Annotated in this window: 771 protein-coding genes, 13 tRNA genes, 3 rRNA genes, 1 other RNA gene and 6 pseudogenes (2 of these 794 only partly in view); 350 read left to right on the top strand and 444 right to left on the bottom strand. The window is 63.4% G+C overall.

Features of this window, described 5'->3' with window-relative positions; translation table 11 throughout:
- The 3 genes from HU760_RS09735 to HU760_RS09725 all read right to left on the bottom strand — a co-directional run.
- Positions 1-992, bottom strand: partial view of a replication-associated recombination protein A gene (locus tag HU760_RS09735; protein WP_186674647.1) — the 5' portion only. Its footprint begins 334 nt before the window's first position; the window shows 992 of its 1,326 coding nt (coding positions 1-992); its start codon is at positions 990-992; the stop codon falls past the left edge of the window.
- Between the two features lie 12 nt (positions 993-1,004).
- Complete coding sequence (gene lolA / locus HU760_RS09730) at positions 1,005-1,628, bottom strand: outer membrane lipoprotein periplasmic chaperone LolA (protein ID WP_186674648.1); 624 nt, start codon at positions 1,626-1,628, stop codon at positions 1,005-1,007.
- A gap of 63 nt (positions 1,629-1,691) precedes the next feature.
- Positions 1,692-4,262, bottom strand: a complete 2,571-nt coding sequence (locus HU760_RS09725; protein ID WP_437179785.1) for a DNA translocase FtsK — start codon at positions 4,260-4,262, stop codon at positions 1,692-1,694.
- Positions 4,263-4,586: 324 nt separating this feature from the next.
- On the opposite strand from HU760_RS09725, the gene aat reads away from it, so the two are divergent.
- From aat to infA, 3 genes are all read left to right on the top strand, one after another.
- Positions 4,587-5,267, top strand: a complete 681-nt coding sequence (gene aat / locus HU760_RS09720) for a leucyl/phenylalanyl-tRNA--protein transferase (protein WP_186674650.1) — start codon at positions 4,587-4,589, stop codon at positions 5,265-5,267.
- A gap of 57 nt (positions 5,268-5,324) precedes the next feature.
- Entirely contained in the window at positions 5,325-6,032 is a 708-nt protein-coding gene (locus tag HU760_RS09715) for an arginyltransferase (protein WP_170030562.1), read from the top strand.
- Positions 6,033-6,134: 102 nt separating this feature from the next.
- The gene (gene infA / locus HU760_RS09710; protein ID WP_002553999.1) at positions 6,135-6,353 is read left to right on the top strand and encodes a translation initiation factor IF-1; all 219 of its coding nucleotides are present in this window, start codon (positions 6,135-6,137) and stop codon (positions 6,351-6,353) included.
- Between the two features lie 151 nt (positions 6,354-6,504).
- On the opposite strand, the gene clpA is transcribed toward infA, so the two are convergent.
- Positions 6,505-8,775 (bottom strand): ATP-dependent Clp protease ATP-binding subunit ClpA, encoded by a 2,271-nt coding sequence (gene clpA / locus HU760_RS09705; RefSeq protein WP_170030564.1) that lies wholly within the window; start codon positions 8,773-8,775, stop codon positions 6,505-6,507.
- Between the two features lie 30 nt (positions 8,776-8,805).
- Positions 8,806-9,168: an ATP-dependent Clp protease adapter ClpS gene (gene clpS, locus HU760_RS09700; protein ID WP_013973290.1), complete on the bottom strand. Its 363-nt coding sequence runs from the start codon at positions 9,166-9,168 to the stop codon at positions 8,806-8,808.
- Positions 9,169-9,398: 230 nt separating this feature from the next.
- Here clpS and cspD point away from each other — a divergent pair, with 230 nt between their 5' ends.
- Positions 9,399-9,656 carry a cold shock domain-containing protein CspD gene (cspD, locus tag HU760_RS09695; protein WP_186674651.1) on the top strand — a complete coding sequence of 86 codons (258 nt, stop codon included), beginning with the start codon at positions 9,399-9,401 and terminating at the stop codon, positions 9,654-9,656.
- Between the two features lie 71 nt (positions 9,657-9,727).
- Here the strand turns inward: cspD and icd are convergent, their stop codons facing one another.
- Positions 9,728-10,984: an NADP-dependent isocitrate dehydrogenase gene (gene icd, locus HU760_RS09690; RefSeq protein WP_186674652.1), complete on the bottom strand. Its 1,257-nt coding sequence runs from the start codon at positions 10,982-10,984 to the stop codon at positions 9,728-9,730.
- Between the two features lie 417 nt (positions 10,985-11,401).
- Between icd and HU760_RS09685 the strand changes: the two genes are divergently transcribed.
- The 8 genes from HU760_RS09685 to HU760_RS09650 all read left to right on the top strand — a co-directional run bounded on the left by HU760_RS09685 (position 11,402) and on the right by HU760_RS09650 (position 21,462).
- Positions 11,402-13,627, top strand: a complete 2,226-nt coding sequence (locus tag HU760_RS09685; RefSeq protein WP_186674653.1) for an NADP-dependent isocitrate dehydrogenase — start codon at positions 11,402-11,404, stop codon at positions 13,625-13,627.
- Positions 13,628-13,818: 191 nt separating this feature from the next.
- Positions 13,819-14,259 carry an NUDIX hydrolase gene (locus tag HU760_RS09680; RefSeq protein ID WP_186674654.1) on the top strand — a complete coding sequence of 147 codons (441 nt, stop codon included), beginning with the start codon at positions 13,819-13,821 and terminating at the stop codon, positions 14,257-14,259.
- A 60-nt stretch (positions 14,260-14,319) separates the two neighbouring features.
- Entirely contained in the window at positions 14,320-15,444 is a 1,125-nt protein-coding gene (gene mnmA, locus HU760_RS09675) for a tRNA 2-thiouridine(34) synthase MnmA (RefSeq protein WP_186674655.1), read from the top strand.
- Entirely contained in the window at positions 15,441-16,067 is a 627-nt protein-coding gene (hflD, locus tag HU760_RS09670) for a high frequency lysogenization protein HflD (RefSeq protein ID WP_186674656.1), read from the top strand. Before mnmA ends, hflD begins: the two co-directional genes overlap by 4 nt.
- A 217-nt stretch (positions 16,068-16,284) precedes the next feature.
- Positions 16,285-17,655 (top strand): adenylosuccinate lyase, encoded by a 1,371-nt coding sequence (gene purB / locus HU760_RS09665; protein ID WP_186674657.1) that lies wholly within the window; start codon positions 16,285-16,287, stop codon positions 17,653-17,655.
- 81 nt (positions 17,656-17,736) lie between these two features.
- Entirely contained in the window at positions 17,737-18,903 is a 1,167-nt protein-coding gene (locus HU760_RS09660; protein ID WP_186674658.1) for a ribosomal protein uL16 3-hydroxylase, read from the top strand.
- A complete protein-coding gene (locus HU760_RS09655; RefSeq protein WP_186674659.1) occupies positions 18,896-19,324 on the top strand; it encodes a GNAT family N-acetyltransferase in 429 nt (142 codons plus the stop codon). Before HU760_RS09660 ends, HU760_RS09655 begins: the two co-directional genes overlap by 8 nt.
- Before the next feature lie 167 nt (positions 19,325-19,491).
- Complete coding sequence (locus tag HU760_RS09650; RefSeq protein WP_186674854.1) at positions 19,492-21,462, top strand: DNA topoisomerase III; 1,971 nt, start codon at positions 19,492-19,494, stop codon at positions 21,460-21,462.
- 34 nt (positions 21,463-21,496) lie between these two features.
- On the opposite strand, the gene HU760_RS09645 is transcribed toward HU760_RS09650, so the two are convergent.
- Complete coding sequence (locus HU760_RS09645) at positions 21,497-22,840, bottom strand: lytic polysaccharide monooxygenase (protein ID WP_186674660.1); 1,344 nt, start codon at positions 22,838-22,840, stop codon at positions 21,497-21,499.
- 169 nt (positions 22,841-23,009) lie between these two features.
- Here HU760_RS09645 and HU760_RS09640 point away from each other — a divergent pair, with 169 nt between their 5' ends.
- The 3 genes from HU760_RS09640 to HU760_RS09630 all read left to right on the top strand — a co-directional run bounded on the left by HU760_RS09640 (position 23,010) and on the right by HU760_RS09630 (position 26,279).
- Positions 23,010-24,299, top strand: a complete 1,290-nt coding sequence (locus HU760_RS09640) for an NAD(P)/FAD-dependent oxidoreductase (RefSeq protein ID WP_186674661.1) — start codon at positions 23,010-23,012, stop codon at positions 24,297-24,299.
- Positions 24,300-24,467: 168 nt separating this feature from the next.
- A complete protein-coding gene (locus tag HU760_RS09635; RefSeq protein WP_186674662.1) occupies positions 24,468-25,298 on the top strand; it encodes an alpha/beta fold hydrolase in 831 nt (276 codons plus the stop codon).
- Positions 25,299-25,499: 201 nt separating this feature from the next.
- Positions 25,500-26,279, top strand: a complete 780-nt coding sequence (locus tag HU760_RS09630) for a TSUP family transporter (RefSeq protein WP_186674663.1) — start codon at positions 25,500-25,502, stop codon at positions 26,277-26,279.
- Here HU760_RS09630 and nudC read toward each other — a convergent pair.
- Together nudC and HU760_RS09620 are read right to left on the bottom strand one after the other, a co-directional pair.
- Positions 26,247-27,077, bottom strand: coding sequence for an NAD(+) diphosphatase (nudC, locus tag HU760_RS09625; RefSeq protein ID WP_186674664.1), 831 nt, complete (start codon positions 27,075-27,077; stop codon positions 26,247-26,249). The two genes, HU760_RS09630 and nudC, sit on opposite strands and share 33 nt — an antisense overlap.
- A gap of 36 nt (positions 27,078-27,113) precedes the next feature.
- On the bottom strand, positions 27,114-27,926 hold the full coding sequence (locus HU760_RS09620) for a crotonase/enoyl-CoA hydratase family protein (RefSeq protein WP_186674665.1): 813 nt from the start codon (positions 27,924-27,926) through the stop codon (positions 27,114-27,116).
- Between the two features lie 150 nt (positions 27,927-28,076).
- Here HU760_RS09620 and nhaB point away from each other — a divergent pair, with 150 nt between their 5' ends.
- The 4 genes from nhaB (at position 28,077) to HU760_RS09600 (ending at position 32,032) form a co-directional block, all read left to right on the top strand.
- Positions 28,077-29,579 (top strand): sodium/proton antiporter NhaB, encoded by a 1,503-nt coding sequence (gene nhaB / locus HU760_RS09615; protein ID WP_186674666.1) that lies wholly within the window; start codon positions 28,077-28,079, stop codon positions 29,577-29,579.
- A 186-nt stretch (positions 29,580-29,765) separates the two neighbouring features.
- Positions 29,766-30,380, top strand: a complete 615-nt coding sequence (locus tag HU760_RS09610; protein WP_186674667.1) for a dihydrofolate reductase family protein — start codon at positions 29,766-29,768, stop codon at positions 30,378-30,380.
- Positions 30,381-30,460: 80 nt separating this feature from the next.
- Positions 30,461-31,021, top strand: a complete 561-nt coding sequence (locus tag HU760_RS09605) for a lipocalin family protein (RefSeq protein WP_186674668.1) — start codon at positions 30,461-30,463, stop codon at positions 31,019-31,021.
- Positions 31,022-31,072: 51 nt separating this feature from the next.
- Positions 31,073-32,032 carry a ribonuclease Z gene (locus tag HU760_RS09600; RefSeq protein ID WP_186674669.1) on the top strand — a complete coding sequence of 320 codons (960 nt, stop codon included), beginning with the start codon at positions 31,073-31,075 and terminating at the stop codon, positions 32,030-32,032.
- Positions 32,033-32,068: 36 nt separating this feature from the next.
- Here the strand turns inward: HU760_RS09600 and HU760_RS09595 are convergent, their stop codons facing one another.
- Complete coding sequence (locus HU760_RS09595) at positions 32,069-33,352, bottom strand: Zn-dependent hydrolase (RefSeq protein WP_186674670.1); 1,284 nt, start codon at positions 33,350-33,352, stop codon at positions 32,069-32,071.
- Between the two features lie 38 nt (positions 33,353-33,390).
- Entirely contained in the window at positions 33,391-34,881 is a 1,491-nt protein-coding gene (locus HU760_RS09590) for an NCS1 family nucleobase:cation symporter-1 (RefSeq protein ID WP_186674855.1), read from the bottom strand.
- Positions 34,882-35,219: 338 nt separating this feature from the next.
- On the opposite strand from HU760_RS09590, the gene hydA reads away from it, so the two are divergent.
- The 3 genes from hydA (at position 35,220) to preA (ending at position 39,401) form a co-directional block, all read left to right on the top strand.
- The gene (gene hydA / locus HU760_RS09585; protein ID WP_186674671.1) at positions 35,220-36,659 is read left to right on the top strand and encodes a dihydropyrimidinase; all 1,440 of its coding nucleotides are present in this window, start codon (positions 35,220-35,222) and stop codon (positions 36,657-36,659) included.
- A gap of 99 nt (positions 36,660-36,758) precedes the next feature.
- Positions 36,759-38,126: an NAD(P)-dependent oxidoreductase gene (locus HU760_RS09580; RefSeq protein WP_186674672.1), complete on the top strand. Its 1,368-nt coding sequence runs from the start codon at positions 36,759-36,761 to the stop codon at positions 38,124-38,126.
- Positions 38,127-39,401 (top strand): NAD-dependent dihydropyrimidine dehydrogenase subunit PreA, encoded by a 1,275-nt coding sequence (gene preA / locus HU760_RS09575; protein WP_186674673.1) that lies wholly within the window; start codon positions 38,127-38,129, stop codon positions 39,399-39,401. It abuts the gene before it with no gap.
- A 191-nt stretch (positions 39,402-39,592) separates the two neighbouring features.
- On the opposite strand, the gene HU760_RS09570 is transcribed toward preA, so the two are convergent.
- Both HU760_RS09570 and HU760_RS09565 read right to left on the bottom strand, forming a co-directional pair.
- Positions 39,593-40,213 (bottom strand): TetR/AcrR family transcriptional regulator, encoded by a 621-nt coding sequence (locus HU760_RS09570; RefSeq protein WP_186674674.1) that lies wholly within the window; start codon positions 40,211-40,213, stop codon positions 39,593-39,595.
- Complete coding sequence (locus HU760_RS09565) at positions 40,213-40,569, bottom strand: VOC family protein (RefSeq protein ID WP_186674675.1); 357 nt, start codon at positions 40,567-40,569, stop codon at positions 40,213-40,215. Before HU760_RS09565 ends, HU760_RS09570 begins: the two co-directional genes overlap by 1 nt.
- Before the next feature lie 203 nt (positions 40,570-40,772).
- Here HU760_RS09565 and HU760_RS09560 point away from each other — a divergent pair, with 203 nt between their 5' ends.
- Together HU760_RS09560 and HU760_RS09555 are read left to right on the top strand one after the other, a co-directional pair.
- Positions 40,773-42,101, top strand: a complete 1,329-nt coding sequence (locus tag HU760_RS09560) for an AAA family ATPase (protein WP_186674676.1) — start codon at positions 40,773-40,775, stop codon at positions 42,099-42,101.
- On the top strand, positions 42,098-42,940 hold the full coding sequence (locus HU760_RS09555) for an HNH endonuclease family protein (protein WP_186674677.1): 843 nt from the start codon (positions 42,098-42,100) through the stop codon (positions 42,938-42,940). Before HU760_RS09560 ends, HU760_RS09555 begins: the two co-directional genes overlap by 4 nt.
- Before the next feature lie 36 nt (positions 42,941-42,976).
- On the opposite strand, the gene HU760_RS09550 is transcribed toward HU760_RS09555, so the two are convergent.
- The 3 genes from HU760_RS09550 to gnd form a co-directional block, all read right to left on the bottom strand.
- Positions 42,977-44,773: a glycoside hydrolase family 15 protein gene (locus HU760_RS09550; protein WP_186674678.1), complete on the bottom strand. Its 1,797-nt coding sequence runs from the start codon at positions 44,771-44,773 to the stop codon at positions 42,977-42,979.
- Positions 44,774-44,855: 82 nt separating this feature from the next.
- Positions 44,856-46,361 (bottom strand): glucose-6-phosphate dehydrogenase, encoded by a 1,506-nt coding sequence (gene zwf / locus HU760_RS09545; RefSeq protein ID WP_186674679.1) that lies wholly within the window; start codon positions 46,359-46,361, stop codon positions 44,856-44,858.
- Positions 46,358-47,341 carry a phosphogluconate dehydrogenase (NAD(+)-dependent, decarboxylating) gene (gnd, locus tag HU760_RS09540; RefSeq protein ID WP_186674680.1) on the bottom strand — a complete coding sequence of 328 codons (984 nt, stop codon included), beginning with the start codon at positions 47,339-47,341 and terminating at the stop codon, positions 46,358-46,360. The genes zwf and gnd overlap by 4 nt, the downstream gene beginning before the upstream one ends.
- A gap of 203 nt (positions 47,342-47,544) precedes the next feature.
- Here gnd and HU760_RS09535 point away from each other — a divergent pair, with 203 nt between their 5' ends.
- Positions 47,545-47,712: a DUF6026 family protein gene (locus HU760_RS09535; RefSeq protein WP_186674681.1), complete on the top strand. Its 168-nt coding sequence runs from the start codon at positions 47,545-47,547 to the stop codon at positions 47,710-47,712.
- 42 nt (positions 47,713-47,754) lie between these two features.
- Here HU760_RS09535 and HU760_RS09530 read toward each other — a convergent pair whose 3' ends face one another.
- The 6 genes from HU760_RS09530 to HU760_RS09505 all read right to left on the bottom strand — a co-directional run bounded on the left by HU760_RS09530 (position 47,755) and on the right by HU760_RS09505 (position 54,568).
- Complete coding sequence (locus HU760_RS09530; RefSeq protein ID WP_186674682.1) at positions 47,755-48,012, bottom strand: PAAR domain-containing protein; 258 nt, start codon at positions 48,010-48,012, stop codon at positions 47,755-47,757.
- A gap of 54 nt (positions 48,013-48,066) precedes the next feature.
- Complete coding sequence (locus HU760_RS09525) at positions 48,067-49,029, bottom strand: PoNi-like cognate immunity protein (protein WP_186674683.1); 963 nt, start codon at positions 49,027-49,029, stop codon at positions 48,067-48,069.
- 15 nt (positions 49,030-49,044) lie between these two features.
- Positions 49,045-49,785, bottom strand: a complete 741-nt coding sequence (locus HU760_RS09520; RefSeq protein WP_186674684.1) for a PoNi-like cognate immunity protein — start codon at positions 49,783-49,785, stop codon at positions 49,045-49,047.
- Positions 49,786-49,887: 102 nt separating this feature from the next.
- Entirely contained in the window at positions 49,888-50,841 is a 954-nt protein-coding gene (locus HU760_RS09515; protein WP_186674685.1) for a PoNi-like cognate immunity protein, read from the bottom strand.
- 14 nt (positions 50,842-50,855) lie between these two features.
- On the bottom strand, positions 50,856-52,256 hold the full coding sequence (locus HU760_RS09510; protein ID WP_186674686.1) for a hypothetical protein: 1,401 nt from the start codon (positions 52,254-52,256) through the stop codon (positions 50,856-50,858).
- On the bottom strand, positions 52,253-54,568 hold the full coding sequence (locus HU760_RS09505) for a type VI secretion system Vgr family protein (protein WP_186674687.1): 2,316 nt from the start codon (positions 54,566-54,568) through the stop codon (positions 52,253-52,255). Before HU760_RS09505 ends, HU760_RS09510 begins: the two co-directional genes overlap by 4 nt.
- 871 nt (positions 54,569-55,439) lie before the next feature.
- On the opposite strand from HU760_RS09505, the gene glgA reads away from it, so the two are divergent.
- The 8 genes from glgA (at position 55,440) to HU760_RS09465 (ending at position 68,462) form a co-directional block, all read left to right on the top strand.
- Complete coding sequence (glgA, locus tag HU760_RS09500) at positions 55,440-57,002, top strand: glycogen synthase GlgA (RefSeq protein ID WP_186674688.1); 1,563 nt, start codon at positions 55,440-55,442, stop codon at positions 57,000-57,002.
- A gap of 14 nt (positions 57,003-57,016) precedes the next feature.
- Positions 57,017-58,759, top strand: coding sequence for a malto-oligosyltrehalose trehalohydrolase (gene treZ / locus HU760_RS09495; RefSeq protein WP_186674689.1), 1,743 nt, complete (start codon positions 57,017-57,019; stop codon positions 58,757-58,759).
- Positions 58,756-60,825 carry a 4-alpha-glucanotransferase gene (malQ, locus tag HU760_RS09490; protein ID WP_186674690.1) on the top strand — a complete coding sequence of 690 codons (2,070 nt, stop codon included), beginning with the start codon at positions 58,756-58,758 and terminating at the stop codon, positions 60,823-60,825. Before treZ ends, malQ begins: the two co-directional genes overlap by 4 nt.
- Entirely contained in the window at positions 60,822-63,596 is a 2,775-nt protein-coding gene (locus HU760_RS09485; RefSeq protein ID WP_186674691.1) for a malto-oligosyltrehalose synthase, read from the top strand. The genes malQ and HU760_RS09485 overlap by 4 nt, the downstream gene beginning before the upstream one ends.
- A gap of 14 nt (positions 63,597-63,610) precedes the next feature.
- Positions 63,611-63,907, top strand: coding sequence for a DUF2934 domain-containing protein (locus tag HU760_RS09480; protein WP_170030637.1), 297 nt, complete (start codon positions 63,611-63,613; stop codon positions 63,905-63,907).
- A gap of 151 nt (positions 63,908-64,058) precedes the next feature.
- Positions 64,059-66,212 carry a glycogen debranching protein GlgX gene (gene glgX / locus HU760_RS09475; RefSeq protein WP_186674692.1) on the top strand — a complete coding sequence of 718 codons (2,154 nt, stop codon included), beginning with the start codon at positions 64,059-64,061 and terminating at the stop codon, positions 66,210-66,212.
- A gap of 62 nt (positions 66,213-66,274) precedes the next feature.
- A complete protein-coding gene (locus HU760_RS09470) occupies positions 66,275-67,069 on the top strand; it encodes an endonuclease/exonuclease/phosphatase family protein (RefSeq protein WP_186674693.1) in 795 nt (264 codons plus the stop codon).
- 316 nt (positions 67,070-67,385) lie between these two features.
- Positions 67,386-68,462: an autotransporter domain-containing protein gene (locus HU760_RS09465; protein WP_186674694.1), complete on the top strand. Its 1,077-nt coding sequence runs from the start codon at positions 67,386-67,388 to the stop codon at positions 68,460-68,462.
- Between the two features lie 117 nt (positions 68,463-68,579).
- Here the strand turns inward: HU760_RS09465 and glgB are convergent, their stop codons facing one another.
- From glgB to HU760_RS09450, 3 genes are all read right to left on the bottom strand, one after another.
- Entirely contained in the window at positions 68,580-70,790 is a 2,211-nt protein-coding gene (gene glgB, locus HU760_RS09460; RefSeq protein ID WP_186674695.1) for a 1,4-alpha-glucan branching protein GlgB, read from the bottom strand.
- Positions 70,787-74,107, bottom strand: a complete 3,321-nt coding sequence (gene treS / locus HU760_RS09455; RefSeq protein ID WP_186674696.1) for a maltose alpha-D-glucosyltransferase — start codon at positions 74,105-74,107, stop codon at positions 70,787-70,789. Before treS ends, glgB begins: the two co-directional genes overlap by 4 nt.
- A gap of 174 nt (positions 74,108-74,281) precedes the next feature.
- Entirely contained in the window at positions 74,282-76,300 is a 2,019-nt protein-coding gene (locus HU760_RS09450) for an alpha-1,4-glucan--maltose-1-phosphate maltosyltransferase (protein ID WP_186674697.1), read from the bottom strand.
- A gap of 141 nt (positions 76,301-76,441) precedes the next feature.
- On the opposite strand from HU760_RS09450, the gene HU760_RS09445 reads away from it, so the two are divergent.
- Positions 76,442-76,603, top strand: a complete 162-nt coding sequence (locus HU760_RS09445; protein ID WP_003251307.1) for a hypothetical protein — start codon at positions 76,442-76,444, stop codon at positions 76,601-76,603.
- A 62-nt stretch (positions 76,604-76,665) separates the two neighbouring features.
- On the opposite strand, the gene HU760_RS09440 is transcribed toward HU760_RS09445, so the two are convergent.
- Entirely contained in the window at positions 76,666-78,348 is a 1,683-nt protein-coding gene (locus tag HU760_RS09440; protein ID WP_186674698.1) for an AMP-binding protein, read from the bottom strand.
- 211 nt (positions 78,349-78,559) lie between these two features.
- On the opposite strand from HU760_RS09440, the gene HU760_RS09435 reads away from it, so the two are divergent.
- The 4 genes from HU760_RS09435 to HU760_RS09420 are packed head-to-tail and all read left to right on the top strand — an operon-like array spanning position 78,560 to position 84,118.
- On the top strand, positions 78,560-79,723 hold the full coding sequence (locus tag HU760_RS09435) for an isovaleryl-CoA dehydrogenase (RefSeq protein WP_186674699.1): 1,164 nt from the start codon (positions 78,560-78,562) through the stop codon (positions 79,721-79,723).
- Positions 79,724-79,742: 19 nt separating this feature from the next.
- Positions 79,743-81,350 (top strand): carboxyl transferase domain-containing protein, encoded by a 1,608-nt coding sequence (locus tag HU760_RS09430; protein WP_186674700.1) that lies wholly within the window; start codon positions 79,743-79,745, stop codon positions 81,348-81,350.
- A 3-nt stretch (positions 81,351-81,353) separates the two neighbouring features.
- Positions 81,354-82,169, top strand: coding sequence for a gamma-carboxygeranoyl-CoA hydratase (locus HU760_RS09425; protein ID WP_186674701.1), 816 nt, complete (start codon positions 81,354-81,356; stop codon positions 82,167-82,169).
- Positions 82,166-84,118, top strand: coding sequence for an acetyl/propionyl/methylcrotonyl-CoA carboxylase subunit alpha (locus HU760_RS09420; RefSeq protein WP_186674702.1), 1,953 nt, complete (start codon positions 82,166-82,168; stop codon positions 84,116-84,118). The genes HU760_RS09425 and HU760_RS09420 overlap by 4 nt, the downstream gene beginning before the upstream one ends.
- Positions 84,119-84,367: 249 nt before the next feature.
- On the opposite strand, the gene HU760_RS09415 is transcribed toward HU760_RS09420, so the two are convergent.
- On the bottom strand, positions 84,368-85,021 hold the full coding sequence (locus HU760_RS09415; RefSeq protein ID WP_186674703.1) for a LexA family protein: 654 nt from the start codon (positions 85,019-85,021) through the stop codon (positions 84,368-84,370).
- A 130-nt stretch (positions 85,022-85,151) separates the two neighbouring features.
- Between HU760_RS09415 and HU760_RS09410 the strand changes: the two genes are divergently transcribed.
- Entirely contained in the window at positions 85,152-85,463 is a 312-nt protein-coding gene (locus HU760_RS09410; protein WP_186674704.1) for a DUF6124 family protein, read from the top strand.
- 431 nt (positions 85,464-85,894) lie between these two features.
- Positions 85,895-86,410: a DUF4880 domain-containing protein gene (locus tag HU760_RS09405; protein WP_186674705.1), complete on the top strand. Its 516-nt coding sequence runs from the start codon at positions 85,895-85,897 to the stop codon at positions 86,408-86,410.
- On the opposite strand, the gene HU760_RS09400 is transcribed toward HU760_RS09405, so the two are convergent.
- The 3 genes from HU760_RS09400 to HU760_RS09390 form a co-directional block, all read right to left on the bottom strand.
- The gene (locus HU760_RS09400; protein WP_186674856.1) at positions 86,411-87,556 is read right to left on the bottom strand and encodes a Bcr/CflA family efflux MFS transporter; all 1,146 of its coding nucleotides are present in this window, start codon (positions 87,554-87,556) and stop codon (positions 86,411-86,413) included.
- 217 nt (positions 87,557-87,773) lie between these two features.
- Complete coding sequence (locus HU760_RS09395; RefSeq protein WP_186674706.1) at positions 87,774-89,162, bottom strand: diaminobutyrate--2-oxoglutarate transaminase; 1,389 nt, start codon at positions 89,160-89,162, stop codon at positions 87,774-87,776.
- A 25-nt stretch (positions 89,163-89,187) separates the two neighbouring features.
- Complete coding sequence (locus HU760_RS09390) at positions 89,188-89,403, bottom strand: MbtH family protein (RefSeq protein ID WP_186674707.1); 216 nt, start codon at positions 89,401-89,403, stop codon at positions 89,188-89,190.
- A gap of 198 nt (positions 89,404-89,601) precedes the next feature.
- Between HU760_RS09390 and HU760_RS09385 the strand changes: the two genes are divergently transcribed.
- The 6 genes from HU760_RS09385 to HU760_RS09360 are packed head-to-tail and all read left to right on the top strand — an operon-like array spanning position 89,602 to position 113,123.
- A complete protein-coding gene (locus tag HU760_RS09385; RefSeq protein WP_186674708.1) occupies positions 89,602-90,588 on the top strand; it encodes a TauD/TfdA family dioxygenase in 987 nt (328 codons plus the stop codon).
- Positions 90,585-99,509: a non-ribosomal peptide synthetase gene (locus HU760_RS09380; protein ID WP_186674709.1), complete on the top strand. Its 8,925-nt coding sequence runs from the start codon at positions 90,585-90,587 to the stop codon at positions 99,507-99,509. The genes HU760_RS09385 and HU760_RS09380 overlap by 4 nt, the downstream gene beginning before the upstream one ends.
- 8 nt (positions 99,510-99,517) lie before the next feature.
- Positions 99,518-102,622 (top strand): non-ribosomal peptide synthetase, encoded by a 3,105-nt coding sequence (locus HU760_RS09375; RefSeq protein ID WP_186674710.1) that lies wholly within the window; start codon positions 99,518-99,520, stop codon positions 102,620-102,622.
- Positions 102,623-102,626: 4 nt separating this feature from the next.
- Positions 102,627-107,396 carry a non-ribosomal peptide synthetase gene (locus HU760_RS09370; protein WP_186674711.1) on the top strand — a complete coding sequence of 1,590 codons (4,770 nt, stop codon included), beginning with the start codon at positions 102,627-102,629 and terminating at the stop codon, positions 107,394-107,396.
- A gap of 3 nt (positions 107,397-107,399) precedes the next feature.
- A complete protein-coding gene (locus tag HU760_RS09365) occupies positions 107,400-108,452 on the top strand; it encodes a TauD/TfdA family dioxygenase (protein ID WP_186674712.1) in 1,053 nt (350 codons plus the stop codon).
- Between the two features lie 51 nt (positions 108,453-108,503).
- Complete coding sequence (locus HU760_RS09360) at positions 108,504-113,123, top strand: non-ribosomal peptide synthetase (RefSeq protein ID WP_186674713.1); 4,620 nt, start codon at positions 108,504-108,506, stop codon at positions 113,121-113,123.
- Between the two features lie 216 nt (positions 113,124-113,339).
- Here HU760_RS09360 and HU760_RS09355 read toward each other — a convergent pair whose 3' ends face one another.
- The 6 genes from HU760_RS09355 to HU760_RS09330 form a co-directional block, all read right to left on the bottom strand.
- Complete coding sequence (locus HU760_RS09355) at positions 113,340-113,618, bottom strand: DUF3325 family protein (RefSeq protein WP_186674714.1); 279 nt, start codon at positions 113,616-113,618, stop codon at positions 113,340-113,342.
- The gene (locus HU760_RS09350) at positions 113,611-115,158 is read right to left on the bottom strand and encodes a PepSY-associated TM helix domain-containing protein (RefSeq protein WP_186674715.1); all 1,548 of its coding nucleotides are present in this window, start codon (positions 115,156-115,158) and stop codon (positions 113,611-113,613) included. Before HU760_RS09350 ends, HU760_RS09355 begins: the two co-directional genes overlap by 8 nt.
- Positions 115,158-115,466 (bottom strand): hypothetical protein, encoded by a 309-nt coding sequence (locus HU760_RS09345; protein ID WP_225932804.1) that lies wholly within the window; start codon positions 115,464-115,466, stop codon positions 115,158-115,160. Before HU760_RS09345 ends, HU760_RS09350 begins: the two co-directional genes overlap by 1 nt.
- Positions 115,467-115,542: 76 nt before the next feature.
- The gene (locus HU760_RS09340) at positions 115,543-117,762 is read right to left on the bottom strand and encodes a TonB-dependent siderophore receptor (protein WP_186674717.1); all 2,220 of its coding nucleotides are present in this window, start codon (positions 117,760-117,762) and stop codon (positions 115,543-115,545) included.
- A 68-nt stretch (positions 117,763-117,830) separates the two neighbouring features.
- Positions 117,831-119,495, bottom strand: coding sequence for a cyclic peptide export ABC transporter (locus HU760_RS09335; RefSeq protein WP_186674718.1), 1,665 nt, complete (start codon positions 119,493-119,495; stop codon positions 117,831-117,833).
- A 40-nt stretch (positions 119,496-119,535) separates the two neighbouring features.
- Positions 119,536-122,820 (bottom strand): non-ribosomal peptide synthetase, encoded by a 3,285-nt coding sequence (locus HU760_RS09330; protein ID WP_225932803.1) that lies wholly within the window; start codon positions 122,818-122,820, stop codon positions 119,536-119,538.
- 293 nt (positions 122,821-123,113) lie between these two features.
- Here HU760_RS09330 and HU760_RS09325 point away from each other — a divergent pair.
- Positions 123,114-123,385, top strand: a pseudogene (locus tag HU760_RS09325) (transposase); the annotation flags it as partial.
- Between the two features lie 164 nt (positions 123,386-123,549).
- On the opposite strand, the gene HU760_RS09320 reads toward HU760_RS09325, so the two are convergent.
- Positions 123,550-126,240, bottom strand: a complete 2,691-nt coding sequence (locus HU760_RS09320) for a hypothetical protein (protein ID WP_186674719.1) — start codon at positions 126,238-126,240, stop codon at positions 123,550-123,552.
- Between the two features lie 343 nt (positions 126,241-126,583).
- Between HU760_RS09320 and HU760_RS09315 the strand changes: the two genes are divergently transcribed.
- The 3 genes from HU760_RS09315 to HU760_RS09305 all read left to right on the top strand — a co-directional run bounded on the left by HU760_RS09315 (position 126,584) and on the right by HU760_RS09305 (position 130,775).
- On the top strand, positions 126,584-129,961 hold the full coding sequence (locus HU760_RS09315; protein WP_186674720.1) for an RHS repeat-associated core domain-containing protein: 3,378 nt from the start codon (positions 126,584-126,586) through the stop codon (positions 129,959-129,961).
- A gap of 359 nt (positions 129,962-130,320) precedes the next feature.
- On the top strand, positions 130,321-130,509 hold the full coding sequence (locus HU760_RS09310) for a hypothetical protein (RefSeq protein WP_186674721.1): 189 nt from the start codon (positions 130,321-130,323) through the stop codon (positions 130,507-130,509).
- A 56-nt stretch (positions 130,510-130,565) separates the two neighbouring features.
- Entirely contained in the window at positions 130,566-130,775 is a 210-nt protein-coding gene (locus HU760_RS09305) for a hypothetical protein (protein ID WP_186674722.1), read from the top strand.
- Positions 130,776-130,845: 70 nt separating this feature from the next.
- Here HU760_RS09305 and HU760_RS09300 read toward each other — a convergent pair.
- From HU760_RS09300 to HU760_RS09265, 8 genes and pseudogenes are all read right to left on the bottom strand, one after another.
- Positions 130,846-132,189, bottom strand: a pseudogene (locus HU760_RS09300) (tyrosine-type recombinase/integrase); the annotation flags it as partial.
- A 228-nt stretch (positions 132,190-132,417) separates the two neighbouring features.
- A tRNA-Gly gene (locus tag HU760_RS09295) sits at positions 132,418-132,493 on the bottom strand.
- Between the two features lie 64 nt (positions 132,494-132,557).
- On the bottom strand, positions 132,558-133,118 hold the full coding sequence (gene pgsA / locus HU760_RS09290; RefSeq protein ID WP_186674723.1) for a CDP-diacylglycerol--glycerol-3-phosphate 3-phosphatidyltransferase: 561 nt from the start codon (positions 133,116-133,118) through the stop codon (positions 132,558-132,560).
- Positions 133,119-133,151: 33 nt separating this feature from the next.
- On the bottom strand, positions 133,152-134,975 hold the full coding sequence (uvrC, locus tag HU760_RS09285; RefSeq protein ID WP_186674724.1) for an excinuclease ABC subunit UvrC: 1,824 nt from the start codon (positions 134,973-134,975) through the stop codon (positions 133,152-133,154).
- A 6-nt stretch (positions 134,976-134,981) separates the two neighbouring features.
- The gene (gene gacA, locus HU760_RS09280; RefSeq protein ID WP_003251380.1) at positions 134,982-135,620 is read right to left on the bottom strand and encodes a response regulator transcription factor GacA; all 639 of its coding nucleotides are present in this window, start codon (positions 135,618-135,620) and stop codon (positions 134,982-134,984) included.
- Positions 135,621-135,683: 63 nt separating this feature from the next.
- Positions 135,684-136,073, bottom strand: coding sequence for a helix-turn-helix domain-containing protein (locus HU760_RS09275; RefSeq protein WP_186674725.1), 390 nt, complete (start codon positions 136,071-136,073; stop codon positions 135,684-135,686).
- A gap of 69 nt (positions 136,074-136,142) precedes the next feature.
- Complete coding sequence (locus HU760_RS09270) at positions 136,143-136,574, bottom strand: GNAT family N-acetyltransferase (protein ID WP_186674726.1); 432 nt, start codon at positions 136,572-136,574, stop codon at positions 136,143-136,145.
- A gap of 60 nt (positions 136,575-136,634) precedes the next feature.
- The gene (locus tag HU760_RS09265) at positions 136,635-137,021 is read right to left on the bottom strand and encodes a DUF488 domain-containing protein (protein WP_186674727.1); all 387 of its coding nucleotides are present in this window, start codon (positions 137,019-137,021) and stop codon (positions 136,635-136,637) included.
- Positions 137,022-137,149: 128 nt separating this feature from the next.
- On the opposite strand from HU760_RS09265, the gene HU760_RS09260 reads away from it, so the two are divergent.
- The gene (locus HU760_RS09260; RefSeq protein ID WP_186674728.1) at positions 137,150-138,766 is read left to right on the top strand and encodes an inorganic phosphate transporter; all 1,617 of its coding nucleotides are present in this window, start codon (positions 137,150-137,152) and stop codon (positions 138,764-138,766) included.
- A gap of 61 nt (positions 138,767-138,827) precedes the next feature.
- Here HU760_RS09260 and HU760_RS09255 read toward each other — a convergent pair whose 3' ends face one another.
- From HU760_RS09255 to HU760_RS09235, 5 genes are all read right to left on the bottom strand, one after another.
- Positions 138,828-139,523, bottom strand: coding sequence for a glutathione S-transferase N-terminal domain-containing protein (locus HU760_RS09255; RefSeq protein ID WP_186674729.1), 696 nt, complete (start codon positions 139,521-139,523; stop codon positions 138,828-138,830).
- A gap of 118 nt (positions 139,524-139,641) precedes the next feature.
- Positions 139,642-140,415 carry an OmpA family protein gene (locus tag HU760_RS09250; RefSeq protein WP_186674730.1) on the bottom strand — a complete coding sequence of 258 codons (774 nt, stop codon included), beginning with the start codon at positions 140,413-140,415 and terminating at the stop codon, positions 139,642-139,644.
- 11 nt (positions 140,416-140,426) lie between these two features.
- Positions 140,427-140,807: a DUF4398 domain-containing protein gene (locus HU760_RS09245; protein ID WP_186674731.1), complete on the bottom strand. Its 381-nt coding sequence runs from the start codon at positions 140,805-140,807 to the stop codon at positions 140,427-140,429.
- Between the two features lie 278 nt (positions 140,808-141,085).
- Positions 141,086-141,583: a PaaI family thioesterase gene (locus HU760_RS09240; RefSeq protein WP_186674732.1), complete on the bottom strand. Its 498-nt coding sequence runs from the start codon at positions 141,581-141,583 to the stop codon at positions 141,086-141,088.
- 56 nt (positions 141,584-141,639) lie between these two features.
- Positions 141,640-143,022 (bottom strand): amino acid permease, encoded by a 1,383-nt coding sequence (locus tag HU760_RS09235; RefSeq protein ID WP_186674733.1) that lies wholly within the window; start codon positions 143,020-143,022, stop codon positions 141,640-141,642.
- A 255-nt stretch (positions 143,023-143,277) separates the two neighbouring features.
- On the opposite strand from HU760_RS09235, the gene gcvA reads away from it, so the two are divergent.
- On the top strand, positions 143,278-144,228 hold the full coding sequence (gene gcvA, locus HU760_RS09230; protein WP_186674734.1) for a transcriptional regulator GcvA: 951 nt from the start codon (positions 143,278-143,280) through the stop codon (positions 144,226-144,228).
- A gap of 81 nt (positions 144,229-144,309) precedes the next feature.
- The gene (locus tag HU760_RS09225; RefSeq protein ID WP_186674735.1) at positions 144,310-145,560 is read left to right on the top strand and encodes a 2-aminoadipate transaminase; all 1,251 of its coding nucleotides are present in this window, start codon (positions 144,310-144,312) and stop codon (positions 145,558-145,560) included.
- A gap of 3 nt (positions 145,561-145,563) precedes the next feature.
- On the opposite strand, the gene HU760_RS09220 is transcribed toward HU760_RS09225, so the two are convergent.
- The gene (locus HU760_RS09220) at positions 145,564-145,866 is read right to left on the bottom strand and encodes a hypothetical protein (protein ID WP_186674736.1); all 303 of its coding nucleotides are present in this window, start codon (positions 145,864-145,866) and stop codon (positions 145,564-145,566) included.
- A gap of 246 nt (positions 145,867-146,112) precedes the next feature.
- Between HU760_RS09220 and HU760_RS09215 the strand changes: the two genes are divergently transcribed.
- Both HU760_RS09215 and fusA read left to right on the top strand, forming a co-directional pair.
- Entirely contained in the window at positions 146,113-146,538 is a 426-nt protein-coding gene (locus HU760_RS09215; RefSeq protein WP_186674737.1) for a hypothetical protein, read from the top strand.
- Between the two features lie 73 nt (positions 146,539-146,611).
- The gene (gene fusA, locus HU760_RS09210; RefSeq protein ID WP_186674738.1) at positions 146,612-148,723 is read left to right on the top strand and encodes an elongation factor G; all 2,112 of its coding nucleotides are present in this window, start codon (positions 146,612-146,614) and stop codon (positions 148,721-148,723) included.
- Positions 148,724-148,835: 112 nt separating this feature from the next.
- Here fusA and HU760_RS09205 read toward each other — a convergent pair whose 3' ends face one another.
- Both HU760_RS09205 and HU760_RS09200 read right to left on the bottom strand, forming a co-directional pair.
- Entirely contained in the window at positions 148,836-150,278 is a 1,443-nt protein-coding gene (locus tag HU760_RS09205) for a SulP family inorganic anion transporter (protein ID WP_186674739.1), read from the bottom strand.
- 81 nt (positions 150,279-150,359) lie between these two features.
- On the bottom strand, positions 150,360-152,069 hold the full coding sequence (locus HU760_RS09200) for a S8 family peptidase (protein ID WP_186674740.1): 1,710 nt from the start codon (positions 152,067-152,069) through the stop codon (positions 150,360-150,362).
- Positions 152,070-152,184: 115 nt separating this feature from the next.
- Between HU760_RS09200 and HU760_RS09195 the strand changes: the two genes are divergently transcribed.
- From HU760_RS09195 to nuoN, 16 genes are all read left to right on the top strand, one after another.
- Positions 152,185-152,949, top strand: a complete 765-nt coding sequence (locus tag HU760_RS09195) for a secretin N-terminal domain-containing protein (protein ID WP_186674741.1) — start codon at positions 152,185-152,187, stop codon at positions 152,947-152,949.
- Positions 152,950-153,440: 491 nt separating this feature from the next.
- Positions 153,441-154,766, top strand: a complete 1,326-nt coding sequence (gene aceA, locus HU760_RS09190; RefSeq protein WP_170030726.1) for an isocitrate lyase — start codon at positions 153,441-153,443, stop codon at positions 154,764-154,766.
- Positions 154,767-154,977: 211 nt separating this feature from the next.
- Positions 154,978-155,640 (top strand): lysoplasmalogenase, encoded by a 663-nt coding sequence (locus HU760_RS09185; RefSeq protein ID WP_186674742.1) that lies wholly within the window; start codon positions 154,978-154,980, stop codon positions 155,638-155,640.
- 383 nt (positions 155,641-156,023) lie between these two features.
- On the top strand, positions 156,024-156,437 hold the full coding sequence (locus tag HU760_RS09180) for an NADH-quinone oxidoreductase subunit A (protein ID WP_003251427.1): 414 nt from the start codon (positions 156,024-156,026) through the stop codon (positions 156,435-156,437).
- 9 nt (positions 156,438-156,446) lie between these two features.
- Positions 156,447-157,124 carry a NuoB/complex I 20 kDa subunit family protein gene (locus tag HU760_RS09175; RefSeq protein WP_003251429.1) on the top strand — a complete coding sequence of 226 codons (678 nt, stop codon included), beginning with the start codon at positions 156,447-156,449 and terminating at the stop codon, positions 157,122-157,124.
- 78 nt (positions 157,125-157,202) lie between these two features.
- Positions 157,203-158,984 (top strand): NADH-quinone oxidoreductase subunit C/D, encoded by a 1,782-nt coding sequence (nuoC, locus tag HU760_RS09170; protein ID WP_186674743.1) that lies wholly within the window; start codon positions 157,203-157,205, stop codon positions 158,982-158,984.
- Between the two features lie 2 nt (positions 158,985-158,986).
- Positions 158,987-159,484 (top strand): NADH-quinone oxidoreductase subunit NuoE, encoded by a 498-nt coding sequence (gene nuoE / locus HU760_RS09165; RefSeq protein WP_003251433.1) that lies wholly within the window; start codon positions 158,987-158,989, stop codon positions 159,482-159,484.
- Entirely contained in the window at positions 159,481-160,860 is a 1,380-nt protein-coding gene (nuoF, locus tag HU760_RS09160) for an NADH-quinone oxidoreductase subunit NuoF (protein WP_186674744.1), read from the top strand. Before nuoE ends, nuoF begins: the two co-directional genes overlap by 4 nt.
- A gap of 133 nt (positions 160,861-160,993) precedes the next feature.
- Positions 160,994-163,708: an NADH-quinone oxidoreductase subunit NuoG gene (gene nuoG / locus HU760_RS09155; protein WP_186674745.1), complete on the top strand. Its 2,715-nt coding sequence runs from the start codon at positions 160,994-160,996 to the stop codon at positions 163,706-163,708.
- Complete coding sequence (nuoH, locus tag HU760_RS09150; RefSeq protein WP_186674746.1) at positions 163,705-164,712, top strand: NADH-quinone oxidoreductase subunit NuoH; 1,008 nt, start codon at positions 163,705-163,707, stop codon at positions 164,710-164,712. The genes nuoG and nuoH overlap by 4 nt, the downstream gene beginning before the upstream one ends.
- Before the next feature lie 11 nt (positions 164,713-164,723).
- Positions 164,724-165,272, top strand: coding sequence for an NADH-quinone oxidoreductase subunit NuoI (gene nuoI, locus HU760_RS09145; RefSeq protein WP_016488223.1), 549 nt, complete (start codon positions 164,724-164,726; stop codon positions 165,270-165,272).
- Positions 165,273-165,282: 10 nt separating this feature from the next.
- Positions 165,283-165,783, top strand: a complete 501-nt coding sequence (nuoJ, locus tag HU760_RS09140) for an NADH-quinone oxidoreductase subunit J (protein ID WP_170030742.1) — start codon at positions 165,283-165,285, stop codon at positions 165,781-165,783.
- A gap of 3 nt (positions 165,784-165,786) precedes the next feature.
- On the top strand, positions 165,787-166,095 hold the full coding sequence (nuoK, locus tag HU760_RS09135) for an NADH-quinone oxidoreductase subunit NuoK (RefSeq protein ID WP_008096201.1): 309 nt from the start codon (positions 165,787-165,789) through the stop codon (positions 166,093-166,095).
- A complete protein-coding gene (nuoL, locus tag HU760_RS09130; protein WP_186674747.1) occupies positions 166,092-167,945 on the top strand; it encodes an NADH-quinone oxidoreductase subunit L in 1,854 nt (617 codons plus the stop codon). The genes nuoK and nuoL overlap by 4 nt, the downstream gene beginning before the upstream one ends.
- Positions 167,946-167,985: 40 nt before the next feature.
- Entirely contained in the window at positions 167,986-169,518 is a 1,533-nt protein-coding gene (gene nuoM, locus HU760_RS09125; protein WP_170030746.1) for an NADH-quinone oxidoreductase subunit M, read from the top strand.
- Between the two features lie 7 nt (positions 169,519-169,525).
- On the top strand, positions 169,526-170,995 hold the full coding sequence (gene nuoN / locus HU760_RS09120; protein ID WP_186674748.1) for an NADH-quinone oxidoreductase subunit NuoN: 1,470 nt from the start codon (positions 169,526-169,528) through the stop codon (positions 170,993-170,995).
- 93 nt (positions 170,996-171,088) lie between these two features.
- On the opposite strand, the gene HU760_RS09115 is transcribed toward nuoN, so the two are convergent.
- Positions 171,089-171,352 (bottom strand): Ogr/Delta-like zinc finger protein, encoded by a 264-nt coding sequence (locus tag HU760_RS09115; protein ID WP_186674749.1) that lies wholly within the window; start codon positions 171,350-171,352, stop codon positions 171,089-171,091.
- Between the two features lie 200 nt (positions 171,353-171,552).
- Here HU760_RS09115 and HU760_RS09110 point away from each other — a divergent pair, with 200 nt between their 5' ends.
- Positions 171,553-171,933, top strand: coding sequence for a helix-turn-helix domain-containing protein (locus tag HU760_RS09110; protein WP_186674750.1), 381 nt, complete (start codon positions 171,553-171,555; stop codon positions 171,931-171,933).
- On the opposite strand, the gene HU760_RS09105 is transcribed toward HU760_RS09110, so the two are convergent.
- Genes HU760_RS09105 through HU760_RS09095 form a run of 3 tightly spaced genes read right to left on the bottom strand, consistent with a single transcriptional unit; the run spans position 171,930 to position 172,890 of the window.
- The gene (locus HU760_RS09105) at positions 171,930-172,292 is read right to left on the bottom strand and encodes a hypothetical protein (RefSeq protein WP_186674751.1); all 363 of its coding nucleotides are present in this window, start codon (positions 172,290-172,292) and stop codon (positions 171,930-171,932) included. The two genes, HU760_RS09110 and HU760_RS09105, sit on opposite strands and share 4 nt — an antisense overlap.
- Positions 172,285-172,632, bottom strand: a complete 348-nt coding sequence (locus HU760_RS09100) for a head completion/stabilization protein (RefSeq protein WP_186674752.1) — start codon at positions 172,630-172,632, stop codon at positions 172,285-172,287. The genes HU760_RS09105 and HU760_RS09100 overlap by 8 nt, the downstream gene beginning before the upstream one ends.
- 9 nt (positions 172,633-172,641) lie before the next feature.
- Positions 172,642-172,890, bottom strand: coding sequence for a helix-turn-helix domain-containing protein (locus HU760_RS09095; RefSeq protein ID WP_186674753.1), 249 nt, complete (start codon positions 172,888-172,890; stop codon positions 172,642-172,644).
- 220 nt (positions 172,891-173,110) lie between these two features.
- Between HU760_RS09095 and HU760_RS09090 the strand changes: the two genes are divergently transcribed.
- Entirely contained in the window at positions 173,111-175,171 is a 2,061-nt protein-coding gene (locus HU760_RS09090) for a TonB-dependent receptor family protein (RefSeq protein ID WP_186674754.1), read from the top strand.
- 94 nt (positions 175,172-175,265) lie between these two features.
- On the opposite strand, the gene HU760_RS09085 is transcribed toward HU760_RS09090, so the two are convergent.
- Complete coding sequence (locus tag HU760_RS09085; RefSeq protein ID WP_186674755.1) at positions 175,266-175,826, bottom strand: NADPH-dependent FMN reductase; 561 nt, start codon at positions 175,824-175,826, stop codon at positions 175,266-175,268.
- A 156-nt stretch (positions 175,827-175,982) separates the two neighbouring features.
- Here HU760_RS09085 and HU760_RS09080 point away from each other — a divergent pair, with 156 nt between their 5' ends.
- Entirely contained in the window at positions 175,983-176,201 is a 219-nt protein-coding gene (locus HU760_RS09080; RefSeq protein ID WP_186674756.1) for a hypothetical protein, read from the top strand.
- Here HU760_RS09080 and HU760_RS09075 read toward each other — a convergent pair.
- The 4 genes from HU760_RS09075 to HU760_RS09060 form a co-directional block, all read right to left on the bottom strand.
- Positions 176,185-178,434, bottom strand: a complete 2,250-nt coding sequence (locus HU760_RS09075; RefSeq protein WP_186674858.1) for an Orn/Lys/Arg family decarboxylase — start codon at positions 178,432-178,434, stop codon at positions 176,185-176,187. The two genes, HU760_RS09080 and HU760_RS09075, sit on opposite strands and share 17 nt — an antisense overlap.
- A 113-nt stretch (positions 178,435-178,547) precedes the next feature.
- Complete coding sequence (gene dnaQ, locus HU760_RS09070; protein ID WP_186674757.1) at positions 178,548-179,306, bottom strand: DNA polymerase III subunit epsilon; 759 nt, start codon at positions 179,304-179,306, stop codon at positions 178,548-178,550.
- 51 nt (positions 179,307-179,357) lie between these two features.
- Positions 179,358-179,804, bottom strand: coding sequence for a ribonuclease HI (gene rnhA / locus HU760_RS09065; protein ID WP_186674758.1), 447 nt, complete (start codon positions 179,802-179,804; stop codon positions 179,358-179,360).
- Positions 179,805-179,817: 13 nt separating this feature from the next.
- Entirely contained in the window at positions 179,818-180,591 is a 774-nt protein-coding gene (locus HU760_RS09060; RefSeq protein WP_186674759.1) for a class I SAM-dependent methyltransferase, read from the bottom strand.
- A gap of 85 nt (positions 180,592-180,676) precedes the next feature.
- Here HU760_RS09060 and gloB point away from each other — a divergent pair, with 85 nt between their 5' ends.
- From gloB to HU760_RS09025, 7 genes are all read left to right on the top strand, one after another.
- Positions 180,677-181,456: a hydroxyacylglutathione hydrolase gene (gene gloB / locus HU760_RS09055; protein ID WP_186674760.1), complete on the top strand. Its 780-nt coding sequence runs from the start codon at positions 180,677-180,679 to the stop codon at positions 181,454-181,456.
- Positions 181,457-181,556: 100 nt separating this feature from the next.
- Positions 181,557-182,987: a lytic transglycosylase domain-containing protein gene (locus HU760_RS09050; RefSeq protein ID WP_186674761.1), complete on the top strand. Its 1,431-nt coding sequence runs from the start codon at positions 181,557-181,559 to the stop codon at positions 182,985-182,987.
- A 297-nt stretch (positions 182,988-183,284) separates the two neighbouring features.
- On the top strand, positions 183,285-185,114 hold the full coding sequence (locus tag HU760_RS09045) for an extracellular solute-binding protein (protein WP_202883409.1): 1,830 nt from the start codon (positions 183,285-183,287) through the stop codon (positions 185,112-185,114).
- Positions 185,111-186,946: an extracellular solute-binding protein gene (locus tag HU760_RS09040; RefSeq protein WP_186674762.1), complete on the top strand. Its 1,836-nt coding sequence runs from the start codon at positions 185,111-185,113 to the stop codon at positions 186,944-186,946. The genes HU760_RS09045 and HU760_RS09040 overlap by 4 nt, the downstream gene beginning before the upstream one ends.
- Before the next feature lies 1 nt (position 186,947).
- Positions 186,948-188,021: a microcin C ABC transporter permease YejB gene (locus HU760_RS09035; protein WP_186674763.1), complete on the top strand. Its 1,074-nt coding sequence runs from the start codon at positions 186,948-186,950 to the stop codon at positions 188,019-188,021.
- Between the two features lies 1 nt (position 188,022).
- Positions 188,023-189,042 carry an ABC transporter permease gene (locus tag HU760_RS09030; protein WP_186674764.1) on the top strand — a complete coding sequence of 340 codons (1,020 nt, stop codon included), beginning with the start codon at positions 188,023-188,025 and terminating at the stop codon, positions 189,040-189,042.
- A 1-nt stretch (position 189,043) separates the two neighbouring features.
- Complete coding sequence (locus HU760_RS09025; RefSeq protein ID WP_186674765.1) at positions 189,044-190,651, top strand: ABC transporter ATP-binding protein; 1,608 nt, start codon at positions 189,044-189,046, stop codon at positions 190,649-190,651.
- 121 nt (positions 190,652-190,772) lie between these two features.
- Here the strand turns inward: HU760_RS09025 and HU760_RS24685 are convergent.
- Together HU760_RS24685 and HU760_RS24680 are read right to left on the bottom strand one after the other, a co-directional pair.
- A pseudogene (locus HU760_RS24685) lies at positions 190,773-191,207 on the bottom strand (methyl-accepting chemotaxis protein); the annotation flags it as partial.
- A 102-nt stretch (positions 191,208-191,309) separates the two neighbouring features.
- Positions 191,310-191,789, bottom strand: a pseudogene (locus tag HU760_RS24680) (PAS domain-containing protein); the annotation flags it as partial.
- Between the two features lie 376 nt (positions 191,790-192,165).
- On the opposite strand from HU760_RS24680, the gene HU760_RS09015 reads away from it, so the two are divergent.
- Both HU760_RS09015 and HU760_RS09010 read left to right on the top strand, forming a co-directional pair.
- Complete coding sequence (locus HU760_RS09015; RefSeq protein WP_186674767.1) at positions 192,166-195,096, top strand: aminotransferase; 2,931 nt, start codon at positions 192,166-192,168, stop codon at positions 195,094-195,096.
- A gap of 62 nt (positions 195,097-195,158) precedes the next feature.
- Positions 195,159-196,064 carry a LysR family transcriptional regulator gene (locus HU760_RS09010; RefSeq protein ID WP_186674768.1) on the top strand — a complete coding sequence of 302 codons (906 nt, stop codon included), beginning with the start codon at positions 195,159-195,161 and terminating at the stop codon, positions 196,062-196,064.
- Between the two features lie 639 nt (positions 196,065-196,703).
- Here the strand turns inward: HU760_RS09010 and HU760_RS09005 are convergent.
- From HU760_RS09005 to HU760_RS08945, 13 genes are all read right to left on the bottom strand, one after another.
- On the bottom strand, positions 196,704-197,399 hold the full coding sequence (locus HU760_RS09005) for a response regulator (protein ID WP_186674769.1): 696 nt from the start codon (positions 197,397-197,399) through the stop codon (positions 196,704-196,706).
- Positions 197,396-200,050: a DUF4118 domain-containing protein gene (locus HU760_RS09000; RefSeq protein ID WP_186674770.1), complete on the bottom strand. Its 2,655-nt coding sequence runs from the start codon at positions 200,048-200,050 to the stop codon at positions 197,396-197,398. The genes HU760_RS09005 and HU760_RS09000 overlap by 4 nt, the downstream gene beginning before the upstream one ends.
- A 156-nt stretch (positions 200,051-200,206) precedes the next feature.
- A complete protein-coding gene (gene kdpC, locus HU760_RS08995; protein WP_186674771.1) occupies positions 200,207-200,758 on the bottom strand; it encodes a potassium-transporting ATPase subunit KdpC in 552 nt (183 codons plus the stop codon).
- A gap of 10 nt (positions 200,759-200,768) precedes the next feature.
- The gene (kdpB, locus tag HU760_RS08990) at positions 200,769-202,823 is read right to left on the bottom strand and encodes a potassium-transporting ATPase subunit KdpB (RefSeq protein WP_186674772.1); all 2,055 of its coding nucleotides are present in this window, start codon (positions 202,821-202,823) and stop codon (positions 200,769-200,771) included.
- Between the two features lie 9 nt (positions 202,824-202,832).
- Positions 202,833-204,527, bottom strand: a complete 1,695-nt coding sequence (gene kdpA, locus HU760_RS08985; RefSeq protein ID WP_186674773.1) for a potassium-transporting ATPase subunit KdpA — start codon at positions 204,525-204,527, stop codon at positions 202,833-202,835.
- Positions 204,528-204,536: 9 nt separating this feature from the next.
- Positions 204,537-204,626: a K(+)-transporting ATPase subunit F gene (kdpF, locus tag HU760_RS08980; protein WP_033696222.1), complete on the bottom strand. Its 90-nt coding sequence runs from the start codon at positions 204,624-204,626 to the stop codon at positions 204,537-204,539.
- A 213-nt stretch (positions 204,627-204,839) separates the two neighbouring features.
- A complete protein-coding gene (locus tag HU760_RS08975) occupies positions 204,840-205,886 on the bottom strand; it encodes an AI-2E family transporter (RefSeq protein WP_186674774.1) in 1,047 nt (348 codons plus the stop codon).
- 11 nt (positions 205,887-205,897) lie between these two features.
- Positions 205,898-206,692, bottom strand: coding sequence for a DUF4892 domain-containing protein (locus HU760_RS08970; protein WP_186674775.1), 795 nt, complete (start codon positions 206,690-206,692; stop codon positions 205,898-205,900).
- 109 nt (positions 206,693-206,801) lie between these two features.
- Positions 206,802-207,656 (bottom strand): alpha/beta hydrolase, encoded by an 855-nt coding sequence (locus tag HU760_RS08965; protein ID WP_186674776.1) that lies wholly within the window; start codon positions 207,654-207,656, stop codon positions 206,802-206,804.
- Complete coding sequence (locus HU760_RS08960; protein ID WP_186674777.1) at positions 207,653-208,441, bottom strand: alpha/beta fold hydrolase; 789 nt, start codon at positions 208,439-208,441, stop codon at positions 207,653-207,655. Before HU760_RS08960 ends, HU760_RS08965 begins: the two co-directional genes overlap by 4 nt.
- Before the next feature lie 211 nt (positions 208,442-208,652).
- The gene (gene sixA / locus HU760_RS08955; protein WP_186674778.1) at positions 208,653-209,111 is read right to left on the bottom strand and encodes a phosphohistidine phosphatase SixA; all 459 of its coding nucleotides are present in this window, start codon (positions 209,109-209,111) and stop codon (positions 208,653-208,655) included.
- Entirely contained in the window at positions 209,108-209,455 is a 348-nt protein-coding gene (locus HU760_RS08950; protein WP_186674779.1) for a DUF4389 domain-containing protein, read from the bottom strand. The genes sixA and HU760_RS08950 overlap by 4 nt, the downstream gene beginning before the upstream one ends.
- A 24-nt stretch (positions 209,456-209,479) precedes the next feature.
- Positions 209,480-210,505, bottom strand: coding sequence for an NAD(P)H-dependent glycerol-3-phosphate dehydrogenase (locus tag HU760_RS08945; protein ID WP_186674780.1), 1,026 nt, complete (start codon positions 210,503-210,505; stop codon positions 209,480-209,482).
- 175 nt (positions 210,506-210,680) lie between these two features.
- Here HU760_RS08945 and HU760_RS08940 point away from each other — a divergent pair, with 175 nt between their 5' ends.
- From HU760_RS08940 to fabB, 5 genes are all read left to right on the top strand, one after another.
- Positions 210,681-212,828, top strand: a complete 2,148-nt coding sequence (locus HU760_RS08940; protein ID WP_186674781.1) for a TonB-dependent receptor plug domain-containing protein — start codon at positions 210,681-210,683, stop codon at positions 212,826-212,828.
- Positions 212,828-213,718: an ABC transporter substrate-binding protein gene (locus HU760_RS08935; RefSeq protein ID WP_186674782.1), complete on the top strand. Its 891-nt coding sequence runs from the start codon at positions 212,828-212,830 to the stop codon at positions 213,716-213,718. Before HU760_RS08940 ends, HU760_RS08935 begins: the two co-directional genes overlap by 1 nt.
- Positions 213,715-215,646, top strand: coding sequence for an ATP-binding protein (locus HU760_RS08930; protein ID WP_186674783.1), 1,932 nt, complete (start codon positions 213,715-213,717; stop codon positions 215,644-215,646). The genes HU760_RS08935 and HU760_RS08930 overlap by 4 nt, the downstream gene beginning before the upstream one ends.
- A 208-nt stretch (positions 215,647-215,854) precedes the next feature.
- Complete coding sequence (gene fabA / locus HU760_RS08925) at positions 215,855-216,370, top strand: 3-hydroxyacyl-[acyl-carrier-protein] dehydratase FabA (RefSeq protein ID WP_170030830.1); 516 nt, start codon at positions 215,855-215,857, stop codon at positions 216,368-216,370.
- A gap of 11 nt (positions 216,371-216,381) precedes the next feature.
- Positions 216,382-217,602, top strand: a complete 1,221-nt coding sequence (fabB, locus tag HU760_RS08920; RefSeq protein ID WP_186674784.1) for a beta-ketoacyl-ACP synthase I — start codon at positions 216,382-216,384, stop codon at positions 217,600-217,602.
- A gap of 176 nt (positions 217,603-217,778) precedes the next feature.
- Here fabB and HU760_RS08915 read toward each other — a convergent pair whose 3' ends face one another.
- Complete coding sequence (locus HU760_RS08915; RefSeq protein WP_186674785.1) at positions 217,779-218,780, bottom strand: amidohydrolase family protein; 1,002 nt, start codon at positions 218,778-218,780, stop codon at positions 217,779-217,781.
- Between the two features lie 116 nt (positions 218,781-218,896).
- On the opposite strand from HU760_RS08915, the gene HU760_RS08910 reads away from it, so the two are divergent.
- Positions 218,897-219,760, top strand: coding sequence for a pirin family protein (locus HU760_RS08910; RefSeq protein WP_186674786.1), 864 nt, complete (start codon positions 218,897-218,899; stop codon positions 219,758-219,760).
- 29 nt (positions 219,761-219,789) lie between these two features.
- Here HU760_RS08910 and HU760_RS08905 read toward each other — a convergent pair whose 3' ends face one another.
- The 4 genes from HU760_RS08905 to HU760_RS08890 all read right to left on the bottom strand — a co-directional run bounded on the left by HU760_RS08905 (position 219,790) and on the right by HU760_RS08890 (position 223,523).
- A complete protein-coding gene (locus HU760_RS08905; RefSeq protein WP_186674787.1) occupies positions 219,790-220,515 on the bottom strand; it encodes a dienelactone hydrolase family protein in 726 nt (241 codons plus the stop codon).
- A 78-nt stretch (positions 220,516-220,593) separates the two neighbouring features.
- Positions 220,594-222,498 (bottom strand): molecular chaperone HtpG, encoded by a 1,905-nt coding sequence (gene htpG, locus HU760_RS08900; protein ID WP_186674788.1) that lies wholly within the window; start codon positions 222,496-222,498, stop codon positions 220,594-220,596.
- 69 nt (positions 222,499-222,567) lie between these two features.
- On the bottom strand, positions 222,568-223,050 hold the full coding sequence (locus tag HU760_RS08895; protein WP_186674789.1) for a PaaI family thioesterase: 483 nt from the start codon (positions 223,048-223,050) through the stop codon (positions 222,568-222,570).
- Positions 223,047-223,523, bottom strand: a complete 477-nt coding sequence (locus tag HU760_RS08890; RefSeq protein WP_186674790.1) for a PaaI family thioesterase — start codon at positions 223,521-223,523, stop codon at positions 223,047-223,049. Before HU760_RS08890 ends, HU760_RS08895 begins: the two co-directional genes overlap by 4 nt.
- Positions 223,524-223,677: 154 nt before the next feature.
- Between HU760_RS08890 and HU760_RS08885 the strand changes: the two genes are divergently transcribed.
- The gene (locus HU760_RS08885; protein WP_086978461.1) at positions 223,678-223,962 is read left to right on the top strand and encodes a hypothetical protein; all 285 of its coding nucleotides are present in this window, start codon (positions 223,678-223,680) and stop codon (positions 223,960-223,962) included.
- Positions 223,963-224,029: 67 nt separating this feature from the next.
- Here the strand turns inward: HU760_RS08885 and HU760_RS08880 are convergent, their stop codons facing one another.
- The 11 genes from HU760_RS08880 to sdhC all read right to left on the bottom strand — a co-directional run bounded on the left by HU760_RS08880 (position 224,030) and on the right by sdhC (position 238,053).
- The gene (locus tag HU760_RS08880) at positions 224,030-224,785 is read right to left on the bottom strand and encodes a DUF599 domain-containing protein (protein ID WP_186674791.1); all 756 of its coding nucleotides are present in this window, start codon (positions 224,783-224,785) and stop codon (positions 224,030-224,032) included.
- A 212-nt stretch (positions 224,786-224,997) separates the two neighbouring features.
- Complete coding sequence (brnQ, locus tag HU760_RS08875) at positions 224,998-226,311, bottom strand: branched-chain amino acid transport system II carrier protein (protein WP_186674792.1); 1,314 nt, start codon at positions 226,309-226,311, stop codon at positions 224,998-225,000.
- Between the two features lie 402 nt (positions 226,312-226,713).
- Positions 226,714-227,598: a succinate--CoA ligase subunit alpha gene (gene sucD, locus HU760_RS08870; RefSeq protein ID WP_004376004.1), complete on the bottom strand. Its 885-nt coding sequence runs from the start codon at positions 227,596-227,598 to the stop codon at positions 226,714-226,716.
- A complete protein-coding gene (gene sucC / locus HU760_RS08865; RefSeq protein ID WP_003254205.1) occupies positions 227,598-228,764 on the bottom strand; it encodes an ADP-forming succinate--CoA ligase subunit beta in 1,167 nt (388 codons plus the stop codon). Before sucC ends, sucD begins: the two co-directional genes overlap by 1 nt.
- Before the next feature lie 172 nt (positions 228,765-228,936).
- The gene (lpdA, locus tag HU760_RS08860) at positions 228,937-230,373 is read right to left on the bottom strand and encodes a dihydrolipoyl dehydrogenase (RefSeq protein ID WP_013973439.1); all 1,437 of its coding nucleotides are present in this window, start codon (positions 230,371-230,373) and stop codon (positions 228,937-228,939) included.
- Between the two features lie 98 nt (positions 230,374-230,471).
- On the bottom strand, positions 230,472-231,692 hold the full coding sequence (odhB, locus tag HU760_RS08855) for a 2-oxoglutarate dehydrogenase complex dihydrolipoyllysine-residue succinyltransferase (protein ID WP_186674793.1): 1,221 nt from the start codon (positions 231,690-231,692) through the stop codon (positions 230,472-230,474).
- 42 nt (positions 231,693-231,734) lie between these two features.
- Positions 231,735-234,566, bottom strand: a complete 2,832-nt coding sequence (locus HU760_RS08850; RefSeq protein ID WP_186674794.1) for a 2-oxoglutarate dehydrogenase E1 component — start codon at positions 234,564-234,566, stop codon at positions 231,735-231,737.
- Positions 234,567-234,812: 246 nt separating this feature from the next.
- Positions 234,813-235,517 carry a succinate dehydrogenase iron-sulfur subunit gene (locus tag HU760_RS08845; protein WP_011534752.1) on the bottom strand — a complete coding sequence of 235 codons (705 nt, stop codon included), beginning with the start codon at positions 235,515-235,517 and terminating at the stop codon, positions 234,813-234,815.
- A gap of 11 nt (positions 235,518-235,528) precedes the next feature.
- A complete protein-coding gene (sdhA, locus tag HU760_RS08840) occupies positions 235,529-237,301 on the bottom strand; it encodes a succinate dehydrogenase flavoprotein subunit (RefSeq protein WP_186674795.1) in 1,773 nt (590 codons plus the stop codon).
- A gap of 3 nt (positions 237,302-237,304) precedes the next feature.
- Entirely contained in the window at positions 237,305-237,673 is a 369-nt protein-coding gene (sdhD, locus tag HU760_RS08835) for a succinate dehydrogenase, hydrophobic membrane anchor protein (protein ID WP_003254214.1), read from the bottom strand.
- Positions 237,667-238,053 (bottom strand): succinate dehydrogenase, cytochrome b556 subunit, encoded by a 387-nt coding sequence (gene sdhC, locus HU760_RS08830; RefSeq protein ID WP_012315350.1) that lies wholly within the window; start codon positions 238,051-238,053, stop codon positions 237,667-237,669. Before sdhC ends, sdhD begins: the two co-directional genes overlap by 7 nt.
- Positions 238,054-238,405: 352 nt before the next feature.
- Here sdhC and gltA point away from each other — a divergent pair, with 352 nt between their 5' ends.
- Positions 238,406-239,695 (top strand): citrate synthase, encoded by a 1,290-nt coding sequence (gene gltA, locus HU760_RS08825; RefSeq protein ID WP_013973445.1) that lies wholly within the window; start codon positions 238,406-238,408, stop codon positions 239,693-239,695.
- A 174-nt stretch (positions 239,696-239,869) separates the two neighbouring features.
- On the opposite strand, the gene HU760_RS08820 is transcribed toward gltA, so the two are convergent.
- The 9 genes from HU760_RS08820 to HU760_RS08780 all read right to left on the bottom strand — a co-directional run bounded on the left by HU760_RS08820 (position 239,870) and on the right by HU760_RS08780 (position 246,919).
- Positions 239,870-240,475, bottom strand: a complete 606-nt coding sequence (locus HU760_RS08820) for an START domain-containing protein (protein WP_186674860.1) — start codon at positions 240,473-240,475, stop codon at positions 239,870-239,872.
- 32 nt (positions 240,476-240,507) lie between these two features.
- Positions 240,508-240,762: a YkgJ family cysteine cluster protein gene (locus HU760_RS08815; RefSeq protein ID WP_186674796.1), complete on the bottom strand. Its 255-nt coding sequence runs from the start codon at positions 240,760-240,762 to the stop codon at positions 240,508-240,510.
- A gap of 130 nt (positions 240,763-240,892) precedes the next feature.
- Complete coding sequence (locus tag HU760_RS08810; protein ID WP_186674797.1) at positions 240,893-241,369, bottom strand: hypothetical protein; 477 nt, start codon at positions 241,367-241,369, stop codon at positions 240,893-240,895.
- A 63-nt stretch (positions 241,370-241,432) separates the two neighbouring features.
- Positions 241,433-242,875 (bottom strand): aminotransferase-like domain-containing protein, encoded by a 1,443-nt coding sequence (locus tag HU760_RS08805; protein WP_186674798.1) that lies wholly within the window; start codon positions 242,873-242,875, stop codon positions 241,433-241,435.
- A gap of 295 nt (positions 242,876-243,170) precedes the next feature.
- Entirely contained in the window at positions 243,171-243,983 is an 813-nt protein-coding gene (locus HU760_RS08800) for an OmpA family protein (RefSeq protein ID WP_186674799.1), read from the bottom strand.
- Entirely contained in the window at positions 243,980-244,333 is a 354-nt protein-coding gene (locus HU760_RS08795) for a DUF4398 domain-containing protein (RefSeq protein WP_186674800.1), read from the bottom strand. The genes HU760_RS08800 and HU760_RS08795 overlap by 4 nt, the downstream gene beginning before the upstream one ends.
- A 9-nt stretch (positions 244,334-244,342) precedes the next feature.
- Entirely contained in the window at positions 244,343-245,164 is an 822-nt protein-coding gene (locus HU760_RS08790; RefSeq protein WP_186674801.1) for a substrate-binding periplasmic protein, read from the bottom strand.
- A 75-nt stretch (positions 245,165-245,239) separates the two neighbouring features.
- Complete coding sequence (locus HU760_RS08785) at positions 245,240-246,169, bottom strand: electron transfer flavoprotein subunit alpha/FixB family protein (protein ID WP_186674802.1); 930 nt, start codon at positions 246,167-246,169, stop codon at positions 245,240-245,242.
- Positions 246,170-246,919 (bottom strand): electron transfer flavoprotein subunit beta/FixA family protein, encoded by a 750-nt coding sequence (locus tag HU760_RS08780; RefSeq protein ID WP_015271101.1) that lies wholly within the window; start codon positions 246,917-246,919, stop codon positions 246,170-246,172.
- 539 nt (positions 246,920-247,458) lie between these two features.
- Here HU760_RS08780 and HU760_RS08775 point away from each other — a divergent pair.
- Entirely contained in the window at positions 247,459-249,141 is a 1,683-nt protein-coding gene (locus HU760_RS08775) for an electron transfer flavoprotein-ubiquinone oxidoreductase (RefSeq protein ID WP_186674803.1), read from the top strand.
- A gap of 105 nt (positions 249,142-249,246) precedes the next feature.
- Here HU760_RS08775 and HU760_RS08770 read toward each other — a convergent pair whose 3' ends face one another.
- The 3 genes from HU760_RS08770 to HU760_RS08760 form a co-directional block, all read right to left on the bottom strand.
- Positions 249,247-250,572 (bottom strand): MFS transporter, encoded by a 1,326-nt coding sequence (locus tag HU760_RS08770; protein WP_186674804.1) that lies wholly within the window; start codon positions 250,570-250,572, stop codon positions 249,247-249,249.
- A 74-nt stretch (positions 250,573-250,646) separates the two neighbouring features.
- Entirely contained in the window at positions 250,647-251,126 is a 480-nt protein-coding gene (locus tag HU760_RS08765) for a histidine kinase (RefSeq protein ID WP_186674805.1), read from the bottom strand.
- A 169-nt stretch (positions 251,127-251,295) separates the two neighbouring features.
- The gene (locus HU760_RS08760) at positions 251,296-251,772 is read right to left on the bottom strand and encodes a sigma-70 family RNA polymerase sigma factor (RefSeq protein ID WP_186674806.1); all 477 of its coding nucleotides are present in this window, start codon (positions 251,770-251,772) and stop codon (positions 251,296-251,298) included.
- Positions 251,773-251,989: 217 nt separating this feature from the next.
- Between HU760_RS08760 and HU760_RS08755 the strand changes: the two genes are divergently transcribed.
- Genes HU760_RS08755 through HU760_RS08745 form a run of 3 tightly spaced genes read left to right on the top strand, consistent with a single transcriptional unit; the run spans position 251,990 to position 256,549 of the window.
- Positions 251,990-253,162 (top strand): efflux RND transporter periplasmic adaptor subunit, encoded by a 1,173-nt coding sequence (locus HU760_RS08755; protein WP_186674807.1) that lies wholly within the window; start codon positions 251,990-251,992, stop codon positions 253,160-253,162.
- A complete protein-coding gene (locus HU760_RS08750; RefSeq protein WP_186674808.1) occupies positions 253,163-255,127 on the top strand; it encodes a MacB family efflux pump subunit in 1,965 nt (654 codons plus the stop codon).
- Between the two features lie 3 nt (positions 255,128-255,130).
- Positions 255,131-256,549, top strand: coding sequence for an efflux transporter outer membrane subunit (locus HU760_RS08745; protein ID WP_186674809.1), 1,419 nt, complete (start codon positions 255,131-255,133; stop codon positions 256,547-256,549).
- Between the two features lie 40 nt (positions 256,550-256,589).
- On the opposite strand, the gene pvdP is transcribed toward HU760_RS08745, so the two are convergent.
- A complete protein-coding gene (gene pvdP, locus HU760_RS08740; RefSeq protein ID WP_186674810.1) occupies positions 256,590-258,194 on the bottom strand; it encodes a pyoverdine maturation tyrosinase PvdP in 1,605 nt (534 codons plus the stop codon).
- A gap of 209 nt (positions 258,195-258,403) precedes the next feature.
- On the opposite strand from pvdP, the gene pvdM reads away from it, so the two are divergent.
- Entirely contained in the window at positions 258,404-259,750 is a 1,347-nt protein-coding gene (pvdM, locus tag HU760_RS08735) for a pyoverdine-tailoring dipeptidase-like protein PvdM (protein WP_186674811.1), read from the top strand.
- Between the two features lie 17 nt (positions 259,751-259,767).
- Complete coding sequence (gene pvdN, locus HU760_RS08730; protein WP_186674812.1) at positions 259,768-261,060, top strand: pyoverdine-tailoring periplasmic protein PvdN; 1,293 nt, start codon at positions 259,768-259,770, stop codon at positions 261,058-261,060.
- A gap of 47 nt (positions 261,061-261,107) precedes the next feature.
- Here the strand turns inward: pvdN and HU760_RS08725 are convergent, their stop codons facing one another.
- Positions 261,108-262,076, bottom strand: a complete 969-nt coding sequence (locus HU760_RS08725; RefSeq protein ID WP_186674813.1) for an alpha/beta hydrolase — start codon at positions 262,074-262,076, stop codon at positions 261,108-261,110.
- Between the two features lie 141 nt (positions 262,077-262,217).
- Between HU760_RS08725 and HU760_RS08720 the strand changes: the two genes are divergently transcribed.
- The gene (locus HU760_RS08720) at positions 262,218-263,339 is read left to right on the top strand and encodes a cupin-like domain-containing protein (protein ID WP_186674814.1); all 1,122 of its coding nucleotides are present in this window, start codon (positions 262,218-262,220) and stop codon (positions 263,337-263,339) included.
- A gap of 39 nt (positions 263,340-263,378) precedes the next feature.
- Here the strand turns inward: HU760_RS08720 and HU760_RS08715 are convergent, their stop codons facing one another.
- The 4 genes from HU760_RS08715 to HU760_RS08700 all read right to left on the bottom strand — a co-directional run bounded on the left by HU760_RS08715 (position 263,379) and on the right by HU760_RS08700 (position 267,582).
- Complete coding sequence (locus tag HU760_RS08715; protein WP_186674815.1) at positions 263,379-264,770, bottom strand: aspartate aminotransferase family protein; 1,392 nt, start codon at positions 264,768-264,770, stop codon at positions 263,379-263,381.
- 133 nt (positions 264,771-264,903) lie between these two features.
- Positions 264,904-266,223, bottom strand: a complete 1,320-nt coding sequence (locus HU760_RS08710) for an ATP-binding protein (protein ID WP_186674816.1) — start codon at positions 266,221-266,223, stop codon at positions 264,904-264,906.
- Positions 266,220-266,903 (bottom strand): response regulator, encoded by a 684-nt coding sequence (locus tag HU760_RS08705; protein WP_186674817.1) that lies wholly within the window; start codon positions 266,901-266,903, stop codon positions 266,220-266,222. The genes HU760_RS08710 and HU760_RS08705 overlap by 4 nt, the downstream gene beginning before the upstream one ends.
- A gap of 46 nt (positions 266,904-266,949) precedes the next feature.
- Entirely contained in the window at positions 266,950-267,582 is a 633-nt protein-coding gene (locus HU760_RS08700; RefSeq protein WP_186674818.1) for a nucleotidyltransferase family protein, read from the bottom strand.
- A gap of 261 nt (positions 267,583-267,843) precedes the next feature.
- On the opposite strand from HU760_RS08700, the gene dsbD reads away from it, so the two are divergent.
- From dsbD to dsbG, 3 genes are read left to right on the top strand one after another with little or no spacing between them, the layout of a single operon-like run.
- Positions 267,844-269,556: a protein-disulfide reductase DsbD gene (dsbD, locus tag HU760_RS08695; RefSeq protein ID WP_186674819.1), complete on the top strand. Its 1,713-nt coding sequence runs from the start codon at positions 267,844-267,846 to the stop codon at positions 269,554-269,556.
- The gene (locus tag HU760_RS08690; protein WP_186674820.1) at positions 269,556-270,392 is read left to right on the top strand and encodes a TlpA disulfide reductase family protein; all 837 of its coding nucleotides are present in this window, start codon (positions 269,556-269,558) and stop codon (positions 270,390-270,392) included. Before dsbD ends, HU760_RS08690 begins: the two co-directional genes overlap by 1 nt.
- Before the next feature lies 1 nt (position 270,393).
- On the top strand, positions 270,394-271,152 hold the full coding sequence (gene dsbG, locus HU760_RS08685) for a thiol:disulfide interchange protein DsbG (RefSeq protein ID WP_186674821.1): 759 nt from the start codon (positions 270,394-270,396) through the stop codon (positions 271,150-271,152).
- Between the two features lie 196 nt (positions 271,153-271,348).
- Here the strand turns inward: dsbG and HU760_RS08680 are convergent, their stop codons facing one another.
- Entirely contained in the window at positions 271,349-284,302 is a 12,954-nt protein-coding gene (locus HU760_RS08680) for a non-ribosomal peptide synthetase (protein ID WP_186674822.1), read from the bottom strand.
- A gap of 538 nt (positions 284,303-284,840) precedes the next feature.
- Here HU760_RS08680 and HU760_RS08675 point away from each other — a divergent pair.
- Positions 284,841-285,371 carry an RNA polymerase factor sigma-70 gene (locus HU760_RS08675; protein ID WP_186674823.1) on the top strand — a complete coding sequence of 177 codons (531 nt, stop codon included), beginning with the start codon at positions 284,841-284,843 and terminating at the stop codon, positions 285,369-285,371.
- A gap of 46 nt (positions 285,372-285,417) precedes the next feature.
- Here the strand turns inward: HU760_RS08675 and HU760_RS08670 are convergent, their stop codons facing one another.
- On the bottom strand, positions 285,418-286,431 hold the full coding sequence (locus HU760_RS08670; protein ID WP_186674824.1) for a GNAT family N-acetyltransferase: 1,014 nt from the start codon (positions 286,429-286,431) through the stop codon (positions 285,418-285,420).
- 64 nt (positions 286,432-286,495) lie between these two features.
- Positions 286,496-287,296, bottom strand: coding sequence for a substrate-binding periplasmic protein (locus HU760_RS08665; protein ID WP_186674861.1), 801 nt, complete (start codon positions 287,294-287,296; stop codon positions 286,496-286,498).
- Positions 287,297-287,467: 171 nt separating this feature from the next.
- Here HU760_RS08665 and HU760_RS08660 point away from each other — a divergent pair, with 171 nt between their 5' ends.
- Positions 287,468-288,019, top strand: a complete 552-nt coding sequence (locus tag HU760_RS08660) for a 3'-5' exonuclease (RefSeq protein WP_186674825.1) — start codon at positions 287,468-287,470, stop codon at positions 288,017-288,019.
- Positions 288,020-288,091: 72 nt separating this feature from the next.
- Positions 288,092-288,376: a pyrimidine/purine nucleoside phosphorylase gene (gene ppnP / locus HU760_RS08655; protein ID WP_054884096.1), complete on the top strand. Its 285-nt coding sequence runs from the start codon at positions 288,092-288,094 to the stop codon at positions 288,374-288,376.
- A 51-nt stretch (positions 288,377-288,427) separates the two neighbouring features.
- Here the strand turns inward: ppnP and HU760_RS08650 are convergent, their stop codons facing one another.
- The gene (locus tag HU760_RS08650; RefSeq protein WP_186674826.1) at positions 288,428-289,120 is read right to left on the bottom strand and encodes an alpha/beta family hydrolase; all 693 of its coding nucleotides are present in this window, start codon (positions 289,118-289,120) and stop codon (positions 288,428-288,430) included.
- Between the two features lie 50 nt (positions 289,121-289,170).
- Between HU760_RS08650 and ccoN (HU760_RS08645) the strand changes: the two genes are divergently transcribed.
- The 16 genes from ccoN (HU760_RS08645) to HU760_RS08570 all read left to right on the top strand — a co-directional run bounded on the left by ccoN (HU760_RS08645) (position 289,171) and on the right by HU760_RS08570 (position 304,815).
- Entirely contained in the window at positions 289,171-290,595 is a 1,425-nt protein-coding gene (gene ccoN / locus HU760_RS08645) for a cytochrome-c oxidase, cbb3-type subunit I (protein WP_186674827.1), read from the top strand.
- Between the two features lie 13 nt (positions 290,596-290,608).
- A complete protein-coding gene (gene ccoO, locus HU760_RS08640; RefSeq protein ID WP_186674828.1) occupies positions 290,609-291,217 on the top strand; it encodes a cytochrome-c oxidase, cbb3-type subunit II in 609 nt (202 codons plus the stop codon).
- Between the two features lie 5 nt (positions 291,218-291,222).
- Positions 291,223-291,414, top strand: coding sequence for a cbb3-type cytochrome oxidase subunit 3 (locus HU760_RS08635; protein WP_186674862.1), 192 nt, complete (start codon positions 291,223-291,225; stop codon positions 291,412-291,414).
- A complete protein-coding gene (gene ccoP / locus HU760_RS08630; RefSeq protein WP_186674829.1) occupies positions 291,411-292,352 on the top strand; it encodes a cytochrome-c oxidase, cbb3-type subunit III in 942 nt (313 codons plus the stop codon). Before HU760_RS08635 ends, ccoP (HU760_RS08630) begins: the two co-directional genes overlap by 4 nt.
- A 554-nt stretch (positions 292,353-292,906) precedes the next feature.
- Positions 292,907-294,349, top strand: a complete 1,443-nt coding sequence (gene ccoN, locus HU760_RS08625; protein ID WP_170030923.1) for a cytochrome-c oxidase, cbb3-type subunit I — start codon at positions 292,907-292,909, stop codon at positions 294,347-294,349.
- The gene (gene ccoO / locus HU760_RS08620) at positions 294,349-294,957 is read left to right on the top strand and encodes a cytochrome-c oxidase, cbb3-type subunit II (RefSeq protein ID WP_114170174.1); all 609 of its coding nucleotides are present in this window, start codon (positions 294,349-294,351) and stop codon (positions 294,955-294,957) included. Before ccoN (HU760_RS08625) ends, ccoO (HU760_RS08620) begins: the two co-directional genes overlap by 1 nt.
- Before the next feature lie 5 nt (positions 294,958-294,962).
- Entirely contained in the window at positions 294,963-295,160 is a 198-nt protein-coding gene (locus tag HU760_RS08615) for a cbb3-type cytochrome oxidase subunit 3 (RefSeq protein WP_186674830.1), read from the top strand.
- Complete coding sequence (gene ccoP, locus HU760_RS08610) at positions 295,157-296,137, top strand: cytochrome-c oxidase, cbb3-type subunit III (RefSeq protein WP_186674831.1); 981 nt, start codon at positions 295,157-295,159, stop codon at positions 296,135-296,137. Before HU760_RS08615 ends, ccoP (HU760_RS08610) begins: the two co-directional genes overlap by 4 nt.
- A gap of 289 nt (positions 296,138-296,426) precedes the next feature.
- Entirely contained in the window at positions 296,427-297,842 is a 1,416-nt protein-coding gene (gene ccoG / locus HU760_RS08605; protein WP_186674832.1) for a cytochrome c oxidase accessory protein CcoG, read from the top strand.
- 15 nt (positions 297,843-297,857) lie between these two features.
- Positions 297,858-298,382, top strand: coding sequence for a FixH family protein (locus HU760_RS08600; RefSeq protein WP_186674833.1), 525 nt, complete (start codon positions 297,858-297,860; stop codon positions 298,380-298,382).
- Between the two features lie 66 nt (positions 298,383-298,448).
- Positions 298,449-300,923, top strand: a complete 2,475-nt coding sequence (locus HU760_RS08595) for a heavy metal translocating P-type ATPase (RefSeq protein WP_186674834.1) — start codon at positions 298,449-298,451, stop codon at positions 300,921-300,923.
- Positions 300,902-301,117, top strand: a complete 216-nt coding sequence (gene ccoS, locus HU760_RS08590) for a cbb3-type cytochrome oxidase assembly protein CcoS (protein WP_186674835.1) — start codon at positions 300,902-300,904, stop codon at positions 301,115-301,117. Before HU760_RS08595 ends, ccoS begins: the two co-directional genes overlap by 22 nt.
- The gene (locus tag HU760_RS08585; RefSeq protein ID WP_186674836.1) at positions 301,110-301,793 is read left to right on the top strand and encodes a sulfite exporter TauE/SafE family protein; all 684 of its coding nucleotides are present in this window, start codon (positions 301,110-301,112) and stop codon (positions 301,791-301,793) included. The genes ccoS and HU760_RS08585 overlap by 8 nt, the downstream gene beginning before the upstream one ends.
- 119 nt (positions 301,794-301,912) lie before the next feature.
- Complete coding sequence (gene hemN, locus HU760_RS08580; protein ID WP_186674837.1) at positions 301,913-303,295, top strand: oxygen-independent coproporphyrinogen III oxidase; 1,383 nt, start codon at positions 301,913-301,915, stop codon at positions 303,293-303,295.
- 182 nt (positions 303,296-303,477) lie between these two features.
- Positions 303,478-304,212: a Crp/Fnr family transcriptional regulator FnrA gene (fnrA, locus tag HU760_RS08575; RefSeq protein WP_009683909.1), complete on the top strand. Its 735-nt coding sequence runs from the start codon at positions 303,478-303,480 to the stop codon at positions 304,210-304,212.
- Positions 304,213-304,266: 54 nt separating this feature from the next.
- Positions 304,267-304,815: an adenine phosphoribosyltransferase gene (locus HU760_RS08570; RefSeq protein WP_027921268.1), complete on the top strand. Its 549-nt coding sequence runs from the start codon at positions 304,267-304,269 to the stop codon at positions 304,813-304,815.
- A gap of 29 nt (positions 304,816-304,844) precedes the next feature.
- Here the strand turns inward: HU760_RS08570 and recR are convergent, their stop codons facing one another.
- The 9 genes from recR to HU760_RS08525 form a co-directional block, all read right to left on the bottom strand.
- Positions 304,845-305,447, bottom strand: a complete 603-nt coding sequence (gene recR / locus HU760_RS08565) for a recombination mediator RecR (RefSeq protein WP_186674838.1) — start codon at positions 305,445-305,447, stop codon at positions 304,845-304,847.
- 174 nt (positions 305,448-305,621) lie between these two features.
- Positions 305,622-305,957, bottom strand: a complete 336-nt coding sequence (locus HU760_RS08560; RefSeq protein ID WP_023381418.1) for a YbaB/EbfC family nucleoid-associated protein — start codon at positions 305,955-305,957, stop codon at positions 305,622-305,624.
- A 63-nt stretch (positions 305,958-306,020) separates the two neighbouring features.
- On the bottom strand, positions 306,021-308,087 hold the full coding sequence (dnaX, locus tag HU760_RS08555; RefSeq protein WP_186674839.1) for a DNA polymerase III subunit gamma/tau: 2,067 nt from the start codon (positions 308,085-308,087) through the stop codon (positions 306,021-306,023).
- Positions 308,088-308,202: 115 nt separating this feature from the next.
- The gene (locus HU760_RS08550; protein ID WP_186674840.1) at positions 308,203-309,102 is read right to left on the bottom strand and encodes an EamA family transporter; all 900 of its coding nucleotides are present in this window, start codon (positions 309,100-309,102) and stop codon (positions 308,203-308,205) included.
- 208 nt (positions 309,103-309,310) lie between these two features.
- Positions 309,311-309,407: signal recognition particle sRNA small type (gene ffs, locus HU760_RS08545), an RNA gene on the bottom strand.
- 220 nt (positions 309,408-309,627) lie between these two features.
- Positions 309,628-311,958, bottom strand: a complete 2,331-nt coding sequence (gene ligA / locus HU760_RS08540; protein ID WP_186674841.1) for an NAD-dependent DNA ligase LigA — start codon at positions 311,956-311,958, stop codon at positions 309,628-309,630.
- 235 nt (positions 311,959-312,193) lie between these two features.
- Positions 312,194-313,084 carry a cell division protein ZipA gene (gene zipA / locus HU760_RS08535; protein WP_186674842.1) on the bottom strand — a complete coding sequence of 297 codons (891 nt, stop codon included), beginning with the start codon at positions 313,082-313,084 and terminating at the stop codon, positions 312,194-312,196.
- A 205-nt stretch (positions 313,085-313,289) separates the two neighbouring features.
- Complete coding sequence (gene smc, locus HU760_RS08530) at positions 313,290-316,778, bottom strand: chromosome segregation protein SMC (RefSeq protein WP_186674843.1); 3,489 nt, start codon at positions 316,776-316,778, stop codon at positions 313,290-313,292.
- A gap of 3 nt (positions 316,779-316,781) precedes the next feature.
- A complete protein-coding gene (locus HU760_RS08525) occupies positions 316,782-317,441 on the bottom strand; it encodes a GntR family transcriptional regulator (RefSeq protein ID WP_186674844.1) in 660 nt (219 codons plus the stop codon).
- A 268-nt stretch (positions 317,442-317,709) separates the two neighbouring features.
- Here HU760_RS08525 and xdhA point away from each other — a divergent pair, with 268 nt between their 5' ends.
- From xdhA to guaD, 4 genes are all read left to right on the top strand, one after another.
- Entirely contained in the window at positions 317,710-319,164 is a 1,455-nt protein-coding gene (xdhA, locus tag HU760_RS08520; RefSeq protein ID WP_186674845.1) for a xanthine dehydrogenase small subunit, read from the top strand.
- Positions 319,157-321,556 carry a xanthine dehydrogenase molybdopterin binding subunit gene (gene xdhB / locus HU760_RS08515; RefSeq protein WP_186674846.1) on the top strand — a complete coding sequence of 800 codons (2,400 nt, stop codon included), beginning with the start codon at positions 319,157-319,159 and terminating at the stop codon, positions 321,554-321,556. Before xdhA ends, xdhB begins: the two co-directional genes overlap by 8 nt.
- A gap of 168 nt (positions 321,557-321,724) precedes the next feature.
- Positions 321,725-322,570: a xanthine dehydrogenase accessory protein XdhC gene (gene xdhC, locus HU760_RS08510; RefSeq protein ID WP_186674847.1), complete on the top strand. Its 846-nt coding sequence runs from the start codon at positions 321,725-321,727 to the stop codon at positions 322,568-322,570.
- Between the two features lie 10 nt (positions 322,571-322,580).
- Positions 322,581-323,885, top strand: a complete 1,305-nt coding sequence (gene guaD / locus HU760_RS08505) for a guanine deaminase (protein ID WP_186674848.1) — start codon at positions 322,581-322,583, stop codon at positions 323,883-323,885.
- Positions 323,886-323,933: 48 nt separating this feature from the next.
- On the opposite strand, the gene HU760_RS08500 is transcribed toward guaD, so the two are convergent.
- A complete protein-coding gene (locus HU760_RS08500) occupies positions 323,934-324,689 on the bottom strand; it encodes a GntR family transcriptional regulator (RefSeq protein ID WP_186674849.1) in 756 nt (251 codons plus the stop codon).
- A gap of 281 nt (positions 324,690-324,970) precedes the next feature.
- Between HU760_RS08500 and HU760_RS08495 the strand changes: the two genes are divergently transcribed.
- The gene (locus tag HU760_RS08495) at positions 324,971-326,320 is read left to right on the top strand and encodes an NCS2 family permease (RefSeq protein ID WP_186674850.1); all 1,350 of its coding nucleotides are present in this window, start codon (positions 324,971-324,973) and stop codon (positions 326,318-326,320) included.
- Between the two features lie 156 nt (positions 326,321-326,476).
- Here the strand turns inward: HU760_RS08495 and uraH are convergent, their stop codons facing one another.
- Entirely contained in the window at positions 326,477-326,830 is a 354-nt protein-coding gene (gene uraH, locus HU760_RS08490) for a hydroxyisourate hydrolase (protein WP_003259496.1), read from the bottom strand.
- Between the two features lie 408 nt (positions 326,831-327,238).
- Here uraH and puuE point away from each other — a divergent pair, with 408 nt between their 5' ends.
- The 7 genes from puuE (at position 327,239) to HU760_RS08455 (ending at position 334,261) form a co-directional block, all read left to right on the top strand.
- Entirely contained in the window at positions 327,239-328,165 is a 927-nt protein-coding gene (puuE, locus tag HU760_RS08485) for an allantoinase PuuE (protein WP_186680012.1), read from the top strand.
- Positions 328,165-328,680 (top strand): 2-oxo-4-hydroxy-4-carboxy-5-ureidoimidazoline decarboxylase, encoded by a 516-nt coding sequence (uraD, locus tag HU760_RS08480; protein WP_186680029.1) that lies wholly within the window; start codon positions 328,165-328,167, stop codon positions 328,678-328,680. Before puuE ends, uraD begins: the two co-directional genes overlap by 1 nt.
- A 57-nt stretch (positions 328,681-328,737) precedes the next feature.
- Positions 328,738-329,241 (top strand): ureidoglycolate lyase, encoded by a 504-nt coding sequence (locus HU760_RS08475; RefSeq protein WP_056801462.1) that lies wholly within the window; start codon positions 328,738-328,740, stop codon positions 329,239-329,241.
- Positions 329,242-329,300: 59 nt separating this feature from the next.
- Positions 329,301-330,629, top strand: coding sequence for a urate hydroxylase PuuD (locus tag HU760_RS08470; RefSeq protein WP_186680031.1), 1,329 nt, complete (start codon positions 329,301-329,303; stop codon positions 330,627-330,629).
- A 209-nt stretch (positions 330,630-330,838) separates the two neighbouring features.
- Positions 330,839-332,191: a nucleobase:cation symporter-2 family protein gene (locus HU760_RS08465; RefSeq protein WP_186680033.1), complete on the top strand. Its 1,353-nt coding sequence runs from the start codon at positions 330,839-330,841 to the stop codon at positions 332,189-332,191.
- Between the two features lie 153 nt (positions 332,192-332,344).
- Positions 332,345-333,130 (top strand): outer membrane protein OmpK, encoded by a 786-nt coding sequence (locus HU760_RS08460; RefSeq protein ID WP_186680035.1) that lies wholly within the window; start codon positions 332,345-332,347, stop codon positions 333,128-333,130.
- 348 nt (positions 333,131-333,478) lie between these two features.
- Positions 333,479-334,261: an outer membrane protein OmpK gene (locus HU760_RS08455; RefSeq protein WP_186680038.1), complete on the top strand. Its 783-nt coding sequence runs from the start codon at positions 333,479-333,481 to the stop codon at positions 334,259-334,261.
- Positions 334,262-334,378: 117 nt separating this feature from the next.
- Here the strand turns inward: HU760_RS08455 and HU760_RS08450 are convergent, their stop codons facing one another.
- On the bottom strand, positions 334,379-335,293 hold the full coding sequence (locus HU760_RS08450; RefSeq protein WP_186680040.1) for a DUF808 domain-containing protein: 915 nt from the start codon (positions 335,291-335,293) through the stop codon (positions 334,379-334,381).
- A gap of 132 nt (positions 335,294-335,425) precedes the next feature.
- On the opposite strand from HU760_RS08450, the gene HU760_RS08445 reads away from it, so the two are divergent.
- Positions 335,426-336,037 (top strand): TetR/AcrR family transcriptional regulator, encoded by a 612-nt coding sequence (locus HU760_RS08445; RefSeq protein ID WP_085593164.1) that lies wholly within the window; start codon positions 335,426-335,428, stop codon positions 336,035-336,037.
- 122 nt (positions 336,038-336,159) lie between these two features.
- Here HU760_RS08445 and HU760_RS08440 read toward each other — a convergent pair whose 3' ends face one another.
- Entirely contained in the window at positions 336,160-336,600 is a 441-nt protein-coding gene (locus tag HU760_RS08440) for a GlcG/HbpS family heme-binding protein (RefSeq protein ID WP_170031013.1), read from the bottom strand.
- A 256-nt stretch (positions 336,601-336,856) separates the two neighbouring features.
- On the opposite strand from HU760_RS08440, the gene gcl reads away from it, so the two are divergent.
- From gcl to HU760_RS08400, 8 genes are all read left to right on the top strand, one after another.
- Positions 336,857-338,632: a glyoxylate carboligase gene (gene gcl, locus HU760_RS08435; protein ID WP_186680042.1), complete on the top strand. Its 1,776-nt coding sequence runs from the start codon at positions 336,857-336,859 to the stop codon at positions 338,630-338,632.
- Positions 338,633-338,701: 69 nt separating this feature from the next.
- Positions 338,702-339,484: a hydroxypyruvate isomerase gene (gene hyi, locus HU760_RS08430; protein WP_186680048.1), complete on the top strand. Its 783-nt coding sequence runs from the start codon at positions 338,702-338,704 to the stop codon at positions 339,482-339,484.
- A 79-nt stretch (positions 339,485-339,563) separates the two neighbouring features.
- Complete coding sequence (locus tag HU760_RS08425) at positions 339,564-340,457, top strand: 2-hydroxy-3-oxopropionate reductase (RefSeq protein ID WP_186680054.1); 894 nt, start codon at positions 339,564-339,566, stop codon at positions 340,455-340,457.
- Positions 340,458-340,691: 234 nt separating this feature from the next.
- The gene (locus tag HU760_RS08420) at positions 340,692-341,966 is read left to right on the top strand and encodes a glycerate kinase type-2 family protein (protein ID WP_186680056.1); all 1,275 of its coding nucleotides are present in this window, start codon (positions 340,692-340,694) and stop codon (positions 341,964-341,966) included.
- Positions 341,963-343,378, top strand: coding sequence for a pyruvate kinase (gene pyk, locus HU760_RS08415; protein ID WP_186680058.1), 1,416 nt, complete (start codon positions 341,963-341,965; stop codon positions 343,376-343,378). The genes HU760_RS08420 and pyk overlap by 4 nt, the downstream gene beginning before the upstream one ends.
- A 189-nt stretch (positions 343,379-343,567) precedes the next feature.
- Positions 343,568-344,440, top strand: a complete 873-nt coding sequence (locus tag HU760_RS08410; protein ID WP_186680061.1) for an urea transporter — start codon at positions 343,568-343,570, stop codon at positions 344,438-344,440.
- Positions 344,441-344,485: 45 nt separating this feature from the next.
- Positions 344,486-345,307, top strand: a complete 822-nt coding sequence (locus HU760_RS08405) for an ion transporter (RefSeq protein ID WP_186680063.1) — start codon at positions 344,486-344,488, stop codon at positions 345,305-345,307.
- 104 nt (positions 345,308-345,411) lie between these two features.
- Entirely contained in the window at positions 345,412-346,410 is a 999-nt protein-coding gene (locus HU760_RS08400) for a sulfate ABC transporter substrate-binding protein (RefSeq protein WP_186680065.1), read from the top strand.
- A 46-nt stretch (positions 346,411-346,456) separates the two neighbouring features.
- Here the strand turns inward: HU760_RS08400 and HU760_RS08395 are convergent, their stop codons facing one another.
- Positions 346,457-347,383, bottom strand: coding sequence for a class I SAM-dependent methyltransferase (locus HU760_RS08395; RefSeq protein ID WP_186680067.1), 927 nt, complete (start codon positions 347,381-347,383; stop codon positions 346,457-346,459).
- 82 nt (positions 347,384-347,465) lie between these two features.
- On the bottom strand, positions 347,466-348,365 hold the full coding sequence (locus HU760_RS08390) for a DMT family transporter (RefSeq protein WP_186680069.1): 900 nt from the start codon (positions 348,363-348,365) through the stop codon (positions 347,466-347,468).
- A 133-nt stretch (positions 348,366-348,498) separates the two neighbouring features.
- Here HU760_RS08390 and HU760_RS08385 point away from each other — a divergent pair, with 133 nt between their 5' ends.
- The 3 genes from HU760_RS08385 (at position 348,499) to HU760_RS08375 (ending at position 351,685) form a co-directional block, all read left to right on the top strand.
- Complete coding sequence (locus tag HU760_RS08385; protein WP_186680071.1) at positions 348,499-348,936, top strand: Lrp/AsnC family transcriptional regulator; 438 nt, start codon at positions 348,499-348,501, stop codon at positions 348,934-348,936.
- Between the two features lie 471 nt (positions 348,937-349,407).
- Entirely contained in the window at positions 349,408-350,940 is a 1,533-nt protein-coding gene (locus tag HU760_RS08380; protein ID WP_186680074.1) for an NCS1 family nucleobase:cation symporter-1, read from the top strand.
- 16 nt (positions 350,941-350,956) lie between these two features.
- On the top strand, positions 350,957-351,685 hold the full coding sequence (locus tag HU760_RS08375; RefSeq protein ID WP_186680077.1) for an aspartate/glutamate racemase family protein: 729 nt from the start codon (positions 350,957-350,959) through the stop codon (positions 351,683-351,685).
- A 31-nt stretch (positions 351,686-351,716) separates the two neighbouring features.
- Here HU760_RS08375 and HU760_RS08370 read toward each other — a convergent pair whose 3' ends face one another.
- The 3 genes from HU760_RS08370 to HU760_RS08360 all read right to left on the bottom strand — a co-directional run bounded on the left by HU760_RS08370 (position 351,717) and on the right by HU760_RS08360 (position 353,565).
- On the bottom strand, positions 351,717-352,379 hold the full coding sequence (locus HU760_RS08370) for a histidine phosphatase family protein (RefSeq protein WP_186680080.1): 663 nt from the start codon (positions 352,377-352,379) through the stop codon (positions 351,717-351,719).
- Positions 352,380-352,689: 310 nt separating this feature from the next.
- Positions 352,690-353,097, bottom strand: coding sequence for a GFA family protein (locus HU760_RS08365; RefSeq protein WP_186680083.1), 408 nt, complete (start codon positions 353,095-353,097; stop codon positions 352,690-352,692).
- 129 nt (positions 353,098-353,226) lie between these two features.
- Positions 353,227-353,565 carry an FKBP-type peptidyl-prolyl cis-trans isomerase gene (locus HU760_RS08360; RefSeq protein ID WP_186680086.1) on the bottom strand — a complete coding sequence of 113 codons (339 nt, stop codon included), beginning with the start codon at positions 353,563-353,565 and terminating at the stop codon, positions 353,227-353,229.
- A 244-nt stretch (positions 353,566-353,809) separates the two neighbouring features.
- On the opposite strand from HU760_RS08360, the gene HU760_RS08355 reads away from it, so the two are divergent.
- The 6 genes from HU760_RS08355 to HU760_RS08330 all read left to right on the top strand — a co-directional run bounded on the left by HU760_RS08355 (position 353,810) and on the right by HU760_RS08330 (position 364,473).
- Entirely contained in the window at positions 353,810-354,496 is a 687-nt protein-coding gene (locus HU760_RS08355; protein ID WP_186680088.1) for a hypothetical protein, read from the top strand.
- 97 nt (positions 354,497-354,593) lie between these two features.
- Positions 354,594-356,051, top strand: a complete 1,458-nt coding sequence (locus tag HU760_RS08350) for an immunoglobulin-like domain-containing protein (RefSeq protein WP_186680091.1) — start codon at positions 354,594-354,596, stop codon at positions 356,049-356,051.
- A gap of 115 nt (positions 356,052-356,166) precedes the next feature.
- A complete protein-coding gene (locus HU760_RS08345) occupies positions 356,167-358,509 on the top strand; it encodes a hypothetical protein (protein ID WP_186680094.1) in 2,343 nt (780 codons plus the stop codon).
- A gap of 277 nt (positions 358,510-358,786) precedes the next feature.
- A complete protein-coding gene (locus HU760_RS08340) occupies positions 358,787-361,042 on the top strand; it encodes an autotransporter outer membrane beta-barrel domain-containing protein (protein ID WP_186680097.1) in 2,256 nt (751 codons plus the stop codon).
- Positions 361,043-361,314: 272 nt separating this feature from the next.
- Complete coding sequence (locus tag HU760_RS08335) at positions 361,315-363,372, top strand: hypothetical protein (RefSeq protein WP_186680099.1); 2,058 nt, start codon at positions 361,315-361,317, stop codon at positions 363,370-363,372.
- A gap of 111 nt (positions 363,373-363,483) precedes the next feature.
- Positions 363,484-364,473 (top strand): halovibrin HvnC, encoded by a 990-nt coding sequence (locus HU760_RS08330; RefSeq protein WP_186680102.1) that lies wholly within the window; start codon positions 363,484-363,486, stop codon positions 364,471-364,473.
- Between the two features lie 58 nt (positions 364,474-364,531).
- Here HU760_RS08330 and HU760_RS08325 read toward each other — a convergent pair whose 3' ends face one another.
- The 13 genes and pseudogenes from HU760_RS08325 to ccmA form a co-directional block, all read right to left on the bottom strand.
- Entirely contained in the window at positions 364,532-365,320 is a 789-nt protein-coding gene (locus HU760_RS08325) for a PhzF family phenazine biosynthesis protein (RefSeq protein WP_186680105.1), read from the bottom strand.
- Between the two features lie 128 nt (positions 365,321-365,448).
- A pseudogene (locus HU760_RS24440) lies at positions 365,449-365,654 on the bottom strand (hypothetical protein); the annotation flags it as partial.
- A gap of 62 nt (positions 365,655-365,716) precedes the next feature.
- A complete protein-coding gene (locus HU760_RS08320) occupies positions 365,717-365,944 on the bottom strand; it encodes a hypothetical protein (RefSeq protein ID WP_217858969.1) in 228 nt (75 codons plus the stop codon).
- A 665-nt stretch (positions 365,945-366,609) separates the two neighbouring features.
- Positions 366,610-367,023 carry a hypothetical protein gene (locus HU760_RS08315; protein WP_186679793.1) on the bottom strand — a complete coding sequence of 138 codons (414 nt, stop codon included), beginning with the start codon at positions 367,021-367,023 and terminating at the stop codon, positions 366,610-366,612.
- 12 nt (positions 367,024-367,035) lie between these two features.
- Complete coding sequence (gene ccmI, locus HU760_RS08310; RefSeq protein ID WP_186679790.1) at positions 367,036-368,232, bottom strand: c-type cytochrome biogenesis protein CcmI; 1,197 nt, start codon at positions 368,230-368,232, stop codon at positions 367,036-367,038.
- Positions 368,225-368,701 carry a cytochrome c-type biogenesis protein gene (locus HU760_RS08305; RefSeq protein WP_186679784.1) on the bottom strand — a complete coding sequence of 159 codons (477 nt, stop codon included), beginning with the start codon at positions 368,699-368,701 and terminating at the stop codon, positions 368,225-368,227. Before HU760_RS08305 ends, ccmI begins: the two co-directional genes overlap by 8 nt.
- Entirely contained in the window at positions 368,698-369,234 is a 537-nt protein-coding gene (locus HU760_RS08300; RefSeq protein ID WP_186679782.1) for a DsbE family thiol:disulfide interchange protein, read from the bottom strand. The genes HU760_RS08305 and HU760_RS08300 overlap by 4 nt, the downstream gene beginning before the upstream one ends.
- Entirely contained in the window at positions 369,231-371,204 is a 1,974-nt protein-coding gene (locus HU760_RS08295; RefSeq protein ID WP_186679799.1) for a heme lyase CcmF/NrfE family subunit, read from the bottom strand. Before HU760_RS08295 ends, HU760_RS08300 begins: the two co-directional genes overlap by 4 nt.
- Positions 371,205-371,215: 11 nt before the next feature.
- Positions 371,216-371,671 (bottom strand): cytochrome c maturation protein CcmE, encoded by a 456-nt coding sequence (gene ccmE, locus HU760_RS08290; RefSeq protein ID WP_186679780.1) that lies wholly within the window; start codon positions 371,669-371,671, stop codon positions 371,216-371,218.
- Complete coding sequence (ccmD, locus tag HU760_RS08285) at positions 371,668-371,844, bottom strand: heme exporter protein CcmD (RefSeq protein WP_013973562.1); 177 nt, start codon at positions 371,842-371,844, stop codon at positions 371,668-371,670. Before ccmD ends, ccmE begins: the two co-directional genes overlap by 4 nt.
- A complete protein-coding gene (locus HU760_RS08280; protein WP_186679778.1) occupies positions 371,841-372,608 on the bottom strand; it encodes a heme ABC transporter permease in 768 nt (255 codons plus the stop codon). Before HU760_RS08280 ends, ccmD begins: the two co-directional genes overlap by 4 nt.
- A 45-nt stretch (positions 372,609-372,653) precedes the next feature.
- Positions 372,654-373,322: a heme exporter protein CcmB gene (gene ccmB / locus HU760_RS08275; RefSeq protein ID WP_012273477.1), complete on the bottom strand. Its 669-nt coding sequence runs from the start codon at positions 373,320-373,322 to the stop codon at positions 372,654-372,656.
- Positions 373,319-373,951, bottom strand: coding sequence for a cytochrome c biogenesis heme-transporting ATPase CcmA (gene ccmA, locus HU760_RS08270; RefSeq protein WP_186679776.1), 633 nt, complete (start codon positions 373,949-373,951; stop codon positions 373,319-373,321). Before ccmA ends, ccmB begins: the two co-directional genes overlap by 4 nt.
- Before the next feature lie 169 nt (positions 373,952-374,120).
- Between ccmA and fliK the strand changes: the two genes are divergently transcribed.
- The 3 genes from fliK (at position 374,121) to HU760_RS08255 (ending at position 378,793) form a co-directional block, all read left to right on the top strand.
- The gene (gene fliK, locus HU760_RS08265) at positions 374,121-375,677 is read left to right on the top strand and encodes a flagellar hook-length control protein FliK (RefSeq protein WP_186679774.1); all 1,557 of its coding nucleotides are present in this window, start codon (positions 374,121-374,123) and stop codon (positions 375,675-375,677) included.
- Complete coding sequence (locus HU760_RS08260) at positions 375,674-376,015, top strand: EscU/YscU/HrcU family type III secretion system export apparatus switch protein (protein ID WP_186679771.1); 342 nt, start codon at positions 375,674-375,676, stop codon at positions 376,013-376,015. Before fliK ends, HU760_RS08260 begins: the two co-directional genes overlap by 4 nt.
- A gap of 69 nt (positions 376,016-376,084) precedes the next feature.
- Positions 376,085-378,793, top strand: a complete 2,709-nt coding sequence (locus tag HU760_RS08255; protein ID WP_186679768.1) for a dermonecrotic toxin domain-containing protein — start codon at positions 376,085-376,087, stop codon at positions 378,791-378,793.
- Between the two features lie 96 nt (positions 378,794-378,889).
- Here HU760_RS08255 and HU760_RS08250 read toward each other — a convergent pair whose 3' ends face one another.
- From HU760_RS08250 to HU760_RS07935, 64 genes are all read right to left on the bottom strand, one after another.
- Positions 378,890-379,285: a DUF2802 domain-containing protein gene (locus tag HU760_RS08250; protein ID WP_186679766.1), complete on the bottom strand. Its 396-nt coding sequence runs from the start codon at positions 379,283-379,285 to the stop codon at positions 378,890-378,892.
- 1 nt (position 379,286) lies between these two features.
- Positions 379,287-379,766, bottom strand: a complete 480-nt coding sequence (locus HU760_RS08245; RefSeq protein WP_003254393.1) for a chemotaxis protein CheW — start codon at positions 379,764-379,766, stop codon at positions 379,287-379,289.
- Positions 379,767-379,807: 41 nt separating this feature from the next.
- On the bottom strand, positions 379,808-380,698 hold the full coding sequence (locus HU760_RS08240; RefSeq protein ID WP_186679764.1) for a CheW domain-containing protein: 891 nt from the start codon (positions 380,696-380,698) through the stop codon (positions 379,808-379,810).
- Positions 380,698-381,486 carry a ParA family protein gene (locus HU760_RS08235; protein ID WP_186679761.1) on the bottom strand — a complete coding sequence of 263 codons (789 nt, stop codon included), beginning with the start codon at positions 381,484-381,486 and terminating at the stop codon, positions 380,698-380,700. The genes HU760_RS08240 and HU760_RS08235 overlap by 1 nt, the downstream gene beginning before the upstream one ends.
- A 211-nt stretch (positions 381,487-381,697) precedes the next feature.
- Positions 381,698-382,555: a flagellar motor protein MotD gene (motD, locus tag HU760_RS08230; protein ID WP_186679758.1), complete on the bottom strand. Its 858-nt coding sequence runs from the start codon at positions 382,553-382,555 to the stop codon at positions 381,698-381,700.
- 3 nt (positions 382,556-382,558) lie between these two features.
- Positions 382,559-383,299: a flagellar motor protein gene (locus tag HU760_RS08225; protein WP_186679796.1), complete on the bottom strand. Its 741-nt coding sequence runs from the start codon at positions 383,297-383,299 to the stop codon at positions 382,559-382,561.
- Positions 383,299-384,411: a protein-glutamate methylesterase/protein-glutamine glutaminase gene (locus tag HU760_RS08220; RefSeq protein WP_186679755.1), complete on the bottom strand. Its 1,113-nt coding sequence runs from the start codon at positions 384,409-384,411 to the stop codon at positions 383,299-383,301. The genes HU760_RS08225 and HU760_RS08220 overlap by 1 nt, the downstream gene beginning before the upstream one ends.
- A gap of 46 nt (positions 384,412-384,457) precedes the next feature.
- The gene (locus tag HU760_RS08215) at positions 384,458-386,686 is read right to left on the bottom strand and encodes a chemotaxis protein CheA (protein WP_186679752.1); all 2,229 of its coding nucleotides are present in this window, start codon (positions 386,684-386,686) and stop codon (positions 384,458-384,460) included.
- Positions 386,687-386,698: 12 nt separating this feature from the next.
- Entirely contained in the window at positions 386,699-387,487 is a 789-nt protein-coding gene (locus HU760_RS08210) for a protein phosphatase CheZ (protein ID WP_170031087.1), read from the bottom strand.
- A 19-nt stretch (positions 387,488-387,506) separates the two neighbouring features.
- Complete coding sequence (locus HU760_RS08205) at positions 387,507-387,881, bottom strand: chemotaxis response regulator CheY (protein ID WP_170031088.1); 375 nt, start codon at positions 387,879-387,881, stop codon at positions 387,507-387,509.
- 105 nt (positions 387,882-387,986) lie between these two features.
- Entirely contained in the window at positions 387,987-388,727 is a 741-nt protein-coding gene (fliA, locus tag HU760_RS08200; protein WP_046614576.1) for an RNA polymerase sigma factor FliA, read from the bottom strand.
- On the bottom strand, positions 388,724-389,566 hold the full coding sequence (gene fleN / locus HU760_RS08195; RefSeq protein WP_170034241.1) for a flagellar synthesis regulator FleN: 843 nt from the start codon (positions 389,564-389,566) through the stop codon (positions 388,724-388,726). The genes fliA and fleN overlap by 4 nt, the downstream gene beginning before the upstream one ends.
- Before the next feature lie 84 nt (positions 389,567-389,650).
- Positions 389,651-390,961, bottom strand: a complete 1,311-nt coding sequence (gene flhF / locus HU760_RS08190; protein ID WP_186679749.1) for a flagellar biosynthesis GTPase FlhF — start codon at positions 390,959-390,961, stop codon at positions 389,651-389,653.
- A gap of 11 nt (positions 390,962-390,972) precedes the next feature.
- Positions 390,973-393,102: a flagellar biosynthesis protein FlhA gene (gene flhA / locus HU760_RS08185; RefSeq protein WP_170031090.1), complete on the bottom strand. Its 2,130-nt coding sequence runs from the start codon at positions 393,100-393,102 to the stop codon at positions 390,973-390,975.
- A 352-nt stretch (positions 393,103-393,454) separates the two neighbouring features.
- Positions 393,455-394,597: a flagellar biosynthesis protein FlhB gene (flhB, locus tag HU760_RS08180; protein WP_186679746.1), complete on the bottom strand. Its 1,143-nt coding sequence runs from the start codon at positions 394,595-394,597 to the stop codon at positions 393,455-393,457.
- Between the two features lie 2 nt (positions 394,598-394,599).
- Complete coding sequence (fliR, locus tag HU760_RS08175) at positions 394,600-395,376, bottom strand: flagellar biosynthetic protein FliR (protein ID WP_186679738.1); 777 nt, start codon at positions 395,374-395,376, stop codon at positions 394,600-394,602.
- Between the two features lie 7 nt (positions 395,377-395,383).
- On the bottom strand, positions 395,384-395,653 hold the full coding sequence (gene fliQ / locus HU760_RS08170) for a flagellar biosynthesis protein FliQ (RefSeq protein ID WP_016488420.1): 270 nt from the start codon (positions 395,651-395,653) through the stop codon (positions 395,384-395,386).
- A 21-nt stretch (positions 395,654-395,674) separates the two neighbouring features.
- The gene (gene fliP, locus HU760_RS08165; protein WP_170031094.1) at positions 395,675-396,430 is read right to left on the bottom strand and encodes a flagellar type III secretion system pore protein FliP; all 756 of its coding nucleotides are present in this window, start codon (positions 396,428-396,430) and stop codon (positions 395,675-395,677) included.
- Positions 396,430-396,864 carry a flagellar biosynthetic protein FliO gene (gene fliO / locus HU760_RS08160; RefSeq protein WP_170034243.1) on the bottom strand — a complete coding sequence of 145 codons (435 nt, stop codon included), beginning with the start codon at positions 396,862-396,864 and terminating at the stop codon, positions 396,430-396,432. The genes fliP and fliO overlap by 1 nt, the downstream gene beginning before the upstream one ends.
- A 12-nt stretch (positions 396,865-396,876) precedes the next feature.
- The gene (gene fliN, locus HU760_RS08155; RefSeq protein ID WP_186679736.1) at positions 396,877-397,347 is read right to left on the bottom strand and encodes a flagellar motor switch protein FliN; all 471 of its coding nucleotides are present in this window, start codon (positions 397,345-397,347) and stop codon (positions 396,877-396,879) included.
- Positions 397,348-397,394: 47 nt separating this feature from the next.
- Positions 397,395-398,363 (bottom strand): flagellar motor switch protein FliM, encoded by a 969-nt coding sequence (gene fliM, locus HU760_RS08150; protein WP_186679733.1) that lies wholly within the window; start codon positions 398,361-398,363, stop codon positions 397,395-397,397.
- A 9-nt stretch (positions 398,364-398,372) separates the two neighbouring features.
- Entirely contained in the window at positions 398,373-398,870 is a 498-nt protein-coding gene (fliL, locus tag HU760_RS08145; RefSeq protein WP_186679730.1) for a flagellar basal body-associated protein FliL, read from the bottom strand.
- 346 nt (positions 398,871-399,216) lie between these two features.
- The gene (locus tag HU760_RS08140) at positions 399,217-400,506 is read right to left on the bottom strand and encodes a flagellar hook-length control protein FliK (protein WP_186679728.1); all 1,290 of its coding nucleotides are present in this window, start codon (positions 400,504-400,506) and stop codon (positions 399,217-399,219) included.
- Between the two features lie 72 nt (positions 400,507-400,578).
- Positions 400,579-400,926 (bottom strand): Hpt domain-containing protein, encoded by a 348-nt coding sequence (locus tag HU760_RS08135; protein ID WP_186679726.1) that lies wholly within the window; start codon positions 400,924-400,926, stop codon positions 400,579-400,581.
- 49 nt (positions 400,927-400,975) lie between these two features.
- Positions 400,976-402,667 carry a fused response regulator/phosphatase gene (locus HU760_RS08130; RefSeq protein WP_186679721.1) on the bottom strand — a complete coding sequence of 564 codons (1,692 nt, stop codon included), beginning with the start codon at positions 402,665-402,667 and terminating at the stop codon, positions 400,976-400,978.
- An 8-nt stretch (positions 402,668-402,675) separates the two neighbouring features.
- A complete protein-coding gene (locus HU760_RS08125; protein ID WP_186679720.1) occupies positions 402,676-402,981 on the bottom strand; it encodes an STAS domain-containing protein in 306 nt (101 codons plus the stop codon).
- 105 nt (positions 402,982-403,086) lie between these two features.
- Entirely contained in the window at positions 403,087-403,539 is a 453-nt protein-coding gene (fliJ, locus tag HU760_RS08120) for a flagellar export protein FliJ (RefSeq protein ID WP_186679719.1), read from the bottom strand.
- A 6-nt stretch (positions 403,540-403,545) separates the two neighbouring features.
- The gene (gene fliI, locus HU760_RS08115) at positions 403,546-404,901 is read right to left on the bottom strand and encodes a flagellar protein export ATPase FliI (RefSeq protein ID WP_170031107.1); all 1,356 of its coding nucleotides are present in this window, start codon (positions 404,899-404,901) and stop codon (positions 403,546-403,548) included.
- Positions 404,891-405,661: a flagellar assembly protein FliH gene (fliH, locus tag HU760_RS08110; protein ID WP_186679718.1), complete on the bottom strand. Its 771-nt coding sequence runs from the start codon at positions 405,659-405,661 to the stop codon at positions 404,891-404,893. Before fliH ends, fliI begins: the two co-directional genes overlap by 11 nt.
- A 160-nt stretch (positions 405,662-405,821) precedes the next feature.
- Positions 405,822-406,841 carry a flagellar motor switch protein FliG gene (gene fliG / locus HU760_RS08105; protein ID WP_013973604.1) on the bottom strand — a complete coding sequence of 340 codons (1,020 nt, stop codon included), beginning with the start codon at positions 406,839-406,841 and terminating at the stop codon, positions 405,822-405,824.
- Positions 406,834-408,612 carry a flagellar basal-body MS-ring/collar protein FliF gene (gene fliF / locus HU760_RS08100; RefSeq protein ID WP_186679716.1) on the bottom strand — a complete coding sequence of 593 codons (1,779 nt, stop codon included), beginning with the start codon at positions 408,610-408,612 and terminating at the stop codon, positions 406,834-406,836. Before fliF ends, fliG begins: the two co-directional genes overlap by 8 nt.
- A gap of 15 nt (positions 408,613-408,627) precedes the next feature.
- Positions 408,628-408,960: a flagellar hook-basal body complex protein FliE gene (gene fliE, locus HU760_RS08095; RefSeq protein WP_013973606.1), complete on the bottom strand. Its 333-nt coding sequence runs from the start codon at positions 408,958-408,960 to the stop codon at positions 408,628-408,630.
- A 163-nt stretch (positions 408,961-409,123) separates the two neighbouring features.
- Positions 409,124-410,485 carry a sigma-54-dependent transcriptional regulator gene (locus HU760_RS08090; protein WP_186679715.1) on the bottom strand — a complete coding sequence of 454 codons (1,362 nt, stop codon included), beginning with the start codon at positions 410,483-410,485 and terminating at the stop codon, positions 409,124-409,126.
- Entirely contained in the window at positions 410,485-411,702 is a 1,218-nt protein-coding gene (locus tag HU760_RS08085) for a sensor histidine kinase (RefSeq protein ID WP_186679713.1), read from the bottom strand. Before HU760_RS08085 ends, HU760_RS08090 begins: the two co-directional genes overlap by 1 nt.
- Before the next feature lie 188 nt (positions 411,703-411,890).
- On the bottom strand, positions 411,891-413,366 hold the full coding sequence (gene fleQ / locus HU760_RS08080; protein ID WP_186679710.1) for a transcriptional regulator FleQ: 1,476 nt from the start codon (positions 413,364-413,366) through the stop codon (positions 411,891-411,893).
- 168 nt (positions 413,367-413,534) lie between these two features.
- Positions 413,535-413,831 (bottom strand): flagellar protein FliT, encoded by a 297-nt coding sequence (fliT, locus tag HU760_RS08075; protein ID WP_170031119.1) that lies wholly within the window; start codon positions 413,829-413,831, stop codon positions 413,535-413,537.
- 12 nt (positions 413,832-413,843) lie between these two features.
- Entirely contained in the window at positions 413,844-414,239 is a 396-nt protein-coding gene (gene fliS, locus HU760_RS08070; RefSeq protein WP_170031121.1) for a flagellar export chaperone FliS, read from the bottom strand.
- 141 nt (positions 414,240-414,380) lie between these two features.
- On the bottom strand, positions 414,381-415,781 hold the full coding sequence (fliD, locus tag HU760_RS08065) for a flagellar filament capping protein FliD (RefSeq protein WP_186679707.1): 1,401 nt from the start codon (positions 415,779-415,781) through the stop codon (positions 414,381-414,383).
- 80 nt (positions 415,782-415,861) lie between these two features.
- Positions 415,862-416,239, bottom strand: coding sequence for a flagellar protein FlaG (locus HU760_RS08060; protein ID WP_186679697.1), 378 nt, complete (start codon positions 416,237-416,239; stop codon positions 415,862-415,864).
- 73 nt (positions 416,240-416,312) lie between these two features.
- Positions 416,313-417,164, bottom strand: a complete 852-nt coding sequence (locus HU760_RS08055) for a flagellin domain-containing protein (protein ID WP_170031127.1) — start codon at positions 417,162-417,164, stop codon at positions 416,313-416,315.
- Positions 417,165-417,415: 251 nt separating this feature from the next.
- The gene (locus HU760_RS08050; protein WP_186679695.1) at positions 417,416-418,351 is read right to left on the bottom strand and encodes a ketoacyl-ACP synthase III; all 936 of its coding nucleotides are present in this window, start codon (positions 418,349-418,351) and stop codon (positions 417,416-417,418) included.
- Between the two features lie 308 nt (positions 418,352-418,659).
- Positions 418,660-421,557 (bottom strand): TIGR00180 family glycosyltransferase, encoded by a 2,898-nt coding sequence (locus HU760_RS08045; RefSeq protein WP_186679693.1) that lies wholly within the window; start codon positions 421,555-421,557, stop codon positions 418,660-418,662.
- A gap of 33 nt (positions 421,558-421,590) precedes the next feature.
- Positions 421,591-422,331 carry a cephalosporin hydroxylase family protein gene (locus HU760_RS08040; RefSeq protein ID WP_186679691.1) on the bottom strand — a complete coding sequence of 247 codons (741 nt, stop codon included), beginning with the start codon at positions 422,329-422,331 and terminating at the stop codon, positions 421,591-421,593.
- A gap of 20 nt (positions 422,332-422,351) precedes the next feature.
- A complete protein-coding gene (locus HU760_RS08035; protein ID WP_186679687.1) occupies positions 422,352-423,419 on the bottom strand; it encodes a class I SAM-dependent methyltransferase in 1,068 nt (355 codons plus the stop codon).
- Positions 423,409-424,287 (bottom strand): NAD-dependent epimerase/dehydratase family protein, encoded by an 879-nt coding sequence (locus tag HU760_RS08030; protein WP_186679684.1) that lies wholly within the window; start codon positions 424,285-424,287, stop codon positions 423,409-423,411. Before HU760_RS08030 ends, HU760_RS08035 begins: the two co-directional genes overlap by 11 nt.
- Positions 424,284-425,510, bottom strand: a complete 1,227-nt coding sequence (locus tag HU760_RS08025) for a class I SAM-dependent methyltransferase (protein ID WP_186679681.1) — start codon at positions 425,508-425,510, stop codon at positions 424,284-424,286. Before HU760_RS08025 ends, HU760_RS08030 begins: the two co-directional genes overlap by 4 nt.
- The gene (locus HU760_RS08020) at positions 425,507-426,067 is read right to left on the bottom strand and encodes a dTDP-4-dehydrorhamnose 3,5-epimerase family protein (RefSeq protein WP_186679678.1); all 561 of its coding nucleotides are present in this window, start codon (positions 426,065-426,067) and stop codon (positions 425,507-425,509) included. Before HU760_RS08020 ends, HU760_RS08025 begins: the two co-directional genes overlap by 4 nt.
- The gene (gene rfbG / locus HU760_RS08015) at positions 426,064-427,146 is read right to left on the bottom strand and encodes a CDP-glucose 4,6-dehydratase (protein WP_186679676.1); all 1,083 of its coding nucleotides are present in this window, start codon (positions 427,144-427,146) and stop codon (positions 426,064-426,066) included. The genes HU760_RS08020 and rfbG overlap by 4 nt, the downstream gene beginning before the upstream one ends.
- A complete protein-coding gene (rfbF, locus tag HU760_RS08010; protein WP_186679666.1) occupies positions 427,128-427,901 on the bottom strand; it encodes a glucose-1-phosphate cytidylyltransferase in 774 nt (257 codons plus the stop codon). Before rfbF ends, rfbG begins: the two co-directional genes overlap by 19 nt.
- 176 nt (positions 427,902-428,077) lie before the next feature.
- Positions 428,078-431,650, bottom strand: a complete 3,573-nt coding sequence (locus HU760_RS08005; protein ID WP_186679665.1) for a glycosyltransferase — start codon at positions 431,648-431,650, stop codon at positions 428,078-428,080.
- Positions 431,651-431,724: 74 nt separating this feature from the next.
- Positions 431,725-433,296 (bottom strand): flagellar hook-associated protein 3, encoded by a 1,572-nt coding sequence (locus tag HU760_RS08000; RefSeq protein WP_186679663.1) that lies wholly within the window; start codon positions 433,294-433,296, stop codon positions 431,725-431,727.
- A gap of 13 nt (positions 433,297-433,309) precedes the next feature.
- The gene (flgK, locus tag HU760_RS07995; protein WP_186679661.1) at positions 433,310-435,340 is read right to left on the bottom strand and encodes a flagellar hook-associated protein FlgK; all 2,031 of its coding nucleotides are present in this window, start codon (positions 435,338-435,340) and stop codon (positions 433,310-433,312) included.
- Between the two features lie 12 nt (positions 435,341-435,352).
- Positions 435,353-436,507, bottom strand: coding sequence for a flagellar assembly peptidoglycan hydrolase FlgJ (flgJ, locus tag HU760_RS07990; protein ID WP_186679657.1), 1,155 nt, complete (start codon positions 436,505-436,507; stop codon positions 435,353-435,355).
- A gap of 11 nt (positions 436,508-436,518) precedes the next feature.
- Positions 436,519-437,628 carry a flagellar basal body P-ring protein FlgI gene (locus tag HU760_RS07985; RefSeq protein WP_186679656.1) on the bottom strand — a complete coding sequence of 370 codons (1,110 nt, stop codon included), beginning with the start codon at positions 437,626-437,628 and terminating at the stop codon, positions 436,519-436,521.
- Positions 437,629-437,640: 12 nt separating this feature from the next.
- Positions 437,641-438,336, bottom strand: a complete 696-nt coding sequence (gene flgH, locus HU760_RS07980) for a flagellar basal body L-ring protein FlgH (protein ID WP_170031157.1) — start codon at positions 438,334-438,336, stop codon at positions 437,641-437,643.
- Between the two features lie 45 nt (positions 438,337-438,381).
- The gene (gene flgG, locus HU760_RS07975) at positions 438,382-439,167 is read right to left on the bottom strand and encodes a flagellar basal-body rod protein FlgG (RefSeq protein ID WP_170031158.1); all 786 of its coding nucleotides are present in this window, start codon (positions 439,165-439,167) and stop codon (positions 438,382-438,384) included.
- A 47-nt stretch (positions 439,168-439,214) separates the two neighbouring features.
- On the bottom strand, positions 439,215-439,955 hold the full coding sequence (locus HU760_RS07970; protein ID WP_170031160.1) for a flagellar basal body rod protein FlgF: 741 nt from the start codon (positions 439,953-439,955) through the stop codon (positions 439,215-439,217).
- A 204-nt stretch (positions 439,956-440,159) separates the two neighbouring features.
- A complete protein-coding gene (locus HU760_RS07965) occupies positions 440,160-440,345 on the bottom strand; it encodes a hypothetical protein (protein WP_186679654.1) in 186 nt (61 codons plus the stop codon).
- Positions 440,346-440,417: 72 nt separating this feature from the next.
- Entirely contained in the window at positions 440,418-441,773 is a 1,356-nt protein-coding gene (flgE, locus tag HU760_RS07960) for a flagellar hook protein FlgE (RefSeq protein ID WP_186679652.1), read from the bottom strand.
- Between the two features lie 31 nt (positions 441,774-441,804).
- A complete protein-coding gene (flgD, locus tag HU760_RS07955; protein ID WP_186679649.1) occupies positions 441,805-442,509 on the bottom strand; it encodes a flagellar hook assembly protein FlgD in 705 nt (234 codons plus the stop codon).
- Between the two features lie 15 nt (positions 442,510-442,524).
- Positions 442,525-442,968: a flagellar basal body rod protein FlgC gene (flgC, locus tag HU760_RS07950; RefSeq protein ID WP_085623112.1), complete on the bottom strand. Its 444-nt coding sequence runs from the start codon at positions 442,966-442,968 to the stop codon at positions 442,525-442,527.
- A gap of 2 nt (positions 442,969-442,970) precedes the next feature.
- Entirely contained in the window at positions 442,971-443,378 is a 408-nt protein-coding gene (gene flgB / locus HU760_RS07945) for a flagellar basal body rod protein FlgB (RefSeq protein ID WP_186679645.1), read from the bottom strand.
- Positions 443,379-443,679: 301 nt separating this feature from the next.
- A complete protein-coding gene (gene cheR / locus HU760_RS07940; RefSeq protein WP_186679642.1) occupies positions 443,680-444,507 on the bottom strand; it encodes a protein-glutamate O-methyltransferase CheR in 828 nt (275 codons plus the stop codon).
- 51 nt (positions 444,508-444,558) lie between these two features.
- The gene (locus HU760_RS07935; protein WP_170031172.1) at positions 444,559-445,488 is read right to left on the bottom strand and encodes a chemotaxis protein CheV; all 930 of its coding nucleotides are present in this window, start codon (positions 445,486-445,488) and stop codon (positions 444,559-444,561) included.
- Positions 445,489-445,565: 77 nt separating this feature from the next.
- Between HU760_RS07935 and flgA the strand changes: the two genes are divergently transcribed.
- The 5 genes from flgA to HU760_RS07910 all read left to right on the top strand — a co-directional run bounded on the left by flgA (position 445,566) and on the right by HU760_RS07910 (position 448,832).
- A complete protein-coding gene (gene flgA, locus HU760_RS07930) occupies positions 445,566-446,318 on the top strand; it encodes a flagellar basal body P-ring formation chaperone FlgA (protein WP_186679640.1) in 753 nt (250 codons plus the stop codon).
- A gap of 161 nt (positions 446,319-446,479) precedes the next feature.
- Positions 446,480-446,788 (top strand): flagellar biosynthesis anti-sigma factor FlgM, encoded by a 309-nt coding sequence (flgM, locus tag HU760_RS07925; RefSeq protein WP_186679637.1) that lies wholly within the window; start codon positions 446,480-446,482, stop codon positions 446,786-446,788.
- Positions 446,789-446,837: 49 nt separating this feature from the next.
- Entirely contained in the window at positions 446,838-447,305 is a 468-nt protein-coding gene (locus HU760_RS07920; RefSeq protein WP_186679623.1) for a flagella synthesis protein FlgN, read from the top strand.
- An 80-nt stretch (positions 447,306-447,385) separates the two neighbouring features.
- On the top strand, positions 447,386-448,129 hold the full coding sequence (locus HU760_RS07915) for a flagellar brake protein (protein WP_186679621.1): 744 nt from the start codon (positions 447,386-447,388) through the stop codon (positions 448,127-448,129).
- A 124-nt stretch (positions 448,130-448,253) separates the two neighbouring features.
- Positions 448,254-448,832, top strand: coding sequence for a hypothetical protein (locus HU760_RS07910; protein WP_186679616.1), 579 nt, complete (start codon positions 448,254-448,256; stop codon positions 448,830-448,832).
- Between the two features lie 51 nt (positions 448,833-448,883).
- Here HU760_RS07910 and HU760_RS07905 read toward each other — a convergent pair whose 3' ends face one another.
- On the bottom strand, positions 448,884-450,224 hold the full coding sequence (locus tag HU760_RS07905; protein WP_186679614.1) for an MFS transporter: 1,341 nt from the start codon (positions 450,222-450,224) through the stop codon (positions 448,884-448,886).
- A 248-nt stretch (positions 450,225-450,472) separates the two neighbouring features.
- Here HU760_RS07905 and HU760_RS07900 point away from each other — a divergent pair, with 248 nt between their 5' ends.
- Complete coding sequence (locus HU760_RS07900; protein WP_186679612.1) at positions 450,473-451,054, top strand: hypothetical protein; 582 nt, start codon at positions 450,473-450,475, stop codon at positions 451,052-451,054.
- A gap of 96 nt (positions 451,055-451,150) precedes the next feature.
- Here the strand turns inward: HU760_RS07900 and bkdR are convergent, their stop codons facing one another.
- On the bottom strand, positions 451,151-451,636 hold the full coding sequence (bkdR, locus tag HU760_RS07895; protein WP_012273540.1) for a Bkd operon transcriptional regulator BkdR: 486 nt from the start codon (positions 451,634-451,636) through the stop codon (positions 451,151-451,153).
- Positions 451,637-451,834: 198 nt separating this feature from the next.
- Between bkdR and HU760_RS07890 the strand changes: the two genes are divergently transcribed.
- The 4 genes from HU760_RS07890 to lpdA (HU760_RS07875) are packed head-to-tail and all read left to right on the top strand — an operon-like array spanning position 451,835 to position 456,781.
- Positions 451,835-453,067 (top strand): 3-methyl-2-oxobutanoate dehydrogenase (2-methylpropanoyl-transferring) subunit alpha, encoded by a 1,233-nt coding sequence (locus tag HU760_RS07890; protein WP_186679609.1) that lies wholly within the window; start codon positions 451,835-451,837, stop codon positions 453,065-453,067.
- 1 nt (position 453,068) lies between these two features.
- Complete coding sequence (locus tag HU760_RS07885) at positions 453,069-454,127, top strand: alpha-ketoacid dehydrogenase subunit beta (protein ID WP_186679606.1); 1,059 nt, start codon at positions 453,069-453,071, stop codon at positions 454,125-454,127.
- Complete coding sequence (locus HU760_RS07880; protein ID WP_186679602.1) at positions 454,128-455,399, top strand: dihydrolipoamide acetyltransferase family protein; 1,272 nt, start codon at positions 454,128-454,130, stop codon at positions 455,397-455,399.
- Positions 455,400-455,401: 2 nt separating this feature from the next.
- Entirely contained in the window at positions 455,402-456,781 is a 1,380-nt protein-coding gene (lpdA, locus tag HU760_RS07875) for a dihydrolipoyl dehydrogenase (protein ID WP_186679600.1), read from the top strand.
- A gap of 121 nt (positions 456,782-456,902) precedes the next feature.
- Here lpdA (HU760_RS07875) and HU760_RS07870 read toward each other — a convergent pair whose 3' ends face one another.
- The 3 genes from HU760_RS07870 to phnN all read right to left on the bottom strand — a co-directional run bounded on the left by HU760_RS07870 (position 456,903) and on the right by phnN (position 458,912).
- Positions 456,903-457,901 (bottom strand): sensor domain-containing diguanylate cyclase, encoded by a 999-nt coding sequence (locus HU760_RS07870; RefSeq protein ID WP_186679598.1) that lies wholly within the window; start codon positions 457,899-457,901, stop codon positions 456,903-456,905.
- A gap of 229 nt (positions 457,902-458,130) precedes the next feature.
- Positions 458,131-458,207 (bottom strand) — tRNA-Arg (locus tag HU760_RS07865).
- 111 nt (positions 458,208-458,318) lie between these two features.
- Positions 458,319-458,912: a phosphonate metabolism protein/1,5-bisphosphokinase (PRPP-forming) PhnN gene (gene phnN / locus HU760_RS07860; RefSeq protein ID WP_186679590.1), complete on the bottom strand. Its 594-nt coding sequence runs from the start codon at positions 458,910-458,912 to the stop codon at positions 458,319-458,321.
- Positions 458,913-459,257: 345 nt separating this feature from the next.
- On the opposite strand from phnN, the gene HU760_RS07855 reads away from it, so the two are divergent.
- Positions 459,258-459,584: an Arc family DNA-binding protein gene (locus HU760_RS07855; protein ID WP_060480503.1), complete on the top strand. Its 327-nt coding sequence runs from the start codon at positions 459,258-459,260 to the stop codon at positions 459,582-459,584.
- Between the two features lie 119 nt (positions 459,585-459,703).
- Here HU760_RS07855 and mgtE read toward each other — a convergent pair whose 3' ends face one another.
- The 8 genes from mgtE to alaS form a co-directional block, all read right to left on the bottom strand.
- Entirely contained in the window at positions 459,704-461,146 is a 1,443-nt protein-coding gene (gene mgtE, locus HU760_RS07850) for a magnesium transporter (protein ID WP_186679579.1), read from the bottom strand.
- A 393-nt stretch (positions 461,147-461,539) separates the two neighbouring features.
- Positions 461,540-461,616: transfer RNA gene (locus HU760_RS07845), tRNA-Arg, on the bottom strand.
- Positions 461,617-461,686: 70 nt separating this feature from the next.
- Positions 461,687-461,763 (bottom strand) — tRNA-Arg (locus HU760_RS07840).
- 72 nt (positions 461,764-461,835) lie between these two features.
- Positions 461,836-461,912 (bottom strand) — tRNA-Arg (locus HU760_RS07835).
- A gap of 106 nt (positions 461,913-462,018) precedes the next feature.
- Positions 462,019-462,109 (bottom strand) — tRNA-Ser (locus tag HU760_RS07830).
- 72 nt (positions 462,110-462,181) lie between these two features.
- A complete protein-coding gene (gene csrA, locus HU760_RS07825) occupies positions 462,182-462,370 on the bottom strand; it encodes a carbon storage regulator CsrA (RefSeq protein ID WP_003254503.1) in 189 nt (62 codons plus the stop codon).
- A 167-nt stretch (positions 462,371-462,537) separates the two neighbouring features.
- Positions 462,538-463,773, bottom strand: a complete 1,236-nt coding sequence (locus tag HU760_RS07820) for an aspartate kinase (protein WP_170031209.1) — start codon at positions 463,771-463,773, stop codon at positions 462,538-462,540.
- A gap of 84 nt (positions 463,774-463,857) precedes the next feature.
- Positions 463,858-466,482 carry an alanine--tRNA ligase gene (gene alaS, locus HU760_RS07815; RefSeq protein WP_186676412.1) on the bottom strand — a complete coding sequence of 875 codons (2,625 nt, stop codon included), beginning with the start codon at positions 466,480-466,482 and terminating at the stop codon, positions 463,858-463,860.
- Between the two features lie 254 nt (positions 466,483-466,736).
- On the opposite strand from alaS, the gene HU760_RS07810 reads away from it, so the two are divergent.
- Positions 466,737-467,957, top strand: a complete 1,221-nt coding sequence (locus tag HU760_RS07810; protein WP_186676408.1) for a M91 family zinc metallopeptidase — start codon at positions 466,737-466,739, stop codon at positions 467,955-467,957.
- Positions 467,958-468,005: 48 nt separating this feature from the next.
- Here HU760_RS07810 and astE read toward each other — a convergent pair whose 3' ends face one another.
- From astE to acs, 13 genes are all read right to left on the bottom strand, one after another.
- Positions 468,006-469,013, bottom strand: a complete 1,008-nt coding sequence (gene astE / locus HU760_RS07805) for a succinylglutamate desuccinylase (RefSeq protein ID WP_186676405.1) — start codon at positions 469,011-469,013, stop codon at positions 468,006-468,008.
- Positions 469,014-469,023: 10 nt separating this feature from the next.
- The gene (locus HU760_RS07800; RefSeq protein ID WP_186676402.1) at positions 469,024-469,314 is read right to left on the bottom strand and encodes a topoisomerase II; all 291 of its coding nucleotides are present in this window, start codon (positions 469,312-469,314) and stop codon (positions 469,024-469,026) included.
- Positions 469,315-469,328: 14 nt separating this feature from the next.
- Positions 469,329-470,678: an N-succinylarginine dihydrolase gene (astB, locus tag HU760_RS07795; RefSeq protein WP_186676399.1), complete on the bottom strand. Its 1,350-nt coding sequence runs from the start codon at positions 470,676-470,678 to the stop codon at positions 469,329-469,331.
- A 23-nt stretch (positions 470,679-470,701) separates the two neighbouring features.
- Positions 470,702-472,165, bottom strand: coding sequence for a succinylglutamate-semialdehyde dehydrogenase (gene astD / locus HU760_RS07790; RefSeq protein ID WP_186676396.1), 1,464 nt, complete (start codon positions 472,163-472,165; stop codon positions 470,702-470,704).
- On the bottom strand, positions 472,166-473,194 hold the full coding sequence (gene astA, locus HU760_RS07785) for an arginine N-succinyltransferase (RefSeq protein WP_063912885.1): 1,029 nt from the start codon (positions 473,192-473,194) through the stop codon (positions 472,166-472,168).
- A gap of 78 nt (positions 473,195-473,272) precedes the next feature.
- Positions 473,273-474,292, bottom strand: a complete 1,020-nt coding sequence (gene aruF / locus HU760_RS07780; RefSeq protein WP_186676393.1) for an arginine/ornithine succinyltransferase subunit alpha — start codon at positions 474,290-474,292, stop codon at positions 473,273-473,275.
- A gap of 135 nt (positions 474,293-474,427) precedes the next feature.
- The gene (locus HU760_RS07775; RefSeq protein ID WP_186676391.1) at positions 474,428-475,648 is read right to left on the bottom strand and encodes an aspartate aminotransferase family protein; all 1,221 of its coding nucleotides are present in this window, start codon (positions 475,646-475,648) and stop codon (positions 474,428-474,430) included.
- Positions 475,649-476,165: 517 nt separating this feature from the next.
- Entirely contained in the window at positions 476,166-477,146 is a 981-nt protein-coding gene (gene argR, locus HU760_RS07770; protein WP_186676389.1) for a transcriptional regulator ArgR, read from the bottom strand.
- 98 nt (positions 477,147-477,244) lie between these two features.
- A complete protein-coding gene (locus HU760_RS07765) occupies positions 477,245-478,009 on the bottom strand; it encodes an ABC transporter ATP-binding protein (protein WP_170031224.1) in 765 nt (254 codons plus the stop codon).
- A gap of 22 nt (positions 478,010-478,031) precedes the next feature.
- Positions 478,032-478,730, bottom strand: a complete 699-nt coding sequence (locus HU760_RS07760; RefSeq protein ID WP_186676387.1) for an ABC transporter permease — start codon at positions 478,728-478,730, stop codon at positions 478,032-478,034.
- Positions 478,727-479,416 (bottom strand): ABC transporter permease, encoded by a 690-nt coding sequence (locus tag HU760_RS07755; RefSeq protein WP_012273568.1) that lies wholly within the window; start codon positions 479,414-479,416, stop codon positions 478,727-478,729. The genes HU760_RS07760 and HU760_RS07755 overlap by 4 nt, the downstream gene beginning before the upstream one ends.
- Positions 479,417-479,504: 88 nt before the next feature.
- The gene (locus tag HU760_RS07750) at positions 479,505-480,290 is read right to left on the bottom strand and encodes an ABC transporter substrate-binding protein (RefSeq protein ID WP_019099125.1); all 786 of its coding nucleotides are present in this window, start codon (positions 480,288-480,290) and stop codon (positions 479,505-479,507) included.
- A 614-nt stretch (positions 480,291-480,904) separates the two neighbouring features.
- Positions 480,905-482,866 (bottom strand): acetate--CoA ligase, encoded by a 1,962-nt coding sequence (gene acs / locus HU760_RS07745; RefSeq protein ID WP_186676385.1) that lies wholly within the window; start codon positions 482,864-482,866, stop codon positions 480,905-480,907.
- A gap of 397 nt (positions 482,867-483,263) precedes the next feature.
- Between acs and HU760_RS07740 the strand changes: the two genes are divergently transcribed.
- Complete coding sequence (locus HU760_RS07740; protein WP_186676382.1) at positions 483,264-483,518, top strand: DUF2790 domain-containing protein; 255 nt, start codon at positions 483,264-483,266, stop codon at positions 483,516-483,518.
- 92 nt (positions 483,519-483,610) lie between these two features.
- On the opposite strand, the gene HU760_RS07735 is transcribed toward HU760_RS07740, so the two are convergent.
- Positions 483,611-485,170, bottom strand: a complete 1,560-nt coding sequence (locus tag HU760_RS07735; RefSeq protein ID WP_186676381.1) for a sigma-54-dependent transcriptional regulator — start codon at positions 485,168-485,170, stop codon at positions 483,611-483,613.
- A 256-nt stretch (positions 485,171-485,426) separates the two neighbouring features.
- Here HU760_RS07735 and phhA point away from each other — a divergent pair, with 256 nt between their 5' ends.
- Complete coding sequence (phhA, locus tag HU760_RS07730; RefSeq protein ID WP_186676378.1) at positions 485,427-486,215, top strand: phenylalanine 4-monooxygenase; 789 nt, start codon at positions 485,427-485,429, stop codon at positions 486,213-486,215.
- Between the two features lie 39 nt (positions 486,216-486,254).
- Positions 486,255-486,611 (top strand): 4a-hydroxytetrahydrobiopterin dehydratase, encoded by a 357-nt coding sequence (locus HU760_RS07725; protein ID WP_114168360.1) that lies wholly within the window; start codon positions 486,255-486,257, stop codon positions 486,609-486,611.
- Between the two features lie 617 nt (positions 486,612-487,228).
- Here the strand turns inward: HU760_RS07725 and ydiJ are convergent.
- Positions 487,229-490,249 (bottom strand): D-2-hydroxyglutarate dehydrogenase YdiJ, encoded by a 3,021-nt coding sequence (gene ydiJ, locus HU760_RS07720; RefSeq protein WP_186676376.1) that lies wholly within the window; start codon positions 490,247-490,249, stop codon positions 487,229-487,231.
- Between the two features lie 152 nt (positions 490,250-490,401).
- On the opposite strand from ydiJ, the gene HU760_RS07715 reads away from it, so the two are divergent.
- Positions 490,402-491,286 (top strand): LysR substrate-binding domain-containing protein, encoded by an 885-nt coding sequence (locus tag HU760_RS07715; protein WP_186676374.1) that lies wholly within the window; start codon positions 490,402-490,404, stop codon positions 491,284-491,286.
- 88 nt (positions 491,287-491,374) lie between these two features.
- Here HU760_RS07715 and HU760_RS07710 read toward each other — a convergent pair whose 3' ends face one another.
- The 6 genes from HU760_RS07710 to HU760_RS07685 form a co-directional block, all read right to left on the bottom strand.
- Entirely contained in the window at positions 491,375-492,793 is a 1,419-nt protein-coding gene (locus HU760_RS07710) for an amino acid permease (RefSeq protein WP_186676372.1), read from the bottom strand.
- Between the two features lie 657 nt (positions 492,794-493,450).
- A complete protein-coding gene (gene rluB, locus HU760_RS07705; RefSeq protein WP_186676370.1) occupies positions 493,451-494,518 on the bottom strand; it encodes a 23S rRNA pseudouridine(2605) synthase RluB in 1,068 nt (355 codons plus the stop codon).
- A gap of 160 nt (positions 494,519-494,678) precedes the next feature.
- Positions 494,679-495,449, bottom strand: coding sequence for an SMC-Scp complex subunit ScpB (scpB, locus tag HU760_RS07700; protein WP_186676368.1), 771 nt, complete (start codon positions 495,447-495,449; stop codon positions 494,679-494,681).
- Positions 495,436-496,290, bottom strand: coding sequence for a segregation and condensation protein A (locus HU760_RS07695; protein WP_496197640.1), 855 nt, complete (start codon positions 496,288-496,290; stop codon positions 495,436-495,438). Before HU760_RS07695 ends, scpB begins: the two co-directional genes overlap by 14 nt.
- Entirely contained in the window at positions 496,287-496,916 is a 630-nt protein-coding gene (locus HU760_RS07690) for an L-threonylcarbamoyladenylate synthase (RefSeq protein WP_217858968.1), read from the bottom strand. The genes HU760_RS07695 and HU760_RS07690 overlap by 4 nt, the downstream gene beginning before the upstream one ends.
- A 13-nt stretch (positions 496,917-496,929) precedes the next feature.
- Entirely contained in the window at positions 496,930-497,790 is an 861-nt protein-coding gene (locus HU760_RS07685) for a PHP domain-containing protein (protein WP_186676339.1), read from the bottom strand.
- A 67-nt stretch (positions 497,791-497,857) separates the two neighbouring features.
- On the opposite strand from HU760_RS07685, the gene HU760_RS07680 reads away from it, so the two are divergent.
- From HU760_RS07680 to HU760_RS07660, 5 genes are all read left to right on the top strand, one after another.
- Positions 497,858-498,451 (top strand): septation protein A, encoded by a 594-nt coding sequence (locus HU760_RS07680; RefSeq protein WP_186676336.1) that lies wholly within the window; start codon positions 497,858-497,860, stop codon positions 498,449-498,451.
- Position 498,452: 1 nt separating this feature from the next.
- Positions 498,453-498,752, top strand: a complete 300-nt coding sequence (locus HU760_RS07675; protein WP_051099393.1) for a YciI family protein — start codon at positions 498,453-498,455, stop codon at positions 498,750-498,752.
- A gap of 142 nt (positions 498,753-498,894) precedes the next feature.
- Positions 498,895-499,572, top strand: coding sequence for a response regulator transcription factor (locus tag HU760_RS07670; protein WP_186676333.1), 678 nt, complete (start codon positions 498,895-498,897; stop codon positions 499,570-499,572).
- Positions 499,573-499,673: 101 nt separating this feature from the next.
- Positions 499,674-500,090, top strand: coding sequence for a Spy/CpxP family protein refolding chaperone (locus HU760_RS07665; protein WP_186676330.1), 417 nt, complete (start codon positions 499,674-499,676; stop codon positions 500,088-500,090).
- Positions 500,091-500,149: 59 nt separating this feature from the next.
- On the top strand, positions 500,150-501,487 hold the full coding sequence (locus HU760_RS07660) for an ATP-binding protein (RefSeq protein WP_186676327.1): 1,338 nt from the start codon (positions 500,150-500,152) through the stop codon (positions 501,485-501,487).
- A 39-nt stretch (positions 501,488-501,526) separates the two neighbouring features.
- Here the strand turns inward: HU760_RS07660 and HU760_RS07655 are convergent, their stop codons facing one another.
- On the bottom strand, positions 501,527-502,084 hold the full coding sequence (locus HU760_RS07655; protein WP_186676325.1) for a nitroreductase family protein: 558 nt from the start codon (positions 502,082-502,084) through the stop codon (positions 501,527-501,529).
- A 102-nt stretch (positions 502,085-502,186) separates the two neighbouring features.
- Here HU760_RS07655 and HU760_RS07650 point away from each other — a divergent pair, with 102 nt between their 5' ends.
- Entirely contained in the window at positions 502,187-503,641 is a 1,455-nt protein-coding gene (locus HU760_RS07650) for a TrkH family potassium uptake protein (protein WP_186676317.1), read from the top strand.
- Here the strand turns inward: HU760_RS07650 and HU760_RS07645 are convergent.
- Complete coding sequence (locus HU760_RS07645) at positions 503,598-504,659, bottom strand: AraC family transcriptional regulator (RefSeq protein ID WP_186676315.1); 1,062 nt, start codon at positions 504,657-504,659, stop codon at positions 503,598-503,600. The genes HU760_RS07650 and HU760_RS07645 overlap by 44 nt on opposite strands.
- Before the next feature lie 151 nt (positions 504,660-504,810).
- On the opposite strand from HU760_RS07645, the gene HU760_RS07640 reads away from it, so the two are divergent.
- Positions 504,811-505,122 carry an Mpo1-like protein gene (locus HU760_RS07640; protein WP_186676314.1) on the top strand — a complete coding sequence of 104 codons (312 nt, stop codon included), beginning with the start codon at positions 504,811-504,813 and terminating at the stop codon, positions 505,120-505,122.
- Positions 505,123-505,143: 21 nt separating this feature from the next.
- Here the strand turns inward: HU760_RS07640 and HU760_RS07635 are convergent, their stop codons facing one another.
- On the bottom strand, positions 505,144-505,956 hold the full coding sequence (locus tag HU760_RS07635; protein WP_186676311.1) for a UDP-2,3-diacylglucosamine diphosphatase: 813 nt from the start codon (positions 505,954-505,956) through the stop codon (positions 505,144-505,146).
- A 127-nt stretch (positions 505,957-506,083) separates the two neighbouring features.
- On the opposite strand from HU760_RS07635, the gene HU760_RS07630 reads away from it, so the two are divergent.
- Together HU760_RS07630 and HU760_RS07625 are read left to right on the top strand one after the other, a co-directional pair.
- Entirely contained in the window at positions 506,084-506,854 is a 771-nt protein-coding gene (locus HU760_RS07630) for a helix-turn-helix transcriptional regulator (RefSeq protein WP_186676309.1), read from the top strand.
- A gap of 178 nt (positions 506,855-507,032) precedes the next feature.
- Positions 507,033-507,923, top strand: a complete 891-nt coding sequence (locus HU760_RS07625) for a DMT family transporter (RefSeq protein WP_186676308.1) — start codon at positions 507,033-507,035, stop codon at positions 507,921-507,923.
- Here the strand turns inward: HU760_RS07625 and HU760_RS07620 are convergent, their stop codons facing one another.
- Entirely contained in the window at positions 507,924-508,205 is a 282-nt protein-coding gene (locus HU760_RS07620) for an Rdx family protein (protein ID WP_186676307.1), read from the bottom strand. It abuts the gene before it with no gap.
- Positions 508,206-508,272: 67 nt separating this feature from the next.
- Here HU760_RS07620 and HU760_RS07615 point away from each other — a divergent pair, with 67 nt between their 5' ends.
- Entirely contained in the window at positions 508,273-510,459 is a 2,187-nt protein-coding gene (locus HU760_RS07615; protein WP_186676306.1) for a patatin-like phospholipase family protein, read from the top strand.
- A gap of 32 nt (positions 510,460-510,491) precedes the next feature.
- Here the strand turns inward: HU760_RS07615 and HU760_RS07610 are convergent, their stop codons facing one another.
- Both HU760_RS07610 and recQ read right to left on the bottom strand, forming a co-directional pair.
- The gene (locus HU760_RS07610; protein ID WP_056804943.1) at positions 510,492-510,929 is read right to left on the bottom strand and encodes a MarR family transcriptional regulator; all 438 of its coding nucleotides are present in this window, start codon (positions 510,927-510,929) and stop codon (positions 510,492-510,494) included.
- A 147-nt stretch (positions 510,930-511,076) separates the two neighbouring features.
- Positions 511,077-513,224: a DNA helicase RecQ gene (recQ, locus tag HU760_RS07605; protein ID WP_186676297.1), complete on the bottom strand. Its 2,148-nt coding sequence runs from the start codon at positions 513,222-513,224 to the stop codon at positions 511,077-511,079.
- A 246-nt stretch (positions 513,225-513,470) separates the two neighbouring features.
- On the opposite strand from recQ, the gene HU760_RS07600 reads away from it, so the two are divergent.
- The 3 genes from HU760_RS07600 (at position 513,471) to HU760_RS07590 (ending at position 516,101) form a co-directional block, all read left to right on the top strand.
- Positions 513,471-514,058, top strand: coding sequence for a YecA/YgfB family protein (locus HU760_RS07600; RefSeq protein ID WP_186676293.1), 588 nt, complete (start codon positions 513,471-513,473; stop codon positions 514,056-514,058).
- Positions 514,059-514,065: 7 nt separating this feature from the next.
- A complete protein-coding gene (locus HU760_RS07595; protein WP_186676291.1) occupies positions 514,066-514,431 on the top strand; it encodes a YbaN family protein in 366 nt (121 codons plus the stop codon).
- Positions 514,432-514,742: 311 nt separating this feature from the next.
- On the top strand, positions 514,743-516,101 hold the full coding sequence (locus tag HU760_RS07590; protein WP_186676289.1) for a TolC family outer membrane protein: 1,359 nt from the start codon (positions 514,743-514,745) through the stop codon (positions 516,099-516,101).
- 42 nt (positions 516,102-516,143) lie between these two features.
- Here HU760_RS07590 and HU760_RS07585 read toward each other — a convergent pair whose 3' ends face one another.
- From HU760_RS07585 to HU760_RS07575, 3 genes are all read right to left on the bottom strand, one after another.
- Positions 516,144-516,743, bottom strand: coding sequence for a tRNA-uridine aminocarboxypropyltransferase (locus HU760_RS07585; RefSeq protein WP_186676287.1), 600 nt, complete (start codon positions 516,741-516,743; stop codon positions 516,144-516,146).
- 114 nt (positions 516,744-516,857) lie between these two features.
- A complete protein-coding gene (locus tag HU760_RS07580; RefSeq protein WP_186676285.1) occupies positions 516,858-518,423 on the bottom strand; it encodes a methyl-accepting chemotaxis protein in 1,566 nt (521 codons plus the stop codon).
- Between the two features lie 138 nt (positions 518,424-518,561).
- A complete protein-coding gene (locus HU760_RS07575; protein ID WP_186676283.1) occupies positions 518,562-519,455 on the bottom strand; it encodes a LysR family transcriptional regulator in 894 nt (297 codons plus the stop codon).
- Between the two features lie 217 nt (positions 519,456-519,672).
- Between HU760_RS07575 and speB the strand changes: the two genes are divergently transcribed.
- On the top strand, positions 519,673-520,623 hold the full coding sequence (gene speB, locus HU760_RS07570; protein ID WP_186676281.1) for an agmatinase: 951 nt from the start codon (positions 519,673-519,675) through the stop codon (positions 520,621-520,623).
- Positions 520,624-520,755: 132 nt separating this feature from the next.
- A complete protein-coding gene (locus tag HU760_RS07565) occupies positions 520,756-522,135 on the top strand; it encodes a sodium:solute symporter family protein (RefSeq protein WP_186676279.1) in 1,380 nt (459 codons plus the stop codon).
- Positions 522,136-522,324: 189 nt separating this feature from the next.
- Here HU760_RS07565 and HU760_RS24550 read toward each other — a convergent pair whose 3' ends face one another.
- Together HU760_RS24550 and ptrR are read right to left on the bottom strand one after the other, a co-directional pair.
- Entirely contained in the window at positions 522,325-522,453 is a 129-nt protein-coding gene (locus HU760_RS24550) for a PA1414 family protein (protein WP_009683677.1), read from the bottom strand.
- A gap of 124 nt (positions 522,454-522,577) precedes the next feature.
- On the bottom strand, positions 522,578-523,471 hold the full coding sequence (gene ptrR / locus HU760_RS07560) for a putrescine utilization regulator PtrR (RefSeq protein ID WP_186676266.1): 894 nt from the start codon (positions 523,469-523,471) through the stop codon (positions 522,578-522,580).
- A gap of 106 nt (positions 523,472-523,577) precedes the next feature.
- Here ptrR and HU760_RS07555 point away from each other — a divergent pair, with 106 nt between their 5' ends.
- Positions 523,578-524,747 (top strand): MFS transporter, encoded by a 1,170-nt coding sequence (locus HU760_RS07555; RefSeq protein WP_186676264.1) that lies wholly within the window; start codon positions 523,578-523,580, stop codon positions 524,745-524,747.
- Positions 524,748-524,812: 65 nt separating this feature from the next.
- Here the strand turns inward: HU760_RS07555 and HU760_RS07550 are convergent, their stop codons facing one another.
- From HU760_RS07550 to HU760_RS07540, 3 genes are all read right to left on the bottom strand, one after another.
- Positions 524,813-525,739 (bottom strand): DMT family transporter, encoded by a 927-nt coding sequence (locus HU760_RS07550; protein WP_186676262.1) that lies wholly within the window; start codon positions 525,737-525,739, stop codon positions 524,813-524,815.
- A gap of 106 nt (positions 525,740-525,845) precedes the next feature.
- Complete coding sequence (locus HU760_RS07545) at positions 525,846-526,241, bottom strand: transcriptional regulator (RefSeq protein ID WP_186676260.1); 396 nt, start codon at positions 526,239-526,241, stop codon at positions 525,846-525,848.
- 77 nt (positions 526,242-526,318) lie between these two features.
- Positions 526,319-526,573, bottom strand: a complete 255-nt coding sequence (locus HU760_RS07540) for a BrnA antitoxin family protein (RefSeq protein WP_186676258.1) — start codon at positions 526,571-526,573, stop codon at positions 526,319-526,321.
- Between the two features lie 234 nt (positions 526,574-526,807).
- Here HU760_RS07540 and HU760_RS07535 point away from each other — a divergent pair, with 234 nt between their 5' ends.
- The gene (locus HU760_RS07535) at positions 526,808-527,080 is read left to right on the top strand and encodes a hypothetical protein (RefSeq protein WP_186676256.1); all 273 of its coding nucleotides are present in this window, start codon (positions 526,808-526,810) and stop codon (positions 527,078-527,080) included.
- Between the two features lie 152 nt (positions 527,081-527,232).
- On the opposite strand, the gene HU760_RS07530 is transcribed toward HU760_RS07535, so the two are convergent.
- A complete protein-coding gene (locus HU760_RS07530; protein WP_186676254.1) occupies positions 527,233-528,555 on the bottom strand; it encodes a DEAD/DEAH box helicase in 1,323 nt (440 codons plus the stop codon).
- Between the two features lie 141 nt (positions 528,556-528,696).
- On the opposite strand from HU760_RS07530, the gene HU760_RS07525 reads away from it, so the two are divergent.
- The gene (locus HU760_RS07525; protein ID WP_186676245.1) at positions 528,697-529,998 is read left to right on the top strand and encodes a mechanosensitive ion channel family protein; all 1,302 of its coding nucleotides are present in this window, start codon (positions 528,697-528,699) and stop codon (positions 529,996-529,998) included.
- Positions 529,999-530,042: 44 nt separating this feature from the next.
- Here HU760_RS07525 and HU760_RS07520 read toward each other — a convergent pair whose 3' ends face one another.
- Positions 530,043-530,339, bottom strand: coding sequence for a DUF3077 domain-containing protein (locus HU760_RS07520; protein WP_186676242.1), 297 nt, complete (start codon positions 530,337-530,339; stop codon positions 530,043-530,045).
- Positions 530,340-530,436: 97 nt separating this feature from the next.
- Entirely contained in the window at positions 530,437-530,679 is a 243-nt protein-coding gene (locus tag HU760_RS07515; protein WP_186676240.1) for a hypothetical protein, read from the bottom strand.
- A gap of 680 nt (positions 530,680-531,359) precedes the next feature.
- Between HU760_RS07515 and HU760_RS07510 the strand changes: the two genes are divergently transcribed.
- On the top strand, positions 531,360-532,346 hold the full coding sequence (locus HU760_RS07510) for a HamA C-terminal domain-containing protein (protein WP_186676237.1): 987 nt from the start codon (positions 531,360-531,362) through the stop codon (positions 532,344-532,346).
- Positions 532,343-535,000 carry a DEAD/DEAH box helicase gene (locus HU760_RS07505; protein WP_186676235.1) on the top strand — a complete coding sequence of 886 codons (2,658 nt, stop codon included), beginning with the start codon at positions 532,343-532,345 and terminating at the stop codon, positions 534,998-535,000. Before HU760_RS07510 ends, HU760_RS07505 begins: the two co-directional genes overlap by 4 nt.
- Positions 535,001-535,053: 53 nt before the next feature.
- Here the strand turns inward: HU760_RS07505 and HU760_RS07500 are convergent, their stop codons facing one another.
- The gene (locus tag HU760_RS07500; protein ID WP_186676233.1) at positions 535,054-535,764 is read right to left on the bottom strand and encodes a DarT1-associated NADAR antitoxin family protein; all 711 of its coding nucleotides are present in this window, start codon (positions 535,762-535,764) and stop codon (positions 535,054-535,056) included.
- Between the two features lie 4 nt (positions 535,765-535,768).
- Positions 535,769-536,395, bottom strand: coding sequence for a DarT ssDNA thymidine ADP-ribosyltransferase family protein (locus HU760_RS07495; RefSeq protein ID WP_186676231.1), 627 nt, complete (start codon positions 536,393-536,395; stop codon positions 535,769-535,771).
- Between the two features lie 282 nt (positions 536,396-536,677).
- On the opposite strand from HU760_RS07495, the pseudogene HU760_RS24435 reads away from it, so the two are divergent.
- Positions 536,678-537,057: pseudogene (locus HU760_RS24435) on the top strand (mechanosensitive ion channel family protein); the annotation flags it as partial.
- A gap of 45 nt (positions 537,058-537,102) precedes the next feature.
- On the opposite strand, the gene HU760_RS07485 reads toward HU760_RS24435, so the two are convergent.
- The 4 genes from HU760_RS07485 to HU760_RS07470 all read right to left on the bottom strand — a co-directional run bounded on the left by HU760_RS07485 (position 537,103) and on the right by HU760_RS07470 (position 540,887).
- Positions 537,103-538,479, bottom strand: a complete 1,377-nt coding sequence (locus HU760_RS07485; protein WP_186676230.1) for a purine-cytosine permease family protein — start codon at positions 538,477-538,479, stop codon at positions 537,103-537,105.
- 78 nt (positions 538,480-538,557) lie between these two features.
- Complete coding sequence (locus tag HU760_RS07480; RefSeq protein WP_186676228.1) at positions 538,558-539,433, bottom strand: carboxylate/amino acid/amine transporter; 876 nt, start codon at positions 539,431-539,433, stop codon at positions 538,558-538,560.
- Positions 539,434-539,863: 430 nt separating this feature from the next.
- Complete coding sequence (locus tag HU760_RS07475) at positions 539,864-540,463, bottom strand: FMN-dependent NADH-azoreductase (RefSeq protein ID WP_186676226.1); 600 nt, start codon at positions 540,461-540,463, stop codon at positions 539,864-539,866.
- A gap of 109 nt (positions 540,464-540,572) precedes the next feature.
- Positions 540,573-540,887: a 3-phosphoglycerate kinase gene (locus HU760_RS07470; protein WP_186676224.1), complete on the bottom strand. Its 315-nt coding sequence runs from the start codon at positions 540,885-540,887 to the stop codon at positions 540,573-540,575.
- 48 nt (positions 540,888-540,935) lie between these two features.
- Between HU760_RS07470 and HU760_RS07465 the strand changes: the two genes are divergently transcribed.
- From HU760_RS07465 to HU760_RS07450, 4 genes are all read left to right on the top strand, one after another.
- On the top strand, positions 540,936-541,859 hold the full coding sequence (locus HU760_RS07465; RefSeq protein WP_170031319.1) for a LysR family transcriptional regulator: 924 nt from the start codon (positions 540,936-540,938) through the stop codon (positions 541,857-541,859).
- Positions 541,860-541,872: 13 nt separating this feature from the next.
- Entirely contained in the window at positions 541,873-542,685 is an 813-nt protein-coding gene (locus HU760_RS07460) for an alpha/beta fold hydrolase (RefSeq protein WP_186676222.1), read from the top strand.
- Positions 542,679-543,236 (top strand): peptidylprolyl isomerase, encoded by a 558-nt coding sequence (locus HU760_RS07455; protein WP_186676219.1) that lies wholly within the window; start codon positions 542,679-542,681, stop codon positions 543,234-543,236. Before HU760_RS07460 ends, HU760_RS07455 begins: the two co-directional genes overlap by 7 nt.
- A 62-nt stretch (positions 543,237-543,298) precedes the next feature.
- The gene (locus HU760_RS07450) at positions 543,299-545,131 is read left to right on the top strand and encodes an ABC transporter ATP-binding protein (protein ID WP_186676215.1); all 1,833 of its coding nucleotides are present in this window, start codon (positions 543,299-543,301) and stop codon (positions 545,129-545,131) included.
- A gap of 125 nt (positions 545,132-545,256) precedes the next feature.
- Here HU760_RS07450 and HU760_RS07445 read toward each other — a convergent pair whose 3' ends face one another.
- Positions 545,257-546,384, bottom strand: a complete 1,128-nt coding sequence (locus HU760_RS07445; RefSeq protein WP_186676429.1) for a GNAT family N-acetyltransferase — start codon at positions 546,382-546,384, stop codon at positions 545,257-545,259.
- A gap of 262 nt (positions 546,385-546,646) precedes the next feature.
- On the opposite strand from HU760_RS07445, the gene HU760_RS07440 reads away from it, so the two are divergent.
- Entirely contained in the window at positions 546,647-547,891 is a 1,245-nt protein-coding gene (locus HU760_RS07440; RefSeq protein ID WP_186676213.1) for a putative porin, read from the top strand.
- A 199-nt stretch (positions 547,892-548,090) separates the two neighbouring features.
- On the opposite strand, the gene HU760_RS07435 is transcribed toward HU760_RS07440, so the two are convergent.
- On the bottom strand, positions 548,091-549,212 hold the full coding sequence (locus HU760_RS07435; protein WP_186676212.1) for a beta-ketoacyl-ACP synthase III: 1,122 nt from the start codon (positions 549,210-549,212) through the stop codon (positions 548,091-548,093).
- 189 nt (positions 549,213-549,401) lie between these two features.
- On the bottom strand, positions 549,402-553,307 hold the full coding sequence (hrpA, locus tag HU760_RS07430) for an ATP-dependent RNA helicase HrpA (protein WP_186676210.1): 3,906 nt from the start codon (positions 553,305-553,307) through the stop codon (positions 549,402-549,404).
- A 459-nt stretch (positions 553,308-553,766) separates the two neighbouring features.
- On the opposite strand from hrpA, the gene HU760_RS07425 reads away from it, so the two are divergent.
- Positions 553,767-555,131, top strand: coding sequence for a glutamine synthetase family protein (locus tag HU760_RS07425; RefSeq protein WP_186676426.1), 1,365 nt, complete (start codon positions 553,767-553,769; stop codon positions 555,129-555,131).
- A gap of 23 nt (positions 555,132-555,154) precedes the next feature.
- Entirely contained in the window at positions 555,155-556,462 is a 1,308-nt protein-coding gene (locus tag HU760_RS07420) for an NAD(P)/FAD-dependent oxidoreductase (RefSeq protein WP_186676206.1), read from the top strand.
- A gap of 127 nt (positions 556,463-556,589) precedes the next feature.
- On the opposite strand, the gene fadD1 is transcribed toward HU760_RS07420, so the two are convergent.
- Both fadD1 and fadD2 read right to left on the bottom strand, forming a co-directional pair.
- Positions 556,590-558,287 carry a long-chain-fatty-acid--CoA ligase FadD1 gene (gene fadD1, locus HU760_RS07415; protein WP_186676204.1) on the bottom strand — a complete coding sequence of 566 codons (1,698 nt, stop codon included), beginning with the start codon at positions 558,285-558,287 and terminating at the stop codon, positions 556,590-556,592.
- A gap of 296 nt (positions 558,288-558,583) precedes the next feature.
- On the bottom strand, positions 558,584-560,272 hold the full coding sequence (gene fadD2, locus HU760_RS07410) for a long-chain-fatty-acid--CoA ligase FadD2 (protein ID WP_186676202.1): 1,689 nt from the start codon (positions 560,270-560,272) through the stop codon (positions 558,584-558,586).
- A gap of 219 nt (positions 560,273-560,491) precedes the next feature.
- Between fadD2 and HU760_RS07405 the strand changes: the two genes are divergently transcribed.
- Entirely contained in the window at positions 560,492-561,436 is a 945-nt protein-coding gene (locus tag HU760_RS07405; RefSeq protein WP_186676200.1) for an alpha/beta hydrolase, read from the top strand.
- Positions 561,437-561,470: 34 nt separating this feature from the next.
- Positions 561,471-561,941 (top strand): MaoC family dehydratase, encoded by a 471-nt coding sequence (locus tag HU760_RS07400; RefSeq protein ID WP_186676199.1) that lies wholly within the window; start codon positions 561,471-561,473, stop codon positions 561,939-561,941.
- Positions 561,942-562,000: 59 nt separating this feature from the next.
- On the opposite strand, the gene HU760_RS07395 is transcribed toward HU760_RS07400, so the two are convergent.
- The 6 genes from HU760_RS07395 to HU760_RS07370 all read right to left on the bottom strand — a co-directional run bounded on the left by HU760_RS07395 (position 562,001) and on the right by HU760_RS07370 (position 565,703).
- On the bottom strand, positions 562,001-563,239 hold the full coding sequence (locus HU760_RS07395) for an RNA polymerase sigma factor (protein WP_186676198.1): 1,239 nt from the start codon (positions 563,237-563,239) through the stop codon (positions 562,001-562,003).
- Complete coding sequence (locus tag HU760_RS07390) at positions 563,239-563,724, bottom strand: SRPBCC family protein (protein ID WP_186676197.1); 486 nt, start codon at positions 563,722-563,724, stop codon at positions 563,239-563,241. Before HU760_RS07390 ends, HU760_RS07395 begins: the two co-directional genes overlap by 1 nt.
- 20 nt (positions 563,725-563,744) lie before the next feature.
- Positions 563,745-564,089 carry a YciI family protein gene (locus HU760_RS07385; RefSeq protein ID WP_170031347.1) on the bottom strand — a complete coding sequence of 115 codons (345 nt, stop codon included), beginning with the start codon at positions 564,087-564,089 and terminating at the stop codon, positions 563,745-563,747.
- A gap of 43 nt (positions 564,090-564,132) precedes the next feature.
- Positions 564,133-564,558: a YybH family protein gene (locus HU760_RS07380; protein WP_186676196.1), complete on the bottom strand. Its 426-nt coding sequence runs from the start codon at positions 564,556-564,558 to the stop codon at positions 564,133-564,135.
- Between the two features lie 131 nt (positions 564,559-564,689).
- Entirely contained in the window at positions 564,690-565,316 is a 627-nt protein-coding gene (locus HU760_RS07375) for a LysE family translocator (protein WP_186676195.1), read from the bottom strand.
- A 129-nt stretch (positions 565,317-565,445) separates the two neighbouring features.
- A complete protein-coding gene (locus tag HU760_RS07370; protein WP_186676194.1) occupies positions 565,446-565,703 on the bottom strand; it encodes a DUF2790 domain-containing protein in 258 nt (85 codons plus the stop codon).
- Positions 565,704-566,056: 353 nt separating this feature from the next.
- Here HU760_RS07370 and HU760_RS07365 point away from each other — a divergent pair, with 353 nt between their 5' ends.
- Entirely contained in the window at positions 566,057-566,425 is a 369-nt protein-coding gene (locus tag HU760_RS07365) for a GNAT family N-acetyltransferase (RefSeq protein ID WP_186676192.1), read from the top strand.
- On the opposite strand, the gene def is transcribed toward HU760_RS07365, so the two are convergent.
- The 3 genes from def to HU760_RS07350 form a co-directional block, all read right to left on the bottom strand.
- Positions 566,380-566,916, bottom strand: a complete 537-nt coding sequence (gene def, locus HU760_RS07360; protein ID WP_186676190.1) for a peptide deformylase — start codon at positions 566,914-566,916, stop codon at positions 566,380-566,382. The two genes, HU760_RS07365 and def, sit on opposite strands and share 46 nt — an antisense overlap.
- Entirely contained in the window at positions 566,913-567,872 is a 960-nt protein-coding gene (locus tag HU760_RS07355) for a YihY/virulence factor BrkB family protein (protein WP_186676188.1), read from the bottom strand. The genes def and HU760_RS07355 overlap by 4 nt, the downstream gene beginning before the upstream one ends.
- Positions 567,873-568,024: 152 nt before the next feature.
- Positions 568,025-568,204: a CsbD family protein gene (locus HU760_RS07350; RefSeq protein ID WP_186676185.1), complete on the bottom strand. Its 180-nt coding sequence runs from the start codon at positions 568,202-568,204 to the stop codon at positions 568,025-568,027.
- A gap of 198 nt (positions 568,205-568,402) precedes the next feature.
- On the opposite strand from HU760_RS07350, the gene HU760_RS07345 reads away from it, so the two are divergent.
- The gene (locus HU760_RS07345) at positions 568,403-568,783 is read left to right on the top strand and encodes a hypothetical protein (protein WP_186676182.1); all 381 of its coding nucleotides are present in this window, start codon (positions 568,403-568,405) and stop codon (positions 568,781-568,783) included.
- On the opposite strand, the gene HU760_RS07340 is transcribed toward HU760_RS07345, so the two are convergent.
- The gene (locus HU760_RS07340) at positions 568,784-569,620 is read right to left on the bottom strand and encodes a CvfB family protein (RefSeq protein ID WP_186676179.1); all 837 of its coding nucleotides are present in this window, start codon (positions 569,618-569,620) and stop codon (positions 568,784-568,786) included. It abuts the gene before it with no gap.
- Between the two features lie 131 nt (positions 569,621-569,751).
- On the opposite strand from HU760_RS07340, the gene HU760_RS07335 reads away from it, so the two are divergent.
- Positions 569,752-570,618, top strand: coding sequence for a DUF6279 family lipoprotein (locus HU760_RS07335; RefSeq protein WP_186676175.1), 867 nt, complete (start codon positions 569,752-569,754; stop codon positions 570,616-570,618).
- Positions 570,619-570,741: 123 nt separating this feature from the next.
- On the opposite strand, the gene aceK is transcribed toward HU760_RS07335, so the two are convergent.
- Positions 570,742-572,457 carry a bifunctional isocitrate dehydrogenase kinase/phosphatase gene (gene aceK, locus HU760_RS07330; protein ID WP_186676172.1) on the bottom strand — a complete coding sequence of 572 codons (1,716 nt, stop codon included), beginning with the start codon at positions 572,455-572,457 and terminating at the stop codon, positions 570,742-570,744.
- Between the two features lie 156 nt (positions 572,458-572,613).
- Here aceK and HU760_RS07325 point away from each other — a divergent pair, with 156 nt between their 5' ends.
- Entirely contained in the window at positions 572,614-573,489 is an 876-nt protein-coding gene (locus HU760_RS07325) for a DMT family transporter (protein ID WP_186676170.1), read from the top strand.
- Between the two features lie 13 nt (positions 573,490-573,502).
- Entirely contained in the window at positions 573,503-573,961 is a 459-nt protein-coding gene (locus tag HU760_RS07320) for a DUF4265 domain-containing protein (RefSeq protein ID WP_186676168.1), read from the top strand.
- Between the two features lie 3 nt (positions 573,962-573,964).
- Here the strand turns inward: HU760_RS07320 and HU760_RS07315 are convergent, their stop codons facing one another.
- Positions 573,965-574,846, bottom strand: coding sequence for a DMT family transporter (locus HU760_RS07315; protein ID WP_186676166.1), 882 nt, complete (start codon positions 574,844-574,846; stop codon positions 573,965-573,967).
- A gap of 452 nt (positions 574,847-575,298) precedes the next feature.
- Here HU760_RS07315 and pvdO point away from each other — a divergent pair, with 452 nt between their 5' ends.
- Together pvdO and HU760_RS07305 are read left to right on the top strand one after the other, a co-directional pair.
- Entirely contained in the window at positions 575,299-576,159 is an 861-nt protein-coding gene (gene pvdO, locus HU760_RS07310; RefSeq protein WP_186676164.1) for a dihydropyoverdine dehydrogenase, read from the top strand.
- Positions 576,160-576,284: 125 nt separating this feature from the next.
- Positions 576,285-578,744 carry a TonB-dependent siderophore receptor gene (locus HU760_RS07305; protein ID WP_186676162.1) on the top strand — a complete coding sequence of 820 codons (2,460 nt, stop codon included), beginning with the start codon at positions 576,285-576,287 and terminating at the stop codon, positions 578,742-578,744.
- A gap of 219 nt (positions 578,745-578,963) precedes the next feature.
- On the opposite strand, the gene HU760_RS07300 is transcribed toward HU760_RS07305, so the two are convergent.
- The 4 genes from HU760_RS07300 to HU760_RS07285 all read right to left on the bottom strand — a co-directional run bounded on the left by HU760_RS07300 (position 578,964) and on the right by HU760_RS07285 (position 607,426).
- A complete protein-coding gene (locus tag HU760_RS07300) occupies positions 578,964-587,543 on the bottom strand; it encodes a non-ribosomal peptide synthetase (protein ID WP_186676160.1) in 8,580 nt (2,859 codons plus the stop codon).
- A gap of 1 nt (position 587,544) precedes the next feature.
- Positions 587,545-599,862 carry a non-ribosomal peptide synthetase gene (locus HU760_RS07295; protein WP_186676154.1) on the bottom strand — a complete coding sequence of 4,106 codons (12,318 nt, stop codon included), beginning with the start codon at positions 599,860-599,862 and terminating at the stop codon, positions 587,545-587,547.
- Position 599,863: 1 nt separating this feature from the next.
- Entirely contained in the window at positions 599,864-606,331 is a 6,468-nt protein-coding gene (locus tag HU760_RS07290) for a non-ribosomal peptide synthetase (protein WP_186676147.1), read from the bottom strand.
- 111 nt (positions 606,332-606,442) lie between these two features.
- A complete protein-coding gene (locus tag HU760_RS07285) occupies positions 606,443-607,426 on the bottom strand; it encodes a TauD/TfdA family dioxygenase (RefSeq protein ID WP_186676144.1) in 984 nt (327 codons plus the stop codon).
- Positions 607,427-607,607: 181 nt separating this feature from the next.
- Between HU760_RS07285 and azu the strand changes: the two genes are divergently transcribed.
- The 3 genes from azu to HU760_RS07270 all read left to right on the top strand — a co-directional run bounded on the left by azu (position 607,608) and on the right by HU760_RS07270 (position 611,046).
- Positions 607,608-608,057, top strand: coding sequence for an azurin (gene azu / locus HU760_RS07280; RefSeq protein WP_186676132.1), 450 nt, complete (start codon positions 607,608-607,610; stop codon positions 608,055-608,057).
- A 33-nt stretch (positions 608,058-608,090) separates the two neighbouring features.
- Complete coding sequence (locus HU760_RS07275) at positions 608,091-609,743, top strand: cyclic peptide export ABC transporter (protein ID WP_186676131.1); 1,653 nt, start codon at positions 608,091-608,093, stop codon at positions 609,741-609,743.
- Positions 609,744-609,888: 145 nt separating this feature from the next.
- A complete protein-coding gene (locus HU760_RS07270) occupies positions 609,889-611,046 on the top strand; it encodes an ATP-binding protein (RefSeq protein ID WP_186676130.1) in 1,158 nt (385 codons plus the stop codon).
- 48 nt (positions 611,047-611,094) lie between these two features.
- Here HU760_RS07270 and HU760_RS07265 read toward each other — a convergent pair whose 3' ends face one another.
- A complete protein-coding gene (locus HU760_RS07265; RefSeq protein ID WP_186676129.1) occupies positions 611,095-612,030 on the bottom strand; it encodes an aspartyl/asparaginyl beta-hydroxylase domain-containing protein in 936 nt (311 codons plus the stop codon).
- 172 nt (positions 612,031-612,202) lie between these two features.
- Positions 612,203-613,177, bottom strand: coding sequence for a cysteine synthase A (gene cysK, locus HU760_RS07260; RefSeq protein ID WP_186676128.1), 975 nt, complete (start codon positions 613,175-613,177; stop codon positions 612,203-612,205).
- A 134-nt stretch (positions 613,178-613,311) separates the two neighbouring features.
- On the opposite strand from cysK, the gene HU760_RS07255 reads away from it, so the two are divergent.
- The 3 genes from HU760_RS07255 (at position 613,312) to HU760_RS07245 (ending at position 616,569) form a co-directional block, all read left to right on the top strand.
- A complete protein-coding gene (locus tag HU760_RS07255) occupies positions 613,312-614,385 on the top strand; it encodes a DUF748 domain-containing protein (protein ID WP_186676127.1) in 1,074 nt (357 codons plus the stop codon).
- Between the two features lie 146 nt (positions 614,386-614,531).
- Positions 614,532-615,377 (top strand): AAA family ATPase, encoded by an 846-nt coding sequence (locus HU760_RS07250; protein ID WP_186676126.1) that lies wholly within the window; start codon positions 614,532-614,534, stop codon positions 615,375-615,377.
- 13 nt (positions 615,378-615,390) lie between these two features.
- Positions 615,391-616,569 carry a vWA domain-containing protein gene (locus HU760_RS07245; RefSeq protein ID WP_186676123.1) on the top strand — a complete coding sequence of 393 codons (1,179 nt, stop codon included), beginning with the start codon at positions 615,391-615,393 and terminating at the stop codon, positions 616,567-616,569.
- Positions 616,570-616,683: 114 nt separating this feature from the next.
- Here the strand turns inward: HU760_RS07245 and HU760_RS07240 are convergent, their stop codons facing one another.
- The 4 genes from HU760_RS07240 to HU760_RS07225 are packed head-to-tail and all read right to left on the bottom strand — an operon-like array spanning position 616,684 to position 620,356.
- Positions 616,684-617,601 (bottom strand): 5-oxoprolinase subunit C family protein, encoded by a 918-nt coding sequence (locus HU760_RS07240; RefSeq protein WP_186676120.1) that lies wholly within the window; start codon positions 617,599-617,601, stop codon positions 616,684-616,686.
- A complete protein-coding gene (gene pxpB / locus HU760_RS07235; protein ID WP_186676117.1) occupies positions 617,598-618,284 on the bottom strand; it encodes a 5-oxoprolinase subunit PxpB in 687 nt (228 codons plus the stop codon). The genes HU760_RS07240 and pxpB overlap by 4 nt, the downstream gene beginning before the upstream one ends.
- Positions 618,281-619,060 (bottom strand): 5-oxoprolinase subunit PxpA, encoded by a 780-nt coding sequence (locus tag HU760_RS07230; RefSeq protein WP_186676110.1) that lies wholly within the window; start codon positions 619,058-619,060, stop codon positions 618,281-618,283. The genes pxpB and HU760_RS07230 overlap by 4 nt, the downstream gene beginning before the upstream one ends.
- A 9-nt stretch (positions 619,061-619,069) precedes the next feature.
- Entirely contained in the window at positions 619,070-620,356 is a 1,287-nt protein-coding gene (locus HU760_RS07225; RefSeq protein ID WP_186676109.1) for an MFS transporter, read from the bottom strand.
- Positions 620,357-620,484: 128 nt separating this feature from the next.
- On the opposite strand from HU760_RS07225, the gene HU760_RS07220 reads away from it, so the two are divergent.
- Positions 620,485-621,396: a LysR family transcriptional regulator gene (locus HU760_RS07220; RefSeq protein ID WP_186676108.1), complete on the top strand. Its 912-nt coding sequence runs from the start codon at positions 620,485-620,487 to the stop codon at positions 621,394-621,396.
- 74 nt (positions 621,397-621,470) lie between these two features.
- Here the strand turns inward: HU760_RS07220 and HU760_RS07215 are convergent, their stop codons facing one another.
- The 3 genes from HU760_RS07215 to HU760_RS07205 are packed head-to-tail and all read right to left on the bottom strand — an operon-like array spanning position 621,471 to position 623,287.
- Positions 621,471-621,992 (bottom strand): DUF2937 family protein, encoded by a 522-nt coding sequence (locus tag HU760_RS07215; RefSeq protein ID WP_186676107.1) that lies wholly within the window; start codon positions 621,990-621,992, stop codon positions 621,471-621,473.
- Between the two features lie 9 nt (positions 621,993-622,001).
- Positions 622,002-622,775 (bottom strand): class II glutamine amidotransferase, encoded by a 774-nt coding sequence (locus HU760_RS07210; protein ID WP_186676104.1) that lies wholly within the window; start codon positions 622,773-622,775, stop codon positions 622,002-622,004.
- 14 nt (positions 622,776-622,789) lie between these two features.
- A complete protein-coding gene (locus HU760_RS07205; protein ID WP_186676103.1) occupies positions 622,790-623,287 on the bottom strand; it encodes an MFS transporter in 498 nt (165 codons plus the stop codon).
- A 119-nt stretch (positions 623,288-623,406) separates the two neighbouring features.
- Here HU760_RS07205 and HU760_RS07200 point away from each other — a divergent pair, with 119 nt between their 5' ends.
- Positions 623,407-625,449, top strand: a complete 2,043-nt coding sequence (locus HU760_RS07200) for a S9 family peptidase (protein ID WP_186676101.1) — start codon at positions 623,407-623,409, stop codon at positions 625,447-625,449.
- Between the two features lie 49 nt (positions 625,450-625,498).
- On the opposite strand, the gene HU760_RS07195 is transcribed toward HU760_RS07200, so the two are convergent.
- Positions 625,499-625,777, bottom strand: a complete 279-nt coding sequence (locus HU760_RS07195; protein WP_186676098.1) for a hypothetical protein — start codon at positions 625,775-625,777, stop codon at positions 625,499-625,501.
- A gap of 132 nt (positions 625,778-625,909) precedes the next feature.
- Between HU760_RS07195 and HU760_RS07190 the strand changes: the two genes are divergently transcribed.
- The 3 genes from HU760_RS07190 (at position 625,910) to HU760_RS07180 (ending at position 627,225) form a co-directional block, all read left to right on the top strand.
- On the top strand, positions 625,910-626,281 hold the full coding sequence (locus tag HU760_RS07190) for a YajD family HNH nuclease (protein WP_003259546.1): 372 nt from the start codon (positions 625,910-625,912) through the stop codon (positions 626,279-626,281).
- A 69-nt stretch (positions 626,282-626,350) separates the two neighbouring features.
- A complete protein-coding gene (locus HU760_RS07185; RefSeq protein WP_186676089.1) occupies positions 626,351-626,821 on the top strand; it encodes an RNA methyltransferase in 471 nt (156 codons plus the stop codon).
- A 62-nt stretch (positions 626,822-626,883) separates the two neighbouring features.
- Positions 626,884-627,225, top strand: a complete 342-nt coding sequence (locus HU760_RS07180; RefSeq protein ID WP_186676087.1) for a YgaP family membrane protein — start codon at positions 626,884-626,886, stop codon at positions 627,223-627,225.
- A gap of 131 nt (positions 627,226-627,356) precedes the next feature.
- On the opposite strand, the gene HU760_RS07175 is transcribed toward HU760_RS07180, so the two are convergent.
- Both HU760_RS07175 and HU760_RS07170 read right to left on the bottom strand, forming a co-directional pair.
- Positions 627,357-628,562, bottom strand: a complete 1,206-nt coding sequence (locus HU760_RS07175; RefSeq protein ID WP_186676084.1) for a hypothetical protein — start codon at positions 628,560-628,562, stop codon at positions 627,357-627,359.
- Between the two features lie 39 nt (positions 628,563-628,601).
- Positions 628,602-629,051, bottom strand: a complete 450-nt coding sequence (locus HU760_RS07170) for a YcgN family cysteine cluster protein (protein ID WP_186676082.1) — start codon at positions 629,049-629,051, stop codon at positions 628,602-628,604.
- A 144-nt stretch (positions 629,052-629,195) separates the two neighbouring features.
- On the opposite strand from HU760_RS07170, the gene HU760_RS07165 reads away from it, so the two are divergent.
- Positions 629,196-629,789, top strand: coding sequence for a nitroreductase family protein (locus HU760_RS07165; RefSeq protein ID WP_186676079.1), 594 nt, complete (start codon positions 629,196-629,198; stop codon positions 629,787-629,789).
- A gap of 70 nt (positions 629,790-629,859) precedes the next feature.
- Here the strand turns inward: HU760_RS07165 and HU760_RS07160 are convergent, their stop codons facing one another.
- The 5 genes from HU760_RS07160 to HU760_RS07140 form a co-directional block, all read right to left on the bottom strand.
- A complete protein-coding gene (locus tag HU760_RS07160; protein ID WP_186676076.1) occupies positions 629,860-630,792 on the bottom strand; it encodes a D-2-hydroxyacid dehydrogenase in 933 nt (310 codons plus the stop codon).
- A gap of 2 nt (positions 630,793-630,794) precedes the next feature.
- Positions 630,795-631,088, bottom strand: coding sequence for a YcgL domain-containing protein (locus HU760_RS07155; protein ID WP_170031445.1), 294 nt, complete (start codon positions 631,086-631,088; stop codon positions 630,795-630,797).
- Complete coding sequence (gene rnd / locus HU760_RS07150) at positions 631,085-632,218, bottom strand: ribonuclease D (RefSeq protein WP_186676073.1); 1,134 nt, start codon at positions 632,216-632,218, stop codon at positions 631,085-631,087. The genes HU760_RS07155 and rnd overlap by 4 nt, the downstream gene beginning before the upstream one ends.
- Positions 632,219-632,428: 210 nt before the next feature.
- Positions 632,429-634,066 (bottom strand): phosphoethanolamine transferase, encoded by a 1,638-nt coding sequence (locus tag HU760_RS07145; RefSeq protein WP_186676071.1) that lies wholly within the window; start codon positions 634,064-634,066, stop codon positions 632,429-632,431.
- Between the two features lie 163 nt (positions 634,067-634,229).
- Positions 634,230-634,595 carry a 5-carboxymethyl-2-hydroxymuconate Delta-isomerase gene (locus HU760_RS07140; RefSeq protein ID WP_186676068.1) on the bottom strand — a complete coding sequence of 122 codons (366 nt, stop codon included), beginning with the start codon at positions 634,593-634,595 and terminating at the stop codon, positions 634,230-634,232.
- A 114-nt stretch (positions 634,596-634,709) separates the two neighbouring features.
- On the opposite strand from HU760_RS07140, the gene HU760_RS07135 reads away from it, so the two are divergent.
- Positions 634,710-634,946, top strand: coding sequence for an HP1242/YdcH family protein (locus tag HU760_RS07135; protein WP_186676066.1), 237 nt, complete (start codon positions 634,710-634,712; stop codon positions 634,944-634,946).
- Positions 634,947-635,009: 63 nt separating this feature from the next.
- Here HU760_RS07135 and HU760_RS07130 read toward each other — a convergent pair whose 3' ends face one another.
- On the bottom strand, positions 635,010-636,191 hold the full coding sequence (locus HU760_RS07130; protein WP_186676424.1) for a trans-sulfuration enzyme family protein: 1,182 nt from the start codon (positions 636,189-636,191) through the stop codon (positions 635,010-635,012).
- 91 nt (positions 636,192-636,282) lie between these two features.
- On the opposite strand from HU760_RS07130, the gene HU760_RS07125 reads away from it, so the two are divergent.
- Positions 636,283-636,744: an Lrp/AsnC family transcriptional regulator gene (locus HU760_RS07125; protein WP_186676064.1), complete on the top strand. Its 462-nt coding sequence runs from the start codon at positions 636,283-636,285 to the stop codon at positions 636,742-636,744.
- Between the two features lie 35 nt (positions 636,745-636,779).
- On the opposite strand, the gene HU760_RS07120 is transcribed toward HU760_RS07125, so the two are convergent.
- Entirely contained in the window at positions 636,780-639,110 is a 2,331-nt protein-coding gene (locus HU760_RS07120; protein ID WP_186676062.1) for an FdhF/YdeP family oxidoreductase, read from the bottom strand.
- A gap of 214 nt (positions 639,111-639,324) precedes the next feature.
- Between HU760_RS07120 and moaA the strand changes: the two genes are divergently transcribed.
- Positions 639,325-640,329, top strand: coding sequence for a GTP 3',8-cyclase MoaA (gene moaA, locus HU760_RS07115; RefSeq protein WP_186676056.1), 1,005 nt, complete (start codon positions 639,325-639,327; stop codon positions 640,327-640,329).
- A gap of 20 nt (positions 640,330-640,349) precedes the next feature.
- A complete protein-coding gene (locus HU760_RS07110; RefSeq protein ID WP_186676055.1) occupies positions 640,350-641,249 on the top strand; it encodes a bestrophin family protein in 900 nt (299 codons plus the stop codon).
- Positions 641,250-641,304: 55 nt separating this feature from the next.
- On the opposite strand, the gene moaB is transcribed toward HU760_RS07110, so the two are convergent.
- Entirely contained in the window at positions 641,305-641,844 is a 540-nt protein-coding gene (moaB, locus tag HU760_RS07105) for a molybdenum cofactor biosynthesis protein B (RefSeq protein ID WP_186676054.1), read from the bottom strand.
- 140 nt (positions 641,845-641,984) lie between these two features.
- Between moaB and HU760_RS07100 the strand changes: the two genes are divergently transcribed.
- On the top strand, positions 641,985-642,872 hold the full coding sequence (locus HU760_RS07100; protein WP_186676053.1) for a LysR family transcriptional regulator: 888 nt from the start codon (positions 641,985-641,987) through the stop codon (positions 642,870-642,872).
- On the opposite strand, the gene HU760_RS07095 is transcribed toward HU760_RS07100, so the two are convergent.
- Positions 642,860-643,642, bottom strand: a complete 783-nt coding sequence (locus HU760_RS07095) for an AraC family transcriptional regulator (RefSeq protein ID WP_186676052.1) — start codon at positions 643,640-643,642, stop codon at positions 642,860-642,862. The two genes, HU760_RS07100 and HU760_RS07095, sit on opposite strands and share 13 nt — an antisense overlap.
- A 343-nt stretch (positions 643,643-643,985) precedes the next feature.
- On the opposite strand from HU760_RS07095, the gene HU760_RS07090 reads away from it, so the two are divergent.
- The 5 genes from HU760_RS07090 to HU760_RS07070 all read left to right on the top strand — a co-directional run bounded on the left by HU760_RS07090 (position 643,986) and on the right by HU760_RS07070 (position 650,517).
- Positions 643,986-645,596, top strand: a complete 1,611-nt coding sequence (locus tag HU760_RS07090) for an APC family permease (protein WP_186676051.1) — start codon at positions 643,986-643,988, stop codon at positions 645,594-645,596.
- A 23-nt stretch (positions 645,597-645,619) separates the two neighbouring features.
- On the top strand, positions 645,620-646,546 hold the full coding sequence (locus tag HU760_RS07085; protein ID WP_186676050.1) for a 4-hydroxyproline epimerase: 927 nt from the start codon (positions 645,620-645,622) through the stop codon (positions 646,544-646,546).
- A 43-nt stretch (positions 646,547-646,589) separates the two neighbouring features.
- A complete protein-coding gene (locus HU760_RS07080) occupies positions 646,590-647,537 on the top strand; it encodes a dihydrodipicolinate synthase family protein (protein ID WP_186676048.1) in 948 nt (315 codons plus the stop codon).
- A gap of 152 nt (positions 647,538-647,689) precedes the next feature.
- Complete coding sequence (locus HU760_RS07075) at positions 647,690-649,267, top strand: aldehyde dehydrogenase (NADP(+)) (protein ID WP_186676045.1); 1,578 nt, start codon at positions 647,690-647,692, stop codon at positions 649,265-649,267.
- Positions 649,268-649,269: 2 nt separating this feature from the next.
- A complete protein-coding gene (locus tag HU760_RS07070) occupies positions 649,270-650,517 on the top strand; it encodes an NAD(P)/FAD-dependent oxidoreductase (protein ID WP_186676042.1) in 1,248 nt (415 codons plus the stop codon).
- Positions 650,518-650,550: 33 nt separating this feature from the next.
- Here the strand turns inward: HU760_RS07070 and xenA are convergent, their stop codons facing one another.
- On the bottom strand, positions 650,551-651,642 hold the full coding sequence (gene xenA, locus HU760_RS07065; RefSeq protein WP_186676031.1) for a xenobiotic reductase XenA: 1,092 nt from the start codon (positions 651,640-651,642) through the stop codon (positions 650,551-650,553).
- A gap of 50 nt (positions 651,643-651,692) precedes the next feature.
- On the opposite strand from xenA, the gene HU760_RS07060 reads away from it, so the two are divergent.
- On the top strand, positions 651,693-652,028 hold the full coding sequence (locus HU760_RS07060; RefSeq protein ID WP_085665266.1) for an ArsR/SmtB family transcription factor: 336 nt from the start codon (positions 651,693-651,695) through the stop codon (positions 652,026-652,028).
- A gap of 36 nt (positions 652,029-652,064) precedes the next feature.
- Here HU760_RS07060 and HU760_RS07055 read toward each other — a convergent pair whose 3' ends face one another.
- From HU760_RS07055 to mqo, 4 genes are all read right to left on the bottom strand, one after another.
- Entirely contained in the window at positions 652,065-652,691 is a 627-nt protein-coding gene (locus HU760_RS07055; RefSeq protein ID WP_186676029.1) for a hypothetical protein, read from the bottom strand.
- 97 nt (positions 652,692-652,788) lie between these two features.
- The gene (locus HU760_RS07050) at positions 652,789-653,409 is read right to left on the bottom strand and encodes a helix-turn-helix transcriptional regulator (protein ID WP_186676027.1); all 621 of its coding nucleotides are present in this window, start codon (positions 653,407-653,409) and stop codon (positions 652,789-652,791) included.
- Entirely contained in the window at positions 653,409-654,053 is a 645-nt protein-coding gene (locus tag HU760_RS07045; protein WP_186676025.1) for a hypothetical protein, read from the bottom strand. The genes HU760_RS07050 and HU760_RS07045 overlap by 1 nt, the downstream gene beginning before the upstream one ends.
- 261 nt (positions 654,054-654,314) lie before the next feature.
- Entirely contained in the window at positions 654,315-655,952 is a 1,638-nt protein-coding gene (gene mqo / locus HU760_RS07040) for a malate dehydrogenase (quinone) (protein WP_186676023.1), read from the bottom strand.
- On the opposite strand from mqo, the gene HU760_RS07035 reads away from it, so the two are divergent.
- Positions 655,945-656,184 carry a hypothetical protein gene (locus tag HU760_RS07035; protein ID WP_186676020.1) on the top strand — a complete coding sequence of 80 codons (240 nt, stop codon included), beginning with the start codon at positions 655,945-655,947 and terminating at the stop codon, positions 656,182-656,184. The genes mqo and HU760_RS07035 overlap by 8 nt on opposite strands.
- 96 nt (positions 656,185-656,280) lie before the next feature.
- Here the strand turns inward: HU760_RS07035 and HU760_RS07030 are convergent, their stop codons facing one another.
- Positions 656,281-656,472: a YhfL family protein gene (locus tag HU760_RS07030; RefSeq protein ID WP_046616491.1), complete on the bottom strand. Its 192-nt coding sequence runs from the start codon at positions 656,470-656,472 to the stop codon at positions 656,281-656,283.
- Positions 656,473-656,917: 445 nt separating this feature from the next.
- Between HU760_RS07030 and HU760_RS07025 the strand changes: the two genes are divergently transcribed.
- The gene (locus HU760_RS07025) at positions 656,918-657,181 is read left to right on the top strand and encodes a hypothetical protein (protein WP_186676018.1); all 264 of its coding nucleotides are present in this window, start codon (positions 656,918-656,920) and stop codon (positions 657,179-657,181) included.
- Between the two features lie 138 nt (positions 657,182-657,319).
- Positions 657,320-657,592, top strand: coding sequence for a DUF3077 domain-containing protein (locus tag HU760_RS07020; protein WP_186676016.1), 273 nt, complete (start codon positions 657,320-657,322; stop codon positions 657,590-657,592).
- Between the two features lie 53 nt (positions 657,593-657,645).
- Here HU760_RS07020 and HU760_RS07015 read toward each other — a convergent pair.
- The 5 genes from HU760_RS07015 to dapA all read right to left on the bottom strand — a co-directional run bounded on the left by HU760_RS07015 (position 657,646) and on the right by dapA (position 661,351).
- Positions 657,646-657,735 (bottom strand) — tRNA-Ser (locus HU760_RS07015).
- Positions 657,736-657,826: 91 nt separating this feature from the next.
- A complete protein-coding gene (gene purC, locus HU760_RS07010; protein WP_004375217.1) occupies positions 657,827-658,537 on the bottom strand; it encodes a phosphoribosylaminoimidazolesuccinocarboxamide synthase in 711 nt (236 codons plus the stop codon).
- Between the two features lie 30 nt (positions 658,538-658,567).
- Entirely contained in the window at positions 658,568-659,326 is a 759-nt protein-coding gene (locus tag HU760_RS07005; protein ID WP_186676014.1) for an MBL fold metallo-hydrolase, read from the bottom strand.
- Positions 659,327-660,448: an NlpB/DapX family lipoprotein gene (gene bamC / locus HU760_RS07000; protein ID WP_186676012.1), complete on the bottom strand. Its 1,122-nt coding sequence runs from the start codon at positions 660,446-660,448 to the stop codon at positions 659,327-659,329.
- Positions 660,449-660,463: 15 nt separating this feature from the next.
- On the bottom strand, positions 660,464-661,351 hold the full coding sequence (dapA, locus tag HU760_RS06995; RefSeq protein WP_186676010.1) for a 4-hydroxy-tetrahydrodipicolinate synthase: 888 nt from the start codon (positions 661,349-661,351) through the stop codon (positions 660,464-660,466).
- 259 nt (positions 661,352-661,610) lie between these two features.
- On the opposite strand from dapA, the gene HU760_RS06990 reads away from it, so the two are divergent.
- Both HU760_RS06990 and HU760_RS06985 read left to right on the top strand, forming a co-directional pair.
- Positions 661,611-662,171, top strand: a complete 561-nt coding sequence (locus tag HU760_RS06990; protein ID WP_013973793.1) for a glycine cleavage system transcriptional repressor — start codon at positions 661,611-661,613, stop codon at positions 662,169-662,171.
- A gap of 9 nt (positions 662,172-662,180) precedes the next feature.
- Positions 662,181-662,654, top strand: a complete 474-nt coding sequence (locus HU760_RS06985) for a peroxiredoxin (RefSeq protein WP_186676008.1) — start codon at positions 662,181-662,183, stop codon at positions 662,652-662,654.
- Positions 662,655-662,688: 34 nt separating this feature from the next.
- Here the strand turns inward: HU760_RS06985 and HU760_RS06980 are convergent, their stop codons facing one another.
- Complete coding sequence (locus HU760_RS06980) at positions 662,689-663,759, bottom strand: AI-2E family transporter (RefSeq protein WP_186676006.1); 1,071 nt, start codon at positions 663,757-663,759, stop codon at positions 662,689-662,691.
- Between the two features lie 19 nt (positions 663,760-663,778).
- Positions 663,779-664,018, bottom strand: a complete 240-nt coding sequence (locus HU760_RS06975; protein WP_012273752.1) for a sulfurtransferase TusA family protein — start codon at positions 664,016-664,018, stop codon at positions 663,779-663,781.
- A gap of 122 nt (positions 664,019-664,140) precedes the next feature.
- Between HU760_RS06975 and HU760_RS06970 the strand changes: the two genes are divergently transcribed.
- Positions 664,141-665,577 (top strand): M48 family metalloprotease, encoded by a 1,437-nt coding sequence (locus HU760_RS06970; protein ID WP_013973796.1) that lies wholly within the window; start codon positions 664,141-664,143, stop codon positions 665,575-665,577.
- A gap of 109 nt (positions 665,578-665,686) precedes the next feature.
- Here HU760_RS06970 and nadA read toward each other — a convergent pair whose 3' ends face one another.
- Both nadA and HU760_RS06960 read right to left on the bottom strand, forming a co-directional pair.
- Positions 665,687-666,745, bottom strand: a complete 1,059-nt coding sequence (gene nadA, locus HU760_RS06965) for a quinolinate synthase NadA (RefSeq protein ID WP_186676004.1) — start codon at positions 666,743-666,745, stop codon at positions 665,687-665,689.
- Between the two features lie 233 nt (positions 666,746-666,978).
- The gene (locus HU760_RS06960) at positions 666,979-668,487 is read right to left on the bottom strand and encodes a YdgA family protein (RefSeq protein ID WP_186676001.1); all 1,509 of its coding nucleotides are present in this window, start codon (positions 668,485-668,487) and stop codon (positions 666,979-666,981) included.
- 442 nt (positions 668,488-668,929) lie between these two features.
- On the opposite strand from HU760_RS06960, the gene HU760_RS06955 reads away from it, so the two are divergent.
- The 4 genes from HU760_RS06955 to HU760_RS06940 all read left to right on the top strand — a co-directional run bounded on the left by HU760_RS06955 (position 668,930) and on the right by HU760_RS06940 (position 674,320).
- Complete coding sequence (locus HU760_RS06955; protein WP_186675999.1) at positions 668,930-670,282, top strand: APC family permease; 1,353 nt, start codon at positions 668,930-668,932, stop codon at positions 670,280-670,282.
- A 66-nt stretch (positions 670,283-670,348) separates the two neighbouring features.
- Positions 670,349-672,412: a methyl-accepting chemotaxis protein gene (locus HU760_RS24825; protein WP_186675996.1), complete on the top strand. Its 2,064-nt coding sequence runs from the start codon at positions 670,349-670,351 to the stop codon at positions 672,410-672,412.
- 91 nt (positions 672,413-672,503) lie between these two features.
- Positions 672,504-673,463, top strand: a complete 960-nt coding sequence (locus HU760_RS06945) for a cation diffusion facilitator family transporter (RefSeq protein WP_186675994.1) — start codon at positions 672,504-672,506, stop codon at positions 673,461-673,463.
- A gap of 95 nt (positions 673,464-673,558) precedes the next feature.
- Positions 673,559-674,320 carry a CatB-related O-acetyltransferase gene (locus tag HU760_RS06940; RefSeq protein ID WP_186675991.1) on the top strand — a complete coding sequence of 254 codons (762 nt, stop codon included), beginning with the start codon at positions 673,559-673,561 and terminating at the stop codon, positions 674,318-674,320.
- Between the two features lie 93 nt (positions 674,321-674,413).
- On the opposite strand, the gene HU760_RS06935 is transcribed toward HU760_RS06940, so the two are convergent.
- The 18 genes from HU760_RS06935 to HU760_RS06850 form a co-directional block, all read right to left on the bottom strand.
- Positions 674,414-674,489: transfer RNA gene (locus HU760_RS06935), tRNA-Lys, on the bottom strand.
- Between the two features lie 61 nt (positions 674,490-674,550).
- On the bottom strand, positions 674,551-675,225 hold the full coding sequence (gene queC / locus HU760_RS06930) for a 7-cyano-7-deazaguanine synthase QueC (protein WP_264081707.1): 675 nt from the start codon (positions 675,223-675,225) through the stop codon (positions 674,551-674,553).
- Positions 675,226-675,238: 13 nt separating this feature from the next.
- Entirely contained in the window at positions 675,239-675,886 is a 648-nt protein-coding gene (gene queE / locus HU760_RS06925; RefSeq protein ID WP_186675981.1) for a 7-carboxy-7-deazaguanine synthase QueE, read from the bottom strand.
- Between the two features lie 160 nt (positions 675,887-676,046).
- On the bottom strand, positions 676,047-676,853 hold the full coding sequence (gene ybgF / locus HU760_RS06920; protein WP_186675980.1) for a tol-pal system protein YbgF: 807 nt from the start codon (positions 676,851-676,853) through the stop codon (positions 676,047-676,049).
- 6 nt (positions 676,854-676,859) lie between these two features.
- On the bottom strand, positions 676,860-677,360 hold the full coding sequence (pal, locus tag HU760_RS06915; RefSeq protein WP_015271469.1) for a peptidoglycan-associated lipoprotein Pal: 501 nt from the start codon (positions 677,358-677,360) through the stop codon (positions 676,860-676,862).
- 53 nt (positions 677,361-677,413) lie between these two features.
- Positions 677,414-678,685: a Tol-Pal system beta propeller repeat protein TolB gene (gene tolB, locus HU760_RS06910; protein ID WP_189665511.1), complete on the bottom strand. Its 1,272-nt coding sequence runs from the start codon at positions 678,683-678,685 to the stop codon at positions 677,414-677,416.
- A gap of 26 nt (positions 678,686-678,711) precedes the next feature.
- The gene (tolA, locus tag HU760_RS06905; protein ID WP_063913018.1) at positions 678,712-679,821 is read right to left on the bottom strand and encodes a cell envelope integrity protein TolA; all 1,110 of its coding nucleotides are present in this window, start codon (positions 679,819-679,821) and stop codon (positions 678,712-678,714) included.
- A complete protein-coding gene (gene tolR / locus HU760_RS06900) occupies positions 679,821-680,273 on the bottom strand; it encodes a protein TolR (protein WP_003254760.1) in 453 nt (150 codons plus the stop codon). The genes tolA and tolR overlap by 1 nt, the downstream gene beginning before the upstream one ends.
- Before the next feature lie 14 nt (positions 680,274-680,287).
- Complete coding sequence (gene tolQ / locus HU760_RS06895; RefSeq protein ID WP_170031555.1) at positions 680,288-680,983, bottom strand: protein TolQ; 696 nt, start codon at positions 680,981-680,983, stop codon at positions 680,288-680,290.
- Between the two features lie 2 nt (positions 680,984-680,985).
- Entirely contained in the window at positions 680,986-681,438 is a 453-nt protein-coding gene (gene ybgC, locus HU760_RS06890; protein ID WP_170031559.1) for a tol-pal system-associated acyl-CoA thioesterase, read from the bottom strand.
- 125 nt (positions 681,439-681,563) lie between these two features.
- Complete coding sequence (gene ruvB, locus HU760_RS06885) at positions 681,564-682,610, bottom strand: Holliday junction branch migration DNA helicase RuvB (RefSeq protein WP_170031562.1); 1,047 nt, start codon at positions 682,608-682,610, stop codon at positions 681,564-681,566.
- Positions 682,607-683,224: a Holliday junction branch migration protein RuvA gene (gene ruvA, locus HU760_RS06880; RefSeq protein WP_186675978.1), complete on the bottom strand. Its 618-nt coding sequence runs from the start codon at positions 683,222-683,224 to the stop codon at positions 682,607-682,609. The genes ruvB and ruvA overlap by 4 nt, the downstream gene beginning before the upstream one ends.
- 109 nt (positions 683,225-683,333) lie before the next feature.
- Positions 683,334-683,858, bottom strand: coding sequence for a crossover junction endodeoxyribonuclease RuvC (gene ruvC, locus HU760_RS06875; RefSeq protein WP_186675976.1), 525 nt, complete (start codon positions 683,856-683,858; stop codon positions 683,334-683,336).
- Positions 683,859-684,044: 186 nt separating this feature from the next.
- Entirely contained in the window at positions 684,045-684,791 is a 747-nt protein-coding gene (locus tag HU760_RS06870; RefSeq protein ID WP_186675974.1) for a YebC/PmpR family DNA-binding transcriptional regulator, read from the bottom strand.
- A gap of 114 nt (positions 684,792-684,905) precedes the next feature.
- The gene (gene aspS, locus HU760_RS06865) at positions 684,906-686,681 is read right to left on the bottom strand and encodes an aspartate--tRNA ligase (RefSeq protein WP_061304906.1); all 1,776 of its coding nucleotides are present in this window, start codon (positions 686,679-686,681) and stop codon (positions 684,906-684,908) included.
- A gap of 93 nt (positions 686,682-686,774) precedes the next feature.
- The gene (locus HU760_RS06860; protein WP_186675971.1) at positions 686,775-686,996 is read right to left on the bottom strand and encodes an FmdB family zinc ribbon protein; all 222 of its coding nucleotides are present in this window, start codon (positions 686,994-686,996) and stop codon (positions 686,775-686,777) included.
- A gap of 92 nt (positions 686,997-687,088) precedes the next feature.
- Positions 687,089-687,418 (bottom strand): ribbon-helix-helix domain-containing protein, encoded by a 330-nt coding sequence (locus tag HU760_RS06855; protein WP_186675968.1) that lies wholly within the window; start codon positions 687,416-687,418, stop codon positions 687,089-687,091.
- 164 nt (positions 687,419-687,582) lie between these two features.
- Complete coding sequence (locus tag HU760_RS06850) at positions 687,583-688,056, bottom strand: Dps family protein (RefSeq protein ID WP_003254783.1); 474 nt, start codon at positions 688,054-688,056, stop codon at positions 687,583-687,585.
- A 276-nt stretch (positions 688,057-688,332) separates the two neighbouring features.
- Here HU760_RS06850 and HU760_RS24580 point away from each other — a divergent pair, with 276 nt between their 5' ends.
- Positions 688,333-688,926, top strand: coding sequence for a cold-shock protein (locus HU760_RS24580; protein WP_186675967.1), 594 nt, complete (start codon positions 688,333-688,335; stop codon positions 688,924-688,926).
- A 76-nt stretch (positions 688,927-689,002) separates the two neighbouring features.
- Here the strand turns inward: HU760_RS24580 and HU760_RS06840 are convergent, their stop codons facing one another.
- Together HU760_RS06840 and HU760_RS06835 are read right to left on the bottom strand one after the other, a co-directional pair.
- Positions 689,003-689,209 carry a SlyX family protein gene (locus HU760_RS06840; protein WP_186675965.1) on the bottom strand — a complete coding sequence of 69 codons (207 nt, stop codon included), beginning with the start codon at positions 689,207-689,209 and terminating at the stop codon, positions 689,003-689,005.
- A 1-nt stretch (position 689,210) separates the two neighbouring features.
- A complete protein-coding gene (locus HU760_RS06835) occupies positions 689,211-689,630 on the bottom strand; it encodes an HIT family protein (protein WP_186675963.1) in 420 nt (139 codons plus the stop codon).
- Positions 689,631-690,310: 680 nt separating this feature from the next.
- On the opposite strand from HU760_RS06835, the gene HU760_RS06830 reads away from it, so the two are divergent.
- The 3 genes from HU760_RS06830 (at position 690,311) to HU760_RS06820 (ending at position 694,465) form a co-directional block, all read left to right on the top strand.
- Complete coding sequence (locus HU760_RS06830; protein WP_186675961.1) at positions 690,311-691,615, top strand: OprD family porin; 1,305 nt, start codon at positions 690,311-690,313, stop codon at positions 691,613-691,615.
- A 160-nt stretch (positions 691,616-691,775) separates the two neighbouring features.
- Positions 691,776-693,491, top strand: coding sequence for a proline--tRNA ligase (locus HU760_RS06825; protein ID WP_170031588.1), 1,716 nt, complete (start codon positions 691,776-691,778; stop codon positions 693,489-693,491).
- A gap of 20 nt (positions 693,492-693,511) precedes the next feature.
- Complete coding sequence (locus HU760_RS06820) at positions 693,512-694,465, top strand: hypothetical protein (protein ID WP_186675959.1); 954 nt, start codon at positions 693,512-693,514, stop codon at positions 694,463-694,465.
- A gap of 26 nt (positions 694,466-694,491) precedes the next feature.
- On the opposite strand, the gene dinB is transcribed toward HU760_RS06820, so the two are convergent.
- On the bottom strand, positions 694,492-695,550 hold the full coding sequence (dinB, locus tag HU760_RS06815; protein ID WP_186676422.1) for a DNA polymerase IV: 1,059 nt from the start codon (positions 695,548-695,550) through the stop codon (positions 694,492-694,494).
- Between the two features lie 220 nt (positions 695,551-695,770).
- Here dinB and HU760_RS06810 point away from each other — a divergent pair.
- From HU760_RS06810 to HU760_RS06795, 4 genes are all read left to right on the top strand, one after another.
- A tRNA-Met gene (locus tag HU760_RS06810) sits at positions 695,771-695,847 on the top strand.
- 134 nt (positions 695,848-695,981) lie between these two features.
- Positions 695,982-696,058: transfer RNA gene (locus HU760_RS06805), tRNA-Met, on the top strand.
- 262 nt (positions 696,059-696,320) lie between these two features.
- Positions 696,321-698,963, top strand: a complete 2,643-nt coding sequence (mprF, locus tag HU760_RS06800) for a bifunctional lysylphosphatidylglycerol flippase/synthetase MprF (protein ID WP_186680193.1) — start codon at positions 696,321-696,323, stop codon at positions 698,961-698,963.
- Positions 698,963-700,255 carry a virulence factor family protein gene (locus HU760_RS06795; protein ID WP_186680192.1) on the top strand — a complete coding sequence of 431 codons (1,293 nt, stop codon included), beginning with the start codon at positions 698,963-698,965 and terminating at the stop codon, positions 700,253-700,255. The genes mprF and HU760_RS06795 overlap by 1 nt, the downstream gene beginning before the upstream one ends.
- A 253-nt stretch (positions 700,256-700,508) precedes the next feature.
- On the opposite strand, the gene HU760_RS06790 is transcribed toward HU760_RS06795, so the two are convergent.
- Complete coding sequence (locus tag HU760_RS06790) at positions 700,509-702,419, bottom strand: potassium transporter Kup (RefSeq protein WP_186680190.1); 1,911 nt, start codon at positions 702,417-702,419, stop codon at positions 700,509-700,511.
- 234 nt (positions 702,420-702,653) lie between these two features.
- On the opposite strand from HU760_RS06790, the gene rimO reads away from it, so the two are divergent.
- The 5 genes from rimO (at position 702,654) to tsaA (ending at position 706,566) form a co-directional block, all read left to right on the top strand.
- Positions 702,654-703,985, top strand: coding sequence for a 30S ribosomal protein S12 methylthiotransferase RimO (rimO, locus tag HU760_RS06785; RefSeq protein ID WP_186680188.1), 1,332 nt, complete (start codon positions 702,654-702,656; stop codon positions 703,983-703,985).
- 130 nt (positions 703,986-704,115) lie between these two features.
- On the top strand, positions 704,116-704,568 hold the full coding sequence (locus HU760_RS06780; RefSeq protein WP_186680186.1) for a GNAT family N-acetyltransferase: 453 nt from the start codon (positions 704,116-704,118) through the stop codon (positions 704,566-704,568).
- 77 nt (positions 704,569-704,645) lie between these two features.
- Entirely contained in the window at positions 704,646-705,356 is a 711-nt protein-coding gene (locus HU760_RS06775) for an rRNA pseudouridine synthase (protein ID WP_186680184.1), read from the top strand.
- Between the two features lie 49 nt (positions 705,357-705,405).
- The gene (locus tag HU760_RS06770; RefSeq protein ID WP_186680181.1) at positions 705,406-705,867 is read left to right on the top strand and encodes a YehS family protein; all 462 of its coding nucleotides are present in this window, start codon (positions 705,406-705,408) and stop codon (positions 705,865-705,867) included.
- Positions 705,868-705,873: 6 nt separating this feature from the next.
- Positions 705,874-706,566 carry a tRNA (N6-threonylcarbamoyladenosine(37)-N6)-methyltransferase TrmO gene (gene tsaA / locus HU760_RS06765; RefSeq protein ID WP_186680178.1) on the top strand — a complete coding sequence of 231 codons (693 nt, stop codon included), beginning with the start codon at positions 705,874-705,876 and terminating at the stop codon, positions 706,564-706,566.
- A gap of 70 nt (positions 706,567-706,636) precedes the next feature.
- Here tsaA and HU760_RS06760 read toward each other — a convergent pair whose 3' ends face one another.
- From HU760_RS06760 to HU760_RS06745, 4 genes are all read right to left on the bottom strand, one after another.
- The gene (locus tag HU760_RS06760; RefSeq protein ID WP_186680173.1) at positions 706,637-707,959 is read right to left on the bottom strand and encodes a dicarboxylate/amino acid:cation symporter; all 1,323 of its coding nucleotides are present in this window, start codon (positions 707,957-707,959) and stop codon (positions 706,637-706,639) included.
- A 298-nt stretch (positions 707,960-708,257) separates the two neighbouring features.
- Positions 708,258-709,604 carry an ATP-binding protein gene (locus tag HU760_RS06755; RefSeq protein ID WP_186680172.1) on the bottom strand — a complete coding sequence of 449 codons (1,347 nt, stop codon included), beginning with the start codon at positions 709,602-709,604 and terminating at the stop codon, positions 708,258-708,260.
- Positions 709,601-710,278: a response regulator gene (locus HU760_RS06750; RefSeq protein WP_186680171.1), complete on the bottom strand. Its 678-nt coding sequence runs from the start codon at positions 710,276-710,278 to the stop codon at positions 709,601-709,603. The genes HU760_RS06755 and HU760_RS06750 overlap by 4 nt, the downstream gene beginning before the upstream one ends.
- A 149-nt stretch (positions 710,279-710,427) precedes the next feature.
- Positions 710,428-711,033: a putative outer membrane beta-barrel protein gene (locus tag HU760_RS06745; protein WP_186680170.1), complete on the bottom strand. Its 606-nt coding sequence runs from the start codon at positions 711,031-711,033 to the stop codon at positions 710,428-710,430.
- A 130-nt stretch (positions 711,034-711,163) separates the two neighbouring features.
- Here HU760_RS06745 and HU760_RS06740 point away from each other — a divergent pair, with 130 nt between their 5' ends.
- The gene (locus tag HU760_RS06740) at positions 711,164-711,955 is read left to right on the top strand and encodes a dienelactone hydrolase family protein (protein WP_186680168.1); all 792 of its coding nucleotides are present in this window, start codon (positions 711,164-711,166) and stop codon (positions 711,953-711,955) included.
- Positions 711,956-712,020: 65 nt separating this feature from the next.
- Positions 712,021-712,722 carry a 4'-phosphopantetheinyl transferase family protein gene (locus HU760_RS06735; protein ID WP_186680166.1) on the top strand — a complete coding sequence of 234 codons (702 nt, stop codon included), beginning with the start codon at positions 712,021-712,023 and terminating at the stop codon, positions 712,720-712,722.
- Between the two features lie 3 nt (positions 712,723-712,725).
- Here HU760_RS06735 and HU760_RS06730 read toward each other — a convergent pair whose 3' ends face one another.
- Together HU760_RS06730 and HU760_RS06725 are read right to left on the bottom strand one after the other, a co-directional pair.
- On the bottom strand, positions 712,726-714,333 hold the full coding sequence (locus tag HU760_RS06730; protein WP_186680163.1) for an ATP-binding protein: 1,608 nt from the start codon (positions 714,331-714,333) through the stop codon (positions 712,726-712,728).
- Positions 714,330-715,028, bottom strand: coding sequence for a response regulator (locus HU760_RS06725; protein ID WP_186680162.1), 699 nt, complete (start codon positions 715,026-715,028; stop codon positions 714,330-714,332). The genes HU760_RS06730 and HU760_RS06725 overlap by 4 nt, the downstream gene beginning before the upstream one ends.
- A gap of 748 nt (positions 715,029-715,776) precedes the next feature.
- On the opposite strand from HU760_RS06725, the gene HU760_RS06720 reads away from it, so the two are divergent.
- The 3 genes from HU760_RS06720 (at position 715,777) to HU760_RS06715 (ending at position 720,685) form a co-directional block, all read left to right on the top strand.
- On the top strand, positions 715,777-718,656 hold the full coding sequence (locus tag HU760_RS06720; protein ID WP_186680159.1) for a ribonucleoside-diphosphate reductase subunit alpha: 2,880 nt from the start codon (positions 715,777-715,779) through the stop codon (positions 718,654-718,656).
- A gap of 138 nt (positions 718,657-718,794) precedes the next feature.
- Positions 718,795-718,926, top strand: a complete 132-nt coding sequence (locus HU760_RS24545; protein WP_256665967.1) for a hypothetical protein — start codon at positions 718,795-718,797, stop codon at positions 718,924-718,926.
- A gap of 508 nt (positions 718,927-719,434) precedes the next feature.
- Positions 719,435-720,685: a ribonucleotide-diphosphate reductase subunit beta gene (locus HU760_RS06715; RefSeq protein WP_170031641.1), complete on the top strand. Its 1,251-nt coding sequence runs from the start codon at positions 719,435-719,437 to the stop codon at positions 720,683-720,685.
- A gap of 155 nt (positions 720,686-720,840) precedes the next feature.
- On the opposite strand, the gene HU760_RS06710 is transcribed toward HU760_RS06715, so the two are convergent.
- Together HU760_RS06710 and HU760_RS06705 are read right to left on the bottom strand one after the other, a co-directional pair.
- Positions 720,841-721,299 (bottom strand): hypothetical protein, encoded by a 459-nt coding sequence (locus HU760_RS06710; protein WP_186680151.1) that lies wholly within the window; start codon positions 721,297-721,299, stop codon positions 720,841-720,843.
- Positions 721,300-721,330: 31 nt separating this feature from the next.
- Complete coding sequence (locus HU760_RS06705; RefSeq protein WP_186680149.1) at positions 721,331-721,786, bottom strand: hypothetical protein; 456 nt, start codon at positions 721,784-721,786, stop codon at positions 721,331-721,333.
- Positions 721,787-722,046: 260 nt separating this feature from the next.
- On the opposite strand from HU760_RS06705, the gene HU760_RS06700 reads away from it, so the two are divergent.
- The 4 genes from HU760_RS06700 (at position 722,047) to HU760_RS06685 (ending at position 724,560) form a co-directional block, all read left to right on the top strand.
- Positions 722,047-722,487: a hypothetical protein gene (locus HU760_RS06700; RefSeq protein ID WP_186680146.1), complete on the top strand. Its 441-nt coding sequence runs from the start codon at positions 722,047-722,049 to the stop codon at positions 722,485-722,487.
- A gap of 60 nt (positions 722,488-722,547) precedes the next feature.
- Positions 722,548-723,204 (top strand): hypothetical protein, encoded by a 657-nt coding sequence (locus HU760_RS06695; protein WP_186680143.1) that lies wholly within the window; start codon positions 722,548-722,550, stop codon positions 723,202-723,204.
- A 29-nt stretch (positions 723,205-723,233) separates the two neighbouring features.
- Positions 723,234-723,896 (top strand): hypothetical protein, encoded by a 663-nt coding sequence (locus HU760_RS06690; RefSeq protein ID WP_186680140.1) that lies wholly within the window; start codon positions 723,234-723,236, stop codon positions 723,894-723,896.
- Positions 723,897-723,969: 73 nt separating this feature from the next.
- The gene (locus tag HU760_RS06685; protein ID WP_186680137.1) at positions 723,970-724,560 is read left to right on the top strand and encodes a hypothetical protein; all 591 of its coding nucleotides are present in this window, start codon (positions 723,970-723,972) and stop codon (positions 724,558-724,560) included.
- Position 724,561: 1 nt separating this feature from the next.
- Here the strand turns inward: HU760_RS06685 and HU760_RS06680 are convergent, their stop codons facing one another.
- The 14 genes from HU760_RS06680 to HU760_RS06615 all read right to left on the bottom strand — a co-directional run bounded on the left by HU760_RS06680 (position 724,562) and on the right by HU760_RS06615 (position 741,467).
- Positions 724,562-725,458 (bottom strand): LysR family transcriptional regulator, encoded by an 897-nt coding sequence (locus HU760_RS06680; RefSeq protein WP_186680134.1) that lies wholly within the window; start codon positions 725,456-725,458, stop codon positions 724,562-724,564.
- 133 nt (positions 725,459-725,591) lie between these two features.
- Positions 725,592-727,628 carry a pyridoxamine 5'-phosphate oxidase family protein gene (locus tag HU760_RS06675; protein WP_186680131.1) on the bottom strand — a complete coding sequence of 679 codons (2,037 nt, stop codon included), beginning with the start codon at positions 727,626-727,628 and terminating at the stop codon, positions 725,592-725,594.
- Positions 727,629-727,655: 27 nt separating this feature from the next.
- On the bottom strand, positions 727,656-728,285 hold the full coding sequence (locus HU760_RS06670; RefSeq protein WP_186680129.1) for a glutathione S-transferase family protein: 630 nt from the start codon (positions 728,283-728,285) through the stop codon (positions 727,656-727,658).
- Between the two features lie 181 nt (positions 728,286-728,466).
- The gene (locus HU760_RS06665) at positions 728,467-729,018 is read right to left on the bottom strand and encodes a UPF0149 family protein (protein WP_186680126.1); all 552 of its coding nucleotides are present in this window, start codon (positions 729,016-729,018) and stop codon (positions 728,467-728,469) included.
- A gap of 90 nt (positions 729,019-729,108) precedes the next feature.
- Positions 729,109-730,098 (bottom strand): asparaginase, encoded by a 990-nt coding sequence (locus HU760_RS06660; protein ID WP_186680123.1) that lies wholly within the window; start codon positions 730,096-730,098, stop codon positions 729,109-729,111.
- Positions 730,095-731,249 (bottom strand): hypothetical protein, encoded by a 1,155-nt coding sequence (locus HU760_RS06655; RefSeq protein ID WP_186680120.1) that lies wholly within the window; start codon positions 731,247-731,249, stop codon positions 730,095-730,097. The genes HU760_RS06660 and HU760_RS06655 overlap by 4 nt, the downstream gene beginning before the upstream one ends.
- 10 nt (positions 731,250-731,259) lie before the next feature.
- Complete coding sequence (locus tag HU760_RS06650) at positions 731,260-732,156, bottom strand: nitrilase family protein (RefSeq protein ID WP_186680117.1); 897 nt, start codon at positions 732,154-732,156, stop codon at positions 731,260-731,262.
- Positions 732,157-732,301: 145 nt separating this feature from the next.
- Positions 732,302-734,239, bottom strand: coding sequence for a flavin monoamine oxidase family protein (locus HU760_RS06645; protein WP_186680115.1), 1,938 nt, complete (start codon positions 734,237-734,239; stop codon positions 732,302-732,304).
- Between the two features lie 147 nt (positions 734,240-734,386).
- On the bottom strand, positions 734,387-736,030 hold the full coding sequence (locus HU760_RS06640) for an acetolactate synthase large subunit (RefSeq protein WP_217858967.1): 1,644 nt from the start codon (positions 736,028-736,030) through the stop codon (positions 734,387-734,389).
- Between the two features lie 289 nt (positions 736,031-736,319).
- Positions 736,320-736,435: ribosomal RNA gene (rrf, locus tag HU760_RS06635) — 5S ribosomal RNA — on the bottom strand.
- A 134-nt stretch (positions 736,436-736,569) separates the two neighbouring features.
- Positions 736,570-739,461: ribosomal RNA gene (locus HU760_RS06630) — 23S ribosomal RNA — on the bottom strand.
- A 233-nt stretch (positions 739,462-739,694) separates the two neighbouring features.
- Positions 739,695-739,770, bottom strand: a tRNA-Ala gene (locus tag HU760_RS06625).
- 6 nt (positions 739,771-739,776) lie between these two features.
- A tRNA-Ile gene (locus tag HU760_RS06620) sits at positions 739,777-739,853 on the bottom strand.
- A 77-nt stretch (positions 739,854-739,930) separates the two neighbouring features.
- Positions 739,931-741,467 (bottom strand): 16S ribosomal RNA (locus tag HU760_RS06615).
- The 16S, 23S and 5S rRNA genes sit together here with 2 tRNA genes alongside, the layout of an rRNA operon.
- Before the next feature lie 456 nt (positions 741,468-741,923).
- Between HU760_RS06615 and HU760_RS06610 the strand changes: the two genes are divergently transcribed.
- Positions 741,924-742,820 (top strand): formate/nitrite transporter family protein, encoded by an 897-nt coding sequence (locus HU760_RS06610; protein WP_186677851.1) that lies wholly within the window; start codon positions 741,924-741,926, stop codon positions 742,818-742,820.
- Between the two features lie 134 nt (positions 742,821-742,954).
- On the top strand, positions 742,955-745,540 hold the full coding sequence (locus HU760_RS06605; protein WP_186677850.1) for a bifunctional diguanylate cyclase/phosphodiesterase: 2,586 nt from the start codon (positions 742,955-742,957) through the stop codon (positions 745,538-745,540).
- Positions 745,541-745,559: 19 nt separating this feature from the next.
- On the opposite strand, the gene HU760_RS06600 is transcribed toward HU760_RS06605, so the two are convergent.
- Both HU760_RS06600 and HU760_RS06595 read right to left on the bottom strand, forming a co-directional pair.
- Positions 745,560-745,889 (bottom strand): DUF2025 family protein, encoded by a 330-nt coding sequence (locus tag HU760_RS06600; protein ID WP_186677849.1) that lies wholly within the window; start codon positions 745,887-745,889, stop codon positions 745,560-745,562.
- A 122-nt stretch (positions 745,890-746,011) separates the two neighbouring features.
- Entirely contained in the window at positions 746,012-746,920 is a 909-nt protein-coding gene (locus HU760_RS06595; RefSeq protein ID WP_186677848.1) for a LysR family transcriptional regulator, read from the bottom strand.
- Between the two features lie 112 nt (positions 746,921-747,032).
- Here HU760_RS06595 and HU760_RS06590 point away from each other — a divergent pair, with 112 nt between their 5' ends.
- The gene (locus HU760_RS06590; RefSeq protein WP_186677845.1) at positions 747,033-747,791 is read left to right on the top strand and encodes an SDR family NAD(P)-dependent oxidoreductase; all 759 of its coding nucleotides are present in this window, start codon (positions 747,033-747,035) and stop codon (positions 747,789-747,791) included.
- A 36-nt stretch (positions 747,792-747,827) separates the two neighbouring features.
- Here the strand turns inward: HU760_RS06590 and HU760_RS06585 are convergent, their stop codons facing one another.
- The 7 genes from HU760_RS06585 to HU760_RS06560 all read right to left on the bottom strand — a co-directional run bounded on the left by HU760_RS06585 (position 747,828) and on the right by HU760_RS06560 (position 752,691).
- Positions 747,828-748,694 carry an efflux RND transporter periplasmic adaptor subunit gene (locus HU760_RS06585; RefSeq protein WP_186677843.1) on the bottom strand — a complete coding sequence of 289 codons (867 nt, stop codon included), beginning with the start codon at positions 748,692-748,694 and terminating at the stop codon, positions 747,828-747,830.
- Positions 748,695-748,706: 12 nt separating this feature from the next.
- Complete coding sequence (locus tag HU760_RS06580; protein WP_186677840.1) at positions 748,707-748,913, bottom strand: DUF1656 domain-containing protein; 207 nt, start codon at positions 748,911-748,913, stop codon at positions 748,707-748,709.
- Complete coding sequence (locus tag HU760_RS06575; protein ID WP_186677837.1) at positions 748,900-750,888, bottom strand: FUSC family protein; 1,989 nt, start codon at positions 750,886-750,888, stop codon at positions 748,900-748,902. Before HU760_RS06575 ends, HU760_RS06580 begins: the two co-directional genes overlap by 14 nt.
- Before the next feature lie 236 nt (positions 750,889-751,124).
- On the bottom strand, positions 751,125-751,241 hold the full coding sequence (gene ccoM / locus HU760_RS24575; protein WP_008097462.1) for a cytochrome c oxidase subunit CcoM: 117 nt from the start codon (positions 751,239-751,241) through the stop codon (positions 751,125-751,127).
- A gap of 135 nt (positions 751,242-751,376) precedes the next feature.
- Positions 751,377-751,538, bottom strand: coding sequence for a hypothetical protein (locus HU760_RS06570; RefSeq protein ID WP_170031798.1), 162 nt, complete (start codon positions 751,536-751,538; stop codon positions 751,377-751,379).
- Between the two features lie 67 nt (positions 751,539-751,605).
- Positions 751,606-751,932 carry an aspartate-semialdehyde dehydrogenase gene (locus tag HU760_RS06565; RefSeq protein ID WP_186677834.1) on the bottom strand — a complete coding sequence of 109 codons (327 nt, stop codon included), beginning with the start codon at positions 751,930-751,932 and terminating at the stop codon, positions 751,606-751,608.
- Between the two features lie 63 nt (positions 751,933-751,995).
- Positions 751,996-752,691, bottom strand: coding sequence for a M949_RS01915 family surface polysaccharide biosynthesis protein (locus HU760_RS06560; RefSeq protein WP_186677831.1), 696 nt, complete (start codon positions 752,689-752,691; stop codon positions 751,996-751,998).
- Positions 752,692-752,866: 175 nt separating this feature from the next.
- On the opposite strand from HU760_RS06560, the gene rapA reads away from it, so the two are divergent.
- Positions 752,867-755,713, top strand: coding sequence for an RNA polymerase-associated protein RapA (rapA, locus tag HU760_RS06555; protein ID WP_186677828.1), 2,847 nt, complete (start codon positions 752,867-752,869; stop codon positions 755,711-755,713).
- A 69-nt stretch (positions 755,714-755,782) separates the two neighbouring features.
- On the opposite strand, the gene HU760_RS06550 is transcribed toward rapA, so the two are convergent.
- Positions 755,783-756,670, bottom strand: a complete 888-nt coding sequence (locus HU760_RS06550) for an NAD(P)-dependent oxidoreductase (RefSeq protein WP_186677825.1) — start codon at positions 756,668-756,670, stop codon at positions 755,783-755,785.
- 265 nt (positions 756,671-756,935) lie between these two features.
- Positions 756,936-757,247 (bottom strand): DUF2288 domain-containing protein, encoded by a 312-nt coding sequence (locus HU760_RS06545; protein WP_186677822.1) that lies wholly within the window; start codon positions 757,245-757,247, stop codon positions 756,936-756,938.
- 358 nt (positions 757,248-757,605) lie between these two features.
- On the opposite strand from HU760_RS06545, the gene HU760_RS06540 reads away from it, so the two are divergent.
- The 5 genes from HU760_RS06540 (at position 757,606) to HU760_RS06520 (ending at position 762,549) form a co-directional block, all read left to right on the top strand.
- Positions 757,606-758,721, top strand: a complete 1,116-nt coding sequence (locus HU760_RS06540; RefSeq protein WP_186677819.1) for a branched-chain amino acid ABC transporter substrate-binding protein — start codon at positions 757,606-757,608, stop codon at positions 758,719-758,721.
- A 185-nt stretch (positions 758,722-758,906) separates the two neighbouring features.
- Positions 758,907-759,830 carry a high-affinity branched-chain amino acid ABC transporter permease LivH gene (gene livH / locus HU760_RS06535; RefSeq protein WP_023379080.1) on the top strand — a complete coding sequence of 308 codons (924 nt, stop codon included), beginning with the start codon at positions 758,907-758,909 and terminating at the stop codon, positions 759,828-759,830.
- Entirely contained in the window at positions 759,827-761,083 is a 1,257-nt protein-coding gene (locus HU760_RS06530; RefSeq protein WP_186677816.1) for a high-affinity branched-chain amino acid ABC transporter permease LivM, read from the top strand. The genes livH and HU760_RS06530 overlap by 4 nt, the downstream gene beginning before the upstream one ends.
- Entirely contained in the window at positions 761,080-761,847 is a 768-nt protein-coding gene (gene livG, locus HU760_RS06525) for a high-affinity branched-chain amino acid ABC transporter ATP-binding protein LivG (RefSeq protein WP_186677814.1), read from the top strand. Before HU760_RS06530 ends, livG begins: the two co-directional genes overlap by 4 nt.
- Positions 761,848-762,549 carry an ABC transporter ATP-binding protein gene (locus tag HU760_RS06520; RefSeq protein ID WP_013973921.1) on the top strand — a complete coding sequence of 234 codons (702 nt, stop codon included), beginning with the start codon at positions 761,848-761,850 and terminating at the stop codon, positions 762,547-762,549. It begins immediately after the preceding gene.
- 119 nt (positions 762,550-762,668) lie between these two features.
- On the opposite strand, the gene HU760_RS06515 is transcribed toward HU760_RS06520, so the two are convergent.
- Positions 762,669-763,964: a hypothetical protein gene (locus tag HU760_RS06515; protein WP_186677811.1), complete on the bottom strand. Its 1,296-nt coding sequence runs from the start codon at positions 763,962-763,964 to the stop codon at positions 762,669-762,671.
- Between the two features lie 11 nt (positions 763,965-763,975).
- A complete protein-coding gene (locus HU760_RS06510) occupies positions 763,976-764,152 on the bottom strand; it encodes a hypothetical protein (protein WP_186677808.1) in 177 nt (58 codons plus the stop codon).
- A gap of 94 nt (positions 764,153-764,246) precedes the next feature.
- Here HU760_RS06510 and HU760_RS06505 point away from each other — a divergent pair, with 94 nt between their 5' ends.
- The gene (locus tag HU760_RS06505) at positions 764,247-764,921 is read left to right on the top strand and encodes a COG3650 family protein (protein ID WP_186677805.1); all 675 of its coding nucleotides are present in this window, start codon (positions 764,247-764,249) and stop codon (positions 764,919-764,921) included.
- A gap of 57 nt (positions 764,922-764,978) precedes the next feature.
- On the opposite strand, the gene HU760_RS06500 is transcribed toward HU760_RS06505, so the two are convergent.
- Positions 764,979-765,929, bottom strand: coding sequence for a halovibrin HvnA (locus HU760_RS06500; protein WP_186677802.1), 951 nt, complete (start codon positions 765,927-765,929; stop codon positions 764,979-764,981).
- 298 nt (positions 765,930-766,227) lie between these two features.
- Between HU760_RS06500 and HU760_RS06495 the strand changes: the two genes are divergently transcribed.
- Entirely contained in the window at positions 766,228-767,835 is a 1,608-nt protein-coding gene (locus HU760_RS06495) for an NAD(P)/FAD-dependent oxidoreductase (protein ID WP_186677799.1), read from the top strand.
- A gap of 229 nt (positions 767,836-768,064) precedes the next feature.
- Positions 768,065-769,258: a Na+/H+ antiporter NhaA gene (nhaA, locus tag HU760_RS06490; RefSeq protein ID WP_186677796.1), complete on the top strand. Its 1,194-nt coding sequence runs from the start codon at positions 768,065-768,067 to the stop codon at positions 769,256-769,258.
- Between the two features lie 71 nt (positions 769,259-769,329).
- On the opposite strand, the gene HU760_RS06485 is transcribed toward nhaA, so the two are convergent.
- Positions 769,330-769,794 carry an outer membrane lipoprotein gene (locus HU760_RS06485; RefSeq protein WP_186677793.1) on the bottom strand — a complete coding sequence of 155 codons (465 nt, stop codon included), beginning with the start codon at positions 769,792-769,794 and terminating at the stop codon, positions 769,330-769,332.
- A gap of 146 nt (positions 769,795-769,940) precedes the next feature.
- Here HU760_RS06485 and HU760_RS06480 point away from each other — a divergent pair, with 146 nt between their 5' ends.
- Entirely contained in the window at positions 769,941-770,174 is a 234-nt protein-coding gene (locus tag HU760_RS06480) for a hypothetical protein (RefSeq protein ID WP_186677791.1), read from the top strand.
- Positions 770,175-770,214: 40 nt separating this feature from the next.
- Here HU760_RS06480 and pdxH read toward each other — a convergent pair whose 3' ends face one another.
- The 5 genes from pdxH to dinG all read right to left on the bottom strand — a co-directional run bounded on the left by pdxH (position 770,215) and on the right by dinG (position 777,705).
- The gene (gene pdxH / locus HU760_RS06475) at positions 770,215-770,862 is read right to left on the bottom strand and encodes a pyridoxamine 5'-phosphate oxidase (RefSeq protein WP_186677790.1); all 648 of its coding nucleotides are present in this window, start codon (positions 770,860-770,862) and stop codon (positions 770,215-770,217) included.
- Positions 770,863-770,880: 18 nt separating this feature from the next.
- Positions 770,881-771,858 (bottom strand): OmpA family protein, encoded by a 978-nt coding sequence (locus HU760_RS06470; RefSeq protein WP_186677788.1) that lies wholly within the window; start codon positions 771,856-771,858, stop codon positions 770,881-770,883.
- 99 nt (positions 771,859-771,957) lie between these two features.
- Positions 771,958-773,103, bottom strand: coding sequence for a serine hydrolase domain-containing protein (locus tag HU760_RS06465; protein ID WP_186677786.1), 1,146 nt, complete (start codon positions 773,101-773,103; stop codon positions 771,958-771,960).
- Positions 773,104-773,246: 143 nt separating this feature from the next.
- A complete protein-coding gene (locus tag HU760_RS06460; protein ID WP_186677783.1) occupies positions 773,247-775,481 on the bottom strand; it encodes a beta-galactosidase in 2,235 nt (744 codons plus the stop codon).
- A gap of 79 nt (positions 775,482-775,560) precedes the next feature.
- On the bottom strand, positions 775,561-777,705 hold the full coding sequence (gene dinG / locus HU760_RS06455) for an ATP-dependent DNA helicase DinG (RefSeq protein ID WP_186677781.1): 2,145 nt from the start codon (positions 777,703-777,705) through the stop codon (positions 775,561-775,563).
- 98 nt (positions 777,706-777,803) lie between these two features.
- On the opposite strand from dinG, the gene HU760_RS06450 reads away from it, so the two are divergent.
- Entirely contained in the window at positions 777,804-778,268 is a 465-nt protein-coding gene (locus HU760_RS06450; protein ID WP_186677779.1) for a CopD family protein, read from the top strand.
- Positions 778,269-778,326: 58 nt separating this feature from the next.
- Here the strand turns inward: HU760_RS06450 and HU760_RS06445 are convergent, their stop codons facing one another.
- The 3 genes from HU760_RS06445 to HU760_RS06435 all read right to left on the bottom strand — a co-directional run bounded on the left by HU760_RS06445 (position 778,327) and on the right by HU760_RS06435 (position 780,266).
- Complete coding sequence (locus tag HU760_RS06445) at positions 778,327-779,085, bottom strand: collagen-like protein (RefSeq protein ID WP_186677777.1); 759 nt, start codon at positions 779,083-779,085, stop codon at positions 778,327-778,329.
- Positions 779,078-779,353: a DUF1145 domain-containing protein gene (locus tag HU760_RS06440; protein ID WP_186677775.1), complete on the bottom strand. Its 276-nt coding sequence runs from the start codon at positions 779,351-779,353 to the stop codon at positions 779,078-779,080. The genes HU760_RS06445 and HU760_RS06440 overlap by 8 nt, the downstream gene beginning before the upstream one ends.
- A gap of 220 nt (positions 779,354-779,573) precedes the next feature.
- Positions 779,574-780,266, bottom strand: coding sequence for a PA1041 family peptidoglycan-binding anchor lipoprotein (locus HU760_RS06435; RefSeq protein WP_186677774.1), 693 nt, complete (start codon positions 780,264-780,266; stop codon positions 779,574-779,576).
- 158 nt (positions 780,267-780,424) lie between these two features.
- Here HU760_RS06435 and HU760_RS06430 point away from each other — a divergent pair, with 158 nt between their 5' ends.
- From HU760_RS06430 to HU760_RS06415, 4 genes are read left to right on the top strand one after another with little or no spacing between them, the layout of a single operon-like run.
- On the top strand, positions 780,425-780,919 hold the full coding sequence (locus HU760_RS06430; RefSeq protein ID WP_186677773.1) for a DUF6231 family protein: 495 nt from the start codon (positions 780,425-780,427) through the stop codon (positions 780,917-780,919).
- Positions 780,920-780,921: 2 nt separating this feature from the next.
- On the top strand, positions 780,922-781,398 hold the full coding sequence (locus HU760_RS06425; protein WP_170031859.1) for a YchJ family protein: 477 nt from the start codon (positions 780,922-780,924) through the stop codon (positions 781,396-781,398).
- 2 nt (positions 781,399-781,400) lie between these two features.
- Positions 781,401-781,883, top strand: a complete 483-nt coding sequence (locus HU760_RS06420; RefSeq protein ID WP_186677772.1) for an LEA/WHy family protein — start codon at positions 781,401-781,403, stop codon at positions 781,881-781,883.
- A 7-nt stretch (positions 781,884-781,890) separates the two neighbouring features.
- Positions 781,891-782,088 carry an SEC-C metal-binding domain-containing protein gene (locus HU760_RS06415; RefSeq protein WP_003258907.1) on the top strand — a complete coding sequence of 66 codons (198 nt, stop codon included), beginning with the start codon at positions 781,891-781,893 and terminating at the stop codon, positions 782,086-782,088.
- Here the strand turns inward: HU760_RS06415 and HU760_RS06410 are convergent.
- Positions 782,066-783,286 (bottom strand): MFS transporter, encoded by a 1,221-nt coding sequence (locus tag HU760_RS06410; protein ID WP_186677770.1) that lies wholly within the window; start codon positions 783,284-783,286, stop codon positions 782,066-782,068. The two genes, HU760_RS06415 and HU760_RS06410, sit on opposite strands and share 23 nt — an antisense overlap.
- A 152-nt stretch (positions 783,287-783,438) precedes the next feature.
- Here HU760_RS06410 and HU760_RS06405 point away from each other — a divergent pair, with 152 nt between their 5' ends.
- The 8 genes from HU760_RS06405 (at position 783,439) to pdeM (ending at position 794,975) form a co-directional block, all read left to right on the top strand.
- Positions 783,439-784,794, top strand: coding sequence for an aminotransferase-like domain-containing protein (locus HU760_RS06405; RefSeq protein ID WP_186677769.1), 1,356 nt, complete (start codon positions 783,439-783,441; stop codon positions 784,792-784,794).
- Positions 784,795-784,897: 103 nt separating this feature from the next.
- Positions 784,898-787,339: a penicillin acylase family protein gene (locus HU760_RS06400; protein ID WP_186677768.1), complete on the top strand. Its 2,442-nt coding sequence runs from the start codon at positions 784,898-784,900 to the stop codon at positions 787,337-787,339.
- A 105-nt stretch (positions 787,340-787,444) separates the two neighbouring features.
- Complete coding sequence (locus tag HU760_RS06395) at positions 787,445-787,786, top strand: hypothetical protein (protein ID WP_186677767.1); 342 nt, start codon at positions 787,445-787,447, stop codon at positions 787,784-787,786.
- A 98-nt stretch (positions 787,787-787,884) separates the two neighbouring features.
- Positions 787,885-788,901 (top strand): ligase-associated DNA damage response exonuclease, encoded by a 1,017-nt coding sequence (locus HU760_RS06390; protein ID WP_186677765.1) that lies wholly within the window; start codon positions 787,885-787,887, stop codon positions 788,899-788,901.
- A complete protein-coding gene (locus HU760_RS06385) occupies positions 788,898-790,556 on the top strand; it encodes an ATP-dependent DNA ligase (protein WP_186677763.1) in 1,659 nt (552 codons plus the stop codon). The genes HU760_RS06390 and HU760_RS06385 overlap by 4 nt, the downstream gene beginning before the upstream one ends.
- A 133-nt stretch (positions 790,557-790,689) precedes the next feature.
- A complete protein-coding gene (locus HU760_RS06380) occupies positions 790,690-791,805 on the top strand; it encodes a succinylglutamate desuccinylase/aspartoacylase family protein (RefSeq protein ID WP_186677761.1) in 1,116 nt (371 codons plus the stop codon).
- A 66-nt stretch (positions 791,806-791,871) separates the two neighbouring features.
- A complete protein-coding gene (locus tag HU760_RS06375) occupies positions 791,872-794,325 on the top strand; it encodes a ligase-associated DNA damage response DEXH box helicase (RefSeq protein WP_186677759.1) in 2,454 nt (817 codons plus the stop codon).
- The gene (gene pdeM / locus HU760_RS06370) at positions 794,322-794,975 is read left to right on the top strand and encodes a ligase-associated DNA damage response endonuclease PdeM (RefSeq protein ID WP_186677757.1); all 654 of its coding nucleotides are present in this window, start codon (positions 794,322-794,324) and stop codon (positions 794,973-794,975) included. The genes HU760_RS06375 and pdeM overlap by 4 nt, the downstream gene beginning before the upstream one ends.
- Positions 794,976-794,979: 4 nt before the next feature.
- Here pdeM and HU760_RS06365 read toward each other — a convergent pair whose 3' ends face one another.
- Entirely contained in the window at positions 794,980-795,207 is a 228-nt protein-coding gene (locus HU760_RS06365) for a hypothetical protein (protein WP_186677747.1), read from the bottom strand.
- A gap of 93 nt (positions 795,208-795,300) precedes the next feature.
- Positions 795,301-795,867 carry a dCTP deaminase gene (gene dcd, locus HU760_RS06360; protein WP_003254920.1) on the bottom strand — a complete coding sequence of 189 codons (567 nt, stop codon included), beginning with the start codon at positions 795,865-795,867 and terminating at the stop codon, positions 795,301-795,303.
- 328 nt (positions 795,868-796,195) lie between these two features.
- On the opposite strand from dcd, the gene HU760_RS06355 reads away from it, so the two are divergent.
- Positions 796,196-796,405, top strand: a complete 210-nt coding sequence (locus tag HU760_RS06355; RefSeq protein WP_003254922.1) for a cold-shock protein — start codon at positions 796,196-796,198, stop codon at positions 796,403-796,405.
- A gap of 125 nt (positions 796,406-796,530) precedes the next feature.
- Here the strand turns inward: HU760_RS06355 and apbC are convergent, their stop codons facing one another.
- Positions 796,531-797,625 (bottom strand): iron-sulfur cluster carrier protein ApbC, encoded by a 1,095-nt coding sequence (apbC, locus tag HU760_RS06350; RefSeq protein ID WP_186677743.1) that lies wholly within the window; start codon positions 797,623-797,625, stop codon positions 796,531-796,533.
- A 158-nt stretch (positions 797,626-797,783) separates the two neighbouring features.
- Between apbC and metG the strand changes: the two genes are divergently transcribed.
- The 7 genes from metG to HU760_RS06315 all read left to right on the top strand — a co-directional run bounded on the left by metG (position 797,784) and on the right by HU760_RS06315 (position 803,449).
- The gene (gene metG / locus HU760_RS06345; RefSeq protein WP_186677741.1) at positions 797,784-799,823 is read left to right on the top strand and encodes a methionine--tRNA ligase; all 2,040 of its coding nucleotides are present in this window, start codon (positions 797,784-797,786) and stop codon (positions 799,821-799,823) included.
- 81 nt (positions 799,824-799,904) lie between these two features.
- Entirely contained in the window at positions 799,905-800,438 is a 534-nt protein-coding gene (locus tag HU760_RS06340) for an Rnf-Nqr domain containing protein (RefSeq protein ID WP_186677736.1), read from the top strand.
- Complete coding sequence (locus HU760_RS06335; RefSeq protein ID WP_186677734.1) at positions 800,435-801,409, top strand: RnfABCDGE type electron transport complex subunit D; 975 nt, start codon at positions 800,435-800,437, stop codon at positions 801,407-801,409. Before HU760_RS06340 ends, HU760_RS06335 begins: the two co-directional genes overlap by 4 nt.
- On the top strand, positions 801,406-802,008 hold the full coding sequence (locus HU760_RS06330) for an RnfABCDGE type electron transport complex subunit G (protein ID WP_186677727.1): 603 nt from the start codon (positions 801,406-801,408) through the stop codon (positions 802,006-802,008). The genes HU760_RS06335 and HU760_RS06330 overlap by 4 nt, the downstream gene beginning before the upstream one ends.
- Positions 802,001-802,525 (top strand): NADH:quinone oxidoreductase, encoded by a 525-nt coding sequence (locus tag HU760_RS06325; RefSeq protein ID WP_186677724.1) that lies wholly within the window; start codon positions 802,001-802,003, stop codon positions 802,523-802,525. The genes HU760_RS06330 and HU760_RS06325 overlap by 8 nt, the downstream gene beginning before the upstream one ends.
- Positions 802,526-802,529: 4 nt before the next feature.
- A complete protein-coding gene (nth, locus tag HU760_RS06320) occupies positions 802,530-803,168 on the top strand; it encodes an endonuclease III (protein WP_186677723.1) in 639 nt (212 codons plus the stop codon).
- 104 nt (positions 803,169-803,272) lie between these two features.
- On the top strand, positions 803,273-803,449 hold the full coding sequence (locus HU760_RS06315) for a PA3496 family putative envelope integrity protein (RefSeq protein WP_186677722.1): 177 nt from the start codon (positions 803,273-803,275) through the stop codon (positions 803,447-803,449).
- A 57-nt stretch (positions 803,450-803,506) separates the two neighbouring features.
- Here HU760_RS06315 and HU760_RS06310 read toward each other — a convergent pair whose 3' ends face one another.
- Complete coding sequence (locus HU760_RS06310; RefSeq protein ID WP_186677721.1) at positions 803,507-804,130, bottom strand: response regulator transcription factor; 624 nt, start codon at positions 804,128-804,130, stop codon at positions 803,507-803,509.
- Between the two features lie 360 nt (positions 804,131-804,490).
- Here HU760_RS06310 and HU760_RS06305 point away from each other — a divergent pair, with 360 nt between their 5' ends.
- On the top strand, positions 804,491-804,973 hold the full coding sequence (locus HU760_RS06305; RefSeq protein WP_186677719.1) for a hypothetical protein: 483 nt from the start codon (positions 804,491-804,493) through the stop codon (positions 804,971-804,973).
- Positions 804,974-805,045: 72 nt separating this feature from the next.
- On the opposite strand, the gene HU760_RS06300 is transcribed toward HU760_RS06305, so the two are convergent.
- Both HU760_RS06300 and HU760_RS06295 read right to left on the bottom strand, forming a co-directional pair.
- On the bottom strand, positions 805,046-806,263 hold the full coding sequence (locus HU760_RS06300) for an argininosuccinate synthase (RefSeq protein ID WP_013973956.1): 1,218 nt from the start codon (positions 806,261-806,263) through the stop codon (positions 805,046-805,048).
- A gap of 268 nt (positions 806,264-806,531) precedes the next feature.
- Positions 806,532-807,491, bottom strand: coding sequence for a flagellar protein MotY (locus HU760_RS06295; RefSeq protein WP_186677717.1), 960 nt, complete (start codon positions 807,489-807,491; stop codon positions 806,532-806,534).
- 130 nt (positions 807,492-807,621) lie between these two features.
- Between HU760_RS06295 and pyrC the strand changes: the two genes are divergently transcribed.
- Together pyrC and rnt are read left to right on the top strand one after the other, a co-directional pair.
- A complete protein-coding gene (gene pyrC / locus HU760_RS06290; protein WP_186677715.1) occupies positions 807,622-808,668 on the top strand; it encodes a dihydroorotase in 1,047 nt (348 codons plus the stop codon).
- Positions 808,669-808,727: 59 nt separating this feature from the next.
- Positions 808,728-809,339, top strand: coding sequence for a ribonuclease T (rnt, locus tag HU760_RS06285; protein ID WP_225932836.1), 612 nt, complete (start codon positions 808,728-808,730; stop codon positions 809,337-809,339).
- Between the two features lie 97 nt (positions 809,340-809,436).
- On the opposite strand, the gene HU760_RS06280 is transcribed toward rnt, so the two are convergent.
- Complete coding sequence (locus tag HU760_RS06280) at positions 809,437-810,039, bottom strand: peroxiredoxin (RefSeq protein ID WP_012273884.1); 603 nt, start codon at positions 810,037-810,039, stop codon at positions 809,437-809,439.
- Between the two features lie 223 nt (positions 810,040-810,262).
- On the opposite strand from HU760_RS06280, the gene HU760_RS06275 reads away from it, so the two are divergent.
- Entirely contained in the window at positions 810,263-810,481 is a 219-nt protein-coding gene (locus tag HU760_RS06275; protein ID WP_003254947.1) for a bacterioferritin-associated ferredoxin, read from the top strand.
- A gap of 200 nt (positions 810,482-810,681) precedes the next feature.
- Positions 810,682-811,155 carry a bacterioferritin gene (bfr, locus tag HU760_RS06270; protein WP_170031926.1) on the top strand — a complete coding sequence of 158 codons (474 nt, stop codon included), beginning with the start codon at positions 810,682-810,684 and terminating at the stop codon, positions 811,153-811,155.
- A gap of 57 nt (positions 811,156-811,212) precedes the next feature.
- Here the strand turns inward: bfr and grxD are convergent, their stop codons facing one another.
- Positions 811,213-811,548, bottom strand: a complete 336-nt coding sequence (gene grxD / locus HU760_RS06265; RefSeq protein ID WP_186677711.1) for a Grx4 family monothiol glutaredoxin — start codon at positions 811,546-811,548, stop codon at positions 811,213-811,215.
- A 91-nt stretch (positions 811,549-811,639) separates the two neighbouring features.
- Complete coding sequence (locus HU760_RS06260) at positions 811,640-813,748, bottom strand: molybdopterin-dependent oxidoreductase (protein ID WP_186677709.1); 2,109 nt, start codon at positions 813,746-813,748, stop codon at positions 811,640-811,642.
- Positions 813,749-814,126: 378 nt separating this feature from the next.
- Here HU760_RS06260 and argF point away from each other — a divergent pair, with 378 nt between their 5' ends.
- Complete coding sequence (gene argF, locus HU760_RS06255; RefSeq protein ID WP_186677708.1) at positions 814,127-815,047, top strand: ornithine carbamoyltransferase; 921 nt, start codon at positions 814,127-814,129, stop codon at positions 815,045-815,047.
- Entirely contained in the window at positions 815,044-816,153 is a 1,110-nt protein-coding gene (locus tag HU760_RS06250) for an ABC transporter ATP-binding protein (protein ID WP_186677706.1), read from the top strand. Before argF ends, HU760_RS06250 begins: the two co-directional genes overlap by 4 nt.
- Before the next feature lie 119 nt (positions 816,154-816,272).
- Here HU760_RS06250 and ybaK read toward each other — a convergent pair whose 3' ends face one another.
- Complete coding sequence (ybaK, locus tag HU760_RS06245; protein WP_170031938.1) at positions 816,273-816,743, bottom strand: Cys-tRNA(Pro) deacylase; 471 nt, start codon at positions 816,741-816,743, stop codon at positions 816,273-816,275.
- A gap of 303 nt (positions 816,744-817,046) precedes the next feature.
- On the opposite strand from ybaK, the gene HU760_RS06240 reads away from it, so the two are divergent.
- The 4 genes from HU760_RS06240 to glpD all read left to right on the top strand — a co-directional run bounded on the left by HU760_RS06240 (position 817,047) and on the right by glpD (position 822,131).
- Positions 817,047-817,898, top strand: a complete 852-nt coding sequence (locus HU760_RS06240; protein WP_186677705.1) for an MIP/aquaporin family protein — start codon at positions 817,047-817,049, stop codon at positions 817,896-817,898.
- A gap of 51 nt (positions 817,899-817,949) precedes the next feature.
- Complete coding sequence (glpK, locus tag HU760_RS06235) at positions 817,950-819,449, top strand: glycerol kinase GlpK (RefSeq protein ID WP_186677704.1); 1,500 nt, start codon at positions 817,950-817,952, stop codon at positions 819,447-819,449.
- A 212-nt stretch (positions 819,450-819,661) separates the two neighbouring features.
- Complete coding sequence (gene glpR, locus HU760_RS06230; protein WP_186677703.1) at positions 819,662-820,417, top strand: DNA-binding transcriptional repressor GlpR; 756 nt, start codon at positions 819,662-819,664, stop codon at positions 820,415-820,417.
- A gap of 175 nt (positions 820,418-820,592) precedes the next feature.
- On the top strand, positions 820,593-822,131 hold the full coding sequence (gene glpD / locus HU760_RS06225) for a glycerol-3-phosphate dehydrogenase (RefSeq protein WP_186677702.1): 1,539 nt from the start codon (positions 820,593-820,595) through the stop codon (positions 822,129-822,131).
- 20 nt (positions 822,132-822,151) lie between these two features.
- On the opposite strand, the gene HU760_RS06220 is transcribed toward glpD, so the two are convergent.
- The gene (locus tag HU760_RS06220) at positions 822,152-826,288 is read right to left on the bottom strand and encodes an NEL-type E3 ubiquitin ligase domain-containing protein (protein WP_186677701.1); all 4,137 of its coding nucleotides are present in this window, start codon (positions 826,286-826,288) and stop codon (positions 822,152-822,154) included.
- Here HU760_RS06220 and HU760_RS06215 point away from each other — a divergent pair.
- From HU760_RS06215 to HU760_RS06180, 8 genes are all read left to right on the top strand, one after another.
- Entirely contained in the window at positions 826,287-826,439 is a 153-nt protein-coding gene (locus HU760_RS06215) for a hypothetical protein (RefSeq protein WP_186677700.1), read from the top strand. The two genes, HU760_RS06220 and HU760_RS06215, sit on opposite strands and share 2 nt — an antisense overlap.
- Positions 826,440-826,622: 183 nt before the next feature.
- Positions 826,623-827,543 carry a glutamate/aspartate ABC transporter substrate-binding protein gene (locus HU760_RS06210; RefSeq protein WP_186677697.1) on the top strand — a complete coding sequence of 307 codons (921 nt, stop codon included), beginning with the start codon at positions 826,623-826,625 and terminating at the stop codon, positions 827,541-827,543.
- A gap of 142 nt (positions 827,544-827,685) precedes the next feature.
- Positions 827,686-828,432 (top strand): amino acid ABC transporter permease, encoded by a 747-nt coding sequence (locus HU760_RS06205; RefSeq protein ID WP_186677696.1) that lies wholly within the window; start codon positions 827,686-827,688, stop codon positions 828,430-828,432.
- Complete coding sequence (locus tag HU760_RS06200) at positions 828,433-829,104, top strand: amino acid ABC transporter permease (RefSeq protein WP_186677695.1); 672 nt, start codon at positions 828,433-828,435, stop codon at positions 829,102-829,104.
- A complete protein-coding gene (locus HU760_RS06195; protein ID WP_170031962.1) occupies positions 829,101-829,835 on the top strand; it encodes an amino acid ABC transporter ATP-binding protein in 735 nt (244 codons plus the stop codon). The genes HU760_RS06200 and HU760_RS06195 overlap by 4 nt, the downstream gene beginning before the upstream one ends.
- A gap of 72 nt (positions 829,836-829,907) precedes the next feature.
- Entirely contained in the window at positions 829,908-831,812 is a 1,905-nt protein-coding gene (gene aauS / locus HU760_RS06190) for a two-component sensor histidine kinase AauS (protein WP_186677694.1), read from the top strand.
- On the top strand, positions 831,809-833,137 hold the full coding sequence (gene aauR / locus HU760_RS06185) for a two-component response regulator AauR (RefSeq protein ID WP_186677693.1): 1,329 nt from the start codon (positions 831,809-831,811) through the stop codon (positions 833,135-833,137). Before aauS ends, aauR begins: the two co-directional genes overlap by 4 nt.
- Before the next feature lie 27 nt (positions 833,138-833,164).
- Positions 833,165-833,500, top strand: a complete 336-nt coding sequence (locus tag HU760_RS06180) for a GlpM family protein (protein ID WP_186677691.1) — start codon at positions 833,165-833,167, stop codon at positions 833,498-833,500.
- Positions 833,501-833,555: 55 nt separating this feature from the next.
- Here the strand turns inward: HU760_RS06180 and HU760_RS06175 are convergent, their stop codons facing one another.
- The gene (locus HU760_RS06175) at positions 833,556-834,551 is read right to left on the bottom strand and encodes an alpha/beta fold hydrolase (RefSeq protein WP_186677689.1); all 996 of its coding nucleotides are present in this window, start codon (positions 834,549-834,551) and stop codon (positions 833,556-833,558) included.
- A 196-nt stretch (positions 834,552-834,747) separates the two neighbouring features.
- On the opposite strand from HU760_RS06175, the gene metR reads away from it, so the two are divergent.
- On the top strand, positions 834,748-835,665 hold the full coding sequence (gene metR, locus HU760_RS06170; RefSeq protein ID WP_170031974.1) for a transcriptional regulator MetR: 918 nt from the start codon (positions 834,748-834,750) through the stop codon (positions 835,663-835,665).
- On the opposite strand, the gene HU760_RS06165 is transcribed toward metR, so the two are convergent.
- On the bottom strand, positions 835,649-836,062 hold the full coding sequence (locus tag HU760_RS06165; RefSeq protein ID WP_186677687.1) for an NUDIX hydrolase: 414 nt from the start codon (positions 836,060-836,062) through the stop codon (positions 835,649-835,651). The two genes, metR and HU760_RS06165, sit on opposite strands and share 17 nt — an antisense overlap.
- Positions 836,063-836,194: 132 nt before the next feature.
- On the opposite strand from HU760_RS06165, the gene HU760_RS06160 reads away from it, so the two are divergent.
- A complete protein-coding gene (locus HU760_RS06160; RefSeq protein WP_186677685.1) occupies positions 836,195-840,469 on the top strand; it encodes a DEAD/DEAH box helicase in 4,275 nt (1,424 codons plus the stop codon).
- 244 nt (positions 840,470-840,713) lie between these two features.
- Here the strand turns inward: HU760_RS06160 and HU760_RS06155 are convergent, their stop codons facing one another.
- Complete coding sequence (locus tag HU760_RS06155) at positions 840,714-842,132, bottom strand: amino acid permease (RefSeq protein WP_186677683.1); 1,419 nt, start codon at positions 842,130-842,132, stop codon at positions 840,714-840,716.
- A 391-nt stretch (positions 842,133-842,523) separates the two neighbouring features.
- On the opposite strand from HU760_RS06155, the gene HU760_RS06150 reads away from it, so the two are divergent.
- The 3 genes from HU760_RS06150 (at position 842,524) to HU760_RS06140 (ending at position 847,061) form a co-directional block, all read left to right on the top strand.
- Entirely contained in the window at positions 842,524-845,673 is a 3,150-nt protein-coding gene (locus HU760_RS06150) for a transglycosylase domain-containing protein (protein ID WP_186677681.1), read from the top strand.
- Between the two features lie 88 nt (positions 845,674-845,761).
- The gene (locus HU760_RS06145; protein ID WP_186677679.1) at positions 845,762-846,307 is read left to right on the top strand and encodes a PadR family transcriptional regulator; all 546 of its coding nucleotides are present in this window, start codon (positions 845,762-845,764) and stop codon (positions 846,305-846,307) included.
- On the top strand, positions 846,300-847,061 hold the full coding sequence (locus tag HU760_RS06140; RefSeq protein ID WP_186677677.1) for a siderophore-interacting protein: 762 nt from the start codon (positions 846,300-846,302) through the stop codon (positions 847,059-847,061). Before HU760_RS06145 ends, HU760_RS06140 begins: the two co-directional genes overlap by 8 nt.
- 41 nt (positions 847,062-847,102) lie before the next feature.
- Here the strand turns inward: HU760_RS06140 and HU760_RS06135 are convergent, their stop codons facing one another.
- Positions 847,103-847,738: a Pr6Pr family membrane protein gene (locus tag HU760_RS06135; protein WP_186677675.1), complete on the bottom strand. Its 636-nt coding sequence runs from the start codon at positions 847,736-847,738 to the stop codon at positions 847,103-847,105.
- A gap of 1 nt (position 847,739) precedes the next feature.
- Positions 847,740-847,961, bottom strand: a complete 222-nt coding sequence (locus tag HU760_RS06130) for a VF530 family protein (RefSeq protein ID WP_133332077.1) — start codon at positions 847,959-847,961, stop codon at positions 847,740-847,742.
- A gap of 164 nt (positions 847,962-848,125) precedes the next feature.
- On the opposite strand from HU760_RS06130, the gene HU760_RS06125 reads away from it, so the two are divergent.
- The 5 genes from HU760_RS06125 (at position 848,126) to HU760_RS06105 (ending at position 857,263) form a co-directional block, all read left to right on the top strand.
- Positions 848,126-850,168 (top strand): TonB-dependent receptor, encoded by a 2,043-nt coding sequence (locus HU760_RS06125; protein WP_186677672.1) that lies wholly within the window; start codon positions 848,126-848,128, stop codon positions 850,166-850,168.
- 221 nt (positions 850,169-850,389) lie between these two features.
- A complete protein-coding gene (locus HU760_RS06120) occupies positions 850,390-851,724 on the top strand; it encodes a carbohydrate porin (protein WP_186677670.1) in 1,335 nt (444 codons plus the stop codon).
- 29 nt (positions 851,725-851,753) lie between these two features.
- The gene (locus HU760_RS06115) at positions 851,754-854,165 is read left to right on the top strand and encodes a glucose/quinate/shikimate family membrane-bound PQQ-dependent dehydrogenase (protein ID WP_186677668.1); all 2,412 of its coding nucleotides are present in this window, start codon (positions 851,754-851,756) and stop codon (positions 854,163-854,165) included.
- 175 nt (positions 854,166-854,340) lie between these two features.
- Complete coding sequence (gene lon / locus HU760_RS06110) at positions 854,341-856,761, top strand: endopeptidase La (RefSeq protein ID WP_186677666.1); 2,421 nt, start codon at positions 854,341-854,343, stop codon at positions 856,759-856,761.
- 109 nt (positions 856,762-856,870) lie between these two features.
- Complete coding sequence (locus HU760_RS06105) at positions 856,871-857,263, top strand: protease inhibitor I42 family protein (RefSeq protein WP_186677664.1); 393 nt, start codon at positions 856,871-856,873, stop codon at positions 857,261-857,263.
- A 3-nt stretch (positions 857,264-857,266) separates the two neighbouring features.
- Here HU760_RS06105 and HU760_RS06100 read toward each other — a convergent pair whose 3' ends face one another.
- Positions 857,267-858,202, bottom strand: a complete 936-nt coding sequence (locus HU760_RS06100; RefSeq protein WP_186677661.1) for an alpha-xenorhabdolysin family binary toxin subunit B — start codon at positions 858,200-858,202, stop codon at positions 857,267-857,269.
- 1 nt (position 858,203) lies between these two features.
- The gene (locus HU760_RS06095; RefSeq protein WP_186677645.1) at positions 858,204-859,394 is read right to left on the bottom strand and encodes an alpha-xenorhabdolysin family binary toxin subunit A; all 1,191 of its coding nucleotides are present in this window, start codon (positions 859,392-859,394) and stop codon (positions 858,204-858,206) included.
- Between the two features lie 211 nt (positions 859,395-859,605).
- Between HU760_RS06095 and cmoA the strand changes: the two genes are divergently transcribed.
- Positions 859,606-860,349 (top strand): carboxy-S-adenosyl-L-methionine synthase CmoA, encoded by a 744-nt coding sequence (gene cmoA, locus HU760_RS06090; protein ID WP_186677637.1) that lies wholly within the window; start codon positions 859,606-859,608, stop codon positions 860,347-860,349.
- Positions 860,346-861,302 (top strand): tRNA 5-methoxyuridine(34)/uridine 5-oxyacetic acid(34) synthase CmoB, encoded by a 957-nt coding sequence (cmoB, locus tag HU760_RS06085; protein WP_186677635.1) that lies wholly within the window; start codon positions 860,346-860,348, stop codon positions 861,300-861,302. The genes cmoA and cmoB overlap by 4 nt, the downstream gene beginning before the upstream one ends.
- A gap of 67 nt (positions 861,303-861,369) precedes the next feature.
- Here cmoB and HU760_RS06080 read toward each other — a convergent pair whose 3' ends face one another.
- Entirely contained in the window at positions 861,370-861,573 is a 204-nt protein-coding gene (locus tag HU760_RS06080) for a hypothetical protein (RefSeq protein ID WP_186677632.1), read from the bottom strand.
- Between the two features lie 266 nt (positions 861,574-861,839).
- Between HU760_RS06080 and HU760_RS06075 the strand changes: the two genes are divergently transcribed.
- Positions 861,840-862,514, top strand: a complete 675-nt coding sequence (locus HU760_RS06075) for a heavy metal response regulator transcription factor (RefSeq protein WP_186677630.1) — start codon at positions 861,840-861,842, stop codon at positions 862,512-862,514.
- Complete coding sequence (locus HU760_RS06070) at positions 862,511-863,893, top strand: heavy metal sensor histidine kinase (protein ID WP_186677628.1); 1,383 nt, start codon at positions 862,511-862,513, stop codon at positions 863,891-863,893. The genes HU760_RS06075 and HU760_RS06070 overlap by 4 nt, the downstream gene beginning before the upstream one ends.
- A gap of 66 nt (positions 863,894-863,959) precedes the next feature.
- Here the strand turns inward: HU760_RS06070 and pdxJ are convergent, their stop codons facing one another.
- The 6 genes from pdxJ to lepA all read right to left on the bottom strand — a co-directional run bounded on the left by pdxJ (position 863,960) and on the right by lepA (position 869,882).
- A complete protein-coding gene (gene pdxJ / locus HU760_RS06065; protein WP_189665547.1) occupies positions 863,960-864,682 on the bottom strand; it encodes a pyridoxine 5'-phosphate synthase in 723 nt (240 codons plus the stop codon).
- A 61-nt stretch (positions 864,683-864,743) separates the two neighbouring features.
- Positions 864,744-865,427 carry a DNA repair protein RecO gene (gene recO, locus HU760_RS06060; RefSeq protein ID WP_186677627.1) on the bottom strand — a complete coding sequence of 228 codons (684 nt, stop codon included), beginning with the start codon at positions 865,425-865,427 and terminating at the stop codon, positions 864,744-864,746.
- 49 nt (positions 865,428-865,476) lie between these two features.
- Entirely contained in the window at positions 865,477-866,379 is a 903-nt protein-coding gene (gene era / locus HU760_RS06055) for a GTPase Era (protein WP_170032047.1), read from the bottom strand.
- Entirely contained in the window at positions 866,372-867,061 is a 690-nt protein-coding gene (gene rnc / locus HU760_RS06050; protein ID WP_003258487.1) for a ribonuclease III, read from the bottom strand. Before rnc ends, era begins: the two co-directional genes overlap by 8 nt.
- A 161-nt stretch (positions 867,062-867,222) precedes the next feature.
- Positions 867,223-868,077 carry a signal peptidase I gene (gene lepB, locus HU760_RS06045; protein WP_186677625.1) on the bottom strand — a complete coding sequence of 285 codons (855 nt, stop codon included), beginning with the start codon at positions 868,075-868,077 and terminating at the stop codon, positions 867,223-867,225.
- A 5-nt stretch (positions 868,078-868,082) separates the two neighbouring features.
- Entirely contained in the window at positions 868,083-869,882 is a 1,800-nt protein-coding gene (gene lepA, locus HU760_RS06040; protein ID WP_025340425.1) for a translation elongation factor 4, read from the bottom strand.
- A 209-nt stretch (positions 869,883-870,091) separates the two neighbouring features.
- On the opposite strand from lepA, the gene HU760_RS06035 reads away from it, so the two are divergent.
- Positions 870,092-871,288, top strand: a complete 1,197-nt coding sequence (locus HU760_RS06035; RefSeq protein ID WP_186677622.1) for a delta-60 repeat domain-containing protein — start codon at positions 870,092-870,094, stop codon at positions 871,286-871,288.
- A 49-nt stretch (positions 871,289-871,337) separates the two neighbouring features.
- On the opposite strand, the gene HU760_RS06030 is transcribed toward HU760_RS06035, so the two are convergent.
- From HU760_RS06030 to rpoE, 4 genes are all read right to left on the bottom strand, one after another.
- Positions 871,338-872,738 (bottom strand): DegQ family serine endoprotease, encoded by a 1,401-nt coding sequence (locus tag HU760_RS06030; RefSeq protein ID WP_437179853.1) that lies wholly within the window; start codon positions 872,736-872,738, stop codon positions 871,338-871,340.
- A 220-nt stretch (positions 872,739-872,958) separates the two neighbouring features.
- Positions 872,959-873,921, bottom strand: coding sequence for a MucB/RseB C-terminal domain-containing protein (locus HU760_RS06025; RefSeq protein ID WP_186677620.1), 963 nt, complete (start codon positions 873,919-873,921; stop codon positions 872,959-872,961).
- A 12-nt stretch (positions 873,922-873,933) separates the two neighbouring features.
- Positions 873,934-874,524, bottom strand: coding sequence for an RseA family anti-sigma factor (locus HU760_RS06020; RefSeq protein WP_186677615.1), 591 nt, complete (start codon positions 874,522-874,524; stop codon positions 873,934-873,936).
- A 31-nt stretch (positions 874,525-874,555) separates the two neighbouring features.
- Positions 874,556-875,137, bottom strand: a complete 582-nt coding sequence (rpoE, locus tag HU760_RS06015; protein ID WP_003252049.1) for an RNA polymerase sigma factor RpoE/AlgU — start codon at positions 875,135-875,137, stop codon at positions 874,556-874,558.
- Between the two features lie 433 nt (positions 875,138-875,570).
- On the opposite strand from rpoE, the gene nadB reads away from it, so the two are divergent.
- Positions 875,571-877,175 carry an L-aspartate oxidase gene (nadB, locus tag HU760_RS06010; protein ID WP_186677612.1) on the top strand — a complete coding sequence of 535 codons (1,605 nt, stop codon included), beginning with the start codon at positions 875,571-875,573 and terminating at the stop codon, positions 877,173-877,175.
- A 53-nt stretch (positions 877,176-877,228) separates the two neighbouring features.
- Here the strand turns inward: nadB and HU760_RS06005 are convergent, their stop codons facing one another.
- Entirely contained in the window at positions 877,229-877,687 is a 459-nt protein-coding gene (locus HU760_RS06005; protein ID WP_186677610.1) for a protein YgfX, read from the bottom strand.
- Positions 877,671-877,925, bottom strand: a complete 255-nt coding sequence (locus HU760_RS06000; RefSeq protein ID WP_170032071.1) for an FAD assembly factor SdhE — start codon at positions 877,923-877,925, stop codon at positions 877,671-877,673. Before HU760_RS06000 ends, HU760_RS06005 begins: the two co-directional genes overlap by 17 nt.
- 134 nt (positions 877,926-878,059) lie before the next feature.
- Here HU760_RS06000 and ygfZ point away from each other — a divergent pair, with 134 nt between their 5' ends.
- Positions 878,060-879,001, top strand: a complete 942-nt coding sequence (gene ygfZ / locus HU760_RS05995) for a CAF17-like 4Fe-4S cluster assembly/insertion protein YgfZ (RefSeq protein WP_186677607.1) — start codon at positions 878,060-878,062, stop codon at positions 878,999-879,001.
- A 55-nt stretch (positions 879,002-879,056) separates the two neighbouring features.
- Positions 879,057-879,863 carry an HDOD domain-containing protein gene (locus tag HU760_RS05990; RefSeq protein ID WP_186677604.1) on the top strand — a complete coding sequence of 269 codons (807 nt, stop codon included), beginning with the start codon at positions 879,057-879,059 and terminating at the stop codon, positions 879,861-879,863.
- A gap of 64 nt (positions 879,864-879,927) precedes the next feature.
- Here the strand turns inward: HU760_RS05990 and HU760_RS05985 are convergent, their stop codons facing one another.
- Together HU760_RS05985 and HU760_RS05980 are read right to left on the bottom strand one after the other, a co-directional pair.
- A complete protein-coding gene (locus HU760_RS05985) occupies positions 879,928-881,307 on the bottom strand; it encodes a sensor histidine kinase (protein ID WP_186677600.1) in 1,380 nt (459 codons plus the stop codon).
- The gene (locus HU760_RS05980; protein WP_186677597.1) at positions 881,300-881,971 is read right to left on the bottom strand and encodes a response regulator; all 672 of its coding nucleotides are present in this window, start codon (positions 881,969-881,971) and stop codon (positions 881,300-881,302) included. Before HU760_RS05980 ends, HU760_RS05985 begins: the two co-directional genes overlap by 8 nt.
- A gap of 199 nt (positions 881,972-882,170) precedes the next feature.
- Between HU760_RS05980 and HU760_RS05975 the strand changes: the two genes are divergently transcribed.
- The 5 genes from HU760_RS05975 (at position 882,171) to HU760_RS05955 (ending at position 887,576) form a co-directional block, all read left to right on the top strand.
- Complete coding sequence (locus HU760_RS05975) at positions 882,171-883,460, top strand: OprD family porin (RefSeq protein ID WP_186677594.1); 1,290 nt, start codon at positions 882,171-882,173, stop codon at positions 883,458-883,460.
- 60 nt (positions 883,461-883,520) lie between these two features.
- Positions 883,521-884,501 (top strand): Bug family tripartite tricarboxylate transporter substrate binding protein, encoded by a 981-nt coding sequence (locus HU760_RS05970; protein WP_186677590.1) that lies wholly within the window; start codon positions 883,521-883,523, stop codon positions 884,499-884,501.
- 74 nt (positions 884,502-884,575) lie between these two features.
- A complete protein-coding gene (locus HU760_RS05965) occupies positions 884,576-885,034 on the top strand; it encodes a tripartite tricarboxylate transporter TctB family protein (protein ID WP_186677587.1) in 459 nt (152 codons plus the stop codon).
- A 3-nt stretch (positions 885,035-885,037) separates the two neighbouring features.
- Positions 885,038-886,552 (top strand): tripartite tricarboxylate transporter permease, encoded by a 1,515-nt coding sequence (locus HU760_RS05960; RefSeq protein WP_186677584.1) that lies wholly within the window; start codon positions 885,038-885,040, stop codon positions 886,550-886,552.
- Entirely contained in the window at positions 886,545-887,576 is a 1,032-nt protein-coding gene (locus tag HU760_RS05955) for an AbrB family transcriptional regulator (protein WP_186677582.1), read from the top strand. The genes HU760_RS05960 and HU760_RS05955 overlap by 8 nt, the downstream gene beginning before the upstream one ends.
- A 54-nt stretch (positions 887,577-887,630) precedes the next feature.
- On the opposite strand, the gene ung is transcribed toward HU760_RS05955, so the two are convergent.
- Complete coding sequence (ung, locus tag HU760_RS05950; protein WP_186677580.1) at positions 887,631-888,323, bottom strand: uracil-DNA glycosylase; 693 nt, start codon at positions 888,321-888,323, stop codon at positions 887,631-887,633.
- Positions 888,324-888,449: 126 nt separating this feature from the next.
- Between ung and dspII the strand changes: the two genes are divergently transcribed.
- Positions 888,450-889,556 (top strand): enoyl-CoA hydratase/isomerase DspII, encoded by a 1,107-nt coding sequence (gene dspII / locus HU760_RS05945; protein ID WP_186677577.1) that lies wholly within the window; start codon positions 888,450-888,452, stop codon positions 889,554-889,556.
- Between the two features lie 39 nt (positions 889,557-889,595).
- Here the strand turns inward: dspII and HU760_RS05940 are convergent, their stop codons facing one another.
- Complete coding sequence (locus HU760_RS05940; protein ID WP_186677575.1) at positions 889,596-890,039, bottom strand: hypothetical protein; 444 nt, start codon at positions 890,037-890,039, stop codon at positions 889,596-889,598.
- Between the two features lie 143 nt (positions 890,040-890,182).
- On the opposite strand from HU760_RS05940, the gene HU760_RS05935 reads away from it, so the two are divergent.
- The 6 genes from HU760_RS05935 to HU760_RS05910 all read left to right on the top strand — a co-directional run bounded on the left by HU760_RS05935 (position 890,183) and on the right by HU760_RS05910 (position 895,572).
- The gene (locus tag HU760_RS05935; RefSeq protein WP_186677573.1) at positions 890,183-890,395 is read left to right on the top strand and encodes a cysteine-rich CWC family protein; all 213 of its coding nucleotides are present in this window, start codon (positions 890,183-890,185) and stop codon (positions 890,393-890,395) included.
- 9 nt (positions 890,396-890,404) lie between these two features.
- Positions 890,405-891,097, top strand: coding sequence for a pseudouridine synthase (locus HU760_RS05930; protein WP_186677571.1), 693 nt, complete (start codon positions 890,405-890,407; stop codon positions 891,095-891,097).
- Between the two features lie 339 nt (positions 891,098-891,436).
- Entirely contained in the window at positions 891,437-892,324 is an 888-nt protein-coding gene (locus HU760_RS05925) for an alpha/beta fold hydrolase (RefSeq protein WP_186677569.1), read from the top strand.
- A gap of 110 nt (positions 892,325-892,434) precedes the next feature.
- Positions 892,435-892,508 (top strand) — tRNA-Gly (locus HU760_RS05920).
- Between the two features lie 164 nt (positions 892,509-892,672).
- Complete coding sequence (locus HU760_RS05915) at positions 892,673-894,379, top strand: SulP family inorganic anion transporter (RefSeq protein WP_186677567.1); 1,707 nt, start codon at positions 892,673-892,675, stop codon at positions 894,377-894,379.
- 185 nt (positions 894,380-894,564) lie between these two features.
- On the top strand, positions 894,565-895,572 hold the full coding sequence (locus HU760_RS05910; RefSeq protein ID WP_186677564.1) for a DUF4917 family protein: 1,008 nt from the start codon (positions 894,565-894,567) through the stop codon (positions 895,570-895,572).
- 12 nt (positions 895,573-895,584) lie between these two features.
- Here the strand turns inward: HU760_RS05910 and HU760_RS05905 are convergent, their stop codons facing one another.
- The 14 genes from HU760_RS05905 to HU760_RS05840 all read right to left on the bottom strand — a co-directional run bounded on the left by HU760_RS05905 (position 895,585) and on the right by HU760_RS05840 (position 908,398).
- Positions 895,585-896,637: a tetratricopeptide repeat protein gene (locus HU760_RS05905; RefSeq protein WP_186677561.1), complete on the bottom strand. Its 1,053-nt coding sequence runs from the start codon at positions 896,635-896,637 to the stop codon at positions 895,585-895,587.
- 1 nt (position 896,638) lies between these two features.
- Positions 896,639-897,607 carry a type II secretion system F family protein gene (locus HU760_RS05900; protein WP_186677559.1) on the bottom strand — a complete coding sequence of 323 codons (969 nt, stop codon included), beginning with the start codon at positions 897,605-897,607 and terminating at the stop codon, positions 896,639-896,641.
- A 28-nt stretch (positions 897,608-897,635) separates the two neighbouring features.
- Positions 897,636-898,622, bottom strand: a complete 987-nt coding sequence (locus HU760_RS05895; protein WP_186677557.1) for a type II secretion system F family protein — start codon at positions 898,620-898,622, stop codon at positions 897,636-897,638.
- On the bottom strand, positions 898,619-900,061 hold the full coding sequence (locus HU760_RS05890; protein ID WP_186677554.1) for a TadA family conjugal transfer-associated ATPase: 1,443 nt from the start codon (positions 900,059-900,061) through the stop codon (positions 898,619-898,621). Before HU760_RS05890 ends, HU760_RS05895 begins: the two co-directional genes overlap by 4 nt.
- A gap of 3 nt (positions 900,062-900,064) precedes the next feature.
- A complete protein-coding gene (locus HU760_RS05885) occupies positions 900,065-901,282 on the bottom strand; it encodes an AAA family ATPase (RefSeq protein WP_186677551.1) in 1,218 nt (405 codons plus the stop codon).
- A complete protein-coding gene (locus HU760_RS05880; protein ID WP_170032134.1) occupies positions 901,276-901,779 on the bottom strand; it encodes a TadE/TadG family type IV pilus assembly protein in 504 nt (167 codons plus the stop codon). Before HU760_RS05880 ends, HU760_RS05885 begins: the two co-directional genes overlap by 7 nt.
- Positions 901,776-902,246 carry a TadE/TadG family type IV pilus assembly protein gene (locus HU760_RS05875; protein WP_186677549.1) on the bottom strand — a complete coding sequence of 157 codons (471 nt, stop codon included), beginning with the start codon at positions 902,244-902,246 and terminating at the stop codon, positions 901,776-901,778. The genes HU760_RS05880 and HU760_RS05875 overlap by 4 nt, the downstream gene beginning before the upstream one ends.
- 9 nt (positions 902,247-902,255) lie before the next feature.
- Complete coding sequence (locus tag HU760_RS05870) at positions 902,256-903,602, bottom strand: TadE/TadG family type IV pilus assembly protein (RefSeq protein ID WP_186677853.1); 1,347 nt, start codon at positions 903,600-903,602, stop codon at positions 902,256-902,258.
- A gap of 7 nt (positions 903,603-903,609) precedes the next feature.
- Entirely contained in the window at positions 903,610-903,885 is a 276-nt protein-coding gene (locus HU760_RS05865) for a hypothetical protein (protein ID WP_186677547.1), read from the bottom strand.
- A 14-nt stretch (positions 903,886-903,899) separates the two neighbouring features.
- Positions 903,900-905,411 (bottom strand): type II and III secretion system protein family protein, encoded by a 1,512-nt coding sequence (locus HU760_RS05860; RefSeq protein ID WP_225932801.1) that lies wholly within the window; start codon positions 905,409-905,411, stop codon positions 903,900-903,902.
- A 62-nt stretch (positions 905,412-905,473) separates the two neighbouring features.
- On the bottom strand, positions 905,474-906,286 hold the full coding sequence (gene cpaB / locus HU760_RS05855; RefSeq protein ID WP_186677545.1) for a Flp pilus assembly protein CpaB: 813 nt from the start codon (positions 906,284-906,286) through the stop codon (positions 905,474-905,476).
- 12 nt (positions 906,287-906,298) lie between these two features.
- Positions 906,299-907,633 (bottom strand): DUF8689 domain-containing protein, encoded by a 1,335-nt coding sequence (locus HU760_RS05850; RefSeq protein WP_186677544.1) that lies wholly within the window; start codon positions 907,631-907,633, stop codon positions 906,299-906,301.
- A gap of 15 nt (positions 907,634-907,648) precedes the next feature.
- Positions 907,649-908,167: an A24 family peptidase gene (locus tag HU760_RS05845; RefSeq protein WP_186677542.1), complete on the bottom strand. Its 519-nt coding sequence runs from the start codon at positions 908,165-908,167 to the stop codon at positions 907,649-907,651.
- A 36-nt stretch (positions 908,168-908,203) separates the two neighbouring features.
- Positions 908,204-908,398: a Flp family type IVb pilin gene (locus HU760_RS05840; RefSeq protein WP_170032152.1), complete on the bottom strand. Its 195-nt coding sequence runs from the start codon at positions 908,396-908,398 to the stop codon at positions 908,204-908,206.
- A 431-nt stretch (positions 908,399-908,829) separates the two neighbouring features.
- Here HU760_RS05840 and HU760_RS05835 point away from each other — a divergent pair, with 431 nt between their 5' ends.
- The gene (locus tag HU760_RS05835; RefSeq protein WP_186677541.1) at positions 908,830-909,714 is read left to right on the top strand and encodes a response regulator transcription factor; all 885 of its coding nucleotides are present in this window, start codon (positions 908,830-908,832) and stop codon (positions 909,712-909,714) included.
- Between the two features lie 4 nt (positions 909,715-909,718).
- On the opposite strand, the gene HU760_RS05830 is transcribed toward HU760_RS05835, so the two are convergent.
- Together HU760_RS05830 and HU760_RS05825 are read right to left on the bottom strand one after the other, a co-directional pair.
- Entirely contained in the window at positions 909,719-910,942 is a 1,224-nt protein-coding gene (locus tag HU760_RS05830; protein WP_186677540.1) for a class I SAM-dependent methyltransferase, read from the bottom strand.
- A 187-nt stretch (positions 910,943-911,129) separates the two neighbouring features.
- The gene (locus HU760_RS05825) at positions 911,130-911,747 is read right to left on the bottom strand and encodes a TPM domain-containing protein (protein ID WP_186677538.1); all 618 of its coding nucleotides are present in this window, start codon (positions 911,745-911,747) and stop codon (positions 911,130-911,132) included.
- A 186-nt stretch (positions 911,748-911,933) separates the two neighbouring features.
- Here HU760_RS05825 and bglX point away from each other — a divergent pair, with 186 nt between their 5' ends.
- The 4 genes from bglX (at position 911,934) to HU760_RS05805 (ending at position 919,048) form a co-directional block, all read left to right on the top strand.
- Positions 911,934-914,225 carry a beta-glucosidase BglX gene (bglX, locus tag HU760_RS05820; protein ID WP_186677537.1) on the top strand — a complete coding sequence of 764 codons (2,292 nt, stop codon included), beginning with the start codon at positions 911,934-911,936 and terminating at the stop codon, positions 914,223-914,225.
- A 140-nt stretch (positions 914,226-914,365) separates the two neighbouring features.
- Positions 914,366-916,123: a sensor histidine kinase gene (locus HU760_RS05815; RefSeq protein WP_186677536.1), complete on the top strand. Its 1,758-nt coding sequence runs from the start codon at positions 914,366-914,368 to the stop codon at positions 916,121-916,123.
- Positions 916,117-917,451 (top strand): sigma-54-dependent transcriptional regulator, encoded by a 1,335-nt coding sequence (locus tag HU760_RS05810; protein WP_186677535.1) that lies wholly within the window; start codon positions 916,117-916,119, stop codon positions 917,449-917,451. The genes HU760_RS05815 and HU760_RS05810 overlap by 7 nt, the downstream gene beginning before the upstream one ends.
- 277 nt (positions 917,452-917,728) lie before the next feature.
- On the top strand, positions 917,729-919,048 hold the full coding sequence (locus HU760_RS05805; RefSeq protein ID WP_186677533.1) for an MFS transporter: 1,320 nt from the start codon (positions 917,729-917,731) through the stop codon (positions 919,046-919,048).
- A gap of 85 nt (positions 919,049-919,133) precedes the next feature.
- Here the strand turns inward: HU760_RS05805 and HU760_RS05800 are convergent, their stop codons facing one another.
- Positions 919,134-919,886 carry a COG4705 family protein gene (locus HU760_RS05800; protein ID WP_186677531.1) on the bottom strand — a complete coding sequence of 251 codons (753 nt, stop codon included), beginning with the start codon at positions 919,884-919,886 and terminating at the stop codon, positions 919,134-919,136.
- A gap of 343 nt (positions 919,887-920,229) precedes the next feature.
- Between HU760_RS05800 and HU760_RS05795 the strand changes: the two genes are divergently transcribed.
- Positions 920,230-920,492, top strand: the 5' portion of a protein-coding gene (locus HU760_RS05795; protein WP_186677529.1) for a hypothetical protein. Its footprint extends 64 nt past the window's final position; the window shows 263 of its 327 coding nt (coding positions 1-263); its start codon is at positions 920,230-920,232; the stop codon falls past the right edge of the window.

Here is a 920,492-nt window from a genome sequence, read left to right as displayed (position 1 = left end):
GTGATGGCCTGGGCCACCGCCAGCTCGCCCTCGGGGCTACCCAGGCGCTCCTGCACATCCCAGGCCGCCAGGCACAGGCTGAGCGCGCGCGGGTCGGCATTGCCGATGTCTTCGCTGGCCATGCGTACCACACGGCGGGCGATGTACAGCGGGTCGCAGCCACCGTCGAGCATGCGCGCGAACCAGTACAGCGCAGCGTCCGGGTTGGAGCCGCGCACCGATTTGTGCAGCGCGGAAATCTGGTCGTAGAACGCCTCGCCGCCCTTGTCGAAGCGCCGGCGGCTGTCGCCGAGCAGGCTTTGTAGCAGCTCGACGCCGATTTCGCCGCCATCCTCGGCCAGGTCCGAAGCGTTTTCCAGGAAGTTGAGCATGCGCCGGCCATCGCCATCGGCAGCGGCCATCAGCATCTTGAAGGCGTCCTCGCCAACGCGCAGGTTGCGCTTGCCCAGGCCGCGTTCTTCGGTCAGGGCGCGGTTGACCAGCTTGCGCAGCGCCGCCTCGTCCAGGCTCTTGAGCACGTACACCCGCGCCCGTGACAGCAGCGCGTTGTTCAGCTCGAACGACGGGTTTTCGGTGGTGGCGCCAATGAACAGCAGGGTGCCGTCTTCCACGTACGGCAAGAAGGCGTCCTGCTGCGACTTGTTGAAGCGGTGCACTTCGTCGACGAACAGGATGGTACGGCGGCCGTACTGGCCAGCCTGCTGCTTGGCCACCTCGACCGCCTGGCGAATCTCCTTCACCCCGGCCAGCACTGCCGATACCGTTTCGAAGTGCGCATCGCAGAACTGTGCCAGCAACCGCGCCAGGGTGGTCTTGCCCACCCCTGGCGGCCCCCAGAAGATCATCGAATGCAGCGCACCCTGCTCCAGCGCTTCGCGCAGCGGTTTGCCGCGCGCCAGCAGATGCTCCTGGCCGACGTACTCGTCCAGGTTGGACGGGCGCAGGCGGGCCGCCAGGGGCTGGGCGACGGGTTCGCTTCGAAACAGGTCCATGGCGGGCTCTGGTTACTCCTTGATGATGTCCGCGCCTTCAGGGACGTCGAACTTGAACTTGCTGTCCGGCACCGCCTGGTTGGCTTTCACGCCATTGAACAGGATATTGGTGCGCTGGCCGACGCTGTCGATCAGCTGCATGTCGTTGATCAGGCCCTTGCGGAACGACACGCGCAGCGAGTCGAACAGGGTGTCCTTGGTCTTCGGCTTGAGGGTGAAGTCCATCACTTCACCCTGCTCCTTCGAGGTGATATCGAAGCTCTGGCTGATCTTCGACACGTCACCGGACAGCAGCAGCGCCGGCGTCTGGTTCAGGCGCACGTCGAGCTTCTTGATGGTGGCCTGCTCCAGGTCGGGGTCCCACAGGGTGACGTTCTTGCCGTCAGACACCACCACCTGCTCCTGTGGGGCATCGGTGTGCCAGTAGAACAGGCCCGGGCGCTTGACCGTCATCTTGCCCGACGTTTCCTGCAGGCTGGTGCCACCGGCGTCCAGGGTCAGCTGGGAAAAGTTGGCCTCGATGGTCTGCGACTTTTCCAGCAGTTGGGTCAGGCGCTGTACATCTTGCTCACCGGCATAGGCCGTAACCGTGCCCAGGGTCAGGGCAGAAACCAACAGCATGCGAATCGCGCGCATGGGAATCCTCATCGAGCATTGAAATAGGCCGGGCACCACCGTTGGCGCCCGGCAAGGTGTTCATCAGTCGCGCGGGCCACCCGGGGCAATCACTTCCCGCGAGCCGTTGCTGTTCATGGGGGTGACCACGCCGGCCATTTCCATGGCTTCGATCATGCGGGCGGCGCGGTTGTAGCCGATCTTCAGTTTGCGCTGCACGGCCGAGATGGACGCGCGGCGGCTTTCCAGCACGAACTGCACGGCCTCATCATACAGGGCGTCACTTTCCGAATCATCGCCATCGCCGCCACCGCTGCCGCTGCCTTCGAAGCCGCTGCCGGCCTCTTCGACGCCGTTGAGGATGTCGTCGTTGTAGTCCGGGGCGCCGCGCAGCTTCCACGCTTCCACCACACGGTGCACCTCGTCGTCGGAGACGAACGCGCCGTGCACACGAATCGGCAGGCTGGTACCCGGTGGCATGTACAGCATGTCACCATGGCCCAGCAGCTGTTCGGCCCCCCCCTGGTCGATGATGGTCCGCGAGTCGATCTTGCTCGACACCTGGAACGCCATGCGGGTCGGGATGTTGGCCTTGATCAGGCCGGTGATCACGTCCACCGAGGGGCGCTGGGTGGCGAGGATCAGGTGGATACCGGCCGCTCGCGCCTTCTGCGCGATACGGGCGATCAGCTCTTCGACCTTCTTGCCGACGATCATCATCATGTCGGCGAACTCGTCGACGATCACCACGATGGTCGGCAAGGTCTTCAGCGCCGGCGGCTCGTCGTCCATGCTCTCGCGGCGGTACAGCGGGTCATGGATGATTTCGCCGGCTTCCTGGGCGTCCTTGATCTTGCGGTTGAAGCCGGCCAGGTTACGCACGCCCATGGCCGCCATCAGCTTGTAGCGCCGCTCCATCTCGGCCACGCTCCAGCGCAGGGCGTTGGCGGCGTCCTTCATGTCGGTGACCACCGGGCACAGCAGGTGCGGGATGCCTTCGTAGATCGACAGTTCGAGCATCTTCGGGTCGATCATGATCAGCCGCGCGTCTTCCGGGCTGGACTTGAACAGGATCGACAGGATCATCGCGTTCACGCCCACCGACTTGCCGGAACCGGTGGTACCGGCCACCAGCAGGTGCGGCATCTTGGCCAGGTCGGTGATCACCGGCTTGCCACCGATGTCGTGGCCCAGGGCCAGGGTGACCGGCGATTTCTGCTCGTCGTACTGCGGCGTGGCCAGCACTTCGGAGAAGCGCACCATCTGCCGGTTTTCGTTGGGGATCTCGATACCCACGGTGGTCTTGCCGGGGATGACCTCGACCACCCGCACGCTGGTCACTGCCAGCGAGCGCGCCAGGTCCTTGGCCAGGTTGGCGATGCGGCTGACCTTCACACCAGCGGCCGGCTGGATCTCGTAACGGGTGATCACCGGGCCCGGGTGGATCGAGTCCACCGCCACTTCCACACCGAATTCCTTGAGCTTGATTTCCAGCAACTGGCCGACACCGGCGAGCGACTCTGGCGAATACTCGATCTTCTTCTGTTCGGCCGGGTCGAGGATGGAAATGGACGGCAAGGTGCCTTCCACGGCGCTGTCGATGAACAGCGGCGCCTGCTTCTCCTTCATCACCCGCTTGCTCGGTTCCGGTGCCCTGGCGGCAGACGGAGGCACGATGGGCGGGGCCGCCGGTTGTTCACGCTGCACCATTGGCTCGCGTGGCACTACCGGCTCGCGCGGTGCAATGGCCTCGCGTGGCAACACAGGCTCGCGCGCCAGGGTAGGCTCGCGTGGCTCAACCGGTTGCGCGGCGGCTTCCTCACGCTTGAACAGGCGCTCGCGCAGCGCCGGCCGGGCCGGTTGCTCGGGTTTCTCGGCAGGCACCGGCGCGGCCTTGAATACCGGTTCGTCCTCGCGCAGTTGCGCCTCCAGGCGCTTGCGCTCGTTGCGGGCTTCCCACCAACGGGTGGCAGCGCCTTGCATCAGCTCGAACAGATCGAGGGTGATCTTGCCGGTCAGGTCCATCACCTTGAACCAGGACAGGTCGGTGAACACCGTCAGGCCGAACAGGAACAGGGCAATGAACATCAACGTGCTGCCCTGCACGTTCAGCAGGTTGCGCGCCAGGTCACCCAGGCTCTCGCCCAGCGCGCCTCCGGCCGAGAACGGCATGCTCGCCGGCGGATGGAAATGGATATGCGCCAGCGCCGCACCGGACAGCACCAGGAACACCAGGCCGATCAGCCGCCAGGAGAACAACCAGCCGCTCCAGTCCCAGGGCTGGTGGCGTTCGCGGAAGATCTGCCAGGTCTTGATCGCCAGCAGCAGCGGGAAGATATAGGCGAAGTAGCCCAGCACCATGAACAGGATGTCGGCGAAGTAGGCACCGGCACGCCCGGCGGCGTTCTGCACCTGGTCGACATTGCTGGTGTGGCTGAAGCCCGGGTCCGAGGTGTCGTAGGTGAGCAGCGCCATCCACAGGTACAGGCACAGGGCGCCGACAGCGATCAGCGCACCTTCCTTGAGGCGATAATGCAGCTGCTGCCGCCACAGGGGCACGGGCAAGGGAGCTGGGGTTGCGGTGGATTTCTTCAAAACGCGTCTATTCCTGCGCGTGCTGCGCGTCCAATAGTGATCGGCCGGCGGTGCGGCCAATGAACCACTACTTTTAACATTACTGCCCGCCGGCCGCCATGGCGGGACGCCGTATGGGGGTGTGGCCGGGAGCGACTTTCATATAGCTGCAATTTGAGCACGCATTCTCTTCTGTGACAAAGGCTTATGCTGTGTTTTTGCACAGGTGTGACAGCAAATGTAGCGGATGGTGCCGGTGCTTTGCTGAATGTGTAGGAAATTGCCTTTTTTTCATCAACCGTGCCGGTCTCCTCGCGAGCGTGCCCGCGTGGAAGCCAAAGAGATTGACCCTGCTTTCCACCCAAGCCATGCTGCCCTCTCCCCTCCCCCACCGCACGATAGACCATGCTCACCTGGCTGACCCGCGACTCGCTGACCTTCCCACCCCTGGAAAAAGCCCTGCACGAGCCCAACGGCCTGCTTGCCGCCGGCGGCGACCTGAGCCCCGAGCGCCTGGTCCAGGCATATCGCCATGGCTGCTTCCCGTGGTACCAGGACGGCCAGCCGATCCTCTGGTGGTCACCCGACCCACGCACCGTGCTGTTTCCGGACCAGCTGCACGTATCGCGGTCGCTGGCCAAGCTGCTGCGCCAGGGCCGCTACCAGGTCAGCTTCGACACAGACTTCGCCGCCGTGATTGCGGCCTGCGCGGCCCCCCGCGACTATGCCGATGGCACCTGGATCACCGACACCATGCGTGCCGCCTATTGCGAGCTGCACCGACGCGGCATCGCCCATTCGGTGGAGGTGCGCCAGGACGGTGAACTGGTCGGCGGCCTGTACGGCCTGGCCATAGGCCAGCTGTTCTTCGGCGAATCGATGTTCAGCCGTGCCGACAATGCCTCCAAGGTCGGCTTCGTGACCTTGGTCAACCACCTGCGCCAGGCCGGTTTCGTCCTCATCGATTGCCAGATGCCGACCAACCACCTGCACAGCCTGGGCGCCCAGGCCATCAGCCGCGCCGAGTTCGCCGGCTACCTGGCCCGCCACCTCGACCAGCCCAATAGCGCCACCTGGGTTCCCTAGGCGAGTTCCCATAGCTGGCATACACTTAAAGCAAAGTCTCACCGAGGGGGGTTGATCATGACAGAGTTGGCGCGGTTGAAGTTCTATGCCACTCAACCCCACTCCTGCAGCTACCTGCCCGACGAACAGGCCACCACGCTGTTCCTCGACCCCAGCCAGCCGATGGACGTGCATGTGTACGCCGATTTGTCGGAGATGGGCTTTCGTCGCAGCGGCGACCACCTGTACCGCCCGCACTGCCAGAACTGCAATGCCTGCGTACCGGCACGCATCCCCGCGGCGCGCTTCATCCCCAACCGCCAGCAACGGCGCATCCTCAAGCGCAATGCCGACCTGACCGTGACCGCGGCACGCCCGGCGTTCAAGGAAGAGTACTTCGACCTGTACCGGCGCTATATCGAAACGCGCCATGCCGATGGTGACATGTACCCGCCCAGCCGTGACCAGTTTTCCACGTTCCTGGTACGTGACCTGCCGTTCTGCTGGTTCTACGAATTCCGCCTGGAAGGCCGCCTGATGGCGGTGGCCGTGTGCGACCTGCTGCCCAACGGCCTGTCGGCGGTGTACACCTTCTACGAGCCGGAAGAAGAGCGCCGCAGCCTTGGCCGCTTCGCCATCCTGTGGCAGATCACCGAAGCCCTGCGCCAGGACCTGGAGGCGGTGTACCTGGGTTACTGGATCAAGAACTGCAAGAAAATGAACTACAAGACGCAATATCGGCCCATCGAACTGCTGATCAACCAACGCTGGGTCACCCTCAACTGAAAGGCATTGGCTTGACACACAATTTTCGGGCATAATCCACGCCACTTTTTTGCCCGGTGCGGTTATGCGTCGGGCCAACACTGGATCCGAGGGCTCTACTGCATGTCGAAAGAAGACAGCTTCGAAATGGAAGGTACTGTCGTCGACACCCTGCCCAACACCATGTTCCGCGTGGAGTTGGAAAACGGGCACGTCGTAACCGCGCACATCTCCGGAAAGATGCGCAAGAACTACATCCGTATTCTCACTGGCGACAAGGTCCGCGTCGAACTGACGCCGTACGACCTGAGCAAGGGCCGCATCACCTACCGTGCGCGCTAAGCTCAAGCCATGAAAAAGCCCGGCCATGTGCCGGGCTTTTTTGTGCCTGCCAAAACCGCGTCACGGCCATAGCGGCTGAAGCCGCCCCTACAAGCGGATCACCCCCGCAGGAGCGGCTTCAGCCGCGATGGGCCGCAACGCGGCCCCACTGTCACGCCACCTCGGCCGTGGTTTCGAAGTCGAACACCAGTTCGCCATCGCGCAGGTCGACGTGCACCACGCCGCCATGCTCGGCCAGCTCGCCAAACAGGATCTCCTCGGCCAGCGGCCGCTTGATCTTGTCCTGGATCAGCCGCGCCATCGGCCGTGCGCCCATCTGCACGTCGTAGCCCGAGGCCGCCAGCCAGCCGCGCGCAGCATCGCTGACTTCCAGCAGTACCCGCTTGTCTTCCAGCTGCGCCTGCAGTTCGATGAGAAACTTGTCGACGATGCTCTTGATCGTCTCGTGGCTCAGGCGGCCGAACTGGATGATGGTGTCCAGGCGGTTACGGAACTCCGGCGTGAAGCTCTTGCGAATGACTTCCATGGCATCGGACGCGTGGTCCTGATGAGTGAAGCCGATCGAGGCCCGCGCGGCAGTTTCGGCACCGGCGTTGGTGGTCATGATCAGGATCACGTTACGGAAGTCGGCCTTGCGCCCGTTGTTGTCGGTCAGGGTACCGTGGTCCATCACCTGCAGCAGCAGGTTGAAGACTTCCGGGTGGGCCTTCTCGATTTCGTCGAGCAGCAATACGCAGTGCGGCTGCTTGGTGATCGCCTCGGTCAGCAAACCACCCTGGTCGAAGCCAACATAACCGGGCGGCGCACCGATCAGGCGCGACACAGTGTGGCGCTCCATGTATTCGGACATGTCGAAGCGTACCAGCTCCACGCCCAGGGCCTTGGCCAGCTGCCGCGCTGCTTCGGTCTTGCCGACGCCGGTCGGGCCGGCGAACAGGAACGAACCGACCGGCTTGTCTGGCGACTTGAGGCCGGCACGCGACAGCTTGATGGCGGTGGCCAGCGAATCGATGGCCGCATCCTGGCCGAACACGGTCAGCTTCAGGTCGCGTTCGAGGTTGCGCAGCAGCTCCTTGTCGGAACTGGTGACGTGTTTTGGCGGAATCCGCGCGATCTTGGCGACGATGTCCTCGACCTGCGGCACGTCGATGCGCTTGACGCGGTTGGCCTCCGGCTGCAGGCGCTGGTAGGCACCGGCTTCATCGATGACGTCGATGGCCTTGTCCGGCATGTGCCGGTCATTGATATAGCGCGAAGCCAGTTCGGCGGCGGCGCGCAGGGCCTCGTCGCTGTACTCGATGTTGTGATGGCTTTCGAAGCGCCCTTTCAGGCCGCGCAGGATGCCCACGGTGTCTTCCACCGACGGCTCGCTGACATCGACCTTCTGGAAGCGCCGCGCCAGGGCGCGGTCTTTCTCGAAGATGCCACGGAACTCCTGGAACGTGGTCGAACCGATGCAGCGGATTTCCCCGGACGACAGCAGCGGCTTGAGCAGGTTGGACGCATCCATCACCCCGCCCGATGCCGCACCGGCACCGATGATGGTGTGGATCTCGTCGATGAACAGGATCGCCTGCGGGCGCTTGCGCAGCTCGCCCAGCAATGCCTTGAAGCGCTTCTCGAAGTCGCCACGGTATTTGGTACCGGCCAGCAGCGCCCCCAGGTCCAGGGAGTACACCACGCTCTGTGCCAGCAGGTCGGGCACCTGGCCATCGACGATACGCTTGGCCAGGCCTTCGGCGATGGCAGTCTTGCCCACGCCAGCTTCACCCACCAGCAGCGGGTTGTTCTTGCGCCGGCGCGCAAGGATCTGCGCCACGCGCTCCACTTCCTGCTCGCGACCGACCAGCGGATCGATACGGCCGGCACGGGCCAGTTCGTTCAGGTTGCTGGCATAGGCATCCAGCGGATTGCTCGAAGAGGCGGTATCGCCACCCTCATCGTCCTGCATTTCCTGGTCGTTTTCGGAATGCGAACCATGGCCCGGCACCTTGGAGATGCCGTGGGCGATATAGTTGACCACGTCGATGCGGGCCACGCTCTGCTGCTTGAGCAGGAACACGGCCTGGCTTTCCTGTTCGCTGAAGATCGCCACCAGCACGTTGGCGCCGGTGACTTCACGCTTGCCGGAGCTTTGCACGTGGAACACGGCACGCTGCAGCACGCGCTGGAAGCCCAGGGTCGGCTGGGTCTCGCGGTCTTCGTCGTTGACCGGAATCAGTGGCGTGGTGGAATCGATGAACTCTTGCAGGTCGTGCTTGAGCTTGTCGAGATTGGCGCCACAGGCGCGCAGAACGGTCGCGGCAGCCTCATTGTCAAGGAGTGCCAGCAGCAGATGCTCGACGGTCATGAACTCATGACGCTTCGAACGGGCCTCCTTGAAGGCAAGATTGAGGGTGACTTCGAGCTCGCGGTTTAACATAGCTTCACCTCATACCCAAGTGGTCGGCGATTAACCGTCCTTCTCGATTTCACAGAGTAGCGGATGCTGGCTTTCCCTGGCGTATTGGTTGACCTGCATAGCCTTTGTTTCGGCGATGTCACGGGTAAACAATCCGCACACTGCCCGCCCTTCGGTATGGACGGTCAGCATGATCTTGGTCGCCAGCTCGCGGTTCAGATTGAAGAACGTCTCGAGCACTTCGACGACGAAATCCATCGGCGTGTAGTCATCGTTGAACAAAACCACCTTGTACATCGGTGGCGCCTGCAGGATCGGCTTGGCTTCCTGAACCGCAAGACCTGAGCCGTCGTCCTCATTCGATTGCGGGCGATCCTGATTGAATGTTAGTCGAATCTCACTAGGTGCATGCATGGAAAGAATTTCATCATGAGCGACAGGTTAAGGTTGTGGGTTGACTGCAAAAGCCGCCACCGGAGCACGCGCCGCGTGACCTTGACTAACGGCAAAACGGTGTTACAAACAATAAGAACCCACCGTGGTCGATAAAGATCCGCGCAGTCAACCAGATTTTTCGCAAGGTTCGTATGCGGATGAAGTGGATGATACTCCAGTGATGGAGTCCTTTGCAGAGGGACATAGGGATGGCAAGCGGTAAAGTCAAGTGGTTCAACAATGCCAAGGGCTATGGGTTCATCAATGAAGAGGGCAAGACCGAAGACTTGTTCGCTCATTATTCGGCCATCCAGATGGACGGTTACAAAACCCTGAAGGCCGGCCAGGCGGTGAGTTTCGAGATCGTCCAGGGCCCCAAAGGCCTGCACGCGGTGAATATCAGCAGCAAAGCCCCCAGCTTCTCCGCCGCCAGCGCCCATTCAGCCGGCAGCCCTGCCGACGCCTGAGGCCAAGTCGCCTGCCGGCAGGCAAAAAAACCGGCCGCCTCCTCGACGGAAGCGGCCGGTTTTGCGTTGCCTCACATATGCTTGATCATTTCAGCGCCAAAACCTGAACTGCTGACCAGGGTGGCACCCTCCATCAACCGCTCGAAGTCGTAGGTCACCGTCTTGGCGGCTATCGCGCCATTGGTGCCCTTGATGATCAGGTCGGCGGCCTCGGTCCAGCCCATGTGCCGCAGCATCATTTCTGCCGAGAGGATCACCGACCCCGGGTTGACCTTGTCCTGCCCGGCATACTTGGGCGCGGTGCCATGGGTAGCCTCGAACATGGCTACCGTGTCGGACAGGTTGGCCCCCGGCGCGATGCCGATCCCGCCCACCTCTGCCGCCAGGGCGTCGGACAGGTAGTCACCGTTGAGGTTGAGCGTGGCGATCACGTCGTATTCGGCCGGGCGCAACAGGATCTGCTGCAGCATGGCGTCGGCGATGGCGTCCTTGACGATGACCTCGCGCCCGCTCTTGGGGTTCCTGAACTTCATCCACGGGCCGCCATCGAGCAATTCGGCACCGAACTCGTCACGCGCCACTTCGTAGCCCCAGTCCTTGAAGGCGCCTTCGGTGAATTTCATGATATTGCCCTTGTGCACCAGGGTCAGCGATTCGCGGTCGTTGTCCACCACGTACTGCAAGGCCTTGCGCACCAGGCGCTTGGTCCCCTCGCGGGATACCGGCTTGACGCCGATACCGCAGTCCTGGTCGAAGCGGATCTTGGTGACGCCCATTTCTTCCTTAAGGAACTTGATCACCTTGTTCGCCTCGGGCGAACCGGCCTTCCACTCGATGCCGGCATAGATGTCCTCGGAGTTCTCGCGGAAGATCACCATGTCGACGTCGCCAGGCTTCTTCACCGGGCTTGGCACGCCCTGGAACCACAGCACCGGGCGCAGGCACACGTACAGGTCGAGTTGCTGGCGCAAGGCCACGTTGAGCGAACGGATACCGCCCCCCACCGGCGTGGTCAGCGGCCCTTTGATCGACACCACGTAATCACGCACGGCATCGAGGGTTTCCTGCGGCAACCAGGTGTCCTGGTCGTACACCTGGGTGGCCTTTTCACCCGCGTACACCTCCATCCAGGCGATCTTGCGCTTGCCGCCATAGGCCTTCTGCACGGCGGCATCGACCACCTTGATCATGACCGGCGAGACATCCACGCCGATGCCGTCGCCTTCGATATAGGGAATGATCGGATTGTCAGGCACGTTGAGCGAATGGTCGGCATTGACGGTGATCTTGGCGCCGTCGGTCGGAACCTTGATTTTCTGGTATCCCATGCTTGCACTACTCCGCTGTCGGGTATGTGTGTTTGGTCATCTGCGATCCAATGAGACTAAACCACATCTGCCGTCGTGCAAGGCATGCGACAACCGACCACATTGCGGGTACGTCTTTGGTCTTATAAATGGGCCGATATCACTTGGCCTTGCTGATTAGCCCGAATGGTTTGGTATACTGCGCCGCGACCGAAGGGTCATCGGGGCGATCCCTTGGAAAAATGCGGACCGCCCTCGGCCATGAACGGCCAATAAGCCTGGGCTGTTACCGCAGTTCAGCACTTGACGCTCGACTGATGCATCCACCATCACCGCTCGCAGCCTCTCGACTTTCCGCTCATGGCGCTGCCAGGGCGATGCGCCTACCCTGCGCACCACGAGACTCGAGCACGCTCAGCACACAGAGAGTTAACCCGCATGCCCACCCGTTCCAAGATCATCTATACCTTCACCGACGAAGCCCCCGCCCTCGCCACCTACTCGCTGCTGCCGATCATCGAAGCCTTCACCGCTTCGGCTGACATCGCCGTCGAAACCCGCGACATCTCCCTGGCCGGCCGTATCCTCGCCGCCTTCCCGGAGCAACTGGGCGCAGAGAAGCAAGTAGGCGATCACCTGGCGGAACTGGGCCAGCTGGCTACCACCCCCGAAGCCAACATCATCAAGCTGCCGAACATCAGCGCCTCGGTACCGCAGCTGAAAGCCGCGATCAAGGAACTGCAAGCCAAGGGCTTCAACATCCCTGACTATGCCGACGAGCCGGCCACCGCGGAAGAGAAAGAATCCCGCGCCCGCTACGACCGCATCAAAGGCTCCGCCGTGAACCCGGTACTGCGCGAAGGCAACTCCGACCGCCGCGCACCACTGTCGGTGAAGAACTACGCGCGCAAGCACCCGCACAAGATGGGTGCCTGGGCTGCCGACTCCAAGTCGCACGTTGCCCACATGACCCAAGGCGACTTCTACGGCAGCGAGAAAGCCGCGCTGATCGAAGCCGACGACACCCTGCGCATCGAACTGGTCGGCAAAGACGGCAGCACCACCGTGCTGAAGGAAAAGACCGCTGTCAAAGCCGCTGAAGTCATCGACTGCGCCACCATGAGCCGCAAGGCCCTGAAAGCCTTCATCGCCGAGCAGATCGCCGATGCCAAGGCCTCCGGCGTACTGCTCTCGGTGCACCTGAAAGCCACCATGATGAAGGTCTCCGACCCGATCATGTTCGGCGTCATCGTCGAAGAGTTCTACAACGACGTGCTGGCCAAGCACGCCGCTGCGCTGGCCGAAGTAGGCTTCAACGCCAACAACGGCATCGGCGACCTGTACGCCCGCATCAAGGACCTGCCAGTCGAGAAGCAGGCCGAGATCGAAGCCGACATCCAGGCCCTGTACGCCCAGCGCCCGGCCCTGGCCATGGTCAACTCCGACAAGGGCATCACCAACCTGCACGTGCCGAGCGACGTCATCGTCGACGCCTCGATGCCAGCCATGATCCGTGATTCGGGCAAGATGTGGAACGCCGCTGGCGAACTGCAGGACGCCAAGGCGATCATCCCGGACCGCTGCTACGCCGGCATCTACCAGGCCACCATCGAAGACTGCAAGGCCAACGGTGCCTTCGACCCGACCACCATGGGCAGCGTGCCGAACGTTGGCCTGATGGCACAGAAGGCCGAAGAGTACGGTTCCCACGACAAGACCTTCCAGATCAAGGCCGACGGCGTTGTTCGCGTGGTCGACAGCAAAGGCAAGGTCGTGCTCGAGCAGAACGTCGAAGCCGGTGACATCTTCCGCATGTGCCAGGTCAAGGACGCCCCGATCCAGGACTGGGTCAAGCTCGCCGTCAACCGTGCCCGCCTGAGCAACACCCCGGCAGTGTTCTGGCTGGACCCGGCCCGCGCCCACGACGGCGTGATGATCGAGAAGGTGCAGAAGTACCTGAAGGATCACGACACTTCCGGCCTGGACATCCGCATCCTGGCCCCGGTCGACGCCATCAAGTTCTCCCTGGCGCGCATTCGCGAAGGCAAGGACACCATCTCGGTGACCGGCAACGTGCTGCGCGACTACCTGACCGACCTGTTCCCGATCATGGAACTGGGCACCAGCGCCAAGATGCTGTCGATCGTGCCGCTGATGAACGGCGGTGGCCTGTTCGAAACCGGCGCCGGCGGTTCGGCACCGAAGCACGTGCAGCAGCTGGTGGAAGAGAACTTCCTGCGTTGGGACTCGCTGGGTGAATTCCTGGCCCTGGCCGCTTCCCTGGAGCACCTGGGCAACACCTACGACAACCCGCGCGCCAAAGTGCTGGCCAACACCCTGGACCAGGCCACCGGCAAGTTCCTCGACACCAACAAGTCGCCTTCGCGCAAAGTCGGTGGTATCGACAACCGTGGCAGCCACTTCTACCTGACCCTGTACTGGGCCCAGGCCCTGGCTGCGCAGAACGACGACGCTGCCCTGCAGGCGCGCTTCGCGCCACTGGCCAAGACCCTGACCGAGAACGAGGAGACCATCGTCGCCGAGCTCAACGCCGTCCAGGGCAAGCCGGCCGACATCGGCGGCTACTACGCCCCGGATGCCGAGCTGACCGCCAAGGTGATGCGCCCAAGCCAGACCCTGAACAGCGCCATTGCCGCCCTGTAAGGTTCGCTTGATGTAAATGCACAAACCCCGGCCACGCACCGGGGTTTGTGCTTTCTGGATAAACGATTTCTGGCTGCCCGCGCGGACCCTGTGGGAGCGGGTTCACCCGCGAATGCGATGGCGAAGCCACTGAAGCATTCGCGGGTAAACCCGCTCCCACATGGGCTGCGCAGGCCTTTAAGGAGCTGTTCATGACCTGGCAACCCCACATCACCGTCGCCACCATCGTCGAACGCGAAGGCAAGTTCCTCTTCGTCGAAGAATTCAAAGCCAACCAGCACGTCTTCAACCAACCCGCCGGCCACCTCGAACCCAACGAGACCCTGTCCCAGGCCGCCCTGCGCGAAACCCTGGAAGAAACCGCCTGGGAAGTCGAGCTCACCGGCGTGGTCGGCATCTACCTATACACCGCCCCGAGCAACGGCGTGACCTACCAGCGCATCTGCTTCGCCGCCCGCCCCGTGCGCCACCACGCAGACCTGGCCCTGGACAGCGACATCGTCCGCGCCGTATGGCTGACCCGCGAGCAACTGCTGGCCGACCCGGCCCGCTGGCGCAGCGAACTGGTACCGCGCTGCCTCGACGACTACCTCAAAGGCCCGCTGCACAGCCTCGACCTGCTGCGCGACTGACGTGGCGCCGCGGGTTTGATAGAATCGGCACTTTTCCCCCCTTGATACACACCGGTAACCATGACCAGCCCAGCACTCAAAGACCCCGCCAAGACCCGCGTCATCGTCGGCATGTCCGGCGGCGTGGACTCTTCCGTCTCCGCCCTTCTGCTTATGGAGCAGGGCTACCAGGTGGAAGGGCTGTTCATGAAGAACTGGGAAGAAGACGACGGCACCGAATACTGCACCGCCCGTGAAGACCTGGCCGATGCCCAGGCCGTGTGCGACCGCATCGGCATCAAGCTGCACACCGCCAACTTCGCCGCCGAATACTGGGACAACGTGTTCGAGCATTTCCTCGAGGAATACAAGGCTGGCCGCACGCCCAACCCGGACATCCTCTGCAACCGTGAAATCAAGTTCAAGGCGTTCCTCGACTATGCCCTGTCGCTCGGTGCCGACCTGATCGCCACCGGCCACTATGTGCGCCGCCGCGACACCGGCGAACTCACCGAACTGCTCAAGGGCCTGGACCCGAACAAGGACCAGAGCTACTTCCTGCACGCCGTCGGCGGCAAGGAAATCGCCCGTACCCTGTTCCCGGTCGGCGAACTGGAAAAGCCCGAAGTGCGCGCCATCGCCGAAAAGCACGGCCTGGCCACCGCCAAGAAGAAGGATTCCACCGGCATCTGCTTCATCGGCGAACGCCGCTTCAGCGACTTCCTCAAGCAGTACCTGCCGGCCCAGCCGGGCAACATCGAGACCACTGACGGCGAAGTGATCGGCCGTCACCACGGCCTGATGTACCACACCATCGGCCAGCGCCAGGGCCTGGGCATCGGCGGCCTGAAGGATGCCGGTGACGAGCCGTGGTACGTGCTGCACAAGGACCTGGCGCGCAACGTGCTGGTGGTCGGCCAGGGCAACGACCACCCCTGGTTGTTCTCGCGGGCCCTGCTGGCCTCGGAAATCTTCTGGGTCAACCCCATCGACCTCGGCAGCCCGCGGCAGCTCACCGCCAAGGTTCGCTACCGCCAGGGCGACCAGCGCTGCACCCTGGAGCGCACCGCAGGCGGTTACCGCGCCGTGTTCGACGAACCGCAGCGCGCCGTCACGCCTGGCCAGTCGGTGGTGTTCTACGATGGCGAGGTGTGCCTGGGCGGTGGCGTGATCGAAACCGCCGAGCCGTGGAGCCCGCGCGCATGAGCAACCTGCAGGAGCAGCTGATCGCGCTGGGTGGCGTGTTCCAGGCCGCGGTGCTGGTGGACCGCATCGCCCGCACCGGCCAGGCCAGCGAAGCCAACATCGGTTGCATGCTGGGCAGCCTGCTGGTGCGTGAACCCAAGGACACCCTCGAAGTGTTCGGCGGCGACGACCTGAACCTGCGCGACGGCTACCGTGCGCTGGCCGGCGCCCTGGAGCGCGACCCCAGCAGCCTGCAGCGCGAACCGCTGCGCTATGCCCTGTCGATACTCGGCCTGGAGCGCCAGCTGAACAAGCGCGCCGACCTGCTCGACACCATCGGCAACCGCCTGCCGCAAATCCAGTCCCAGGCCGAGCATTTCGGCCTGGTGCACGAAAACGTCATCGCTTCCAGCGGAGCCTTGTACCAGGACACCCTGAGCACCTTGCGCCAGCGTATCCAGGTGCATGGCGACATGCGCTTCCTGCAGCAGGCCAGCAACGCCTCGAAAATCCGCGCCCTGCTGCTGGCCGGCATCCGCGCTGCCCGCCTGTGGCGCCAGCTGGGCGGCCACCGCTGGCAGCTGGTGTTCAGCCGGCGCAAGTTGCTCAACGAACTGTACGACATGATGCGTAACACTAACTGAAAGGCTGTACCAGCCTCTGTGGGAGCGGGCGCGCCCGCGAAACAGGCAACTCGGTGGATGGCACCGGCTTCGCCGGTGTTCGCGGGCACGCCCGCTCCCACAGGGATCGCATCAAGCACTTTTTGTACGGCCGACCTTTGGTCAGCCACCCGACTCGGGCGCATTTTTCATGTATGATATGCGCCCTTCCAAAAGCCTGACTGTCCGAGAACACCCCATGCAGCTCTCTTCGCTCACTGCGGTTTCCCCTGTAGACGGCCGTTATGCCGGCAAAACCCAGGCCTTGCGCCCCATTTTCAGCGAATTCGGCCTGATCCGTTTCCGCGCCCTGGTCGAAGTGCGCTGGCTGCAGCGCCTGGCCGCCCACCCGCAGATCGGCGAAGTGCCGGCGTTCTCCGCCGAAGCCAACGCCCTGCTGGACAGCCTGGCCACCGATTTCAAGCTTGAGCACGCCGAACGCGTCAAGGAAATCGAGCGCACCACCAACCACGACGTCAAGGCGATCGAATACCTCCTCAAGGAGCAGGCCGCCAAGCTGCCTGAGCTGGCCAAGGTCAGCGAGTTCATTCACTTCGCCTGCACCAGCGAGGACATCAACAACCTGTCCCACGCGCTGATGCTGCGCGCCGGCCGCGACGACGTGCTGCTGCCGCTGATGCGCCAGATCGCCGACGCCATCCGCGCCCTGGCCCACGCCCATGCCGACGTGCCGATGCTTTCGCGCACCCACGGCCAGCCGGCATCGCCGACTACCCTGGGCAAAGAGCTGGCCAACGTCGTGTACCGCCTGGAGCGCCAGATCGCCCAGGTTGCCGCCGTGCCGCTGCTGGGCAAGATCAACGGTGCCGTGGGCAACTACAACGCCCACCTGTCGGCCTACTCGCAGATCGACTGGGAGCAGAACGCCCGCGCCTTCATCGAAGACGAACTGGGCCTGCAGTTCAACCCGTACACCACCCAGATCGAGCCGCACGACTACATCGCCGAGCTGTTCGACGCCATCGCCCGCTTCAACACCATCCTGATCGACTTCGACCGTGACGTGTGGGGCTACATCTCGCTGGGCTACTTCAAGCAGAAGACCGTCGCCGGCGAAATCGGCTCGTCGACCATGCCGCACAAGGTCAACCCGATCGACTTCGAGAACTCCGAAGGCAACCTGGGTATCGCCAACGCGCTGTTCCAGCACCTGGCCAGCAAGCTGCCGATCTCGCGCTGGCAGCGTGACCTGACCGACTCCACCGTGCTGCGCAACCTGGGCGTGGGCTTTGCCCATAGCGTCATTGCCTACGAAGCCAGCCTGAAAGGCATCGGCAAGCTGGAAGTCAACGAAGCCCGCATCGCCGCTGACCTGGACGCCTGCTGGGAAGTGCTGGCCGAGCCGATCCAGACGGTGATGCGCCGTTTCAACATCGAAAACCCCTACGAGAAGCTCAAGGAGCTGACCCGTGGCAAGGGCATTACCCCGGACGCGCTGCTGACCTTCATCGACGGCCTGGACATGCCAGCCGAAGCCAAGGCCGAGCTCAAGCAGCTGACCCCGGCCACCTACATCGGCAACGCGGCAGCACAGGCCAAACGCATCTAAGCTGACCGTCGCGTTCAACGCCCGGCCTGGCCGGGCGTTTTTATTCGCGGACGAAAATTACATTTTTTCAATAGGTTGAACATGAATCCTGATACTCCACTGCAGCTGCTCGGCGGCATCTCGGCCCGCGAATTCATGCGCGACTACTGGCAGAAGAAGCCGCTGCTGGTGCGCCAGGCCTTCCCGGACTTCATCAGCCCGATCGACCCCGACGAGCTGGCCGGCCTGGCCCTGGAAGAGGAAGTCGAGTCGCGCATCGTGCTGGAAAACGGGGCGCACCCGTGGGAGCTGCGCCGCGGCCCGTTCACCGAAGACACCTTTGCCGAGCTGCCGGAAAAGGACTGGACCCTGCTGGTGCAGGCCGTGGACCAGTTCGTCCCGGAAGTGGCCGAGCTGCTGGAGAACTTCCGTTTCCTGCCGAGCTGGCGTATCGATGACGTGATGATCAGCTTCGCCGCCCCGGGTGGCAGTGTCGGCCCGCATTTCGACAACTACGACGTGTTCCTGCTGCAGGGGCACGGCCAGCGCAACTGGAAGATCGGCCAGATGTGCAGCAGCGACAGCCCGCTGCTGGAGCACGCCGACCTGCGCATCCTCGCCGCCTTCGAGCAGAGCGAAGAGTGGACCCTGGAGCCGGGCGACATGCTCTACCTGCCACCGCGCCTGGCTCACTACGGTGTGGCGGTGGACGACTGCCTGACCTACTCGGTCGGCTTCCGGGCCCCCAGCGCCGCCGAAGTGCTGACCCACTTCACCGACTTCCTCGGCCAGTTCCTGCCCGATGAAGAACGTTACAGCGACGCCGACGCCCAGCCGGTCAGCGACCCGCACCAGATCCAGCACGACGCGCTCGACCGCCTCAAGGCCCTGCTCGACAAGCACATGAGCGACAAGGACCTGCTGCTGACCTGGTTCGGCCAGTTCATGACCGAGCCGCGCTACCCGGAACAGATCGTCGGCGAAGAACTCAGCGAAGAGGAACTGATCGACGCCCTTGAACAAGGCGCCATCCTGATCCGCAACCCGAGCGCACGCCTGGCCTGGTCCGAGTTCGAAGACGATTTGCTGTTGTTCGCCAGCGGCCGCAGCTGCCCGCTGCCGGGCAAGCTGCGCGAGCTGCTGAAGCTGGTCTGCGCCGCCGACGCCCTGCACATCGACAACCTGGCCGAGTGGCTGCAGGATGAAGATGGCCTGATGCTGGTACAGCAACTGGTGAAACAAGGAAGCCTGGGGTTTGCCAATGAATAGAATCAGTGTTCGCTTGGCCGACTGGCACAAGGACAACGTCGATATTCGCCGTATTCGAGAAGCCGTGTTCGTTGCCGAACAGCACATTCCGCCAGAACTGGAGTTCGACTCGGAAGACCAGGAAGCGCTACATTTCCTTGCCCTGGAAGGTGATTATCCGATCGGCACCGCTCGCCTCCTGGCCGACGGCACCATCGGACGCATCTCGGTCCTCAAGGACTGGCGCGGAATGAAAGTCGGCGATGCGCTGGTCAACGCGGTCATTGCCGAGGCGCAGAACCGCGACTTGAAGCAGCAGATGCTCAGCGCCCAGGTACACGCCACACCGTTCTACGAGCGGCTGGGCTTTCGTGTCGTCAGCGAGGAATTCCTCGAAGCCGGCATCCCGCACGTGGACATGGTGCGCGACTCGCGCGCCTGATTCCTGAGCTGCACCGGCCCTTTCGCGGGTTTGCCCGCGAACCGGCCGGCACGGGCCAAAGACATGCCTGCTGACAAAAACCTGTACATCCATCCAGATAAAGCTTGCCTCCACGCCCCCGCTTGCGCATCCTATCGCCCATCACCCCCGATGAAGCGTTCCCGGCCATGCGCCTGTTCCTCTGCGAAAAACCCTCCCAGGCCAAAGACATCGCCAAAGTGCTCGGCGCCAACCGCAAGGGCGGCGGCTGCTGGCAAGGTACCGACGTCTGCGTGACCTGGTGCATCGGCCACCTGCTGGAAACCGCCCCGCCCGACAGCTACGACGAACGCTACAAGCGCTGGAACCTGGCCGACCTGCCGATCATTCCGGAACAATGGAAGATGCTGGTCAAGCCCAAGACCGCCAGCCAGTTCAAGGCGGTCAAGCGCCTGCTTGGCGAAGCGCGGGAGCTGGTGATCGCCACCGACGCCGACCGTGAGGGCGAGATGATTGCCCGCGAACTGGTCGAGCATTGCCGCTACCGCGGCCCGGTGCAGCGCCTGTGGTTGTCGGCACTGGACGACGCCTCCATCCGCAAGGCCCTGGCGCGTCTGCTGCCGGGCCACGAAACCTTCAACCTGTACCACTCGGCGCTGGGGCGCTCCCGCGCCGACTGGCTGATCGGCATGAACATGAGCCGGCTGTTCACCTTGCTGGGCCGCCAAGCCGGCTACCAGGGCGTGCTGCCGGTGGGGCGGGTGCAAACACCGACCTTGCGCCTGGTGGTCGACCGCGACCGCAGCATCGCCGACTTCGTACCGGTGCCGTTCTGGGCCATCGACGTGCAACTGGAACATGCCGGCCAAGGCTTCAACGCCCAGTGGCGCGCGCCCGAAGACGCCTGTGACGACCAGGGCCGCTGCCTGAAGCAGGGCCTGGCACAGCAGGCCGCCGCCGACATCAACCAGGCCGGTAGCGCCCGGGCCGTAAAAGTGGCCACCGAGCGCGTACGCGAAGCCGCGCCACTGCCCTTCGACCTGGGCACCCTGCAGGAACTGTGCTCGAAAAAGTTCGGCCTCGGCGCCCAGGAAACCCTCGACATCGCCCAGGCCCTGTACGAAACCCACAAGCTGATCACCTACCCGCGCAGCGACTGTGGCTACCTGCCGCAAAGCCAGCACGCCGAGGCGCCGGCCATCCTCGCCGCCCTGCAACGGGCCGATGCCAGCCTGGCAGCGCTGCAGCCCCACCTGCAGCCGCAGCGCCGCTCGCGGGCCTGGAACGATGCCAAGGTCAGCGCCCACCACGGCATCATCCCGACCGCCGCCGCCAGCGACCCATCGCGCCTGCCGGCCAAGCACAAGGCGGTGTATACCCTGATCCGCGCCCGCTACCTGGCGCAGTTCCTGCCCAATCATGAATACGACCGTACCCAGGCCGACTTCGACTGCGCCGGCCATGCCCTGCGCGCGGTGGGCAAGCAGATCGTCGAACCCGGCTGGCGCCGCGCCCTGCCCGAGGCACTGACCCCGGCCAAAGGCCGCGAGGCGCCGCCGGCCCAGGTACTGCCAGCGCTGCGCGAGGGCCAGGGCTGTGCAGTGCAAGGCCTGCAACTGAAAGACCTGTGGACCCAGCCGCCCAAGCCGTTTACCGAAGGCGACCTGATCAAGGCGATGAAGAACGTGGCCAAGCTGGTGGATGACCCGCGGCTGAAACAGAAGCTCAAGGAAACCACCGGCATCGGCACCGAGGCGACCCGCGCCAGCATCATCCAGGGCCTGCTCGACCGTGGCTACCTGGTAAAAACCGGCAAGGCCCTGGCCGCCACGCCTGCGGCCTTCAGCCTGATCGACGCTGTGCCCCGCGCGATTGCCGACCCCGGCACCACGGCAATCTGGGAGCAGGCGCTGGACATGGTGCAGAGCGGCGAAATGCCCCTGGAAGAGTTCGTCGCCCGGCAGTCGGCGTGGATGGGCAAGCTGGTGGAGCGCTGCAGTGGTATGCGCATCAGCATCAGCGGGCCGCCAGTGGGCAAGGCGGCGCCGTGGAAGAAGAAACGCCGCAGCGGTGGCGGCAAGGGCAAAAGCGCAGCTGGCCCGGCCAAGGCCAGGGAAGGCAAACCAAGGCAGGGCCGGCGCAAGGCGGCGGCGAAATGAGCCGCCGCCTTGCCGGTTGCAGCCCCGCGCTCAGTTATTCATGTTGCTGCCAAAGCGCCGCGGCTGCCCCTGGCGCCCAATCCTCGGAGAGAGACTGGTGCGCTTGCCTGCAGCGCCAGTCAGCGCCGACATGGCTGACAAGGTCGCCACTGGCGTAATCCTGGTACAGTCGCCAGGCAGGGTAATCACTTTTTACGGCAGTCCTGACCGCAAGGTCGTTACTCGGAGCGGAAACCTTGCCCTCCCCGTCAACCGCCACGACCTGGTAAACATATAGGGTGTCCGGCTGCAGGCCGCCATCGGTATGTTCAGTCCTGTCACCGGCGATGGGGGCCACCTGCTGACCGTCACGATAGAGCTCGTAGCGATCGATCGGGCTCGCACCGCTCGAGGCCCCCCACATCAGGCGGATGCTGTCGACAGCCTGCCCCATCGAGTGCAGACTTTGCGGCGCGCTGGGCACGCCACCTTCACCCAGGGTACGCACGACGACGGGGGCTGAAGGCCTGGAGCGCGCACCCTTGCTGTCAACTGCGACGATGGAATAGTGGTAGGTCGCATCCGCCGTCACCTGGTCGTCATCCCAGTGCGTAATGGGGGCAGGCACGACGAATGTGTCGGTGCCATTACGGCTCAGCTGGTAGCACTCGATGGGGTGCGCACCACTCGATGGCTGCCAGCTCAAAGCAACCTTCTTGTCGGTTACCTCAGCGGCTTTCAGGCCCATCGGCACGCTCGGCCGGTCATCACCGTCGCCTGGCAGAAAGTCCAGATCGACCACGTGGTAGAAGGCGTTGCCGGTGTCGGCCACTTCCCACACCGCGAGCAATACGTGATAACCCTCGCGGGCGGGTAGCGGCAATGCGTGGGTGGTCGGATTGCTGGGTTTCATCTCTGCGTCATACGCCCAGTACGGCTGCAATTCGATCAGTTCCGTGTGGAAAGGCTCGGCCTCGAACTGATCGCGCGCCAGCACCTTGGTACTGTCCCAATCGGGTTTGGTGATGAAATAGTTAAAGCGACGCGTTCTATGATTGGCGGAAAAGTACCAGGAGATGTCCAGGGTGTCCCCGCTACAGACTTCGTGTTTGCTCCAGTGGTCGCCGGGCTGATCGAGCATCTTCCCGGTCGCCTGATTGGCACTGGCAATTTTGCCGTCCGGTGGCGGCAGCAGGTTTTTCGGGTCGTCCTTGGCGAATGGATCCGTCAGGCCAGCTTGCGTCTGCGGAAAGAACTTGCCTGCTTCGCGCTGATTCAGCGCACCTTCATCCAGCATGCCTGCTTGCCAGGCAAAGTAGGCCCGCGATGCGGGGGTAAACACATGGCCATGTCGTGGCGTGACAGGCCCGCGGAGCGAATTTTGTTCAGCTTGATTCATCGTTGATTCCTTGAATGGATGGCCCTATTGGCCACGGCCATTTGTAAGGATTGTCGATGCCCGGAGATACGCGTAGATCTGACAGGCGGGCAGGGTTTCCCGGATAACATGAAAATTTCCTGATATATTTTCATGAAAAACATCACGATAATTTTCATGAGGCTCCGGCATGTTCAAGCAGTCCGCCCAGCACATCGCCACGTACTACGCCCAGACCTACCCCGCCAGCATTCCACTGCACCCTAGCCTGCAAGGCCGCCACGACACCGAGGTGCTCATAATCGGCGCCGGCTTCAGCGGCCTCCACACCGCCCTGCGCCTGGCCTTGGCCGGCAAACGCGTAGCCCTGCTGGAAGCCAGCCGCGTGGCCTGGGCCGCGTCCGGGCGTAACGGTGGCCAGGCCTTGCTCGGTTGGTCGTGCGACATGCCACCCTTGGAAAAGGCCCTGGGCCTCGAACGCAGCCAACGCCTATGGGCCAGCATGTGCTGGGCCGCCGACGAAATGCGCGAACTACCGCAACGCCATGGTTTCGACATCGACTACCGGCCAGGCAGCCTGTGGGCCGCCGTGATGCCACGCCGGGTAAAAATGCTTGAACAGGCCTTGCACGAGGCTGAACACAAATGGGACTACGACGCCCTGCGCCTGATCGGCCGCGACGAGCTGCCGCAATGGATCGACAGCCCGCGCTATCAGGCTGCGCTGCATGACGCCAAAGGTGCCCACCTCAACCCGCTGAAGCTGGCCCTGGGCCTGGCCGGCGCCATCGAGGCTGCGGGCGGGTGCATCTTCGAGCAAAGCCAGGTGCTGAGCTACGCGCCGAGTGGCGACGGCTACGTGGCACGCACCGGCGGCGGCGAGGTACGTTGCGACGTGCTGGTGCTGGCTTGCAATGCCTACATCGACCGGCTCGACCGTAACCTGTCGCGGCGTTTGTTGCCGGTCGGCTCCTACCAGGTCGCCACCGCGCCATTGGGTGCCGACTTCGCCCAGTCGCTGCTGCCACGCAACAGCTGCGTGATCGACAACCAGTTCGTGCCCGACTACTTCCGCCTCACCCCGGACCACCGCCTGCTGTTCGGCGGTGGCTGCACCTACCTGGGTGGTATTCCCAGGGACGTCGCCAGCGCCACCCGCCCCTACCTGGAGCGGGTGTTCCCGCAATTGGCCGGGGTGGCCATCGATTACGCCTGGGGCGGCCATATCGACTGCAGCATGCAACGCACCCCAGACGTCGGCCGTGAGGGCCAGCGTTACTGGTTGCAAGGTTTTTCCGGGCATGGCGTGTTGCCTACCCTGGCCGCGGCGCGAGCGGTGAGTGACGCCATCCTCGGCGACGACGACCTGCTGGCACTGTACCTGGGCATCGACAACGGCTGCTTCCCAGGCGGCGACCTGCTGGCCGCCCCGCTGGAAGCCGCCGCCAAGGCCTGGTACCGCATGCGTGACCGCGTCTGAGGCATTTTCTGTCGCCTGTGCAGTCAGGGCTTGATCTCCGCCCATGCTCTGTGGGAGCGGGTTCACCCGCGAAGAAGCCTGCACAGGCGACACTAATTACCGATACCCGCCAAAATCCCTCCTATGCTCAATAGCTCCCTTCGGTGCCTGCACACAGGAGACGCGACGATGAGCTATGTAACCACGAAGGACGGGGTACAGATCTTCTACAAGGACTGGGGCCCACGCGATGCGCCGGTCATCCACTTCCATCACGGCTGGCCGCTGAGCGCCGACGACTGGGACGCGCAGATGCTGTTCTTCCTCGCCCATGGTTACCGTGTGGTCGCTCACGACCGCCGTGGCCATGGCCGCTCCAGCCAGGTATGGGACGGCCACGACATGGATCACTATGCCGACGATGTGGCGGCAGTGGTTGCCCACCTGGGTATCCAGGGCGCCGTGCATGTCGGCCATTCGACCGGCGGCGGCGAAGTGGTGCGCTACATGACCCGCCATCCCGGCGACAAGGTCGCCAAGGCCGTGCTGATCGCCGCCGTACCACCACTGATGGTGCAGACAGCCAGCAACCCGGGCGGCCTGCCCAAGTCGGTATTCGACGGCTTCCAGGCCCAGGTCGCCAGCCACCGTGCGCAGTTCTACCGGGATGTGCCGGCTGGGCCGTTCTATGGCTACAACCGCCCCGGTGTCGAAGCCAGCGAGGGCATTATCGGCAACTGGTGGCGCCAGGGCATGATCGGCAGCGCCAAGGCCCATTACGATGGCATCGTGGCGTTTTCCCAGACGGACTTCACCGAAGACCTGAAGGGCATCACCCAGCCGGTGCTGGTGATGCATGGGGACGATGACCAGATCGTGCCGTATGAAAACTCCGGGTTGCTATCGGCGAAGCTGCTGCCCAACGGCACGCTTAAGACCTACCAAGGCTACCCGCATGGCATGCCGACCACCCATGCCGATGTGATCAATGCCGATCTGCTGGCGTTCATCCGTAGCTGATGTGATCGCCTGCACCGACCTCTTCGCGGGTAAACCCGCTCCCACAGGTACTGCACAGGTCTTGAAATGTGCATGTAACCTGTGGGAGCGGGTTTACCCGCGAAAGGGCCGGCACTGGCAACCCATACCCCTCAGGATTAACATGTTTCCCTTCTAGCGCGGCCCTTTGCCGCCCCTTGCCTCCCTGCCTGCCAAGAAACCATGCCCTTCGAACTCACCGTAGAACCACTCACCCTGCTGATCCTGGCGCTGGTTGCCTTCGTTGCCGGTTTCATCGATGCCATCGCCGGCGGCGGTGGCCTGCTCACCACCCCGGCGCTGCTCACCGCCGGCATGCCGCCACATCTGGTGCTGGGCACCAACAAGCTCAGTTCCACATTCGGCTCGGCGACGGCAGGTTTCACCTACTACAAACGCAAGCTGTTCCACCCTGCGCAATGGCGCCCGGCATTGTTCGCCACCCTGGTCGGCGCGCTGCTCGGCGCAGTGGTTGCCCACTACATGCCGGCCGAATGGCTGAACAAGATGCTGCCGGTGATCGTGTTCGCCTGTGGCGTCTACCTGCTGTTCGGCGGCACGCCCAAGGCGCCGCTCGATGCCGACGCCCCCATCAGGAAGAAATGGCAGCTGCCACAAGGCTTCACCCTGGGCTTCTATGACGGCGTGGCCGGCCCGGGTACCGGGGCATTCTGGACCGTCAGCACCCTGCTGCTGTACCCCATCGACCTGGTGCGCGCCAGCGGTGTGGCGCGCAGCATGAACTTCGTCAGCAACATCGCGGCGCTGACGGTGTTCATCATTTCCGGGCAGGTAGATTACATCGTCGGGCTGTGCATGGGCCTGTCGGTGATGGTGGGTGCCTTCTTCGGCGCACGCACGGCGATCAGTGGCGGCAGCAAGTTCATCCGCCCGGTGTTCATCACCGTGGTGCTGGCCTTGACCGTGCGCCTAGCGTGGCAGCACTGGTTCGGGCAGGCCTAAGCGACGCGCAACGTAGAGGTCGATCAGGTAGCGGGCGATGGAGCGCCCGGCCGGCAGTGGCGGCAGGTCGTGTACGCTGAACCACCTGGCGTCCTCGATCTCGTCCGGCTGCATGACGATATCGCCCCCGGCGTATTCGGCATGGAAGCCCAGCATCATCGAATGCGGGAACGGCCAGCACTGGCTGCCCACGTACTGGATGTTCTGCACCTCCACCGCCACTTCCTCACGCACTTCGCGCACCAGGCAATCCTCCGCCGACTCACCCGGTTCGGCGAAGCCTGCCAGGGTGCTGTACACCCCGCTGACAAAGCGCGGCGAGCGCGCCAGCAGGATCTCGTCACCACGGGTCACCAGCACGATCATGCTCGGCGAAATGCGCGGGTAGCTGCGCAGGTCGCAGGGCTGGCAGTACATCGCCCGTTCCCAGCGGATCTGCGTCATCGCCTGGCCGCAACTGCCACAGAAGCGATGCTCGCGGGCCCAGGTGCCGATCTGAGCGGCGTAGCCGAGCACCTTGTAGGTGTCGAAGTCGCCATCGAGCATGAACGTGCGCAGGCCGCGCCAGGTACAGCCGGGCACCTCGCTGGCGCTACGCAGCTCCAGCAGGAACACTGGCCGGCCATCGAAGTGGCCGATACCGTGCTCGCACAGCACATCCAGGTCCTGGCGCTTGAGCCAGTCGCGGGAAAACAGCGCGCCATTGGCGTCCACCAGGAACCCTTCAGGGCTGCGGGCGACGGCCAGGCCCCCGGTGATCTGCGGGTCGAGTACTGCGGTAGTCCAGCGTGCTGACATGTCGGAGGATCCTTTACTGCGCGTCCCCCGGCCTGATCAGTCGGCGAACGTCGGTTTCTGTTTGCTCATGTGCGCCGCCACGGCCACGCGCAGGTCTTCGGACTGCAGCATCGCGGCATTCCAGGTGGCAATGTATTCCAGGCCATCGTCAATGCGGTGGTCACGCATGTAGCTGAGCATTTGCTTGGTGCCGGCCACGGCAATCGGTGATTTTGCGGCAATCTCGCGGGCGATGGCAAAGACCCCGTCCAGCAGTGCGGCCTGATCGTCATGGACCCGGTTGACCAGGCCGATGCGCAGTGCCTCTTCAGCCTCCACATGGCGCCCGGTGTAGGCCAGCTCACGCATCATGCCGTCACCAATGATACGAGGCAAACGTTGCAGTGTGCCGACATCGGCGGCCATGCCCATGTCGATCTCCTTGATCGAAAATTGCGCGTCGCTGCTGCAGTAACGCATGTCGCAGGCCGCGATGAGGTCGATGGCGCCGCCAATGCAATAGCCTTGCACGGCGGCCAGCACCGGCTTGCGGCACTTGTCCACGGCATTGAACGAGGCCTGCAGGCGCAGGATGGTGCTGCGCAGGAAGCGCGCGTTGCGGCCGACATCCTTGCCCATCTGCCCCGCCAGCGAGGCCAGCATCATCAGGTCGATGCCCGCGGAAAAATGCTTGCCGGCACCGCTGAGCACCACTACCCGCACCGCGTCGGTATCGTCGACCCACCGGAAGATGTCGATGATCTCTTCCCAGAAGGCGGCGTTCATTGCATTGACCTTCTCCGGGCGGTTGATTTGGACGTGGGCAATGCTGTCGGTCAATTCGACCTTGAATGCGCTGTACTCGGTCACGGACGGCACTCCTGGTAGTAAAAGGTTCGTGCCACGGATGGTAACCCAGCCCGATGGCCGCACTTGTGCCAAAAACGGGACTGTATGCCTTGCCTAAGGCGCGCTGATGCGGCACCGTTCGCCATCGCCGAATCATAAGGAAACATATTCATGTCGCGCTCCCTGACTGGCGCCCTCGCCCACAGCTTCATGGGCCAGTCGCCGCTTTGGTACAAGGCGGTCATCTGCCTGTTCCTGGTCCTCAACCCGCTGCTGCTGGTCAGCCTTGGCCCGGCCGCCGCCGGCTGGGCACTGGTGCTTGAGTTCATCTTCACCCTCGGCATGGCCCTGAAATGCTACCCGCTGATGCCCGGCGGCCTGCTGCTGATCGAAGCCCTGCTGTTGCAGATGACCACCCCGCAAGCGCTGTATGAAGAGTTGCAGCACAACTTCCCGGTCATCCTGTTGCTGATGTTCATGGTCGCGGGTATCCACTTCATGAAGGAACTGCTGCTGTTCCTGTTTTCGCGCATCCTCCTCGGGGTACGCTCGAAGGCCATTCTGGCGTTGCTGTTCTGCGTGCTGTCGGCATTCCTTTCGGCGTTTCTCGATGCGCTGACCGTGACCGCCGTGATCATCAGTGCCGCGGTCGGCTTCTATGCGGTGTACCACCGTGTAGCCTCCGGGGCCAACCCGCGCGAGGACGGTGCGCTCGACAGCGACCAGCAGGTCGCGGCACTGCACCGTGAAGACCTCGACCAGTTCCGCGCCTTCCTGCGCAGCCTGTTGATGCATGGCGCGGTGGGGACCGCCCTGGGCGGGGTGTGCACCCTGGTCGGCGAACCGCAGAACCTGCTGATCGGCCACGAGATGGGCTGGCACTTTGCCGATTTCTTCCTGAAGGTGGCGCCGGTGTCGTTGCCGGTGCTGGGTGCCGGCCTGCTGACCTGCGTGCTGCTGGAGAAACTGCGCCTGTTCGGTTATGGCACGCTGATGCCCGAGCCGGTGCGCCAGGTACTGGCCGCCTACGCCGCCGAGGACGACGCCGCACGCACCCAGGCCCAGCGCATCGCGCTGTGGGTGCAGGGGCTCGCCGCGCTGATCCTGATCGTCTGCCTGGGGTTGCACGTTGCCGAAGTCGGCCTGATCGGCCTGATGGTGATCGTGCTGATCACGGCATTCACCGGCATCACCGACGAACACCGCCTGGGCCGTGCCTTCCAGGACGCTATGCCGTTCACCGCGCTGCTGGTGGTGTTCTTCGCCGTTGTCGCGGTGATTCACCAGCAGCAGCTGTTCGCCCCGCTGATCACCTGGGTACTGGGACTACCGGCCGAGCAGCAGCCGGGCATGTTGTACCTGGCCAACGGTTTGCTTTCGGCGATCAGCGACAACGTGTTCGTCGCCACCATCTACATCACCGAAGTGAAGCAGGCGTTTCTCAATGGCGGCATGAGCCGCGAGCATTTCGAGACCTTGGCCGTGGCGATCAACACCGGCACCAACCTGCCCAGCGTGGCGACCCCGAACGGGCAGGCCGCGTTCCTGTTCCTGCTGACCTCGGCCATCGCGCCGCTGGTCCGGCTGTCGTATGGGCGCATGGTATGGATGGCGTTGCCCTACACCGTGGTGATGGGTGGCCTGGGCTGGTGGGCGGTAACCTTCTGGCTGTGATGTAGCCTGCACTGGCCCTATCGCCGGCCAGCCAGTGCCCACAGGCGCGGCGTGCAATACCTGTGGGTGCTGGCTGGCCGGCGATAGAGGCAGTGCAGAGGCAGCACAAGCCTCTGTCGATTCTGCTGCCTGCCATTCGACTATCCCATGCCCGCAGCCACCCCGGCTGCCAACAGGAGAGTCCCCATGCGCAAACTCATCGTAGCCGCGTTCATCAGCCTCGACGGCGTCATGCAGGCCCCCGGCGGCCCGCAGGAAGACACCAGCGGTGGTTTTACCTACGGCGGCTGGATCGTGCCCTACGCCGAGGAAGTCTTCGGCCAGGCCATGCAGGCTTTGTTCAGCCAGCCCTTCGAGCTGCTGCTGGGCCGGCGTACCTACGACATCTTCGCCGCTTACTGGCCGAAGGTGGACGGCAGTTCGGAAGACTTCTCCATCGCCAACCTGTTCAACAGCGTGCCCAAGCATGTGGCCACCCACACCCCGGCTACCCTCACCTGGCACAACAGCCATGCCCTGGGTGCGGACATCAGCGCAGCGGTGCGGGCGCTGAAACAACAGGACGGTGCCAACCTGCTGACCCAGGGCAGCAGTGAACTGGTGCAGCAACTGCTGGCGGCAGGCCTGGTCGATGAACTGCAGTTGCTCATCCACCCATTGCTGCTTGGCCATGGCAAACGCCTGTTCAGCGACGATGCGGCAGCGGCGGCCTTCACCCTGGAGCACTCGCAGGTTTCGCCAAAGGGTGTAATCATCGCCCGCTACGTGCGCGCCGGCGACGTGCAGACCGGCTCGTTCTGAAAAGCACGATCCTGTACAACTTTTGCCGCGCGCCCGCATCGAAACACAGGTAAGCCCCATCCACCGCAAGGAGCTCGACCATGGCGCTACGCACCCCGCTGCTGCTTTCCTGCCTGACCCTGGCCCTGCTCGGCTGCGCCGGCAACGATCACCCGGCGCCGCCGCGTACCCAGCAGGTCGACCTGCAACGCTACCAGGGTACCTGGTACGAACTGGCGCGGTTGCCGATGTTCTTCCAACGCAACTGCGTGCAGTCCGAGGCACACTATGGCCTGCGCGCGGACGGCCGCATCGACGTGGCCAACCGCTGCCGGGAAAAGGACGGCCAGTGGAATGAAGCCAAGGGCATCGCCGAAGCCCAGCAACCGGGTAGTACCGACAAACTCTGGGTGCGCTTCGACAACTGGTTCAGCCGCCTGGCACCCGGCCTGACCAAGGGCGAGTACTGGGTGTTGTACCACGACAAGGACTACCGCGTGGCCCTGGTCGGCCACCCCAACCGTGAGTACCTGTGGCTGCTGTCCCGCACACCGGCCATCCCGGACCAGACGCGAGACCAGCTGCTGGATATCGCTCGGGAGCAGGGCTATGACACCAGCGAACTGATCTGGCGCCAGGCGGATGCCGATGCGACCAACTGAAACCATGGGGCGGCTTGGCCGCCCAGGTTTGGGCAATACCAAGGAGTTGTAATGGATCTGCTGTTCCTCGGCACCTCCGCCGGGGTGCCAACCAAGGTACGCAATGTCAGCGCCACGGCCGTGATCGAAGCCACCGGCAGCCACTGGTACCTGGTCGACTGTGGCGAAGGCACCCAGCACCAGTTGCTGCATACGCCGCTTTCGATCCGCGACCTGCGGGCGATCTTCATCACCCACGTGCATGGCGACCACTGCTTCGGCTTGCCAGGCCTGCTGGCCAGCGCCGGCATGAGTGGGCGTACCCAGCCGCTGGAGCTGATACTGCCGCGCGCATTGCACGAGTGGCTACGCCAGGGACTGCGGGCCAGCGACACCTACCTGCCGTTCGAACTGCGCCTGCAGGCCGTGGAGGCGCTGACGGAATGGCGCAATGACGCCATGCACGTGGCAACCGTGCAGCTGTCGCACCGGGTACCTAGCGTCGGCTTCGTGTTCACCGAACTCAACCCCGAACCGCGCCTGGATACCCCGCGCCTGGAAGCCGAAGGCATCCCCCGCGGCCCGCTGTGGGGCGAGCTGGCCAAGGGCCTGACGGTGGAACATGAAGGCCGACTGCTGCACGGCCGTGATTACTTGCGCCCCTCCCGCCCGCCACGGCGGGTGATCGTCTGCGGCGACAACGACAACCCCGAACTGTTGGCCGATGCCGCGCAGGATGCGGACGTGCTGGTGCACGAAGCCACGTTCACCCAGGCGGTGGTCGAACGTACCGGGGTCACCTTCGGCCACAGCACCGCAGCCGCGGTGGCGCGCTTTGCCGAGGCCGCAGGTGTGCGCAACCTGGTGCTGACGCACTTCAGCGCGCGCTACCAGCACGACCCACGGCGCAGCCCGAGCATCGTCGATATGCGCGAGGAAGCCCTCGCTCATTACAGTGGCCATCTGACCCTGGCGCAGGACCTGCAGCGCTACCACATCGGGCGCGATGGCAGTCTTGAACCGAGCGAATGACTTCACTGGCAACACGCCCCTGCAGGAGCGGCGCCGCTAAGCCGCCAGGCGCCCGCTGGCGATCGCCTCCGACGCCGCCAGCATCGCCCGCAGCAACACCGCGCAGCCCGCCGCCAGGTCCTCGGGGGTGGCATTCTCGATTTCGTTATGGCTGATGCCGTTTTCGCACGGCACGAAAATCATCCCCGCCGGCCCCATTTCGGCAAGGAAGATCGCGTCGTGCCCGGCCCCGCTGACGATGTCCATGTGCGGCAGGCCCAGCGCCTTGGCCGATTCGCGCACGGCCTCGACACAGCCTTTGTCGAAGTACAGCGCCGGGAAGTCAGCCGTCGGCACCAGTGTGTGGCTCAAGCCGTGCCTGACACAGGTCGCCTCGATCACCGCACGCACTTCACTGATCATCGCATCCAGTTGCTCACCTTCCAGGTGGCGGAAGTCCAGGGTCATGCGCACCTCGCCGGGGATCACGTTGCGCGAGCCAGGGTAGGCCTGCAGGCAACCCACCGTGCCACAGGCATGCGGCTGGTGGCCGAGAGCGGTGCGGTTGAGCGCTTCGACCACGGCGGCGGCGCCGACCAGGGCGTCCTTGCGCAGGTGCATGGGTGTCGGCCCGGCATGGGCTTCGACGCCGCGCAGGGTCAGGTCGAACCACTTCTGGCCAAGGGCGCCCAGCACCACGCCGATGGTCTTGGCCTGGCCTTCCAGGATCGGCCCTTGCTCGATGTGCGCTTCGAAATAGGCCCCCACCGGGTGGCCCTGCACCGCGCGCGGGCCGGCATAGCCGATGGCGTTCAACGCCTCGCCGACGCTGACACCCTGGGCATCACGCTTGGCCAGGGTTTCCTCCAGGGTGAACTTGCCGGCGAATACGCCTGAACCCATCATGCACGGGGCAAAGCGCGAGCCCTCCTCGTTGGTCCACACCACCACCTCCAGCGGTGCTTCGGTTTCCACGCCCAGGTCGTTGAGGGTACGGATCACCTCCAGCCCTGCCATGACCCCAAAGCAGCCGTCGAACTTGCCACCGGTGGGCTGGGTGTCGATATGGCTGCCGGACATCACCGGTGGCAGCTTGGGGTTACGCCCAGGGCGCCGGGCGAAGATATTGCCGACGGCGTCGATGCTCACCGTACAGCCGGCGGCTTCACACCATTGCACGAACAGGTCGCGGGCCTGGCGGTCAAGGTCGGTCAGGGCCAGGCGGCAGACACCGCCCTTGGCAGTGGCACCGAGGCGCGCCAGGTCCATCAGCGATTGCCACAGGCGGGCGCTGTCGATGTGCCGGGCGGTGGTGTTCAGGATTTCTTGGACTGGGGTCACGGGCTTCTCCTTCAGGCTTTCCGGTTGTCTGTGCGGTCTCAGGGCAAGGGCTTGGCCACCCGCGCCGGGCTACGCGCAACCACACCGGCGAACAGGTAATACAGCCCCCCACCCAGCAGCGAGCCGGTGAACCAGCCGTAGTCGTAGAACCAGCTGAAATGGCTGTTGCCGATAGCCACAACCGTCAACGCCACCGGCAATGCAAAGGCGGCAAAACCAGGCCAGTTCCAGGCCGGGTACACGTCGTCGCGGTACAAGCCGGCCAGGTCCAGCTGCTGCCGGCGGACCAGGAAGTAGTCCACCACCATGATCCCGGCGATCGGCCCCAGCAAGCTGGAATAGCCCAGCAGCCAGTTGGAATACACACTTTCCAGGCTCAGGTCGGAGACGATCCAGCCCAGCTTCTTGAGCAACTCATGGGCCATCAGCGCCAGGCCGATGAAGCCGGTCAGCCACACCGCGCGGCTGCGCCCGATCAGGCGCGGGGCGATGTTCTGGAAGTCGTTGGTCGGCGACACGATGTTCGCCGCGGTGTTGGTCGATAGCGTGGCGATCACGATCAAGGCCATGGCCAAGGCCACCCAGAACGGGCTGTGAATCTTGCCGATCAGGCTGACCGGGTCGGCCACGGTCTCGCCTACCAGCGACGCCGAAGCGGCGGTCAGCACCACGCCCAGGGCGGCGAACAGGAACATGGTCAGCGGCAGGCCGAAGATCTGCCCGAGAATCTGGTCCTTCTGGCTGCGGGCGTAGCGGCTGAAGTCGGGGATGTTCAGCGACAGCGTGGCCCAGAAGCCGACCATGGCGGTAAGCCCGGCGCAGAAGTAACCGAGCACGCTCGCGCCCGCCGGGCGCTTGGCTGGCTGCGCCAGCAGTTCGGTCATCGACATGTGCGGCAGGGCCCAGAGCAACAGGCCGACGCCCACCGCCACCAGCAGCGGCGCCGACAGCGTTTCCAGCCATTTGATCGACTCGGCGCCGCGCAGCACTACCCACAGGTTCAGGCACCAGAAGATCATGAAGCCGATCACCTCGCCGGTACCGCCCAAGGCTTTCCAGCCGTCGAATACCGAGCCAAGAAAAAGGTGAATGGCCAGGCCACCGAACAGGGTCTGGATGCCGAACCAGCCACAGGCGACCACTGCCCGGATCAGGCACGGTACGTTGGAGCCGAGGATGCCGAACGACGAGCGCAGCAGTACCGGGAACGGGATGCCGTACTTGGTGCCGGGAAAGGCGTTGAGGGTGAGCGGGATCAGCACGATCAGGTTGGCCAGCAGGATCGCCAGCAGGGCCTCGCCGACGCTGAGGCCGAAGTAGGCGGTGAGCACGCCGCCAAGGGTATAGGTGGGTACGCAGATGGACATGCCCACCCACAGGGCGGTGATGTGCCATTTGTTCCAGGTGCGCTGGTGCACCTTGGTCGGGGCGATATCGTGGTTGTAGCGTGGGCTGTCGAGGACATCGCGGCCCTCGGCCAGCTCGAACAGGCCATCCTGCTCGACCACTTCCGATCTGCTCTGCTGCATGGGAGGCTTCTCCAGATGTTCTTCTAGTTCTTCGCTCATCGGGACGATCCGACGGCCGGAGTACACGCTTTATGTGCTTGAAAATCTCGACCAGTTTTTCATCTTGTCAAGTCAGACAACCTTCCCGAAAGCCCCGTCGCCAGCACGACAATCTAAGTTAATCGTTTATTTTCAGTGAGTTAAAAACCATGAAATTCATGGGAAAATTTTCTTGCTGAATCCAGGATCTGCATCTAGCCTCGAATCTTGTCAGGCATGACAGGATTAACCGCCCTGCCCGCCTGCCCCTGACAATTCCAAGAACCGGCCCAGACCGGTCAGCCTGCGAGGAAGACGGCATGTCCCTGTTGATCCGTGGCGCCACCGTGGTCACTCACGAAGAAAGCTACCCCGCCGATGTCCTGTGTGCCGATGGCCTGATCCGCGCCATCGGTCAGAACCTCGAACCGCCCACCGGCTGCGAGATCCTCGACGGCAGCGGCCGTTACCTGATGCCCGGCGGTATCGACCCGCACACGCACATGCAGCTGCCGTTCATGGGCACCGTGGCCAGCGAGGATTTCTTCAGTGGCACTGCTGCCGGCCTGGCCGGTGGCACCACCTCGATCATCGACTTCGTCATTCCCAACCCGCAGCAATCGTTGCTGGAGGCTTACCACACCTGGCGTGGCTGGGCGCAGAAAAGCGCCAGCGACTATGGCTTCCACGTGGCCATTACCTGGTGGAGCGAGCAGGTGGCCGAGGAGATGGGCGAGCTGGTGGCCAGGCATGGGGTGAACAGCTTCAAGCACTTCATGGCCTACAAGAACGCCATCATGGCTGCTGACGATACCCTGGTGGCCAGCTTCGAACGCTGCCTGCAACTCGGTGCAGTGCCCACCGTGCATGCCGAGAACGGCGAGCTGGTGTACCACCTGCAGAAAAAACTGTTGGCCCAGGGCCTGACCGGCCCGGAAGCCCACCCACTGTCGCGACCGTCGCAGGTCGAGGGCGAGGCCGCCAGCCGTGCCATCCGCATTGCCGAAACCCTCGGTACGCCGCTGTATCTGGTGCACGTTTCCAGCCGCGAAGCACTGGATGAGATTGCCTATGCGCGCGGCAAGGGCCAGCCGGTGTACGGCGAAGTGCTGCCCGGCCACCTGCTGCTGGATGACAGCGTCTACCGTGACCCGGACTGGGCCACCGCCGCAGGCTATGTGATGAGCCCGCCATTCCGCCCGCGCGAACACCAGGAGGCGCTGTGGCGCGGCCTGCAGTCCGGCAACCTGCACACCACCGCCACCGATCACTGCTGTTTCTGCGCCGAGCAGAAAGCCATGGGCCGCGATGATTTCAGCCGGATACCCAATGGCACTGCCGGCATCGAAGACCGCATGGCAGTGCTGTGGGATGCCGGGGTGAACAGTGGACGGCTGTCGATGCATGAGTTCGTCGCGCTGACCTCCACCAACACGGCAAAGATCTTCAACCTGTTTCCACGCAAGGGTGCCATCCGCGTGGGTGCCGATGCCGACCTGGTGCTGTGGGACCCGCACGGCACACGCACCATTTCCGCACAGACCCACCACCAGCAAGTGGATTTCAACATATTCGAAGGCCGCACCGTGCGCGGTATTCCCAGCCATACCATCAGCCAGGGCAAGCTGCTCTGGGCCGATGGCGACCTGCGCGCAGTAGCGGGCGCGGGGCGTTATGTGGAGCGCCCGGCGTATCCGTCGGTGTATGAGGTGCTGGGGCGCAGGGCCGAAGTGCAGCGGCCGACGCCGGTTCAGCGCTGAGGCCATTGGGCTGCTGTTTCGCGATGGGCTGCGCAGTGCCCTCGCCAACCACCGCAATCCTTGTTGCCTGCATCCAAAAAAAATAGAGAGGCTACAACCGTGATCGACGCCCTGAACCACTTGCCGCGCCCCCGGGCCGGTGCCGACCAGCTGGCCGAGCGCTTCAGCGACCTGGCCCCACCGCTCACTCCCCGCCAGGCCGCCGTCGAAAGCGCGCGTTGCCTGTACTGCTACGACGCGCCCTGCGTCAACGCTTGCCCCAGCGAAATCGACATTCCGTCATTCATCCACCGCATCAGTGACGACAACCTGCAAGGCGCCGCCGAACGCATCCTTTCGGCCAACATCCTCGGCGGCAGCTGCGCCCGCGTCTGCCCCACCGAAATCCTCTGCCAGCAAGCCTGCGTGCGCAACAATGCGCAGGAATGCGCCCCCGTGCTGATCGGCCAACTGCAGCGCTATGCCCTGGACAATGCGCAGTTCACCGCGCACCCGTTCCAGCGCTCGCCAGCCACCGGCAAGCGCATCGCCGTGGTCGGCGCCGGCCCGGCCGGGCTGGCCTGCGCCCATCGCCTGGCCATGCACGGGCATGACGTGGTGGTGTTCGAAGCCTGTGACAAGGCCGGTGGCCTGAACGAGTACGGTATCGCCCGCTACAAGCTGGTGGATGACTACGCCCAGCGTGAAGTGGCGTTTCTGCTGGGCATTGGCGGCATCGAGATTCGGCATGGCCAGCGCCTGGGCGGCAACCTCAGCCTGGGCGAGCTACGCGACCAGTACGACGCGGTGTTCCTCGGCCTCGGCCTGAATGCCGTGCGCCAGCTGGGCCTGGCCGATGAAGAAGCCCCCGGCCTGGTCGCCGCCACCGAATATATCCGTGAACTGCGCCAGGCCGATGACCTGAGCCAACTGCCACTGGCCGACCGTTGCCTGGTGATCGGCGCCGGCAACACCGCGATCGACATGGCGGTGCAGATGAGCCGCCTGGGCGCCCGCGATGTCAACCTGGTGTACCGCCGTGGCCACGCCGACATGGGCGCCACGGGCCATGAGCAGGACATCGCCAAGGCCAACCAGGTGCGCCTGCACACCTGGGCCCGCCCCGACGCCGTGCTGCTGGATGCCAGCGGCAAGGTGCGCGGCATGCGCTTTGCCCGCACCGAGCTGGCTGACGGCCGCCTGCGCGACAGCGGCGAAACCTTCGAGCTGGCCGCCGACGCCATCTTCAAGGCCATCGGCCAACGCTTCGACGACAGCAGCCTCGGCGACCCGCTGGCAGCGCAACTGGCCCGCGACGGCGAGCGCATTCGGGTCGATGCAAACATGCAGACCAGCCTGCCGGGCATTTACGCCGGTGGCGACTGCACCGCCCTGGGCCAGGACCTGACCGTCCAGGCCGTACAACACGGCAAGCTGGCCGCCGAAGCCATCCATGCCCAACTCATGCTCAATGTGGAGGCAGCATAAATGGCCGACCTGTCGATCGAATTTGCCGGTATCAAGGCACCCAACCCATTCTGGCTGGCCTCCGCACCGCCAACCGACAAGGCCTACAACGTCGTGCGTGCCTTCGAGGCCGGCTGGGGCGGCGTGGTGTGGAAGACCCTGGGCGAGGACCCGGCGGCGGTCAACGTGTCGTCGCGCTACTCGGCGCACTACGGCGCCAACCGCCAGGTGCAAGGCATCAACAACATCGAGCTGATCACCGACCGTTCGCTGGAGATCAACCTGCGCGAAATCACCCAGGTGAAACAGGACTGGCCCGACCGCGCGCTGATCGTGTCGCTGATGGTGCCGTGCGTGGAGGACTCATGGAAGTTCATCCTGCCGCTGGTGGAAGCTACCGGTGCCGACGGCATCGAGCTGAATTTCGGCTGCCCGCACGGCATGCCGGAGCGTGGCATGGGCGCGGCGGTGGGCCAGGTGCCAGAGTACGTGGAGATGGTCACCCGCTGGTGCAAGACGTATTGCTCGCTGCCGGTGATCGTCAAGCTCACGCCAAACATCACCGACATCCGCCAGTCGGCCCGCGCCGCGCACCGTGGCGGGGCCGATGCGGTGTCGTTGATCAACACCATCAACTCCATCACCAGTGTCGACCTGGACCGCATGGTCGCCCACCCCATCGTCGGCGACCAGAGCACCCATGGCGGCTACTGTGGTTCGGCAGTCAAGCCGATCGCCCTGAACATGGTGGCGGAAATCGCCCGCGACCCGCAAACCCGTGGCTTGCCGATCTGCGGCATCGGCGGCATCGGCAACTGGCGAGATGCCGCCGAATTCATCGCCCTGGGCAGTGGCGCCGTGCAGGTGTGCACGGCGGCGATGCTGCATGGCTTCCGCATCGTCGAGGACATGAAGGACGGCCTGGCACGCTGGATGGACCAGCATGGGCATGGCCACATCGAGGCGTTCCGTGGCCAGGCGGTGGCGCATACCACCGACTGGAAGTACCTGGACATGAACTACAAGTCGGTGGCGCACATCGACCAGCAGGCGTGTATCGGTTGCGGGCGCTGCCACATCGCCTGCGAGGACACCTCGCACCAGGCCATTGCCAGCACCCTCAAGGCAGATGGCACGCATGCCTACAACGTGGTGGAGGAGGAATGCGTGGGTTGCAACCTGTGCCAGATCACCTGCCCGGTGGAAGGCTGCATCGAAATGGTGGCGCAGGATACCGGCAAGCCGTACATGAACTGGACGCAAGACCCACGCAACCCCTACCGCGAGGCCAGCTGAAGCGGCTTGCTAGCCGACCGACTGACGCAATCTGGTAGGAGCGGATTTATCCGCGATGCAGGCAACGCGGTGGATGGCACCGGCCTTGCCGGTGATCGTGGCTGAAGCCGCTCCTACAAGCGCGGCGTCAAATCGGCTTGTTGAATATCATGGAATCTCCCACATCGCCCCGCGCAAACCAGGCTTGCCAATCAAGGCTCCAGCCCGATCCCCCGCAGAATCACACAGGTCACCGTCTGCAGCGCATTCTCGAACGCCATGTCCGACAACGCCTCGCCACCATTGAGCAACTCGACCTGGTAACCAAAGTCGGCATAGTGCTGGGTCGACGCCCATATCATGTACAGCAGCGCCGAAGGCTCCACCGGCAGAATCCGCCCCTCCTCCACCCAGCGACGGATCTTGGCTTCCTTGAGCTTGGCCCAGGGCACCAGGCTTTCCGCCAGGTCCGCCCCCAGCACCGGCGCCCCGTGCAGCATCTCCTCGGCCCAGATTTTCGAACCCAGCGGCCGTGAGCGCGAATGGCCCATCTTGGCGCGGATATAACTGGTCAGCACTACACGCGGGTCGTCGAAGTTCTCGAAGCACAGCGCGTCCTGTTTCCACACCTCCAGCAGATCCTGCAACACCGCGCGGAACAGCTCGTCCTTGGTGCTGAAGTAATAATGCAGGTTGGAACGCGGCAACTCGGCCTGCTCGGCGATATCGCCCATGGAGGTGGCGCCGTAGCCCTTTTCGGCGAACACCTTTTCCGCCGCCTGCAGGATCTTGCCAATGTTGCGCCGGCGGATTTCGATCTTGTGATTGGCCATCAGGCTTGCGCCGTCCACACCGCCAGTTCGTAGCCGTCCGGGTCGATGAAGTGGAAACGCCGCCCGCCGGGGAAGGCGAAGGTCGCCCGGCTGATGCGTGCCCCCGCCGCCTCGACCCGTTGTTGCGTGGCTTCGAGGTCGTCGGCATACAGGATCACCAGCGGCCCACCTGGGCGCACCGGCTCGCCGCTGGCAAAGCCGCCCGTCAAGCGGCCATCGCTGAACTCGGTGTAGCCTGGCCCGTAGTCGGTGAACGCCCAGCCGAACACGCTGCCGTAAAAGGCCTTGCTCCGTGCGATGTCGCTGACATTGAACTCGATGTTGTCGATCTGCCGATCTGTACCGCGAATACCCATGGGTGCTCCGTGCCGAATGGTGTTTGCGCCAGGCTCTGTGTGAAAGCCTTGATACTCGGTTCGGGTAGTTTCTCGCAACTGCTAAAATGTGCGCCACCTTGTTGCTGACAGGCATGACGTTGATCATTGCCCAAGCCCCCTCGGCAATAGACAGTCGCCTTTCAGGATGACTGATACGCTTACAGAACTGGAAGGACCTCACGATGTATCTGGTGCGAATCGCGTTGCGCGATGTCCGATCGATCAAGTCTTTGGACCTGAACTTCCATGCCAGTGCCGGCGGGACTCGTCGCTGGACCTTGCTACTCGGCGAAAACGGCTGCGGGAAAAGCTCGGTGCTGCGAGCCATTGCACTGCTGTTGGCAGGCAGCGATGCCCTTCCCGAGCTGCTCGGCGACCCTGATGCGTGGATCAGGAATGGCGCGAAGAAATGCCGTATCGAAGGAACACTGGTTACCGCCAAGGGCGAAACCCGAGAGATAGCGCTGGAAATCAACCGTGGTGACGGAATCCGCAAGATCTTTGCGAACAACCATGTATCACTGGAAGCGCTGGATGCCGCGATTGCCAAAGCGGATCGCAACTACTTTGTCCTGGGTTACGGTGTTTCACGTCGCCCCCCCGTGATGAACATGCGAACCACGTTCCCCGATGAACGCTCACGCGCGCCACGGGCTCAAGGTATGGCGACAATGTTTTCGCCAGACGCGAGCCTGGTTTCACTTGAGCAGTGGGTGATGGACCTCGATTATCGAAAAGGTCTGTCGGCGATGATGGGCGCTGTCAATGAAGCGCTGGACAAGCTCCTACCCGGCATGCAGTTCTCCCGAATTGATCGCGCCACCCGGCAAATCATTTTCGACACGGTCGATGGCGAAGTACCCCTCAATCAACTTTCCGACGGCTATCAGAACATGGCCGCCTGGTGTGGCGATCTGCTGTACCGGATCACCGAAACCTTTCCCGACCGCAAGAACCCCCTCAGCACGCGCGGGGTGCTGCTTATCGACGAAATCGATCTGCACCTGCATCCGGTGTGGCGGCGTCATCTGGTTGAGTTTCTCTCCAGCACCCTGCCAAACTTCCAGTTCATCGCCACCACGCACTCGGCACTCACGGCACAGCAGAGCGGTGAAGGTGAGCTCTATGTCATCCGACGGGAAGGTGCAGAGGCAACGCCAACCCTGGTTCCGTTCATCGGTGAACCGCGCAAGATGATGCTTCATCAACTGCTGATGAGCCCTATGTTCGGGTTGGACTCGCTGGAATCAGTCGAAATCGAAAAGGCTCGCAACGCAGTCAGAGAACTCTGCCTTAAAGAGTCGCTCAACAAGCAAGAAGCAGCGCAGATGAAAGCGCTGCAGGCCATCTTGAACGATGCCCCCGAATGGGACGTCATTCCGCACTATGCAAAAGAGCAAGCCGAGTTGATCCGCAGCCTCAAATCTTCACTGCTCAAAAACAAACGCAAAACCAAGATATCGCCAAGCAAGCTCACAGCCATCACAAAAAACCTAGAGAGCGAGCCATGATCAAGGTGTCGCGCACTCGCTCCGCCGCAAAATTAAAGGGCTTTACCGGCACTCAACTGGAAACCAAACTCAACAACCTGGTGCAGTACTACCAGGACGACGGCCATACTGGAACGGTCAATTTCAGACCGAAGAACCGTCAAGTCTGGGGCGGCGCCAAGCCGCAACTCAAGGTCGAGTCATACAACAAGTGCATCTACTGTGAAGCGGACACTGCCGTGGTAGCGCATGGCGACGTGGAACACTTTCGACCGAAAAGCCAGTACTGGTGGCTGGCGTATTGCTATGACAACTACACGTTCAGCTGCCAGATCTGCAACCAGACCTATAAAGGCGATACGTTCCCGGTGCAGGGCCCGAGGCTCGCGCCGCCTACCGTGCCGTTGACCCTCCCCAGCGGCGGCGCAGAGCTGAAATCCTTGTTGCAGACTATTTGCCCCGACCCAGTCACCACCACAGATGCTGCAGTGGCCCAGCTCTATGCCAAGGAAGATGCCGAGCTCATCAACCCCTATGTCGCCGACCCTGAACAGTTCTTTGCCTGGAAAGCCATCCCGGAAACACGCGAAGTCTGGTTGGTCGCCATCACCGGATCCAGTCATTCCAGCAGAGCGGTGAAGGCTGCAGAGGACGTGCTCGGGTTGAACCGCCAGGAATTGCTGCGCCTGCGCTGGAATGCCTACGAAACGCTGGAGACGCTGGTATTGCTTTTTCAGGAAGGTAACTTCGCTGCCGAGCGCCAGCGTGAGTTCTTGCTGCGCATACGAACCCAGGCCGATGCAGACCGCCCTTTTGCCGGTATGACTCGGTTCTTTCTGAAAAGTTGGGGGCTGCTCTAGCCGCCCGGCAGCTGCATGCCAGCCATCGCAGCTAGTTCAACGCCGGGTCGCCCGGTCCCGTACCGGGCACTGGGCCCGGTGCAGGTTAAGCGCGGTGTTGATGATGCCGATATGGCTGAACGCCTGGGGGAAGTTGCCGAGCATGCGCTGGCCGACCGGGTCGTACTGCTCGGCCAGCAGGCCGAGGTCGTTGCACAGGCCGGTCAGGCGCTGGTACAGGGCCTGGGCTTGGGCCTCGCGGCCCAGCAACACATACACGTCGGCGAGCCAGAACGAACACACCAGGAAGGTGCCTTCGCCCGGTGACAGGCCATCACTGCAGCTGTCGCTGTCGTAGCGCAGCAGCAAGCCATGCTTCAGCAAGCGCTGTTCGATCTGTTCGAGCGTGCGCAAGAAACGCGGGTCATCCACCGGCAGGAAGCCGGTCAGGGCAATCTGCAACAAGCTGGCGTCCATTTCGCTCGAGCCATAGGCCTGGACGAAAAACTGGCCGCTGGCGTCCAGGCCCTGTTCACACACGTCGCGGCGAATCTCGTCAGCCACCTGGCGATAATGCTGGCCACGCTCGCGGCCTTCCTCGGTGGTGTCGGCCAGCCCCGCGGCACGGTCGAAGGCCACCCAGGCCATGACCTTGGAGTGCACGAACTGCTGGCGCCCCCCGCGGACCTCCCAGATGCCTTCGTCCGGCTCGCGCCAGATGCGTTCGAGGTAAGGCAGGATCAGCCGGGCGATGGCGGCGCTGCGTGGGTGGCGCGGCAAGCCGCCCTTGATTGCCTGGGCCATGGCATCGGCGAGCTCGCCGTAGATGTCGAGCTGCGTCTGCGTCGAGGCCGCATTGCCCACGCGCACGGGCTGCGAACGCTCGTAGCCGGCCAGCCACGGCAGGGTGTATTCCTGCAGGTCGCGCTCACCGGCCAGGCCATACATGATCTGCATCTGTTCGGGGTTGCCGGCCACCGAGCGCAGCAGCCATTCACGCCAGGCCTGGGCTTCGTCGAAGTAGCCCAGGTTCATGAACGCCAGCAGGGTCATGGTGGCGTCGCGCAGCCAGCAGAACCGGTAATCCCAGTTGCGCTCGTGGCCGATGCGCTCCGGCAGCGATGTGGTGACTGCAGCAACGATGCCGCCGGTGGGGGCGTAGGTCATCGCTTTGAGGGTCAGCAGCGAGCGGCGCACCAGGGCACTGTAGGGGCCTACCTCGGGGCAGCGTGCCGCGAACGCCTGCCACTGGTCGATGGTGTTTTTCAGGGCATCGTCGATGTCGCAGTCCGGCTGCACCGGTAGGTGCGATGGCTGGTGACGCAGGCTGAACACCTGCCGCTGGCCCGCACCGACCCGGAAACGGGCCACGGTGTGGTGATCACGCGCTTGCGGGGCTACCGTCGCCGCCAGGACCAGGCGATCAGGCCCGGCCACGGCACTGAGCGTGAGCGGTGCCACCCGCTCCACCCAGGGAACGCTGCGGCCATAGTCGAAGCGCATCACCAGGTCCATCTCGAAGTTGGTTTCACCCGCCAGGCCCTCGACGATGCGCACCACCGAATTGACTTCGCCCAACGGCATGAAGTCGAGCACACGAGCCCGGCCGGTAGCAGTCGCCCAGGTGGTTTCCAGCACCAGGGTGTCGTCCAGGTAGCCACGGCTGCTGTGCTCCACCGGGTCGCTGGGGGCCAGGCGCCAACGGCCGTTTTCTTCGTTGCCCAGCAGGGCGGCGAAGACTGCCGGGGCGTCGAAGCGTGGCAGGCACAGCCAGTCGAGCGAGCCATCGCGGCTGACCAGGGCGGCGCTGCGGCAGTTGCCCAGCAGGGCGTAGTCTTCGATGTGAGCAGGCATTGCGGCTCCTTCGTGTGGTGGCCTGTGCCGGCCTCTGCGTGGGCTTGCCCGCGAAGAGGCCGGCACAGGCCATACAGAAAACTCACCCCAACCGGTGCCACTCGCGTTTGTCCCGCGCCAGCAATTCATTGCCGGCCTCGGGCCCGTCTTCACCGGCCGGGTATTCATGCACCTCGCCGCCCTGGGCCCAGGCGTCGAGGAACGGCTGCACCGCACGCCAGCCGTTCTCGATGTTGTCGGCGCGCTGGAACAGCGTCTGGTCACCGGTCAGGCAGTCATAGATCAACGTCTCGTAGCCGGTCGCCGGGGTCATCTTGAAGAAGTCCTTGTAGGCGAAGCCCAGTTCCACGTTCTCCATCACCAGCTCCGGCCCGGGGCGCTTGGCCTGCAGGTCGAACCACATGCCTTCGTTGGGCTGGATCTGGATTTTCAGGTAATTGGGCTTGGGCCGCTCCAGCTCCGACTCACGGAACTGCGCATAGGGCGCGGGCTTGAAGCAGATGGCGATCTCGGTGTCGCGCACGCTCATGCGCTTGCCGGTGCGCAGGTAGAACGGCACACCGGCCCAGCGCCAGTTGTCGATCATCACCTTCAGCGCCACGTAGGTCTCGGTGTGGCTGTCGGGGGCGACGTTGGCCTCCTGGCGGTAACCGGGCAACTGCTTGCGCCCGTGCCTGCCGGCACGGTACTGGCCGCGCACGGAATGCTTCAGGGCCATCTTCGGCGACCACGGGCGAATGGCGCCGATCACCTTGGCCTTCTCGCTGCGCACGGCATCGGCGGCGAATGCCGCCGGGGGCTCCATGGCCACCATCGCCAGCAACTGGAACAGGTGGTTGGGCACCATGTCGCGCAGCGCCCCGGTGCTGTCATAAAAAGCACCGCGGGTCTCGACACCGACGGTTTCCGCGGCGGTGATCTGCACGTGGTCGATGTAATGGTTGTTCCAGAACGACTCGAACAGGCCGTTGGAGAAACGGCTGACCAGAATGTTCTGCACCGTCTCCTTGCCCAGGTAATGGTCGATGCGGTAGATCTGCCGCTCGCCCATCACTTTCAGCAGGCAGGCATTGAGCGCTTCGGCGCTGGCCAGGTCGGTACCGAAGGGTTTTTCCACCACCACGCGGCGAAAGCCCCCGGCGGATTCGTCGAGCAAGCCGGCCTGCCCCAGGCGCAGGGCGACCTCCGGGAAGAACCGCGGCGAAGTCGCCAGGTAGAAGATGGCGTTGCCATGGCTGGTCTTGTCGATGCGCCTGGCGAGGGCCTGGTAGGTGGCCGGGTCGAGGAAGTCACCGGTCTGGTAGTCCAGGCGCTTGGCCAAGCGCGCCCAGAGTTTCTCGTCCAGGCCTTTGCTGCTGCCCTCGCCGCCTTTATCACGCTCGACCATGAACGCATGCAGGCGCTCGGCAAATTGCTCGGCAGTGGCCGGGTTGTGGTCGACGCCGACGATACGCAGGTTGCGGTCCAGCAGGCCGTCGCGGCTGAGGTTGTACAGCGCCGGCATCAACAGGCGCTTGACCAGGTCGCCATTGGCGCCGAACAGGAACAGGGTGCAGGGTGGAGCGGCAGGAATGTGCTGTCTGGTCATTCGCCTTTCTTCTCGATATGGCCACCGAAGCCCAGGCGCATGGCCGAGAGGATCTTGTCACCGTAGGTGCCCTGCTGCTGGCGCGAGCGGAAGCGGGCGAACAGGGCGCTGGACAACACCGGCACCGGCACTGCCTGCTCGACGGCGGCATCGATGGTCCAGCGGCCTTCACCGCTGTCGGACACCGAGCCACTGAACTGCGCCAGCTGGGGGTCGGCCACCAGGGCATCGGCGGTCAGGTCGAGCAACCACGAGGTGACCACGCTGCCACGCCGCCACACTTCGGCGATTTCCGCCACGTCCAGGTCAAAGCGCTGGCCCTCGGGCAGTTCGTTGCCGCCCTTGCTGCGCAGCAGGTCGAAGCCTTCGGCATAGGCCTGCATCAAGCCGTACTCGATACCGTTGTGCACCATTTTCACGTAGTGCCCGGCACCGGCTGGGCCGGCATGGATGTAGCCGTGCTCGGCGCGCTGGTACTCGCCGCTACGGCCATGGGTACGCGGGATGTCACCCACGCCCGGGGCCAGTGCCTTGAACAGCGGCTCCAGGCGCTCGAACACGTCCTTTTCGCCACCGATCATCATGCAGTAGCCACGCTCCAGGCCCCACACACCGCCGGAGGTGCCCACATCCAGGTAATGCAGCCCGCGCTTGGCCAGCTCGCCCGCCCGGCGCATATCATCCTTGTAGAAGGTGTTGCCGCCGTCGATGATCGCATCGCCCGGCTCCAGCAGCTCGGCCAGCTGCGCGATGGTCTGCTCGGTAGGTTCGCCGGCCGGCAGCATCACCCACACCGCACGCGGTGCCTTGAGCTTTTGCACCAGCGCCCCAAGATCGTGCGCCCCTTGGGCACCCTCGCCCTCCAGGGTGCTGATGGCTTCACGGCTGCGGTCGTGCACCACGGTACGGTGGCCGGCGCGCATCAGGCGCCTTGCGATATTGCCGCCCATGCGGCCCAGCCCGATGATTCCCAGTTGCATGAGCCGATGCTCCCCTTGCGAATTTGATGTCAAAACAGTGCAGCCTTCAGGTTAGTCCAGCGAACCGCGCGTGGGTTCAGCGACGAACGGCGCGACCACGATAAACAAAAAAGTTCCCAAGGCCTGCAAAAGAATTCAGAATGCGCCCCGCGTGAAGCGTCTACGCTTTAACTTGTCACCAGCCAAAACCGCGAGGTGTGCTCATGGGTACCTTGATGCCTGCTACTCCAACCCAGACCCTCTATGTCTCCGTGCGCCGTGATGAGCTGCGTAAACTGAAGGAAGAACGTGACCAGCTGCGTCAGCAGGTCGCCCAACTGAACCTGCTGCTGGCACAGGCACGCACCGACGGCGACGCCGTCAGCCTCTGATCTTGTCCCTTCCCGGTGGGAGCTGAACCGCTCCCACATCGCTTAATCAAGCAGCCAGCTGTTATCGCCATTTTCCAGTACGCCACCATGACTGGTGGTGTCGCCGACCCTGGCAAACGGCTGCCCGTCCTCCATCATCAGTGCCGAGCCGCTGGTGATCAGCGCCCCACACCCGAGCTTGTCGCCAACCCGGGCGGCGGCCCTGCCGTTGACGAAGAACAGGCTGGAACCGCTGCTGACGCTGGTCGGGCCGCACAGCGGGCAGTGGTGAGCGTGGCCCAGCAGAACGATGGCAGGCATTGTTGCGACTCCTTGGTCATATGACGCGCCAGGCACCGGTGCCGGTGGCGCCAATCAGAACGTTCTCGACAGCCGCCAGTGCACGACCTGGCCATCGATCTCGGGGAAAGGTACCTGGTGCATGAACACCTGCTCACCCAGCGCGCGCTCGACGCAGGTGTAGTGGCCGGGCCATGGGCAGGGGGTGCCGGATGGCCAGCCGGGGGCATCCTCGCGCCTGGCGGTTTCCGGGTCGCGAAACTGCTTGCCCAGCCGCCGGTAATGGGCCCGGTCGACAAGTGCCTTCGGGTAGAACTGTGGCGCGCTTTGCAGGGCGTCGCCTTGCACCGACCATAAAAACGCCACCAGCGCCGCTTCGAATGCCCAATAGCCCAGGTGGTCACCGCGTGCCCGCGCGTGGCGCTCGTGCCAGTAACAGCCGTGCGCCTCGGCGTACCACTGGCCGAGGTAGCGCATGAGTGCGTCCTGCTGCGCAGGGCCACGTAGATCGAGGCTCTCCAGCAACGTGGCGTAGGGCTCGGGGTGAAGCAACGAGGTGCCTGGATATGCCTTGCCCAGACGCTGGAACAGCCGATGCAACAGCAGGTCGGGGCTGCGCTCGTCGGCCTGGTTCAACCAGCCCAGCAGTTGGCCTACCCGCTCGGGGTAACCGCACAGCACCGCCAGCGACAGCAGCCACAGGGCAAGCCGGTAGTCGTCCGCCACCCACGGGCGCAATTGCTCGCTGGCTGCCGGGTAGGCGGAAAAATGCCGGGCGAACTGGGCGAACGCGTAATCGACATAGGCCTCTACCAGTTCCATCGGCTCGCCACCGGAGTAGCGCTGGATGGCCAGCTCCAAAGCCATGTGCGCCCAGTCGCGGCTAAGCCCCCGGTAGTGGTGCCTGTGCTCGGCGGGGCCGGCCAGCAAGGCCTGGGTGTCCGGGTCGGCGAATTCCTGTTCCTTTTCATGGGTCGAGGCCCGATAGTGCTGCTCGACCATCCACGGGTCGCGCTTGATGCTGTCAAAGTGGCCCATTGGCCCTCCTCCACGCTAATTCAGGTGAGCCGGGCGCTGCCGGGCGTGATCGACCAGGTCTTTTGGGTAATAGGGCAAGTCGCGGTAAGGCGTATCGTCGATATCCCACAACAATGTGACCAAACCGGCCTCGAAGGCCCAGTAGCCGAAAAAGCCGGCATCGCTGCGGGCTTTGTGGCGATCATGCCAATAGCAATTGCGCATGCCTCGGTACCATTTCTTCAGGTAGCTGCGCATGGCCTGCTGCTGTTCGGCCTGTTCGCCGTTCAAGGCTTGCAGCAAGTCTGCGTAGGGGCGCGCGTGAATCAATGCCGGGCCGGCCTGGTTGATACCAACCCGGGTGAACAGCTGGCGGATCAGCAGGTCTTGACCGTGATCCGGGTCGTCACTGATGTAACCGGCGATCTGCTCGATGCGCTCAGGCATATCCAACAGCACAGCGAGGGACAGCAGCCAAAGTACGAACTGGTAAGCGTCGGGCTCCCATAGCTTCAAAGAAAAATCGGGATAAGAGCGTTTGTGACGCTGGAACTGGCTGAACATGTGCCCCGCATAGAATTCAAGCGACTTGATGGGTTCACCACCTGAGTAAAGAGCCACAAGCAACTCCATAGACTCATAGCACCAACTCCAGCTCAACATTTCAATGTTTACATATTCGGGGCGTTCAATTTTCAGGTAAGGCTCAGCCTCTAGCTCGACATAATACTTCTTCCAAAAGGAAATACTATCGAGATAGGCTGCTTCTTGCAGCAATGGTTCACGCTTACACTTATCGAATCGACACATCATTCACACCCAATGGATTCAGGCGGCTACGCTCACCTGCAAAAATAGGCGACCTGGTAGAATCAGAGCTTACAGGCCCTTTACCAAGCGCCACGTCAAGATACGTCCCTCGTCGGCTGGCATTTCAATGCCTTGCATAAATGTTTGAGGCCCCACAACCCAATCGTCGCAGACCCACACGCCCGTGCGAGGGCAAACTTCACCTGACTTGGCAAACACATCCGAACTTGTCACGCTCAGAAGTCCTTCTGGGAAACTTTGAATAACTTGGCGTTCACGAGCGTCATCTACCAAATCTTTCGGATAGTAGGGGAGATCCCTGTAGGGAGTATCATCAACACCCCATAGCACAGTGACCATACCCGCCTCGAATGCCCAGTAACCAAAGAATCCAGAGTCACTTCTTCCCTTGTGGCGGTCATGCCAATAACAGTTTCGCATACCTCTGTACCATTGTTTGAGATAGGCACGCAAAGCCTGTTGCTGCTCATCGCCTCCACTTGACACTGCCCTAAGGAGCTCACTGTAAGGTCGCTTATGAACTAACGTGCCCCCAGGAAAATCTACACCCACACGAACAAACAACTGCCTCAACAGTAAATCCTGACTCTCATCCGAACTGTCACTTGTCCACGCTGCTATTTGCGCAATACGCCCTGCTTTTCCGAACAAAACAGCAAAAGATAAAAGCCACAACACGTACTGATAGGCATCTGGCTCCCATAGCTTCAATGAGAAATCCGGAAAACTCTGTTTGTGCCGCTGAAACTGCGAAAACACGTGCTCAGCATAGGCTTGGAGGGACTCTAACGGCTCGCCCCCTGAATACAATTCAATCAATAATTCAAGTGACTGATAGCACCACCCCCAACTTATTCCTTCCACATTGACGTAATCCGGCCACGACCTAGCCAGATACTCCTCAGCGCTCCGCTCAAAGTACTTTTCCTTCAAATAAGACACATCATCCAGATAAAACCTTTCTTGAAGAAGCGGCTCTCTTTTAACCCGATCAAATTGCACCTGACATCCTCCTGTCAAACACCATCAACAATGGCCCTTGCATTCCCGTCGAGCTTAGTCACACTCGATACGACCCCGTTTTCGTTTACGACTATTAGCCACCGCTCGTACCCTGCGTCTCGAATCGCATCTCCCTCACTACGCCCCAAAGCGCTTTGTAATCTAGGGACAATCCACGCATCACTCATCTGCCTGGCACTCGGATATCCCTCACTCCCCTTCGTAACCGGCAAACTCCCCGGCGAAAACACGCCCCCCGTTCGATACTTGGTCTCGGTAATAATGAACGGCGGTGGCGGATGGGCATTACGATAGACACCATCCAGCCCGCGCCCAGTGGGTTTCATTTCCAGGCTGCGCGGCCCCCGCGCCGCCGACAACAGGTTTTCGTGGCCCTTGCCAAGCATGTACTGATCACTGACCACCTCCCCGTAAATACCCTTCTGCGTCCGGGTCGCCGTCGCGTGATCGAACGCGTGCACATTGGCGCCATGCGCAGCAACTGGCGGTGACGTGGGCACCGGCGGGCCGAGCACGCCGTCGGGGCGCTCCAGATAACGTGGGCGCATGCCAATGCCGGAAGTCACCCGCCCACCACTCATGGCCATGGGCACCGGCTTTGCTGCATGCACCCCGGCATGCGCCACCTGCGCGGGCAGGTCGCTGGCTTGCTCCAATAACTTGGCCAGCCTGGCATCGAGCTGCATCAGCGCATGCGGGATTTCCCGCACGGCATGCACCTGCACCGCGTAGAACTGCGCTTCCATGGCCTGCAGCCGCACCAACAGGCGCGAGGCCGCCTGGTTGAACGGCCAGTTGCCGAGGTAACTGCGCAGCTTTACCGTCGCCGCAATGACCTTGGCCAGAAACTGGTCCAGGTAGGCCAGCAGGTCCTTTTCATAGCTGGCGAACCGGACCTGGCGCAGCCAGAACTCCACGCTGCCGCGGGTGAACTTGCCGAGAAAGGCAACCACGGCCTGCAAGATGACCTGGCTTTCACGAATCAACAGCAGGCACAACCCACGCAGAAACGCCGCCGCTTCCTGCCCAACCAGTGCACCTGCCACCGAGCCCACTGCGGTGCCCGCCGCCCCGACCACCGCGCCGATGATCGGGGCGATCAAGGTGACCAGGCAGGCCACCAGCAACACCCACTCCTGCCATTCCGGCGGCTGCGCCGCTGCCTGGCTGCCATCCGCCGTGTAGCGCCTGCCCAGGCGCAGGCACACTGCGGCGAGGTCACGGGCGCTGAGCACGATCACCACCCCCGGCACCAGGGACAGCAGCATGTCGGCGATGACCACGCTCAGTGGCCGCTCCTCGGCAAACTCGCCTAGCACCAGGTCGCGCAGCCAGGCAAAGCCGCCGGCGACTTTGTCGACCGCTTCGTCCAGCCAGTCCGCTGTCGAACTCATGCCTGGCCACCTGCCGAGCTGCAACCGGCAAGCAAAGCCTGCAAGGCAGCATCCAGCTCGGTCGCGGTGGTCAGCTGCAGCGGGCCTGGGCCTACCTCATACCGCACCTGGGCGCTGCAGCCGGGGGTGACCCCGGCCAGGCGGGCATAGCCGTTCTGGTCGACCACGCCCTGGCGCTGGGTGCCATCGGACAAGCTCGCCACGTAGGCCGTGCCGGCGATCGGCGTGCCGTCGGCGTGCACCAGGCGAAACTCGATGTCGTCCTGTACCGGGGCAGGCGGCTCACCGTAGCGTGCCGGCGCCTTGACCTGGGCGATGGCATGGAGCAGCAGTGGCTCGGGGCAGCCGATTTCGATGCGGCCGTCAGCCAGCTTGATAAAGGCCCCGCCACAGCTGAGGGTCAGCGACGTGCGGCTGTCGATATGCACGTGGCCGCCATGGCTGGTGATCGACACGTCGTCCTGGCTGTCGACCCGCAATTGCCCGCCAACCTGCACGCGCTTGTCCAGCGCCACCTGTTCGCTGGCCTCGAGGCCGACGCTCACGCTCAGCGCGCCACCAACCGCCAGTATCTTGCCCAGGCCAACGCTTTCGATCTTGCCAAGGGCAACCGTCTCGCTTTTGCTGGCGCCCACCTTGACGCTGCGGTTGCCGCCTATGTGCACCACCTCGTCATGCTCGACGCGCTCGCTACGGTCATTGCCGATCAGCGTGGTTTCGTTGTGCTTGACGACGTTGTTCTGGTCACGCTCGGCATGAATGAATACTTCCTGCCGCCCCAGTTCATCTTCGAAGCGCAGCTCGTTGAAGCCAGTGCCTTTATGGGTCTGGCTCTTGATGGTCATGCGGGTCTTGTGTTGCGGCAGGTCGTAAGGCGGCAGCTGGTCACCGCAGTAGGTGCGCCCGGTGACGATCGGCTGGTCGGGGTCGCCATTGACGTACTGGACAATCACATCCTGGCCAATACGCGGGATGGCCATCGAACCCCAGCTGCCACCGGCCCAGCCTTGCGACACCCGCACCCAGCAGGAGCTGAATTCGTTGTTTTCGCTCTCTCGGTCCCAGGGAAAGCTGACCTTGACCCGGCCCCATTCGTCGCAATAGATCTCCTCGCCGGGCGGGCCGACCACGGTGGCCATGTGCGGGCCATCGATGCGCGGCTTGGCCACGGGTGCCGGGCGCCACTCGGCCATGCCCTGCACCAGCAGCGCATCGTTCACATAGTGGGTGCCTTGTTCGGCGCCGGCGGCCTGTTCCTGCAGGCTGGTGAGCTGGGACCCCTGATGACACAGGCTGACCACGCGCCAGTGCACATTGAGGTCTTGCCGTGGGTGGCCGACCAGGGTGAAGCTCAGGCCTGGTTGCAGACGCACGTCATCGCCCTGCACTTCGGCCAGGCAGGCATCGTGGCGCAAGCCCGTCAGCCGTGTTTCGGTGAAGGGCTTGCCGACTGCATCGCGCTTGTAGCGCCCCGGGTAATCGAAGCGTTCGTAGTCCAGGGACTGGTGCGTGACGTTACTGGCCTGCGCCCTGTGCTCCTGGCGATAGGCGGGGTGGGTGAAGGTGTAGTCGCGCTGCACCTGCCGCGCCGTACGCACCTGCTCGCAGTAGCGCAAGCGCCGCAGGCAGGCGCGGGCCTGGTCGCCGCCACTGTCGGCGTGGTACAGCACCTGATCGGGGCCGACATCGACCTCATCCTGCCAAAGTGCCTCGTCATCTTCGCTCTTGAGCGCGCCCCGGCTGAGCAGCCCGAACGAAAGCAGGCGGTCGGTGACGATCAGGGTGTGCTGCTTGGCACAGTGTGAAAAGCGGTAGACAAACCCTTCTTCAGCGGCAAGGCGATGGATGAAGTCGAGGTCGGTTTCACCCGCCTGGACACAGAACTCCCGTACCTGGTGCTCGGCGCAACTGTTCAGCTCGAAGCGGGTAATGCCTTGGCGCTTGAACATCAGGTCAAGAATCTGCGGCACGGTTTTGCTCTGAAAGATGCGCCAGTTCGAACGCAACCGGGCACGGGCCAGCCGCGGTTCGACCACGGCGTGGTAGCGCGTGCGAGAAAAGCTGGTTTCGCCCTGGCTGAAGGCGCTGACCAGGCCATGCACGTGACGCAGGGGCCGGTCGGCGCAATAGAGGGTGAACAGCGCAGGCTTGTCGAGCAGGTGACCGAAGTCGATGTCACTTTCGTAGCTGACAAGTTCCAGGGTCAGCACAAATGGCTGGTTGAGGGTTTCGTCCAGTTTGAATGAAACCACTTCGAATTCCGTGCGCGCAGCGAGCGCCTGGAAACCGAAGCGTAAGTCGGACTGTTTCATGAGTTGCTCTACCCGCCATGCTGTTTATCGGCGAAAACAACCGCACCCTGGCCTTCCTCAAGATGAGAACGTCAAGAAAAGTGGCCAGCCGCCAGGCTGCAAGCCAGATAAATCGTGGCATTGCGGGTTTCAACCCATGGCGACTTCGAGAATGAGGCAGTGACTGAAGAACAACTTAAACGGTTCGAAACCGATATAACAGGAACGATGGGTTTAATACACAAGGGCGTATCGTAGGCAACTTCCTACTGTATTTACTGACAAACTTTTTTATCAGGCTAGTGTTTGCCGAAACATAATTGACTTCAACTTTTAATTTTCAGGCGTCTCGTCATGGTGCAGGGCATCGCCCCGCTACAGGACTCTGCACAATCGCCCGGCAGCAGCGGTCCCAGTGCGAGGCGCCAAAATGCACCATAGCGGTGCAAGCGTTGCCTGATTGGGGCACGGCTTGCGTCCCCCCGTCCTGCTCGCCAGCCAGGCATACACATTCGCTCACATACGCCAACGTTTGCGTCTAGCGTGCGGCGTCACAATAGTGACCAGCGGGTCACCTTCCCCCCGTTTTCTCTCCTACACTCGGGTTTCGGCCCGCCATTTGCTCATCGGAAGAGTGACGAAAAAAAGTCGAACTTTCAGGAAAGCCGGCAGGTCAGGAACTAAGTAGGCCAAACGCAAGGGACATTCCCTGGCTCGGCCCACCCATCCCAACCAGTCCAATCGCTTTTGGCGGGAATGCCGATCGCGCTGTGCCTGCGCGCACGACTCAGGGGCATGGAAGCACTACGCAGAATTCAGCATCAGAGAGAACCAACACGAGATATCGCCACGGGTGCCAGCACCCGACCAAAGCATAGGGACGGAGAGAAGTATGATCAGTGCCGCTGTCGAGCCTCACGTAGCTACCTTTACCTCGGACAATCGCGAATCGGTCACCCCGGATTTCGCCGCGACAGGCAAGGCACCCGGCGTCCAGCGCCGCCAGCACAACCCCAACAAGCGCAAGATCCTGTTCGTCACCTCGGAGATCGCCGACCTGGTGAAAACCGGCGGCCTGGGCGATGTGTCTGCCGCCCTGCCCCGGGCCCTGGGGCATCTGCATGACGTACGGGTACTGATCCCGGGCTACCCGCAAGTGATGGAAAGCGACAACCCCATCCACATCGTCGGCGAACTGAGCGGCCATGCAGCCTTGCCGCCGTGCAAGATCGGCCGCATGGACCTGCCCGATGGGCTGGTCATCTATGTGCTGATCTGCCCCGAGCTGTACCAGCGCGCTGGCACCCCCTATGCTGCCGACAACGGCCGCGACTGGCCGGACAACCACATCCGCTTCGCCCGCCTGGGCCTGGCCGCGGCGGAAATCGCCGCTGGCGAGGGCATGATCCACTGGAAGCCCGAACTGGTGCACGCCCACGACTGGCCTGCCGGGCTGGCGCCTGCCTACATGCACTGGCGGGGCCTGAACACCCCGACCTTGTTCACCATCCACAACCTGGCGTACCAGGGCGTATACAGCCGTGGCTGCAGCCCGGAACTGGCGATCCCCGACCATGCCATGCAGCAGGAAGGCATGGAGTTCTACGGCAAGCTGTCGTTCCTCAAGGCCGGCCTTGCCTACTCCAGCCACATCACCACGGTCAGCGCCACCTACGCCCAGGAAATCACCACCCCGGAATTCGGCTGCGGCCTGGATGGCTTCCTCGCCAGCAAGGCCCAGCAAGGCCTGCTCGGCGGCATCCCCAACGGTATCGACGAAAGCTGGGACTCGGCCACCGACAAGCACCTGCAGCACAACTTCAGCATCAATGACTGGGAAGGCAAGGCGCGCAATACCCGCGAGGTACGCGAGCTGTTCCAGCTGCAGCCGAGCGAAGGGCCGCTGTTTGCCGTGGTGTCGCGCCTGGTCTACCAGAAAGGCCTGGACCTGACCCTGGGCGTGGCCGACTACATCGTCGAGCAAGGTGGCCAGATCGCGATCATCGGCCGTGGCGAACCGGAAGAAGAACAGGCCATGCGCGAACTGGCGCTGCGCCATCCCGGGCGCATCGGTGTGCGCATCGGCTTCAACGAAACCGATGCCCGACGCATGTTCGCCGGCAGCGACTTCCTGCTGATGCCGTCGCGCTACGAGCCCTGCGGCCTCAGCCAGATGTATGCCCAGCGTTTCGGCTCGCTGCCGGTGGCGCGCAACACCGGCGGGCTGGCCGACACCATCGAGAACGGTGTCACCGGTTTCCTGTTCGATGAATCGACCGTGGAAAGCTACCGCGAAGCGCTTGCCCGCGCCTTCTATGTGTACCAGAAGAAAGACCTGCTCAACGCCATGCGCTGCCTGTCGATGACCCAGCCGTTCAACTGGTGCCAGGCCGTGGAACCCTATGCCCGCCTGTATGAGGATCTGGTCCGGCAGGCCCACCTGGCCTACTACTGAGAGAGGGATCGAAGATGCACAGGCATGGCGCACACCTGCTGGACGCCACGTCGGCGCGCTTCGCCCTCTGGGCACCCGATGCGCGCAGCGTGAGCGTGGAACTGCAGCAGCAGCCGGCGATAGAGCTGCTGCCCGAAGAAGATGGCTGGTACACGGGAGTGGCCCCGGCCCGGGCAGGCGACAACTACCACTACCGGATCGACGGGCAGCTGCAAGTGGCCGACCCAGCGTCCCGTTACCAGCCCGACGGTGTCCATGGCCCCAGCCAGGTGGTGGATATCGCTGCCTACCCATGGCAGCACCGCTGGCAAGGCCGGCCTTGGCACGAAGCCGTGATCCAGGAACTGCACGTCGGTGCGCTGGGTGGCTACGCAGGCGTGGCCAGCCTGCTGCCACGCGTGGCCGCCACCGGCATCACCGCCATCGAACTGATGCCGATAGGCCAGTTCCCCGGCGCACGCAACTGGGGCTATGACGGTGTGTTGCCTTTCGCCGCCCAACGTTCCTACGGCACCCCGCAGCAACTGTGCCAGCTGATCGACCAGGCGCATGGCCATGGGCTGATGGTGATGCTCGACGTGGTCTACAACCACTTCGGCCCGGACGGCAATTACCTGCACCAGTACGCCAGCCCGTTCTTTCGCGAAGACCGCCAGACGCCCTGGGGCGCGGCCATCGACTTCCGGCGCCCGCAGGTGCGCGAGTACTTCATCCAGAACGCCTTGATGTGGCTGTGCGAGTACCGCTTCGACGGCCTGCGCCTGGATGCGGTGCATGCCATCGACCAGCCGGATTTCCTCGTCGAGCTGGCACAACGGGTGCGGGCTGCCGTGGAACCTGGCCGCCACGTGTGGCTGGTACTGGAAAACGAACACAACCAGGCCTTCCTGCTGGAGCAAGGTTTCGATGCGCAGTGGAACGACGACGGCCACAACGCCTTGCACGTACTGCTGACCGGCGAAACCGAAGGCTACTACGAAGACTACAAGCACCGGCCGATCGACAAGCTGGCCCGCTGCCTGGGCGAAGGCTTCGTGTTCCAGGGCGAAGCCAATCGCCACGGCCAGCCCAGGGGCGAACCGAGTGGCCACCTCGCACCCAGCGCTTTCGTGTTGTTCTTGCAGAACCATGACCAGATCGGCAACCGGGCGCTGGGCGAGCGCCTCAGCGTGCTGTGCCCGCCTGCGGCGTTGCGGGCAGCCACCGCCTTGCTGTTGCTGAGCCCGATGATCCCGCTGCTGTTCATGGGCGACGATGACGGCAGCCGCACGCCCTTCCTGTTCTTCACCGATTTCCACGACGAACTGGCCGACGCCGTACGTGAAGGCCGGCGCGGCGAATTCGCCCATTTCCCGGCCTTTGCCGACCCGGAACAGCGCGCCCGCATCCCCGACCCGAACGCCTTGCAGACCTTCGAACGCTCACGGCCAGACAGGCACGACGTGCTCGCTGGCTGGCATGGGCTCTATCAGCAGTTGCTGACAATACGCCGCCAGCAGTTGCTGCCACGCCTGCCTGGCACGCGTGCGCTGGGTGCCAAGGTGCTCGGTGCCAAGGCGCTGAGCGCCAGCTGGCGCCTGGGTGATGGCAGTACCTTGCGTATCGACCTGAACCTGGCGGACCAGCCGCAGCCCGTCGCGCTGCCACCAGCCGGGCTACGGCTGTTCGATAGCAGCGCCGATGCCCACCCGGACGACACCCTTTCCCCCTACAGTTGTGTGGCCAGCCTGCTGCCGCGCAGCCCGGAGACGCCATGAGCGAACCTTTGCTACACCAGCTGGCACGGCAGGCCGGGCTGGCCCGCGACTGGGTCGATGCCAACAACCGCCCCCAGCAAGTCAGTGACGATGTGCTGCGCCGGGTGCTGGAAGCCCTTGGCCATGGCTGCGCCGACGATGCCCAGGTACGTGACAGCCTGGCCAGCCTCGCGCACAGCGATGATGCCGAGCATGTGCCACCCCTGCTGACCGCGGATGTTGGCCAGGCGCTGGCGCTCGACCGCTACTTCGCCGGCGGCAGGCCGGTGCGCTGCACCCTGGAGGACGGCGCGCAGTTGCAATTGCAGCTGGATGCCCAGGGCCGGCTGCCTGGCCAGCTGCCACCGGGTTACCACCAACTACAGATCGAAGGCCATGCCTTCACCCTGGCCGTGGCACCGGCCGGTTGCGTGGCGCTGCATGACCGGGTCAGCCAACCGCCTGCGCGCTGCTGGGGCATCTCGGTGCAGCTATACAGCCTGCGTCGCCCTGGCGATGGTGGCTATGGCGACTGCATGGCCCTTGAACAACTGGCCCGCAGCGCTGCCGAACGCGGTGCCGATGCCCTGGCCATCAGCCCGATCCACGCGCTTTCGGCCTTCGACCAGCACCATTACAGCCCCTACTCCCCCTCCAGCCGGCTGCTGCTCAACAGCCTGTACGCCAGCCCGGCGGCCATCCTCGGCGAGCGCGCCGTGCGCCAGGCGGTGGAAGCCTGCGGCCTGGAACAGGCGCTGGAAGCGCTGGAGCAGGAGCCGCTGGTGGACTGGCCGCGCGCAGCCGAAGCCCGTCGCCGGCTGTTGCAGGCGCTGTACAAGGACTTCAGCCAAGGCGACCACCCGCAGCGAAGCGACTTCGACAGTTTCCGCGAGGCCGCCGGCGAAGCGCTGGAACACCATTGCCGCTTCGAAGTGCTGCAGGCCGAGGCGGTCGACCAGGGCCTCGGCGCCGACTGGCGCAACTGGCCAGAGGCCTGGCGCGACCCTTACCACGCCGAAGTACAGAGTTTTGCCGCCAGCTACCCGGCGCGCATCGAGTTCCATGCGTTCTGCCAGTGGCTGAGCGAACGCAGCCTGCAACGCGCCCAGGAAGCCGCGCGCGGCAATGGCATGGCGGTCGGCTTGATCGCCGACCTGGCGGTGGGTGCCGACGGCGCCGGCAGCCAGGCCTGGAGCCGCCAGGACGAGCTGCTGGCCAACCTCACCGTGGGTGCACCACCGGACATCCTCAACCGATCAGGCCAGGACTGGGGCATCTGCGGCTTCTCCCCGGAAGGCCTGAAACGCAACGGCTACCGCGCCTTCATCGAAATGCTGCGGGCCAACCTGGCGCACGCCGGCGGGCTGCGGATCGACCATGTGATGGGCTTGCGCCGTTTGTGGGTGATTCCGCGTGGTTCCAAGCCCAGCGAAGGTGCCTATCTCGAATACCCGCTGGACGACCTGCTGCGCCTGCTGGCACTGGAGTCGATGCGCCACGGCGCGGTCATCCTCGGCGAAGACCTGGGCACCGTGCCCGAAGGGCTACGCGAAGCCTTGGCCAAGAGCAATGTGCTGGGCATGCGGGTGCTGCCGTTCGAGCAAGCCTCGCCCGGCAACTTCACGCCGATCCTCGACTGGCCGGACAACGCCCTGGCCACCACCGGCACCCACGACCTGGCCCCCCTGGCCGGTTGGCTGGAAAACCGTGATATCGACTGGAGCCACCGCCTGCAACTGATCGATGCCGCGACCGAACTGCATTGGCGCCATGAGCGGCAGAAAGAACACGCCGGCCTGCGGCGTACGCTGGAATCCAACTATGGTCCGCTTGAGGACAACGACGCCGTGATCGACGCCGCCATTCGCTATGTCGGCCACACCCGCGCCCCGCTGGTGCTGGTCCCCCTCGAAGACCTGCTGGGCTGCGACGAGCAACCCAACCTGCCCGGTACCACCGAAGGCCATCCCAACTGGCGCCGGCGCTTTGCCCGACCAGTGCGTGAGCTGCTTGACGATGCCGATGCCGCCCGGCGTCTGGAACTGCTGGCCCAGGCCCGCGAGCAAGCCTGGGAGCGTGACCGATGAAAGCCCTGAGCGCGACCCTGCGCCTGCAGTTTCACAGTGACTTCACCCTCGACCACGCCGTGCCGCTGGTGCCGTACTTCGCCCAGCTGGGCATCAGCCACCTGTATGCCTCGCCCATCCTCAAGGCCCGCGCCGGTTCGCGCCATGGCTACGACGTGGTCGACCCGACCCAGGTCAACCCGGAACTGGGCGGCGAGGCAGCCCTGGTGCGGCTGGTTGCAGCCCTGCGCCAGCACGGCATGGGGCTGATCCTCGACACGGTGTCCAACCACATGGCCGTCGGCGGTGCCGACAACCCGTGGTGGCAAAGCCTGCTGGCCTGGGGCCGGCGCAGCCCGTATGCGCAGTTCTTCGACATCCAGTGGCATTCCAGCGACCCGTTGCTGGCCGGGCAGTTGCTGCTGCCATTCCTGGGCAGCGACTACGGTGTAGCGTTGAAGCAGGGTGAGATACCGCTGCAATTCGATCCGCAGCAAGGCTTGCTGCAGATCGCCCATTACCAGCACCGTTTTCCGATCTGCCCGGCCGATTACGGCTGGATTCTGGCCTTGAGTCCGGAACCGGCGCTCAAGGCCCTGGCCGAACATTTCACCGCCCTGCACGCATCGCCCGACCCGCTGGCCGACGCCCTGCCCCTGCACGCAGAGCTGGCACGCCTGGTGGGTGAAGGTGCCGACCTGCAATCGGCACTGGTAGCCTTCGACAGCCGCAGCGAGGCCGGCTTCCGGCGCCTGCACCTGCTGCTGGAACGCCAGACCTACCGCCTGGCCAGCTGGCGCACCGCTGCCGACGACATCAACTGGCGGCGCTTCTTCGATATCAACGAACTGGGCGGCTTGCGGGTGGAGCGTGCGGTGGTGTTCGAAGCCACCCATGCCAAGCTCTTCGAGCTGATCGAGCGCGGCCTGGTGGATGGCCTGCGCATCGACCATATCGATGGCCTGGCCGACCCGCGCGGCTACTGCCGCAAACTGCGCCGGCGGGTCGATGGCTTGCTGGCGCGGCGCCCGCTGCACGCGGCGCTGGAGCACTTCCCGATCTACGTGGAAAAAATCCTCGGTGCCGACGAGCACCTGCATCGCGACTGGCTGACCGACGGCACCACCGGCTACGAATTCATGAACCAGGTGTCGCTGCTGCAGCACGACCCTGCGGGCGAGGCCGCCCTGACCGAGTTGTGGACCAACGTCACAGAGCGCCCCGCCTTCGCCGAAGAAGTGCGCCAGGCCCGTCACCTGGTGCTCAATGCCAGCCTGGCCGGGGACTGCGAGTCGGTGGCCCAGGCGCTGTTGCAGGTGGCGCGCAACGACCTGATGACCCGCGACCTGACCTTGGGTGCGATCCGTCGCGCCTTGCAGGCGCTGGTGGCGCATTACCCGGTGTACCGCACCTACTTCAATGCCTGCGGCCGCCCGGCGCAAGACGAAGCATTCTTCCAGCAGGCGCTGGCCAACGCCCGGCAAGACCTCAGCGAGGCCGACTGGCCACTGCTCGAACAACTCGAGCAGTGGCTGGGCGGGCAAGCCTGGCGCAAGTTGCCAGCGGGCTATGCGCGCAAGCAATTGCGCCACGCCTGCGTGCGCTTCCAGCAATTGACCGCGCCCAGCGCCGCCAAGGCCGTGGAAGACACCGCCTTCTACCGCAGCGCACGGCTGCTGTCGCGCAACGACGTCGGCTTCGAGGCCGAGCGCTTCAGTGCCCCGCCCGAACACTTCCACAACGAGGCGCAGCGGCGCCTGCGCGACTTCCCTGACAACTTGCTGGCCACCGCCACGCATGACCACAAGCGTGGCGAAGACACCCGCGCGCGCCTGGCAGTGCTGAGCGAGCGCGGCCCGTGGCTGGCCAGCCGGGTGGAACACTGGCGCGAGCTGGCAAGCCCGTTGCGCGTGGCCCTGGACGACGGCCCGGCGCCCAGCCCCGGTGATGAGCTGATGCTGTTGCAGACCTTGCTCGGCAGCTGGCCACTGGACCTCGACCCGCATGATGACAACGGCCTGCGCCAATACGCCGAGCGCATTCGCCAGTGGCAGCAGAAGGCCGTGCGTGAAGCCAAGCTGCGCAGCAGCTGGAGCGCGCCCAACGAGGGTTATGAAGCTGCCTGTGCGCGTTATGTCGACGGCCTGCTGCTGGACAGCGAGAACCAGCAGTTGCGCAAGTCGCTGGCCGAAGCCGCCCAGCTGCTGGCCTGCCCCGGCGCACTCAATGGCCTGGTACAGGCCCTGCTGCGCATGACCACGCCCGGTGTGCCCGACCTGTACCAGGGCAACGAATACTGGGACTTCAGCCTGGTCGACCCGGACAACCGCAGGGCCGTGGATTATGCCACCCGGCGCAACACCCTGGCCGACGCCACCCCGCTGGCCGAACTGCTGGCCCACTGGCAGGACGGCCGGATCAAGCAGGCGCTGATTGCCCGCCTGCTCGACTGCCGCCAGGCCAACGCCGAGCTGTTCCGCCGCGGTGCCTACCTGCCGCTGACCGTGCACGGTCGCCACGCCGACAAGGTACTGGCGTTCGCCCGCCTGGGCGAAGGCCAGCGCGCCGTCATCATCGCGCCACGCCTGGCCAGTACCCTGCTGGGCGCAGCTACCATACCCCTGATCCCGGCGCAGAACTGGGACGACACCCGGGTAAGTTTGCCGTTTGCCTTGTCGCCTGCCAATTCGACTGGACTTTTTGGCGGTGCCGTTGTCAGCCCTGTTAGAGAGTTGATGTTGAGCACCGTGCTATCGGAGTTTCCAGTCAACCTGTTGATCGAACATGCCTAGCATTCAGGAGCGTCGTGATGAGTGTCGATGAAAAACGTGTACGCGAATTCGCCTACCAGATCTGGGAATCGGAGGGGAAACCGGAGGGCCAGGAAAGCCGCCATTGGGACATGGCGCGCAAGCTTGCCGAAGCCGAGGCATTGGCCCCCGAGGCCAAGCCCAAGGCGGCCGGCAAAGCCAAGGTAGCGGCCAAGCCGAAAGCAGCGGCAGCGCCCAAGGCGCCCGCCGAGCCCAAGGTAGCGGCGCTGCCGGGTGTCAAGCCGGCTGCGGCGAAGAAACCACGTGCGGTGAAGAAGCCCACTGCCGGCTGAGCCGCTACCGGCCCTTTCGCGGTAAGCCCGCTGCCACGAGCCTGTACCGGCTAGCGGTTGGGGAGATCCCTGTGGGAGCGGGCGTGCCCGCGAAAGGCCGGCCCCGCCATCCATCGTTCCGTTTCCAACACCCGGCCATTCGAGGACCGTCATGAGCCCGCGCACGCCCAAGAAAACCCGCTCCGTTGCTCCCTCGCGCATCCGCGAAGGCCTGCCCTTCCCCCTCGGCGCCACCTGGGACGGCCTGGGCGTCAACTTCGCCCTGTTCTCGGCCAACGCCACCAAGGTCGAGCTGTGCCTGTTCGACCCGACCGGTGAAAAGGAAATCGAACGCATCGAGCTACCGGAATACACCGACGAGATCTATCACGGTTACCTGCCCGACGCGCACCCTGGGCTGATCTACGGCTATCGCGTGCACGGCCCGTACGAGCCGGAGAACGGCCATCGCTTCAACCCCAACAAGCTGCTGATCGACCCTTACGCCAAACAACTGGTCGGCGCGCTGAAGTGGTCCGAAGCGCTGTTCGGCTATACCATCGGCCACCCCGACGGCGACCTGTCGTTCGATGAACGGGACAGTGCGCCGTTCGTGCCCAAGTGCAAGGTCATCGACCCGGCCTTCACCTGGGGCCGCGATGAGCGGGTGCAGATCCCCTGGGAGCGCACCATCATCTACGAGGCCCACACCAAGGGCATCAGCATGCGCCACCCCGCTGTGCCGGAACACCTGCGCGGCACCTTCGGCGGCCTGGCCAACGACGAGCTGCTCGGGCACATCAAGGAGCTGGGGGTATCCAGCATCGAGCTGCTGCCGATCCATGCCTTCGTCAACGACCAGCACCTGCTGCAGAAAGGCCTGAACAACTACTGGGGCTACAACACCATCGCCTTCTTCGCCCCCCACCCGGCCTACCTGGCCAGCGGCAAGATCGCCGAGTTCAAGGAAATGGTCGCGCACCTGCACGACGCCGGGCTGGAAGTGATTCTCGACGTGGTCTACAACCACACCGCAGAGGGCAACGAGCTGGGGCCCACGCTATCGATGCGCGGTATCGACAACGCCTCGTACTACCGGCTGATGCCCGAGCAGAAGCGCTACTACATCAATGACTCCGGCACCGGCAACACGCTGGACCTCAGCCACCCCTGCGTGCTGCAGCTGGTCACCGATTCGCTGCGCTACTGGGCCGGCGAGATGCATGTGGACGGCTTCCGCTTCGACCTGGCCACCATCCTCGGCCGCTACCACGAAGGCTACAGCGAGCGTCACAGCTTCCTGGTCGCCTGCCGCCAGGACCCGCTGCTGCGCCAGGTCAAGCTGATCGCCGAGCCCTGGGACTGCGGCCCGGGCGGCTACCAGGTGGGCAATTTCGCCCCGGGCTGGGCAGAGTGGAACGACCGCTTCCGCGACACCATGCGGGCCTTCTGGAAAGGTGACGAGGGTCAGCTGGCCGACTTTGCCGCGCGCATGACCGCCTCCGGCGACATGTTCAACAACCGTGGCCGACGGCCGTACGCGTCGGTGAACTTCATCACCGCCCATGACGGTTTCACCTTGCGCGACCTGGTCTCGTACAACGAGAAGCACAACGAAGACAACGACGAGAACAACCAGGACGGCACCGACAACAACCTGTCGTGGAACTGTGGCGTCGAGGGGCCTACCCAGGACCCGGGGATCAATGCCCTGCGCATGCGGCAGATGCGCAATTACTTCGCCACCTTGCTGTTCGCCCAGGGCACGCCGATGATCGTCGCCGGCGACGAGTTCAGCCGTACCCAGCACGGCAACAACAATGCCTACTGCCAGGACAGCGAAATCGGCTGGGTGAACTGGGAGCTGGACCAGGAAGGCCAGGAGTTGCTGAAGTTCGTCAAGCGCCTGACCCGGCTGCGCCTCACTTACCCGGTATTGCGCCGTTCGCGCTTCCTGGTGGGTGACTACAATGAAGCCATCGGGGTCAAGGACGTGACCTGGCTGGCACCAGACGGCAACGAGATGAGCGTGGAGCAGTGGGAAGACCCGCACGGGCGCTGCCTGGGCATGCTGATCGATGGCCGTGCCCAGGTCAGCGGCATCGCCCGGCCAGGCGCCGAGGCCACCGTGCTGCTGATCGTCAACGCTCACCATGACATCGTGCCGTTCAAACTGCCGAGCGTGCCTGAAGGGGATTACTGGAGCTGCCTGGTCGATACCGACCGGCCGGAACTGCGCAAGGGCCAGCACCTGCAGTTCGACAGCACCTTCGAGGTCAAGGGGCGGTCGTTGTTGCTGATGGTGTTGCAGCGCGACGAGGAGTGAACCTGAACCGCTGGCATGGGTCTTTTATGTTGGAGCGTGTAAACCGTACCTGAGGAGCCACCGTGAACCCCGAAGCCGGCGGTAAAGGTTTCGCCAGCGTCAACCAGGCCCCGGCCGTGAAGCGCCTGCGGGTGCTGACGGTGAATACCCACAAGGGCTTCACCGCCTTCAACCGGCGCTTCATCCTGCCGGAGCTGCGCGAGGCGGTGCGCAGCACCCAGGCGGATATCGTCTTCCTCCAGGAAGTGCTCGGCAGCCATGATCGCCACGCTGCACGCTACCCCGGCTGGCCGCAGACGTCCCAGTACGAGTTCCTTGCCGACAGCATGTGGAGCGACTTTGCCTACGGTCGCAATGCGGTCTACCCCGACGGCCACCATGGCAATGCCCTGCTTTCCAAATACCCGATCATCGAACACCGCAACCTCGACGTGTCGATCACCGGCCCCGAACGCCGCGGCCTGCTGCATTGCATTCTCGACGTCCCCGGGCAGCACAGCGTGCACGCCATCTGCGTGCACCTGTCGCTGCTGGAAAGCCACCGCCAGAAACAGCTGCAACTGCTGCGCAGACTGCTTGAATCATTACCCGGCGACGCCCCGGTGATCATCGCCGGTGACTTCAACGACTGGAAATCCCACGGCAACCGCACCCTGGGCCTGCAGCGCGACCTGCACGAGGCCTTCGAGCGCCATCACGGCCACCTCGCCCGTACCTACCCTGCGCGCTTGCCACTGCTGCGCCTGGACCGCATCTACCTGCGCAACGCGGAAAGCCATGGCCCGCGTATTCTGGGGCACAAACCTTGGTCGCACCTGTCGGATCACCTGCCCCTGGCAGTGGAAGTCAGGCTTTAGCAATCATTTTTCATAGTGCAGGGACGGCAAATAGCGAACCCGGCTATGCCGCAGATTTTATTCAATAAAATCAAAGCGTTGATCAAGATCACGCGACACCTATGCTTTTTTCACGCTTTCTTGACGCAAGCGGCGGCCTCTCCTTAGCTGATCTTGTCTAACACTGAATATCTCGCGCCGGGCCCTCTAGCTCGCGCCTTCGTGCGCGTCCGCGAAAGCTGGCGTGCTGGTTTGGGTCGCCCACTGTTTTTTCGGTACAGCTCGTGACCTCAGGCCAGGTCCCAGGCTGTACCCCAAAAAACCAAGGAGATCCGCCATGAAAAGCACCTCGAACCCCTCGCGCTTCGACAGCATTTTCTATGCGGTTTCCACGTCGCTGCTTCTGGCAACCCCGGTGGAAACGATCGCGTACGAACTGCAGGATGACCCCACTTCGCCCAGCTTCCTGCAGCAACTCGCGCCACCGCAGCTATCGCTCGACCCGGTCAGCGCCAGTGGCTTGAGTATCGGTACCCTGAATGCGTTCTCGCAAAAGATCAGCGAGCGCCATGGGCTGGCCGTAGCGGACCCGGGTGCCAGCCAGTGGGCGCAGTTCTTCCCCGGCCCCGCCCGCAGCGGCGCGCAGCCACCGGACCAGCTGGAGGCGCCCAGCCAGCAGTTGACGATCGGCCCGGACCTGTTCGTGCGCGAAACGGCAGCGGGCAATGTGCACCGTGCGGGCATCTTCGTGGGGCAGAACAACCTGCAGACGCACTTCAACGGCATGCGCCGGCTGCTGGGCGACAAACAGCGCAACGCGGTGAACCTGAGCGGCGAGAGCCTGGGTGTCTACTGGAGCATGACCCATGAACAGGGCTGGCACCTGGATGCCGTGGCCATGGGTTCGCGCATAGACATCAACGGCCGCAGTGCCAATGGCCAGCGCCTGGATGACAGCGGCCATGCCATGACCCTCTCCCTGGAAGGTGGCATTCCCATCGGCCTGGGGGGCGGTTGGGTGATCGAACCGCAGGCGCAGTTGATCAACCAGCAGTTCTTCCCTGGCAACCAGGCCCAGGAAGAGACTTTGCAGGCCTTCGACAGCCAGCCGAACTGGAGTGGACGGGTCGGTGCCCGCTTGTCCGGGCGCTACGATGTGCGCGGCATGCCGATCGAGCCCTATGTGCGCACTAACGTGTGGTATGACTTCAGCAATGCCAATGAGGTGAAGCTGGACCAGGTCGACAAGATCTCCAGCTCACGCTATTCGACCACGGTGGAACTGGGCCTGGGGCTGGTGGCGCGGGTGACGCCGGCGGTGGCGTTGTTTGTCAGTGCCGACTACAGCAGTGACGTGGATGACAATGACCTCAACGGATTGATTGGCAGCCTTGGGGTGCGGATGCGGTGGTAGGCAGGTTCGGCCCATTCGCGGGTGAACCCGCTCCCACAAGGACAGCACAGGGTCTGAAGCTTGTGCAATACCTGTGGGAGCGGGTTTACCCGCGAAGAGGCCAGTACAAGCAACACATCAGGCGGGTTTCATGATCAATACCCCAAGCGGCGGCAGGTTCAGTGCCAGTGACTGCGGCTGGCCATGGCTGGCTATCTCGTCACTTTCCACCACACCCAGGTTGCCCACATTCGACCCGGCATACAGCTCGGCATCACTGTTCAGCAGTTCCTGCCAGCGCTCGCCAAACGGCACGCCAATGCGGTACCCCTCACGCGGCACCGGGGTGAAGTTGGCCACCACCAGCACCGGTTCGCCACTGCTGCTCCAGCGCAGCCAGGCGTACACGCTGTTCTGCGCATCATCGCCGATCAGCCACTGGAAGCCCTGCGGCTGGCAATCCTGCTCATGCAGCGCAGGCACATCCCGGTACAGGCGGTTGAGGTCGCTGACCAGGCGCTGCACACCCTGGTGCTCCGGGTACTGCAACAGGTACCAGTCCAGCTCGCTGTCGTGGTCCCACTCGCGCCATTGGCCGAACTCGCAGCCCATGAACAGCAGCTTCTTGCCCGGGTGCGCCCACATGAAGGTGAGGTAGGCACGCAGGTTGGCGAACTTCTGCCAGCGGTCGCCGGGCATCTTGTCGATCAGCGAATGCTTGCCGTGCACCACTTCGTCATGGGAGATGGGCAGGATGAAGTGCTCGGAATAGGCATAGATCAGGCCGAAGCTCATCTCGTTGTGGTGGTAGGTGCGGTGCACCGGGTCGTTCTGGATGTAATGCAAGGTGTCGTGCATCCAGCCCATGTTCCACTTGTAGGCAAAGCCCAGGCCACCCTGTTGGGTTGGCTGGCTGACACCAGGCCAGGCGGTTGATTCCTCGGCGATGATCAGCGCCCCCGGTGCTTCGTGGGCTGCCACGCCGTTGAGGTGGCGGATGAAGTCTATGGCCTCCAGGTTCTCGCGCCCGCCATGGCGGTTGGGTACCCATTCGCCAGCCTTGCGCGAATAGTCGCGGTACAGCATCGAGGCCACCGCATCGACCCGCAGGCCGTCGATGTGGAAGTGCTTCAGCCAGTGCAGCGCCGAGGCCATCATGAAACCGCGCACTTCGTTGCGGCCGAGGTTGTAGATCAGCGTGTTCCAGTCCTGGTGGTAGCCTTCCAGCGGGTTGTCGTATTCGTACAGGGCAGTGCCGTCGAAACGTGCCAGGCCGTGTTCGTCGGTGGGGAAATGCGCCGGCACCCAATCGAGCAGGACGCCGATGCCGCCCTGGTGGCAGGCATCGACGAAGGCGGCGAAGTCCTCGGCGGTGCCGTAGCGCGAGGTAGGCGCGAACAGCGACAGCGGCTGGTAACCCCAGGAACCACCGAACGGGTGCTCCATGATCGGCAGCAGTTCGATGTGGGTGAAGCCCAGTTCCTGCACGTAGGGCACCAGGCGTTCGGCCAGTTCGCGCCAGTTGTAAAAGCGCCCGACGTCGCCTGCCTCGTCCAGTTCGCAGCGCCACGACCCCGGGTGCAGTTCGTAGATCGACAGCGGCGCACTGTAGGCGTGGCGCTGCGCACGTTGCGCCATCCAGTCGTGGTCCTGCCAGGCGTGACTGAGCGCCCCCGCCACCTTGGACGCGGTACTCGGCGGCAGCTCGGTGGCACGCGCCAGCGGGTCGGCCTTCAGCGGCAGGATGCCGTCCTTGCCCAGCACCTCGTACTTGTAGGTTTCACCCACACCCAGGCGCGGCACGAACAGTTCCCACACCCCGGCGCTGTGGCGCAGGCGCATGGGGTGGCGACGGCCGTCCCAGTTGTTGAAGTCGCCCACCACCGAGACCCGGCGTGCATTGGGGGCCCACACCGAGAAGCACACACCGTCGACGCCATCGACCCGCGTCGGCTGGGCGCCGAAACGCCCGGACAGGTCGCGATGATTACCCTCGGCGAACAGGTACAGGTCCATGTCGCCCAGTTGCGGGCCGAAGCTGTAGGGGTCTTCGGTAATCTGCTCGCCACCGGCCCAGGCGATCTGCAGCAGGTACGGGTGTGCCTCGTCGAGGTGCGCGCTGAACAACCCAGGCAGGCTGCCCTGCTCCATTTCGGCGAGGATGCGCCCGTCATGCCGGGCCAGAATGCGCACATTCAGGGCATTGGGCAGGTAGGCGCGGATCACCTGCCCGCCAGTACCGTCGCCATGGGGGCCGAGTACCGCAAATGGGTCGGCGTGCTCGGCGCGGGCCAGGGCGTCGAGGTCCCGTTGCCGAAGGCCGCCGTTTTCACGCGTTGTTAGGTTCATTCTGACTCTCCCCAGGTACTGATCAGTCCATGCAGGCCATGCAAAGGCACGGCCAGCCAACTTGGACGGTTTTCGGCTTCGTATGTGATTTCGTAGGCAGCTTTTTCCAGGCAGAACAGTTCCAGTGCGGCACGTTCGCCTTCGGCCTGCTGCCAGGCATGGGGCATGGCCGCCGTGGCCAGGCCATAGGCTTCGACAAAGGCATGCCGCGACTGGTGCAGGTACTGCCGGGCAACCCGCTGCCGGGCCTGCCGCGCCGGGTCGGAAAGGTCCACCGCAGACGCGCTGCGCAGGATCATGGCAGCAGCATAGTCGAACGATCGCAGCACGCCGCTGACATCCTTGTACGGGCTGTGTTTCGCCCGCCGTTCTTGCAGCGGCCGGGCCGGTTCACCTTCGAAATCGATCAGGTAGGCATCGCCCTGCACCACCAGCACCTGGCCCAGGTGCAGGTCGCCGTGCACGCGCATCAGCAGGCCACCCTGGGCCTGGCGGGTGAGCTCGGCAATGTGCTGGGCCAGGCCGTCGCGCTGCTGTTGCAGGTCGTCGACCAATGCCTGGCTGTCGCTGTCGAGGTGGTCACGGTGCTGCACCAGCAGGTCGAGGGCGCGGCTCAGTTCGGCAGTGATCTGCGCGCTCCAGCGTTCACTGTCGGCAGCATCGCTCGGCCGCGGCTGGAAGGCCTCGTCGTTGCTCGGCGCCGCCAGCAACAGGTGCATCTCGCCCAGGCGCTGGCCAAGCAAGGCGGCAAAGCCGGTCAGCTCGGCCAGCGCGTCGGTGTGCACCTCGGTGTCGAGGCTGGCAGGCTCCATCTGGTCGCGGATGGCCCGTTCCAGGGTGTTCTGGGTCCAGGCCCAGGCATCGCCCTGGTTGCTCAGGTAGCCCTGGGCAATCATCAGCAGGTGTGGCGCGCCTTGCTCGTCCACACGGCTGACCCAGGCCAGCAACGGCGAGATATTGGCAAACCCGGCAGCGGTCAGGTATGCACTCATTTCCAGCTCCGGGTGCACCCCCGGGTTGACCCGGCGGATCAGCTTGAGCACCACCTGGTCGCCGATCACCACCGAACTGTTGGACTGCTCGGCACTGAGATAGCGCACGGTGCTTTCCTCGTTCAGGCCCAGCCCGGCCAACTGTTCCGTGCACTGGAAGCGCAGTTCGCCCTCGCCACGGCCGCAGGGCAGTTGCAGGCCATCCTGGCAGGCCCGCAGCACCGCGCGAATGAACGGTTCGAGGACGAAGGCATCGGTGATCAGCCCGACCTGGTGGGCACGCCGCACCCGCGACAGGGCCAGTTGCTGGGGCAACGCGGTGCTGATCTGTTCTTCTCGCAACAGGCCGAACGGCAGCTGGTAGCGGCTGCCCACGCCGTCGCTGGACACTTCGATTTCGCTGAGCAGCACCGGGCTGGTGGCCGTGCCGAAACGCACGCCGTAGCACAGCCGTACCTGGTCGATCGGGCTTTCCTTGCCGGCGAACCAGCGCCGCTTGGGCAGGTACTGCGGCAGGATGGCGCCTTGCAGGGTATCGCTGGAAGGGGCATCGAGCAGCTCTTCCATGCGCTTGCGCAACACTAGCGTGGTCAATTCGGGTAACCCCTCGGTGGGCTGGATGTGCCAGCTCGGCATGCGGTCGTGCTCAGCCAGCAGGAACCAGTAGAAGGCATAGGGCGGCAAGGTCAGCAGGAACGGCAGTTGCCCGATCGGCGGGAAGGCGCTGCCACCGAGCATCTCCACTGGTACTTTGTCGGCGTACTGTGACAATTCCAGTTCGGCCGCCTGCGCGGCACGGGAGACGTTGGCCACGCACAGGATGACCTCGGTATTACCGTCGGCATCGGTGTATTCGCGGATATAGGCGAGGATGCGCCGGTTGTTCGGCGTCAGCGTGCGCAGGCTGCCACGGCCAAAGGCCTTCTGCTGCTTGCGCACCGCCAGCATGCGCCGGGTCCAGTTGAGCAACGAGTGCGGGTCGTTGGCCTGGGCCTCGACGTTGACCGTCTGGTAGCCGTACAGCGGGTCCATGATCGGTGGCAGCACCAGGCGCTGCGGGTCGGCACGGGAGAACCCGCCATTGCGGTCCGGCGACCATTGCATGGGGGTGCGCACGCCATCCCGGTCGCCGAGGTAGATGTTGTCGCCCATGCCCAGCTCATCGCCGTAGTACAGCGTGGGCGTGCCGGGCATCGACAGCAGCAGGCTGGTGAGCAGCTCGATCCGCCGGCGGTCACGCTGCAACAGCGGCGCCAGGCGCCGGCGGATACCCAGGTTGATACGCGCGCGGCGGTCCTCGGCGTAGTAGTTCCACAGGTAGTCGCGCTCGCGGTCGGTGACCATTTCCAGGGTCAGTTCATCGTGGTTGCGCAAAAAGATCGCCCACTGGCAATTGGCCGGAATCTCCGGGGTCTGGCGCAGGATGTCGGTGATCGGGAAGCGGTCTTCCATGGCCAGCGCCATGTACATGCGCGGCATCAGCGGGAAGTGGAAGGCCATGTGGCATTCGTCGCCCTCACCTTCACCGAAGTATGGGCGGGTGTCTTCCGGCCACTGGTTGGCTTCGGCCAACAGCATGCGGTCCGGGTAGTTGGCGTCGATCTCGGCGCGGATCGCCTTGAGCACAGTGTGGGTTTCCGCAAGGTTCTCGTTGTTGGTGCCGTCGCGCTCGATCAGGTAGGGGATGGCGTCCAGGCGCAGGCCATCGACCCCCAGGTCGAGCCAGAAGCGCATGACGCCGATCACCGCCTTGAGCACCTGCGGGTTGTCGAAGTTGAGGTCAGGCTGGTGCGAATAGAAACGGTGCCAGAAGTACTGCCCGGCGACCGGGTCCCAGGTCCAGTTGGATTTCTCGGTATCGAGGAAGATGATGCGCGTGCCGTCGTACTTCTGGTCGTCATCCGACCAGACGTAGAAGTCCCGCGCCTTGCTGCCGCGCTTGGCGTGGCGGGCGCGCTGGAACCAAGGGTGCTGGTCGCTGGTGTGGTTGATGACCAGCTCGGTGATCACCCGCAGGCCGCGCTTGTGCGCCTCGGCGATGAAGCGGCGGGCGTCGGCGAGGTTGCCGTAGTCGGCATGCACGGCCTTGTATTCGGCAATGTCATAACCGTCGTCGCGGCGTGGCGAGGGGTAGAACGGCAGCAGCCACAGGGTGTTGACGCCCAGCTCGGCGATGTAGTCGAGCTTGCTGATCAGGCCGGCGAAGTCGCCGATGCCGTCGTTGTTCGAATCGAAGAACGACTTGACGTGCAGCTGGTAGATGACGGCGTCCTTGTACCACAGCGGGTCGTCGATGAAGGCTGCCGGGCGGGAACGCTTGGCCATGTGCGACTCCTTTCTTTTCTGCGGACCGTGTTGCCTGGTTCTGCGGCTGCTGTGCAGCCATCGCTGGCAAGCCGGCTCCCACAGGTTTCTGTACAGAGTTCAAATCCGGCGCCGCTCCGTGTCGGAGCGGGCTTGCCGGCGATGGGCCGCAACGCGGCCCCCGACACTCGAGCCCTAACGGGCCTTGTCGATACGCCAGATCCCGAACGGCAGGTGCCAGGGTTCGATACGCATGAACTGGGTCTTGCCATACCAGGACCAGCGGTGGCCGTTCATCAAGTCCTCGCCATGGGTCTCGGCATTGTCATCCAGGCCCAGCTCCCACAGCGGCAATTCGAAGTGCGCCTCCTGTGCGTTGTGCGGATCGAGGCTGATGGCGATCAGGATGTAGTTGTCGCGCTCCGGCGTGCGCTTGGCGAAGTACAGGATGTTGTCGTTCCAGCAGTTGAAGAACGCCACGCCCAGGTGGGTTTGCAGCGCCGGGTTCTGCCGGCGGATGCGGTTGAGCTGGGCGATCTCGGCGATGATGTTGCCCGGCTGGGTGTAATCGCGCGGGCGGATCTCGTACTTCTCCGAATCCAGGTACTCCTCCTTGCCCGGCAAGGCTGCCGCCTCGCACAGTTCGAAGCCCGAATACATGCCCCACAAGCCCGAGCCCATGGTCGCCAACGCGGCCCGGATGAGAAAGCCGGCGCGCCCGGAATGCTGCAGGAAGAAGGGGTTGATGTCTGGCGTGTTGACGAAGAAGTTGGGCCGGTAGCACTGGCTCCAGGGCGGCTGGTTGAGCTGCTCGAAGTACTCGCGCAGCTCTTGCTTCGTATTGCGCCAGGTGAAATAGGTGTAGCTCTGCGCGTACCCGACCTTGCCCAGGCGCGCCATCATCGCCGGCTTGGTGAACGCCTCGGCGAGGAAGATCACATCCGGATAGTGGCTGCGCACATTGGCGATCAGCCACTGCCAGAACGGCAACGGCTTGGTGTGCGGGTTATCGACGCGGAAGGTCTTCACGCCCTCCTCGACCCAGCCGATGATCACGTCGCGCAGGGCCAGCCACAGGCCTGGCACTGCGTCAGGGGCATAGAAATCGACGTTGACGATGTCCTGGTACTTCTTCGGCGGGTTCTCCGCATAGCGAATGGTGCCGTCCGGGCGCCAGCTGAACCAGCCGGGGTGTTCCTGCAGCCACGGGTGGTCCTGGGAGCACTGGATGGCGAAGTCCAGGGCGATTTCCAGGCCGTGCTGGGCGGCTGCCGAGACCAGCCGGCGAAAGTCCTCACGGCTGCCCAGCTGCGGGTGAATGGCGTCGTGGCCACCCTCCGGACTGCCGATGGCATAAGGGCTGCCGGGGTCGCCGGGCTGCGCCTGCAGGGAATTGTTGCGGCCCTTGCGGTGCTTGTTGCCAATCGGGTGGATGGGCGGGAAATACAGCACATCGAAGCCCATGTCGCGGATCATCGGCAAACGCTGATGCACGTCGTTGAAGGTGCCGTGACGATCTGGGCTGTCAGTGCAGGAACGCGGGAACAGCTCATACCAGCTGGCGAACTGTGCGGCCGGGCGGTCCACATCCAACGGGTATTCGATGCTGCGGGTCAGGTAGCTGCGGTGTTCGGCTTCGCCCATCAGCCGCGTAGCCTCGGCGCCCAGGAACAAGGCCACCTGCTCGTCGTCATCGAGAGTAGCCAGCCGGGCGGCGAGTGCCTGCAATTGGTCGCCCAAGGCACCGCCGCTCAGCTCGATGCCCTTGTCCAACAGCAGTCGCCCCTCTTCGAGCTCGAGCCTGATGTCGACACCGGCCTGGTATTTTTTCTCCAGGTCGTGGCAATAGGTGGCAAAAGGGTCGATCCAGGCCTCGATACTGAACAGGTGCGGCCCGATTTCGGTGGGTATGAACTCGGCCTGCCACAGGTCGTTGCCCGCTGAGGTCATCGGCACGCAATGAATGCGGCGGCTGCCGGCCTGGCGCCAGTTCAGCATCACCGCCATGCGGTCATGACCGTCGCTGAATACCTTGCTGCTGACCGCAACCGGCTGGTTGCTGATGGCCTTGGCTGCGAATGCGCCGCCTTCGAGCACCGGCTGGGTGTCCTCGATGACAATGCGCGGCGCCAGCAGGGCCTGGGACAGGCTGATGACCTGGTCCGGGTGGTCATTGGCCATGGGCACGCTTTCGAAGGGCTCTTTCAGAGACATCAGGCCTTGCTCCCTTGGGCTGGTGGCAGTAAGGGTTCAGAGCCATGCGCAGGCGCGGGGGTTCAAAAAAATTGAGCGAACGGCAGCTGCCAGGGGTCGAAGCCTGCAGCACCTCTTCAATTACCCACGCGAGGTCAGGCCATGAACATTCCCATTCCACCGGAGACACCCGACCCCAACATCGACGACCCGAGCCTGCCGCCACCCGTGCCGGAGGAGGACCCGGACGAGCTGCCGATCAAGCCGACCGTGCCGCCGACGGTGGGCGACCCGCCGAGCCAGGAGCCACCGGTGAAGGCTTAAGGGTAGACCAGGATCTTGTGCTGACAGGGCGTGCCCGCGAAAGGGCCGGAACAGCCAACGCATCAACCAGCAGTAACCGCCGAGATCTCCGCCACACTGATCTCGCGCATGCGGAACTTCTGCACCTTGCCGGTCACCGTCATCGGGAACTCGTCGACGAAGCGGATATGCCGCGGCACCTTGTAATGCGCAATGCGCGCCTTGCACCACGCCTGCAACTCCTCAGCCGTGGCACGGTGCCCCGGGTGCAGCTTGATCCAGGCGACGATCTCCTCGCCATACCGGCTGCACGGAATGCCGATCACCTGCGCATCGGCCACCGCCGGGTGGGTGTAGAAGAACTCTTCCAGCTCACGCGGGTAGATGTTCTCGCCACCGCGAATGATCATGTCCTTGTTGCGCCCGACGATGCGCACATAGCCCTGCTCGTCCATCACCGCCAGGTCGCCCGAATGCATCCAGCCAGCCGGGTCGATGGCGTCCGCCGTGGCCTGCGGGTTGTCCCAGTAGCCAAGCATCACGCTGTAGCCACGGGTGCACAGTTCGCCGATCTGCCCGCGCGGGACGATGCAGCCGTCAGCGTCCACCAGCTTGTTCTCCAGTTGCGGCTGGGTACGGCCAACGGTGGTCACCCGCAGCTCCAGGTCGTCGTCCGGGCCGGTTTGCAGCGACACCGGGCTGGTCTCGGTCATGCCGTAGGCAATCTGCACTTCGGCCATGTGCAACTGGTCGATGACCCGGCGCATCACCTCGATCGGGCAGGTAGCGCCGGCCATGATGCCGCTGCGCAAGGTGGACAGGTCCACTTGTGCCCGCACCGGGTGATCGAGCAGGGCAATGAACATGGTCGGTACGCCATAGAGGATGCTGGCACGCTCCTCGGCCACCGCGCGCAGGGTGAGTTCGGCGTCGAAGGCATCGTTGGGGTAGACCATGGTGCTGCCGTGGGTAATGCAGCCGAGGTTGGCCATGACCATGCCGAAGCAGTGGTACAGCGGCACCGGGATCACCATGCGGTCACGTTCGCTCAGGCCCAGGCTTTCACCGACCATGAAGCCGTTGTTGAGGATGTTGTAGTGGCTGAGCGTGGCCCCCTTGGGCGCGCCAGTGGTGCCGGAGGTGTACTGGATGTTCACCGGTTGGTCGAACTGCAGGCTCTGCTGGCGTGCAACGCAAGCCTCGCGAGAGGTCTGCCCTGCCCGCTCAGCCAGCGCATGCCAGGGCAGGAAGCCTGAAGGCGGGTTGGCCGCCAGGCTGATCACTCCACGCAGGCCGGGCAGCCGTGCACTGGCCAGCTCACCTGGTAGGGCACCGGCCAGCTCGGGTACCAGTTGCCGGACCATGGCGTGGTAATCGGATGTCTTGAAAGCGTCGGCACAGACCAGCCAGCAGCAGCCCGACTGGCGCAATACATATTCAAGCTCGCCCACGCGATAGGCCGGGTTGATATTCACCAGAATCGCGCCGACCTTGGCACTGGCCAGTTGCAGGATGCACCACTGGGCACAGTTGGGCGACCAGATGCCGACGCGGTCGCCGGTGTTCACCCCCAGCGCCATCAGTGCACGAGCATGCACTTCGACCTGTTCGGCAAGCTGCCGCCAGCTGTAGCGCAGGCCCTGGTGGCGTGATACCAGGGCTTCGCCATCGGCGCAGCGGGCCACGGTGGCATCGAACGCCTGGCCGATGGTCAGGGTCAGCAGCGGTTGGTCCTGGCGACCACGGGTATAGCTTGGTTGACTCATGGGTGTCCCTTCTTGTGGTTGTTCTGGGCACGGCTGAAACAAGCGGGGAATACTCTGGCGCAGATTTACGTTTACGTAAAGGTGACGAGTCGATTGACAGTGGCTGCACGCAGGTTTACGTTAACGTAAAGGTGATGAACGACACCGGCCCTCAGCCATGCCGCCGAGCCAGGGTGTTTCCCCTATTTCAAGAACAACAAGGTGCCCCAGCATGCATTACCCCACCCTGAACTTCGCCCTGGGCGAAACCATCGACATGCTCCGCGACCAGGTCCGCACCTTCGTCGCCGCCGAACTGGCGCCACGCGCCGCGCAAATCGACCACGACAACCTGTTCCCCGCCGACATGTGGCGCAAGTTCGGTGACATGGGCCTGCTGGGCATCACCGTACCGGAAGAATATGGCGGCGCCGGCCTCGGTTACCTGGCCCACGTGGTATCGATGGAAGAAATCAGCCGCGGCTCGGCCTCGGTGGCATTGTCCTACGGCGCCCACTCCAACCTCTGCGTCAACCAGATCAACCGCAACGGCAGCCACGCGCAGAAGCTCAAGTACCTGCCCAGGCTGATCAGCGGCGAGCACATCGGCGCCCTGGCCATGAGCGAGCCCAACGCCGGCTCCGACGTGGTGTCGATGAAGCTGCGCGCGGAAAAGCGCGGCGACCACTACGTGCTCAACGGCAGCAAGACCTGGATCACCAACGGCCCGGACGCCAACACCTACGTGATCTACGCCAAGACCGACCTGGACAAGGGCGCGCACGGCATCACCGCGTTCATCGTCGAGCGTGACTGGAAAGGCTTCAGCCGCAGCAACAAGTTCGACAAGCTGGGCATGCGCGGCTCCAATACCTGCGAGCTGTTCTTCGACGGCGTCGAAGTGCCGGAAGAAAATATCCTCGGCCAGCTCAATGGCGGCGTACGCGTGCTGATGAGCGGCCTGGATTACGAACGCGTGGTGCTGTCGGGCGGGCCGACCGGCATCATGCAAAGCTGCATGGACCTGGTGGTGCCGTACATTCATGACCGCAAGCAGTTCGGCCAGAGCATCGGCGAGTTCCAGCTGATCCAGGGCAAGATTGCCGACATGTATACCCAGCTCAACGCCAGCCGCGCCTACCTGTATGCCGTGGCCCAGGCCTGCGACCGTGGCGAGACCACCCGCAAGGACGCTGCCGGGGTCATCCTGTATACCGCCGAGCGCGCCACGCAGATGGCCCTGGAGGCGATCCAGATTCTTGGCGGCAACGGCTACATCAACGAATTCCCGGCAGGCCGCCTGCTGCGCGACGCCAAGCTGTACGAGATCGGTGCCGGCACCAGCGAAATCCGCCGGATGCTGATCGGCCGCGAACTGTTCAACGAAACCCGCTGAGCACAAGGGACGGGCGCACATGGCTACCTTGCACACCCAGATCAACCCGCGTTCGGCGGAGTTCGCCGGCAACAGCGCGGCCATGCTCGAACAGGTCCAGGCCCTGCGTGGCCTGCTCGCCCAAGTGGCCCAGGGCGGCGGGCCCAAGGCCCAGGAACGCCACACCTCACGCGGCAAGCTGCTGCCGCGCGAGCGCATCGACCGCCTGCTGGACCCCGGCTCGCCGTTCCTCGAGATCGGCCAGCTGGCCGCCCATGAGGTGTATGGCGAAGACGTACCGGCTGCCGGCGTCATCGCCGGCATCGGCCGCGTCGAGGGCGTGGAATGCATGATCGTGGCCAACGACGCCACGGTCAAAGGCGGTTCCTACTACCCACTGACGGTGAAGAAACACCTGCGCGCGCAGACCATTGCCCTGCAGAACCGCCTTCCGTGCATCTACCTGGTGGACTCCGGCGGCGCCAACCTGCCGCGCCAGGACGAAGTGTTCCCCGACCGTGAGCACTTCGGGCGGATCTTCTTCAACCAGGCCAACATGAGTGCGCTGGGCATCCCGCAGATTGCCGTGGTCATGGGCTCGTGCACCGCCGGCGGTGCCTATGTGCCAGCCATGGCCGACGAAGCGATCATGGTGCGCCAGCAGGCAACCATCTTCCTCGCCGGCCCGCCTTTGGTAAAGGCCGCCACCGGTGAAGTGGTGAGCGCCGAAGACCTCGGTGGCGCCGATGTGCACTGCCGCACCAGCGGCGTGGCCGACCACTATGCCGACAACGACGAGCACGCCCTGGCCCTGGCCCGGCGCAGCGTGGCCAACCTCAACTGGCGCAAGCTGGGCCAGTTGCAGCGCCAGGCGCCAGTAGCGCCACTGTATGCCGCCGAGGAGCTGTACGGCGTGGTGCCGGCCGATGCCAAGCAGCCGTTCGACGTGCGCGAGGTGATCGCACGGCTGGTCGACGGTTCGCTGTTCGATGAATTCAAGGCATTGTTCGGCACCACCCTGGTGTGCGGTTTCGCCCACCTGCACGGCTACCCGGTGGCGATCCTGGCCAACAACGGCATCCTCTTCGCCGAGGCCGCGCAAAAAGGTGCACACTTCATCGAACTGGCCTGCCAGCGCGGCATCCCGCTGCTGTTCCTGCAGAACATCACCGGTTTCATGGTCGGCAAGAAGTACGAAGAAGGCGGCATCGCCAAGCACGGCGCCAAGCTGGTCACCGCCGTGGCCTGCGCCCAGGTGCCGAAGTTCACCGTGATCATTGGCGGCAGCTTCGGTGCCGGCAACTACGGCATGTGCGGCCGCGCCTACGACCCGCGCTTCCTGTGGATGTGGCCCAACGCGCGGATCGGCGTGATGGGCGCCGAGCAGGCCGCCGGCGTGCTGGCCCAGGTCAAGCGCGAGCAGAGCGAGCGCAGTGGCCAGCCGTTCAGCGCCGAAGACGAAGCCCGGCTCAAGCAACCGATCCTCGACCAGTACGAGCACCAGGGCCACCCCTACTACTCCAGCGCCCGCCTGTGGGACGACGGCGTCATCGACCCGGCCCAGACTCGCGACGTGCTCGGCCTGGCGTTGTCGGCCGCGCTGAACGCAGCGATCGAACCGAGCCGCTTCGGCATTTTCCGGATGTGACCCATGAGCGATTTCAGCACCCTCGAAGTGATCCGCGACCCGCGCGGTTTCGCCACCCTGTGGCTGAGCCGCGAGGACAAGAACAACGCCTTCAACGCCTCGATGATCCGCGAACTGATCGTCGCCCTCGACCAGCTGGCCGAAGACGCCAGCCTGCGCTTTGTGCTGCTGCGCGGCCGTGGCCGGCACTTCAGCGCCGGCGCCGACCTGGCCTGGATGCAGCAGTCGGCACAGCTGGACTTCAACACCAACCTGGACGATGCCCACGAGTTGGGCGAGCTGATGTATGCCCTGCACCGCCTCAAGGTGCCGACCCTGGCCGTGGTCCAAGGCGCGGCCTTTGGCGGCGCGCTGGGCCTGATCAGCTGCTGCGACATGGCCATCGGTGCCGAAGACGCCCAGCTGTGCCTGTCGGAAGTGCGCATCGGCCTGGCCCCGGCAGTGATCAGCCCGTTCGTGGTCAAGGCCATCGGTGAGCGTGCCGCACGCCGCTACGCCCTTACCGCCGAACGCTTCAGTGGCGTGCGGGCCCGCGAGCTGGGCCTGCTGGCCGAGGTGTACCCGGCCAGCGAGCTGGACGCCCAGGTCGAAGCCTGGGTCGCCAACCTGCTGCAGAACAGCCCGCAGGCGCTGCGCGCCACCAAGGACCTGCTGCGCGAAGTGGACGCCGGCGAACTCAGCCCGGCCCTGCGCCGCTACTGCGAAAACACCATCGCCCGCATCCGCGTCAGCGCCGAAGGCCAGGAGGGCCTGCGCGCCTTCCTGGAAAAACGCCGCCCTGCCTGGCAAACCGATGACAAGAAGGAGCCGCGCCCATGAGCCGCCCCGCTTTGACCACCCTGCTGGTCGCCAACCGTGGCGAAATCGCCTGCCGGGTAATGCGCACCGCCAAGGCCATGGGCCTGACCACCGTCGCCGTGCACAGCGCCACCGACCGTGACGCCCGACACAGCCGCGAAGCCGATATCCGCGTCGACCTCGGCGGCAGCAAGGCGGCCGACAGCTACCTGGTGGTCGACAAGATTCTTGCCGCTGCCAAGGCCAGCGGCGCCCAGGCCATTCACCCCGGTTATGGCTTCCTGTCGGAGAACGCAGGCTTTGCCCGTGCCATCGAAGACGCCGGGCTGATCTTCCTCGGCCCACCGGCCAGCGCCATCGATGCCATGGGCAGCAAGTCGGCGGCCAAGGCGCTGATGGAAGCCGCTGGCGTGCCGTTGGTGCCGGGTTACCACGGCGAAGCCCAGGACCTCGACACCTTCCGCGCCGCCGCCGAACGCATCGGCTACCCGGTGCTGCTCAAGGCCAGCGCCGGTGGTGGTGGCAAGGGCATGAAAGTGGTCGAGGAGGAAAGCCAGTTGGCCGACGCCCTGGCCTCGGCGCAGCGCGAAGCGCAAGCGTCGTTCGGCGATGCGCGCATGCTGGTGGAAAAATACGTGCTCAAGCCGCGCCACGTGGAAATCCAGGTGTTCGCCGACCAGCACGGCAATTGCCTGTACCTCAACGAGCGTGACTGCTCGATCCAGCGCCGTCACCAGAAGGTGGTTGAAGAAGCCCCGGCACCTGGCCTGTCGCCTGAACTGCGCCGGGCCATGGGCGAGGCGGCGGTCCGCGCGGCCCAGGCCATCGGCTATGTCGGCGCCGGCACCGTCGAGTTCCTGCTCGACGCCCGTGGCGAGTTCTTCTTCATGGAGATGAACACCCGCCTGCAGGTGGAGCACCCGGTTACCGAGGCGATCACCGGGCTCGACCTGGTGGCCTGGCAGATCCGCGTGGCCTGCGGTGAACCCTTGCCGATCACCCAGGACCAGGTGCCGCTGATCGGCCATGCCATCGAAGTGCGCCTGTATGCCGAGGACCCGGCCAACGAATTCCTGCCCGCCACCGGCACGCTGGCGCTGTACCGTGAGTCGGCGCCCGGCGAAGGCCGGCGGGTGGACAGCGGCGTCAGCGAAGGCGATGCGGTATCGCCATTCTACGACCCGATGCTGGGCAAGCTGATTGCCTGGGGTGAAGACCGCGAGCAGGCACGCCTGCGCTTGCTGGCCATGCTCGATGAATTTGCCATTGGCGGGCTGAAGACCAACATCGCCTTCCTGCGGCGCATTCTCGCGCACCCGGCATTTGCCGCGGCCGAGCTCGACACCGGCTTCATACCGCGTCACCAGGACCTCCTGCTGCCCGCGCCCCAGCCGTTGCCGGCCGGTTTCTGGGAAGCTGCGGCCGAGGCCTGGCTGCAAGGCCAGGCCGGGCAGCAGCGCGATGACGACCGCTGCTCGCCGTGGGCCGAGCGCACTGGCCTGCGCCTGGGCCTGCCGGCACGCAGCAGCTTGCATCTGGCCAGTAACGGGCAGGATCAGGCGGTTGCCCTGGAACGCAGCGCCACGCCCGCCTGGCAACTGCTGGGCGAGCAACTGGTGCATGACCAGGCCGGTGTGCGTCGCCAGCATCTGGCGATCCGCCGGGGTGGCACACTGTACCTGCACTGGGGCGGCGAGATGCATGCGGTGCAAGCTTTCGACCCGATCGCCGAGGCCGAGGCCAGCCACAGCCATCAGGGCGGTTTGGGCGCGCCGATGAATGGCAGCATCGTGCGCGTGCTGGTAGAGCCGGGACAGCTGGTGGAAGCGGGGACGGCGCTGGTGGTGCTGGAGGCGATGAAGATGGAGCACAGCATTCGAGCGCCGCATGGCGGCACGGTACAGGCGTTGTTCTGCCAGGAAGGCGACATGGTCAGCGAAGGGACGGTGCTGGTCGAATTGGCGGAGTGACCGCGGCCGCTTGGCTTGAGTTTTGTGGGGCCTGTGAGATCGAGCGCCGCCCGCGCGGCGCATCGCGGATGAAATCCGCTCCTACATTTGTTGCAACGTGCCGAACCGGTTACGCCATGGTTGCCAGCCCTGGCACACGTCTGTAGGAGCGGATTCATCCGCGATGCGCCGCGCGCGGGCGGCGCCCGATCTGCAACGCGCCACAACAACCACGCCTGGCACCCGACAGCCCCGCCCGAATCGCCAACCCTAGAACACCCCGTGCACCCGCACGACCACACCCAGAAACTCGCAACCCTCTTCACAGAGAACAGTCGGATAGCGCGTATTCAGCGGCTTGAGCATCTTGTCTCCGCCCTCCTCGATCAACTGCCGCAACACCGCCGGCCGCCCCGGCTGCCGGGCAATGACCAGCCTGCCTGGCTCTGCCGGCAGGCCGGTATCCACCAGCACTCGCATACCCTCAGGCACGCTCTTGCCACTGGCGGCATTCATCGAATCGTTCTCTACCACCAGCCAGAACGCATTACCCGCAGGCATGTAGTCGCTCTGTTCGTGGCTTTTGCCTGTTTCTGGCAAGGGCCCCTGCAAGTCCGCCCAACTCAGGACTGGGAAGCGAAAGCTTGCATAGAGCAGCGCTTTGCCTGAAACCGGTTGGTCGGCCGCATAGCGACCAGGTGATTCGCGCACCATCTCGCGCTCCACCACCATGACTTGGGCTTCCAGAAACACCAGCCCAAGTTTTTCAAGCTTTTCGTTGATGGTTTCCAACGTCGGCTGCCGCGTGCCACGCAGCCAATGACCTACGCCGCCCTGAGTCATGCCCAGGCGTTCGGCCAGCTTGAGCTGGCTGAGATTGTGTTCGCGCTTGTAGCGCTTGAGAAAAGCGTTCCAGTTTTCCATGAGCGGCAACAATACGGACTGTATTACCCGCAGCAATACACAATCTGAATTATTTCTTTGGACATGAATAGTACAGATTGACCTATCCTGTGATTCCTGTGTGTTTGAAGGGAAATCAGAAGGTATCGCGATGAAACCACCGAAAAACGACGAAACAGATCTCGACAGCGAAGCCGCCCGCCGCGCCCTCGACTACTACCTCAACCCCAACCCGCCGCGCCCCACCCTCGACAACAAGATCTGGACGTTGCACGAGGGCGTCACCGGAGGTCAGGCCCAGGAACATGCCATCGCCCTGCTGCGCTGCGCTGCCGCCACCGCCCAGGAGACCGCCACCCACCAGCATGGCAGCCAGCGCGAACTGACCTTCGCCCTGATGCACATGATGGACATGGCCCGGGCACTGCTGGAGCACAAACGCGCTGTGGAGCCGGATTTATAGGCGAGTAAGAAGGGAGAGAACGTGATGGCCGGGTAACGGCAAAGGCCCCGATTGCCGGGACAGGGAAGCGCACCGGTAAAATTTTTTTACCGGATCAGTTAAAAAAATCATTTGACTGGCAAATGATAACGATTATTATTGCACTCAACTGATCGCGAGATCAGCTGGATAACCTGGAGCTTAGGTCGCTCTCAGATTATCTCCTCATCAGGCTAATCACGGTTTTGGACCCGGCTTTTTGCCGGGTCTTTTTTTTGGCTCTTCAGGCTAATGAAGATCGTGATGGCGCGCATGCTAGCAAAAGTGCTTCAGGGCGTGAACGCTCATTGCGAAGCATTACAAAATCAGCACTTGAGAATCAATATCGTTTAGCCTAGGCTGACGTTGCGTCACGGAAGATGCCCCCTTCCCTTTTCAGCAAGGAGCTGTCCATGAGCCGTCTGCTACTGCCGCTCGAACATCCAACCCCGGCTGCGGGGCACGATACCGCAGAATCCCTGCTGCATGCCTTGCAACAGCTGCCACGGCGCGTCCAGCAAGTGTTCCTGCTCAACCGCCTGGACCAGCTGGACTTCGCTGCCATCGCTGCCCGCCTCGACCTCCCCCTGGCCAGCATCGAACGGCACATGGACCAGGCCCTGCAGGCCGGCCGTTCGCGCCGCGACGGGCTGGCGAGTGCTGCCGGGCGATGGTATGTGCGTTTGCAGAGCCCCGAGGTGACCGCCTGCGAGCGCATCGACTTCCGTCGCTGGCTGGATGCCGCCCCGGCGAATCTGCAGGCATTTCATGACACCGAACTGCGCTGGCGCAGCCTGCTGGCACCGGCACGGCAACTCGGGCATGACGGCTGGTACCGGCAAGGGCGAGCCGCCTTGTCGCTGGGCGGCTGCTCGGTTGCGCTCGGCCTGGGCGTGGCGGCGCTGCTGCTGCTCGGTTTTTGCGCCTGATCATCCCTCAGCCATGCGGTCAGTTTCCGCCATGCATGCAAGCAGTAGCCACCCGCACAGACTGGCGCCCAGGAACAGAAGCCCCAGGCTCATCGGCAGCGCGCTTTCGACACCGGCCACAAGACTGCCAGCCAAACCACCACCTGCGAACAGCAATGTCGTATTGAGCGACGCTGCCGCACCGGCCTGGTGTGGGTAACGCGCCAAGGCTTGGGTCGTCGCAGCAGGACGCACCAGCGTTGTCCCCGTCGTGCAGATGATCATCGGCAGAAGAAGGCCCGCCACCGTCAGTCCCGCTAGCTGCTCCCAAACCACAAGTGTGATGCCCCCGGCAGCTATGAGCAGGAATCCCGTCTTGATCTGAACCTGCGGGGTTACTCGATTGTTCAAATAGTTCGCGGCTGCTCCGCCAGCGATATATGCAAGCCCATAGGCGATAAATACCACCGAGAATTGATATGGCGTCAGCCCCAGGTTGTCCATCAACGCCAATGGCGCGACAACGATGAAGGAAAAATGGCAGGCAAAAGCGAGACTGGACAGCAGGGAGTGCGCAAGATAGGTCGTATCACGCAGCATAACCCAGTAGCTGCGCATGCCCGACCTACGGCCTCTCAATGCAGGCGTGTCCTGCAGCAATGCATATGACAGGGATGAAACGATCACGGCTATGAAAGCGAATACCGTAAAGCTGCCCTTCCAGCCAAAGGATTGTTGGAGAAAAGCGCCTGCGACCGGTGACAACGAGATGAATAGCCCACTTGCGCTGGTCAGCAGGATACGCATGGCATTGCGCTGTCTACCACTGTACAGATCTTGCACGAGCGCCTGGCCCAGCACGAAACTCCCGCAACCCAGGGCCTGCAGCAAACGGAACGCCATGAACGTCTCATAGCGGGTTGAAAGTACACAACCCACTGCGCCTGCAATGGACACTGCCAACCCAGCGAGCAACAACCGCTTGCGCCCCATGCCATCCGACAATGGCCCGATCACGATTTGCGCCACGGCGACACCAAACGCAAAGAAGCTCACCGAGTAGGCTATTTGTTGCGGCCCGACATGAAATTGATCTGCAAGCGCAGGGAATGACGGGAGGATCACATCGAGAGGGAACACGCCTAGCAGACACAGCAGGATCAACAGGGCCGAGGCACGCTGTTAGCCTCGCCGCTTCACGTTGCCAAAAAGCATCACCTGAGTCTCCGGAAGTCCGCCACGTTGTCGCCCGATGATAGCGACGGCTCGAAGATGTACAAACCGGCCCAGGCAGCGAAACCTCCGATAAAGCTGTGGGATTTTTCTCTCCACAGGGTGTGCGCAAAGGTTGCGTACACCCTGTGGGGCCACGCCACCCCGAATCTTATCGCCGCAGGCTGGCAGCCAACGCGATCTCCAGCTTCTCGACCAATGTATCGATCTCCTCACTACCGATGGTCAACGGCGGCAGGAAGCGCAGCACCGCGCCATGCCGCCCGCCCAGTTCGAGGATCACCCCTTCACGCAGGCAGCCCTGCTGCACGGCCTTGGCCAGCACGCCATCCCCGGCCGGCACCCGGCCTTGGCCTGCGTCGGTAGAGACGATCTCCACCCCGACCATCAGCCCACGCCCACGTACATCGCCGATGCACGGGTAATCGCGCTGCAACTGGCGCAGCCGGGTCATCAGGTAGTCGCCCATGCGCTCGGCGTTGGCCACCACGCCCTCGTCGCGGATATACCGCAGGGTCGCGGTGCCGGCCGCCATGGCCAGCTGATTGCCGCGGAAGGTGCCCGCATGCGCACCTGGCGTCCACACATCGAGCGCCTCCCGGTAGACCATCACTGCCAGCGGCAGGCCGCCGCCGATGGCCTTGGACAGCACCAGTACGTCCGGCTCGATAGCGGCGTGCTCGAAGGCGAACATGCGCCCGGTGCGGCCGATGCCGCTCTGTACCTCGTCGATGATCAGCACCACGCCATGGTCGCGGGTCAGCTTGCGCAGGCCCTGCAGCCAGCGCACCGGCGCCGGAATGACACCGCCCTCGCCCTGCACCACTTCCACCACCACCGCCGCCGGCAGCGGCACCCCGGACTCGGGGTCGCTCAGCAGCTGGCCGATGTAGCTCAGCCCTGCGTCGATACCGGTCTCGCCACCTAGGGCAAACGGGCAGCGGTAGTCATAGGGGTACGGCAGCACCTGCACATCGGGCATGAGCGAACCCGGCAGCTGCTTGGGCCCCAGGTTGCCCATGAGGCTGAGCGTGCCGTGGGTCATGCCGTGGTAGCCGCCAGAGAAGCAGAAAACCCCTTTGCGCCCCGTGGCGATCTTGGCCAGCTTGATCGCCGCCTCGATCCCGTCGGCCCCGGTCGGCCCGCAGAACTGGATACGCGCCTCGGCAGCGAAGGTTGGCGGCAAGGCCTCGAACAAGGTCTCGACGAACAGGTCCTTGACTGGCGTGGTCAGGTCGAGGGTGTGCAGTGGCACGCCGCTGTCCAGGGTCGCGCGCATCGCCGCCAGGGTGCACGGATGGTTGTGGCCAAGCGCCAGTGTCCCTGCGCCCGCCAGGCAGTCCATGAACAGTTGCTCACGGGTGTCCTGTACGTAGAGCCCCTGCGCTGCCTTCAGCGCAAGGGGAATACGCCGAGGGTAGGAGCGTGCGTTCGACTCACGCGCAGCCTGGCGCTGCAGCAGCGGGTCAGCCTCGAACTGGCGCGGCGGTTGGCGGCGAAAATGCGCCAGGTTGTACGGTGCAAGCTGAATGTCTTCCATGGATCGCTCCCTCTGTGGCTGGCGCTCAGCGTTGCCCGGCGGTTTCAAGGGCCTGGCGCAGGCTCAGCGGGCGCATGTCCGTCCAGTGCTGTTCGATCCAGGCCAGGCACTGCGCCTTGTCACCCTGCTGGCCGACCGCGCGCCAGCCCTCGGGCAGGGCCTTGTAATCCGGCCAGATGGAATACTGCTCCTCATGATTGACCACCACCACGAACCCGCACTCGGCCTTTTCCCAACTCATTGTCGACTCCTTGGACAAACGATTTCACAGAATCCCGGCTGCCCGCAGGAAGGCTGCAGTCGAGGCGCTCACATACAATGTGAATGCTAATAAATTGCATTAACACTTACCATATCTTTCGTATATATTCCGCCGGGGCCCCGTGGGAGACCAGGGATGGCCTTTTGCTGTGACTACCACGATAAAAAGGAGCAACTCATGGGACGAGGTGTCGGGCCGGGCAATGGCCTGTCGGTGCAAGCACTTTTGCCAGACAGCGGCCTGCCGCTGCTGGTCGAGCCGGCACAACCCGGTGCGGGGAACTTCGCGGCGCTGCATGCGCTGGCCAACGACTGCCTGCACGAAAGCGGCGCCCTGCTGCTGCGGGGGTTCGGGGTGCTGGGCGAACAGGCGTTCCAGGTGCTGGTGCGCAGCTTCGGTCACCCGCTGCTCAATTACGAATTCGGTTCCACCCCGCGCAAGGCGATCGAACAGGGGGTGTACACCTCCACCGAATACCCCGCGCACCAGGTCATCCCGTTGCACAACGAGCAGTCCTACACCCTGCAGTGGCCAATGAAGATCTGGTTCCACTGCGTACAGCCCAGCGCTGAAGGTGGGGAAACCCCGATCGCCGACAGCCGACGCATCTTCCAGCAGCTCGACCCTGCCCTGCGCCAGCGCTTCGAAAGCAAACGCCTGATGTACGTACGCAACTACGGCAACGGTCTCGACCTGCCCTGGGAGCAGGCCTTCAACAGCGCAGACCGCACTGTGGCCGAGGCCTACTGCCGGGCCAACCAGATTGCCTTCGAGTGGAAGGACGACGGTGAACTGCGTACCCGCCAGGTCTGCCAGGCCAGCGCTCGCCACCCGGTCACACAGGACTGGGTGTGGTTCAACCAGGCGCATCTGTTCCACGTGTCCAACCTGCCACCTGCCGTGCGGGAAAGCCTGCTGGCCGTGGTCGACGACCCGCTCGACCTGCCGCGCAACGTCTATTACGGCGACGGCAGCGAACTGGAAGAAAGCGCGCTGGCGGAGATCCGTGGCGTGCTCGAGCAGTGCACCGTGCGCTTCCCCTGGCAGCAGGGCGACGTGCTGATGCTCGACAACATGCTGGTGGCCCATGGCCGCGCCAGTTTCAAAGGGCCACGGCAAGTGATGGTGGCCATGGCCGAACCCGCCCAGGAGTGCCGCCGATGACCACTTCCCAGTCGTTGCGTCAGGCCAGCGCCGGCCAGCAGGCGCTGTGGCAGTACCATCAGCTCAACCCGGCCAGCCCGGCCTACAACATGGTCGCCGCACGCGAGTTGCGCGCCGACCTCGACCCGGCCACGCTGTGCCAGGCTTTTGCCCGGGTCGTCAGGCACTTCGAGACCCTGCACTGCGGCTACCGTGAGCAGGACGGCACATTGTGGATGTACCGGCCGGAGCACATCCAGGTACACACCCACGTCGAGCGTATCGACGCCCTGGACAGCGCCGGCGTCGCCGCCTGGATCGCGCAACACGCCGACCAGCCGTTCGACCTGGCGGCGGCGAGCATCTGCCGGCTTGACCTGCTGCAAAGCCAGGGCCGCCTGTACCTGTGCATGGCGGCCCACCATATCAGCGGGGATTTCCTCAGCGTCGAATGGATGCTCAAGCTGACCTTCGCCGCCTACCATGCAGCGCTCAGCGGCGAGGCTCTGGAATTGCCTCCGGCCGGCCTGTATTTCGACTGGCTGGACGAACAGCGCACGCTGCTGGCCGAGGACAAGCTCGAGGCGGCAGCCAGCTACTGGCGCAATCAGCTCAGCGGTAGCCCGACGGCATTGGCGCTGCCCGCCGACCGACCCCGTCCACGCACGCCCGGCTTCGCCGGTGAAGAAGTCGAGCACCTGCTCGAACCGGCCCTCGGCAGCCAGTTGCGCCAGCTCGCCGAGGCCCAGGGCGTCAGCCTGTACGTCGTGCTGGCCACGCTGTTCCAGATGTTCATGCACCGTTACACCGGCCAGGATGACTTCCTCATCGGTACGCCGACCATGGACAGGCACAGGGCGCGCTACAAGCAGCTGATCGGTTTCACCCTCAACAGCCTGCCGCTGCGCGCCCGCTTCACCCATGCGCCAAGCCTGGCCGACTGCCTGCGCGACACCGCCCAGCAAATGCGCGAGGGCCTGCGCCATCGCCGCTACCCGGCAGCGCGCCTGCAGCAGGAGGTCGGCGCTCCGCTGTTCCAGTGCATGATGACCTACATGCCCAGCCAGCGTGACGACGCCTTCGCCGAGTACACCGTGCGCGAGCACCTGTTCACCCAGCGTGGCGCCGCCAACGAACTCAACCTGCGCTGGCAGGACGACGGCGTGCAACTGCTGGCGCAGTGGCGCTATCGCAGCGACCTGTTCGACGCCGCACGTATCGCCCGCCTGGCCGAGGATTTCGCCTGGTTCGCCGGCATCGCCATGGCGCAGGTCGACACGCCTGTCCACCAATTGCCGGCCACACCGCCGGCCAACTGCGCGCACCGCGCCGGGGCCAGCCAGCCGCCCGCCTTCGCCACGGCCCTGGCCGCCTTCGAGCACCAGGTGCAGGCGCATGGCCAGCGCATCGCCCTGCGCGACGCCGACGGCAGCCTGAGCTACAGCGAACTGGACCAGGCCGCCAGCGCCCTGGCCGCACGCCTGGTCGAAGCCGGTGCCGCTGCCGGGCACATCATCGCCATCGCCCTGCCGCGCAGCCGCGCGCTGATCACGGCGATGCTGGCCAGCTGGAAGCTCGGCGCCGCCTACCTGTGCCTGGACCCCGCCCTGCCTGCCCAGCGCCAGCGTCAGTTGCTCGCCAACAGCGGCGCCAGCGTACTGATCGACCCCACGCACACCCTTCATGGCCTGACCCCGGCGGTAAGCCAGGCGCACACTGCCAGTCATCCGCAGCAGCTGGCGTACCTGATCTACACCTCCGGCTCTACCGGTACGCCCAAGGCCGTGCGGGTGACCCAAGGCAACCTGGCGAATTATGCCCAAGCCGTGCTCAAGCCGCTGGCCCTGAGCCCCGAGGCCAGCCTGACGGCACTGGCCAGTGTCGCCGCAGACCTGGGCTACACCGCCTGGTTCGGCGCGCTGCTCAGCGGCCGCACCCTGCACTTGCTCAGTGATGAACTGGCCAGCGCCCCGGAAGAACTCGCCCAGTATCTGGCAGCCAACCCGGTCGACTGCCTGAAGATCGTGCCCTCGCACCTGGCTGCCCTGCTCGCCGTGGCCGAGCCACAACGCCTGCTGCCCCGCCAGTGCCTGGTGCTCGGTGGCGAAGGCCTGGACCTGGCACTGGTCAAGCGCCTGCAGCAGCTTGCCCCAAGTTGCCGCATCGTCAACCACTATGGCCCCACCGAAACCACCGTTGGCTGCCTGACCCACGCCGTGCACGACCAAGCCCCGAGCCTTTCCGGTTTCGCCCCGGTCGGCCAGCCGCTGGACAACGTGCAGGTGCACGTGCTCGATGCGCACCTTACGCCACTGCCGCTGGGCAGCATCGGTGAGCTGTATATCGGCGGGGCCGGGGTCGCCGACGGCTACCTCGGCCAGCCCGGCCTGACTGCCCGGCAATTCGTGCCCGACCCATTCGCCGGCAATGGCCAGCGCCTGTACCGCAGCGGCGACCGCGTACGCATGTTGGCCAGCGGCGCCATCGAGTTCCTGGGGCGGCTCGACGACCAGGTCAAGATCCGCGGCTTCCGGGTCGAGCCGGGCGAGGTCGAAGCCTGCCTGCGCGCCTGCAGCGGTGTGCGCGAAGCAGCCGTGCTGGCGCGCGCCCTGACTGAAGGCGAAGCGCCACGGCTGGTTGCCTACCTGGTGGCCGAACCCGGGCTGGACCGGGCGCAGTTGCGCCAGCAACTGGCCGAGCGCCTGCCCGAGCCACTGCTACCGAGCGTTTATGTTGAACTCAAGGAGCTGCCGCGCCTGGGCAACGGCAAGGTCGACCGGCACAGCCTGCCCCTGCCGGCGCCCGAGCCAGCCCCTGCGCAGGCGCACACTGCCCCGCGCGACCCGGTCGAGGCGCTGCTGCTGACACTCTGGTGCGAGGTGCTGGGCAAACCGGCGCTGTCGATCCATGACGACTTCTTCGCCCTGGGCGGCGACTCGATCATGGCCCTGCAAGTGATCGCCAAGGCGCGCAAGCAACAGCTCAAGTTCAGCCCCCGGCATTTCTTTGCTCACCCCACCATTGCCCGCCTCGCAGCCACCCTGGATTCACCGCTGAAAGCCCTGGAAGCCCTGTTGCTGGGCGTCTGGCGCGAAGTGCTGGAGCGCCCCGAACTCACTCGCCAGGACGACTTCTTCAGCGTTGGCGGCGACTCGATCATCGCCCTGCAGGTGATCGCCAAGGCGCGCAAGCTGGGCTTGAAGTTCAGCCCCAAAGAGCTGTTCGCCCAACCGCGGGTCGACGCCCTGGCCCTGCTGCTCGCCCAGCGCCAAGCGGCCCAGCCCACACCTGTGGCAGCGCCTTCGGCAATGCCAGCCATCCCCTCGGTGTCGCTGAGCGCCGAACAGCGCCAACCGTTGCAAGCGCTGCTCGGTACCCCGCTGGAGGACGCCTACCCGCTCTCGCCGCTGCAGAAAGGCCTGCTGTTCCACACCCTGCTGGAAGGTGCCAACGGCGTCTACGTCAACCAGCTGCAGGCCGAGCTACAAGGCCCGCTGGACGCCGAGCGCTACCTCGCCGCCTGGCACGCCACCTTCGCCGCCCATCCGCTGATGCGCACGGCGATCCTCTGGCAAGGCCTGGACGAGCCGGTGCAAGGCGTGTGCAGTGACCTCACCCTGCCGGTGCAACGCCTGGACTGGCGCGCGCTGGACCCGAGCCAACGCCAGCAGGCCCTGGACGCCTATTGCCAGGCCGACCGTGCCCAAGGCTTCGACCCTCAGCGCCCACCGCTGCAGCGGCTGGCGCTGATCCACCTCGATGCGCAGCACAGCTGGCTGATCTGGAGCCGTCATCACCTGATCGCCGACGGCTGGAGCTCGGTGATGCTGATGGAGGAGATTCTCGCCCGCTACCACGGCCTCGCCGTGCCGTCGCGCCCCCCCTACCGCGACTACATCGCCTGGCTCGCCGCGCAACCGCACTCGCACAGCCTGCAATACTGGCAGCAATACCTGGCGCAGTTCGAGGGCGCTGGCAGCCTGCCAGCGCTGCACCCGGCCGAACCCGGCGGCAAACCGCGCTACCACAGCCGCAGCCTGCGCCTGAGTGAAGCCCACAGCAGCCGCCTGAACGCCCTCGGCAAAGCCTGCCGAGTCACCCTCAACACCCTCATGCAAGCCGCCTGGGGGTTGTTGCTGGCACGCGCCAACAACCACACCGAGGTGATGTTCGGCGTCACCAGCAGTGGCCGCCCGGATGCCTTGGCCGATGCCGGGCAGATGCTTGGCGTGTTCATCAATACCCTGCCGCTGCGCCTGCGCATCGACCCCGGTATGGCCCTGGGCGACTACCTGCAGCAGGTGCAGGCCATCAGCGTGGCCATGCGCGAACACGAGCAGACGCCGCTGGCGCAGATCCTCCAGCAGCACCCTCGCGGGGCCGGGCTGTTCGACACCCTGCTGGTGTTCCAGAACCTGCCTGCGCTCAGCGAACGCCAGTTGCAGGCTGGCGAGCTGACCTTCAAGGTCCTCGACAACCTCGAACAGACCAGTTACGGCCTGACCGTCGAAGTGCTGCCCGGGCGCTGCCTGGAAGTGCTGTTCAGCGCCGATGCCCAGCGCCTTCCCGCTGCCGCACTGGCGCGCCTGAGCGACGACCTGCTGAACCTGCTGCAGGGGCTGGACAGCGCGCCGGACACCCGCCTCGAACAGCTCACCACACTCAGCCCGGCCCAGCATCGGCGCCTGCTCGACTGGGGCCTCAACCCGGCGGACTACGACTTCGAGCAAAGCTGGGAAGCACGGGTGGCGGCCCAGGTCGCCGCGCACCCCGAACGCATCGTCGCACGCTGCGCCGAGCAATCGCTCACCTATGCCGAGCTGTGGCAGCAGTCCGAACGCCTGGCGCGTGGCCTGCAAGCCCTGGGTGCCCAGCCCGACCAGCCAGTGGCCTTGTTGGCCGAGCGCGGCATCGAATGGTTCTGCCTGATGGTGGCGACCCTGCGCGCCGGTTGTGGCTGGTTGCCGCTGGAGCCCTCGCAGCCGCCGGCGCGCTGGCAGCAGGTGCTGGCACGCCTGGAGCAGCCGCTGGTGGTTTGCAGCCAGGCCTGTGCCGAGCCCTTGGCCAGTGTTTACCAGGGCCGCCGTGCGTTGCCGTCGGAGCTGCTGCAGATGAGCGCCAGCGGCAGGCTGCCGCAGCAGCCGGCACGCCCGCAGCAGCTGGCCTACGTGCTGTTCACCTCCGGCTCCACCGGCCAGCCCAAAGGGGTGATGGTGCCGCGCGCCGGCATGCTCAACAACATGCTGGCCAAGGTGCAGCCGTTGGGCCTGAACGCCGACGACGTGATCGCCCAGACTGCCCCGGCGTGCTTCGACATCTCGGTCTGGCAGACTCTCACCGCACCGCTGTTCGGCGCCTGTGTCGAGATTATCGGCGATGCGCTGGTGGGCGATCCGCAGGCCCTGCTGGCGCTGCTGCGCGAGCGCCGCGTGAGCCTGTTCGAACCGGTACCGGCACTGCTCCAGGCGCTGCTCGAAAACCTTGACGGCCAGCCAGCGGCGCTGCCGCATCTGCGCTGGGTCATACCGACCGGCGAAGCACTGCCGGTCGCCACCGCGCAATTGTGGTTCCGCCACTACCCGCACATCCCGCTGATGAATGCCTACGGCCCGGCCGAATGCTCCGATGACGTGGCCTTCCAGCCGCTGTACCAGGCCCCGGGGCCAGACGCCACCGTGGCCATCGGCCGGCCCACCGCCAATGCCGAGCTGTATGTACTGGGCCACGACCTGCAACCGGTCGCCGCCGGGGTGGTCGGCGAACTGGCCATCGGCGGCATCGGGGTCAGCCGCGGCTACCTGGCCGACCCGGCGCGCACCGCCGCCAGCTTCATCCCCAACCCGTTCGGCACCCCGGGCAGCCGCCTGTACCTCAGCGGCGACCTGGCCCGTTGGGACGCCGACGGTGTGCTGCAGTACCTGGGGCGCAAGGACTTCCAGCTCAAGTTGCGCGGGTTCCGCATCGAGCCTGGCGAGATCGAGGCGCACCTGGAGCGCCACCCGGACGTACTGCGGGCCATGGTCAGCCTGCAGACGCTCGGTGGCAGCGAACTGCTGGTGGGCTACTGGCAGGGGCGCAGCGGCCATCGGCTGAACGACGCCCAGCTGGCCCAGCACGTGCGCGACAGCCTGCCGGCGTACATGGTGCCCTCGCTGTGGGTGGCGATGGACAGCTGGCCGACCAACGCCAACGGCAAGGTCGACCGCAAGGCCCTGCCCTTGCCAACATTGCAGCACGCCGAGGTCGAGCCCCTGGTCAGCGCCAACGAGCAGTTGCTCGGCGAGCTGTGGGCCGCCCTGCTGCCTGAGCAACCGCTGGGCCGCAACAGCCACTTCTTCGAAGCCGGCGGGCATTCGCTGCTGGCCACCCGCCTGATCGCCCGCCTGCGCCAGCGCTGTGCCGTGGAACTGCCGCTGCGCAGCGTGTTCGAGGCGCCGCTGCTGTGGCAGCTGGCCGAGCGCCTCGACGCCCTGGCCGCCATGCCGACCGCGGGCTCGGCGCGCCCGGCGTTGCTGCCGGTAGCGCGCCGGGCGCACATGCCGGTGTCGCTGAGCCAGCAACGGCTGTGGCTGGTCGACCGCCTGCACGGCCCCTCGGCGTCCTACAACATGGCCGCCAGCCTGAGCTTGCGCGGGCCGCTGGACCTGGCGGCCCTGCGTGCCACCTTCAATGCCCTGCTCGCCCGCCATGAAGTGCTGCGCAGCGCCTACCACGACATCGACGGCGAACCGATCATGCGGATCGCCGAACAGCTCGAACTGGAGGTCAGCCTGCGTGACCTCGCCTCGCTGGATGAGGCCCAGCGCCAGCAAGTGGCCGAACAGGAAAGCCTGGACAACCTGCGCCTGCCGTTCGACCTGCGCCAGGCGCCGCTGATCCGGGCGCGGGTGCTCAAGCTCGGCGAGCACCAGCACCTGCTGTTGCTGGCACTGCACCATATGGTCGCCGACGGCTGGTCGGTGGGCGTACTGGTCAATGAATTCAGCCAGCTCTACGCAAGCCTGCGCGAAGGGCGACCGGCAGCGCTGCCCGCGCTGCCCGTGCAATACGCCGACTACGCGGCCTGGCAGCACCAGTACCTGCAGGGCGCAGTACTGCAGCGCGAGGTCAGCTTCTGGCAGCACCAGCTGCAAGGCGCGCCCCAGGTACTGGCCTTGCCCTGCGACTGGCCACGGCCGGCCCAGGCCGATGCCCGAGGCGCCGCCAGGGCGCTGGAGATTCCCGCGCCACTGCTGGCGCGCCTGGAAGCGCTGGCCCTGGCCGAAGGCGTGAGCCTGTACATGCTGCTGCTGGCCAGCTTCGAGCTGTTGCTGCACAGCATCACCGGTGCCGACGACCTGTTGCTGGGCACCGACGTGGCCGGCCGCGAGCACGCCCAGCTCGATGGCCTGATCGGCTTCTTCGTCAACGTCCTGCCGCTGCGCTCGCGGCGCCTGGCCGGCGAAACGTTGCGCGAGTTCCTCGGCCGCACCCGTGACACCTGCGTGCAGGCCCTGGAACACCAGGCGCTGCCGTTCGACCGCATCGTCGAGGCGTTGCAAGTGCCGCGCGAGCGCAGTCGCAACCCCCTGGTGCAGGCGCTGTTCGTGCTGCAGAACACACCGTCGGGCGATTTCTCCATCCCTGGCCTGGAGGTGCGCATGCAGCCTGCGGCCGAGCGCACCAGCAAGTTCGACATGGCGCTGTTCCTCGAACGCCACGGCGACGTCATGCGCGGCGACTGGGTATACGCCCGCGCCCTGTTCAAGGGCGAGCGCATCGACGCGCTGATCGGCGCCTGGCTGAACCTGCTGCAGCAAGTGGTGGAGCAACCGCACGCCACCCTTGCCCATTTCACCGTCACGCTGCCCTTCGTGGAGACACCGGCCTTGGCAAAATCCGCCCCCTCGTCCAGCAAGCTCGACAAACTGAAAAAACTCCCGGCCCGGGCCACTGCACCCCGGCCACTGATTCGTACCTCGCCGCTGCAAACGGGCCGCGCCTTCCCGCTGGTGATCGAACCGCTGGCCGCCGACCTCGACCCGGTGGGCTGGGCGCAAAGCTCGCGGGACCTGATCGACACCCTGCTGTGCCAGCATGGTGGCCTGTTGTTCCGCGGCTTCGCCCTGGACGACGCGAAGGCCTTCGAAGCCTTTGCCGAAGCCATTCACCCCGGCCTGTTCGGCGGTTACGGCGACCTGCCGAAAAAGGAAGGCGGGCGCAACATCTACCGCTCCACGCCTTACCCGGAACGGGAAATGATCCTGTTCCACAACGAGAGTTCGCACTTGCCCCGCGCGCCGCGCAAGCAGTGGTTCTACTGCGAACAACCGTCGCCGGTCGGTGGTGCCACGCCGATCGTCGATTGCCGCGAGCTGTACCGGCAACTGCCGGCCGAGCTGGCCGAGGCCTTCGAACGCAAAGGGCTGCTGTATGTGCGCACCTTCACCGAGCGGCTGGACGTCAACTGGCGGGCATTCTTCAAGACCGACAGCCGCGACGAGGTCGAGGCCTTGTGCCGGGCCAGCCATACCGAATTCCGCTGGCTGGCCAATGACGAGCTGCAAACGCGGACCCGCTGCCCGGCGGTGATCCGCCACCCACTGAGCGGCGAACGCAGCTTCTTCAACCAACTGCAGCTGCACCACAGCTTCTGCCTGGACGCCCAGGTGCGCGAAGACCTGCTGAAGATGGTCGGTGCCGAACGCATGCCGCGCCAGGTGTATTTCGGCGACGGCAGCCCGATCGACGACGCCAGCATGGCCCTGATCGGCCGCCTCTACGAAGCCTGCGCCGTGCGCTTCGACTGGCAGCGCGGCGATGTGGTGATGCTCGACAACCTGATCGCCGCCCACGCCCGCGACCCGTACGAAGGCCCACGCAAGATCGCCGTCGCCATGGGCGACATGCATGAACCGGCCCGGCTGGCCGCCCGACACAACGCAACGGAACTGCAGGACTGAAGCACACGATGAACGATGCCATGGAATTGAACCACGACCTGCCACTGAGCGCCGAACAGGCCCTGGCCGTACAGCTCGGCCGCGCGCCCCTGCACCTGGGGCTGAACCTGGCCGGGCCGCTGCAGGCAAGCCGCCTGCACGAAGCCTTGCTGCAGGTTATCCAGCGCCACACCAGCCTGCGCGTGGCCTTGCGCCCTTCGACGCTGTATCGCAGCCTGCGCCAGAGCACGGTCCCGGCCAGCCTCGACTGGCACCCGCTGGGCGCTGAACAGCACGCCGATGCCCAGGCCCTTGCCGCCCAGCCGCAGGCCGTCGAACAAGGCTGCCTGGTGCGCGCCATCCTGCGCGCGCAGGGCGCCGAACAGTGGCGCCTGGACCTGTATGTCGCCGCTTGTGCCGCAGACCGGCTGAGCCTGCAGAACCTGCTGGGCGAACTGGCAGCGCTGTACGCCCAGCCCGATGCGGCCCTGGAGGAACCGTTCCAGTACAGCCAGTACGTGGAATGGCGCAACGACCTCGACGCCGACGAAGAAGCCCCTGCCGGGCGCGCCTACTGGGCCGGCCTGGGCCTGGAGACGCTGGCGCCGGTTCGCCTGGGCGGCCTGCGCGAGCCCGCTCCGCAGGCGCCAGGCAACGCCGTCCAGCAGGCCCTGCCCGACGCCCTGCAAGCGCAGCTGGAACACCTGGCGCAACGCAGCGAGCAAAGCGTGGGGACCGTGCTGCAGGCGGCCTGGTGGGCGCTGCTGGCACGCATCGGCGGTGACGCCAGGTTCATCGGCGGCTGGCAACAGGACTGCCGCTTCGAGTACGAAGCCCTGGCCAACGGCATCGGCGTCTACGAAAAAATCCTGCCCCTGGCCTTGGCGCCGCAGCTCGATCAGCCCTTCGGCACCTGGCTGCAGCAACTGGCCGAACAGCTCGACGGCCACGCCCAGCAGCAGGAGTACTGGCACGTCAACGACCCTGCGCACACCCTGCAGCGCACGGTCGGCTTCACCTTGGTGCGCGACACCGCACCCTTCGCCAGCGGCGGCCTGCACTGGTCGGTCGATGCCCTGCCCGGCGCCGATGTGGGCTTCGCCCTGGCACTGCAAGCCACCCTCGACGCGCAGGAGCGGGTACTGGCCCTGAGCGTGCAGTCGCCTACCGCGCACTATGCCGAGGCCGACTTGCGCTGCCTGCTGGAGCAATACCTGCACCTGCTGCAGGCACTGGTCGAACAACCATCCCAGCGTGCCCTTCTCGAACTGCCGCTGAGCCCGCCGGCGCACCAGGCCTTGCAGCAACGCCTGCGCGGCCCGCAGCGCGACTTCGGTACCCGCCCGCTGATCGAGCGCCTGGCCCACTGGGCACAGCTCACCCCGAATGCAGCGGCGTTGCAGGATGGCGCGCTCAGCCTCAACTACGGCCAGTTGCATGGCCAGGTCGAACACCTGGCCGCCGTGCTGCAGGCGCGCGGCATCGGTCGCGGTGCGGCCGTCGCGTTACTGCTGCCGCGCTCGGCGCAACTGCTGCTGGCCCTGCTCGCCGTAATGCGCGCAGGCGCCGCCTATGTGCCGCTGGACCCGGCCTGGCCGGCGGCGCGCCAGCAGCGGATCCTGGCCGACGCCCAGCCGCAGCTGGTGATCGGCGGCGCGCAGGGCATCCCCTTCGCCGAATTGCTCGAAGCCCCTGCTGGCACTGTCACCACCGGCGCCATTGCCCTGGATGATGCCGCCTACCTGCTTTACACCTCGGGCACCAGCGGCGAGCCCAAGGGAGTCGTGATCGAACATGGCCAACTGCTCAACTACACCGCCGCAGTCAGCGAGGCGCTGAGCCTGGCGCAATGCAAGCGCTTCGCCTTGATCTCCTCGGTGGCCGCCGACCTGGGCAATACCACCCTGTATGCCGCGCTGTGGACCGGCGGTTGCCTGGTGCTGGCCGACGACCAGGCCAGCCGGGATGCCAGCGCATTCGCCCGCTTCCTCGAAGACGGGCAGATCGACTGCCTGAAAATCGTGCCGTCGCACCTGGCAGCGCTGCTCGACGGCCAGCCAGCCATCGCCCTGCCGCAGGTGCTGGTGCTCGGCGGCGAAGCCTGCCCTGCGGCCTTGCGCCAGCGCATCGGCCAACTGGCCCCGGCCAGCCGCGTGCACAACCATTACGGCCCCACCGAAACCACGGTCGGCGTCCTCTACAGCCTCGATCAAACGCCCGACCCGCGCAGCCCGTTGCCCCTGGAACAGGCCTTGGCCAACACCTGGGTGCGCCTGCTGCAGGACTCCCCGGCCGGCCTGCAACCAGCGCCGATCGGCGCCCTGGGCGAGCTGTACATCGGCGGCGCGCAGGTCTGCCGCGGCTACATGAACCGGGCCTCCGACGCATTCATCGACGACCCGCTGCAACCCGGCCAGCGCCTGTACCGCAGCGGTGACCTGGCGCGCCTTTCGGCCAACGGCCAGGTGTACCTGGCCGGGCGCGTCGACCAGCAGATCAAGATTCGCGGCTTCCGCGTGGAGCCAGGCGAGCTGGAAGCCGCACTGCTGGCCCTGGAAGGGGTCAGCCAGGCCGTGGTGCAGTATCGCGACGGCAAGTTGCTGGCGCATGCCGTCAGCCAGCGTGACAGCGCCGCGCTGCTGGCCGAACTGCGTGACCGCTTGCCGGATTACCTGATTCCCGCGCAACTGCTGAGCCTGGCCGAACTACCGCGCCTGGCCAACGGCAAGGTCGACTTCGCCGCACTGCCGAGTACCGATAGCCAGGCCAGCGAACAGGTCGAGGTGCCGCCGCGCGATGCGCTCGAGGCGCTGCTGGCCGACCTTTACCAGGAGCTGCTCGAACGCCCGCGCGTGAGCATCAGCGACAGCCTGTTCGACCTGGGCGGCCATTCGCTGATCGTCATCAAGCTGTGCACCCGCCTGCGCAGCCTGCTGCAACTGGAGGTGGCGCCCGCGCTGGTGTTCGACCACCCGAGCGTGGCGGCGTTGGGCGAAGCCCTGCGCGCGCGCGAAAGCCAGCCCGGCCAACTGCTGAAAATTGCCAAACTGCGCCGCCAGCTTGCGGCGATGTCACCCGAGGAGCGTGCCGCCCTGCAGGCCCGCGCCCAGTCCGCCACTGTGCCACGGAGCTGAAGCCATGCAACTCGATCCCCAGCAACTGGCCGAGCGTATCGCCAGGCTCGCCCCGGAAAAACGCCAGGCCTTCGCCAGCGCCCTGGCCGCGCAAGGCTTCGCCCTCAGCCGCCTGCCCATCGTCGCGACCGGCGAGCCGGGCCCGCACCCGCTGTCGTGGGCACAGCAGCGCTTGTGGTTCCTGCACCGCCTGGACCCGGCCAGCAGCGCCTATAACATGCCCGCCGCCCTGCGCCTGCGCGGCAACCTGGACAGCGCGGCGCTGCAACGCAGTTTCGACCAGCTGATCGCCCGCCATGCGATCCTGCGCACCACCTTCGACGAGGCCAACGGCCAGGCACGCCAGACCGTGCATGACCAACTGCCGATGCCGCTGGCCCAGGTAGACTTGTCCTCGCTGCCCGGCGAACAGCGCAGCGCGCGCCTGCAGCAGCTGATCGACAGCGAGAGCAACCGCCCCTTCGACCTGCGCCAGGCGCCGCTGCGCGGCCTGCTGGCGCGGCTCGCTGCCGACGAGCACGTGCTGGTCCTCACCGCCCAGCACATCGTCGCCGACGGTTGGTCGCTGGGCATCCTGGTCAAGGAACTCTCCGCCCTCTACGGCGCCGCCGTGCAAGGCCACGACAGCGACCTGCCGGCCCTACCGATCCAGTACCACGACTATGCCATCTGGCAACAGACCGCTCTGGCAGACAACGCCCTGGCAACTGAACTGGCGTACTGGCGCGAGCAGTTGGGCGACCAACAGCCGACCTTGCAACTGCCCAGCGACCACCCACGCCCGCGCCAGCCCAGCGGGCGTGGCAGCCGCCACACGTTACGCATCGAGGCGCCGCTGTGCCAGGCCCTGCGCGACCTGGCCCAGACCCGTGGCACAACGCTGTTCAGCGTGCTGCTGGGTGCGTTCAACGTGCTGCTGTATCGCCTCAGCGGGCAGACCGACCTGCGTGTCGGCGTGCCGGTGGCCAACCGCAGCCGGGTCGAGACCGAAGGGCTGATCGGTTGCTTCATCAACACCCTGGTGCTGCGTTGCCAGCTCGACGGCCAGCTGCGCTTCGACAGCTTGCTCGACAACCTCGAACAGACCCGCCGCCAGGCCCTGGCCCACCAGCAGCTGCCATTCGAGCGCCTGGTCCAGGCCCTGGAGCCCGAGCGCCAGTTGCAGCATTCGCCGCTGTTCCAGGTGATGTTCAACCTGCTTGACGGCACCACCCCGCGTCGCCTGCAACTGCCCGGCCTGGTTGTCGACGAGATCGAGCGCGAGCAGATCAGTGCGCAGTTCGACCTGGTGCTCACCGTGGTCGAGCGCAGCGACGCACTGGAACTGACCCTGACCGGCAATGCCGACCTGTTCGAACCCGCCACCCTTGCCGACCACGGCCGCAGCTATGCCACCCTGCTGGGCAGCCTGGCGCAGGCGCCGGCAACGCGCATCGCGCAACTGCCGCTGTACAACGACGCGCAACAGCAGCGCCTGCTCGCCGACTGCCAGGCTTCGATGGACCTCGGCCCGCTGCCGGAGCTGGTACATGTGCGCCTGGCTGCGCAAGCGGCCAGGCAGCCCCAGCGCATCGCGCTGATCCACGACGACAGCAGCTGGAGCTATGCCACCCTGCAGCAGCGCGCCGCGCTGATCAGCCGCCACTTGCTGGCCCTGGGCCTGCCCGCCGAAGCGCGCATCGGCCTGTGCCTGCCGCGTGGCCTGGACATCATTGCCGCAGTGTTCGGCACGCTCGGTGCCGGGCTGGCCTTCGTGCCCCTGGACCCGCAGTTCCCCAACGAACGCCTGGCGCACATGATCGACGACGCCGACATCTGCCTGGTGCTGGTGGCCCCGGACACCGCGCCCTGCATGGCGGCGTACCAGCGCCCGTGCCTGGACGTCACCACCCTGGACGCCGACGCAGCGGCGCTGGCCGGGGTGCCGAGCACGCGCCCGGTACAGCGCGAACAACTGGCCTATGTCATCTATACCTCCGGCTCCACCGGCAAGCCCAAGGGCGTGGCAGTCACCCACCGCTCGCTGGCCGGCTACACCGAAGTGGCGCGCGCCTATTACGGCGTCGACGCCGACGACCGCGTATTGCAGTTCTCGACGTTCAACTTCGATGGCTTTGTCGACCAGCTGTTCCCCCCGCTGGTGTGCGGCGCGGCGCTGGTGGTGCGCGGCCCGGAGCTGTGGGACAGCCACGAGTTCCATGCCCGTCTCTACCGGCACCGCATCACCGTCGCCGCCTGCCTGACCACCGCCTACTGGTTCCAGCTGGCCCAGGACTTCGCCCGCCAGCCGCACGCCGCCTATGGCGCGTTGCGCCTGGTCAGCGTGGGCGGTGAAGCGATGCCCAGCGCCGGCCTCGCGGCCTGGCGCCAGGCCGGCCTGGGCGCCGTGCGCCTGCTCAACATCTATGGCCCGACGGAAATCACCGTGGTCTCCAGCATCCAGGACTGCACCGCGCTGCTGGCCCGCGAGCCGCTGCCGCTGCAATTGCCAATCGGTGCGCCGTTGCGTGGGCGCGCCTATTACCTGCTCGACCGCGATGACAACCTGGCAGCGCCCGGCGTCCCTGGCGAACTGTGCATCGGCGGCGAGCTGCTTGCCCGCGGCTACCACGACGTGCCCGGCCTGACCGCCGAGCGCTTCTGCCCCGACCCCTACGGCCCGCCCGGCAGCCGCCTGTACCGCACCGGCGACCTGGCCCGGCGCTTGCCTGACGGCAGCTACGAGTACCTGGGCCGGATCGACCAGCAGGTCAAGCTGCGCGGTTTCCGCATCGAGCTCAGCGAGATCGAATCGCACCTGCGCAGCCACCCCCAGGTTCGCCAGGCGCTGACGCTGGTGCGCGAGGACCGCCCGGACGATCGCCGCCTGGTGGCCTATCTGGTGTTCCACGATCACCCCGTAGATACCAGCGAACTGCGCCAGCACCTGGCCGCGCAGCTGCCGGACTACATGATCCCCGCGGCGTTCGTCAGCCTGGCACAGATGCCCATGACCCCGGGCGGCAAGCTCGACCGCGCCGCCCTGCCGGTGCCGGACTACAGCGCCCAGGGCAGCAACCAGCGCGCCGCGCAGAGCGAGCGCGAGCATCAGTTGCTGGCCCTGTGGCAGGAAGTGCTGGGCGAGCAGGCGATCGCCATGGACGACAACTTCTTCGCCATCGGCGGCCACTCGCTGCTGGCCGCACAGCTGGTGGCACGCATCCGCCAGACGCTGAAACTGGAACTGCCCCTGCGCAGCCTGTTCGAGGCGCCGACCATCGGCCAACTGGCCATCCTGCTGGACAACGCCAGTGCCGACCGCCAGGCAGCCATCGGCGTCGCCGCGCTGCCGAGCGATGGCCGTCGCGTGCTGTCCCATGCCCAGCAGGGCATGTGGCTGGTGCAGGCGTTGCAACCGGGCAGCGCGGCCTACCATATCCCCAGCGCCGCACGCCTGCTCGGGCACCTCGACCTGGCCGCCTTGCGCCAGGCATTCCAGGCGCTCACCCAGCGCCACGAGGCCCTGCGCAGCAGCTTTCACGAAGACGACGGCACGCTGCATGTCAAGGTGCAGGACAACCTGGAGCTGCCGCTGGACTGGCACGATCTCGGCCTGTTGCCGGAAGCCGAGCGAGAGGCCAGCGCCCGGCGCCTGCTGGTGGAGCTGGCGACACGCCCGATCGACCTGCGCCAGGCACCGCTGCTGCGCCTGCACCTGGTGCGCCTGGACGATGAGCAGCACCTGCTGTTGCTGGTGATGCACCACATCGTCTCCGATGGCTGGTCGATGGGTGTGCTGGTGCGTGAACTCGGCCAGCTCTACAGCGCTACCGTGCATGGCACCCGCGTGGCGCTGCCCGCACTGCCGGTGCAGTACAGCGACTATGCCGCCTGGCAGCGCCAGCAGCTCGACGCCGCGACCTGCCAGCGCCACCTGGACTACTGGCGCCAGGCCCTGGGCGAGCCGCTGGCGCCGCTCGAACTGTTTAGCTACCGGCCACGCCCCGAGGTGCTCGGCGGCCAGGGCGCACGGCTGTCGTTCCAGATCGATGCGGCCCCTGCCCAGGCCCTCAGGCTGCTGTGCCTGAGCCATGGCGCCACCTTGTTCATGGGTTTGCTGGGCGTGCTGCAACTGAACCTGTACCTGCACAGCGAGCGTACCCAGGCGGTGATCGGTACCGACGTGGCCAACCGCGAACGCCGCGAAACCGAGGGCCTGGTGGGCTTCTTCATCAACCAGCTGGCGCTGCGCGGCGATGTCGGCGGCAACCCCAGCTTCAATGCCCTGCTGCAACGCGTGCGGCCACAGGTGCTGGAAGCCTTCAGCCACCAGGCCTTGCCTTTCAGCAGCCTGGTCGAAGCACTCAACCCTGCCCGCAGCCTGGCCTACAACCCGCTGTTCCAGGCCAAGCTGGTGCTGCAGAACCAACCCGACAGCAACCTGGAACTGCCGGGCCTGAGGGTGCTGCCCGAACGCATCGAGCATGGCCAGTCGCAGCTGGACCTGCACCTGAGCGTGGAAGAGCACCCGGCCGGCCTGGCCTGCACCCTGAAATACAACACCGACCTGCTCGATGGGCACGCTGCCGAGGCCTTCGCCACGGCCTTCACGCGCCTGCTCGAACAGGTAGTGATGGCCCCCGAGCTGCCGGTGGAAGCGCTGGTCCAGCCGCTGCGCACGCAGCTGCAGGAACAACGCATGCAGCACCTGAACGCGCGTAGCGAACAGAGCCTGGCCCGCCTGGGCGGCAGCCGTCGCCGCAGCCGCATCACCATCGACTCTATGGAGGGATAACACATGAACGGCCCCGCGATCGCCAAGCTGGGCGGCATGCGCCGCAAACCAATCCGTGTGGACGAGGATTCCCTGGTCCGCTTCACACCGCTCAACCCGGGCAGCGGCTACACTGCCGTGTGCGAACCGGCCGGCCCCGGCATCAGCCTGGTGGCCTGGGCCGAGGCCAACCGCGAGCTGATCGAGCGCAAGTTGCTCGAGCATGGTGCGCTGCTGTTCCGCGGCTTCCCGGTGGACAGCGCCCAGGCCTTCGACGACTGCATCAGCGCGTTGTCCGGCGGCGCGCTGGAGTACAAGTTCCGCGCCTCGCCGCGCACCCAGGTGGACCCGCGCCTGAACATCTACACCTCCACCGACTACCCCAAGGACCAGCGAATCTTCCCGCACAACGAGCATTCCTACTCGCCGGTGTTCCCGCTGAAGATCTTCCTCTGGTGCGACATCGCCCCGCTGGCGCGCGGCGAAACGCCGATCGGCGACACCCGGGCGATCACCCGCGCCATCGACCCCGAGGTGCGCGAGCGCTTCGCCCGCCTGGGCATCATGTACGTGCGCAACTACGGCGATGGTTTTGGCCTGCCCTGGCAGACCGTGTTCCAGACCGACGACCGTGCCCAGGTCGATGCCTATTGCGCCAGCGTCGGCATCCAGACCGAATGGAAGGCCGACGGCCGCCTGCGCACCCGCCAGGTCGGCCCGGCGCTGGTACGCCACCCGCGCAGCGGCGAGACACTGTGGTTCAACCACGCCACGTTCTTCCACGTCAGCACGCTGCCGCCCAGCGTGCGCGACGCACTGGAGGCCGACTTTGCCGATGACGACCTGCCGCAGAACACCTTCTATGGCGACGGCAGCCCGATCGAGCCGCAGGTGCTGGAACACCTGCGTGGCATCTACCTGCAGCACATGACCGAGTTTCCCTGGCGCCACGGCGACGTGCTGCTGCTGGACAACATGCTCTCGGTGCATGCCCGCAACGAATACGACAGCCCACGACGCATCCTGGTGTCGATGGCCGAGGCCCTGAACAGCACGGAGGTGGCGCTCAAGCCCTGACGCGCGCGCCTGGTTCACGGTTTCCCTGCCCACCATTCAAGGTTCTCATACATGTCCAGCATCGCCATCGAGGGCTTCCGCCCTGCCCTGCAACAAAATGCCCACTGGTCCCGTGCCAACGGGCGCGACGACGCCCTGTACCTGACCTTCGCCGTCCCTGACGGCATTGACCTTGCGCGCTTGCGCAGCAGCCTGGCGCAGGTGCTGGCGCAGCACGAGATCCTGCGCACGCGGCTGCTGGCCAGCCCCGGCATGCAACAGCCGGTACAGGTCATCGCCGAACAGCTGCACATCGACTGGCGCGAAATCGCCGACCAGCCGCAGCAGGCGGCGTTGCACGGTTTGCTGAAAGAAGCATTGGGCCAGGCCAGCCTGGCAGTGGCGGTAATCCGCACGACACCGCTGCGGGCCTGCCTGGCGGTGCCGGCCGTCAACGCCGACTACACCACGTTGCAACTGCTGCTCGACGCCTGGCAGGCGGCGTACCAGGGCCAGCCGACAGACGAGCAAGCGGTGCAGTTCGCCGACTTCGCCGAGTGGCAATTCGAGCACCTGGGCAGCAGCGACAGCGATGCCGGGCGCGCCTTCTGGCAGCGCCAGCAAGCTGCCGACCAGTACCTGACCCTGCACCCGTTCCAACGCGCCGAGGTAACCGCGTCGGCGCAGCCAGCCTGCCTTGCGCACACCCCGGACGCCGCCTTCCAGGACCTGATCGGCAGCGCCCTGGCCGGCCTCGATGCCACGCCGCAGGCGTTGTTCGGCTACTGCTGGGCGCTGCTGCTCAAGCGCCACCTGGGGCAGCCTCAGGTGCTGCTGGGCTGGGCCGACGATGGCCGCAACAGCGCCACGGAGGGCGCCTTCGGGCCCTATGCCAAGCGCCTGCCGCTGCGCCTGGAGCCGGACGACCAGGCCACCCTGGACAACGCCCTGCCGGCCTTCGCGCAATTGCTGGAACAGGCTCGCACCTGGCAGGAAGAGTGGCCGGCCCAGGCCCAGGACACGCCCTTCGGCTTCCGCCTGCGCCGGCCACTGGCCTCGGCCTGGCCGGTACTGGCGCTGCACGGTGAAGCCTGCGCCCACAGCCTGCTGCTGGAAGTGCTCGAGCAGCCCGAGGGCTTCAGCTTCCAGCTGCACTACGATGCCGCCCGCCTGGACGCCGACGCGGCCGGGCTGTTGCTCGACCAGTTGCTCACCCTGTGCCGGCAGGCCAGCGCTGCCAGCCAGCAGGCGCTGGGCGAGGCTTCGGGCATCAGTGACGCTCACCAGGCCTGGCTGGCGGCATTGAACCACACCGAGGTGCAGCAGCCAGCGCCGACCCTGCTGCACCAGTTGTTCGAGCAACAGGTCGCGGCCCGGCCAGACGCCATCGCGGTCAGCCACGGCGAGGCACAACTTACCTATCAGGCGCTGGAGGCCCGGGCCAACCAGCTGGCGCACCAGCTGCGCCAGGCAGGCCTGGTACCCGGCCAGGCCGTCGGCCTGTTCATCGGCCGCAGCCTGGAGGCAATCGTCGGCATCCTCGGCATCCTCAAGGCCGGTGGCGCCTACCTGCCGCTGGACCCGAGCTACCCGGCCGAGCGCCTCAGCGACATGCTCGAACAGACCCGCGCCACGCTGCTGCTCAGCCTGAGCAGCCTGCAGAGCCGCCTGCCCCAGGGCGACTACCGCACCTTGTGGCTCGACCGCCTGGCCGCGCACGAGTTGCCCACCCAGCGCCCGGCCCCAGTGACCGACGGCGACAGCCTGGCCTACCTGATCTTCACCTCCGGCTCTACCGGCCGCCCCAAGGGCGTGATGGTGTCGCACCGCAACGCCGTGCATTCCACCTCGGCGCGCCTGCTCGCCTACCCGGAGCCGCTGCAGGCCTTCCTGCTGGTCTCGGGGCTGGCATTCGACAGTTCGGTGGCCGGGCTGTTCTGGACCCTGGCCCAGGGTGGGCAGCTGTGCCTGCCGCAGGATGACCAGGTGCAGGACGCCCTGGCCCTGGGCCGGCTGATCGCCGCCCGGCAGATCAGCCACACGCTGATGCTGCCTTCGCTGTACGCGCAGGTGCTGGAACAGGGCGCCGAGCACCTGGGCAGCCTGCGTTGCGCCATCGTCGCCGGCGAAGCTTGCCCGGCCAGCCTGGCCCGCCGGCATAAGCAGCAGTGCGCGCAGGCGCAGCTGTACAACGAGTACGGCCCGACCGAGGGCACCGTGTGGTGCAGCTATTACCGTGCCCGTGGCGACGAGCACGGCGTGCTGCCGATCGGCAAGGCGATCGCCAACATGCAGGTGCAGGTGCTCGACAGCTACCTGCGCCCGGTGGCTGCCGGGGTGATTGGCGAGATCTACCTCAGCGGCGCCGGCATTACCCAGGGTTACCTGGGCCGTCCGGACCTCACTGCCGAACGCTTCCTGCACAACCCGCTGAACCCTGGCGCTGGCCTGCTGTACCGCAGCGGCGACCTCGCCCGGGTCAACGCCCAGGGCGACATCGAGTTCCTCGGCCGCCTCGACGACCAGGTCAAGATTCGCGGTTTCCGTATCGAGCTGGGCGAGATCGAAGCACGCCTGCTCAGCCACCCCGGGGTGCGCGAGGCGGCGGTAGTCGCACGCGCCAACGATGCCGGCGACACGGAGCTGGTCGCCTATGTGGTCGCCCGCGATGCCTGCCCCGGCGCCAGCGCCCTGCAGGCGCACCTGGCCCTGCACATGCCCGAGCACATGGTGCCGAACACCTACGTGATGCTCGGCGCCTTGCCGCTGACCCCGAACGGCAAGCTCGACCGCAAGGCCCTGCCGGCACCGGTGCGTGAGCGCCGGGCCAGCTACCGCGCACCGCGCAACGAGCACGAAGCCTCGCTGGCGGCGCTGTGGGCCGAGGTACTGGGGGTCGCGCAGGTGGGCCTGGACGACAACTTCTTCGAACTCGGTGGCCACTCGCTGACCGCCACCCGGCTGGTCTCGCGCCTGCGCAGCAGCCTGGGCATCGAGGTGCCGGTGCGGGCGCTGTTCCAGCATTCCACCCTGGGCGCGTTCGCCGAGCAGGCCTTGCCCAAGGCCGCAGCATCGACGCTGCCAGCGATCAGTGCACAGCAGCGCCAGGCGCCTTTACGCCTGTCCTTTGCCCAGGAGCGCCTGTGGCTGTTCGACCGCCTGCATCCTGGCAGCACCACCTACAACGTCCCCGAGGCGGTACGCCTGCGCGGCGCACTCGACCTGCCGGCACTGGAGCGCAGCTTCAGCGTGCTGCTGCAGCGTCACGAAAGCCTGCGCACCACCTTCGTCCTCGACGGTGACGTGCCGCTGCAGCAGGTGCAACCCGCCGAACCCTTCACCCTGGGCCTGATCGACCTGAGCCGTTTGCCTGGCCCACAGCGCGACCTGCGCCTGCAGCAGGAACTCAAGGCCAAGGCGACCCACCGCTTCGATCTTGAACAGGGGCCGCTGCTGTGCGCCGGCCTGATACGCCTGGCCGCCGACGAGCATGTGCTGTGGCTGACCCTGCACCATATCGTTTTCGATGGCTGGTCGATGCGCGTATTCACCCGCGAACTGGTCGCGCTGTACAGCGCCTTCAGCAGCGGCCAACCCTCGCCACTGGCCGAACCGCAGCTGCAATATGCCGACTTCGCCCAATGGCAGCGCCAGGAGCTGACCCCGACGGTACTCAAGCCGCAGCTGGACTTCTGGCTGCGCCACCTGGGCCAGGACCGCAGCCTGCTGCAGTTGCCGTGCATGCTGCCGCGCCCGGCCCTGCCCAGCCATCGCGGCGCCGAGCATAGCTTCGTGCTCGGCCCGCAGCTGACCCAGGCCCTGCACGCCTACAGCCGCGAACAGGGCTGCACGCTGTTCATGACCTTGTTGGCGGCGTTCAACGTATTGCTGGCTGGCCACAGCCGGCAGTCGGCAATTCGCATTGGCATCCCCATCGCCAACCGCCATCACCAGGCGCTGGAGGGGCTGGTGGGCTTCTTCGTCAACACCCTGGCGCTGCGCACCGACCTCTCGGGCAATCCGCATTTCGACAGCGTGCTGCACCAGGTGCGCGACAACTTGCTGCATGCCCATGCCAACCAGGACCTGCCGTTCGAGCAGTTGCTGCAGGCCCTGCCAGGCGCCCAGCAGCACGCCGTGCCGCTGATCCAGGTGATGTTCGACCTGCACCAGGAACGCAACCTGCGCTCTTCGGCGTTCGGCAACCTGAGCATCGAACCGTTGCAGCAAGAGCACGGCAAGTGCAGCACCTTGTTCGACCTGATGCTGGATGTCAGTGAACGCGAAGAGGGGCTGATCGCGACCTTCACCTATGCCACCGACCTGTTCCTGCCGGCCAGCATCGAGGCCTTGGGCGAAGACCTGCGGGCCCTGCTCGAAGCCCTGCCCGGGCAGCCGGCGGCTTCGTTCGAGAACCTGGTACAGCGCCTGCAGCCACTGCCTCGGGCCCAGGACGGGCAGCGACCCGCAGCCCGCGAACAGCTGGCGGCATTGTTGTGCGAGGTGCTGGAGCTAGCGACGCTGGATGAACAGGCACAGTTCTTCGAGGTGGGCGGCAGTTCGCTCAAGGCTGTGCTGCTGTGCGCGCGAGTACAGCAGATGTGGGGCACCCAGGTACCCGCCAGCCTGGTGTTCCTCAACCCGCAACTGGGTGACTTGCTGAATGTGCTGAGCCGCTACAGCCACGTCTGACGAGCAACTGCGGGGCACTGTCCCCCGCTGATCGCGGATAAATCCGCTCCTACAGGTGCGGCGTCGGCCCGAAGCCGGCGCGGTTCACGCGTGTAGGAGCGGATTTATCCGCGATGCAGGCAACGCGGTGGATGGCACCGGCCTTGCCGGTGATCGCGGATAAATCCGCTCCTGCAGGAATGTACTGCATTCCTGACGTTGGGCAAAAACCCAGTTTCAGGCGCGCAGCCAGTACAGCAGCAGGGCCAGCGCCAGGCCGCACGGCAGCAGCGCAAGCACCCAGAACAGCGCCCCCATGGCAGGCCCCAGGTCACCCATGCTCACCAGCAAGGCCAGCGCCAGCAACAGCAGCGCCGCCAGCCGCAAGCCTCGCGTGCCGGGAAACCGCCGTGGCTGCATCACCCGCTGCCAATGCTGCGCCTGGCTCAGGGCCAGGGCCGACAGCCCCAGCAGTTGCAAGCCCAGCACTGCCACGCTGAACAACCCTTCAAGCATCCTTGACCTCCGCCAACCGATGCACCGGCACCGCACGTCTTCGCAAGCGCCAGCCCAGGCTGCCAGCCAGCACCGCGCAGGCCAGCAGCACCAGGTCGACCCCGGCTACCGCCCACAACCCTTGGCCAAGCGCGCGCAGCGGATGGTCGCCAGTGCTCCAGGCATTGGCCAGCACCGCCAGCAATGCCAGGGCAGCGATCGCCAGGCACTGGCTTGCCCACGGGGCACGGGCCTGAGTGCAGCGGCCGATCACCCACAAGGCGTGCAAGCCAGCCAGCAGCCAGACGCCGAAGAATACCTGGCCCTCCCAGTCGGCACGCCCGGCCAGGCCCGATGGCAAGCAACGGTTGGCCAGCAGCATGCCCAGCGTGGCCAGCGGCATGCCGGTAATCAGCACGCTGCACAGCAGGGTCATCGCCAGCGTGCCCCATTCCCGGCCGGGCTGTTGCAGGCGGCGCTTGGCCAACCAGTACAGCAAACCGCTGGCAAGCATCACGCAACCACTGAGGCCGGCGAAAAAGTACAACGCGCGCAGCGCCGGCTGCTGGAAATGCGCCACATGCAGCCCGGCCAGTACATCCAGGGTCGCCGCCGCCGCGGGCAGCCGCGAGGCATGCAGCAAGCGTGCGCTGGCACCGTCGAAGTACAAGGTTTCCCCGTCCACGCTCAGGCGATCGGCCACGCTGCGGCTGATTTCGACATAGGCGTTGGCGTCGCCGGGATGCCACACCCTGACGAATGCCGGTGTGCCATCGCCCCAGTACTGGCGAGCCTGGGTCAGCATGTTATCGAGCGAGGCCAGCGGCCCCGGGGTGCCGCTCGCCGGGCGGCTGTAGCCAGCGTCGGCCTGTACCGCGAACTGCCCGGCCTGGCCGGGGTACAGCGCCTCGATGGCGGCAGGCAGGTACAGCGGAAACAGAATCAGCAGGCCACTCAGCATGATCAGCGCATGAAACGGCAAGGCCAGCACACCCGTGAGGTTGTGCAGGTCGAGCAGGCGCCGGGGGGCCTTGTTGGCACGCAGGGTGAACAGGTCCTGGAACAACCGCGCATGGATGCACACCCCGGCGATCAGGACGATCAGCCCGACCATGGCGGCCAGCCCCAGCAGCCGGGTACCGAGGTTCCAGGCCTGGATGTTCAGGGTGTAGTGCAAACGGTAGAAGAAGTCGCCGCCACGGCTGCCGGCCACCTCCAGCGCGCCCTGCCCATCCGGCAGCAGAAAGCGGCTGAAGCCCTCGCGGTCGACGCTCCAAGCCTGGAAGCGCACCAGCGGGCGGCGGGCATCGGGCAATTCGACATACCACTGCAACAGCGCCTTGCCGTCGCTCAGGCTGGCCACCTGGGGCAGCACCTGGCGGTCCAGCGACAACGGTGTGGTGGCCGGCGCCACGCGCAGCGCTGGCAGCATCCAGCTGTCCAGTTCGCGGTCATACAACGCCAGGCTACCCATGAAAAAGGCGATCAGCAGCAACCCGGAAAAGCCAACGCCGAGCACCCGGTGTGCCCACAGCATGGCCTGGCGAACACTGTCGAACATCAGCCCGCCCCCACCAGCAGCCGTTGCGTGGCCAGCAGCGCCAAGGCGATGGCGGTCAGCCACAGGGCGTTACGCCGGGCTCGGCGCGCGCACAACAGCCACAGCACCAGCGCCGGGTACGACACGAAGGCCGCGAGCGAACTGCCCAGCACCGCCTCGCTGCGCGCCTGCCCCAGCCAGGCCAGCATCAACGCCAGCTGGGCACTGAGCGCCCAGCTAAACAGGTAGGCCAGCAGCATGGCCAGCAGCAGCCAAAGCGCACGCAGTCGACCGCGCGTGGCAGCCGTGTTCGATACGGGTCGTTTCAACCGGGCCTCCTTGTTCGGCATGAAGTGCAGCGCGACCTCGGCGCAGCATGCCGCCTGGTCGCGCCGCTGTCACGCCTCAGAACTTGGCACGCAGGGTGAACGACACCGCGCGCGGGTCGCCAAAGATGTTGCCGTCCTGGAAGGTGTTGATGCGCTGGTAGTACTTCTTGTTGGCCAGGTTGGTCCCGAGCAGGTCGGCCGACAGGTTCTCGTTGATCTGGTAACCGATACCGGCATCGTACAGGGCGTAACCACTCTGCTGCAGCTTGGTGCCATTCATGTCGATGCTTGGTACGTTGAGCTTGTTGTAGGTCTCGCTGACAACGCTCACCCCACCCTGCACGCTCCACTTCTCGAACTCGCCTGGCAGCTTGTAGAGGGTCCAGACGCGCAGCATGTTTTTCGGCAGGTAGGTCTGCAGCTGCTCGTTGGGGCTGTCGTAGCGCTTGTAGGTGTGGGTGAAGTTGGCGGTGAGGAACCAGTCCGGGGTCATCTGGCCGCTGACTTCCAGCTCGTAGCCACGGGTGCGGGCCTTGCCACCGGCCACCACGGCCCGCGACGACGGGTCGTTCATGTCGGGAATGGCACGGTTTTCTTCCTCGATCTGGAAGGCCGCCACAGAGGCGTTGACCGCGCCATCGAGGAACTCACCCTTGATCCCCAGCTCGTGCTGCTTGCCTTCGATCGGCTCGATGATGTTGTTGTTGATGTCCAGGTTGCTGACCGGCTGGGGGTTGAACACCTCGGCGTAATTGGCATACAGCGAGTAGGTGTCGTTCAGCTGGTAGATCAGCCCATAGAACGGGGTGAACTTCTGCGATTCGCTCTGGCTGCTCTTTTCCGACGGCGAACCGGCCTCGGGCTGGTGCTGGCTGCGATGCATGTCGAGCCAGGTGACGCGCCCGCCCAGGACCAGGGTCAGCGGTTCGGCCAGGCTCAGGCGCAGGTTGCCGTAAACCGCCTTGGTGCGGCTGTTGGCGACGTTGGTGGGCAGGCGATCGGAGTCGGGGAACTCCGGGTAAGGGAAGTTCGCCTGCGGGTCGTACAAGTCGACATCGCCGAGGTAGCTGGAATAGTAGCCGCCGTTGGAGGAGAACTCCGAACGCGAATAGTTGGTACCCACCAGCAGCTTGTGCTCGCGGCCGAACAGGCTGAACGGGCCGTCGGCATAAAGGTCCACTTCGTCCTGTTTCTCGCGGTAGTCGAACATGATCGAGTTCATCGACACCAGGTTGTCAGCCGGGTCGATACCCGCGCCGTTACGGGCGTAGGCCTGGGTCAGGTCGTAGTTGTTGTCGGCATGGCGGACCGACAGCTTGGTCTTCCAGCCGCCACCGAGCTGGTGCTCGAGTTCGGTGAACACCGAGGCGCTCCAGAAATAGTCGCGGTTCCAGTTGGCGCCGTAGAAGTTCTTGCGCGATACGTCCGGCAGCGACATGGCCGCTTCGCCGGCGCTGTTGGTGTAGCGGAACGCCGGCAATGAACGCTGGGCGCCACGGATATCGGTATTCTGGTTGCTGGCGCCGATCGTCCAGACCGTGTCCGGGGTCAGGTCGATATCGACGATGCCGTAGGCCTGGCTGGTCTCGCGCTTGCCGCTGCCGTCGTAGGGGAATGCCGTCTTGTTCTCGCTGAGCACCAGGCGGCCGCGGATGTTGCCGGTTTCGGTCAGCGGGCCGGTGACATCGACCATGCCACGGTAGGCGTCCCAGGAGCCGGCGCTGATTTCGGCCGATACCGCTGGGTCGGCCATCGGCCGCTTGCGCACCAGGTTGATGCTGCCGCCAGGGCCGCCAGCGCCGGTCAGGCTGCCAGCCGGCCCCTTGAGCACTTCGACGCGGTCGTACATGGTCAGGTCCGGGGACAGGAAGATCCGGTTGTCCATGGTGGTCGGCGTACCGTCCAGCTGCAGCGAGGTGATCTCGAAGCCGCGGGCGAAGAAGCTCAGGCGGCTGGCGTCGATGCGCTGCACGGTCACACCACCGACTTTGCCCAAGGCATCTTCGAGGGTATAGAGGTTCTGCTTCTGGATGCGTTCCTGGCCGATGACGTTGATGGTCTGCGGCACTTCCTTCAGGCGCAGCGGTACCTTGGTGCCCACCGAAACCGTCGGTGCTTCGGTCTGCATGCCGACGATGGTCTGCTCCGGCAGGGTGATCGAAGACGGTGGCGCCTGCTCCCCGGCGCTTTCCTCGGCCCAGGCCATCGGCGCAAGCAGCACACTGCTGCTCACCAGCGGGGCCAGCAGCCAGCTCCCCGTCTTGCTCGGCTGCCGGCCCTTTTCAACTTGACACATACCGCGAACTCCTATGCGTGGCCTTTTGGGGCCATTGTTTTTATGTGGTGTGAGGTGTTTTGCGTCGGCTACACCGACGCGGGCAGAATGGAAGAAGCGCTTGGCGCCGTGCTGGTCGCGCCATGCTCGTAGGGATAGAGCTGGCCGCCGTCGCACTTGAGCACCCGGTCGGCAATCGAGAAATAGTGATCGTCGTGGCTGATGGCGATGATGGTCTTGCCCTGGGCCTTGAGCTCGGGCAGCAGCTCGCGGTAGAAGAACGCGCGGAAGCCTGGGTCCTGGTCGGCAGCCCACTCGTCAAGCAACAGGATCGGCCGCTCCTCGACCAGTGCCACCAGCAGCGCCAGGCGCTTGCGCTGGCCTTGCGACAAGCGGGTGGTGGACAACCCGCCCTGTGCATCGATGGTGACCTTGCGCTGCATGCGCAGGCGTTCCAGCCAGGCCTGGGCCAACTGCGGGTCGAAGTCGCCCTGCGGGCCGACCAGGCGCTCGAACAGGTAGAAGCTGGAGAACACCGTGGAGAAATGCGTCCGGTACCAGTCGCGCAGTGCCGGAGTGATGGCGACGCCCTGCAGCTTCAGTGCGCCGGCACTGGGTTCATAGAGGCCGGTGAGCAGCTTGGCCAGGGTCGACTTGCCGCTGCCGTTGCCGCCGACGATGAACAGGATTTCGCCCTTGGCGACGCTGAGGTTCACCGGCCCCAGGCGGAAGCCATGTTCGTCGCCCTGCGGCGGGTAGTCATAGCTCAGCGCCTGCAGTTCGAGCAGCGGTTGGCTGGGGTCGGGCTTGCCGGTATCGGCCAGCAGTTCGCTGCGCTCGTCGGCGAAGGCCAGGGTCTGGATCTTGGCCAGCGACACATTGCCCGCCACCAGCGTCGGCAGGCTGCCGATCAGGTCGTTGAGCGGCATGCGCAGGAACATCAGCACCAGCACGAAGGCGGCGATCACACCATTGTCCACCCCCAGCCAGGCGCCAGCGGCGAACAGCCCGCCGGCCAGGGCGAGGATCAGCGCCACGGTCCAGTTCAGGCTCAAGGTCCAGTAGCGGTCGGCGTGCACTTCGTTACGCCGCGCGTATTCGGCGGCCGGTTGCAGGTCGAGGGCGTAGAAGCGCTCCTTGCGCCGGGCATTGAGGGCCAGTTCGAAACGCCCTTCGATGGCCCCCTGATAGGCGGCATACAGGCGATCGTCGGTTTCGCGCACGCGCAGCATCAACTGGCGCATCCGGGCGAACCAGCCGTGGGCCAGCCAGGTGCCCAGGCCCAGGCCGACCACGCAGATCAGCAGCAATTGCCAGGACAGCCAGGCCATGTACAGGCAGCCACCGAGCATCAGCAGCAGGTTGTAGAACACGAACGGCATGCGGTTGAAGGCCTGGCCGATGCTGACGATGTCTTTGCTCAGGGTCGCATAGAGGCTGGCTTCACCGATCTTTTCCAGTTGTTCGATGGAGGTATCAAGCAGGCGCTTGACCATCTGCAGGCGCAGTTCGTAGACCACCCGGTGGCCCAGGGCAGTCAGCAGCGCCTGGGCGCCGAAACCGAAACCGAACAGCACTACCAGCAGGCCGACGAACATCGCGCCCAGGGCCGGGGTCATGCTGGCGCTGCCGGCGATCAGCCGGTTGATCTCGTTGATCAGGCCGATACCGGCGGCGGCGCTGACCAGGCTGGCCAGCAAGCCCAGGCCGAGCAGGCCACGGTGACGCTTGAGCAGGGACAGAAACAGGGGCATGCGAAATCCTCGGGGCAGCCTGTGCAGCGGCCCAAATGGCTTACTCGAAGGCGAGCAACAGTTTTTCGATCTCGGCCAGTTCATCGACGACCGGCGTGCTGCAGGCCTGTTCGATCAACGCTGCCATGTCGGCCAGCACCGGGTTGGCGAACAACTGGGCCAGGGCGATTTCGCAGGCGAACTGCTGGCGGATACGCGCCTGGATCCGTACCAGTTGCAGGGACTGCGCGCCCAGGCGGAACAGCTCGGCACGCGGGGCGATCGGCCACACACCCAGCACCTCGCGCCAGATCTGCGCCAGCCCCTCCTGCCACGGGCCGGCCAGGGGCGCGTCGTCGCAGGCAGCGGCGGCGTCCCACTGCGGCTCCGGCAGCGCCTTGCGGTCGACCTTGCCGTTGGCGTTCAGCGGCAGGCTGTCCAGCACCACGAATGCGCTCGGCACCATGTAGGCCGGCAGTTGCAGGCGCAGGCGCTGCTGTGCCGCGAGCGTGTCGAAGCTGCCCGCGCCCAGGCACAGGTAGGCCACCAGCAGGTCCTGGCCGGCCGCCGCCTGGCGCAGCACCACGACGGCCTGGGTCACCCCAGGCAAGGCTGCCAGGGCGCTTTCGATCTCACCCAACTCGATACGGAACCCGCGCAGCTTGACCTGGAAGTCGCTGCGCCCGAGGAAATCCAGGCTGCCATCGGCACGGTAGCGTGCACGGTCGCCGGTGCGGTACAGCCGGCTGCCGGCCTGCGCTCCAGGCGCCGAGGGTCGGGCGAACGGGTTGGGCACGAAGGCGGCGGCGGTCAGTTCGGGGCGATCGGCATAACCACGGGCCACGCCAGCGCCACCGATGTACAGGTCGCCCGCCACACCCACCGGCACGGGTTCGAGGTAGTCATCGAGCACATACAGGCGGTTGTTGGCCAGCGGCCGGCCAATCGGCAGCACCGCGCAGGTCACCTGCTCGACCGCATGCAGTGCCGACCACACCGTGGTTTCGGTCGGGCCGTAGACGTTCAGCAGCTGTACCTTGCGCGCCAGCAGGCGCTCGGCCAGCTCGGCCTTGAGCGCTTCGCCACCGCACAGCAGGCGCAGGCCAGCCCAGGCCGGCGAGTCGTGTTCGACCAGCATCTGCCAGGTGGCGGGCGTGGCCTGCATCACGCTGACGCCGTGACGCGCCATCAACCCCAGCAATGCCGCCGGGTCCTGGCTGTCGGCGCGGCTTGCCAGCACCACGGTGGCGCCTTGGACCAGCGGCAGGAACAGCTCCAGGCCGGCGATATCGAAGCCCAGCGTGGTCACCGCCAACAGCCGGTCGGCGGCGCTCAGCTGCACATGGGCCTGGATGCCATGGAGGAAATTGACGAACGCCTCGCGCTCGATGTCGACGCCCTTGGGGCGCCCGGTGGAGCCGGAGGTATACAAGGTGTAGGCCAGCTGGCGGGGGTGCACCGGCAGCCCGAGGGGGCTCTGCGGCAGCTGGGCCAGGGCGTCCTCCAGGGTTTCGAGCAACACCACCCGGCCGGCATTGCCAAGCACCGGCTGCAGGTTCGCGCGGGTCAGCACCAGGCGTGGGCGGGCCTGGACGAGGATATCGCTGTTGCGCGCAGCCGGTTGACCAGGGTCGATCGCCAGGTAGGCGCCACCCGCCTTGTGCACGGCCAACAGCGCTACCAGCAGCTCGGCTTGGCGCTCCAGGCAGATGCCTACCCGCTCGTCGCAAGCCACGCCATTGGCGCGCAACCAATGGGCCAGGCGATTGGCGCGGGCGTCAAGCTCTGCGTAGCTCAGGGCCTGCTCACCACAGATCAGGGCACAGCGCTGCGGCGTAGCCAGCACCTGGCGCTCGAACAGCGCGAGCATGTCCTGCCCCGGCGGCAAGGCCAGTTCGCTGGCGTTCCAGCGCTCCAGCTGGTGCTGGCGCTGCGCCGGTGCCAGCAGCGGCAGTTGCCACACTGGCGTGTCGGGCTGGCCGATCAAGCCATCGAGCAGCAGGCCGTAACTGCTGGCGAAGCGTTCGATGGTGGCCGGAGCGAACAGCTCCAGGCTGTATTCCATTTCGCAGAAGATCCCGTCAGGGCGCACCGCGACATCCAGGGTCAGGTCGAACTTGGCGCTGTCCTGGGCGGGCAGGACACGCTCGATGTGCAAGCCGGGCAGGCTGAAATTGACCGCCGCCCCGCTGCTGAGGTTGAACATGGCCTGGAACACCGGGGTACGGCTGACATCGCGCTGCACTTCGAGGTGTTCGAGCAACAGTTCGAACGGCAGCTCGGCGTGTTGCAAGGCATCGAGCGACTCATGGCGCAGCCGCTCGCACAGCGCGCGGCCGGTCAGATGCGGGCCCAGGTCGACACGATAGACCAGGGTATTGACGAAAAAGCCCAGCAAGCCATCGAGTGCTTCGTGGTTGCGCCCGCCGTGGGGCACGCCCACCGCGAAGCTGGGCTGGCCGCTGTAGCGCGCCAGCAGCACCTGCCAGGCGGCCAGCAGAATCACCAGGGCGCTGCTGCCGTTGGCGCGGCAGAAGGCCTGGACCTGCTCGGCCTGCGCGGCCGGCAGTTGCCAACGCAGGCGTTGCCCGCGCAGCCCTTGCTGCGCCGGACGAGGATAATCGGTGGGTAGCTCCAGCACAGGCACCTGGCTGCCCAGGTACTGCTTCCAGTAGTCCAGGTCGGCCTTGTATTGCGCGCCGTCCAGGCGTTCACGCTGCCACAGCGCGTAGTCGACGTACTGCACCGGCAGCGCTGGCAACTGCGGGGTATCGCCGCGCAGCGCCTGGGCATAGGCGCTGGCCAGGTCGGCCACCAGAATCGGGTTGGACCAGGCATCGCTGACGATGTGGTGCATCTTCAGCAACAGCCCGTGACAGGTTGCGTCGTAGCGGATCAGCTCGACCTTGAGCAAGGGGGCCTGGGACAGATCGAAGGCAGCGCCATCCTCGATGCCCAGCAAACCCTGCAGATGATCGTGTCGCGCGGCCTCCGCCACGTCCGGGAACGACCGCTGATGCAGGACGAACGCGGCATCGGCCAGCATCTCCTGGCGCGGCTCGCCGTCAATTTCGATGAAACGCGTACGCAGCACACCGTGCCGTTCGACCAACGCGGAGAACGCCTGGCGCAGGGCCTGTATATTCAGCTCACCGTTGAACAGAAAAGCGCGGGTTAGGTTGTAGGCGGTAGAAAGCGGTGCCAGCCGCTGCAGAAACCATAGGCGCTGCTGGGCGAACGAGAGCGGCTGCGGGCCGTCATGGGCGCGCCTGCGGAGCGCATCTGGCTGTGCCTGGGCATCGCTTTGCAGCAGGGCAAGCAACTCATCGACATTGTCCATCGGCATGCGAATTCCCTTGTATGAACCGACTGGAAATTGGGTGCGCGGGATCTTATTGGTAAATGATAATTGATGTCAATTGAGATGAAATACAATTCTCTTCCGCGTATTCCCCTGGTCCCTTGAGACGAAGGTCAGGCAGGGCGAAAACAGCCGAGGAAGCGGAGTTTACGGGTTTGTAAATGAGCATTCCGAGGCAGTTTTCAACTCAGAATCACCGAGTATCAAGGCTTTTCACACAGAGCCTAAGCGGGATCTAAGCGAGCTTGTGGTAGTTGGGGCTCATGGATAGGTTACGTTACGCCGGCATGGAGAAACGGCCGGAACATGACCGCCGGCCGGTGATCTGGCAGATTGCGGCTCGTCGTAACACCTACCATCACTCAAGCAAACGCGGCGTACTCTACAAAGCCAGACGCAAGATCGAGGAGGTCAAAGCACAGGTGCAAGCTAAGGTCGAACATCCATTTCGTGTGATCAAGCGCCAGTTCGGCTATGTGAAAACCCGCTTCCGTGGCTTGGCCAGGAACACGGCGCAACTGACCACGCGTTTGCCCTGTCGAATCTGTGAATGGTGCGCCGGCATCATTGCCCGCTATGGGAGAGGTGCCCCCGTGAGGGCAGATAACCAAGGCTTTGCCTTGGTTATCCAATAATCAGACGGCTGAAAATCGGGCTTTTCGGCATACCCAGGCCACCCATTTGCGCCTGATGAGCATTTTGCTCGAAGTTTCCCTAGAACGGTGTGTAACTAATGTTATCGAGATGCACATTTGAACCACCGTCCACAAACCTAAATGATTTGATTGCGGAACTTGGCGTAGTAAAGGTCACCCTCATACTATAGCGCGTATACCCGGAAGGACTCCGATTAAACACCAGATAGTTTGTTCGACCAATCTCTGCACCAGAAGCAGTATAAAAAATCACATAGTGCTTTTGACCACGTGAAATCAGTGCGCAATCATCTGCCACATCAAAATTAACTGTCCTGGCAAGCCCTCGCAATTTAAACTCTACTTGTGCGCCACAATTTGTTGATAGAATGGTGCCCCACGTAGGATACCATGATGCGCAGTAACTTTTGAATAATGCTCCGCCAGCCACCAACATCTTCATACTCAAAGCAGGACACTCTACAATCCTTCCCACCGGCAAACTCTGAAGTTTGACAGCCTCAAAGTTCTCCTTGGTCAAAGCGCCTTCCAGGTGCAACAACTTCACTTTTGAAGCCTTAACCTGTGTAGTTCCGTTCCTTACAAGCTCATAACTTATCATGAGCTTAAAATTGGCAGGATCCAGAACCGCCTGCAGGTTCTGCGCAAGCACTTGATCAATCGGCAGAGCCTGGGTATGCGGACCTGTCTTTTTCAGCAGTATTTTTCCTGTGCGGTAGCTTCCAGCCTTGATAACAACTTCATCACCAATCGCCAGACTGGGATTATCCAACAACACACTCAAGATATTATTTACAATCGGTGTCAGATTGAGCTTGTCATTGACAGCCAACGGCACCGTGGGGGCGTCGACGAAGTTCCTCTGAATCTCGGTAGTAGCCACGGTGAATTCAAGTGGTTTCGAAACCACGGTTGGCCTTCCACTTTTGACCACCTTGTAGTAAAACTTGATATTCACTGGCGAATCGGCTTTTGGCTCAAAGACTGACCGAGGCACCTCGAAATCTATACCATCAGTGCTGACTTGCGCTACATCCAGTTCATCCCAACCCGTCTCACCTTCCGAGCTTTCCCAGTAGAGCACAAGTTTGCATGGCGGCTGTTCCGCCTCCTTTGGAATCTTGACAACCATGTTAAAGTCATATGATTCATTATCTGGATTCAGCACATTATTAATAAGCGGCACCTCTGTTGTCGGCGCCGGCAAGCTTGCGATCGGCTCCCCAATTTCGTACCTGATAGATCCAGACTTGTACTCGCCTACTTCACTCTCAATCACGTACGAAAGATCGACATACCCGCCTTCAAAGGGTTTTAAATAAACCTCCCCCTTGAGCCGGAAAGGGAAAGGTTTTCCAGCCAATCTAGCAGAGACTTGTTCAGCTTTTATGGGAATCGAAACCGCCACCCCATCGCCTCCCACAACCTCGTACGACAGTCGTATTTTGTCCTTATACTTAGTATTGGCAAGCGCAGGTATGAGAACGTTTACATATGAACGATCCGCATCAACTCTAAAATTTTCGACCCTATACATTTCTGGTGCCGGCAACAATGAGGGCATCCCGAGAACCCTGATATAAGTTTTCTTTGACTTGCTAGTCATGCCCGCGCCGGAGGTCACCGTAAAACTAAACTGAGCACTGCCTCCACCCAAAGGCCACCATTCATCGAACGGTACATTTATCTGTTGAGGTTTATCGGCATCTTGAACCGTGAGCGGTCCGAAATCCTTGAACGTTGTCTGATCTTGCTGGGTTTTACCCACCATGTGCAGTAACAGACTGTCCCCGATCTTATATTTCCCTGGAAGCTGCACAGCAACGTAATCAGACCTGATATCCGTGATTTTTATCTCACCCGTCGTGATGACAGCCCCTTCTTCATTCAACACTTGCGGTGCATCAGGTGGAACAGCCGACAACTTGACTTCAATCTCAACCCAATCGGACCATTCAGACTCATTCCCTACCAGATCGCGGACAAAGTAGTACAAAAACAACTCTTCGCTGTCACCTTCATCAGCGATCAAACTTTCTGACACCACGATGTCAACAGGTTTACCGAGCTGCGCTTGGGTTACCTCATGAATGACAATCTGATTGCCCCAAGACAGATAAATTCGATCGCCTGCCCTCATACTATAATAAACTGGAACCGTCACGATGACGCCCGCTCTGGCCTCGTCAGGACCAACCGCACCCGTAGCAGGCCTAGTCATTTTGGGCGCCTTGAGTTCGGTGCCCACACCGTTCTCGCCTTCAACCCCCGGCTGCCCCTTGATGAACAACGTACTGACTTTTGGTGAGAACAGTAGTCCGCCTGTTTTTTTGAATACCATATAGTGAAGCAGTGCACTTCCTTCCGGAACGTCCTTGCCTTTCACCACAACGGTCTTGTATTTATTGTCCGATTCAGCTTGAGTAACCACCCCCCCGGCGACGACTGTATCATTCCACTTCAACAACAAGTTATCGCCTACCGCAACCTGACCATCAATATAAACAAGCACACTGAGCTCATCGCTTTCTGCCGCAACCGACTCATCGTTAATACCGAAGTCTTTGACAGCCTTAGCGTTGACAGTGACCGGATGAGTAACATCATCTATATAAGGAGCCGGCAAGGCATCGACAGGCGTTGTCGGATATTGCTCCTTATAATAATTCAGAAAATTTTTCAATTCCTCGACAGCGCCAGAAACAGCCTCGACCGCGTCGTCCATGTACAGCTCAGCAGATCCGCTCATGATTCCCTCCTCCTAGGGTTTTGGCATAACGCAATCTAACCATACGGACCTGCAATGCCTCGAACAACTGACAAAAATATCAGTTGCATGGCAGCCGTTTACCGTATAACTCGCATCATCAACAGCACTGTTTGCAGATTGCGGGTTCTACGCTACTTCCACGGACGGTGACGGCAAGGGCAGGCTGGTCAGGAGTTGCGTCGCCCTGGGGCGTCACCAGCAGTGCTATTACGATGGCCAGCAACGCCTCGTGCGCCGTGAGCTGCAACGCGTGCCAGGGCCTGACCACAGTGCCGACAACTATTGCGCGGTAGAGGAAACATACTGGGACAGCGATGGGCAAATGGCCAGCCAAGTGCTGTTCGACTACTTGCCGGGTGGCCTGCGCATCGACAACGTCAAAGCACTGCCTCAGCAGAGCAAGGACTGGTTCTGGCAGGCCCACGGACATGACCCGTTGGTTACCGACGCAAACAAGAATGTGTCGTTGACCACCCGCTCCACCTTGGGGCTGATCTCGCAAGGCGCACTGACCACCCAGCAATCCACCCAGTGCAACCTCCGGGACGGGTCGGTCACCCTGACTCACGAAACCTGGAAAGGCCTGGAGAAACCAGTCGTCGGAGCTGCCATCACGACCACCCAGACCCTCAACCAGAACGGCCAGTGCACCCGGGTGACCGAGGACATTCCCGGCTATGCGAAGCAAGCCAGAACCTGGGCTATTACCTACGACGGCCTGGGGCGCCCAGAGACACTGACCCAACCGGACAAGTCGATCATTGCCTGGGCCTATGAAGGCTTGAACAACGCCCCGACCCGCATGAGCGTGAAGAAGTCGGCGAAGGCGCCGGAACGGGTACTGGCCAGCCGCACGTTCAAGGAGGGCGCCGTGTCGACGCTGGTCAGGGGCAGCGATACCAGCCAAACGCTGCGCGCCCGACCAGACGGTTACGTGAAGCCAGATGGCACCAGCCTTTACCATGCACGCAACGATGATGGCAGCCTGTCCTGGTATGCTCAAAAAGGCAGCAGCACAGCGATCAGGACGCCTTTGGTAACCTTCAAGCTGAGCCCCGTCACACAGGCCTTGCAGGCCGAACGCCCGGTGCGGGGCGATCATCAAAGCCTGGTCACCAGCGAAACCTTGCAGCCGCTGCTGCTGGGCACCTGGCGCTTCAACCGGACGGTGCACGGGCAACAGCAGCGCGATGAGGGTTCGGCCTCCCTGCGCGGTGTCTTGACCGGCACATCGAACAGCAACGGTCTGTCCCTGCAGGCCTGGGAGAATGCCCAAGGCTACCGCAGCCGGTTACGCCGCGGATCACTCGAATACCATTACACCTACACCGCACTGGGCCAGTTGGCCTGCCTGACGGTGCAGGACATGCGCAGCGGCCAGCACTTGCAGGTGCTGCACGACTACGATGCCTTTGGCCGCGAAACCACGCTCAGCTATTCACTGAACGGCCAGGAAAAGGTGCGCTACGAGCAAGCCTGGTCACCGGCCAGCCAGCTGCTAAGCAAGACGCTGTACCGTGACGGCAAGCGGGCAAGAACCGAGACATTCGTCTATTACACCAGCGTGACCGGCACCAGCGATGAATTGCAGCAATGGACGGTGAACGCAGTGGCAGGCGAGGAGGTCAAGGATGACGAAGGACATGCCATTGAGGAAGAGACTTACCAATACGACGAGCTGGGCAGCATGACCCAATGCTCGACCACGCGGAGCAACAAAGACACGCTGGTACGCAACTATGCCTACGAGGATGCGATGCATCCGACTCGGCGTACCAAGATGACCTGCACCTCGACCCTTGCCGGCAAGGCCAGTACCCGCACGGTCACCCTGAAGTACGACGCCAACGGCAACCTCGCGACCAACGAGCGGGAACAGTCCCTGGCCTACACCGAGAGCGGCCGCCTGAGGTCAGTGACTGCCAAGGGTGGCACGACGCCGCTGACCTATTACGAGTATGACGAACATGACCGGTTGATTGCTCAGTATGATGTCGTCAGGAACCAGCGGCGCATCCTCAACTACGGTGTCAATGGCCTGAGTGGGGAAACCTGGCTGGATGGGGCAGGCAAGGTGCTCAAGCGCCTGACGCTGGATGACCAGGCAGGCCTTGCGGTTGCCTTGGGCGATCAATGGCTGTTCGTGCTCGGCGACCCGCAGACCGGCGGGGGGGACGAATACCAGTTCAAGGATGGCGCCTGGGTTCGCAATTCGGTCACGTTCACGCCCTGGGGCGTAACCGATCTGGCCACCCTCAACACTCAGTCTGTGGGCGTCGGTTACAACCGCCAGCGGGTGGATCGGGTGACAGGGGGGTTCCATCTGGGCGATGGCTACCGCTTCTACGACGCTCAGCACAAAGTATTCTGCCAGCCCGACGACTGGAGTCCCCTGGGTGCGGCCGGCCCGAATGACCGTGCCTACTGCCCGAAAGCCGATCCGGTCAACTTCGAGGACCCCAGTGGCCACATCATGCTCAACCGCCAGGCCCAGGCAGCCAGCCTGGCAAGGCTCGATACCCTTCTTGCGGCGCTGACGCCCAGCACGGAGACGGCGCCGCCCCAGGCTGCCAGCTTCGGGGAGTGGCTGTTGTTCGCTGGCCTGACGATTTTTGGCGCACTGATGATCATCGGTTCGGCGGGCACCCTCAGTGCGCCGGTGATCGCCGGCCTGATGATCGTCTATACAGCGGGTGCCGCCGTCACGGCGACGGGGATGGCATTGAGGCAGTCGAACCCGGAGTTGTCGCGGACATTGGAACCGGTGGGGCAAGTGATGATGGCACTGGCCAGTGCGCCGGCGATAGGCTCGCAGATGGCCGGGGTGGCTAGGGCAGTGATGTATGGATCGACGCTGGCGTATGCAGGTTTGACCATCGCGCAGGTGTCGGTGCAACAGAGCAACCCTGAACTGGCAGAGAAACTGGGATGGGCGGCGATGGCTGCTGGCCTGGCGGACCTGGCGCACGCAGGATTTAGAAAGCTAGGTAGCGCAGCCTTCAAATTAATGACTGAGTCATCGACCGCTTTACGTGCACTTCGCAACCGCTGGAAATTGCTACGCTTTGGATCTTCGAAATACCCTCAGAAGCTGCTGACACAACCGCAACAATGGGGGACCAATACAATAGGAAACTTTAACAGGCACCAGCCGGGCATTTACGTTTTCGTCGACAAGATGAAAAAAACTGGTGACATGCGCTTTAACATTGTCGTACATGGACAGCGGCCAAAAGGATCAGAACCGGCACAATTTTTAGTCCCCATAGGGCGATCTTCAGATAAACCGGTTTACGCTGAAATGACAGCAGAAGAATTGTGGGCTGTGCTCGATAAAACCTATCAAATAAAGGGCAACCACCAGAGAATCAGACTACTTTCCTGTTTCTCTGCCAATGGCGGGGATGCTTCCAATGGACAACGCATAGCCAATCTGTCAGGATTGCCGACCAAGGGGTTCAAAGGCCCTATGACAGGAAACTTCACACCCGAGGGCATGGAAAGCCTCATAGAGGAATTTAGAAATAGATTCAAAAACAACCCGCAAGACGGCTTAGACCTTATGGCGCAAGTATTTACAGCGAAAAACCACAGATTTAACGTATTTAAGTCCAACCCTTATAACGCCCTTAAGGAACCTGTAGAATATCTTAAATACAAACTGGAGCCTAATACCCCTATCAAATTCTCACCTACTTGAAGCCAAGCAAATCAGACACGATAATTTACTCAACACTCGTACCTAGGCTCTGTACGAAAAGCCTTGATACTCGGTGATGCTGCGTTGAAAACAGCCTCGGAATGCTCATTTACCACCCGTAAACTCCGCTTCCTCAGCTGTTTTCGCCTTGCCTGACCTTCGTTTCAAGAATTTTCATACAGACCCTAGAATTTCATGGCCGATGTTCGAACAATCACAATAGGCCGGAAGAGGAGGCAAAATGTCGAGTAGGCTTTGGCGTCGCGAAAGGGCCGCAAGGCGGCCCCTGTAGCTTAAGTGCCTGACTATTCCTGTCAGTGATTCATGCCGGAGCAGATCTGCGCAAAGATATCCTGGCGATGCGCAAAGATCTGCTCAAGGACATGGACACCTTCAACGCCCAGATCCAAACCAAGTTCTCGCAGCATGACAACAAGCTGTTGGTTCGCCTGGGCATGATGTCCTCGCTCATCGCAGGCATCATAGACGTAGTCCTGAGGTCTGTAATCCAAACGATCCTTGATCGCACTGCAGCAACTTTTTTCTGAGGTTGCTGCAGATCCTCATTCTTGTCCGCTTTCAACTATCGACGGCAAGTGTTTCGATGAGCCGAAATGCCCAATACGCTGTCGCCAATCATCAATGGGAAAATCCGATGTCCGGACCACGGATCACGCGCTCAGATCTGAACCTGATATGTGCAGCGCTGAAACTTGAAGTGGTAACGCTCCACAACAAACTCATCTCCGACCTTATCGATGCAGCGCTCGTAGCTGCAGGCTTGGTTGTCTTTATCATCCTGATTGTTACCTGACCACTCCAACATCCACAGGGCAAGTTGAACACCAGGCCCTGTAGTACTCACTACCCATCGCTCAGAAAACACTTGCCATAGGCGACGACATCGCTACGTACGTGCCGGGTCGGAACTCGCTCTCCATCGCCACACCGTCCAGATAGATGGTCAACTGCCTGATTGCCGCCTCAACCTCCCCTTGCCCACACAGGTCCAGCCGATCGGCCCAGTCCTGCATCATCCGGCGCCTCTGCTCCACATACTCGGCATGGTTGTAGGCAGAACTGACCTTGTCCGGGTCGGCATGCGAGAGCTGGGCATCGATCCACACCTTCGGATAGCCGATTTCATGCAGGGCCGTGGACAATGTTCCACGCACGCCATGCCCGGTCAGCAGACCGAAATACCCCATACGGTGCAGCGCATTATTGAGGGTGTTCTCGCTCATCCGGTCGTTGAGGTCGTAACGATGGGCAAACACGTACTTCTGTGCCGGCCGTACCTACTGTAGCAGCTGCCGAACGATGTCTTTGGCTTGCTCAGACAACGGCACGATGTAAGGCGGTATCTCCTGGCCACGACGCCCTTCCTTGCGCATTTCCAACTGCAGCTGTTTCACCACTTCGGGCGGGATCGTCCACAATCCCTGCTTGAGATCGAACTGATCGGGCGTAGCCAGCCGCAGCTCGCCCGTGCGCACGCCCGTCAGTAGCAGCAAGCGCAGCCCCAGCCGGGTCTGCAACGCACCACCATATCCGTCTATGGCCTGCAACAGGTCAGGAAGCTCGGGCATGCGCAGGAAGGGGTTGTGAGTGACCGGTGGCTTGGGTACGGCCACCACATCCAGGTCGGAGGCTGGGTTCTGCTCCAGCCCCGGCGCCTTGACCAAGGCAAAGCGAAACAGCTGCTTCAACCACGTCCTGACCTTCTCGGCCACGGTATAGGCTCACCGCCGCTCGATCCTGGCCAACACATCCAACAGATCATGGCGCTTGATGGCGTAGATTGAGGACTTGCCCAATGCCGGCAGCACATCGTTGTCGAAGATGCGCTGGATCTGTTCCAGCGTGCTCTGCCGCCCCTTCTTGAGCACGCGGCTGCGGTGCGCGAACCAAAGGTCGTACATCGCCTGAAAGGTGTTCTGCTCGGCGAGGTTCTGCGTATGGCGCTGATGCCGCCGGTGGACGCAGGGGTTGGTGCCTTCGGCGATCAGACGCCGCGCCTCATCACGCAGTGACCGCGCCTGGCGCAGGCCCACCTCGGGGTAGGTGCCGAGGGACATGCGCTTCTGCTTGCCAGCCCATGAGTAGCGAAAGTGCCACGACTTGCCGCCAGCCGCTGTCACGCCGAGTGACAGGCCATCGCTATCGCCGAGGGTGTAGTCCTTGCCAGTGGCCTTGGCCTGGCGAACCGTTGCATCCGAGAGTGCCATGTACGAGCTCCTGAACATGAAATTCAGGGCTAGATGCTCGTAACGCTCGACGCTCCTCTCCAGCAACAAACCGGGACTGGGGAAGCCCGGATTTCATGGACTAATTTCTGGACTAAAAGAGTCCGGATGCCCATGGATCCCAATGGATCTGACTGGAACGAAAAAAGACGCCTAAGCGTCTATTTTCAATGACTTACAGACTTCCTTGGAACTCTGTAGATCTATAAATGGAGCGGGAAACGAGACTCGAACTCGCGACCCCGACCTTGGCAAGGTCGTGCTCTACCAACTGAGCTATTCCCGCGTCGTGATGGGTGCCATTCTAGCGATTTCCAAAACGGCGTCAACCCCTTGATTCAAAAAAACTTTTATTTCTGCTCCGAGCCTTTGCGCAGGTGCGGCCAGGCGGCCAGCAGGTAGTGCACCATCGACCACAGCGTCAGCCCCGCCGCCACCAGCAGCAGTGCATAGCCGAGGATGACCCAGAAGGTCACTGCCGGTGGGTTGGCCAGCAGGATCACCAGCGCCAGCATTTGCGCCGCGGTTTTCCACTTGCCCAGGTTGGACACCGCCACTTGCGCCCGCGCACCCAGTTCGGCCATCCACTCGCGCAGTGCCGAGACGACGATTTCGCGGCCGATGATGACCGCCGCCGGCAAGGTCAGCCAGAAGTTGGCGTGGGTCTGCACCAGCAGCACCAGGGCCACTGCTACCATCAACTTGTCGGCCACCGGGTCGAGGAAGGCGCCGAACGGCGTGCTCTGCTGCAGGCGACGCGCCAGGTAACCATCCAGCCAGTCGGTAGCGGCAGCGACGGCGAACACGCTGCTGGCCACCAGGTAGCTCCAGTGGTACGGCATGTAGAACAGCAGGATGAAAATCGGGATGAGCAGGACGCGCAGGACGGTGAGCAAGTTTGGAATATTCATCGGTACGACTGGCCGCAAGTTGAGCCCGGCATTCTACTCGCTATGCAGGCTGGCATAAATCGACTCGGCAAGCTTTTTACTGATGCCGGGAGCTTTGGCAATTTCATCGACGCTGGCGCGATTGAGTTCCTGCAGGCCGCCGAAATGTTTCAGCAAGTCGCGGCGGCGCTTGGGCCCTACCCCGGCCACATCTTCCAGGCTGGACACCCGCCGCGCCTTGCCACGGCGCGCGCGGTGGCCGGTGATGGCAAAACGGTGCGCTTCGTCGCGGATCTGCTGGATCAGGTGCAACGCCGGTGAGTCGCCCTTGAGGGTGAACTCGTGGTGCACGTCGTTCAGGTACAGGGTTTCGAAACCGGCCTTGCGCGTCACGCCTTTGGCCACGCCGAGCAGGGTCAGGTCGGTAAAGCCCAGCTCCTGCATGACGTCGCGGGCCATGTTCAGCTGGCCTTTGCCGCCGTCCACCAGCAGCACGTCGGGCAACTTGCCCTCGCCGTCGCGGATGCGCCCGTAGCGGCGAGTCAGGGCCTGGTGCATGGCGGCGTAGTCGTCGCCGGCGGTGACGCCCTCGATATTGAAACGGCGGTAGTCGGACTTCAGCGGGCCTTCCGGGCCGAACACCACGCAGCTGGCCACCGTGGCCTCGCCGCTGGAATGGCTGATGTCGTAGCACTCCAGGCGCTGCGGCACTTCGTCCAGGCCCAGCACCTCGGCCAGCGCTTCGAAGCGTGCAGCCATGTGCTGGCGGTTGGCCAGGCGGGCATTGAGGGCCTGTTCGGCATTGGTCACCGCCAATTGCTGCCAGCGGGCACGGGTGCCGCGCACACGGTGGCTGATGGCCAGCTCGCGGCCACGCAGGCTCTGCAGGGCTGCGCTGATGGCCTCGAAATCTTCATGCACCACGTTGACGATCAGCTCGCCGGGCAGTTCACGCTCGGCGTTGCCCAAGTAGTACTGGGCGAGGAACGCGGCCATCACTTCGGCCACCTCCTCCTCGATGCCCACTTGCGGGAAGAAATTCTTGCTGCCCAGCACCCGCCCGCCACGCACGCTGATCAAGTGCACGCAGGCACCGCCAGGGTTGACGAAGGCGGCGACGACATCGACGTCGCCGCTGCCGCCTTCGATGTATTGCTGGTCCTGGACCCGGCGTAACAGGGCGATCTGATCGCGCAACTCGGCGGCCTTCTCGAAGTTGAGGGCCATGGCGGCCTTCTCCATTTCGGCATTCAGCTCGTTGCCCAACTGCTGGCTGCGGCCCTCGAGAAACATCACCGAATGGCGGACGTCTTCGGCGTATTCCTCGGCGCCCACCAGCGCGGTGCACGGCCCTTTGCAGCGCTTGATCTGGTATTGCAGGCACGGCCGGGTGCGGTTGGCATAGTAGCTGTCTTCGCACTGGCGCACCGAAAAGGCCTTTTGCAGCAGGCTGAGGCTCTCGCGTATGGCTCCGGCACTGGGGTATGGGCCAAAGTAGCGGCCCTTGGCCTTCTTCGCCCCACGGTGAATGCCCAGGCGCGGAAATTCACCGTCGGAAAGAAACACGTAGGGGTAGGACTTGTCGTCGCGCAACAGGATGTTGTACGGCGGCCGCCATTCCTTGATCAGGTTCTGCTCCAGCAGCAGCGCCTCGGTTTCGTTGGCGGTGATGGTGGTTTCGACCTGGGCGATGCGAGCCACCAGCGCGGCGGTCTTGGGCGCCAGGCCGGTCTTGCGGAAGTAGCTGGCCAGGCGCTTCTTGAGGTTCTTGGCCTTGCCTACGTAAAGCAGGCGGGCTTCGCCATCGAACATCCGGTAGACGCCCGGGCGACCGCTGCAGGTCGCCAGGAATGCGCTGGCATCGAAAACTTGGGACATGGGGTTCTACAGGCTTGCGTCGACCATACCGTGGCGAACGGCCAGCAAGGTCAGTTCGACGTCGCTGGTGACCGAGAGTTTTTCAAAGATCCGATACCGGTAAGTATTGACGGTCTTGGGCGAGAGGCACAACTTGTCGGAGATGATCTGCACTTTCTGGCAGCCGACGATCATCAGAGCGATCTGGATTTCCCGTTCCGACAGGGCATCGAACGGCGAGCCCTGTGGCTGGAAGGGTTTCAGCGCCAGCTGCTGGGCGATCTGCGGGCTGATGTAGCGCTGGCCGGCGAAGGCCAGGCGGATCGCCTGGACCATTTCGTCAAGGCCGGCGCCCTTGGTCAGGTAGCCGGCGGCGCCGGCCTGCAACAGGCGTGTGGGAAACGGGTCTTCTTCACACACGGTGACGGCAACCACTTTGATGTCCGGGTGGCTGCGCAGCAACTTGCGGGTGGCCTCCAGGCCGCCGATGCCGGGCATTTTCACGTCCATCAGCACCACATCCGGCTTCAGCTCACGGGCCAGCTTGAGCGCCGACTCGCCCGAGTCCCCCTCACCCACCACCTGCAGGCCGTCGATGTCGGCCAGCATGCGGGTAATGCCGGTTCGTACCAGATCGTGATCGTCAACCACTAGGACCCTAATCAAGCACACACCTCGTCAGCAGGGCGATTGGATCCCGCCACCTTAACAAAATTTTTCATGGTGGGCCTAACGCATTCCTTCTGTCAGAAACGACTGACGTTCAGCGCTGGGTGGCCACGCTGTCTGAGGTGGCCTGGCATTGTCGGTCAACCGTGTCATCAGGTGCCAAAGTACTGCCTGATCGTCGCCTGACAATTGCCGGAAAGCCGCCAGCAAACCCGCCTCATCCGTACTCAGCCCCATTAGCGGTGCCGGGGTGCGCGAGCCATTGAGCACATACAATGCATCCACCCCCTTGGCCGCCAATGCCGCCAGGTAATCGAGCCGCGGTGTACGCCCGCCACTCTCGTACTTGCCTTGGGCGTTGGGTTCGACCCCGCCGATATCGCCAAACACCCGCTGGGTCATGCCCAGTCTTTCCCGCTCTTCCCGCAACCGCGGCCCGATTCCATTCATGGTGGTTCTCCTATTACCGGAAGCCACTATGCCGATGCTATCTGGCCACGACAAGCCATCATCAGGCTATCAGTCGATCGTGCGCTGCATGCGCACGAAACATTCGTCCTCGCCCATTTCGACAAAACCATGGCGGCGGTACAGCTGGCGGGCCGGATTGCTGCGAAACACCATCAAGCGCAGCAGTGGCAGACGGCGCTGCCTGGCCCATAGCGCCAACTCTTCCAGCACCCAGCTGCCGACGCCCTGCCCACGATGCTCGGGAAGCAAGTGCAGTTCGCGGATGAACAGGGCCTGGCGGTCCTGGCTGAGGCTGCAGTAGCCCAGCCAGGTATCGCCGTCGCTCACCAGCCACTGCTCGCGCCAGCCCCAGGCCTCGTCGAAGGCTGCCTCGATCCACAGCAGGTCGTGTTCACGGTAGTACGGCAACATGGCCCGCCGCGTCAGGTCGCGGGCGAAGGCGCAATGGCTGGCTTTGGCGGGTGTCAGGGTCAGAGGCATCAACTATCGAACTCTTGGGTTTGCCAGCCCGGGCAATGGGGCCGGAACCATGAAAATCAATCACCGGGCGTAGCACACCGGCGAGCTACCGGGCCCTCGTTTGTCCAGCTCGTCTTCAAGCCATTCAGCCAGCACCCGGGCATTGTTGCACTCGGTGTCCTTGCCGGCATACAGCAAGGTCAACGTGCCCTTCGTGGCCAGGTCCAGCAATGGATACCAATGTTCGGGGTGGGCTGCCAATTCCTGCTGGTAGCGCCGGGTAAAGCCGGCAAAATCCAACTCGCCCTGGTGAAACGCCTTGCGCAACGCGGCCGAAGGCGCCACCTCGCGCAACCATTGCCCCTGCAGGTCTTGCTTGCGTTTGTTGCGCGGCCACAGGCGGTCGACCAACACGCGCTGGCCGTCAGCCTCCTCAACCGCATCGTAGACACGCTTGCAGCGAATCATCGGTTTCACCTGCCTTTTACCGTCCGTCCTGAGCCTAGATAATTCATTGATCAAGGTCACGGTCAGGCGGCGAATTGTTTCTATGCTCTAGGACTTCGGCACCTTCGCCAACGCCAACCGGAGCCCCCATGGCTACCCCGTTACTGGCCAGCCAGCCGCAACTGGCCCACCACGACGCCCGCCCACAGCTGGCGCACAAGCCTGGCCGCGCCACCCTGGTGTTGTTCTTCGGCCTGCTGCTGGCCGGGCTCGCCTACAGTACCTGGAGCCTGAAACAGGACGTCAGTGCCAGCGGCACGGTCATCACCACGGTCACGCCGTTCCTGCTGCTGGGCCTGGCGTTGCTGATAGCCCTCGGCTTCGAGTTCGTCAATGGCTTCCATGACACCGCCAACGCGGTGGCCACGGTGATCTACACCCACTCCTTGCCAGCACCTGTTGCCGTGGTCTGGTCCGGGCTGTGCAACTTCCTTGGCGTACTGCTTTCCAGCGGCGCGGTCGCGTTCGGTATCATCGCCCTGCTGCCGGTGGAGCTGATTTTGCAAGTCGGTTCCTCAGCCGGGTTCGCCATGGTCTTCGCCCTGCTGCTGGCGGCTATCATCTGGAACCTCGGCACTTGGTGGCTCGGCCTGCCGGCCTCGTCTTCGCACACCTTGATCGGGTCGATCATCGGCGTCGGCGTGGCCAATGCGCTGATGCACGGGCGTGACGGTACCAGCGGGGTGGACTGGGCCCAGGCCAGCAAGGTCGGTTATGCCCTGTTGTTTTCGCCCCTGATCGGTTTTGCCTGCGCCGCCCTGTTGCTGGTGGCATTGCGTGCGCTGGTCAAACGCAAGGCGCTGTACCAGGCGCCGCAAGGGCAAACGCCACCGCCGTGGTGGATCCGCGGCGTGCTGATCCTGACCTGCACCGGGGTGTCCTTTGCCCATGGCTCCAACGACGGCCAGAAAGGCATGGGCCTGATCATGCTGATTCTGGTCGGTACCCTACCGATGGCCTACGCGCTGAACAAGACCATGCCCAATGAGCAGGCCTTGCAATTTTCTGCCATCGCCGAGGTAACCCGCCAGGCGCTGGTACGCAGTGCCCCGCAAGCGGCCCCGGCCGACCCGCGGCAGGTGCTGACCCGCTTCATTTCCCAGCCCAAGGCCAGCCCGCAACTGGTGCCGGCGCTGGCGGCACTGACCGGCATGATCGGTCAGCAGGTCAAGGGCTATGGCTCGCTCAAGCGGGTACCGGCCGAAGCCATGGCCAACGTGCGCAATGACATGTACCTGACCAGCGAAGCCATCCGCCTGATCGAGAAAAACCAGCTGGTGGCCTTCGATAGCGACACCCGCAGCCATGTGCAGCTGTTCAAGACCCAACTGGACGACGCTACCCGCTATATCCCGCTATGGGTAAAGGTGGCCGTGGCCATCGCCCTGGGGCTGGGGACGATGGTCGGCTGGCGACGCATCGTGGTGACAGTGGGTGAAAAGATCGGCAAGACCCATCTCAGCTATGCCCAGGGCGCCTCGGCCGAACTGGTGGCCATGTGCACCATTGGCGCGGCGGACCTGTTCGGGCTACCGGTGTCGACCACCCATGTGCTGAGTTCAGGGGTGGCCGGGACCATGGTGGCCAACGGTTCGGGCATCCAGCGGCGCACGCTGGTCAATTTGCTGATGGCCTGGGTGCTGACCTTGCCGGCGGCGATGCTGTTGGCCGGGAGCCTGTACTGGCTCCTGAGTCACATTTTCTGACAGGCTGGACGTGCCTTTGCAGGAGCGACCGCTGCATACCTGCAAGGGCGGTGTTGCCTGGTCAGCCAGGGATTTTCAGGCCACGCTGCACCGCAGGGCGCTGCAGGAATGCCGCCAGCACCCGCTGCACTTCCTTGAATTGATCGAAACCGACCAGTTCGCGCGCGTTGTAACGTTCCACCAGATTGCGCACCCAAGGGAAGATTGCGATGTCGGCAATGCTGTATTCATCGACCATCCATTCTCGCCCTCGCAGATGCCGGTCCAGCACACCCAGCAGGCGCCTGGATTCGTTGACATAGCGGTCACGCGGGCGCTTGTCTTCGTATTCCTTGCCGGCAAAGAAATGGAAAAAACCAACCTGGCCGAACATCGGCCCGATGCCGCCCATCTGGAACATCAGCCACTGAATCGTCTGATAGCGCTGGGCCGGGTCCCGGCTCAGCAACTGCCCGCTCTTTTCCGCCAGGTACTGCAGGATCGCGCCCGATTCGAACAGTGCCAGCGGCTGGCCGCCCGGCCCGTCGGGATCGAGGATGGCGGGGATCTTGTTGTTGGCACTGAGCGAGATGAACTCGGGGCTCAGCTGGTCATCGTTGTCGAAGCTGACCTTGTGTGGCTCGTAGGCCAGGCCGATCTCTTCCAGCATGATCGACACCTTCACGCCATTGGGCGTAGGCAGCGAATACAGCTGCAAGCACTCGGGGTGCCGCGCCGGCCATTTACGGGTGATAGGGAATGCGCTCAGATCGGTCATGCTCGGCCCCTGCAGAAATGAAAGCTGGCACTTTAGGGACAAAGTCGCGGTTTGGCCATCGCCAGGCAAGTGACCGAAGGCAGCGAAGGCGCAGCTCCCTGCCGCGCCCAAGTGGTGATTAGTAACGCGGTGCTACAGCCTCGGTGCCCTGCGAGATGATGACCTCGACCCGGCGGTTGAGCTGGCGCGATTGCGCGTCGGCATTGGTTGCTACCGGGTACTCCTTGCCATAGCCTGCGCTGGTGATACGCTCGGCCGCCACCCCCTGGCGACGCAAGGCATTGGCCACGGACAGGGCGCGGCGCTCGGACAGCTTCTGGTTGAAGGCATCACTGCCGGTGGCGTCGGTAAAACCTTCCACCAGCACCTTGCGCTCCGGGTTGGCCAGCAGGTACTCGGCCAGTTGCCGGATATTACGCTGGCTGCTACCACGCAGTTCCGCACGGCCGGTATCGAACAACACATCGCCGAAGGTCACCACGGTACCACGCTCGGTCTGTTTGGCCTTGAGCGCCTGCAGCGCCTTGAGTTGAGCGGTACGCACATCCAGGCGCGCCTGGGTGCGCTGTGCCTCGATACCTTGCAGGCCGGCTTCCGCCTGACGCAGCAGGATGGTCTGCTCGGCGCTCTCGATCTTGCGCTGGGCCAGGTAGGCCAACTGCTCGACGTCGGGCGATTTCCGGTTGTTCAGCGAAGCACCTTCGGCCTTGCCCAGGGCAATGTAGGCTTCCTGGGTTTCCAGTGCGGCAATCCGGCTGGATTCAGGCTTGCTCTGCAGCACCGAGTAGGCCTCACGGGCCTCCAGCAGGCGGGCGTTTTCCGGCGTGGCAGCGCAGCCGGCCAGCAGCAGGCCGAGCAGTGAAACCGTGGTAAACAGTGGGCGTTTCAACATGTTCGTGTCCTTCAATGGGTGACGTTCTGCGGCGCTTCGAGCATTTCCTGGCGGAGCACCTCGATGCCTTTGCGGGCAATGTCCAGTTGTTCCTGACGCTTGCTGGCCATGGCCTTGCGCTCGGCCAGACGGGCATCGGCCTCGGCCTGTTCAGCCAGTCGGCGGACCAGATCGAGGTCGTCCTGGCCAAGGGCGCGATCCATCGCGCTGAGTTTGTCCTGGGCCGCGCGCATCTCGACCGGGGCATATTGCGTGGCATCGGCAGACACCGCGCGGTTGACCGCGCTTCGCGTCAGTTCGATCTGCTCGCTGGGCACGAGGGCGCTGGCGCAGCCGCCGAGCAACACCAGCGAACCGACGAGCATGCTTTTGACTGTGGATCTGGCACGCATGAAGGGTCTCCTTGAATGCGTCTGCAGCGTTTCGGGCACGGCGTTGCCGCCGTGGCCGGAGTGTCGATGCAGAGGGTTGGGAATGAACCAGGATGGCGGCGAGGAGCCCGTCCGTGTCAGCGGGCCGGGCAAGGGGACAGCGTGAAGCGCGTGCTGTTCATCCTGGGTTTCTGCTGATGAAGACGCGGCAAGAGTAGTGCGATAAGCGGGAAGCCCAAATCGGACCTATCCCTGAAACAGGTGCGATTTTTCAACAAGAATGCGCCGTGGTACCAGGCTCAGCCTTGACCATGCGCCTTGAGCTTGAGTTTTTCCGTGTCCACGCGCACGAACACCGAGTCGGCGCTGACCGTCAGTACATCACCGGCCCATACCTCGCAAAGCACCCGCGTCTTGCGCCCGACCTCACCTTCGACACGGGCTTTGAGCAGCAGCTCGACGCCCATTGGCGTAGGTTTCAGGTAGCTCAGGTTGAGTGTGCCAGTGACGCAGTCGATTCGCGGCAGGCTCCCCGCTTCGCGGCCTTCGGCGCGGTAGTGATAGGCCATCGCCGTCCAGTTTGAATGGCAATCCACCAGCATCGCCAGCAAACCGCCGTAGACCAGGCCAGGCCAGCCGATGAAGGTGCTGTCGGGCGCATGCCGGCATAACAGATGGACGCCGTCGGCGTCCCAGTGGCTTTGCAGGTGCAGGCCACCGGGATGGGAGCAACCACAGCCGTAGCAGGTGCCGTCGGGGGCCGCCAAGGCCTGGAGGGAAAGGAGTTGGTCGTTCATACGCATCCTGTGCTGGTTGGAATGGGGGCGACAACGCCCCCATTTAAGCAGAAACATCAGGCCGGCTGGGTGACCGCCTTGCCGCGCTGGTGGGTCAGCGACACCAGCAGGATGAACAGGGTCACACCTGCGGTCATCAGCGTCTCGTAGCGGTAGGCATCGCTGAACAGCATGTAGCCCAGGACCATGACGATGGTACCGATCACCAGCCAGGTCAGCCACGGGAACAACCACATTTTCAGTTCCAGCTGCCGCCCTTCCCGCTCGGCACGGGCACGCATGCGCAACTGCGACACGGCAATCACCAGGTACACCAGCAAGGCGATGGCGCCGGTAGTGGACAGCAGGAAGCCGAACACCTTGCCCGGGAACACATAGTTGACGAAGCAACCGGCAAAACCGGCCAGGGTCGAGAAGAGTACCGCCACGGTCGGTACGCCGGCGCCCGAGATGCGCTTGGTCACACGCAGCGCCTGGTCACGGGCGCCCAGCGAATAGAGCATGCGCGACGCGGTGTACAGGCCCGAGTTCATGCAACTGGTCACGGCCACCAGCACCACCAGGTCGACCAGCAGCTTGGCGCCCGGCACATTCAGCAGTTCCAGCACACGCTGGAACGAGCCCACCGCTTTCAGCCCGGGGTCGTTCCAGGCCACCAGCGACACCACCAGGAAGATCGACGCCAGATAGAAGATCGCAATGCGGTAAACCACCAGGTTGGTGGCGCGGCGGATCTTGTCTTTCGGGTTGGCGGTTTCGTCGGCAGCAATGGTGACGATCTCGGCGCCAAAGAACGAGAAGATGGTGATCAGCACGCCACCCAGCACGGTGCCGAAGCCGTTGGGCATGAAGCCGCCGTGGTCCCACAGCCGACTGACCCCGGACACCTCGGCCAGCGGCCAGGCGCCGAACACCGCCAGGGTGCAGACCACGATGAAGGCGATGATCGCCACCACCTTGACCAGGGCGAACCAGTATTCGAAGGCACCGAAGTTCTTCACGCTGATCAGGTTGGTACCCGACAGCACCAGCATGATCAGGAAGGCAAACAGCCAGGACGGCACGGCGGGGAAGTAGGCATGCAGGATATCGGCGCCGGCAATGGCCTCGACCGGGATGATCAGCACCCAGAACCACCAGTACAACCAGCCGATGGTGAAGCCGGCCCACGGGCCGATGGCTTCGGAGGCATAGGTGGAGAATGAGCCGCTATTGGGGTTGGCGATGGCCATTTCACCCAGCATGCGCATGACCAGCAGCACCAGCAGGCCGGTCATGGCATAGGAAATGAGGATGGCCGGGCCGGCGGTGGCGATGGCGTTGGAAGAGCCGATGAACAGGCCGGCGCCGATGATGCCGGCGATGGAAATCATGGAAACCTGACGGGATGTCAGGCCGTGCTGCAGGGAGCGCTGTTTCTTGTTGTGTAGCGAAGCCATGAAGAACCCTCGAATGGCTCGGCCGCGGCGAAGCGGCGGAAGACTGGAGCAGAATTCTTGTCAATTTCTGATGTTGGTTATTGTTGTTCTGCAAATGCTGGAAAAAGGTACTGACCTCCTCTTCACACGACCGGTTGTAATCGTTGATCCAGGTCAGTATTAATCTATGGGCCGGGGTCAACAAACGACCTTTTCGAAACACATGATTCCACCATGGAATGAACTTCTTCCTTTTTTGCTCGGTATTTGCCCCTAATGTCCAAACGCCTGATGCCTTCGACCACCGCCCTTCAGTGCTTCGAAGCGGCCGCGCGCCACCTCAGCTTCACCCGCGCGGCGCAGGAACTGCACCTGACCCAGAGCGCGGTCAGCAAGCAGGTGGCACAGCTCGAGGACATGCTCTCGCATTCGCTGTTCCAGCGCATTCGCCGACGCCTGCACCTGACCCCGGCCGGTGCGCTGTACCTCACCGAAGTGAATAAGATCCTCACCCAGATCGACATTTCCAGCCGTTACATCCTCAGCTACGGCGACGAGACCGAAGTGCTGCGCATCGCCACCCAGCCCACCTTCGGTGCGCGCTGGCTAGTGCCGCGTTTGAAGGGTTTTGGCGACCGCTACCCGCGCATTCACCTGGACATCCGCAACGAACTGGAGCCGTTCGACCTGGTCCAGGCCAAGGCCGACATCGCGTTCTTCTTCGGCCAGGGCACCTGGCCCGGGGCAACCTGCATCGAGCTGTTCAGCGAAGAAGTGGTGCCGGTGTGCAGCCCGCAGCTGCTGGCCAGCCAGCGTTTCGACAGTGCCCAGGCCCTGACCGGAAATCGTCTGCTGCAATGCGCGTCGCGCCCGGAGGCCTGGCACGAATGGTTCCTGGGGCTGGGCTTGCACAGCCAGAACAGCTACCACGGGCCGCGCTTCGACACGTTCTACCTGTGCATCCGCGCGGCCATCGCCGGCTGTGGCATCGCGTTGATCCCGCGTTACCTGGTGGCAGAAGAGCTGAGCGAGGGCAAGCTGGTGGTGGCCTGGGACCACCCGGTGGCGAGCAATGGCCGACACTTCATCGCCCATGCCGAGCATGCGGCCGAAGTGCCCAAGGTGAGGGCCTTCGTGCAATGGATTCGCGAGCGCGTGGCCGAGGGAAATAGAGAGGCCGCTACAGGCAACACTCAACAATGGCGATGTCACGAATCCATGGAATGACCGCAATCGAATAATTCGTTTGCGGAATAACCCGTCAACACGCTTGGATAATAAGAAACCCGAATAAAGGTCCGCGTGCCCATGAACCAGGAAAGTATCAGCCAGTCCATTGCCATCGTTCACCCGATCACACTTTCCCATGGCCGTAATGCCGAAGTCTGGGACACCGACGGCAAACGCTACATCGACTTCGTCGGCGGTATCGGTGTACTCAACCTGGGCCATTGCAACCCGGCTGTGGTCGAGGCGATTCAGGTCCAGGCCAGCCGCCTGACCCACTCCGCCTTCAACGCCGCCCCGCACGGCCCGTACCTGGCGTTGATGGAGCAACTGAGCCAGTTCGTGCCGGTCAGCTACCCACTGGCTGGCATGCTCACCAACAGCGGCGCCGAAGCGGCGGAGAACGCCCTGAAAGTGGCCCGCGGTGCCACCGGCAAGCGCGCCATCATCGCCTTCGACGGCGCCTTCCACGGCCGCACCCTGGCTACCCTGAACCTCAACGGCAAGGTTGCCCCGTACAAGCAGCGGGTCGGCGAACTGCCCGGGCCGGTCTATCACCTGCCCTACCCCAGCACCGACACCGGGGTTACCTGTGAACAGGCACTCAAGGCCATGGAGCGCCTGTTCAGCGTCGAACTGGCAGTGGAGGACGTAGCCGCGTTCATCTTCGAGCCGGTGCAGGGTGAAGGTGGCTTCCTCGCCCTTGATCCAGCCTTTGCCCAGGCCCTGCGGCGGTTCTGCGACGAACACGGCATCCTGATCATCATCGACGAAATCCAGTCGGGTTTCGGCCGCACCGGCCAGCGCTTCGCCTTCTCCCGGCTAGGCATCGAGCCAGACCTGCTGCTGTTGGCCAAGAGCATTGCCGGTGGCATGCCACTGGGCGCAGTGGTCGGGCGCAAGGAATTGCTGGCGGCACTGCCCAAGGGCGGCCTGGGTGGCACCTATTCGGGCAACCCGATCGCCTGCGCGGCGGCCCTTGCCAGCCTGGCGCAGATGACCGACGAGCACCTCGCCACCTGGGGTGAGCGCCAGGAGCAGGCGATCGTCCGTCGCTTCGAACGCTGGAAGGCCTCGAAGCTGAGCCCGTTCATCGGCCGCCTGACCGGGGTGGGCGCCATGCGCGGTATCGAGTTCGTCAATGCCGACGGCAGCCCGGCGCCAGCGCAACTGGCCAAGGTGATGGAAGCGGCACGGGCCAGGGGCCTGCTGCTGATGCCCAGCGGCAAGGCCCGGCACATCATCCGCCTGCTGGCGCCGCTGACCATCGAGGCCGAGGTGCTCGAGGAAGGCCTGGACATTTTCGAGCAGTGCCTGGCGGAGCTGGGTTGAAGCTTAGAGACCCAGTTCTTCGGGGGTGAGCATGTCGGACTCGAAGGCAATCCAGCCGCCTTCGAGTTCGGCGTGGCCGTTGACGATCGGGCCGTAGTAGGTCAGGCCGTTTTCCAGGGTCACGCAGATGTGCGTGGCGTTCTTTTCAGGGGCCGCGAGCGTACCGACGAAATGCACCTTCTTCAGGGTTTCGGTCACCGCTTCCAGGCCAACGCGCATGTTGGGGTTTTCCGAGGCCTCGGTGTCGCCGCCACGGTCTTCGGCGCTGATGGTGATGGTGGCGATGTACGGGTACTTGGTGCTCAAGCGGGGTTACCTCAGTGGGTGTGTAGGCGTATGGGCGCGTAGAGTACGGCAGGTGGTCTCTATTGTCTCTACTGGCCTCTTCGCGGGTAAACCCGCTCCCACAGGGACCGCACCTTGCCCAAGGCGTGCGCAGTACCTGTGGGAGCGGGTTTACCCGCGAAGAGGCCGGGCCTGCAAAAGGTGATCTGAAAGGCCCGATCTGTTAGGGTGCCCGCCGATGCAAGCCACACCACACGAGGATCCCGAGTGAGCGCCGAAGAACCCCTGATCGCCGACCTGTTCGAAGTCGACAAACGCCTGTCCCTCAAGCCAGTGGTGGACTTCAACAGCTACCTGCGCAACGCCTTCGGCGAAGGGCCGTGCCGCTGCCACCGCTGCGCCGAAGGTGGCGACCAGAGCAGCTACAGCCACACTCACACCTTCACCTTCGACGGCCGCCCGTGGCACCGCCGCTTCGCCAGCACTGCCGCCAGCGACGTCGCACAGGTACTGAAAAAGGCCTGGCTGTCGTACACCAAGGCCGACCTCAACCTGGTCGGCAACCTGGACCTGGCCACCCTCAAGACCTTCACCGAAGCCGCCCTGCACACCCGCCTGCTGGCCCTGCTGCCGGCCAGCGGCCTGGCCCGCGAAGAAGGTGGCCAATGGCTGCTGCTGGCCCAGGCCGACTGACAGCCGGGCGGCACGGCAGGATTCTGCCGGTCTGCTAACGTGGTGGAATCCGCCCATTCGCAGGTAGTCCGCCATGGCCCGCACAACGCCTATCGAGCTGTACCGCAATATCGGCATCGTTGCCCACGTGGATGCCGGCAAGACCACGACCACCGAGCGGATCCTGTTCTACACCGGGGTCAACCACAAGATGGGCGAGGTGCACGATGGCGCCGCGACCATGGACTGGATGGCCCAGGAACAGGAGCGCGGCATCACCATCACTTCGGCGGCGACCACTGCGTTCTGGCAGGGCTCGACCAAGCAGTTCGCCCACAAGTACCGCTTCAATATCATCGACACCCCCGGCCACGTCGACTTCACCATCGAGGTGGAACGCTCGCTGCGCGTACTGGATGGCGCAGTGGTGGTATTCAGCGGCGCGGACGGAGTCGAACCACAGTCCGAGACGGTGTGGCGCCAGGCCAACAAGTACCACGTGCCACGCCTGGCCTATATCAACAAGATGGACCGCCAGGGCGCCGACTTCCTGCGCGTGGTCAAACAGATCGACCAACGCCTGGGCCACCACCCGGTGCCGATCCAGTTGGCCATCGGCAGCGAAGAGAACTTCCAGGGCCAGATCGACCTGGTGAAGATGAAGGCCATCTACTGGAACGATGATGACCAGGGCACCAGTTACCGCGAAGAAGCCATCCCCCCCGAACTGCAGGCGCTGGCCGAGGAATGGCGGGCGCACATGGTCGAAGCAGCGGCCGAGGCCGATGACGAACTGACCATGAAGTTTCTCGACGGCGAAGAACTGAGCATCGAAGAGATCAAGGCCGGCTTGCGCAAGCGCACCCTGAACAACGAAATCGTACCGACCATCCTCGGTTCGTCGTTCAAGAACAAGGGCGTGCCACTGATGCTCGACGCGGTCATCGATTACTTGCCCGCACCGTCGGAAATCCCCGCCATCAAGGGCACCGACCCGGACGACGAAGACAAGCACCTGGAGCGCCACGCCGACGACAGCGAGCCGTTCTCGGCCCTGGCCTTCAAGATCGCCACCGATCCATTCGTCGGCACCCTGACCTTCGCCCGGGTCTATTCGGGCGTGCTCAGTTCCGGCAACGCGGTGCTCAATTCGGTCAAGGGCAAGAAGGAACGCATTGGCCGCATGGTGCAGATGCACGCCAACCAGCGTGCGGAAATCAAGGACGTGTGCGCCGGCGATATCGCCGCACTGATCGGCATGAAGGACGTGACCACCGGCGACACCCTGTGCGACATGGACAAGCCGATCATCCTCGAACGCATGGACTTCCCCGACCCGGTAATTTCCGTGGCGGTGGAACCGAAGACCAAGGCCGACCAGGAAAAAATGGGTATCGCCCTGGGCAAGCTGGCCCAGGAAGACCCGTCATTCCGCGTGCGTACCGACGAAGAGACCGGCCAGACCATCATCTCGGGCATGGGCGAGTTGCACCTGGACATCATCGTCGACCGCATGCGCCGTGAGTTCAACGTCGAGGCCAATATCGGCAAGCCGCAGGTGGCCTACCGCGAAAAAATACGCAACACCTGCGAGATCGAGGGTCGCTTCGTCCGCCAGTCCGGTGGCCGGGGCCAGTACGGCCATTGCTGGATCCGCTTCGCCCCCGGCGACGAGGGCAAGGAAGGCCTGGAGTTCATCAACGAGATCGTCGGTGGCGTGGTACCGCGTGAGTACATTCCGGCAATCCAGAAGGGTATCGAAGAGCAGATGAAGAACGGCGTGCTCGCCGGCTACCCGCTGATCAGTTTGAAGGCTGCGGTGTACGACGGCTCGTATCACGACGTCGACTCCAACGAAATGGCCTACAAGATCGCTGCCTCGATGGCCACCAAGCAACTGTCGCAGAAAGGCGGCGCGGTGTTGCTGGAGCCGGTGATGAAAGTTGAAGTGGTAACGCCGGAGGAATACCAGGGTGACATCCTCGGCGACCTGAGCCGGCGCCGCGGGATGATCCAGGACGGTGACGAAACGCCGGCCGGCAAGGTGATCCGTGCCGAGGTGCCGCTGGGCGAGATGTTCGGTTACGCCACCTCGATGCGCTCGATGACCCAGGGCCGGGCCAGCTTTTCGATGGAGTTCACCCGCTATGCCGAGGCACCGGCAAGCATTGCCGATGCCATCGTCAAGAAAAACCGCGGGGAATAAGGCCTTCTCTTGCACCGGCCTCTTCGCGGGCATGCCCGCTCCCACAAGGGTTATGCAATCCCTGTGGGAGCGGGCGCGCCCGCGAAGAGGCCAGCACAGGCAACAACCCTTCTCAGTGCTGCTCCCCCGCCCGCTTCAACAGCTTCTTGCAGCGCTCCGACAAATGCACCACGCGCAGATGCTTGCCCGCCTTGGCATAACGCTCGCGCAAGGTCTGCAAAGCCGCAATCGCCGAATAATCGACAAAGCTCAAATGCTGGCAGTCCAACGTGACCTTGTCCGGATCGTTGGCGGTGTCGAACTGTTCAAGAAACGAGGTGGTCGAGGCAAAGAACAGCGTGCCATGCAACCGGTAATGCTTGCCCCCTTCGCCGTCCTCATGGCTGTCGGCATACAGCTCCCGCGCATGCTGCCAGGCAAAGTTCAACGCTGCGATGATGATGCCGAACAGCACCGCCACCGCCAGGTCGGTGAACACCGTGACCACGGTAACCGCAATAATCGCCAGCACATCGTTCAGCGGCACCTTGTGCAGCACCCGCAGGGACGCCCAGGCAAAGGTCTGCTGCGCCACCACGAACATCACCCCGACCAGAGCTGCCAGCGGAATGCGTTCGATCAGCGGGGCCAGGAACAGCACGAACAGCAGGACCATACCCCCGGCCACCACCCCCGACAGCCGGCCACGGCCATTGGAGCTGAGGTTGATCACCGTCTGGCCGATCATCGCGCAACCGCCCATGCCGCCGCACAGGCCGGAAACCATGTTGGCCGCACCAAGGGCCACGCACTCACGGTCCGGAAAGCCTCGGCTTTCGGTGATTTCATCGGTCAGGTTGAGAGTAAGCAGGGTTTCCAGCAGACCGACCATGGCCATCAGCACCGCATAGGGCGCCACGATCTTCAGGGTTTCCAGGTTCCACGGCACGTCCGGCAGGGCCAGTTGCGGCAGGCCACCGGCAATCTGCGCCATGTCGCCCAGGGTACGGGTAGGCAGGCCGAGCAGATATACCAGCAAGCCAACGCCAAGGATCGCCACCAGCGCCGGCGGCACCGTGCGGGTCAGCTTCGGCAACACGTAGACCACCAGCATGGTCAGGGCCACCAGCCCGACCATCAGGTACAGCGGCGTGCCACTGAGCCACTGCCCGCCTTGCTTGAAGTGCTCCAGCTGGGCCAGGGCGATGACGATCGCCAGGCCATTGACGAAGCCGAGCATCACCGGGTACGGCACCAGGCGCACCAGCTTGCCCAGGCGCAGCAGGCCGAACAGGATCATCACCGCACCGCCCAGCAGTACCGTCGCCAGCAAGTACTGCACACCGTGTTGCACCACCAGGGCGACGATTACCACCGCCATCGAGCCGGCCGCGCCGGAAATCATCCCTGGCCGGCCGCCGAACAGCGCCGTCAGGGTGCAGATGATGAACGCCCCGTACAGGCCCATCAGCGGGTTGAGATGGGCCACCAGGGCGAACGCGATGCATTCGGGCACCAAGGCGAACGAAGTGGTCAGGCCGGCGAGCAGGTCGGCGCGGAGTCGGGCGGGTTTCATGGGGGTCCTGTGGTGCAGTCCGGGGGGACAGGGAAAACGAGGGGCGCGATGTTACGGAATTTGTCCGCCAGCAGCCACCGCTCAACGCACCCGGTCCCGGCTTTGTATGGCCAGGTCCAACGCGCGCTGCATGTCCAGGCGCGCCGAGCGCCCCAGGTCGGGGTGGTCCAGTTGCCCGCCGCGCTCTGAAGGCAGGATCGGCGCGGTCAGGTCCTCGGCATCCATGGCCTCGAAGTCTTGCTCGCTGCCCAGGGTCAGGGCGCTACGCCGTAACAGCATGCGCACCTGCTGTGGGGTCAGGGCCGGGTTGATCGCCAGCATGGTCGCCACGGTGGCCGTGACCAGCGGTGTGGCGTATGACGTGCCACAATGCGGTCGATCGGCGGCGGTCGGGCGAATGCACGCTGCAGCACTGACATCCACGCGCATGTCGATATTCGAGCTGTGGCGCTTGCGGACATGGCGAGGGTCTTCGACCGGCACCGCCTGGTCACTGCGCTGGTGCCCGCCCACCACCAGCAGTTGCTCGGTGACGAACGAGGAAGGCAGCCGATATTCATCGGTACCCGACCAGGACGCACCATTGCCGGCCGAGTTCACCACCAGCACATCAGGATGCCTGGCCCGCAGCCAGAGGAAGAATTCTTCGAGCAATTCTTCATAGCCACTCATCGCCAGCCCGGACCGCACCAGGGATTCGACCTCATCACCCTGCACGTTCCTCGCCCCGACCCGGTGAATGCCCCAGCTCCAGTTCAACACCCGCACGCCGTCTTCGACCAGGTTCACCGAGGCAGCGATATTGGCGGTGATCCCGGCATCCGAGTTGCGCCCGACAATTACCTCGAAACCAGGGCTGTGCTGGCCCAGCCCGGGCAGGAAGCCTTCCCCCCGGGCCGCCAGGATGCCGGCCACATGGCTACCGTGGCTGTCCGGGCGATCGCCGTCGGGGCCATACAGGCAGGTCTGCCCCTGGTTGCAAGCACCCCGGTAGGCGCTGAATGGCGGCGCATCGAAATCCACCTCACGCTCGATCACCCCCACCCGCACCGGCTGCACCGGCACACCGGAAGCGGGGATGCGTCGCTGGTAGAAGTACAACGCGTCCATGAATCGGTTGGCGGCCCATTCATCTGCCTGGTCGATGGCCGGTTGGCCGCCGCCATCACCCTCCTCGCCGCGTTCGGGGGCAGACTCCTCGACGATCACGGCATCCACGCTGACCTCGGTGCCGAGGCGCAGGACCAGCGCATCGCGCTGCACCAGGTCACGCACCGGCAAGCGCAGCTGGTAGACATTCAGCGGCGCAATGGCACCGACCACCTGGGCACCGTACTTGGCAGCAATGCGCCGGGCTTCGGCTGCGCCATCGTGCTTCTCTTCGATCAACAGGCTGACCAGGTCGAGGTAGGTGGTAAGGCCATCCATGTTGCTCGCCACTTCGCCCGGCCCTGCGGCGACAACGTGGCTGCGCTGACGGGTCAGCCAGACGGCGTTGCTGGTACGTTCTCCGTCCTGCAGCCACAGCGGCGCGCTGCGCTGCTCATCCTTGGCCAGCGTCAGCCTGAGCATATCGCCCTGCCGCTGGATGCCAGCCTGCGCTATCTGGGCATCACCCAGCCGGACGCTCGGCACACCGGCACCCAGGCCCTCGGCACGCAAGCACCATTGCTGTTCACCTTCGCCCAATAAATCACCGCAGCGCTGCAGTTGCTTGACGCGCAGCGTGTCCGGTTGTGCCGACACGGCACTGCTGAAAATGACCATCAGCACGATGACATGGCGCTTCATGCAATCAGCCCCCCGCCTTTCCTGACATTGCGACTACCCGACAAGCGCCAAGGTTCAGCTGCGTGAACGCCAACTTGTGACTTGGACCCGGCACAAGCGCTACAAATTTGCCATCATGTTCATTCCACCCGCGGAGATCATCCACATGCCGCTACGCCCGCTTTTCGCCTCGCTGCTGCTGGCCACCAGCCTTACCGTCCATGCCGCCACCGAGGTCGTGCCGCTGCAACACCGCAGCAGCGCCGAACTGCTGCCGCCAGCGCAGGCGTTCCTCGGCAAGGACGGCAGCGTCACTGCCTTCGAGAACAAGCTGATCGTCAACGCCAGCCCCGAGCGCATCGACGACCTGCGCGCCCTGCTGCAACAACTGGACACTGCCCCCAAGCGCCTGCTGATCAGCGTCGACAACAACGACAGCAACTTCCAGGACAACCGCGGCAACGCGCGTGTCATCCACTACGGCACCAGCAACCGCGACGGCGGCATGCAACAGGTGCAGGCCAGCGAAGGCCAGCCGGCGCTGATCCAGGTTGGCCAGAGCATCCCGGTTACCAGCACCAGCACCGACAGCTACGGGCGCTTCCAGAGCAATACCGAATACCGCAACGTGACCCAGGGTTTCTACGTTACGCCAAGCCTGAGCGGCGATACGGTTCGTCTGCAAATAAGCACCAATAATGACCGCATCAGCCAGGAACGTGCCGATGTAGTGAAAGTACAAAGTACCGACACGACAGTCACCGGCAGGCTGGGTGAATGGATCACCCTGGCGGGCTTCAACCAGCAGAGCCAAGCCGAGCGCAGTGCATCCAGCCACAGTTACAGCACCCAGCGCGGTGACAACATGACTTTGCGGGTCAAAGTCGACCTTGTGGACTGATCCCAGGCAACTCAAGGCCTCGACCAAAGGCCTTGAAACTGACTGCCAAGTCGCATTAGACCAAAGATGTAGTACGCACAAAAAACCACTACAAAACATTTGACAGGTTCTTTTTCCCAAGGGCATGATGGCCTCGCTCCCGCTAATCAGGGGCCCTGGCAAGGGCCTTCGAGGCGCGATCCTCCCACCCCTGGAGGCGCCTCGTGTCTATACGGCCCACAAGGCGGTTCGACGGGATTGCGACTGCAACGAAGAAGTTGTCCCGAGGGACGGAAGCGCATCACCGCAGCACTGGCAATCACGTAGCACCGCAGCAAGGCAACCACGAGCCGACCTGCCGGAGCCTCCATGCGCCTGGCCTGCACACCCTTCCCCTTCGAGCCTTCGCGTTCGCCGCCGCACTCCCGCGAACAGGACAGCCGCCAGCTTCCCTGATCGGCCCCGAGCATCAGCACAATTACCCCAAGATCGATGCGACGAGGTTTATTTCCATGGCACTGACACGCGAACAGCAAATTGCAGCCCTCGAGAAAGACTGGGCCGAGAACCCGCGCTGGAAAGGCGTGACCCGTACCTACACCGCCGCTGATGTCGTTCGCCTGCGTGGCTCCCTGCAGCCGGAGCACACCCTGGCCCGCCTGGGTGCAGAAAAACTGTGGAAGCTGGTCACCGAAGGTGCCCACCCGTCCTTCCGCCCAGAAAAAGATTTCGTCAACTGCATGGGTGCCCTGACCGGCGGCCAGGCAGTGCAGCAGGTCAAGGCTGGCATCCAGGCCATCTACCTGTCCGGCTGGCAGGTTGCCGCCGACAACAACTCGGCCGAGTCGATGTACCCAGACCAGTCGCTGTACCCGGTCGACTCGGTACCGACCGTGGTCAAGCGCATCAACAACGCCTTCCGTCGTGCCGACCAGATCCAGTGGAAAGCCGGCAAGAACCCGGGCGACGACGGCTACATCGATTACTTCGCGCCAATCGTGGCTGACGCCGAAGCCGGTTTCGGCGGCGTGTTGAACGCCTACGAGCTGATGAAGAACATGATCGAGGCAGGCGCCGCCGGCGTGCACTTCGAAGACCAGCTGGCCTCGGTGAAGAAATGCGGCCACATGGGTGGCAAGGTACTGGTACCGACCCAGGAAGCCGTGCAGAAGTTGGTAGCCGCGCGCCTGGCCGCTGACGTGTCGGGCGTACCGACCATCATCCTGGCCCGCACCGACGCCAACGCCGCCGACCTGCTGACCAGCGACTGCGACCCGTACGACCAGCCATTCGTGGTTGGCGAGCGCACCCGCGAAGGCTTCTACAAGGTACGCGCCGGCCTCGACCAGGCCATCGCCCGCGGCCTGGCCTACGCACCTTACGCCGACCTGATCTGGTGTGAAACCGCCAAGCCGGACCTGGACGAAGCCCGCCGCTTCGCCGAAGCGATCAAGAAGGAATACCCGGACCAGATCCTGTCGTACAACTGCTCGCCTTCCTTCAACTGGAAGAAGAACCTGGACGATGCGACCATCGCCAAGTTCCAGCGCGAGCTGTCGGCCATGGGCTACAAGCACCAGTTCATCACCCTGGCCGGCATCCACAACATGTGGCACGGCATGTTCAACCTGGCGCACGACTACGCCCGCAACGACATGACCGCCTACGTGAAGCTGCAGGAGCAGGAATTCGCTGACGCCAGCAAGGGCTACACCTTCGTGGCGCACCAGCAGGAAGTGGGCACTGGCTACTTCGACGACATGACCACCGTGATTCAGGGTGGCGCATCGTCGGTGACTGCACTGACTGGTTCGACCGAGGAAGAGCAGTTCCACTGATAATGGGTTGCTGTTGAAGAAAGGCCCGAGGCTTGTTAAAGCCCTGGGCCTTTCTTTTTGGTCTGTACCACACCTTTCACGGACAACAGGCTAGCGCCGAACATGAGGTGATCCTGTGGGAGCGGGCATGCCCGCGAAAGGGCCGGTACAGGAGGAAGCAAAACCCGGGATCAGGTCTATGCTTGAGGCAGCACAGCCGCAAGGACCGCCCATGCCCCGTCCAAGCCACCTAACCACAATCGCCCTGGTCGCCGCCGCCCTCTATATATATGCACTGGCCAGCGACAACACCCTGCTCGCCCTGCTGGCCAAACCGATCCCGGTACTGGCCCTGATCACCTGGTTGCGCAGCGCTCCCGCCACACCTTATCGCCGCTGGATCACCCTCGGCCTGGCATTCTCGGTACTCGGCGACATCCTGCTGGCCATCCCCGCCGACCTGTTCGTGTTCGGCCTGGCTGCCTTCCTCTGCGCCCACCTGGCCTACCTGCGCGCCTATGGCAGCCAGACCCTGCGCCCAGCCCTGCCCGCACTGCTGCTGAGCAGCATCACCGGCATCACTTTGCTCGGCGTACTGGCCAGCCACGGCCTCGGCCCGCTACTGGTCCCGGTCGCGCTCTATGCCTTGGCCATCAGCACCATGCTCTGGCGCGCCCTGGCCTGCGGCGGGCTCGCCGCGCTCGGCGCCTGCCTGTTCGTGCTTTCCGACAGTCTGATCGGCATCGACCGTTTCGTCAGCCCGTTCGCCGCCGCACCGTACCTGATCATCCTGACCTACTGGCTTGGCCAATGGGCAATCGCTTCATCAGCCAGTCATCGCCCAATCGGTAAAGTATTGACCCAGAGCGGTGCGAGCGGTGTCGGAAGTTGCTAGAACAGGCGTTTTTCGCGTTTGCAAGTAGGGGCAATCGCCAGATGAACTTTTCAAGGTGCAGAACAGCCGAATTATCAGGCATCAGGACAAATGATATCAATTATCATTACGAAGTTTGCCCTTCGTTACCAGCGGCAAGAAACATAATTAACAAAACCGCATGCAATGCCCTAACCTCAAGGCTTTCAGCCGGTTACGAGCGGGTTTTGTACTTAATCCTACGAATAAATTTGCGACAGAAATTTTACTTGCACCGGGTTTACCCATAAAATCAGCCCGATTGATTCAGCTGCGACATTTGGTCACTGCATGTGCGACACCAGGTCGCCGCTCTACACTTATTTCAGACTGCAGAGCTGGGTCTCTGTATAAGGATTTCTAGCATGTCCGATTCGGCAGGACTCATCGCCCACAACTGGGGCTTTGCCATCTTCCTCCTGGGTGTCGTCGGCCTGTGCGCCTTCATGCTCGGCCTCTCCAGCCTGCTCGGTAGCAAGGCCTGGGGCCGCGCCAAGAACGAACCCTTCGAATCCGGCATGCTGCCCGTCGGCAGCGCCCGCCTGCGCCTGTCCGCCAAATTCTATCTGGTCGCGATGCTGTTCGTGATCTTCGATATCGAAGCCCTCTTTCTCTTTGCATGGTCTGTGTCCGTCCGCGAAAGCGGCTGGACCGGATTCGTCGAAGCACTCGTTTTCATAGCAATTCTGTTGGCAGGTCTTGTCTACCTTTGGCGCGTCGGGGCACTTGATTGGGCTCCCGAAGGTCGCCGCAAGCGGCAAGCGAAGCTGAAACAATGAGGCTTTGGCATGCAATACAATCTCACCAGAATCGATCCGGATGCGCCCAACGAGCAGTACCCGGTCGGTGAACGGGAAACCGTCACCGATCAACTGCTGGAAGACCAGGTCCACAAGAACATCTTCATGGGCAAGCTCGAAGATGTGCTGCGTGGCGCGGTCAACTGGGGGCGCAAGAACTCCCTCTGGCCGTACAACTTCGGCCTGTCCTGCTGCTACGTGGAAATGACCACGGCCTTCACGGCGCCCCACGACATCGCCCGCTTCGGCGCCGAAGTCATCCGGGCCTCGCCGCGTCAGGCCGACTTCATGGTCATCGCCGGTACCTGCTTCGTCAAAATGGCGCCGATCATCCAGCGCCTGTACGAGCAGATGCTCGAGCCGAAATGGGTCATTTCCATGGGTTCGTGTGCCAACTCCGGTGGCATGTACGACATCTACTCGGTCGTTCAGGGGGTCGACAAGTTCCTCCCCGTGGACGTCTATGTGCCCGGCTGCCCGCCGCGCCCTGAGGCTTTCCTGCAAGGCTTGATGCTGCTGCAGGAGTCGATCGGCCAAGAACGACGCCCGCTTTCCTGGGTTGTTGGTGATCAAGGCATCTACCGTGCCGAGATGCCAGCCCAGAAAGACCTGCGTCGTGAGCAGCGCATCGCCGTAACCAACCTGCGCAGCCCCGACGAAGTCTGATCCAGCGACCTGCCGCCCGCTCCCCTGGAGCCGGCGGCCTGGCTTCATTCTTAACGTTGACCCAAAGCGACCGAGACCATGACAGCGGACAACGCTATTTTCATTCCGCCCTACAAGGCAGACGACCAGGATGTGGTCGTCGAACTGCATAACCGTTTTGGCGCCGAAGCATTCGTCGCCCAGGAAACCCGCACCGGCATGCCCGTGCTGTGGGTCAAGCGCGAGCAGCTCAAGGAAGTGCTCAGCTTCCTGCGTGGCGTGGCCAAGCCGTACAGCATGCTGTACGACCTGCACGGCGTCGACGAACGCCTGCGCACCCAGCGCCGCGGCCTGCCAGCCGCCGACTTCAGCGTGTTCTACCACCTGCTGTCGATCGAGCGTAACAGCGATGTGATGATCAAGGTGTCGCTCAGCGAAGGCGACCTGAACCTGCCGACCGTGACCGGTATCTGGCCAAACGCCAACTGGTACGAGCGCGAAGTCTGGGACATGTTCGGCATCGACTTTGCCGGCCACCCGCACCTCAGCCGCATCATGATGCCGCCCACCTGGGAAGGCCACCCGCTGCGCAAGGACTACCCGGCCCGCGCCACCGAATTCGATCCCTACAGCCTGACCCTGGCCAAGCAGCAGCTTGAAGAGGAATCGGCACGTTTCAACCCGGAAGCCTGGGGCATGAAGCGTCAGGGCACCAACGAGGACTACATGTTCCTCAACCTCGGCCCCAACCACCCTTCGGCGCACGGTGCCTTCCGTATCGTCCTGCAGCTGGACGGTGAAGAAATCGTCGACTGCGTACCGGACATCGGCTACCACCACCGTGGTGCCGAGAAAATGGCCGAGCGCCAGTCCTGGCACAGCTTCATTCCGTACACCGACCGTATCGACTACCTCGGCGGGGTGATGAACAACCTGCCGTACGTGCTCGCGGTCGAGAAGCTGGCCGGCATCAAGGTGCCACAGAAGGTCGACACCATCCGCGTGATGCTGGCCGAATTCTTCCGTATCACCAGCCACCTGCTGTTCCTGGGTACCTACATCCAGGACGTCGGCGCCATGACCCCGGTGTTCTTCACCTTCACCGACCGCCAGCGCGCCTACACCGTGATCGAAGCGATCACCGGCTTCCGCCTGCACCCGGCCTGGTACCGCATCGGTGGCGTCGCCCACGACCTGCCACGCGGCTGGGACAAGCTGGTCAAGGACTTCGTCGAATGGCTGCCCAAGCGCCTCGACGAGTACGAAAAGGCTGCCCTGCAGAACAGCATCCTCAAGGGCCGTACCATCGGCGTTGCCGCGTACAACACCAAGGAAGCCCTGGCCTGGGGTACCACCGGTGCCGGCCTGCGTGCCACCGGTTGCAACTTCGACCTGCGCAAAGCCCGCCCCTACTCCGGCTACGAGAACTTCGAGTTCGAAGTACCGCTGGCCCACAACGGCGATGCCTACGATCGCTGCATGGTCCGTGTCGAGGAGATGCGCCAGAGTATCCGCATCATCGACCAGTGCCTGCGCAACATGCCGGAAGGCCCGTACAAGGCGGACCACCCGCTGACCACGCCGCCGCCAAAAGAGCGCACCCTGCAGCACATCGAAACCCTGATCACGCACTTCCTGCAAGTCTCGTGGGGCCCGGTCATGCCGGCCAACGAGTCGTTCCAGATGATCGAGGCGACCAAGGGCATCAACAGTTACTACCTGACGAGCGATGGCGGCACCATGAGCTACCGCACCCGGATCCGTACCCCGAGCTACCCGCACCTGCAGCAGATCCCTTCGGTGATCAAAGGCAGCATGGTCGCCGACCTCATTGCGTACCTGGGCAGTATCGACTTCGTTATGGCTGACGTGGACCGCTAAGCATGAACAGCACGCTTATCCAGACAGACCGTTTCGCCCTGAGCGAAACCGAGCGCTCGGCCATCGAGCACGAAATGCATCACTACGAGGACCCGCGCGCGGCGTCCATCGAAGCCCTGAAGATCGTCCAGAAGGAACGTGGCTGGGTGCCGGACGGCGCCATCCATGCCATCGGCGAAGTGCTGGGCATTCCGGCCAGCGACGTCGAAGGTGTGGCCACCTTCTACAGCCAGATCTTCCGTCAGCCGGTCGGCCGCCACATCATCCGCGTGTGCGACAGCATGGTCTGCTACATCGGTGGCCACGAGTCGGTGGTCAGCCAGATCCAGAGCGAGCTGGGCATCGGCCTCGGCCAGACCACCGCCGACGGCCGCTTCACCCTGCTGCCGGTATGCTGCCTGGGCAACTGCGACAAGGCCCCGGCGCTGATGATCGACGACGACACCTTCGGTGACGTGCAGCCGGCAGGCGTTTCCAAATTGCTGGAGGGTTACGTATGACCATTACTTCCTTCGGCCCGGCCAACCGCATCGCGCGCACGGCCGAAACCCACCCGCTGACCTGGCGCCTGCGTGACGACGGCGAGCCGGTCTGGCTGGCCGAGTACGAATCGAAGAACGGCTACGCTGCCGCCCGCAAGGCGCTGGCGCAGATGTCCGCCGACGACATCGTGCAAAGCGTCAAGGACTCCGGCCTCAAGGGCCGTGGTGGTGCAGGCTTCCCCACTGGCGTGAAGTGGGGCCTGATGCCCAAAGACGAATCCATGAACATCCGCTACCTGCTGTGCAACGCGGACGAAATGGAGCCGAACACCTGGAAGGACCGCATGCTGATGGAGCAACAGCCCCATCTGCTGGTCGAGGGCATGCTGATCAGCGCCCGCGCCCTGAAGGCCTACCGTGGCTACATCTTCCTGCGTGGCGAATACACCACCGCCGCCAAGCACCTCAACCGCGCCATCGAGGAAGCCAAGGCCGCCGGCCTGCTGGGCAAGAACATCCTCGGCAGCGGCTTCGACTTCGAGCTGTTCGTGCACACCGGTGCCGGCCGCTACATCTGCGGTGAAGAAACCGCGCTGATCAACTCGCTGGAAGGCCGCCGCGCCAACCCGCGCTCGAAGCCGCCCTTCCCTGCCGCCGTGGGCGTGTGGGGCAAGCCGACCTGCGTCAACAACGTCGAAACCCTGTGCAACGTGCCGGCCATCGTCGCCAACGGCAACGACTGGTACAAGTCGCTGGCCCGCGAAGGCAGCGAAGACCACGGCACCAAGCTGATGGGCTTCTCCGGCAAGGTGAAGAACCCGGGCCTGTGGGAACTGCCGTTCGGCGTCACCGCCCGCGAGCTGTTCGAAGACTACGCCGGCGGCATGCGCGACGGCTTCAAGCTCAAGTGCTGGCAGCCAGGCGGCGCCGGTACCGGCTTCCTGCTGCCCGAGCACCTCGACGCGCAGATGTACGCCGGTGGCATCGCCAAGGTCGGCACCCGCATGGGTACCGGCCTGGCAATGGCGGTGGACGACAGCATCAACATGGTTTCGCTGCTGCGCAACATGGAAGAGTTCTTCGCCCGCGAGTCGTGCGGCTGGTGCACGCCTTGCCGTGACGGCCTGCCGTGGAGCGTGAAGATGCTGCGCGCACTGGAAAAAGGCCAGGGCCGCGCCGAAGACATCGAGACGCTGCTGGGCCTGGTCAACTTCCTCGGCCCAGGCCGCACCTTCTGTGCTCACGCACCGGGTGCCGTCGAGCCGTTGGGCAGTGCCATCAAATACTTCCGCTCCGAGTTCGAGGCCGGGGTCGCTCCAGCATCCGCTGGCGACACCCTGCGCCCGGACCTGGCCAAGCCAATCCAGGCCGGGCCGATCGTGGTCGGCGCATAACAAGATGATTAGGCGAGTGGTCCGTGCCACTCGCCAGCTTGCCGACAGGCCCGATTCATTCGTGGCGTGTCGCAAGCTCACCGATTTCCATTAGCCACGCCCGCTCACGCGGGCCAACGAAGAACTTTGAACAATGGCCACTATCCACGTAGACGGCAAAGCGCTCGAAGTCAACGGTGCAGACAACCTGTTACAGGCCTGTCTGTCGCTCGGCCTCGACATCCCTTATTTCTGCTGGCACCCGGCGCTCGGTAGCGTTGGCGCCTGCCGGCAATGCGCGGTCAAGCAGTACACCGACGAGAACGACACCCGTGGTCGTATCGTCATGTCCTGCATGACCCCTGCCTCCGACGGCACCTGGATCTCCATCGACGATGAAGAGTCCAAGGCGTTCCGCGCCAGCGTCGTCGAATGGCTGATGACCAACCACCCGCACGACTGCCCGGTGTGCGAGGAAGGCGGTCACTGCCACCTGCAGGACATGACGGTAATGACCGGCCACAACGAGCGCCGCTACCGTTTCACCAAGCGTACCCACCAGAACCAGGACCTCGGCCCGTTCATCGCCCATGAGATGAACCGCTGCATCGCCTGCTACCGCTGCGTGCGCTACTACAAGGACTATGCCGGTGGTACCGACCTGGGCGTATACGGCGCCCACGACAACGTGTACTTCGGCCGCGTCGAAGACGGCGTGCTGGAAAGCGAATTCTCCGGCAACCTGACCGAGGTCTGCCCGACCGGCGTGTTCACCGACAAGACCCACTCCGAGCGCTACAACCGCAAGTGGGACATGCAGTTCGCCCCGAGCATCTGCCACGGCTGCTCCAGCGGCTGCAACATCAGCCCGGGCGAGCGCTACGGCGAACTGCGCCGGGTGGAAAACCGCTTCAACGGTTCGGTCAACCAGTACTTCCTGTGCGACCGTGGCCGCTTCGGCTACGGCTACGTCAACCGCAAGGATCGCCCACGCCAGCCACAACTGGCCGACGGCACCAAGCTGAGCCTGGACGCCGCCCTGGACAAGGCCGCCGACCTGCTGCGCGGGCGTACCATCGTCGGCATCGGCTCGCCGCGCGCCAGCCTGGAAAGCAACTACGGCCTGCGTGAGCTGGTTGGCGCCGAGTACTTCTACTCGGGTATGGAAGCCGGCGAGCTGGCCCGCGTCCGCCTGGCCCTCGACGTGCTGAACAACAGCCCGCTGCCAGTGCCGACCCTGCGCGACATCGAAGACCACGACGCCGTGTTCGTGCTCGGTGAAGACCTGACCCAGACCGCTGCCCGCGTCGCCCTGGCCGTGCGCCAGGCCACCAAGGGCAAGGCCGAGGCCATGGCCGAAGCGATGAAAGTGCAGCCGTGGCTCGACGCGGCAGTGAAGAACATCGGCCAGCACGCGCTGTACCCGCTGTTCATCGCTTCGCTGGCGGAAACCAAGCTGGACGACGTCGCCGAAGAATGCGTGCACGCTGCCCCGGCCGACCTGGCCCGCATCGGTTTCGCCGTGGCCCACGCCATCGACCCGAGCGCGCCTGCCGTTACTGGCCTGGACGCCGAAGCGCAAGCACTGGCCCAGCGCATCGCCGATGCACTGGTCGCTGCCCAGCGCCCACTGGTGGTCGCCGGTACCTCGCTGGCCGACCCGGCGCTGATCGAAGCCGCAGCCAACATCGCCAAGGCCTTGAAACTGCGCGAGAAGAACGGTTCGCTGAGCCTGGTGGTGCCTGAAGCCAACAGCCTGGGCATGGCCATGCTCGGTGGCGAGTCCGTCGACGCTGCGCTGGACGCCGTCATCAACGGCAAGGCCGACGCCATCGTGGTACTGGAAAACGACCTGTACGCCCGCGTACCGGCCGCCAAGGTCGACGCAGCCCTGGCCGCAGCCAAGGTGGTGATCGTTGCCGACCACTCGAAAACCGCGACCGTCGACCGCGCCCACCTGGTGCTGCCGGCTGCCTCGTTCGCCGAAGGCGACGGGACCCTGGTCAGCCAGGAAGGCCGTGCCCAGCGCTTCTTCCAGGTGTTCGACCCGCAATACCTGGACAGCAGCATCCTGGTCCACGAAGGCTGGCGCTGGATGCACGCCCTGCGTGCCACCCTGCTGAACAAGCCGGTCGACTGGACCCAGCTGGACCACGTCACCAGCGCCTGTGCCGAAGCCGCCCCGCAACTGGCTGGCATCGTCAACGCTGCACCAAGCGCCGCGTTCCGCATCAAGGGCCTGAAGCTGGCCCGTGAACCGCTGCGCTATTCCGGGCGTACCGCCATGCGCGCCAACATCAGCGTGCACGAACCGCGTACCCCGCAGGACAAGGACACCGCGTTCGCCTTCTCCATGGAAGGCTACTCGGGCTCCGCCGAGCCGCGCCAACAGGTGCCGTTCGCCTGGTCGCCGGGCTGGAACTCGCCGCAAGCCTGGAACAAGTTCCAGGACGAGGTCGGTGGCCACCTGCGCGCCGGTGACCCGGGTGTGCGCCTGATCGAATCGCAAGGCGACCGCCTGAACTGGTTCACCAGCATTCCGGGTGCCTTCAACCCGGCCCGTGGCACCTGGACTGCCGTGCCGTTCTTCCACCTGTTCGGCAGCGAAGAAAGCTCCTCGCGCGCCGCCCCGGTACAAGAGCGCATCCCGGCTGCCTACGTCGCCCTGGCCAAGTCCGAGGCTGACCGCCTGGGTGTCAACGACGGCGCCCTGCTGAGCCTGACGGTCGGCGGTGTGGCCCTGCGCCTGCCACTGCGCATCAATGAACAGCTGGGCGCTGGCCTGGTCGCATTACCGAAAGGCCTGGCCGGCATTCCGCCTGCCATCTTCGGTGCATCCGTCGAAGGTCTGCAGGAGGCAGCACAATGAGCTGGTTCACCCCCGAAGTGATCGATGTGATCCTTTCCGTGCTGCGGGCCATCGTGGTCCTGCTGGCGGTGGTGGTCTGCGGCGCCCTGCTCAGCTTCGTCGAGCGTCGCCTGCTGGGCTGGTGGCAGGACCGTTACGGTCCGAACCGCGTCGGCCCGTTCGGCATGTTCCAGATCGCTGCCGACATGCTGAAGATGTTCTTCAAGGAAGACTGGAACCCACCCTTCGTCGACCGCGTGATCTTCACCCTGGCACCGGTCGTGGCCATGAGCGCCCTGCTGATCGCCTTCGTGGTCATCCCGATCACCCCGACCTGGGGCGTCGCCGACCTGAACATCGGCCTGCTGTTCTTCTTCGCCATGGCCGGCCTGTCGGTCTACGCGGTACTGTTCGCCGGCTGGTCGTCGAACAACAAGTACGCCCTGCTGGGCAGCTTGCGCGCCTCGGCGCAGACCGTGTCGTACGAGGTGTTCCTGGGCCTGGCGCTGATGGGCGTGGTGGTGCAGGTGGGCTCGTTCAACATGCGCGACATCGTCGACTACCAGGCACAGAACCTGTGGTTCATCATTCCGCAGTTCTTCGGCTTCTGCACCTTCTTCATCGCTGGCGTCGCCGTGACCCACCGTCACCCGTTCGACCAGCCAGAAGCGGAACAGGAACTGGCCGACGGCTACCACATCGAGTATGCCGGCATGAAATGGGGCATGTTCTTCGTCGGTGAGTACATCGGCATCATCCTCATCTCGGCGCTGCTGGTGACCCTGTTCTTTGGCGGCTGGCACGGCCCGTTCGGCATCCTGCCGCAACTGTCGTTCCTGTGGTTCGCATTGAAGACCGCGTTCTTCATCATGCTGTTCATCCTGCTGCGCGCCTCGATCCCGCGCCCACGCTATGACCAGGTGATGGACTTCAGCTGGAAGTTCTGCCTGCCGCTGACCCTGATCAATTTGCTGGTGACCGCTGCGCTCGTGCTCTACAACGCGCCAGCCGTCGCGGCCCAGTGAGGATTTGACCCATGTTCAAGTATATCGGCGACATCGTTAAGGGCACCGGCACTCAGCTGCGCAGCCTGGCCATGGTGTTCTCCCACGGGTTCCGCAAGCGCGATACCCTGCAGTACCCCGAAGAACCCGTGTACCTGCCGCCGCGCTACCGCGGCCGCATCGTCCTCACCCGCGACCCCGATGGCGAGGAACGCTGCGTGGCATGCAACCTCTGCGCGGTAGCCTGCCCGGTCGGCTGCATCTCGCTGCAGAAGGCCGAGACCGAGGACGGCCGCTGGTACCCGGAGTTCTTCCGCATCAACTTCTCGCGCTGCATCTTCTGCGGCCTGTGTGAAGAGGCGTGCCCGACCACCGCGATCCAGCTGACTCCGGATTTCGAAATGGCCGAGTTCAAGCGTCAGGACCTGGTGTACGAGAAAGAAGATCTGCTGATCTCCGGCCCCGGCAAGAACCCTGACTACAACTTCTACCGTGTTGCGGGTATGGCGATCGCTGGCAAGCCGAAAGGCGCTGCACAGAACGAAGCCGAGCCGATCAACGTGAAGAGCTTGCTCCCATAAGGACAGAAAGATGGAATTCGCTTTCTACTTCGCATCCGGGATCGCCGTGCTCTCCACCCTTCGGGTGGTGACCGGTACCAACCCCGTGCACGCCTTGCTTTACCTGATCATTTCGCTGATTTCCGTGGCCATGATCTTCTTCGCCCTGGGTGCGCCGTTCGCCGGCGCCCTGGAAGTGATCGCCTACGCCGGCGCCATCATGGTGCTGTTCGTGTTCGTGGTGATGATGCTCAACCTCGGGCCGGCTTCGGTCGCCCAGGAACGCGGCTGGCTCAAGCCCGGCATCTGGGCCGGGCCGGTGATCCTCGCCGCCCTGCTGCTGCTGGAGCTGCTGTACGTGCTGTTCGTCGCCCCCAGCGGCGCCGCCATCAGCGGTACCACCGTTGGCCCGAAAGCCGTGGGCATCAGCCTGTTCGGCCCGTACCTGCTGGTGGTCGAACTGGCTTCGATGCTGCTGCTGGCTGCAGCCGTCACCGCCTTCCACCTGGGCCGCAACGAGGCGAAGGAGTAAATCATGGGTGCTATCCCTCTCGAGCATGGTCTGGCGGTCGCCGGCATCCTGTTCTGCTTAGGTCTGGTTGGCCTGATGGTCCGCCGCAACATCCTCTTCGTGCTCATGAGCCTGGAAGTCATGATGAACGCCTCTGCCCTGGCGTTCATCGTCGCCGGTGCCCGTTGGGTCCAGCCCGACGGCCAGGTGATGTTCATTCTGGTGATCAGCCTGGCAGCCGCCGAGGCCAGTATCGGCCTGGCGATCCTGCTGCAGCTGTATCGCCGCTTCCACACTCTCGACATCGATGCTGCCAGTGAGATGCGCGGATGAACCTTCTCTTCCTGACTTTCGTCTTCCCCCTCCTCGGCTTCCTGCTGCTGTCGTTCTCGCGCGGGCGCTTCTCGGAGAACCTGTCGGCCCTGATCGGCGTCGGCTCGGTGGGCCTGTCGGCCGCCGTGGCCGCCTACGTCATCTGGCAGTTCAACGTTGCCCCGCCTGAAGGCGGCGCGTACAGCCAGCTGCTGTGGCAGTGGATGTCGGTGGACGGCTTCGCGCCGAACTTCACCCTGTACCTGGACGGCCTGTCAGTGACCATGCTCGGCGTGGTCACCGGTGTCGGCTTCCTGATCCACCTGTTCGCATCCTGGTACATGCGCGGCGAAGCCGGTTATTCGCGCTTCTTCGCCTACACCAACCTGTTCATCGCCAGCATGCTGTTCCTGGTCCTGGGCGATAACCTGCTGTTCATCTACTTCGGCTGGGAAGGCGTGGGCCTGTGCTCGTACCTGTTGATCGGTTTCTACTACAGCAACCGCAACAACGGTAACGCGGCACTCAAGGCATTCATCGTCACCCGCATCGGCGACGTGTTCATGGCCATCGGCCTGTTCATCCTGTTCGCCCAGCTGGGTACCCTGAACGTGCAGCAGCTGCTGGTGCTGGCCCCGCAGAAGTTCCAGGCTGGCGACACCTGGATGGTCCTGGCCACGCTGATGCTGCTGGGTGGTGCGGTCGGTAAATCGGCGCAGCTGCCACTGCAGACCTGGCTGGCCGACGCGATGGCCGGCCCGACTCCGGTTTCGGCACTGATCCACGCCGCGACCATGGTGACTGCAGGCGTGTACCTGATCGCCCGCACCAACGGCCTGTTCCTGCTGGCCCCGGACATCCTGCACCTGGTCGGCGTAGTCGGTGGCGTGACCCTGGTACTGGCCGGCTTCGCCGCGCTGGTGCAAACCGACATCAAGCGTATCCTCGCCTACTCGACCATGAGCCAGATCGGCTACATGTTCCTCGCCCTGGGCGTGGGTGCCTGGGACGCGGCGATCTTCCACCTGATGACCCACGCCTTCTTCAAGGCCCTGCTGTTCCTTGCTTCCGGTGCGGTGATCGTTGCCTGCCACCACGAGCAGGACATCTTCAAGATGGGCGGCCTGTGGAAGAAACTGCCGCTGGCCTACGCCAGCTTCGTGGTCGGCGGTGCGGCCCTGGCGGCCTTGCCGATCGTGACCGTGGGCTTCTACTCCAAGGACGAGATCCTCTGGGAAGCCTTCGCCAGCGGCAACACCGGCCTGCTGTACGCCGGCCTGGTCGGCGCGTTCATGACCTCGCTGTACACCTTCCGCCTGATCTTCATCGCCTTCCACGGCGAAGCCAAGACCGAAGCCCACGCGGGCCACGGCATCAGCCACTGGCTGCCGCTGGGCGTGCTGATCGTGCTGTCGACGTTCGTCGGTGCCTGGATCACCCCGCCGCTGGCAGGCGTGCTGCCGGAAAGCGCCGGCCACGCCGGTGGCGAAGCCAAGCACGCGCTGGAGCTCACCTCGGGCGCCATCGCCATCGCCGGTATCCTGCTGTCGGCCCTGCTGTTCCTGGGCAAGCGCCGCTTCGTCAGTGCGGTCGCCAACAGCGGTATCGGTCGTGTCCTGTCGGCCTGGTGGTTCGCTGCCTGGGGCTTCGACTGGATCTACGACAAGCTCTTCGTCAAACCGTACCTGCTGATCAGCCATATCCTGCGCAAGGACCCGGTTGACCGCACCATCGGCCTGATTCCTCGGATGGCGCGTGGCGGCCACGTCGCCATGAGCAAGACCGAGACTGGCCAGCTGCGCTGGTACACCGCCTCTATCGCCGTGGGTGCCGTGCTGGTGCTCGGTGCCGTGGTAGTGGCTGCGGTATGACTATGAATCTTGCGACTTTGCCAAAGGAAACCAACCCGTCATGATTTTGCCTTGGCTGATCCTGATCCCCTTCATCGGCGGCTTCCTGTGCTGGCTGGGTGAGCGCTTCGGCGCCACTCTGCCGCGCTGGATCGCGCTGCTGACCATGTCCCTGCTGCTCGGCATCGGCCTGTGGCTGTGGGCTAACGGCGACTACACCCTCGCCCCCGCTCCGGGCGCCGAGCCGGCCTGGGCCCTGGAATACAAAGTCCAGTGGATCCAGCGCTTCGGCATCAGCATCCACCTGGCCCTCGACGGCCTGTCGCTGCTGATGATCCTGCTCACCGGCCTGCTCGGTGTGCTGTCGGTACTGTGCTCCTGGAAGGAAATCCAGCGCCACGTCGGCTTCTTCCACCTCAACCTGATGTGGATCCTCGGCGGCGTGGTCGGTGTGTTCCTGGCCCTGGACCTGTTCCTGTTCTTCTTCTTCTGGGAAATGATGCTGGTGCCGATGTATTTCCTCATCGCGCTCTGGGGTCACAGCTCGGCAGACGGCAAGAAGACCCGGATCTATGCAGCGACCAAGTTCTTCATCTTCACCCAGGCCAGCGGCCTGATCATGCTGGTGGCGATCCTTGGCCTGGTGCTGGTCAACTACACCAACACCGGGGTGATCACCTTCAACTACAGCGATCTGCTGAAAGCCGAACTGCCAGCCGGTACCGAGTACCTGCTGATGCTGGGCTTCTTCATCGCCTTCGCGGTGAAACTGCCGGTAGTGCCGTTCCACTCCTGGCTGCCTGACGCCCACGCCCAGGCCCCGACCGCAGGTTCCGTGGACCTCGCCGGTATCTTGCTGAAGACTGCGGCCTATGGCCTGCTGCGCTTCGCCCTGCCGCTGTTCCCGAATGCCTCGGCCGAGTTCGCGCCGATCGCCATGACCCTGGGCCTGATCGGTATCTTCTACGGTGCCTTCCTGGCCTTTGCGCAAACCGACATCAAGCGCCTGGTCGCGTTCTCCAGCGTCTCGCACATGGGCTTCGTGCTGATCGGTATCTACTCCGGCAGCCAGCAGGCCCTGCAAGGCGCGGTAATCCAGATGCTGGCCCACGGCCTGTCGGCTGCCGCGCTGTTCATCCTGGCCGGCCAGCTGTACGAGCGCCTGCACACCCGTGACATGCGCGAAATGGGTGGCCTGTGGCACCGCATCGCCTACCTGCCAGCCATCAGCCTGTTCTTCGCCGCCGCCTCGCTGGGCCTGCCGGGCACCGGCAACTTCGTCGGCGAATTCCTGATCCTGATCGGCAGCTTCGCCAGCGTGCCGTGGATCACCGTGATCGCCACCACTGGCCTGGTATTCGGTTCGGTGTACTCGCTGATCATGATCCACCGCGCCTACTTCGGCCCGGCCAAGGCCGACAGCGTGCTGGCCGGCATGGACGGTCGCGAACTGATCATGGTCCTGGGTCTGGCAGTACTGCTGATCCTGCTGGGCGTGTATCCGCAGCCGTTCCTCGACACCTCTGCCGCCACCATGAGTGGTGTGCAGCAGTGGCTCGGTTCCGCTTTCACTCAACTCGCTTCGGCCCGGTAAGAGCGCTATGGAATTCACCACTCAACACTTCATCGCATTGGCGCCGATGCTGATCACCACCATCACCACGGTGGTGGTGATGCTGGCGATCGCCTGGAAGCGCAACCACTCGCAGACTTTTCTGCTGTCCACCGTGGGCCTCAACCTGGCCCTGCTGTCGATCCTGCCGGCACTGAAGGTCGCGCCGCTGGCAGTCACCTCGCTGGTGACCATCGACAAGTTCGCCTGCCTGTACATGGCGATCATGCTGGTGGCCACGCTGGCCTGCGTCACCCTCGCCCACGCCTACCTCGGCGAAGGCTCCAAGGGCTTCCCGGGCAACCGTGAAGAACTCTACCTGCTGCTGCTGATGTCGGCCCTCGGCGGCCTGGTGCTGGTCAGTGCCAACCACCTGGCCGGCCTGTTCATCGGCCTGGAGCTGCTGTCGGTACCGGTCTACGGCCTGGTGGCGTATGCCTTCTTCAACAAGCGCTCGCTCGAAGCCGGCATCAAGTACATGGTGCTGTCGGCTGCCGGCTCGGCGTTCCTGCTGTTCGGCATGGCGCTGCTGTACGCCGACGCCGGCAGCCTGAGCTTCGACCAGATCGGCAAGGCCCTGGCCGCCACCAGCATGCCTAGCCTGGTGGCCCAGCTGGGCCTGGCCATGATGCTGGTCGGCCTGGCCTTCAAGCTGTCGCTGGTACCGTTCCACCTGTGGACCCCGGACGTGTACGAAGGCGCTCCGGCGCCGGTCGCCGCGTTCCTGGCCACCGCCAGCAAGGTGGCGGTGTTCGCCGTTGTCGTGCGCCTGTTCATGCTCTCCCCTGCTGCCAGCAGTGGCGTGCTGAGCACCGTGCTGGCGGTGATTGCCGTGGCCTCGATCCTGATCGGCAACCTGCTGGCGCTGACCCAGAGCAACCTCAAGCGCCTGCTCGGTTACTCGTCCATCGCCCACTTTGGCTACCTGGTCATCGCCCTGGTCGCCAGCAAGGGCCTGGCCCTGGAGGCCATGGGCGTGTACCTGGTCACCTACGTGATCACCAGCCTGGGCGCCTTCGGTGTCATCACCCTGATGTCGTCGCCTTACGGCGGCCGTGACGCCGATGCACTGTACGAGTATCGCGGCCTGTTCTGGCGCCGTCCGTACCTGACTGCGGTACTGACCGTGATGATGCTGTCGCTGGCCGGTATTCCGCTGACCGCCGGCTTCATCGGCAAGTTCTACATCATCGCCACCGGCGTCGAGTCACACCTGTGGTGGCTGGTCGGTGCGCTGGTGATCGGTAGCGCCATCGGCGTCTACTACTACCTGCGCGTCATGGTCACCCTTTACCTGGTCGAACCGAACCTGCGTCGCCACGACGCCCCGCTGAAGTGGGAACAGCGCACCGGCGGCGTCATGCTGCTGGCCATCGCCATTCTTGCCTTCGTGCTTGGCGTGTACCCGCAACCACTGCTGGAAATGGTCCAGCAAGCGGGCCTGCAACTGATCGGCTGATTGCCCGGTAAAACAAGACACCCCGCTCATGCGGGGTGTTTTTTTATCTGCCTTGTTTGTCCTGCAGCTACTTTCATCGCGTCCAGTGGCAACTCATTCATCGCCTGCTCCCTGCGCTATCGTCGGCAATGCCGCCCTGCGCAACTCACCATTGGCCGAGGGCAGGTAAACTTCCGGGTTGGGCATGCCGCTGGGTGAAAGCTCATGGGTCATTTCGAATTCGGCACGCACTGACCAGCCACAGGCCTCGGTTGTGCATTGCAAATAAGCAATGCGCAGGAAAATATGGCGCCCTTCGCTGGTGCGTATGCGCATCCGGCTGTGGCAATGCGGGCAAACCAGTTTGTAGGTACTCACGGCAAGTACCTGCAAGCATGATTCAACGCTATGCTCCCTAAGAATAATCGTTCAGCTGTGTCAGTATTGGCAGCAAACTTGAAATCATTCTTCAGTTCGATGTTTCTCATTGCAGAAATGCTCCTTAAAACGCAGGGCTGTATTCATAAAGAGTAGTTTAAGCCCATGGAATATCATTAAACCAGTCATGGATATCTGTTATGAGTACTCACGTACTTGCTGCAGTGCTCACCCGTCTCAAGCTTTTGACCGGCGCCAAGACCGATGCCGAGCTGTCGCGCAAACTGTCGATCAGCCCACAGACCCTGAGCAGCTGGAAGGTGCGCGACAGCATTCCATATTCGTTATGCATAGACTTGGCCCGGCAGCACGGCTGCTCACTGGACTGGCTGCTGCTGGGCGCAGCCGCCCCTGCCAGCTCAGCCCTGGATGATGCAGACTGGGAATACGACATGCTCACGCGCCTGCGCACGTTATCGCCCGCAGATCGCCAGGCCATCCTGCTGCTCATCCAGGACAAGCAACGCATCCAGCAACTGGAACAGCAACTGAGTGCGCTGGCGGGGTCAGCCAACGGCTAACCCCGATTTCGCCAGCGCTGGATGAGTTCGCGTGGGTCAAGTGTATCCAGCCAGACCATGACCTTGAGGCTGATCGGTATTACCACCACGGCAGCCACGAATGCCGCCATGCCACGTGTCGGCAGGGGCACCAGTGACGACACCAGCGGCTCGAACACGTGGCCCACCCCGACGGTCACGAATACCAGCAGCAGTTTCTTGCCCAGCTTCAGGCGCCTGGCTGTATTGGTGATCAATCGGTCACGCGCCGCGCTCACCAGCAGTGCGCCCAGCAGCGCAGCGAACAGTACACTGCCATCCGCTTCCAGCAACGCCACGAGCACGGCACACGGTGTGTCGAACATGTCGACTTCAGGCATGGTTGCGCCCTCGACGTGCAATGGGCAAGCAGGCAGTCGACCCCAGGTTGTACCGGACTGCAGCCTCGATAAAGCGCAAGTAGCACACCCTCAATGCACGCCCATGGTCATGCCTGGCAACATCATCAAGGCGCTTGTAGCCTCGCCTGCGCAGTACCGCACGCCAGCGGGCGAATTCGCGTGCCGCGTCGATGGCAGCGCAGCGTGCGGCCACTTCCAGTGCGGTTTCGCTGACCGGCGACTGCAGGTTCAGACGCTCGCGCAGCCTGCCGAGGTCTATGCGTGGCCAGAACGGGTCATGGCTGTCGGCAAAACGCGGAAACAGAGGATCGTCGCCCATGTCCGCCCCTCACTGCCCGACCAACATGCCGTAGCGAATGGCCTTGATCACTGCTGCCACCCGGGTGGGCACATCGAACTTGCGCAGAATGTTCGATACATGGAAGTTCACCGTCGATTCCTTGCACGCCAGGATCTGGCCGATCTCCCAGGAACTCTTGCCGTAGGCGCACCACAACAGGACTTGCTGTTCACGTGGCGTCAGGCGAACCGGGGCGTCCGCCAAGGGGTGCTGCGAATGTCGTGCGTGGTCATTCATGTTTGAACTCCGCGGGTGATTGAGAGAGGCATTGCTGCCGGTCTGCGGTCACTCTACGAAGCGCCAGCCGTGCGGCTCTATCACTGCGGCTTGTAAAGAACTTTCGTACAAAACCACGTGATGAAACCTGCGGCAAATTAGCCGGCTTTCTTCGTGCTTCAAGGGTGATTTCGCTCGTCTCAACGCCGTTGTCATTTGCCCTTTCACCTGGAGTCGTACAATGCGTTGCGTTTTGCCCCTATCCTCCTGCCTTGGCCTGCTGGCCGCTTTGGCTGCCAACCAGCCTGCGGCGGCCTCCTCGGTCGAACTGGGCCAGGTGCTGATCACGGACGAGGAGCAGAATGACCTGAGCGCAGCCAGCGAACGCCTGCGTGAGGTGCCAGGGGCCAGTAACCTGGTCGACATGCAGCGTGCAGGACAAGGCCGGGTCGCAAGCAACCAGGACGTGCTTGCCTACCAACCCGGGGTATTCGCCCAATCGGCGGGCAACGATGGCATCAAGTTGTCGATCCGCGGCTCGGGCCTCAACCGCGCCCCGGGGGCCCATGGCTCCGGGGTGTACACGATGTTCGACGGCCTGCCGCTGACCGGCCCGGGTGGTACGCCCTACGAACTGTTCGAGCCGTTGTGGCTGAGCCGTGCCGAAGTGCTGCGCGGCGCCAACGGCTTTGACCAGGGCGCGCTGGCCCTTGGCGGGGCACTGAACTACATCACCCACACCGGCTACGACGCCGCGCCGCTGCAGGTGCGCTATGAAGTCGGCAGCCATGGTTATCAGCACCGGCAGGTCAGTTCGGGCCAGGTACTGGGCAAGCTCGACTATTACCTGGCCTTGACCGATTCGGAATATGACGGCTATCAGGCGCACAGCAGCGGCAGTGCCAAGGGCGTTGCCGCCAACTTCGGCTACCGTTTCAACCCTGACCTGGAAACCCGCTTCTACCTGCGCTATCGGGAAACCGACAACGAACTGGCCGGGCGCTTGACCAAGCAGCAGATCAAGCACCACCCCCGCGCTGCCAACCCGAACTACCTGGCTCGCGATGACAGCCGCCCCCAGCCGGGCAGCACCTGGCTGGGCAACAAGACCACCTTCTACCTCGACGATGATGCGCGCCTGGAAGCTGGCCTGGTCTACCATGACTACCCGATGGACCTGCGCGAAGGCCCGATGCGCCTGAAGGTGGCCTACACCGATGTCAGCGGCACCCTGAATTACTTCCGCCGCGACACTCTGTTCGGCCACGACAGCAAGACCACCGTCGGCTGGCGTACCACCAAACACCTGCCCAACAGCGGTGCTTCGCAATTCGCGCGCACTGGCGATGTATTCGGCGCACGCACCCGAGACTTCACTTACCAGGGTTCGGACACCGTGCTGCATTTCGGCAACGACCTGGAGCTGGTCCCCAACCTGTGGCTGACCACCGGTCTGGCGATGATCTATACCCGCCGCGAAAGTGCTGTCACCTACCCTGCCGAAGGTGGCAAGGTGAGCATGCATGACTGGGACTACGCACCTCGCCTGGGGCTACGCTATGACATCCGCCCGGACCTGCAGGTGTACGGCAATCTGAGCCGCTCGGTCGAACCGCCCCATCCCTGGTCCCTGATCTGGAGCGCGCCAACCGCCTATCAGCCGATCGAGATGCAGAACCAGACAGCCACCACGCTGGAGCTGGGTGCGCGCGGCGACTCGGCAGTGGGACATTGGGACCTGGCCTGGTACTACGCGCAGGTTCGTCATGAACTGCTGGCCGTGGAAATCATGCAGGGCGCTCCGGCCAAGGAATTCAACGCCAGCGCCACGGTGCACCAAGGGGTGGAAGCCGGCCTCGACAGCACGCTGTGGGAACGCGCCGGGACTGGCAGGCTCAGCTTGCGCCAGGCCTACACCTTCAGTGACTTCCACTACCGCGACGACGACCAGTTCGGCGACAACCGGCTGCCCGGCATCCCGATGCACTACTATCAGGCCGAACTGCGCTACGACTGGCCAAATGGCTTCTACGCAGGGCTGAATACGCAAATGGCGTCGAAGGTGCAGGTGGACTACGCCAACAGCTACCACGCCGACGCCTATGCCTTGCTCGGCACGCGCCTTGGCTGGAATTCACCGAAACAGGACTGGCAGACCTGGCTTGACCTGCGCAACCTGACCAACAAGCGCTATGCGGCAACGGTGACACCCGGCTACGACGACGCTGGCAAGGACGTTGCCCGCTCGACACCGGGCGAAGGGTTTGCTGTGTATGCCGGGGTTTCCTACAGCTTCCGCTGAACCGCTGCGCACAGCTTCTTGCAGGAGCGGCCTTTCGCGGCAAAAGGCCGCTCCTGCAGCGATCGTGCGCTCAGCGATGATTGCTGAAGGCAGGTCAAACCGCCCTGTTCAATTTCACCCACGAAGCAAACTTGTCAATGAACCCCTGCAGGAACGGCCGGGTCTTGTCGTTGAGCTTGCCGGCCTCGTCGAACAGGCTCGCCGCCCCGCCAAGGTAGGCCTCGGGCATCTGCATGCATGGCATGTCCAGAAAGACCAGCGACTGGCGTACGGCATGGTTGGCGCCAAAACCGCCAATGGCCCCCGGTGACACACTGACCACCGCCGTCGGTTTGCCGCCCCAGGCGCTTTGCCCGTAGGGCCGCGAGCCGACATCGATAGCGTTCTTCAGGCAGCCCGGCACCGAGCGATTGTATTCCGGAGTGACGAATAGCACTGCATCGCTGCGGCGGATCTCATCGCGAAAACGTTTCCACGATTGCGGCGGTGCATCGGCCTCGACATCCTCGTTGTACAACGGCAAATCACCGATCTCGACAATCTTCAGCGCCAGGCTGGACGGCGCCAGCTCCGAGAGTGCACGGGCAACCTTGCGGTTGTAGGAGTCCTTGCGCAAGCTACCGACGACGACAGCTACCGAATACACCTGGGTCATGGCAATTCCAACCTTTGCTGGGTAAGAGGACGTTGTAGTTATAGATGACCGTTGTTCGGCACTTTGGTTTTTTTTCCAGGGTGCGAAAACTTCCGAAGCGGTTCCACGGTCTATCCGATCAGACATTCCCTACGTAATTCAGAGGTTCTCACCCAAATGGCAGCAGTAATGGTCGGCCAATTCCACGCCCGTGACGCCGAAGGCCGTATCTACCCCGTGCACGAGTTCCAGGAGTCGACCCTGCAAGTGGACGGCAGCACGCTGGGTGCGCCCATCACCACTTACCGCCTGGCCATCGGTGACAAGGTCAACCACCTGGGTGAAAACCGCTTCGAACTGGCTCGCAGCGGCGTCGAGATCATTCGCATTCCCTGATGCAATCCACCGTGTAGCGGCCACTTTCGTTCTGCAGGCCGTGCACGTCGGCGACAAACCCGGGGAAGCCCTGGTTGAACGCCCGGGCAAAGGCCAGGTAGTCGAGTATCGAGCGGGTCGCCTCGGTGAACCGCTCCCCTGGCATGATCAATGGAATGCCCGGCGGGTACGGTACCAGCATCACCGCCGCCACACGCCCCATCAACGCCTCGATCGGTACCGCCTCCACCTCGCCGCGCACCATCAGGTCATAGGCCCTGGCCGGGCTCACGGCCACCTCCGGCAAACGGGTGAACAGCCGCTTCAGTTGCTTGGCCGTGGCATTGGCGCGGTAGCAGCCATGCAACTGGTCACACAGCTCGCGCAAGCCCATGCCCTGGTAGCGGGACGTATCGGCCGCCACCACGCTGGGCAGGCAGCTGCTGAGCAGCGTATTGCCATCATAGTGGCGTTTGAACTCCAGCAGTTCGGTAAGCAAGGTGCTCCACTTGCCCTTGGTGATGCCCATGGAGAACAGCACCAGGAAGCTGTACAAGCCGGTCTTCTCCACCACCAGCCCGCGTTCCCAGAGAAACTTGCTGACCACCGCCGCCGGGATGCCATGTTCGCCCAAGGCACCGCCCGCACTCAGGCCAGGCATTACCAGCGTCACTTTCAGCGGGTCGAGCAACACATAGTCATCGGTCACTTCGGCAAAACCATGCCACTCCGCGCCCGGCTGCAATAGCCAATCCTGCGCGGCCAGGCGGTGGATGCCCTCGGCACCTGGCGGCTGCCAGATGCTGAACCACCAGTCATCTGCGGCAATGTGCTCACGCAGGTTGGCCAGGGCGCGGCGAAAACTCAGAGCCTCGTCGAACATCTCCTGCAGCAGCGAATGCCCGGCCGGGCCCTCCATCATGGTCGAGGCCACATCCAGCGAGGCAAGGATGCTGTACTGCGGCGAGGTCGAAATGTGCATCATGAACGCTTCGTTGAAGCGGTCACGGTCCAGCTGGCGCCTGGCCCCGTCCTGCACGTGAATCATCGAGGCCTGGCTGAACGCGGCCAGCAGCTTGTGGGTGGAATGGGTGCTGAACACCATCGGGCTGTCTGCGGCGCAGGCCGTACCCATGGCATAGCGCCCGGTGAAGAAGCCATGGAACGCCGCGTAGGCGAACCAGGCCTCGTCGAAGTGCAACACCTCGACACTGCCGCCCAGGGTCTGCTTGATCAGCCCGGCGTGATAGCACAGGCCGTCGTAGGTGGAGTTGGTCACCACCGCCAGCTTGATGCGTTGCCCGCGGTCGCGCGCGAGCGGGTTGGCCTGTATCTTCGCCTGGATCGACTCGGCACTGAATTCACTGAGCGGGATCGGCCCGATGATGCCCAGTTCGTTGCGCTCGGGGCACAGGTACAGCGGGATGGCGCCGGTCATGATGATGGCATGCACCACCGACTTGTGGCAGTTGCGATCCACCAGTACCAGATCGTCACGGCCGACCATGGCGTGCCAGACGATCTTGTTGGCGGTGGAGGTGCCATTGATGACGAAGAACGTGTGGTCGGCGCCGAAGTTGCGCGCCGCCCTGGCCTCGGCTTCCGCCAGGGGGCCGGTGTGATCGAGCAGCGAGCCCAGCTCCGGCACCGAAACCGACAGGTCCGAGCGCAGGGTGTTTTCCCCGAAGAACTGGTGGAAGGCCTGGCCCACCGGGCTTTTACGGTAGGCCACGCCGCCGCCGTGGCCCGGCGTGTGCCAGGAATAGTTGGACTGCGCGGTGTGCTGCACCAAGGCCTTGAAGAACGGCGGCAGCAGGCCATCGAGGTAGCTGTGCGCCGCACGCGCCACCTGGCGGGCGAGAAATGGCACGGTGTCTTCGAACAGGTAAAGGATGCCACGCAGCTGGTTGAGCTCGCTCATGGCTTCGGCGGGGGCATTTTCCAGGGTGACCTGCTCGCCAAGGGCGAAGATCGGCAGGTTGGGCGCGCGCAGACGAGCCAGACGGATCAGTTCGGCCATGTTCTGCAGCAGGTGGGTATTTTCGGCGATGCCCTCGGCGGCAATCAGCATGCAGGCCAGGCCGTGGTGGGTGGTGGCCACCAGACGCGCCTCGCCGTGGTCGGCGGCCTTGATGATGGTAAAGCCGTCCTGGCTCAGCTCCTCGGCAATACCGCGTACACGCTCGCCAGCGACGCTGTCGACCTTGATGGCACGGTGAACGATGAGGATGGGGAACTTGAGGTCCTTGTACATCAGGCGGCTACCTCCGAAGGACATAGAGTCCATTTCAGGGTAGCCGAGCGCTGTGTTGTCTGTACTGGCCCTTTACTGGGTAAACCCGCGAAAGGGCCGGCGCAGCCGAGCAGTCAGCCGGCTGGTGTCTCGGTCAAGACCTGCCACATCGAGGGCCCACCGGCCGACTTGGCAATCGCCGCCAGGCGCTCGGCATGCGCTTCCAGCTCCTCGGCAGTGGCCATGATCACCCGCCCGGATGCACGCCCGACGATACGGCGGATCTCGCTGCCGCCCGCCGCCTGCCCGTCACCCTCGGCGTCGGCACCGTGGCCCGCCAGCGACAGGCTGGTCTGGCCACCGGTCATTGCCAGGTAGACGTCAGCCAGCAGTTCCGAGTCGAGCAGTGCGCCGTGCAGTTCCCGGCCCGAGTTGTCGATGTCGTAGCGTTTGCACAAGGCATCGAGGCTGTTGCGCTGCCCTGGGTGGCGCGCGCGCGCCAGCAGCAGGGTGTCGAGGACGGTGCAGTGCTGCGAAATGTCCGCGCGCTCGTGCTGACCCAGCAGGGCGAACTCGTTGTTGATGAAGCCAACGTCGAACGCTGCGTTGTGGATGACCAGCGTGGCGCCCTGGATGAACTCGAAGAATTCTTCGGCGACATCGGCAAAGCGTGGTTTGCCGACCAGGAAGGCATCGGTGATACCGTGGACGTTGATGGCGCCCTCGTCGCTCTCGCGGTCCGGCTGCAGGTAGACGTGGAAGTGCCGCCCGGTCAGGCGCCGACCGATTACCTCGACACAGCCGATCTCGATGATCCGGTGGCCTTCGCTGACCGGCATACCCGTGGTTTCGGTATCGAGAATGACGAACCGCTTATCTTGCTGCTGCTCCACGCGGGGCGCTCCAACTTGCATCAGTCACAAAGGCAGCGATTGTACCCCAGCTCAGCGCTGCGCGCGCACCTCATCGACCCCACGGTTGGCCAACTGGTCGGCGCGTTCGTTGCCGGGGTGACCGATATGGCCACGCACCCATTTCCAGGTCACCTTGTGGCGGTTGACCTGCTGATCCAGCAACTGCCAAAGGTCGGCATTCTTCACCGGTTCCTTGCTCGCGGTCTTCCATCCGCGCTTTTTCCAGTTGACCATCCATTCGTTGATGCCCTTCATCACGTACTGCGAGTCGGTGGTCAGCACCACCTCGCATTCGCGCTTGAGCGCCATCAGCCCCTGGATCGCCGCCATCAGTTCCATGCGGTTGTTGGTGGTTTCGCGTTCGCCGCCCCACAGTTCCTTCTCGACGCCCTTGTAGATCATCAGCACCCCCCAACCGCCCGGGCCAGGGTTGCCCTTGCAGGCACCATCGGTAAACATCTCGACGCTTTCGCTCATGTACCACTCATGTTCAGTGCTTTTCAGTGTCCGGATTGACCGCCGTGCGGTTGACCTTGGCCAGCGGCAGCGGCAGCAGCTTGCCCATCGGTTCGCGACGCTCCGGGCGTAGCGGCCGCAGGCCTACCACCATCTTGCGCGCCACCAGCAGGTAGACGCCGCCACCGGAACCCTGCCAGCCCCCGGCCAGACGCTCCCAGCCCGCCAGGCGCTGCTGCCAGGCCGTGGAGGCAAGCGGCGGACGATAGCACCCGAAGCGGCGTTTCTCCAGCGCGAAGCCCAGCAGGTTGAGCCAGTCACCCACCCGCGAAGGCGAGATGCAACGGGCTTTGCGCAAGGCACCATGGCTGAACAGATGGCGCACGCCCCAACTGCTCCACGGGTTGATGCCGACGATCAGCAAGTGCCCGCCAGGGCGCACCGCACTGGCGGCCTCGCGCAGCAGGCCGTGGGGCGACAGGCTGAAATCCAGGCCATGTTGCAGCACCACTACGTCGGCGGCGTGCTCGCTCAGCGGCCAGGCCTGTTCTTCACAGACGATTTCCACCCCTGGCAGCGGCGCCCCCAGGCGCACGTTGCGCTGCACCTGAGGGGCGCTGGGTGGCGGCTCGGCGCACGGCCCGTAATGAACGAGATAGCCGCCGAAGAAGCGCCCGAGCTCTTCTTCCAGCAGTTTTTCCTCCTCCTTGAGCATCAGTTGCCCGAGTGGGCCATTGAACCACTCACGGGCCAGGCTGATCAGCTTGACCCAGTCCGGGTCGGCCTGGGCAAAGGCTTGGTCGGTCATTGCGCTCTCCCTCGAAGGTTCTCGCACCGCGCCATCGCGGCTAAGATGCCCTCATGTGCCACGCTAGGCGAATCGGATCCGCACCATGATACAGATCGATGCTCTCCCCGCTTTCTCCGACAATTACATCTGGTTGTTACAGGATACTGCCAAACGCCGCTGCGCGGTGGTCGATCCGGGAGATGCCGGCCCAGTGGAACGCTGGCTGTCGGCCAACCCCGGCTGGGTGCTGAGTGACATCCTGGTCACCCACCACCACAACGACCACGTCGGCGGCGTGGAACGGCTCAAGCAGCTGACCGGCGCCCGGGTCTGTGGCCCGGCCCAGGAGCGCATCCCCTGCCGTGACCTGGCGCTGGACGAAGGTGACCAGGTGACCGTGCTGGGCGTGACCTTCCAGGTGCTGGCCGTGCCCGGCCATACCCTGGGGCACATCGCCTTGTTCAGCGACCAGCCGGCAACGCCGGTGCTGTTCAGTGGCGACACGCTGTTCGCCGCCGGTTGCGGGCGCATGTTCGAAGGCACTCCCGAACAGATGCAGCCAGCCCTCGCCCGCCTGGCAGCCCTGCCAGAGCAGACCGAGGTGTACTGCGCCCACGAATACACCCTGAGCAACCTGCGTTTCGCCAAGGCGGTGGAACCCGAGAACCCGCACGTTCAGCAGCGGTTCGAGGACGTTAGCCGTTTGCGTGCCGAAAATCGCATCACATTGCCATCAACGATCGGTCTGGAACGCCTGACCAACCCCTTCCTGCGCACCTCTGAAACATTAGTTAAACAAAAAGCAGACGAATGGAAGGGGCATTCAAACCCCTCGCATGTCGCTGTTTTTGCTGCCTTGAGGTCTTGGAAGGACACCTTCTGATAACCCCAAGATATATCGCAAGCGAGGCTCAACGGTTGACCCGGCCCGGAGCGGTTTCTAGAATCGCCGAAATTTTTCGCCCGGAAACCTGTGTCAGCCGATGTCTTCACGTAGCCGCAGAACCTCTCATTCCGTCGCCCTGACGCGCCTGGCCCAAATCAGTGCGCTGGCCCTGGCCGCCACCCTGGTGGGCTGCCAGAGCACCCGTCAGCTCGACGAATCCGATAGCGTTCGCGCGCACAACTATCAGGCACGGATCAAGCACAAGCCGTCACCGTTGCAGGTCAAGCCGGCCGAGCAGCCGCCACAGGACGTGTGGGAACGCATGCGTCAGGGTTTTGCCCTGCAGGACAACATCGACGTCAACCCGCGCATCGAACAGCAGCGCCTGTGGTTCGCCAGCAACCCGAGCTTCATCGAAACCGCCGGCGAGCGCGGCAGCCTCTACCTGCACTACATTGTCGAGCGTCTTGAAGAGCGCGACATGCCGCTGGAACTGGCCCTGCTGCCAGCCATCGAAAGCGCCTACAACCCGATGGCCTACTCGCGCGCGCACGCTGCGGGCATGTGGCAGTTCATCCCGTCCACCGGTCGTCACTTCAACCTGCGCCAGACCAACTTCTACGATGGCCGTCGCGACGTGACCGCCTCGACCAATGCCGCGCTGGACTACCTCAGCCGCCTGCACGACATGTTCAATGGTGACTGGCTGCTGGCCCTGGCTGCCTACAACGCCGGCGAAGGCACGGTCAGCCGCGCCATCGAACGCAACGAGCGGCTCGGCCTGCCGACCGACTACTGGAACCTGCCGCTGCCCCAGGAAACCCGCGACTACGTGCCCAAGCTGCTGGCCCTGTCGCAGGTGGTGCTGACGCCGGAAGCCTATGGCGTGAACCTCAACCCGATCGCCAACGAACCCTACTTCGAGGCGGTGGCCATCAACGACCGTCTCGACCTGTCGCGTGTGGCGGCCTTCGCCAACATCGACGAGGACGAGCTGATCCAGCTCAACCCGGCATACAAGAAACGCATGACCGTGGACGGCCCGCAGCAGCTGCTGGTGCCGACCGCAAAAGCGCAACTGCTGAGCGACAGCCTGTCCAACCTCAAGCCCGAGCAACTGGTCAGCCTGCAGCCGAACAAGGCCGTGTTCGCCCGCGCCGTGGCAGAAGCCCAGGCACCGGTGGCTGCGAGCAGCTACCGGGTCAAGCGCGGCGACAACCTGGGCAGCATTGCCAAGGCCAACCGCGTTTCGGTCAAGGACATCAAGCGCTGGAACCGGCTCTCTGGCAACAGCGTGCGCGCCGGCCAGGTCCTGGCCCTGCGCGGGGGCAATGCACCAAGTGCGGCTGCCAACCGGGTAGCGGCATCCGGCAAGCGTTCCACGCAATACAAGGTGCGCAAGGGCGACTCGCTGTACCTGGTGGCCAAGCGCTTCAACGTCGAAATGCAGCACCTCAAGCGCTGGAACCCGCGTAGCGGTCACGCCCTGAAGCCAGGCCAGACCCTCACCGTCTACCTCTCGCATTGACCTCGATAGAAACGACGCAGTCCTTGTAGGAGCGGCTTCAGCCGCGATCACCGGCACAGCCGGTGCCAGCCTCTGCGTCGCCTGCTTCGCGGATAAATCCGCTCCTACAGTTGGCACTATCCCTGTAGGAGCGGCCCTGTCGCGACACAAGGCCGCTCCTACAGCTACCGCGTCATGCCCGTTAGAGAGAAGCAGGCACGCTCGCCCACCCCACCTTCAAAACCTCTCTTTTTCCAACCCCACCAAGCTGTTACTGTACCCCGATCAAAGCCCAACGCCTCTGGATCGGATGCCGACTTGATACGTCCCCTCCTGCTGTCACTCAGCCTGGCCTTGAGCTTTCCCGCAGCCGCGATGGTGAGCGAAAGCCACGGATACGCGCAGTTCGGCACGCTCAAGTACCCAGCCACATTCACCCATTTCGACTGGGTCAACCCGCATGCGCCCAAGGGCGGTACCTTGCGGGCCATGGCATTTGGTACCTTCGACACCCTCAACCCCTACACCTTCAAGGGGTCGAGCCCGATTACCACGCCCAACTTCCAGCAATACGGCATCAGCGAGCTGAACGAGCCGCTGATGGTCGGCACTGGCCAGTACGACCCCTCCGGTGACGAGCCGACCTCCAGCTACGGCCTGATCGCGCGTTCGGTGGAGTACAGCGAGGACCGCAGCTGGGTGGTGTTCAACCTGCGCCCGGAAGCCCGCTGGCACGATGGCAAGCCGATCACCTCTGCAGACGTGGCCTTTTCCTATCGCACGCTGCTCCAGGACGGCCACCCGATCTACCGCACCAACCTGCAGGAAGTGCAGCGGGTGGATATCCTCGGCCCGCTACGCATCCGCTTCGTGTTCAAGCGCGCCGGCAACCCCCTGCTGATCCTGCGCCTGGGCGAGATGCCGGTGCTGCCCAGGCACTACTGGCAAACGCGCGACTTCAAGGCCACTACCTTCGAGCCGCCGCTGGGCAGCGGCCCCTACCGCATCACCGAGGTCCAGCCCGGGCGCCGGCTGGTGTTCGAGCGGGTGAAGAACTACTGGGGCAAGGACCTGGCGGTGAACCGTGGCAAGTACAACTTCAACCGCGTCGAATATGAGTTCTATCGCGATGCCACCGTGGCCTTCGAAGCGTTCAAGGCCGGCGAGTTCGACATCTATATCGAGCACCAGGCAAAGAACTGGGCCAACGGTTACAACTTCCCCGCCGTGCGCCGTGGCGAGGTGATCAAGGCGCAGATCCCGCACCGCATCCCGACCCAGACCCAGGGCTTGTTCATGAACAGCCGGCGGGCGACCTTCAGCGACCCACGGGTGCGCCAGGCATTGGGGCTGATGCTCGACTTCGAGTGGACCAACCGCGCGCTGTTCAGCGGCGCCTACCGCCGCTCGACCAGTTACTACCCCAACAGCGATTTCACCGCCAGCGGCCTGCCCACCGGCAAGGAATGGCTGCTGCTGGCACCGTTCCGCGACCAGTTGCCGGCCAGGCTGTTCAGCGAACCGTACAAGGTCAGCCAGACCGATGGCCGCGGCATCGGCCGCCAGACCCTGCGCCAGGCCCTCGGCCTGCTCGCCGAAGCCGGCTGGAAGCTCGATGGCCAGCGCCTGGTCGACAGCAAGGGCCAGCAACTGCGCATGGAGCTGCTGTTGGTTAACCCCAACCTTGAACGCATCCTGCAGCCTTATGTGGAAAACCTGGCCAGCATCGGCATCGATGCACATTTGCGTACCGTCGACCGCGCCCAGTACAAACAGCGCCTGGACCAGTTCGATTTCGACATGATCCTGATGACCCTGAACCAGACCCTGAGCCCTGGCCTTGAACAATGGCTGTACTTCCACTCCAGCCAGGCCACGACCAAGGGCAGCAAGAACTATGCTGGGGTCCGCGACCCGGTGGTCGACCACCTGCTCGACACCCTGCTCGCCGCCCGCACCCGCGATGACCAGGTGGCTGCCGCCCGCGCCCTGGACCGCGTGCTCTCATGGCACTACTACATGATCCCCAACTGGTACCTCGATAATCATCGCCTGGCCTACCGCAACCGGTTCGCTTTTGTCACCACGCCGCCCTACACCCTCGGGCTGAACAGCTGGTGGATCAAGACTTCGGAGAAAGCCCAATGATGCCAACGCACCGCCTGCGCCGGCTGGCCGGCAGCCTGTTGCTTGCCTGCCTGAGCCTTCCCGCCCTGGCCGCACCGCAACACGCACTCACCCTGTACGACGAGCCAGCCAAATACCCGGCCGACTTCAAGCACTTCGACTACGTCAACCCCGACGCGCCCAAGGGCGGCACCTTCCGCCAATCCAGCTTCGGCGGCTTCGACAGCCTCAACCCGTTCATCAACAAGGGCGTGTCGGCCGAGAACATCAGCATCATCTACGACACCCTGATGCGCCAGAGCCAGGATGAGCCGTTCACCGAATACGGCCTGGTGGCCGGCAAGATCGAGAAGGCCCCGGACAACAGCTGGGTGCGTTTCTACCTGCGCCCCGAAGCACGCTTCCACGACGGCCACCCGATGCGCGCCGACGACGTGGTATTCACCTTCAACGCCCTGATCAAGGACGGTGCGCCGCTGTACCGCCAGTATTACTCCGACGTTGCCGAAGTGGTCGCCGAAGACCCGCTGAAGGTGCTGTTCCGCTTCAAGCACCGCAACAACCGCGAGCTGCCGCTTATTCTCGGCCAGCTGCCGGTACTGCCCAAGCACTGGTACGAAACCCGCGAATTCAACCGCGGCAACCTGGAAATCCCGCTGGGCAGCGGCCCGTACAAGGTCGCCGAAGTGAAAGCCGGGCGCTCGGTGCGCTACGAGCGAGTCAAGGATTACTGGGCCAAGGACCTGCCGATCAACCGCGGCTTCTACAACTTCGATGTGATGACCTTCGATTCCTACCGCGACACCACGGTCGCCCTCGAAGCATTGAAGGCAGGGGCGTTCGACTATGCGCTGGAGGTCAGCGCGAAGAACTGGGCCACCGCGTACGACATACCGGCCGTACGTGACGGCCGCCTGATCAAGGAAGAGCTGCCCAACGGCAATCCCACCGGCATGCAGGGCTTCATCTTCAACATCCGCCGCCCAGTGTTCCAGGATATCCGCGTGCGCCAGGCGCTAAGCCTGCTGCTGGACTACGAGTGGACCAACAAGCAGCTGTTCAACGGCGCCTACACCCGGACCGGCAGCTACTTCGAGAACTCGGAAATGGCTGCCCGCGGCCTGCCCAGCCCCAGCGAGCTGAAAATCCTCGAGCCGCTGCGCGGCAAAGTGCCCGAGCAAGTGTTCAGCGAGGCCTTCCACAACCCGGTCAGCGACGGTAGCGGGATGATCCGCGAACAGCAGCGCCAGGCCTACAAGCTGCTGCAGGAAGCGGGCTGGAAAATCGTCGATGACAAGATGGTCGACGCCCAGGGCAAGCCGGTGAGCATCGAGTTCCTGCTGGCACAGACCGAATTCGAGCGCATCCTGTTGCCGTTCAAGCGTAACCTCGCCGACCTCGGTATCGACCTGAACATCCGCCGGGTCGACGTGTCCCAGTACATCACCCGCCTGCGTTCGCGCGATTACGACATGATCGTCGGCGGCTACCCGCAGTCCAATTCGCCGGGCAACGAACAGCGCGAGTTCTGGTCCAGCGCTGCCGCCGACAACCCCGGCAGCCGCAACTTCATAGGCCTGCGCGACCCGGCCATCGACCAATTGGTGGAACAATTGATCAACGCCGATTCACGCCAGAGCCTGATCGACCACTGCCGCGCCCTCGATCGCGTATTGCTGTGGGGCTACTACGTGATCCCCAACTGGCACATCAAGACCTGGCGCGTGGCCTACTGGAACCACATCGGCCACCCCAAGGTATCGCCCAGGTACGACATCGGCATCGACACCTGGTGGATCAAGCCCGGCGTGACGCCAGCCGTCAGCGAAGCCCCTGCGGACGAGGCCAACTGAGATGCTGGCCTATATCCTGCGCCGCCTGCTGCTGATCATCCCGACCTTGTTCGGCATCCTGATCATCAACTTCATCATCGTCCAGGCCGCCCCCGGCGGCCCGGTCGAACAGATGATCGCCAAGCTCGAAGGTTTCGAAGGTGCCACCAGCCGCATTGCCGGTGGCGGTGCCGAAGTGTCGGTGGCCGGTTCCAACTACCGTGGTGCCCAAGGCCTGGACCCGGCGTTGATCGCCGAGATCGAGCGCATGTACGGCTTCGACAAGTCGGCGCCCGAACGCCTGTGGATCATGATCAGCAACTACGCCCGGCTGGACTTCGGCGACAGCTTCTTCCGCGATGCCAAGGTCATCGACCTGATCATCGAGAAAATGCCGGTGTCGATTTCGCTGGGGTTGTGGAGCACGCTGATCATGTATCTGGTGTCGATCCCGCTGGGTATCGCCAAGGCAGTACGCCACGGCAGCCACTTCGATGTGTGGACCAGTTCGGCAATCATCGTCGGCTATGCCATCCCGGCGTTCCTGTTCGCCATCCTGCTGATCGTGCTGTTCGCCGGCGGCAGCTACTTCGACTGGTTCCCGCTGCGTGGCCTCACCTCGAACAACTTCGACGAACTGAGCACCGCCGGCAAGGTACTGGACTACTTCTGGCACCTGGTCCTGCCGATCACCGCACTGGTCATCGGCAACTTCGCCACCATGACCTTGCTGACCAAGAACAGCTTCCTCGACGAGATCAACAAGCAGTACGTGGTCACGGCCAAGGCCAAGGGCCTGAGCCGGCCGCGTGTGCTGTACGGCCACGTGTTCCGCAACGCCATGCTGCTGGTGATCGCCGGGTTCCCTTCGGCATTCATCGGCATCTTCTTCACCGGGTCGTTGCTGATCGAGGTGATCTTCAGCCTCGACGGCCTGGGCCTGATGAGCTTCGAGGCGGCCATCAACCGCGACTACCCGGTGGTCTTCGGCACCCTGTTCATCTTCACCCTGCTGGGGCTGGTGGTGAAACTGATCGGCGACCTGACCTACACCTTGGTCGATCCACGCATCGACTTCGCCAGCCGGGAGCACTGACATGGCCTTGTCCCCCCTCAACCGTCGGCGCTTCGAGCGCTTCAAGGCCAACCGCCGTGGCTGGTGGTCGCTGTGGCTGTTCCTGATCCTGTTCGGCCTGAGCCTGGGCGCCGAGCTGATCGCCAACGACAAGCCGATTGCCGTACGCTACGACGGCGCATGGTATTTCCCGGCGTTCAAGCGCTACCCGGAAACCACCTTCGGCGGCGAATTCCCGCTGGAGGCCAACTACAAGAGCCCGTACATCCGCGACCTGCTGGCGAAGAAAGACAGCTTCGTGCTGTGGGCGCCAATCCCGTTCAGCTACCAGAGCATCAACTACGACCTGCGCGTGCCGGCCCCGGCGCCGCCATCGGCGGACAACTGGCTGGGCACCGATGACCAGGGCCGTGATGTGCTGGCACGGGTCATCTACGGCTTCCGTATTTCGGTGCTGTTCGCCCTGACGCTGACCCTGCTCAGTTCCATCGTCGGCGTGATCGCCGGGGCCCTGCAGGGCTTCTATGGTGGCTGGGTCGACCTGGCCGGGCAGCGCTTTTTGGAAGTCTGGTCCGGCCTGCCGGTGCTGTACCTGCTGATTATCCTGGCCAGTTTCGTGCAGCCGAATTTCTGGTGGCTGCTGGGCATCATGCTGCTGTTTTCATGGATGAGCCTGGTGGACGTGGTACGCGCCGAATTCCTCCGCGGGCGCAACCTGGAATACGTGCGCGCCGCCCGTGCCCTGGGCATGCGCAATGGCGCGATCATGTACCGACACATCCTGCCCAATGCCATGATCTCGACCATGACCTTCATGCCGTTCATCCTCACCGGCGCCATCGGCACCCTCACCGCGCTGGACTTCCTCGGTTTCGGCCTGCCGCCTGGCGCGCCGTCGCTGGGCGAGCTGGTTGCCCAGGGCAAGTCCAACCTGCAGGCGCCATGGCTGGGCATCAGCGCCTTCGCCGTGCTGGCGCTGATGCTGAGCCTGCTGGTGTTCATCGGCGAATCCGCCCGCGATGCCTTCGACCCGAGGAAGTGACATGAGTGAACAGAACCTGATCGAAGTGCGCGACCTGGCGGTGGAGTTCGTCACCGGGGAGCAGGTCAACCGCGTGGTGGATGGCATCAGCTTCGATATCCGCAAGGGCGAGACGCTGGCCCTGGTCGGCGAAAGCGGCTCGGGCAAGTCGGTGACCGCGCACTCGATCCTGCGCCTGCTGCCCTACCCCCTCGCCCGGCACCCCAGCGGCAGCATCCGCTTCGAGGGCAAGGACCTCCTGCAGCAGAACGAGAAGAGCCTGCAACGCATCCGCGGCAACCGCATTGCGATGATCTTCCAGGAGCCGATGACCTCGCTGAACCCGTTGCATTGCATCGAGAAGCAGATCAACGAGATTCTCCTGCTGCACAAGGGCCTGACCGGCAAGGAAGCGACTGCACGTACGCTGGAGCTGCTGGAAATGGTCGGCATCCCCGAGCCGCGCAAGCGCTTGAAAGCCCTGCCGCATGAACTGTCGGGCGGGCAGCGCCAGCGGGTGATGATCGCCATGGCGCTGGCCAACGAACCCGACCTGCTGATTGCCGACGAACCGACCACGGCGCTGGATGTGACCGTGCAGTTGAAGATCCTCGACCTGCTCAAGGAGCTCCAGGCGCGCCTGGGCATGGCCCTGCTGCTGATCAGCCACGACCTCAACCTGGTGCGGCGCATCGCCCATCGGGTGTGCGTGATGCAACGCGGGCAGATCGTCGAGCAGGCTGAATGCACCAGGTTGTTCAGCGCCCCGCAGCACCACTACACGCAAATGCTGATCAATGCCGAGCCCAGCGGGCTGCCAGCGCACAACCCGGTGGGCGCGCCATTACTGGAGGTGAATGACCTGAAGGTGTGGTTCCCGATCAAGAAGGGCTTGCTGCGGCGCACGGTCGACCATGTGAAGGCAGTGGACGGCGTCAACTTCAGCCTGCCGCAGGGGCAGACGCTGGGGATTGTCGGCGAATCCGGGTCGGGCAAGTCGACGCTGGGCCTGGCGATCCTGCGGCTGATTGCCAGCCAGGGCGGGATTCGCTTCCACGGGCAACAGCTCGAATGCCTGAACCAGAAAGCGGTACGGCCATTGCGCCGGGAAATGCAGGTGGTGTTCCAGGACCCGTTCGGCAGCCTGAGCCCGCGCATGTGCGTGGAGGATATCGTTGGTGAAGGGCTGCGCATCCACAAGATCGGCACAGCGCAGGAGCAGGAAGCGGCGATCATCGCGGCGCTGGAGGAAGTCGGGCTGGACCCGCGCACCCGGCATCGCTACCCGCATGAGTTTTCCGGTGGGCAGCGCCAGCGCATTGCCATTGCCCGGGCCCTGGTCTTGAAGCCGGCGCTGATCCTGCTGGACGAGCCAACCTCGGCGCTGGACCGTACCGTGCAGCGGCAGGTGGTGGAACTGCTGCGCAATCTGCAGCAGAAGTACAACCTGACCTACCTGTTCATCAGCCATGACCTGGCGGTGGTCAAGGCGCTGAGCCACCAGTTGATGGTGATCAAGCATGGCCAGGTGGTGGAGCAAGGGGACGCGCAGGCGATCTTCCACGCGCCGCAGCATCCGTATACCCGGCAGTTGCTGGAGGCGGCGTTTCTGGAGGTGGAGGCGTCCTAGCCAGCAGGTCCCGTTCGCCGCGCGCTGGCCAATATCCAGGTGTTCGCCAATGCGGCCATCGGCGCTGAGGTCCTGGGTATCGCAAACGCACATGGCAAATCTGACCGCCTCGCCGCCATGTCTAGCCGAGGTCTTCGCTCACCCGCTCCACCGCGTCCACCGCCTTGCGCGCCCCGGCCTGGATGGCGCTGATGGCAGTACCGGCCTGAACCGCCAACTGCAATGCGCTGGCAGCCTCCATCCGGCTACGTTCGACCTCGCTGACCGCCTGGCTGGCCAGCAACTGGTTGCGTGCGACCACGGCATCGATCTCGGCGGTGGCCGTGCTGGTACGCGCCGCCAGCTTGCGTACCTCATCGGCCACCACTGCAAAGCCTCGGCCCTGCTCGCCGGCACGTGCCGCCTCGATGGCTGCGTTGAGCGCCAGCAGGTTGGTCTGCGCGGCGATCCCGCCAATGGTCTGCACGATGGCGCTGATGCTGGTCGATTGCTCGCCCAGCGCACTGATGGTGACACCTGCGGCCTGCATCTGGCGAGCCACGTCCTGCATGCTCTGCTCCATGGCGTGCATCACGGCCACGCCTTCGCTGGCGCCGGCGTCGGTGCTGCGGGAAACCTCCAGCGCCACCTGCGCGGCACGCTTGACCTCCTCCTCCCGCCGCACCTGGTCAGTCACCACCGAGGCGAACTTGACCACTTTCACCAGGCGCCCCCGGGCGTCGGTGACCGGGTTGTAACTGGCTTCCAGCCAGACTTCACGGCCTTGCCGGTCCAGGCGGCAGAAGCGACCAGCCACATAACGGCCGGCATTGAGCGTCTGCCAGAACACGGCGTAGTCGGGGTTGCTGACCTGCGTGGCGCTGCAGAACATCTGGTGATGCCTGCCCACCACCTGCTCCAGCCGATACCCCATGGCGTCGAGGAACATCGGGTTTGCATCGAGCACAGTGCCATCGAGCCCGAACTGGATCACCGCCGTCGAACGCAGCAACGCGTCAAGCAGTGCCTGGCCCTGCTGGGCCGGGGTCGGCAGCCACTGCGCCAGCGGCTGGCCAACCGCACTGCCGGGCTCTGCGCCCAATGCAGCAGCGCACGCCGGGTTGAGTTCCACCACGCGGCCCTGGGTATCCAGCCTCATGAAAGGTCCCTGTTCGATCTGGGCCAGACGCAGGCGAAGGCTCAGTATTTCAGCATCGCGCTCGACGAGCGCGGCTTTGAGTTGCCGATTGAACATGGAAGTACCTGCGTAATGAAAAGAGTCATCAGGCCATCACCCATTCGGACTGCTCCATCCAGCCTGATGGCCACCTCAGCCTCTGGGTAATGCAATAGCCCTACGCTACTCGCAATATGTGTACATGACAAAATTTTTGTACAGGTATTGTATAGGTTTACACTCGCGGACGCAGGGGCGTTCCATAGTCGTCAGAAAAATTGACGATTATCGTCTTTCATCATCAATCAAAACCCGCATAAATTTTCTACCGCCCTCTTTCAGCGAACACGGTAGAACCATGCCCACCCAGCCAGTAACGCCCTCTTCACCCGTGATTGACATCCTGGCCCAGCGTTCCAGCCTGCCAAACCCTGCGCTCGACCCGTGCCAGGCCAGTGATGTGTTGCTGGCTCATTACGGGATCGTCGGCGAACTGTCGGCCATGGGCAGCCAACAGGACCTGAACCTGCGGGTCGATACAGCCCAAGGCAGGTTCGTGCTCAAGGCATGCCATGGCAGCTATGCGCGGGAGGAGCTTGAAGCCCAGCATGCAGCGCTGGCTTACCTGCGCGAACAGGGCCTGCCGGTACCGGCCGTGCGCGCGGCCAATGATGGCCAGGCGTTGCTGGAAGTGGACGTGAACGGCCAGGCCCTGCGCATTCGCCTGCTCGACTACATCGAAGGCCAGCCGCTGACCCGCCTCGGGCACATGCCAGCGCGCCTGATGGCCGAGCTGGGCGGCCTCTGCGCCAGGCTGGACAATGCCCTGGCCGGCTTCGATCACCCAGGCCTGGCGCGTACCCTGCAATGGGACCCGCAACACGCACAGGCGCTGATCCAGCACCTGTTGCCGGTACTGTCCGACCCGGCACGACGCGCGCGTGTCGAACAGGCCACCGCCGTGGCCGCCGCGCATCTGGCCCCGCTCGCCGCGCAACTGCCGACCCAGGCCGTGCACCTGGACATCACTGACGACAATGCGGTCTGGGCCCGCGACGCCGCGCGCCAATGGCAGCTGCAGGGCGTGATCGATTTCGGCGACCTGCTGCGCACCTGGCGCATTGCCGACCTGTCGGTTACCTGCGCGGCGCTGCTGCACCACGCAGAGGGCGACCCGCTGCGCATCCTGCCGGCCGTGCGTGCGTACCAGGCGCTCAATCCACTGAGTGAAGCCGAGCTACGTGCCCTGTGGCCACTGGTGCTCAACCGTGCCGCCGTGCTGGTGCTGAGCAGCGAGCAGCAGCTCAGCGTCGACCCGGGCAACCAGTACATCCGCGACAACATCGCCCATGAATGGGAAATCTTCGACACCGCCACCGCCGTACCTTTCGCACTGATGCAAGCGGCCATCCTGCAAGCGGCGGGGCTACAACCTGCCACTGCGGACCTGAGCAGCTGCGCGCCCCTGCTGCCCGAGCTGAACGGGCAGCCCGTGACACGCGTCGATCTGGGCGTGCTCAGCGTGCATTGCGAGGCGGGCAACTGGGAACAACCGGGCTTCGACCAGCACCTGCTGAGTACCCAGCCGGCCCCGGCCTGCAGCCTGTACGGGCAGTATCGCCTGTCGCGAACCCATGTCGACCGACCCGAAGAGCCCGCCACCTGCGCCCTCGGCGTCGAGTTGCATGTGCCCAATGGCAGCCTGGTGCAAGCGCCGGAAACCGGCACCTGGCAGGGCCATGGCGACGGCCGTGGCTGCCTGCGCAGCGCGCATTGGGCCTTGTGGCTGCAAGGCCTGGAAGGCGCCCCCGCCGATGGCCAAGTCGTGGAAAAAGGCCAGTCGCTGGGCAGCAGCTGTGGTTTCCTCAGCGTCCAGCTGTGCCTGGACAGCAGCATCCAGCCGCCGTTCTTCGCCACCCCGTCGCATGCGCCGGCCTGGCTGGCCCTGTGCCCGTCGCCGGCGGCGCTGCTGGGCTTCGACTGCGATGCCGAGCCGCTGCCTGACCCGCAGGCCCTGCTGGCCCGCCGCGACGCCAGCTTCGCCCGCTCGCAGAAGCACTACTATGCACAGCCGCCACACATCGAGCGCGGCTGGCGCAACTACCTGATCGACATGCAGGGCCGCTCGTACCTGGACATGCTCAACAACGTCGCCGTACTGGGCCATGGCCACCCGCGCATGGTCGCCGAATCGGCGCGGCAGTGGTCGCTGCTGAACACCAACTCGCGCTTCCACTATGCAGCCATCACCGAGTTCTCCGAACGCCTGCTGGCGCTGGCACCTGAAGGTTTCGACCGGGTGTTCATGGTCAACAGCGGCACCGAAGCCAACGACCTGGCCATTCGCCTGGCCTGGGCCTACAGTGGCGGGCGCGACATGCTCAGCGTGCTGGAGGCCTACCACGGCTGGTCGGTGGCCACCGATGCCATCTCCACCTCGATCGCCGACAACCCGCAGGCCCTGGAAACCCGCCCGGACTGGGTACACCCGGTGGAAGCGCCGAATACCTTCCGCGGCCGCTTCCGCGGTGCCGACAGCGCCGCGCAGTACTTGCACGATGTCGAGGCCAAGCTGGCCGATCTCGACACCCGAGGCCGCCAACTGGCGGGCATCATCTGCGAGCCGGTATATGGCAACGCCGGGGGCATTGCATTGCCGGCCGGTTACCTGCGCGAGGCCTATGCCAAAGTCCGCGCCCGTGGCGGGGTATGCATCGCCGACGAAGTGCAGGTCGGTTATGGCCGCCTGGGCGAGTACTTCTGGGGCTTCGAGGAACAGGGCGTGGTGCCTGACATCATCACCATGGCCAAGGGCATGGGCAACGGCCAGCCGCTTGGCGTGGTCATCACCCGCCGCGAAATTGCCGAAGCCCTGGAGGCCGAGGGCTACTTCTTTTCCTCGGCCGGCGGCAGCCCGGTCAGTTGCCGCATTGGCATGGCGGTGCTGGACGTGATGCAGGAGGAAGGCCTGTGGGACAACGCCCGCGACACCGGGCGCTACTTCAAGGCACGCCTGCAAGCGCTGGTGGACAAGCACCCGCTGGCTGGCGCGGCGCATGGCTCGGGCTTCTACCTGGGCCTGGAGCTGGTGCGCGACCGCGAAACGCTCGAGCCCGCCACCGAGGAAACCATGGCCCTGTGCGACCGCCTGCGGGATCTGGGCATTTTCATGCAGCCGACCGGTGATTACCTGAACATCCTCAAGATCAAGCCACCGATGTGCACTACCCGGGCGAGCGTCGACTACTTCGTCGACAGCATTGACCGGGTGCTGGGCGAAGGCCTGTAAGGGGCTGTCAAGCGGGCCGGTGAGTGGTCATAATTTCCGGCCCGTTCATCAGGTTTGCCAATATGGCCTTCAGCAGCGACTCCCTGGCAATCTTCCTCGCCGTGCTGGAGGCGGGCTCGTTCTCCGCCGCCGCGCGCAAGCTGGGGCGCGTACCTTCTGCCGTAAGCATGGCGATCGCCCAGCTGGAAGCGGAGCTCGACCTGGTGCTGTTCGACCGGGCCACGCGCAAGGCCTTGCCCACCAGTGCCGCCCTGGCACTGGAGCCCCAGGCCAGGCAGGTGATGTGCCAGCTCAACCTGCTCGACGCGCAGGCCCTGCAACTGCACAAGGGCCTGGAGAAACGCCTGACGATTGCCATGGCACCCGAGCTGCAGACCGGCCGCTGGAGCCAGCCACTGGAAATCCTCGCCGAGGAATTCCCCAGCCTGGAAATCGAGGTGCGCTCGGCCACCCAGACCGAAGCCATTCGCCTGCTGCATGACGGCAGCGTGCAGCTGGCGCTGGTGTTCGAACGCCCCGGCATCGACGAGCGCGAGTCGTTCCTGGAGGCCGGCAGCCAACTGCTGGTGGCGGTCGCCTCACCGCGCCATCCGGCCGGGCAGAACAGCGCCACGCCGCTGCCTGAAGAAGTGTTCGCCGAACAACGGCAGATCATCGTGGCCTCGGGCAAGGCCACCGGCTCGGACCCGCGCATGGTGCTGTCGCGGCGCATCTGGCTGACCGACAGCTACCTGGCCACGCTGGACCTGGTGCAGTCCGGCCTGGGCTGGGCCTACCTGCCGCAGCCGCTGGTCGAACCGCTGATTGCTTCGGGCGCGTTGTCGGAAGTGCGCTTCGACAACATGGCCAGCCGCTTGCGGCTGTGGGTCGACATCATCTGGGTCAAGCCGCGCCCGCTGGGGCTGGGCGCACGGCGCTACCTGGAGGTCATGCGCCAGCTGTTCGAGAAGGAGCCGCCGCGGGCCTGATCACGGTTGCTCGCCCAGGCCCCAAGCCCCCCTGGAGTGCAATAAGCGAAACTTCCCACAAGCTTTTGGGACGCCCAAACCTCCCCTGCGAATTGATTCCTCGCTAGTGTTCTGCTCTCCCAGCGGACGCCATTCACGGTGCACCAGCCGAAAAGGAATTTCCATGCAGAGCCAGGCAGAACCGGCCACTCGCTACCCGCAGTGCCTCCATGACTTCGCCACCCGGCAGCGCAGTCCAGAAGAAGCCCTCTATCTTCTGCTCGATCCTTTTGCCAGGTGTCCGCCCGAGTTCGGATCGGCAATTGCTGGTGCCGCCGCTGTAGCGGGTTCTAGCGCTCTGCTCGGCCCTGTAGGCATAGCCATCATTGCAGGGCTGGGAGCATATGTGCTGGCTACATCCGCAAAACGAGCAGAGTCCTCATTAACGGAGCTCTGGGCGAGGCATAGTAAATGGGGACTACCTCAACAGCATCGTCAATGGATCCACCAGAAAGACTTGGACACAGCGATAGGCAGCTTGAACGCCGCAGTGATTGGATCTGGAGTCGAGAACAGCACCTTGAAACAAGGGGCTCCAGCCCGGCGATGGGGCCGGGACAGGCAGCCCAGGACAGCTACTTTCGCCAGCTGCTCCCACGGTCAGGCGGTTGGCGCTACCAGCCTGTAACCGACCCCCGCCTCGGTGATGATGAACCGTGGCGCGGTGGGATCATCGCCGAGCTTCTGCCGTAAATGCCCCACCACGATCCGCAGGTAATGGGTGTCATCCACATGGGTCGGCCCCCAGATATCCTTGAGCAGCTGCTGCTGGGTGATCACCCGCCCCGGGTGCCCGGCCAGTTGCGCCAGCAGGGCATATTCCTTGCGCGTCAATGCCACCTCGACCCCGTCCAGGGTCACCCGGCGAAAGGCGAAATCCACGGTCAGCGGGCCGAAGCTGGCGGCGATTTCCGAGCCGCCGGCCTGCGGCACCTGGCGCAGCAAGGCACGCACCCGAGCGAGGAATTCCTGAATGCCAAACGGCTTGGTCACATAGTCATTGGCGCCGCCATCCAGCGCATCGACCTTCTGCACTTCACTGGCGCGCACCGACAGCACCAGCACCGGCACCGCGCTCCACTCACGCAGTTCACGCAGCACCTGCTGGCCGTCCATGTCCGGCAAACCGAGGTCGAGCACCACCAGGTCGGGTTTGCCCAGCGCCGCCTGGGCCAGCCCTTCGCTGCCGGTGGCGGCCTCGAGCACCTTGTAACCTTGCGAGGCCAGGCTGATGCGCAGGAACTTGCGGATCTGCGGTTCATCGTCGATGACCAGGAGGGTAGCGGAGTGACTCATGGGGCTTCGCTTTCAGCTTCAGGTTGAGGGGGCAGCGGCAAGCATAAAGTGATGCAGGTGCCCTGGCCATCAATGCCTTCGCCAACCTGGATCTGGCCACCGTGCGCACCAATCATGCCCTGGCAGATGGCCAGGCCCAGGCCGGTGCCCTGCCCGCCACGGTCACCGCGGGCTGCGGTATAGAACATGTCGAAGATCTTGTCGCGGTCGGCCAGCGGAATACCCGGGCCCTGGTCGCTGACGGCGAAGCATAGCTGGCCGTCCCGCACCGACACCTGCAGTTCCAGCCGGCCATTGGCGGGCGAGAAGCGCGCGGCATTTTCCAGCACATTGACCAGCGCCTGTTCGATCAGCGCCGCATGCACGAACAGCAACGGCAGCTCGGCCGGGACATCGGTGTGCACGCGCAGGGGTGCCAGCACCACGCGCAAGCGATTGAGTGCGCTGCCGACGATGTCGGCCGGGGCCACCCAGTCACGGGCCAGCTTGAGGCCGCCATGACCCAGGCGGGTCATGTCCAGCAGGTTCTGGATATAGCGATCGAGGCGTTCTGCCTCATTACGGGTGCCCTCCAGCAGTTCGCGACGGTCTGCGAGCGGAATCGCCTCGCCCAGCGCCAGCAGGCTGTCGATGCTGCCGCGCATGGCCGTCAACGGGGTACGCAGGTCGTGCGACACCGATGCGAGCAAGGCGCTGCGCAGTTGCTCGGTTTCGCCATGCAGGCGTGCGGCCTCCAGCTGTTCGGCCAGGCGCGCGCGGGCCAGGGCCTGGGCCAACGGCTGGCCAAGGGCAGTCAACAAGCGCCGGCGCGGGTCGCTGAGCGGCTGGCCGGAGCGTGAACGCACGCCGAGCAAGGCCAGGGGCTGTTCATCCACCGCCAGCGGCCACCACCACCAGCGGCCATTGGGCAGGGTATCGCTGCCATGGCCGGCGGCCTGGCCATGCTGCCAGGCCCATTCGGCCGCAGCGCGTTCGTTGTCGCTGAAGGCATGGGCGATGCCAGTGGCTACCTGCAGCTGGCCTTCGGCATTGCGCTCCAGCAGGCAAACCTGCGCATCCTGCCAGCCATCCAGGTACTGGGCGGCAGCGTTGAGCACCGCCTGGCGGTCGGTGGCCACCGTCAGCCGGCGCGACAGGTCTAGCAGCTGGCTGGTCTGCGCCTGGGTCTCGCGCAGCGCCTGCAACTGGCGGCGCTGGCGCGCAGCCAGGTTGCCGGTGAGGGCGGCCATCAGCAGGAAGAACAGCAAGGTCAGCACGTCTTCTTCGCGCTGGATGGTGAATGAGAAGTTGGGCGGGATGAACAGGAAGTCGTAGGTGAGGAACGACAGCGCGGCACAGGCCAGGGCAGGCCCCAGGCTGCTGCGCACCGCCACCAGCAACACAGCGGCGAGGAAGACCAGCGAGATATTGGGCAGCGCCAGCACCCTCGACACCGCCCAGGCCAGGCCCGCCGCCAGGATGGTCGCCAGCAATGCCAGCAGGTAATGGCGCCAGACCCACACCTGCCGCACCGCCAGACGCGGCGCCTGCGGCTGCAGGTCACGGTCGAGCACGTTGATTTCCAGGCCGTGGCTTTCGCGCAACAGGCGGGTGGCCACACCGGCACCGAACAGGCGCCGGCGCAGGCGGTTGCGCGACTGCCCGACCAGTACCAGGCTGGCGCGCCGCTCGGCGGCATGCTGAATCAATGTGCCTGCCACTTCGCCGGCGCGCAACAGCACCACTTCCCCACCCAGGCGCTCGGCCAGTTGCTGCGCCGCCAGCAGGCGCTGCCGGGCGGTTTCGTCGCGCAGACGGCCGTTGTCCACGTGCACCAGGCTCCACGGCAGATGGCGGCGCTGGGCTACCCGGCAGGCATGGCGCACCAGGCGTTCGGCCTGGTCATCGCCATCCACGCCCACCAGCAAGCGCCCGCGCAATGCCGGTGCCTCCTGCCCGCGTTGGCGATAGCCGTGCGCCAGGTCGGCATCCACCTGGGCAGCGGCTGTCTGCATGGCCAGCTCACGCAAGGCGGTGAGGTTGGTTTGCGAGAAGAACGCGTCGATGGCGGCGCGCGCCTGTTCGGGTACGTATACCTTGCCTTCGCGCAGGCGTTCGAGCAGTTCACGCGGTGGCAGGTCGATCAGCACCAGTTCGAAGGCTTCCTGCAGCACCCAGTCCGGCAGGGTTTCGCGCACTTGCACGCCAGTGATGTCGCGGACCTTGTCGTTGAGGCTTTCCAGGTGCTGGACGTTGACCGTGGTGTACACGTTGATGCCGGCGGCCAGCAGCTCCTGGACGTCCTGCCAGCGCTTGGCGTGGCGACTGCCGGGCGCGTTGGTGTGCGCCAGTTCGTCGACCAGCACCAATGCTGGCGCGGCCTTCAGCAGGCCATCGAGGTCCATTTCCTCGAGGGTGACGCCACGGTACTGGCTGCGCAGCAGCGGCTGCTGCTGCAGGCCGCCGAGCAGCGCCTCGGTTTCGGCGCGGCCATGGGTTTCGACCACCCCGGCCACGACCTGCACGCCCTGGCGTTGCTGGGCGTGGGCGGCCTGGAGCATGGCGAAGGTCTTGCCGACGCCGGGGGCGGCGCCGAGGAACACCTTCAGCCGGCCCCGGCCGGTTTGTGGGAGGGTAGCCAACAGCGCGTCTGCGCGGGTGGAGTCACTCATCTTTCATCCTTTGCTATTTCCAGCAAGCAGCAAATTCAGGGACAAACACCGTACCTGTGGGAGCGGGTTCACCCGCGAATACGATGGTGGCGCCACTATCGCATTCGCGGGTGAACCCGCTCCCACAGGGTCCCTGCTAGCCCCTCAAGTCATCTATCAATGGCTGAGGTTGTCCAAGGCCTGGTTCAAGGCCAGCACATTGACCACCGGCGGGCCGATCAATGGGTGGAGGGTGGCCTCTTCGAGCAAGCCTTGCAAGCGTTCTACCGGCAGTTGCCGCGCCGCCGCCACCCGTGGGATCTGGTAGGCCACGGCCTCCGGTGGCAGGTGCGGGTCGAGGCCACTGCCCGACGTGGTCAGCAGTGCCAGAGGCACCGCCCCCTGCTGCGCCTGATACTGCGCTGCCGCATCACCCTTGACCCGCTCGGCCAGCGCCGGGTTGCTCGGCGACAGGTTGCTTGCACTGCTGGCCACGGTGGCGAAGGCCCCCGCCGAAGGGCGCGAATGGAACCAGCCATCCCCCTGGAAATCCTGGGCGATCAGCGCCGAACCGCGCACCTGGCCCTGGTCATCACGCACCAGGCTGCCGTTGGCCTGGCTGGGGAATGCCAGCTGGGCAATCCCGGTCACCGCCAGCGGATACAGCGCGCCAGTCACCAGGGTCATCAACAAGGCCAGGCTCAACGCCGGGCGGACATAAGCATTCATGGCGGCCTCCTCAGACCAGGTGCAGTGCATTGAGCAGCAGATCGATCAGCTTGATCCCGGCAAACGGCACGACGATGCCGCCCAGCCCGTAGATCAGCAGGTTGCGCCGTAGCAGGTGCGCCGCACTGGCGGCCTGCACCCGTACGCCACGCAGCGCCAGCGGGATCAGCACGATGATGATCAGCGCGTTGAACACGATGGCCGACAGAATCGCGCTCTGCGGGCTGGCCAGGTGCATCAGGTTGAGCACGCCCAACTGCGGGTAGATGGCGGCGAACAGCGCTGGCAGGATGGCGAAGTACTTGGCCACGTCGTTGGCGATGGAGAAGGTGGTCAGCGCACCACGGGTGACCAGCAGCTCCTTGCCGACCTGGACCACATCCAGCAGCTTGGTCGGGTCGCTGTCCAGGTCGACCATGTTGGCCGCCTCACGCGCGGCCTGGGTGCCGTCGTTCATGGCCATGCCCACATCAGCCTGGGCCAGTGCCGGGGCGTCGTTGGCGCCGTCGCCGCACATGGCCACCAGGCGGCCGTCGTTCTGCTCCTGGCGGATGCGGGCCAGTTTCTTCTCCGGCGTGGCCTCGGCCAGGACGTCATCCACGCCGGCCTCGGCGGCAATGGCGGCAGCGGTCAGCGGGTTGTCGCCGGTCACCATCACCGTGCGGATACCCAGCTTGCGCAGCTCGGCGAAGCGCTCGCGAATACCGGGCTTGACCACGTCCTTGAGGTGGATCACGCCAAGCAGGCGCTTGTCCAGGCACACCAGCAACGGCGTGCCGCCGCTCTGGGCGATGCGCTCCACTTCACGGGCCAGCGCTGGCGGCATTTCCAGGCGTTGCATGCCAACGAAGGCCAGCACGGCATCGACGGCGCCCTTGCGGTAACGGTGCTGCTGGAAGTCGATGCCCGACAGGCGCGTCTCGGCGCTGAACGCCACGGCCTCGAATTGCCCGGCAGCCGGCTCGATGAAATCATGCAGTTGGCGCAGGTACTCGACGATCGACTTGCCCTCGGCGGTGTCGTCGGCCAGCGACGCCAGCAAGGCGCCCTCCCCCAGCTCGCGGGCGGTGACGCCCGGTGCGGCATGCAGCGCGCTGCAGCGGCGGTTGCCGAAAGTGATGGTGCCGGTCTTGTCGAGCATCAGCGTGTGCACGTCCCCGGCCGCTTCCACTGCACGGCCCGAGCGGGCAATCACGTTCAGCCGCACCAGCCGGTCCATGCCGGCGATGCCGATGGCCGACAACAGGCCGCCGATGGTGGTGGGGATCAGCGTCACCAGCAACGCGGCGAGGAAGATCAGCGGCAGGCTGCCACCGGCGAAGTGGGCGAACGGCTGCAAGGTCACCACCACGATCAGGAAGATCAGGGTCAGGCCGATCAGCAGGATGTCGAGGGCGATCTCGTTCGGGGTCTTCTGCCGCTTGGCGCCTTCGACCAGGGCAATCATGCGGTCGAGGGTCGATTCGCCCGGGTTGCTGGTAATCCGGATCAACAGCCAGTCGGAGACCAGCCGGGTATTGCCGGTCACTGCCGAGCGGTCGCCACCGGACTCGCGGATCACTGGCGCCGACTCGCCGGTAATGGCGGCCTCGTTGACCGCAGCGATACCTTCGAGCACCTCGCCATCACCGGGGATCATCTCGCCGGCCAGCACACGAACCACATCGTCCTTGCGCAACGCGCTGGCCGCGACGGTTTCGTAGCTGCCGTCGCGCTTGCGCCGTTGAGCAGTCAGGCCCTGGCTGCCGGCCTTGAGGCTATCGGCACGGGCCTTGCCACGGCCCTCGGCCAGGGCTTCGGCGAAGTTGGCAAACAACACTGTGAACCACAGCCACAGGGCGATCTGCACGGCAACTCCGGTACTCACGCCACTGCCGGGCACCGCGCACAGGGCGGTGGTCAGTAACGCCGTCAGGGCAACCACCAGCATCACCGGCGAGCGCTTGAGCTGACGCGGGTCGAGCTTGACGAAGGCCTGCACCAGCGCCGGGCGCCACAGCGCGGCGAAGCGAGTCTGGTCCTTGGCGCTGTGGCGGGTTTTTACTTCAGGAATGGGCATGTTCATGGTCGATCCTCAAAAACCCAGGCTCAGGTGTTCGGCAATCGGCCCGAGGGCCAGGGCCGGCAGAAAGGTCAGGCCACCGACCAGCAGGATGGTCACCAGCAGCAGGCCGGTGAACAGCGGGCCATGGGTGGGGAAGCTGTTCAGCCCCTGGGGTGCGCTTTTCTTCGCTGCCAGGCTGCCGGCCAGGGCCAGCACCGGCAGGATGTAGCCGAAGCGGCCGATGAGCATGGCCAGGCCGATCATCAGGTTGTGGAACACCGTGCCGGCGCCGAAGCCGGCAAAGGCCGAGCCATTGTTGGCAGCACCCGAGGTGTAGGCGTACAGCAACTGGCTGAAACCATGCGCACCGGGGTTGCTCACCGCCGCCGCCGGGCCGGGCAGGCTGGCAGCGATGGCACCCAGCACCAGCACGCCGACCGGCATCACCAGCAGGGTCGCCACCAGCAGTTGCACCTCGCGGGCCTGCAGCTTCTTGCCCAGGTATTCCGGGGTGCGGCCAATCATCAGCCCCGCCAGGAACACCGCGATCAGCACGAACAGCAGCATGCCGTACAGCCCCGCACCGACGCCGCCGAAAATCACCTCGCCGACCATCATGTTGACCATCGCCACCATCCCGGTGAGGGGGTTGAGGCTGTCGTGCATGGCATTGACCGAACCGTTGGAGGCGGCGGTAGTGGTCACCGTCCACAGCACCGAACCGGTGGTGCCAAAGCGGCTTTCCTTGCCCTCCATCGGCGCGCTGTGCTGGACCTGCGCACTGTCCAGGGCCGGGTTGGGCTGGTGCTCGGACCACAACGCCGTGCTGCCGCCAACCAGGAACAGGGCCAGCATGCAGGCGAGGATGGCACGGCTCTGGCGCAGGTCCTTCACGTAGTGGCCGAAGGTGAACACCAGCGCTGCCGGAATGAGGATGATCGACGCCACCTCGAACAGGTTGCTCCACGCCGTGGGGTTCTCGAACGGGTGCGCCGAGTTGACGCCGAAGAAGCCACCGCCATTGGTACCCAGTTGCTTGATGGCGATCTGGCTGGCGGCCGGGCCCAGCGGGATGGTCTGCTCGCTGCCTTGCAGGGTGACGGCGTGGGCGTAATCGGCCAGGGTCTGCGGCACGCCCTGCCATACCAGCAGCAGTGCCAGCAGCAGGCACAGCGGCAGCAGGCCGTAGAGGGTGGCACGGGTCATGTCGACCCAGAAGTTGCCCAGCGTCGTCGCGCTGCGCCGGGCGATGCCACGGCACAGCGCGACCAGCACGGCCAGGCCGGTAGCGGCGCTGACGAAGTTCTGCACGGTCAGGCCGAGCATCTGGCTCAGGTAGCTGACCGACGCCTCACCGCTGTAGGCCTGCCAGTTGGTGTTGGTGACGAAGCTGACGGCGGTGTTGAACGCCAGCGACCATTCCTGGCCGGGCAGGTGCTGCGGGTTGAGTGGCAGGTAGCCCTGCAGCAGCAACACGGCGAACAGCAGCAGGAAACCGACCAGGTTGAAGGCCAGCAGGGCCAGGCTGTACTGCCGCCAGTTCTGTTCCTGGCTGCTGCGCACTCCCGCCAGCCGGTAGCAGGCTTGCTCGACCGGGACGAGCACAGGCGACAGCCAGGTACGCTGGCCTTCCATGACCTTGTAGTAGAACCGGCCCAGCAAAGGTGCCGGCACCAGCACCAGGGCGAAGAACGCCACCAGCAGTGCGATATCGTAACTGTGCATGGCCGCTCCCTAGCTGCGATCGGCGCGCAGCAGCGCCACCAGCAGGTAAACCGCCAAGGCCACTGCCAAAAGCAGTGACAACCCGTCGAGCATGTACATGAGTGCAACTCCCCGTTGTGCGGCGTGGGCCGCTTTGGGGAAATTGTCCGAGGGAGGGGCGTAAAGGGGCGAGATTGGGGGGGTAAGGTATGAATAAAAAATGCGTAAAGTTGAGGGTTCTGGAGTGCCGGTACCGGCCTCATCGCGGATGAATCCGCTCCTACAGGGGAGCGGTGCAGGAGCGAATTCATCCGCGATGCGGCCGGTACCGGCTTACGACTGGACCGGCCCTGAATTGCGGCTCCAGTCCAGCAACAGGCTATACCCCACGGCCAGCAAGGTAGGCCCGATGAACAACCCGATAAAGCCAAAGGCGATCAACCCGCCAAACACCCCCAGCAGCACGATCACCAGCGGCAGGTTGCCGCCACGGCTGATCAGGTAGGGTTTGAGCACGTTGTCCACGCCGCTGATGACGAAGGTACCCCAGATGCCGAGGAACACCGCCATGCCGTATTCGCCCTTCCACACCAGCCAGGCCGTGGCCGGTATCCAGGCCAATGGCGGCCCCATCGGGATCAGGCTGAGCATGAAGGTCACCAGGCCCAGCACAATGGCGCCGGGGACGCCGGCAATCAGGAAACCGATCAAGGCCAGCACGGCCTGCGCCGCAGCTGTGCCGATCACACCGTTGACCACCCGCTGCACCGTGCCGGCGACCAGCTCCAGGTAGTACTCGCCGCGCTCGCCCACCAAGCGGTGCAGCAAGCGCAGGACGAACGCCGACAAACGTGGGCCATCGCGATAGAAGAAGAACACGAATACCAGGCTGAGGGTCAGCTCCAGCACGCCGCTGCCGATTTGCGCACTGCGCGCCAGCAACCAGTTACCCACCTGCCCCAGGTGCGGCTTGATCGAAGCCAGCAAGGCCGCGCCCTGCTGGTCCAGCGACTGCCACCAGCTGACCAGGCGTTCGCCCACCAACGGGACGCCACCCAGCCAGGCCGGAGCATCGGGCAGGCCGTCGACTTGCACGTCACGGACAAACGCCGTTGCATCGCGAATGTGATCGGCCAGGTTGAACCCCAGCCATACCAGCGGCAGGGCCACGATCAGGATCCAGGCGCTGGTGAGCAGGCTGGCGGCCAGGGTTTCGCGCCCGCCCAGCACGCGCGTGAGAAAGCGCATCAGCGGCCAGCTGGCAAAGGCCAGGATGGCCCCCCACAACAGCGCCGAGATGAACGGTGCCATCACCCAAAGGCCGGCACCCAGCAGTGCCAGCAGCAGAATCTGGATCAACAGGCGGTCATTGTTAACCATGGTGGGCTCGTTCAGCGGATCAGTTCAAGGTGCAGGCCTTCGCCAGGCGCGCTACCAACCTCGAGGCGGCCATTGCGCACCCCCGCCTTGACCAGCGCCTCGCGCCAGGCTTCGGCCTGGGGGCCACTGAGGCTGGCACGCAGGGTGCTGTCGAGGTTCAGGCTGCGCGCCAGCAGGTCTGCCCAGGTGTCTTGCGGCGCGGCGAGGTCAGGGTAGTCGAGCTTGCCGGTGTCGCGCAGCTCCCGCAGCACCGTGGCGGCAGTCGGCAGCAGTACGCCCAGCGGGCTGCCGGCGACGAACTCTTCCACATGCAGGTAGGCGCGGCGGTTGCCACGGGTAACGCTGTACAGCGCGACCAGGGTGTCGGCCTGCTGCGCCGAGCGGCGCAACAGGATGAACGCCTGTTGCTCGTCGCCGCCGTTGAGGCGGGCATTGCCGAATACATCATTGGCCCACAGGCTGGCTTCGCCGCAATCGCGGCCCTGGCACCAGAACAGCGGGTAACCGCCCTCGCGCTGCAGCGTTTCGCGCGCGCTGGTGAACGCTTCCCGGGCGGTGCGCTCGACCGGCAGTTCGTAGGTGACCGAGCTGACCTGGCCGCGGCTTTCGACCTTGTTTTCAACCCGCAGGCGGCCGCTGATCTTGCGCAGTGGGCCCATCGGATAGACACGCTCCTGCTCCACGGCCGGGCGTTGGTCGACCACCTTGGCATCCACCGGTACCGGCAAGCTGCTGCCCCATGACACAGGGCTGGCGAACACCAGACAGGCCGCGAAGGCAAAACGAATGGCAACAGGCGCGCTCATCGGCGACCCAGGCGGCGCTCAGCGCCGAGGTGAAGCTCCAGGATGTCTGGCAATTGCATGGTTGTCTCCCTGTTCAACCCGCCAAGCCTCGACAGTTGTCCGTTGCAAGTCAAGCAAAGCCAAAGAAGCGATTGAAACAGTCTGCGACAAGCGCTGCGCCCTGCTCATCGTTCAGGTGCAGGTGATGGCCACCGGGCAACTTCACCTGTTCAAAGGGTAGCTGCTGCAGCAACGCGGTGTGACGTGCCAGCAGGCCATCGGCCGCCACGACCAGGCACGCCGGACAACTCACCCGGCGCACGTGGGCCATGGCCTGGGTTTCACTCAGGCGCAGCGGCGATGGCAGGGTCAGGCGGCTGTCGCTGCGCCAGCTGTAGCCGCCCGGCACTGGCATCAGGCCACGTTGTGCCAGCAGCTCGGCGGCCTCGCGGCTGACCGCAACCATACCCTTCATGCGCGCCTCGACGCCCCGTTCCAGCGTGGCGTACACCGACTTGCGCTTGTCATCCAGGCGCAGCTGGGCCTGCAGGGCCATGCCCAGGCGCTCGGCGGCGTCCTGCTCTGCACCGGTCGGCGGGATCACGCCATCGATCAAAGCCAGGTGGCTCACCCGCTCCGGCAACGCGCCAGCCAGTTGTACCGAGATGATTGCCCCCAGCGAATGGCCCAGCAGGGCGAAACGTTGCCAGCCCAGTTGCCCGGCCACTCGCAGCACGTCATGGGCGTAATCGGCCAGGGCATAGCCGGTGCCGGGCGGGCGGTGCTCCGAGTAGCCGTGCCCGGCCAGGTCCAGGGCGACGATGCGCAGGCCTTTCAGGCGCGGTGCCAGGCGGGCGAAGCTGTTGGCGTTGTCCAGCCAGCCATGCAGGGCAATCACCGGTAGTCCGTCGGCAGGACCGAACAGGTGCGCCGCCAGTTCGATATGGCCCAGGCTCAGGCGCACTTCCTCGACCTGCGTGCTCATGCCTGGCTCCAGCGGTCGAACAGGCCTTTAATCAGGCTGGCGGTGTCGGTTGGCCGCTCCAGGGGGAACATGTGCCCCCCGGGCACGCTGTGGTATTCGCCCTTGGGCATGCCGCGCACAGCCAGGGCATGGTGACGACGAATGACATTGCTGCGCTCGCCACGGACCATGGCCAGCGGCACCTGCAAGTGCCGTGCAGGCGCCGGGCTGGTATGTGGGATGCTACGGTAGATGCTGATCTCGGTGGCGACGTCGAAGCGCAGTTGCAGCCCCTGCGGCATCGCCTGCAGACCATGCTCTACATAGGCATCGAGGCACTCGGGGTCAAAATGGCGAAACAATGACTTGCCGGCGAAGTAGTCACGGGCGCTGTCACGGTCGCCGAAGGTTTCGCGGCGCCCCAAGGTGCGGCCGGCCGGGGTGATACGGTCGATGAAGCCGAAGCGCTTGGCGGTGCGCAGCAGCCACTGGTCGGCGCGGGTGAGCACTGGCGAGTCGAGCATCACCACGCCGCGGTAGTACTCCGGGCGACGCAAGGCAGCATGCAGGTGCAGTACACCGCCCAGCGAATGGCCGACACCCCATACCGGCTGATCCTGCCGGGCCAGGTGGTGCAGCAGCTCATCGACCAGCCCCTGCCAGTTGTCGTCCACCGGAAAACGCGGATCGTGCCCGTGCTGGGCCAGGTGCTGCACCTGATAGTCCGGTGCCAGCGCCGCGAACAGCTTGCCGTAGGTGGCCGAGGGAAAGCCGTTGGCATGGGCGAAGAAAATCTGCTGCGACATGGCGCCACATCCGGTGGGGAATGATGGCCCATTGTCGGTATCGCCAGACGGTTCGGCAACATCCGGAAAGGTCATCGGCGAGGGCTATCAGGTCACTGTCTTGCTCAAGATCTGAAGATTTGCACAATTTTGTCGGTTCAGGCATGCCCGCGAACAACGGCAAGGCCGGTGCCATCGACCGCACGGCCTGTTTCGCCGGCACGCCTGGGGCTCAAGCCGGGGAGTGGATTGCCCGAAGGGTCATCAAGCCAGCCAGCGGCCAGTCCCCTTCCAGTTCCGCCAGGCTGGCGGTGCTCATGCCCGCCGGCCGCTGTTGATGGCCATGCTCTAGCGCCCCGACCAATGTCCCCACCAGCGGCTGATGACTGACCAGCAACACATGCTCCAGGCCCAGACGCTCGATTTCGCCGATCACCTGCTGCACGTCACTGTCAGGCGTCAACCACGGCACGGTGCGCACCGGTTCGGCGAAACCCAGGGTGTCATGTACCAGGGCCGCCGTCTGCTGGGCGCGCACATAGGGGCTGGCGAGGATCGCCTGCAACGGCTGGCCCAGCAGGCGGGCAGCGCTGTGCAGCACCTGCTCGCGGCCATGGGCGGTCAGCCGGCGTTCGGCGTCGCTGCTGGCCCGCGGCTCCGCTTCGCCATGGCGCAATACCCACAGCTTCACAGCTTGGGCTCCTCGTCACGCACCGGGTGCGGTGCAGCGGCGACGGCGTGCGGCGCCTCGCTTTCAGGGGTACGCGGCGTCGGCCAGTCGGCGAACGGCCAGGGTTTCTGGTCGCTGTGAAAGCTGCCGAAACGGCCGATCTGCGCCAGGTACTGGCTCAGGCTGTCGCCGAAGTTCATCAGGCTGGCGCTTGGCGCGCCGTACACCAGGCGGTAGATCAACTGCACCAGCACCAGGCCGCCGAGGAGGATCTCGGCCAATTGCCAGACCACCAGAAAAACCAGCATCCACAGCACCCGCAGGATGATCGACTCGCGCTGGGCGCGCTCCGGGGTATCGTTCATGTTTCGCTCCTTGCTGCGTGCGGCTCAGTTGAAACCGCTGATGGAAATGAAATCGACATCGGTCTTCGGCTCGGCGCGCATCAGGTGTTCGATCACCTGGTTCAGCGTACGGCCTTCGAACAGGATCGCATGCAGGCCCGCCACCAGCGGCATGTACACCTGCACTTCCTGGGCCTTGGCCTTGAGCACCTTGAGCGTGTTGACGCCTTCGGCCACTTCGCCCAGGCGGTTGACGGCCTGCTCCAGGCTCAGGCCCTGGCCCAGCGCGTAGCCAACCTGGTAGTTGCGGCTCTTGGGCGAGGAACAGGTGACGATCAGGTCACCCACCCCGGCCAGGCCGAGGAAGGTCATGGGGTTGGCACCCTGGCTGACGGCAAAGCGGGTCATCTCGGCCAGGGCACGGGTAATCAGCATGCTCTTGGTGTTCTCGCCCATGCCCAGCGCCACCGCCATGCCGGCGATGATGGCGTAGACGTTCTTCAGCGCCCCACCCAGCTCGACGCCAAAGCGGTCGGCACTGGCGTAGACACGGAAGGTACGCCCATGCAGCACGGCCTGCACCTGCTGGCAAAGCTTCTCGTCCTCGCTGGCGACCACCGTGGCCGTCAGTGCATGCTCGGCAATCTCGCGGGCCAGGTTGGGGCCCGACAGCACACCGATGCGTGCTTCGGGGGCGATTTCTTCGAGGATCTGGCTCATCAGCTTGAAGCTCTGTGCTTCGATGCCCTTGGTCAGGCTGACCAGCCCCTTGCCGCGCAGCAGCTCGGCGTGGGGCGCCAGCACGCTGCGCAGGGCGCTCGATGGCAGGGCGACGAAGACCAGGTCGCTGGCCTGCAAGGTCGCCAGCAGGTCGTTGACCGGCTCGACGCCATCATGCAGGCGGATACCCTTGAGGTAGCGCGGATTCTCGCGATTGACCCGCATCGCCTCGGCTTGCGCCGGGTCACGCATCCATTGGCGCACCGGCACACCGTTCTCCGCCAGCAGGTTCGCCACGGCGGTGCCGAAGCTGCCGCCTCCCAGAACTGCAACAGGTTGCTGTTCAGTCATATCCAATCCGTTAAAGCCAAAAGTTAAGTGGCGACGGGGTCATTATACGGCTCGTCTGCTACAGAACCAGTGTCGGTATCAGTCCTTTCGCGGGCACGCCAGCTCCCACAGGGTGGCGCCCAAGGGCCGGTTCCGGCAAAGCAGATCACTGGCAAAACCCCCAAGGTCAGTTACCATGCCTGTTTCAATCCTGAAACAAGGCAGCTTTGTGTTCCCTGGCACGCCCCCGTACCCGCGCCTGCTCCTGCTGACTGCCCTGCTCGGTGGCCCGGCCGTGGCCGATGATCTGTTCATCGACAACACCGACCTGCCGCAGGTTCTGACCGCCACGCGCCTGAAACAATCCCCGGCGGCAGTACCGGGCAGCATGACCGTGCTCGACAGCGAGCTGATCCATGCCAGCGGCGCCCGCGACATCCCCGAGCTATTGCGCCTGGTGCCGGGCATGATGATCGGCTATGGCGCCGGCAACCAGCCCACGGTCAATTACCACGGCAGCAACGTCAACGACGCCCGGCGCATGCAGGTGCTGATCGACGGCCGCTCGGTGTACCGTGCCGGCCTGGCCACGGTGGACTGGAGCGATATCCCACTGGCCCTGGAAGACATCGAGCGCATCGAGGTGTTCCGCGGCCCCAACACGGTCAGCTACGGCGCCAATGCGCTGATGGCGGTGGTCAACATCCTGACCCGCAACCCCGCCGACAGCCATGGCACGCGGCTGAAGACCACCCGCGGCCAGGACGGCATCAACGACTTCTACGCCAGCCACGGCTTTGGCTGGGATGGCGGTGACATGCGCCTGTCGCTGTCGGGCCAGCAGGATGATGGTTTCGACGAAAACCAGTTCGGCCAGGACTACCGCGACAGCCGCCGGCTGACCCGCTTCAATCTCAATGCCAGCCACAGCCTGGCGCACGACCAGACGCTGGAATGGCAGCTGGCAGCGAAAGAAGGCAGCAACCAGCGGCCGTACACCTACAAGCCGGTGTTCAAAAGGTACGAGGTAGGCAACAACGCCGACGTCAATGCCAAGGACTACGCAGGCTCACTGCGCTGGACCAAGGATTTCAGTTCCGAGCACAGCCTCTATATCCAGGGCTCGGCCCAGCATTTCGACCGCCAGCAGGTCTGGCGCGCCTGCGATGCCTTGCAGTCGTTCAGCCCGGAATTGACCAGGCTCTGGCAGATCAACCCCGACTTCGCCGAGAAAGTGGCGCGCGGCATCGCGACCGGCGCGCCACTTACGACCAGCGACCCGGTCATGCAAGGGCTTCTGGAGAATGTTCGGCAACAATGGGCGAACGGTGGAAACCAGCAAGTCTGCGGCGACGTCGACCAGAGCACGCGCGAAACCCGCTATGACCTGGAAATCCAGGATACCCTGAGCCTGACCGACAGCCTGCGCCTGCTCAGCGGCATGAATTACCGCTACGATCGTGCTGACTCGCAGACCTACTTCAACGGTAGCATCGACGACCAGACCTGGCGCCTGTTCGGCCAGCTGGAGTGGCGCGCCGACGAGCACTGGATCCTGCAGGGCGGCGCCATGTTCGAAGATTCGCGCCTGTCTGGCAGCTCGTTGACACCGCGCGTGGCGGTCAACTACCTGATCACCCCGCGCCATGGCTTGCGCGCGGTGTATTCCGAGGCCGTGCGCTCACCCGACATGTTCGAGAACAACGTCAACTGGAGCTACACGGTCAAGAACCTGAGCCCCAATGCGTTCGGCCTGCAAAACGGCGAGTACTTCGTCAAGACCCGTGGCCCGGGCGACCTTGAGCAGGAGCGCATGCGCTCGCGCGAGGTGGGCTACAACGGTTACTTCAGCGACATCGACCTGAGCATGGATGTGAAGCTGTTCTACGACGAGATCACCGGCATGATCAGCGAGCCCCTGAAGAACAACCAGTTCATCGCCAGCAACGCCAACAAGGCCCGCTTCAGCGGTAGCGAGGCACAACTGGACTGGCGCCCGACCCTGCGCGACCGCCTGCGCCTGACCTATGCCTACGTCGATGCCTGGGCCAGCAACCCCGACGATCGCCGCCTCAGCGCCCGCAACAGCGGTTCGGCCGGGTGGATGCGCGAATGGGGTGATGGCTGGTCGAGCGCGCTGTTCTATTACGGCGACGATGCACTCAACCAGTACCGTTACGAGCGCCTCGACCTGCGCCTGGCCAAGCGCTTCCGGGTGCATGGCAGCAACCTCGAACTGGCCGCGCTGTGGCAACAACGGCTGGACGATGAGCCGACCACGGCGATCCAGAACCGCTACGACAGCCGCCATCGCCTGAGCGTCAGCGCGGAGCTGGAGTTCTGATGGCCTTGTTGCTGCGCCTGTTGCTGCTGTGCCTGTGGCCGTTGGGGCCGCTGTCTGCCAGCGAGATCGTGCTGGTTGGCGCAGAGGACCAGCCCGGCATCCGCAGCTTCGTCGCGGCACTGGAAAGCCGACGCCCGCACGATCATGTGCACTTCCAGACCACCGCCGACCTGCCACGCCCCGGCCTGCTCAAGAGCGACCTGCGCCTGATCCTGCTGGATAATGCCGCCCTGGAGTGGCGCCTGGGTGAAAACGCCGGCCCGCCAGCCCTGGCCATGCGCGTCAGCCGGGTACAGGCCGCACAGCGCCTGGGAAAGTCGCTGCCAGCGTTCCTCACCTTGTTGTGGAGCGACCCACCGCTGGGCCGGCAACTGCGCCTGGCGCGCTACCTGCTGCCACAGGCCCAGCGCATTGGCGTGCTGTACGGCGAGCACAGCGGTTTCCTGCTCGAAGAGCTGCGCCTTGCCGCACGCCCGCTGGGCCTGGAAATCATTGCCCAGGACTGGCCCGACCCGCGTGACAGCCGGCCCCTGCAGCACCTGCTGGCCAACAGCGATGTGCTGTTGGGCCTGGATGACCCAGACCTGTACAACTCCAAGACCGCCAAGAACCTGCTGTTGAGCAGCTATGGCCGGCAGATGGCGCTGATCGGCCCGAACGCCGGGTTCGTCCGCGCCGGCGCCCTGGCCAGCACCTTCAGCGACCAGGACGACTGGCTGGCAGTACTCGAGCAGTTGCTCGACCAGCCGCCAGCGCGCTGGCCGCGCAGCTTGTATCCGGCACGCTACGGCGTCAGCGGCAACCAGCAGGTGGCGCGCGCCCTGGGCCTTGAACCGATCGATCCGAACGCCGCCGCCCAGGCCCTGGCTGAAGGAGAACCCACCCCATGAGCAAACGCCTGAGCTGGGACATCCACACCCGCACCCAGATCATCAGCCTCGGTCCTGCCCTGTTGCTGACCCTGCTGCTGATCAGCTTCTTCACTTTCGTCCGCATCCAGGACCTGCGCCAGGAACTGAACCACACCGGGCAACTGATCGCCAACCAGCTGGCGCCGGCCTCGGAGTATGGGGTGATATCGGGCAACAACGAAGTGCTCGAAGGCCTGATGCGCGCCACCCTCAGCATTCCCCACGTGCGCTTTCTCGAAGTGCAGGACAGCCGCAACCATATCCTGGTGTACGTCGAGCAATCCGACGAAAGCGCCAACCGCGCGCAACGCGTCGAAGTGTTCCAGGCGCCCATTCGCCTGCAGCAGATCCGCCTGGACAACGACTTCCTGCAACAGGGCAAGGCAACTGCCCCGGCCATCGGCGACGATTATCTGGGCCGGGTGATCGTCGGCATGTCCGATGACGCCTTCAGCCAGCGCCAGCAGGAAATCGTGATCAAGGCCGGCATCCTCGCGCTGTTCGCCCTGTTGTTCACCTTCCTCCTGGCTCGCCGCCTGGCCCTGAGCCTGGCCAAGCCGATCAGCGACATGGGCCATGCAGTCAAGGCCATCCAGCAGGGCGAGTACGACACGCTGTTGCCGGTGGTCGATGACAGCGAGCTGGGCCACCTGGCGCGCCACATCAATAACCTGGCCCATGCCCTTGAGCAGGCCAGCGATGAACAGAAGCAGGCCATTGCCGAGCTGATCCAGGCCCGCGAGGAGGCCGAGCAGGCCAACCGCGCCAAGTCGGACTTCCTGGCAATGATGAGCCACGAACTGCGCACACCGATGAACGGCGTGCTGGGCATGCTGCAGTTGCTGGAAACCACGCCGCTGAGCAGCGAACAGGCCGAGTACACGGCGGTGGCCAGCGAGTCCACCGGGCACCTGCTCAAGGTCATCAACGACATTCTCGACTTCTCGCGCATCGAACGTGCCGCGCTGCAGCTGGAACACATCGACTTCAACCTCGGCGAGCTGATCACCAGCAGTGTCCAGTCGTTCCAGCACAGCGCCCAGCAGCGCGGCCTTGGCCTGCACTTGCAACTGCCGGCCGGCATCGAGCAATTGCAGGTCAATGGCGACCCCACGCGTATCCGCCAGATCCTGCTGAACCTGGTTGGCAATGCCTTGAAGTTCACCGAACGTGGGCAGGTACAGGTCGAGGCACACTGGCAGGTGCTCGACCGGCAACTGATCTGGCTGACCTGCAGCGTGCGTGACACCGGTATCGGCATCGACAGCGAACGCCTGGAAATGATGTTCGTCGCCTTCCAGCAGGCCGACAGCTCGATTTCCCGCCGTTATGGTGGCACCGGGCTGGGGCTGTCGATCGCCCGCACCCTGGCCGAACGCATGGGTGGCAAACTGCGCGGTGAAAGCCGTCAAGGCCTGGGCTCGACCTTTACCCTGGAAATGCCGCTGGCCCTGGCCAGCCCTGCCCCGGCCTTGCCGACACAGGCAAGCGATGCGCAACCTGCGCTGGGCGATGATGGCCAGGTGTTGCTGGTAGAGGACAATCAGGTCAACCAGAGCGTCATCGCCGCCATGCTGCGGAGCCTGGGGCTGGCGGTATGCACCGCCGCGGACGGCCTGGAGGCAGTCGAACGGGTCAGCCGGCAGCGCTTTGCCGCGGTGCTGATGGACTGCCGCCTGCCGCACCTGGACGGTTACGAGGCCACCCGGCGCATCCGCCAACTGCCCAACGGCACCGGGCTACCGATCATCGCCCTGACCGCCAATGCCTTGCAGGGCGACCGTGAGCGCTGCATGGCAGCCGGCATGGACGACTACCTGGCCAAACCCTTGCGCCGCACCGAACTGCAGCAGGTGCTGCAGCGCTGGCTACCCGGTCAGACAACCGCGACTGGCGATAAATGCTAAAGTGCGGCAGTCTTAAACACTGGACAGGACCTTAAACGGACCTGAAAATAGACGTTTCAGTGCACACCTGTACTTCTTTCACCAGGTGCGCTGTGACTTTCACCACAACGCAATAGTCTACCTGTAGGCTGCCGCCCCGAAGCTGTTGGTTTTTCGGGCCGGCCGGGAAGATTCATCCCCTGCCGCAGGGGGTTATTGAGGAGCTCGCATGACCAAACAACACGCCTTTACTCGGGAAGACCTGCTGCGCTGCAGTCGCGGTGAGCTGTTCGGCCCAGGTAATGCGCAACTGCCCGCGCCGAACATGCTGATGGTCGATCGCATCACCCATATCAGCGAAGAAGGCGGCAAGTACGGCAAAGGTGAATTGGTCGCCGAGCTGGATATCACCCCGGACCTGTGGTTCTTCGCCTGCCACTTCGAAGGCGACCCGGTAATGCCGGGCTGCCTGGGCCTGGACGCCATGTGGCAGCTGGTCGGCTTCTTCCTCGGCTGGCAGGGCCTGCCAGGCCGCGGCCGCGCCCTGGGTTCGGGCGAGGTGAAATTCTTCGGCCAGGTACTGCCGCAGGCCAAGAAGGTCACTTACAACATCCACATCAAGCGCGTCCTGAAGGGCAAGCTGAACATGGCCATCGCCGATGGCTCGGTCAGCGTCGACGGCCGCGAGATCTACACTGCCGAAGGCCTGCGGGTCGGCGTGTTCACCTCCACTGACAATTTCTAAGGGTTATTCGCATGCGCCGCGTCGTTATCACTGGTCTGGGCATCGTATCGTGCCTGGGCAATGACAAAGCTACCGTTACCGAAAACCTGCGCAACAGCCGTCCGGGTATCCGTTACAACCCGGAATACAAGGAAATGGGGCTGCGTAGCCAGGTTTCCGGGTCCATCGACCTCAACCTCGAAGAACTGATCGACCGCAAGGTTTACCGCTTCGTCGGTCACGCCGCTGCCTACGCCTACCTGGCGATGCAGGACGCGATCAAGGACGCCGGCCTGACCGAAGAGCAGGTTTCCAACCCGCGTACCGGCCTGGTGGCTGGCTCCGGCGGCGCCTCGACCCTGAACCAGATGGAAGCGCTGGACACCCTGCGCGAGAAAGGCGTCAAGCGTGTCGGCCCGTACCGCGTAACCCGCACCATGGGCAGCACCGTTTCGGCGTGCCTGGCCACCCCGTTCAAGATCAAGGGCATCAACTACTCGATCTCGTCGGCCTGTGCCACTTCGGCTCACTGCATCGGCACCGCCCTGGAACAGATCCAGTGGGGCAAGCAGGACATCGTCTTCGCTGGTGGCGGTGAAGAAGAGCATTGGAGCCAGTCGTTCCTGTTCGATGCCATGGGCGCCTTGTCGACCAAGCGCAACGAAACCCCGGAACTGGCCTCGCGCGCTTACGACGCCGACCGTGATGGCTTCGTCATCGCCGGTGGTGGCGGCATGGTGGTGGTCGAGGAGCTGGAGCACGCCTTGGCCCGTGGCGCCAAGATCTACGCCGAAATCGTCGGCTACGGCGCCACTTCCGACGGCTACGACATGGTTGCGCCGAGCGGCGAAGGTGCCATCCGCTGCATGCAGCAGGCCCTGTCCACTGTCGACACCCCGATCGACTACCTGAACACCCACGGCACCTCGACCCCGGTCGGTGACGTTGCCGAGATCAAGGGCGTTCGCGCGGTATTCGGCGACAAGGCACCGAAGATCAGCTCGACCAAGAGCCTGTCGGGCCACTCGCTGGGCGCCGCTGGCGTGCACGAAGCGATCTACTGCCTGCTGATGATGGAGAACAACTTCATCGCCGGCTCCGCCAACATCGACGAGCTGGACCCAGAGGTCGCCGACATGCCGATCCTGCGCAAGACCGAAGAGAATGCCAAGATCGACACGGTCATGAGCAACAGCTTCGGCTTCGGCGGCACCAACGCTACCCTGGTGCTCAAGCGCTGGACTGGCAAGTAAGACGCTGCTGCGGTAAACGAAAACGCCCCGACTGGTTCGGGGCGTTTTCATTTTTGTCGCCTATACCGGCCCTTTCGCGGGTAAACCCGCTCCCACAGGTACAGCGCCGGTTTCAAGAGCAGCGCAGTCCCTGTGGGAGCGGGTTTACCCGCGAAAAGGCCGGCACAGGCGAAATACTATTGCTTGGGCAACACAGCCAGAAAATTCTCCCTGGCCACCTTGTTGGCAACTTGTTCCGGCAATGCATCCAGAAACGGCCTGAACCCATACATCTGCTCCCCAAGGCTGCCAAACCGCCCCACTACATCCGAACCCAACATGAACCGCTCCGGGAATTTCTCGACCAGTGCCAGCCACTCCTTGCGCGGCACACCCCGGTCATCCAGCAGATAAGGTTCCAGCACGCTCCACGACAGGTCGACATACAGGTTCGGATAATCTTCCAGCAACCGCGTCAGCACCGGCAGCAGAAAGTCCATCTGCGTCTGGTGCCGGTGAATTTCCATGCTGGTGCCCGCGTGTGCCCAGATGAACCGCGTATGCGGATGGTTGCGCAGCGGCTCTTCGATTTCTGCCAGGTACAGCGGGTTGCGCTCGCGCTTGGAGGTGATATTGGAATGCAGCAGCACCGGCAGGTCGCGCTCGGCGGCCAGGTGATAGATACGCGTCATGGCTTCGTTGTTGGCGCGCGGCGTGTCGCCGCTGGTCAGCGCCGTCAGGTCATCATGCCGGGTGAACACCTCGCCAATGCCCTGCCACAGCCCCGGGTACAGGTCGAGCATGCGCTCGATATGGCTGACGGCATTCTTGTCTACCGGGTTGAAGCCGCTCAGGAACGGGTGGAAGCGTTTGCGCTGCGCCTCCGGCAACTGCAGCAATGCCGCCGCCACATAGGTGTCGGTGGCGCTGTACCAGTAGGCATCGGCGTCGTCACCGGCGTAGTAGCGTGGGCGCTTGGGCTCGTCTTCATGCCATTTCTTGGCCACCGGGATGCCGGATATCATCGATTGCTCGATGCCTGCAGCATCCATGGCCTTGATCAATGCCGGCATGCCTTCGCTTTCCTGAAAGAAATCGACGTAGTGCAGATGGGCATCACTGTAGCGGTAGTCACGCGCCTGTACCGCCTGGCACAGCCAGGTGGACAACAGCGCGCAGGCCAGCGCTCGGGCTATCATGGGCAGCGTCCTTTTGCGAGTACCGACCCAGTAGACCGGCCGGCCAGCGAGACGGTTCAGCCCGGGCGGACAAACCGCTATGCTTGGGGCATTTCCCCGTGCCTGGAGCCCTTCCCATGAGCAGCCCCCTGGTCATCCGCCCGCGTGCCGAATCGGTCGAGGGCCAGCCGATCCTGCGCCCGCTGCCGTCGGCCCAGTGCCGCAGTGTCGGCCCGTTCGTGTTTTTCGACCATATGCTCGAAACCGACTATGCCCCAGGGCATGGCATGGACATCCGCCAGCACCCGCACATTGGCCTGTCGACCCTGACCTACCTGTTCGAAGGGGCAATCCTGCACAAGGACAGCCTCGGCTCGGCGCAACGGGTACTACCGGGAGAGGTCAGCTGGATGACCGCAGGCAGCGGCGTCGCCCATGTCGAGCGCACACCTGCAGATGCCTGGGCCCATGGCTCGCGCCTGCATGGCTTGCAGGTATGGCTGGCATCACCGCGCGAACATGAACAAGGCCCGGCGAGCTATAACCATTACCCGGCTGCCAGCCTGCCCGTCAGCGACAGCCTGGGGGTGCGCATCAGCATGATCGCCGGCAGCGGGTTCTGCCTGCAATCACCGGTGCCGGTACTCTCCCCTACCCTTTACGCCTATGTGCAAATGCAGTTGGCGACCACCTTGCGAGTACCGACCGAGCATGCGCAGCGGGCACTTTACCTGCTTGACGGCGAGTTGATGATGGACGATGAACCCGTTGCAGCCTGCTGCCTGATCGTGCTGCCGGAAGGCGAAGAAGTCACCCTGTATGCGGAGGAGGCATGCCAGCTGGTGCTGATTGGCGGTGCGCCCCTGGATGGGCCGCGGCGGATGAACTGGAATTTTGTCGCCAGTGATGGGGAACTGATCGAGCAGGCCCGGGCCAAGTGGGCCGCCGGGGACTGGCCGGTGGTGCCGGGAGAGACGTCGAGAATCGAGTTGCCACACTGATTGGGGCCGCAAAGCGGCCCCATGCCAGGTCAGCGCTGGAACACTTCGGTCAGCAGGTTATGCATCGCACGGAACGCCCGCTCCGAGGTGCGCCGGTCATACTGCATCTTGCCCGGCACATTGGCATTCGGGTCGGTAAACGAGTGCACCGCGCCGCCATAGCTGAGCAACTGCCAGTCGACCTTGGCCGCGTTCATCTCCTCCTCGAACGCCGGCAGCTGTTCTTTTGGCACCAGCGGGTCCGAGGCGCCGTGCAGCACCAGCACCGAGCCCTTGATGCGCTTGGCATCCGCCGGGTTTGGCGTGTCCAGGGTGCCATGGAACGACACCGCCGCGCGCAGGTCTGCGCCAGAACGTGCCAGCTCCAGGGCACAGCAGCCACCGAAGCAGAAACCGAACGTGGCCACCTTGCCAGGCTCCAGCAGCGCCTTCGATTGCCCCAGCAGCTGTGCCAGGGCTTCCTGCATGCGCTTGCGCAGTTCGCCACGGTCGTTCTTGAGCGGCATCATGGCCGCGCCGGCCTCGTCGGCATTGGACGGGCGCAGTGATTGCCCGTACAGGTCGGCAATCAGTACCACATAGCCCTTCTCGGCCACTTCCTTGGCGATGCGCTCGGCCCCTTCGCCAATGCCCATCCAGTTCGGCGCCATCACCAAGCCCGGGCGGCCCAGCGCACCCGGCTCATACACCAGGCGGCTTTCATACGCCTTGCCGGACAGGTGATAGACCAGCGATTCGACGATTACTTTGCTCATCAAACACTCCTTTGCCATTCATGATCATAATGCCCGCCATGAAAAAAGCCCGCCGAAGCGGGCTTTTCATTCATCAACTCAAGCAGACAGCTCGACCAACAGCTTGTTCAGGCGACGAACGTAAGCCGCCGGGTCCTTCAGACTGTCACCGGCCGCCAGGGCCGCCTGGTCGAACAGGATATGCGACAGCTCGGCGAAGCGGTCTTCGCTCTGCTCGTTGTCCAGCTTCTCGATCAGCGGGTGGGTCGGGTTGAACTCGAAGATCGGCTTCGACTCGGGCACCTTCTGCCCGCTGGCTTCGAGGATCTGGCGCATCTGCAGGCCGAGGTCCTGTTCGCCGATGGCGAGGATCGCCGGCGAGTCGGTCAGACGGTGCGACACGCGCACTTCGGCGACGCTGTCGCCCAGTGCACCCTTCAGGCGCTCGACCAGGCCTTCCTTCTCCTTGGCGACTTCTTCCTGGGCTTTCTTGTCTTCTTCCGAATCCAGCTTGCCCAGGTCCAGGTCGCCACGGGCGACGTCGACGAAGGCCTTGCCATCGAACTCGTTGAGGTAGCTCATCAGCCACTCGTCGATGCGGTCGGTCAACAGCAGCACTTCGATGCCCTTCTTGCGGAAGACTTCCAGGTGCGGGCTGTTCTTGACCTGCGCGTACGACTCGCCGGTCAGGTAGTAGATCTTGTCCTGGCCTTCCTTGGCACGGGCCAGGTAGTCGGCCAGGGCGACGCTCTGCTCGCCGCTGTCGTCCTGGGTGGAGGCGAAGCGCAGCAGGCCGGCGATCTTCTCCTTGTTGGCGAAGTCCTCGGCCGGGCCTTCCTTCAGCACCTGGCCGAAGTTTTTCCAGAAGCCCTTGTACTGCTCGGGTTCGTTCTTGGCCAGTTTCTCCAGCATGTCCAGCACGCGCTTGGTCAGCGCGGTCTTCATCGAGTCGATGATCGGGTCTTTCTGCAGGATTTCACGCGACACGTTCAGCGACAGGTCGTTGGAGTCGACCACGCCTTTGATGAAGCGCAGGTACAGCGGCAGGAACGACTCGGCCTGGTCCATGATGAATACGCGCTGCACGTACAGCTTCAGGCCGCGTGGTGCTTCGCGCTGGTACAGGTCGAACGGCGCGCGTGCAGGCACGTACAGCAGCGAGTTGTATTCCAGCTTGCCTTCGACCTTGTTGTGGCTCCAGGCCAGCGGGTTCTCGAAGTCGTGGCCGATGTGCTTGTAGAACTCCTGATACTCCTCGTCCTTGATCTCGGTACGTGGACGGGTCCACAGGGCGCTGGCACGGTTGACGGTTTCCCATTCCTGGGCCGGCTGCTCCTCGCCTTCGGCGGCAACCTGCTCCTTCGGCAGCTGGATCGGCAGGGCAATGTGGTCGGAGTATTTCTTGACCACATTGCGCAGGCGCCAGCCATCGGCGAACTCCTGCTCGCCCTTCTTCAGGTGCAGGACGATACGGGTACCGCGCTGCGGCTTGTCGAGGGTGGCGACTTCGAACTCGCCCTCGCCCTTCGAAGACCAGTGCACGCCTTCAGCGGCCGGCAGGCCGGCGCGCCGGCTGTACACATCGACCTTGTCGGCGACGATGAAAGCGGAGTAGAAGCCCACACCGAACTGACCGATCAGGTGCGAGTCCTTCTTCTGGTCACCGGTGAGGTTCTTCATGAAATCGGCAGTGCCGGACTTGGCAATGGTACCCAGGTGGGCGATGACGTCCTCACGGCTCATGCCGATGCCGTTGTCCTCGAGGGTCACGGTACCGGCGTCCTTGTCGAAGCTCAGGCGAATCTTCAGGTCGGCGTCGTCTTCGAACAGCTCTGGCTTGGCCAGGGCCTCGAAACGCAGCTTGTCGGCCGCATCGGAGGCGTTGGAGATCAGTTCACGCAGGAAGATCTCCTTGTTCGAATACAGGGAATGGATCATGAGGTGCAGCAGCTGCTTCACCTCGGTCTGGAAGCCCAGCGTTTCTTTTTGAGTCTCCACACTCATGGTCTTCAAAACTCCGATCTGATGGCAGTTGACGCCGGCGGCCGGTTCGGCCTGCGTTAGCGGCGGATGTCATGCAGATGGGGGCTGCCCGGGTGATTTCAAGGGCTTTTCCGGTTCGATCTTGAAATGCGCGCGTGCGGTGGCAATCGGCGACTGCCTGTCGCCCTGCCAGGCGGTGATGGCCACATTGGTCACGCGCCGCCCCTGACGCCACAACTGGCACTGGGCGAAGGTGTCGCGAAAATGCCCCGCACGCAGGTAGTCGATGGAAAAATCGATGATCTTGGGGATACTCGCGCTCTCGCTGTAGATCAGCAGGTACAGCGCTGCCGACAGCTCCATGAAGCCTGCTATCACCCCGCCGTGGATGGCAGGCAGCAGCGGGTTACCGATGTTGTCGTGGTTGGCCGGCAGGCGGAACAACAGGTCATCGCCGTCACGTGCACATTCGATGCCGATCAGGCTGGCATAGGGGATCAGTGCCAGTAGCGGTCGGTAATCGCCAACTGCGTGGGCGGCGTTGAGCTGTTGGCGGACCACGTGCGGGATCATGCGCCGCCCTCCTTCAGGTTATTGCCAAAGCGAATGCCGCCTTTGATCTGTTGACCCAGGCGCATGAACGTGCCCACTACCTGGCAAATCGGTTGCGCCGGGTCGTCCTGGTAGGCCGTGCCACGGGTGAAGATCACATCACGGGTCACCCGGTAGCACTGGGCGTGGCCATAGATGGCCTTGCCGGCCTCGGCGGGGTGCATGTAGTCGATGCGCAGGTCCAGTGTCGGGCACACCTCGAAGCGCGGCAGCACACAAAGTGTGGCCATGCCGCAGGCGGTGTCCATCAGCGTGGTCAGCGCGCCACCATGCACGGCGCCGGTTTGCGGGTTGCCGACGATGGCCGTCGACCAGGGCAGGACCAGGGTCATGCCGTCGGCATTGGCCTGCGCCACGCTCATCTGCAATAACTGACAATGTTTCAACGCCGAGAGAAAACGCTCGGCCATGGCCTTCAAGGTTGCATCGCTCATTGGCTGTTACCCCGCGCATTGCCGCAGCGGCATAAAATCATTAAAAAGTCTATATAGAAGAGAGCGTTATATATGTGTAACCTTCGCGGAACTTATTCCGCGTAGTTGGACTCGAAGGAACAAGTCACTTATTCCACCAAGGAGAAACACCCCCATGCGTAAACCTTTTGCTTTTGCTCTGATGCTGGCCGCTGCCATGGGCCTGGCTGCTTGCGATAAAGCGAGCGAAGACAAAGCCCAGGACGCACAGCAACACGCCGAGCAAGCCCAGGAAAAAGCGGGCGAAGCTCAGGATAAAATGAACGAGGCTGCCAAGGAAAACGCCGAAGCCGCCAAAGATCAGGCCGAAGCCGAGCAGAAGGCCGCCGAAGAAGCCGCTCCGGCTACTCCGGCTCCGGAAGCCGCGCCAGCCACCCCGGCCGAACCTGCCAAGCAGTAATCGGTTAAAACAAGAAAACCCGACTTGGTCGGGTTTTTTTGTACCTGAAATCGGCAGATAAAACGTTTCAGTTGTTGCCCGGCACGGAATGTTGTTCCTTGGACGGTTCGGCGGGCAGACTTTCAGTGGGCGTGAATACCATCACCTCCAGCACATCCGAATGGAACTCGCGGCGGTACAGAATCAGCACTACGCCCACGCTCATGGCCATGAAAAGCCATGGGCTGATGAACCAGCTCAACATGGCCATGCCGAAGTAATAGGAACGCAGGCCGAAGTTGAACTGGTTGGCAGCCAATGACAACACCCGCGCCGCTCGCAAGGCAAATGCCTTGCGTTCCAGTTCATTGACCAGGCGCTCCCCTATCATCGGTGCCGAACCTACCAGCACTGCGGCAAAGTTGTATTGACGCATGCACCAACTGAAGGTGAAGAAGGCATAGACGAACACCATGGCCAGGCACAGCAGCTTGATCTCGGACATGCCCTGGGAGGTCTGCTGCACCAGCGGCAGATCGGCCAGCAGCGACAGGGCCCGGTCGGAAGCGCCGAGCACGGTGAGGATACCGGCAAGGATGATCAAGGTGCTGGAGGCGAAGAACGAGGCGTTGCGCTCAAGGTTGCCGATCACGCTGGCATCGGCAATGCGGTTGTCACGCAGCAGCATGCGGCGCATCCAGTCTTCACGGTACAGGTGCAGCACACTGGCCAGGCACGCGGTGTCGCGGCCCTTCCAGATGGCATAGCGGGTGTAGCCACCCCAGCACAGGGCAAACCAGGCGATGGCCAGCAGGTTGTTGAGATTGCTTTGGATGAAGTTCATGCAGGGTTCCCGAGAGGGCCAGATACCTGAAGGATAGGGACCGACTTTCGACGCTTGCAAGCAAGCAAAGACACACCAGCGGCACAAAAATCTTTGTTGCCGGTACCGGCAAACAAAAAGCCCCGCATCCTCTCGGATACGGGGCTTTACGGTTTCCACCCCTGGCGAGCACCCTGCGGCTTGTGGCCAGTGCTGCCCTCAGGTGTCGACTGTCAGGCCAGCGCCTCGCGCGGCTTGCCAAGCAAGCGGTCACACGCCACGGCGCCCACCAGGGTCACCACCGAAGGCACCAGCCAGGCCAGGCCCTGGTCGCTCAGCGGCAGGTGTGCCAGGAAGTCCGGCAACACGTGGGCAATGCTGCTGCCCTTGATCGCATCGACCATGCCGAACAGCAGCGACACCAGCATCACCGGCGCCAGGATGCGGGTCGGCGAGTTCCACAGGTCTTGCACGAAGCTCAGGCCGACCACCACGATGCAGGGCGGATAGATCGCGGTGAGTACCGGGATCGAGAACATGATCAGCTTGGTCAGGCCCAGGTTGGAAATCAGCAGCGAGAAGCCTGCCAGGATCACGACCAGAACACGGTACGACAGCGGCAGGATCTGGCTGAAGTACTCGGCACAGGCGCAGGTCAGGCCGACTGCAGTCACCAGGCAGGCCAGCGCGATCAGCACGGCGAGGAAGCCGCTGCCCAGCGAGCCGAAGGTGTGCTGCACATAGGCATGCAGCACCGCCGCGCCGTTGGTGGCACCCGCCGCGATCTCATGGCTGCCGGCGCCCAGGCGGAACAGGCTGACATAGACCAGGGCCAGGCCGACGCCGGCGATCAGGCCAGCGATGATGGCGTAACGGGTAATCAGTTTTGGCGACTCGACACCACGCGAGCGGATGGCGTTGACGATGACGATACCGAATACCAGGGCCCCCAGGGTGTCCATGGTCAGGTAGCCATCGGAGAAGCCCTTGGAGAACGCCGCGGCGGCATAGGCAGGCTGCGCTTCACCCATGGTGCCGGCAGGCAGCGCGAAAGCGGCGATGCCGAGCACAGCCAGGGCGATGATCTTCAGCGGTGCCAGGAAGCGGCCCACGGTGTCGAGCAACCTGCCCGGGTACATGGACACCGCCAGCACCACGAGGAAGTACACCAGGCTGTAGATGAACAGTGCCAGCGGGCTTTCGCCGGTCAGCGGTGCCACACCCACTTCGAACGACACGGTCGCGGTACGCGGAGTGGCGAACAGCGGGCCGACCGACAGGTAGCACACGACCGCCAGCAAGCCACCGAAGAACTTGCCGATCGGGCTGCTCAAGGCATCCATGCCACCGCCGACCTTGGCCAGGGCGACCACGGTGATGACCGGCAGGCCCACGGCGGTAACCAGGAAGCCCAGGGCAGCCATCCATACGTGCGGGCCAGACTGCAGGCCAACGATAGGCGGGAAGATGATGTTGCCCGCGCCCACGAAAAGCGCAAACGTCATAAAGCCAAGCGCCAGGATGTCCTGGCCTTTTAAAACTTTCATTTAAGGTAGTACCACACTGCTGAAATCGGGATTCGAGAAGGGATTTCCCCATGGGTTGGGGGAAATGCTGCCCGGCTTGATAAGCCAGACCCGTTTAGCGTGTCGTTCCCTTTTGGGGGACGGGCACAGAGTGAGCGCCTAGGGTAACTGTTTTGTCACTTAAACGCACTGGCACAGTGCTGCTTGTCCGATGTGCGTATGTGTTTGTCGTCTGTGCGATCGGGACAGCAGGAATTATCCTCGGACTCAAACATCCGTCTGTACGAAAATCCCTATCAGACCCATCGAAAAATCCAGGGAGCAGGTTTGCCCGTGATCAAGCGGGCAAAGGATACCCAGCCCCCCGGAAACGACAAAGGCCACCCGAAGGTGGCCTCTGTGCGCGTGGGGGGTGTAGCAGTATTACTTCTTGACTTCCCAGCCAGTCAGCTCGGCCAGGGCCTTGCCGATGTCAGCCAGGGAACGCACGGTCTTCACACCAGCGTCCTGCAGGGCGGCGAACTTCTCGTCCGCAGTGCCCTTGCCGCCGGAGATGATGGCGCCAGCGTGGCCCATGCGCTTGCCCGCAGGTGCGGTAACACCAGCGATGTAGGAAACCACAGGCTTGGTGACGTTGGCCTTGATGTAGGCCGCAGCTTCTTCTTCAGCCGAACCGCCGATCTCGCCGATCATGACGATCGCTTCGGTCTTCGGGTCTTCCTGGAACAGCTTCAGGATGTCGATGAAGTTGGAGCCCGGGATCGGGTCACCGCCGATGCCGACGCAGGTCGACTGGCCGAAGCCGGCGTCGGTGGTCTGCTTCACAGCTTCGTAGGTCAAGGTACCGGAACGCGAAACGATACCGACCTTGCCTGGCAGGTGGATGTGGCCTGGCATGATGCCGATCTTGCACTCGCCCGGGGTGATGACACCTGGGCAGTTAGGGCCGATCAGGGTCACGCCCAGCTCGTCGCACTTGACCTTGGCATCCAGCATGTCCAGGGTAGGAATGCCTTCGGTGATGCAGACGATCAGCTTGATGCCGCCGAAGGCTGCTTCCAGGATCGAGTCCTTGCAGAAAGGAGCCGGAACGTAGATGACCGAAGCGTCAGCGCCGGTAGCTTCCACAGCTTCTTTCACAGTGTTGAACACTGGCAGGCCCAGGTGGGTGGTGCCACCCTTGCCTGGGGTTACGCCGCCGACCATCTTGGTGCCGTAGGCGATGGCCTGTTCGGAGTGGAAAGTACCCTGCGAGCCGGTGAAGCCCTGGCAGATGACCTTGGTGTCTTTATTGATCAGGACGCTCATTACTTGCCCTCCGCAGCTTTGACAACTTGTTGAGCAGCGTCGGTCAGGCTGGTTGCCGCAATGATGTTCAAACCGCTTTCTGCCAGTACTTTAGCGCCCAGTTCGGCGTTGTTGCCTTCGAGGCGAACGACGACCGGAACCTTGACGCCGACTTCTTTCACTGCACCGATGATGCCTTCGGCAATCATGTCGCAGCGAACGATGCCGCCGAAGATGTTGACCAGAACGGCCGCGACATTGCTGTCGGACAGAATGATCTTGAACGCTTCGGTAACGCGCTCTTTGGTAGCACCACCACCAACGTCGAGGAAGTTGGCCGGCTTGCCGCCGTGCAGGTTGACGATGTCCATGGTACCCATGGCCAGGCCGGCACCGTTGACCATGCAGCCGATGTTGCCTTCGAGGGCAACGTAGTTCAGTTCGAACTTGGCAGCGTGGGCTTCACGGGCGTCGTCCTGCGACGGGTCGTGGAAGGTTTTCAGCTTCGGCTGACGGTACATGGCGTTTGCATCGATGTTGATCTTGGCATCGAGGCAGTGCAGGTCGCCATCGGCCTTGATCACCAGCGGGTTCACTTCCAGCAGCGCCAGGTCGTGATCCTTGAACAGCTTGGCCAGGCCTACGAAGATCTTGGCGAACTGTTGAACTTGCTTGCCTTCCAGACCCAGCTGGAACGCCAGTTCACGACCCTGGAACGGCTGCGCGCCGACCAGCGGATCGATAGTGGCCTTGAGGATCTTTTCAGGGGTTTCGTGAGCGACTTTCTCGATGTCCACGCCACCTTCGGTGGAAGCCATGAACACGATACGGCGGCTCGAACGATCGACTACAGCGCCCAGGTACAGCTCTTTGGCGATGTCAGTGCAGGATTCGACCAGAATCTTGGAGACGGGTTGACCGTTGGCATCGGTCTGGTAGGTAACCAGATTCTTGCCCAACCACTGTGCAGCGAACGCCTTGGCGTCTTCTTTGCTGCGAACCAGCTTGACGCCGCCCGCCTTGCCGCGACCACCCGCGTGAACCTGGGCTTTTACCACCCACTCGTTCCCGCCGATCTTGTCGCAGGCTTCTGCAGCTTGCTCAGGGGTATCGACAGCGAAACCCTTGGAAACTGGCAGGCCGTATTCAGCGAACAGCTGCTTACCCTGATACTCGTGAAGATTCATGCTTTTTACCGTCTTCGTTAGGTACTGCGCTTCGGCGCTGCGCCATTACTGGCGCCGCACCACCTGTGACCGTTGACCCCGGGTTTTCCCGTGTGATCCGGTCCGGCGGACTTTCCGCGGTGAGTCATGCACGCAAGACTCACGACGGGCAGCCCGCCGTGGTTTCTTATAATTAACGCTTCTTACGGTTGGCCACGTGAATGGCGCCGCCATTCACAGCCAGCGCTGCTTCATGCAACGCTTCGGACAGGGTCGGATGGCTGAAGACCATCATGCCCAGATCCTCGGCACTGGTGCCGAATTCCATTGCGATTGCGCCCTGCTGCACCAGTTCGGCAGCCGATGGGCCAATCACGTGTACACCCAGAACGCGGTCGGTCTTGGCATCGGCGATGACCTTGACGAAACCACCGGTGTCGTTGGCAGCCATCGCACGGCCGCTGGCCGCGAACGGGAAGGTGCCCACGTTAACCTCAACGCCCTCGGCCTTCAAGGCCTGTTCGGTCTTGCCGACCCACGCGATTTCCGGGTGGGTATAGATGACCGACGGGATCAGGTCGTAGTTCATCTGAGCCTTGTGGCCCTTGATGCGCTCGACCACCATGATGCCCTCTTCCGAGGCCTTGTGGGCCAGCATCATGCCGCGTACCACGTCGCCGATGGCGTAGACGCCCGGCACGCTGGTGGCGCAGTAGTCGTCGACGAAGATGTAGCCACGCTCGTCGATGGTCACGCCGCTGTCAGCAGCCAGCAGGTCGGTGGTCACCGGGCGACGGCCGACCGCGACGATCAGCTTGTCGAAGGTGATCTTCTGCTCGCCGTTGGCGTCGGTGTAGGTCACTTCGACTTCGTTGCCGTTGACTTTCGAGCCAGTGACGCGCGCGCCCAGCTTGATGTCCAGGCCTTGCTTGGTCAGGGTCTTCTGGGCTTCTTTCGACACGGCGGTGTCGGCAGCCATCAGGAAGGTGTCCAGCGCTTCCAGCACGGTGACTTCAGCACCCAGGCGCGCCCATACCGAGCCCAGCTCGAGGCCGATCACGCCAGCACCGATAACGCCCAGGCGCTTCGGCACGGCCTGGAATTCCAGGGCGCCGGTGGAGTCGACGATGACGTTCTGGTCGACCGGAGCCGGCGGAATGTCGATCGGGCGCGAGCCGGAAGCCAGGATCACGTTCTCGGCTTCGATGACTTCGGTGGTGCCATCAGCCTTGGTGACTTCGACCTTCTTGCCAGCCAGCAGCTTGCCGTGGCCCTGGATCGAGGTCACGCCGTTGGCCTTGAACAGGGTGGCAACGCCACCGGTCAGGTTCTTGACGATGCCAGCCTTGCGGCCAACCATCGCGGCGACGTCCATCTTCACTTCGCCAGTGGAGATACCGTGGACGTTGAAGCTCTCTTTGGCTTCCTTGTACTTCCAGGAGCTGTCCAGCAGCGCCTTGGAAGGAATGCAACCTACGTTCAGGCAGGTGCCGCCCAGGGCCAGCTTGCCCTCGGCGTCGGTGTATTTTTCGATACAGGCAGTCTTCAGACCAAGTTGTGCGGCCTTGATGGCAGCCACATAGCCGCCAGGACCTGCACCAATCACCACTACGTCGAATTTCTGGGTCATAAAAGATTCCTTTTTTCAGCTTCAAGCGACAAGCTGCAAGCCGCAAGGCCGGCAGGCTTCGAACTGAAGCCTGCCGCTTGCCGCTTGCAGCTGCGCGATTAGATGTCCAGCAGCAGGCGAGACGGGTCTTCCAGCAGGTTCTTGATGGTGACCAGGAAGGTTACCGCTTCCTTGCCGTCGATCAGGCGGTGATCGTACGACAGCGCCAGGTACATCATCGGGCGAATCACGACCTGGCCGTTGATGGCCATCGGGCGCTGGATGATGTTGTGCATGCCGAGGATGGCGGCCTGCGGCGGGTTGACGATCGGGGTCGACATCATCGAGCCGAAGGTACCACCGTTGGTGATGGTGAAGGTGCCGCCGGTCATCTCTTCGATGGCCAGCTTGCCGTCACGGGCCTTCTTGCCGAAGGTGGCGATGCCGTTCTCGATTTCCGCCAGGCTCATCGACTCGGCGTTACGCAGTACCGGTACCACCAGGCCACGGTCGCTGGACACGGCAACGCCGACGTCGGCGTAGCCATGGTAGACGATGTCGTTGCCATCGATCGAGGCGTTGACCGCCGGGAAGCGCTTCAGGGCTTCGGTAGCGGCCTTGACGAAGAACGACATGAAGCCCAGGCGCACGCCGTTGTGGGTTTTCTCGAACAGGTCCTTGTACTTCGAACGCAGGGCCATGACTTCGGTCATGTCGACTTCGTTGAAGGTGGTCAGCATGGCCATGCTCGACTGGGCTTCGACCAGACGCTCGGCGATCTTGGCACGCAGGCGGGTCATCGGCACGCGCTTCTCGGTGCGGTCGCCGGCGGCAACCACAACCGGGGCAGCAGCGGCAGCAGCAGCCGGCTTGGCCGCCGGAGCAGGGGCCGACTTCTTGTTGGCGACGGCAGCGACGACGTCTTCCTTGGTGATGCGACCACCTTTGCCGGTGCCGGAAACGCTGGCCAGGTCGATGCCGTTTTCTTCAGCCAGCTTGCGCGCGGCCGGGGCGGCAACCGGGTCTTCTTCGCCAGCGTCGGCAGCAGCGGCAGCCGGAGCAGCGGCGGCCGGAGCGGCAGCTGGAGCAGCGGCGGCAGCACCGCCCTCAACGATCGAACCCAGCACTTCGTCGGACAGGACGGTGTCGCCCTCACCCTTGACGATGGCGCCCAGTACGCCGTCGGCAGTAGCCAGTACTTCCAGGACGACCTTGTCGGTCTCGATGTCGACGATCAGCTCGTCACGCTTGACGGCATCGCCCGGCTGCTTGTGCCAGGTGGCAACGGTGCCATCGGCGACCGATTCCGGGAAGGTTGGGGCTTTGATCTCGATAGCCATTATCAGTGTTTCCTTAAATTCGGTTTCAGGTGCGCGAAGGCGTTAGACAGTGAAGGCGTCTTGCAGCAGTTTTTCCTGCTGTTCGGCGTGCTTCGAAGCGTAACCACAGGCTGGCGCGGCAGAAGCGTCGCGGCCGGCGTACTCCAGGACCAGTGCCTTGTTGTGGCGGCCCAGGATGCGGCGCATGTGGTGCTGGCTGCTGTACCAGGCGCCCTGGTTCATCGGCTCTTCCTGACACCAGACCGCATGCTTGAGGTTGGTGTAAGGCGCCAGGATTTCGACCAGGTCGTCCTCCGGGAACGGGTACAGCTGCTCGATACGCACGATGGCGATGTCTTCGCGGCCTTCGGCACGGCGTTTTTCCAGCAGGTCGTAGTAAACCTTGCCGCCGCACAGGATCAGGCGTTCGACCTTGGCCGGATCGAGGCTGTCGATTTCCGGGATCACGGTCTGGAACGAGCCTTCTGCCAGGTCCTCGAGGGTCGACACGGCCAGCTTGTGGCGCAGCAGCGACTTCGGCGTCAGGACGATCAGCGGCTTGCGCAGCGGACGGATGACCTGGCGACGCAGCAGATGGTAGATCTGCGCCGGGGTGGTCGGTACGCAGACCTGGATGTTGTGCTCGGCGCACAGCTGCAGGTAACGCTCCAGACGCGCGGAGGAGTGCTCCGGGCCCTGCCCTTCATAACCGTGTGGCAGCAGCATGGTCAGACCGCACAGGCGGCCCCACTTGTGCTCGCCGCTGGTGATGAACTGGTCGATCACCACTTGCGCACCGTTGGCGAAGTCGCCGAACTGGGCTTCCCAGATCACCAGCGCGTTCGGCGTGGTGGTCGAGTAGCCGTATTCGAAGGCCAGTACCGCTTCTTCCGACAGGAAGGAGTCGTACAGTTCGAACTGAGGCTGGCCCGGGAACAGGTTCTTCAGCGGTACGTAGGTGCTGGCGTCCTTCTGGTTGTGCAGCACCGCGTGACGGTGCGAGAAGGTGCCACGGCCGATGTCCTGGCCGGTCATGCGGATCGGGTGACCTTCGAACTGCAGGGTGGCGTAGGCCATGGTCTCTGCATAACCCCAGTTGATCGGCAAGCCACCGGCCTGCATCTTCTGGCGGTCTTCGTAGATCTTGGCGACCTGGCGCTGCACGACGAAGCCTTCCGGGATCTCCAGCAGCTTGGCCGACAGTTCCTGCAGGGTCTTGAGGTCGAAGCGGGTGTCGTGACGCGCGGTCCAGGCATGGCCCAGGTACGGACGCCAGTCGACGAACAGCTCGCGGTTCGGCTCCTTGACCAGGCTCTTCACCACGTGCAGGCCGTTGTCCAGCGCGCTGCGGTACTCGTCGACCTTGGCCTGGGCGCGTTCGGCATCGATGCGGCCGGCCTGGATCAGTGCATCGGCGTACAGCTCACGGGTGGTGCGCTGCTTGCTGATCTGCTGGTACATCAGCGGCTGGGTGCCGTTCGGCTCGTCGGCCTCGTTGTGGCCGCGACGACGGTAGCAGACCAGGTCGATGACCACGTCACGCTTGAACTGCATGCGGTAGTCGATGGCCAGCTGGGTCACGAACAGCACGGCTTCCGGGTCGTCGCCGTTGACGTGCAGGATCGGCGCCTGGATCATCTTGGCAACGTCGGTGGCGTACTCGGTGGAGCGCGCGTCCAGCGGGTTGCTGATGGTGAAACCGACCTGGTTGTTGATCACGATGTGCACGGTGCCGCCGGTCTTGAAACCGCGGGTCTGCGACATCTGGAAGGTTTCCATGACCACGCCCTGGCCGGCGAATGCGGCATCGCCGTGGATCGAGATCGGCAGCACCTTGTCGCCAACGGTGTCGTTGCGGCGGTCCTGACGGGCGCGCACCGAACCCTCGACCACGGGCGAGACGATTTCCAGGTGGGACGGGTTGAACGCCATGGCCAGGTGCACTTCGCCACCCGGGGTCATCACGTTCGAGGAGAAGCCCTGGTGGTACTTGACGTCACCGGAGCCCAGCTCGTTCATCTTCTTGCCTTCGAACTCGTCGAACAGCTCGCGCGGGTTCTTGCCGAAGGTGTTGACCAGAACGTTCAGGCGGCCACGGTGGGCCATGCCGATCACGACTTCCTTGGTGCCGTAGGAACCGGAGCGCTGGATCATTTCGTCCAGCATCGGGATCAGGCTTTCGCCGCCTTCGAGGCCGAAACGCTTGGTGCCCGGGTACTTGGTGCCGAGGTACTTCTCCAGGCCTTCACCGGCGGTCACGCGCTCGAGCAGGTGGGCCTGCACGTCGGCGGAAAACTCCGGACGGCCGCGCACGCTTTCCAGGCGCTGCTGGAACCAGCTGCGCTGTTCGGAGTCGACGATATGGGTGAACTCGGCGCCAATGGTGCGACAATATGTCTTCTGGAGCGCCTCGAAGATCTCGCGTAGGCTCGCCTCCTCTTTGCCGATGAACAGGTCGCCGGCACGGAAGGTCGTATCAAGATCGGCATTGGTCAAGCCGTAGTGATTGATCGACAGGTCTACAGGCGCAGGACGCTGCCACAACCCCAACGGGTCGAGCTTGGCAGCCTGATGGCCGCGCATACGATAGGCCTGGATCAGTCGCAGAACTTCAACCTGCTTCTTCTCGTGTTCACTGCTCACGCTCCCGGCAGATACCGGTTGGGCGCGGCGCTGGTTCTTTGCCAGCAGTACGAAATGGTCGCGGATTGTCGAGTGCGATACATCGGTAGCGGTGCTGCCGTCGGCGGGCAACTTCTGGAAGTAGGTGCGCCACTCTTCTGGCACAGCGTTAGGGTCGTGCAGGTAGAGCTCATAAAGCTCTTCCACATATGCAGCGTTACCACCTGAAAGGTGGGCGCTTTCCCACATGCGCTGCATCACGCTTTCTTGCATGCTTGGTCACCCTCGGTTAGGGGACTGATCGGCGAGAGCCACAGCAAACCTGGAAAAGTCCGAATACAGCGACTGAACCACGCCACTAGGATCCTGCTGATTTTCCGGGTACCAGCCCGGAAAGCCCCTGCTGGTCTCATATCTTCATAGGTAATGAACGCAGGCTTTGTGGGCCCTTGTTCGGGTTTTACCTCAGTGCGGGCTCACCACCCGCACCTCGGCTTACTGCAGGTACAACGCTTTGTATCAGGTGCCGCTTTGCAGCAGCATGTTACGTACGTGACCGATTGCCTTGGTCGGGTTCAGACCTTTAGGGCAAACGTTGACGCAGTTCATGATCCCACGGCAGCGGAATACGCTGAACGGGTCATCCAGGGACGCCAGGCGCTCCTGGGTCTTGGTGTCGCGGCTGTCGGCCAGGAAGCGATAGGCCTGCAGCAGTGCAGCGGGGCCCAGGAACTTGTCCGGGTTCCACCAGAACGACGGGCAGGAAGTCGAGCAGCAGGCACACAGGATGCACTCGTACAGACCGTCCAGCTTGTCGCGGTCTTCCGGCGACTGCAGGCGCTCGATAGCCGGCGCCGGCGTGTCGTTCTGCAGGAACGGCTTCACCTTCTCGTACTGCTTGTAGAAGATGCTCATATCGACGACCAGGTCACGAATGACCGGCAGACCCGGCAGCGGACGCAGGATCAGCTTGTTGCCCTTCACCACCGCCGACAGCGGGGTGATGCAGGCCAGGCCGTTCTTGCCGTTGATGTTCATGCCATCGGAACCGCAGACGCCTTCACGGCACGAACGACGGTAGGAGAACCCTTCGTCCTGCTCTTTGATCAGCGCCAGTACGTCCAGCACCATCAGGTCCTTGCCACCGGTATCGACCTGGAAGGTCTGCATTTTCGGCGCGGAATCGGTGTCCGGGTTGTAACGATAAACTTCGACTTGCAACATAGCGGCCACCCTCAGTAAGTCCGGACTTTTGGTTCGAAGGCTGGAACAGTCTTCGGCGCAAAGTTGACGCCACGCTTGGCGACGCGCTTCTCACCCGGGTAGTACAGGGTGTGGCACAGCCAGTTTTCGTCGTCACGGTCTTCGTAGTCTTCACGGGCGTGAGCGCCGCGGGACTCTTTACGGGCTTCGGCCGCGATGGCGGTAGCTTCGGCGACTTCCAGCAGGTTCTGCAGCTCCAGTGCCTCGATACGCGCGGTGTTGAAGGCCTTGGACTTGTCATTGATCTTGACGTTGGCGATACGGTCACGCAGACCGGCCAGCTGCTCGATACCCTTCTGCATGTATTCGCCAGTACGGAATACACCGAAGTAGTTCTGCATGCAGCTCTGCAGCTCGCGCTTCAGGCTGGCAACGTCTTCACCAGTGGTGCGCTCGTTCAGCTTGTTCAGGCGGTTCAGGGCAACATCGACGTCGGTGTCGCTGGCGTCGCGGTATTCCACGCCTTCGGTCAGCGCCTTTTCCAGGTGCAGGCCGGCAGCACGGCCGAACACCACCAGGTCGAGCAGCGAGTTGCCGCCCAGGCGGTTGGCACCGTGCACCGATACGCACGCCACTTCACCTACGGCGAACAGGCCTGGGATGATCTGGTCGTTGCCTTCGGCGTCCATGGTGATGGCCTGGCCGTGAATGTTGGTGGCAACGCCGCCCATCATGTAGTGGCAGGTCGGGATGACCGGTACCGGCGCGACCACAGGGTCGACGTGGGCGAAGGTCTTGGACAGTTCGCAGATACCTGGCAGGCGGCTGTGCAGCACCTCCTCGCCCAGGTGGTCCAGCTTCAGCAGTACATGGTCCTTGTTCGGGCCCACGCCGTTGCCGGCGATGATTTCCTTGACCATGGAACGGGCGACCACGTCGCGGCCGGCCAGGTCTTTGGCGTTCGGCGCGTAACGCTCCATGAAGCGCTCGCCGTGGGCGTTGATCAGGTAGCCACCTTCACCGCGGCAACCTTCGGTGACCAGTACGCCGGCGCCGGCGATGCCGGTCGGGTGGAACTGCCACATTTCGATGTCCTGCACCGGTACACCGGCACGCAGAGCCATGCCCACGCCGTCACCGGTGTTGATCAGGGCGTTGGTGGTGGAGGCGTAGATACGGCCGGCACCGCCAGTGGCCAGTACGGTGGCCTTGGACTTGATGTACAGGGTTTCGCCGGTTTCGATGCAGATTGCGATCACACCCACGAATGCGCCATCCTGGTTCTTCACCAGGTCTACGGCGTAGTACTCGTTGAGGAAGGTGGTGCCGGCTTTCAGGTTGCCCTGGTACAGGGTGTGCAGCAGCGCGTGACCGGTACGGTCGGAAGCGGCGCAGGTACGGGCGGCCTGGCCACCTTTACCGAAGTCCTTGGACTGGCCACCGAACGGACGCTGGTAGATACGACCGGTTTCGGTACGCGAGAACGGCAGGCCCATGTGGTCCAGCTCGAAGACCGCAGCCGGGCCTTCCTGACACATGTATTCGATAGCGTCCTGGTCACCGATGTAGTCGGAGCCCTTGACGGTATCGTACATGTGCCAGCGCCAGTCGTCGTTCGGGTCGGCCGAAGCGATGGCGCAGGTGATGCCGCCCTGGGCGGATACAGTGTGCGAACGGGTCGGGAAGACCTTGGTGACCACGGCAGTCTTGTGGCCGCCTTGAGCCAGCTGCAGCGCAGCGCGCATGCCGGCACCGCCGCCACCGATGATGATGGCGTCGAAAGAAATGGTTGGAATGCTAGCCATGGATCAGATACCCCAGAGAATCTGCACACCCCAGACGAAGTAAGCGAACATCGCAACGCCGCATACCGCCTGGAACAGGAAACGAATCGCAGTTGCCGACTTGCCGAACGACATTGGCGTCAGGTAGTCGGTCGCAATGGTCCACATGCCGACCCAGGCGTGAGCGCCCAGGGCAACGAGGGCCAGCAGACTGAAGATCCGCATCGCGTTGTTGGAGAACAGACCATGCCACTGGGTGTAGTCGATGCCTGGGTGGGCGACCACGTAGCCGATCAGGAAGAGGAAGTAAGCCGCGAGAACGACCGCAGAGACGCGCTGCGCCATCCAGTCATAGAGACCCGAACGCGACAGGTTCGTGACATTGGTTACCATACCCAAACTCCCACCAGAACGATCAGCACCACGGAGATGACGATCACGATTTTCGAGCCCAGCTTGCCGCCTTCCAGCGTCTCACCGATACCCATGTCCATGATCAGGTGACGCACACCTGCCACGAGGTGATAAAGCAGGGCGGACAGCAGGCCCCAGGTCACGAACTTGGCCAGCGGGCTGGTCAGACACGCCTTCACCTCACCGAAGCCTTCCTCGGAACCCAGCGACTTGCCCAGTGCATAAAGCATGATGGCAAGGCCGAGGAACAGGATGACGCCGGAGATACGGTGCAGGATGGACGTGTACGCAGTGACGGGGAGCTTGATGGTCCTTAGGTCTAGGTTTACAGGTCGTTGGCTTTTCACGGCTTTTTTCACACTGAAGAGCCCCTAGCGAATCAGGGCAAAGTTGTTGGTAAGTGTACTGGTCAGGTACCCACCACCCAGGGAACGGCGACCCCCAGCAGTTCGGGCTTGCAAGCCCCTGGCGGTCGGGTTGCGAGTATAGACAGTTAGGCTGCTTATGACAACGTGACGGGGTAGCCCAAATAGCGCATTGCCTTTAATGGACAAAAGGCGTAAATGGGCGAGAATTTCGCGAAAAACCAGGCCTCAATGCCTGTTTCAACAAGCCTTTAGGCAAATTGACATCTGAATTTATCCCTCTATAGTGGTGCGGGCCCTGCGTGGGGGGTCTGTCTGATGATTTCAAGCATTAATAGGAGGCCACATGGCTGACAAAAAAGCGCAGTTGGTCATCGAGGGCGCTGCCCCCGTCGAGCTGCCCATTTTAACCGGCACCGTTGGTCCTGATGTAATCGACGTCCGCGGGTTGGGGGCCACTGGTCACTTCACCTTCGACCCTGGTTTCATGGCGACTGCCTCGTGCGAGTCGAAGATCACCTACATTGACGGCGACAAGGGTATCCTGCTGCACCGCGGCTACCCGATCGAGCAGCTCGCCGAAAAGTCCGACTATCTCGAAACCTGCTACCTGCTGCTCAACGGCGAACTGCCGAATGCCGAGCAGAAGGCCCAGTTCGTCAGCACCGTGAAGAACCACACCATGGTTCACGAGCAGCTGAAGTCGTTCTTCAACGGCTTCCGCCGCGATGCCCACCCGATGGCGGTAATGTGCGGCGTGGTCGGCGCCCTGTCGGCGTTCTATCACGACTCCCTGGACATCAATAACCCGCAGCACCGCGAGATTTCCGCGGTACGCCTGGTCGCCAAGATGCCGACCCTGGCCGCGATGGTTTACAAGTACTCCATGGGCCAGCCGATGATGTACCCGCGCAACGACCTGTCGTACGCGGAAAACTTCCTGCACATGATGTTCAACACCCCGTGCGAGATCAAACCGATCAGCCCGGTGCTGGCCAAGGCGATGGACCGGATCTTCATCCTCCACGCCGACCATGAGCAGAACGCCTCCACTTCCACCGTGCGCCTGGCCGGTTCGTCGGGTGCCAACCCGTTCGCCTGTATCGCCGCCGGTATCGCCGCACTGTGGGGCCCGGCCCACGGCGGTGCCAACGAAGCGGTACTGACCATGCTCGATGAAATCGGCGATGTCTCGAACATCGACAAGTTCATCGCCAAGGCCAAGGACAAGAACGACCCGTTCAAGCTCATGGGCTTCGGTCACCGCGTGTACAAGAACCGCGACCCGCGTGCCACCGTGATGAAACAGACCTGCGACGAAGTACTGCGCGAGCTGGGCATCAAGAACGACCCGCAGCTGGAACTGGCCATGCGCCTGGAAGAGATCGCCCTGACCGATCCGTACTTCATCGAGCGCTCGCTGTACCCGAACGTCGACTTCTACTCGGGGATCATCCTCAAGGCGATCGGCATTCCGACCAGCATGTTCACCGTGATCTTCGCTCTGGCACGTACCGTGGGCTGGATCTCGCACTGGAAAGAAATGCTCTCCAGCCCGTACAAGATCGGCCGCCCGCGCCAGCTGTACACCGGCGAACAGAAGCGCGACATCGTTGCGCTGCAGGACCGCAAGTAAGCTTCCTTGGCCGAACGCAAAAAGGCTGCCCTCGGGCAGCCTTTTCTATTCATCTGTGCCGGCCTCTTCGCGGGTAAACCCGCTCCCACAGGGACCCCAGAGGCCCGGAAGATTGCGGGATACCTGTGGGAGCGGGTTTACCCGCGAAGAGACCGGCACAAGTGACACAATGCCTCAGTTTTTCTCGGCCCGCTCACGCAACGCTTTCAGGGTATTGAACGGCGCATCGACCACGAACTTGTTGGCCACCATCGCCGGCACGCTACCACCCGGCTCGGTGTGCACCTGATAAGTCACTTCCGTGCTATCCCCTTTGGGCACCAGCTTCCAGAAGCCTTCGACCTTCGCTACGCGCACAAAGCCTTTCTCTTCCGGGATGTAGGTCGGCTCTTCCTTCAGGTTGCGCACCAGGCTGCCATCTGCCTCCTTCACCGTGGTCACATGCAGCACCGAGTCACGCGGGGTTACCGGCCATGGCGTATTGAACTGGGTATAGGTCCAGAGCTGGCCACCCTCCTGCTTGAGCAGCTTCTGCATCTTGCATTCGTGGATCCACGCGCAGGCCCCGACCACATCCTCCTGCAGCGCCTGCACCTTCGCCAGCGGCGCCTTGATCAGGGTAACGCCCTGGTACGCCTTGTATTTGGAACCGGCCACTTCACTGAGCGATACCTTGATCCCCTCCTCGTCCTTGGCCACCTGCCAGTTCTCGGCCCAGGCCGCAGGGGACAGCAGAACACCCAGGCCACACAGCAGTGCAATACGCTTGAACGATCTCATCATGTTTATCCTTGTTGTCGACGATCCAGCCTTCACGCCGCCGTCATCTGCTCCCACCAGCCAAGAATCCTGATCGCCTCGTCACGGTCATTGCCGCACACCTCGACATCCGCCTGGAAACCGCCACACACTGCGGGCCGCTCGGGCTTGCCGAACAGATCACAGAGGTTGTCGACGGTCAGGTGCAGGCAGCGCTCGCCGGCCGGCTTGCCATTCGGCATGCGCGGCATCGCAGAGCTGATGGACGGGGCAATGCAGCAGGCACCACAACCCTCACGGCATTTCATGGCTATTGACCAAAATCAGGACTCCCTGGAACAAAACGGGACGAGCGTCCCTGGATAGTAACCCCTCAAACAGGCGTTTGAAATTGCTGGCATGATGAAATCTGCCATGACCCAGCAGTCAGTTTGGCAGCTACTGACGGTACTCGAAATCAATGGCAGCCCCTTCCACTTCGCGACGGCTGTCATTGCGCAGCTGCAGCTGCATCTCGTTGTTGATCAACCGACCATTAAGCTGGAACGGGCTGTCGTCGGTCTCCGGCTTTTCCGTGAACAGCGGCGGCAGCAAGGGCTGGCGTCGCTGGGTCGGTGAAGGGCTACCCACCTCCGGCTGCAGCTTGTCGACCATATCGGCCGGCAGACTGAGGTCGAGCCTGGCCTTGGGCAGCGGCTTGGCAACGGCGTTGCTCACTGGCTTGCCGGCCGGCCTGGCCTTGCTGGTGACGGCCTTCTTTGCCACTGGCTTCTGCACGGGCCTGGCCTGCGCCTTGTGCGCGGGTTTGCCCTGGGCCGCCTGCGCCTGGCTTGCCGGCTGCGCAGCCTGGCCTGCACCAAGGTAGCAGAGCGGAGCAAGGCACAAGATCAAGGCAAAACGGCGCAAAGCATTCATGGCAAATGGACAGACTGGCAGGAAAAGTGCGTATGCTCCCTGTTCGGCAGGCGCGTGGCAAGCCTACAAAAGCGCGGCCGCCGGCTCACGACACAACTGCTGGGCCAGCAGGCCAAGGGTAATCACCGCGCGCTCGGCTTCCTTGTTCCACGGAATGCCGCAATTAAGGCGGATACAGTGGTTGAACTGTTCGGTATTACTGAAAATCAGCCCCGGTGCGATGCTGATACCCTGCTCCAGCGCGCGTACATGCAGCTCCTGGGTATTGACCCGCCCTGGCAGGCTCACCCACAGGATAAACCCGCCCGTCGGCCGCGTCATCTGGGTGCCCTCGGGGAAGTGTTGCTGCACCGCCAACTGGTAGGCACTGAGGTTCTTGCGGTACTCCTGGCGGATGTAACGCAGGTGGCGGTCGTAACCGCCATTCTCCAGGTAGGCCGCCACCCCCATCTGCGTCACACTGCACGCCGAGTGGGTGGTGAAGGTTTGCAGGCGCTGGATTTCGTCCTGATAGCGCCCGGCGATCATCCAGCCAACGCGCACCCCTGGGGACAAGGTCTTGGAAAAGCTCGAACAGTAGATCACCCGGTCCAACCGGTCGAACGCCTTCAGCGCCTTGGTCTTGCCCTGCTCGAACATCAACTCGCCGTAAATGTCGTCCTCGACGATCTGGATATCGAAATCCGATGCCAGGCGCAGCAACTGCTTCTGCCGCTCTTCCGGCACAGTGCCGCCCAGTGGGTTGCTCAGCCGTGCCGTGAGTACCAGCGCCTTGATCGACCACTGGTTGGCCGCCAGTTGCAAAGCCTCGAGACTGATGCCGGTGGACGGGTCGCTGGGGATCTCGATCACCTTCAGGCCCAACAGATCAGCCAGTTGCAGCAGGCCGTAATAGGTGGGCGACTCGGCGGCGATCAGGTCGCCGGGGCGGGTCAGCACGCGCAACGACATCTGTAGCGCATCGACGCACCCATGGGTCACGATCACTTCACGCGGGTCGACCAGCACGCCAGCATCGCGCATGCGAATTGCGATTTGCCGGCGCAGCGGCTCGAAACCGGGGCTGAACATGTAGCTGAAGGCACGTGGGCTGTGAAAGCGTGTCACCTTGGCGAGCTGCTGATGCAAGGCACGCACCGGCAGGTAATCGACATGCGGCACGGCGGCACCGAACGCGAACACACCATCGCGGCGCGCCTCGGCCAGTACTTGCTGGATGATGCTGGCGCGGGTCACCAGGCCGGGGCGCTCCACGCGGGCAATGTCCGGCGTCTGCGCGGTCAGGGCCGGGGTCTGGTGCACGTAGTAGCCGGACTGCGGCCGCGCACGGATCAACCCCTGGTCTTCGAGGTTGGCATAGGCCTGCAGCACCGTGGCATGGCTGACGTTGAGCTGGGCGCTCATCTTGCGCACCGAAGGTACACGCTCGCCTGGCTGGTAGACACCGCGACGGATGTCATCGGCCAGTTGCTGGGCGATACGCTGGTACAGCAGCAGGTTGGTCATGGCTGGCTCTCGACGCGCGGACGGACTCGTTGTTCTTGTGTCGCTCACTGAGGGTAGAGAATACCGTAACAGTTGCAAAGTGTACTGGGACAGATCGCAGGATAGTCAACAATACAGTTGCATGACAGTGATAAAACACAGAAATCCGAGGGTGTCGACGAAAAGCCGAGGCTGCTTTGCAGCCCATCGTCGACAAGCCAGCCCCCACAGGAATTGCACAGGGATCGAACTCTGTACAACTCCTTGGGGGCTGGCTTGCCGGCGATGGGCCGCAAAGCGCCCCCCTTCACACGATTCAGCGCGCTGGCGCGAGCCTGCCCTTGTCATCGGAGAACACGATCTCCACCCGGCGGTTCTGCGCCCTGCCCCGCTCCGAGGCATTGGCCTCGATCGGGTACTGGTCGCCATACCCCTCGACCTGCAGGCGCTTCTCGTCGATACCCAGGTCGACCAGCATGTCAGCCACGGCCTGCGCCCGGTCACGCGACAGCTTCAGGTTGTCCTCGGCAGTGCCGGTGCTGTCGGTATAGCCTTCGATCCGTACCACCCGGCGTGGGTTGAGCTGAAGGAACTGCACCAGCTTGAGCACGGTGCGGCTGGCCGAGTTCTTCAGGTCGGCACGGCCAGTGTCGAACAGCACATCCCCCAAGGTCATCACCAGGCCGCGATCGGTCTGCTCCGAGGCCAGCGCGGCGATCTGCGACTCGATCCACTTGCCCTGCTGCTGCACACTGGCCAGCTTGGCCTCACGCAGGGCCAGTTGCAGGCGCTGGCGCTCCAGGTCGAGCTTGGCCTGGCGCTCCTGGTTCAGCGCCAGCTTGGCATGCTCGCTGGCAATCTCGCTGTAGCGCTGGCTGAGATAGGCGTAATGGCGCACGTCGGCACCGGTGCCAATGTAGCTGGACAGGCGCTCGGCACGGGCCAGCGACTCACCTGCGCGAATCACGTCACGCGGGGCACTGCGCAGCACATCGGAGTCATCCTTGACCTTCTGGAAGGCAGCGCTGGCATCACCCAGCGCTGCACTGCTGCGCTGGCTGGCGCAACCTTGCAAACCTACCGCCAACGCCAGCACTGCCAGCGCCGCCAATGGTGTACGGCGGATCATGGCTGCACCTCCAGCTGCTTGCGCAGGCGCTTGACCCGGGACTGCAGCAACTGCAACTGCTCTTCACTCTTCTGGTTCAGCACCTGGGCTTCGGCCAGGCGCGCATCCAGCTCGGCCTGTTCGGCCCGCATGCGCGCATCGCGGTAATCTTCGGTGAGCATGTTGGCCTTGGCCCGGGCCAGTTTGTCTTCGGCCAGCTTGAGCGCTTCGACCTGCTCGGTAGCCCCGACGGCCCTGGCCTGCTCCAGTGCCTGCTCGGAAATGCGCATCTGCTCGACAGGGGCCGGATCGTTGGCGCAGCCAGCCAGGCCGAATACGGCCAGGGCAAGGATTAGTGGTTGGGTTCTCACGCAATCTTCCTAGTTTTTGGGGGCGTCCGACGGCACTTGCAGTTGCGCTTTCCAGCGCTCGACATTGCGCTGCAGCGCGGCCTCGGACGCACCGGAGATCGGCAATTCTGTCAGTTTTTTTGCCAATTGCCCACGCAGCCAGCTGTCATTGCAGGCGGAATTATGCGACACGGCCAAATACAGCCCCGGCCGATCCACCGGCATGCCTCGAGCAATCAACTGGTTGCTCATGCCCAGGCTCTGGACCATCGCCATGCCCGCATAGCGGCCCGCGAGTACATAGTCGACCTGACCAAGCACCAGTTTCTGGAATGCCTGGGTCAGGTTCTGCGCTGGCACCAGCTTCAGCTGCGTCTTGACGAAAGCGCTGAAGGCCGGTGTCAGCCGTGCATGCTCGGACAAACTGCCCTGGTACCTGGCCAGGTCCGCCGGGCCATCGAAGGCCAGCCCGGCATCGTGACGGGTCCACACCAGGTACTCGTTGAGCTGCAGAGGTGGGTGAATGTAGTCGAGCGCGGTCAGTTGCTCCACCTGCATGGGGGTGTCGAGCAACAGGTCCATGCGCCCGCTGCGCACTTCTTCCAGCGCCTGGTCACGACGGCCGGCACTTAGCACCTCCAGCTTCAGCCCCAACTCGCCGGCGGCCTGGCGCAGGAGGTCGACATTGGCACCGATCAGGTGCTTCGGGTCGTTCGGGTCTTGCCATGAATAGGGCGGCGCATCGGGGCTGCCAGTGGCTACCAGGCGCTCACACTTGCCTGCCGCCATGGCCAGCGGCGACAGCAACACCGCCATGCATGCCAGCACCCTGCCCGTTCCGCGCAACGTCATCCCTCACTCCTCAGCCCATGAAAAAACCCGGCCCTCGAAACGAGGGCCGGGTTCTTTATAAGTGAAGCAGGCGGATCAGACCAGCTTTTCCAGCTCCGGAACTGCTTCGAACAGGTCGGCGACCAGGCCGTAGTCGGCAACCTGGAAGATCGGCGCTTCCTCGTCCTTGTTGATCGCCACGATCACCTTGGAGTCCTTCATGCCGGCCAGGTGCTGGATCGCACCGGAGATACCAACGGCGATGTACAGCTGTGGCGCAACGATCTTGCCGGTCTGGCCAACCTGCATGTCGTTTGGCACAAAGCCGGCATCGACGGCGGCGCGCGAAGCGCCGACGGCAGCACCGAGCTTGTCGGCCAGGCTGTACAGGTGCTTGAAGTTGTCACCGTTGCCCATGCCACGGCCACCGGAAACGACGATCTTGGCAGCGGTCAGTTCCGGGCGGTCGGACTTGGCCAGCTCTTCGCCAACGAAGGCCGAGATGCCGGCGTTGTGTGCCGCGCCAACCGCTTCAACGGCAGCCGAACCACCTTCGCCAGCCACGGCGTCGAAGCCGGTGGTACGTACGGTGATGACCTTGATGGCTGCGCTCGACTGCACGGTGGCAATGGCGTTACCGGCATAGATCGGGCGCTTGAAGGTATCGGCGGACTCCACCGAGATGATCTCGGAGATCTGGTCCACGTCCAGCAGCGCGGCAACGCGCGGCAGGATGTTCTTGCCGTTGGTGGTGGCCGGGGCCAGCACGTGGCTGTAGCCTTTGGCCAGTTCGACGATCAGCGGCGCGACGTTTTCCGGCAGGACGTGTGCATAGGCTGCGTTGTCGGCAGCCAGCACCTTGGCCACGCCAGCGATCTTGGCAGCAGACTCGGCAACGCCGCCCACGTTCTGGCCAGCGACCAGCACATGGATATCACCACCGATCTTGGCGGCAGCGGCAACAGTGTTCAGGGTGGCCGGGGCTACGGCACCGTTTTCGTATTCAGCGACAACCAGGATAGTCATTTAGATTACCTTCGCTTCGTTCTTCAGCTTCTCGACCAGTTCGGCCACCGATTTGACCTTGATACCGGCGCTGCGGGCAGCCGGGGCTTCAACCTTCAGGGTCTTGTTGGTGGAGGCGAGGGAAACGCCCAGCGCGTCTGGAGTGACGGTTTCCAGCGGCTTCTTCTTGGCCTTCATGATGTTCGGCAGCGACGCGTAACGTGGCTCGTTCAGGCGCAGGTCGGTGGTGACGATGGCCGGCAGATTCAGGGCCACGGTCTGCAGGCCGCCGTCGATTTCACGGGTGACGTTCAGCTTGTCGCCAGCCACTTCCACCTTGGAGGCGAAGGTGCCCTGGGCAAAGCCGGTCAACGCCGCCAGCATCTGGCCGGTCTGGTTGTTGTCGCTGTCGATGGCCTGCTTGCCGAGGATGACCAGTTGCGGCTGCTCCTTGTCGACAACGGCTTTCAGCGCCTTGGCCACGGCCAGGGAATTCAGTTCGTCGGCAGCTTCGACCAGGATGGCGCGGTCGGCCCCCAGGGCCAGGGCGGTACGCAGTTGTTCCTGGGCAGTGGCCGGGCCGACGGAGACCACGACGATCTCGCTGGCAACGCCCTTTTCTTTCAGGCGCACGGCTTCTTCCACGGCGATTTCGCAGAAGGGGTTCATGGACATCTTGACGTTAGCAAGGTCGACGCCGGAGTTGTCCGCCTTGACGCGAACCTTGACGTTGTAGTCGACCACTCGTTTGACAGCTACAAGAACCTTCATGGATTCCTCGTTACTCTCCGGTGAATAGATAGTCGCCTGGGGTCATTGCCCGGCGATGCGCGTGGGTACAAGGGCACCTCTAAAAACGTACCGGGAGGCAGTAACTTGAGAGTGACCGAACAGTCTTGTCCGGACGCTTGCGTCAAATACTCACGGGTCATTTCCTGTCGTGGCGTGTAAACTCCACTACAAACCGGCCGGAGGCCGCAGAACCCTGCTCCACAGCTGGTCTTTAGAGGTGTACCTGCGCCCGGCTGCAAGCCTACGGCGAACGTAAAACCGCTCGTATCTTGACCGTAACACCCAATCCGGTCAATACGGCAAATGGGTCATCCTCCAGCCGCGTTCCTGCGATTTTACTGGCCTGCGGCAAATTCAAACAAACGTTTGTATTGGACCCGCCAAGTGGTGTAGATATAATGCGCGGCCAAGACAAAACGGTGTAGTTCGTCATTTGCCCAGCTACAGTTCCGCCGTTGCGTAGAACCGCTGCGAATGCCCCCGCGCACCCATAAGACCAAGCAACAGCACGAGCCTTGATGAGTAGGAGAGAACCAGTGGAACGCGAGTACATGGAATTCGACGTGGTCATCGTCGGCGCCGGCCCGGCAGGCCTGTCAGCCGCCTGCCGCCTGAAGCAGAAGGCCGCCGAAGCCGGTAGCGAAATCAGCGTCTGCGTGGTGGAAAAAGGCTCTGAAGTCGGCGCCCATATCCTCTCTGGCGCGGTGTTCGAGCCCCGTGCCCTGAACGAGCTGTTCCCCGACTGGAAAGCCCTCGGCGCACCACTGAATACCGAAGTGAAGCGCGACGACATCTACGTGCTCAAGGATGCCGGCAGCTCGACCAAGGTGCCTGACCTGTTCGTGCCCAAGACCATGCACAACCAGGGCAACTACATCATCTCCCTGGGCAACCTGTGCCGCTGGCTGGCCCAGCAGGCGGAGAACCTGGGCGTGGAAATCTACCCGGGCTTCGCTGCCCAGGAAGCCCTGTTCGATGACAACGGCGTAGTCCGCGGCATCATCACCGGTGACCTCGGCGTCGACCGCGAAGGCAACCCGAAAGACGGCCTGTACACCCCGGGCATGGAACTGCGCGCCAAGTACACCCTGTTTGCCGAAGGCTGCCGTGGCCACATCGGCAAGCAACTGATCAAGCGCTTCAACCTCGACAGTGAAGCCGACGTCCAGCACTACGGCATCGGCCTGAAGGAAATCTGGGAAATCGACCCGGCCAGGCACGAACAGGGCCTGGTGGTGCACACCGCCGGCTGGCCGCTGGATGTAATGGCCAAGGACAACACCGGTGGTTCGTTCCTTTATCACCTGGAAAACAACCAGGTAGTCGTCGGCCTGATCGTCGACCTGTCCTACGCCAACCCGTACCTTTCGCCGTTCGATGAATTCCAGCGCCTGAAGCACCACCCGGTGATCAGCCAGTACCTCGAAGGCGGCAAGCGGATCAGCTACGGCGCTCGCGCCCTGGCCAAGGGCGGTATCAACTCGCTACCGAAGATGGTCTTCAACGGCGGCGCCCTGATCGGCTGCGACCTTGGCACCATGAACGTAGCCAAGATCAAGGGCAGCCACACCGCGATGAAGTCCGGCATGCTGGCCGCCGAAGCAGTGGCCGATGCATTGATCGCCGGCAGCGAAGGCGGTGACCAGTTGAACGGCTATGTCAGCGCCTTCAAGGCCAGCTGGCTTTACGAAGAACTGTTCGCCAGCCGCAACTTCGGCCCGGCCATGCACAAGTTCGGCCCGCTGCTGGGCGCAGCATTCAACTATGTGGACCAGAACTGGTTCGGTGGCAAGCTGCCGTTCACCCTGCACGACACCAAGCCGGACTACGCCTGCCTGAAGCTGGCGGCCGATGCGCAGAAGATCGACTACCCGAAACCGGACGGCAAACTCAGCTTCGACAAGCTCAGCTCGGTATTCCTCTCCAGCACCAACCACGAAGAGGAGCAACCCTGCCACCTGAAGCTGACCGACCCGAACATCCCGATCGCCAGCAACCTGCCGCTGTACGACGAGCCGGCGCAGCGCTATTGCCCGGCCGGGGTGTACGAAGTGGTCAGCCAGGAAGACGGCAGCAAGCGCTTCCAGATCAACGCGCAGAACTGCGTACACTGCAAGACCTGCGACATCAAGGACCCGGCCCAGAACATCACCTGGGTCACCCCTGAAGGCGCTGGTGGGCCGAACTACCCGAACATGTAACCCCCTGCCCTTGCGGTAATGAAAAGCCCCCGGTTTTCACGAACCGGGGGCTTTCTGTTTTGCCGCTGACAGCCTCGTCGCCGGCTAGCCAGTACAGCAACAAAGCTATTTGTCCGCACACAGGATCGGCATCGGCTCCGCTGCAAACGCCAGCGACTCACGCCGCCCGAAGTACAACGCCGTCAACAACCCCACCGCGCCCATGATCAGGCAAAACCCGGCGCACACCCAAGGGCTCCACGGCATCAATGCAATCAGCGCCAGCGGCGTGGTACTGGCCCACAGCGCATAGGCCACGTTGTAAGTGAAGGAAATACCCGACACACGGATCTCGGCCGGGAACAACCCGACCATCACCGACGGCACCACTCCCACCACGCCACAGCACAGGCCGGCCAGCGCATAGGCCAGCCAGGTCATGCCCCACTGCCCCACCAGGCTGGCGTACAACACGCCGATGCCCAGCGGCAGCAGCAGGCTGTAGAACATCAGCGCGCGCCAGGGGCCGACGCGGTCGACCAGCAGACCGGCCAGCACGCAGCCGATGTTGAGGAACACAATGCCGATGCTGCTCAAGGCAAAGGTATGCCCGGCTGTCATGCCAAAGCGTTGCTGCATCACCGTCGGTGTAATCACCACCAGCACCACCACGGCGGAGGTCAGCACACAAGTCAGCAGCGCCGCCGGGATCAACGCCCGGCGATGTTCGCCCAGCACCCGCCGCAGCGGAAAGCTCACCGGCTGCGCCTGGCGCGCGCGCAGGGCGAGGAACACCGGGGTTTCGCTGAGCCAGCGGCGCAGCCACACGCCGATCACACCAAACACCCCACCCAGCAGGAACGGGTAGCGCCAGGCGTAATCGAGAATTTCCTGCGCGGTGAACAGCTGCGCGAGCAGGGTCGCAGTCAGTGCCCCCAGCAGGTAGCCGAAGGTCAGCCCGGCCTGCAGGAAGCCCAAAGCGTATCCGCGCCGGCCAGCGGGTGCGTGCTCGGCGACGAAGGTCCAGGCGCTGGGCACCTCGCCGCCTACTGCCGCGCCTTGCAGTATACGCAGGGCCAGCAGGATCAGCGGCGCGGCATAGCCAATGTCGGCGTAGGTCGGCATCACGCCGATCAGCAGGCAAGGCAGGGCCATCATCAGGATGCTCAGGCTGAAGACCCGCTTGCGCCCAAGATGGTCCGCGAAGTGCGCCATCAGGATGCCACCCAGCGGCCGCGCCAGGTAGCCGGTGACGAAAATCCCGAAGCTTTGCAGCAGGCGCAGCCATTCGGGCATTTCAGGCGGGAAGAACAGCTGGCTGAGGGTGAGCGCAAAGAACACGAAAATGATGAAATCGTAGATTTCGAGCGCGCCGCCCAACGCCGCCAGGCCCAGGGTCCGGTGATCGCCGCGGCTGAACCGGGGCGGGTAAGCGGTATCGTTGGCAGTCATGGCAGGGTCCGCGAAAGTCGGCAAAGGGCAAGAGGATAGCAAATCGCTGCCCCCTTGCCCCGCCTGCGGCAACGCTAGCGGCTGAACACCGTGTAGGAGAAGTTGGCACGCCCCAGGGACCGCCCCGGTGCCGCTGGCAGGGAGCCCGGCAGCGGCAGCTTGCCGACCTGCAGCGGCGTATCGATGATCGCCATGAACGCCTCCAGCGCATCGTTATCGGGCACCTGCGGCAGGCTCAGGCTGACGGCCTGGCGCTCGGTATGTGGCACCGACGGCACGGCCACCTGGGTGGTGTGATACAGCAGGGCGTGCTGGATCTGCGGGCTGACGCGGCAGAAGCGTTCCAGATCAACTCCGGCATGGCTGGCCAGTTCGATATTGCCCAGCAGCAGGTGAAAAGGCTGCAGAGCACACAGCACCAGGCGCTGCAGCTCCTCGAAGCTGTCCACGGGGGCTATCCGGTAGTAGCCCAGGCCATTGAGCAGCCGCTCCAGTTGCAGGCGCTGGCACGGGTTTGCATCGGCGATGAGGATGCGCAGGGTCTTGTTTGCCATGGTCGGGCCTGGGCAGTGGGGTAATGGGTAGGCTCCATGACCATACTGCGCCAGTGGCGGCTACTGCCAAGTCCGAGCCTGGCAGGGGTCTTCTTTGATAGAAGCCGGGAAAGATGCAGAAATCAAGTGACGAGCCGATGGATTTTTTCATTCGCCGCTAACCCGGCAATCAGCATTCCCATTCGCGCATGCGCACCCGGCAGTGCTTCATGGCGTTGACGATGTGCTTTTCCACCAGGCTGCGGGAAATGCCCAGGTGCTCGGCAATCTGCTGGTGCGACAGGCCATCGAGCTTGCGCAGCAAGAAGCAGTCACGGCAGACCTTGCCCAGTTCATCGAGGGCACGCTGCATCAGCGCCAGGCGTTGGTCGAGCTGCATGTCATGCGCCGGCGCCGGGGTGTGCCAGCGTTCGTCGCTGTCCAGCACCTCCAGCGGCTCGGCCTGGCGTACCAGGTGCCGCCGGTGGCGGTCGACCACCAGGTTGAGCGCGGTGCGGTAAAGGAAGGCACGCGGGTGCTCGATGCGCTTGCCGTCAGTGCGTTCCAGCACGCGCAGGTAAGCATCGTGCGCCACATCTTCAGCGGCCTGGCGACTGCCCAGGCGCGCTGAGAGGAAGCCCACCAGTTCGCGATAGTAATGTTCCACGACGTTACCTGAGATCGTCCTGCCAGCCGGGCCGGAAAGCCCTTTCAGCCAGCTGCAGGACCGAGTGATGTCAACCTGCGATCTTACAAATTATAATTATTCTCAGCAACAAGGGTATGGCTGCAGAGATTCAGCGCCTGGCAGCCCCATACGATATCCACTAAATCCCCCCCCTGCCGCTTTCGTCTATCTGGCACCCCCACGGCTGGACGTCTGCATGAGACCTTTAACCAATATCCGTCGCCGGGTGCTGCTCACGAGCCTGGGCCTCCTCGGCCTTGGCAGCCTGCTGGCCTGGAAGACCCTGCCCTATGGCGCACAGCCGTTCAGCACGGTCGCCGTGACACGCGCCGACATCGAAAGCAGCGTAACCGCGCTGGGCACCCTGCAACCAAGGCGCTACGTGGATGTTGGGGCCCAGGCGTCCGGGCAGATCCATACCCTGCACGTCGAGGTTGGCGACACGGTGCGCAAAGGCCAGCTGCTGGTCGAAATCGACCCCTCGACCCAGCAGGCCCGGCTGGATGCCGGCCGTTACTCGATCGACAACCTCAAGGCCCAGTTGGCCGAACAACGCGCGCAGTTCCAGCTGGCACGTCAGCAGCTCAAGCGCCAACGTGACCTGGCCGCTGCTGGCGCCACCCGCGACGAGGACGTACAAACCGCCGCCGCCCAGCTCAAAGTCACCCAGGCGCGCATCGACATGTTCCAGGCGCAGATCCGCCAGGCCCAGGCCAGCCTGCGCAGCGACGAGGCCGAGCTGGGCTACACACGCATCTACGCGCCCATGGACGGTACCGTGGTGGCGGTGGATGCCCGCGAGGGGCAAACCCTCAACGCCCAGCAGCATACCCCGTTGATCCTGCGCATCGCCAGGCTCTCGCCAATGACGGTATGGGCCCAGGTATCGGAGGCCGACATCGGCCAGGTCAAGCCCGGCATGACCGCGTACTTCACCACCCTGGCCGGGGGCAAGCGTCGCTGGACCAGCACCGTGCGCCAGGTGTTGCCGGTGCCGCCCAAGCCGCTGGAACAGGCCAGCCAGGGTGGCGGCAGCCCGGCCAGCGTCAGCAATGGCAGCGCCGGCAACCAGGTGGTGCAGTACAGCGTGCTGCTGGACGTCGACAACCCGGACGGTGCGCTGATGGCCGAGATGACCACCCAGGTGTTCTTCGTCGCAGGCAAGGCCAGCCAGGTGCTGACCGTACCACGGGCAGCGCTGGACGATGCCGAGGGCCTGCGCCTGGCACATGTACTGACCCGTGACGGCAAGCTGGAACAGCGCCAGGTGCGCACAGGGCTCAGTGACCGCCTGCGGGTGCAGGTACTGGACGGCCTGAATGAAGGCGAACGCCTGGTCATCGGCGCCCCTGGCATCAGCGGAGGCTGAATGAGCACACCGCTGATCGAACTGATCGACATCCGTAAATCCTACGGCGGCGTCGACACCCCCAAGGTCGATATCCTGCATGGCATCAGCCTGCGCATTTACCCCGGTGAGTTCGTCGCCATCGTCGGCGCTTCTGGCTCCGGCAAATCGACGCTCATGAATATCCTCGGTTGCCTCGATCGCCCCTCCTCCGGCCACTATCGCTTCGCCGGCCAGGACGTGGCCGAGTTAGGCGGCGACGAGCTGGCCTGGTTGCGCCGCGAAGCGTTCGGCTTCGTATTCCAGGGCTACCACCTGATCCCCGCGGCTTCGGCCCAGGAAAACGTGGAAATGCCGGCCATCTATGCCGGTATCGCCGCTCCCGAACGCCACGCCCGCGCCAGCGCCCTGCTCGGCCGCCTGGGCCTGGCCAGCCGCACCGGCAACCGCCCGCATCAGTTGTCCGGCGGCCAGCAGCAGCGGGTATCGATCGCCCGGGCGTTGATGAACGGCGGCCATATCATCCTTGCCGACGAACCCACCGGCGCGCTCGACAGCCATAGCGGCACCGAGGTGATGGCGTTGCTCGATGAGCTGGCCGGCCAAGGCCACGTGATCATCCTGATCACCCACGACCGCAACGTCGCGGCGCGGGCGCAGCGAGTGATCGAGATCCGCGACGGCCTGGTCGTCAGCGATTCGGCCAGCGTACAGGCCCCGCTCGACACTGGCCGAGGGCTGCAGGCCGACCAGTTGCGTCAGCGCCTGGACCGCGGCGCGACCTTGCGCGGGGCGTGGCGGGGCGAATTGTTCGAAGCCTTGCAGGCCGCCTGGCGGGTGATGTGGGTCAACCGCTTCCGTACCGCGCTGACCCTGCTGGGCATCGTCATCGGCGTTGCTTCGGTGGTGGTGATGCTGGCCGTGGGCGAAGGCAGCAAACGCCAGGTCATGGCGCAAATGGCCGCCTTTGGCTCGAACATCCTCTACCTCAATGGCAAGCCGGCGAGCCTGGGCGAGCAGGCTGGCACCATCAGCCTCGACGATGTCGCCGCCATTGGCCAATTGCCGCAGGTCAGGCACGTGATGCCGGTACTCGGAGAAAAGATGATGGTGCGCCACGGCAACAACAGCCAGCGGTTCTATGTGGGCGGCAACAACACCCGCTTCCCCGAGATTTTCAACTGGCCGGCGGTGCACGGCAGCTTCTACACCGATAACGATGAAACCAACGCCGCGGCAGTGGCGGTGATCGGCCAGAAAGTGCGGGAAAAGATGCTCGACCCAGGGCACGACCCGCTTGGGCAGTACCTGCTGATCGGCAATGTACCGTTCCAGGTGGTCGGCATTCTGGCTGGCAAAGGGGCCAGCTCCGGCGACCAGGACAGCGACGGGCGCATCGTGGTGCCCTACTCCGCAGCAGCTATCCGCCTGTTCGGCCAGCGCGACCCGGACTACATTGCCGTCGCCGCCCTCGACTCCGCACGGGTCGGCGAAACCGAAGCGGCCATCGACCAGCTGCTGCGCCAGCGCCACAACGGGCGGCAGGACTTCGAGCTGACCAACGACGCGGCACTGATCCAGGCCGAAGCACGCACGCAGAACAGCCTGTCGTTGATGCTGGGAGCGATTGCCGCGATCTCGCTGTTGGTGGGCGGCATCGGCGTGATGAACATCATGCTGATGACGGTGCGCGAGCGCACCCGCGAAATCGGTATCCGCATGGCCACCGGGGCACGCCAGCGCGACATCCTGCGGCAATTTCTCAGCGAGGCGGTGATGCTGTCGATGGTCGGCGGCCTTGCCGGAATCGTCCTGGCCTTGGCCATCGGCGCCGGCCTGATGCTGGCAGATGTGGCGGTGGCCTTCGCCCTGCCTGCCATGCTCGGCGCCTTTGCCTGCGCCGTGGTCACCGGCATCGTGTTCGGCTTCATGCCCGCGCGCAAGGCCGCCCGCCTCGACCCGGTCAAAGCCCTTACCAGCGAATAATCCATGACTCTGCCTAGCCGCCTCAGCCTGTTGCCCCTGTGCGTGTGCCTCGCCGCCTGCAGCACGCCAACCACTCCTGCCAGCGACCTGACCGCCCCCTTCGCCTGGCAAGGCGCAGCCGCATCAGCCTCGGCACAACCGCCGACGACACAGTGGTGGCAAGCCTTCGCCAGCCGCGAGCTGGAGCGCCTGGTGCAACATGCCCTGGACAATGCCCACGACCTGGCTGCCGCCACGGCGCGGGTGCGCCAGGCCCAGGCCCGCGCGGCCATGGCCGGGGCGCCGTTGCTGCCGGAGCTGAAGCTCGGCCTGGACGGCAGCCGCCAACGCCTGCTGCACGGCGAGGGCAACGACCAGCTTGACGTCAGCCGCAGCGAACCGACCAGCACCTCGTTCGACGTGCAGCTCAGCGCCAGCTACGAAATCGACTTCTGGGGCGGCCTGCGCGCGACCCGCGAACATGCCCTGCGCAACCTGGATGCCAGCCGTTTCGACCGCCAGACCGTTGAGCTGACCCTGGTCAGTGCAGTAGCCGACAGTTACCTGCAGGGGCTGGCCCTGGCAGAACAGCTGCGCATCGCCCGCCTGAACCTGCGCAATGCCCAGGACGTCCTGGGCCTGGTCGAAGCGCGCCAGCGCAGCGGCTCCGCCACGCGCCTGGAGCTGGCCCAGCAGCGCAGCCTGGTGGCCGCGCAGCAACGCCAGCTGCCGTTGCTGGAACAGAAGTGGCAGGACAGCCGGGTCACCCTGGCGACCCTGCTCGGCGACCCGGTGCAGTCGTTGCCCACCAGCCAGGAAGCGATCACCAGCCTGCACTGGCCGGCAATCGCCAGCGGCGTGCCCAGCGAACTGCTTGCTCGCCGACCGGACATTGCCGCAGCCGAAGCGCGCCTGGCCGCTGCCAGCGCCAATGTGCAAGTCGCCCGCGCGGCCATGCTGCCCAAGCTCACCCTCGGCGCCAACCTGGGGGCGGGCGCCGACACCTTTGCCCACCTGTTCGACAGCGCCTACTACACCCTCACCAGCGGCCTGGTCGCCCCGGTCTTCAACAACGGCCGACTGCGTGCCGCACGTGAACTGGCCGAAGCCGAACAGGCGGAACTGCTGGAAACCTACCGCAGCAGCATCCTGGCCGCTTTTGCCGATGTCGAGAAGGCGCTCAATGCGATCGACGGCGTGGACCGCCAGCGCCAGTGGCAGGATGAGGAAGTGCAGCAAGCATGGCTGGCATTCGACCTGGCACAGCGGCGTTATGGTGCAGGCGCGGAAACCTTGTTGAGCGTGCTGGAAACCCAGCGCACCTGGTATGTGGCGCAGGACCAGCAGGCACAACTGCGCCTGGCGCGGTTGCAGGCGAGCGTGGCGTTGTACAAGGCATTGGGCGGGGGCTGGCAACTCGCTCCAGCAAGCGACCCATTGTAGAAGCGACCTGCACCGCGCCAGCTTCGCGTGCCAGCCGCGCCTACACCCTCAGGTTGCGCGCATACCACGGCCGCTGTGGCACCCTGGGCCGCAACTTGTCGAACAGGCCGTCATCGCTGTAGATGATGCGCAATGCCAGCTTCATCGTTTCCGGGTCCATCTCCACGCTGCGCCCAGGCCGTAATCCCGGTACCGTCGAGCAGCCATGCGTATCCGGTCCCAACCACGGGTCCGCCACTGCCACCCAGCGCCCTGGCGCGAACCACGGCACACCGTTGACCTGCAGGCGCCGAACCTCGCCGGGGTGCAACCGCTCATGGGCGTCGAACCAATCCTCGATGCGGTCGTCGATCCAGCCATGAAAGCGCCAGAACACCGGGTTCACGTGGGATGAAAACGGGTCCCCGAGGAAGTCGTTCTGCGCAGCGAACCAGCGCTCGGCAAAATCATCCGGCGTGCGCGCCGTCGGCACGGGCATGCCATTGGCGGGGTCGCGCGGCACCGATGCCCAGCGCATGTGCAACCAGTCGTGCAGGCCCAGCTCCAGTTCCGAGCCGAACTGCGCCAGGGTCAGCGTGCTCAGGTACTCGGGGTCGGTATAGCGCGACTCCCAGACCTGGAAGTTGCCGTGGAAGGTATCCGCGGTCTTGATGTTGCGTACCCACAGGGTGTAGTCGGCGTCATCATCGGTCAGCCACGTGGGCGGCAGGGCATTGCCGTCATGGTTGTCGAAGTAGCGAGCGAACCCTGCGCGGTCGCGCTCCAGTTCCGGCTGCGGCAGCGGGAAGCGCGGCCAGGAAGGCAGGTCCTGCAACGCCCGAGCGCTGCCAAGCATATGCCGGTGCATGAACAGGAAGTCCTCACCCGAGCCATTGCGGTCCTTGTACCGACCTCGCGCATCACGCTCGCGGTCGCGTGGCCCGGGTTGCCAGCCCAGGCCACGCAGCGCGCCCTGCTTGTCCTTGGCCAGCTTGTGCCATTTGTCCCGCGAGGCGTGCCACAGCTGGTGAAACAGGCGATGCTCCGCAGTGATCAGCCAGGCCAGCAGCTGCGGGTTCAGCGGGGTCCGTTCACGGGCTTCCGGGAAGCTGCGTTTCAAGGCCAGGAAATGGTTGTCCTGCACCGGCAACGACAACGCCCGGTCCAGGCGCGCAATGCGCCCATTGAGGGTCGCCGGCCCGGCGTTGCCGAAGCGGCCCCATACCTCGTCGAGCACGACATGGCATTCATAGCGCGCCTGGGACGAAAACAGCCGCCAGCGCAAGGTGCCCGGCGTGTCCGCCAGCAGGTCACCGACCACACAGTAGCGCGGTTCCGCCTCCGCACGCAGGCGCTCGGGGGTATCCAGATAGCCGCGCAGGGCACGGCCATTGGCAGCAACGTCAAGGAACAGCTCCAGGTCTCCCGCCGGCAAACCCTGCAGGCCGGCCTCCTCGCCCAGCTGGGTCCAGCGCCAGATGCCGCGCAGGGTATCGCCCAACTGCTGCAGACCGGTATCGGCCAACTCGACAACGGCCTCGCCAGGGGTTTCCGGAAATGCCTCGGCGGCGCGCTGGCGCTGGCGATACAGCGCCCCCACCGCAGCGGGCACCACCACGCCCGTCAATGCCACACCGGCGATGAAACCGCGTCGGGAAATCGTCATTGCATACCTGTGCATTCTTGCGGCCATGGAGCACGGCCCGTCCAAGGCTAGAACGTTGCAACGTCGATGAAATTTATCCCCTCGCAGCCTGTATATCGGGCTGCTGCGCAGCCACTGCAAGCGTTAAATTTCCGGGTGGCGAGCTCGTTCACTGCAGGTAGCGGCGGCCTCTGTGCCCATCCCTCGACGGTGAACCTACTGAGACCAAGATGACGACTTCACGCTGGAAGAAAGCCCTGTTTATCAGCCTGGCCACTGCGGTTACCGCTGGCGCCGGGTTTGCCGCCTGGCACTATTTCGCCCTGCCCGCCGGCTATTCCAGGGAGGTGACCCGCCAGGCCAACGACCTGCAGGAACGCATCCTCTCGTTCGACAGCCACGTCACTTTGCCACTGACCTTCGGTACCGAAGGCAGTGAGGCGGACAAGGACGGCGACGGCCGCTTCGACCTGGCCAAGGCCGCACGCGGGCGTTTGTCTGGCGCGGCCCTGACGATATTCGCCTGGCCCGAATCGTGGACCGGCAACACTGGCCCGCACCGCCCTACCCCGGGCTTCGTCGAAGCCGCCCGGCATACCCAGGAGGTGCGCTACAACGCCATCACCGCCATGGTCCGCGACTTCCCGCAACAGGTCGGCATCGCCTACACCCCGCAAGACTTCCGGCGCCTGCACGGCGAAGGCAAATTCGCGGTGTTGCTCAGCATGCTCAACGCCTACGCCCTGGGTGACGACCTCGCCCAGCTCGACCGCTGGGCATCACGCGGGGTACGCATGTTCGGCTTCAGCTATGTGGGCAACAACAGCTGGGCCGATTCCTCGCGCCCGCTGCCGTTCTTCAATGACACTGCCGATGCTCTGGGCGGCCTGTCACCAATCGGCAAGCGCGCCGTGCAACGGTTGAATGACCTGGGGGTGATCATCGATGTATCGCAGATGTCCAGCAAGGCACTGGCCCAGGCCGTTGCCCTCAGTCGCGCGCCCGTGGTGGCGTCGCACTCGGCGCCACGGGCCATGGTCGACATCAGGCGCAACCTCTCCGACAAGGAGCTGCAGCTGATCAAGGACAGCGGCGGCGTGGTCCAGCTGGTGGCGTTTTCCACCTACCTCAAGCCGCTGAGCAGCAAGACCCAGGGCAAACTCAACGCATTGCGCGCCCGCTACGCCCTGCCACCACTGGCCGACCTCAACTACGCACTGATGCCGGGCGACCCGGTGATCGCCGGCTGGCCCGAGCAGAAGGTCGGCCAGTATGCGAACCAGCTGTACGGCATCCTCGAAGAAGAGCCCCCAGCCACCCTCAAGGACTACGGCGACGCCATCGACTATACGGTGCGCAAGGTCGGCATCGACCATGTCGGCCTCAGCTCGGACTTCAACGAAGGCGGCGGCATCGACGGCTGGCAGAACGCCAGCGAGGCGCGCAATGTCACTGCCGAACTGATCAGCCGCGGCTACTCCGAAGCGGACATTGCCAAGCTCTGGGGCGGCAATTTCCTGCGGGTGTGGGAGCAGGTACAACGCGCCGCGCAACCTGTCACCCGCTCATTCCCCTGACCCTGGCGAGCCACTCGATGAACGACCGTCGCACCTTTCTCAAGCAGGCCGGCCTGCTGGCTGCCGCGCTGCCCCTGGCCGGCCCCGGCGCGCTGCTGCCAGCGGCACACGGGGCGCCTGCGCAAGCAGCCACTGGCAACGACTGGGCCGCATTTCGCGACCTGTTCGAGCTGGACCCTGCGTACGCCCACTTCGCCAACTTTCTGATCACCTCGCACCCACGCCCGGTGCGCGAAGCCATCGAGGCACTGCGCGCCCGCTTCGACCATCACCCGGCGCGCCTGGTGGACTGGGACAGCCAGTCGGAGTGGAAGCACGAAGCCGCCGTACGTGAGTGGGCGGCTCGCTACCTCGAAGTGACGCCCCGCCAGATTGCCCTGACCGGCAGCACCACGGAAGGCCTTGGGCTGATCTATGGCGGGCTGAAGATCGCGCCGGGGCAGGAAATTCTCACCACCGTGCATGAGCATTCAGCCGCCCGCCATACCATGGGTTTTCGCACCATGCGCGACGGCACCCCAGTGCGCCGGTTGCGCTTGTTCGAAGACCCCGCCAAGGTCAGCAGCGACCAGGTTCTGAGCACCATCGCTGCCGCCATCGGGCCGCAGACCCGAGTGCTGGGCATGACCTGGGTGCACTCGGGCAGTGGCGTGAAACTGCCGGCAGGCGAGATCGGCGCCCTGGTCCGCGAGGTCAATCGCCAGCGTGACGCGCAGGACCGGATCATCTACGTGATCGATGGCGTACATGGCTTTGGCGTCGAAGACATGCGCTTTGCCGACCTCAATTGCGATTACTTCATTGCCGGCACCCACAAGTGGCTGTTCGGGCCACGCGGTACCGGGATCATCTGTGCGGCGTCCACCGGGCTGGAGCAACTGACCCCGACCATTGCCACCTTTTCCGAGAACGAGGACTTTGCCACCGTGATGACGCCGGGTGGCTACCACGCGTTCGAGCACCGCTGGGCGCTGGGCAAGGCGTTCGAATTGCATCTGCAGCTGGGCAAGGCGGCAGTGCAGGCGCGGATTCACGGGCTCAATGGGCAGCTCAGGCAACGGCTTGAGGCACTGCCGGGGGTCGAACTGGTGACGCCGCGCAGTGCACGGTATTCGGCGGGGTTCACCTTCTTCAGGGTCAAGGGGCAGGATGCCGACGAGGTCGCCCGACATCTCAATAGCCAGCGCATCGTGGTCGATGCGGTGTCGCGGGATGTGGGGCCAGTGGTGCGCACGGCACCGGGGCTGTTGAACACCGAGGCCGAGATCGAGCGGTTGGTGGAGGTGTTGGGGCGACGGCTTCGTGGGTGAGACCTCTGTGTCGCGGAAGGGGCGCAACGCGCCCCGGCAATCTCGCGTCAGCCACGGCCCCCGATCACCTGCAACCACTCGCCGACATCCCGATAAATGTCCCCTACCTGGCCCACGATCCCCGACATGCGCAGAAAGTCATGGGTCAAACCTTCCACCCGCGCGAAGCGCACCGGCGTGCCACTGGCCAGCAGCCAGTCTCGATAGGCAATGCCTTCATCGTGCAACGGGTCGTACTCGGCCACGAACAGATACGCTGGCGCCAAGGCTTCACGCAGGGTCGAGCGCAACGGCGACACCCGCCAGTCCAGGCGCTGTTCAGGCTGCGGCACATAGTGCCGGTAGAACCACTCCAGGGTTGGCGTCTCCAGCAGGTAGCCCTCGGCATGCTGGTGATGCGAATCACGCTGGCAGGCCATATCGGTCACCGGATAGAACAGCAATTGCGCCAGCGGCTTGAACGCCAGCGCCTCGGGCTGCTCGACCGCCATGATGGCCATGACCGCTGCCAGGCTGGCCCCCACACTGTCTCCCGCCAGCACTATTCGGCGCTTGTCCAGCCCCAGCGCCGCTGCCCGTTCGGCCAGCCAGTTGGCAGTGTCCAGCACATCGTGCAACGCCACCGGAAACTGCTGCTGCGGTGCCAACCGGTAGTCCGCAGCCAGTACCGCGAACTCGCCCAGGGCAGCCAGGCGGCGGCACACCGAATCATGCGAGTCGAGGCTACCAACGACGTAGCCGCCACCGTGCAGGTACAGGATTACCGGCTGCAAGTCGGCCGCGGCCTGGTCCTGCCGGTACAACCGGGCAGCCAGGCAGGTACCGTCACGCGCGCTGACCTGCAGCGCGCTGACCATGACGTGGCCCGGTGGGCTTGGGTCGAGTACCTGCGAGCTGCTTTCGAACTCGGCACGGGCCTGGGTCACGTCCATCGCATGCATGGGCAGGCTCCTGCCCGTCAGCCGGCCGAATTCGACCAGTTCCAGAAAAGCCGCCAGATCAGGGTGCAGTGCCATGTGGGTTCCTTGGTGAACAAAGTGACTCGGGCTCCCCTACGGGACGTAGCTGCGCAGCGAAAAATTACCCGCCCATACCGCTAAATCATTGGCCCAGGCACTCGTCATCCTTGCACACCGAAAAACCGCCAGAGGCATACCGTGGACCTTCAGAGCATCCTCAGCAAACTGTTCGCCAACGCCCATGCCGTCGGCATCGAGGGCGTCTTCCAGTTCGTCTTCGACCAGGACCAGGCCTTCTGGTCGGAGGTACGCGACAGCAGCCACACCGGCGCTGGCCGGCACAGAGCCCCGGACGTCACCATTGAAGTGGCCGAACGCGATTTCCTCGGCATCATGGGCGGCACGGCCAACGTGGAAGAGCTGTTCGCCAGCGCGCGCCTGAAGATCACCGGCAACATGGGCCTGGCCACCCTGCTGCCGCAGATCATCAGCAACGCCCGCCGCGGGGTGACGACGACCAAGGTAGCGATGAACCAGCGCTACCCGACGCCGGCACGCTTCAGCGAAAGGGTATCGGCGGGCCAACCCGTGCAGCGCGAAGTGGCCCGCATCGCCCGCGCCGACATGCCCCTGGCGCGCTTCCACAACGACTACCTGGTGCATGGCACGCCGCTGGTGATCAGCGATGCCCTGCAGGACTGGCCGCTGTTCACCATGGGCCGTGAGGCCTCGCTGGTGCATTTCGCCGAACTGCAAGGCATTACCCGGCACGGCGACTACGTGCAGAAGACGTTCTCCACCGACCGCGACTTCCGCTCCACCTCCATGGCCGATTTCATCGCCTCGCTGGACACCCCGGCCAGGCCCGGCGAAACCCCGGCCTACATGGGCAACAACATCGTGCCGGAAAAGCTGCTGACACTGATCCGCTACCCGCCGTATTTCGCCCGGGACAAGTTCATCGCGCCGCGCATCTGGATCGGCCCCAGGGGCACCCTGACGCCCTTGCACCGCGACGATACCGACAACCTGTTTGCCCAGGTCTGGGGGCAGAAGTCGTTCATCCTTGCCGCGCCACACCATCGCCCGGCGCTGGGCACCTGGTCGACCAGCCCCAAGGGCGGCCTGGACGGCTGCGATTTCAACCCCGACGCGCCGGATTACCAACGTTTCCCGGCGGCGCGCGAGGTGCCGTTCCTGCGCGTGGTGCTGCAAGCCGGGGACCTGCTGTTCCTGCCCGAGGGCTGGTTCCACCAGGTAGAGTCGGTGTCCACCTCGTTGTCGGTGAACTTCTGGGTGGATTCCGGGCGCGGCTGGTAACCGGGGTTGCCGGGGCCGCTGTGCGGCCCCGGCATTTACTCAGACAGACGCAATCACCGCCTCGGCAAAGCGCTGTGCCACTTCATCGATCTGCTCACCAGTGATGATCAACGGCGGCAGGAAACGCACCACCGCGCCATGGCGCCCGCCCAGCTCCAGGATCAGCCCGCGCTTTAGGCACTCACGCTGCACCTTGACCGCCAGCTCACGGTTGGCCTGCGGTTGGCCAAGCGCATCCCGCTGCCCTTGGCCGCCCACCAGCTCCACCCCGATCATCAACCCACGGCCACGGATATCGCCCAGCTCCGGATAGTCCCTCTGCAACTGCTGCAGGTGCTTGCGCAGGCGCTGGCCCATGGCCTCGGCATGCTCGGCCAGGCGCTGTTCGACCATATAACCGATCACTGCCGAGCCCGCGGCCATGGCCATCTGGTTGCCACGGAAGGTGCCGGCATGGGCACCCGGTTTCCAGCTGTCCAGCCAGTCGCGGTACACCACCACCGCCAAGGGCAGGCTGCCGCCAATGGCTTTGGACAGGGTGACCACATCCGGCAGGATGCCGGCGTGCTCGAAGGCGAACATGCGCCCGGTGCGGGCAAAGCCGCTCTGGACCTCATCGACGATCAAGGCTACGCCGGCCTGTTCAGTGATCCGACGCACACCCTTGAGCCATTCGATATCAGCCGGGATGACCCCGCCCTCGCCCTGCACTACCTCGAGGATCACCGCGGCGGGCAACGGCACGCCGCTTTCCGGGTCGAGCAACAGGTTTTCCAGGTAATGCAGGTTGGCCTTGACCCCGGCCGCACCGCCCAGGCCGAACGGGCAGCGGTAATCGTAGGGGTATGGCATGAACTGCACGCCGTTGCTCAGCAAGGCCCCCAGCGGCTGCTTCGGCCCAAGGCTGCCCATCAGGCTCAGCGCGCCCTGGCTCATGCCGTGGTAGGCGCCCTGGAAGGCCAGCACGTTGCTCCTGCCGGTGGCACTACGCACCAGTTTCAGCGCCGCTTCCACCGCATCGGTGCCGGTCGGGCCGCAGAACTGCACCTTGGCCTCACGACGCAATGCCTCGGGCAAGACACCGAACAGGTCCTGGACAAAGCGGTCCTTGACTGGCGTGGTCAGGTCCAGGGTATGCAGTGGTAGCTCGTCGGCCAGTATCCGCTGGATCGCCTCGACCACCACCGGGTGGTTATGGCCCAGCGCCAGGGTCCCGGCACCGGCCAGGCAATCGATGAACTGGCGGCCTTCGACATCCTCCACATGAATGCCACTGGCGCGCTTGAGCGCCAGCGGGATGCGACGCGGGTAGCTGCGGGCGTTGGACTCCTGTTGCTGCTGGCGCTGCAGCAACGGCGAATCGGTGAACGCGTACAATGGGCGCGGCGCGCTGGCCGACGGGACTTGGGCAAGGCTGGAAACGGTGGACATGGGGTAATTCCTCGCAAGCAAGCGAATGAGCGGGTGTCGCTTGAGAAACGCTTGAATGCGGGAGGGATTTAACGGTTATCGCGTTTTTTTACGTTGCCTGTGCCCGCGAAAGGGCCAGCACAGGCAGCGAAGATCAGCTGGCCCGACGTGCCGGCACCTGCAACAGAACCCGCAAGCCATCACTGCGGCTGTCGAATTTCAGGCTACCGGCACAGCGCTGCACGATCGCCTGCACGATCGCCAGCCCCAACCCGCAACCACCACTTTGCCCATTCCGCCAGAAGCGTTCGGTCAAGTGCTCAAGGTCTGCCTCGGCAATTCCCGGCCCATGGTCACGCACCATGAAGCCTACCTGCCCGTCGCTCATCTGCACTTCCAGCTCCACCGCCTCATCGCCACCATGGCGCAAGGCGTTGTCCAGCAGGTTGCGCAGCGCCGCCACCGCCAGCGGGGCAGGCATGCCCAGATAGACCTGGGTAGCCTCTTCCGGCAGGCGCAAGACGATACGCCGGTTGTCGCCGCCAGCGTCCTGCATCGCCTGCCGGGCCACCTGCTCGGCGCTGCACTGCACGCCATCCTCGAACGACAGGCTGCCTTCCACCCGCGCCAGCATCAGTAACTGCTCCAGCGTGCGGTGCATGCGGTCGGCGCCCTGCTCGGCATGCGCCAGTGCCTGCTCGCGCACCGCTCCGTCGGTCATGCGCGCCACCTGCAGGTGCGTCTTGATCGCCGTCAGCGGGCTGCGCAGCTCGTGCGCGGCATCGTCGGTCAGGCGCCGCTCACGCTCGATCGTCTGGGCAATGCGCAGGAACAGCTGGTTCTGGGTTTCCAGCAACGGCTGCAGTTCGCTGGGCATGCCCGCCACCTGCAGCGGCTCGACACTGTCCGCCCGCCGGCGGCGCAACGCATCGCGCATGCGGTTGAGCGGTTCCAGGCCCTTGCCCAGGCCGATCCACAGCAGCCCCAGGCTACCGAGCAGGGCCATCAGCACCGGCGCCGAGGCGGCCAGCAGGATCGACTGGTTCAGCGCTTCGCGCTCCATGTGCCGGTCAGCCGTGGTGATGCGGACGTCGCCGTGGTTGTAGGTGAAGGTGCGCCACAGTGCATCGTCGATGGTCTGGTCACGGAAGCCACTGCGCTCGTCGTCCATGGCGCCATCGTGCTTGTGGTTGCTGGCGAGGATTTCGCCACGCAACGAGCTGACCTGGCAGGCCATGCCGTCCGGCACGCTGAACTGGTCGGCGGAAAAATGCGCCTCCTCGCCCTTGGCGGTCAACGGTTGCGGCAGCTGGTCGATCAGGCCGGCGACCATGCGCGCCGACGCCACCAGGCGCTGGTCGAGGGAAAACATCATCTGCTGGCGCAGGTCGCGCAGCATCCATGCGGCAGCCAGCACCCAGATGACCACGAAGGCGCTGCCCAGGATCAGGCTCAGGCGTACCCGCAGGCTCATGAGGCGGCCTCTTCCGGCGCCTGCGCCGGGCCCAGGCGGTAGCCCAGGCCACGCACGGTCTCGACGATGCCGTTGCCCAGTTTGCGCCGCAGGTGGTGGATATGCACGTTCAGGGCATTGCTCTCCACCTCGTCGCTGAAGCCGTACACGCAGTCTTTGAGCTGTTCGCTGGATAGCACCCGCCCGGGGTTCTGCAGCAGCGCCTGGAGCAGGGCCTGCTCACGGCGCGAGAGGTCGACCGGCTGCCCGGCCAGGGTGGCCGCACAGGTACTCGGGTCGTAGCACAGCGGGCCGTGCTCGATCACATTCACCGCGCGCCCGGCCACCCGCCGCAACAAGGTGTGCAGGCGTGCGGCCAGCTCGCGCAGGTCAAAGGGCTTGAGCAGGTAATCGTCGGCCCCGGCCTGCAGGCCATCGACCCGGTCGGTGACCGCATCACGCGCGGTGAGCACCAGCACCGGCAGCGTTTCGCCCTGTTGACGCAGGCGGCGCAGCAGCCTGAGGCCGTCTTCGTCGGGCAGGCCAAGGTCGAGGATCATCACGTCGAACTGCGCGGCCTGCAGCATCGCCCGCGCGTCGGCGGCATTGCCCACCCGGTCCACGGTCAGGCCCTGGGCGGTGAGACCGGCGCAGATGCCGGCGGCGATCAGGTCGTCGTCCTCGCAGAGCAGAACGTGCATGGTGGGGCTCCCGGAGTGGTGTGGCTGACATTGCACCTTGGGCGGATTAAGGGGGGATTATGGGCCTTTTGTGGCGGGGGTGGGGTTCGTCGTGGGTGTGGCGAACGCTTCGGGCCTGCATCAGCCCTTCCGGCGTATCCACATCCAGCAACACCCCGGCATCATCCACCTCAACCACCACACAGCAGCCTTGATGCCTGCGCACCAGCGCCCGCGCCCCTTCATCCCCGCCCAGCCGTCCCAACGCCGGCCAGAAATCGCGCCCGAAGATCACCGGGTGCCCGTGCTGCCCCGCATGCCGCGGCAACACGATGGTCGAGGCGCTGGCTGCCTCGGCCAGCCGGCACAGGGTCGCCGGTTCGATCCAAGGCATATCCCCCAGCAGAATGGCCACCGCCTGTGCCTGGCTGTCGAGCAACGCGTTGGCACCGGCAGCCAGGCTATGCCCCATGCCTGCGGCGGCCTCAGGGCTGGCGACGATGCGGCAGTCACCCGCCAGGCCGAAATCCTCGCCCCGCTCGCCTGCGCGCAACACCACGCGAACGTCAGCGAATGCTGCCCGAGCCCGCTCTACGCTATGCGCCAGCAGGCTGCGACCATCGGCCAGCTTCACCCGGCGCTTGTCGCCGCCAAAACGCCTGGCACTACCTGCCGCCAGCACCAGCGCGACCACACTCACGACCGCACCCGACATGTGTGCGAACTAGCCACGAGGGCCATCGCAGGGCTGTCAAACGTTTTGCTACCTATCGTCTCAGGCATGGGCAACTCGTGATAGCCGGATCATGGAGCAATGCAACCACTGCCGTGTCGGCATGGCAAGCACCGTTGGCTGTTTCGCGCCGGGGAACGGACCGCCGCTTGCAGAACCAAGGGTTAACCCTGGGTTAATCGACCCAGGCCAGCATGGCATCTTCCAACGTACTGCCAAGGCGAAGACATGCGCGTCCTCCTGCTCTTCTTGACACTGCTCCTGGCCGGCCCGTTGCAGGCCAACCCGTTCGATGTCAAACCTGACTTCCTGCCGGTCGACCAGGCCTTCGTGCTGACCCACGAGCGCCAGCCCGATGGCCAGATGCGCCTGTATTTCCAGATCAAGCCAGGCTACTACCTGTATCAGAAACGCCTGAAATTCGATGGCCTGCCCGTCGAGCAACACCCGCAGCTGCCACCCGCCCTCAATCACCACGACGAATTCTTCGGCGACAGCGCGGTGTACCGCGACCAGCTGCAACTGCTGCTGCCCGCCAACGCCCAGGGCCAACTGCGCCTGGGTTGGCAAGGCTGTGCCGACGCGGGCCTGTGCTACCCACCGCAGACCACGTTGATCGACCTCGGTGGCAGCGTGGCGCCCGTAGCCGAGCAAGCCAGCGACCAGGCCTTGGCCAGCGGCCTGCAGCAAAGCCACCTGGCCTGGAGCCTGCTGGCGTTCTTCGGCCTGGGCCTGTTGCTGGCCTTCACCCCCTGTTCGCTGCCGATGCTGCCGATCCTCGCCGGGCTGGTACTAGGCAATGGCGCCAGCGCCCGGCGCGGCTGGCTGCTGGCCGGGGTCTACGTACTGAGCATGGCCCTGGTATACGCCGCCCTGGGCGTGGTCGCCGCGTTGCTGGGCGCCAGCCTGCAGGCCTGGCTGCAACAACCCTGGCTGCTGGGCAGCCTGGCGGGGCTGTTCGTGATCCTGGCCCTGCCGATGTTCGGCGTCTTCGAACTGCAGCTGCCCGCCGCCCTGCGTGACCGCCTCGACCGCGCCGGGCGCGGCACGCGTGGCGGCAACCTGTATGGCGCGGCGCTGCTGGGCGGGTTGTCCGGGCTGCTGATGGGCCCGTGCATGACCGCCCCGTTGGCGGGGGCACTGTTGTACATCGCCCACAGCGGCGATGTACTGCAGGGGGCGCTGGTGTTGTTCAGCCTTGGCCTGGGCATGGGTGTGCCGTTGATGTTGCTGGTGACCTTGGGCAACCGCTATCTGCCGCGCCCTGGCGCCTGGATGAACCGGGTCAAGGGGGTATTCGGCTTCGTGTTCCTGGGCATGGCGCTGTACACCGTGCGCAGCCTGCTGCCCAGCGCATTGCTGCTGGCCCTCAGCGGCGGGCTGCTGATCACCCTGGCCTGGGCGGCCTGGCCGGCCCTGCAGCGGCTGCCGGCGTTGCGCGCTGTTCCGCTGCTGGGCGCCCTGTGGGGCGGCCTGCTGCTGGTGGGCGCGGCGGCCGGTGGCGACGATCTCTGGCAACCGCTGCGCCCGTTCATCGGCGGCGCCACGCCAGCCAGCGGGCAGCAGGTTGAAGACGTCTTCGTCACTGTCAGCCGCCCCGAAGACTTGCAACGCGAACTGGAGGCGGCCAAGGGGCGTGGCCAGTGGGTGATGGTCGACTACTATGCCGACTGGTGCGTGTCGTGCAAGGTCATGGAAAAAACGGTGTTTGCCCGCAGCGACGTGCAGGCCACCCTGGCTGGCGTGCACCTGCTGCGCCTGGACGTGACCGCCGATAGCCCGGCCAGTCAGGCGTTGTTGCAGCACTATCAGGTACCAGGCCCGCCCAGCATCATCTGGATCGGCCCGGAAGGCGACGAACGCCGCGCACGACGCCTCACCGGTGAAGTGGATGCAGCCGCGTTCCTGCAACACTGGACCCAGACCAGGAGCCAAGGCTGATGCTGACCGTAACCCTCGGGCCACTGACCATGGCCCTCAACCACCTGCTGATGCTCACCGCCCTGGTAGTCGCCAGTGTGGTCGGCTGGTGGGTGGCCCGGCGTGGCGGGGAGAGCCCGGAATCGGCGCTGTTCAACCTGTTCCTGATCGGCCTGCTGTGCGCACGCGCCGGTTTCGTGCTGGCCTACTGGCCGATGTACCAGGACGACCCGCTGCAGATCATCGACATCCGCGATGGCGGCTTCCTGTTCTGGTCGGGCCTTGCCGGCATCGTGCTCGGCGCCCTGTGGCAAGGCCGACGTCATCCCGGGCTGCGCCGCCCGCTGGGCTGGGCGCTGTTCAGCGGCGCGCTGTTCTGGGGCCTGGCCAGCCTCGCCGGGCACTTGTACAGCAAGGGCACCGAGCTGCCCGAGCTGAGCCTGCGCAACGCTACCGGGCAATCCGTGGCGCTGCACGGCTACCGCGGCAAGCCGCTGGTGATCAACCTCTGGGCCACCTGGTGCCCGCCCTGCCGGCGCGAGATGCCGGTGCTGCAGCAGGCACAAGGCGATTACCCGCATGTGACCTTCCTGTTCGTCAACCAGGGCGAGACCCCGGAGAACGTCAGCACCTTCCTCGCCACCACCGGCCTGAGCCTGACCCATGTGCTGTTCGATGGTACCGGCCTGCTGGCCCAGCGCGTCGGTTCCATGGCCCTGCCCACCACCCTGTTCTACGACGCCGACGGGCGGCTTATCGGCAGCCACCTCGGCGAGCTGTCGCGGGCCAGCCTGCGTCACGCCCTGGAACCTTTCGACCGGGCCACCGCGCCCGCCCCTGCCGCACAAGGAAACTGACATGCGACTGACTGCACTGCTGCCCCTGTCCCTGGCCCTGCTGGCTGCCCCGAGCTTGCAGGCCGAAGAGCTGCCCAAGGCGATTCAGCAACTGCAAGCCAAGGGCGCCGTGATCAAGGGCAGCTTCGATGCCCCCGACGGCCTGCGCGGGTACGCCGCCCAGTACCAGAACAATGCCCTGGCCCTGTACCTCACCCCGGACGGCAAGCATGTGCTGGTGGGCAGCCTGTTCGACGAGCAGGGCAAGGACCTGAGCGCCGAGCCGCTGAAACAGCTGGTGTATGCACCGATGAGCAAGGCCCTCTGGGCGAAGATGGAGAACACCGCGTGGATCGCCGACGGCAAGGATGACGCGCCACGCAAGGTCTACCTGTTCAGCGACCCCAACTGCCCGTACTGCAATATGTTCTGGGAGCAGGCGCGGCCATGGGTGGAGTCGGGCAAGGTGCAGTTGCGCCATATCATGGTCGGCATCATCCGCGAAGACAGCCCAGGCAAGTCGGCCGCGCTGCTGGCGGCGAAAGACCCGGCCAAGGCACTGCACGAGCACGAGAAGGCCGGCAACGCCAGCACGTTGAAACCGCTGGCGCAGGTGCCGGAGGCGGTGCAGCAGAAACTGGCGGCGAACATGGCATTGATGGAAGAAATGGGGCTGCAGGCGACCCCGGCGATCTTCTATCAGGATGAGCAAGGCAACCTGCAGAGTCAGCAAGGAGCGCCGCGACCGGAGCTGCTGGGCAAGATACTCGGCAAGCGCTGAGCGATTGGCCGCCCGTTCCGGCCTATTCGCGGGCACGCCCGCTGCCCCAGGTGCAGCGTCGCTCACAAGGCCGGTGCAATACCTGTGGGAGCGGGTTCACCCGCGAAGAATCCAGCGCGCTGCATGGCACCGGCTGCGCCGGTGTTCGCGGGTAAACCCGCTCCCACAGGGACAGCGCAGGTCTTGTCTATTCAGGTCACAACCCCTCAAGCTCGGCCATCAGGTCACTCAGCCGATCGACCTTGGCTTCATCCAGCGCACTGCCCTGCAGGCCCTGCACATATTCGGCCAGCTCCGCCACCGTGGTGCACTCGAACATCGCCCGCAGCGGCACATTCAACTGCAACTGCTTCTGCACCCGCGAGGCGATCTGCGTAGCCAGGAGCGAATGCCCGCCCAGTTCGAAAAAGTTGTCATGCACCCCGATCCGCCCGGCCTTGAGCACATCGGCCCAGATATCCGCCAGCAGCGCCTCCAGCTCATTGCGCGGTGCCTGGTAGGCCTGGCTGTGCTGGCCACCGATGTCGATGGCCGGCAAGGCGTTGCGGTCGAGCTTGCCGTTGGCGTTGTGCGGCAGGCTGTCGAACCAGCCCCAGTGCAGCGGTACCATGTACTCCGGCAACTCGGCACGCAGGCGCTGCTTGAGCTGCTCCAGCAATGTGGCATCGGCACTGAAGCCCTGGTGTGCCACCAGGTAGCCCACCAGGTACTTGCCATTGACGCCCTCTTGCACGCCAACGGCAGCGTCGCGGATCTCGACCTGCTCGTGCAGGCGCGCTTCGATCTCGCCCAGTTCGATACGGTAGCCACGGATCTTCACCTGGTGGTCGATGCGCCCGATGTACGCCAGCACGCCATCCGGTCGCTGCCGCGCCAGGTCACCGGTGCGGTACAAGCGCTCGCCTGCTGCACCATGGGGATGCGGGATGAACGCCAGCGCGGTCCGCACCGGGTCGCCGACATAACCGCGGCCGACGCCGGTGCCGGCCACGCACAGTTCACCCACCGCCCCCAACGGCACCAATGCCTGCTCCTCGTCGAACAGGTAAAGGCGGTTGTTGTCGGTCGGCCGGCCAATCGGCAGATAGCTGCCGTGGGTCGAGGCAGTATCGACGCGGAAGAATGCCACGTCGTCGGAGCACTCCGCCGGGCCGTAGGCATTGACCAGGCCGATCTGCGGGTAACGCTGCAGCCATTGCGCGGCCAGCTCCGGCGGCATGGCTTCGCCGGTCGGCAGCATCCAGCGCAGGCCGTCGAGGGCCTGGTGGTCGTTGGCCAGCATGCCCTGGATCAGCGACGGCACGCTTTCCAGCACAGTGATGCCGGTGGCCTGTACATGCGCCAGCAGGGCCTGCGGGTCATGGGCGATCGCGTTCGGCACGATCTCCACCCTGGCGCCGAACAGCGGCGCGGCAAGGAACTGCCATACCGAGATGTCGAAGCTCTGCGAGGCGGTCTGGGCGATCACGTCGTGCTCAGTGAGCGCCAGGCAGGGTACCTTGCTCAGCTGGTTGTTGAGCATGCCGCGCTGCTCGACCATCACCCCTTTCGGCAGGCCGGTTGAGCCTGAGGTGTAGATGACATAGGCAAGGTTGCCCGGGGCGCTATGGATGCCTGGGTTGTGGCTGGCCACCGGGCTGGCCTGGATGTCTTCCCACACCACCAACTGTGGGCGTGCCGCTGCCTCCAGCGCTTCCAGCAACTGCCGAGCTTGCCCGGCACAGGCCGCGCTGCACACCAGCACGGGGGCTCGGCTGAGCTGGAGGATGCCTTGCAGGCGCGCCGACGGCAGGCCCGGGTCCAGCGGCAGGTAGCCAGCGCCAGCCTTGAAGCTGCCGACGATCATGCCCAGCAACGGCAGCCCACGCTCGGCCAGCAGTGCCACCGGTTGGTCCACTTTCACACCTGCGCCAACCAGGGCATGGCCCAGGCGGTTGGCCGCCAGGTTCAACCCGGCATAGTCATAGCTCGCCTCCAGGCAGCGAGCCACGGTACGTTGCGGGTGCGCCGCCACCTGCGCCTCGAACTGGGCGATGTAGCTCTGCTGCAGCGGGTAGGCACGCGTGGTGCGGTTGCAGTCCTCGAGCAGGAAGCGCTGTTCCTCGGCGCCCAGCAGCGGCAGCGCACTCACCTCCTCGGCAAAGCCTTGCACCAGCGCCAGCAGCAGGCGCTTGAACTCGGCCAGCAGGCGCTCGACGGTCGGGTAGTCGAAGTAACGCTGGTCGAACGACAGGTGCAGGCCAAGGTCATCACCCGGATAGCACACCGCCGTCAACGGGAAGTTGGTGTGGGTGCGGCCCGAGTCGGAACTGGCGTTGAGGTGTTGGGCATGATCGAGCACGGCGGCTTCGACCGGCGCATTCTCGAACACGAACAGGCTGTCGAACAGCGGCTGGCCCTTGGGCAGTTCGCTGCATTCCTGGATCGCTACCAGCGGCAGGTATTCGTACTCGCGCAGCTCCATGTTGCGCTCCAGCAGGCCTTGCAACCACTGGCGCACGCTGCAACGCTGGCCGGCCGCCGGCAATTGCACGCGCAGGGCGACGCTGTTGATGAACAGGCCGACAGTGCGCTGCATCTGCGGCAGGCTCACCGGGCGCCCGGCCACGGTCACGCCAAACACCACGTCACGGTCGCCGCTGTAGCGCGCCAGCACCAGGGCCCAGGCCGCCTGGGCAAAGGTGTTGACGGTAAGCTGATGAGCCTGGGCCAGTTCGCGCAGGCGCACGCCGTCGTCTACCGCCAGGCGGGTGTAGCAGTCACCGACGACCATGCCGCTGCCGGCGTGTTCGTGGCGTAGCGGGCGGTCACTGGGAATGGCGGTGGCGCGCTCGAAGCCTGCCAGGTTGGCCTGCCACCAGGCGCGGGCGTCGTCCAGGCCCTGGTGTTGCAGCCAGCCGATGTAGTCGCGGTAGCGCGGCGGCACCGGCAGTCGGGCCTGACGGCCCTCACCGAGGGCCTGGTAGATTTCGAAGAAGTCGTTCATCAACAGCGAGCGGCACCAGGCGTCGATCAGGATGTGGTGATTGCTCATCATGAACCAGTAGCGCTCATCGGCCACGCGCACCAGGCGCAGGTGGAAAGGCGCTTCGCTGAGCAAGGCGAAGCCAGCCTCGCGCTCCTGCTTGTGCAGGGCCTGCAGGCGCTGCTCCTGGGCGTCTTCATCGAGGTCGCGCCAGTCCTGGTAGTCCAGCGGCGTGTTGCCTGGTTTATGGATGATCTGCAGCATCGCCTCGCCGGTGTTCCAGCTGAACGATGCGCGCAACGCCTCATGCCGTGCCACCACCGCTTGCCAGGCCTGGGCGAAGCGTTCAGGGTCAAGGGCACTGTTGATGCGGTAGCGGTCCTGCATGTAGTAGAGGCCGGTGCCCGGTTCCAGCAGGGTGTGCAACAGCATGCCTTCCTGCATCGGCGTCAGCGGGTAGACATCCTCGATCTGCGCAGCCGGCACCGGCAAGGCGTCGATCTGCGCCTGGGTCAGGTGCGCCAGCGGGAAGTCGGACGGCGTGAAACTGCCGTTGCCATCGGCCAGGCAATGCTCGACCAGCGCCAGCAGCTCCTGGCGATAGGCCTCGGCCAGGCTGGCGATGGTCTGCTCGTCATAGCGTTCGGCGCTGAAGGTCCAGCGCAATTGCAGGGCACCGCCATACACCTGGCCATCGACACTCAGCCAGTTGGGCAACGGCGCATCGGCGGCGTGGGCCTGGCCGGCGGGGGTGTCCAGCGGCTGGAACAGCGCCGCGCTGTCGAACTGCTGGTCGAACTGGCCCAGGTAGTTGAAGGTGACGCGCGCCTGCGGCAAGGCCGCCATCTGCTCGCGTACGGTCGCATCGGCCAGATAGCGCAGCACACCGTAGCCCAGGCCTTTGTGCGGCACCTGGCGCAGTTGCTCCTTGATGCGCTTGATCGAAGCGGCCCGCGCCGCGTCGTCCTGGCCCGGCAGCGGGCGCAGGCTGAGTGGGTAGGCACTGGTGAACCAGCCGACGCTGCGGGTCAGGTCCATGTCTTCGAACAACTCGTCGCGGCCATGGCCTTCCAGCTGTACCAACACCGCTTCATCGCCGCTCCAGCGGCATACGGTGCGCGCCAGCGCAGTCAGCAGCAGGTCGTTGACCTGGGTGTGGTACGCCGCCGGGGCCTGCTGCAGCAACTGCCGGGTCTGCTGCGCATCCAGGCTGATGGCCAGGGTACGGGCATGGCGCTGCTGGTTGCCGCCCTGCGGGTGATCGCACGGCAGTTCGTGACGCACGCCCGCAAGCTGGCCCTGCCACCAGCCCAGCTCGTCGCGCAACGAATCGCTGCCGGCATAGCTGGCCAGGCGTGCCGCCCAGTCGCCCATGGCGTGGGTCTTGGCCGGCAACGGCTGACCACGGTACAACGCCTGCAGGTCTTCCAGCAGCACCCGCCAGGATACACCATCCACCACCAGGTGATGGATCGCCAGCAACAGGCGCTGGCTGCCCTGCCCGTCACGCACCAGCAAGGCGCGCAGCAATGGGCCCTGCTGCAGGTCGAGACTGCGTTGCAGGTCGGTGTACAGCGCCTGGCAATCGGCGAAGTCGGCTACTGTCGCGCTCCACAGCAATTGCCCGGCGCCTGGCGGGGCGTACGTGGCCTGCCAGCGGCCGTTGGTTTCGCTGAAACGCAGGCGCAGGCTGTCGTGGTGCCGCACCAGGGCGGCCAGGGCCTGCTCCAGTACCGCTTCGTCCAGCGCTTGGCGAGCTTGCAGCAGCACCGCCTGGTTCCAGTGCTGCGGCTGCGGCACGTCAGTGTCGAAGAACCAGTGCTGGATCGGAGTCAGGCCGACCTGCCCCTGGCGCAGGCCCTGGTCGAGGCTGCGGGTGGCTTCGCTGTGGCGAACGACGGTCGCCAGGGTCTGGATGGTCTGGTGCTGGAACAGGTCGCGCGGCGTGAACTGCAGGCCAGCCTGGCGGGCCCGGCTGACCACCTGGATCGACAGGATCGAATCGCCGCCCAGTTCGAAGAAGTTGTCCTGCACGCCGACCCGGGCCAGGTTCAGCACATCGCACCAGATCTGCACCAGTTGCGCTTCAAGCACATTGGCAGGGGCCTGATAGTGCTGGCGGGCCTGCTCCAGGTCTGGCAGCGGCAGCGCGCGGCGGTCGAGTTTGCCGTTGCCCATCAGCGGCAGGCTGTCGAGCAGGACCAGGTGGGCGGGCACCATGTAGTCCGGCAGGTGACGCCGGGCCTCGGCCTTTACCGCTTCACGCAGCCGACCCTGGGCCGCGCTGTCGGCAGCCGCCTGCCGGCATACCAGGTACCCCACCAGTTGCTTGCCACCCGGCAAGTCGAGGGCCAGCACCACGGCTTCCTCGACCTCGGCATGCGCCTTCAGGCGGCTTTCGATTTCCCCGAGCTCGATGCGGAAGCCGCGAATCTTTACCTGCTGGTCGGCACGCCCCACGTACTCGACCAGGCCATCGCTGCCCAGGCGCACCAGGTCACCGGTGCGGTACAGGCGCCCGCCTGCGGCACTGAACGGGTCGGCAACGAAGCGCTCGGCGCTGAGCCCGGGGCGGTCGTGGTAACCCTGGGCCAGGCCGGCACCGCCGACATACAGTTCGCCGATCCCGCCTTGCGGCAACAGGGCAAGGTTTTCGTCGAGGATATAGGCCGTGCGGCTGCCGACAACACGGCCGATCGGCACGCTGCCGAGGTCCGCCGGCAGCGTGTCCGGTGCCAGGCAGGCCAGTGGCATGACCACGGTTTCGGTCGGGCCGTAGGCGTTGAACAACTGCTGCGGCGCAAACGCCTGGCGAATGCGCTGCAGGTGCTCGCCGGTCAGCGCTTCGCCACCGGTGATCACCAGGCGTACCGGCAACTGCTCGCCCTGCCCGGCCAGGTACTGCGCCAACTGGCTGCCGTAGCTGGGCGTGAAGCCGAGGATGCTGACCTGCTGCTCGCGTACCAGCTGGCAGATGTCCTCGGCCCCCCACCGCCCCTGGGCGCGCAACACCACGCGGGCACCGCACAGCAGAGGCACCCACAGGCGTTCGCTGGCAGCATCGAAGTTGATCGAATAGAAGTGCAGCTCGCAGTCGTCGCCGCGCATGCCAAATGCCGAGATCACCGCCTGGCAGTGCATGGCGAATTCGCCGTGGCTGACGACGACGCCCTTTGGCTTGCCGGTGGAACCGGAGGTGTAGATCAGGTAAGCCTGGTGCTGCGCCAGGTTGCGGTTGTCCAGTGGCGCATCGCTGTAGGCCGACAGGCTGGCGGTGTCGTCTTCCAGGCTCCAGCACGCCACCCCTTCGGGCAGCCCGCCGAGCGTTTGCAGCAGCGCGCGCTGGCTCAGCAACAGGCCAATGCGACTGTCTTCGATCATGTAGCGCAGGCGGTCGAGCGGGTATTCGGGGTCGAGCGGCACGTAGGCGCCACCGGCCTTGAGGATGGCCAGCAAACCGACCACCATGTGCAGCGAGCGCTCCAGCGCCAGGCCCACGCGCACCTGCGGGCCGACCCCGCGTTCGCGCAGGGCGCGGGCCAGGCGGTTGGCTTGCTGGTCGAGCTCGGCATAGGTGAGGTGCTGGCCGGCAAAGGTCAGCGCAGTGGCTTGCGGGGTGCGCGCTGCCTGGGCGGCGAACAGGCCGTGCAGGGTCTGGTCGAAGTCGTGTGCATGCTCGCCCTGCAACTGGCCCGCCAGCACCTGTTGCTCGGCGCTGCCCAGCATCGGCAGTTCGCACAGGCGTTGCTGCGGGTCGTCCAGCAGGCCGACCAGCAGCCGCTGCCAGTGCTCGGCCATGCGGACGATGCGCGGCTCGTCGAACAGGTCGCGGCTGTAGGTCAGGCAGCAGTTCAGGCGCCCATCAAGGTCGGTCACCTCCAGGTACAGGTCGAACTTGGTGGCGCTGGCATCGTTGACCAGGTAATCCACCTGCATGCCGGCCAGCGTGCGGCTTTGCTGGAAAGCCCAGCGCTGTACGTTGCACATGACCTGGAACAGCGGGTTGTAGGCGCTGCTGCGCGGTGGCTGCAGGGCTTCCACCAACTGCTCGAATGGCAGGTCCTGGTGCGACTGGCCCTCGATGGCAGCCTGGCGCACCTGCTCCAGCAAGGCATGGGCAGTCATCTGCCCGTCAACTTCGCAACGCAGCACCTGGGTATTGAGGAACGCACCGATCAGGCCTTCGCTTTCCGGGCGGATGCGGTTGGCCACCGGCGCGCCGATGCGCAGGTCGCGCTGGCCGCTGTACCGGTGCAGCAAGGCGGCCAGGGTGGCGGTCATGGTCATGAACAGGGTCAGGCCGCGCTGGCGGTTGAAGGCGTGCACGCGGGCGACCAGCGCCGGGTCCAGTTCGAAGCGATACAGCTCGCCACGGTGGCTTTGCAGCGGCGGACGTGGGCGGTCGGCAGGCAGTGCCAGTACCGGGTGCTCATCGCCCAGACGGGCCTGCCAGTAGGCCAGCTGGCGCGCACCCTCGCCACTTTCCAGCCATTGCCGTTGCCACAGGCTGTAGTCCAGGTACTGCACCGGCAGCGGAGGTAGTGGCGATTCGCGGTCATCGACGAAGGCTTCGTACAACTCGCCCAGTTCGCGGGCGAAGATGTCCATGGCCCAACCTTCGGTGACGATGTGATGCAGGGTTAGCACGAAGAAATGCTCACGCTCTTCGGCCTTGACCAGGCAGGCGCGCAGCAGCGGGCCGCGCTCCAGGTCGAAGGGCTGGTGCGCCTGATCGTCGGCCAGTTGCCGCAGGCGTTGCTGGCGGGTGGCGTCAGGCAACGCGCTGAAGTCCAGCCAGTCCAGGTGCAGGCTGGCGTCTTGCGCCACGCACTGGTACGGCACGCCGTCGATGCTCGGGAAGGTAGTGCGCAAGGTTTCATGACGCACCACCAGCGCCTGCAGTGCACGCTCGAAGGCTTCCACATGCAGGGTACCGCGCAGGCGCGCCATGCCACCGACGTTGTATGCCGGGCTGTCCGGCTGCATCTGCCAGAGGAACCACATGCGTTGCTGCGAGTACGACAGCGGCACGGCCTGACGGCGGTCGACGCGGGCGATTTCGCCTTGCAGGTTGCGCTCGCCGGCGCCGCGGATACGGGCGATCTCGGCACAGAAGGCGCCCAGTTCGCTGGCATCGAACAGGGCCTTGAGCGGCAGCTCGACATCGCAGGCCTGGCGGGTGCGCGAAACGATCTGGGTGGCCAGCAGCGAGTGGCCGCCGAGGGCGAAGAAGTCATCCTGCAGGCCGACCCGCGGCAGGTTCAGCACCTCGCGCCAGATGGCCGCGACCTGCTGCTGCAATGCGCTTTGTGGCGCGACGTGCTCACGCTGCTGCCACACCGGGGCCGGCAGCGCCTTGCGTTCGACCTTGCCGCTGGGGCCCAGCGGCATCTGCGCCAGCGGGACGAGTTGTGCCGGCACCATATAGGCCGGCAACTGTTCGGCCAGCACCGCCAGCAACTCGGCTGGCTGGGCGCTGCCGCAGTAGTAGCCGACCAGTTGCGCGCCGACCGCGTCCTGGTGCACCAGCACCAGCGCCTGTTCGACACCCGCTTGCGCCAGCAGGCAGGCCTGGACTTCCTCGGGCTCGACGCGGAAACCACGCACCTTGACCTGCTGGTCGAGGCGGCCGAGGTACTCCAGGGCCTCGGTCTGTACCTGCCAGCGGGCACGGTCGCCACTGCGGTACAGGCGTTCGCCATGGCCATCGGCCCGGGGCACGAAGCGCTCGGCGGTAAGGCCCGGCCGGCCCAGGTAACCACGGGCCAGGCCGGCACCGCCAAGGTACAGCTCGCCCGGCACACCGGGGGCTGCGAGTTCAAGTTCGTCGTCCAGCACGCGGCACAGCACATTGGCCAACGGGCGGCCGATCGGCGAACGCGCGCCATCCGCCGCCTGGCAGTGCCAATGGGTGACGTTGATGGCGGTTTCGGTCGGGCCGTACCGGTTGTGCAACTGTGCCTGCGGCAGCACCTGCAGCACGCGGTCACGCAGCGCGGCGGGCAACGCCTCACCCCCGGAAAACACCCGGCGCAGGCTGGTACAGGCCTGTGCCTGCGGCTCCTGGACAAACACCTGCAGCAGTGGCGGCACGAAATGCAGCGTGGTCACACCATGGGCCTGCACCAACGCGGCGATGCGCTGCGGGTCACGGTGCTCACCGGGGCCGGCAAGCACCAGCTTGCAGCCTGTGACCAGGGGCCAGAAGCACTCCCACACCGAAACATCGAAGCTGACAGGTGCCTTCTGCATCAGCACGTCGCTGTCGTTCAGCGCATAAGTGGCCTGCATCCATTGCAGGCGTTCGGCCAGTGCCGCGTGGGTGTTGCCTACGCCCTTGGGCTGGCCGGTGGAGCCGGAGGTGTAGATCACGTACGCCAGGTTGTCGCCGTGCAGATGCAGCCCTGGTGCATGGCTGGGCCAGCTGTCCAGGTGCAGCTGGTCGAGGGCGATGGCGCTGAGCCCGTCGACCTGCGGCAGCTTGCCCAGCAGGCCGCTGTGGCTCAGCAGCAGGCTGGCGCCGCAGTCGGCGAGCATGTAGGCCAGGCGCTCGGCGGGATAATCGACGTCCAGCGGCACATAGGCACCACCGGCCTTGAGAATCGCCAGCAGGCCGACCAACAGTTGCGGCGAGCGCTCGATGGCAATGGCCACGCAGGTATCGGGGCCAACCCCCTTGTCGCGCAGGTAATGGGCCAGGCGGTTGGCTTGCTGGTGCAGCTCGGCATAATCCAGGCTGCCCCCCTCCCAGACCAGCGCGATGTGCTGCGGGGTCTGCCGCGCCTGTTCATTGAGCTGCTCGACCAGCAGACGCTGCGGCGCCGGGGCCGGTGCCTGGCCCCAACCCAGCAGTTGCCTGCGGCCTGGCTCGTCGAGCAGCTGGACCTCGCCCAGGGCGCTCTGCGGCGCGGCGCACACCTGTTCCAGCAGGGCCAGCAGGTGCTGGGCCAGCCTTTCGATGGTACTGGCTTCGAACAGCTCGGCGGCATAGTCGAAGGCCAGGCTCAGGCGGCCCTGATGGTCTTCTTCACTGTGCAGCTGCAAGTCGAACTTGGCCTCGCGGCTGTGCCACGGCAATTCTTCGGCCAGCAGGCCAGGCAGGCGGCGCAGGGCCGACAGGTCGCGTTGCTGGTGGTTGAACATGACCTGGAACAGGCCTTGCTCGCGCGCCTCGGGCAAGGCTTCGACCAGTTGCTCGAACGGCAGGTCCTGGTTGGCCTGGGCTTCCAGGGTGGCTTGGCGCACCTGGGCCAGCAACTGGCTGAACGGCTGGCGGCCATCGAGTTGCGCGCGCATCACCTGGGTATTGATGAAGAAGCCGACCATGCCCTGGGTTTCCAGGCGCGGGCGGTTGGCGTTGGGCACGCCGACGCGGATATCGGCCTGGCCGCTGTAACGGTACAGCAGCGCCTGCCATCCGGCCAGCAAGACCATGAACAGGCTGGCTTGCTGCTCGCGCGCCAGGCCCCTGAGCGCCTCGGCGAGGCTGGCCGGCACCTTCACGCTCAACCGGGCAGCCCGGTGGTCGCGCAGGCTGGCGCGCGGCTGGTCGGTGCACAAGTCGAGCACCGGCGTTTCATCGCCCAGGCGCGCCTGCCAGTAGTGCAACTGGCGCTCGGCCTCGCCTGCGGCCAGCCACTGCCGCTGCCAGCTGGCGTAATCGGCGTAACCCAGGGGCAGCGGCGCCAGGTTGGCCTCCATGCCCTGGCAGTGGGCGGCGTATGACCTGGCGAATTCCTCCAGCAGGATATTCAGTGACCAGCCGTCAGCGACGATGTGATGCAGGGTCATCCACAGCTGATGGTCTTCATCGCCCAGGTGCACCAGGGTCACCCGCAGCAGCGGCCCCTGGGTCAGGTCGAATGGCTGGCAGGCTTCCGCCTCGCGCCGGGCAGCGACCTGTTCGGGCGCCTGGCCTTCGAGGTCCAGGCGCCGCAGGTGGAATGGCGCTGACGGCAGGATGCGTTGCAGGGCCTGGCCGTGTTCTTCGCTGAACACGGTACGCAGTGATTCATGGCGCTGCACCAGCGCCTGGAAGGCCGCTTCCAGGGCGCGTTGATCCAGCTCGCCACGCAAGTGCAGGCCAGCCGGAATGTTGTAGGCCGCTGCCTGCGGCTGTAACTGCCACAGTAGCCACAAGCGGTTTTGCGCCGGTGATTGGGGCAATGCCCGGGCGCGCGCCAGCGGGGCGATGGCAGTGGCTGGCGCGCCGCCGGCAGCGAGCAGGGCCGCCACTGCCTGGCTGTAGTCGGCCAGCACCGGCGCCTCGAACAATGTCGCCAGGGTGAGCGTGATGCCCAGCTCGTCGGCCAGGCGAGCGGTGGCCTGGGTGGCGGCGATGGAGTTGCCGCCCAGCAGCAGGAAGTGGTCGTCTGCCGCCACTGTCTCCACCTTGAGGATGTCGCACCATACGCTGGCGATGCGCGCCTGCAGCGCATCAGCGGTTGCCGATCTGGCGTCGGCTGGGTGCTGGTCAGGGAACCTGGCATAGCAATCCAGGCTGCCATCGGCCATGCGCAAGCGGCAGGCCGAACGTTGCAACTTGCCGCTGGAGGTCTTCGGCAATGCCCCGGGGTTCAGCAGCAGGACCACCGCCGGGGCTTGGCGGCAGGCATCGGCGACGACCTGGCGCAGGGTCTTGATCAGGTCATGGGGCTTGACCGCCTTTTGCACGTTGCGACTGACTTCCACCGCCACGCCGATGCCCTCCTCACCCTGGTGCTCGACGGCAAATACTGCCACCCGGCCTTTGCGCAGCACCTCGACTTCGCGTTCGAGGGTTTTTTCCAGGTCCTGTGGGTAGAGGTTCTGCCCGCGTACGATCAGCAGGTCTTTCAGGCGCCCGCTGACGAACACTTCGCCTGCACGCATGAAGCCCAGGTCGCCGGTACGCAGCCAGGTCTGGCCGTCCATTTCGACGAACGTACGGGCGCTGGCCTGCGGATTGCGCCAGTAGCCTCGGGCGATGCTCGGGCCGCTGGCCCAGATCTCGCCGACCTGGTTGTCGCCCAGCACCTGCAGGTGTTGCGGTTCGACTATGCGCAGCGCATGCCCGGGCTGCGGGTAGCCGCAACTCATCAGCACGCTGCCCTGGCCCGGCTCGGCGCGGTTGGCGGCGAAAGCCTCGGCGTCCAGTTCCAGTGCGGCGATACCCTGGCCACGGCGGCTACCGCTGACGAACAGGGTCGCTTCGGCCAGGCCGTAGCTGGCGAAGAAGCTCTGCGGGTCGAAGCCGCAGGCGCGGAACTTGTCGGCGAAGGTGGCCAGGCTGTCCTGGCGGATCGGCTCGGAGCCGGAATACGCCACGCGCCAGCGGCTCAGGTCGAGCCCGGCCAGGGCGGCTGCGCTGACCCGCTCGCTGCACAGGCGGTAGGCAAAGTCGGGGCCACCGCTGATGGTGCCGCCGTACTCGCTGATGGCCTGCAACCAGCGCAGCGGGCGGGCCAGGAAGTAGCCCGGCGACATCAGCACGCAGGGCACACCGCTGAAAATCGGCTGCAGCAGGCCGCCGATCAGGCCCATGTCGTGGTACAGCGGCAGCCAGCTGACGATGACGTCGTCGGGGTTGAGGTCGATGCCGAAACCGCGGCGGATCAATTGCTCGTTGGCCACCAGGTTGCCATGGCTGACCTGCACGCCCTTGGGCAGCGCGGTGGAGCCGGAAGTGTACTGCAGGAAGGCGATGTCTTCTGCCTTGAGCGCCGGCTCGCGCCAGTTCGCAGCCAGCGCCGGGTCCAGGCCGTCCACCGCCAGCAGCGCGGGGGCGTTGGCCGTGGCCAGCGCCTCCAGGCCCTGCAGGCTCCCCTCCAGCGCCGCCACGGTCAGCAGCAGGCGCGGCTCGGCGTCGTCGATGATCGACAGCAAACGTTGCTGGTGGTGCTGGCGCGTCGACTCCGGCGGGTAGGCCGGCACCGCGATCACGCCGGCATACAGGCAGCCAAAGAACGCCGCCACGTAGTCCGGCCCGCTGGGGAACAACAGCACTGCACGGTCACCAAAACCGGCCCGCGCCTGCAACGCGGCGGCGATGGTGCGCGCGCGCTGGTCGAGTTCACGGTAGCTGAGCACGGCCTGCTCACCGGGAGCGTCGGCCAGAAAGCGCAAGGCGATCCGCTCCGGGGTCTGTGCGGCGCGTTGCGCCAGGGCCTGGGCCAGCGAGAGCGGGAGTTCGAAGGCGTCCGTCATGGGGGTGTTCCTGCCAGTGTCGGGTGGGTCGGGCCGGCTGCTGCGCAAAGGTGGGGCGAGCAGCGTACGGCGGCCGGATGTACACAGGGGAACGTATGGGCAGGGGGAGAAATTAGCGGGGTCTGGCTTGGCAGGTGTGGCGCCTCGGAGATCGCGCGCCGCCCGCGCGGCGCATCGCGGATAAATCCGCTCCTACATTGGTTTCAGGCCAATCATTCCTGGAGGATTTGCGCGAAGGCGCTCTGGCGCATCACGTGATAGCGCGTCGTATGAACCAGGCGGTCGCGCGCACCTGCCACAGGCATTACTGGCCCGAAACAAACGTAGGAGCGGATTTATCCGCGATGCGCCGCGCGGGCGGCGCTCGATCTCCCAGGCGCCACACCTCCCAAGGCATGCCTTCCCGAAACCAGAATCATGTCGTAATAATTACATTTCTCATTTGACAATTATTATCACTATGAATAGGTTGTCGCACGTCATAGGAAGCTTCCCACAGCTGGAAGCCTCCTTTCCCCTCTGTGACAAGGTGATTTCCATGGCGGAACAACTATCCACAAGTAAGTGCGATTCACCATTACTGCAGGCCTTCGTCGACAATCGCAGCATCCTGGTCAAGATCGCCGCGCGCATTACCGGCTGCCGGTCGCGCGCCGAAGATGTGGTGCAGGATGCCTTTTTCCGGCTCAGCGCCGCCCCACAGATCACCTCGTCGTTCAAGGCGCAGTTGAGCTACCTGTTCCAGATCGTGCGCAACCTGGCCATCGACCACTACCGCAAGCAGGCGATGGAGCTGAAGTACTCAGGCAGCGAGGAGGAAGGCCTGAATGTGGTGGTGCAGAATGCCTCGCCTGAGGCCACCCACATCAACCTGGCCGCGCTGGATGATATTGCCGAGGCGCTGAGCCAACTGCCACAGCGCACCCGCTATGCCTTCGAGATGTACCGCCTGCACGGGGTGCCGCAGAAGGACATTGCCAAGGAACTGGGTGTGTCGCCGACGCTGGTCAATTTCATGATCCGCGATGCACTGGTGCATTGCCGCAAGATGGCCGGTCGCCAGGCCTGAGACACCAACCTTGAGCATGCCGGGGCGCTTCACGCCCCTCGGGCCCTCAGACCAATTTACAGCTATCGAAAAACCGCTCCCGCCCCAGAATCATCAGCGCCGCCCGTTTGTGCGGGAAGTCGAACTCCTTGTCGCAATGGAAGCACTGGTCATGCATATAGCCGATCATCCTGGCGTTGTCGGCACGTGGCTCGGCCACCACCCGCTGGGTACGAGGGTCGTCGAGGAACAGGTAGTGCACCAGTGCCGAGAGCCAGCTGGCCACCTTGTGCGGCCCGCGATGGCGCTCCTCTCCCACCAGCATGTGGATACCGCGGTCGTAGTCCTCGGCCGGGTAGAACGGCGCAATGCGGTCTTCCTTGGCCCAGTAGGCTTCAAAATAGGCAAACGGCTCATCGTCGAAGCAGCCGATCAGGGTCAGGCTATGCGGGTCGGCCTGGAGCTTGCCGAGGTACTCGCGGTGCTGCGCCAGCGTGCCACCCTCCTGCCAGAACGCCTCCACGCGCGGATTGTTCTGCCAGCGGTTGAAGCGCTCCAGGTCCGCCTCGATCTCCAGGGTGCGCAACGACACCCAACTGCCCAGGCGCGCATCGAAACGCCGGTACACCTCGCCACGGGGTTTGGGCGCGCGGCGCGGATGGCGCTTGCCGTTGCTGAACTGCATCTGCTGCGGATACGCCACACGGCCCGACTCGCCCAGCCAGGGTTGTGGCAACTGCCAGAACAGCGCGCGCTCGCACAGGTACTGGCCAGGTTGCTCGGTGGCCAGCAGCAGGCCGCTGAGCAACGCCTGCACAGGTACCTCTGGCAGGTGCCAGGCCAGGCGCTGGCAAGCGCTATCGCGGGACAACAACCAATAGCAGGCAGCCCACAAAGCCTGCTCGGGGCGCTGCGGGCACACGTGTCCGGGGTAAAGATGCAAGGTTGCGCCAGCCTCAAGGCGCAAGCGGATCAACGGGCGGCCTTCGAGGGACAGGCTCAACCAGCTGTCTCCCTCCTCGGCACTGAGGCTGCGCCAGCGCGGCGCTGAATGGGGCTGCGAAGCGGCATTGAACGGCATGGGCTTGGCTCACGGCAATGAAGAAAAAGGCTCACTGCTGAAAACGTTGCCACCTGGCGGTAATTTAGTCGCGCGTGGGGACCAGCGTGATGCGGTAGGGCTCGAAGATACGCGCCAGTTCGCCGCTGTCGCGCAGGCCGCGCAGCAGCGTCGCGAACGACTGCTCGCCGATCGGTGCGCCAGGGCGCAGCAAGGCGTAGTGGTGGTAGACCTGGTCAATGCGCTGCGAAGGCAACAGCTGCTCGCGGCTGGCCGGGTTGCGCGCCAGGAAATCGCTGAGGTAGGACCGCGTGACCAGGGCAATGTCGGCACGCCCGGCCTGCACCATCAACAGGTTGCTGTCATGCGAATAGGTCAGGGTCGCGTTGTAGGTCTTGCGCAGGTAGTCCGGGTCCGGGTTGAAGCCGGCGAAGGCATAGTGATAACCGTTGAACAGCGCCAGGCGCTTGCCGCGCAGGTCGTCGAAGTAATGCTGATCACGGCCATTGGCCTGGCGGGCGACGAATACTTCGGCATCTTCCAGGCCCATGTCCACGGTCTGGTGGGCAATCTGCTGCCAGCCCCATTGCGGGTTCTCGAAAATGGCCATGTCGGTACGGCCTTGCTGGAAATCACCAAAACGCCGCTGGATCGACGTAGGCACCAGGACAAAGCGGTATTGCTGCTGCGCGCGGTTCAGCGCATCGACCAGCTGCGGCAGCAGGCCAGTGTCGGCACCCTGCTCGGGGCGCACCGTGTAAGGCGGAAAATGTGCCGCGCCGACCTTGACTTCGATGGCGTCAACCGCCCAGGCGGGCGCCGCCAGCCAGAACACGGCCAGCAGCATCAGTGTGGAAAAGGCCTTGAGGCGGGGCGCAGGAATCAAGACGGACACTCATACGGTTCATGCCTGGGTCCGCCTAAGCTAGGCGTTTTCCCGGTCGGATACAACTGTCGCTTGCGCTGTTCTGGTGCCAAAGCCGGGGGCAAATTGCCAGGGGGTGCCGGATGCGCAGAGTTTGGCTACGCTCTAGCAGGATCTGCAAGGGAGCCTGGTATGGGCCAGTGGTTGGTGATCGACCTGGAAGCCACCACCGATGTGGGTGGGTGGCCGGTCACAGAGATGGAAGTCATTGAAATCGGCGCAAGCCTGGTTACCCGCGAAGGCCGCGAAGTCGACCACTTCCAGCGCTTCGTGAAGCCCCGTCGGCGGCCACAGCTCACCCCGTTCTGCCGCGAACTGACGCACATCAGCCAGGCCAGCGTGGACAGTGCCGCCCCCTTCCACGAAGTGTGGGCAAGTTTCGAGCGCTGGCTCGGGCATCACCGTGGGCAGCTGCAGGCCTGGGTCAGCTGGGGCGACTACGACCGCCAGCAGTTGCACCTGGAATGGCAGCAGCATGGGCTGGACAGCCTGCTGCAGACCCTGCCGCACATCAACCTCAAGCAACGCTTCGCCAAGGCCCGTCACCTGCAGCGCCCAACCGGCCTGAACGGTGCCCTGCAACTGGCCGGCATGCACTTTTGCGGGCAGCAGCACCGGGCCCTGGAAGATGCGCGCAATACCGCACGGCTGCTGCCCTTGAGCCTTCCCGCCAACGGCCCCTGAAAGCAGATGACGGGGCTTGTGGGCTTGGGCATACTGGCCAGCCCTTTTCCATCCCCTTTTCAGGAGTCGCCCATGTTCAAGGTCAACGAGTACTTCAACGGCACCGTCAAGTCGATCGCCTTCGCTGGCGAAGAAGGCCCGGCCACTGTCGGTGTGATGGCCCCGGGCGAATACGAGTTCGGTACCGCCAAGCGCGAGATCATGCACGTGGTGTCGGGTGCGCTGACCGTGAAACTGCCGGGTAGCGACAACTGGGAAACTTTCAACGCCGGCGACAAATTCAACGTGCCGGCCGACAGCAAGTTCCAGCTGCAGGTGAAGGTGGATACCGCCTACCTGTGCGAGTACCGCGACTAAGCGCCAGCCTGCTCCGCCCCCTTCGCGGGCTTGCCCGCGAAGACCCCGGCGCTATCGCGCCAGAAACGCTGCAACCTTTTCGGCCGCCGCCTGCAAATGCTGCTCATGGCTGAAGCCCGAGGCCTTCAGCGGCTTCAGGTCATGGTCCCCCGCCACTAGCCAGCTCACCTCGATGGCCGGCGACAGCACATAGCCAGCCACCGTCTCGCGATTGCCCAGTGCATCCCGCTCACCCTGTACGATCAACGTCGGCGTCTTCAGTTCGGCCAAGTGCTCCACCCGTGGCTTTTCCGGCTTGCCCACCGCATGGAACGGGTAGCCCAGGCATACCAGCGCATCCACCCCCAACGCGTCGGCCACCAGGCTGGCCATGCGCCCGCCCATGGACTTGCCACCCACGGCCAACTTGCCCGTGACCAAAGGTCGCACCTGCCGGTACACCTCGCGCCAGCATTCGAGTAGCACCTTCTGCGGGTTCGGCGGCCGCTTGCCACCCCCTGCCCTGCGCTCGGCCATGTACGGGAATTCGAAGCGCACCACCGCTACCCCAAGCGCCGCGAGCCTTCGCGCGATTTCCTCCATGAACCCGCTGTCCATCGGAGCACCTGCGCCGTGGGCCAGGATCAGGCAGCCCTTGTGGCCGTCGTTGCCTTGCACCTGCGGAGGATCGCAGCGCAAGCCTGGGACATTTCCGACCTTCGCCCATTGATCCCCGTCAATACCGGCACTTTGCCCATTAATCATGCTTGCCTCGCTGTAAAGCCTGCCAAATAACCGTGGATGGGAACCCATACATGAACACAACCAGCAGTACCGCCTATAACTACAAGGTGGTCCGCCAATTCGCCATCATGACGGTGGTGTGGGGAATCGTCGGGATGGGGCTCGGCGTCTTCATCGCCGCCCAGCTCGCCTGGCCTTTCCTCAACTTCGACCTCCCCTGGACCAGCTTCGGCCGCCTGCGTCCCCTGCATACCAATGCGGTGATCTTCGCCTTCGGCGGCTGTGCGCTGTTCGCCACCTCCTATTATTCGGTGCAACGCACCTGCCAGACCACCCTGTTCGCACCGGGCCTGGCGGCGTTCACCTTCTGGGGCTGGCAACTGGTGATCCTGCTGGCGGCCATCAGTTTGCCGCTGGGCTACACCAGTTCCAAGGAATACGCCGAACTGGAATGGCCGATCGACATCCTGATCACCATCGTCTGGGTAAGCTACGCCATCGTGTTCTTCGGCACGCTGATGAAGCGCAACACCAAGCACATCTACGTCGGTAACTGGTTCTTCGGCGGCTTCATCCTGACCGTGGCGATGCTGCACGTGGTCAACAACCTGGAATTGCCGGTCAGCCTGACCAAGTCGTACTCGGTCTATGCCGGCGCCACCGACGCCATGGTGCAGTGGTGGTATGGCCACAACGCGGTGGGCTTCTTCCTCACTGCTGGCTTCCTGGGGATGATGTACTACTACGTGCCCAAGCAGGCCGAACGCCCGGTGTACTCCTATCGCCTGTCGATCGTGCACTTCTGGGCGCTGATCACCCTGTACATCTGGGCCGGCCCGCACCACCTGCACTACACCGCCCTGCCCGACTGGGCACAGTCGCTGGGCATGGTGATGTCGCTGATCCTGCTGGCACCGAGCTGGGGCGGCATGATCAACGGCATGATGACCCTGTCCGGCGCCTGGCACAAACTGCGCAGCGATCCGATCCTGCGCTTCCTGGTGGTGTCGCTGGCGTTCTACGGCATGTCCACCTTCGAAGGCCCGATGATGGCCATCAAGACAGTCAACGCCCTGTCCCACTACACCGACTGGACCATCGGCCACGTACACGCCGGCGCCCTCGGCTGGGTGGCAATGATCTCGATCGGTGCCCTGTACCACACCATCCCGAAAGTGTTCGGCAAGGAGCGCATGTACAGCATCGGCCTGATCAACGCGCACTTCTGGCTGGCCACCATCGGCACCGTGCTGTACATCGCCTCGATGTGGGTCAACGGTATCGCCCAGGGCCTGATGTGGCGCGCGGTCAACAGCGACGGCACGCTTACCTATTCGTTCGTGGAAACCCTGGTGGCCAGCCACCCAGGCTTCATCGTGCGCTTCGTCGGCGGTGCGATCTTCCTCAGCGGCATGTTCCTGATGGCCTGGAACACCTGGCGCACCGTGCGTTCGCCGGCGCTCGATGTCGCCCCTGCGAACGCCCAGCTGGCTTGAGGAGACCTGCCTGATGAAACATGAAGTCATCGAGAAAAACGTCGGCCTGCTGGCCCTGCTGATGGTGTTCGCCGTCAGTATCGGCGGCCTGACCCAGATCGTCCCGCTGTTCTTCCAGGACGTCACCAACAAGCCGGTGGAAGGCATGAAGCCCTACACCGCGCTGCAGCTGGAAGGCCGCGACATCTACATCCGCGAAGGCTGCGTGGGCTGCCACTCGCAGATGATCCGCCCGTTCCGCGCCGAGACCGAGCGCTACGGCCACTACTCGGTAGCCGGCGAAAGTGTGTGGGACCACCCGTTCCTGTGGGGCTCAAAGCGTACCGGGCCGGACCTGGCCCGGGTCGGCGGCCGCTACTCGGACGACTGGCACCGCGCGCACCTGTACAACCCGCGCAACGTGGTGCCGGAGTCGAAGATGCCTTCGTACCCGTGGCTGGTGGCGCAGCCGGTCGACAACAGCCACACCGACACCAAGATGCGCACCCTGCGCACCCTCGGCGTGCCGTACAGCGACGACGACATCGCCGGGGCCCGCGATGCGGTCAAGGGCAAGACCGAGATGGACGCCCTGGTCGCCTACCTGCAGGTGCTCGGCACCGCGATCAAGAACAAGAGGTGAGTGCGATGGAAATGGACATCGGCATGATCCGCGGCCTCGGTACCCTGGTGGTGATGGTCGCCTTCATCGGCCTCACCCTGTGGGTATTCAACCACCGCCGCGACCGTGATTTCGCCGAAGCGCGGCTGCTGCCCTTCGTCGACGACCGCCTGCCCCCTGCCGGGCAGGAACCTGCTGTAAGGAGCAATGGGCAATGACCACCTTCTGGAGTACCTACATCAGCGTACTGACCATCGGCAGCCTGATCGGCCTGACCTGGCTGTTGCTTGGCACCCGCAAGGGGCAGAGCAACAGCACCACGGACCAGACCATGGGCCACAGCTTCGACGGCATCGAAGAGTACGACAACCCGCTGCCCAAGTGGTGGTTCTGGCTGTTCGTCGGCACCCTGGTGTTCTCGGTCGGCTACCTGATCCTCTATCCGGGCCTGGGCAACTGGAAGGGCATCCTGCCGGGTTACGAGAATGGCTGGACCGGTGCCAACGAGTGGCAGAAGGAAATGGCCAAGGCCGACGCCAAATTCGGCCCGATCTTCGCCAAATACGCCGCCATGCCCGTGGAAGAAGTCGCCAGGGACCCACAGGCCCTGAAAATGGGCAGCCGCCTGTTCGCTTCCAACTGTTCGGTGTGCCACGGCTCCGACGCCAAGGGTGCCTATGGCTTCCCCAACCTCACCGACCGGGACTGGCGCTGGGGTGGCGACGCGGAAACCATCAAGGCTACGATCATGAACGGCCGCCACGGCGTGATGCCGGCCTGGGCCGAAGTGATCGGCGAGCAGGGCGTGGCGGATGTGGCTGCGTTCGTGCTGACCGACCTCGGTCACCGCAGCCTGCCAGAAGGGGTCAAGGCCGACGCTGCCAAAGGCAAGGCTATCTTCGCCGCCAATTGCGTGGCTTGCCACGGGCCTGAAGGCCAGGGTACCCCGGCCATGGGCGCGCCAAACCTGACCCACCCGCAGGCGTTCATCTATGGTTCGAGCTTTGCCCAGTTGCAGCAGACCATTCGTTATGGTCGCCAGGGTCAGATGCCGGCGCAGGCAGAGATCCAGGGCAACGACAAGGTGCACCTGCTGGCGGCCTATGTGTATAGCCTGTCGCAGGATGCAGCTGGCGAAACCGTGACTGCCAAGTGAGTTCGCCGAGAGAAATTCGGCGCCTGTGAGATCGAGGGCCGCCCGCGCGGCGCATCGCGGATGAATCCGCTCCTACAGTTGCAACGTGCCGAACCTGTTGTGCCATGGTCGCCTGCCATGGCTGTAGGAGCGGATTCATCCGCGATGCGCCGCGCGGGCGGCGCTCGATATCTGCCTCCCCGCAAAAATCAAACCCTCCAGCTGCGTTCCCCGGCACCCTGCCAGCCCTACCCCTCCCCTTGCACCCCCTCCGAACAGAACTAAGCTTGTTGCCTCAGTGGGCTTCGCTGCGAAAGCACCGGAGCAGACGCGGCGCATGGCCTGTCGCCGCCCCGACAAAAGCCTGACCGATCGATCAGAAAAATATGAAAAACGGTACACATTACAAATATTTATTTGTGTACAATCGATCAGGTCCGATTACTGCGGGACATCAGTTGACGGGCTCGGGCACGGGTCGGCGTACCAAAGTTGCGTTGCGGTAACCCCGGTGGTTATCAATACTGGCGCCGATTTTCGACCAACAAGAACATCAAAACCGTGGAACCTTAGCAATGAGCACAGCAATCAGTCCGACTGCTTATAACTACAAGGTCGTCCGCCAGTTCGCCATCATGACGGTGGTCTGGGGGATCCTTGGCATGGGCCTCGGCGTCTTCATCGCCTCGCAGCTGGTGTGGCCGCAACTGAACCTGGACCTGCCCTGGACCAGTTTCGGCCGCCTGCGCCCGCTGCACACCAACCTGGTGATCTTCGCCTTCGGGGGCTGTGCGCTGTTCGGCACCAGCTACTACGTGGTGCAGCGCACCTGCCAGACCCGGCTGATCTCCGACAGCATGGCCGCCTTCACCTTCTGGGGTTGGCAGGCAGTGATCGTCGGTGCGCTGATCACCCTGCCGATGGGCTACACCACCACCAAGGAATACGCCGAGCTCGAGTGGCCGCTGGCGATCCTGCTGGCGATCGTCTGGGTCACCTACGGGCTGGTGTTCTTCGGCACCATCGTCAAGCGCAAGACCAAGCACATCTATGTCGGTAACTGGTTCTACGGCGCCTTCATCGTGGTCACCGCGATGCTGCACATCGTCAACCACATCTCGCTGCCGGTGAGCCTGTTCAAGTCGTACTCGGCCTACTCCGGGGCCACTGATGCGATGATCCAGTGGTGGTACGGCCACAACGCGGTGGGCTTCTTCCTCACCACCGGCTTCCTCGGCATGATGTACTACTTCGTGCCCAAGCAGGCCGAGCGGCCGATCTACTCGTATCGCCTGTCGATCGTGCACTTCTGGGCGCTGATCACCCTGTACATCTGGGCCGGCCCGCACCACCTGCACTACACCGCCCTGCCCGACTGGGCACAGTCGCTGGGCATGGTGATGTCGATCATCCTGCTGGCACCGAGCTGGGGCGGCATGATCAACGGCATGATGACCCTGTCCGGCGCCTGGCACAAACTGCGCACCGACCCGATCCTGCGCTTCCTGGTGGTGTCGCTGGCGTTCTACGGCATGTCCACCTTCGAAGGCCCGATGATGGCCATCAAGACCGTGAACTCGCTGTCGCACTACACCGACTGGACCATCGGCCACGTGCACGCCGGCGCCCTCGGCTGGGTGGCGATGATCTCGATCGGTGCCGTGTACCACATGATCCCGCGCCTGTATGGCCGCGAGCAGATGCACAGCGTCGGCCTGATCAACGCGCACTTCTGGCTGGCCACCATCGGTACCGTGCTGTACATCGCCTCGATGTGGGTCAACGGCATCACCCAGGGCCTGATGTGGCGCGCCATCAACGATGACGGCACCCTCACCTACTCCTTCGTCGAAGCCCTGCAGGCCAGCCACCCTGGCTATATCGTCCGCGCCCTGGGCGGTGCGTTCTTCGCCAGCGGCATGCTGCTGATGGCCTACAACGTGCTGCGTACCGTCCGTGCCGCCAACCCGGCACAGGCAGAGGAAGCCGCCAAGATCGTCGTCGTGGGAGCGCACTGATGAAGCATGAAGCCGTCGAGAAGAACATAGGCCTGCTGGCCTTCTTCATGGTCATCGCCGTCAGTATCGGTGGCCTGACCCAGATCGTCCCGCTGTTTTTCCAGGACGTCACCAACAAACCCGTGGAAGGCATGAAGCCGCGCACCGCGCTGGAGCTTGAAGGCCGCGACATCTACATCCGCGAAGGCTGCGTGGGTTGCCACTCGCAGATGATCCGCCCGTTCCGCGCCGAAACCGAGCGCTACGGCCACTACTCGGTGGCCGGCGAAAGCGTGTGGGACCACCCGTTCCTGTGGGGTTCCAAGCGTACCGGGCCGGACCTGGCCCGGGTCGGTGGCCGCTACTCGGATGACTGGCACCGGGCGCACCTGTACAACCCGCGCAACGTGGTACCTGAATCGAAGATGCCGTCCTACCCGTGGCTGGTCGAGCACAAGCTCGACGGCAAGGACACCGCGAAGAAGATGGAAGTGCTGCGCACCCTCGGCGTGCCTTACACCGACGCCGACATCGCCGGGGCCAGCGACGCGGTCAAGGGCAAGACCGAAATGGACGCCATCGTCGCGTACCTGCAGGGTCTTGGCACCATCATCAAGAGCAAACGGTGAGGCTGATGGATATCGGGATGATTCGCGGCCTGGGCACCGTCGTGGTGATGGTGGCGTTCGTGGGCCTGGCACTGTGGGTGTTCAGCCCACGGCGGAAAAAGGACTTCGACGAAGCGACCCAACTGCCCTTCGCGGATGACCCCACCGCCTGCCGCCACGTCGAGCAAGAGCACGCAAAAGCTTCTGGGAGCAAACAACAATGACAACCTTCTGGAGTCTGTACGTTACCGTCCTGACCCTGGGCACCATCTTCTCGTTGACCTGGCTGCTGCTGTCGACCCGCAAGGGCCAGCGCGAAGAGGTTACCGACGAAACCGTCGGGCATGCCTTCGATGGCATCGAGGAATACGACAACCCACTGCCAAAATGGTGGTTCTGGCTGTTCGTCGGCACCATCGTCTTCGCCCTGGGCTACCTGGTGCTGTACCCCGGCCTGGGCAACTGGAAAGGCGTGCTGCCGGGCTACTCGTACCTGGACAACGATAAACAGACCGAGTTTTCCAACGGCCAGGCGGGCTGGACAGGCGTGCACGAATGGGAAAAGGAAATGGCCAAGGCCGACGCCCGCTTCGGGCCGATCTTCGCCAAGTTCGCGGCCATGCCCATCGAGGAAGTGGCCAAGGACCCACAGGCGCTGAAAATGGGCGCACGACTGTTCGCCTCCAACTGCTCGGTGTGCCACGGCTCCGACGCCAAGGGTGCCTATGGCTTCCCCAACCTGACCGATAACGACTGGCGCTGGGGCGGCGAGCCGGACACCATCAAGACCACCATCATGGGCGGCCGTCATGGCGTGATGCCGGCCTGGGCCGAAGTGATCGGCGAGCAGGGCGTGGCCGATGTGGCCGCATTCGTCATCACCAAGCTCGATGGCCGTACGCTGCCGGAAGGCGTGAAGGCCGACGCCGAGAACGGGCAGAAGATCTTCGCCGCCAACTGCGTGGCCTGCCATGGCCCTGAAGGCAAGGGCACGCCAGCCATGGGCGCGCCGAACCTGACCCACCCGCAGGCATTCATCTACGGCTCGAGCTTCGCTCAGTTGCAGCAGACCATCCGCTATGGCCGCCAGGGGCAGATGCCGGCCCAGCAGCAGCTGCAGGGTAACGACAAGGTGCACTTGCTGGCGGCTTATGTGTATAGCCTGTCGCAGCAGCCCGAACCGGCCCAGCAGGCCGAGTAAGGCAGGCCTGGCCTCTCGCGGATAAATCCGCTCCTACACACACATGCGGTTCCTGTAGGAGCGGATTCATCCGCGATGAGGCCAGCAAAAGCAACACCAGATGACCTGGATCAATTGACACCCGCCATAACACGATTCATACCACGAACCCAACGCGACTAAAGGTCGCAGTGCGACCCCATACTGCCATCAGCGGCGTATCATGGGCCGCAGAGCGCTAGCAGATTGCGCCAGACTGCGGCCGGCACGCACTGGCCGCGGCGTTTTTCCACTGCCGTGGGACTTGATGATGAGCAAGCAAATTCCGGTACATGACGTCACCCCGCCTGCCAACAAGGGCAAGGACTCCGTCGACCTCTACGCCTCCCGGGAAAAGATCTACACCCGCGCCTTCACCGGCCTGTTCCGGCGCCTGCGCATGGCCGGCGGTGCCGTACTGTTCCTGCTGTACTTCGGTACCGTCTGGCTGAACTGGGGTGGCCACCAGGCCGTATGGTGGAACCTGCCCGAGCGCAAGTTCTACATCTTCGGCGCCACCATCTGGCCGCAGGACTTCATCCTGCTCTCGGGCATCCTCATCGTCGCCGCCTTCGGCCTGTTCTTCATCACCGTGTTCGCCGGCCGCGTCTGGTGTGGCTACACCTGCCCGCAAAGTGTCTGGACCTGGATCTTCATGTGGTGCGAAAAGGTCACCGAGGGCGACCGCAACCAGCGCATGAAGCTGGACAAGGCGCCCATGAGCGGCAACAAGTTCCTGCGCAAGTTCGCCAAGCACAGCCTGTGGCTGCTGATCGGTTTTGTCACCGGCATGACCTTCGTCGGTTACTTCTCGCCGATTCGCGAACTGGCCATCGAGTTCTTCACTGGCCAGGCCGACGGCTGGGCCTACTTCTGGGTCGGTTTCTTCACCCTCGCCACCTACGGCAACGCCGGCTGGCTGCGCGAACAGGTGTGCGTGTACATGTGCCCCTATGCGCGCTTCCAGAGCGTGATGTTCGACAAGGACACGCTGATCGTGTCCTACGACCCGCGCCGTGGCGAAACCCGCGGCCCGCGCAAGAAGGACCTCGACTACAAGGCCCAGGGCCTGGGCGACTGCATCGACTGCACCATGTGCGTACAGGTCTGCCCTACCGGCATCGACATCCGCGACGGCCTGCAGATCGAGTGCATCGGCTGCGCCGCCTGCATCGATGCCTGCGACAACATCATGGACAAGATGAACTACCCGCGCGGGCTGATCAGCTACACCACCGAACACAACCTGTCCGGGCAGAAGACCCACCTGTTGCGCCCGCGCCTGATCGGCTATGCGCTGGTACTGGTGGTCATGATCATCGGCCTGGCCACCGCCTTCGCCACCCGTTCGCTGGTCGGCTTCGACGTCAGCAAGGACCGCGTGCTGTACCGCGAAAACGCCCAGGGCCGGATCGAGAACGTGTACAGCCTGAAGGTGATGAACAAGGACCAGCGCGACCACGTCTACGTGCTGGACGCTGCCGGCCTGCCGGACCTCAGGCTCGAAGGCCAGCGCGAGATCCGCGTGGCGGCCGGCGATATCGTCAGCCTGCCGGTGCAACTGTCGATTTCCCCCGAGAAACTGCCATCGACCACCAACGAAGTCACCTTCATCCTCAAGAGCGCCGATGACAGCGACGCCCAGGTTGAAGCCAAGAGCCGCTTCATCGGCCCACAGATCCGCTGAGAGAGATAACCGACAATGCCTGCCACCGCCGCCAGCCCCTGGTACAAGCACCTCTGGCCCTGGATCATCATCGGCATCCTGGCCACCTCGGTGTGCCTGAGCCTGAGCATGGTCAGCATCGCCGTGCGCAACCCGGACAACCTGGTCAACGACAATTACTACGAGGCCGGCAAGGGCATCAACCGCTCGCTGGACCGTGAACTGCTGGCGCAGAACCTGGGCCTGAAAGCCAGCGTGCACCTGGATGAGCTGACCGGCGAAGTCGATGTACGCCTGGCCGGCAACAGCGACCCGCAGAGCCTGGAACTGAACCTGATTTCGCCCACCCAGCCGGAGAAAGACCGCAAGGTGCTGCTGAGCCGGGTCGAGGCCGGGCGCTATGTGGGGCAGCTGGAGGACAAGGTTGACGGGCGTCGTTTCGTTGAAGTGCTGGGTAGCGAAGGTGGCCAGGTGTGGCGCTTGTTCGAGGAAGAAAAGGTGGAGCATGGTGTGACCTTGCAGCTGGGTGATGAAGCGCTCCAGGGGGCCGAGCACCAATAAACGCACCTCCGCCGCTCCCACAGGCACCGTGCCCAACCAGCCGATTTGTGTAAGGCAAATGATGTCATGACCCAACCCACCCCCTGCTACCACTGCGCCCTGCCCGTCCCCGCCGGCAGCCGCTTCACCGCCGTGGTACTGGGCGAGCCCCGGCAGTTCTGTTGCCCCGGCTGCCAGGCGGTGGCCGAGTCGATCGTCGCCGGTGGCCTGGAGCACTATTACCAGCACCGCAGCGACACCAGCGCCAATCCCGAGGCATTGCCCCGGCAACTGCAGGACGAACTGGCCCTGTACGATCGCAACGACGTGCAGCAGGCCTTCGTCCGCCACCAGGCCGGGCTGGCCGAGGCCACCCTGCTGGTCGAAGGCATCAGCTGCGCTGCCTGCGGCTGGCTGATCGAGAAGCACCTGCGCAACCTGCCCGGCGTCGCCGAGGCACGCCTGAACCTGTCCAACCACCGGCTGCAGCTGAACTGGGACGACCAGCAACTGCCGCTGTCGCGCTTGCTCGCCGAGCTGCGCCAGATCGGCTACGCCGCCCATCCTTACCAGCCCGACCAGGCCGCCGAGCAGCTGGCGCGGGAGAACCGCAGCGCCCTGCGCCGCCTCGGCGTGGCCGGGCTGCTGTGGTTCCAGGCGATGATGGCGACCATGGCCACCTGGCCAGAATTCAATATCGACCTGTCGCCCGAGCTGCACACCATTCTCAGGTGGGTGGCGCTGTTTCTCACCATCCCCATCGTCTTCTACAGCTGCGCGCCTTTCTTCAAGGGCGCCGCGCGCGACCTGCGCACCCGTCACCTGACCATGGACGTTTCGGTGTCGCTGGCCATTGGCCTGGCCTTCGGTGCCGGCATCTGGACCGCGATCACTGGTGGTGGCGAGCTGTACTTCGATACCGTGGGCATGTTCGCCCTGTTTCTGCTCACCGGCCGCTACCTGGAGCGCCGCGCCCGCGAGCGCACGGCAGCGGCCACTGCGCAGCTGGTCAACCTGCTGCCCGCTTCGTGCCTGCGCCTGGATGCCCACGGCCACAGCGAGCGCATCCTGCTCAGCGAACTGCAGTGCGGCGACCGGGTTCAGGTGCTGCCAGGCGCAGTGATCCCTGCCGACGGCTGCATCGTCGACGGTCGTTCCAGCGTCGATGAATCGTTGCTCACCGGCGAATACCTGCCGCAACCACGCCGCGCCGGCGATCGTGTCACCGGCGGCACGCTGAATGTCGAAAGCACCCTGAACGTGCAAGTCGAGGCCCTGGGTGCCGATTCGCGGTTATCGGCCATCGTTCGCCTGCTGGAGCGCGCGCAGACGGAAAAACCGCGCCTGGCCGAGATCGCCGACCGTGCCTCGCAATGGTTCCTGCTGTGCTCGTTGCTGGCCGCCCTGGCCATCGGCCTGTGGTGGTGGCACCTGGACCCGGCGCGAGCGTTCTGGATCGTGCTGGCCATGCTGGTGGCGACCTGCCCTTGCGCGCTGTCCCTGGCCACGCCCACGGCCCTGACCGCCGCCACCGGCACCTTGCACAAGCTCGGCCTGCTGGTCACCCGCGGCCATGTGCTGGAAGGCCTGAACCAGATCGACACGGTGATTTTCGACAAGACCGGTACGCTGACCGAGGGCCGCCTGACCTTGCGCAGCATCCGCCCGCTCGGCAACCTGGCGGCCGAGCGTTGCCTGGCCCTGGCTGCGGCCCTGGAAAACCGCTCCGAACACCCCATCGCACGCGCCTTCGGCCGCAGCGCCAGCCCGGCTGGCGAGGTGCAGAGCGTGCCGGGCCTGGGCCTGGAAGGCGAAGTGGCAGGCCAGCGCCTGCGCATTGGCCAGGCCACCTTCGTCTGCGCCCTGAGCGGCGCAGAGCCCCCTGCTGTGCCGGAGCCACGCGGCCAGTGGCTGCTGCTGGGCGACCGCCAAGGGCCGCTGGCCTGGTTCGGCCTGGACGATCGCCTGCGCGATGACGCCCCTGCCCTGCTGGCCGCTTGCAAGGCACGCGGCTGGCGCACGCTGCTGCTGTCCGGAGACAGCTCGCCGATGGTTGCCGAAGTGGCCGCACAACTGGGCATCGACCAGGCCATCGGCGGCCTGCGCCCGGACGACAAACTGGACCAGCTGAAGGCGTTGCAGGCAGCCGGGCGCAAGGTGCTGATGCTGGGCGACGGGGTCAACGATGTGCCGGTGCTGGCAGCCGCCGACATCAGCATCGCCATGGGCAGCGCCACGGACCTGGCCAAGACCAGCGCCGATGCCGTACTGCTGTCCAACCGCCTGCCGGCGCTGGTACAGGCCTTCGAGCTGGCCCGCCGCACCCGCCGCAACATCCTCGAGAACCTGTCGTGGGCGACCCTGTATAATGGCCTCATGCTGCCGTTCGCCGCGCTCGGCTGGATCACCCCGGTGTGGGCGGCCATCGGCATGTCGCTCAGCTCGCTGGTGGTGGTGCTCAATGCCCTGCGCCTGACCCGCCTGCCGCCGGCAGCGGGTGCGCCCACCCATCAAGCGTCCTTGCCTGGGAGTAAGTCACCATGCCCGCCCTCTATGTCATGATCCCCGCGGCACTGCTGCTGGTTGGCGTGGCCGTGTACATCTTCTTCTGGGCGGTGGACAGCGGCCAGTACGACGACCTCGAAAGCCCGGCCCATAGCATCCTGTTCGACGACCAGGACCCGCGCCATCAGGCAGCGGTGACGCCTGACGACAGCCAGACCTCTCCCGCCAAGGAACCGCCGCCCCGTGCCTGACCTGCTTCCCCTGCTGGGCTCGGCACTGGTCCTTGGCCTGCTGGGCGGTGGCCACTGCCTGGGCATGTGTGGCGGCCTGATGGGCGCGCTGACCTTGGCCATTCCCCCAGAACAGCGCGGCCGGCGCCTGCGCCTGCTGCTGGCGTACAACCTCGGGCGGATACTCAGTTACGGCTGTGCCGGCCTGCTTCTGGGCCTGGCCGGCTGGGCTGTGGCCAGCAGCCCTGCGGCCCTGGCGCTACGCGTGGTGGCGGCGTTGCTGCTGATCGTCATGGGGCTGTACCTGGCCGGCTGGTGGAGCGGGCTGACCCGCATCGAGGCCCTCGGCCGCGGACTGTGGCGGCATATCCAGCCCATGGCCGCGCGTTTGCTACCCGTGTCCAGCCTGCCGCGCGCATTGCTGCTGGGGGCGCTGTGGGGATGGCTGCCGTGCGGGCTGGTGTACAGCACCTTGCTGTGGGCGGCCAGCCAAGGCAATGCCGGGTACAGCGCAGCACTGATGCTGGCATTCGGGGTGGGGACCTGGCCGGTGCTGCTGGCTACCGGATTGGCGGCAGAACGGATAAACACTTTGTTGAAACGGCGCAGTGTGCGCGTGGCTGGCGGGGTGCTGGTGATGCTGTTCGGCATCTGGACCCTGCCTGGGCCGCACCAGCACTGGTTGATGGGGCACTGAACGGAGCTGCTGTGCGGCCCCCTGATTGCCCCCCGATTCCCCTTGATACAAATCAACACAGTTTCCTACAGACGCCCATAGACTCCGGTGCATTGCTGCTCTTTCCGGGGACCGCCCTCATGCTCGACGACCTACGTTGGGATACCGACCTGATCCGCCGCTACGACCTGGCCGGACCACGCTACACCTCTTACCCGACTGCCGTGCAACTGCACAGCGAAGTGGGCTCGTTCGACCTGCTCCACGCCCTGCGCGAGAGCCGTCGGGCCGTGCGCCCGCTGTCGCTGTATGTGCACGTGCCGTTCTGCGCCAACATCTGCTACTACTGCGCCTGCAACAAAGTCATCACCAAGGACCGCGCCCGCGCCGCGCCGTACCTGCAGCGCCTGGAGCAGGAAATCCAGCTGATCGCCTGCCATCTCGACCCCAAACAACGGGTTGAACAGCTGCATTTCGGCGGCGGCACCCCGACCTTCCTCAGCCATGTGGAACTGCGCCAGCTGATGGCTACCTTGCGCCAGCATTTCCACCTGCTGGATGACGACTCCGGTGACTACGGCATCGAGATCGACCCCCGCGAGGCTGACTGGTCGACCATGGGCCTGCTGCGCGAACTGGGCTTCAACCGCGTCAGCCTGGGCGTGCAGGACCTCGACCCGGCCGTGCAGCGCGCAGTCAACCGCCTGCAAAGCCTGGAGCAGACCCGCACCCTGATCGAGGCCGCACGCACCTTGCAGTTCCGCTCGATCAACCTCGACCTGATCTACGGCCTGCCCAAGCAGACCCCGGAAGGCTTCGCCCGCACCGTCGAGGAAGTGATCCGCCTGCAACCCGACCGCCTGTCGGTATTCAACTACGCCCACCTGCCCGAGCGCTTCATGCCGCAGCGGCGCATCGACAGCAATGACCTGCCCAGCGCGGCCGCCAAGCTGGAGATGCTGCATGCCACCATCGACCAGCTGACCGCAGCCGGCTATCGCTACATCGGCATGGACCACTTCGCCCTGCCCGACGACGAGCTGGCCATCGCCCAGGAAGAAGGCACCCTGCAGCGTAACTTCCAGGGCTACACCACCCACGGCCACTGCGACCTGATCGGCCTGGGCGTGTCGGCCATCAGCCAGATCGGCGACCTGTACTGCCAGAACAGCAGCGACCTCAACACTTACCAGGACAGCCTCTCCAACGCCCAGCTGGCCACCCAGCGCGGCCTGATCTGCAACGACGACGACCGCTTGCGCCGGGCCGTGATCCAGCAGCTGATCTGCCATTTCGAGCTGGACTTCGAGCCGATCGAACAGGCCTTCACCGTCGATTTTCGCGGCTATTTCAACGACCTCTGGCCAGAATTGCTGACCTTGCAGCGCGACGGCCTGATCCGCCTGGACGACAAGGGCATCCGCATCCTGCCGGCCGGCCGCCTGCTGGCGCGCTCGGTGTGCATGGTGTTCGATGCCTACCTGGGGCTGCACAACCGCCAGCGTTTTTCCCGGGTGATCTGAAACCGAGTCGTTCAACCGCATGGACAAGCTTCCTTGCCAGGCACACTATGGGCGCAATGATGGCCCCGGCACACGCGCCGGGGCCTGGCCAGTTCGCCGCACGACAGCGCACGCTGGCCTACAACCTATGCCGTGAGTTACCCTTACGTCTTATGTGTGCTTTCCCACAAGGATCGAAGAAAATGTCCGAGCCAGTCAAACTGCGCCCACACAACCAGGCCCATTGCAAGGACTGCAGCCTGGCCCCTCTGTGCCTGCCCCTGTCGTTGAATCTGGAAGACATGGATGCACTTGACGAGATCGTCAAGCGCGGGCGGCCGCTGAAAAAAGGCGAGTTCCTGTTCCGCCAGGGTGACAATTTCGGCTCGGTCTACGCGGTACGTTCCGGCGCCCTGAAAACCTTCAGCCTCAGCGACAGCGGCGAAGAGCAGATCACCGGCTTCCACCTGCCCAGCGAACTGGTCGGCCTGTCGGGCATGGACACCGAGGCCTATCCGGTGTCGGCCCAGGCGCAGGAAACCACCTCGGTGTGCGAAATCCCCTTCGAGCGCCTCGACGAGCTGTCGGTGCAGTTGCCACAGCTACGGCGCCAGCTGATGCGGGTCATGAGCCGGGAAATCCGCGACGACCAGCAAATGATGCTGCTGCTGTCGAAAAAGACCGCCGACGAGCGCATCGCCACTTTCCTGGTCAACCTGTCGGCGCGCTTCCGCGCCCGCGGCTATTCGGCCAACCAGTTCCGCCTGAGCATGTCGCGCAACGAAATCGGCAATTACCTGGGCCTGGCGGTGGAAACCGTGTCACGGGTGTTCACCCGCTTCCAGCAGAACGGCCTGCTCCGCGCCGAAGGCAAGGAAGTGCACATCCTCGACCCGATCCAGCTGTGCGCGCTGGCCGGCGGTGCGATGGAGGCCTGAGGGCTGGTTTAGCAGGTATACTTGGGCATTCGTTTTCCCAGGATACCCGCACCAATGCACAGCGACGCCTTCGACCTCAAAGCCCTGATCCGCCCGGTAGTGGACTTCCCCAAGCCGGGCGTGATCTTCCGCGACATCACCCCACTGTTCCAGTCGCCGCGCGGGCTGCGCTATGTGGCCGACCAGTTCATCGAGCGCTACGTCGAGGCCGAGTTCAGCCACATCGGCGCCATGGATGCGCGGGGCTTCCTGATCGGCTCGATCATCGCCCATCAACTGAACAAGCCGCTGATCCTGTTCCGCAAGCAAGGCAAGCTGCCCGCCGATGTGCTGAGCGAGGCTTACCAGACCGAGTACGGCGAAGCGTTCCTGGAAGTGCATGCCGACAGCCTGTGCGAAGGGGATTCGGTGCTGATCTTCGATGACTTGATTGCGACTGGCGGTACGCTGCTGGCGGCAGCCAACCTGGTGCGCCGGACCGGTGCCCAGGTGTTCGAAGCGGCGGCGATCATCGACCTGCCGGAGCTGGACGGGTCACGCCGGCTGCAGGCGGCGGGCGTGCCGACTTTCTGCCTGACCGAGTTTTCGCTCAGCGAGTACTGAGTCTGTGGGGCGCTTTGCGCCCCGATGGATCAAAGCGCAATTGGCCGCCGCCCGGCGAAGGCATGGGCCAGGGTGCCGCCATCCACCAGCTCCAGCTCCCCTCCCAGTGGCACGCCATGGGCAATGCGCGACGCCACCAGGCCCTTCTCGCTCAGCAGCTGGGCAATGTAGTGCGCGGTCGCCTCGCCTTCCACCGTCGGGTTGGTCGCCAGGATTACCTCGGTGAAGGTGCCCTGCTCTTCGATCCGCGCCATCAGTTGCGGAATGCCGATCGCCTCCGGGCCCAGGCCGTCCAGCGGCGACAGGTGGCCCTTGAGCACGAAGTAACGGCCACGGTAGCCCGTCTGCTCCACCGCGTACACATCGGTCGGCCCCTCGACCACGCACAACTGGGTATCGTCACGGCGCGTGTCGGCGCATTGCGGGCAGAGTTCCTGCTCGGTCAGGGTACGGCACTGGCGGCAATGGCCCACCCCTTCCATGGCCTGGGTCAAGGCCTGGGCCAGGCGCAGGCCGCCGCTGCGGTCACGCTCGAGCAACTGCAGGGCCATGCGCTGGGCGGTTTTCTGGCCAACACCCGGGAGAATACGCAGGGCATCGATCAGTTGGCGGATGAGAGGGCTGAAGCTCATGGGAAAGGCCTGACAATTCAATAAGAGGCGGTTTATACCCAGCGCTGGCAATGCCGTCAAATCAGCCATGCTCCCTTCACCAGGCTTGCGCTCCTGCGTAGACCGCGCAGGCTGCAAGAACGCACAAAAAAACCGCCGCTGTTGGCAGCGGCGGTTCTCGGTAACGCAATGCCCTTAGAACGGCATCTTGAAGCCTGGCGGCAACTGCATGCCGGCGGTCATGCTGCCCATCTTTTCCTGGCTGTTCTGCTCGACCTTGCGCACGGCGTCGTTCAGCGCAGCGGCGATCAGGTCTTCCAGCACTTCCTTGTCGTCGGCGTCGGTCGACATCAGGCTCTGGTCGATGCTGACGCGCTTCACATCGTGACGACCGGTCATCACCACGCTCACCAGGCCGCCACCGGACTGGCCGGTGACTTCGGCGTTGGCCAGCTCTTCCTGCATCTTCTGCATCTTTTCCTGCATCTGCTGGGCCTGCTTCATCAGGCCGGCCATGCCACCTTTCATCATGGGGTATACCTCGATTGGGTCATGTGATGCGGCCCGGCACCCGGCCGGCCGCATGGTTATCCGTTACTGGCCCTGATTGGCCAGGGCCTCTACAGGTTCAATAGTATCCTGCCGCACCTTGGCACCGAACAGCTTGATCATCTGCTGGATCAACGGATCCTGCTCGATCGATACCACGGCGTCGTGCTGACGCTCCCTGCGCTTGCGCGCTGCTGCCTGGGCCGGGGTTTCCTGCTCGGGCAGGATCAGCTCGATACGCAGGTTGAGCGTACGCCCCAGGTGCTGGTTGAGCGCTTCGTTCAGGCGCCGCTGCTGGGTGGCGTTGAACAGCGCCCCCTGGCCAGGGTCCAGGTGCAGCAGCCAGTCGTCGCCATCGGCGGCCACCAGCGTACAGTTTGCCGCGATGTTGCCTGTCATCCCGGAGACAGGCAACTGGGGGAACATTTCCAGCCATTGCAGGGCCAGGCCGGTCGCCGGCCTGGCCGCTGGCAGCGGCTCGGCGACTGGCTTGGGCGCCTCTTCCTGAACATGTTCGGCCAGTTCGTCCAGGTAGCTGAAGCCGACCGGGTCGCTTTCGCCACCGTAATAATCTTCGTCCAGTGGCGGTTCATCGTCGCGGTCCATGCCTACGGCGGCATAGGCAGACGGGTCGAAGGGCGGCTCGTCGTCGTGTGCCGGGGCGGCAGCTGCCGGCGTGGGTGCAGCGGGCGGTGCAGGAGCCGGCGCAGGCTCGGCCACCACCGGTGCGGGCACTGCCGTGGGCTCTTCCCATGGCAGGTCAACCACCTCTGCCACAGGTTCTGGCTCCGGTTCACTGACCGGGGCAGGTTCAGCTGCCACCACAGGCTCGGCAACCGGTTGATGCGCTGGCTCGACCGCTGCGGGTGCCTGCACTTGTTGCGCGGCAGCCACTGCAACAGGCTCCACGACAGCAACTGCCGGCGGCGCCACGGCAACCGCCGGCGCTGCCACCGGTGTTGCAGGATCAGCTGTGGCCTGGCTGATCCCCACTGGCTTTAGTATCGGCTTGGGCGCGTCGTCGGTATCGGCCGGGCGGAATGCCAGCATGCGCAGCAGGACCATTTCAAAACCACCGCGCGGGTCCGGCGCCAGGGGCAGGTCGCGACGACCGATCAGGCCCATCTGGTAATAGAATTGCACGTCCTCGGCCGGCAATGCCGAAGCCAGTGCCAGCACCCGGTCACGATCGCCCTGACCGTTGTCCACGGCCTCCGGCAGCGCCTGGGCAATGGCCACGCGGTGCAGCACATTGAGCATCTCGGCCAGTACGCCAGCCCAGTCCGGGCCCTGCTCGGCCAGGTTGCGCACGGCTTCGAGCAAGGCCCGGGCATCGCCTTCGAGCAGCGCCTGCAGCACCCCATAGACCTGGCCATGATCGAGGCTGCCGAGCATGGCCCGCACATCGGCGGCCAGTACCTTGCCTTCGCCAAAGGCAATGGCCTGGTCGGTCAGGCTCATCGCGTCGCGCATCGAGCCATCAGCAGCACGGCCCAGCAACCACAGGGCATCTGTCTCGAACGGCACGTTCTCGGCGGTAAGAACATGGCTGAGGTGTTCGACCACCCGCTCCGGGCTCATGTTCTTCAGCGAAAACTGCAGGCAGCGCGACAGAATGGTGGCCGGCAGCTTCTGCGGGTCGGTGGTGGCGAGGATGAACTTGACGTAGGGCGGCGGCTCTTCCAGGGTCTTCAGCAAGGCGTTGAACGAGTGGGTCGAGAGCATGTGCACTTCGTCGATCAGGTAGACCTTGAAGCGCCCACGGCTCGGGGCGTACTGCACGTTATCAAGCAGTTCGCGGGTGTCCTCGACCTTGGTGCGGCTGGCGGCGTCGATCTCGATCAGGTCGACGAAACGGCCTTCGTCGATCTCGCGGCACACTGAACAGGTGCCGCACGGTGTCGAGGTGATGCCGGTTTCGCAATTCAGGCACTTGGCAATGATCCGGGCGATGGTGGTCTTGCCCACGCCCCGGGTACCGGTGAACAGGTAGGCATGGTGCAGGCGCTGATTGTCCAGGGCGTTGATCAAAGCCTTGAGCACATGGGCCTGGCCGACCATTTCGCGGAACGAGCGCGGACGCCATTTACGTGCAAGGACCTGATAACTCATCGAAAAACCATCGTAGCCTGATCGAGCGGAAGATCGCTAATGCTAGCGGAGCGGGGGCAAAATTGCACCCTGCGCAGGTGGTCCAGGCAATCGACAGGTATGTATCAGCTTTCACTCAGGGCCTACGCGCGATGCGCCCGCCATACGTCGAGAACCCGTGGCCACAGAAAAATATCATGATGCCGAACAAGATCAGGCAGATGGCCAGCCATTGCCCGGCACTCATCTGCTCGTCAAAGAACAGCCAGGAAGTGGCAAGGCCGGATACCGGTATCAGCAACGACAAGGGCGCAACGTGGGTCGCCGGATATTTCTTCATCAGGTTGTTCCACACGCGATAGCCCAAAATGGTCGTGATCAGGCTCTGGAACAGCACGGAAAACAGGGTTGGCCACGCCAGGCCACCGGCTAGCACTTCGAACGCCGCCCATCCTTGCGAGGCAAGCGTGAGGAGCACAAGGACCGGCAGCGCGCACAAGCTCGACCAGACGATGAAGGCCGTCATTTGGCCAGGGCGCTTGAGCTTGATCAAAAGGTTGCACAACGCCCAGGCGAGCGCAGCAAGCAGCACCAGCAGCAGCCCGACCACCGTTGACGACTGGCTGCTCGCCAACAGCATCAGGCCCAACCCGCCTGCCGCGAAGGCCATACCCCAGGAATGGGCGGCGGTGATACGCTCACGCAGAAAGACGGCACTCAGCAGGATGGTGAAGAAGGCACTGAACTGCAGGAACACCGAAGACATACCCGCACTCAAGCCTTGGTGCATGGCATGATTGACCACCCACCAGATACCTATGGCGAACAGCACGCCATATACCGCCATGGCAGCCACTGAAACGCCGGCCGGACGCCTGATGAAGAAAACCAGTGGCACCGCACAGAAGGTGAAGCGTAACAGCGTCAACAAATAGGGATCGAGCTCGCGCAGACCCAGCTCGATGACACTGTAGTTGCTCCCCCACAGAACCGTCACCAGAAGGCCAACGGCCAAGTCACTCCTGCTCATTTTCATGCCTGACTCTCCAAGATCATCAGGCACCACTCTATTTTTGTCACAGCCGGGTAGATGTAGGCGCATCCCGTCGCGGCCTGTGAGAAAACCAACTTGGCAGGAACACAAGCGCCCATGCCGCCTCGCATTCTTCAATGCATGCAACGTTTGATCGTGATGAGGCTGATAGACAAGACGCGGACTTTTCATGGCCCGGAAATGGAGGCGGCCCCACCAGCCACACCCCGGCACTCGATGTTCCCGCTATGGCTGCTCCCTTCCGGGCCTGACCAGGTTAACGGGTAATCAATGCGGGGGGACCGATGGGGCCACCACTACAGAGCTCGCTGAGCAGCGAGTGGCGCCATTGTACCGGTCTTGGGAACAGATACAACCTCTGGGGCGAGAAAAAGTCATCATTTCTCAATGACTTGTCCAGATCGAAGCGGCCTGGACAGGCCTGTTCGCGGGATTGCACTGGCAGCCAGACAAGCGCGGAACCTGTGAGAGCGGGCACGCCCGCTCCCACAAGAGGCGAGCAGGACTTTAAACCGCCATGCCCAGCTCGGCCAGGAAGGCAACGAAGGCGTCTTCATCCAGCACCTTCACCCCCAGCTCGCTGGCCTTGGCCAGCTTGGAGCCCGCCCCTGGCCCTGCCACCACGCAATGGGTCTTGCCCGACACCGAACCGGCCACCTTGGCCCCCAGGCTTTCCAGCTTTTCCTTGGCGATGTCACGGCTCATGCGCTCCAGGGTGCCGGTCAGCACCCAGGTCTGGCCAGCCAGTGGCAGACCTTCGGCAACCTTCTTCTCATTGCTCCAGTGCATGCCGAACGCCAGCAACTGCGCCTCGATGTCCCGCGCCAGTTTCTGGTTGGCTTGCTCCTTGAAGAACTCGCGCACCGCGTCGGCCTGCTTGGCCGCCAGGGCCTGGCGCAGGTCGATGCCGTCGGCGGCGATGATCTTGTCCAGGCTGTCGAGCCTGGCCACCAGTTTTTCCGCACCGGTCGGGCCGACCGAGGCGATGTCGAGTTTGGCAATCATGCCCGCCAGGGTCGTGCTGGCAGCGAATTCGGCGGCCAGCTCGCCTTCGTCCTGCAACTGCATACCACTGTCGAGCAGTTGCTGGATGACCTTCTGGTTGTGCTCGTCTTCAAAGAAGTTGTGAATTTCGTAAGCCACCTCCAGGCCGATGTCCGGCAGGTAGGTGAGCACTTGCGGCAGCGCCTGCTGGACGCGTGCCAGGCTGCCCAGCGAACGGGCCAGCACCTTGGCGGTCTCCTCGCCGACATCTGGAATGCCCAAGGCATAGATAAAGCGCGCCAGGCTCGGGCGTTTGCTGGCCTCGATGGCATCCAGCAGCTTGCGGCTGGACACTTCGGCGAACCCTTCCAGGCCGACAATCTGCTCGAACTCCAGCTTGTACAGGTCTGCCGGCGAACCGATCAGGCCTTCGTCGACCAGTTGCTCGACGCTCTTCTCGCCCAGCCCGTCGATGTCCATGGCGCGGCGCGACACGTAATGGATGATCGCCTGCTTGAGCTGTGCGGCGCAGGCCAGGCGACCGACACAGCGATACACCGCACCTTCGCTGGTGGTTTCCTTGCCTTTGCTGCGCTTTACCAGCCGGGTACGCTCGACCTGCGAGCCGCACACCGGGCACTCGCTCGGCACGTGCACCGGGCGGGCATCCTCCGGGCGGCGCTCCAGCACCACCTGCATCACCTGCGGGATCACGTCACCGGCGCGGCGGATGATGACCGTGTCGCCAATACGCAGGCCCAGGCGCGCGATCTCGTCCATGTTGTGCAGGGTGGCGTTGGACACGGTCACGCCAGCCACCTTGACGGGCCTCAGGCGGGCCACCGGGGTCACTGCGCCAGTGCGGCCGACCTGGAACTCGACGTCCAGCACCTCGGTCAGCTCTTCCATGGCGGGGAACTTGTGGGCAATCGCCCAGCGCGGCTCACGGGCGCGGAAGCCCAGCTCGCGCTGGGCGGCCAGGCTGTTGACCTTGAACACCACGCCGTCGATTTCATAGGGCAGGCTGTTGCGCCGCTCGCCAATGTCGCGGTAGTAGGCCAGGCATTCTTCGATGCCGGCAGCATGCTTGAGCTCACGGCTGATCGGCAAGCCCCAAGCCTTGAGCTGCTCGAGGATGCCGATGTGGCTGTCACCGATGCTCGCGGACACCTGGCCGACGCCATAGCAGCAGAACTCCAGTGGGCGGCTGGCGGTGATCTTCGAATCCAGTTGACGCAGGCTGCCAGCAGCAGCGTTACGCGGGTTGGCGAAGGTCTTGCCACCGGCTTCGGCCTGGGCGGCGTTGAGCCGGTCGAAACCGGCCTTGCTCATGTACACCTCGCCGCGCACTTCCAGCACCGCCGGCCAACCCTCGCCCTGCAGCCTGAGCGGGATATTGCGCACGGTGCGCACGTTGGCGCTGATGTCTTCGCCGGTAGTGCCATCGCCACGGGTAGCGCCCTGCACCAACAAGCCGTCACGGTACAGCAGGCTCACGGCCAGGCCGTCGAGCTTGGGCTCGCAGCTGTAGTCGACTGCTCCGGGCTGGTCGAGGCCATCAACCACACGGCGGCCGAACTCACGCAGGTCTGCTTCTTCGAAGGCGTTGCCCAGGCTGAGCATAGGCACTTCGTGGCGCACCTGGCTGAACGCGGCCAGGGCGGCGCCGCCGACGCGCTGGGTTGGCGAGTCGGGAGTCACCAGGTGCGGGTGTTCGGCTTCAAGCGCCTTGAGCTCGTTGAACAGTCGGTCGTATTCGGCGTCGGGCACGCTGGGCTCGTCGAGCACATAGTAGCGGTAGTTGTGCTGGTCGAGCTGGTGACGGAGTTCGTGGATACGGGATTCGGCGGTCATGAGGTTGTCTTCTCTTGCAAAGCAAAAGAGCAGCTCGAGGGCAATGCCGGGATTGGGGTGCCTACTGCCTGTGCCGGCCCCTTCGCGGGTAAACCCGCTCCCACAGGTACACCACAAGCCTCAAGGGCAGTGATATACCTGTGGGAGCGGGTTTACCCGCGAAGGGGCCGGCACAGGCGATAACAACACCCGAACCGACCAGCACGCCCTCAGGCTGCTCTTTCGTCTGGATCTGTCAGCGCTTCTGCGTCAGCGCCCGGCGCTCGAACTCGACGATACGCTGGCGATAGTGCTCGATGGTCTGGGCGGTCAGCACGCTGCGCTGGTCGTCCTTGAGCTCGCCATTCAGCTCGTGGGCCAGCTTGCGCGCCGCAGCCACCATCACGTCGAAGGCCTGCTTCGGATGACGCGGGCCCGGCAGGCCGAGGAAGAAGCTCACCGCACGGGTACTGAAGTGATCGATATCGTCCAGGTCGAATACGCCAGGCTTGACCGCGTTGGCCATGGAGAACAGCACTTCGCCGTGGCCGGCCATGCTCTCGTGCCGGTGGAAAATGTCCATCTCGCCGAAGCGCAGGCCACTTTCCAGGATGTTCTGCAGCAGCGCCGGGCCCTTGAAGCCGCCCTCGTCACGGGAGATCACGCTGATCACCAACACTTCCTCGGCCGGCGGCAGCTCCTTGATACTGCTGCTGGCAGGCGTCGGAGTGCTGTTGCGGGTGTTCTGCGCGGCAAAATCTTCGTCGCTATCGGCAAACAGGTCGGCTTCACGCGGTTCGGCGCTCAGGTTCAGGTCGCCCTGCTGTGCCTCGACGGCGGCCGTGGCACGCTTGCCGCGCTTGCTGGCCTTGGCCGGCTTGGGCTCACGCTCGCGGTCGCGCGCAGAAGCGCTGAGCGACGGCAGGTCGCTTTCGTCCAGCTCAGGCTCCTTGTGGGTTTCCAGCACCCGCGACGGGCCAAGCACTTCGGCATTGCCCTCTTCGTCCGGCAGGTTGGAATAGCTGCGATCCAGACGGAATTTCAACTTGCCTTTGCCGCCGCGCATGCGGCGCCAGCCGTCGAAAAGAATCCCGGCAATGACAATGATGCCGATGACGATCAGCCACTCGCGCAGACCGATTTCCATGTAATCCCGTGCCTCTATAAAAATATGCTTGAAAACAAAGGGTTCAAAGCCCTTTAACACGTGGCGCCAACTCTATGTTCTGACAGGCGTTTTTACCCACGCAAAAAACGAGTGACATTAAGCTAGCACGACCAAAGACAACTTTACACCGTCTGTCGCACATGGCGGGGGCATTTCGCTTCAGAATATGCCCCATCGCCGCCTATCAGGCATCGACCATGGCCATGGCCTCCTCCACATCCACCGCCACCAGCCGTGAACAGCCCGGCTCATGCATGGTCACGCCCATCAACTGGTCCGCCATCTCCATCGCGATCTTGTTATGGGTGATGTAGATGAACTGCACGCTTTCACTCATTTCCTTGACCAGGCGGGCATAACGCCCGACGTTGGCATCGTCCAGCGGCGCATCGACTTCGTCGAGCATGCAGAACGGTGCGGGGTTCAACTTGAAGATGGCAAACACCAGCGCCAATGCGGTCAGTGCCTTTTCGCCGCCGGACAGCAGATGGATGGTGCTGTTCTTCTTGCCCGGTGGTCGCGCCATGATCGTTACCCCTGTATCGAGTAGATCTTCGCCTGTCAGTTCCAGATAAGCGCTGCCACCACCGAAAACTTTTGGGAAAAGTGCCTGTAATCCGGCATTTATCTGATCAAAGGTATCCTTGAAGCGGTTGCGGGTTTCCTTGTCGATCTTGCGGATGACGTTTTCCAGGGTCTCCAGCGCTTCGACCAGGTCAGCATCCTGGGCGTCCAGATAGCGCTTGCGCTCGGACTGCTGTTCATACTCCTCGATAGCCGCCAGGTTGATCGCCCCCAGGCGCTGGACTCGCGCCTCGAGCTGCTCCAGTTCCTGCTCGGTACCTTGCTCGGTGGCTTCGGCCTCGAGGGTGGCGAGCACGCCTTGCAGGTCGTAGCCATCGGCCAGCAACTGCTCCTGCAGGGTCTTGCGCCGCACGTCCAGGCCCTGGCACTCCAGGCGCAACTGCTCCAGCTGGCCGCGCAGCAGCTGCGCTTGCTGCTCGGCCTGGGTGCGGCGCTTCTCGGCATCGCGCAGCTCACGGTCCGCTTCGTCCATGTGCAGGCGGGCCAGGCGCATTTCCTCGTCGACGCCCATGCGCTGCTCCAGCAGCGCTTCGAGCTTCAGGCGCAATTCCTCCAGTGGCGCCGCGCCTTCTTCCAGGTTCAGGCTCAGTTGCTCCTGGCGCTCGGTCAGGCGTGCAGCCTGCTGCTCCAGGCGCTCCAGGGCCTGCCGGGTGGAATCGTGCTGGGCGCGCAGCGAGCCCAGGCGCACGGCCAGCTGGTGGGCGTGGTCCTTGTGCTGGCGGGCCTCCTGGCGCACGCGGTCGAGACTTTCCCGAAGGGTGTCGCGACGGGCCATCAACTGCTCGCGCTGCTCGGTGTCCTGGGCCATGAGCTCCAGGGCTTCCTGCAACAGCAGGCGTGCTTCGCCCAGTTGTTCGTGCTCCAGGGCGCGCTGTTCTTCCAGTTCAACCAGTTCTTCCTGCAGGCGCCGGCGACGCAGCTCGACCTGCTCGGCACGCGCGCGGGCGGCCGACAGGCTGGCCTTGAGCTCACCGTGCTGGCGGTTTTCTTCCTGGGTACGGCGGCGCAGCTGTTCACGCTGTTCCTCCAGGCCCAGCTGTTGCTCGCGCAGGGCCTGCAATTGCTGCTCCAGTTGCTCGAGCGCCGCTTCCTGCTGCAACTGCTCGTGGCCGAGGCGTTCGATTTCCTGGCCGCGCGCCAGCACCCCGCCTTCGGCCTCACCGCCACGGCGTATGCGCAGAAAATGCCGGCCAACCCAATAGCCATCGCGACTGACCAGGCTCTGGCCTTCACCGAGCGACGCGCGCTGCGCCAGCGCTTGTGCCAGATCTTCCACGGGTTTGACCTGGCCCAGCCAGGGCGCCAGGTCGACACGGCCGCTGACCTTTTCCAGCAAGCTGCCAGGCAGCGAAGAACAGGGGCCGCTGGCCAGCAGCAGGCGCAACTCGCCCTGCTCCAGGCCGGCAAAATCGAGGCGCTTGAAATCATCCACCAATACGGCCTGCAAGTCGGCGCCGAGCACCGTCTCCACGGCCAGCTCCCAGCCCGGCTCCACGCGCAGCCCTTCAGCCAGGCGTGGCTGCTGCGCCAGACCTTGACCGTGCAGCCAGTCGGCCGCCCCTGCGCCCGGTTCCAGCGCAGCCTGCTGCAAGGCTTCGAGTGAAGCCAGGCGGCCGCCCAGGCGCTGCAGGTCACCCTGCGCCTGCTGCTCGGCCTGGGTGGCCTGTTGCAGTTGCTGGCGCAGGCCTTCCAGGCGTTCGACCACCTGCTCTTCGGACATTTGCAGTTCTTCAAGCAACATTTCGCTGCTGGCCAACTGCTCGGACAGTTCGAGCATGGCGGCGTCCTGCGGGTCGCTGCCCAACTGCTCGCGCTCCTCGCCCAGCTTGCGCTGGCGTTCGGCCAATCGCTCCAGGCTGGCCTCCAGCTGCACCAGGCGCGCCTGCTGCACTTCGGCCTGGCGGCGTGGTTCGGCGGAGCGGCTGTTGAAGCTGTCCCACTGCTCCTGCCAGCCGTGCATGCCCAGTTCGGCCTCTTCAAGGGCGGCGGCGGCTTCTTCGGCAGCAGCCAGGGTCATTTCCTGCTCGGGTTCGAGCATGGCCAGCTCTTCGCCCAAGGTCGCCAGCAGCGTGCGGTCGTGGCCCAGGTGCGACTCGGTCTCCAGGCGCGTACGCTCGGCTTCCTTGAAGTCGTCCTGCAATTGGCGCAGGCGCTGCTGGCCGTGCTGGATGCTCTGCTCGACCCGGGCAATATCCCCCGCCACCGAATAGAAGCGGCCCTGCACCTGGTTGAAGCGCTCGGACAATTCGTGATGGCTATCGCGCAGGCGCTCGATACTGGCATCGGCATTGCGCTGCTCGGCGACCAACGCTTCATGAGACACGTCCTGATCGCCGATCACTGCCTCGCGCTGGCGCACGCGAGTATCCAGGTCGCGCCAGCGCAAGGCCGCCAGGCGAGCTTTCAGCTGGCGTTCCTGGGCTTTGTATTCTCGATACTTCTCGGCTGCCTGGGCCTGCCGGTGCAGGCGCTCCAGCTGGCGCTCCAGCTCCTCGCGCAGGTCGGTCAGGCGCGCCAGGTTTTCCTGGGTGCGGCGGATGCGGTTCTCGGTTTCGCGGCGGCGTTCCTTGTATTTGGAAATACCGGCGGCTTCCTCGATGAAGTTGCGCAGCTCCTCGGGCTTGGCCTCGATCAGCTTGGAGATCATGCCCTGTTCGATGATCGAGTAGCTGCGCGGCCCCAGGCCAGTACCGAGGAAGATGTCGGTAATGTCGCGGCGACGGCACTTGGTGCCATTGAGGTAATAGCTGTTCTGCCCGTCACGGGTGACCTTGCGACGGATCGAAATCTCGGCGTAGGCGGCATATTCGCCGACCAGTGTGGTTTCGCTGTTGTCGAACACCAGCTCGATGCTGGCCTGACTGACCGGCTTGCGGCCACTGGAGCCGTTGAAAATGACGTCGGTCATCGACTCGCCGCGCAGGTTCTTTGCCGAACTTTCGCCCATCACCCAACGCACGGCATCGATGATGTTGGACTTGCCACAGCCGTTGGGGCCGACCACGGCCGCCATGTTGCTGGGGAAATTGACCGTGGTCGGGTCGACGAACGACTTGAACCCGGCCAGGCGAATGCACTTCAGGCGCATCGGTCAGCCTCGTGCCAGCGCCGCCAGCACCAGTTCGCAACTGCGCTGGCAGTAGGCAGTGAGCACCTCGCGAATGCGTGGCAGGTCACGGGCGACCACGGCGTCGAGCAGGCGGGCGAACAGGTCGAGGTAATCGCTCATGCTGGCCTGGCGCTGGTCCAGCGCCAGGTAATAGGCGCGGCTCATGGCCGGCTGCAGGTTCTCCACGGTTTCCTGCAGGAACGGGTTGTCGGCGAACGAATAGGCCGCGCGCATGACCGCAAAACTGTCGGCGACGAAGGCCTTGATATCAAGCTGCTGATGGGCACGTTGCAGGCGCTGCTGGATGTCCAGGAACGGGCGCAGGTCGGCATCGGTGCGCCATTTTTGCGCGACCGCGTTGCCCAGCAGGATGTAGAACTCGCTCATCAGCGCGCACAGGCTGCGTACGTTGCGCTCGTCCAGCTTGGTAACGTGGGCACCACGGCGCGGCAGGATCGCCACCAGGTGCCGACGTTCGAGGATCAGCAGCGCTTCACGCACCGAGCCGCGGCTGACATTCAGCGCCTGGGTAACCTTCTGCTCCTGGATACGTTCGCCTGGCGCCAGCTCGCCGCGGATGATGCGTTCGGCCAGGTAATCGGCAATCTGCTCGGAGAGGCTGTCCGGGGCCTTGAACGTCATGGTTGTCCTTCAAAATCAGTGAACTGGGCACAAGCAGCGGATTGTAGCGTACTTGACCGTCGATCGCGCAGAGGGGCCAGGCGGTTTATTTGACTCGCCAGGCAACCCCGCGCCCGGCGCGATCTATGCTTGGCATATGGGCAATGTGAACCGTTGGGCAGCGACATGCACAATTTCCTGACCTTTGAGTCAGAAAATTATTGACCAGCAGGACAGGTCTTGCTTAGAGTCCGCCCAACAACAATAAAACCATTGCGAGGCCATCCCCGTGATCCAGTTTCTCGTCAACCAGGAGCTGCGTAGTGAGCATGCCCTGGACCCGAACATGACGGTGCTGCAGTACCTGCGCGAGCACCTGGGCAAACCTGGCACCAAGGAGGGCTGCGCCAGCGGTGACTGCGGCGCCTGCACCGTGGTGGTCGGCGAACTGACCCAGGACGACCAGGGCAACGACAGCCTGCGCTACCGCAGCCTCAACTCGTGCCTGACGTTCGTATCGTCGCTGCATGGCAAGCAACTGATCAGCGTCGAGGGGCTCAAGCACCAAGGGCAACTGCACAGCGTGCAACAGGCCATGGCCGATTGCCATGGTTCGCAGTGCGGCTTCTGCACCCCCGGCTTCGTCATGTCACTGTTCGCCCTGCAGAAGAACAGCAACGGCCCCGACCTGCACCAGGCCCAGGAAGCCCTGGCCGGCAACCTGTGCCGCTGCACCGGCTACCGGCCGATTCTCGAAGCCGCCGAGCAGAGCTGCCGCCAGCCGTGCCGCGACCAGTTCGATGCCCAACAGGCGCAAACCATCAGCCGCCTCAAGGCGATTGCACCAACCCAGACCGGCGAGCTGAACAGCGGCGACAAACGCTGCCTGGTGCCGCTGACCGTGGCCGACCTGGCCGACCTGTACAGCTCGCACCCCGAGGCGCGGCTGCTGGCCGGCGGTACCGACCTGGCCCTGGAGGTCACCCAGTTCCACAAGACCTTGCCGGTAATGATCTACGTCGGCCACGTGGCCGAACTCAAGCGCATCGAAAAGACCGCCAGCCACCTGGAAATAGGTGCCGCCACCCCTCTCACCGACTGCTACGGCGCACTGAACGAGGAGTACCCCGACTTCGGCGCCCTGCTGCACCGCTTCGCCTCGCTGCAGATCCGCAACCAGGGCACCCTGGGTGGCAATATCGGCAACGCTTCGCCGATCGGCGACTCGCCCCCCCTGCTGATTGCCCTGGATGCGCAGATCGTCCTGCGTCAGGGCGAGCGCCAGCGAGTGATGGCCCTGGAAGACTATTTCATCGACTACCGCATCACTGCCCGCCAGGACAGCGAGTTCATCGAGAAGATCATCGTGCCACGCGCCACCCACGACTGGGCGTTCCGCGCCTACAAGGTATCCAAGCGCCTGGACGATGACATCTCCGCGGTGTGCGGCGCCTTCAACCTGAGCATCGAAGACGGCGTGGTCAGTGGGGTACGCATCGCCTTCGGCGGCATGGCGGCCATCCCCAAACGCGCCCGCGCCTGCGAGGCGGCGCTACGCGGCAAGCCGTGGAACCAGGCCGCCATCGAGCGTGCCTGCCAGGCCCTGGCCGAAGACTTCACCCCGCTCAGCGACTTCCGCGCCAGCAAGGAATACCGCCTGCTGACCGCGCAGAACCTGCTGCGCAAGTACTTCATCGAACAGCAAACGCCGCACATCGAAACCCGGGTGACCGCTTATGTCTAACCATCACGTAGCCAAGAGCCAGGCCGAGATGGCCGAACTGTTCAGCCAGGACCTGACCACCGGGGTTGGCCGCAGCGTCAAGCATGACAGCGCCGACAAGCATGTGTCCGGCGAGGCGGTGTACATCGATGACCGCCTGGAATTCCCCAACCAGCTGCACGTCTACGCCCGCACGTCCGATCGCGCCCATGCGCGCATCCTGCGCATAGACACCGCGCCCTGCTATGCCTTCGACGGGGTGCGCATCGCCATCACCCACGAAGACATCCCTGGCCTCAAGGACATCGGCCCGGTGGTGGCCGGCGACCCGTTGCTGGCCATCGACAAGGTCGAGTACTTCGGTCAGCCGGTCCTCGCCGTGGCCGCTCGCGACCTCGACACTGCACGCCGTGCCGCCATGGCCGCGATCGTCGAGTATGAAGACCTGGAGCCGGTGCTGGATGTGGTCGAAGCACTGCGCAAGCAGCATTTCGTGCTCGACAGCCACACCCACCAGCGTGGCGATGCCGCTGCCGCCCTGGCCACTGCCCCGCACCGCCTCCAGGGCACCTTGCACATCGGTGGCCAGGAGCACTTCTACCTGGAAACGCAGATCTCCTCGGTGATGCCTACCGAAGATGGCGGCATGATCGTCTACTGCTCCACGCAGAACCCCACCGAAGTGCAGAAGCTGGTCGCCGAAGTCCTCGATGTGCCGATGAACAAGGTGGTGCTGGACATGCGCCGCATGGGTGGCGGTTTTGGCGGCAAGGAAACCCAGGCTGCCAGCCCGGCGTGCCTGTGTGCCGTCATTGCGCGCCTGACCGGGCAGCCGACCAAGATGCGCCTGCCAAGGGTCGAGGACATGACCATGACCGGCAAGCGCCATCCCTTCTACGTCGAGTACGACGTAGGCTTCGATGACCACGGCCGCCTGCATGGCATCAACCTCGACCTGGCCGGCAACTGCGGGTACTCACCCGACCTGTCCGGTTCGATCGTCGACCGCGCCATGTTCCACTCCGATAACGCCTATTACCTGGGCGATGCCACCGTGCACGGCCACCGCTGCAAGACCAACACCGCTTCCAACACCGCCTATCGCGGCTTTGGCGGCCCGCAGGGGATGGTCGCCATCGAGCAGGTGATGGACCACATCGCCCGCCATCTGGGCCGCGACCCGCTGGCCGTGCGCAAAGCCAACTACTACGGCAAGAGCGAGCGCAACGTCACCCACTACTACCAGACCGTCGAGCACAACATGCTCGAGGAAATGACCGCCGAACTGGAAGCCAGCAGCGACTATGCCGAGCGCCGCGAGTCGATTCGCCGCTTCAACGCCAACAGCCCGGTGCTGAAAAAGGGCCTGGCGCTGACCCCGGTCAAGTTCGGCATATCGTTCACCGCCACCTTCCTCAACCAGGCCGGTGCGTTGATCCACATCTACACCGACGGCAGCATCCATCTCAACCACGGCGGCACCGAGATGGGCCAGGGCCTGAACACCAAGGTGGCACAGGTGGTGGCGCAGGTGTTCCAAGTCGATTTCAGCCGCATCCAGATCACTGCCACCAACACCGACAAGGTGCCCAACACCTCGCCGACCGCCGCCTCCAGTGGCGCCGACCTGAACGGCAAGGCCGCGCAGAATGCGGCTGAAATCCTCAAGAAGCGCCTGACCGAGTTCGCCGCGCGGCATTACCAGGTGACCGAGGAAGACGTCGAGTTTCGCAACGGCCATGTGCGCGTGCGCGACCAGATCGTCAGCTTCGAGCAGTTGGTGCAGCAGGCCTACTTCGCCCAGGTGTCGCTGTCCAGCACTGGCTTCTACCGCACACCGAAGATCTACTACGACCGCAACCAGGCCCGCGGCCGGCCGTTCTACTACTTCGCCTTTGGCGCCGCCTGCGTGGAGGTGATCGTCGACACCCTGACCGGCGAATACAAGATGCTGCGCGCCGATATCCTGCATGACGTGGGCGCTTCGCTGAACCCGGCCATCGACATTGGCCAGGTGGAAGGCGGCTTCATCCAGGGCATGGGCTGGCTGACCAGCGAAGAACTGGTGTGGAACGCCAAGGGCAAGCTGATGACCAATGGCCCGGCCAGCTACAAGATCCCGGCCGTGGCCGACATGCCGCTGGACTTGCGGGTGAAGCTGGTGGAAAACCGCAAGAACCCGGAGGACACCGTGTTCCATTCCAAGGCCGTTGGCGAGCCACCGTTCATGCTCGGCATCGCTGCCTGGTGCGCGATCAAGGACGCCGTGGCCAGCATCGCCGACTACCGCGTGCAGCCACAAGTGGATGCGCCGGCGACGCCGGAGCGGGTGTTGTGGGGTTGCGAGCAGATGCGCAAGGCGGTGGCTACGGCGCAACCTGCCGAGCCGGCACTGGAAAGCGTCCCGCAGTAACGCCGCCGGCTCGCTTCTTGTAGGAACGGCCTTGTGTCGCGAAAGGGTCGCGGAGCGGCCCCCAAATTTGTACAGCAACATGGCTTTCTGGGGCTGCTGCGCAGCCCTTTCGCGACACAGGGCCGCTCCCACAAAGCGGACCGCGTTGTCCTGAAGAGGAATTGCATCATGCACCAATGGATCAACGCCCTCGCCGACCACCAGTCCCGTGGCGAAGCCTGCGTGCTGGTCACCATCATCGAGGAGCGCGGTTCGACCCCGCGCAACGCCGGCTCGAAAATGGTCGTCAGCGCTACCGGCCTGTTCGACACCATCGGCGGCGGCCACCTGGAATACAAAGCCCTGCACATCGCCCGGCAGATGCTCCAGGAGCAACGCAGCACCCCGCACCTGGAGCGCTTCAGCCTCGGCGCCAGCCTGGGCCAGTGCTGCGGCGGCGTCACCGTGCTGCTGTTCGAACCCATGGCCGCCGTGCAGGCGCAGGTTGCCGTGTTCGGCGCGGGCCATGTCGGCCGCGCTCTGGTACCCTTGCTCGCCGCGCTGCCCTGCCGGGTGCGCTGGATCGACTCGCGCGAGCAGGAATTCCCGGCCCTGGTACCCGACGGGGTGACCAAGGTGGTCAGCGAGGAACCGGTCGACGAAGTCGCAAGCCTGCCACCTGGCAGCTACTGCATCGTCATGACCCACAACCACCAGCTCGACCTGGAACTGACCGCCGCCATCCTCAAGCGCAACGACTTCACCTGGTTCGGCCTGATCGGCTCGAAGACCAAGCGGGTCAAGTTCGAACACCGCCTGCGCGAGCGCGGCTACGACGATGCCGTGCTGGCGCGCATGCGCTGCCCGATGGGCCTGGCCGAGGTCAAGGGCAAGCTGCCCATCGAGATCGCCGTGTCCATCGCCGCCGAGATCATCGCCACCTACAACGCCTGCTTCGGCCAGCACGACGCTGCGGCCAATGCCGGCCCCATTGCCCAGTTGCTGCCATCCTCCCGGCGCAGCCAAACCCTTTGACGAGAGTGTTATGACCGTTACCCGCAAAGCCTACCGTGCCGCCATCCTGCACAGCATCGCCGACCCGGCCGAGGTGGGCCTGGAGGCTTCCCATGAATACTTCGAGGATGGCCTGCTGGTGGTCGACGATGGCCGCATCCGCGCCGTTGGCCACGCCAGCGAACTGCTGCCGAGCCTGGATGCCGACATCCAGGTCGAGCACTACCAGGACGCGCTGATCACCCCAGGCTTCATCGACACCCACATCCACTTCCCGCAAACCGGCATGATCGGTTCCTATGGCGAACAGCTGCTGGACTGGCTGAACACCTACACCTTCCCTTGCGAAAAGCAGTTCGCCGACAAGGATCACGCCGACCAGGTCGCGAAGATCTTCCTCAAGGAACTGCTGCGCAACGGCACTACCACTGCGCTGGTGTTCGGCAGCGTGCACCCGCAATCGGTCAATGCCCTGTTCGAAGAGGCCGAGCGCCTGGACCTGCGCCTGATCGCCGGTAAGGTGATGATGGACCGCAACGCGCCGGACTACCTGACCGACACCGCCGAGTCCGGCTACGCCGAAAGCAAGGCGCTGATCGAGCGCTGGCATGGCAAGGGCCGCCTGCACTACGCCGTTACCCCGCGCTTCGCCCCGACCAGCACCCCGCAACAGCTGGCCCTGGCCGGCCAGTTGCTCAAGGAGCACCCGGGCGTGTACCTGCACACGCACCTGTCGGAAAACCTCAAGGAAATCGATTGGGTCAAGTCGCTGTTCCCCGAGCAGAAGGGCTACCTCGACGTGTACGACCACTTCGAGCTGCTGGGCGAACGCTCGGTGTTCGCCCATGGCGTGCACCTGTGTGACGAGGAATGCCAGCGTCTGGCTGAAACCGGTTCGGCCGTGGCCTTCTGCCCTACCTCCAACCTGTTCCTTGGCAGCGGCCTGTTCAACCTGCCGCAGGCCGAGCGCTTCAAGGTCAATGTGGGTCTGGGCACCGACGTCGGCGCCGGTACCAGCTTCTCGCTGCTCAACACCCTCAACGAAGCGTACAAGGTGATGCAACTGCAGGGCGCGCGCCTGCACCCGTACAAATCGCTGTACCTGGCCACCCTCGGCGGCGCCCGGGCGCTGCGCCTGGACGACCGCATCGGCAGCCTGCGCCCGGGTAACGATGCCGACTTCGTGGTGCTGGACTACAAGGCCACGCCGCTGCTGGACTACCGTATCCAGCAATCCAACAGCATTGAAGAGACGCTGTTCGTGCTCACCACCCTGGGCGACGATCGCACCGTGCGCGAAACCTACGCCGCCGGGCGTTGCGTGCACCAGCGCTGAAAACAGAAAGGGGCTGCAACGCAGCCCCTTCTTCATTCAGGCAAACGATCAACCCTTGGCGGCTACCTTGGGCTTTTTCAGCAGGTGCGAAAACACCGCATGCAGGTCGTCCGAGGCGCTTTCCTCGTCCAGGTTAAGCTTGCTGTCGATGTGGTCCATGTGGTGCATCATCAGGCTCACGGCCTGCTCGGCATCACGCGCCTCGATGGCATCGATCAGTTGCATGTGCTCGTCATACGAGCAGTGCGAGCGGTTGCCGCTTTCGTACTGGGCGATGATCAGCGAGGTCTGCGACACCAGGCTGCGCTGGAAGCTGACCAGTGGCGCGTTACCGGCAGCCTCCGCCAGCTTGAGGTGGAACTCGCCGGACAGGCGGATGCCGGCACCACGGTCGCCACGGGAAAAACTGTCACGCTCGTCGCGCACCATCTGCCGCAGTTCGTTGAGCTGCTCTGGCGTGGCGTGCTGCACCGCCAGCTCGGTGATCGCCCGCTCGACCATGCGTCGCGAGAAGAACACCTGACGGGCTTCTTCCACCGTGGGGCTGGCCACCACCGCACCACGGTTCGGCCGCAGCAGCACCACGCTTTCGTGGGCCAGGCGCGACAAGGCACGGCGGATGATGGTGCGGCTGACGCCGAAGATCTCGCCCAGCGCTTCCTCGCTCAACTTGGTGCCCGGAGCCAGACGCTGCTCGAGGATCGCCTCGAAAATATGCGCGTAGACGATGTCGTCCTGGGTACCACTGCGGCCGGCCTTGCCGTTGCGCGCAGGTTTCTTCAGAGGTTGCAGCTGTTCGTTCATGAGCTCTCGAGGCACGAAGGAAAGTATGGCGCCATTGTACACAGGCTGAGCCGATTCTGCAGGTGGCCTTTTACCTATATAGCTGTTGTACGCGACATTGCGCATACGAAAGATAAAACATTATTTGCATTATTTGTACACAAAAGCATAATCCCCCGAGCAACTTCTTGACCCGCAAGTCAACAAAGGGTCAGACGTCTGCCTTCCCTCGCGGGGCCGCCAAGTGCATTGCGCAGGAACCGGGCCCAAGAACAACAAGAAAGACTTGAGGAGTACTTGCTGTGGAAAGCCGCAAATCCGAAGCCCCTACGCTGGATCTCGCCCCACCGCTCGAAACGAGCTGGCTGGAGCGGATTTTCAAACTCAAGCAACACGGCAGTACCGTCAGGACCGAGCTGATCGCCGGGGTGACCACCTTCATCACCATGGCCTACATCATCTTCGTCAACCCCAACATCATGGCCGACGCCGGCATCGACCACGGCGCTGCCTTCGTCGCTACCTGCATCGCCGCCGCACTGGGCTGCCTGCTGATGGGCCTGTACGCCAACTGGCCGGTGGGCCTGGCGCCCGGCATGGGCCTCAACGCCTTCTTCACCTACACCGTGGTCGGCACCATGGGCTACAACTGGGAAACGGCACTGGGGGCGGTGTTCGTCTCCGGCGTGCTGTTCATGTTCCTGACCTTGTCGAAAGTGCGCGAATGGTTGCTCAACAGCATCCCGGTCAGCCTGCGCCATGCCATGGGTGCCGGCGTCGGACTGTTTCTCGGGCTGATCGGCCTGAAGACGGCAGGCATCATCGTCGACAGCCCGGCCACCCTGATCAAGCTGGGCTCGCTGCACGAGCCGGGGCCGCTGCTGGCGGCGCTGTGCTTCCTGCTGATCGCCATCCTCAGCTACAAGCGGGTGTTCGGCGCGATCCTGATCAGCATCATCGGCGTCACCGTGGCGGGCTGGGGCCTGGGCCTGGTCAAGTTTGGCGGGGTGATGTCGATGCCGCCGAGCCTGGCCCCGACCTGGATGGCCATGGATGTGGCCGGGGTGTTCAACGTCAGCATGATCAGCGTGGTGCTGGCGTTCCTCTTCGTGCACATGTTCGACACCGCTGGCACCCTGATGGGCGTGGCGCAGCGGGCCAACCTGGTGGCGCCGGACGGGCGCATCGAGAACCTGTCGAAAGCCCTCAAGGCCGACAGTGCCTCCAGCGTGTTCGGTGCCGTGGTCGGCGTGCCGCCGGTGACCAGCTATGTGGAAAGTGCTGCCGGTGTAGCCGCAGGTGGCCGCACCGGCCTGACAGCGGTGGTGGTCGGCCTGCTGTTCATTGCCGCGATGTTCTTCGCGCCACTGGCCGGGATGATTCCCGCTTACGCGACTGCCGGTGCGCTGATCTATGTGGCGATGCTGATGATGGGCAGCATGGCGCATATCCACTGGGACGAGGCCACCGACAGCATTCCGGCGATCGTCACGGTGATCATGATGCCGCTGACGTTCTCGGTCGCCGACGGTATTGCCCTGGGCTTCATCAGCTACGTGGCGTTGAAGGCAGGTACCGGCAAGTACAAGGAAATCTCGGCCAGCCTGTGGGTGCTGTGCGCGATCTTCATTGCCAAGTTCGTGTTCCTCTGACCCCTGCTACACCAACCAAGGGCGCCTCGGCGCCCTTTCTTCATTTCTACCGCCTGCAGCGGCCCTGTCGCCGGCAATATAAAAACAGCAGACGAAAAAAAGCCCGCCAGTGTGAGAGCGGGCCAAAGGACCTACGAAGATTCTTCTAGCGACCAACTAGCTTCCACGATAGGTCGAATAGCTGTACGGCGAGATCAGCAGCGGCACGTGGTAGTGCTCCTGCTGCTCGTCGATGCCAAAACGCAGCACGACAACATCCAGAAACGCCTGGGCCGGCAGCTGCACGCCACGGGCGCGGTAATAGTCGCCGGCGCTGAACTGCAGCTGGTAGACGCCGGTGCGGTAGTCGTCACCCTGCAGCAACGGCGCGTCGACGCGGCCATCGCTGTTGGTCAGGGCGGTGTTCACCAGCTCCAGCTGCTGGCCTTCGACACGGTACAGCTCGACCTTGATCGAGCTGCCCGGGCAGCCATGTGCGGCATCCAGTACGTGTGTGGTCAAACGTCCCATTGCTTGTCGCCTCTTGTTCAATCTGTGGGCAAAAAATACACGGCCAGCATCACGGCAAGGCCGTCGATGCGCGGGAAGGACACCATTAAGACATTTGATCGACAGATTGTACACAATTTTTTGAGCCAACCCGCTTCACCCGGCGATTCCTGCCCAGCCGCGTCCCTTTGGTCGCGAATACACAGGCAACTCAGGCTCCGAGCCGACGACAACGTCACAAGCTGACCAAGCAGGCAGGTTTCTTGCAATGAAATTCCGGGCCACTGCCAAGCGACAAAAGGGAAGAAATGCGGAAAAACAGGCTTACAAATGATTTCAGAAGTTGTATACAATCAGCCCATCCGGTGGTGCGACATCCCGACGCGGCCCGCCCACCCCCCGCACAAACGCACAAGAAGGAAGACTGCAGTGAGCGCTGACTATCCTCGCGACCTGATCGGTTACGGCAACAACCCTCCTCACCCGCAATGGCCGGGCAACGCTCGCATCGCGCTGTCTTTCGTCCTCAACTACGAGGAAGGCGGCGAACGCAACATTCTGCACGGCGACAAGGAATCCGAAGCGTTCCTCTCCGAAATGGTCGCTGCCCAGCCTCTGCAGGGCGTGCGCAACATGAGCATGGAATCGCTCTACGAGTACGGCAGCCGCGCCGGCGTGTGGCGCCTGCTGAAGCTGTTCAAGGACAGCGGCGTACCGCTGACCATCTTCGCCGTGGCCATGGCCGCCCGGCGCCACCCTGACGTGATCCGCGCCATGGTCGAAGCCGGCCATGAGATCTGCAGCCACGGCTACCGCTGGATCGACTACCAGTACATGGACGAGGCCCAGGAGCGCGAGCACATGCTCGAAGCCATCCGCATCCTCACCGAAATCACTGGCGAACGCCCGCTGGGCTGGTACACCGGCCGCACCGGCCCGAACACCCGCCGCCTGGTGATGGAGGAAGGTGGCTTCCTCTACGACAGCGACACCTATGACGACGACCTGCCCTACTGGGAGCCGAACAACCCCACCGGCAAGCCGCACCTGGTGATCCCCTACACCCTCGACACCAACGACATGCGCTTCACCCAGGTACAAGGCTTCAACTGCGGCGAGCAGTTCTTCCAGTACCTCAAGGATGCCTTCGATGTGCTGTACGCCGAAGGTGCCGAGGCACCGAAGATGCTGTCGATCGGCCTGCATTGCCGCCTGGTCGGGCGCCCGGCGCGCCTGGCCGCGCTGAAGCGCTTCGTCGACTACGCCAAAAGCCATGACCAGGTCTGGTTCGCCCGTCGCGTGGACATCGCCCGCCACTGGCACACCACCCACCCGTACAAGAAAGAGAACGCCTGATGACCGCCTTCAAGACCCTCAAGCCATCCGCCCTGGACCGTCAAGCCTTCGTCAAGGCCTTCGCCGACATCTACGAGCACTCGCCCTGGGTTGCGGAAAAAGCCTACGACCTGGGCCAGCTGGCGGAACTGGACGAGATCGAGGCGCTGCACCAGCGCATGAGCGACATCCTGCTCAGCGCCAGCCACGCCGACCAGCTGGCGCTGATCAACGCGCACCCGGACCTGGCCGGCAAGGCGGCCATCCAGGGCGAACTGACCGAGTCGAGCACCAACGAACAGGCCGGCGCCGGTATCCACCAGTGCACCGCAGAAGAATTCGCCCGTTTCACCGAGCTGAACGATGCCTACAAGGCCAAGTTCCAGTTCCCCTTCATCATGGCGGTAAAAGGCAGCAACCGGCACCAGATCCTCGCCGCTTTCGAAAAGCGCATCCATAACGACATCGATGCCGAATTCAAGGAAGCCCTGGCACAGATCAACCTGATCGCGCTGTTCCGCCTGCTGCAGCTGTAACCGGCGCGGCAACGCCTGAACCTGAACCAGAACAACGAACATAGAAGAGATATTCGCATGCGCACCCTGATGATCGAGCCCCTGAGCAAAGAAGCCTTCGCCCCCTTCGGAGACGTGATCGAAACCGATGGCAGCGACCACTTCATGATCAACAACGGCTCGACCATGCGCTTCCACAAGCTCGCCACGGTGGAAACCGCCGAGCCTGAAGACAAGGCGATCATCAGCATCTTCCGCGCCGACGCGCTGGACATGCCGCTGACCGTACGCATGCTGGAACGCCATCCGCTGGGCAGCCAGGCTTTCATCCCGCTGCTCGGCAACCCCTTTCTGATCGTGGTCGCGCCGGTTGGCGATGCACCTGTATCAGGCTTGGTCCGAGCCTTCCGCAGTAATGGCAGGCAGGGCGTTAATTACCATCGCGGCGTCTGGCACCACCCGGTGCTGACGATCGAAAAGCGGGATGACTTCCTGGTGGTTGATCGCAGCGGTTCTGGCAACAACTGCGACGAGCATTACTTCACCGAGGAACAGATGCTGATCCTCAATCCCCACCAATAAGAAAAGGTCGGTCATGCAAAGGCCCAGCCCGAGCGGGTGACCGGCAAGAGGTACATACTGTGGAAGCACACCTTCACGAATGGCTGAACCTGAGCATTCGCTGGGTTCACATGATCACCGGTATCGCCTGGATCGGTGCATCGTTCTATTTCGTCTGGCTGGAAAACAACCTGAACCGGAGCAATCCGCGCGAGGGGCTGTCGGGTGACCTCTGGGCCATCCACGGCGGTGGTATCTACCACCTTGAAAAGTACAAGCTGGCTCCGCCGAAAATGCCCGAGAACCTGCACTGGTTCAAATGGGAAGCCTACTTCACCTGGATGTCCGGTATCGCCCTGCTGTGCGTGGTGTTCTACTGGAACCCGGCGCTGTACCTGCTGGCCCCTGGCAGCACCCTGAGCGGTGCCGAGGGCGTGGCCATCGGTATCGGCTCGCTGATCGCCAGCTGGTTCATCTACGACTTCCTGTGCGACTCGCCCCTGGGCAAGAAGCCAGCGCTGCTCGGCGGTGTACTGTTCGTGCTGATCATCGCCGCGTGCTGGGGCTTCAGCCTGGTGTTCAGTGGCCGTGGCGCCTACCTGCACACCGGCGCGATCATCGGCACCATCATGGTCGGCAACGTGTTCCGCATCATCATGCCAGCCCAGCGCCAGCTGGTGGCCGCGATCGAGAACAACACCACCCCCGACCCGGTACTGCCGGCCAAGGGCCTGCTGCGCTCGCGCCACAACAACTACTTCACCCTGCCGGTGCTGTTCATCATGATCAGCAACCACTTCCCGAGCACCTACGGTAGCCAGTACAACTGGCTGATCCTGGCCGGTATTGCAGTAGCCGCGGTACTGATCCGCCACTACTTCAACACCCGTCATGACAGCAACAAGTACGCCTGGACCCTGCCGGTTGGTGCCCTGGCGATGATCTGCCTGGCCTACGTCACCGGCCCCAAGCCGATGGCCACCAGCCCTGAGCAGGCCGCAGCGAAGATCGAGTACCAGCCACTGCCGGCGACCGCAGTCGGTGGCAAGACTGCCGCCGAGCAACGCGCCGAGGATGCCGCCAAGGCTGCCGCAGCGCCTGCCGCCCCCGCCGAAGCCCCAGCCCAGGCCACGGCCCAGGCGGGCGGCGAGAGCTTCGACAAGATCCACAATGTCATCCAGGAACGCTGCACCGTGTGCCACTCGTCCAAGCCGACCAGCCCGCTGTTCAGCAGCGCGCCTGCCGGCGTGATGTTCGACACCCCGCAGCAGATCCAGGCCCAGGCCGCGCGCATCCAGGCGCAAGCGGTCGCCAGCCAGATCATGCCGCTGGGCAACATCACCCAGATGACCACCGAAGAGCGCAAGCTGGTCGGTGACTGGATCGCCAAAGGCGCCCCGGTGAACTGAAACACAATGGTCGGGATCACACCGCTCCCTGTGGGAGCGGGTTTACCCGCGAAGAGGCCGGCAATACCGGCCTCGAACTTGAAGATTCACGCAACAAGCAAGCATCGAGCGTCAGCCCCAGGCGGGAACTCCAGGCTCTCCACAGCGTGAGCCTGCCGCTTGGTGCCGGCGCTTGGATCCGAGAATAAAAACAAAACTCGAGGTGCTGCATGTCCGAGTCACGCAAGGCGCATATCCCTGTTGCGCCGCCGCGAGAGCCCTTGCCCCTGTTCCAGCTGATCCTGGTTGGCCTGCAACATGTCCTGCTGATGTACGGTGGCGCGATCGCCGTGCCGCTGATCATCGGCCAGGCCGCCGGGCTGTCCCGTGAAGAAGTCGCTTTCCTGATCAACGCCGACCTGCTGGTAGCAGGTGTCGCCACGATCATCCAGTCATTCGGTATCGGCCCGGTGGGCATCCGCATGCCGGTGATGATGGGCGCCAGTTTCGCTGCCGTCGGCAGTATGGTGGCCATGGCCGGCATGCCCGGCGTGGGTCTGCAGGGGATTTTCGGCGCGACCATCGCCGCCGGGTTCTTCGGCATGCTGATCGCGCCGTTCATGTCCAAGGTCGTACGTTTCTTCCCACCCTTGGTCACCGGCACGGTGATCACCTCGATCGGCCTGTCGCTGTTCCCGGTGGCAGTCAACTGGGCAGGTGGCGGCCAGCAGGCTGGCACCTTCGGTGCGCCGATCTTCCTGCTGGTGGCCGGCCTGGTACTGGCGGTGATCCTGCTGATCAACCGCTTCATGCGTGGGTTCTGGGTCAATGTATCGGTGCTGGTAGGCATGGGCCTGGGCTACATCCTGGCCGGCGCCATCGGCATGGTCGACCTGTCGGGCCTGAACCAGGCCCCATGGCTGCAAGTGGTCACCCCGCTGCACTTCGGCATGCCGACCTTCAGCCTGGCACCGATCCTGTCCATGTGCCTGGTGGTGGTGATCATCTTCGTCGAGTCCACCGGCATGTTCCTCGCACTGGGCAAGGTGACCGGCCGTGAAGTGACCCCAGGCATGCTGCGTCGCGGCCTGTTGTGCGATGCCGGGGCATCGTTCGTCGCCGGCTTCTTCAATACCTTCACCCACTCCTCGTTCGCCCAGAACATCGGCCTGGTGCAGATGACCGGGGTACGCTGCCGCTACGTCACCGTGGTGGCCGGCGCACTGCTGATCCTGCTCAGCCTGCTGCCCAAGGCGGCCTTCCTGATTGCCTCGATCCCGCCTGCGGTACTGGGCGGCGCCTCCATCGCCATGTTCGGCATGGTCACCGCCACCGGGATCAAGATTCTGCAGGAGGCGGACATCGGCGACCGCCGCAACCAGTTGCTGGTCGCCGTGAGCGTCGGCTTCGGGCTGATCCCCGTGGTGCGCCCGGAGTTCTTCGCCCAGATGCCGCAGTGGATGGAACCCATCACCCACAGCGGCATCGCCATGGCCACGGTCAGTGCCCTGGTGCTGAACGTGCTGTTCAACATCCTCGGTGGTGCCGATCGCGCGACGCACAACGTCTGCCATCAGCACTGAAGCAACCCGCCTGGAGCAACAGGGGGCGGCGCACTGCCGCCCCTGCCTTGACCTCGTCGTAAACGCTGTACCGTCGGCCCGCCGGAATGGGCCGCCCGGGGCGCCTGCGCGCCAAAAAAACCCAACAAAAACAATAAGTCCGGGAACCACAACATGAAACGCATCACCTCGTCCCTCCTGCTGGGCAGCAGCCTGCTGGCCACCCTCCCCACCCACGCCGGAGAATGGCTGCAGTGGCACGGCGAAAGCCTGACCTACCTGTACGGCAAGGACTTCAAGGTCAACCCCCGCATCCAGCAGACGATCACCTTCGAGCACGCCAACAAATGGAAGTACGGCGACACTTTCATGTTCGTCGACAAGGTCTTCTACAACGGCAAGGCCGACCCGGGCAAAGGCGTCACCAGCTACTACGGGGAGTTCAGCCCGCGTCTGTCACTGGGCAAGATTACCGGGCACAAATTCGAACTGGGCCCGATCAAGGATGTGCTGGTTGCCATGACCTATGAGCGCGGCGAGGGCGACAACGAGGCCTACCTGATCGGCCCCGGCTTCGACCTGGCCATCCCCGGTTTCAACTATTTCACCCTCAACTTCTACGTACGCAACACCGAAGGCAGCCGCCCTGGTGACAACGTCTGGCAGATCACCCCCGCCTGGTCCTACACCCTGCCCGTAGGCAAGTCCGACATTCTGATCGACGGCTACATGGACTGGGTGGTGGACAACGACCAGACCCGTCGCGGTACCTACCACGCCAACCTGCAGTTCAACCCACAGGTCAAGTACGACCTGGGCAAAGCCCTTGGCCTGGGCGCCAAGCAGCTGTACGTGGGTATCGAATACAGCTACTGGAAGGACAAGTACGGCATCGACAGCCAAGGCAACGTCGACAGCAACCAGAGCGTCACCAGTGCACTGGTCAAGGTGCACTTCTAAAAGCTGACCAAACGCACAAGTTTGGTCCATCGCGCTCCAGGACGGAGCACTTGAGGCAAGGCGCGCAAGCCAGTAATCTGCGCGCCCCCTCGATCAGGGCAGAACGGATTCTGCCTGCGTTTACTGACCGCTCAGTCAATGAATACGGGCGGTTGGCCGACGTGTTGCCAGCCTGAAAGACCCTTTTCATCCGTTCAGAACGAAGTCGAGCAGGAAGGTTTTGCCAGCCCGGGAAAGTTGGCTCAACCCTTGCCAAACAGCTGTGGCCCATCGAAAAAAACTGACTCGAAAGACAAAAAAGCGCGATAACGCGCTGACAACAGATCAATCAAGGGAGCGAAACACGCAATGCGTACCATCAACAGCCTGATCCTCGCCGGCGGCCTGCTGGCCTGCGGCACCACCTTCGGCGGCGACCTGCTGCAATGGCAGAACAACAGCCTGACCTACCTGTGGGGCAAGAACTTCAAGGTCAACCCGGCGATCCAGCAAACGGTCACCTTCGAGCACGCCGACGCCTGGAAGTACGGCGACAACTTCATCTTCGTCGACAAGATCTTCTACCAGGGCCAGAAAGACGCGGGCAACGGCCCGAACACTTACTATGGCGAGATCAGCCCACGCCTGTCCTTCGGCAAGATCTTCGATCAGAAGATCGAGTTCGGCCCGGTCAAGGACGTGTTGCTGGCGATGACCTACGAGTTCGGCGAGGGTGACACCGAGTCGTACCTGATCGGCCCGGGCTTCGACCTGGCCATCCCCGGGTTCGATTACTTCCAGCTGAACTTCTACAACCGCACCACCGATGGCAGCCGCGCTGGCGACAATGTATGGCAGATTACCCCGGTGTGGTCGTACACCATCCCGGTCGGTTCTTCCGACCTGCTGATCGACGGCTTCATGGACTGGGTGGTGGACAACGACGAGAACCGTCGCGGCACCTACCAGGCCAACCTGCACTTCAACCCGCAGATCAAGTACGACCTGGGCAAGGCCTTGCACCTGGGTGAGAAGCAGTTGTACGTGGGTGTGGAATACGACTACTGGAAGAACAAGTACGGCATCAAGGATTCCGATACCTTTACTACCGACCAGAACACCATGAGCTTCTTGCTCAAGGTTCATTTCTGAGTTGAACCTTCGGGGCCGCGTTGCGGCCCATTCGCTACCAACCTCGCTCCCACAGGCGCAGCGCACCGTGTAGGAGCGGGTTTACCCGCGAACCGGGGCTCGCCCCGGCCACGCACCTCAATTAGCCGGCCGAACCGCCCGCCACAGTTTCCCTGCCAGGCTTACCAGGGCCAGCACCACCGCACCGGCCACAACCCCGACGCCGCCATTCAGCAGCGCTACGGTCAACGCCCCGCCACGCCCTTCACTGACCGCCTCGATGGCATGATGCAGCGGCACGATGCCATGCACCAGGATCCCGCCGCCGACCAGGAACATCGCCGCCGTGCCGATCACCGACAGGCTCTTCATCATGTACGGCGCGGCCCACAGGATGCCGTTACCCACCGCCTGGGCCAGGCGTGATGCCTTGCGGGTCATCCACAGCCCGAGGTCATCGAGCTTGACGATGCCGCCCACCAGCCCGTACACACCGATGGTCATGACCACCGCGATGCCCGACAGCACGATGATCTGCTGGCTCAACGGTGAGTCGGCGACAATGCCCAGGGTAATGGCGATGATTTCCGCCGAAAGGATGAAGTCGGTGCGCACCGCGCCCTTGATCTTGGTTTTCTCGTACACCACCAGGTCGACATTGGCGTCCGCCACAGCTTCCTTGTGGGCCTCGTGCTGCGCCTCATCCTCCCCCTTGCTGTGCAGGAACTTGTGCGCCAGCTTCTCGAAGCCCTCGAAGCACAGGTAGGCACCGCCGAGCATCAGCAGCGGTATCACCGCCCAGGGAATGAACGCACTGATCAACAGCGCCGCCGGTACCAGGATGGCCTTGTTCACCAACGACCCTTTGGCCACCGCCCACACCACCGGCAGCTCGCGATCGGCGCGCACGCCGGTGACCTGCTGGGCGTTCAGCGCCAGGTCATCGCCCAGCACCCCTGCGGTCTTTTTTGCCGCTACCTTGGTCATCAGCGAGACGTCATCGAGCACCGTGGCGATGTCGTCGATCAGTACCAGTAGACTGCTTCCTGCCATGTTTGTCTGCTTCCGGATGAATGAATGCTGCCGATTCTAGCGCAAAGCCGCTGCCTTGAGCCCCCGTCGAGCCCGGTGCTACCATGCCCGATCCCTCTTAGAGGTGGCCAGACACGAGGAAGATCCCTGACCATGAGCACCATTCGCGAGCGCAACAAGGAACTGATCCTGCGCGCGGCCAGCGAGGAATTCGCCGACAAGGGCTTCGCCGCCACCAAGACCAGCGATATCGCGGCCAAGGCCGGCCTGCCCAAGCCCAACGTGTATTACTACTTCAAGTCCAAGGACAACCTCTATCGCGAGGTGCTGGAAAGCATCATCGCGCCGATCATGCAGGCGTCGACCCCGTTCAATGCCGACGGCGACCCGAAAGAAGTGCTGAGTGCCTACATTCGCTCGAAGATCCGCATTTCGCGTGACCTGCCGCATGCGTCCAAGGTGTTCGCCAGCGAGATCATGCACGGCGCCCCGCACCTGTCGCCGAACCAGGTGGCGCAGTTGAACGAGCAGGCCCGGCACAACATCGAATGCATCCAGCGCTGGATCGACCGTGGGCAGATCGCCCATGTCGACGCGCATCACCTGATGTTCAGCATCTGGGCAGCGACCCAGACCTATGCCGATTTCGACTGGCAGATTTCGGCGGTGACCGGCAAGGCCAAGCTGACCGACAGCGATTATGACGCTGCGGCGGAGACCATCATCCGCATGGTACTCAAGGGGTGTGAGCCCGAGGTGGCCTGACCCTCGGCGCTGGCTGCTTCGCGGATGAACCCGTTCCCACAGAGGCACCATGAGCTTCAAGCCTGTGATGGTCCTGTGGGAGCGGGTTCACCCGCGAATAGGCCTGAACAGGCAATAGAGAATCAGGCTGCTACACCGGCATCCGCTCTCAACCCCACCTCCTCGATCGCACTGATCGCGCACTGCTCGTCGATATCCGACGTATCCCCGCTGATCCCTACGGCACCCAGCACCTTGCCGTCCTGATCACGCACCAGCACGCCACCCGGCGCCGGCACCACCGGCCGTTCACCCAAGCCGTTCAGCGCGGCAAAGAACGCTGGCCGTTGCTGCGCATCCAGCGCCAGCAAGCGCGAGCCCTTGCCCAGCGCAATCGCGCCCCAGGCCTTGCCAGTAGCCACCTGCGGGCGAATCAGGCTGGCACCGTCCTCGCGTTGCAGCGCCAGCAGGTGGCCGCCGGCGTCCAGCACCGCCACGGTCAGCGGTGCAGCATTGATCTTGCGGCCCGCCGCCAGCGCGGCATTCACCAGGCTGACCGCGACTTTCAGGTTCAAAGCGTTCATGGAAAGGTCCTCTTCTTGTTGTGAGAAGCCCTGAGGGCAGTTGAAGCCGATAGGACCAATAGAACACAACGAGTTGCATTTTTGTATACAATATTTTGAAACGATCGTATGCGATGATGCAAACGCCCGTTTTCTTGGGCGCTCGAACGAAAGCATCCACTGCCGACGAAAACCCGTTGACCTGAGCGGCCAGCCATGAATACACTCTGGCGCAAAGCAAGTTGTATACAATTACAAAATCGATGAGGCACAAACCATGAGCAAAATGAGAGCAATCGATGCAGCCGTTCTGGTCATGCGCCGTGAAGGTGTAGATACCGCGTTCGGCATCCCGGGGGCTGCCATCAACCCGTTGTACTCGGCCCTGAAGAAAGTCGGTGGCATCGATCACGTCCTCGCTCGCCACGTCGAAGGCGCCTCGCACATGGCTGAGGGCTATACCCGCGCCAACCCGGGCAACATCGGCGTGTGCATCGGTACCTCCGGCCCGGCCGGCACCGACATGGTCACCGGCCTGTACAGTGCCTCGGCCGACTCCATCCCGATCCTCTGCATCACCGGCCAGGCGCCGCGTGCGCGCCTGCACAAGGAAGACTTCCAGGCGGTCGACATCACCAACATCGTCAAGCCGGTGACCAAGTGGGCCACCACCGTTCTGGAGCCAGGCCAGGTGCCTTATGCCTTCCAGAAAGCCTTCCATGAGATGCGCACCGGCCGCCCAGGCCCAGTGCTGATCGACCTGCCGTTCGACGTACAGATGGCCGAGATCGAATTCGACATCGACGCCTACGAACCGCTGCCCGTGCACAAGCCGTCTGCCACCCGCGTACAGGCCGAAAAAGCCCTGGCCCTGCTCAACGAAGCCGAGCGCCCACTGCTGGTCGCCGGTGGCGGCATCATCAACGCCGACGCCAGCGACAAACTGGTCGAATTCGCCGAACTGACCGGCGTCCCGGTCATCCCGACCCTGATGGGCTGGGGCACCATCCCGGACGACCACGCGCAGATGGTCGGCATGGTCGGCCTGCAGACCTCGCACCGCTACGGCAACGCCACCCTGCTGAAATCCGACCTGGTGTTCGGCATCGGTAACCGTTGGGCCAACCGCCACACCGGCTCGGTCGACGTCTACACCGAAGGCCGCAAGTTCATCCACGTCGACATCGAACCGACCCAGATCGGCCGCGTGTTCACCCCGGACCTGGGTATCGTTTCCGACGCTGGCAAGGCGCTGGATGCATTCCTCGAAGTGGCCCGCGAGTGGAAGGCCGCTGGCAAGCTGAAGTGCCGCAAGGCCTGGCTGGAAGACTGCCAGCAGCGCAAGGCCAGCCTGCAGCGCAAGACTCACTTCGACAACGTGCCGGTCAAGCCGCAACGCGTCTACGAAGAGATGAACCAGGTGTTCGGCAAGGACACCTGCTACGTCAGCACCATCGGCCTGTCGCAGATCGCCGGTGCGCAGTTCCTGCACGTGTACAAGCCACGCCACTGGATCAACTGCGGCCAGGCCGGCCCGCTGGGCTGGACCATCCCTGCTGCCCTGGGCGTGGTCAAGGCCGACCCGAAACGCAAGGTGGTCGCGCTGTCCGGTGACTACGACTTCCAGTTCATGATCGAAGAGCTGGCGGTGGGCGCGCAGTTCAACCTGCCGTACGTCCACGTGCTGGTGAACAACGCCTACCTGGGCCTGATCCGTCAGGCGCAACGTGGCTTCGACATGGATTACTGTGTACAACTGGCGTTCGAGAACATCAACGCCACCGACGCCGCCACCTACGGTGTCGACCACGTTGCCGTGGTCGAGGGCCTGGGCTGCAAGGCCATCCGTGTGTTCGAGCCGGCAGACATCGCCCCTGCCCTGCTCAAGGCACAGAAGATGGCCGAAGAGTTCCGCGTGCCGGTGGTGGTCGAAGTGATTCTCGAGCGCGTCACCAACATTTCCATGGGCACCGAGATCAACGCAGTCAACGAATTCGAAGACCTGGCCCTGGTCGGCAACGACGCGCCAACTGCCATCTCGCTGCTGGACTGATCGCCTGACGCCCCCGTGCCGGCCCCTGCTGAAGGGGCACCGGGGGCCTTCACCGCAAGGAGACACACCATGCCTCGCTTCGCTGCCAACCTGTCCATGCTGTTCACCGAACAGGATTTCCTGGCCCGCTTCAAGGCTGCCGCCGATGCTGGCTTCAGCGGCGTCGAATACCTCTTCCCGTATGACTTCAGCGCCGCCGACATCAAGCAGCAGTTGGTGGCCAACAGCCTGACCCAGGTGCTGTTCAACCTGCCGGCCGGCGACTGGGCCAAAGGCGAGCGTGGCATCGCCTGCCACCCGGACCGCGTCGCAGAGTTCCGCGCCGGTGTCGACAAGGCCATCGAATACGCCAAGGTACTGGGCAACACCCAGGTCAACTGCCTGGCCGGCATCCGTCCGCAAGGGCTGCAGTGCGCCGATGTGCGCAAGACCTTCGTCGACAACCTCAGGTTTGCCGCTGACAAACTGAAAGCCGCCGGCATCCGCCTGGTCATGGAAATGATCAACACGCGCGACATTCCGGGGTTCTACCTGAACACCACCCAGCAGGCCCTGGAGATCCAGGCCGAGGTGGGCAGCGACAACCTGTTCCTGCAGTACGACATCTACCACATGCAGATCATGGAAGGTGACCTGGCGCGCACCATGGAAACCAACCTGAAACTGATCAACCACATCCAGCTGGCCGACAACCCGGGCCGCAATGAACCCGGCACCGGCGAGATCAACTACCGCTTCCTCTTCGAGCACCTGGACCGCATCGGCTACCAGGGCTGGGTGGGCGCGGAATACAAGCCGCTGACCACCACCGAAGCGGGCCTGGGCTGGCTGAAGAGCCACAACGCAATCTGAACGGCTGAACACCAGCCCCCCGCTCCCACAGCGGCCACGGCTCGCTTGAGATATCACAATTACAAAGAGGCACATTCTCATGGCTAAAATCGGTTTCATCGGCACCGGCATCATGGGCAAACCCATGGCGCAGAACCTGCAAAAGGCAGGTCACAGCATCTTCATTTCCACCCACCACGACGCCGCCCCGGCCGACCTGATCGCCGCCGGTGCGGTGGCCCTGGCCAACCCGAAAGAGGTGGCCCAGGAAGCCGAGTTCATCATTGTCATGGTGCCGGACACCCCACAAGTGGAGAGCGTCCTGTTCGGTGAAAACGGCGTGGCCGAAGGTGTGGGCCCGAACAAAGTGGTGATCGACATGAGCTCGATCTCGCCGACCGCGACCAAAGCCTTTGCCGAAAAGATCAAGGCCACTGGCGCCGCCTACCTGGATGCCCCGGTATCCGGTGGCGAAGTCGGTGCCAAGGCCGCGACCCTGAGCATCATGGTCGGTGGCTGCCCGAAGGCCTTCGAGCGCACCCTGCCGCTGTTCGAAGCCATGGGCAAGAACATCACCCGCGTAGGTGGCAACGGCGACGGCCAGACCGCCAAGGTGGCCAACCAGATCATCGTTGCGCTGAACATCCAGGCCGTGGCCGAAGCCCTGCTGTTCGCTGCCAGGAACGGCGCCGATCCTGCCAAGGTGCGTGAAGCGCTGATGGGTGGCTTCGCCTCGTCGAAGATCCTCGAAGTACATGCCGAGCGCATGATCAAGGGCACCTTCGACCCAGGTTTCCGCATCAACCTGCACCAGAAGGACCTCAACCTGGCCCTGCAAGGTGCCAAGGAACTGGGCATCAACCTGCCCAACACCTCCAATGCCCAGCAAGTGTTCAACACCTGCCAGGCCCTGGGCGGCGGCAACTGGGACCACTCGGCGCTGATCAAAGGCCTGGAGCACATGGCCAACTTCTCGATCCGCGACGACAAGTAAACCTGTACCGGCCCTTCGCGGATGAATCCGCTCCTACCGGTTGATCCGATCGCAATGAACGGACCTATCGTCCTGTAGGAGCGGATTCATCCGCGATGCGGCCAACACCGCTGAACCTGCGACCACAGTCTCAGCGGTGACCCCGAGCAACACCCGCCCCTGGTTCGGCCTGCACGGAGGCAGTTCCAGGGGCGTTCTTGATTGTGCAGAACAACAATATACTGGGAGCCTGCCATGTCGGTCGATCCGCAAAAACTTCTCCGCGAGCTGTTCGACACAGCCATCGCCGCCGCCCACCCGCGCCAAGTCCTCGAACCCTACCTGCCCGCCGACCGTAGCGGCCGGGTCATCGTCATCGGCGCCGGCAAGGCCGCCGCCGCCATGGCCGAAGTGGTCGAGAAAAGCTGGCAGGGCGAAGTCTCCGGCCTGGTCGTCACCCGTTACGGCCATGGCGCCAACTGCCAGAAGATCGAAGTGGTCGAAGCCGCCCACCCGGTCCCCGATGCCGCCGGCCTGGCCGTGGCCAAGCGCGTGCTGGACCTGGTCAGCAACCTCAGCAAAGACGACCGCGTCATCTTCCTGCTGTCTGGCGGTGGTTCGGCGTTGCTGGCCCTGCCTGCCGAGGGCCTGACCCTGGCCGACAAGCAGCAGATCAACAAGGCGCTGCTCAAGTCCGGCGCCACCATCGGCGAGATGAACTGCGTGCGCAAGCACCTCTCGGCGATCAAGGGCGGCCGCCTGGCCAAGGCCTGCTGGCCGGCCACGGTCTACACCTATGCCATTTCCGATGTTCCGGGCGACCTCGCCACGGTGATCGCCTCCGGCCCCACCGTGGCCGACCCAAGCACCTCGGCCGATGCCCTGGCCATCCTCAAGCGCTACAACATCGAGGCCCCCAAAGCGGTCATCGACTGGCTCAACAACCCAGCCTCGGAAACCGTCAAGGCCGATGACCCGGCCCTGGCCCGCAGCCACTTCCAGCTGATCGCCAAACCCCAGCAGTCGCTCGAGGCCGCTGCGGTCAGAGCACGCCAGGCCGGGTTCAGCCCGCTGATCCTCGGCGACCTGGAAGGCGAGTCGCGCGAAGTGGCCAAGGTGCACGCCGGCATCGCCCGGCAGGTCGTCCAGCATGGCCAGCCGCTGAAGGCGCCGTGCGTGATCCTGTCCGGCGGCGAAACCACCGTCACCGTACGCGGCAATGGTCGTGGCGGGCGCAACGCCGAGTTCCTGCTCAGCCTCACCGAGAGCCTCAAGGGCCTGCCAGGCGTGTATGCCCTGGCCGGTGACACCGATGGCATCGATGGTTCGGAAGATAACGCCGGCGCCTTCATGACCCCGGGCAGCTACGCCCGCGCCGAAGCGCTGGGCCTGTCAGCCAGCGACGAGCTGGACAACAACAACGGCTATGGCTACTTCGCCGCGCTGGATGCGCTGATCGTCACTGAGCCAACCCGCACCAACGTCAACGACTTCCGCGCCATCCTGATTCTCGAGACAGCCCAATCATGACGCCTGATAAAAAAGTGAAGATCCTCGCCACCCTCGGCCCTGCGATCAAAGGCATCGACGACATCCGCCAACTGGTCGAAGCCGGGGTGAACATCTTCCGCCTCAACTTCAGCCACGGCGAACACGCCGACCACGCCCTGCGCTACCAGTGGATTCGCGAGGTCGAGCAGCAACTGAACTACCCGCTGGGCATTCTCATGGACCTGCAAGGGCCGAAGCTGCGGGTCGGCCGCTTTGCCGAAGGCAAGGTCCAGCTGCAGCGCGGCCAGGCCCTGCGCCTGGACCTGGACAAGACCCCGGGCGACAGCCACCGGGTCAACCTGCCGCACCCCGAAATCATTGCCGCCCTCGAGCCAGGCATGGACCTGCTGCTCGACGACGGCAAGCTGCGCCTGCGCGTCACCGCCAGGCACAGTGACGCGATCGACACCGAAGTGCTGGCCGGTGGCGAGCTGTCCGACCGCAAAGGGGTCAACGTGCCGCAAGCGGTACTCGACCTCTCACCGCTCACCGAGAAAGACCGCCGCGACCTGGCCTTCGGCCTGGAACTGGGCGTGGATTGGGTGGCCCTGTCGTTCGTCCAGCGCCCGGAAGACATCACGGAAGCACGCCAACTGATTGGTGACCGCGCCTACCTGATGGCGAAGATCGAAAAGCCCTCGGCAGTCGAGCAACTGCAAGCCATCGCCGAGCTGTCGGACGCGATCATGGTGGCCCGGGGCGACCTCGGCGTGGAAGTGCCAGCGGAAAGCGTGCCGCAGATCCAGAAGCGCATCATCGGCACTTGTCGCCAGCTGGGCAAACCGGTGGTAGTGGCCACGCAGATGCTCGAATCCATGCGTTTCTCGCCGGCGCCGACCCGCGCCGAAGTCACCGACGTGGCCAATGCCGTGGCCGAGGGTGCCGATGCGGTGATGCTGTCGGCCGAGACCGCCTCGGGTGACTACCCGCTGGAAGCCGTGCAGATGATGAGCAAGATCATCCGCCAGGTGGAAAACGGCCCGGACTACCAGGCCCAGCTCGACGTGGGCCGGCCGAAGGCCGAGGCCACCGTGTCGGACGCCATCAGCTGCGCGATCCGCCGGATCAGCGGCATCCTGCCGGTGGCGGTGCTGGTCAACTACAGCGAGTCCGGGACGTCGACCCTGCGCGCCGCACGCGAACGGCCACGGGCACCGATCCTCAACCTGACGCCGAACCTGAAGACCGCACGCCGCCTGAGCGTGGCCTGGGGCGTGCACTCGGTGGTCAACGACCGCCTGCGTCAGGTCGACGAGGTGGTGTCCACCGCACTGGAGATCGCCCAGGCGCAAGGCATGGCCAGCCGTGGCGACACGTTGCTGATCACCGCCGGTGTGCCGTTCGGCAAGCCGGGGTCGACTAATACGCTGCGGATCGAAACCTTGATCTGAATCACCGCATCTCTCCTGTGGGAGCGGGCGTGCCCGCGAAGAGGCCAGCAGGGACAACGATGTTGCCTGAGCTGACGCATTCGCGGGCACGCCCGCTCCCACAGGGTCGGTGGTGTCGCACACAACTGCGGAAAACCCGAGGCCCAAAAGAGGCCCACCGCTCTCCCATCAACCTCACTGACTGCCCCGATGTACACCAAGAATTTCGTCAACCCGTGCCCCGACTGGGCCACGGCGCTGCTCAACGGCTTCAGCCAGGTGCTGCTACTGCGCAACCCTCTGTGCGGCCTGTGCTGCCTGCTGGCTATCCTGCTCACTGCGCCCAACCTGGTTGGTGGCGCCCTGCTCGGCTCTCTCGCCGGCCTGCTCACCGCCCAGGCCCGCGGCTACGACCGCGCCGATCGCCAGGCCGGCTTGTACAGCTACAACGGCGTGCTGATCGGCATCCTGATCAGTGCCGTGCTGCCCTGGTCGGCGATCCTGCCACCGTTGATCATCGCCGCCGGCGGCCTGTCCAGCATCATCACCCACCAGTGGCGCAAGCGTGGCGGCAAACTGCTGGTTGCCTACACCGCACCCTTCGTGCTGCTCGGCTGGGCCACCCTGCTGATCGCGACGCCCTCGCCCGCCGGCTTCGTCGAAGCCGACCCGCTGTACGCCCTGGCGCGCGGGGTCGGGCAGATCTTCCTGCTCGACCAGCCGCTGGCCGGCCTGCTGATCATCGTCGGCATGTCGATTGCCAACCCCTATGCCGCGCTGTGGGCCGTGATCGGCTCGGCCCTCGGCGGCGGCCTGGCGTTGCTGACCGATCAGGCACAGGCTGCGTGGCTGGGCCTGCACGGCTTCAACGCGGCATTGGCGGCGCTGGCCTTCAGCAGGCAAGGTGAGAAGCCCAGGGTGACGTTGCTGGCCATCGTCCTCGCCCTGCTGATGCACTCCCTGTGCAAATGGCTGCCGGTACCCGGCCTGACCGCGCCCTTCGTCGCCGCCTGCTGGCTGATGCACCTGGGCAGCCACCTGGCCCAGCCCAGGCAACGCAACGCCAGCCGCTTGCACAGCTGAAAGGCAACCCCTAGGCTCAGCCCATCGCCATTGTGGAACGAGCCCATGAACAACCCCGCGAGCCTGCGTGAGCGGCTCTTCGTCATCGTCTTCCAGACCGACACCGTGGCTGGAAGACGCTTCGACAAGATCCTCCTGCTGATCATCCTGGCCAGCCTGGTCACCGTCATCCTCGACAGCATCGACGCAATTCACCAGGGCTACGCCGGCCTGCTGGCCGCTATCGAATGGGGCTTCACCGCGATCTTCCTGGCCGAGTACCTCACCCGCCTGTATTGCTCGCCCAAGCCGCTGCGCTATGCCTTCAGCTTCTACGGCCTGGTCGATCTGCTGGCGATCGTGCCGGGGATCATCGCGCTGTACTACAGCGACGCCCAGTACCTGCTGATCATCCGCGTCATCCGAATGCTGCGGATCTTCCGAGTGCTCAAGCTCAGTCCGTACCTCAAGCAGGCCCATTACCTGATAGACGCACTGCGCGGCAGCAAGCAGAAGATCATCGTGTTCCTGGTCACCGTCTCCACCCTGGTGACCGTGTTCGGCACCCTGATGTACGTGATCGAAGGGCCGCAGCACGGCTTCACCAGCATTCCCAAAGGGATCTACTGGGCCATCGTCACCCTGACCACCGTGGGCTTCGGCGATATCGTGCCGAAGACACCGCTGGGGCAGGTGATCTCGTCGCTGGTGATGATCATCGGTTATTCGATCATTGCCGTGCCGACCGGGATATTCACCGCCGAGCTGGCCAATGCCATGCGCGGCGAGCAGTTGCAACATGACTGTCCCACCTGCAGCAAGAAGAACCATGAACCTGCGGCAGCGTTCTGTTCCCGGTGTGGCAATGCGCTGTTTCCCAGGCCGTGATACTGCGGCATAACCAAAGTGTTTTTTGTTCTTTAACCGCCACGGACCTGCCCGCTATAGTCGCAGGCAAATTGCCAATACCTTCTCGATAACAAGGAAGCAACGTGAAAAAGCTCTTCACCGCCTCGCTGCTCGCCGCAGGCCTTGCCCTGGGCAACCTGGCCCAGGCCGCCCCCACCCTGCTCAACGTTTCCTACGACGTGATGCGCGACTTCTACAAGGACTACAACCCGGCCTTCCAGAAGCACTGGGAAGCCGAGCACAACGAAAAGGTCAACGTGCAGATGTCCTTCGGCGGCTCGAGCAAACAGGCGCGTGCGGTGATCGACGGCCTGCCGGCCGACGTCATCACCATGAACATGGCCACCGACATCAACGCGCTGGCCGACAACGGCAAGCTGGTGCCGGACAACTGGGCAAGCCGCCTGCCCAACAACAGCGCGCCGTTCACCTCGGCCACCGTGTTCATCGTGCGCAAAGGCAACCCGAAAGCTCTGAAAGACTGGCCCGACCTGCTCAAGGATGGCGTGCAGGTAATCGTGCCCAACCCGAAAACTTCGGGGAACGGCCGCTACACCTACCTGTCGGCCTGGGGCTATGTGCTCAAGCAGGGTGGCGATGAGAACAAAGCCAAGGCATTCGTCGCCAAGCTGTTCAAGCAGGCGCCTGTGCTCGACACTGGTGGCCGCGCCGCGACCACCACGTTCATGACCAACCAGATCGGTGACGTGCTGGTGACCTTCGAGAACGAAGCCGAGATGATCGCCCGCGAATTCGGCCGCGACCAGTTCGAAGTGGTCTACCCGAGCGTGTCGGCCGAGGCCGAGCCGCCGGTGAGTGTGGTCGACAAGGTAGTGGCGCGCAAAGGCACCCAGGCAGTGGCCGAGGAATACCTGAAGTACCTGTGGTCGCCAGCGGCACAGGAAATTGCCGCGCAGAACTACCTGCGCCCGCGCGATGCAACGGTACTGGCCAAGTACACCGACCGCTTCCCGAAAGTGGACTTCCTGTCGGTGGAGAAGACTTTCGGCGACTGGCGCACCGTGCAGAAGACCCACTTCAATGATGGTGGGGTGTTCGACCAGATCTACACCAATCAGTAATTGCTGCAGGCCTGGCCGGCCCTGTCGCCGGCCAGTGCAGGCAACCTCAGCCCTGGCGGAACACCAAGGCCTTCAGCCCGCCCGCCGGGTCCGCATCGGGAAACTCGGGCGGGTTCTCCAGCCGCTCGACAAACGCCAGCGACGGCGCCTGCTGCGCCATGCCCTCGATCAGAAACTCCGGCCCGATTCCCGGGTCGTTCACGCACGCCAGCACCGTGCCGCCCTGGCTCAACAGCTCCGGCAAGCGCCGCAGGATCTTCGCGTAGTCCTGGGTCAGCACGAAGCTGCCGCGCTGGAAGGTCGGCGGGTCGATGATGATCAGGTCATAAGGCCCGTACTTGCGCACCTTGCCCCACGACTTGAACAGCTCGTGCCCCAGGTACGCCACGCGCGACGCGTCATGGCCATTCAGCCGATGGTTGTCGCGCCCGCGCGACAGTGCCGACTTGGCCATGTCCAGGTTCACCACCTGCTCTGCGCCCCCGGCAATTGCCGCTACCGAGAAACCGCAGGTATAGGCGAACAGGTTCAGCACGCGCTTGCCCGCCGCCTGCTCGCGCACCCAACGCCGGCCATAGCGCATGTCGAGGAACAGGCCGTTGTTCTGCCGCACGCCCAGGTCGAGCAGGTAGGTCAGGCCGTCTTCGACCACTTCGCGTTGCTGGCATGGCTCGCCCAGCAGCCACTGGCCCGGGCTGTCGGGCAGGTAACGGTGCTGCATGAGGATGGCCTGGCCGGTCCACTGTGGGCGCTCGGCGAGGCTGCGCAGCATGGCTTCCAGTTCGGCCAGTTGACCTTCGGGCGGCTCGCGGAACAGGGCCACTGACAGTACACCTTGCAACCAGTCGACGGTGACCTGCTCCAGGCCCGCCCAGCAACGGCCACGACCGTGGAACAGGCGGCGGGTTTCCTGCGGAGCAGGGTCGAGGGCGGTGAGCAGGTGTTGCTCAAGAGTCTGGATTGGCGAAGTCATCAGGGATCGCAAGCTGGCAAAAGCGGCATTCTACCCCCTGAGGGCGCTTTGCGCCCTATCGCCGGCAAGCCGCAAAGCGGCCTCAGTGGTCCTTGACCGCCATCACCCTGGGCCGGAACCACCAGCCCTGCTGCATCCCCGCCGCCGCCAGCAGGATCAGCGCCACCCCCAGCCACTGCAGCGGCGCCAGACGATGCCCAAAGGCCACCCAGTCGACCAATATCGCTGCAATCGGGTAGATGAACGACAGCGCCCCGGTCAATGCCGTGGGCAAACGCTGGATGGCGCTGTACAGCAGCACATACATCAGGCCCGTGTGCACCATGCCCAAGGTCACCAGGCTGGCCAGCGCCGGCAATTGACCCGGTAACCCGCCCAGCTTGACCCAGGGCGCCAGCAACAGCACACCGGTAGCCACCTGGATCAACGCGATCAGGTGCGGCGGCGTGCCGCTCAGGCGCTTGATGATCAGTGCTGCGATGGCGTACAGGAAGGCCGCCCCCAGCGCCAGGGCAATACCCAGCAAATAGTCGCCACCTCCACCCTGCCCGGTGCCATGGGCACTGACGATCGCCAGCATGCCGAGGAACGCCACGCTCAGCCAGGTGACCTTGGCCAGGGTGATCCTTTCGCCCAGGAACACTGCCGCCAGCCCCACCAGCATGAACGGCTGCACGTTGTATACCGCCGTGCCGATGGCAATCGATGCCCGCGAGTAGGACGCGAACAACAGCACCCAGTTGCCGACGATGGCCACACCGCTGGCAATCGCCAGCAGAAATGCCGTGCGGCTGATTACGCCCGGCCGCAAGAAGCCAAAGCCTGCGCAAATGGCCAGCAAGGTCACGGCACCGAACACGCAACGCCAGAACACCACCTCGAGCACCGGCTGGCCAGACACCAGCACGAACCAGCCGATGGTCCCGGAAATCAGCATGGCGGCGACCATTTCCAGCGAACCACGGCGCAACGAACTATCCATTTCACACCTCCTGTCGATGACGGCAACAGTATGCAAATGTTTCCGGGAGGCCTTCCAGCGGATATCGAAGGTAGATTTGCCGAGCTACCTTTACTATCAAGGCAAATCATCCAAACGACCTTACGAGGTGACCATGACCGATGCCATCGACCAATTGCTGATCAATGCACTGATGGAAGACTCACGCCGTTCGCTCAAGGCCTTGGCACAGATCAGCGGGTTGTCAGCGCCCAGCGTCAGTGAACGCCTGCGCCGCCTGGAGGAACGCGGCGTGTTGCGTGGTTACACCGTAGACGTCGACCCCCGCGCGTTTGGCTACCAGCTGCAGGCGATCGTGCGCATCCGCCCGCTGCCCGGGCAGTTGCAGGAGGTGGAGCGGCAGATCATCGCCATCCCCGAGTTCACCGAGTGCGACAAGGTGGTCGGCGACGACTGTTTCATTGCCCGGCTGCATGTGCGCTCGATGGAACAGTTGGACACCCTGCTCGACCGCCTCTATACGGTGGCCGAGACCAATACTGCAATCATCAAGAAAAGCCCGGTGAAGCGGCGGTTGCCACCCATGGATTGAGTCTGTGCCCGCGAAGAGGCCGGCTCAGAAAAATCTGACTATTTTTTGTACACAATAATGTCACCATAAGTGCCATTTTTGTGTGCACTTTCCATTTTAACGCCCCAATGCGTTACACCACGCCCACTTAAAAGCTTGACCAAACGATCAAATAATAGGCGCTTGAAAAATATAAAGCTGTTCGATCGGTCAAATTATATTTTCTGTATTTCATAAAGTTACCGGTAATAACCACAGATTAAAGATGACGGCATCTTCCTGGTTGGTTTTCCTTTGGCACGGAACTCGCTTTTGTGTGTTCGTGTTTTGTATACAAGTTAAACGAAACATAAATACACAAGAACCCGCGGCGCCGCTCCAACAGCGGCCGCCGCACCCTGAACCCAGTGATGCCAACGCTGCACCGACGAGATGGCGAGCCCGTGCGCATGCCCGCTCATCGCAGTCCACGTGCATCAGGAGCCCGCCGGAATGAGTACCAGCCTCGACCTTGCCCCTGAACTATCCGTCGCCAGCACCCACCCCGCCTCGCCACTTGCCGACAGCCAGCCGGCACTTGCCCTGAGCCCACGCCTGCATAATCGCGACCTCGCCCCGACGCGCCTGCACGGCCGCCGCTGGGGCCGCTACAGCATCTTTGCGCTGTGGACCAACGATGTGCACAACATTGCCAACTACTCGTTCGCCATGGGCTTGTTCGCCCTCGGCCTGGGTGGCTGGCAGATACTGCTGTCGCTGGCCATCGGCGCAGCGCTGGTGTACTTCTTCATGAACCTGTCCGGCTACATGGGGCAGAAAACCGGCGTGCCGTTCCCGGTCATCAGCCGCATCGCCTTCGGCATTCACGGCGCGCAGATCCCGGCGCTGATCCGCGCGATCATCGCCATCGCCTGGTTCGGCATCCAGACCTACCTGGCATCGGTGGTGTTGCGGGTGCTGCTCACTGCCGTGTGGCCGCACCTGGCCGCCTACGACCACGACAGCATCCTCGGCCTGTCGAGCCTGGGCTGGGTGTGCTTCGTGTCGATCTGGCTGGTGCAGCTGGTGATCCTGGCCTACGGCATGGAGATGGTGCGCCGCTACGAGGCCTTCGCCGGCCCGGTGATCCTGCTGACGGTTGCCGCCCTGGCGGTGTTCATGTACGTCCAGGCCGACGCCCGCATCGCCTGGTCGGTGGCCGCGCCGCTGAGCGGCTACGAGATGTGGCGCAACATCTTTGCCGGCGGCGCCCTGTGGCTGGCCATCTATGGCACCCTGGTGCTGAACTTCTGCGATTTCGCCCGCTCTTCGCCCTGCTGCAAGACCATTCGCGTGGGCAACTTCTGGGGCCTGCCGGTGAACATCCTGGTCTTCGCCATGATCACCGTGGTGCTGTGCGGCGCGCAGTTCCAGATCAATGGCCAGGTCATCGACAGCCCGACGCAGATCGTCGCCAGCATCCCCAGCACGCCGTTCCTGGTGCTTGGCTGCCTGGCCTTCCTGATCGTCACCGTAGCAGTGAACATCATGGCCAACTTCGTCGCACCGGCTTTCGTGCTCAGCAACCTGGCGCCACGCCACCTGAACTTCCGCCGTGCCGGCCTGATCAGCGCCACCCTGGCGGTGCTGATCCTGCCGTGGAACCTGTACAACAGCCCGCTGGTGATCGTGTACTTCCTGTCCGGCCTGGGCGCGCTGCTCGGCCCGCTGTACGGGGTGATCATGGCCGACTACTGGTTGCTGCGCAAAGGCCGCATCAACGTGCCGGAGCTATACACCGAGCACCCGGCCGGGGCCTACCACTACAGCAAGGGCATCAACCTGCGCGCCGTGGCCGCCTTCGTGCCGGCCGCACTGCTGGCCATCGTCCTGGCCCTGGTACCGAACTTCCATGGCATCGCGCCGTTCTCCTGGCTGGTCGGCGCCGGCATCGCCGCTGCGGTCTACCTGCTGATCGCGCCACGCAACCGCCAGTACCACGAGGTCAGCGGCGAATGCATTGCCGTCGACCACAGTAGCCACTGACCGGGGAGGACTCCACATGCGTATCCTGATTGCCAACGTCAACACCACCGCGGCCATCACCGAGGCCATCGCCGAACAGGCCCGCAGCGTGGCCGCGCCCGGTACCGAAATCATCGGCCTGACCCCGTGGTTCGGCGCCGAATCGGTGGAAGGCAATTTTGAGAGCTACCTGGCCGCCATCGCCGTGATGGACCGGGTGCTGGCCTACGAAGGCCCGTACGATGCGGTGATCCAGGCCGGCTACGGCGAGCATGGCCGCGAAGGCCTGCAGGAGTTGCTGAACGTACCAGTGGTGGACATCACCGACGCCGCCGCCAGCACCGCCATGTATCTGGGCCACGCCTACTCGGTGGTCACCACCCTGGACCGCACCGTGCCACTGATCGAGGACCGCCTGAAGCTGTCCGGCCTGTATGAGCGCTGCGCCTCGGTGCGCGCCAGTGGCCTGGCGGTGCTGGAACTGGAAGCCGACCCGCAGCGCGCCGTGGAGGCGATTGTCGAGCAGGCCGAACGCGCCGTACATGACGACAAGGCCGAGGTGATCTGCCTGGGTTGCGGCGGCATGGCCGGGCTGGACGAGCAGATTCGCCTGCGCACGGGCGTGCCGGTGGTGGATGGCGTCAGCGCGGCGGTCACCGTTGCCGAAGCGCTGGCGCGCATGGGCCTGAGTACCTCCAAGGTGCGTACCTATGCCACGCCGCGGACGAAGAAGGTGCTGGGTTGGCCGATGCGCTGCGGTCGTTGATTCCTGGTACGGTCAATCCATCACCTGCGGATCAGGTCGGGCAGCCACGAGCCCGACCATCCAGCCCCTGGCGCACGTTGCGGCTGAGCAGGCTGGCCTTGCCGTCGCGCCAGGTCAGCTTGAGCACGTAGAGGGTATCGAAATCGTCACCGTTCCAGTCCGTGGTGATCACCCGCTGGTCGCCCAGGGCCTTGCCGGCCACAGTGTTGATCAGTTCGGGGAGGTAGCCGTGCGACCAGGCGGTGTAGACGGTCGCGTTGCGGTACTTGTCGCGCAACAGCTCGTCAGCCAGCGCTTCGGTGTCATTGGCGCCATAATCGATGTTCACCGGCAGGCCCAGGCGAATGGCGCTGGGGGTAATGGTCATCAGCGGGCGAATGTAGCTGTAGCTTTGCTCCTTGCTGCCTTCCTCGACATGCCGCGACGGGTTGGCGGCGAACACGTAATCGGCTTTGCCGAAGCGCTCGGGCAGCACCCTGGCCAGATCCAGCGCTCGGTTGAGGCCCTGGCAGTTCAATTGGCCCAAGCCTTCTTCCGGCTTCTCGGCGTGGCGCAGGAACACCAGGGTTTGCGTGCCATCCGCCGGTTGCACCCGGCTTTCGACAGCCTCCAGCACCAGCGGCACCACAACGGCGGCGAGCACCAGGCTCAGCAGCAGGTGACGACGACGGCATGAGAATATTGGCAACTTCATCAAGGGCAGGCTCGTGTGGCGAAGACAATCGGGTTACCCGCCACATTGCCCGCCAGCTGCGAGACATCCTTTGGAGTGGATGCCATCCTTGGCAACGAGTGAGGGTCAGAGTGCCCTGAACCCGTTTGGTTCCTCCCTGACGGTGGATGCCGCTCCCTGGCAAAACCATGCTAGGCAATGGCTGTTGCCAAATTGTGTAGGACAAAAGAACCTGGGGTTGCAAAAGTGCGCCGACAGCAACGGTGCTCGCGATCTGCTCGCGCCAGTGCTGCCGGCTATTCGGCCACCATCATCAGGTCCGCGGCCTGGATCAACCGAGCTGGTCGAAGGCTTGCTGCCCGGTCAGCTCCCTGGTCTGGTTGGCGAAGCAATACCAGGCGGGTTTTTGTTCGACAAAGATCTGCAGGTCGAACGCCCATTCCTGGTCACCGTCAAGCAGGCCGACCGGCACGGCATGGAAATCATTGGCCTTGAGCCGGTAATACAGGTGTGTGCCGCACTGGCCGCAAAAACCGCGCTGGGCCCAATCGGACGAATCGTAAACGCTGGGCGCACGCCCTTCGATTAGCGGTGGCTGGCTGCAATGCACCACCAGCAACGGGCCGCCGGTCCACTTGCGGCACATGCTGCAGTGGCAGGCGCTGATGTGGGTGTTATCGACCATAGCCGTAACCCGGGTGGCGCCGCACAGGCAGGTGCCGTGTTTTTCCAGGGGCATGGCTGGCTCCTTCAGCTGAGGGTGGGCCAGCAATTATAGATGCCTGTACCGGCTTCGGCACCGGCAGGGCGGCCTTCATCTCGACGGCATCGGCCTCGAACCAGACGCAATCCGGCTGGCACGGCGCTCTCAGTCATCCCGCGTCAGCACTTCCAGCAATTCGATCTCGAAGGTCAGGTCGGAATTCGGCGGGATCGCCCCCACGCTGCGTTCGCCGTAGCCCAGCTGTGCCGGTACCTGCAGCCTGCGCTTGCCCCCCACGCGCATGCCTATCAGCCCCTGGTCCCAGCCCTTGATCACTCGGCCGGTGCCGATCACGCACTGGAACGGCTTGCCGCGCGACCAGGACGAGTCGAACTCGCTGCCATCGGCCAGCCAGCCGGTGTACTGGGTGGTGATCAGGGCGCCTTTGACGGCGGCTTTGCCGTCGCCTTCGACGAGGTCGGTGATCTGCAATTCGCTGCTCATGGGCAGGCTCCAAGCTGTGATTCGGGGGCGTGGTTTTCTCAGGAATGCGCGGGTTTGGCAAGTGCGCATGGCGTGGTGTGCGGCGCATCGAGCATTGCCGTGATCCTTGATCGCGACGCTGCGACGACAGCGGAAAACCTTGCCCTGCAAGCGCAGCCCTGCTGCCGACCTGACATTTCTGCCAGGTTACACAGCGCGCATTGCTATGCACCATGGCGGAGAAAACCCACAACAGGAGAACGCCATGTCCAACCCTAAACACAAAGCATGGGAGGCACCCAGCCTGCCGCAAGCTGAACCAGACCGCGACCATCCTGGGCACCAATTCCTGTCCCTCGACAGGCTTTACGAAATTCCCGGGGAAACCCTGGCCTGCCGAGTGCCGATTTCGACGGGCATGTCCACAGGCGATTTCGTCCGGGTGCGCGGACGTATCGGCGAGGTCATCTACGACGCGCCCGAAGTCCCTATTGCCAATCCGCCCAGCCCGCTGATAGTGGCGATGCCCAAGTTCATGCTCTATGGCGTTGCCGGTAATCTCATGAACCTGAACTTCGCACTGCGCAAGCCCGGGGGAAGTGATTGGCAGATTTCCCAGAGCCGTGAAATCAGGGTGGAATCGCAGCTACTGCCACTGCCACGGCCCAGCCTGCCACGCGATAGCGACACACTACAGATCGGCTACCTCCACATGAGAGAAGGAGACATAGTGCGCGCTCGGCTGTATAGCTCGCCAATCAACTTTGTCGATACCAGGGAATTCACTGTCACACGGATTGAAACCGTTCGGATCAAAATCTACCACTCATGGTTCGTAGAGAATCGCGGCAAGCCTGTATGGCTGAACTATGCCGTACTGCGTAGCGGGCAGCCGCGAAGGCTCGTGTCCGAGGTGCTGTACATCGAAAAGCTGCAAGTGCCGCCTCTATGACGCCAGCTGGCCAGGCCAGGGGCCTGAGCTTTGCCAGGCGCCCTGGCCCAACCCCGCAATGCTTTCCACGCAACCGCAGCCATACAAGGACCTCGCGATGACAACCCCTACCGTTGGCTGGGCAGTAGCCCTGGCCTTGCTGTTATCTGCCTGCTCCAGCCAAACTCAGCCACCCGTCCCCATTCCGGCCCCACCCGGGCCGCAGCTTACTGTCGTCGACGGCCCGGCAACCGCCGAAGCATTGACCAAGCGCTACAGCGACACTGCGCAAGACTGCGGCAGTGCGAGCCGGCCAGCGTTTCTTTGCAACGGCGTGATCCTGCGCACTACCACCTACTCGCCCCGCTACGACGCCTGGAACCCAAGCCCGACAGCCGTGGAGCTCGGTGCTGTATCATTCTCCTACCTGCGCCAGGACAGCAAATTCGCGCGCATGCCGTGGGGCGGCGAGAACGGCATGGTGCTGTATCCGATTTTCGCCTCGCCACCAGACAAGATCGACATCAATGTGTTGTGTTCCTACCCCATCGATGGCTGGACCGACAACCGCGTCGGCAACCGCTGCGGGCAATATGGTAGCAACCCGACCAGCGTTTCCTGTGAGCTGCAGGGCATCACCAGCGCAACCCAATGGACCACGCTGTACACCCAGCAAGGGGGCGACAACTCGAAGATCTGTGCCTTCAACGTACGCGACAGCCAGAACCATCTGGCCGGCCCGGCGTTCTACCAGAGCCTGCTGGCCAAGAGCAGTGGCAACCCGAGCGACAAACGCTTCACCGAACATAACGAGCTGGTGCATGGCCTCTGGGAGCAGAACATTCCCGCCCAGCTACCCATCCAGGCATTTTTCTATACTAGCCCGGCGGGCCTGAAGGACGCTTGGCAGGATCGCCTGACCTTCCGCCACAAGGCCAACATCGACCTGCCCCTGATCAAGATCACCCTGCCCACGAACACTGCCGAACAGGCCCGTTTCGACTACATCGCTGCGGATAACATCGACCCACCGCTTGGCCTCGACGCCACGGCGGTAGCCCTGGCCGGCAAGACCTATCTCATTCCTGACCACCCTGGCGTCGCACCGGTCTACACCCCGGGCAGCAATGCAGTCGAACGCCATGCCAGCGGCGGCAAGATGCCCTACACCTATGCCAGCAGCAACCCCGGCGTCGCAGCCGTGGACCCGTACGGCCTGGTCACCGCCAAAGGCAACGGCACTGCGCAAATCAGCGTGACCGACGCCACTGGCCAGACCCGCGCGTACACGGTCAATGTGAGTAATGTGCTGAAAGTCTACAAGTTTCCCAGATCGAACTGGAACAACGCGTCGAGCGCCGTCGCTGCCCAAGGCGCGCGTTTGCCCAGCGAACAAGAGGCGCATGAGTTGAAGGCGGCCTTCGGCGGCCGCTGGCCATTCGCTCATGCTTATCACTGGACGACCAAGGAGTGCGGTCTCGGCAAGCACATGGCGCTGGAACTGCACAACGCCTCGACTGTGGGAATGTGCGCCTCATTCATCACGTCCTACGAAGTCGTAGGTCTCAAACAATAGCCAGCACCAGGGGGCACAGGCATCAAGCCCTGTCACCTGGTAGTTATGTCAGTTGTGGGTGAAACGACCCGATCATACGCTGGCAGCTCACCCGCAGCCACCTGGAGCAAGCCCTATGAACATGCCCGACAACGCATCTGAACGTGTCAACGACACCGCTAATTTACCTCGGCCGTCCATTCCCGCAGCAGAGGATGGTGGCCTTGGCTATGTCGATATTGAGGACGACCCGGAGGGTTCCATCTATGTCACGGTTGGCCCTTATACCAAAATCAATGAAGGTGACATCGTAGAGGTTTTTTTCGACAACACCCGGGTCGGGTACTACATAGCGAACGATGGCGACCCCAGCGTACTGAACATAAAGGTTGCCAACAGCGAGCTCAGACAGCTCGAGGACCGTGTCTATAAGGTTAAGTACATCTTTACCCTGTTCATCGGTGGAGGGCAAATCTCTTCTGAAGAAACGTCGGTCGAGATCAAGCGCACCGTCCCCGGTGGACGAGACCCATACCCCGACACCCCCGAACTCAACGAGAACCTGGCCCCTGCCTTCGTGGTACCCGACCCGGTGTCGGCTAACGCCGAGTTTGCCACGGTTTATGTTCCAGTTTGGGATCACATGGACTATGACGATGTTCTGACGGTCTCCTGGGGCGGCGAAAAAGTCACACTGCCCCCCTTGCCATCGATGGAAATAGGTAAACAGCAAGAGGTCAAGATTGACCGCGCCATGCTCGAAAAGGTAGGTGGAGGCCGGGTGCCGGTGACCTATGAAATTCGCGACAGAGTGAACAACCGCTCCAGGTGGGCTCCTTACAAGCACACGGATGTGGAGATCGAAGTCCCCAACGCACCAGAAGCACCGTCTGTGATAATGAACGGCAAACCGGTGACCGAAATCGACCTGGCCATTCTGGGCGCGGATGACGCCATCGTCTGGGTGCCCCGTTATGACGGCATTCTGTCCGGCCAGAATGTAAAGTTGGAATGGCGCGGTCTGACGGCCGCCAACGAGCGCATCGATCATGAAAAGGAAATGGAAGTCCCCGACCCGGTGCCTATATTCCTGGAGTTCAAGGTTCCCAACTCGAAGGTCATCCTGTTGGGCCAAGGATCCGCGCAGGCACGTTATGTCGTCGATGAGCGCCGGCCGTCGAAAATGACCCCCTCACTTCCCGTGCGTGGCGAACCTGTGAGGCTCGCAAAGCCGGAAGTACCCGAGGCCCCGACAGGAGAACTCGATCCGGCCGCGGTACCCGACGGCGCAAGGTTCATCGTGCCCGTCTCGCGCGCTATCGAAAACAATGCCCGCATTACGATTTACTGGAATGGCACGACGTCAGATGAGGAATCAGTACCTCACACTGATTCACAGGAGGTTCTCGATAATACGAGGCCTCTGTTGTTCCTGATACCTGCAGATCGCATCAGGTTGATCGCCGGAGGCAAAGTCAAGGCCTATTACATCGTCAGCAACGCCGAGAGCACGCTGCCACCTTCGGTGGAATTGTCACTTCTGGTCAGGGCAGCCAGTACACAGCCGCTGCCGATCGCCAGCGTCGACGGTGTGCAGGGCGGCAAGCTCGATGCCGATCGCCCCTCAACCATCCTGCGCATCAACTACCCCGGCATGGAGCTGCTGGATTCTATCAACTGGGAATGGAACGCCCCGCTGCCCACCGGCGGCACCATCCGGGTCAGTGCGATTGGCGAGCAGACAGCGGCGATAGCAGGCACCTTTATCGCCGGTAATCGAGACAAGGACGTTGTGGTCACCTACTCGGTTGTTGGAAAAGGGGCGTCCACACCGCTGCCGTTCCGCGTGGAAGGTTCTGCCATTTCGCCCAAGCAACCGGTGATCCCAGACGCACCCAATAAATTCCTGAACTTTCATGACACCATGTATGAAGGCGAATTCCTGGAGGTTCACGTAGTGCCTTTCACAGGTATGACGATTGGCCAGAGCATCAAACTGACATGGAACGGTCCTTACTTTGACTGGAGCGATACACTGCCGGTCGAGGCGATACAGACGCTTATCTTCCGTGTACCCCGTCTCGAAGTGATCGATGCCATTGGCCGCTCGGTACTGATCAGCTACACGGTAAACGGGGTCACCCCTTCGCCAGACTACACCCTGAAGATCGATAGCCAAGGAATGGAACTGCCCCCGCCATGGTATTTCCCTCAACCGGAAAAGCCTACCGCCGCAGTGTCCATTCTTTCGCCGGACCAAGAGAAACACCACACCGGACGGGTGCGCTTGTACGGGGTAAATCCGACCCCTTGGCAATCGACGGAAGAGTTGCTGGTGCCAAATGAGCCAAAATACTTCCAGGTCCCCAGAAGCGTCATCGATGAGAACAGACATAGAGTGGTCTTGATCAACTACAGCATCTATCGCGGCAACGGAGAACAGTTCAGGTTCTCCAGAATCCTTCGCCAACAACTCTGAAGGCCTGGCTGCTGCGCCCGGTGCAATGCCGGGCCCAGCAGCGCAATATTCTGCACTTGGGTTTCCCGGTAAAAACTAGCATTTTTACTAGGTTACATTCCGCCAGCAGTCACTCAAGCTTGACAGCGAGCCTGAGCGCGACGTCCGTGAGCCAAGGCCAACTTCTGATTTTTCCTTGATCTGATCGGACTTTTCCTACAGGAAAATTCCCATCATCCCTTCATCCTCCGCGCATCCAGTCTTCTCGCTTCTGTAAAAACCCATTCCGGAGTCAACGATGAAACGACTTTCCCGCCTGACTACCCATAGCCCCTCACGCTATGCCTGCCTGCTGCTGCTCAGTTGTAGCCCATTGGCCAGCCACGCCGCCGTTCTTGTCGGCCCCGGGCAAAGCGCCACTGTCGAAGCGGGCACCCCCGCCGAGTTCTGGGAGGTGCGCGACGGCGCCAGCCTGATCCTCAAACCGGGCAGCGAGGCCGATGGTACGGGGTCTGGCCTGAGCTCGGCCATCGCCCTGGTGAATGGCAGCAGCCTGACTGCGCAAGGTGCCACGATCCGTGCAGACGGGCGCGCCATCCTCAACAACCAGAGCACCCTGAGCCTGACCGGTAGCCGCGTCACGGCAAAGGAAACCGGTAATACCTCGGCGGGTGCGGAATTTTCCTCCGGAGTGGCACTGCTGATGCTCGGCGGCAACGCCACAATCAGCGGCTCGGTGCTCGACGGCGAACGCCATGCCATCGCCATCAATTCCGATATCAGTGGCTCCAGCGCAGACCTCACTGCAGTGCTCGACATCGCCGGCAGCCAACTGGTGTCGGGCAATGGCAGTGCAATCTACATGGGCAACCTGTACCCCGGCGAAGATGCCCCACCCATCGCCCACATCACCCTGCGCGACGGCACGGTGGTCAGCGCTGGCAATGGCAACCTGCTGGAGGTACACGATGACGCCCAAGCCTCCCTGACCATCGAAGCGAGCGACATCACCGGCAATATCACCTCCGAAGACACCGCCCACACCGAGGTAAACTTGCTCGACCGCGCCGTCCTGCGGGGCTCGATGCAAGGCGTCGACAACGTTGCCGTAGCCGACAGCGCCGCGTGGATCATCAACGGCGACTCCAGCATCGGGCAATTGAACAATGCGGGTACCGTAGCCTTTTCCGACGACGCCGCCGGCCGTACCCTGACTGTGGAAGGCAACTATGCCGGCAATGGCGGTACCTTGGTGTTCAACTCGGTACTCGGCGGCGACGATTCGCTCACCGACAAACTGATTGTCAAAGGCGACACCAGTGGCAGCACCTCGGTACGCGTCAACAACCTGGGTGGCAGCGGCGCCAAGACCCTCAACGGCATCGAGCTGATCACCGTGGGGGGTAACTCGGCCGGGGAATTCCAGCAATCGGGCCGTATCGTCGCCGGCGCCTACGACTACCACCTGATGCGTGGCGAAGGCGCCAACAGCGGCAACTGGTATCTGAGCAACGAGCTGAGCGACCCGGGCAACCCTGACCCTGACCCTGACCCGGGCCCAGGCCCAGGCCCTGCGCCGACCCTGGTGGTACGCCCCGAAGGTGGCGCCTACGCTGCCAACCTATACGCCATGAATACCCTGTTCGACGCCAGTGTCAGCGAACGCAGCGGCGAGACCGAGCGCGCCGACACCGTCGCGGCCAATGGCAGATCGACCAACCTGTGGATGAAAAACAGCGGCGGCCACCAGCGCGCCACCGACAACTCCGGGCAGCTCAACACCCACACCAACCGCTATGCCCTGCTGCTGGGCGCCGACTTGGCTGGCGGCATTACCCGCGACGGCGGCGCCTGGCGCGCCGGGGCCTTCGCCGGCTATGGCTACAGCCACGGTACCACTACCTCGCAGCTTACCAACCACCATGCCGGCAGCCAGGTCAAAGGCTACACCACCGGTGTCTATGGCACCTGGTACGCCGACGGCAACAGCGAGCAGGGGCTGTATACCGATGCGGTATTGCAATACAGCTGGTTCGATGCCCAGGTAACCGGCGAAGATGTCGCCAAGGAAACCTATAGCGCCAGTGGCGTGTCCACCTCGCTCGAAGCCGGCTATGTGTTTCGCAACGCCCTCGACAACGGCAGCGCCTGGTACCTGCAACCCAAGGCCAAGGTATTCTGGTCTGGCGTGACGCCCGACGATCACCGTGAAGACAACGGCACCATCGTCTCCAGCGACGGCAGCGATACCTTGAGCGTAAGCGTCGGTGCCCGGGCATTCCTCAAGCTGAACTACAGCGGTGACGATACCCTGGCCGACAGCTTCAAGCCCTTTGTCGAAGCCAACTGGATCCACAACAGCCGCCAGGCCGGGGTTACCCTCGACGGTGCCAGCGTCAGCCAGGTTGGCACTCGCAACATCGCCGAATTCAAGGCTGGTGCCGAAGGCCGGGTCAATCGCGACCTGACCGTCACGGCTACGCTGGCGCAGCAGGTAGGCACTGAGAATTTCTCCGACACCGCCGCCTCGCTGGCCCTGCGCTGGTCGTTCTGAAGCCTTGCCGCGCGGTGCCCGAGGCACCGTGCGGCATCCACCGCCCTGCGTCCCTTCCCGCTCTTCCCCGCCAATACCCCCGCCGCTACCTAGTAAAACTGTCAGGTTACAACCGGGCGGTTTTTATCGAACATGTACCTGCGATCGCATCGGCTGCAATGGCTAGCTAAACAGCCGGCTACACCCGTAGCACCCCTGGCGATGCCAGGCCTGACGAGGCCTGGCATCGCCAGCGGACAACCCCTATTTCCTTCAGCCTATGGAACATAGCCATGAGCAATTTCATCGACGTGGTCAACGACAGCCGTGTCTCTGCCAATTTCATCGATGTGGTCAGCGACAGCCAGGTCCCTGCCAATTCCATCGCGCGACATACACTGATCAAGGGCCCACTGACTTACAAGGCGAGCCTGGTTACTGCGCCGGGTACGTGGGCCTTCACCGACCCACTGGTATTTCCACCCGATGCCCTGGCTCCCCTACCACCGGACGGAGAAGAAGACAACCTGCTGTTGGAGAGCGTCAAAAGCGACGCCCTGACGCTGACGTTCCCGGTACCCAGCAAGATACGCCAACCAGATCAAGACACCGTGCAACTGCTGGTCGATGGGAGCGGGATTGGCAGCCCGGTTACCTTCAGCGGGTTCAAACCCGGTGATACTTTCTCGATCGAATTGCCAGCCATTGCCCGACCGGAAGGTCGTCACAGCATCACGTACCAGGTGAAGTACTACGAGGGTGGCGGCCTAGAACGCGGCCCGGCGCAGCAGTTCGAGGTCGACCTGACCGCCCCGGGGCGCCCGTTCCTGGGTCGCCTGAGCGTCGACCAGGACATCATCGACAATGGTCTCACCGCGGACAAGCTCAAAGAAAGTGAGGATGGCACCTTCTATCTTGAAAGCTTCGTGCCCAGCTATGAGGGTGTACAGCCTGGCGACATCATCCAGGGTTTGATCAACGGTGAAAAAGCACCAAACAGTAAAGTCATCAACATCGAAGCCTCCGATGAAGACGTTGAACTGCCCTTCGTCCGTGAGGATATCGAAGCCGCAGGCGATGGCCCGTTGGCATTCTCCTATGAGATTACCGACCGTGCCGGCAACCTTTCATTGCTGACCATTCCGCTCGATCTGCGGGTACTGCTCAAAGGCGAACTGACGGGACTGGAGGCCCCGCAAGTACCCTCCTTCGAGGACGACGGTATCATCAACGAAACCGATGCCCGCGGCCCGGCAGAAGTAATCATCCCTGCCTTCACCGGCACACCGGGTATCCAGAAGGGTGACCAGATCCAGTTGGTATGGGGTGGGCGGGTACATACCCTGGTTCCAATTCCGGAGGATACCGAGGAGGAGGCACACACGGTTCAAGCCGACTATGCCGCGCTCTACGACACCTGGAAAGCCGCAACCGGCGGTGCCAACATGGTCGCCCGAATCGATGTGCTGTACCGCATCGTACGCAATACACTGGTGGCCGGTACCTCTCCTGCGACCGTTGTAGATATCAACCTGTTCCAGGCCGGTGGCGACCCCGACCCCGAAAAGCCGATACACCCCAACATGCACCCTGCCTTGCTGACGTCGGCCAGTGGCAAGGAAAACGAGATCCCGGTGGATGACTTCGACAAGGATGCAACCATCATCGTTCGCTGGTTCCAACGGCTGATGCCGACTGAGGATCTGTTCAACCTCAATGACGTGTTGAAAGTCACTTACGGTAAAACAGATCTCCCCGTACGCACCATCACCGCAACTGATGTGGCCAACAAGGTCGACTTGGTACTAACCCTCACCAAAGAACAGATCCGCGGTGAAGGCTCGGGCGAGAAGACTCTGAAATACACCGTGACCCGCACCGTGGCCGGCGGCACGGAGAACACCTCGTATTCACCGCTGCAACCCGTCCAGGTCTCTGGTTCGGACGAGCTGCCAGGCGAAGGCACCCTGCCAGAAGGCAGTTTCACTCCACTGAACGACAGAAACTCTATCGGGCCTGAACAGATCAAGGCGGGCGTCAAGTTCGTGACACCGCATTACATCAACAAAAAAACCGGCGACACAATCAAGATCGACCTCGTACAGTACATGGGTGACAAGCACGACGATGATAGCGAAACACCGATCGAAGAAACCAGGATCACGATGGAGGCAACCGTAGGGCCTGACGACGAGAACACCACCACAGAATTCCAGCTCGATGCAACCAAGCTGGCACACCCCCTGGACCTTTGCCATATCCACGCCGTATGGTCTGCGAAAAACACGTTCGGTACTGTCATAAACGATAAAACGCAAGTCACTATCGACAGCCGCGGCTACGACAGCTGAGCCTGACTTAACCACCCCGCGACAACGAGGAGAGCCCGCCCGGCTCCCCTCGTTTTTTTGGCGGGTCGTACCTGTCATTTCTGCCAGTTGTCCACCTTCACCAGCCCTCATATGCTGACACCAGCCCGGGCACACACCACTCTTGATCCCCTTACCGATGCCGTCGCCGCACACGCCGAAGCGAGTGAGCACACGCCCGAGGTCTACCGGATGAACCGATTACTGCTGCTGTTCGCACCTTTGCTGCTGGTTGCCTGCGCCAATCAGGAAACCACAACGCCACCCTCCAAACCCCATACGCCCACCATCACCGTGGTCGATGGCCCAGCCACGGCGGAGGCCTTGACCAAGCGTTACAACGATACCCGCAGGAACTGTGACAGTGACAGCAGGCCGGCGTTCCTCTGCTCGGGGGTCATCCTACGCGTCACGACCTACAGCGATACCTACGACACCTGGGACCCTAGCCCCACAGCCCAAAAGAAGGGCAGCGTGTCGTTTTCCTACTTGCGCAAGGACAACAATTTCAAAAGCTTTGCCTGGTCAACAAGCAATCCCAACGGTTTCATCTTCTACCCGATCCTCGGCAAACCATCAGATAAGGACGACATCCCTGTTCTGTGTCATTTCCCGATGGATGGCTGGACTGACCGCCGCACTGAACGATACGGGTGTGGCGCCTACCCCCAGGTGCCTGGCAGCGAGCCTTGCCACCAGCAGAACATCACCACGGGCGCCCAGTGGGTGGCCAAATACCCGCCAGGCACATCAGGCAACAAGATCTGTGGCTTCGACGTGCGTGACGAACTCAATCATCATGCCGGCCCCAACTTCTATGCAGCCATGCAAGCAAAATGGTCGAATAAGGAATACTTCGGAGAACACAACGAAATGTTGTTGAGGGTGTGGTCACCGGGCCAAGGCAGTGTTCTGCCGATTCAGGCCTTCTTCTATGGATCGGCAGCGGGGCTGGACCCGGCACGCAAGAGCAAGCAGCGCTTCCTCACCCGAACCAACATCAATCTGCCGATCATCAAGGTCACGCTGCCCACTACACCGACGGGCAGCGCAACCTTCCAGTACATTGCCGCGGACCAGTGACACCCGGTTCGAGACGATCGGGCGGTCTACTTGCCTACCACGAAGTACATCGCCCTGATCAGCAGTACACCAACCCACGCAGATACAGGGCAGCGCGGCCACTGATGATCACTCGGCCATTGCCTGGCACTTCACAATGCAGCTGCCCTTTGCGCGCCCCGCCTTGTTCGCAGGTTAATGCGCGCTTGCCGAGCATGGCGGACCACAGCGGTGCCAGCGAGGTATGCGCAGAGCCGGTGACCGGGTCTTCGTTGACCCCAACCCGAGGGCCGAACCAGCGGGTGACGAAATCATGATCGCGGCCTGCAGCCGTTACCGCGATGCCGCGTACGTCGAATGCCGACAGAGCAACGAAATCGGGCTTCAGCGAGGCAAGCACCGCCAGGTCGTCGATCACCACCACGTAATCATCCGAGCGATACACCGCTCTGGCACTGTTCAGCCCCAGCGCCTCCAGCAGCCCGACCGGCAGGTCGACCGCCACCGGTTGCTTGGCCGGGAAGTCCATCGCCAGCAGGCCTTCGGCCCCGCGGCTGACACGCAGTTCACCGCTACGGGTATTGAAACGCAGCACCTCGGCTTGCTCGCCCAGTTGCTCGAACAGCACGTAGGCCGACGCCAGGGTGGCATGGCCGCAGAGGTCTACTTCGACACTGGGGGTGAACCAGCGCAGGTCGAACGTGTCACCGTTGCGTACGAAATAGGCGGTTTCAGACAGGTTGTTTTCTTCGGCGATGCGCTGCAGCAGGTCATCCGCTAGCCAGGTGTCCAGCGGAATCACCGCTGCCGGGTTGCCACCGAAGGGTTCGGCGGAAAAAGCATCGATCTGGAAGATCTCGAATTGCATGCAAACGCTCCTTATGGCCGGGCAGTGCCGGAGGGGTATCGAATGGGTCAAGGTAGAACGGGGGTTGGCATCGGCTCACCGGCAAAGAACGCCCGCAGGTTGCGCAGCACCAGGGCCACGGAGTCAGGAATTTCAGCGGCAGTCAGGCCCAGCGGGCCGGGGTTGAGTACGGCCTCGATTTCATCGGCGTGGGTTGAATCGCCCCGGCGCGCAGTTACGGTGAGGGGGCAAGAATCAGCTGGTAGCCAGCCTGCTCCAGCGGGGGCAGGTAATCGTCGACGGTTTCTAGGGCCTGTCTAGCGCATGCCACCTCCGGATCAGTTCGAGGTGGCATTATGCGGAATCACCGAGCAGTACAGTCAACCGAAATAACGAGGCAAAACTGCACTGTTCTGCTCAGCGTGTCTTCCTGCTCCTGCTCCTGCTCCTGCTCCTGCTCCTGCTCCTGCTCCTGCTCCTGCTCCTGCTCCTGCTCCTGCTCCTGCTCCTGCTCCTGCTCCTGCTCCTGCTCCTGCTCCTGATCTTGATCTTGATCTTGATCTTGATCTTGATCTTGATCTTGATCTTGATCTTCGCGACTTCAGGAGGCCGAACGCAGGCCTTGCGGAGGGAGGTGACGGGCATGGATGCCCGTCAAGCGCTGAGGCCCCATGGATGGGGCCTGCAGCGCGTCCTCCCGGGAGCGAGGCCGGAGTGAGGGAACCCCGTAGCGCAGCGTAGGGGCCGGATGATGGGAGCGCAGCGTTTTTTGGTTACTTTTTGCCGCGTTTGGCAAAAAGTGACTCGCCGTAAGGGCGAAAAGGTGAGTCAGCGTCGCCATCGCCAATGGACTTTGCGCGCGATAAAAACCAGCGCTATCCCGCTTCAAGCTTTTCGCTTTTCGCTTTTCGCTTTCAGGCGTAGGCTTCAACAACAAGGTCAACATTCATTTTCAAAGGTGGCGCTTAGTCACCTTTCCGCCCTTACGGCGGGTCACTTTTTGTCAAACGCGACAAAAAGTAACCAAAAAACGCTGGCTCCCATCATCCGGCCCCTACGCTGCGCTCCGGGTCCCCTCGCTACGGGCTCGCTCCCGGGAGGACGCGCTGCAGGCCCCATCCATGGGGCCTCAGCGCTTGACGGGCATCCATGCCCGTCACCTCCCTCCGCAAGCCCTTCGCTCGGCCTCCTGAAGTCGCATTCGGCGGCGCCTGAACTATCGCGCGCTTAGAAGCTAGAGCAAAAAGCAAAAGCAAAAGCAAAAGCAAAAGCAAAAGCAAAAGCAAAAGAAAGCAACGTTAACGCTGCAACTACTGGGCGAATGCGCGCCCCAAACCACCCGGTACGCCACTGCTGTCCGTTTCCTGCCAAGGCCCATTCGGGCTCAGCGACCAACTCCAGCCGTTATCGAAGCGATAGTAGGTACGCTGGCGGTAGAAGGTATTGGGTTGCTTCTCAAGAACGTATACACCCAGTTTCGGGTCCCAGTGGCTCGCCCCGCCAGGCGGCGGCGCGAAGCTGGCCGAAGTACGCGGCATCGGCTTGGGAATGGCCGCCGGCTTGCTCGGCGCAGTGGACGGTTGCCCACCCGGCACCGGCTTGACCACCGGCTCCTGCGGCAACCGCTCGATCGGCGGCTCCGGCCGCTCGTACGGCTCATGCACCGTACACGCAGACAAACCCAGGGCCAGGGTGATCAGGGTCAGGCGGACGGTGCTGTGCATGGCATTGCTCTCTTACGGGTCGGGGCTGTCGATGGTCAGGTGCTGGGTGGCCTGCGTGGCGCTGGGCAGTGGCGCGCCCTGGCCAATCCACTCGCCATGGGTAGGCTGGCCAGCGCGCGACACGCGTGCAACCAGTTGGACTTCGGCAAAGTCGGACAGTTTCATCTGCGGCATCATCGCGTCAGCATCGGACAATTCCACCTCGATCGGCAACTGCGCCACCGTCACCCGCTTGGCCGCCAACGGCATCGGCGGCCCGTTGCTGGCGCGGGCGAAGATGAACACCGTGTCGTTCGCGCGAACCTTGTCTTTCAACGCCGCAGCCAACTCCACCCGCACCTTCAGGCGCGCCACCACCGGCGCGGGTTGTGCGGCCTGGTCCGGCGAGCCACCCAGGCGCTCGGCAGCGCGGTCGATGCCGCCCTGCAGTGCGTCACGCGATGCGTCGCCTTCCGGCAGTTGGGCCAGCAAGCGCTTCCAGTAATCGATCGCTTCCTGGTAACGCTCGCCCTCGAACGCAGCGATACCACGCAGCCCCAGGCTGGTCACTTCGTTGGGGTCGGCTTTCAGTGCTTCGTCCGTCAGCGCCTGCAATTGCGGGCTCCATTGCTTGCCAGCAGCGAAGTACAACGCCTGGGCCCACTGCCCGAGCAATTCAGGCTGGCGCCCGGCCAGGGCCACGGCGCGCTCGAAGGTGCGCGCGGCATCGGCCGGGCGCTGTTCGGCCATGTAGGCACGCCCCAGGAAGTACACCGCCTCGGCGGAATCCGGCTGGGCCTGCACCACCCGCTCCAGGCGTGTCGTCATCTCTTCCATCGACTTGGGCGCCTCGGCGAATTCCTGGGTCAGCGCCACCTTGTCCGCCGCGCCAAAATGCAGGTACAGCCCCAGCGCCAACAGCGGCACCAGTACCGCGGCCAGCACTGGCAAAGCCTTGCCCAGATGGCCCTGACGCGCCGGTTCGGCACCTTCGGTATCCGCCAGCAGCTCGCGGGCGGCTTCGTCGCGGCCCTTGGCCATCTGCGCGTCGTCGAGCACGCCAGCGGCCTGCTGCGCCGTCAGTTCGTCGATACGCTCCTGGTACAGCGCCACGTTCAGGGCGGTGCGGTCTTCTTCCTGCTGCTGGCGACGGCCACGCAGGATCGGGATCAGCAGAAAGCCGATGGCAGCGAGCAGCAGCAGGCCCGCACTAAGCCAGAATTCAGTCATGGGTCTGTTCTTTTTCCAGCAGTTTGGCGAGACGCTCGCGTTCTTCGAAGGACAACTCCTGCGCAGCCTCGCTGGCCGAACCGCGGCGACGGCGCACGATCAGCGCCAGCACCACGAAGCCACCGACCAGCAGAATGCCCGGGCCGAACCACAGCAACCAGGTGCGGCCACTGAGTGCCGGCTTGTAGCGTACGAAGTCACCATAGCGGTCGACCATGAAGTCGACGATCTGCTGGTTGCTCTTGCCTTCACCGAGCATGCGGAAGATTTCGCGACGCAGGTCGGCGGCGATCGGTGCGTTGGAGTCGGCGATGTCCTGGTTCTGGCACTTGGGGCAACGCAGTTCCTTGGTCAGCTGCTGGTAGCGCTCACGTTCGGCGTCATCGCGGAACTGGTAGGTATCGATGGCCGCCTTGGCCACACCGGCCAGGCTCATGCCCAGCACGGCCGCTGCCAACCAGCGCTTCATGGCCTGGCCTCGTCGACCAGGCCCTGGTACAGCGGAGCCAGCTGTTCGCGCCAGACGCTGGCATCGACGATACCGACGTGCTTGTAGCGGATGATGCCCTTGGCGTCGATCAGGAAGGTTTCCGGTGCGCCGTACACGCCCAGGTCCAGGCCCAGGCTGCCCTGTTCATCACGGATATCCAGCTGGTACGGGTTGTGGAATTCGGCCAGCCACTTCTGCGCGGCGGCGTTGTCGTCCTTGTAGTTGATGCCGTGGATCACCACGCCCTGCTCGGCGAGCTGGTTGAGGTACGGGTGCTCGACCTTGCACGACGGGCACCAGGTGGCCCACACGTTGACCAGCGCCGGGCGGCCCTGCAAGTCGGCCTGGGTCAGGGTACGGTCACCCTGGGTCGAGGCCAGGGAAAAGGCCGGGAACGGCTTGCCGATCATTGCCGACGGCAGCTCGTCGGGCTTGAGGAACAGCCCTTTGTAGAGGACAACTGCCATCAGCAGGAACACCACCAATGGCACCACCATGATCCAACGCTTCATGCAGCTGCTCCAGACACGCCCAGGGCTTCACGCACCCGGGTCTTGACCTTGACGCGGTAGCGCCGGTCGAGGGCCGCCAGCAACCCGCCCAGGCCGGTCAGCAGACCGCCCAGCCAGATCCAGCGGACATAAGGCTTGATATGCACGCGTACTGCCCAGGCGCCGTTTTCCAGCGGCTCGCCGAGGGCGACATACAGGTCGCGGGTAAAGCCGGCGTCGATGCCGGCTTCGGTCATCATCGACTGCTGCACGGTGTACAGGCGCTTTTCCGGGTGCAAGGTGGTCACTTCACGGCCATCGCGGCTGACCACGATGGTGCCCTTGTCGGAGATGAAGTTCGGCCCTTCGAAGTGCCTGGCGCCTTCGAACAGGAAGTGATAACCGCCCAGCTCGACGCTCTCGCCCGGGGCCATGCGCAGGTCGCGTTCGGCACTGTTGTTGCTCGACAGCACCACGCCCAACGCGCACACCGCCAGCCCCAGGTGCGCCAGCTGCATGCCCCAGTAGCTGCGCGAAAGGCCCGGCACGCCTTTGATCAGGCCTTTGTGGCGGGTCTTGTCGAAGATGTCGCGCAGCCCGCCGAGCACCACCCAGGCAGCCAGGGCGAAGGCGCTCAGCGCTGGCCAGTCGAAATCATCGACGATGAAGCCGGCGACCGGCGCCAGCAGCGCACTGCCGATCAGTACCGGGGTCATCATGCTCGCCAGCCACTTGCCCGGGGTGTCTTTCCAGCGCACCACCACGCCCACGCCCAGCACCACCATCAGCAGCGCCATCAACGGCAGGAACAAGGCATCGAAGTACGGCGGGCCGACCGACAGCTTGGCCCCGCTCAGGGCGTCGAGCACCAACGGGTACAAGGTGCCGAGCAGGATCATCGAAGCCGCCACCACCAAAATCAGGTTGTTGGCCAGCAGCAACGTTTCCCGCGACCACAGGGCAAAGCCGACCTGGCTCTTGACCACCGGCGCACGCACGGCGAACAAGGTCAGCGAACCGCCGACCACGAACAGCAGGAAGATCAGGATGAACACACCACGCGCCGGGTCGGCGGCGAACGCATGCACCGAAGTCAATACGCCGGAGCGGACCAGGAAGGTGCCCAGCAGGCTCAGCGAGAACGCGGCAATTGCCAGCAGCACGGTCCAGCTCTTGAACACCCCGCGCTTTTCCGTCACCGCCAGCGAGTGGATCAACGCGGTGCCCACCAGCCAGGGCATGAACGAGGCGTTCTCGACCGGGTCCCAGAACCACCAGCCACCCCAGCCCAGTTCGTAGTAGGCCCACCACGAGCCCAAAGTGATACCCACGCCGAGGAAGGCCCAGGCGACGATGGTCCACGGCCGCGACCAGCGCGCCCAGGCGGCGTCCAGGCGCCCGCCGAGCAGCGCGGCGATGGCGAAGGCGAAGGCCACCGAGAAACCGACGTAGCCCATGTACAGCATCGGCGGGTGGACAATCAGGCCAAAGTCCTGCAGCAGCGGGTTGAGGTCGCGGCCATCGGTTGGTACCTGCGGCAACAGGCGCTGGAACGGGTTGGAGGTGACGATCAGGAAGCTCAGGAAGCCGACGCTGATCATGCCCATCACCGCCAGCACACGGGCCAGCATCACCTGGGGCAGCTGGCGCGAGAAGATCGACACGGCAAAGGTCCAGCCGCCGAGGATCAGCGCCCAGAGCAACAAGGAGCCTTCATGGGCGCCCCAGACGGCGCTGAACTTGTAGTACCAGGGCAAGGCGCTGTTGGAGTTGCTGGCCACGTAGGCGACCGAGAAGTTGTCGGTCATGAACGCGTGGGTCAGGCAGGCGAAGGCAAAGGCCAGGAACGCGAACTGGCCCCAGGCCGCCGGGCGTGCCAGGCTCATCCACAGGCTGTCGTTACGCCACGCGCCCAGCAGCGGCAGCGTGGCCTGCACGGCGGCGAAGCAGATCGCCAGGATCATTGCCAACTGGCCGAGTTCGGGTATCACCAACGCCGCGTTCATGGCCTGGCCTCCGTGCCGCCAGCCGCCTGGCCGCTTTCCTTCAGAGCCTTGGTCACTTCGGGCGGCATGTACTTCTCGTCGTGCTTGGCCAGCACTTCGTCGGCGACCACCACGCCGGCGCCGTTGAGCTTGCCGAGGGCAACGATGCCCTGCCCTTCACGGAACAGGTCCGGCAGGATGCCGCGGTAGGTGATCGGTACGGACTTGTTGAAGTCGGTGACCACGAAGCGCACGTCGAGCGAATCGGCGGAACGTTGCACCGAGCCCTTCTCGACCATGCCGCCAGCGCGAATGCGCGTGTCCAGCGGTGCCTCGCCGTTGGCGATCTGGGTCGGGGTATAGAACAGGTTGATGTTCTGCTGCAATGCGCTCAGGGCAAAGCCGACGGCAACCCCGACGCCGACCAGCAGGCCGACGATGAGCAACAGGCGTTTCTTGCGCTGCGGATTCACTGGTTGTTCTCCCGGCGCAAACGGCGCGCCTCATCTTGCAGGTAGCGACGGCGGGCCAGCACGGGTGCAGCAACATTCAGCGCCAGCACTGCCAGGCAGATGCCATAGGCCGTCCACACGTACAGGCCATGGTGGCCCATGGCGAGAAAGTCACCGAAAGTGGCAAAACTCATGGTGCGGCCCTCCGCCCCAGGCTGTTCAATACTTCCTCCTTGACCCAACTGGCGCGCGCCTCGCGCTTGAGCACTTCGAGGCGCATGCGCAGCAACAGCACTGCGCCAAAGAAGCAGTAGAAGCCCAGCGCCGTGCACAGCAGCGGCAGCCACATTTCGGCGGGCATTGCCGGTTTTTCCGTAAGAGTGAAGGTGGCGCCCTGGTGCAGGGTGTTCCACCACTCCACCGAATACTTGATGATCGGGATGTTCACCACACCGACAATCGCCAGCACCGCACAGGCCTTGGCTGCACTGTCACGATTACCGATCGCCTGGCCCAGCGCAATAATGCCGAAGTACAGGAACAACAGGATGAGCATGGACGTCAGCCGGGCATCCCAGACCCACCAGCTGCCCCAGGTCGGCTTGCCCCAGATGGCGCCGGTGACCAGCGCCACGACAGTCATCCAGGCACCGATGGGCGCAGCGCACTGCAGGGCGACGTCGGCCAGTTTCATCTTCCACACCAGCCCCACTACCCCGGCCACGGCCAGCAACACGTAGCAGGATTGCGCCAGCATCGCCGCAGGCACGTGGATGTAGATGATGCGGAAGCTGTTGCCCTGCTGGTAGTCCTGGGGGGCGAAAGCCAGGCCCCAGGTAATGCCGACCAGCAGCAGGAGCACGGCAGCGCCAGCAAGCCACGGCAGCATGCGGCCGCTGATGGCATAGAACCATTTGGGGGAGCCCAGCTTGTGGAACCACGTCCAGCTTATTTTCATCAGGGTACATCCAGGTATTGGCCGGGCTTGAAAGCCCGGGACTCGTTATTCGCCGACGCTGATCTTCAGGCCAGCCGCTATCGCAAAGGGTGCCAGGGTCACGGCCAGGGCCGTGAGGCTGGCCAGCCAGAGCAGGTGGCCGGTTGCCGGCATATTTTGCAACGCCGCTTGCAACGCACCACTGCCCAGGATCAATACAGGGATATACAACGGCAGAATCAGCAATGCCAGCAGCAAACCGCCGCGCTTCAGCCCTACCGTCAGCGCCGCGCCTACGGCGCCCAGCAGGCTCAGTACCGGCGTGCCCAGCAGCAGCGAGCCGAGCAGCACCGGCAGGCAATGGCTCGGTAGCCCCAGCATCAGCGCCAGCAGCGGCGCCAACAATACCAGTGCCAGCCCGGAAAAGATCCAGTGCGCCAGCACCTTGGCCAGCACCAGCAACGCCAGTGGATGCGGCGACAGCACCCATTGTTCCAGCGAGCCGTCCTCGAAATCACTGCGGAACAGGCCGTCCAGCGACAGCAGAACCGCCAGGAGTGCCGCCACCCAGACCAAGCCTGGCGACAAGGTTTGCAACAATTGGCTTTCCGGGCCAACCGCCAGCGGGAACAACGCCACCACGATGGCGAAGAACACCAGCGGGTTGGCCAGCTCGGCCGGGCGACGGAACAGCAGCCGCGCCTCGCGGCGCAACAACAGGATGAATACGCTCATGCCGACCATTGCCCCAGGTTCAGTTCACGGTAACCGGAGGGCTTGCGTTGCAGCGTGTGGTGGGTGGTCAGCACCACCGTGCCGCCCTGCTCGCAGTGGGCCGCCAGGTGTGCTTCAAGCTGCGCCACGCCCTGCTTGTCCAGTGCGGTGAAGGGTTCGTCGAGAATCCACAACGGCGGGCTGGCCAGATACAACCGGGCCAGCGCCACACGGCGCTGCTGGCCGGCGGACAGGGTGTGGCACGGCACATCTTCGAAACCGCGCAGGCCCACGGCCTGCAGTGCCGACCAGATCGCCTCGCGAGTGGCCGGCTGGTGCAGCGCACACAGCCAGGTGAGGTTCTCCTCGGCGCTGAGCAAGTCCTTGATACCGGCGGCGTGGCCGATCCACAGCAGGATGCTGGCCAAGGCATGACGCTGCTCGGACAGCGGCTTGCCGCCCAGCAGGATCTGCCCGGCCGTGGGCTGCATCAACCCGGCCAGCAGGCGCAGCAGGCTGGTCTTGCCGCTGCCGTTGGGGCCACTGATCTGCAGCATGTCGCCGGGCCGCAGTTCGAAGGCCAGGTGCTCGAACAGCAGGCGCCAGTCGCGCTCGCAGGCCAGGCCCGCGGCTTGGAGGTGAAGGGTCACGGTTTCGCCTTATCTCTGTGTAGGGCTCCAGGCCGATCTCGCCAACCTGCAGCCCTGTGTCTCAAGTCGCCCCCAGCGCTGCCGTTATACTGGCAACCACGGGCGCCCGGCATTATTACACGCGCCGCCACGCTGCCAAGAGGTCGGGTTCGACAGGTTGTATACAATCATGACTGAAATCAATAGTCTCGGTGCACAAACCACAATCAGCACCCAGGCCATCAAGGCGGGCATGACCGGTGAACTGTTGCGCCTGAGCCAACCACAGCCCGGTCTGATCCCCCCCGGTCAGACCGCCCAGGCCGAAGTGATTTCGTTGCGCCAGACAGGCAGCGATTTCCAGTTGGTGCTGCGGCTGGTGCAGGCCAACGGCAACCAGACACAATTGCAGGCCAGCGCCAGCCAACCCTTGCCCCCGGGCAGCCAGGTGACCGTCAGCCAGACGGAAGGCAACCGCCTGGCGATCATGCTGCAGCAGGCCAACGCCAGCCAGGTCACCACCCTTGCCCGCCTGGACACCAGCAAGGTAGCGGTGGGCACGCTGTTGCAAGGCAAGGTACTGACCAACCAGCTGTTGCCCCAGGCACCCGGCCAACCGGCCGTCTACCGGGCACTGGTCAGCCTGCTCAACAGCGCCCAGGCCGGGGCTACCCTGGCCGTCGACAGTCCCCGACCGCTGGCCATCGGCAGCCTGCTCAGCGCACAGGTGCAGGGCGACCAGTCGCTGCGCTTCGTACCGCTCAGTGGCCGGCAGGACCAACTCAGCATCGCCCAGCAGTTGCAGACCCAACAGAACCGTCAGGCTTCGCTGCCCGGCCTGCTCGATGCCCTGCAGCAGCTGGCCCGCGATCCCGGAGCCGATGGCCAGCTGCGGGCCAGCGCCGAGCGTCTGCTGGCCAGCCTGCCGGAGGCCAAGCAACTGGGTGATGCCAAGATGCTGGCCCAGGCCCTGAACAATAGCGGTGCGTTTCTTGAAGCCAAGTTGTTGGGCGGCTCGGCAGCCAGCGTTGTCACTGACCTCAAGGCAAACTTGTTACGGCTGATCAGCCAGGCACCGTCCAGCTTGCCAGGCGCGCCCAGCATGGCCCCGGTCAGCCTGGCGGTGACCATGCCGGCGCTGGCCCGCAATGCACTGGGCATGCTCGAGCGGGTCAGCCCCAAGCCGCAGCCCGGGGCATTCCCGCTACCTTCGCGGCTGCTCGCGGCCATGGACCACGAGGGCGACCTGCAACAACTCCTGCGCCTGGCTGCAGCGGCGGTATCTCGCCTGCAGAGCCACGCCATGAGCAGCCTGCAGCAGTCCGGCACCCTGGAAAACGGCAATTTGCAGACCACCTGGCAAACCGAGGTACCAATCCGCCATGGCCAGGAGTTCATTCCGCTGCAGGTCCGGCTGCAGCGCGAGGAAACCCCGCAACAGCAAGCCGATCGCCAGCACGAAGCACAAGACCCGTTGCAAGCGCTGTGGCGCATCGAACTGGCCTTCGACCTGTCGCCTCTGGGCCCCCTGCAGGTGCAAGCGCAATTGAGCCAGGGGCGCTTGAGCGGCCAGCTGTGGGCGGAGCGCGAGCAGACTGCGCGGCTGATCGAAACCGAACTTGCCAGCCTGCGCGAACGCCTGCTGGCCCGAGGCGTGGATGTCGGCGACCTGGCGTGCCACCCCGGCACACCGCCACAAGGGCCGCGCACCCGGGTGGAACAACGCTGGGTGGATGAAAACGCATGACAGACAAGCACACCCGACAGGCCATCGCCCTGAGCTACGACGGCGAGCAGGCGCCGACCCTTAGCGCCAAGGGCGATGACGCACTGGCCGAGGCCATCCTGGCACTTGCCCGCGAGCATGAAGTGCCGATCTACGAGAACGCCGAACTGGTGCAGTTGCTGGCGCGCCTGGAGCTGGGCGAGCAGATTCCCGAGGCACTGTACCTGACCATTGCCGAAATCATCGCCTTCGCCTGGCAGTTACGCGGCAAAGTACCCGCCGGCTTCAGCGACGAACCCGACGCGCCCCGCGACATCACCCCGTCAACCGCCCTGTTGCCGGTGGATCAGCAGCGATAGTTATCTACCACCACTGCCCGCGCCAGCCGTTCAGCCTTGCCATTCTTTCCAACGAGCAAGGCGAATACCATGCCCACCAGCCGCATCAATACTGCTGGCGTGAATTACGTCCGCAACCATCTCACCCATATTCCCCGCCCGGACCGCGAAGCCAACCGGGCAATCCGCCAATGGCTCAGGCAGCGAGGCCATGACGTCGATCCCGAACAGGTCGATGTCGTGACCTTGCATCACTGCCCCGATGCCAGCGGTGGCCACCTGGCTGCCATCACCCAGTGCCTCAGCTTGCCGCAGGCATTGCTGAGCAACTGGCAAGGAGAATCCGACAACGACCTGTTCGGTGCCCTGCTTCGCGCGCCGTGGGCCGGCAGGCTGCCCGATGGCCCGCTGCAGTTGGTCGAGACCTTGCCTGCGCCTGGCATCAATCACCAAGGCGCCGCCTATTCGGTGTTCAATGGCTTGTTCCGCCGCACCAGGCCACAACGTTATGACGCTTCGACACACCTGCCGATCGCTGTCGAAGACTTTCAGCGCTTCATCCACGATCTGGATTTCCATGCGCCGTTCAAGGCGCAACTCGACCGCTACTGGCGCGACCATTTGCCCGCCCACCGCCTGGTCAGCAAGCTCAACTTCATTGCCGCCTGCAACAGGCAGGTCGCTGAAGGCAGCCTCAGCGAACAGGCCAGGAAGCTGGCATGGCAAGCCGCCGGGCTGATGCCGCGGGGCCACAACCTGCGCCTGAGCACCCTGAGCATCTATGGCTACGCCGCCACCGACATCCTGTATCTGAATGACAAGGCCAGCGACCTGACCCTGTTATACATTCCCGGCAACAGTTCGCCGCTGCTGGAATTTGCCAGCAAAATCGCCATGAAGGACTGGGTCGGACAACAATGCAAGGAGCCCGCCAGGCGGTTGGCCCTGAAGCAGCACTTTCGCCTCGTCGACTGCTCGCAAGGCCTCGACTTCAGCGGCCTGGACACTGCCCTGGAAGGCCTGGGGGAATACCCCGCCAGCCATCGGCTGCCACCCGAGCACGGCTACTTCAACGACGACGGCACCTGGCCACCACGAACCTACGTCAACTACCGGCCACGCAAGTACAACCCGAGGATAACCGGCGACCTGTTCCAGGCATTGGCCGAACGCCAGCGCCAGCGTAGTTACGATGATGCCGATTTCCTCATTACCCGCGACAGCCAGGTCAGCAAGGCCCGATGGCTCGGTTACCTGACCACTACGCTCAATCTGCTAGCGCCGTTGTGCCTGGTGGTACCAGGCCTGGCACCGCTGTTGGCAGCCGGGGGCATCGCGCAGCTCGGCCTGGGGCTGGACCAGGCAATCAACGGCAAGTCGCTGAAGGACAAGGAAGCCGGTGTCGGCAATATCACCTGGGGCCTGTTCAATGCCGTACCGCTGGCCATTACCGGCGCCAACAAGGCCAAGGCACTGTTCGAGTTCAAATCCGAAGGTTTCGCACCGCCAGTACGACTGAACGAGCAGATCGGCTACCCCTTGAGCCCAATCTCGCCGCCCCGCTTCCCTGAGCCTGAAGGGGCACGTTATTTCCATACCCGTGAGCCCATCGCGCCCCTACCGGGAGGCGACCAGGCCATTGCCGATTCGGTCATCCGCACGCCGGTGTACACCGGCGATGTCGATAATCTCGATGCCTGTATCGATACCTACAACGATCGGGTGGTCTACGACCTGGAGCGCGATGTATTCATTCGCGAGCAGGATCTGAATGAGGTCGATCCAGTCGGCTACGTTGCAACGGCTGGAAGCAGCGACCTGCAGCCTGTGCGCAACCCTCGCACAGTCACCAACGCCATGCGCAGCCGTAGCCTGCGCGCGCTGGGGGTTGATCTGACGCTGCCAGTGGAGGTCCCGACATTGGCCGCCGAAAGCCAGGCGATTCCCAAACAGGTTGGCTGCCTCTGGGTAGGCAACAAGGTCATCGCTCCTGAACTGCTGGCCAACCTGGGCAGGAATGCTGCCAGGCTTGGAAACAGCGAATATACCCTGCGCCTGTTCCTCTCCAGCGCCGCCCCCGAAGCCTATGCCGAAAACCTGCGCCTGCTGGCTGAGCAAGCCCCTGACCTGCAGGTACTGCCACTGGAAGAACAAGCCTTTTTCAGGGAATTTCGCCAAAGCAGGTACTACGTCCAGTACGACGCCGCGCTGGATGGCAATGGTGGTATTGCCAGCAACTATGCCTCAGCTAGCGACGTTCTGCGCTACCCGATGCTGCATCACGAAGGAGGCCTGTACATGGATGTCGACGACACCCTGTTGGACACTGGCGAAACCATCGACCAGGTCGAACTGCGCACCCCCCACGACGGCTTGCTGCTGGCACCGCCGATGTCCAACGAGAAAATGGGCATGAACTGCCTGTACAACACCAGCCTGATCGGCAGCCACGCCGGCAACCCGACCCTGGAAGCCATCTCCGAAGAGATGCTTGCACGCTACCAGCTCAACCAGGACTTCTACGACAGCAGGCCCAGCCTGGCCGATGACCCGGCGAACTTCTACCGATATGCCAACCGCCTCAGTCGCATGACCGGCCCGGCCATGCTCAGCGATGTGGTCGATCGCCACCTGCCGGCGCTGCGTATCCTGCGGCAGATCGTCAACCTGTACGGCATGCCGCGGATCAACGCCTACCGGTTCGTCAACCTGCCGCACTGCCAGGCGGCAATACGCAGGCTGCTACCACTCAACCGCTTCGCCGAGGTGGGTGACAATCATTCGTGGAGCAGGCCGTAATTCACTACCGTTCGCCAACTGCCCAGGCGTCAAAGGACCGGCAACGACCTGGCGTGGGCCACCCCTGAAAAAGGGCGACTTGCGTCGCCCGTTTCATCAACCGTTGCGGTGCAGCTTGCTCATCAGCTCGGCCTCGGCCTGGGTCAGGCCGCAGCTCTCGGTCAGCTCGGCCACGCTGGCGCCCATGCCCACCAGCTTGGCTGCCTGGCTGAAGGTGACGTTTTCCGGGTCGCGCTGTTCCAGCTGCTGGATCCTGTCCGGCAGCGGCGCCACCAACACGCTCAATGCGTGCAACGCCTCGCCCATGCGCACGCTACCGTTCTGGTAGTCATCCAGGCGCTTGGCCAGGTCCTTGATGCGCTGGTCACGCAATGCATCACCCACCGCCTGCTGGGCGGCCAGCTCGCGTTGGCGCTTGCTGTAGTTGAGGAAAAACCACAGGCTCACAGCCCAGGCCAACGCCAGGAAGATGACAGCAACCTCGAGGATCAACTCAGATATTCTCCAGCTCGGACCACTCTTCCTCGGTCATCATCTTGTCCAGTTCAACCAGGATCAGCAGCTCGCCATTCTTGTTGCACACGCCCTGGATGAACTTGGCCGACTCTTCGTTGCCCACGTTCGGCGCGGTCTCGATCTCGGACTGGCGCAGGTACACCACCTCGGCCACGCTGTCGACCAGGATGCCGACCACTTGCTTGTCGGCCTCGATGATGACGATGCGGGTATTGTCGGTGACTTCGGTCGGCATCAGGCCAAAGCGCTGGCGGGTGTCGATCACCGTCACCACGTTGCCGCGCAGGTTGATGATGCCCAGCACGTAGCTTGGCGCACCCGGCACCGGGGCGATCTCGGTGTAGCGCAGCACTTCCTGCACCTGCATCACGTTGATGCCATAGGACTCGTTGTCCAGACGGAAGGTAACCCATTGCAGGATCGGATCTTCGGAACCTTGTGCAGACGACTTTTTCATTCCCCTACCCTCAATATCCGCCATTGGCGGTGTGTTCGGTGTCATTTCTGTTTCGCGTGCAGTTGCTTGGCCGCACCGCTGGCGATCAGTTCGGCCAGTGCGGCGACGTCGAGCAGTGCACACATGTGTTCGATAACCGTGCCGGCCAGCCACGGGCGCTGGCCACGCTGGCTGCGCCACTTGATTTCGGACGGGTCCAGGCGCAGCGAGCGGCTGACCTGGTGCACGGCCAGCCCCCATTCATAACCCTGCACGGAAATCACGTACTGCAGGCCCTGGCGAAAATCATCGCGGTAGCGGTCGGGCATGACCCAACGCGCCGTGTCCAGCACCTTGAGGTTGCCAGCCTGGCAGGTCAGGATGCCCAGGAACCAGTCAGGCTGGCCGAACAACGGCGTCAGCTCCTGGCCGGCCAGGGAATAGATCGAGCCCAGGCATACCAGTGGCACCGCCAGGGTCAGGCCGGCCACATCGAACAGCAGGCATTCGAATGGCTCGGCCGCCCAGGCCGGGCGGCCATCGACGGTTGCCGGCGGCACGGGCAGATTGGGCGCCGGCAGGTGCACATCCACCAGGGGCAGCGCCACCACGGCGGGTGGCTCGACCAGCAGCGGGATGCTGGCCTCGGCCACGACCTCGCGCTCGACCACCGACACCACCGGGGCTTCAACCGGAATCACACTGGGCAATACCGCCGGCGCGGGCTCGGCGAACGGCCGCGGCACCGGGCTGGCGGCGGCCTCGCGTGGTGCCGGCCTGGCCTGTTGCCGGGCGTCGCGCGCCTGTTCTTCGCGCACCGCGTCGGCGAACTCGTCCACCACTGCCGGTGCCACGTGCAGGTCTTCGGCCTCGGTGGCGTCCTGCAGCAGGCCGTCAAGGTAGGACTGCAGGGCCATCTGTGGCCGGCTGCTGGTTGTTCTGGTCAGGGTCATCAGGCCACCTGCGCTGCAGTCTTGTAGGTCAACAGGTGCTTGAGCAGCGCCCGATAGGCCACCAGGCCACGGCTCTTGCTGTCGAACTGCGAGGGCGTGACGCCCTTGCGACTGGCATCGCGCAGCCGTGTGTCCACCGGGATATAGCCCTGCCACACATGCTGGCCGTAACTGTCCCGCAGCTGTTTGAGCGTGCCCAGCGAGGCCTGGGTACGGCGGTCGAACAGGGTCGGCACGATCTGATACGGTAGCGCCTGCTTGCGGGAACGGTTGACCATGGCCAGGGTGCCGACCATGCGCTCCAGGCCCTTGACTGCGAGAAACTCGGTTTGCACCGGGATCACCAGCTGCTGGCTGGCGGCCAGGGCATTGACCATCAGCACGCCGAGCAAGGGCGGGCTGTCAATCAGGGCGAAGTCGAAATCCTGCCACAGCTGCGCCAGACTCTTGGCGATTACCAGGCCCAGGCCATTCTGCCCCGGCGACTGACGCTCCAGCACAGCCAGCGCGGTGCTCGAGGGCAACAGTGAAATGCGCTCGTCACTGGTGGGCAGCAGCAATTGCCCGGGCAGGCCTTCAGGCACGGTGCCCTTGTGCAGGAACAGGTCGTAGCAGCTGTGCTCCAGGGCATCCGGGTTATGCCCGAAGTAACTGGTCATCGAGCCGTGCGGGTCGAGGTCGACGACGACCACGCGCTTGCCGGCCTCGGCCAACAGGCCGGCCAGGGCGATGGTTGTGGTGGTCTTGCCGACGCCACCTTTTTGATTGGCTACTGCCCAGACTCTCATCAAGCAAACTCTATCTATTGATTTGGCAGGAACACTGCTGAGGCAACTGTCTTGCTGAACATCTGAAAGCTCGCGCGATCAGTGTGGGAGCGGGTTTACCCGCGAACACCGGCGCAGCCGGTGCCATGTACCGTGTCGCCTTCTTCGCGGGTGAACCCGCTCCCACAGGGGACCGCGCTACATTCAACTATTGCGTCGGGGAATTGACGGATCACTGCCCCGCCACCGTTGCTGGCGTTGCTGGTGCACTTTGTGTGCCAGCCCGACGCAATGCCGCATCCGGCTTGGCATTGGCGCTACCCGAACCCGTCAGGCTACGGCGCACTTCGAGGTTGCGTGAAATCACCAGCACCACGCGGCGGTTACGCGCGCGGCCTTCGGCCGTGTCGTTGCTGGCCACCGGCTGGTACTCGCCATAGCCCACCGAGGCCATGCGTGCCGGGTCGACCCCTTCCATGGCCAGCAGGCGCACGATGCTCGCCGCCCGCGCCGACGACAGCTCCCAGTTGGTCGGGTACTGCGCCGTGCGGATCGGCAGATTGTCGGTGAAGCCTTCGACGTGCACCGGGTTGGCGAACGGTTTGAGAATACCGGCCACCTTCTCGATGATGGCGAATGCCTTGTCGCTGGGCATGGCATCGCCGCTGCCGAACAGCAACGAAGAATTGAGCTCGATCTCGATCCACAGTTCATTGCCGCGCACGGTCATCTGGTCGCTGCTGATCAGGTCGCCAAAGGCATCGCGTACATCATCGCTGATGGTTTTCAGCGGGTCGGCAGTGCTCGCTGCCAGGCCCGCCTCGGTCTGCTCGCTGTCCTTGACCAGCGGCTCGGCCGGGCGCACGCTCAGCGGCCGCTCGTCGCCGATGGGGATCGGCTTCATGCTGCGTTCGGGGTCGTTGAACACCCCGAGCAAGGCCTGGGAAATGACCTTGTACTTGCCCTCGTTAATTGAGGAAATCGAGTACATCACCACGAAGAAGGCGAACAGCAAGGTGATGAAGTCGGCGTACGACACCAGCCAGCGTTCGTGGTTTTCGTGTTCCTCGGCATGACGACGGCGACGCATGGGTTACTCCATGAAGCCTTGCAGCTTCAGCTCGATAGAGCGTGGGTTCTCACCTTCGGCAATCGACAGCAGGCCTTCAAGCAACATCTCGCGGTAGCGCGACTGCCGCATGACAATGGCCTTGAGCTTGTTGGCGATCGGCAGCAACACCAGGTTGGCGCTGGCTACACCGTAGATGGTGGCAACGAAGGCCACGGCAATGCCGTTGCCCAGTTGCGACGGGTCAGCCAGGTTGCCCATCACGTGGATCAGGCCCATCACCGCGCCGATGATGCCAATGGTCGGCGCGTAGCCGCCCATGCTCTCGAACACTTTGGCGGCCTGGATATCACGGCTTTCCTGGGTCAGGAAATCCACCTCGAGGATGCTGCGGATGGCCTCCGGCTCGGCGCCGTCCACCAGCAGTTGCAAGCCTTTGCGGGCATACGGGTCGGGCTCGGCATCGGCCACCCCTTCCAGGCCCAGCAGGCCCTCCTTGCGCGCCGTCAGGCTCCAGTTCACGACGCGGTCGATGCCGCCGGCCAGGTCAACCCGTGGCGGAAACAGGATCCAGCGCAGAATCTGCAAGGCGCGCTTGAACGACGCCAGCGGCGACTGCAGCAAGGCAGCCGCCAGGGTACCGCCGAGCACGATCAGCGCCGCAGGGCCATTGATCAGCGCGCCAACATGGCCGCCTTCGAGGAAGTTGCCACCAACGATGGCGACAAACGCAAGGATCAGGCCGATCAGGCTGAGCACGTCCATCAGACGCACGCCTCCACCAGGTGCTTGCCGATATCGTCCAGGCTGTACACCGCGTCGGCAAGGTTGGCCTTGACGATGGCCATGGGCATGCCATAGATCACGCAGCTGGCTTCATCCTGGGCCCACACCGTGCTGCCACCCTGCTTGAGCAGGCGGGCGCCTTCACGGCCATCGGCGCCCATGCCGGTGAGCACCACCGACAGCACCTTGTCGCCATACGACTTGGCCGCCGAGGCGAAGGTGATGTCTACGCACGGCTTGTAGTTCAGGCGCTCGTCACCGGGCAGGATCTTCACCGTGCCGCGGCCGTCGATCATCATCTGCTTGCCACCGGGTGCCAGCAGGGCCAGGCCGGGGCGCAGCATGTCGCCGTCCTCGGCTTCCTTGACACTGATGCGGCACAGCTTGTCCAGGCGTTCGGCAAAGGCCTTGGTGAACGCCGCCGGCATGTGCTGGATCAGCACGATCGGTGCCGGGAAGTTGGCTGGCAGCTGGGTCAGCACACGCTGCAGGGCAACCGGGCCACCGGTGGAGGTGCCGATGGCCACCAGCTTGTAAGGCTTGCGCTTGGGCGCCGGCACATGCGTTGGCGTGGCGGCCGGGGCTGCCGCACGGGTAGCTACCGGCGTACGTGCCGGGGCCGGGCTGGCGAAGCTGCTGGCAGGCGCCGCCGTAGCCACTGGCGCGGGGCTGGCGTAGCTGCCAAAGCGGCGGTTGCTGCGGGAAATGGTATGCACCTTCTCGCACAGCAACTGCTTGACCTTTTCCGGGTTGCGCGAGATGTCCTCGAAGTTTTTCGGCAGGTAATCCACCGCCCCGGCATCCAGTGCGTCGAGGGTGACGCGGGCGCCTTCATGGGTCAGCGAGGAGAACATCAACACCGGCGTCGGGCAGCGCTGCATGATGTGCCGCACTGCGGTGATGCCGTCCATCATGGGCATTTCGTAGTCCATGGTGATGACATCGGGCTTGAGCGCCAGCGCCTGGTCGATTGCTTCCCTGCCGTTGGTCGCGGTACCCACCACCTGGATCGTCGGATCCGCCGAGAGGATTTCCGAGACGCGGCGGCGGAAGAAACCGGAATCATCCACCACCAGGACCTTGACTGCCATAAACACTCCGTTAGGTGGCGCAACCCGCCAGGGTGCGCCACCGAAATCAAATACGCCGTGCGGCGTAACGCTTGAGCATGCTCGGGACGTCGAGAATCAACGCGATGCGACCGTCGCCGGTGATGGTGGCCCCGGACATGCCCGGGGTGCCCTGCAGCATCTTGCCCAGCGGCTTGATTACCACTTCTTCCTGGCCAACCAGTTGATCGACGACAAAGCCGATGCGCTGGGTCCCGACCGACAGGATCACCACATGGCCCTCGTGCTGCTCTTCGTGCACCTGGCCCTGGACCAGCCAGCGCTTGAGGTAGAACAGCGGCAACGCCTTGTCGCGCACGATCACCACTTCCTGGCCGTCGACCACGTTGGTGCGCGACAGGTCGAGGTGGAAGATCTCGTTGACGTTGACCAGCGGGAAGGCGAACGCCTGGTTGCCCAGCATCACCATCAGGGTCGGCATGATTGCCAGGGTCAGCGGCACCTTGATGACGATCTTCGAGCCCTGGCCCTTGGCCGAGAAGATGTTGATCGAGCCGTTGAGCTGGGAAATCTTGGTCTTCACCACGTCCATGCCGACACCACGGCCGGACACGTCGGAAATCTCGGTCTTGGTCGAGAAGCCCGGGGCGAAGATCAGGTTGTAGCAGTCCGATTCGCTCAGGCGATCGGCGGCGTCCTTGTCCATCAGGCCCTTTTCCACGGCCTTGGCGCGCAGGATGTTGGGGTCCATGCCCTTGCCGTCGTCAGAGATCGACAGCAGGATGTGGTCGCCTTCCTGTTCCGCCGACAATACCACCCGGCCAGTACGCGGCTTGCCTGCAGCCTCACGCTCGTCAGGCATTTCCACGCCATGGTCGACAGCGTTGCGCACCAGGTGCACCAACGGGTCGGCCAGGGCCTCGACCAGGTTCTTGTCGAGGTCGGTTTCTTCACCGACCAGCTCCAGGTTGATCTCTTTCTTCAACTGGCGGGCCAGGTCACGTACCAGGCGCGGGAAGCGGCCGAAGACTTTCTTGATCGGCTGCATGCGGGTTTTCATCACCGCGGTCTGCAGGTCGGCGGTGACCACGTCGAGGTTGGACACGGCCTTGGACATGGCCTCGTCGCCGCTGTTCAGGCCCAGGCGCACCAGGCGGTTACGCACCAGCACCAGTTCGCCGACCATGTTCATGATCTCGTCCAGGCGCGCGGTATCGACCCGCACGGTGGTTTCCGCTTCGCTGGCGCCGTGCTTGTCGGCAGCCGGGGCCGGTGCGCGCGGCGCGGCAGCAGGTTTGCTGGCCGGTGCGGGAGCTGCGGCGGCAGCAGGCTTGGCCACTGGCTGGCTGTCGGCCTTGGGCGCAGCCGGCGCTTGCACCTTGGCCGCGGCCGGGGCTTCGGCAGCGGCTACTTCGCCGCTGAACTTGCCCTTGCCGTGCAACTGGTCAAGCAGCGCCTCGAACTCGTGCTCGCTGATTTCGTCAGCGCTGGTGCCAGGCTCCGCGGCGGCAGGCGCCGAGGCCTTGGCGGCCGGCAAGGCATCAGCCTGGAAGGTGCCCTTGCCATGCAGCTGATCAAGCAGCGATTCGAATTCGGCGTCGGTGATTTCGTCGCTGGCCGCTTCCGGCGCGCTGGCAACCGGTGGCACGGCAAGCTCGGCACTGAACTGGCCTTTGCCGTGCAACTGGTCGAGCAGCGATTCGAACTCGGCGTCGGTGATCTCGTCACCTTCGCCGCTGACGGTCTCGCCCTGCAACTGCTCGTCGGCCGCCGCCTGCGCCTTGACCGCATCGAGCGAATCGAGCAGCTGCTCGAACTCGCTGTCGGTGATGTCCTGCTCCTCGGCGGCAACCTCGACAACCGGCTCCGGCGCTGCAGCAGCAGGCGCTTGGGCTTCTTGCGCAGCGCCCGGCTCGGCCAGGCGCGACAAGGCTGCCAGCAGCTCGGGGGTGGCCGGGGTCACTTCGCTACGCTCGCGCACCTGGCCAAACATGCTGTTGACCGTGTCCAGTGCCTCGAGCACCACGTCCATCAGTTCCGCATCGACCCGGCGCTCACCTTTGCGCAGGATGTCGAATACGTTCTCGGCGATATGGCAGCACTCCACCAGCTCGTTCAGCTGAAGGAAGCCGGCGCCCCCTTTTACAGTGTGGAAACCGCGAAAGATCGCATTGAGCAGGTCGGCATCGTCGGGCCGGCTTTCCAGCTCGACCAGTTGCTCGGACAGTTGCTCAAGAATTTCGCCGGCTTCTACCAGGAAATCCTGGAGGATTTCTTCATCGGCGCCGAAGCTCATCAAAGGTGCTCCTTAAAAACCCAGGCTGGACAGCAGATCATCGACATCGTCCTGACCGGACACGACGTCTTCACGCTTATCGGCATGAATCTGCGGACCTTCACCCCGAGTCGGATGTTTTTCTCGATCTTTTTCTGCACGCAGTTGATCGTGGTCATGCTGGATACCGGCAAAGCGGTCGACCTGGCTGGCCATCAGCACCAGTTTGAGCAGGTTGCTTTCCACTTCGGTCACCAGCGCGGTAACGCGCTTGATCACCTGGCCGGTCAGGTCCTGATAGTCCTGCGCCAGCAGAATGTCGTTGAGGTGGCCGGCGACCTTGCGGTTACCTTCGGCGCTGTGCGTCAGGAAACTGTCAACGCGCTTCACCAGGTCGCGGAACTCCGGCGCAGCCACTTCGCGGCGCATGAAACGTTGCCAGTCGCTGCTCAGGGCTGCGGCCTCGCTGGCCAGGTCATTGAGCACCGGAGTGCTTTCCTCGACCAGGTCCATGGTGCGGTTGGCCGCGCCCTCGGTGAGCCTGACCACGTAGGACAGGCGCTCGGTGGCGTCGGTTATCTGCGACACCTCCTCGGCCTGCGGCATGGTCGGGTCGATCTGGAAACTGACGATGGCACTGTGCAGCTCGCGGGTGAGCTTGCCGACTTCCTGGTACAGGCCACGGTCGCGGGTCTGGTTCAGCTCGTGGATCAGCTGCACCGCCTCGCCGAACCGGCCGTGCTCAAGGCTTGCGACCAGTTCCTGGGCATGCTTCTTCAGGGTCGACTCGAACTCGCCCAAAGACGTTTGTGATGAATCCATGGCGCCCCCCTGACGAGACTCAGCCGTTGACGCGTTCGAAGATCTTCTCGATCTTTTCCTTGAGCACCTGGGCGGTAAACGGCTTGACCACATAGCCATTGACCCCGGCCTGGGCCGCTTCAATGATCTGGTCGCGCTTGGCCTCGGCGGTCACCATCAGTACCGGCATGGCTTTCAGCTTGTCGCTGGCACGCACTTTGCGCAGCAGGTCGATGCCGGACATGCCGGGCATGTTCCAGTCGGTCACCAGGAAATCGTAGTGGCCGTTCTCCAGCATCGGCAGTGCCGTGATGCCGTCATCAGCCTCCTCCGTGTTGGTGAAGCCCAGGTCACGCAACAGGTTCTTGATGATCCGCCGCATCGTCGAAAAGTCGTCAACGATGAGGATTTTCATGTCTTTGTTCAAGTAGACCTCCAAGCAGTCTCTAACGCGCTCGGCCCCGAGCGCGCATTCAATCAATTGGGTACAACGTGGAAAACGACTGCAACGACACCGGGTTCAACGCGCCCGCCATTCTCCCAGGCGGCTGCGCAGGCGCGCGGCACACTGGCTGTGCAACTGGCTGACTCGCGACTCGCTGACCCCAAGCACCTCACCGATTTCCTTGAGGTTCAGCTCTTCGTCGTAGTACAGCGCCAGCACCAGGCGCTCACGCTCCGGCAGGTTGGCGATGGCCTCGGTCAGGGCCGCCTGGAAGCGCTCGTCCTCCAGGCCACGCGCAGGCTCGACCTGACCACTGGCACCATCCTCATGCAGCCCTTCGTGCTCGCCGTCCTGCAGCAGGTCGTCGAAGCTGAACAGGCGGCTGCCCAGGGTATCGTTCAAGATCCCGTAGTAATCATCGAGACTCAACTGGAGTTCGGCAGCAACTTCATGATCTTTAGCGTCACGCCCGGTTCTGGCCTCCACGGCACGCATCGCGTCACTGACCATGCGCGTGTTGCGGTGCACCGAACGTGGCGCCCAGTCACCCTTGCGCACTTCGTCAAGCATGGCGCCGCGAATACGAATGCCAGCGTAAGTTTCAAAGCTGGCGCCCTTGCTGGCATCGTACTTGTTGGCCACTTCCAGCAGGCCGATCATGCCGGCCTGGATCAGGTCCTCGACCTGCACGTTGGCCGGCAGCCGCGCCAACAGGTGATAGGCGATGCGCTTGACCAATGGGGCGTAGCGTTCGATCAGCTCGTACTGCGCGTCTTTCGACGCCCGGCTGTACATCTTGAAACCACTGGCGTTCATAACACAGGTCCCGCGCTGGTGGGTTGCACCAGGCGCTCGACAAAGAATTCCAGGTGACCGCGCGGGTTGGCCGGCAGCGGCCAGCTGTCGACCTTCTGGGCAATCGCCTTGAATGCCAGCGCGCACTTGGAGCGAGGGAAGGCTTCGTAGACGGCGCGCTGCTTCTGCACGGCCTTGCGCACACATTCGTCATAGGGCACGGCGCCCACGTACTGCAGGGCAACGTCGAGGAAGCGGTCGGTGACCTTGGTCAGCTTGGCAAACAGGTTGCGCCCTTCCTGCGGGCTCTGCGCCATGTTGGCCAGCACCCGGAAGCGGTTCATGCCGTAGTCGCGGTTGAGCAGCTTGATCAGGGCGTAGGCATCGGTGATGGACGTGGGTTCGTCACACACCACCAGCAGCACTTCCTGGGCCGCGCGGACGAAGCTGACCACCGAGTCACCGATACCCGCAGCGGTGTCGATCACCAGCACGTCGAGGTTGTCGCCGATTTCGCTGAACGCCTGGATCAAGCCGGCATGCTGGGCCGGGGCCAGGTGCACCATGCTCTGGGTGCCCGAGGCCGCCGGGACGATGCGCACACCGCCAGGGCCCTGCAGCATCACGTCACGCAGCTCGCAGCGCCCCTCGATGACATCGGCCAGGGTCCGTTTGGGCGTAAGGCCGAGCAACACGTCGACATTGGCCAGGCCCAGGTCGGCGTCGAGCAGCATGACCCTGCGGCCAAGCTCGGCCAGCGCCAGAGACAAGTTCACTGAAACGTTAGTCTTGCCGACGCCACCTTTGCCACCGGTCACGGCGATCACCTGTACGGGATGCATGCTACCCATGTCTGTTATTTACCTTGTCTCGCTGGGACTCAGGCCACACGTGGGGCAATTCTGCGTACCCCTTGGCATAGCTACCTTGCACACACTTCATCATCAACCCGCTCGCCGTGGGTTGTGATAGAGATCAGCGAACATGTCGGCCATGGCCTCTTCGCTGGGCTCGTCCTGCTGCTGCACATTGACCGCGCGCGACACCAACTGGTGCCCTCGCGGCAGGTGCAGATCGTCAGGAATGCGCGGCCCATCGGTCAGGTAGGCCACTGGCAGTTCATGACTGATGGCAAGGCTCAGGACATCACCAAGGCTTGCCGTTTCATCGAGTTTGGTCAGGATGCAACCCGCCAGACCGCAGCGCTTGTAGCTGTGGTAGGCGGCGGTCAGCACCTGCTTCTGGCTGGTAGTGGCCAGGACCAGGTAGTTCTTCGCGGCAATGCCGCGCCCGGCCAGGGTTTCCAGTTGCATGCGCAGGGCCGGGTCGCTGGCCTGCAGGCCAGCGGTATCGATCAGCACCACGCGCTTGCGCAGCAGTGGCTCCAGCGCCGCAGCCAGTGACTGGCCAGGGTCGACGTAGGTCACCGGTACGTTGAGGATGCGGCCCAGGGTCTTGAGCTGCTCCTGGGCGCCGATGCGGAAGCTGTCCATGCTCACCAGCGCCAGGTTGTGGGCGCCGTACTTGAGTACGTAACGGGCGGCCAGCTTGGCCAAGGTGGTGGTCTTGCCCATGCCGGCAGGGCCGACCATGGCGATCACTCCACCCTCTTCGATCGGTTCGATCTCGGGAATCTCGATCATCCGCGCCAGGTGGGCCAGCAACATGCGCCAGGCCTGGCGTGGCTCGTCGATTTCGGCGGTCAGGTCGAGCAGCTCACGGGCGATCGGGCCAGACAGGCCGATGCGCTGCAGGCGGCGCCAGAGCGTGGCCTGCTGCGGCTTGCTGCCCTGCAGCTGGTTCCAGGCCAACGAGCCGAGCTGCACTTCCAGCAGCTCGCGCAGGCCAGACAGCTCGGAGCGCATGGCATCGACCAGGCGCGCATCGACCGGCGCCGCAGCCGGGGCTGCAGGCGCAGGCGCGGGGGCGTCGACGTGCGGTTCGATCAACGGTTCGGCGGCGGTCAGCGGCTGCCCGGCGAACAATTGCCGGTTGTTGTCGCTGCTATCCGGGCGGTGATCCAGCTCGGCGCGGGCAGTGGCGATGCGCGTATGGGTCTTGCGCAGCTCTTCTTCCAGCTCGGCATTGGGCACACGCGGGGCCAGGGCGGACAGCTTGTAGTCCAGCGCGGCCGTCAGTTCGACACCTCCGGCGATGCGGCGGTTGCCGATGATGGCGGCATCAGCGCCCAGCTCATCACGGACCAGCTTCATGGCCTGACGCATATCGGCGGCGAAAAATCGCTTAACTTGCATTATCCACTACCTCAGCCGTTAGGGCCCACGGTGGCAACGATGGTGACTTGCTTGTTGTCCGGTATTTCCTGATACGCCAGAACATGCAAATTCGGTACAGCCAGGCGACCGAAACGCGACAGCATGGCGCGGATCGGGCCGGCAACCAGGAGGATGGCCGGCTGGCCCTGCATTTCCTGGCGCTGGGCCGCTTCGATCAGCGAACGCTGCAGCTTCTCGGCCATGCTCGGTTCCAGAAGAACACCGTCTTCCTGACCTTGCCCGGCCCTTTGCAGACTATTGAGCAAAATCTGTTCCAACCTTGGCTCCAGAGTAATCACTGGCAGCTCCGACTCAACGCCGACAATGCTTTGCACGATGGCGCGACACAATCCGACGCGCACCGCCGCCACCAGCGCGGCGGTATCTTGACTCTTGCTGGCGTTGTTGGCGATCGCCTCGGCAATACTGCGAATATCGCGCACCGGCACCTGCTCCGACAACAGCGCTTGCAGCACTTTCAGCAGGCCCGACAAGGAAATGACACCCGGCACCAGTTCTTCGGCAAGTTTAGGCGAAGCCTTGGCCAGCACCTGCAGCAATTGCTGGACCTCTTCGTGGCCGATCAGCTCGTGGCAGTGCTTCTGCAGGATCTGGTTGAGGTGGGTAGCCACCACGGTACTGGCATCGACCACGGTATAGCCCAGCGACTGCGCCTGGGCGCGCTGGCCGACGTCGATCCACACCGCTTCCAGGCCAAACGCCGGGTCGCGCGCGGCGATGCCGTTGAGGGTACCGAACACCTGGCCCGGGTTGATGGCCAGCTCGCGGTCCGGGTAGATCTCCGCCTCGGCCAGGATCACCCCCATCAGGGTCAGGCGATAGGCGCTGGGCTGCAGGTCGAGGTTGTCACGGATGTGCACGGTGGGCATGAGGAAGCCCAGGTCTTGCGAGAGCTTCTTGCGCACGCCCTTGATCCGCGCCAGCAACTGGCCACCCTGGTTGCGGTCGACCAGCGGAATCAGCCGGTAGCCGACCTCCAGGCCGATCATGTCGATGGGCGTGACGTCGTCCCAGCCCAGCTCCTTGGTTTCCTGCGCACGCTGTGGCGAAGGCAGCAGGTCCTGCTGGCGCTGGGCTTCTCTCTGCGCCTCGAGCTTGGCCTTCTGTTGTTTCTTCCACACCAGGTAGGCGCCACCGCCGGCCAGCAGGCCGAGGCTGAGGAAGGCGATATGCGGCATGCCCGGCACCAGGCCCATGACGATCATCAGCGCCCCGGACACCGCCAGGGCCTTGGGCGAATCGAACATCTGCCGGTTGATCAGCTTGCCCATGTCCTCGGAGCCCGAGGCGCGGGTGACCATGATGGCGGCGGCGGTAGACAGCAGCAGTGACGGCAACTGCGCCACCAAACCGTCACCAATGGTCAGCAAGGCGTACACCTTGCCGGCATCACCGAAGCTCATGCCGTGCTGCAGCATGCCGATCAGCATGCCGCCGATCAGGTTGATGAACAGGATCAGCAGGCCGGCGATGGCGTCACCGCGAACGAATTTGCTGGCACCGTCCATCGAGCCGTAGAACTCGGCCTCCTGGGCCACCTCGGCACGGCGGTGCTTGGCCTGGGCCTGGTCGATCAGGCCGGCGTTGAGGTCGGCATCGATGGCCATCTGCTTGCCGGGCATGGCATCGAGGGTGAATCGCGCGCTCACTTCCGAGATTCGCCCGGCACCCTTGGTCACCACCACGAAGTTGATGATCATGAGGATGGCGAACACCACGGCGCCGACCACATAGTTACCGCCGATCACCACCTCGCCGAAGGCCTGGATCACCTTGCCGGCAGCGCCGTGGCCCTCCTGGCCGTGCAGCATCACCACGCGGGTGGAGGCCACGTTCAGGGCCAGGCGCAGCAGCGTGGCCACCAGCAGGATGGTGGGGAACGCGGCGAAGTCGAGCGGGCGCAAGGCGTACACGCACACCAGCAGCACCACGATCGACAGGGCGATGTTGAAGGTGAAGAACACGTCGAGCAGGAACGGCGGTATCGGCAACATCATCATTGCCAACATCACCAGCAGCAACAGCGGCACACCCAGGTTGCCCCGGCCGAGCCCGGCCAGGTTGTGACGGGCGTTGCTGATTAACTGAGTGCGATCCACCACGAGTCCTCTTGATGCAAAACTTTGACGCCCCTGGGGCGCCTGGGCGTGGCTTTGCAAGAAGCTTTCCAACTTTGTCCGGATTGAGGGATTTAGAGGCAGTGAGACCGAGCGCCGCCCGCGCGGCGCATCGCGGATGAAATCCGCTCCTACGTTTGTTGCAACGTGACCATGCCTGTGAGGCCATGGTTGTCAGCGGGTTTGCAACGCTCAAGACCGGCACCAAGGCAGGCGGCCATGGCGTAACAGGTTCGGCACGTTGCAACAAATGTAGGAGCGGATTTCATCCGCGATGCGCCGCGCGAGCGGCGCCCGATCTCACAGGCACCAACTGTTCCAAGGCGGGCACCTGTCAGCTGTCACGCCGCAGGTCTGGCGGAATCGGCAGGTCGTCCTTCAACGGCTCCGGCCGCTTGCCCTTGCCAGCGCGGTACTGGCGGATCTGGAACACATAGGCCAGCACCTGCGCCACCGCCAGGTACAAGCCGGCAGGAATTTCCTGCTCCAGCTCGGTGGAGTAATAGATCGCCCGCGCCAGGGCCGGCGATTCGAGGATCTGGATCTTGTGCTCCGCGCCGATCTCGCGAATCTTCAAGGCAATGAAATCGGTACCCTTGGCCAGCAACAGGGGCGCCGCGCCACCCTTTTCCGGGTCGTACTGCAGGGCCACCGCATAGTGCGTGGGGTTGGTGATGATCACGTCGGCCTGCGGCACCGCCGCCATCATGCGCCGCTGCGACACTTCGCGCTGCAACTGGCGAATACGCTGTTTGACCTCGGGCTTGCCCTCGCTGTCCTTGTACTCGTCCTTGATTTCCTGCTTGGTCATCTTCAGTTTCTTGTGCGTCTGCCAGAGCTGGAACGGCACGTCCGCCGCGGCGATCAACAGCAACCCGGCCGACATCCACAAGGCACTCCAACCCACCACCTGCAGGCTATGGATGATCGCCTGCTCCAGCGGCTCGTTGGCAATCGACAGCAGGGCCTGGCGGTCATTGGCCAATACCACCACCGCCACCACCAGAATCACGAAGAACTTGGCCAGCGCCTTGAGCAGTTCGGTCAGGGCATGCATGGAGAACATGCGCTTGATCCCCGACAGCGGGTTCATGCGGCTAAACTTGGGCTGCAGCAGGCTGCCGGAGAACAGGAAACCACTGAGGGCAATCGGGGCCACGAAGGAAATCACGAACAGCAGCAGCATCACTGGCTGCGCGGCCCATATCGCCATCTTGCCCGAGGCCAGCAGGAAAGCCCCCATGGCCCGCTCGTCGACAATGATTTCGCGGGTCAGGCTGAAGTTCATGCGCATCATCGCCAGCAGCGTCTCGGCCAGGTAGCCGCCGAAGGCCAGCAGGCCACCGGCACCGGCCAGGGTCACCGCCACCGTGTTCAGTTCCTTGGAACGCGCGATCTCGCCTTTCTCGCGAGCATCGCGCTTGCGCTTGTCGGTGGGCTCTTCGGTCTTGTCCTGGCCGCTCTCGCTTTCTGCCATGCTCAGCGCGCCCTCGCCAGATCACGCAGCCATTGCAGCGCTTCGCTGGCCAATGCCTGGTAGTGGGACAATATATCGGCCAGGCCGACCCAGAAGATGAACATGCCCAGGACCAGGGTCAGCGGGAAGCCGATGGAGAAGATGTTCAGCTGCGGCGCGGCACGGGTCATCACGCCGAAGGCGATGTTGACCACCAGCAACGCAGCAATCACCGGCAGGATCAGCAGCAGCCCGGCAGCAAATACCCACCCCAGGCGCCCGGCAAGCTCCCAGAAATGGTTGACCACCAGCGCATTGCCCACCGGCAAGGTGGTGAAACTTTCCGTCAGCACCTCGAACACCACCAGGTGGCCGTTCATCAACAGGAACAGGATGCTCACCAGCATGGTCATGAACTGGCTGACCACCGTGACGTTGACGCCGTTGCCCGGGTCGACCATCGAGGCGAACGCCATGCCCATCTGCACCGCGACAATCTGCCCGGCCACCACGAACGCCTGAAACAGCAGTTGCAGGGCCAGGCCGAACAACGCGCCAACGATGATCTGTTCGGCGCACAGCAGCAGGCCGCGCAGGCTCAGCGGGTCGAACTCGGGCAGCGGCGGCAGCGCCGGCACGATCACCACGGTAATCGCCAACGCCACGTACAGGCGCACCCGCGCCGGCAGCATGCGGGTACCGAATATCGGCATGGTCATCAGCACCGCCGTCACCCTGAACAACGGCAGGATGAAGGTGGCGACCCAGGTGCCGATCTGCGTGTCGGTCAGCTCGAGCATTGCCAGGTCAACCGATCAGCTGCGGGATATTGGTGTACAACGTGGTGATGTATTCCATGAACTTCTGTACCAGCCAAGGCCCGGCAACGATCAGCGTGACCAGCATCACCAACAGGCGCGGCAGAAAGCTCAAGGTCTGTTCGTTGATCTGCGTGGCAGCCTGGAACATGGCCACCACCAGGCCCACCAGCAGGCTCGGCACCACCAGCACGGCCACCATCAAGGTGGTCAGCCACAAGGCATCGCGGAACAGGTCGACAGCGACTTCAGGGGTCATCGGCGGCTCTCCTTGACGGCGTCAGACGCCGCCGAAACTGCTGGCCAGGGTGCCCATGATCAGCGCCCAACCATCGACCAGCACGAACAGCATGATCTTGAACGGCAACGAAATGATCAGCGGCGACAGCATCATCATGCCCATGGCCATCAGCACACTGGCCACCACCATGTCGATGATCAGGAACGGGATGAAGATCATGAAACCGATCTGGAACGCGGTCTTCAGCTCGGAAGTGACGAACGCCGGCACCAGGATCGTCAGCGGGACCTGGTCCGGGCCGGCGATGTCGGTGCGCTTGGACAGGCGCATGAACAGGTCGAGGTCGCTTTGCCGGGTTTGCGCCAGCATGAAGTCCTTGAGCGGCCCCTGGGCCTTGTCGATGGCCTGCTGGGCGGTCATCTGTTCCTTCAGGTACGGCTGCAGCGCATCCTGGTTCACCCGGTCGAACACCGGCGCCATGATGAACATGGTGAGGAACAGCGCCATGCCGGTGAGCAGCTGGTTCGACGGCGTCTGCTGCAGGCCCAGGGCCTGGCGCAGGATCGAGAACACGATGATGATGCGGGTGAAGCTGGTCATCAGGATGACGAACGCCGGGATGAAGCTGAGCGCCGTCATGATCAGCAGGATCTGCAGGCTGACCGAATATTCCTGCTGCCCGTCCGCGGTATTGGACAGGGTGATGGCCGGGATCGACAGCGGGTCGGCGGCCAGGGCCAGCGGCGCAGCCAGCAGCAGCGCCAGAATCAACAACAAACGCAGCGCGCCGCTCATCACTTCTTGTCCTTAGGGTCCTTGCCCATCAGCTCCATCAGCCGCTGGGCGAACTCCGGCGTCGCCTGGCGGGCGCTTTCCGGTACTTCCACGGGTTCGGCCAGCACATGCAAGGCCTCGATGCTGCCAGGGGTATGGCCGATCAGGATCTGCGCCTTGCCCACCTGCACCAGCAACAGGCGATCACGCGGGCCTATGGCCCGGCTGCCGACAATCTCGATCACCTGCCCGCCCTTCACCGCAGCCCCCTGCATGCGCCGCAGCAGCCAGGCCAGGAAGAAAATCAGGCCGACCACCAGCAGCAGGCCGAAAACCATCTGCGCCAGCTGCCCGCCCAGGCTGCCAGGCGCAGCCGCCGGGGTCGCCGTCGGGGTGGCCGCGGCCAGGCAGGCCTGGCTGGCAAGCAGCGCGGCGAACGCCAGGCAGGCGCGCATCGTGCCCTTCACTCAGCGCAGCTTCTTGATACGTTCGCTGGGGCTGATCACGTCGGTCAGGCGAATGCCGAACTTCTCGTTGACCACCACCACTTCGCCATGGGCGATCAGCGTGCCGTTGACCAGCACATCGAGCGGCTCACCGGCCAGGCGGTCCAGCTCGATGACCGAACCCTGGTTGAGCTGCAGCAGGTTGCGGATGTTGATCTCGGTGCTGCCCACTTCCATGGAAATGTTCACCGGAATGTCCAGGATCACGTCCAGGTTCGGGCCTTCGAGGCTGACGTTCTCGCTCGGCTTCGGCGAGCTGGCGAACTCTTCCATCGGCAAGCGACCCGGGCCGCCGACGCTGCCAGCGGTGTCGCCACCCAGCAGTGCATCGATGTCGGCCTGGCCGGCTGCACCGGTTTCTTCCAGTGCTGCAGCCCATTCATCGGCCAGCGCCTGGTCCTCTGGGGAGGTGATCTCGTTTTCGTTAGCCATGATTTCCTCGACAGGCATTCAATACGTTATGAGCGACCGGCGCGCCATCAGCGGCGTTCGATCGGGTCGATGATCTGCAGCGCCAGGTTGCCCTTGTGCGAACCCAGGCGCGCCTTGAACGAAGGCACGCCGTTGGCGCGCAACACCAGGTGTTCGGGCAGCTCCACCGGAATCACGTCGCCCGGCTGCATGTGCAGGATGTCGCGCAGTTTCAGTTGGCGCCGGGCAACCGTGGCGCTCACCGGTACGGCGACGTCCAGCACGTCCTCGCGCAGAGCCTTGACCCAGCGCTCGTCCTGGTCGTCCAGGTCGGACTGGAAGCCGGCGTCGAGCATTTCCCGCACTGGCTCGATCATCGAGTACGGCATGGTCACGTGCAGGTCGCCGCCACCGCCGTCCAGTTCGATGTGGAAGGTCGATACCACTACCGCCTCGCTGGGGCCGACGATGTTGGCCATGGCCGGGTTGACCTCGGAGTTCATGTACTCGAAGGTGACCGGCATGATCGCCTGCCAGGCCTCCCGCAGGTCGACGAAGCACTGGTCCAGCACCATGCGCACCACCCGCAGTTCGGTGGGGGTGAACTCGCGGCCTTCGATCTTGGCGTGACGGCCGTCGCCGCCGAAGAAGTTGTCGACCAGCTTGAACACCAGCTTGGCGTCGAGGATGAACAGCGAGGTGCCGCGCAGCGGCTTGATCTTCACCAGGTTGAGGCTGGTCGGCACGTACAGCGAATGCACGTACTCGCCGAACTTCATCACCTGCACGCCACCCACTGCCACGTCGGCGGAGCGACGCAGCAGGTTGAACATGCTGATACGGGTGTAACGGGCGAAGCGCTCGTTGATCATTTCCAGGGTCGGCATGCGACCCCGCACGATACGGTCCTGGCTGGTCAGGTCGTAGCTCTTGATGCTGCCAGGCTCGGTGGCACTCTCGGTCTGCACCAGCCCGTCGTCGACGCCATGCAACAAGGCATCGATTTCATCCTGGGACAGCAGGTCCTGTACGGCCATTGCGGACTCCTACTGCAATACGAAATTGGTGAACAGCAGCTGGTCGACGACCGGCTTGCCGACTTCCTTCTGCGCCACTTCCTGGACCACTGCGGTGGCCTTCTGGCGCAGCATCTCCTGCCCGACCGGGCTGCCGGCCAGGGTATCGAAGCCTTGGCCGGAGAACATCATCACCAGGTTGTTGCGGATGACCGGCATGTGCACCTTCAGGGCGTCCAGGTCGGCCTGGTTGCGCGCCTGCATGGTGATGCTCACCTGCATGTAGCGCTGGCGACCATTCTGGTTGAAGTTGACCACGAAGGCCGGGGCCAGCGGCTCGTAGATCGCCGCAGGCTTGACGTTACCGGCCGTTGCCTCGGCGGCCGGGGCAGGCTCGCTCTTGTGCATGATGAACCAGGTAGCGCCCACCGAAAGGCCGATCGCCAGCAACAGGCCGACGACCGCCAGCAGGATCAGCTTGAGTTTGCCTTTAGTGGCGGGGTCTTTGACTGCTTCGCTTTTCGCCATGCCAATAATCCGTCGTCCATCGGGGGTTCAAGGGAGGATGGCTTGGCTTGAGCAAGTGTTATGCCAGATTTGGCATTGAGGGATCTTGCGCCTGCGAAATCGAGCGCCGCCCGCGCGGCGCATCGCGGATAAATCCGCTCCTACATTTGTTGCAGCGTGGCCATGCCTGTGCGGCCATGGTTGTCAGCCGGCTGGCAAGGCTCAAGTCAAGCGCCAAGGCTGGCAACCATGGCGTCGCAGGTTCGGCACGTTGCAACAAATGTGGGAGCGGATTTATCCGCGATGCGCCGCGCGGGCGGCGCTGGCCCGCAAAGGCGCCGCGAAACCCAAGGCATACACCCCGACATCAGGCGTAGTAATCGACCGCACTGTCACCGATAACCAGTTGCTGCTCCACCGGCCTGCCGCTGTCGGCGCTCTCGGTACCGCCCTGCTCCGCCTGACGCGCAGCCACTCCCGACAACTGGCTGCCCTGGGCCTGCGCCTGCTGTTGCTGCTGTTGCTGCCCGCGCGACTGGTCGGCCACGTTGACATCCGGCTGGGCCAGGCCTTGCTGGGTGAACAGTTCGCGCAGGCGATGCACCTGGCTGTCAAGGGCATCACGCACACCGGCGTGGCCACTGATGAAGGTGATCTGGGTCGACTGGTCCGTCGCAACATTGACGCGAATGTCCAGTCGACCAAGCTCTGCCGGCTCCAACTGTATGTCCGCCGACTTGAGGTTCTGGCTGGACAGGTACATGACCCGGTTGACCAGGCCCTCCGCCCAGGCGTTCTGGTTCATTGACAGCGGCTGGTGCAACGGGCTGGCATTGACCGGCACGGCGTTGGCGGTCTTGGCCGTGGCGGCCTGGGTCAGGTTGGCCAGGCGGTTGGCGAAATCATCCACGCGGGTGTCGCTGCTGGCGCTCTTGGTGTCCTTCAGGCCATCTTCGAGCAAGGCACCGAAGGCCTTGTCGCCGGCCTCACCGCCCTCAGCCGCACCCGCCGAATCCCCCCCGCTCCCGTGAACCAGGTTCGCCAAGGTATTGACGGGCGCAGGCGCATCTTCACCTTTGGCCGACGCTGGATCCTGAGCATGCACCGAGGTTGTCCCTTTGGCCTGGGCACTGTGTTCCAGGGCCAGGCGCAAGGTGGGCAGGTTGGCCAGAGGATCGGCCTCGGGATCGAAGGTTTCCTCGGCAGCCGCCGTCGCAGGCGGCGCGACAGCAGGCTGCGCCGTGGCGGCCTGCAGCACCGGTGCCACCGTCTCGGCCTGGGCCTGGATCAGTTGCGCGCCGGGCTGGGCGTCGGTGACCTGGCCGGCCACCAAGTTGGCATCGCGCATATCGGTGTCGGCCTGGACCTGGGCCTGGCCGTCGGCTGGCAATGGCTTGCCGTCATCGGCAACAGCGGGCGTGTCGGCGGGCTCGGCCTTGCCGCCTTGTGCCGCTTCGGCTTTGTCCTTGGGCTTGGCCTGGGCGACCTTGTCGTCTTGCCCCGCAGCCTTGTCCCGGCCCTGCCTGGCCATTACCTGGTCAAAGCCGGCGCCCTTGTCCGCCGGTGCCTGCAGCGGTTTGTCGGCCTGTACGGCGGGCGAACGCGAGGTATTGGCAATGGCGTTGGCTTGCAACAAAGGGTTGGGTGCGACAGGCATCGAGCGGTCTCCGCGCCAGGAACAAAAAAAACATCCGAGCATAGAAAAGCAAGACTCGCGCCAAGTTGCGTATCAACCCGTCAAAATACGTTGCTGCTCATCCTGATAGAATTGCTGCACTACGAAGAACTCCTGATCGATACGGGAGATCAGGTCCTCGATGCCATATAGCGGGGGCCGCCGAGTGCACTCCTCCAACTGCTGGCACAGGCCGGCCAAAGCAACCGCACCCATGTTGCTGCTGCTGCCCTTGAAGCTGTGCGCGACCGCACCGAGCTCCTCGGCACTTCTGGCTGCATGTAACTGGCTCAGGCGCCGTTCGGAATCGTCGAGGAAGGTCTGCACCAGTTGCAGATAGCCATCCTCCATGACTTCACGCAGGTCGCTGAGTACCTTTTGGTCAATATGCATGTCAGTCACTTGCTCACTCCCTTGATCAAGCCAGATTATGCCCGAGCCAGCCTATGGCTCACCAGACGAACTCCACCTGCGCGCACCGCCCGCCTTCGCTCCAGCGCGCGCTGCTGGCCAGCCGCTGTACCAGGTTCAGCCCACGTCCACTCAGGCGCCGCTCCAACGCTGGCTGCGTCAGCACCCGTTGCACATCGAACCCGGCGCCGCTGTCGCGGACCTCGATGATGAGACGCCCGCCGTCGCCATACGGTTCAACCTTGAACTGGATACGCACGTAGCCGTCGGTCAGTTGCGTCAGCCGCCGCGCGCGTTCCTCGTAGTAGGCGGCGAAACCCTGTCCATCGCGTTTGAGCTGCGAGTCCAGGCCCAGCACACCGTGCTCCAGGGCGTTGGAGTACAGCTCGCTGAGCACGCTGTGCAGGTTACCGGTGCGCGCGCGCAGGCCATGGATTTCCTGCAATAACTGCACCAGATAAGGTACCGGATCGAAGCGCTTGAGGCTCTCGCCGCGCACCTCGAACCCCAGCGACCAGTCCAGCGGGCTGGAGCGGCCACTGTCAGCGTAGAGCGTCGGCGCTGGCACCCGCTCCTCGACGCTGGACATACGAATGTCGCACATACTGATGTCATCTCGCGGGCGCCCGCCGAAGCGCTCCAAGGCCTGCATCACTTCATCGAACAGGCGCGCCGGGTCACGGTTCTCGGCCAGCACCTGGTGCAGGCGCTGCACGCCGAATAAACGCTCCTGGTCGTCGGCTGTATCGATCACGCCGTCCGACAGCAGCAGCACGCGCTCGCCCGGCGCCAGCGGCAGCACCTCGGTCGAGTCATCGAAACGCTCGGCGGGCAGAATACCCAGCGGCAGGTGTCGCGAACGCAACGCCGACAGCACCTGCCCCTGCACCGACAGGCGATAGCCATCGGGCATGCCGCCGTTCCACACTTCCACCGAACCGCGCTGCATGTTGAGGTCGAGCAGCAGCGCACAACAGAACATGTCCACGGGCAGGATGCGTTTGAGCTTGGCGTTCATCTCGCGCAGGATCTGCGCGATGCCGTAGCCCTTGGCGGTCATGCCGTAGAACACTTCAGCCAGCGGCATGGCGCCGACCGCCGCCGGCAGGCCATGCCCGGTGAAATCACCGAGCAGCACGCGCATGTCACCGGACGGCGTGAAAGCAGCCAGCATCAGGTCACCATTGAACAGCGCATAGGGCGACTGCAGGTAACGGATGTTGGGCGCGGCCAGGCAGCCGGAATGGGCCACCTTGTCGAACACCGCCTTGGCTACCCGCTGCTCGTTGAGCAGGTGGTGATGATGCCCGGCAATCTGGTCGCGCTGCTCCAGCACGGTGGCCTGCAACCGGCGCAAGCGGTCCATGGCGCGGATCTTGGCGCCGAGAATCACCGCACTGTAGGGTTTGGCCATGAAGTCATCGCCACCAGCCTCGAGGCAACGCACCAGGCCCTCTTCTTCGTTCAGCGAAGTCAGGAAGATGATCGGCACCAGCGCTTCGCCGGCCAAGGCCTTGATCTGCCGCGCCGCCTCGAAGCCATCCATTACCGGCATCAGCGCATCCAGCAGCACCAGTTGCGGACGCCGCTCGATGAACAACGCCACCGCCTGCTCGCCGTTTTCCGCCGTGACCACCTGATGCCCCTGCCGGCGAACGATCTGCGCCAGCAGCAGGCGGTCGGCGGCACCGTCCTCGGCAATCAGCACGGTCAACGCCTGTTCGGCCGGCATGTCGGCGCTCAACTGATATCGAAGAGTTTTTCGAAATTGGAGATGGCGAGGATCTTGCGGACATCGGAGCTGGCATGTACCACGCGCACATCCGAATCATCACCACCGGCATGGTCGCGCAGCAACAGCAGCATGCCGAGCGCGGAACTGTCGAGGTAGGTGGTGTCCTTCAGGTCGACCACCACCGAATCGGGCCGGCTGGTCTGGCGCTCGTAGGCGTCACGAAATTCCTGATGCTTGCCGAAATCGAAGCGACCCTTGATCTTGATCGTCAGTTTTTTCCCGTCCTGCGAAAAATCAGTCTCGACTGCCATGCTAGCGATTCCTTCGATGATGGCGGATACAGCTCCTTTAAGGTTTAGCAGGCACTGGCGGGAGTGGCAAGCTCATGCCTTTATCGGCCCTATCACCGCCACAGGCTATAGGTGATTCTGCCGCGGCAGGCGCTGCGACAACTCATCCAGCAGGCGCTGTTCTCGCTTGTCTTCGGCGAGCCTGGCTTCTTCCTGGTAGCGTTGCACCAGCTTGCGCAAGCCCTCTACCCGGGCATAGGCCTGTTGCCAGGTGCCACGGGCGTTGTTGAGGTTGTTCTGGTGCCATGCAAGGCTCTGGCGCTGCTGGGTCATGGCCGTTTCCAGCTGGCCGAGGAAACGCTGGTAATTGACCAGCCAGTTGCCGTTGACGCCCTGCCCGCCACGGTTGATCCATTGCAGCTGATAATCCTCGCGGAAGCGTTCGAGCTCGGCCAGCTTGGCCTGGGCCGTCGCCACCAGCTGCTGGAAATGCCCAAGGCGCTGGGCCGCCTTGCGCTCGGCCTCCTCGGCCATGGCCACCACCGGCGCCAGGCGCGCGGCGCGTCCGGGCTGTGCCATGGCCTATCAGCCCGCCGGGGGCGTGAAGATCGCCCCCAGTTGTTCGCGGCTTTGCGCCATGCTGACGTTCTCCTGCAGGCCCTGGCGCAAGAATTCCACCATCTGCGACTGCAGGGCGATGGCCAGGTCGGTTTCCGGGTCGCCACCGGCGACGTAGGCACCCACGCTGATCAGGTCACGGCTCTGCGAAAGGCGTGACCACAACTGCTTGAGCTTCTGCGCCTGGCGCAGATGGTCGGCATCGACCACCTGGGGCATGACCCGGCTGATCGAGGCTTCGATGTCGATCGCCGGGTAATGGCCTTCCTCGGCCAGCCGGCGCGACAGCACGAAGTGGCCATCGAGCACGCCGCGCGCCGAGTCGGCAATCGGGTCCTGCTGGTCGTCACCTTCGGACAGCACGGTGTAGAACGCGGTGATCGACCCACCGCCCGGCTCGCCGTTGCCCGCCCGCTCCACCAGCTTGGGCAGCTTGGCGAACACCGACGGCGGGTAACCGCGGGTGGCCGGCGGCTCGCCGATGGCCAGGGCGATTTCCCGCTGGGCCTGGGCGAAACGGGTCAGCGAGTCCATCAGCAACAGCACGTTCTTGCCCTTGTCGCGGAAGTACTCGGCAATGCGCGTGCAATACATGGCGGCACGCAGGCGCATCAATGGCGCATCGTCGGCGGGTGAAGCCACCACCACCGAGCGCTTGAGGCCTTCTTCACCCAGGATGTGCTCGATGAATTCCTTCACCTCGCGGCCGCGCTCACCGATCAGGCCGACCACGATGATCTCAGCTTCGGTGAAGCGGGTCATCATGCCCAGCAGCACCGATTTGCCCACACCGGTGCCGGCGAACAGCCCCAGGCGCTGGCCACGGCCAACCGTGAGCAGGCCATTGATGCTGCGAATACCCACGTCCAGCGGCTTGCTGATAGGGTCGCGGTTGAGCGGGTTGATCACCGGCCCGTCCATCGGCACCCAGTCCTCGGCCTTCATCCCACCCTTGCCATCCAGCGGGCGGCCGGCGCCGTCGAGCACCCGGCCGAGCATGCTCATGCCCATCGGCAGGCGGCCGCTGTCGCCCAGCGGCACCACCCGGGCGCCCGGGGCGATACCGACGATGCTGCCAACCGGCATGAGGAACACCTTGGGTCCGGCAAAGCCCATGACTTCGGCCTCGACCTGCACCGGGTGGTAGCTGTCGTCGTTGATCACCAGACAGCGGGTGCCAACCGCTGCGCGCAGGCCTTCGGCTTCCAGCGTGAGGCCGACCATGCGCAGCAGGCGGCCTTCGACGACGGGCTGGGCCGGCAGCTCGATGGCTTCGGCATAACCGCCCAGGCGCTTGCCGAAGCTGGTGCGCTCAAGCTTCATCGGGGCTGCCCAGGTTGACGGCGATATCCGCCGCCGCCGGATGCAGGGAATGGTCGTGCAAGCGGTCGAACAGCTGCGCCACGGCCTTTTCGATGCGGGTCTCCATGCTGGCGTCGATGCGGCTGTGAGCGGTCTCGATGCGACAGCCGCCCGGGAGCAGCGCGCTGTCTTCAAGCAGTCGCCAGGTTTCCTCATGACGTTCGCGCAGCGCCTTGACCAGCTCGAAGTCCTGCGGATTGAGGTGAATACGGATGTTGTCGGCGCCCATCGGCAGCAGTTTGAGCGCCTCGCGCAATACCTGGGTGATGTGACTGGAATCGCTGCGCAGCTCGCGACCGATCACCTGGCGAGCCATGTGCGCCACCAGGTGAACAACCGATTTCTCGATTTGCGTATCCTGTTCGGCGATAGGCTCCATCAGGTTGCTCATCAACCGTTCGAGGCTTTCCAGCTTGGCTTTCAGAGCCTCTTCGGCTTCCTGACGAACCTTCAGCTGGGTGCTGTGGAAGCCCTCGCGCTCGCCGGTGGCGAAGCCCTCGTTGTAGGCCTCCTGGCGGATGGCCTCCAGTTCTTCAAGGGTCAACGGCTGGACTTCCTCCAGCGGCACTTCCTCGACTTCGTCCTCGATGACCTCGGGTTCCGGCTCCGGTTCGGGCTCGGGCTCCGGTTGCGGATCGAAGCTGGGCAGCGCCCACACGTCCACGCCCTCGAGGTCGCGGGCGCGGATCAGGTCGCTGGGGTGATGTTCTTTGGTGGGCATGCTGTCATGTTCTCAAACCATGTTCAGCCGACACGGTCCCTGTGGGAGCGGGTTTACCCGCGAAAGCGTCGGCAGCGACAACTTCTATCGCCAGGTCTGACGCCTTCGCGGGTAAACCCGCTCCCACAAGGGGCGGCGTCGGTCTCAGATCGCGAATACCTTAGATCATTTCCTCGGCGCCCTTGCCACCAAGCACGATCTCGCCGGCCTCGGCCATGCGTCGGGCGATGGTGAGGATTTCCTTCTGCGCCGTTTCCACGTCGCTGACCCGCACCGGCCCCTTGGCTTCCAGGTCGTCGCGCAGCAGCTCGGAGGCACGCTTGGACATGTTCTTGAAAATCTTGTCCTTGACCCGCTCGTCGGCGCCCTTGAGCGACACCACCAGCACGTCGGACGACACTTCGCGCAGCAGCGCCTGGATGCCGCGGTCGTCGACGTCGGCCAGGTTGTTGAAGACGAACATTAGGTCCTCGATCTGCTCCGACAGGTCGCTGTCGATTTCGCGGATCGCGTCCATCAGTGCACCTTCCACCGAGCTGTCGAGGAAGTTCATGATGTCGGCCGCTCGCTTGATACCGCCCAGGGTGGTACGCGCCGCATTGGAGTTGCCCGAGAACTGCTTCTCGAGGATCTGGTTCAGCTCCTTCAGCGCCGCCGGCTGCACGGTGTTCAGCGACGACACGCGCAAGACGATGTCCAGGCGCACCTTGTGGTCGAAGTTGCTCAGCACTTCGCCAGCCTGGTCGGGGTCGAGGTAGGCGACCACGATGGCCTGAATCTGCGGGTGTTCGTAGCGGATCACGTCGGCCACGGCACGCGGCTCCATCCACTTGAGGCTGTCCAGGCCGCTGGTGTTGCCACCGAGCAGGATGCGGTCGACCAGGCCGTTGGCCTTGTCCTCGCCGAGGGCCTGGTTGAGCATCTTGCGGATGTAGGCGTCGGAACCGACACCCAGGCTGGTCTGGTCGCCGACGATCTCGACGAACTCGCTCATCACCTGCTCGACCTGGTCGCGGTGCACATTGCCCATCTGCGCCATGGCCACACCGACCCGCTGCACTTCCTTGGGCCCCATGTGGCGCAGCACCTGGGCCGCATCGGTCTCGCCCAGCGAGAGCAGGAGGATCGCCGCCTTGTCGACGCGGCTCAGCTTGGCGGTAACGGCTCGGTTATCACTCATCGGCGTTGATCCACTCTTTCACGACCTGGGCCACACGGCCCGGGTCTTCGGCCACCAGGCCTTTGATTGCGTTGAGCTGTGCCTCGTAGCCCTCGGTCGGGCTAGGCAGCAGAATGCTTGTCGGGCCACCCAGAGTGACGCGGTCGTTGGCCAGTTCGCCCTCCAACCCCACCATGCCGCCCAGCTCCATGTCGCTATCCTGGGCAGCCTGCTTGCCGCCCCCGGTGATGTTGTTCAGCACCGGCCGCAGTACACCGAACACCAGCACCAGGATGAACACCACGCCCAGCACCTGCTTGACGATGTCCCAGAACCACGGCTGCTGATAGAAGGCGATGTCGCTGATTTCCTCGCCACGGTCGGCGGCGAACGGCACGTTGATCACCGTCACGCTGTCGCCACGGCTGGCATCGAAACCGACCGCGTCCTGCACCAGGCGAGTGAAGCGCGCCAGGTCCTCGGCACCCCACGGGGCACGGGTAGTGTCGCCAGTGGCCGGGTCGACCTTGACCTGGTCATCCACCACCACCGCCACCGACAGGCGGGTCATGCGCCCCTGCTGCTGACGGGTGTGGCTGATGGAACGGTCCAGCTCGAAGTTCTTGGTACTCTGTTGCCGCTTGTCCGACGGATACGGCGCCAGCATCGGCTGGCCGGTGGCCGGGTCCATGATCTGCTGGCCGTTGGCATCTACCAGTGGCTGGCCGGGCTGGATGGCCGCCGCCGGCGCGGCGGTACCGCCGGTGGTCTGCGGTGCCGAGGCCGGGCCTGGCGGCTGGTTGCTCAGCGCACCGGGCACGCCCTGCGGGCCCTGGCTGCTGGCACGTTGTTCGTCGACCGATTGCTCGCTGCGCAGCGCCGGCTGGTCGGGGTTGAACTGTTCGGAGGTGGACTCGACCGCGCTGAAGTCGAGGTCGGCAGACACTTCGGCCTTGTAGCGGTCATTGCCCAGCACCGGTTGCAGGATGTTGTGCACGCGCTGGGTGAGCATGCTCTCTACCCGGCGGCTGTAGTCGAACTGCTTGCCGGCCTGGGTCAGCGCAGTGTCCTGGATCTGCTCGGACAGCAGGTTGCCTTTCTGGTCGACCACGGTGACCTGGGACTTGTCCAGTTCCGGCACGCTGGTCGCGACCAGGTTGACAATGGCCATCACCTGCCCGGCTTCCAGGGCACGCCCCGGGTACAGCTCGACCAGTACCGAGGCGCTGGGCTTGCGTTCGTCACGCACGAACACCGAGCTTTTCGGGATGGCCAGGTGCACGCGTGCGGCCTTGACGTTGTTCAGGCTGGACACGGTACGCGCCAGTTCGCCTTCCAGGCTGCGACGATAACGGGTGGCTTCCATGAACTGGCTGGTGCCCAGGCCCTGCTCCTTGTCGAGCAGCTCGAAGCCGACATTGCCATCGCTCGGCGCCACGCCGGCTGCGGCCAGTTTCAGGCGCGCACGGGAGAGGTCGTCGGCCTTGACCAGCAGAGCGCCGGAATTGGGCTCGACGTTGTAGGGGATGTCGGCAGCGGCCAGGGTATCCATGACCTGCTTGGTGTCCATGCCCGCCAGGCTGCCATACAGCGGGCGGTAATCCGGTTGCTGCGACCACAGCACCACGGCAAAGCCGATCGCCACGCTGGCGGCCAGGCCGACCAGCAGGCCGACCTGGCGCAGCATGGGCATCTGCGCGATGTTTTCCAGAAACGCCATGCCGAACAGCGGCGGCTTGGCCGCGGGCGGGCCGCTTTTCACGGGGGCGTTGTCGACGACTGCTTCAGCCATGGTTTACGTCCGTCCTCAAACCGGCATCTGCATGATGTCCTGGTACGCCTGGACCAGCTTGTTGCGTACCTGGGTCAGTGCCTGCATCGACACGCTGGCCTTTTGCGAAGCGATCATGACGTCAGTCAGGTCGACGCCGCTCTTGCCGATCTCGAAGGCGTTGGCCAGCTGGGTCGAAGCCTGCTGTGTCTCATGCACCTTGCCGATGGCCTGGCCGAGCATGTCGGCAAAGGTACTCTGCCCCGGCGCCAGTTCGGGGGCAGCAGCCACCTTGGGCAGCGACATGGCATCGGCCTGCATGGCCCGCATGTCCAACATCAGACGATTGAATTCAACACCTTGGCTCATGACCCTTCTCTCTCCTGCGGCCGCATTTTTTTGACGGGATGCGGCGGATAGCCTACGTAAAGCAACAAAGGTGCCAGCCTTGGAATGTCAGTTGATCCAGCGCCTGTGCCACGGCTTTCATGATGACCAGGCGAGCCGGGGCGCGATGCGGCCCCGTAGGCTTTCAGCCGAACAGGCTGGCTTCGACGTCAAACCCGGCATCGCGCATTTGCGCCAGCTTGTAGCGCAAGGTGCGTGGGCTTATGCCCAGGCGTTCGGCCGCTTCTTTGCGGCGGCCACGTTCGGCACGCAGGGTGTCGATGATCATCTGGTACTCGTGGCGGCGCATGTCATCACCCAACCCGCCGGCTTCGACCACCACCTCGGGCGGCGCCTCGCTGCCGACCGACAATGGAATGGCGCCCGCCAGACAAAAATCCGCCGCCTCGATCACACCACCCTGCTGCAGGATCAGCGCCCGCTGCAAGGCGTTGTCCAGTTCACGCACGTTGCCCGGCCAGGCGTGCCCCTGCAGGCATGCACGGGCCGCTGGTGACAGGCGCACCGGAGCGTGCTTCATCTTGGCCACATGGCGGGCCAGCAACCGCTCGGCCAACTGCAGGATGTCGCCCGGGCGTTCGCGCAACGGGCGCCAGGCCAGGGGGAACACCGACAGGCGGTAGAACAGGTCTTCCCGGAAGCGCCCTGCCGTCACTTCGCCGGCCAGGTCGCGGTTGGTGGTGGCCAGCACGCGAATGTCCAGGCTGATCGGTTTGCGCCCGCCTACCCGCTCTACTTCACGCTCCTGCAGCACCCGCAGCAACTTGGCCTGCAGGGCCAGTGGCATTTCCGAAATTTCGTCGAGCAGCAAGGTGCCGCCTTCGGCCTGCTCGAACTTGCCGGCCTGAGCAGCGATGGCGCCAGTGAAGGCACCTTTCTCGTGGCCAAACAAGGTAGCTTCGAGCATGTTGTCGGGGATCGCTGCGCAGTTGATCGCCACGAACGGTTGTGCAGCCCGTGGCGATTGCTGGTGAATGTAGCGCGCGAGCACTTCCTTGCCGGTGCCGGACTCACCCGAAATCAGCACGGTCGAGTCGCTGCGCGCCACGCGCGCGGCCAGCTCCAGCAACTGCCGGCTGGCCGGCTCGCAAGCCACCGGCCCCTCTTCGTCGGCCGCTCCCAGTCGCCCGGCAGCATGGCGTTCGACCAGGCTGAGCAAGGCCTTGGGTTCGAAGGGTTTGACCAGATAATCGACGGCGCCCTGACGCATGGCCTCGACCGCACGCTCCACTGCAGCATGCGCGGTCATCAACAATACCGGCAGTTGTGGCTGCTGGCGGCGTAGCTCGGCCAGCAACTGGTGCCCGTCCATGCCGGGCATGTTCACATCGCTGATCACCAGGCTGAAGGGCTCTTCCTGCACCGCGCCCAGCGCCTCCTCGGCACTGCCTACCGCCTGGTAGGCAAAACCGCCGATTTCCAGGGTATCGCCCAACGCCTGACGCAATACCCGGTCGTCCTCCACCAGCAACACCTTGACGGCCATCACGCCCCCTCCGCCAACTGCCCGTCGATCAACGGCAGCTCCACACGCACGCAGGTACCACGGCCGACCTTCGAGCGCAGGCTGAGCGAACCCTGATGCGCGCGCACCACGGCCTTGACCACGGCCAGGCCCAAGCCGGTGCCGGTGGGTCGAGTGGTCAGAAACGGTTCACCCAGACGCCCGAGCAACTCTGCCTCAATGCCACTGCCAGCGTCGCTCACGCACAGGTGCAAGGTGCGCTGACGGCGGAACAGGTGCACCTTCAGCCGCGCCGGGCCGTCGCTGGCCTGCAGGGCATTCTCGATCAGGTTGAGCAAGGCGCCGACCAGGGTATCGCGGTTGCACAGCAACTCACCCAGGTGGCTGTCGCACTGCCAACGCACGGCGTGCCCCTGTACATGCACCTGGGCTGCCTGCTGCAGCGCCTGGAACAATGCCTTCGGCGTCACCCGGTCGCCCAGCGGCAATTCGCCCCGGGCAAACACCAGCATGTCACGCACCTGGTGCTCCAGCTCGTGCAGGCGCTCTTTCAGGCTACCGGCAAAACGTTGGCGGGTTTCCGCGTTCAGGTCTTGTTCGGGGTCGGCCAGGTGGCTGGCGTAGAGCATGGCCGCCGACAGCGGCGTGCGGATCTGGTGGGCCAGCGAGGCGACCATGCGCCCCAGCGACGACAGGCGCTCATGGCGGGCCAGCTGGTCTTGCAGGCGACGGGTTTCGGTCAGGTCGTTGAGCAACACCAGTTGACCGGGTTCGGCATCCAGCGAGCGGGTGGCAATGGACAGGCGACGGCCATCGCGCAACGAGACTTCGTGGCCGTCGTCCTTGCGCGGGGCAAAGCTGCGGGCGATCACCTGGCGCCACAGCTGGCCGAGCAGCGGCTCACCGAGCAGTTCGCAGGCGGCCGGGTTGGCTTCACGCACCAGGCCCTGGCCATCGATCACGATGACCCCGCCAGGCAGCAGGTCGAGCAGGTTCTGCAGGCGATTGGCCAGGCGCTCCTTTTCGCTCAGCTCGGCGATGCGCTGGGCGCTGACGACTGCCAGCTCACCCTTGAGTTCACTGACCCGTGCTTCGAGCAGGCTATAGGACTGGCTTAGCTGGCTGGACACCTGATTGAACAGGGCAAAAGCCTGTTCGACGCCCTGGCGGCTTTCCTGCTCGACCAGGGATTGGCCCTGCGCAAAGGGGGCTCGGGATACGTGGGCGGCCTGGGGCATCGTGCTCTCTCGCGTGGCTGACCGTCATAAAAACGGTATGTTGCCAGCGGTGTAGCAATAGCCGTGCCGGAGATGGGGGTTTAGTGCAGGGCGTGGGTATTGTGCTGGGGCGGAGATCGATGCGCCGCGCGGGCGGCGCTCGATCCAACAGGCATCGGAAAGACCAGGGCGAACACCCGCCCCAGCCATCAATCCTCCGCCTGCTCCTCGCCCCCCTGGCGGCTCATGCCGTATTTGCGCATCTTCTCGACCAGGGTGGTACGACGAATGCGCAAACGTTCCGCCGCTCGGGCGACGATACCGTTGGCATCGTCCAGTGCCTGCTGGATCAGGCCCTGCTCCAGGCTACCGAGGTAGTCCTTGAGGTCCAGGCCCTCGGGCGGCAGCATCGCGTGGCTGCTGAAGTTCGGCGTATGGCCATTGATGGCCACGCGCTCTTCCAGGTCGCTGCGCAGGCTGTCGACCATCTGCTCGTCTTCGTCATCGACGTAGCGGAATTTCTTCGGCAGCTCGGACACGCCGATCACCCCGTATGGGTGCATGATCGCCATGCGCTCGACCAGGTTGGCCAGCTCACGCACGTTGCCCGGCCAGCCATGCCGGCACAGCGACATGATCGCGGCAGAGTTGAAGCGGATGGATCCGCGCTTCTCGTGCTCCATGCGCGAGATCAGTTCGTTCATCAGCAGCGGGATGTCTTCCACGCGCTCGCGCAATGGCGCCATCTCGATGGGGAATACGTTCAGGCGGTAGTACAGGTCTTCGCGGAACGTGCCGTCCTCGATCATGGTCTCGAGGTTCTTGTGGGTCGCGGCGATGATGCGCACATCGATGCTCTGGGTCTTGTTGCTACCCACCCGTTCGAAGGTGCGCTCCTGCAGCACGCGCAACAGCTTGACCTGCATCGGCAACGGCATGTCGCCGATTTCGTCGAGGAACAGGGTACCGCCGTTGGCCAGCTCGAAACGCCCGGCACGGCTGGTGATGGCTCCGGTGAAGGCGCCCTTTTCGTGGCCGAACAGTTCGCTTTCCAGCAACTCGGCCGGGATCGCCCCGCAATTGACCGGCACGAACGGCGCTTCACGGCGCTTGGAGTGGTAGTGAAGGTTGCGCGCCACCACTTCCTTGCCAGTGCCGGACTCGCCGAGGATCAGCACGCTGGCATCGGTATCGGCCACTTGCTGCATCATCTGGCGCACGTGCTGGATGGCACGGCTGGTGCCGACCAGGCTGCGGAACAGGTTGGGTTCGCGCTGACGGCCACGCTCGCGGGCCTGGTCGTACATCTCGCGATAGACCTGGGCACGGTGCAGCGAATCCAGCAACTGGCTGTAGCTTGGCGGCATTTCCAGGTTGGAAAGTATCCGGCGACGAAGGTCCTCCGGAAACTCCACAGAAGAAATTTCACCTAAAAGCAGAACCGGAAGGAACTCATCCCACCCTGCCACTGTCTTAACGAGCCCAAGGAGATTGCCCGGAGCATTCACAGCACCGATGAGCACGCACAGCACTTCACGACTCGAAGACAACGGCTCGACCACTTGCTGCCAGTCCTGGCTGGAGCAAGCGAGGTTTTCTTCGCCCAAGAAGTTAAGCACCACCGCGAGATCGCGGCGGCGGGCGCTGTCGTCATCGATCAGCAGAATCTTGGTTTCACGCCACATGCAATAGCAACTTCCCTAGTCATTCGGCGCCCAGCAGGGGCGTGTTCGACATCATTCCGACTGAATGGTCAGTGTTCGGACGTCTGAAATTCGAAAACAGCCACTAGTAAAGTCAAAAAAAACCAACCAGTCAAATTAATGGCGCATGGCTTTTGGCAACATCTGTGGTCACGAGAACAAATGGTATACCTTCGCGGCATTTTTCGCCTGACGGATTTTCGTCATTTCTTCGACCAGGGATTGACGTTCGCCACTTGCAACTTCAATTAATTGGCGATAAACGCTCAATAATTGCTCAAGGCTGGCACTGACATCGGCCTCGTTGCCCTTCGCCTCGGTCAGCATGTCGCTGATGCGCAAGCGGCACTCCAGGTCCAGCTCCCCTACCGCTTCCCAGTCACGGTTGGCCAGCGCCGCCAGTAGCAGCTCCCGGGTTTGCTCGATTCGGGCGATTACTTCGCTCATGTCACTCCTTTGTCAGGAAGCCGCCGACTGATCGCCGATTGCGTCCCAACCTTCCTTCACAGTGATCAGCAGGCGTGCCACTTCATCGATGATAGCGGGGTCACCCTTGGCGTTGGCCTCGATCAAGCGACGACTCATGTAGGTATACAAGCTGTCCAGGTCGGCCAGGCTGTCGGCGTGGTTTTCCAGGTCCAGGCCTTCGCGCAGCCCGCCGATGATGTCGATGGCCTTGCCGATGAGGATACCCCGCTGCGCGACGTCATTGCGCGCAATCGCCCCCTTGGCCTGCGCCATGCGGTCCAGGCCGCCCTGCATGAGCATCTGCACCAGACGGTGCGGGCTGGCTTCGGACGTTTGCGCCACACCATTGACTTTCTGGTACTGCCGAAGGGCCAACATCGGGTTCATGGATCTACCTCGTTGCTGCAAAAAAGGTTGCTTGTACCTGTGTATCGCCGGGCCGTCAAAAAACTTTAGGCGCACAATGGAAAAGCCCGACACGCCTGCTGACGCCGTCGGGCTTTTTACGTTACCGCGCTACCGTTGCGGTCAGGAGTTCTTGGCCTGCGCGTTGAGGGCATCGAACACGGACTTGATCTGGTTGGCCTGGGCATTGAGCTTGGCCACCGCGGTATCCATCGCGACGAACTTCTTGGTCAGCGACTCGGTCAGCGACTCGGTGCGGCGCTCCAGCGCCAGCTGCTGATCGGCCAGGTTCTTGGCTACCTTGTCCAGGCTGGCCTTGCGCGTGGCCAGGCTGCCATCGGTGGAGTTGTAAGGGTCAATGGCCTTGTTCATGCGCTCGAAGATGCCATTGGTACCGGTGAACAGCTCCTGCACCTCCGCGCCCAGCTTCTTGTCGTTCATGGCCGCGTTGAACTTGGTGGAGTTGAACTCCAGGGTGCCGTCCTTGGTGGTGTTGATACCCAGCTGGCTCAGGGTGGTCAGCTGGCTGCCCGCGCCCACTTCGGAAAGCACCTTGCGGATATCGTTGACCAGCGAACGGGTGGTCGGGTCGTTGGTCAGCGGCCCCAGTACCAGGTTGTCGTCATCGTCTCGCGAGGTGGAGGTCAGCGAGGTGATTGCCTTTTGCAGGGTGTTGTAGGCATCGACGAACGACTGGACGGACTTCTGCAGCCCCTCATTGTCAGCCGCCACCGTGATGCTGGTGCTAGTGCCAGCAGCGGAAACACCGGTCAACTCCAGCGTCATGCCGCTGATGGCGCTGTCGATGGTGTTCTTCGCGCTGGTCACCTTCAGGCCGTCAATGGTCAGCTCGGCATCATGAGCCGGATCGGTGATGTAGCCGGCACCCGTGCCGGACATCTTGACGGTGCCATCGATCTGCAGTTCGGGAATACCGCTGAGCGAAATGTCCGAGCCAGCCCCGGTGGTGGTGGAGGAGAGCACCAGCCGCGCGCCACCCTCGGCATTGACGATGTTGGCCGAGACACCCTGGACGTTGAGCTCCTTGTTGATCTGGTCGCGCACGCTTTCCAGGGTGGCGCCACTGGCGATGTCGATGTTCCAGTTGTTGCCACCCTGGCTCACGGTCAGCTGGCCAGCACTGATGGCCGAGGTCGAACCGCCGGCGAATTGCTGGCTGGCGACCTTGGAGCTGGTGGCCATCTTGTCGACCACGATGGAGTAGCTACCGGCCACCGCCTTGTTGCTGGAGGTGACCTTGATCACCGCCTCGTTGGCCGACTTCGCGGAGTAGGCGTTGAACGACGGCGCGTTCGGATCGTTGAGCTTCTTCATGGCGTCCTGGAACGCCGTCAGGGCGCTGCGCAGCGAGCCCACACCCGAAATCATTGCGGCGTTGTTGCTGGTTTGCCGGGTGATCTGCGCCTTTTTCGCCGCAGTGTCAGCACTCACCAGCGCCTGGACCATTTCGGTGATGTTCAGCCCGGTACCCAGACCGATACTGGAGACAATGCTACTCGCCATGACCGTTATCCCTCTCTTGAAACGTCAGCCCCGCTCCTGCAAGGACCGACATGGAACGCCCCTGAAGCATTCGTCGCCAATCAGGCCTTGGCGTCGAACAAAAGACTGTTTACATCGCTCAGGCTGTGAGCAATCCGCAATGCCTCTTCCGAGGGCAACTGGCGAATCAGCTCTCCAGTCTCGCTGGCGATGACCTTGACCACGATCTTGCCGGATTCTTCGTCCGTGGAGAATTCCAGGTTACGACGGGTCGAACTGAGAAACTTCTCGATTTCCGAAACGGCCTTTTTCACCTTTTCGGCATCATGTGCACTTTCCGCAGCGGTGACTGCCTTGGGTTCCAGCGTATCGCCGTTACCACGCGGCGCGTCGGCCGAGCGGGTGACCGGCTTGTCGACGGCCGGGTCGGCCGGACGAGCGGTCGGGTAGGACAGGTTAAGCTTGACGCTCATGTCCATGTTTTGCCACCTCGCAATGAAAAAGCGGGGGAAGCGCCAGAATGCGCACTCCCCCGCCGGTCACCATCAGCGATTACTGAAGCAGCTTCAGTACGGCGGACGGCAGCTGGTTGGCCTGGGCCAGAACCGAAGTGGAAGCTTGCTGCAGGGTCTGCTGCTTGGTCAGCTGGGCAGTTTCAGCAGCGAAGTCGGTGTCCTGTACACGGCCACGAGCGGCTTCGGCGTTTTCGTTGATGTTCTGCAGGTTGTTGACGGTGCTGGTCAGACGGTTCTGCGAAGCACCCAGGTCAGCACGGGTGGTGTTGATGGTTTGCAGAGCGGCGTCGATGGCGTCCAGAGCAGCGTTCATGCTGGCTTCGGCTTCGGCGCTGGTCGAACCGGTGATGGCGATGGAGGCCGAGTCAACACTCAGGGTCTGGGCGTCGAAACCGCTGTCCAGGCTGATGCTGATCTGGTTGTTGGCACCGGAGTTGGAACCGACCTGGAAGGTCAGGACGCCAGCGGTACCGTCCAGCAGGTTCTTGCCGTTCAGCTGGGTCGACTTGGCGATACGGCTCAGCTCGTCGGACATTTGTGCGAACTCTTTGTTCAGAGCTTCACGGTCCTTGGTGCTGTTCGAGTCGTTTCGCGACTGGACTGCCAGTTCACGCATACGCTGCAGGATGTTGGTCTGCTCTTGCATCGCGCCTTCAGCGGTCTGGGCGATGGAGATACCGTCGTTGGCGTTTTTGATCGCCATGGTCTGACCACGGATCTGCGAGGTCATGCGGGTAGCGATCTGCAGGCCGGCGGCGTCGTCTTTGGCGCTGTTGATTTTCAGGCCGGAGGACAGACGGGTCATCGAGGTGCTCAGTGCATCGGAAGCACGGTTCAGGTTTTTCTGAACGCCCAGAGAGGTGGTGTTGGTGTTAACGGTCAAAGCCATGACGAATTCCTCGTTGGATTGGGTACTACGGCTTCCGGCCTTGGCAAATCGCCGGGTGTGGCACAGAGAACCTTCGTAATAGTTATCTTCGTCAGGGCGGGTTTCTTTAGCGGTTTTTCGAAAAAATTTACTGGCAACCTGCCACCCCAATGAAATCAAGGAGTTGACGCCAGATTACAGGCGCCAAAAGGCAGCCAGGGAGGAAAAAAACGCCGCCTGAAGGCGGCGGCGTCTAGATCAGCGCTGTGCGCTCAGTCACGTCGCTCGATGATCGCCGAGCCCCAGGACAGGCCCACACCGAAACCACTCAAGGCCACCCGCTTGTGCTGGGAACCAAGCACATGCTTCTCGAGCAGCAGCGGAATGCTCGACGACACGGTATTGCCGGTCTCGACCATGTCCTTGACGAACTTCTGCTTGTGCTCGCCCTCGACGAAGCGCGCCGAGACGGCATCGACGATCGCCGCGCTGCCCTGGTGCAGGCAGTACAGATCGATGTCGTCAGGCTGCAGGGCACTGGCTTCCAGCAGTTGCTGCAAATGCGCCGGTACTTTCACCAGGGCGAAGTTGTAGACCTGGCGGCCGTTCATGAAGAACTTGCCATCCGTGGTGCGCAGGTGCTCGGCACCGGCGCCGTCACTGCCGAACAGTGACTTGCCCAGCTGCCAGGCAGCGCCCTCACCCATCCAGGTAGCGGTGGCGGCATCGCCGAACAGCATGGTGGTGTTGCGGTCTTCGGGGTCGACGATCTTCGAATAGGGATCGGCGGTGATCAGCAGGCCATTCTTCAGCCCGGCGGCTTCCATGAAGCCCTTCATCGCGTACAGGCCATAAACATAGCCGGAGCAGCCCAGCGAGATGTCGAAAGCAGCCACGGCAGTCGACAGGCCAAGCTTGTGCTGGACGATCGCCGCAGTGTGCGGCAGGCCTTCGGCATCACCGTTCTGGGTGACCACGATCACCGCATCGATGGCTGCCGGGTCAAGCGATGGATTGGCAGCGAACAGGTTCTTCGCGGCCTCGACGCAAAGGTCGGAGGTTTCCTGGGCAGCTTCCTTGCGCGGCAAGAAGGTCGAACCGATCTTGCCGAAGATGAAATCCTGGTCTTTGCCGAATTTCGCGCCCTGCGCGTAGTTGTCCACGCCTTCAGTGGGCACGTAACTGGCGATGCTTTTAATGCCAATCATATGGCTTCCCAATTCAGTAACAGCGAAATACCCGCCAGGGCCAAACGGCAAAACGCCAGGCGATACGGGTGGTTCCCGATCCCTGACGGCTTGTCCGGGGGCGACGCGGCGGTTCCCGGTTTCGACAATATACAGTGAAGATGCGCGTTCTGACTCTTAAGTCACGCTCTTTTTGTCGAATCGACAAAGCAGGCAAGTCGGGCCGCCTTGCGGCCCTTCGCGGGCGGGCCCGCCCCCACGGATCTGACGTCGGGATCGGCCAGTGCGCGATCCCGGGTGGGAGCGGGGGCTGCAAGGCAGCCCTGCGATCAGGCGATCAGTGCCTGCCACTCGACCCGGCAGTGCGGGTCCAGGGTGAACAGCGCAGCGCTACGGCTGTGCCCGGCGTTGTAGAACGGGTCCTGCGCCTGCGGGGCACAGGGCAGCGCCGCCACCTGGCCATGGCGCACCACCTGGGCCTGGGGCGTCCAGACCACCAACAGCCCGGCCTCGGACACGCTCAGGCAGACCGCCACCTGGGCGGCGCGAATACTCGCCGCCTGTTCGTCCAGCCCGCCCAGCGCCCGCAGCACTTCGGCCCGCACCATCAGGCAACCCGACACCGCCGAGACGTTGTGCTCCACCTGCAAGCGCTGCAGGTAGCCCGGCGCATCCTTGGCCAGGCCCTGGAACGCCGGGCGGATGCCCGCCTCGCCCGCCAGCACCAGCCCGGCCTCGAGCACCTTGCCGTCGCTGCCCAGCAGCTTGCCGCCAACCACCCCGACCTCCGGCCGCTGGGCCTGGTTGAGCAGGCCTTCCAGCCAGTTGGCATTGAGCACCTCGGCGTCACTGTCGAGCATCACCAGGTACTCGCCCTGCGCCTCACGGCTGGCCAGGTTGAGCATGGCGGCCGGCGCCATGGCCTGCTCGCTGCGGATAACCCGTACCCGGCTGCCGGCAGCCGCCAGGCTGGCCAGCCATTCGCGCAGCTGCGGCGACTGGCTGGCGTTGTCGGCGATGACGATCTCGTGGTTCTGGTAACGCGTGCGCTGCAGCACACTGACCAGACACCTCTGCATTGCTTCAGCATTGTCTTGGCAATGCAGGAGAATCGAGACCGCCGGGCGCTCGGCATGCCGATAGTCGATCTGGTGAGTGCCCGGGTGTACCGAACCCACCGTGGCCGCATAGCCACGCTGGGCCAGGCGGCGAGTCAGCACCGCCCGCTCCTGGTCCTGGCTGTCGAGCGCTGGTGCGTTACAGATCAACAGCGGCTCGGCGAGGTGCGCCAGGCCGGCCAGGCCTTGCTCACCGATCATGCGCAGCAGCAGGTCGAACTCCAGCGCCAGCGGATACTGGCTGTCGAAGCCACCTGCCGCCAGCAGCAAGTCACGGCGCAGCAACCAGTGGCGCGCCATCACCCCCGGCACGCTCTGCAGCAGGTCGAGACTGGTGCCAGGGCGCAGGACTTCACGCAGACGACCATCCGCCTGCACCTGGATTTCATCCATGGCCACCGCGCGAATGCCTTCGGCACCCAGCAGTTCGAGGCTGGCCCGGAGCAAGCCGCTGGCGGTGAAACGATCGCCGGCTTCGGCCAGCACCACCCAGTCGGTATCCAGCTGGGCGACCGCCTGGTTGATCTGGCGTACGTGGTCGTTGCTGTCGACCTTGACGAAGTGCACGGTCTGCCCGGCATTGGTCACCATCGGCAGGTCGCCACTGGTCAGCACCACTACCTTGAACCGGCGGCACGGGCCAGCCATCAGGCTGTCGAACGTGGCCTGCAGCTTGTCCATCTGCGCATCCAGGTCGAGCAGCACGATACCGAAGCTTGGGCCACCGTCTGCTGCAGCCAGGCGCTGCCGGGCCAGGCTTGCCTGTTCGGCGTCAGGCGTGCGTGCTTCGAGCCAGTCCAGCAACTGGCCGGAGGGCAGCGATGCGAGCAGCGCCTGGCTGTCATAACTCGGCAAGGCCTCGAGCCGGGCCAGCCAAGGCCGCAGCGGTGCGGCCTCGGCTTCGTCGCCGGCCGCCTCCAGCGAGGCCAGCAGGCGCTCCACCACCACCCGGTTGAACGGGCTCAGGGCCAGTGCCTGCCACAGTCGCGCACGGATGGTGCGCTCGTTGTCATTGGCATTGACCTGCATCAGCGCCTGCTGACGCACCAGGATCGCTTCGAGCTCACGCAGCTGGATGCGCCCGCAAGGCATGGCATGGATCAGGAATTCCAGCTGTGCCAGCAGATCGAACATCGGCTGGTTGTAGAACGGCATCTCGACGAACTGCTGTTTGCCGAAGATGCGCAACGGCTCGGGGCTCGGCACGTTCCAGCGCGAGGTGATAATCATGCAGCCATGCAGGGCGCGACCGCTGAGCAAGCCCTCGGCCATGGCCTGGAAGCCTTCCAGCGCCACCTGTTGCACCCGTTCGGCACCGAGGCCGCTGAGGGCTGTCGGGATCGAGGCGAGAAACGCGGCGAACTGCTCACGCTCCTGGCGACTGCGCTCGTCGCGGTTGGCCAGCACGGTGAGCACGTTGGTGTTGTGGTCCGAGCCCCCCAGGTTGGCTTCACGCACCGCGTACGGAATCGGCAGGATACGCGCCTTGGCGTTGGCCAGCAGGTAGAAGGTATGGCCAATTTCCTGCCACTCGAAGCTGGTGTTCGCCGGCAGCAGCGCATACCACTGCTGCAGCAGGTCGGTACGGGTGACCGCGTAGAACGGCGGCAGGAACTGGCCCATGAACTCGACCAGGCGCTGGGCCGGGTCGTCGCTGCAGTAGTCTTCCTGCACGCGCTTGTCGCGCCGGTAGAAGTGCACCTCGGTACCGTGCCCCACGTACATCATGCCGTAGCCATGGCACACGCCGTAGTCCGGGTGTTGCTCAAGGAACTGCACCGACTGGGCCATGCCATCGAACAGCAGGAAGTCGTCGTCCGCGGCAAAGGTCATGAACGGCGTGCGCACTTCGTTCACGCCATAGGCGAGCTTGTCCTGCAGCCCTTTGTAGGTGTACTGCGGCAGGTGGCGGTAGTCCACCTGCGGGTAGTCCGCCTGCAGGGTGGCGTCGGCCTGGCTGGAGGAGTCCAGCACCAGAATGCTCGCCGGGAAGTCGCGATAATAGTGCAAGGCCCGACGCAGGAACGCCGGACGGTTATGGGTGATCAACACCACGGTGAAACGCTCGCGCAGCGAGCGGTCGATGAGCGGGGTATCCTGAAGCTGCATGAAGACCTTCCTGCTGGTGACCTTGGGTAACAATCAGCGCACGCGGCGCAGGTAGCCGTCCGGCGCCACGGTCAGCAGCAGCTTGTCCTGCACCTGGCGGTCGATGGCGAAGTCGCTGTTCTCTTTCAGGTACTGCCATACCGCGGTCTTCGGATTGTCGCCATGGCCCCATGGGCGGTCCGGGAAGAAGTCGGCCGGCATGTCCTCGACCACGGTGTCCATCACCACGCAGTAGCTGTCCACCGACACCAGCGGCGCATAGGCGCGCAGCTCCTCGAGCACGTGCTCGTGGGTGTGGTTGGAATCGAGCACGACGATGACCTTCTTGCCTTCGGCCAGCTGGCGCACCTTGGCGACCATCTCCGGGGCGATGCTCGAACCTTCGAACATGGTGATGCGGTGCGCCATCGGATGCTCTTCGATAGCCTTGCGGTTGTGCGGGCGGATGTCGACGTCGATGCCCAGCACCTCGCCATGACCCAGCAGTTGCAGCAGCGAAGCGTAGTAGATGATCGAACCGCCATGGGCGATGCCGCACTCGATGATCAGGTCCGGCTGGATGCGCCACACCAGTTCCTGCATGGCAATCATGTCCTGGGGCAGCTGGATGATCGGCCGGCCCATCCACGAGAAATGGTAGCTGTACTTGTGCCTGGCCGATTCGTTGAACAGGTCCCGCGCCAGGCCCTGGAGCTTCTGGTCCTGGCCCTGGGCGGCGATCTGCTCGTTGCACTCGGCGATGAAGGCCTGGTGGACGTTGTTGTTGTCAGTCATGGAAGCGGTCTCTGCAAAGGTCATTGGAACGCGGCATCATCGACCGCGTGGTAGACGAAACGGTTGCCGGTGTCGCGGCGGATCTCGTCCAGGTAGTTGGAATTCATCACGAAAATCTGCGCACCGTCCGGCAGGCTCGCCAGAGCCTCTTCCGGCGACGATACGCGCAAGCCACTGAGCGGCAGGTGGCGGCCCTGCTTGGCCGGGTTGATGTCGATCACGTGGTCGACCTGCACGCCGGCACGCTGCAGGTACAGCGAATAGATCACGCCCTTGGACGATGCCCCCCAGATCGCCGCACCACGCCCGGCATGCTCGCGCAGCAACGCCTGGCCGCGTTCGAGGCTGGCGCTGAAGCCGGTCGGCAACTGCAGGCGCTGGCCATCGAAAGCCGGCATCCGCAGGCTGGCCAGGTCGGCGACGATGTACAGGTACTGGCCGTTGAACAGGTGGCCGGCGTCCAGCACCGTGCCAAAACACCGGCGCAGGTCATCCAGGCGGAAGTAGTTGACGTGCTCGTAGAACAGGTCGAACCAGGCGCGGTGCTCGAGAATCCAGTCCAGGCACGGCACTTCGATGTAGATCAGCCCCCCCTGGTTAGCATCGGCGATGGCCTCGAGAAACGCCAGCGGGTCGGCGATATGTTCCAGTACATGACGCAGCACCACGGCATCGGCCGACAACCCCAGCGCACGGGTGAACGGCGCCTTGATCACCTCCGGGTTGTCGCCTTCGTAGGCCGGGTCGATGCCGGTCACCCGATGCCCGCGCTGGCGCAGCAACTCAAGGAAATACCCCTTGCCGCAGCCCACCTCGATCAGGCGCTTGCCGGCAAAGTAGCGGGCGATCAGCTGTTCGACTTCATCCAGGTGACGCTGGAACGCCGGTGACAAGGCCTGCTCGTTCTGGTAGTCGCTGTCGTAGCTCAACAAGGACGCGTCGAAGGCCTGGTTGTAGACCAGGCCGGTGCGCTCATCCTGGACCAGGCACATGTCGCCACTGGCCGACGCGCGTGCGCTGGCGGCATCGGCGAAAGTGCGGTTCTGCAGCACGGGCAGGCCGGCTGCACGGTACAACTCATAGGCCATGGGGCGCTCCTTGGGCAGCCAGCAGCTGCTCGAGTCGGTCGGTCACGGCCCAGAACGCCATGGGTTCGTGGCTCGGATAGGGGTAATGCCCCAGGTTCAGCAACAGCTCGGCCCCACGCTCGCGCAGGCGCTGTTCGACCAGGCTGCGCACCGCTACCGGTCGGCCGCTGGCGCAGTTGACCACCCCGGAGAACCCCGCGCAGTGCAACAGGCCGGCCAACTGGCGTGCCGCCTCGGTGACGGGCTGGAAGTCGCGCAGTTGCTCGCCCGCGGACATGTCGAACACCGCCGCCTTGCTGTCGATGGCGCGATCGAGTGCAGCCAGCAGGCTGTTGGGGTTCTGGCCTTCACCATGCAGGTAGAACAACCGTGCCCATTGCAAGGTGAACGGCCGATGCTTCTGCAGCGCCTGGAGGAACTGATGCAGGCTGTGCTTGGCCAGGCCATAGGGGTTGGCCGGGCGCGCCGGGCAGTGTTCGTCCAGCGGGCCGCTCTGCATGCCGTATTCGAAGCAGGTGCCGGTGACCAGCACCTGCGCCACGCCAGCCTCGACCGCATGCTTGACGAAGCGATAGTCGGCCATCAGGTTCTGCTCCAGGTGGAACAGCGCCTGGTAATTCGGCAACCCCGGCCAGGCCAGGTGGGCCAGTGCATCGATACCGTCGACCCAGTTGGCGACCTGCCCGGCATCCGCCAGCTGCAGGTCACCGGCGACGAACTGCACCTGGTCGAACCACGGCATGCTGCGCGCCCGCTCCAGGTCACGCGCCAGGGCGCGCACCCGACAACCGCGGGCCAGCAGTTGCGCCACCAGATGGCGGCCAACGAAACCGGTGGCCCCCGTCACCAGCACATGCAGCGCACTCATAGCACGGTCAACTCGGGCACGGCGATGACGAAGCGGCCGCCCCACGCACGGATGCCGGCCTGCTGTTCGCTGACTTCACGCAGCAGGTTCCACGGCAGCACCAGCACATAGTCCGGCTGCTCTTCGGCAAGGCGTTCGGGTGCCACTACCGGGATGCGGCTGCCGGGCAGGAACTTGCCCTGCTTGTGCGGGTTGGCGTCAGCCACCCAGGCCACCAGGTCGGCCTTGACCCCGGCATAGTTGAGCAAGGTATTGCCCTTGGCGGCGGCGCCGTAGCCGACCACCCGCTTGCCGGCAGCCTTGGCATCCAACAGGAAGCGCAGCAGTTGCAGCTTGATGCGCTCGGCGGCCGGCGCCAGGGTGGCGTAGAAGCCGGGGCTACGCACGCCCACCTCCTCTTCCAGCGCCAGCAGGCTGGCGACAGTCGGTTCCACGGCGCGGCGCTGGCCATCGGCTCGCTGCACGAACACCCGCAGCGAGCCACCATGGGTCGACAGCTCCTGCACGTCGAACAGTTCCAGGCCGTTGCGCTGGCAGAGGATCTGCACTGCGGTCAGCGACAGGTAGGAATAGTGCTCGTGGTACAGCGTGTCGAACTGGTGCTGGGCGATCAGCGACAGCAGGTGCGGGAATTCGAAGGTGGCCACGCCGTTCGGCTTGAGCAAGCTGGCGAAGCCGCCGAGGAAGTCATTGATGTCCGGCACATGGGCAAGCACGTTGTTGGCTGCCATCAGGTCGGCGCCCCAGCCCTCGGCCAGCAGTTGCGCGGCCACGGCGCGGCCAAAGAACACCTCGCGGATTTCCAGGCCCTTGGCCCGCGCCGCCTCGGCGGTGCTGCGGGTCGGCTCGACGCCCAGGCAGGGAATGCCGCGCCGGGCTACGTATTGCAGCAGGTAACCGTCGTTGGCGGCAATTTCCACCACGCGGCTGTCGGCATTCAGCCCGAAGCGCTCGGTCATGCTCGCCACATAGGCTTCGGCATGGGCCAGCCAGGAGCTGGAATAGGAGCTGAAGTAGGCATAGTCGGCGTCGAACAGTTGCTCGGCACGGGTGTAGTCCTCGGTCTGCACCAGCCAGCATTGCTCGCATACCGCGACTTTCAACGGCACCCACTGCTCCGCCTCGGCCAGTTGCTCGGGGCGCAGGTAGGCATTGGAGGGCGGCGAGGTGCCCAGATCGATCAACGGCAGGTACAGGGCACTGCCACAACCACGGCAATTCATACGGTCACTCCGGTAAAGCGGTCGTCCAGCCAGGGATGCTGTTCATCCCGGGCCGAGAGGTTGATCACGGGCAGCGGCCAGGCAATGGCCAGGCGCGGGTCGAGCACCGACAGCCCGCCTTCGTGTTCCGGGGCATAGTCCGCGCTGTGCAGGTACAACAGCTCGGCATCGTCGCTCAGGGCCTGGAAGCCGTGGGCACAGCCGGCCGGCACCAGCAGGCTGCTGCCCTGGCCGGCCTTGAGGCGTTCGGCATGCCAGTGCAGGAAGGTCGGCGAACCGGCACGCAGATCGACTACCACATCCCATACCTCGCCCTGCAGGCAGGTGATGTACTTGCTCTCCGGCTGCGGCCCGGCCTGGTAATGCAGGCCGCGCACGCTGCCGCGCTGGCGAGTCAGCGAGCGGTTGATCTGGCGGATGTGGAACGGCGCGCCGAAACGCTCCAGGCTGTCTTCGCAGTACAACCGCGAAAAGGCGCCACGGGCGTCTTCGACACGGCGATGTTCGATGCGCGCCAGGCCCGGCAATGGCAAGGGGTGCAGGCGGTACTGGCTCACAGCGACTCCTGGTACAGGCTCAGCTGGGTGAGGCTCACCGCACGCATGTCCATGCCCTTGTGCCAGGCGAGGTGCCAGCCCAGGGTGCGTTCGAGGCATTCCTCGAGTGCCCAGCGCGGGCGCCAGGCCAGCAGCTGGCGGGCACGTGAGCTGTCCAGGCGCAGCAAACCGGCTTCGTGCATGTCGCTCTGCCCGAAGCTGACGCCGGGCGCCTGCGGCCAGCGGTCGGCCAGCAACTGCACCACCTCGCCGACGCTGCACATGTCATCGTCACCGGGGCCGAAGTTCCACGCACCGGCAAAGCGCTGGCCCTGCTGATAAAGGCTCGCCGCCAGCTGCAGGTAGCCGGCCAGCGGCTCCAGCACGTGCTGCCAGGGGCGCACAGCCGCAGGGAAGCGCAGGGTCACCGGCTCACCGGCGGTCCACGCCTTGAGCACGTCGGGGATCAGCCGCTCGGGCGAGAAGTCGCCGCCGCCCAGCACGTTGCCGGCCCGAGCGGTGGCAAGGCTCAGGCCATGCTCGGCATGGCGCTCGGCCGGGAAGAACGATGCGGCGTAAGATTGCGCGAGGATCTCGCAGCAGGCCTTGCTGCTGCTATAGGGGTCGTGCCCGCCCAACGCTTCGTTCTCGCGATAGGGCCAGGGCCATTCCTGGTTGGCGTACACCTTGTCGGTGGTGACCACCACGCAGGCGCGCACGCCCCCGGTCTGGCGCACGGCTTCGAGCAGGTTGAGGGTACCCATGACATTGGTCGAATAGGTGCCCAGCGGATCGCGGTAGCTTTCGCGGACCAGCGGTTGCGCTGCCAGGTGCAGGACGATCTCCGGCTGCACTTCGGCGACCAGCTCCAGCAATACCCCAAGGTCGCGAATGTCGCCACGGCGGTCATCGATGCCCTCGCCGACCCGTGCCAGCTCGAACAGGTTCGGCTCGGTCGCAGGGTCAAGGGCAAAGCCGGTGACCCGGGCGCCCAGGCTGTGCAGCCAGAGTGCCAGCCAGCTGCCCTTGAAACCGGTGTGGCCGGTGAGCAGAACGCGTTTGCCAGCCCAGAACGCAGGGCTCAGTCCCATTGCTTCCATGGCGCCTCCCCGCTGTTCCACAACTGTTCCAGGTGGTTCTTGTCACGCAGGGTGTCCATCGGGTGCCAGAAGCCCTCATGGGCGAAGGCATGCAATTGCCCTTCACGGGCCAGGCGCGACAGCGGCTCGGCTTCCCACGAGGTGGCATCGCCGTCGATGTAGGGCAGCACCTCGGGCGACAGCACGAAGAAGCCACCGTTGATCCAGCCGCCATCACCGCGCGGCTTCTCGGTGAAGCCCAGGACCTGGTCGCCATCGCGCTGCAGGGCACCATAGCGGCCAGGCGGCTGCACCGCCGTGACCGTGGCGAACTTGCCGTGGCTGTGGTGGAAATCGACCAGCGCGCCGATATCGATGTCGGACACGCCATCACCGTAGGTGAAGCAGAACGCCTTCTCCCCTTCCAGGTAGCGCGCGGCGCGGCGCAGTCGGCCACCGGTCATGGTTTCTTCGCCGGTGTCTACCAGGGTCACCCGCCAAGGCTCGCTGTAGTTCTGATGCACGTCCATGCGGTTGGCGCGCATGTCGAAGGTGACGTCGGAGGTGTGCAGGAAGTAGTTGGCGAAGAAGTCCTTGATCGCATAGCCCTTGTAGCCCAGGCAAATCACGAAGTCATGGATACCGTGCGCCGAATACTGCTTCATGATGTGCCAAAGAATTGGCTTGCCACCGATCTCGATCATCGGTTTGGGCTTGAGGTGCGACTCTTCGCTGATGCGCGTGCCGAGACCACCCGCCAGAATGACTGCCTTCATCGATTTCCTCTTGTACTTCGCGCCCCCGCAACGCCAGGGCGAAGGATTTATGGCGATATCGACGGGGTACTGCAGGAAATGCGCCAATCTGCAAAAAAGCTGGGGCCGCCTTGCGGTTCATCGCCGGCAAGCCGGCGATGGGTTGCAAGGCAGCCCCAGTTGCTATCGGGCGAAACTCAGTCGGCCAGCCAGCCCCACTCCCAGTGACGCAGGTTGTCGTCACGCAACACGAAGTCGCGCATCACCGCCTCGCGCAATTCGTCCCCCATGCGGTAGCTGGCCGCCGGGTCGGCCAAATGCGAGCGGATCGCCTGCAACCACTCCTCGGTGCTGTTGCTGTACACCCGCGTGCACGGCAGGTAGCCGCGGTAGGCCTCGGTGTCGGTGCAGATGGTCGGGTAACCGCAGGCACCGTACTCCAGCAGCCGCAGGTTGCTCTTGCAGTCGTTGAAGATGTGGAATTCCAGCGGCGCCAGGGCCAGGTCGAGGTTCAGGCTCGCCAGCTTGGCCGGGTAGCGCGCCAGCGGCACGCCCGGGTGGTACTCGTGGATGTAGGGCTTGAGCGCCTCGGGGCACATGCCGAAGAACACCCACTCCACCTCGTTGGCCAGTTCGCGCACCACCTCGGCGATGATCTCCAGGTCGCCACTGTGGCTGGTACCGCCGCCCCAACCCACCCGCGGCTTGCTGGACGTGCCACGGCGGCTGACCGGCAGGTTGGTCCACAGGTGCGGTGCCAGCATGTTCGGCACCACGCGGATATCGTCATGCATGTCCGCCAGCGCATTGGCCAACGCCTGGGTAGTCACCACCACCCGGTCGCACAGGCTGATGCCACGGCGCAGGTGCTGCTCGATGTCGGCTGGCTTGTTGCGCGCATGGGTGTTCTTCTTCGGCGCGCTGAGCACGTAGTCGTCGATCTCGAAAATGCGCCGGGCATTGGAGAAGCGGGCGATGCGTTCGATGTCGCGCACCGAGTCATCGTTATGGCGCAACTGCAGGATGATCACGTCCGGGTCCATGCGCGCCAGCTGGACCACGGTCGGCGACTCGTAGACCACACGCCCGACCACGCGCCCGGCGGCTTCGAGCTGTTTGAACGGTTGTTCGACCCGGTAATGGCCCACCGCACTGTCGTTGATCGGCAACCCCAGCACCGACGGCAAGGCCCGGGCGCACAGCGGGCTCCAGCTGCCACGCAGGCTCGGCTCGAGGCTGAAGTCGCCGCTGGCCAGCCCCAGGTTGGGGTTATAGGCCGGGTCGCGGACCACCTTGCTCAGCCAGCGCTCGCAGAACACCTGCTGCTGTTCCAGCAACGCGTCCTGACCAAGCCCATCACTGCTGGCCGTCGCTTCGCGCTTGAGCAGCACGGCATAAGGCGTACCGACCACCAGATAACCGCGCGCCCCCGCACGCAGGCACAGGTCGAGTTCGGCCATGCCCTGGCTCAGCGGTTGGGCACCCAGCCCACCCAGCTCCGCGAACACTGCCTTGCGCACCATCAGGCAATCGCCGCCGACAGCGCTCCAGTCCTGTACCACCTGCAAGCGTTGCAGGTAACCGCGCGACTGCGCATCTTCCCCGGCGAACGCCGGACCGGCCACGCTGGCAACTCCCAGCACCCGGCCCGCCTCGACCACCCGCCCCTGGGCATCGACCAGCTTGGCACCCACCACCGCCACTTCCGGGCGCTGGGCATGCTGGAGCATTTCGCCCAGCCAGTGGCCGTCGAACACCTGCACGCTGGCATCGAGCAACAACAGGTAGTCACCGCACGCCTGGGCCGCAGCGGCATCGAGCAGCTGACTGCGCGAACCGCCGAGCGCCCGGACCACGCGCAGCATGCCTGCACCGAGCTCGCTCATGGCCTGCAGCCAGTTGTCGACGTCGGCCGCCACGCTTGGCCCGGCCACCAGCAGTACCTCGTAACGGCCATAGGCGGTGCGCTCGATCAGCCCTTCGACACAGGCCTGCAGGCTCGCCAGGTCATCACCGACAGGAACGAGGATCGATACCTGCGGGGTGTCGGCATGCAGGTAGTCGACCCGATTGAGCAGCGACAGGTCGTCATGCCGGATCCGATGCGCCACGCCCAGCCGTTGCAGATGCGCGGCCAGCACCGGTTCGCTCTGGGCGATCACTTCCGGCAGCGACAGCCAGTTGGCGAAGCTGAACTCCGACTGCACCTGGATTTCGGCAATGTGCTCGACCACCTGCAGGCCTCGGGTCTCGACCAGGCGCCAGAGCAGGTCATGCGGTGCCAGCTCGGCAAACCCGGCATCGAAACCGCCGAGGTCGAGAATCGCCTCGCGGGCGAAGGCCAGGGTGCGACCGACATAGGGGTAGCTACGCAACAGGTCGAGGTTGAAGTCCGGCTTGAACACCGGTTCGCCCGGCTGGTCATCGAGCCAGGCCCCTTCATCGCTGTAGGCGCATGCCAGGTTGGGGAACACTGCGGCACGTTCGGCCAGCAGCAGAATGGCCGACTCGGCGAGCCGGTCACCGGCACGCAGCAGGTAGATCCAGTCGGCATCGTGCAACGAGGCCAGCAGCTGGTTCAGCTGCTCGGGCCAGTCGCTTTGCAGCGGCTGCTGCACCAGCGGAATCGGGCTGGCTGGCCTGGTATCGGCCAGCACCACGCAGGCATGCGCCGGGTACAACTGCCCGGCCAGGCTGTCGAGGGTGCGCCCCAGGGCCTGGGCGTCACCCTGGGTATCCAGCACCACCGGTACGATGCGCGGCTGACGTGGCCAGGCCGCTATCGCCTGGGGCAGCAGGCCGCGCTGCACGTCGCTGAAGCGGCGCGCGGCCAACCACTGTTGATAAAGCTCGGCATAGCTTTCGCACTCGCTGCCCACCCGACCACCCAGGCGGGTCTGCCAGTTGCTGATGATGCGTGCCACACACAACTCCTGCCATTGCCGTGGCTGCTGCTGCGCCTCGGTCAGTGGCACGTAGCGCACCCAGCCACTGGCGGGCGCGGCTTCGCCACTGCGCGCGGCAAGCATCTGCATCATCCAGCGCCACTCCTGCGGTGCGGCCTGGACCAGCGCCTCCTGCTTGCTCAGGCGCTGCGGGTGCAGGCGCTCGATCAGGCCCGGCTCGCTGAGCATGACCATGTTGCCGCGCCGCATCAGGCAGGCGAACAGCGCCAGGTCCAGCAGCGCGACGAAGCTCAGGCCATCGCTGGTGAGCGCCTGCAACCACTCCAGTGCCTGCTCGCGACGCATCAGCGCCGCCGAGAAATTGCCCAGGAAGTTCACTGGCCGCCCATCGAGCATGGCCAGCATGTCTTCGCCTTTGAACAGGCTGTCGACATTGGCGAAGCGCGCATTGGCGATACGCATCGGCAGGATGAAGTTGTTCTCGTCACAGAGCACCCGCTGCGACAACACCAGGCCGACTTCGTCATGCTCCAGCAAGGCCTTGACCTGGTGCGTCACGCACTGCGGGAACAGCCGATCATCGTCGCACAGCACCTTGACCAGCGCGCCCCGGGCCAAGCCCACTGCCTGCACCAGGTTGGCGACAAAACCCAGGCGCCGGCTGTTGCGCACGTAGCGCACGCAAACGCGCGATTCGCCCTCGACAGCGTTGACGATGGCTTCGATCTCCTCGCCTTCGCTGTCGTCGCAAACCAGTACCTCCAGTGCCTCATAGGTCTGGCCAAGGGCACTGTGCAAGGCCATGGCAAAGAACCGTGGGCTGTAGGCGGGGATGACGATACTGACGAGAGGCTTTTCGTTCACGTTGGCGACCTTGCAAAAAAAAGTGCGCCGCACCTGACGGTGGCGGCGCACGATTGGCTACGCATGCAGCGCTATCAGATGTAGTTGACCAGCGACAGACCGGCAACCTTGGCATAGGCCTGCAACGAGGCCTGCAGCATGTTGGTCTGCATGGTCAGGCGGATCATCACTTCGGCCGGATCGCTTTCGCGGATCGAGCTCTGGGTCTTGGTGTTTTCCGCGCCCAGCGCCGAGTTGGTCTCGGCCTGGACGTCCAGTGCCTGGCCACGGCCACCGATCGAGGCGATCGACGAAGTCACCTGGTTGGTGGCGCTGCCGATGTTGCCGATGGCCGAGTCCAGCGCGGCCTTGAAAGTCTGCGCGGCGGCCGGGTCACCGTCGATCGGGGTGCTCAGCGCAGCGCGCAGCTGGCTGATGGTATCGAGCACATTCTGGGTCTGGTGGGTGTCGACCTTGATGGCAAACGAATCACCGGCACTTGGCGCCCCGGACAGGTCGAATTGCACGCCGAGTACCGTGGCGGTGGTACCGCTCAGGGTACCCGTGGAGATCGGCCGGCTGCCGTCGCTGACCGGCGCGGTGTACAGCTCGAAGTCGGTGGCGCTGGTGAACTTGAGCACCGCGCCTTCGGGGAAGGCGGCCTTGTACGCCGCCTGGTCGACCACCGAGCTACCGGTGATCTGCACCGACGAGGCATTACCCGGGCTGCGGCTGCTGCCGATCTGGTCCGCCTTGGAGGTCAGGCTGAAGGTGTGGCCGGCGATGGCAGCATCCGGGTCGGCTTCATCACCGGCCTTGAAACTGATGTCCAGGCGCAGGTCGACGCCACGGAAGCTGATCTCAGTGTTGTCGCCTTTCGGGTCGAACTTGCCGCCCTGGGTGGCTTCGAGGGTAACGTCGTTGCCGCTGGCATCGGTGATCTTGAACTGGGTGCTGCTGACGAACTCGATGCTGTACGGTTCGCCACTGCGGAAACGGTCGTTGTAGGTAGAGCTGCCGGAAACCTGGCCGTTGGACAGGCTGACCCGGCCATCATCGATGGCCGGTGCCGTCAGCCGGGTCTCGCTGCGGCTGGTGTTCAGCGCCTGCTCGAAGGCATCGTAGCCGGTTTCGTTGGCCGCCAGGCTGAGCATGTCGCCCACCTGCAGCTTCAACTGCGACTGGTCGCCCTGGTAGGAGTAGGTGCCATCGGCATTGCGCACGTACGGCTGGGTGTCGCCCTTGGAACCGGAGAAGATGTACTTGCCGTTCTCGTCCTTGCTGTTCATCAGGGTGAACAGCTGCTGCTCCAGCGAGTCCAGTTCGGCAGCATTGGCCTTGCGGTCGCTGTCGGTGAAGCCGGCGTTGCCGGAACTCACCGCCAGTTCGTTGACCCGCTGCAGGATGGTGCCGATGGCGTTCAGGGTGCTTTCGGCAGTACCCAGGGCATTGCGCACATTGACGATGTTGTCGCCGTACTGTTCGAGCATGTTCTGCTGCTGCTCGAGCTGCAGCAGGCGGGCGGCGCCAACCGGGTCGTCCTTGGCCGAGCGCACGCGAATGCCATCGGTGGCTTCCTGCTGGGTCTTCACCGAGTTGGAGAAGTTGCGCTGGTAGTTGGCCTGGTTGGTGTTGTAGAACTGCGAAGTGGAGATGCGTACGCTCACGATCTACGGCTCCTTAAAGACTGTTGATCAGGGTGGCGAAGGTTTCCTGGGCCGCCTTGATGATCTGCGACGACGCGGTGTAGTACTGCTGGAACTTGATCAGGTTGCCGGTCTCTTCGTCGACCGACACCCCCGACAGGCCGTTGCGGCTGTCCAGTGCAGAGGTATGCAGGGCCGAGGTGGCATCACTGTCCATCTGTGCCTGGCCGGCCTTGCCGCCGACGTTGGAAACCAGCTTGGCATAGGCATCAGTGAAGCTGATGCCCTTGCCGTTGCTGCCCACCTCGACCGTGGGTTTGGTCTGCAGGTCGATCACCGATTGGGCATTGCGGTTGTCCGCAGAGCCGGCGCCAGTCAGCGCCACGGTATAGCTGTCACCGTTCTTCGGTGCGCCCGAAACGCTCATCTCGAAGGTGAAATCGCTACCCAGCGGGTTGCCGCTGCCATCGACCATCGGCACCGACAACTGCAGCTTGTTTTCCTGGCCGGGGATGATCGTGCCGCCGCCGATGTTGTTGCCCTTGGCATCGTAAAGGGTATAGGCCTGTGGCGACGTGCTGTCGTCCCCGAACACCAGCTTGACCGGGGTCGAATACTTCAGCCCGGTCTGCAGCTGCGAGCGCTGGGTGGCGTCATAGATGTCCATTTCCGAGGTCAGCGTCGGCTGGGTGATCACCCCGGTGCCTTTGTTGCCCGCGCCACTGGTGGCGGTCAGCGGTGCAGCCAGGGCCAGGCGCTTGGGGTCGGTGAGCACGGTTTCGATGCCGGCCGCCGCGTTGCGGGTCGGGGTGATCTTGAAGCTGTCGCCGGCACTCAGGCCACCACCGTTGAGCGACAGGGTGAAGCCGTCGATCACCGGGGGCGGTGTGTCACCGAGGTCGAAGCTGCCCATGTCGGTGCCTTCAGGCAACTTGCGCACGCTGTAGCCAGTGGCGCTGGTGAAGGTCACCTGGTAATCGCTGGTGGTCAGTTTGCCGGTGTCCTTGATGGTCACGTCAAGGTTGCCGGAGCCGGCGCTGTTGCCTGACTTGGCAATACTGCGCTGGCTGATGGCCGCGGCGCTGTTGATATCACCGAACAGGGTGGCGCCGAAGCTACCGTTCTTGTCGATACCCTGGGCCAGCTGGCTGTTGATCGCGTCCGCCACCACCAGGGCCACGCGGCCCAGTTCGTTGAGCGCGGGATCGAGGGTTTCCTTGCGGTAGCGGATCAGGCCACCCAGCTCGCCACCGCTGGTGGTGCTGGTGATGTCCATCTTGGTCGAGCCGCGGTTGAGGATCAGGCTCATGCGGGTCGGGTCGGTCGCGCTCGGCTCCACGCCCAAGGTCTGGGTGGTCTTGCCCAGTACCAGGGCCTGGCCATTCTTCAGGTAGACGTCGTAGTTGCCATCACGCTCCACCACATCGGTGCCGATCAACTTGTTCAGCTCACGCACAGCGCCATCGCGCTGGTCGAGCAAGTCGTTGGGCTGGCCGGAGATCGACGTGACGCGAGAAATCTGGTCGTTGAGGTCAGCGATGGTCTTGGTCAGGTTGTTCACCTGATCGGCGATCGCCGCCATGTTGGAGTTGATGTTGCTGTTCTGCTGGTTGAGCTGCGCCGACAGCGTGTTGAAACGCTTGCTCAGGGACTGCGCGCTGGTCAGCAGCAGTTGCCGCGAGGCGTCCTCGGTCGGTTTGGCCGCGGCATCCTGCAAGGTACTGAAGAAGCTTTGCAAAGCGGCGGTGATGCCGGTGTCACTGCTCGACAGGGCGGTATCCAGCGGGGTGATCTGGTTCAGGTAGGAGGCGGCATCGCTGCTCAACGACGTGGTGCTGCGCAGCTGGTTTTCCAGAAATGCGTTGTACACCCGGCGTACATCGGCCAGCGTGGTGCCGGTGCCGATGAACACTTGGCCGACTTGTTGGCCGCCCTTGGTCTTCTGCACATTCTGCTGGCGTGAGTAGCTTTCGACATCGGCGTTGGCAATGTTGTTACCGAGGGTGTACATCCCCGATTGCGCGGCGCCAAGCCCCGACATACCAATGTTGATCAGACTCGCCATGGTTCCATGCCCTTAAAGTTTTGTTGCGGTATCGAGCATTGCGTAGTGCTCGTACGACTTCATCTGTCTTGCGATCTGCGAGATCTTGCTGGCGTAATTCGGGTCGGTGGCGTACCCGGCCTTCTGCAACTCTTGCACGAACTGTTCTGGTTTATCGGCGGCCTTCACCGCATCTTGATAGCGCGAATTGTTCTGTAACAAGCTGACCAGGTCGTGGAAGCTGTCCTGGTACGAGTCGTAGGAACGGAACGCTGCCGTTTCCTTGACGAACTGGCCATCGCGGAATTCGCTGGTGATCGCCCGCGCCGAATCGCCTTGCCAGTTACCGCTGGCCTTGATGCCGAACAGGTTGTGGCTGCTGCTGCCATCGCTGTTGCGCATGACCGACTTGCCCCAGCCGGTTTCCAGCGCTGCCTGCGCCACCAGGTAGCGCGGGTCGATACCGATGCGCTTGGCCGCCTGTTCGGCCATCGGCAGCATGGTGGCAACGAATTCGTCGCTGTCGGCGAAAGCCTTTTTCGGTGCCAGCGGTGGCTGGGCCACAGCGCGCCCGAGGATGCGCAGGCCGTTGTCCGGCACGGCAAAGGTCTTGGCCACCTGTTGGCCGTCGCGGGCCGGCACGGCAGCGTTGTTGGTGCTGGCGGCCGACGGCACGATGCCGGCCAGCAGGCGGTCGGTGAGCCTGCTCGGCAGCGCCAGGCGCCGCGAATTGAGCGCGGCCACGTCGTTACGGCCGGTATTCGCCTGGGGCGCATGCACGGGCTCGGCGACCTTGTTGCCCCACAGCGTCGGGGCGCTGCCCTCGATGCGCGGGAACGGGCTGGTGTTGGCCGGCGCGCTCTTGTTCTTCGACAACTGGCGCACCAGTACGTCCTGCAGGCCGATACCCCCGCCCTCGCGGGACATGCTCACGGCCAACTGCTGGTCGTACATGTCGCGATACTGCTTCACCGTCTCGGTATTCATCGGGTTGTCGTCGGCCAGCACGTCGCTGGCCTTGCGCGAGGCCTTGAGCATTTCGCTGATGAACAGCGATTCGAACTCCTGCGCCACCTTGCGCACATTGGCGTCGCTGTCGCGGTCGCCGTGCTTGAGCGAACTCAGGCGGTTGAGGTCGGTATAGGCACCGCTGTCGGCGCTGCCGGATACCAGGCTTTTGCTGTTCATCGGCAGCGTCCTCAGATCACGATCAGGTCGGCCTGCAAGGCGCCGGCCTGTTTCAGTGCTTCGAGGATCGCCATCAGGTCGCTGGGCGCTGCACCTACCTGGTTTACCGCGCGGACGATTTCATCCAGCGTGGTGCCCGGGCCGAACTTGAACATCGGCTTGGCTTCCTGCTCGGCGTTGACCCGCGAGCGCGGCACCACTGCAGTCTGGCCATTGGAGAGCGGCCCCGGCTGGCTGACGATCGGGTCTTCGGTGATGGTCACGGTCAGGCTGCCGTGGGTCACCGCCGCCGGCGACACCTTGACGTTCTGGCCAATGACGATGGTGCCGGTACGCGAGTTGATGATGACCTTGGCCACGGCCTGGCCCGGGTCGATCTCGAGGTTTTCCAGGATCGACAGGTAGTCGACGCGCTGGCTCGGGTCCATCGGCGCGGTGACCCGCACCGAGCCGCCGTCCACGGCCTGGGCCACGCCAGGGCCGAGCAGCTCGTTGACCTTGTCGACGATGCGCTTGGCAGTGGTGAAGTCGGGGCGGTTGAGGTTCAGGGTCAGGCTGTTGCCCTGGTTGAAGCCGCTCGGCACTGCCCGTTCGACGGTAGCGCCACCCGGGATGCGACCGGCCGACGGAACGTTGACGGTGATCTTCGAACCATCACGACCCTCGGCATCGAAGCCACCGACCACCAGGTTGCCCTGGGCGATGGCGTAGACGTTGCCGTCGATACCCTTCAGCGGAGTCATCAGCAGGCTGCCGCCGCGCAGGCTCTTGGAGTTACCGATGGAGGACACGGTAATGTCCACCACCTGGCCCGGCTTGGCGAATGCCGGCAGGTCGGCATGCACCGACACCGCCGCGACGTTCTTCAATTGCACGTTGCCGGAGCCGGCCGGCACCTTGATGCCGAACTGCGACAGCATGTTGTTGAAGGTCTGCAGGGTGAACGGCGTCTGGGTGGTCTGGTCACCCGTGCCGTTGAGCCCCACTACCAGGCCATAGCCGATCAACTGGTTGGAACGCACGCCAGAAATGCTGGCGATGTCCTTCAGGCGCTCAGCTTGGGCACCGAACGCGCAGGACAGGAGCAGGGTCGCGGCAATCAGCTGCCTTACGTTGAACATGTTCATCCGTACTCAGAAGGGCCAAAGCGGACTGATGAAGAAGCGATCCAGCCAACCGGGCTGGCTGGCATCGGCGAACGAACCGGTACCCGAATAGGTGATGCGCGCATCGGCCACCCGGGTGGACGGCACGGTGTTGTCGGTGGCGATGTCATCGGCACGGATCAGGCCGGCGATACGCACCAACTCTTCACCGGTATTGAGGGTCATCCACTTTTCGCCGCGCACGGCGATGATGCCGTTGGGCAGCACCTCGGCCACGGTCACGGTGATCGAGCCGGTCAGGGTGTTGCCCTGGGTGGCCTTGCTGTCACCCTTGGTAGTGCGATCGCCGCTGTAACCCGCCTCCAGCGACAGGTCGCCGCCGCCGAACGGGTTGTTGGTGTTCGGGTTGGCACCAAACAGCGAGGTCAGGCCGATGTCGGCCTTGCTGTTCTTCTGGATCTGCGAGCCGGCATTCTTGCTCGCCGAAGTGCGTTCGTTGAGGGTGATGGTGATGATGTCACCCACGCGGAACGCCTTGCGGTCGGTGTACAGGCTCTGCTCGAAACCGGCCTGGTAGATCGAACCGTTGTTGGCTGCAGCCGGCAGCGGGGTGCGCGGCAGGACCGGCGCGTAATACGGGTCGTTCGGCTTGGGCGTCGGCGCGACGCAACCTGCCAGCACGACCGCCCCCCCCAGGGCGAACACAGACAACAAACGCTTCATGACACTTACCTCACGGTGTAACGGGAGTAGAACCTGCACTAGGGCTTACAGCTGCTGGGTTACGAACGACAGCATCTGATCAGCGGTGGAGATGACCTTGGAGTTCATCTCGTAGGCACGCTGGGTGGTGATCATGTTCACCAGTTCTTCCACGGTGCTGACGTTGGAGTTCTCCAGGGTCTGCTGCAGCGTGGTACCAAAACCGTTCAGGCCCGGGGTGCCGACTTGCGGTGCGCCACTGGCGGCAGTTTCCAGGAACAGGTTGTCGCCAATCGCCTGCAGGCCGGCCGGGTTGATGAAGTCGGCGGTCTGGATGTTGCCGATCACCTGCGCTGCCGGGTTGCCGGCGGTGGTGATCGACACGGTGCCGTCCTGGCCGACGGTGAAGGTCTGGGCGTCATTCGGCACCACGATCGCCGGTTCCAGGGCAAAACCCTGGGCCGTGACGATCTGGCCATCGGAGTTCAGGTGGAAGGTACCGTCACGGGTATACGAAACCGTGCCATCCGGCTGCAGCACCTGGAAGAAGCCACGGCCGTTGACCGCCATGTCCAGCGGGTTTTCGGTGGTCTGCAGGCTGCCGGTCTGGAAGTTCTTCTGCGTGCCGACGATGCGCACACCGGTACCGACCTGCAGGCCGGAAGGCAGTTCGCTGTCCTGGGTGGACTGCGCACCTGGCTGGCGCTTGATCTGGTACAGCAAGTCCTGGAACTCGGCGCGATCACGCTTGAAGCCGGTGGTCGAGACGTTGGCCAGGTTGTTGGAGATGACCGTCAGGTTGGTGTCCTGGGCGGACAGGCCGGTTTTAGCGACCCAAAGAGCCGGAAGCATGTAAGTTCTCCTCGTGCGCCTGTTTTACGGCACCCGTTCAAAAGTGATTAGCCGATTTGCAAAACACGCGCCATGGCTTCGTCGCCTTCCTTGGCCGCGTTCATCATCTTGACGTGCAGTTCGAATTGACGGGACAGCGCCAGCACCGAGGTCATTTCCTCCACGGCGTTGACGTTGCTGCCCTCCAGGAAGCCCGACACCACCCGCACATTGACGTCGGCGGCGGCTGGCTGACCGTCCTTGGTGTGAATCAGCCCGTCCAGCCCCTTGGTCAGGCCTTTGCTGTCCGGGTTGACCAGCTTGATACGGTCGACCTCGGCCATCACCCGTGGGTCTTCACCCATGGAGCGGATGCTGATGGTGCCGTCGGCGCCGACTTCAACCTTCTGTTCTGGCGGGATGGCAATGGGGCCACCGTTACCGATCACCGGCATGCCGTTGCCGGCACGCAGCACGCCAAGGGCGTCGATGTTCAGGCTGCCGGTGCGCACATAGGCTTCGCTGCCATCGGGCGCCTGCACGGCGATGAAACCTTTGCCGGTCACCGTCACGTCCAGGTCGCGCCCGGTTTCGACCATCGGCCCTTCGCTGAAGTCGGTGGCCGGGCGTTCGGTCATGGCAAAGGCACGCGCCGGAAAGCTGTCGCCGAACACCGGCATCGAGCGCGCCTGCTCCAGATCACGCTGAAAACCATTGGTGGAAATGTTCGCCAGGTTGTTGGCGTGGGCCTTCTGCGCCAGCGCGTTCTGGCTGGCGCCGGTCATGGCCACGTAAAGCATCTTGTCCACAGTCATCCTCCGCTGCACTGGCGATCGTTTGCCGCTCGCCGCTGCTGTGCAGGCTCTAAAGCAAGTTCCGAACCAACTTTCCGAAAACATGAAAAAGCCCGTGAATACGGGCTTTCAAGGGTGCCGCCAGTGTATTGAACGCCGGTTATCCGGCGCTTGGTTGCCGGTGACGGCAAACTTGTACCGGCCTCTTCGCGGGCTCATTCAAGGCTCGCGGCAAGCACCATTGGTGAAGGGCCCGGCAAACTTCTTCCAGCCCTCCCCCGGCGGCCACTGCGAGCACACCAGGCGCCCATCCACCTGGCTTTCCCAGCGCCACCATGGCGCGGTGCCGGCCTGGGCCTGGTACAGGCACGCTGCAGCAATCAGTGCGACAAGCAGTTTCTTCATGAGGCCCCCTGCAAAAACGACGAACCCCTTCATGACAAAGGGGTTCGCCCGCACACGCTCAGCCAGCGACCATCAGGTCATCTGGATGATGGTCTGCATGATGGTGCTTTCGGTAGAGATGGTCTTGGCGTTCGCCTGGTAATTGCTCTGCGCCTTGATCAGCTCGACCAGCTCCTGGGTCAGGTTGACGTTGGAGGCTTCCAGCGAGTTGGACTCGACGCTGCCCAGGGTACCGGTCTTCGGCGCATCGATGCCCGGAATGCCGGACGTGTAGGTTTCGGTCCAGCGGGTACCACCGATCTGCTGCAGGCCCTGCTCGTTGGCGAAGCTGGCCAGCGCAACCTGGCCGATGGCACGGGACTGCTGGTTGCTGAAGCTGGCAAACAGCACGCCGGTCGAGTCGATGCTCAGGCTCGACAGGATACCGGTCGCGTAACCATCCTGGGACTGCGACATGCGCGCGGTCTCGGTGTTGTAGGAAGTGGTGCTGTTCATCGACAGGCGCATGCCATCGGCATTGCCTGCGGCGCCATTGGCGATCCAGTTACCCGCCGAGTCTTCCACCGCAGGCACCCAACCGGTCATGGTGAAGGTGTTGTTGGTCACGGTGAACGACGAGCCTGCCGGGTGGCCGGTGTTGTCAGCCGTCATGCTCTTGACCGAACCGTCGCTGTTGAAGCTGATGGTGCCCTCCAGCGGCACGGTGGAGGATGGATCGAACGGGTTGCGCCCATCCACCAGGGTGTACATGGTCCACTCATTGGTACCCGTCTTGCGATAGAACTGCTCCATGGTGTGCTCGTTGCCCTGGCTGTCGTACACCTTGGTCGGGAAGGACTTGGTGTAGGTCTTCTGGTCAGCAGGATCGAACGGCAGGTTCGGCACCATCGCACCGGTACCATCGTCGACTTCCAGCGGGATATCGGCAGCCGAAGAGTTCAGGTTGATGCCCTGGTCGATCAGCGACGTGGCCTTCGGCTGCAGCGCCGAGGTGTCGATCTGCAGATCGCTCAGCACGCCCTTCTGGATCTTGCCAGTCGAGTCCGCGGCATAACCCTGCAGGCGCAGGCCGTCCGAGGTCACCACGAAGTTGTCCTTGCTGGCCTGGAACGCACCGGCACGGGTGTAGACGCGCGAGCCGTTATCGGACAACACGAAGAAGCCCTGGCCCTGGATGCCCATGTCCAGCACGTTGCCGGTGTTGTTGACGTCGCCCTGGGTGAACTGCTGGGAAACAGCCGCCAGGCGCACGCCGTTACCCACCTGGTTCTTGCCTACGCCCAGGCGGTTGGCGCCGGCGTAGACATCGGCGAACTCGGCGCGCGACGACTTGAAGCCGGTGGTATTGACGTTGGCGATGTTGTTGCCGGTGACGTCCAGTTGCTTGTTTGCTGCGTACAGACCGCTAAGGCCGATATTGAAAGACATGAATTCGCTCCTTTTGCCGCACTAATGGGCCTTAGATACCGATGGTTTGCACGTCGGACAGGGATACTTTGCCAACGCCAGCGAGGTTCAGCACCATTTCACCGCCGGAGCTGAAGCTGACGCTGGTCACCTTGGCAGGCAACAGCGTGTTCATCTGCACCGCCTTGCCATCCACCGTGGTGCTGGCGGTGAAGGTGTAGGTACCCGGGTCGACCTTCTCGCCGCTATTGTTGGTACCGTCCCAGATGAAATCGGCGTAACCGGCTTTCTGCTCGCCCAGTTCGATGGTCTTGACGGTATTGCCGTCCTTGTCCTTGATGGTGATCTTCGCCTCGCCAATGGCTTGCGGCACCACAAACTGTGCATTGAAGCTTTCGGTGGTATCGACGATAGCCTTGTCGTTCTGCACCACCACCGAGCGACCGACCAGCGACGACGCCTGCAGCGCCTGGGACGAGGCCATGGCACTGGTAATGGCACTGACCGATTCGTTCAGCGAGGTAATGCCTTCGAGGCTGCTGAACTGCGCCAACTGGGCAACGAACTCACCGTTGTCCTGCGGATCCAGCGGGTTCTGGTGCTGCATCTGGGTCACCAGCAACTGCAGGAAGGCATCCTTGCCGAGCGAGTCAGTGCCGGTCTTGGATACAGTGTCCACGGTCTTCTTGGTGTTGGTACCCACACCCGACGCCGCAAGCACTTCGTTGAGATTCACGCCGGTAGTATCGATTGCCATGGTCTGGTTTCCTTATCACTGACCGAGGGTCAGGACTTTCTGCATCATGCTCTTGGCCGTGTTCATCAGTTCGGCATTGGTCTGGAACGCACGACTGGCGGAAATCATGTCAGCCATTTCCTCGACCACGTTGACGTTCGGGTAGTAGACATAGCCGTCCTTGTTCGCCGCCGGGTGGTTCGGCTCGTAGCGCGCTTCCAGGTTGCTCTGGTCCTCGACGATGCCTTTTACCTGCACGCCCTGCCCGGCTTCGCCCTGGTCTTCGAACAGCGACTGGCTGCTACCGGCCTGCGCATCCTGAAAGGTAGTGGCGAACACCGGATGGCGAGCACGGTAGGTCTGGTCGATGCTCGAAGACACGGTCTCGGCGTTGGCAATGTTCGAAGCAACGGTGTTCAGGCGCGTGTTCTGCGCGCTCATGCCGCTACCGGCAATGTTGAAGACACTGGAAAGGGACATGGTCATTCTCCCCGCAGGGCCGAAACCAGCCCTTTGAATTTACTGTTGAGCAAGGTAAAGCTGGCCTGGAAGCCGACCGCGTTTTCGGTGTAGTTCGACTGCTCGATCTGCGCGTCCACGGTGTTCTGGTCGATCGAAGGCTGCAGCGGCGTGCGGTACTTCAGGGTATCGTCGGCCATGGCAAGGCCCTCGGCCTCGATGTGGCGGCTGTTGGTGCGCTCGAGGCTGAAACGGCCGCTCTGCTGCTTGTCGCTTTCGGCAGCGAGCACCGAGGCGAAGTCCATGTCGCGCGCCTTGTAGTTGGGCGTGTCGGCGTTGGCAATGTTGTTGGCCAGCACTTCGGCGCGCTGGGCGCGGAAGCCCAGGGCCTTTTCGTGAATACCAAGCGCCTTGTCGAAGCTGATGCTCATGTCGGGGAAACCTTCGGAGGTTGACCGGAATATCGTTGGGCAAGGTATAGCAAGGGCTGTGCCAACCCTCGCAAACCCTGGAATTACGGGCTTGTCGGGCGCAGGGCTGTCAGGGTGATGCCAGAAAAGCGGCAAAGGCCTTCCGCCTGATGCGGTCAAAGCGGCAATTGCCAGGCGGCAAAAGCGGCAAAACAAAAAATTGACGTCAGCTTTTCCTGCTTCGGCCTGTTCGCAGGCATGCCCGCAAAAACGCCGACACGGCAAACAAAAGGCCGGCAACTTTCGTTGCCGGCCTTTGTGCTTACTTGGCCTGGTAGATGATCCCCGGGCTGCATTGCACCATCTGGTAATGGTCCGGCAACCCGTTCAGCGCCTCGGAAGCTCCAAGGAACAGGTAGCCACCCGGTTTCAAGGTGCCATGAATGCGCATCAGGATGTCCTTCTTCACCTGTGCCGAGAAGTAGATCAGCACGTTGCGGCAGAACACCACGTCGAACTTGCCCAGGCTGGCATAACTGTCGAGCAGGTTGAACGAGCGGAATTCGACCCGGCTGCGAATCGCCGGCTTGACCGCCCAGCGCCCCGGCCCCTTGGTGTCGAAGTAGCGTTGCAGGCGCTCCTGGGACAGGCCGCGGGCAATCGCCAGACTATCGTACTCGCCGGTCTTGCAATTGGTCAGCATGCTGCCGGACAGGTCGGTGGCGACGATCTGCGCGCCCATCTTCAACTGGCCAAGGTTGCCACGCTCGAACTCGTCGATGGCCATCGAGATGGAATACGGCTCCTGCCCTGACGAACAGGCCGCCGACCACATGCGCAGGCGCTGGCCAGGGTTGTTGCGGATGAATTCCGGAATCACCTTGTTCTTCAGCACTTCGAACGGGTAGGTATCGCGAAACCAGAGGGTTTCGTTGGTGGTCATGGCATCGACCACCTGCTCGCGCAAGCCACCTCGCGGCTGAGCCTGGATGCGTTGTACCAGCTCGCCCAGGCTCTTGATGCCCTGTTGCTCCATCAGCTTGTTGAGACGGCTGGAAACCAGGTACTGCTTATTCTCCCCCAGCAGGATGCCACAGGCTTTCTCCAGGAAGACCCGGAACTGTTCGAAATCCAAATTACCCGTAGACACTTCTGCCGCCTCTTTTCAATCACTGGTGCCGGGAGGTTGCTCCCGGCGCTTTCAATGCGCTGCCTTGATCCGGTCGACCACCCGCTGGGCCAGGTCGTCCGGCTTGAACTTGGCCAGGAAGTCATCGGCCCCGACCTTCTTTACCATCGCCTGGTTGAATACCCCGGAAAGCGAAGTATGCAGGCAGATATGCAATTTTTGCATGCGCGGATCACTGCGGATCTCTGCAGTCAGCGTGTAGCCATCCATTTCCGGCATTTCAATGTCCGAGATCATCATCAGGAACTCTTCTTCCGGCTTCTTGCCTTCGTCCACCAGCTGACGCAGATAGTTCAGGGCCTGGCGACCATCATTGAGCGCCACCACCTCGACCCCCACGGTCTGCAGGCAACGGCTGACCTGCTTGCGCGCCACCGATGAATCGTCGACGGTGAGCACCCGCAGCAACACAGCCTTGTCCTGCACCTCGGCATCGACCACCCCGGCCGACACCGACTCGGACGACGGCGCCACTTCGGCCAGCACCTTCTCCACGTCGATGATCTCGACCATGCGGTTGTCCACCCGGGTGACGGCGGTCAGGTAGTGATCGCGACCGGTACCCTTGGGTGGCGGATGGATTTCTTCCCAGTTCATGTTGACGATGCGTTCCACCGAGTGCACCAGGAAGCCCTGGGTCTTGGTGTTGTATTCGGTAATGATCACGAAGCTGTTGCGCGTGTCTTCCTGCAGCGGCCGCAGCCCGGTGGCCATCGACAGGTCGAGGATCGGGATGGTCGCCCCGCGAATGTTGGCAACGCCACGCACCACCGGATGCGCCTTGGGCAGCAGGGTCAGCGCCGGGCATTGCAGCACCTCCCTGACCTTGAACACGTTGATGCCATAAAGCTGCTCGCCATTGAGGCGGAACAGCAGCAGTTCCAGGCGGTTCTGCCCTACCAGCTGGGTGCGCTGGTTGACCGAATCCATAACACCTGCCATGCCAGACTCCTCTACATTTAAGCCTTTTGTTGCCACTCAGATAGCGAGTCGGCACGGGCTTTGCTTTTTTGAGCGTCATGTACACGAAAACGACATTTTTCCGACGATTGACGCGCTTGCTGGCTGGCTCGCTGGCCATGCTCTGCCTGCTGGTGCCCGGCGTTCGCACGCTAGCGGACGCGTTTACCTTGCCTGAACAGCTTATCGGTGTCACCCAGGGGTTTCTTGAATTCAGCATCGAAGATTACCTGGCCACCACCCAGACCGCCGGGCGCTACGAAATCCAGGTCAACCCGCTCGACCCGCGCCTGCGCATGCCGCTGTGCAGCCAGCAACTGGACGCCTCGCTGGAAAGCCCGGCGCAACCGCTGGGCCGGGTAACGGTAAAGGTGCGTTGCGACGGCGCCGCGCCGTGGACCGTGTTCGTACCGGCCACCGTGCGGCTGTTCCGCGAGGTGGTGGTGATGACCCGCCCGCTCAAGCGCGACAACGTGGTAGGCGAAGGCGACGTGGCCCTGCGCGAACGCGATGTCGGCACGCTGGGGCAAGGCTTCCTGACCGAACTGGACCAGGCGGTCGGCATGAAGATGCTGCGCCCCACGGTGATCGACCAGGTGCTCACCCCGCAACACCTGGAACAGGCCGAGGTGGTGCGCAAGGGCGATCACGTGGTGATCATCGCCCGCAGCGGCAGCCTGAGCGTCCGCATGCCCGGCGAAGCGCTGAGCAAGGGCGGCCTGAGCGAACAGATCCGGGTGCGCAACCTCAATTCCAAACGGGTAGTCAAGGCCAGGGTCACCGGCCCAGGCCAGGTCGAGGTCAGTATGTAGCCAGCCGACATTGCGCTGGCGGTGAGGAACCGCTGCTCCTAAACTGTGTCAGAAAACGGGTTCGCAAGCTTGCCGACAGGCGGCTACGCATTTGTGCCTAAAGTTTCTTTCGGGTTGGCCGAAAACAAGGCAAGCGTCCAAATACCCAGGGGTTTCTGATCATGGTCATCGACTTCAGTCGTGTAAATAATTCTCCGTCCGTCACGGGCGGCGTGCGCGGCAACAGCGCATCCGGCAGCGCCGACAAAGCGGCAGCCAGCCAGGAAGCCACCACCAGCGCCAGCGGAGAAGCGGTACACCTCAGCCAGGAGGCCCAGCAGTTGCAGAAGATCAGCGACAAGCTGCGCGACGAGCCGGTGGTCAACAGTGCCCGCGTGGCCCAGTTGAAACAGGCGATCGCCGACGGCAGCTACCAGGTCGATGCCGGCCGGGTCGCCAGTAAACTGCTCGATTTCGAAGCCCAGCGCTGACCGTTCGGCGCGCTGACTTCACGGACGCCAGAAAAGCCAAGAGTTAGCCATGCACGACACCACCTTGCTGCAACTGATCGAAGATGACATCGCCCCGATGCAGGAACTGCTTGACCTCTTGCAAAAGGAGGCCGTGGCACTGCATGGGCGCGACATGGCGTTGCTGGAGACCATCCTCGCCCGCAAGCAGTCTTTGATCGTGCTGCTGGAGCAGCAAGGCACGCGGCGCAACAACCTGCTCGCCAGCCTGGGCCTGAGCGCCAATCGCGCCGGGGTGGAAGCGGTGGCGGCGCAATCGCCGAACGGTGAACTGCTGCTGCAGCAACTCGACGTGATCAGCCAGTTGATGCAAGCCTGCCAGCAGCTCAACGAGACCAATGGGCGGATCATCCAGGTGCAGCAAAACGCCACCAACAACCAGATCCGCATCCTCATGGGCGGCGACTCTCCGTCGCTCTACGACAGCCGCGGCAGCACCTCGCCGCTGGTCAAGCCACGGGCGCTCAGCCAGGTTTGATTTTTTCTATCAAGGCACGGAACATACTGGCAAAATGCCGTTAATTGCGTGTGTCGCTTTTGCCTGGAGAACGATAAGCCGTGTTCAATGAATCCGATGCCCCGCAGCCGCCAAAGGTGCTGAACACCCCTTTGGAGATTGCGGCCAACTTGCGGCAGCTGCAGGAAAGCCATGACCCTCTGATCATCACCTTCCATGACCGTAGCCAGCGCTTCCAGAGCTACGTAGTGCATGTGGACCGTGACAGCAACACCCTGGCGCTGGACGAGATGATTCCCCGCGACGGCGAGAAGTACATCGAGAACGGCGAACACTTCCGCGTCGAAGGTTTTCACGATGGCGTGCGCATTGCCTGGGAATGCAACCACGCGCTAAGGATCAGCGAGGTCGACGGCCACCGCTGCTACCGCGGCGCCATGCCTGTTGAAATGACCTACCACCAGCGCCGCAACGCGTTCCGCGCGGCACTGAAGCTGTCCCAGCTGGTCGACATCATCCTCGATGGCACCCACCTCAAGGGCAATGGCGCGCTGCGCGGCAAGCTGCTGGACATCTCTGCCACCGGCTGCAAACTGCGCTTCGACGGCAATGTCGAGGAACGCCTGCAACTGGGCCAGGTGTACGAGCGTTTCAAGGCAGGCAACCCGCTGGGCCTGGTCGACACCATGGTCGAACTGCGCCACCTGCACTATGAAGAGCGAATCAACACCACCTTTGCCGGGGTGCGCTTCCACAACCTCAACGGGCAGGCGCAGCGCAAGATCGAGAGTTTTGTCTACCAGCTGCAGCGCGAGGCGCGTCGGTTCGACAAAGACGACTATTGAGCGCAGGCCCGCCCCGCACCCGCGAAGCGAACCGCTGCCTGAGCGTAGCGGATTTCCAACTTATCGATGGCTCCTTGGCTGCTTAGGGTCTTGTACCTGACGCAACCACCCACAGGAGCCCATCATGATTCAGGCCAACTTCACTGCCGAACTCCACTGCCAGCATGGCCAGGTGGGGGTCGTGGAAACTCCGCTCTATATCCACCCATTGTTCTCCCTCGACCAGGACGGCTGGCTGTGCACCGAACACCAACGCGGTGATACGCCAAGCTTCAAGCCGATCACCTTCATGTTCCGCTTTCTGAAACACAAAGGTGATCGCATTCACTATGCAATCAATGGAGCCCAAACCTGGGAGTACTTCGGCTCCAGCCTGCAGCGCAACAGGAACGGCTGGGTAGGCCTCTATGCGACGCATATCCTCGGCCGGATCATCGACAGCGCCCTGCCACCAAATATCATAGAGGAAGCCTACCACGGCAGAGGGCAATGGAAGATCGAAACCCTCGAACCCTGGGACGGCCAACTGGAGACTGCCGAAGACGTGCCATTCTACCTGCGGGACATCGACGGCTACCGGGTGGCGCTGGCTAGATCCGTGTATACCCGGGACAAGGTCAAGCGCCATTACTGGTTCCTCAATGCCAGTAGCAAAGAGGGCGAAATCCTGGTGTTCAAACTGAAGAACATCCAGCCAGCCTGACCAATGTGCGCCCGCCGCCAAGCACCGACCTCGCGCGCGGGCGACCTGGGTTCAGACCGAAGGGTTGGCCTCGGTCTGGGATCTGGCCTGCTCATCTTTCGGCGACGGCTCGTCCTCGGTGTCCTCGGCAGCTACCGGCGCCTGCATCACGTCCTGTACCGTCTGCTCGTCCACCCGCGGGTCCAGCGCTGCCGACAATGGTGAACCGGCAGCCGGCATGGCCACGTGACCCAAAGGAGCATCCTGTACCTGGTGCAGCCCGGTGACTGCCTTCGGCCGGATACGCCACACCAGCACCAGGGCAAAGAACACGAAGAAGGCATACAGCATCTGCGGGCCCAGCACCTTCATCAGCACGCCTGCGACCAGCGGGCCGATACACGCGCCCACGCCGTAGGTCACCAGCAGCATCGCCGTCAGCGACACCCGCCGCTCGCTTTCCACATGGTCGTTGGAAAACGCCACCGCCAGCGGGTACAGGCAAAACTGCAACAACGAAATCACGAAGCCTATGCCGAACAGCAACTCCAGTGGCACGCTGGGCAGAATCGCCAACGGTGCGGAGGCCAGCGCCAGCCCCACCGCCACGCTGCGAATCAGCACTGCCCGGTCGTAGCGGTCGGACAACCAGCCCAGCGGCCACTGCACCAGCAGGCCGGCAAAAATGCAGCTACCCATGAACAGACCGACCTGCTCGGTAGCCATGCCCTGGCTGGAGGCATACAAAGGCGCCAGGCCATAGAACGAGCCGACGATCAGCCCGGAACCCAGTACCGTGCTGAGCGACTGCGGCACACGCTTGATGAAGAACTTCGGCTCCATCGGTGCCGGGCGCAACGGCGCCGGGTGAATGCGCCGGGTCATGGCGACCGGTACCAGGCACAGGGTGAAACACATGGCCACAAGCATCAGCAGCTCCAGGCCAAGCTGGGGATGCACCACCAGGATCAGTTGACCGAGCACCAGCCCCAGGTACGAGGCAATCATGTAGCCGCTGAACACCGCACCGCGGTGCTTTACATCAGCCTGCTCGTTGAGCCAGCTCTCGATGACCATGTACTGGCACATCATCCCCAGGCCGACGATCATCCGCAGCCCGACCCAGGCAGGCAACCAGCTGGTCAGGCCATGGCCAAGTACCGCCGCGCCGACGATGCCGGCGCAAGTGGCATAGGCGCGTATGTGCCCTACCCGGCCGATCAGCCGGTGGCCGACCTTGCCGCCTACCGCCAGGCCAAAGTAGTTGGCCGCCATCAGGGCGCCCACCCACAGGCTGTCGACCTGATCAGCCGCCAGGCGCAGGGCCAGGTAGGTGCTGAGCAGGCCCGAGCCGATCAACATCATCAGCGCGGCGAAATACAGCGACTGAAACGGCTTCCAGATATTTCGCATAAGTCCCTTACGGCTCCCCAGTCAGGTGGCGTTAGCTTGCAGCCAAGCATAAAAGCAAAATTGCTGCGGCGCAGTCCCCTGCCTGACAAATCGTGCATCAAGGGCGCGTCCAGTGTCGGTCATGTCGTGATCATGCACTTGCCTCATGGGACCAAGCTGCGCGCCAAGCGTTTCCATCTCATTGTTCAACAACCGAAGGGTTAGCTTGCCTCTACCCATCACGGGATCAACTGAGACAGGAGGTTTACATGATCAAAGCTGATTTCACCGCCGAACTGCATACCCATGCAGGCCGAGTGGTAGTCGCAGAATCATCCCTCGGGCAACACCCATTCACATGGCTGGATGAGGACGGCTGGTTGTGCGTCGATAATCACCGAAAGAAGCGTGCGCGGGACGAGATCGTACGTATCGCGTTCGATTTCAAGTACATCAAATCGGAGAACGGACGAGACCTCTACTTCATCTCGTGCAACAACCACTGGAAATTCGCAGGCGCGAGGCTTGAGCAAAACTCGAGAGGCTGGCTCGGCCTGTATGGAACAGGCGTGATCGGCAGAGCCACGGATGCCGTGGCGAACTTCAAGCCGCTACTGGCAGGTCTTGGCGACTACTGGAAAATCGATACACATGGTGACTGGAACGGAGACCTGAACAGCGCCGAAAGAATGCCGTTCTACCTGCGCGACAAACACGGCCATCGCGTTGCATCGACAAAGCCTGAAGATGCATCCACAGACCTGTCCCTCACCTTTGACAGATTTCTCAATGCAAGCGCAACGCCGGGACAGATACTCACGTTCTACTTGAAGAACATTCGGCTCGCCTGATACCCAGCAGCGCACCTGCGAAGGCCCTGGCAGGAGGTGCCCTGCCTCTCAAAACCAAAGAGGCATTGCCAAGGCCGATCATCAGTCAGGCTACACCTATTCCCGCAAGGTCATACCATTGGCCGGCAGCGGCAAGGCCGTCTTGTAGCGCACCTGCTTCAAGGCGAAACTGGAACGGATGTTGGCCACCCCTGGCAAACGCGTCAGGTAATCCAGAAACCGTTCCAGCGCCTGAATGCTGGGCAGCAGTACCCGCAACAGGTAGTCCGGATCGCCCGTCATCAGGTAGCACTCCATCACTTCGGGCCGTTCGGCAATTTCTTCCTCGAAACGGTGCAACGACTGCTCGACCTGTTTTTCCAGGCTCACATGGATGAACACGTTCACGTCCAGCCCCAACGCCTCGGGCGACAGCAAGGTCACCTGCTGGCGGATCACCCCCAGTTCTTCCATGGCCCGCACCCGGTTGAAGCAGGGCGTGGGGGACAGGTTAACCGAGCGGGCCAGCTCGGCGTTGGTGATGCGGGCATTTTCCTGCAGGCTGTTGAGGATGCCGATATCGGTACGATCGAGTTTGCGCATGAGACAAAATCACCGGTTTTTTGTGTTTATGCGGAATATTTATCTGTCCCGCTGCGCAAAGGCAATCAACTTGAGAGAAAAATTCTCCTGCCGGCCCACTAAGATGTAGGGGACGCTGACCTACCAGTCACAAGCCGGTACTCAGCGGCGGCCGCTTCAGAGCTCACAAAAACAAATACCCGAGCGAGCGTAAAAAGCATGAACGAGTACGCCCCCCTGCGTTTGCATGTGCCCGAGCCTACCGGCCGGCCAGGCTGCCAGACCGATTTCTCCTACCTGCGCCTGAACGATGCAGGTCAAGTCCGTAAACCGCCTGTCGATGTCGACGCTGCCGACACCGCCGACCTGTCCTACAGCCTGATCCGCGTGCTCGATGAGCTAGGCAACGCGCAAGGCCCGTGGGCGGAAGACATCGACCCGCAAATCCTCCGCCAGGGCATGCGCGCCATGCTCAAGACGCGGATTTTCGACAGTCGCATGGTGGTTGCCCAGCGCCAGAAGAAAATGTCCTTCTACATGCAGAGCCTGGGTGAAGAAGCCATCGGCAGCGCCCAGGCCCTGGCACTGAACCGCACCGACATGTGCTTCCCTACCTACCGCCAGCAAAGCATCCTGATGGCCCGCGACGTGTCGCTGGTCGACATGATCTGCCAGCTGCTGTCCAACGAGCGCGACCCGCTCAAGGGCCGCCAGTTGCCAATCATGTACTCGGTGCGCGACGCCGGTTTCTTCACCATCAGTGGCAACCTGGCGACCCAGTTCGTGCAGGCGGTCGGCTGGGCCATGGCCTCGGCCATCAAGGGCGACACCAAGATCGCGTCGGCATGGATCGGCGATGGCGCCACCGCCGAGTCGGACTTCCACACCGCCCTCACCTTCGCCCACGTGTACCGCGCCCCGGTGATCCTCAACGTGGTCAACAACCAGTGGGCGATTTCCACCTTCCAGGCCATTGCCGGGGGCGAGTCGACCACCTTCGCTGGCCGTGGTGTCGGTTGTGGTATCGCCTCGCTGCGGGTTGACGGTAACGACTTCGTCGCCGTGTACGCCGCCTCGCGCTGGGCCGCCGAACGTGCCCGCCGTGGCCTGGGCCCAAGCCTTATCGAATGGGTCACCTACCGTGCCGGCCCACACTCGACCTCGGACGACCCGTCCAAGTACCGCCCTGCCGATGACTGGAGCCACTTCCCGCTGGGTGACCCGATCGCCCGCCTGAAGCAGCACCTGATCAAGATCGGCCAATGGTCCGAGGAAGAACACCAGGCCACCACTGCCGAGCTCGAAGCCGCGGTCATCGCCGCACAGAAAGAAGCCGAGCAGTACGGCACCCTGGCCAACGGTCACATCCCCAGTGCCGCCTCGATGTTCGAGGACGTGTACAAGGAAATGCCCGACCACCTGCGCCGGCAACGCCAGGAACTGGGGGTTTGAGATGAACGACCATAACAACAGCATCAAACCGGAAACCGCCATGGCCACCACTACCATGACCATGATCCAGGCCCTGCGCTCGGCCATGGATGTCATGCTCGAGCGCGACGACAATGTGGTGATCTACGGCCAGGACGTCGGCTATTTCGGCGGGGTGTTCCGCTGCACCGAAGGCCTGCAGAACAAGTACGGCAAATCCCGCGTGTTCGACGCACCGATCTCCGAAAGCGGTATCGTCGGCACGGCCGTGGGCATGGGTGCCTATGGCCTGCGCCCGGTGGTGGAAATCCAGTTCGCCGACTATTTCTACCCGGCCTCCGACCAGATCGTCTCGGAAATGGCACGCCTGCGTTACCGTTCGGCCGGCGAGTTCATCGCCCCGCTGACCCTGCGCATGCCCTGCGGTGGCGGTATCTATGGCGGCCAGACCCACAGCCAGAGCCCTGAAGCGATGTTCACCCAGGTGTGCGGCCTGCGCACCGTGATGCCATCCAACCCCTATGACGCCAAAGGCCTGTTGATCGCCTCGATCGAATGCGACGACCCGGTGATCTTCCTCGAGCCCAAGCGCCTGTACAACGGCCCGTTCGACGGCCACCACGATCGCCCTGTCACTCCTTGGTCGAAACACCCGCAAAGCGCCGTGCCCGATGGCTACTACACCGTACCACTGGACAAGGCGGCGATCACCCGCCCCGGCAACGACGTGACCGTGCTGACTTATGGCACCACAGTGTACGTGGCCCAGGTGGCCGCCGAAGAGACCGGCGTCGATGCCGAAGTGATCGACCTGCGCAGCTTGTGGCCGCTGGACCTGGACACCATCGTCGAGTCGGTGAAGAAGACTGGCCGCTGCGTGGTGGTACACGAGGCCACCCGCACCTGCGGCTTCGGTGCCGAACTGGTGTCGCTGGTGCAGGAACACTGCTTCCATCACCTGGAGGCGCCGATCGAACGCGTCACCGGCTGGGACACCCCCTACCCTCACGCACAGGAATGGGCTTACTTCCCAGGGCCATCGCGGGTAGGTGCGGCATTGAAAAAGGTCATGGAGGTCTGAATGGGCACGCACGTCATCAAGATGCCGGACATTGGCGAAGGCATCGCGCAGGTCGAGCTGGTGGAATGGTTCGTGAAAGTCGGTGACATGATCGCCGAAGACCAGGTCGTGGCCGATGTCATGACCGACAAGGCCACTGTGGAAATCCCCTCGCCAGTCAGTGGCAAGGTGCTGGCCCTGGGTGGCCAGCCGGGCGAAGTGATGGCGGTCGGCAGCGAGCTGATCCGTATCGAGGTGGAAGGCAGTGGCAACCATGTGGATGTGCCGCAGGCAAACCCGCTCGAGGCCCCCGCCGCCCCAGTGAGCAGCAAACCGGAACCACAACAGCAAGTAACACCGGCAGCGTACCAGGCGCCCGCCCACCACGAGGCTGCCCCGATCGTGGCGCGCCAGCCAGGCGACAAGCCGCTGGCCTCGCCGGCAGTGCGCAAGCGCGCCCTGGATGCCGGTATCGAACTGCGTTACGTGCATGGCAGCGGCCCGGCCGGGCGCATTCTGCACGAAGACCTCGACGCCTTCATGAGCAAACCGCAGAGCGCCGCCGGGCAAGCGCCGAATGGCTATGCCAGGCGCACCGACAGCGAGCAAGTGCCGGTGATCGGCCTGCGCCGCAAGATCGCCCAGCGCATGCAGGATGCCAAGCGCCGGGTCGCGCATTTCAGCTATGTGGAAGAAATCGACGTCACCGCCCTGGAAGCCCTGCGCCAGCAACTCAACAGCAAGCACGGCGACAGCCGAGGCAAGCTGACCCTGCTGCCGTTCCTGGTCCGTGCACTGGTCGTGGCGCTGCGTGACTTCCCGCAGATCAATGCCACCTATGACGACGAAGCCCAGGTCATCACCCGCCATGGCGCGGTGCATGTGGGCATTGCCACCCAGGGCGACAATGGCCTGATGGTACCGGTGCTGCGGCATGCCGAAGCGGGCAGCCTGTGGGCCAATGCCAGCGAGATTTCACGCCTGGCCAACGCTGCGCGCAACAACAAGGCCAGCCGCGAGGAGCTGTCGGGCTCGACCATCACCCTGACCAGCCTGGGCGCCCTCGGCGGTATCGTCAGCACGCCGGTGGTCAACACCCCGGAAGTGGCGATTGTCGGCGTCAACCGCATGGTCGAGCGGCCAGTGGTAATCGATGGCCAGATCGTAGTGCGCAAGATGATGAACCTGTCCAGCTCGTTCGACCACCGCGTGGTCGATGGCATGGACGCCGCGCTGTTCATCCAGGCCGTGCGCGGCCTGCTCGAACAACCCGCCTGCCTGTTCGTGGAGTGAGCATGCAACAGACTATCCAGACTACCCTGTTGATCATCGGCGGCGGCCCTGGCGGCTATGTGGCTGCCATCCGCGCCGGGCAACTGGGCATCCCCACCGTGCTGGTGGAAGGCCAGGCGCTGGGCGGTACCTGCCTGAACATCGGCTGCATCCCTTCCAAGGCGTTGATCCATGTAGCCGAACAGTTCCACCAGACTTCACGCTTTACCGAACCATCGCCGCTAGGCATCAGCGTTGCCTCGCCGCGCCTGGACATCGGCCAGAGCGTGGCCTGGAAGGACGGCATCGTCGACCGCCTGACCACCGGCGTGGCCGCCCTGCTGAAAAAGCTTGGGGTCAAGGTGATTCATGGCTGGGCGAAGGTCCTCGACGGCAAGCAGGTCGAGGTCGATGGCCAGCGTATCCAGTGCGAACACCTGTTGCTGGCCACCGGCTCCAGCAGTGTCGAACTGCCGATGCTGCCGCTGGGCGGGCCGATCATTTCCTCGACCGAAGCCCTGGCGCCGAAAACCCTGCCGCAGCACCTGGTGGTGGTGGGCGGTGGCTATATCGGCCTGGAATTGGGCATTGCCTACCGCAAACTGGGCGCGCAGGTCAGCGTGGTAGAAGCGCGCGAGCGCATCCTGCCGACCTACGACAGCGAGTTGACCGCGCCGGTTGCCGAGTCGCTGAAGAAGCTGGGCATCGTCCTGCACCTGGGCCATAGCGTCGAAGGCTACGAAGGCGGCTGCCTGCTGGCCCGGGATGGCCAGGGCGGGCAACTGCGCCTGGAAGCCGACCAGGTACTGGTGGCCGTCGGCCGCCGCCCGCGCACGCAAGGCTTCAACCTCGAATGCCTGGACCTGAAGATGAATGGCGCGGCCATCGCCATCGACGAGCGCTGCCAGACCAGCATGCGCAATGTCTGGGCCATCGGCGACGTGGCGGGCGAACCGATGCTGGCGCACCGGGCCATGGCCCAGGGCGAGATGGTCGCCGAGATCATCGCCGGCAAGACCCGCCGCTTCGAGCCCAGCGCAATTGCCGCGGTATGCTTCACCGACCCGGAGGTGGTAGTGGTCGGCAAGACTCCCGAGCAGGCCAGCCAGCAAGGGCTGGATTGCATCGTCGCGCAGTTCCCGTTCGCCGCCAACGGCCGGGCCATGAGCCTGGAATCGAAGAGCGGCTTCGTGCGTGTGGTAGCGCGCCGTGACAACCACCTGATCCTCGGTTGGCAGGCTGTTGGCGTGGCGGTATCCGAGCTGTCGACGGCGTTTGCCCAGTCGCTGGAGATGGGCGCCTGCCTGGAAGATGTGGCCGGTACCATCCATGCCCACCCGACGCTGGGGGAAGCGGTACAGGAAGCGGCATTGCGCGCCCTGGGCCACGCCCTGCACATCTGACATTGAAGCGGCCGAGGCCGACTTGGCCCGCTGCGCCCCGAGGCGCCGCGGGTCTTTTTTCGTGCCAGAACCGGCCCTGTCGCCGGCACGCTGGCGACAGGGCCGGTTCTGGCAAAGCAGGTCACTCGGCTATGGCATTCTTGCCGGCATCCTTGGCCCGGTACAGCGCCTGGTCGGCACGCGCCAGCAGTGCATGCTGATCTTCTCCCAGCTGCCACTGCACCACGCCATAGCTGATGGTCAGCCGGCAATCGCCCACCGGCTCCACCTGGGCCACCACATGGCGTAACCGTGCGGCCAGCTCCAGGCCCTGCGCCAATGTAGTCTGCGGCAGCACGATGACGAACTCGTCGCCACCCCAGCGTGCCAGCAGGTCGCGCTCACGCAGGCAGGTGCGCAGGCTGTCGGCCACCCGCACCAGCGCGGCATCACCCTGGGCATGACCGTAGCGGTCATTGATCGGCTTGAAATCGTCCAGGTCCATTGCTATCAGGGCCAATGGCTGGCGAAAGCGCTGCGCCCGCTCGCATTCCAGTCGCAGGGTCTTCTCCAGCCGGTAGCGGTTGGCAACGCGGGTCAACGCATCGCGCTCTGCCAGCTCGCGGTTCTCCTCCAGTTGGCGCTGCAACTGCTGGTTCACCCAGGACAGCTCACGGGTACGCTCGGCCACCTGGCTTTCCAGCGACAGGTTCCTTTGCTCCAGCTGCGCCACCAGGCGCTTGCCGGCATCGATGTTGCGGTGGGCGCCGAGCATGCGCGCCACCGAGCCGTCTTCGTTACGGGCAATGATGTAGCCGCTGTCTTCGATCCACAGGTAGCTGCCATCGTGGCAGCGGCAGCGGTACTCAACCAGGTAACGCTCGTTGCGCTGGTTGATGTACGCCTCGAAATGCGCCATTACCCGTGGATAATCCTCCGGGTGAATCACGCTTTCCCAGGTGAGTACCGAATTGGACAGGGAATGGCTGGGGTAGCCGAGCATGGCGTACCAGCCCGGGTTTCGATAGACATAGCCGGTGTTGGCATCCCAGTCCCAGATACCGTCGCTGACCAGATCGAACAAGGTATGCAGCTGCTGCTCACTGAAGCCGGCAGGTACCGGCCTGGTTGGCTGACTCATGCAAGCTCTCCCTGATGCCCAGCAACTGCGCTCCGACCAAGGGGCTGCCGACACAGTGGTAATTGCCGCAAGCGGCAAGGTCATTTCTGTGACGAGCAGCATAGGCCCTGCGTGCTGCCATCGGAATAGCACTCAGGTTGGATTTTTTATCGAGTTGACGACTGACATGGCTGCTATGACGCAAGCCGATAGCCAACGCCGCAATACAGCTTCAAAGGGGAAGGAGAAATGGCGTCCCAGGCAGGAATTGAACCTGCAACCTTCCCCTTAGGAGGGGGATGCTCTATCCAATTGAGCTACTGAGACGCTGGCACCGGCAGCGAGCGCTGCACAGCGGGACGGCCAGCATGTTAACCAGCAAGCTGGCGTTTGTCATGCCTCAAACAGGCTTTTTCGCGTAATCCTTTTCTGCCAATGCTACACCTGCGGCAGCACACCTTCATCACGCAACAGCGCGAACAACGCTTCTGCTGTTGACGCCAGGGCGGTGGAGTTGTCCAGCACGTGCAGCGATGGATCGGTCACCGCCTGCAAGCGGGCATTACGAGCCAGGCGCTGCTCGATTTCCTCAGCGCTTTCCCGGCCGCGAGCCAGCAAGCGCTGGCGCAGCACCTCGGGCCGGACCTGAACCAGCACCGCCAGAAGGCCCGGATAGCGCTGGCGTGCCTCGGCCAGATACGCGCGCGAACCGTTCACCAGCACCGCCCTGCCCTGCGCCAGCCAGTCGTCCACCTGCCGAGGTATGCCGTAATCCAGGCCATTGGCTCGCCAGTGCATGGCAAACCCGCCCTGCGCACGCAGCGCCTCGAACTGCTCGGCCGTGACCCCGTGGGCAGCTTCGCCCTTGGCTTCGGCCGAACGGGTAATGACCCTGCGAGCGATCTCCACCCCGGCAGCTGCCAGTCGCTCACGTGAAGCATCGATCAGGGAATCTTTCCCGGAACCCGACGGTCCTATCAGGTATATCAGCCGGCCGGTCCCTGATCGGCGGTCGCTTGCGTCATGTTGCATAGCCACTATGCTCTATGAAAGGAAACCGGCGCATTCTAGGGCTTTTCTCCGGCTTTTGCTGCGTTTTACCAGTTTTTGACGGCAAAAGACTGACAGTTCGAATAGCCTGTGCATGTAAAACTTTTCAAACCAGTGCTCATTTCTGATAATTGGTACTGGCATAAAGCCTTTATCCAGATCAGTATTTGTCACAGAATTGACGCCAAGGAAACGGCGACCATGAGGCAAGATGAGCATCCATTTTTCACTGGCGGTTGAACATTTTGTCGTCGCCACGGTCGTACTTCCACCCCGTGCGGCCAATTTGAGAACCGCTTCCCCTGAACCAAAATCCGGTCAATTTATATGCGCCCAATGAAACAGGCTATTTATTCGAGCCGCACCGCTGACAAGTTCGTCGTCCGCCTGCCAGACGGGATGCGTGAGCGCATTGCCGAGGTAGCGCGCAACCATCACCGCAGCATGAACTCCGAAATCATCGCACGCCTGGAACAGAGCCTTATCCAGGAGGGTGCGCTGGGTGACGAGTTGAGCATGCGCATGGACAGCCCAGAGCTGTCCTTGCATGAGCGCGAGCTGCTGCAACGCTTCCGCCAGCTGTCCCACCGCCAGCAGAACGCGCTGGTCGCCCTCATCGCTCACGATGTGGAAATGGCCGCTGACGCCTCCTGATACGCTCAGCGAACATGAAAAAGCCAGCGTAAGCTGGCTTTTTTGTGGACGCATGATCCTGCAAGAGATGCGGTCTTTGCAGGAGCGGCCTTGTGTCGCGATGGGCCGCAGAGAGCGGGTTACAGCAGGAACAGCGTGGCCAGGCCGAGGAAGATAAAGAAGCCACCGCTGTCGGTCACCGCAGTGATCATCACGCTGGAGCCCATTGCCGGATCTCGCCCCAGACGCATCAAGGTCATCGGGATCAATACCCCCATCAGGGCCGCCAACAGCAAGTTCAAGGTCATTGCCGCAGTCATCACCAGGCCCAGCGACCAACTGCCATACAACCAGAACGCCACCGCACCGATGACTCCACCCCAGATCAGGCCATTGAGCAGCGATACTGCCAGCTCCTTGCGCATCAGGCGGCTGGTATTGCCCGGCGACACCTGGTCTAGCGCCATGGCACGCACGATCATGGTGATGGTCTGGTTGCCGGAATTGCCGCCAATGCCGGCCACGATCGGCATCAGGGCGGCCAGGGCCACCAGTTTCTCGATCGACCCTTCGAACAGGCCAATCACCCGCGAAGCGACAAAGGCCGTGATCAGGTTGATGGCCAGCCAGGCCCAGCGGTTGCGCAGCGAACGCCAGACGGAGGCGAAGATGTCCTCCTCCTCGCGCAAACCGGCCATGTTCAGCACTTCGCTTTCGCTTTCTTCACGAATCAGGTCGACCATTTCATCGATGGTCAAACGACCGACCAGGCGCTCGTTCTTGTCCACCACCGGCGCAGATACCAGGTCATAGCGCTCGAAGGCTTGTGCCGCATCATAGGCATCTTCCTCGGGATGGAAGGAAACCGGGTCGGTCGCCATGACCTCCGCCACCTTCTTTTCCGGGTCGTTGACCAGCAGGCGCTTGATCGGCAATACGCCCTTGAGAATACCGTCATAATCGACCACGAACAGCTTGTCGGTATGGTTCGGCAGCTCCTTCAGGCGGCGCAGGTAACGCAACACCACCTCCAGGCTGACGTCTTCGCGGATGGTGACCATCTCGAAGTCCATCAACGCACCGACCTGCTCCTCGTCGTAGCTCAACGCCGAACGCACGCGCTCGCGCTGCTGGGCATCGAGGGTTTCCATCAACTCGTGGATAACGTCACGTGGCAGCTCGGGCGCCAGGTCGGCCAGCTCGTCGGCGTCCATTTCCTTGGCGGCGGCAAGCAATTCATGATCGTCCATGTCGGCGATCAGCGACTGCCGCACGGCGTCGGAAACTTCCAGCAGGATGTCGCCATCGCGATCCGAGCGCACCAGCTGCCAGACCGTCAGACGGTCTTCCAGGGGCAAGGCTTCGAGGATGTAGGCGATGTCGGCGGGGTGCAGGTCATCGAGCTTGCGCTGCAACTCGACGAGGTTCTGGCGGTGGACCAGGTTTTCCACCAGGTCGTGGTGGGCACCTTCCTGACGATGAGTCAGGTCTTCGACCACGCGCTGGCGTTGCAGCAGTTCGACCACCTGGGCCAGGCGGTCCTGCAGGCTTTCTTGCGCTTTTTTTACTTCTACTTCAGTCATAGGCGAACTCCACTCCCAGCAGCGGAGCACGCCGGGAGAATCAATCGGTCAGATCTTTCTGTACAAATCTTGTTAGCGAGTAACTACTGGGTAAGTCCATGGTGGTTTTCCACAAGCCCCGGCGGGGCTGACGGGCGCAATCATACACTGCTAAAGCTGTCAGATCGCTGAAAATTTTGGCCAGAACAATCGTTTGCATGAGAAAGCTGGGACAACGCTCGAAGCTATCGGTGCGACGGTGGATCTGGGGGTTAAAGCACATTTGTGTGCCTGACTGTAGACGGTGCCTGATCAGCCCCCATCTACTGAAGAGCTTAGATCGACATCAGCAACAATTCATTGGCGCAGAAAAACAAAAAGCCCGCTCAACCGAGCGGGCTTCTTGATGGGGTGTGGCGGACTCAGGAGGATTCGAACCTCCGACCGCTCGGTTCGTAGCCGAGTACTCTATCCAGCTGAGCTATGAGTCCGTGATGGTATTTTTAGACCAGATTACCACTGGTTGTTGAAGTCGCCTTGCAAGCAGAGCCACTTCAAAAGTGGCGGACTCAGGAGGATTCGAACCTCCGACCGCTCGGTTCGTAGCCGAGTACTCTATCCAGCTGAGCTATGAGTCCGTGGTTGGTATTTTTAGACCAGATTACCACTGGTGATTTGAAGTAGCCTTGAAATCAAAGCCACTTCAAAAGTGGCGGACTCAGGAGGATTCGAACCTCCGACCGCTCGGTTCGTAGCCGAGTACTCTATCCAGCTGAGCTATGAGTCCGTGTCTTGTCGCGCATTATAGACCGCTGAAACATTTTTGCAAGAACTTTTTCGTTTAAAATCAACTACTTAGCGTTCTTACCGTTTACAGCGCCCTAAGCGAATAATGGCGGTGAAGGGGGGATTCGAACCCCCGATACCCTTATGAGGTATACTCCCTTAGCAGGGGAGCGCCTTCGGCCACTCGGCCACCTCACCGCAACACGAGGCGAATATTAAACACAGCCTTCCTCGTTTGCAACCCTTTTTTTTAAAAAAACTTCAAAAAAATTAAAGGCTTGGCTCCTCGTCCTTCTCTTTCTTGATCCGCAGGTAGATTTCCTCGCGGTGAACGGCCACTTCTTTCGGGGCGCTGACGCCTATACGCACCTGGTTGCCTTTGACGCCGAGCACCGTCACGGTGATCTCGCCGTCTCCAATGATCAGGCTCTCGGCGCACCGACGAGTCAGAATCAACATAGCTTTCTCCTTACGCGAAACATACAGGGATAACAGTCTTGGGTATCGCGGCCTGGCCGTGGACGACGACCCGGGCCTTGGTTGCCCGCCACGCAGGGCAGGACAGGACCTGCGTGGCGAGCAGAAACACGAAGGGCGCGGCAAGCCGCGCCCTTCCAGGCAGCAACTTACTCGCTCTGTCGTGCCGGAGCGTCGAGTTCGAACGCGGTGTGCAGCGCGCGTACGGCCAGCTCCAGGTACTTCTCTTCGATCACGACCGAAACCTTGATCTCGGAGGTGGAGATCATCTGGATGTTGATGCCCTCCTTGGCCAGGGCTTCGAACATGCGGCTGGCAACACCGGCATGCGAACGCATGCCGACGCCAACGATCGAGACCTTGGCGATCTTGGTGTCGCCAATCACTTCACGGGCACCGATTTCACGGGCGGTGTTTTCCAGCACGCTCTGCGCCTTCTCGTACTCGTTGCGGTGCACGGTGAAGGTGAAGTCGGTGGTGTTATCGTGGGCAACGTTCTGCACGATCATGTCGACCTCGATGTTCGAGGCGCTGATCGGGCCGAGGATCTTGAAGGCCACGCCCGGGGTGTCCGGCACGCCGCGAATGGTCAGCTTGGCTTCATCACGGTTGAAGGCGATACCGGAAATGATCGGCTGTTCCATGGATTCCTCTTCATCAATGGTAATGAGGGTACCCGGACCCTCCTTGAAGCTGTGCAGCACGCGCAGCGGAACGTTGTACTTGCCGGCGAATTCCACCGAACGGATCTGCAGCACCTTGGAACCGAGGCTGGCCATTTCCAGCATCTCTTCGAAGGTGATCTTCTCCAGGCGGCGGGCCTGTGGCACAACGCGCGGGTCGGTGGTGTAGACGCCGTCGACGTCGGTGTAGATTTGGCACTCGTCGGCCTTCAGCGCCGCCGCCAGGGCCACGCCGGTGGTGTCGGAGCCGCCACGGCCCAGGGTGGTGATGTTGCCGTGCTCGTCTACACCCTGGAAGCCCGCTACCACGACCACACGGCCTTGCTTGAGGTCGGCACGGATCTTCTGGTCGTCGATCTGCAGGATGCGCGCCTTGTTGTGCGCACTGTCGGTAAGGATGCGCACCTGGTTGCCGGTGTAGGACACCGCTGGCACACCACGCTTGATCAGGGCCATGGCCAGCAGGGCAATGGTGACCTGCTCACCGGTCGACACGATCACGTCCAGCTCGCGTGGAACTGGCTGATCGCTGATCTGCTTGGCCAGGTCGATCAGGCGATTGGTTTCACCGCTCATGGCCGACAACACAACCACCAGGTCGTCGCCTGCCTCACGGTGTTTCTTGACCTTATCGGCTACCTGCTCGATCCGCTCGATGGAACCGACAGAGGTGCCGCCAAATTTCTGTACGATCAACGCCATTTCAATGGTGCCTCAGCCCATTCAGGGCCCCAAAAAACAATCCAACATGGGTCGGCCAGCGACTAGACCACTGGCCGAGCCATCTCAAAGTCCCTGCTCTGCGAATGGCACGGCCAGCGCCAGGGCCTGGTCCAGTGCAGCGACGTCGACGCCACCACCCTGGGCCATGTCCGGACGGCCACCGCCCTTGCCACCCACCGCCGCAGCGGCTTGTTTCATCAGATCGCCAGCCTTGAGTTGGCTGGAGAGGTCCTTGGTCACACCGGCCACCAGCACGACCTTGCCCTCATGCTCGCTGCCCAGCAGGATCACTGCGTGGCCGAGCTTGTTCTTCAGTTGATCGACCAGCGCCAGCAAGGCCTTGCCGTCCTGCCCGTCCAGGCGGGCGGCGAGCACCTTGGCGCCCTTGACCTCAACGGCCGCGTTGGAGAGATCATCCCCGGCGGCGCTGGCGGCCTTGGCCTGCAGCTGTTCCAGCTGCTTCTCCAGCTGGCGGTTGCGCTCAAGCACAGCCGACAGCTTGTCGATCAGGTTGTCACGGTTGCCTTTCACCAGTTGCGCGGCTTCCTTGACCTGCTCTTCGGCAGCGTTCAGGTAGGCCAGCGCCGCTGCGCCGGTCACCGCTTCGATACGGCGCACACCAGAGGCGACGCCGCCTTCGCTGATGATCTTGAACAGGCTGATGTCACCGGTGCGCTTGGCGTGGATACCGCCGCACAGTTCCACCGAGAAATCGCCGCCCATGCTCAGCACACGCACGGTGTCGCCGTACTTCTCGCCGAACAGCGCCATGGCACCCTTGGCCTTGGCGGTTTCGATGTCGGTCAGTTCGGTTTCCACCGCAGTGTTCTTGCGCACTTCGCGGTTTACGATGTCTTCCAGGGCCTTGATCTGCTCTGGCTTCACCGCCTCGAAGTGGCTGAAGTCGAAACGCAGGCGCTGGCTGTCGACCAGCGAGCCTTTCTGCTGTACGTGCTCGCCCAGCACCTGGCGCAGTGCTTCGTGCAGCAGGTGGGTGGCCGAGTGGTTGAGCGAGGTGGCGTGCTGCACGTCGGCGTCGACCTTGGCCTCTACCGACGAACCGATCAGCAGCGCACCACTGGCGACCACGCCGTGATGCAGGAAGGCGCCGCCAGTCTTGGTGGTGTCGCGCACGTCGAAGCGTACTGCGCCAGCCTGCAGGAAGCCGGTGTCACCCACCTGGCCGCCAGACTCGGCGTAGAACGGCGTGCGGTCGAGCACGACCACACCCTGCTCGCCTTCACCCAGCTGGTCGACGGCCTGGCCGTCCTTGTACAAGGCGATGACCTTGCCCTGGCCTTCGGTAGCGTCGTAGCCGAGGAACTCGGTGGCGCTGTCGACCTTGACCAGGCTGTTGTAGTCCATGCCGAAGGCGCTGGCCGAACGGGCACGCTCACGCTGGGCGTCCATTTCGCGCTCGAAGCCGGCTTCGTCGATGGTCAGTTCGCGCTCGCGGGCGATGTCGGCAGTCAGGTCCATCGGGAAGCCATAGGTGTCGTACAGCTTGAACACCACGTCGCCCGGCACCACGTCGCCTTGCAACTGCGCCAAATCCTGCTCGAGGATGCGCAGGCCCTGCTCCAGGGTCTTGGCGAACTGCTCTTCTTCGGCCTTGAGCACGCGCTCGATGTGCGCTTGCTGGCTGTTCAGCTCCGGGAAGGCTTCGCCCATCTCGGCGACCAGCGCGGCCACGATCTGGTAGAAGAAGCTGCCCTTGGCACCCAGCTTGTTGCCGTGGCGGCAGGCGCGGCGAATGATGCGACGCAGCACGTAGCCACGGCCTTCGTTGGACGGCAGCACGCCGTCGGCGATCAGGAAGCCGCACGAACGGATGTGGTCGGCTACCACTTTCAGCGAGGCCTGGCCGTCATTGCTGCAGCCAATGGCCTTGGCCGCAGCGGCCAGCAGGTTCTGGAACAGGTCGATCTCGTAGTTCGAGTGCACGTGCTGCAGTACGGCGCTGACACGCTCCAGGCCCATGCCGGTGTCTACCGACGGCGCTGGCAGCGGGTGCAGCACGCCGTCGGCGGTGCGGTTGAACTGCATGAAGACGTTGTTCCAGATCTCGATGTAGCGGTCGCCGTCTTCCTCCGGCGAACCGGGTGGGCCGCCCCAGATGTCCGGGCCGTGGTCGTAGAAGATCTCGGTGCACGGGCCACACGGGCCGGTGTCGCCCATGGTCCAGAAGTTGTCGGAGGCGTATGGGGCGCCCTTGTTGTCGCCGATGCGCACCATGCGCTCGGCTGGCACACCGACTTCCTTGGTCCAGATGTCGTACGCTTCGTCGTCAGTGGCGTAGACGGTGACCCAGAGCTTTTCCTTGGGCAGGTTCAGCCACTTTTCCGAGGTCAGGAAGGTCCAGGCGAAGGTGATGGCGTCGCGCTTGAAATAGTCGCCGAAGCTGAAGTTGCCCAGCATCTCGAAGAAGGTATGGTGGCGCGCGGTGTAACCGACGTTTTCCAGGTCGTTGTGCTTGCCGCCGGCGCGTACGCACTTCTGGCTGCTGACAGCACGGGTGTAGGCACGCTTCTCCGCACCGAGGAAGCAGTCCTTGAACTGGTTCATGCCGGCATTGGTGAACAGCAGGGTCGGGTCGTTGTTCGGGATCAGCGAACTGGAGGCGACTCGGGTATGTCCCTGCTCTTCGAAGAAGCGAAGGAAGGCTTCACGGATTTCTGCGCTTTTCATAGGTTCTTCCACGGAAACGGCGGCCGTTTGGGCTAATACGTCGAATCGACGAAACGACGGCAAAGGGCGCCATTATATCCAGCCTGAACGGCGGATGCAGTGTGTTTATAGGCCCGAAATGGCCAATCGGCATTAAATTGTCATTTCAAATAGCAAAATGCAGGCTATACCCTTCAGCGTCTGCTCACAACGCCCGCTCCTCGCCCCTGCGCACCTAGATAAGTACCACTTCCTGCCTGCACAGCCCTTTAGCCTTGCGCTGCGCCACCTGTTGCCCCCATTCACTGCAAGCGAGGCCCCTCATGCACCCTAATCCCATCTATTTCATTTCCGGCAGGACCAGCGGTTTTCAACAATGGGCAGACACGTCCATCGTTGGCAAAACCGTTCATCGCTTCTACGAATACCGCGACGACAACGTGGATGTCCTTCTCGAACAGCTATGGTTCGAGCAAGGCCAGATCCCGGGCAGGCACCACATGGTGATTCAAAGCCATGCCCCGGCGGTCAATATCAATATTTCCACCTATGATTGCCACCTGATGGCCAAGGTCGGCAACAAGACGTTCATCCTCGCGCCTACGCCCAGGCAAACCCTCATCATCAAGACGGCACCGGGTGAGGCGGACATTCGCGTGACGGAGGATGTGAAAACGCCTGTCATCATCCAGGCTGCAGATGGCGACACGCGCATCACTACCGGCGGCGGTATCACAGAGGTGTTTACCGGCAGTGGTGATGCGCAGATCAACGTGGGCCAAGGGCTGGCGTTCATCAAGAGCGGCTCGGCGAGTAGGCGCATCAAAGGCCATATCCTGGTCGACGACCCATATGACTCGGTGGTCTATGCCCGCAACCAGGCGGGAGACGCCCGCTTCGAGCAGCCCCTTAGCGCCCCTCTCGACACGCTCGCCAGCAGCACCTTCGACATACAAGGCAGCGACACCTTCAAACAGGCCGTCCACAACCACCTGGTTTTCCTGCGCCATACGCGTTGCGGGCAGCAACTCCTTGCCGAACTGGCGAAACGCTCATGGATAAAGGTGACCGAGACACAGAACGCCACTCAGTTTGAAGCCTACATTTCAGACCCGGCCGACAGCGACCACCACCTGTCGCGCAACAGCCAACTGGAATGGGTCGCCGGCTGGCCTGCCGAAGGTGGCGACCTGGCATTCAACCTGGCGCGCTCGGACAGCGACAATTTGCCGCTGCTCGACCTCTACCGTTGCTTGTGCGAAGCGTACAACGCCTTCAACGGCACGACGGTGCCTGGCGACACCCCGATCAGGACTATCGATCGCAGGGCGATCCGGGTCAATAATGCGCACCTGCAGGCCATCGGCCTGCCGAGCGGCATTCTGTACGATTTCGACAATGACCCCGATACGGCGCCGAGCGACACCAACCCATCGCCATTCAACGAAAATGCACTGCGAATGGAGCTAGGCCTGCCGCTGCGCACGTACTACTGAGCACGCCCATGTGGTGCGCCTGAACGCGCACCACTTGCCCTGCCCCCTTCAGCCCAGCCGCTGCCCCGAGTCCGGAACGATGAGGATCCCGGCGCGCAAGCCGTTCTTGACCTTGGGATTGGGGAAGATGATGCGCGCACCCTCCTCCTCTACCACCCAGCGTGTCTCGGCAAGATCCTCGGCCAGCAGGTAGCCCTTGCTCAGCTCGGAGAAGTTCTCGATATCCGCCGGCAGGTGCAGGTGGAAGCTGTCGCTGTGCTTGATGATCTCGCGGGAAACGCTGAACAGCTGCAAGCCATCCAGCGAACCTTCACCTTCCGGCTCGGTGTTCTCGATGATTTGGATCAGGCGCTCTTCCAGCCTGTCGAGGTTGACCAGTTCATTCTGGCCGAACGGGCGGGCCTTGCCCAACTCCAGGGTAAAGGCTTCGGCTTCCAGTTGCTCATAGGTGAAAGCACTGAAGGTAATGGACGACTTGCTCTGCAGCAGCACTGCCTGCATGCCCGCTGCCGCCAGGCGTGCCAGCTCGCGACGGGAATGCTTGCGCCCCTCTTTATAGGGATACAAGGCGAACTGCTCGATCTTCGAGCCGCGAATTGCCGTATGCAGGTCGTAATGCAGGCGGTTGCGCCCAGGCTTGCTGAAAAACACCCGGGCGAACTGTTCCAGCTCGGCAGCACGCAAAGCCTCGAAGCCACTGGACAACTCGTGGCGACCGTTGAACAGGCGGTTGATGTCCTGCTCGATGAAGCGCTCCCCCTTGCGGATCGCCGCAGGGTTACCGAACAGGAACAGTACCCGCGCCCTGGGTATGACCTTGCCATTGGCCACGCCATGCAGCAGGCGCTCGAGCAACTCGATCGGCGCCGTTTCGTTGCCGTGGATACCGGCGGACAACAGCAAGTCGAGCCCGCAATCGTCGCTTTCGGCCGGACGCACTTCGAGTGCGCCCTCTCCTAGCCAGCGCAAACGCACACCCTTGGGCGTCACTTGGGTCTTCTCGGCCGGTTCGTGATCGGTGAGGGTCAGCTCAAGCAATTTGCCAAGGGCGAGCATAGGGACTTCCTTAGTGGTGGTGGCCGCAGTCGGGGCCATGGACGTGATCGTCGTCTTCGGCAAGCTCCGCCGGCTCCATTTCCAGTTGCAGGCTGACCAGGTTGGTGGCCATCGGCCGCAGCAACAGGTTGGCATACTCGGTGTCGTCTTCCTCGACATCCACGCCGATCAGCAGCTGGCCACGGCCATCTTGCTGAATCCACACTTCCTTGCCTTGCCAGACCACGGCAAAGCGGGTGCAGGAGGTCTCCAGCTGGGTGCCGTCTTCATCTTCGAGGATCAGGCGCAGGGCGTCGGTCATTGCAAAGTCTCTCTTCAAGGTTGGCGTTGGAACGGATACACCGAGCCCAACTTCAGGATCTGGGTCAACTCATCCAGCGCCGTACGGCATTCCAGCAACAGCTGCGGGTCGGCCAGGTCCGCTTCGCCAAGGCGGTCGCGGTAATGCTTGTCGACCCACTGCACCAGGGTGTCGTACAGCGGGGCGGTCATGATAACGCCTTGGTTGACCGCTGCCAGTTCGGTTTCCTTCAACGCCACGCGCAACCGCAGGCAAGCCGGGCCACCGCCGTTCTGCATGCTCTGCTTGAGGTCGAACACCTTGACCTCCTTCACCGGGCCGCCCTGGCTGGTCAGCTGGCCAAGGTAGGCCCAGACCCGCTCGTTGTTGCGGCACTCTTCCGGCACCACCAGCAGCATGGACCCGTCCTCGCGGCTGAGCAGCTGGCTGTTGAACAGGTAGGAACGCACAGCGTCCTCTACCGTGACCGCTGCGCGTGGCACGCAGATGGCCTGGAAGTTGCCACCCTTGCTGGCCAGTTTAGCTCGCAGCTGGCCAAGTACCGTGTCGGTCTGGAGGAAAGCGTCCTCGTGGTAGAACAGCACTTCGCCGTTACCCACCGAAATCACATCGTTGTGGAACACGCCCTGGTCGATCACGGCCGGGTTCTGCTGAGCGTAGACCACGCCATCGTCGCTCAGGCCATGCAGCCTGGCCACTGCCTGCGAGGCCTCCAGGGTTTGCCGGGCCGGGTATTTCTGCGGCGCCGGGTAGCGGCTGTCGAACGCACTGCGGCCATACACGAAGAACTCCACGCCAGCCTCGCCGTAGCTACGGCAGAAGCGCGTGTGGTTGGCCGCCCCCTCGTCACCGAACTGGGCCACGGCGGGCAGCGCCGCATGGTGGGCAAAATACTGTGCATCGCTGAACATGGCCCCGAGCACGCGGCTGGTGGTCGGGTGCTCGATGCTGCGGTGGTACTTGCAGTTGAGGTTGGCGGCGGTGAAGTGCACGCGACCATCGGCCGTGTCGGCGCTCGGGCTGACCGTGGCGGCGTTGGCCACCCACATGCTCGAGGCCGAGCAACTGGCCACCAGCAACGGCATGGCCTCCCTGGCAGCACGCTGGATCACTTCGGCATCGCTGCCGCTGAAGCCCAGGCGACGCAGCGCGGCCACGTCCGGGCGCTCCTGCGGTGCCAGTACGCCCTGCTTGAAGCCCATGTCGGCCAGCGCTTTCATCTTCGCCAGACCCTGGCGCGCAGCTTCGCGCGGGTTGGAGCCTTGCTGGCTGTTGCTCTGCGAAGCCACGTTACCGTAGGACAGGCCGCCATAGTTGTGGGTAGGCCCCACCAGGCCATCAAAATTCACTTCATAGGATTTCATCGGCTAGGCTCCGTGACCTGTTGTTATAGGGTGATGCCCGGCGTCAGGGTCGCCGGCAAGGCAAGGCTGGCGGTCTCCAGCGAAGCCACGGGGTAAGCGCAGTAGTCAGCGGCGTAATAGGCGCTGGCGCGGTGGTTGCCACTGGCGCCGACACCACCGAACGGCGCGCTGCTGGCGGCGCCGGTCAGCTGTTTGTTCCAGTTGACGATGCCGGCACGGCTGCGCAGCCAGAAGTACTGGTAGCGGGCGCGGGAGTCGGACAGCAAACCGGCAGCCAGGCCGTACTGGGTATTGTTGGCCTCTTCGATGGCGGCATCGAAATCGGCGTAGCGAACCACCTGCAGCAGCGGGCCGAAGAATTCTTCGTCCGGCCGCTCGCTGACGGCACTGACATCGAGGATGCCCGGGGTCAGCAGCGCGGCATCGGCCTGCGGCTGGGTCATTTCCAGCAGCTTCACGGCGCCGTTGGCAACCAGCTCGGCCTGGGCCGCCAGCAGCGCCCGCGCCGCCTGCAGCGAAATCACCGAGCCCATGAATGGTGCCGGTTGCGCATCGAACGCACCCACCGTGATGGTCTTGCACACCTCGACCAGACGGGCGATCAGCGCATCGCCCCAGGTGCCTTGCGGCACCAGCAGGCGACGGGCGCAGGTGCAGCGCTGGCCAGCGGAAATGAATGCCGACTGGATGATGGTGTATACCGCAGCGTCGAGGTCCTTGACCTCGTCCACCACCAGCGGGTTGTTGCCCCCCATCTCCAGCGCCAGGATCTTGTCCGGGCGGCCTGCGAACTGCTGGTGCAGCAGGTTGCCGGTACGGCTGGAGCCGGTGAAGAACAGGCCGTCGATACCGGGGTTGGCGGCCAGCGCCACGCCAGTCTCACGCGCGCCCTGCACCAGGTTCAGCACACCCGCCGGCAGGCCGGCGGCAATCCAGCAGTTGACGGTCAGCTCGGCGACCTTGGGGGTCAGCTCGCTGGGCTTGAAAACCACGCAATTACCCGCCAACAAGGCTGGCACGATATGGCCGTTGGGCAGGTGACCAGGGAAGTTGTACGGGCCGAACACCGCCACCACGCCGTGGGGCTTGTGCCGTAGCACGGCCGTGGCATCGGCCAGCGGGCCGCTCTTCTCGCCGGTGCGCTCGCGGTAGCTTTGCACCGAGATCGCCACCTTGTTGATCATGCTGGTGACTTCGGTTGCCGACTCCCACAGGGGCTTGCCGGTTTCCTCGCCGATGCACTGGGCCAGCGCTTCGGCATGGGTCTTGAGCTGCTCGGCAAACTTTTCCAGCACGTCGATGCGCGCTTCCAGGCTCAGTTGCGCCCAGGCCGGGAAAGCCTGGCGGGCGGCCTGCACGGCGGCGTCTACCTGGCTGGCATCAGCCCCCTGCCCTTGCCAGACGACGGATTGCGTTACCGGGTTGAGCGACTGCAGGGTTTCGCCCTGGCCGGCCTGCCAGTTGCCTGCGATGTAATGCGTGGTCATTTATTTGGCCTCCCGGCTCGCCGACAGCGGCACCGCGCGCACGTTGTCGCCGGCCCCCATGCGCAGGCGCTTGGCCGTCAGGGGGTCGACCACCAGGGTACCGGCGGCCAGCCGCGCAGGCGCGGCCGTGATGCGGCAGTCGTCGCGCTTGCGGTTGTGAATGATGTAAGGAGTGGCGTCATCGCCCGGTGTACCTACGGCCAGTACCAGGGTCTGGCTTTCGCGTACGGCGCGGATCTTGTCGGTGTCACACTCGATGGCAGGGCCGGCGTCGAAAATGTCGACGTAGCCCTGGTAGTTGAAACCTTCCTGCTTGAGCATGGCCAGCGCCGGCTCGGTGTCCTTGTGCACGCGGCCGATCACGTTGCGTGCTGCCTCGGACAGGAAGCAGGTGTACAGCGGGAACTTGGGCATCAGCTCGGCGATGAACGACTTGTTGCCCACACCGGTAAGGTAGTCGGCCTGGCTGAACTCCATCTTGAAGAAGTGCCGGCCCAGGCTTTCCCAGAACGGTGAACGGCCCTGCTCATCGGACATGCCGCGCATTTCGGCGATGATTTTCTTGCCGAACAGCTCGGGGAACTCGGCCATGAACAGCATGCGCGCCCGCGACAACAGGCGGCCATTGAGGCCCGAGCGGTAGTCGCTGCGCAGGAACAGCGAACACAGCTCGGAGTTGCCGGTCAGGTCGTTGGCCAGGAACAGAGTGGGGATTTCGCGATAGATCTTCAGCTCCTGCGAGGCGCTGACAGTCAGCCCGACGCGGTAGTTGTACCAGGGCTCGCGCAAGCCGACGGCACCGGCAATGGCACTGATGCCCACCACCAGGCCTTCGTCGTTTTCCAGCACGAACAGGTAGTCGGTGTCGGCGCGCTCGGCTTCGCCACGGAAGCTTTTTTCCGCCCAGCCAACGCGATGCCCCAGGCGCTCTTCGTTGGCCGGCAGCGTGGTCAGCCCGGTGGTCCCGGTGCTGCGTGCCAATTCGATCAACGCAGGCAAATCGCTGCTGCGTACAGGACGAACGATCATGCTATCTCCTTGTGCGACGGCGGCGGCCGGCGCGAAACTCTGCTAACGCATCAATCCGCAAACGTCTGTTGCCAGACCTCAGACCGCGACCAGGCGCACGCTGGCACCTTCGCCCACCCCCAGCGCATCGGCCGCGGCCAGGCTCAGGCTGACCGGCTTGCCGGGCACCCAGTCCAGGTCCAGCAGCACTGCGCGGTAGTCCTGCAACTGGCCATTGCACACCAGGTACGGGCGCCCGCCCTTGACCGGGGCGTCCTCGAGCTTCACCGGCACCACCCGGCTCTGGGCGATCGAGCGGATGCCCGAAGTACGCGCATGCAAGGTCGGGCCACCATCGAAGATGTCGATGTAGTGCTCGGTTTCGAAGCCTTCGCGCATGAGGATGTCGAAGGTGATCTGCGCCCGCGGATGCACCTGGCCCATCGCCTCCTGCGCCAGGTCAGGCAGCAGCGGCACGTAGATCGGGTAGTGCGGCATCAGCTCGGCGAGGAAGGTACGGCTCTTCAGGCCGCACAGGCGCTCGGCATCGGCGTAGTTGAGGTCGAAGAAATTGCGCCCGATGGCATCCCAGAACGGCGATTCACCCTGCTCGTCGCTGTAGCCGACGATCTCGGTCACCACCGAATCGGCGAAACGCTCCGGGTGCGAAGCCATGAACAACAGGCGACCACGCGAATTGAGTTCGGCCCAACCGCTGTTCACCAGCTCCGGCAGTACATAGAAGCTGGTCAGCAGGCTGTTGCCGGTGAGGTCGTGGCACAGCGACAGCACGTGGATCTTGTTGTGGATCTTCAGCTCGCGCGAGGCGTGCACGAAGGTTTCGTTACGAAAGCTGTAGAACGGCTCGGAGTAGCCGGCCGAAGCGACGATCGCCGAGCAGCCGGCCAGCTTGCCGGTTTCACTGTCTTCGAGGACGAAGAAGTAGCTCTCCTCTCCGTTGAAGCTGACCTCGGCGGCGAAGGAAGTCTCGGAAGCGGCGATCTTGTCGCCCAGGCGAGCAGCGTCGTCCGGCAGCGAGGTGACACCAATGGGGCTGTCTGCAGCCATGCGCTGCACTTCGTTCAGATCAGCCATTTGCGCAGGGCGCATCACCAGCATGGTGTCACTCCTTTGGAATACGGGCCGCTCATGGCGGCACGAAAAAACGGCAGGTGCACCGGCACCTGCACGGGAATCGGGTATCGCCGGCCCGGCCCAGGCAGCGCTGGAGCCGGCGAAGGGACCTCAGGCCGTTCAGGCCTGGGTCAAGGTGGCCACGGCGCGCTCGAAGCGATCCAGGCCTTCATCGATATCGGTGTCTTCAACCACCAGGCTTGGTGCAAAGCGGACCACATCCGGGCCAGCCTGCAGCACCATCACGCCTTCTTTCTCGGCGGCGTTGAGCACGTCCTTGGCCTTGCCTTTCCAGGCATCGGCCAGCACGCAGCCCAGCAGCAGGCCAACGCCACGCACCTGGGTGAACAGCTGGTACTTCTGGCCGATCTGCTCCAGGCGCACCTTGAAACGCTCGTGCTTGGCCTTGATGCCAGCCAGGGTTTCCGGGGTGTTGACCACGTCCAGCACCGCGCAGGCCACGGCGCAACCCAGCGGGTTGCCGCCATAGGTGGTGCCGTGGGTGCCAACGACCAGGTGCTTGGCCAGCTCGGTGGTGGTCAGCATGGCGCCGATCGGGAAGCCGCCGCCCAGGCTCTTGGCGCTGGTCAGGATATCCGGGGTCACACCGTAGTGCTGGTAGGCATACAGCGAACCGGTACGGCCCACGCCAGTCTGCACTTCGTCGAAGATCAGCAGGGCGTTGTGCTCGTCACACAGTTTGCGCGCGCCCTCCAGGTAGGCCTTGTCGGCCGGTACCACGCCGCTCTCGCCCTGGATCGGCTCGATCACCACGGCGCAGGTCTTGTCGGAAATCTGTGCCTTCAGCGCTTCCAGGTCGTTGTATGGCACATGGCTGATACCGGTGATCTTCGGGCCGAAGCCGTCGGAATACTTCGGCTGGCCACCGACGCTGACGGTAAACAGGGTACGGCCGTGGAAGCTGTTCACGGTGGAAATGATTTCGTGCTTTTCCGGGCCGAAGCGGTCATGGGCAACGCGCCGGGCCAGCTTGAACGCGGCCTCGTTGGCCTCGGCGCCGGAGTTGCAGAAGAACGCTCGGTCGGCAAACGTGGCATCCACCAGCTTGTGGGCCAGGCGCAGGGCCGGCTCGTTGGTGAAGACGTTGGATACGTGCCAGAGGGTATTGGCCTGCTCGGTCAGGGCCTTGACCAGTGCCGGGTGGCAGTGGCCCAGGGCGTTGACCGCGATGCCACCGGCAAAGTCGATCAGCTCGCGACCCGACTGGTCCCAGACACGGGAACCCTCGCCTCGTACAGGAATGAAGGCCGCCGGGGAATAGTTGGGGACCATGACCTGGTCGAAATCGGCACGTTGCACCGGGGCTTGCTCAACGGACATCTGAGTCTCCTGATGAGGAACGCTGGCCTGGAAGTGGCGAGCGATGGGGGGATTGTAAGGACTGATCCGCGCCTGTCCTTGCGGCCAAGCGACAACTTGTTACAGCGCAAAACCCTGTTTGCACAAGGCTTTCGGCAATGCGACAAACACTGTCGCAATCGCGCAGTGTACGGCAGAGAGGGGGCTGGGTGAACGGGTGTTCACAGGCAATTCGGCGAGGCCGCGGGCGCAAGGCGTTGTGGTTGTGCCGTGGCGGAAATCGAGCGCCGCCCGCGCGGCGCATCGCGGATGAATCCGCTCCCACATTTGTTGCAACGTGCCGAACCTGTTACGCCATGGTCGCCTGCCTTGGCGCATGTCTTGAACCTTGCAAACCGGCTGGCAACCATGGCCTGACAGGCATGGCCACGTTGCAACAAATGTGGGAGCGGATTCATCCGCGATGCGCCGCGCGGGCGGCGCTCGATTTCCGCCCCACCATCACTCCCAAGGCATGCACCCCGCCCCCACCGAAACCTCAGCCCTTCTCGGCCGGCGCCGAACTCAACTCGAACGGGCTGCTGTTGCGCCGCTGGTTACGGTCTTCGCGTGGCGTTGCGCCAAAGAAGTTGCGGTAGGCACTGGAAAAATGTGGCCCCGAGGAAAAGCCGCAGGACAGGCCGATCTGGATGATCGACTTGCTGGTCTGCATCAGCATCTGCCGCGCCTTGTTCAGCCGCAGCTCCAGGTAGTACTGGCTCGGCACGCGGTTGAGATACTGCTTGAAGATGCGCTCCAGTTGCCGGCGCGACACGCACACATGCTGGGCAATTTCGTCGGTGGTCAGCGGCTCCTCGATATTGGCTTCCATCAGCAACACCGCCTGGGTCAGCTTGGGATGGCTGGAGCCCAGGCGATTCTGCAACGGAATACGCTGGCGTTCGCCGCCCTCGCGAATGCGCTCGACCACCAGTTCCTCCGACACCGCCCCGGCCAACTCGGCACCATGATCACGCGCCAGCACCGCCAGCAGCAGGTCGGTAACCGCCATGCCACCACAGGCGGTCAGGCGATCACGATCCCAGTCGAACAGGTGGCTGGTGGCGATGACCTTGGGGAAGCGCTCGGCAAAATCATCCTGCCAACGCCAATGCACCGCCGCCCGGTAACCATCGAGCAAGCCCAGCATCGCCAGGGGGTAGACCCCAGCCGACAGGCCGCCGATCATGCAGCCACTGCGCGCCAGCTGCTTGAGCGCCGCCACCAGGGCCGCGCCCACCGCCGACGGCTGCTCGTCAGCCACCAGGAACAGCTTGTGAAAACCGTCCAGACGGCCATTCCACGGCTCGCCCGGCAGGCGCCAACTGCCCTCCTGTGCCGGCTCCGCCTGCAGGAACTGCAGCTCGTAGACCACCTCCGGATGCACTCGCTGCGCCACCTGCAACACTTCCTCGGCCAGCGCCAGGGTCAAGGGCCTGGCATTGGGCCAGATGAGAAAACCGATTCGCTGGGTGGTCATAGGGTGCGGTCCGAAACCTGAGATCGTTCGAGTCTGTGCGCCGGGTCAGGCTGCGCTCGCGGCGCAGCATGCCCTATTATGGTGCAAATAGGCAGCTTTTACTTCAGGCTGCCGGAGAGGAACTGCTTGAGACGCTCCGACTGCGGGTTGGCCAGTACCTGGCGAGGGCAGCCGGTCTCCTCCACCAGGCCCTTGTGCAGGAACACCAGCTGGTTGGAGACTTCGCGAGCAAAGCCCATTTCGTGGGTTACCACCACCATGGTCCGGCCTTCCTGGGCCAGGGCCTGCATGACCTTGAGCACATCACCCACCAGCTCCGGGTCCAGCGCCGAGGTCGGCTCATCGAACAGCATGACCTCAGGCTCCATGGCCAGCGCCCGGGCAATGGCCACCCGCTGCTGCTCGCCACCGGACATGTGCCCGGGGAACGCGTCCTTGCGGTGCGCGACACCGACCTTGGCCAGGTAGTGCTCGGCCTTTTCCAGGGCTTCCTTGCGGCTCACCCCCAGCACATGCACCGGCGCTTCGATGATGTTCTCCAGCGCAGTCATGTGCGACCACAGGTTGAAGTGCTGGAACACCATCGACAGGCGCGAGCGCATGCGCTGCAACTGACGCGGGTCGGCGGCCTTGAGTGCACCGTCCTTGCCGGGGACCAGCTTGAGTTCTTCATTGTTGAGCAGGATCTTGCCAGCGTGTGGCTGCTCCAGCAGGTTGATGCAGCGCAGGAAGGTCGACTTGCCCGAACCGCTGGAGCCAATGATGCTGATGACATCGCCGGCCTTGGCCGACAGGGACACGCCCTTGAGCACCTCATGGCTGCCGTAGCGCTTGTGCAGGTCTTGGACTTCGAGTTTGTACATGCTGTCGATTCTCACAAAGCGGTCAGTGCTTGCGCGGCGCCAGGTAGCCGAGCCAGCGGCGTTCGGCCATCTTGAACAGGCGCACCAGGATGAAGGTCAGGCACAGATAGAACACGCCCGCCGTGATATAAGCCTCGAAAGGCAGGTAGTACTGGGCATTGACCGTGCGCGCAGCACCAGTGATGTCGATCAGGGTGACGATCGACGCCAGGCTGGTAGTCTGCAGCATCATGATCACTTCGTTGCTGTACTGCGGCAGCGCCCGGCGCAGGGCCGACGGCAGCAGGATGCGCCGGTACATCTTCATGCGCGACATCCCCACGGCCTTGGCCGCCTCGATTTCGCCATGCGGCGTGGCCTTTAGGCTGCCGGCGATGATTTCAGCGGTGTAGGCGCTGGTGTTGATGCCGAACGCCAGGCAGGCACAGAAGGTGGCGCTGGACAGCAGCGGCCACAGAACGCTTTCGCGCACCGCCTCGAACTGCGCCAGGCCGTAGTAGATCAGGAACAGCTGCACCAGCATCGGCGTGCCGCGGATCACATAGGTATAGAGCCAGGCAACCAGGTTGACTGCCGGCTGCCTGGAGACCCGCATCAGGCCCAGCGGAATGGCCGCCAGCAGGCCGAAGAACAGCGAAATGGCCAATAGCTTGAGCGTGGTCAGCAGGCCGCCGAAGTACATCGGCAATGCCTCCCAGACGACGTTGTAGTCGAAGATCATAGTTCAGCCACCTTGACGCCCACCGAGTAGCGGCGTTCGAGATACTTCAGGGCCAGCAGCGAGACACTGGTCAGCACCAGGTACAGGGCCGCCACCGCAAGGAAGAAGGTGAAAGGCTCGCGGGTGGCATCGGCCGCCTGCTTGGCCTTGAACATCATGTCCTGCAGGCCGACCACCGAGATCAGCGCGGTGGCCTTGGTCAGCACCAGCCAGTTGTTGGTGAAACCCGGGATCGCCAGGCGAATCATCTGTGGCACCTGGATACGGAAGAACACCTGGCGATTGCTCATGCCATAGGCCACGCCCGCTTCGGCCTGCCCCTTGGGAATGCCCAGGAATGCGCCACGGAAGGTTTCCGACAGGTACGCACCAAAGATGAAGCCCAGGGTACCGATACCTGCGATCAACGGGTTCAGGTCGATGTAGTCTTCGTAGCCGAGCAGCGGCGCCACCCGGTTGATGATGTCTTGCCCGCCGTAGAAGATCAGCAGGATCAGGACCAGGTCCGGAATGCCACGGATCACCGTGGAGTAGAGATCGCCCAGCCAGGCCAGCCAGCGCACCGGCGACAAGCGCAGCGCCACACCGATCAGGCCGAGCACGATGGCCAGGGCCATCGACGACAAGGCGAGCTGCAGCGTCAGCCACGCCCCGTCGAGGATGACTGCCCCGTAGCCTTTCAACATGATGAGGTCCTCGACCTAGAGAATGAAAAATGGTGCAAACCTCAGAGCCTCTGCTGTTTGCACCATTGCACAGGTGAAACCCGACGTCTTAGTTCGAGTCTGGACCGTAGATATCGAAGTTGAAGTACTTCTTCTCGATTTCTTTGTACTTGCCATTGGCACGAATGGCGTCGATGGCCGCGTTGATGCGGTCGACGTTGGCCTTGTCACCTTTGCGCACGGCAATGCCGATGCCATCGCCGAAGTACTTGGCGTCGGTGAAGGACGGCCCTACGAAGGCAAAGCCCTTGCCGGCGTCGGTCTTGAGGAAGCCATCTTCCAGCAGGGTGGCGTCGGCCACGGTGCCATCGAGGCGACCAGCCGCCACGTCCAGGTAGATTTCGTTCTGGGTGCCGTAAGGCACCACGGTGGCACCCTTGGCGCCCAGTACTTCCTTGGCGAAGCGGTCGTGGATCGAACCGCGCTGCACGCCGATCTTCTTGCCCTTGAGCTCATCCAGGCTATCGCTGACGGTGGTACCTTCCTTCATCACCAGGCGTGCCGGGGTCAGGTAGTAGCGCTTGGTGAAGTCGACCGATTTCTTGCGGTCTTCGGTGATCGACATGGACGACAGGATGGCGTCGATCTTGCGCACTTTCAGCGCCGGGATCAGGCCGTCGAATTCCTGCTCGACCCAGGTGCACTTGGCTTTCATCTCTTCGCACAGCGCATTGCCGATGTCGTAATCGAAACCGGCGATACTGCCATCAGGCTGCTTGAAGGCAAAGGGTGGGTAGGCGGCCTCGATGCCGATTTTCAACGGTTTTTCATCGGCCTGCGATACCAGGGAAAACACGGACAGCGCCAGGGCGCCAAGCAGTGCGAGCTTCTTCATCAGGTAACTCCATCGGTACGGGGCAATACAAGGCAGGTAACGGCTGCCCGATATGCGAATGGGTACAACGCGAGCCGCGCAGGGTATCGACCAAGGTCGCAGACCACGAGCGTGTGAGTGGCATTCTAGCGACAGCCCGGTAGTCGATATTTCTTCAAAGCGACAACTACTTACAGAAGCGCCTGAAACCGCTGCGGGCGATGTTGACAGCCAGTGCAAAATATGCAAAAGCGCAAGAAATAGAACCTATAGACCTAGCAATTCCCGGGCCTATTATTGGCAAACCCTTGTATTACGGCAAGTGTAGTGTGCTGCGTCGGAAAAATTGCCGGCGAAATGCACCGAAACGGATCGGATTTGTTTCCTGGCGCCCCGATGCCGTGCACGATCGGTGACAGATCAGTTACCGATGAATGTCGGGTAACAGTAAAGCAAAAACCCCGCCGGTTGCCCGGGCGGGGTTTTCTGTTGCCTGCGCACGCTCTGCCTGCAGGAACGGCTTCAGCCGCGAACACCGGCAACGCCGGCACCATCCAACCGGGTGGCTGCCTCGCGGGCGAACCCGCTCCTACAGGGATCGCGCGAGCATTCGGACTTTCCGATCCCAGCAGCTATCAGGCCGAAGCCAGGCTCATCGCCTTGTGGGTATCGATCAGGTGCTGCACCACCCCCGGGTCGGCCAAGGTCGAGATATCACCCAGCGCGCCGTACTCGCCAGTGGCGATCTTGCGCAGGATGCGGCGCATGATCTTGCCCGAACGGGTCTTCGGCAGCCCCGGTGCCCACTGGATCACATCCGGCGAGGCGATCGGGCCGATTTCCTTGCGCACCCAGTTCTTCAGCTCCAGGCGCAACTGCTCGCTGGGCTCGATGCCGGCATTGAGGGTGACATACACATAGATGCCCTGCCCCTTGATGTCATGCGGCACGCCCACCACCGCCGCCTCGGCAACTTTCGAATGCGCCACCATCGCGCTTTCGATCTCGGCAGTACCCATGCGGTGACCGGACACGTTGAGCACGTCATCCACACGGCCGGTGATCCAGTAGTAGCCATCCTCGTCGCGGCGCGCGCCGTCGCCGGTGAAGTACATGCCACGGAAGGTCTTGAAATAGGTGTCGACGAACCGGTCATGGTCGCCATACAGCGAACGCGACTGCCCCGGCCAGGAATCGAGGATGACCAGGTTGCCTTCGGCGGCACCTTCGATCAGGTTGCCCAGGTTGTCGACCAGTGCCGGCACCACACCGAAGAACGGACGGGTTGCCGAACCCGGCTTGAGGCCTGTGGCACCTGGCAGCGGGCTGATCAGGATGCCGCCGGTTTCGGTCTGCCACCAGGTATCGACGATCGGGCAACGTTCCTTGCCCACGGCCTTGTAGTACCAGTTCCAGGCTTCGGGGTTGATCGGTTCACCCACCGAGCCCAGCAGGCGCAGGCTGGAGCCATCGGCCCCGGCCACTGCGGCCTCGCCTTCGGCCATCATTGCGCGGATGGCGGTTGGCGCGGTGTACAGGATGTTGACCTTGTGCTTGTCGATGATCTTCGACACGCGGGTGATGTCCGGGTAGTTCGGCACCCCCTCGAACAGCAGCGTGGTGGCACCGTTGGCCAGCGGGCCGTAGACGATGTAGCTGTGGCCGGTGACCCAGCCGACGTCGGCGGTGCACCAGTACACCTCGCCGGGGCGGTAGTCGAACACGCGCTCATGGGTCAGCGCGGCATACACCAGGTAGCCACCGGTGGTGTGCAGCACACCCTTTGGCTTGCCGGTGGAGCCAGAGGTGTAAAGGATGAACAGCGCTTCCTCGGCGCCCATTTCCTTCGGTGCGCAGTGGCTGGAAGCCACTTTCATCAGGTCTTCGTACCAGATGTCCCGGTGCTGGTGCCAGGCAATGTCGCCACCGGTGCGCTTGCACACGATGATCTTCTGCACGCTGTTGGTTTCCGGGTTGGTCAGTGCCAGGTCGACATTGGCCTTGAGCGGAGTACGGCGACCGCCGCGCACGCCTTCGTCGGCGGTGATGACCACCTTGGACTTGCAGTCGATGATCCGCCCGGCCAGCGCTTCAGGGGAGAAGCCACCGAACACCACCGAGTGGATCGCACCGATACGGGCACAGGCCAGCATGGCGACCACGGCCTCGGGGATCATCGGCATATAGATGGTGACCACGTCACCGCGGTGCACATCCTGGCCACGCAGGGCGTTGGCAAACTTGCAGACCTGCTCGTGCAGTTCGCGGTAGGTGATGTTGCGGTGCTCGGAAGGATCGTCGCCTTCCCAGATGATGGCCAACTGGTCGCCGCGCTCTTCGAGGTGGCGGTCCAGGCAGTTGGAGGAAACGTTCAGAGTGCCGTCGGCGAACCATTTGATATCGACATGGTGGTCGTCGAAGGAGGTCTGCTTGACCTTGGTGAACGGCTTGATCCAGTCGATACGCTGGGCCTGCTCGCGCCAGAAGCCATCCGGGTTGATCACCGACTGCTGGTACATGGCCTTGTAGGTGGCCTCGTCGGTCAGGGTGGTGGCCGCAACCTCGGGACGAACGGGATACAGTGGAGCCGCACTCATCTGTGTTACCTCGGTGTAATAGTTGTTTTTGTATGGAACCGTTTGTAACTGTACCAGAGCAACAAAAGCCATTCGACGTTGGTAGTAATTTGGCACGCCCGTTCAGAACAGGCGCTCTAGCATGCACCTTAGCGCCAGGGCGAAGAAAAAACTGGAGCGCTTTCCAGGCGATTGTTACAGATTCTGTCAAAACACTTTATCAAAAGCCCCACTGTTTCGGCCTCGGCCACAACCCTAAAATTCATCTCGCCAGCAACGGCAAGGCGATTAACAACTGGTAACAGCCCCCACGAAGGCAAGCGTTAATCCCCGTCTTACCCCGATAGTTAAACCAGCAATACACGCGGTGCCATAAGCGCCGCGCGCCCCCTCACGACCTTAGACAGGTAAATAGAAAATGAAAGCGTTACTGGTATTGGTACTTGGCAGTCTTTGCGGCGCGGCAATGGCCGGCGAAGCCAAAGATGCCGAGCAGATTCCGGTTGAACAGTACAACTATGCGCAGCACCTGGACATTGCCCGCGTCATTTCCATGAGCGAAGTGCCCAATGTATGCGAAGTCGTGCCAGCCCGCATGACCTATGAAGACTCCAAGGGCCAGAAGCACATTCTCGAATACCGCGTGATGGGGAACGGCTGCTCCAACGGCTGAGACCTTTTGAATCAGGGGCCCTGCGGGCCCCTTTCGCGGGTAAACCCGCAATCAGCCACCACCTGATTAACGGGTTATTAACTAACGGCTAATTAATCTACTGACTTGCCCAACGAGTACTCCCGCAACTTATTGGCAATCGTGGTATGCGAAACACCCAATCTCTTACCTAAAGCCCGACTGCTCGGAAACTCTCCCATCAAACTTTCCAGCACCGCTTTCTCGAAGCGCCCGACGATCTGTGAAAGATCCCCGTCCAGCGAGAACTCACCCAGCGGTTGCCGCGCGCCATAATCCGGCAAGCGAATATGTTCGCTCTTGACCACGCCGCCATCGCACAACGAAACCGCCTGGAACAAAACGTTTTCCAGTTGCCTTACATTGCCCGGCCAATGGTACTGGGCAAGTTTGTCCATCGCCGCCGGCGCCAGGCGCGGCATGGCACAACCGATCTGCCGGCTGGCCTGGTCGAGAAAGTGCTGCACCAGCCCTTCCAGGCCGTCCATGCATTCGCGCAAGGGCGGAATGTGCAGTGACAACACATTGAGCCGGTGATACAGGTCCTGGCGAAACTCGCCACGGGCGCACAATTCGGACAAATCCACCTGGGTCGCGCAGATCACCCGCACGTCCAGGTACACCTCTTCATCGCTGCCTACGCGGCGGAAGCAGCCGTCCTGCAGAAAGCGCAGCAACTTCACCTGCAGGCGCGGGCTCATTTCCCCTACCCCGTCAAGGAACAGCGTGCCCCCGGCGGTCAGCTCCAGCAGCCCCAGCTTGCCCTCGGCCCGCGCACCTTCGAAGGCGCCAGGGCCGTAACCGAACAACTCGGTCTCGGCCATCGACTCGGGCAAGCCGGCGCAGTTCAGCGCCATCAGCGGCGACTGGCCGCGCGGGCTGGCCAAGTGGCAGGCACGTGCGAGCAACTCCTTGCCGGTGCCCGTCTCCCCCTCGATCAGCAAGGGCGCATCCAGTGGCGCCATGCGCCGCGCCTCGCGGACCACGGCAGCCATGACCCGTGAGCTCTGGAAGATGCTGTCGAAACCGCGCAACTCCTGCTTGCGCACATTGTAGATACGCTCGCCGATACGGTCGGCGCGGTGCAGGGTCAGCACTGCACCGGCCAGCGCCTCGCTGTCGTCATGCTCGGACTGCAGCGGCGCGATATCGGCCAGGAACACGTCACCCTTGACCTTGATGCGCAGGCCGTTGATGCGCGACTTGTTGGCGCGTACCAGCTCCGGCAGGTCGAAGTCTTCCACATAGCGCGCCAGCGGCATGCCCGGCACCTCGTCCACGCGTACCCCCAGCAACTGGGCTGCCGCGCGGTTGGCGGCGACGATGCTGCCACCCATGTCGATCGACAGCACCGGGAAGTCCAGCGCCCCCAGCAGCGCATTCAGCTCCATATGGCGGCGCTCGCTGGGCATCAACCCCACGCGCTTGACGCCGAACACCCCGGCGATGGCCTCGAACTTGGGCCGCAGCGCCTGGAACTGCAAATTGATCAGGTTCGGGCAATGCAGGTAGATGGCGTTGCCATGGTCCCCCCCCACCTCGCCGCGCAGCACGTTGATGCCGTACTGCACCAGCAGGTTGAGGATGTCGCGCAGGATGCCAATACGGTTCTGGCAATGCACTTTGATACGCATGAGGGCTCTCGAAGCGACGATGTTTTTAAACGCGCCGCAGAAAAGTCGTAAAGATAAGCTGACAAAAACCGCCAAAGCATCAGCCAGATGCCTCGGATTTTCCGACACCTGCCGCGCTTTGTAAAATATTCGTTACGAAAGCCCCGCCAAAAGCCCATCCCGCCCGCTTCTCACCCCCGTGCAAAGCAGCCGGTGAAGGGATATTCCTTAGGCATGTCCTGCACATAACAAGAAAAGCCCTCACCAGGAGAGCCACATGAAACAGACGCAATACGTGGCACGCGAGCCCGATGCGCACGGTTTTATCGACTACCCGCAGCAAGAGCATGCGGTATGGAACACCCTGATCACCCGCCAGCTGAAAGTGATCGAAGGCCGCGCATGCCAGGAATACCTGGACGGCATCGACCAGCTCAAGCTGCCGCACGACCGGATTCCGCAACTGGGCGAGATCAACAAGGTGCTGGGCGCCACCACGGGCTGGCAGGTTGCCCGGGTGCCGGCACTGATCCCCTTCCAGACCTTCTTTGAATTGCTCGCCAGCAAGCGCTTCCCGGTGGCCACCTTCATCCGTACCCCGGAGGAGCTGGACTACCTGCAAGAGCCCGATATCTTCCACGAGATCTTCGGCCATTGCCCACTGCTGACCAACCCCTGGTTCGCCGAGTTCACCCATACCTACGGCAAGCTCGGCCTGGCGGCGACCAAGGAACAGCGCGTATACCTGGCGCGCCTGTACTGGATGACCATCGAATTCGGCCTCATCGAAACCGCTCAAGGCCGCAAGATCTATGGCGGCGGCATCCTCTCGTCGCCGAAAGAAACCGTCTACAGTCTGTCTGCCGAGCCGGAGCACCAGGCCTTCGACCCGATCGAAGCCATGCGCACCCCGTATCGCATCGACATCCTGCAGCCGCTGTATTTCGTGCTGCCGAACATGAAACGCCTGTTCGACCTGGCCCACGAAGACATCATGGGCATGGTTCATGAAGCCATGCAACTGGGCCTGCACGCACCGAAGTTTCCACCCAAGGTCGCTGCCTGAGCGACCTTGCCGATAACAACTCGAACCGGAAAACACCACATGAATGCCTTGAACCAAGCCCATTGCGAAGCCTGCCGTGCCGACGCCCCGAAAGTCACTGACGAGGAGCTGGCCGAGCTGATTCGCGAGATCCCGGACTGGAACATCGAAGTACGCGATGGCCACATGGAGCTGGAGCGCGTCTTCCTGTTCAAGAACTTCAAGCACGCCCTGGCGTTCACCAATGCCGTGGGCGAAATCGCCGAAGCCGAAGGCCACCACCCGGGCCTGCTGACCGAGTGGGGCAAGGTCACCGTGACCTGGTGGAGCCACTCGATCAAGGGCCTGCACCGCAATGACTTCATCATGTGCGCACGCACTGACAAGGTTGCGCAGACGGCTGAAGGCCGCAAGTAACCCGTGAAGAAAAGGGGCCTCTGTGGCAGCGGGTAAAACCGCTGCCACAGAGGCCCCTTTTCGTTGGCCAACAAATGTCCGCTGTTCGCCCGCAAAACCGACCAGCGACCGGCAAAAAAACCAAACTGTCATCCAGACTTGTGTATCCTGCCCCAGCTTTGCGAAGCTTCAAACGCGCCTGGCGCAGACTTTTCACTCACACTTGCGAGGAACGACGAGATGCATGAAATCCCGAATCTTCCCTTCCCAAGCCTGAACCCAGAAGAGCCAACCGTAACCGTTCACGCCGAGCCGGCAACTGCCGTCGAACAGGATGGTGACGATAAATCCAGCGCTGACCAGGACTAACCGCGCATCCCCGACTGTGTGAAAACGGCTGACCTGCCCGCTACTCCCGTCATCACGTTTTCACACCGTCCAGAACCCACGCAGGCTCTCATGCCCGTCTCACCGCGCCTCTTGCGCTCACCCTGCAAGTCGTCTCCATCGTCCTCTTCACCTTCATCGGCTACCTGAGCATCACCCCGCACTGCGCCAGCCGCAGCTGGGCCAACGTTCATGGGCGGTGCAATACCCGTCGACGATGGGCTGCAAGGCAGCCCTCAAGGCCCTGAAACCTAGCGCTGGGCGTACTGCAACACCACCTCCAGCGGGTGACGCATCTGCCGCTCGGTCATGCGTTTGACCTGGCTACGGCACGAATAACCCGTCGCCAGTGGCTCGCCTTCCTTGTCCAGCTTGGTCGCCCAGCTCTGCTCGAAGATGGTCCGCGAGGTTTCCTGGTTGCGCGCCTCGTGCCCATAGGTACCGGACATCCCGCAGCAGCCAGTGGCTTCGGTTACCAGCTTCAGGCCCAGGCGGGCGAACACCTGCTCCCACTGCCGGGTGCTGGCCGGCACGTTGGTCTTCTCGGTGCAGTGTGCCATCAGGCGGAAACTGCCCGCCGCGGTTGGCACCTGCTCCGGCAGCACATCCATCAGCCACTCCTGCGGCAACAACACCTTCGGGCAGCCGTCCAGGCCCGGGACTTTCTGGTACTCCTGGCGGTACACCAGGGTCATCGCCGGGTCCAGGCCCACCAGCGGCACGCCGCAGTCGGCCAGGGCCTTGAGCTGGGTGGCGTTGCGGATCGCCGCCTTGGCAAACGCCCCGAGGAAGCCCTGCACATGCAGGGGCTTGCCGTTGGCGCTGTACGGCGCCAGGAACACGCGATGGCCCAGGCGGTGCGCCAGGTCGATGAAGGCCGACAGCAATGGTGTTTCGAAGTAGCGGGTAAAGGCGTCCTGCACCAACACGATGCTGCGCTCGCGCTGGGCCGGGGTCAGTTCACGCAGGGCCGGCACGCTGGCCATGCCGACGCGGCAACGGGTCAGGGTGGCCTGGAAGTTGAAGCGGCTGATCAGCGGGCTGTCGACCATGCCGACCTTGTCGGCCAGCAGCCTGCTCACCCACTTCGAGCCCATCACCGCGTTGTACAGCCCTGGCGCGTGGGCCAGGTACGGGATGGTGAACTCCAGCGAGCCGATCAGGTAGTCGCGCAGCGGACGCTGGTAGCGGCCGTGGTACAGCTCGAGGAAACGCGAACGGAAGTCCGGGACATTGACCTTGATCGGGCACTGCCCGGCGCACGACTTGCACGCCAGGCAGCCGGCCATGGCGTCGTACACCTCATGGGAGAAGTCCTCCTGGCCCTGGCTGCGCGCACGATTGTTGCGCAGGCGCGCCGGCAGGCCCTTGAGCCACGACACCTTGTTACGCGCCGCCGCCAGCACATCGATGTTCGCCTCACCCTGCAGGCGCAGCCACTCGCGCATCAGCGAGGCGCGGCCCTTGGGCGAATGCTGGCGTTCACGAGTGGCCTTCCACGACGGGCACATGGCGTCGTTGGGGTCGTAGTTGTAGCAGGCGCCGTTGCCGTTACAGTGCACGGCGCTGGGGAAGTCCTGCCACACACGCTCGTCGATGGTACGGTCGAGGTCGCCGCGCAGGGTTACGCCATCGACCGGGGTCAAGCCCTCGGCACTGCCCAGGGGCGTGCAGATCTTGCCGGGGTTAAGCTGGTTGTGCGGGTCGAAGGCGCCTTTCAGGCGCTGCAGGGCCGGGTACAGCTCACCGAAATACTCCGGCACGTACTCCGAACGCAGGCCTTTGCCGTGTTCACCCCACAACAGGCCACCGTAGCTTCTGGTCAGCGCTGCCACCGCGTCGGAGATCGGCTTGACCAACGCGGCCTGGGCTGGGTCCTTCATGTCCAGCGCCGGGCGCACGTGCAGCACGCCGGCGTCGACGTGGCCGAACATGCCATAGGCCAGGCCGTAGCCATCGAGCAGCGCGCGGAAGTCAGCGATGTAGCCGGCCAGCTGTTCCGGCGGCACCGCAGTATCCTCAACGAACGGTTGCGGCCGCACTTCGCCCTCGACGTTGCCCAGCAGGCCCACCGAACGTTTACGCATGGTATAGACCCGGGTCACCGCCTCGGCGCCCTCGGCAAGGGTGTGGCCCAGGCGCTCGACACTGGTGTCGCTCTGCAGGTGCTGGATGAACGCCTGCACTTTGGCATTGACCTCGGCCGGCTCGTCGCCGCAGAACTCCACCAGGTTGATGCCCAGGGTCGGGCGCTCGGGGTCGGCCGGGAAGTATTCGGCAACGCTGTGCCAGACGATGTCCTTCATCGCCAGCATCAGCACCTTGGAATCGACCGTCTCGATCGACAGCGGCTTGTGCGCCATCAGTGCGTTGGCGTCGCGCAGGGCATCCATGAAGCTGCTGTAGCGTACGTTGACCAGCACAGCGTACTTGGGGATCGGCAGCACATTGAGCTTGGCTTCGACCACGTAGCCCAACGAACCTTCGGCACCGCACAGCACGCTGTTGAGGTTGAAGCGGCCCTGTTCGTCGCGCAGGTGCGCCAGGTCGTAGCCGGTCAGGCATCGGTTGAGCTTGGGGAAGGTGGTTTCGATCAGGTCAGCCTGGGTTTCCTGGATTTCCCGCGCCATGCGGTACACCTCGCCGACCCGACCGGGCGCAGCACAGGCCTGTTCCAGTGCGGCAGCGTCGATCGGCAGGCTGTGCAGGCGCTCGCCACCGAGCAACACGCTGTGCAGCTCCAGGACATGGTCGCGGGTCTTGCCATAGGTGCAGCTGCCTTGGCCGCTGGCATCGGTATTGATCATGCCGCCGACAGTGGCGCGGTTGGAGGTGGACAACTCGGGAGCGAAGAACAGGCCATGCGCTTTCAGCGCGGCGTTGAGCTGGTCCTTTACCGTACCCGCCTGCACCCGCACCCAGCGCTCCTCGACGTTGATTTCGAGGATCTTGTTCATGTGCCGCGACAGGTCGACCACGATACCGTCGGTCAGCGACTGGCCGTTGGTGCCGGTACCACCGCCACGCGGGGTCAGCTTGACCTGCCGGAAGCGCGGCTCGCCCATCAGCGTGGCGACCCGCACCACGTCGTCGGCGTCCAGCGGGAACACCGCAGCCTGCGGCAGGCGCTGGTAGATCGAGTTGTCGGTGGCCAGCACCGTGCGGGTCGCGTAGTCGGCACTGATCTGGCCACGGAAGCCACTGTTGCGCAGGGCTTCGAGAAATTCGGGATAGTTGGCGCTCGGGGAGACGGTCGGCAGCTGGGCGATCATCGAAGGATGGCCTCTTGATATAGGCAAATTCACGGGATTCCTGTCGTCCCGGCATGATTGCGGGCATGCGGAGATGACGTATAGCCCAATGTTCCTGTAGTTTCGCTTCAGGGGCAAACGGATAATCCTGCCGCTATCGATGACTTTCATGAATGAATTACCGCCACCTGACCCCATCCATGTCGCTGCTGCTGGCCTTCGAGGCTGCCGCCCGACATGAAAGCTATACCCGCGCCGCCGTCGAACTGTCGCTAACCCAAAGTGCAGTCAGCCGCCAGGTCCAGGCACTGGAACAGCAACTGGGGCTGACCCTGTTCCGCCGCGAGGGACGCCAGGTGCAACTCACCGATGTCGGCCGCCTGTACCAGCGCGAGCTCAGCGAGGCCCTGGGGCGCATCCGCAGTGCCACCCTGCAGGCATTGGCCTACCAGTCAGGGGTAGGCACCTTGCGCCTGGCCACCCTGCCCACCTTCGGCTCGAAGTGGCTGCTGCCGCGGCTGCACGCGTTCTACAGCGCCCACCCGGGCATGCTGGTGCATATTCATTCACGCATCGAAGCCATCAATTTCGACACCAGCGAGATCGACGCCGCCATCGGCGTGGCCAGCCACGACTTGCCGGGTTTGATCTGCCATCGCCTGCATGCCGAGCAACTGGTGGTGATCCTGCCGCCGGAAGCTGGCGTGGCTAGCCAGGGCTGGAGCCCGGCCCGGATCAGTGAAGAGGTGCTGCTGAACGTGGCCAACAACCCGCATGCCTGGGGCGAGTGGTTCTCGCACCATGGCCTGGCGCACCGGGCGATGCGCCTGGGGCCGAGCTTCGAACTGACCTCGCACCTGATCCAGGCGGTACGGGCCGGTATCGGCATCGGCCTGGTGCCACGCATCCTGGTGGAAGAGGAGCTGGCCAAGGGCGAGCTGTACAGCCCCGGCGAGGCGTTTGCCAGCCAGCGCAGTTATTACCTGATCTACCCGCCGAGGAACGAGGCGTTGCCATCGCTGCGGGCATTCAGAGGTTGGTTGCTGGAGCAGATCTGACTTCTGTCGCGGCCCTATCGTCGGCACAGGCAAGAAAAAACCCGAAGCCAGTCGCCTGGCTTCGGGTTCTCGGCTACTGCATGGCGCCTTACTTGGCCATGCCGGTAGCAGCTACACCGTTATTCATCCTGCGACGCGGCTTGACCATGTAGATCACGAACATCGCAAACAGCCAGACCGGGATCGCATACACCGACACGCGGATATCCGGGATCATCAGCATGATGCCCAGGATCAGCGCCACGAACGCCAGGCAGAGGTAGTTGCCATAGGGGTACCACAAGGCCTTGAACAGCGGCTTCTGGCCAGTGCGGTCGAGGTGCTGGCGGAACTTCAGGTGCGAGTAGCTGATCATCGCCCAGTTGATCACCAGGGTGGCCACTACCAGCGACATCAGCAGCTCCAGGGCGTTCTGCGGCATCAGGTAGTTGAGCAGCACGGCAACGAAGGTCACCACAGCCGATGCCAGGATCGAACGCACAGGTACGCCACGCTTGTCGACCTTGGCCAGCGATGCCGGGGCATCGCCCTGCTCGGCCATGCCCAGCAGCATGCGTGCGTTGCAGTAGGTACCGCTGTTGTACACCGACAATGCCGCCGTCAGGACCACGAAGTTCAGCAGGTGCGCCGCCACGTCACTGCCCAGCAGCGAGAACACCTGCACGAACGGGCTGCTGCCATAGCTGCCACCCGAGGCCGCGATGCTGGCCACCAGGTTGTCCCACGGGGTCAGCGACAGCAGTACCACCAGGGCGCCCACATAGAAGATCAGGATGCGGTAGATGACCTGGTTGATCGCCTTGGGAATCACGGTCTTCGGTTTGTCGGCCTCGGCAGCGGTAAAGCCGAGCATTTCCAGGCCACCGAAGGAGAACATGATGAATGCCAGGGCCATCACCAGCCCGCTGACACCGTTCGGGAAGAAGCCACCATGCGACCACAGGTTGGCCACGGTCGCCTCAGGGCCGCCGCTGCCACTGGTCAGCAGGTAGGCACCCAGGCCGATCATGCTGACGATGGCTACCACCTTGATGATGGCGAACCAGAACTCGGCTTCACCGAAGAACTTCACGTTCATCAGGTTGATGGCGTTGATCAGCACGAAGAACGCCGCCGCCGTAACCCAGGTGGGGATCTCCGGCCACCAGTAGTGGACATATTTGCCGACCGCCGAAAGCTCCGACATCCCCACCAGGATGTACAGCACCCAGCAGTTCCAGCCCGACAGGAAGCCGGCGAAACCGCCCCAGTAGGTGTGGGCGAAATGACTGAACGAGCCGGCCACCGGCTCTTCGACAATCATCTCACCGAGCTGGCGCATGATCATGAAGGCGATGAAGCCGCAGATGGCGTAGCCGAGGATCATCGACGGGCCGGCGGATTTCATTACCCCCGCCGAGCCGAGGAACAGCCCGGTACCGATCGCACCACCCAGGGCAATCAGCTGGATGTGGCGGTTCTTCAGGCCCCGCTTGAGCTCGCCTGAATGCATGTTTTGTCCACTCATGAACGAAGTCACCTGCATTGTTTTTATCTGTGACGGAATCGGACCCACCGCGCTCGTGGCGCAGCGGAATGGGCAAGGTGGTTACCTTGGGTTTCCTGAACGCTGCAGCCGCCGGAGCGGGTCAACCAGGGGTGATCAGGAGTGCGCGGTACGCAAAGGAGTCACAGGTAAAACGCGGCGCACTGTATACCCCTGCAAACGCGCAGGCGTCAACGCACTGCATCGTTTCCTTGGGAAAAAACGCAGCGATCCTGTGGTGTAGGCCTTCAAAGGCGGAGTGATCGGCGTACATGGCGCCTCCATTTGTTGTTTTGTCAGCCTGGCTCTGTGGACAGGCTTTTGCACACGGCAATGGTGGCTATAACACCGTGGGGCGGGGGTTTGGGCAAGGGTGGCCAGGGCCAGGGGGAAGGCTCGGGCATGGTGGCGACGGCAAGCATTGTTTACAGGGCCGTGGAAAATCCGAAATCAGGGCTGAATTCGGCCGGACCTGTATAGATTTTTTTACAAGCCGGTTCGAGAACTTGCCAGTCGTCCGAAAAATTCTTTTTGTTCAATGTCTTGTGGCCGCTTTGCGGCCCATCGCAGCAGCCCCAAAATTCCACAGGCATGAAAAAACCAGCCCGAAGGCTGGTTTCTCGTCACCACGAAGGCCGATCAGCCACGCGGTTTGCCGCGACCACGACCTGCCGGCTTTTCAGCTTCAGGCTTGCCCGGACGCTTGCGCATCTCGCTCGGACGCTCGGCAACCGTGCTGCCACGGCCGCCCTTGCGCGGGGCCTCTTCACGCGGCTGGCGCGCCGGGCGTTCGTCGCCAGCGCCAGCTTCGTGGGCCGGGCGCAGGCTGCGCACGCGCTCGCCACGGCCCAACGGGCGGGTCGACTTGCGCTGCAGGCGCTCCAGCTTGTCCTTGGCCTTGAGTTTCATGGCCGGCAGCGCTACCGGCTGCAGGCCCACTTCAGCGGCGAGGATGTCGATTTCGCCCTGGGTCATTTCACGCCAGCGGCCCATCGGCAGGTCGGAATTGAGGAACACCGGGCCGAAACGCACACGCTTCAGGCGGCTGACCACCATGCCCTGGGACTCCCACAAGCGACGCACCTCGCGGTTACGGCCTTCCATCACCACGCAGTGGTACCAGTGGTTGAAGCCTTCGCCCCCGGGCGCCTTCTGGATGTCGGTGAACTTGGCCGGGCCGTCTTCCAGCATCACGCCAGCCTTCAGGCGCTCGATCATCTCGTCATCGACTTCGCCGCGCACACGAACCGCGTACTCACGGTCCATCTCGTAGGATGGGTGCATCAGGCGATTGGCCAGTTCACCATCAGTGGTGAACAGCAGCAGGCCGGTGGTGTTGATGTCGAGGCGACCGATGTTGATCCAGCGGCCTTCCTTCGGTCGTGGCAGGCGATCGAATACGGTGGGGCGACCTTCCGGGTCGTCACGGGTACAGATCTCGCCATCGGGCTTGTTGTACATGATCACCCGGCGGGTGGCCTCGGCGGCCTCTTCGCGCTTGATCAGCTTGCCGTCCACGGCGATGGCATCGTGCAGGTCGACGCGCTGGCCAAGGGTGGCCTCGACGCCATTGACCTTGATGCGGCCCTGGCTGATCCAGGCCTCGACGTCACGCCGCGAGCCAACGCCGATACGCGCCAGCACTTTCTGCAGCTTTTCGCCGGACGGAGGGGTGGGTTGGCTATCTTGCAGGTCTTGCTCACTCATCTGGGCACCTCCCGGTGTAGGAATGAAATATGGGTTCTGGCGACGAACGCGCCAAAAGGCCGCGCATCATACGCGGTTCGGCGGCGGAACGCACTGGAGGGTAGAGGGTATTGTGGGCTTTGCCACGGGTTTCTGCCTAATGGTACAGGCAACAAAGACATCAGGGCAGTGACTTGCCCTGTTCTTCCACCGAGGCCTCAGCCTCTTCCTCGCGCAAATCATCAAAATCGGTCTTCAGCCCCTCTTCCATGGCATCCAGCTCCACCAGCAGGCTACGGAAGCTGGTCTCCTCCTTCGGTTCGGCAACCGCTTCCTCCTCGCCAAGGCTGGCATCGGCCAGCGCCTGCAGGTGCGCCGGCACCGGTGCGTCATCCGCGTCGAGCAGCGGTTCGGGCTGCATTTCCCGCAGCTCGGCCAAGGCCGGCAGCTCGTCCAGGCTCTTCAGGTTGAAATGATCGAGAAAGCCCTTGGTGGTGGCGAACATCGCCGGCCGCCCGGGCACCTCGCGGTAACCGACCACGCGCACCCACTCGCGCTCCATGAGGGTCTTGATGATGTTGCTGTTCACGGCAACGCCACGCACATCCTCGATCTCGCCGCGGGTGATCGGCTGGCGGTAGGCGATCAAGGCCAAGGTTTCCAGCAGCGCCCGCGAATAGCGCTGCGGGCGCTCTTCCCACAGGCGCCCGACCCAGGGGGCAAAGTCTTCGCGAATCTGCAGGCGGTAGCCGCTGGCCACTTCCTTGAGCTCGAAGGCACGGCCAGCGCACGACGTGCCCAGCAGCTCCAGGGCCTGCTTGAAGACCTTGGGCTCTGGCCGCTCGGCCTCCTCGAACAGTTCGTACAGGCGCTCCAGCGATTGCGGCTTGCCCGAAGCCAGCAGGAAGGCCTCGATCAGCGACGCCAGGTCACGGGGTTCATTCAGGTTCATCAGGTTCTTCTACAAGCGCCGGGCGAAGCCGCACGTGGATGGCGGCGAAGGGTTCATTCTGCACCAGTTCGACCAGCGATTCCTTCACCAGCTCAAGGATCGCCATGAAGGTCACCACCACGCCCAGCTTGCCCTCCTCGGCGGCAAACAGCTCGACGAACGGCACGAAGCCGCCGCCTTTCAGGCGCTCCAGCACCTGGCTCATGCGCTCACGGGTGGACAGGGTCTCGCGGGTGATCTGGTGGCTTTCGAACAGGTCGTTGCGGCGCATCACCTCGGCCATGGATACCAGCAGTTCCTCCAGGCTGACCTGAGGCAACAGTTTGCGCACCTTGGCCTGCGGCGCCTCCAGGCGCGGCACCACGACCTCGCGACCAACCCGAGGCAGTCCGTCGATGCCTTCGGCGGCCGCCTTGAAGCGCTCGTACTCCTGCAGGCGGCGGATCAGTTCGGCGCGCGGGTCGCCCTCTTCTTCCTCGATATCGGCCGAACGCGGCAGCAGCATGCGCGACTTGATCTCGGCGAGCATGGCCGCCATCACCAGGTATTCGGCGGCCAACTCCAGGCGCACGCTCTTCATCAGTTCGACATAGCCGATGTATTGGCGGGTGATTTCCGCCACCGGGATGTCGAGGATGTCGATGTTCTGCTTGCGGATCAGGTACAACAACAGGTCCAGCGGGCCCTCGAAGGCTTCGAGGATGACTTCCAGCGCGTCCGGCGGGATGTACAGGTCCAGCGGCAGTTCGGTCAGGGCTTCGCCATAGACCAGCGCCAATTGCAGCTGCCGCGGGGCCTCGGCCTGCTCGGAAGGGGCCTCGGGTGTTTCTACCTGGCTCACGCGTTGACCAGGAACGGCGTGGGGTCGCCGCAGCCTGCGCGGATCAGCTCCGGCTCGTCGCCGGACAGGTCGATGATGGTCGATGCCTTGAGGTCGCCAAAACCACCGTCGATCACCAGGTCGACATGGTGCTCCAGGCGCTCGCGGATCTCGTAGGGGTCGGTCATCGGCTCGTCGTCCCCCGGCAAGATCAGGCTCACGCTCATCAACGGCTCGCCCAGTTCGGCGAGCAAGGCCAGAGTGATGGCATGATCCGGCACGCGCAGACCGATGGTACGGCGCTTTTCGTGCAGCAGCAGGCGCGGCACTTCGCGGGTGCCATTGAGGACGAAGGTGTAAGGCCCCGGCACGTGCGCCTTGAGCAGCCTGAAGGTGCCGGTATCGACCTTGGCATACAGCCCCAGCTGCGACATGTCACAACACATCAGGGTGAAATTGTGGGTTTTGTCCAGGCCGCGCAGGCGTCGCACCCGCTCGATCGCCGCCTTGTCGCCAATCTGGCAACCCAGGGCGTAGGCCGAGTCGGTCGGATACACCACCACGCCCCCCTTGCGGATGATCTCCACCGCCTGGCGGATCAGCCGCGGCTGCGGATTCTCCGGATGAATCTGGAAAAATTGGCTCACGTAGTCGTCCTGTTCATACCGCCAAAGGCTGTTCATGGCTGAATCGGCGCCACAAAGGTGGCAGGTCCTCGGGCAAAGGCCGGTAGGCACCAATCTCGCCCCAGGTGCCGGGGCCGTGGAAGTCACTGCCAGCGCTTGCCAGCAGGCCGAACTCACGGGTGAGGATGGACATGGTGCCCACCTGCTCGGCCGGCATCATCCCGTTGACCACCTCGATTGCCTGCCCGCCTGCCTGAATATAGTCGGCAATCAGCCTTCTGCGCTTGCTGCGGGTCAGTTCGTAGTGCATGGGGTGCGCCAGGCTCACCCAAGCGTTGGACTGGCGCAGGGTGGCGACGGTTTCATCGAGGCTCGGCCAGTGCTGCTTGACATCGCCCAGCTTGCCGGCGCCCAGCCACTTGCGAAACGCCTCGCCGCGGTCCTTGACGTGCCCGGCGCGCACCAGGTATTCGGCGAAATGTGGCCGCGCCGGGGCATTGCCGCTGTCGCCCAGCTCATGCTGCACGGCGCGGGCGCCTTCGAGGGCCCCGGGCATGCCCTTGGCCGCCAGCCGCTTGTCGATTTCTTCAGCGCGCAGCCAGCGGCCCCGGTGCAACGCTTCGATCGCCGCCAGCAGGGGTGGCGCGTCGAGCGGGAAATCATAGCCCAGCACATGGATGGTTGCGCCGCCCCAGGTACATGACAGCTCTACCCCGCTGACCCAGTGCATGCCCTTGTCGCGACAGGCCTGGCGCGCTTCGGGCAGGCCTTCGATGGTGTCATGGTCAGTCAGGGCCAGCGTTCGCACCCCGTGCTCATGGGCCCGGGCGACCAGTGCCGAGGGCGACAGGGCGCCGTCGGAGGCCGTGCTGTGACAGTGCAGATCAACATTCATGGAGGAGCGCTTTCGCTGGAATCGATGTTTGTTATTATGCCGTCACATCCCGATTCTGGCTGCCATTGTGAAACAATTCATCGATTTCATTCCGCTGTTGCTGTTCTTCATCGTCTACAAACTCGACCCGCGCCCTCTGGAAGTCGCCGGTCACAGCTTCGAATTCGGCGGAATCTACAGCGCCACGGCCATGCTCATCGTCAGCTCGCTGGTGGTCTACGGCGCCCTGTTCCTGCGCCAGCGCAAGCTGGAAAAGGGCCAGTGGCTGACGCTGGTAGCGTGCCTGGTATTCGGCGGCCTGACCCTGACCTTCCACAGTGAAACCTTCCTCAAGTGGAAAGCCCCGGTAGTCAACTGGCTGTTCGCCCTGGGCTTCGCCGGTAGCCACTTCATCGGCGACCGGGTGCTGATCAAGCGCATCATGGGCCATGCCCTGAGCCTGCCGGATAGCATCTGGACCCGCCTCAACCTGGCCTGGATCGGCTTCTTCCTGTTCTGCGGCGCGGCCAACCTGTTCGTCGCCTTCACCTTCCAGGACTTCTGGGTCGACTTCAAGGTGTTCGGCAGCCTGGGCATGACCGTGCTGTTCCTGGTGGCGCAAGGCGTGTACCTGTCGCGCCACCTGCACGACGACCCTTCTACCTCCAAACCCAAGGACTGACATGCTCTACGCCATCATCGCCAGCGACGTCGCAAACTCCCTGGAAAAGCGCCTGGCCGCGCGCCCGGCGCACATCGAACGCCTGCAGCAACTGAAAGCCGAAGGCCGCGTGGTGCTGGCCGGCCCGCACCCGGCCATCGACAGCAACGACCCGGGTGCGGCAGGTTTCAGCGGCAGCCTGATCGTTGCCGAGTTCGATTCCCTGGCGGCCGCACAGGCCTGGGCCGATGCCGACCCTTACATCGCGGCGGGCGTGTACGACAAGGTTGTAGTCAAGCCGTTCAAGCAAGTGCTGCCTTGACCTGAGACGCGCCAGCTTCTTCGCGCTCATGCCCGCGAGGAAGCTGGCGCGGTACCGGCAGTTATACGATTGCCATCAGTCTGCGGTATCTTTGCCACTGGCGGGCCGAATAGTCGCCGCCAATGGTTGAATTGAGTGAGTCATGAGCGAGCTGTTACTGATTGATGATGACCAGGAACTGTGCGAGTTGCTTGGCAGCTGGCTAACCCAGGAAGGGTTTACCGTGCGTGCCTGCCACGATGGCAAGAGCGCACGCCAGGCCTTGGCCACGCATGCCCCGGCGGCCGTGGTGCTGGATGTGATGCTGCCGGACGGCAGTGGCCTCGAACTGCTCAAGCAGCTGCGCAGCGAGCATGCCGAACTGCCGGTGTTGATGCTCTCGGCCCGTGGCGAGCCACTGGACCGAATCCTTGGCCTGGAACTGGGCGCCGACGACTACCTGGCCAAACCCTGCGACCCACGTGAACTCACTGCCCGCCTGCGCGCCGTGCTGCGCCGCAGCCATCCCGCCGCCGCCAGCAGCCAGGTGGAACTGGGCGACCTGGTCTACAGCCCTGCCCGTGGCGTGGCCAGCATCGATGGCCGCGAAATGACCCTGACCCTGTCCGAGAGCCGCATTCTCGAAGCCCTGCTGCGCCAACCCGGCGAGCCGCTGGACAAGCAGGAACTGGCGCAGATTGGCCTGGGCCGCAAACTGACCCTGTACGACCGCAGCCTGGACATGCACGTCAGCAACCTGCGCAAGAAGATCGGCCCGCACGCCGATGGCCGGCCACGCATTGTTGCCCTGCGCAGTCGCGGCTACTACTACTGCCTCTGACCATCTTTACCGAGCCTTTACCCTGCGCTGACGGCGCTTGACGGTGATCTCCCTAGACTGTGCTCATCCGGTAACCACCGGCCTATGAAAGGAGAGACACCATGCGCAAGACCCTTATCGCCCTGATGTTCGCCGCTGCCCTGCCGACCGTGGCCATGGCCATGCCTGAAGACGGCCCGCACCACGACGGCCCGCATCATCGCGGTGACGCGCCGTTCCACCAGCTGGACCTGAGCCGCGACCAGCGCCAGCAGGTCGGCAAGCTGATGCGCGAACAGATGAAGCAGCGCCACGACATCACCGAGCGCTATCTGTCCAAGCTGCCAAGCGCCGAGCAGAAGGCCATGCACGATGAGCTGCAGGCCAGCCGCAACAAGACCGACAGCGCCGTCCGCGCCCTGCTCAACCCGGAGCAGCAGAAGAAATTTGACGAGCTGCAGAAGGAACGCGCCGCACAGAAAGCCGAATGGCAGGAGTTCCAGGCCTGGAAAGCTGAAAAAGGCAACAAGGCCCAGTAAGCTGTCCAGCCAGTGCCCGGCCCGCCCTCAGCGCGGGCCGGGCTTTTCCCGTTTAGGAGGTGCACTTGCGTTCACTGTTCTGGCGCATCCTGGCCAGTTTCTGGCTGGCCATCGCCCTGGTCGCGGGCCTGTCGATTCTGCTGGGCCACATGCTCAACCAGGACGCCTGGATACTCAGCCGCCACCCCGGCCTGAACACCTTGGCCAGCAAGTGGGCCAAGCACTACGAGCAGGAAGGCCTGGCTTCGGCGCAACACTTCCTGGAACGGCGCAAAGACCGCTTCAAGATCGACGTGCAAGTGCTCGACGAGAGTGGCGAAGCCGTGGTGCCCGGTACCTTCCCGCGCCGTGCGGCAGCGTTTGAGGCACGCCAGCACAATGACCAGCGGCACCTGCCATGGCGACGGCTGACCGAGGAATACACCAGCCCCGATACCGGCCAGACCTACCTGCTGATCTACCGTATCCCGCACCCGGAACTGGATGCCTGGCACCGCGAGAGCCTGTTGTGGCCGCTCAGTGCACTGGGCATTGCGCTGGTGGTGCTGACCCTGTTCAGCCTGCTGGTGACCCTGTCCATCACCCGCCCGCTCAGCCGCTTGCGCAGTGCCGTGCACGACCTTGGCCAGACCACCTACCAGCAGAACAGCCTGGCGCAGCTGGCGGCGCGACGCGACGAGTTCGGCGTGCTGGCCAAGGATTTCAACAAGATGGGCGCGCGCCTGCAAAGCACCATCGGCAGCCAGCGCCAGTTGTTGCGCGACGTGTCCCATGAATTGCGCTCACCACTGGCCAGGCTGCGCATTGCCCTGGCCTTGGCTGAGCGCGGCGAGCCCGCACAGCGGGAGGCGCTGTGGCCACGCCTGACCCGCGAATGCGATCGCTTGGAGGACCTGATCAGCGAAATCCTCACCCTGGCGCGCGTCGATGCCGAACAGGCCCATGCCGAGCCGGTCGACCTCAATGCCCTGCTTGGCAGCGTGCGCAAGGACGCCCTGCTCAGCGCGCCGGAGCAGGATGTGCGCCTGGAGGCGCAGCCGGGGTTGACCCTGCAGGGCTGGCCAACCCTGATCGAACGCGCCGTGGACAACCTGCTGCGCAACGCCCTGCGCTTCAACCCGGTGGGCCAGCCGATCGAAGTCAGCGCCGTACGGGAACAGGACCGTGTGCTGGTGAGCGTGCGCGACCATGGGCCCGGGGCGGCGGCCGAGCATCTGCAGCAGTTGGGTGAGCCGTTCTTCCGCGCGCCGGGGCAGGCCGCGCCAGGGCACGGGCTGGGCCTGGCGATTGCACGCAAGGCGGCGGAGCGTCATGGCGGCAGCCTGGTACTGGAAAACCACCCACAGGGTGGGTTTGTGGCCAGGCTGGATCTGCCTTCGGAAGCGGCCCCTGCGTGAGTTCGCCGGGCCGCTTTGCGGCCCCGGCATTCTTGACAGTTATTCGCCCCAGGCGCTGACGAAATCAGCGGTTTCCAGAATCGGTGCCGTACGTGGCTCGGCCAGCGGCGTACCGACATACAGGTAACCAATCAGCTCCTCGTCCGCGGCCAGCCCCAAGCCCTTGTGCACATGGGCGTCGTAGGCCATGTCACCGGTCCGCCATACCGCGCCGATCCCTTGCGCATGCGCCGCAATCAGGATGCCATGCGCCGCGCAGCCCGCCGCCAGGCGTTGCTCGGCCTTGGGCACCTTGAAGTGCTCCTGCAACCTGGCAATCACCACGATCAGCAACGGCGCCCGCAACGGCATGGCACGCGCCTTGTCCAGTGCAGCCTGGCTGGCATCACCCTGGTTGTGCAACGCTTCGGCGAATAGCTCGCCCAGCTGCTCGCGGCCCTGGCCTTCGATGGTCAGGAAACGCCATGGCCGCAGCTGACCGTGATCCGGGGCACGCAGGGCGGCCTGGAACAGCGCCTCGCGCTGGGCGGCATTGGGCGCCGGGTCGGTCAGGCGTGGCACGGAAACACGGTTGAGCAATGCGTCGAGAGCCTCCATCGGCTACCCTCCTGGCAGGTGAATGTGGCGCCATTCTAGCGTTTACATCACCAGACCCATAGGTAGAATGGCGCCCTTCCGTTTCGAGTCAGAGCAGATCACATGGCGTTGCCGACCTTAAGGATCATTGGTTTCATCATCGGCATCTTCCTGATTACCCTCGCTGTCAGCATGGCCGTGCCAATGGCGACCCTGGTGGTCTTCGAACGCACCGGTGACATGCCGTCGTTCCTCTGGTCCAGCCTGATCACCTTCATCGCCGGCCTGGTCCTGGTGGTCCAGGGCCGCCCCGAGCATGTCCACCTGCGCCCACGCGACATGTACCTGCTGACCGTCAGCAGCTGGCTGGTGGTGTGCGTGTTTGCCGCCCTGCCCTTCCTGTTGACCCAGCACATCAGCTACACCGACGCCTTCTTCGAAAGCATGTCGGGCATCACCGCTACCGGCGCCACCGTGCTCAGCGGGCTCGACAACATGTCACCGGGCATTCTGATGTGGCGCTCGATGCTGCACTGGCTCGGCGGCATCGGCTTCATCGCCATGGCGGTTGCGATCCTGCCGCTGCTGCGCATCGGCGGCATGCGCCTGTTCCAGACCGAATCGTCCGACCGTTCGGAAAAGGTCATGCCCCGCTCGCACATGGTCGCGAAGTCGATCGTAGGGGTTTATGTCGGTTTCTCGATCCTCGCCGCACTGGCCTTCTGGTGGGCCGGCATGAGCCCGTTCGATGCGATCAACCACGCCATGTCGGCGATTTCCACCGGCGGGTTTTCCACCTCCGACCAGTCGCTGGCGAAATGGGACATCCCTGCCGTGCACTGGGTCGCGGTGGTAGTGATGATCATGGGCAGCCTGCCGTTCACGCTGTATGTGGCGACCCTGCGTGGCAACCGCAAGGCGCTGCTTCGCGACCAGCAGGTACAGGGTTTGCTCGGCATGCTGGTGACCACCTGGCTGGTGCTTGGCACCTGGTACTGGGCCACCACCCAGCTGCACTGGCTCGACGCCCTGCGCCACGTAGCCCTGAACGTCACCTCGGTGGTCACCACCACTGGCTTCGCCCTGGGTGACTACAGCCTGTGGGGCAACTTCTCGTTGATGCTGTTCTTCTACCTGGGCTTCGTCGGCGGCTGCTCCGGCTCGACCGCAGGCGGCATCAAGATCTTCCGCTTCCAGGTCGCCTACATCCTGCTCAAGGCCAGCCTCAACCAGCTGATCCACCCGCGGGCCGTCATCAAGCAGAAGTACAACGGCCACCGTCTCGACGAAGAAATCGTGCGCTCGATCCTGACTTTCTCGTTCTTCTTCGCCATTACCATCTGCGTGATGGCGCTGCTGCTGTCGCTGCTGGGGGTGGACTGGATGACCGCCCTGACCGGGGCTGCCGGCACGGTCTCGGGGGTAGGCCCGGGCCTGGGTGAAGTGATCGGCCCGTCAGGCAACTACGCCAGCCTGCCGGACGCTGCCAAGTGGATTCTCGCCAGCGGCATGCTGCTCGGCCGCCTGGAGATCATCACCGTGCTAGTGCTGTGTATGCCAGCGTTCTGGCGTCACTGAGCGCCTCGGCTTGCGCGCTGCGGCGCGCACGGTACTCGCTGGGCGTGGCGCCGAACCAGCGGCGGAACGCCCGGTAGAAGTTGCTGGGGTCGGCAAAACCCAGCAGGTACGCGGTTTCCAGCAAGGTCATGCCCGGCTGGGCCAGATACTGTTCGGCCAGTTCGCGGCGGGTGTCGTCGAGCAACGCCTGGAAGCTGGTGCCTTCTTCCTGCAGGCGCCGCTGCAAGGTGCGCTGCGACAAGTGCAGGGCCTGGGCCAGGGTTTCGCGCTTGGGCTCGCCCTGGGGCAGAATGCGGCACAGCACCTGACGCACGCGGTGGGTCACCCGGGTTTCGGAAAAACGCGCCAGGTACTCCCCGGCAAACCGGTCGTGCAGTACCGCCATGGCTTCGTTGGCAGTAGGCAATGGTGCCTCCATGTCGGCCCGCTCGAACAGCAGCGCATCGTGCGGTGCGCCGAACACCAGCGGGGCATGAAATGCCATCTTGTAAGGCTCGATATGCTTTGGTTGCGGGCCCTGCAGCAGCACTCGGCGCGGCTGCACAGGCCGGCCACTGAGCCACGTGCACAATGCCAGCCCACAGGCCAGCGACGCTTCGGCACTGTGCCGGGTGGGCGGCAGCTGGTCGCCGTGCACGGTCAGGATCAGCGAATACCCTTCGGGGTCGGCGACAAAGCTCAGGTCGCAGCTTTCGGCAATGATGCGCTGGTAACGCACCAGACGCTCGAAACCCTCGGCCAGGGTGCGGCTGGACATCAACGCATAACCTGCCACATGGAACGACGCCGGGCGCACCACCCGGGCCATGTTCAGGCCAATGGCCTCGTTGCCCGACAGTTCCACCGCCAGTTGCCACAGGCGGGTCATGGCGTCCTGGGGGAAGCGCGCATCCGGGTCATCCAGGGCAGCGAAGTCCAGGCCCAGCTGCTTGAACATGGCCCGGCAGTCCAGCCCTTCCAGCTCGAGTGCCTTCACGATCCCAGTTGCCCAGCTGGCTGACGTGGTTCTTTCGCTCATGACAGGCTTCTTATGCAGACCGCTCCTGCGGTGAACCCCAGGGATACTCGATTGGCGCCCATTGTCAGTGGAAGGCACCGCCAGTCACTCTAGACTCGAATCAGGCTCCACGCCGTGCATCCTGTCCAAAAGTATCTGCCGGAGCAGTACCATGAACCACACTGCGCAGTTTCGCAGTTTTGCCGAGTTCTACCCGTATTACCTGGGTGAGCACAGTAACCCGATCTGCCGCCGCCTGCACTTTGTCGGTACCAGCCTGGTGATCGCCTTGCTGGCCTATGCCATCGGCAGTGGCAAATGGGCGCTGCTGCTGGCCCTGCCCGTGTTCGGCTACGGCTTTGCCTGGGTCGGGCATTTCTTTTTCGAAAAGAACCGGCCTGCGACCTTCACCCATCCGCTGTACAGCCTGGCCGGGGATTTCGTAATGTTCAGGGATATCCTGCTGGGCAGGATCAGCCTGTAGATTTCCTGGGGCTCGCAAGCCTTACGCCGGTTCCCGCAACGCCTCAGCCTCCCGGGCCTCCCGAGCCTGTGCCTCGGCCAGGCGGTACAGCTCGATCGTGCCATCCCAATGTTCGATCAGCGCCGTACACGATTCCACCCAATCACCGCAGTTGAGGTAGTCCACCTCCCCCACCCGGCGAATTTCGGCATGGTGGATGTGCCCACAGACCACGCCATGAAAACCACGGCGCGTGCATTCGTGGGCAATGGCAACCTCGAAGTCACTGATGAAGTTCACCGCCCCCTTGACCTTGTGCTTGAGGTAGGCCGACAGCGACCAGTAACCATAACCGTAACGGGCCCGCCAATGGTTGAGCCAGCGGTTGAGCACCAGGGTCGATTCATAGGCACGGTCGCCGAGAAACGCCAGCCAGCGGTGGTAACGGGTAATCACATCGAACTGGTCGCCATGGATCACCAGCAGGCGGCGGCCATCGGCGGTCAGGTGCTCGGCCTCGTCCACCAGCTGGATATTGCCAAGGATCAGCCTGGAATAACGGCGCAGGAATTCGTCATGATTACCGGTGACGTAGATCACCTCGGTACCGCGCTTGCTCATGGTCAGCAGGCGGCGGAGCACGTTGGTATGGGCCTGCGGCCAGTAGACCCCGCCGCGCAGCTTCCAGCCATCGATGATGTCGCCCACCAGGTAGATGCGGTCGGCCTGGTAGGCCTTGAGGAATTGCGCCAGGTGTTCGGCCTGGCAATCACGCGTACCCAGATGAACATCGGAGATCCACAAGGTTCGCACACGCTGCTTGCGCGAGGGACGGGACAGTTCGGCATGGGTCATGGGCAGGCTCCGGCGCAGTTTGCTGGAGACTGGCAGGCGCGGATGACAGTGCCGTGGCAAAAGCGTGACGAGTGATGAGCTGCCGGGAATCAGGCACAATGCGCAACTGCCCTGCCAGGACACTCCCATGAGCGGCCCGATCCTCTCGCTGCGCCATTATCGCCACAGCCTGATCGCCCACAGCCACGAACACCCGCAGCTGGTGTTCGGCCTGCGCGGCCGCCTGGAGTTCGAGATTCTGGGGCATGGCGCCGGGATCGATCGGCAGGGGCTGGTGGTGGTCCCGGCGGGTGCACATCACACCTGCGCCAGCGCTGACGGCAGCGATTGCCTGGTGCTGGATGTGCCCGGGGAGCACTGGTTGCACGAACAACTGGGCGAGCATGCCGATGCCAGCCGCCGGCTGCTGGATCGCCCCGCCGCCCTGGGCCTGAACGAGCGCCAGCAACAGCTGGTCGACTGGCTGGCGGCCAGCCCGGTGCACGACCCGCTGGTTGCCCGGCAAGGCGCGGCGCTGCTGCTGGCCAGCCTCAACCCCACGGTGGCTGCCAGCAGCGGTGCTTGCCAGCGGCTGCCGTATGCGGCGTTCGATGCGCATATCGAGGAGCACGCCGCTTACCCGTTGCAAGTCGCCGACCTGGCGCGCATCGCCGGGTTGTCCAGTGCCCGCCTGCACGCGCGCTTCACTGCGGAATGCGGGATGACGCCAATGGACTACATCCGCCAGCGACGTTTGCTCAAGGCGCGGCGGCTGGTCGTGCAGACCTTGCTGCCGATGGGGGAGATTGCGGCGCAGGTGGGGTACAGCTCGCAGAGCGCGTTTTCGGCGGCGATGTTGCGGGCATTCGGCTGTGCGCCCCTGGCGTTGCGGCGAGAGTCCGGCGACAACGCACACTAGTCTTGCGACAGAACGTGCTGGCCTGAGCCGTTACACTATGGCTGTGCCGGCCTCTTCGCGGGTAAACCCGCTCCCACAGGTACTGAACAGGCTACGAAAGCGGTGCGATACCTGTGGGAGCGGGTTTACCCGCGAAGAGGCCGGCACTGTCAGCAGAGATCTTGAGCAAGGACCCTCCATGAACCACCGCACCGCCCTCGGCGCCCTGCACATTGGCGCGCTGTTCTTCGGCCTCACCGGCGTCTTCGGCAAGCTGGCCGCCAGCGCCAGCCCGGCGATCATCGTGTTCGGCCGCGCCGCCTTCGCCGTGCTCGCGCTGGCCCTGTTCGCCAGCCTGACCGGCCCGGGCTGGCAGCGCCTGGGCGGCCAGGATGCCCGCCGCCTGCTGCTTGGCGGCGTGCTGCTGGCCGGCCACTGGGTCAGTTTTTTCGTCGCAGTGAAGGTCGCTGGCGTGGCCATTGCCACCCTCGGCTTTACCAGCTTCCCGGCCTTTACCGTGATCCTCGAGGGCCTGCTGTTCCGCGAGCGTATTCGCCGCAACGAAGCCATGCTGGTGCTGCTGGTGAGCATCGGGCTGGTGTTGGTCACCCCAGCGTTCGACCTGGCCAGCCAGGCCACCGGCGGCCTGCTCTGGGCACTGCTGTCGGGGCTGCTGTTCGCTTTGCTGTCACTCACCAACCGCGCCGGCTCCGGTCGCCTGCCGGCGGTGCAGGCAGCGTTGTGGCAGAACCTGGTGGTGGGCCTGTGTCTGCTGCCATTCGCCGGCCCGCGCCTGGCCGACGTAGCCAGCCGGGACTGGCTGTGGATCGCCCTGCTCGGCATCTTCTGCACCGGTGTCGCCCACAGCCTGTTCGTCGCCAGCCTGGCGGTGATCAAGGCGCGCACCGCCGCCGTGGTGTTCGGCATGGAACCGGTCTACGGCATTGCGGTGGCCTGGGTGGTGTTCGCCGAAACCCCGACCCTGCGCATGCTGCTGGGCGGCGCGCTGATCATCTTCGCCATCGTGCTGTCCAGCCGCCTGGCTGCCGAGCAGGCACCCAGGCAACGGCCTGCGACCGAGGGCAGCTGATCAGCGATCGTTGTGCCCCAGGTCACGCTGCGGGTCGATCTGGTCGCGCACCCGCTGCTTCAACACCTTGGCCTCCGGGAAGCCACCGTCCGCCTTGCGCTCCCAGATCTGCTGGCCATTGCAGGTGATGCGGAAGATACCCCCGGTACCTGGTTCCAACGCCACCCGCCCGAGGTCATCGGCAAAGGTGCTCAGCAGTTCCTGGGCCAGCCAGGCCGCACGCAGCAGCCACTGGCATTGCGTGCAATAGGTGATCACGATTTCGGGTTTGCTGTCGGCCATGGTGAAACTTCTCCAGGTGAGGGGCCGCTTATACTAGCGGTCTTTAGCCCACGGTTTGAGACTCACGATGCACCGTTTGCTGTTCTGTTTTCTGCTCGCCCTCACCTCCGTCACGGTTTGCGCCAGCGAACCGGCCAGGCCCAAGGTTGGTCTGGTGCTGTCGGGTGGCGCAGCCCGCGGCCTGGCCCACATCGGCGTGCTCAAGGCCCTGGAGGAACAAGGCGTGCGCATCGACGCCATCGCCGGCACCAGCATGGGCGCGGTGATCGGCGGCCTGTACGCCTCGGGCTACAGTGTCGAAGAACTGGAAAAGCTCGCGACCACCCTAGACTGGCAACAGGCGCTGTCCGATGCCCCGCCGCGCAAGGACGTGCCGTTCCGACGCAAACAGGATGACCGCGACTTCCTGGTCAAGCAGAAGCTCAGCTTTCGCGACGATGGCAGCCTGGGCCTGCCGCTGGGCGTGATCCAGGGCCAGAACCTGGCCTTGCTGCTGGAAAGCAAGCTGGCCCACACCGCCGACACCCGTGACTTCGACAAGCTGCCGATTCCTTTCCGGGCAGTGGCCACCGACATCGCCAGTGGCGAAAAAGTGGTGTTCAGCCGTGGTCACCTGCCCCAGGTGATCCGCGCCAGCATGTCGATCCCGGCGGTATTCGCCCCGGTCGAACTGGACGGCCGGCTGCTGGTGGACGGCGGCATGGTCGACAACATCCCGCTGGACGTGGCGCGGGAAATGGGCGTGGACCTGGCCATAGTGGTCGACATCGGCACCCCGCTGCGTGACCGCAAGCAACTGGCCACGGTGGTCGACGTGCTCAACCAGTCGATCACCCTGATGACCCGGCGCAACTCGGACGAACAGCTGGCCAGCCTGCATCGCGACGACATCCTCATCCAGCCGCCGCTGACCGCCTTCGGTGTCACCGATTTCGGTCGCGCCCGGGACATGATCGACGCCGGCTACCGCGCTACCCGCCTGCTCGACCCACGCCTGGCCGCCCTGCGCCAGCCCGAAGGCGACAGCAGCCTGGCGGTGGCCCGCTCGCCGCGCCAGCGCACACCGACCATTACCGCAATCCGGATCGAGAACGACTCCAAGGTCAGCGACGACGTCATCCGTTCGTACATCCGTCAGCCAATCGATGCGCCGCTGGAGCTGGACCGTCTGCAGACCGACATGGGCACGCTATATGGCCTGGACTATTTCGACCGGGTGCAGTACCGCGTGGTACACAAGGGCGACGACAACACCCTGGTGATCAACGCCCGGGGCCGACGGGGAGGCACCGACTACCTGCGGCTGGGCCTCAACCTGTCGGACGACCTGCGCGGCGACAGCGCCTTCAACCTGGGCGCCAGCTACCGGGTCAACGGCATCAACAGCCTCGGCGCCGAATGGCTGACCCGTGGCCAGATCGGTGACCAGCAGGAACTCTACAGTGAGTTCTACCAGCCGCTGGACGTGGGTTCACGCTATTTCATCGCACCGTACCTGGACTTCAATTCGCAGAACATCGAAGCGACCCTGGACAACGACCCCATCGCCGAATACCGCCTGGAACGTTACGGCTTTGGCCTGAACCTGGGGCGGCAGATCGGCACCAACGGCGAGGTGCGCCTGGGCGTTGGCAAAGCCTGGGGCGAGGCGGAGGTGCGCATCGGCGACCAGGACTTGCCCAAGGTCAGTTTCAACGAAGGCTTCTACGAGCTGAAGTACTCGTTCGACACCCTCGACAATGTCTACTTCCCGCATCGCGGCGAGGATATCGGCCTGACCTTGCGCAAGTACGACAAGTCGCTGGATTCCGACCAGGATTACCGGCAGTGGCTGTTCAACCTGGACAAGGCCATCAGCAGCGGGCCGAACACCTTCGTGCTGGGTGGGCGCTACGGGCGCACGCTGGACGCTACCGAAGTGGTCACGTCCAGCTTCGTGCTGGGAGGGGCGCGAGAGCTGTCAGGCTTCCGCCAGGACTCGGTATCGGGGCAGAACGTGAGCCTGCTGCGCATGGTCTATTATCGCCGCCTGACGCCACGGGCCTACCTGCCACTGGACTTCCCGTTGTACTTCGGCGGGTCGCTGGAACGTGGGCGGGCGTGGAACAACGACAATGCGTTCGACAGTGGCTACATCAATGCGGCAAGCATCTTCCTGGGGCTGGAGACGCCGTTGGGGCCGTTGAATTTCACCTACGGCGCCAACAGTGCGCATGAGCAGGCGGTGTACCTGAACCTGGGGCATACCTTCTGAACCGTCGGGCTGCTTTGCAGCCCCAGGCTCCCTCAGGATTTCTCCAGGTTGGCCAGGATCTTGGCATGCACCCGCATGCACACCTGCAGGTCCGCCTCGTCCACCCCGGTGAACAACTCTACCCGCAGCTGGTTGGCAATGGTCTCGATCTGCTCGATCAGCGGTTTGGCTGGCGGGCACAGCACGATCTTCTTCGCCCGCCGGTCCTCCAGCACCGCCTGCCGGCGCACCAGCCCCTGTGCTTCCAGGCTGTCGAGCAGGCGCGCCAGGGTCGGGCCTTCGACCCCCACGCTCTGGGCCAGCTCACGCTGGGTCGGGGCCTCTTCGAAACGGGCCAGGTGCAGCAACACCAGCCAGCGCGCCTGGGACAGGTTGAGCCCGGCCAGGCGGCGGTCCAGCTCGGCACGCCAACCCCGGGACATCTGGGCCAGCTGCATGCCGAAGCGGTGTTGGTTGTCGGTCAGGGGCATAGGCAACTCATTGAACAGATCTAATTATTAGGCAGCTAACCATGGCCCGCCCCACGAGGCAAGACCCGGGCTTTGGCGAACGTCCGATTATCGTCAAAAAACATGACAAAGGTCAGCAGACGACACTGCCCTCGTGCCGGGTGCCGGTCACAACTCGAATTCCGCCGCCAGTGCCGCCCGTACGCAATACAGCACGCCTTCTGGCACGCGGCCCCCGAACAATGGCGCAACGGCCGACACCGGCGGCAGCTCGCCCTCGCCGTCGAGGAAGGCATCCTGCACTTCCATCATCAGGTCTTCCGGCAGGTCCAGGGCCTGCTCCAGGCTCAGCTCCTGACGGCCCAGCGCCTCGGCCAGCAGGCTGTAGACGTTCTTCTCGCTGCAGTTGAGCTGCCCGGCGATCTGCGCCGGAGTCATGCCGGCACGGGCCAGGCTGACCAGTTCGTGACGCAGGTCGAGCACCACTTTCGGCGCCTCGGCGGTGCCGCCGCTGTCGTTCAGCACTTCGAGGAAGGCCTGGCCATAACGCTCCAGCTTGCGCGCACCCACGCCACTGACCTGGGCCATGTCGCTGAGGCTGACCGGCTGGCTGCGCAACATCTCCAGCAGCGTCGAATCGGGGAAGATGACGTAGGGCGGCACGCTGTGCTCCTCGGCCAGCTTGCGGCGCAAGGTGCGCAGCGCCTCCCACAGCTCGCGCTCCTCGGCACGCACCAGCTGGCTGGCCGGGCTGCCACCGCCGGAGGACGAAGTCCTGGCGCTGGTCTGCGGCTTGAGGTCGCGGCGCAGCTGCAAGGTCACCTCGCCACGCAGCAGTGGCCGGCAGCTGTCGGACAGGCGCAGGCCGCCATAGCCTTCCAGGTCGATGTCGACCAGGCCACGCGCCACCAACTGGCGGAACAGCGAACGCCACTCGACCTCGGCCAGGCCTTTGCCCACGCCAAACACCGAGAGTTTCTCGTGACCGAAATTGCGTACCTTCTCGGTGTCCTTGCCCAGCAGCACGTCGACCAGGTGGCCGACGCCGTAGCGCTGGCCGGTGCGGAACACCGCCGAAAGCGCCTGGCGGGCCGGCTCGGTGGCGTCCCAGGTCTGCACCTGGTCGACACAGTTGTCGCAGTGCCCGCACGGCTGCTCGAGGGTTTCATCGAAATAGGCCAGCAGCGCCTGGCGCCGGCAGCGGGTTTCTTCGCACAGCGCCAGCATGGCGTCGAGCTTGTGCTGCTCAATGCGCTTGTGGCGCTCGTCGCCTTCGGAGTTCTGCAGCATCTGCTTGAGCATCACCATGTCCTGCAGGCCATAGGCCATCCAGGCATCGGAGGGCAGGCCGTCACGGCCGGCACGGCCGGTCTCCTGGTAGTACGCCTCCAGCGACTTGGGCAGGTCGAGGTGGGCGACGAAGCGCACGTTGGGCTTGTCGATGCCCATGCCGAAAGCAATGGTGGCGACCATGATCAGCCCTTCCTCGTTGAGGAACCGGTGCTGGTTGGCGGCGCGCGTCTCGGCAGGCAGGCCAGCATGATAGGGCAGCGCCGGGAAGCCCTGGTCACACAGGAAGGCCGCGGTTTCGTCGACCTTCTTGCGCGACAGGCAATAGACGATGCCGGCGTTGCCACGGCGTTCGCCGAGGAAGGCCATCAGCTGCTTGCGCGGCGCCTCCTTGGGCACGATGCGATAGAAGATGTTGGGCCGGTCGAAGCTCGACAGGAAGCGTTCGGCGCCTTGCAGGTGCAGGCGCTGCACGATCTCTTCGCGGGTGCGCATGTCAGCCGTGGCGGTCAGGGCGATACGCGGCACATGCGGGAACAGCTCGGCCAGCTGGCCGAGTTGCAGGTACTCGGGGCGGAAATCGTGCCCCCATTGCGACACGCAGTGAGCCTCGTCGATGGCGAACAGGGCGATGTCCAGGTCACGCAGGAAGTCGAGCATGCGTGGCTGCACCAGACGCTCGGGCGCCAGGTACAGCATTTTCACTTCGCCACGGCGCAGGCGCCCGGCCAGTTCACGCTGCTGCTCGGGCGTCAGCGTGGAGTTCAGGGCGGCGGCCGGTACGCCCAGTTCATCGAGGGTGGCAACCTGGTCGTCCATCAGCGCGATCAACGGCGAGACCACCACCGTCAGGCCCGGACGCAGCAACCCCGGCACCTGGAAACACAACGACTTGCCGCCACCGGTGGGCATCAGCACCAGGGCATCGCCGCCATTGGCCACGCAGTCGATGATCGCTGCCTGGCGCCCGCGGAAACTGTCGTAGCCGAAGACGTCCTTGAGAACGCGCTGAGCCTGTTCGAGCATGTGCAACTCCACAAATCGCCGTACCATCCTGGACACAGGCTGGACGAAAAAACTCGCCCCGCACACGCCAAATGCGTAAGCGGTTTTTGCCAGGCAGCCGGCCAAACCTGCCCCTGGGTGAAAAATCGCGGAGTATACCGCAGCACCGCCCCGCGCAGGGCACACGGTGATAGACGTTCCCTTTCCCCCGCCGCCGCCGCAAGGTGCTAGAATTCGTTATCGTTTATTCCCCAAGGTAGCCCCGTAATGTCCTTCGCCGAGCAACTGACCCGCCTGCAAGCCTTCCTCGACGCCGACGAGCTGCACGAAGAAGCGCTGGACTATGTCGCCGCCCACGGCTACCTCACCGCCTTGTCGATCAACGCAGAGGAAGTGCCGGAGCGCGAGTGGATCGACGCGCTGTTCGCCGAAGAGCCGCACTACGCCAGCGAAGCCCAGCGCACCGAAATCGAAGCCACCCTGGTCGCGCTCAAGGCACACATCGCCCGCCAGCTGGCCAGTGACGACGAATTCGAGCTGCCGTGCGAGCTCGACCTGACCGACGAGCCGGACGATTCCGACCTGCGCGGCTGGTGCATCGGCTTCATGGAAGGCGTGTTCCTGCGTGAAGAGGCCTGGTTCGAGAACGCCGAAGAAGAAGTCAGCGAGATGCTGCTGCCGATCATGGTCGGCTCTGGCCTGTTCGACGAGCAGCCGGAGTTCGCCGACATCGCCAGCAACGCCAACCTGCAGGACGACATGATCGTACAGATCCCCGAAGCGCTGACTGCGCTGTTCCTGCTGCTGCACGCTCCTGACGAAAAACCGGCGTTGCTCAAGCCTCGCCATCACTGAGTCGCCTGTGCGCTACGTGCTGCTGGCCACCGGCTGGCTCAGCGTTGCGCTGGGGGTGTTGGGGATTTTCCTGCCGGTTTTGCCCACCACGCCATTCCTGCTTCTGGCGGCGGCCTGCTTTGCCCGCAGCTCGCCGCGCTTTCACCACTGGCTGGTCCACCACCCCAAGCTCGGGCCGTGGATTCGTGACTACCTCAGTGGTGAAGGCATCCCCCTCAAGGGCAAGCTCTACGCCATCGGCCTGATGTGGGCCAGCATCGGCCTGTCATGCTACCTGGTCCCCCTGTTCTGGGCTCGCACCTTCATGCTTGCCAGCGCTGTATTGGTCAGCCTGTACATCCTCAGCCAGAAGACGCTGCACAAGCCGAAGTGACAATATTTTGTCGCCAAATATCAATTTCGCCTAGTTGCCCATCTCTTTATCTAGAAACATTCTGGAACCCACGTAAGCCCCCGTGTTTGTTGGCTTTAGCAGGGAAATCCAGTGCTCGCACCCATGTATTTAGCCATGTTTTTTAGACAAAACAGGCCTTATATGGCGTTCTGATATGAATAAATCTTCTTATCTATCACATTGAATGTACTTAGCTGTGTCGTTAAAAACCTGCAACACTATACGCGATTACTTTATCGTCATTTTTTTGGCGAACAGCAGGATCAATTCCAGGATCAGGGAGATGTACCATGCGCGTTTTGAACCCCATCACCAGTGCGTTACTGTTGGCCCTGGCGAGTGCCAACGTACAGGCGATGTCGATCACCGAGGCTGTCCAAAGCGCCGTGGACTACCATCCGCAAATCAGCTCCAACCGCAACAGCAAGCTGTCGGCCGATGAAGATGTGAAATTTGCGCGTGGTGGTTACTACCCTTCCGTGGACCTGGTTGCTGGCTATGGTCGCCAGCGTTCGGACAACACTACCACTCGAGCCGAGGGCAACCACAACAAGGAAACCCTCAACTACACCCAGTCCGAACTGCGCCTGCGGCAGATGATCTTCGACGGCTTCAACACCTCGAATGAAGTGGGCCGCACCGAAGCGGTCTCGACCTCTCGTGCCTACTACACCCAGGCCGTTGCCCAGGATGTTGCCCTGCGTGCAGTCGAGGTGTACCTGGAAGTGCTCAAGCGCCGCGAACTGGTCACACTCGCCAAGAACAACCTGCAAGCCCACCTGCGGGTCAACGACCAGATCGGCCTGCGCAACGAGCGCGGTGTCGGCAGCACTGCCGACCTTGACCAGTCCCGCGCACGTCGCGCCCTGGCAGAAAACAACCTGGACACCGCCGAAGTCGACCTGGCCGACGCCGAGGCCAACTTCTTCAGCGTGGTCGGCCGCATGCCGGACGAGCTGGAAGCCCCGCAGTCGATCAAGGTGGCAATGCCCGCCAACCTCGAAGAAGCACGCGAGGGCATGCGCCAGAACAACCCGTACATCAAGTCGGCCCAGGCTGATGTCAACGCTGCCGAGAAGCAGTACGAAGGGGCCAAGTCGACCTTCTACCCACGCTTCGACGCCATCCTGGCTACCGGTGCCAACAACAACACCGGCGGCGAGAAAGGCCACAACAACAACGACTGGCAGGCCGGCGTGGAGATGAACTACAACCTGTTCCGCGGCGGCAGCGACAAGGCTCGCCTGCAGTCCGACGCGCACAAGATCAACCAGGCTCTGGACATCCGCAACAACGCCCTGCGTGAGCTGACCGAGAACCTGAGCCTGGCCTGGAACGCCATGAACAATGCCAGCAAGCAACTGCCGACCGCGCGTGAATACGCCGAAACGACCAAGCGTGTGCGTGCCGCCTACCAGGACCAGTTCGGTCTGGGCCAGCGTACCCTGCTGGACGTGCTCGACAGTGAAAACGAGCTGTACAACGCCGACCGCCGTTACACCGAGGTGCGTTACACCGAGGAATTCTCGCGCTACCGCGTGCTGGCGACCATGGGCGAGCTGCTGAGCAAGCAGCGCATTTCCCTGCCGCCGGAGGCGCTGGCCTCTAGTGACGTGACTACCGAGGCGCGTTTGCCTGAGATGCGTTGATCGGCTTTGCGATTGCCGGGGCCGCTTTGCGGCCCCCATCCTTCACTCGGTGCCATGGTTACGCTGGAATGTCTCTACACCCATGGCCCTGATCTGCCCCTCGATCAATGCCTCGAACGGCGCCAGCAGTGCGTCGAAGCAGGCCGGCTGCTCCAGCGCATTCAATGCCCCCACCACCGCCTCGATGGTCGATAACGCCCCCGCCTCCGGCGCCTTGCGCAAGCGATAGCGCGACGGCGCAACAGCCCCCAGCGTCACCCTCGGCAATGCCTCCAGCAGCGGGTTCAGGTACAACAGCTTGCGCGCCTTGCGCCAAGTGCCGTCAGGCACGATCAGCAGCAAGGGTTCGCCCTGCGCCTGGTCATATGGCGCCAGCACCTGGGCTTCATCGCCTGGAAACAACAGGGCCGGCCGATAACCGGGCGTAGCCAGCAGCGCGTGCAGCTCATCGAACACCTCGCCGACCCGCAACTCGGCATTGGTCAGGCCAAGGGCGGCCAGGCGGGCGGTGTTGAGCGCATGAGTGGTTTCACTGGGGTGCTGCAGCAAGATGACACGGGTGCGGCTGTCGAGTGTCGGGATCAGCGGGCAGAGGCAATGATCGAGGGGGCGCTGGCAGCGCTCGCAGCGGGGTCTGGGCATGGGGTTCTCCTTGGCGGGACCAGTTTGCCACAGGAGCCCATCAAGCCTGAGTCTTATCCACTTCCGTGGAAGCTGGCCTGGCGGCGAAAGGGCCGCACAGCGGCCCCGGCAGGCTCAACGGTTGAAGCGCTCGGCCAGGCTGTGCAGGTACTCGGCCATGCGCTCCAGGTCCTGGCTGATTTCCGCGCCCTGCCTGGCTTGCCCGGCGCTCTCGTCGCACAGGTGGGCGATCCTCACGATCTGCTGGTTGATATCCTCGGCCACATGGCTCTGTTGTTCCGACGCGGTCGCCATTTGCTGGCTCATGCCAGTGATCCGGCTGACCGCCTGGGCGATCCCGCTCAGCGCTGCCTGCACCGCCTCGACGCTGTGCACGCTGTCGCGGGAAATCTGTTCGCCACGGCTGGCAGTGCTCACCGCCCGCTCGGCCCCGGCGCGCAACGAGGCAATGATCTGGTGTATCTCCTCGGTCGATGCCCGCGTGCGCTGGGCCAGCGAACGCACTTCATCCGCCACCACGGCAAAGCCACGCCCCTGCTCGCCGGCACGGGCCGCCTCGATGGCCGCGTTGAGCGCCAGCAGGTTGGTCTGCTCGGCGATCGAGGTAATCACATCGACCACGCTGCCGATCGACTGGGTCTGTTCGGCCAGGGCATTGACCGCCTGGCCGATGTCATTCACCGCTTCGCTCATGCTGCCCATGGCCTTCAGGCTCTGCAGCGCCAGCTCACTGCCCTGCTGCGCCAGCTGGTCGGCGTCGCCGGCGGCATGCGCCGTACTCTGCACGTTGTGGGTGACCTGCTGGATGGTCGCCGCCATCTGCGCGATGGCCGTGGCGGACTGGTCGGTCTCGTTGCGCTGACGGTCGAGCATCTGCGCCTGGGCATCGGACAGGTCAGCCGACTGTGCGGCCCGCGACTTGACCCCGACACCCGCGTCGACCAGGCGGGTCAGGGCTGTTTGCAGGCGTGCTTCCTCGCTGATGATGGCCAGGTCGAGTTGGCCCTGCAGGCCTGGATTGTCGCTGTAGGTCAGCGCCACAAGCGGGCTGGTGAAGGCCTTGGGATGCTCGGCCAAGGTGCGGCGAATGGCCTGGTTCTGGCGCAGCTCGACCAGGTACCAGGCCAGCAGCAGGCTGGCCATCAGCACACCCAGCGCCGCATAAGGTGGCAGCCACAGGTAGCCTGCCGCCGACAGCAGGCCGGCAGCGAGCAACGGCCAGCCGTGGCCCAGCCCATGGCCCAGGCGGGCCGCCCACGGCACCGGTGCACGGCCAGCGCGCAAGCGCGCATACAGCGCTTCGGCGCGGCGGATCTGCTCGCGCGTAGGCACCGAGCGCACCGACTCGTAGCCACTGATGCGGCCCTGTTCGTAGATGGCCGTGACATAAGCGCTGACCCAGTAGAAATCGCCGTTCTTCGCCCGGTTCTTGACCACGCCCATCCACGGTTTGCCCTGCTTGATGGTGTCCCACATATGGCCGAACACGGCTGGCGGCATGTCCGGGTGACGCACCAGGTTATGCGGTTGGCCGACCAGCTCGTCGTAGGTGAAACCGCTGATCGCCACGAAGGCGTCGTTGCAATAGGTGATGCGGCTGTTGAGGTCGGTGGTGGAAATCAGGCGTTGATCGCTGGAGAAGGTTCTTTCGTGCTCAGTGACGGGCAAATTCATGCGCATCTTGGGCGATCCTTGCAGGATAATTTAGGGGAAAAATCATCAGCGCAAGTTGATATGTAGCAGAGCGCTATCAGTTTGGCGGCCTGCATTTGCAGGAATTTAAGGCATCCCGACGGAATGTTGTGAACGCCTTGTCTATCAGCCGACGTTGAGCTGGCTTTTCAACAGGTCGCGGAAGGTCTGGATCAGCGGCTCACGGCTGCGCCCGCGGCGGATGATCAACGAAAACGGCGCCTGATAGCCGAAGGTGGCAGGCGAGAGTACGCGCAGGTCGCCCTTGTCGACCCAGGCCTGGGCATAGTGCTCGGGCAGGTAGCCGATATAGGCCCCGGAAAGAATCAGGATCAGCTGCGCTTCCATGCTTTCCACCGTCGCCGCGCTGTGCTTGAAGCCGTGCCGGGCCAGCTCGGCCTGGCTCCAGTAGCCGCGCCCGACCATGCGCTGCTGGGTCACCACCTGCTCGGGGATACGCCGCTCGCCATACAACGGGTGGCGGCTGCTGCAATACAGCCAGTGCTGCTCGCGGTACAACGGCTGGTAGAGCAGCCCGCTCATGCGCGAGGAAAACGCCCCGATGGCCAGGTCCAGGCGATTGTCCTGCACGCCCAGCTGCAATTCGTAAGGGCTGGACACCGACAGGTGCAGGTGCACCGCCGGGTGTTCCTGGCTGTAGGCGCCGATGGCTTCGGCCAGCGGCAAGGCCCGGTCACCGACGGTAGAGTCGATCACGCCAAGGTTGAGGGTACCGCGCAACTCGCCCTTCAGCGCTGCGGCGTACTGTTCGAAACCGTCCAGTTCGGCCAGCAGGCGCAGGGTTTCCTGGTGGAACAGCTCGCCCTTGCTGGTGAGGCTGAAGCCGCCACGGCCACGGTGGCACAGCACGATGCCCAGGGCACCTTCCAACTGGCTCATGTAGGTACTGATGGCCGAGGTCGACAGGTTCAGCTCGCGCTGGGCGTTGGCGAAACCCTGGTGGCGCACCACGCTGACGAAGATGCGCAGCAGTTTCAGGTCGGGCAAGGTCGAGGCCATGGGGCAGCGGTTCCACAACGGTATTTGCGCGCAGTCTAACCGCTGCGCACGTGTTCAGTTCAGAAATTCCTGAACTAAGTATTTGCCGGCAGCGATTTTTCCCCGGCAGCGCCTTCAGCAGACTTGGCCGAAATGTCCCTGCCCGCCGTCAAGCAACAGGCGTGCGGCGGCACAGGTTCGAACAAACAGAACAATCGACCGACTGATGAGGCCCACCGTGGACAAGATTCTCCACCAACCACTGGGCGGCAACGAAATGCCGCGTTTCGGCGGCATCGCCACCATGCTTCGCCTTCCCCACCTGCAAAGTGCCCAAGGCCTGGATGCCGCGTTCATCGGCGTACCCTTGGACATCGGCACTTCGCTGCGCTCCGGCACCCGCTTCGGCCCACGGCAGATCCGCGCCGAATCGGTGATGATCCGCCCCTACAACATGGCCACCGGGGCAGCCCCGTTCGACTCGCTGTCGGTGGCCGACATCGGTGACGTGGCGATCAACACCTTCAACCTGCTGGACGCCGTGCGCATCATCGAAGAAGCGTATGACGAGATTCTCGAACACAACATCATCCCGTTGACCCTGGGCGGCGACCACACCATCACCCTGCCGATCCTGCGTGCGCTGCACAAGAAGCACGGCAAGATCGGCCTGGTGCACATCGACGCCCACGCCGACGTCAACGACCACATGTTCGGCGAAAAGATCGCCCACGGCACCACCTTCCGCCGGGCCGTGGAAGAAGGCCTGCTCGATTGCGAGCGTGTGGTGCAGATCGGCCTGCGCGCCCAGGGCTACACCGCCGATGATTTCAACTGGAGCCGTCGCCAGGGCTTTCGCGTGGTCCAGGCCGAAGAGTGCTGGCACAAGTCGCTGGTACCGCTGATGGCCGAAGTGCGGGAAAAGGTCGGCGGTGGCCCGGTGTACCTGTCGTTCGACATCGACGGCATCGACCCGGCCTGGGCGCCTGGCACCGGCACCCCGGAAATCGGCGGCTTGACCACCATCCAGGCGATGGAGATCATTCGCGGCTGCCACGGCCTGGACCTGATCGGTTGTGACCTGGTCGAAGTCTCCCCGCCTTACGACACCACCGGCAACACCTCGCTGCTCGGTGCCAACCTGCTGTTCGAGATGCTCTGCGTGCTACCGGGCGTGGTGCGTCGCTGATACCGCTGCACCCCGGCAGGAGCCATGAGGGAGGGCCACTGAGGCCCGCCAACACACGACAGGACCGCCGGGCGCCGTGAACCCGCCCGGGTGGTCGATCTCGCCATAATAAAGATAATCGGGAGACCCCCAATGGCCTTGGACATCATTGTTGTAATGATCTACACCGCCGGCATGCTCGGGCTTGGCTGGTACGGCATGCGCCGCGCGAAAACCCACGAAGACTACCTGGTCGCCGGGCGTAACCTCGGCCCGGTGCTGTACATGGGCACCATGGCCACCACCGTGCTCGGTGGCGCATCCACCGTTGGCACCGTACGCCTGGGCTACGTGCACGGCATCTCCGGCTTCTGGCTGTGTGCCGCCCTCGGCCTGGGCATCATCGCGCTGAACCTGTTCCTGGCCAAACCCTTGCTGCGCCTGCGCATCTTCACCGTGACCCAGGTGCTGGAACAGCGCTACAACCCCACTGCACGCCAGGCCAGCGCGGTGATCATGCTGGCTTATGCGCTGATGATCGGCGTGACCTCGACCTTGGCCATGGCCACCGTGTTGCAGGTGCTGCTGGACCTGCCGTTCTGGGCCTCACTGCTGCTCGGCGGCGGTGTGGTGGTGCTGTATTCCACCATCGGCGGCATGTGGTCGCTGACCCTGACCGATATCGTGCAGTTCGTGATCAAGACCGTCGGCCTGATGTTCATCCTGCTGCCCGTGTGCCTGTACAAGGCCGGTGGCTGGGACACCCTGGTGGCCAAATTGCCGGCGGCCAGCTTCCAGCTGACCACCATTGGCTGGGACACCATCATCACCTACTTCCTGATCTACTTCTTCGGCATCCTCATCGGCCAGGACATCTGGCAGCGGGTATTCACTGCCCGTGACGAGAAGGTCTGCCAGCGTGCCGGCACCACCGCGGGCGTGTACTGCGTGCTGTACGGCCTGGCCTGCGCCACCATCGGCATGGCCGCGCATGTGCTGATGCCCGACCTGGCCAACCCGAACAACGCCTTTGCCGAAATGATCAAGACCACCCTGCCCGATGGCATCCGTGGCTTGCTGATGGCGGCGGCGCTGGCTGCCATGATGTCCACCGCCAGCGCCGGCCTGCTGGCCGCGTCGACCACCCTGACCGAAGACCTGCTGCCCAAGCTGCGTGGCGGCAAGCAATCGAGCCTGGCCGTCAGCCGCCTGTTCACCCTGCTCACCGGCCTGGTGGTACTGGGTATCGCCCTGGTGGTGAACGACGTGATCAGCGCCCTGACCCTGGCCTACAACCTGCTGGTCGGCGGCATGCTGATTCCGCTGATCGGGGCGATCTTCTGGAAGCGCGCCACCACCGCGGGCGCCATCGCCAGCATGTCGCTGGGCTTTGCCACCGCCTTGCTGTTCATGTTCCTGGATGGCCTGGAGGCCAACACACCGATCTACTACAGCCTGGTGGTTGGCCTGCTGAGCTTTGTGGTGGTCAGCCTGATGTCGCGTAAGTCGGTGGCGGCGGCGAAGCTGGCCTGATAGATCCCGGCTGCCTTTACTGGCCCTTTCGCGGGTAAACCCGCTCCTACAGGAATATCACAGGCCTCGAGTGCTGTGGGTTACCCTGTGGGAGCGGGCAAGCCCGTGAAGAGGCGGTGTAGGCAACACACAACTGGCAGACACAAAAAGGCCGCTGCACCCACCCAGGTGCAGCGGCCTTTGTCTGTATCAGCGACGACGCGGTTGGCGCTTGCGCTGCTCTTCATCAGTCGGGATCGGCACCGGCTGCAAGGGTGGTGGAATCAGCCCCAAGGCGACAGCCAGGTCATGGAGCCAGTTGGACAGTGGTTTATTCATAATGCCCCCTTGACGGGTCAGCCTCACGGCAATTCAATCCTGCGATGCTTCATACAGATCATAGCCCCATGTTCTGTATAACGCATGCCTCTGTGCCTACAGATACGGGCCATTTTGATACGGATCAAGCCGTAACGGGGCATTCCGACGACTGGTTAATCGTTTCGCTTTGTTGCAGGTCGATCCACGCCTGCAAATTCGCCCCGCGCATGCCCTGGCGCCACATCAACCAGGTGACCGCCTGATCGAACGGCGCCTGCAAGCGGTGCACCCGCACCCGGTCACGCCCGGGCAGGCTATCGAGCATCGACTGGGCCATCATCGCCACCCCCGCACCGGCGATCACGCAGGCCAGCATGCTTTGGTACGACTCGATTTCCATCACCCGGCCCATTGGCGTATGGGCATGGGCATACCAGGCCTCCAGGCGCATGCGGTACGAGCAGCCCTGGCGGAAGGTGAACACCGCCCTGCCCGCCACGTCCCTGGCCGTGTGCACGGGCGGGTGCTCGGGGCTGGTGATCAGCACCAGTTGTTCATCGCATAGTGGTACCCCATCCAGCCCGGCCAGGCTCGGCGGCCCGTCCACCAGGGCCGCGTCCAGGCTGTGGTTGAGCAGACCCTCCAGCAGCTCGCCACTGGGCGCCGCACGCACCTGCAGGTTTACCGCCGGGTAAGCCTGGTGATAACGCGCCAAGAGCCCCGGCAGGTGCGTCGCCGCCGTGCTGTACATGGTCCCCAGCACAAAATCCCCGGCTGGCTGGCCGCCGCGCACGGCGGCCTGGGCCTCGTCGCGCAAGGCGGACAGGCGCTGGGCGTAGTCCAGCAACACCTTGCCCGCAGGCGACAACTGCAGGCGCTGGCGTTCACGCAGGAACAGCTCGACGCCCAGGTGTTCTTCCAGCTGGCGCAAGCGCGTCGACAGGTTCGACGGCACGCGGTGCAGGCGCTCTGCGGCACGGGTGAGCGAGCCCTCCTCGGCCACGGCCTGGAAGATACGCAGTTGGCTGAATTCCACGACATTCTCCAAAACAGAACAACTTGATCATCATTATTCAATTTTATTGAAAATAAAACCGCCCTAACCTGCCGGTCATCGCTTACATCCGTGCAGGAGACTTGTCATGTCGCCACTCATTCAACTGCTGGCCAGCGCCGTGGCGCTGATGATGGCCATGGGCATCGGCCGTTTCGCCCTGACCCCGCAGCTGCCGCAACTGATCGCCGAAGGCCAGTTCGACCTGACGGTCGCCGGGCTGGTGGCCGCGGCCAACTACCTGGGTTACTTCATCGGCGCGGTCGATGCCATGTTCGCCCGCTCGCCGGGCCAGGTGCGCCTGCGCCTGCACGGTGGGCTGTGGCTGTGCGTACTGCTGACCCTGGCCTCATGGGCCGCAGACGGGTTCTGGAGCCACCTGCTGTTGCGCTTCGGCACCGGCGTGGCCAGCGCCTGGGTGCTGGTGATGATCACCAGCCTGAGCCAACAGGTGGCCAATGCCGACAACCGCCAGCGCCTGGGTGCCCTGGTGTTCGCGGGGCCCGGCCTGGGCATTGCGCTGACTGGTTTGCTGGCGCTGGTGGCGCATTTGTGGGGGCTCGGCTCGGCAGCACTGTGGCTGATCTATGCCGTGGCCGCGCTGGTGATGCTGCTGGCGGTCAGGCCCTGGCTACCCCAGGCACTGCAGGCAGCGCCCGCACCGTCTGTGCACCAGGGCCCGCAACGCCGCGTCGGTATCGGCCGCCTGGGGCTGGTGTATGCCCTGTATGGCGTGGGTTACATCCTGCCGGCCACCTTCCTGTCGCAAATGGCCAGCCAGCAGTTTCACGGGCAGTGGCTGGCCGACCTGTTCTGGCCGGCGTTCGGCCTGGCGGCGGCGCTGGGTGTGCTGCTGGTGAGCCTGCGCCGCGGCGGGCGTACTTCGACCTGGCTGACCGCCACCCTGTGGCTACAAGGGTTGGGTGTGCTGGCCTGCCTGATCGGTGGGGGTGTCGGGTTGGCCTTGGGCGTGCTGCTGTGTGGCGCGCCATTCCTGGCTTGCATGCAGTTGGTGATGCAACGTTCGCGAGAGCTGGCGCCGCACGCCACGCAGCGCAATGCCGGGTTGCTGACGGCGTGCTTTGCCCTGGGGCAGTTGAGCGGGCCGCTGCTGGCGGCGCTGAGCAGCCATTACAGCGGCGGGCTGCAACCCGCGTTGATGCTGGCGGCGGGTGGGTTGGTGGTGGCTGGTGGGCTGGTGCAACTGGCGGGTAATGCACGGCAGGGCAATGCCTGCCAGGCCAGGACCACATCCTGAATAGCGCTTGCCGGTACTGGCCACTTCGCGGTCAAACCCGCGAAGTGGCTGGCACAGGCGACAATTCATCCCACAAACCGCCGCAATTGCTGCTTCACCCAAGGCTCGGCACTCACCAGGATCACCCCCAGCAGCACCATCAACGCGCCGATCACGAAGTTCATGCTCAACGGCTCACCCAGCAGCAACACGCCAAAGGTGACCCCGAACAGTGGGGTAATGAACGAAAATACCGCCAGGTTCGACGCCAGGTATTTGCGCAGCAACCAGAACCATGTCAGGTAACTGATGAACGACACCACGATGCCCTGGAACAGCACGCTGCCGATTGCCAGCGGTGTCAACACCACCGCACCGATCTGCCCGCTGAGCAAGGCGATCAACAGCAACCCGGCAAAGCCCACCGCCAGTTGGTAGAACAGGGTCAGGGTGGCAGGCGCTTCCGACAGCCGCGAGCAGCGCACCACCACGGTGGTCGCCCCCCAGGCCAGGCCGGCAATCACGCCAAAGGCATCCCCCAGCAGGGTACGGCCATCCAGCTGCTCGAACGACATGCCGCCGGCGAATGCCGTGGCGATGCCGCCGAAGGCCAGCAGAATGCCCAGCCATTGCAGCAGCCGCAGGCGCTCGCTGGGCAGGCGGAAATGCAGGCCCAACGCGGTGAATACCGGCGCGGTATAGAGAAACACCGACATGTGCGCCGCTGAGGTCAGCTTCAGCCCCTCGGCAATGAACAGAAACTCGAGGCCGAACAAGCCACCTGCCAACACCCCGGCACGCCAGGTGCTGCCGAGTTGGCCCCAGCCACCACGCCAGCACAGCATCAGCCCTACCAGCACGGCGGCAATGCCGTTGCGCAGCGCCGCCTGCATCACCGGCGCGATATCGACAGCGGCGGTCTTGATCAGCACCTGCTGGCAGCCCCAGATCAGGCACAGCCCCAGCATCACCTGCAAGGCAAAGGCGTCGGGGTTCTTGCGGACCGCGCTCATCGGCGGGCCTTCGGGGTAATCATGGGCATGGGCAAGGGCTCGGCAGTGTTCGGAAGCTACCGATTATCGGGCTTCCCGGGCTGCCCTTGCCAGCCTCAAAACGACCTCAGGCAATCTGCGCCTTCGCCGACACCTGCTCGAAGGTGATTTCGTCCAGCGCATCCTCCTGCTCATCCAGCACCTGGCGCGGGTGCTCGAAGCCGGGGATGCTGCTGTCGATCAGGCTCATCAGACGCGAACCGCGTTCGGTCAGCACGAAATTCTCACCGTTGCCGCCATCCTCTTCGGGGCGGCTTTCGATGTAGCCACGTTCGAACAGCAGCTTTTCGTATTCGCAGGCACGGGTTTTAAGGTGGTCCAGGTCGCCCACCGGCTCTCCCTTGGCGGCCAGTGCCGCAGCGTGCTGCTCGGCATAAGGGCGTGGCGTGAAGCTGTGACCGGCGCCGTTCTGCACCTCGTGCAGCAAGCGTTCGATCAGGTCCCAGTCGTAGGCGATGCTCATGGCTATGGGCTCCTGCTGTGGACGGAATGGGTACACAGGGTGGGACCCGTCGTGACTGCCGAGCGTTCCGAAAGATCTCAGCGTTGACGTTGCTGCGCCTGCATGTACTGGCGCAACAACTGATTGATCTGGGTCTGGTAGCCGCTACCCTGCCCCTTGAACCAGGCGAGGACATCGGAATCCAGGCGAATGGTCACTGCCTGCTTGGCTGGCACTCGCAATTCAGCCTCGCGGAAGAAATTTTCATCCAGTTCGGGAATATCCGAGGTATCAATAGCTCGGTCGTCCTGGCCGGCCAGGCGACTCCAATCAGTTTTCGATGCTTTGGTCATAGTGTTTGGCCATCTGGTGGCTTTGCGTGCAGAGGCTGAGACTAGGCAGCAATCGACAATTATTCACTGGCCGCAGATCGCTTTGGGAAAAGGACTACTGCTTGAAGCGGAAGCAACCTAACCAACCAGCGAGCAAGCCTCGGTTAGCGCTGGGTATAGCCATCGGTCGAAGCTGCTGAACTAATGGCCAGGCACACACCTCCACCGGGCATCACAACGCCTGAGGTATAAAGGATGAAACCGCTGCTGCCCATTGCCTGCGCCACGGCCCTGTTCTGCGCCCTGCCTGTCTGGGCCTGCACGCCGGAGGAAGCGACGCAGAAACGTGAAGAGCTGGCCGGGTTGGTTACCCAGCTGACCGAGCAGAACCCGCAGAAGGCCAAGGAGATCAATGACGAGCTGCAAGGGATGGAGCTGGGGACGGCGAGCAAGGACTTGCCCGACAAGTGTCAGCTGATCGACAAGCGGATCCAGGAGCTGAAAGCGGCCGAGAAGAAGGCTGATTGACCGCTTGCAGCCGGCATGCGCCCTGTAGGAGCGGCCTGGCGTCGCGAAAGGGCCGCAATGCGGCCCCGGATGGGAATCTCGGGGCTGCTGCGCAGCCCTTTCGCGACGCAAGGCCGCTCCTACAAAGAACGCTCAGCCTGTGACGGCGCTGGTTACTCCGCCGCCGCCTTGCGCTTCTTCAACGGTGCCAAGCCATCGGAGCTGGCCAGCGGTGCATTGGCCTTCGGCTTGGCGGTTGGCTTGCGCTTGGCCGCGGCTTTCTTGTCACCCGACTTCTTCTCGACCTTTTTCTTCTTGCTACCGGCCGCCTTGCCCGAGGCCTTGACCTTCTTCGGCCCGTTGTAGGTGCCCTTCACTTCCTTGATCACCCGGCGCTCGAACTGCTGCTTGAGGTAGCGCTCGATGCTCGACATCAGGTTCCAGTCGTTGTGGGTGATCAGCGAGATCGCCAGGCCTTCGCCACCGGCACGGCCAGTACGGCCCACGCGGTGCACATACTCGTCACCGCTGCGCGGCATGTCGAAGTTGATCACCAGGTCCAGGCCGTCGATGTCCAGGCCACGGGCGGCCACGTCGGTGGCCACCAGCACCTTGGAACTGCCCTGCTTGAAGCGGTCCAGGGCCAGCTTGCGGTCCTTCTGGTCCTTTTCGCCGTGCAGCACGAAGGCCTTCACGTCCTTGGCCACCAGGTGGCCGTAGATGCGGTCGGCCAAGGCGCGGGTGTTGGTGAAGATGATCGCCTTGTCGAACGTCTCGTTGGCCAGCAGCCACTGCACGATCTGCTCTTTGTGCTGGTCGTGGTCGGCGGTGATGATCTGCTGGCGGGTGCCTTCGGCCAGCTGCGAGACGCTGTTGAGCATCAGGTGCTCCGGGTCTTTCAGCACCTTGCCGATGATGTCGCGCAGCGCCGCACCGCCGGTGGTGGCCGAGAACAGCAGGGTTTGCTGGCGGTTCTCGCACTCCTTGCACAGGCGCTCCATGTCTTCGGCGAAGCCCATGTCGAGCATGCGGTCGGCTTCGTCGAGGATCAGCACCTGCACATGGGACAGGTCGAGGTTGCCGGCGTTGAGCTGCTCCAGCAGACGGCCCGGGGTACCGATCAGCACGTCCGGCACCTTGCGCAGCATGGCGGCCTGTTCCTTGAAGTCTTCACCACCGGTGACCAGGCCCGCCTTGATGTAGGTGAACTGCGAGAACAGCTGCACCTGCTTGAGGGTCTGCTGGGCCAGTTCACGGGTCGGCAGCAGGATCAGCGCGCGGATCTCCACACGGCGCTCGCGCAAGTCGACCAGGCGGTTGAGCAGTGGCAGCACGAAGGCTGCGGTCTTGCCGCTGCCGGTCTGTGCGGTCACGCGCAGGTCACGCCCTTGCAGGGCCAGGGGGATGGCCGCGGCCTGCACCGGGGTTGGCTCGACAAAGTTAAGCTCGGCCACGGCTTTAAGCAGGCGTTCGTGCAGGGCGAATTGGGAGAACACGGAGGTAACCTCAGGCAAGTGCGGAAATTCAGTTGCATAGGGTAACGTTTTCTCTCGCCGGAGCCGAATTTCTTTTGGCAACTTTATTGCCATCCGCGCTCTAATGGCGCTTCGTTTGGCAACAAGACTGTACGCAAGCCCATGGATATCCAACGAATCTGGCGTGACTCCCTCGACCTGTGGGGCACCCTCGACCGCCATCCGATGCTGCACGCGGCCATTGGCCTGGCCGTGCTGCTGCTGATTTCCCTGGTCATCGGCCGCCTGGCGCGCTTCCTGGTGCTGCATGGCGCCCGCCTGCTGGCCCGCCAGCCGGCGCTGAGGTGGCTGGACGACTTGCGCAACAACAAGGTTTTCCACCGCCTGGCCCAGACCACGCCGTCGCTGGTGCTGCAGTTCGGCCTGAAACTGGTGCCGGAGCTGTCCGATACCGCCCAGCACTTCCTCGGTAATGTCGCCCTGGCCTTTACCCTGCTGTTCATGACCCTGGCGCTGTCGTGCCTGCTGGATGCCCTGCTGGACATCTATGCTCGCACCGAACACGCCCGCACCCGCTCGATCAAGGGTTACGTGCAACTGGCCAAGATGATGCTGTGGATCTTCGCCGCCATCGTCATCGTCGCCACCCTGATCGACCGCTCGCCGCTGTTGCTGCTGTCGGGCCTGGGTGCGATGTCGGCGGTGCTGTTGTTGGTGTACAAGGACACCCTGCTGTCGTTCGTTGCCAGCGTGCAGTTGACCAGCAACGACATGCTGCACGTGGGTGACTGGATCGAAATGCCCCAGGTCGGCGCCGATGGCGACGTGGTCGACATTACCCTGCACACGGTGAAGGTGCAGAACTTCGACAAGACCATCGTCTCCATCCCCACCTGGCGCCTGATGAGCGAGTCGTTCCGCAACTACCGCGGCATGCAGCAGTCTGGTGGCCGGCGCATCAAGCGCAGCCTGTTCATCGATGCCGCCGGGGTGCGCTTCCTCACCCGCGAGGAGGAACACCGCCTGAGCCAGGTGCACCTGCTGGCCGACTACCTTGCCGCCAAGCGCCAGGAGCTGCAGCGCTGGAACGAGGCCATGGGGCCGGTGGCCGAGCTGTCGGCCAACCGCCGCAAGCTCACTAACATCGGCACCTTCCGCGCCTTTGCCCTGGCCTACCTGAAGAACCACCCCAACGTGCACCCGAACATGACCTGCATGGTGCGGCAGATGCAGACCACCGCCGAGGGCGTGCCGCTGGAGATCTACTGCTTTACCACTACTACGGTTTGGGCGGATTACGAGCGGATCCAGGGGGATATCTTCGATTACTTGCTGGCGGTGTTGCCGGAGTTTGGGCTGAGCTTGTATCAGCAGCCGAGTGGCAATGACATGCGGGTGGGGTTGGCGGGGCGCGCGGCTCCAGAGCCAATGCCGCGCCGCCTTGAAGAGATGAACGAGGTTTGAGAATACCGGGGCTGCTTTGCAGCCCCTTCCCTTTTCAAGGCCGCTCAGAGTGGAGCGGCTGGACTGCGGTTATCAGCGCTTTTCATCATGCCCAGTTCGGCATCATCGAGCAGGGCCTTGGCCAAGGCGCAGAGGTAGTGCGAGGCCCAGAGTAGCTGGGGTTTGTCTTCCATCAGTCCGTCGATGGACAAATCGCGGGCATAGCCCATCAGTTCTGAAGCCTGTTCGCGGGCATTCTGGCAGGGGATGCCGGGCTCGATGCGAAACAGAGGATGGGTCTGGTTTTCACCCTGGTAGAAGGTGGTTTTGCCCACGGTGACTGGGGTTTCTTCGATGGCCATTGGTTCATCTCCCTGATATTGCAGATGCCTGGGCTGGCCCTGCCGCCGACAAGCCGGACTCACACCAGGCGCAGCCCCAGGCGAATCATGATGTGGATTAATGCAACGTCTGCGAGTCTGCTGGCCTTTGGACTTGAGCCAGCGCTGATTCGAGCAACCTGCGGAGGGCTTCCAGTTCGTGCATCGACGTCATGATCAACACCGAGACGGGTGATTTCGGTTGCATCAATACGGCTTGCTGAGCAACGGCTTCGGCGCATAGCGCGTAATCGGCGGCCATCAGCAGGGTGTCTTCCAGGGAATGGAGGTTGCAGGGTGGGTCGGGGACTATCTTCAGCATGGTGTAACCCTCAATTTGTGATTGGGACTACCGCCATTTGCTGTCAAACAAAGGGTGGCAGCTGTGCACGGGTTGACAGACCGGTCAAATTGAGAAACCCGGCGCGCCCGAAGGCGCCCCACGCACAGCTGCCATTGAAGGCAAAGCTGGGGATTGTAATTTGAGTCGGCCTGTCAAAGCCGGTCGTTGGATTGCAACGACTAGCCGAGACTAGAGGCCAACTGGGGACATCACAATGGGTGGCAGTATCTTTGGGAAATGCCCTACAAGAAAGGGGCAAAATCTGATTTTTTTAGCCGTTAGCCTTAACAGCATGTGACGCTTCCAGCCCATGTGATCAGCTGGCGCAAGGATTAGCAACGCCCAGAAACGTTAGCAAAGACGCGGACTTGACCCAACCAAACCGGACACCGGCACCCCGTTAACTTGATGCCGTTCTCATGTGCCCTAACTCTCCAGAGGCCTATCGAGGCACTTCGTCCTAAGGTCGGTCAACGCCCCAACCTCCACGCGGACAAAGAGTTCTGTAGGCCTGTAACCCTTGTCCGGGCCTCCAATCTTCGTCGAGCACAGATCGGCACCGCACTTATAATTCGTAGAACGTCCATCGTGGAAGCCACCACAAGCAGAACAACCGTAGTATCATTATGGCACTACACAGCTATCCAGAAGGGATTCAAATGCAAAAGCTGTTCGAGGGTATCACTTGGAGTGACTGTCTCACCGTCAAGACTGATTGGGTCGAAAAATTCTTCCATCCGATCCCCGAGGTAGTAGATCTCAAGGTCAGAGCACACGCTTTGTCCCTGAAATTTTCAGGGAACCGCCAAGAAAGCCTCGCTCTAGCAAAGTATGTTGGCAACCGGATCCAGCATTATGTTTTCGACAGGAACGAACTCGAAGAGTACGAAGAAAGAGACGAAAACCCTTACCCAATGGCATCAAGCTTCTTCGCGAACACTGACCCAGTATATGACGGAAAGTATGGAGAACTTATCCTTTACCTATTGGTGGAAGCCTTATTCAGAACCCCAATGGTATGCCACAAGTTAAGTCTACTTACAAATGTCAAAGATCAAGTCAAAGGTGGGGACGGAATATTTTTTGGTGAGCGGCACAACAACCTAGCTATATTAATTGGCGAATCCAAAATACATCAGGATCTCAGCGGCGCCATCGGAAGCTCGCTAGATTCAATTGACCGATTCAATCAAAACTACCTACCGAGCTCACTGGATCATGAGCTTTTTATCGCTCGATCCAACATCTCAAAAAATCTCACACTCGACCAGGCGAAGGCCCTGCTTAAAGCGTTTCGACCTGGAACAGACGAGTACCAAGCTTGCAACAAAATATTCCCAATCCTCCTCATTTACGATGACAAGAAAATTGACAGCATTGAAGAGGAAGCCGTCAATAGAGATCACGCAGAAAAGCTAGTTACGGAGTGGATACAGGAACATTCAAAAGAAGCTGTTGAAAATATCAGGTCACGACTTCAAAACAAATCCGAGCTACGAAAACTATTCCTAGAGTTCTTTCTAATCCCAATGAGCAGTGTCGAAACATTCAAGAAGACACTTTTCAAACAAATCCATGGAATAGAATTCAAAGAAACACCAAAACAACCGAGCCCTGAGAAGCCCGCTAGAAAGGCAGCTAAATGAATAGAGATACAGAAGCTCTCCCACTCGAGGCCTCTAAGGATGAAGGATTCGTAGAGACTTATGACAATTTGCTAAAAAATCTATTCCTCAGTAAACAGGCTGGGGAAACTGATGGAATATTTATCCCCCATCAAAAGCTTCAACACGCCACATGGCTTGCCTCAATTATTTCGCTAAGCAAGTCTGAAACATTAAAAAATTTGGCCAATTCCTTTGGCGCACTGCTACATCTCTACGCGCCTAACAACCCCGCATATCAGAAGGCGTGCTATATTATCCAATCAAGATCTGGAAACCTACTTTCAAGCAAGCACATTCCTAATATTTTTGAAAACGGTAAATATTTAAACAGCTTTGGCGCTCTCCTTGACCTTGAGCTTGGCACAACACGAGGCCGATTAACCCACAGACTAGAAGGTGCTGGCGAGTTTGTATTCACGGACTACCAGGCAAAGCTTTGGGCAGCAATTCGTAGCGGCGCTAATGTCGCAATTTCCGCCCCTACATCTGCCGGCAAGTCATTCATCATCAGGCGATACATTGTTGAAAAACTAAGAGCCAGTCCTGAAACAGCAATATTTGTGGTACCGACCAAAGCGCTTATCAACCAAGTAAGCATGGACTTCAAATCCGACCTTAAAGACCGCGCCCATGTCTATACCACATATCGCCCCCAAGATGATGGCGATGAAAAATCAACGGTCTATGTCTTGACCCCGGAACGATGCAACAAGCTGCTTCAGGACAAAACTATTAGACCGCCTAGAGTTATCTTCATTGATGAAATCCACAACCTTGAGGCGGAAGGTCGTGGCATGGTATTTGAAAACTGTCTTTACGGGCTGGTGGCAAGATTCCCCCAGAGCCAGTTCATCTTTGCCGGCCCCTTCATTGAGGACATCGTGACACCTCTAAAGGAGCTTTCAGGCTTAGAACTCATAGACGAAACCACAGTTGCCACTCCTGTATTCCAAGTCAAAGCTGCAATCACTTTCTTGTCAAGGAGTTATTCCGCTGAGTATCGGATTTTTAGCCAGACCGGCAACGTAATTTTTGGCGAAACAATTTTGAACAAAAGGCTTTTTTCTAAAGCCAAAAGCAAGAAAGGCCAAGCGATTGCTGCGTTCCTGGGAAATCTAAAACAGGACGAAAGCTGTATTGTTTTTGCACCTGGTAAAGCTACCGCTGAGAAATGGGCCCTCGAATTACCTCGCCCAACCAACTCAAGCCAAGAGCATGAAGATGCGATTGAGGAACTTATCGACTTCTTAGCCGATGAAATACACCCTGATTACTCGCTGATCAGAACACTGCGAAATGGTGTGGCGTTCCACCATGCCGGCTTGCCAGACATTGCCAGGATTGAAATCGAAGAATTGTATTCCAAGGAAGCGATTAGAAGCTTAGTATGCACATCGACATTGCTACAGGGCGTTAACCTACCTGCAGACAAGCTCATAGTTATCAGCCCTAAAAATGATAGCACACCCTTAACACCTTTCGAGTTCAAGAATCTAATTGGTCGGGCAGGGCGTATCAGCACCAACCTCTACGGTGAAGTCTACTGTTTGGAAGTAAAGGACGAAGAGTGGGGTGAAGAAAAGTTGACGAACCATGACAAGACTAAAATCAAAACTAACACGACCGCCATCCTTCAGACCCACACCGACTCAGTAATTCGATTCGCCACCGCCACCCGCAATGAAATATTCGAAAACCAAGATAACGGAAAATTATATACAACCATCTGTTACCTTAGGCACCTTTTCGTGTCTGACAAAAACCACTTTGATCGATTACTAGGTACATCACAAATAAGAAGTGATCAAAGAGAGGAATTAGAAGAAAAGCTATCTCAGGTAAAGGATCAGCTTTCCATACCTATGGAACTTCTTCGCCAAAACCCATACGTAGATCCGCTACTTCAAAATCAGCTTTATCTGGAGATCAAAGAAGATCCATTCTCCTGGATCCCAACCAACCACCCTAATACACGACGACTGCCTCCAGCGCCTGACGATATCAGCTTTAAAAATCAGAATTTTTATCAGCAATTTGATGACATCGCACGCAGACTAGATAGAATCTTCCATATAGAGAAAGAAGTTAACTCTAAATTCACAAATCCAGGCGAGTACGTCAGCATCGGCACATTGGTCTACGACGCTTACCAGTGGATGTCTGGAAAATCACACCGTTTCTTTATCGATAAATTCCTAAACAAGCTTTCTCAGAACCCTGACGACTTTTCTAGAGAGGAAGACACTGAGAGCGAGTCAAAAAAACGACCTGTAGACAAAGCCGCTAGGCACGTTACTAAAAACATCAGCAGCAATATAACATTTAAACTCGTTAAATACTTCTCACTTTGGTCAGATATAACCAAAGCCTGTACATCCGAGGCCGATCATGAGGAGTATGCATACGCACTAAGCCTTCCGTCCATGATTGAACTCGGAAGCTACGACCCTAGGGTACTTGAACTTATGTCACTTGGCATAAATAGAAGTATCGCACTCAAACTACGGAAAGATCTTCCAAAAGCCGTGGATAACGTTGAGGTTTGGCTCCAAAATTTTAACACTACCAAACTATCACCTCTGCTTCGCAGATACCTCGAACGTTCAGGACTCACGAAAAAGCATGATGAGTAATCATGCCACCGCTCGTAAAGGGGCTGTGTATAGCCCCTTTTAACATACAGAACTCATTTCAACATGTCACCCTGAATATCTTCATTTTGACTGGCGCTTGAGAGGAGAACATTGCTAACTGCCGACAAGAACGAATCCCTCGAGACAATAGCATCATCCAGCAAATTCTGCTTATACAATGAAACAAACAAGGCTAGGGAGTATGCCTGGCAGTTGATCGACTTCTCCGGATTGAACTCAATATCAGTAAAGGCCGAGTACGAAAGAATCTCATCAATCATATTCGGGGACTGCTTTTTCAGGGCATTAATATATAACCAATCATAAAAAGCCGTGCGCGGCTCAAGATCCCAATCCGTCCCGTAGAAACTGAACTTTACCAACCTACCTGAGCTTTTTATTCTCTCGTCAAGTTTTGCTTCACGAGATGTCTTTCCAAACAAATCTTTAAAGGGACCGCCCCTTTCAAAAACCTTGCTACCTTGGAAAGCACACTCCACACTCATCGTAAAATTCTGCTTCAGTGTAGTAAAACTCAAGTTGAAAGCACTCAGCTCCACCCCCAACTTCTCCTTGGACTTACTTGAAACCTCCAATATCTTACCGATAGTCGGTATAGCCTCTTTAGCAGCGGCGTGCAACGAGTCAATCGACCGCTGCTTCTGAGACACAGACATCCCTGGGAACCACTTGAAATCCACAGCGGCAGTTCGGGCAAGAGTCTTTGCCCCAGGTGTTGGAATGAAGACTGGTCTGGAAGCCATCAATCTACCTTACAAATGTGCGAGCAGCGAATAATCCACCAGAGGGGCTTTCAACCACCAATTGTCGATTACCACAAATGCCCGCATGGTTATCTCTAGCAAGCCTGCTATTGAAAGCCACCCCAAGTATCAGCTCTGGCTCAATCTTATCGAAGACTAACACTTCAGCCTGAGGATCTGTAGGGTCAGACGTCTTGAGCCTCTGCTGATGACGGGTGTTCAGCCCTTCAATCTCGTCAAACATGCCTTGGAATGCTGCCAGCGTTCGCAGGTTATCGAGTGGCTGTTGAGCCATCTCGTTGGTAGCCGCATTGCGCTGACAGAAACCACAATCCTTCGTCCAAAGCACTGAGGAGTCTATCCCTAGCACCACCCACTCGGTGTTTGGAACCTGGCGGTACTTGTAGAACATCTGGTAGTTGGGGAAGCCAATGGAAAGCGATGTGCCATCCAGATGCCCATCGAGACGGAGCTCGTCGTTGATGACTGGTCGGGTACGTAACGTGTCATGATCGCTAACCGGGCAGAGGCCGTGCTGCAGGATTGAGGCGAGGTTGGTGAGTCTGGTGAAGTGCACTAGGTAAGGAATTGCACGCATCTGGCTGTAGGCTTGTATTTCAGGTCTTGGCATAGCGGTACCTTGACGGTTTTGTGGGATACCTCAAGCCTAGTCAAGCGAAACGGGTTAGTAGTGGCTCAACGACATTATCTATGTAACAAAATGAGACCGCAACGGCGATTCAAAGGACTATGGTTTTATATAACAGATTAATTCCAATTCCCACAAAAACGCTTCAGCCAAACAGGCAAGGACGAAGAAGTAGCGCAGGACATCGCTCACACACCGTGCAAAACCACTTACAGAGCTATCATAACCACCAACTATCGATCCAGCATAAGGACAGGAACTGAAGGCTGGAACGAGGCGCTGGGGCCGGTGGCGTAGCTATCAGCCAACCGCCGCAAGCTCACCAACATCGGCATCTTCCGCGCCTTTGCCCCGGCCTATCTGGAGAACCACCCCAACGTGCACCCGAACGTGACCTGCATGGTGCGGCAGATGCAGACCATCGCCGAGGGTGTGCCGCTGGAAATCTACTGCTTTACCACGACCATGGTGTGGACGGATTACGGATCCGGGGGGATATCTTCGATTACTTGCTGGCGGTGTTGCCGGAGTTTGGGCTGAGCTTGTATCAACAGCCGAGTGGCAATGACATGCGGGTGGGGTTGGCGGGGCGTGCGGTGCCAGAACCGACGCCACGCCGCCTTGAAGAGATGAACCAGGTTTGAGAATACCGGGGCTGCTTTGCAGCCCCTGCCTTTTTCAAGACCGCATCAGGGAAGCGCGTTCCTTGTTGCCAACAGCGGCTTATTCTCACGGCCATGGACCACGCAATACAGCGCCCCAGCCAGGATCAGCCCCATCGCCCAGCTGATATCCGCCCCCAGCCACTCAGCCACGAAGCCTGTGTAGAACGACAGCTTCATGAACGGGATGGTACCGATGATCGACACGGCGTACACCGCCAGGCTCCGACGATTGAAGCAGCCGTAACGCCCCTTGGCGTCATACAGCGCCCCCACATCATAGTGGCCACGGCACACCCAGTAGTAATCCACCAGGTTGATCGCGCTCCATGGAATCAGCAGGTACAGCTGGCCAATCAGGATGTCGGCAAAGAACGTATCGAAATTGTACTGGGTGGCGATGGCAATCACCGTTGCCGCTGCGGTCAGGCCAGCCATTACCAAGGCCTTGGCCGTGGCAGTCACGCGCCGGATGGTCTTGAACGCGCCAAAGATCGTGACCGACGACATGTAGGCGCTGTACAGGCACAGGACGTTGTACTGGATCACCCCCAGCGCAATCACTGCCAGCGCCAACGGCGCCCACGGGCCAAACAAGGCGGCGATGGCTGTGGCCGGGTCATGGCCCAGGGCCGAGGGCAGTTCCACCGCCACCAGCGCGCCCAGTGCCATCATGGCGAAGGAGCCCAGCGCACAACCGCAGTAGGTGGCCCAGAACGTGGCGCGCGGGTTGACGTTGGCCGGGAGGTAGCGCGAGTAATCAGCCACATAGGGGCCATAGCCCAGCGTCCACGAGGCCGACTGGGCCACGATCAGGTTGAACGCGGTGAACGAAAAACCGGTACTCACCGCCGTCGTGGTTGCCATGTCGCCAGGGTGCAGCAGGATCAGCACCAGGGCGCCGGCAAACACCAGCGTGGACAACAGGCTCATCCACGCGCCCAGGCGGTGGATCAGCTCGTAGCCGACAAAGCCGATGACAAAGGTCAGCAAGCCGACCACCACGATGGCCTGGTCATCGCTCATCGGCACCAGGGCCTGCAGGGCATTGCGCATCAGCACGCCGCTGGCGGCGAGGAACAGGACTGCGGCGGTGACCATCACCAACAGAGGGAGCGCCGCACCATGGACGCCGAACTGGGCCCGGCTCTGGATCATCTGTGGCACGCCCAGGTGCGGGCCCTGGGCAGAGTGCGCGGCCATGAACACGGTGCCGATCAGGTTGCCGACCAGCAGGCCGAGCAAGGTCCAGCCCAGGCTCAGCCCCGAGGCGACGCCCAGGGTGCCGACCATCAGGGCGGTTATCTGGAAGTTGGAGCTGAACCAGATGGTGAACAATCGTTTGGGCGTACCATAACGCTCAGCGTGTGGGACAAATTCGATACTTCGCGTTTCTAACTTCACGCCGGTCTCCCGCTTTTATTTTTTTGATTATCGGGTAGCCACCGACAGATTTCGGGCCCAGTAACGAACGCGTCATAGCTAGCTGCGCCATGCCTTGCTCGACAACGTCAGGCTACCCAGGCGGCTCATCCACACCGACGCCAGGATCACCGCCCCGCCGAGCAACAGCCGCCCCAATGGCTCGTGCTGGTTCCAGATCAGCAGGTTCAGCAGCAAGCCTACCGGCACATGCAGGTTGTTCATCACCGCCAGCGTCGCGCCGGAAACCAGGCAAGCGCCCTTGTTCCACCAGTACAGCCCCAGCGCCGTCGGGCACAGGCCCAGGAACAGCAACACCAGCCATTGCACGTTGGTGCTCGGCAGGTGCTGGGCGTTGCCGAACAGCAGGAACGCCGGTAGCACCACGATCAGCGCGCCCAAGTAGAAGTAGCCAAAGCGCTTGTAGTGCGGCAGGTCGCTGGGGTGGCGTGCGACCAGGTGGCGGTACAGCACCTGGCCGGCGGCGTAGGTGAAGTTGGCCAGTTGCAGCAGCAGGAAGCCGGTGAAGAACTCGCCGCTGATGGTGTCGAAGCGGATCACCGCGGCGCCGGCTACCGCCACCAGCGCTGCCACCAGGGCCCACGGGTTGAAGCGGCGGTTCATGGCATCTTCGATCAGGGTCACGTGCAGTGGCGTGAGGATGGTGAACAACAGCACCTCCGGCACACTGAGCACACGGAAGCTGAGGTACAGGCAGACGTAGGTGATGCCGTACTGCAGCGCGCCGATCAGCAGCATCGAGCGCATGAAGCGCAGTTCGACCTGGCGCCAGCGGGTCAGCGGCAGGAACACCAGGCCAGCCAGCACCACCCGCGCGAGCACGGCGAAGTAGCTGTCGACGTGCCCGGCCAGGTACTCGCCGATCAGGCTGAAGGAAAACGCCTGGATCAGCGCGACGATTATCAGGTAGCCCATGGGTGCCTCTCGTGGATCAAGGGCGCGACCTTAGCGGGTTGTGGCGAGCGAGTTCAACCTTGCAGGTGCTACTCGTGCTTTTTTATTTGGGGCGCAAATCGAGCGCCGCCCGCGCGGCGCATCGCGAGCTGCGCTCGCTCCTACGTTTGTTTCGGGCCAGTCACGCCTGTGACAGGCGCGCGCGGCCGCCTGGTTTGTCCGACGCGATATTCCGCCATGTGCCAAGGCGTACGCGCACAAATCCCACAGGAATAATTGGCCCGAAACAAACGTAGGAGCGAGCGCAGCTCGCGATGCGCCGCGCGGGCGGCGCTCGATCTCAAAAACCCTACAAGGCTCCAGACAATCATAAAAAAACCCGGCCATACGGGCCGGGCAGGTACACCCAAAGGAGCAAAACCAGGTGTCAGGGTTGGGAATTCGTTGCGCCTCAGGCGACCGCTGCCAGCCTGGCCTTGGCCTGGTTCACGCCTTTCTCGTGGAACTCGCCGCTCATGTTCAGGCCTTCGGCGTGGATGAATTCGACATCGTGAATGCCGATGAAGGCCATGACCTGGCGCAGGTACGGTTCCTGGTGGTCACTGCTGGCGCCGGCGTGGATGCCGCCACGGGCCGTCAGGACAATGGCACGCTTGCCAGTCAGCAAGCCCTGTGGGCCGGTGGGGGTGTACTTGAAGGTGATGCCAGCACGCAGCACGTGGTCCAGCCAGGCCTTGAGCGTGCTGGGGATGGTGAAGTTGTACATCGGCGCAGCCATCACCAGCACGTCGGCAGCGAGCAATTCATCGGTCAGTTCGTTGGAGCGGGCCAGGGCCTCCAGCTCGGCGGCGCTGCGCTGCTCTTCGGGCTTCATCCAGCCACCCAGCAGGTCGGCGTCCAGGTGCGGCACCGGGTTCACCGCCAGGTCACGTACGCTGATCTGGTCGGCCGGGTGGGCGGCCTGCCATTGCTGGATGAAATCACGGGTCAGCTGGCGGGAAACGGAATCCTGCTGGCGGGCGCTGCTTTCGATGATCAGTACGCGGGACATGGGGTGCATCCATCGGCAAAAAGGGTTGCGATTCGATGGAGGTGAGATTAAGGCTTGACCTATCGATAAAAAAGCGTAAAAAGTGGGTGCAATCAATCGATTTATCAGTTTATTCCGCGCTGCAGCTCAAGGCGATCCGCAGTTTGATGATCTGGCGGTTGAACTTGGCGGTGACATCGACGCTTTTGCCTGCCGGTACATTCACCCGCCGTACCCGCGGTGCCTCGGGGCCGTTGCGGAAGGTGACCTTGCAGGCAGCCGGCACCTGCCCATAGTTGTTCAGGGTGATGGCGCCAATGTCGTAAGCCGTGTCGTAGGCGGTGTAGTCGAGCTTGACCCCGGTCAGTTCCTTGTCCACATCGATGGGATACGCCATGGCCCCGAGGGGCAGGCACATCAGTATTGCCGCACAACATTTCTTCATGGGCCGCTCTCCTTGAAAGAGCGCAGCTTAGGACAACAGGAGCGAAACATGAAAGCGCCGCGCGTAACCCTTGACCAGTGGCGAACCCTGCAGGCAGTGGTCGATCACGGCGGGTTTGCCCAGGCCGCCGAGGCACTGCACCGCTCGCAGTCGTCGGTCAGCTACACCGTGGCGCGCATGCAGGAGCAACTGGGCGTGCCGCTGCTGCGTATCGATGGCCGCAAGGCCGTGCTCACCGAGGCCGGCAATGTGCTGCTGCGCCGTTCGCGCCACCTGGTCAAGCAGGCCAGCCAGCTTGAAGACCTCGCCCACCACATGGAACAGGGCTGGGAGGCCGAGGTGCGCCTGGTGGTCGATGCCGCCTACCCTAGCGCCCGCCTGGTGCGCGCCCTGGCTGCGTTCATGCCGCAGAGCCGTGGCTGCCGGGTGCGCCTGCGGGAAGAAGTACTTTCTGGCGTCGAGGAAGTGATGCATGAAGGCATCGCCGACCTGGCCATCAGCAGCTACAGCATCGGCGGCTACCTGGGTGCCGAACTGAGCGCGGTGGAGTTCGTCGCCGTCGCCCACCCGGAACACAGCCTGCACCGCCTGGGCCGCGAGCTCACCTTCCAGGACCTGGAAAGCCAGTTGCAGGTGGTGATCCGCGACTCCGGCCGCGCCCAGCCGCGCGACGTCGGCTGGCTCGGTGCCGAGCAACGCTGGACGGTCGGCAGCCTGGGCACCGCCGCCACCTTCGTCAGCAGTGGCCTGGGCTTTGCCTGGCTGCCCCGGCACATGATCGAACGCGAGTTGCGTGAAGGCGTGCTCAAGCCATTGCCGCTGGACCAAGGTGGCAGCCGCCACCCACTGTTCTACCTTTATTCCAGCAAAGAGAAGACCCTGGGCCCGGCGACGCAGATTCTCATCGACCTGCTGCGCAATTTCGACACCGCGCCACTGGACGTGCCCTTCGCAGCCCCCGCACAAGCCTGAGAGGACCGCGCCCATGGCCTATTTCGAACACGAAGGATGCGCACTGCACTACGAGGTCTATGGCCAGGGCGAACCGCTGGTACTGTTGCATGGCCTGGGCTCCAGCTGCCAGGACTGGGAGATGCAGGTGCCGGCGCTCAGCCGCCACTACCAAGTCATCCTGATGGACATCCGCGGCCATGGCCGCTCCGACAAGCCCCGCGACGGCTACCAGATCGCCACCTTCAGTGCCGACCTGCTGGCCCTGCTCGAACACCTGAACACCGGCCCGGTGCACTTCGTCGGCCTGTCCATGGGCGGCATGGTCGGTTTCCAGTTCGCCGTCGACCATCCACAGTGGCTGCGCAGCCTGTGCATCGTCAACAGCGCCCCCGAGGTCAAGCGCCGCACCCGCAGTGACTGGGCCCGGTGGCTGAAACGCTGGGGCCTGGCGCGCCTGCTCAGTGTCGAAACCGTCGGCAAGGGCCTGGCCGAACGGCTGTTCCCCAAGCCCCAGCAAGCCGCACTGCGCCAGGAAATGGCCAAGCGCTGGGCACGCAACGACAAACGCGCCTACCTCAAGAGCTTCGACGCCATCGTCGACTGGGGCGTGCAGGAACGCATCGGGCAGATTCACTGTCCTACCCTGGTAATCGCCGCCGACCACGATTACACGCCGATACAACTGAAACAACGCTATGTCGCCCTGATGCCCCACGCCAGGCTGGTGGTCATCGACGATTCCCGGCACGCTACACCTCTCGACCAACCCGAGGTCTTCAACCAGACCCTGCTGCAGTTCCTTGCAGCCGCTTCCACCTCTCAAGGATCTTTGAGCCCATGCTGAAAAAACTTCTGCTCACCGCCTGCTCGGTCGCCTTCGCCACCAGCGTCATGGCCTCCGACAAGACCCCGCACGTAGTGCTGGACACCAGCTTCGGCCAGGTCGAGATCGAGCTGAATGCCGAGAAGGCGCCGATCAGTACCAAGAACTTCCTGCAGTACGTAGACAGCGGCTTCTACAACAACACCATCTTCCACCGCGTGATCCCCGGCTTCATGGTCCAGGGCGGCGGCTTCACCGACCAGATGGTGCAGAAGACCACCAAGGACCCGATCCGGAACGAAGCCAGCAACGGCCTGCAGAACACTCGCGGCACCCTGTCGATGGCGCGCACCTCGGACCCGAACTCGGCCACCAGCCAGTTCTTCATCAACGTTGCCGACAACGACTTCCTCAACCCGGGCCGTGACGCCGGTTATGCCGTGTTCGGCAAGGTCACCAAGGGCATGGAAGTGGTCGACCAGATCGTCAACTCGCCGACCACCATCAAGAAAGGCATGCGCGATGTGCCGGCCGACCCGGTGTACATCAAGTCGGCCAAACGCATCGACTGACCGCAGGCTTCACAGGGACGTGAAACCGCCTGGGGTCGGATGGAACAGGAGTGTCGTCACCCATGCTGTACCGCCGTTTCGAACAACTGATCGACATTTTTCGCGAAGCGCCGAGCGACGCGCCCCCCAGCCGGGTGTGGCCGTTCTACCTGTATTACCTGCGCCAGGTCTGGCCGAGTTTCCTGGCCCTGCTGGTGGTCGGCCTGTTCGCCTCGCTGATCGAGGTGGCGATGTTCAGCTACCTCAGCCGCATCATCGACCTGGCCCAGGGCACTCCCAATGCCAACTTCTTCAGCGAGCACAGTGGCGAGCTGATCTGGATGCTGGTGGTCATCCTGCTGCTGCGGCCATTGTTCTTCGGCCTGCACGACCTGCTGGTGCACCAGACCATCACCCCGGGCATGACCAGCCTGATTCGCTGGCAGAACCACACCTACGTGCTCAAGCAGAGCCTGAACTTCTTCCAGAGCGACTTCGCCGGGCGCATCGCCCAGCGCATCATGCAGACCGGCAACTCGCTGCGTGACTCCGCCGTGCAGGCGGTGGATGCGCTGTGGCATGTGCTGATCTACGCCATTACCTCGCTGGTGCTGTTTGCCGAGGCCGACTGGCGCCTGATGCTGCCACTGCTGCTATGGATCGCCGGCTATATCGCCGCGCTGTTCTACTTCGTGCCCAGGGTGAAGGAGCGCTCGGTGATTTCTTCCGACGCGCGCTCCAAGCTGATGGGCCGTATCGTTGATGGCTACACCAACATCGCCACCCTCAAGCTGTTCGCCCACACCGACTACGAGCAGCAATACGCCCGCGAAGCGATCAGCGAACAGACCGAGAAAACCCAGCTGGCGGCGCGCGTGGTCACCAGCATGGACGTGGTCATCACCACCCTCAATGGCCTGCTGGTGGTCGCCACCACGGGCCTGGCGCTGTGGCTGTGGAGCCAGTCGCTGATCACGGTCGGCGCCATCGCCCTGGCCACCGGCCTGGTGATCCGCATCGTCAACATGTCGGGCTGGATCATGTGGGTGGTCAACGGCATCTTCGAGAACATCGGCATGGTCCAGGACGGCCTGCAGACCATCGCCCAGCCGGTCACCGTCACCGACCCGCCCAACGCGCCGGCGCTGAAGGTCAGCCGCGGCGCGGTTCGCTTCGATGACGTGGACTTCCACTATGGCCAGGCCGCCAATGTGATCGAAGGGCTGAACCTGGACATTCGCCCGGGCGAGAAGATCGGCCTGATCGGCCCGTCCGGGGCGGGCAAGTCGACCCTGGTCAATCTGCTGCTGCGGCTGTACGACGTGCAAGGCGGGCGCATCCTGATCGATGGCCAGGACATCGCCCAGGTGAGCCAGGCCAGCTTGCGCGCGCAGATCGGCATGATCACCCAGGACACCTCGCTGCTGCACCGCTCGATCCGCGACAACCTGCTGTACGGCCGCCCGGGTGCCAGCGACGCCGAGCTGCTCGAAGCGGTGCGCCGGGCGCGGGCTGACGAGTTCATCCCGCAGCTGTCGGATGCCCTGGGCCGCACCGGTTTCGATGCCCATGTGGGCGAGCGCGGGGTCAAGCTGTCGGGTGGCCAGCGCCAGCGCATCGCGATTGCCCGGGTGCTGCTGAAAAATGCTCCGATCCTGATCATGGACGAGGCCACTTCGGCGCTGGACTCGGAGGTGGAGGCAGCAATCCAGGAAAGCCTGGAGACGCTGATGCAGGGCAAGACAGTGATCGCCATTGCCCACCGGCTTTCCACCATCGCGCGGATGGACCGGCTGGTGGTGCTGGACAAGGGGCGGATCGTCGAGAGTGGCAGCCACAATGAACTGCTCGCGCAGCAAGGCCTGTATGCCCGCTTGTGGCATCACCAGACCGGGGGCTTTGTCGGGGTCGACTGACTCCTGCACCGGCCTCTTCGCGGGTAAACCCGCTCCCACAGGGACCGCACAAATTTCACGGTCTGTGCAGTACCTGTGGGAGCGGGTTCACCCGCGAAATGGCCGGCACAGGCAATATGAATGGATCAGTCCCGGCGATAGGGCAACATCCCCCTGGCCTCCTCGGCATACGCCCGCACCCCTTCCCGCTCCTGCGCCAGAAAATCCTCTACCGCCCGCCGCAGCCCCGGGTGCAGCAGGTAGTGCCACGACCGCGTCAGCACCGGCTCGAAGCCGCGAATCAGCTTGTGCTCGCCCTGCGCCCCGGCATCGAAACGCTGCAGGCCCTCGGCGATGGCAAAGTCCATGCCCTGGTAAAAACAGGTCTCGAAATGCAGCCGGTCAAACTCGTCCAGGCAGCCCCAGTAACGCCCGAACAAGCTGTCGCCGCCCACCAGGCTCAAGGCCATCGCCACATCACGCCCAGCTTGCCGCGCCATCACCACGCGCAGTGCCTCGGGCATGCGCTCGGCCAGCAAGCTGAAGAATTCGCGCGTCAGGTAAGGCGCACGACGGCGCACCGCGTAGGTGTTGGCGTAGCAGCGGTAGACGAAGTCCCATTGCGCCTGGTCCAGTTCGGCGCCGTGGTACCAGCGAAAATCGATACCCTGCCCGGCTACCTGCTCACGCTCCTTGCGCATCTGCTTGCGCTTGCGCGAACTGAGGCTGTCGAGGAAGTCCTGGAAGTCACGGTAGCCATGGTTGCGCCAGTGGAACTGGCAACCCAGCCGCTCCATCCAGCCCGGCAAGCCGGCCATCTGCGCATCCAGCTGCGGGTCGGTGAAGTTGATGTGTGCCCCGGACAACCCGCCCTTGCCCAGGTATTCCGGCAACGCCTGCAGCACCAGCAAGCCATCGGCAGGGTCGGCGGCCAGCAGGCGCGGGCCGCTGACCGGGCTGAACGGCACGGCACCGAGCAGCTTGGGGTAGTAGGCGATGCCGGCCCGTTCACAGGCATCGGCCCAGCCATGGTCGAACACGTACTCGCCAAACGAATGCCACTTGCGGTACGCCGGCAGCAGCGCCCTCACCTGCCCGTCACGCTCCAGTACCAGGTGCTCGGGGGCCCAGCCGGTGTCTGGCGCGACGCTGCCGCTGTCCTCCATGGCACTGAGAAACGCATGGCGCAGGAACGGTTGGCCGGGCGGCACCAAGGCATCCCAGGTAGCCGCCGGCAGGTCATGCAGATGAGCAAGGCTGTACAGGCTGGTCACGGTTTCGGCTCGCTGTTTCAAGGCATCCAGTATCCCCAAGGAAAGCCCGCCACTCAATTCACCAAAGCCGTGGCGATCCTTTTATTCTCAATTACTTAACCGCAGTGCCACTAATTCGACATTAATCTGTCATTCGCCCCCGCAATACTTGCGCCTGTTTTCCGGAACCCCAGAACCTGTCTATCCAGGCCCTTTCCGAAGACATGCCAATACAGGGGCGGGCGCCTGAGCCTCCCCCATCTTATTCAACAGGGAGAACCTTATGCGTCTTGTTTCTACACTTACCGGAGTGAGCCTCACCGGCATGATGCTGGCTCTGAGTACTCCGGCCAGTGCAGCTGTCGACGCCAAGCTGCTCGAAATGCTCCGCGCCAACGGCTCGATCAACCAGGCGCAGTACAACGAACTGCAGGCAGACCTGGCTCAGGAAACCAAGGAAAAGGCCGCTCAGAAAGCTCAGTCCGAACGGATGAGCTCCTTTGAACAGAAAGTGGCATGGGCCGCCAAGACTCAGGTCAAAGGTGACTTGCGCCTGCGTTACGAAGACGTCAACGTCGACGACCCGAACAGCAGCAGCGGCAACCAGGACCGCCAGCGCGTGCGTGCCCGTGTCGGCTTCTACAGCGAAATCAACCCGCAGGTCGACGCGGGCATCCGCATCGCCACCGGCAGCAGTGCCGACCGCCGCTCGACCAACCAGAGCTTCGACAACTACTTCGACAAGAAGTCGCTGTGGGTCGACCAGGCCTACCTCGACTGGCACCCGACCGCCGTTCCCAACCTGCACCTGATTGGCGGCAAGATGGCACAGCCGTGGGTGAGCATGGGCGACATCATCTGGGACAGCGACATCAACCCGGAAGGTGTGGCTGCTACCTACAAGACCGACCTGGGCGGGGCCGAAGTGTTCGCCAGCGCCGGTCAGTACACCCTCAAGGACAACGTCGATGGCGACGGCGTGCAATACAAGCATGACGCACAGGTCTATCACGGCCAGCTGGGCGCCAGGTTCGCCCCGGCAGACACGCTCAAGCTGACCGTAGGTGCCAGTATCTATGGCTACGACAACGACAAGGAAGCCACCATCCTGCGGTCGTTCGGCAACACCACCAACGAGTTCAACCTGGTGGAAGGCTTCGGCCAGCTGGACTTCACCGGCTTTGCCATCCCGCTGTCGGCTTACGGCCAGTATGTGAAGAACACCGAAAGCACCGATGGCGAAGACCAGGCCTGGTTGGCCGGCCTGAAAACCAAGGTCGGCGCCTGGAGCCTGGACTACAACTACCGCGACGTGCAGCGTAACGCCGTGGTCAGCCTGTTCACCGACTCCGACTTTGGCAACGGCTTCACCGGTTCGCGCGGGCACAAGTTCAAGGTCGGTTATGAAATCGACAAGAACTTCTCGCTGGGCGCTGCCTACCTGATGGCCAAGACCGACCTGTCGCAATTGCCCAACAGCGATGCCGATGTCGATACCCTGCAGGTTGACCTGGAAGCCAAGTTCTAAGCACCACCAGTTGCGCTTCACCTGAAGCGGGAAATGCCGACCCCATCCGGCGTTTCCCGCTTTTTTTTGCCTGCCAGACATGCGCCGGCCTCTTCGCGGGTAAACCCGCTCCCACAGGTACCGTGCAGTGCTCAAAAGCTGTGCCGAACCTGTGGGAGCGGGTTCACCCGCGAAAAGGCCAGAACGGGCGCCCGATGAATCAGCGCTTGCGCAGGATCACGCTGCCAATCGAATACCCCGCGCCGAACGAACTCAACACCCCCAGCGAGCCCTTGGCCAGGTCGTCCTGATACAGGTGGAAGGCAATCACCGAGCCCGCCGAACTGGTGTTGGCATAACGGTCGAGAATCACCGGTGTGTCTTCCTCCGCCACCTCACGTCCCAGCAGTTTCTTGACGATCAGCTGGTTCATGCTGAGGTTGGCCTGGTGCAGCCAGAAGCGCTTCACATCGCTCGGCTGCAGCCCGTTTTCCTGCAGGTGCTCACCGATCAGTTCGGCCACCTTCGGGCACACTTCGCGGAATACCTTGCGGCCTTCCTGGATGAACAACTTGTCCGCGGCACCTTCACCCTCTTCCGCCGCGCGGTTGAGGAAGCCGAAGTTGTTGCGGATGTTGTTGGAGAACTCGGTCCACAGCTTGCTGCTGACAATTTCGAACTGGTGTGCCGAGGTCGCCTTGTCGGCACGTTCGAGCAGTACCGCGGTGGCGGCATCGCCAAAAATGAAGTGGCTGTCGCGATCGCGGAAGTTCAGGTGCCCGGTGCACACTTCCGGGTTGACCATCAGCACTGCGCGGGCCTGCCCCAGGGCCACGCTGTTGGCGGCGGTCTGGATACCGAAGGTGGCCGATGAGCAGGCCACATTCATGTCGAAGGCAAAACCCTGGATGCCCAGCGCCTGTTGCACCTCGATGGCGATGGCTGGGTATGGGCGCTGCAGGTTGGAGCAGGCGACGATCACCCCGTCGATGTCGGCGGCAGTGCGGCCGGCGCGTTCCAGCGCCTGGCGGGCAGCGGCCACGGCCATTTCGCAGAGCACCGACGGCTCGTCGTTGGCGCGCTCTGGCAGGCGTGGCTTCATGCGTTGCGGGTCGAGGATGCCGGCCTTGTCCATGACGAAACGGCTCTTGATGCCCGAAGCCTTTTCGATGAAGGCGGCGTCGGACAATGGCGCCGCTTCGATCTCACCGCGCTCGATGGCCGCGGCGTGGTCCTGGTTGAACTGCTGCGCCCAGGTGTTGAAGGAGGCTACCAGTTCTTCGTTGGAGATGCTCTGGGCCGGGGTGTACAGGCCGGTGCCGCTGATCACGACGTTATGCACGGTCGTTCCTCTGGTCAAAGGCCATCGCCACAGGGCGCTGGCTGGGAAATATGGCAAGTTAATGGCACTTTAGTGCCAATTCAAAGACAAAGCTGCTCCCGCGTGCACTGCACCTGTGGGAGCGGGCTGGCCCGCGAAGGGTCGCAGCGCGACCCCAAATTGCCCTAATAGTGCCACAACCAGGGAAGTTTAACCCTCCACCTGGCTCCATTGCTTGCTCAAACGTTTGTCAGAAATCGGCACCTTGGTCCCCAACTGCTGGGCAAACAGCGATACCCGGTATTCCTCCAGCCACCAGCGGTAAACCGTCAGTTGCTCATCGCGCTTGCCCTCCTGGGCATGCTTGTCGGCACGGGCCTTGTACTGCGCCCACAGGTTGCCCAGCTCGCCGCTCCACACCCGGTCCTTCTGTACCTGCGCGCCCAGCTTTTCCAGGCGCAGTTCCACCGCCTTGAGGTAGCGCGGCAGTTCCTTGAACCAGGCCCCGGGGGTTTCGCGCACGAAGCCCGGGTACACCAGGTTGCCCAGCTGTTGCTTGATGTCGTTCAGCGCCACCGCCTGGCTCAGGTCGATCTTGCCCTTGAACCGCTTCTGCAAGCCATGCCACAGCTTCAGTACTTCGAGGGTCTGCCGGGCCAGGCGCTCGGCATGCTCGGCCCAACCGCCGCGCTTGCGCTCCGCCAGCCCGGCCAATGCGGCACCGTCGCGCGGCAGTGGTTGTTCGCCGTCGAGGATGCAACTGTCCAGGCTGGCCAGCAGAATATCCTCGACCAATGCCTCGACGCGGCCCAATTCGCGATACAGCAGGCCCAGTTCGGTCAGCCCCGGCAGTTTGCCACGCAGGTACTTGGCCGGCTCGGCCAACTGCTGCAGCAACAGGCGTTGCAAGGCACGGCGGTGCTGGAATTCGGCTTCGGCCTGGGTCGAGAAACGCCCTTCGCGCACGCTGCCGTTATCTTCCACCAGCGCCGGGTACACGGTCATCGACAGGCCAGCGATCTTCTGCTGGGCCGTCTGCTTCACTTCGCTGAAGGCCTTGGCCTGCACCGGCTGTTCGCTCCTGGCGTCGCGCGGCACGGCCAGCGCAGCCTGGCTGGCGGCGGCAAAGCGTGCGGTCAGCTCGGCCAGGTCGCGGCCTTCGCCAAGGAACTTGCCCTGCCCATCGACCACCTCGATGTTCATGCGCAGGTGGCCTTCGACCAGGTTGACCGACTCGTCCCAGGCCTCGTCGGCAACCCGCACACCGGTCATGCGCAGCAGCTCCTGGCCCAGGGCCTGCGGCAGTGCCCCTTGGCCAAAGGCCATGCGCGCCAGCGAGGCCTTGACGAAGTCCGGCACCGGCACGAAGTTCTTGCGCAGGGCCTTGGGCAGGTTGCGCACCAGCGCCACGCACTTGGCTTCCAGCAGGCCCGGCACCAGCCACTCCAGGCGCTCGCCCGGCAGGCTCGGCAGCAGCGGTGCCGGCACCCGCACGGTCACACCATCGCGGGGATGGCCGGGCTCGAAGTGGTAGCTCAGCGGCAGGCGCAGGTCGCCCACCTGCAGGCTGTCGGGGTATTGCGCGGCGGTAACTTCACTGGCTTCGCGGGCCAGCACGTCTTCCTCGCGCATGATGAGCAGGTTGGCGTCCTTCTGGCTGCCCATGCGGTACCAGCTGTCGAAGGTTGCGGTCTGGTGGATTTCCGCCGGCAGTCGCGCTTCGTAGAAGGCGTACAAGGTTTCTTCGTCGGCGAGGATGTCACGGCGGCGGGCCTTGGCTTCCAGCTCGTCGAGTTCTTCGAGCAGGCGCTTGTTCGCCGCCAGGCACCTGGCCCGTGACTGGATTTCGCCACCTACCAGGCCTTCGCGGATGAACAGCTCGCGCGAGGTGACCGGGTCGATCGGGCCGAAATGCACCGGGCGGCGGCCGACCAGGATCAGGCCGTACAGGGTGATCTGCTCATAGGCCACCACCTGCCCGCGCTTCTTCTCCCAGTGCGGTTCGAAGTGGTTCTTCTTGACCAGGTGGCCGGCCAGCGGCTCGATCCAGTCCGGTTCGATCCTGGCCACCATGCGCGCATACAACTTGGTGGTCTCGACCAGTTCGGCAGCCATCACCCACTGCGGGCGCTTGCGCCCCAGGCCCGAGGACGGGTGGACCCAGAAGCGCCGCTGGCGGGCCCCCTGGTAGTCGCCCTCTTCGGTCTTCTGGCCGATCTGGCTGAGCAGCCCGCTGAGAATGGCCTTGTGCATTTTCGGGTAGTCGGACGGGTCCTTGTTCACCGTCAATTGCAGGTCACGGCAGATCAGCGCCAACTGGCGATGAGCATCGCGCCATTCGCGCAGGCGCAGGTAATTGAGGAAGTTCTTGCGGCACCAATTGCGCAGCGGGTTGGCAGTCAGTGCCTGGCGCTGCTCTTCGAAGCCACGCCAGAGGTTGACCAGCGCAGCGAAATCGGAGTCCACGTCCTTCCATTGCGCGTGCGCCTGGTCGGCGGCCTGCTGGCGCTCCGGCGGGCGCTCACGCGGGTCCTGCACCGACAGCGCACTGGTCACGATCAGCACTTCCTGCAGGCTGCCCAGGCGTGCGCCTTCGAGCAGCATGCGGCCCAACCGCGGGTCGATCGGCAGGCGCGCCAACTGGCGCCCGATCGGGGTCAGCTGGTTCTCGCGGTTGACCGCCGACAGCTCCTGCAGCAGGTTGAAACCATCGCTGATGGCCTTGCCATCCGGCGGCTCGATGAACGGGAAGGCATCGATCGCCCCCAGGCGCAGGTGGAGCATCTGCAGGATCACCGCAGCCAGGTTGGTGCGCAGGATCTCCGGGTCGGTGAACGCCGGCCGGCTGTTGAAATCCTCTTCGCTGTACAGGCGCACACAGATGCCCGGCTCGACCCGGCCGCAGCGGCCTTTACGCTGGTTGGCACTGGCCTGCGACACGGCTTCGATGGGCAGGCGCTGGACCTTGGCGCGGTAACTGTAGCGGCTGATACGGGCGGTGCCGGTGTCGATCACGTAACGGATGCCCGGCACGGTCAGCGAGGTTTCCGCGACGTTGGTGGCCAGCACCACGCGACGCCCGGTGTGCGGCTGGAAGATGCGCTGCTGTTCCGCCGGCGACAGGCGCGCGTACAGCGGCAGGATCTCGGTGTGGCGCAGTTGCGCCTTGCGCAGGATCTCGGCGGCATCGCGGATTTCCCGCTCGCCCGGCAGGAAGATCAGCACATCGCCCGGCCCCTTGCCGACGCTGCGTTCGTGCTGCGCCAGCTCGTCCAGGGTGGCGAGAATGGCCTGGTCGACGGTGAGGTCGTCCTCGATCTGGTTGCCTTCTTCGTCCTGCTCGCTGGTCAGTGGGCGGTACCAGGTTTCCACCGGGAAGGTGCGCCCGGATACCTCGATGATCGGCGCACCGTCGAAGTGTCTGGAGAAACGCTCCAGGTCGATGGTCGCCGAGGTGATGATCAGCTTCAGGTCGGGGCGGCGGTGCAGCAGGGTCTTCAGGTAGCCGAGCAGGAAGTCGATGTTCAGGCTGCGTTCGTGGGCTTCGTCGACGATGATCGTGTCATAGCGCTCGAGAAAGCGGTCATGCTGGGTTTCGGCCAGCAGAATGCCGTCGGTCATCAGCTTGACCAGGGTGTTGGCGTCGCTCTGGTCTTCGAAACGCACCTGGTAACCGACCAGCCCGCCCAACGGCGTGCCCAGCTCTTCGGCGACCCGCGCCGCCACACTGCGGGCGGCGATGCGGCGTGGCTGGGTATGGGCGATCATGCCATGGCTGCCACGGCCCAGTTCCAGGCAGATCTTCGGCAGCTGGGTGGTCTTGCCTGAACCGGTTTCGCCGGCGATCACCAGCACCTGGTGTTCGGCCAGGGCCTTCTTGATTTCGTCACGCTTGGCGGCGATCGGCAGGCTGTCGTCGTAGCGCACGGTGGGCACGCTCTGCTGGCGCGCGGTGACCTGGGCACAGGAGGCCTGGACCCTGTCCACCCATTGCGCCAGCTTCGCCTCATCGGGGCGCTTGCGCAGTTCGTGCAATTGCCAGCGCAGACGATGGCGGTCGGCAATCATGGCGTGGTCGAGGTTTTGCAGCAGTTTGTCGATGGCGTGGTCAGTCATGGGGCTTTTTAGTGATGCAGGTGGGCCTGCTTTTTCATGATCGGCATTCGAAGGATGCGCGATTGTCGCAGATTTGCGCCTACTTTGCTGTCCAGGCTGGCGCTATCCCCGGTAGCAGCGCAGCAAGGCTGAAAGTTTAGCAAGGGCTTATGTAAAGGTTGCCATTCACTGCTTTAATCAACCTTACCCAGCATGTGAGTATCCAAGGCATGACTCCCCTCCAGCCCAGCGCCCCACCCTCGCCCCGCCCTTCGCTACCGAAGGCCCGGCGCCGTGCCGGTGAAAATCCGCTGGTCCACGTCATCCTCGCCTTCTGGGCCCTGTGGCACTGCCGTCACGCGCGCCCACCGGATTGCTCACGCACGCCTTCATGACCGAACCCGGACCCCGTCCGGCCGTTTGACCCAGCTGGGCCGCCTGCCTGTGCGGTGGCCCCGTGCGCCCATGAGCGAATCCATCATGCACTTTGCACCTGTAGAGCAGGCCAGGCGGTTCCTGGCCGACAACCCCGATATCGAGCTGTTCGAACTGTTCATCCTCGACGCCAACGGCGTACCGCGCGGCAAGCTGCTGCACCGCGACGAGCTGCTGGCCGTGTACCAGAGCGGCAGGCCACTACCCAGTACCATCCTTGGCCTGACCCTCAACGGCGACGATGTGGAAAACTCCGGCCTGGTGTGGGACGTGGGCGATATCGACTGCCGCGCCTATCCACTCGAAGGCAGCCTGGTGCGCCTGCCCTGGCGGCGGGTACCGACTGCCGCGGTACAGGTGAGCATGCATCCGAGCGAAGGCCTGCCGGCCAGTATCGCCGACCCACGCCATGTACTGCTGCGCACCATCGATGCGCTGAAGGCCGACGGCTACCACCCAGTGATGGCCTGCGAGTTGGAGTTCTACCTGCTCGACCAGCAGCGTGACGCCCTGGGCCGCCCGCAACCGGCGCTGGACAACGATGGCGGCCGCCCACGCAGCACCCAGGTCTATGGCCTGCGCGAACTGGAGCAGATCGAGCCGTTCCTCGCCGACCTCTACGCCGCCTGCAAGGCCCAAGGCATACCGGCCCGTACGGCGATCTCCGAATATGCCCCTGGCCAGGTGGAAATCACCCTCGAGCACGGCGACGCGCTGCAGGCGATGGACCAGGCCGTGCGTTACAAACGCCTGGTCAAAGGTGTGGCCCACGCCCACGGCATGCAGGCCTGCTTCATGGCCAAGCCGTTCGCCCACCTGGCCGGCACTGGCATGCACATGCACCTGAGCCTGGCCGACGGCGCCGGCAACAACCTGTTCGCCAGCGACGACAAGGCCGGCACCCCGCTGCTGCGCCAGGCCGTGGCCGGCATGTTGCGCCACCTGCGCGACTCGCTGTTGCTGTTCTGCCCGAATGCCAACTCGTTCCGCCGCTTCCAGGCCAACAGCTACGCGCCGCTGGCGCCAACCTGGGGCGTGGACAACCGCACCGTGAGCCTGCGCGTACCGGGCGGCCCGGCCAACAGCCGGCATGTGGAGCACCGCATCTGCGGCGCCGACGCCAACCCGTACCTGGCGGCGGCGGCGATTCTCGCGGCCAGCCACCGCGGCATCCGCGAACGCCTGGACCCAGGGGCGCCGGTGGAAGGCAACGGCTATGCCCAGGCCACCGAACACCTGCCCACCGACTGGCTGACTGCCCTCGACGCCCTGCAGCACTCCAATTGGGCCCGCGAAGCATTTGGCGAGCCATTCCTTGGCGTGTACCTGAAGGTCAAGCGCGCCGAGTACCGCCAGTTCATGGCCGAAGTCAGCGAACAGGACTGGCGTTGGTACCTGCACCAGGCCTGAGCCCCGGATAACAAGGAACACCCATGAATGCAGCATTGAACAAAGGCCCGGCGCAGCGCGCGCCGTCCTACTACAGCGCCACCCTCAACGACCACACCGAATACCCGCAGCTCAAGGGCACGGTGCAGGTGGACGTGGCCATCATCGGCGGCGGCTTCACCGGCGTGGCCACGGCAGTGGAACTGGCCGAGCGCGGCCTGAAAGTCGCCATCGTCGAAACCAACCGCATTGGCTGGGGCGCCAGCGGGCGCAATGGCGGCCAGGTCACCGGCAGCCTGTCGGGCGACGAAGCCATGCGCACGCAGATGCGCAACCGCCTGGGGGGCGAAGTCGACGATTTTATCTGGCACCTGCGCTGGCGCGGGCACCAGTTGATCGAACAGCGCGTGGCACGCTATGGCATCGACTGCGACCTCAAGCGCGGCCACCTGCATGCGGCGATGAAACCCTCGCACATGGACGAGCTGCGCGCATTCGAGGCCGAGGCCCGGCGCCGAGGCATGGGCGAGCAGGTGCAGTTGCTGGACCGCAACGGCGTCGCCGAGCACCTGCAAAGCCCTTTGTACCTGGGCGCGCTGAAGAACCTGCGCAACCTGCACCTGCACCCGCTCAACCTGTGCCTGGGCGAGGCCCGCGCCGCCCATGGCCTGGGTGCGCTGATCTTCGAGAACTCCGAGGTGCTGGACATCGTCCACGGCCCGCGGCCGGCCGTGGTCACCGCCCACGGTCGGGTCGAGGCGCGCCAGGTGATGCTGGCTGGCGATGTCTATCACAAACTGGAGAAACGCCAGCTCAAGGGCAAGATCTTCCCGGCCATGGGCGGCATCGTCACCACCGCACCGCTGGGGCAACTGGCCGAGCAGATCAACCCGCAGGACCTGGCGGTCTACGACTGCCGCTTCGTCCTCGACTACTACCGCCTGACCGCCGACAAGCGCCTGCTGTTCGGCGGCGGTGCCAACTATTCCGGCCGTGACTCACGCGACATCGCTGGTGAACTGCGCCCGTGCATCGAACGCACCTTCCCGGCGTTGAAAGGCGTGCCGATCGAATTCCAGTGGAGCTGCGCGATGGGCATCGTGGTCAACCGTATCCCGCAACTGGGCAAGCTGTCGGACAACGTGTGGTATTGCCAGGGCTATTCGGGGCACGGCATTGCCACCAGCCACATCATGGGCGAGATCATGGCCGAGGCGTTGACCGGGACGCTGGAGAAGTTCGACACCTTTGCCCAGTGCAAGCATGTGCGGGTGCCAATGGGGGAATTGCTGGGGAACCCGCTGTTGGCGGCAGGGATGTGGTATTACCAGATGCTGGAGAAATTGCGCTGATTTTACCGGCCTCTTCGCGGGTAAACCCGCTCCCACAGGTATTGCACAACCCTTGAGAGTTGCACAGAACCTGTGGGAGCGGGTTTACCCGCGAAGAGGTCGGTAAAGCCAGCAGAGATTCAGAAGATCAGGCGATCTTCTTCAGGCCCTGCTTCTTCAGCTCTTCATCACGCAGCTCACGGCGCAGGATCTTGCCCACGTTGGTGGTCGGCAGCGCGTCGCGGAACTCGATCTGGCGCGGTACCTTGTAGCCGGTAACGTTGGCGCGCATGTGCTCCATCACCTGCTCCTTGGTCACGGTCATGCCCGGCTTGACCACGATGAACACCTTGATCACCTCGCCCGACTTCTCGTCCGGCACCCCGATGGCCGCGCACTGCAACACGCCCGGCAGGGCCGCCAGCACGTCTTCCAGCTCGTTGGGGTACACGTTGAAGCCCGAGACCAGGATCATGTCCTTCTTGCGGTCGACGATGCGCATGTAGCCGTCCGGCTGGATCACGGCGATGTCGCCAGTCTTCAGCCAGCCCTCGCTGTCGAGGATCTCGGCCGTGGCGTCCTCGCGCTGCCAGTAACCCTTCATCACCTGCGGGCCCTTGATGCACAGCTCGCCCACCTCGCCCAACGGCAGTTCGTTGCCCGCGTCATCGATCACCTTGCACAGGGTCGAGGGTACCGGGATACCGATAGTGCCGACCTGGTTGGCCTCCGACGGGTTCACCGCGGCCACCGGGCTGGTCTCGGTCATGCCGTAACCTTCGCAGATGGCGCAACCGGTCACAGCCTTCCAGCGCTCGGCCACGCTCAGTTGCAGGGCCATGCCACCGGACAGGGTGATCTTCAGCGCGGAGAAATCCAGGGCACGGAACGCCTCGTTGTTGCACAGGGCAACGAACAGCGTGTTGAGGCCGACGAAGCCACTGAACTTCCACTTGCCCAGTTCCTTGACCATCGCCGGCAGGTCACGCGGGTTGCTGATCAGCACGTTGTGGTTGCCGATCAGCATCATCGCCATGCAATGGAAGGTAAAGGCGTAGATGTGGTACAGCGGCAACGGGGTGATGAGGATTTCGCAACCTTCGTGCAGGTTAGCGCCCATCAGTGCCCGGCACTGCAGCATGTTGGCCACCAGGTTGCGGTGGGTCAGCATCGCGCCCTTGGCCACGCCGGTAGTGCCACCGGTATATTGCAGCACCGCCACGTCATTGGCCTGCGGGTTGGCCTCGGTCACTGGCTGGCCCTTGCCCAGCGCCAGCGCATCGTTGAAACGTATGGCACGCGGCAGGTGATAGGCCGGCACCATCTTCTTCACGTACTTGATCACGCTGTTGATCAGCAGGCGCTTGAGTGGTGGCAGCAGGTCGGCCACTTCGGTGACGATGACATGCCTGACCTGGGTCTTGGGCACCACTTTCTCGGCCAGGTGGGCCATGTTGGCCAGGCACACCAGGGCCTTGGCGCCGGAGTCGTTGAACTGGTGTTCCATCTCCCGCGCGGTGTACAGCGGGTTGGTGTTGACCACGATCAGCCCGGCACGCATGGCGCCGAACACCGCCACCGGGTATTGCAGTACGTTGGGCAGCTGCACGGCAATCCGGTCACCCGGCTTGAGGTCGGTATGCTGCTGCAGCCAGGCGGCAAACGCCCCCGACAGCGCATACAGCTCGCCATAAGTGATAGTCTTGCCCAGGTTGCTAAAGGCCGGTTTATCGGCAAAGCGTTGGCAGGATTGCTTGAGTACCGCCTGGATATTGGGGAATTCGTCAGGATTGATTTCCGCCGTAATCCCGGCTGGGTACTTATCCTTCCAAAAATGTTCGATCATGGAAGCCCACTCCTTCAGCAACAGCGAAGTTCGATTCACGCGTCGATGCGCTTATTATTGATATGAGATGACGGCTCGTTGCAAACCGGATCATCTGAAAGCGGGCCGAGAGTATCAGCTTTACCTGGGGTCGCCTAGGGGCCAAAACAGGCCTTGCAGTCACAAAAATGACTCAATGAACAATACAAGTCATTTTTAGAGTATTTATCCAAAATGTCGCAGATCGGGCTGTAGATAGCCTGTTAGAGCGGTTTCACGGCATTCGCGGGCAAGCCCGCGAACAAGCCAACCCGGTATCAAGCTATATCGCGCAGCTCCCGCCGCAGGATCTTGCCCACCGGCGTCATCGGCAAGGCGTCGCGCAACACGATGTGCTTGGGCACCTTGTAGCCGGTGAAGTTGGCCTTGCAGAACGCCTTGAGCTCTTCCACGCTCACCCCGCCCTCGCGCGCCACCACGAACAGCTTCACCGCCTCGCCGGAACGTTCGTCCGGCACGCCAATGGCTGCGCAGTTGGCCACCTTGGGGTGGCCCATGACCACGTCCTCGATCTCGTTGGGGTACACATTGAAACCGGAGACGATGATCATGTCCTTCTTGCGGTCGACGATGCGGGTGAAGCCGTCCGGGTCGATCACCGCAATATCGCCGGTCTTGAACCAGCCTTCCGCGTCCAGAGCCTGGGCGGTGGCCTCGGGTTGCTGCCAGTAGCCCTTCATCACCTGCGGCCCCTTGATGCACAACTCGCCGCGCTCACCCAACGGCAGCTCGTTGCCGTCATCGTCGATCACCTTGAAGGCGGTGCCCACCACCGGGATGCCCACCGTGCCCAGGCGCGCCAGCTGGCCATAGGGGTTGGTGCTGGCCACCGGCGAGGTTTCGGTCAGGCCGTAGCCTTCGACGATGCGGCAGCCGGTCAGGCTCTCCCAGCGCTCGGCAGTGGCCTTGACCAGCGCAGTACCGCCCGAGTTGGTGACTTTCAGCGCCGAGAAATCCAGCTGGCTGAAGCCCGGGTGGTTCATCAGCGCGACGAACAGGGTATTCAGGCCCAGCAGCCCAGTGAACCGCCACTTGCCCAGCTCCTTGATGAAGCCGGGGATATCCCGTGGGTTGGTGATCAGCACGTTGTGGTTGCCGGTGACCATCATGCACATGCAATTCGCGGTGAAGGCGTAGATATGGTACAGCGGCAGTGGCGCGATCATCACCTCCTGGCCTTCCTTGATCAGCTTCTGCCCGTCCGGCCCGTGCTGCGAGAAGCAAGCCAGCACCTGCAGCATGTTGGCCACCAGGTTGCCGTGGGTGAGCATGGCCCCCTTGGCCAGGCCAGTGGTACCGCCGGTGTATTGCAACACGGCAATGTCGTCCAGGCTCAGCGGCACCGGCCTGGGTGACAGTTCGCGGCCCTGGCGCAACACCTGCTTGAACGCTACCGCCTGGGGCAGCCGGTAGGCCGGTACCATCTTCTTCAGCTTGTCGACCACGGTGTTGACCAGCCAACCCTTGGCGGTCGGCAGCATGTCGCCCATCTTGGCTTCGATCAGGTACTCGATGCCGGTATCCGGCAGTACCTCCTGCACGTGCTTGCCGAACATGTTCAGGTATACCAGCGCACGCGCGCCGCTGTCGGTGAACTGGTGGCGCATCTCGCGGGCGGTGTACAACGGGTTGGTGTTGACCACGATCAGGCCCGCCCGCAGGGCGCCGAACACGGCGATGGGGTACTGCAGCACGTTGGGCATCTGTACCGCGATGCGGTCACCCGGCTTGAGGTCGGTGTGTTGCTGCAGCCAGGCGGCGAAGGCCGCCGAATGGCGCTCCAGGTCCGCGTAGGTCAGGGTCACGCCGAGGTTGCTGAAGGCCGGGCGGTCGGCAAAGCGCTTGCAAGAGCGTTCGAACACCTCGACGACCGAGGCGTAGGCATTGAGATCGAGGGTGGAAGGCACGCCTGCCGGGCGCTTGTCGTTCCAGAAGTCGGCTTGCATTTATTATTGTTCCTCTACCTGGACCTGCTGAGTGTCCTGTCGTCCTGTTACCTGCCCGCCCGAAAGCGAAAAGGCGTTGATCCGACGTTAACAGGTAAGCCCGAGGTGGCATATACGCCAAGTGCCGCCATTAACATTGTGAATCTTATTTGTGCCCTTCCTGCAATCCGGCCGGTTGTGCATACACTGTTCGAGTACCCGTGCGCACAAGGACCCGCCATGCCTCACGACGCCTTCTGGCTGCCTGCCAGCGAGCACTGCAGCCTGTACGTGCACCAGTGGCTGCCGGCCACGCCGGTCAAGGCCGTGGTGTTGCTGGCCCACGGCATGGCCGAGCATGCCGGGCGCTACCAGCCGCTGGGCGAGGCACTCAGCGAGGCTGGCTTTGCCCTGATCGCCGCCGACCAGCGCGGCCATGGACGCACTGCCGAACTGGGCAGCCTCGGCCTGTTCGCCCGTCATCATGGCTGGGATGCCGTGGTCAATGACCTTGGGCTACTGGCCCAGCACATCGGCCAGCAGTACCCGTGCACGCCTTTATTCCTGTTTGGCCACAGCATGGGCAGCTACATCGCCCAGGCCTACCTGCTGCACCACAGCGGCAGCCTGCACGGGGCGATCCTCAGTGGCTCCAACTACCAGCCGGCGATGCTGTACCGCGTGGCGCGGCTGATTGCCCGGCTGGAGGCCTGGCGCCAGGGGCCGCTGGGCAAGAGCGCGCTGATCGAGTGGTTGTCGTTCGGCTCGTTCAACAAGGCCTTCAAGCCCAACCGCACGGCCTTCGACTGGCTCAGCCGCGACCCGGCGCAGGTCGACCTGTACGTCAACGACCCGTTATGCGGCTTTCGCTGCAGCAACCAGTTGTGGCTCGACCTGCTGCAAGGCTTGGCGCAGATCAGCCAGCCGGGTAACCTCGCGCAGATCGATCCAAACCTGCCGCTGCTGGTGATCGGTGGTGAATGTGATCCGGTCAGTGCCGGCAAGCGTCTCACCCATCTGGCCGATGCCTTGCGCGCGACCGGCAATCGACATGTACAGCTGCGCGTCTACCCCGACGCGCGGCATGAAGTGCTCAACGAACTCAATCGAGACGAGGTCACCGGCGATATTCTCGCCTGGCTCGAACAGGCGCTGGCCCTTGGCCGGCCTGCCCGCAGCGAATGATAGGCGCCCTCGCCCGCCCCCTAAGGAAGCCCCGATGACCCAGGTCAGCAACACGCCCTACGAAGCCCTCGAAGTCGGTCAGAAGGCCGAATACAAGAAGTCCGTTGAAGAACGTGATATCCAGCTGTTCGCCGCGATGTCCGGCGACCATAACCCGGTGCACCTGGATGCCGAGTTCGCCGCCAAGAGCATGTTCCGCGAGCGCATTGCCCACGGCATGTTCAGCGGCGCGCTGATCAGCGCTGCGGTGGCCTGCACCCTGCCCGGCCCTGGCACCATCTACCTGGGCCAGCAAATGAGCTTCCAGAAGCCGGTGAAGATTGGCGACACCCTGACCGTGCGCCTGGAAATCCTCGAGAAGCTGCCCAAGTTCAAGGTGCGTATCGCCACCAATGTGTACAACCAGAACGATGAACTGGTGGTCGAGGGTGAGGCCGAGATCCTGGCGCCGCGCAAGCAGCAGACCGTCGAGCTGGTGTCGCCGCCGAATTTTGTCGCTAGCTGAACAGTGATGCAGGCAGTATTGGCCCTGTAGCCGGCAAGCCAGGGCCGGGACTGCCAACGTCAATCAGTGGCGTGTAAACGCCGCTCGATATGGCGCCGTTCCGGCTCCTGCCGGGCCAGCGCCAGTGCCTGCCGCCAGGCCGCACGCGCTTGCTCCACTTGCCCCAGTTGGTAATGCAGCTCGGCCCGCGCCGCATGCGCCAGGTGGTAATCCTGCAGTTCACCCCGCGCCAGAATCCCTTCGATTTCCCGCAGGCCAACTTCCGGCCCGTCCCGCTTCGCCAGCGCCACCGCCCGGTTCAACGCCACCACGGCCGACGGCCAATGCCGCTGCAAGACATCATACAGCCCGACAATCTCGACCCAGTCGGTGTCCTCGGCCGTGGCCGCTTCGGCATGCACTGCCGCAATCGCCGCCTGCACGGTATAGGCGCCGAACGCCCGGCTTTGCAGGGCCTGGCGCACCAGTTCGCAACCTTCGGCAATGCGCCGTTGGTCCCACAGGCTGCGGTCCTGCTGCTCCAGCACCACCAGATTGCCCTGGCGATCGGTACGCGCCCGCTGCCGGGACGCTTGAAGCAGCATCAAGGCCAGCAGGCCGACCGCCTCCGGGTCGGGCAGCAACTGCACCAGCAGGCGCGCCAGGCGAATGGCCTCGTCACTCAGCTCCTGCTGCAACAACGCTTCGCCCGACGACGCCGAATAGCCTTCGTTGAACACCAGGTAGATCACGCGTAGCACGCTTTCCAGGCGCTCAGGCAGCTCGCTCAGTTCCGGCACCTGATAGGGAATGCCGGCATCGCGGATCTTGGCCTTGGCACGCACGATGCGCTGGGCGATGGTGGCCGGGCTTTGCAGGAAGGCACGGGCGATCTGCTCGGTGGTCAGGTCGCAGACTTCGCGCAGGGTCAGCGGTACCTGGGCATCGGCAGACAACGCCGGGTGGCAGCAGGTAAAGATCAGCCGCAGGCGGTCGTCCGCCAGCAATTCTTCTTCACTGGGATCCTGCACCTGGCCTTCGAGCAGCATGCTCAGGTCTGCCTGTGAGCGGTCGAAACGGGCACGTCGGCGCAGCGCATCGATGGCCTTGAAGCGCCCGGTGGAAACCAGCCACGCCCGTGGGTTGGCGGGTATGCCGTCGCGCTGCCAGCGCTCGACCGCGATGAAGAAGGCATCATGCATGGCCTCCTCGGCCAGGTCGAAGTCGCCCAACAGGCGGATCAGCGTCGCCAGGATGCGGCGCGACTCTTGCCGGTAGACCGCCTCGACTTCGGCGCGCACCTGCGCCACGGCCCTCATCAGTCCGGCATCCGCTGGGTCACCACCTCCACCAGCCGGTCCAGGCTTTCACCCCACCCCTGGTGGAAACCCATCTCCTCATGGGCACGGCAGTCGGTGGCGTTCCAGTGCCAGGCACGGGCGGTGTAGCGGGTCTTGCCCTGCTCCTCGTCAAAACTGATCACGGCGGTCATGAAGGCCTTGTCCGACGGCACCCAGCCCGGGTTGAAGGCATCGGTAAACACCAACCGGCGCGGCGCGGCAATTTCCAGGAACACGCCCAGGTTCGGGTACTCGCTGCCGTCCGGCGCGCGCATCAGGGTGCGGAACAGGCCACCGGGCCACAACTGCATCTCGCACTCCGGGGTGGTCATGCCGTGCGGGCCCCACCACTGCATCAACCACTGGGGTTCGGTCCAGGCGCGGAACACCTTGGCCGGTGGCGCGTCGATCAGGCGGCTGATGGACAATTCGTGTTGCGCTTGCGCAGGCAGTGCAAGGGTCATGCTCAGGCTCTCCGTCGCTGTCAGGGTTGCAGTTCACGCACTGGCCGCACCTCGACACTGCCAACCCGCGCAGCGGGGATGCCCTTGGCGATGTTCAGCGCCTCGTTCAGGTCGCGGGCCTCCACCAGGTAGAAGCCGGCCAGTTGCTCCTTGGTCTCGGCGAACGGGCCATCGGTCAGGCTCATCTGGCCGTTGCGCATGCGCACCGTGGTGGCGGTCTGCACCGACTTCAGCGCTTCGGCCGCCAGCATTCGCCCGGAGCCCTGGATGGATTCGGCGTACGCCATGCATTCGGCGTCTTCCGGGCTGTCGGGCAGGCTGTGCAGCAGCCCCTCGTCACAATAGACCAGGCACAGGTATTTCATGGTCGCCTCCAGGTATTGGCAACGTACGTTTGGCGATAACCACTCAGGGTTTGAGATCGAACAGCGCTTTCTGGGTCTGCATGTCGAATGGCGCCGACCAGTGTTCATGGATTACCTGCCACTGGCCGCCCTGACGACGATAGCCTACGGTGGCGCGCATGAAGCCGCACTGGCTTTCGTTGTCGGCCGGGCCACAGCGATTCAGCCAGTGGGCCAGGGCCAGGTCATCAGCGGCATGCACGGTGAGTTCGGCGAGTTCGAAGACCATCGGGCCGGTACACAAGCCCATGCACATTTCCCAGTGCGCCTGGTAATTGGCCTTGCCTTTGAATTGCAGGGCCTGGATGGCATCGAAGGCTACGATGTCGTCGGCATAAGGAGCGATGATGCTGGGGATGTCGCGGTCGCGTACGGCCTGCATCCAGCGCGCGATCAGTTGGTGGATCTCGGTTTCGGCTGTGCTGCTCATCGGGGGTTCCTCCGACAGGTCATGGGTGGCGGCAACGCCGGCAGCGTGCCTTCACCTATGGTCGATCCGAGGACGGGGCAATCGACAAGGCCTGGAAATATTTCTGGCGGAGCGGCAATGGGCCGACCTGCTCAAACGAACTCCCGATACCCCGACACGATCACGTACGCTGCAAAATAGCAGAAGATTGCCGCCGACAGCAGATACGACCAGGTCAGCAACCGGTCACCCAGCAAGCGCCCGCCATGGCTGGCAATGCCACACAAGCCAACGCACCACACCAGCCCAGCCGCGAAGAAACCGCCGAGGAACAACCCGACCTCCAGCAGGCTGCCGCCGCCGGAACGGGAGATCAGCACGCCCCCCACCGCGGCAAACCACAAGATGGCGCTGGGCGACGACATGGCCAGGAAGACACCGCGCAGGAATTCGCGCCAGCCCGATTCCACCACCACCTCGGCCCGCGCCTCCATGTGCCCGCCGCGCCACGCCGCCAGCAGCATTTTCAGCGCAAACCACACCAGCAGCACCGAACCACCCAGCCACAGCGCCCAGCGCACCGATTCGAACTGCAGCAGCACGGTCATACCGGCGAGTGCGGCGATGGCATACAGCAGGTCGCCGACGCAGGTGCCGAGGCCCAGCCAGAAGCCCTGGAGAAAACCGCGCTGCATGGCCAGGGTAATCATGGCGATATTGGCGATGCCGATATCCAGGCACAGGGACAGGCTGAGGAGGAAACCGTTGGAGAAAGGCATGCAAGGCTCGACTGCGGCTCAAGAAAGCGGCGTAGAGCGTGCCATGAGTGCGCTGCGGAAGGGAAGTGCGCAGGTGGCCTCGGGGCAACAGACCGCCGCAGGGGCCACCCACATCAGACAACGACCTGGTCAACCCTGCTGGCAACCCTCACCCATGGCACGGTACTGGATGGTATGCACCTGCCCCTGGTGGTCCTCGTAGGTCATGGTCGCCGGGACCACTTCGCAGACGTTGGGGATGGTCGACAGGTTGATCACCCGCTTGATATCCAGATTCATCGAATAGTCGTATTGCTGGGCCAGGGGCTCGCTGCTGACGGGTTTGGCCTCGTCGGCGAGGGCGAACGAGGACATACCGACCAATGCAAGAATCAGTAATGGTTTCATGTGAGTCTGCCTTTCAAGCGTTCAAGCTGATCGATTGACTTCTATTGCCGTAACGGCGCGGAGAAGTTGCCATCTGCGGTAGAGATGGCACGAAGTACCGATCCCGCTTCGTACTGCCAGGGGGGATGCTTGAAAGTCTACTCTCGGCCCTGAATAGTTGAACCCCACAGTCGGATATTCAGCCTTGCAGGATTTGCAACAATCTGCGACAACGTGGCCGCAACTCGTCAGGCCAGAGCTTTTGGCCACCTTTCAGGGCAGGACTCGCCATTTCAGCCAATCTTCAATGTTCGCCACTGTCGGCCGCCGAACGCCCGCTGCTGAACCATTTTTACCGCCAGCACGGCACGCGCATGCGTGCTGCGGGCGACGGGCAACTGTGGGTAGCCCGGGCTCCGGGCATCATCGCCGGGTTGAGCCTGAGTGCGGCAGGCAACGGTTTCTGGCTGAGTGGATTGTTCGTCGACCCGCAATGGCGTCGCCAGGGGACAGCCGGGCGCTTGATCGAGGCGGCGCTGGCGCAGGCAGGCGGGCCGACCTGGCTGTTCTGCCATCCGGACCTTGCAGCCTTCTACCAGCGCCTGGGCTTCGCCTCGGCCGGGCACCTGCCGGAAGCCCTGGCTGGCCGCCTGCTGCGCTACCAGCGCAGCAAACGCCTGGTAGCCCTGCAGTGGGGTCAGTCGTCGCTGGAGTCAAGCCCGGGGAACAGCACCTCGGTGTAGCCGAACCGGGAGAAGTCCTGGATGCGTGACGGGTACAGGCGGCCGATCAGGTGGTCGCATTCGTGCTGCACCACCCGGGCATGGAAGCCTTCGGCAAAGCGCTCGATCGGCTTGCCCTGGGGGTCGAGGCCGGTATAGCAGATGTGCTTGAAACGCGGCACCACGCCACGCAGGCCAGGTACCGACAGGCAGCCTTCCCAACCGTCCTCCATTTCGCTGGAGGTTGGCGTAATCAGCGGGTTGAGCAGGATGGTCTGCGGCACCGGTTCGGCATCCGGGTACCGCTCGCTGCGCTCGAAGCCAAAGATCACCAGCTGCAGGTCGATGCCGACCTGCGGCGCCGCCAGGCCGACCCCGCCGACGTGATGCATGGTTTCGAACATGTCGTCGATCAGTTGCTGCAACTCGGCGCTGCCGAACATGTGCTGGGGTACGGGCGGGGCGATGCGCAGCAGGCGTTCGTCACCCATCTTGAGAATGTCGCGGATCATCGGGGGTTCGGCTCGGTAGGTTGGTGCTCGCTGGGTACCGGGTGTTCATGGCCCAGCACGGTAATGGTGGCGTGGGGCGTGTGCTCGGCAGCTTCCTTTTCGCCCGGGTTCTTGCCCTCGCTGGACATATGCTCGATCACGGCGTTCATCTCCGCGCCCAGCAGCAACACCGCAGCGGAAATGTAGAAATACAGCAACAGCACGATGATTGCACCAATGCTGCCGTACATGGCGTTGTAGTCGGCAAAGGTCTTCACGTAATAGGCAAAGCCCAGCGATGCCACGATCCACACCACCACCGCCAACACCGAGCCCGGCGTGATGAAGCGAAACTCCTGTTTCACATCCGGCATCACGTAGTAGATCACCGCCACTGCGACCATCAGCAGAATGACGATCACCGGCCAGCGCAGTACGGTCCACAAGATGACGATGTACTCCTGCATGCCAACCTGCGCAGCGATCCATTCCATGACCTGCGGGCCCAGCACCATCAGCGCGGCCGCCACCAGCAGCATGCCGGCCAAGCCTACCGTGTAGAAAATCGACAGCGGCATGCGCTTCCAGGCCGGGCGCCCCTCGGGTACGTCGTAGGCGGCGTTCATCGCGCTCATCATCAGGCGCACACCGGCCGAGGCGGTCCACAGGGCGATCACGATACCCACCGACAGCAACCCGCCCTTGGACTGTTGCAACTGGTCGATCACCGGGTTCACCTGCTCCAGTGCCTGGGGCGGCAGCACCAGTTCCGACTGCAGGCGCAGCCAGGAGAAGAAGTCCGGCAAGTGCAGAAAGCCGATCAGCGCTATCAGGAACAGCAGAAAAGGGAACAGCGAAAACAGTGCCTGATAAGCCAATGCCGAGGCGTAGGTGGACATCTCGTCGTCAAGGAATTCCTTGACTGTACGTACCAGCACGCGGTGCAAGGGCAGGCCGCGCAGGTCGGGGAAAATCATAGCGTCTCCTTTCGCCGCTTGATCGGTTCAACGGACAAGTCTAATAGACCCTGTCGGCAGTGCGTTGCTCCCGGCAATGCTTCAGGAATTTTCTTACGCCAGTAACAGCCTCCTCGCGGGGCAAACGCGAAGAGGCCGATTCGACACTCACATCAAGGCTTTTTCACTGCATCCTTCACATTGCCCTTGATCTGCTGCCCCTCACCTTTCAGCTCCTGCGCCTCGCCCTCGGCGCGCAGCCTGTCATTGTCGGTGACTTTGCCAACACCCTGCTTGACGTTACCGATCGCTTCGTTGGCCAACCCCTTGGCTTTGTCTTTGGTACCGCTCATGGCAAAACTCCTGCAACTGGAGACACGTGGACCGTGTCGACAGTCGGTGGACCCAGGCCCTTCGCCAGGAGTTTCAATGAATCACATATGCATGAGCCAAGCGGCATCATTGCAGGCATGGCAGACTGCAAGCCTTGCCGCGCCGGGTGCCACCCCTCACAATGCAGGCCTTCATAGCGTCAACCCGCAGGAACCTGCATGAAACTCGACAAACCCGCCGCCATCGCCCGGCGCAACCAGGCATTGGCCCGGCCGGTGCTGACCAGCGCCAATACCCTGTTCGCCATTCTCGACCGCAAACGCAACCTGTGGTGGTTCGAGGTGCCGGTGGCGCTGCTGCGCAAGGGCCAGCCCGACTGGGTCAACCTGCTGCTGCACACCCCGGAAAGCGATGAGCTGCAGCACCTGAAAGTGCCGACCAACTTCCTGCGCGCCCATCAGGAGCAGATGGAAGTGCGCAACCCCGGCAAGCGCCGCTCGACCATCAGCCTGGCGCTCAGTGCCGACCGCGATTCGCTGCTGCGCGACACCCGCCCGGGTGGCGAGCAGCTGGACTTCCGTACCTTCGTGCAGGCCTGATCAGGCCTTCTCGATCCGATCGTCATGGATGACGATACGGCCCTGCTTGAACAGGCCGCCAATGGCCTTCTTGAAGTTGCCCTTGCTGACGTTGAACAGCTTGCTGATCAGCGCCGGGTCGCTCTTGTCACACACCCCCAGCACCCCGCCTTCGGCCTCCAGGCGTGCCATGATCTGCTCCTGCAGGCTGTCGGCCAGGGCCGCGCCCACCGGTTGCAGGCTGAGGGCGATCTTGCCGTCGTGGCGCACTTCCTTGATGAAGCCCTTTTCGTGCATGCCCGAACGCAGGAACTTGAACACCTCGTTCTTGTGGATCAGGCCCCAGTGGCGGTTGTTGATGATGGCCTTGAAGCCCATCGGCGTTTCGCCGGCCACCAGCAGCTCGACCGGCTGGCCTACCTGGTAGTCCGCCGGGGTGCGGTCGAGGTAGCGGTCCAGGCGCGAGGTGGCGGTGATGCGGCGGGTGCGCTTGTCGAGGTAGACGTGGACCACGCAATAGTCGCCGATCTTCAGCGGCCGCGCCTCTTCCGAGTACGGCATCAGCAGGTCCTTGGACAGGCCCCAATCGAGGAAGATGCCGGCCCCGTTGATGTCCTTGACCTTGAGGCTGGCGAACTCGCCGACCTGCACCTTGGGCTTTTCGGTGGTGGCAATCAGCTGGTCTTCGCTGTCCAGGTAGAGGAACACGTTCAACCAGTCATCGACTTCGGTTTCGGCGTTTTTCGGGATGTAGCGCGCGGGCAGCAGGATCTCGCCGTCGGCACCGCCATCCAGGTACAGGCCGAAGTCCACGTGTTTCACGATTTGCAAACTGTTGTAACGCCCAAGCAGAGCCATTTCCGATGATCCTCAAGACAAGGCGGCTATTCTACACCTGAAGCCAGCGCGCCGCCCGACCGCTGATGCAGTGGAACCGTCAGCCGCCCCCTTGCGTCTACCGTCTGGCAAGCCTCAGCAAGGAACAGCCCATGCCGCTACGCCTGTCCAAAGCCCTGCTCATCGCCATCGGCTTCGTCATGGCGGTGGCCGCCTGCAGCCGCATTGACCTGGCCTACCGCAACCTCGACCGCCTGGTGCCATGGTCGCTGGGCGACTACCTGGACATGAACCGTGAACAGAAGGCCATGCTCGACGACCGCCTGCGCGAACACCTGGCCTGGCATTGCCAGACCCAATTGCCCGGTTACCTCGACTGGCTGGACCGGATACGCGACATGGTGGCCGACGACCAGGTAACCGACCAGGCCCTGCAGCAACGCACCCGCGAAGCCCGCGAGGCGATTGGCCGGGTGGCCGAGGAAATCACCCCGTCGGCCACTGAACTGCTGCGCGGCATGAGTGACGCCCAGGTGGCGGAGATGCGGGATGCCTTCCGCGACGACATCGCCGAACGGCAGAAACAGTATGTCGATACGCCGCTGTCGAAACAGATTGCCCGCCGTGCCGAACGCATGGAAAAACGCCTCACGCCCTGGTTTGGCGAGCTGACCCCGGTGCAGCAGCAGCGGGTGCGGGCCTGGTCCGAGGCGCTGGGCGACCAGAACCGCGAATGGATCGCCAACCGCGCCCACTGGCAGCAGCAACTGCTGCTGGCGATGAACCAGCGTAACGACGCCAGCTTCGAACCGCGCCTGGCGACCTTGCTGCAGCGCAAGGAGAGCTTGTGGACGCCGGCGTATCGCGCGGCGTATCAGAACACCGAACGGCAGGCACGTAGCCTGCTGGTGGACCTGGTGCAGCAGAGCACGCCGCAGCAGCGGCGGTTCCTGCAGGAGCGGCTGGGCCAGGTGCGCACCAATTTCAGCGAATTGAAGTGCTTGAAGGGGGAACGGTGACAAGCAGGCCCGGCCTCTTCGCGGGTAAACCCGCTCCCACAGGCACCCCACTGGTTTCGCGTACTGTGCCGTATCTTTGGGAGCGGGTTTACCCGCGAAGAGGCCGGGCCTGCTAAAGCACAGTCACCGCCCCTTGCGCCGATACGGAAACACATCGATCACTTTCCCCTCGCGTATCGCCGCCTGCAGCCCCTTCCAGTAATCCGCGTCGTACAGCTCCCCATGCAGGCGGCTGAACAACCGACGCTGGCCGATATCGGCGAACAGGAACGGCGGAAATTCTTCGGGAAACACATCATGCGGCCCGATCGAGTACCACGGCTCGCCCGACATCTCGTCTTCCGGGTAGCGCGGCGGCGGGATGTGGCGGAAGTTGACCTCGGTCAGGAAGCTGATTTCGTCATAGTCATAGAACACCACCCGGCCATGCCGGGTAACGCCAAAATTCTTCAGCAGCATGTCGCCAGGGAAGATATTCGCTGCCGCCAGCTGCTTGATGGCAAGGCCGTAATCCTCCAGCGCCTCCAGCACCTGCGCTTCGCTGGCCTGCTCCAGGTACAGGTTCAGTGGCGTCATGCGCCGCTCGGTCCAGCAGTGGCGAATCAGCACCGTGTCGCCCTCCAGCGCCACGGTCGAGGGCGCCACCTCCAGCAGCTCGGCCAGGCACTCCGGCTCGAACTTGCCGCGCGGGAAGCGGAAATCGGCAAACTCCTGGGTATCGGCCATGCGCCCCACCCGATCGACACTCTTCACCAGCCGGTACTTGTCGATCACCGTGGCGCGGTCGACTGTCTTCGATGGCGAAAAGCGGTCCTTGATGATCTTGAACACGGTATTGAAACCCGGCAGGGTGAACACGCTCATGACCATGCCACGTACCCCGGGCGCCATGACGAAGCGGTCGTCGCTGCTGGCCAGGTGGTTGATCAGCTCCCGGTAGAACTCCGACTTGCCGTGCTTGTAGAAACCAATGGAGGTGTACAGCTCGGCAATGTGCTTGCCCGGCAGAATACGCTTGAGAAAGTTGACGAACTCCGCCGGCACCGGCACATCGACCATGAAGTACGAGCGCGTGAAGGAAAAGATGATCGACACCTCGGCCTCGTCGGTGATCAGCGCATCGGCCTCGATGCCATGCCCTTCGCGGTGCAGCAGCGGAATCACCAGCGGCCACTGCTCGTCGCTGTTGTATAGCCGGCCGACCAGGTAGGCCCCCTTGTTGCGGTACAGCACCGGCACGAACAACTCCAGGGCCAGGGCCGGGTCCTTGCATACCCAGTCCGGCAGGCAGTCGCGCAACTGCTCTTCCAGGCGCGCCAGGTCGCCCTCCAGGTCGCCGTACGGCACATCGAACGGGTAATCGGCAAATACCGCCCGCAGCAAGCCTTTCAGACCACCGACAGGCCGATAGGTGCAGGTTTGCGCAGCACGTTCGCGGCTGCGCATGGAGGGCCGGGTGGTGTGGATGAACATGCAGCCGTCGCTGATCAGGTCGTGGCTGAACAGGCTGCAGAACAGCGAGTTGTACCAGGTCTCGGCCAGCTCGTCGTCCAGGCGCGGGTCGATCAGGTGGATGTAGGCGTTCTTCACAAGAGGCCATTGCGCCACGTCCAGCAGCACCTCCTCGGCAAACCCTTGGCGCAGCCAGCCGTTGACCTCGCCGACCTTTTCTTCGTAGAGGTTGATGCGAGCGGCAGCGGCACGCTGGATTTCCTGCCAGCGCGCCTGTTCGAAGCGCTTGCGGGCGCCGAGGGTGAGGCGCCGGAAGTGGTCACGGTAGTCGTCGAAACCGGCGAGGATCATCCGGGCAATCTCGACGGCGGGCCAGGGTTGGGGCATGTGCGGGCCTCGGTGCAGGGCGAAATACAGAGCTTAGCCGTCCCTTGGGCTTTGCGGTGGCGATTGGGCCAACGCAGGGTTACAGCGCAAGAAAGCACAAGAATCCCCCCGCCCCCTGGCGTACACTCGCGCCCTGCCCTGCCGCCGGAGACCGTTGTGAGCCCCATCGCCCTAGCCCGCCTGCTGACCCTTGCCGCCGTCTGGGGGGCGAGTTTCCTGTTCATGCGCATCATCGCCCCGGAGCTTGGCACGCTACCGACCGCATTTTTCCGCGTATCCATCGCCTGCCTGGGCCTGGTCGCGCTGTTTGCCGCCGCCCGGGTGCGCTGGGACTTCCAGGGCAAGCTGGGCGCCTGCCTGGTACTGGGCATGATCAACTCCGGCATTCCGGCCACCTTCTATTCCGTGGCCGCCCAGGTGTTACCGGCCGGCTATTCGGCGATCTTCAACGCCACCACGCCGCTGATGGGCGTGCTGGTCGGTGCGCTGTTCTTCCGCGAGCCAATGACGCTGGCCAAGCTATGCGGCATCTTCCTCGGCCTGTTCGGCGTCGGCATCCTCAGCGGTGCCGGCCCGGTGGCCCTCGACCTGGCCCTGCTGCAGGGCGCCCTCGCCTGCCTGGCAGCCACCACCTGCTACGGCTTTGCCGGCTTCCTCGCGCGCCGCTGGGTCAGCGGCCTGGACAGCCGCCTGTCGGCACTGGGCAGCATGCTCGGCGCTACCCTGATGCTCAGCCCGCTGTTTGCCTGGAGCGCACTGAGCCAGCCCCCGGCCAGCTGGGGCGGCTGGCAGGTGTGGCTGTCGCTGCTGGGCCTGGGCTTGCTGTGTACCGCATTCGCCTACATCCTGTACTTCCGCCTGCTGGAGGAAATCGGCCCGGTCAAGGCGAGCACCGTGACCTTCCTGATTCCGGTGTTCGGCGTATTGTGGGGGGCATGGCTGCTGGACGAACCGCTGTCGATGGCGCACCTGTACGGCGGCCTGCTGATCGGTGCGGCGTTGTGGCTGGTGCTGCGCCCGGCGCGCAGCTGAAGCGAGGTAGACAGTGAACAGCGCATACAAGAAGGTCTTGTTCCGCCTGGAACAGGACGCAAACGGCTATCCGCCGGCCTCGGTCGAGGGGCTGTGGGCCAGGGCCGTGGAAGGTGGCTATGCCGTCGACAACATTCCCTTCCATGTCTACGGTATTGCCCCGGGCGACGTGATCGCCACCCGCGAAGAAGCCGGCGAAACCTGGTTTGCCGAACTGCGCCGCAGCAGCGGCAGCTCGGTGTTCCGGGTTATCGTCAAGCCCCCGGAAACCCTGGACCAGGTACGCGCGGCGCTGCAAGACTTCGGCTGCAACTGCGAGACCGAACAGGCGGTGAAGATGCTGGCGCTGGAGGTTCCGCCGCAGCGTTCGCTCGACACCCTGCTCTACTACCTGCTCACCCAGCGCGATGCCGGCCTGCTGGACTTCGAGGAAGGCGTGCTGCGCCACGCCATCCCCGAAGAATTCCGCTAAGGCCTACGCCTCGGCCAGGCGCGCGGCCGGCTTGCGGAACACGAACAGCAGGCCCACCACGATCAACCCCATGCCCAGCAGGCCGAGCGGTGCCAGGCGGTTACCGAAGATCAGCAAGTCCATCACCGCAGTCACGGCCGGCACCAGGTAGAACAGGCTGGTGACATTGACCAGGTTGCCCCTGGCGATCAGCCGGTACAACAACAAGGTCGCCAGCAGCGAGACCACCAGGCCCATCCACAGCAGCGCGCCGACGAAGCCGCCGCTCCACTGCACATGCAGTGGCTGCAGCGGCGCGAACAGTGCACACATGGCAAAGCCGGCCAGGTACTGCAACGGCAGGGTGCCCATGGGGTTGTCGGTGATGCGCTTCTGCAGGATCGAGCCAAAGGTCATGCTGGCCAGCGCCAGCAGGGCGAACAGCATTCCTGCCAGCGATACCCCGCCCAGGTTGATGCCCTGGTAGACCACCATGATCAGGCCAGCCAGTCCCAAGCCCAGGCCGAACAGGCGGCTCCACGAGCGCTGGCGCTCCATCAGTACCACGGTCAGGATCGGCTGTACCCCCATCACCGTGGCCATGATGCCGGGGGTGACCTGGGTGGCGAGCGCCAGCAGGTAGAAGATCTGGTAGGCACCAAGCAGCACACAGCCGGTGCCCAGGGCCCGCAGCACGGCGCTGCGACTGCGCGGCCAGCGTAGCCCCAGCAGCGGCCCGATCAGCAGCACGCCGGCCAGGGCCAGCGCCGAGCGCAGCAGCAGAAAGGCGAACGGGCTGGCCTGCGCCAGGCCCAGCTTGGAAACGATCGCCCCGCTGCTCCACAGCAGGACGAACAGGCAGGTAGTGGCCGCCGAGGCCACGGAGGTTTTGCTAAAGACAGACATGGGTTGCCACCTGATATAAGGCAAATAAGCCAGACGGACGACGTGCGCTTCAGCGAGGGAAGTCGCCGCCCGTGTCCAGTAGGTTGCGTGTGCGAAGGGGAACGGCCGGAAGCCGATCAGCCCAGTACGACCACGCAGCGAGGCGGAGCTACGCCGCCCACGACGCCACTGACAGGTGGTGGATAGTGACTGATCATGACCGGCTGCTGGCGGCCACGCACGACCATGCCCGCGACTGGCGCGATGGCAAAGCATGTGGTGGAAGGGCTGGCTGGCATGAGCAGGTCATCGGGAAGAGAACAATAGGCCGGACTATAGCCCGGTGCTTCCTGGCTGGCAACTGTCGCCGGCCACGCACCCACAACGACTGCACGCCCCTGGTTAATTTTCCACCGCCCCGGTTCGTCTGAATGCGAAACGCAGCCCGCATTCACCCGTTCCGAGGACCACCGATGAACGTATCCACCTGGCTTTGCCGGCCAGCCCAGATCACCTGCCTGCTGCTGGTCAGCGCCCATGCCCACGCCGCCAAACCCGGTGACGTGTTCCAGGACTGCAAGGACTGCCCGGAAATGGTCGTGCTACCCGCCGGCAGCTACCTGATGGGCGCCCCCGACGATGAACTCGGCCGCCAGCCCGACGAAGGCCCGCTGCACACCGTGACCTTCGCCAAACCCTTCGCCATGAGCCGCTATCAGGTCACCGCTGGCGAACTGGACGCCTACATCAAGGCCACCGGCACCGTGATCAGCAGCGGCGACGACCGCCCCGGCCGCTGGTGCCAGGCCAGCAAGCCCAGCTACCCACAGGGCCCCCGCCAACCGGCGGTGTGCGTTGACTACGACGAAGTGCAGGCCTACACCCGCTGGCTGGCGAAAACCACCGGCAAGCCCTACCGCATGGTCAGCGAGGCCGAACGTGAATACGCCGCCCGCGCAGGCTCCAGCGGCCCGTTCCCCTTCCCCTTCGACGAACCGGGCAAGTACCAGATCAGCAAGCACGCCAACACCTACGGCCCCAGGGATGGTTACGCCTTTACCGCCCCGGTGGGCAGCTACCCGGCCAATGCCTTCGGCATGTACGACATGCACGGCAACGTCTACGAATGGGTCGCCGACTGCTACCACGACAGCTACCAAGGCGCGCCCGCCGACGGCAGCGCCTGGGTTCAGGACCCCCAGTGCATCCGCGCGCACATGCGTGGCAACGACTGGGGCGAGCCGCCGATCTTCTCCCGCTCGGCCAACCGCAACGACCGCCTCAAGACCACCCGCGGTGACTTCCTCGGATTTCGCGTAGCACGTGAATTGTGAAGGTGTGACGCGGTTGGCGCAGCAGCCTCGAAAAAAATTGGCAATAAGAATCGTTCCGGTTTTTTCCAGGTGCTGCGTCCTATTGCTGACACAGATAAAACCCTCTGCCAACGAGACCGCAATAGATGTCCAAGTCCCTGCCCGGCCCGCTCAACCCACTTGCCAAAGCGTTACTGATGCGTCACTCCCTCCGTCCCCGGCGCGCGTTATCACGCGTCAGCCTGGGCCTGGCGATGTCCACTGCGATGGTCACCCAGGTACAGGCACAGGAATGGACCCTGGACATTCCCGCGCAGCCGATGAATTCGGCATTGCAGGCACTGGCCAGACAGACCGATACCCAGTTGCTGTACAGCCCGGAGGACATCGGCGGGTTGCGCTCGAAGGGCCTCAATGGCCAGCACGACCTCGCTTCGTCACTGGCCATCCTGCTAGCTGGCAGCGGCCTGCGTTACCAGATCGACGGCAATACCGTGACCGTCAGCGCAGGCTCAAGCGCAAAGGACGGCCAGGTCGAGCTTTCGGCGACCAACGTCAGTAGCACGGGCCTGGGGGCCACCACCGAAGGCACAGGGTCGTACACCACCGGTGTGACCAGCACCGCCACGCGCATGAACCTGTCGATTCGGGAAACACCGCAAAGCATCAGTGTCATTACCCGGCAGCAGATGGACGACCAGCACCTGGCGACCATCACCGACGTGCTGAAACAGAACCCGGGCATCACCATGTCCCAGGACGGTGGAGAACGCTTTCACATCTATTCGCGCGGTTCGGAAATCAGCACCTACCAGCTCGATGGCGTGAACACGACCCAGGACTACCTCACCCGCAACATGCCCAACACCCTGATGGACATGGCCATGTTCGACCGGGTGGAAATCGTTCGCGGCGCCACCGGCCTGATGACCGGTGCCGGCGAGCCCAATGGTGTGGTCAACATGGTGCGCAAGCGCCCGACCCGTGAGTTCCAGTCCTATGTGCAGGCTGGTGTGGGCTCCTGGGATTACTATCGCACCGAGGCCGACGTCTCCGGCCCGCTGATCGAAAGCGGCAAGCTGCGCGGCCGCCTGGTAGCGGCCAAGCAAAGCAACCAGAGCTACATGGACTGGTACAGCCAGGACCGTGACCTGGTGTACGGTGTGCTAGAGGCCGACCTGACCGATACCACCACCGTGCGCTTCGGCATGGACTACCAGACCTACGACGCCAATGGTGCCCCGGGCGTGCCGCTGTTCTTCAACAATGGCCAGCCCACCAACTTCTCCCGCTCGACCAGCTCCGGCCCACGCTGGATGTACGAAGACTACACCACTAGAAACTACTCCTTTGGCCTGGACCAGGAGCTTGGCCATGGCTGGCAATTGAAGATGGCCGGCAACTACATGGATGTCGATCGTGACTCGCTGTCGGCGTTCTACCGCACCGGTGCGGGGGTATCCACCCTCGACCAGGCCAGCGGCAATGCCAAGGCCGACCTGCTGCAGGTCGATGCCCACCAAGTCCAGCGCGGCGTGAACATCACGCTGCAGGGGCCTTTCGAGTTGTTTGGCCAGACCCACGAGCTGGTTACCGGCTTCGACTACCTGGATTACGAGAACAACCACTTCACCGGCACCGCCGGTGCCGCCGATTTCAATTTCTACACCTGGGGCAACCGCATACCGCAACCTGGCAACTATTCCCCCCTGCTGGACTATGACCTGTTCATCCGCCAGACCGGTTATTTCATCGCCACTCGCCTCAACTTCACCGACGACCTGCACCTGATCCTCGGTGCCCGTACCACCAGTTACCGTTCGGACTCGGACCAGGTGGTGCTGACCACCGGCAACGGCAACCCATCGCACCTGCAGGAGCGTGGCGAATTCACGCCGTATGCTGGCCTGATCTATGACCTGAGCGACGAGCAATCGGTGTATGCCAGCTATACCGATATCTTCAAGCCGCAGACCAGCCGCGACCGGACAGGCAAGGTGCTCGACCCCGTCATCGGGCAGAATTATGAAATGGGCTGGAAAGGCGAGTTCTACGAGGGCCGCCTGAACGCCAACGCCGCCATCTACCTGATCAAACGCGACAATCTTGCCGAGGAAGACACCGGATTCAGCGTACCGGGCGTGCCTAACTCCACCGCGTATCGCGCGGTCAGCGGCGCCGAAACCAAAGGCATCGACCTTGAACTGTCGGGCGAGGTGGCTCGCGGCCTGGAACTGCACGCCGGCTACAGCCATTCCCGCACCGAGGATGCCAACGGCACGCGCCTGACTTCGCAATTGCCGCTGGATACATTCCGCCTGTGGACCACCTACCGCCTGCCCGGCGAATGGGAGCGCCTGACTGTCGGTGGTGGGGTCAACTGGAACTCCGAGCAATCCCTGGCCACCCGCTACAACACCCGCATCACCCAGGAAGACTACGCCGTTGCCAGCCTGATGGCCCGCTACAAGATCAGCGAACACCTGGCCGCTACCTTGAACGTGGACAACCTGTTCGACAAGAAGTACTACGCTGGCCTGGCCGGTAACTACGGCCACTATGGCGCGCCGAGAAACGCAACGTTGAACCTGCGCTACGATTTCTGAGCGCAGAAACGAAAACGGCGACCTCAGGGTCGCCTTTTTCATGCCGGCACACTCTTCAGAAGCAGTGCTCGGTCCATTGCCGGAGCGGGCATGCCTGCGAATACCGGCACAGCCGGTGCCCCCGCGTCACCTGATTCGCGGATAAATCCGCTCCTACAGGTACAGCGCCGGCTTCGAGTTGACGCGGCACCTGCAGGAGCGGCTTTGTGCTTCGCGGGTTTACTCGCTTATCGTGTCTGCCAGCAACAGCCTGGCCATCATTCCCTCAAGCACATCCGCGTGCGCAAGGATGTCATAGTGCCCGGCATCGACGCCCAGGTCCTGGCAACTACCCGCAATGCTACCCGCGTGCACACCCCCTCCCGCCCACCAGCAACTGGCCGCGATCTCGGTAGGCGGCAGCTGGCGCAAACGACGCGACAGTTCCTTGAGCTTCATGGCCACGACGAAGGTCTGGGCCAGATCGGCGTTGCCAATTTGCGCATAGCCCGACTGCGCCGCCTGGGTGACACGCACCGTCTCGATCACCCGTTCCAGCGCCGCCTGACCAGTGCCTGCCGGTACCGTCGGCAGCACCAGCGCAGTTGCCGAAACCCCGAGGATAACTGCCAGGAAACCCCGCAGGTCAGCGCTCCAGTCGCTTTCCGGCATGGCTTGCCCGGCCGTGGGCACAAAGCTGTCCACCAACGCCAGCAAGGCAACCCGCTGCCCCTGGTTTTCCAGCTCTTTGGCGACCAGCACTGCCAGAGTGCCGCCAAGCGACCAGCCGGCCAGTTGATAAGGGCCTTCGGGTTGCTTCTGTCGAATGTACTGGGCGTAGTCGATCGCCATCGTCTCGAGCGAGTCGTCCACCCAGGCAGGGTCGAGCAACATACGGCATTGCAGGCCATATACCGTACAGCGGCCGTCCAGCTGGCGCGCCAACGGCTCGTAATCGAACACCGTGCCGAACCCGGCATGCAGGCAGAACAACGGCGGGCTTGCGTCTACCCGGGTGTTGAGCGGCAGCAGCGGGTCCCGGCCAGGCTCATCAGGCGCATAACCAGACAACTCGGCGATAGTCGGCCGGGCAATCACATCGCGCAGTTTCAGTTCGATCGGCAGCTCCTCGCAGGCACGTACCCTGGACAGCATCTTGAGCACCCGCAGCGAGTCGCCGCCCAGCTCGAAGAAATTGTCATCGACGCCGACCTGCTGCACGTCCAGCACATCCTGCCAGATCGCCGCCAACGCCTGCTCGATGGCATTGCGCGGCGCCATCCACGCCCTGCCTGTGGTGAACGCCGGTGTTGGCAAGCCGTTGCGGTCGACCTTGCCATTGGGCGTGAGCGGCAGCGCTGGCAGCAGCACCAGCTGTGCCGGCACCATGTAGTCCGGCAGCTCGGCACGCAAGGCATCGCGTAAAGGCTCGGCGCGGATAGCGGCGTTGACCGGCACCACATAGCCGATCAGCTGCTTGCCGCCGTTGCTGTCACGCGCCACCACCACGGCGTCGCGGACGCCCGCCAGGTTGCGCAGGCGCGCCTCGATTTCCCCGGGTTCGATGCGGAAGCCGCGGATTTTCAGCTGGTTGTCCAGCCGCCCGAGAAAGTCGATGACCCCATCGGCACGCCGCCGCACCCGATCGCCAGTGCGATACAGGCGGCCACCGCTGGCGAACGGGTCGGCCACGAAGCGCTCGGCCGTGAGCGCCGCGCGCTGGTGATAACCTCGCGCCAGGCCCGCACCGCCAATGTAAAGCTCGCCAGCGACACCATCGGGCAGCGGGTTGAGGCCCGAGTCCAGCACATGCAGGGTGCGCTCGCCAACGCGGTCACCGATCGGCGCGTACACGGCCCCGCAGGCCTGCTGCACGGGCACTTTCCACAACAGAGGGGTGACCACGGTTTCCGTCGGGCCGTAGCCATTGGTCAACCAGCGCGGACGCAACGCGCGCTTGACCTGTTCGAACAGGGCATCCGGCACCGCATCACCGCCAAAACAGTACACCCGCACCGCAGGTGCAGGTTGCGCCTGGCCCTCGGCGTATTCGGCCAGCTGTTGCAGGTAGGCCGGCGGGAAGCAGGCGATATCGATGCGCTGGTCATGCAAGGTCTGCCAGGTTTCTTCGGCGCTCCACAATCGATGGTCGCGCAACACCAGGCAACCGCCCGAGGACAATGTCGACAGCCAGCGTTCCTGCGCACCGTCAAAGGCGAACGACATGAACAACAGCTCGCGGGTTTGCGCGCCCATCTCGTAAAGCTCGGCAATGGCCTGGCAGTGCATGCGGATCTGGCCGTGGCTCACCGCCACGCCCTTGGGCTTGCCGGTCGAGCCCGAGGTGTAGATCAGGTAGGCCAGGTTGTCCGCGCAGGCGCGCGACGCCGGGGCAGTCGCGGGCAGATGCTCCAGCGCCTGCTGGTCGAGCTCGACGCAGCGCGCCACTTGGCTGAAGCGCTGACGCAGGCCGCTGCTGGTGAGCAGCAGGTGCATTGCCGAATCCTCGACGATCCACTGCAGGCGCTCCTGCGGGTAGTCGATATCCAGCGGCACATAGGCTGCGCCGGTCTTCATCACCGCCAGGAACGCCACGATCACTGCCACAGACCGCTCCAGCGCGATACCCACGCTGGTTTCCGGGCCTACCCCCTGGGCAATCAGGTAATGGGCCAGGCGGTTGGCATGGGCGTCCAGTTGCCCATACGTCAGGTGCTCGCCGGCGCAGATCACCGCCATGGCATCGCCGTGCTCACGGGCATGCGCGGCGATGCTTGCGGCGAGCAACGGCTGCTCGCGCTCGGGCGCCACCAGGTGGTTGCGCAGAGAGGCGTGCTGCGCCTGGCTCGGCGTCAGCATGCCCAGGCTCCCCAGCGTCGCCTGGGGGTTGTCGAGCATGGCGCCGAGCAGGCTCTCGAAACTGCCGCGCAGGCATTCGACGGCGGTTTCGGTAAAGCGGTTGCGCAAGTACAAGAACTCCACCGTGAAGGTTTCGCCCAGTTGCACGGCCAGGTCCATGGCATAGTTGGTGACGTCGCGGTGGCGTACTTCGCCAAAGCGCAGCGTTGCCCCGCCGCCCTCGCGCAGGCGGTCGTCGACCGGGTAGTTCTCGAATACCACGATGCTGTCGAACAACGCTTGCCCCGGCTGCCCGGCCCAACGCTGCACATCAGCCAGCGCGGCGTGCTCGTGGTCGCGCAGTTCCAGGTTGAAGTGCTGCAGCTGCTGCAGCCAGTCGCTGACGATGTGCTGGGGTTGCGGTGCCTGCACCACCGGTAGCGTGTTGATGAACAGCCCCAGCATCTCGTCCGCTCCGGCCAGGCTGGCGGGGCGCCCCGCCACGGTAGCGCCGAAGCACACGCTGGCCTGGCCGGTGTAACGTTGCAGCAGCAACAGCCAGGCACCCTGCACCAAGGTGTTGGGCGTGACTCGCAGGCGCCGGGCCTGATCGCGCAGCCGTTGCGTGCGCCGGGCATCCCAGCGCAGGTACAGCGCATGGTGCCCGGCAAGCGTGGCGTCCGCGGGTGGCGCGATACTGTCGGCCAACAGCGTCGGCCCCTCCAGTGCCTGTAGCTTGGCGCGCCAGAACTGCTCCAGTTGGTCGCGCGGTTGCGCGTCGAGCCAACGGATGTAGTCGCCGAAGCGCCCACCTGAGTGGCTCACCGGCCGGCCGTGATACACCTGCAGCACTTCTCCCAGCAACCGGGAATTGCTCCAGCCATCCATGAGGATGTGATGGCGCGACCAGATCAGGTGCAGGCGTTGCTCATCCAGCTGCACCAGGGTCAAGCGCATCAACGGCGCGCTGGCCAGGTCGAAACCTTCCCCGGCGTCCTCGTCTGCCAACCGCTGCAGGGCCTCGCCGGTCACTTCACGGCCACGCCAGTCGATGACGCGCAACGGCAGGCTGGCCTGACGCTGCACCACCTGCACGGGCTGGGCCCACTGCGCCGAAGCGAGGAACAGCGTGCGCAGGATGTCGTGGCTGGCGATCACCTGATTCCAGGCGGCAACGAAACGCTCGCTGTCCAGGCCCTGCACCTCGACGCAAGTCTGGTTGATGTACAGCGCTGCTTCGCGCTCGTGCAGGGTATGGAACAGCATGCCCTGCTGCATTGGCGAAAGCGGGTAGATGTCGGCAACCTGGGCGGCGGGTAGCGGCAGGCGGTCCAGTTGCGCCTGGGTCAGCCCGGCCAGCGGAAAGTCCGATGGGGTAAAGCCCCGGCTGTCGTCCTCGCAGCAGTGCTTGATCAGGGCCTTGAGCTCTTCGCCATAGGCGTCGGCCAGGTGCTGGATGGTCGCGCTATCGAAGACGTCACGGCTGAAGGTCCAGCCCAGCGTCAGCTCACCGCCATACACCTGGCCATTGAGGACCAGCAGGCCGCTCAGCGGTGCGTCCTCGTCCTGGTTCAGGCCGGCAGATTCCCTGGCCGGCCTGAACAGGCTGGCCTGCTGGTCGAAACTGCCATCGAATTGGCCCAGGTAGTTGAAGATGATCGCGCCCTGGGCCAGCGCCGCCAAGGTTGCCTGTGCCTCGCCACCGGCCAGGTAACGCAGTACACCGTAGCCAAGGCCCTTGTTGGGTACTGTGCGCAGTTGCTCCTTGACCGTCTTGATCGAGGCCGCCAGATCGGGCTGTGCGGTCAACTTGACCGGGTACATGCTGGTAAACCAGCCCACGGTGCGGCTCAGGTCGATACCCGCGAACAGGTCCTCGCGGCCGTGGCCTTCCAGGCGTACCAGTACCTGCGGCAGCCCGGTCCAACGGCTGACGGTACGGGCCAGCGCCGTCAACAGCAGGTCGTTGATTTGCGTGCGGTAAGCAGCGGGCGCCTGTTGCAGCAACTGGCGGGTAGCGGCCGAGTCCAGGCGCGTGCTCACCGTTGCGGCATGCTTGTGCCGGTTCTCGCCGTGGGGGTTGTCGCAAGGCAAGGCATCACTGGCATCTTGCAGTTGATCACGCCAGAAGTGCAGCTCCTGCTGCAGCACCTGCCGGCTGGCATAGGCCTGCAGTTGTTCGGCCCAGGCCTTGAACGCGCTGGTCTTGGCCGGCAATTTTACCGGCTGCCCGGCAGCATGGGCCTGATAGGCCTGCTGCAGGTCTTCGAGCAGCACCCGCCATGACACGCCATCCACCACCAGGTGATGGATGACCAGCAGCAACCGCTGGCTGGCGTCTGGCAGCGTTGCCAGTACGGCGCGCAACAGTGGCCCCTCGGTCAGTTTCAAGCTGCGCTGGGCCTGGTCGGCCAGCTGGGCCAGCGCCTCGGCATTGGCGCACTCGCATACCCACAGCAGCTCGGTCGGTACCGCTGTGCCAATCGCGGCCTGCCAGTGGCCATCGTGCTGCCAGGCATTGAGCCGCAGCACGTCGTGATGGCTATGGAGGTCCCCCAGCGCCTGGCGCAACAGGGCTGCATCCAGTGCCTGAGCGGGTTCGAGCAGCACCGCCTGGTTCCAGTGGTCAGGGGCGGCAAGCGCTTGTTCGAAGAACCACCGCTGTACCGGAATCAGCGGTACAGGACCGGTCACCGCAGCTTGCTCCAACGCTGGTGCTTCGCTGCGCCGGGCAACCGACGCCAGCCCTTGCACCGTCTGATGCTGCAGCAGCTCTTTGGGCGTGAAGTGTATGTCTGCCTGACGTGCGCGGCTGACCACTTGCAGCGAGATGATCGAGTCGCCACCCAGCTCGAAGAAGTTGTCGGTCAGGCCGACCTGTTCCCGCTTCAGCACGTCCGCCCAGATCGCCGCGATCTGCTGCTCCAACGCGCTCTGCGGGGCGACGTACTCACCCTGCAACTGGCTGGCATCCGCCTGCGGCAGTGCCTTGCGGTCGAGCTTGCCGTTCGGCGTCAGCGGCAGCTGGTCGAGCAGCAGCAGGTGCGCCGGCACCATGTAGTCCGGCAAGCCGGCCTTGAGCGCGGCACGCAGGCTGTCGCGCAATGCGCCCTGCTCTTGCGAGCTGTCGGCAGGCACCACGCAGGCCACCAGTTGCTTGCCGTTCGCCCCGTCCTGGGCCAGCACCACCGCTTCCTGCACGCTCGGCAGTTCCAGCAGGCGCGCTTCGATCTCGCCCAGCTCGATGCGCAGGCCGCGGATCTTCACCTGGTGGTCGATACGCCCGGCGTAGTCGATCACCCCGTCGGCGCGGTAGCGCGCCAGGTCGCCGGTGCGGTACAGGCGCCCGCCAGCGGCGCTGAACGGGTCTGGCACGAAGCGTTCGGCGGTCAGCGCCGGGCGCTGGTGGTAGCCACGGGCCAGGCCCACGCCACCGAGGTACAGCTCACCGGCACTGCCGCGTACCGCCGGGTGCAGGCTGCCATCGAGGATGTGGGCCTTGAGGTTGTCGATCGGCTGGCCGATCGGCACGCTGATATTTTCCTCCGGCTGGCAGGTCCAGTGGGTGACGTCGATGGCCGCTTCGGTCGGCCCGTACAGGTTGTACAGGCTCGCCGCCGGCAGGCGTTGCAGGGTCTGGCGGGCCAGCTCGGCCGGCAGTGCTTCGCCACTGCACACCACGCGCCGGAGGCTGATGCAGCGCTCCACCGCTTCGTGGCTCATGAACGCCTGCAGCATCGACGGCACGAAGTGCAGCGTGCTGATGCCGTAGTGGTTGATCGTGTCCACCAGCAGCTGTGGGTCGCGGTGCGCCCCCGGCTGGGCCACGACCAGCCGCGCGCCGGTCATCAGCGGCCAGAAGAACTCCCACACCGACACGTCGAAGCTGAACGGGGTCTTCTGCAGCACCCTGTCGCTGGCGTCCAGGCCGTAGGCCTTCTGCATCCAGCACAGGCGGTTGACCAGTGCCCGATGGCTGTTGCCGGCGCCTTTCGGGCGACCGGTGGAGCCGGAGGTGTAGATCACGTAGGCGAGGTTCAGCGGTGCCACCGCGACGTTCGGATTGGCCGCGCTGTAGCTGCTCAGGTCTTCCGTATCCAGCTCCAGGCAGCGTAGCCCGACCGGGATCGGCAGGCTGTCGCGCAGGTGCGACTGGCTCAGCAGCAAGCCGATGCCGCTGTCGTCGAACATGTAGCGCAGGCGCTCCTGCGGGTACTCCGGGTCCAGCGGCAGGTAGGCGCCGCCGGCCTTGACGATGCCCAGCAGGCCGATGACCATCTCCAGGCTGCGCTCCATGGCAATGCCGACCAGCACGTCCGGGCCCACGCCTTGCTCGCGCAACCGGTGCGCCAGCTGGTTGGCACGGCGGTTGAGTTCGGCATAGCTCAGGGCCTGCTCGCCGAATACCAGCGCCGGGGCATCCGGGGTGGTGCACACCTGGGCCTCGATCAGCTGATGAATGCTGCACTCGTCCGGGTAGGCTGCCTGAGTGGCATTCCAGCCATGCACGATCTGTTGCCGCTCCCCGTCATCCAGCAATGGCAGTTCGGCCACCCGCTGCTCAGGGTTGGCGACTATCCCCTGCAGCAGATTCAGCCAGTGTCGCGCCATCTGCTGGATGGTCGACGCATCGAACAGGTCGGTGGCGAAGGTCAGCGTGGCGCCGATGCCCTGCCCATGCTCGAAGCTGTCCAGCGTCAGGTCGAACTGCGCCGCCTGCACGTTCCACTGCAGCGCTTCTACCTCCAGGCCTGGCAAGCGATGGCGCTCGCCCTTGCCTCGGACCTGGTGGTTGTACATCACCTGGAACAGTGGGCTATGGCTCAGGCTGCGCTCCGGCTGCAAGGCATCGACCAACTGCTCGAAGGGCAGGTCCTGATGCGCCTGCGCGCCCAACGCGCGCTGTCGCACTTGTGCCAGCAGCTCGGTAAAGGTCAGCTGCGTGTCGAATTCGGCACGCATCACCTGGGTGTTGACGAAAAAGCCGATCAGCCGCTCGGTTTCCACGCGGTTTCGGTTGGCGATGGGCACGCCCACGCGCACATCGGCCTGCCCGGAGTAGCGGTGCAACAGCGCCTGGAAACTCGCCAGCAGCAGCATGAAGGGCGTCGCCCCCTGCTGCTGTGCCAGTTGCCTGAGGGACAGGCTCAACGCCTCGCCGAGGTCAACATCGATTCGTTCGCCGCGATAGCTTTGCAACGCTGGGCGTGGCCGGTCGGTGGGCAGTTCCAGTACCGGATGCTCATCGCCCAGCTGCGCGGTCCAGTAGGCCAGCTGACGCTCACGCTCTCCGGCTTCCATCCAGGCACGCTGCCAGATCGCATAATCGGCGTACTGGATAGGCAGTTCGGCCAGCGCCACCTCACGGCCTTGGCTGTAACCCTCATACAGGCGCACCAACTCATCGATGAGCAGTGGCATCGACCAGCCATCGGCGACGATATGGTGCAACGTCAGCACCAGCACATGCTCATCCGCCGCCAGGTCGAACAGCTTGACCCGCAGCAGCGGCCCATGGACCAGGTCGAACGGCTGCTGAACTTCCAGCGCAACCTGCGCCTGCAACACCTGCTCTGCCACTGCCCCCAAGGCCTGGCGGGCCAGCTGGAACGGCTGGTTCGGGTGGACGACCTGGATCAGCTGGCCCTCCACCTCGCCAATGCTCGTGCGCAAGGCTTCGTGACGTTGAATCAGCGTCTCGAAGCTGCGTTGCAAGGCAGCCACATCGAGCCGCCCCCTGAACCTGAGCGCAGTCGGAATGTTATAGGCCGAGCCGGCGGGCTCCAGTTGCCAGAGGAACCACTGGCGTTGCTGGGCATAGGACAGCAGCGGGCGTTCGACTTCGTGCCTGACCACCGGGATGGGCAGCTGCGCGAGGGTGACGCCCTTGGACGCCAGTTTTTCGAGAAACAGCTGCTGCTGCGCCTGGGGCAGACGAATGAAGCGATAAACCAGGTCTGCGTTTCTGTTGTCCGTGTGCATCTCAAACCGCCTCGAGCTCTGCCATGAAGTCCTGGAGCTCATCCAGGTCTCCGTCGTTTCGGGTACCGAGACTGCCGACCGCTTGTGCAAAGGCCTGCAGGTTCTCTGTCTGGAACAACAACGCGAGCGGCAGGTTGCTGGCCAGTTCGATCTGCAGTCGTGCTACCGCCTGGGTGGCCAGCAAGGAGTGGCCCCCCAGCTCGAAGAAGTTGTCGGTAAGAGAGACGTTTTCCAGGCCAAGAACTTCAGCCCATATCGCCGCGATCCGACGCTCCAGCTCGGTTTCCGGCGCCTGGTAGCCAGCCTGGCGCAGATGGCCGTTCGGTTGCGGCAGGGCCTTGCGGTCCAGCTTGCCGTTCGGCGTCAGCGGCAGCTGGTCGAGCACCACCAGGTGTGCAGGCACCATGTACTCCGGCAGGCTGGCCTTCAGCTCGGCGCGCAGGGTTTCGCACAGCGCTGCCTGGGCCGCCAGGTCATCGCCCGACAGCGCATCTGCTGGCACCACGTAGCCCACCAGTTGCTGGCCGCCCGCAGCATCCAGCGCCAGCACCACCGCTTCGCGGACCGTATCCAGTCGTTGCAGGCGTGCCTCGATCTCACCGAGTTCGATACGGAAGCCGCGAATTTTCACCTGATGGTCGCTACGCCCGATATATTCGATCACCCCGTCGGCGTCATGACGCGCCAGGTCGCCGGTGCGGTACAGGCGTCCACCCTGGCCACCGAACGGGTCGGGGATGAAGCGCTCGGCGGTAAGCCCCGGCCGGGCCAGGTAACCTCGCGCCAGGCCCGCACCGGCCATGTGCAGCTCGCCCACCACGCCGACCGGCAGCGGCGTCCCGGCATCGCTCAACACGTACACGGCGCTGTTGGCAAGCGGTCGGCCGATATTCGCCTGGCCACCCGGGCTGCGCAGGCTGAAGGTCGAATAGGTCGTGTCCTCCGACGGCCCGTACAGGTCGTACACCTTGAGCACATGGCCGCTGGCATACAGCGCCTCGACCAGCCCCTGCTTGAGGGCCTCACCCGCCAGGTTGACGATGCGCACACTGGCCGGCAACTGGCCGGTCTCCAGCAATACCTTGATCGCCGAGGGCACGGTGTTGACCAGGCGCACCTGGTCGCGGGCCGGCAGGTGCGGCAGCTCCAGGGCATTGGCCGCCACCACGGCGTAGCCACCCGACCCAAGGGTGACGAACAGCTCCCACACCGACAGGTCGAAACAGATCGAGGTGGACGCCAGAACCCCGCACAGGTCTTGCTGGCTGTACACCGACTGTGCCCAGGCAATCATGGCCACGGCGTTGCGATGGGCAATCTGCACGCCCTTGGGTTGGCCGGTGGAGCCCGAGGTGTAGATGCAGTACGCCAGGTTGTCCGGCAGGGTGTGGCACACCGGGTCGGTCACCGGGTAGGCATCGAGCTGCAGTTGCTCCACCAGCAGCGTGCGCGGCTGGAAGCTGGCCGGCACTCGCTCGAGCAGGTGCGATTGCGACAGCAGCAGGGCCGACTGGCTGTCTTCCAGCATGTATACCAGGCGCTCCTGCGGGTAGCCCGGATCGAGCGGTACATAGGCACCACCCGCCTTGAGGATCGCCATCAGCGCGACCACCATGTCCAGGCCACGCGTCATGGCAACCCCCACCAGCACCTCCGGGCCTACGCCCGCCTCGCGCAGCCTGTGCGCCAGCTGGTTGGCCCGCGCGTTGAGCGCGGCATAGGTCAGGCTCTGTTCACCATGGATCAGGGCAACGGCGTCGGGGGCGCTGTCGACCTGGGCCTCGAACAGCTGATGGACACAGCGCTCGGCCGGGTAACTGGCCGCCGTGCGGTTCCAGTCCTGCACGATACGCTGCTGCTGTGCGGCGTCGAGCAGCGGCAAGTCGCCGAGCGCAGCCTGCGGATCACTCACCAGGGCATCAAGCAAGGTTGCGAAGTGAGCGGCCAACTGCTCGATCGCCTCGTCACGCCAGTAGGCGCAGTCGTGGCGGTACTGGATCGCCAGGCTGTCGCCAAGGCTCACCAATACGGTCAGCGGGTAGTTGGTCTGCTCACGCACTTCCACCGTGCCGAACTGCAAACCACTCGGCGCGCCCTGCTGCAGGGCTTCGGCCACCGGATAGCTTTCGAATACCAGCAGGCTGTCGAACAAGGCTTCACCGCCCAGGCCGGCCCAGCGCTGCACGTCATACAGCGGCGTATGTTGGTACTCACGCATGGCCAGGTTGTCAGCCTGTACCTGCCCGATCCACTGCGCGACGCGCTGCTCGCTGCGCGGTGCCCCCACCACCGGCAGGGTGTTGATGAACAGGCCGATCTGGGTTTCCACCCCGGCCAGCTCCGCCGGCCGGCCAGCGACCGTGGCGCCGATGCAGACCGACGCCTGCCCGGTATAACGCTGCAACAGCAACAGCCAGGCGGCCTGAACCAGGGTGTTGACAGTAACGCGCTGGGCGCGGGCAAAGGCTTCGACCCGCGCGGTACGCCCGGCGCCGAGCACCTGGTGATACACCCGCTGGCCCTGCCCCTCACGCGGCCCGCTGTACGCGCCCTGGGCCAGGCGTGTCGGCGCCTGGACGTCGGCCATACGGCCCTTCCAGAAGCGCTCTGCAGCAAGTACATCCTGGCGCTGCAACCAGGCTATGTAGTCACGGTAGCTACCCGGCGCTACCGCCACGGTCTGGCCGGCATAGCGCTGCAACACCTCGCCCAGCAACTGCGAGGTGCTCCAGCCATCCATGAGGATGTGATGACAGGTGAAGATCAGGTGATGGCGCGTCTCCCCGGTACGGACCAGCAGCAGGCGCAGCAGTGGCGCCTCGGCCAGGTCGAAGCCGCGCCGCCGGTCGCTGTCAGCCAGGTTGTCCAGTGCCTGCGCCAGGCCATCCTGGCCACGCCAGTCCTGTTCGCTGAACGGTAGCGCCACCTGGTTGCGCACCACCTGCACCGCCTGGCCCAGGTCGCCCTGCCAGATGAAACCGCTGCGCAGGCTGTCATGAGCCTGCAGGGCAGCGTTCCAGGCCTGGCGGAAGGCCTGCACATCCAGGCCATCCACATCCACTCGCATCTGGTTGATGTAATGGCCGCTACTGTACTCGTAGAGACTGTGGAACAGCATGCCCTGCTGCATCGGCGACAACGGATAGACATCGGCGACCTGTGCTGCGGCCACCGGCAACTGGTCGAGCTGTGCCTGGGTCAGGTTGGCCAACGGCACGTCCGATGGGGTCAGGCCACGGGCCCCCGCTGCACAACAATGCTCGATGATTTCAGCCAGGGCCTGCTGGTAGGCCGCGGCCAGTCGCTCGATGGTTTCCCGACGATGGATGGCCTGGCTGAAGGTCCATTCCAGGCGTAGCTCGCCAGCATAAACCTGGCCACTGACGGTCAGCAGGCTGGCCAACGCTGCGTCGGCATCCTGCCTGGCACCATCATTCTCCCTGGCAGGCGTGAACAGGCCGGCTTCGCCATCGAAACTGCCATCGAACTGCCCCAGGTAGTTGAAGACGATCTCGCCCTGCGGCAATGCGGCAAGGCACTCGCGGCTCGCAACATCCCCCAGGTAACGCAGCACGCCATAGCCCAGCCCCTTGTCCGGCACGGCGCGCAACTGTTCCTTGATGGTCTTGATCGAGCCTGCCAGGTCCGCCTGCGGGCTCAGCTTTACCGGGTACAGGCTGGTGAACCAGCCCACCGTACGCGTCAGGTCGATACCCGCGAACAGGTCTTCGCGGCCATGGCCTTCCAGGCGTATCAGCACTTCCGGCTGGCCACTCCAGTGGCTGATCGTCTGCGCCAGCGCCGTCAGCAGCAGGTCGTTGATCTGCGTGCGATAAGCCGCCGAGCACACCTGTAGCAAGCGGCGTGTGCGCTGTGCATCCAGGCGTGTGCTGATCGACGCCGCATGCTTCATCTGCCGGCTGCCGTGCGGATCGTCACAAGGCAATGTTGCGTTGGCCCCTTGCAGCTGCCGCTGCCAATAGCCCAGTTCCTGCTGCAGTTCGGCGGTCGCGGCATAGCTTTGCAAACGCTCGGCCCAGGCTTTGTAGGACGTGGTCTTGGCCGGAAGTTGCAGCCGCTGGCCGGCCGCCAGGGCCTGGTAGGCCTGCTGCAGGTCTGCCAGCAGCACCCGCCACGACACACCGTCGACGGCCAGGTGATGGATGATCAACAACAGCCGCTGGCTACCGTCAGGCAGGGCACCGAGCATCGCCCGCATCAATGGCCCGTGCTCAAGGTCGAGGCTGCGCTGGGCTTCACTGGCGGCTTGCTCCAGTTGCTTGATACTGGCGAACTCGCGATGCCACAGCAGTGGGGTGTAACCCGCAGCGGCAAACTCGGCCTGCCAGTGCGCGCCATGGGCGAGCATGCGCAAACGCAGGGCATCGTGATGTTCCAGCAAGGCCTGCAAGGCGGCATCGAGCGTCGCCGGATCGAGTGTTTCAGCTGGTGTGAGCAATACCGACTGGTTCCAGTGATGGCGTTCGGCAATGGGTTGCGCGAAGAACCAGTGCTGGATAGGCGTGAGCGGTGTCACGCCAGTCACCGGGCCCTGATCGATCGATACGCTGTCGCCGCGCCTGGCAAGTCGGGCCAGTGCCTGCACCGTCTGCGCCTCGAACAGCTCCTTGGGTGTGAACTGGATTGCGTTCTGGCGCGCACGGCTGACCACTTGCAACGAGATGATCGAGTCGCCACCCAGCTCGAAGAAGTTGTCGGTCAGGCCGACCTGTTCCCGCTTCAGCACGTCCGCCCAGATCGCCGCGATCTGCTGCTCCAACGCGCTCTGCGGGGCGACGTACTCACCCTGCAACTGGCTGGCATCCGCCTGCGGCAGGGCCTTGCGGTCGAGCTTGCCGTTCGGCGTCAGCGGCAGCTGGTCGAGCAGCAGCAGGTGTGCCGGCACCATGTAGTCCGGCAAGCCGGCCTTGAGCGCGGCACGCAGGCTGTCGCGCAATGCGCCCTGCTCTTGCGAGCTGTCGGCAGGCACCACGCAGGCCACCAGTTGCTTGCCGTTCGCCCCGTCCTGGGCCAGCACCACCGCTTCCTGCACGCTCGGCAGTTCCAGCAGGCGCGCTTCGATCTCGCCCAGCTCGATGCGCAGGCCGCGGATCTTCACCTGGTGGTCGATACGCCCGGCGTAGTCGATCACCCCGTCGGCGCGGTAGCGCGCCAGGTCGCCGGTGCGGTACAGGCGGCCGCCGTCGGTGCTGAACGGGTCTGGCACGAAGCGTTCGGCGGTCAGCGCCGGGCGCTGGTGGTAGCCACGGGCCAGGCCCACGCCACCGAGGTACAGCTCACCGGCACTGCCGCGTACCGCCGGATGCAGGCTGCCGTCGAGGATGTGGGTCTTGAGGTTGTCGATCGGCTGGCCGATCGGCACGCTGATGGTTTCATCCGCCTGGCAGGTCCAGTGGGTGACGTCGATGGCCGCTTCGGTCGGCCCGTACAGGTTGTACAGGCTCGCCGCCGGCAGGCGTTGCAGGGTCTGGCGGGCCAGCTCGGCCGGCAGTGTTTCGCCACTGCACACCACGCGCCGGAGGCTGATGCAGCGCTCCACCGCTTCGTGGCTCATGAACGCCTGCAGCATCGACGGCACGAAGTGCAGCGTGCTGATGCCGTAGTGGTTGACCGTGTCCACCAGCAGCTGTGGGTCGCGGTGCGCCCCCGGCTGGGCCACGACCAGCCGCGCGCCGGTCATCAGCGGCCAGAAGAACTCCCACACCGACACGTCGAAGCTGAACGGGGTCTTCTGCAGCACCCTGTCGCTGGCGTCCAGGCCGTAGGCCTTCTGCATCCAGCACAGGCGGTTGACCAGTGCCCGATGGCTGTTGCCGGCGCCTTTCGGGCGACCGGTGGAGCCGGAGGTGTAGATCACGTAGGCGAGGTTCAGCGGTGCCACCGCGACGTTCGGATTGGCCGCGCTGTAGCTGCTCAGGTCTTCCGTATCCAGCTCCAGGCAGCGTAGCCCGACCGGGATCGGCAGGCTGTCGCGCAGGTGCGACTGGCTCAGCAGCAAGCCGATGCCGCTGTCGTCGAACATGTAGCGCAGGCGCTCCTGCGGGTATTCCGGGTCCAGCGGCAGGTAGGCGCCGCCGGCCTTGACGATGCCCAGCAGGCCGATGACCATCTCCAGGCTGCGCTCCATGGCAATGCCGACCAGCACGTCCGGGCCCACGCCTTGCTCACGCAACCGGTGCGCCAGCTGGTTGGCACGGCGGTTGAGTTCGGCATAGCTCAGGGCCTGCTCGCCGAATACCAGCGCCGGGGCATCCGGGGTGGCGCACACCTGGGCCTCGATCAGCTGATGAATGCTGCACTCGTCCGGGTAGGCTGCCTGGGTGGCATTCCAGCCTTCGACCATCCGTTGCTGCTCCGCCTGGTCCAGCAGCGGCAGCTCACCGATGAAGGCATCCGCATTCTCCACCAGCGCCCGCAACAGGTTGGCGAAGTAACCCGCCAGGTGGCCAATGCGCTCGTCGCTCCACAGCGCACGGTCGTGGCTATATTGCATTGATAATGTCGCACCCAGTTCCACCACCAGGGTCAGCGGATAGTTGGTCTGCTCGTGCACGGCCACGTCACCGAAACGCAGGCCAGCGGGCGTCCCCTGTTGCAGCGCTTCGGCCACCGGGTAGTTCTCGAACACCAGAATACTGTCGAACAGGGCGTCACCGCCCTGTCCGGCCCAGCGCTGCAGGTCGTACAGCGGCGTATGCTCGAACTCGCGCAGGGCCAGGTTGTCGGCCTGCACCTGGCCGATCCACTCGGCCACGCGCTGTTCGGCGCGCGGCGCCCCGATCACCGGCAGGGTGTTGATGAACAGGCCGATCTGCTCCTCTACCCCTGGCAGGTCTGCCGGGCGCCCGGCGACAGTGGCGCCGAAGCACACGCTGGCCTGGCCGGTGCAGCGCTGCAACAGCAGCAGCCAGGCCGATTGCACCAGGGTGTTGACGGTAACCCGGTTGGCCCGGGCGAAGGCTTCGATGCGTGCGGTCTGCTCGCGGTCGAAGGCCAGGTGGTGCTCGCCGTAGCCGCTTGCGCTGCTACCGCCGGCAATGGCCTGGGCCAGGCGGGTCGGTGCATCAAGCACCACCAAGCGGGCCTTCCAGAAGGCTTCGGCAAGCGCCGCGTCCTGGCCTTGCAGCCAGGCGATATAGTCGCGGTAATGCGCAACCTGCGCTTGCGGCACCTGGCCAGCGTAGCGCTGCAGCACCTCACCGAACAGGCGCGAGGTGCTCCAACCGTCCATGAGGATGTGGTGGTTGGTGTAGATCAGCTGGTGGGCGTCATCGCCCGTGCGCACCAGTACCAGGCGCAGCAGCGGCGCGCAGGCCAGGTCGAAACCGCGCTGGCGTTCCCCCTCGGCCAGGGCCTGCAAAGCCTGCTCCAGCGCTGGCTGGCCACGCCAGTCGTGCTCGCTGCACGGCAGCTGGACGGTCTTGCGCACCACCTGTACGGCCTGCTCCAGCTCGCCCTGCAGGACAAAACCGCTGCGCAGGATGTCATGCGCCTCCAGGGTAGCCTGCCAGGCCTGCTGGAAACGCTGCACATCCAGCCCTTGCACACCCACCCGCAACTGGTTGATGTAGTTGCCGGCCTGCGCGTCGTAAAGGGTATGGAACAGCATGCCCTGCTGCATCGGTGACAGCGGGTACACATCGGCGATCTGCTGCGCCGGCAGCGGCAGGCTGTCCAGCTGCGCCTGGGTCAGCGCGGCCAACGGGAAGTCCGCTGGAGTCACCCCCTGGTGGCGGGCATCGCAACAGTGTTCGACCAGCTCCGCCAGGGCCTGTTCGTAGGCCTGGGCCAGCTTTTCGAGGCTGGCCGGGTGATACATGTCGGCGCTGTAGGTCCATTCCAGGAACAGCTCGCCGCCGTACACCTGGCCGGTGATGCTCAACCAGTTGCCCAGCGGTGCACCGGCGCATTGGCTACGGCCTGCGCTTTCCCCGCTTGGGGTGAACAGGGCGCCGCCTTCGGTATCGAAGCTGGTATCGAACTGGCCAAGGTAGTTGAAGGTGACCCGCGCCTGGGCGGCACGCCGCAGCTGGTCACGTACATCGGCATCGCCGAGGTAGCGCAGCAGGCCATGGCCGATGCCTTTGTCCGGCACTGCGCGCAGTTGCTCCTTGATCGCCTTGATCGACTGGCCCAGGTCGTGGCCGGGCGTGAGGCGCACCGGGTACAGGCTGGTGAACCAGCCCACGGTGCGGCTGAGGTCGAGGTCGTCGAACAGGTGTTCGCGGCCGTGGCCTTCCACCTGGACCAGCACCTCGGCCTGCGCGCTCCACTGGCACAAGGTGCGCGCCAGCGCAGTCAGCAGCAGGTCGTTGACCTGCGTGCGGTAGGCGGCCGGGGCCTGCCTCAGCAGCTTGGCGGTGCACTCGGCATCCAGCCGGGTGGTGGCGGTGCGGGCATGGCTGTTGGCCAGGCTGCCCTGGGGGTTGTCCCGCGGCAGTTCGGCGTGGTCGCCGGCCAAGGCCTGCAGCCAGTAGTCGCGCTGTGCCTGCAGCGCAGGGCTGCTGGCATGGCTGGCCAGGCGTTCGGCCCAGGCCTGCACCGAGGTGGTCTTGGCCGGCAGGTTCACGGCCTGGCCGGCCAGCAGCTGCTGATAGGCGGTTTGCAGGTCTTCGAGCAGCACGCGCCAGGACACGCCGTCGACCACCAAGTGATGCACCACCAGCAACAGACGCTGCTGGCCATCGGCAACGTCGAACAGTTCGCCACGCAATAGCGGCCCGTGCTCCAGGTTCAGGCTGGCCTGCAGCTGGTTGCCTACGGCGTCCAGTTCACTCAGGGCATTGAGGTTGCGTTGCTGCAACAGCGGTGCATCGTCCAGCGGCTGGAAGCGCGCCTGCCATTGCTTGGCGGTGCGAGTGAAGCGCAGGCGCAGGGCGTCGTGCTGTGCGACCACGGCGCGCAGGGCGGCCTCCAGGTGCTTCACCAGTACCGGGCTGGTCGGTTTGAGCAGTACCGACTGGTTCCAGTGCGCCGGTTGGGCGATCTGCATTTCGAAGAACCGCGCCTGTGCTGGCAACAACGCGGCCTCGCCGCTGCTGGTGGCGTCTACGCCTGCTGCAGGCGCTGGCTTGGCCTCGCTGCGCTTGGCCACCTGCGCCAGCTGGGCGATGGTCTGTTGTTCGAACAATTGCTTGGGGGTGATCCGGATGCCCTGACGCTTGGCCCGGGCGATGATCTGCAAGCTGAGGATCGAGTCGCCGCCCAGTTCGAAGAAGTTGTCACTGCTACCGACCCGCTCCAGCTTGAGCACATCGGCCCACACCGCCGCCAGTGCTTCCTCGATATCACCTTCCGGCGCCACATAGCCACGGCTGACTGCACCGGGTACCGGCAACGCACGCTTGTCGAGCTTGCCGTTGGCGGTCAGCGGCAGGCGTTCCAGCAATACGATCTGCGCCGGCACCATGTAGTCCGGCAAGCGCGCCAGCAGCAGCGCCTGCAACTGCTCGACGCTCACCCCAGCTGCAGCGACCACGTAGGCCACCAGCTGCAGGCGCTCGGCATCACCCTCCAGCGGCAAGGCCAGCACCACAGCTGCGCTGACGGCGGGCAGGCCGGCCAGTACCCGGCCAATTTCGCCAGGCTCCACGCGGTAACCGCGGATCTTCACCTGGTCATCGGCGCGGCCGACGAACTCGATCAGGCCATCGCTGGTAAGCCGCGCACGGTCGCCGGTGCGGTACAGACGGGCACCACCCTCGGCCGGCACAAAGCGCTCGGCAGTCAGCGCTGGCTGGCCCAGGTAGCCCTGGGCGACGCCCTGCCCGCCGAGGTACAGCTCACCGGTCACCTGCGCTGCCAGCGGGTTGAGGTAACCGTCCAGCAACTGGGCGCAGGCGTTGCCCAGCGGGCGCCCGACCGGCACCGTGCGGCAGCCTGGCAATGGCTGGCCCGGCTCGAAGGTGAGCACGCCGACGGTGGTTTCGGTCGGGCCGTAGTGGTTGATGACCCGGCAGCCCGGGCGCAGCGCGCGAACCTGTTCCAGCAGGCCCCAGCTGCACGCCTCGCCCCCCAGGATCAATGCTTCGGCCGGCAGCACGTCGGCAGCGCGGTCCGCTTGCAGCAAGCCTTGCAGATGGCTCGGCACCAGTTTCAGCACGCCGACCTGATGCTGCGCCATGTAGCTGGCGAAGCCGTCCGGGTCGAACGCCAGTTCCTGCGGCAGCAGGTGCAGCAGGCGGCCCGAGGCCAGGGCAGCGAACAGTACGGTGTGGCCCAGGTCGGCGGCGGTGGTGGAGACCATCGCCATGCTCGCGTCAGCCGGCAATTGCAGGCGTTCGAGCACCGCCTGGGTGTAGCTGGCCAGGGCCCCATGGCTGACCACCACGCCTTTGGGCTGGCCGGTCGAGCCCGAGGTGTAGATCAGGTAGGCTGGCTGGTCAGCGGCAATGGCCAGTTGTAGCGGGCGGTCGCTGCAGGTCGCCCAGTGGGCATGGTCGCAAGCGACTACCTGTACGCCCTCCAGGCCGGCGAAGCGTTGGTCGCCCGGGGCATGCAGCAGCACCGCAGCACCACTGTCGGCAAGCAGTTGCTGCAAGCGTTCCTGGGGTTGCTGGGGGTCCAACGGCAGATAGGCGGCGCCGGTCTTGAGCACCGCCAGCAAGGCACCGACCCACTCGATGGAGCGCGGCAGGCACAAGGCAACGATGCTGCCGGCACCGACACCGCGCTGGCGCAGATAGTCGGCCAGGCGGTTGGACGCCGCCTCCAGCCCGGCCTGGGTCATGAACCGCTCACCGGCGCGCACACCGCCATGCGCCTGGCCTCGCGCCATGGCCTGGCGCCACAGGGCAAGTACATCGCCGTGCGGGTAGGCCTGCGTGGGCGCCGGCGTCAGCGCCACCCCTTCCGGACAATCGACAATTGCCTGCTGCAGGTCGCCGGCCAGCGCATCCAGCACCCGGCGCAGCGAACCGGCCATGCGTTCGATGGTGGCCCGTTCGAACAGCTCGGTGGCATAGGTGAAGTAGCCTTCGATGCCATCGGCCTTGTCGGAAAAGTCGAACGCCAGATCAAAGCGGGCATCGCCGCCGTCACGCACGAAGCCTTCCACCTCCAGCGTACCCAGGCGCTTGCGCCCCGCGTCGCTGGCGGCTACATGCTGGTTGATCTTGAACTGGAACAGCGGGTTGTGGGCCAGGTTGCGCTCGGGCAGCAAGGCATCGACCAGGTGCTCGAACGGCAGCTCCTGGTGCGACTGGGCAGCGCCGATCACTGCCTTGACCTGTTCGAGCAACGCGGCGAAGGTGGCACGCTCATCCACTTGCACGCGCAGCACCTGGGTATTGATGAAGAAGCCGATCAGGCCCTCCAGCTCCTTGCGGTTGCGCCCGGCGTTGGGGGCGCCGATGCGAATGTCGGCCTGGCCACTGTAGCGCGACAGCACCACCGCCATGGCCGCCAGCACCAGCACGAACACGGTGTAGCCACCTTTGCGCGCCTGGCTGCGCAGGGCTTCGGCCTGCTCGCCGGCGATAGCCACGCGCAGCACCGCGCCGCGCTGGCTGGGCGTGGCCGGGCGCTCGAAGTCCAGCGGCAGGCTCAGCACCGGCTGCTCGTCGCCCAGTTGCGCCTGCCAGTAGGCCAGCTGGCGCTGCGCCTCCCCGGCTTCGAGCCAGGCGCGCTGCCAGATGGCGTAGTCAGCGTACTGGATCGGCAAGTCCGGCAACTGCGCCTGCCGGCCCTCGGCCAGGGCGGTGTACAGCTGGATGAACTCCCGCACCAGCACATCGCTGGACCAACCGTCGGAGATGATGTGGTGCATGCTCAGCGCCAGCACATGCTGCTCGGCCTCCACACGCAGCAGGGTCACCCGCAGCAGCGGGCCGGCCTGCAAGTCGAAGGGCTGCTTGAGGGCAGCGTCCACGGCCTCGCTCAGTGATGCTTCGTCGGGGGTCTCGGCGAATTCCACCCACTCGATCGGCAGCGGGCAATGGTCAAGGATGTCCTGGTAGAACTCACCTTCCTCCGAGGCAAAGCGCGTGCGCAGCGACTCATGGCGTTGCACCAGCGCATCCAGCGCCTGTTGCAGCAGCACCGGGTCCAGCGCGCCTTTCAGGCGTACGGCCATCGGCACGTTGTAGGCCGGGCTGTCGGGCTCCAGCTGCCAGAGGAACAGCAGGCGCTGCTGGGCGTACGACAGCGGAATGCGCGTCAGGCCCTGGCGCGCCAGCACGATGGGCAGCAGGCGGAAGCTCTGCCCGCTGGCCTGCATCTTTTCCAGGATCTGCTGGCGTTGCTCCACGGAAAGACCAACGAAACGTTGGGCGATGCGTTGTGCTGCGGTGAATTCCATGTCAGGCCTCTGTGAATGCGTTCATCATGTGTTCGATATCGCTCAGGCCGTCATCAGTCAGTGACAGGCCCTGCTCGTCCAGCGCCTGGGCGAACGCGCGCAACTCGGGGTGGGTGAAAATCAGCTGCAGGGGCATGTCCAGCCCCAGTTCCACGTTGATCCGCGATACCGCCTGGGCAGCCAGCAAGGAGTGGCCGCCGAGTTCGAAGAAGTTGTCGTCCAAGCCGACCCGGGCGACGTTCAGCAACTGCGCCCAAAGGGCCGCCAGCTGCTGCTGCCGCTCGGTCTGCGGCGCCTCATAGGCGCGCTGCGACTGGCCCGGATCGGGCACCGGCAGCGCCTTGCGGTCGAGCTTGCCACTGGGCGTCAGCGGCATGTCCGGCAGGGTCACCAGGCAGGCCGGGACCATGTAGTGCGGCAGGCTGGCCCTGAGGTGCTGCTGCAACCCAAGGCGCAGGTCACCGTCGTAGCCATCGGCCGGCACGGCATAGGCGCACAGTTGCTTGCCGCTGGGCAGGTCGATGGCCATTACGGTGGCTTCGCGCACGCCCGGATGCGCCCGCAGGCACTGCTCGATCTCGCCCAGTTCGATACGGAAACCACGCACCTTGACCTGATGATCGACCCGGCCGCGATAGGCCAGCTGGCCGTTCTCGTCGTAGTAGCCGAGGTCGCCGGTGCGGTACAGGCGGCCCCCGCCCACCGGGTCGAACGGGTCGGGGATGAAGCGCTCGGCGGTGAGCGCCGGCTGCTGGTGGTAACCGCGCGCCAGGCAACCGGCACCGCCAATGAACAACTCGCCAGGCACGCCTGTCGGGGTCGGTGCCAGGCAATCGTCCAGGGCATACAGGGTGCGGCCCGGCAAGGCGCGGCCAATGGGTACGCCCCCCTGGCTGATCTGCGCTGCAGCCATCTGCGAACAGTCGTAACTGGTGGCGACCACGGTGGCTTCGGTCGGGCCGTAGGTATTCAGCAGGCGCACCGCTGGCGGGCCATCGGCCAGCCAGGCGCGCAAGGCGTCTTCCGGCACCGCCTCGCCACCGACATGGATCTGCTTCAGCGGGCCATAGGCCTCGGGGCCGTGGCGCTCCAGGGCCAGCAGGCGCCAGTAGGCAGCCGGCAGGTCGGCCACGGTCACGCCGTGGCGGTTGATCTCATCCAGCAGGGTGGCCGTGCCCCATATCCGCGCGTCGCGCAGGACCACACAGGCACCCTGGGCCAACGGTGGGAAGAACTGCTCGATGAACCCGTCGAAGCTGATGGTGGCGAACTGCAGCACGCGGTCGTCCGGGCCCAGGCGCGAATACTCGGCGGCCACCTGGCAGAACAGCGACAGCGCGTGATGGTCGATGGCCACGCCCTTGGGCACGCCGGTGGAGCCGGAGGTGTAGATCATGTAGGCCAGGTTGTGTGGTGCAGCCAGGTTGGCCAGCGGCTCGGCAGGCCAGGCCTGCAGCCACTCGGTACCGGGCTGCAGCAGCACGCAGGGCAACTGCCTGCCTGCTTGCAGGCGCTCACGCGAGGGCGCATCGGCCAGCAGCAGGCCGATGCCGCTGTCTTCGATCATGCAGGCCAGGCGCTCTTGCGGGTAATCCGGGTCCAGCGGCACGTAGGCGCCGCCCGCCTTGTGAATGGCAATCAACGCCAAGGCCATGCCCAGGCCACGCTCAACGGCCACGCCCACCAGGCGCTCCGGCCCCACGCCCATGGCGCGCAGGCGGTGCGCCAGCCGGTTGCTGCTGCGGTCCAGTTCGGCGTAAGTCAGTTGTTGGTCGCCGCAGATCAATGCTGGCGCATCGGGCCGCGCCCGCGCCTGGCGCTGGAGCAGTTGGTGCGCGCACAGGCCGCCAGCGGCCTGCTGTGGCGGGTTCCAGCCATAGGTCAGTTGCTGGCGCTCGGCAGCGCCGAGCAAGCTCAGTTCACCGATGCAGCGCTGTGGCCCGGCGCAGATGGCCTCCAGCAGCGCCAGCCAGTGCCCGGCCATGCGTTCGATGCGCGGTGCGTCGAACAGATCGGTCGCGTAGTTGAACGATGCCGTCACCCCGTCGGATCGTTCCAGGGTGTTGAGCGAGATATCGTATTGCGCGCCCGGCTCCTGCAGGTCCACTTCCCTGACCTGCAAACCGTGCAGCGCATCGCTGGCCACCTGCTCGCCGAGGTCGCGCAGATGGTTGTAGAGCACCTGGAAGAACGGGTTCACGCCCTGCTCGCGCTCCGGGTACAGCGCCTCGGCCACCTCGAGGAAGGGCACGTCCTTGTTGGCCTGGGCCTGCAAGGTGGTTTCCCTGATCGCCGCCAGCAATTGTGCGAACGGCTGGCTGCCATCGACATCGATGCGGGCCACCACCACGTTGATGAAGAAGCCGATCAGGCCTTCCAGCTCCTGGCGGTTGCGGTTGGTGACCGGCACGCCGATGTTGAGCGTGCCCTTGCGACTGTAGCGCGCCAGCACGATGGCATAGGCCGCCAGGAACACATGGAACAGCGTGGCGTTGGCTGCCAGCGCCAGCGCCCGCAGGCGCTCGCTGAGGGCCTGCGGCAGGCGCACGTCGAAGCGGCTGCCACGGTAGCTTTTGCGCTGCGGGCGAACACGGTCGGCCGGCAGTTCGAGCACCTCGAAGTCGTCTTCCAGCCGCGCCTTCCAGTAGTCGATCTGGGCCTGCATCTGCCCTTCGTCCAGGCACTTGCGCTGCCAGGCGGCGAAGTCGGCGTACTGCACCGGCAGCGGCTCGGGAGTGTACGCCTGGCCGCTTGCTGCGGCGTTGTAGACGGCAGCGAACTCACGCACCAGCAGGCTCATCGACCAGCCATCGGAGACGATATGGTGCAGGGTCAGCGACAACAGGTGCTCCTGCTCATGCACCTTGAACAGGCGCGCACGCAGCAGCGGGCCGTGCGCGAGGTCGAACGGCACAAAGGCCTCGGCCTCCAGCTTGCGCAACTGCGCGGCGTGGTCCTGACCGCCGAGGTCTTCGAAACCGATCACCACCGGGGCCGCTGGCAGGATGCGCTGCCAGGGGAGGCCTTCGGCTTCAACGAATACCGTACGCAGCGATTCGTGACGGGCCACCAGCGCATCCAGCGCTGCCTGCAGCGCCGCACGGTCGAGGTTGCCCTGCATGCGCACCGCCATTGGCGTGTTGTAGGCCAGGCTGTGCGGGTTGAGCTTCCAGAACAGCCACTGGCGGTGCTGCGACCGGGACACCGGCAGTGGTTGCTGGCGATCGAGGATTTCGATGTCCAGGCCGGCGCCCTGTTCGCCCTCGGCCACTGCCTGGGCGAAGCCTTGCAGGTCGACGGTGTCGAACAGGCTGCGCAGCGGAATCTCCAGGCCCAGTTGCTTGCGTACCCGCGACACGGCCTGGGTGGCCAGCAGCGAATGCCCGCCGAGGGCGAAGAAGTTATCGCTCAGGCCTACCTGCGGCACGTGCAGCACCTCGGCCCAGATCCGCGCCAGCTGCAGCTGCAGCGGGGTCTGCGGTGGCTGGTAGGCCTTCTGGCTGGCGACCGGCTCCGGCAACGCCTTGACGTCGACCTTGCCATTGGCAGTGACCGGCAGGTGTTCCAGCACCATCAGGTGGCTCGGCACCATGTGTTCGGGCAACAGGCCTGTGAGGGTGGCGCGGATCGAGTCCTGCCAGGCCAGGCTGTCTGTCGGCGCCTGGGTGGGCACCAGCCAGGCGGCCAGCTGCAGGTGCGGCGCCTGGCCATGGACCCGGACCAGGGCGTTGGCGACGCCGTCGAGTGCACGCAGCTGGTTTTCGATTTCGGCCAGCTCCACGCGGTAGCCACGGATTTTCACCTGGCCGTCCATGCGCCCGGCAAATTGCAGCTCGCGGCCTTGGCGCACCCAGTCACCGCTGCGGTACAGGCGCTGGCCATGGCTGCCGGTCGGGTCGGGGACGAAGCGTTCGGCGGTGAGTGCGGGGCGGTTCAGGTAGCCACGGGCCAGGCCGGCGCCACCGATGTACAGCTCGCCCTTGGCTTTGGCCGGCAGGGGTTGCAGGCAGCGGTCGAGTACCGCGACGCAGGTGTTGGCCAGTGGCTGGCCGAGGCTGGTTTGCCCGTTCAGTTCGGCGACCAGTACACCGACGGTGGTCTCGGTCGGGCCGTAGTGGTTGAACACTTTGAGCGCCGGAGCCAGGTTGCGGACCTTGCCCAGCAGGCTCGGGCTGATGGCCTCGCCGCCGAGCACCAGGCATTGTGCCGGCAGCGCCGCGCGGCCAGCCGCCAACATGGCCTCCAGGTGCGACGGTACGATCTTCAGCGCGTCTACCTGGTGTTCGGCCAGGTAGGCAGCGAAGCCTTCGGCATCCAGCACCTGCTCACGTAGCAGCAAATGCAGGGTGTGGCCGCCGCACAAGGCGCCGAACAGCATGGTGTGGCCAAGGTCGGCAGCCGGGGTCGAGACCTGTGCCAGGCTGCGGATACGCTCGACCGGCAAACGCGCAGCGATGCCATCGATGTAGTTGGCCAGCGCGCCGTGGCTGATTGCCACGCCCTTGGGCTGGCCGGTGGTGCCGGAGGTGTAGATCACGTAGGCCAGGTTGGCCGGCGCCGGCTCGATACGGGCGGCGCTGCCGTTGCCGGTTTGCGCCCAGTCCAGGCGTTGCACGCCTTCGGGCAGTTCGGCCGGCCAGTTACCGGGCGCCAGTACCCAACGCGTGCCGCTGTCGGCAAGCATGTAGGCCAAGCGTTCGGCCGGCTGCTCGGGCTCCAGTGGCAGGTAGGCGCCACCGGCCTTGAGCACGCCGAGGATACTGGCGAGCATGCCGACACTGCGGTCGGCCAGCACGCCGACCAGTGTGTCCGGCCCTGCCCCGCCTTCCACCAGCCGGCCTGCAATGGCCTCGGCGCGGGCATCGAGTTCGACGAAGCTGGCCTGCTCGCCCGCAGCCATTACCGCCGTGCGTTCGGGGTAGCGGCTGGCGGCGGCGGCAAAGCGCTGGTGCACCAGCAGCGTTGTGTCAGCCTGCGCAGGCGCGCCAATGGCAGGAGCCAGGCCTGGCAATGGCAGCTCGCCGACTGCGCCACCCGCCTCGTCCGCCAATGCCTGTACCAGGGCCAGCCACTGCTCGCCGAGGGCTTCGACGGTGGCCGCATCGAGCACGTCGGTGGCATAGGTGAACGCAGCGTGGAGTTGCCCCGCTTGCTCGTGGGTATCCAGTGCCAGGTCGAAACGGGCGCTGTGCCTGGCCAGCGCGATCGGCGCCAGGCTCAGGCCGCAGCGGGTTTCGATGGCCTGCACATCGGCCACCTGCGCCTGGTGGTTGAACAGCACGCGGAACAGCGGGCTGTCGCTGCTGCGCGGCAGGTCCAGGGCTTCGACCAGTTGTTCGAACGGCAGGTCCTGGTGGCTTTGTGCACCCACGGCGGTTTCACGCACGTGCTGCAGCAGGCCGGGGATATCCAGCAGCGGGTCGATTTCGGTATGCAGCACCTGGGTATTGATGAAGCAGCCGATCAGCCCTTGGCTTTCGGCGCGGTTACGGTTGGCGATGGGCACGCCGACACGGATCGCCGACTGGCCGCTGCAGCGTTGCAGCAGCAGCTTGAAGGCGGCCAGCAGGACCATGAACAGGGTGACGTTGTGCTTGCGTGCCAGGCCGCGCAGACGTTCGGCGACATCGGCGGCGACGACGAACTCGTGGCGCGCACCGCGATAGCTGGGCCGGCCCTGGCGGATGCGGTCCAGTGGCAACTCCAGCGGCGCATGGTCGTCGCCCAGCTGCGCCTGCCAGTAGGCCAGCTGGCGTTGCTGCTCGCCGGCCTGCAGCCAGCTGCGTTGCCACAGGGCGTAGTCGCGGTACTGGATCGGCAGCGGTTGCAGGGCGGCATCGGTGCCGGCCACGGCAGCGTCGTATATACGCAGGAATTCGTCGATCAGCACATTCATCGACCAGCCGTCAGCGACGATGTGGTGCAGGGTCAGCAACAGGACGTGTTCCTGCTCGGCCAGTTGCAGCAGGCGCACGCGCAGCAGCGGGCCGCTGGCCAGGTCGAACGGGGCCAGGGCTTCGGCTTCGGCGATGGTCTCGATGGCGGCCTGGCGGGCGTCCTCGTCCAGCTCGGCCAGGGCATCCTGGCGCAGTTGCAGCGGGGCGGCGACGGCGTCCACCTGCTGGCGTACATCATCGCCGTCGGCGACGAAGCGGGTGCGCAGGGTTTCGTGGCGGGCCACCAGGGCATCGAAGGCGTGCTGCAGGGCGGCCAAGTGCAATGGGCCGTGCAGGCGTACGGCCAGCGGCAGGTTGTAGGCCGCGCCCTGGGGGTCGAGCTGCCAGAGGAACCACATGCGCCGTTGGGCGTACGACAGCTGGTCACGCTCGGCTACCTCGACGCCGGGTGCGATCGGCAGCACGGAGAAGTCCATGCCCTCGCCCTGCAGTGCCTGGAGGAACAGGCGGCGCTTGTCGGGAGCGAGCGCGATGAAGCGGCGGGCGAGCTGGAGGGTTTGATCAGCATTCATGTCGAGCGGTGTCCTGGCAGTCGAGCGGTAACTGTCAGACGAAGGCATGGGGGGCTGATTTAGGGGGCGGCGGGTGTACGTCTTGAGGCGCCACCCCCAGCCATGCACCTGTCAGCCCAACACCTCACGATGCCCCTGCGCCATCGCCACCACTACCTTGCGCTTGCCGGTAAACGGCGACCGCGCATGGGCCGCGAGCATGTTGTCGAGCATCAGTACATCGTTCGCCAGCCAGGGGAAGCTGATGGTGCACTCATCCAGCACCCCGCGCACTTCATCGAGCAGTGCATCCTCGATGGTCGTGCCGTCGGCGTAATACACATTTCGCGGCAGGTCCTCCTCCTCGACAATGTCCATCAACGACTCGCGCACCTCTGGCTGCAGGTTCGATACATGGAACAGGTGCGCCTGGTTGAACCACACGTCCTCGCCGGTCACCGGATGCCGCGCCACCACCTGGCAGCGCTGGCGGGTGCGTAGCTCGCCGTCGTCCTTCCAGATGCACTCGATAGCGTGCTCCCGGCAGTAGGCCTCCACCTGGCGCGGGTCTTCAGTGTTGAACACCTGCGACCACTCCACATCAAGGCCGTTGCCGTAGTTGCGCACGTACATCAGCCCCTTCTTCACCAGCCGCTCACGAATGCGCGCCGGCATGCGCCGGTACACCTCGCGGCTGTCGGCGATCGGCGTCTCGCCACCGGTCTCGGCAGGGATCACACTGTAGAACCAGATCTTCATCGGCCATTCCAGGGTATAGGCCTGCTCGTTGTGCAGGGGGATACGCTGGTGCGCCGGGTATTCGGTGGAGGTGTACACACCCTGGGTCACATTGCTGCGCGGGGTAGAGCCGAACTCGTAGTTGAGCAGCGGGTGGCCAAAGGCCGCGGCGAACTGGCGGAAGGCTTCGGCACCCGCCACTTCGAAGCCGCGGAACAGGATGCCGCCGGCCTGCAGCAGGTGGCGCTCCACCAGCGGCTGCAGCTCGGCAAACGCTTCCAGCAGGTCGATGCCCGGCTCCGGCGCGCATACCAGCAACGGCAGGTTACCGCGCGCGGCGTCCAGGGGTTCGATCGCGAAGCTCAGCAGTTCACTCATGTCCGGTCACCTCAAGCCAGGGCCGCGTTGGCGGCAAAATCGGGATATGCGCCATGGCAGCGCCTGACTAGATGAACGAGCGGCCCTGCGGGAAATTCACCAGGGCCGCGCACGCAGGTAAAGCCAGTGCGCGCCGGTTCGTCTGAACGATGTGCACCCATTCATCGCCCAGGAACCGTACATGACTCGCCAGCTCCTGCTCCTCACCCTGCTCGCTGTTGCCCCGACCGCCTGGTCGGCGCAACGATGCGCCGTGGAAATCCATGGCACCGACCAGATGACGTTCGACAAGGCCGCCATCAGCGTACCCGTGGCCTGCAGTTCGTTCACGGTCACTCTCACTCACCCTGGCGACATGCCGAAGAACGTGATGGGCCACAACTGGGTGCTGAGCACCGAGGCCGACATGCAGGGCGTACTGGACGACGGCCACAAGGCTGGCGAGGTGCAGGACTACATCAAGCCCGGCGACACCCGGGTGATCGCCCACACCCGCCTGATCGGCGGCGGCGAACGGGACAGCATCACCTTCGATACCAGGCTGCTGAAAGCCGGTACCGCCTACAGCTTCTACTGCTCGTTCCCGTTCCACAGCACCTTGATGAAAGGCACCCTGGCTTTCGGCAGCTGACCCAGCCCCACTCCACCAGCGAGATCACGCTTCATGAAAACCTCTTCCCCCGGGGCCATCCGCGAACTGCTGGGTCTGCTCCAACCCTACCGCACGGCGGTGCTCGCCTCGGTGCTGCTAGGCATGCTCGGCGGCCTGGCCGTGACTGCGCTACTGGCCACCGTCAACCAGGGCCTGCAGGCACCGGGCGGCATGAGCCAGGGCCTGCTCCTGGCCTTCGCTGGCTTGTGCCTGCTGGCCCTGGTCAGCAGCGTGGCCGCCGACAGCGGTACCAACTACGTCGGCCAGAAGGTCATCGCCCGGCTGCGCAAGGACCTCGGCGCCAAAGTGCTGTCGGCGCCCATCGAGCAGATCGAGCGCTACCGCAGCCACCGCCTGATCCCGGTGCTGACCCGCGACGTCGACACCATCAGCGACTTCGCCTTCGCCTTCGCCCCGCTGGCCATTTCGCTCACCACGGTGACCGGCTGCATGGCCTACCTGGCGTGGCTGTCATGGCCGATCTTCCTCATTACCCTGGCGGCGATCGGCATCGGCAGCGGCGTGCAGTACATCGCCCGGCAAAAAGGCGTGGCCGGCTTCAACGCCGCCCGCGATGCCGAGGACAACCTGCAGAAGCACTACACGGCCATCGCCGAAGGCGCCAAGGAGCTGCGCATCGACCGCCGCCGCCGCCACGCCATGCTGACGCGCAATATCCAGGGCACTGCCGATTTCATCGCCAGCACGCATATCCGCGCCATCAACATTTTCGTCGTGGCCAAGAGCCTGGGTTCGATGCTGTTCTTCGTGGTCATCGGCCTGACCCTGGCCTTGCAGTCGTTGTGGCCAAGCAACGACCCGGCGGTGATGAGCGGCTTCGTGCTGGTGCTGCTGTACATGAAGGGCCCGTTGGAAACCTTGATCAGTAACCTGCCGATCCTCGGTCGTGCCCAGGTGGCGTTCCGTCGCATTACCGACCTCTCCGAGCGCTTCTCGTCAGCCGAGCCACACCTGCTGCTGGAGCCACCGGCCAAGCGCACCGCCCCGGCTAGCGCGCACCTGGAGCTGCGCAACGTCGAGTACGCCTACCCACCAGTGGACGGCCACGAACCGTTCCGCGTAGGGCCGGTGAACCTGAGCATCGAGCCGGGCGAGATCCTGTTCATCGTTGGCGAGAACGGCTGTGGCAAGACCTCGCTGATCAAGCTGCTGCTGGGCCTGTACACCCCGCAGCACGGCGAAGTGCGCCTGAACGGCAAGGCCGTCGGCCCGGAGGGGCTGGACGACTATCGCCAGCTGTTCACCACGGTGTTCGCCGACTATTACCTGTTCGACGACCTGCCCGAGCCTGAACACAGCCTGCCGGGCGATGCCAAGCGCTACCTGGAACGGCTGGAAATTGCCCACAAGGTGAGCGTACGCGATGGCGCCTTTACCACCACCGACTTGTCGACCGGGCAGCGCAAGCGCCTGGCGCTGGTGAATGCCTGGCTGGACGGGCGGCCGGTGCTGGTGTTCGACGAATGGGCGGCGGACCAGGACCCGACCTTCCGCCGGGTGTTCTACACCGAGCTGCTGCCGGACCTGAAACGCCTGGGCAAGACCATCATCGTGATCTCGCACGATGACCGCTATTTCGATACGGCGGACAAGCTGGTGCACCTTAGCCGGGGACAGGTGGTCACTGCGCTGGCGCCGGCATGAAGGGCCGTACAGTGGGTTTGCCAGCGATCGCTATAATCACTCTATAATCGCTCTATAATTCGCTATAAACTGGCTTGCCTACGAAACCTATAGTCAATCTATAGTCGGTCTATAATCGGCTATAGATTCGTATGGAGGTGCAGCAATGCCTGAAACCGTCTACCACCGCCCGGCGCTCGCATCCCGCCTGTCGCAATTGATCCTGCATGTCGCCGTGGGCAGCGCTGCAAGCTCCGGCGTATTTCTCGCTGCGCCACGGCGCACCGGCAAATCCACCTTCGCCCGTGAGGACCTGCGCCCTGCTCTCGAAGCTGCAGGGGCGATCGTGCTGTATGCCGACCTGTGGAAAGACCTGACCAAGGATCCGGGCCAGGTCATCGTCGAAGCGGTGCGTGATGCAGTCGGTCGTAACGAAGGCTTCATCACCCGCCTGGCGAAGGCGTCCGGCATGGAAAAGGTCACGGTTGGCGGCCTGAATTTCAGCCTGGACAAGATCGGCCTCGGGCAGGATATCGACCTGACCAGCGCCCTGGTGGCACTCTCCGATGAGTCGCACAAGATCATTGTCCTGATCATCGACGAAGCCCAGCACGCCATCACCACGGAAGCCGGCATAGCCGCACTGTTCGCCCTCAAGGCCGCCCGCGACGAGCTCAACAGCTCGAAGCACCATGGCCTGCGCATCGTCTGCACAGGCTCGAACCGGGACAAGCTGGCGATGCTGCGCAACAGCAAGGACCAGGCATTCTTCGGCGCCTCGATGGTGCAGTTCCCGACGTTGGACCAGGACTTCATCGACTGGCTTTGCGCCAACATCGACCTGCCCTGCACGCTTGACCCAACCGAGGTGTTCCAGCTGTTCAGGGAAAGCGGCTACCGCCCGGAACTGTTGGGCGCCGCAGCGGATGAAATCCGCTTCGACTTCAGCATCGAGCCCCGGGCGATTCCGGCGCGGTTCAGCGAACTGGTCCGGGCCCAAGCCGATGACTTGAACGCAAGCCTGAAAAAAGTGATCCACAGCCTCACCCCGATCCAGTCCGCAGTGTTGCGTGTGATGTGCGTCAAAGGTAACGACTATGCGCCGTTCGAGGCCCCGACCCTGGCCCTGTATGCCAAGGCGATGGAACTGGCAGGCGTGGCTGCAAATGAAGTGAAGGCCGAGGTGCCGGGGGTACAGCAGGCACTCATCGCCCTGCAGGACAAGCAGCTGGTGTGGAAAGCATCACGCGGGGTGTATGCGGTAGACGAACAGGTGATCGTCGATATCGTGCGGGCCGATGGCCTGCTGCAGGGCCTTGCCTGAGCAACCTGGAGTTGCACAGGGGCTGCAGCACAGCCCCCGAGGCAGGAATCAGAACAACCAGCGATACAGCAGATATGCCACCAGCACCGCCAGCACCGGCCGCAATACGCGGTAGGCCTTGGGGTTGGCGCGCTTGAACTGCTTCACCTGGCCGCTGATCCGGTTGCTGAAGCGCTTGCTCCAGGCATAGGCCTGGTTGATCCCGCCCACGCGCTCGTCGTCGGTGTTCTGCGGCGCGGTGGCGCGGCCCAGGAAGGCGCTGACCTTGCGGTTGATGCGGGTCATCAGGGGGCTGCTCAGCGGGCGTTCGATGTCGCAGAACAGGATCACCCGGGTGACGTCGGTCTCGTTCTTGACCCAGTGCACGTAGGTTTCGTCGAACATCACATCCTCGCCATCGCGCCAGGCGTATTCCTCGCCATCGACGTAGATACGGCAGGCGTCGGAGTTGGGCGTGGACAGCCCCAGGTGGTAGCGCAAGGAGCCGGCGAACGGGTCGCGGTGCGGGTTCAGGTGGCTGCCACCCGGCAGCAGGGCAAACATCGCGCCCTTGACGTTGGGGATGCTGCTGACCAGCTCGACGGTGCGCGGGCAGAGGGTTTCCGCCGAGGGCAGCGGCTTGTCGTACCACTTCAGGTAGAAGCGCTTCCAGCCTTTCTTGAAGAACGAACCGAAGCCGGCATCGTTATCCTTTTCGGCGGCACGGATATAGCCTTCATCGAACAGGCGCATGGCCTCTTCGCGAATTTCCTGCCAGTTATCCTTGAGCACATCCAGTTCGGGGAAGCGCTGGCGGTCCAGGTAAGGCTTGGATGGCACGCCGGAAAACAGGTACATCAGGCTGTTATAGGGGGCGAACAGCGCCGAATGGTTGACGAACTGGCGCAACACCGGCAGGCGAGCCTTGCCGCGCAGGTGCACGAACAACACACTGCCGAAAAACACCAGCAAGACACCCGCCTTGGCTGCAAAGGAAACGGTCATGCTTTCACTCCTTGAGGAAGAGACAGCGCCAGGGCCCTGCACTCCGGTAAATCATCCTGCCATCATAAACCGCTGCCGCCGGTGTAAAAACAACCCGGGCGGCAACTCATTGATGAAGATTTTGCAATGAACCCGGCCAGCGAACGTTGCGCCGGGTCAGCCACAAGGCCAATTACTGCTGGTTTTCCTGCTCGCTGAACATGTCGGCGAACAACATGCTGGACAGGTAGCGCTCACCGGAGTCGGGCAAGATTACGACGATGGTCTTACCCTGCATCTCCGGTTTTTCCGCCAGGCGCACGGCCGCTGCCATCGCCGCACCACAGGAAATACCACAGAGGATGCCCTCTTCCTGCATCAGGCGGATGGCCATGGCCTTGGACTCTTCATCGGTCACGGTCATCACTTGGTCGACCATCGACAGGTCAAGGTTCTTCGGCACGAAGCCGGCGCCGATGCCCTGGATCTTGTGCGGGCTGGGCTTGAGTTCCTCACCGGCCAGGGTCTGGGTAATCAGCGGGGATGCCAGTGGTTCCACGGCCACCGACGTGATCGCCTTGCCCTGGGTCTGCTTGATGTAGCGCGACACGCCGGTAATGGTGCCACCAGTGCCCACGCCTGCCACCAGCACATCGATCGCACCATCGGTGTCGTTCCAGATTTCCGGCCCGGTGGTCTTCTCGTGGATGGCCGGGTTGGCCGGGTTTTCGAACTGGCCAGGCAGGAAGTACTGGGCCGGGTCCGAGGCGACGATTTCGTTGGCTTTCTCGATCGCCCCCTTCATGCCCTTGGCCGGGTCGGTCAGCACCAGCTCGGCACCCAGCGCCTTCAGCACCTTGCGCCGCTCCAGGCTCATCGAGGCGGGCATGGTCAGCATCAGTTTGTAGCCGCGGGCAGCGGCGACGAAGGCCAGGCCGATGCCGGTGTTACCCGAGGTGGGCTCGACGATGGTCATGCCCGGCTTGAGCTTGCCGCTGCTCTCGGCGTCCCAGACCATGTTCGCGCCGATGCGGCATTTGACCGAGTACCCCGGGTTGCGCCCTTCGATCTTGGCCAGGATGGTCACGCCACGCGGGGCGATGCGGTTGATCTGCACCAGCGGCGTGTTGCCGATGGAATGGGCGTTGTCTGCAAAGATACGGCTCATGGCAGGGGTCCTTGGCATGAAAGACAGCAGGGAAAGACCTCAAGGGTAAGCCCGCCCCGGTAGCCCGTAAAGCCCGTTCGAACTCAGCGAGCCGCGTTGCGGTCAACCGCACATGCTGCCTTGGAGACACGCTGATGAGAGCCCGCTACCGCTGGCCGTTGATCGGCCTGGCCAGCCTGATCGTGCTGTTGCTGGTGCTGCACCTGGCCTTGCCCTACCTGGTGCGCGACTACCTCAACGACAAGCTGGCCGACATGGGCGACTACCGTGGCCAGATAGCCGACGTCGACCTGGCCTGGTGGCGCGGCGCGTACCAGATCAACGGGCTGAAGATCGTCAAGACCACCGGCAAGGTGCCGGTGCCGTTCCTCGACGCACCACTGATCGACCTGTCGGTGAGCTGGCACGCCCTGTGGTACGACCGTGCGGTGGTTGCCGAAGTGGTGTTCGACCGGCCCGAACTGAACTTCGTCGACGGCGGCAACAAACAGAACTCGCAGACCGGCCAGGGCACCGACTGGCGCCAGCAACTGGAAAAACTGCTGCCGATCACCCTCAACGAGGTACGCATCGATGATGGCGTGCTGACCTTCCGCAATTTCAACTCGAAGCCACCGGTCAACCTCAAGGCCACCCAGCTGAACGCCAGCATTCGCAACCTCACCAACATCCGCGACGAACAAGGCCGACGCGACGCCAGCTTCGATGGCACGGCGCTGATCGTGGGCGATGCCAAGGTGGAAAGCCGTGCCACGTTCGATCCGTTCAGTAACTTCGATGATTTCGAGTTCCGCCTGCGCGCTACCGGGATCGAGCTGCGCAAGCTCAATGACTTCGCCAGCGCCTACGGCAAGTTCGACTTCAATGCCGGGCACGGCGACGTGGTGATAGAGGCCGAGGCTACCGACGGGCGCTTGAATGGCTACATCAAGCCGCTGTTGCGGGATGTGGATGTGTTCGACTGGCAGCAGGATGTGCAGGAAAAGGACAAAGGCTTCTTCCGCTCGGTCTGGGAAGCGCTGGTGGGCGCGACCGAGACAGTATTGAAAAACCAGCCGAAGAACCAGTTCGCCACCCGCGTGGAATTGCATGGCAGCGTACGCAAGCAGGATATCAGCGCGTTCGAGGCGTTCCTGCAGATTCTGCGCAACGGGTTCATCGAAGCGTTCAATGCGCGCTATGAGCGTGACGCGCCGGATTCCGACTGAGATCGTGTGACGGGGCATTCAGGGACTGAATACCCGGTCTGCGTTTCCAGCCGGCGACCCCCGCGTTATAGTCGTTGGCAAATTACAAACATGTGTTGCCTGTACCGGCGAGAGGGCCGGTACAGGCCACTGCAGAGGACAGACTCATGAAGTTCGAAGGCACCCGCGACTACGTCGCCACAGACGACCTGAAACTGGCGGTAAACGCGGCCATCACCCTCGAACGCCCCTTGCTGGTCAAGGGCGAACCCGGCACCGGCAAGACCATGCTCGCCGAGCAGCTGGCCGCCTCGTTCGGTGCACGGCTGATCACCTGGCACATCAAGTCCACCACCAAGGCCCACCAGGGCCTGTACGAATACGATGCGGTCAGCCGCCTGCGCGACTCGCAGCTGGGCGTGGACAAGGTCCACGACGTGCGCAACTACCTGAAGAAAGGCAAGCTCTGGGAAGCCTTCGAGGCCGATGAACGGGTGATCCTGCTGATCGATGAAATCGACAAGGCCGACATCGAGTTCCCCAACGACCTGCTGCAGGAACTCGACAAGATGGAGTTCTACGTCTACGAAATCGACGAAACCATCAAGGCCAAGCAGCGCCCGATCATCATCATCACCTCGAACAACGAGAAGGAACTGCCGGACGCCTTCCTGCGCCGCTGCTTCTTCCACTACATCGCCTTCCCCGACCGCACCACCCTGCAGCAGATCGTCGACGTGCACTACCCCAACATCAGCCAGGCGCTGGTCAGCGAAGCGCTGGATGTGTTCTTCGACGTGCGCAAGGTGCCAGGCCTGAAGAAAAAGCCGTCCACCTCCGAGCTGGTCGACTGGCTCAAGCTGCTGATGGCCGACAACATTGGTGAAGCGGTACTGCGCGAGCGCGACCCGACCAAGGCCATCCCACCGCTGGCCGGGGCCCTGGTGAAGAACGAGCAGGACGTACAACTGCTCGAACGCCTGGCCTTCATGAGCCGGCGCGGCAACCGCTGACAGGAGCCGGGCCATGCTGCTCAACCTGTTCAATGAAATGCGCGCGGCCAAGGTGCCGGTGTCGGTGCGCGAACTGCTCGACCTGCACCAGGCCCTGCAGAAGCATGTGGTGTTCGCCGACATGGACGCGTTCTACTACCTCGCCCGCGCCATCCTGGTAAAGGACGAACGCCATTTCGACAAGTTCGACCGCGCTTTCGCGGCCTATTTCAAGGGCCTGGAAAACCTCGACCGGCACATCGAGGCGCTGATCCCCGACGACTGGCTGCGCAAGGAATTCGAGCGTTCGCTGACCGACGAGGAACGCGCGCAGATCCAGTCGCTGGGTGGCCTGGACAAGCTGATCGAGGAATTCAAGAAGCGCCTCGAAGAGCAGAAGGAACGCCACGCCGGCGGCAACAAGTGGATCGGCACCGGCGGCACCAGCCCGTTCGGCTCGGGCGGTTTCAACCCCGAGGGCATCCGCGTGGGCGAGGCCGGCAAGCGCCAGGGCAAGGCAGTGAAGGTGTGGGACCAGCGCGAGTACAAGAACCTTGACGACCAGGTCGAGCTGGGTACGCGCAACATCAAGCTGGCGTTGCGCCGGTTGCGCAAGTTCGCCCGCGAAGGCGCCGCCGAAGAGCTGGACATCGACGGCACCATCGACCACACCGCACGCGATGCCGGGCTGCTGAACATCCAGATGCGTCCCGAGCGGCGCAACACGGTCAAGCTGCTGTTGCTGTTCGACATCGGCGGGTCGATGGATGCCCACATCAAGGTCTGCGAAGAGCTGTTTTCGGCGTGCAAGACCGAGTTCAAGCACCTGGAGTACTACTACTTCCACAACTTCGTGTACGAGTCGGTATGGAAGAACAACCTGCGCCGCACCTCGGAGCGGTATTCCACCTTCGACCTGCTGCACAAATACGGCGATGACTACAAAGTGGTGTTCGTCGGCGATGCGGCCATGGCGCCCTACGAAATCACCCAGCCGGGTGGTAGCGTCGAGCACTGGAACGAAGAAGCCGGCTACGTGTGGATGCAGCGCTTCATGGAGAAATTCAGGAAGATCATCTGGATCAACCCCTACCCCAAGCAGGCCTGGGACTATACCGCATCGACCCATCTGGTGCGCGACCTGATCGAAGACAAGATGTACCCGCTGACCTTGCAGGGGTTGGAAGAAGGGATGCGTTACCTGTCCAAGTGATGTTGCCAGTGCCGGCCCTTTCGCGGGTGAACCCGCTCCCACAGGTATTGCGCAAGCCTTGAGGCCTGTGGGGTACCTGTGGGAGCGGGTTCACCCGCGAAGAGGCCGGAAGCCTTAACGCCAACGGTCCAGGTATGCCTGCTGCTCCCGCCACGCCTCATCCTGCACCACCGCCCTGAAGCGCACCACCGCTCCCGGCATGCACTGCGCCAGCTGTGCCAGCGCCAGCGGCGTCAAAGCCCCCAGCCGCGGATAACCGCCAATGGTCTGCCGGTCATTGAGCAACACGATCGGCTGCCCGTCCGGCGGCACCTGTACCGCGCCCAGCGGAATGCCCTCGGAAATCATCGGCGCCCCCTGGTAGACCAACTGTGGCCCCAACAGGCGGATGCCCATGCGGTCGGCGCGGCTGTCCAGCATCCACTCGCGATTGAACGCTTCGAATAGGCTGGTACCGCTGAACTCACCGATCTGCGCCCCCATCACCAGGTCGAGCACAGGCTTTTGCGGGTACTGCGGACGCAGCGCTGGCGGCACCTCGCGCAGCGTCGTTGCGGTACCGGCGAAGGTCAGCAGCTGGCCTTTGCCAAGCGCAGCCCCCTGGCCCTCGATGCCACCCAGCGCTTCGCGCACCACCGTGGCACAACTGCCCAGCACGTCCGCACCAAGGAACCCGCCAGGTGCCGCCAGGTAGGCCCGCACGCCCTGCTTCGGCTGCTGCAGGGTCAACCGCTGCCCCTTGGCCAAGGCAAAGCTGCGCCACGGCGCCAGCGGCTGATCGTCGACCCGCGCCTGCAGGTCGGCGCCGGCCAGCGCCAGCACGCAATCCTGTTCGGCCACCACGCAAAAACCACCCAGCGCCACCTCCACCACTGGCGCAGCGAGGGGATTGCCCAGCAGCCAGTTGGCCCAGTGCATCGCCACCCAGTCGAGCGCCCCGCCCTGGGTCACGCCCAGGTGGCGTACGCCAAAGCGTCCCGCATCCTGCAACTGGCACAGCGGCGTGCTGGCCTCGATCTGCAACTGCTTCATCCTTGCGCCTCCACATCACCACCCAAGGCCAGGAACTCACTGCGCGAAACCGGCACGAAGCGCACCCGGTCACCCGCTTGCAACAGGCTGTAACCTTCACGCTCCCGGTCGAACAGCCGCACCGGGGTTCGGCCGATCAGGTTCCAGCCACCCGGGGAAACCGCCGGATACGCCGCTGTCTGGCGCTCGGCAATGCCGACACTACCGGCCGCCACGCGCTTGCGTGGGGTACTCAGGCGCGGGCTTGCCAAGCGTTCGTCGACTAGGCCCATGAAGCCGAAGCCAGGGGCGAAACCCAGGGCGAACACCGGGTACTCGCGCTCGCTGTGCAAGCGCACCACCTCGGCTTCGCTCAAGCCACTGCGGGCCGCCAGTACCGGCAGCTCAGGGCCTACGCTGGCGTCGTACCACACAGGGATTTCATGACGCCGACCGGCGCTGCCCGCATCCGGCTGCAGGCCCGCCAGCGCCTGGTTGATCAGCGCCCGCGCCTCGGCGGGTGGCAGGGCACACTGCACCATCAGCGTGGTGTAGGACGGCACCAGGTCCAGCAGGTGCTCAGCGAACGCCGCGCGCAAGCGCTGGCTGGCGGCGAGCAACCACGGCATGTTGGCCTCGTCGATACGCTCGAACAGGCGCACCATCAGGCTGTCGATGGCCACGACTTCGATCCGCGGTTTCATGGCGACTCCAGCGCTTCAAGGGCCTGGCGAATCTGCCGAACCGCCGCCACCGAGCTGTCGTTGTCGCCGTGCACGCACAGGGTGCTGGCCTCAAGTTGCAACGCGCTGCCATCGTCCGCCACCAGCGTTTCGCCACGGGCAAGGCGCACGGCCTGGCCCACTACCAGTGCCGGGTCGTGGTGCACCGCACCGGGCAGGCGCCGCGACACCAGGTGGCCGCTGGCGGTGTAGGCGCGGTCGGCGAACGCCTCGAACCACAGCGGCACGCCAATTTCATCACCCAGTGCCTGGGCAGCACGGTTGTCGGCGGTGGCCATCAGCATCAGCGGCAGGTCACCGCCATAATCCGCCACAGCCTCCAGCACGCTGCGCAGCTTGAGCGGGTCGGCCATCATGTCGTTGTACAGTGCGCCATGGGGTTTCACATAGGCCACGCGGCCACCCTGCACCTTGCAGATACCGTCCAGCGCACCGATCTGGTAGTGCAGCAGGTCGCGGATTTCCTCCGCGCTGCAGGCCATGGAGCGGCGGCCGAAACCGACCAGGTCCGGGTAGGCCGGGTGCGCGCCAATGGTGACCCCGTGCGCCAGCGCCAGGGCCACGGTGCGGCGCATGATGCCAGGGTCGCCGGCGTGGTAGCCGCAGGCGATGTTGGCGCAATCGATAAACGGCATGACCTCGGCATCCAGGCCCATGCGCCAGCTGCCGAAACTCTCGCCCATGTCGCAGTTGAGTAGCAGGCGTTTCACCGCTCGGCCTCCCATGTGGTTGTTCATATGCCTACCTTACCGCGCCTGCAGCTGTTTGCCGCGGGTTTCCGGCAGGCTCAGTGCCGCCAGGATCACCACGCCGTAGGACACGGCGGAGAACACGCCGATACCCAGACCCAGCGGCACCTTCTGGCCGAGCACGCCGATCAGCAGCGGGAACAGCGCCGCCACGACCTTGCCGATGTTGTAGCAGAAGCCCTGCCCCGAACCGCGGATACGCGTGGGGAACAGCTCGGTGAGAAACGCCCCCATGCCGCTGAAGATGCCCGACGCGAAGAAGCCCAGCGGGAACCCCAACCACAGCATCACGCCATCACTGACCGGCATTTGCGTATACAGCAGCACGATGACGAACGAGCCCACGGCGAACAGGATGAAGTTCTTCTTGCGCCCGAGCAGGTCGGACAGGTACGCGCTGACCACATAACCGATGTAGGAACCGACGATCACCATGGCCAGGTAGCCACCGGTGCCCAGCACGCTCAGGCCCCGTTCGGTCTTGAGGAAGGTAGGCAACCATGAGGTGATGGCGTAGTAGCCGCCCAGCGCACCGGTGGTCAGCAGCGACGCGCGCACGGTGGTCCAGAGCATGCCCGGGGCAAAAATCTCGTAGAACTGCGAAGGCACCTCGGCGTTTTCCACGGCCTTGGCCTCGCGATACACCTCGGGGTCCTTGACCAGGCGGCGGACGAAGATCACGAAGATCGCCGGCACCAGGCCCAACAGGAACAGCGCACGCCAGGCCTGCTCTGCCGGTAGCCAGGAAAACAGCAGCGCATAGAGAATGGCGGTGAGGCCCCAGCCAAGGGCCCAGCCGGACTGCACCATGCCCACCGCCTTGCCACGGTCCTGGGCACGGATCACCTCGCCGATCAGCACTGCGCCGGCGGTCCATTCACCACCGAAGCCAAAGCCCATCAGGGTGCGGGCGATCAGCAGCTGCTCGTAGTTCTGGGCGAAGCCGCAAAGGAAGGTGAAGAAGGCGAACCACAGCACGGTCAGTTGCAGGGTGCGCACCCGGCCGATGCGGTCGGAGAGGATGCCGGCAATCCAGCCACCAGCGGCCGAGGCGATCAGCGTGCTGGTGTGGATCAGCCCGGCCTCGGTGGTGCTGATGCCCCACAGCATGATCAGCGTGGGGATGACGAAGCTGAGCATCTGCGTGTCCATGCCATCCAGGCCGTAGCCGATCTTGCAGCTCCAGAAGGTGCGTCGTTGCTGAGAGTCGATATCGCGGTACCAGGCGAAAGGCCCGGTCGATGAGGAGGAACTGACCTGCTGCTGCACGCCGGTGGGGTTCATGGTTGCCTCGGCTTGTTGGTATTGTTTTACGGGCGACACAGGGTCGCGGCCTGGGCATCATTGTTCAGAGGCCCCGCCAGCTGCGTCCAACGAAAAAAAACGCCGGTCTGGAACAAGAAAAACTGATCATGAACCTTCGCTTCCTCGAAACCTTTGTCTGGGTCGCCCGGCTCAAGAGCTTCCGCCTGACCGCGGAAAAGCTGTTCACTACCCAGGCCTCGGTGTCCAGCCGCATCGCCGCACTGGAGGCCGACCTGGGTGTCAAGCTGCTGCTGCGCGACTCGCGTGGGGTCAGCCTGACCCCGGAGGGCAGCAAGGTGCTGGAGTATGCCGAGCGCATGCTGGAAACCGCCAAGGCCATGAAGCAGTCACTGGACAGCGACCGGGCCAAGGTCGGGCGCATCCGCATCGGGGTGATGGACACGGTGATCCATACCTGGATGAGCGCGCTGGTGGCAGAGCTGAGCGAACGCTACCCGCAGGTGGAGATCGAACTGGTGGCCGACACCGCACTGAATCTGCGCGAGCAGTTGCAGAAGGGCTTTCTCGACGTGATCCTGCAGACCGACCTGTTGCGCGAGCAATCGATCCGCAGCCTCGACCTGGCGCGCTACCCGATGGGCTGGATCGTGGCGGCAGGCTCGCTGCAGCACCGCGACTATGCCTCCCTGGCCGAACTTGGGCGTGAGCGCATCATCACCTTCTCGAAGAACTCACGGCCGCACCAGGAGGTGCTGAGCCTGCTACAAGGCGCGGGTGCCGAAACGCCGCGCTTGAACTGCGTGAATTCGGTGGCGGCGATTACCCGGTTGCTGCGCGACGGCTTTGGTATTGGGGCGTTGCCGCCGGCACTGGTGGATGCCGAGTTGAGCCGCGGTGAGCTGGTGTTGCTGCAAGGGCTGCAACCGCCGCCAAGCCTGGAGCTGGTGGTGGCCTGGCAGACCGGGGTGGCGTTGGTGGATGAAGTGGTCGGGGTGTGCCGGCAGGTGCTGCAAGGGTATGCGCGGGATGCAGGTGGGCAGCGGATTGTGTTGGTCTGAGCGTTTGGCTTTCTCGCGGCCGGCTGACACGCTCCTACAGGTATCGTGTCAACCCACGTATGAGTTCAGGTGAATCAGCGCCAGCTCTCTTTCACCGCCCTGCGCCGCCCACCCAGGATCACCCAGCCAATCCCGAGCAGCAGGCTCTCCACAACGAAAGCCAGCACAAACCCTGCGCCAATGCCCCAGCCAACCGCCTCGGGCACCAGCAGTATCTGGTAGCTGTAGCTGTTCAAGGTTTCTTCCCGCAGTTGCGGGTCGGCCTGCACCAGCACGTGCCAGGTACGTTGAGCCCATGACCCTTGCAGCGCCTGCCATTCGTTTTCCAGCAGTTCGTTGCGGATCATCAGGCTTTCGATGCTGTTGGCGTCACTGAGGAACACCGGGTCGTCACTGTTGCGGTAGTGCCGCAACAGCGCCTGCAAGTCACCATTGAAGAAGCGCTCGGCCGTCTGCCGGAAACCATCCAGTGCCTCGCGCGATTCGAACAGGTGCGCCTCGACCCGCTGGCTGTAATCCTTGACCAGCCCCGGAACCTGGATGCCGGCCAGCAGGCCGAAGGTGAACAGCAGCAACCGCAGGTAACTTCTGAACATGCAGCGTCCTTAGCTCTGGCCGTGCGCCACGCATTCGCCGTGCCGCCACAGGGCCCATTGTCCCGGCGCGTAGCGCTGCCAGGTCTCGTTTTCGGTCAGGGCCTCGGTAGCGATGACCGTGACCACGTCGTTGGGGGTGGTTTCGGTGTGAAAATCGACGATCAGGTCGACATCCTTCAAGCGCGCCGCACCAAAGGGTGCACGCCGCGTGATGTGCACCAGCTTGGTCGAGCAGAAGCAGAACAGCCAGTCGCCGTCGCTGAGCATGCAGTTGAACACGCCCAGAGACCGGTAGCCGGCACAGGCTTCGACCAGCACCGGCAGCAGCTGTTCCACCGGAACCGGTTCGGGGAAGCTGCTGCGAATGCGGTTGAGCAGGTCGCAGAAGGCCGCTTCGCTGTCGGTGTCGCCCACGGGCCGGTAGAAACTGGCCTGGCCCTTGAATTCGCCCAGCTGACCATTGTGCGCGAAGCACCAGTTGCGGCCCCACATTTCCCGCACGAAAGGATGGGTATTGGCCAGGCACACCTTGCCAACGTTAGCCTGGCGGATGTGGCCGATGACCACTTCGCTCTTGATCGGGTAACGCTGCACCAGGTTGGCCACTTCCGACTCGCTACTGGCGGCCGGGTCCTGGAACAGGCGCAGGCCACGGCCCTCATAGAAGCCGATGCCCCAGCCGTCGCGGTGCGGGCCGGTGCGGCCACCGCGCTGCATCAGGCCGGTGAAGCTGAAAACGATATCGGTGGGAACGTTCGCACTCATGCCCAGCAGTTCGCACATAGGCGTGTCTCCGCTTACAGACGGGGCTCGACCCGGCCACCGCCACGCAGGGCGGCAGGGTGTGGGTCGTCACGGTAACGTTCCCGGCGCTCGGCAGCCAAAGGCGCCTGGGCAGCGATTGCGTCATCTTCGGCGGCCTGGCGCTGGGCCGCGGTCTCGGCCTGGGCGCGGCGCTCGCGGGCGCGTTTTTCCAGCGGCCAGCGCAGTGCCACGAAGAGGAAGTACAGGCTGAAGGCGAACATGCCGTACATGGCAAAGTCCGACACCGCGCGCCAGGCGTTGTTGCCGACCTTGAAGGCGATGTCCAGCGCAGTGATGGCAATGGCCGGGGCGAAGCTGTCCTTGGCCGGGTCGACGATGGTCGGGGTCAGCAGCAGCACGGCCAGCACCACCCGCAGCGGTTCGCGCAGCCAGCGCCACATCCAGCCGGTGAGTTTGAAGCCCACCAGCAGGCAACCCAAGGCGGCAACCGCGTATAGGCCCCAGGCCAGGGTGTAGTCGTTCTCGGTCATGGTGTTCGTGCAAGCCAGGCAAAGAGATGCCTATGATAAACACTTTTCCGGGCGCAGACAGCGTCTCCCTGTTCCGCCCCTGTCGCCGGGACAGGTAGCCCCCAGCCAAGAGATCCCCAATGCCCAGCAAGCCCCAGCCGCCCATCGCCCATACCGGCAACGACGCCGACCCGTACGCCTGGCTGCAACAGCGCGACGCCCCCGAGGTGCTCGCCTACCTGCAAGCCGAAAACGCCTACCAGGAAGCCTGCCTGGCCGACCAGGCCGCGCTGCGCGAGCAGCTGTTCGAAGAGATCAAGGGCCGTATCCTGGAAACCGACCTGTCGCTGCCGACGCCCTGGGGCCCCTACCTCTACTACACCCGCACCACCGCCGGCGACGAGTACCCGCGCCACTACCGCTGCCCGCGCCCGGCCGACGACTCCAACACCGTCGACGAAAGCCAGGAGCAACTGCTGCTCGACCCCAACGTTCTGGCCAATGGCGGCTTCCTGTCGCTGGGCGCATTCAACGTCAGCCCCGACCACCGCCTGCTGGCCTACAGCCTCGACACCAGCGGCGACGAAATCTTCACCCTGTACGTCAAGGACCTGGCCAGTGGCAACGTCACCACCCTGCCCTTCGACGACTGCGACGGCAGCCTGACCTGGGCCAACGACAGCCAGACGCTGTTCTTTGCCGAACTGGACGACACCCACCGGCCCTGGCGCCTGCGCCGCCACACCTTGGGCAGCGCTGGTGCGCAGACCGTGTTCGAGGAGCCCGACGGGCGCTTCTTCCTGCATTGCTACCGCACCAGCTCCGAGCGCCAGCTGGTGCTGCTGCTCAACAGCAAGACCACCAGCGAAGCCTGGGTGCTGGATGCCGAAACGCCGCTGGCGCCCTTCACCTGCCTGGCGCCACGGGTCGAAGGCCACGAGTACTTCCCCGACCACGGCCAGCTCGACGGCCAGTGGCGCTGGTTCATCCGCACCAACCAGGACGACATCAACTTTGCCCTGTACCACGCGCCGGTGACACCGGTGCCAAGCCGCGCGCAATGGCAGGTGCTGGTACCCCACCGTGAGGCGATCATGCTCGAAGGCCTCAGCCTGAATGCCACTGCACTGACCCTGAGCCTGCGCGAAGGCGGCCTGCCGATCATCGAGGTACGCCCCCAAGGCCTGCCGGCCTACCGGGTCGAGCTGCCCGATGCGGCCTACAGCCTGTACGTGCAGGACAGCCTGGAGTTCGCCAGCCCGCGCCTGCGCCTGCGCTACGAAGCCCTCAACCGCCCGGCCCAGGTGCGCCAGCTGGAGCTGGCCAGCGGCGCCCAGGCGGTGCTCAAGCAAACTCCGGTGCTGGGGCCGTTCGACGCCGATGATTATGTCAGCGAGCGCCTGTGGGCCACGGCGGCGGACGGCACCCAGGTGCCGATCAGCCTGGTACGCCGCCGACAGGACCTGGGCCAGACCGTGCCGCTGTACCTGTACGGCTACGGCGCCTATGGCGAAAGCCTCGACCCGTGGTTCTCGCATGCGCGCCTGAGCCTGCTGGAGCGTGGCGTGGCCTTTGCCATTGCCCACGTGCGCGGCGGTGGCGAGCTGGGCGAAGCCTGGTACCGCGCTGGCAAGCAGGAGCACAAGCACAACACCTTCGGCGACTTCATCGCCTGTGCCGAACACTTGATCGCCGTGGGCGTGACCGCCGCCGATCGCCTGGCCATCAGTGGCGGCAGTGCCGGTGGCCTGCTGATGGGCGCGGTGCTCAACCAGCGCCCCGAGCTGTTCCGTTGCGCGGTTGCCGAAGTGCCGTTCGTCGACGTGCTCAACACCATGCTCGACCCTGAGCTGCCGTTGACAGTGACCGAGTACGACGAGTGGGGCAATCCGCAGGAGCCAGAGGTGTACGAGCGGATCAAGGCCTACGCACCGTATGAAAACGTGAAGGCGCAGGCTTACCCGGCGATTCTGGTGGTGGCCGGTTACAACGACAGCCGCGTGCAGTACTGGGAAGCGGCCAAGTGGGTGGCGCGGCTACGCACGCGCAAGACCGACGACAACCTGCTGCTGCTCAAGACCGAGATGGGGGCTGGGCATGGTGGGATGAGCGGGCGGTATCAGGGGCTCAAGGATGTGGCCCTTGAGTACGCGTTCGTGTTCGGCGAGCTAGGTATCGTTTGAGAAAGCTGGGGGCGCTTTGCGCCCCTTTCGCGACACAAGGCCCTCTCAGTCAATCATCCTGCACCGGCTGCTTCGGCGGGTCCTGGCGCAACCCCGGCAATGGCTGGTCCTTCGGTGGCCCGGGCACCGGCATCGGCGGTAACAGTGGCGCCCCCGGCTGGCTGTCATAGGCCTTGGGTGGTGTACTCGGGGTGATCTGCGGGTATGGCGTGGGCGTTGGTGTACCCGGTGCACCGGGCACTGGCGTGGTCAACCGGGGCGGTGTGCTGGCAGCTTCGGCCATGGGCAGGCCAGCCAGCAACAGCACGGCGAGGATCGCGCGAAACATCAGCAGCCTCCTGTCGGGAACCTTCCTACAGGCTAAGCCGATATTCCGGTTTTCGCCTGTCCGCCAGCCGTGCAAGCGCGCTAGACTCAGGGGCATAACTGTCATTTGCCTGACCAGAACGAAGGAAACACCATGAGCTCCACCTCTTCCGCCGCCGCTACCGCGCGCCTGGACCGCATCCTGGCCGATGCCAAACGCGACAAGGAAATGGGCTACCGCGACAAGGCCCTGAAAATGTACCCGCACGTGTGCGGCCGCTGCGCCCGTGAGTTCTCCGGCAAGCGCCTGAGCGAACTGACCGTGCACCATCGCGACCACAATCACGACAACAACCCGCAGGACGGCTCCAACTGGGAGCTGCTGTGCCTCTATTGCCACGACAACGAGCATTCGCGCTACACCGACCAGCAGTACTTCAGCGAAGGCTCCACCAGCACCCCGAGCATCGCCAAGGCCACCCACAACCCGTTCGCCGGGCTGGCAGGCATGCTGAAGAAGGACTGACCATCGATTCGCCCCCCGCTGCTACCGGGCAGCCCGTATAATCGCGCTTTTTGCGAAGGGCCCCGGTACGTGGCAAACAAACGATACAGCTGCATCGGCCTGTTCAACCCCAAGTCGGCGGAAAACGTCGGCTCGGTCATGCGCGCCGCGGGTTGCTACGGTGTCAACTCGGTGTTCTATACCGGCAAACGCTACGAGCGCGCCCGGGACTTCGTCACCGATACCAAGCGCGTGCACTATGACATCCCGCTGATCGGCATCGACGACCTGCAACGCATCATCCCGCTCGGCTGCACCCCGGTGGCGGTCGAGCTGGTTGACGGTGCGCGGCCATTGCCGGAATACACCCACCCGGACCGGGCCATCTACATCTTCGGGCCGGAGGATGGCTCGTTGAGCGAGGAGGTGCGGGGCTGGTGCGAAGAGACCATCTACATCCCGACCGAAGGTTGCATGAACCTGGCAGCGACGGTGAACGTGGTGCTGTATGACCGCATGGCCAAGGGGCTGAATACCCGTTCGGGACCCAGGTTCAAATAACCGACTGAACGATGGCGGTGGCTGGCAGGTCAGCTGCTTACACGTCAGACGGAGGCCTCGCCATGCTGGATATCCATTCGGCTGCAACATCGCAGGACAACAACGTTCATGGGCTTGAGCGCGCCAGCTCGCTGGCGGGCGGCGCCTTGATGGTAAGCAAGGGACTGCGCCACGGCGGCCTGGTCGGCTTGTTGCAGATTGCCGTGGGCGGACTGGCACTGGCTCGCGGCTTCACCGGGCACTGCGCGACCAAGGCCTGGTGGCAGCGGCACCGGCAGGAATATCACCGCTTGCGCTCGGACATCGAGCGCAGTGCCTCCGAACTGCAGGCCTTGAAGGCCAGTGCCGAGGCGGCGACGCGTGGGGTGACGGTGACCGGAAAGGACCCGTTGGCTGGCAGTTGATCCTGCACTGCCTGTGTTGGCCCTTGCGCGGGCGCGCCCGCTCGCACAGGTACTGGATTGCCCCTGAGCCCTGCGCGGTCCTGTGGGAGCGGGCGTGCCCGCAAAAGGGCCGGCACAGGCAATGGAGAGGCCTAGCGCAACGCCTTGCTCTGCAACACCTCCGACTGCCGCCCCAGCACGTTCTCGCTGATCTGCACGAAGTCTTCGGTGCTGACACCGGGCAGGCGCATCAGCCCGCGCACCACATCGTCGAGCGACCGCCTGGCCTGGGTGTGGATGCGGATTTCCTTGTCCAGCGCCTGCAACAGCATCACGCCACGCGCCACCTGCGCCGGGGTGGCATGCTCGCCCTTGAGCCGCGCCACCTTGGCGCCCTGCTTGCTCAAACGCGCTTGCCAGGCCTGGTAACGGTCATCACTCAGCCCACCCGAGCGGCGCAGCAACTCATTGGCGTAGTAGTCGGTCAGGCTTTCCACCAGCCAGTCGCTGCCGTCACGCCCATGGAGCTGCGTAAACAGTTGCACCACTTCGCGCAGCAACGGGCTGCTGCCGTTCTCGCTCACCATCGGCCGACCGCTGTGCAGGTACAACGACCCATGTGCCGCAGCCGCCCCGCGCCACATGCCATCACGGGCGCCGACCAGCAGCAGTTTGGGCGGGTTACGCGGGAACAGCGCCTGCAATTGCGGCCAGACGAAGGTGAGCAAGGTCAGGTTGTCCATGCGCCGCATGCCCTGCCCCACCGGCGCGGCCACCGTCACCTCGGTATCGCCCAGGCGCGCGCGACGGCTGCCCAGGTCGCCAGCGAGCATCCAGCCGGTCGGGCGGTCGAACAGGCGCGATACGTTGTCGATGCGGAACTTATCCTTGCCGATGCGTGGCCAGGCGGTTTCGACGCTGCTCCAGCCCTCGGGCAGGTCGAACGCCAGGCGCGCCACCAGTTCGGTGCCATCCTGCTGGTCGAGGTGCGCTGGCGGCACCAGCTGGTCGCCGAGGAACAGCGCCCAATGCGGGTTGATGCGCGACGAATAGGCCGCACCCCGCTTCTGGTCCAGCTGCACCCGGTAGCTGAGGCTGGTCTTGCCGGCAGCCGGCTGCCACACGCCGCGCCGGCCCTGCGCCTGCCATTTGCCGTCTGCCTGGAAACCGCTGTATACGCCGGCCTTGCCCAGGTCGAAGTCCAGGCTGCGCACGGCACTGCCGTCGGCCAAGGTAAGACGGACTTCCGCCTGGCCATTGGCCGGCAGCAGGCGCACCTGGTAGTCCAGGTCGACCTTCTTCGCCCAGGCTGGCGAGCAGGCCACAAGGCCCAACAGCAACAACAGCTGGCAACGCATACAGAAACTCCTTGTATCCCGTACAGCGGGCTGCGCCGGTCAGCTGGCGCGGAAAATCAGGTGGTCTTCCCAATCGTCTTCGTGCACATCGTGCTCGCTGAGCATACGCCCCGCCTGGGAAATGCGCTGTTCATGGACCTGCTGGCGATCACCACAGACCAGGTGATGCCAGGCCGGCAAGTCCTTGCCCTCGCTGACCAGGCGGTAGCCGCAGGTGCTCGGCAGCCACTTGAACTGGTCGGCCTTGCCTGGGGTTAGCTGGATGCAGTCCGGTACCTGGGCGAAGCGGTTGGGGTAATCGCTGCACTGGCAGGTGTTCAGGTCCAGCAGCTTGCAGGCGATGCGTGTGTAATAGACGCTGTTGTCGTCCTCGTCCTCAAGCTTCTGCAGACAGCACAGGCCGCAGCCGTCACACAGCGATTCCCACTCCTGCGGGCTGAGTTGCTCAAGGGTCTTGCGCCGCCAGAACGGTGCGTTTTCAGCGATCATGACACGGATATCCTGCATTCATCTTGGGGCCGCAGCGCGCGGCGGCGCCAGTCTAGAGCCTGGCCTTCGGCAAAGCCAGACCGCTTGTCAGTGGCGACAGGAGGCAGTAGCGTGGGCGGTTTCCGTCCGCTTGCAGGAGCCGCCATGAGCGCCAACCCTCGCGTTGCCGATTACGCCATCAACGAACAATTCATCAACCGCTGGTCGCCACGCGCCTTCACCGCCGAGCCCATCAGCGAAGAGACCCTGCTGAGCTTCCTCGAAGCCGCACGCTGGGCCCCATCGGCGAACAACTCGCAACCCTGGCGCTTCCTCTATGCCCGCCGTGACACGCCGAACTGGGAGCGCTACCTGAGCCTGCTGGTGCCGGCCAACCGCAATTGGGCACAGCGCGCCTCGGCGCTGGTGCTGATCATGTCCAAGACCACCTTCGCCGCCCCCGGCGCTGCGGAAGAAAAACCGGCGCTGTGGCATACCTTCGACACCGGTTCGGCCTGGGGGCACCTGGCCCTGCAAGCCAGCATCAGCGGCTGGCATACCCATGGCATGGCCGGCTTCGACCAGGCGCTGGCACGCCAGGAGCTGAAAGTGCCGGAAGGCTACGTGCTGCACGCCATGGTGGCAATCGGCAAGCTGGGCGACAAGGCCAGCCTGGACGAGGCCCTGCAGGCGCGCGAAGTGCCAAGCCCGCGCAAGCCGTTGAGCGAGCTGGCGGCTGAGGGTGATTTCAGCCTGTAAGGCCTGCTTTTGCCTGTACCGGCCTCTTCGCGGGCGAGCCCGGCGAAGAGGCCGGTACAGGCAACCAAGGTCAATAGCCCCGGGCGAAGTCCACTTCGCCGCGCAACCCCTGCCCCGCCGCATACGCCTGCACATTCTCGACAAACAACCGCACCATTGCCGTCGGCGAGGTGGGCGCCGAGCTGTGCCCGGTCAGCAACAGGCCCCAGGCGGTCCAGAACGGGTGCTGCCTGGGCAGTGGCTCCTGGCGGCAGACATCGATCACCGCCCCGGCCAGGTGGCCATCCTTCAACGCCGCGACCAGGTCGGCGTCGACCACCGCCGCCCCGCGCCCGGCATTGATGAACAGCGCGCTGGGCTGGAAGCATTTGAACAGCGCCGCGTCATACAGGTCGTGGGTAGCGGGGGTGTCCGGTAGCAGGTTGAGCACGTAGTCGACCTGGCCAACCAGGCGCGGCAGGTCGGCCAAGGCGGCCACTTCGACGAACGGCACCTGTTCGCGTGCGCTGCTGGCGACACCGTACAGGACCACGCCAAACGGCTGCAGGAACTCCGCCACGCGCTGGCCAATGTCGCCGGTGCCGACGATCAGCACCTTGCGCCCTTCCAGGGTGCGCCCCGGGCGGTCGTCCCAACGCCGTTCGACCTGGCTGACCAGGCGCGACAGCACCTCGCGCTCGTGGCCCAGCATGTAGGTGAGCATGTACTCGGCCATCACCTGGCCAAAGATGCCCACGGCGCGGGTCAGGCGATAGTCACGCGGCAGGCCCTCGGCCAGCAGCGGGGTGATACCGGCCCAGGTGGATTGCATCCAGTCCGGCTTGTGGCCTTGGCGCAACAGGCTGGCCAGCAGGTCCGGCTGGCCCAGCCACACCGGGCACTGTGGCGCCTGGCGGGCCAGTTCGGCGGAGTCGCCGCTGGTCAGCACTTCCAGTTCAGGCGTGGCGGCACGCAGGATTTCGGCGTAACGAGCATGGTCATGCTCAGCAATCAGTACGCGCATGATCAGGCCGGGTCGTTCCGGCGCAGCAACTCTTCGGGCAGGTGCTCGATGTAGTCGTCTTCAGGGGGCGGCATTTGCAGGTGGTAACCCTGGTTGTCGAGGTTTTCCAGCACCTTGGCAATGTCTTCGCGGGCCAGCTTGCGCTCGGGGGTCAGCACCAGGTCGAAGGCGTGCATGGGGGTGCCGAAGAACGGCAGCAGGCCTTCGGGCACGCGCTGCAGGCCATCGGCCTTGAGCACGTACAGGTACATTTCGTTCTTGCGTGGGCTCTTGTAGATCGAGCAAATGCGTTTCATCGGGTCTCTCCGGCGCCTGCCAGGCTATCCAGCAGGGCCTGGCCCATGCGCTCACGGCGCCAGCCGCGCAGCGAATCGGGCAGTTGATAGGGGCCATTGGGGTAGCCGCTCTTGAGCAGCGCTTCCAGGGCTTTCTTGCGCAGCATCAACTCGGGGGCGATGCCCAGCCGCTCGCCTTCGGCCTGGCCGATGGCACGCAACTGCTTGAGGATACCGGCGGCCTCGATCGGCAGCGGCTCGGGCAAGGCCGGCGGCCACTGCTCGGGTGGCAGGCTGGCGGCACGCTGGATCAGCTGGATCAGGAACTCTCCGTCCTGGCGAATGGTGCGCGGGTGCATCTCGTCGATCCTGGCCAGCGCCGACAGGTTGTTCGGCTGGCTCTTGGCCATGGGCCACAACGAGTGCTCCTTGAGGATGCGATTGCGCGGCACATCGCGGTTGCGTGCCTCGCGCTCGCGCCAGGCGCACAGTTCGCGCAGCACCGCCAGTTGCTGGGGCGCCAGCTTCCAGGCCAGCTTGACGTCGCGGTACAGGCTTTCGGGCTCGACTTCGCGGCGCAGCTGGGCGACCAGCTCGGCGCCGTCTTCCAGCACCCAGGCGTACTTGTCGTCGGACAGGCGCGGGCGCAACACGCTGAACAGCTCGGCCAGGTGCACGGCATCCTCGGCTGCATAGCTGACCTGGGTGTCGGAGAGCGGGCGCTGCAGCCAGTCGGAGCGGGTTTCACCCTTGGGCAGATCGATGCCCAGCACTTCCTGCACCAGGCGCGAATAACCCATGGAGAAGCCCAGGTTCAGGTAGCCGGCTGCCAGCTGCGTGTCGAACAGCGGTTGTGGCAGCTTGCCAGTCAGGCGCAGCAGGACTTCGAGGTCTTCGCTGCAGGCATGCAGCACCTTGACCACGCGGCTGTCTTCGAGCAGCTCGGCCAAGGGTTGCCAGTCACCGATCAGCAACGGGTCGATCAGGAAGGCACGCTGGCCATCGCCGATCTGGACCAGCCCGGCCTTGGGGTAGAAGGTGTCGACCCGCATGAATTCGGTATCGACGGCGACGAAGGGCAGTTCGTGCCAGTTCCGGCAGTGTTCGGCCAGGCTCTGGTCGTCACGGATCCAGTGTATTTCGATGGCCACGAGGCTCTCCCACTAACATTGGCGCGCAGTATATACGGCGCGGGCACTGCTGGTGAAACCCGGGCCATCCTTGATATCGATCAGTGGTGCTGTTGTGCGTGTGTGGTGCGTGTAGGAGCGGATTTATCCGCGATGCAGGCAACGCGGTGGATGGCACCGGCTTCGCCGGTGTTCGCGGCTAAAGCCGCTACACACCGTCTGCAATTGGCTTCAACGCTTGGCCGCCAGCCACGGCCGGCAGCTGGCGAACAGGTCCAGCGACTGCTGGTAGACCTCGGTGTGCACCTGCAACAGGCCGAGCATCGAGTGGAACAGGTTGTCCTGCGACAACGGGGCGTCGCTGAGCTTGGCCAGGCAGTCGGTATCGATGCCGAAGTCGTCCTTGTAGCTGTCGGAGAACCAGGTCAGCAGCGGCACGTGCTTCTGCTGCTCGGGGGCGATGGCGTAGGGCGTGCCGTGCAGGAACAGGTTGTACTCACCCAGCGACTCGCCATGGTCGGACAGGTAGATCATCGCCGTGTCGACCTTGTCCTGCTTGCTGCGCAGGGTGTCGATCAGCGAGGCCAGCACCTTGTCGGTATAAGCCAGGGTGTTGTCGTAGCCGTTGACGATTTCCTGCTGGCTGCACTGGTCCAGGGCATTGCTCTGGCACACCGGGGCGAAGCGCTGATCGGCAGCCGGGTAGCGCTTGAAGTATTCCGGGCCGTGGCTGCCCATCTGGTGCAGCACCAGCACGGTGTCCTGGTCGAGGTTGTCGATCAGCTCGCCCAGGCCCTGCAGCAGGATCTGGTCATGGCACTCACCGTCCGCGCACAGTTGCGCGTCCTTGAGGTTGCTGACATCGATGAACTGCACACGGTCGCAGGTGCCCTTGCAGCCCGACTGGTTGTCACGCCATTGCACGGCCAGGCCGGCACGCTGGAGGATGTCCAGCAACCCTTCGCGGTTCTTCGCCACGCGGGCATCGTAGTCCTTGCGCTGCATGCCGGAGAACATGCACGGCACCGAAACGGCGGTTTCCGTGCCGCAGGAGTGCACATCGGAGAACGCCAGCAGGCCCTGCTCGCGGGCAAGGTTCGGCGTGGTATCGCGGTCATAGCCCAGCACCCCGAAATGGTCTGCCCGCGCACTCTCCCCCACCACCAGCACCGTCAGCGACTTGCGCTCATGTTTTTGCCAGGCGGCATCGCGCCTGGCATCTTCGCCGTAATGCTGGAATGGCTGCGCAGCAGTACCGACACGCTCGCTGACATAACCGAAGGAAGCGCCGACGATATTGCTGGGGGTCAGCATCAGGCGCAGTTCGTGGTGATTGCGAAACAGCGACGACAAGCCCTGGTAGTTGATCAGCGCCACCGAACCCAGGGCCACCACACAGGCACCGCCGACCACCAGTTTGCCGAACAGCTCGCGGTGCCAGGCGCGGTAGGCGATCGGCGTCTTCCATACCAGGATCGACGGCAATACACCCAGGCCCAGGATATACAAGGCAAATTTCAGCGAGAGCAAGTCACGCACTTCTGCCACATTGGTTTCGGCAATATTGCGGAACATGCCCGCGTCAATAAGTACGCCATACTGGTTCATGAAGTAGGCAACACCGGCACCACTCAGGAACAACACAATGAGCACCGGCTTCAATATGAAGCGGAAGGCCAACAGGGTCAGAATCAGGTTGAACGCGAACAGCATCATCACGGCGAATGCCAGACCCAGCCATAGCCCCGGCAAGCCGGGCGGAACGACCTGTTCGAGATGATGCCAGAGAAAGAAGTTGAAGCCGATCAGCAGGTAAAGGCTGGCCAGCAGCGTGACCCATTCAGTCCGCAGGGATTTGAAGTTCGGCATCAGTGTTCGCATTCAAGGGTAAGGACCAGCCCGAGGGCCTGGGCGGCACCGCGGAAACTTGGCCGAACTCTAGAAAGCGCACCATCAATTTTTTGTGAAAAAGACGCCAACAAATCCGTTAGCCGACGCCTTCTACATTAAAAGAACTTCATGAAACCACGGTTCAGCCTGGCAGGCGCAGCTTGGCGTAAGGTTCCCGATCGATGTCCAGCACTTCCACGCACAGCTGGATATCCAACCCTGGCCGCGCGGGGATGGCTTCGCGCAGTACGTCGAGCAGGCTGCTGGACAACAGCGTTTTCACCTCCGGCGAACGCCCGCTGAGGATGGCCAGGCGCACATGGACAAAAGCCCGCTCGCCCGGCGAGGTGCCCACCCGAAAGTGCCGGAAGGCTTCGGCACGGCTCTTGATGTCCGCCTCGTCGGCGAACTGACCACTGCCGACCAGGGCGTGGTTCAGGCGCAGCAACAGCACATCGACATTGAGCTTGCGCAAGTTGTCGCTGTATTCCAGGTTGAGGTGAGGCATGGCGCAGGTTCCGGGTCACGGGAGATGCGACAGCCTACCCCAGTCCCCCACCTGCGCAAAGCCGACTATCCTCAAAGGTCAGGACCATTCGCCAACCCCGACAGAGGTGAAGAAATGCCAGTTCCGCATGATCTGCTCGCTGACCTGCACGTTACCGCTGATGCATTCCAGGCGCTCATGGACAAGGACCAGACGCTGCACGCGCTGCACAAGGAATACAACGCCAAGGACAAGGAGGTGCTGGCCGCCGAAGGCAACGGTACCAACGACGAGGCCGTCAACCGTTTGCGCAAGGAGCGGTTGCTGATCAAGGACAAGATCGAACGGATCATTCATCCGCCCAAATCCTGACTGAAAAAATAATTGAATTCACCGAGCCTATCGCCGGCTTGCCGGCGATAGGGCCAGCAGGCTTCACACCGTGGCCAGCGCTTTCAACGCCGTATCAAGGTCCTCGACCAGGTCGCGGTAATCCTCGATCCCCACCGACAACCGCAGCAGGTTCTCGCTGATGCCCATCACGCCCTTCTGCTCCGGGCTCAGCGAGCAATGCGACATGCTCCAGGAGTGGTTGATCATGCTTTCCACCCCGCCCAGCGAGTCGGCCAGCACGAAGATCTGCAGCGCCTCCACCAGGCGGTTGAGCGCAGCCCGGTCGCCCTTGACCTTCATCGCCACCACTGCCCCGCCACTGCGCATCTGCCGCTTGCACAGCTCATGCTGCGGATGGCTTTCCAGCCCTGGGTAATACACCTGTTCGACCTGTGCGTGGCGTTCGAGGAAGCGCGCCACCTGCAGGGCATTGGCGCACTGGCGCTCCATGCGCACGTCCAGCGTCTTCAGCCCGCGCAGGGCCAGGTAGCAGTCGAACGGCCCCTGCACGCCGCCAATCGCCATGCTGATACGGCGCAGGCGCGCCAGCAACGCATCATTGGCGGCTACCACCACGCCACCGGTCAGGTCGGAATGGCCGCCGATGTACTTGCTGGCCGAGTGCATGACCAGGTCCACGCCCAGGGTGATGGGGCGCTGGTTCCACGGCGAACAGAAGGTGTTGTCGATGCAGGTGAGGATGCCCCGCGCCTTGGCCAGGTCGCACACGGCCTTGATGTCGACCAGGTGCAGCAACGGGTTGGTCGGCGATTCGATCCAGATCAGCTGGGTTTCCGGCCGGATGGCAGCGGCCACGGCCTCGAGGTCGTTGAGGTCGACGTAGGTGGTGGTCAGGCCCGAGCTGCGGCTACGGTAGTCTTCCAGGATACGGAAGGTGCCGCCGTACACGCCGTTCATCACCACCACATGGGCATCCTTGGGCAGCAACTCCAGCACGGTGGCAGTGGCATTCACACCCGAGGCACAGGCCACCGCACCTACGCCTTCTTCAAGGGCGGCGACACAGGTTTCGTAGGCATGCCGGGTGGGGTTTCCCACCCGGCTGTAGGAGTATTCCGGCTTGTCATCCAGGCTACGCTTGGTGAACGAGCTGGCGGTGACGATCGCCGGGAAAATGGCATTGTCAGCAACGCTGAACTGCTCGCCAGCATGAATGGTACGGGTGGCGAAGTTACGCGGCTTGTCGGACATGGTCAGGCCCATTGGCAGAGTGAAAGTTGCCACTATCGCACAACCCAAATCTTCTGGCCTTGGGGTAATCTGTGAAATATTTTTCTCCACGGCCGCACGCGACATGGACAGCTTCGACCAGCACATTCTCACCTTGCTACAACGCGACGCCGCGATCTCGCTCAAGGACCTGGCCGAGGCCGTCAACCTTTCCACTACCCCCTGCTGGAAGCGGGTCAAGCGCCTGGAAGAAGAAGGCTACATTGTCGGCCGCGTCGCCTTGCTCGACCCTGAACGGCTGGGGCTCGGGCTGACGGTGTTCGTCCAGCTCAAGACCCAGCGCCACGACAGCGCCTGGCTGGAGCAGTTTGCCGCGACCGTGACCGCATTCGAGGAAGTGATGGAGTGCTATCGCATGTCGGGGGACTGGGACTACATGCTGCGGGTGGTGGTGGGTGATATTGCTGCGTACGACCGGTTCTATAAAAAGCTCATCACCCGCACCGAGGGGCTTTCCAACATCACCTCCAGTTTCGCCATGGAGCAGATGAAGTACACCACGGCTTACCCGGTGCACCGCTCCTGATTTCGTACGCCGACAGGGCCCGTGCAGGCAGCCCGTCAATCCGCAGCCGCCACCGCCGCAATCCGATTCCCAGCCTTGGCCTTCTCGACCTTGATCGCCACGAACTTCGAAGTCGGCGTATAGGTTCCCTCGCCATAACTATCCAGCGGCACCAGCGGGTTGGTCTCCGGGTAATAAGCCGCCGCCTGCCCTTCCGGCACGTCGTAGGCCACCAGGCGGAAGCCCGACACGCGCCGCTCCACGCCATCCTCCCACAGCGACACCAGGTCCACATGCTCGCCCGGTTCGAAGCCCATCCGCCGGATGTCGACCTCGTTGACGAATACCACTTCACGCAGGCCGAACACCCCGCGATAACGGTCATCCAGGCCATACAGGGTAGTGTTGTACTGGTCGTGCGAGCGCAAGGTCTGCAGGATCAGGTCGGGCTTGTCACCGCGCGCCAGCACCTTGGCATTCACCAGTTGCTCCGGCAACCGCTGCGGGCTGAAGCGCGCCTTGCCGGTGGCCGTGCGCCAGGTGCGTTCGGCCGCCGTGTTGCCCAGGTGGAAGCCGCCTGGGTGCTGCAGGCGCGCATTGAAATCGGTGAAGCCAGGGATCACGTCGGCGATCATGTTACGGATGCGGCCGTAATCGGCAACGGCGTACGCCCAGTCGATCGGCCGCTTGCCCAGGGTCGCCTGGGCCATGCCGGCAATGATCCACGGCTCCGAACGCAGGTGTGGCGAACGCGGGCGCAACTGGCCATGGGAAAGGTGCACCATGCTGAACGTGTCCTCCACGGTCACGCCTTGCGGCCCGCTGGCCTGCAGGTCGATCTCGGTACGCCCCAGGCAGGGCAGGATCAGGGCGTCGCGGCCAGTGACCAGGTGCGAGCGGTTGAGCTTGGTGGAAATCTGCACGGTCAGCGCGCAGTTGCGCAGCGCCGCATGGGTGCGCGGCGTGTCCGGCGTGGCCTGGGCAAAGTTGCCGCCCAGGCCGATGAACACCTTGGCCCGCCCTTCTGCCATGGCCTTGATCGCCAGCACCGCATTGTGCCCATGGGCGCGCGGCACGCGGAACTGGAAGCGCCTTTCAAGGGCGTCGAGCAGCGCCGGCCTGGGTTTCTCATCGATGCCCATGGTGCGGTCGCCCTGCACGTTGCTGTGGCCACGCACCGGCGACAGGCCGGCACCGGGTTTGCCGACATTACCGCGCAGCAGTTGCAGGTTGACGATTTCCTGTACGGTCGCTACCGAGTGGCGATGCTGGGTGACGCCCATGGCCCAGCACATGATCACCCGCTCGGCCTTGCGGTACATGCGCGCGGCCAGCTCGATCTCGGCCTGGGTCAGCCCCGATTGCTCGACGATGTGCGCCCACGGCGTAGCGTCCAGGGTGGCCAGGTAGGCGTCGATGCCACTGGTATGCTCGGCAATGAAGGCATGGTCGAACACCGCCGGCTCGCCGTTGGCCTGGGCTTCGCGCTCCCATTGCAACAAGTACTTGGCCATGCCGCGCAACACCGCCATGTCGCCGCCCAGGGCCGGGCGGAAGTAGGCGGTATTGGTCGGTTCGGAGCCATTGCTGAGCATCTCGAACGGGTGCTGCGGGTGCTGGAAGCGCTCCAGGCCGCGCTCTTTCAGCGGGTTGAAGCAGACCACCTGGGCCCCGCGCTTGACCGCTTCGCGCAACGGTTCGAGCATGCGCGGGTGGTTGGTACCAGGGTTCTGGCCGATGACGAAGATGGCATCGGCCAGTTCCAGGTCGTGGAACACCACGGTGCCCTTGCCCACGCCGAGGGTTTCCGCCATGCCCACGCCACTGGCTTCGTGGCACATGTTCGAGCAGTCGGGGAAGTTGTTGGTGCCGTAGGCGCGAACGAACAGCTGGTAGAGGAACGCCGCCTCGTTGCTGGCCCGGCCCGAGGTATAGAACTCGGCCTGGTCGGGTGAATCCAGCGCGCGCAGGTGTTGGGCGACCAGGGCGAACGCCTCTTCCCAGCTGGTTTCGACGTAGTGGTCGGTGGCCGCATCGTAGCGCATCGGGTGGGTCAGCCGGCCTTGGTACTCCAGCCAGTAGTCGCTCTGCGCGGCCAGCGCGCTGACGCTGTACCTGGCGAAGAACGCCGGGTCTACCGAGCGGCCGGTGGCTTCCCAGTTGACCGCCTTGGCGCCGTTTTCGCAGAACTTGACCATGTCGTTTTCCGGCGACTCGCCCCAGGCGCAGCCGGGGCAGTCGAAGCCGCCGTTCTGGTTGGTCTTGAGCATGGCCCGCAGGTTCTTGAAGGCATTGTCACTGCCCAGCCAGCTTCTGGTCACGCTCTTGAGCGCCCCCCAGCCGGCGGCGGCGCCCTTGTAGTCGCGGATATGTCGGTCCTGGCTCATGCGCTGAATCCTCACGCTTCGATGCTTTTTTTCAGCCTATGGAGCGCGGGGTAGAGCCGTCCAATCGAAAGATCTTACGGCGTGATAAGCGCTTTCGATCATGCGCCGGGGGTGATGATAGAAGCGGTCGATCAAGTGGTCGGGCAAAGCAATTTGACGGCCTTGCCCCCAGGTTATAGCTTGGAGTTCAGTCCCAACCCATTCGAGCGCGAACGTGGAACAGAACAGCCGGGCCCTGATCGACGGCTTCAACCGGAAAATCGACTACCTGCGGATGTCGGTCACCGATCGCTGCGACTTCCGCTGTGTGTACTGCATGGCCGAAGACATGCAGTTTCTGCCACGCCAGCAGATCCTCAGCCTCGAAGAACTGTTCGCAGTGGCCGAGCGCTTCGTCGCCCTCGGCACCCGCAAGATTCGCCTGACCGGTGGTGAACCGCTGGTGCGCCAGGGCATCGTCGACCTGTGCGGGCGCATCGCCGCCCTGCCCGGTTTGCGCGAGTTGTGCCTGACCAGCAATGGCTCGCAACTCGGGCGCCTGGCCCAGCCGCTGTTCGACGCTGGCGTGACCCGCCTGAACATCAGCCTCGACAGCCTGGATGCCGAGCGCTTCAGGCAGCTGACCCGTACCGGTGACCTGCACCAGGTGATCGCCGGCATCGACGCCGCGCGCCACGCCGGTTTCCGGCGCACCAAGCTCAACTGCGTGGTGCTCAAGGGCCGCAACGACCACGAACTGGTCGACCTGGTGCGCTTTGCCATCGACCGCGAGCTGGACATCACCTTCATCGAGGAGATGCCACTGGGCGTGATCGACGAGCATGAACGCGGCGAGTCGTTCTGCTCCAGCGACGAGGTCCGCGCACGCCTGGCCGAGCGTTTCACCCTGATCGAATCGACCGAATCGTCGCAAGGCCCGGCGCGTTACTGGCGCCTGGCTGAAGCCAGCAACACCCGCATCGGTTTCATTTCGCCGCACAGCCATAACTTCTGCGCCACCTGCAACCGCGTGCGCCTCACTGTCGAAGGCCGCCTGCTGCTGTGCCTGGGCAACGAACATTCGGTGGACCTCAAGCAGGTGCTGCGCGCCCACCCGGGCAACGCCGAACGCCTGGAACAGGCGATTCGCGATTCGCTGCACCTCAAGCCCTACCGCCATCACTTCGAAGTCGGTGGCGACGTGCAGATCCTGCGCTTCATGAACATGACCGGCGGCTAGGCCGCCGTATCTGGATTGCCATGATCGTCCACCCCGCTCCTGATGTGCTGCGTGTGCTGTTCACCCTCAAGGGCTCGATCGTCAAGCGCATTGCCCTGCGCTGCCTGATGATCACCTTGCTGGCCGCGCTGATCGTGCTGGTCGAGCGGCATTTCCCGGCGTTCTTCTACCCGGTCAGCGCCACCCCGTTCACCTTGCTGGGCCTGTCGCTGTCGATTTTCATGAGCTTTCGCAACAACGCCTGCTACGACCGCTGGTGGGAAGGCCGCAAGGCCTGGGGCAAGCTGATCATCGAAACCCGCTCGTTCGTGCGCGAGAGCCAGGTCATCGCGGACCCGGCCCTGCGCGCCGAGCTGTTGCGCAACCTGTGCGGCTTTGCCCATGCGCTGAATGCGCACCTGCGCAACGAGGACGAACTGGCTGCCGCCCGGCCCTGGCTGGCCCACGCCGAAGCGCTCGACGGCCACAATGTGTGCGACGCCATCCTGCGCGAAGTGGGCGCGCACTGCTCGCGGCTGGCGGAACGGCAGCAGATCAGTGACTGGCGCTACAGCATGCTGGAGCAACGCCTGGTGGGCCTGACCGAGGTGCAGGCCACCTGCGAGCGCATCAAGGGCACGCCCTTGCCGTTCCCCTACACGCTGTTGCTTCACCGCACCATCTATATCTTCTGCCTGCTGCTGCCATTTGCCCTGGCCGAGCCACTGGGCTGGCTGGCGCCACTGTTCACCACCATCGTGGGGTACACGTTTTTCGGGCTGGATGCGATTGGCAACGAGCTGGAAGACCCGTTCGGGCGCGATGAAAACGACCTGCCGACCGATGCCATGGTGCGCACCGTGGAGCGCGATGTACTGGCGGCATTGGGCGAACGACAGCTGCCACCGGCGTTGTTGCCGGAGGGGTATGTGTTGAGCTGAACCTGCCATCGCATGGCCGCTCCTGCACCGACCGCATCAGCCAGCCGCCAGCGAATCAGCCCCGGCTGGCGCAGGCCGCGATCGGCAGCAGGTGCTTGACGAAGTTGCACGGCCGGTGCCGCGCATCCAGCTGCTCCGCCAGGATCCCTTCCCACGCCGTACGGCAGGCCCCGGTGGAACCCGGCAGGCAACAGATGAGGGTACGGTTGGCCAGCCCCGCGAATGCACGGCTCTGCACGGTCGAGGTGCCGATATCCAGGATCGACAGGGCCCGGAACAGCTCGCCAAAGCCGTCGATGCGCTTGTCCAGCAGGCATTCGACCGCCTCCGGCGTGCTGTCCCGCCCGGTAAAGCCGGTACCACCGGTGACCAGCACCACCTGCACCTGGTCGTCGGCAATCCAGGTCGCGACCTGGGCGCGGATCTTGTACAGGTCGTCCTTGAGCAGCGCCCGCGCCACCAGACGGTGGCCGACCTCCAGCGCGCGGCTGGCCAGCAGCTCGCCGGAGGTGTCATTGTCATAGGTACGGGTGTCGCTGACAGTCAGCACGGCGATGTTGAGCGGTACGAAGACCGCGTCGGCTTGGACGCGCACGGCGAAGCTCCTTCAGTGGCATTGCAGCCACGCTAGAGACATGGCCCAGGGGCGTCCAATCGATATGGCGTACCGGCTGATCGATGACATCTATCGCAGACGTGGGTTAAGGTCTGCACAACCCGATACCAGGCATTTTCATGGACATCAAGCAGCTCAAGTTCCTCATCGCCCTCGACCAGACCCGCCACTTCGGCCAGGCCGCGGCGCTGTGCCATATCACCCAGCCGACGCTGTCCATGCGCCTGCGCAACCTGGAGGACGAACTGGACCTGGTACTGGTCAAGCGCGGCCAGCGTTTCGAAGGCTTTACCGAAGCCGGCGAGCGCATCCTGGCCTGGGCCCGCACCCTGCTCGCCGCCCACGACGGCCTGCAGGCCGAGGCCGCCAGCTGCCGTGGCCAGGTGGTCGGCAGCCTGCGCCTGGGCACGGTGCCGCTGGCCAGTTTCAACCCCATGCACCTGCTGCTGCCGCTGCGCGAGAAATACCCGGAGCTGCACTTCCAGCTCAGCTCGTTGAGCTCGGAGCAGGTCATCGACGGGCTCAGCCGCAACCAGCTCGACCTGGGTATCTGCTACCTGGACCAGGTCAACACCAGTTTCTTCGAAGTGATCGAACTGGGCACCACCACCATGGGCCTGTTGCACGATACCCGGCACTTCCAGTTCGCCGGCGACACCCTGCGCTGGGACGAGCTCGGCGGCATTCCGCTGGGCCTGTTGAGCAAGGGCATGCATTACCGCCAGTCGCTGGACCTGAGTTTCCGCAGCCGCGGCCTGGAGCCGAATGCAGTGCTGGAAAGCGACTCCAGCTTCCAGCTGATCCAGGCCATCAACACCGGCATGTGCTGCGCGGTCATGCCGCTGGACTGCGGCCTGGAAGACCTCAGCGAGCACCTGCGCATCCTGCCGGTGGCCGACGCCGCCATCCACAGCCCGGTAGGCCTGCTGCTGCGCCGCAGCGAACCACGTTCGGCGATTGCCGAGCAGTGCTTCGACGAGGCGCGGGTGCTGTTTCAGCGCGGCTGATTGCTGGTTGCCTGCCGATACTGCCGCGGCGTGAAGCCGGTCAGCTGCTTGAACTGGCGGCTGAAGGCGCTGTGGTCGGTATAGCCGCAGCGCATGGCCACTTCGGTGATCGGCAGGTCCGAGTGCAGCAGGCGATGGGCATGCTCCAGGCGCGCCTTGTGGATCATTTGCCGGGGCGTGAGGTGGAACACCCGCTTGCAGTAGCGCTCCAGCTGGGCCACGGAAATGCCAGCGATGCGGGTCAGCTCGCGCATGCTGATCGGCTGGTGGAAATGCTGGCGGATGTGCTCGTCCACCGCCGCCAGGCGCTGGTAGGCCGGGTGGGTATCGGCGGCTGATTGCAGGTCGACCGAGATACCGACCAGGCCGATGATCTCCCCTGCCAGGTTGTACAGCGGGCGCTTGTGGGTCAGGCACCAGCCGGGCTCGCGGCTGCCGTACAGGTGCAGTTCCAGCTGGTCCTCCAGCACCAGGCCTTCCTTGAGCACACGCCGATCCTGCTCGGTGTAGCCGGGGCCCAGCTGAGCCGGGAACACCTCGGCACTGGTCTTGCCCAGCAGCGGTTGCAGGCGCTTGAGGCCACAGCGCTGGACCAGGGTGTTGTTGGCCAGCACATAGCGGGCGGCCGGGTCCTTGATGAAGATCGCGGCGTTGGGGATGGCGTCGAGAATCGGCTGCAGCAGGGACACACCGGCGAGCAGGGCCTCGAGGTTGGCGGGGCGGTGCTGGTCGAGGGACTGGTACAGGGTTGCCAGGGGGGTGTCGGTCATCTGCTCTCTCTCGGTTTGCTGTGCCGGCCTCTTCGCGGGTAAACCCGCTCCTACAGGTATCTCCGCAGCTTCGAGGGCTGCGCAGTACCTGTAGGAGCGGGTTTACCCGCGAAGAGGCCGGCACAGCAAGTAAATGTCTACAACCCTTATGCGTTAAGGCTTACAGCCTATCCACCACCCTTCCCTCCTACCACTGCTTTTTCGCAACTGTGCCGATTTCGTCATCCACCCTGCCGAAAACCATCAAGAACCACCGCCCCGATCGGTCCACTCTATGCCCCACGCAAGCCACACCACGTGACATCAGACCTGCCTATCCAATAACCAACAAAAAGGCGCACCCATGTCAGGCAAATTCAAGAAACAGTTGTCATTGCTGGACCTCACCTTCATCGGCCTAGGTGCCATTTTCGGCTCCGGCTGGCTGTTCGCCGCCAGCCACGTCTCGGCCATCGCCGGCCCGGCCGGTATCCTTTCGTGGTTCCTGGGCGGCTTTGCCGTGCTCTTGCTGGGCATCGTCTATTGCGAGCTGGGCGCCGCCCTGCCCCGCGCCGGTGGCGTGGTGCGCTACCCGGTGTACTCGCATGGCCCGCTGCTGGGCTACCTGATGGGCTTCATTACCCTGATCGCCTTCTCCAGCCTGATCGCCATCGAAGTGGTCGCCTCGCGCCAGTACGCCGCCGCCTGGTTCCCCGGGCTGACCAAGGCCGGCTCCAGCGACCCGAGCGTGCTCGGCTGGCTGGTGCAGTTCGCCCTGCTGGGTCTGTTCTTCTTCCTCAATTACCGCAGCGTGAAAACCTTCGCCAAGGCCAACAACCTGGTCAGCGTATTCAAGTTCATCGTGCCGCTGCTGGTGATCGGCGTGCTGTTCACCTTTTTCAAACCGGAAAACTTCGAAGTCCAGGGCTTTGCCCCGTTCGGCCTGTCCGGAGTGGAAATGGCGGTGTCGGCTGGCGGCATCATCTTCGCCTACCTGGGCCTGACACCCATCATTTCGGTCGCCAGCGAGGTGAAGAACCCGCAGCGCACCATCCCGATCGCGCTGATCCTCTCGGTGCTGCTGTCGACCGCTATCTATGCCCTGCTGCAACTGGCCTTCCTCGGCAGCGTGCCAACCGAAATGCTGGCCAACGGCTGGGCCAGCGTAACCAAGGAACTGGCCCTGCCCTACCGTGACATCGCCCTGGCCCTGGGTGTCGGCTGGCTGGCCTACCTGGTGGTGGCCGATGCGGTAATCTCGCCCAGCGGCTGCGGCAACATCTACATGAACGCCACCCCACGCGTGGTCTATGGCTGGGCGCAGACCGGCACCTTCTTCAAGTACTTCACCCGTATCGATGCAGAATCCGGCATCCCGCGCCCGGCGCTGTGGCTGACCTTTGCCCTGTCGGTGTTCTGGACCCTGCCGTTCCCGTCCTGGGAAGCGCTGATCAACGTGGTTTCCGCAGCCCTGGTGCTGAGCTACGCCGTGGCCCCGGTCACCGTCGCCGCCCTGCGCCGCAATGCCCCCGACATGCCGCGCCCGTTCCGGGTCAAGGGCATGGGTGTGCTCGGCCCGCTGTCGTTCATCATCGCCGCGCTGATCGTGTACTGGTCCGGCTGGAACACCGTGTCGTGGCTGCTGGCCCTGCAGATCGTGATGTTCGTGCTGTACCTGCTGTGCGGCCGTTTCGTCCCGACCCAGCACCTGTCGCTGGCCCAGCAGGTGCGCTCGTCAGCGTGGCTGATCGGCTTCTACGCAGTCACCATCCTGCTGTCATGGCTGGGCAGTTTCGGCGGCCTGGGGGTGCTCGGCCACCCGTTCGACACCGTGGCCGTGGGCGCCTGCGCCCTGGGCATCTACTACTGGGGCGCAGCCACCGGTGTGCCGGCCCACCTGGTGCGCCTGGAGGGCGAGGATGAAAGCGAAGCTGGCGTTGAAACCTACAGCGGCCGTCCCGCTGTCGCTTCCTGAATCTTTCGCAAATGGACAAACCCATGAAACACATCCACGTCATCGACTCGCATACCGGCGGCGAACCGACCCGCCTGGTGATGCAAGGCTTCCCGGCACTGCACGGGCGCAGCATGGCCGAGCAACGCGACGAACTGCGCGAGCTGCACGATCAATGGCGCCGCGCCTGCCTGCTGGAACCGCGCGGCAACGATGTGCTGGTCGGCGCGCTGTACTGCCCACCAACCTCGGCCGACGCCACCTGCGGGGTGATTTTCTTCAACAACGCCGGCTACCTGAACATGTGCGGCCACGGCACCATCGGCCTGGTCGCCTCGCTGCAGCACCTGGGCCTGATTGCACCGGGCGAACACAAGATCGACACCCCGGTCGGCCAGATCACTGCAACCCTGCATGACGACGGTGCCGTCACCGTCGGCAACGTGCCGTCCTACCGCTATCGCCAGCACGTGGCGGTGGACGTGCCCGGGCATGGCGTGGTGCACGGCGACATCGCCTGGGGTGGCAACTGGTTCTTCCTGGTTGCCGAACACGGCCAGCGCATCGAACTGGACAACCGCGAGGCGCTGACCGACTACGCCTGGGCCATGCTCAAGGCCCTCGAAGCCCAGGGCATCAGCGGCGAGCACGGTGCGCCAATCGACCATGTCGAGCTGTTCGCCGACGACGCCAATGCCGACAGCCGCAACTTCGTGATGTGCCCCGGCAAAGCCTACGACCGCTCGCCGTGCGGCACCGGCACCAGCGCCAAGCTGGCCTGCCTGGCCGCCGACGGCAAGCTCGCCGAAGGCCAGACGTGGGTGCAGGCCAGCATTACCGGCAGCCAGTTCCACGGCCACTACCAGCGCGACGGCGAACGCATTCGCCCGTTCATCACCGGCCGCGCCTACATGACCGCCGACAGCACCCTGCTGATCGACGAACAGGACCCGTTCGCCTGGGGCATCTGAGCCCCGGTTTCTTCCCCGACTGAATACCGCCAGGAGCAAAACCATGAGCAACAATATCTTCACCGGCACCATGCCCGCCCTGATGACCCCGTGCACCGCCGAGCGCAAGCCAGACTTCGATGCCCTGGTGCGCAAGGGCCGCGAACTGATCGACGTCGGCATGAGCGCCGTGGTGTACTGCGGCTCGATGGGCGACTGGCCGCTGCTGACCGAAGCCGAGCGCCAGGAAGGCGTGGCCCGCCTGGTCGCCGCCGGCATCCCGACCATCGTCGGTACCGGCGCGGTGAACACCCGTGAAGCCGTATCCCACGCCGCCCACGCCGCCAAGGTTGGCGCTGCCGGCCTGATGGTCATCCCGCGCGTGCTCAGCCGCGGGGCCTCGCCGATCGCCCAGAAGCACCACTTCTCGGCCATCCTGGCTGCTGCACCGAAGCTGCCGGCGGTGATCTACAACAGCCCGTACTACGGCTTCGCCACCCGTGCCGACCTGTTCTTCGAACTGCGCCGCGAGTTCCCCAACCTGATCGGCTTCAAGGAATTCGGCGGTGGCGCCGACTTGCGCTACGCCGCCGAGCACATCACCTCCAAGGATGACGACGTCACCCTGATGGTCGGTGTCGACACCCAGGTGGTGCACGGCTTCGTCAACTGCAACGCCACTGGCGCCATCACCGGCATCGGCAACGCCCTGCCACGCGAAGTGCTGCACCTGGTGAGCCTGAGCAAGCAAGCGGCCAAGGGCGATGCCAAGGCCCGACGCCTGGCGCGCGAGCTGGAAGCGGCGCTGGCAGTGCTGTCGTCGTTCGATGAAGGCTGCGACCTGGTGCTCTACTACAAGCACCTGATGGTGCTGAACGGTGACAGCGAATACAGCCTGCACTTCAACGAGACCGACGTGCTGAGCGACGCCCAGCGCAACTATGCCGAGCAGCAGTACGCGCTGTTCCGCACCTGGTACGCCAGTTGGTCGGCTGAGCAGAACATCGCCTAAGCAGCCACTGCTTTCTCTGTGGGAGCGGGCATGCCCGCGAAACAGGCAACTCGGTGCCTGGCACCGACTTTGCCGGTGTTCGCGGGCTCGCCCGCTCCCACAGGGTAAGCAGTACACCCTTGCAACTGCATGTAATTTCCAAAGGAGGCTCCATGACCCTCACAGGCAACCTGCTGATCGGCCAGACGCCGGTAACCGGCAGCCGCGAAGCCATCCGTGCCATCAACCCGGCCAGCGGCCAGGTGCTGGAACCGGCCTACCACGGCGGCACCAGCGAACACGTGGCGCAGGCCTGCGAACTGGCCTGGGCCGCGTTCGATGCCTACCGCGAAACCTCGCTCGAACAACGGGCGCAGTTCCTCGAAAGCATCGCCACGCAAATCGAAGCGCTGGGCGATGTGCTGCTCGACCGCGCCGTGGCCGAAAGCGGCCTGCCCAAGGCGCGCATCCAGGGCGAACGTGGCCGCACCTGCACCCAGCTGCGTACCTTCGCCCGCGTGGTACGGGCCGGTGAATGGCTGGACGTGCGGGTCGACAACGCCCTGCCCGAACGCCAGCCCCTGCCGCGCGCCGACCTGCGCCAGCGCCAGGTGGCACTGGGGCCGGTGGCGGTATTCGGCGCCAGCAATTTCCCGCTGGCCTTCTCGGTGGCCGGCGGCGATACCGCCTCGGCCCTGGCCGCCGGCTGCCCGGTGGTGGTCAAGGCCCACGGCGCTCACCCGGGCACCAGCGAGCTGGTCGGCCAGGCAGTGGCAAAGGCCGTGAAGCAGTGCGGCTTGCCGGCCGGTGTGTTTTCGCTGTTGTACGGCTCCGGTCGTGAAGTGGGCATTGCGCTGGTCAGCGACCCGCGCATCAAGGCCGTTGGCTTTACCGGCTCGCGCAGCGGTGGCATTGCGCTGTGCCAGGCGGCCCAGGCCCGCCCGGAGCCGATCCCGGTGTACGCCGAAATGAGCTCGATCAACCCGGTGTTCCTGTTCGACACCGCCCTGCAGACCCGCGCCGAGGCACTGGCACAAGGCTTCGTCGCCTCGCTGACCCAGGGTGCCGGCCAGTTCTGCACCAACCCCGGCCTGGTGATTGCCCGCCAGGGGCCGGCGTTGCAGCGTTTCATCGACGCCGCCAGCGAACACGTGCGCCAGGCTGCGGCGCAGACCATGCTTACCCCGGGCATCTTCAGTGCCTACCAAGCCGGTGTCGGCGCCCTGGCCGCAAACGCCAATGCCCAGGCCGCCGCCAGTGGCCAGGCCGAGCAAGGCCCCAACCAATGCCAGGCGCAGCTGTTCGTGACCCAGGCCGAAGCGTTCCTCGCCGACCCGGCGTTGCAGGCCGAAGTCTTCGGTGCGGCGTCGCTGGTGGTGGCCTGCGCCAACGATGAGCAAGTGCGCCAGGTGGCCGAGCATCTGGAAGGCCAACTGACCGCCACCCTGCAATTGGACGATGCCGACATCGACAGCGCCCGCGCGCTGCTGCCGACCCTTGAGCGCAAGGCTGGCCGCATTCTGGTCAATGGCTGGCCGACCGGTGTAGAGGTATGCGACGCGATGGTCCACGGCGGGCCGTTCCCGGCCACCTCCGATGCCCGCACCACCTCGGTGGGCACGGCGGCGATCCTGCGCTTCCTGCGCCCGGTGTGCTACCAGGACTTCCCCGATGCCCTGCTGCCGCAGGCGCTGAAACACGGCAACCCGCTGCAACTGCGGCGCCTGCTCGACGGTAAACGGGAAGGCTGAGCATGGTCGAAACCGCTGAAACCGATATCGCCGTGGTCGGTGCCGGCATTGTCGGCGTCGCCTGTGCCCTGCAACTGGCCCGCCAAGGCCGCCGGGTAACCCTGGTAGACCGTCAGGCACCCGGCCAGGGCGCGTCCTACGGCAACGCCGGGCACCTGGCCACCGAGCAGGTATTCCCGATTGCCGACCTGTCGATTCTCAAACGCCTGCCGCGCATGCTGCTGGACCCGATGGGCCCGCTGCGCCTGGACTGGAAGTACCTGCCCAAGGCCATGCCGTGGTTCACCCGCCTGCTGCTCAACCTGCGCCCGGGCCCGTTTCAGCGCAGCGTGGCCGGCATCCGCACGTTGAACGAAGGCAGCCTGGGTGCCTGGCAGCGGCTGCTGGGTTCGATCGGGCGCAGCGAACTGTTCCAGGAAGATGGCTCGTTGCTGGTGTTCGAGCGGCCGGAGTCGCGCCAGGCCCTGGAGGCCTTGCGCGCACGCATGCAACAGCAGGCGGTGCCGGTGGACTTCTGGTCGGCCGACACCGTGCGCGAGGCGGCGCCGCAACTGAGCCCGTCGTTGCAGGGTGGGCTGTTCTTCCCACGTACCGGGCACTTCATCGACCCCTACCGGGTGGTGTGCGAACTGTTCGAAGCGGCCAAGGCCAGTGGCGTGCGCTTTATCCAGGCGCAGGTCGATGGCGGGCAGCTGCACAGCGGCGGGGTCAGCCTGGCCAGCGACCAGGGCACGCTCGAGGCCCGCCAGGTGCTGATCAGTTGTGGCGCGCATTCTGCGCGGTTGACCGGCGTGCTGACCGGCAAGCAGGTGCCACTGGACACCGAGCGCGGCTACCACCTAATGTTGCCTGGCGAGCATCAACGTTTGCCGTTTGCCGTCACATCGCTGGAGCGCAAGTTCATCATGACGCCCATGGCCGAGGGCTTGCGCCTGGCCGGCACGGTGGAATTCGCCGGGCTGGACGCGCCGCCGAGCATGCAGCGGGCGTGGCAGTTGCACCGCTTGAGCAAGGGGTTGTTCCGGAGGGACCTGAGTGTTGAAGGAGCGACGCCGTGGATGGGCTTCCGGCCTTCGTTGCCAGATTCGTTGCCGGTGATCGACCGGGTGTGTGATGGGCGGGTGCTGTTGGCGTTCGGGCATCAGCACCTGGGGTTGACCCAGGCGGCGGTGACGGCGGAATGGGTGGGGAGGTTGGCTGACAGGGAGAGTGGGGCTGATATGGCGCCTTACCGGTTGGATCGGTTCTAGATTCGGGGGCCGCTGTGCGGCCCCTTTCATGCCTCAGCGATAACGCTCGAGCCAGTGCGCATACGGTGCCGGCAAGGTCCAGGACGCTTTCTCCACACCCAACTCCTTGGCCGCAAAGTAAGCCCAGTGCGGGTCTGCCAGGTGCGCACGCCCTACCGATACCAGGTCCAGCTGGTTGGCCTGCAGCGCCGCTTCCGCCAGTTGCGGCGTACCAAACCCCCACGCCGAGGTCACCGGCAGCTTCGCCTCACGACGCACGCGCTCGGCAATCGGCCCCATGAACGCCGGGCCCCATGGGATCTTGGTGTCGGGAATGGTGAAGCCGACACTCACGCTCAGCAGGTCGAGGCCGCCAGCCTTGAAGCGGCGCGCCAGTTCGATCGACTCTTCCAGGGTCTGCTCATCGCGGCCGTCGTATTCCAGCACACCAAAACGCGCGGTCAGGGGCAGGTTCTCTGGCCATACCTCACGCACCGCTGCCAGGGTTTCCAGCAGGAAGCGGCTGCGGTTGTCGAAGCTGCCACCGTAGGCGTCGGTACGCTTGTTGGAGTGTTCGGAGAAGAAACTCTGGCCCAGGTAACCATGGGCAAAGTGCAGCTCGATCCACTCGAAACCGGCATCGTGCGCACGGCGGGCGGCATCGACGAAGTCCTGCTTGACCCGGGCGATGTCGTCCAGGGTCATCTCGCGCGGCACTTGTGGCAGGTGCGCACCGAAGGCGATGGCGGACGGGGCGATGGTTTCCCAGCCGCGGGCGTCGTCCGCGGCAATGTGGTCGTCACCTTCCCAAGGGCGGTTGGCGCTGGCCTTGCGCCCGGCATGGGCAATCTGGATACCCGGCACGGAACCGGCGGCCTTGATTGCCTGCACCACCGGCACGAAAGCCTGGGCGTGGGCATCGCTCCAGATACCGGCGCAACCGGGGGTGATGCGCCCTTCCGGTGCCACGGCAGTGGCCTCGACCACCAACAGGCCGGCACCGCCACGGGCCAGGCCGGCCAGGTGCACGTGGTGCCAGTCGTTGATCATGCCGTCCTCGGCCATGTACTGGCACATCGGCGGAATGGCAATGCGGTTGCGCAGGGTGACGTCCTTGAGGGTATAGGGTTCGAACAAGGCGGACATGAGCAAGCTCCCGGGCTGTCTGATTACGATAGTTCGATCATAATCGAACTATGGCAATTAATGATAGCCCCGTTATCATGACGACCATGCGAGCCTATCAACATCCCAATTCTGAAGACCTGACTCTAGAGCGTGTGCTCTATGCGCTGAGCGACCCGGTGCGCCTTGGCATTGTCCGCCACCTGGCCGGCGTGGCCGAGGCCAGCTGCGGTGAGCTCGATGGCGGGCGGCCGAAGTCGAGCATGTCGCACCACTTCCGCGTGCTGCGTGATGCAGGGTTGGTGCATACACGCAATGTAGGAACCACCCACATGAATTCGCTGCGCCGTGAAGTCATGGAGGGGCGGTTCCCAGGGTTGCTGATTTGCATTTTGCAGCAGCAGTGATGTTTCAACTATCCCGTTTACGCGGTAACGCGCAACTCAAGTCGGGTAAATATGCACGGCCGTAAATCCGGCCACATAATCACCGCTTAGGTGTTTTCGACTGCCATAACAATATCTCTGCAAGTTGTCGACGATTTCAAAATCACCAAGCTGACCATATTTATTCTTTTCAGCAGTCTCACACGTTTCGTAGTACTCTTCGCCTGATTGAGTACGCACCACTACATAGTCACTCCCCCCAATTTCATGGAAGGTCCGATCCTGAGCAATTTGGACCTTGCCGCCACCCATAAAGATCTTGCCCCGCGTAATCGCTAACAGCCCTTTGAGTTGTTGCATACCTTCAAGGCTGTTTTTGTACACCGGAATTGGCGCCTTTTTAATTTCTACCTTGTCGCCAGCCGAGACCTTGGTAACACTGTAAAAAACGTCATTCTCAAAAACAAGATCACGATTATTCACATGCGACAGTACATCCTCATTGGTGATATCTGCTTGGTAGCTGATGGTCTCAGAATTTCTCACATAAACCTTGGGGCCATCCGTCTCACTCAGTCGAAAAATGCGGATAGTGATAGGGTATTCCAGCACATCGCCCATCCCGAGGCCTAACAGAAGAGACTTCGCAACTACCCGCGGCGGTAATTTTTGTGAATCATTCATATTCAAGCACTCCATACAAGATGAGCGCTGAATATATCCGCCGCCACCCCACAGAAAAACTGGCAAAAATATCAGTTACCAAAATATTGAAAGAGTGCTAACCAACATCCTCTTTGGACAAAGTAAAGCGGCAGGCCCTTCCACCTCGCAACATGCACTCTTGATGCTCTACCTCAGCCCCCCCCAATGCCCCGATCAAGGCCAGATCCAACTCGCACACCACGGGGTGCGCCTTGGCCAGGTGATGAAACACGCAATTGTGGGCAACGATCTGCGGCTCGCCCCCCGAGCGGAAGAACACCTGCGCCTCGTACCCGGCATTGTTCATGTGCTCGACGATGCGTGCTTCATCCACCACTTGATGCTCCAGGTCCGCCGCCAGCTTACGCCCCAGCTGGCGCATCAGCGCCAGCAACGCCTCCTGCCCCAGCAAGCCGGCCACTTCCGCAATCAGCAGGTTGGCCAGCAACGGGTACTGCCGCGGGAACAGTTCGCGGGCCTGTTCGGTCAGCTCGTGCAACTGCTCCGGGCGTCGCCCGGTGGGCCGGGTAGCGCCACGCTTGACCAGGCCGTCGCGCTCCAGCGCTGCCAGGTGCTGGCGCACCGCCGTGCGGGTGATGGCCAGGGCCTGCGCCAGGTCGTCGATGCTCATGCCGGCCGGCTGGAGCAGCAACGCATGGAGCAGGTCCTGTTGGGTACGGCCCAGGCCTTCGAGCATCAGAATTTGTCCGGGAACTGTTTGACCAACGCCGCAGCCAGGGCGTCGGACAGGGTCAGGATATGCTCGCGCATCATCGCCCAGGTGCGCACCTCGCCCACGTAGTCAGCGGCCGCCAGCTGGTCGATCTGGGCCACGTGGTGCCCGCCGTGGGCGCTGAGCAGCGTCAGCAGGGTCGGTTCGGGCAGGTTCGGGTTGGCCTTGGCCAGGAACGCAGCGATGGCCTTGGCATTGCTGGACAGCTCATTGACCGCGGCTTGCTGGCCTTTTTTGTCCTTGGCCACGGTGGCGTCGCTGTAGTGCTTGATGGCGCCCCAGTGGCCGGCCAGCATTTTCAGCAACTGATCGGCGGCGGGCTGGCCGTACAGTGGGGCAATGCTGTTGGCGATCCTGGTGGCGTCGGTGACTACTTCCTTGGCGGCGACTTCAGCCTCCTTGGCGTTGCCAGCCTGGTTGGCGACAGCATAGTTGCGCACCCAGAAGATGTGCTCGACCCAAAGGTCGCGCAGGGCCATGCGCGTGGTCATTGCAGCAGATTCGGCGGGTTTGGCGGCGGGGGTTTCGCTGGAGTAGGAGTAGCTTTGGCTCCATGCCGGCTGGGCGCACAGGGCGAGCAGCAGTAAGGCGGCAATCTTGATGTTCATGACGGCACCCTTCTGGAAGGGGATCGACTGACAAGATTAATTTAAGCATCAAAATATGTTTTTATTGGGGTCAGCCCAGATTTCAGATCAGTGGTTCTCCTGTACCGGCCTCTTCGCGGGCTTGCCCGCTCCCACAGGTACACCACAGCTTTCGAGAACTGTGATGTACCTGTGGGAGCGGGCAAGCCCGCGAAAGGGCCGGTACAGGCAACAAAAAAGCCACGAGGTTTCCCCCGTGGCTTCTTTCACAACGATGGCCGCTTACAGCGCCATGTCGTTCTCAGGCTTGCTTTCCGCCGGCTGGCTCGGTGCAACCGTGGTGCCGACGCTTTCGTCGATCACCGGTGGCTTCTCGAGCTGCAGCACTTCAGCGGTGTAGTTCCACTCTTTCTGGGTGGCCGCCGCCGAGTCGTTCAGCTTGGTGCCGTAGCTCGGCACGATCTGCTTGATCTTGGCCTGCCACTCTGGGGTAGCGACCTTCTCCTTGAACACGGTTTCCAGCACGTTCAGCATGATCGGCGCAGCGGTCGAAGCACCTGGCGATGCACCCAGCAGGCCGGCAATGGTGCGGTCTTCGGAAGCGACCACTTCGGTGCCCAGCTTCAGCACGCCGCCCTTCTCGGCATCACGCTTGATGATCTGCACGCGCTGGCCGGCCTGCCACAGGCGCCAGTCTTCCTTCTTGGCGTTCGGGAAGTAGGTGCGCAGGGCTTCGAAGCGGTCGTCGTCAGACAGCATCAGCTGGCCAGCGAGGTATTCGACCAGCGGGTACTGGTCGATACCGACCTTGGTCATCGGCCACACGTTGTGGGTGGTGGTGCTGCTCAGCAGGTCCAGGTACGAGCCGTTCTTCAGGAACTTGGTCGAGAAGGTGGCGAATGGGCCAAACAGGATCACCCGCTTGCCGTCCAGCACACGGGTGTCCAGGTGCGGTACCGACATGGGTGGCGCGCCGGTCGAGGCGATGCCGTAGGCCTTGGCCATGTGCTGCATGGCGATGGTCGGGTTCTCGGTCACCAGGAACGAGCCACCCACCGGGAAGCCTGCGTATTCCTTGGCTTCAGGAATGCCCGACTTCTGCAGCAGCTTCAGTGCGCCACCGCCGGCACCGATGAACAGGAACTTGGCGTCGGTGGCCGACTCGGTACCATCCTTCAGGTTCTTGTACTCGACGTGCCAGGAGCCGTCCTTGTTGCGGGTGATGTCCTGCACTTCGCTGGACAGCTTCAGGTCGAAGTTGTCCTGGGTTTTCAGGTGGCCGACGAACTGGCGGGTGATCTCGCCGAAGTTGACGTCGGTGCCGATCGGCGTCCAGGTCACGGCCAGCTTCTGGTTCGGGTCGCGGCCTTCCATCATCAGCGGGACCCACTTGGCGATCTGCGCGTGGTCCTCGGAGTACTGCATCGGGCGGAACAGCGGGCTGGCCTGCAGCGCGTCGTAACGCTTCTTCAGGAACTTGATGTTGTCATCGCCCCACACGAAGCTCATGTGCGGCGTGGTGTTGATGAACGAGTGCGGGTTCTTCAGCACGCCCTGGCGCACCTGCCAGGCCCAGAACTGGCGGGAGATCTGGAAGGCCTCGTTGATTTCGATGGCCTTGCTGATGTTGACGTTGCCGTCTTTGTCTTCCGGGGTGTAGTTCAGCTCAGCCAGCGCGGAGTGGCCGGTACCGGCGTTGTTCCAGCCGTTGGAGCTTTCCTCGGCCACGCCGTCCAGGCGCTCGACCATTTCCATCGACCAGCTTGGCTCCAGCTCGTGCAGCCACACGGCCAGGGTGGAGCTCATGATGCCGCCGCCGACCAGCAGCACGTCTACTTTCTTGGTTTCTGCGGCGTACGCTTGCATGCAGCTTGCAGCGACAGCCAGACCCAGCAAGGTCTTGCCAGCTTTCTTGAACATTGATCAATTCCAGTCAGGAGAACGGAGGGCGGGCCTGTGGCTGGCCCTGGTAACGCGTGTTCTTCAGCGCAGGCTTGTTGTGATCATTGTTCAGCAGCCAGAGAACCAGAAAACGACCCGGCCTTTTGTCGAATTGACCGACAGCGCTGAATCGTTTTTCCGGATTGTAACCGAATTGCCAGCACAAACAAATTGCCGCCCGGCGCGTCAAGGCGGCGGGTTGCCCCAGTGACGGATTGCCGCGCCGGCAAACAAAAACCCCCGGCCATGTACATGACCGGGGGCCTTGGATCACGCCGCAAGCGTCGCGATCAGGGTACCGCCAAGATTACTGCTGCTGAGGCAGTTTATCGATCGGGCCGCAGCCACCGATGATCTTGGAGATGGAAACCGAAGGGTGGAACAGGTAGTCGTAGCTGCAGTTTTTCGGCTGGTTGTAAACCTGGCCAGTGCAACCCGACAGCAGGGCAACACCCGAAACGACAGCAACGGCTACGGTAGCCTTGAACAGCTTTTTCATACTAAATCCTTTATATGAATCATCTTCGGCCATCATTCTGATGGCGCGGGGATGATACAGAACCCGAGCCTTGGATCCAAGTCGCAATGTGCTAGTTGTAGGAGCGGCCTTGTGTCGCGATGGGCCGCAAAGCGGCCCCTGCCCTACAACTGAAACTCAGAATAATCCCCTTCCATGTAGGCAATTTCCCAAACATACTGCCAAACCGCTCAAACGGTTGCGACGGATTAAGTCGCGCTCTAGTCTCGGCTTGTCGTTGCAAAATCAACGACCGGCTTTGACAGGCCGACTACTCAAGTTTCCGTTGCGGCGCTTTATGGCAGCTGTACATGGGGCACATCCGTGTGCGCCGGGTCTCTTGGGTAACCGGTCTGTCAACCTATGTATAGCTGCCTCCATTCGTTTGACAGCGTTGCCAGGCGGCTCCACTTACCCAGGAGCTCTCATGCGCAAGATAGTCCCCGATCCACCCCACTCCCTCGACTCCACCCAGGCGCTGCAAGACACCCTGGTTCAATCCTCAGAGTACGTACTCTGCGCGCTGTTCGTCGCTCGCCAGTCCGTGCAACTCAAACCCGCTGCGCCAAGTTCGATCGTTATGCAGGCCGTTATTCATGAAATGGAAGCGGTACAGGGGCTGGTCGAGTCGGCATTGATGCAATTGCAGATGCAGGCCCATTTACCGGCTGAGCCACGCACCTTGCACTAAGCAGGTCTGGCCTCTTCGCGGGTAAACCCGCTCCCACAGGAGGTAATCATTGCCCTCAAGTACTGCGCCGTACCTGTGGGAGCGGGTTCACCCGCGAAGAGGCCGGCCCAGACACCCAAGATTCCAGGGAGAAAAACAATGCCCACCGACGACACAAAGCAACCCACCACAGCCGGCAAGACCTGCTTCTACCAAGGCGAAAACAACACCCACCCGCTATTCCGCATCGCACCCGGCATCCCCTGCCAGGACGCCCGCGAACAGGCCTCCGAACTGATGGGGTATGTCCACGACCTGATCATCACCGGTCTGATGGACGGCGACCAGAAACTGATCTGGGCATCGCATTACCTCAGTGCGATGGCGAAGGCGCTGCTGGACGATGCCGAATTGGGGATGATGAAAAAATAAGCCACAACGAAAAAGCCCCTGGAAACTTGCGCTTCCAGGGGCTTCATCTTGTATGGCGGAGAGATAGGGATTTGAACCCTAGGTACTGTTGCCAGTACAACGGATTTCGAATCCGTCCCGTTCGACCACTCCGGCATCTCTCCAATGCCGCGCATCATACCAGCGTTCTTTTGAAAGGCAAATCTTTTTTTCAAAAAAATCGCGTGGTATCAGGCGCTTGCGTGAACGTAGCGCTTACAGCGGCACGCCCAGGCGCTTGGCAACTTCTTCGTAGGCTTCGATCACGTCGCCCAGGCCCTGGCGGAAGCGGTCCTTGTCCATCTTCTTGCGGGTCTCTTTGTCCCACAGGCGGCAGCCGTCCGGGCTGAACTCGTCGCCCAGCACGATCTGGCCGTGGAATACACCGAACTCCAGCTTGAAGTCGACCAGCAGCAGGCCGGCGTCATCGAACAGCTTGCTCAGCACTTCGTTGACTTTCAGCGACAGCTTTTTCATTTCCGCCAGTTGCTCGGCGGTGCCCCAGCCGAACGCGACAACGTGGGATTCGTTGATGAAGGGGTCGCCCTTCTCGTCGTTCTTCAGGAACAGCTCGAAGGTGGACGGCTCCAGCTTGATGCCCTCCTCCACGCCCAGGCGCTTGACCAGGCTGCCGGCGGCGTAGTTGCGCACCACGCACTCGACCGGGATCATGTCCAGCTTCTTCACCAGGCACTCGTTGTCGCCCAGCAGCTTGTCGAACTGGGTCGGCACGCCGGCTTCTTCCAGTTTCTGCATGATGAAGGCGTTGAACTTGTTGTTCACCATGCCTTTGCGGTCGAGCTGTTCGATGCGCTTGCCGTCGAACGCCGAAGTGTCGTTACGGAACAGCAGGATCAAGCGGTCGGCGTCGTCGGTCTTGTAAACCGATTTGGCCTTGCCGCGGTAGAGTTCGTCGCGTTTTTCCATGATTGGGCTCCGCTTGCTTGAGGTGTTGGGCTAGGCGATTTCACGCCAGTCGAGCCCGTGTTCCTGATTCGCCACCTGGAGCCAGTCCGGGTCGCACCCAAGGGTGTCGACGAAGCACTGGCGGGCCAAGTGTGGCAGGTTGTTCTTGCTGCTGAGGTGGGCCAGCACCAGGTGTTGCAGGTTGCTCCAGCCCAACTCGTGCACCAGGCGCGCGGCCTGGTGGTTGTTCAAATGCCCTTGCAGGCCACCCACCCGCCGCTTGAGGAAGGCCGGGTAGTGGCCACGCGCCAACAGGTCGCGGCAGTGGTTGGCCTCGATCAGCAGTGCATCCAGGCCCTGGTAACGCTCCAGCAGCCGCGCGTCGTACGAGCCCAGGTCGGTCAGCATGCCGAAGCGCCGCTGGCCGTCGCCGACCACGTATTGCAGTGGTTCGTAGGCGTCGTGCTCGACCCGCGCCGCGGTCACCTCCAGGCTGCCGATACGCAGGCTGTCGCCACAGGCGAGAAAACCGGCCACCTCCACCGGTTTGCGCAAGCCGCGCAAGGTCCCTTGGCTGAGGTAGACCGGTACATTGTAGCGCCGCGACAGCAAGCCGACCCCATGCACGTGGTCAGCATGTTCGTGGGTGACCAGTACCGCACTGAGCTGGGCCGGCGACACACCGAGCAACGCCAGGCGCCGCTCGGTCTCGCGCAGGGAAAAGCCGCAATCGACCAGGATGAAGGTGTCACCACTGGCGATCAGCGTGCCGTTTCCCTGGCTGCCGCTTCCGAGTACCGCGAAGCGCACTTAGCCCAGGTGGTCCTGAATGGCGCTGAGCACGCGGCGGGCGACATCGGCCGGGGCCACGGTGTTGATGTTCTTCTCGACCGTGACCTGCACGCTGTCACCCACCTTGCTCAGGCGTACCTGATAACGCTCGGCACGGGCTTCACGCTCTTCCTTGGTCGGTTCGCTGCCGAACATGCGGCCGAAGAAACCAGGCTCGTTCTGCTTGTCTTCGGGCTTTTCCGACAGGTTGATGTAATACAGGCCCAGGCTGCGGTTGATGTCCTCGACGCGCCATTCGCCGCCCTGCTCCAAGGCACGGCCCACGCTGGACCAGGCACGGTCCAGGTCGGCACCCAGGTACAGCACCGGGTTGCCACTGCCGTCTTCGCTCAGGCTGACACGGCTGGGTGCGTCGAAGTCGCGCGCGGCCAACAGCGATACCGAACCGCCCTTCTCGGCACTGCGGTTCATGCTGGCGAGCATTTCGTCGACCAGCAGGGCGTCGGCCCCGGTATTGCTGGAGCTGGACGGGAAGTCCGGCTCGGCGGTGCTGCCGGCCGGGCGCTCGATGCTGACCACGTACACTTCGGAGGTGTTGCGCTGCACGCCAGGCTCCATGCGCACCCGCACGCGCACTTCGCTGTCACTGCTGCTGGCCGTGCTGGCCAGGCGCTGGCCGAGGGACGCCGACAGCTCGTCGAAACGCTGCCAGGTGGTGTTGAATTCACCGGTCTGTGGGCGCTCTTCGGCGATGCGGAAACCGTTGTCCTCGAAGAACTGGCGGGCCACTGGCCACACTTCGGCCGGCGAATGCTGGGCCAGCACCCAACGGCTGCTGCCGCTGCGCTGCAGGCTGTAGTCGGTGACCTGGGCGGCGCCGCCGGTCAACGGTTGCGGGCGCGGCACCTCGAACTCGCCAGTGGCGTTGTCGTCGGCGACGTTACGCGGAATCGGCAGCAGCGGGTCAAGGCGCTTGATGTTGCTGGCGTCCGGCGGCAGCTGCATCGGCGCGGTCGGGTGCGCCTGCAGGTAATCGCTGCCGCGGTCGCGGAAATAGCCATCCTCGCCCCACAGCCAGCCACACCCACTGGTGCTGGAAATGATCAGGGCAAGGGCGGAAAGACCAGCCAGTCGCTTCATGCGGTGTACTTCCTCTTAAACCAGTACGCCGGACTGGCGCAAGGCAGTACGGACTTTTTCGTGGCAGCCTTCGCTCAGCCAGGTCAGCGGCAGGCGAATGCCTTTTTGCATCAGGCCCATTTCGACGAGTGCCCATTTCACCGGGATCGGGTTGGACTCGCAGAACAGGTCTTTGTGCAGCGGCATGAGTTTTTCGTTGATTGCGCGGGCCTTCTCGGCATTGCCCGCAAGGGCGGCCTCGCACAGGTCGGCCATTTCGCGCGGGGCGACGTTGGCGGTGACGGAAATGTTGCCCTTGCCGCCCATCAGGATCAGCTCGACGGCGGTCGGGTCATCGCCGGACAGGACGATGAAGTCACTGTCGACGCCATCGATGATGGCCTTGGCGCGGGCCAGGTCGCCGGTGGCTTCCTTGATGCCGATGATGTTCTTGACCTTCGACAGGCGGATCACGGTCTCGGCCTGCATGTCGCAGGAGGTGCGGCCGGGTACGTTGTAGAGGATCTGCGGGATGTCGACGGCTTCGGCAATGTGCTTGAAGTGCTGGTACAGGCCTTCCTGGGTCGGCTTGTTGTAGTACGGTACCACCAGCAGGCAGGCGTCGGCACCGGCATTCTTGGCGTTCTGGGTCAGGTGCACGGCTTCGGCAGTGGAGTTGGCACCGGTGCCGGCGATGACCGGGATCGGCTTGTTGCTGCGCTTGACGCGCTCGACCACGTGCTTGATGACCAGAATGTGTTCTTCGACATCCAGCGTGGCGGACTCACCGGTTGTGCCGACAGCGACAATCGCGTGGGTGCCGTTTTCCAGGTGGAAGTCTACAAGTTTGTCGAGGCTGCCCCAGTCCACACGCCCTTGTGCATCCATGGGTGTGACCAATGCCACCATACTGCCCGCAATCATGTAACTGCTCCTGCCGGAAAAAGAGAGCGGTAATGGTACTGGGGGCATCGGCCTTGCACAAGCGAAGCAGGCGGGCGGAGCATTCCCCTCGGCGCCTTATTTCGCTACCCTTGCTGCTTTGATCGGTGCAGCGCGGCCCGCCGGGCCGTCGACCTTGCTCCCCGCCAGCGTCCACGACCTCGCATGCGAGCCCCGGGCCCTGCCGACAGGAGGCTTTCGCCCGTCCTGTGCCGACCGCTCATCGCTTTAGGAATGCTGCATGTCCACCCCCACCGTCCGTGAACAATTCCTTGTCATCAGTGCCCTGGGCCCGAACCCCATGGAACTGGCCAACGTCCTCAGCCGCGCTGCGTTCGAGAACCGCTGCGCGGTGGTCACCTCGCGCCTGAGCCGCCACGGCGAGACCAGCGCCCTGGTACTGCAGGTGGGCGGCAGCTGGGATGCCCTGGCACGCCTCGAAGCCATGCTGCCGGGCCTGGGCAAGAAGCACGGCCTGACCCTGGACGTGGTGCGCAGCGCCGACCAGGAAGTGCGCCCGCAGGCCCTGCCCTATGTGGCCTATGTCAGCGCCGCCTACCGCCCGGACATCATCAACGAGCTGTGCCAGTTCTTCCTCGACCACCGCGTCGAACTGGAAGCCATGACCTGCGACACCTACCTGGCGCCGCAAACCGGCAGCAGCATGCTCAACGCCCAGTTCACCGTGATCCTGCCGGCCGGCACCCAAATAAGCTGGCTGCGTGACCAGTTCCTGGACTTTGCCGACGCGCTGAACCTGGACGCCCTGATCGAGCCTTGGCGCCCACAGAACCCCATGTAAGGAGCCACCATGGCCGTAGCACTCGACCAACCGGTCGCCGACTTCCAGGCCCAGGCTACCAGCGGGCAAACCGTGAGCCTGGCCGAACTCAAGGGCCGCCAGGTGGTGGTGTACTTCTACCCGAAGGACAGCACGCCAGGCTGCACCACCGAGGGCCAGGGCTTTCGCGACCAGCATGACGCGTTTGCCGCGGCCAACACCGTGGTGTTCGGCGTGTCACGCGACGGCATCAAGTCGCACGAGAACTTCAAGGCCAAGCAAGGCTTCCCATTCGAGCTGATCAGCGACAAGGACGAGGCCCTCTGCCAGCTGTTCGACGTGATCAAGCTGAAGAAACTGTATGGCAAGGAATACCTGGGCGTTGATCGCAGTACCTTCCTGATCGACAAGCACGGTGTACTGCGCCAGGAATGGCGTGGGGTGAAGGTACCGGGGCATGTGGATGCCGTATTGGCTGCTGCCCAGGCCCTGAACAAGGCTTGAGATTGCTGTGGGCTGCTTTGCAGCCCCGGTTACATCAAAGCATCGGCGAAACACTAGGCTCCTGCCGCGGCCAGGCATCCAGCACCGCCTTGATCAAGGTCGCCAACGGGATCGCGAAGAAGATCCCCCAGAACCCCCACAGCCCGCCAAACAGCAATACCGCGCAAATGATCGCCACCGGGTGCAGGCTCACCGCCTCGGAGAACAGCAGCGGCACCAGCACGTTGCCATCCAGCGCCTGGATGATCGCGTACACCGTCATCAGGTAGATGAACTGGTCACCCCAGCCCCACTGGAACAACGCAATCAGGGTCACCGGCACGGTCACCACCACCGCACCCACGTAGGGCACCACCACCGACAGCCCCACCAGCAGGGCCAGCAGCGCGGCGTAGTTGAGCCCCAGGCTGATGAAGGCGATGTAGGTGGCAATGCCGCAAATCAGGATCTCGATGCCCTTGCCACGGATATAGTTGGCAATCTGCCGGTTCATCTCGCTGCCCACGCGGTTCAGCAGGGTGCGCTGGCGTGGCAGGTAGCCGCTGACCCAACGGCCGATCAGTTCGCGGTCCTTGAGGAAGAAGAACACCAGGATCGGCACCAGCACCAGGTAGATCATGGCGTTGACCAGCAGCGGCAGGCTGGACAACGAGAAGGTCAGTGCCCACTGGCCGAACTTGCCGATTTCCCCGCGCACCGACTCGATGGCATGCAGCACCTGCTCATCCGACACCAGGTGCGGGTAGCGTTCGGGCAACAGCAACAACAGCGACTGCCATTTGCCGAGCATGCCCGGCAGCTCGTTGAACAGGGTGATCAGCTGATGCCACAGCAGCGGCACCAGCACCAGCATGAACACGGCCAGCGCGCCCATGAACAGGGCGAACACCAGCATCACTGCCAGCCGGGTCGGTACCCGCAGGCGCTCCAGGGCATTGACCAGCCCTTGCATGAGGAACGCCAGCACCATGCCTGCCAGTACCGGTGCGAGCATGCCACCCAGCGTGAGCACTGCGGTAAAAGCCAGGAACAGCAAGACCGCCAGCACCACCGCTTCCTCATCGGAGAAGTAGCGCTGCATCCAGTCGCGAAGCACTTTGAACATTGACGATCCTTGGAAAGACTCAGGCCTTGCGCAGCCAGTAAGTGTAGGTGCCAGCCTCGGCCGTCTCCTGCAGCAGGGTATGACCGGCCAACTGGGCGAAAGTGCGGAAGTCGCGCTGCGAACCGGCGTCGGTGGCGATCACCTTGAGCACCGCGCCGCTGGCCAGGCGGTTGAGCTCCATCTTGGCCTTGAGCAGCGGCAGCGGGCAATTCAGCCCGCTGGCGTCCAGTTCGGCGTCACAGGTCAGGGTGTCACTCATTGCGGGGCTCTCCAAAGGCATTGCCGGGCAGCTTCTTGGCTGGGTCGGCTAGGATAGCGCCACTGGTCGCCAACGTGTGAGCCCGCTACAGTAGGTATCTTTGACCGACGCGAGTTTCATGCATGAATCTACTGCGCCCTACCCTGCTGACGCTGGCCTGCCTGCTGGCCCTCCCTGGCCATGCAGACGACCTGCCATCACTGGGCGACGCCAGTTCCGCAATCGTCTCGCCACAACAGGAACACCAGCTTGGCCGCGCCTGGCTGAGCCTGTTGCGTGGCCAGGTCAACCAGCTGAACGATCCGCAACTCAAGGACTATGTTGAAACCAGCGTGTACCGACTGGCCGAAACCAGCCAGTTGCAGGACCGGCGCCTGGAATTCATCCTCATCGACAGCCGCGAACTGAACGCCTTCGCGGCCCCGGGCGGCATCGTCGGGGTCAACGGCGGGCTGTTCCTCAACGCCCAGACCGAAGGCGAGTACGCCTCGGTACTGGCCCACGAACTGGCGCACTTGTCGCAACGCCACTTCGCCCGTGGCGTCGAGGCCCAGCAGCGCATGCAGCTGCCGATGATGGCGGCGCTGCTGGCCGGTATCGTGCTGGCGGCGGGCGGCGGTGGCGATGCCGGTATCGGCGTGATCGCCGGCACCCAGGCGGCGGCGATCCAGGAACAGCGCCGCTTCTCGCGGCAGAACGAACAGGAAGCCGACCGCATCGGCATCCAGAACCTGGAAAAGGCCGGTTACGACCCGCGCAACATGCCAACCATGTTCGAGCGCCTGGCGCGGCAATACCGCTATGACGCCAAACCACCGGAATTCCTGCTGACCCACCCGGTGACCGAATCGCGTATCGCCGACACCCGCAACCGTGCCGAGCAGGCTCCCAAGGGCGGCGTCGAGGACAGCATGCGTTACCAGCTGATCCGTGCCCGGGTGGCACTGACCTACGAAGGCACCCCAGGGCTGGCGGCCAAACGCTTCCGCGCCCAACTGGACGAAGACCCCAAGCTGGACGCCGCGCGTTACGGCCTGGCCCTGGCGCAGATCAAAGGTGGCCAGCTGAACGAGGCGCGCGAGCTGCTCAAGCCGCTGCTGGCCAAGGCCCCCAACGACATTACCTACAACCTGGCGCAGATCGACCTGGACATCACCAACAACCGCCTGGCGGATGCGCAGCAGCGTGCTGAACGCATGCAGGGGCTGTACCCGGGCAACTACCCGCTGAAGCAGGTGCGTGCCGATCTGCTGGTGAAACTGAACAAGCCCGCCGAGGCGGAAAAGGTGCTGAACGAACTGGTGAAGAGCCGGCCGGATGACCCGGACGTGTGGTACGACATGGCCGAAGTGCGGGGCCTTTCGGGCAATACCATTGGCTTGCACCGGGCGCGGGCCGAGTACTTCACCCTGGTGGGCGATTTCGACCAGGCCATCCAGCAGCTGGATTACGCCAAGCGCCGGTCGGGCGGGAACTTCCCGCTGGCAGCACAGATTGACCAGCGCCAGCGCGAGATCATGGAGCAGAAGCGCATGGTTCAGGAAATGATGGGGCGTTGAGAGCCCTTTCGCGGGTAAACCCGCTCCCACAGGGACCGCACCGCCCGTGAGCGCTGCGCTGTACCTGTGGGAGCGGGTTTACCCGCGAAGAAAGCGACGCGGTCTGGCGTCAGGCGTTACCGGACAACTTCAGGCGCGCTGCCTGGGTAAAGTCCAGCATCCGGTTCAACGGCTTGATCGCCTTCGGCACCAGCGCCGGGTCGACAAAGATCTCGTTCGTGCCATTACGCAGGCAATCCAGCACCCGCTCCAGGGTATTCATCGCCATCCATGGGCAGTGCGCGCAGCTGCGGCACGCCGCGCCGTTACCGGCGGTCGGGGCTTCGACGAACTCCTTGTCCGGGCACAGCTGCTGCATCTTGTAGAAAATGCCGCGGTCGGTAGCAACGATGAAGGTCTTGTTCGGCAGGGTCTGGGCAGCCTTGATCAGCTGGCTGGTGGAGCCGACCGCGTCGGCCAGCTCGATCACCGCCTCCGGCGATTCAGGGTGCACCAGGATCGCGGCATCCGGATACAGCGCTTTCATGTCGGCCAGCTGGCGCGACTTGAACTCTTCGTGGACGATGCAGGCACCGTCCCACAGCAGCATGTCGGCACCGGTTTGCTTCTGGATGTAGCGGCCCAGGTGCTGGTCGGGGCCCCAGATGATGGTTTCGCCGTTGTCCATCAGGCTTTCGACGATTTCCAGCGCGCAGCTCGAAGTCACCACCCAGTCGGCACGGGCTTTCACGGCCGCAGAAGTGTTGGCATAGACCACCACGGTGCGCTCGGGGTGCTGGTCGCAGAACGCCGAGAACTCCTCCACCGGGCAGCCCAGGTCGAGGGAGCAGGTAGCCTCCAGGGTCGGCATGAGCACGCGTTTTTCCGGGGTGAGGATCTTGGCTGTCTCGCCCATGAAACGGACACCGGCAACGACTACGGTTTGCGCTGGGTGGTTCTTGCCGAAGCGGGCCATTTCCAGCGAGTCGGATACGCAGCCGCCGGTTTCTTCGGCCAGCGCCTGGATGACCGGGTCGCAGTAGTAATGGGCGACCAGCACGGCGTTCTGGGCCTTGAGCTCGGCAGCGATGGCCGCACGGTACTCGGCCTCCTGCTCGGCTGTCAGCGGGTTGGGCTGCTTGGCGTCGAGGTGGGCCTGAACCAACAGGCGTTCGGAAATCTGGGTCATGATCGCTGGACCTGCAGGCGCGTGCGCGCGTCAAATCGAGTGTATCACCCGGCCCTGACAGATCGGCTAAGGGTGCCGGACGGCACACAGGCCGCCACGGCCTCTGCGGGCGCGGATTATTATCGGAGGCCGAAGGCTACAGATAATCCAGCGATTTCTAAAGCGGTTTTTGTGTTGCCTGTGCCGGCCTCTTCGCGGGCGCGCCCGCGAAGAGGCCGGCACAGGAGAAGCGATCAACCCTGCGGCGACAGGGCCGCCAGGTGCGAGGCCATGAGCATGGCGAACTCTTCCACGGTCATCTTCTGGCCGTTGAAATCGACCATGCCGTCGGCATAGTGCAGGCTGCTCACCACATCGGTGCCCTGCACGGTGCCCATGCCACTCTGCAGCGCCATCATGCCGAGCATTTCACCGGCCTGGCTCGATTGCAAGGCGATGGCCTGGGCGTCGGTCTGGCCGTCCAGCAGCGCCTGCAAGGTCGCCAGGTCACCAATCATCGGTTTGGACAGCGACAGCTTGCTCTTCACCTCGGTGATCAGCTGCTTGCCGAGCTGATCGGGTGGCAGGTCGAAGCTGGCCGGGGCGGCAAAGCCCATCGACAGGTCGAAGCGGCTTTCGCCATTGGCAGTCCTGAACGACAGGTTTTCAACCGCCACCCGCGGCTTGGCGGCCAGCAGCTTCTGCAAGTCGGCCTGGAACTGCGCTTTCTCTGCCTCGTCCATCTGGATTTCCGGCATCGGCTCGCCGGCGGCCGCAGCGGCCTCGAACTCCGGCAGGTGCGACTGGTACCACGCCGACAGCGCCTGCAGCGCCGGCGCATTGAGCGAAGAAACGCTCACCGCCATCTGCGCCTTGCCCACCGCCCGGTCATCCCAGCGGATATCCTCGACCTTGTACTCCACGCGGCCACCGACAGTGTCCGCCCCTTCCAGGGTTTGCCGGACATTCTGCTGCAGGCCCTTGACCAGCAACACCTGCTGCTTGGGCCCAAGAGTGACCTTGGTTTCGGCCAGCGCCAGGTCGACGTTGCCCACATAGATGGCCTCGTGCCCGGTAGCCGACAACTGGCCATCGACTTTCAGGCCCGTGAGCTCGACCGTGGCTGGCGGCTGGTCGTCGCTTACCAGCTTCATCAGCAAACGGTCGGCCTGGCCGCTGAAGGTCGAGGCCTTGCCCTGCTGGTCACCACTGACCTGCAGCTGCATGCCCGAGAAGTCGAGGCGGCTGCCGTCCGCTTCATCAAGCTTGACCGGCGCCAGCTGGATCAGGCTGGTCACATTGCCGCCATAACCCAGGCTGGTTTGTGCACTGACCGGTGCCTGCTCGCCGGCTGCGGCGAACCACGGTGCAGTGGTGTCGTCTTTCTGCAGCGTGCTGCTGCTGAACGCCAGCACCGGCATCAGCTTGAACGCCTTGACCCGCGACCAGGGGAACGGGCCGTGCTCGATCTGGTCGGTCACGCCGACGTCGAAGTTCACCACCTCGCCATCACCCAGGCGAATGTCCCGGGCCTTGAGCCGGTACTCGGCGGTACTGCTGAACCAATGCTGCTCCAGCGACACCCGCTCGATGCTCATGCTGCCACCCGTGCTCACCAGGGCCTTCTTGAGCTCGGCGTTGCTGCGCGACAAGGCGTTGTCCAGCTCTGTGGGAAGCTGCTTGCCGGTGTACCAGGTGCCAGCAGGGATTGCGACGGCGATGGCAATAGCCAGGCCGGAAAGGATGCCAACTGATTTCTTCATGAATGGAACCGATTGCTGTCCGTAAGGGGTTCGTATGCGGCCCTGGGCCACAGGATGCCAAGAGTACCACTGCAGCCCCAGCCTGGCGCTGGCCCTGCTCGATAAATGCCTTTTTTGGGAAACACCTGACCTCCCTGTATCTCAGTCCGTCCTTTGTAAATTTTTACGAACACACAAATGCGTCAAGATCGCAAAAAACGCGTAGAACCCGAACTCAGACCTATTTTAATCGACACTTAATTCACTTCAGTAACATCTTGTCATGTTTAACTTGACACCAACCTACGCATCGTTTTTTATTTTCACCACTTCGCGCGCCCCCACGCGCCTCCCGCCGCTCCTACAAAAAAGGTGAACAACATGGAGCCCACCCGCTCGCCCTTGCCGCATGCGCAATACCCCGTGCCCGCCGTTTACGCCCCGTCGCAGGAGCCATGCCAGCATGCAGCCTGACTACAGCGTTTCCGGCAACAGCCAACTGCGCAAAACCCTGCGCCTCTGGCACGTGATCATCATCGGCCTGGCCTACCTGACGCCGATGACCGTGTTCGACACCTTCGGTATCGTCTCGGGGATTACCGCCGGCCACGTACCCAGTGCCTACATCCTGGCGCTGGCCGGGATCCTGTTCACTGCCGTGAGCTATGGCACCCTGGTCAAACGCTTCCCGCAATCGGGTTCGGCCTACACCTACACCCAGCGCGCCATCAACCCGCACATGGGCTTCCTGGTCGGCTGGTCGTCGTTGCTCGACTACCTGCTGTTGCCAATGGTCAATGCGCTGCTGGCGAAGTTGTACCTCTCAGCCATGTTTCCGGAAGTACCCGAGTGGATGTGGGTGGCCGGTTTCGTCACGCTGATCAGCCTGATCAACATGCGCAGCGTGAACCTGGTGGCGCACTTCAACCTGCTGTTCGTCGCCGTGCAGGTGGCGATCATCGCCGTGTTCATCTACCTGTGCGTGCGCGGCCTGGGCGAAGGTGAAGGGCTGGGTACCGCCTGGAGCCTGCTGCCGTTCGCCGACGACCAGACCCAGCTCAGCGCCCTGGCCGCCGGCGCGACCATCCTGTGCTTCTCGTTCCTCGGCTTCGACGCCGTCACCTGCCTGTCCGAAGAAACCCGCGACCCGGGCAAGACCATCCCGCGGGCGATCTTCCTCACCGCCCTGATCGGTGGCGTGGTGTTCATTACCGTGTCGTACTTCATCCAGGCTTACTTCCCGACCATGGCACGTTTCCACGACCATGAAGCGGCACTGCCGGAAATCGCCCTGTATGTGGGCGGCAAGCTGTTCCAGTCGATTTTCATCGCCTGCACGGTGATCAATACCATCGCCTCGGGCCTGGCCTCGCAGACCAGCGTGTCGCGCCTGCTGTACGTGATGGGGCGCGACAACGTGATCCCGGCCAGCCTGTTCGCCCGCCTGCATTCGCGCTACAAGACGCCAGTGCTGAACATTGCCGTGGTCGGGCTGATCTCGTTGTCGGCGATTTTCTTCGACCTGGTCACCGCCACCTCGATCATCAACTTCGGCGCACTGGTCGCGTTCAGCTTCGTCAACCTGTCGGTGATCAACCATTGCTACCTGCGCGAGGGCAAGCGCCAGGGCCTGGCCAACCAGCTGACGTACCTGGTGGTGCCAACCATCGGTTTCTGCATCATCGTCTCGCTGTGGCTGGACCTGAATGCCAACTCGCTGCTGTTCGGTGGGGTCTGGGCGCTGCTCGGTGTGCTGTATCTGGCCTGGCTGACCAAGGCATTCCGGGACTCCCCGCCCAACTACATCGCTGAATGACCCATGCTGCCAGCAACGCCCGCGCCTGATCGCGGGCGTTGCATTGGCTCGAAAAGGAAAGCACTGATGCCGCTGCGCCGCCTCTCCATCCAGTGGAAAATCACCTTGCTCGCCGGCCTGTGCCTGCTGGCCATCGTCGCCCTGCTGGTGGCCAGCTCGCTGGCCCAGGCCCGGCGCAGCGCGGCACTGGTCAACCAGGCCAACACCGAAATGCTCGACAGCAGCGCGCGCCTGCGCCTGCAAGCCCTCGCCGAAAACCAGGCGTTGCGCATCCAGCGCTATTTCATGGACGCCTATCAGTACGCCAATGGCTTTGCCCGGCTGGTGCAGGTGCTCAAGGCCCGCGGCAGCAGCGACCTGCGCGCCGAACTGACGCGCCAGGCCCGGGCCAGCCTGGGTGCCAACCCGGATGTGATCGGCCTGTACCTGGTATTCCAGCCCGACGCCCTTGGCCAGGACAGCCAGTATGTCGGCCAGGAGGCCGCGGGCAGCAATGACAGCGGACGCTTCTCGCTGTACTGGTCCCAGCCCCGCCCCGGCAGCCTTGAGCTCGAAGCCATGCCGGAGTCGATGCTCGGCGATGCCGGCATCGGCAGCAACGGCGTGGCGAAGAACCGCTGGCTGACCTGCCCGCAGGACACCGCCAGCGCCTGCGTGCTGGAGCCCTACCTCGACGAGGTGAATGGCCGCCAGGTGCTGATGACCAGCATCGCCCTGCCGCTACTGGAGCACGGCAAGGTGGCCGGTGTGGTTGGCCTGGACATCGGCCTGGCCAACCTGCAGCAACTGAGCCTGGACGGCCGCAGTGAACTGTTCGACGGCCAGGGCCAGGTCAGTATCGCCAGCGCCACTGGCCTGCTGGCTGGCAACAGCCGCGACGCCAGCACGCTCGGCAAGCTCATGGACAAGACGGTCGCCGACGGCCTGCTGCGCGTGACCCACCCTTTCACACCGATACCCGGCGCCGCAGCCTGGCAAGTGTTGCTGGATGTGCCGGAAAACGTACTGCAGGCCCCCGCCGTCGCCCTCAACCAGCGCCTGGGCAAGCACAACCAGAGCGCCAACCTCACCAGCCTGCTGGTGGGCCTGGGCGCTGCGGTAGTCGGCTTGTTCCTGATCGGCTTGACCGCCCGCGGCGTGTCCCGGCCGATCCTGGCAGTGGCCGCGCGCCTGCAAGACATCGCCAGCGGTGAAGGCGACCTTACCCGGCGCCTGGACTACGCCCGGCAGGACGAGCTGGGCCAGCTCACCGGTTGGTTCAACCGTTTCCTCGACAAGCTACAGCCAGTCATCGCCCAGGTGAAGGGTTCACTGCGGGAAGCCCGCGGTACTGCAGACCAGTCGGCAGCCATCGCCAGCCAGACCAGCAATGGCATGCAGCAACAGCACCGCGAAATCGAACAGGTGGCCACCGCTGCCAACGAAATGAGCGCCACCGCCCTGGATGTCGCCCACAACGCCTCGCAGGCGGCCCAGGCCGCACGCGCTGCCGACCAGGCCAGCCGCGAAGGCCTGCAACTGATCGACAGTACGCGCCAGGGTATCGACCGCCTGGCCGCCGACATGGCCAGCGCCATGGGCGAAGCACGTGCGCTGGAAGATCGCAGCGGGCAGATCGGTTCGGTACTTGAGGTGATCCGCAGCATTGCCGAACAAACCAACCTGCTGGCGCTCAACGCCGCCATCGAAGCAGCCCGCGCAGGCGAAGCCGGGCGTGGTTTTGCCGTGGTGGCCGATGAAGTGCGTGGCCTGGCTCAGCGTACGCAGACGTCGGTGGAGGAAATTCGCCAGGTCATCGAGGGCTTGCAGCAAGGCACCCAGGATGTCGTCGATGCCATGCATGCAGGCCAGCGCCAGGCGCAGGACAGCGCCACGCGCATGGAGCAGGCGTTGCCTGCCCTACAACGTATTGGCCAAGCAGTGGCGGTGATCAGCGACATGAACCTGCAGATTGCCTCGGCGGCAGAAGAGCAAAGTGCAGTGGCCGAAGAAGTGAATCGCAACGTGGCCGGCATCCGTGATGTGACCGAATCGCTGGCCGGCCAGGCCGATGAATCGGCGCGGATCAGCCAGGCCCTGAACCGGCTGGCCAACCAGCAGCAGGCGCTGATGGAGCAGTTCCGCGTCTAGCCTGCAAGGGCCAATGCACCTCCTCGCGGGCTCGCCCGCGAAGGGGCCCCTACAGGCAATACAGCATCATTGATTTTACCGAGCACAATTTATGCAAACCCCAACCCGCCCCGCCTTCTTCGACATCACCAGCGAACAGGGCCTGCTGCGCACCTCGATCGCCGTCACCCTGTTCATCGCCATCATCGGCATCGCGTTCGGCCTGGCCTCCGGCTCGTTCTCCATCGTCTTCGACGGCGTCTATTCGCTGGTCGATGCCAGCATGAGCGGGTTGTCACTGATGGTGGTCAAGCTGATTACCTCGCACACCACCAGCGTGCAGATGTCGCGCAAGCTGCGCGAGCGCTTCACCATGGGTTTCTGGCACCTGGAGCCGATGGTGCTTGCGCTCAACGGCATCCTGCTCAGCGGTGTGGCCATCTATGCGCTGATCAACGCAGTCAGCAGCCTGATGCAAGGCGGGCGCCATCTGGAGTTCGGCATAGCCATGGTCTACGCAGTACTGACGGTGATCGCCTGCGTGACCATCGCCATTGTCGAGGCCCGCAGCAACCGCAAGCTGGGCTCGGATTTCGTGCGCATGGACGTCAAGGGCTGGGTGATGTCGGCCAGCATCACTGTCGCGCTGCTGATCGCCTTCTGCTTTGGCTACGCCGTACAAGGCACACCATGGGAATGGGTGTCGCCGTACATCGACCCGGCGGTGCTGGCGCTAGTCTGCCTGGTGATCATCCCCTTGCCACTGTCGGTGGTGCGCCAGGCATTGTCGGAAATTTTCCTGGTGACCCCTGGCGACCTCAAGCTGCATGTGGATGAAGTCGCCAAAGCCTTTGTCGCACGCCATGGATTGCAATCGTACCGCGCCTATGTCGCCAAGGTCGGGCGCTCGCGGGAAATCGAGCTGTATTTCATCGTGCCGAAGGGCATGTCCGCGAAAACCATCGATGAATGGGATGCGTGGCGCAACGAGATCGGTGATGCCGTGGGCGGTGAGGGACCGGATCGTTGGCTGACAGTGGTATTTACCGGGGATCCGGAGTGGGCTGAATGAGCCGGGGGCGGTACGCGCCGCCATCGCGCCAGCCATGCGACCATGATCAGGGTCAATTTGCTATGATCACGTGAAATTTGGCGGAGCCCGGAAGCATGCTTAATCCTCTGAAAATTCTGAAGGAAACCCGTTACAAGAGGTTGATCAGAGAATCTGGCGGGAAGATCGCAGCCGGCACCAGCACCTTCAGCAAGGCTGCAGAGGCCCACATCGAGGCACCGGTCCAGCTCGGCCATATTCGCATCGAGTCCCGGCAAGTCAGCATCGGCGCGCACACCTACATACGGAGTAATTGCACGCTGTCGCTAGTAGCCTCGATCGGTCGCTTCTGCTCAATCGGATCTGGATGCACCATTGGCCAGGAAAAGAATACGCATCCATCAACCTGGGTGAGTACGCACCCGTTCCAGTATGAAAACAGTCGGCTTTCCTATGTACCAGAACTTTCCTACGCCAACATTGGCCACGACGTCTGGATCGGAGCTGGAGCGACAATACTTGAAGGCGTGACGGTGGGAACAGGGGCCATCATAGCAACGCAGGCGCTGGTATCCCGAGACGTGCCGCCCTATGCGATCGTGGGCGGCAACCCGGCCAGAATCATCCGCTTTCGACACTCCGACGACGTCATCGAGCGACTGCTGAACAGCAGGTGGTGGGAACTGGACATAAGCATGCTCAATTCCCTGCCACTCGACAATCCTTCGGCATTTCTGGATGCCATTGAAGCCTCTAGGTCCAAGCCTGTCGCCAACTACAAGCGATTGAAGCTGAATAAACGGAGCGCAACCGAACTCGAGGCCAGGCACACTACCCACAGCTCGCCATTGATGCCTTTCAAGGCTCCGGAAGCGTAGCGGCTACCTACAGCCGGCCTGCCGCGATGAGGCAGGCCCAAAAACGAAAAAGCCCGCCACCGTTGCCGGTAGCGGGCTTTGACATACTGCATATGGTGGGTCGTGTAGGATTCGAACCTACGACCAATTGGTTAAAAGCCAACTGCTCTACCAACTGAGCTAACGACCCGTTGGATGGCGCGTATAATACTGATTTCTAACGGGAAATCAACACCCCACCACAACTTTTTTTAAAAATATCGCGTCGGGTCCGCAACGTCGGCTGCCTTGAAGCCTTCGGCACGCAGGCGGCAGCTGTCGCATTTGCCGCAGGCACGGCCGTCATCATCGGCCTGGTAGCAGGAAACAGTCAGGCTGTAGTCCACACCACGGGCGATGCCGGCCTGCACGATCTGCGCCTTGCTCATGCTCTGCAGCGGCGCCTGGATGCGGAAGCCCCGCCCTTCGACACCGGCCTTGGTCGCCAGGTTGGCCATGCGCTCGAAGGCTTCGACGAACTCGGGGCGGCAGTCCGGGTAGCCGGAATAATCCACGGCGTTGACGCCGATGAAAATGTCGCGGGCTTCCAGCACTTCTGCCCAACCCAGGGCCAGCGACAGGAACACGGTGTTGCGCGCCGGCACGTAGGTGACCGGGATGCCTTCTCCTGGAGTTTCCGGCACCTCGATGCTGGTGTCGGTCAATGCCGAGCCGCCGATGCCGTTCAGGTTCAGGCCAATCACCTTGTGCTCGACCACGCCCAGGTCGCGGGCAACGCGGGCGGCGGCGTTCAGCTCGGCGCGGTGGCGCTGGCCATAGTCGAAGCTCATGGTATAGCAGCTATAGCCTTCGGCCTTGGCCATGGCGACCACGGTGGCCGAATCCAGGCCACCGGACAACAGGATTACTGCGCGCTTCTCGCTCATGTGTAGTTGCTCCTCAACGTCCGGGTTCATCGTTCCACAGCAGCTTGTGCAGCTGCAGCTGAAAACGCACTGGCAGGTTGTCGGCGACGATCCAGTCGGCCAGCTCGCTGGCATTCACCTGGTGATAGCTGGGCGAAAACAGCACCTCACCGGCACGCTCGGCGAGGTTGTACTGGATGAGTTTGGAAACCGCCCAGTCGTAGTCCTCGCGGGAACAGATGACGAACTTGACCTGGTCATTGCGGGTCAGCTGTTCGATGTTCTCGTAGCGGTTACGGTGCGACTCCTCGGAGCCGGGGGTCTTCAGGTCGACCACACGGCTGACTCGGGTATCGGTGCCGGAAATATCCAGCGCACCGCTGGTTTCCAGCGAAACCTCGTAACCGGCATCACACAGGCGCTGCAGCAGCGGCAAGGCATTGGGCTGGGCCAATGGCTCGCCACCAGTCACGCAGACATAGCGCGGCTTGAAGCTGGCGACCTGCTCCAGGATCGAATCGAGGGTGCGAAGGGTGCCGCCACTGAAGGCATAGGCACTGTCGCAATACTGGCAGCGCAGGGGGCAACCGGTGAGCCGCACGAATACTGTGGGCAGCCCAGCCGTTCGTGTTTCACCCTGCAAAGAGTAAAAGACTTCGGTGATGCGTAATGTGTCTTGCATGCTCGCCACGGGCGTGACAGCTAAACAGGCTGTCCGCCTCCGTCAGGCACTGTCGCGGACTCGACATAGCGTTATCCGCAACAGCGTGTTTACGAAAAAAGGGCAGTGATTCTAACGAAAAAACCCGCGACAGGCGCGGGTTTCTTTCAAACGGTACGGCTCAGAGCTTCTGCAGGTCACGTTGGGCCAGTTGCGCGGCCGAGGTGCCAGGATACTGGCTGATGACTTGCTGCAGGATACCCTTGACCTTGTCGTTATGGCCCATGCGGCGCTCGACATCGGCCAGCTTGTACAGCGAATCCGGTACCTTGCTGTGCTTCGGATACTTCTGGCTGACCTGGGCGAAGGCCTGGCTGGCGGCTGGCAGGTCGCCCTTGGCCAGGTTCACCTCACCCAACCAGTACTGGGCATTGCCGGCATACTGGCTGTTGGGGTACTTGCGCAGGAAGGCGTTGAACGCCTGGCTGGCCTTGTCGAAGTCTTTCTGCTTGATCAGGTCGAAAGCGGCATCGTAGTAGAGCTTTTCTTTCGCCGGATCACCGGGCTCGCTACTGGCGGCCGGTTGTTGCGCAGCAGCACCTGCTGCTGCATCGGGGGCGGCACTGGAGGCACCACCACCGGAGGAATTGTCAGGGGTCGCGGCAGGCGCGGCGCCACTGTTGATGCGACGGTCCAGGTCCTGGTATCGCTCCAGGTTTTCCTGCTTCATGCGCGACACATCGTTCTGCAGCTCTTCGATGATGCCTTGCTGGCGGGAAAGCTGATCCTGCATCTGTTGCAGCTGCATGAACAGCTGGCCCTGTGCAGAGGCAGGGGCCGAAGCCCCTGACCCGGCATAGGCGCCGCTCGTGCCATAACCCGCAGGCGGATAACTGCCCACGTTGTCATCAACTACAGGAACCTCAGCCCAGGCCGCGAGCGGCAGGCTGAGTGCGAGGACGGTTACTACACGGCGGCCCATACGCATGAGAACTTACTTACGCAGTTCTACGCGACGGTTCTGAGCCCAGGACTGCTCGTCGTTGCCAGTGGCAACCGGACGCTCTTCACCGTAGGAGACCAGTTCCAGCTGAGCAGGGGAAACGCCCTGCAGAACCAGGTAGCGCTGGACAGCCTTGGCACGACGCTCACCCAGAGCCATGTTGTACTCGCGGGTGCCGCGCTCGTCGGTGTTGCCTTCCAGAACAACGCGGTTGCCGTTGGCTTTCAGGTCCTTGGCGTGAACGTCCAGAGCGCGCATGGCTTCTGGCTTCAGGTCCGAGCTGTCGTATTCGAAGTAGAAGGTGGTGATTGCGCGCAGAGCAGCTTCTTCGCTCAGGGAACCGTCAACAGCACCAGCGTTGGCACCGTAGCCAGCGTTCGGATCTACAGCAGCGCCTTCGCCTGCGTTGTCACCGCCCTTCGAGGAGCAACCTACAGCTACGGCCATGGCCAGAGCCAGCGCAGCAAATTTACCAAACTTCAGCATTTCCATCGTGAAACTCCTAATGAAACCCCAGTGTGTTAAGCAAAAGTATTACGCCGCAATCAGTTCAGGTAAGGGGACCAGGACGGTTCTCTGACTTCGCCTTGAGCGGTAGGAAGTGGGAGCCTCACGCGGCCATTCAGCGACACGAGCATCAAGACTCCCCGGCCCTGCTGGCGGGTGGCGTAGATTAGCATGGTGCCGTTTGGCGCAACAGTGGGAGACTCATCAAGACTCGTCTCCGAGAGAATCTTTACACTTCCGCGTTGCAAATCCTGGGCCGCAACCTTGAAGTTGGTGAAGCCCTGCTGGCGATGGATCATCACCAGGGTCTTTTCGTCCGCCGACAGTTTCGGGTTAGCGTTGTAGTTACCGACGAAGGTTACACGCTCGGCGCCACCACCACCGACCGACTGCTTGTAGATCTGCGGCTTGCCGCCACGGTCGGAGGTGAAGTACAGGGTGTTGCCATCCTTGCCCCAGAACGGTTCGGTATTGATGCCCGGGCCTGCGGTGACACGGCTGATCTGGCGCGACGCAACGTTCATCACGTAGATGTCCGGGTTACCGTCCTTCGACAGCACGAACGCCAGGCGCGTACCGTCCGGCGACCAGGCTGGCGCGCCATTCAGGCCTTCGAAGTTGGTGACCTGCTCGCGGCGGCCGGTATCGATGTGCTGGATGAAGATGCGTGGACGCTTCTGCTCGAACGAGACATAGGCGATACGCTTGCCATCCGGTGCAAAGCGTGGCGACAGGATCGGCTCACGCGATTGCAACAGAGTGACAGCACGCGCACCGTCATAGTCCGAACGCTGCAGGGTGTAGCGGGTGTTATTGGTGGAGAAACGCTCGGCCGTCACATACAGCATGCGGGTGGAGAACGCACCCTTGATGCCGGTGAGCTTCTCGAACGACTGGTCGGAAATGTAGTGCGCCATGTCGCGCAGCTGGTCGACACTGCCCGCCACGCTACCGGTCAGCACTTGCTGCTCGGTGGCGACGTTGAACAGCGCGTACTGCACCTGCAGGCGACCGCCCGACGGCACGATGCTGCCGACCATCACATACTGTGCGCCCAGTGCCTTCCAGTCACGGAAGATCACTTCGCTGGCCTGCGACGGCTGGCTGATCATGTTCTGCCGCGGAATCGGCGAGTAGTAGCCGGAGTTGCGCAGGTCGTTACCGATGATGTCGGCCATGTCTTCCGGCAGCACGCTGCCGCCCTGCAGACCGAACGGCACTACCGCGATGGGCGTGGCCCGGTCGCTGCCGCTGGTGACCAGGATGTTCTTTTCCTCTGCCACGGCCATGCCTGCCACGCAGCACAGCATGACCAGCAGCCCTCTCAGACGTTTAATCACAACGCTAGATCCTCAGGTGTAAATGTCATCTTGAACGAACGATATTGGTTGAAATCGCTCGGCTTCATACCCTGCATTTCGGTCAGGCGACCGATGTTCTTCACCGCAGCCACCGCCGAACTGTCATACGGGCCGTCACCACTGGACCGGGCCACGCTGACGTTGGTGATGGTACCGTCCGGCAACATGTTGATCTGCAGGACCACCGTCATGCCCTTGCGCGCGGAAGGCGGACGTGCCCAGCCCTCGGCCGCGCGCAAGCGGATCAGGTCGTCGAAGTCGCCGGCCACCTGGTCACCCTGCTCGTCGGCCAGCGCCTGCTGCCGTTCGGTGGTGTCGGACAACAGCTCGGCCAGGGCCTGGGCTTTCTTGTCCTCCGCCGCCTTGCGGGCCGCTTCCTGTGCCTTTTTCTTCTGGGCGTCTGCAGCGGCCTTTTTCTTGGCCTCTTCAGCTGCCTTTTTCTTCGCTTCCTCGGCTGCCGCTTTCTTCTTGGCGTCCTCGGCTGCTTTCTTCTTGGCCTCTTCGGCCGCCTTTTTCTTGGCGTCCTCGGCGGCTTGTTTCTTCGCCTCTTCAGCGGCCTCTTTCTTGGCCTCTTCTTCGGCTTTTTTCTTGGCTTCTTCCTCGGCCTTCTTCTTGGCGATGTCGGCCTGCTGCTTCTCGGCGGCCTTCTTCGCTTCCTCGGCCTTCTTGGCTTCGGCGGCTTTCTTGGCCTCGGCAGCCTTGGCGGCTTCGGCGGCGGCCTCGGCTTTCTTGGCTTCGGCAGCCTCGCGAGCCTCTTCGGCCTTTTGAGCGGCGTCAGCTTTCTTTTGTTCCGCGGCCTTCACGGCCTCCTGCTCAACCTTCTTCTGCTCCAGCTGCTCGACCTCGGTCTGGCGCGAAGCGGTTTTCTTCGCTTCCCCGGCAATCTTCTGATTGGTCTGGGTGGTCGCCTGGCTCTTGGACTTGAGCTGGTACAGGGTAGCCTGAACAATCGGCTTGGATGGCGGCAGCTCAGGCGTCATGGCAAAACTGACGAACAGCAGGGCAAACACCAGCACATGCAGGCCGATGGCCCAGACACTGGGCCAGAAGTAGCTTTCCGAGGCGGATGGCTCTCGCTGTTGCATCAGGGCGCCTCGGTAATCAGGCCAACGTTACCGACACCGGCCTTCTGCAACCCGCCCATGGCACCCATGACCGCGCCATAGTCGACAGCCTTGTCGCCACGAATGAACACCTGGGTCTGCTTGCCCTGGTCACGGCCGGCGGCAATGATCTTGGTCACCGCGTCGGTCATTGCAGGCAAGGTCATGGCCTTGTCCATCTGCTTGTCGGTATCGACTTCGCTGCCGAGGTTCCAGTAATAGGTCTTGTCGGCCTTGATGGAGATGGTGAGGATCTGGACGTTGTTGTCCTGCGGCAAGGCTTCGCTGGAAACCTTGGGCAGGTCGACCTTCACGCCCTGGTTGAGCATGGGCGCCGTCACCATGAAGATGACCAGCAGCACCAGCATCACGTCGATGTAGGGCACCACGTTCATCTCGGCGACGGGCTTGCGTTTGTGGCGAACTCGGGCCATGGGCTTCTACCTGATTACTCTTCGCTGGTGTGCACTTTGCGGTGCAGGATCGCCTGGAACTCGTCGGCGAAGGTGTAGTAACGACCGATCAGCACTTCGCTGCGCGCCGAGAAGCGGTTGTAGGCGATGACCGCCGGGATTGCCGCGAACAGGCCGATGGCAGTGGCAACCAGCGCTTCGGCGATACCCGGGGCGACCGTGGCCAGGGTGGCCTGCTGGGCGCTGGCCAGGCCGCGGAACGAGTTCATGATGCCCCACACGGTACCGAACAGGCCGATGTACGGGCTGGTCGAACCGACGGTGGCGAGGAACGGCAGGCTCTGCTCGAGTTTTTCTTCCTCGCGCGAGATGGCCACGCGCATGGCACGGGCAACGCCCTCCATGACCGCGTCAGGGTCAACCCCCGGCTGCTGGCGCAGGCGCGAGAATTCCTTGAAGCCGGCACGGAACACCTGCTCGACACCGGAATCCGGATCCGGGTTGCTGCCTGCCTGGCGGTACAGCTTGGACAGGTCGATGCCCGACCAGAAGCGCTCCTCGAAGGCATCCAGCGCACGACGACCGGCGCGCAGCATGGTGCTGCGCTGGAAGATCATGATCCATGAAGTGACCGAGGCGGCCACCAGGGTCAGCATTACCAGCTGTACCACCACGCTGGCATTGCTGACCAGACTCCACATGGAGGTATGGTCGACGACGTTAGCTTCCACGCTTATTCTCCTGCATTCGATTGATTACCCGAGCCGTCCGCCGCAAAGGCGTCGCGCAGCTCCGGGGGTATGGCTCGGGGTTTGAAAGTGTCGGCGCGCACGGCGGCCACCAGGAACTGCCCTTCGCAGAGCAGCGTTTCATCCTTTTCTCGCCAGACCTGCTGTACGAAGCGCAGGCTGGCGCGATTGAGTTCAGTGACATGCGCGGTGACCCTCAGCTCGTCGTCCAGGCGCGCCGGCGCGTGGTAACGCGCTTCGCTGGAATGGACCACGAACAACAGGTTTTCTCCGGCCAGCTGCGCCTGGGAAAAGCCCAGGTGCCGCAGACGCTCGGTGCGCGCACGCTCCATGAATTTCAGGTAGTTGACGTAATACACCACGCCACCGGCATCGGTATCTTCGTAATAGACGCGACAACGGTGTGCGAACGGTTCCAGGCCATTTTGCGCGCGCATACTCTAGTGCTTACTCCTCAGCTTGCCAATCCGCTGTGGCAACTGTTTTTTCTTCATTTATGTCTTATTGCCAGCGCACCCTCGGCGTGCCAGCGCTAGGACCACGAAAAGCCGTTTTCGATCTGTCAGTCATCGCCCGTTTCGGAAAAATCCCCACCCTCCCCCAGGCGCCCAGGCACATTCAGGCCGAAGTGCAGGTAGGCATGCCGGGTGACCACACGGCCACGCGGGGTACGCATGATGTAGCCTTGCTGGATCAGGTACGGTTCGAGCACATCCTCGATGGTGTGGCGCTCTTCGCTGATGGCGGCGGCCAGGTTGTCCACCCCCACCGGGCCACCGTCGAACTTCTCGATCATGGTCAGCAGCAGGCGGCGGTCGGAATGGTCAAAACCGCGCTCGTCGACGTCCAGCAGGTTGAGCGCCATGTCGGCCACGGCCTTGGTGATCTGGCCCTTGCCGCGCACCTCGGCGTAGTCGCGCACGCGGCGCAGCAGGCGGTTGGCAATACGCGGCGTGCCACGGGCCCGGCGGGCGATCTCGTAGGCGCCCTGGTCCTCGATGGCCAGGCCGAGGATGCCGGCCGAGCGACTGACGATGGTGGCCAGGTCCCTGTCGCTGTAGAACTCCAGGCGCTGGACGATACCGAAGCGGTCGCGCAGCGGGTTGGTGAGCATGCCGGCACGGGTGGTGGCGCCGACCAGGGTGAACGGTGGCAGGTCGAGCTTGATCGAGCGGGCCGCCGGGCCTTCGCCGATCATGATGTCGAGCTGGAAGTCTTCCATTGCCGGGTACAGCACTTCTTCGACGACCGGTGACAGCCGGTGGATCTCGTCGATGAACAGCACGTCGTGCGGTTCGAGGTTGGTCAGCATGGCGGCCAGGTCGCCCGGGCGCTCGAGGATCGGCCCCGAGGTGCTCTTGACCGACACGCCCATTTCCTGGGCGATGATGTTGGCCAGGGTGGTCTTGCCAAGGCCTGGCGGGCCGAAGATCAGCGTATGGTCAAGTGACTCGCTGCGGCCACGGGCGGCCTGGATGAACAGCGCCATCTGCTCGCGTACCACCGGCTGGCCGATGTACTCGTCCAGCCGCAGCGGGCGGATCGCGCGGTCCTGGACTTCTTCACGGTCGCGGCCACTGGCGGCGATCAGGCGGTCGGCTTCGATCACTTGGTAATCATCCCTTTCAGGCTGCGGCGGATCAGCTCTTCACTGCTCAGGCCGGCCTTGTCCTTGATCGCTGCGATCGCCTTGCTGGCTTCCTGCGGCTTGTAGCCCAGCGAAACCAGGGCGCTGACGGCATCCGCCTCGGCCGTGGAGGTGCTGCTGACCGGCAGCGGCCCATCGGAGACCAGGGTGAACATGGCCGGCGAGGTTTCCCAGGCCTTGAAGCGGTCCTTGAGTTCGACCAGCAGGCGCTCGGCGGTCTTCTTGCCGACCCCCGGCACGCGCACCAGCGCCGATGTGTCCTGAGCCTGCACACAGCGCACCAGCTCGTCGACCTCCAGGCCGGACATCAGCGCCAGCGCCAGCTTCGGGCCTACACCATTGAGGCGAATCAGCTCACGGAACAGCTCGCGCTCGCGTTTTTCGGCAAAACCGTAGAGCAGGTGGGCGTCTTCGCGCACCACCAGGTGGGTGTGCACGGTGACGGCTTCGCCCACCTTGGGCAGACGGTACAGCGTGGTCATGGGCACTTCCAGTTCGTAACCCACGCCGTTGACGTCGATAATCAGGTGCGGTGGCTGTTTTTCCGCCAGGGTGCCGCGCAAACGTCCAATCACGTTCCGATCCTTCCTCTCGGGGAGCCGGTCAAAGACCGCTCAACCCTATCAGCAAATGCGGCGGGTGCACGTACCACCCGCACAAAATGTGTATCAGGGCATGAAGCGCCTACAGACGCAAGCGCCCGCCGCGTCGCCGCGCCGTGCCCAGGCCATGCGGCACCAGGCTGGAGCGGGTATGCGCATGGCACAGGGCGATGGCCAGGGCGTCGGAGGCGTCGATCTGCGGCTTTTGCGTCAGTTTCAGCAGGTGCATGACCATCATCATCACCTGTTCCTTGTTGGCCCCGCCGGTGCCGGCTACGGCCTGCTTGACCTGGGTGGCGCTGTACTCGGCGATTTCCAGGCCGGCTTCGGCGGCAGCGACGATGGCGGCGCCACGAGCCTGGCCGAGCTTGAGCGCCGAGTCGGCATTGCGCGCCATGAACACCCGCTCGATGCCCATGGTCACCGGGCCGTGCTGGCTGATGATTTCACTGACACCGCGAAAAACGATCTGCAGCCGCTCGTGCAACTCGCCGCTGCCGGTGCGGATGCAGCCCGACGCCACGTACTCGCAACCACGGGCGGTCTGGCGTACCACGCCATAGCCGGTGATGCGCGAGCCGGGGTCGATACCAAGAATCAGAGTCATAGTGCCCGTCTAAAAATTGATGCATCCCTGCAAACTGTGCCGGCCCCTTCGCGGGTAAACCCGCTCCCACAGGTACTGCACCCCATTCAGGGTCGGTGCAGTACCTGTGGGAGCGGGTTTACCCGCGAAAGGGCCGGCACAAGCGCAGACAAATTTGAAGACCCGGCATGGAACGCCAGGACCACCTTAGCCGAGGTTTTCCATGATCTCATCGGAAATCTGGGCATTGGAATAGACGTTCTGCACGTCATCCAGGTCTTCGAGCATGTCGATCAGCTTGAGCACTTTCTCGGCACCGTCCTGGTCGAGTTCGGCGCTGGTGGTGGGCTGCATGACGATTTCCGCGTCAGCGGCCTTGAACCCCGCCTCTTCCAGGGCATTGCGCACGGCATAGAAGCTGTTGAACGAGGTGAACACCTCGAACGAGCCGTCATCGTTGGCCACCACGTCATCGGCATCGGCTTCCATTGCCGCTTCCATCAGCGCGTCTTCTTCCACGCCAGGGGCAAAGCTGATCTGCCCCTTGCGCTCGAACAGGTACGCCACCGAACCGTCGGTGCCCAGGTTGCCGCCACACTTGGTAAACGCATGGCGCACGGCGGCGGCCGTGCGGTTGCGGTTGTCGGTCATGGCCTCGACCATGATCGCCACGCCGCCCGGGCCGTAGCCTTCGTAGCTGAGCTCTTCGACGTTGTCGCTTTCGTTGGTGCCAGCACCACGGGCCACGGCGCGGTCGATGATGTCGCGGCTCATGTTGGCGCCCAGGGCCTTGTCCAGCGCCAGGCGCAGGCGCGGGTTGGAGGCCGGGTCAGGGCCGCCCTGCTTGGCAGCGACCGTCAGTTCGCGGATCCACTTGGTGAAGATCTTGCCTCTCTTGGCATCCTGGCGCTCTTTGCGGTGCTTGATGTTCGCCCACTTGGAATGACCAGCCATAACGACTCCGAATCCTTTGAATCACAAACAGCCCCGCCCCTGTACGGGGCGGGACGGGAAATTGCCTGCGCCGAAACGCAAAGGCGCATCCCTGTGGATGCGCCCGAGGACCGCTTACTCGACCTTGGTCTGTTCGCGCAGTCGGATGTGCAGCTCGCGCAGGGCCTTGGCGTCGACCAGGCCAGGGGCCTGGGTCATGACGCACGCAGCGCTCTGGGTTTTCGGGAAGGCGATCACTTCACGGATCGACTGGGCGCCGGTCATCAGCATGACCAGGCGGTCCAGACCGAAGGCCAGGCCACCGTGAGGCGGCGCACCGAACTTCAGGGCGTCGAGCAGGAAGCCGAACTTCTCTTCCTGTTCTGCCGCTTCGATGCCCAGCAGGCGGAACACCGCCTGTTGCATCTCCTTACGGTGGATACGGATCGAACCGCCACCCAGCTCGGTACCGTTCAGAACCATGTCGTAGGCACGCGACAGGGCTGCGGCAGGGTTGGCCTCGAGCTCTTCCGGGGTGCACTTCGGCGCGGTGAACGGGTGGTGCAGCGCAGTGAAGCTGCCGTCTTCGTTCTCTTCGAACATCGGGAAGTCGACTACCCACATCGGCGCCCACTCGCAGGTCAGCAGCTCGAAGTCGTGGCCCAGGCGGATACGCAGCGCGCCCAGGGCTTCGCTGACCACCTTGAACTTGTCGGCACCGAAGAACACGATGTCGCCGTCAACGGCACCAACGCGGTCGAGGATGGTATTGAGGTTGGCCTCGGGGATGTTCTTGACGATCGGCGACTGCAGGCCTTCGACGCCCTTGGCGCGCTCGTTGACCTTGATGTAGGCCAGGCCCTTGGCACCGTAGATGCCGACGAACTTGGTGTACTCGTCGATCTTGCTGCGCGGCATGCTGGCACCGCCTGGCAGGCGCAGGGCGGTAACGCGGCACTTCGGATCGTTGGCCGGGCCGGCGAACACCTTGAAGTCCACGTCCTTCAGCTGGTCGGCAACGTCGACCAGTTCCAGCGGGATGCGCAGGTCCGGCTTGTCGGAACCGTAGCGGCGCATGGCTTCTTCGAAGGTCATGTGCGGGAATTCGCCGAATTCCAGGTCCAGCACTTCCTTGAACAGCTTGCGGATCATGCTTTCGGTCAGGCCCATGATCTCGCTTTCATCGAGGAAGCTGGTCTCGATGTCGATCTGGGTGAATTCCGGCTGGCGGTCGGCCCGCAGGTCTTCGTCGCGGAAGCACTTGGCGATCTGGTAGTAGCGGTCGAAGCCGGCGACCATCAGCAGCTGCTTGAACAGCTGGGGCGACTGCGGCAGGGCGAAGAAGCTACCGGCGTGGGTACGGCTTGGTACCAGGTAGTCACGCGCGCCTTCCGGGGTGGCCCGGGTCAGGATCGGCGTCTCGACATCGAGGAAGCCGTTCTCGTCGAGGAAGCGACGGATGCTGCTGGTGATGCGCGAACGCAGGCGCAGCTTGTCGGCCATTTCCGGGCGACGCAGGTCGATGAAGCGATAACGCAGGCGGGTTTCCTCGCCGACGTCGGAGTATTCGTTCAGCGGGAACGGTGGGGTTTCCGCTTCGTTGAGCACGTTCAGCTGGTAGCCGAGAATCTCGATGGCGCCGGACGCCATGTTGGCATTCACCGCACCCTCAGGGCGCTTGCGCACCTTGCCGGTGATCTGCACGACGTACTCGCTGCGCACGCGGTCGGCAGCGGCGAAGGTTTCGGCGCGATCCGGGTCGAACACGACCTGGGCCATGCCTTCGCGGTCACGGATGTCGAGGAAGATCACCCCGCCGTGGTCGCGGCGACGATGGACCCAGCCGCAAAGGGTGACTTCCTGGCCGTCCAGGCTCTCGTTCAGTTGGCCGCAATAATGGCTGCGCATCATGATGGTGGTTTCGCTTCTCGTGATTCGTGTATTCGGTGGAGGCCTTGGCCGCCCGGAGGGCTAATACTGCAAGACCCGGTCACAGCATTCAACTCAGTCGGCCTTGTCGGCGCCTGCCAGATTCTTTTTCGCCCCGGTCTTGAAGTCGGTTTCGTACCAACCATTACCGCTCAGGCGGAAGCCTGGCACCGACAGCAGCTTCTTCAGCGCCGGCGCCTGGCAGGCCGGGCAATCGGTCAGCGGCGCGGCGCTGATCTTCTGCAGCACTTCCATGCGGTGCTCGCAGGATGCACATTGATAGTCATAAAGGGGCATGGGTGTCTCTCGTCAACCATAACGCTGGCTGCCGGGGCAGCAAAAAGCGGGATTATATATGGTTAGCAAGCACTGCGCAGCCCGCCCGGCGATCAGCGCATGCTTGGCGGGTCCTGCAGCCAGGCAACGCAGATCACCCGGATCAACCCGCTGAAGTTGCGCACTCCACCCTGGCGCAGGTGCACTTCACGGTCGACGTAGGACAGCACCGCGCTGACCGAGCAGCGGTTGGCCGCAGCGATGCGTTCGAGGATGCCCCAGTAGACGGCTTCCAGACGCAGGCAAGTGGAAAAACCATTGAGCCTTACCGAACGGGACACCGGCTGGGTCTGCTGCATGTCGAAATCCGCCTTGAACGGATCGATGCACTGTTTACCAGGCCAACGCCCCTGGCCAGCCACACGCTTGCTCGCTTGCATCATGCGCCACTCCTCCTCGTCACAGGTAGCAGGTGGCCTATGAAGCGCTGACGAGCGCGGTTAGAGCAGCGGCAAAATCTTCCTGATCAGAATCCACAACGCAGGCGCTGAGGGGTACAGGGGCGGCCCAGCGCGACACAAGGCCGCTCCTGCAGACAGATTGGCGATTACTTGCCGTCGAGCAGCACCCGCAGCATCCAGGCAGTCTTCTCATGCACTTGCATGCGCTGGGTCAGCAGGTCGGCGGTCGGTTCGTCACTGACCTTGTCCACCACCGGGAAGATGCTGCGTGCAGTACGCACCACAGCCTCCTGCCCCTGCACCAGCTGGCGGATCATCTCGTCTGCTGGCGGCACCCCTTCCTCCTCCTTGATCGAGGAGTGCCGCGCATAGAATGCATAGGACCCAGGCGCCGGGAAGCCCAGGGCGCGGATACGCTCGGCGATCGAGTCGACTGCCAGCGCCAGTTCGTTGTACTGCTCTTCGAACATCAGGTGCAGGGTGCGGAACGACGGACCGGTGACGTTCCAATGGAAGTTATGGGTTTTCAGATACAGCACATAGGTATCCGACAACAGGCGGGACAGCCCATCGACGATGGACTTGCGATCTTCTTCACTGATACCGATATCGATTGCCATGAAGTTCCCCTTTTCCATAAGGCTTGAGACCCAAGCGGGTGCCGACCACTTTAGCAACAGTTGGCGCATGGTGCATTGACACGGCGCAGCACAGCGCCGGGCAGCCAGCGGTTTGAGTAGCCTGCGGCTTTACTGTTAAATAGGCAGCGTGCCACCCGTGCGGACTGTCATTGCCGGGTGCATAGGCCGGCCTGTCACGTGTTCGCGCTCTACACCTCATGCGCACCGCGCCGCCGGCTCTTCCTGTGACCAGCCTTATCAACTGTGAGCCAACCCATGTTCAAGATCGTCCATCTGGTGACGGGCGTTGCAGCCTTGCTGCTATCGCTCATACCCAGCCTGAAAACCGATGCAACCCCCTTCCTGCAGCAACCCGATGCGGTCTACCTGGCCCTGCTCGGCCTGCTCAACCTGATCCTGGCCCCGGTGGTGCCGCTGTACTACCGCGGCGCCCGCCAGCAGTTGCAACACCTGGCTTGCGCGCTGCTGGTAGTGGCGGTGGTACTGCAGACCCTGACGCTGCTGGCCCGCCCGGAAATGGGCAACCTCGCCGCGCTGGTCTGCGCAGGCCTGGCCGTGGCGGCACACCTGGCCGCAGGCCTGGCCCGCAGCGCGCGCAAGGCACGCACCAGCCAGCCTGCCACGCAGGACTCCGGCAACCGTGATACCGGTACCGTCAAGTGGTTCAACACGTCAAAAGGTTTCGGCTTCATCTCCCGGGATTCGGGCGATGATATCTTCGTGCACTTTCGCGCCATTCGCGGCGAAGGCCACCGCATCCTGGTCGAGGGCCAGCGCGTGGAGTTCTCGGTGATGCACCGCGACAAGGGCCTGCAGGCCGAAGACGTGGTCGCTGTCACCCGCCGCTGAGCATCTGCAGCGGCCAAGCCTGTGGAGGCGGGATCGCCCGCCCCACAGGCTTGGTGCTCATCCAGCAATATCGGCTTCAATAATGAGGCGGCGGCGCCTCCTCACCTTCATTGCCGTACTGGCCAACCATCTCTTCGTAACGCTTGATCAGCTCGGCCATCTGCAATTGCAGCCGCTCGATCACCCGCGCCTGCTCGACCACAACGTCATTCAACGCCTGGATGGTGTCATCCTGGAAGGCCTGGCGGGTTTCCAGCTCGATCACTCGCATTTCCAACGACATATCAGGCCTCTGCATACCCATCGAGTTTCAAATCACGCAGGCGCTGGCGTATGGCGTGCACTTGCTCGTCGGTGTAGGCCACCGCCGGGCACTTGCCCCACACCGGCGCAGGCCAGGCAGCGTCGTCGTGATGTCGCACGATTACGTGCATGTGCAACTGGCTGACCACATTGCCAAGGGCGGCAACGTTCATCTTGTCGGCTTCATAGCTGGCCTTCAGCGCCTCGGCCAGGCAGCTGGCTTCCTGCCACAACCGCTGCTGGTCCGCCGCATCCAGCTCGAACACTTCGCTGACACCGGCGCGCCTGGGCACCAGGATGAACCAGGGGTAGTTGGCATCCTTGCTCAGCAGCAACTGACACAGCGGAAAATCTCCCAGCACCAGGGAATCCTGCTGCAAACGCGAATCGAGGACGAACACGGCAAATCTCCTTCAGGCAGACCCCACCCGCTATACGCGGAATACAGGCTGGCAAGGATACCTTGCACGTTCCCGGTAACACAGCGCTACTTTTCGCACCAAAATGAGGCCTGCCGCGCCTCACCCTCCACCCACAAATGACTCTGGTTGAACTAGTTGCGGTAACACATTGACTTTCATGGCAGCTTTTTTGATTCGAATGATTATCGACTGCGATAGCATCACGAGCCGCCTCGCCCCGTGTTTACGGCACTTTCCGACTCTCGGCAGGGCGTTTTGTGAAAATTTCATGAAGTGTTGCGTATTTTGAGCACGCTTGTTGCATTCTCTCCACGCCAAGTCGGCACGACATCTGCTACGGCAGGTGAACGCGACAAATGACAACAGCGGCATTGGTTACCAGGGAGTTTGCCGAGCCTAGTTGCATCTACACATGCATGATGGCGACGGAAACAACGCTGGCGTTGTACGACCCTTTAACCAGGGCGTGATTTGCGACATGGAAACACCTGAAAGCGACATGGCAAAAAAGTTCCGTAAAGGATGCATATAGCCATATCGCCAACAACAGTCAGCGTGCTATACATTTTCGCCGACATAACAAGAAAGAGCTGCACCATATAACTAGAACAGATGGCCGCAGCGGTACTCTTCCTAAAAAACCAAAGGAGCAAATCACGATGCGCGTGATGAAGTGGAGCATGATCGCCCTGGCCGTTGCGGCAGGGACCTCGCAGTTGGCTTTGGCCTCTTCCCAGGACGAGTCCAAAGGCTTCATCGAAGACAGTACGCTGAACCTGAAGACCCGCGCCATGTACATGAACCGCGACTTCAAGCACGGCGCAGGCAACATTGCCGACCCAAGCAAATCCAGCGGTTTCAAGAGCGGCCACCGCGAAGATAGCGGCGCCTCGCTGCTGGGCGTCTTCGAATCCGGTTACACCCAGGGCACCATCGGTGTCGGCCTCGACGTCATGGCCATGGGCAGCGTCAAGTTCGACGGCGGCAAGGGTACCTCAGGCAACGGCCTGTTCCGCACCGACAGCGACGGCCACCCGGAAGATTCGCAAGGCAAAGGCGGCGCAGCCGTCAAGTTCCGCCTGTCCGACACCACCCTGAAGTACGGTCGCCAGTTCGTGGCCAGCCCGGTCTTCGCAACCGACGACAGCCGCCTGCTGCCAGAAGTGGCTGAAGGTACCTTGATCACCAGCAAGGAAATCAAAGGCCTCGAGCTGACCGCAGGTCGCTTCACCGCGCTGAGCTCGCAGACCGGCATGGGCAAGGACAGCATCAACGGCCCGCACTCGCCAGGCCTGACCTCGGCGAACATTGCCGGCGCGACCTACTCGTTCACCGACAACTTCATCGGTACCCTGGCAGCCTCTGACGTTGATGACTACTTCAAGAAGCAGTACATCAACCTCAACTACAACCTGCCGATCGATGACAGCCAGGCGCTGAACTTCGACTTCAACGGCTACCGTTCGAAAGACCAGGGCCAGGCCCTGTACGGCGAACTGGACAACAAGCTGTGGAGCCTGGCAGCTGCCTACAGCCTCGGCGGCCACAAGTTCACCCTGGCCTACCAGCGCTCCAGCGGCGACACCGGCTACCTGTACGGCGTCGATGGTAACGGCACCATCTTCGTGTCCAACTCCATCCAGATTTCCGACTTCGTCGGCCGTGAAGAAAAATCCTGGCAGGCCCGTTACGACCTGAACATGGCCTCCTACGGCGTACCTGGCCTGAGCTTCATGACTCGCTATGTCTACGGTGACAACATCGAGACCCTAGCGAACACCGAAGGCAAGGAGCACGAACTGAACGTCGAGTCCAAGTACGTGATCCAGGAAGGCCCGGCCAAGGACCTGTCGTTCCGCGTACGCTATGCCGTGTACCGCGCCAACGATGCGTACGAAGCCGAGTACGCCAAAGACAACAACGACCTGCGCCTGATCGTGGAATACCCGCTGAGCATCCTGTAAGCCTGGCTTGCAGTGCCCCGCACCTGAAAAAGCCCGGCGATCACGCCGGGCTTTTTCTTGGCTGACAAGCGTCACGCCCTGGGGCATCCTGTACGCCTTCGTTTCGCCCCCGTACAATGCGGGGTCATTTCAATGTCTTAGGCAATCGACACGGCTCACCATGCGCACCAGTCAATATTTGCTCGCCACCCAGAAAGAAACCCCTGCCGACGCAGTGGTCATCAGCCATCAGCTCATGCTGCGTGCCGGCATGATCCGCAAACTGGCCTCCGGCCTGTACACCTGGCTGCCGATGGGCTTGCGGGTGATGCGCAAGGTCGAGGCCGTGGTGCGTGAGGAAATGAACGCCGCCGGCGCCCTGGAAGTGCTGATGCCCAGCATCCAGCCCGCCGAGCTGTGGCAGGAATCCGGCCGCTGGGAACAGTACGGCCCCGAGCTGCTGCGCCTGAAGGACCGCCACCAGCGCGACTTCTGCGTCGGCCCGACCCACGAAGAAGTCATTACCGACCTGGCGCGCAACGAGCTGTCCAGCTATAAACAGCTGCCGCTCAACATGTACCAGATCCAGACCAAGTTCCGTGACGAGATCCGCCCGCGCTTCGGCCTGATGCGCGGCCGTGAATTCATCATGAAGGACGCCTACTCGTTCCATGCCGACCAGGCTTCCCTGCAGGAAACCTACGACCGCATGCACCAGGCGTACACCAACATCTTCACCCGCCTGGGCCTGGACTTCCGCCCAGTGCAGGCCGACACCGGCTCCATCGGTGGCAGCTACTCGCACGAGTTCCACGTGCTGGCCGAGTCCGGCGAAGACGACGTGATCTTCAGCGACAGCTCCGACTACGCCGCCAACATCGAGAAGGCCGAGGCCATCCCGCGGGAAACCGTGCGCCCTGCGCCTACCGAGGAGCTGCGCCTGGTCGACACGCCGAACGCCAAGACCATCGCCCAGCTGGTGGAAAACTTCGGCCTGCCGATCGAAAAAACCGTCAAGACCCTGATCGTGCATGGCGCGGAACAGGGCAAGCTGGTTGCGCTGATCGTGCGTGGTGACCACGAACTCAACGAAATCAAGGCGGCCAAGCTGGAACAGGTGGCCGACCCGCTGGTCATGGCCAGCGATGCCGAACTGCGCGAGGCCATTGGTGCCGGCGCCGGTTCGCTCGGCCCGTTGAACCTGCCGCTGGAAATCATCATCGACCGTTCGGTCGCCCTGATGAGCGACTTCGGCATCGGCGCCAACATCGACGACAAGCACTACTTCGGCGTGAACTGGGAGCGCGACCTGCCGGTACCACAGGTCGCCGACCTGCGTAACGTGGTCGAAGGCGACCCGAGCCCGGACGGCCAGGGCACCCTGGTGATCAAGCGCGGCATCGAAGTGGGCCACATCTTCCAGCTGGGCACCAAGTACAGCGAGGCGCTGAAGTGCCAGGTACTGGGCGAGAACGGCAAGCCGGTCACCCTGGCCATGGGCTGCTACGGTATCGGCGTGTCCCGCGTGGTCGCTGCCGCCATCGAGCAGAACCATGACGACAAGGGCATCATCTGGAATGACGCCCTGGCCCCGTTCCAGATCGCCCTGGTACCGCTGCGCTACGAAACCGACGTGGTCCGCGAGGCGACCGACAAGCTGTACGCCGAGTTGACCGCCGCCGGTTACGAAGTGCTGCTGGACGACCGCGACAAGAAGACCAGCCCCGGCATCAAGTTTGCCGACATGGAACTGATCGGCATCCCGCACCGCATCGTCGTCAGCGACCGCGGCCTGGCCGAAGGCAACCTGGAATACAAGCACCGCACCGAGCAGGACGCCCAGGCATTGCCGCTCGCCGAAGTGCTGACCTTCCTGCAGGCCCGCGTTCGCCGCTGATAACCAATGCACGAGTGATCATGTACAAGCGAAGTACCTTTACCCTGGGGGGCGCCGCACTGTGCGGCACCCTGCTCGTCAGCGGTTGCGCCAACCAGATGTCCCAGCGCAGTGACCATGAGGAGCGCGTCGAGCGCAAACTGCTCGAGCACACCCTGCAGATCGATGTCGGCGAGCCGAAGGTGATGGAGCTTCCGCAACGCCGTGTGCGTGTGCATGAGCAGCAGCGCTTCGAAGTCACCGAGTTCGAAGTCACCCGCCGCTATGACCGCTATACGCCCTACCAGCCTTGGCGGGAGATCTACGAGATCCCGCTGGGGGCAGTGGCCGTGGTGGCGGGCGTCGGCGCCAACGTGGTCAACGTCTTCGCCCTGGGCAATCTGCCGGAAAGCGTCACCCACGACTGGCTCAGCTATGGTGTGGACGGGCTCAACCCGTTCATGAACGTGCCGTCCAACGGCCGCGCCCAGCAGAACCTGGCCGGGATCAGCGAAGTGCAGAAGGGCAAGCGCGAGGAATCCACCAGCGTGCCCTGGAGCGAGCGCCTGGTCGAAGTCAAGGCCGGCAGGATGACCCACGAGCTGACCACCGACAGGAATGGCGTGCTGCGCCTGAACCTTCTCGACAGCCCGTTCTCCGAGCAGAACCTCAACCACATCGGCACCCTGCACCTGCAGGTGGTCGACGAGGACAACGCGGTACGTGGCGATGCCAGCCTGCTGGTCAGCGCCACCCTGCGCAACAAGTTGCTCGAGGCCCACGAATTGATCTTCGATGACCTTGAGGATGACGACGTCGGCCAATGGGTCCACCGGGTCAAGCGCCTGTCCGAACTGGGCCTGGAAGAGGAAGCCAGTGAAATGGAGCAGAGCCTGATCGAGCTGACCCGCAACGATCCGGAGCTGCAGCAGGAGTTTCTGCAATCGTTGACCAAGGCCACTGGCCGCCTGGTCGCTGACCCGGGCGCACAGTAACGAACGGGGCCGCTTTGCGGCCCCTTTCATTTAGGCGGGAACAGCTCCAGCTGCTCATGCGCCCCGCGCAAATCGCGCAACCTCACCCCCACCCCTAGCAAGCGCACCGGCTTGCCACCACGGGCAAAGGCCTGTTCCAGCAACTGTCGATAACTGTCCAGGTCCCGACCTGCCCCCGCCTGCTCCAGGGTGGTCTGACTGAAGTCATGGAACTTGACCTTGACGAAGGGTTTTTCCGGCCGATAACTGCTGTCCATACGGGCGATGCGCTCGTTCAGGCTTTCCAGCAGTTCGGGCAAACGTGCCAGGCAGCTGGCCAGGTCCGGCAAATCGGTGTCATAAGTGTTTTCCACACTGACTGACTGTCGGCGGCTGTCATTGTGAACCGCACGCTCATCGATACCACGCGCCAACCCCCACAACCGCTCGCCAAAACTGCCGAACTCGCGCACCAGCGCCAAACGTGACCATTCACGCAGATCAAGGCAGGTGTCGATCCCCAGCCGCGCCAGCTTGTCTGCCGTCACCTTGCCCACCCCATGCAACCTGGCCACCGGCAAGGCGGCAACGAATGCCTCCACTTCGCCCGGGGTAATCACGAACAGCCCGTTGGGCTTGCGCCAGTCACTGGCGATCTTGGCCAGAAACTTGTTCGGTGCCACGCCAGCCGAGACAGTGATATGCAGGGTGCGGGCGACGCGGCGGCGGATATCCTCGGCGATGCGCGTGGCGCTGCCCGAATACCACTGGCTATCTGTCACATCCAGGTAGGCCTCGTCCAGCGACAGCGGTTCGATCAGCTCGGTGTAGTCACGGAAGATCGCGTGGATTTCCCGCGAGGCCTCACGGTAGGCCTCGAAGCGCGGCTTGACGATCAGCAGGTCCGGGCACAGTTTCAGTGCATGCCGTGAGGACATGGCCGAGCGCACGCCATAGGCACGTGCCTCGTAGTTGCATGTGGCAATCACCCCACGGTGCTCAGGCGAGCCCCCTACCGCCATGGGCCGCCCGGCCAGGCGCGGGTCGTCACGCATCTCGATCGCGGCGTAAAAGCAATCGCAGTCGACGTGAATGATCTTGCGCAGAGACATGGATGACCGTCAGCACTGTAAATTCATACAGATAGTATCGCATTCGCCCTCGGGGTGTGCAGCTGCAGGCCGGCAATGCTCGATGATCGGCCTGAAAGCCCCGCCACGCCTGATCCGAGCGCCATATTCAAGCGCTAAGAGTTTGAACAGGAAAGGTTTTTTTAGGAAAGTGCTTGACAGCCACGGTTAAATCCGTAGAATTCGATCTCACAGGCGCGGGATGGAGCAGCCTGGTAGCTCGTCGGGCTCATAACCCGAAGGTCGTCGGTTCAAATCCGGCTCCCGCAACCAGATTCGAGAAAAGGCCACTGTTAACACAGTGGCCTTTTTCTTTTGTCCTGAATAAGACGCTCGAATAAATATCAAAAAAATCAACGACTAGCGCTTGACAGCCATTCTGGAAACTGTAGAATTCGCCCCACTGACGCGGGATGGAGCAGCCTGGTAGCTCGTCGGGCTCATAACCCGAAGGTCGTCGGTTCAAATCCGGCTCCCGCAACCATATTCGTCAGAACAAACCCCGCCTGTGTAACAGCAGCGCGGGGTTTGTTGCTTTTCCCTCCCCTGCTTTTCGTCGCACCCTTTTACCCTCACCTTGCAGCCAGCCCACGGGCTTGAGAGCTCGCGCCGAGGATGAACTATCTTTAACCCTGCCAGCCGGCTGAAAATGCCGGAGGCCGGAGTAACATTGGATACGTTTTTCTAAGGGATTATCACTTGGCCATACCTTTCGCTCACCTCGCGCTGCATGCCCGGGGCAATCCATGACTTCGCACAATCCCGAAACGCCGGTACCGCTCGCCTCGGCACTGCCCGGTGCCGCGCAACGCCTGCCCTTGCTCGAACGCCTGAGCCGTTATCGCCAGCCGATCGGCCTGATGGTGACCCTGGTACTGTTCGCCATGGCGTTGATCGCCTGCCGTCACCTGCTGAGCGAGCTGGACATCTACGCACTGCACGATGCCATGCTCAGCGTGCCGGCCCAGGCATTGCTGGGCGCCTTGCTGGCTACCGTGCTCGGCTTCGTCATCCTGCTGGGTTACGAATGGTCGGCCAGCCGCTATGCCGGCGTGCAGCTGCCGGCGCGCAGCCTGGTGCTGGGCGGCTTCAGTGCCTTTGCCATCGGCAACGCCATCGGCCTGTCGATGCTTTCCGGTGGTTCGGTGCGCTACCGCCTGTACGCACGGCAAGGGGTGGGCGCCGGTGAAGTGGCACGGATGACCGTCTTCGCCAGCCTGTCACTGGGTTGCGCGCTGCCACCGCTGGCGGCCCTGGCGACCTTGACCGACCTGCCGGCAGCCTCGGCCGCCTTGGGCTTGCCAGCTGGCTTGCTGGGAGCTATTGCCAGCGCCGTGCTGCTGCTGTGTGGGGTAATGGTGGTCGGCTTGTACCGCCGACGCCTGGCCGAGCAGCCCTTGGCCGACAACCTGCTGGTACAACTGGGCCGCCGCACACTGCGCCTGCCCGGCGCGCGCCTGGCCGCCATGCAACTGCTGATCACCGCGCTGGATGTCGCCGCGGCTGCTACCGTGCTGTATCTGCTGCTACCCGAAGCTCCGCCGTTCGGCGCCTTTGTCCTGGTGTACCTGCTGGCCCTGGCCGCCGGGGTGCTCAGCCACGTACCGGGCGGCGTCGGGGTATTCGAGGCGATCCTGCTGGCAGCCTTTGCCGACCAGCTCGGCGCGGCCCCGCTGGCGGCGGCCCTGCTACTGTATCGGCTGATCTACGTCGTGCTGCCGCTGTTGCTGGCCTGCGTGTTGCTGCTGGCCAACGAAGCCCGGCGCCTGCTGTTCGCCCAGCAGGCGATCAAGGCTGCTTCCGGGCTGGCGGCGCCGGTTCTGTCGATTCTGGTATTCCTTTCCGGGGTGGTGCTGCTGTTCTCCGGGGCCACACCCGAAATCGACACGCGCCTGGAGCACATGGGCTTCCTGGTGCCGCACCGCCTGATCGATGCCTCGCACTTCGGCGCCAGCCTGATCGGGGTGCTGTGCCTGCTGCTGGCCCAAGGCCTGCGTCGACGCCTGTCCGCCGCCTGGCTGCTGACCACTGTGCTGTTGCTGGTCGGCGCGCTGCTGTCGCTGCTCAAGGGGTTCGACTGGGAAGAGGCCAGCCTGCTGACCTTCACCGCCGCCCTGCTCGCCCTGTTCCGCCGTTCCTTCTATCGCCCCAGTCGCTTGCTGGAACTGCCATTCTCGCCCGTGTTTCTGGTGGCCAGCGCCTGTGTGGTCGGGGCATCGGTATGGCTGTTGCTGTTCGCCTACCAGGATGTGCCCTACAGCCATCAGCTGTGGTGGCAGTTCACCCTTGATGCCGACGCCCCACGTGGCCTGCGCGCCGCCATGGGCAGCGCACTGCTGCTGGCGGCCGTGGCCCTGACCTGGTTGCTGCGCACCGCACCGCCTGTGATCCACCTGCCCGATGAGCAGGAACTGCAGCGCGCCAACCGCATTCTGCTGGCCTCTGACCAGCCCGACGGCGGCCTGGCCCTGACCGGCGACAAGGCGCTGCTGTTCCACCCGGGCGACAACGCCTTCCTCATGTACGCGCGTCGCGGCCGCAGCCTGGTGGCCCTGTATGACCCGATCGGCCCGGCCCAGGAACGCGCCGAGATGATCTGGCAATTCCGTGACCTGTGCGACCTGCACCACGCCCGGCCGGTGTTCTACCAGGTCCGCGCCGAGAACCTGCCGTTCTACATGGACATCGGCCTGACCGCGCTGAAGCTGGGCGAAGAAGCCCGGGTCGACCTGCGCCGTTTCGACCTGGAAGCCAAGGGCAAGGAGATGAAGGACCTGCGCTACACCTGGAACCGCGGCAGCCGTGACGGTTTGAGCCTGGAAATCCACGAACCCGGCCAAGCCCCGCTGGCAGAGCTGAAGGAAATTTCCGACGCCTGGCTCGGCGGCAAGAACGTCCGCGAGAAAGGCTTCTCGCTGGGGCGCTTCAGCCCTGAGTACCTGCAGCACTTCCGCATTGCCCTGATCCGCTTCCAGGGCCGCCCGGTGGCCTTTGCCAACCTGCTGGAAACCCACGGCAAGGAACTGGCCAGCCTCGACCTGATGCGCGCGCATCCCGAGGCGCCGAAGCTGACCATGGAATTCATGATGATCGGCCTGATCCTGCACTACAAAAGCCATGACTACGCCCGCTTCAGCCTCGGCATGGTACCGCTTTCCGGCCTGCAGCCGCGGCGTGGCGCACCGCTGACCCAACGCCTGGGTTCGATGGTGTTCCGCCGCGGCGAGCAGCTGTACAACTTCCAGGGGCTCCGACGCTTCAAGGACAAATTCCAACCGGACTGGGAACCCCGCTATATGGCCGTGCCGGCCGGGCTTGACCCGCTGGTGGCACTGGCCGACACCGCCGCCCTGATCGCAGGCGGCTTGACTGGATTGGTGAAACGTTGATGACCCGACGCTTTTGGCTGTACATGCTGATTCCCCTGCTGCTGGCCGCCCTGGGGGGGGCGCTGGCGTTCTGGCTGTGGGCGCGCCCGGCCCCCGAGGCGCGCCTGGAGCAACTGAGCATCAATGACACCCCGATTACCCGCGTGACGCCAGGCGTGCACCCCAGGGCCCGGGTGGCCATCGGTGTGCCGCAGGACCAGGCACTGACCGACAAGCAGCTGCTGGACCTGGCCAAGGCCGGCGAAGCGCAGCTGGTGCAGGTGATCCTGCCGCCCAATGACTGCAGCAAGCAGCAGCAGGCCATGGACCAGGCCCTGGCCCAACTGCCGCAGAAGCCGACCCTGGTTGCCGGTATCGGCCCTGGCGCGGCCCAGGCCTGGCGCTGGCTGGCCAGCCAGAACGACGACAAGGCGCGGGCGATTTCCGTGGACTTCAACCTGGAACAACCCGGCTGCCAGGCGCCCCTGCCGAAATCGGCCGCCCACGGCCACTGGAATGTCGCCTGGAACGACAACCCGGATGACGCCAGCGCCGCTTTCGTGCGTGACCAGGCCAATGCTGAAACCAGCATCAGCGACTACGACATCCACCTGCCCCAGGTGCTCAAGGCGCAACTGACCCAGGCCCTGGTCGGCCACGACGGCAACGCCCTGGCCATCCCGGTGGTCGAGGTGCCTGCCGGGCAAACCACCGACACGGTCACCCTGTTCCTCTCGGGTGATGGCGGCTGGCGTGACCTGGACCGTGACGTGGCCGGGGAAATGGCCAAGCTGGGCTACCCGGTGGTAGGCATCGACACGCTGCGCTACTACTGGCAGCACAAGACCCCGGAACAAAGCGCCGCCGACCTGTCCGAACTGATGCAGCATTACCGGCAGAAATGGGGCACCAAGCGCTTCGTGCTGACCGGCTATTCATTCGGTGCCGACGTGCTGCCGGCGATCTACAACCGCCTGCCGGTCGAGGACCAGCAGCGTATCGACGCGGTGATGCTGCTGGCCTTTGCCCGCAGTGGCAGCTTCGAGATTGAAGTCGAGGGTTGGCTCGGCAAGGAAGGCCAGGAAGCACCGACCGGGCCGGAAATGGCCAGGCTGCCAGCGTCCAAGGTGGTGTGCGTGTACGGCGTCGAGGAAACCGACGAGAGCGGCTGCACCGACAAGACTGCGGTAGGCGAGCGCCTTAAGCTGCCAGGCGGGCACCACTTCGACGAGAACTACCCGGCACTGGCCAAGCGCCTGATCGGCGAGATCGAGACGCGCCAGGGCAAGTCGAACGTGGCTGCACAGAACTGATAGCCCTTGAGGCCCTTCGCGGGCACGCCCGCTCCCACAGGTACTGAAGCCGCGATCACTGGCGTAGCCGGTGCCAGCCACCGCGCCGCCTGCTTCGCGGATAAATCCGCTCCTACAGTTTGAACAGCGTACCCGTAGGAGCGGCTTCAGCCGCGATCACCGGCACAGCCGGTGCCAGCCACCGCGCCGCCTGCTTCGCGGATAAATCCGCTCCTACAGTTACCGCCGTAAGCGCTCGCACCTGCGCTGAAAATCAGATCTCGACCTGGGTCCCCAGCTCGATCACCCGGTTCAACGGCAGGTTGAAGAAGCGCAGGTTGCCGTTGGCGTTCTTCAACAGGAATGCGAACAGGTTGCCCCGCCAGCGTGACATGCCCTCCAGCCGCGATGCGATCACCGTCTCGCGGCTGAGGAAGTAGGTGGTGCGCATCGGGGTGAAGTCCAGCTCGTCCAGGTGGCACAGGCGCAACGCCGCCGGCACATCCGGTTCATCCATGAAGCCAAAGTGCAACAGCACGCGGAAGAACCCGTCGCCATAGGCCTCCACCTCAAAACGCTCCTGCTCCGGCACCCGTGGCCGGTCCTCGCTGACCACCGTCAACAGCACCACCTGACTGTGCAGTACCTGGTTATGCAGCATGTTGTGCAACAGCGCGTGGGGCACGGCATCGGAGCGCGCCGTGAGGAACACCGCCGTGCCTTCGACCCGGTGCGGCGGCTGGATACGGATACTGCTGATGAACAGTTGCAGCGGCAGCGCGCCTTCGTCGATACGCTCCACCAGGATCTGCTTGCCGCGCTTCCAGGTGCTCATCAACAGGTACAGCACGCCCCCCGCCAGCACCGGGAAGGCACCGCCCTGGGCGATCTTCGGCACGTTGGCAGCAAAGAACAGCCCGTCGACCAGCAGGAAGCCCACCAGAATCGGCACTGCCAGCAGTGGCGGCCACTTCCACAGCAGCAGCATCACCGCCGAAACCAGGATGGTGGTCATCAGCATGGTACCGGTCACCGCCACGCCATAAGCCGCTGCCAGGGCGCCGGACGACTCGAAGCCGAGCACCAGCAGGACTACGCCAACCATCAACGTCCAGTTGATCGCGCCAATGTAGATCTGCCCCTGTTCGTCACTGGAGGTGTGCTGGATCTGCATGCGTGGGATATAGCCCAGCTGGATGGCCTGGCGGGTCAGGGAGAACGCCCCGGAGATCACCGCCTGCGAAGCGATCACCGTGGCCAGGGTAGCCAGGCCGACCAGCGGCAGCAGCGCCCAGCCCGGTGCCAGCAGGTAGAACGGGTTGCGGGCTGCCTCCGCATCCTGCAGCAGCAACGCGCCCTGGCCAAAGTAGTTGAGCACCAGCCCCGGCAGCACCAGGGCAAACCAGGCCCGGGCGATCGGCTTGCGGCCAAAGTGGCCCATGTCGGCGTACAACGCCTCGGCACCGGTCAGCGCCAGCACCACCGCACCGAGAATGGCGACGCCCATGCCTGGGTGAACCACGAAGAAGTTCACCGCCCAGATCGGGTTGAACGCCTTGAGCACTTCCGGGCTCTGCGAGATGCCATACACCCCCAACGCGCCCAGCGCCACGAACCAGGTGACCATGATCGGGCCGAACAGCTTGCCGATCTTGTCGGTGCCGTGCTTCTGCACCAGGAACAGCGCCACCAGTATCACCAGCGAAATCGGCACCACCCAGTGGTCGATGCCCTCGAACGCCAGGCCCATGCCTTCCACCGCCGAGAGTACCGACACGGCCGGGGTGATCATGCTGTCGCCGTAGAACAGCGAAGCCCCAATCAAGCCGCACACCACCATCAGCGTGCGCAACCGCGGGTACGCCGCCGTGGCCCGCCGCGCCAATGCGGTCAGCGCCATGGTGCCACCTTCGCCCTGGTTGTCGGCGCGCAGGATGAACATCACGTACTTGAACGACACCACCCATAACAGCGACCAGAGGATCAGCGACAGAATCCCGAGCACGCCGTCATGGTTGACCGGCACCCCGTAACCGCCGGTGAAGACTTCCTTGAGGGTATATAACGGGCTGGTGCCGATATCGCCATATACTACCCCGACCGCTGCCACCAGCAGGCTCAGCGACCGTGTCGCGCCCTGCTTCCCCTCGTGCCCGCCCTCGGCGTGACTGCTTGCCTGAACCATCGACCACTCCCGCAGACGGCCTTGTAGACCTTGGTATTCTTAATTCCTGCCCAGGCTGACCTGCCACCTGGCGCAATGGCGCGAAGCATAGCGCAGCGTTCGTCGTATTTCTGCTGGTCAAGCGACGCAGTGCTCGCTAGAATTGCGCACTTTTTGATCAGAGGCGCCAAAAGCGCCCGTCAAGATCGCCCCCGATTCCGGCCGGGCGACCTGCATTCAATACCGAGGTTAGTCATGTCCACCACGCCCGCCACCCCCAAGGTAGGTTTCGTAAGCCTGGGTTGCCCGAAAGCCCTGGTCGATTCCGAGCGCATCCTGACCCAGCTGCGCATGGAAGGCTATGAAGTCGTGCCCACCTATGAGGACGCCGACGTGGTGGTGGTCAACACCTGCGGCTTCATCGACAGCGCCAAGGCCGAGTCGCTGGAAGTGATCGGCGAAGCGATCAAGGAAAACGGCAAGGTCATCGTCACCGGCTGCATGGGTGTCGAGGAAGGCAGCATCCGTGACGTGCACCCGAGCGTGCTGTCGGTCACCGGCCCGCAGCAGTACGAGCAGGTGGTCAACGCCGTGCACGAAGTGGTGCCGCCACGCCAGGACCACAACCCGCTGATCGACCTGGTGCCCCCGCAGGGCGTCAAGCTGACCCCGCGCCATTATGCGTACCTGAAGATTTCCGAAGGCTGCAACCACAGCTGCAGCTTCTGCATCATCCCGTCGATGCGCGGCAAACTGGTCAGCCGCCCGGTCGGCGAAGTACTGAGCGAGGCCGAGCGCCTGGTCAAGGCCGGGGTCAAGGAAATCCTGGTGATTTCCCAGGACACCAGCGCCTACGGCGTCGACGTCAAGTACAAGACCGACTTCTGGAATGGCCGCCCGGTCAAGACCCGCATGCTCGAGCTGTGCGAAGCCCTGAGCAGCCTGGGCGCCTGGGTACGCCTGCACTATGTGTACCCGTACCCGAACGTCGACGATGTGATCCCGCTGATGGCCGCCGGCAAGATCCTGCCGTACCTCGACATCCCGTTCCAGCATGCCAGCCCGAAAGTGCTCAAGGCCATGAAGCGCCCGGCCTTCGAAGACCGCACCCTGGCCCGCATCAAGCAATGGCGCGAACAGTGCCCGGAGCTGGTGATCCGCTCCACCTTCATCGTCGGCTTCCCGGGCGAGACCGAGGAAGACTTCCAGTACCTGCTTGACTGGCTGACCGAAGCCCAGCTGGACCGCGTGGGCTGCTTCCAGTACTCGCCGGTGGAAGGCGCCCCGGCCAACGACCTGGGCCTGGAAGAAGTACCGGACGAGGTCAAGCAGGACCGTTGGGACCGCTTCATGGCCCACCAGCAGGCCATCAGTGCCGCCCGCTTGCAACTGCGTATCGGCAAGGAAATCGACGTGCTGATCGACGAAGTCGAAGAGCAGGGTTCGGTTGGCCGCAGCTTCTTCGATGCACCGGAAATCGACGGCAGCGTGTTCATCGACGGCGATCATGGCTTCAAGCCAGGCGACAAGGTGCGTTGCCGGGTGGTGGATGCCGACGAGTACGACCTGTGGGCTGAACCGGTCTGACCCAGCGGCAGCGCGAAAAGGCCCTGCTCCGGCTGCCGGAGCGGGGCCTTTTTGCATCAGGGCAGCGGGTAGGCGCTGACTGACGGTTGGCCTGCTATGTTGTCAGGATGCCCCTTGAGGACTCCCGCCCATGCTGCCGACGATGACATTGCAAACCCCGCGCTTGAGGGACTACGACGAGCTGGTACAGGTGTGGGAGGACTCGGTACGCGCCACCCACGACTTTCTTCCAGAGGCCTACATCCTGTTGTTGCGCGAACACGTGCTGCGCCGCTACCTCGACGCGGTGATGCTGGTCTGCTGCAGGGATCGCCAGCGCATCTGTGGCTTCGCCGGGGTCGCCAACGGGCGCGTGGACATGCTGTTCGTCGCATCGGACTACCGCGGCAAAGGGGTTGGCAAACGCCTCCTGCACTACGCCATCGACGAGCTGAATGCCGAGCGCCTGGATGTCAACGAACAGAACCCGCAGGCCCTGGGCTTCTACCTGCATGAAGGCTTCGAGGTGGTCGGCCGTTCGGCAACCGATGGCCTGGGCCAGCCCTACCCTTTGCTGCACATGCGCCTGCGCAAAACGGCGTAAATGACACAGATTCCCAGCCCCTCTGCCGCGCAGGCAGGTACAATGCAGTCTTTCCCTGCCTTTGCGAAAACGCCGTCATGTCCGAACCCGTCCGCCTGTCCAAACGCCTCATCGAGCAGCTTGGCTGTTCCCGCCGCGAGGCCGAGCTGTATATCGAAGGCGGCTGGGTCACGGTCGATGGCCTGGTGGTCGAACAGCCGCAGTTCAAGGTCGCGCAGCAGCGCGTCGAGTTGCTGCCTGGCGCCCGTGCCGAAACGCTGGAGCCGGTCACCCTGCTGCTGAACCAGCCGGCTGGGGTAAGCAGCGAAGCCGCCCGCGCCGAGATGAACATGAGCAACCTCAGCGCGGCCCACCGCGAAGGCGTACGCGCCCTGCACGGGCACTTTGCCCGGCAGGCCTGTGTGGCACCGCTGGAACCCGGCGCCAGCGGCCTGCAGGTATTCACCCAGGATTGGCGGGTAACCCGCAAGATCGACGCCGACCTGCGCCGCCTGGAGCAGGAGTTCGTCGTTGAAGTGCGCGGCGAGACCACGCCCCAGGCGTTGGAACGCCTGGCACGCGGGGCCACCCGCAATGACCGCGAGCTGCCCAGGGCCAAGGCCAGCTGGCAGAACGAGACCCACCTGCGCATGGCCCTGAAGAACCCGCAGCCAGGGCAGATTGCCGAGCTGTGCGCGTACCTGCGCCTGGAGCTGGTAAGCATGCGCCGCATCCGCCTGGGCGGTGTGTCGATGGGCAAGCTGCCGCTGGGCCAATGGCGCTACCTGGCCGCTACCGAACGTTTCTAAGCAATACGCCGCGCCCGCAGGCGCGGCACCTGAACAGGATTCTGCAGCAATGAACCACAACGATGTCCTGCGCAGCCTGCGCTACATGCTCAAGGTGAACGACGCCAAGATGGCCGAGATCATCGGGCTATCCGGCCTCGAGGTGCATCCCCTGGTGCTGGCCACCTACCTGAAGAAGGAAGACGAGGAAGGCTTCGTGCGTTGCCCGGAGCGGGTCATGGCGCACTTTCTCGACGGCCTGGTGATACACCGTCGCGGCAAGGATGACAGCCGCCCGCCGCAGCCGATCGAACTGCCGGTGACCAACAACCTGATCCTGAAGAAGCTGCGGGTGGCCTTCGAACTCAAGGAAGATGACCTGCATGCAATCCTCAAGTCGGTCAACTTCCCCGTCAGCAAGCCCGAGCTCAGCGCGCTGTTCCGCAAGGCCGGCCATGACAACTATCGCCCGTGTGGCGATCAGTTGCTGCGCAACTTCCTCAAGGGCCTGACCCTGCGCGTACGTGGCTGAGCAGCCATGCAGCATACGGTTGCTCCGGTCGGTATCGTTCGTTCCTGTTTCAAGGAGAAGTTCGCCATCCCGCGCCAGCCGCAGCTGGCGCCCGCCGCACGCGGCGTGCTCGAGCTGCTGCCGCCGTTCGACCAGGGTGATGCGGTCGAGGGCCTGGAGCAGGTCAGCCATGTCTGGCTGCTGTTCCTGTTCCACCAGGCGCTGGAGGACAAGCCACGCCTGAAGGTACGCCCGCCGCGCCTGGGCGGCAACAAGAGCATGGGTGTGTTCGCCACCCGCGCGACCCACAGGCCCAACGGCATCGGCCAATCGGTGGTGCGCCTCGAGGGTGTGGAGCCCGGGCGCCTGCTGCTGTCCGGGATCGACCTGCTCGATGGCACGCCAGTGCTGGACATCAAGCCCTATGTACCCTACGCCGACAGCATCGCCAGTGCGCGCAACCAGATGGCCAGCGAAGCCCCCGCTGCGATCACCGTGCAGTGGAGCGACAATGCCCTGGCCCAGGCTCGCGAGCATGCCTTGCGCCTGGGTGAGCCAGTGGTGGAGCTGATCGAGCAATGCCTGGCGCAGGACCCACGGCCGGCCTATCAGGTACCAGCGGCAGAGCGCGTATATGGGGTGAAGTTCTGGGATGTGCAGGTGCGCTGGCATTACCCGCAGCCGGAGGTCATCCGGGTGCTGGAGGTGGTGCGGGCCTGAAAATACAAAAACCGCTCATGAAAAAGGCGACCCTACCTAGGGTCGCCTTTTCGTTTTTGCTGCAGCGCGATCAGCGAGCCGGGCCTTCAGCCACACCCAGGTCGTCGGTCGGGCGGTTATCGACCAGCGGCGAACCACCGGAGGCCAGCTCCGAGGCCAGCTTGTCGTTGTCCATTTCCTTGACCCACTTGGCCACGACCACGGTAGCCACAGCGTTGCCCACCAGGTTGGTCAGGGCGCGGGCTTCGGACATGAAGCGGTCGATGCCGAGGATCAGCGCCAGGCCGGCAACCGGCAGGTGGCCGACGGCGGACAGGGTGGCAGCCAGCACGATGAAGCCCGAACCGGTAACGCCGGCAGCACCTTTGGAAGCCACCAGCAGCACCAGCAGCAGGGTGATCTGGTGAGTGATGTCCATGGTGGTGTCGGTGGCCTGGGCAATGAATACCGCAGCCATGGTCAGGTAGATCGAGGTGCCGTCCAGGTTGAACGAATAACCGGTCGGGATGACCAGGCCAACCACCGACTTCTTGGCACCCAGGCGCTCCATCTTGGCCAGCATGCGTGGCAGGGCCGATTCCGAGGAAGAAGTACCCAGCACGATCAGCAGTTCTTCACGGATGTAGCGGATCAGCTTGAGGACGCTGAAACCATGGGCGCGGCAGATGCCGCCCAGCACCACCAGCACGAACAGCAGGCAGGTGATGTAGAAGCAGGCCATCAGGTAGCCCAGCTGCACCAGCGAGCCAACGCCGTACTGGCCGATGGTGAAGGCCATGGCGCCGAAGGCACCGACCGGTGCCAGCTTCATGATCATGTTGATGATGTTGAACATGACATGGGCGAAGCGGTCGATCAGGTCCAGCACCGGCTTGCCGTAGCTGCCCAGGCGGTGCAGGGCGAAGCCGAACAGCACGGAGAACATCAGCACCTGCAGGATGTCGCCATTGGCGAAGGCGCCGACCACGGTGTTGGGGATGACGTTGAGCAGGAAGCCGACGGTAGTCTGCTGCGCGCCGGCGGCGGCATAGGCAGCCACGCTGCTGGCGTTCAGGGTGTTGACGTCGATGTGCATGCCAGCGCCTGGCTGGACCACGTTGACGACCACCAGGCCGATGATCAGGGCGATGGTGGAGACGACTTCAAAGTACAGCAGCGCGTAGCCGCCCGTCTTGCCGACCGACTTCATGCTCTGCATGCCGGCAATGCCGCTGACCACGGTGCAGAAAATGATCGGGGCGATGACCATCTTGATCAATTTGACGAAGCCGTCACCCAAGGGTTTGAGGGCAACGCCGGTTTCCGGGTAGTAGTGGCCGAGCAGAATGCCGATGGTGATGGCGACCAACACCTGGAAATACAGGGATTTGTACAGCGGCTGACGTGTCGTCATGGCTAATTTCCTCAAGTGTGCCGGTTCACCCTTCCCAGGGCGATGCGGCACCTGAATCGCTAACCCTCCTGCACCCGGAGGGATTTGTCGTTGTGTTCGAGCTGCCTGGGCAGGCCTCTGCGAGGATCAATAGCAAGGGTGGTGCCAAAATGCCCAGCAAGGGTGCAAGTGCCGTATTTGCTGGGGATAAATGCCCAACGACGGGGCGATTTGGCTGAGGAAGGCTGGCGGATTTCCGCCCTGTGGCGGGATTTGTACAGGGGAGATGGCGGGAATCCGCCCGTTGTGGTTCTGCCGCTCAATCCAGGTTGAAGGTGATCCGGAACGCCGCGCCGCCCAGTGGCGAATCGCCCAGGCTCAACGCCGCGTCATAACTGTCGACGATGTCCTTGACCACCGCCAGCCCGATGCCCTGCCCCGGGTGCTGGCTGTCCAGCCGTTCACCTCGCTCAAGGATGCGCTCACGCTGATCGGCCGGCACACCCGGGCCATCGTCCTCGACGCACAAGGTCAACTGCCCGGGCGCCTGTTCCAGGCTCACCCGCACCTGGCCCAGGCTCAGGCGGTAGGCGTTTTCCAGCAGGTTGCCCAACAGCTCCAGCAACGCCCCCTGCTCCATCGGCACCTGCGCCGCATCGGGCAATTGCAGGGTCACGCTCACCCGCTTGTCCCGGTAGACCTTGGCCAAGGTGCTGCACAGGCTGTCGAGCACCGGCCGCAACGCCACACTGTGGCGTACCAGGCCACTCTTGCGCAGGCTGGCCCGTTGCAGCTGGTAGTCGATCTGCTGGCTCATGCGCTCGATCTGGCTTTGCAGCACCCGCGCCTGTTCACGCTCGCCGCTACGCTGCTGCAGGCTTTCGCCCACCCCTTGCAGCACCGCCAACGGCGTCTTCAGGCTGTGCGCCAGGTCGTCGAGCGAATCACGGTAGCGCTGGCGCTGCTCGCGCTCGCTGCGCAGCAGGCGGTTCAACGAGCCGGTCAGGCGCAACAGTTCACGCGGGTGCTCACGGCTCAGGCCATCGCGCGCCCCCGCTTCCACCTCGTCCAGCTCGCGGCTGAGCCGGCGCAACGAGCGCAGGCCCCAGGTCAGCCCGGCCCACAGCAGCACCAGCAGCACCAGCAAGGCCGCACCAAAACCGAGGTAGAGCTTTTCACGCAGGCCGTCCAGGGTGTGCTGGTAATCGCGCACCGGCTGCAGGGCGACGATGCTGTAGGCCGCGCTCTGGCCACCCAGCAGCTTGATCTCGACGTCGTAGACGAAGAACTCCTCGCCGTCGGCCTGGCGAATGCGTGCGAACTCGTTGCCGCGGCCATCGTAACGCGGGCGGTAGTTGACGTTCTGCGCGGCGGTGGCCCGCGACTGCCAGACCAGGTTGCCTTCACGATCGAAGATATAGCCGAGCAGCCCGGTGTACGGCAGGTTATAGCGCTCATCCGGCAGCAGCGTGGGCATCTGCAACTGGCCATGCTCGATGCGCGCGGCGGAAATCAGCGTGGTCACGTCCGAGGCGAGGCGTTGTTCGATCGATTCCTGCAAGGCCAGGCTGAAAGCCTTCTGCAAGGCCGGCAACAGCGCCAGCATGAACAGCAGCGCCAGCACCGCAGCCGCCAGCATCAGACGTACCCGCAGGGAACGCATCATCGGCAGCGCTCGGTGAACAGGTAGCCCAGGCCGCGCACGGTGTCGATGGGTTTGAAGCCACGCTCGCCCTCGAGCTTGCGGCGCAGGCGGCCGACCAGCACTTCGATGACATTCGGGTCACGCTCCTCGTCACCCGGGTACAGCTGCTCCATCAGGCGGTCCTTGGCCACCACCTGCTGGTGATGGCGCATGAGGTATTCAAGGATGCGGTACTCGTATGCGGTCAGGGCCAAAGGCTGTTCGTCGAGGCTGGCCTGCTTGCGGTTGAGGTCGAGTACCAGGGGGCCGGCGGCGATGGTCGACTGGGTGAAACCGCTGGAGCGGCGCAGCAACGCATTCAGGCGGGCCTCGAGTTCTTCGAACTGGAACGGCTTGACCAGGTAATCGTCGGCACCGGCGGCCAGGCCTTCAACCTTGTCCTGCCAATTACCACGGGCGGTGAGGATGAGAATGGGGAAGCTCTGGTCCTGGCTGCGCAGCCGGGTGATCAGCTCCAGGCCGCTGATGCCGGGCAGGCCGAGGTCGATGATGGCCAGGTCGAAATGGTACTGTCCGGCCTGGTACAGCGCTTCCTCGGCATCGCCTGCGGCCTCGACAACATGGCCGCTTTCGCCCAGGCGGGTAAAGAGGTGATGGCGAAGCAGGGCTTCGTCCTCGACCACCAGCAGTTTCATGTGCAGCTCCTTTTTTGTATTGCCTGTACCGGCCTCTTCGCGGGCACGCCCGCTCCCACAGGTACTGCACAAGCCTCGGAGACTGTGCGATCCCTGTGGGAGCGGGCGTGCCCGCGAAAGGGCCGGTACAGGATAACCCGGCTCGTCCGTCAGAACTTGTAGGAAGCTGCCAGGTAGGTCTGTGCGCTGCTGGTCAGGCGCAGGGTGCCGTCCTTCGGCCCGCCATGTGCGCCCACTTCGGTGGCGGCATTGCTGCGCAGGTAACGATAACCCAGCTCGACCGAAGCCTTGTCGGTGATGTCCTGGATGACGCCGGCCTGCAGGCCGTAGGCGTACCCGTAGTCGGTATCGCGGCTCGCACCTGGCGAGTCCTGGGTCAGCTTGGTCACGCCCAGGCTGCCACCGCCGAACAGCTTGGTGGTGTCGCCTACCGGCAGGAACAGGTCATAGCTGCCCAGCAGGTTCTCCTGGCGCAGCTTGAGGCCGCTGTGGTCGCCCGAGACATTGTCATAGGTCATGTAGTAGCGGCCCTGGTCATTGATCTTGCCCAGGCGCACGCCCCAGGTGTCATCCTTGCCGATGATGCCGTCGGCGTCGAGGTGGTCGGTGTTGCGCTGCAGCAGGCCGGACTTGCGAACCTTGTCGCTGGTCTGGCCATAGGTCAGGCTGGCGAAGTTGTCGTCAGCGGCCTGGGCCGAGGTGATGCCAGCGGCGCAGACGGCCATGGCGGCGAGCAGGGTATTGAAGGTTTTCATGGCTGGATACTCCAGTTGGGTGCGCTGTTACTGTCTGGAAGCTAGAGTAAGCAGGACACCCTGAACCGCGACTGAACCCTGGCTGAACACCGGCTGAACGAACTGTTTGCAAGAACAAGGAGTAGTGACCATGCGCGCCCTGCTGGCCCTGACCCTGATGTGCAGCGCTGCCCTCGCCCAAGCGGCGGTACAAACCCGCGAGATCCCCTACCAGGACAACGACGGCAATCGCCTGGTTGGCTACTACGCCTATGACGACGCCGTCGAAGGCAAACGCCCCGGCATTGTCGTGGTGCATGAATGGTGGGGGTTGAACGACTACGCCAAGCGCCGTGCCCGCGACCTTGCGGCGCTGGGTTACAACGCACTGGCCATCGACATGTATGGTGATGGCAGACACACCGAGCACCCCGCCGATGCCCAGGCGTTCATGGCCGAGGCGATGAAGGACCCGAAAGCTGCCGAGCGCCGCTTCGACGCCGGGCTTGAACTGCTGAAACTGCAGCCCAACACCAACAAGCACCAGCTGGGGGCGGTAGGCTACTGCTTCGGTGGCAAGGTGGTGCTGGATGCCGCGCGGCGCGGTGAGAAGCTGGATGGCGTGGTGAGTTTCCACGGCGCGCTGGCCACGCAGACCCCGGCCAGGCCTGGCGTGGTGCGGGCGGATATCCTGGTCGAACATGGTGCGGCGGACAGCATGGTTACCCCGCAACAAGTGGCAGCATTCAAGGCCGAAATGGATGCGGCGAAGGTCAACTACCAGTTCGTCAGCATCGAAGGGGCCAAGCACGGGTTTACCAACCCGGACGCGGACCGCATGAGCCATGGCGAGCATGGCGGGCCGGATATCGGTTACAACAAGGCAGCGGATGAAAGTTCCTGGGCGGACATGCAGGCGTTTTTCAAGAGGGTCTTCAAGTAGACAACGCGAGGGGCCGCTTTGCGGCCCATCTCCCATGCCGCCGCCGCGGCTGGCACAATAGCCGCATGAATACACTCCCTGCCTGCTGCGCCCCCCTCCGGCACCACTGGCCCCTGCCCCGCCCATTGCCCGGCGCGGTGCTGGTCAGCTGCGCCTTCGACCCCACCCGCCTGGCCCCCGACGACTTCCAGCGTGCCGGGGTGGTGCCAAGCGCCAGCCTGCAGCGCTCGGTAGCCAAGCGCCAGGCCGAGTACCTGGCCGGCCGGGTCTGCGCCCGCGCTGCACTGCAGCGCCTGGACGGCCGTGACTACGTGCCCGGCACCCACGAAGACCGTTCGCCGATCTGGCCCACCGGCATCCACGGCTCGATCACCCACGGCAAAGGCTGGGCCGCCGCCGTGGTCGCCGCCGAGGGCAGTTGCCAGGGTCTGGGCCTGGATCAGGAGGCATTGCTGGACGATGAGCGCGGCGAACGGTTGATGGGCGAAATCCTCACCCCGCCCGAACTCGAACGCCTGGACCGCAACCAGCTCGGCCTTGCCGTGACCCTGACCTTCTCGCTGAAGGAAAGCCTGTTCAAGACCCTCTATCCGCTGACCCGCCAGCGCTTTTATTTCGAGCACGCCGAAGTGCTGGAGTGGTCCAGCGAAGGCCTGGCCCGCCTGCGCCTGCTCACCGACCTGTCGCCGCAGTGGCAACATGGCGCCGAGCTGCAGGGCCAGTTCTGCCTGCAGGACGGGCACCTGCTCAGCCTGGTCAGCGTCTGATCGTCACGCCGGTGGCTGCTGCCGTGGCCAGTTCAGGCTGAAGCAGGCACCGCCCAGCGCGGCACTGCGCCCCACCGTAGCCCGGCCGGCGTGCCAGTAGATGATGCGCCGCACGATCGACAGGCCCAGGCCATGCCCGCCCGAGGCACGGGTACGGCTGTCATCGAGACGGGTGAACGGCGTGAAGATGCGGTCCCAGACACCCTCGGGAATCCCCGGGCCGTCGTCTTCCACGTCGATGCGGCAGCGCTGTTGCCCCAACTGGTAGCTCAGGCGCACCTCGGCCTCGGCATGGCGCATGGCGTTGCCCACCAGGTTCTGCAGGGCCCGGTGCAGATAACGCGGCTCGGCCTCGACCCAGGCGCCTTCGGCATCGGCGCCCTGGCATTCACCGCGCAGCACGCGAACCCCGACTCGCAGCGGCGCCAGTTCTTCGATCACCCGCTCGAACAACGCATCCAGGTCGACCCGCTCGAACTTCAGCGCTGGTGCCCCCTGCTCCAGGCGGGCATAGGTGAGCATCTCGTCGACCAGCTTGTCGAGGTCCTGGATATCCCCGTCCATGCCGGCCAGGTGCTTGGCCCGGGCTTGCTCGGTGGTGGCGCTTTCGATCATCTCCAGGCCAAAGCGCAGGCGTGCCACCGGCGTACGCAGCTCGTGAGAAACCGCACGCACCAGCTCGCGCTGCATGCTCAACGAGCGCTGCAGGTGCTCGGCCATGCCGTTGAACGCTGCCGCCAGGCGCCCTACCGAGTCGGCATCGTCGGCTGGTACGCGGGTGTCCAGGCTGCCCTGGGCGATGCGCGTGGCCGCCACCTCCAGGCCCGACACGCGCCGCTCCAGCTGACGCACCAGCAGGTACACCACCAGGCCGATCAGGCACAGGCCGAGAAAGGCGATCAGGATCAGTAACTGCGGCGGATAGGGATTGAGCTGGTACAGCGGGCCGATTTCCAGTACCCACGGCGAACCGGCCAACCCGGCGAAGACGCGGATCGAGTCGCCATCCTTGCCCAACGCCATGACCGTGTCGCCCTCCTCGACCCGGCGCCGCTGGTCATCGTCCAGGCTCACCCGCTCGATGCGCTGCAGGGCCACGCCAAAGCCAAAGCCCTTGTCGCGCTTGAGCTGCTCCAGGCGCTGCTGCTGTTCTGTCACCGGATAGCGCACCAGCTCGTCGGCCAGCAGGTACAGGGTGGCCCGCGCCAGCTGCTCGCTGACCTGCTTGACCTCGGCGACCAGCAGCACGTCCTGCTGGCCAACCTTGCGCAATACCAGGGCGGCATGCGGGCCGGTCTTCTCGACCACCACCAGGCCGCGGCCCAGGCGCGCCCGCTGGCCGCCATCGAGGGCGTGCGCGCTCATTGGCTGCAGAGTCAGCGGCACCCCGAGCAGGCGTTCCCAGATCAGTAGCGAGCGCTTGCGCTCGGTGTCGTTCTGCAATGCCAGGTTGTCGGCCATCAGGCTGAAGGTACCCTGGGCCAGGCGCTCGCGATGCTGGGCGGCACGCACCTCGTTGACCAGGTGCAGGCTCAGTGCCCCGAGCAGGGCCACCAGCACCAGCACGGCCAGCATGCCACCGTAGATGCGCAGGAAGATCGAGTTGTTCATGACGCCTCGCCGACGAACAGGTAGCCCTTGCTGCGCAGGGTCTTGATCAGCCTTGGTTGGAGCGGGTCGTCGCCGATCTTGGGGCGGATCTTCGAGATGCGTATGTCGATGGAACGGTCCTGGCCGTCATAGCCGACGCCGCGCAGTGCGGTGAAGATCTGCTCGCGGGTCAGCACCCGGCCGGCGTTGCTGGCCAGCAGCCAGAGCAGGTCGAATTCGGCGCCGGTCAGTTCGATCAGCTGGTCGCCCAGGTGCGCCTCCCGCAGGCGATTGTCGATGCGCAGTGCGCCGAAGGCCAGGTCCTGGCGCTTGCTGTCCGCTGCCTCGCTGCGGCGCAGCAGGGCGTGGATGCGCGCCAGCAGCAGGCGTGGGCGGACCGGTTTGCACACGTAGTCGTCGGCCCCCAGGTCCAGGCCCTGGACCTGGTCGAGCTCGTCGCTGCGGGCGGTAAGCATGAGGATCGGGCCGGGGTACTGGCTGCGCACCCGCCGGCAGATACTCAGGCCATCCTCGCCGGGCAGCATGAGGTCGAGGATGACCAGGTCGGGCTGGCTGTCGACGATGCGCCGCGCGGCACGCGCGCCATCGCCTTCGACGCCGACCTCGAAACCGTTGGCCTGCAGGTACTCGGCGGTGAGCTCAGCCAGGCGCTGGTCGTCTTCGACAATGAGGATGCGGGGTGCGGGGTGGTCCATGGCTTGTGCCTTTGTTTGTTGTTTTTCTGTGGCCTGTGCCCGCGAAGGGGCCAGTGCAGAAAACATGACCCTTTAACCAAAAGGCAACATCTGCTTCGGATACTACGTCCCGCCCCCGGCACTGCCAAGCCGCCCGGCAGCCCCTCGACTGAACCGTTTTTTGTGATAGGGTTCGCGCCCGAAAAATTCTGCCCAGGGGCAGCAGAACGCAGAAAAATACTGCAAACCACTTGGCACAAGGCCTACAGCGAATACCCACCATTCACTCACAAAGTACGCACAAGTTATCCACAGGCGCTCGCCTTGCAAAGCCCCCGATACCGCATTATCTTGTATCCCGATCGCAGCGAACCACTAGATATTGGGGTTCGTGCAAAATCACACACAAAAGTCAACCCGCAAAATCAAGCGATTTTTCGGCTGAGCTTCACGTGATTTCAGCAGCCAAACCGCTCCTGCGGAGGCGACCGAGGCAAGCCCTTCCAGGGCCTTGTTCGGGTATGGGTGTGGCAGGCCAGGCCTGGCATCCATCAGCAACAGTTTTTGGGCCCGGCCCAGAACCTTTGACTTCGGCCAGGGAGCGGCAAGCCATTTGCCCCTAATTCCTGAGTCTGTCCCGAAGTCGGTACGCCGTGCGGGCGGATGCGCATGCCTTTGCGCAGCCCCGCCAGGCCATCGAGCAAGTGGACGGAACGGTGGGCGCCCAAAAGGCGCCTGAACAATATAGAAACTGTGGAGACACCCACCCATGCAAACCGATACGACTCGCGAGAACCCGCAGGCCAAGGTGCCGCAGGCCGCCGATTCCACCCAGGATCTGGCTGCCACCGCTCCCGGCCAACTGCGCGTGATCAAGCGTAACGGCACTGTCGTCCCTTACACCGACGACAAGATCACCGTGGCCATCACCAAGGCGTTCCTCGCAGTTGAAGGCGGTACCGCCGCCGCTTCGTCGCGCATCCACGACACCGTTGCACGGCTGACCGAGCAGGTCACCGCCACGTTCAAGCGTCGCATGCCATCGGGTGGCACCATCCACATCGAAGAAATCCAGGACCAGGTCGAACTGGCCCTGATGCGCGCCGGCGAGCAGAAAGTCGCCCGTGACTACGTGATCTACCGCGAGCAGCGCGCCAAGGAGCGTGCCACCCGCATCAACACCGAAGCCGTGGTCGAGCCGCACCCAAGCATTCGCATCACCCTGGCCGACGGTAGCCTGGCGCCGCTCGACATGGCCCGCCTGAACACCATCATCAGCGAAGCCTGCGAAGGCCTGGCCGAGGTCGATGGCGACCTGATCCAGCGCGACACCCTGAAGAACCTGTACGACGGCGTGGCCATCAAGGACGTCAACACCGCCCTGGTGATGACCGCCCGTACCCTGGTCGAGCGCGAACCGAACTACTCGTTCGTCACCGCCCGCCTGCTGATGGACACCCTGCGCGCCGAAGGCCTGGGCTTCCTCGGCGTCGCCGAGAGCGCCACCCACCACGAGATGGCCGAGCTGTACGCCAAGGCCCTGCCGGCCTACGTCGAGAAAGGCGTCGAGTTCGAGCTGCTGGACCCGGCCCTGAAAGGCTACGACCTGGAGCGTCTGGGCAAGGCCATCGACCACGAGCGTGACCAGCAATTCACCTACCTGGGCCTGCAGACCCTGTACGACCGCTACTTCATCCACAAGGATGGCGTGCGCTTCGAGCTGCCGCAGGTATTCTTCATGCGCGTGGCCATGGGCCTGGCGCTGGCTGAGAAAGACAAGGAAGCCCGTGCGATCGAGTTCTACAACCTGTTGTCGTCCTTCGACTACATGGCCTCGACCCCGACCCTGTTCAACGCCGGTACCCTGCGTCCGCAGCTGTCCAGCTGCTACCTGACCACCGTGCCGGACGACCTGTCGGGCATCTACCACGCGATCCACGACAACGCCATGCTGTCGAAATTCGCCGGTGGCCTGGGCAACGACTGGACCCCGGTACGTGCACTGGGCTCGTACATCAAGGGCACCAATGGCAAGTCGCAGGGCGTCGTGCCGTTCCTGAAAGTGGTCAACGACACCGCCGTTGCCGTGAACCAGGGTGGCAAGCGCAAGGGCGCCGTGTGTGCCTACCTGGAAACCTGGCACCTGGACATCGAAGAATTCATCGAGCTGCGCAAGAACACCGGTGATGACCGCCGTCGTACCCACGACATGAACACCGCCAACTGGATCCCTGACCTGTTCATGAAGCGTGTCTTCGATGACGGCAAGTGGACCCTGTTCTCGCCCTCGGAAGTGCCAGACCTGCACGACCTGACCGGCAAGGCCTTCGAAGAGCGCTACGAGTACTACGAAGCCCTGACCGAGTACAACAAGATCAAGGTGTTCAAGACCGTCCAGGCCAAAGACCTGTGGCGCAAGATGCTGTCGATGCTGTTCGAGACCGGCCACCCGTGGCTGACCTTCAAGGACCCGTGCAACCTGCGTTCGCCGCAGCAGCACGTGGGCGTGGTCCACAGCTCGAACCTGTGCACCGAGATCACCCTGAACACCAACAAGGACGAGATCGCGGTCTGCAACCTGGGCTCGATCAACCTGCCGAACCACATCGTCGACGGCAAGCTGGACACCGCCAAGCTGCAACGCACCGTGAACACCGCCGTGCGCATGCTCGACAACGTGATCGACATCAACTACTACTCGGTGCCGCAAGCACGTAACTCGAACTTCAAGCACCGCCCGGTCGGCCTGGGCATCATGGGCTTCCAGGACGCGCTGTACCTGCAGCACATTCCGTACGGTTCCGATGCTGCCGTCGAGTTCGCCGACAAGTCGATGGAAGCGGTCAGCTACTACGCGATCCAGGCCTCCTGCGACCTGGCCGACGAGCGCGGTGCATACGAGACCTTCCAGGGTTCGCTGTGGTCCAAGGGCATCCTGCCGCTGGATTCGCAACAGATCCTGATCGAGGCCCGTGGCGCCAAGTACATCGACGTCAACCTGGAAGAGTCCCTGGACTGGGGCCCGGTGCGCGAGCGCGTCAAGAAAGGTATTCGTAACTCGAACATCATGGCCATCGCGCCGACCGCGACCATCGCCAACATCACCGGCGTATCGCAGTCGATCGAACCGACCTACCAGAACCTGTACGTGAAATCGAACCTGTCGGGCGAGTTCACCGTGATCAACCCGTACCTGGTCCGCGACCTGAAGGCCCGTGGCCTGTGGGACTCGGTCATGATCAACGACCTGAAGTACTACGACGGTTCGGTGCAGCAGATCGAGCGTATCCCGCAAGAGCTGAAGGACCTGTACGCCACCGCGTTCGAAGTCGAGACCAAGTGGATCGTCGATGCCGCCTCGCGTCGCCAGAAGTGGATCGACCAGGCCCAGTCGCTGAACCTGTACATCGCCGGCGCTTCGGGCAAGAAGCTGGACGTGACCTACCGCATGGCCTGGTACCGTGGTCTGAAAACCACCTACTACCTCCGTGCCCTGGCCGCGACCAGCACCGAGAAGTCGACCATCAACACCGGCAAGCTCAACGCCGTTTCCAGCGGTGGCGACAGCGCCCCGGTCCAGGCAGCCGGCCCTGCGCCAGTGCCGAAGGCCTGCGCAATCGACGAGCCTGACTGCGAAGCCTGCCAGTAAGGCCTGAGTGCCGCGCGGGGTGCCTACGGGCGCCCCACGCGGCATTTTTGTATCCGCGTCCTGAAGAAACCTTGCCCTTTGCCCTGCATTCGCGCAGATCGGTAAAAAGAACAGGCCCACTCAAAAAGGACGTAACCCATGGCGCGGAAAAAAGTGGCAACTCGCAAGATCGGCCGCAATGCGGAAACCGGCCGCTTCACTTCGGTGGAACAGGCACGCAAGCATCCCAAGACGCACATTGTCGAAACGCTGCACAACCCACGCAGCTAGTGGTTGGCTGACCTGGCGTCATCGCCGGCAAGCCAGCTCTCACAGGTACTGCATCGCCCTCCGGCCTGGCGCGGTATCTGTGGTGCTGGCTTGCCGGCGATGACGCCAAGTCAGCCAACACATACACCCGAAAACACCATATGGTGTGCCTGAGAATTTAAACTGGCACAACATATAGGTTGGCGCTACACTCTCCCTCCGTAGAAAACAACACGTGATTTCATGAACGGACACACGCCAAACCGGTCGAAAAAGTTACCCTCGTCCGCCAGACACGCGTCCCGATCGAAGGCGAATTCCGGTATACTGCGCCCCCTCTGAAAAGGGCACCTATCAATTGTCCCTGGCCCCTCCGAGAGGCCTGGCCAGGTACAAGCCAGAACACACCCGATGTAACGAGAGTCAGCCTCTCGAGCTGTCCATTCGCCGTAACGGCCTTGCGTCAGGCATCACATTCTCAACATCCAACCGGTTGCCCCCAGGGCGACCCTCAAGCAGGAGCCAAACCATGCTGAGCTGGGACGAATTCGACAAGGAAGACGGCGAAGTCGCCGCCAAAGGCAATACCCCTGCGCAGGCCGCTGCCGCCGCCACCCTCGACAAGCTCGACAGCGCCGGTGGTGCCGCCGCCCTGGAAGCCCGAGCCGCCAGCGCCGATGACTCCGACGCAGTCAAGCGCGCCAAGGCTGCCCTGAACGACCTCGACATCGCCGAAGGCCTGGCCGAGCTGGAAGGCTCCAGCGCCCGCGTTCGCGTTGACGAAAAGCGCATGATCAACTGCCGCGCCGACCTCAACCAGCTGGTCCCGTTCAAGTACGACTGGGCCTGGCAGAAATACCTGGACGGCTGCGCCAACCACTGGATGCCGCAAGAGGTCAACATGACCGCCGACATCGCCCTGTGGAAGAGCATGGACGGCCTGACCGAAGACGAGCGCCGCATCGTCATGCGCAACCTCGGCTTCTTCTCCACCGCCGACTCGCTGGTGGCCAACAACCTGGCCCTGGCCGTGTACCGCCTGATCACCAACCCGGAGTGCCGCCAGTACATCCTGCGCCAGGCCTTCGAAGAGGCGATCCACACCCACGCCTACCAGTACTGCATCGAGTCGCTGGGCATGGATGAAGGCGAGATCTTCAACATGTACCACGAGATCCCGTCGGTAGCGAAGAAAGCCGCCTGGGGCCTGAAGTACACCCGCGCCATCTCCGACCCGGAATTCAATACCGGCACCGTCGAAACCGACAAGGAGCTGCTGCGCAACCTGATCGCCTACTACTGCGTCCTGGAAGGCATCTTCTTCTACTGCGGCTTCACCCAGATCCTGTCCATGGGCCGCCGCAACAAGATGACCGGTGTCGCCGAGCAGTTCCAGTACATCCTGCGTGACGAGTCGATGCACCTGAACTTCGGCATCGACGTGATCAACCAGATCAAGATCGAGAACCCACACTTGTGGGACGCGGCGATGAAGGAAGAAGCGACCCAGATGATCCTGCAAGGGACCCAGCTGGAGATCGAATATGCCCGTGACACCATGCCACGCGGCGTGCTGGGCATGAACGCCGCGATGATGGAAGACTACCTCAAGTTCATCGCCAACCGCCGCCTGACCCAGATTGGCCTGAAGGAAGAGTACCCGGGGACCACCAACCCGTTCCCGTGGATGAGCGAGATCATGGACTTGAAGAAGGAGAAGAACTTCTTCGAGACCCGTGTGATCGAGTATCAGACTGGTGGTGCATTGAGCTGGGACTGATAGTCCGGGCGAAGCATAGAGAAGGCTGCCGATTGGCAGCCTTTTTTGCGCCGGATTCGGGTTACCGCGCTGCCAGTGAGAGCGGCCGTGCCGCGAACATCGCTAAGGCCGAGGCCATCCACAGTTAATTACGGGTCCGCCTTACCAAACAGCTACTACCCCTCCCCAGCCGGCTCCACCCGCTGCACCACGATCTGCATATGGGTCGCCATATCCGTCAGTATCACCTGCCCTTCCTTGTACTCTGGGGTGATCATTAGCGTGCGGATAAAATGCTCGTTGCCGCCTTCGCGCTTTTGCACGTTCTCGAATGCCACGATAATCGTGTCATTGCGCCAGTTGCTGATGTCGAAACCGCCCGCAGCAACGAATTCGCGAATGTCGCGCTCGTCGTTGAAGACGTTGGCTGGCAGGATCAGCAAGCGGTCGTTGAGAAACACCTCGTAGTACTGGCGAGGCCCCACCGGCCAGTTCTGCGCTACCACGTGCTCGATGCGCCAGTGATGGACGTTGTTCTCATAAACTACGACGCGCTCGACCTTGTGTCCGTTGCAGGCAACAAGCAAGGGCAACAGCAAAGCAGCGAACCCGCTACACATTCGGCGTAAATTCATCCAGAAGCCTCGTTACATCAGCGCCAGGCCATCATTTGCCCGCTTTCGCCGCCTGGCGGTTGGCCCTGCGGATCTCCCGGTAGCCGACCAGGCGCACGCGCATTTCCCGGTAGCGCTGGCTATTGATCACCAGCAAGGCCAGCAGCCCGAACAGCAAAACCGAGACGTAGGCGCCCATGTGTGGCCGGAAAGCGTAGCTGGGCAACGTGGCCAACACGGCCAGCCCGTTCAGGCCGACCAGCCCGCGCACGCCCCAGGCATGGCCCCGCACCACGGCGATATGCGAAGCGGCGCTCAGCGCCCATGCCAGCGCCAGGGCCAGCAGCGACAGCGTCGGGTCCGGGCTGCGCAGCCAAGTGGAGAACACCAATGAAACACAGCCGCCAATGGCAAAGCAGGACAGCGTGAACTCGGCGATGAACACGCCAAAATAACGGGAAAGAAATGCTTGCAGTTCCTGAGCCTGTTGCAACCTCGATCCATCCATTTGAGTGAACACCGCCGTCCTTGAAGATACAGGGGGCATGTAGCTTACCTTGACTATCGCAACTGAATAAACCATAAAGGCCCACTTCGAAGTGGCTGTCAGCGCGATCGCACATTGATATTTGATTAACTTGTGCGCCCGTGCATATTTACAATTTCGCGCAGGAACACGCCCCACCAAGGGCCGAAAGGAGATCGAAATCTGGTGAACGAATTGTCTTTGCTTGCCGCTGTTCCCACTGGCCGTTTTTGGGGACTGCAATGAAACGCCTGCTGAACGCCCTGTCGGCGCTGCTGATCGGCAGCACCCTGAATGCCTATGCCCAGACACCCGCCCCGTCCTCAAGCGTAGCGCACGAAGTCACCCTTGGTGGGCACAAGCTTGCACTGGTGGACCACGAAGGTCGCTGCACGCTGCGCAACACCGATGCATCGCTGCTGCAACTGGACATGCCCTGGCCCTGCGAGTTCAGCCCAGAGCGGAAGGGAGGCAAGCCTCGCGTGGAACACTTCAATGGTGTGCAGATAATCATTGTCAGCCATGTGCAGCCGGACCCGTCGCACCCTGGACGTTGCGATAGCCAGTACCAGGCTGTCCGCCAGATGGGCAACCGCCTGGAACCCTCCATCCTGGCGCGTGGCGCCGGCTGCGCGAACGGCCCGGTGGACCAGAAGAATTTCACTGGGTTGTTCGAGTGGTAGCCGAAATCGGCGGCTATCCAGCCCCCGGTTGTTCGCAATAGCAAAGAGTGTCAGCTAATCATGAAGATTGTATTTACCGAGCAAGACAAAGGCTTCGGTCAGGTGGGTGGCAGTGTCCGCATGGACGACCCAGGCTTGTGGCCTCTGGCGCCCGACACCCAGGAGCCGATGACGCCTGTGTGTACGGTTACGGAAAACTTCCTGCCGGCTAAAATCTTTCCGCCCGGCATGGCTGCCACGGTATTCATCACAGCTCGAAAACAGCGCGCCGGCGGCTTCAAGCAGTCTGTCGTCAGCCGTTACTCTCTTCATGAGCAAGCGGAGCTACCCGGTATCCACAATGGTTACGCACGGTTCATTCTCCACCGGCTGTGCGAGGAGGAGTTACCCGCCCCGCCTGGAACGCTCTTGCTGGAGCGCCGTTATATCGACTTCGAGCCAATGAGCGAAGAGGAGTTCGCCGAAGAGCACGATGACGAGGACTCCGGTCTGGGCATCAGCAAGCAACTCGGTCGAGCAGCCTGGATGCAAGATCCCATCTATGTTCCCAACCGGTACTTGCTCCTTTTGCAACTGACTGACTATGAAATCAGCCGCTGGGCTCCCGAGCAGGAAGGGATCTTCCTGGATGGCATCGGTTACATCTATCTGGACAAACAAGCCCGGCGGAAGAACCAAGGCGACGAAGCCGGGTTCTTTTTCGTTCAGTACGCCTGAATGGCCGTTCATAGAACAGGGGTCTAGCCATGAACAGGATCGTGTTATCCGACAAAGACCGCGGCTTCGGCCAGATCGGCGGTGCGCCTTTGCTCAAGGACCTCTCCTTGTGGCCGGCCAACCCACAAACCGGTGGGCTGATGACGCCCGTCCTGACCCTCACCGAACAGTTCCAGCCGGCCCACTTCGTCCCGCCAGGCATGGCCATCACCGTTTTCCTCGCCGTAGAGCAGCAGCAGGGCGGTGGCTTCAGCCGTCCGCTCCAGCGTCGTTATACGGTCAATCAACAGTCGGAACTGCAGAACGTCATCAAGGGTGGCTTTGCGCGGGTCATCCTGCATGAACTCGCCAGCCAGCCACTGCAGCCCGGCAACCCGCCCTTGCTGCTGGAACGCGCGTTCATCGATTTCAAAGAAATGACTGACGAGGAGCATGACGAAGAGCATGAGGACGAGGACAGCGGGATCGACCTGAGCAAACCCAGCGGCCGCCCCTGCTGGCTGCAGGACCCGATCTATGAACCACCGCGCTACATGTTCATGATGCAGCTGGTGGACGCCGACGTGGCCGAAGCCAGCCCGCAGCACGCAGGGCTGTTCGGCGAAGGCATCGGCTATCTGTTCGTGGACATGCAGGCGCGCCGTGGCAAGGAAGGCGACGACGCCGGTTTCTTCTTCATTCAGTTCACCTGAATGAGCCGCCGGTTCCAGACATTCCCCCCCGCCCCTCGACCACATGAGAGCGGCACGGGCTGAGCAGGTTCACATGAACATCTACCATTTCGACAACGCCCCGTCCCCTTGGGGGGACTGGGGCGCGGCACTGCTCCAAGGCATGATTGCCTGGGATGAAGATACTGATGTGGACAGCATCAAGCGTGCCGGCCCATACACCCCGGCTGCGTATATCCGTTCGGGTTCGCTGGTGCTTACCCAGCCGGTCAAGGACGCGCTGGAAAAAAGCGGCCTGAAAGGCATCAGTCGGTATGAACACCTGGCGAAAACCCACATCGTGCACATTGACTGGCTGCACTGGGATACCAGCAAGCCCATCACCGATTACCTTGAGTTGGACGGTGGGCCGACCTCGATCATCGACTCCCTGCCACATGAACCTGCGCTTGCCGCACGCATGCCGGAGTATTGGCAGGCATTCGTCGTGGGCAAGCTCAACCTGCTCAAGGAACCACGCCACGAACCTGCTGACCTCGGCCAGTATCTCCAGGTGCTCAAGGCCGACGAGCAAGCCGACTTCTTCAAAGGGGATGTCTATCGCGGGTACTTCCTGAGCGAACGCGCCAAAGCGTGGCTGGAACAGCAATGCCCTGGCTGCTTTACATTCACCCTGCTCCGTTGAATCAGTCCAGCTGCTGCGTCCTCAATGCCTGCGCCAGCATGTCAATGAACGCCCGGACCTTGGCCGAACCGTACTTGCTCTCCCGGTGCAGCACATGGATCGGCCATGGCGCCTCCTCGTACTCGGCCAGAATCACCTGCAACTGCCCACTGGCCAGTTCATCCGCGACCTGGTACGACAGCAGGCGGGCAATGCCCAACCCGCCGCAGGCGGCGGCGATTGCCCCGTCATTGCTGGTAACCATCAAGCGGGGCTTCACCCGCACCAGAGTCGGTTCATCGGTCACCCCGAAGCGCCAGCCGGCACGTGGCGACAGGTTGGTGGTGCCGATCACCGCATGCCCCGCCAGGTCGGACGGATGCTTCGGCATACCATGCCGCGCCAGGTATTCGGGAGAGGCGCACAGCATGCGCCGGACCCTGCCCACGCGCAGTGCTTTCAGCCCGGAGTCGGGCAAGGGACCGATGCGAACGGCCACATCCATGCCCTCTTCGACCATGTTGACGATGCGGTCGAGGAAGTAGGCGGAAACGTCAACTTCGGGGTACTGCTGCAGGTAGCTGACGATACACGGCATGACGAACTTCTTGCCGAACAGGATGGGCGCGGTGACGGCCAGGTCGCCCTTGGGGGTCGAGTTGATGCCGGCGGCGGCTTCGTTGGCCTCGTGGATGCTGGCGAGGATATGCCGGGTATCTTCCAGGTAGCGGTTACCGGCTTCGGTAAGACGGACACTGCGGGTAGTGCGCAGCAGCAACTTGACCCCGAGCTGCTCTTCCAGGGCGCTGACGGCGCGGGTGACCGCGGCTGGGGAGATGTCCAGGCGCCGAGCAGCGGCGGCGAAGCTTTCCAGTTCGCCGGTGGCGACGAACACCTTCATCAGGTGGATCTGGTCCATGCGGGCTCCTGGTGTGCATGAGGTGCCGGGATTATCTTTCATTTGGGCGTTTTGCGTTGCCTGTTCTGGCCTTATCGCCAGCAAGCCAGCTCCCACATAGTTCCTGCCCAAGCCTTGAGGTCATGGAGGCATATCAGATATCCAGCACCAACACCTGCTCTCCTTCTTCCGCCTTCGCCGGCACGGCACAACAGATCAGCACCGAACCCGCCTCCGGCAATTCGGCTGGCGGGTTCGGATAGTGCACCTGGCCACTCACCAGGCGGGTCTTGCAGGTACCGCACGATCCCCCCCGGCAACTGAACTCCGGCGCCAACCCACGGGCCTCGGCCAGCTCCAGCAACGTGCCGCTACCGGGCGCCCAGCGTGCCTCCTTGGCCGAAGCCGCAAAATACACCGGCACCGCCTCGCTGGCAGCGGGCGGCTGTTGCAGGCTGGGCTGGCCCGCGTCGGTGTACCGCCGAAGCGTCGAGGGGCCGAAGGCTTCGGCGTGGATTCGCGCATCCGGTACATGCACCCCGCGCAGCCCCTCATACAACTCCTGGGTAAAACTGCCCGGGCCGCACAGGTAGAAATCGTAGTCGTCCAGCGCCAGCGTTGCCTTGACCTGCTCGATCCCCAGCCGGCCAGCGAACTGGTAATCACGCCCCACCAGCGCATGCTCTTCCGGCTGGCTCAGGGCCCGGTGCACCTGCAGCAGGCCGCCGGCCCGTCGTCGCAAGCTTGTCAGTTCGTCACGAAACGGCAGGTCGGCCAGGCTGCGAGCCCCATGGAACAGGTGGATAGGCCGTGCCTGCCCGTTGTTCAATTGTTCGCGCAGCATGGCCAGTAAAGGCGTGATACCCACCCCCGCGCCAATCAGTACCAGTGGCCGGGTGCTGTGCAGGTCCAGCACGAAGCTCCCCATGGGCGCGCGCACATTCAGCACATCGCCCGCCACAATGCGCTCATGCAAGTGCCGCGACGCCGGGCCCTGGGCCTTGACGCTGATGCGCAGGTAGCGATCGGAAGGCGCGCTGGACAAGCTGTAGGTGCGAATAAGTGCCGCCTCGCCAGCGAGCTGCACTTGCACCGGCACATGCTGCCCCGCAGCAAAGGTCACCGTGCTGTCGGCAGGCGGTTCAAGGTAGAACGAGCGGATATCGCGGCTTTCCTGTTCTACCCGCAATACACGCCACGGCTGCCATTGGCGCTGCTGCTGACGTTGCTGCAGGCGCGCTTCGGCCTCTTTCCAGGTGCCGGTCGCCAGGCTGGTTGGCGCAAATTCCTTGAACGCCCAGCGCAGGGACACGGCAGCCGGGCGCCATACCACCTGCTCGACGTCCAGCGTCCACAAGCGCTCGGCGCCTTCGAAGGCCTGGCTGGCGGGGCTGTCCAGCAGTATTTCGGTATGTCCGTAGAGCTGCAGCACATTGCCCGTGTCGAAGTCGATGAACAGTAGCCCTGCACGCGGGTTCACCAATAGATTGCCCAAGGTGTTGAAGTGCAGGTTGCCGGCATAGTCGGGAATGGTCAGGCGGTTGCCTTCGACCTTGATGAAGCCTGGCCGGCCGCCACGGTGGGAAACGTCCACCGAGCGCTGACCATCGCCATGCTCGATATAGCTGGCGACGAAAAAGGTGTCGGCGGCCTGGATCATCCCGACAGCCCTTGCATCCAGCGTTGTCGCGTCGAGCCGCCCCTGGGCGGGTTCGACGACGCGCGTGTACTCGCGCAACTGGATGTATTGCGGGCAGTTGCCGAACGACTGCTCGACCGTGACCTGCAGTTGCCCGTTGGCGCCCTGGCGGATCTGCCCGTTGAGGCGGTTGCGCCGACGGGTGTGCAATTCGATACCCAGCAGGCCGACCGCCTGCCCGGCGCTCAGCCCGGCGGTGGCGGGGTCGTCTGCTGGCAGTTGGGTGTCGATCGTCAGCTGGCGAGGGTCCGGCGAACTGACGAAGCCTTCCGGCCCTTCCAGCACAGTCGCCCAGGGCCGTCCCTGGGCGTCCACGCTGGCGGCGACCATGAACGGCAGCTGTTGATAGAACGTACGGTGCTGCTCGGGCATGTAGTCGCGAATCACCTTCTGCCCGAACGCCTCCATGCGCTGCGCGACACCGACCTTTTCCTGCAGGGTTTTCTCGCCCGCATGCCAAGGCGAGGGGCGGTGGGCCGGGTTCTTTTGCATGGCGGCGTTCCTCGGGCTGGCGAAGTGTCAGGCGCTGGTCTGCAAGCCGATCACGGTGCGCGGCATGGGCACGAAGCCCGGCAGCGCCTCGATCCTTGCCAGCCAGTTGCGTACGTTGGCATAGGGTTCCAGCGACACGTTGCCTTCCGGCGCGTGGGCGATGTACGAGTAGTTGGCGATGTCGGCAATGGTGGGGGTATTGCCCGCCAGGAAGGGTGCCTTGGCCAGTTCGGCGTCCATCACCTTGAGCAAGGTATGGGCGCGGGCAATCACTTCGTCGGTATTGAACGAAGCACCAAATACCGTCACCAGGCGGGCGGCGGCAGGGCCGAATGCCAGCGGGCCGGCAGCGACCGACAGCCAGCGTTGCACGCGGGCGGCTGCGGCAGGTTCTTCGGGCAGCCAGGTGCCGTTGTCGTACTTCTTCGCCAGGTAGACGAGGATCGCGTTGGAATCTGCAATCACCGTGCCGTTGTCATCAATGACCGGCACCTGGCCGAACGGGTTCAGCGCCAGGAAGTCCGGCTGTTTGTGCGCACCTTTGGCGAGGTCGACGAAGACCAGCTCGGTGGGCAGGTTCAGCAGCGAAAGCATCAGCTCGATGCGGTGGGCGTGGCCGGACTTGGGGAAGTTGTAAAGCTTGATCGGGTTCGACATGGGCTTGGCTCCTGGTCAGCTCCGGGATGGGCTGATGGAGCACATGCTGCACGGGTTCGCCTGGCAACGGAATCAGTGCACTGGGGAAACCATAATTTCGCCTGGCGGAACAATGGTGACGAAGGTGGCGGCCAGAGCCCCCGCAAGCCTCCGTCGCAGGGGCACAGGCACCACGCCGGAATCAGTTCAGCTTGTTGAAATACCGGAATAACCCACGTGCAGCCTCGATCACTTGTGGTACGCAGGCCTGGATGTCCTCTTCGCTCATCTGGTCCAGCAGCTCGAAGTTATCTTCCAGCCCATGCAGCGAAATGGCCTTGAGCCACTGATCCTGCTCCGCAGGCAGCGGTTCCCAGCCGGCGACCTGAGTGCCGCGCATGTAGCCAAAGCACCACTCCTCCATCACGATCACCGTGCCCTCCTCGCCTTCGCTTTCCTCGAACAGCGGCTCGAACCGGTCGATGTCATCGCCCAGGTGCTCCGCCACCTGGTTGGCGTAGCGCAGCATCAACGCCGTATAGGCCTCTTCATGCGCCGGCTTCTTGAATTTTGGTACCTTGCCACCCGCCACCACGGGCAGCCATTGCTCCGGGGTGACGGTGACCGGCGAGCTGGCCAGCGCCGTGAAAAAACCATTGAGCTCGGCCAGGTTCAGCACCGAGTAATCGTTGCCGTAGGTGATCAACAGGTCTTCGAGGCGGTCGAGTTCTTTTTCGCTGAGGGCGGGTAGCATGGTTGGACATCCTGAGAAGCAAAAGTGTGTGCACCCTAGCACAGAACCGCCCAAGGGCTGCCCGCGGTCGCCGACACGCGGGCAGTTCGTTCAGCCTGGCAACAGGCTTTGCAGCAGGTGCTGCCTGCCGCTACCGATCAACAACCACAACAGAATGCGACACTTGCGTGGGCAAAGCTGCCCAGCCAGGTGTACACCTTTGCCTTGCAGGTCGATCTCGGCTCCGGCAAAGCCATAGGTCGCGCGGGCGGTAGGGCCACTGCCTGTGCGGGTGGCGACGATTACCGGCAAGGCGGGCACGAGCATATCCAGCACCTGGGCCCAACAACCGGAAACATGTCCCGCACCAAATCCGGCAATGACCAGCCCCTCGTAACCCAAAGTGGCAACGGCCTGTAACAACGCCGTATCCGCGTCCAGGCAGGCTTCCAGCAGTGCAACACGATGCTCGGTGCGTTGCGGTAGCGGCAGCACCTGCCGCCGAGTAGCCGGCTGGCGATAGACCACCACGCCCTCCACGACATCGCCCAGGGCGCCAGCACCGGGCGACTCGAATGCGGCCATCGCCAGGCTGGCGGTCTTGCGCACCCTTGCTGCGCTGTGGACCTGATCGTTCATCAGCACCAATACGCCGCGCCCACGGCTGCCCGGCGCCAGGGCAACGTTCACCGCAGCCAACAGGTTGGCCGGGCCGTCGCAGCCCGGCTGGCTGGCCGCGCGCATGGCTCCGGTCATCACGATTGGCGCATCGAACGGCCACAGCAGATCGAGGAAATACGCCGTTTCCTCAAGGCTGTCGGTACCTTGGGTCAGGATTACCGCCTGCGCCCCGCGCTCTACCTCAACACGGGCCCAGGCCAACACGTCGAGCAACGCCGCAAAGCCCAGCGAGGCGCTGGGTAGCAGGCCCAGCGTGGCCATTTCAAGCTGGGCCAGCTCACGCAGCTGTGGCACGTTTGCCAACAATTCTTCGCAACCAAGCCTGGGCACCACCGCGCATCCATTGGCGCTTGCCTGCATGCTCACCGTGCCTCCCAGGCTGCCGATCGACAGCTTGGGCAGATGTGTTTGCCCGCTCATGCAGCACCTCCTGCCAACAGGCCAACCAGCGGCACGATCCCTAGCGTGCTGACGGCCATCGACAGCACATTTCCTATGTAGCCGTGCATGTAGGCCGGCAAGCGCTGGGTAATGGCCACTGCCAGCGGGGGAGCCACCAGCGCGCCGAACACGGCACTGCCCACCACTACTTGCCAGCTGCCACCATGGGCAAGCACAGCGGCCGGGACGATAGAGACGATGGGGATATAGGTGGGGTACCACCCTCGTGCCTGCCATTGATGACGCCAGAACAACACCCCGACCAGTGAGGCCAACGCCTGCCCGGCGACCATCGGTAGCAGCAGCAGCGAACCGTAGGCCGGCGCTGCCGGGGCCAGCATGTAAGCCAGGAACACGCCCAGCAGCAGCCCGAGGCTGGCCAGCTCATTACCGAAGAATGGCGCTTCGCTGAAATCGGCCAAGACACGTCGCAAGGTCCAGACAACGCCGTAATCGGGTTGGGCAGCAACAGGTTCGCGCACCACGGGCTTGTGGCTGTGCCGTACCCATGACGGAAAGCGCCGGCACAGCATGAATGCCACCAGGCTTGCCAACGCCATGCCGCCAACGTTGCCGACCACCACCGGCAATTGCAGCGGATAACACAGGTAATTGACCATCAGCAGACTGGCCGGGGTTACCAGCAACGCCCCCAGCAGTGCGCCGCTGAGCGTGACCCGCCAACCCGCGCCGTACAGCAGCACCATGGCCGCCGGCAACGATACGAAGGCGACGAAGGTCGGCTGCCAGGTACCACTGGCCAAGGTCCATCCCCAGAACGCGTGGCTGAGCAGCAGGCCCAACAGCGAGCTGGTGAATACCCATGGCCATAGTCCGCTGCCATAGCAGATGGCAAAACCCTGCCAGCGATACCCGTACATATGGGCCACGTGAGCCAGGCAAGCCCCAAGCAGCAAACCCAGGGCGGGCAGTTCGTGCTTGTAGAACGCCACCTCACTGATATCACCGACGATCCAGCGCAGCCGGCTCAGTGGCTGATCGAGTGTCGCCGCCAGTTGCGTGTAGTCCGGCCATTGGCCTTGGGCGAGGCTCGCAGCCAGCGTCCCCAGCAGGCTGACAAAGAGCACCAGGGGCAAATGCTTCCGATCCAGAGCGTGCAAGGTTTTCATATGCGACTCCTCAACGCGGCATCGGGGCATGCAGGCGATAGCCAAGGGTCGCGTCATAGAGATCGGTACGGCGGTCCCGTGGCAGGTCGTTGAGGTTGTTCCAGATCGGTGCCGAACGTGAACTGCTGAGGTCGACATCGGCAACGACAATGCTCTCCTCTTCGGCACTGGCCACCTCGCCGATGGGCCAGCCATTGGTACCGGCGATCAACGAACAACCCAGGAAGCGCCCACCCCGCTCATGGCCTATGCGGTTGGCTGCGGCGATGTAGAGGTTGTTGACGTGTGCCGCGGTCATGGTCAGGTAAGAAGCCATGCAGCGCCCTGTGTCATCGAACAACGGTGGCGGGGTCCAAACCCAGTTGTTCAGGCTGCAGATGATGTCGGCACCTTGTGCCGCCATCAGCCGTGGCACTTCAGGGAACCAGATGTCCCAGCAGATCAGCAGGCCGATACGGCCGATCGGTGTCTCGAATACCGGAAAGCCCAGGTTGCCAGGGGTGAACCAGAGCTTTTCCTGATTCCACAGGTGGGCCTTGCGGTAATGCCCTAGCAGGCCTTCCGGGCCGAACAGTACGGCACTGTCGTAGAGCTTCAGCCCGTCGCGTTCGGCAAAACCTGCGGCCAGGTAGACCTGATATTCCCTGGCGAAATCCGCCCAGGCTTTCAGGCTGACGCCTGCCTCCAGGGTTTCGGCGTGGGCATAGGCCTCTGCGCGAGTGCGGAAGGTGTAGCCGGTGTTGGCCAGCTCAGGCAGCACGATCAGGTTGGCGCCTTCACGCACGGCACGACGGGCCAATGCCAAGCCCTTGCTCAGGTTGCCGTCGCAATGCTCGAGCCCGACCTGCGGGTCGTATTGGACGACAGCGACGCGTACTGGACTGACGGCGGAACAGTGTGCAGACATGGCAGCTTCCTTCTTGTGGTTGTTTTGGAAGGGCGCCAGTAAAGCGGGGTTGGGCTGGGGAGTGACAGTCAGGACACTCCCACCAGTTCGAAGGAAAGGAAAAGAGATATTGTAGGAAGGGCCCTACAACCACACGCTAACAGCCTTAGATCCTGACTTGATAGTGCGGATAGTGGCTCAGGGTGAAACCACCCTGAAACTGCGCTGATGTTCTATCGCAAAGGTTGATCACGACATCCACAGCCGTACGTAAACACGGCTCGGTCCAGCCCGCATCAACAGAGAAGGACTCTCCGGCCAGATACAGGCCTGACAGGGCACTGAAGTCGCGGTTGTACTTCATCAGGTTTACCGCATCGTAGTAAGTGCCTGCCCGATACAACTTTGCACATCCCAGGGCGTTTTTATCTGTCATCCAACGTTGTATGCGGATGTTGCGAGTGTCAATGTAGGGTGATATGGCCTCACCTATGTTGCTACAGCGCAGCAGAATTCGATCAAGCTCGTTCACGCATTTCTGCCCCAACTCCTCGTCGGAAAATGCTGCCAGCTTCGTTGCATCATCCTCCCAGGTATAACTCAGCAGGATGCAGTCCTCTGGGTAACTATCGTTGTACCGATAGGCATACACGTCGTGGACAAAACTGTCGGTTACCAGGACCTGGGGCAACGCTGACTTACGGTCCAGGAAGCGCTTGTCCAGCGGAGCATATACCTTGCAGCTTGTCTCCCAATGGGCATGCTTCCAGGCATCGACGATTGTCTGCGGCAGTACCTGGCGATTGAAACCGTCAAGACGGATGTTGGTTTCGATCAACCAGGATGGGGTAGTCAGGATCACACTGTCGAAGTCCTGGTATCGGATGCTCTGGTGAGCCGGATCACTGCAGTGCCAACGATAACCGACTCGCAACTGGCCATTTTCCAGCTTTTGTAGCGAACAGACAGAGGTGTCGGTGAGTAGCCCATCCTCTCGTTGCAGCAGGTGATCGTACAGCGAGGTACCGCCCAATCCGAAGTCTAGAAACATAAGACTTTCATCCAGCGCCGCGAGCCCGATATACGCTGGCCCCTGAAACATCAACCCTTTACTGTCAGGGACACGGCTGGCTTCGAGGTGCGGTGCAGCATAGGGCACACCCTCCTGATCGACACGCCCATGGACCAACTGTAGGTGGCTACTGAAGCCAAAGATTGCTGTACGCAGCGGATACAGGCAGCAGACGTCATAGAACGCTCCCCAGCTGCCATCCCCAATGCCGATCGCATAGAAGATCGCCGATTCGTCGCTGCTCATGCCTAACCCGCCAAAATCACCAGGGTTTGCAGGGTCCCAGGCCTCAAGCGTGGGTAGATGCACCAGTTCTCTGAACGATAATCGGTGATAGCGTTCAACGATGGCCGACCACATAGACTCCCAGCCATAAGTGCCATAAACCGCCGCGATACGCTCGGCGAAGCGCGTCGCAAAATGGTGCCACTTGTCATAGACCTGCTTGAGTATCGGGGTGGGTGGAGGTGTCTTGCCTTCTGGGTTACGCCAGACCAGCAGCGCAGGATCGCCACCACTCTCTAGCTGGCCATCACGAAGATATATTCCCGTGGCATTGACCCACGGTGTCCCCGGATTCGGAAAATCGGAAATGCGCAGGTCGAACAGCTTGGCGTAGTAGGCCATAAGCGAGCGACCGTCTTTAGGGGATTCGCCAGTCCTGTTGAAAAACGGCATGCGCATGGCGCCCATTTCGAAAGGGGTTGCCGGTTGCTTGTGATTTCCTTTGCTATTCACCAAAGTCAGGTGACGCCCCCCCACACGCTGTGACTGCTCGAACAAGGAGATGCGGGTAAAGCCGCAGCGTAATAGTTCTCGAGCCGCCGTCAGCCCGGTAATCCCGGCACCCACGATGCAGATCCGGTGATCTGGCTGAGTGGCTCGTGCAACGCCTCTTTCCTGTTCGATCAGACGGCGGTAATCAAAGCAGAGATCAGGAGGGTTAGGGTAACGCGCGGCCCACGGCTGCATGGGCTGGGAGGGCTCGATGGCGAGGTTTGCAGGATGGTTGTGTGTTGAACCGATGGTCATGTTCTCGTGCTCTTCATGCGTTGAAGAACCGAGCGTGAACAATTACCAAAGGGGTGAAGGGGTTGTTAATTAGCACCAGCCGACAGCCAGAGGATCGGGAGATACCTGTGGCTGCCGGATAGGCAGCAGCAACTGGGCTGTTACGCTTTACACCGCCAGCGCGCGCTCACGCAGTTCGCTGTTGAGGATGCGGTCGTTCTCGCTGTAATCGACCGGGCAGTCGATCACGTGCACGCCCGGGGTCTTGATGCAGTGCTCGAGCAGTGGCAGCAGGCCGTCGGCGCTTTCCACACGGTGGCCGTTGGCACCATAGGCTTCGGCGTACTTGACGAAGTCCGGGTTGCCGTAGTCCAGGCCGAAATCGGTGAAGCCCATGTTGGCCTGCTTCCAGCGGATCATGCCGTAGCCGTCGTCACGCAGGATCACCACGGTGATGTGCATGCCCAGGCGTACTGCAGTTTCCAGCTCCTGGCTGTTCATCATGAAGCCGCCGTCGCCGCACACCGAGATCACCGGGCGGTCCGGGTGCACCAGGTGCGCCGCCATCGCCGATGGCAGGCCGGCGCCCATGGTCGCCAGGGCGTTGTCCAGCAGCACGGTGTTGGGCTTGTGCGCCTTGTAGTTGCGGGCGAACCAGATCTTGTAGATGCCGTTGTCCAGGGCCACGATGCCTTCGGACGGCAGCACGCGACGGATGTCGGCCACCAGGCGCTGCGGGTAGACCGGGAAGCGGTTGTCGTCGGCACCTTCGGCTATCTGTGCTTCGTTGGCTTCACGGATGGCCATCAGGCGGGTGAAGTCCCAGTGCGAGGTGTCGGTCAGCGCTTCGCTGATCTGCCAGACGGCGTTGGCGATGTCACCGATCACTTCCACCTGCGGGAAGTACACGGCATCGACTTCAGCGGAGCGGAAGTTGATGTGGATGACCTCGGTGCCGCCACGGACCATGAAGAATGGCGGCTTCTCGATCACGTCGTGGCCGATGTTGACAATCAGGTCGGCCGCTTCGACGGCGCGGTGGACGAAGTCACCCGACGACAGTGCAGCGTTGCCGAGGAAGCGCGGGTGGCGTTCGTCGACCACACCTTTACCCATCTGGGTAGTGATGAACGGAATACCGGTCTTGTCGATCAACTGCTTGAGGACCTTGGCGGTCATCTTGCGGTTGGCGCCGGCGCCGATCACCAGGATCGGGTTGCGCGCTTTCTGCAACTTTTCCACCGCAGCTTCGATGGCCTTGTGCTCGGCCAGGGGTCGGCGGTGCAGGCTTGGCGGAATCGGCAGGCTGTCGGTCTGCTCGGCGGCGATGTCTTCCGGCAGTTCCAGGTGGACTGCACCCGGCTTTTCTTCTTCAGCCAGGCGGAAGGCTTCGCGCATGCGGGCCGGGATGTTGTCGGCCGAGGCGAACTGGTGGGTGTACTTGGTGATGGGGTCCATCATGCCGCACACGTCGATGATCTGGAAACGACCCTGCTTGGACTTCTTGATCGGCTTCTGGCCGGTGATCATCATCATCGGCATGCCGCCCAGGTAGGCATAGGCGCTGGCGGTAACCAGGTTGGTGGCGCCAGGGCCGAGGGTGGACAGGCTGACGCCGGTCTTGCCGGTCAGGCGACCGTAGGTGGCAGCCATGAAACCTGCGGACTGCTCGTGACGGGTAAGTACCAGTTTGATCTTCGACTTGCGCAGGGATTCCAGCAGGTCGAGGTTTTCTTCACCGGGAATACCGAAAACATACTCGACACCTTCGTTTTCCAGGCATTGCACAACGACATCGGCGGCCTTGGCCATCTTGCTTGCTACCTCAAGTGATGGAACGGTGGAAATCCGGAATGCGCAGCACGGTACGCTGGCATCACCTGGCCCGGAGGCAGAAGTGCCCCGAACCAAAGTCTTGACGTAGGGTAGATGCGGAAAAGTCACGCTGATGTGGCACGAATGTTCGCGGCTTGCGGTGGTGGCGCGGTCAGTGTGGGAGCGGCGCACCCACTCCCAAAGGGACTGCGCATGCCTGGGAGTTTTAGCGCCACAAAGACAAAACCCCTACCTGCATGCGCAGATAGGGGTTTTGCGAAATGAATCTTGACGATGACCTACTCTCACATGGGGAAGCCCCACACTACCATCGGCGATGCATCGTTTCACTGCTGAGTTCGGGATGGGATCAGGTGGTTCCAATGCTCTATGGTCGTCAAGAAATTCTGTTGCCAGAAGGTCTTGGTAGACACTCCAGCGAATCCGGATATGTGATGTTCGTGGTTCGTTGCGAACTTTCGGTTCGTATCATCTTCACCACCGCAATCTGCGCTAGCAAATTGCTTGGGTGTTATATGGTCAAGCCTCACGGGCAATTAGTATTGGTTAGCTCAACGCCTCACAGCGCTTACACACCCAACCTATCAACGTCGTAGTCTTCGACGGCCCTTCAGGGAACTCAAGGTTCCAGTGAGATCTCATCTTGAGGCAAGTTTCCCGCTTAGATGCTTTCAGCGGTTATCTCTTCCGAACATAGCTACCCGGCAATGCCACTGGCGTGACAACCGGAACACCAGAGGTTCGTCCACTCCGGTCCTCTCGTACTAGGAGCAGCCCCTCTCAAATCTCAAACGTCCACGGCAGATAGGGACCGAACTGTCTCACGACGTTCTAAACCCAGCTCGCGTACCACTTTAAATGGCGAACAGCCATACCCTTGGGACCGGCTTCAGCCCCAGGATGTGATGAGCCGACATCGAGGTGCCAAACACCGCCGTCGATATGAACTCTTGGGCGGTATCAGCCTGTTATCCCCGGAGTACCTTTTATCCGTTGAGCGATGGCCCTTCCATACAGAACCACCGGATCACTAAGACCTACTTTCGTACCTGCTCGACGTGTTTGTCTCGCAGTCAAGCGCGCTTTTGCCTTTATACTCTACGACCGATTTCCGACCGGTCTGAGCGCACCTTCGTACTCCTCCGTTACTCTTTGGGAGGAGACCGCCCCAGTCAAACTACCCACCATACACTGTCCTCGATCCGGATAACGGACCTGAGTTAGAACCTCAAAGTTGCCAGGGTGGTATTTCAAGGATGGCTCCATGAGAACTGGCGTCCCCACTTCAAAGCCTCCCACCTATCCTACACAAGCAAATTCAAAGTCCAGTGCAAAGCTATAGTAAAGGTTCACGGGGTCTTTCCGTCTAGCCGCGGATACACTGCATCTTCACAGCGATTTCAATTTCACTGAGTCTCGGGTGGAGACAGCGCCGCCATCGTTACGCCATTCGTGCAGGTCGGAACTTACCCGACAAGGAATTTCGCTACCTTAGGACCGTTATAGTTACGGCCGCCGTTTACCGGGGCTTCGATCAAGAGCTTCGCTTGCGCTAACCCCATCAATTAACCTTCCGGCACCGGGCAGGCGTCACACCCTATACGTCCACTTTCGTGTTTGCAGAGTGCTGTGTTTTTAATAAACAGTCGCAGCGGCCTGGTATCTTCGACCGGCATGGGCTTACGGAGCAAGTCCTTCACCCTCGCCGGCGCACCTTCTCCCGAAGTTACGGTGCCATTTTGCCTAGTTCCTTCACCCGAGTTCTCTCAAGCGCCTTGGTATTCTCTACCTAACCACCTGTGTCGGTTTGGGGTACGGTTCCCAGTTATCTGAAGCTTAGGAGCTTTTCTTGGAAGCATGGTATCAACCACTTCGTCGCCTAGAGGCAACTCGTCATCAGCTCTCGGCCTTGAAATCCCGGATTTGCCTAAGATTTCAGCCTACCACCTTAAACCTGGACAACCAACGCCAGGCTGGCCTAACCTTCTCCGTCCCTCCATCGCAATAACTGGAAGTACAGGAATATTAACCTGTTTTCCATCGACTACGCTTTTCAGCCTCGCCTTAGGGACCGACTAACCCTGCGTCGATTAACGTTGCGCAGGAAACCTTGGTCTTTCGGCGTGCGAGTTTTTCACTCGCATTGTCGTTACTCATGTCAGCATTCGCACTTCTGATACCTCCAGCAAGCTTCTCAACTCACCTTCACAGGCTTACAGAACGCTCCTCTACCGCGTCATCGAAGATGACACCCGTAGCTTCGGTGCATGGTTTGAGCCCCGTTACATCTTCCGCGCAGGCCGACTCGACTAGTGAGCTATTACGCTTTCTTTAAAGGGTGGCTGCTTCTAAGCCAACCTCCTAGCTGTCTAAGCCTTCCCACATCGTTTCCCACTTAACCATGACTTTGGGACCTTAGCTGACGGTCTGGGTTGTTTCCCTTTTCACGACGGACGTTAGCACCCGCCGTGTGTCTCCCATGCTCGGCACTTCCAGGTATTCGGAGTTTGCATCGGTTTGGTAAGTCGGGATGACCCCCTAGCCGAAACAGTGCTCTACCCCCTGGAGTGATACATGAGGCGCTACCTAAATAGCTTTCGAGGAGAACCAGCTATCTCCGAGCTTGATTAGCCTTTCACTCCGATCCACAGGTCATCCGCTAACTTTTCAACGGTAGTCGGTTCGGTCCTCCAGTCAGTGTTACCTAACCTTCAACCTGCCCATGGATAGATCGCCCGGTTTCGGGTCTATACCCAGCGACTAAACGCCCTATTAAGACTCGCTTTCGCTACGCCTCCCCTATTCGGTTAAGCTCGCCACTGAATATAAGTCGCTGACCCATTATACAAAAGGTACGCAGTCACCTAACAAAGTAGGCTCCCACTGCTTGTACGCATACGGTTTCAGGTTCTATTTCACTCCCCTCTCCGGGGTTCTTTTCGCCTTTCCCTCACGGTACTGGTTCACTATCGGTCAGTCAGTAGTATTTAGCCTTGGAGGATGGTCCCCCCATGTTCAGACAAAGTTTCTCGTGCTCCGTCCTACTCGATTTCATTGACAAGAGATTTTCGTGTACGGGGCTATCACCCACTATGGCCGCACTTTCCAGAGCGTTCCACTAATCTCAAATCAACTTAAGGGCTGGTCCCCGTTCGCTCGCCACTACTAAGGGAATCTCGGTTGATTTCTTTTCCTCAGGGTACTTAGATGTTTCAGTTCCCCTGGTTCGCCTCTTGCACCTATGTATTCAGTGCAAGATACTCAGCTTGTGCTGAGTGGGTTCCCCCATTCAGAGATCTCTGGATCACAGTCTGTTTGCCGACTCCCCAAAGCTTATCGCAGGCTACCACGTCTTTCATCGCCTCTGACTGCCAAGGCATCCACCGTATGCGCTTCTTCACTTGACCATATAACCCCAAGCAATCTGGTTATACTGTGAAGACGACATTCGCCGAAAATTCGCATGTTGCTCTTTCGAGCAGAACTCACAAATTTTACCTTAGCCTGATTAACCAGCAGTGAAACTGGTCATCAGTCTATATCTATCACATATCCGAATTTTTAAAGAACGATCTGACAAAAGTCAGAAATCAACATTCGAGGCGAATGCTCATTTCTGAGTTTGATCAAGTAAAGCAAGTGGTGGAGCCAAGCGGGATCGAACCGCTGACCTCCTGCGTGCAAGGCAGGCGCTCTCCCAGCTGAGCTATGGCCCCGCATATTGGTAGGTCTGGGCAGATTTGAACTGCCGACCTCACCCTTATCAGGGGTGCGCTCTAACCAACTGAGCTACAGACCTATATAGGGTCTTGATCGTCTTCAACCATGAATCAAGCAATTCGTGTGGGAGCTCATCAGCAGGCTGATGTCGTCGATTAAGGAGGTGATCCAGCCGCAGGTTCCCCTACGGCTACCTTGTTACGACTTCACCCCAGTCATGAATCACACCGTGGTAACCGTCCCCCCGAAGGTTAGACTAGCTACTTCTGGTGCAACCCACTCCCATGGTGTGACGGGCGGTGTGTACAAGGCCCGGGAACGTATTCACCGCGACATTCTGATTCGCGATTACTAGCGATTCCGACTTCACGCAGTCGAGTTGCAGACTGCGATCCGGACTACGATCGGTTTTGTGAGATTAGCTCCACCTCGCGGCTTGGCAACCCTCTGTACCGACCATTGTAGCACGTGTGTAGCCCAGGCCGTAAGGGCCATGATGACTTGACGTCATCCCCACCTTCCTCCGGTTTGTCACCGGCAGTCTCCTTAGAGTGCCCACCATGACGTGCTGGTAACTAAGGACAAGGGTTGCGCTCGTTACGGGACTTAACCCAACATCTCACGACACGAGCTGACGACAGCCATGCAGCACCTGTGTCAGAGTTCCCGAAGGCACCAATCCATCTCTGGAAAGTTCTCTGCATGTCAAGGCCTGGTAAGGTTCTTCGCGTTGCTTCGAATTAAACCACATGCTCCACCGCTTGTGCGGGCCCCCGTCAATTCATTTGAGTTTTAACCTTGCGGCCGTACTCCCCAGGCGGTCAACTTAATGCGTTAGCTGCGCCACTAAAATCTCAAGGATTCCAACGGCTAGTTGACATCGTTTACGGCGTGGACTACCAGGGTATCTAATCCTGTTTGCTCCCCACGCTTTCGCACCTCAGTGTCAGTATCAGTCCAGGTGGTCGCCTTCGCCACTGGTGTTCCTTCCTATATCTACGCATTTCACCGCTACACAGGAAATTCCACCACCCTCTACCGTACTCTAGCTCGCCAGTTTTGGATGCAGTTCCCAGGTTGAGCCCGGGGCTTTCACATCCAACTTAACGAACCACCTACGCGCGCTTTACGCCCAGTAATTCCGATTAACGCTTGCACCCTCTGTATTACCGCGGCTGCTGGCACAGAGTTAGCCGGTGCTTATTCTGTCGGTAACGTCAAAACAGCAAGGTATTAGCTTACTGCCCTTCCTCCCAACTTAAAGTGCTTTACAATCCGAAGACCTTCTTCACACACGCGGCATGGCTGGATCAGGCTTTCGCCCATTGTCCAATATTCCCCACTGCTGCCTCCCGTAGGAGTCTGGACCGTGTCTCAGTTCCAGTGTGACTGATCATCCTCTCAGACCAGTTACGGATCGTCGCCTTGGTGAGCCATTACCTCACCAACTAGCTAATCCGACCTAGGCTCATCTGATAGCGTGAGGTCCGAAGATCCCCCACTTTCTCCCGTAGGACGTATGCGGTATTAGCGTTCCTTTCGAAACGTTGTCCCCCACTACCAGGCAGATTCCTAGGCATTACTCACCCGTCCGCCGCTGAATCAAGGAGCAAGCTCCCGTCATCCGCTCGACTTGCATGTGTTAGGCCTGCCGCCAGCGTTCAATCTGAGCCATGATCAAACTCTTCAGTTCAATACTGCTTGGGTTTTTAAGAAACCCTAAACTTGGCTCAGCAATCTCAAATGACTATGTGATTTCTCGCATGGCCACTTGTGATGCTGATAATCTTTGTGACTATCAGTCCGTACTCACAAGCACCCACACGAATTGCTTGATTCGATTTGTTAAAGAGCGTTTGGTTAAGAGCGTTTCGTCTCAACCGAGGCGCGCATTCTACGCTTTCCTCATTTGCTGTCAAGCGTTTATTTTGAAGTTTTTTACCGCCAGCCCCTTTCGAAACCTTTGAACTTCAATCACTTACCGCTTGCCCCGAAGCGTTCATCGCTGCGAGGAGGCGAATAATACGCGCTTTGAAATCAGAGTCAACACCTTGATCTGAAAAACTTTCTTGCAGCGTCGGCAAACCGCCGGCAACTAATGAAAGCGCCGCGAATCTGTAAAGGAACACCCCAACGGAGCGGAGCGACCATGAGCGATACGCAAAGCGAGAAAACCCCAGGCCTGTCGGCAGACGAGGAGCAGGAAGTCAGCTTGAACCAACCGCCCCGGGCGGCGGTACTGCACGAGATCATTCGTTACCAGGGCGACCAGGAGCTGGAACGTACCCTCGCTGCGCTGTGGTGGTCGGCCCTGGCTGCCGGTTTGTCCATGGGACTCTCGCTCATGGCCATGGGCTTGTTCTACGCCCGCCTGCCGCAAGGCGAAAGTGCCCAGGTGGTCGCCAGCATCGGCTACAGTGCCGGCTTTCTTGCCGTGATCCTGGCACGTCAGCAGCTGTTCACGGAGAACACCCTGACCGCCGTGTTACCGGTCATGACCTCTCCAACCCTGGCCAACTTCGGGCGCCTGCTGCGACTGTGGAGCGTGGTATTGCTCGGCAACCTGGCCGGCACCCTGCTGGTGGCCTGGGTCATGCTGGAACTGCCGATCTTCGACACCAAGACCGACGTAGCCTTCCTCGAGGTGGGCCGCAAGGTCATGCAGAACGACATCAGCCAGATGTTCGCCAAAGGCATCGTGTCGGGCTGGATGATCGCCACCATGGTCTGGATGATCCCGTCGATGGAGCACGCCAAGATCTGGATCATCCTGATGATCACCTACCTGATGGCCCTGGGCGACTTCACCCATATCGTGGTCGGCTCGGTCGAAGTGTCCTACCTGGTGTGGGCCGGCGACGAAACCTGGCGCAGTTTCTGGCTGGAGTTCGCACTGCCGACACTGGCCGGCAACATCGTCGGTGGCAGCTTCATCTTCGCCTTGATCAGCCATGCGCAGGTGCGCAGTGACAGCGGCAAGCCGCCCTCGCGCTTGCTGAAAGACAAGCCGGCAGGCGACCGTCGCCGCAAGGACGACCAAAAGTGAGCGCAAAAGCGCTCGCTCGCCGGTTGCCCTGCAATTTCTCCAGCGCCCAGGCTGCCAAGCTGAAGCTGGCCTATCCTGATTGAACCTCCTTCCTGAATGCTTGGCGGGAGGCTTCCTGAAGGAGCCGCTCGCGCATGGCCAGGACCGCCAACCTTGCACCCGCCAGCCCCACACCTCGCTTGCAGGTGCGCCGCCTCATCGCCGGCTTCAGCGCCGTTTTCGGCCTGGCCTGCCTGGTCATCGTCGGCGCCTTGTTCAATATCGCCGGTACGCTTGACCAGCAGGAGCGCCAGCGCAGTGCCGTGCAAGCGAACCAGGCGCTGGAACAACGCCTTCTCGCCTCGCGCCAGTTTCTGTCCGCCTACGCGGTATGGGATGCCGCATACGAGCACCTGGCAGGGCAGACCGACTGGAAGTGGGCCTATGAAGAAAAGAACGTGGGCGAGTCGTTGTACAGCGCCAGCGGCTACGAAGGGGTATTCGTGGTGAACGACACGCATACCACCTACGGATTGTTCAAAGGCCAGCCTACCCAGGCGGCGGCCAGTACTTATATAGAGGATGCGTTGCAGCCGATCATCGACCAGGCTCGTGCGGCGGCCATACCCCGTGAGCAGGTCAGCCGTTTCGTCCTGTTCAATGGCTGGCCGGCGGTGCTCAGTGCCGCAGCAGTGCGCCCGGACCGGGAGGTCACCGAGAACGAGGTGAGCCAGGCGCCGGTAATGCTGTTCGTCGACCAACTCACCGAGGACAAGCTGGCACGGTTGGGCACCGGTGTCGGCCTGAGCGGCCTGCACGTGGAAAAGGATGATGTGGGGGAGCACGAGCATTTGCACATCGACCTCGGCAACACCGGCTTCCACCTGTCCTGGAACAACCCGCTGCCGGGACACCAGTTGTTGCAGGCCGTGCTGCCGCCGCTGGCAGGTGCCTTGCTGATTCTCGGCCTGGTCATGCTGTACCTGTTCCGCCATGCCTTGCGCAGTTCGCGGGCGATCGACCTCACGCTCGCCCGCTTGCAGCAGAGCAACCAGGCCCTGGAAGCTAGCGAACAGCGCTTTCGCGCAGTAGCCGAGTCGGCATCCGACTGGATCTGGGAAACTGACCGACAGCAACGCCTGAGCTATCTGTCGCAACGCTTCACCAAGGTCACCGGCTACCCGGTGAGCGACTGGCTCGGCCAGCCGCTTAACCAATTGCTGGCCTGCGATACCACCCCCCTCTCGCCGTGGCTGGATGCCTTGGCCATGGCCGATCCGCAACAACTGGCCAACCTGCGCTGCACCTACCGCGACCAGAATGGCCAGAACCGCTATTGCCGGATTTCGGCCCGTGCCATCTGGTACGACGACAAGCCCATCGGTTATCGCGGCACCGCCAGCGACATCACCGACGAAGTCGACGCCCACGCCCGCATCCAGCACCTGTCCCTGCATGACCCGCTGACCGGGCTGGCCAACCGTAACAAACTCGCCCGGCACCTGGAGCAGGCGCTGCTGCGCGGCAGTGACTCGCCGCCGATGACCTTGCTGCTACTGGACCTCGACGACTTCAAACCGATCAACGACACCCTCGGCCATACCGCCGGCGACGCTGTGCTGCTGGAGGTGGCCACGCGCCTGCGCGACAGCACCCGCGATGGCGACCTGGTCGCACGCCTGGGCGGCGACGAATTCATCCTGGTGCTCAGCGGCATGGACAACCGCAGCGAAATCGACAGCTTCTGTGCGCGCCTGATCGCACTGCTGCAGCAGCCCATCATGTTCGACAGCCAGCCCCTGCACGTCGGCGCCAGCATCGGCGTAGCCCAGACCCGCACCCAGGGCTTCGATGCTGGCGAGCTGATCCGCTGCGCCGACATTGCCCTGTACCAGGCCAAGGCCGACGGCAAGAATACCTGGCGCTATTTCGCCGCCGAGATGAACCAGCAGATCCAGTACCGGCGCCAGCTGGAGAACGACATGCGCCGGGCCCTGCGCAACCAGGAGTTCGTATTGCATTACCAGCCGCGCTACCGCCTCAGCGACCTGCGCATCGTCGCCGTCGAAGCCTTGCTGCGCTGGCAGCACCCACAGGAAGGGCTTCTGGGGCCGGATACCTTCATCCCGCTGGCCGAACACAGCGACATCATCGTCGCGCTGGGCCGCTGGGTGCTGCGCGAAGCGTGCTACACCGCCCAGGACTGGCCTGCCGACGTGCTGGTTTCGGTAAACCTGTCGCCCGCCCAGTTCCTGCGCAGCGATGTAGTGGCCGATGTTCGCGAGATCCTGCTGGACACCGGCTTCCCTGCCCAGCGCCTGGAGCTGGAAATCACCGAAAATGTGATGCTCAACGATATCGAAGGCGCGTTGGGCACCATGCTGGCACTCAAGGAGCTGGGCGTGCGCCTGAACATGGATGACTTCGGCACCGGCTATTCGTCGCTGGGCTACCTGCGCACCTACCCGTTCGACAGCATCAAGATCGACAAACGTTTCATCGGCGGGCTCGGCAGCGGCGGCAGCAGCGACCGCGCCGTCGTCCAGGCCATCATCAGCCTGGGCAAGGCGCTGGGGCTGACGGTGACGGCAGAAGGGGTGGAGAGCGAGCAGCAACTGGAGATGCTGGAGACGGACCTGTGCCATGAGGTGCAGGGCTATTACCTGAGCCGCCCGCTGGACAGCGTGGGGCTCGATGCGTTGTGGCACCAGGCCTCCGAGCGCTCGGCCCCATACCTGTAGCGCCGCCTTTGCAGGCGCTTCAGCAATGCTGCTGCAGGCTGCGTTCGGCGACGATTTCCGGCAGATCGTCGCGGCGCATGTAGGCACGCAGCGGCTCACCGATGTTCAAGCGCTCATCCACATGCTGTTCGAGCAACAGCGCCAACCGTTCGCGGCACAGCGCCATGCGCTGCCCCTGCTCGGGCCGCCAGACAAACTCGCTGCAGGGTGTGATGCTGGCATCGGCCACGTCCATGCCGAACGCGTCTTCGGAAAAACGCACGATATGCACGCCGCGCTTGCCATTGAAACCGACAAAGCCCTTGAGCTGGTCGGCAGCGTTGCAGATGTCCTGAGAAGTGATGGCCATGACGTAACCTCGCAATGAAATCGGAAGATACGCACGCCAGGCGGGGAAGGGTCGCCTCTGCGGGCGACTCATGGGCGAAAGCCTAACGCAAGCCGCGGCACGGATGCCACGGTTTTCACCGCTCAGTTGCCGCCATCGACCTGCGAGCGCAGTACCTCGCCCAGCCATTGCATGAACGCCTGGACCCGGCGCGGCACGTGCCGTTGCCGGACATACAACAGTGACACCGGCATGGCCGGCGCCTGCCAGTCTTGCAGCACGGAAACCAACTCGCCGCGCTTCAGGTGCTCGGCCACGGCCACCGCCGGCACCTGGATCAGCCCCAGCCCGGCCAGGCAAGCGGCCGAGTACGCCTCGGCATTGTTGACCGTGACCGCACCGGCCATGGCCTGGTAGCGCAATTCATTGCCGTGCAGGTATTCGAAGCCGGCGCTGCGCCCGCCCAGGGTGCGCACATAGTGCACCAACTGGTGCCCGGCCAGGTCCTGCAAAGTGCGAGGCACACCGTAGCGAGCCAGGTAGGCTGGGCTGGCACAATTACACATGCTCAGCTGCCCGACCGGTCGCGCCGCTACATCCAGGTCATGCAGGACACCAATACGCATCACGCAGTCGAAGCCTTCGCGCAACAGGTCGACCTGGCGATCGGTACAACTCAGCTCCACTTCCAGGCGTGGAAAGCGCTGCAGGAACTGCGGCAGCAGCGGGATGATGAGCCGACGGGCCATCATCGTCGGCAGGTCGATACGCAGGCGCCCGGCCAGCTCGGCATCGTCGGCCCGGAACAGGCTTTCGATTTCGTCCATGCCCGACAGCAGGTCCTTGCTGCGCTCGTACAGCAAGACGCCGTCCTGGGTCGCCCGTACCCGACGGGTGGTGCGGTTGAACAGCTGCGTACCGAGCATGCGCTCCAGCGCCCTCACCTGCTCCGACACAGTCGAACGTGGCAGCCCCAGGCTTTCGGCCGCCAAGGTGAAACTGCTGACCTCACTGACCCGCACGAACGTGCGCAACAACTCCAGCTTGTTCAATCAGGCCTCCTGCTATCCGGTTTTACCGAACAGTATTTCCATATTTGCTGGATTTAACAGTCCATGGCTGACCAATAACCTGTCCTCATCCACCCACAATGAGGTTTTCACCATGCCCCGCAAGATTGCTCTCATCACTGGCGCCAGCCGCGGCCTGGGCCGCAATGCCGCCGAACACCTGGCCGCACGCGGTATCGACGTGATCGGCACCTACCACAGCAAGGCGGAAGAAGCACAGGGTGTGGCCGCCCGTCTGGAACAAGCCGGGGTCAAGGCGGCCATGTTGCCGCTGGACGTTGGCGACAGCAGCAGTTTCGCCGGCTTCGCCGAGCGCCTGGCAACCACCCTGCAACAGCAGTTTGGCCGCGAGCGTTTCGACTTCCTGGTGAACAATGCCGGGATCGGGCTGAACGTACCGTATACCGAGACCAGCGAGGCGAAGTTCGACCAGTTGCTGAACATTCAGTTGAAAGGGCCGTTCTTCCTTACCCAGCGCCTGTTGCCGCTGCTGGTGGACAATGGCCGCATCGTCAATATTTCCAGCGGTCTGGCGCGCTTTGCCCTGCCAGGGTATGCCGCCTACGCCGCGATGAAGGGCGCGATGGAAGTGCTCACCCGCTACCAGGCCAAGGAACTCGGTGCACGCGGCATTCGGGTGAATATTCTGGCGCCGGGCGCGATCGAGACCGATTTCGGCGGGGGTGTGGTAAGGGACAACCGCGAGGTGAACGAATATATTGCCGGCAACACGGCGTTGGGCCGGGTGGGCTTGCCGGATGATATCGGCGCGGCGATTGCGCTGTTGCTCGAAGACGGGAATGGCTGGATAACCGGGCAGCGGCTGGAGGTGTCGGGCGGGATGTTTCTCTGAACCGGGATACTGGGGCCGCGCTGCGGCCCCAAGGGACTACTTCTTCAGGTCCTCATGCACCTGCACACTCGCCGTCATCCCGGCACTCAGGATCACCCCCTCCGGCACCTGGTCCAGACGGATACGTACCGGGATGCGCTGCGCCAGCCGCACCCAGTTGAACGTCGGTTCCACCTCCGGCAGCAACTGGCTGTCCGGGTTGCTGTTGCGGTCGGTGATGCCGCGGCTGATGCTCTCCACGTGCCCCTGCATCGGCTCGCCTGCGCCCATCAGCCAGACCTTTACCGTGTCCCCCACGCGAATGCGCGGCAGCTTGGTTTCCTCGAAATAGGCCTGGATATAGAAGGTCGCATCATCGACCAGCGCCATCACCGATTCCCCAGTGTTCACATAGTTGCCTTCGGCCAGTCGCAGGTTGGTGATATGCCCGCTGCGAGGTGCCCGTACTTCACTACGTGCCAGGTTGATCCTGGCAATCTGCAACTGCGCCTCGGCCTCATGCAATTCGCCACGCGCAATGGCCGCATTGATCTGGGCATTCTCACGCAGTTCGGCACTGATCGCTTCTGGCCCAAGGGCGGTACGCCGGGCCGCTTCACGCTCGCGCAGGCGCAGCTGCTGGGCACGGGTTTCGGTCACGGCGCTGGCCTGGTCGAAAGCCGCCTGAAAGCGCTCGCGGTCGATAGTCATCAACAGGTCGCCCGCCTTGACCTGTTGGTTGTCACGGACTTTCAGCTCACGCACCCAGCCCGATACGTCCGGAGCGATCACCACCACATCGGCGCGCACGCGGGCATCGCGCGTCCAGGGAGTGAGCATGTAGTACTGCCACAGCTGGTAGCCGGCGAACACAGCCAGCGCTACCACACACAAGGTCACCAGAATACGTACGGCCGCACGCATCGAAACACTCCTTTATAAAGCCCCCAGCAGTCGCACCACCAGGAACAACACACAAACGAACAGCGCCGCGTCGAACAGCGCCTCATGCCAGATCCAGCGCCCCAACGGCGTGGCCTGCACCACCAGGCGCAGCACACCGGTGAGCACCAGCGCCAGCAACACATAGACCAGGAACGGGCTGAACAGCACGCCGCCCATTTCCCACTCACGCAACCCCATGGGCTTCCTCCTGCCAGCGGCACCACTTGGCCCAGCTTTTCTGTAATTGCAACACCGCCCCTTCGGCCAAGCGCAGCGGGTCGCTCGACGGCTGCCGGCGCAAGGCACCTATGAATGCTTCGCTGCTGGTATCCAGGCTATGACCACGCCCAGGCGCCGGCCCTTTGGCCAGCACCGCTTCCAGCTGCTGCAGATAGTCGCGCTCGGCCTGCCCCAGCGGGGCCTGGGCAACGGCCAGGCACATGCGCAGGTGGACCAGTTCATCACCAATATCCAGCCCGTGCAGGCCGTCATCCCAGCGTTTGCGCTCACTGTCGGGCAGTTCACCGGCATGCCGCGCCAGCTGCATCAGGCGGTCAGCCATACGCCCGCCAAACCAGCTGTCGGCCCCACGCAGGTCGCGCCGGGTCAGGCGCACCAGGTCACTCTGAGTCGCCGCTCGCAGGCGCCGGCCCAGCCAGGCCGGATGGCGGAACACCAGCAAGCGGAAGGCCATTACCGCCGCCGACACACCTACCAGCATGGCCAAGGCACTGTTGAGCAACGTGGCCACACCGAACTGCATGGCATTAAGCGGCGAAACCAGCACGATGAAGTGCAGGCAATAGGAGGTGGCCGTGGCGCCGGTGCGTGGATGCGCCATGCCCAGTGCCCCCAGAAACAGCGGCACGCCCATGCCCAGGCAGAGCATGGCGAAGCTGCTCCATTGCGGCAGCAGTATCTGCCCGACCAGAAACGCCGCGGGCACCGCCAGGAAGATCCCCCGCAAGAAGCTCAGGCCGATCTGAGCACCGTTCTCACGGCTGGCGAACAGGCTGCACACCACACAGGTGAGCACCAGCCCACCCGGTGCCGACGGCCAGGCCGTGGCCAACCAGAAGCCGCTCATCGTCAGAAAGGCCAACGCACTGCGTGAGCCGAACAATAGGGCAAGCGACCAGTCACGATGCACCGCCAGGCCTTGGGACACATCCTTGGGCGCCCTGCCCGCCTCCACGTCCTCCAGCGCCTGGCTGGCGGCCATGGCGTAATCCAGCAGCAAGGCCATGCGCGCCAGGCAGAAGTGCTCCGCCGAACTGATCTGCTCGGCGTGAGCGGCATCCCAGATACGCTGGCGCAGCAACAGCAGGCTGGGCGGGTCGGGCTTACCCAGCAGCCCACGCACCTGCTCCAGCCAAGGCGCCAGGTGTTCGGCCTCGTGTTGGTCAAGTTGTCGCCATTGTCGGCGCACCGAGCGAGATATGCGCAACAGCACCATCAGTTTCTGGCTCAGGCCACGAATGGCGCGTGCACGCTGGCGCCCCCGGCTGCCTTCGAACCAGGCGTGTTCGCGCTGGCTGTCGATGGCAACGATCCGCCCCAGACTCTCCAGCAAGCCTTTGCGCGCCTGGTCTTCACCGCCCAGCATGGCACTGGCGGCCTGCAGGCCGTTCTGCCAGGCCTGGCGAGCCTGACCACCCAGTTGCTGCTCGACGCGCATGGGCCAGAGCAAGGCACTGCTGGCAGTGGCACAGAAAATACCCAGGCAAATCTCGGTGCAGCGTGCGACGGCCTGGTCGAACACCTGCAGCGGGTGGTCGATGGCCGGCAAGGCGATGATCGCTGCGGTGTAGCCGGCCAGCACGAAGGCATAGGCCCAGGCGCTGCGCAGCTGGGTGGAGGCGGCAGTGCACAGGGCCAACCACAGCGCCAGGGTCAGCAGGAACAGGCCCGGGGTCTGGGCGAACAGGCCGATGAGCAGCACCGACATGAGCGTACCGACCAAGGTCCCGGCCAGCCGCGCCAGCCCCTTCTGCACCACCATGCCCGACAGCGGCTGGGCGACGATGAAAGCGGTCATCAATGCCCAGGCCGGTTGTTCCAGGCCCCAGCGCATCGCCAGCCACAATGCCAGGCCGCCACCGAACAGGGTCTTGATGGCGAACTTCAGGGCGAGGCTGCTGGGGGCGAACAGGGCCTGGAGGGTGATAGGCACGAGGCGGACCTTGCTGGGATGGCTTGTTCAAAGATAGACAACGGGAAGGAGAATAAAGCGAAACCTATTAATTAGCTAGCTAATCATCTTCATAGCTGACAGATCTTCTGCACCGAGCTGTTCGCGCGCTATCCCGCTCGCAGACGAATCGCACCCAGGTCGGCACAAATCGCAGGCAAAAAAAATGGGCGACCGAAGTCGCCCCAAATGCCTTGCGTGCTCGTGTACCCGGAAGGTCAGCGCGGCTTGCGCTTGTTCGAGTCCTTCCAGATGAAAATGCCCAGACCGGCAAAGAATGCAAACATCAACCCGACCGTTACCACTCCGGCGATAACCACATTGTCGAAGAACATGCTGGCCTCCCCATTCGTTTGCCGTTGTCCGATGGGTGCACATTAACCAATGTCTGGGGCGGGAAAATTGATCGGTGTCAATGGTGCCCGGGGCCGGGCACGCGAGGCGGGTGCAGGGTTGACCTGCGTCAAGTTTCAGCGCTTCTTCGGCTTGCCCTTGGGCTTCTTTTTCTTGCCGGTGTTCAGCGGCAGCGCCTGTTCGAATGCATTGCGCATTTCGTTCAGACGCTTTTCCTTGAGGTCGTGGGCGCGCTTGGCGCGTTCGGCATCGAAATCGATGAGGTTGTCTTGGCTCATGGGCGGGCTCGACGATCAACTGAGACTTGCATGATGAAGCCAGGCGCTGGCGCTGACCAGCCCTACCTCAGACTTCGATGTCCACCAGCAGCCCTTGGCGTGCATGCTCGCCCATCAACGGCGCCACCGGGACGGTGTTGTCGGCGTTGACCTCATCACCCGGCATCGCGCTGTAGCGCTCGTCGTCGTCCTTGTGCCGGCGTTGCTGGCGGCGTTGCTCATCGCGCAGCAGCAGCGCCTGCTCCTGCGGGTCACGCTGGCGCTTGAGGTCGATGGCACTTTCACTGGATGCAGGCTGCGTCGGTACCACCGGTTTGATATCGGGGGTCGGCTTGACCGGATCTTGTTGTGAAGTCACCGGAGCGGCACTGAGCGGAATGATCGGTGGCAACATGGACGTTCTCCTATGCCCTCTGTATCGGCAGGCGCAGATTTACCTTGAAGGCATGGACAACAGTTATTCGGTTTCGTCGTCAGCATCATCCACGGCGGGCGGGCTGGCCTCGCTCCAGGGCCGCTTGTAAACCTGCTGCCAGACCGCGTCCATATGCTCGCGCAGCACCTGCGGTGCGGATTTGAGCGAGGCGCTGTCCTCGCGCTCACCGCCGATCGGCTCTTCACCCGCCGGGGTGATCAGGGACTGGCCGGTGATGGTGTAGCTGGCCTGCCCTTCGCGCATCTCGATGGCGATGTCGTGCGGATCGATGCCGCCGCCGCAAAAGGCGTGGCTGCCCACCGTCACCTCGGCGACGCCGTCCTTGTTCAGGTCGCTGACATCACTGACATCGTTGTAGAAATCCACATCCAGGTCCAGCCCCGGGCAGGTGGTTTCCTGCTCGATCTGCCAGCGCGCCTTGAACGCGTCGCTTTCGGCGCTACGCCCGTACAAGGTGGCCTTGAGTACCACCTTGTCCACTTCCTGTTCACTTTCCGGGTCGCTGGCCTGGCCATCGCTGCGGCTCAGTACCAGCAGGCCTTCACCGTCGCGGTCACGAAAATGCACGCTCTTGATCGGCGTCTGCACGCCCAGTACCTCGAGCTGCTCCATCGGAATGGCGGGCAAGGTTGCAAAGTTTTTCTGCTCGCAGGCGGCCAGCAGCAACAGGCTGCCCACGGCCATCGAGGTGCTGATCCAGCGGTGCTTGGCAGACATGGTGATCCGAGGCCCTCTTCAGCCGCACGGTATGAGCGATGAAACGGCTAGACTGTGGCTTGGCCTGTGGCGGCCTGTTGCTGAATTTGCGCATCTTTCGGTGCGCTCGGCACTTTGGTCCGACCGGCCGATCCGTTAACATAATCGGCTTTTTCATCGCGGGAGTTCAGGCAGTATGGCGCAGCAGTATCAACCGGGGCAACGCTGGATCAGCGACAGCGAAGCCGAGCTCGGCCTGGGTACCATCCTGGCGCAGGATGGCCGCCTGTTGACCGTGCTCTACCCGGCCACTGGCGACACCCGCCAGTATTCCCTGCGCAACGCGCCGCTGACCCGCGTGCGCTTCTCGCCAGGTGACCAGATCACCCACTTCGAAGGCTGGAAGCTGACCGTGCGCGAGGTCGAGGACATCGACGGGCTGATGGTCTACCACGGCCTGGACGGGCAGAACCAGCCACGCACCCTGCCAGAAACCCAGCTGTCGAACTTCATCCAGTTCCGCCTGGCCAGCGACCGTCTGTTCGCCGGGCAGATCGACCCGCTGTCGTGGTTCAGCCTGCGCTACAACACCCTGCAGCACACCAGCAAACAGATGCAGTCGGCGCTGTGGGGCCTGGGTGGCTGCCGCGCCCAGCCCATCGCCCACCAGTTGCACATCGCCCGCGAGGTGGCTGACCGCAGCGCGCCGCGTGTACTGCTCGCCGACGAAGTGGGCCTGGGCAAGACCATCGAGGCCGGCCTGGTGATTCACCGTCAGCTGCTGTCGGGGCGCGCCAGCCGGGTACTGATCCTGGTACCGGAAAACCTCCAGCACCAGTGGCTGGTGGAGATGCGCCGGCGCTTCAACCTGCAGGTGGCGCTGTTCGACGCAGAACGCTTCATCGAAAGCGATGCCAGCAACCCGTTCGAGGATGCCCAGCTGGCGCTGGTGGCCCTGGAGTGGCTGGTCGACGACGAAAAGGCCCAGGACGCGCTGTTCGCCGCCGGCTGGGACCTGATGGTAGTCGACGAAGCCCACCACCTGGTCTGGCACGAAGACCAGGCCAGTGCCGAATATGGCCTGGTCGAACAGCTGGCCCAGGTAATCCCGGGCGTGCTGCTGCTCACCGCCACTCCCGAACAGCTCGGCCAGGACAGCCACTTCGCCCGCTTGCGTCTGCTCGACCCCAACCGTTTCCATGACCTGGCGGCCTTCCGCGCCGAGAGCGAGCATTATCGCCCGGTGGCTGAAGCCGTTCAGGAATTGCTCGACGAAGGTCGCCTGTCCCCCCAGGCCCACGCTACCATCCAGGGCTTCCTCGGTGCCGAAGGCGAAGCCCTGCTGGCCGCCGTCAGCGACGGCGACACCCAGGCCAGCGCACGCTTGATCCGCGAGCTGCTCGACCGCCACGGCACCGGCCGCGTGCTGTTCCGCAACACCCGCGCGGCCATCCAGGGCTTCCCTGAGCGCCAACTGCACCCTTACCCGCTGGCCACGCCCGAGCAATACCGCGACCTGCCAGCCGGCGAGCATGCCGAGCTGTACCCGGAAGTCGCCTTCCAGGCCCAGGGGGAGGTGGCCGACGACGAGCGCTGGTGGCGTTTCGACCCGCGCGTCGACTGGTTGATCGACACCCTGAAGATGCTCAAGCGCACCAAGGTGCTGGTGATTTGCGCTCATGCCGAAACCGCGATGGACCTGGAAGACGCCCTGCGCGTGCGCTCCGGCATCCCGGCCTCGGTGTTCCATGAGGGCATGAGCATCCTCGAACGCGACCGTGCCGCCGCCTACTTCGCCGACGAAGAATTCGGCGCACAGGTACTGATCTGCTCCGAAATCGGTAGCGAAGGCCGCAACTTCCAGTTTGCCCACCACCTGGTGATGTTCGACCTGCCGGCGCATCCGGACCTGCTTGAACAGCGCATCGGCCGCCTCGACCGCATCGGCCAGAAGCACACCATCCAGTTGCACATCCCGTATCTGCAGGACAGCCCACAGGAGCGCCTGTTCCAGTGGTACCACCAGGGCCTCAACGCCTTCCTCAACACCTGCCCGACCGGCAACGCCCTGCAGCACCAGTTCGGCCCGCGCCTGCTGCCGCTGCTCGAAGGGGGCGAAAGCAAGGCCTGGGAAGCGCTGGTAGCCGATGCCCGCAGCGAGCGCGAACGCCTGGAAGCCGAACTGCATACCGGCCGCGACCGCCTGCTGGAACTGAACTCCGGCGGTGGCGGTGAAGGCCAGGCACTGGTCGAGGCGATTCTCGAACAGGACGACCAGTTCGCCCTGCCGATCTACATGGAAACCCTGTTCGACGCGTTCGGCATCGACAGCGAAGACCATTCGGAAAACGCCCTGATCCTCAAGCCGAGCGAGAAGATGCTCGACGCCAGCTTCCCGCTGGGTGACGACGAAGGCGTGACCATTACCTACGACCGTGGCCAGGCCCTGTCGCGCGAGGACATGCAGTTCCTCACCTGGGAACACCCGATGGTGCAAGGCGGCATGGACCTGGTGCTGTCCGGCTCGATGGGTAATACCGCCGTGGCGCTGATCAAGAACAAGGCGCTCAAGCCCGGCACCGTGCTGCTTGAGCTGTTGTTCGTCAGTGAAGTGGTGGCGCCGCGCAGCCTGCAGCTGGGCCGTTACCTGCCACCGGCGGCACTGCGCTGCCTGCTCGATGCCAACGGCAACGACCTGGCATCACGCGTGGCTTTCGAAACCCTCAACGACCAGCTCGAGAGCGTACCGCGCGCCAGCGCCAACAAGTTCGTCCAGGCGCAACGCGACGTGCTGGCCAAGCGCATCAGCAGTGGCGAGGCCAAAGTCCTGCCGGCCCACGTCGAGCGCGTGGCCGAAGCCCAGCGCCGCCTGGCGGCGGAAGCTGATGAAGAGCTGGCCCGCCTGGTTGCACTGCAAGCGGTCAACCCGAGCGTGCGCGACAGCGAGATCGAGGCGCTGCGCAAGCAGCGTGAAGAGGGCCTGGCGATGCTGGAAAAAGCGGCCCTGCGCCTGGAAGCCATCCGCGTGCTGGTGGCAGGCTAGCCTGCCAGGTCGCCCTGCGCCGCTGTGGCACTGCAGCTGCCGGAGCGGCTGCAGCAACCAGCGGTGTAGTCAACCCTTGCTGCGGTAAAGTTCGACCAGGGTCGCCGGATCTTTTTCCAGGTAGCCCTGGCTTGCATGCAAGCGCATCAGCTGTGCGGCCAGGCCACTGAGTGGCGTCGCCGAGCCTTGCTCGCGGGACAGCTTCACCGCGCTATCAAGATCCTTGAGCAGCGTGCGCACGTGCCATTTGATCGGTTCGAAGCGGCTCTCGGCCATTTGCGGCGCGAGGATCTGCAGCGGCCTGGAATCGGCAAAGCCACCAGCCAGTGCTTCGGCGATCAGGGTCGCATCCACCCCAGACTGCTCAGCCAACGCCACCACTTCGGCGATGACCAGGGCATTGCACGCCACGATCATCTGGTTGCAGGCCTTGGTTACCTGCCCTGCCCCCACCGCGCCCATGTGCGTCACGCGCTGGCCAAGCACCTGCAACACCGGGCGCGCGCGCTCCAGGTCCGCCGCTGCGCCACCGACCATGATCGCCAAGGTACCGGCTTCGGCACCCGGTGTGCCGCCTGACACAGGGGCATCCAGCCAGGCCATGCCGCACAGGGCCGCGAGCTCGGCGGCCATTTCTCGCGTCGCGGTGGGTTCCAGGCTGGAGAAATCGACCAGTAACTGGCCGCTGCGTCCGCCCTGGGCAATACCTTGCTCGCCGAACACCACCTCGCGGACCACGGCCGTGTCGGCCAGGCACAGCAGCACCATGTCGCTGTCGCGGCACAGTTCGGCAGGGCTGCTGGCCAGGCGCGCGCCAGCCGCGACCAGTGCAGCGCACTTGTCCGGGCTGCGGTTCCATACCGTCAGCGGGTAACCCGCTGCCAGCAGGCGCCGACACATAGGCAGGCCCATCAGGCCGATGCCGGCGAATCCAAGCGAAGGTAGTTTTGAGTTCATCAATGACTCCGGACAAATTCGATATCGATCCGGGCCGCTTTGCGGCCTTCGCGGGCGCGCCCGCTCCCACAGGACCAGCGCTGGTCTGAAGAGCAACATCTGACCTGTGGGAGCGGGCATGCCCGCGAAGGGCTGCAAGGCAGCCCCCCATTACGCATCCCGTAAAATGTTACCGCCACGCCGAATTGTTACTTACCTCTACTCGCCTTGAGCGCCTTCAAGCACCAGAACGGAGCTGCTGCGCATTTTCGCGCACCAAAAACGATCACGCTTCTGCCGGGCGCTTCACCTGGATCACGATGAACGGTGAAACCACCACGGCCCAGATCTCTGGATCGCGGCTTTGCAGGTCCAGGGCCTGCTCGGCCGTCACCGGGCCAACAGTGCCATCACTACGCCACTTGGCGAAGATTTCGCTGCGATTCTCGGCCATCGCCTCGGCAACGGTGATCAGGTCCAGGCTCGGGTCGACCCAAATCAGGTCACCCTTGGCCCAGAAACGCTCCAGCGCTTTCCATTCGATGATTGCCGTCTCGCCAAGCAATTTGGCATAGAGGGTGCTTGTGTGATCAGTCATGGGCGGTATCCGCAGAAATCGGTCAATTAAAAGGCCGGCATTTTTGCAGAAAAACCCGGTTTCAAATATGTAATTTGGTCGACGGATCCCGGAGTTACGGGGTGGGATCGTAGATGCTGGCAGCTGAATGGCGCCTTTTTATATCTTTATGTCGACCATGCGACAACCCAGGAAACAGGCACTTTTCGAACGCTTTTCAAGCGCTTGGACAGCGCTCTACACTGTACCGGTACAGTTCCGGGACATGTTCCGGGGGAAGGTGGGCTTGCGCGTTGGCATGGCCACGCCGCAAATCCCGCCCGGTCTGTAGCCCTGGCCGCCAGGACTATAAGAATTACAACAGAATGAGTGGAGCACTATGATCAAGATTTCCAAGCTGTTCGCCGCAATGGTTCTGGCCGGGGTAGCCAGCCATTCGTTTGCCGCTGATACCATCAAGATCGGGATTGCAGGCCCTAAAACCGGCCCTGTAACCCAGTACGGCGACATGCAGTTCATCGGCGCCAAGCAGGCCATCAAAGATATCAACGCCGCGGGCGGCGTGGATGGCAAGATGCTCGAAGCCAAGGAATACGACGACGCCTGCGACCCTAAACAGGCCGTTGCAATCGCCAACAAAGTGGTCAACGACGGCGTCAAGTTCGTCATCGGCCACCTGTGCTCCAGCTCCACCCAGCCAGCGTCCGATATCTACGAAGACGAAGGCGTGATCATGATCACCCCCGCCGCCACCTCGCCGGAAATCACCGCCCGTGGCTACAAGCTGGTCTTCCGCACCATCGGCCTGGACAGCGCCCAGGGCCCGGCAGCCGGCAACTACATTGCCGACCACGTCAAGCCGAAAGTGGTTGCGGTACTGCACGACAAGCAGCAGTACGGTGAAGGTATCGCCACTGCGGTCAAGCAGACCCTCGAGAAAAAAGGCACCAAGGTTGCCGTGTTCGAAGGCCTGAACGCCGGTGACAAGGACTTCTCCTCGATCATCCAGAAGCTCAAGCAGAACAACGTCGACTTCGTCTACTACGGCGGCTACCACCCAGAGCTGGGCCTGATCCTGCGCCAGGCTCAGGAAAAAGGCCTGAAAGCCAAGTTCATGGGCCCGGAAGGCGTGGGCAACGACTCCATCTCGCAGATCGCCCAGAACGCCTCCGAAGGCCTGCTGGTGACCCTGCCGAAGTCGTTCGACGCAGACCCTGCGAACAAGAAGATCGTCGAAGCCATCAAGGCTGACGGCAAGGACCCAAGCGGCCCGTTCGTGTTCCCGGCCTACTCGGCTGTCGAACTGATCGCCCAGGGCATCAAGGCTGCCAAGTCCGAAGACACCGACAAGGTGGCCGAGGCCATCCACGCCGGTACCTTCAAGACCCCGACCGGCGACCTTTCCTTCGACGCCAAAGGCGACCTGAAAGACTTCAAGTTCGTGGTCTACGAATGGCACTTCGGCAAGCCGAAGACCGAAGTCTCCCCTCAGTAACTGCGTGACTAATAGCTGACCTAGGAGCCCACTGTGCGAGCAGTGGGCTTTGTTTTACGAGGTTCATGGGCCTGATCCCCGCGATCCGGGGGCAGGTTCACCTGAAAATCTTAAAACCGTCACCCGCGGTTTCCTGGCCGTACCCCCGCCAGCGAAATGCAAATCAGGTTTTTAGGAGCGCTGTAATGCCTGAGATCTACCATTTCTTCCAACAACTGGTTAATGGATTGACCATTGGCAGCACCTATGCCTTGATCGCCATCGGCTACACGATGGTGTACGGCATCATTGGCATGATCAACTTCGCCCACGGCGAGGTGTACATGATCGGTTCCTACGTGGCCTTCATCGCCCTGGCGGGCCTGGCCATGATGGGTATCCATTCGCTGCCGATCCTGATGACCGTCGCCTTCGTCGCGACGATCTTCGTCACCAGTGCCTATGGCTACAGTATTGAGCGCGTCGCCTACCGCCCCCTGCGCAACAGCAACCGGCTGATCCCGCTGATTTCCGCCATCGGCATGTCGATCTTCCTGCAGAACACCGTCTTGCTGTCGCAAGACTCCAAGGACAAGTCCATCCCCAACCTGATCCCCGGAAGCTTCTCCTTCGGGCCGGGCGGTGCGGAAGAAGTTCTGGTTTCCTACATGCAGATCCTGGTGTTCGTGGTCACCCTGGTGGCCATGACCTGCCTCACCCTGTTCATCTCCCGTTCCCGCCTGGGCCGCGCCTGCCGCGCCTGCGCCGAGGACATCAAGATGGCCAACCTGCTGGGCATCAACACCAACAACATCATCGCCCTCACCTTCGTCATCGGTGCCGCCCTGGCGGCAGTGGCGGCCGTGCTGCTGAGCATGCAGTACGGGGTGATCAACCCCAACGCCGGTTTCCTGGTGGGCCTGAAGGCCTTCACCGCAGCGGTGCTGGGTGGCATCGGCAGCATCCCGGGCGCCATGCTCGGCGGGCTGGTGCTGGGCGTGGCCGAAGCGTTCGGTGCCGATATCTTCGGCGACCAGTACAAGGACGTGGTGGCATTCGGCTTGTTGGTTCTTGTCCTGCTATTCCGGCCGACCGGCATCCTGGGCCGCCCGGAGGTTGAAAAAGTATGAACAGAAATCTCAAACAGGCGTTCTTCAGCGCCTTGCTGGTCTGGGCCGTGGCCTTCCCGGTACTGGGCCTGAAACTGAGCATCGACGGCATCAGCCTGGCGGTGCACAGCCAGGGCTCGTTCACCATCAGTATCATCGCCGTGTGTTCGGTGCTGATGTTCCTGCGCGTGCTGTTCGACAAGCAATGGAGCGCGGTGATGGGCCGCCGTTCGGATCGCAAACTGATCCCGCCGGCCGTCAGCAACTACCTGACCCTGCCGAAAACCCAGCGCTACGTGATCCTGGGCCTGATTGTCGCGGCACTGGTGTGGCCGTTCTTCGGTTCACGCGGTGCGGTCGACATTGCCACGCTGATCCTGATCTACGTGTTGCTGGGCCTGGGCCTGAACATCGTGGTCGGTTTGGCAGGCCTGCTCGACCTCGGTTACGTCGGTTTCTATGCCGTCGGTGCCTACAGCTACGCCATGCTCTCGCACTACCTGGGCTGGAGCTTCTGGGTGTGCCTGCCGATCGCCGGCCTGATGTCCGCCACCTTCGGCTTCCTGCTCGGCTTCCCGGTGCTGCGCCTGCGCGGCGACTACCTGGCGATCGTGACCCTCGGTTTCGGCGAGATCATCCGCCTGTTCCTGCGTAACCTCACCGACTGGACCGGCGGCCCCAACGGCATCAGCAACATCCCCAAACCGGAGTTCTTCGGCCTCACCTTCGAACGCCGTGCCGCCGAGGGCATGCAAACCTTCCATGAGTTCTTCGGGCTGGAATACAACTCGATCAACAAGGTCATCTTCCTCTACCTGGTGGCTCTGCTGCTGGCACTGCTGGCGCTGTTCGTGATCAACCGCCTGCTGCGCATGCCGATCGGCCGCGCCTGGGAAGCCCTGCGCGAAGACGAGATCGCCTGCCGTGCCCTGGGCCTGAACCCGACCGTGATCAAGCTTTCGGCCTTCACCCTGGGTGCCTGCTTCGCCGGTTTCGCCGGCAGCTTCTTCGCTGCGCGCCAAGGCCTGGTGACGCCGGAGTCGTTCACCTTCATCGAGTCGGCGATCATCCTCGCCATCGTCGTGCTCGGCGGCATGGGCTCACAACTGGGCGTGATTCTCGCGGCCATCGTGATGATCCTGCTGCCAGAGCTGATGCGTGAGTTCAGCGAATACCGGATGCTGATGTTCGGTGCGCTGATGGTGTTGATGATGATCTGGCGTCCGCAAGGCTTGCTGCCTATGCAACGACCACACATGGAGCTGCATCGATGAGCCGTGAAATTCTGCAAGTCAGCGGCCTGAGCATGCGCTTCGGCGGCTTGTTGGCGGTCAACGGCGTGGGCCTGACCGTCAAGGAAAAACAGGTGGTGGCACTGATCGGCCCGAATGGCGCCGGCAAGACCACGGTGTTCAACTGCCTGACCGGTTTCTACAAACCCAGCGGCGGCAGCATCCTGCTCGATGGCCAGCCGATCCAGGGCCTGGCCGGCCACCAGATCGCCCGCAAGGGCGTGGTGCGGACCTTCCAGAACGTGCGCCTGTTCAAGGAAATGACCGCGCTGGAAAACCTGCTGATCGCCCAGCACCGCCACCTGAACACCAACTTCTTCGCCGGCCTGTTCAAGACCCCGAGCTTCCGCCGCAGCGAGAAGGAGGCCATGGAACGCGCGCAGTACTGGCTGGAAAAGGTCAACCTGACCGAATTCGCCAACCGTACCGCCGGCACCCTCGCCTACGGCCAGCAGCGTCGCCTGGAAATCGCCCGCTGCATGATGACCCAACCGCGGATCATCATGCTCGACGAGCCTGCAGCTGGCCTGAACCCCAAGGAAACCGAAGACCTCAAGGCCTTGATCGCGTACCTGCGTGAGTCTCACAACGTCACCGTGCTGCTGATCGAGCACGACATGAAGCTGGTGATGAGCATTTCCGACCACATCGTCGTGATCAACCAGGGCACCCCCCTGGCCCACGGCACCCCGGAGGAAATCCGCGACAACCCTGAAGTGATCAAAGCCTACCTGGGGGAAGCGTAAATGCTGAAGTTCGAGAACGTTTCCACCTTCTACGGCAAGATCCAGGCGCTGCACAGCGTCAACGTGGAAATCAACCAGGGCGAGATCGTTACCCTGATCGGTGCCAACGGTGCCGGCAAATCGACCCTGCTGATGACCCTGTGCGGCTCGCCGCAGGCGCACAGCGGCAGCATCAAGTACCTGGGTGAAGAACTGGTCGGCCAACCGTCTTCGCACATCATGCGCAAGAGCATCGCGGTGGTGCCGGAAGGCCGCCGTGTGTTCTCCCGCCTGACCGTCGAGGAAAACCTGGCGATGGGTGGTTTCTTTACCGACAAGGGCGATTACCAGGAGCAGCTGGACAAGGTGCTGCAGCTGTTCCCGCGCCTGAAGGAGCGTTATATCCAGCGTGGCGGCACCATGTCCGGTGGCGAGCAGCAGATGCTCGCCATTGGCCGGGCGCTGATGAGCAAGCCGAAGTTGCTGCTGCTCGACGAGCCCTCGCTGGGCCTGGCGCCGATCATCATCCAGCAGATCTTCGACATCATCGAACAGCTGCGCCGTGATGGCGTGACGGTGTTCCTGGTGGAGCAGAACGCCAACCAGGCGCTGAAGATCGCCGATCGGGCCTATGTGCTGGAGAACGGCCGGGTCGTGATGCAAGGCACCGGTGAGGCACTGCTGACTGACCCGAAGGTGCGCGACGCGTATCTGGGGGGATAAGCTTCGAAGTAGAAAGGAGACAGCTGGCAGGGTGTCCATGACGCCCGCCACGCAGCCCGACACCTCAATGCTCTAAGATGAATGGTACAACGCATTGAGGTTGTCGGTCTCGAAGCACGCTAATCAAGCTGCGCGGCAAAGCCTTTCATGGAAGATAGATTGTTATCGGGACCACTATCGCCAGAAACCAGGACTTTCTGCTCTGAATCGACCTGGAGGCTCTGAAGATAAGTAATCGCATCTCCAAAGGGCGCGAGCACCATCCACCCCTGCTCACCAAAAGTAGAATCCAGTACCCCTTTGGCATCATATCGCGCAAGCAATACATGTCGCTGATAACCTGTATCCCGCGTTACTGCGCCTCCGGCCACGACAATCCTGCCATCGGCCATTTCAACCACCCCTCCCCAAAGGAAGTCGATCTCGACTCCAGACAGTTCAAATAGCAACGGTTTACCGTTATTGAACGCCTGCTCCGGCCGACCCGATGAATCTACGCGCACCAGCAACCCGTAGTAACGCCATGGATCACGCGCCGTGAGGTAGCCACAAGCGACATACCCACCGTCCGCCGTGGCTGCCACGTGACCAAGCTCCATTTGAAGTAATTCGGGTTGAGGAATGCCTGCGGACACAGAATCGAAAATTGAATAACCTTGCTCACCAAATGTCTTGTCCAACGCGCCATCGGCCCTGTACCGACAGAGAAAGCCGCGCATCCCCACCAATCTGTCACCCAATGTGCCCGCTACCACAGCGCCGCCATCTTCAGAGGTGACAACTGCCGGAGCATCTGTTTCAAAAGTCGGATGTTGGACACTGATAATGCCAGTGCCATTGAACCCTGCATCCAGCATTCCATCCGCCAAGCACCGCAACAACGAGAAATTACCCGAGAATCGGCTACCCAGGACCGCGTAAAACTTACCGTCCTCGGCCGGAGTCAAGGCGGCCTGCAATGCCGGAGAAGCAGCCCCTTGAGGGCCACTCTTGCCACTGTCAGCCCTCCCTGTGCTTGCACTTGATTTTTCAACTTTATGAAAAACCGTGCCGGCCTGACCAAACGACACGTCGACATCGCCATTGGCCTTGAAACGAGCCAGCCCCAACTCGGATGCATTATACAAGCCAGCGATTACCCCGCCCTCTGGTTGAGGTATCAATCCCGCACTGGTTGTATAGACATCTTTAAAATCAGAGACAACATGAGAGTTGAAACCTCTCAGGTTAAACGTCGTATCCGCAGCACCCTCATCTGTTACACGACCAACCATGATGCTTTTCTCAAATCCATCCAGCAGGTAACGCTTTTTTCCAACGGGAGCAACCAATGTATGTTTATTGGTGGCCTCGGGTATCGGAAAGGGTACGCGATACTCAATAGGGAACCTTGCTGCCTGTTTATTCTTTTTCATTGTTACAGCCCTCAAAAAATGGAAGAAACCGCAACCCATGCAGAGGCAAACGACCATTCCAGGCAGAAAGCAGCGGCTGCAAAATTCTTACTAAAGGCAAGCAGCTTGACTACTGACAGAAATAACTGAAGGCCAAAAGCCATCACCTCGAAAAACTCTCCTCGCCCCGGCTCGCGCACCTGGTTCATGTGTGATCTGACCGGGCACAATGTCACTTGTGGAGTTCGCTCAGTCTCAGTAACGTGGCCAACTCTTTGACGAAGATGCCCCGGAGCCCGCCCCATGCGCCTCACTCCCACCCTGCTGCTCACCGCCTTGTTGCCCTTGTTCGGTGGTTGCCAGCTCATGGCTGACGCCCCCAGCGACCCGAACATCGGTACCACACGCATGCAGGGCGAACTGCGTGCCGCCGGTGGCCAGCTGCTGTTCAAGCCATGCAGCGAAAGCCGCACCTTCGTGATCCACGACGTCGCCGCCACCGGCATCCTGCAAGAAGCCGCCAACCTGGCCAAGGACGCCAACGACAAGCTGTTCGCCGACGTTCGTGGGCGCCTCACCGGCAGCAAGCAGGCCAGCAATGACGGCCAGCTGGAAGTGCGTCAGCTGTATCGCCTGGAACCTTCCACCCACGCCTGTGATGACCCCAATTTCAAACAGCTGACCCTGCGCGCCAAGGGCCACGAGCCGGGCTGGGACATCAAGGCCAGCGGCAAGGGCATGGTGCTCAACCGCGTCGGCCAGCAGCCCCTGCCCCTGCCGTTCCTGGAGGAAGAAGTGCCCGGCGGCGGCCTGACCCTGAGCAGTGAAGCCAACGGCCAGCGCGTGGAGCTGTGGGCTGCACCGCAACGCTGCGTGGACAGCGCCACCGGGGCCATCTATCACCTGCGTGCCGAACTGACCATCGATGGCAAGACCCTGCAGGGTTGTGGTTACTACGGTGGCGCCCGCGACAACTGAACCGCCGACTGACGAAGGCCGGGTCAGACGACCCGGCTCGCGATCCGCTAGCCCACGTTAATTGTCACCCGCGACGTACTCGAACTTGACCTCCTCAGCCTGAGTGGTCGGCAGGGTGATTTTGATCAATGGCAGGCTTATGTTCGTTTTCGCCAGGAAGCGGGCTTTATCCTTCTTTGCGTCAGCAAGCCCCATGGCGTTCAAGTAAAAGAAAGCCTGAATTGGCAAAACCGCACCCTGGCCGGTCGCCCATGTCTTGAGCACCAATTCATTGTGCTGGGTGAACCGCTTGTCTGTGGGCGCCCCCAACGACCTGGCCAATACACCCGCATAAAAGGCCGGACCGGCCAAGTGATTCCTGTCATCACGGACATTGAACGAACAGAGTTTCTGATTCTGCTGACTTTGCGCCGCGTACAAGGTCAACCATTGCTGCGCAGTGGTGATACCTTGAAGATCACACGATTTACTGGTCGGGTTATTGTCCACATATGGACCACAACGTTGCTCTGCACGTAAGTCGCTAGCGCCATCAACAGGGAAAATACACAGCACCTCAGGATCCATCTTGCCCGGCGGCGCTCCAAAGATCGCATACAGGATGAAGCCGTTATTCAACTTCCACGCCAACTTGGACGCTTTGCTGTCCTTACGGACAAAGCTGAATGATTGCCCTCCGAGCCTTTCTGAGGTGGGGCTTGGATCCCACGAGTCGTAGTCGGGACTGTATCTGGTGATACGCAGTATCACACCACTGCACAAGAAAGCCGGTACAGATGCCCCCCCGCAATCCGCTCTCGTATCGTTGTACCGAGCGGTCAGTGCGGCAGCAGTCTGTTCACCGTTGACTGTGATTACAGATTGATTGGCAGATGGAAGAACGGTGGATTCTGGTGCTCGATTGACTTGGCACGCTGACAGCAATAACGCTGCAAAAACAAGTAAATACCTTCTCATGGCAATCGCCTCGGTAAACTTGAGCACATTGAATGGCTGAGTCTCTCTCATACTGTGCAACGTGCGAACTTTCGCACTTGCATACCGGAACAACGGCCCCAACTTATCGTCCGGACCAAGACGCAACAACTGACAGTTTTATCAGTGGTTGCCTGATCATCGTGCTCGTACACTCAAGTGTTTGCATTTTTTAGAAAACTATCCCCCTGGGTGCTGAATCCGGGGTGGGCTCAGCCGGGGGAACGACAGCAGGTACCCATTCTTCTGCCAGCCAGGGCACCAAACAGCTTATACTTGGCGGTTTGTGTAAAGCCGCCGGCCGTCCTTGGCCGGGATACTGGACCCTGCCATGCTACGAATCACCGAACTGAAGCTGCCCCTGGATCATCCCGACGAAGCCCTGCGTGAAGCCATCGTCCAGCGTCTGGGCATTCGCGACGAGCAGCTGCTCAGCTTCAACCTGTTCAAGCGCAGCTACGATGCACGCAAGAAGAACAGCGAGCTGCTGTTCATCTACACCATCGACCTGGAAGCCAGCAACGAAGCCGAGCTGCTCAGCAAGTTCGCCGACGATCGCAACATTGGTCCGGCGCCCGACGTGACCTACAAGTTTGTTGGCCAGGCCCCGGCCAACCTGCAGGAACGCCCGATCGTGGTCGGCTTCGGCCCGTGCGGCATCTTCGCCGGCCTGGTGTTGGCGCAGATGGGCTTCAAGCCGATCATCCTCGAACGCGGCAAGGAAGTGCGCCAGCGCACCAAGGACACCTGGGGCCTGTGGCGCAAGAGCGTGCTCAACCCCGAGTCCAACGTGCAGTTCGGCGAAGGCGGTGCCGGCACCTTCTCCGACGGCAAGCTGTACAGCCAGATCAAGGACCCGCAACACCACGGCCGCAAGGTGCTGGAAGAGTTCGTCAAGGCCGGTGCACCGGACGAAATCCTGTACATCAACAAGCCGCACATCGGTACCTTCCGTCTGACCGGCATGGTCGAGCAGATGCGCCAGGACATGATTGCATTGGGCGCTGAAGTCCGCTTCCAGCAGAAGGTCAGCGACCTGCTGATCGACGATGGCCAACTGACCGGCGTGGTGCTGGAGAGCGGTGAGCAGTTGCACTCGCGGCACGTAGTGCTGGCCCTGGGCCACAGCGCCCGCGACACCTTCCGCATGCTGCACGCCAAGGGCGTGTACATGGAAGCCAAGCCGTTCTCGGTGGGCTTCCGTATCGAGCACCCGCAAACGCTGATCGACAAGGCACGCCTGGGTAAATACGCCGGCCACCCGAAACTCGGTGCCGCCGATTACAAGCTGGTATACCACGCCAGCAATGGCCGTTCGGTGTACAGCTTCTGCATGTGCCCAGGCGGCACCGTGGTCGCCGCCACCAGCGAGCCAGGCCGGGTGGTCACCAACGGCATGAGTCAGTACTCGCGTAACGAACGTAATGCCAACTCCGGTATCGTCGTCGGTATCGACCCCGAGCGCGACTACCCCGGCGGCCCGCTCGCCGGCATCGAGCTGCAGGAACGCCTGGAAGCCCATGCCTATGTGATGGGCGGCAGCAACTACCAGGCCCCGGCACAGCTGGTGGGTGACTTCGTCGCCGGCCGGCCGTCGACTGCGCTGGGCAGTGTCGAGCCGTCCTACAAGCCGGGCGTGACCCTCGGCGACCTGGCGCCGAGCCTGCCGGACTTCGCCATCGAAGCGATTCGCGAGGCATTGCCGGCATTCGACCGGCAGATCAAGGGCTACAACCTGCACGATGCGGTGTTGACCGGGATCGAGACACGTACCTCGTCACCGCTGCGCATCACCCGCGGTGATGACTTCCAGAGCCTGAACCTCAAGGGGCTGTTCCCGGCAGGTGAAGGGGCCGGGTATGCGGGCGGGATTCTGTCGGCAGGTGTCGATGGTATCCGCATTGCCGAGGCGGTGGCGCGGGATATCCTCGGCCTGTAATTGTTGTATTGCAGGCCCCTTTCGCGGGTTTACCCGCGAAAGGGGCTGAATGAGCATCAGAAATATCCGATATCAACGTCAGACTTCCCCTGCCCCATCTTTCCCATCCTGCCTCTAGGCTTTCTCAAACCCAGCCAGCAATACCATATAACAAAAAAGAATATATTTTTTGTTTTAAAGCATATCTTCACAGGCTAGGGTGTACGACCGTTCCATCCGTAAACTGCCCATGGAGAGCCTACAGCCCGTGCGTAGCCTGTTAGCCCGTTTCCTGCAGCTCGAAGCCGCCAGCGGCCTGCTGCTGATCGCAGCGGCCATCCTGGCCCTGGTCATCAACAATTCGCCGCTGTCATACCTGTACAGCGGCCTGCTCGATGTGCCCGTCGCCGTACAGGTTGGCGCGCTGCACATTGCCAAGCCGTTGCTGTTGTGGATCAACGACGGCCTGATGGCGCTGTTTTTCCTGCTGATCGGCCTGGAAGTGAAGCGCGAGGTGGTCGACGGTCACCTGTCCAAACCGTCCCAGGTGATCCTGCCTGCCACCGCTGCCGTGGGCGGCATGGTGGTACCGGCACTGATCTACTGGTTCATCAACCGTGACAACCCCGCTGCCGTAGCCGGCTGGGCCATTCCCACCGCCACCGACATCGCCTTCGCCCTCGGCGTGCTGGCCTTGTTGGGCAAGCGCGTGCCGGTGTCGCTGAAACTGTTCCTGATGACCCTGGCGATCATCGACGACCTGGGTGCGATCATCGTCATTGCCCTGTTCTATTCCGGCACCCTGTCGAGCCTGTCGCTGTTGCTGGCCGCCGCCTGCCTGGTGATACTGGTGCTGATGAACCGGCTTGGCGTGGTCAAGCTTGGGCCTTACATGATCGTTGGCCTGATCCTGTGGGTCTGCGTGCTCAAGAGCGGCGTGCATGCCACCCTGGCTGGCGTTGCCCTGGCGCTGTGCATCCCGCTGCGCACTCGCCATGCCGAGCACTCGCCATCGTTCGCCCTGGAACACGCCCTGCACCCGTGGGTTGCCTATGCCATCCTGCCGTTGTTCGCCTTCGCCAATGCCGGTGTATCGCTGGCAGGCATGAGCGTAGACAGCTTCACCCACCCAGTGCCACTTGGCATTGCCGTCGGGCTGCTGCTGGGCAAGACCGTGGGCGTCTTCGGCTTGACCTGGATCGCCGTCAAACTGCGCCTGGCCGCTCTGCCTGCGGGCGCCAGTTGGGGCCAATTGCTGGGCGTGGCGATTCTCTGTGGTATCGGCTTCACCATGAGCCTGTTCGTTGGTTCACTCGCCTTTGTGCCAGGCAGCAGCGAGTTTGCCGGGATGGACCGCATGGGTATTCTCACCGGCTCGTTCCTTGCCGCCGTGTTCGGCTACGCCGTGACCGCCATTGCCAGCCGCAAGCCCAGCGTTGGCTGACCTGGCCAGCAGCATGAAAAAACCCCGACTGGCGTGCAGCCATGTCGGGGTTTTTTCATGTTGCGCCAAGGTCAGTGCGAGACGCGGCTGGTACCGTCGACGGTCATGATGCGTACGCGGTCGCCAACGCGGAAGATCTCGTTCTCCTGCACGGCCTGCACATAGGCGCGCATGCTGCCATCATCCTCGCGCACGGTGATTTCCACGCCCTGGGTGCGGGTCAGGCCTTCTTCGGCCGCCGAACCAGCCAGGCCACCGGCAACGGCACCAATCACGGCGGCCACGATGCTGCCACGGCCGCCACCCACGGCGCTGCCGGCCACACCACCGACGATGGCACCGGCGCCACCGCCGATCGGGGTCTTGGTACCCTCGATCTTGACCGGGCGCAGCGATTCGATGGTGCCCATGCGCACGGTCTGCACCCGGCGGGCTTCATCACGGGAGTAGCTGTCACCGGTCAGGCTCGAGGCACAGCCACCCAGCAACAACGACATGGTGGTAAAGGTCGCCACCAGCAAAGCGGATCTACGCATGGGTAAAGTCTCCATAAGTCAGGCGCTCATTAGACGCTGCACGTTGACGACTGTCACGGTACAAACGCAATAAAGTTGTTTTCATTCAGCCGAGGTACAGCCGGCATGGCTGTGCCAGGCCATTTCAAGTGAGACCAAGGATAGCCATGGATTACTTAATCGTCGTGGTCACCACCGTTGCGGGGCTGTACTTCCACGGGTGGCTCTACGTGCGCATGCGCCGCTGGATGGACCGTGACCTGGCGCTGTCGCTGGCCGGGGCAGACCCAGGGAAGCGCGCGTACATGCTGCAAAGGCTGGAACAGGCACGGCTGGAGAAGGTGGGGCGCAAGCAGTTGGCCGGGTGGCTGGAGCGCGAGGCGGAGGAGTATCCGGGGTAACCTTGTGCCGAGAAGGGGCCGCAGGGCGGCCCCCGCAAGCTCAGGGCGCCAGGCGTTCCCGCAGCCATTGCCCATCGACCAGGCGGTAGTTCAGCCGATCATGCAACCGGCTAGCCCGGCCCTGCCAGAACTCGACCCGCTCAGGCAACAAACGATACCCGCCCCAGTGCTCGGGGCAATGCGGCTGGGTGTCGGAGAAGCGTGCCTCGGTAGCCTTGACCAGGCTTTCCAGCTCCTCACGGCCAGCAATCACCCGGCTCTGGGGCGAAGCCCAGGCGCCCAGGCGGCTGCCCAGTGGGCGCACCTGGTAGTAGGCATCCGATTCCTCGGCCGTGACCTTCTCCACTCGCCCTTCGATGCGTACCTGACGCTCCAGCGCCGGCCAGAAGAAGGTCATGGCGGCGTAGGGGTTGGCCTGCAGTTGCTGGCCCTTGGCGCTGTCGTAGTTGGTGAAGAAGGTGAAACCACGCTCATCGAGCCCCTTGAGCAGCAATATGCGGCAATGGGGGCGGCCGTCGGCATCGACAGTGGCCAGGGTCATGGCATTGGCTTCCACCGGTACCTGCTCGGTTTTCACCGCATCGGCGAACCACTGGTGGAACAGGGCGAACGGCTCCCCCGGGGCCTGGGCTTCGGCCAGGCCATCACGGGTGTAGTCACGGCGCATATCGGCCAGGGATTGGGTCATTGCTGCGTTCCTTGACGATCAGTTGGTCTTCGCAGGGCTGTTGGCAGCTACTTTCTTGTCAGCGGTAGCTTTCTTGGCCACGGGCTTGGCCGGGGCGGCTTTTTTCCTGGCCGCAGTCTTGGCTGGCGCCTTGGCCTTGGCTACAGGCTTCTTCGCCGCAGCCTTGGCCGCCGGCTTGCTGTCGGCGGCCTTGGCGGCTGGCGCCTTGGCATCCTGCACTGCCACCATCGAGGCTGGCGCCGGGGCCGGGGCCGCTTGCTGGTACTTGGCCAACAGGGCAACCATGGTGTTCTGCGGGGTCAGCAGCATTTCCACGCGGCGGTTCAAAGCGCGGCCCTCGGCACTGTCATTGGCAGCGCGCGGCATGACCGAACCCATGCCCTTGAGGTTCAGGCGGTCACGCTGCAGGCCGCTGAGGCGGAAGATGGCCGACACCGAAGCGGCGCGCTCCAGGCTGAGTTTCTGGTTCGCCGCAGCGACACCGCTGCTGTCGGCATGGCCGAGCACCAGCACGGCGGTCTTGGCATCGCCTTCGACGGTCTTGGCCACGCGGGTAATCGGGCCCAGGGACATCGGCAACAGCATGCTCGGACGGTCAGGGTTGTACGAGCTATCCACTGGCAGCGTCACGGCCAGTACGTTGTCGCGGCGCTCCAGCTCCAGCTTGCTGCCCTTGATGGCTTCACGCAGCTTGGGCTCGTATTCGTCCAGCCAGGCCTGGGTGGCCTTCTCGTCGATCTTGGGTACCACCGGCCCCTTGGCCTGTTTCTGTTCACCACCGAATGGCCACCACCAACGGCTGGCGCTTTCGGACTTGGCATCGGCCTTGGCCACGTTTTCAGTGACGGCTTGCTTCACTTCCTGCTCGGCAACCTTGTCCGAACCGAAGGGCCACCAGCTTGAGCCGCTGTCCTTCGAGGCGTCCTGGGGGTGACTGGCGCAGCCGGTAACGGCGGTCAGGCACAGGGCGAGTGCTAAGGTTTTATGTGAAGACATCAGCGATACACCATGAAATAGAAAGAAATTTTGCCCACACACGTCAGGCATTGGCATTGAGGATAGTCAAAGGGATGCGGCAATACCCGCATTACCCGATCAAAGGCAGCCTGCAAGTACGCGCACCAGCTGCTGGGCGCGTGGGTCCATGAGCACGTAAGGGCCAAGGGTATTGACCACGAAACCGAAGGCCACATCGTACTCCGGGTCGGCGAAACCGACCGAGCCGCCGGCACCGGGGTGACCGAAGGCGCGGGCGCCGAGGCCAAAGGTGGCATTGGCCACCTTTGGTTGGTCAAGCATGCAACCCAGGCCGAAGCGGGTCTGGGTAAGCAAGGTGCGGTCCTGGCCGAGGCTGTGTTCACGGGTCAGTTCATCGAGCAGCTCGGATTCGAGCAGGCTGCCGTCCAACAGCCCGGCGTAAAAGCCCGCCAGGCTGCGCGCGTTGCCATGGCCGTTGGCCGCCGGCTGTTGCATGCGCCGCCATTCCGGCTTGTTGGTGCTGGTCAGGATCGCTGGCGGATTGGTGAAGGCGCGAGTCGAAAGCGCCTCGGGCTCGCGCATGGTCACCTGCAGCAGGCGCTGCGCCGCGGCATCTCCCGGATTGCCCTTGCCACGGGCGATATGCGCCACGCGGTGGAACTCTTCGTCGGCCAGGCCGACATGGAAATCCAGCCCCAGTGGGCGCGCAGTGCGGGCTACGATCGAGTCGCCAGGGCCACGGCCGTCGGCACGGCGGATCAGCTCGCCGATCAGCCAGCCATAGGTAATGGCGGCATAGCCATGCTCGGTACCAGGCGCCCACCAGGGCGTCTCGGCGGCCAGGGCATCGACCATGGCTTGCCAGTCATACAGGGCTTCGGCCGGCAGCAACTCGCGAATGGCCGGCAGACCAGCCCGGTGGCTGAGCAACTGGCGCAGAGTGATTGCCTGTTTGCCGGCCTGGGCGAACTCGGGCCAGTAGTTGGCCACCGGGGCGTCCAGGGCCAGCTTGCCCTCGCCGACCAGCTGCAGGGCGGTAACCGCAGTGAAGGTCTTGGTGCAGGAGAACAGGTTGGCGATGGTGTCGCTGTGCCAGGCCTGCTGGCCATCCTTGTCGGCGCTGCCGGCCCACAGGTCGACAACGGTTTCCCCACCGACCTGGATGCACAGCGCGGCGCCACGCTCCTGGGGATCATCGAACAGCGCGACGAAGGCCTCGCGCACGGCTTCGAACTTCAGCTCATAGTGACCCTGGATCTGCACCCATTGTTCTCCGTACGACCATTTCCGAAAAATGGTGTGCATTGTTTCAGTAGTTTGGCGTTTTGCAAACTGGCTTGGGCTGGGTGGTCGCGACGAACGGTGCAACAAGACGCCCTCCCCCCTGAAGGAGCGGTCTGTCAGGCCTATGGGGCAGGCCTTTGCAGCTCGGCGCGCAGCTGGCTCATGGCCTGCAGGTTGCTCTTGCGCACAGCCTCGACAAACCCCGGATAGGGCATATCGGTGATTGCCACCAACCCTAGATGGCCGTTCTCGCCATCGAGCAGCCGCCCGCTGGCCGGCTGATCGAGATACTGGAACCAGTGCGCACCAACGATCATCGGCTGTGCCAGCGCCGCCTTGAGGAAATTGCCGTAGGCCGGGCCACGGTCTTCTTCCCGGGCCAGCTCCAACGGCCCCGGCCAGAACGGCCCGCGATCACGCGAGCCGAACTGGAACTCGGACACCAGCACCGGCTTGTCCAGCTCGGCCAGGCTGGCGAAGTCGTAGCCATCCTGCGGCTTGAGGGTATAGAAGTTGAAGCTGAGCACATCGCAGAACTCGGCACAGGCCTTGACCGCCTCGGGAGTGCTGACCGCATAACGGCCCCCCAGCAGCAGGTGATTCGGCGCATGCCACTTCAACGAGTCGGCAATCGTCTTGAAATAGGTTTCGGCAAACACCTGCTGGAAGTGCTGGTAATCACGCTCGATTTCCGGGTGCTCCGGGTTGGGCAGCGGCGCTTCGAAGCCCGGGTCTTCCATCAGCTCCCAGGCGCTCAGTTCGATGCCCCAGGCCTTGGATAGCCCTTCCTGGTTGCGGTACTTGTCGCGCAACTGCTTGAGGAAGGCGCGCTTTGCCGGCACATCGGTGGTCAGGCGCAACGTGCCGTAGGCCAGGCCGTAGCGGGCCTTGGGGTCACTGCCGGGGGCGGCCCAGGCCAGTTCATTGTCGGCGAAATAACCGATCAGCCATGGGTCGTCACGGTGATCGCGGGCGGCAATGGCCACGGCGCGCTCGGTGGCCATGGCGAAACGCGGGTCGAACGGATCGGGCATGCTGCCCCACCAATCCATGCCGGTGCTGATGCTGGCGTAATCGCCCACGATCGACAGCGGCAAGGTATACGGCATGCGCCTGGCCTGGCCCAGGGCCGGCTCGCTCCAGTTGCCGAGCGTGTTGAAACCCCAGGCCTGCAGGCGGTCGAGCGCGTGCGCCTGCCAACGCGCGGCATCCAGCACTGCCGGTGGGCAGTTGGCTGGCTGCCCGTCTGCTGCCGGCGGGCAGGGTTTGCCATAGGTGCGCTGCAGGTTGGCGGCATAGAAGTCGAACCAGCGCCCCTGCTTGAAGTGGCGCCCTTGTGACGAGGCGTTGCCGTCGTCATTGTTGCCTTCGCCAAAAAAGGCGGCCAGTGCATCACCTTCGCCCGGCAAGGCCTTGAACATGCCCTCGCGCCCGGTGATGTAGGTGCGCCCGCCATCCGCGGCCACGGCATTCACCCCCAACGAGTAGAACGGGTGCCCCTCCGGTGTTACCAGGAACCAGCGGCCGTCGCGCTTTTCGGTGCGGAAGAAGCCCTTGGCCTCGAACGCCGGCCCGGCCAGCAAGCCACCATAGGTATCCAGTTGCTGCTTGCCACGCTCTGCCAGCCAGCCCTTGAGCTGTTGCTGCTCGCGTGAATCGGCTGCCCTGAGCTGTTCGTCATTGGCCACTTTCTCTGGCCAATGGCCCCGAGTGGATTGGCCATAGGCATCGATCAGCTCACGGTAGGCCGCTTGGTAAGCCTGGTTGTCATCCTCGATGCCAACCCGCTCGATCAACAAGCTCTGCGCCACCTTGGGGCTGGGGATGCTCAGGCTGACCGAGGCCACCTGCTTGAGGTCTACAGCACCAGCACTGCTGGCCAGCAACAGACGTTGGCCATCATGAGTCCAAGGCATCGGTGGGCCGGCGCGCATGCCCTGGCTGAGCGGCGAGCTGGCCGTCAGCGGTACCATCACGGTCTGCGCGGGGCCGGCCGGCAAGTCGATGCGGCTGGTCAGCGCGCTGCCATCACTGCCGTGCACCGTGACATCCACGGTCAGCGCCCAGTCCATTGCGCTTTGCAGACGCAAGGTCAGGAATTGCCCCGCCGACCAGTCCCATACCCCGCTTTGCGGGCTCAGGCGCAGGGTCGGCCGCTGTGCCGGGTTGAACACCACCCGTCGCAACACTTCGCCTTCAGCTGTCTGCTCCGCATTGTACTGGGGCATACCGGCATCCTCGGTCAGCACATTGACCACCGAGGCCGGGCGCACGAAGCTGAATAGCGTCTGCTGCCCCGCCAGCAAGGGCGAGCTGAACAACAGGGCGAGAACGGCGGGCAAGGTGCGGCGGACCATAAGGCTGAAGCTCTCCTTCAGGGCCTTCATGGCCCACGACTGAGTGATGGACAACGCGCCGGAGCACATGCTCCGGCAGTCAGGCAATCTCCCGCCGGAACGGCGGCAGCGCATTGAGAATAGCCTTGCCATAGCGCTGGGTGACCAGACGCCGATCAAGCAAGGTGATAACGCCACGATCCTGTTCGGTTCGCAGCAGGCGGCCACAGGCCTGGATCAGCCGCAGCGAGGCATCTGGCACCGCAATTTCCATGAACGGGTTGCCACCGCGGGCCTCGATCCACTCCGCCAATGCCGCTTCGACCGGGTCGTCTGGTACAGCGAAGGGAATCTTGGCAATGACCACGTGTTCGCAATAGGCACCCGGCAGGTCGACCCCCTCGGCAAAGCTGGCGAGGCCGAACAGCACGCTGTGCTGGCCATCGTCGACACGTGCCTTGTGCTTGTTCAGCGTTTCCTGCTTGGACAGGTTGCCCTGGATCAGCACCAGTTTGCGCCAGTCCCGGTCCAGGCCATCGAACACTTCCTGCATCTGCTTGCGTGAAGAAAACAGCACCAGCGCACCACGGGCATCCTCGACGATGTTGGGTAACTCGCGGATGATTGCTGCCGTGTGCGCCGCCGCATCGCGCGGGTCGGCCTTGAGGTCGGGGACCCGCAGCAAGCCGGCATCGCCATGCACGAACGGGCTGGGCACCACGCAGGTGACGGCATCACGCGGCAAGCCCGAGCGCATGCGAAAGCGGTCGAACTTGCCCAGTGCAGTCAGCGTCGCAGACGTTACCAGCGCGCCATGAGCGACGTTCCACAGGCTGCGGCGAAGCATATCGGCGGCCAGGATGGGACTGGCGTTGACCTCGATATCGAACAGCGCTCCGCTTTCGGCCAGGGTCAGCCAGCGGGCCATGGGCGGGCTGTCTTCGGGGTCTTCGGCGGTAAACGCCGTCCACAGTTCCCAGTTGCCCTGGGCACGGGTGACCAGGCTGCCGAACAGCGGGTACCACTCCTCGGCCTGGTGGCTGGCGATACCGATGTTGACCTCGCCGTCCATGCCTTCCTTGAGCAGGTCGGCAAGCCGGGTAAACAGGTCATTGAGGCGGGCGAAGCCCTTTTTCAGCTCGATGCCCACCTCACGAATCTGCTCCGGTACTACGCCGCCTTCGAAACGGTAGCGCGGGCGCTCACGGCCTTCGTTGTCCTCGCCTGGACGGAAATCGGCAACCTGCTCGCACAGGGTGAACATGAATTGCTGCTGGGTGCGCACCTCTCGCGCCAGTTCGGGCACCTGCTCGATGTACCTGCCCAGGTCACCGGGCAACGGATGCTGGGCCAACAGCTTGGTCAGGTTCTTGGCGGTCTGCTCCAGCCAGTCAGCGGTGGAACGCAGGCGCGAGTAATGGGCGAAATGGCCGATGGCCTTGTCTGGCAGGTGGTGGCCTTCGTCGAACACGTACATGGTGTCGCGCGGGTCGGGCAGCACCGCACCGCCGCCGAGGGCCAGGTCGGCCAGGACCATGTCATGGTTGGTGACAATCACGTCGACCTTGCCCATGCCTTCGCGCGCCTTGTAGAACACGCACTGCTGGAAATTCGGGCAATGGCGGCCGGTGCACTGGCTGTGGTCGGTCGTCAGGCGTGCCCAGTCCTGGTCTTCCAGGGCTTCTGGCCAGCTGTCGCGGTCGCCGTCCCAGCGGTTGCCGGCAAGCTTCTCGATCATACTGTTGAACAGCTTCTGGCTGCGCTCGTCGACTTCGATACGGAAGCCTTCTTCTTCGAACAGCTGGGCGGTGGCCGACTGGGCGTGCCCCTCCTGCAGCAGAATGTCGAGCTTGGACAGGCACAGGTAACGGCCGCGGCCCTTGGCCAGGGCGAAGCTGAAGTTGAGCCCGCTGCTGCGCATCAGGTCGGGCAGGTCCTTGAACACGATCTGCTCCTGCAACGCCACGGTAGCCGTGGCAATCACCAGGCGCTTGCCGGCGGCCTTGGCGGCGGGAATGGCCGCCAGGCTGTAGGCCACCGTCTTGCCGGTACCGGTGCCCGCTTCCACTGCCACCACGGCAGGTTCGCCGGCACGACGGCCTTCGTCGTCGCAGGCGATGTCGCCAAGCACCTTGGCCACTTCGGCGATCATCAGGCGCTGGCCATAGCGCGGCTTGAGGCTCTTGGCTTCGAGAAAACGCGTATAGGCGCCCTGAATGGTGGCTTTGAGTTCGTTGCTGATCATGGTCTGCAGGCGCCCGATGGGCTGGATATATTTTCAGTGTTTCGCATGGGGCGGCTATCATACCCCGCTATCGCCCTTTATGCCGCATGGAGATCCGGATGCTTGCCTTTGCCCTGCCCTACACACTGCATGTATTGGCCGCCCTGGTGTGGGTTGGCGGCATGTTCTTCGCCTGGCTGGTACTGCGCCCGGCAACGGTTGCAGCCCTTGAAGGGCCTGCGCGGTTGCGCTTGTGGGTAGAAGTGTTCCGACGCTTCTTCGGCTGGGTCTGGCTGGCCGTGGCGATTTTGGCGATAAGTGGTATCGGCATGTTGCACATGCGCTTCAGCGGCTTCGAGACCGCCCCCAAGTACGTGCAGGTGATGATGGGTGGCGGCATCGCCATGTTCGCCCTGTTCATGCGCGTCCAGGCGTTGCTGCTGCCGGAACTGAAAGCAGCCGTGCAGGCCGAGGACTGGCCGACGGGTGCAGCGGTGCTCGGGCGGATTCGGCGGATGGTGGGGATCAACCTGCTGCTGGGCCTGGCAGTGGTTGCCGTGGCCAGTTCGCGCCTGATGATCTGACAGGCTACGCGCCCCTGCAGGAGCGCCACAAGGGCGCTCCGGGGACGCGGTAAGGGTTTTACAGGCGCTGCAGGATCAACTCACCCATTGCCCCCGCCGCCCCTGGCTGACCCGGCTGCCCCGGCCGGCCATTGGCCCCGGCCTCGGTGCTGTACACCAGGCATCCCTTGCTAGCGCCGCCCTTACCTGCCTTGCCTGGCGCCCCAGCCTTGCCCGCTGCACCGCCATCCAGGCGCACCACGATGCGCTCCTGCGGGAAGCCCTGCGGCACGCTCAGGCGAATGCGCCCACCCGGCGCACCATCATGGCCGTTGCCGCCGTCGTCGCCATTGGCACCACGGCTGGCCTGGCCCCAGGTGCAGCCGCCGGCCTGGCCGTTGGCGCCATCGAGCCCCACGTACCCGGGGGCACCGGCGCCACCGCGGGCATCGATCGCCAGCCGCTCGGCGTTCAGTTGAGCCAGTTTGAGTTCCAGGTTGCGCCCGGAGCGGGCTGCCCGCTGATACGTGCCCGCCGCGCCTGGCGCACTGAATTCGCTTCCCTCTGCCAGCCGCGCACTGCGCGCCTCGATCAGCAACGGGCTGTCGGAGGGCGCAATGGCGATACGCGCATCCCGCCCCAGTTCCAGCTGGTCGACCTTCAATTCTGCGAGCGTTGCCGGCAACAGCAGGGTGGCGGCATCGTCAACACGTAACTGCGCAAGGTGCACACTGGCCGACTTGTCCGGCAGGCGCAGCATGGAATTGGCTGCTACCTCCAGGCTTTCGGCCTGGGCCAAGGGGACGGCCAGCATGGCCAGCAACATCAGTTTACGCATTTCGCGGCGCCTCCTGCGCACGGGGAATGGACATGACATGGAAGATACCTGTCAACAGTATCTGCAACCGATCGAACCAGCGATGACTGCGCCCGCGCAGGCTGCCATTGAAGAACAGCACTTCGAGCAAGTGCAGGCCCAGCAAGGCGATGCCCACTGCATTGATCAGCAAATTGAAGGGCAAGGGTTGTGGCATCAACTGATTGAAAAACACCACGCCCCAGAATGCGACCGTCAGGACCTTGCCCAGGCCCAGGATGAACTTCATACCCTGCCCCCCATGGATTGTTGTTATGTCGAGACGCCCGTTCGAGCGGGCCGTGCGAAGCACATTAACTGCAATGCCAAGGCAGGCGCCAGCGCCGCTTGGTTGAGAGGCCGCGCCACCCGTCGAATGCCGGCGTGGTGCTGACGGCTGCCATTGGCCGCGAACGGCTGTCGCTCCAGGGCGCGCCCATGCCACTGCTCAAGGCACGGGCGCGCACGCTTTACCGCTGGATCTTGATCTCGGTACGGCGGTTCATGGCACGCCCCTCGGCCGTGGCGTTGTCCGCCACCGGCTGGGTTTCACCAGCGCCGACCACCGAAACGAAGCTGCTGCGCGGCACACCACTCTCGACCAGGTAATCGGTCACTGCGTGAGCACGCCGCTCGGACAGTTTCTGGTTGTACTGGTCGGAGCCGACGCTGTCGGTGTGACCGCTGACGCTCAGGCGGGCGGATGGTGCTTCCTGCTTGAGGCGGGTGGCAACGGTGTTGAGGCGCTCCTTGTCGCTGGCGGTCAGGCGCGCAGAATCGAATTCGAAGTGCACATCGCGGATGACGATGACTTCTTCCTTCTGCACCACCACTTCCTCGACCACCGGTGCCGGCTCGGGCGGGCAACCATTGGCATCCACCTTCACGCCGCGCGGGGTGCCGGGGCATTTGTCACGGCTGTCCGGCACACCGTCGCCATCTTCGTCGCCATCGCCATGGACCCAGCAGTAGCCTGCCGCCATGCTACCGCCCACCAAGGCACCCCAGCCAGCCCAGCTGGAACTCTCGATGGCGCCCAGGGCAGCGCCGCCTACACCCCCGACGGCAGCACATTTCGGCCAGTCGGTCTTTTGCAAACCTGCACAACCAGTCAACACACTGGTGAGCAGAACCAGGGGTATCGCTGTGCGTACTATGCTCATTTTATTGCTTCTCCTAGGGGGAATCGGCATAAGGCCGATCTCTGGGAGTAAAGACCGCGCATTCCATCCCTGCCAGCAATAAGCCACGACGCGGTCACATGCCTCTTTGCCCACGCGCTGTGGCCCGCTAGTCTTGGACGACTTGAAGAGGACTTGCAATGACCGACCGTTTTTCCCAGCGCACCCCGCAGCAGGCCCTGGCCGCCCTGCTCGAGCGCTTCACCCCGCAACGGCTGCTGCTGGTGGGCACACGCTTTCCGGCGCTGGACGCCTTCGCCCAGGCGCACCCGCAGGTGACCATCGCCACCGCAGCTCCTGGCCCACTGCCGGCGGATCTGGCGGCGCAACGCTTCGACCTGGCGCTGCTGGTGGATTGCCTGGAGCATCTGCCCAAGCGTACGGGCCTGGAACTGCTCGGCGGGGTGCGCAACCTCAATGCCAACCGGGTTGCAGTGCTGGCCGACCTGGCCGCGTGTGGCTGGCAAGACACCGATTTTTTCGCCCTGGCCCTGTCGGCCAGCGAGAAATTCTGCCGGGGCGAGCAGGTCCTGAGCTTGTTCACCTATGATCTACATGACTACAAGCAGGTACCGGACTGGCTCAATGCCAAGTTCTGGGCCAATCCTGAAAATTTCGGCAAGTACTGGTGGTGATGATGAGTGTCTCGGTCTGCCCTTGCGGCAGTGGCAACCTGCTCGACGCCTGCTGCGGGCACTACCATGCCGGCACCCCGGCGCCGGATGCCCAGGCGTTGATGCGCTCACGCTACAGTGCCTATGTGCTGGGCCTGGTCGACTACCTGGTGGCTACCACCCTGCCGGCCCAGCAAGCCGGCCTGGACCGTGCCGCCATGGCCGCCTGGAGTGCCCAGAGCACCTGGCTGGGCCTGGAGGTGGAAGCGGCGGAAGTGCTGGGCGGCCAGCCTGAACATGCCTTCGTGACCTTCACCGCACGCTGGCACGACCAGGATGGCGACCACCAGCACCGCGAACGCTCGGCCTTCGTCCAGCATGCCGGGCATTGGTATTTCATCGACCCCACGGTCGGGCTCAAGGCCGGGCGCAACGATCCCTGCCCCTGCGCCAGCGGCCAGAAGTTCAAGAAGTGCTGCGCCAGCTACGTGGGTAGCTGAAGATGAGCGCCCCCGCCCGCCTGCTGCTCTGCCCGCTGCTCGCCTGGCTGGCCCTGCTGGCGGGCTGCTCCAGTTGGGGCGGCGATGACTGGCGCGAACCCGAGGTGCACCTGGTCGAGGTCGAGACGGTCAAGGCCAGGTTGCTGGAACAGGAATTCGTGCTGCACCTGCAGGTCGACAATCCCAATGACAGCCGTCTGTTCATCCGCAGCCTGTCCTATGCCATACGCCTCAACGACCTGTTGTTGGTGCAGGACGAAACCAGCCTGTGGCGCAGTGTTGGCGGGCATGCCCGGCGTACCTTCAAGATCACCGCGCGAACCAACCTGTGGCAGCACCTGAAACCATTGGCCAAGCTGCTCAAGAGCGGCCAGCCGCTGCATTACAGCCTGCAGGCCGAGCTGGCAACCGGCCTGCTCATGCATCGGGACCTGCACTTGTCGCGCAGTGGTGAGATAATCCCCGGCGATTACCACCCGGAGTAACCCTGCAATGTCCCAGCAACCCCACGTTCATGGCCCTGACTGCAATCACGACCATGATCACCACCACGATCATGGCCACGTCCACGGCCCGCACTGCAACCACGGCCACCAGGAGCCGGTACGCAACGCCCTGAAGGACGTTGGCCGTAACGACCCATGCCCGTGCGGTAGCCAGAAAAAGTTCAAGAAGTGCCACGGCGCCTGACCTGAACAGCACATGCGCGTCCCGGCACCGGGCCGCGCAGTGCGTAGCCGCTAGCCAGGAGCAGCACGATGCACAATGCCATGCAGATGGCATTGGTACCGTTCCAGCCGACCGAGCCCAGCAACAGCGACGGGCTGAATGCGCCAACGGTCGCGAACAGGGCGATGGCCAGGTCGTTCTTCCCCTGCATGTGCATGGCTGACGGACTGTTCTGCAGCGTTTGCATCAGCAACGCCCCGCCGCCCACGTAGGTCAGGTTCCAGCCAAGGCCGAGGGCTATCAACGACAAGGTCATCACCGCGTAACTGTGCGACCACATGTTCATTGCCGTGCAACCGATCAACAAGCCCAGGCCGGCGCAGATGGTGGACCTGATCCCGAGCCTGTGGATGATGGCGCCGGTGAAGAACGACGGAGCGAACATGGCAACCACATGCCATTGAATCGCCAGGCGCACATCGGAGAAGTCTTCATGCATGTGTTTCATGTGCATGGACGCCTGGATCATCAGCAGGTTCATGACCCCGTAACCCAGCGCGGCCACTGCCATGGCCACGGCCAGCACCGGGCTGAGCGGTTCGTTGGTTGCACCAGGCGGGTTCTTCGCCGGCTCCCGGGTCGCCCCTGCGGCATCGCCGGGCAGGCAGGCCGCGATCAGCAAGGACATCGCCGCCAGGCCGACAAAAGCGGCGTAACACAGCGCAAACAGCGGGTAGCCGCCAACATCGCGGAGCCACTCAGTGAGTGCCGGACCAATCACGGCGGCAATGACACCGCCTGCCACAACCAGAGAAAGCGCTTTGGGTTTCAGGCTCTGTGCCAGGTTGTCGGTAGCGGCAAAGCGGTTGAAGTTGGCGAACGCAATGTAGATACCCAACGCCGAGTGGCTGATCACCAGGATCGCGAAGTGCTGTTCCTGCACCGCCAGGTAGCCGCTGATGCCGGACACCGCCAAAGGTATCGAGCCCAGCATGAATGCCCGCTTGCGGCCGATACGGCTCATCACCCTGGAGGCCGGGTAAGTAGCCAGCATCATGCACAGGAACTGAAAGCCGTAGGGCACTGTGGACCAGGTGGCGGCAGGCGCGAGCGCTGCACCGACGATGGCGGCCATGGTCACCGACATGACTGCAGTGGTCAGGTTGATCGATTGCGCAGTGAAATACAGGTAGGTGCGCCGCGGAAGTGTGCTGGACATGGCTGTGCTCAAGGTAGATAGACGTTGTATCCGGCACGACGAAAACGGCCGACAAGTACATGGTGGCACCTACCACGCCTTGAAAGGCGAACAGTCGACGCACTTTCCGCTTACCTGTTAGGCTGTTTTTTCTAACAGCTGACGGACCTGACATGCGCTTGCCCCCCCTGCATGAACAGTTGAAACAGCGCCTCGAGGCAGGTGAATGGCTGCCCGGACAGCGCATGCCGTCCATTCGCAAGCTGACGGCGGCGGCCGATTCCAGCTACCACGATGTCGTTTCCAGTTATGCCCGACTGGTCAGCGAAGGGGTGCTGACCGCCATTCCTGGCCGCGGCTACTTTGTCGCCTGTAACAGCCTGCAACCGCGCGCGCCAGAAGCCAACCCGGTCGACACCCCGGCAAGCATGGCCAACGACCCATTGTTCAAGCTGCTGCAAGGTGGCCAGCACTACACCAAGCTCGGCAGTGGCTGGCTGCCGCCGGCCTGGCGTGACACCGAGCTGCTGGCCAAGGCGATACGGCGCACCGCGCGCCTGGAGCAGAGCTCGCTGGCGGAATATGGCGACATCCAGGGTTACCTGCCCATGCGCAGACAACTATGCATGCACCTGCAGCGCCTTACCCGTATCGAAGCCCGGCCCGACCAGCTGCTGACCACGCTGGGCGCCACGCAAGCACTGGACCTGGTTGCGCGGTTGCTGATCAAGCCAGGCGATCACGTGTTGGTCGACGAGCCCGGCAATGGCAACCTGATCAGGCTGATCCAGCTGGCCGGCGGCCAGGTACTCGGCGTGCGGCGCACTCAGGACGGGCCGGACGTGGAAGACATGAGAGCCCAGCTGGCCAGGCACAAGGTCAAGGCGTTCTTCTGCAACAGCAACTTTCATAACCCGACCGGCGGCAATATCAGCCCGCACATTGCCTTCAGCATCCTGCGCCTGGCGACGGAGCACGACTTTTTCGTGGTCGAGGATGACGTGTATGGCGACTTCGCGCCGGGCATGCGCCAGACCCTCGCCGAACTGGACAACTTCGAGCGGGTCATCTACATCGGCAGTTTCTCCAAGTGCCTGTCCGCGTCACTGCGCGTGGGCTATATCGCCTGTTCGGCGGCACTGATCGAACCCCTGACGCGCCTGAAGCTGCTGACCTGCGTTGCCGTGCCAGCGTTCTGCGAACGCTTCGTCAACACCATCCTGGCCGATGGCACCTATGCCCGACACATGAAAGACCTGCAGCAGCGCCTGATCAGGCAGCAGGCACAAACCCAGCAGTTGTTGCGGGCACGTGGCTGGCAGTTCGATGTAACACCACAAGGCGGAATGTTCCTGTGGGTCAATCACCCTGAGCTGGCCGACCTGCAGCCCTTCATGCACCGTCTGGAGCAACACAAGGTGATGTTGATTCCTGGCTCGGCCTTCGCCGTCAGCCGGGACTATCAAGGCCATGCACGCATCAATTGCACGCTTTTTTCCGACGCCGTGGCCATGCATTTCAAGGTTTGAGCCGGCGCTGGCAAATAAAGCGCCCAGGGACCTTGCACGGCGCCTGCGCGCTTACTACCTTAGCGCCTTTCCAAAATCGCCACGCCTTGCAGGAGCCCTTGTCATGGCCGCCCCCGCCTTTCCACCCTTCCGCCCGCGGTTCGTAACCGCTGCCACGCTGCTCGGCATGCTCGGGCTGGCCGGCTGCCAGACGGGCGGCTACCAGGGCAGCGTGCCACCGACCAGCGGCGTGCAGCCGCTCAAGGGCCTGGCGCAGAACGTCTCGGTACGGCGCAATGCCATGGGTGCCCCCCTGATCGAAAGCAGCAGCTTCCATGACGCGCTGTTCAGCCTGGGCTACGTGCATGCCGGCGACCGTATCGAGCAGATGGTCACCATGCGCCTGCTGGCGCAAGGCCGCCTGGCCGAACTGGCCGGCAGCGATGCGCTGGACATCGACCGGTTGATGCGCGCCGCCAACCTCAAGCAGAGCGCCGCCCAGCAGTACGCCGAAGCATCGCCACGGCTCAAGCGCTTTTTCGAGGTCTATGCACGCGGGGTCAACGCTTACCTGTTCCGCTACCGCGACAGGCTGCCGGCCGGCCTGGCCAGCAATGGCTATCGCCCCGAATACTGGAAGCCCGAGGATTCGGCGCTGATCTTCAGCCTGTACGCCTTCAGCCAGTCAGTGAATCTGCAAGAAGAACTGAGTGCCCTGGTCCTGGCGCAGAAGGCCGGCAGCGACAAGCTGGCCTGGCTGTTACCCGGTGCCCCGGACGAGCCGTTGGCCGAAGCCGAGGTGGACAAGCTCAAGGGCCTGAACCTGGCCAGCCAGTTGCCGGGGCTGTCGGCCCTGGCCGTCGCCAGCCAGAAGTTGGCCGACCTCGACCTGCTGGGTAGCCCGGGGTCGGCCAACCTGGCCCTGGCGCCGCAGCGCAGCCACAGTGGCAAGAGCCTGCTGGCCAGCGACAGCCGCGCCGCCTGGGCCCTGAGCCCGGTACAAATCCACACCGGCAGGTACCAGGTGGCCGGGCTGTCGTTGCCCGGCCTGCCGATCGTGCTGGCCGGTTACAACGGCAAGCTGGCCTGGAGCAGCAGCGCGGTCATGGCAGACAACCAGGATCTGTACCTGGAACAACTGCGTCATCAGAGCGACCAGGTGAGCTACCTGGCCGACGGCAAATGGCTACCGGCTCGCGCCCGTAGCGAAACCTTCTTCGTCCGCGGCCAGCGCCCGTTGCGCGAAGTGATGTACGAGACCCGCCACGGCACTCTGCTGGCCCAACCGGGCAACGCCAGCCTGGGCCTGGCGCTGAACCTGCCGCAGGTAAAGGGCGACCGCAGCCTGGATGCGCTGTTCGACCTGACCCGGGCGCAGAGCGTGGAACGCGCCTTTGACAATACCCGCGAGGTGGCGGCCACCGCGCTCAACTTCGTCTTCGCCGAACCCGAGCACATCGGCTGGCAAGTCAGTGGCCGCTACCCCAACCGCCGCGACGGCCAGGGCCTGCTGCCATCACCGGGCTGGGACGGGCGCTACGACTGGGACGGCTTTGCCGACCCGATGCTGCACCCTTACGACCAGGACCCACCTGCCGGCTGGATCGGCCACGCCAACCAGCGCAGCCTGCCGCGCGGCTATGGCATGCAACTGTCCAGCACCTGGTACTACCCCGAACGGGCCGAACGCCTGGCGCAGCTGGCCGGCAATGGCCGTCACGACAGCCGCAGCCTGATGGCCCTGCAGAACGATCAGGTCACCTTGCTGGCCGACAAGCTCAAGCAGATGTTCGACGCACCTGGCATGGCCCAGCCGCTGAAGCAGGCGATCGACGCCTTGCCCGCCGCACAGCGCGACAAGGCCCGCGACGCGCTGGCCCGGCTCAAGGCCTTCGATGGCCGCCTGAGCCCGGTGTCGGCCGATGCCGCACTGTACGAACTGTTCCTCCAGGAGGTGGCGCGCCAGACCTTCCTGGATGACCTTGGCCCGGAATCCGGTCCGGCCTGGCAAGCCTTCGTCAGCAACGCGCGGTTATCGTTCTCGGCACAGGCCGACCACCTGCTGGGGCGCGACGACAGCCCGTTCTGGGATGACCGCGCCACCCCGCAAAAAGAAGACAAGCCGGCCATTCTGGCACGCAGTCTGGCCAGCACCATCGATGCCGGCACCGCGCAATTGGGGGCCGACCGCCGCGCCTGGCAGTGGGGCAAGCTGCACCAGTACCGCTGGCCGGCACCGGCCTACCATGGCCTGGGCGATGCCATCAGCCGTGCGCCGCAACCTGCCGGTGGTGACTTCACGACCCTGGCCCTGACGCCGTACGCCTGGGGCAGCGACTTCGATACCCGTCTGCCGGCCTCGGCACGTATGATCGTCGACTTCGGCCAGGCCGAGCCGTTGCAGGTGCTGACCAGCAGCGGACAATCCGGCAACCCGGCCAGCACACATTACAGCGATGGGCTGGATGCCTGGTTCAAGGGGCACTTCATGAGCCTGCCACTGCAGCAGCAGAACTTCGGGCGGGCATATGGCAACCAGCGTTTGACATTGGTGCCTGGCCGCTAGTGGAGCGTTTCCTGCTTACCGGCGGCCGCCCAGCTACCTAGCATCCTCGGTGTCGCACTGTTCCCGGACAGCTGCGGCACACTTTCCATCAAGAGGATGATGAACATGGCTACAGAAACCCTGAAAATCGAAATTTCCTGGCCTGATACGCTCAAAGTGCCAGCTGGCGCTACCGTCAACGCACAACTTTGGGTGGGTACCGCAATCGCCGACTACCGCATGATCAGCGACGGTGATGCCTGCGCCCCTGCGGTTACTTCACCAGCTACCCTGGAAATCACTTATGACACCGAGGACCTGCTGCCGAACAGCGCCGATACCACCTGGGATCACTTCCGTGCTTCGCCCTACCTGATGCATGACGGCAAACGCCTGAACATCTCCCGCGGCGCCAAGATCAGTATCGAAGAAGCCAGAAAGTCGGGCTGGAAGATCGCTATTTCCTGACGCTGACCTGGCAGCCCTCCAGAGGGCTGCCTCACACATCGAACTTGCCGTGGCCCGCAACACTCTGAGCTAGCAAGCCCTATCCCAGACGTTGAGCCATGGACCTCATCATCGCCCGCCCCGAAGGCCTGTACTGCCCGCCCGGTGATTTCTACATCGACCCCTGGCGGCCCGTGGGCCGCGCTGTGATCACCCATGGCCACGGCGACCACGCCCGCATCGGCAATGGCCATTACCTGACCGCCAGCGCCGGCGCCGGCATCCTGCGCAGCCGCCTGGGCCAGGACATCAATTTGCAGACCCTGCCCTACGGCGAACGCCTGCTGCACCATGGTGTGACCCTGAGCCTGCACCCGGCCGGGCACGTGCTGGGCTCGGCACAAGTGCGCCTGGAATACCAGGGCGAAGTCTGGGTCGCCTCCGGCGACTACAAGGTCGAGCCCGATGCCACCTGCACCCCCTTCGAACCGGTACCCTGCCATACCTTCATCACCGAATCGACCTTCGGCCTGCCCATCTACCGTTGGCCCAGCCAAGGCGAGATCTTCGCCGCCATCAATGCCTGGTGGCGGGCCAACTGCGCACAGGGCAAAGCCAGCGTGCTGTTCTGCTATGCCTTCGGCAAGGCCCAGCGAATCCTCCACGGGCTGGACGCCAGCATCGGCCCGATACTCGTGCATGGCGCCGTCGAACCACTCAACCGGGTGTACCGTGACGCCGGCATCCGTCTGCCGGAAACCCGCTATGCCGGCGATATCCCGCGCAACGACCCACTGCTGCGCCAGGCGCTGGTCCTGGCACCGCCTTCCGCCAGTGGCAGCAGCTGGATGCGCCGTTTCGGCGATTACAGCGATGCTTTCGCCAGTGGCTGGATGCTGTTGCGCGGCACCCGCCGACGGCGCGGGGTAGATCGCGGCTTCGTGCTCTCGGACCATGCCGATTGGCCGGGGCTGCTCTGGGCCATCGGCCAGACCGGCGCGGAACGGGTGATGGTCACCCACGGGTCAGTCAATGTGCTGGTGCGCTACCTCAATGAACAAGGCCTCGATGCCCGCGCCTTCGCCACTGAATACGGCGAGGAGGACGACGCTGTCGCCACGGAGCCAGACGCATGAAAGCGTTCGCCGAGCTGTACCTGAGGCTGGATGCGACCACCTCCAGCGCCGCCAAGCTGCAGGCCTTGCGTGACTATTTCAGCACCGCCCCGGCTGCGGATGCCGCCTGGGCCGTGTACTTCCTGGCTGGTGGTCGCCCTCGCCAACTGGTGCCTACGCGGGTGCTGCGGGAGCTGGCCAGTGCGTTGGCGGGGCTCCCGGACTGGCTGTTCGAGGAAAGCTACCAAGCCGTTGGCGACCTGGCCGAAACCATTTCCCTGCTGGTGCCGGCAAGTCATCACGCGGGCGACGATGTCCTGGCCCATTGGGTCGAACACCATCTGCTGCCATTGCGCGGCCTGCCTGTCGAACAACTCCAGCAACGTCTGCCGCCATTGTGGGCACAGCTGGACCGCCCCAGCCTGATGCTGTGCCTGAAGCTCATCACTGGCAGCTTTCGCGTTGGCGTATCGAAGCTGCTGGTTACCCGTGCCCTGGCGCAACTGGCCGGGCTGGATGCCAAACGCGTGGCCCAGCGCCTGGTCGGCTACACCGATATCAGCCACCGCCCCACCGCCGCCAGCTACCAACAACTGGTCGCACCGGCATCAGACGATGAACATGGCCAGCGTGGCGGCCAGCCCTACCCGTTTTTTCTGGCTCACCCTCTGCAAGTACCGACCGAACAGTTCGATGCAGTGCTCGGCCCACCGAGCGACTGGCAGATCGAATGGAAGTGGGACGGCATCCGCGCCCAGGTGGTCAAACGCGACGGCCAGCTGTGGGTCTGGTCACGCGGCGAGGAACTGGTCACCGAGCGCTTTCCCGAGCTGCACAGCCTGGCGCAGACACTGCCCGACGGGGTCGTGCTCGATGGCGAGCTGCTGGTGTGGAAACCGGGCAACTCGGCGCCGGAGCTGGCGGTACAGCCCTTTGCCCTGTTGCAGCAGCGCCTGGGCCGCAAGACCTTGGGCAAGAAGCTGCTGGGCGATGCGCCGGTGGTACTGCAGGCCTACGACCTGCTGGAATGGCAAGGCGAGGACTGGCGCAGCCGGCCGCAGCACGCGCGCCGTCGGCAGCTGGAACGTGTGCTTGAGGAATACCCACTGGCCCCGGTGCTGCTCTCGCCGTTGCTCGAAGGCCCGGACTGGGCCGACCTTGCCCGCCAGCGCGAACAGTCACGCAGCCTGGGGGTGGAAGGCTTGATGCTGAAGCAGCGCGAAGCCTTGTATGGCGTGGGGCGGACCAAGGACATGGGAACCTGGTGGAAGTGGAAGATCGACCCGTTCAGCGTCGATGCGGTGCTGATCTATGCCCAGCGCGGCCATGGCCGGCGGGCCAGCCTGTACAGCGACTACACCTTCGCCGTGTGGGATGCACCGGCCGGCACCCCGGGGCGGGCGCTGGTACCTTTTGCCAAGGCCTATTCGGGGCTGAGTGACGAAGAGATGCGCAAGGTCGACGCCATCATCCGCAAGACCACGGTCGAAACCTTCGGGCCGGTCCGTAGCGTGACACCAACGCTGGTGTTCGAGTTGGGCTTCGAGGGAATAGCCCTGTCCAGAAGGCACAAGAGCGGCATTGCCGTGCGCTTCCCGCGGATGCTGCGCTGGCGGCTGGACAAGCCGGTTGAAGAGGCGGATGACCTGGCGACCCTGCAGGCACTGCTGGCTTGAGACAATTCGGAGCGCGCGGGCTGCTTCGCGTTCGTCCGACAGATACCGGATGAGGCACAGTCACGGAATCTATGCTTCTATCTGTGTGCCGACCCGTGTCGCAGACCGTTTTCGCCACGCAATCAGGACGACCATGCACCATTCAACCCACGACCTGCTCTCCCCCGTTCCGGGCATCACCCGCCAGTTGCACAGTTTCCACTTCGGCCCTCGCGGTGGCGGCAAGGTGTATATCCAGGCCTCGCTGCATGCCGACGAGTTGCCGGGTATGCTGGTGGCCTGGCATCTCAAGCGCCGCCTGGCTGAACTGGAACAGCAAGGCCGCCTGCAGCGCGAGATCATCCTGGTGCCGGTGGCCAACCCGGTCGGCCTGGAACAGGTGCTGCTGGACGCACCGCTGGGGCGTTTCGAACTGCAAAGCGGTGAGAACTTCAACCGCAACTTCGTCGACCTGTCGGACAACATCGGCGACCAGATCGAAGAACACCTGACCCAGGACCCGACCCATAACCTCGCCCTCATCCGCGAATACCTGCGCCGTGGCCTGGATGCGCACCCTGCGCGCACGCCGCTGCAAGCCCAACGCCTGATCCTCCAGCGCCTGGCCTGCGATGCCGATATGGTGCTGGACCTGCATTGCGACTTCGAAGCAGTGGAGCACCTGTACACCACGCCGGACGCCTGGGCGCAGATCGAACCCCTGGCCTGCTACCTGGGCGCGCAGGCCAGCCTGCTGGCCACCGACTCGGGCGGGCAGTCGTTCGATGAATGCTTCAGCCTGGTCTGGTGGCAGTTGCAGCAGCGCTTCGGCAAGCGCTTCCCGATTCCGCTAGGCTGCTGCTCGGTGACTGTCGAGTTGCGCGGCCAGGCCGATGTCAGCCATGACCTGGCCAGCAAGGACTGCCAGGCGATCCTCGACTTCCTGACCTATAGCGGGGTCATCGAAGGCGCCCACGCCGCCCTGCCCGCGTTGCGCAGCCCCGCTACCCCACTGGCCGCCGTCGAGCCCGTGATCGCCCCGTTGGGCGGGCTGCTGGTGTACCACGCCAAGCCTGGGCAAACCCTCGAGGCTGGCCAACTGATCGCCGAAGTCATCGACCCGCTCAGCGACCGCGTGACTGCCGTGCGCAACAATCAGCCCGGCCTGCTGTATGCGCGCAGCGTACGGCGCATGGCCACCGCCGGCATGGTCATCGCCCATGTGGCCGGTGAGCAGGTATGCCGCAGCGGCTACCTGCTGGCCAACTGATCAGGTAAAACCATTGCATCTGGCGGGTTGTCTGTAGAAACACAGCCCGCCAAGGACGCCATGCCGATGCCCGCCGCCACCGACCTCGCCAGTGCCTGGTTCGCCAAGCGTGGCTGGAAGCCGTTCGCTTTCCAGCGCCGTGTCTGGGCCGCCGTGGCGCGCGGCGAATCCGGCCTGCTGCATGCCAGTACCGGTGCCGGCAAGACCTACGCGGTATGGCTCGCCGCGCTGCGCGCCTTCAAGGCCGAAACCCAGGGTCGTCAGGCTGCACCATTGCAGGTGCTGTGGGTTACGCCGATGCGTGCCCTGGCGGCTGACACCGCCCGCGCCCTGCAGGCGCCACTGGACGAGCTCGGGCTGCCCTGGAGCGTGGGCGTGCGCAGCGGCGATACCGGCAGTGCCGAACGTGCCCGACAAGCGCGGCGCCTGCCCAGCGCGCTGGTTACGACCCCCGAAAGCCTGACCCTGCTGCTGACCCGGGCACAGGCCCGCGACGATTTCGCCACGCTGCGCCTGGTGGTGGTGGACGAATGGCACGAACTGCTGGGCAACAAGCGCGGGGTACAACTGCAACTGGCCCTGGCCCGCCTGCGCCACTGGCAGCCTGGCCTGCCTACCTGGGGCCTGTCCGCCACCCTCGGTAACCTTCAGCATGCGTTGGATGTGTTGCTGCCCCAGGGCGGCCTGCTGGTACAAGGCAGGCAAGACAAGCCGCTGCTGGTCGATACCCTGCTGCCAGCAGCCATCGAGCGCTTCCCCTGGGCTGGGCACATGGGCCTGAAGATGCGTGATCAGGTCTGCCAGGAGATCGATGCCAGCAACAGCTGCCTGGTATTCACCAACACCCGGGCACAGGCTGAACTGTGGTACCAGGCCCTGCTCGACGCACGCCCCGACTGGGCCGGGTTGGTCGCCCTGCACCACGCTTCACTGGCTCGGGAGACCCGTGACTGGGTGGAGCGCAGCCTCAAGCAGGGCAGCCTGAAAGCGGTAGTCTGCACCTCCAGCCTGGACCTGGGCGTGGACTTTCTACCAGTGGAGCGGGTGCTGCAGATCGGCTCAGCCAAGGGCATCGCCCGGCTGATGCAGCGGGCCGGGCGTTCCGGTCACGCGCCAGGGCGGCGCTCGCGAGTTACCTTGGTGCCCACCCACAGCCTGGAGCTGGTGGAGGCTGCCGCCGCCAGGCAGGCCCTGGCCGCCGGGCACATCGAGGCCCGTCATTCGCCACGCCTGTGCATGGACGTGCTGGTGCAGCACCTGGTCAGCATGGCCCTGGGCAGTGGTTTTCACGCCGAACTGCTGCTCGAGGAAGTGCGCAGCACCTGGGCCTTTCGCCAGTTGCGCGACAGCCAGTGGCAATGGGCGCTGGACTTCGTCTGCCATGGCGGCAGCTCGCTCAGCGCCTACCCCGACTACCAGCGGGTCGAGCGCCAGGCCGACGGCATTTACCGGGTCGCCAGCGAACGCTTGGCGCGCCGCCACCGCATGAGCATCGGCACCATCGTCAGCGACGCCAGCCTGCAACTCAAGTACTGGAGCAAGGGCGGTGGGGGCAAAGCGCTGGGCAGTGTCGAAGAAGCCTTCATCGCCCGTTTGCGGCCCGGTGATACCTTGCTGTTCGCCGGGCGCGTGCTGGAACTGGTACGCGTGGAAAACATGACCGCCTACGTGCGCCGCAGCAGCGCACGCAAGGCGGCGGTTGCCCGCTGGAACGGCGGCCGCATGCCACTCTCCAGCGAACTGGCCGAGGCTCTGGTCGAGCAGTTGGATGCAGCAGCGCAAGGGCACTTCGAAGGCCCGGAGATGCGTGCAGCACGCCCGCTGCTGGCCTTGCAGGCGCAGTGGTCGGCGCTGCCTTGCACCGAAACCTTGCTGGCCGAAACCTTCAAATCCCGCCAGGGCTGGCATCTGTTTCTGTACCCGTTCGCCGGGCGCATGGCCAACCTTGGCCTGGCCAACCTGATTGCCTGGCGGGTGAGCCGCGTGCAGCCGCTGTCGGTCTCGATCGCTGTCAACGACTATGGCTTCGAACTGCTCAGCCCCGGCAACGTGGATTGGGCGACCCACCTGCCGCAGGCACTGGCTACAGAGCACCTGCTCGACGACGTGCTGGCCAGCCTCAACGCGGGTGAAATGGCATTGCGGCGTTTTCGCGAGATCGCCCAGATTGCCGGGCTGGTGTTTGGCGGCTATCCGGCAGCGCAGAAAAGCCTGCGACAGATTCAGGCGTCCAGTGGCCTGTTCTACGAGGTCTTTCGCAAGCATGACGCCGGCAACTTGCTGCTGGGCCAGGCGCGAGACGAAGTGTTGAATGAGGAACTGGAGATCGAGCGGCTGCATCGGCAACTGCTGAAAATGGAGCGCCTGCGGCTCGACCTGCGGCTGCTGCAACGGCCGGGGCCGTTGGCGTTTGCCTTGCTGGTGGAGGGCATGCGCGAAACCCTGAGCACCGAGAAACTGGCAGACCGGATTGCACGGATGGTCGCCGAACTGGAAAGCGCAGCGAGTAATACTCAATGACCGACCTATTGGCCATCGAACACTGTGGCCAGCAGCTCTGGCTGCTTTCCGACAAGGCCATCTACTGGCCGGCACGCCGCGCCCTGCTGGTCGCCGACGTGCACATCGGCAAGGCGGCAAGCTATCGCGCCCTGCACCAGCCGGTACCACGCGGTACCACTGCCGCGACGCTGGCCCGCCTGGATGCCCTGTTGGCCGCGCATGATTGCGAGCAACTGATCGTTCTGGGCGACTTCCTGCATGCACGCGCGGCGCGAGCGCCAGCGACGCTGGCCAGGCTGCAGGCCTGGCGCGAACGGCACAAGACCGTGAAGATCGTGCTGATACGCGGCAATCATGATCGCAGCGCCGGCGATCCACCCACTTCTCTTGGCATCGAGGTACTGGACGAACCCTGGCTTCTGGAACCCTTCGCGCTACAGCACGAACCGCATGCTCATCCAACACACCCAGTGCTGGCCGGCCATGTCCACCCGGTCTTGGTCCTGCGCGGCAAGGCGCGACAGCGCCTGCGCCTGCCGTGCTTCCTGGTCGATGGCCAGGTCAGCCTGCTGCCGGCGTTCGGCGAGTTCACCGGGGGTTGGGAAATTACGCCTACGGTTACCAGCCGCGTCTTCCTGGCCGGTGCAGGGCGCGTCTGGGCGCTTTAGCGGTTCAGGCGACAGGCGCCGGAGGCGGTTCGTCAGGCAGAGTCGGCTCGCCCGGTTCCATGGGCGGTGTTTCGCCCGGCTCCGGCGGCTGTGGCGTATCTGGATCAGGCTGGTGGGGCACGCCCCCCGCCTGCATCGGCAGCGGGTGCGCCAGCAGTGACCAGGACAACAACCCCACATGGTTGGGCTGCAGGACTGCCAGCTTGGCACTGATTGCGGGATGGAGTTTCATTGGCTGCTCCTGACAAGGCCGCTGCGCATCATGCGCATCGGCATTATCCCGTTGGAGTGCCAAAGGCGCGGGTAATTCCCCGCGCTTGTCGGCTCAGGTACGCGGCAGGGTGACGCCGCGCTGGCCCTGGTACTTCCCGCCACGGTCCTTGTACGAAACTTCGCATTCTTCGTCGGACTGCAGGAACAGCATCTGCGCCACCCCTTCGTTGGCGTAGATCTTGGCCGGCAACGTGGTGGTGTTGGAGAACTCCAGTGTCACGTGGCCTTCCCATTCGGGTTCGAGCGGGGTGACATTGACGATGATGCCGCAACGGGCGTAAGTGCTTTTACCCAGGCAGATGGTCAGCACGTCACGCGGAATGCGGAAGTACTCGACGGTGCGCGCCAGGGCGAAGGAGTTCGGCGGAATGATGCAGACGTCGCTCTTGATGTCGACGAAACTACCAGCGTCGAAGTTCTTTGGGTCGACGGTGGCCGAGTTGATGTTGGTGAACACCTTGAATTCATCGGCGCAGCGCACGTCGTAGCCGTAGCTGGAAACGCCGAAGGAAATTACCCGGTTGTCCTGCTCGCCGCGCACCTGGCGCTCGACGAACGGTTCGATCATGCCGTGTTCCTGCGCCATGCGGCGAATCCACTTGTCCGATTTGATGCTCATGGCGTGGGTGTCCTAGAAGAGTTGCGAGGAGAAAAACCAGACGCGCATCTTACCGGTCCCCGCGCCCAGGTTAAAGTTCCACGCCTCATCCCGCGCCGGGCGGGGGTTGCGCCGCCGTCGATCCGAATTCGCCTAAAGCACCTTCTGACCATTGGCAGGTGGCGGAAAGTGGGTTAAGGTGACGCCACTGTGCTGCACGTGACACCGAGAATCTCTAGTTTGATGCACGATCCTGATCGGCCCATCGCTGAATTTTCTGCTCTCTTTGCGCTCAGTCCCGGGCAGGGTTTTTCCTGACCGTTATCAAATTGTCCAAGGAGACAGAAAAATGTCCAACCGTCAATCCGGTGTTGTTAAGTGGTTCAACGATGAGAAAGGCTACGGCTTCATCACCCCTCAGTCGGGCGATGACCTGTTCGTGCACTTCAAAGCCATCCAAGCTGACGGCTTCAAAACCCTGAAAGAAGGCCAGGCTGTTACTTTCGTCGCTACCCGCGGCCAGAAAGGCATGCAGGCTGAAGAAGTTCAGATCGCCTAAGTCGATCGAAGCTTCCTGGCTTTCAAAAAAACCCGCCTTCCGGCGGGTTTTTTTATGCCTGGCCGAAAGACCGAGTCGCCTGCATCGCGGGCAAGCCCGCGAAGAGAGCGACACGATCTGACAGGTCAATCTTCGCTGATGGTAATGCTAGGCATCGCCGGCGCAGCAGCTTCCTGCAGCACGATCCGCGCGCCCACCTGGCGGGCCAGTTCCTGATAGATCATGGCGATCTGGCTTTCCGGCTCGGCGATCGCGGTCGGCTTGCCATTGTCGGCCTGTTCACGGATAAGCATCGACAGCGGCAACGAGGCCAGCAGGTCGACACCATACTGGCTCGCCAGCTTTTCGCCACCGCCTTCACCGAACAGGTGCTCGGCATGGCCGCAGTTCGAGCAGATGTGCACGGCCATGTTCTCCACCACCCCCAGGACCGGGATGTTGACCTTGCGGAACATCTCCACGCCCTTCCTGGCATCCAGCAAGGCCAGATCCTGCGGAGTAGTGACAATGACCGAGCCTGCCACCGGCACCTTCTGCGCCAGGGTCAGCTGGATATCACCGGTGCCCGGCGGCATGTCGATCACCAGGTAGTCGAGGTCGTCCCAGGCGGTCTGGGTCACCAGTTGCAGCAGCGCACCGGAAACCATCGGCCCCCGCCAGACCATCGGCGTGTTGTCGTCGGTGAGAAACGCCATGGACATCACTTCCACGCCATGGGCCTTGATCGGTACGAACCACTTCTGTTCACGGATCTGCGGGCGGGTGCCTTCGGCAATACCGAACATCACACCCTGGCTGGGGCCATAGATATCGGCATCGAGAATACCCACCCGCGCACCTTCGCGGGCCAAGGCCAGGGCCAGGTTGGCCGCGGTGGTCGACTTGCCCACTCCGCCCTTGCCCGAGGCCACGGCGATGATGTTCCTGACATTGGCCATGGCCGGCACCTGGGCCTGGGCCTTGTGTGCAGCGACCACACAATCGATCGACACCTGGGCATTGCTGACGCCTTCAAGGTTGCCGATGGCGGTCTGCAGCACCTGGGCCCAGCCGTTCTTGAACAGCCCTGCGGCATAACCCAGCTGCAACTGCACGCTGACCTGCCCGCCCTGGATATCGATAGCGCGCACGCAGCCGGCGCTGACCGGGTCCTGGTTCAGATAGGGGTCGGTGTACTGGCGAAGCACGCCTTCGACGGCGGCACGGGTGACGGCACTCATGGAGACTCCCATTGGCAAACTGAATGTAAAACAGGCGCCTATCCTAACCCGTCAATCGTCAGCAGATGTGCATGCGGGGTGAAATATCTTCGCCAGCCCTTTATAGTGGCCGATCAACCTCATTTTTACCCCGTCGCCAGATAAGTAGCCGAGCCACCATGTCCGAGCCACGTCAGATTCTCGTCACCAGCGCCTTGCCCTATGCCAACGGATCGATCCACCTTGGCCATATGCTCGAGTACATCCAGACAGACATGTGGGTCCGCTTCCAGAAGCTGCGTGGCAACCAGTGTATCTATGTGTGCGCCGACGATGCTCACGGTTCGGCCATCATGCTGCGCGCAGAGAAGGAAGGCATCACTCCGGAACAGCTGATCGCCAACGTCCAGGCCGAGCACAGCAGCGACTTCGCCGACTTCCTGGTGGACTTCGACAACTTCCACTCCACCCACAGCGAAGAGAACCGCGAGCTGTCGAGCCTGATCTACACGCGCCTGCGTGAAGCCGGGCACATCGCCACCCGCTCGGTGACCCAGTATTTCGACCCGGAAAAGGGCATGTTCCTCGCTGACCGGTTCATCAAGGGCACCTGCCCCAAGTGCGCCGCCGAAGACCAGTACGGCGACAACTGCGAAAAATGCGGCGCCACCTACGCGCCCACCGAGCTGAAGAACCCCAAGTCGGCCATCTCCGGCGCCACCCCGGTACTGCGCGATTCCCAGCACTTCTTCTTCAAGCTGCCGGACTTCCAGGCCATGCTGCAGCAGTGGACCCGCAGCGGCACGCTGCAGGACGCGGTGGCCAACAAGCTGGCCGAATGGCTGGACTCGGGCCTGCAGGAATGGGATATCTCCCGTGATGCGCCGTATTTCGGCTTCGAGATCCCGGGCGAGCCAGGCAAATACTTCTACGTATGGCTGGATGCGCCGATCGGCTACATGGCCAGCTTCAAGAACCTCTGCGCACGCCGCCCGGAGCTGGACTTCGATGCCTTCTGGAACGAGGGCTCCAAGGCCGAGCTGTACCACTTCATCGGCAAGGACATCGTCAACTTCCATGCCCTGTTCTGGCCGGCCATGCTCGAGGGCGCCGGCTTCCGCAAGCCGACTGCGGTCAACGTCCACGGCTACCTGACCGTGAACGGAGCCAAGATGTCCAAGTCGCGTGGCACCTTCATCAAGGCCCGCACCTACCTTGACCACCTGCAGCCCGAATACCTGCGTTACTACTACGCGGCCAAGCTGGGTCGTGGCGTCGATGACCTGGACCTGAACCTGGAAGACTTCGTGCAGAAGGTCAACTCGGACCTGGTCGGCAAGGTAGTCAACATCGCCAGCCGCTGCGCCGGTTTCATTCACAAGGGCAATGCAGGCGTGATGGTGGCCGGCGATGCCGCACCGGAGCTGAGCGAAGCCTTCCTGGCGGCCGCCCCATCAATCGCCGATGCCTATGAAGGGCGCGACTTCGGCCGTGCCATGCGCGAGATCATGGCACTGGCTGACCGCGCCAACGCCTGGATCGCCGACAAGGCACCATGGTCGCTGGCCAAACAGGAAGGCAAGCAGGACGAAGTACAGGCCATCTGTGCACAGGGCATCAACCTGTTCCGCCAGCTGGTCATTTTCCTCAAGCCGGTGCTGCCGCTGTTGGCTGCCGACGCCGAAGCCTTCCTCAATGTGGCCCCGCTGACCTGGAACGACCACCAGTCGCGTCTGGAGAATCACCAGCTGAACCCGTTCAAAGCGCTGATGAGCCGCATCGAACCGGCCAAGGTCGAAGCCATGGTCGCCGCCAGCAAGGAAGACCTGCTGGCCGCCGAAGCCAAGGCCCCGGTTGGCAACGGCGAGCTGGCCAAGGACCCGTTGTCGGCAGAAATCGAGTTCGATACCTTCGCGGCCGTCGACCTGCGCGTAGCACTGATCGTCAAGGCCGAAGCCGTGCCGGGTGCCGACAAGCTGCTGCAACTGACCCTGGACATCGGCGACGAGTGCCGCAACGTGTTCTCGGGCATCAAGTCGGCCTACCCTGACCCGTCCAAGCTGGAGGGTCGCCTGACCATGATGGTGGCCAACCTCAAGCCGCGGAAGATGCGCTTTGGGGTATCCGAGGGCATGGTCATGGCGGCCGGCCCTGGCGGGGAAGAGATCTACCTGCTGAGCCCGGACAGCGGTGCCAAGCCCGGCCAGCGCATCAAGTAACTGACCTGCGGGGCGGCTTTGCGGCCCCGCAGGGCTCCCCCCGCCCCGGACAATCGCCACGATTCCCGCTATCGTCATTGCATGAGCGATTACCTTCTGGTCCTGATCAGTGCGGCGCTGGTCAATCACCTGTGCCTGTCGCAAACGCCGGGCCCCGGGCTGCACCTGCATGTGCATGGCTTTGCCTGCGCGCTGTGCATCGCACTGGGTGCGATCGGCGCAAAGCTGGCGATGCCCCTGCTGGCCGAAGGTCTTGAGCTGTTCCTGCTGCTGCCCTGGCTGGCACTGCTCGCCTGGGGTGTGCCGTGGCTGCTGACACGCTGGCAACCCAGCTGGCCAGTGGCGCAACTTCCAGCGCTGCTACTGAGCAACGCGGCGGTGCTCGGGTTGGCCCTGCAACAGGCAAGCGACCAATACACAGGGTTTGCCACCTTGCGGCAAGGGCTGCTGGCTGGCGGCAGCTTCTGGCTGGCGCTCGCCTTGTTCGCCGATTTGCGCCAGCGCTGCACCCATGCCGACATCCCCGGGGTGCTGCGCGGCCTGCCGATCGAGTTGCTCGGTGCCGGGGTGATGGCCATGGCATTTTCCGGCCTCAACGGGTTGTTCAGCCAATGAGCGCCAAGCCCGACCCGCGGCTGCGCACCAGCATGGGCCTGGTGTTGCTGGCCTGCGTACCCGGCTTGCTGGTGCTGTCATGGCTACACGGCTGGGGATTACTGCTGAACCTGGTGCTGTGCGCCAGTGCTGCAATGCTGTGCGAAGCACTGCTGCTGCGGTTACGCGGGCAACCGCCGAGCCCCGTGCTGAACGACGGCAGCGCGCTGGTGACCGCCGTGCTGCTGGCCGCCGCCCTGCCCACTCTGGCGCCGTGGTGGCTACCGGTGGCCGCCGCCAGCATTGCCATCGGTATCGGCAAGCAGGCCTTCGGCGGAGTGGGACGCAACCTGTTCAACCCGGCCATGGTCGGTTATGCCTTCGTGCTGCTGAGCTTCCCGCTGCAGATGAACCATTGGCCGGGGCCTGCACCCGGCCTGCTCGACAGCCTGCAACAAGTCTTCGCCGGCGGCGACCAGATCGATGCCTGGGCCCGGCCGACACTGCTCGACGGCCTGCGCCACAACCGCAGCCTGACCATCGATGAGCTGTTCGCCAGCCACCCGGGCTTTGGCAGCATCGGCGGGCAGGGCAGCGAATGGGTGAACCTGGCGTTCCTGCTTGGCGGCCTGTTCCTGCTGCAGCGCAGGGTGATCAGCTGGCATGCGCCGACTGGCTTGCTGGCAGGCCTGTTGCTGTTCAGCCTGCTGGGCTGGAACGGATCGGGCTCGGACTCCAACGGCTCGCCCTTGCTGCACCTGTTTTCCGGCTCGACCATGATGGCCGCATTCTTCATTGCCACCGAACCGGTCTCCGGCCCCCGGCATGAGCGGGCCAGGCTGCTGTTCGGCGTAGGGGCGGGCTTGCTGATCTACCTGATCCGCACCTGGGGCAGCTATCCGGATGGCACGGCGTTCGCCATCCTGCTGATGAACCTTCTGGCGCCGGGGCTCGAGCGCCTGGCGGCGCAGCGCCAGCAGGTTGCCCGATGAATCGCCTGGTTCGCGATACAGCGCTGTTGCTGGTGATTGCGGCACTGGCCGTGTCGGCTACTCTGGCCTGGCGGCACTGGACCCGCCCGGCCATCGCCGATGCCGCAAAACAACTGCAAAGCCGTCAGCGGCTGGCAGTGCTGCCCGACGGCAGCTACGACAACCAGCCACTCGACGATCCGCTGCCCAGGCCCGCCGCACAGCGACCGAACAGCCGCATCGTAGCCGCTTACCGGGCGACACTGGCAGGGAAACCGGCCGCCATCATTCTGGTTACCCAGGCCCAGGGCTATGCCGGCCCGATCGCGCTGAGCGTCGCCATTGCCAAAGACGGTCGACTGATCGGCAGCCAGGTAATCGATCAACAGGAAAGCCCCGGGCTGGGGGCACGCCTGGGTGATCCACAGGTGAACTGGTTAGGGCAATTTGCCAATCGACAGCTGGGCGACCACTGGGCGCTGAAACGTGACCAGGGCGACTTCGACCAGTTGGCCGGCGCCACCGTGACCTCACGTGCCGTGATCAGCGCACTGCAAGAGGCGCTCAGTTATTTCGACGAGCAGCGCAGCGTGCTGCTGGAGGGCACCCTGCATGAATAGGTTTTATCTGCTTGGCGCAAGCCTGGTGCCGCTGTTGGGCGCCACCCGGACCCTGAGCGAAGGCGCTACCATTGGCGTGTGCGCGGTGCTGATGAGCGGCCTGCACCAGTTGCTGCTGGCGCCTCTACGCCACAGGCTTGCCACTTGGGCGCTCACACTGGCCAGCCTGCTGCTGCTGGCGGCGCTGGCCAGCTGCCTGCAACTGGCTCTGCTTGCCTGGCTGCTACCACTGGCGCTCGCCCTCGGCCACTACCCCGCGTTGCTATGCCTGCAATGCCTGGCCACTGACCACTTGCTACCCAACCAGGGGCGCTGGCGGCTGCTTGCCAGGTACCTTGGCGCACTGCTTGCCAGCTGCCTGTTGCTCGGCGCCAGCCGGCAATGGCTAGCCGAGATTGCCGGCCTGCACCTGGCCAGCCTGGCCCCCGGCGCCCTGATACTGCTCGGACTGCTGTGGGCCTTGTACAATCGCCTGCGTACAGGCCCTGCCCACCCACGTCGTCAAGGAACAACCTGATTTCATGAATGCCGCCAAACGCCTGGAGATCTTTCGCAGGTTGCACGAAGACAACCCCGAGCCGAAGACCGAACTGGCCTACACTACCCCGTTCGAACTGCTGGTCGCCGTGACCCTGTCCGCGCAAGCCACCGACGTGGGCGTCAACAAGGCTACCGCTCGCCTGTTTCCGGTCGCCAACACTCCCGAAGCCATCCATGCCCTGGGTGTCGAAGGCCTGAGCGAGTACATCAAGACCATCGGCCTGTATAACAGCAAGGCGAAAAACGTCATCGAGGCCTGTCGGCTGCTGATCGAGCGCCACGGCGGCCAGGTACCGCAGACCCGCGAAGCGCTGGAGGCACTGCCTGGCGTAGGCCGCAAAACCGCCAACGTGGTGCTGAACACCGCGTTTCGCCAACCGACCATGGCGGTGGATACCCATATCTTCCGGGTCAGCAACCGCACAGGCATCGCGCCGGGCAAGACCGTGCTGGAAGTGGAAAAAAAGCTGATCAAGTTCGTCCCCAGGGAGTACCTGCTCGACGCCCACCACTGGCTGATCCTGCACGGGCGCTATGTGTGCCAGGCCCGTAAGCCACGCTGCGGCAGCTGCCGGATCGAAGATCTGTGCGAGTACAAGCACAAGACTTCAGACGATTGAGTCAATAGGCAAAAACCACCTGAAGCGATTGAAAAAATCTTTTTTACCAGCGTCTGCTTTCTGGTTATAAGGACGGCCAATGGCCCCTTGGCTTGGAGCGACTCATGAGTAGCGATAAAGACGACCTGTCGATCGAAGATGATTTTGTTGCCGCAGAGGATGAAGCGGAGCCCCCTGTGGAAAGCGCAAAGACCAACCTCAGCAAACGCCGCACCATTGACAACATGCTGGAAGAAAGGCGCCTGCAGAAACAACTGGCCGATTTCGACTACGACCTGTAGGCGCATGGCCCGCAGCGCTGGCAAAGCCTCCGGGGCGGAGGCTTTACGGCCTGCCGGTCAGCTCAACCCCTGACGTTGCGCCAGCTCGATCAGGTCGACCAGCGACCGCGCATTGAGCTTGAGCAACAGGCGTGATTTGTAGGTACTGACCGTCTTGTTGCTGAGGAACATGCTGTCGGCAATTTCCTTGTTCGAACGCCCTCTCGCCAACTGTTGCAACACTGTCATCTCGCGTGCCGAGAGGCGGTTGACCATATCCGTCTCGCTTCCCCCGCCCTTGCCACGTGAAACATGCAGGGCCTGGTTGGGGAAGTAGCTGTAGCCCGACAATACGGCCTTGATGGCGCTCAGCAGTTCCGTGAGTTCCTGCTGCTTGCACACATACCCTGCCGCCCCTGCCTGCATGCAACGCATAGAGAAATTGCCAGGCGCCTGCGACGTCAGTACCAGCACCTTGCTGCCGGGGCTGAAGGTGGTCATGCGGGCAATCACCTCCAGGCCGTCCAGTTTCGGAATACCGATATCCAGCACCACGATATCCGGCAGGTGCTGCCGTGTCAGTTGCAACGCTGCCACGCCGTTGTCGGTTTCCGCCACGACGTCATAACCATGCCGCTCCATCAGCATGCGCACGGCCAGGCGTATGACCGGATGATCATCCACGATAAGCACTTTATTCATGCGATATCCATTCATTGTTCTGCTTTGGCACGCCACGATAACCGACAGAACACCTGATGGCGCGAGGATTTGCCGAAGAAACAGATGAACAGATGAAACCTACAACACTTACAGAAATTTCTTACACATAACTACTACGCCTGTAACAACAAACTTCCTTAAAAAGGCGTAACGGTATTGCCCGTTTTTCCATGCGCCCCGTTCCAGGCCACTCTTTCCCTTGAAAAGCTTCAGCAAAGGCCTGCTGAACATACTCGCCACAGCGCGGGACAGCGTTGATTCCCCGCCCGGGAAACAGTCCAGTCTTTAGTTGAGCGACACAGTAAGACAACAATGGGGAAAACGCCGGAGACAGCCCTCATGCCCGAAAGACAACCTGTCGCCCCGCTGACGATCATTGCCATCTTCGCGGGGATCATCGAATCCTCCGCACTTGCTACCTTGCCGTTTCTCAGCGAAGCCAGCCAGAATCTCTACACCTGGTTTCTGGTGGGGTTTCCATTCTTTCTGACAGCGCTGTTCTTCCTGACACTCAACTTCAATTACAAGTCGTTCTACCGCCCATCGTCGGATAAAACGGCAAGCGACATGCCGCCTACGCCAGATACCAGGACGCTACCAAGCACACCTCGCGAAATCAGCGAGGCCGTCCATGCCGAGCCAGTCACGATCATGTTCTCCGGGCCCGATGCCTGTCAGTTGATGGAACAGCAACTTCGGCTTGTTCTTGCCCATCCCGTGCAAACACCCAAGACATGGCGCCTCTGCAACCTGGACAAACGCCAATGTGCCCAATTGTCGGTCAGCCCATTGGAAGAAGATGCGGTACCCCGAGGCGACTGAGGGTTTCAGGCCTCCATCAGGCCCAAAAAAAAACCCCGGCCAGGCCGGGGTTTTCATGGCATGCGCCAGCAATCAGAGCAGCGAACGGCCCTTGTTGGCGGCAATGCGCATACGCAGTGCGTTGAGCTTGATGAAGCCAGCAGCGTCCGCCTGGTTGTAGGCGCCGCCATCTTCCTCGAAGGTAGCGATGTTGGCATCGAACAGCGAGTCGTCCGACTTGCGGCCGACCACGGTGACATTGCCCTTGTACAGCTTCAGGCGCACCACGCCGTTCACGTTGACCTGCGAAGCGTCGATCATCTGCTGCAGCATCAGACGCTCCGGGCTCCACCAGTAGCCGGTGTAGATCAGGCTGGCGTACTTCGGCATCAGCTCATCCTTGAGGTGAGCGACTTCACGGTCCAGGGTGATCGACTCGATGGCACGGTGAGCCTTGAGCATGATGGTGCCGCCAGGGGTTTCGTAGCAACCACGCGACTTCATGCCGACGTAACGGTTCTCGACGATGTCGAGGCGGCCGATGCCGTTGGCACCACCAATACGGTTCAGGTCGGCCAGCACGGTAGCCGGGGTTTTCTCGACACCGTCGATGGCAACGATGTCACCGTTGCGGTAGGTCAGCTCGATGTAGGTCGCCTGGTCCGGGGCATTCTCAGGCGAGACGCTCCAGCGCCACATGTCTTCTTCGTGCTCGGTCCAGGTATCTTCCAGGACACCGCCTTCGTAGGAGATGTGCAGCAGGTTGGCGTCCATCGAGTACGGCGATTTCTTCTTGCCGTGACGTTCGATCGGAATACCGTGCTTCTCGGCATAGTCCATCAGCTTTTCGCGGGACAGCAGGTCCCACTCACGCCATGGGGCGATGACCTTGACACCTGGTTTCAGGGCGTAGGCACCCAGCTCGAAACGCACCTGGTCGTTACCCTTGCCGGTTGCGCCGTGGGAAATGGCGTCAGCACCGGTTTCGTTGGCAATTTCGATCAGGCGCTTGGCGATCAGCGGACGTGCGATGGAGGTACCCAGCAGGTACTCGCCTTCGTAGACGGTGTTGGCGCGGAACATCGGGAACACGAAATCGCGCACGAACTCTTCGCGCAGGTCGTCGATGTAGATCTCTTTAACGCCCATTGCCTGGGCCTTGGCGCGAGCCGGCTCGACCTCTTCGCCTTGACCCAGGTCAGCGGTGAAGGTCACCACTTCGCAGTTGTAGGTATCCTGCAGCCATTTGAGAATCACCGAAGTATCAAGGCCGCCGGAATACGCCAGTACGACCTTTTTTACGTCCGCCATGCCATCACTCCACGGGTTGTACGGAAAGGCGTTGATTCTAACGGCGTTGCAGATAAATTTACAGTGGGGCGACAGCTTCTGACGACAAAGCGACAGGAACTGTCGGAAGGGCGACGGGTATGCGATGGGAATCAGATCAGGGGTGCAGGATAGATGCCCAAGACGGTATCAGAACCCTGAAGCGCAAGGGTCAAAACAGGATCAGGGTGCCAAGGTGCATGCCTTGCCATGGTCAGCGCCGGCATGCCCTCCGGCGGCCAATCCGACCTCAGGGCGCCTTCGTCGCCGGCGCCCCCGAAACCGGCGCAGTAGCAGCCGGACTGGCTGGAGCCGGCGCCGCCTGCTCAACCACCTTTTCCGCTGGTTTCTCAACCACCGCCACCTTGTCCAGCTCGATGTTCACCCGGCGATTCCGCGCCCGGTTCGCCGCGCTGTTGTTCTTCGCCAGCGGGTAGCGCTCGCCATGGAAGCGCACCACAATCTGCTCTTCCGGCACGCCATGAGCCTTGAGGTAATCGGCCACCGCCAGTGCGCGGCGGCGCGACATGTCGCGGTTGGTCAGGCGGTTACCGCTATTGTCCGAGTGGCCGTTGAGCTCGACATGGTTCACTGTCGGGTCGGCCTTCATGTAGTCGAGAATCACATCCAGCCGCGCCTTGGCCGATTGATCCAGTTCGAAACCGCCGCCAGGGAAGCCTACCTGGGTCTGGCGCACCTGGTCATAGTTCATCGGCAGCAACTTGCCGGCACAGGCCTGGTAGTCACTGTAGGCCTTGGCAAAACTGACCGGCAGCACCCGCACTTCCATCGGCCTGCCCGCCTCGCCGGCATAATTGCGCACCACGGTACTGCGGCCGTCGAGCAGGCCATTGATCAGCCGACTGGCCTGGCCCTGCGACGAGCTGAACAACACGCCAGTGCGGGCCATGCGCACGCTGCCCAGATTGATGTCGCTGCGCCCGGGTTGCCACGGTGCGGCGGCTGCCAGCAAGCTAGCAGTACCGGCGCCCAGTGCGTTGCTGTCCGAGCGCAGCTGGAACACCGGCTGCTCGCCGGCACGGCGGACGAACTCACCACTGCCAAAGCCGTCGATCGGCTGCACCAGCCGGCATTCGAACTGGTCACCCTCGACCTTCCAGGCAATATTCTCCATGCGCGTCTGGAAGGTCAGCGCGCCGGCCGGCAGACTGGCGAACAGGGTCAATAGGGCTAGGTAACGCTGGCGCACGGGCGGCTCCACAAATTCTGACGGCTTACCTGCAGGCTATCGGACACCAGCCGGAAAACTTGATAGCCGTGCTCCACCCAGGGTTTTCCGGTAGCATTGGGGCTTGAGTTCGACCCGCCTGGAATCCCCAATGTCCGATCGCCTGACCCTCCTGCGTCCCGACGACTGGCACATCCATCTGCGCGATGGTGCCGTCCTGCCCCACACCGTTGGCGACGTGGCGCGTACCTTCGCCCGTGCCATCATCATGCCCAACCTGGTTCCACCGGTTCGCAATGCCGCCGAGGCCGGCGCCTACCGCGAGCGCATCCTCGCCGCCCGGCCGGCCGGCAGCCGCTTCGAGCCGCTGATGGTGCTGTACCTCACCGACCGCACCAGCCCCGAGGACATCCGCGCGGCCAAGGCCAGCGGCTTCGTGTATGCCGCCAAGCTGTACCCGGCCGGTGCTACTACCAACTCCGACTCGGGCGTGACCAGCATCGACAATATCTTCCCGGCCCTCGAGGCGCTGGCAGAAGTCGGCATGCCACTGTTGGTGCACGGCGAAGTGACGCGCAGCGAGATCGACGTGTTCGACCGCGAGAAGCGCTTCATCGACGAGCACATGCGCCGTGTGGTCGAGCGCTTCCCGACACTGAAAGTGGTGTTCGAGCACATCACCACCAGCGATGCCGCCCAGTTCGTCAGCGAGGCCCCGGCCAACGTCGGCGCCACCATCACCGCGCAACACCTGCTGTACAACCGCAACCACATGCTGGTTGGCGGCATTCGCCCGCACTTCTACTGCCTGCCGATCCTCAAGCGCAACACCCACCAGGTGGCGCTGCTGGACGCGGCCACCAGCGGCAACCCGAAGTTCTTCCTGGGTACCGACTCGGCCCCGCACGCCCGCCACGCCAAGGAAGCCGCCTGCGGTTGCGCCGGTTGCTACACCGCCTACGCGGCCATCGAGATGTACGCCGAAGCGTTCGAGCAACGTAATGCGCTGGACAAGCTGGAAGGCTTCGCCAGCCTGCACGGCCCGGCCTTCTATGGCCTGCCGGCGAACACCGACACCATTACCCTGGTTCGCGAAGAATGGACCGCCCCGGACAGCCTGCCGTTTGGCGAGCAGACCGTAGTCCCGCTGCGCGCCGGCGAAAAACTGCGCTGGCGCCTGCTGGAGGAAAACGCGTGAGCGAAGACCTCTACGAAGACGACCTCGATACCCAGGGCGGCAGCGGTTCGCGTCACCCGATGGCCGAACGCTTCCGTGGCTACCTGCCAGTCGTGGTGGACGTTGAAACCGGTGGTTTCAACAGCGCCACCGACGCCCTGCTGGAAATTGCCGCAGTCACAATCGGCATGGACGAAAAGGGTTTCCTGTTCCCAGAGCACACCTACTTCCACCGTGTTGAGCCCTTTGAAGGCGCCAACATCGAGCCGGCCGCACTGGAGTTCACCGGCATCAAGCTGGATCACCCGCTGCGCATGGCGGTGAGCGAGGAGAGCGCGCTGACCGACATCTTCCGCGGCGTACGCAAGGCGCTCAAGGCCAATGGCTGCAAGCGGGCGATTCTGGTAGGCCATAACAGCAGCTTCGACCTTGGCTTCCTCAATGCAGCAGTGATGCGCAACGACCTCAAGCGCAACCCGTTCCACCCATTCTCCAGCTTCGACACCGCTACCCTGGCGGGCCTGGCCTATGGCCAGACCGTACTGGCGCGCGCCTGCCAGAGCGCCGACATCGACTTTGACGGGCGTGAGGCGCACTCGGCCCGTTATGACACCGAGAAGACCGCCGAGCTGTTCTGCGGCATCGTCAACCGCTGGAAGGAAATGGGCGGCTGGCGCGACTTCAACGATTGATCCGAGGTCGTATTCGCGGCCGGCCCTACGAAGAGGCCGGTACAGCACGGCAAAAAAAAACCGGCCACCAGGGCCGGTTTTTTCATGCGCGTGGCAATTACAGCTTGCCAGCGTTCTCGCTCAGGTAGGCAGCAACGCCTTCTGGCGAAGCGTTCATGCCTTTGTCGCCTTTCTTCCAGTTGGCAGGGCAGACTTCGCCGTGCTCTTCGTGGAACTGCAGGGCGTCGACCAGGCGCAGCAGCTCGTCCATGTTACGGCCCAGTGGCAGGTCGTTGATGATCTGCGAACGGACAACACCGTTGGTGTCGATCAGGAAGGCGCCACGGAAGGCCACGCCGCCTTCGGACTCGACGTCGTAGGCTTTGCAGATTTCGTGGGTCATGTCGGCAGCCAGGGTGTACTTGACCTGACCGATACCGCCGTTGTTGACCGGAGTGTTACGCCAGGCGTTGTGGGTGAAGTGCGAGTCGATCGAAACACCGATCACTTCAACGTTGCGCGCCTGGAAATCAGGGATGCGGTTGTCCAGGGCGATCAGCTCGGACGGGCAGACGAAGGTGAAGTCCAGCGGGTAGAAGAACACCAGGCCGTACTTGCCCTTGATGGCCGAAGCCAGGTTGAAGCTGTCGACGATCTCGCCATTGCCCAGCACGGCCGGAACGGTGAAATCGGGGGCTTTCTTACCAACGAGTACGCTCATTGTAATCTCCTGATGAGGGTGAAAAACCGTTTGCCGGGCCAGACAGGCTGCCCGACATCCAACAAAGGCCATCCATCATACACGGCTTCTGGTGACAGGCCGACTCCAACGACGAAGCAACCGCCGGTCGCTCAAGCATGGCCCTTCCAGAAAGTCTTTTGACAAGCATTCTCATTAACATTAAGCTCCACACCATCGAGCCCAGCAACGATGGTCAGCCTCTATGTATGTGTGTCTTTGTGTCGGCGTTACCGACGGACAGATCCGCGATGCGATCTATGAAGGATGCTGCAGTTACAAGGAAGTGCGCGCCGCGACCAACGTCGCCAGCCAGTGTGGCAAATGCGCCTGCGTGGCCAAGCAGGTTGTTCGCGAGACCCTGACCGAGCTTCAGGTCAGCCAGGCAGCCCTGCCCTACCCGGTAGAATTTACCGCCGCCTGAAACCCAGAATGCAAAGAACCGGACCTTGTGTCCGGTTTTTTTATGCCCGAATTTCAATAAGTTAGCGTTCCAACGCGGTTCACAAACATTCTTATTCCTATTAATTTTCATTTATTATTCAATAACTTAGGTTTGACACACCTGGGTATCAGGCTCAAACTTCAGGGTATTGGCACACTTCTACAGGGCAGGAACCCGACATGAAAGGCGACGTAAGCGTCATCCAGCATCTCAACAAGATCCTCGGAAACGAGCTGGTCGCGATCAACCAGTACTTCCTGCACGCGCGCATGTACGAAGATTGGGGCCTGAACAAACTCGGCAAGCACGAGTACAAGGAATCCATCGACGAGATGAAGCACGCTGACAAACTGATCAAGCGTATTCTCTTCCTCGAAGGCATCCCCAACGTCCAGGACCTGGGCAAGCTGCTGATCGGCGAGCACACCAAAGAAATGCTCGAATGCGACCTGAAGATCGAACAGAAAGGCCTGGTCGACCTCAAGGCAGCCATCGCCCACTGCGAAACCGCTGGCGACTTCGGCTCGCGTGACATCCTCGAAGACATCCTCGAAGCCGAGGAAGAACACATCGACTGGCTGGAAACCCAGCTGGGGCTCATCGACAAGGTCGGTATCGAAAACTACCTGCAGTCGCAGATGGGCGAAGAATAAATATCCGGCGCATGAAAAAACCCGCACTCAGCGGGTTTTTTCATGCTTGCCGGAAAATCAGGCTTCAGAAGCCTTGGCCTTGGCAGCCGCGTCCTTGATCAGGGCCTGCAGCTCGCCCTTCTCGAACATTTCCAGCATGATGTCGCTACCGCCAACCAGCTCACCGGCTACCCACAGCTGCGGGAAAGTCGGCCAGTTGGCATATTTTGGCAGGTTGGCGCGAATTTCCGGGTTCTGCAGGATGTCGACGTAGGCGAACTTCTCGCCACAACCCATCACGGCCTGCGATGCACGCGCAGAGAAGCCACACTGCGGGGCATTCGGCGAGCCTTTCATGTAAAGCAGAATGGTGTTGTTGGCAATCTGCTCTTTGATCGTTTCGATGATATCCATGTAGCACCTCGGCTGAACTTTCCGACGCGATCGTCGGCACGGTGAGGCATTGTAACGGAAAGCCGAGCAGCATGCTCGGCCTTACCGTTCCCTACGCGGCCTCGATCTGCACGGGTACGCCATTGAGCGCTGCATTGCCGGAAACCCGGTCACGCAGGTGCTCGTCGGTGAGGTCGTTTGCGCTCACGCCTGGTTGCGCCCGGGCTACCTGCAGCTGCACGCCATGCCGCGCATGGCCAAAGCCATGGGGCAGGCTGACTACACCCGGCATGATGTCGTCACAAGCCTGAACTTCAACCTCCAGCGTGCCAGTGCGCGAACGAATACGTACTCGCTGGCCATCCTGCAATTGCCGCTGCTGCAGGTCCTGTGGATGCATCAGCAGTTGATGGCGCGGCTTGCCCTTCACCAGGCGGTGGAAGTTGTGCATCCACGAGTTGTTGCTGCGCACGTGACGGCGGCCGATCAGCAGCAGTTCGCCCGCTGTCGGTGCGGGCTGTTGCGCCAGGCGATGCAGGTCATCCAGCAGCACAGGCGGTGCTGCTTCGACCGCCTTGCTGGTGGTCGCCAGGCGCGCTGCAAGGTTGGCACGCAACGGCCCCAGGTCCAGGCCATGCGGGTGCTGGTCCAGTGTTGCCAGCGAAAGCTGCCAGGGCGTCGCTTCGCCATAGGGCCCCTTGCGCAAAGCCAGGTCAATCAGCTGCGCCGGCGTCTGGGTCGGTTTCAATTCAAGCCCGGCGCGCCTGGCAAACGCCTGGGCCAGGCCGACGAAGATCTCCCAGTCGTGCAACGCCCCCTCCGGTTTTGCCAGGATTGCCCGGTTGAAACGGGTCACGTTGCGCACCGCCAGCAGATTGAACGTGGTGTCGTAATGATCGTTTTCCAGCGCCGAGGTGGAAGGCAGGATCAGATCGGCATGGCGGGTCGTCTCGTTGATGTACAGGTCGATGCAGAGCATGAACTCCAGCCCTTCAAGTGCCGCATCCAGCTGGCGGCCGTTAGGCGTGGACAGCACCGGGTTGCCGGCTACCGTCACCAGGGCGCGCACCTGCCCATCGCCGGGTGTCAGCATTTCTTCGGCCAGGGCTGCCACGGGCAACTCGCCGCCGTATTCGGGCAAGCCCGACACGCGACTCTGCCAGGCGTTGAAATGGCCACCGGAGGTGCTCGCCACCAGGTCGACGGCAGGCTCGGTGCACAACGCACCGCCTTCACGGTCGAGATTGCCGGTCACCAGGTTGATCAACTGCACCAGCCAATGACAGAGGGTGCCGAACGCCTGAGTCGAAACGCCCATGCGGCCGTAACACACCGCCTTGTCGGCCGCCGCGAAATCCCGAGCCAACTGGCGAATGTCTGCTGCGGCAATGCCACAGTGCGCGCTCATGGCCTCGGCATTGAACGGCGCGATCGCTTCGCGCACCTGCTGCAGGCCTGCGACCGGCAAATGCGAGCCGCGCGCCAGGCCTTCTTCGAACAGGGTGTTGAGCAAGCCACACAACAGCGCCGCGTCCCCGCCTGGGCGGATGAACAGATGGCTGTCGGCCATCGCTGCTGTTTCGCTGCGGCGCGGGTCCACCACAACCAGGCGCCCGCCCCGGGCTTGCAAGGCATTCAGGCGTTTTTCCACGTCCGGCACCGTCATGATGCTGCCATTGGAGGCCAACGGATTGCCGCCGAGGATCAGCATGAAGCTGGTATGGTCGATATCCGGGATCGGCAACAGCAGGCCATGGCCATAGATCAGATGGCTGACCAGGTGTTGCGGCAGTTGGTCAACCGAGGTGGCAGAGAAGCGGTTGCGGGTCTTCAGCAAGCCGAGGAAGTAATTGCTGTGGGTCATCAAACCGTAGTTGTGCACGCTCGGGTTGCCCTGGTAGACCGCAACGGCATTGCGCCCATGGGCCTGCTGGATCGCCCACAACCTGTCGGCGGCCAGGGCAAAGGCCTCGTCCCAGCCGATGGCGAGCCAACGGTCACCGACCCGCTTGTGCGGCTGGCGCAGGCGGTCGGGGTCGTTCTGGATATCCTGCAGGGCCACTGCCTTGGGGCAGACATGGCCACGGCTGAATGGATCCTGCGGGTCGCCCTTGATCGAATGGATCTGCGCCCGTTCGCCGTCGTCATGGCTGACTTCGATGTTCAGCCCGCAGATCGCCTCGCACAGGTGACAGGCACGGTGATGCAGGGTCTTGGTCATGGCCGCCTCTGCCTTGTTGTAATGGACGAACCCCGACTATGCGCCCGGGCGCGCGCCCCCGACCAGCGCACTTCGCGATATGAATCCACCGACATCAGGCACACGATTTGCGACAGCCATTTGCCAACCTGCCAGCAAGCCGTGTACAACCCTCTGTAGCAAATAAAAAACAGCACTGTCCGTCGGTCAATACACCCCTTGCAACACCCTTTGGCGCTGAGCTGCTGTTTCCCCTCTTGGCTTCAGGCGACATTTACTTATAGTATTGCGCCTTTCCCTATTTCGTCCGCCTCCGTGCGGCTTACGCCGCAGGTCACTCCCGTTGTCAAAAAAACCATACGGTCGACCTGCATACCGTTGCAGATAAGGTAGTCAATCATGAGCGCTAGGCACTTTCTCTCCCTGCTGGACTTCACCACCGACGAATTGCTCGGTGTGATCCGCCGCGGCATCGAGCTGAAGGACCTGCGCAAGCGAGGCGTGCTGTTCGAGCCCCTGAAGAACCGCGTACTGGGCATGATCTTCGAGAAATCCTCGACGCGTACCCGGGTGTCGTTCGAGGCCGGCATGATCCAGCTCGGCGGCCAGGCCATCTTCCTTTCACCGCGCGACACCCAGCTGGGCCGTGGCGAGCCGATCGCCGACAGCGCCATCGTGCTGTCGAGCATGCTCGACGTGGTCATGATTCGTACCCATGCCCACAGCACCCTCACCGAATTCGCCGCCAATTCGCGCGTGCCGGTGATCAACGCCCTGTCCGACGAATCGCACCCGTGCCAATTGCTGGCCGACATGCAGACGTTCCTCGAACAGCGCGGGTCGATCCAGGGCAAGACCGTGGCCTGGATCGGTGACGGCTTCAACATGTGCAACTCGTATATCGAGGCGGCCAGGCAGTTCGATTTCCAGCTGCGCATCGCCTGCCCGCAAGGTTACGAACCGGACCCGCGCTTCATGGCTATCGGCGGCGACCACGTGCAGATCGTCCGCGACCCGAAGGAAGCCGTGCGCGGCGCTCATCTGGTTACCACCGATGTCTGGACTTCGATGGGCCAGGAGGAGGAAACTGCACGGCGCCTGGCGCATTTCGCGCCCTACCAGGTCACCCGCGAACTGCTCGACCTGGCGGCACCTGACGCCCTGTTCATGCACTGCCTGCCAGCCCATCGTGGCGAGGAAATCAGCCATGACCTGCTCGACGACCCACGTTCGGTCGCCTGGGACCAGGCTGAAAACCGCCTGCATGCACAGAAGGCCCTTCTCGAATTCCTTGTCGAACCGGCTTACCACCACGCATGAGTCAACCCTTACTGCTCAACCTGCGCAACCTCGCCTGCGGCTATGGCGACCAGCGCATCGTCCAGAACCTCAACCTGCACCTTAACGCAGGCGACATCGGTTGCCTGCTGGGTTCCTCCGGTTGTGGCAAGACCACCACCCTGCGCGCGATCGCCGGTTTCGAGCCGGTGCACGAGGGCGAAATCCAGCTGGCCGGCGAGGTCATTTCCCGGGCCGGGTTCACACTGGCCCCGGAAAAACGCCGCATCGGCATGGTTTTCCAGGACTACGCGCTATTCCCGCACCTGACCGTGGCCCAGAACATTGCCTTCGGCATCGCCAAGCACCCACGCCAGGCCGAAGTCATCGAAGAGATGCTCGAGCTGGTCAAGCTGGGCGGCCTGGGCGGGCGCTATCCGCATGAACTGTCCGGTGGGCAACAACAACGGGTCGCACTGGCCCGTGCATTGGCGCCCGAGCCACAATTGCTACTGCTCGACGAGCCGTTCTCCAACCTCGATGTGGAATTGCGTCGGCGCCTGAGCCATGAAGTTCGCGACATCCTCAAGAGTCGTGGCACCAGCGCCATCCTGGTTACCCATGATCAAGAGGAAGCCTTTGCCGTCAGCGACCAGGTCGGCGTGTTCAAGGAAGGCCGCCTGGAGCAATGGGATACGCCGTACAACCTTTACCACGAGCCGCAGACGCCATTCGTGGCCAGTTTCATCGGCCAGGGGTATTTCATCCGTGGGCAGATGAGCAGCCACGAGGCGGTCAATACCGAACTGGGTGAGCTGCGTGGCAACCGAGCCTACATCATGGCTCCGGGCAGTTCGGTGGATGTCCTGCTGCGCCCTGACGATATCGTGCATGCACCAGGCAGCGCACTGCAGGCCAATATCATCGGCAAGAGTTTCCTGGGGGCGTCGACGCTCTACCGCCTGCAACTGCCCACCGGCAGCCAGCTCGAAGCGATCTTCCCCAGCCATAGCGACCACCAGGTCGGTGACGATGTGGGGATCGCGGTGAAGGCCGACCACCTGGTGCTGTTCCCGGTACCGGGCAGTGTGGCGGCGCAGTTGCCGCAGCAGGACAATGGTGTCCGCCGCTACAGTTCGGCGACCTGATTCGAATCCTCGGGGGCCGCTTTGCGGCCCATAGCGACACAAGGCCACTCCTCCAGGCGATCGCGCCCGCTATAAGAGCGGCCTGGTATCGTGATGGGCTGCGCAGCAGCCGCAAAATCTCAGCCCCGACCGATACCGGCAAACTTGCCCTGGGTATATTCGGCCAGTACCGCCGCCGCCAATTCCACTTCCAGCCCACGCCGCCCAGCACTGACATGGATGGTCGCAAACTGCTGCGCCGAGTCATCGATAAAGGTCCGCAGGCGCTTCTTCTGCCCCAACGGGCTGATGCCACCCACCAGATAGCCGGTGGCACGCTGTGCCACCGCCGGGTCGGCCATCTCGCACTTCTTCACCCCGGCGGCATGGGCCAGAGCCTTGAGGTCCAGGGTGCCGACCACGGGCACCACGGCCACCAGCAACTCGCCTTTCTCGCTGCTCGCCAGCAAGGTCTTGAACACCTGCTGCGGGTCGAGCCCGAGTTTTTCCGCCGCTTCCAGGCCGTAGGACGCCGACTTTGGGTCATGTTCGTAACTGTGCACACGGTGTTCCGCGCGGTGTTTCTTCAACAGGTCTAGGGCGGGGGTCATGCAGGGGCTCCGGTCGAGACGGCTCGGCGGCTACTTTAGGGCAATTCCCGCAGCGCAGCCAGCGTATGGCGAACGCGACCGTCTAGCACGGTGTCCGCACCTCAAACAAGCGGCCAAATCGTGACTTGCCGTTCACTTTCGACCTTTGACATCAGCGTTTCTTGTCTATATTTTTTCGTTTCTGAATAAGTGATGCACTTTTAAGGTGCGTTTCCCATATCGGCCCGGATTCAATGGGGATCGACTCCGGGCTTTGCTGTCGAGCGCCAAGCGCCTCACAACAAAACAAAAACGAGGTCATACATGACGACTGCTCTACGCCAACCCACGCTGTCCAGCCAATGCCTGGCCGAATTCCTCGGCACCGCCCTGCTCATCTTCTTCGGTACTGGCTGCGTCGCCGCGCTCAAGGTCGCGGGTGCCAGCTTCGGCCTATGGGAAATCAGTATCATCTGGGGCGTGGGCGTCAGCATGGCGATCTACCTCACCGCCGGCATTTCCGGCGCGCACCTGAACCCGGCGGTGAGCATCGCCCTCACCCTGTTCGCCGGTTTCGACAAGCGCAAACTGCCCTTCTACATGCTGGCCCAGGTTTGCGGCGCATTCTGTGGTGCGGCGCTGGTCTATAGCCTGTACAGCAACCTGTTCTTCGATTTCGAACAGGCCCATGCCATGTTGCGCGGTAGCGAAGCCAGCCTCGAACTGGCCTCGGTGTTCTCCACCTACCCGCACCCATCGCTGTCCACCGGCCAGGCGTTCCTCGTCGAAGTGATCATCACCGCCATCCTGATGGCCGTGATCATGGCCCTGACCGACGACAGCAACGGCCTGCCACGTGGTGCCATGGCTCCGCTGCTGATCGGCCTGCTGATCGCCGTCATCGGCAGTGCCATGGGCCCGCTGACCGGCTTCGCCATGAACCCGGCCCGCGATTTCGGGCCAAAACTCATGACGTTCCTGGCCGGTTGGGGCGAAATCGCCTTCACTGGCGGTCGGGACATGCCTTATTTCCTGGTTCCGGTGTTCGCACCAATACTCGGCGCCTGCGCGGGCGCCGCGGCCTATCGCGGCCTTATCGCCCGTAACCTGCCGATGGCAGCCGCCGTGAACCCTGAGACAAACGACAATCGCCAGGGCGATACTCAAGTCAATTGATGACGGCATCACGCCCCGCCCTGAACCCCTAATTGCGCAAGGCCTACGACCATGACAGACACCCAGGATAAGAACTACATCATCGCCCTGGACCAGGGTACCACCAGTTCGCGGGCCATCATTTTCGACCGCGACGCCAACGTGGTGGGTACCTCCCAGCGCGAGTTCGCCCAGCACTACCCGCAGGCAGGCTGGGTCGAACACGACCCGATGGAAATCTTCGCCACGCAGAGCGCGACCATGGTCGAGGCGCTGGCCCAAGCCGGCATCAGCCATGCCCAGGTGGCTGCGCTGGGCATCACCAACCAGCGCGAAACCACGGTCGTGTGGGACAAGGAAACCGGTCGCCCGGTATACAACGCCATTGTCTGGCAGTGCCGCCGCAGCACCGAGATCTGCGCCCAGCTCAAGCGCGACGGCCATGAGGACTACATCCGCCAAGCCACAGGCCTGGTCACCGACCCGTATTTCTCCGGCACCAAGCTCAAGTGGATCCTCGACAATGTCGAGGGTGCCCGCGAACGCGCCGAGCGCGGCGAGCTGTTGTTCGGCACCGTCGATACCTGGCTGATCTGGAAGTTCTCGGGCGGCAAGGTGCATGTCACCGACTACACCAACGCCTCGCGCACGCTGATGTTCAACATCCACAGCCTGCAATGGGACGACCGGCTGCTGGAGATCCTCGGCATTCCGCGGCAGATGCTGCCCGAGGTACGCCCGTCTTCGGAAGTATACGGCCACACCAAGAGCGGCATCGCGATTGCCGGTATCGCCGGCGATCAGCAATCGGCACTGTTTGGCCAGATGTGCGTAGAGCCGGGCCAGGCCAAGAATACCTATGGCACCGGCTGTTTCCTGCTGATGAATACCGGCAGCCAGGCAGTGAAGTCGTCCCATGGCCTGCTCACCACCATCGCCTGCGGCCCGCGCGGGGAAGTGGCCTATGCCCTTGAGGGCGCGGTGTTCAACGGTGGTTCCACCGTGCAGTGGCTGCGTGACGAGCTGAAAATCGTCAACGACGCACTGGACACCGAGTACTTCGCCAGCAAGGTCAAGGACAGCAACGGTGTATATCTGGTGCCAGCCTTCACCGGCCTGGGCGCACCGTACTGGGACCCGTATGCGCGTGGCGCACTGTTCGGCCTGACCCGTGGCGTGAAGGTGGATCACATCATCCGCGCCGCGCTGGAATCGATCGCCTACCAGACCCGCGACGTGCTTGACGCCATGCAGCAGGCCTGCGGCCAGCGCCTTTCCGAACTACGCGTGGACGGAGGCGCTGTGGCCAACAACTTCCTCATGCAGTTCCAGGCCGACATCCTTGGCACTTGCGTGGAACGCCCGAAAATGCGCGAAACCACCGCGTTGGGTGCGGCCTACCTGGCGGGCCTGGCCTGTGGTTTCTGGAGCGGCCTGGATGAGTTGCGCGACAAGGCGATCATCGAGCGTGAATTCAGCCCGCAGCTGGACGAAGTGCAGAAAGAGAAGCTGTATGCCGGCTGGAAAAAGGCGGTCGAGCGCACTCGCGACTGGGAAGACCACGAGGCTTGATTGCGCATCAAAGGGTGCCGCCGTCGCGGTCTCTGCAAGAGCGGCCTTGTGCCGCATTAGGGACGCGAAGCGGCCACACCCCTTCAGCTTCTGCTGGCAGGGCCGCTTTGCGGCCCTGTCGCGACCCAAGGCCGCCCCTATAGGCTACTGGTCGTAGTCCGCGTCCTACGGCATCATTGCAGCATTTGTCCGGCAGCCCCAAAGGACCGCCCATGAATCTGCCCCCCCGCCAGCAACAAATTCTCGAACTGGTGCGCGAGCGTGGTTACGTCAGTATCGAAGAAATGGCGCAGCTGTTCGTCGTCACTCCGCAGACTATCCGCCGTGATATCAATCAGCTTGCCGAGCTCAACCTGCTGCGCCGTTACCATGGCGGCGCGGCCTATGATTCGAGTATCGAGAACACCGCCTATGCGATGCGCGCCGACCAGATGCGCGACGAGAAGCAACGCATCGCCGAAGCCGTGGCCCGGCAGATCCCCGACCATGCCTCGCTGTTCATCAACATCGGCACCACCACCGAATCCATCGCCCGGGCGCTGCTCAACCACAACCACCTGAAAGTCATCACCAACAACCTGCATGTCGCCGCCATCCTTGCCGCCAAGGATGATTTCGAAGTGCTGGTGGCCGGGGGCACGGTGCGTCGCGACGGTGGCGTGGTTGGCCAGGCCAGTGTCGACTTCATCAACCAGTTCAAGGTCGACTTTGCCCTGGTAGGCATCAGCGGCATCGACGAAGACGGCAGCCTGCTCGACTTCGACTACCAGGAAGTGCGGGTCTCCCAGGCGATCATCGCCAATGCCCGCCAGGTGATCCTCGCCGCCGACTCCAGCAAGTTCGGGCGCAACGCCATGGTTCGCCTGGGCTCGATCAGCCTGGTCGATTGCCTGGTCACCGACCAGACACCTACCCCCGCCCTCACCCAGTTGCTCAACCAATACAAGATCCGCCTCGAGGTGGTCTGAGCCGCCAGCGGGCTGTGCAAGGGCCCGCCATTTTCGTAAATGTTCACTTCATTGTCATCTGATCAGTTTTTTCTATAAAGACTGACTGGCGACTGGCGTTCTATTGCGCTAGTATTTTCGAAAACGAACATCAATGTTCATATTCGATGTGAACAGCGCCCAGGAGGCCTTGCCCGTGTCCCAGCCCGTTTCGTCTCAGCCCCCACTCGCCGACTGCTATGACCTCGCCGTGATCGGTGGCGGCATCAATGGCGTGGGCATCGCTGCCGACGCCGCCGGGCGCGGCCTCAAGGTATTCCTCTGCGAAAAGGACGACCTGGCCCAGCACACCTCCTCGGCCAGCAGCAAATTGATCCACGGCGGCTTGCGCTACCTGGAACACTATGAATTCCGCCTGGTGCGTGAAGCGCTGGCCGAGCGCGAAGTGCTGCTGGCAAAGGCCCCGCACATCGTCAGGCCGATGCGTTTCGTGCTCCCCCACCGCCCACACTTGCGCCCGACCTGGATGATCCGCGCCGGCCTGTTCCTTTATGACCACCTGGGCAAGCGCAAGCGCCTGGGTGCATCGCGCAGCCTGCGCTTCGGCCCGGGCTACCCACTCAAGCCGGCCATCACCCGCGGTTTCGAGTATGCCGATTGCGCCGTCGATGACGCCCGCCTGGTAGTGCTGAACGCCATGGCTGCGCGCGAACGCGGCGCGCATATCCACACCCATACCCGCTGCTTGCGCGCCGAGCGCGTGGACGGCCTGTGGCAGGTACATCTGCAACACGCCGACGGCAGTCTGCAGAGCATTCGTGCCCGTGCCCTGGTCAACGCCGCAGGCCCATGGGTTGCCAGCTTCATCAAGGATGACCTGAAGCTCGAAGCCCCTTACGGCATCCGCCTGATCCAGGGCAGCCACATCATCGTGCCGCGCCTGTACGAAGGCGAACACGCCTATATTCTGCAGAACGAAGACCAGCGGATCGTGTTCTGCATTCCATATCTGGAACGCTTCACCCTGATCGGCACCACCGACCGCGAATACAGCGGCGACCCGGCCAAGGTGGCAATTACCGAACAAGAGACCGACTACCTGCTGAAAGTGGTCAACGAGCACTTCAATCATCAACTCGGTCGCAGCGATATCGTGCACAGTTACTCCGGCGTTCGCCCGCTGTGTAATGACGAATCTGACAACCCTTCGGCAGTGACCCGCGACTACACCCTGGCGTTGTCCGCCAGCGAAGGCCAGGCACCGTTACTGTCAGTGTTCGGCGGCAAGCTGACCACCTACCGCAAGTTGGCCGAATCGGCCATGGCCGAACTCAAGCCACATTTTCCGCAGATGCGTGGCAGCTGGACGGCCCATGCGCCGCTGCCGGGTGGTGAAAACATGACGAGCGTACAAGCGCTGGTGGATGCCGTACTGGCGCGCTGCGGCTGGCTGCCTGTAGACATTGCCAAACGCTGGGCACTTACCTATGGCTACCGCGTGTGGCAATTGCTCGACGGTGTGCATGGGCCGGAAGACTTGGGCCAGCCACTCGGCGGCGGGTTGTTCGGCCGCGAGGTGGAATACCTGTGCGATCAGGAGTGGGCGTGCGACGCCGACGATATCCTCTGGCGTCGCACCAAGCTGGGGCTGTTCACCAGCGCGAATGAACAGCAATTGCTTAAGGATTACCTGCAGCAGCGCGCGCAAAATCAGGCCCGCGTCCAGGCAGCCTGACGGTACATGCCTCGTGGCGCTCAGCTGCGAGGCAATCTCTCACGCGCCCAGGCTTCGGTGGTCAGGTTGCGCATCAACGCCAGCTCGTCTGCCTCATGCTCACGCATCAACGCCTGGGCACGCCGGACATAGTCGCCTTCCTGGCCAGCCACAGCCTGCATCTCAAGCACTTCCAGGCGCTCATGGAAGGGCGCAGCCAGGGCCTGGAAGCGCTCTGGATAGGTTTCGCGCAGGTAGTTCTGCCAGTAAGGACGCTCCACCAACGCATCGAGCATGGCCACCGGCGTGTCGGCCCTCAGTACATCCAGTTCCGCACGGCTCAGGTCGGCGAGGCTTACGTGGGCAAACGAGGCAAAATGCATCTGCTCCGCAGAGGCCGGCAGATCAAGGGCGGCAGCCAGGCGTGAGCGGTAATAGAGCCGCGTTTCGATTTCGTCGACCTCAACCAGGCGCTCCGCGCGCATGCGTTGCACATGGCGGGCAGCAATCTGGTCCAGCAGGTCCATACGGTGCAGTTGCCGGCCCAGGCGCAGGAAGCGGGCTTCCCGTGCCTCAACAGGGACGCCTTCGATTCCTTGGTAAGCCAGAATACCCACTTCCATCTGGTTGAGCATCAACAGCAAGCGGTCATCGCAACTGCGCGGGGCGTCGGCCTCAAGGAACAATTGCTCGCGCAAGGCTTCGTTGTACTTACAGGCGTCCAGGATATGCCAGACCCGCCGGCGATAATGGCGCGGATACGCTTCAAAATCCTCGCTCTCGGCAAAATCGGCAAGGAAACGGAACAGCCCTGCCGAACCCGGCTCCTCCTGCAAACGGTCCCATGTGGCTTCGCGGCGCGCACGCAGCGCTTCGTTGCGGCTGGCCACCCATTTGGCGCGCGTCTCGGCGTCCACCGCTTCATGGGCATACGACGCCCCATTCCTGGCCCGGGTTTCAGTGACGCCGCGGGCCTCGTCGAGAAACTGCACGCTGCTCTCGCTCAGCGGATTCTCATGCAGGTTGAGCCTTTGCAAACGCAGGCGCAAGCCGCGCATTTCCCGTTGCAGCTCGCTGATCCGGTTATCCCGAAGATCGATGTGCGCACGCAATGCGACACGCTGGTGAATCTGGCCGATATCAGCCTGCCCGGTGGCACGCAGACGCACCTCACGAATGTGCGGCAAAGCCGAGAGATCGGGCATGCCGTTGAGCGGGTTGTAGTTGAGGATCAAGGTATCCAGCAGGTGCAGCCCTGCCAGACGGCGGCTTCCGGCCTCATCCAGGGTAATCTGGTTGCTGCCCAGATCAACCCTTCTCAGCTGGGTAAGCCCTTCGATACCTTCAGGCACGCGGCTCAACCGGTTGCCGCTGAGATCAAGATCGACAACATTCGGGAACAGCCTGAGGAATGATGCATCGATGTTCTGCAGTTGCATGTTGCGCAGCACCAGCCTGCGCACATGCACGTAGTCGACCCCTGCGGGCAGGCTGGGCAACGCGTCGACATGCTCGCCGTCTATGGTCAGTTCATACTGGTCGTTAGCGTCTACCAGCTTGCGCCGCCAGCTACGGCGTAGCGTATCGGCGACGCGACGGCGGCGGATGGCGTCGATCGGCGTTTGCCAATCGGCCTGCCACTGGCGCAGCGTGTCGCGCAGTTGGGTGAGCTGGCGCTGCAGCACCTGATAGTGATCCCACAGGTTTTCACCGCGCTGGCGCACCGCATCCATGTACACATCCAGCTGCAGTTCGCTCAGGGTCGGGAAGATCTGGTGGATACCTCGCCGTATTGCCTGGCGGCTACTTTCACCTCCGCCGCTGAGCCGGTAGGCCAGGCGTCCATCGGCAAAGCGCCGTGGCGGACGCACGCCAGCGCCCTCCGGGACGAGGCCGATCAGCCTGACGGCTTGCTCACGCTCCTTCGCGACACTTTCTAGCAAGGCATCCCGTAATTGCGTCACTTGCAGATCGGCGCTGCCCAGAGCTGCCTTCTGGCCAGGCTCCAGAGTCTGCAACAACACTTGCAGCAAAGAGCCGGGATTGCCTGTCGGTTGGTCAGCCAGTGCATATGCCTGCTCATGCTTGATGATTACCCTTGTCTCGCTTGCAGCCTCGCCCTGGCTTGCGAACAACAACGGGCCTTCGCGGCTGGCCACACGCAATTCGACACGAACCGAACCAGGCCACGGCGCCTTGCGCTCGATCAGTCCCAGGATCAGCTTCTCGCCATCGGCATTAAGCAATGCCGGCAGCCGGATCCCCAGGCTGGCCCGGTCAAGCCGGCTGTCACGAACGTACCAGCGCGCGCGCTCTGCCATCCCAAGCGGTACCCTGGGCCCGGCAAGCAGTTGCTGCTGCAGGGACGAGCTGCTGTGGTCGATGATTTCCTGTGCGCCCCTGGGGGTCAAACCACTGAACACCGCCATCAATTTCGCTTGCCCAGTTGCAAGCGGCTCACGCATCTGCTGCAGCGCCTGCTCCAGCGCCTGACCACGCAGATCGGGTCGGCTTGCATGCAGCTCAAGACGCTCGTGCATGTCGAGCAATCGGGCTGGCACGGCCCCCCGCTCGAGGTTCAAGCGCCGCAACTGGTCGATATGCAGGCCCGTCGCATCCATCAGCACACGGGCCCTGGACGAGAGCAAATGGTCGAAATGGCCGCCCGGCAGGCCTTGGAGCAGCACCAACGGGTTGTCTTCGGCAGGCAGATAATGAGGGTTGTGCCTCAGCCTCACCGCGCCTTCCGGCACCACCTTCGGCTCCAGCGCATCCACCCATGGCACACGCTTGATGCCGTGAAGCAGCCCAGCGGTCGCACCTGCCAGCACCACGCCCTGGACTACGTTGAATACATGGTCCAATGCCCCCTGGCGATCACCCAGTCGCCAGTCCTGGTAGCCTTCGTATACCTCATCGAGCAATTGCACAGCGCTTACCGCCAGCAACAGCTCACCCAGCACTGGTGCAACGAAGGCCGCCAAGCCCAGAAGCTCCAGCCCTGCGGACTGCATGTCCTGCAAGCGCTTGTGCCTGCTCAAGCGGTCTTCTTCATCGGTAGGCACCGCGATGAATCGGGCATCGTCGTAGATTCTGGCTTGCACCTGAGCCTGGGCATGGCTGAATACCTCGCCGTCAACCGGCAGGTTGCGCCCATCCAGCTCCATCGGCTCTCCTGCCACGGCACGCGTCTGCGCACGCGACAGTGCCGCCTCGAAGCGCTGTCGCTCCCGGGCCCTGACGAAGCGGCGGATGAAGGCCTTGAATGGCTCTTTTTTCAGGCGTGTCGCCAGGTCGTCATAGAGCGCCTCCCACGAGTCGTAATGACGCAGGCTTTTCTCGGGGTCACCAGGTATCCAGACGATCACTTCATCGAGGGCCGCACCGGGCGCAGGTCGCCATTCCAGGGTAATGATCCCGACCATGCAACTGCCCAGCAGAAACAACTGGCGCGGAGTCAGCGTGCCGCCCTGGTAGGCTGGTAGCGGCGGTTGCTCCAGCGCTGGCAGCAGGCGCTGCAAGTCCCGCTCATCCAGCTGACCGTTGATCCTCCCCTCATACAGTGCGGTCTTCATCTGCGTGCGCAGGCTGTCCTGAAACAGCTGGTCGATCGCCTGGCGTGCCCGATTCGCCGGTTGACCGCGGCCGGCCTTGGGTTGCAGCACACGCTTGAGCAGTGCCTGGTAGCGCCCGCCGATGTCCAGCCGACGACTCAGTTGGACAAAGCGTTCGTAGGTCATGGGCAAGCGCGCCCTTTTGGCGTCGGTCAGATGCGCCTGGCGCAATAGCCAGGGTTCGGCCTCTTGCGCTTCGAAGTTGTGCATCGCCGATGCAAGCAGCGACTGGCGGGTGGTGTAGGTAATGCTCGGGCGGTGAAGCCGTTCCGCCGCCGAGGGGAGAGGAAACGCTTCAGTGACCACGGTGAACGCGTGCCGTGGATTGACATGGCCAAGCCCCGCCTCGACCAGGGCCGTTTCCAGCAACGGCGCGGCAAAGTCTTCGATGCTCGGTATGCGGCCCAACAGGTGATGCAGTTGGTCGGCAACCTGCTGCTGCGCACGCAAGGCCTTTCGGTAGGGTTCGAGATGGCGCGTCTCGGCTGCGTTCAGCCAGGTGGGCAACTGACGGGCTATCAAATGATCGACCGACGCAGACGGGAAAAGATCGGCAGATGGCATGGCGCTGACTCCTGGCTTTAAAAACTCGCAGGACATCACGCGCAGTAACGGCACCGGTGGTATTTATGGCTGGGCAGCGGCGCCAGGCCGTTCGTTCGGATTTCCGAACGAACAGAACGAGCCCGTTCGGAAAACCGGCGATTTTCCGTGACATGGAAATGTTCACGATCGAAGGACGCCCTGTAATCTTGCGGCCTTACGATCGATATCTGAGCTTGGCACGACTCATGCTCTACACTTGGTAGCCGAATGCACTCGCTTCTTGCTGTATTCGTTGAACGAAAGAGTCCGCCAACGGCTCCATAAAAAAAACAAACACGTCGAGGAAAATTTGATGCGCATCGTTCGTCAATTGCTGGGCGCCGCCATCGCGGCCGCTGTGATCGCTTCGCCAGCCATGGCCGAGGAGCTGACCGGCACCCTGAAGAAGATCAAGGAATCGGGCACCATCACCCTGGGCCACCGCGACTCCTCCATCCCGTTTTCCTATCTGGCCGGCAAGCCCGAGCCCGTGGGCTACTCGCATGACATCCAGCTGGCTGTCGTCGAAGCCCTGAAGAAACAACTGAACGTGCCCGAGCTCAAGGTACGCTACAACCTGGTCACCTCCCAGACTCGCATCCCGCTGGTGCAGAACGGCACCGTTGACCTGGAGTGCGGCTCCACCACCAACAACGTCGAACGCCAGCAGCAGGTCGGCTTCACGGTCGGTATCTTCGAAGTCGGCACGCGCCTGCTGACCAAGGTCAAGGACGGTCAGCCGGCCTACAAGGACTTCCCGGACCTGGCTGGCAAGAACGTGGTGACCACCGCCGGTACCACTTCCGAGCGCATCCTCAAGGCGATGAACGCCGACAAGCAAATGAAGATGAACGTGATTTCCGCCAAGGACCACGGTGAAGCCTTCAACATGCTCGAAAGCGGCCGCGCCGTGGCCTTCATGATGGACGACGCCCTGCTCGCCGGCGAAATGGCCAAGGCCCGCAAGCCGTCGGACTGGGTCATCACCGGTACCCCACAGTCGTACGAAATCTACGGCTGCATGGTGCGCAAGGATGACGCCGCCTTCAAGAAAGCGGTGGATGACGCCATCATCGCTTACTTCAAGTCGGGCGAAGTCAACAAGAGCTACGACAAGTGGTTCCAGCAGCCAATCCCGCCAAAGGGCCTGAACCTGCAGTTCCCGATGAGCGACGAGTTGAAGAAACTGATCGCCGAGCCGACCGACAAGGCCGCCGACGAGAAGAAATCCTGACCCCCAGCCCGTGGCCTGTTGCGCTGCAAAGCGCCAATTAAACCGGCAGGCCACCCGTTAGTGTCTAACCTTTCATCCGAGGGCCGTATGCCCTCGGATGCTGGAAGGTGCCCGTGAAACAACCGTCTGAGGGGAAATCCCGATGAATTACAACTGGGACTGGGGCGTGTTCTTCAAGTCCACCGGCGTGGGCAGCGAGACCTATCTGGACTGGTACCTCACCGGTCTGGGCTGGACCATCGCCATCGCCATTTCTGCCTGGATCATCGCCTTGCTGCTGGGGTCGCTCCTCGGCGTCATGCGTACCGTGCCGAACCGTCTGGTATCAGGCATCGCCACCGTCTACGTGGAACTGTTCCGCAACGTGCCGCTGCTGGTGCAGCTGTTCATCTGGTACTTCCTGGTGCCAGACTTGCTGCCCGAGGGCCTGCAGGAATGGTTCAAGCAGGACCTCAACCCGACCACCTCGGCGTTGATCAGCGTGGTCATCTGCCTGGGCCTGTTCACCGCCGCCCGTGTTTGCGAGCAAGTGCGTACCGGTATCCAGGCGCTGCCGCGCGGCCAGGAAGCCGCTGCCCGGGCCATGGGCTTCAGCCTGTCGCAGATCTACACCAACGTGCTGTTGCCGCAAGCCTACCGGATCATCATTCCACCGCTGACCTCGGAATTCCTCAACGTCTTCAAGAACTCCTCGGTGGCATCTCTGATCGGCCTGATGGAGCTGCTGGCGCAGACCAAGCAGACCGCCGAATTCTCGGCCAACCTGTTCGAGGCCTTCACCCTGGCCACGCTGATCTACTTCACCCTGAACATGGGCCTGATGCTGCTGATGCGCATGGTCGAGAAGAAAGTCTCGGTGCCCGGCCTGATTTCCGTAGGGGGCAAATAAATGGACATGGATTTCAGCGAAATCACTCCGGCCCTGCCTGCCCTTTGGGAAGGCATGGTCATGACCCTGCAGCTGATGATAATGGGCGTGGTTGGCGGCATCGTGCTGGGGACCATCCTGGCCCTGATGCGCCTGTCGTCGAGCAAGCTGCTGTCGAACGTGGCCGGCGCCTACGTCAACTACTTCCGCTCGATCCCGCTGCTGCTGGTCATCACCTGGTTCTACCTGGCGGTTCCGTTCGTGCTGCGCTGGATTACCGGCGAGGACACCCCGGTGGGTGCCTTCACCTCCTGCGTGGTGGCATTCATGATGTTCGAGGCCGCGTACTTCTGCGAAATCGTCCGCGCCGGCGTGCAGTCGATCTCCAAGGGCCAGATGGGCGCCGCCCAGGCCCTGGGCATGACCTACGGCCAGACCATGCGCCTGATCATCCTGCCCCAGGCCTTCCGCAAGATGACGCCACTGCTTTTGCAGCAGAGCATCATCCTGTTCCAGGACACCTCGCTGGTATACACCGTGGGCCTGGTGGACTTCCTCAACTCGGCACGCTCCAACGGCGACATCATCGGGCGCTCCCATGAGTTCCTGATCTTCGCCGGTGTCGTGTATTTCCTCATCAGCTTCTCCGCTTCGTGGCTGGTCAAGCGCCTGCAAAAAAGGATCGCCGTATGATTTCCATCAAGAACGTCAACAAGTGGTACGGGGACTTCCAGGTACTGACCGACTGCAGCACCGAGGTCAAGAAGGGTGAAGTGGTGGTGGTCTGCGGCCCGTCGGGCTCGGGCAAGTCCACACTGATCAAATGCGTCAATGCCCTGGAACCCTTCCAGAAAGGTGACATCGTGGTCGACGGCACCTCGATCGCCGACCCCAAGACCAACCTGCCCAAGCTGCGCTCGCGTGTGGGCATGGTGTTCCAGCACTTCGAGCTGTTCCCGCACCTGTCCATTACCGAGAACCTGACCATCGCCCAGCGCAAGGTGCTTGGCCGCAGCGAAGCGGAAGCGACCAAGAAGGGCCTGGCCCTGCTCGATCGCGTCGGCCTCGGTGCCCACGCCAAGAAGCACCCCGGCCAGCTGTCCGGCGGCCAGCAGCAGCGCGTGGCGATTGCCCGCGCCCTGTCGATGGACCCGATCGTCATGCTGTTCGACGAGCCGACCTCGGCACTGGACCCGGAAATGGTCAACGAAGTACTGGACGTGATGGTCGAGCTGGCCAATGAAGGCATGACCATGATGTGCGTGACCCACGAAATGGGCTTCGCCCGCAAAGTGGCCAACCGCGTGATCTTCATGGACAAGGGCCACATCATCGAGGACTGCCAGAAGGAAGATTTCTTCGGCAACCCGGGCGCCCGTCACGAGCGTACCCAGCACTTCCTCAGCAAGATCCTGCAACACTGATGTTGCCTCACTGAACCGGTCGGCGCTGCAGCCCTTTCCAGCAGCAGCGCTGGTCGTGACAAGGCCACTGTGATGAAATGCGATCCTTCGCTTCTTCTCCCTGCCAAGCCCGCCGTGAAATCCCGCCTGCTCCGCCAATTGCTGTTGCCGCCTTTGATCATCCTGCTGATGGTCGGGCTAGGCCTGGCTGGCTACCTGGTCAGCGAAAGCAACGGCATCCGCATTCTCAGCGAAAACGGCGAGCGCCAGCTGGAGCTGCATGCGCGCACGGTAGAAAGCGAAATCAGCAAGTACACCTACCTGCCGAGCCTGCTTGAGCTGGAAGACAGCGTCTCGCAGCTGCTCACCGACCCTGATGGCGGTTCACGTCAGACCGTCAACGAATATCTCGAAGGCCTGAACCGGCGCAGCCGCAGCCGGGCCATTTTCGTGCTCGACACCAATGGCCGGGTCCAGGCTACCAGCAACTGGCGCGATGCCGACTCGTTCCTCGGCGAAGACCTGTCGTTCCGCGCTTACTTTCAGACTGCCGTACGCGGCGAGCCAGGGCGCTTCTATGGCATCGGCAGCACCACCGGCGAGGCCGGCTATTATTTGGCCCATGGCTTGGAGGAACACGGCAAGATCATTGGCGTGGCAGTGATCAAGGTGCGCCTGGATACCCTCGAAGAGCGCTGGCAACGGGCCCGCCTGGAGGCGTTCGTCAGCGACGAGAACGGCATCATCATCCTCTCAAGCGACCCGGCACGGCGCCTGAAGTCGGTGCGCCCACTGACACCACAGATCAAGGAGCGCCTGGCGCGCAGCCTGCAATACTACTGGTGGCCGCTGAACGAGCTGCAGCCGCTGGCCCGCGAAATCCTGGCCGATGGCGTGGAGAAACTGACCTTCCCGGCCAACAGCGAAACCGCCCAGGGCAAGGTCCGCGAAATGACCTACCTGGCCCAGACCCGGCGCCTGGCCGATACGCCCTGGCACTTCACCCTGCTGACCCCGCTGCAGGACCTGCGCCGCGAATCCATGGTGCAGGGTATCCTGGTGGGCGTGGCCTTCGCCTTGCTGGCGATCCTTGGTATCGCCTGGAACGAGCGGCGCAAGGTGATCGCCACGCGCCTGGCGGCCCGCGAAGCACTGCAGGAAGCCAACAGCCAACTGGAGCGACGGATTGCCGAGCGCACCGCCGACCTGCGCGCCAGCAACGAACGCCTGAAGGGCCAGATTCGCGAGCGCCGGCATGCCGAGCAGACCCTGCGCCACGCCCAGGATGAGCTGGTACAGGCCGGCAAGCTGGCCGCTATCGGGCAGATGTCCACCAGCATTGCCCATGAACTGAACCAGCCGCTGGCGGCGCTGCGCACCCTGTCCGGCAACACCGTGCGCTTCCTCGAACGTGGGGCGCTGGAAACCGCCAGCACCAACCTGCGCACCATGAACGACCTGATCGACCGTATGGGCCGCATCACCGCCAGCCTGCGCTCGTTCGCCCGGCGCGGCGACGACAGCGGCCAGGCCTCGCTGGCCAAGGCGGTCGATGCCACTCTGCAAGTGCTGGCCAACCGCATCAACGCCTGCCACCTGCAAGTGCACCACCAGTTCGAGGACCAGCAGTTGGCCATCGACCAGACCCGCCTGGAGCAGATCCTGGTCAACCTGATCGGCAACGCCCTGGATGCCATGGCGGCGCAGCCGCTACCGCAACTGTGGCTCGAAGGTGAACTGCAGGGTGACAAGTACCGTTTGCAGGTGCGCGACAATGGCCACGGCATCGACAGCGAGGCACGCAAGCACCTGTTCGAACCTTTCTTTACCACTAAACCGGGCGAACACGGCCTGGGCCTGGGCCTGACCCTGTCGGCGAGCCTTGCCGCCGCCGCCAAGGGCAGCCTCAACGTCGAGCATCCCGCCAGCGGCGGCACGGCCTTCGTCCTGGCCCTGCCGCTGGTCCCCTCCCCTAGCGAACCGGCAGAGCACCCATGAACCAAGCGCCTCTTACCGTCCTGATCGTCGAAGACGACCCGCATGTGCTGCTCGGCTGCCAACAGGCACTGGCCCTGGAAGACATCGCCTGTGAAGGCGTGGGCAGCGCCGAGCAGGCACTGGAACGCATCGGCGACGACTTCGCCGGCATCGTCGTCAGCGATATCCGCCTGCCCGGCATCGATGGCCTGGAGCTGCTCAACCGCCTCAAGGCCCGTGACCGCAGCCTGCCGGTGGTGCTGATCACCGGCCACGGCGATATCGACATGGCCGTAGGCGCCATGCGCAATGGCGCCTACGACTTCATGGAGAAACCCTTCTCCCCCGAGCGCCTGGTTGACGTGGTGCGCCGCGCCCTGGAACAGCGCGGGTTATCCCGCGAAGTGGTCGCCCTGCGCCGCCAGCTGGCGGAGCAAAGCAGCCTCGAGGGTCGCATCATTGGCCGCTCGCCGGCCATGGAACACCTGCGTGAGCTGATTGCCAACGTGGCCGATACCTCGGCCAACGTCCTGATCGAAGGCGAGACCGGCACCGGCAAGGAGCTGGTCGCCCGCTGCCTGCACGACTTCAGCCGACGCCACGGCCAGCCGTTCGTGGCACTGAACTGCGGCGGGCTGCCGGAAAACCTGTTTGAAAGCGAGATTTTCGGCCACGAGGCCAATGCCTTCACCGGTGCAGGCAAACGGCGCATCGGCAAGATCGAACACGCCAACGGTGGCACGCTGTTCCTCGACGAAGTGGAAAGCATGCCGATCAACCTGCAGATCAAGCTGCTGCGAGTATTACAGGAGCGCACCCTGGAACGGCTGGGCTCGAACCAGAGCATTCCGGTGGACTGCCGTGTGATCGCCGCGACCAAGTCCGACCTGGATGCCATGGGCCAGAGTGGCCAGTTCCGCAGCGACCTGTACTATCGATTGAACGTGGTGACCCTGGAGCTGCCGCCGCTGCGCGAGCGACGCGAAGACATCCTGCAACTGTTCGAGCACTTCCTGCAGCAGTCGGCGCTGCGCTTCGACCGTGAAACACCGACGCTGGACAGCCAGACCCTGTCGCGCCTGATGGCGCATGACTGGCCAGGCAACGTGCGGGAGTTGCGCAACGTGGCCGAACGCTATGCCCTTGGCCTGCCAGCATTCAAGAAAGGCCCCAGCGGTGGCGCCAGCCAGGGTTTGGGCTTTGCCGAAGCGGTGGAAGCGTTCGAGCGCAATCTGCTCAGCGATGCGCTGCAACGTACCGGCGGCAACCTCAGCCAGGCCAGCCAGGAGCTGGGCATGGCCAAGACCACACTGTTCGACAAGGTAAAGAAATACGGCCTCGGCTGACCTCAACCCTCAATCCGGAAAGACAACGTGGACCTGGTCTTCAAAGCCGCCCTCGGCGCTGGCGTGGTAGTGCTGCTGGCGGTGCTGTCGAAAACGCGCAACTACTACATCGCCGGGCTGGTACCGCTGTTTCCTACTTTCGCCTTGATCGCCCATTACATCGTCGGCAAGGGGCGCAGCATTGCCGATCTGAAAACCACCATCCTGTTTGGCATGTGGTCGATCATTCCGTACTTCGTGTACCTGGCGACCTTATATGTACTGGTCGACCGCATGCGCCTGGAGGTGTCGCTAGCACTGGCTACGGTGGCCTGGCTGATGGCCGCGACGGTGCTGGTAACCTTGTGGGTACGGATGCACTGATCCCTATTGGCGTGGATTTCTTCGCGGGCTCGCCCGCCAAGCAGGCGTCGCCGATTCAAAGCCCGGCGATGTGCGTGACATCCTGCCGGTGCGCCTGCAGATAAGGCAGCACCGCCCCCAGCAATGGCGCCTTGAACGGTTCCTGAAAGCGGTGCGCCAGCCCCGGTATCAAGCGCAGCTGGCTGCCCTGGATATGCGCCGCCAGATGCACACCGTGCATCACCGGCAGCAACGGGTCGGCAGTGCCATGGACCACCAGGGCCGGCACCCGTAGCTGGTTGAGCAACTCGACCCGGCTCGGCTCGGCCAGTATCGCCATGATCTGGCGCTTGGCCCCCTCTGGGTTGAACGCGCGGTCGTAGGCCACGGCCGCCTGGTGCAGCAAGGCGGCACGGTCGTCTGGCACCTCGGGGCTGCCCAGCGCGGCCAGCAGGTCGGCCTGTTGCTCGATGGCCACTTCGCGGTTAGGTGCGCTCCGCCGAGCCAGCAACTGCACCAGCGCCGGGGCCGGCGCCGGCAACCCCGCCGCCCCTGAACTGGACATGACCAGCGTCAGGCTGCGCACACGCCCTGGCGCCATGGCCGCCAGGTGCTGGGCGATCATGCCGCCCATGCTCACCCCCAGCACATGGAACTGACGCACCCCCAGCGCGTCCATCAGGCGCAGGCCGTCGTCCGCCATGTCGGTCAGGGTATAGGGCGCTGCCACCGGCAGCCCCAGCTTGTAGCGCAGCAGTTCGACCGTCAGGTTGGCCGACGGTGGCAGCTGGTTCCAGCGGGACAGGCCGACATCGCGGTTGTCGTAGCGAATCACTCGAAAGCCCTGGCGGCATAGCGCCTCGACCACATCGTCCGGCCAATGGATGAGCTGCCCGCCCAGGCCCATGACCAGCAACAAGGCAGGGTCGCGCGGCGCTCCGACGCTCTGGTAGACCAGGCTCACCGCACCCAGGTCGGCGCGCTGCACCGGCACCTGGGCGTCACAGCGCTGCTCGGCGAAACTCGCAGGTGCGCCGAGCACAAAGAAAAGAACAAGCCAAAAAGCCCGCATGAAAGAAACACCAGAATGCAGATCCCCAGTAGAGCGCGATTCTGATGAATTCTGTTCGGGCGCGCTGCCACAGTTCGGTGACAGTTTGATGACGCCCGCCGGACGGTGTGACCAAACGCCCAGTCGACAGCCGTTGCAACATGAGGGAAACTCAACTCATTCCCTGTTTTCCAAAATCGATCCCCCGGAGTCAGCTGTGCTGGAGATCCGCCACCTGAAAACCCTTCATGCCCTGCGCGAGGCCGATAGCCTGGTGGAGGCAGCCGAACGCCTGCACCTGACCCAGTCCGCGCTTTCGCACCAGTTCAAGGAACTGGAAGAGCGCCTGGGCATGCCGCTGTTCGTGCGCAAGACCAAGCCGATCCGCTTCACCAGCGCCGGGCTGCGCCTGCTGCAACTGGCCGATGCCACCCTGCCGCTGCTGCGCAGTGCCGAACGTGACATTGCCCGCCTGGCTGGTGGCACCGCCGGGCGCCTGCACATGGCCATCGAATGCCACAGCTGCTTCCAGTGGCTGATGCCGACCATCGACCAGTTCCGGGATGCCTGGCCGGAAGTGGAACTGGACCTGGCCTCAGGTTTTGCCTTCGCCCCGCTGCCGGCGCTGGCCCGCGGCGACCTCGACCTGGTGGTGACCTCCGACCCGGTGGACCTGGCGGGCATCACCTATGTGCCACTGTTCACCTACGAGGCGATGCTGGCGGTGGCCAACCAGCATCCACTGGCCAGCAAGCCCTACATCGTGCCGCAGGACCTGCTCGACCAGACGCTGATCACCTACCCGGTAGAACGTGATCGCCTGGATATCTTCACCCGCTTTCTGGAACCCGCCGACATCGAGCCGGCGGCCGTGCGCACTTCGGAGCTGACGGTGATGATGATGCAACTGGTGGCCAGCGGCCGTGGCGTATGCGGCATGCCACACTGGGCGCTGCATGAGTACAGCTCGCGCGGCTACGTCAAGGGCAAGCGCCTGGGCGAGAAAGGCCTGTTCGCCACGCTTTATGCCGCGGTGCGCACCGACATGCTGGATGCGCCGTACATGCGTGACTTCCTGTTGACTGCCAAGGACACCTCGTTCGCCACTCTCGATGGCGTCAGCGCGGTGCGCTGAGCGCCTGGTAGAACAACGGCAGGATCAGGTCGCGGGTCAAAGGGGCCAGCTGCATGGCGGGCGTCTGCTCAGCGCTCAGCCATACCACCTCTTCGATTTCTGCAGCCGGGGCCACGGCTGCAGCGCTGTCGACACGGAACAGTTCGGCCTGCACCTGAAAGCCCGGCTCGTTGGCGGCCGGGGCACTGAATTGGCCCAGATGCACAGCCTGGGTCGGGTCGACGTGCAGGCCAAGTTCTTCATGCAGCTCGCGCACCAACGCCTCGACCGGCGACTCACCGGCATCGATCTTGCCACCGGGCTGCATGAACGCCTGGGTACCACGCTTGCGCACCAGCAGGGTTCGGCCCTGGGGGTCGATCAGCAGGGCGGCGGCGATGCGGATAGTGTTGGGCATGGGCTCGGCTCACTTGAATCAATGGCCGGCGAGGATCCCATGAGCTCATTGCCCTGACAAGCCCAGTCGTCCCTGTGCCTGCCTGACGAACGGCCCCTTGCCAACCCGGCCCGCCCCCTCCATAACCACCACATGAACCTGCCCGCCAAACACCACCCGGTGCTCGAACTGTTCCACCCTGCCGTGCGCACCTGGTTCCGTCGCTATTTCGCCACGGTCACCGACGCTCAGGCCCGTGCCTGGCCGCTGATCCAAGCCGGTCAGTCGCTGCTGCTGGCGGCACCGACCGGCTCGGGCAAGACACTCAGCGCCTTTCTGGCGGTGCTCGATGAACTGTTCCGTCAAGGCCTGGAGCACCAGGGCGCGCTGCCTGCGCAAACCCAGGTAGTCTATGTTTCGCCGCTCAAGGCGCTGTCCAACGATATCCGCCTGAACTTGCAGGCCCCGCTCGAAGGCATCAGCCAGGCCCTGGCCGAACAGGGCCTCGACGCGCCGCGCATCACCACGGCCGTGCGCACCGGCGACACACCACAAAAGGAACGCGCCGCCATGCGCAAGCTGGCACCGCACATCCTGGTAACCACCCCCGAATCGCTCTATGTGCTGATGGGCTCGGCTTCGGGCCGTGAAGGCCTGGCCAGTGTGCACACAGTAATCGTCGATGAAATCCATGCCCTGGCCGGCAACAAGCGCGGCGCTCATCTGGCATTGACCCTGGAGCGCCTGCAGGCCCTGTGCAAGCAGCCACTGCGGCGTATCGGCCTGTCGGCCACACAGCGCCCGGTCGAGCGGGTGGCGCAATTCCTGGTCGGCACCGGGCGCCCCTGCGCGATCGTCGATGTCGGCCATGCACGGCAGCGCGACCTGGCCATCGAAGTGCCACCGGTACCGCTTGGCGCGGTGATGGCAACGGACGTCTGGGGCCTGGTCTACGACCGCCTGGCCGAGCTGGCGCGGGAGTACCGTACCACCCTGGTGTTCGTCAATACGCGGCGCCTGGCCGAGCGCATCACTCGCCACCTCAGCGATCGGCTGGGCAAGGAGGCGGTGGCCGCGCACCATGGCAGCCTGGCCAAGGAACTGCGCCTGGACGCGGAACAACGCCTGAAAAACGGCCACTTGCAGGTACTGGTGGCCACCGCATCGCTGGAGCTGGGCATCGACATCGGCGACATCGACCTGGTCTGCCAGATTGCCTCGCCAGGTTCTATCGCAGCCTTCCTGCAGCGGGTTGGCCGCGCCGGCCACCAGGTCGATGGCGTGCCCAAGGGGCGCCTGTTCCCCACCTCGCGCGACGACCTGATCGAATGCGTAGCCCTGCTCGACAGCGTCCGCCGTGGCGAACTGGATGAGCTGCACATCCCCCGGGCGCCACTGGACGTACTGGCCCAGCAGATCGTTGCCGAGGCCAGCAACCAGGCGTGGCACGAACAGGCCCTGTACGACTGCCTGCGCCAGGCCACGCCCTATGCCGAACTCGATCTGCAACACTACCAGGCCCTGTTGCGCATGCTCGCCGAAGGCTACAACGGCCGCCAGGGCGTGCGTAGTGCCTACCTGCACCGCGACGCGGTCAGTGGCACCCTGCGTGGCCGCCGAGGTAGCCAGCTGACCGCGCTGACCAGTGGCGGCACCATCCCCGACAACGCCGACTACGCCGTGTTGCTCGAGCCACAGGCGCTGAACATCGGTAGCGTCAACGAAGACTTTGCCGTGGAGAGCATCGCCGGCGATATCTTCCAGCTGGGTAACGCCTCCTATCGCATCTTGCGCGTGGAACCGGGCCGGGTGCGGGTGGAAGATGCGCATGGCCTGCCGCCGACTATTCCGTTCTGGTTGGGCGAGGCGCCGGGGCGCAGCGATGAGCTCTCTGCCGCAGTGGCGCGGCTGCAGGCGCAGATCGATCAGCACCTGGCGCAGGCCGGCGGCAACCAAGCCGAGGTGCTGGCGTGGTTGCAGAAAACTTTTGAACTGAGCCAGGCCAGCGCCAGCCAGTTGCTGGATTACCTGGCCCGCACCCGTGAAGTACTCGGCGCCCTGCCCTCGCAAGAGACCCTGGTGATGGAGCGTTTCTTCGATGAGTCCGGCGGTACCCAGCTGATCATCCATTCACCCTACGGCAGCCGCATCAACCGCGCCTGGGGCCTGGCCCTGCGCAAGCGCTTCTGCCGCACCTTCAACTTCGAGTTGCAGGCAGCCGCCAGCGAGGACGCCATCGTGCTGTCGCTGTCTACCAGCCACAGTTTCGAACTGGACGAGGTGTGGCGTTACCTGAACAGCCGCAGCGCCGAGCCGATCCTCGTCCAGGCCCTGCTCGATGCGCCGTTGTTCGGCGTACGCTGGCGCTGGAACGCCAGCGTGGCCATGGCCTTGCCGCGCTTCGTCGGCGGGCGCAAGGTGGCGCCACAGGTTCAGCGGATAAAGAGTGAAGACCTGGTGGCCGCCGTGTTCCCCGAGCAGATCGCCTGCCTGGAAAATATCGTCGGCGAGCGGCAGATTCCCGATCACCCACTGGTCGAGCAAACCCTGGACGACTGCCTGCACGAAGCGATGGACAGCGAAGGCTGGCTGGCGCTGCTGCGGCGTATGGAAAGCGGTACGGTACGCCTGCTGTGCCGCGACCTGCCGGCCCCTTCGCCATTGGCTTCAGCCATCCTCAATGCCCGCCCGTATGCCTTCCTGGATGACGCGCCGCTGGAGGAACGGCGCACCCAGGCGGTGCTCAACCGACGCTGGAACGACGTGCACAGCGGCGACGATCTGGGCGCGCTGGATGCCGATGCCATTGCTGCTGTGGCTGCTGAAGCCTGGCCACAGCCAGGCAATGCCGACGAAATGCATGAAGCATTGATGGGGCTGGGGGCCATCAGCCAGACGGAAGTACAGGGCAATCCCGGCTGGGACATGCTGCTGCGCCAGTTGGCCAACGCCGGACGGGCGATGTGCCTGGTGGACGAAGGGCTGTGGCTGGCGCGTGAGCGCTTGAGCCTGTTACAGGTGCTGTACCCCGGCGCCCGTCTGCAACCTGCACTGCCGCTTCTACCAGGCTTCGATCAGACCAGTGAGCCGGATAACGCGTTGGTCGAACTGCTGCGCGCCCGCCTCAGCGCCCATGGCCCGCTGACCCAGGCACAGATTGCCGCACCGCTGGGCAAGCCGCTACAGGCCATCGAACAGGCCCTGGCCCGCCTGGAAGCCGATGGCTATGTACTGCGCGGGCATTTCAGCCCTGGTGCGCACGAACTGCAATGGTGCGAGCGCCATCTGCTGGCGCGCATTCACCGCTACACGGTCAAACGCCTGCGCCGGGAAATCGAGCCGGTCAGCCTGCAGGACTTCATGCGTTTCCTGTTCGACTGGCAGCACCTGGCCGCTGAGCAGCGTCTGCGCGGGCCGCAAGCCGTGGCCGAGGTACTGGGTCAGTTACAAGGCTTCCCGAGTGCTGCCGGCGCCTGGGAAGCCGAGCTGCTGCCGGCACGCATCCAGGACTACAGCCCGCACTGGCTCGACGATGCCTGTCGCAGCGGGCAGTTTGCCTGGAGCCGCCTGGCCACCACGGTGTCGAGCAGTACCTTGTCCAGCACACCGCTGGTGCTGCTACCGCGCGAGCACCTGAATGTGTGGCGCAGCCTTGCTCCGGTGCCCGCGCTGGAGAGCCTTGGCGCGCGGGCGCAGCGCGTACACGAGGTGCTGCAGGTACAGGGCGCGCTGTTCTTCGACGAACTGACCGACGATGCCCACCTGCTGCCCAGCGAACTGGAAACGGCCTTGCAAGAACTGGTAGGCGCAGGCCTTGTGGGGGCCGACAGTTTCGCCGGCCTGCGCAGCCTGATCACCCCGGCGGCGAAACGTGCCTCCCGCAACAGCCTACGTGGCCGCCCGCCGCTGACCAGCAGCATGGCGCATGCCGGGCGCTGGGCCTTGTTGCGCCGGGGTGCGGTGGACGACAGCCAGCGCCTGGAGCACATCGCCCGGGCCCTGCTGAGACGCTATGGCGTGGTCTGCTGGCGACTGCTTGAGCGCGAAAGTGACGTGCTGCCGCCGTGGCGCGAGCTGCTGCGCTGCTACCACCGGCTGGAGGCGCGCGGCGAGATTCGTGGCGGGCGCTTCATTGCCGGGCTGGCGGGCGAACAATTCGCCTTGCCGGAGGCGGTGGGGCTGCTACGACAGGTACGGCGCCGTGAACGGGACGGGGCACTGGTGGCGGTGAGTGCCAGTGACCCGTTGAACCTGATCGGGTCGTTGTTGCCGGGGGCGAAAGTGCCGGCGGTCACTGGCAACCGCCTGTTGTATCGCGACGGGGTGCCGGTGGCGGTAAGGGTGGCCGGGCGCTATTCGTTCCTGGTCGAGGCGTCGGCCCAGGAGCAGGACGGTTGGCGGCAGAAATTGCTGCGCGACGCGCGCTGACAAGCGCTCGCACCCTGTGGGAGCGGATTTACCCGAGAAGAATGCACCACGGTGTATGGCACCAGCTGTGCCGATGTTCGCGGGCGGACAGTTTCCAGCCCTGCAGAGAAAAGGCGGCCTGACAGAACCCGGGCTATTACGCCGCCCGTCGCGACACAACGCCGCTGCTACAGGGGATATGCTGTTCGTTGTAGGAGCGCCCTTGTGTCGCGATGGGCCGCGCAGCGGCCCTGGGGATTTCAGGTCATGAAGCCGTGCTCGCCACACCTTGCTCTTCTTTCGGTGCCAGACGCAAGGCGTAATACAGCACCGTCAGCAGTACCAGGAACGCCGGGCCGATATACAGCGCCACGCGGGTATCCTCGAAGTACGCCATCAGACCAACCACCAGCACCAGGAAGGCCAGCGCCAGGTAGGAGCTCAGCGGCCACAGCCACATGCGGTACTTCAGTGCCTTGCGCTCGGCGCTGCTGAGGCCGGCGCGGAACTTCAGTTGCGCGAGGAGGATCATCACCCAGGTCCAGATCGCGCCGAAGGTAGCGATCGAAGTGACCCAGACGAAAACCTTCTCCGGCACCAGGTAATTGGCCAGCACGCCCAGCAGCAACGCGCCGATCGACAGCAGCAGCGCATTGCGCGGCACGCCGTTCTTCGAGGTACGGGCAAAGGCCGCCGGGGCCTGGCCGTTCTGCGCCAGGCTGTAGAGCATGCGCCCGGTGCTGAAGATGCCGCCGTTGCACGACGACAGCGCGGCGGTAATGACCACGAAGTTGATGATACCGGCGGCGGTCTTGATGCCGAGACGCTCGAAGGTCATGACGAACGGGCTGCCCTGGCTGCCGATTTCGTTCCACGGGTAGATCGACAGGATCACGAACAGCGCACCGACGTAGAACAGCAGGATGCGCCAGAATACCGAGCCGATAGCGTGCGGAATGGTCTTCTGCGGGTTGCGTGCTTCACCAGCGGTCAGGCCGATCATTTCGACGCCCAGATAGGCGAACATCACCATCTGCAGCGACATCAGCACGCCAGTCACGCCATTAGGCATGAAACCGCCGTTGCTCCACAGGTTGGAGATGCCCACCGCTACACCGTCATTGCCCAGGCCGAAGGCAATGATGCCAATGCCGCCAAGGACCATGGCGATGATGGTGACGATCTTGATCAGGGCGAACCAGAACTCGAATTCGCCGAATGCCTTCACCGCCACCAGGTTGACCGCGCCCATGCTGCCCAGCGCCGCCAGGGCCCAGATCCAACGCGGTACGTCGGGGAACCAGATGCCCATGTAGATGGCTACCGCGGTAATTTCCGCAACGCAGGTCACCAGCCACAGGAACCAGTAGTTCCAGCCGGTAAGGAAACCCGCCAGCGGGCCCAGGTAGTCTTGGGCATACCGGCTGAACGAACCGGCAACAGGATTGTGCACGGCCATTTCGCCAAGGGCGCGCATGATCACCAGGATGGCCAGGCCACCGATGATGTAGGACAGCATGATGGCTGGGCCAGCCATTTCGATGGCCTTGGCCGAACCGAGGAAAAGACCGACACCGATACAGGCGCCCAGCGCCATCAGACGGATGTGCCGTTCGCCCAGTTCACGCTTGAGCGGGCCGCCTTCAATGGCCTGGCCGTGGGCAGGGTGGTTGCCGACTGGCATAGCAATACAACCTCGTTTTGTTATTGGATTTGACCTTCGTGCAGCACCGGCCAGGCCGATAGACGTGGCGTTGGCTTGCCGAACTGACCTTGTGGGCCGGTCCGGGTGCCGGAATAGAGCGTCCGGCTGGGCGAAGGGGCAAGCAGTATAGGAAGACCGTTGTAGGGATTGTCGCTGTATATAGCGGAATAATCAGCGAGTTTTCCGGGGGCACACAGTGGCTCTGCAAACCGCCCCGGCACCATAGCAACATCGCTCGACGAAGAAACCCACACCAAAGCCGCATAGCCCCATGGCACTTTTCTCCGCTTCTTACAAATTTTTCACCTGCCCCACTCAACGTCTAAGCTTCAGACAAGCAAGACGAAATTACCTGGCCGGATACAAGACTATGGGCGCACTGTGGCAATCGGAACCAACCAGAACGGAAGCACCCGACCTACCTCCGGCCGAGACGCCACACCCCAAGTCACCCCGCCAACGGCGGCTATGGTGGCGACTGATCATCCTCATCCTGCTGGTGGCGTTGGTGGCCATCGGTTTCGCTGCGTATGACGAGTTCCGCACCTCCAACCTGCAATCGCGGGAATTCAGCAAGCTGGCCACCACCCTCACCTACTCGCTGCAGCCAGGCCCAAGCGATGCCATCGCCTACCCCGGTGAGGGCCCGTTCGACAAACGCCTGGGCTACAGCGCCCTGGGCGAATTCCTGCCGCGTCTGCTCAAGCGCGACTACCTGATAAGCGAGCAGGTGCGGTTTTCGCCGGCATTGATGAACTATGTCGAGCATGGACTGTTCGCCCCCTACATCGAAAAGATCCAGGCCGGGCTGTCGATCACCGACTGCCGCGGCGACATGCTGTACCAGTACAAGTACCCGCAACACCTGTACCCGGACTTCACGTCGATCCCGCCAGTGATGGTCAACAGCCTGCTGTTCATCGAGAACCGCGACCTGCTGGACACCAAGGACCCACGCAACAACCCGGCCGTGGACTGGCCGCGCTTCGCCAAAGCGGCCTACAGCCAGGTGGCCAAGTACCTGGCCCTGCCAGGCCAGTCCGCGGGTGGCAGCACCCTGGCCACGCAGCTGGAAAAGTACCGGCACTCACCGGACGGCCTGACGGTGTCGGGCGCCGAAAAGATCCGCCAGATGGTTTCTGCCAGCGTGCGCGCCTACCAGGGCGGCCCGGACACCACCGAGGCACGCCAGCGTATCGTGCGTGACTACCTCAACAGTGTGCCGCTGTCGGCCGTGCCTGGGCATGGCGAGGTGCACGGCATGGCCGAAGGCCTGCGGGTGTGGTACGGCGCCGATTTCGACCAGGTCAACCAGGCCCTGACCTCCAGCGCCAGCGACCCCGAAAGCATGGCCACGCGCGGCCTGGCCCTGCGCCAGGTGCTGTCACTGATGATTGCCCAGCGTCGCCCCTCGCACTACCTGTCCAAGGGGCGGGTCGAACTTGCGGAACTGACCGATGCGCACATTCGCGTGCTGGCCGCCAACCAGGTCATCGACCAGCCGCTGGCCAACGCCGCACTGGCCAGCAAGGCGGTATACCGCGACTGGGTGGCGCAACCGACCATCGTGCCGATCGTCACCAACAAGGGCATCAGCCTGGCGCGCAACCGCCTGGCAGCCATGCTCAACCGCCCGCTGTACGACCTCGACCGCCTCGACCTGTCAGCCACCAGCACCCTGCAGGCCGACCTGCAGGTGCAGGTCAGCCAGTACCTGAAAAATCTTGCCGACCCCGCCTTCGCCGCGCAGATGGGCCTGATCGGTGAGCGCCTGCTGACACCCAAGACCACCGACCAGGTGAGCTACAGCTTTACCTTGTTCGAGCGTACTGCTGACGGCTCGCGGGTGCGGGTGCAAACCGACAGCACCGACCAGCCCTTCGATATCAACGAAGGCAGCAAGCTGGAGCTGGGCTCCACCGCCAAACTGCGGGTGCTTACGACCTATCTGGAAATCATCGCCGAGCTGCACGACAAATATGCCGGCAAGACTGCCGCCGAGTTGAAGAAAGTCGAAGTCGCAGAGCTCGACCGCATCACCCAGTGGTCGCTGGAATGGCTCGCACAAAACAGCAAGAACCAGAGCCTTGACGCCATGCTCGATGCCGCGCTGGAGCGCAAGTATTCGGCCAACACCGGCGAAGCCTTCTTCACCGGCGGCGGCATGCACGTGTTCAACAACTTCCGCAAGGAGGACAACAACCGCAACCCAACCCTCAAGGACGCCTTGCGTGAGTCGATCAACCTGCCGTTCATCCGCCTGATGCGCGACCTGGTGCGCTACGTGACCTACCAGCAACCGTACAACCGCGTGCCGTTGCTCAAGGATGACAGCGACCCCCGCCGCCAGGAATACCTGGCCCGTTTCGCCGACAAGGAAGGCACCAACTACCTGATGCGCTTCTGGAAGAAATACCAGCGTAAAACCTCGCAACAGCGCCTGGACACCTTCCTCGACAGCATGCGCGTGACCCCACAACGGCTGGCGGCGGTGCACCGCTACCTGTTCCCCGAAGCCGGGCAGGAAACCTTCAACGCCTTCGTCCGCGCCCACCTCAAAGGTGACAAGGTTGCCCTGGGCAAACTGACCGACGGCCGGCTGTCGGAGATGTACGACGCCTACGGGCCTGGCAAGTATGACCTGCCGGACCAGGGTTATATCGCCAAGGTCCACCCCCTGGACCTGTGGCTGCTCGGTTACTTGCTGAAGAACCCCGGCTCGACGTTGAGCGAAATGATCAACGCCAGCCGCTTCGAACGCCAGGAGGTATACGGCTGGTTGTTCAAGAGCCGCCACCAGGGCGCTCGCGACAGCCGCATTCGTACCATGGTCGAGATCGAAGCGTTCCTCGATATCCACCAGCGCTGGAAGCGTGTGGGCTATCCATTCGACCACCTGGTGCCCTCGCTGGCCACTGCCATCGGTAGCTCGGGCGACCGCCCCGCCGCCCTCTCCGAACTGGTCGGCATCATTCAGAACGACGGCGTGCGCCTGCCGACCTTGCGCATCGACACCCTGCATTTCGCGGCCAACACGCCGTACGAGACCAAGCTGGTCAGCGACCCGGACCGCGGCGTGCGGATTCTGCCGGTCGAGGTGGCACGGGCACTCAAAGGCGCCATGTCGCAAGTGGTGGATGCGGGCACCGCGCGGCGTATTTCCGGCAGCTTCAAGCTGCAGGACGGTACGCCGCTGGTCATGGGCGGCAAGACCGGTACCGGCGACAACCGCATCGAAAGCTTCGGCGCCGGTGGCCGACTGATCGGCTCACGCTCGCTGAACCGTACCGCCACCTTCGTGTTCTACCTGGGCGACAACCACTTCGGCACCTTGACCGCGTTCGTGCCAGGGCGCTCGGCGGAAGCCTTCACGTTCACCTCGGCGCTGCCAGTGCAGGTGCTCAAGGGCATGGCTCCTATCCTCATGCCTTACTTGCAGCCGGGCAATCCGAATGAGTGCAAACCGCCACAGATGGCGGCGCAGGCCGGCAAACCGGCTGAGGACGCATCTAAAAATTAGATGATAATCATCCGCAATTACGGGTTTGTCTTTAGATATATCTTGAGTAATATCTTACGATATATCGAAAACGACGGAGCCTTGCCCCATGCGCGAACATTCCCCTCATGACCCCTTCGAGCGGCGCGCCGGCCGTGGCGAACGCGGCCCACGCGTTTTCGCCCCAGGCGACCTCAAACTGTTGATGCTGGCTTTGCTTGCCGAGCAGCCCGGCCATGGCTACGACCTGATCCGCCAGATCGAAAACCTGTTCGATGGCAGCTACAGCCCAAGCCCAGGTGTTATCTACCCCACGCTGAATTTCCTCGAAGAGGCCGAACTGATCAGCGGCCAGGCGCAGGGCAGCAAACGCCTTTATGTCATCACCGATGCCGGCCGCACCGCCCTGGCCGAACAGGCCGTCGCCCTGGACGGCGTGCGCATGCGCATCGAGGTCAGCAAACGAGCTCTGCGCGGCCACGACCGCCCGCCAGAAATCCATGAAGCGGTGGGCAATCTGCGCCATGCACTGCACATGCACAGTGGCCGCTGGACGCCTGAAGAAATCGAGCGGGTCCGCGACCTGCTCAATCATGCCGCCAAGGACATCGCCTCCGTGCCGACCGAGCCTGTCAGGGAGACACCCCATGAATGACACCATTCACCGCGTCAACCATGAGATCCGCCAACGCCGCCTGCAGGTAGTACGGGTTACCGAGCTGACCCCGCGCATGCGCCGCATCACCCTGGGCGGGGCCGAGCTGCAAGGTTTTACCAGTGTGGGCAGCGATGACCATATCAAGCTGCTATTCGCTGAAACGCCCGAGCAGCAACAGACCCTCGAGGCCCGTAATCTGGGCAAAGACGGTGGCGCACGGCCAACCATGCGCGAGTACACGCCACGGCGCGTCGATCTGGTAGCCAACGAACTGGACATCGATTTCGTATTGCACGGCGACGGCCCTGCCTCCACCTGGGCGGCACAGGCCACACCAGGGCAAACCCTGGACATCGCCGGGCCGCGGTCGTCGATGGTAGTACCGGATATCTTCGACAGCTACTTGCTGATCGGGGACGAAACCGCCATCCCGGCCATTGGCCGCCGGTTGGAGGAATTACCCGAAGGCCGCCAGGTGCTGGTGGTCATCCAGATCGAGGACGAGCAGGAACGCCAGCCGCTGCCGAGCAAGGCACAGGTGGAAGTGATCTGGGTACGTCGGCACCAGGAAGACTTGCTGACCCTGGTGAAGAACCTTGGCTTGCCGCAAGGCCGCTTGTACGGCTGGGTGGCACTGGAAAAAGCCCTGACCCGCCAGGCCAAGGCGCTGTTGCTGGAAAAGGGGGTGCCTGAAAATGCACTGAAGGCTGCGGCCTACTGGCGTGCCGAAGGGACAGCGGACGACGATTGATGTTTGTGGCGGCACTGGCCCTTTCGCGGGGCCGATACCGGCTATGCGAACTTGTGCACCCCACGCCACCTGTCCAGTCCCAGCAATACGAGCCCGATACCCCAGAAACCCGCCAGCATCCCCAGGGCATTGCACAACACCTGCTCATATCCCAGGCTGGCCACATCGATGAATGGGTAGGCATACACACCAATTTCGCTTCCCCGCCACAGCGCATAGATGAAATACACCACCGGGTAAAAGGCCCACACCGCCAAGTGCCATAAGCGCAGCGTGCCCTTCGGGGTTTCGATCCACCAGTACACAGCGAACAACGCGGGCATCACATCGTGCAGCAACTCGTCCGCCAGCCACTGCCAACCCTGCGGTTGCCACAGATGGCGCAGCAACACGCTGTAGGCCAGCGCCACCAGCACGATACTGGTGGCCACCGCCGAACTCACCGACGGCGATAGAAAGAAGCGCTTGCCAGCCCCTTCCCGACCAAACGCTGCATAACTCAACACCGTCGCCACCAAGGTATTGGTCAAAACGGTGAAATAACCGAATACGTTGATCAGGCCGCCAATCAGGCTGGCCTGTTCCTGCCAACGCGCCAGCAGTACCAGGTACACCTGCACGGTCAGGCCGAACCAGCCCAGCACGGCCATGCCGGTCAACCAGGGACGACGGGGCATGTCAGGCGTTGCGCTGCAGTTTCACGTACAGCTGCTCCACCTTTTCCCGCGCCCACGGTGTCTTGCGCAGGAAGGTCAGGCTCGACTTGATGCTCGGGTTGCTCTTGAAACAACGCACATCGACGCGCTCGGCCAGGCCCTGCCATTGGTAATGCGCCACCAGTTCAGTGAGGATCTGCTCAAGGGTCTTGCCGTGCAGCGCGTTGTGTTGGGCCGTGCTCATGCCAGTGCTCCATAGGAAAGATGCGCACCTTACACGAGTGTAGCGGTGGGTGGGATCAGCCGTATCAACAGAGCAAGCGCTGGCCTGGCGCGAAAGCTCTGTGCTGAAATAGATATGTTATGTTGTAACATTACATGAATATCTGCCAAGGAACGACTCATCCCATGCTGTACGCACCGCTTCGCCTCTCGCCCCTCGCCGTCGCTCTATGGCTGGCCGCCCCGCCCAGCCAGGCCGTGGAACTCGAGCCTCAGGTCATCACTGCCAATCCTCTGGGCAACCGCCAACTGGCAACCCCCAGTACCGTGCTTGACGGCGACAGCCTGCTGCAACAGCAGCACGGCAGCCTCGGCGAAACCCTGAACAAACAGCCTGGTGTCGCCTCTACCTGGTTTGGCCCAGGCGCCAGCCGCCCGGTCATCCGTGGCCTGGATGGCGATCGCATCCGCCTCCTGCGCAATGGTGTCGGCGCTCTGGATGCCTCGTCGCTGTCCTACGACCACGCCGTACCGCTGGACCCGGTCACCGTCGACCGGGTCGAGATCGTTCGCGGTCCGGCCGCCCTGCTCTATGGGGGTAACGCGATCGGTGGCGTGGTCAACACGTTCGACAATCGCATTCCGGACGCTCCCGTCGACGGCATCCACGGTGCCGGTGAACTGCGCTACGGCGGCGCCGATACCACCCGCAGCAGCGCCGGCAAGCTGGAGGCTGGCAACGGTGCCTTCGCCCTGCACCTGGATGCCAACAGCCGCCAGTTCAATGACCTGCGAATCCCTGGTTACGCCCGCAGTGCCAAGGTCCGCGATGCCGACGAGCCGGGCAGCAAACACCGCCTGGAAAACAGCGACGGCCGCCAGGAGGGCGGTGCGCTGGGGGGGGCCTACCATTGGGAGCACGGTTACGCCGGTCTGTCGTACAGCCGTTACGACAGCAACTATGGCTCCGTGGCCGAGCCTGGCGTGCGCCTGGACATGAAGCAGGACCATTACGCCTTCGCCTCCGAACTGCGTGACCTGGATGGCCGGTTTACTTCGGTCAAAGTCAATGCCGGCTATACCGATTACGAGCACCGCGAAATTGAAGAAGGCGAGGTTCATACCACCTTCCGGAACAAGGGCTATGAAGCGCGCATCGAAGCCCGCCACCAGCCGCTCGGGCCCGTGGAGGGCGTGGTCGGCGCACAGGTCAGCCGCAACCAGTTCTCCGCCCTGGGCGAGGAAGCCTTCGTCCCGCACACCGACACCGACAGCCTGGCACTGTTCATGCTCGAACAGTGGCAAGCCACCGAGCGCCTGAACCTGAGCCTGGGTGCACGCCTGGAACATACCGGCGTAGACCCGGACGCGAAGGGCAACGAAAACTTCGCCGAAGCCGACAGCGCCAGCAGTTTCAACGCGCTCAGCCTGTCTTCAGGGGCGGTGTACCAGCTCGACCCGGTCTGGTCGCTCGCCGCCAGCCTTGGCTACACCGAGCGTGCCCCGACGTTCTACGAGCTGTACGCCAATGGCGCCCACGTGGCCACTGGCGCCTTTGAAATCGGCGATGCCGGCCTGAACAAGGAAAAAGCCATTGCCACAGACCTGGCACTGCGCTTCGACAATGGTACCCACAAGGGTAGCGTCGGGGTGTTCTACAGCCACTTCCGCAACTACATCGGCCTGATCGGCACCGGTAACCTTCGCGAGGGCGGGCATGACCACGACCATGACGAGGATGAGCACGACCACGATCACGACGGTTTCCCGGAATACCAATACCAGGGCGTGCGCGCACGCTTCTATGGCATCGAGGCCCAGGACCGCTGGCAACTGCTGGAAAACCGTTACGGCAGCTTCGCCCTGGAATTGTCTGGCGACTACACGCGAGCGAAAAACCTCGACAGTGGCGAGCCGCTGCCACGCATCGCTCCGCTGCGCCTGAACAGCGGCCTGGTCTGGGAGCTGGACCGCTGGCAGGCGCGGGTCGATGTGCAGCATGCGGCAGCGCAGCAGCGTAAGCCGGCCGACGAAACCAGCACCGATGGCTACACCACGCTGGGGGCGAGCGTTGGTTATCGCTTCGACATCGGCAACAGCCAGTGGCTGGCGTTCGTGCGCGGCGAAAACCTGACCGACCAGACCGTGCGCTATGCCAGCTCGATCCTGCGCGATATCGCGCCGGCACCAGGGCGTAGCGTGGAAGTCGGGCTGCGTACCCGCTTCTGAAATAGCGGGGGCTGCTTTTGCAGCCCCTCTGCAGCCAATTGTTACCGATAGGAAAACAATTCACTGCGACAATTTGTCTTTTTTTCTTGTAACTTCCCCTATATCCTCCGCGCCGCAAGCTGAAACGCTTCATTTAACCAATCCTGTCGCCATTTCCATCGGGGGCCCTGCCCTTCGATGCGCTTGCCGTTTATTCAATAATCAGAAGATAGCGCTATCTCATGTTCCAACTGCCCAAAACCTGTTACATCGGCCTTGCCCTCAGCGCCCTGGCGACCCCCGCCGGCGCCAGTGAAATGTTCGCCAGCGATTCCCCATGGATGCTCGGCGACTGGGGAGGCACCCGCAGCGAACTGCTGGAAAAAGGCTACGATTTCACCCTCGGCTATACCGGCGAGATGGGCAGCAACCTGCACGGTGGCTACGACCACGATCGCACCGCGCGCTATAGCGACCAGTTCACCTTCGGCAGCCACCTGGACCTGGAGAAGATTCTCGGCTGGCACGACAGCGAATTCCAGCTGACCATCACCGAGCGCCACGGTGACAACATCAGCAACGACCGCATCAACGACCCGCGCGTTGGCGGTTTCACCTCGGCCCAGGAGGTCTGGGGCCGTGGCGAAACCTGGCGGCTGACCCAGATGTGGATCAAGCAGAAGTACTTCGACGGCGCACTGGACGTGAAATTCGGCCGCTTCGGCGAAGGCGAGGACTTCAACAGCTTCCCCTGCGACTTCCAGAACCTGGCCTTCTGCGGCTCGCAGGTGGGCAACTGGGTCGGCGGCATCTGGTACAACTGGCCGGTCAGCCAATGGGCCCTGCGCGTGCGCTACAACCTCAGCGACGCCCTCTACGCCCAGGTCGGCGTGTTCGAGCAGAACCCTTCCAACCTCGAGTCGGGCAACGGCTTCAAGCTCAGCGGCAGCGGCACCCAGGGCGCGGTAATGCCGATCGAACTGGTGTGGAGCCCACGGGTCAATGGCCTTGAAGGGGAATATCGCGCCGGCTACTACTACAGTAATGCCAAAGCTCAGGATGTTCTCAAGGACAACAACGGCCAGCCGGCAGCGCTCAGCGGCGCCGCCTACCGCAGCAGCTCGAGCAAGCACGGCTTGTGGCTCGGCGCGCAGCAGCAGGTGACTTCGCTGGCGTCCGACCAGTCACGTGGCCTGAGCCTGTTCGCCAATGCCACGGTACACGACAAGAAGACCAATGCCATCGACAACTATGTGCAGGCAGGACTGGTATTCAAAGGGCCCTTCGACGCCCGCGCCAAGGACGACATCGGTTTCGCCCTGGCTCGCGTGCACGTCAACCCTGCCTACCGCAAGAACGCCCGCCTGGCCAACCAGGCCGCGGGCCTCGATGACTACGACAACCCTGGTTTCCTGCCGGTGCAGGACACCGAGTACAGCGCCGAACTGTACTACGGCATCCACTTGGCCGACTGGCTCACGGTACGCCCCAACCTGCAGTACATCCGCCACCCGGGCGGGGTGTCGCAGGTCGATGATGCCCTGATCGGCGGCCTGAAGATCCAGAGCAGTTTCTAACCCCTTTTTGACCTGACGGAGAACCTACGATGAGCACTGAAGGTGCCAACACTGGAAGCCGCTGGCTACCGCGCCTGATTGGCGCGTTGCTGCTGCTGATGGGCCTGGCCCTGCTGGCCGGCGGCATCAAGCTGAGCCAGCTGGGCGGATCGCTGTACTACCTGATCGCCGGTATCGGCTTTGCCCTGGCGGGCATCCTGCTGCTGGCCCAACGCCGCATCGCCCTCGGCCTGTACGGCCTGGTTCTGCTGGGCAGCACCGTGTGGGCCCTGGTCGAAGTGGGCCTGGACTGGTGGCAACTGGTGCCGCGCCTGGCCATCTGGTTTGCCATCGGCGTGGTGCTTTTGCTGCCTTGGGCACGTCGACCACTGATCGGCCCGGCCAGCAAGGCCAATAGCGCGCTTCTCGGCGTTGCAGTGGTCGCTTCCGGCGCTTGTGCGCTGGCCAGCCAGTTCACCCACCCGGGTGAAGTGTTCGGCGAACTGGGCCGCGACAGCAGCGAGATGGCCAGCGCCGCACCGGCCATGCCCGACGGCGACTGGCAAGCCTATGGCCGCACCGAACATGGCGACCGCTATTCGCCACTGCGCCAGATCACCCCGCAGAACGCCTACCGCCTGGAAGAGGCCTGGCGCATCCGTACCGGTGACCTGCCAACCGAAAACGACCCGGTGGAGTTGACCAACCAGAACACCCCGCTGAAGGTCAACGGCATGCTCTATGCCTGCACCGCGCACAGCCGCCTGCTGGCCCTGGACCCAGACACCGGCGCGGAAATCTGGCGCTATGACCCCCAGGTCAAGAGCCCGGTCGGCACCTTCAAGGGCTTTGCCCACATGACCTGTCGTGGCGTTTCGTACTATGACGAAAACCGCTACGTCAGCCGCGACGGCAGCCCGGCGCCGAAGATCAGCGACGCCGGCCAGGCCGTGGCCCAGGCCTGCCCACGCCGCCTGTACCTACCCACTGCGGACGCCCGCCTGATTGCCATCAACGCCGACAACGGCAAGGTCTGCGAAGGCTTCGCCAACCAGGGCGCAATCGACCTGACCACCGGCATCGGCCCGTTCACCGCCGGCGGCTACTACTCCACTTCACCTGCCGCAGTCACCCGCGACCTGGTGATCATTGGTGGCCACGTCACCGACAACGAGTCGACCAACGAACCATCCGGCGTGATCCGCGCCTACGACGTACACGATGGCCACCTGGTGTGGAACTGGGACAGCAACAACCCGGACGACACGCAACCACTGGCCCCCGGCAAGATGTACAGCCGCAACTCGGCAAACATGTGGTCGGTTGCCAGCGTCGACGAAGACCTTGGCATGATCTACCTGCCGCTGGGCAACCAGACCCCCGACCAGTGGGGCGCCAACCGCACTCCGGGCGCCGAGAAGTACAGCGCCGGCGTGGTCGCCCTGGACCTGGCCACCGGCAAGGCCCGCTGGAACTATCAGTTCACCCATCACGACCTGTGGGACATGGACGTCGGCAGCCAGCCGACCCTGGTCCACCTGAAGACCGATGACGGCGTGAAACCGGCGATCATTGTGCCGACCAAGCAAGGCAGCCTGTACGTGCTCGACCGTCGCGATGGCAAGCCGATCGTGCCGATCCGCGAAATCCCCACCCCGCAAGGCGCCGTCAAGGGCGACCACACCTCGCCAACCCAGGCCCGCTCCGACCTCAACCTGCTCGGCCCTGAGCTGACCGAACAGGCCATGTGGGGGGCCACGCCGTTCGACCAGATGCTGTGCCGCATCCAGTTCCGCGAGCTGCGCTACGAAGGCCAGTACACCCCGCCATCCGAGCAAGGGTCGCTGGTCTATCCAGGTAACGTCGGTGTATTCAACTGGGGCAGCGTGTCGGTCGACCCGGTACGCCAGTTGCTGTTCACCTCGCCCAACTACATGGCCTTCGTGTCGAAGATGGTCCCGCGTGAGCAAGTGGCCGCAGGCAGCAAGCGCGAAAGTGAGACCAGCGGCGTTCAGCCAAATACCGGCGCCCCTTACGCGGTGATCATGCACCCGTTCATGTCGCCGCTGGGCGTACCGTGCCAGGCCCCGGCCTGGGGCTATGTCGCCGCCATCGACCTGTTCACCAACAAAGTGGTATGGAAGCACAAGAACGGCACCACCCGCGACAGCACCCCGGTACCGATCGGCCTGCCGGTTGGCGTGCCGAGCATGGGCGGCTCGATTGTCACCGCCGGTGGCGTCGGCTTCCTCAGTGGTACCCTCGACCAGTACCTGCGCGCCTATGACGTGAACAACGGCAAGGAACTGTGGAAGGCCCGCCTGCCAGCGGGTGGCCAGGCCACGCCGATGACCTACACCGGCAAGGATGGCAAGCAGTACGTGCTGGTGACCGCCGGCGGGCATGGCTCGCTGGGAACCCGCATGGGCGATTACATCATCGCCTACAAGCTGGCTGAGTAACTGCCCGCTTCTGCAGGCATGACCTGTAGGGGCGGCCTTTCGCGAGACAAGGCCGCTCCTACCCAGCCGCTGCATGCCCACCAGATGAAACCCCTCCCTCGCGCCCTTCGTCTACCATTGAAACCCGTCCCTCCCCGCCCCATCTAAGCACCATAGTCATTCACGCAGGTGCCCCATGAGCGACCAGCAGGATTTCCCGGAACATCCCGACGAACACAGCGAAGTCGAACACACCACCCACCAGGCCGAAGCCGGCCACGCCCTCGCCCTGCCCGGCCAGCAACTGCCGGACAAGGTTTACGTGATCCCGATCCACAATCGCCCGTTCTTCCCGGCCCAGGTACTGCCGGTCATCGTCAATGAAGAGCCTTGGGCAGAAACCCTGGACCTGGTGGCCAAGTCGCCGGACCATTGCCTGGCCCTGTTCTTCATGGACACCCCGCCAGAAGACCACCGCCACTTCGACACCTCGGCCCTGCCGGAATACGGCACGCTGGTGAAGGTGCACCATGCCAGCCGCGAAAACGGCAAGCTGCAGTTCGTCGCCCAGGGCTTGAGCCGGGTCCGCATCCGCACCTGGCTCAAGCACCACCGCCCGCCCTATCTGGTCGAGGTCGAATACCCGCGCCAGCCGGCCGAGCCGACCGACGAGGTCAAGGCCTACGGCATGGCGCTGATCAATGCGATCAAGGAGCTGCTGCCGCTCAACCCGCTGTACAGCGAAGAACTGAAGAACTACCTCAACCGCTTCAGCCCCAATGACCCGTCGCCGCTCACCGATTTCGCCGCCGCCCTCACCTCGGCCACCGGCAGCCAGCTGCAGGAAGTGCTCGACTGCGTGCCCATGCTCAAACGCATGGAGAAGGTCCTGCCGATGCTGCGCAAGGAGGTCGAAGTCGCGCGCCTGCAGAACGAGATCTCGGCCGAGGTCAACAGGCAAATTGGCGAGCACCAGCGCGAGTTCTTCCTCAAGGAGCAACTCAAGGTCATCCAGCAGGAGCTGGGCCTGACCAAGGACGACCGCAGCGCCGACCTCGAGCAGTTCGAACAGCGCCTGGAAGGCAAGACCCTGCCGGACCAGGCACGCAGGCGCATCGACGAAGAAATGGGCAAGCTGGCCATCCTCGAAACCGGCTCGCCCGAATACGCCGTCACCCGCAATTATCTGGACTGGGCTACCGCCTTGCCCTGGGGCGTATACGGCAAGGACAAGCTCGACCTCAAGCACGCGCGCAAAGTCCTTGACCAGCACCACGCCGGCCTCGACGACATCAAGGAACGTATTCTCGAATTCCTCGCCGTAGGGGCCTGGAAAGGCGAAATCAGCGGCTCGATCGTGCTGCTGGTAGGCCCGCCCGGGGTGGGCAAGACCAGTATCGGCAAGTCCATCGCCGAATCACTCGGCCGGCCGTTCTACCGTTTCAGCGTTGGCGGCATGCGCGACGAGGCCGAGATCAAGGGCCACCGCCGCACCTATATCGGTGCACAGCCCGGCAAGCTGGTGCAGGCGCTCAAAGACGTCGAAGTGATGAACCCGGTCATCATGCTCGACGAAATAGACAAGATGGGCCAGAGCTATCAGGGCGACCCAGCGTCGGCGCTGCTGGAAACCCTCGACCCGGAGCAGAACGTCGACTTCCTTGATCACTACCTCGACCTGCGCCTGGACCTGTCCAAGGTACTGTTCGTGTGCACCGCCAATACCCTCGACTCGATTCCGGGACCGTTGCTCGACCGCATGGAAGTGATCCGCCTGTCCGGCTATATCACCGAGGAAAAGCTGGCGATTGCCAAGCGTCACCTGTGGCCCAAGCAACTGGACAAGGCCGGCGTGGCCAAGGCCAGCCTCGCCATCAGCGACAGCGCCCTGCGCGCGGTCATCGAAGGCTATGCCCGCGAAGCCGGTGTACGCCAGCTGGAGAAGCAACTGGGCAAGCTGGTGCGCAAGGCGGTGGTCAAGCTGCTGGAAAACCCTGAGGCCAGGCTGAAGATCGGCACCAAGGACCTGGAAGCCGCCCTCGGTATGCCGGTGTTCCGCAGCGAGCAGGTGCTGGCCGGCAAAGGCGTGATCACCGGCCTGGCCTGGACCAGCATGGGTGGTGCCACGCTGCCGATCGAGGCCACCCGCATCCACACCCTCAACCGCGGTTTCAAGCTCACCGGTAAACTGGGTGACGTGATGAAAGAGTCCGCCGAAATTGCCTACAGCTACGTCAGCGCCAATCTCAAGCAGTTTGGCGGTGATCCTGGCTTCTTCAACGAGGCGTTCATCCATCTCCACGTGCCCGAAGGGGCTACCCCCAAGGACGGTCCGAGTGCCGGCATCACCATGGCCAGTGCCCTGCTGTCGCTGGCCCGTGACCAGGCCCCGAAGAAAGGCGTAGCCATGACCGGCGAGCTGACCCTGACCGGACAAGTGCTGCCGATTGGCGGTGTGCGCGAGAAGGTGATTGCAGCGCGGCGGCAGAAAATCTTCGAGCTGATCTTGCCGGAGCCTAACCGTGGCGACTTCGAAGAGCTGCCAGACTATCTGCGTGAGGGCCTGACAGTGCATTTCGCCAAGCGCTTTGCCGACGTGGCAAAAGTGCTGTTCTGAGCTGTTCCGGCCTCTTTGCGGGCAAAACCGCGAAGAGGCCGCTGCAGGCAACACAAATCTCCTCGATCATCGGTTATCCTCAGGTCCATCGCCAGCCTCCGGAGCCAACATGACCGCCCCTCGTCTGCTCGTTCCCCTGAGCTTCGCCTTGCTTTCTGCCTGCGCCCAACAACCCACGCAGCCCATCGAATTGGACGCCGAAAGCGAGTGCCCGACGCGCCTGCAGGTGGGCCAGACCCTGACCCTGACTCTGCCCAGCAACCCGTCCACCGGCTATCGCTGGCGCGTCGAAAACCCTGCCGCCAACGTGCTGCGCAGCCTCGGACCGGAGGTGTACAGCGCCCCAGAAGAAGAGGATGTGGTCGGCAGCGCCGGTGTCTCCACCTGGCGCTACCAGGCCAACCGTGCCGGAGAGGCCCAACTGGTATTGGTCTACCAACAGCCATGGGCCGCAGACGTCGCCCCGGTACAGAGCTTTGATTGCAAGGTCATTGTCCGCTGAAGATCAGCTGCGATCGTAAGCCATGTGCACCGATTTCAAATACGCGCAGAGCTCTTGCAGCGCGCCCGTGGCAACCTCCAGGTCCATGATCGCGCTTAGCTTCGAAGTTTGAGCATCGCATTCCTGCTCGACTTTGCGCAGTTCCGCCAGCCACTCATTACGCCGCGGCTCGATGGCGCACAAAGCCGTCATGGCCTCCAGTTCCATCTGTGAAACCTGTTGCATGTGCAGCGCTTGCTGCTGATCCGCGAGCGCTACCTCGATTTTTGCATCGAGCCTGATCCGGGCTGCACTCAGGTCGCTGAAGGTTTTCGCCCCCTGCAACGCATCGGCGTGCTTGGCAAGCTTCTGTGTCACCAGCTTTATCAGCCCGGCGTCGATCTTGGGGTTCGAAATCAAACCGGCTATCTGGTCGATTTCCTCTTCGCTCGGTATCTGACCTTTCAGCACAGTGGCAATGGAGGGGCTATCGAACACCTCTATCGCTTGCAGGATGTCTGCCTTCTGCTGCCGGAGTTCTGCCAGCCGCTGGCTGAATATCACTGCCTGTTGCTGCTTGCTGGTGGCCAGGCGTTGCAACGCGGGTAGCGCCTCCTCGAACGAGGATAACGAGAAAAGCTCCAGTCGCTGGTTTTGCTTGGTCAACTCCTTGTAAAGCTGGGACAAGCGACTCAGAACGCTGGAAAGCCCGTCATGGGCATCGGCGTCTCGCCGCCTCGGAACGAAGGCACGGTCATCCAGTAATACAATTGCACCAATCAGGAATTCGTTGAAAGAGCGTTCGACAGCCAACATCAATGTACGAAGCAGGCCAAGTTGTTCACGCGCACCAGCGAGCACTTTCATATCCCAGGTGTCTATCAGCTGGAAAATTTCGTCCTGCGCCTTCTGCATTTTTATAAAATCCGGAGTAACCGTATCAATATTGGTAACATCCATGTCAGGCTTCTCCACACTCTTCAATCAGCTCTTCAAACAGCGCCGACAACCGGTGACAAATATTGCCGATTTTGGTCCACGGTTTGATAACTTCAGCAAAATCATGAACAAACGTATCAAGCTGGTGGATCGTGTTCAGTTCTTTGGCTTCGTTCACCGAACTATTGGCATAGGACGCCAGGAACAACCAGACATCTGCCAGGCGCCTGGTCGCTGACGACAAATCCTTGCATCTGAATTGCAAATCCCGGATCAAGGTCGAGACCCGCTCGTAGTCCTCGAATGCAGGAACCATCTTGCCTACGAGGGATGCCAGTTCCTCGCGCTTGTCGATCAGTTCATTCTTTTCGGCCCGGATTTTTTCCGCCTTGCTGCCAAACACGCCACCGGTGACGATCAGGCCGAGCGGCCCCAGCACCAAGCCGGTGAATGCATAGCCTACATTCGCGTCATATTCGCCTTGCAGCTGGTCGATCTGTTCATCCCATAAATCGATCTGCCGGCGTTTTTCCAGCAGGACGTCATCGGAAATCTTCTCCGAGAAGTGCTTCAACAGCCGCCCCATGCGCGGCTTGAGTTCACGCTTGATTTCAGCGTAGAACCAGTGGGCACGCCGGTCGACCTCTTCAATTCGGCGCCGGGTGTCTTCGATTTCCCTGACCAGGCCACTGATGCCGGGCGTCACGATACTGGCGATCTGCGCTTGCTCGTCGTGGCTAAGTTCAAGTGCATAAGAATCGTCACCCTGCTCATCCTTGCGGCTCCGCAATGCGAGGAAGACTTCACTGCGTTCAAGATTTCCCAACAGGGCATGGCCACGCTCTACCAGGCTCTCGGCAAACAGTTCGATTTCAGGCCCTAGCTGCTTGATGCTCCGCTCCAGCTTGTCCCATTCATACACATGCCTGTGTAACGCTTCGTAAAGGGTATATACCATCGAGGCATCCACCCCCAGTGTTTCGTAATCCGCTTCCTCCCTGACCTGATCCAGGGTGCGCGGCAACAGGTTCACGGTATTGGCATAGCGTTTTATGACCTTCAGGTTTTCCGCTGTCAGTAGGCTGCCGACTTGCTGACCAGCCCCCGCTCTGCTTTCAAGAAACTGGAAATAGCGCTCCGGCAAATTTTTAACTTTGGCTACCAGATCCATTTCATCTATGGAAGGTTGTTCCATCTGAGTTTCGATATTCATGGGGTCCTCATGGCACTGTTGAGTTCTCAATTTTCAGGTGCCCCGCCAGTGTCGGAGTTTATTGAAGCGCCGAAATTAGCCGAGATAACCTGATGCTGTGGGAAAGTTCACTGCAACCGCCATGGAGGCGCTACCCATGAAGCGCTGCCATAGCAAGAATCGCGGCCTTTGGCTAAAATGCGCCTCCGTTTCACCCTGTATCGAGCCCGCCGTGAGCAAACAACCCGACCGCCTTTTCGCCCAGCCCCTGGAGCAAGTGCCTGACTTCGTCTTCAACGAAGACGTGGTGCGGGTGTTCCCGGACATGATCAAGCGCTCGGTGCCGGGCTACCCGACCATTGTCGAGAACCTTGGCGTGCTGGCTGCGCGCTTCGCCCAGCCGCACACCGCGCTGTATGACCTGGGCGCATCGCTGGGTGCTGTCACCCAGTCATTGCGGCGGCATGTGCGCAGCGACGGCTGCCGGGTGATTGCAGTGGACAATTCCGCCGCCATGGTCGAACGCTGCCGCCAGTACCTCACCGCCCAGGACTCTATGTTCCAGGAACTGCTGCCGGTGCAAGTGCTGGAAGCCGATATTCTTGCCCTGCAGTTCGAGCCCGCTTCGGTGGTGGCAATGAACTTCACCCTGCAGTTCATCGCCCCCGACCAGCGCCTGGAACTGCTGGGCCGCATCCGCCAAGCGCTGCTGCCTGGCGGCGCGCTGATTCTCTCGGAGAAGCTGCGCTTCGCCGACGAACACGAGCAGGAACTGCTCAATGAACTGCATTTGGACTTCAAACGGGCCAACGGCTACAGCGAACTGGAAATCGCCCAGAAGCGCAGCGCCATTGAAAACGTGATGCGCCCCGACACCCTCGAAGCCCATCAACAACGTCTGCGCGCCGCCGGCTTCTCGAAAGTCGTGCCCTGGTTCCAGTGCCTTAACTTCGCCTCGTTGATAGCCCTGCCATGATCGATCTGTCCCCCCTCGTCCGCCGCCTGGCGGGCACGCCCCTGGCTTCGTGGTCGCAAGGCCTGCAGGCACAACTGGAAGCCAAGCTGGAGAAGGGCCATGGCGACCTCGACCGCTGGCGCGGTGCGCTCGACGCCTTGCCCACCTTGCAGCCAAGCGAAATCGACCTGGTCAATGGGCTGCGCCTGGACTGCGAGTGCGACGACGCGACCCGCGCGCAGATGCGCCAGGCGCTGATGGGCCTGTCGCCCTGGCGCAAGGGGCCGTTCGATCTGTTCGGCGTGCATGTCGATACCGAATGGCGTTCCGACTGGAAATGGTCCCGAGTCGGCCCACACCTGGACCTCCAGGGCAAGCGTGTGCTCGATGTGGGCTGCGGCAATGGCTACTACCAGTGGCGCATGCTCGGTGCGGGCGCCGACCTGGTCATTGGCGTCGACCCCAACTGGTTGTTCTTCTGCCAGTTCCAGGCCGTACAGCAATACCTGCCCGAGTTGCCCGCCTGGCACCTGCCGTTCGCCCTGGAAGACCTGCCGGCCAACCTTGAAGGCTTCGACACAGTGTTCTCGATGGGGGTGTTCTACCACCGTCGCTCGCCCATCGAGCACCTGCTGGCGCTGAAGGATTGCCTGGTCAAGGGTGGTGAACTGGTGCTGGAAACCTTGGTGATCGAGGGCGACGAGAACCAGGTGCTGGTACCGGAAGACCGCTACGCACAGATGCGCAACGTCTGGTTCCTGCCGTCGGTACCAGCTTTGGAGCGTTGGCTGCGCCGCGCCGGCTTCAACGATGTCCGTTGCGTCGATGTCAGCGTGACCAGCGTCAAGGAACAGCGCAGCACCGAGTGGATGCGCTATCAGTCACTCGGCGACTTCCTCGACCCGAATGACCACAGCAAGACCATCGAAGGGCTGCCAGCCCCTCGCCGCGCCACCCTGCTGGCGCGTAAATAAAAAGGCGCCTGGTTGGCGCCTGAATACACTTGCGACGGGGAGCTTTCACGTCGTGGGTAACGTTGTTTCAGTCCTTGGCCAGCTCGCGGGCCTTCTCCTGCACTTTGCGCTCGCGCTCGGCAACAGCTTGCTGCTTGTCACCGTGCAGGCGCTGCTGGTCCTCGCGAAACGCTTGCCAGAACTGCATGGAGCGCTCCGCACCGCCTTCGGCATATACGCTCGCACTGCCCAGGGCAAGGATGGCCAACAGCAGGTATTTGGTCAGGTTCATCGTGTTTGCCTCGTGATAACCGATCAGACAGGGCCATCGTAGCGAGGGGTAGCTAACGGCAAGGTGAGGCTGAGATTACAGTCTTGCAATGTGGCCTTGTTTCGCCTGTTCCGGCCTATCGCCGGAACAGACAGTCAGATAACACCAGCATTACAAATCCGTTATCTGCGCCGTGCGTCCTTCCTCATGCCGTAACATCCAGCCCCCTTGACCCTGATGTCACTACAGGGTCGAAAATTGCCCCTTTCATTACACTGAGCCCGCTCATGCGCCTATTGATCATCGAGGACGAACTGCGTACCGCCGACTATCTGCAACAGGGCCTGCGCGAGAACGGCTACATCGTCGATTGCGCCCACACCGGCACTGACGGCCTGCACCTGGCCCGCCAGCAGCCTTACGACCTGGTCATCCTCGACGTCAACCTGCCCGAACTCGATGGCTGGACCGTGTTGCAGCGGCTGCGTGCCGAATCGGCCACGCGCATCATGATGCTCACGGCTCATGGCCGCCTGGCAGACCGGGTCAAGGGCCTGGACCTGGGCGCTGACGACTACCTGCTCAAACCCTTCGAATTCCCTGAACTGCTGGCGCGCATTCGCAGCCTGCTACGCCGCAACGACCAGCAACTGCAGCCCAGCACCCTGCATGTCGCCGACCTGGAGCTGGACCCCGGTCGCCACCGCGCCTACCGCGCCGGCCAGCGTATCGACCTGACCGCCAAGGAGTTCGCCCTGCTGCACCTGCTGATGCGCCAGACCGGCGAGGTGCTTTCGCGGACCCAGATCATCTCATTGGTATGGGACATGAACTTCGACTGCGACACCAATGTGGTCGAGGTCTCGATCCGACGCCTGCGGGCCAAGATCGACGACCCGTTCGACAACAAGCTGATCCACACGCTGCGGGGTGTCGGCTACGTGCTGGAGGCACGCTTTTGAACAACGCCAGCCTGTCACTGCGCCTGGGCCTGAGCGTGACGCTGATGGGCGCCGCGCTGGTGTTGCTACTGGCTTGCCTGGCCGTATTCGCCCTGGATCACGAACTGGACAACCGCGCACGCAAGGACCTGGCGCGCAAGATGCTGCAGGTCGAGCACAATTTGCGCGTCGACCTGCGCAGCGAAGACCTGGGTGCGCGCGCCCATCCGCTGCTCGACCTGGTGATGGGGCACGATAACCTCAGCCTCAACGTACTGGCCATCGAAGGGCGCCACCCGCACCTGCTGAGCCTCGGCCCGGCCCTGGAATCACGCATCGGCGAGCTGGGTACCGGCACCCGCCTGGCCTTCCACACCTGGCGCGACAGCAACGGCAACCAGCTGCTCACCGTGACTCGCCTGATGCGCCTGCGTGACGACACCCCGGTCAAGGTGATGATGACGCTCAACCGTGCCGACGATAACGCCCTGCTGCAAGCCTACCTGCAGTCCACCTTGTTCGCGTTGCCGCTGCTGTTGTTGCTGATCGGCGCGGGTGCCTGGTGGCTCATGCAGCGTGGCCTGAAGCCGCTGCGACACTTCCGGCGCATTGCCGGGCAAGTGTCGGCCCAGGACCTGCAACATCGCCTGCCTGCCAGCGGCCTGCCGCTGGAACTGGCGGAGCTGGCCGGCAGCATCAACGTGATGCTCGATCGCCTCGATCAGGGTGTGCGCCAGCTGTCGCAATTTTCCGACGACCTGGCCCATGAACTGCGCACCCCGATAGGCAACCTGATGGGCAAGGCGCAAGTGACCCTGGCGCGTGAACGGGACAACGCCAATTACCGCGAAGTGCTGGAAGACAGCATTGAAGAGCTGACCCGGCTCAACCGCATCATCAACGACATGCTGTTTCTCGCCCAGGTCAGCGAGCCCCAGGCCCAGGTTCCGCTCAAGCCCATGGCCCTGGCCGACGAAACTGCGCGGGTGGTCGAACTGTTCGCCTTCAGCGCCGAGTTGAAAGAGGTTGAATTGCGCGTCCAGGGCTGGGGCACGGCGATGGCGGATCGGTTGATGTTTCAACGGACATTGTCGAACCTGTTGAGCAATGCCATTCGCCATTGCCCTGATGGCACGTCCGTGGAACTGCGCATCGAGCGGCTGGATAGTGAAGTTCGGCTGTCAGTGGAGAACCAGGGGCCTGGCATTACCGCAGAACACCTGCCGCGCCTGTTCGAGCGGTTTTACCGGGTTGGCTCGGGGCGCTCGCGGCTGGAAGGCGGGACAGGGTTGGGGCTGGCGATCGTGAAGTCGATCATGCAGCTGCATGGCGGGCGGGTCGAGGTCAGCAGCAGCCCCTTGGGGCCTACCCGCTTTACCCTGGTGTTTCCTGCCGAATAATCAGCTGCCTGTAGCGGCCTCTTCGCGGACTTGCCGGCGAAGAGGCCGCTACAAGCTACCGAAGGATCAGCGCGAAGCCGCGACGATCAGCGCCTTCATCTCGGCGACCGCAGCCTTGAACCCAACGAACAGGGCGTGCGCCACCAGCGCATGGCCGATGTTGAGTTCATTGATACCCTTGATTGCCGCCACTGCCTCGACATTGTGGTAATGCAGCCCGTGGCCGGCGTTGACGATCAACCCCTGGCCCACGCCAAACGCCACGCCATCGACAATACGCTTGAGCTCTTCGGCCACTTCGGTCGGGGTCTGGGCGTCGGCGTAACGCCCGGTGTGCAGTTCGATGGCTGGCGCTCCCACTCGGCGCGAGGCCTCGATCTGCCGCTCGTCGGCATCGATGAACAGCGACACTTCAGCACCGGTACGCGCCAGGCGCTCCACCGCCGCCTTGATCCGTGCCTCCTGGCCAGCCACGTCCAGGCCACCTTCAGTCGTCAACTCCTGACGGGTCTCGGGTACCAGGCAGATATGCGCCGGGCGAATCTTCTCGGCAAAGGCCATCATCTCTTCGGTGACGCCCATCTCGAAATTCATGCGGGTCTGCAACACATCCTTGAGCAGCAGCACGTCACGCTCCTGGATATGCCGGCGGTCTTCACGCAGGTGCACGGTGATGCCATCGGCGCCCGCCTCTTCGGCATCCAGGGCAGCCTTGACCGGATCAGGGTAACGCGTGCCCCGGGCCTGGCGCAGGGTCGCCACGTGGTCGATGTTTACGCCGAGAAGCATGCGGTTGCTGTGAGTCACGAAAGGCTCTCCTGAAGATTGAGCCCCACAGCATACGTCGTGATCAACGCTTGCGAAACAGTTCCCGGCTGACCAATGGCTTTGTTCCCAGGTGAACCGCCAACGCCTGGCGCATCAGGCGCTTGGCAGCCAGCAAGGCTCCGGGGGCATCCCAGTCGGCCTCGGCCAGGGCCAACAGCTCGATACCGCGGAACAGCCCGGGTTGAGCCAGTTCAACTCGCTCCAGGCCGGCATCCACGCGCAAGCGGTACAGGCCATCAGCCGCGATCGGCTGGTCATTGACATCATGCTGCAACGAGAACGCATAACCGAGCTCGTCAAGCAGCCGCCATTCGAAAGCACGTAGCAGCGGTTCCAGCGGACGACCGGCGGCCAAGGCTTGCAGGGTCAGGCTGTAGTGCTCGAACAATGCCGGGTAAGGCGCTTCGGCGGGCAGCAGGCGCATCAGCAGCTCGTTGAGGTACAAGCCGCTGAACAAGGCGTCGCCGTGCAACCAGGCGGCGATGCCGGCGCTGTCCATTCGCCCGACATTTTTCAGCTCACCGCGCCCGCGCAGTTCCAGCTCCAGCGGCACGAACGGCCGCACCAGGCTGCCGCCCTTGCCGCGCGCCCGGCGCAACACAGCGCGCATGCGGCCCTGCGGGGTGAAGAAATCCACCAGCGCGCTGGTTTCCTTGTAGGCACGGCTGTGCAGTACGTAGGCTGGCTGGCCGACAGGTTGTTCCATGAAAGATCACTCGCCCCGTGGGCCGCTCCTGCTGGGGGCCGTGCAAGGCTTAGAGGTCGCCGTAGCCCAGCGAACGCAAGGCGCGCTCGTCGTCGGACCAGCCGCCCTTGACCTTGACCCACAAGTTGAGCATCACCTTGGCGTCGAACAGCACTTCCATGTCCTTGCGCGCGTCAGAGCCGATGCGCTTGATGCGCTCGCCCTTGTCGCCAATGATGATCTTCTTCTGGCCGTCACGCTCGACCAGGATCAACGCGTGGATGTGCAGCACATGACCCTGCTGCTTGAATTCCTCGATCTCCACGGTGATCTGGTACGGCAGCTCCGCGCCCAGCTGGCGCATGATCTTCTCACGTACCAGCTCGGCGGCCAGGAAGCGGCTGCTGCGGTCGGTGATCTGGTCTTCCGGGAAGAAGTGTTCGTTTTCCGGCAGGTGCTTGGCGATCAGTGCTTCGAGCGATTCCAGGTTGTGCCCCTGCTGTGCGGAAATCGGCACGATCTCGGCATTCGGCAGTTGCGTCTGCAACCACTGCAGGTGCGGTATCAGCTCGGCCTTCTCGTCCATGCGGTCGGTCTTGTTGACCGCCAGGATGACCGGGCCGGTCACGTACTGCACGCGCTCCAGCACCAGCTGGTCTTCGTCGGTCCAGCGGGTGCGGTCGACCACGAAAATCACCACGTCGACGTCCTTCAGGGCCGCCGAGGCGTTGCGGTTCATGTAGCGGTTCAGGGCCTTGTCGTTGGCCTTGTGCATGCCAGGTGTATCGACATAGATCGCCTGCACATCACCCTCGGTCTTGATACCGAGCATGTTGTGGCGGGTGGTCTGCGGCTTGCGCGAAGTGATCGCCAGCTTCTGCCCCAGGATGTGGTTAAGCAGAGTCGACTTGCCGACGTTGGGGCGGCCGACAATGGCTACATAGCCGCAGCGGGTCGGGTTGCTATCAGTCATTGCCATTCTCCACGCCCAGGGCGATCAGTGCAGACGCGGCGGCGACTTGCTCGGCAATACGCCGGCTCACGCCCTGGCCGCGGCTCTTGTTGTTCAGCAGCACCACTTCGCATTCGACGAAGAAGGTCCGGCAGTGCGGTTCGCCCTGGATATCCACCACTTCGTAGCGCGGCAGCTCGCAGCTGCGCGACTGCAGAAACTCCTGCAAGCGGGTTTTCGGATCCTTGTTGGTGTCGACCAGGGTCAGGCCTTCGAACTCGTCGGCCAGCCAGGCCAGTACGCGTTCCCGCGCCGTTTCCATGTCCGCATCCAGGTAGATGGCACCAATCAGCGCCTCCAGGGCATCGGCCAGGATCGACTCACGGCGGAAGCCACCACTCTTGAGTTCGCCAGACCCCAGGCGCAGGTGGTCACCCAGGTCGAAACCACGGGCCAGGCGGGCCAGGGTTTCGCCCTTGACCAGGCGCGCGCGCAAGCGCGACAACTGGCCTTCGCGGGCCTGCGGGAAGCGCTCGAACAGCGCCTCGCCGGCGACGAAGTTGAGAATGGCATCACCGAGGAACTCCAGGCGCTCGTTGTTGCGCCCGGCGTAGCTGCGATGAGTCAGCGCCAGGAGCATCTGGTCCTGGTTCTTGAAGGTATAACCGAGCTTTCGCTCCAGACGGGCAAGGGGAGCACTCATGCAGCCACCCGTTCGTTGTTCAACGCGTTGTTCAAATCAACATCCTGAAAGACTGTTTGGCTGTGGTCCGCCGCGACGTACGGCGAATCTCCCGATCCTTGAGAACACAGCCTATGTCAGAAATGCATTCGGCGCTGCCTGCTGGCCAGCGCCGATGGGTATCAATGGATCAGACCGACCCGCGACAGGTTGGGCATGTGGCTGAGCTTGGGCTCTGGCCAGCTCATCCATACTGCGAAAGCCTTGCCGACGATGTTCCGGTCCGGAACCATGCCGTGCAGTTCCTTGGGAATGTTCGGGTCATCCCAGTAACGGCTGTCGTTGGAGTTGTCGCGGTTGTCGCCCATCATGAAGTAATGGCCCGCCGGCACGGTCCATTGCTGGTCCGGCGGCATGCGGTAACGGCTCATTTCCTTGCGGATCAGGTGTTCGACCTCGCCGAGCTTTTCCTTGTACAACTCGGCGCTGCCCAGGGTGCCCGGCTCGGTGCCTACCAGTTGTTCGGCAATTGGCTGGCCGTTGACGAACAACCGCTTGTCGTTGGTATAGCGGATCTGGTCGCCCGGCAGGCCGACCACACGCTTGATGTAGTTGACGTTCGGGTCGCTCGGGTAGCGGAACACCATCACATCACCGCGTTGCGGGTCGCCCACCTCGATGACCTTCTTGTCGATCACCGGCAGACGGATGCCGTACGAAAACTTGTTCACCAGGATGAAGTCGCCCACTTCCAGGGTTGGCTTCATCGACCCCGAAGGAATCTGGAACGGCTCGACCAGGAACGAACGTAGCACCAGCACGATGAACAGCACCGGGAAGAAGGACTTGCCGTATTCGACCAGCAACGGCTCCTTGCCAAGGCGCTCGACCACCGCCATTTCGGGCTGGCTGACGCTGCCCTGGTAGTTGGCGATTGCCGCACGCCGGCGCGGGGCCAGGAACAGCAGGTCGATCAAGCCCAGCAGGCCGCAGACGAAGACGGCGATGACTAGCAACAGCGGGAAATTTAGCGACATAGGACCTAGCTATCCAACCTGAGCACGGCGAGGAAGGCTTCCTGTGGAATCTCCACGTTGCCCACCTGTTTCATGCGTTTCTTACCGGCCTTCTGCTTCTCCAGCAGCTTCTTCTTACGGCTGACGTCACCACCGTAGCACTTGGCCAGTACGTTCTTTCTGAGTGCCTTGACGGTTGTACGCGCGATGATCTGGCCGCCGATAGCTGCCTGGATCGCCACGTCGAACATCTGCCGAGGGATCAGTTCCTTCATCTTTTCGGTCAACGCTCGGCCTTTGTAGGCCGCGTTGTCGCGGTGCACGATCAGGGCCAGGGCATCGACCTTGTCGCCGTTGATCAGCACGTCCAGCTTGACCAGGTTGGCCGACTGGTAGCGATCGAAATGATAGTCCAGCGAAGCATAGCCGCGGCTGGTGGACTTGAGGCGATCGAAGAAGTCCAGCACCACCTCGTTCATCGGCAAGTCGTAGCGCACCTGCACCTGGCTGCCGAGGAACTGCATGTCACGCTGCACGCCACGCTTCTCGATGCACAGGGTGATGACGTTGCCCAGGTGCTCCTGCGGCACCAGGATGGTCGCGGTGACGATCGGCTCGCGGAAATCGGCGACAGCCGAGACGTCCGGCAGCTTCGACGGGTTGTCGACAGTGATGGTCTCGCCGGTTTTCAGTTCAAGCTCGTAGATCACGCTTGGCGCGGTGGTGATCAGGTCCAGGTCGTATTCGCGCTCGAGGCGCTCCTGGATAATCTCCATGTGCAGCATGCCGAGGAAGCCGCAACGGAAACCGAAGCCCAGTGCATCGGAGCTTTCCGGCATGTATTGCAGCGACGAGTCGTTCAGGGTCAGCTTCTGCAGAGCATCGCGGAAGTCCTCGAAGTCGTCGGAGCTGACCGGGAACAGCCCGGCGTAGACCTGCGGCTGGATCTTCTTGAAGCCTGGCAGCACTTCCACTTCAGGGGTGGAGGACAAGGTCAGGGTGTCACCAACCGGGGCACCGTGAATGTCCTTGATGCTGGCAATGATGAAGCCCACTTCACCGGCCTTCAGGTCGGCGGTCTGGGTATGTTTCGGGGTGAACACACCCACGCTGTCGACCAGGTGCACCTTGCCGGTGGACTTGACCAGGATCTTGTCGCCTTTCTTGACGCGGCCATGACGCACGCGCACCAGCGAGACTACGCCCAGGTAGTTGTCGAACCAGGAGTCGATGATCAGCGCCTGCAGCGGCGCCTCGATATCGCCTTCCGGCGCGGGGATGGTCTGCACCAGGCGTTCGAGCACCTCGTCCACGCCCATGCCGCTCTTGGCACTGCACGCCACGGCATCGGTGGCATCGATGCCGATGATCTTCTCGATCTCGTCCTTGACGCGGTCCGGGTCGGCCTGGGGCAGGTCCATCTTGTTCAGTACCGGCATGACTTCCAGGCCCTGCTCGATGGCGGTGTAGCAGTTGGCCACGGACTGGGCTTCGACGCCCTGGCCGGCGTCAACCACCAGCAGTGCACCTTCACACGCCGCCAGCGAACGCGAGACTTCATAGGTGAAGTCGACGTGGCCGGGGGTATCGATGAAGTTCAGCTGGTAGACCTTGCCGTCCTGCGCCTTGTAGTTGAGCGTGACGCTGTGGGCCTTGATGGTGATACCGCGCTCGCGCTCCAGGTCCATGGAATCGAGCACCTGAGCTTCCATTTCGCGCGCCGACAGGCCACCGCACATCTGGATGAAACGGTCGGCCAGCGTCGACTTGCCATGGTCGATGTGGGCGATGATGGAGAAATTGCGGATATGACTCAAATCACTCACGGGTCAACACTCGAAAAGGCTGCGAGCCGGACGCCCGCCGAAAAATAGCCGGGAATTGTACCTTAAGCCGCAGCAGGCCGCCACGACCACTGACCGACCAAACGGCGCGCATGGTCTTCTGCCGCGACACCGACCTATCAGTTCTATCAGTAGAGCTCGTTGACATGCCATTCCTAGAATGGATGCCCAGACAAGATGAGGGCTATCCAGTGGAACAGGCACATCAAGCAGGCGCATTGAATCCTGGGTTTGGCACCGAAGGCATCGCAGAACTCCCTTCCTTCAATGGCTGGACCGACAGGCACAGCACCGGCATGACACTCCAGGGATCCAAAATTCTGGTAGGAGCACGGGCATTCCTGGCCCCGCGAGAAAACTACGCCATGGCGCGCTTCGGTGCGGACGGAAAGCCTGATCTGACGTTCGGAAAAGATGGAGCGGTTGCAGGCCAGTTTTCCGCTGGTGCACTTTCCAGTTGCGAAGACATCACCAGCTCGCCCAGCGATAGCGATGCAATCTGGCTTCTGGGACACGCGCAACCGGACCCTTTCACTCCCGGACGGCTGTTGTTGGCAAAATTCGATCGCGACGGCCAAGCCTCGCCCGCCGAGCACACACTGGAAGTCGAAAAAGGTGCTTCGCCTCTGAGGCAACAATCCCGCCTGGCCCTGCACGACGATCACGTCCTGGTTTCCGCCAATTTCGACGTCGGGCTGCCCCGCGTCTACAAGCTGGATGCCCACGGCAATCCCGGCTTCGGCGGCAAACAATACATCCAGGTCAAATTCGCAACGGATGAAGTCAGAATTGCCGCCCTGGCCGTCAGTGGCAAGGCCATCCTCGCCTGCGGCTCGCTGAAAAAACCAGACGGCAGCTACGCAGGCTTCTTGGCGCGCTTCCATCCGGACGGCACACTCGATACGCAGTTCGGCAACCAGGCCGGGTTTCACGTGTTCAAAGCAAACCAGAACAATACCTGGAGCTACGGGCTGGTGGTCCGACCATCGGGGCAATTGACCGTGCTTGGCCAATCAGACGATGCCACAGGCGAGGCGAAACGAGCACTGATCTGGCAATTCACTGCCCAAGGAGCAACCGACCCGAGCTTCAACCAAGGCGAACCACTGTTGATGAGCTTCGATGAAGGCAATGACGATGGCTGGTATTCGGCCGTTGTTCAGCCAGAGGGAAAGTTGCTGGCATTTGGCCGTTCAGCAACTGATACGGTTTACGCCAGGCGCTTCAACGCCGACGGTAACGTGGATGACTCTTTCAAACTGGCAGTGATCTTGACCGCTACAGACCGGATTGAATCCCTCTGGCGCTTGAACGATACGCTGCTGGCCGTAAACGCTACTGGCCCGACCGGACCGACAGGCATGGTATTCAGTTTCCTGAACACATAAAAGAACCCGGCGCATCATGCGCCGGGTTCTTACTGAAACGACGAGCCGTTTATTCAGCCAGCTTGAAGGTAATGAAGCTCGCGCGCCCCTGACGCAGCACACGCATCGACACCGAACGGTTCTTCGGCAATTCCTTGGCAATTTCGGTGAATTCCTTGGCCGAGCCAATGGCCTGGTTGTTCAGGTGGCTGATGATGTCACCTGGACGCAGGCCAATCATTGCAGCCGGACCGTCCTGGACCTCCTTGATCACCACACCGCCTTTGAGCTCCAGGGATTTCTTCTGCTCGGCGGTCAGGTCGGCCACCGATACGCCCAGGCGGTTGCTGCTGCGCTCAGCGCTGCCTTCGGCACCGGTAGCGATGTCGGCATCGTCATCCGGCAACGCACCGACACTGACATCGAGGGTCTGGCGCTTGCCGTTGCGGATGATCTCCAGCTTGGCCTTTTCGCCATCCTTGAGGCTGCCCACCAGGTGCGGCAGGTCTGCCGACATGATGATCGGCTGGCCGTTCATGCTCAGGATCACGTCACCGACCTGCAAGCCGCCCTTGGCTGCCGGGCCGTTTTCCAGCACCTGGGCCACCAGGGCGCCGGCCGGTTTGTCCAGGCCGAAGGACTCAGCCAGGTCCTTGTTGACCTCCTGGATCACTACACCCAGCCAGCCACGGCTGACCTTGCCGTCTTTCTTCAGCTGGTTGGAGACATCGATCGCCACATCGATCGGGATGGCGAACGACAGCCCCATGAAACCGCCGGAACGGGTGAAGATCTGCGAGTTGATGCCCACCACCTCGCCGTTCATGTTGAACAGCGGGCCGCCGGAATTACCCGGGTTGATGGCCACGTCGGTCTGGATGAACGGCACATAGGTGTCGTTGGGCAGGGTCCGGCCCTTGGCACTGACGATGCCTTTGGTCACCGAGTGGTCGAAGCCGAACGGCGAACCGATGGCCAGCACCCATTCACCCACCTTCAGCTTCTCGGAGTCACCCAGTTTCACCGTCGGCAGGTTCTTGCCTTCGACCTTGAGCAGGGCCACGTCGGTGCGCGGGTCGGTGCCGACCAGCTTGGCCTGCAGCTCGCTGCGGTCCGACAGGCGGACGATGATCTCGTCGGCATCGGCCACCACGTGGTTGTTGGTCAGCACGTAGCCATCGCTGGAAATGATGAAGCCCGAACCCAGCGACTGTGCCTCGCGCTGGCGGTCACCGCGTGGCGAGCGAGGCTGCTGCGGCATGTTGCGCTCGAAGAACTCGCGGAACATCGGCGGCAGGCCTTCCAGGTCGGGCATCTCCCCAGCAGCCATACGGCGGTCCGGCAGTTTCTGCTTGGTACTGATGTTGACCACGGCTGGCGAGGCCTGCTCGACCAGGGTAGTGAAGTCCGGCAGGGCTTCCTCGGCCTGGGCGGTGAGCACCTGGCCGAGCATCAGCACGGCGGCGAACATCGATAGATAGGATTTCAAGCGTGGTATTGACATACGGCTCCCGTCACAACGAGCGGTAGTTTAGAAAGGCCCTGCCCAAAGCAGGAAAGGCCAGGCTCCAAGAAGCCTGACCTATAGAAAATTTGCCGAAGGATTGCAAATGACAATGCTTTAATTTCATTTCAGGCGCCTGTCCGCTCGCCTTGGCACAGCCGGCATGCCTGCCCGGCAAGGCGCGCAGTCACTGGCGCGCCTGGGCGTCCTGGGGGCGCATGGACAGCGCCACGCGCTCCGCAGTCCCCAGCGGAATTTCGCCGACCACGGTGACCATCACCTTGCCCTTGGGCGTGTTCAGGCGCCGCGATACCGCCGACGTCGGGCCAAGCTGGGTGCGCATGTCGGTCCCGCCATCATCGCTTACCGGTTCCAGAAACACCGAGAAGCGCGTCAGGCCATCGTCATACATCAGGCTGCTGACCACACCGCCCTGCTTCGGATCGCGGCGCACCGAACTGTTGACCAGTTCGAACCCTGGCGGCAACCAGTCCGAACGCCAGCCGGCGACCTTGTCATTGCCGGCAGCAGCCACCTGCTGCACGGGCTTGCAGGCGGCACTGGCGCGCAAGTCCTGGTCGCTGGGCACTGTGGTATCGAGACGGGTCATCTGGAAACGTTCGAGCAACTGCCCCTTGTCGTTGATCATCAACGAGCGCAGCGGTAGCCCGGTAGCGCGGTCCAGATGCATTTCGAAGGCATAGCGGTGCTGGTCACGCGGGCTGAGCGTCACGATCACGGCATCACGCCCGGCGACCCGCGACTTGCCCGCTACGCTCAAATCGTACCAACCCATCAGTTTCAGTGGATCCAGCACACGCTGAGTGGCGTTCGCAGGGGGCGTCACACCGCTGGCCAAAACCCCGCTGACGCACTCTACCTTGCCATCCACGCGCACGATTTCCTGGGCGGCGCCATCGAGCTGCAGGAGCCGCTCGCTGACCTTGCCGTCTTCGACCTTGTGCCAGATCTCGTGGGAGGAGAAGCTGCCGTTACGTTCGTAGACAAAAGAGCCCTGGTAGCTCTGCTTTTGCTCGGCCTGTGCCAGCTTGTTCAACCACTCGCCCGCCTCGGGCGATGAGTTGGCTGCCAATGCTGGCACCGTCATGCAGCTGCCAATCAGCAGCGACAGGAGAGGTAGCGCGCGCATGATCCTCCTTACTTAACGGTTTTCCAGGCTGGCGGCGCGGGCATACGGCAATGCGGTTTCAGTGCCCTTGAGCGCGGATTCCTGAGCATGCTGGCGCAGATAGCCTGGCAGACGCTGGTCCCAGCCGGCCTGGTTCTGCAGCACGCCGTTGGCCATCGGCCCGGTCGGTTGCTCACTGCTCTCACTATAGCCTGCCAAAACGGCCGGGCCCTGTGCCTGGGGCACGGTCACGCCTTGCTGGGCTGGCTGCTGGGCTGCAAGCTCGGCGCCAGTGATCTCGTCCTGGTTGTACATGCGTACACCGGCCAGCACCGCGACGGTGACCGAGGCAGCTACCGCCAGGCGGCCAATGCTGCGCCATGGGCCCTTCTTGACCTTGGTCGGCACGGCTTCGTCAGCCAGTGCCGCAGAAACCGCCGCTGCGATATCCAGTTTCGGCAGCAGCAGCTCGTTGTGCATCGCTGCACGGGCAACCTGGTAACGCGACCAGGTGGCACGGGTTTCAGCATCGTCAACGGCATTCAATACCCGACGCAGTTCAAGCTCGTCCGCTTCGTTATCCATTACCGCGGACAGCGATTCCTGCAAAGCTTCACGACTCATGGCGGTTCCTCTCTTGGCTGTCGCCGCTGTCTCAGGTTTCCTGCAGCAAAGGTTGCAGGGCTTTGTCTATGGCCTCCCGAGCGCGGAAGATTCGAGAGCGCACGGTACCCACCGGACATTGCATGACACTGGCAATGTCTTCGTAACTCAATCCATCGAACTCGCGCAGCGTCAGGGCCGTACGCAGGTCTTCCGGCAGTTGCTGGATGGTGCGATGGACGGTGCCTTCGATTTCATCCCGCAACAACGAGCGCTCTGGGGACTCGAGATCCTTGAGACCATGATCGCCGTCGTAAAACTCCGCATCCTCGGAGCTCACATCGCTGTCTGGTGGCCGTCTTCCACGGGACACCAGGTAGTTCTTCGCCGTGTTGATGGCGATGCGGTAAAGCCACGTATAGAACGCGCTGTCGCCGCGGAAATTGCCAAGCGCACGGTAGGCCTTGATGAAGGCTTCCTGTGCTACATCCTGGGCTTCGTGGGTATCGTGAACGAACCGCACGATCAACCCGAGAATCTTGTGCTGATATTTCAGCACCAACAGATCGAACGCTCGCCTGTCGCCGCGCTGAACACGCTCGACAAGCTGCTGATCCTCTTCCTGGGTTAGCATGAACACTCCTCAGTGGACTCGAAGGAGCGTTGCAGCAGCCATCGATCAGGCTTGCAACCATAGACTCGGGCTTTGCGCAAAAGTTCTCCCCTCCAAGCAAGTTTCCTGCAGCCCTTGGTCGGCTTGCACGAAAGACGCTGCACGGTCACGGCCGGCTACGTCGATAATCAGGTTTCGAGTACGCAGGGTCAGCCTGGACAGGCCTGCCGCCCTGCGTCGCCGCGGTAAATTGTGGCGTACGGGCAGCCTTCATAGGATTTCCGGCGTTATCGGAAAGTTCCCACAAGGTTGTCGCCATCAGGCAAGTGGCATGGAAATTGGCCACCCGGGGCTGCTATAAAGGCAGCCCGGCCAGCCTTAACGATAGTTTCACAATGCCATCGGCGCGCGACTATTGTGCCGCGCCCCTTCCGAAGAATACTAGTGTCCCGACATGAGCCAACAATTCCAACATGATGTCCTGGTGATCGGCAGCGGTGCCGCCGGTCTCAGCCTGGCACTGAACCTGCCCAGCCACCTGCGCGTCGCCGTGCTCAGCAAGGGCGACCTGGCCAACGGCTCGACCTTCTGGGCCCAGGGCGGCGTCGCAGCAGTGCTGGACAATAGCGATACCGTACAGTCGCATGTCGAGGACACCCTCAACGCCGGCGGTGGCCTGTGCCATGAAGAGGCGGTGCGCTTTACCGTCGAGCACAGCCGTGAAGCCATCGAGTGGCTGATCGAGCAAGGCGTGCCTTTTACCCGCGATGAGCACTACAGCGTCGACGATGGTGGCTTCGAATTCCACCTGACCCGCGAAGGCGGCCATAGCCACCGGCGCATCATCCATGCTGCCGACGCCACCGGTGCCGCTATCTTCACCACGCTGCTGGCCCAGGCCCGCCTGCGCCCGAACATCCAGTTGCTGGAGCAGCGCGTGGCGATCGACCTGATCACCGAACGGCGCCTTGGCCTGCCTGGCGAGCGCTGCCTGGGTGCCTACGTGCTCGACCGCAACACGGGCGAAGTGGACACCTTCGGCGCACGCTTCACCGTGCTGGCCACCGGCGGCGCAGCCAAGGTCTACTTGTATACCAGCAACCCCGATGGCGCCTGCGGCGACGGCATCGCCATGGCCTGGCGCGCCGGTTGCCGGGTGGCGAACCTGGAATTCAACCAGTTTCACCCAACCTGCCTGTACCACCCGCAAGCCAAGAGTTTCCTTATCACCGAAGCCCTGCGCGGCGAAGGCGCCCTGCTGCGCCTGCCCAATGGCGAGCGCTTCATGCCACGCTTCGATCCGCGCGAAGAGCTGGCCCCGCGTGACATCGTGGCTCGTGCCATCGACCATGAGATGAAGCGCCTGGGTGTGGACTGCGTGTACCTGGACATTACCCACAAGCCGGCCGACTTCATCAAGAGCCACTTCCCCACCGTCTATGAGCGTTGCCTGGCCTTTGGCATCGACATCACCCGCCAGCCGATCCCGGTGGTACCGGCGGCGCACTATACCTGTGGCGGGGTGATGGTGGACGACCGCGGCCACACCGATGTGCCGGGGCTGTATGCCATCGGCGAAACCAGCTTCACCGGCCTGCATGGCGCCAACCGCATGGCCAGCAACTCGCTGCTGGAATGCTTCGTCTATGGCCGCGCTGCCGCAGCCGACATCCAGGCGTGCCTGGACGAAGTGGTCATGCCCAAGGCCCTGCCCGGCTGGGACGCCAGCCAGGTCACCGACTCGGACGAAGACGTGATCATCGCGCACAACTGGGATGAGCTGCGGCGCTTCATGTGGGACTACGTCGGCATCGTGCGCACCAGCAAGCGCCTGCAGAGGGCCCAGCACCGCATTCGCCTGCTGCTGGACGAAATCGATGAGTTCTACAGCAACTACAAGGTCAGCCGCGACCTGATCGAACTGCGCAACCTGGCGCAGGTGGCCGAGCTGATGATCCTCTCGGCCATGCAGCGCAAGGAAAGCCGCGGGCTGCATTACACGCTGGACTACCCGGGGATGCTGGCCGAGGCCAGGGACACCATCCTCAGCCCGCTCTGAGATCGGCATCGCCTTCTTCGCGGGCTTGCCCGCGCCAAGAAGGCAACCCGAATCTATGCCCGGCTCACTTCAGCCCAGCGGCGCCGGCTGAACTTCAACCGCACCCGCAAGCGCCGGTGCTCATCAGCCCCCAGCGCATCCCCCGGCACACACTGGCTCTGCCCCAGCCAACGCCCCGCCCGCTCGAAACGCAACACTACCAGCGCCGGCAACGCCACGCTGTCGCGGCACAAGCGCACCGGCTGCCAGCCGAGGGCACGGCTGAACACGTACCAGCCGCGCGCATCACGGCGCAGGCCAGTCACGGCATGCTCATGGGTCAGCAGAATACGTCGGGGAATGGCCCAGCCAGCGTGGGCGATACAGGCGGCGGCAACGGCAAGGGCCTGCCACCCGGACAGCGGGCTCGCCCATATGGCGAGCCACGCCAGCACCTGGCAACCCAGGTAGGCCGTCAGCAGCAGGCACGAGCCTTGCCAGCGGCACTCGAAACACTCACTTGGGCTGGACACGGTCCAGGATGATGCGGACCATGCGCTGCAGCTCCGGGTCTTCGGACTCGGTGCGCTCCATGAACCAGCCGAACATGTCCTGATCTTCGCAGCTCAGCAGACGCACGTAGAGTTCGCGGTCGGCCTGGTTGAGCGTGGGATAGACTTCCTGGGTGAAAGGTACCAGCAGGACGTCCAGCTCCAGCATGCCACGGCGGCTGTGCCAGAAAAGCCGGTTGAGTTCAGTTTGTTCGACCATGGGGCCCTCCTCGAATGGCCCGCCAGTATACAGCCAGGCGAGCGAAGCGACACCGGGCGTTGGTCTAGTCACCTACCTATTTTGTTACCGGCGTTCTATGATGGCCGCCAGTCTTTAAGCCACCGCGATGACCCATGGCCGATTCCGCTTTCTTCTGCCCCCTGTCCCACGAGGGCATCCTCGCCGTCCGCGGCTCCGATGCAGGCAAGTTCCTGCAGGGCCAGCTGACCTGCAACATCAACTACCTCAGCCAGCAACATGCCAGCCTCGGCGCCCGCTGCATGGTCAAGGGGCGCATGCAGTCAAGTTTCCGCATCCTGCCCGAGGGCAACGGTTACCTGCTGGCCATGGCCAGCGAGCTGCTCGACGCGCAGTTGGCCGACCTGAAGAAGTACGCGGTGTTCTCCAAGGCCACACTGGCCGATGAGAGCGCCGCATGGGCACGTTTCGGTTTGCAGGGTGGCGATACGGCTTTGCAGGCGCTGGGGCTCGACGTACCCGCAGCAGCCGGCAGCACCGCCCGGCATGCAGGCCTGATCGCGATCGCCGTTTCTGCTGGCCGCGTGGAGTTGTGGGCGCCCGCCGATGACGCTGGCAGGGTACACCAGGCCCTGGCCGCCGCCCTGCCCGAAGGCAGCCTCAACGACTGGCTGCTGGGGCAAGTTCGTGCCGGTATCGGCCAGGTCATGGGACCGACCCGTGAGCTGTTCATTCCACAAATGATCAACCTGCAGGCCGTTGATGGCGTCAGCTTCAAGAAAGGCTGCTACACCGGGCAGGAAATCGTCGCCCGCATGCAATACCTGGGCAAGCTCAAGCGCCGCCAGTACCGCCTGGCCCTGGACCAACAGGCCATTCCAGCTCCGGGTGAGGAGATTTTCTCGCCCACCCATGGCTCGTCGGTCGGTGAAGTGGTCCTGGCTGCCAGCACGGGCACGGGCTGCGAGCTGCTCGCGGTGCTCAGCGCCGAAGCGGTGGACGACGACAACCTGCACCTGGGCAGCCTCGGCGGCCCGCGCCTGCAGGTATTGAGCCTGCCCTATGAACTGGATCGCGACCGGGAAATCCAGCGCTGACCAGCCTGCCCCGCCTCTGTGGCGGGGCCGCACCACCACTGCGGTAGACACGCCCATGAACAAGCTGGCAGAGATGGTTCAAGCACAATTGCTCGAGGCCATCGAAAAGGATGACCTGGTCCTGCCGACCCTGCCGGAGGTTGCCCTGAGCATCCGCGAGGCAGCGGAAGACAGCGAAATCAGCGTAGCAGCCCTGAGCAAGGTGATAGGTCGCGATGCGGCGCTTTCGGCGCGCCTGATCAAGGTCGTCAACAGCCCGCTGCTGCGCGCGGCGGTCGAAGTCACCGATCTGCACACTGCCATCACGCGGCTGGGGGTCAATTACAGCTGCAACCTGGCCATTGGCCTGGTCATCGAGCAGATTTTTCACGCCCGCGCGCCGGCGGTCGAACAGAAGCTACGCGATATCTGGGCCAACAGCCTGGACGTGGCGGGTATCAGCTACGAAATCTGTCGGCGTTTTACTCAGCTAAAGCCCGACCAGGCCACCCTCGGCGGGCTGGTCCACCAGATTGGTGCGCTGCCGGTGCTGATCTACGCCGAAGAGCACAATGAGCTGCTGTCCGACCCGGTGTGCCTGCATTACGTGATCGAGCACATCCAGCCGGTGCTGGGGGACAAGATTCTCAAGGCGTGGGAGTTTCCGGAGCAACTGGTCAAACTGCCGAGCCAAGTGCAAGACCTGGACCGGCAGACCGACAGTATCGACTATATCGACATCGTGCAGATCGCCCGCTGCATCAGCCAGCCCGGGCGCCATCGGCCGTTGGTGGCCCTGCCGGCGTACCGCCACCTCGGCCTGCCGTTCGGCACCGAGCTGGAGGTTGGAGAACTGATCGATGCGCGGAGCATGTTGCGCTGACCGATATCAGCCTGCGCCGGCTCTTCACGGCCAAACCCGCGGAAGAGCCGGCACAGGCAACACATCAATCAGCGATAAAACTCACCCGCACCCGCAACCCGCCCTTCTCGCCATCATGCAGGCTCACTTGAGCCAGATGCGCCCGGCAGATTTCGCCAACGATCGCCAACCCGAGCCCGCTTCCCTGCGCACTGCGCCGATAGAAGCGTTCGAACACCCGCTCGCGCTCGGCCTCGGGAATCCCCGGCCCATCGTCCTCAACCTCCAGCACAGCTGGCGCCAGCACCCGCAAGATCACGTTGCCGCCGACTGGCGTATGGGCCAGGGCGTTATCCACCAGGTTGCTCAACAGTTCGTTGAGCAGCGTCGGCTCGCCTTTGAGCCAAACCGGTGCTTCGGCCTCCAGGGCCAGCGCCACCCCACGTTTGTGTGCAAGCGGGGCCATGGCCATGCCCAGTTCGCGCGCCAGTTGGCTCAGGTCCAGGCGCTGCGCGCCGCCTTCGGCGATCGCCCGCGCGCCGTTCTCGACCCGCGCCAGTGACAGCAGTTGGTTGGCCAAGTGAGTCAGCCGATCGGTGCCCTGGGCTGCGGATTCCAAGGTCTGCCGCCATTCCTCTGGCTCCGCTGAGCGCAAGCCCAGCTCGACCCGGGCCTTGAGCGCGGCCAGCGGCGTGCGCAATTCGTGAGCGGCGTCGGCAATGAATTGGGCCTGGCGCTCGAACTGCCCGCGCAAGCGTTCGGTGAAGTGGTTCAAGGCCCGTACCAGCGGGCCCAGCTCATGTTGCACCTGCACCACCGGCAAAGCCCGCAAGTCGTCAGGCTGGCGCTCTTCAACCGCCGTACGCAAGCGCTCCAGTGGCCGCAATGCGGCGCTCACGGCAAACCACACCAGCACCAGCGCACCCAGCGCCAGCATGCCCAGACGCAGCAGGGTATCGGCCATCAAGCCACGGGCCATGCGCACCCGCGCTTCCTCGGTCTCGGCCACGCGGATTTCCGCCATGCCGTTCATGTTGGGTTCGCTCACCGGCTTCAACAGGCTGACCACACGCACGTCCTGGCCCAGGTAGGTGGCGTTGTAGAACCGCGCCAGTGCCGGGTAGTCATCGGTACGCGGCGTGCCCGGCGGCGGTGGCGGCAAGTTCTCGTAGCCGGAGATCAGCCGCTGCTGGATATCCAGCACCTGGTAATAGATGCGTCCGGCACTGTCGTAGGCAAACGTGTCCAGGGCTACGTAAGGCACGTCGGCACTGAGCGAACCGTCCCGCTGGGACAGGCCTGCGGCAATGGTCCGCGCCGAAGCCAGCAAAGTGCGGTCATAAGCCGTGTCGGCAGCCTCGCGGCCATTCCAGTAGGCGCTCAGGCCGCTGGCCAGCATCAGCACCACCAACAGCAAGGCCAGGTTGCCGAGCAAGCGCCCGCGCAGGCTGCCGTTGTCACGCATCGCGGTGCTCGAGCAGGTAGCCCAGGCCGCGGAAGGTGACAATGGCAACCGGGTGGCCATCGAGCTTCTTGCGCAACCGGTGGATATAGATCTCGATGGCGTCAGGGCTGGCCTCTTCATCCAGGCCGAACACCTGGGCAGCCAGTTGCTCCTTGCTCATCACCCGGCCCGGGCGGGCGATCAACGCTTCCAGCACACTCTGTTCGCGCGAGGTCAGGGTGAGGTTGTCGTTACCCAGGGCAAAACGCCGGGTGTCCAGGTCGTATACCAGCGGCCCGCAGCGTTGCTGGCGCTCGCCACCGAGCACGCTGCGGCGCAACAAGGCCTTGACCCGGGCTTCCAGCTCGGTCAGTTCGAACGGCTTGGCCAGGTAGTCGTCAGCCCCGAGGTTCAGCCCGTGGACACGGTCCTTGACGTCGCTGCGTGCGGTGAGCATCAACACCGGCAAGGTCTTGCCGCGCCCGCGCAGGCGCGCCAGCACCTCGAAGCCGTCCATGCGCGGCAAGCCGACATCCAGCACGGCCACGGCGTATTCCTCGCTGGCCAGGGCCAGGTCGGCGGCCACGCCATCATGCAGCACGTCCACGGTCAGGCCATGGCTCTTCAAGGCCTGGGCCACGCTTTCGGCCAGTTGCAGGTGGTCTTCGACCAGCAGCACACGCATCGGTTTCTCCCTGCTCGGGTGGGGCGGTGGCGCGGAGTGTACCGCTGTCGACAAGCCTGTGAAGCCCCCGTCGACAAACCTTTCACGCTGAAAGGTTAGCGAAAGGTTGATTACCTAGCATCGCACCACGGTCGCCCTTCGCGCCGAAAAAGCACCAGCAAGGTGCAACGAATAAGAACAATAATCGGAGCCATCAGTGATGCTGTCATTGCAGCCGCAGGCGTTCACGCCTACCCGTTCCTTTGCCGCACGCCCTTCTGCCATCGCCAGCGCCCTTGCGCTTGCCGGTGTCGCCCCGATGAGCCAGGCCGCCTTCTTCGAAGACAGCACGGCCACCTTCGAAACCCGCAACATGTACTTCAACCGCGACTTCCGCGACGGCACCAGCGCGCAGCAGTCCAAGCGCGACGAATGGGCCCAGGGCTTCATCCTCAACTTCGAGTCCGGCTATACCGATGGCACCGTAGGCTTCGGCCTGGATGCGCTGGGCATGCTTGGCATCAAGCTCGACTCCAGCCCCGACCGCACCGATACCGGCCTGCTGCCGACCCACGATGACGGCAAGGCCGCCGACGAATACTCCAAGCTGGGCCTGACCGGCAAGGTGAAGGTGTCACAGAGCGAACTCAAGATCGGTACCCTGATCCCGGAACTGCCCACCTTGCAGCCCAACGACGGGCGCATCCTGCCGCAAACCTTTGAAGGCGGCCTGCTCACTTCGAAGGAGATCAAGGGCCTGACCTTCACCGGCGGCCGCCTGGACAAGGCCAAGGACCGCAACGACACCAACTGGGAAGACCTGGCGCTGAACAACAAGAACGGGCGCTTTGGCGGCTCGTTCAGCGCTGACAACCTGGACCTGGCCGGCCTCGACTACCAGTTCACCGACCGCATCACCGGCAGCTACCACTTCGCCCAGCTGGACGACATCTACCGCCAGCACTTCATCGGCATGCTCGCCACCCAGCCGTGGGGCCCGGGCACCTTCGGCGCCGACCTGCGCCTGGCCGTGAGTGACGACGCCGGCGCCGGCAAGGCCGGCAACATCGACAACACCACCATCAACGGCATGCTCAGCTATGCCCTGGGCGGGCACAAGGTCAGCGCCGCCTGGCAACAGCTGTCCGGCGACAGTGCCTTCCCTTACGTCGATGGCGCCGACCCGTACCTGGTCAACTTCGTCCAGATCAACGACTTCGCCAACGCCGACGAGCGCTCCTGGCAGGCGCGCTACGACTACAACTTCGCCGCGCTCGGCATACCCGGCCTGACGTTCATGACCCGCTACATCAGCGGCGACAATGTCAGCCGCGCCGCCGGTGGCGAGGGCAAGGAATGGGAACGCGATACCGAAATGAAGTACGTGGTGCAAAGCGGCCCGTTGAAAAACGTTGCCGTACGCCTGCGCAACGCCACCTTCCGCTCCAATTTCGCCCGTGATGCCGATGAAGTCAGGCTGCTGGTGAGCTACAGCGTGGCGCTGTGGTAATCCGATCGCACTAACCCAACAGCGGTAAACCGATAACAACAACGCTTACGGAGATGAACGATGACTTTTTCCCTGCGCCGCCTCGCCCTTGCCACCGGCTGCCTGCTGCTGGCCGGCAACGTCCTCGCTGGCGAACCGAAACGCCCTGAATGCATTGCCCCCGCCTCGCCCGGTGGCGGCTTCGACCTGACCTGCAAACTGGTGCAAAGCGCCCTGGTGCAGGAAAAGATCCTCAGCAAGCCGATGCGCGTCACCTACATGCCAGGCGGTGTCGGCGCGGTCGCCTACAACGCGGTGGTCGCCCAGCGCCCGGCCGATGCCGGGACTCTGGTGGCCTGGTCCAGCGGCTCGTTGCTGAACCTGGCCCAGGGCAAGTTCGGCCGCTTTGACGAAAACGCAGTGAAATGGCTGGCCGCCGTCGGTACCAGCTACGGCGCCATCGCGGTGAAGAGCGATTCGCCCTACAAGACCCTCGACGACCTGGTCGCGGCACTGAAGAAAGACCCGAGCAAGGTGGTGATCGGCTCGGGCGGTACCGTTGGCAGCCAGGACTGGATGCAGACCGCGCTGATCGCCAAGGCGGCCGGCATCAACCCGCGTGACCTGCGCTATGTGGCCCTGGAAGGCGGTGGCGAAATCGCCACGGCACTGCTGGGCGGGCACATCCAGGTGGGCTCGACCGACATCTCCGACTCCATGCCACACATCCAGAGCGGCAACATGCGCATTCTCGCGGTGTTCGCGGAAAACCGCCTCAACGAACCCGAGATGAGAGACATCCCCACCGCCAGGGAACAGGGCTACGACATCGTCTGGCCAGTGGTGCGCGGCTTCTACCTGGGGCCAAAGGTGAGCGACGAAGACTACGCCTGGTGGAAGCAGTCGTTCGACAAGATGCTGGCCTCGGAGGACTTCGCCAAGCTGCGTGACCAGCGCGAGCTGTTCCCGTTCGCCATGACCGGCGAAGAGCTGGACGGCTACGTGAAGAAGCAGGTGGCTGACTACAAGACCCTGGCCCGGGAATTCGGCCTGATCCAGTAAGCCGCATCCCTTCACCGATCCCTGTGGAGCGGGCACGCCCGCTCCGCAGGGCCGCGTTTCATGAGGACTCTAAAATGATCCTGCAACGCATCTTCGCCCTGGTCCTGCTGGCAGTGTGCGCCGCCCTGGCCGTGATGGCCTGGCCCTACCAGGCGGCGTTTTCCTATGAGCCGGTGGGCCCGCGCGCCTATCCGCTGCTGATGCTCGGGCTGATGGGCCTGGGCCTGCTGTACCTGGTGTTCCGCCCCACGCCCATCGTACGCAAGGACGACGAGCCGGAACTGGACCGCGAGACCCTGATCAAGATCAGCGCCTGCGTCGGCCTGCTGATCGTGTTCGCCAGCACCTTCGAAGCCCTGGGCTTCATCCTCAGTGCCATCCTGATCGGCGTGCCCATGGCCCGCCTGTACGGCGGTCGCTGGCTGCACAGCTTCATCGTGGTGGCAGGCATGAGCCTGTTCCTCTACTGGCTGTTCGACCGCGTGATGGACGTGCCCCTGCCCCTTGGCCTGCTGAGCGTACTGGAGAACTGACACATGGATACCTTGAGCTACCTGGGCCAGGGCTTCGGCGTCGCCCTGTCCCCTTACAACCTGGTCACCGCCCTTACCGGCACGCTGATCGGCACGGTGGTCGGCCTGCTGCCTGGCCTGGGCCCGATCAACGGCGTGGCCCTGCTGATCCCCATCGCCTTCGCTCTCGGCCTGCCACCGGAATCGGCGCTGATCCTGCTGGCAGCGGTGTACCTGGGCTGCGAATACGGCGGCCGTATCAGCTCGATCCTGCTGAACATCCCGGGTGAGGCCTCGACCGTGATGACCACCCTCGATGGTTACCCGATGGCTCGCAACGGCCTGGCTGGCGTGGCGCTGTCACTGTCGGCATGGAGTTCGTTCATCGGTGCTTTGATCGCCACCTGCGGCATGGTGCTGTTCGCTCCGCTGCTGGCCAAATGGGCGATTGCCTTCGGACCGGCGGAATACTTCGTGCTGATGGTCTTCGCCATCGTCGCCCTCGGCGGCATGGCCGGTGACAAGCCGTTGAAAACCTTCATCGCCGCACTGATCGGCCTGTTCCTGTCAGCCGTCGGTATCGATGCCAACAGTGGCGTATACCGGTTCACCGGCGACAGCGTGCACCTGGCCGACGGCATCCAGTTCGTGGTGCTGGTGCTGGGCCTGTTCTCCATCAGCGAAATCCTCCTGCTGCTGGAAAAGACCCACCATGGCCACCAGGCGGTCAAGGCCACCGGGCGCATGCTGTTCAACCTCAAGGAAGCCGCCTCGGTGTTCGTGGTCAACATCCGCTGCGGCCTGCTGGGCTTCGTCATGGGCGTGCTGCCAGGCGCCGGTGCAACGCTGGCCAGCGCCGTGGCCTACATGACCGAAAAACGCCTGGCAGGCGAAAAAGGCAATTTCGGCAAGGGTGATGCCCGCGGCCTGGCCGCCCCGGAAACCGCCATCGGCGCATCCTGCTGCGGTGCCCTGGTGCCGATGCTGACGCTGGGCGTACCCGGCTCGGGTACCACGGCGGTGATGATCGGTGCACTGACCCTGTACAACATCACCCCCGGCCCGCTGTTGTTCGAACAGCAGCCCGACATCGTCTGGGGCCTGATCGCCTCGTTGTTCGTCGCCAACATCATGCTGGTGATCCTCAACATTCCGATGATCCGCATCTTTACCCGCATCCTCGCCGTGCCGAACTGGGCACTGGTGCCGGTGATCGCCATCATCACCGCGATCGGTGTGTATGCGGTGCATGCCACCACTTTCGACCTGTTCCTGATGGTCGGCATCGGCATCATGGGCTACATCCTGCGCAAGCTGGACTTCCCGCTGTCGCCGATCCTGCTCGGTTTCATCCTCGGCGGGCTGATGGAGCAGAACCTGCGTCGGGCGCTGTCGATCTCCAACGGTGAGCTGGGCATCCTCTGGTCGAGCACGATCAGCATGTCGGTATGGGTGCTGACTATCTGCATGCTGACCCTGCCGCTGCTGCGCAGCTGGCGCAAACGCAGCCTGCAGCGCCGAGCGATGGCCGATGCCTGACCGTGGGTTGCCGCTGTTTGTCGTGACCGGGCTGGTCGGCCTTGCTGGCGGTTTCGCCGCCAGCAAGGTCGGCTGGCCTTTGCCATGGATGGTCGGCTCGCTGCTGGCGATCATCCTGGTGCGCTGCCTGACGCCCTGGCAACTGCCGGAAATCCCCAACGGGCGCAAATGCGGGCAATGCATCATCGGCATCGGTATCGGCCTGCACTTCACCCCGGCGGTGATCGAGCAGGTGGCCAGCCATTTCGCGCTGATCTTCTTCGGCGCGCTGTTCATCAGCCTGTCCAGCGTGATCAGCGTCTGGCTGCTGCGGCGCAGCGGCGAAGACCGCGCAACGGCGTTCTTCGCCAGCATGCCCGGCGGCTCGGGGGAGATGGTCAACCTTGGCGCACGCAATGGCGCGGTGCTCAGCCAGGTGGCGGCGGCGCAGAGCCTGCGTGTCCTCGCCGTGGTGCTGTGCGTACCGGCGCTGTTCAAGTTTCTGCTGGGTGATGGGGTGCCGATGAATCACACCGGCAGCGTGAGCTGGGGTTGGCTGGCAGTAATCGCTCCGCTGGGGGTTGCCGCTGCGTTGCTCTGGCAGCGCTTGCGCCAACCCAACCCGTGGTTGTTCGGGCCATTGCTGGTGGCGGCTACGCTGAGCCTGGCGGGCAACCTGCAGATTGCCCTGCCCCACGGTGCCAGCCAGATCGGCCAGTGGCTGATCGGCAGCGGCCTGGCCTGCCACTTCAACCGGGCATTCTTCCGCCGCGCCCCGTCCTTCCTCCTGCGCACCCTGGTCGCCACTGCGCTGTGCATGGCAATCGCCGCCAGCGCAGCCTGGGTGCTGAGCATCATGACCGCGCTGGACCTGCGCTCGCTGACCTTGGGCATGATGCCCGGCGGAATTGCCGAGATGAGCCTGACCGCCGAGACCTTGCAGCTGTCGGTGCCGCTGGTGACGGCACTGCAGGTGATGCGGCTGCTACTGGTGCTGTTTCTGGCAGAGCCGCTGTTCCGGCTGTGGAGTGCCAGGCCGGAATGATCGTGTCGCTTTCTTCGCGGGCTTATCCGCGAAGAAAGCAACGCGGCCGGTCCATCACAGCGGCGGCAATGCCCAGTTGATCGGCGTCAGCCCGCGCTGCTCGAGGAAGCTGTTGGCGCGGCTGAAATGCCCACAGCCCAGGAACCCCCGGTAAGCCGACAACGGCGACGGATGCACCGATTTCAGCACCAGGTGTCGCGTCCCGTCGATCAGCTTCTGCTTGCTTTGCGCATGCGAGCCCCACAGCAGGAACACCACGTTCGGGCATTGCTCGCTGACCACCTGGATGATCCGGTCGGTAAAAAACTCCCAGCCCTTCTTGGCATGCGACGCCGCATTGGCACGCTCCACGGTCATGGTCGTGTTGAGCAGCAGCACGCCCTGCTCGGCCCAGCTCTGCAGGTAGCCATGGTTGGCGATCGGGATATTCAGGTCGCGCTGCAATTCCTTGTAGATGTTGACCAGCGACGGTGGCGTGGCCACGCCCGGCTGCACCGAGAAACACAGGCCATGCGCCTGCCCCGGCCCGTGATACGGGTCCTGGCCGAGGATCACCACCTTCACCTGGTCCAGCGGCGTCGAATTGAGCGCATTGAAGATCAGCGGCCCTGGCGGGTAGATCTCCTTGCCGGCGGCATACTCGCCGCGCAGGAACTCACGCAACTGCTGCATGTAGGGCTGGTCGAATTCGGCGCGTAACGCGGCCTTCCAGCCGGGTTCGAGTTTGATGCGATCGTCGTCAGTCATGGGGCCTTCCGTAAACAATGGCGCGACACTAGGTAAGCCTTGTGCGCTTGTCAAACGATCCGACCGACGACCGGCATGATCGGCCAGGCAAGCCATACTTGTGCGATGACTTGCGCGAGGTAGTCCATGGCCATTCATTGCGAGGTACTCACCGGCGCCGATGGCGCCCGCATCGGCATCGCCACCCTGGATGCGCCCAAGGCGCTCAACGCCCTGAGCCTGCCGATGATCGAAGTATTGGGCGAGCAGTTGCACGCCTGGGCCCGAGACCCCGGGATCGTCTGCGTGTTGTTGCGCGGCAACGGTGGCAAGGCGTTCTGCGCAGGGGGCGACGTGCGTGCGCTGGCGCAAGCCTGCCGCGACCACCCCGGCAGCGTACCACCGCTGGCCGCCACCTTCTTTGCCGCCGAATATCGCCTGGACTTCGCCCTGCACACCTACTCCAAACCGCTGCTGTGCTGGGGGCACGGGCACGTACTGGGCGGCGGCATGGGGCTGCTGCAAGGCGCCAATATACGTATCGTCACCCCCAGCAGTCGGCTGGCCATGCCGGAAATCAGCATTGGCCTGTACCCGGACGTGGGCGCCAGCTGGTTCCTTGCCCGCCTGCCGGGCAAGCTGGGCTTGTTCCTCGGCCTGACGGGCGCGCCGATCAATGCCCGCGACGCCCTTGACCTGGGCCTGGCCGACCGCTTCCTGGGCGAACACCAGCAGGAAGCGCTGATCGAGGAACTGCTGCAATTGAACTGGCAGGAGCAGACCGCATTGCAACTGAACAGCCTGCTCAAGGCCGAACAGCGCCGGGCCTGTGCCGAGCTGCCAGAAGCCCAGTGGCTACCACGGCGGCAGGTGATCGATCAGTTGCTCGACGTAGCCGATGCGGCCGCAGCCTGGCGTGCGCTGGAAGAGCTCAAGCACCACGAGGATCCGCTGCTGGCCGAGGCCGGCCGACAATTGCATCAAGGTTGCCCGCTGACGGCACACCTGGTTTGGGAGCAGATTCGCCGGGCACGCCACCTGTCGTTGGCACAGGTGTTCCAGATGGAATACGGCATGAGCCTGAACTGCTGCCGCCATCCGGAATTCAGCGAAGGGGTACGCGCGCGCCTGCTGGACAAGGACAACCAGCCGCGCTGGCACTGGCCGGATGTGGCGCAAGTGCCGGCGGCGGTGGTCGAGGCGCATTTTGCCAAGGTGTGGGAAGGTCGGCACCCGCTGGCGGACCTGGATTAGCTTCGAGAGGGGGCGCAAGACGCCCCCACCTCAATTCACCTACCGCTGCCAGTTCCCCCCCTGTTCGCGCCGCCCATCCCAACGGCGGTCACCGTCCCCCCGCCTGTCGGAATGCCATCGGTCATTCTGATAGCGCTGGTTGCCACCACGGTAGTCATGACGATCCCGGTCGCGCCCATAGTCGTAGCGCTGGCGGTTGCCATAGTCGTGACGCGGGTTGCCATGCCACTGGTTCATCGCAGGCGGCGGAGGCGACCGGTAATACGGCGCTGGCGCCGAGCGGTAGTAGTAACGCGGCGCCGGCTGGTAGTAATAGCGCGGCTGTGGCGTCACGTAATAATGGTCATAGCGGTAATACCCCGGCGACACGTAACGGTCGGCGTAGTAGTGATCCGAACGATAGTAGCCGCCCGTCTCGTAGTAGGGGACGCAGGCGGCAGTCATCAGCCCCAGCAGGGCGATCAACAGGATTCGATAGGACATGGCGGCCTCCTGGACCGCTGGAGTGCCCGAACAGCGGCGCTGGCGAGCGTCGATGCGAAATGCGATCATCGACATGTGATAAGACCGTGGCGCCGAGGTGCAGTGCCATTTCTGCAACAATTTGATACAGCTGAGCGGCCGCCATGCCTGACAACCGACACTGCCCCGCCTGTGGCGCGCCCAACCAGTGCAGCCTGGCCGACCCGGCCCGCGCCACCCAGGCTTGCTGGTGCTATACCGTGACCATCGACCCGGCCGTGCTTCAGGCCCTGCCTGCCGAGCTGCGCGATAAAGCCTGCCTGTGCCCGCGCTGCGCTGCGGTTGAAGAACAACTCCGCGCCTCTGCCGCCGACTGACGGGCTCCAATGCGCCTCGACCGTTTCCTCGCCAACCTGCCCAGCCACAACCGCCAGCAAGTCCGCCTGATGCTGGCGCAACGCCGCGTGCGGGTGGACGGCCAGGTGACCAGCGACCCTGTGACCGAAGTTCGCGAATTCAGCCGCGTCGAACTGGACGACCAACTGCTGCAGGCCGGCCGCCCGGCGCGCTACCTGATGCTGCACAAGCCCGCTGGCTGTGTCAGCGCCACCCGGGATCCGCAGCACCGTACTGTGCTCGACCTGCTTCCCGCAGGGCTGCGTGAAGACCTGCACATTGCCGGGCGCCTGGATTTCAACACCACCGGCCTGATCATCCTGACCAACGACGGCCAGTGGTCACGCCGCCTGACCCAACCGGCGACCAAGCTGCCCAAGCACTACCTGGTGGAAACCGAAGACGAGATTGGCGAGCATTATGTGGCCAGGTTTCGTGAGGGCTTCTACTTCGCCTTCGAAGGCCTTACCACCCTGCCCGCCCAGCTGGACATCCTCGGCCCACGCCAGGCCCGGCTGGCAATCGTCGAAGGCCGTTATCACCAGGTCAAACGCATGTTCGGCCATTTCGACAACAAGGTGGTGGGGTTGCATCGCGAGAGCATGGGGGCGATCCGCCTGGACCCGGAATTGGCCCCGGGGGCGTTTCGTGAGCTCACGGCGGATGAAATAGCCACGGTCTAGGTTGCCTGTGCAGCATCGCCATACGACCGCTCAGCGAGAAAAGTCACATTTTCCCCCGAACGGCACTTGCAGGATCCACGGCCCGCTGCTTGAATCCAAATCGTCAGTCTGCATGTGACTAGCAAGTCACATTTACAGTCGATGACACCTTTTTGCCGGCCACCCAAGGCCTCGATGCCTTGGGGCACGGCAAATTGCCCGCCAAAAACAATACCCGTCGACACACGTGCCAAGGATCGACACAGGGCCCCGCTTTCTCTTCAGGCAAATGCCTACCTGTCATAAAGAACGTGCACCCTAGGTGACGCGAATACCCTTTTTGCGCCAGGAGTCGATGAGATGAGGCCAGAAATCGCTGTACTTGATATCCAAGGTCAGTATCGGGTTTACACGGAGTTCTATCGCGCGGAAGCGGCCGAAAAAACGATCATCCTGATCAACGGCTCGCTGGCCACCACCGCCTCGTTCGCCCAAACGGTACGTAACCTGCACCCGCAGTTCAACGTAGTACTGTTCGACCAGCCCTACGCCGGCAAATCCAAACCACACAACCGTCACGAACGCCTGATCAGCAAAGAGACCGAAGCGCATATTCTTCTCGAACTGATCGAGCACTTCCAGGCGGACCACGTGATGTCGTTCTCGTGGGGTGGTGCAAGTACGTTGCTGGCGCTGGCGCACCAGCCGCGGCAGGTCAAGAAAGCAGTGGTGAGTTCGTTCTCGCCGGTGATCAACGAACCTATGCGCGACTACCTGGAGCGGGGCTGCCAGTACCTGGCCGCCTGCGATCGCTACCAGGTCGGCAACCTGGTCAACGACACCATCGGCAAGTACCTGCCGTCGCTGTTCAAGCGCTTCAACTACCGGCACGTCAGCAGCCTGGACAGCCATGAATACGCGCAGATGCACTTCCACATCAACGAAGTGCTGCAGCATGACCTGGAACGGGCCCTGAAAGGTGCGCGCAATATCGATATCCCGGTGCTGTTCATCAACGGCGAGCGCGACGAGTACACCACCGTCGAAGATGCCCGGCAGTTCAGCAAGCATGTGGGCAGGAGCCAGTTCAGCGTGATACGTGACGCAGGGCATTTCCTGGATATGGAACACAAGGCCGCCTGCGAAAGTACTCGCAGCGTCATGCTCAACTTCCTCAAGCCGACCCTGCGCGAACCGCGCCAACACTACCAGCCGGTACAACTGGAGCAGCATGCATTTGCCATTTGAGCGCCTCGGCGCCCTGTAGCCGAGACCCGCAGCTATGGGGTGCCGACAAGCTTTTTTATAACTCGGGCTTCTAATTCGTGGAAGGTTCTGGTAAAAAGCTCAGCGCAGAAGCGGGTATAGTTTAGTGGCAAAACGAAAGCTTCCCAAGCTTTAGTTGAGGGTTCGATTCCCTCTACCCGCTCCACACATCGCATTTCCGCATGGCGTTCCAGCAACGTCATCGCTGTCAAAAGGGGCCTCGGCTCCTTTTTTCGTTTCAGCTCTCCTTTGACTTGCACCATGGCCATTTGCCCGCTGATCCGCTTCAATGCGCAGATGGTTCCGTGAAACATTTCGAAAGGACGACGCATGTTTCTCTCCCGCTGGCTACCGGGCCTTGCCAACCTGCTGCACTACCGCCGCGAGTGGTTTCACGCCGACCTGCAGGCCGGCCTGTCGGTGGCGGCGATCCAGATTCCGATTGCCATCGCCTATGCGCAGATCGTCGGCCTGCCGCCGCAGTACGGCTTGTATGCCTGCGTGCTGCCGATGATGGTCTATGCCCTGATCGGCAGCTCGCGCCAGTTGATGGTCGGCCCCGATGCCGCCACTTGCGCCATGATCGCCGGCGCCGTGGCGCCACTGGCCATGGGCGAGCCGCAGCGGCTTGCCGAGCTGTCGGTGATCGTCACCCTGCTGGTTGGAGTGATGCTGATCGCCGCAGGCCTGGCCCGGGCGGGGTTCATCGCCAGCTTCTTCTCGCGACCGATCCTGATCGGCTACCTCAACGGCATCGGCCTGAGCCTGATCGCCGGGCAACTGTCCAAGGTGGTGGGGTTCAGGATCGAAGGCGACGGGTTCATTCTCAGCGTGATCGACTTTTTCCAGCGCCTGGGGGAAATCCACTGGGTGACGTTCTTCATCGGCCTGGGCGCACTGGGTCTGCTGATTTGGCTACCACGGCGCTACCCGCATCTGCCCGCGGCACTTACGGTCGTGGCGCTGTTCATGCTGTTGGTCGGCCTGTTCGGCCTCGACCGCTTCGGTGTCGCCATCCTTGGCCCGGTGCCCGCCGGCATCCCGCAACTGGCTTGGCCACACAGTAACCTGGCAGAAATGAAAAGCCTGCTGCGCGACGCCCTGGGTATCGCCACCGTCAGTTTCTGCAGCGCCATGCTCACCGCGCGCAGCTTTGCCGCCCGGCACGGCTACGCCATCAATGCCAACCACGAATTCGTCGCCCTCGGCGTCAGCAACCTGGCCGCCGGGATGTCCCAGGGTTTTGCCATCAGCGGCGCCGACTCACGCACCGCCGTCAACGACATGGTCGGCGGCAAAAGCCAGCTGGTGGGTATTATCGCTGCGCTGGTCATCGCCCTGATCCTGTTGCTGTTCACCGCGCCGATGGCATGGATCCCGCAGGCCGCGCTGGGGGCCGTGCTGCTGATGGCCGGCTGGGGGCTGATCGACATCAAGTCGCTGGGGCAGATCCGCCGCCTGAGCCGCTTCGAATTCTGGTTGTGCCTGCTGACCACGGTGGGCGTGCTGGGCCTGGGCGTGCTGCCCGGCATCGTGTTTGCCGTGACCCTGGCGATCCTGCGCCTGCTGTACAGCATCTACCAGCCTACCGACGCAGTACTGGGCTGGCTGCCGGGCACCGAAGGCCAGGTGGACATCCGCAAGCACAAGGAAGCCCGCACCGTGCCTGGTCTGGTGGTGTACCGCTTCGACGACGCGATCCTGTTCTTCAACGCCGACTACTTCAAGATGCGCCTGCTTGAAGCCGTGCAGGGTCAGGCGCAGCCCAAGGCCGTGCTGTTCGACGCTGAAGCGGTAACCAGCATCGACGTCAGCGGCATCGCCGCCCTGCGCGAAGTGCGCGACACCCTGGCCGCCCAGGGCATCCTCTTTGCCATTGCCCGCGCCCGCGGCACCTTCCTGCGCATGCTGGTGCGCTCGGGGATGGCACGGGAGATGGAAGACAAGTTGCTGTTCGGTTCGGTGCGGGCTGGCATCCGCGCGTATCGGCTGTGGCGTAACCGCAATCGCAGGGTGCAGGTGGCTGCGCAAGGTTGAAGCCGCCGTGCCGGTGATGCTGGCCCTATGGCGGGCACGCCTGCTTTCACAGCAACGGCGCTGACTTCGAATTGACGCTGTACTTGTGGGAGCTGGCTTGCCGGCGATAGGGCCAGTACAAGCTACACAGCTTGCATGGCATGCTAAAGTCGCCCCCGTTCCCGCTCCAGCCAACGGACCCCAGCATGCCCGCACTCGACGCCGCCCTCATTCCCTGGCCAGCACTTGCCGCCCGCCATCCTTGTGACGCCCTGTTGCTGGGCAATGGCTTCAGCCGGGCCCTGTGGAAGCCGTTCGGCTACTTCTCGCTGTTCGAGGAAGCGCAGCGCGCCGGCCGCAAGAAAGGCCTGGCGGTCAGCGACCAGGCCCTGTTCAAGTCGCTGGGCACGGAACTGTTCGAGCCCGTGCTCAGCACCCTCAACACGACAGTACGGGCCAACGCCGCGCTGGCGATCAATTCCACCGCGCCGCTGAACCGCTACTATTCGATCAAGGAAGCGCTGATCCACGCCGTTCGCACCGTACATCTGCCGTGGCCACGCATGCCGGTCGCCACCCTGGCAGCGCTCAACCAGGCCCTGCGCAGCTACCGCAGCGTCTATACCAGCAACTACGATCTGCTGCTGCCATGGGCCGTGCAACACGCACCACACGGTTTCGTCGAGCTGTTCGACGAGCAAGGCTTCTTCGACGTGCGTCGCACCCACGGTGAAGGCACCCGGCTGCTGCACCTGCACGGCGGCCTGCACCTGCTCAAGCTGCCCGACGGCAGCACCCGCCAGCGCAGCGCCGACAGCGCCGAACTGCTCGATGGTTTCGCCGTGAACATCCCCGGCGAAGTACCGCTGTTCGTCAACGAAGACCGCAGCGACGAGAAACTGCGCGCCATCCGCAACTCGGACTACCTGAGCTGGTGCCTGGGGCAACTGGCGCGGGAAAGCCAGGGGCTATGCCTGTTCGGGCAGCATCTGGACAGCACTGACCAGCACCTGCTCGAAGCCATTCGGCAGGCTCGGCCGAAGCATCTGGCGGTGGCAATACGGCCGTTGAGCGAGGCTTCGGTGATCAACCAGAAGCAGCATTTCGTTGATCGGTTCGGGGATCTGCCTGCTGCGGCATTGCATTTCTTCGATGCCAATACCCATCCGCTGGGTAGCGCGGAATTGGCGACAGCACTGCCGCCAACCCGCTGAGCACTCACACGATCAAGGCGCCGACGCGGTCGTCACCTGCACCACCGGGCCCACCGGGCCCACCGCAACCGGCTCGGCCACCGGTGCATTGCCGCCCAACTGGCGAATCTGCCGTACCTGCTGGACCCTGTTGAGGTTTTCCCAGGCAACTGGATAGTGCCCGGGCGACTGTTCGATCGCGCTGCGGAAAAACTGCTCGGCAATGTCCAGCTTGCCTTCTACCAGGCAGACATAGCCGACATCATTGCTGGCTTCGGCACGTTTTTCGACCTGCTCGAAGGCAGACACCGCCTCTTCATAACGCGCCATGCGCGCCAGCAGCAAGCCATAGTTGCGCCACAGCGGCTTGTAGGTGCCGTCGTAGCTCACCCCACGTTTGTAGTGCTGTTCGGCTTCAGTCCATTGCCCGGCCATGTAGTAGGAGTAGCCCAGGCTGTTCTGCACGAACGCAGAACGTGGCTCGATGAGCTCGGCCAGGCGGTAGTACATCTGGGCCTCGGCGAAGTTGTCACCCAGGTCGGCGAGCACGCCCAGCCCGTTGTACGCCTTCAGCGGAGACTTGTTGTCGACCCTGAGCGCCGCCGCCCCGGTCTGGGTATTGGCGGGGTCCTTGACGAAACGTTTCTGATCCACCGCCACGGCCTGGGACAACAGCGCCTTGGCTTGCTCATATTTACGCATGGACAGGTTCAGCAGGCCCAGTTCGGTCAGGGCATCGGGGTTTTCGGGTGCCTTGCCCAGCACTTCGTTGAAGGCCATCTCGGCAAGCTGGTTATTACCACGCTCACGGTGAATACGCCCCACCCAGACCAGCGCCTCATAGCGCTCCGGGGCCAGTTCGAGAACCCGCAGGTATTGGTACAGTGCCTGGTCCAGGTCCCCCGCCTGGTAGGCCATCGCCGCTACCTGCATCGCCTGGTCGGGCGAGTTGCTCTGCGTCTGCACCTGGTAAAGCACCGAGTTGCCAGCCGAATAGACCGAACGCACCCCGTTCAGCTCCGGCCCCATGCTCTGGCACCCCGACAGCACGGCTATCATGGTCAACAGCAAACCGATCCTGTTCATGTCATGGCTTCCCGAACGTTTTTATTATCCCGATGATCACCGGGCCGATGGCTACCAGAAAAAAGCTTGGCCACAGACAGAAAATTAGCGGAAAAACCAGCTTCGTTCCGATTTTCGCGCCCATTTCTTCAGCGGCCTGCATGCGCCGGTCGCGAAACTCCTCGGCATAGATACGCAAGGTCGCCGCGACGCTGGTGCCGAAACGGATGCTCTGCGCCAGCAGGCTGACCAGGCCTTGAATGTCTTCCAGGCCGGTGCGATCCGCCAGTTGCCTGAGCGCTTCGGTGCTGGAAATACCCGCGCGGATCTGCGCATTGACCAAGGCCAGTTCCTCGGCCAGTTCGGCCTGGCTGACCGCCATTTCTTCGGCCACCCGCTCGATCGCCTGGGGCAATGCCAGGCCCGACTCCACGCATACCACCATCAAGTCCAGGGCATCAGGAAAGGCCGCCCGCAACCGCCCCTGCCGCGCGGTCCGGCGTTTGTCCACATACATCGCCGGTAGCAGCCAGCCGACGGCAGCCCCCATGACCACCACGCCCAGGCCGGTCATCGGGGAAACGTTCGGCACCATGGGCAATATCAGCAGCGACACACCCGCCAGCGTCAGCGGCAACAGCAGACGCACGGCCCAGTACACTTGTAGCGACGACGCCGAGCCATAGCCGGCATGGGTCAACAGGGTTCGGGTAGCCGACACCTTGCCGGCTGCAGACGGCGTAATGCGCCGCCCTACCCGCTCCAGCAGCAGCTGCAGGTTGCCGGGTGCCTCCCGCCCGGTCGCAGCGCTGGAATGATCACGCTTGATCAAGGCAAGACGGCGTTGCAACGGGCTCTGCAAGCCCAGCACCAGCAACGTCAAGGTAATGACCGCAATGACCGTACTCAGCCCGATCGCCCCGACGATCAGCAGGCGTGCCAATGCTTCATTGTCCGTTACCCCATTCAACAACCCGAGCACATAGTCCATGATCGACGCTTCCCCTTGCGAGAACTGCCTAAATCTGGATACGGATAATTCGACGAATCCAGAAAATCCCCACCAACATTGAGCCAAAGGCCCCCATGACGAACATCTGCCCGGTAGGATCCTTGATCAGCAACGTCAGGTAGTCCGGGCTTGTGACAATGATCGCTGCCGCCAGCAGAAAGGGTATGGCCACCAATATCCAGGCCGACATCCGCCCTTCGGCCGACATGGTCTTGACCTTGCGCTGAAAGCGGAAACGCCCACGGATCAGGTTGCTCAGGCGCTCCAGCACTTCGGTCAGGTTGCCGCCGGTCTCGCGATGAATCAGGATCGAGGTCACCAGCATCATCACCGTCATGCTGGGCATGCGCTCCAGCAGGCCGAGCATGGCCCGGCGCACATCATTGCCGTAGTTGATGTCGGCGAAGGTCAGGCCGAATTCCTGTGCCACCGGCCCCTTGTGCTCATCCGCTACCAGGCGCAGGGTTTCATTGAACGGGTGCCCGGCACGCAAGGCCCGGCACATGGCCTCCAGCGCATCCGGCAAACCTTCCTCGAACTTGGCGAAACGCTTGCCACGGTCCCGGATGATCTTCAGCAGTGGCAACCAGAACGCCACGAACGCAGCCGCCAGCGCCAGCCACCAGTAAGGCAGGAACAGCCAGACCAGCATGCCGCTCGCCGCTGCCAGCACGAGCCCGGTCAACAGTACCCGGTAGGCGCGGTATTCATGCCCGGCCTGCTCGATCATCTGCGTCAGCGTGGCCATGAACGGCAACTGCTCGAGCCGCGCCTCCAGCGGCGACAGACGTGTCAGGTATTTCTGCCGCAACACGGTCTGCATGTTCGGCAGGTGGCTTGCCCGCTCCAGGATCGCCAGGCGGCCGCGGATACGCTTGCGCACCTTGCCCGCCTCGCCAAACACGGGCACCACCAGCCCCTGGCTGAGCAGAAACACGGCAATGAACACCATGCCGAGAAACACCAGGATGTATTCGCCGGGTATCTGGCTCATGGCTGACGAGCCTCCATCCATTCAGGCCTGAACATCGCCAGCGGCAACTCGATACCACGTTTGGCCAGGGCATCGCGGAACGCCGGGACCATGCCGCTCGGGCGGAAGTCACCAAGTACCTGGCCTTGCTCGCCCACACCATTGCGCACGAAGGAGAAGATCTCGGTCATGGTGATGATTTCGCCTTCCATGCCGTTGATCTCCTGCACACTGACCAGGCGCCGCTTGCCGTCTTCCTGGCGCTCCAGCTGGATCACCACATCGATGGCCGATGCGATCTGCTGGCGCATGGCCTTGATCGGGAACGTGGCGCCAGACATCAGCACCATGTTCTCGATCCGGCCCAGGGCATCGCGCGCGGTGTTGGCGTGGATGGTGGTCAGCGAACCATCGTGGCCGGTGTTCATCGCCGTCAGCATGTCCAGCGCCTCGGCGCCACGCACCTCGCCGATCACGATGCGGTCGGGGCGCATCCGCAGGCTGTTGCGCACCAGCTCGCGCTGGCCGACCTCGCCGCGCCCCTCGATGTTCGCCGGCCGGGTTTCCAGGCGTACCACATGCGGCTGCTGCAGTTGCAGCTCGGCCGAGTCCTCGATGGTGACAATCCGTTCGTTGTGCGGAATGAAACTGGACAGCACATTGAGCATGGTGGTCTTGCCGCAGCCCGTGCCGCCGGAAATCAACACGTTCAACCGTCCCCGCACGATCGCCTTGAGCAGCAAGGCGATGGCTGGCGTCAACGCGCCCGTCTGGATCAGGCTTTCGGTATTGAGCAGGTCCACGGCAAAGCGGCGGATGGAGATACTGGGCCCATCGATGGCCAGTGGAGGGATGATCGCATTGACCCGCGAACCGTCCTTGAGCCGGGCATCGACCAACGGCGACGACTCGTCGATGCGTCGGCCCAGGCTGGAGACGATGCGATCGATGATGTTCAGCAGGTGCTGGTCATCGCGGAAACGCACGTCGGTGCGCTGCAACTTGCCGAACCGTTCGACGTACACCGAGTCATGGCCATTCACCAGGATGTCGGACACCGTGTGGTCAGCCAGCAACGGCTCCAAAGGGCCGAGGCCGAGCACTTCGTCGGTGATCTGCTTGATGATCAACTGGCGGCTGGCTGAGCTCACCGGCGCCGACTGCTCGTCGAGCAGGCGTTGGCAGATGTCGCGGATCTGGCGCACGGCCTCGGCCTGCCCGAGCGAGTCGAGCAAGGACAGGTCCATGACCTTCAGCAGTTGCTGATAGGTCTTCTCGCGCCATTCGGCTTCCACCTGGGTGACCTGGGTTCTGGTTTCGAAAAGCACATCCGGTGCTGCTTGCTCCCAGGCCATCAGCGCCTCTGCCGCATCCTTCACGCCGCCACTTTGCATGGGCGGCGAGGCGGCCTCCGGGGTGCCAGTCTGTTTGCGTAAACGGTTACGGAAGTCGTTGAGCATGGTTCACCCCCGAAAGACACGCTTGAATGCGCGCTTGAACAAGCCGTTGTCAGTGGCCACCGCTTCGCCAGCCAGCGCCTCGGCCAGGCCACGCAACGCCTGGGCGATGGCAGACCGAGGCGCTTGCAAAGCCAACGGCACACCGGTGTTCTGGCTCTGGTTGATGACGCTGAAGTCATTGGGCAGTTTCACGATATTGGTACAGCGCAGCGCCTCGCCGATGTCCTTGAGGCTGACCGGGGCCGCCTTGTCGTAGCGGTTGACCACCACCTCGAGCTGGTTGCCCCGTACGCCCAGGTCATCCCGCAGAATGCGCGCCAGGGCGCTGGCGTCACGCAGGTGATTGACACTTTGCTGCATGACGACATAAACCCGGTCAGCCTGTTCCAGCACCGTAGCAGTGATGTGGTCGATCTGCCGTGGCAGGTCCGCCACCACCCAGTCATAGTTGGCGCGCGCCAGCTGCAGCAGCCTGTCGAGCTGTTCGGCCTGGACATCCTGCGGCAGGCACAGCTCATTGGCGCGGCTGCCAAGCACATGCAGCGAGGGGCTGAAATGGCTGCAGAAGCCGCGCAGGGCGACACCATCCATCTCTTTTATCTGCTGCAGCACGTCCAGTTGGCTGTGCGACTGGGCAACATCCAGGTGATGCGACACGCTGCCGAACTGCAGGTCCAGGTCAAGCAACAGGGCGTTGCCCTTGAGGCTCAACTGATGCGCCAGGTTACAGGCCAGTACCGTGCCACCGGAGCCGCCCTTGGCATTCATCACCGCGACCAGCTTGCCGGTCGACTCGCTGCTGGTCTGGGTCTCCGTGACCATACGGCCCAAGGCCGCGATAAGCTCCGTGGCCACGATCGGCTCCGGCAGAAAATCGCGCGCCCCGGCCTGCATCGCCAGGCGCATGCCTTCCCGATCATCCAGCAGGCCACACAGCAACAGCGGCGGGCGTTCGTGGGCCGGGCGTTGCAACAGGGCTGCCAGCTCCTCGCGCCACAGCTGGCCGACGCGCAACAGCAGGAAGTCGGGCATCCGGTCCAGGCCGAACAGCGGGTCGTTATGGCCATTGCCCACCTGCCGAACATTGACCTCGAGTGCCGGAATGCGCTGGCAGATTTCCTGCAACTGGCGCAAGGCCAACGCGTCCGAGCTGCTGATCAACAGGCGCTTCCTGGACTTGCTGGAAGTAGCGGATACAGAGGCTTCACTCAAATTCAGCATGGTGTGATCTCCGGTGCGACGTCCGCCCTGGGATGACGGCCAAGGCTTTCGCGAGGCAGGGTCGCCTTGAATACGGGCAAGGTGATGGGTACCCCAAAACCTGGAATGAACAGGCTGAACTGGAAGTTCTGCAGGGTCAGCTGGACATAGCGCACAGCGGCAAATCCGCTGGCATTCACCAGGTCACCGGGGCTGGCCACCGGCGCGCCGTTCTGGTCCAGGTACCGCAGAGTCAGGTCACCGGTGTCCAGGTCGGCCAACAGGCTGCTGACGCCACTGTCACCGGCGCTGTTGAAGATCGCCCGGCGCAGCACGACCGGGTCGCTGATATTGCATACCGCCGCCAGGCGTGCTCCCCGCCGTACGGATTCGTTCAGCACATTCACGGTGTAATACAGCCGCCCCATTTCCAGCACCCCAAACAACAGGGTGAACAGCAATACGCTGATGAAGGCGAACTCCACCACATACACCCCCTGCATGCTGCGCTTCATCACAGTGCCCTCATCACGGTGGTGGCAACCAGCGGGAAGTTCAGCGCCACGCTGTTGCCGACAAAGGCCGGAATGCCGCTGGCGATCAGCGGGGAAAACACATAGCTGATGGTCACCTGCACGTGGTCGGTGGTACCCGCCACCTTGGCCACCTGTACGGTGGTGTTGGCCGGCATCCCGCTCAGGCTGCAGGGCGGCGCGGAAGGGGCACCGAACACCGCCACGTATTTGGTCATGCACTCGAGGTCGGGGCTTACTTCGACCTGGCCAAGGGTCGCGTTCCAGGCTCGGCTGGCGACGTAACGTGCAGCATCACGGCTGCCCTGCAACAAGCTGTTGTACTGGTAGAGCATGCGGCCGAATTCGCCAAAGACCAGCAAGGTCAGCAACAGCAATGGCAGGGTCAGCGTGAACTCGACGATTGCCACCCCTTGCTGGCGCCGCGCGCGCTTGAGCCGGTGAAGTTCCATGACACGCTCCTAGGAGTCGATGCTCGGTGTGCCACTGCCATTGATGAAGGTCTTGTACAGCTGAATGATCTGCGGGCCTGCATCGTCCTGCGGCGTGGGCCCGGGTACGTTGTCGCCATCGCACTGCTTGACGAACTGGCCGAAGATCTGCGAGTCCCCTCCAACGCTCTGGGCTGGCTGGAGCACGTAGAAACAGCCGAAGCCGAGCACCGGAATCGAGGTCGCTCCTGCATTCTTGCCCGAACAGTCGCCGACCACGATCCGCAGTATCCTGCGCTCGAACACCCCGTTTGACTCGCACCCGGTTCCCCCACCCGCGACACACGCCGCAGCACGTGCGGCATAGTCGTTGTAGTCGAACAGCTGGGTGCCACCGGCCGAGAGGTTGCCATTGCTAGAAGCAACAGGTTTGCCGCCATACTCCACCCGCGCGGGTGCGACAGCGTCGTTGTACGTCATCAGCGGATTGCTGTAGGTGGTCACCAGGTCAGGCGGATAGTCGCTGCTCCTGTATGGCCCGGTGTAGTCGCCAAAGCGCGTATTCAGGCCTTGGACGGAAGGGCCGACGGTGTTGCCAGGCTTGGTGTCGACGCTGTCACCAACGTTACGACAAACCGAGCCGCCGCCTGCCAGGAGGTCGCCCACCTCCTTGCCGCCCGCGCCGAAGTCGAGCAGCTGGAAATTGCCGGGGCCTATCGGGTCGCTGTTCTTGGCGGCAGACTTCAACACCTCCAGGTCACCGAAGCGATATCCCCAGAACATACCGGTATCCGGGTTGTATTTTGCCGGGTCGCCACACACCAGCAGCGGCGCAAGGCTACAGGGGCTGGTCGGGCTCGGCCCGGCGGTGGCGATCGCTGTCAGGCTCTTGGCACCGACGGTGCCGGTACCGATCGACTGGGCGATGCTCCAGAAATAACCCGCCAGCGAGTAGTTCGCGACCTTGACCCGCACATAGCTGGCATTGGCTGGCCCGGGGAAGGAGAACGGACCATAGACGTTGTCGGCCAGCTCCACCACGGCAAATGCCCCAAGGTTGCCCCCGATGGCCGTGAGCAGTTCCTGGTTGCCCGCAGCCTTGGCATTCTCGTTCAGGGTAAACAGCGCGGCATCCCGTGTGGCACTGGCGGCGTTGCCTGCACCCATTACCTGGCTCAGGGTTTTCGCGCCACTCAGGGCAGCTGCATCCACGGCGTTCTGCAGGCGGGTCTTGTTCAACAGCATATGGCCGCCATCGAGCACCAACGCCGCCATCATCAGTATCGCGACCAGGGCGATCACGATAATGACAGTCACTGCCCCCCGCTGCTGGCCTGGCCAGGCGGTGAACGCACGTTGAGCTCGAGGAGTCATGATCACGCCCTCAATCGTTGCTGAACTTGATCTGGATCGGCTGGCTAATCTGCTCAGCTTCGCCGGTCGCGCCCCGGTAGCCATTGACTACCTTCTCCAGCAACGGACCATCGACGCCGGCGGCCGGCAGCTCAGTGCCCGGGTGGGCGGCAACCTCCTTGTCGGCAATCTGCTGGTAGTTGGTCTGGTAGACGCTGTAGCCCAGCGGGCCCACCCGGCCTGGGTCGTAGGTCATGCAACCGGACAACCCCGATACAAGCGCGCAACACACGATCACGGTTCTCATGCTGGTTTCTCCGATCAGTTCAGATCATGGCCAAAGTTGCCATTGCTGACCCCAAGGCTGACGGGGACCGCGCGACCGGGCTCGCTGCCCTTGGTCTTGCCGAGCAGGTAGAAGTCCAGGTCACTGGGTTCGACGAATTTCTCGGTGGGCAGACGTACCGCCTTGGCATCCACGGGCTTGGCCAGGTGCGGTGTCACCAGGATCACCAGTTCGGTTTCGCCGTTGATGAACGACTGGCTGCGGAACAGGTGGCCGAGCACCGGCAGATCCCCCAGCCCCGGGAACCGGCTGACGAAGTCACGGGTGTTTTCGCTGATCAGGCCGGCGATGGCGATGGTCTGGCCATTGCCCAGTTCGACCGTGGACTCGGCACTGCGCTTGGTCAGTGACGGAATCACCTGGGCCACACTGTCGCCCAGGATGCTGCCGAGGCCGGTGTCGAGCACCAGCGAGTTGGCGTTGGAAAGCTCGCTCACCGAGACATTCAGGTTGAGGTTGATGCGGCCGGAATCGAGCACCACCGGCATGAACTTCACCCCGACCCCGAATTCCTTGTACTCGATGGTAATGCCATCGTCCTCGGTGATCGGCACCGGGAACTCGCCACCAGAAATGAACTCTGCCTGCTGGCCGCTCAGGGTGGTCAGGGTGGGTTCGGCCAGCACCTTGGCAGAACCATTGTCCTTGGACGCCTCGAGTACCACGTTGAACAGGAAGTCGTCGGACAGGAACTGGGCGAACAGGCCTTTGCCACCACCTATCAGCGAACCGGGCGAAAGGATCGAGCCGCCACCGGGTGTCAGGCCCAGCCCCTGGCCATTGTTGAAGCCGCCACCGCTCCAGTTGCCGCCAGAGCCAAGGGCATTGAAGCGCACGTTGAGGTTCTTGATCAGGCTGCGCTGCATCTCGGCCACCTTGACCTCCAGCATCACCTGCTGGCCACCACCGACGCTGAGCAGGTTGATCACCTCCAGCGACTGGGCCGGTGCCGCTGCGGCAGCCTCGCCCTTGCCTTGCACCACGCTCGAGGTTTGCGCGGCATAGGTCTTGGCGACCTTCATCGCCGTGTCCATGGCCGCAGCGCTGCTCACCTGGCCGCGCAGCACCAGCGCGCCCTGGGCGCTGAACACCTCGATGTTCTCTGCGGGCAGCAGCTGGTGCAGTTTGGTCTTGAGCCCGGTGAGGTCATGCACCACTTCCACATCGAAGGTCTCGATCAAGCGGTTGTTGGCGTCCCACAGCAGCACGTTGGTAGTGCCCAGGGACCGCCCGAGCAGGTAGAGCTGGGTTGGGCTGGTAATGAGGATGTCGGCAATTTCAGGGTTGCCGACCGAAATTTTCCTGACCGCTGTACGGCTGCTGATAGTACGCGACTTGAAGATCGGTACCTGAATCGCATTGCCGTTGGCCGCTGGCAGGGAGCTGAACTCAGACCCCAAGCCTTCCGCCTGGGTAGCGCCAGCGATCAGCAACTGCATGCCCAGCCCGCACAACAGGTACAGCCCTACTCTCTGCCAAGTATTCATTCACGACTCCTTGCGAAGTGATCTTGTTCCCACCGAAGGTTAGCCACTGCATGCCAGCTGCGTTAAAATCTTGCTTTCGCTATTTCGACTTCAGTCCCGCGAATGATGGTGATAGCGCCACCGCCACTGCCGCGATTCAGCACCGGTTTCGGTTGGGGCTTGATCACTGGCGGCGCAGCCTTGACCGGCTCGGCAGCGGCAACCACTGGAGCTGGTTTCTGCGCGTCCAGCGGGTTACGCAAGGCCAGTTGCAGCTTCCCTTCGGATTGCGCCTTGACCAGCACCTCTGCCTCTTTGGCCGACATTTCCAGGGTCACGGCACGCACCACCACCGGTTGGGTCTTGTCGGTCCCTGCCGTCTGGTCCACAGCCAACACCCGCAGGTTCTGGAGGATGGTGGTGGACTCGGCCTGGTTACTGCTGCCATCGCTTTGCCGGGTCGCCAGCACGTCGACCCGGTTACCCGGCAAGAGGAACCCGCCTACCCCGACCACATCGTCCACACGCACCGAAATGGCCCGTTTGTCGGGGGCAATCAACGACGCCAGGGTACTGCCACCCAGGTGCTCGGCCACCCGCGCGCTGCGCAGCACATCGCCACGCAGCAGGGCGAAGGTGGCGATCTTGCCTTGCACCTTTTCAGTACTGTCGAAGGCATCGTCGGGCACGGTATCCTTGGGCATGCGCACCAAGGTGACCTGCTGGGCCTCGATCATCTGCCCGAACGGGATCTCCACCGTGGCGATCACCACGCTCTTCATGTTGTCATCCGGGCTGGCCTTGAGCCGCCCGTTCAGCCAGTTGTTGGCCATCAAGGCGGCGCCAAGTCCCAGGGTCAGGGAAACGGCAACCAGGATCGGCGTACGGGCGCTCATATGTGCATCTCCTTATCCAAGGAAGTCGATCTGGACGAAGTAGTTTTGCCAGGCCCATTTCAGTTCCTGCGCCGACAACGGCCCCTCGCCGCCCAGATAACGCTGGCGGTCGAGCGCCATGCTCAGCAGGTCGCGCGGGTGGCATGGCACCAACGGCACGCCTTCGGCCTCGTAGAGTGCCTGCAGCGCATAGCGCAACAGCGACGGTTCGTACACCAGGCCCAGGCGCTCGCACTCCTGGCGCCAGATGCGCTCGTACTCATCGACTTTCAGGTAGCTGAATTGCAGCTTATAGCCAATGCGCCGTAAAAAGGCCTCGTCGGCCAACTCCAGCGGATTGAGATTGGTGGAGAACACCAGCACCAGGTCGAACGGCAGTTCGCAATGGCGCCCGCCCCCCAGGTTGAGGAAGTCGCGCTTCTCTTCCATCGGCACGATCCACCTATTGAGCAGCTCGGCCGGGGCCATGCGCTGGCGGCCCATGTCGTCGATGATGAACAGGCCATTGCTGGCCTTGAGCTGCAAGGATGCCTGGTATTGGCGGCTCGCGGAGTCGAAGCGGATATCCAGTTGCTCCATGCCCAGTTCGCCGCCGGTGATGACAACCGGGCGCTTGCAGCGCACCAGCCGCCGATCGATCCCTTCGTTGAGCAGCAGGCTGTTCTGTTGGCCCTCCTCCTCCAGGGGCTGATGCACCTGGGGGTCGAAGACCTCGATGATCGACTCGTTGATCTCGATGGCACGGGGGACCCAGATGGCCTCCCCGAACAGGCGAATCAGGCGGCTGCTGATGTAGGTCTTGCCAGTGCCTGCAGGGCCGTAAATCATGATGGCGCGCCCGGAGTTCAGCGCTACGCCCAGTTGATCGAGCATACCCTCCGCAAGCACCACGCCTGCGAAGGCGGTTTGCATGTCCTGGGTAGTGATGCAGCCATGGTGGATGGTCTGCAGCTTGAGCAGGTCCCGGTAGGCACCTACCGGGAAAGGCGCCGCGCCGATATAACCGCTGCGCGCCAGTGCATCACGGGCAGTACTGCGGCCGCGCTCGGTCAGGCCGAAGCGCAGCGCCTGCCCACCCGATTGCACACCGACCTGGCCCAGCACCTCGACGCGGCCTTCCTTGCGCAGGAAGGCCAACACTTCTTCCACCACTGCACCGGTCAGCGCCAGGCGCTCTACCAGGCGCGCCAGATCCAGCGTTCCGGCGTCGTGCAGGTGCTTGCACAGCAAATCACCGAGAAAGCTTTCGGCCAGGCCAGTTTCGCGAACTGTACGTGGCTGAGGTGCCAGGCTTTGCACTGCTTCCTTGGCGAAGGCGCAGGCACCACTGTCTCTGAGTGCGTACATCGTTAGCCTCCCAGGCTATTGGCCAAGCGGTTGCCAGAAAAGGCTGACAAGGGTTCCGGACAGGATCGCGACTGAATAAGGAAAAGGCTTGCCTGCAACTTCATCGGCCGTCGGTGCAAAATAGGCCTGAGCCGTCAACACCAACCAATAGCGTTGCAAAGTCTGTTTCAACTGTCCGCGTATTAACACTATCGACATCCCCCATACGCCGCCGGCTATCAGGCTGAGAAGTGCAGCCGAAAGTGCGTCATGCGGTGTAAGGAAGGTACCGACCATGGCCATCAACTTAACGTCGCCGGCGGCCATGCCCCCCAGCGCGTACATCGGAATGAAAACGGTAAAACCTATCAACATGCCCAGCACGCCATTACCCAGCCCGGCAAATCCTGCTGCATGAACCTGGCCTGCCAACCCCAACCCCAGCCCCAACAAGATCAACAGGTTGGGAATGCGGTGGCTGCGAAGATCGCCAACCACCGCAATGCCCAACAGCCCTAGCAGCACGACAATGGCGGACAGAGACTCTGCTGACATTGCTGCATCCCCCCTGGGGCTTGGTCATTAATTGATTCAAGGAGCAGGGGTACCGCCGAGGGCAGTGATCAGCGCGTTGATCTTGGTCTTGACCGCAGTGCCCAAGTTGGTAAAAGCCGTCACCAGAACGAGGGCGATCAACCCACCGGCTACTGCATATTCCACGACGGTCAGGCCGTCTTCGTCTTTGACAAACTTCGTGACCGAAGCCTTGATTGTTTGCAGAGTCATTTTCGCTCACCTCGCTAAGGACAATGTTCTTCTTCCCGGGCAGTGGCGTTTGCACTACCTGTTGGGAATCCTAGTCAGCGGGTGGCCATAGTCGTTAGGAGTTTTTTGCGAATCGCTAGGACTTTTTTGCGGCTTTTTGCCATCACCTGAAAACGTGAAAACAAGTGGGGGCAACTCTACGCGAGACGCGTTTTCACATGCAGTTGCTGCCGATTCCGGACATGCATCGGCAATCTTGTTCAATGCCGACAGGCGGTCACCCGGTTCAACCACCAGGTATCCAGCCGAGAGTGTCTGGAATCAGTGCTTTAGCGAAGACATAGATCTCAAATAAAAAATTTGAACTAGCCTGATAACCAATCATTCGGCAGGCCGATAGTCTATTGTCGATACTTCAGCACGTAGGGAAACCCGCCAGGAGCAGGTTAAGCATGATGTCTAACTTGGGCAGAAAGCCGCTGTTGCTGTGGTTCGATCTGACCCGCGATCGATCCACCGAAGCATTGATGGCGCAATTCAGCCATGTCTGCGATTGCAAGCTGGCAAAATCGGTCACGGCTGCCGAGCGCCAGCAGGCAGACATGATCTGCATGCATTTCGATCGCCCCGACACGCTCAACCTCAACCTGCTGCTGGAAGTGAAGCGCAACTCCCCCTCCATCCCGATCACCATGTTCACCGTGCAGCATTCCGAAGAGCTGGCGGTTTGGGCCATGCGCTCACGTGTCTGGGAGTACCTGGTCTTGCCGCTGACCAGCAGCGAGATGAGCCGTTACCTCGATGTACTGAAACAGCTTTGCGAGGTCCGTCGTGTCGCCAACCGTCAGGACAATGCGCAGCAGATCGACCATCTGCCGTCGCTGCCAGACAGCATTCGCCTGACCAACGAACACCACAAGCACAAGGCGCTTGGCAAGGTCATGCCCTACATCGACCAGCATTTTCGCGAATGCATCGACCAGAAGGACCTCGCCCAGCGCTGCGGCATGACCACGGCTCGCTTCAGTCGCCTGTTCAAGGAGGTCAATGGGCTTGGTTTTGTCGAGTACATCCTGAGCAAGCGCATGAACCTGGCCATGGACCTGCTCGCCAACAGCCAGATGCCCATCACCAGCATCGGCTATGAAGCCGGCTTCAAGGACCCCTCCTATTTCGCCCGCGCCTTCAAGCAGTTCACCAACTGCACACCCAGCGAATATCGCCAGGCCAGCCAGCTCGGCGGCGTGATCAGCGAAGCCGACCCGTTGAAGAGCGCACTGGCGCGCGTGCTGGAAAATGCGTTGCCGACAAGTGCGGCGTTTCACAAGAACCGCTGATGGGTCATGCCCCAGGCAGCAAACCGTCCGCCCGCAACAATGTCTCCAGGCAATGCTCCTGCACCCCATAGAACGCCTTGAGCTGCGCGATCTTTTCCAGCAATGCCGTGTTGTCTCCCACCTGCCGCCGTTTCACCGCAAGAATCATCTTGTTCTTGTTGGTGTGCTCCAGCGAGATGAACTCGAACACCTTGGTCTCGTAACCGCAGGCTTCCAGGTACAGCGCGCGCAGGCTGTCGGTGAGCATTTCGGCCTGCTGGCCCAGGTGCAGGCCGTATTGCAGCATCGGTTGCAACAACCCCGGGCTGTGCAGCTGCGGGCGGATCTGCTTGTGGCAGCACGGCGAGCACATGATGATCGCGGCGTTGCAGCGGATGCCGGTGTGGATGGCGTAGTCGGTGGCAATGTCGCAGGCATGCAGGGCGATCATCACTTCGATGGCCTCCGGCACCACGCTGCGTACATCGCCACACTGGAACACCAGGCCCGGGTGTGCCAGGCGCGAGGCCGCGGCGTTGCACAGGTCGACCATGTCCTGGCGCAGTTCCACGCCGGTAACTTCAGCTTCGCGCCCCAGGTTGTTGCGCAGGTAATCGTGCATGGCGAAGGTCAGGTAGCCTTTGCCCGAACCGAAATCGGCTACCCGCAACGCCTGCTGTGCCGTCACCGGAGCGCTGGCCAGGGCGTGGTCGAACACCTCGATGAACTTGTTGATCTGCTTCCACTTGCGCGACATGGACGGGATCAGCGCGCCTTGCGCGTCGGTCACGCCCAGATCGCGCAGGAAAGGCCGCGACAGTTCCAGGTAACGCTTTTTCTCGCGGTCATGGCCGCTGCTGCCGGCCGCCTCGCGCGCTGCCTGGGCACCGTGGCGCTGGAGCATGGGTTTGCCCTTCTTGCTGAAGGTCAGCTGTACTTCACCGTCGGCGTCGAACAGGTGGGCATTGCGGAAGCTGGCCGGCAGCAGTTCGGCGACCAGCGTCTGGGCCTGCTCCAGCGGCAGGTTACGGGTAATGTCGCGGGTCTGGTGGCGATAGACCAGCGACAGGCATGGCTGGCCCTTGACCTGCAGCGGCTTGGCAATGATCCGTTGCAAGGTCTGGTCGGCACCGACATGGCGCGCCAGCACCAGTTTGACCAGGGTGTTGCCGTGCAAGGTGGCGTTGAGCAGGTCGAGAAACTGGCTGCGCGCATCCAGCGCGGCGGGGGCGGAAGAGCTGGCGGACATAGGAAAGCGGTGCCTCGGATAGCGGAAAGCGCAGGGCGCAATGTGCGCATTCTACAGGGGGTACCGATCCTGTGGGAGCGGGCTTGCCCGCGAACACCGGCAAAGCCGGTGCCATCCACCACGCTGCCTGCTTCGCCGGCGCGCCCGCTCCCACCATGGACCCGCGGTCTGCCGGCAAATGGCTGATTCAGTCGAGAATCACCAGCCGATTAGGCAGCTCATTACGCGCATGGGTAGGCGGCACATGTTTGCTGAGCAGCTCGCCGCACGCCTCGATGCACTCGACAAAGCCCTGCAAGGTCTGCCCCTGGCGCACCTGCTCGGCAAGGCGGGCGACAATCACCGCGCGAGCCGCGGCATCCAGATGATGCTCGATGCCGCGGTCGACCAGGATCTCCACATGCCGCTCCGCCTCGCAGACGAAGATCAGCACCCCCGTGGCGCCGGCCGTACGCTGCAGGTTCTGTTCGCGAAACTGCTCCCGGGCCAGGCGCGACGCGCGCCAGCGGCGCAGCACCTGCGGGGTCAGCCAGGCGGCCAGGCGCGGCTGGCGCAGCAACAGGCACAGGCCGACGAACAGCAACACATTGGCCACCAGCAAACCGCGCCCACCGGGCCAGCCCAGCAGCCAGTGCAACAGGCCCGGCACCAGCAGTGCCAGCAGCGCAGCGCAGAACAACGGCCAGTAGGCGTAATCGTCGGCACGCCGGGCCAGCACCGTGACCAGCTCGGCATCGGTGCGCCGTTCGGCGCGGGCAATGGCTTCGGCAATCTGGCGCTGGTGGTATTCGTCGAGGGGGGTCATGCCGTCGGTCTCTTTAGCATTCTTATAGTTGTTTCCCGGCATTCGGGGCTTCGTCCGCTGGCGACAGATTCAGGCATAATCCGCCGCAGGAAGAAAAGCCCGCAAATCGTACAACAATAGCCGCCTGAAAACTTCGGCCGCGCGCGTATCACCGTCGATACGGCAGAGGCCCCAAAAATGGAATTGATGATGAAACTGTCTTTGCTGGGCCTGGCCATGGGCCTGGCCAGCCAGGCGGCCCTCGCCGCCCCCTCCGCTCCGCCCCTGCAGGACAAGCAGGCGTTCATCGACTATCTGATCAGCCAGATGACCGAAGCCGAGAAAATCGGCCAGCTGCGCCTGATCAGCATCGGCCCGGAGATGCCCAAGGACAAGATCCGCGAGGAAATCGCCGCCGGGCGCATCGGTGGCACCTTCAACTCGCGCACTGCGCCCGAGAACCGCCCGATGCAGGACGCGGCGATGCGCAGCCGCCTGAAGATCCCGATGTTCTTCGCCTACGACACCGTGCATGGTGAACGCACGATTTTCCCGATCGGCCTGGGCATGGCCGCGACCTGGGACATGGACGCCGTGGCCAAGGTCGGTCGTACTGCCGCCATCGAAGCGGCGGCCGACGCCCTGGACATGACCTTCGCACCGATGGTCGACATCGCCCGTGACCCGCGCTGGGGCCGCACCAGTGAAGGCTTTGGCGAAGATACCTACCTGACCTCGAAGATCGGCCAGGTGATGGTCCGCTCGTTCCAGGGCAGCAGCCCGGCCAACCCCGACAGCATCATGGCCATCGTCAAGCACTTCGCCCTGTACGGCGCCGTGGAAGGCGGGCGCGACTACAACACGGTCGATATGAGCCTGCCGAAAATGTACAACGACTACCTGCCGCCCTACCGCGCTGCGCTGGACGCCGGTGCCGGCGGGGTGATGGTGGCGCTGAACTCGATCAACGGTGTACCGGCCACCTCCAACACCTGGCTGATGAATGACCTGCTGCGCAAGGAGTGGGGTTTCAAGGGTGTGACCATCAGCGACCATGGCGCCATCCAGGAACTGATCCGCCACGGCGTCGCCCGCGACGGTCGCGAAGCCGCCAAGCTGGCGATCAAGGCCGGCATCGACATGAGCATGAACGACACCCTGTACGGCGAAGAACTGCCAGGCCTGCTGAAGTCCGGCGAAGTGACCCAGCGCGAGCTGGACCAGGCAGTGCGCGAAGTGCTGGGCGCCAAGTACGACATGGGTCTGTTCAAGGACCCGTACGTGCGCATCGGCAAGGCCGAAACCGACCTCAAGGACTATTATGGCAACGACCGCCTGCACCGCGAAGCCGCGCGTGACGTGGCACGGCGCAGCCTGGTATTGCTGGAAAACCGCAACCAGACCCTGCCGCTGAAAAAAGCCGGCACCATTGCCCTGGTCGGCCCATTGGCCGATGCCCCGATCGACATGATGGGCAGCTGGGCAGCCGACGGCAAACCGATGCACTCGGTGACCGTGCGCGAAGGCCTGCGCCGCGCCGTCGAGGGCAAGGCCAAACTGGTCTATGCCAAGGGTTCCAACGTCACCGGCAACAAGGCGATGTTCGATTACCTGAACTTCCTCAACTTCGATGCCCCCGAGATCGTCGACGACCCGCGTCCGCCTGCGGTGCTGATCGACGAGGCGGTGAAGGCGGCGCAGCAGTCCGACGTGGTGGTGGCAGTGGTCGGTGAATCCCGCGGCATGTCCCACGAGTCGTCGAGCCGCACCACCCTGGAAATCCCGGCCAGCCAGCGTGAGCTGATCAAGGCCCTGAAGGCCACCGGCAAGCCGCTGGTGCTGGTGCTGATGAACGGCCGACCGCTGTCGATCAGCTGGGAGCGCGAGCAGGCCGATGCCATTCTCGAAACCTGGTTCGCCGGTACCGAAGGTGGCAATGCAATTGCCGACGTGCTGTTCGGCGACTACAACCCGTCCGGCAAGCTGGCCATCACCTTCCCGCGCTCGGTCGGGCAGATCCCGATGTACTACAACCACACCCGTATCGGCCGCCCCTTCACCCCAGGCAAGCCAGGCAACTACACCTCGCAGTACTTCGAAGAGCCGAACGGCCCGCTGTATCCGTTCGGTTATGGCCTGAGCTACAGCAGCTTCGAGCTGTCGGGCCTGAAGCTGTCGAGCAAGGACCTCAAGCGTGGCGACACACTGCAGGCCCAGGTGACTGTGAAGAACACCGGCAAGGTGGCAGGCGAGACCGTGGTGCAGCTGTACCTGCAGGACGTGTCGGCGTCGATGAGCCGGCCGGTCAAGGAGCTGAAGAACTTCCAGAAGCTCATGCTCAAGCCGGGCGAGTCGCGCACCTTGAGCTTCCGTATCAGCGAGGAAGACCTGAAGTTCTACAATGGCCAACTGCAGCAGGTGGCCGAGCCGGGCGAGTTCAATGTCCAGGTAGGCCTGGACTCCCAGGCGGTACAGCAACAGAGCTTTGAACTGCTGTAACTGAAGGTCGCCGGCCCTTTCGCGGGCTGGCCCGCTCCCACAGGGGCCTCACAGCCCAATGGACCTGTGCAGTACCTGTGGGAGCGGGCCAGCCCACGAGCGGATGGCCCCGATATCCCAATCACCCGGATCCGCCTCCCATGCCCTTTTCCTTTCGCGCCCTGCGTCTGGGGCTGATCACCCTGCTGATCGTGCTGGGCACCGCGCTCAGCGCCGGCTGGGCCATGCACCAGGCCAAGCGCCAGGCCATGGCAGACGACGCGCGGCGCGCCAGCCAGCAGCTGGGCCTGTACGCCAATGCGTTGCACACCCTGATTGACCGTTACCGCGCCCTGCCCGCCGTGCTGGCGCTGGACCCGGAACTGATCGCCGCCCTGCAGGGCCCGGTCAGCGAACCGCTGCAGGACGCCCTGAACCGCAAGCTCGAGCGCATCAACGGTGCAGCCAACTCCTCCACCCTCGAACTGCTCGACCGCACCGGCCTGGCCATCGCCGCCAGCAACTGGCGCCTGCCCAGCAGCTACGTCGGCTCCAACTACGGCTTCCGGCCCTACTTCAAGCAAGCCCGCAGCCAGGGCAGTGGCCGCTTCTACGCCGTCGGGGTGACCAGCGGGGTACCGGGCTACTTCCTTGCCAGCGCCGTGAACGACGAGCGTGGCCAGTTCCTCGGCGCGATGGTGGTGAAGCTGGAGTTTCCCGAACTGGAACGCGAGTGGCGCCAGGGCAGCGACATCCTGCTGGTCAGCGACGCCCGCGGCATTACCTTCATCGCCAACCAGGACGGCTGGCGCTACCGCGAGCTGCAGCCGCTCAGCGGCGCCGACCGCGCCGAGCTGGCCGAAACCCGTCAGTACGACAAGCAACCGCTGGTGCCGCTGCAGCACGAGGTGCTGACCCGCTTTGCCGAAAACAGCACCCTCAGCCGTGTGCACGGCCCGGCCGGCACTGGTGAATACCTGTGGGAAAGCCTGCCGTTGGGCAGTGAAGCCTGGACCTTGCACCTGCTGCGCAAGCCACAGGTCGTGGCCGACGGCCGTAATGCGGCCCTGGCCGCCGCCGCCGTGTGGCTGAGCCTGGTCTTCGCCGCGCTGTTCCTCAGCCAGCGCCTGCGCCTGGCCCGCCTGCGCCAGCGCAGCCGCGAAGAGCTCAAGCGCCAGGTCGAAGAACGCACCCGCGAACTGCGCACGGCCCAGGAGGGCCTGGTACAGTCGGCCAAGCTGGCCGCGCTGGGGCAGATGTCGGCGGCCATGGCCCACGAGATCAACCAGCCGCTGACCACCCAGCGCATGCAACTGGAAACCCTGCGCCTGCTGCTTGATCACGGCCGCTACGACGAAGCGCGCCAAGCCCTGGAACCGCTGGAGCAGATGCTCACGCGCATGGCTGCGCTCACCGGCCACCTGAAAACCTTCGCCCGCAACAGCCCGGTCGGCCTGCGCGAGCGCCTCGACCTGGCCAGCGTGGTCGACCAGGCCCTGCACCTGCTGGAAGCGCGCATGCGCAGCGAAGCGGTGGACGTAGCCCTGTACCTCGCGCGCCCGGCCTGGGTACGCGGTGATGCCATTCGCCTGGAGCAGGTGCTGATCAACCTGTTGCGCAATGCGCTCGACGCCATGGCCGACAAGCGCTACAAACGCCTGGAGATCCGCATCGAGCCCGACGGCGAATTATGGCGCCTGAGCGTGCTGGATTCGGGGGGCGGCATTGACCAGGCCAACCTGGCCAAGGTCTTCGACCCGTTCTTCACCACCAAGCCGGTAGGCGAAGGCCTGGGGCTGGGCCTGGCCATTTCCTATGGCATCGTCCACGAGGCCGGTGGCCAGCTGCAGGCCGAAAACCTGCCCGGCGGCGCGCGCCTCAGCCTTACCCTGCCCCGTGATCTGGAGCCTGTATGTTGAATTCGGTGATCGTTGTCGATGATGAAGCCAGCATCCGTACTGCGGTCGAGCAATGGCTGAGCCTGTCCGGCTTCAGCGTACAGCTGTTCGCCCGCGCCGAAGAATGCCTGGCACACCTGCCCCGGCATTTCCCCGGGGTCATCATCAGCGACGTGCGCATGCCTGGCATGGATGGCCTGCAACTGCTCGAACGCCTGCACGCAGACGACCCTGACCTGCCGGTGATCCTGCTGACCGGGCATGGCGACGTGCCCATGGCGGTGGAAGCCATGCGCAGCGGCGCCTACGACTTCCTGGAAAAGCCCTTCACCCCGCAGCATCTGCTGGGCAGCCTGCGCCGCGCCCTGGAGAAGCGCCAGCTGGTGCTGGAAAACCGCAGGCTGCACGAGCAGGCCGATCTCAAGTCGCGCCTGGAAGGCACGCTGCTGGGTATGTCCCAAGGCCTGCAACAGCTGCGCCGACAAGTACTGGACCTGGCCAGCCTGCCGGTGAATGTGCTGATCCGTGGCGAAACCGGCAGTGGCAAGGAACGTGTGGCCCGCTGCCTGCACGATTTTGGCCCGCGCGCGGGTAAACCGTTCGTCGCCCTCAACTGCGCGGCCATCCCCGAATCGCTGTTCGAGGCCGAGCTGTTCGGCCATGAAAGCGGCGCCTTCACCGGCGCCCAGGGCAAGCGCATCGGCAAGCTGGAATATGCCAACGGTGGCACGGTATTCCTCGACGAAATCGAGAGCATGCCACTGGCACAGCAGGCCAAACTGTTGCGGGTGATCCAGGAGCAGAAGCTGGAGCGGCTGGGGGCCAACCAGAGCATTGCCGTCGACCTGCGCATCATTGCCGCGACCAAGCCCGACCTGCTCGAAGAAGCCCGCGCCGGGCGTTTCCGTGAAGACCTCGCCTATCGCCTGAACGTGGCCGAGCTGCGCCTGGCGCCGCTGCGTGAACGGCGTGAGGATATTCCACTGCTGTTCGAACACTTTGCCCACGCCGCCGCGGAAAAGATCGGCCGTGCGGCTCCTCCCCTGTCGGGCAGCCAGCTGGCACAGCTGCTGGTGCATGATTGGCCGGGCAACGTGCGCGAACTGGCCAACGCGGCGGAACGCCACGCCCTGGGGCTGGGCTCGCCGGACCTTGAGGTGGCACCGGCCGGGCAGTCACTGAGCGGGCAGATGGAGGCATTCGAGGCGCAATGCCTGCGGGCGGCACTGCGCCAGCATGGGGGTGAAATCAAGGCTGTGATGGAAGCCTTGCAACTGCCTCGGCGCACGCTTAACGAGAAGATGCAGCGGCACGGGTTGGTCCGCGAGGACTTTGTCGGGCGGGGATGAGCGGAAATCCGCCTATCAGGCTCAGTGAGTAAGCAAAAAACCGCTCACCGGGAGGTTTCTGGGGGCTGTGTCGCAGCCCTTCGCGGGCACGCCCGCTCCCACAGAGAAAATACGCGCGCTCAAGCGTGACGCAGTCCCTGTGGGAGCGGGCGGGCCCGCGAAGGGCGCCAGGCGCCCCCATCTGGAACATGGTGCACCTGTTTGGCACACCTTCTGCAATTGCCTGTGCAAGCTGCGCCTCGGCGAGCTCCACAAAAACAACGAGAAGGTATCCCTGATGGATAACGCCACCACCCTGCCCGCCGGGGCGGCCACTGCGCCCGCCGCGGAAAAAACCACCGCCAGCCGCCTGAAGTCGATCTTCAGCGGGTCCATCGGCAACATGGTCGAATGGTACGACTGGTACGTCTACGCAGCATTCTCGCTGTACTTCGCCAAGGCCTTCTTCCCGGCCGGCGACTCCACCGCACAATTGCTCAACACTGCCGCGATCTTCGCCGTGGGCTTCCTCATGCGTCCGATCGGTGGCTGGCTGATGGGCCTGTACGCCGACCGCAAAGGCCGCAAGGCCGCGCTGATGGCCTCGGTGCTGCTGATGTGCGCTGGCTCCCTGGTCATCGCCCTGACCCCGGGCTATGAAACCATCGGCGTCGCCGCGCCGATCCTGCTGGTCATCGCCCGTCTGATGCAGGGCCTGTCGGTGGGCGGTGAATACGGCACCTCAGCCACCTACCTCAGCGAAATGGCCAGCAAGGACCGCCGCGGCTTCTTCTCCAGCTTCCAGTATGTGACGCTGATCTCCGGCCAGCTGATTGCCCTGGCGGTACTGATCGTCCTGCAACAGACCCTGACCACCGAGCAGCTGTATGCCTGGGGCTGGCGCGTACCCTTCGTGATCGGTGCGCTGTGCGCCGTGGTGGCCCTGTACCTGCGTCGCGGCATGGAGGAAACCGCCTCCTTCACCAAGAAGGCAAAGGCCAAGGAAAGCCTGATGCGCACCCTGCTGCGCCATCCCAAGGAACTGCTGACCGTGGTCGGCCTGACCATGGGCGGCACCCTGGCGTTCTACACCTACACCACCTACATGCAGAAGTACCTGGTCAACACCGTGGGCATGAGCATCAGCGACTCGACCACCATCTCGGCCGCCACGCTGTTCCTGTTCATGTGCCTGCAGCCGGTAATCGGTGGCCTGTCCGACAAGATCGGCCGGCGTCCGATCCTGATCGCCTTCGGGGTACTCGGTACCCTGTTCACCGTACCGATCCTCAGTACCCTGCACACCATCCAGACCTGGTGGGGCGCGTTCTTCCTGATCATGGCCGCGCTGATCATCGTCAGCGGCTACACCTCGATCAACGCCGTGGTCAAGGCCGAGCTGTTCCCCACCGAAATCCGCGCCTTGGGCGTGGGCCTGCCGTACGCCCTGACCGTGTCGATCTTCGGCGGCACCGCCGAATACGTGGCCCTGTGGTTCAAGAGCATTGGCATGGAAAGCGGCTTCTACTGGTATGTCACCGCCTGCATCGCCTGCTCGCTGCTGGTGTACGCAACCATGAAGGACACCAAGCAGCACTCGCGGATTACTACCGAGTGAGTGTGAGCTTGCCGAAATGAAGAAGGGCGCACCGTTTTCGGGGCGCCCTTTGTTCATTCACTACGCACGCAAGCACACCACCCCGTCAGGACATTTCCAATGCCTGGCGCGGTTCACGGCGCTGGTACCAGGTGGCCATCAGCACCAGTATCAGCAACACCCCGCCCAACACCGCCGAAGAACCGACCGTGCCGAAGCCGAGGCCGCCCTTTGCAGGCGATTTGGTGAGGAAATCACCGAGCGTTGCACCGAACGGACGAGTGAGCACGAACGCTACCCAGAACAGCACCACACCGGGGATGCGCGTCCAGTAGCGGGCCACCACCACCAGGGCGATAGTGCTGCCAATCAGCAAGGCGCCGCCGGCAAAGCCTAACCCCGAGTCGTCTGCCAGGTAATCGCCCAAGGCAGTGCCCAGGGTGTTGGAAAACAGTATTGCCACCCAGTAGAACAGCTCGCCCGCACGGTTCTTGATGCGCGTGACATCCAGCGGGTTGCCACTCAGGCGCCAGGCCAGGAAGGTCAGCAGCAAAATGCCGATGAGCAGGGCCGAACCCGCGGCATAGCCCAGGCCCAGGGTGCGGTCCATGAAGTCGGACATGGTGGTACCGGCGGTACTGGTGGAGAGGATCACCAGCCAGTACAGCAGTGGGTGGTAGCGGCGCGAATACAGCTGGCCAAGCAAGGTCAGCAGGAACACGCTGATCAGCAGCAGCGAGCTGAGTGCATAGCCGATGTTCAACGTCATCGACAGCAAGTCACCCGCGGTTTCCCCAAGCGTGGTAGCGCAGATCTTCATGACCCAGAAGGCCAAGGTGATTTGCGGAAGTTTGTTCATTATTGTGCCGCTCCTTATGAAGTGCGGCGATGGTGCTGAGCAGCGTCTGAAAAAACGGTTGGCGATAAATGAAAAATGCGTTCATCGGTCATTCATGACTTATTTTTCATTCTTAACACCCTATTAATTCCTCCCCTCCAAGCTGCAATGGCTGGTAATCGATTGCCTGTGTGAAACAGGGGATCTCGGGCAGCACCACGCCAGGGATCAGCGATAGACGCATGCAGACATATCTATAAAATAGATTTTTAAGCGCTATTTTTTGCGCTTTTTAATCTAATTAATCGGCGTAGCATCAAACCCATAGAAACAAACAACCTTCAAACCCACTGGAGCAACGACCATGAAAAACAAACTGATCCTCACCCTGGCCCTCTCGGTTTTCGCTGCTGGTGCTTTCGCTGAAGATGGCTACAGCCGCACCAAGGCCAGCACCTTCACAGCGGTACAGAGCCAATCCGCTACCTACGCTGAAGATGGCTACGACCGCACTGGCAGCCAGCGCTTCGCTGAAGACGGCTACGACCGCACCGGCAGCCAGCGCTTCGCTGAAGACGGCTACGATCGCACCGGCAGCCAGCGCTTCGCCGAAGATGGCTTCGACCG

It is taken from the genome of Pseudomonas oryzicola, from assembly GCF_014269185.2.
Taxonomy (GTDB): domain Bacteria; phylum Pseudomonadota; class Gammaproteobacteria; order Pseudomonadales; family Pseudomonadaceae; genus Aquipseudomonas; species Aquipseudomonas oryzicola.
This window is presented reverse-complemented; position numbering and strand designations above follow the sequence as displayed.

What these genes read in the sequence shown, in the direction of transcription:
- HU760_RS07425 (WP_186676426.1), top strand. Translation starts at nt 553,767, where the DNA reads ATGCACTTTGCACCTGTAGAGCAGGCCAGGCGGTTCCTGGCCGACAAC.
- HU760_RS09380 (WP_186674709.1), top strand. Translation starts at nt 90,585, where the DNA reads ATGACCACTTCCCAGTCGTTGCGTCAGGCCAGCGCCGGCCAGCAGGCG.
- HU760_RS09050 (WP_186674761.1), top strand. Translation starts at nt 181,557, where the DNA reads ATGTCTTCACGTAGCCGCAGAACCTCTCATTCCGTCGCCCTGACGCGC.
- HU760_RS07385 (WP_170031347.1), bottom strand. Translation starts at nt 564,089, where the DNA reads ATGAAATACCTGTGCCTGGTCTATTGTGACGAGGGGCTGCTGCACAGC.
- gloB (WP_186674760.1), top strand. Translation starts at nt 180,677, where the DNA reads ATGATACAGATCGATGCTCTCCCCGCTTTCTCCGACAATTACATCTGG.
- HU760_RS08055 (WP_170031127.1), bottom strand. Translation starts at nt 417,164, where the DNA reads ATGGCTTTGACCGTTAACACCAACACCACCTCTCTGGGCGTTCAGAAA.
- HU760_RS08815 (WP_186674796.1), bottom strand. Translation starts at nt 240,762, where the DNA reads ATGAAATGCCGTGAGGGTTGTGGTGCCTGCTGCATTGCCCCGTCCATC.
- HU760_RS07345 (WP_186676182.1), top strand. Translation starts at nt 568,403, where the DNA reads ATGAAACTCGACAAACCCGCCGCCATCGCCCGGCGCAACCAGGCATTG.
- HU760_RS07375 (WP_186676195.1), bottom strand. Translation starts at nt 565,316, where the DNA reads ATGCCTTTCTCCAACGGTTTCCTCCTCAGCCTGTCCCTGTGCCTGGAT.
- HU760_RS06645 (WP_186680115.1), bottom strand. Translation starts at nt 734,239, where the DNA reads ATGACCATCGGTTCAACACACAACCATCCTGCAAACCTCGCCATCGAG.
- HU760_RS09395 (WP_186674706.1), bottom strand. Translation starts at nt 89,162, where the DNA reads ATGGAAGACATTCAGCTTGCACCGTACAACCTGGCGCATTTTCGCCGC.
- HU760_RS06680 (WP_186680134.1), bottom strand. Translation starts at nt 725,458, where the DNA reads ATGGACCAGATCCACCTGATGAAGGTGTTCGTCGCCACCGGCGAACTG.
- fliR (WP_186679738.1), bottom strand. Translation starts at nt 395,376, where the DNA reads ATGCTCGAGCTGACCGACACGCAGATCGGCACCTGGGTCGCCACCTTC.
- fliP (WP_170031094.1), bottom strand. Translation starts at nt 396,430, where the DNA reads ATGAGCGGCGCGCTGCGTTTGTTGTTGATTCTGGCGCTGCTGCTGGCT.
- HU760_RS05955 (WP_186677582.1), top strand. Translation starts at nt 886,545, where the DNA reads ATGCCTGACCGTGGGTTGCCGCTGTTTGTCGTGACCGGGCTGGTCGGC.
- sdhD (WP_003254214.1), bottom strand. Translation starts at nt 237,673, where the DNA reads ATGGTAACCAATGTCACGAACCTGTCGCGTTCGGGTCTCTATGACTGG.
- HU760_RS05890 (WP_186677554.1), bottom strand. Translation starts at nt 900,061, where the DNA reads ATGCTCAACGACTTCCGTAACCGTTTACGCAAACAGACTGGCACCCCG.
- HU760_RS05895 (WP_186677557.1), bottom strand. Translation starts at nt 898,622, where the DNA reads ATGAGCCAGATACCCGGCGAATACATCCTGGTGTTTCTCGGCATGGTG.
- ppnP (WP_054884096.1), top strand. Translation starts at nt 288,092, where the DNA reads ATGTTCAAGGTCAACGAGTACTTCAACGGCACCGTCAAGTCGATCGCC.
- HU760_RS07165 (WP_186676079.1), top strand. Translation starts at nt 629,196, where the DNA reads ATGAGCGCCAACCCTCGCGTTGCCGATTACGCCATCAACGAACAATTC.
- HU760_RS07520 (WP_186676242.1), bottom strand. Translation starts at nt 530,339, where the DNA reads ATGGCCATCGAAGAAACCCCAGTCACCGTGGGCAAAACCACCTTCTAC.
- nuoM (WP_170030746.1), top strand. Translation starts at nt 167,986, where the DNA reads ATGATTTTGCCTTGGCTGATCCTGATCCCCTTCATCGGCGGCTTCCTG.
- flgH (WP_170031157.1), bottom strand. Translation starts at nt 438,336, where the DNA reads ATGAAGCGTTTGTTGTCTGTGTTCGCCCTGGGGGGGGCGGTCGTGCTG.
- HU760_RS08085 (WP_186679713.1), bottom strand. Translation starts at nt 411,702, where the DNA reads ATGCCCCAGGCCGCCCACGTATCCCGAGCCCCCTTTGCGCAGGGCCAA.
- uraD (WP_186680029.1), top strand. Translation starts at nt 328,165, where the DNA reads ATGACCGCCTTCAAGACCCTCAAGCCATCCGCCCTGGACCGTCAAGCC.
- HU760_RS09365 (WP_186674712.1), top strand. Translation starts at nt 107,400, where the DNA reads ATGAACGGCCCCGCGATCGCCAAGCTGGGCGGCATGCGCCGCAAACCA.
- HU760_RS09635 (WP_186674662.1), top strand. Translation starts at nt 24,468, where the DNA reads ATGAGCTATGTAACCACGAAGGACGGGGTACAGATCTTCTACAAGGAC.
- HU760_RS06240 (WP_186677705.1), top strand. Translation starts at nt 817,047, where the DNA reads ATGACGACTGCTCTACGCCAACCCACGCTGTCCAGCCAATGCCTGGCC.
- pal (WP_015271469.1), bottom strand. Translation starts at nt 677,360, where the DNA reads ATGGAAATGCTGAAGTTTGGTAAATTTGCTGCGCTGGCTCTGGCCATG.
- HU760_RS06990 (WP_013973793.1), top strand. Translation starts at nt 661,611, where the DNA reads ATGTCCACCCCCACCGTCCGTGAACAATTCCTTGTCATCAGTGCCCTG.
- nadA (WP_186676004.1), bottom strand. Translation starts at nt 666,745, where the DNA reads ATGACCCAGATTTCCGAACGCCTGTTGGTTCAGGCCCACCTCGACGCC.
- HU760_RS07630 (WP_186676309.1), top strand. Translation starts at nt 506,084, where the DNA reads ATGAGCGGCCCGATCCTCTCGCTGCGCCATTATCGCCACAGCCTGATC.
- bfr (WP_170031926.1), top strand. Translation starts at nt 810,682, where the DNA reads ATGAAAGGCGACGTAAGCGTCATCCAGCATCTCAACAAGATCCTCGGA.
- HU760_RS09200 (WP_186674740.1), bottom strand. Translation starts at nt 152,069, where the DNA reads ATGAAGCGCCATGTCATCGTGCTGATGGTCATTTTCAGCAGTGCCGTG.
- HU760_RS09085 (WP_186674755.1), bottom strand. Translation starts at nt 175,826, where the DNA reads ATGACCCAGGTGTATTCGGTAGCTGTCGTCGTCGGTAGCTTGCGCAAG.
- HU760_RS07400 (WP_186676199.1), top strand. Translation starts at nt 561,471, where the DNA reads ATGACCCAGGTCAGCAACACGCCCTACGAAGCCCTCGAAGTCGGTCAG.
- pyrC (WP_186677715.1), top strand. Translation starts at nt 807,622, where the DNA reads ATGTCCGATCGCCTGACCCTCCTGCGTCCCGACGACTGGCACATCCAT.
- HU760_RS06570 (WP_170031798.1), bottom strand. Translation starts at nt 751,538, where the DNA reads ATGAGCCAAGACAACCTCATCGATTTCGATGCCGAACGCGCCAAGCGC.
- HU760_RS08675 (WP_186674823.1), top strand. Translation starts at nt 284,841, where the DNA reads ATGGCGGAACAACTATCCACAAGTAAGTGCGATTCACCATTACTGCAG.
- HU760_RS09245 (WP_186674731.1), bottom strand. Translation starts at nt 140,807, where the DNA reads ATGCGTGCCAGATCCACAGTCAAAAGCATGCTCGTCGGTTCGCTGGTG.
- HU760_RS09685 (WP_186674653.1), top strand. Translation starts at nt 11,402, where the DNA reads ATGCCCACCCGTTCCAAGATCATCTATACCTTCACCGACGAAGCCCCC.
- HU760_RS06510 (WP_186677808.1), bottom strand. Translation starts at nt 764,152, where the DNA reads ATGAACCAGGTGCGCGAGCCGGGGCGAGGAGAGTTTTTCGAGGTGATG.
- HU760_RS07175 (WP_186676084.1), bottom strand. Translation starts at nt 628,562, where the DNA reads ATGCGTTGCCAGCTGTTGTTGCTGTTGGGCCTTGTGGCCTGCTCGCCA.
- HU760_RS08410 (WP_186680061.1), top strand. Translation starts at nt 343,568, where the DNA reads ATGTACACCAAGAATTTCGTCAACCCGTGCCCCGACTGGGCCACGGCG.
- HU760_RS07055 (WP_186676029.1), bottom strand. Translation starts at nt 652,691, where the DNA reads ATGAATGATTCACAAAAATTACCGCCGCGGGTAGTTGCGAAGTCTCTT.
- HU760_RS09385 (WP_186674708.1), top strand. Translation starts at nt 89,602, where the DNA reads ATGGGACGAGGTGTCGGGCCGGGCAATGGCCTGTCGGTGCAAGCACTT.
- HU760_RS06020 (WP_186677615.1), bottom strand. Translation starts at nt 874,524, where the DNA reads ATGAGTCGTGAAGCTTTGCAGGAATCGCTGTCCGCGGTAATGGATAAC.
- HU760_RS08705 (WP_186674817.1), bottom strand. Translation starts at nt 266,903, where the DNA reads ATGCACGTTCTGCTCTGCGAGGACGACGACCTGATCGCCGCCGGCATC.
- HU760_RS06560 (WP_186677831.1), bottom strand. Translation starts at nt 752,691, where the DNA reads ATGTCTGCCAAGCACCGCTGGATCAGCACCTCGATGGCCGTGGGCAGC.
- rluB (WP_186676370.1), bottom strand. Translation starts at nt 494,518, where the DNA reads ATGAGTGAGCAAGACCTGCAAGATAGCCAACCCACCCCTCCGTCCGGC.
- HU760_RS05990 (WP_186677604.1), top strand. Translation starts at nt 879,057, where the DNA reads ATGAACAAGCTGGCAGAGATGGTTCAAGCACAATTGCTCGAGGCCATC.
- fliT (WP_170031119.1), bottom strand. Translation starts at nt 413,831, where the DNA reads ATGAGCGAAGTAATCGCCCGAATCGAGCAAACCCGGGAGCTGCTACTG.
- aauR (WP_186677693.1), top strand. Translation starts at nt 831,809, where the DNA reads ATGAACCAAGCGCCTCTTACCGTCCTGATCGTCGAAGACGACCCGCAT.
- HU760_RS08820 (WP_186674860.1), bottom strand. Translation starts at nt 240,475, where the DNA reads ATGAGATCGTTCAAGCGTATTGCACTGCTGTGTGGCCTGGGTGTTCTG.
- ligA (WP_186674841.1), bottom strand. Translation starts at nt 311,958, where the DNA reads ATGACCGCCGAATCCCGTATCCACGAACTCCGTCACCAGCTCGACCAG.
- HU760_RS09560 (WP_186674676.1), top strand. Translation starts at nt 40,773, where the DNA reads ATGTATCTGGTGCGAATCGCGTTGCGCGATGTCCGATCGATCAAGTCT.
- HU760_RS07200 (WP_186676101.1), top strand. Translation starts at nt 623,407, where the DNA reads ATGCCCAGCAAGCCCCAGCCGCCCATCGCCCATACCGGCAACGACGCC.
- HU760_RS07905 (WP_186679614.1), bottom strand. Translation starts at nt 450,224, where the DNA reads ATGCGAAATATCTGGAAGCCGTTTCAGTCGCTGTATTTCGCCGCGCTG.
- HU760_RS08975 (WP_186674774.1), bottom strand. Translation starts at nt 205,886, where the DNA reads ATGGTTAACAATGACCGCCTGTTGATCCAGATTCTGCTGCTGGCACTG.
- HU760_RS09525 (WP_186674683.1), bottom strand. Translation starts at nt 49,029, where the DNA reads ATGGGCCACTTTGACAGCATCAAGCGCGACCCGTGGATGGTCGAGCAG.
- HU760_RS06145 (WP_186677679.1), top strand. Translation starts at nt 845,762, where the DNA reads ATGCGCGAACATTCCCCTCATGACCCCTTCGAGCGGCGCGCCGGCCGT.
- HU760_RS08330 (WP_186680102.1), top strand. Translation starts at nt 363,484, where the DNA reads ATGCTGACACCAGCCCGGGCACACACCACTCTTGATCCCCTTACCGAT.
- csrA (WP_003254503.1), bottom strand. Translation starts at nt 462,370, where the DNA reads ATGTTGATTCTGACTCGTCGGTGCGCCGAGAGCCTGATCATTGGAGAC.
- recR (WP_186674838.1), bottom strand. Translation starts at nt 305,447, where the DNA reads ATGAGCTTCAGCCCTCTCATCCGCCAACTGATCGATGCCCTGCGTATT.
- HU760_RS08390 (WP_186680069.1), bottom strand. Translation starts at nt 348,365, where the DNA reads ATGGATAGTTCGTTGCGCCGTGGTTCGCTGGAAATGGTCGCCGCCATG.
- cpaB (WP_186677545.1), bottom strand. Translation starts at nt 906,286, where the DNA reads ATGAGCGCCCGTACGCCGATCCTGGTTGCCGTTTCCCTGACCCTGGGA.
- dapA (WP_186676010.1), bottom strand. Translation starts at nt 661,351, where the DNA reads ATGATTGCGGGCAGTATGGTGGCATTGGTCACACCCATGGATGCACAA.
- HU760_RS06605 (WP_186677850.1), top strand. Translation starts at nt 742,955, where the DNA reads ATGGCCAGGACCGCCAACCTTGCACCCGCCAGCCCCACACCTCGCTTG.
- HU760_RS08845 (WP_011534752.1), bottom strand. Translation starts at nt 235,517, where the DNA reads ATGTTGCAAGTCGAAGTTTATCGTTACAACCCGGACACCGATTCCGCG.
- HU760_RS05835 (WP_186677541.1), top strand. Translation starts at nt 908,830, where the DNA reads ATGATGTCTAACTTGGGCAGAAAGCCGCTGTTGCTGTGGTTCGATCTG.
- mnmA (WP_186674655.1), top strand. Translation starts at nt 14,320, where the DNA reads ATGACCAGCCCAGCACTCAAAGACCCCGCCAAGACCCGCGTCATCGTC.
- tolR (WP_003254760.1), bottom strand. Translation starts at nt 680,273, where the DNA reads ATGGCCCGAGTTCGCCACAAACGCAAGCCCGTCGCCGAGATGAACGTG.
- HU760_RS08560 (WP_023381418.1), bottom strand. Translation starts at nt 305,957, where the DNA reads ATGATGAAAGGTGGCATGGCCGGCCTGATGAAGCAGGCCCAGCAGATG.
- HU760_RS07750 (WP_019099125.1), bottom strand. Translation starts at nt 480,290, where the DNA reads ATGAAGAAGCTCGCACTGCTTGGCGCCCTGGCGCTGTCCGTGTTTTCC.
- cmoB (WP_186677635.1), top strand. Translation starts at nt 860,346, where the DNA reads ATGATCGATCTGTCCCCCCTCGTCCGCCGCCTGGCGGGCACGCCCCTG.
- HU760_RS06755 (WP_186680172.1), bottom strand. Translation starts at nt 709,604, where the DNA reads ATGATGCGTTCCCTGCGGGTACGTCTGATGCTGGCGGCTGCGGTGCTG.
- def (WP_186676190.1), bottom strand. Translation starts at nt 566,916, where the DNA reads ATGATCCGCGACATTCTCAAGATGGGTGACGAACGCCTGCTGCGCATC.
- sucD (WP_004376004.1), bottom strand. Translation starts at nt 227,598, where the DNA reads ATGAGCGTCCTGATCAATAAAGACACCAAGGTCATCTGCCAGGGCTTC.
- HU760_RS08235 (WP_186679761.1), bottom strand. Translation starts at nt 381,486, where the DNA reads ATGAGAGTCTGGGCAGTAGCCAATCAAAAAGGTGGCGTCGGCAAGACC.
- mqo (WP_186676023.1), bottom strand. Translation starts at nt 655,952, where the DNA reads ATGTTCAAGAAAGCTGGCAAGACCTTGCTGGGTCTGGCTGTCGCTGCA.
- pvdN (WP_186674812.1), top strand. Translation starts at nt 259,768, where the DNA reads ATGAACGACCGTCGCACCTTTCTCAAGCAGGCCGGCCTGCTGGCTGCC.
- HU760_RS08140 (WP_186679728.1), bottom strand. Translation starts at nt 400,506, where the DNA reads ATGCCTGTCGCACCCAACCCTTTGTTGCAAGCCAACGCCATTGCCAAT.
- HU760_RS07080 (WP_186676048.1), top strand. Translation starts at nt 646,590, where the DNA reads ATGAGCAACAATATCTTCACCGGCACCATGCCCGCCCTGATGACCCCG.
- mprF (WP_186680193.1), top strand. Translation starts at nt 696,321, where the DNA reads ATGACTTCGCACAATCCCGAAACGCCGGTACCGCTCGCCTCGGCACTG.
- hyi (WP_186680048.1), top strand. Translation starts at nt 338,702, where the DNA reads ATGCCTCGCTTCGCTGCCAACCTGTCCATGCTGTTCACCGAACAGGAT.
- HU760_RS07085 (WP_186676050.1), top strand. Translation starts at nt 645,620, where the DNA reads ATGAAACACATCCACGTCATCGACTCGCATACCGGCGGCGAACCGACC.
- hemN (WP_186674837.1), top strand. Translation starts at nt 301,913, where the DNA reads ATGCTCGACGACCTACGTTGGGATACCGACCTGATCCGCCGCTACGAC.
- nhaB (WP_186674666.1), top strand. Translation starts at nt 28,077, where the DNA reads ATGTCGCGCTCCCTGACTGGCGCCCTCGCCCACAGCTTCATGGGCCAG.
- HU760_RS08025 (WP_186679681.1), bottom strand. Translation starts at nt 425,510, where the DNA reads ATGAATTGCCGTGGTTGTGGCAGTGCCCTGTACCTGCCGTTGATCGAT.
- HU760_RS09465 (WP_186674694.1), top strand. Translation starts at nt 67,386, where the DNA reads ATGAAAAGCACCTCGAACCCCTCGCGCTTCGACAGCATTTTCTATGCG.
- lpdA (WP_186679600.1), top strand. Translation starts at nt 455,402, where the DNA reads ATGCAACAGACTATCCAGACTACCCTGTTGATCATCGGCGGCGGCCCT.
- HU760_RS06600 (WP_186677849.1), bottom strand. Translation starts at nt 745,889, where the DNA reads ATGGCCATCACTTCTCAGGACATCTGCAACGCTGCCGACCAGCTCAAG.
- HU760_RS08850 (WP_186674794.1), bottom strand. Translation starts at nt 234,566, where the DNA reads ATGCAAGAAAGCGTGATGCAGCGCATGTGGGAAAGCGCCCACCTTTCA.
- ygfZ (WP_186677607.1), top strand. Translation starts at nt 878,060, where the DNA reads ATGGCCGATTCCGCTTTCTTCTGCCCCCTGTCCCACGAGGGCATCCTC.
- HU760_RS05845 (WP_186677542.1), bottom strand. Translation starts at nt 908,167, where the DNA reads ATGTCAGCAGAGTCTCTGTCCGCCATTGTCGTGCTGCTAGGGCTGTTG.
- fabB (WP_186674784.1), top strand. Translation starts at nt 216,382, where the DNA reads ATGCGCCGCGTCGTTATCACTGGTCTGGGCATCGTATCGTGCCTGGGC.
- HU760_RS08125 (WP_186679720.1), bottom strand. Translation starts at nt 402,981, where the DNA reads ATGGCAGTCGAGACTGATTTTTCGCAGGACGGGAAAAAACTGACGATC.
- HU760_RS06685 (WP_186680137.1), top strand. Translation starts at nt 723,970, where the DNA reads ATGAACATCTACCATTTCGACAACGCCCCGTCCCCTTGGGGGGACTGG.
- HU760_RS07405 (WP_186676200.1), top strand. Translation starts at nt 560,492, where the DNA reads ATGCCTCACGACGCCTTCTGGCTGCCTGCCAGCGAGCACTGCAGCCTG.
- zwf (WP_186674679.1), bottom strand. Translation starts at nt 46,361, where the DNA reads ATGACCAGACAGCACATTCCTGCCGCTCCACCCTGCACCCTGTTCCTG.
- HU760_RS07665 (WP_186676330.1), top strand. Translation starts at nt 499,674, where the DNA reads ATGCGCAAGACCCTTATCGCCCTGATGTTCGCCGCTGCCCTGCCGACC.
- dcd (WP_003254920.1), bottom strand. Translation starts at nt 795,867, where the DNA reads ATGAGCATCAAATCGGACAAGTGGATTCGCCGCATGGCGCAGGAACAC.
- uvrC (WP_186674724.1), bottom strand. Translation starts at nt 134,975, where the DNA reads ATGTCCCAAGTTTTCGATGCCAGCGCATTCCTGGCGACCTGCAGCGGT.
- hrpA (WP_186676210.1), bottom strand. Translation starts at nt 553,307, where the DNA reads ATGACTGACCACGCCATCGACAAACTGCTGCAAAACCTCGACCACGCC.
- HU760_RS06030 (WP_437179853.1), bottom strand. Translation starts at nt 872,738, where the DNA reads ATGTTCGCCGCCGTGCTGATGCTCGGCCAGGTGCTCACCGCCCAGGCC.
- HU760_RS08425 (WP_186680054.1), top strand. Translation starts at nt 339,564, where the DNA reads ATGGCTAAAATCGGTTTCATCGGCACCGGCATCATGGGCAAACCCATG.
- pvdO (WP_186676164.1), top strand. Translation starts at nt 575,299, where the DNA reads ATGAACGTATCCACCTGGCTTTGCCGGCCAGCCCAGATCACCTGCCTG.
- HU760_RS09025 (WP_186674765.1), top strand. Translation starts at nt 189,044, where the DNA reads ATGAGTGAACAGAACCTGATCGAAGTGCGCGACCTGGCGGTGGAGTTC.
- HU760_RS07285 (WP_186676144.1), bottom strand. Translation starts at nt 607,426, where the DNA reads ATGAGTGAACTGCTGAGCTTCGCGATCGAACCCCTGGACGCCGCGCGC.
- HU760_RS08650 (WP_186674826.1), bottom strand. Translation starts at nt 289,120, where the DNA reads ATGATTAATGGGCAAAGTGCCGGTATTGACGGGGATCAATGGGCGAAG.
- HU760_RS09415 (WP_186674703.1), bottom strand. Translation starts at nt 85,021, where the DNA reads ATGGAAAACTGGAACGCTTTTCTCAAGCGCTACAAGCGCGAACACAAT.
- HU760_RS08550 (WP_186674840.1), bottom strand. Translation starts at nt 309,102, where the DNA reads ATGAAAATGAGCAGGAGTGACTTGGCCGTTGGCCTTCTGGTGACGGTT.
- HU760_RS06155 (WP_186677683.1), bottom strand. Translation starts at nt 842,132, where the DNA reads ATGCCAGTCGGCAACCACCCTGCCCACGGCCAGGCCATTGAAGGCGGC.
- HU760_RS07465 (WP_170031319.1), top strand. Translation starts at nt 540,936, where the DNA reads ATGAAAGCGCCGCGCGTAACCCTTGACCAGTGGCGAACCCTGCAGGCA.
- lolA (WP_186674648.1), bottom strand. Translation starts at nt 1,628, where the DNA reads ATGCGCGCGATTCGCATGCTGTTGGTTTCTGCCCTGACCCTGGGCACG.
- era (WP_170032047.1), bottom strand. Translation starts at nt 866,379, where the DNA reads ATGACTGATAGCAACCCGACCCGCTGCGGCTATGTAGCCATTGTCGGC.
- HU760_RS07495 (WP_186676231.1), bottom strand. Translation starts at nt 536,395, where the DNA reads ATGCCAAGACCTGAAATACAAGCCTACAGCCAGATGCGTGCAATTCCT.
- HU760_RS08355 (WP_186680088.1), top strand. Translation starts at nt 353,810, where the DNA reads ATGTCCAACCCTAAACACAAAGCATGGGAGGCACCCAGCCTGCCGCAA.
- HU760_RS09010 (WP_186674768.1), top strand. Translation starts at nt 195,159, where the DNA reads ATGGCCTTCAGCAGCGACTCCCTGGCAATCTTCCTCGCCGTGCTGGAG.
- HU760_RS08915 (WP_186674785.1), bottom strand. Translation starts at nt 218,780, where the DNA reads ATGATAGCCCGAGCGCTGGCCTGCGCGCTGTTGTCCACCTGGCTGTGC.
- HU760_RS06115 (WP_186677668.1), top strand. Translation starts at nt 851,754, where the DNA reads ATGAGCACTGAAGGTGCCAACACTGGAAGCCGCTGGCTACCGCGCCTG.
- HU760_RS06425 (WP_170031859.1), top strand. Translation starts at nt 780,922, where the DNA reads ATGAGTGTCTCGGTCTGCCCTTGCGGCAGTGGCAACCTGCTCGACGCC.
- ybgC (WP_170031559.1), bottom strand. Translation starts at nt 681,438, where the DNA reads ATGCGCGCGCAAAATGGCCTGGAACCGTTCGCACACCGTTGTCGCGTC.
- HU760_RS07820 (WP_170031209.1), bottom strand. Translation starts at nt 463,773, where the DNA reads ATGGCGTTGATCGTACAGAAATTTGGCGGCACCTCTGTCGGTTCCATC.
- lepB (WP_186677625.1), bottom strand. Translation starts at nt 868,077, where the DNA reads ATGTCGCTAAATTTCCCGCTGTTGCTAGTCATCGCCGTCTTCGTCTGC.
- HU760_RS08765 (WP_186674805.1), bottom strand. Translation starts at nt 251,126, where the DNA reads ATGGCAAACAAGACCCTGCGCATCCTCATCGCCGATGCAAACCCGTGC.
- HU760_RS07645 (WP_186676315.1), bottom strand. Translation starts at nt 504,659, where the DNA reads ATGAGCGAAAGAACCACGTCAGCCAGCTGGGCAACTGGGATCGTGAAG.
- HU760_RS08375 (WP_186680077.1), top strand. Translation starts at nt 350,957, where the DNA reads ATGCGTATCCTGATTGCCAACGTCAACACCACCGCGGCCATCACCGAG.
- pyk (WP_186680058.1), top strand. Translation starts at nt 341,963, where the DNA reads ATGACGCCTGATAAAAAAGTGAAGATCCTCGCCACCCTCGGCCCTGCG.
- rimO (WP_186680188.1), top strand. Translation starts at nt 702,654, where the DNA reads ATGTCCACCACGCCCGCCACCCCCAAGGTAGGTTTCGTAAGCCTGGGT.
- HU760_RS07675 (WP_051099393.1), top strand. Translation starts at nt 498,453, where the DNA reads ATGCTCTACGCCATCATCGCCAGCGACGTCGCAAACTCCCTGGAAAAG.
- HU760_RS09305 (WP_186674722.1), top strand. Translation starts at nt 130,566, where the DNA reads ATGAGCCGAAATGCCCAATACGCTGTCGCCAATCATCAATGGGAAAAT.
- HU760_RS09630 (WP_186674663.1), top strand. Translation starts at nt 25,500, where the DNA reads ATGCCCTTCGAACTCACCGTAGAACCACTCACCCTGCTGATCCTGGCG.
- HU760_RS08930 (WP_186674783.1), top strand. Translation starts at nt 213,715, where the DNA reads ATGAGCAAACGCCTGAGCTGGGACATCCACACCCGCACCCAGATCATC.
- HU760_RS08880 (WP_186674791.1), bottom strand. Translation starts at nt 224,785, where the DNA reads ATGAACTTCATCCAAAGCAATCTCAACAACCTGCTGGCCATCGCCTGG.
- HU760_RS05800 (WP_186677531.1), bottom strand. Translation starts at nt 919,886, where the DNA reads ATGAACAAACTTCCGCAAATCACCTTGGCCTTCTGGGTCATGAAGATC.
- bglX (WP_186677537.1), top strand. Translation starts at nt 911,934, where the DNA reads ATGATGAAACTGTCTTTGCTGGGCCTGGCCATGGGCCTGGCCAGCCAG.
- HU760_RS07885 (WP_186679606.1), top strand. Translation starts at nt 453,069, where the DNA reads ATGAACGACCATAACAACAGCATCAAACCGGAAACCGCCATGGCCACC.
- HU760_RS09535 (WP_186674681.1), top strand. Translation starts at nt 47,545, where the DNA reads ATGGGTACCTTGATGCCTGCTACTCCAACCCAGACCCTCTATGTCTCC.
- HU760_RS08570 (WP_027921268.1), top strand. Translation starts at nt 304,267, where the DNA reads ATGCACAGCGACGCCTTCGACCTCAAAGCCCTGATCCGCCCGGTAGTG.
- HU760_RS06750 (WP_186680171.1), bottom strand. Translation starts at nt 710,278, where the DNA reads ATGAAACTGCTGGTGGTCGAGGACGAAGCCCTGCTTCGCCATCACCTC.
- HU760_RS08220 (WP_186679755.1), bottom strand. Translation starts at nt 384,411, where the DNA reads ATGGCAGTCAAGGTCCTGGTGGTGGATGATTCCGGTTTCTTCCGCCGC.
- HU760_RS07965 (WP_186679654.1), bottom strand. Translation starts at nt 440,345, where the DNA reads ATGAAGAAACTGCTTGTCGCACTGATTGCTGCAGCGTGCCTGTACCAG.
- cysK (WP_186676128.1), bottom strand. Translation starts at nt 613,177, where the DNA reads ATGAGCCGTATCTTTGCAGACAACGCCCATTCCATCGGCAACACGCCG.
- htpG (WP_186674788.1), bottom strand. Translation starts at nt 222,498, where the DNA reads ATGAGTGTGGAGACTCAAAAAGAAACGCTGGGCTTCCAGACCGAGGTG.
- HU760_RS06440 (WP_186677775.1), bottom strand. Translation starts at nt 779,353, where the DNA reads ATGAAGTTCATCCTGGGCCTGGGCAAGGTCCTGACGGTCGCATTCTGG.
- HU760_RS07125 (WP_186676064.1), top strand. Translation starts at nt 636,283, where the DNA reads ATGGACAGCTTCGACCAGCACATTCTCACCTTGCTACAACGCGACGCC.
- HU760_RS06505 (WP_186677805.1), top strand. Translation starts at nt 764,247, where the DNA reads ATGCGCCTCACTCCCACCCTGCTGCTCACCGCCTTGTTGCCCTTGTTC.
- HU760_RS09435 (WP_186674699.1), top strand. Translation starts at nt 78,560, where the DNA reads ATGCATTACCCCACCCTGAACTTCGCCCTGGGCGAAACCATCGACATG.
- bamC (WP_186676012.1), bottom strand. Translation starts at nt 660,448, where the DNA reads ATGAAGCGACTGGCTGGTCTTTCCGCCCTTGCCCTGATCATTTCCAGC.
- HU760_RS08370 (WP_186680080.1), bottom strand. Translation starts at nt 352,379, where the DNA reads ATGAAGTTGCCAATATTCTCATGCCGTCGTCGTCACCTGCTGCTGAGC.
- aat (WP_186674650.1), top strand. Translation starts at nt 4,587, where the DNA reads ATGCTCACCTGGCTGACCCGCGACTCGCTGACCTTCCCACCCCTGGAA.
- nudC (WP_186674664.1), bottom strand. Translation starts at nt 27,077, where the DNA reads ATGTCAGCACGCTGGACTACCGCAGTACTCGACCCGCAGATCACCGGG.
- pgsA (WP_186674723.1), bottom strand. Translation starts at nt 133,118, where the DNA reads ATGAATATTCCAAACTTGCTCACCGTCCTGCGCGTCCTGCTCATCCCG.
- HU760_RS07910 (WP_186679616.1), top strand. Translation starts at nt 448,254, where the DNA reads ATGATTCAGGCCAACTTCACTGCCGAACTCCACTGCCAGCATGGCCAG.
- fadD2 (WP_186676202.1), bottom strand. Translation starts at nt 560,272, where the DNA reads ATGCAAGCCGACTTCTGGAACGACAAGCGCCCGGCAGGCGTGCCTTCC.
- HU760_RS09420 (WP_186674702.1), top strand. Translation starts at nt 82,166, where the DNA reads ATGAGCCGCCCCGCTTTGACCACCCTGCTGGTCGCCAACCGTGGCGAA.
- HU760_RS07225 (WP_186676109.1), bottom strand. Translation starts at nt 620,356, where the DNA reads ATGAACCCCACCGGCGTGCAGCAGCAGGTCAGTTCCTCCTCATCGACC.
- ybaK (WP_170031938.1), bottom strand. Translation starts at nt 816,743, where the DNA reads ATGACCCCCGCCCTAGACCTGTTGAAGAAACACCGCGCGGAACACCGT.
- icd (WP_186674652.1), bottom strand. Translation starts at nt 10,984, where the DNA reads ATGGGATACCAGAAAATCAAGGTTCCGACCGACGGCGCCAAGATCACC.
- HU760_RS06500 (WP_186677802.1), bottom strand. Translation starts at nt 765,929, where the DNA reads ATGAGAGAGACTCAGCCATTCAATGTGCTCAAGTTTACCGAGGCGATT.
- tolA (WP_063913018.1), bottom strand. Translation starts at nt 679,821, where the DNA reads ATGCAACAGCGAGAGCCATCCGCCTCGGAAAGCTACTTCTGGCCCAGT.
- HU760_RS06960 (WP_186676001.1), bottom strand. Translation starts at nt 668,487, where the DNA reads ATGAAGAAATCAGTTGGCATCCTTTCCGGCCTGGCTATTGCCATCGCC.
- ccmD (WP_013973562.1), bottom strand. Translation starts at nt 371,844, where the DNA reads ATGAGTTTTGCCACTTTCGGTGACTTTCTCGCCATGGGCCACCATGGC.
- kdpB (WP_186674772.1), bottom strand. Translation starts at nt 202,823, where the DNA reads ATGAACATGCCCATTCCTGAAGTAAAAACCCGCCACAGCGCCAAGGAC.
- purB (WP_186674657.1), top strand. Translation starts at nt 16,285, where the DNA reads ATGCAGCTCTCTTCGCTCACTGCGGTTTCCCCTGTAGACGGCCGTTAT.
- nuoN (WP_186674748.1), top strand. Translation starts at nt 169,526, where the DNA reads ATGGAATTCACCACTCAACACTTCATCGCATTGGCGCCGATGCTGATC.
- acs (WP_186676385.1), bottom strand. Translation starts at nt 482,866, where the DNA reads ATGAGTGCGGCTCCACTGTATCCCGTTCGTCCCGAGGTTGCGGCCACC.
- HU760_RS08755 (WP_186674807.1), top strand. Translation starts at nt 251,990, where the DNA reads ATGAGACCTTTAACCAATATCCGTCGCCGGGTGCTGCTCACGAGCCTG.
- dsbD (WP_186674819.1), top strand. Translation starts at nt 267,844, where the DNA reads ATGCGCGTCCTCCTGCTCTTCTTGACACTGCTCCTGGCCGGCCCGTTG.
- HU760_RS08455 (WP_186680038.1), top strand. Translation starts at nt 333,479, where the DNA reads ATGCGTACCATCAACAGCCTGATCCTCGCCGGCGGCCTGCTGGCCTGC.
- HU760_RS06860 (WP_186675971.1), bottom strand. Translation starts at nt 686,996, where the DNA reads ATGCCCCTTTATGACTATCAATGTGCATCCTGCGAGCACCGCATGGAA.
- HU760_RS05910 (WP_186677564.1), top strand. Translation starts at nt 894,565, where the DNA reads ATGCCCGCACTCGACGCCGCCCTCATTCCCTGGCCAGCACTTGCCGCC.
- HU760_RS06450 (WP_186677779.1), top strand. Translation starts at nt 777,804, where the DNA reads ATGCTTGCCTTTGCCCTGCCCTACACACTGCATGTATTGGCCGCCCTG.
- HU760_RS06130 (WP_133332077.1), bottom strand. Translation starts at nt 847,961, where the DNA reads ATGAGCACGGCCCAACACAACGCGCTGCACGGCAAGACCCTTGAGCAG.
- HU760_RS09555 (WP_186674677.1), top strand. Translation starts at nt 42,098, where the DNA reads ATGATCAAGGTGTCGCGCACTCGCTCCGCCGCAAAATTAAAGGGCTTT.
- HU760_RS07725 (WP_114168360.1), top strand. Translation starts at nt 486,255, where the DNA reads ATGAATGCCTTGAACCAAGCCCATTGCGAAGCCTGCCGTGCCGACGCC.
- HU760_RS07880 (WP_186679602.1), top strand. Translation starts at nt 454,128, where the DNA reads ATGGGCACGCACGTCATCAAGATGCCGGACATTGGCGAAGGCATCGCG.
- HU760_RS06430 (WP_186677773.1), top strand. Translation starts at nt 780,425, where the DNA reads ATGACCGACCGTTTTTCCCAGCGCACCCCGCAGCAGGCCCTGGCCGCC.
- HU760_RS09335 (WP_186674718.1), bottom strand. Translation starts at nt 119,495, where the DNA reads ATGCCCCTGTTTCTGTCCCTGCTCAAGCGTCACCGTGGCCTGCTCGGC.
- HU760_RS06770 (WP_186680181.1), top strand. Translation starts at nt 705,406, where the DNA reads ATGAACCACAACGATGTCCTGCGCAGCCTGCGCTACATGCTCAAGGTG.
- dnaX (WP_186674839.1), bottom strand. Translation starts at nt 308,087, where the DNA reads ATGAGTTATCAGGTCCTTGCACGTAAATGGCGTCCGCGCTCGTTCCGC.
- purC (WP_004375217.1), bottom strand. Translation starts at nt 658,537, where the DNA reads ATGGAAAAACGCGACGAACTCTACCGCGGCAAGGCCAAATCGGTTTAC.
- HU760_RS08615 (WP_186674830.1), top strand. Translation starts at nt 294,963, where the DNA reads ATGGATATCGGGATGATTCGCGGCCTGGGCACCGTCGTGGTGATGGTG.
- HU760_RS05915 (WP_186677567.1), top strand. Translation starts at nt 892,673, where the DNA reads ATGTTTCTCTCCCGCTGGCTACCGGGCCTTGCCAACCTGCTGCACTAC.
- HU760_RS07140 (WP_186676068.1), bottom strand. Translation starts at nt 634,595, where the DNA reads ATGCCTCACCTCAACCTGGAATACAGCGACAACTTGCGCAAGCTCAAT.
- HU760_RS09095 (WP_186674753.1), bottom strand. Translation starts at nt 172,890, where the DNA reads ATGAATGACCACGCACGACATTCGCAGCACCCCTTGGCGGACGCCCCG.
- HU760_RS07120 (WP_186676062.1), bottom strand. Translation starts at nt 639,110, where the DNA reads ATGAGCCAGGACCGACATATCCGCGACTACAAGGGCGCCGCCGCCGGC.
- HU760_RS06670 (WP_186680129.1), bottom strand. Translation starts at nt 728,285, where the DNA reads ATGTCGAACCCGATCAAGCTTTACAACTTCCCCAAGTCCGGCCACGCC.
- fliQ (WP_016488420.1), bottom strand. Translation starts at nt 395,653, where the DNA reads ATGACCCCTGAAGTCGCTGTCGACCTGTTCCGCGATGCCTTGTGGCTG.
- HU760_RS06970 (WP_013973796.1), top strand. Translation starts at nt 664,141, where the DNA reads ATGAATCTACTGCGCCCTACCCTGCTGACGCTGGCCTGCCTGCTGGCC.
- HU760_RS09310 (WP_186674721.1), top strand. Translation starts at nt 130,321, where the DNA reads ATGCGCAAAGATCTGCTCAAGGACATGGACACCTTCAACGCCCAGATC.
- HU760_RS06400 (WP_186677768.1), top strand. Translation starts at nt 784,898, where the DNA reads ATGGCCGCCCCCGCCTTTCCACCCTTCCGCCCGCGGTTCGTAACCGCT.
- HU760_RS06735 (WP_186680166.1), top strand. Translation starts at nt 712,021, where the DNA reads ATGAATACACTCCCTGCCTGCTGCGCCCCCCTCCGGCACCACTGGCCC.
- HU760_RS06395 (WP_186677767.1), top strand. Translation starts at nt 787,445, where the DNA reads ATGGCTACAGAAACCCTGAAAATCGAAATTTCCTGGCCTGATACGCTC.
- HU760_RS06310 (WP_186677721.1), bottom strand. Translation starts at nt 804,130, where the DNA reads ATGAATAAAGTGCTTATCGTGGATGATCATCCGGTCATACGCCTGGCC.
- rnc (WP_003258487.1), bottom strand. Translation starts at nt 867,061, where the DNA reads ATGAGTGCTCCCCTTGCCCGTCTGGAGCGAAAGCTCGGTTATACCTTC.
- HU760_RS09015 (WP_186674767.1), top strand. Translation starts at nt 192,166, where the DNA reads ATGCCCACCCAGCCAGTAACGCCCTCTTCACCCGTGATTGACATCCTG.
- HU760_RS05840 (WP_170032152.1), bottom strand. Translation starts at nt 908,398, where the DNA reads ATGACTCTGCAAACAATCAAGGCTTCGGTCACGAAGTTTGTCAAAGAC.
- HU760_RS09320 (WP_186674719.1), bottom strand. Translation starts at nt 126,240, where the DNA reads ATGAGCGGATCTGCTGAGCTGTACATGGACGACGCGGTCGAGGCTGTT.
- treZ (WP_186674689.1), top strand. Translation starts at nt 57,017, where the DNA reads ATGCACAGGCATGGCGCACACCTGCTGGACGCCACGTCGGCGCGCTTC.
- HU760_RS09680 (WP_186674654.1), top strand. Translation starts at nt 13,819, where the DNA reads ATGACCTGGCAACCCCACATCACCGTCGCCACCATCGTCGAACGCGAA.
- HU760_RS07070 (WP_186676042.1), top strand. Translation starts at nt 649,270, where the DNA reads ATGGTCGAAACCGCTGAAACCGATATCGCCGTGGTCGGTGCCGGCATT.
- HU760_RS07295 (WP_186676154.1), bottom strand. Translation starts at nt 599,862, where the DNA reads ATGGAATTCACCGCAGCACAACGCATCGCCCAACGTTTCGTTGGTCTT.
- HU760_RS06545 (WP_186677822.1), bottom strand. Translation starts at nt 757,247, where the DNA reads ATGACTGATCACACAAGCACCCTCTATGCCAAATTGCTTGGCGAGACG.
- HU760_RS09090 (WP_186674754.1), top strand. Translation starts at nt 173,111, where the DNA reads ATGCGTTGCGTTTTGCCCCTATCCTCCTGCCTTGGCCTGCTGGCCGCT.
- HU760_RS08595 (WP_186674834.1), top strand. Translation starts at nt 298,449, where the DNA reads ATGACCCAACCCACCCCCTGCTACCACTGCGCCCTGCCCGTCCCCGCC.
- HU760_RS07275 (WP_186676131.1), top strand. Translation starts at nt 608,091, where the DNA reads ATGAAAACCTCTTCCCCCGGGGCCATCCGCGAACTGCTGGGTCTGCTC.
- HU760_RS06125 (WP_186677672.1), top strand. Translation starts at nt 848,126, where the DNA reads ATGCTGTACGCACCGCTTCGCCTCTCGCCCCTCGCCGTCGCTCTATGG.
- preA (WP_186674673.1), top strand. Translation starts at nt 38,127, where the DNA reads ATGGCCGACCTGTCGATCGAATTTGCCGGTATCAAGGCACCCAACCCA.
- sdhA (WP_186674795.1), bottom strand. Translation starts at nt 237,301, where the DNA reads ATGGCTAGCATTCCAACCATTTCTTTCGACGCCATCATCATCGGTGGC.
- HU760_RS05980 (WP_186677597.1), bottom strand. Translation starts at nt 881,971, where the DNA reads ATGCGTGTGCTGCTGGTCGAAGACCACCTGCAACTGGCCGAAAGCGTG.
- fadD1 (WP_186676204.1), bottom strand. Translation starts at nt 558,287, where the DNA reads ATGATCGAACATTTTTGGAAGGATAAGTACCCAGCCGGGATTACGGCG.
- HU760_RS08910 (WP_186674786.1), top strand. Translation starts at nt 218,897, where the DNA reads ATGAGCAGCCCCCTGGTCATCCGCCCGCGTGCCGAATCGGTCGAGGGC.
- HU760_RS06205 (WP_186677696.1), top strand. Translation starts at nt 827,686, where the DNA reads ATGAATTACAACTGGGACTGGGGCGTGTTCTTCAAGTCCACCGGCGTG.
- gcvA (WP_186674734.1), top strand. Translation starts at nt 143,278, where the DNA reads ATGTCCAAACGCCTGATGCCTTCGACCACCGCCCTTCAGTGCTTCGAA.
- HU760_RS07585 (WP_186676287.1), bottom strand. Translation starts at nt 516,743, where the DNA reads ATGCCCAGACCCCGCTGCGAGCGCTGCCAGCGCCCCCTCGATCATTGC.
- HU760_RS09275 (WP_186674725.1), bottom strand. Translation starts at nt 136,073, where the DNA reads ATGAATGGAATCGGGCCGCGGTTGCGGGAAGAGCGGGAAAGACTGGGC.
- HU760_RS05975 (WP_186677594.1), top strand. Translation starts at nt 882,171, where the DNA reads ATGCTGTCATTGCAGCCGCAGGCGTTCACGCCTACCCGTTCCTTTGCC.
- HU760_RS08905 (WP_186674787.1), bottom strand. Translation starts at nt 220,515, where the DNA reads ATGAGCAAAGTAATCGTCGAATCGCTGGTCTATCACCTGTCCGGCAAG.
- HU760_RS06840 (WP_186675965.1), bottom strand. Translation starts at nt 689,209, where the DNA reads ATGTCGTTGGAAATGCGAGTGATCGAGCTGGAAACCCGCCAGGCCTTC.
- ccoP (WP_186674829.1), top strand. Translation starts at nt 291,411, where the DNA reads ATGACCACCTTCTGGAGTACCTACATCAGCGTACTGACCATCGGCAGC.
- HU760_RS08360 (WP_186680086.1), bottom strand. Translation starts at nt 353,565, where the DNA reads ATGAGCAGCGAATTGCAGATCACCGACCTCGTCGAAGGCGACGGCAAA.
- HU760_RS09610 (WP_186674667.1), top strand. Translation starts at nt 29,766, where the DNA reads ATGCGCAAACTCATCGTAGCCGCGTTCATCAGCCTCGACGGCGTCATG.
- HU760_RS08325 (WP_186680105.1), bottom strand. Translation starts at nt 365,320, where the DNA reads ATGCAATTCGAGATCTTCCAGATCGATGCTTTTTCCGCCGAACCCTTC.
- fusA (WP_186674738.1), top strand. Translation starts at nt 146,612, where the DNA reads ATGGCCCGCACAACGCCTATCGAGCTGTACCGCAATATCGGCATCGTT.
- glgA (WP_186674688.1), top strand. Translation starts at nt 55,440, where the DNA reads ATGATCAGTGCCGCTGTCGAGCCTCACGTAGCTACCTTTACCTCGGAC.
- HU760_RS07030 (WP_046616491.1), bottom strand. Translation starts at nt 656,472, where the DNA reads ATGAAAAAGCTGTTCAAGGCTACCGTAGCCGTTGCTGTCGTTTCGGGT.
- HU760_RS09005 (WP_186674769.1), bottom strand. Translation starts at nt 197,399, where the DNA reads ATGAGTCACTCCGCTACCCTCCTGGTCATCGACGATGAACCGCAGATC.
- HU760_RS09340 (WP_186674717.1), bottom strand. Translation starts at nt 117,762, where the DNA reads ATGTGTCAAGTTGAAAAGGGCCGGCAGCCGAGCAAGACGGGGAGCTGG.
- HU760_RS07190 (WP_003259546.1), top strand. Translation starts at nt 625,910, where the DNA reads ATGAGCTCCACCTCTTCCGCCGCCGCTACCGCGCGCCTGGACCGCATC.
- HU760_RS09410 (WP_186674704.1), top strand. Translation starts at nt 85,152, where the DNA reads ATGAAACCACCGAAAAACGACGAAACAGATCTCGACAGCGAAGCCGCC.
- fliK (WP_186679774.1), top strand. Translation starts at nt 374,121, where the DNA reads ATGACTGAAATCAATAGTCTCGGTGCACAAACCACAATCAGCACCCAG.
- HU760_RS08790 (WP_186674801.1), bottom strand. Translation starts at nt 245,164, where the DNA reads ATGACGTTGCGCGGAACGGGCAGGGTGCTGGCATGCATGGCGGTGTTG.
- ccoM (WP_008097462.1), bottom strand. Translation starts at nt 751,241, where the DNA reads ATGTTCTTCGACAATGTGGTTATCGCCGGAGTGGTAACGGTCGGGTTG.
- HU760_RS07515 (WP_186676240.1), bottom strand. Translation starts at nt 530,679, where the DNA reads ATGCTGAAGATAGTCCCCGACCCACCCTGCAACCTCCATTCCCTGGAA.
- HU760_RS06485 (WP_186677793.1), bottom strand. Translation starts at nt 769,794, where the DNA reads ATGCGTAGATCCGCTTTGCTGGTGGCGACCTTTACCACCATGTCGTTG.
- pxpB (WP_186676117.1), bottom strand. Translation starts at nt 618,284, where the DNA reads ATGAAACCGCGGATCGAAGTCGTGGCCATCGACAGCCTGATGGTGCGC.
- HU760_RS07715 (WP_186676374.1), top strand. Translation starts at nt 490,402, where the DNA reads ATGAATTACCGCCACCTGACCCCATCCATGTCGCTGCTGCTGGCCTTC.
- HU760_RS06305 (WP_186677719.1), top strand. Translation starts at nt 804,491, where the DNA reads ATGCCCGAAAGACAACCTGTCGCCCCGCTGACGATCATTGCCATCTTC.
- HU760_RS06495 (WP_186677799.1), top strand. Translation starts at nt 766,228, where the DNA reads ATGCTACGAATCACCGAACTGAAGCTGCCCCTGGATCATCCCGACGAA.
- HU760_RS09075 (WP_186674858.1), bottom strand. Translation starts at nt 178,434, where the DNA reads ATGTACAAGGACCTCAAGTTCCCCATCCTCATCGTTCACCGTGCCATC.
- HU760_RS07565 (WP_186676279.1), top strand. Translation starts at nt 520,756, where the DNA reads ATGGCCTTGGACATCATTGTTGTAATGATCTACACCGCCGGCATGCTC.
- HU760_RS06745 (WP_186680170.1), bottom strand. Translation starts at nt 711,033, where the DNA reads ATGAAAACCTTCAATACCCTGCTCGCCGCCATGGCCGTCTGCGCCGCT.
- HU760_RS09040 (WP_186674762.1), top strand. Translation starts at nt 185,111, where the DNA reads ATGATGCCAACGCACCGCCTGCGCCGGCTGGCCGGCAGCCTGTTGCTT.
- HU760_RS08460 (WP_186680035.1), top strand. Translation starts at nt 332,345, where the DNA reads ATGAAACGCATCACCTCGTCCCTCCTGCTGGGCAGCAGCCTGCTGGCC.
- HU760_RS08750 (WP_186674808.1), top strand. Translation starts at nt 253,163, where the DNA reads ATGAGCACACCGCTGATCGAACTGATCGACATCCGTAAATCCTACGGC.
- ccoS (WP_186674835.1), top strand. Translation starts at nt 300,902, where the DNA reads ATGCCCGCCCTCTATGTCATGATCCCCGCGGCACTGCTGCTGGTTGGC.
- HU760_RS05865 (WP_186677547.1), bottom strand. Translation starts at nt 903,885, where the DNA reads ATGAGAACCGTGATCGTGTGTTGCGCGCTTGTATCGGGGTTGTCCGGT.
- HU760_RS09000 (WP_186674770.1), bottom strand. Translation starts at nt 200,050, where the DNA reads ATGAGTGACTCCACCCGCGCAGACGCGCTGTTGGCTACCCTCCCACAA.
- HU760_RS07985 (WP_186679656.1), bottom strand. Translation starts at nt 437,628, where the DNA reads ATGTTCAACGTAAGGCAGCTGATTGCCGCGACCCTGCTCCTGTCCTGC.
- HU760_RS09205 (WP_186674739.1), bottom strand. Translation starts at nt 150,278, where the DNA reads ATGAAACCCGCCCGACTCCGCGCCGACCTGCTCGCCGGCCTGACCACT.
- HU760_RS07550 (WP_186676262.1), bottom strand. Translation starts at nt 525,739, where the DNA reads ATGAGCGCGGTCCGCAAGAACCCCGACGCCTTTGCCTTGCAGGTGATG.
- HU760_RS07020 (WP_186676016.1), top strand. Translation starts at nt 657,320, where the DNA reads ATGCCCACCGACGACACAAAGCAACCCACCACAGCCGGCAAGACCTGC.
- HU760_RS08280 (WP_186679778.1), bottom strand. Translation starts at nt 372,608, where the DNA reads ATGAAAATAAGCTGGACGTGGTTCCACAAGCTGGGCTCCCCCAAATGG.
- HU760_RS06315 (WP_186677722.1), top strand. Translation starts at nt 803,273, where the DNA reads ATGAGTAGCGATAAAGACGACCTGTCGATCGAAGATGATTTTGTTGCC.
- HU760_RS06780 (WP_186680186.1), top strand. Translation starts at nt 704,116, where the DNA reads ATGCTGCCGACGATGACATTGCAAACCCCGCGCTTGAGGGACTACGAC.
- HU760_RS06665 (WP_186680126.1), bottom strand. Translation starts at nt 729,018, where the DNA reads ATGCTACCCGCCCTCAGCGAAAAAGAACTCGACCGCCTCGAAGACCTG.
- alaS (WP_186676412.1), bottom strand. Translation starts at nt 466,482, where the DNA reads ATGAAAAGCGCAGAAATCCGTGAAGCCTTCCTTCGCTTCTTCGAAGAG.
- HU760_RS07540 (WP_186676258.1), bottom strand. Translation starts at nt 526,573, where the DNA reads ATGACCAAAGCATCGAAAACTGATTGGAGTCGCCTGGCCGGCCAGGAC.
- fliG (WP_013973604.1), bottom strand. Translation starts at nt 406,841, where the DNA reads ATGAGTGATAACCGAGCCGTTACCGCCAAGCTGAGCCGCGTCGACAAG.
- HU760_RS06975 (WP_012273752.1), bottom strand. Translation starts at nt 664,018, where the DNA reads ATGAGTGACACCCTGACCTGTGACGCCGAACTGGACGCCAGCGGGCTG.
- HU760_RS07145 (WP_186676071.1), bottom strand. Translation starts at nt 634,066, where the DNA reads ATGCCGAACTTCAAATCCCTGCGGACTGAATGGGTCACGCTGCTGGCC.
- lon (WP_186677666.1), top strand. Translation starts at nt 854,341, where the DNA reads ATGAGCGACCAGCAGGATTTCCCGGAACATCCCGACGAACACAGCGAA.
- flhF (WP_186679749.1), bottom strand. Translation starts at nt 390,961, where the DNA reads ATGCAAGTTAAGCGATTTTTCGCCGCCGATATGCGTCAGGCCATGAAG.
- HU760_RS09445 (WP_003251307.1), top strand. Translation starts at nt 76,442, where the DNA reads ATGAACATTCCCATTCCACCGGAGACACCCGACCCCAACATCGACGAC.
- HU760_RS07060 (WP_085665266.1), top strand. Translation starts at nt 651,693, where the DNA reads ATGGCAATTAATGATAGCCCCGTTATCATGACGACCATGCGAGCCTAT.
- HU760_RS06445 (WP_186677777.1), bottom strand. Translation starts at nt 779,085, where the DNA reads ATGCGTAAACTGATGTTGCTGGCCATGCTGGCCGTCCCCTTGGCCCAG.
- HU760_RS07215 (WP_186676107.1), bottom strand. Translation starts at nt 621,992, where the DNA reads ATGTTCAGAAGTTACCTGCGGTTGCTGCTGTTCACCTTCGGCCTGCTG.
- HU760_RS06660 (WP_186680123.1), bottom strand. Translation starts at nt 730,098, where the DNA reads ATGAGCGGGCAAACACATCTGCCCAAGCTGTCGATCGGCAGCCTGGGA.
- HU760_RS08040 (WP_186679691.1), bottom strand. Translation starts at nt 422,331, where the DNA reads ATGACTGACAACAACAACGTCCACCAGGCCTTCATCGCCGAGTGCAAC.
- HU760_RS08335 (WP_186680099.1), top strand. Translation starts at nt 361,315, where the DNA reads ATGAGCAATTTCATCGACGTGGTCAACGACAGCCGTGTCTCTGCCAAT.
- HU760_RS07575 (WP_186676283.1), bottom strand. Translation starts at nt 519,455, where the DNA reads ATGGCCTCGACCTTGCCCGACCTGAAACTGCTGCGCATCTTCGTCAGC.
- HU760_RS06655 (WP_186680120.1), bottom strand. Translation starts at nt 731,249, where the DNA reads ATGAAAACCTTGCACGCTCTGGATCGGAAGCATTTGCCCCTGGTGCTC.
- HU760_RS06945 (WP_186675994.1), top strand. Translation starts at nt 672,504, where the DNA reads ATGCAAACCCCAACCCGCCCCGCCTTCTTCGACATCACCAGCGAACAG.
- HU760_RS06650 (WP_186680117.1), bottom strand. Translation starts at nt 732,156, where the DNA reads ATGTCTGCACACTGTTCCGCCGTCAGTCCAGTACGCGTCGCTGTCGTC.
- HU760_RS09060 (WP_186674759.1), bottom strand. Translation starts at nt 180,591, where the DNA reads ATGACCGACCAAGCCTTTGCCCAGGCCGACCCGGACTGGGTCAAGCTG.
- HU760_RS07250 (WP_186676126.1), top strand. Translation starts at nt 614,532, where the DNA reads ATGAAGTTCGAAGGCACCCGCGACTACGTCGCCACAGACGACCTGAAA.
- nuoH (WP_186674746.1), top strand. Translation starts at nt 163,705, where the DNA reads ATGAGCTGGTTCACCCCCGAAGTGATCGATGTGATCCTTTCCGTGCTG.
- queE (WP_186675981.1), bottom strand. Translation starts at nt 675,886, where the DNA reads ATGCAAGACACATTACGCATCACCGAAGTCTTTTACTCTTTGCAGGGT.
- HU760_RS08050 (WP_186679695.1), bottom strand. Translation starts at nt 418,351, where the DNA reads ATGATTGGCATTAAAAGCATCGCCAGTTACGTGCCCACTGAAGGCGTG.
- HU760_RS08450 (WP_186680040.1), bottom strand. Translation starts at nt 335,293, where the DNA reads ATGGCAGGAAGCAGTCTACTGGTACTGATCGACGACATCGCCACGGTG.
- HU760_RS06515 (WP_186677811.1), bottom strand. Translation starts at nt 763,964, where the DNA reads ATGAAAAAGAATAAACAGGCAGCAAGGTTCCCTATTGAGTATCGCGTA.
- scpB (WP_186676368.1), bottom strand. Translation starts at nt 495,449, where the DNA reads ATGAACCTGAATGAACCCCGTGACCTGGCGTCGCTGATCGAGGCCTTC.
- HU760_RS08445 (WP_085593164.1), top strand. Translation starts at nt 335,426, where the DNA reads ATGAGCACCATTCGCGAGCGCAACAAGGAACTGATCCTGCGCGCGGCC.
- HU760_RS06200 (WP_186677695.1), top strand. Translation starts at nt 828,433, where the DNA reads ATGGACATGGATTTCAGCGAAATCACTCCGGCCCTGCCTGCCCTTTGG.
- HU760_RS07935 (WP_170031172.1), bottom strand. Translation starts at nt 445,488, where the DNA reads ATGGCAGGTGTTATGGATTCGGTCAACCAGCGCACCCAGCTGGTAGGG.
- HU760_RS09375 (WP_186674710.1), top strand. Translation starts at nt 99,518, where the DNA reads ATGAACGATGCCATGGAATTGAACCACGACCTGCCACTGAGCGCCGAA.
- HU760_RS08935 (WP_186674782.1), top strand. Translation starts at nt 212,828, where the DNA reads ATGGCCTTGTTGCTGCGCCTGTTGCTGCTGTGCCTGTGGCCGTTGGGG.
- HU760_RS06175 (WP_186677689.1), bottom strand. Translation starts at nt 834,551, where the DNA reads ATGCGGGCTTTTTGGCTTGTTCTTTTCTTTGTGCTCGGCGCACCTGCG.
- HU760_RS07305 (WP_186676162.1), top strand. Translation starts at nt 576,285, where the DNA reads ATGTCCAAGTCCCTGCCCGGCCCGCTCAACCCACTTGCCAAAGCGTTA.
- HU760_RS06195 (WP_170031962.1), top strand. Translation starts at nt 829,101, where the DNA reads ATGATTTCCATCAAGAACGTCAACAAGTGGTACGGGGACTTCCAGGTA.
- HU760_RS06150 (WP_186677681.1), top strand. Translation starts at nt 842,524, where the DNA reads ATGGGCGCACTGTGGCAATCGGAACCAACCAGAACGGAAGCACCCGAC.
- HU760_RS07855 (WP_060480503.1), top strand. Translation starts at nt 459,258, where the DNA reads ATGCGCCCAATGAAACAGGCTATTTATTCGAGCCGCACCGCTGACAAG.
- HU760_RS06390 (WP_186677765.1), top strand. Translation starts at nt 787,885, where the DNA reads ATGGACCTCATCATCGCCCGCCCCGAAGGCCTGTACTGCCCGCCCGGT.
- HU760_RS07890 (WP_186679609.1), top strand. Translation starts at nt 451,835, where the DNA reads ATGAACGAGTACGCCCCCCTGCGTTTGCATGTGCCCGAGCCTACCGGC.
- HU760_RS08210 (WP_170031087.1), bottom strand. Translation starts at nt 387,487, where the DNA reads ATGGATTCATCACAAACGTCTTTGGGCGAGTTCGAGTCGACCCTGAAG.
- HU760_RS08090 (WP_186679715.1), bottom strand. Translation starts at nt 410,485, where the DNA reads ATGGCCGTCAAGGTGTTGCTGGTGGAGGACGACCGGGTATTGCGTCAG.
- HU760_RS08420 (WP_186680056.1), top strand. Translation starts at nt 340,692, where the DNA reads ATGTCGGTCGATCCGCAAAAACTTCTCCGCGAGCTGTTCGACACAGCC.
- mgtE (WP_186679579.1), bottom strand. Translation starts at nt 461,146, where the DNA reads ATGACTGAAGTAGAAGTAAAAAAAGCGCAAGAAAGCCTGCAGGACCGC.
- HU760_RS06215 (WP_186677700.1), top strand. Translation starts at nt 826,287, where the DNA reads ATGGCGCTGACTCCTGGCTTTAAAAACTCGCAGGACATCACGCGCAGT.
- xenA (WP_186676031.1), bottom strand. Translation starts at nt 651,642, where the DNA reads ATGTCCGCCTTGTTCGAACCCTATACCCTCAAGGACGTCACCCTGCGC.
- ung (WP_186677580.1), bottom strand. Translation starts at nt 888,323, where the DNA reads ATGACTGACGACGATCGCATCAAACTCGAACCCGGCTGGAAGGCCGCG.
- HU760_RS06725 (WP_186680162.1), bottom strand. Translation starts at nt 715,028, where the DNA reads ATGGACCACCCCGCACCCCGCATCCTCATTGTCGAAGACGACCAGCGC.
- HU760_RS06675 (WP_186680131.1), bottom strand. Translation starts at nt 727,628, where the DNA reads ATGCAAAAGAACCCGGCCCACCGCCCCTCGCCTTGGCATGCGGGCGAG.
- odhB (WP_186674793.1), bottom strand. Translation starts at nt 231,692, where the DNA reads ATGGCTATCGAGATCAAAGCCCCAACCTTCCCGGAATCGGTCGCCGAT.
- HU760_RS07335 (WP_186676175.1), top strand. Translation starts at nt 569,752, where the DNA reads ATGCCGCTACGCCTGTCCAAAGCCCTGCTCATCGCCATCGGCTTCGTC.
- glgB (WP_186674695.1), bottom strand. Translation starts at nt 70,790, where the DNA reads ATGAACCTAACAACGCGTGAAAACGGCGGCCTTCGGCAACGGGACCTC.
- treS (WP_186674696.1), bottom strand. Translation starts at nt 74,107, where the DNA reads ATGGCCAAGCGTTCCCGCCCGGCAGCCTTCATCGACGACCCGCTGTGG.
- HU760_RS06640 (WP_217858967.1), bottom strand. Translation starts at nt 736,030, where the DNA reads ATGGCCAAGGCCGCCGATGTCGTTGTGCAATGCCTGGAAAACGAAGGT.
- HU760_RS07535 (WP_186676256.1), top strand. Translation starts at nt 526,808, where the DNA reads ATGAAACCGCTGCTGCCCATTGCCTGCGCCACGGCCCTGTTCTGCGCC.
- HU760_RS06470 (WP_186677788.1), bottom strand. Translation starts at nt 771,858, where the DNA reads ATGTCTTCACATAAAACCTTAGCACTCGCCCTGTGCCTGACCGCCGTT.
- flgD (WP_186679649.1), bottom strand. Translation starts at nt 442,509, where the DNA reads ATGGCAATCGATACTACCGGCGTGAATCTCAACGAAGTGCTTGCGGCG.
- gcl (WP_186680042.1), top strand. Translation starts at nt 336,857, where the DNA reads ATGAGCAAAATGAGAGCAATCGATGCAGCCGTTCTGGTCATGCGCCGT.
- rfbF (WP_186679666.1), bottom strand. Translation starts at nt 427,901, where the DNA reads ATGAAGGCAGTCATTCTGGCGGGTGGTCTCGGCACGCGCATCAGCGAA.
- ruvC (WP_186675976.1), bottom strand. Translation starts at nt 683,858, where the DNA reads ATGACTCTGATTCTTGGTATCGACCCCGGCTCGCGCATCACCGGCTAT.
- HU760_RS06580 (WP_186677840.1), bottom strand. Translation starts at nt 748,913, where the DNA reads ATGGGGTTGCGTGAGTGGGAAATGGGCGGCGTGCTGTTCAGCCCGTTC.
- HU760_RS07210 (WP_186676104.1), bottom strand. Translation starts at nt 622,775, where the DNA reads ATGTGCGAACTGCTGGGCATGAGTGCGAACGTTCCCACCGATATCGTT.
- tolB (WP_189665511.1), bottom strand. Translation starts at nt 678,685, where the DNA reads ATGCTGTGCTGCGTGGCAGGCATGGCCGTGGCAGAGGAAAAGAACATC.
- HU760_RS06340 (WP_186677736.1), top strand. Translation starts at nt 799,905, where the DNA reads ATGAGCGATTACCTTCTGGTCCTGATCAGTGCGGCGCTGGTCAATCAC.
- ydiJ (WP_186676376.1), bottom strand. Translation starts at nt 490,249, where the DNA reads ATGATCGCCCAGCTGCCGACCGTCTCCCCGAGCGCCAACTATCCCGAA.
- HU760_RS06590 (WP_186677845.1), top strand. Translation starts at nt 747,033, where the DNA reads ATGCCCCGCAAGATTGCTCTCATCACTGGCGCCAGCCGCGGCCTGGGC.
- HU760_RS09175 (WP_003251429.1), top strand. Translation starts at nt 156,447, where the DNA reads ATGCAATACAATCTCACCAGAATCGATCCGGATGCGCCCAACGAGCAG.
- HU760_RS07355 (WP_186676188.1), bottom strand. Translation starts at nt 567,872, where the DNA reads ATGATTTTCCCCGACCTGCGCGGCCTGCCCTTGCACCGCGTGCTGGTA.
- HU760_RS08130 (WP_186679721.1), bottom strand. Translation starts at nt 402,667, where the DNA reads ATGCCGGCCGAACAGGCGTTGACCGTGCTGATTGCCGAGGACGGTGCC.
- HU760_RS07620 (WP_186676307.1), bottom strand. Translation starts at nt 508,205, where the DNA reads ATGGCCGACAGCAAACCCGAAATCGTGATCACCTATTGCACGCAATGC.
- nuoJ (WP_170030742.1), top strand. Translation starts at nt 165,283, where the DNA reads ATGGAATTCGCTTTCTACTTCGCATCCGGGATCGCCGTGCTCTCCACC.
- HU760_RS07045 (WP_186676025.1), bottom strand. Translation starts at nt 654,053, where the DNA reads ATGAACATCAAGATTGCCGCCTTACTGCTGCTCGCCCTGTGCGCCCAG.
- HU760_RS08745 (WP_186674809.1), top strand. Translation starts at nt 255,131, where the DNA reads ATGACTCTGCCTAGCCGCCTCAGCCTGTTGCCCCTGTGCGTGTGCCTC.
- xdhC (WP_186674847.1), top strand. Translation starts at nt 321,725, where the DNA reads ATGCACCAATGGATCAACGCCCTCGCCGACCACCAGTCCCGTGGCGAA.
- HU760_RS09605 (WP_186674668.1), top strand. Translation starts at nt 30,461, where the DNA reads ATGGCGCTACGCACCCCGCTGCTGCTTTCCTGCCTGACCCTGGCCCTG.
- HU760_RS08895 (WP_186674789.1), bottom strand. Translation starts at nt 223,050, where the DNA reads ATGATCCCGCACGTGGTCCGCCAACAGCTCAACGCCGCCCACGCAGTT.
- HU760_RS07380 (WP_186676196.1), bottom strand. Translation starts at nt 564,558, where the DNA reads ATGAGCAGCACAGCCGAAACCGAGATCCACCAACTGATCGCGCGCTGG.
- HU760_RS09565 (WP_186674675.1), bottom strand. Translation starts at nt 40,569, where the DNA reads ATGGGTATTCGCGGTACAGATCGGCAGATCGACAACATCGAGTTCAAT.
- HU760_RS09265 (WP_186674727.1), bottom strand. Translation starts at nt 137,021, where the DNA reads ATGATTCGCTGCAAGCGTGTCTACGATGCGGTTGAGGAGGCTGACGGC.
- HU760_RS09450 (WP_186674697.1), bottom strand. Translation starts at nt 76,300, where the DNA reads ATGTCTCTGAAAGAGCCCTTCGAAAGCGTGCCCATGGCCAATGACCAC.
- HU760_RS05970 (WP_186677590.1), top strand. Translation starts at nt 883,521, where the DNA reads ATGACTTTTTCCCTGCGCCGCCTCGCCCTTGCCACCGGCTGCCTGCTG.
- HU760_RS06105 (WP_186677664.1), top strand. Translation starts at nt 856,871, where the DNA reads ATGACCGCCCCTCGTCTGCTCGTTCCCCTGAGCTTCGCCTTGCTTTCT.
- HU760_RS07500 (WP_186676233.1), bottom strand. Translation starts at nt 535,764, where the DNA reads ATGGCTTCCAGACCAGTCTTCATTCCAACACCTGGGGCAAAGACTCTT.
- HU760_RS08770 (WP_186674804.1), bottom strand. Translation starts at nt 250,572, where the DNA reads ATGACTGCCAACGATACCGCTTACCCGCCCCGGTTCAGCCGCGGCGAT.
- apbC (WP_186677743.1), bottom strand. Translation starts at nt 797,625, where the DNA reads ATGAGTGCCGTCACCCGTGCCGCCGTCGAAGGCGTGCTTCGCCAGTAC.
- HU760_RS05805 (WP_186677533.1), top strand. Translation starts at nt 917,729, where the DNA reads ATGGATAACGCCACCACCCTGCCCGCCGGGGCGGCCACTGCGCCCGCC.
- HU760_RS08035 (WP_186679687.1), bottom strand. Translation starts at nt 423,419, where the DNA reads ATGGCCTATGAGTTGTACCGTGCAGCCGGCCTGCCCGTGCTGCAGAAC.
- flgA (WP_186679640.1), top strand. Translation starts at nt 445,566, where the DNA reads ATGTACACGAAAACGACATTTTTCCGACGATTGACGCGCTTGCTGGCT.
- HU760_RS08215 (WP_186679752.1), bottom strand. Translation starts at nt 386,686, where the DNA reads ATGAGCTTCGGCGCCGATGAAGAAATCCTCCAGGATTTCCTGGTAGAA.
- HU760_RS07170 (WP_186676082.1), bottom strand. Translation starts at nt 629,051, where the DNA reads ATGATCGCTGAAAACGCACCGTTCTGGCGGCGCAAGACCCTTGAGCAA.
- HU760_RS07635 (WP_186676311.1), bottom strand. Translation starts at nt 505,956, where the DNA reads ATGACCCATGCCGAACTGTCCCGTCCCTCGCGCAAGCAGCGTGTGCGA.
- astA (WP_063912885.1), bottom strand. Translation starts at nt 473,194, where the DNA reads ATGATCGTTCGTCCTGTACGCAGCAGCGATTTGCCTGCGTTGATCGAA.
- HU760_RS09590 (WP_186674855.1), bottom strand. Translation starts at nt 34,881, where the DNA reads ATGCAGCAGAGCAGATCGGAAGTGGTCGAGCAGGATGGCCTGTTCGAG.
- HU760_RS05965 (WP_186677587.1), top strand. Translation starts at nt 884,576, where the DNA reads ATGATCCTGCAACGCATCTTCGCCCTGGTCCTGCTGGCAGTGTGCGCC.
- HU760_RS08030 (WP_186679684.1), bottom strand. Translation starts at nt 424,287, where the DNA reads ATGAGTGCGCTGCATGTGCTGGTGACGGGGGCCACCGGTTTCGTTGGC.
- HU760_RS07765 (WP_170031224.1), bottom strand. Translation starts at nt 478,009, where the DNA reads ATGTACAAACTCGAAGTCCAAGACCTGCACAAGCGCTACGGCAGCCAT.
- HU760_RS05985 (WP_186677600.1), bottom strand. Translation starts at nt 881,307, where the DNA reads ATGCGTGACAACGGCAGCCTGCGCGGGCGCTTGCTCGGCAACCTGGCC.
- HU760_RS06300 (WP_013973956.1), bottom strand. Translation starts at nt 806,263, where the DNA reads ATGGCGGACGTAAAAAAGGTCGTACTGGCGTATTCCGGCGGCCTTGAT.
- HU760_RS06250 (WP_186677706.1), top strand. Translation starts at nt 815,044, where the DNA reads ATGAGTCAACCCTTACTGCTCAACCTGCGCAACCTCGCCTGCGGCTAT.
- pdeM (WP_186677757.1), top strand. Translation starts at nt 794,322, where the DNA reads ATGACCGACCTATTGGCCATCGAACACTGTGGCCAGCAGCTCTGGCTG.
- HU760_RS09505 (WP_186674687.1), bottom strand. Translation starts at nt 54,568, where the DNA reads ATGAAACAGTCCGACTTACGCTTCGGTTTCCAGGCGCTCGCTGCGCGC.
- HU760_RS09185 (WP_186674742.1), top strand. Translation starts at nt 154,978, where the DNA reads ATGCCCCGTCCAAGCCACCTAACCACAATCGCCCTGGTCGCCGCCGCC.
- HU760_RS07420 (WP_186676206.1), top strand. Translation starts at nt 555,155, where the DNA reads ATGAATGCAGCATTGAACAAAGGCCCGGCGCAGCGCGCGCCGTCCTAC.
- HU760_RS08465 (WP_186680033.1), top strand. Translation starts at nt 330,839, where the DNA reads ATGTCCGAGTCACGCAAGGCGCATATCCCTGTTGCGCCGCCGCGAGAG.
- HU760_RS06165 (WP_186677687.1), bottom strand. Translation starts at nt 836,062, where the DNA reads ATGCCCAACACTATCCGCATCGCCGCCGCCCTGCTGATCGACCCCCAG.
- HU760_RS09225 (WP_186674735.1), top strand. Translation starts at nt 144,310, where the DNA reads ATGAACCAGGAAAGTATCAGCCAGTCCATTGCCATCGTTCACCCGATC.
- ybgF (WP_186675980.1), bottom strand. Translation starts at nt 676,853, where the DNA reads ATGCGTATGGGCCGCCGTGTAGTAACCGTCCTCGCACTCAGCCTGCCG.
- livH (WP_023379080.1), top strand. Translation starts at nt 758,907, where the DNA reads ATGCCTGAGATCTACCATTTCTTCCAACAACTGGTTAATGGATTGACC.
- HU760_RS06460 (WP_186677783.1), bottom strand. Translation starts at nt 775,481, where the DNA reads ATGGTCCGCCGCACCTTGCCCGCCGTTCTCGCCCTGTTGTTCAGCTCG.
- HU760_RS08350 (WP_186680091.1), top strand. Translation starts at nt 354,594, where the DNA reads ATGACAACCCCTACCGTTGGCTGGGCAGTAGCCCTGGCCTTGCTGTTA.
- HU760_RS24580 (WP_186675967.1), top strand. Translation starts at nt 688,333, where the DNA reads ATGTTCAAGATCGTCCATCTGGTGACGGGCGTTGCAGCCTTGCTGCTA.
- hflD (WP_186674656.1), top strand. Translation starts at nt 15,441, where the DNA reads ATGAGCAACCTGCAGGAGCAGCTGATCGCGCTGGGTGGCGTGTTCCAG.
- HU760_RS09425 (WP_186674701.1), top strand. Translation starts at nt 81,354, where the DNA reads ATGAGCGATTTCAGCACCCTCGAAGTGATCCGCGACCCGCGCGGTTTC.
- kdpA (WP_186674773.1), bottom strand. Translation starts at nt 204,527, where the DNA reads ATGCACAGTTACGATATCGCACTGCTGGTGGCGTTCTTCGCCCTGGTG.
- HU760_RS06335 (WP_186677734.1), top strand. Translation starts at nt 800,435, where the DNA reads ATGAGCGCCAAGCCCGACCCGCGGCTGCGCACCAGCATGGGCCTGGTG.
- HU760_RS09530 (WP_186674682.1), bottom strand. Translation starts at nt 48,012, where the DNA reads ATGCCTGCCATCGTTCTGCTGGGCCACGCTCACCACTGCCCGCTGTGC.
- phhA (WP_186676378.1), top strand. Translation starts at nt 485,427, where the DNA reads ATGAAACAGACGCAATACGTGGCACGCGAGCCCGATGCGCACGGTTTT.
- HU760_RS07205 (WP_186676103.1), bottom strand. Translation starts at nt 623,287, where the DNA reads ATGACCGAGAACGACTACACCCTGGCCTGGGGCCTATACGCGGTTGCC.
- argR (WP_186676389.1), bottom strand. Translation starts at nt 477,146, where the DNA reads ATGACCACCCAGCGAATCGGTTTTCTCATCTGGCCCAATGCCAGGCCC.
- HU760_RS06775 (WP_186680184.1), top strand. Translation starts at nt 704,646, where the DNA reads ATGTCCGAACCCGTCCGCCTGTCCAAACGCCTCATCGAGCAGCTTGGC.
- HU760_RS08255 (WP_186679768.1), top strand. Translation starts at nt 376,085, where the DNA reads ATGCCCACCAGCCGCATCAATACTGCTGGCGTGAATTACGTCCGCAAC.
- azu (WP_186676132.1), top strand. Translation starts at nt 607,608, where the DNA reads ATGACTCGCCAGCTCCTGCTCCTCACCCTGCTCGCTGTTGCCCCGACC.
- HU760_RS05850 (WP_186677544.1), bottom strand. Translation starts at nt 907,633, where the DNA reads ATGTACGCACTCAGAGACAGTGGTGCCTGCGCCTTCGCCAAGGAAGCA.
- HU760_RS06985 (WP_186676008.1), top strand. Translation starts at nt 662,181, where the DNA reads ATGGCCGTAGCACTCGACCAACCGGTCGCCGACTTCCAGGCCCAGGCT.
- HU760_RS08970 (WP_186674775.1), bottom strand. Translation starts at nt 206,692, where the DNA reads ATGAGCGCGCCTGTTGCCATTCGTTTTGCCTTCGCGGCCTGTCTGGTG.
- HU760_RS07240 (WP_186676120.1), bottom strand. Translation starts at nt 617,601, where the DNA reads ATGAAGCAGTTGCAGATCGAGGCCAGCACGCCGCTGTGCCAGTTGCAG.
- HU760_RS09240 (WP_186674732.1), bottom strand. Translation starts at nt 141,583, where the DNA reads ATGAACGACCAACTCCTTTCCCTCCAGGCCTTGGCGGCCCCCGACGGC.
- HU760_RS06955 (WP_186675999.1), top strand. Translation starts at nt 668,930, where the DNA reads ATGCAGCCTGACTACAGCGTTTCCGGCAACAGCCAACTGCGCAAAACC.
- HU760_RS06850 (WP_003254783.1), bottom strand. Translation starts at nt 688,056, where the DNA reads ATGGCAATCGATATCGGTATCAGTGAAGAAGATCGCAAGTCCATCGTC.
- HU760_RS08315 (WP_186679793.1), bottom strand. Translation starts at nt 367,023, where the DNA reads ATGCACAGCACCGTCCGCCTGACCCTGATCACCCTGGCCCTGGGTTTG.
- zipA (WP_186674842.1), bottom strand. Translation starts at nt 313,084, where the DNA reads ATGGAAATCGGTCTGCGCGAGTGGCTGATCGTCATCGGCATCATTGTC.
- clpS (WP_013973290.1), bottom strand. Translation starts at nt 9,168, where the DNA reads ATGCATGCACCTAGTGAGATTCGACTAACATTCAATCAGGATCGCCCG.
- HU760_RS09390 (WP_186674707.1), bottom strand. Translation starts at nt 89,403, where the DNA reads ATGAGTTGGGAAAAGGCCGAGTGCGGGTTCGTGGTGGTGGTCAATCAT.
- HU760_RS09180 (WP_003251427.1), top strand. Translation starts at nt 156,024, where the DNA reads ATGTCCGATTCGGCAGGACTCATCGCCCACAACTGGGGCTTTGCCATC.
- HU760_RS09330 (WP_225932803.1), bottom strand. Translation starts at nt 122,820, where the DNA reads ATGCCGATGGACAATGTCGATGAGTTGCTTGCCCTGCTGCAAAGCGAT.
- HU760_RS07735 (WP_186676381.1), bottom strand. Translation starts at nt 485,170, where the DNA reads ATGCGTATCAAAGTGCATTGCCAGAACCGTATTGGCATCCTGCGCGAC.
- HU760_RS08945 (WP_186674780.1), bottom strand. Translation starts at nt 210,505, where the DNA reads ATGACTGAACAGCAACCTGTTGCAGTTCTGGGAGGCGGCAGCTTCGGC.
- HU760_RS07655 (WP_186676325.1), bottom strand. Translation starts at nt 502,084, where the DNA reads ATGGAGGCTCTCGACGCATTGCTCAACCGTGTTTCCGTGCCACGCCTG.
- HU760_RS05900 (WP_186677559.1), bottom strand. Translation starts at nt 897,607, where the DNA reads ATGGACTATGTGCTCGGGTTGTTGAATGGGGTAACGGACAATGAAGCA.
- ccoP (WP_186674831.1), top strand. Translation starts at nt 295,157, where the DNA reads ATGACAACCTTCTGGAGTCTGTACGTTACCGTCCTGACCCTGGGCACC.
- HU760_RS07600 (WP_186676293.1), top strand. Translation starts at nt 513,471, where the DNA reads ATGTCCTTCGCCGAGCAACTGACCCGCCTGCAAGCCTTCCTCGACGCC.
- HU760_RS08365 (WP_186680083.1), bottom strand. Translation starts at nt 353,097, where the DNA reads ATGCCCCTGGAAAAACACGGCACCTGCCTGTGCGGCGCCACCCGGGTT.
- HU760_RS06870 (WP_186675974.1), bottom strand. Translation starts at nt 684,791, where the DNA reads ATGGCTGGTCATTCCAAGTGGGCGAACATCAAGCACCGCAAAGAGCGC.
- HU760_RS08475 (WP_056801462.1), top strand. Translation starts at nt 328,738, where the DNA reads ATGCGCACCCTGATGATCGAGCCCCTGAGCAAAGAAGCCTTCGCCCCC.
- HU760_RS09355 (WP_186674714.1), bottom strand. Translation starts at nt 113,618, where the DNA reads ATGCTTGAAGGGTTGTTCAGCGTGGCAGTGCTGGGCTTGCAACTGCTG.
- HU760_RS08305 (WP_186679784.1), bottom strand. Translation starts at nt 368,701, where the DNA reads ATGAAGCGCTGGTTGGCAGCGGCCGTGCTGGGCATGAGCCTGGCCGGT.
- astB (WP_186676399.1), bottom strand. Translation starts at nt 470,678, where the DNA reads ATGAAATCCTATGAAGTGAATTTTGATGGCCTGGTGGGGCCTACCCAC.
- HU760_RS07760 (WP_186676387.1), bottom strand. Translation starts at nt 478,730, where the DNA reads ATGATCTTCGACTACAACGTCGTCTGGGAGGCATTGCCGATGTACTTC.
- HU760_RS08240 (WP_186679764.1), bottom strand. Translation starts at nt 380,698, where the DNA reads ATGACCCTGACCAGAACAACCAGCAGCCGGCCACAGATGGCCCTGCAG.
- grxD (WP_186677711.1), bottom strand. Translation starts at nt 811,548, where the DNA reads ATGGATATCATCGAAACGATCAAAGAGCAGATTGCCAACAACACCATT.
- fleQ (WP_186679710.1), bottom strand. Translation starts at nt 413,366, where the DNA reads ATGTGGCGTGAAACCAAGATTCTGCTGATCGATGACGACAGCGCCCGC.
- HU760_RS08680 (WP_186674822.1), bottom strand. Translation starts at nt 284,302, where the DNA reads ATGACGGACGCCTTCGAACTCCCGCTCTCGCTGGCCCAGGCCCTGGCG.
- aruF (WP_186676393.1), bottom strand. Translation starts at nt 474,292, where the DNA reads ATGCTGGTGATGCGCCCTGCGCAAATGGCTGATCTGAACGAAGTGCAG.
- HU760_RS09660 (WP_186674658.1), top strand. Translation starts at nt 17,737, where the DNA reads ATGAATCCTGATACTCCACTGCAGCTGCTCGGCGGCATCTCGGCCCGC.
- HU760_RS07710 (WP_186676372.1), bottom strand. Translation starts at nt 492,793, where the DNA reads ATGAGTGGACAAAACATGCATTCAGGCGAGCTCAAGCGGGGCCTGAAG.
- HU760_RS07195 (WP_186676098.1), bottom strand. Translation starts at nt 625,777, where the DNA reads ATGTTTCGCGCGATCCTCGCCGTGCTGTTGCTGGCTGGCCTGCCCATG.
- xdhB (WP_186674846.1), top strand. Translation starts at nt 319,157, where the DNA reads ATGTCTAACCATCACGTAGCCAAGAGCCAGGCCGAGATGGCCGAACTG.
- tsaA (WP_186680178.1), top strand. Translation starts at nt 705,874, where the DNA reads ATGCAGCATACGGTTGCTCCGGTCGGTATCGTTCGTTCCTGTTTCAAG.
- HU760_RS07370 (WP_186676194.1), bottom strand. Translation starts at nt 565,703, where the DNA reads ATGAAACCATTACTGATTCTTGCATTGGTCGGTATGTCCTCGTTCGCC.
- HU760_RS06760 (WP_186680173.1), bottom strand. Translation starts at nt 707,959, where the DNA reads ATGACGACACGTCAGCCGCTGTACAAATCCCTGTATTTCCAGGTGTTG.
- glpK (WP_186677704.1), top strand. Translation starts at nt 817,950, where the DNA reads ATGACAGACACCCAGGATAAGAACTACATCATCGCCCTGGACCAGGGT.
- HU760_RS07755 (WP_012273568.1), bottom strand. Translation starts at nt 479,416, where the DNA reads ATGTTGAAAGGCTACGGGGCAGTCATCCTCGACGGGGCGTGGCTGACG.
- aceA (WP_170030726.1), top strand. Translation starts at nt 153,441, where the DNA reads ATGGCACTGACACGCGAACAGCAAATTGCAGCCCTCGAGAAAGACTGG.
- HU760_RS09100 (WP_186674752.1), bottom strand. Translation starts at nt 172,632, where the DNA reads ATGGGCGACGATCCTCTGTTTCCGCGTTTTGCCGACAGCCATGACCCG.
- fliE (WP_013973606.1), bottom strand. Translation starts at nt 408,960, where the DNA reads ATGAGCCAAGGTGTTGAATTCAATCGTCTGATGTTGGACATGCGGGCC.
- fnrA (WP_009683909.1), top strand. Translation starts at nt 303,478, where the DNA reads ATGTCCGAGCCAGTCAAACTGCGCCCACACAACCAGGCCCATTGCAAG.
- HU760_RS08205 (WP_170031088.1), bottom strand. Translation starts at nt 387,881, where the DNA reads ATGAAAATCCTCATCGTTGACGACTTTTCGACGATGCGGCGGATCATC.
- HU760_RS05905 (WP_186677561.1), bottom strand. Translation starts at nt 896,637, where the DNA reads ATGAACAGGATCGGTTTGCTGTTGACCATGATAGCCGTGCTGTCGGGG.
- HU760_RS09250 (WP_186674730.1), bottom strand. Translation starts at nt 140,415, where the DNA reads ATGTTGAAACGCCCACTGTTTACCACGGTTTCACTGCTCGGCCTGCTG.
- HU760_RS08810 (WP_186674797.1), bottom strand. Translation starts at nt 241,369, where the DNA reads ATGAATGCTTTGCGCCGTTTTGCCTTGATCTTGTGCCTTGCTCCGCTC.
- dsbG (WP_186674821.1), top strand. Translation starts at nt 270,394, where the DNA reads ATGCGACTGACTGCACTGCTGCCCCTGTCCCTGGCCCTGCTGGCTGCC.
- HU760_RS06410 (WP_186677770.1), bottom strand. Translation starts at nt 783,286, where the DNA reads ATGTCCAGCACACTTCCGCGGCGCACCTACCTGTATTTCACTGCGCAA.
- HU760_RS07800 (WP_186676402.1), bottom strand. Translation starts at nt 469,314, where the DNA reads ATGACCGACGCCCTGCGCCTGATCCTCGAAGATGAAGACGGCACCCAG.
- HU760_RS09650 (WP_186674854.1), top strand. Translation starts at nt 19,492, where the DNA reads ATGCGCCTGTTCCTCTGCGAAAAACCCTCCCAGGCCAAAGACATCGCC.
- HU760_RS08245 (WP_003254393.1), bottom strand. Translation starts at nt 379,766, where the DNA reads ATGAAAAAGTCGTCTGCACAAGGTTCCGAAGATCCGATCCTGCAATGG.
- HU760_RS08805 (WP_186674798.1), bottom strand. Translation starts at nt 242,875, where the DNA reads ATGACCAACCTGCTGCTGTACCAGCGTATCGCCCAGCAACTGGCCGAT.
- HU760_RS06135 (WP_186677675.1), bottom strand. Translation starts at nt 847,738, where the DNA reads ATGCCCCGTCGTCCCTGGTTGACCGGCATGGCCGTGCTGGGCTGGTTC.
- ccoN (WP_170030923.1), top strand. Translation starts at nt 292,907, where the DNA reads ATGAGCACAGCAATCAGTCCGACTGCTTATAACTACAAGGTCGTCCGC.
- HU760_RS07470 (WP_186676224.1), bottom strand. Translation starts at nt 540,887, where the DNA reads ATGAAGAAATGTTGTGCGGCAATACTGATGTGCCTGCCCCTCGGGGCC.
- guaD (WP_186674848.1), top strand. Translation starts at nt 322,581, where the DNA reads ATGACCGTTACCCGCAAAGCCTACCGTGCCGCCATCCTGCACAGCATC.
- HU760_RS08525 (WP_186674844.1), bottom strand. Translation starts at nt 317,441, where the DNA reads ATGACGTTCAAGGCCCCGGACAGCCTCTCCGAGCAGATTGCCGATTAC.
- HU760_RS07160 (WP_186676076.1), bottom strand. Translation starts at nt 630,792, where the DNA reads ATGCGCGTACTGATTGCTGAGCATGACCATGCTCGTTACGCCGAAATC.
- HU760_RS07290 (WP_186676147.1), bottom strand. Translation starts at nt 606,331, where the DNA reads ATGAATGCTGATCAAACCCTCCAGCTCGCCCGCCGCTTCATCGCGCTC.
- HU760_RS09485 (WP_186674691.1), top strand. Translation starts at nt 60,822, where the DNA reads ATGAAAGCCCTGAGCGCGACCCTGCGCCTGCAGTTTCACAGTGACTTC.
- HU760_RS06025 (WP_186677620.1), bottom strand. Translation starts at nt 873,921, where the DNA reads ATGCGCGCGCTACCTCTCCTGTCGCTGCTGATTGGCAGCTGCATGACG.
- HU760_RS06700 (WP_186680146.1), top strand. Translation starts at nt 722,047, where the DNA reads ATGAAACGCCTGCTGAACGCCCTGTCGGCGCTGCTGATCGGCAGCACC.
- HU760_RS08500 (WP_186674849.1), bottom strand. Translation starts at nt 324,689, where the DNA reads ATGAACGAACAGCTGCAACCTCTGAAGAAACCTGCGCGCAACGGCAAG.
- fliA (WP_046614576.1), bottom strand. Translation starts at nt 388,727, where the DNA reads ATGAACGCCAGTGGTTTCAAGATGTACAGCCGGGCGTCGAAAGACGCG.
- HU760_RS06825 (WP_170031588.1), top strand. Translation starts at nt 691,776, where the DNA reads ATGCGCACCAGTCAATATTTGCTCGCCACCCAGAAAGAAACCCCTGCC.
- HU760_RS24550 (WP_009683677.1), bottom strand. Translation starts at nt 522,453, where the DNA reads ATGAATAAACCACTGTCCAACTGGCTCCATGACCTGGCTGTCGCCTTG.
- HU760_RS08670 (WP_186674824.1), bottom strand. Translation starts at nt 286,431, where the DNA reads ATGCCGTTCAATGCCGCTTCGCAGCCCCATTCAGCGCCGCGCTGGCGC.
- HU760_RS06140 (WP_186677677.1), top strand. Translation starts at nt 846,300, where the DNA reads ATGAATGACACCATTCACCGCGTCAACCATGAGATCCGCCAACGCCGC.
- HU760_RS09235 (WP_186674733.1), bottom strand. Translation starts at nt 143,022, where the DNA reads ATGGCTTCGCTACACAACAAGAAACAGCGCTCCCTGCAGCACGGCCTG.
- HU760_RS08225 (WP_186679796.1), bottom strand. Translation starts at nt 383,299, where the DNA reads ATGGACGTGCTCAGCCTGATCGGCCTGATCCTTGCGTTTGTCGCCATC.
- HU760_RS06980 (WP_186676006.1), bottom strand. Translation starts at nt 663,759, where the DNA reads ATGTTCAAAGTGCTTCGCGACTGGATGCAGCGCTACTTCTCCGATGAG.
- flgJ (WP_186679657.1), bottom strand. Translation starts at nt 436,507, where the DNA reads ATGAACAGCAAAAGCCTGGTATCCGGCAGCGCCGACAGCGGTGCCTAT.
- nth (WP_186677723.1), top strand. Translation starts at nt 802,530, where the DNA reads ATGAATGCCGCCAAACGCCTGGAGATCTTTCGCAGGTTGCACGAAGAC.
- HU760_RS07475 (WP_186676226.1), bottom strand. Translation starts at nt 540,463, where the DNA reads ATGTCCCGCGTACTGATCATCGAAAGCAGCGCCCGCCAGCAGGATTCC.
- HU760_RS09080 (WP_186674756.1), top strand. Translation starts at nt 175,983, where the DNA reads ATGGCAGCAGTAATGGTCGGCCAATTCCACGCCCGTGACGCCGAAGGC.
- pdxH (WP_186677790.1), bottom strand. Translation starts at nt 770,862, where the DNA reads ATGACCCAATCCCTGGCCGATATGCGCCGTGACTACACCCGTGATGGC.
- HU760_RS08345 (WP_186680094.1), top strand. Translation starts at nt 356,167, where the DNA reads ATGAACATGCCCGACAACGCATCTGAACGTGTCAACGACACCGCTAAT.
- HU760_RS07505 (WP_186676235.1), top strand. Translation starts at nt 532,343, where the DNA reads ATGAATAGAGATACAGAAGCTCTCCCACTCGAGGCCTCTAAGGATGAA.
- fliL (WP_186679730.1), bottom strand. Translation starts at nt 398,870, where the DNA reads ATGGCGAAAAGCGAAGCAGTCAAAGACCCCGCCACTAAAGGCAAACTC.
- HU760_RS07350 (WP_186676185.1), bottom strand. Translation starts at nt 568,204, where the DNA reads ATGAGCGGTACCAAAGACAAAGCCAAGGGGTTGGCCAACGAAGCGATC.
- aspS (WP_061304906.1), bottom strand. Translation starts at nt 686,681, where the DNA reads ATGATGCGCAGCCATTATTGCGGCCAACTGAACGAGAGCCTGGACGGC.
- fliF (WP_186679716.1), bottom strand. Translation starts at nt 408,612, where the DNA reads ATGGCTGAAGCAGTCGTCGACAACGCCCCCGTGAAAAGCGGCCCGCCC.
- HU760_RS07870 (WP_186679598.1), bottom strand. Translation starts at nt 457,901, where the DNA reads ATGAGTCAGCCAACCAGGCCGGTACCTGCCGGCTTCAGTGAGCAGCAG.
- HU760_RS08960 (WP_186674777.1), bottom strand. Translation starts at nt 208,441, where the DNA reads ATGTCGCAGCAGATTTTCTTCGCCCATGCCAACGGCTTTCCCTCGGCC.
- HU760_RS06220 (WP_186677701.1), bottom strand. Translation starts at nt 826,288, where the DNA reads ATGCCATCTGCCGATCTTTTCCCGTCTGCGTCGGTCGATCATTTGATA.
- clpA (WP_170030564.1), bottom strand. Translation starts at nt 8,775, where the DNA reads ATGTTAAACCGCGAGCTCGAAGTCACCCTCAATCTTGCCTTCAAGGAG.
- HU760_RS06730 (WP_186680163.1), bottom strand. Translation starts at nt 714,333, where the DNA reads ATGAACAACTCGATCTTCCTGCGCATCTACGGTGGCATGCTGGCCGTG.
- HU760_RS09370 (WP_186674711.1), top strand. Translation starts at nt 102,627, where the DNA reads ATGCAACTCGATCCCCAGCAACTGGCCGAGCGTATCGCCAGGCTCGCC.
- dinG (WP_186677781.1), bottom strand. Translation starts at nt 777,705, where the DNA reads ATGATCAGCAACGAACTCAAAGCCACCATTCAGGGCGCCTATACGCGT.
- nuoK (WP_008096201.1), top strand. Translation starts at nt 165,787, where the DNA reads ATGGGTGCTATCCCTCTCGAGCATGGTCTGGCGGTCGCCGGCATCCTG.
- rfbG (WP_186679676.1), bottom strand. Translation starts at nt 427,146, where the DNA reads ATGGAAGCAATGGGACTGAGCCCTGCGTTCTGGGCTGGCAAACGCGTT.
- HU760_RS06120 (WP_186677670.1), top strand. Translation starts at nt 850,390, where the DNA reads ATGTTCCAACTGCCCAAAACCTGTTACATCGGCCTTGCCCTCAGCGCC.
- HU760_RS09030 (WP_186674764.1), top strand. Translation starts at nt 188,023, where the DNA reads ATGGCCTTGTCCCCCCTCAACCGTCGGCGCTTCGAGCGCTTCAAGGCC.
- HU760_RS09105 (WP_186674751.1), bottom strand. Translation starts at nt 172,292, where the DNA reads ATGCCTGAAGTCGACATGTTCGACACACCGTGTGCCGTGCTCGTGGCG.
- HU760_RS08715 (WP_186674815.1), bottom strand. Translation starts at nt 264,770, where the DNA reads ATGTCCACCGTTTCCAGCCTTGCCCAAGTCCCGTCGGCCAGCGCGCCG.
- HU760_RS05825 (WP_186677538.1), bottom strand. Translation starts at nt 911,747, where the DNA reads ATGACCCCCCTCGACGAATACCACCAGCGCCAGATTGCCGAAGCCATT.
- HU760_RS09440 (WP_186674698.1), bottom strand. Translation starts at nt 78,348, where the DNA reads ATGAGTCAACCAAGCTATACCCGTGGTCGCCAGGACCAACCGCTGCTG.
- queC (WP_264081707.1), bottom strand. Translation starts at nt 675,225, where the DNA reads ATGAGCGAGAAGCGCGCAGTAATCCTGTTGTCCGGTGGCCTGGATTCG.
- fliO (WP_170034243.1), bottom strand. Translation starts at nt 396,864, where the DNA reads ATGCGCGCCTGCCTGGCGTTCGCCGCGCTGCTTGCCAGCCAGGCCTGC.
- HU760_RS07670 (WP_186676333.1), top strand. Translation starts at nt 498,895, where the DNA reads ATGAGCGAGCTGTTACTGATTGATGATGACCAGGAACTGTGCGAGTTG.
- flgM (WP_186679637.1), top strand. Translation starts at nt 446,480, where the DNA reads ATGGTCATCGACTTCAGTCGTGTAAATAATTCTCCGTCCGTCACGGGC.
- nuoG (WP_186674745.1), top strand. Translation starts at nt 160,994, where the DNA reads ATGGCCACTATCCACGTAGACGGCAAAGCGCTCGAAGTCAACGGTGCA.
- HU760_RS07110 (WP_186676055.1), top strand. Translation starts at nt 640,350, where the DNA reads ATGATCGTCCACCCCGCTCCTGATGTGCTGCGTGTGCTGTTCACCCTC.
- HU760_RS06520 (WP_013973921.1), top strand. Translation starts at nt 761,848, where the DNA reads ATGCTGAAGTTCGAGAACGTTTCCACCTTCTACGGCAAGATCCAGGCG.
- HU760_RS07510 (WP_186676237.1), top strand. Translation starts at nt 531,360, where the DNA reads ATGCAAAAGCTGTTCGAGGGTATCACTTGGAGTGACTGTCTCACCGTC.
- nadB (WP_186677612.1), top strand. Translation starts at nt 875,571, where the DNA reads ATGAGCCAACAATTCCAACATGATGTCCTGGTGATCGGCAGCGGTGCC.
- glpR (WP_186677703.1), top strand. Translation starts at nt 819,662, where the DNA reads ATGAATCTGCCCCCCCGCCAGCAACAAATTCTCGAACTGGTGCGCGAG.
- HU760_RS07390 (WP_186676197.1), bottom strand. Translation starts at nt 563,724, where the DNA reads ATGACCCTTGCACTGCCTGCGCAAGCGCAACACGAATTGTCCATCAGC.
- pvdP (WP_186674810.1), bottom strand. Translation starts at nt 258,194, where the DNA reads ATGACGATTTCCCGACGCGGTTTCATCGCCGGTGTGGCATTGACGGGC.
- HU760_RS06690 (WP_186680140.1), top strand. Translation starts at nt 723,234, where the DNA reads ATGAACAGGATCGTGTTATCCGACAAAGACCGCGGCTTCGGCCAGATC.
- gnd (WP_186674680.1), bottom strand. Translation starts at nt 47,341, where the DNA reads ATGCAACTGGGAATCATCGGGCTGGGCCGCATGGGCGGCAATATCGCA.
- nuoC (WP_186674743.1), top strand. Translation starts at nt 157,203, where the DNA reads ATGACAGCGGACAACGCTATTTTCATTCCGCCCTACAAGGCAGACGAC.
- HU760_RS07130 (WP_186676424.1), bottom strand. Translation starts at nt 636,191, where the DNA reads ATGGGCCTGACCATGTCCGACAAGCCGCGTAACTTCGCCACCCGTACC.
- flhB (WP_186679746.1), bottom strand. Translation starts at nt 394,597, where the DNA reads ATGGCAGAAAGCGAGAGCGGCCAGGACAAGACCGAAGAGCCCACCGAC.
- flgB (WP_186679645.1), bottom strand. Translation starts at nt 443,378, where the DNA reads ATGAGCATCAGCTTCGACAAGGCGCTTGGTATTCACGAAAAGGCCCTG.
- HU760_RS08660 (WP_186674825.1), top strand. Translation starts at nt 287,468, where the DNA reads ATGGGCCAGTGGTTGGTGATCGACCTGGAAGCCACCACCGATGTGGGT.
- HU760_RS05925 (WP_186677569.1), top strand. Translation starts at nt 891,437, where the DNA reads ATGAGGCCAGAAATCGCTGTACTTGATATCCAAGGTCAGTATCGGGTT.
- motD (WP_186679758.1), bottom strand. Translation starts at nt 382,555, where the DNA reads ATGCGTCGCCGTCGTCATGCCGAGGAACACGAAAACCACGAACGCTGG.
- HU760_RS09430 (WP_186674700.1), top strand. Translation starts at nt 79,743, where the DNA reads ATGGCTACCTTGCACACCCAGATCAACCCGCGTTCGGCGGAGTTCGCC.
- HU760_RS24545 (WP_256665967.1), top strand. Translation starts at nt 718,795, where the DNA reads ATGGCGCGGAAAAAAGTGGCAACTCGCAAGATCGGCCGCAATGCGGAA.
- HU760_RS08785 (WP_186674802.1), bottom strand. Translation starts at nt 246,169, where the DNA reads ATGACTATCCTGGTTGTCGCTGAATACGAAAACGGTGCCGTAGCCCCG.
- HU760_RS08950 (WP_186674779.1), bottom strand. Translation starts at nt 209,455, where the DNA reads ATGAACGATACCCCGGAGCGCGCCCAGCGCGAGTCGATCATCCTGCGG.
- HU760_RS06790 (WP_186680190.1), bottom strand. Translation starts at nt 702,419, where the DNA reads ATGGTTCAGGCAAGCAGTCACGCCGAGGGCGGGCACGAGGGGAAGCAG.
- HU760_RS07135 (WP_186676066.1), top strand. Translation starts at nt 634,710, where the DNA reads ATGCCAGTTCCGCATGATCTGCTCGCTGACCTGCACGTTACCGCTGAT.
- HU760_RS06330 (WP_186677727.1), top strand. Translation starts at nt 801,406, where the DNA reads ATGAATCGCCTGGTTCGCGATACAGCGCTGTTGCTGGTGATTGCGGCA.
- HU760_RS07555 (WP_186676264.1), top strand. Translation starts at nt 523,578, where the DNA reads ATGTCGCCACTCATTCAACTGCTGGCCAGCGCCGTGGCGCTGATGATG.
- fliJ (WP_186679719.1), bottom strand. Translation starts at nt 403,539, where the DNA reads ATGGCACAGCCCGGACGCGCCGCGCGCCTGGCGCCGGTGGTGGCCATG.
- HU760_RS06715 (WP_170031641.1), top strand. Translation starts at nt 719,435, where the DNA reads ATGCTGAGCTGGGACGAATTCGACAAGGAAGACGGCGAAGTCGCCGCC.
- HU760_RS07155 (WP_170031445.1), bottom strand. Translation starts at nt 631,088, where the DNA reads ATGAAACGCATTTGCTCGATCTACAAGAGCCCACGCAAGAACGAAATG.
- pvdM (WP_186674811.1), top strand. Translation starts at nt 258,404, where the DNA reads ATGACGACTTCACGCTGGAAGAAAGCCCTGTTTATCAGCCTGGCCACT.
- malQ (WP_186674690.1), top strand. Translation starts at nt 58,756, where the DNA reads ATGAGCGAACCTTTGCTACACCAGCTGGCACGGCAGGCCGGGCTGGCC.
- HU760_RS07590 (WP_186676289.1), top strand. Translation starts at nt 514,743, where the DNA reads ATGCGCGTTTTGAACCCCATCACCAGTGCGTTACTGTTGGCCCTGGCG.
- HU760_RS08320 (WP_217858969.1), bottom strand. Translation starts at nt 365,944, where the DNA reads ATGCCCGTCACCTCCCTCCGCAAGGCCTGCGTTCGGCCTCCTGAAGTC.
- HU760_RS05830 (WP_186677540.1), bottom strand. Translation starts at nt 910,942, where the DNA reads ATGTCCGCCAGCTCTTCCGCCCCCGCCGCGCTGGATGCGCGCAGCCAG.
- astD (WP_186676396.1), bottom strand. Translation starts at nt 472,165, where the DNA reads ATGACCACGCATTACATCGCAGGCAACTGGCAGGCCGGCCAGGGCGAA.
- HU760_RS08440 (WP_170031013.1), bottom strand. Translation starts at nt 336,600, where the DNA reads ATGAACGCTTTGAACCTGAAAGTCGCGGTCAGCCTGGTGAATGCCGCG.
- HU760_RS06095 (WP_186677645.1), bottom strand. Translation starts at nt 859,394, where the DNA reads ATGAATATCGAAACTCAGATGGAACAACCTTCCATAGATGAAATGGAT.
- HU760_RS06380 (WP_186677761.1), top strand. Translation starts at nt 790,690, where the DNA reads ATGCACCATTCAACCCACGACCTGCTCTCCCCCGTTCCGGGCATCACC.
- nhaA (WP_186677796.1), top strand. Translation starts at nt 768,065, where the DNA reads ATGGAGAGCCTACAGCCCGTGCGTAGCCTGTTAGCCCGTTTCCTGCAG.
- HU760_RS07180 (WP_186676087.1), top strand. Translation starts at nt 626,884, where the DNA reads ATGCTGGATATCCATTCGGCTGCAACATCGCAGGACAACAACGTTCAT.
- HU760_RS09550 (WP_186674678.1), bottom strand. Translation starts at nt 44,773, where the DNA reads ATGCCTGCTCACATCGAAGACTACGCCCTGCTGGGCAACTGCCGCAGC.
- HU760_RS05940 (WP_186677575.1), bottom strand. Translation starts at nt 890,039, where the DNA reads ATGTCCTATCGAATCCTGTTGATCGCCCTGCTGGGGCTGATGACTGCC.
- HU760_RS07615 (WP_186676306.1), top strand. Translation starts at nt 508,273, where the DNA reads ATGCACCGTTTGCTGTTCTGTTTTCTGCTCGCCCTCACCTCCGTCACG.
- HU760_RS07740 (WP_186676382.1), top strand. Translation starts at nt 483,264, where the DNA reads ATGAAAGCGTTACTGGTATTGGTACTTGGCAGTCTTTGCGGCGCGGCA.
- sucC (WP_003254205.1), bottom strand. Translation starts at nt 228,764, where the DNA reads ATGAATCTTCACGAGTATCAGGGTAAGCAGCTGTTCGCTGAATACGGC.
- HU760_RS06530 (WP_186677816.1), top strand. Translation starts at nt 759,827, where the DNA reads ATGAACAGAAATCTCAAACAGGCGTTCTTCAGCGCCTTGCTGGTCTGG.
- HU760_RS08800 (WP_186674799.1), bottom strand. Translation starts at nt 243,983, where the DNA reads ATGATCCGCCGTACACCATTGGCGGCGCTGGCAGTGCTGGCGTTGGCG.
- ccoO (WP_114170174.1), top strand. Translation starts at nt 294,349, where the DNA reads ATGAAGCATGAAGCCGTCGAGAAGAACATAGGCCTGCTGGCCTTCTTC.
- fliI (WP_170031107.1), bottom strand. Translation starts at nt 404,901, where the DNA reads ATGAAGCTTGAGCGCACCAGCTTCGGCAAGCGCCTGGGCGGTTATGCC.
- HU760_RS06550 (WP_186677825.1), bottom strand. Translation starts at nt 756,670, where the DNA reads ATGAACTCAAAACTACCTTCGCTTGGATTCGCCGGCATCGGCCTGATG.
- HU760_RS06420 (WP_186677772.1), top strand. Translation starts at nt 781,401, where the DNA reads ATGAGCGCCCCCGCCCGCCTGCTGCTCTGCCCGCTGCTCGCCTGGCTG.
- HU760_RS06710 (WP_186680151.1), bottom strand. Translation starts at nt 721,299, where the DNA reads ATGAATTTACGCCGAATGTGTAGCGGGTTCGCTGCTTTGCTGTTGCCC.
- HU760_RS06075 (WP_186677630.1), top strand. Translation starts at nt 861,840, where the DNA reads ATGCGCCTATTGATCATCGAGGACGAACTGCGTACCGCCGACTATCTG.
- uraH (WP_003259496.1), bottom strand. Translation starts at nt 326,830, where the DNA reads ATGGGACGTTTGACCACACACGTACTGGATGCCGCACATGGCTGCCCG.
- HU760_RS07900 (WP_186679612.1), top strand. Translation starts at nt 450,473, where the DNA reads ATGATCAAAGCTGATTTCACCGCCGAACTGCATACCCATGCAGGCCGA.
- HU760_RS05885 (WP_186677551.1), bottom strand. Translation starts at nt 901,282, where the DNA reads ATGCTGAATTTGAGTGAAGCCTCTGTATCCGCTACTTCCAGCAAGTCC.
- HU760_RS06820 (WP_186675959.1), top strand. Translation starts at nt 693,512, where the DNA reads ATGTACAAGCGAAGTACCTTTACCCTGGGGGGCGCCGCACTGTGCGGC.
- HU760_RS07245 (WP_186676123.1), top strand. Translation starts at nt 615,391, where the DNA reads ATGCTGCTCAACCTGTTCAATGAAATGCGCGCGGCCAAGGTGCCGGTG.
- HU760_RS05930 (WP_186677571.1), top strand. Translation starts at nt 890,405, where the DNA reads ATGCGCCTCGACCGTTTCCTCGCCAACCTGCCCAGCCACAACCGCCAG.
- HU760_RS06435 (WP_186677774.1), bottom strand. Translation starts at nt 780,266, where the DNA reads ATGAGCATAGTACGCACAGCGATACCCCTGGTTCTGCTCACCAGTGTG.
- HU760_RS08775 (WP_186674803.1), top strand. Translation starts at nt 247,459, where the DNA reads ATGAGTAGGAGAGAACCAGTGGAACGCGAGTACATGGAATTCGACGTG.
- HU760_RS09640 (WP_186674661.1), top strand. Translation starts at nt 23,010, where the DNA reads ATGTTCAAGCAGTCCGCCCAGCACATCGCCACGTACTACGCCCAGACC.
- phnN (WP_186679590.1), bottom strand. Translation starts at nt 458,912, where the DNA reads ATGCAACATGACGCAAGCGACCGCCGATCAGGGACCGGCCGGCTGATA.
- HU760_RS08380 (WP_186680074.1), top strand. Translation starts at nt 349,408, where the DNA reads ATGAGTACCAGCCTCGACCTTGCCCCTGAACTATCCGTCGCCAGCACC.
- HU760_RS08690 (WP_186674820.1), top strand. Translation starts at nt 269,556, where the DNA reads ATGCTGACCGTAACCCTCGGGCCACTGACCATGGCCCTCAACCACCTG.
- HU760_RS06000 (WP_170032071.1), bottom strand. Translation starts at nt 877,925, where the DNA reads ATGGTCGAACAAACTGAACTCAACCGGCTTTTCTGGCACAGCCGCCGT.
- HU760_RS08890 (WP_186674790.1), bottom strand. Translation starts at nt 223,523, where the DNA reads ATGAGCGATGCAACCTTGAAGGCCATGGCCGAGCGTTTTCTCTCGGCG.
- HU760_RS06415 (WP_003258907.1), top strand. Translation starts at nt 781,891, where the DNA reads ATGTCCCAGCAACCCCACGTTCATGGCCCTGACTGCAATCACGACCAT.
- HU760_RS06695 (WP_186680143.1), top strand. Translation starts at nt 722,548, where the DNA reads ATGAAGATTGTATTTACCGAGCAAGACAAAGGCTTCGGTCAGGTGGGT.
- HU760_RS07220 (WP_186676108.1), top strand. Translation starts at nt 620,485, where the DNA reads ATGAACCTTCGCTTCCTCGAAACCTTTGTCTGGGTCGCCCGGCTCAAG.
- HU760_RS08710 (WP_186674816.1), bottom strand. Translation starts at nt 266,223, where the DNA reads ATGAGCCTGCGGGTACGCCTGAGCCTGATCCTGGGCAGCGCCTTCGTG.
- HU760_RS08940 (WP_186674781.1), top strand. Translation starts at nt 210,681, where the DNA reads ATGCCTGTTTCAATCCTGAAACAAGGCAGCTTTGTGTTCCCTGGCACG.
- glgX (WP_186674692.1), top strand. Translation starts at nt 64,059, where the DNA reads ATGAGCCCGCGCACGCCCAAGAAAACCCGCTCCGTTGCTCCCTCGCGC.
- ccmB (WP_012273477.1), bottom strand. Translation starts at nt 373,322, where the DNA reads ATGAGCGTATTCATCCTGTTGTTGCGCCGCGAGGCGCGGCTGCTGTTC.
- HU760_RS07050 (WP_186676027.1), bottom strand. Translation starts at nt 653,409, where the DNA reads ATGCTCGAAGGCCTGGGCCGTACCCAACAGGACCTGCTCCATGCGTTG.
- HU760_RS09110 (WP_186674750.1), top strand. Translation starts at nt 171,553, where the DNA reads ATGAGTACTCACGTACTTGCTGCAGTGCTCACCCGTCTCAAGCTTTTG.
- HU760_RS09035 (WP_186674763.1), top strand. Translation starts at nt 186,948, where the DNA reads ATGCTGGCCTATATCCTGCGCCGCCTGCTGCTGATCATCCCGACCTTG.
- HU760_RS06830 (WP_186675961.1), top strand. Translation starts at nt 690,311, where the DNA reads ATGCGCGTGATGAAGTGGAGCATGATCGCCCTGGCCGTTGCGGCAGGG.
- HU760_RS09405 (WP_186674705.1), top strand. Translation starts at nt 85,895, where the DNA reads ATGAGCCGTCTGCTACTGCCGCTCGAACATCCAACCCCGGCTGCGGGG.
- HU760_RS08340 (WP_186680097.1), top strand. Translation starts at nt 358,787, where the DNA reads ATGAAACGACTTTCCCGCCTGACTACCCATAGCCCCTCACGCTATGCC.
- aceK (WP_186676172.1), bottom strand. Translation starts at nt 572,457, where the DNA reads ATGCCCCAACCCTGGCCCGCCGTCGAGATTGCCCGGATGATCCTCGCC.
- HU760_RS08780 (WP_015271101.1), bottom strand. Translation starts at nt 246,919, where the DNA reads ATGAAGGTTCTTGTAGCTGTCAAACGAGTGGTCGACTACAACGTCAAG.
- HU760_RS06160 (WP_186677685.1), top strand. Translation starts at nt 836,195, where the DNA reads ATGAACCTGCCCGCCAAACACCACCCGGTGCTCGAACTGTTCCACCCT.
- HU760_RS07300 (WP_186676160.1), bottom strand. Translation starts at nt 587,543, where the DNA reads ATGCACACGGACAACAGAAACGCAGACCTGGTTTATCGCTTCATTCGT.
- HU760_RS06260 (WP_186677709.1), bottom strand. Translation starts at nt 813,748, where the DNA reads ATGACCAAGACCCTGCATCACCGTGCCTGTCACCTGTGCGAGGCGATC.
- HU760_RS07480 (WP_186676228.1), bottom strand. Translation starts at nt 539,433, where the DNA reads ATGGGCTACCTGATAATCGTCGCGCTGATCCAGGCGTTTTCCTTCAGC.
- HU760_RS07025 (WP_186676018.1), top strand. Translation starts at nt 656,918, where the DNA reads ATGCGCAAGATAGTCCCCGATCCACCCCACTCCCTCGACTCCACCCAG.
- HU760_RS06720 (WP_186680159.1), top strand. Translation starts at nt 715,777, where the DNA reads ATGCAAACCGATACGACTCGCGAGAACCCGCAGGCCAAGGTGCCGCAG.
- HU760_RS07090 (WP_186676051.1), top strand. Translation starts at nt 643,986, where the DNA reads ATGTCAGGCAAATTCAAGAAACAGTTGTCATTGCTGGACCTCACCTTC.
- HU760_RS07775 (WP_186676391.1), bottom strand. Translation starts at nt 475,648, where the DNA reads ATGTCCGTTGAGCAAGCCCCGGTGCAACGTGCCGATTTCGACCAGGTC.
- HU760_RS06275 (WP_003254947.1), top strand. Translation starts at nt 810,263, where the DNA reads ATGTATGTGTGTCTTTGTGTCGGCGTTACCGACGGACAGATCCGCGAT.
- HU760_RS08060 (WP_186679697.1), bottom strand. Translation starts at nt 416,239, where the DNA reads ATGGACATGAGCGTCAAGCTTAACCTGTCCTACCCGACCGCTCGTCCG.
- HU760_RS09270 (WP_186674726.1), bottom strand. Translation starts at nt 136,574, where the DNA reads ATGCCTCTGACCCTGACACCCGCCAAAGCCAGCCATTGCGCCTTCGCC.
- HU760_RS09260 (WP_186674728.1), top strand. Translation starts at nt 137,150, where the DNA reads ATGGCTACCCCGTTACTGGCCAGCCAGCCGCAACTGGCCCACCACGAC.
- flgE (WP_186679652.1), bottom strand. Translation starts at nt 441,773, where the DNA reads ATGTCTTTCAATATCGGCCTTAGCGGTCTGTACGCAGCAAACAAGCAA.
- HU760_RS09195 (WP_186674741.1), top strand. Translation starts at nt 152,185, where the DNA reads ATGTTCATTCCACCCGCGGAGATCATCCACATGCCGCTACGCCCGCTT.
- HU760_RS07920 (WP_186679623.1), top strand. Translation starts at nt 446,838, where the DNA reads ATGCACGACACCACCTTGCTGCAACTGATCGAAGATGACATCGCCCCG.
- HU760_RS06280 (WP_012273884.1), bottom strand. Translation starts at nt 810,039, where the DNA reads ATGAGCGTACTCGTTGGTAAGAAAGCCCCCGATTTCACCGTTCCGGCC.
- HU760_RS09715 (WP_170030562.1), top strand. Translation starts at nt 5,325, where the DNA reads ATGACAGAGTTGGCGCGGTTGAAGTTCTATGCCACTCAACCCCACTCC.
- HU760_RS08725 (WP_186674813.1), bottom strand. Translation starts at nt 262,076, where the DNA reads ATGGCACTGCACCCTGATCTGGCGGCTTTTCTGGAACTGGTCGAATTC.
- HU760_RS06375 (WP_186677759.1), top strand. Translation starts at nt 791,872, where the DNA reads ATGCCCGCCGCCACCGACCTCGCCAGTGCCTGGTTCGCCAAGCGTGGC.
- metG (WP_186677741.1), top strand. Translation starts at nt 797,784, where the DNA reads ATGTCCGAGCCACGTCAGATTCTCGTCACCAGCGCCTTGCCCTATGCC.
- flgC (WP_085623112.1), bottom strand. Translation starts at nt 442,968, where the DNA reads ATGTCCCTTTCCAGTGTCTTCAACATTGCCGGTAGCGGCATGAGCGCG.
- astE (WP_186676405.1), bottom strand. Translation starts at nt 469,013, where the DNA reads ATGCTCGCCCTTGGCAAATTGCTTGAGCTGACCCTCACCGATCACGAA.
- HU760_RS06565 (WP_186677834.1), bottom strand. Translation starts at nt 751,932, where the DNA reads ATGTTGCCACCGATCATTCCGCTCAGTGCCGCTCCGGTGACTTCACAA.
- HU760_RS07265 (WP_186676129.1), bottom strand. Translation starts at nt 612,030, where the DNA reads ATGACCGTTTCCTTTGCAGCCAAGGCGGGTGTCTTGCTGGTGTTTTTC.
- HU760_RS07255 (WP_186676127.1), top strand. Translation starts at nt 613,312, where the DNA reads ATGAGAGCCCGCTACCGCTGGCCGTTGATCGGCCTGGCCAGCCTGATC.
- HU760_RS07650 (WP_186676317.1), top strand. Translation starts at nt 502,187, where the DNA reads ATGGCGTTGCCGACCTTAAGGATCATTGGTTTCATCATCGGCATCTTC.
- HU760_RS07580 (WP_186676285.1), bottom strand. Translation starts at nt 518,423, where the DNA reads ATGCGCATGAATTTGCCCGTCACTGAGCACGAAAGAACCTTCTCCAGC.
- HU760_RS06705 (WP_186680149.1), bottom strand. Translation starts at nt 721,786, where the DNA reads ATGGATGGATCGAGGTTGCAACAGGCTCAGGAACTGCAAGCATTTCTT.
- HU760_RS07440 (WP_186676213.1), top strand. Translation starts at nt 546,647, where the DNA reads ATGCGTCTTGTTTCTACACTTACCGGAGTGAGCCTCACCGGCATGATG.
- HU760_RS07270 (WP_186676130.1), top strand. Translation starts at nt 609,889, where the DNA reads ATGCCTGAAACCGTCTACCACCGCCCGGCGCTCGCATCCCGCCTGTCG.
- HU760_RS05875 (WP_186677549.1), bottom strand. Translation starts at nt 902,246, where the DNA reads ATGGAACTTCACCGGCTCAAGCGCGCGCGGCGCCAGCAAGGGGTGGCA.
- pdxJ (WP_189665547.1), bottom strand. Translation starts at nt 864,682, where the DNA reads ATGCTTCTCGGCGTAAACATCGACCACGTGGCGACCCTGCGCCAGGCC.
- HU760_RS05935 (WP_186677573.1), top strand. Translation starts at nt 890,183, where the DNA reads ATGCCTGACAACCGACACTGCCCCGCCTGTGGCGCGCCCAACCAGTGC.
- HU760_RS08385 (WP_186680071.1), top strand. Translation starts at nt 348,499, where the DNA reads ATGACCGATGCCATCGACCAATTGCTGATCAATGCACTGATGGAAGAC.
- HU760_RS07100 (WP_186676053.1), top strand. Translation starts at nt 641,985, where the DNA reads ATGGACATCAAGCAGCTCAAGTTCCTCATCGCCCTCGACCAGACCCGC.
- HU760_RS07460 (WP_186676222.1), top strand. Translation starts at nt 541,873, where the DNA reads ATGGCCTATTTCGAACACGAAGGATGCGCACTGCACTACGAGGTCTAT.
- HU760_RS09360 (WP_186674713.1), top strand. Translation starts at nt 108,504, where the DNA reads ATGTCCAGCATCGCCATCGAGGGCTTCCGCCCTGCCCTGCAACAAAAT.
- HU760_RS07625 (WP_186676308.1), top strand. Translation starts at nt 507,033, where the DNA reads ATGAACCACCGCACCGCCCTCGGCGCCCTGCACATTGGCGCGCTGTTC.
- HU760_RS06355 (WP_003254922.1), top strand. Translation starts at nt 796,196, where the DNA reads ATGTCCAACCGTCAATCCGGTGTTGTTAAGTGGTTCAACGATGAGAAA.
- aauS (WP_186677694.1), top strand. Translation starts at nt 829,908, where the DNA reads ATGAAATGCGATCCTTCGCTTCTTCTCCCTGCCAAGCCCGCCGTGAAA.
- HU760_RS08260 (WP_186679771.1), top strand. Translation starts at nt 375,674, where the DNA reads ATGACAGACAAGCACACCCGACAGGCCATCGCCCTGAGCTACGACGGC.
- HU760_RS08635 (WP_186674862.1), top strand. Translation starts at nt 291,223, where the DNA reads ATGGAAATGGACATCGGCATGATCCGCGGCCTCGGTACCCTGGTGGTG.
- HU760_RS07640 (WP_186676314.1), top strand. Translation starts at nt 504,811, where the DNA reads ATGAACCACACTGCGCAGTTTCGCAGTTTTGCCGAGTTCTACCCGTAT.
- rpoE (WP_003252049.1), bottom strand. Translation starts at nt 875,137, where the DNA reads ATGCTAACCCAGGAAGAGGATCAGCAGCTTGTCGAGCGTGTTCAGCGC.
- livG (WP_186677814.1), top strand. Translation starts at nt 761,080, where the DNA reads ATGAGCCGTGAAATTCTGCAAGTCAGCGGCCTGAGCATGCGCTTCGGC.
- HU760_RS07610 (WP_056804943.1), bottom strand. Translation starts at nt 510,929, where the DNA reads ATGCCCCTGACCGACAACCAACACCGCTTCGGCATGCAGCTGGCCCAG.
- infA (WP_002553999.1), top strand. Translation starts at nt 6,135, where the DNA reads ATGTCGAAAGAAGACAGCTTCGAAATGGAAGGTACTGTCGTCGACACC.
- ccoN (WP_186674827.1), top strand. Translation starts at nt 289,171, where the DNA reads ATGAACACAACCAGCAGTACCGCCTATAACTACAAGGTGGTCCGCCAA.
- HU760_RS09255 (WP_186674729.1), bottom strand. Translation starts at nt 139,523, where the DNA reads ATGACCGATCTGAGCGCATTCCCTATCACCCGTAAATGGCCGGCGCGG.
- HU760_RS09645 (WP_186674660.1), bottom strand. Translation starts at nt 22,840, where the DNA reads ATGAATCAAGCTGAACAAAATTCGCTCCGCGGGCCTGTCACGCCACGA.
- ccoO (WP_186674828.1), top strand. Translation starts at nt 290,609, where the DNA reads ATGAAACATGAAGTCATCGAGAAAAACGTCGGCCTGCTGGCCCTGCTG.
- HU760_RS06480 (WP_186677791.1), top strand. Translation starts at nt 769,941, where the DNA reads ATGGATTACTTAATCGTCGTGGTCACCACCGTTGCGGGGCTGTACTTC.
- HU760_RS06365 (WP_186677747.1), bottom strand. Translation starts at nt 795,207, where the DNA reads ATGAAACTCCATCCCGCAATCAGTGCCAAGCTGGCAGTCCTGCAGCCC.
- hydA (WP_186674671.1), top strand. Translation starts at nt 35,220, where the DNA reads ATGTCCCTGTTGATCCGTGGCGCCACCGTGGTCACTCACGAAGAAAGC.
- HU760_RS06610 (WP_186677851.1), top strand. Translation starts at nt 741,924, where the DNA reads ATGAGCGATACGCAAAGCGAGAAAACCCCAGGCCTGTCGGCAGACGAG.
- fliH (WP_186679718.1), bottom strand. Translation starts at nt 405,661, where the DNA reads ATGCCCACCAAAGAACATCACCCCAGCGACCTGATCCGCGCCCGCGAC.
- kdpC (WP_186674771.1), bottom strand. Translation starts at nt 200,758, where the DNA reads ATGAATGCTTATGTCCGCCCGGCGTTGAGCCTGGCCTTGTTGATGACC.
- HU760_RS07075 (WP_186676045.1), top strand. Translation starts at nt 647,690, where the DNA reads ATGACCCTCACAGGCAACCTGCTGATCGGCCAGACGCCGGTAACCGGC.
- fliS (WP_170031121.1), bottom strand. Translation starts at nt 414,239, where the DNA reads ATGAACCCGATGTTGGCCCTTCGGCAGTACCAGAAAGTCAATGGTGTG.
- nuoI (WP_016488223.1), top strand. Translation starts at nt 164,724, where the DNA reads ATGTTCAAGTATATCGGCGACATCGTTAAGGGCACCGGCACTCAGCTG.
- HU760_RS08300 (WP_186679782.1), bottom strand. Translation starts at nt 369,234, where the DNA reads ATGAAGCGTTGGATCATGGTGGTGCCATTGGTGGTGTTCCTGCTGATG.
- HU760_RS06940 (WP_186675991.1), top strand. Translation starts at nt 673,559, where the DNA reads ATGCTTAATCCTCTGAAAATTCTGAAGGAAACCCGTTACAAGAGGTTG.
- HU760_RS08965 (WP_186674776.1), bottom strand. Translation starts at nt 207,656, where the DNA reads ATGAGCACGCAGGTCGAGGAAGTGCGCCTGAGCCTGGGCCATATCGAA.
- HU760_RS07525 (WP_186676245.1), top strand. Translation starts at nt 528,697, where the DNA reads ATGGATATCCAACGAATCTGGCGTGACTCCCTCGACCTGTGGGGCACC.
- fliM (WP_186679733.1), bottom strand. Translation starts at nt 398,363, where the DNA reads ATGGCCGTACAGGACCTGCTGTCCCAGGATGAAATCGATGCCTTGTTG.
- ccmI (WP_186679790.1), bottom strand. Translation starts at nt 368,232, where the DNA reads ATGACTGAATTCTGGCTTAGTGCGGGCCTGCTGCTGCTCGCTGCCATC.
- HU760_RS07545 (WP_186676260.1), bottom strand. Translation starts at nt 526,241, where the DNA reads ATGAGCATCGCCTACGACTGGGACCTGATCGAACGCTTGCTGCACGAG.
- kdpF (WP_033696222.1), bottom strand. Translation starts at nt 204,626, where the DNA reads ATGTACATGCTCGACGGGTTGTCACTGCTTTTGGCAGTGGCCTTGGCG.
- HU760_RS09570 (WP_186674674.1), bottom strand. Translation starts at nt 40,213, where the DNA reads ATGGCCAATCACAAGATCGAAATCCGCCGGCGCAACATTGGCAAGATC.
- HU760_RS08045 (WP_186679693.1), bottom strand. Translation starts at nt 421,557, where the DNA reads ATGCAGCTTCAGGATACCCCGCTCATCGACCGCTCGCTGCGCGAGCGT.
- HU760_RS08600 (WP_186674833.1), top strand. Translation starts at nt 297,858, where the DNA reads ATGCCTGCCACCGCCGCCAGCCCCTGGTACAAGCACCTCTGGCCCTGG.
- HU760_RS07365 (WP_186676192.1), top strand. Translation starts at nt 566,057, where the DNA reads ATGCGTGCTGCGGGCGACGGGCAACTGTGGGTAGCCCGGGCTCCGGGC.
- HU760_RS08885 (WP_086978461.1), top strand. Translation starts at nt 223,678, where the DNA reads ATGCGTAAACCTTTTGCTTTTGCTCTGATGCTGGCCGCTGCCATGGGC.
- recO (WP_186677627.1), bottom strand. Translation starts at nt 865,427, where the DNA reads ATGGAACAACCTGTCGGCCAGCCAGCCTACGTACTGCACAGCCGTGCC.
- HU760_RS06855 (WP_186675968.1), bottom strand. Translation starts at nt 687,418, where the DNA reads ATGATGCAAGCGAGCAAGCGTGTGGCTGGCCAGGGGCGTTGGCCTGGT.
- bkdR (WP_012273540.1), bottom strand. Translation starts at nt 451,636, where the DNA reads ATGCGCAAACTCGATCGTACCGATATCGGCATCCTCAACAGCCTGCAG.
- rnt (WP_225932836.1), top strand. Translation starts at nt 808,728, where the DNA reads ATGGCCGAACGCTTCCGTGGCTACCTGCCAGTCGTGGTGGACGTTGAA.
- HU760_RS06405 (WP_186677769.1), top strand. Translation starts at nt 783,439, where the DNA reads ATGCGCTTGCCCCCCCTGCATGAACAGTTGAAACAGCGCCTCGAGGCA.
- HU760_RS07395 (WP_186676198.1), bottom strand. Translation starts at nt 563,239, where the DNA reads ATGAGGGCCGTGGCGCAGGTGCGCGCCGAAGTCGAGGCGGTCTACCGG.
- flgG (WP_170031158.1), bottom strand. Translation starts at nt 439,167, where the DNA reads ATGCTTCCGGCTCTTTGGGTCGCTAAAACCGGCCTGTCCGCCCAGGAC.
- HU760_RS09315 (WP_186674720.1), top strand. Translation starts at nt 126,584, where the DNA reads ATGGCCAGCCAAGTGCTGTTCGACTACTTGCCGGGTGGCCTGCGCATC.
- fabA (WP_170030830.1), top strand. Translation starts at nt 215,855, where the DNA reads ATGACCAAACAACACGCCTTTACTCGGGAAGACCTGCTGCGCTGCAGT.
- HU760_RS06385 (WP_186677763.1), top strand. Translation starts at nt 788,898, where the DNA reads ATGAAAGCGTTCGCCGAGCTGTACCTGAGGCTGGATGCGACCACCTCC.
- brnQ (WP_186674792.1), bottom strand. Translation starts at nt 226,311, where the DNA reads ATGAAAGTTTTAAAAGGCCAGGACATCCTGGCGCTTGGCTTTATGACG.
- dspII (WP_186677577.1), top strand. Translation starts at nt 888,450, where the DNA reads ATGGCCATTCATTGCGAGGTACTCACCGGCGCCGATGGCGCCCGCATC.
- argF (WP_186677708.1), top strand. Translation starts at nt 814,127, where the DNA reads ATGAGCGCTAGGCACTTTCTCTCCCTGCTGGACTTCACCACCGACGAA.
- HU760_RS05810 (WP_186677535.1), top strand. Translation starts at nt 916,117, where the DNA reads ATGTTGAATTCGGTGATCGTTGTCGATGATGAAGCCAGCATCCGTACT.
- HU760_RS07685 (WP_186676339.1), bottom strand. Translation starts at nt 497,790, where the DNA reads ATGAATGTTGATCTGCACTGTCACAGCACGGCCTCCGACGGCGCCCTG.
- HU760_RS09600 (WP_186674669.1), top strand. Translation starts at nt 31,073, where the DNA reads ATGGATCTGCTGTTCCTCGGCACCTCCGCCGGGGTGCCAACCAAGGTA.
- HU760_RS06325 (WP_186677724.1), top strand. Translation starts at nt 802,001, where the DNA reads ATGAATAGGTTTTATCTGCTTGGCGCAAGCCTGGTGCCGCTGTTGGGC.
- rapA (WP_186677828.1), top strand. Translation starts at nt 752,867, where the DNA reads ATGGCGCAGCAGTATCAACCGGGGCAACGCTGGATCAGCGACAGCGAA.
- gltA (WP_013973445.1), top strand. Translation starts at nt 238,406, where the DNA reads ATGGCTGACAAAAAAGCGCAGTTGGTCATCGAGGGCGCTGCCCCCGTC.
- HU760_RS06210 (WP_186677697.1), top strand. Translation starts at nt 826,623, where the DNA reads ATGCGCATCGTTCGTCAATTGCTGGGCGCCGCCATCGCGGCCGCTGTG.
- HU760_RS07095 (WP_186676052.1), bottom strand. Translation starts at nt 643,642, where the DNA reads ATGACCGACACCCCCCTGGCAACCCTGTACCAGTCCCTCGACCAGCAC.
- HU760_RS07450 (WP_186676215.1), top strand. Translation starts at nt 543,299, where the DNA reads ATGCTGTACCGCCGTTTCGAACAACTGATCGACATTTTTCGCGAAGCG.
- HU760_RS08395 (WP_186680067.1), bottom strand. Translation starts at nt 347,383, where the DNA reads ATGACTTCGCCAATCCAGACTCTTGAGCAACACCTGCTCACCGCCCTC.
- HU760_RS06540 (WP_186677819.1), top strand. Translation starts at nt 757,606, where the DNA reads ATGATCAAGATTTCCAAGCTGTTCGCCGCAATGGTTCTGGCCGGGGTA.
- smc (WP_186674843.1), bottom strand. Translation starts at nt 316,778, where the DNA reads ATGCGCCTGAAGTGCATTCGCCTGGCCGGGTTCAAGTCGTTCGTCGAC.
- HU760_RS07315 (WP_186676166.1), bottom strand. Translation starts at nt 574,846, where the DNA reads ATGTCTGTCTTTAGCAAAACCTCCGTGGCCTCGGCGGCCACTACCTGC.
- lpdA (WP_013973439.1), bottom strand. Translation starts at nt 230,373, where the DNA reads ATGACCCAGAAATTCGACGTAGTGGTGATTGGTGCAGGTCCTGGCGGC.
- HU760_RS06585 (WP_186677843.1), bottom strand. Translation starts at nt 748,694, where the DNA reads ATGCGTGCGGCCGTACGTATTCTGGTGACCTTGTGTGTGGTAGCGCTG.
- HU760_RS07230 (WP_186676110.1), bottom strand. Translation starts at nt 619,060, where the DNA reads ATGAACAACCACATGGGAGGCCGAGCGGTGAAACGCCTGCTACTCAAC.
- nuoE (WP_003251433.1), top strand. Translation starts at nt 158,987, where the DNA reads ATGAACAGCACGCTTATCCAGACAGACCGTTTCGCCCTGAGCGAAACC.
- HU760_RS06080 (WP_186677632.1), bottom strand. Translation starts at nt 861,573, where the DNA reads ATGAACCTGACCAAATACCTGCTGTTGGCCATCCTTGCCCTGGGCAGT.
- HU760_RS09350 (WP_186674715.1), bottom strand. Translation starts at nt 115,158, where the DNA reads ATGTTCGACAGTGTTCGCCAGGCCATGCTGTGGGCACACCGGGTGCTC.
- HU760_RS08405 (WP_186680063.1), top strand. Translation starts at nt 344,486, where the DNA reads ATGAACAACCCCGCGAGCCTGCGTGAGCGGCTCTTCGTCATCGTCTTC.
- HU760_RS05815 (WP_186677536.1), top strand. Translation starts at nt 914,366, where the DNA reads ATGCCCTTTTCCTTTCGCGCCCTGCGTCTGGGGCTGATCACCCTGCTG.
- ccoG (WP_186674832.1), top strand. Translation starts at nt 296,427, where the DNA reads ATGAGCAAGCAAATTCCGGTACATGACGTCACCCCGCCTGCCAACAAG.
- HU760_RS06100 (WP_186677661.1), bottom strand. Translation starts at nt 858,202, where the DNA reads ATGGATGTTACCAATATTGATACGGTTACTCCGGATTTTATAAAAATG.
- rnhA (WP_186674758.1), bottom strand. Translation starts at nt 179,804, where the DNA reads ATGAGCGAAAGCGTCGAGATGTTTACCGATGGTGCCTGCAAGGGCAAC.
- fliD (WP_186679707.1), bottom strand. Translation starts at nt 415,781, where the DNA reads ATGGCGAGTAGCATTGTCTCCAGTATCGGTCTGGGTACCGGGCTGAAC.
- HU760_RS05960 (WP_186677584.1), top strand. Translation starts at nt 885,038, where the DNA reads ATGGATACCTTGAGCTACCTGGGCCAGGGCTTCGGCGTCGCCCTGTCC.
- nuoF (WP_186674744.1), top strand. Translation starts at nt 159,481, where the DNA reads ATGACCATTACTTCCTTCGGCCCGGCCAACCGCATCGCGCGCACGGCC.
- HU760_RS06795 (WP_186680192.1), top strand. Translation starts at nt 698,963, where the DNA reads ATGACCCGACGCTTTTGGCTGTACATGCTGATTCCCCTGCTGCTGGCC.
- HU760_RS09510 (WP_186674686.1), bottom strand. Translation starts at nt 52,256, where the DNA reads ATGAGTTCGACAGCGGACTGGCTGGACGAAGCGGTCGACAAAGTCGCC.
- HU760_RS07455 (WP_186676219.1), top strand. Translation starts at nt 542,679, where the DNA reads ATGCTGAAAAAACTTCTGCTCACCGCCTGCTCGGTCGCCTTCGCCACC.
- fliN (WP_186679736.1), bottom strand. Translation starts at nt 397,347, where the DNA reads ATGGCTAACGAAAACGAGATCACCTCCCCAGAGGACCAGGCGCTGGCC.
- recQ (WP_186676297.1), bottom strand. Translation starts at nt 513,224, where the DNA reads ATGCTCGAACAGGCTCAGCGCGTTCTCAAGGACGTCTTCGGCTACGAC.
- nuoL (WP_186674747.1), top strand. Translation starts at nt 166,092, where the DNA reads ATGAACCTTCTCTTCCTGACTTTCGTCTTCCCCCTCCTCGGCTTCCTG.
- flgK (WP_186679661.1), bottom strand. Translation starts at nt 435,340, where the DNA reads ATGGCGAGTCTGATCAACATTGGTATGTCGGGGCTTGGCGCCGCGCAA.
- HU760_RS24825 (WP_186675996.1), top strand. Translation starts at nt 670,349, where the DNA reads ATGCCGCTGCGCCGCCTCTCCATCCAGTGGAAAATCACCTTGCTCGCC.
- HU760_RS09655 (WP_186674659.1), top strand. Translation starts at nt 18,896, where the DNA reads ATGAATAGAATCAGTGTTCGCTTGGCCGACTGGCACAAGGACAACGTC.
- cspD (WP_186674651.1), top strand. Translation starts at nt 9,399, where the DNA reads ATGGCAAGCGGTAAAGTCAAGTGGTTCAACAATGCCAAGGGCTATGGG.
- HU760_RS06740 (WP_186680168.1), top strand. Translation starts at nt 711,164, where the DNA reads ATGCGCGCCCTGCTGGCCCTGACCCTGATGTGCAGCGCTGCCCTCGCC.
- HU760_RS05860 (WP_225932801.1), bottom strand. Translation starts at nt 905,411, where the DNA reads ATGAATACTTGGCAGAGAGTAGGGCTGTACCTGTTGTGCGGGCTGGGC.
- HU760_RS07340 (WP_186676179.1), bottom strand. Translation starts at nt 569,620, where the DNA reads ATGGCTCTGCTTGGGCGTTACAACAGTTTGCAAATCGTGAAACACGTG.